The 739,149-nt window shown below is 62.1% G+C and carries 734 protein-coding genes, 4 tRNA genes and 17 pseudogenes; 403 read left to right on the top strand and 352 right to left on the bottom strand.

Features of this window, described 5'->3' with window-relative positions; genetic code table 11:
- Positions 1-584: 584 nt before the first annotated feature.
- Positions 585-1,617, bottom strand: a pseudogene (gene lipA, locus V1290_RS32610) (lipoyl synthase).
- A gap of 600 nt (positions 1,618-2,217) precedes the next feature.
- Between lipA and aceE the strand changes: the two are divergent.
- The 17 genes from aceE to dusA all read left to right on the top strand — a co-directional run bounded on the left by aceE (position 2,218) and on the right by dusA (position 26,488).
- Positions 2,218-4,905: a pyruvate dehydrogenase (acetyl-transferring), homodimeric type gene (aceE, locus tag V1290_RS32615; RefSeq protein ID WP_334368149.1), complete on the top strand. Its 2,688-nt coding sequence runs from the start codon at positions 2,218-2,220 to the stop codon at positions 4,903-4,905.
- A 20-nt stretch (positions 4,906-4,925) separates the two neighbouring features.
- Positions 4,926-6,491 (top strand): dihydrolipoyllysine-residue acetyltransferase, encoded by a 1,566-nt coding sequence (locus tag V1290_RS32620; protein ID WP_334368150.1) that lies wholly within the window; start codon positions 4,926-4,928, stop codon positions 6,489-6,491.
- A gap of 17 nt (positions 6,492-6,508) precedes the next feature.
- Positions 6,509-8,257, top strand: coding sequence for a dihydrolipoyl dehydrogenase (gene lpdA / locus V1290_RS32625; protein WP_334368151.1), 1,749 nt, complete (start codon positions 6,509-6,511; stop codon positions 8,255-8,257).
- A 14-nt stretch (positions 8,258-8,271) separates the two neighbouring features.
- Entirely contained in the window at positions 8,272-9,246 is a 975-nt protein-coding gene (locus V1290_RS32630; RefSeq protein WP_334368152.1) for a TAXI family TRAP transporter solute-binding subunit, read from the top strand.
- Positions 9,247-9,273: 27 nt separating this feature from the next.
- On the top strand, positions 9,274-10,644 hold the full coding sequence (locus V1290_RS32635; protein WP_334368153.1) for a dicarboxylate/amino acid:cation symporter: 1,371 nt from the start codon (positions 9,274-9,276) through the stop codon (positions 10,642-10,644).
- A 44-nt stretch (positions 10,645-10,688) separates the two neighbouring features.
- Positions 10,689-11,861 (top strand): acetyl-CoA C-acetyltransferase, encoded by a 1,173-nt coding sequence (locus V1290_RS32640; RefSeq protein WP_334368154.1) that lies wholly within the window; start codon positions 10,689-10,691, stop codon positions 11,859-11,861.
- Positions 11,862-11,984: 123 nt separating this feature from the next.
- On the top strand, positions 11,985-12,710 hold the full coding sequence (gene phbB, locus V1290_RS32645; RefSeq protein WP_334368155.1) for an acetoacetyl-CoA reductase: 726 nt from the start codon (positions 11,985-11,987) through the stop codon (positions 12,708-12,710).
- A 53-nt stretch (positions 12,711-12,763) separates the two neighbouring features.
- The gene (locus V1290_RS32650) at positions 12,764-13,150 is read left to right on the top strand and encodes an acyl-CoA thioesterase (protein ID WP_334368156.1); all 387 of its coding nucleotides are present in this window, start codon (positions 12,764-12,766) and stop codon (positions 13,148-13,150) included.
- Between the two features lie 11 nt (positions 13,151-13,161).
- Positions 13,162-13,587, top strand: coding sequence for a TIGR01841 family phasin (phaP, locus tag V1290_RS32655; RefSeq protein ID WP_334368157.1), 426 nt, complete (start codon positions 13,162-13,164; stop codon positions 13,585-13,587).
- 78 nt (positions 13,588-13,665) lie between these two features.
- Complete coding sequence (locus V1290_RS32660; RefSeq protein ID WP_334368158.1) at positions 13,666-15,942, top strand: NADP-dependent malic enzyme; 2,277 nt, start codon at positions 13,666-13,668, stop codon at positions 15,940-15,942.
- Between the two features lie 49 nt (positions 15,943-15,991).
- Complete coding sequence (locus V1290_RS32665; protein WP_334368159.1) at positions 15,992-17,314, top strand: NAD(P)/FAD-dependent oxidoreductase; 1,323 nt, start codon at positions 15,992-15,994, stop codon at positions 17,312-17,314.
- Between the two features lie 86 nt (positions 17,315-17,400).
- Positions 17,401-18,792 carry a cytochrome ubiquinol oxidase subunit I gene (locus V1290_RS32670; RefSeq protein ID WP_334368160.1) on the top strand — a complete coding sequence of 464 codons (1,392 nt, stop codon included), beginning with the start codon at positions 17,401-17,403 and terminating at the stop codon, positions 18,790-18,792.
- Positions 18,793-18,797: 5 nt separating this feature from the next.
- Positions 18,798-19,793, top strand: a complete 996-nt coding sequence (locus tag V1290_RS32675; RefSeq protein ID WP_334369252.1) for a cytochrome d ubiquinol oxidase subunit II — start codon at positions 18,798-18,800, stop codon at positions 19,791-19,793.
- 49 nt (positions 19,794-19,842) lie between these two features.
- Complete coding sequence (locus V1290_RS32680) at positions 19,843-21,678, top strand: sensor histidine kinase (protein ID WP_334368161.1); 1,836 nt, start codon at positions 19,843-19,845, stop codon at positions 21,676-21,678.
- Positions 21,668-23,044, top strand: a complete 1,377-nt coding sequence (locus V1290_RS32685; protein WP_334368162.1) for a sigma-54-dependent transcriptional regulator — start codon at positions 21,668-21,670, stop codon at positions 23,042-23,044. Before V1290_RS32680 ends, V1290_RS32685 begins: the two co-directional genes overlap by 11 nt.
- Before the next feature lie 165 nt (positions 23,045-23,209).
- On the top strand, positions 23,210-24,928 hold the full coding sequence (locus V1290_RS32690; protein WP_334368163.1) for a PHA/PHB synthase family protein: 1,719 nt from the start codon (positions 23,210-23,212) through the stop codon (positions 24,926-24,928).
- 570 nt (positions 24,929-25,498) lie between these two features.
- On the top strand, positions 25,499-26,488 hold the full coding sequence (gene dusA, locus V1290_RS32695; protein ID WP_334368164.1) for a tRNA dihydrouridine(20/20a) synthase DusA: 990 nt from the start codon (positions 25,499-25,501) through the stop codon (positions 26,486-26,488).
- A gap of 94 nt (positions 26,489-26,582) precedes the next feature.
- On the opposite strand, the gene V1290_RS32700 is transcribed toward dusA, so the two are convergent.
- The 5 genes from V1290_RS32700 to V1290_RS32720 all read right to left on the bottom strand — a co-directional run bounded on the left by V1290_RS32700 (position 26,583) and on the right by V1290_RS32720 (position 32,001).
- A complete protein-coding gene (locus V1290_RS32700) occupies positions 26,583-27,650 on the bottom strand; it encodes a maleylacetate reductase (RefSeq protein ID WP_334368165.1) in 1,068 nt (355 codons plus the stop codon).
- Positions 27,651-27,714: 64 nt separating this feature from the next.
- Complete coding sequence (locus V1290_RS32705; protein ID WP_334368166.1) at positions 27,715-29,091, bottom strand: MFS transporter; 1,377 nt, start codon at positions 29,089-29,091, stop codon at positions 27,715-27,717.
- A gap of 43 nt (positions 29,092-29,134) precedes the next feature.
- Entirely contained in the window at positions 29,135-30,160 is a 1,026-nt protein-coding gene (locus V1290_RS32710) for an amidohydrolase family protein (protein ID WP_334368167.1), read from the bottom strand.
- Between the two features lie 40 nt (positions 30,161-30,200).
- Positions 30,201-31,433, bottom strand: a complete 1,233-nt coding sequence (locus V1290_RS32715) for an acyl-CoA dehydrogenase family protein (RefSeq protein ID WP_334368168.1) — start codon at positions 31,431-31,433, stop codon at positions 30,201-30,203.
- Positions 31,434-31,482: 49 nt separating this feature from the next.
- Positions 31,483-32,001 carry a flavin reductase family protein gene (locus V1290_RS32720; RefSeq protein WP_334368169.1) on the bottom strand — a complete coding sequence of 173 codons (519 nt, stop codon included), beginning with the start codon at positions 31,999-32,001 and terminating at the stop codon, positions 31,483-31,485.
- Between the two features lie 177 nt (positions 32,002-32,178).
- On the opposite strand from V1290_RS32720, the gene V1290_RS32725 reads away from it, so the two are divergent.
- Positions 32,179-32,661, top strand: coding sequence for a MarR family winged helix-turn-helix transcriptional regulator (locus V1290_RS32725; RefSeq protein WP_334368170.1), 483 nt, complete (start codon positions 32,179-32,181; stop codon positions 32,659-32,661).
- A 63-nt stretch (positions 32,662-32,724) separates the two neighbouring features.
- Here the strand turns inward: V1290_RS32725 and V1290_RS32730 are convergent, their stop codons facing one another.
- A complete protein-coding gene (locus V1290_RS32730; protein WP_334368171.1) occupies positions 32,725-32,919 on the bottom strand; it encodes a hypothetical protein in 195 nt (64 codons plus the stop codon).
- 341 nt (positions 32,920-33,260) lie between these two features.
- Between V1290_RS32730 and V1290_RS32735 the strand changes: the two genes are divergently transcribed.
- Positions 33,261-33,767, top strand: a complete 507-nt coding sequence (locus V1290_RS32735) for an AAA family ATPase (protein WP_334368172.1) — start codon at positions 33,261-33,263, stop codon at positions 33,765-33,767.
- A 98-nt stretch (positions 33,768-33,865) separates the two neighbouring features.
- Here V1290_RS32735 and V1290_RS32740 read toward each other — a convergent pair whose 3' ends face one another.
- From V1290_RS32740 to V1290_RS32755, 4 genes and pseudogenes are all read right to left on the bottom strand, one after another.
- Positions 33,866-34,423 (bottom strand): TIGR02281 family clan AA aspartic protease, encoded by a 558-nt coding sequence (locus tag V1290_RS32740; protein ID WP_334368173.1) that lies wholly within the window; start codon positions 34,421-34,423, stop codon positions 33,866-33,868.
- Positions 34,424-34,451: 28 nt separating this feature from the next.
- Positions 34,452-34,655: a DUF1289 domain-containing protein gene (locus V1290_RS32745; protein WP_334368174.1), complete on the bottom strand. Its 204-nt coding sequence runs from the start codon at positions 34,653-34,655 to the stop codon at positions 34,452-34,454.
- 45 nt (positions 34,656-34,700) lie between these two features.
- Positions 34,701-36,302 (bottom strand): sensor histidine kinase, encoded by a 1,602-nt coding sequence (locus tag V1290_RS32750; RefSeq protein WP_334368175.1) that lies wholly within the window; start codon positions 36,300-36,302, stop codon positions 34,701-34,703.
- 203 nt (positions 36,303-36,505) lie between these two features.
- A pseudogene (locus V1290_RS32755) lies at positions 36,506-37,384 on the bottom strand (NAD(P)-dependent oxidoreductase); the annotation flags it as partial.
- A 166-nt stretch (positions 37,385-37,550) separates the two neighbouring features.
- On the opposite strand from V1290_RS32755, the gene V1290_RS32760 reads away from it, so the two are divergent.
- From V1290_RS32760 to V1290_RS32775, 4 genes are all read left to right on the top strand, one after another.
- Entirely contained in the window at positions 37,551-37,988 is a 438-nt protein-coding gene (locus V1290_RS32760; protein WP_065728480.1) for a VOC family protein, read from the top strand.
- Between the two features lie 176 nt (positions 37,989-38,164).
- Positions 38,165-39,298, top strand: a complete 1,134-nt coding sequence (locus V1290_RS32765; RefSeq protein WP_334368176.1) for an Mrp/NBP35 family ATP-binding protein — start codon at positions 38,165-38,167, stop codon at positions 39,296-39,298.
- 181 nt (positions 39,299-39,479) lie between these two features.
- Positions 39,480-40,568, top strand: a complete 1,089-nt coding sequence (locus V1290_RS32770; RefSeq protein WP_334368177.1) for a TRAP transporter substrate-binding protein — start codon at positions 39,480-39,482, stop codon at positions 40,566-40,568.
- A gap of 172 nt (positions 40,569-40,740) precedes the next feature.
- Positions 40,741-41,829, top strand: a complete 1,089-nt coding sequence (locus tag V1290_RS32775; RefSeq protein ID WP_334368178.1) for a TRAP transporter substrate-binding protein — start codon at positions 40,741-40,743, stop codon at positions 41,827-41,829.
- Between the two features lie 92 nt (positions 41,830-41,921).
- Here V1290_RS32775 and V1290_RS32780 read toward each other — a convergent pair whose 3' ends face one another.
- From V1290_RS32780 to V1290_RS32805, 6 genes are all read right to left on the bottom strand, one after another.
- A complete protein-coding gene (locus V1290_RS32780) occupies positions 41,922-43,577 on the bottom strand; it encodes a TRAP transporter large permease (RefSeq protein ID WP_334368179.1) in 1,656 nt (551 codons plus the stop codon).
- A 27-nt stretch (positions 43,578-43,604) separates the two neighbouring features.
- Positions 43,605-44,186: a TRAP transporter small permease subunit gene (locus V1290_RS32785; protein ID WP_334368180.1), complete on the bottom strand. Its 582-nt coding sequence runs from the start codon at positions 44,184-44,186 to the stop codon at positions 43,605-43,607.
- Positions 44,187-44,426: 240 nt separating this feature from the next.
- Positions 44,427-46,034 (bottom strand): TRAP transporter large permease, encoded by a 1,608-nt coding sequence (locus V1290_RS32790; protein WP_334368181.1) that lies wholly within the window; start codon positions 46,032-46,034, stop codon positions 44,427-44,429.
- A complete protein-coding gene (locus tag V1290_RS32795; RefSeq protein ID WP_213290257.1) occupies positions 46,031-46,570 on the bottom strand; it encodes a TRAP transporter small permease subunit in 540 nt (179 codons plus the stop codon). Before V1290_RS32795 ends, V1290_RS32790 begins: the two co-directional genes overlap by 4 nt.
- Positions 46,571-46,783: 213 nt before the next feature.
- The gene (gene moaA / locus V1290_RS32800; RefSeq protein WP_334368182.1) at positions 46,784-47,812 is read right to left on the bottom strand and encodes a GTP 3',8-cyclase MoaA; all 1,029 of its coding nucleotides are present in this window, start codon (positions 47,810-47,812) and stop codon (positions 46,784-46,786) included.
- 140 nt (positions 47,813-47,952) lie between these two features.
- Positions 47,953-48,645: an HAD hydrolase-like protein gene (locus V1290_RS32805; RefSeq protein WP_334368183.1), complete on the bottom strand. Its 693-nt coding sequence runs from the start codon at positions 48,643-48,645 to the stop codon at positions 47,953-47,955.
- Between the two features lie 161 nt (positions 48,646-48,806).
- Between V1290_RS32805 and rpiA the strand changes: the two genes are divergently transcribed.
- The 4 genes from rpiA (at position 48,807) to V1290_RS32825 (ending at position 52,498) form a co-directional block, all read left to right on the top strand.
- Positions 48,807-49,505 carry a ribose-5-phosphate isomerase RpiA gene (gene rpiA / locus V1290_RS32810; protein ID WP_334368184.1) on the top strand — a complete coding sequence of 233 codons (699 nt, stop codon included), beginning with the start codon at positions 48,807-48,809 and terminating at the stop codon, positions 49,503-49,505.
- Positions 49,506-49,529: 24 nt separating this feature from the next.
- Positions 49,530-50,075, top strand: a complete 546-nt coding sequence (locus tag V1290_RS32815) for a DUF2059 domain-containing protein (protein WP_334368185.1) — start codon at positions 49,530-49,532, stop codon at positions 50,073-50,075.
- 117 nt (positions 50,076-50,192) lie between these two features.
- Complete coding sequence (gene gor / locus V1290_RS32820) at positions 50,193-51,578, top strand: glutathione-disulfide reductase (RefSeq protein WP_334368186.1); 1,386 nt, start codon at positions 50,193-50,195, stop codon at positions 51,576-51,578.
- A gap of 68 nt (positions 51,579-51,646) precedes the next feature.
- Positions 51,647-52,498, top strand: a complete 852-nt coding sequence (locus tag V1290_RS32825; RefSeq protein ID WP_334368187.1) for a 3-hydroxybutyryl-CoA dehydrogenase — start codon at positions 51,647-51,649, stop codon at positions 52,496-52,498.
- An 85-nt stretch (positions 52,499-52,583) separates the two neighbouring features.
- On the opposite strand, the gene V1290_RS32830 is transcribed toward V1290_RS32825, so the two are convergent.
- The gene (locus V1290_RS32830) at positions 52,584-53,660 is read right to left on the bottom strand and encodes a flavodoxin family protein (protein WP_334368188.1); all 1,077 of its coding nucleotides are present in this window, start codon (positions 53,658-53,660) and stop codon (positions 52,584-52,586) included.
- A gap of 80 nt (positions 53,661-53,740) precedes the next feature.
- Positions 53,741-54,331: a cysteine hydrolase family protein gene (locus V1290_RS32835; RefSeq protein ID WP_334368189.1), complete on the bottom strand. Its 591-nt coding sequence runs from the start codon at positions 54,329-54,331 to the stop codon at positions 53,741-53,743.
- Positions 54,332-54,521: 190 nt separating this feature from the next.
- Here V1290_RS32835 and V1290_RS32840 point away from each other — a divergent pair, with 190 nt between their 5' ends.
- Positions 54,522-54,734 carry a hypothetical protein gene (locus tag V1290_RS32840; protein ID WP_334368191.1) on the top strand — a complete coding sequence of 71 codons (213 nt, stop codon included), beginning with the start codon at positions 54,522-54,524 and terminating at the stop codon, positions 54,732-54,734.
- A 67-nt stretch (positions 54,735-54,801) separates the two neighbouring features.
- Complete coding sequence (locus tag V1290_RS32845) at positions 54,802-55,065, top strand: hypothetical protein (RefSeq protein WP_334368192.1); 264 nt, start codon at positions 54,802-54,804, stop codon at positions 55,063-55,065.
- 7 nt (positions 55,066-55,072) lie between these two features.
- Here the strand turns inward: V1290_RS32845 and V1290_RS32850 are convergent.
- Positions 55,073-55,937 (bottom strand): annotated as a pseudogene (locus V1290_RS32850) (alpha/beta hydrolase family protein).
- Between the two features lie 287 nt (positions 55,938-56,224).
- Between V1290_RS32850 and V1290_RS32855 the strand changes: the two are divergent.
- The 3 genes from V1290_RS32855 to V1290_RS32865 all read left to right on the top strand — a co-directional run bounded on the left by V1290_RS32855 (position 56,225) and on the right by V1290_RS32865 (position 59,863).
- Positions 56,225-57,613: a class II 3-deoxy-7-phosphoheptulonate synthase gene (locus tag V1290_RS32855; RefSeq protein WP_334368193.1), complete on the top strand. Its 1,389-nt coding sequence runs from the start codon at positions 56,225-56,227 to the stop codon at positions 57,611-57,613.
- Position 57,614: 1 nt separating this feature from the next.
- Entirely contained in the window at positions 57,615-57,968 is a 354-nt protein-coding gene (locus tag V1290_RS32860; RefSeq protein WP_334368194.1) for a diacylglycerol kinase, read from the top strand.
- A 146-nt stretch (positions 57,969-58,114) separates the two neighbouring features.
- Entirely contained in the window at positions 58,115-59,863 is a 1,749-nt protein-coding gene (locus V1290_RS32865; RefSeq protein WP_334368195.1) for an NAD+ synthase, read from the top strand.
- A gap of 10 nt (positions 59,864-59,873) precedes the next feature.
- On the opposite strand, the gene V1290_RS32870 is transcribed toward V1290_RS32865, so the two are convergent.
- Positions 59,874-61,046 (bottom strand): DUF2865 domain-containing protein, encoded by a 1,173-nt coding sequence (locus V1290_RS32870; protein ID WP_442895031.1) that lies wholly within the window; start codon positions 61,044-61,046, stop codon positions 59,874-59,876.
- Between the two features lie 170 nt (positions 61,047-61,216).
- Positions 61,217-61,525, bottom strand: coding sequence for a hypothetical protein (locus tag V1290_RS32875; protein WP_334368197.1), 309 nt, complete (start codon positions 61,523-61,525; stop codon positions 61,217-61,219).
- Positions 61,526-61,990: 465 nt separating this feature from the next.
- Here V1290_RS32875 and cysS point away from each other — a divergent pair, with 465 nt between their 5' ends.
- The 4 genes from cysS (at position 61,991) to V1290_RS32895 (ending at position 66,135) form a co-directional block, all read left to right on the top strand.
- Positions 61,991-63,406, top strand: coding sequence for a cysteine--tRNA ligase (gene cysS / locus V1290_RS32880; protein ID WP_334368198.1), 1,416 nt, complete (start codon positions 61,991-61,993; stop codon positions 63,404-63,406).
- A 115-nt stretch (positions 63,407-63,521) separates the two neighbouring features.
- Entirely contained in the window at positions 63,522-64,034 is a 513-nt protein-coding gene (locus V1290_RS32885; RefSeq protein WP_334368199.1) for a GNAT family N-acetyltransferase, read from the top strand.
- Positions 64,031-65,629, top strand: a complete 1,599-nt coding sequence (gene cimA, locus V1290_RS32890) for a citramalate synthase (protein ID WP_334368200.1) — start codon at positions 64,031-64,033, stop codon at positions 65,627-65,629. The genes V1290_RS32885 and cimA overlap by 4 nt, the downstream gene beginning before the upstream one ends.
- A gap of 128 nt (positions 65,630-65,757) precedes the next feature.
- Complete coding sequence (locus tag V1290_RS32895; protein ID WP_334368201.1) at positions 65,758-66,135, top strand: VOC family protein; 378 nt, start codon at positions 65,758-65,760, stop codon at positions 66,133-66,135.
- Between the two features lie 11 nt (positions 66,136-66,146).
- Here V1290_RS32895 and V1290_RS32900 read toward each other — a convergent pair whose 3' ends face one another.
- Positions 66,147-66,752 carry a TIGR00730 family Rossman fold protein gene (locus V1290_RS32900; RefSeq protein WP_334368202.1) on the bottom strand — a complete coding sequence of 202 codons (606 nt, stop codon included), beginning with the start codon at positions 66,750-66,752 and terminating at the stop codon, positions 66,147-66,149.
- Positions 66,753-66,964: 212 nt separating this feature from the next.
- On the opposite strand from V1290_RS32900, the gene V1290_RS32905 reads away from it, so the two are divergent.
- The 9 genes from V1290_RS32905 (at position 66,965) to V1290_RS32945 (ending at position 78,512) form a co-directional block, all read left to right on the top strand.
- On the top strand, positions 66,965-68,953 hold the full coding sequence (locus tag V1290_RS32905) for an ABCB family ABC transporter ATP-binding protein/permease (protein WP_334368203.1): 1,989 nt from the start codon (positions 66,965-66,967) through the stop codon (positions 68,951-68,953).
- Between the two features lie 57 nt (positions 68,954-69,010).
- Positions 69,011-69,709, top strand: coding sequence for a phosphatidylserine decarboxylase (locus V1290_RS32910; protein WP_334368204.1), 699 nt, complete (start codon positions 69,011-69,013; stop codon positions 69,707-69,709).
- Positions 69,710-69,773: 64 nt separating this feature from the next.
- A complete protein-coding gene (locus V1290_RS32915) occupies positions 69,774-70,664 on the top strand; it encodes a CDP-alcohol phosphatidyltransferase family protein (RefSeq protein ID WP_334368205.1) in 891 nt (296 codons plus the stop codon).
- A gap of 129 nt (positions 70,665-70,793) precedes the next feature.
- The gene (locus V1290_RS32920) at positions 70,794-71,513 is read left to right on the top strand and encodes an RraA family protein (RefSeq protein WP_065745282.1); all 720 of its coding nucleotides are present in this window, start codon (positions 70,794-70,796) and stop codon (positions 71,511-71,513) included.
- 39 nt (positions 71,514-71,552) lie between these two features.
- Positions 71,553-72,521 (top strand): Bug family tripartite tricarboxylate transporter substrate binding protein, encoded by a 969-nt coding sequence (locus tag V1290_RS32925; protein WP_334368206.1) that lies wholly within the window; start codon positions 71,553-71,555, stop codon positions 72,519-72,521.
- 212 nt (positions 72,522-72,733) lie between these two features.
- Positions 72,734-73,507: a motility protein A gene (locus V1290_RS32930; RefSeq protein ID WP_334368207.1), complete on the top strand. Its 774-nt coding sequence runs from the start codon at positions 72,734-72,736 to the stop codon at positions 73,505-73,507.
- A 33-nt stretch (positions 73,508-73,540) separates the two neighbouring features.
- Positions 73,541-74,368 carry an OmpA/MotB family protein gene (locus tag V1290_RS32935; protein ID WP_028349766.1) on the top strand — a complete coding sequence of 276 codons (828 nt, stop codon included), beginning with the start codon at positions 73,541-73,543 and terminating at the stop codon, positions 74,366-74,368.
- A 159-nt stretch (positions 74,369-74,527) separates the two neighbouring features.
- Entirely contained in the window at positions 74,528-76,429 is a 1,902-nt protein-coding gene (locus V1290_RS32940) for a potassium transporter Kup (protein ID WP_334368209.1), read from the top strand.
- Between the two features lie 157 nt (positions 76,430-76,586).
- Positions 76,587-78,512, top strand: coding sequence for a potassium transporter Kup (locus V1290_RS32945; RefSeq protein WP_334368210.1), 1,926 nt, complete (start codon positions 76,587-76,589; stop codon positions 78,510-78,512).
- 51 nt (positions 78,513-78,563) lie between these two features.
- Here the strand turns inward: V1290_RS32945 and V1290_RS32950 are convergent, their stop codons facing one another.
- The 6 genes from V1290_RS32950 to soxC form a co-directional block, all read right to left on the bottom strand.
- Positions 78,564-79,256: a cupin domain-containing protein gene (locus V1290_RS32950; protein WP_334368211.1), complete on the bottom strand. Its 693-nt coding sequence runs from the start codon at positions 79,254-79,256 to the stop codon at positions 78,564-78,566.
- A 76-nt stretch (positions 79,257-79,332) separates the two neighbouring features.
- Entirely contained in the window at positions 79,333-80,616 is a 1,284-nt protein-coding gene (locus V1290_RS32955) for a tetratricopeptide repeat protein (protein WP_334368212.1), read from the bottom strand.
- Positions 80,617-80,639: 23 nt separating this feature from the next.
- Positions 80,640-81,515: a glycine reductase gene (locus tag V1290_RS32960; RefSeq protein ID WP_334368213.1), complete on the bottom strand. Its 876-nt coding sequence runs from the start codon at positions 81,513-81,515 to the stop codon at positions 80,640-80,642.
- An 82-nt stretch (positions 81,516-81,597) separates the two neighbouring features.
- Entirely contained in the window at positions 81,598-82,818 is a 1,221-nt protein-coding gene (locus tag V1290_RS32965) for an MFS transporter (protein WP_334368214.1), read from the bottom strand.
- 65 nt (positions 82,819-82,883) lie between these two features.
- The gene (locus tag V1290_RS32970) at positions 82,884-83,447 is read right to left on the bottom strand and encodes a c-type cytochrome (protein WP_334368215.1); all 564 of its coding nucleotides are present in this window, start codon (positions 83,445-83,447) and stop codon (positions 82,884-82,886) included.
- Complete coding sequence (gene soxC, locus V1290_RS32975; protein ID WP_334369253.1) at positions 83,434-84,672, bottom strand: sulfite dehydrogenase; 1,239 nt, start codon at positions 84,670-84,672, stop codon at positions 83,434-83,436. The genes V1290_RS32970 and soxC overlap by 14 nt, the downstream gene beginning before the upstream one ends.
- Positions 84,673-84,825: 153 nt before the next feature.
- On the opposite strand from soxC, the gene V1290_RS32980 reads away from it, so the two are divergent.
- Complete coding sequence (locus V1290_RS32980) at positions 84,826-85,650, top strand: AraC family transcriptional regulator (protein WP_334368216.1); 825 nt, start codon at positions 84,826-84,828, stop codon at positions 85,648-85,650.
- A 21-nt stretch (positions 85,651-85,671) separates the two neighbouring features.
- Here the strand turns inward: V1290_RS32980 and V1290_RS32985 are convergent, their stop codons facing one another.
- The 4 genes from V1290_RS32985 to V1290_RS33000 form a co-directional block, all read right to left on the bottom strand.
- Positions 85,672-87,207 carry a tripartite tricarboxylate transporter permease gene (locus V1290_RS32985; RefSeq protein ID WP_334368217.1) on the bottom strand — a complete coding sequence of 512 codons (1,536 nt, stop codon included), beginning with the start codon at positions 87,205-87,207 and terminating at the stop codon, positions 85,672-85,674.
- Between the two features lie 3 nt (positions 87,208-87,210).
- A complete protein-coding gene (locus V1290_RS32990) occupies positions 87,211-87,693 on the bottom strand; it encodes a tripartite tricarboxylate transporter TctB family protein (RefSeq protein ID WP_334368218.1) in 483 nt (160 codons plus the stop codon).
- Positions 87,690-88,643, bottom strand: coding sequence for a tripartite tricarboxylate transporter substrate binding protein (locus V1290_RS32995; protein ID WP_334368219.1), 954 nt, complete (start codon positions 88,641-88,643; stop codon positions 87,690-87,692). Before V1290_RS32995 ends, V1290_RS32990 begins: the two co-directional genes overlap by 4 nt.
- Before the next feature lie 291 nt (positions 88,644-88,934).
- A complete protein-coding gene (locus tag V1290_RS33000) occupies positions 88,935-89,201 on the bottom strand; it encodes a hypothetical protein (RefSeq protein WP_334368220.1) in 267 nt (88 codons plus the stop codon).
- A gap of 522 nt (positions 89,202-89,723) precedes the next feature.
- Here V1290_RS33000 and V1290_RS33005 point away from each other — a divergent pair.
- From V1290_RS33005 to V1290_RS33050, 10 genes are all read left to right on the top strand, one after another.
- Positions 89,724-90,647, top strand: a complete 924-nt coding sequence (locus tag V1290_RS33005) for a complex I NDUFA9 subunit family protein (RefSeq protein WP_442894089.1) — start codon at positions 89,724-89,726, stop codon at positions 90,645-90,647.
- A gap of 137 nt (positions 90,648-90,784) precedes the next feature.
- The gene (locus V1290_RS33010; protein WP_334368222.1) at positions 90,785-91,018 is read left to right on the top strand and encodes a hypothetical protein; all 234 of its coding nucleotides are present in this window, start codon (positions 90,785-90,787) and stop codon (positions 91,016-91,018) included.
- A 432-nt stretch (positions 91,019-91,450) separates the two neighbouring features.
- Positions 91,451-92,959 (top strand): amidohydrolase family protein, encoded by a 1,509-nt coding sequence (locus V1290_RS33015; RefSeq protein ID WP_334368223.1) that lies wholly within the window; start codon positions 91,451-91,453, stop codon positions 92,957-92,959.
- A gap of 382 nt (positions 92,960-93,341) precedes the next feature.
- Complete coding sequence (locus tag V1290_RS33020; RefSeq protein WP_334368224.1) at positions 93,342-95,312, top strand: AMP-binding protein; 1,971 nt, start codon at positions 93,342-93,344, stop codon at positions 95,310-95,312.
- Positions 95,309-96,103, top strand: coding sequence for an ABC transporter ATP-binding protein (locus V1290_RS33025; protein ID WP_334368225.1), 795 nt, complete (start codon positions 95,309-95,311; stop codon positions 96,101-96,103). Before V1290_RS33020 ends, V1290_RS33025 begins: the two co-directional genes overlap by 4 nt.
- Before the next feature lie 46 nt (positions 96,104-96,149).
- The gene (locus V1290_RS33030; protein ID WP_442895093.1) at positions 96,150-97,034 is read left to right on the top strand and encodes a branched-chain amino acid ABC transporter permease; all 885 of its coding nucleotides are present in this window, start codon (positions 96,150-96,152) and stop codon (positions 97,032-97,034) included.
- Positions 97,035-97,049: 15 nt separating this feature from the next.
- Positions 97,050-98,177, top strand: coding sequence for a branched-chain amino acid ABC transporter permease (locus V1290_RS33035; RefSeq protein ID WP_334368227.1), 1,128 nt, complete (start codon positions 97,050-97,052; stop codon positions 98,175-98,177).
- Between the two features lie 130 nt (positions 98,178-98,307).
- A complete protein-coding gene (locus V1290_RS33040) occupies positions 98,308-99,627 on the top strand; it encodes an ABC transporter substrate-binding protein (RefSeq protein ID WP_334368228.1) in 1,320 nt (439 codons plus the stop codon).
- Positions 99,628-99,704: 77 nt separating this feature from the next.
- Positions 99,705-100,544, top strand: coding sequence for an ABC transporter ATP-binding protein (locus V1290_RS33045; protein WP_334368229.1), 840 nt, complete (start codon positions 99,705-99,707; stop codon positions 100,542-100,544).
- A 147-nt stretch (positions 100,545-100,691) separates the two neighbouring features.
- Positions 100,692-101,720, top strand: a complete 1,029-nt coding sequence (locus V1290_RS33050) for a hypothetical protein (RefSeq protein WP_442895094.1) — start codon at positions 100,692-100,694, stop codon at positions 101,718-101,720.
- A 39-nt stretch (positions 101,721-101,759) separates the two neighbouring features.
- Here the strand turns inward: V1290_RS33050 and V1290_RS33055 are convergent, their stop codons facing one another.
- Entirely contained in the window at positions 101,760-102,521 is a 762-nt protein-coding gene (locus V1290_RS33055) for an N-acetylmuramoyl-L-alanine amidase family protein (protein WP_334368231.1), read from the bottom strand.
- 1 nt (position 102,522) lies between these two features.
- On the opposite strand from V1290_RS33055, the gene V1290_RS33060 reads away from it, so the two are divergent.
- Positions 102,523-102,813, top strand: a complete 291-nt coding sequence (locus V1290_RS33060; RefSeq protein ID WP_334368232.1) for a hypothetical protein — start codon at positions 102,523-102,525, stop codon at positions 102,811-102,813.
- Positions 102,814-103,068: 255 nt separating this feature from the next.
- Here the strand turns inward: V1290_RS33060 and V1290_RS33065 are convergent, their stop codons facing one another.
- Positions 103,069-104,514, bottom strand: coding sequence for an SGNH/GDSL hydrolase family protein (locus tag V1290_RS33065; RefSeq protein ID WP_334368233.1), 1,446 nt, complete (start codon positions 104,512-104,514; stop codon positions 103,069-103,071).
- Positions 104,515-104,755: 241 nt separating this feature from the next.
- The gene (locus V1290_RS33070) at positions 104,756-105,085 is read right to left on the bottom strand and encodes a transporter substrate-binding domain-containing protein (RefSeq protein ID WP_334368234.1); all 330 of its coding nucleotides are present in this window, start codon (positions 105,083-105,085) and stop codon (positions 104,756-104,758) included.
- A gap of 461 nt (positions 105,086-105,546) precedes the next feature.
- Here V1290_RS33070 and V1290_RS33075 point away from each other — a divergent pair, with 461 nt between their 5' ends.
- The 3 genes from V1290_RS33075 to V1290_RS33085 all read left to right on the top strand — a co-directional run bounded on the left by V1290_RS33075 (position 105,547) and on the right by V1290_RS33085 (position 108,518).
- Positions 105,547-107,271: a pyrroloquinoline quinone-dependent dehydrogenase gene (locus V1290_RS33075; protein ID WP_334368235.1), complete on the top strand. Its 1,725-nt coding sequence runs from the start codon at positions 105,547-105,549 to the stop codon at positions 107,269-107,271.
- A gap of 94 nt (positions 107,272-107,365) precedes the next feature.
- Entirely contained in the window at positions 107,366-107,713 is a 348-nt protein-coding gene (locus V1290_RS33080) for a c-type cytochrome (protein ID WP_334368236.1), read from the top strand.
- 37 nt (positions 107,714-107,750) lie between these two features.
- On the top strand, positions 107,751-108,518 hold the full coding sequence (locus tag V1290_RS33085) for a substrate-binding periplasmic protein (protein ID WP_334368237.1): 768 nt from the start codon (positions 107,751-107,753) through the stop codon (positions 108,516-108,518).
- Positions 108,519-108,687: 169 nt separating this feature from the next.
- Here V1290_RS33085 and V1290_RS33090 read toward each other — a convergent pair whose 3' ends face one another.
- Positions 108,688-110,079 carry an ABC transporter substrate-binding protein gene (locus V1290_RS33090; RefSeq protein ID WP_334368238.1) on the bottom strand — a complete coding sequence of 464 codons (1,392 nt, stop codon included), beginning with the start codon at positions 110,077-110,079 and terminating at the stop codon, positions 108,688-108,690.
- Between the two features lie 236 nt (positions 110,080-110,315).
- On the opposite strand from V1290_RS33090, the gene V1290_RS33095 reads away from it, so the two are divergent.
- The 3 genes from V1290_RS33095 (at position 110,316) to V1290_RS33105 (ending at position 114,564) form a co-directional block, all read left to right on the top strand.
- On the top strand, positions 110,316-112,511 hold the full coding sequence (locus tag V1290_RS33095; protein ID WP_334368240.1) for an ATP-binding protein: 2,196 nt from the start codon (positions 110,316-110,318) through the stop codon (positions 112,509-112,511).
- Positions 112,512-112,689: 178 nt separating this feature from the next.
- Positions 112,690-113,979: a serine hydrolase domain-containing protein gene (locus tag V1290_RS33100; RefSeq protein ID WP_334368241.1), complete on the top strand. Its 1,290-nt coding sequence runs from the start codon at positions 112,690-112,692 to the stop codon at positions 113,977-113,979.
- A 105-nt stretch (positions 113,980-114,084) separates the two neighbouring features.
- Positions 114,085-114,564, top strand: coding sequence for a Crp/Fnr family transcriptional regulator (locus V1290_RS33105; RefSeq protein WP_334369254.1), 480 nt, complete (start codon positions 114,085-114,087; stop codon positions 114,562-114,564).
- Between the two features lie 314 nt (positions 114,565-114,878).
- On the opposite strand, the gene V1290_RS33110 is transcribed toward V1290_RS33105, so the two are convergent.
- From V1290_RS33110 to V1290_RS33120, 3 genes are all read right to left on the bottom strand, one after another.
- Entirely contained in the window at positions 114,879-115,496 is a 618-nt protein-coding gene (locus tag V1290_RS33110; protein WP_334368242.1) for a L,D-transpeptidase, read from the bottom strand.
- 145 nt (positions 115,497-115,641) lie between these two features.
- The gene (locus tag V1290_RS33115) at positions 115,642-116,892 is read right to left on the bottom strand and encodes a vanadium-dependent haloperoxidase (RefSeq protein WP_334368243.1); all 1,251 of its coding nucleotides are present in this window, start codon (positions 116,890-116,892) and stop codon (positions 115,642-115,644) included.
- Positions 116,893-117,521: 629 nt separating this feature from the next.
- The gene (locus tag V1290_RS33120) at positions 117,522-118,760 is read right to left on the bottom strand and encodes a vanadium-dependent haloperoxidase (RefSeq protein ID WP_334368244.1); all 1,239 of its coding nucleotides are present in this window, start codon (positions 118,758-118,760) and stop codon (positions 117,522-117,524) included.
- 276 nt (positions 118,761-119,036) lie between these two features.
- Between V1290_RS33120 and V1290_RS33125 the strand changes: the two genes are divergently transcribed.
- The 7 genes from V1290_RS33125 to V1290_RS33155 all read left to right on the top strand — a co-directional run bounded on the left by V1290_RS33125 (position 119,037) and on the right by V1290_RS33155 (position 125,682).
- Positions 119,037-120,083 carry a cyclase family protein gene (locus V1290_RS33125; RefSeq protein ID WP_334368245.1) on the top strand — a complete coding sequence of 349 codons (1,047 nt, stop codon included), beginning with the start codon at positions 119,037-119,039 and terminating at the stop codon, positions 120,081-120,083.
- 301 nt (positions 120,084-120,384) lie between these two features.
- Positions 120,385-120,705, top strand: a complete 321-nt coding sequence (locus V1290_RS33130; protein WP_334368246.1) for a hypothetical protein — start codon at positions 120,385-120,387, stop codon at positions 120,703-120,705.
- Positions 120,706-120,788: 83 nt separating this feature from the next.
- Positions 120,789-122,147 (top strand): metal-dependent hydrolase family protein, encoded by a 1,359-nt coding sequence (locus V1290_RS33135; RefSeq protein WP_334368247.1) that lies wholly within the window; start codon positions 120,789-120,791, stop codon positions 122,145-122,147.
- 321 nt (positions 122,148-122,468) lie between these two features.
- Positions 122,469-122,915: a GNAT family N-acetyltransferase gene (locus tag V1290_RS33140; protein ID WP_334368248.1), complete on the top strand. Its 447-nt coding sequence runs from the start codon at positions 122,469-122,471 to the stop codon at positions 122,913-122,915.
- 198 nt (positions 122,916-123,113) lie between these two features.
- Positions 123,114-123,392 carry a rhodanese-like domain-containing protein gene (locus V1290_RS33145; protein WP_051379298.1) on the top strand — a complete coding sequence of 93 codons (279 nt, stop codon included), beginning with the start codon at positions 123,114-123,116 and terminating at the stop codon, positions 123,390-123,392.
- A 7-nt stretch (positions 123,393-123,399) separates the two neighbouring features.
- Positions 123,400-124,572 (top strand): aminotransferase, encoded by a 1,173-nt coding sequence (locus V1290_RS33150; RefSeq protein ID WP_334368249.1) that lies wholly within the window; start codon positions 123,400-123,402, stop codon positions 124,570-124,572.
- Positions 124,573-124,617: 45 nt separating this feature from the next.
- Entirely contained in the window at positions 124,618-125,682 is a 1,065-nt protein-coding gene (locus V1290_RS33155) for a polyamine ABC transporter substrate-binding protein (RefSeq protein WP_334369255.1), read from the top strand.
- A 482-nt stretch (positions 125,683-126,164) separates the two neighbouring features.
- On the opposite strand, the gene V1290_RS33160 is transcribed toward V1290_RS33155, so the two are convergent.
- From V1290_RS33160 to V1290_RS33185, 6 genes are all read right to left on the bottom strand, one after another.
- Complete coding sequence (locus V1290_RS33160) at positions 126,165-127,100, bottom strand: lipid A biosynthesis lauroyl acyltransferase (protein WP_334368250.1); 936 nt, start codon at positions 127,098-127,100, stop codon at positions 126,165-126,167.
- Between the two features lie 19 nt (positions 127,101-127,119).
- Positions 127,120-128,397 carry a beta-ketoacyl-ACP synthase gene (locus V1290_RS33165; protein ID WP_334368251.1) on the bottom strand — a complete coding sequence of 426 codons (1,278 nt, stop codon included), beginning with the start codon at positions 128,395-128,397 and terminating at the stop codon, positions 127,120-127,122.
- Positions 128,398-128,485: 88 nt separating this feature from the next.
- Positions 128,486-129,685, bottom strand: a complete 1,200-nt coding sequence (locus tag V1290_RS33170) for a beta-ketoacyl-ACP synthase (protein WP_334368252.1) — start codon at positions 129,683-129,685, stop codon at positions 128,486-128,488.
- Positions 129,678-130,151 carry a 3-hydroxyacyl-ACP dehydratase FabZ family protein gene (locus V1290_RS33175; RefSeq protein ID WP_334368253.1) on the bottom strand — a complete coding sequence of 158 codons (474 nt, stop codon included), beginning with the start codon at positions 130,149-130,151 and terminating at the stop codon, positions 129,678-129,680. Before V1290_RS33175 ends, V1290_RS33170 begins: the two co-directional genes overlap by 8 nt.
- A 9-nt stretch (positions 130,152-130,160) precedes the next feature.
- The gene (locus V1290_RS33180; protein ID WP_028346689.1) at positions 130,161-130,454 is read right to left on the bottom strand and encodes an acyl carrier protein; all 294 of its coding nucleotides are present in this window, start codon (positions 130,452-130,454) and stop codon (positions 130,161-130,163) included.
- 204 nt (positions 130,455-130,658) lie between these two features.
- Positions 130,659-132,584, bottom strand: coding sequence for an FAD-binding monooxygenase (locus V1290_RS33185; protein ID WP_334368254.1), 1,926 nt, complete (start codon positions 132,582-132,584; stop codon positions 130,659-130,661).
- A gap of 195 nt (positions 132,585-132,779) precedes the next feature.
- Here V1290_RS33185 and V1290_RS33190 point away from each other — a divergent pair, with 195 nt between their 5' ends.
- From V1290_RS33190 to V1290_RS33200, 3 genes and pseudogenes are all read left to right on the top strand, one after another.
- Positions 132,780-133,247: a MarR family winged helix-turn-helix transcriptional regulator gene (locus tag V1290_RS33190; protein ID WP_334368255.1), complete on the top strand. Its 468-nt coding sequence runs from the start codon at positions 132,780-132,782 to the stop codon at positions 133,245-133,247.
- Positions 133,248-133,456: 209 nt separating this feature from the next.
- A pseudogene (locus tag V1290_RS33195) lies at positions 133,457-133,627 on the top strand (glyoxalase superfamily protein); the annotation flags it as partial.
- Positions 133,628-133,642: 15 nt separating this feature from the next.
- Positions 133,643-133,786: pseudogene (locus V1290_RS33200) on the top strand (ClpX C4-type zinc finger protein); the annotation flags it as partial.
- A gap of 438 nt (positions 133,787-134,224) precedes the next feature.
- On the opposite strand, the gene V1290_RS33205 reads toward V1290_RS33200, so the two are convergent.
- Positions 134,225-134,692, bottom strand: coding sequence for a MerR family transcriptional regulator (locus V1290_RS33205; RefSeq protein WP_334368256.1), 468 nt, complete (start codon positions 134,690-134,692; stop codon positions 134,225-134,227).
- A 103-nt stretch (positions 134,693-134,795) separates the two neighbouring features.
- On the opposite strand from V1290_RS33205, the gene V1290_RS33210 reads away from it, so the two are divergent.
- Both V1290_RS33210 and V1290_RS33215 read left to right on the top strand, forming a co-directional pair.
- Positions 134,796-135,512 (top strand): hypothetical protein, encoded by a 717-nt coding sequence (locus tag V1290_RS33210; protein WP_334368257.1) that lies wholly within the window; start codon positions 134,796-134,798, stop codon positions 135,510-135,512.
- Positions 135,513-135,572: 60 nt separating this feature from the next.
- Complete coding sequence (locus V1290_RS33215) at positions 135,573-135,890, top strand: YnfA family protein (RefSeq protein ID WP_334368258.1); 318 nt, start codon at positions 135,573-135,575, stop codon at positions 135,888-135,890.
- 334 nt (positions 135,891-136,224) lie between these two features.
- Here the strand turns inward: V1290_RS33215 and V1290_RS33220 are convergent, their stop codons facing one another.
- The 3 genes from V1290_RS33220 to V1290_RS33230 form a co-directional block, all read right to left on the bottom strand.
- A complete protein-coding gene (locus V1290_RS33220) occupies positions 136,225-136,560 on the bottom strand; it encodes a hypothetical protein (protein WP_334368259.1) in 336 nt (111 codons plus the stop codon).
- A 129-nt stretch (positions 136,561-136,689) separates the two neighbouring features.
- Positions 136,690-137,274 carry a peroxidase-related enzyme gene (locus V1290_RS33225; RefSeq protein WP_334368260.1) on the bottom strand — a complete coding sequence of 195 codons (585 nt, stop codon included), beginning with the start codon at positions 137,272-137,274 and terminating at the stop codon, positions 136,690-136,692.
- 111 nt (positions 137,275-137,385) lie between these two features.
- Positions 137,386-139,149 carry an ATP-binding protein gene (locus V1290_RS33230; protein ID WP_334368261.1) on the bottom strand — a complete coding sequence of 588 codons (1,764 nt, stop codon included), beginning with the start codon at positions 139,147-139,149 and terminating at the stop codon, positions 137,386-137,388.
- Between the two features lie 539 nt (positions 139,150-139,688).
- Between V1290_RS33230 and V1290_RS33235 the strand changes: the two are divergent.
- Together V1290_RS33235 and V1290_RS33240 are read left to right on the top strand one after the other, a co-directional pair.
- A pseudogene (locus V1290_RS33235) lies at positions 139,689-141,509 on the top strand (putative bifunctional diguanylate cyclase/phosphodiesterase); the annotation flags it as partial.
- A 113-nt stretch (positions 141,510-141,622) separates the two neighbouring features.
- Positions 141,623-142,882 carry an MFS transporter gene (locus V1290_RS33240; protein WP_334368262.1) on the top strand — a complete coding sequence of 420 codons (1,260 nt, stop codon included), beginning with the start codon at positions 141,623-141,625 and terminating at the stop codon, positions 142,880-142,882.
- 28 nt (positions 142,883-142,910) lie between these two features.
- Here V1290_RS33240 and V1290_RS33245 read toward each other — a convergent pair whose 3' ends face one another.
- Positions 142,911-143,888, bottom strand: a complete 978-nt coding sequence (locus tag V1290_RS33245) for a tripartite tricarboxylate transporter substrate binding protein (protein WP_334368263.1) — start codon at positions 143,886-143,888, stop codon at positions 142,911-142,913.
- Positions 143,889-143,978: 90 nt separating this feature from the next.
- Between V1290_RS33245 and V1290_RS33250 the strand changes: the two genes are divergently transcribed.
- The 8 genes from V1290_RS33250 (at position 143,979) to V1290_RS33285 (ending at position 151,346) form a co-directional block, all read left to right on the top strand.
- On the top strand, positions 143,979-144,704 hold the full coding sequence (locus V1290_RS33250; protein WP_334368264.1) for a TetR/AcrR family transcriptional regulator: 726 nt from the start codon (positions 143,979-143,981) through the stop codon (positions 144,702-144,704).
- Between the two features lie 34 nt (positions 144,705-144,738).
- Positions 144,739-145,608, top strand: coding sequence for an amidohydrolase family protein (locus tag V1290_RS33255; RefSeq protein ID WP_334368265.1), 870 nt, complete (start codon positions 144,739-144,741; stop codon positions 145,606-145,608).
- 13 nt (positions 145,609-145,621) lie between these two features.
- Positions 145,622-146,626, top strand: a complete 1,005-nt coding sequence (locus V1290_RS33260) for a Bug family tripartite tricarboxylate transporter substrate binding protein (protein WP_334368266.1) — start codon at positions 145,622-145,624, stop codon at positions 146,624-146,626.
- A 55-nt stretch (positions 146,627-146,681) separates the two neighbouring features.
- A complete protein-coding gene (locus V1290_RS33265) occupies positions 146,682-147,407 on the top strand; it encodes a PIG-L deacetylase family protein (RefSeq protein ID WP_334368267.1) in 726 nt (241 codons plus the stop codon).
- The gene (locus tag V1290_RS33270) at positions 147,404-148,096 is read left to right on the top strand and encodes a 4-carboxy-4-hydroxy-2-oxoadipate aldolase/oxaloacetate decarboxylase (protein ID WP_334368268.1); all 693 of its coding nucleotides are present in this window, start codon (positions 147,404-147,406) and stop codon (positions 148,094-148,096) included. The genes V1290_RS33265 and V1290_RS33270 overlap by 4 nt, the downstream gene beginning before the upstream one ends.
- Positions 148,097-148,103: 7 nt before the next feature.
- Complete coding sequence (locus V1290_RS33275; protein ID WP_334369256.1) at positions 148,104-148,949, top strand: ABC transporter substrate-binding protein; 846 nt, start codon at positions 148,104-148,106, stop codon at positions 148,947-148,949.
- Between the two features lie 136 nt (positions 148,950-149,085).
- On the top strand, positions 149,086-150,036 hold the full coding sequence (locus V1290_RS33280) for a catechol 2,3-dioxygenase (protein WP_334368269.1): 951 nt from the start codon (positions 149,086-149,088) through the stop codon (positions 150,034-150,036).
- 236 nt (positions 150,037-150,272) lie between these two features.
- Positions 150,273-151,346, top strand: coding sequence for a DUF3616 domain-containing protein (locus V1290_RS33285; protein ID WP_334368270.1), 1,074 nt, complete (start codon positions 150,273-150,275; stop codon positions 151,344-151,346).
- A gap of 122 nt (positions 151,347-151,468) precedes the next feature.
- Here V1290_RS33285 and V1290_RS33290 read toward each other — a convergent pair whose 3' ends face one another.
- A complete protein-coding gene (locus tag V1290_RS33290) occupies positions 151,469-152,647 on the bottom strand; it encodes a peptidase S8/S53 subtilisin kexin sedolisin (protein WP_334368271.1) in 1,179 nt (392 codons plus the stop codon).
- Between the two features lie 380 nt (positions 152,648-153,027).
- Between V1290_RS33290 and V1290_RS33295 the strand changes: the two genes are divergently transcribed.
- The 7 genes from V1290_RS33295 to V1290_RS33325 all read left to right on the top strand — a co-directional run bounded on the left by V1290_RS33295 (position 153,028) and on the right by V1290_RS33325 (position 159,397).
- Positions 153,028-153,756: a hypothetical protein gene (locus V1290_RS33295; RefSeq protein WP_334368272.1), complete on the top strand. Its 729-nt coding sequence runs from the start codon at positions 153,028-153,030 to the stop codon at positions 153,754-153,756.
- Between the two features lie 36 nt (positions 153,757-153,792).
- Entirely contained in the window at positions 153,793-154,257 is a 465-nt protein-coding gene (locus tag V1290_RS33300; RefSeq protein ID WP_334368273.1) for a caspase family protein, read from the top strand.
- A gap of 194 nt (positions 154,258-154,451) precedes the next feature.
- The gene (locus V1290_RS33305) at positions 154,452-154,907 is read left to right on the top strand and encodes a caspase family protein (RefSeq protein ID WP_334368274.1); all 456 of its coding nucleotides are present in this window, start codon (positions 154,452-154,454) and stop codon (positions 154,905-154,907) included.
- A gap of 63 nt (positions 154,908-154,970) precedes the next feature.
- Positions 154,971-155,837, top strand: a complete 867-nt coding sequence (locus V1290_RS33310) for a caspase family protein (protein WP_334368275.1) — start codon at positions 154,971-154,973, stop codon at positions 155,835-155,837.
- A 134-nt stretch (positions 155,838-155,971) separates the two neighbouring features.
- Positions 155,972-157,180, top strand: a complete 1,209-nt coding sequence (locus V1290_RS33315) for a cytochrome P450 (RefSeq protein WP_334368276.1) — start codon at positions 155,972-155,974, stop codon at positions 157,178-157,180.
- Between the two features lie 549 nt (positions 157,181-157,729).
- Positions 157,730-158,947 carry a transporter substrate-binding domain-containing protein gene (locus tag V1290_RS33320; protein WP_334368277.1) on the top strand — a complete coding sequence of 406 codons (1,218 nt, stop codon included), beginning with the start codon at positions 157,730-157,732 and terminating at the stop codon, positions 158,945-158,947.
- A 222-nt stretch (positions 158,948-159,169) separates the two neighbouring features.
- The gene (locus V1290_RS33325; protein ID WP_334368278.1) at positions 159,170-159,397 is read left to right on the top strand and encodes a hypothetical protein; all 228 of its coding nucleotides are present in this window, start codon (positions 159,170-159,172) and stop codon (positions 159,395-159,397) included.
- A gap of 147 nt (positions 159,398-159,544) precedes the next feature.
- Here V1290_RS33325 and V1290_RS33330 read toward each other — a convergent pair whose 3' ends face one another.
- From V1290_RS33330 to V1290_RS33355, 6 genes are all read right to left on the bottom strand, one after another.
- A complete protein-coding gene (locus V1290_RS33330) occupies positions 159,545-160,309 on the bottom strand; it encodes a DUF5131 family protein (protein ID WP_334368279.1) in 765 nt (254 codons plus the stop codon).
- A gap of 9 nt (positions 160,310-160,318) precedes the next feature.
- Entirely contained in the window at positions 160,319-161,461 is a 1,143-nt protein-coding gene (locus V1290_RS33335) for a three-Cys-motif partner protein TcmP (protein WP_334368280.1), read from the bottom strand.
- 188 nt (positions 161,462-161,649) lie between these two features.
- Positions 161,650-161,723 (bottom strand) — tRNA-Gln (locus tag V1290_RS33340).
- Positions 161,724-162,170: 447 nt separating this feature from the next.
- The gene (locus tag V1290_RS33345; RefSeq protein ID WP_442895032.1) at positions 162,171-162,737 is read right to left on the bottom strand and encodes an invasion associated locus B family protein; all 567 of its coding nucleotides are present in this window, start codon (positions 162,735-162,737) and stop codon (positions 162,171-162,173) included.
- Between the two features lie 60 nt (positions 162,738-162,797).
- Positions 162,798-165,941 (bottom strand): multidrug efflux RND transporter permease subunit, encoded by a 3,144-nt coding sequence (locus V1290_RS33350; protein ID WP_334368281.1) that lies wholly within the window; start codon positions 165,939-165,941, stop codon positions 162,798-162,800.
- The gene (locus V1290_RS33355; RefSeq protein WP_334368282.1) at positions 165,938-167,107 is read right to left on the bottom strand and encodes an efflux RND transporter periplasmic adaptor subunit; all 1,170 of its coding nucleotides are present in this window, start codon (positions 167,105-167,107) and stop codon (positions 165,938-165,940) included. The genes V1290_RS33350 and V1290_RS33355 overlap by 4 nt, the downstream gene beginning before the upstream one ends.
- 358 nt (positions 167,108-167,465) lie before the next feature.
- Here V1290_RS33355 and V1290_RS33360 point away from each other — a divergent pair.
- From V1290_RS33360 to V1290_RS33375, 4 genes and pseudogenes are all read left to right on the top strand, one after another.
- A pseudogene (locus V1290_RS33360) lies at positions 167,466-167,771 on the top strand (PKHD-type hydroxylase); the annotation flags it as partial.
- 2 nt (positions 167,772-167,773) lie between these two features.
- Positions 167,774-168,772 (top strand): tonB-system energizer ExbB, encoded by a 999-nt coding sequence (gene exbB / locus V1290_RS33365; protein WP_334368283.1) that lies wholly within the window; start codon positions 167,774-167,776, stop codon positions 168,770-168,772.
- Positions 168,773-168,775: 3 nt separating this feature from the next.
- Complete coding sequence (gene exbD, locus V1290_RS33370; RefSeq protein WP_334368284.1) at positions 168,776-169,243, top strand: TonB system transport protein ExbD; 468 nt, start codon at positions 168,776-168,778, stop codon at positions 169,241-169,243.
- Positions 169,240-170,031 (top strand): energy transducer TonB, encoded by a 792-nt coding sequence (locus V1290_RS33375; RefSeq protein WP_334368285.1) that lies wholly within the window; start codon positions 169,240-169,242, stop codon positions 170,029-170,031. Before exbD ends, V1290_RS33375 begins: the two co-directional genes overlap by 4 nt.
- A 23-nt stretch (positions 170,032-170,054) precedes the next feature.
- Here the strand turns inward: V1290_RS33375 and V1290_RS33380 are convergent, their stop codons facing one another.
- From V1290_RS33380 to V1290_RS33405, 6 genes are read right to left on the bottom strand one after another with little or no spacing between them, the layout of a single operon-like run.
- Complete coding sequence (locus V1290_RS33380) at positions 170,055-171,506, bottom strand: aldehyde dehydrogenase (RefSeq protein WP_334368286.1); 1,452 nt, start codon at positions 171,504-171,506, stop codon at positions 170,055-170,057.
- A gap of 24 nt (positions 171,507-171,530) precedes the next feature.
- Positions 171,531-172,265 (bottom strand): ABC transporter ATP-binding protein, encoded by a 735-nt coding sequence (locus V1290_RS33385; RefSeq protein ID WP_334368287.1) that lies wholly within the window; start codon positions 172,263-172,265, stop codon positions 171,531-171,533.
- A complete protein-coding gene (locus V1290_RS33390; RefSeq protein ID WP_334368288.1) occupies positions 172,258-173,007 on the bottom strand; it encodes an ABC transporter ATP-binding protein in 750 nt (249 codons plus the stop codon). Before V1290_RS33390 ends, V1290_RS33385 begins: the two co-directional genes overlap by 8 nt.
- Positions 173,004-173,948, bottom strand: a complete 945-nt coding sequence (locus V1290_RS33395; protein ID WP_334368289.1) for a branched-chain amino acid ABC transporter permease — start codon at positions 173,946-173,948, stop codon at positions 173,004-173,006. The genes V1290_RS33390 and V1290_RS33395 overlap by 4 nt, the downstream gene beginning before the upstream one ends.
- Positions 173,945-174,814 carry a branched-chain amino acid ABC transporter permease gene (locus V1290_RS33400; protein WP_334368290.1) on the bottom strand — a complete coding sequence of 290 codons (870 nt, stop codon included), beginning with the start codon at positions 174,812-174,814 and terminating at the stop codon, positions 173,945-173,947. The genes V1290_RS33395 and V1290_RS33400 overlap by 4 nt, the downstream gene beginning before the upstream one ends.
- 30 nt (positions 174,815-174,844) lie before the next feature.
- Positions 174,845-176,068 (bottom strand): amino acid ABC transporter substrate-binding protein, encoded by a 1,224-nt coding sequence (locus tag V1290_RS33405; RefSeq protein WP_442895095.1) that lies wholly within the window; start codon positions 176,066-176,068, stop codon positions 174,845-174,847.
- Positions 176,069-176,256: 188 nt separating this feature from the next.
- Here V1290_RS33405 and V1290_RS33410 point away from each other — a divergent pair, with 188 nt between their 5' ends.
- On the top strand, positions 176,257-177,168 hold the full coding sequence (locus V1290_RS33410; protein WP_334368292.1) for a helix-turn-helix domain-containing protein: 912 nt from the start codon (positions 176,257-176,259) through the stop codon (positions 177,166-177,168).
- Between the two features lie 95 nt (positions 177,169-177,263).
- Here V1290_RS33410 and V1290_RS33415 read toward each other — a convergent pair whose 3' ends face one another.
- From V1290_RS33415 to V1290_RS33445, 7 genes are all read right to left on the bottom strand, one after another.
- Positions 177,264-177,701, bottom strand: a complete 438-nt coding sequence (locus V1290_RS33415; protein ID WP_334368293.1) for a hypothetical protein — start codon at positions 177,699-177,701, stop codon at positions 177,264-177,266.
- 45 nt (positions 177,702-177,746) lie between these two features.
- A complete protein-coding gene (locus tag V1290_RS33420; RefSeq protein WP_334368294.1) occupies positions 177,747-178,427 on the bottom strand; it encodes a site-2 protease family protein in 681 nt (226 codons plus the stop codon).
- A 110-nt stretch (positions 178,428-178,537) separates the two neighbouring features.
- On the bottom strand, positions 178,538-178,927 hold the full coding sequence (locus V1290_RS33425; protein WP_334368295.1) for a GFA family protein: 390 nt from the start codon (positions 178,925-178,927) through the stop codon (positions 178,538-178,540).
- An 8-nt stretch (positions 178,928-178,935) separates the two neighbouring features.
- A complete protein-coding gene (locus V1290_RS33430; RefSeq protein WP_334368296.1) occupies positions 178,936-179,682 on the bottom strand; it encodes an SDR family NAD(P)-dependent oxidoreductase in 747 nt (248 codons plus the stop codon).
- A 26-nt stretch (positions 179,683-179,708) separates the two neighbouring features.
- Complete coding sequence (locus V1290_RS33435) at positions 179,709-180,440, bottom strand: SDR family oxidoreductase (RefSeq protein WP_334368297.1); 732 nt, start codon at positions 180,438-180,440, stop codon at positions 179,709-179,711.
- 115 nt (positions 180,441-180,555) lie between these two features.
- Positions 180,556-182,376, bottom strand: coding sequence for an IlvD/Edd family dehydratase (locus V1290_RS33440; RefSeq protein ID WP_334368298.1), 1,821 nt, complete (start codon positions 182,374-182,376; stop codon positions 180,556-180,558).
- A gap of 159 nt (positions 182,377-182,535) precedes the next feature.
- Positions 182,536-183,594: a LacI family DNA-binding transcriptional regulator gene (locus V1290_RS33445; RefSeq protein WP_334368300.1), complete on the bottom strand. Its 1,059-nt coding sequence runs from the start codon at positions 183,592-183,594 to the stop codon at positions 182,536-182,538.
- A gap of 193 nt (positions 183,595-183,787) precedes the next feature.
- On the opposite strand from V1290_RS33445, the gene V1290_RS33450 reads away from it, so the two are divergent.
- From V1290_RS33450 to V1290_RS33515, 14 genes are all read left to right on the top strand, one after another.
- Positions 183,788-184,855: an ABC transporter ATP-binding protein gene (locus V1290_RS33450; protein WP_334368301.1), complete on the top strand. Its 1,068-nt coding sequence runs from the start codon at positions 183,788-183,790 to the stop codon at positions 184,853-184,855.
- A 56-nt stretch (positions 184,856-184,911) separates the two neighbouring features.
- Positions 184,912-186,231 (top strand): ABC transporter substrate-binding protein, encoded by a 1,320-nt coding sequence (locus V1290_RS33455; RefSeq protein WP_334368302.1) that lies wholly within the window; start codon positions 184,912-184,914, stop codon positions 186,229-186,231.
- A 122-nt stretch (positions 186,232-186,353) separates the two neighbouring features.
- Positions 186,354-187,313 (top strand): carbohydrate ABC transporter permease, encoded by a 960-nt coding sequence (locus V1290_RS33460; protein ID WP_334368303.1) that lies wholly within the window; start codon positions 186,354-186,356, stop codon positions 187,311-187,313.
- A complete protein-coding gene (locus V1290_RS33465; RefSeq protein WP_213249784.1) occupies positions 187,306-188,241 on the top strand; it encodes a carbohydrate ABC transporter permease in 936 nt (311 codons plus the stop codon). Before V1290_RS33460 ends, V1290_RS33465 begins: the two co-directional genes overlap by 8 nt.
- 189 nt (positions 188,242-188,430) lie before the next feature.
- Positions 188,431-189,414: a D-erythronate dehydrogenase gene (denD, locus tag V1290_RS33470; protein ID WP_334368304.1), complete on the top strand. Its 984-nt coding sequence runs from the start codon at positions 188,431-188,433 to the stop codon at positions 189,412-189,414.
- 33 nt (positions 189,415-189,447) lie between these two features.
- Positions 189,448-190,401, top strand: coding sequence for a sugar kinase (locus V1290_RS33475; RefSeq protein WP_334368305.1), 954 nt, complete (start codon positions 189,448-189,450; stop codon positions 190,399-190,401).
- Complete coding sequence (eda, locus tag V1290_RS33480; protein WP_334368306.1) at positions 190,398-191,048, top strand: bifunctional 4-hydroxy-2-oxoglutarate aldolase/2-dehydro-3-deoxy-phosphogluconate aldolase; 651 nt, start codon at positions 190,398-190,400, stop codon at positions 191,046-191,048. Before V1290_RS33475 ends, eda begins: the two co-directional genes overlap by 4 nt.
- Before the next feature lie 56 nt (positions 191,049-191,104).
- Positions 191,105-192,274 (top strand): acetyl-CoA acetyltransferase, encoded by a 1,170-nt coding sequence (locus tag V1290_RS33485; RefSeq protein ID WP_334368307.1) that lies wholly within the window; start codon positions 191,105-191,107, stop codon positions 192,272-192,274.
- A 160-nt stretch (positions 192,275-192,434) separates the two neighbouring features.
- The gene (locus V1290_RS33490; RefSeq protein ID WP_065745194.1) at positions 192,435-192,635 is read left to right on the top strand and encodes a hypothetical protein; all 201 of its coding nucleotides are present in this window, start codon (positions 192,435-192,437) and stop codon (positions 192,633-192,635) included.
- Between the two features lie 261 nt (positions 192,636-192,896).
- Positions 192,897-194,099 carry a CaiB/BaiF CoA transferase family protein gene (locus V1290_RS33495; protein WP_334368308.1) on the top strand — a complete coding sequence of 401 codons (1,203 nt, stop codon included), beginning with the start codon at positions 192,897-192,899 and terminating at the stop codon, positions 194,097-194,099.
- A gap of 9 nt (positions 194,100-194,108) precedes the next feature.
- On the top strand, positions 194,109-195,275 hold the full coding sequence (locus tag V1290_RS33500; protein ID WP_334368309.1) for an acyl-CoA dehydrogenase family protein: 1,167 nt from the start codon (positions 194,109-194,111) through the stop codon (positions 195,273-195,275).
- 173 nt (positions 195,276-195,448) lie between these two features.
- On the top strand, positions 195,449-196,585 hold the full coding sequence (locus V1290_RS33505; protein ID WP_334368310.1) for a thiolase family protein: 1,137 nt from the start codon (positions 195,449-195,451) through the stop codon (positions 196,583-196,585).
- Positions 196,582-196,941 (top strand): Zn-ribbon domain-containing OB-fold protein, encoded by a 360-nt coding sequence (locus tag V1290_RS33510; protein ID WP_334368311.1) that lies wholly within the window; start codon positions 196,582-196,584, stop codon positions 196,939-196,941. Before V1290_RS33505 ends, V1290_RS33510 begins: the two co-directional genes overlap by 4 nt.
- A gap of 524 nt (positions 196,942-197,465) precedes the next feature.
- Positions 197,466-197,993, top strand: a complete 528-nt coding sequence (locus V1290_RS33515) for a carboxymuconolactone decarboxylase family protein (protein ID WP_213285960.1) — start codon at positions 197,466-197,468, stop codon at positions 197,991-197,993.
- Between the two features lie 29 nt (positions 197,994-198,022).
- Here V1290_RS33515 and V1290_RS33520 read toward each other — a convergent pair whose 3' ends face one another.
- Entirely contained in the window at positions 198,023-199,279 is a 1,257-nt protein-coding gene (locus tag V1290_RS33520; RefSeq protein ID WP_334368312.1) for an Hsp70 family protein, read from the bottom strand.
- Between the two features lie 225 nt (positions 199,280-199,504).
- On the opposite strand from V1290_RS33520, the gene V1290_RS33525 reads away from it, so the two are divergent.
- On the top strand, positions 199,505-201,838 hold the full coding sequence (locus tag V1290_RS33525; protein WP_334368313.1) for a Tex family protein: 2,334 nt from the start codon (positions 199,505-199,507) through the stop codon (positions 201,836-201,838).
- A 163-nt stretch (positions 201,839-202,001) separates the two neighbouring features.
- Here the strand turns inward: V1290_RS33525 and glsA are convergent, their stop codons facing one another.
- The 4 genes from glsA to V1290_RS33545 form a co-directional block, all read right to left on the bottom strand.
- Positions 202,002-203,861 carry a glutaminase A gene (glsA, locus tag V1290_RS33530; RefSeq protein ID WP_334368314.1) on the bottom strand — a complete coding sequence of 620 codons (1,860 nt, stop codon included), beginning with the start codon at positions 203,859-203,861 and terminating at the stop codon, positions 202,002-202,004.
- A gap of 22 nt (positions 203,862-203,883) precedes the next feature.
- The gene (locus V1290_RS33535; protein WP_334368315.1) at positions 203,884-205,947 is read right to left on the bottom strand and encodes a TRAP transporter permease; all 2,064 of its coding nucleotides are present in this window, start codon (positions 205,945-205,947) and stop codon (positions 203,884-203,886) included.
- A 52-nt stretch (positions 205,948-205,999) separates the two neighbouring features.
- Positions 206,000-207,163: a TAXI family TRAP transporter solute-binding subunit gene (locus tag V1290_RS33540; RefSeq protein ID WP_334368316.1), complete on the bottom strand. Its 1,164-nt coding sequence runs from the start codon at positions 207,161-207,163 to the stop codon at positions 206,000-206,002.
- Positions 207,164-207,324: 161 nt separating this feature from the next.
- Positions 207,325-207,546, bottom strand: a complete 222-nt coding sequence (locus V1290_RS33545; RefSeq protein WP_057846297.1) for an acetyl-CoA carboxylase biotin carboxyl carrier protein subunit — start codon at positions 207,544-207,546, stop codon at positions 207,325-207,327.
- A gap of 140 nt (positions 207,547-207,686) precedes the next feature.
- Between V1290_RS33545 and V1290_RS33550 the strand changes: the two genes are divergently transcribed.
- Positions 207,687-208,664 (top strand): IclR family transcriptional regulator, encoded by a 978-nt coding sequence (locus V1290_RS33550; RefSeq protein WP_334368317.1) that lies wholly within the window; start codon positions 207,687-207,689, stop codon positions 208,662-208,664.
- Positions 208,594-210,153, top strand: a complete 1,560-nt coding sequence (locus tag V1290_RS33555; protein ID WP_334368318.1) for an acyl-CoA carboxylase subunit beta — start codon at positions 208,594-208,596, stop codon at positions 210,151-210,153. The genes V1290_RS33550 and V1290_RS33555 overlap by 71 nt, the downstream gene beginning before the upstream one ends.
- Before the next feature lie 116 nt (positions 210,154-210,269).
- Here the strand turns inward: V1290_RS33555 and V1290_RS33560 are convergent, their stop codons facing one another.
- The 5 genes from V1290_RS33560 to V1290_RS33580 form a co-directional block, all read right to left on the bottom strand.
- Entirely contained in the window at positions 210,270-211,550 is a 1,281-nt protein-coding gene (locus tag V1290_RS33560; RefSeq protein WP_334368319.1) for an MFS transporter, read from the bottom strand.
- A gap of 247 nt (positions 211,551-211,797) precedes the next feature.
- Positions 211,798-211,983 carry a hypothetical protein gene (locus tag V1290_RS33565; RefSeq protein WP_334368320.1) on the bottom strand — a complete coding sequence of 62 codons (186 nt, stop codon included), beginning with the start codon at positions 211,981-211,983 and terminating at the stop codon, positions 211,798-211,800.
- Positions 211,980-212,243, bottom strand: a complete 264-nt coding sequence (locus tag V1290_RS33570; protein WP_334368322.1) for a hypothetical protein — start codon at positions 212,241-212,243, stop codon at positions 211,980-211,982. Before V1290_RS33570 ends, V1290_RS33565 begins: the two co-directional genes overlap by 4 nt.
- Complete coding sequence (locus tag V1290_RS33575; RefSeq protein ID WP_334368323.1) at positions 212,197-213,672, bottom strand: FAD-dependent monooxygenase; 1,476 nt, start codon at positions 213,670-213,672, stop codon at positions 212,197-212,199. The genes V1290_RS33570 and V1290_RS33575 overlap by 47 nt, the downstream gene beginning before the upstream one ends.
- Before the next feature lie 12 nt (positions 213,673-213,684).
- Positions 213,685-214,455: an enoyl-CoA hydratase gene (locus V1290_RS33580; protein ID WP_334368324.1), complete on the bottom strand. Its 771-nt coding sequence runs from the start codon at positions 214,453-214,455 to the stop codon at positions 213,685-213,687.
- Positions 214,456-214,590: 135 nt separating this feature from the next.
- Between V1290_RS33580 and V1290_RS33585 the strand changes: the two genes are divergently transcribed.
- Together V1290_RS33585 and V1290_RS33590 are read left to right on the top strand one after the other, a co-directional pair.
- Entirely contained in the window at positions 214,591-215,127 is a 537-nt protein-coding gene (locus V1290_RS33585) for a PaaI family thioesterase (RefSeq protein WP_334368325.1), read from the top strand.
- A gap of 62 nt (positions 215,128-215,189) precedes the next feature.
- Positions 215,190-215,804, top strand: coding sequence for a TetR/AcrR family transcriptional regulator (locus tag V1290_RS33590; protein ID WP_334368326.1), 615 nt, complete (start codon positions 215,190-215,192; stop codon positions 215,802-215,804).
- Between the two features lie 148 nt (positions 215,805-215,952).
- On the opposite strand, the gene V1290_RS33595 is transcribed toward V1290_RS33590, so the two are convergent.
- Positions 215,953-216,867 carry a LysR family transcriptional regulator gene (locus V1290_RS33595; protein WP_334368327.1) on the bottom strand — a complete coding sequence of 305 codons (915 nt, stop codon included), beginning with the start codon at positions 216,865-216,867 and terminating at the stop codon, positions 215,953-215,955.
- Between the two features lie 103 nt (positions 216,868-216,970).
- Between V1290_RS33595 and V1290_RS33600 the strand changes: the two genes are divergently transcribed.
- From V1290_RS33600 to V1290_RS33635, 8 genes are all read left to right on the top strand, one after another.
- Positions 216,971-218,467 (top strand): CoA-acylating methylmalonate-semialdehyde dehydrogenase, encoded by a 1,497-nt coding sequence (locus V1290_RS33600; RefSeq protein WP_334368328.1) that lies wholly within the window; start codon positions 216,971-216,973, stop codon positions 218,465-218,467.
- Positions 218,468-218,622: 155 nt separating this feature from the next.
- Positions 218,623-219,768, top strand: a complete 1,146-nt coding sequence (locus V1290_RS33605) for an isobutyryl-CoA dehydrogenase (RefSeq protein WP_334368329.1) — start codon at positions 218,623-218,625, stop codon at positions 219,766-219,768.
- Positions 219,765-220,838, top strand: coding sequence for an enoyl-CoA hydratase/isomerase family protein (locus tag V1290_RS33610; protein WP_334368330.1), 1,074 nt, complete (start codon positions 219,765-219,767; stop codon positions 220,836-220,838). Before V1290_RS33605 ends, V1290_RS33610 begins: the two co-directional genes overlap by 4 nt.
- A gap of 32 nt (positions 220,839-220,870) precedes the next feature.
- Positions 220,871-221,758 (top strand): 3-hydroxyisobutyrate dehydrogenase, encoded by an 888-nt coding sequence (mmsB, locus tag V1290_RS33615; RefSeq protein ID WP_334368331.1) that lies wholly within the window; start codon positions 220,871-220,873, stop codon positions 221,756-221,758.
- A gap of 10 nt (positions 221,759-221,768) precedes the next feature.
- On the top strand, positions 221,769-223,499 hold the full coding sequence (locus V1290_RS33620; RefSeq protein WP_334368332.1) for an AMP-binding protein: 1,731 nt from the start codon (positions 221,769-221,771) through the stop codon (positions 223,497-223,499).
- A 3-nt stretch (positions 223,500-223,502) separates the two neighbouring features.
- On the top strand, positions 223,503-223,982 hold the full coding sequence (locus V1290_RS33625; protein WP_028346616.1) for a MaoC family dehydratase: 480 nt from the start codon (positions 223,503-223,505) through the stop codon (positions 223,980-223,982).
- A 172-nt stretch (positions 223,983-224,154) separates the two neighbouring features.
- Positions 224,155-225,072 carry an SDR family NAD(P)-dependent oxidoreductase gene (locus V1290_RS33630; protein WP_334368333.1) on the top strand — a complete coding sequence of 306 codons (918 nt, stop codon included), beginning with the start codon at positions 224,155-224,157 and terminating at the stop codon, positions 225,070-225,072.
- A 138-nt stretch (positions 225,073-225,210) separates the two neighbouring features.
- Entirely contained in the window at positions 225,211-226,446 is a 1,236-nt protein-coding gene (locus V1290_RS33635; RefSeq protein ID WP_334368334.1) for a TIGR03862 family flavoprotein, read from the top strand.
- A 109-nt stretch (positions 226,447-226,555) separates the two neighbouring features.
- On the opposite strand, the gene V1290_RS33640 is transcribed toward V1290_RS33635, so the two are convergent.
- From V1290_RS33640 to V1290_RS33650, 3 genes are all read right to left on the bottom strand, one after another.
- Complete coding sequence (locus V1290_RS33640; protein WP_334368335.1) at positions 226,556-227,638, bottom strand: D-TA family PLP-dependent enzyme; 1,083 nt, start codon at positions 227,636-227,638, stop codon at positions 226,556-226,558.
- 130 nt (positions 227,639-227,768) lie between these two features.
- Positions 227,769-229,583, bottom strand: coding sequence for an ABC-F family ATP-binding cassette domain-containing protein (locus V1290_RS33645; protein WP_334368336.1), 1,815 nt, complete (start codon positions 229,581-229,583; stop codon positions 227,769-227,771).
- A 3-nt stretch (positions 229,584-229,586) separates the two neighbouring features.
- Positions 229,587-230,081, bottom strand: coding sequence for a YaiI/YqxD family protein (locus V1290_RS33650; RefSeq protein ID WP_334368337.1), 495 nt, complete (start codon positions 230,079-230,081; stop codon positions 229,587-229,589).
- Positions 230,082-230,231: 150 nt separating this feature from the next.
- Here V1290_RS33650 and V1290_RS33655 point away from each other — a divergent pair, with 150 nt between their 5' ends.
- Positions 230,232-231,026 carry a hypothetical protein gene (locus tag V1290_RS33655; RefSeq protein WP_334368338.1) on the top strand — a complete coding sequence of 265 codons (795 nt, stop codon included), beginning with the start codon at positions 230,232-230,234 and terminating at the stop codon, positions 231,024-231,026.
- A 157-nt stretch (positions 231,027-231,183) separates the two neighbouring features.
- On the opposite strand, the gene V1290_RS33660 is transcribed toward V1290_RS33655, so the two are convergent.
- Positions 231,184-233,559, bottom strand: a complete 2,376-nt coding sequence (locus V1290_RS33660; protein ID WP_334368339.1) for a xanthine dehydrogenase family protein molybdopterin-binding subunit — start codon at positions 233,557-233,559, stop codon at positions 231,184-231,186.
- 220 nt (positions 233,560-233,779) lie between these two features.
- On the opposite strand from V1290_RS33660, the gene V1290_RS33665 reads away from it, so the two are divergent.
- A complete protein-coding gene (locus V1290_RS33665) occupies positions 233,780-234,823 on the top strand; it encodes a Ppx/GppA phosphatase family protein (RefSeq protein ID WP_334368340.1) in 1,044 nt (347 codons plus the stop codon).
- An 87-nt stretch (positions 234,824-234,910) separates the two neighbouring features.
- On the opposite strand, the gene V1290_RS33670 is transcribed toward V1290_RS33665, so the two are convergent.
- The gene (locus V1290_RS33670; RefSeq protein ID WP_334368341.1) at positions 234,911-235,540 is read right to left on the bottom strand and encodes a phasin family protein; all 630 of its coding nucleotides are present in this window, start codon (positions 235,538-235,540) and stop codon (positions 234,911-234,913) included.
- 527 nt (positions 235,541-236,067) lie between these two features.
- On the opposite strand from V1290_RS33670, the gene V1290_RS33675 reads away from it, so the two are divergent.
- Complete coding sequence (locus tag V1290_RS33675; RefSeq protein WP_028346606.1) at positions 236,068-236,751, top strand: RlmE family RNA methyltransferase; 684 nt, start codon at positions 236,068-236,070, stop codon at positions 236,749-236,751.
- Positions 236,752-236,972: 221 nt separating this feature from the next.
- The gene (locus V1290_RS33680; RefSeq protein WP_334369259.1) at positions 236,973-237,803 is read left to right on the top strand and encodes a Crp/Fnr family transcriptional regulator; all 831 of its coding nucleotides are present in this window, start codon (positions 236,973-236,975) and stop codon (positions 237,801-237,803) included.
- Positions 237,804-237,909: 106 nt separating this feature from the next.
- On the opposite strand, the gene V1290_RS33685 is transcribed toward V1290_RS33680, so the two are convergent.
- A complete protein-coding gene (locus V1290_RS33685; protein WP_334368342.1) occupies positions 237,910-239,388 on the bottom strand; it encodes a DHA2 family efflux MFS transporter permease subunit in 1,479 nt (492 codons plus the stop codon).
- A 137-nt stretch (positions 239,389-239,525) separates the two neighbouring features.
- Here V1290_RS33685 and V1290_RS33690 point away from each other — a divergent pair, with 137 nt between their 5' ends.
- The 4 genes from V1290_RS33690 to V1290_RS33705 all read left to right on the top strand — a co-directional run bounded on the left by V1290_RS33690 (position 239,526) and on the right by V1290_RS33705 (position 243,135).
- Complete coding sequence (locus V1290_RS33690; protein WP_028346604.1) at positions 239,526-239,774, top strand: hypothetical protein; 249 nt, start codon at positions 239,526-239,528, stop codon at positions 239,772-239,774.
- 223 nt (positions 239,775-239,997) lie between these two features.
- Positions 239,998-241,488: an IMP dehydrogenase gene (gene guaB / locus V1290_RS33695; RefSeq protein WP_334368343.1), complete on the top strand. Its 1,491-nt coding sequence runs from the start codon at positions 239,998-240,000 to the stop codon at positions 241,486-241,488.
- 241 nt (positions 241,489-241,729) lie between these two features.
- The gene (locus V1290_RS33700) at positions 241,730-242,752 is read left to right on the top strand and encodes an NADP-dependent oxidoreductase (protein WP_334368344.1); all 1,023 of its coding nucleotides are present in this window, start codon (positions 241,730-241,732) and stop codon (positions 242,750-242,752) included.
- 116 nt (positions 242,753-242,868) lie between these two features.
- Complete coding sequence (locus V1290_RS33705; RefSeq protein ID WP_334368345.1) at positions 242,869-243,135, top strand: hypothetical protein; 267 nt, start codon at positions 242,869-242,871, stop codon at positions 243,133-243,135.
- A gap of 3 nt (positions 243,136-243,138) precedes the next feature.
- Here V1290_RS33705 and V1290_RS33710 read toward each other — a convergent pair whose 3' ends face one another.
- The 3 genes from V1290_RS33710 to V1290_RS33720 form a co-directional block, all read right to left on the bottom strand.
- Entirely contained in the window at positions 243,139-243,972 is an 834-nt protein-coding gene (locus V1290_RS33710) for a metallophosphoesterase family protein (RefSeq protein WP_334368346.1), read from the bottom strand.
- A gap of 76 nt (positions 243,973-244,048) precedes the next feature.
- Positions 244,049-245,017 carry a dienelactone hydrolase family protein gene (locus V1290_RS33715; RefSeq protein WP_334368347.1) on the bottom strand — a complete coding sequence of 323 codons (969 nt, stop codon included), beginning with the start codon at positions 245,015-245,017 and terminating at the stop codon, positions 244,049-244,051.
- 120 nt (positions 245,018-245,137) lie between these two features.
- Positions 245,138-245,830, bottom strand: coding sequence for an acriflavin resistance protein (locus V1290_RS33720; protein ID WP_334368348.1), 693 nt, complete (start codon positions 245,828-245,830; stop codon positions 245,138-245,140).
- Positions 245,831-246,004: 174 nt separating this feature from the next.
- On the opposite strand from V1290_RS33720, the gene V1290_RS33725 reads away from it, so the two are divergent.
- Positions 246,005-246,427, top strand: coding sequence for an MAPEG family protein (locus tag V1290_RS33725; protein ID WP_334368349.1), 423 nt, complete (start codon positions 246,005-246,007; stop codon positions 246,425-246,427).
- A 10-nt stretch (positions 246,428-246,437) separates the two neighbouring features.
- Positions 246,438-247,736 carry an RsmB/NOP family class I SAM-dependent RNA methyltransferase gene (locus V1290_RS33730; RefSeq protein WP_334368350.1) on the top strand — a complete coding sequence of 433 codons (1,299 nt, stop codon included), beginning with the start codon at positions 246,438-246,440 and terminating at the stop codon, positions 247,734-247,736.
- Positions 247,737-247,843: 107 nt separating this feature from the next.
- On the opposite strand, the gene V1290_RS33735 is transcribed toward V1290_RS33730, so the two are convergent.
- Complete coding sequence (locus tag V1290_RS33735) at positions 247,844-248,176, bottom strand: DHCW motif cupin fold protein (protein WP_334368351.1); 333 nt, start codon at positions 248,174-248,176, stop codon at positions 247,844-247,846.
- Between the two features lie 290 nt (positions 248,177-248,466).
- Here V1290_RS33735 and guaA point away from each other — a divergent pair, with 290 nt between their 5' ends.
- Both guaA and V1290_RS33745 read left to right on the top strand, forming a co-directional pair.
- Positions 248,467-250,062: a glutamine-hydrolyzing GMP synthase gene (gene guaA / locus V1290_RS33740; protein ID WP_334368352.1), complete on the top strand. Its 1,596-nt coding sequence runs from the start codon at positions 248,467-248,469 to the stop codon at positions 250,060-250,062.
- 71 nt (positions 250,063-250,133) lie between these two features.
- Positions 250,134-251,033 (top strand): HNH endonuclease, encoded by a 900-nt coding sequence (locus tag V1290_RS33745; RefSeq protein ID WP_334368353.1) that lies wholly within the window; start codon positions 250,134-250,136, stop codon positions 251,031-251,033.
- 600 nt (positions 251,034-251,633) lie between these two features.
- Here V1290_RS33745 and V1290_RS33750 read toward each other — a convergent pair.
- Positions 251,634-252,086, bottom strand: a complete 453-nt coding sequence (locus V1290_RS33750; RefSeq protein WP_028346588.1) for an Lrp/AsnC family transcriptional regulator — start codon at positions 252,084-252,086, stop codon at positions 251,634-251,636.
- Between the two features lie 113 nt (positions 252,087-252,199).
- On the opposite strand from V1290_RS33750, the gene V1290_RS33755 reads away from it, so the two are divergent.
- On the top strand, positions 252,200-253,270 hold the full coding sequence (locus tag V1290_RS33755) for a nucleoside recognition domain-containing protein (protein ID WP_334368354.1): 1,071 nt from the start codon (positions 252,200-252,202) through the stop codon (positions 253,268-253,270).
- A 128-nt stretch (positions 253,271-253,398) separates the two neighbouring features.
- Here the strand turns inward: V1290_RS33755 and arsH are convergent, their stop codons facing one another.
- From arsH to V1290_RS33770, 3 genes are all read right to left on the bottom strand, one after another.
- Positions 253,399-254,151, bottom strand: a complete 753-nt coding sequence (arsH, locus tag V1290_RS33760) for an arsenical resistance protein ArsH (RefSeq protein WP_334368355.1) — start codon at positions 254,149-254,151, stop codon at positions 253,399-253,401.
- Positions 254,152-254,158: 7 nt separating this feature from the next.
- A complete protein-coding gene (locus tag V1290_RS33765; protein ID WP_334368356.1) occupies positions 254,159-254,305 on the bottom strand; it encodes a hypothetical protein in 147 nt (48 codons plus the stop codon).
- A gap of 89 nt (positions 254,306-254,394) precedes the next feature.
- On the bottom strand, positions 254,395-255,567 hold the full coding sequence (locus V1290_RS33770) for a DUF3237 family protein (protein WP_334368357.1): 1,173 nt from the start codon (positions 255,565-255,567) through the stop codon (positions 254,395-254,397).
- Between the two features lie 231 nt (positions 255,568-255,798).
- On the opposite strand from V1290_RS33770, the gene V1290_RS33775 reads away from it, so the two are divergent.
- Positions 255,799-256,269, top strand: a complete 471-nt coding sequence (locus tag V1290_RS33775) for a hypothetical protein (RefSeq protein ID WP_334368359.1) — start codon at positions 255,799-255,801, stop codon at positions 256,267-256,269.
- Positions 256,270-256,449: 180 nt separating this feature from the next.
- Positions 256,450-257,085, top strand: a complete 636-nt coding sequence (locus V1290_RS33780; RefSeq protein ID WP_334368360.1) for a class I SAM-dependent methyltransferase — start codon at positions 256,450-256,452, stop codon at positions 257,083-257,085.
- A 61-nt stretch (positions 257,086-257,146) separates the two neighbouring features.
- Here V1290_RS33780 and V1290_RS33785 read toward each other — a convergent pair whose 3' ends face one another.
- On the bottom strand, positions 257,147-258,037 hold the full coding sequence (locus V1290_RS33785) for an AraC family transcriptional regulator (protein WP_334368361.1): 891 nt from the start codon (positions 258,035-258,037) through the stop codon (positions 257,147-257,149).
- A gap of 139 nt (positions 258,038-258,176) precedes the next feature.
- Between V1290_RS33785 and V1290_RS33790 the strand changes: the two genes are divergently transcribed.
- Positions 258,177-258,932, top strand: a complete 756-nt coding sequence (locus V1290_RS33790; RefSeq protein WP_334368362.1) for an SDR family oxidoreductase — start codon at positions 258,177-258,179, stop codon at positions 258,930-258,932.
- A gap of 153 nt (positions 258,933-259,085) precedes the next feature.
- Here V1290_RS33790 and V1290_RS33795 read toward each other — a convergent pair whose 3' ends face one another.
- The 4 genes from V1290_RS33795 to V1290_RS33810 all read right to left on the bottom strand — a co-directional run bounded on the left by V1290_RS33795 (position 259,086) and on the right by V1290_RS33810 (position 261,658).
- The gene (locus tag V1290_RS33795) at positions 259,086-259,490 is read right to left on the bottom strand and encodes a PIN domain-containing protein (RefSeq protein ID WP_334368363.1); all 405 of its coding nucleotides are present in this window, start codon (positions 259,488-259,490) and stop codon (positions 259,086-259,088) included.
- The gene (locus tag V1290_RS33800) at positions 259,480-259,710 is read right to left on the bottom strand and encodes an AbrB/MazE/SpoVT family DNA-binding domain-containing protein (RefSeq protein WP_334368364.1); all 231 of its coding nucleotides are present in this window, start codon (positions 259,708-259,710) and stop codon (positions 259,480-259,482) included. Before V1290_RS33800 ends, V1290_RS33795 begins: the two co-directional genes overlap by 11 nt.
- A 198-nt stretch (positions 259,711-259,908) precedes the next feature.
- Entirely contained in the window at positions 259,909-261,081 is a 1,173-nt protein-coding gene (locus tag V1290_RS33805) for a trans-sulfuration enzyme family protein (protein ID WP_334369260.1), read from the bottom strand.
- 226 nt (positions 261,082-261,307) lie between these two features.
- Positions 261,308-261,658: a hypothetical protein gene (locus V1290_RS33810; protein ID WP_334368365.1), complete on the bottom strand. Its 351-nt coding sequence runs from the start codon at positions 261,656-261,658 to the stop codon at positions 261,308-261,310.
- A 195-nt stretch (positions 261,659-261,853) separates the two neighbouring features.
- On the opposite strand from V1290_RS33810, the pseudogene V1290_RS33815 reads away from it, so the two are divergent.
- Positions 261,854-262,328 (top strand): annotated as a pseudogene (locus V1290_RS33815) (VOC family protein).
- Between the two features lie 226 nt (positions 262,329-262,554).
- The gene (locus V1290_RS33820) at positions 262,555-265,860 is read left to right on the top strand and encodes a DEAD/DEAH box helicase (protein ID WP_334368366.1); all 3,306 of its coding nucleotides are present in this window, start codon (positions 262,555-262,557) and stop codon (positions 265,858-265,860) included.
- Positions 265,861-265,881: 21 nt separating this feature from the next.
- On the opposite strand, the gene V1290_RS33825 is transcribed toward V1290_RS33820, so the two are convergent.
- The 3 genes from V1290_RS33825 to V1290_RS33835 form a co-directional block, all read right to left on the bottom strand.
- Positions 265,882-266,274, bottom strand: a complete 393-nt coding sequence (locus V1290_RS33825; protein WP_334368367.1) for a VOC family protein — start codon at positions 266,272-266,274, stop codon at positions 265,882-265,884.
- A gap of 137 nt (positions 266,275-266,411) precedes the next feature.
- On the bottom strand, positions 266,412-266,888 hold the full coding sequence (locus tag V1290_RS33830; protein WP_334368368.1) for an RES family NAD+ phosphorylase: 477 nt from the start codon (positions 266,886-266,888) through the stop codon (positions 266,412-266,414).
- Positions 266,889-266,890: 2 nt separating this feature from the next.
- Complete coding sequence (locus tag V1290_RS33835) at positions 266,891-267,325, bottom strand: antitoxin Xre/MbcA/ParS toxin-binding domain-containing protein (protein ID WP_334368369.1); 435 nt, start codon at positions 267,323-267,325, stop codon at positions 266,891-266,893.
- Between the two features lie 319 nt (positions 267,326-267,644).
- On the opposite strand from V1290_RS33835, the gene V1290_RS33840 reads away from it, so the two are divergent.
- Entirely contained in the window at positions 267,645-268,856 is a 1,212-nt protein-coding gene (locus V1290_RS33840) for an MFS transporter (RefSeq protein ID WP_334368370.1), read from the top strand.
- 45 nt (positions 268,857-268,901) lie between these two features.
- Here the strand turns inward: V1290_RS33840 and V1290_RS33845 are convergent, their stop codons facing one another.
- From V1290_RS33845 to V1290_RS33855, 3 genes are read right to left on the bottom strand one after another with little or no spacing between them, the layout of a single operon-like run.
- Positions 268,902-269,399 carry a peptide deformylase gene (locus V1290_RS33845; RefSeq protein ID WP_334368371.1) on the bottom strand — a complete coding sequence of 166 codons (498 nt, stop codon included), beginning with the start codon at positions 269,397-269,399 and terminating at the stop codon, positions 268,902-268,904.
- A gap of 45 nt (positions 269,400-269,444) precedes the next feature.
- Positions 269,445-270,146: a class I SAM-dependent methyltransferase gene (locus V1290_RS33850; protein WP_334368372.1), complete on the bottom strand. Its 702-nt coding sequence runs from the start codon at positions 270,144-270,146 to the stop codon at positions 269,445-269,447.
- Positions 270,136-270,600 carry an Rrf2 family transcriptional regulator gene (locus V1290_RS33855; protein ID WP_334368373.1) on the bottom strand — a complete coding sequence of 155 codons (465 nt, stop codon included), beginning with the start codon at positions 270,598-270,600 and terminating at the stop codon, positions 270,136-270,138. Before V1290_RS33855 ends, V1290_RS33850 begins: the two co-directional genes overlap by 11 nt.
- Before the next feature lie 167 nt (positions 270,601-270,767).
- Between V1290_RS33855 and V1290_RS33860 the strand changes: the two genes are divergently transcribed.
- Positions 270,768-271,226: a RidA family protein gene (locus V1290_RS33860; protein WP_334368374.1), complete on the top strand. Its 459-nt coding sequence runs from the start codon at positions 270,768-270,770 to the stop codon at positions 271,224-271,226.
- A gap of 8 nt (positions 271,227-271,234) precedes the next feature.
- On the top strand, positions 271,235-272,131 hold the full coding sequence (locus V1290_RS33865) for an alpha/beta fold hydrolase (protein WP_334368375.1): 897 nt from the start codon (positions 271,235-271,237) through the stop codon (positions 272,129-272,131).
- 119 nt (positions 272,132-272,250) lie between these two features.
- Here V1290_RS33865 and V1290_RS33870 read toward each other — a convergent pair whose 3' ends face one another.
- Positions 272,251-272,748: a cupin domain-containing protein gene (locus V1290_RS33870; RefSeq protein ID WP_334368376.1), complete on the bottom strand. Its 498-nt coding sequence runs from the start codon at positions 272,746-272,748 to the stop codon at positions 272,251-272,253.
- 81 nt (positions 272,749-272,829) lie between these two features.
- Positions 272,830-273,513 (bottom strand): VOC family protein, encoded by a 684-nt coding sequence (locus tag V1290_RS33875; protein WP_334368377.1) that lies wholly within the window; start codon positions 273,511-273,513, stop codon positions 272,830-272,832.
- 183 nt (positions 273,514-273,696) lie between these two features.
- On the opposite strand from V1290_RS33875, the gene V1290_RS33880 reads away from it, so the two are divergent.
- The 3 genes from V1290_RS33880 (at position 273,697) to V1290_RS33890 (ending at position 275,979) form a co-directional block, all read left to right on the top strand.
- A complete protein-coding gene (locus V1290_RS33880; protein ID WP_334368378.1) occupies positions 273,697-274,221 on the top strand; it encodes a MarR family winged helix-turn-helix transcriptional regulator in 525 nt (174 codons plus the stop codon).
- 61 nt (positions 274,222-274,282) lie between these two features.
- On the top strand, positions 274,283-275,254 hold the full coding sequence (locus V1290_RS33885; protein WP_334368379.1) for an SDR family oxidoreductase: 972 nt from the start codon (positions 274,283-274,285) through the stop codon (positions 275,252-275,254).
- 32 nt (positions 275,255-275,286) lie between these two features.
- Positions 275,287-275,979, top strand: a complete 693-nt coding sequence (locus tag V1290_RS33890) for a GNAT family N-acetyltransferase (RefSeq protein ID WP_334368380.1) — start codon at positions 275,287-275,289, stop codon at positions 275,977-275,979.
- Between the two features lie 35 nt (positions 275,980-276,014).
- On the opposite strand, the gene V1290_RS33895 is transcribed toward V1290_RS33890, so the two are convergent.
- On the bottom strand, positions 276,015-276,470 hold the full coding sequence (locus V1290_RS33895) for an SRPBCC family protein (protein ID WP_334368381.1): 456 nt from the start codon (positions 276,468-276,470) through the stop codon (positions 276,015-276,017).
- Positions 276,471-276,587: 117 nt separating this feature from the next.
- Here V1290_RS33895 and V1290_RS33900 point away from each other — a divergent pair, with 117 nt between their 5' ends.
- The 5 genes from V1290_RS33900 (at position 276,588) to V1290_RS33920 (ending at position 279,735) form a co-directional block, all read left to right on the top strand.
- Positions 276,588-277,676: an adenylate/guanylate cyclase domain-containing protein gene (locus V1290_RS33900; RefSeq protein WP_334368382.1), complete on the top strand. Its 1,089-nt coding sequence runs from the start codon at positions 276,588-276,590 to the stop codon at positions 277,674-277,676.
- Positions 277,677-277,747: 71 nt separating this feature from the next.
- Positions 277,748-278,125, top strand: coding sequence for an ArsR/SmtB family transcription factor (locus V1290_RS33905; protein ID WP_334368383.1), 378 nt, complete (start codon positions 277,748-277,750; stop codon positions 278,123-278,125).
- 4 nt (positions 278,126-278,129) lie between these two features.
- Positions 278,130-278,663: an SRPBCC family protein gene (locus V1290_RS33910; RefSeq protein ID WP_334368384.1), complete on the top strand. Its 534-nt coding sequence runs from the start codon at positions 278,130-278,132 to the stop codon at positions 278,661-278,663.
- 53 nt (positions 278,664-278,716) lie between these two features.
- Positions 278,717-279,466 (top strand): DUF899 domain-containing protein, encoded by a 750-nt coding sequence (locus V1290_RS33915; protein WP_334368385.1) that lies wholly within the window; start codon positions 278,717-278,719, stop codon positions 279,464-279,466.
- A complete protein-coding gene (locus tag V1290_RS33920) occupies positions 279,463-279,735 on the top strand; it encodes a hypothetical protein (RefSeq protein ID WP_334368386.1) in 273 nt (90 codons plus the stop codon). Before V1290_RS33915 ends, V1290_RS33920 begins: the two co-directional genes overlap by 4 nt.
- Before the next feature lie 33 nt (positions 279,736-279,768).
- Here V1290_RS33920 and V1290_RS33925 read toward each other — a convergent pair.
- The 3 genes and pseudogenes from V1290_RS33925 to V1290_RS33935 all read right to left on the bottom strand — a co-directional run bounded on the left by V1290_RS33925 (position 279,769) and on the right by V1290_RS33935 (position 282,783).
- A pseudogene (locus V1290_RS33925) lies at positions 279,769-280,376 on the bottom strand (IS5 family transposase).
- A 190-nt stretch (positions 280,377-280,566) separates the two neighbouring features.
- Positions 280,567-281,112: a dienelactone hydrolase family protein gene (locus V1290_RS33930; RefSeq protein ID WP_334368387.1), complete on the bottom strand. Its 546-nt coding sequence runs from the start codon at positions 281,110-281,112 to the stop codon at positions 280,567-280,569.
- A 582-nt stretch (positions 281,113-281,694) separates the two neighbouring features.
- Positions 281,695-282,783 carry a hypothetical protein gene (locus V1290_RS33935; protein ID WP_334368388.1) on the bottom strand — a complete coding sequence of 363 codons (1,089 nt, stop codon included), beginning with the start codon at positions 282,781-282,783 and terminating at the stop codon, positions 281,695-281,697.
- Between the two features lie 136 nt (positions 282,784-282,919).
- Between V1290_RS33935 and pdxR (V1290_RS33940) the strand changes: the two genes are divergently transcribed.
- The 4 genes from pdxR (V1290_RS33940) to V1290_RS33955 all read left to right on the top strand — a co-directional run bounded on the left by pdxR (V1290_RS33940) (position 282,920) and on the right by V1290_RS33955 (position 286,690).
- Positions 282,920-284,416 (top strand): MocR-like pyridoxine biosynthesis transcription factor PdxR, encoded by a 1,497-nt coding sequence (gene pdxR, locus V1290_RS33940; protein WP_334368389.1) that lies wholly within the window; start codon positions 282,920-282,922, stop codon positions 284,414-284,416.
- Positions 284,417-285,124: 708 nt separating this feature from the next.
- The gene (locus tag V1290_RS33945) at positions 285,125-285,817 is read left to right on the top strand and encodes a hypothetical protein (RefSeq protein ID WP_334368390.1); all 693 of its coding nucleotides are present in this window, start codon (positions 285,125-285,127) and stop codon (positions 285,815-285,817) included.
- 153 nt (positions 285,818-285,970) lie between these two features.
- The gene (locus V1290_RS33950; RefSeq protein WP_334368391.1) at positions 285,971-286,147 is read left to right on the top strand and encodes a hypothetical protein; all 177 of its coding nucleotides are present in this window, start codon (positions 285,971-285,973) and stop codon (positions 286,145-286,147) included.
- A gap of 105 nt (positions 286,148-286,252) precedes the next feature.
- Positions 286,253-286,690 (top strand): hypothetical protein, encoded by a 438-nt coding sequence (locus tag V1290_RS33955; RefSeq protein WP_334368392.1) that lies wholly within the window; start codon positions 286,253-286,255, stop codon positions 286,688-286,690.
- 178 nt (positions 286,691-286,868) lie between these two features.
- On the opposite strand, the gene V1290_RS33960 is transcribed toward V1290_RS33955, so the two are convergent.
- Positions 286,869-287,435 carry a putative glycolipid-binding domain-containing protein gene (locus tag V1290_RS33960; RefSeq protein WP_334368393.1) on the bottom strand — a complete coding sequence of 189 codons (567 nt, stop codon included), beginning with the start codon at positions 287,433-287,435 and terminating at the stop codon, positions 286,869-286,871.
- 36 nt (positions 287,436-287,471) lie between these two features.
- On the opposite strand from V1290_RS33960, the gene V1290_RS33965 reads away from it, so the two are divergent.
- The 4 genes from V1290_RS33965 to V1290_RS33980 all read left to right on the top strand — a co-directional run bounded on the left by V1290_RS33965 (position 287,472) and on the right by V1290_RS33980 (position 291,034).
- The gene (locus tag V1290_RS33965) at positions 287,472-287,783 is read left to right on the top strand and encodes a hypothetical protein (protein WP_334368394.1); all 312 of its coding nucleotides are present in this window, start codon (positions 287,472-287,474) and stop codon (positions 287,781-287,783) included.
- Positions 287,784-288,272: 489 nt separating this feature from the next.
- On the top strand, positions 288,273-288,623 hold the full coding sequence (locus V1290_RS33970) for a Lin0512 family protein (protein ID WP_334368395.1): 351 nt from the start codon (positions 288,273-288,275) through the stop codon (positions 288,621-288,623).
- Between the two features lie 69 nt (positions 288,624-288,692).
- Positions 288,693-290,414, top strand: coding sequence for a dihydroxy-acid dehydratase (gene ilvD / locus V1290_RS33975; protein ID WP_334368396.1), 1,722 nt, complete (start codon positions 288,693-288,695; stop codon positions 290,412-290,414).
- Between the two features lie 77 nt (positions 290,415-290,491).
- Positions 290,492-291,034, top strand: a complete 543-nt coding sequence (locus V1290_RS33980) for a 2'-5' RNA ligase family protein (protein WP_334368397.1) — start codon at positions 290,492-290,494, stop codon at positions 291,032-291,034.
- A gap of 41 nt (positions 291,035-291,075) precedes the next feature.
- On the opposite strand, the gene V1290_RS33985 is transcribed toward V1290_RS33980, so the two are convergent.
- Genes V1290_RS33985 through V1290_RS33995 form a run of 3 tightly spaced genes read right to left on the bottom strand, consistent with a single transcriptional unit; the run spans position 291,076 to position 292,308 of the window.
- A complete protein-coding gene (locus V1290_RS33985) occupies positions 291,076-291,711 on the bottom strand; it encodes an HAD hydrolase-like protein (protein WP_334368398.1) in 636 nt (211 codons plus the stop codon).
- Positions 291,712-291,743: 32 nt separating this feature from the next.
- A complete protein-coding gene (locus tag V1290_RS33990) occupies positions 291,744-291,983 on the bottom strand; it encodes a hypothetical protein (protein WP_334368399.1) in 240 nt (79 codons plus the stop codon).
- A gap of 16 nt (positions 291,984-291,999) precedes the next feature.
- The gene (locus tag V1290_RS33995) at positions 292,000-292,308 is read right to left on the bottom strand and encodes a hypothetical protein (RefSeq protein ID WP_334368400.1); all 309 of its coding nucleotides are present in this window, start codon (positions 292,306-292,308) and stop codon (positions 292,000-292,002) included.
- Between V1290_RS33995 and V1290_RS34000 the strand changes: the two genes are divergently transcribed.
- Both V1290_RS34000 and V1290_RS34005 read left to right on the top strand, forming a co-directional pair.
- Positions 292,288-293,853 carry a hypothetical protein gene (locus V1290_RS34000; protein ID WP_334368401.1) on the top strand — a complete coding sequence of 522 codons (1,566 nt, stop codon included), beginning with the start codon at positions 292,288-292,290 and terminating at the stop codon, positions 293,851-293,853. The two genes, V1290_RS33995 and V1290_RS34000, sit on opposite strands and share 21 nt — an antisense overlap.
- A 294-nt stretch (positions 293,854-294,147) precedes the next feature.
- Complete coding sequence (locus V1290_RS34005) at positions 294,148-295,623, top strand: hypothetical protein (RefSeq protein WP_334368402.1); 1,476 nt, start codon at positions 294,148-294,150, stop codon at positions 295,621-295,623.
- Positions 295,624-295,655: 32 nt separating this feature from the next.
- Here the strand turns inward: V1290_RS34005 and V1290_RS34010 are convergent, their stop codons facing one another.
- Positions 295,656-296,528 (bottom strand): SDR family oxidoreductase, encoded by an 873-nt coding sequence (locus V1290_RS34010; protein ID WP_334368403.1) that lies wholly within the window; start codon positions 296,526-296,528, stop codon positions 295,656-295,658.
- A 78-nt stretch (positions 296,529-296,606) separates the two neighbouring features.
- Here V1290_RS34010 and V1290_RS34015 point away from each other — a divergent pair, with 78 nt between their 5' ends.
- Positions 296,607-297,311 carry a glutathione S-transferase family protein gene (locus V1290_RS34015; protein ID WP_334368404.1) on the top strand — a complete coding sequence of 235 codons (705 nt, stop codon included), beginning with the start codon at positions 296,607-296,609 and terminating at the stop codon, positions 297,309-297,311.
- Here the strand turns inward: V1290_RS34015 and V1290_RS34020 are convergent.
- A complete protein-coding gene (locus tag V1290_RS34020; RefSeq protein ID WP_334368405.1) occupies positions 297,308-297,865 on the bottom strand; it encodes a disulfide bond formation protein B in 558 nt (185 codons plus the stop codon). The two genes, V1290_RS34015 and V1290_RS34020, sit on opposite strands and share 4 nt — an antisense overlap.
- 6 nt (positions 297,866-297,871) lie before the next feature.
- Positions 297,872-298,030, bottom strand: a complete 159-nt coding sequence (locus V1290_RS34025) for a DUF5993 family protein (protein WP_334368406.1) — start codon at positions 298,028-298,030, stop codon at positions 297,872-297,874.
- 110 nt (positions 298,031-298,140) lie between these two features.
- Between V1290_RS34025 and V1290_RS34030 the strand changes: the two genes are divergently transcribed.
- On the top strand, positions 298,141-298,512 hold the full coding sequence (locus V1290_RS34030; RefSeq protein ID WP_334368407.1) for an ArsC family reductase: 372 nt from the start codon (positions 298,141-298,143) through the stop codon (positions 298,510-298,512).
- Here V1290_RS34030 and V1290_RS34035 read toward each other — a convergent pair.
- Positions 298,509-299,111 (bottom strand): PAS domain-containing protein, encoded by a 603-nt coding sequence (locus V1290_RS34035; protein ID WP_334368408.1) that lies wholly within the window; start codon positions 299,109-299,111, stop codon positions 298,509-298,511. The two genes, V1290_RS34030 and V1290_RS34035, sit on opposite strands and share 4 nt — an antisense overlap.
- 372 nt (positions 299,112-299,483) lie before the next feature.
- Here V1290_RS34035 and V1290_RS34040 point away from each other — a divergent pair, with 372 nt between their 5' ends.
- From V1290_RS34040 to V1290_RS34070, 7 genes are all read left to right on the top strand, one after another.
- A complete protein-coding gene (locus tag V1290_RS34040) occupies positions 299,484-300,239 on the top strand; it encodes an ABC transporter ATP-binding protein (RefSeq protein WP_334368409.1) in 756 nt (251 codons plus the stop codon).
- Entirely contained in the window at positions 300,232-300,975 is a 744-nt protein-coding gene (locus V1290_RS34045; protein WP_334368411.1) for an ABC transporter ATP-binding protein, read from the top strand. Before V1290_RS34040 ends, V1290_RS34045 begins: the two co-directional genes overlap by 8 nt.
- A 37-nt stretch (positions 300,976-301,012) precedes the next feature.
- Positions 301,013-302,230, top strand: coding sequence for an ABC transporter substrate-binding protein (locus V1290_RS34050; RefSeq protein ID WP_334368412.1), 1,218 nt, complete (start codon positions 301,013-301,015; stop codon positions 302,228-302,230).
- Between the two features lie 87 nt (positions 302,231-302,317).
- Complete coding sequence (locus V1290_RS34055; protein ID WP_334368413.1) at positions 302,318-303,205, top strand: branched-chain amino acid ABC transporter permease; 888 nt, start codon at positions 302,318-302,320, stop codon at positions 303,203-303,205.
- A gap of 1 nt (position 303,206) precedes the next feature.
- Positions 303,207-304,175 (top strand): branched-chain amino acid ABC transporter permease, encoded by a 969-nt coding sequence (locus V1290_RS34060; protein ID WP_334368414.1) that lies wholly within the window; start codon positions 303,207-303,209, stop codon positions 304,173-304,175.
- A 153-nt stretch (positions 304,176-304,328) separates the two neighbouring features.
- Positions 304,329-304,973: a DUF47 domain-containing protein gene (locus V1290_RS34065; RefSeq protein ID WP_334368415.1), complete on the top strand. Its 645-nt coding sequence runs from the start codon at positions 304,329-304,331 to the stop codon at positions 304,971-304,973.
- 15 nt (positions 304,974-304,988) lie between these two features.
- On the top strand, positions 304,989-305,993 hold the full coding sequence (locus V1290_RS34070; protein WP_334368416.1) for an inorganic phosphate transporter: 1,005 nt from the start codon (positions 304,989-304,991) through the stop codon (positions 305,991-305,993).
- On the opposite strand, the gene sugE is transcribed toward V1290_RS34070, so the two are convergent.
- Complete coding sequence (gene sugE, locus V1290_RS34075; RefSeq protein ID WP_028346535.1) at positions 305,985-306,308, bottom strand: quaternary ammonium compound efflux SMR transporter SugE; 324 nt, start codon at positions 306,306-306,308, stop codon at positions 305,985-305,987. The two genes, V1290_RS34070 and sugE, sit on opposite strands and share 9 nt — an antisense overlap.
- Positions 306,309-306,463: 155 nt before the next feature.
- Between sugE and V1290_RS34080 the strand changes: the two genes are divergently transcribed.
- From V1290_RS34080 to V1290_RS34110, 7 genes are all read left to right on the top strand, one after another.
- Positions 306,464-308,083, top strand: coding sequence for a peptide chain release factor 3 (locus V1290_RS34080; protein WP_334368417.1), 1,620 nt, complete (start codon positions 306,464-306,466; stop codon positions 308,081-308,083).
- A gap of 265 nt (positions 308,084-308,348) precedes the next feature.
- Positions 308,349-309,074, top strand: a complete 726-nt coding sequence (locus V1290_RS34085) for a crotonase/enoyl-CoA hydratase family protein (protein ID WP_334368418.1) — start codon at positions 308,349-308,351, stop codon at positions 309,072-309,074.
- A 59-nt stretch (positions 309,075-309,133) separates the two neighbouring features.
- Entirely contained in the window at positions 309,134-309,691 is a 558-nt protein-coding gene (locus V1290_RS34090; RefSeq protein WP_334368419.1) for a TetR/AcrR family transcriptional regulator, read from the top strand.
- Between the two features lie 72 nt (positions 309,692-309,763).
- Positions 309,764-310,366, top strand: coding sequence for a hypothetical protein (locus V1290_RS34095; RefSeq protein WP_334368420.1), 603 nt, complete (start codon positions 309,764-309,766; stop codon positions 310,364-310,366).
- Between the two features lie 85 nt (positions 310,367-310,451).
- Positions 310,452-311,036, top strand: coding sequence for an NnrU family protein (locus tag V1290_RS34100; RefSeq protein ID WP_334368421.1), 585 nt, complete (start codon positions 310,452-310,454; stop codon positions 311,034-311,036).
- Position 311,037: 1 nt separating this feature from the next.
- Positions 311,038-311,859, top strand: a complete 822-nt coding sequence (gene panB, locus V1290_RS34105; protein ID WP_334368422.1) for a 3-methyl-2-oxobutanoate hydroxymethyltransferase — start codon at positions 311,038-311,040, stop codon at positions 311,857-311,859.
- 11 nt (positions 311,860-311,870) lie between these two features.
- The gene (locus tag V1290_RS34110; RefSeq protein WP_334368423.1) at positions 311,871-313,466 is read left to right on the top strand and encodes a class I adenylate-forming enzyme family protein; all 1,596 of its coding nucleotides are present in this window, start codon (positions 311,871-311,873) and stop codon (positions 313,464-313,466) included.
- On the opposite strand, the gene V1290_RS34115 is transcribed toward V1290_RS34110, so the two are convergent.
- Positions 313,463-314,323, bottom strand: a complete 861-nt coding sequence (locus tag V1290_RS34115; RefSeq protein ID WP_334368424.1) for a hypothetical protein — start codon at positions 314,321-314,323, stop codon at positions 313,463-313,465. The two genes, V1290_RS34110 and V1290_RS34115, sit on opposite strands and share 4 nt — an antisense overlap.
- Positions 314,324-314,562: 239 nt before the next feature.
- Between V1290_RS34115 and V1290_RS34120 the strand changes: the two genes are divergently transcribed.
- From V1290_RS34120 to V1290_RS34135, 4 genes are read left to right on the top strand one after another with little or no spacing between them, the layout of a single operon-like run.
- Complete coding sequence (locus tag V1290_RS34120; RefSeq protein ID WP_334368425.1) at positions 314,563-315,216, top strand: tetratricopeptide repeat protein; 654 nt, start codon at positions 314,563-314,565, stop codon at positions 315,214-315,216.
- Between the two features lie 29 nt (positions 315,217-315,245).
- A complete protein-coding gene (locus tag V1290_RS34125; RefSeq protein WP_334368426.1) occupies positions 315,246-315,767 on the top strand; it encodes a hypothetical protein in 522 nt (173 codons plus the stop codon).
- A gap of 55 nt (positions 315,768-315,822) precedes the next feature.
- Entirely contained in the window at positions 315,823-317,205 is a 1,383-nt protein-coding gene (der, locus tag V1290_RS34130) for a ribosome biogenesis GTPase Der (protein WP_065745089.1), read from the top strand.
- Complete coding sequence (locus V1290_RS34135) at positions 317,202-318,443, top strand: TCR/Tet family MFS transporter (protein ID WP_334368427.1); 1,242 nt, start codon at positions 317,202-317,204, stop codon at positions 318,441-318,443. The genes der and V1290_RS34135 overlap by 4 nt, the downstream gene beginning before the upstream one ends.
- A gap of 82 nt (positions 318,444-318,525) precedes the next feature.
- Here V1290_RS34135 and V1290_RS34140 read toward each other — a convergent pair whose 3' ends face one another.
- From V1290_RS34140 to V1290_RS34210, 15 genes are all read right to left on the bottom strand, one after another.
- Complete coding sequence (locus V1290_RS34140) at positions 318,526-319,752, bottom strand: ABC transporter substrate-binding protein (RefSeq protein ID WP_334368428.1); 1,227 nt, start codon at positions 319,750-319,752, stop codon at positions 318,526-318,528.
- Between the two features lie 393 nt (positions 319,753-320,145).
- Positions 320,146-320,886, bottom strand: a complete 741-nt coding sequence (locus V1290_RS34145; RefSeq protein ID WP_334368429.1) for an SDR family NAD(P)-dependent oxidoreductase — start codon at positions 320,884-320,886, stop codon at positions 320,146-320,148.
- Between the two features lie 156 nt (positions 320,887-321,042).
- Positions 321,043-322,548 (bottom strand): amidophosphoribosyltransferase, encoded by a 1,506-nt coding sequence (gene purF / locus V1290_RS34150; protein WP_334369261.1) that lies wholly within the window; start codon positions 322,546-322,548, stop codon positions 321,043-321,045.
- Between the two features lie 31 nt (positions 322,549-322,579).
- Positions 322,580-323,209: a CvpA family protein gene (locus tag V1290_RS34155; protein ID WP_028346521.1), complete on the bottom strand. Its 630-nt coding sequence runs from the start codon at positions 323,207-323,209 to the stop codon at positions 322,580-322,582.
- A gap of 166 nt (positions 323,210-323,375) precedes the next feature.
- A complete protein-coding gene (gene radA / locus V1290_RS34160; protein ID WP_065729777.1) occupies positions 323,376-324,839 on the bottom strand; it encodes a DNA repair protein RadA in 1,464 nt (487 codons plus the stop codon).
- Between the two features lie 123 nt (positions 324,840-324,962).
- Complete coding sequence (locus V1290_RS34165) at positions 324,963-325,766, bottom strand: anti-sigma factor (RefSeq protein ID WP_334368430.1); 804 nt, start codon at positions 325,764-325,766, stop codon at positions 324,963-324,965.
- A complete protein-coding gene (locus V1290_RS34170) occupies positions 325,763-326,392 on the bottom strand; it encodes an RNA polymerase sigma factor (protein WP_334368431.1) in 630 nt (209 codons plus the stop codon). Before V1290_RS34170 ends, V1290_RS34165 begins: the two co-directional genes overlap by 4 nt.
- Before the next feature lie 313 nt (positions 326,393-326,705).
- Positions 326,706-327,938, bottom strand: a complete 1,233-nt coding sequence (locus tag V1290_RS34175; protein WP_334368432.1) for an ABC transporter permease — start codon at positions 327,936-327,938, stop codon at positions 326,706-326,708.
- A complete protein-coding gene (locus V1290_RS34180; protein ID WP_334368433.1) occupies positions 327,935-328,690 on the bottom strand; it encodes an ABC transporter ATP-binding protein in 756 nt (251 codons plus the stop codon). Before V1290_RS34180 ends, V1290_RS34175 begins: the two co-directional genes overlap by 4 nt.
- 10 nt (positions 328,691-328,700) lie before the next feature.
- A complete protein-coding gene (locus V1290_RS34185; RefSeq protein WP_334368434.1) occupies positions 328,701-330,104 on the bottom strand; it encodes an efflux RND transporter periplasmic adaptor subunit in 1,404 nt (467 codons plus the stop codon).
- A 680-nt stretch (positions 330,105-330,784) separates the two neighbouring features.
- The gene (locus V1290_RS34190) at positions 330,785-330,916 is read right to left on the bottom strand and encodes a hypothetical protein (RefSeq protein ID WP_334368435.1); all 132 of its coding nucleotides are present in this window, start codon (positions 330,914-330,916) and stop codon (positions 330,785-330,787) included.
- Between the two features lie 344 nt (positions 330,917-331,260).
- Positions 331,261-332,655, bottom strand: a complete 1,395-nt coding sequence (locus tag V1290_RS34195) for an adenylate/guanylate cyclase domain-containing protein (RefSeq protein ID WP_334369262.1) — start codon at positions 332,653-332,655, stop codon at positions 331,261-331,263.
- 233 nt (positions 332,656-332,888) lie between these two features.
- Positions 332,889-333,773 (bottom strand): prohibitin family protein, encoded by an 885-nt coding sequence (locus V1290_RS34200; protein ID WP_334368436.1) that lies wholly within the window; start codon positions 333,771-333,773, stop codon positions 332,889-332,891.
- Between the two features lie 132 nt (positions 333,774-333,905).
- On the bottom strand, positions 333,906-334,628 hold the full coding sequence (locus tag V1290_RS34205; protein WP_334368437.1) for a sulfite exporter TauE/SafE family protein: 723 nt from the start codon (positions 334,626-334,628) through the stop codon (positions 333,906-333,908).
- Positions 334,629-334,773: 145 nt separating this feature from the next.
- Positions 334,774-335,502, bottom strand: a complete 729-nt coding sequence (locus V1290_RS34210) for an adenylate/guanylate cyclase domain-containing protein (protein ID WP_334369263.1) — start codon at positions 335,500-335,502, stop codon at positions 334,774-334,776.
- A 158-nt stretch (positions 335,503-335,660) separates the two neighbouring features.
- Between V1290_RS34210 and V1290_RS34215 the strand changes: the two genes are divergently transcribed.
- Positions 335,661-336,110 carry a cupin domain-containing protein gene (locus V1290_RS34215; protein ID WP_334368438.1) on the top strand — a complete coding sequence of 150 codons (450 nt, stop codon included), beginning with the start codon at positions 335,661-335,663 and terminating at the stop codon, positions 336,108-336,110.
- A 52-nt stretch (positions 336,111-336,162) separates the two neighbouring features.
- Here the strand turns inward: V1290_RS34215 and V1290_RS34220 are convergent, their stop codons facing one another.
- Positions 336,163-336,930 (bottom strand): exodeoxyribonuclease III, encoded by a 768-nt coding sequence (locus V1290_RS34220; RefSeq protein ID WP_334368439.1) that lies wholly within the window; start codon positions 336,928-336,930, stop codon positions 336,163-336,165.
- A 48-nt stretch (positions 336,931-336,978) separates the two neighbouring features.
- On the opposite strand from V1290_RS34220, the gene V1290_RS34225 reads away from it, so the two are divergent.
- Entirely contained in the window at positions 336,979-337,197 is a 219-nt protein-coding gene (locus V1290_RS34225) for a cysteine rich repeat-containing protein (RefSeq protein ID WP_334368440.1), read from the top strand.
- Positions 337,198-337,226: 29 nt separating this feature from the next.
- Here V1290_RS34225 and alr read toward each other — a convergent pair whose 3' ends face one another.
- The 3 genes from alr to V1290_RS34240 all read right to left on the bottom strand — a co-directional run bounded on the left by alr (position 337,227) and on the right by V1290_RS34240 (position 340,469).
- Positions 337,227-338,447 (bottom strand): alanine racemase, encoded by a 1,221-nt coding sequence (gene alr / locus V1290_RS34230; protein WP_334368441.1) that lies wholly within the window; start codon positions 338,445-338,447, stop codon positions 337,227-337,229.
- A gap of 48 nt (positions 338,448-338,495) precedes the next feature.
- Complete coding sequence (locus V1290_RS34235) at positions 338,496-339,995, bottom strand: replicative DNA helicase (RefSeq protein WP_334368442.1); 1,500 nt, start codon at positions 339,993-339,995, stop codon at positions 338,496-338,498.
- 309 nt (positions 339,996-340,304) lie between these two features.
- Complete coding sequence (locus V1290_RS34240; protein WP_334368443.1) at positions 340,305-340,469, bottom strand: hypothetical protein; 165 nt, start codon at positions 340,467-340,469, stop codon at positions 340,305-340,307.
- Between the two features lie 101 nt (positions 340,470-340,570).
- Between V1290_RS34240 and V1290_RS34245 the strand changes: the two genes are divergently transcribed.
- Positions 340,571-340,777, top strand: coding sequence for a transcriptional regulator (locus V1290_RS34245; protein WP_334368444.1), 207 nt, complete (start codon positions 340,571-340,573; stop codon positions 340,775-340,777).
- Between the two features lie 18 nt (positions 340,778-340,795).
- Here the strand turns inward: V1290_RS34245 and V1290_RS34250 are convergent, their stop codons facing one another.
- Positions 340,796-342,046 carry a cyclopropane-fatty-acyl-phospholipid synthase family protein gene (locus V1290_RS34250; RefSeq protein ID WP_334368445.1) on the bottom strand — a complete coding sequence of 417 codons (1,251 nt, stop codon included), beginning with the start codon at positions 342,044-342,046 and terminating at the stop codon, positions 340,796-340,798.
- Between the two features lie 256 nt (positions 342,047-342,302).
- Here V1290_RS34250 and V1290_RS34255 point away from each other — a divergent pair, with 256 nt between their 5' ends.
- The 3 genes from V1290_RS34255 (at position 342,303) to V1290_RS34265 (ending at position 344,559) form a co-directional block, all read left to right on the top strand.
- Positions 342,303-343,397, top strand: coding sequence for a hypothetical protein (locus tag V1290_RS34255; RefSeq protein ID WP_334368446.1), 1,095 nt, complete (start codon positions 342,303-342,305; stop codon positions 343,395-343,397).
- Positions 343,398-343,471: 74 nt separating this feature from the next.
- The gene (locus V1290_RS34260; RefSeq protein WP_334368447.1) at positions 343,472-344,098 is read left to right on the top strand and encodes a TetR/AcrR family transcriptional regulator; all 627 of its coding nucleotides are present in this window, start codon (positions 343,472-343,474) and stop codon (positions 344,096-344,098) included.
- Positions 344,095-344,559: a PaaI family thioesterase gene (locus V1290_RS34265; protein WP_334368448.1), complete on the top strand. Its 465-nt coding sequence runs from the start codon at positions 344,095-344,097 to the stop codon at positions 344,557-344,559. Before V1290_RS34260 ends, V1290_RS34265 begins: the two co-directional genes overlap by 4 nt.
- Positions 344,560-344,605: 46 nt before the next feature.
- Here V1290_RS34265 and rplI read toward each other — a convergent pair whose 3' ends face one another.
- The 6 genes from rplI to rpsF form a co-directional block, all read right to left on the bottom strand.
- The gene (gene rplI / locus V1290_RS34270; protein ID WP_334368449.1) at positions 344,606-345,205 is read right to left on the bottom strand and encodes a 50S ribosomal protein L9; all 600 of its coding nucleotides are present in this window, start codon (positions 345,203-345,205) and stop codon (positions 344,606-344,608) included.
- 50 nt (positions 345,206-345,255) lie between these two features.
- Positions 345,256-346,227 carry a hypothetical protein gene (locus tag V1290_RS34275; protein ID WP_334368450.1) on the bottom strand — a complete coding sequence of 324 codons (972 nt, stop codon included), beginning with the start codon at positions 346,225-346,227 and terminating at the stop codon, positions 345,256-345,258.
- 351 nt (positions 346,228-346,578) lie between these two features.
- Positions 346,579-348,465 carry a TRAP transporter permease gene (locus tag V1290_RS34280; RefSeq protein WP_334368451.1) on the bottom strand — a complete coding sequence of 629 codons (1,887 nt, stop codon included), beginning with the start codon at positions 348,463-348,465 and terminating at the stop codon, positions 346,579-346,581.
- A gap of 10 nt (positions 348,466-348,475) precedes the next feature.
- Positions 348,476-349,462, bottom strand: coding sequence for a TAXI family TRAP transporter solute-binding subunit (locus V1290_RS34285; protein ID WP_334368452.1), 987 nt, complete (start codon positions 349,460-349,462; stop codon positions 348,476-348,478).
- A gap of 427 nt (positions 349,463-349,889) precedes the next feature.
- A complete protein-coding gene (gene rpsR, locus V1290_RS34290; RefSeq protein WP_002711478.1) occupies positions 349,890-350,129 on the bottom strand; it encodes a 30S ribosomal protein S18 in 240 nt (79 codons plus the stop codon).
- 5 nt (positions 350,130-350,134) lie between these two features.
- Complete coding sequence (gene rpsF / locus V1290_RS34295; RefSeq protein ID WP_334368453.1) at positions 350,135-350,605, bottom strand: 30S ribosomal protein S6; 471 nt, start codon at positions 350,603-350,605, stop codon at positions 350,135-350,137.
- Positions 350,606-350,944: 339 nt separating this feature from the next.
- Between rpsF and V1290_RS34300 the strand changes: the two genes are divergently transcribed.
- From V1290_RS34300 to gmk, 10 genes are all read left to right on the top strand, one after another.
- The gene (locus tag V1290_RS34300; protein ID WP_334368454.1) at positions 350,945-351,652 is read left to right on the top strand and encodes a TetR/AcrR family transcriptional regulator C-terminal domain-containing protein; all 708 of its coding nucleotides are present in this window, start codon (positions 350,945-350,947) and stop codon (positions 351,650-351,652) included.
- A complete protein-coding gene (locus V1290_RS34305; protein ID WP_334368455.1) occupies positions 351,649-352,674 on the top strand; it encodes a fatty acid desaturase family protein in 1,026 nt (341 codons plus the stop codon). The genes V1290_RS34300 and V1290_RS34305 overlap by 4 nt, the downstream gene beginning before the upstream one ends.
- Positions 352,675-352,727: 53 nt before the next feature.
- Complete coding sequence (locus V1290_RS34310) at positions 352,728-353,354, top strand: LysE family translocator (protein ID WP_334368456.1); 627 nt, start codon at positions 352,728-352,730, stop codon at positions 353,352-353,354.
- Positions 353,355-353,464: 110 nt separating this feature from the next.
- Positions 353,465-354,418, top strand: coding sequence for an ACP S-malonyltransferase (gene fabD, locus V1290_RS34315; protein WP_334368457.1), 954 nt, complete (start codon positions 353,465-353,467; stop codon positions 354,416-354,418).
- A 22-nt stretch (positions 354,419-354,440) separates the two neighbouring features.
- Positions 354,441-355,178: a 3-oxoacyl-[acyl-carrier-protein] reductase gene (fabG, locus tag V1290_RS34320; RefSeq protein WP_334368458.1), complete on the top strand. Its 738-nt coding sequence runs from the start codon at positions 354,441-354,443 to the stop codon at positions 355,176-355,178.
- Between the two features lie 303 nt (positions 355,179-355,481).
- Positions 355,482-355,721, top strand: a complete 240-nt coding sequence (locus tag V1290_RS34325; RefSeq protein WP_008969609.1) for an acyl carrier protein — start codon at positions 355,482-355,484, stop codon at positions 355,719-355,721.
- A 96-nt stretch (positions 355,722-355,817) separates the two neighbouring features.
- Positions 355,818-357,083: a beta-ketoacyl-ACP synthase II gene (gene fabF / locus V1290_RS34330; RefSeq protein WP_334368460.1), complete on the top strand. Its 1,266-nt coding sequence runs from the start codon at positions 355,818-355,820 to the stop codon at positions 357,081-357,083.
- 126 nt (positions 357,084-357,209) lie between these two features.
- Positions 357,210-358,493, top strand: coding sequence for an endolytic transglycosylase MltG (mltG, locus tag V1290_RS34335; RefSeq protein ID WP_334368461.1), 1,284 nt, complete (start codon positions 357,210-357,212; stop codon positions 358,491-358,493).
- 127 nt (positions 358,494-358,620) lie between these two features.
- Positions 358,621-359,508 carry a YicC/YloC family endoribonuclease gene (locus V1290_RS34340; protein ID WP_213250032.1) on the top strand — a complete coding sequence of 296 codons (888 nt, stop codon included), beginning with the start codon at positions 358,621-358,623 and terminating at the stop codon, positions 359,506-359,508.
- A 3-nt stretch (positions 359,509-359,511) separates the two neighbouring features.
- Positions 359,512-360,165 (top strand): guanylate kinase, encoded by a 654-nt coding sequence (gene gmk, locus V1290_RS34345; RefSeq protein WP_334368462.1) that lies wholly within the window; start codon positions 359,512-359,514, stop codon positions 360,163-360,165.
- A gap of 18 nt (positions 360,166-360,183) precedes the next feature.
- On the opposite strand, the gene V1290_RS34350 is transcribed toward gmk, so the two are convergent.
- The 3 genes from V1290_RS34350 to V1290_RS34360 form a co-directional block, all read right to left on the bottom strand.
- Positions 360,184-361,314 carry a hypothetical protein gene (locus V1290_RS34350; RefSeq protein WP_334368464.1) on the bottom strand — a complete coding sequence of 377 codons (1,131 nt, stop codon included), beginning with the start codon at positions 361,312-361,314 and terminating at the stop codon, positions 360,184-360,186.
- A 1,000-nt stretch (positions 361,315-362,314) separates the two neighbouring features.
- Positions 362,315-362,668, bottom strand: coding sequence for a hypothetical protein (locus V1290_RS34355; RefSeq protein ID WP_334368465.1), 354 nt, complete (start codon positions 362,666-362,668; stop codon positions 362,315-362,317).
- 177 nt (positions 362,669-362,845) lie between these two features.
- Positions 362,846-364,591: an adenylate/guanylate cyclase domain-containing protein gene (locus V1290_RS34360; protein ID WP_334368466.1), complete on the bottom strand. Its 1,746-nt coding sequence runs from the start codon at positions 364,589-364,591 to the stop codon at positions 362,846-362,848.
- 266 nt (positions 364,592-364,857) lie between these two features.
- On the opposite strand from V1290_RS34360, the gene V1290_RS34365 reads away from it, so the two are divergent.
- Positions 364,858-365,838 carry a Bug family tripartite tricarboxylate transporter substrate binding protein gene (locus V1290_RS34365; RefSeq protein WP_442895033.1) on the top strand — a complete coding sequence of 327 codons (981 nt, stop codon included), beginning with the start codon at positions 364,858-364,860 and terminating at the stop codon, positions 365,836-365,838.
- A 220-nt stretch (positions 365,839-366,058) separates the two neighbouring features.
- On the opposite strand, the gene V1290_RS34370 is transcribed toward V1290_RS34365, so the two are convergent.
- The 4 genes and pseudogenes from V1290_RS34370 to V1290_RS34385 form a co-directional block, all read right to left on the bottom strand.
- Positions 366,059-367,846: an adenylate/guanylate cyclase domain-containing protein gene (locus tag V1290_RS34370; protein ID WP_334368468.1), complete on the bottom strand. Its 1,788-nt coding sequence runs from the start codon at positions 367,844-367,846 to the stop codon at positions 366,059-366,061.
- A gap of 149 nt (positions 367,847-367,995) precedes the next feature.
- Positions 367,996-368,510 (bottom strand): annotated as a pseudogene (locus V1290_RS34375) (transposase); the annotation flags it as partial.
- Positions 368,511-368,784: 274 nt separating this feature from the next.
- Entirely contained in the window at positions 368,785-369,138 is a 354-nt protein-coding gene (locus V1290_RS34380) for a hypothetical protein (protein WP_334368470.1), read from the bottom strand.
- A 561-nt stretch (positions 369,139-369,699) separates the two neighbouring features.
- The gene (locus V1290_RS34385; protein ID WP_334368471.1) at positions 369,700-370,239 is read right to left on the bottom strand and encodes an RBBP9/YdeN family alpha/beta hydrolase; all 540 of its coding nucleotides are present in this window, start codon (positions 370,237-370,239) and stop codon (positions 369,700-369,702) included.
- 108 nt (positions 370,240-370,347) lie between these two features.
- Here V1290_RS34385 and V1290_RS34390 point away from each other — a divergent pair, with 108 nt between their 5' ends.
- The 5 genes and pseudogenes from V1290_RS34390 to V1290_RS34410 all read left to right on the top strand — a co-directional run bounded on the left by V1290_RS34390 (position 370,348) and on the right by V1290_RS34410 (position 374,756).
- Positions 370,348-370,824 carry an Lrp/AsnC family transcriptional regulator gene (locus tag V1290_RS34390; RefSeq protein ID WP_334368472.1) on the top strand — a complete coding sequence of 159 codons (477 nt, stop codon included), beginning with the start codon at positions 370,348-370,350 and terminating at the stop codon, positions 370,822-370,824.
- A gap of 407 nt (positions 370,825-371,231) precedes the next feature.
- Complete coding sequence (locus tag V1290_RS34395; RefSeq protein ID WP_334368474.1) at positions 371,232-371,792, top strand: hypothetical protein; 561 nt, start codon at positions 371,232-371,234, stop codon at positions 371,790-371,792.
- A gap of 360 nt (positions 371,793-372,152) precedes the next feature.
- Positions 372,153-372,845: a response regulator transcription factor gene (locus tag V1290_RS34400; RefSeq protein WP_028346485.1), complete on the top strand. Its 693-nt coding sequence runs from the start codon at positions 372,153-372,155 to the stop codon at positions 372,843-372,845.
- 430 nt (positions 372,846-373,275) lie between these two features.
- A pseudogene (locus tag V1290_RS34405) lies at positions 373,276-374,223 on the top strand (sensor histidine kinase); the annotation flags it as partial.
- Positions 374,224-374,402: 179 nt separating this feature from the next.
- Positions 374,403-374,756: a hypothetical protein gene (locus V1290_RS34410; protein ID WP_334368475.1), complete on the top strand. Its 354-nt coding sequence runs from the start codon at positions 374,403-374,405 to the stop codon at positions 374,754-374,756.
- Between the two features lie 219 nt (positions 374,757-374,975).
- Here V1290_RS34410 and V1290_RS34415 read toward each other — a convergent pair whose 3' ends face one another.
- On the bottom strand, positions 374,976-375,197 hold the full coding sequence (locus V1290_RS34415; protein ID WP_334368476.1) for a hypothetical protein: 222 nt from the start codon (positions 375,195-375,197) through the stop codon (positions 374,976-374,978).
- Positions 375,198-375,920: 723 nt separating this feature from the next.
- Between V1290_RS34415 and V1290_RS34420 the strand changes: the two genes are divergently transcribed.
- From V1290_RS34420 to V1290_RS34435, 4 genes and pseudogenes are all read left to right on the top strand, one after another.
- A complete protein-coding gene (locus tag V1290_RS34420) occupies positions 375,921-376,949 on the top strand; it encodes a fatty acid desaturase (protein ID WP_334369264.1) in 1,029 nt (342 codons plus the stop codon).
- 64 nt (positions 376,950-377,013) lie between these two features.
- Positions 377,014-377,211 (top strand): DUF417 family protein, encoded by a 198-nt coding sequence (locus V1290_RS34425; RefSeq protein ID WP_334368477.1) that lies wholly within the window; start codon positions 377,014-377,016, stop codon positions 377,209-377,211.
- 40 nt (positions 377,212-377,251) lie between these two features.
- A pseudogene (locus V1290_RS34430) lies at positions 377,252-377,702 on the top strand (carboxymuconolactone decarboxylase family protein).
- Positions 377,703-377,878: 176 nt separating this feature from the next.
- Complete coding sequence (locus V1290_RS34435) at positions 377,879-378,091, top strand: hypothetical protein (RefSeq protein ID WP_065729736.1); 213 nt, start codon at positions 377,879-377,881, stop codon at positions 378,089-378,091.
- 12 nt (positions 378,092-378,103) lie between these two features.
- Here V1290_RS34435 and V1290_RS34440 read toward each other — a convergent pair whose 3' ends face one another.
- The 7 genes and pseudogenes from V1290_RS34440 to lptF form a co-directional block, all read right to left on the bottom strand.
- Positions 378,104-379,162, bottom strand: coding sequence for an alcohol dehydrogenase (locus tag V1290_RS34440; protein ID WP_334368478.1), 1,059 nt, complete (start codon positions 379,160-379,162; stop codon positions 378,104-378,106).
- Positions 379,163-379,196: 34 nt separating this feature from the next.
- A complete protein-coding gene (rsmA, locus tag V1290_RS34445; RefSeq protein WP_334368480.1) occupies positions 379,197-380,054 on the bottom strand; it encodes a 16S rRNA (adenine(1518)-N(6)/adenine(1519)-N(6))-dimethyltransferase RsmA in 858 nt (285 codons plus the stop codon).
- The gene (gene pdxA / locus V1290_RS34450) at positions 380,051-381,055 is read right to left on the bottom strand and encodes a 4-hydroxythreonine-4-phosphate dehydrogenase PdxA (RefSeq protein ID WP_334368481.1); all 1,005 of its coding nucleotides are present in this window, start codon (positions 381,053-381,055) and stop codon (positions 380,051-380,053) included. The genes rsmA and pdxA overlap by 4 nt, the downstream gene beginning before the upstream one ends.
- Positions 381,056-381,058: 3 nt before the next feature.
- Positions 381,059-382,000, bottom strand: a complete 942-nt coding sequence (locus V1290_RS34455) for a SurA N-terminal domain-containing protein (protein ID WP_334368482.1) — start codon at positions 381,998-382,000, stop codon at positions 381,059-381,061.
- Between the two features lie 72 nt (positions 382,001-382,072).
- A pseudogene (locus V1290_RS34460) lies at positions 382,073-384,470 on the bottom strand (LPS-assembly protein LptD).
- Between the two features lie 98 nt (positions 384,471-384,568).
- Positions 384,569-385,666: an LPS export ABC transporter permease LptG gene (lptG, locus tag V1290_RS34465; RefSeq protein ID WP_334368483.1), complete on the bottom strand. Its 1,098-nt coding sequence runs from the start codon at positions 385,664-385,666 to the stop codon at positions 384,569-384,571.
- Positions 385,663-386,832, bottom strand: coding sequence for an LPS export ABC transporter permease LptF (lptF, locus tag V1290_RS34470; RefSeq protein WP_334369265.1), 1,170 nt, complete (start codon positions 386,830-386,832; stop codon positions 385,663-385,665). Before lptF ends, lptG begins: the two co-directional genes overlap by 4 nt.
- A gap of 348 nt (positions 386,833-387,180) precedes the next feature.
- On the opposite strand from lptF, the gene V1290_RS34475 reads away from it, so the two are divergent.
- From V1290_RS34475 to V1290_RS34485, 3 genes are all read left to right on the top strand, one after another.
- Positions 387,181-388,683, top strand: coding sequence for a leucyl aminopeptidase (locus tag V1290_RS34475; protein WP_334368484.1), 1,503 nt, complete (start codon positions 387,181-387,183; stop codon positions 388,681-388,683).
- A gap of 14 nt (positions 388,684-388,697) precedes the next feature.
- Positions 388,698-389,150: a DNA polymerase III subunit chi gene (locus V1290_RS34480; protein WP_334368485.1), complete on the top strand. Its 453-nt coding sequence runs from the start codon at positions 388,698-388,700 to the stop codon at positions 389,148-389,150.
- A gap of 123 nt (positions 389,151-389,273) precedes the next feature.
- Entirely contained in the window at positions 389,274-389,810 is a 537-nt protein-coding gene (locus tag V1290_RS34485) for a hypothetical protein (RefSeq protein ID WP_334368486.1), read from the top strand.
- A 25-nt stretch (positions 389,811-389,835) separates the two neighbouring features.
- Here the strand turns inward: V1290_RS34485 and V1290_RS34490 are convergent, their stop codons facing one another.
- The 3 genes from V1290_RS34490 to V1290_RS34500 form a co-directional block, all read right to left on the bottom strand.
- Positions 389,836-391,698 (bottom strand): ABC-F family ATP-binding cassette domain-containing protein, encoded by a 1,863-nt coding sequence (locus V1290_RS34490; RefSeq protein ID WP_334368487.1) that lies wholly within the window; start codon positions 391,696-391,698, stop codon positions 389,836-389,838.
- A gap of 74 nt (positions 391,699-391,772) precedes the next feature.
- Entirely contained in the window at positions 391,773-391,946 is a 174-nt protein-coding gene (locus tag V1290_RS34495; RefSeq protein ID WP_334368488.1) for a hypothetical protein, read from the bottom strand.
- Positions 391,947-392,158: 212 nt separating this feature from the next.
- Complete coding sequence (locus V1290_RS34500) at positions 392,159-392,434, bottom strand: sulfur globule protein precursor (RefSeq protein WP_334368489.1); 276 nt, start codon at positions 392,432-392,434, stop codon at positions 392,159-392,161.
- A 328-nt stretch (positions 392,435-392,762) separates the two neighbouring features.
- On the opposite strand from V1290_RS34500, the gene ndk reads away from it, so the two are divergent.
- From ndk to V1290_RS34530, 6 genes are all read left to right on the top strand, one after another.
- Positions 392,763-393,185 (top strand): nucleoside-diphosphate kinase, encoded by a 423-nt coding sequence (gene ndk / locus V1290_RS34505; protein WP_334368491.1) that lies wholly within the window; start codon positions 392,763-392,765, stop codon positions 393,183-393,185.
- Between the two features lie 63 nt (positions 393,186-393,248).
- Positions 393,249-394,085, top strand: coding sequence for a TerC family protein (locus V1290_RS34510; protein WP_334368492.1), 837 nt, complete (start codon positions 393,249-393,251; stop codon positions 394,083-394,085).
- 272 nt (positions 394,086-394,357) lie between these two features.
- On the top strand, positions 394,358-396,712 hold the full coding sequence (locus V1290_RS34515) for a xanthine dehydrogenase family protein molybdopterin-binding subunit (protein ID WP_334368493.1): 2,355 nt from the start codon (positions 394,358-394,360) through the stop codon (positions 396,710-396,712).
- 110 nt (positions 396,713-396,822) lie between these two features.
- Positions 396,823-397,137: an ArsR/SmtB family transcription factor gene (locus V1290_RS34520; RefSeq protein ID WP_028346460.1), complete on the top strand. Its 315-nt coding sequence runs from the start codon at positions 396,823-396,825 to the stop codon at positions 397,135-397,137.
- Positions 397,138-397,139: 2 nt separating this feature from the next.
- Positions 397,140-397,604, top strand: coding sequence for an SRPBCC family protein (locus V1290_RS34525; protein WP_334368496.1), 465 nt, complete (start codon positions 397,140-397,142; stop codon positions 397,602-397,604).
- A gap of 35 nt (positions 397,605-397,639) precedes the next feature.
- Positions 397,640-398,056, top strand: coding sequence for a GFA family protein (locus V1290_RS34530; RefSeq protein ID WP_334368497.1), 417 nt, complete (start codon positions 397,640-397,642; stop codon positions 398,054-398,056).
- 41 nt (positions 398,057-398,097) lie between these two features.
- On the opposite strand, the gene V1290_RS34535 is transcribed toward V1290_RS34530, so the two are convergent.
- On the bottom strand, positions 398,098-399,054 hold the full coding sequence (locus V1290_RS34535) for a LysR family transcriptional regulator (protein WP_334368499.1): 957 nt from the start codon (positions 399,052-399,054) through the stop codon (positions 398,098-398,100).
- A 123-nt stretch (positions 399,055-399,177) separates the two neighbouring features.
- On the opposite strand from V1290_RS34535, the gene V1290_RS34540 reads away from it, so the two are divergent.
- The 3 genes from V1290_RS34540 to V1290_RS34550 all read left to right on the top strand — a co-directional run bounded on the left by V1290_RS34540 (position 399,178) and on the right by V1290_RS34550 (position 402,422).
- Complete coding sequence (locus tag V1290_RS34540; protein ID WP_334368500.1) at positions 399,178-400,134, top strand: hydroxymethylglutaryl-CoA lyase; 957 nt, start codon at positions 399,178-399,180, stop codon at positions 400,132-400,134.
- Positions 400,131-401,348 carry a CaiB/BaiF CoA transferase family protein gene (locus V1290_RS34545; protein WP_334368502.1) on the top strand — a complete coding sequence of 406 codons (1,218 nt, stop codon included), beginning with the start codon at positions 400,131-400,133 and terminating at the stop codon, positions 401,346-401,348. Before V1290_RS34540 ends, V1290_RS34545 begins: the two co-directional genes overlap by 4 nt.
- A gap of 81 nt (positions 401,349-401,429) precedes the next feature.
- Entirely contained in the window at positions 401,430-402,422 is a 993-nt protein-coding gene (locus tag V1290_RS34550; RefSeq protein ID WP_334368503.1) for a Bug family tripartite tricarboxylate transporter substrate binding protein, read from the top strand.
- A 188-nt stretch (positions 402,423-402,610) separates the two neighbouring features.
- Here the strand turns inward: V1290_RS34550 and trpS are convergent, their stop codons facing one another.
- Positions 402,611-403,630 (bottom strand): tryptophan--tRNA ligase, encoded by a 1,020-nt coding sequence (trpS, locus tag V1290_RS34555; protein WP_334368504.1) that lies wholly within the window; start codon positions 403,628-403,630, stop codon positions 402,611-402,613.
- 655 nt (positions 403,631-404,285) lie between these two features.
- Here trpS and V1290_RS34560 point away from each other — a divergent pair.
- Both V1290_RS34560 and V1290_RS34565 read left to right on the top strand, forming a co-directional pair.
- On the top strand, positions 404,286-404,696 hold the full coding sequence (locus tag V1290_RS34560; RefSeq protein ID WP_334368505.1) for a DUF1127 domain-containing protein: 411 nt from the start codon (positions 404,286-404,288) through the stop codon (positions 404,694-404,696).
- 213 nt (positions 404,697-404,909) lie between these two features.
- A pseudogene (locus V1290_RS34565) lies at positions 404,910-405,008 on the top strand (IS5/IS1182 family transposase); the annotation flags it as partial.
- Here the strand turns inward: V1290_RS34565 and V1290_RS34570 are convergent.
- Positions 405,009-405,479, bottom strand: coding sequence for a hypothetical protein (locus V1290_RS34570; protein ID WP_334369298.1), 471 nt, complete (start codon positions 405,477-405,479; stop codon positions 405,009-405,011).
- Between the two features lie 74 nt (positions 405,480-405,553).
- Here V1290_RS34570 and V1290_RS36660 point away from each other — a divergent pair, with 74 nt between their 5' ends.
- The gene (locus tag V1290_RS36660; RefSeq protein ID WP_442895034.1) at positions 405,554-405,820 is read left to right on the top strand and encodes a DUF6894 family protein; all 267 of its coding nucleotides are present in this window, start codon (positions 405,554-405,556) and stop codon (positions 405,818-405,820) included.
- Here V1290_RS36660 and V1290_RS34575 read toward each other — a convergent pair.
- A complete protein-coding gene (locus V1290_RS34575; protein WP_334368506.1) occupies positions 405,774-405,977 on the bottom strand; it encodes a hypothetical protein in 204 nt (67 codons plus the stop codon). The genes V1290_RS36660 and V1290_RS34575 overlap by 47 nt on opposite strands.
- 134 nt (positions 405,978-406,111) lie before the next feature.
- Here V1290_RS34575 and V1290_RS34580 point away from each other — a divergent pair, with 134 nt between their 5' ends.
- The gene (locus tag V1290_RS34580; RefSeq protein WP_334368507.1) at positions 406,112-406,846 is read left to right on the top strand and encodes a Crp/Fnr family transcriptional regulator; all 735 of its coding nucleotides are present in this window, start codon (positions 406,112-406,114) and stop codon (positions 406,844-406,846) included.
- 212 nt (positions 406,847-407,058) lie between these two features.
- Positions 407,059-407,274, top strand: coding sequence for a hypothetical protein (locus tag V1290_RS34585; protein ID WP_334368508.1), 216 nt, complete (start codon positions 407,059-407,061; stop codon positions 407,272-407,274).
- Positions 407,275-407,393: 119 nt separating this feature from the next.
- Here the strand turns inward: V1290_RS34585 and V1290_RS34590 are convergent, their stop codons facing one another.
- Genes V1290_RS34590 through V1290_RS34610 form a run of 5 tightly spaced genes read right to left on the bottom strand, consistent with a single transcriptional unit; the run spans position 407,394 to position 409,379 of the window.
- Entirely contained in the window at positions 407,394-407,855 is a 462-nt protein-coding gene (locus tag V1290_RS34590) for a DUF1801 domain-containing protein (RefSeq protein WP_334368509.1), read from the bottom strand.
- Positions 407,856-407,871: 16 nt separating this feature from the next.
- Positions 407,872-408,342, bottom strand: a complete 471-nt coding sequence (locus tag V1290_RS34595; protein ID WP_334368510.1) for a DUF1801 domain-containing protein — start codon at positions 408,340-408,342, stop codon at positions 407,872-407,874.
- Positions 408,343-408,367: 25 nt separating this feature from the next.
- Positions 408,368-408,574, bottom strand: coding sequence for a hypothetical protein (locus tag V1290_RS34600; RefSeq protein WP_334368511.1), 207 nt, complete (start codon positions 408,572-408,574; stop codon positions 408,368-408,370).
- Positions 408,575-408,627: 53 nt separating this feature from the next.
- Positions 408,628-409,059: an SRPBCC family protein gene (locus tag V1290_RS34605; RefSeq protein WP_334368512.1), complete on the bottom strand. Its 432-nt coding sequence runs from the start codon at positions 409,057-409,059 to the stop codon at positions 408,628-408,630.
- Positions 409,056-409,379 (bottom strand): ArsR/SmtB family transcription factor, encoded by a 324-nt coding sequence (locus V1290_RS34610; protein ID WP_213247700.1) that lies wholly within the window; start codon positions 409,377-409,379, stop codon positions 409,056-409,058. Before V1290_RS34610 ends, V1290_RS34605 begins: the two co-directional genes overlap by 4 nt.
- Before the next feature lie 292 nt (positions 409,380-409,671).
- On the opposite strand from V1290_RS34610, the gene V1290_RS34615 reads away from it, so the two are divergent.
- Positions 409,672-410,307 carry a class I SAM-dependent methyltransferase gene (locus V1290_RS34615; RefSeq protein WP_334368513.1) on the top strand — a complete coding sequence of 212 codons (636 nt, stop codon included), beginning with the start codon at positions 409,672-409,674 and terminating at the stop codon, positions 410,305-410,307.
- A gap of 10 nt (positions 410,308-410,317) precedes the next feature.
- On the opposite strand, the gene V1290_RS34620 is transcribed toward V1290_RS34615, so the two are convergent.
- Complete coding sequence (locus tag V1290_RS34620; RefSeq protein WP_334368514.1) at positions 410,318-410,722, bottom strand: four-helix bundle copper-binding protein; 405 nt, start codon at positions 410,720-410,722, stop codon at positions 410,318-410,320.
- 270 nt (positions 410,723-410,992) lie between these two features.
- Here V1290_RS34620 and V1290_RS34625 point away from each other — a divergent pair, with 270 nt between their 5' ends.
- The 6 genes from V1290_RS34625 to V1290_RS34650 all read left to right on the top strand — a co-directional run bounded on the left by V1290_RS34625 (position 410,993) and on the right by V1290_RS34650 (position 417,644).
- A complete protein-coding gene (locus tag V1290_RS34625) occupies positions 410,993-411,322 on the top strand; it encodes a hypothetical protein (protein WP_334368515.1) in 330 nt (109 codons plus the stop codon).
- 79 nt (positions 411,323-411,401) lie between these two features.
- Positions 411,402-411,809 carry a FixH family protein gene (locus V1290_RS34630; protein ID WP_334369266.1) on the top strand — a complete coding sequence of 136 codons (408 nt, stop codon included), beginning with the start codon at positions 411,402-411,404 and terminating at the stop codon, positions 411,807-411,809.
- Positions 411,806-413,209, top strand: coding sequence for an efflux RND transporter periplasmic adaptor subunit (locus V1290_RS34635; RefSeq protein WP_334368516.1), 1,404 nt, complete (start codon positions 411,806-411,808; stop codon positions 413,207-413,209). Before V1290_RS34630 ends, V1290_RS34635 begins: the two co-directional genes overlap by 4 nt.
- The gene (locus V1290_RS34640) at positions 413,206-416,394 is read left to right on the top strand and encodes an efflux RND transporter permease subunit (RefSeq protein ID WP_334368517.1); all 3,189 of its coding nucleotides are present in this window, start codon (positions 413,206-413,208) and stop codon (positions 416,392-416,394) included. The genes V1290_RS34635 and V1290_RS34640 overlap by 4 nt, the downstream gene beginning before the upstream one ends.
- A 54-nt stretch (positions 416,395-416,448) precedes the next feature.
- Positions 416,449-417,006, top strand: coding sequence for a sigma-70 family RNA polymerase sigma factor (locus V1290_RS34645; protein WP_334368518.1), 558 nt, complete (start codon positions 416,449-416,451; stop codon positions 417,004-417,006).
- A complete protein-coding gene (locus V1290_RS34650) occupies positions 417,003-417,644 on the top strand; it encodes a DUF1109 domain-containing protein (protein WP_334368519.1) in 642 nt (213 codons plus the stop codon). The genes V1290_RS34645 and V1290_RS34650 overlap by 4 nt, the downstream gene beginning before the upstream one ends.
- A gap of 10 nt (positions 417,645-417,654) precedes the next feature.
- Here V1290_RS34650 and V1290_RS34655 read toward each other — a convergent pair whose 3' ends face one another.
- From V1290_RS34655 to V1290_RS34665, 3 genes are all read right to left on the bottom strand, one after another.
- Entirely contained in the window at positions 417,655-418,185 is a 531-nt protein-coding gene (locus tag V1290_RS34655) for a DUF2938 family protein (RefSeq protein ID WP_334368520.1), read from the bottom strand.
- Between the two features lie 109 nt (positions 418,186-418,294).
- Complete coding sequence (locus tag V1290_RS34660) at positions 418,295-418,822, bottom strand: hypothetical protein (RefSeq protein WP_334368521.1); 528 nt, start codon at positions 418,820-418,822, stop codon at positions 418,295-418,297.
- 64 nt (positions 418,823-418,886) lie between these two features.
- Positions 418,887-419,009, bottom strand: a complete 123-nt coding sequence (locus tag V1290_RS34665) for a hypothetical protein (RefSeq protein ID WP_334368522.1) — start codon at positions 419,007-419,009, stop codon at positions 418,887-418,889.
- 174 nt (positions 419,010-419,183) lie between these two features.
- Between V1290_RS34665 and V1290_RS34670 the strand changes: the two genes are divergently transcribed.
- A complete protein-coding gene (locus V1290_RS34670; protein WP_334368523.1) occupies positions 419,184-420,314 on the top strand; it encodes an alpha/beta fold hydrolase in 1,131 nt (376 codons plus the stop codon).
- A gap of 202 nt (positions 420,315-420,516) precedes the next feature.
- The gene (locus V1290_RS34675; RefSeq protein ID WP_334368525.1) at positions 420,517-420,774 is read left to right on the top strand and encodes a hypothetical protein; all 258 of its coding nucleotides are present in this window, start codon (positions 420,517-420,519) and stop codon (positions 420,772-420,774) included.
- Positions 420,775-420,988: 214 nt separating this feature from the next.
- Here V1290_RS34675 and V1290_RS34680 read toward each other — a convergent pair whose 3' ends face one another.
- Positions 420,989-421,288, bottom strand: coding sequence for a hypothetical protein (locus V1290_RS34680; RefSeq protein WP_334369299.1), 300 nt, complete (start codon positions 421,286-421,288; stop codon positions 420,989-420,991).
- Positions 421,289-421,321: 33 nt separating this feature from the next.
- Here V1290_RS34680 and V1290_RS34685 point away from each other — a divergent pair, with 33 nt between their 5' ends.
- The gene (locus V1290_RS34685) at positions 421,322-422,038 is read left to right on the top strand and encodes a c-type cytochrome (protein WP_334368526.1); all 717 of its coding nucleotides are present in this window, start codon (positions 421,322-421,324) and stop codon (positions 422,036-422,038) included.
- 56 nt (positions 422,039-422,094) lie between these two features.
- On the opposite strand, the gene V1290_RS34690 is transcribed toward V1290_RS34685, so the two are convergent.
- Positions 422,095-422,724, bottom strand: coding sequence for a cation transporter (locus tag V1290_RS34690; RefSeq protein WP_334368527.1), 630 nt, complete (start codon positions 422,722-422,724; stop codon positions 422,095-422,097).
- A gap of 194 nt (positions 422,725-422,918) precedes the next feature.
- Here V1290_RS34690 and V1290_RS34695 point away from each other — a divergent pair, with 194 nt between their 5' ends.
- On the top strand, positions 422,919-423,530 hold the full coding sequence (locus tag V1290_RS34695) for a class I SAM-dependent methyltransferase (protein ID WP_334368529.1): 612 nt from the start codon (positions 422,919-422,921) through the stop codon (positions 423,528-423,530).
- Positions 423,531-423,535: 5 nt separating this feature from the next.
- Here V1290_RS34695 and V1290_RS34700 read toward each other — a convergent pair whose 3' ends face one another.
- The 6 genes from V1290_RS34700 to V1290_RS34725 form a co-directional block, all read right to left on the bottom strand.
- Positions 423,536-424,612, bottom strand: a complete 1,077-nt coding sequence (locus V1290_RS34700) for a methyl-accepting chemotaxis protein (protein ID WP_334368530.1) — start codon at positions 424,610-424,612, stop codon at positions 423,536-423,538.
- A 153-nt stretch (positions 424,613-424,765) separates the two neighbouring features.
- Positions 424,766-425,644 (bottom strand): hypothetical protein, encoded by an 879-nt coding sequence (locus V1290_RS34705; RefSeq protein WP_334368531.1) that lies wholly within the window; start codon positions 425,642-425,644, stop codon positions 424,766-424,768.
- Positions 425,645-426,085: 441 nt separating this feature from the next.
- Positions 426,086-427,300, bottom strand: a complete 1,215-nt coding sequence (locus V1290_RS34710; RefSeq protein ID WP_334368532.1) for an SGNH/GDSL hydrolase family protein — start codon at positions 427,298-427,300, stop codon at positions 426,086-426,088.
- A gap of 141 nt (positions 427,301-427,441) precedes the next feature.
- On the bottom strand, positions 427,442-429,271 hold the full coding sequence (locus V1290_RS34715; protein ID WP_334368533.1) for a carbamoyltransferase family protein: 1,830 nt from the start codon (positions 429,269-429,271) through the stop codon (positions 427,442-427,444).
- Positions 429,272-429,279: 8 nt separating this feature from the next.
- Positions 429,280-429,429 (bottom strand): DUF5989 family protein, encoded by a 150-nt coding sequence (locus tag V1290_RS34720; protein WP_334369267.1) that lies wholly within the window; start codon positions 429,427-429,429, stop codon positions 429,280-429,282.
- Positions 429,430-429,431: 2 nt separating this feature from the next.
- A complete protein-coding gene (locus tag V1290_RS34725; protein ID WP_334368535.1) occupies positions 429,432-429,860 on the bottom strand; it encodes a hypothetical protein in 429 nt (142 codons plus the stop codon).
- A gap of 726 nt (positions 429,861-430,586) precedes the next feature.
- Here V1290_RS34725 and V1290_RS34730 point away from each other — a divergent pair.
- The 5 genes from V1290_RS34730 (at position 430,587) to V1290_RS34750 (ending at position 435,675) form a co-directional block, all read left to right on the top strand.
- The gene (locus V1290_RS34730; RefSeq protein ID WP_334369269.1) at positions 430,587-431,882 is read left to right on the top strand and encodes an NAD(P)/FAD-dependent oxidoreductase; all 1,296 of its coding nucleotides are present in this window, start codon (positions 430,587-430,589) and stop codon (positions 431,880-431,882) included.
- A gap of 179 nt (positions 431,883-432,061) precedes the next feature.
- Positions 432,062-432,280 (top strand): alpha/beta fold hydrolase, encoded by a 219-nt coding sequence (locus tag V1290_RS34735; protein WP_334368536.1) that lies wholly within the window; start codon positions 432,062-432,064, stop codon positions 432,278-432,280.
- A 228-nt stretch (positions 432,281-432,508) separates the two neighbouring features.
- Positions 432,509-433,615, top strand: coding sequence for a TRAP transporter substrate-binding protein (locus V1290_RS34740; RefSeq protein ID WP_334368538.1), 1,107 nt, complete (start codon positions 432,509-432,511; stop codon positions 433,613-433,615).
- A gap of 102 nt (positions 433,616-433,717) precedes the next feature.
- Positions 433,718-434,281, top strand: a complete 564-nt coding sequence (locus V1290_RS34745) for a TRAP transporter small permease subunit (protein ID WP_334368539.1) — start codon at positions 433,718-433,720, stop codon at positions 434,279-434,281.
- Positions 434,278-435,675, top strand: a complete 1,398-nt coding sequence (locus V1290_RS34750; RefSeq protein ID WP_334368541.1) for a TRAP transporter large permease — start codon at positions 434,278-434,280, stop codon at positions 435,673-435,675. Before V1290_RS34745 ends, V1290_RS34750 begins: the two co-directional genes overlap by 4 nt.
- Before the next feature lie 117 nt (positions 435,676-435,792).
- Here V1290_RS34750 and ppx read toward each other — a convergent pair whose 3' ends face one another.
- The 4 genes from ppx to V1290_RS34770 form a co-directional block, all read right to left on the bottom strand.
- Positions 435,793-437,295 (bottom strand): exopolyphosphatase, encoded by a 1,503-nt coding sequence (gene ppx / locus V1290_RS34755; protein ID WP_334368542.1) that lies wholly within the window; start codon positions 437,293-437,295, stop codon positions 435,793-435,795.
- A 12-nt stretch (positions 437,296-437,307) separates the two neighbouring features.
- Positions 437,308-439,500, bottom strand: a complete 2,193-nt coding sequence (locus tag V1290_RS34760) for an RNA degradosome polyphosphate kinase (RefSeq protein ID WP_334368543.1) — start codon at positions 439,498-439,500, stop codon at positions 437,308-437,310.
- Positions 439,501-439,664: 164 nt separating this feature from the next.
- The gene (locus tag V1290_RS34765) at positions 439,665-440,342 is read right to left on the bottom strand and encodes a chromosomal replication initiator DnaA (RefSeq protein ID WP_334368544.1); all 678 of its coding nucleotides are present in this window, start codon (positions 440,340-440,342) and stop codon (positions 439,665-439,667) included.
- A 119-nt stretch (positions 440,343-440,461) separates the two neighbouring features.
- Complete coding sequence (locus V1290_RS34770) at positions 440,462-441,004, bottom strand: CDP-alcohol phosphatidyltransferase family protein (RefSeq protein ID WP_028346428.1); 543 nt, start codon at positions 441,002-441,004, stop codon at positions 440,462-440,464.
- A gap of 149 nt (positions 441,005-441,153) precedes the next feature.
- On the opposite strand from V1290_RS34770, the gene purM reads away from it, so the two are divergent.
- The 3 genes from purM (at position 441,154) to V1290_RS34785 (ending at position 443,675) form a co-directional block, all read left to right on the top strand.
- Positions 441,154-442,227 (top strand): phosphoribosylformylglycinamidine cyclo-ligase, encoded by a 1,074-nt coding sequence (gene purM, locus V1290_RS34775; RefSeq protein WP_334368545.1) that lies wholly within the window; start codon positions 441,154-441,156, stop codon positions 442,225-442,227.
- The gene (purN, locus tag V1290_RS34780; RefSeq protein WP_334368546.1) at positions 442,224-442,877 is read left to right on the top strand and encodes a phosphoribosylglycinamide formyltransferase; all 654 of its coding nucleotides are present in this window, start codon (positions 442,224-442,226) and stop codon (positions 442,875-442,877) included. Before purM ends, purN begins: the two co-directional genes overlap by 4 nt.
- Positions 442,878-442,943: 66 nt before the next feature.
- Positions 442,944-443,675: a glutathione S-transferase family protein gene (locus V1290_RS34785; RefSeq protein ID WP_334368547.1), complete on the top strand. Its 732-nt coding sequence runs from the start codon at positions 442,944-442,946 to the stop codon at positions 443,673-443,675.
- A 64-nt stretch (positions 443,676-443,739) separates the two neighbouring features.
- On the opposite strand, the gene V1290_RS34790 is transcribed toward V1290_RS34785, so the two are convergent.
- Positions 443,740-443,943, bottom strand: a complete 204-nt coding sequence (locus V1290_RS34790) for a cold-shock protein (RefSeq protein WP_028346424.1) — start codon at positions 443,941-443,943, stop codon at positions 443,740-443,742.
- Between the two features lie 360 nt (positions 443,944-444,303).
- Here V1290_RS34790 and V1290_RS34795 point away from each other — a divergent pair, with 360 nt between their 5' ends.
- On the top strand, positions 444,304-445,443 hold the full coding sequence (locus V1290_RS34795) for an autotransporter outer membrane beta-barrel domain-containing protein (RefSeq protein ID WP_334368548.1): 1,140 nt from the start codon (positions 444,304-444,306) through the stop codon (positions 445,441-445,443).
- 104 nt (positions 445,444-445,547) lie between these two features.
- On the opposite strand, the gene V1290_RS34800 is transcribed toward V1290_RS34795, so the two are convergent.
- The gene (locus tag V1290_RS34800; protein WP_028346422.1) at positions 445,548-445,943 is read right to left on the bottom strand and encodes a rhodanese-like domain-containing protein; all 396 of its coding nucleotides are present in this window, start codon (positions 445,941-445,943) and stop codon (positions 445,548-445,550) included.
- Between the two features lie 54 nt (positions 445,944-445,997).
- Positions 445,998-446,582 (bottom strand): carboxymuconolactone decarboxylase family protein, encoded by a 585-nt coding sequence (locus V1290_RS34805; RefSeq protein ID WP_334368549.1) that lies wholly within the window; start codon positions 446,580-446,582, stop codon positions 445,998-446,000.
- 236 nt (positions 446,583-446,818) lie between these two features.
- Between V1290_RS34805 and V1290_RS34810 the strand changes: the two genes are divergently transcribed.
- The gene (locus V1290_RS34810; RefSeq protein WP_334368551.1) at positions 446,819-447,850 is read left to right on the top strand and encodes an AraC family transcriptional regulator; all 1,032 of its coding nucleotides are present in this window, start codon (positions 446,819-446,821) and stop codon (positions 447,848-447,850) included.
- A 169-nt stretch (positions 447,851-448,019) separates the two neighbouring features.
- On the opposite strand, the gene rnd is transcribed toward V1290_RS34810, so the two are convergent.
- The gene (gene rnd, locus V1290_RS34815) at positions 448,020-449,168 is read right to left on the bottom strand and encodes a ribonuclease D (protein ID WP_334368552.1); all 1,149 of its coding nucleotides are present in this window, start codon (positions 449,166-449,168) and stop codon (positions 448,020-448,022) included.
- Positions 449,169-449,855: 687 nt separating this feature from the next.
- On the opposite strand from rnd, the gene V1290_RS34820 reads away from it, so the two are divergent.
- Complete coding sequence (locus V1290_RS34820) at positions 449,856-450,476, top strand: hypothetical protein (RefSeq protein ID WP_334368553.1); 621 nt, start codon at positions 449,856-449,858, stop codon at positions 450,474-450,476.
- 16 nt (positions 450,477-450,492) lie between these two features.
- Here V1290_RS34820 and V1290_RS34825 read toward each other — a convergent pair whose 3' ends face one another.
- Positions 450,493-451,965, bottom strand: coding sequence for a protein adenylyltransferase SelO (locus V1290_RS34825; RefSeq protein ID WP_334368554.1), 1,473 nt, complete (start codon positions 451,963-451,965; stop codon positions 450,493-450,495).
- 190 nt (positions 451,966-452,155) lie between these two features.
- Between V1290_RS34825 and aspS the strand changes: the two genes are divergently transcribed.
- On the top strand, positions 452,156-453,931 hold the full coding sequence (aspS, locus tag V1290_RS34830) for an aspartate--tRNA ligase (RefSeq protein ID WP_334368555.1): 1,776 nt from the start codon (positions 452,156-452,158) through the stop codon (positions 453,929-453,931).
- 13 nt (positions 453,932-453,944) lie between these two features.
- On the opposite strand, the gene V1290_RS34835 is transcribed toward aspS, so the two are convergent.
- The gene (locus V1290_RS34835; RefSeq protein WP_334368556.1) at positions 453,945-455,699 is read right to left on the bottom strand and encodes a hypothetical protein; all 1,755 of its coding nucleotides are present in this window, start codon (positions 455,697-455,699) and stop codon (positions 453,945-453,947) included.
- A 78-nt stretch (positions 455,700-455,777) separates the two neighbouring features.
- On the opposite strand from V1290_RS34835, the gene V1290_RS34840 reads away from it, so the two are divergent.
- The 3 genes from V1290_RS34840 (at position 455,778) to V1290_RS34850 (ending at position 459,237) form a co-directional block, all read left to right on the top strand.
- Complete coding sequence (locus V1290_RS34840; protein WP_334368557.1) at positions 455,778-455,930, top strand: hypothetical protein; 153 nt, start codon at positions 455,778-455,780, stop codon at positions 455,928-455,930.
- A gap of 253 nt (positions 455,931-456,183) precedes the next feature.
- Positions 456,184-458,493: an NADP-dependent malic enzyme gene (locus tag V1290_RS34845; RefSeq protein WP_334368559.1), complete on the top strand. Its 2,310-nt coding sequence runs from the start codon at positions 456,184-456,186 to the stop codon at positions 458,491-458,493.
- Positions 458,494-458,784: 291 nt separating this feature from the next.
- A complete protein-coding gene (locus tag V1290_RS34850; RefSeq protein ID WP_334368560.1) occupies positions 458,785-459,237 on the top strand; it encodes a DoxX family protein in 453 nt (150 codons plus the stop codon).
- Positions 459,238-459,244: 7 nt separating this feature from the next.
- On the opposite strand, the gene V1290_RS34855 is transcribed toward V1290_RS34850, so the two are convergent.
- The 7 genes from V1290_RS34855 to V1290_RS34885 form a co-directional block, all read right to left on the bottom strand.
- Entirely contained in the window at positions 459,245-460,660 is a 1,416-nt protein-coding gene (locus V1290_RS34855) for a TRAP transporter large permease (protein WP_334368561.1), read from the bottom strand.
- Positions 460,657-461,250, bottom strand: coding sequence for a TRAP transporter small permease subunit (locus V1290_RS34860; protein WP_334368562.1), 594 nt, complete (start codon positions 461,248-461,250; stop codon positions 460,657-460,659). Before V1290_RS34860 ends, V1290_RS34855 begins: the two co-directional genes overlap by 4 nt.
- Positions 461,251-461,320: 70 nt before the next feature.
- Positions 461,321-462,442 (bottom strand): TRAP transporter substrate-binding protein, encoded by a 1,122-nt coding sequence (locus V1290_RS34865; protein WP_334368563.1) that lies wholly within the window; start codon positions 462,440-462,442, stop codon positions 461,321-461,323.
- A gap of 133 nt (positions 462,443-462,575) precedes the next feature.
- Complete coding sequence (locus V1290_RS34870; protein ID WP_334369270.1) at positions 462,576-463,085, bottom strand: dihydrofolate reductase; 510 nt, start codon at positions 463,083-463,085, stop codon at positions 462,576-462,578.
- A 68-nt stretch (positions 463,086-463,153) separates the two neighbouring features.
- Positions 463,154-464,101: a polysaccharide deacetylase family protein gene (locus tag V1290_RS34875; protein ID WP_334368564.1), complete on the bottom strand. Its 948-nt coding sequence runs from the start codon at positions 464,099-464,101 to the stop codon at positions 463,154-463,156.
- A gap of 151 nt (positions 464,102-464,252) precedes the next feature.
- Complete coding sequence (locus V1290_RS34880; protein ID WP_334368565.1) at positions 464,253-464,825, bottom strand: glutathione peroxidase; 573 nt, start codon at positions 464,823-464,825, stop codon at positions 464,253-464,255.
- 72 nt (positions 464,826-464,897) lie between these two features.
- On the bottom strand, positions 464,898-466,349 hold the full coding sequence (locus V1290_RS34885) for a L,D-transpeptidase (protein WP_334368566.1): 1,452 nt from the start codon (positions 466,347-466,349) through the stop codon (positions 464,898-464,900).
- A gap of 344 nt (positions 466,350-466,693) precedes the next feature.
- Here V1290_RS34885 and V1290_RS34890 point away from each other — a divergent pair, with 344 nt between their 5' ends.
- Positions 466,694-467,242 (top strand): CreA family protein, encoded by a 549-nt coding sequence (locus V1290_RS34890; protein ID WP_334368567.1) that lies wholly within the window; start codon positions 466,694-466,696, stop codon positions 467,240-467,242.
- A 50-nt stretch (positions 467,243-467,292) separates the two neighbouring features.
- On the opposite strand, the gene V1290_RS34895 is transcribed toward V1290_RS34890, so the two are convergent.
- Positions 467,293-467,622, bottom strand: coding sequence for a hypothetical protein (locus V1290_RS34895; RefSeq protein ID WP_334368568.1), 330 nt, complete (start codon positions 467,620-467,622; stop codon positions 467,293-467,295).
- A gap of 383 nt (positions 467,623-468,005) precedes the next feature.
- Between V1290_RS34895 and V1290_RS34900 the strand changes: the two genes are divergently transcribed.
- The 3 genes from V1290_RS34900 (at position 468,006) to V1290_RS34910 (ending at position 469,234) form a co-directional block, all read left to right on the top strand.
- Positions 468,006-468,155 (top strand): hypothetical protein, encoded by a 150-nt coding sequence (locus V1290_RS34900; RefSeq protein WP_334368569.1) that lies wholly within the window; start codon positions 468,006-468,008, stop codon positions 468,153-468,155.
- Positions 468,156-468,199: 44 nt separating this feature from the next.
- On the top strand, positions 468,200-468,598 hold the full coding sequence (locus tag V1290_RS34905; protein WP_334368570.1) for a hypothetical protein: 399 nt from the start codon (positions 468,200-468,202) through the stop codon (positions 468,596-468,598).
- 186 nt (positions 468,599-468,784) lie between these two features.
- The gene (locus V1290_RS34910) at positions 468,785-469,234 is read left to right on the top strand and encodes a nuclear transport factor 2 family protein (protein ID WP_334368572.1); all 450 of its coding nucleotides are present in this window, start codon (positions 468,785-468,787) and stop codon (positions 469,232-469,234) included.
- 16 nt (positions 469,235-469,250) lie between these two features.
- Here the strand turns inward: V1290_RS34910 and V1290_RS34915 are convergent, their stop codons facing one another.
- Together V1290_RS34915 and pdxR (V1290_RS34920) are read right to left on the bottom strand one after the other, a co-directional pair.
- Positions 469,251-469,511 carry a DUF6719 family protein gene (locus V1290_RS34915; RefSeq protein WP_334368573.1) on the bottom strand — a complete coding sequence of 87 codons (261 nt, stop codon included), beginning with the start codon at positions 469,509-469,511 and terminating at the stop codon, positions 469,251-469,253.
- An 88-nt stretch (positions 469,512-469,599) separates the two neighbouring features.
- Entirely contained in the window at positions 469,600-471,105 is a 1,506-nt protein-coding gene (gene pdxR / locus V1290_RS34920) for a MocR-like pyridoxine biosynthesis transcription factor PdxR (protein WP_334369272.1), read from the bottom strand.
- Between the two features lie 75 nt (positions 471,106-471,180).
- Between pdxR (V1290_RS34920) and V1290_RS34925 the strand changes: the two genes are divergently transcribed.
- Both V1290_RS34925 and V1290_RS34930 read left to right on the top strand, forming a co-directional pair.
- Complete coding sequence (locus tag V1290_RS34925) at positions 471,181-471,906, top strand: pyridoxamine 5'-phosphate oxidase family protein (RefSeq protein ID WP_334368574.1); 726 nt, start codon at positions 471,181-471,183, stop codon at positions 471,904-471,906.
- A 57-nt stretch (positions 471,907-471,963) separates the two neighbouring features.
- The gene (locus V1290_RS34930) at positions 471,964-473,241 is read left to right on the top strand and encodes an ArgE/DapE family deacylase (protein WP_334368575.1); all 1,278 of its coding nucleotides are present in this window, start codon (positions 471,964-471,966) and stop codon (positions 473,239-473,241) included.
- Positions 473,242-473,393: 152 nt separating this feature from the next.
- Here the strand turns inward: V1290_RS34930 and V1290_RS34935 are convergent, their stop codons facing one another.
- Entirely contained in the window at positions 473,394-474,173 is a 780-nt protein-coding gene (locus V1290_RS34935) for a cobalamin-binding protein (protein WP_334369273.1), read from the bottom strand.
- A 124-nt stretch (positions 474,174-474,297) separates the two neighbouring features.
- Between V1290_RS34935 and V1290_RS34940 the strand changes: the two genes are divergently transcribed.
- Entirely contained in the window at positions 474,298-474,696 is a 399-nt protein-coding gene (locus tag V1290_RS34940) for a PaaI family thioesterase (RefSeq protein ID WP_028346401.1), read from the top strand.
- Positions 474,697-474,698: 2 nt separating this feature from the next.
- On the opposite strand, the gene V1290_RS34945 is transcribed toward V1290_RS34940, so the two are convergent.
- From V1290_RS34945 to V1290_RS34955, 3 genes are all read right to left on the bottom strand, one after another.
- Positions 474,699-475,748, bottom strand: coding sequence for a phenylacetaldoxime dehydratase family protein (locus tag V1290_RS34945; RefSeq protein ID WP_334368578.1), 1,050 nt, complete (start codon positions 475,746-475,748; stop codon positions 474,699-474,701).
- A gap of 32 nt (positions 475,749-475,780) precedes the next feature.
- Positions 475,781-476,794: a carbon-nitrogen hydrolase family protein gene (locus V1290_RS34950; RefSeq protein ID WP_334368580.1), complete on the bottom strand. Its 1,014-nt coding sequence runs from the start codon at positions 476,792-476,794 to the stop codon at positions 475,781-475,783.
- A 174-nt stretch (positions 476,795-476,968) separates the two neighbouring features.
- Positions 476,969-477,916 carry a helix-turn-helix domain-containing protein gene (locus V1290_RS34955; protein WP_334368582.1) on the bottom strand — a complete coding sequence of 316 codons (948 nt, stop codon included), beginning with the start codon at positions 477,914-477,916 and terminating at the stop codon, positions 476,969-476,971.
- Positions 477,917-478,175: 259 nt separating this feature from the next.
- On the opposite strand from V1290_RS34955, the gene V1290_RS34960 reads away from it, so the two are divergent.
- The gene (locus V1290_RS34960; RefSeq protein ID WP_334368583.1) at positions 478,176-478,808 is read left to right on the top strand and encodes a GNAT family N-acetyltransferase; all 633 of its coding nucleotides are present in this window, start codon (positions 478,176-478,178) and stop codon (positions 478,806-478,808) included.
- A gap of 78 nt (positions 478,809-478,886) precedes the next feature.
- Here V1290_RS34960 and V1290_RS34965 read toward each other — a convergent pair whose 3' ends face one another.
- Both V1290_RS34965 and V1290_RS34970 read right to left on the bottom strand, forming a co-directional pair.
- Positions 478,887-479,189 (bottom strand): hypothetical protein, encoded by a 303-nt coding sequence (locus tag V1290_RS34965; protein ID WP_057846498.1) that lies wholly within the window; start codon positions 479,187-479,189, stop codon positions 478,887-478,889.
- 143 nt (positions 479,190-479,332) lie between these two features.
- Entirely contained in the window at positions 479,333-480,019 is a 687-nt protein-coding gene (locus tag V1290_RS34970; RefSeq protein WP_334368585.1) for a DUF2161 domain-containing phosphodiesterase, read from the bottom strand.
- Positions 480,020-480,203: 184 nt separating this feature from the next.
- Here V1290_RS34970 and V1290_RS34975 point away from each other — a divergent pair, with 184 nt between their 5' ends.
- Positions 480,204-480,917, top strand: a complete 714-nt coding sequence (locus V1290_RS34975; RefSeq protein ID WP_334368587.1) for a GrlR family regulatory protein — start codon at positions 480,204-480,206, stop codon at positions 480,915-480,917.
- Here the strand turns inward: V1290_RS34975 and fabG (V1290_RS34980) are convergent.
- Positions 480,914-481,594 carry a 3-oxoacyl-ACP reductase FabG gene (fabG, locus tag V1290_RS34980; RefSeq protein WP_334368589.1) on the bottom strand — a complete coding sequence of 227 codons (681 nt, stop codon included), beginning with the start codon at positions 481,592-481,594 and terminating at the stop codon, positions 480,914-480,916. The two genes, V1290_RS34975 and fabG (V1290_RS34980), sit on opposite strands and share 4 nt — an antisense overlap.
- A 259-nt stretch (positions 481,595-481,853) precedes the next feature.
- Between fabG (V1290_RS34980) and V1290_RS34985 the strand changes: the two genes are divergently transcribed.
- From V1290_RS34985 to V1290_RS34995, 3 genes are all read left to right on the top strand, one after another.
- The gene (locus tag V1290_RS34985; RefSeq protein WP_028346392.1) at positions 481,854-482,054 is read left to right on the top strand and encodes a hypothetical protein; all 201 of its coding nucleotides are present in this window, start codon (positions 481,854-481,856) and stop codon (positions 482,052-482,054) included.
- 69 nt (positions 482,055-482,123) lie between these two features.
- Positions 482,124-482,939, top strand: a complete 816-nt coding sequence (locus tag V1290_RS34990) for a hypothetical protein (RefSeq protein WP_334368590.1) — start codon at positions 482,124-482,126, stop codon at positions 482,937-482,939.
- A gap of 164 nt (positions 482,940-483,103) precedes the next feature.
- Positions 483,104-483,322 (top strand): hypothetical protein, encoded by a 219-nt coding sequence (locus tag V1290_RS34995; RefSeq protein WP_334368592.1) that lies wholly within the window; start codon positions 483,104-483,106, stop codon positions 483,320-483,322.
- Positions 483,323-483,432: 110 nt separating this feature from the next.
- Here V1290_RS34995 and V1290_RS35000 read toward each other — a convergent pair whose 3' ends face one another.
- Complete coding sequence (locus tag V1290_RS35000) at positions 483,433-484,188, bottom strand: tyrosine-protein phosphatase (protein WP_334368594.1); 756 nt, start codon at positions 484,186-484,188, stop codon at positions 483,433-483,435.
- Positions 484,189-484,975: 787 nt separating this feature from the next.
- On the opposite strand from V1290_RS35000, the gene V1290_RS35005 reads away from it, so the two are divergent.
- Both V1290_RS35005 and V1290_RS35010 read left to right on the top strand, forming a co-directional pair.
- A complete protein-coding gene (locus V1290_RS35005) occupies positions 484,976-486,544 on the top strand; it encodes a CYTH and CHAD domain-containing protein (protein ID WP_334368596.1) in 1,569 nt (522 codons plus the stop codon).
- Between the two features lie 103 nt (positions 486,545-486,647).
- Positions 486,648-486,965, top strand: coding sequence for an MliC family protein (locus V1290_RS35010; RefSeq protein ID WP_334368598.1), 318 nt, complete (start codon positions 486,648-486,650; stop codon positions 486,963-486,965).
- Between the two features lie 93 nt (positions 486,966-487,058).
- Here V1290_RS35010 and V1290_RS35015 read toward each other — a convergent pair whose 3' ends face one another.
- Positions 487,059-487,259, bottom strand: coding sequence for a DUF2735 domain-containing protein (locus V1290_RS35015; protein ID WP_442893742.1), 201 nt, complete (start codon positions 487,257-487,259; stop codon positions 487,059-487,061).
- A gap of 566 nt (positions 487,260-487,825) precedes the next feature.
- On the opposite strand from V1290_RS35015, the gene V1290_RS35020 reads away from it, so the two are divergent.
- The 3 genes from V1290_RS35020 (at position 487,826) to V1290_RS35030 (ending at position 490,449) form a co-directional block, all read left to right on the top strand.
- A complete protein-coding gene (locus tag V1290_RS35020; RefSeq protein ID WP_057846503.1) occupies positions 487,826-488,863 on the top strand; it encodes a glutamine synthetase beta-grasp domain-containing protein in 1,038 nt (345 codons plus the stop codon).
- A 188-nt stretch (positions 488,864-489,051) separates the two neighbouring features.
- Positions 489,052-489,756 (top strand): GrlR family regulatory protein, encoded by a 705-nt coding sequence (locus V1290_RS35025; protein ID WP_028346387.1) that lies wholly within the window; start codon positions 489,052-489,054, stop codon positions 489,754-489,756.
- A gap of 6 nt (positions 489,757-489,762) precedes the next feature.
- Complete coding sequence (locus tag V1290_RS35030; RefSeq protein WP_334368603.1) at positions 489,763-490,449, top strand: substrate-binding domain-containing protein; 687 nt, start codon at positions 489,763-489,765, stop codon at positions 490,447-490,449.
- Positions 490,450-490,452: 3 nt separating this feature from the next.
- Here V1290_RS35030 and V1290_RS35035 read toward each other — a convergent pair whose 3' ends face one another.
- Complete coding sequence (locus tag V1290_RS35035; RefSeq protein WP_065744974.1) at positions 490,453-490,896, bottom strand: DMT family transporter; 444 nt, start codon at positions 490,894-490,896, stop codon at positions 490,453-490,455.
- A gap of 137 nt (positions 490,897-491,033) precedes the next feature.
- On the opposite strand from V1290_RS35035, the gene V1290_RS35040 reads away from it, so the two are divergent.
- Both V1290_RS35040 and V1290_RS35045 read left to right on the top strand, forming a co-directional pair.
- Positions 491,034-491,183: a hypothetical protein gene (locus V1290_RS35040; protein ID WP_141686549.1), complete on the top strand. Its 150-nt coding sequence runs from the start codon at positions 491,034-491,036 to the stop codon at positions 491,181-491,183.
- 73 nt (positions 491,184-491,256) lie between these two features.
- Positions 491,257-491,961: a GrlR family regulatory protein gene (locus V1290_RS35045; RefSeq protein ID WP_334368606.1), complete on the top strand. Its 705-nt coding sequence runs from the start codon at positions 491,257-491,259 to the stop codon at positions 491,959-491,961.
- On the opposite strand, the gene V1290_RS35050 is transcribed toward V1290_RS35045, so the two are convergent.
- From V1290_RS35050 to V1290_RS35060, 3 genes are read right to left on the bottom strand one after another with little or no spacing between them, the layout of a single operon-like run.
- The gene (locus V1290_RS35050) at positions 491,958-492,158 is read right to left on the bottom strand and encodes a hypothetical protein (RefSeq protein WP_334368608.1); all 201 of its coding nucleotides are present in this window, start codon (positions 492,156-492,158) and stop codon (positions 491,958-491,960) included. The genes V1290_RS35045 and V1290_RS35050 overlap by 4 nt on opposite strands.
- Positions 492,155-493,258, bottom strand: coding sequence for a PepSY-associated TM helix domain-containing protein (locus V1290_RS35055; protein WP_334368610.1), 1,104 nt, complete (start codon positions 493,256-493,258; stop codon positions 492,155-492,157). The genes V1290_RS35050 and V1290_RS35055 overlap by 4 nt, the downstream gene beginning before the upstream one ends.
- Before the next feature lie 57 nt (positions 493,259-493,315).
- Positions 493,316-495,592, bottom strand: a complete 2,277-nt coding sequence (locus V1290_RS35060) for a TonB-dependent siderophore receptor (protein ID WP_334368611.1) — start codon at positions 495,590-495,592, stop codon at positions 493,316-493,318.
- A 294-nt stretch (positions 495,593-495,886) separates the two neighbouring features.
- On the opposite strand from V1290_RS35060, the gene V1290_RS35065 reads away from it, so the two are divergent.
- From V1290_RS35065 to V1290_RS35075, 3 genes are all read left to right on the top strand, one after another.
- Complete coding sequence (locus tag V1290_RS35065) at positions 495,887-496,057, top strand: hypothetical protein (RefSeq protein ID WP_334368613.1); 171 nt, start codon at positions 495,887-495,889, stop codon at positions 496,055-496,057.
- A 117-nt stretch (positions 496,058-496,174) separates the two neighbouring features.
- Positions 496,175-497,062, top strand: coding sequence for a S1C family serine protease (locus V1290_RS35070; RefSeq protein ID WP_334368615.1), 888 nt, complete (start codon positions 496,175-496,177; stop codon positions 497,060-497,062).
- Positions 497,059-497,436, top strand: a complete 378-nt coding sequence (locus tag V1290_RS35075) for a response regulator transcription factor (RefSeq protein ID WP_334368617.1) — start codon at positions 497,059-497,061, stop codon at positions 497,434-497,436. Before V1290_RS35070 ends, V1290_RS35075 begins: the two co-directional genes overlap by 4 nt.
- Before the next feature lie 33 nt (positions 497,437-497,469).
- Here V1290_RS35075 and V1290_RS35080 read toward each other — a convergent pair whose 3' ends face one another.
- The 5 genes from V1290_RS35080 to V1290_RS35100 form a co-directional block, all read right to left on the bottom strand.
- Entirely contained in the window at positions 497,470-497,694 is a 225-nt protein-coding gene (locus V1290_RS35080; protein ID WP_334368619.1) for a hypothetical protein, read from the bottom strand.
- Between the two features lie 12 nt (positions 497,695-497,706).
- Positions 497,707-498,204: a hypothetical protein gene (locus tag V1290_RS35085; RefSeq protein ID WP_334368621.1), complete on the bottom strand. Its 498-nt coding sequence runs from the start codon at positions 498,202-498,204 to the stop codon at positions 497,707-497,709.
- Entirely contained in the window at positions 498,201-498,425 is a 225-nt protein-coding gene (locus tag V1290_RS35090; protein ID WP_334368622.1) for a hypothetical protein, read from the bottom strand. Before V1290_RS35090 ends, V1290_RS35085 begins: the two co-directional genes overlap by 4 nt.
- Before the next feature lie 15 nt (positions 498,426-498,440).
- Positions 498,441-498,623, bottom strand: coding sequence for a hypothetical protein (locus V1290_RS35095; protein ID WP_334368624.1), 183 nt, complete (start codon positions 498,621-498,623; stop codon positions 498,441-498,443).
- Positions 498,624-498,720: 97 nt separating this feature from the next.
- Positions 498,721-499,170, bottom strand: coding sequence for a DUF2267 domain-containing protein (locus tag V1290_RS35100; protein WP_028346376.1), 450 nt, complete (start codon positions 499,168-499,170; stop codon positions 498,721-498,723).
- 260 nt (positions 499,171-499,430) lie between these two features.
- Between V1290_RS35100 and V1290_RS35105 the strand changes: the two genes are divergently transcribed.
- Entirely contained in the window at positions 499,431-501,053 is a 1,623-nt protein-coding gene (locus tag V1290_RS35105; protein WP_334368626.1) for an ABC-F family ATP-binding cassette domain-containing protein, read from the top strand.
- A 28-nt stretch (positions 501,054-501,081) separates the two neighbouring features.
- Here V1290_RS35105 and V1290_RS35110 read toward each other — a convergent pair whose 3' ends face one another.
- Positions 501,082-502,056, bottom strand: a complete 975-nt coding sequence (locus V1290_RS35110) for a glycerophosphodiester phosphodiesterase family protein (protein WP_334368628.1) — start codon at positions 502,054-502,056, stop codon at positions 501,082-501,084.
- Between the two features lie 34 nt (positions 502,057-502,090).
- Between V1290_RS35110 and V1290_RS35115 the strand changes: the two genes are divergently transcribed.
- Both V1290_RS35115 and V1290_RS35120 read left to right on the top strand, forming a co-directional pair.
- On the top strand, positions 502,091-502,228 hold the full coding sequence (locus V1290_RS35115; protein ID WP_334368630.1) for a hypothetical protein: 138 nt from the start codon (positions 502,091-502,093) through the stop codon (positions 502,226-502,228).
- Positions 502,229-502,286: 58 nt separating this feature from the next.
- On the top strand, positions 502,287-502,964 hold the full coding sequence (locus V1290_RS35120) for a nitroreductase (RefSeq protein ID WP_334368631.1): 678 nt from the start codon (positions 502,287-502,289) through the stop codon (positions 502,962-502,964).
- A gap of 9 nt (positions 502,965-502,973) precedes the next feature.
- On the opposite strand, the gene V1290_RS35125 is transcribed toward V1290_RS35120, so the two are convergent.
- The gene (locus V1290_RS35125; RefSeq protein WP_334368632.1) at positions 502,974-505,055 is read right to left on the bottom strand and encodes a methyl-accepting chemotaxis protein; all 2,082 of its coding nucleotides are present in this window, start codon (positions 505,053-505,055) and stop codon (positions 502,974-502,976) included.
- A 161-nt stretch (positions 505,056-505,216) separates the two neighbouring features.
- On the opposite strand from V1290_RS35125, the gene V1290_RS35130 reads away from it, so the two are divergent.
- The gene (locus V1290_RS35130; protein ID WP_334368634.1) at positions 505,217-505,972 is read left to right on the top strand and encodes an SDR family oxidoreductase; all 756 of its coding nucleotides are present in this window, start codon (positions 505,217-505,219) and stop codon (positions 505,970-505,972) included.
- A gap of 699 nt (positions 505,973-506,671) precedes the next feature.
- Here V1290_RS35130 and V1290_RS35135 read toward each other — a convergent pair.
- Positions 506,672-506,935, bottom strand: a complete 264-nt coding sequence (locus tag V1290_RS35135) for a hypothetical protein (protein ID WP_334368636.1) — start codon at positions 506,933-506,935, stop codon at positions 506,672-506,674.
- Between the two features lie 218 nt (positions 506,936-507,153).
- Between V1290_RS35135 and V1290_RS35140 the strand changes: the two genes are divergently transcribed.
- Positions 507,154-507,393, top strand: a complete 240-nt coding sequence (locus V1290_RS35140; protein ID WP_063830275.1) for a hypothetical protein — start codon at positions 507,154-507,156, stop codon at positions 507,391-507,393.
- A gap of 19 nt (positions 507,394-507,412) precedes the next feature.
- Here the strand turns inward: V1290_RS35140 and V1290_RS35145 are convergent, their stop codons facing one another.
- Positions 507,413-507,844, bottom strand: a complete 432-nt coding sequence (locus V1290_RS35145) for a hypothetical protein (protein WP_334369274.1) — start codon at positions 507,842-507,844, stop codon at positions 507,413-507,415.
- A 154-nt stretch (positions 507,845-507,998) separates the two neighbouring features.
- Here V1290_RS35145 and V1290_RS35150 point away from each other — a divergent pair, with 154 nt between their 5' ends.
- Entirely contained in the window at positions 507,999-508,787 is a 789-nt protein-coding gene (locus tag V1290_RS35150) for an SDR family NAD(P)-dependent oxidoreductase (RefSeq protein ID WP_334368640.1), read from the top strand.
- Between the two features lie 110 nt (positions 508,788-508,897).
- Here V1290_RS35150 and V1290_RS35155 read toward each other — a convergent pair whose 3' ends face one another.
- Complete coding sequence (locus tag V1290_RS35155) at positions 508,898-509,062, bottom strand: hypothetical protein (RefSeq protein WP_334368642.1); 165 nt, start codon at positions 509,060-509,062, stop codon at positions 508,898-508,900.
- A gap of 9 nt (positions 509,063-509,071) precedes the next feature.
- Positions 509,072-509,305, bottom strand: coding sequence for a DUF6894 family protein (locus tag V1290_RS35160; protein ID WP_334368644.1), 234 nt, complete (start codon positions 509,303-509,305; stop codon positions 509,072-509,074).
- A gap of 250 nt (positions 509,306-509,555) precedes the next feature.
- On the opposite strand from V1290_RS35160, the gene V1290_RS35165 reads away from it, so the two are divergent.
- The gene (locus tag V1290_RS35165) at positions 509,556-509,741 is read left to right on the top strand and encodes a hypothetical protein (protein WP_028346367.1); all 186 of its coding nucleotides are present in this window, start codon (positions 509,556-509,558) and stop codon (positions 509,739-509,741) included.
- 55 nt (positions 509,742-509,796) lie between these two features.
- Here V1290_RS35165 and V1290_RS35170 read toward each other — a convergent pair whose 3' ends face one another.
- The 3 genes from V1290_RS35170 to V1290_RS35180 all read right to left on the bottom strand — a co-directional run bounded on the left by V1290_RS35170 (position 509,797) and on the right by V1290_RS35180 (position 511,553).
- Complete coding sequence (locus V1290_RS35170; protein ID WP_334368647.1) at positions 509,797-510,870, bottom strand: hypothetical protein; 1,074 nt, start codon at positions 510,868-510,870, stop codon at positions 509,797-509,799.
- 284 nt (positions 510,871-511,154) lie between these two features.
- Positions 511,155-511,310: a hypothetical protein gene (locus tag V1290_RS35175; protein WP_334368649.1), complete on the bottom strand. Its 156-nt coding sequence runs from the start codon at positions 511,308-511,310 to the stop codon at positions 511,155-511,157.
- A 9-nt stretch (positions 511,311-511,319) separates the two neighbouring features.
- A complete protein-coding gene (locus V1290_RS35180; RefSeq protein ID WP_028346366.1) occupies positions 511,320-511,553 on the bottom strand; it encodes a DUF6894 family protein in 234 nt (77 codons plus the stop codon).
- A 324-nt stretch (positions 511,554-511,877) separates the two neighbouring features.
- Here V1290_RS35180 and V1290_RS35185 point away from each other — a divergent pair, with 324 nt between their 5' ends.
- From V1290_RS35185 to V1290_RS35200, 4 genes are all read left to right on the top strand, one after another.
- Complete coding sequence (locus V1290_RS35185; RefSeq protein ID WP_334368652.1) at positions 511,878-512,207, top strand: hypothetical protein; 330 nt, start codon at positions 511,878-511,880, stop codon at positions 512,205-512,207.
- A 255-nt stretch (positions 512,208-512,462) separates the two neighbouring features.
- Positions 512,463-513,053: an NADPH-dependent FMN reductase gene (locus V1290_RS35190; protein WP_334368654.1), complete on the top strand. Its 591-nt coding sequence runs from the start codon at positions 512,463-512,465 to the stop codon at positions 513,051-513,053.
- 160 nt (positions 513,054-513,213) lie between these two features.
- Positions 513,214-513,564: a hypothetical protein gene (locus tag V1290_RS35195; RefSeq protein ID WP_334368656.1), complete on the top strand. Its 351-nt coding sequence runs from the start codon at positions 513,214-513,216 to the stop codon at positions 513,562-513,564.
- Positions 513,565-513,680: 116 nt separating this feature from the next.
- Positions 513,681-513,860: a hypothetical protein gene (locus V1290_RS35200; RefSeq protein WP_028346363.1), complete on the top strand. Its 180-nt coding sequence runs from the start codon at positions 513,681-513,683 to the stop codon at positions 513,858-513,860.
- Positions 513,861-513,932: 72 nt separating this feature from the next.
- On the opposite strand, the gene V1290_RS35205 is transcribed toward V1290_RS35200, so the two are convergent.
- Positions 513,933-514,157: a hypothetical protein gene (locus tag V1290_RS35205; protein WP_334369300.1), complete on the bottom strand. Its 225-nt coding sequence runs from the start codon at positions 514,155-514,157 to the stop codon at positions 513,933-513,935.
- Positions 514,158-514,280: 123 nt separating this feature from the next.
- On the opposite strand from V1290_RS35205, the gene V1290_RS35210 reads away from it, so the two are divergent.
- Positions 514,281-514,460: a hypothetical protein gene (locus V1290_RS35210; RefSeq protein WP_334368658.1), complete on the top strand. Its 180-nt coding sequence runs from the start codon at positions 514,281-514,283 to the stop codon at positions 514,458-514,460.
- Between the two features lie 36 nt (positions 514,461-514,496).
- On the opposite strand, the gene V1290_RS35215 is transcribed toward V1290_RS35210, so the two are convergent.
- Positions 514,497-515,408 carry a ketopantoate reductase family protein gene (locus V1290_RS35215; RefSeq protein WP_334368660.1) on the bottom strand — a complete coding sequence of 304 codons (912 nt, stop codon included), beginning with the start codon at positions 515,406-515,408 and terminating at the stop codon, positions 514,497-514,499.
- 298 nt (positions 515,409-515,706) lie between these two features.
- Between V1290_RS35215 and V1290_RS35220 the strand changes: the two genes are divergently transcribed.
- Positions 515,707-516,222 carry a septal ring lytic transglycosylase RlpA family protein gene (locus tag V1290_RS35220; RefSeq protein ID WP_442894157.1) on the top strand — a complete coding sequence of 172 codons (516 nt, stop codon included), beginning with the start codon at positions 515,707-515,709 and terminating at the stop codon, positions 516,220-516,222.
- Between the two features lie 26 nt (positions 516,223-516,248).
- Here V1290_RS35220 and pdxY read toward each other — a convergent pair whose 3' ends face one another.
- A complete protein-coding gene (gene pdxY, locus V1290_RS35225; protein ID WP_334368664.1) occupies positions 516,249-517,106 on the bottom strand; it encodes a pyridoxal kinase PdxY in 858 nt (285 codons plus the stop codon).
- A gap of 109 nt (positions 517,107-517,215) precedes the next feature.
- Here pdxY and V1290_RS35230 point away from each other — a divergent pair, with 109 nt between their 5' ends.
- The 7 genes from V1290_RS35230 to V1290_RS35260 all read left to right on the top strand — a co-directional run bounded on the left by V1290_RS35230 (position 517,216) and on the right by V1290_RS35260 (position 522,849).
- Positions 517,216-517,485, top strand: a complete 270-nt coding sequence (locus tag V1290_RS35230) for a DUF2312 domain-containing protein (RefSeq protein WP_028346359.1) — start codon at positions 517,216-517,218, stop codon at positions 517,483-517,485.
- A gap of 502 nt (positions 517,486-517,987) precedes the next feature.
- On the top strand, positions 517,988-518,257 hold the full coding sequence (locus V1290_RS35235) for a hypothetical protein (protein ID WP_334368665.1): 270 nt from the start codon (positions 517,988-517,990) through the stop codon (positions 518,255-518,257).
- A gap of 126 nt (positions 518,258-518,383) precedes the next feature.
- Positions 518,384-518,749, top strand: a complete 366-nt coding sequence (locus tag V1290_RS35240; RefSeq protein WP_334368667.1) for a hypothetical protein — start codon at positions 518,384-518,386, stop codon at positions 518,747-518,749.
- A 98-nt stretch (positions 518,750-518,847) separates the two neighbouring features.
- Complete coding sequence (locus V1290_RS35245; protein WP_334368668.1) at positions 518,848-519,561, top strand: ROK family protein; 714 nt, start codon at positions 518,848-518,850, stop codon at positions 519,559-519,561.
- Positions 519,562-520,131: 570 nt separating this feature from the next.
- Complete coding sequence (locus tag V1290_RS35250) at positions 520,132-521,130, top strand: Bug family tripartite tricarboxylate transporter substrate binding protein (RefSeq protein WP_334368669.1); 999 nt, start codon at positions 520,132-520,134, stop codon at positions 521,128-521,130.
- Between the two features lie 180 nt (positions 521,131-521,310).
- Positions 521,311-522,348: an SH3 domain-containing protein gene (locus tag V1290_RS35255; RefSeq protein ID WP_334368671.1), complete on the top strand. Its 1,038-nt coding sequence runs from the start codon at positions 521,311-521,313 to the stop codon at positions 522,346-522,348.
- 240 nt (positions 522,349-522,588) lie between these two features.
- Positions 522,589-522,849: a PepSY domain-containing protein gene (locus tag V1290_RS35260; protein ID WP_028346352.1), complete on the top strand. Its 261-nt coding sequence runs from the start codon at positions 522,589-522,591 to the stop codon at positions 522,847-522,849.
- A gap of 97 nt (positions 522,850-522,946) precedes the next feature.
- Here V1290_RS35260 and V1290_RS35265 read toward each other — a convergent pair whose 3' ends face one another.
- Positions 522,947-525,016: an ATP-dependent helicase gene (locus V1290_RS35265; protein WP_334368674.1), complete on the bottom strand. Its 2,070-nt coding sequence runs from the start codon at positions 525,014-525,016 to the stop codon at positions 522,947-522,949.
- Positions 525,017-525,221: 205 nt separating this feature from the next.
- Between V1290_RS35265 and V1290_RS35270 the strand changes: the two genes are divergently transcribed.
- Both V1290_RS35270 and V1290_RS35275 read left to right on the top strand, forming a co-directional pair.
- Positions 525,222-526,208: a tripartite tricarboxylate transporter substrate binding protein gene (locus tag V1290_RS35270; protein WP_334368675.1), complete on the top strand. Its 987-nt coding sequence runs from the start codon at positions 525,222-525,224 to the stop codon at positions 526,206-526,208.
- Positions 526,209-526,911: 703 nt separating this feature from the next.
- On the top strand, positions 526,912-527,349 hold the full coding sequence (locus V1290_RS35275; protein ID WP_334368676.1) for a hypothetical protein: 438 nt from the start codon (positions 526,912-526,914) through the stop codon (positions 527,347-527,349).
- Positions 527,350-527,673: 324 nt separating this feature from the next.
- Here V1290_RS35275 and V1290_RS35280 read toward each other — a convergent pair whose 3' ends face one another.
- The 6 genes from V1290_RS35280 to V1290_RS35300 all read right to left on the bottom strand — a co-directional run bounded on the left by V1290_RS35280 (position 527,674) and on the right by V1290_RS35300 (position 534,258).
- Positions 527,674-528,129 (bottom strand): hypothetical protein, encoded by a 456-nt coding sequence (locus V1290_RS35280; protein ID WP_334368678.1) that lies wholly within the window; start codon positions 528,127-528,129, stop codon positions 527,674-527,676.
- 88 nt (positions 528,130-528,217) lie between these two features.
- Complete coding sequence (locus V1290_RS35285) at positions 528,218-528,550, bottom strand: hypothetical protein (protein WP_334368680.1); 333 nt, start codon at positions 528,548-528,550, stop codon at positions 528,218-528,220.
- Positions 528,551-528,689: 139 nt separating this feature from the next.
- The gene (locus tag V1290_RS35290; RefSeq protein WP_334368682.1) at positions 528,690-528,896 is read right to left on the bottom strand and encodes a hypothetical protein; all 207 of its coding nucleotides are present in this window, start codon (positions 528,894-528,896) and stop codon (positions 528,690-528,692) included.
- 194 nt (positions 528,897-529,090) lie between these two features.
- A complete protein-coding gene (locus tag V1290_RS35295; protein ID WP_334368683.1) occupies positions 529,091-529,756 on the bottom strand; it encodes a hypothetical protein in 666 nt (221 codons plus the stop codon).
- Positions 529,753-530,430 carry an SIR2 family protein gene (locus tag V1290_RS36665; RefSeq protein WP_442895035.1) on the bottom strand — a complete coding sequence of 226 codons (678 nt, stop codon included), beginning with the start codon at positions 530,428-530,430 and terminating at the stop codon, positions 529,753-529,755. The genes V1290_RS35295 and V1290_RS36665 overlap by 4 nt, the downstream gene beginning before the upstream one ends.
- An 81-nt stretch (positions 530,431-530,511) precedes the next feature.
- Entirely contained in the window at positions 530,512-534,258 is a 3,747-nt protein-coding gene (locus V1290_RS35300; protein WP_334368685.1) for a vitamin B12-dependent ribonucleotide reductase, read from the bottom strand.
- Positions 534,259-535,051: 793 nt separating this feature from the next.
- Between V1290_RS35300 and V1290_RS35305 the strand changes: the two genes are divergently transcribed.
- The 5 genes from V1290_RS35305 (at position 535,052) to V1290_RS35325 (ending at position 539,890) form a co-directional block, all read left to right on the top strand.
- Positions 535,052-535,951 (top strand): DMT family transporter, encoded by a 900-nt coding sequence (locus V1290_RS35305; RefSeq protein ID WP_334368687.1) that lies wholly within the window; start codon positions 535,052-535,054, stop codon positions 535,949-535,951.
- Between the two features lie 101 nt (positions 535,952-536,052).
- Positions 536,053-536,508 (top strand): hypothetical protein, encoded by a 456-nt coding sequence (locus V1290_RS35310; protein ID WP_334368689.1) that lies wholly within the window; start codon positions 536,053-536,055, stop codon positions 536,506-536,508.
- Positions 536,501-537,733 carry an HlyD family secretion protein gene (locus V1290_RS35315; protein WP_334368691.1) on the top strand — a complete coding sequence of 411 codons (1,233 nt, stop codon included), beginning with the start codon at positions 536,501-536,503 and terminating at the stop codon, positions 537,731-537,733. The genes V1290_RS35310 and V1290_RS35315 overlap by 8 nt, the downstream gene beginning before the upstream one ends.
- A gap of 104 nt (positions 537,734-537,837) precedes the next feature.
- The gene (locus V1290_RS35320; RefSeq protein ID WP_334368692.1) at positions 537,838-538,587 is read left to right on the top strand and encodes a carbonic anhydrase family protein; all 750 of its coding nucleotides are present in this window, start codon (positions 537,838-537,840) and stop codon (positions 538,585-538,587) included.
- A gap of 238 nt (positions 538,588-538,825) precedes the next feature.
- Positions 538,826-539,890, top strand: coding sequence for a ketopantoate reductase family protein (locus V1290_RS35325; protein ID WP_334368694.1), 1,065 nt, complete (start codon positions 538,826-538,828; stop codon positions 539,888-539,890).
- A gap of 78 nt (positions 539,891-539,968) precedes the next feature.
- Here V1290_RS35325 and V1290_RS35330 read toward each other — a convergent pair whose 3' ends face one another.
- From V1290_RS35330 to V1290_RS35340, 3 genes are all read right to left on the bottom strand, one after another.
- Complete coding sequence (locus V1290_RS35330) at positions 539,969-540,301, bottom strand: HNH endonuclease (RefSeq protein WP_334368695.1); 333 nt, start codon at positions 540,299-540,301, stop codon at positions 539,969-539,971.
- Positions 540,302-540,402: 101 nt separating this feature from the next.
- The gene (locus V1290_RS35335) at positions 540,403-542,637 is read right to left on the bottom strand and encodes a CHASE3 domain-containing protein (protein ID WP_334368696.1); all 2,235 of its coding nucleotides are present in this window, start codon (positions 542,635-542,637) and stop codon (positions 540,403-540,405) included.
- Positions 542,638-542,652: 15 nt separating this feature from the next.
- Complete coding sequence (locus V1290_RS35340) at positions 542,653-543,060, bottom strand: response regulator (protein WP_334368698.1); 408 nt, start codon at positions 543,058-543,060, stop codon at positions 542,653-542,655.
- A 193-nt stretch (positions 543,061-543,253) separates the two neighbouring features.
- Between V1290_RS35340 and V1290_RS35345 the strand changes: the two genes are divergently transcribed.
- Positions 543,254-543,451 (top strand): hypothetical protein, encoded by a 198-nt coding sequence (locus tag V1290_RS35345; RefSeq protein WP_334368699.1) that lies wholly within the window; start codon positions 543,254-543,256, stop codon positions 543,449-543,451.
- A gap of 62 nt (positions 543,452-543,513) precedes the next feature.
- Here V1290_RS35345 and V1290_RS35350 read toward each other — a convergent pair whose 3' ends face one another.
- Positions 543,514-544,122, bottom strand: coding sequence for a BA14K family protein (locus V1290_RS35350; protein ID WP_334368700.1), 609 nt, complete (start codon positions 544,120-544,122; stop codon positions 543,514-543,516).
- A gap of 254 nt (positions 544,123-544,376) precedes the next feature.
- Here V1290_RS35350 and V1290_RS35355 point away from each other — a divergent pair, with 254 nt between their 5' ends.
- Positions 544,377-544,787, top strand: coding sequence for an NADH:ubiquinone oxidoreductase subunit NDUFA12 (locus tag V1290_RS35355; protein ID WP_028346327.1), 411 nt, complete (start codon positions 544,377-544,379; stop codon positions 544,785-544,787).
- A gap of 542 nt (positions 544,788-545,329) precedes the next feature.
- On the opposite strand, the gene V1290_RS35360 is transcribed toward V1290_RS35355, so the two are convergent.
- Complete coding sequence (locus tag V1290_RS35360; RefSeq protein WP_334368701.1) at positions 545,330-546,034, bottom strand: DJ-1/PfpI family protein; 705 nt, start codon at positions 546,032-546,034, stop codon at positions 545,330-545,332.
- Between the two features lie 142 nt (positions 546,035-546,176).
- Between V1290_RS35360 and V1290_RS35365 the strand changes: the two genes are divergently transcribed.
- Positions 546,177-547,115, top strand: coding sequence for a GlxA family transcriptional regulator (locus tag V1290_RS35365; protein ID WP_057845243.1), 939 nt, complete (start codon positions 546,177-546,179; stop codon positions 547,113-547,115).
- Between the two features lie 10 nt (positions 547,116-547,125).
- On the opposite strand, the gene V1290_RS35370 is transcribed toward V1290_RS35365, so the two are convergent.
- The 6 genes from V1290_RS35370 to V1290_RS35395 form a co-directional block, all read right to left on the bottom strand.
- On the bottom strand, positions 547,126-547,611 hold the full coding sequence (locus V1290_RS35370) for a hypothetical protein (protein ID WP_334368703.1): 486 nt from the start codon (positions 547,609-547,611) through the stop codon (positions 547,126-547,128).
- 173 nt (positions 547,612-547,784) lie between these two features.
- Positions 547,785-548,627 carry an endonuclease/exonuclease/phosphatase family protein gene (locus V1290_RS35375; RefSeq protein ID WP_334368704.1) on the bottom strand — a complete coding sequence of 281 codons (843 nt, stop codon included), beginning with the start codon at positions 548,625-548,627 and terminating at the stop codon, positions 547,785-547,787.
- An 86-nt stretch (positions 548,628-548,713) separates the two neighbouring features.
- Entirely contained in the window at positions 548,714-549,595 is an 882-nt protein-coding gene (locus V1290_RS35380) for a hypothetical protein (protein ID WP_334368705.1), read from the bottom strand.
- 156 nt (positions 549,596-549,751) lie between these two features.
- A complete protein-coding gene (locus tag V1290_RS35385; protein ID WP_334368706.1) occupies positions 549,752-550,972 on the bottom strand; it encodes a citrate transporter in 1,221 nt (406 codons plus the stop codon).
- A 61-nt stretch (positions 550,973-551,033) separates the two neighbouring features.
- On the bottom strand, positions 551,034-551,981 hold the full coding sequence (locus V1290_RS35390) for an alpha/beta hydrolase (protein ID WP_334368707.1): 948 nt from the start codon (positions 551,979-551,981) through the stop codon (positions 551,034-551,036).
- Positions 551,982-552,073: 92 nt separating this feature from the next.
- Complete coding sequence (locus V1290_RS35395) at positions 552,074-552,853, bottom strand: SDR family NAD(P)-dependent oxidoreductase (RefSeq protein WP_334368708.1); 780 nt, start codon at positions 552,851-552,853, stop codon at positions 552,074-552,076.
- A gap of 287 nt (positions 552,854-553,140) precedes the next feature.
- Here V1290_RS35395 and V1290_RS35400 point away from each other — a divergent pair, with 287 nt between their 5' ends.
- The gene (locus tag V1290_RS35400; protein ID WP_334368709.1) at positions 553,141-554,124 is read left to right on the top strand and encodes a DUF2155 domain-containing protein; all 984 of its coding nucleotides are present in this window, start codon (positions 553,141-553,143) and stop codon (positions 554,122-554,124) included.
- A 32-nt stretch (positions 554,125-554,156) separates the two neighbouring features.
- Here V1290_RS35400 and V1290_RS35405 read toward each other — a convergent pair whose 3' ends face one another.
- The gene (locus V1290_RS35405; protein WP_334368710.1) at positions 554,157-555,122 is read right to left on the bottom strand and encodes a LysR family transcriptional regulator; all 966 of its coding nucleotides are present in this window, start codon (positions 555,120-555,122) and stop codon (positions 554,157-554,159) included.
- A 103-nt stretch (positions 555,123-555,225) separates the two neighbouring features.
- Between V1290_RS35405 and V1290_RS35410 the strand changes: the two genes are divergently transcribed.
- Complete coding sequence (locus V1290_RS35410) at positions 555,226-556,407, top strand: MFS transporter (RefSeq protein ID WP_334368712.1); 1,182 nt, start codon at positions 555,226-555,228, stop codon at positions 556,405-556,407.
- Between the two features lie 28 nt (positions 556,408-556,435).
- Positions 556,436-557,470 (top strand): aldo/keto reductase, encoded by a 1,035-nt coding sequence (locus V1290_RS35415; protein ID WP_334368713.1) that lies wholly within the window; start codon positions 556,436-556,438, stop codon positions 557,468-557,470.
- A gap of 78 nt (positions 557,471-557,548) precedes the next feature.
- Here the strand turns inward: V1290_RS35415 and aat are convergent, their stop codons facing one another.
- Positions 557,549-558,223, bottom strand: coding sequence for a leucyl/phenylalanyl-tRNA--protein transferase (gene aat / locus V1290_RS35420; RefSeq protein ID WP_334368715.1), 675 nt, complete (start codon positions 558,221-558,223; stop codon positions 557,549-557,551).
- A gap of 192 nt (positions 558,224-558,415) precedes the next feature.
- Between aat and V1290_RS35425 the strand changes: the two genes are divergently transcribed.
- Positions 558,416-559,297 carry an AEC family transporter gene (locus tag V1290_RS35425; RefSeq protein ID WP_334368716.1) on the top strand — a complete coding sequence of 294 codons (882 nt, stop codon included), beginning with the start codon at positions 558,416-558,418 and terminating at the stop codon, positions 559,295-559,297.
- Here the strand turns inward: V1290_RS35425 and V1290_RS35430 are convergent.
- From V1290_RS35430 to V1290_RS35455, 6 genes are read right to left on the bottom strand one after another with little or no spacing between them, the layout of a single operon-like run.
- On the bottom strand, positions 559,294-560,169 hold the full coding sequence (locus V1290_RS35430; RefSeq protein WP_334368717.1) for an amidohydrolase family protein: 876 nt from the start codon (positions 560,167-560,169) through the stop codon (positions 559,294-559,296). The genes V1290_RS35425 and V1290_RS35430 overlap by 4 nt on opposite strands.
- Before the next feature lie 24 nt (positions 560,170-560,193).
- Positions 560,194-560,577 carry a RidA family protein gene (locus tag V1290_RS35435; protein WP_334368719.1) on the bottom strand — a complete coding sequence of 128 codons (384 nt, stop codon included), beginning with the start codon at positions 560,575-560,577 and terminating at the stop codon, positions 560,194-560,196.
- Between the two features lie 28 nt (positions 560,578-560,605).
- Positions 560,606-561,409 (bottom strand): 2-oxo-hept-4-ene-1,7-dioate hydratase, encoded by an 804-nt coding sequence (hpaH, locus tag V1290_RS35440; RefSeq protein WP_334368720.1) that lies wholly within the window; start codon positions 561,407-561,409, stop codon positions 560,606-560,608.
- Positions 561,410-561,412: 3 nt separating this feature from the next.
- Entirely contained in the window at positions 561,413-562,267 is an 855-nt protein-coding gene (locus V1290_RS35445) for a fumarylacetoacetate hydrolase family protein (protein WP_334368721.1), read from the bottom strand.
- Positions 562,268-562,313: 46 nt separating this feature from the next.
- A complete protein-coding gene (locus tag V1290_RS35450) occupies positions 562,314-562,931 on the bottom strand; it encodes a flavin reductase family protein (protein ID WP_334368723.1) in 618 nt (205 codons plus the stop codon).
- Between the two features lie 11 nt (positions 562,932-562,942).
- Positions 562,943-563,920, bottom strand: a complete 978-nt coding sequence (locus V1290_RS35455) for a Bug family tripartite tricarboxylate transporter substrate binding protein (RefSeq protein WP_334368724.1) — start codon at positions 563,918-563,920, stop codon at positions 562,943-562,945.
- Positions 563,921-564,091: 171 nt separating this feature from the next.
- Here V1290_RS35455 and V1290_RS35460 point away from each other — a divergent pair, with 171 nt between their 5' ends.
- Positions 564,092-564,874, top strand: coding sequence for an IclR family transcriptional regulator (locus V1290_RS35460; protein ID WP_334368725.1), 783 nt, complete (start codon positions 564,092-564,094; stop codon positions 564,872-564,874).
- 8 nt (positions 564,875-564,882) lie between these two features.
- Here V1290_RS35460 and V1290_RS35465 read toward each other — a convergent pair whose 3' ends face one another.
- The 9 genes from V1290_RS35465 to V1290_RS35505 all read right to left on the bottom strand — a co-directional run bounded on the left by V1290_RS35465 (position 564,883) and on the right by V1290_RS35505 (position 574,163).
- Positions 564,883-565,974: a sensor histidine kinase gene (locus tag V1290_RS35465; RefSeq protein WP_334368726.1), complete on the bottom strand. Its 1,092-nt coding sequence runs from the start codon at positions 565,972-565,974 to the stop codon at positions 564,883-564,885.
- Positions 565,971-566,411, bottom strand: a complete 441-nt coding sequence (locus V1290_RS35470; RefSeq protein ID WP_334368727.1) for a response regulator — start codon at positions 566,409-566,411, stop codon at positions 565,971-565,973. The genes V1290_RS35465 and V1290_RS35470 overlap by 4 nt, the downstream gene beginning before the upstream one ends.
- Entirely contained in the window at positions 566,408-567,940 is a 1,533-nt protein-coding gene (locus tag V1290_RS35475; protein WP_334368729.1) for a sensor histidine kinase, read from the bottom strand. Before V1290_RS35475 ends, V1290_RS35470 begins: the two co-directional genes overlap by 4 nt.
- 127 nt (positions 567,941-568,067) lie before the next feature.
- Positions 568,068-569,420: an acetyl-CoA carboxylase biotin carboxylase subunit gene (gene accC, locus V1290_RS35480; RefSeq protein WP_057845234.1), complete on the bottom strand. Its 1,353-nt coding sequence runs from the start codon at positions 569,418-569,420 to the stop codon at positions 568,068-568,070.
- Between the two features lie 89 nt (positions 569,421-569,509).
- Positions 569,510-570,007: an acetyl-CoA carboxylase biotin carboxyl carrier protein gene (gene accB, locus V1290_RS35485; protein WP_334368730.1), complete on the bottom strand. Its 498-nt coding sequence runs from the start codon at positions 570,005-570,007 to the stop codon at positions 569,510-569,512.
- A gap of 87 nt (positions 570,008-570,094) precedes the next feature.
- A complete protein-coding gene (gene aroQ, locus V1290_RS35490; RefSeq protein ID WP_057845236.1) occupies positions 570,095-570,574 on the bottom strand; it encodes a type II 3-dehydroquinate dehydratase in 480 nt (159 codons plus the stop codon).
- Between the two features lie 255 nt (positions 570,575-570,829).
- A complete protein-coding gene (locus V1290_RS35495; RefSeq protein ID WP_334368731.1) occupies positions 570,830-571,621 on the bottom strand; it encodes a DUF1236 domain-containing protein in 792 nt (263 codons plus the stop codon).
- 197 nt (positions 571,622-571,818) lie between these two features.
- A complete protein-coding gene (locus tag V1290_RS35500) occupies positions 571,819-572,586 on the bottom strand; it encodes a DsbA family protein (protein WP_334368732.1) in 768 nt (255 codons plus the stop codon).
- A gap of 173 nt (positions 572,587-572,759) precedes the next feature.
- Positions 572,760-574,163, bottom strand: coding sequence for a M48 family metalloprotease (locus V1290_RS35505; RefSeq protein WP_334368733.1), 1,404 nt, complete (start codon positions 574,161-574,163; stop codon positions 572,760-572,762).
- 228 nt (positions 574,164-574,391) lie between these two features.
- Between V1290_RS35505 and V1290_RS35510 the strand changes: the two genes are divergently transcribed.
- Together V1290_RS35510 and V1290_RS35515 are read left to right on the top strand one after the other, a co-directional pair.
- The gene (locus V1290_RS35510) at positions 574,392-575,579 is read left to right on the top strand and encodes a pyridoxal phosphate-dependent aminotransferase (RefSeq protein ID WP_334368734.1); all 1,188 of its coding nucleotides are present in this window, start codon (positions 574,392-574,394) and stop codon (positions 575,577-575,579) included.
- A 67-nt stretch (positions 575,580-575,646) separates the two neighbouring features.
- Complete coding sequence (locus tag V1290_RS35515; protein WP_334369275.1) at positions 575,647-576,249, top strand: biotin transporter BioY; 603 nt, start codon at positions 575,647-575,649, stop codon at positions 576,247-576,249.
- A gap of 67 nt (positions 576,250-576,316) precedes the next feature.
- Here V1290_RS35515 and V1290_RS35520 read toward each other — a convergent pair whose 3' ends face one another.
- Entirely contained in the window at positions 576,317-579,427 is a 3,111-nt protein-coding gene (locus tag V1290_RS35520) for an Rne/Rng family ribonuclease (RefSeq protein ID WP_334368735.1), read from the bottom strand.
- 724 nt (positions 579,428-580,151) lie between these two features.
- Between V1290_RS35520 and V1290_RS35525 the strand changes: the two genes are divergently transcribed.
- From V1290_RS35525 to V1290_RS35560, 8 genes are all read left to right on the top strand, one after another.
- Positions 580,152-581,480, top strand: a complete 1,329-nt coding sequence (locus tag V1290_RS35525) for an N-acetylmuramoyl-L-alanine amidase (RefSeq protein ID WP_334368737.1) — start codon at positions 580,152-580,154, stop codon at positions 581,478-581,480.
- A 238-nt stretch (positions 581,481-581,718) separates the two neighbouring features.
- Positions 581,719-584,226, top strand: a complete 2,508-nt coding sequence (locus V1290_RS35530) for a penicillin-binding protein 1A (protein ID WP_334368738.1) — start codon at positions 581,719-581,721, stop codon at positions 584,224-584,226.
- A 204-nt stretch (positions 584,227-584,430) separates the two neighbouring features.
- A complete protein-coding gene (locus tag V1290_RS35535) occupies positions 584,431-586,920 on the top strand; it encodes a penicillin-binding protein 1A (RefSeq protein WP_334368739.1) in 2,490 nt (829 codons plus the stop codon).
- A 126-nt stretch (positions 586,921-587,046) separates the two neighbouring features.
- Positions 587,047-588,178 (top strand): peptide chain release factor 2 gene (gene prfB, locus V1290_RS35540; RefSeq protein ID WP_334368740.1). Its coding sequence is split into 2 segments (ribosomal slippage): positions 587,047-587,115 and positions 587,117-588,178, totalling 1,131 coding nucleotides; the frame shifts between segments, so codons are not numbered across the junction.
- Between the two features lie 3 nt (positions 588,179-588,181).
- Positions 588,182-589,054 (top strand): NAD(P)-dependent oxidoreductase, encoded by an 873-nt coding sequence (locus V1290_RS35545; RefSeq protein ID WP_334368741.1) that lies wholly within the window; start codon positions 588,182-588,184, stop codon positions 589,052-589,054.
- An 84-nt stretch (positions 589,055-589,138) separates the two neighbouring features.
- On the top strand, positions 589,139-590,044 hold the full coding sequence (locus tag V1290_RS35550; RefSeq protein ID WP_334368742.1) for a DMT family transporter: 906 nt from the start codon (positions 589,139-589,141) through the stop codon (positions 590,042-590,044).
- Positions 590,045-590,129: 85 nt separating this feature from the next.
- Complete coding sequence (locus V1290_RS35555; protein ID WP_334368743.1) at positions 590,130-590,813, top strand: helix-turn-helix domain-containing protein; 684 nt, start codon at positions 590,130-590,132, stop codon at positions 590,811-590,813.
- Positions 590,810-591,304, top strand: a complete 495-nt coding sequence (locus V1290_RS35560) for a cupin domain-containing protein (protein ID WP_334368744.1) — start codon at positions 590,810-590,812, stop codon at positions 591,302-591,304. Before V1290_RS35555 ends, V1290_RS35560 begins: the two co-directional genes overlap by 4 nt.
- Before the next feature lie 35 nt (positions 591,305-591,339).
- Here V1290_RS35560 and V1290_RS35565 read toward each other — a convergent pair whose 3' ends face one another.
- The 4 genes from V1290_RS35565 to V1290_RS35580 all read right to left on the bottom strand — a co-directional run bounded on the left by V1290_RS35565 (position 591,340) and on the right by V1290_RS35580 (position 596,655).
- Positions 591,340-593,508, bottom strand: a complete 2,169-nt coding sequence (locus V1290_RS35565; RefSeq protein ID WP_334368745.1) for a carbamoyltransferase C-terminal domain-containing protein — start codon at positions 593,506-593,508, stop codon at positions 591,340-591,342.
- A gap of 239 nt (positions 593,509-593,747) precedes the next feature.
- Complete coding sequence (locus V1290_RS35570) at positions 593,748-594,197, bottom strand: SRPBCC family protein (RefSeq protein WP_334368746.1); 450 nt, start codon at positions 594,195-594,197, stop codon at positions 593,748-593,750.
- A gap of 232 nt (positions 594,198-594,429) precedes the next feature.
- Positions 594,430-595,782, bottom strand: a complete 1,353-nt coding sequence (locus V1290_RS35575) for a peptidoglycan DD-metalloendopeptidase family protein (protein WP_334368747.1) — start codon at positions 595,780-595,782, stop codon at positions 594,430-594,432.
- 99 nt (positions 595,783-595,881) lie between these two features.
- Positions 595,882-596,655, bottom strand: coding sequence for a peroxiredoxin (locus tag V1290_RS35580; protein ID WP_334368748.1), 774 nt, complete (start codon positions 596,653-596,655; stop codon positions 595,882-595,884).
- Positions 596,656-596,871: 216 nt separating this feature from the next.
- Between V1290_RS35580 and V1290_RS35585 the strand changes: the two are divergent.
- Positions 596,872-600,538 (top strand): annotated as a pseudogene (locus V1290_RS35585) (hypothetical protein).
- A gap of 70 nt (positions 600,539-600,608) precedes the next feature.
- Here the strand turns inward: V1290_RS35585 and V1290_RS35590 are convergent.
- A complete protein-coding gene (locus V1290_RS35590) occupies positions 600,609-601,031 on the bottom strand; it encodes a hypothetical protein (RefSeq protein ID WP_334368749.1) in 423 nt (140 codons plus the stop codon).
- A gap of 7 nt (positions 601,032-601,038) precedes the next feature.
- Complete coding sequence (bla, locus tag V1290_RS35595) at positions 601,039-601,935, bottom strand: class A beta-lactamase (RefSeq protein ID WP_442895036.1); 897 nt, start codon at positions 601,933-601,935, stop codon at positions 601,039-601,041.
- Positions 601,936-602,045: 110 nt separating this feature from the next.
- Here bla and V1290_RS35600 point away from each other — a divergent pair, with 110 nt between their 5' ends.
- Positions 602,046-602,948, top strand: a complete 903-nt coding sequence (locus V1290_RS35600; protein ID WP_334368750.1) for a LysR family transcriptional regulator — start codon at positions 602,046-602,048, stop codon at positions 602,946-602,948.
- Here the strand turns inward: V1290_RS35600 and V1290_RS35605 are convergent, their stop codons facing one another.
- The gene (locus V1290_RS35605) at positions 602,949-604,196 is read right to left on the bottom strand and encodes an MFS transporter (protein ID WP_334368751.1); all 1,248 of its coding nucleotides are present in this window, start codon (positions 604,194-604,196) and stop codon (positions 602,949-602,951) included.
- A 158-nt stretch (positions 604,197-604,354) separates the two neighbouring features.
- Positions 604,355-605,608, bottom strand: coding sequence for a tyrosine--tRNA ligase (tyrS, locus tag V1290_RS35610; protein WP_334368753.1), 1,254 nt, complete (start codon positions 605,606-605,608; stop codon positions 604,355-604,357).
- Between the two features lie 177 nt (positions 605,609-605,785).
- Here tyrS and V1290_RS35615 point away from each other — a divergent pair, with 177 nt between their 5' ends.
- Both V1290_RS35615 and V1290_RS35620 read left to right on the top strand, forming a co-directional pair.
- Positions 605,786-606,886 (top strand): anhydro-N-acetylmuramic acid kinase, encoded by a 1,101-nt coding sequence (locus V1290_RS35615; RefSeq protein ID WP_334369277.1) that lies wholly within the window; start codon positions 605,786-605,788, stop codon positions 606,884-606,886.
- A gap of 119 nt (positions 606,887-607,005) precedes the next feature.
- A complete protein-coding gene (locus tag V1290_RS35620) occupies positions 607,006-607,686 on the top strand; it encodes a glutathione S-transferase family protein (protein ID WP_334368754.1) in 681 nt (226 codons plus the stop codon).
- Between the two features lie 116 nt (positions 607,687-607,802).
- On the opposite strand, the gene V1290_RS35625 is transcribed toward V1290_RS35620, so the two are convergent.
- A complete protein-coding gene (locus V1290_RS35625) occupies positions 607,803-608,450 on the bottom strand; it encodes an alpha/beta hydrolase (protein ID WP_025589847.1) in 648 nt (215 codons plus the stop codon).
- Between the two features lie 279 nt (positions 608,451-608,729).
- On the opposite strand from V1290_RS35625, the gene V1290_RS35630 reads away from it, so the two are divergent.
- The 9 genes from V1290_RS35630 (at position 608,730) to V1290_RS35670 (ending at position 616,705) form a co-directional block, all read left to right on the top strand.
- Entirely contained in the window at positions 608,730-609,884 is a 1,155-nt protein-coding gene (locus V1290_RS35630) for a cysteine desulfurase family protein (RefSeq protein ID WP_334368755.1), read from the top strand.
- Between the two features lie 91 nt (positions 609,885-609,975).
- Positions 609,976-611,472, top strand: a complete 1,497-nt coding sequence (gene sufB, locus V1290_RS35635; RefSeq protein ID WP_334368756.1) for a Fe-S cluster assembly protein SufB — start codon at positions 609,976-609,978, stop codon at positions 611,470-611,472.
- Positions 611,473-611,596: 124 nt separating this feature from the next.
- Positions 611,597-612,349, top strand: coding sequence for a Fe-S cluster assembly ATPase SufC (gene sufC / locus V1290_RS35640; protein WP_334368757.1), 753 nt, complete (start codon positions 611,597-611,599; stop codon positions 612,347-612,349).
- A 17-nt stretch (positions 612,350-612,366) separates the two neighbouring features.
- Positions 612,367-613,692 (top strand): Fe-S cluster assembly protein SufD, encoded by a 1,326-nt coding sequence (gene sufD / locus V1290_RS35645; protein WP_334368758.1) that lies wholly within the window; start codon positions 612,367-612,369, stop codon positions 613,690-613,692.
- A complete protein-coding gene (locus tag V1290_RS35650; protein ID WP_213288637.1) occupies positions 613,689-614,936 on the top strand; it encodes a cysteine desulfurase in 1,248 nt (415 codons plus the stop codon). Before sufD ends, V1290_RS35650 begins: the two co-directional genes overlap by 4 nt.
- Positions 614,933-615,304, top strand: a complete 372-nt coding sequence (locus V1290_RS35655) for an SUF system Fe-S cluster assembly protein (RefSeq protein ID WP_028346267.1) — start codon at positions 614,933-614,935, stop codon at positions 615,302-615,304. The genes V1290_RS35650 and V1290_RS35655 overlap by 4 nt, the downstream gene beginning before the upstream one ends.
- Before the next feature lie 9 nt (positions 615,305-615,313).
- The gene (locus V1290_RS35660; protein WP_334368760.1) at positions 615,314-615,727 is read left to right on the top strand and encodes a VOC family protein; all 414 of its coding nucleotides are present in this window, start codon (positions 615,314-615,316) and stop codon (positions 615,725-615,727) included.
- 129 nt (positions 615,728-615,856) lie between these two features.
- A complete protein-coding gene (locus tag V1290_RS35665; protein WP_334368761.1) occupies positions 615,857-616,246 on the top strand; it encodes a HesB/IscA family protein in 390 nt (129 codons plus the stop codon).
- A gap of 27 nt (positions 616,247-616,273) precedes the next feature.
- Complete coding sequence (locus V1290_RS35670; protein ID WP_334368762.1) at positions 616,274-616,705, top strand: TfoX/Sxy family protein; 432 nt, start codon at positions 616,274-616,276, stop codon at positions 616,703-616,705.
- Between the two features lie 7 nt (positions 616,706-616,712).
- On the opposite strand, the gene V1290_RS35675 is transcribed toward V1290_RS35670, so the two are convergent.
- Both V1290_RS35675 and V1290_RS35680 read right to left on the bottom strand, forming a co-directional pair.
- Positions 616,713-617,780, bottom strand: coding sequence for a GGDEF domain-containing protein (locus tag V1290_RS35675; RefSeq protein ID WP_334368763.1), 1,068 nt, complete (start codon positions 617,778-617,780; stop codon positions 616,713-616,715).
- A gap of 127 nt (positions 617,781-617,907) precedes the next feature.
- Positions 617,908-619,392 (bottom strand): DEAD/DEAH box helicase, encoded by a 1,485-nt coding sequence (locus tag V1290_RS35680; protein ID WP_334368764.1) that lies wholly within the window; start codon positions 619,390-619,392, stop codon positions 617,908-617,910.
- Between the two features lie 385 nt (positions 619,393-619,777).
- Here V1290_RS35680 and V1290_RS35685 point away from each other — a divergent pair, with 385 nt between their 5' ends.
- Positions 619,778-621,274 carry a caspase family protein gene (locus V1290_RS35685; RefSeq protein WP_334368765.1) on the top strand — a complete coding sequence of 499 codons (1,497 nt, stop codon included), beginning with the start codon at positions 619,778-619,780 and terminating at the stop codon, positions 621,272-621,274.
- Between the two features lie 171 nt (positions 621,275-621,445).
- Here the strand turns inward: V1290_RS35685 and V1290_RS35690 are convergent, their stop codons facing one another.
- Together V1290_RS35690 and V1290_RS35695 are read right to left on the bottom strand one after the other, a co-directional pair.
- The gene (locus tag V1290_RS35690) at positions 621,446-621,928 is read right to left on the bottom strand and encodes a transposase (RefSeq protein WP_334368766.1); all 483 of its coding nucleotides are present in this window, start codon (positions 621,926-621,928) and stop codon (positions 621,446-621,448) included.
- On the bottom strand, positions 621,919-622,698 hold the full coding sequence (locus tag V1290_RS35695; protein WP_334368767.1) for a hypothetical protein: 780 nt from the start codon (positions 622,696-622,698) through the stop codon (positions 621,919-621,921). Before V1290_RS35695 ends, V1290_RS35690 begins: the two co-directional genes overlap by 10 nt.
- Before the next feature lie 372 nt (positions 622,699-623,070).
- On the opposite strand from V1290_RS35695, the gene V1290_RS35700 reads away from it, so the two are divergent.
- Complete coding sequence (locus V1290_RS35700; protein WP_334368768.1) at positions 623,071-624,288, top strand: FAD-dependent oxidoreductase; 1,218 nt, start codon at positions 623,071-623,073, stop codon at positions 624,286-624,288.
- Between the two features lie 187 nt (positions 624,289-624,475).
- Entirely contained in the window at positions 624,476-625,264 is a 789-nt protein-coding gene (locus V1290_RS35705; protein ID WP_334368769.1) for an outer membrane protein, read from the top strand.
- Between the two features lie 92 nt (positions 625,265-625,356).
- Here V1290_RS35705 and V1290_RS35710 read toward each other — a convergent pair whose 3' ends face one another.
- Both V1290_RS35710 and V1290_RS35715 read right to left on the bottom strand, forming a co-directional pair.
- Complete coding sequence (locus V1290_RS35710; protein WP_334368770.1) at positions 625,357-626,127, bottom strand: SDR family NAD(P)-dependent oxidoreductase; 771 nt, start codon at positions 626,125-626,127, stop codon at positions 625,357-625,359.
- A 155-nt stretch (positions 626,128-626,282) separates the two neighbouring features.
- Positions 626,283-626,468, bottom strand: a complete 186-nt coding sequence (locus V1290_RS35715; protein WP_334368771.1) for a hypothetical protein — start codon at positions 626,466-626,468, stop codon at positions 626,283-626,285.
- A gap of 189 nt (positions 626,469-626,657) precedes the next feature.
- Between V1290_RS35715 and V1290_RS35720 the strand changes: the two genes are divergently transcribed.
- The gene (locus V1290_RS35720) at positions 626,658-627,092 is read left to right on the top strand and encodes a hypothetical protein (RefSeq protein ID WP_334368772.1); all 435 of its coding nucleotides are present in this window, start codon (positions 626,658-626,660) and stop codon (positions 627,090-627,092) included.
- A gap of 19 nt (positions 627,093-627,111) precedes the next feature.
- On the opposite strand, the gene V1290_RS35725 is transcribed toward V1290_RS35720, so the two are convergent.
- Together V1290_RS35725 and parE are read right to left on the bottom strand one after the other, a co-directional pair.
- Positions 627,112-627,912 carry an outer membrane protein gene (locus V1290_RS35725; protein WP_334368773.1) on the bottom strand — a complete coding sequence of 267 codons (801 nt, stop codon included), beginning with the start codon at positions 627,910-627,912 and terminating at the stop codon, positions 627,112-627,114.
- A 226-nt stretch (positions 627,913-628,138) separates the two neighbouring features.
- Positions 628,139-630,193 (bottom strand): DNA topoisomerase IV subunit B, encoded by a 2,055-nt coding sequence (parE, locus tag V1290_RS35730; protein ID WP_334368774.1) that lies wholly within the window; start codon positions 630,191-630,193, stop codon positions 628,139-628,141.
- Between the two features lie 370 nt (positions 630,194-630,563).
- On the opposite strand from parE, the gene V1290_RS35735 reads away from it, so the two are divergent.
- From V1290_RS35735 to V1290_RS35765, 7 genes are all read left to right on the top strand, one after another.
- Positions 630,564-631,094 carry a DedA family protein gene (locus V1290_RS35735; protein ID WP_334368775.1) on the top strand — a complete coding sequence of 177 codons (531 nt, stop codon included), beginning with the start codon at positions 630,564-630,566 and terminating at the stop codon, positions 631,092-631,094.
- A 192-nt stretch (positions 631,095-631,286) separates the two neighbouring features.
- On the top strand, positions 631,287-632,276 hold the full coding sequence (locus V1290_RS35740) for an MBL fold metallo-hydrolase (RefSeq protein WP_334368777.1): 990 nt from the start codon (positions 631,287-631,289) through the stop codon (positions 632,274-632,276).
- Between the two features lie 243 nt (positions 632,277-632,519).
- The gene (locus V1290_RS35745) at positions 632,520-633,206 is read left to right on the top strand and encodes an FMN-binding negative transcriptional regulator (RefSeq protein WP_334368778.1); all 687 of its coding nucleotides are present in this window, start codon (positions 632,520-632,522) and stop codon (positions 633,204-633,206) included.
- Complete coding sequence (gene argC, locus V1290_RS35750) at positions 633,203-634,183, top strand: N-acetyl-gamma-glutamyl-phosphate reductase (RefSeq protein WP_334368779.1); 981 nt, start codon at positions 633,203-633,205, stop codon at positions 634,181-634,183. The genes V1290_RS35745 and argC (V1290_RS35750) overlap by 4 nt, the downstream gene beginning before the upstream one ends.
- A gap of 12 nt (positions 634,184-634,195) precedes the next feature.
- Positions 634,196-635,248, top strand: a complete 1,053-nt coding sequence (gene argC, locus V1290_RS35755; protein ID WP_334368780.1) for an N-acetyl-gamma-glutamyl-phosphate reductase — start codon at positions 634,196-634,198, stop codon at positions 635,246-635,248.
- A 14-nt stretch (positions 635,249-635,262) separates the two neighbouring features.
- The gene (locus tag V1290_RS35760; RefSeq protein ID WP_334368781.1) at positions 635,263-635,868 is read left to right on the top strand and encodes a class I SAM-dependent methyltransferase; all 606 of its coding nucleotides are present in this window, start codon (positions 635,263-635,265) and stop codon (positions 635,866-635,868) included.
- Positions 635,869-636,013: 145 nt separating this feature from the next.
- Positions 636,014-637,432: an outer membrane protein gene (locus tag V1290_RS35765; protein ID WP_334369278.1), complete on the top strand. Its 1,419-nt coding sequence runs from the start codon at positions 636,014-636,016 to the stop codon at positions 637,430-637,432.
- A gap of 126 nt (positions 637,433-637,558) precedes the next feature.
- On the opposite strand, the pseudogene V1290_RS35770 reads toward V1290_RS35765, so the two are convergent.
- The 3 genes and pseudogenes from V1290_RS35770 to V1290_RS35780 all read right to left on the bottom strand — a co-directional run bounded on the left by V1290_RS35770 (position 637,559) and on the right by V1290_RS35780 (position 640,827).
- Positions 637,559-638,429: pseudogene (locus V1290_RS35770) on the bottom strand (ornithine carbamoyltransferase).
- Between the two features lie 111 nt (positions 638,430-638,540).
- Positions 638,541-638,939: an MAPEG family protein gene (locus V1290_RS35775; RefSeq protein ID WP_334369280.1), complete on the bottom strand. Its 399-nt coding sequence runs from the start codon at positions 638,937-638,939 to the stop codon at positions 638,541-638,543.
- An 82-nt stretch (positions 638,940-639,021) separates the two neighbouring features.
- On the bottom strand, positions 639,022-640,827 hold the full coding sequence (locus V1290_RS35780) for a PHA/PHB synthase family protein (protein WP_334369281.1): 1,806 nt from the start codon (positions 640,825-640,827) through the stop codon (positions 639,022-639,024).
- Positions 640,828-641,123: 296 nt separating this feature from the next.
- Between V1290_RS35780 and V1290_RS35785 the strand changes: the two genes are divergently transcribed.
- From V1290_RS35785 to V1290_RS35805, 5 genes are all read left to right on the top strand, one after another.
- Entirely contained in the window at positions 641,124-641,417 is a 294-nt protein-coding gene (locus V1290_RS35785; RefSeq protein WP_334368782.1) for a hypothetical protein, read from the top strand.
- A gap of 262 nt (positions 641,418-641,679) precedes the next feature.
- A complete protein-coding gene (locus V1290_RS35790) occupies positions 641,680-642,900 on the top strand; it encodes an LL-diaminopimelate aminotransferase (protein ID WP_028346243.1) in 1,221 nt (406 codons plus the stop codon).
- A 27-nt stretch (positions 642,901-642,927) separates the two neighbouring features.
- Positions 642,928-644,247: a homoserine dehydrogenase gene (locus tag V1290_RS35795; protein ID WP_334368783.1), complete on the top strand. Its 1,320-nt coding sequence runs from the start codon at positions 642,928-642,930 to the stop codon at positions 644,245-644,247.
- A gap of 80 nt (positions 644,248-644,327) precedes the next feature.
- Positions 644,328-645,329: a class II fructose-bisphosphatase gene (gene glpX / locus V1290_RS35800; RefSeq protein ID WP_334368784.1), complete on the top strand. Its 1,002-nt coding sequence runs from the start codon at positions 644,328-644,330 to the stop codon at positions 645,327-645,329.
- 129 nt (positions 645,330-645,458) lie between these two features.
- Entirely contained in the window at positions 645,459-646,178 is a 720-nt protein-coding gene (locus V1290_RS35805; RefSeq protein WP_334368785.1) for a haloacid dehalogenase type II, read from the top strand.
- A gap of 4 nt (positions 646,179-646,182) precedes the next feature.
- Here V1290_RS35805 and V1290_RS35810 read toward each other — a convergent pair whose 3' ends face one another.
- Positions 646,183-647,277 carry a methyl-accepting chemotaxis protein gene (locus tag V1290_RS35810; protein WP_334368786.1) on the bottom strand — a complete coding sequence of 365 codons (1,095 nt, stop codon included), beginning with the start codon at positions 647,275-647,277 and terminating at the stop codon, positions 646,183-646,185.
- A gap of 305 nt (positions 647,278-647,582) precedes the next feature.
- Here V1290_RS35810 and recJ point away from each other — a divergent pair, with 305 nt between their 5' ends.
- A complete protein-coding gene (recJ, locus tag V1290_RS35815) occupies positions 647,583-649,424 on the top strand; it encodes a single-stranded-DNA-specific exonuclease RecJ (protein ID WP_334368787.1) in 1,842 nt (613 codons plus the stop codon).
- A gap of 315 nt (positions 649,425-649,739) precedes the next feature.
- On the opposite strand, the gene V1290_RS35820 is transcribed toward recJ, so the two are convergent.
- Positions 649,740-650,651, bottom strand: a complete 912-nt coding sequence (locus V1290_RS35820) for a LysR substrate-binding domain-containing protein (protein ID WP_442893830.1) — start codon at positions 650,649-650,651, stop codon at positions 649,740-649,742.
- Between the two features lie 94 nt (positions 650,652-650,745).
- Between V1290_RS35820 and V1290_RS35825 the strand changes: the two genes are divergently transcribed.
- Complete coding sequence (locus tag V1290_RS35825) at positions 650,746-651,435, top strand: FMN-dependent NADH-azoreductase (RefSeq protein WP_334368790.1); 690 nt, start codon at positions 650,746-650,748, stop codon at positions 651,433-651,435.
- A gap of 55 nt (positions 651,436-651,490) precedes the next feature.
- Here the strand turns inward: V1290_RS35825 and V1290_RS35830 are convergent, their stop codons facing one another.
- Complete coding sequence (locus V1290_RS35830; protein ID WP_334368792.1) at positions 651,491-652,723, bottom strand: lytic murein transglycosylase; 1,233 nt, start codon at positions 652,721-652,723, stop codon at positions 651,491-651,493.
- 164 nt (positions 652,724-652,887) lie between these two features.
- On the opposite strand from V1290_RS35830, the gene V1290_RS35835 reads away from it, so the two are divergent.
- The gene (locus tag V1290_RS35835) at positions 652,888-653,352 is read left to right on the top strand and encodes a carboxymuconolactone decarboxylase family protein (protein ID WP_334368793.1); all 465 of its coding nucleotides are present in this window, start codon (positions 652,888-652,890) and stop codon (positions 653,350-653,352) included.
- A 64-nt stretch (positions 653,353-653,416) separates the two neighbouring features.
- On the opposite strand, the gene V1290_RS35840 is transcribed toward V1290_RS35835, so the two are convergent.
- The gene (locus tag V1290_RS35840) at positions 653,417-654,895 is read right to left on the bottom strand and encodes a M23 family metallopeptidase (RefSeq protein WP_442895037.1); all 1,479 of its coding nucleotides are present in this window, start codon (positions 654,893-654,895) and stop codon (positions 653,417-653,419) included.
- Positions 654,896-655,043: 148 nt separating this feature from the next.
- On the bottom strand, positions 655,044-655,610 hold the full coding sequence (efp, locus tag V1290_RS35845; protein WP_028346230.1) for an elongation factor P: 567 nt from the start codon (positions 655,608-655,610) through the stop codon (positions 655,044-655,046).
- Between the two features lie 471 nt (positions 655,611-656,081).
- Here efp and epmA point away from each other — a divergent pair, with 471 nt between their 5' ends.
- Genes epmA through V1290_RS35865 form a run of 4 tightly spaced genes read left to right on the top strand, consistent with a single transcriptional unit; the run spans position 656,082 to position 658,723 of the window.
- Positions 656,082-657,134: an EF-P lysine aminoacylase EpmA gene (gene epmA, locus V1290_RS35850; RefSeq protein WP_334368795.1), complete on the top strand. Its 1,053-nt coding sequence runs from the start codon at positions 656,082-656,084 to the stop codon at positions 657,132-657,134.
- Entirely contained in the window at positions 657,131-658,222 is a 1,092-nt protein-coding gene (locus V1290_RS35855) for a lysine-2,3-aminomutase-like protein (RefSeq protein ID WP_334368796.1), read from the top strand. Before epmA ends, V1290_RS35855 begins: the two co-directional genes overlap by 4 nt.
- Positions 658,223-658,229: 7 nt before the next feature.
- Positions 658,230-658,442 carry a hypothetical protein gene (locus V1290_RS35860; RefSeq protein WP_334368797.1) on the top strand — a complete coding sequence of 71 codons (213 nt, stop codon included), beginning with the start codon at positions 658,230-658,232 and terminating at the stop codon, positions 658,440-658,442.
- A 26-nt stretch (positions 658,443-658,468) separates the two neighbouring features.
- Positions 658,469-658,723: a hypothetical protein gene (locus V1290_RS35865; protein ID WP_334368798.1), complete on the top strand. Its 255-nt coding sequence runs from the start codon at positions 658,469-658,471 to the stop codon at positions 658,721-658,723.
- A 547-nt stretch (positions 658,724-659,270) separates the two neighbouring features.
- On the opposite strand, the gene V1290_RS35870 is transcribed toward V1290_RS35865, so the two are convergent.
- The 12 genes from V1290_RS35870 to V1290_RS35925 all read right to left on the bottom strand — a co-directional run bounded on the left by V1290_RS35870 (position 659,271) and on the right by V1290_RS35925 (position 671,488).
- On the bottom strand, positions 659,271-659,462 hold the full coding sequence (locus V1290_RS35870) for a hypothetical protein (RefSeq protein ID WP_035725866.1): 192 nt from the start codon (positions 659,460-659,462) through the stop codon (positions 659,271-659,273).
- 710 nt (positions 659,463-660,172) lie between these two features.
- Positions 660,173-660,349 (bottom strand): hypothetical protein, encoded by a 177-nt coding sequence (locus V1290_RS35875; protein ID WP_156908475.1) that lies wholly within the window; start codon positions 660,347-660,349, stop codon positions 660,173-660,175.
- A gap of 41 nt (positions 660,350-660,390) precedes the next feature.
- Complete coding sequence (locus V1290_RS35880; RefSeq protein WP_334368800.1) at positions 660,391-660,648, bottom strand: hypothetical protein; 258 nt, start codon at positions 660,646-660,648, stop codon at positions 660,391-660,393.
- Between the two features lie 266 nt (positions 660,649-660,914).
- Positions 660,915-661,247 (bottom strand): hypothetical protein, encoded by a 333-nt coding sequence (locus V1290_RS35885; protein WP_334368801.1) that lies wholly within the window; start codon positions 661,245-661,247, stop codon positions 660,915-660,917.
- Positions 661,248-661,292: 45 nt separating this feature from the next.
- A complete protein-coding gene (locus tag V1290_RS35890) occupies positions 661,293-661,544 on the bottom strand; it encodes a hypothetical protein (RefSeq protein WP_334368802.1) in 252 nt (83 codons plus the stop codon).
- A gap of 212 nt (positions 661,545-661,756) precedes the next feature.
- Positions 661,757-662,845, bottom strand: coding sequence for a 3-deoxy-7-phosphoheptulonate synthase (locus tag V1290_RS35895; RefSeq protein ID WP_334368803.1), 1,089 nt, complete (start codon positions 662,843-662,845; stop codon positions 661,757-661,759).
- A gap of 222 nt (positions 662,846-663,067) precedes the next feature.
- Positions 663,068-663,646: an HdeD family acid-resistance protein gene (locus V1290_RS35900; protein WP_334368804.1), complete on the bottom strand. Its 579-nt coding sequence runs from the start codon at positions 663,644-663,646 to the stop codon at positions 663,068-663,070.
- A gap of 109 nt (positions 663,647-663,755) precedes the next feature.
- Positions 663,756-664,799, bottom strand: a complete 1,044-nt coding sequence (locus V1290_RS35905) for a PrsW family glutamic-type intramembrane protease (RefSeq protein WP_334368805.1) — start codon at positions 664,797-664,799, stop codon at positions 663,756-663,758.
- Between the two features lie 109 nt (positions 664,800-664,908).
- Positions 664,909-666,123, bottom strand: a complete 1,215-nt coding sequence (locus tag V1290_RS35910; protein WP_334368806.1) for an MFS transporter — start codon at positions 666,121-666,123, stop codon at positions 664,909-664,911.
- A gap of 18 nt (positions 666,124-666,141) precedes the next feature.
- Complete coding sequence (locus tag V1290_RS35915) at positions 666,142-667,374, bottom strand: Zn-dependent hydrolase (RefSeq protein WP_334368807.1); 1,233 nt, start codon at positions 667,372-667,374, stop codon at positions 666,142-666,144.
- A gap of 923 nt (positions 667,375-668,297) precedes the next feature.
- On the bottom strand, positions 668,298-671,084 hold the full coding sequence (locus V1290_RS35920) for a UPF0182 family membrane protein (RefSeq protein WP_334368808.1): 2,787 nt from the start codon (positions 671,082-671,084) through the stop codon (positions 668,298-668,300).
- Between the two features lie 311 nt (positions 671,085-671,395).
- Positions 671,396-671,488: transfer RNA gene (locus V1290_RS35925), tRNA-Glu, on the bottom strand.
- Positions 671,489-671,779: 291 nt separating this feature from the next.
- On the opposite strand from V1290_RS35925, the gene V1290_RS35930 reads away from it, so the two are divergent.
- From V1290_RS35930 to V1290_RS35975, 10 genes are all read left to right on the top strand, one after another.
- Entirely contained in the window at positions 671,780-672,892 is a 1,113-nt protein-coding gene (locus tag V1290_RS35930; RefSeq protein ID WP_334368809.1) for a tyrosine-type recombinase/integrase, read from the top strand.
- On the top strand, positions 672,889-673,608 hold the full coding sequence (locus V1290_RS35935; protein ID WP_334368810.1) for a hypothetical protein: 720 nt from the start codon (positions 672,889-672,891) through the stop codon (positions 673,606-673,608). Before V1290_RS35930 ends, V1290_RS35935 begins: the two co-directional genes overlap by 4 nt.
- Before the next feature lie 97 nt (positions 673,609-673,705).
- The gene (locus V1290_RS35940) at positions 673,706-673,927 is read left to right on the top strand and encodes a hypothetical protein (RefSeq protein WP_334368811.1); all 222 of its coding nucleotides are present in this window, start codon (positions 673,706-673,708) and stop codon (positions 673,925-673,927) included.
- On the top strand, positions 673,927-674,391 hold the full coding sequence (locus V1290_RS35945) for a hypothetical protein (protein WP_334368812.1): 465 nt from the start codon (positions 673,927-673,929) through the stop codon (positions 674,389-674,391). The genes V1290_RS35940 and V1290_RS35945 overlap by 1 nt, the downstream gene beginning before the upstream one ends.
- Positions 674,392-674,417: 26 nt before the next feature.
- The gene (locus tag V1290_RS35950; RefSeq protein WP_334368814.1) at positions 674,418-674,660 is read left to right on the top strand and encodes a DUF6074 family protein; all 243 of its coding nucleotides are present in this window, start codon (positions 674,418-674,420) and stop codon (positions 674,658-674,660) included.
- Positions 674,657-675,319 (top strand): hypothetical protein, encoded by a 663-nt coding sequence (locus V1290_RS35955; RefSeq protein WP_334368815.1) that lies wholly within the window; start codon positions 674,657-674,659, stop codon positions 675,317-675,319. Before V1290_RS35950 ends, V1290_RS35955 begins: the two co-directional genes overlap by 4 nt.
- Positions 675,320-675,717: 398 nt before the next feature.
- Complete coding sequence (locus V1290_RS35960) at positions 675,718-676,251, top strand: hypothetical protein (protein WP_334368816.1); 534 nt, start codon at positions 675,718-675,720, stop codon at positions 676,249-676,251.
- Positions 676,241-676,534, top strand: a complete 294-nt coding sequence (locus V1290_RS35965) for a hypothetical protein (protein ID WP_334368817.1) — start codon at positions 676,241-676,243, stop codon at positions 676,532-676,534. Before V1290_RS35960 ends, V1290_RS35965 begins: the two co-directional genes overlap by 11 nt.
- Positions 676,531-677,010 carry a hypothetical protein gene (locus V1290_RS35970; protein WP_334368818.1) on the top strand — a complete coding sequence of 160 codons (480 nt, stop codon included), beginning with the start codon at positions 676,531-676,533 and terminating at the stop codon, positions 677,008-677,010. The genes V1290_RS35965 and V1290_RS35970 overlap by 4 nt, the downstream gene beginning before the upstream one ends.
- A gap of 78 nt (positions 677,011-677,088) precedes the next feature.
- Complete coding sequence (locus tag V1290_RS35975) at positions 677,089-677,919, top strand: hypothetical protein (RefSeq protein WP_334368819.1); 831 nt, start codon at positions 677,089-677,091, stop codon at positions 677,917-677,919.
- A 346-nt stretch (positions 677,920-678,265) separates the two neighbouring features.
- Here V1290_RS35975 and V1290_RS35980 read toward each other — a convergent pair whose 3' ends face one another.
- Positions 678,266-679,351, bottom strand: a complete 1,086-nt coding sequence (locus V1290_RS35980) for a transporter (protein WP_334368820.1) — start codon at positions 679,349-679,351, stop codon at positions 678,266-678,268.
- 281 nt (positions 679,352-679,632) lie between these two features.
- Between V1290_RS35980 and V1290_RS35985 the strand changes: the two genes are divergently transcribed.
- Positions 679,633-680,085: a cupin domain-containing protein gene (locus tag V1290_RS35985; RefSeq protein ID WP_334368821.1), complete on the top strand. Its 453-nt coding sequence runs from the start codon at positions 679,633-679,635 to the stop codon at positions 680,083-680,085.
- Between the two features lie 323 nt (positions 680,086-680,408).
- Here V1290_RS35985 and V1290_RS35990 read toward each other — a convergent pair whose 3' ends face one another.
- The gene (locus tag V1290_RS35990) at positions 680,409-680,723 is read right to left on the bottom strand and encodes a hypothetical protein (RefSeq protein WP_334368822.1); all 315 of its coding nucleotides are present in this window, start codon (positions 680,721-680,723) and stop codon (positions 680,409-680,411) included.
- A gap of 664 nt (positions 680,724-681,387) precedes the next feature.
- On the bottom strand, positions 681,388-682,287 hold the full coding sequence (locus V1290_RS35995; RefSeq protein WP_334368823.1) for an NmrA family NAD(P)-binding protein: 900 nt from the start codon (positions 682,285-682,287) through the stop codon (positions 681,388-681,390).
- 793 nt (positions 682,288-683,080) lie between these two features.
- Here V1290_RS35995 and V1290_RS36000 point away from each other — a divergent pair.
- Positions 683,081-684,001: a hypothetical protein gene (locus tag V1290_RS36000; RefSeq protein ID WP_334368824.1), complete on the top strand. Its 921-nt coding sequence runs from the start codon at positions 683,081-683,083 to the stop codon at positions 683,999-684,001.
- 261 nt (positions 684,002-684,262) lie between these two features.
- Positions 684,263-684,727: a hypothetical protein gene (locus tag V1290_RS36005; protein ID WP_334368825.1), complete on the top strand. Its 465-nt coding sequence runs from the start codon at positions 684,263-684,265 to the stop codon at positions 684,725-684,727.
- A gap of 708 nt (positions 684,728-685,435) precedes the next feature.
- Here V1290_RS36005 and V1290_RS36010 read toward each other — a convergent pair.
- Entirely contained in the window at positions 685,436-685,630 is a 195-nt protein-coding gene (locus V1290_RS36010) for a hypothetical protein (RefSeq protein WP_334368826.1), read from the bottom strand.
- Positions 685,631-686,272: 642 nt separating this feature from the next.
- On the opposite strand from V1290_RS36010, the gene V1290_RS36015 reads away from it, so the two are divergent.
- Positions 686,273-686,533 carry a DUF6894 family protein gene (locus V1290_RS36015; protein ID WP_334368827.1) on the top strand — a complete coding sequence of 87 codons (261 nt, stop codon included), beginning with the start codon at positions 686,273-686,275 and terminating at the stop codon, positions 686,531-686,533.
- Between the two features lie 711 nt (positions 686,534-687,244).
- Here the strand turns inward: V1290_RS36015 and V1290_RS36020 are convergent.
- Entirely contained in the window at positions 687,245-687,529 is a 285-nt protein-coding gene (locus V1290_RS36020; RefSeq protein ID WP_334368828.1) for a hypothetical protein, read from the bottom strand.
- Between the two features lie 325 nt (positions 687,530-687,854).
- Between V1290_RS36020 and V1290_RS36025 the strand changes: the two genes are divergently transcribed.
- Entirely contained in the window at positions 687,855-688,058 is a 204-nt protein-coding gene (locus tag V1290_RS36025) for a cold-shock protein (RefSeq protein ID WP_334368829.1), read from the top strand.
- 250 nt (positions 688,059-688,308) lie between these two features.
- Here the strand turns inward: V1290_RS36025 and V1290_RS36030 are convergent, their stop codons facing one another.
- The 3 genes from V1290_RS36030 to V1290_RS36040 all read right to left on the bottom strand — a co-directional run bounded on the left by V1290_RS36030 (position 688,309) and on the right by V1290_RS36040 (position 689,184).
- Complete coding sequence (locus V1290_RS36030; RefSeq protein ID WP_334368830.1) at positions 688,309-688,458, bottom strand: hypothetical protein; 150 nt, start codon at positions 688,456-688,458, stop codon at positions 688,309-688,311.
- Positions 688,455-688,610 carry a hypothetical protein gene (locus V1290_RS36035; RefSeq protein ID WP_334368831.1) on the bottom strand — a complete coding sequence of 52 codons (156 nt, stop codon included), beginning with the start codon at positions 688,608-688,610 and terminating at the stop codon, positions 688,455-688,457. The genes V1290_RS36030 and V1290_RS36035 overlap by 4 nt, the downstream gene beginning before the upstream one ends.
- A gap of 334 nt (positions 688,611-688,944) precedes the next feature.
- Entirely contained in the window at positions 688,945-689,184 is a 240-nt protein-coding gene (locus V1290_RS36040) for a hypothetical protein (protein ID WP_334368832.1), read from the bottom strand.
- A 617-nt stretch (positions 689,185-689,801) separates the two neighbouring features.
- Here V1290_RS36040 and V1290_RS36045 point away from each other — a divergent pair.
- A complete protein-coding gene (locus V1290_RS36045; RefSeq protein ID WP_334369301.1) occupies positions 689,802-689,939 on the top strand; it encodes a hypothetical protein in 138 nt (45 codons plus the stop codon).
- Between the two features lie 60 nt (positions 689,940-689,999).
- On the opposite strand, the gene V1290_RS36050 is transcribed toward V1290_RS36045, so the two are convergent.
- From V1290_RS36050 to V1290_RS36085, 8 genes are all read right to left on the bottom strand, one after another.
- A complete protein-coding gene (locus tag V1290_RS36050) occupies positions 690,000-690,485 on the bottom strand; it encodes a hypothetical protein (protein WP_334368833.1) in 486 nt (161 codons plus the stop codon).
- A 454-nt stretch (positions 690,486-690,939) separates the two neighbouring features.
- A complete protein-coding gene (locus V1290_RS36055) occupies positions 690,940-691,392 on the bottom strand; it encodes a hypothetical protein (RefSeq protein ID WP_334368834.1) in 453 nt (150 codons plus the stop codon).
- A gap of 429 nt (positions 691,393-691,821) precedes the next feature.
- On the bottom strand, positions 691,822-692,247 hold the full coding sequence (locus V1290_RS36060) for a hypothetical protein (protein WP_334368835.1): 426 nt from the start codon (positions 692,245-692,247) through the stop codon (positions 691,822-691,824).
- A gap of 17 nt (positions 692,248-692,264) precedes the next feature.
- Positions 692,265-693,002, bottom strand: coding sequence for a hypothetical protein (locus V1290_RS36065; protein ID WP_334368836.1), 738 nt, complete (start codon positions 693,000-693,002; stop codon positions 692,265-692,267).
- Positions 693,003-693,364: 362 nt separating this feature from the next.
- Positions 693,365-693,523 carry a hypothetical protein gene (locus V1290_RS36070; RefSeq protein WP_334368837.1) on the bottom strand — a complete coding sequence of 53 codons (159 nt, stop codon included), beginning with the start codon at positions 693,521-693,523 and terminating at the stop codon, positions 693,365-693,367.
- 449 nt (positions 693,524-693,972) lie between these two features.
- On the bottom strand, positions 693,973-695,142 hold the full coding sequence (locus V1290_RS36075; protein WP_334368838.1) for a hypothetical protein: 1,170 nt from the start codon (positions 695,140-695,142) through the stop codon (positions 693,973-693,975).
- A gap of 8 nt (positions 695,143-695,150) precedes the next feature.
- Positions 695,151-695,675, bottom strand: a complete 525-nt coding sequence (locus V1290_RS36080; protein WP_334368839.1) for an ImmA/IrrE family metallo-endopeptidase — start codon at positions 695,673-695,675, stop codon at positions 695,151-695,153.
- 142 nt (positions 695,676-695,817) lie between these two features.
- Positions 695,818-695,892, bottom strand: a tRNA-Glu gene (locus V1290_RS36085).
- A 255-nt stretch (positions 695,893-696,147) separates the two neighbouring features.
- On the opposite strand from V1290_RS36085, the gene V1290_RS36090 reads away from it, so the two are divergent.
- A complete protein-coding gene (locus V1290_RS36090) occupies positions 696,148-696,408 on the top strand; it encodes a PilZ domain-containing protein (protein WP_442893744.1) in 261 nt (86 codons plus the stop codon).
- Between the two features lie 69 nt (positions 696,409-696,477).
- Positions 696,478-696,708 (top strand): hypothetical protein, encoded by a 231-nt coding sequence (locus V1290_RS36095; RefSeq protein ID WP_334368841.1) that lies wholly within the window; start codon positions 696,478-696,480, stop codon positions 696,706-696,708.
- 12 nt (positions 696,709-696,720) lie between these two features.
- Here the strand turns inward: V1290_RS36095 and V1290_RS36100 are convergent, their stop codons facing one another.
- Together V1290_RS36100 and V1290_RS36105 are read right to left on the bottom strand one after the other, a co-directional pair.
- The gene (locus tag V1290_RS36100) at positions 696,721-697,392 is read right to left on the bottom strand and encodes a glutathione S-transferase family protein (protein WP_334368842.1); all 672 of its coding nucleotides are present in this window, start codon (positions 697,390-697,392) and stop codon (positions 696,721-696,723) included.
- A gap of 368 nt (positions 697,393-697,760) precedes the next feature.
- On the bottom strand, positions 697,761-698,213 hold the full coding sequence (locus V1290_RS36105; protein WP_028346213.1) for a VOC family protein: 453 nt from the start codon (positions 698,211-698,213) through the stop codon (positions 697,761-697,763).
- Between the two features lie 353 nt (positions 698,214-698,566).
- Here V1290_RS36105 and V1290_RS36110 point away from each other — a divergent pair, with 353 nt between their 5' ends.
- Positions 698,567-698,704 (top strand): hypothetical protein, encoded by a 138-nt coding sequence (locus tag V1290_RS36110; RefSeq protein WP_334368843.1) that lies wholly within the window; start codon positions 698,567-698,569, stop codon positions 698,702-698,704.
- Between the two features lie 92 nt (positions 698,705-698,796).
- Here V1290_RS36110 and V1290_RS36115 read toward each other — a convergent pair whose 3' ends face one another.
- Positions 698,797-699,126, bottom strand: coding sequence for a Flp family type IVb pilin (locus V1290_RS36115; protein WP_334368844.1), 330 nt, complete (start codon positions 699,124-699,126; stop codon positions 698,797-698,799).
- Here V1290_RS36115 and V1290_RS36120 point away from each other — a divergent pair.
- Together V1290_RS36120 and V1290_RS36125 are read left to right on the top strand one after the other, a co-directional pair.
- Entirely contained in the window at positions 699,125-699,280 is a 156-nt protein-coding gene (locus tag V1290_RS36120) for a hypothetical protein (protein ID WP_334368845.1), read from the top strand. The genes V1290_RS36115 and V1290_RS36120 overlap by 2 nt on opposite strands.
- A gap of 8 nt (positions 699,281-699,288) precedes the next feature.
- A complete protein-coding gene (locus V1290_RS36125) occupies positions 699,289-699,459 on the top strand; it encodes a hypothetical protein (RefSeq protein ID WP_334368846.1) in 171 nt (56 codons plus the stop codon).
- A gap of 54 nt (positions 699,460-699,513) precedes the next feature.
- Here the strand turns inward: V1290_RS36125 and V1290_RS36130 are convergent, their stop codons facing one another.
- From V1290_RS36130 to V1290_RS36140, 3 genes are all read right to left on the bottom strand, one after another.
- The gene (locus tag V1290_RS36130; protein WP_028346212.1) at positions 699,514-699,708 is read right to left on the bottom strand and encodes a hypothetical protein; all 195 of its coding nucleotides are present in this window, start codon (positions 699,706-699,708) and stop codon (positions 699,514-699,516) included.
- 141 nt (positions 699,709-699,849) lie between these two features.
- On the bottom strand, positions 699,850-699,996 hold the full coding sequence (locus tag V1290_RS36135; protein ID WP_198027963.1) for a hypothetical protein: 147 nt from the start codon (positions 699,994-699,996) through the stop codon (positions 699,850-699,852).
- Positions 699,997-700,606: 610 nt separating this feature from the next.
- On the bottom strand, positions 700,607-700,810 hold the full coding sequence (locus tag V1290_RS36140; protein ID WP_334368847.1) for a hypothetical protein: 204 nt from the start codon (positions 700,808-700,810) through the stop codon (positions 700,607-700,609).
- Positions 700,811-700,946: 136 nt separating this feature from the next.
- On the opposite strand from V1290_RS36140, the gene V1290_RS36145 reads away from it, so the two are divergent.
- The 5 genes from V1290_RS36145 (at position 700,947) to V1290_RS36165 (ending at position 703,747) form a co-directional block, all read left to right on the top strand.
- A complete protein-coding gene (locus V1290_RS36145) occupies positions 700,947-701,186 on the top strand; it encodes a hypothetical protein (RefSeq protein ID WP_334368848.1) in 240 nt (79 codons plus the stop codon).
- 168 nt (positions 701,187-701,354) lie between these two features.
- On the top strand, positions 701,355-702,116 hold the full coding sequence (locus V1290_RS36150) for an SIR2 family NAD-dependent protein deacylase (RefSeq protein WP_334368849.1): 762 nt from the start codon (positions 701,355-701,357) through the stop codon (positions 702,114-702,116).
- A gap of 198 nt (positions 702,117-702,314) precedes the next feature.
- Positions 702,315-702,980, top strand: a complete 666-nt coding sequence (locus V1290_RS36155) for a cold-shock protein (protein ID WP_057845021.1) — start codon at positions 702,315-702,317, stop codon at positions 702,978-702,980.
- Positions 702,981-703,158: 178 nt separating this feature from the next.
- The gene (locus tag V1290_RS36160; protein WP_334369283.1) at positions 703,159-703,608 is read left to right on the top strand and encodes a DUF192 domain-containing protein; all 450 of its coding nucleotides are present in this window, start codon (positions 703,159-703,161) and stop codon (positions 703,606-703,608) included.
- A 62-nt stretch (positions 703,609-703,670) separates the two neighbouring features.
- Positions 703,671-703,747: transfer RNA gene (locus V1290_RS36165), tRNA-Pro, on the top strand.
- A 77-nt stretch (positions 703,748-703,824) separates the two neighbouring features.
- Here the strand turns inward: V1290_RS36165 and V1290_RS36170 are convergent.
- A complete protein-coding gene (locus V1290_RS36170; protein WP_334368851.1) occupies positions 703,825-704,115 on the bottom strand; it encodes a helix-turn-helix transcriptional regulator in 291 nt (96 codons plus the stop codon).
- Positions 704,116-704,224: 109 nt separating this feature from the next.
- Between V1290_RS36170 and V1290_RS36175 the strand changes: the two genes are divergently transcribed.
- From V1290_RS36175 to V1290_RS36205, 7 genes are all read left to right on the top strand, one after another.
- Entirely contained in the window at positions 704,225-704,509 is a 285-nt protein-coding gene (locus V1290_RS36175; protein ID WP_334368852.1) for a helix-turn-helix domain-containing protein, read from the top strand.
- A gap of 209 nt (positions 704,510-704,718) precedes the next feature.
- Positions 704,719-705,357: a DUF5343 domain-containing protein gene (locus V1290_RS36180; protein ID WP_334368853.1), complete on the top strand. Its 639-nt coding sequence runs from the start codon at positions 704,719-704,721 to the stop codon at positions 705,355-705,357.
- A complete protein-coding gene (locus V1290_RS36185) occupies positions 705,350-705,931 on the top strand; it encodes a Swt1 family HEPN domain-containing protein (protein WP_334368854.1) in 582 nt (193 codons plus the stop codon). The genes V1290_RS36180 and V1290_RS36185 overlap by 8 nt, the downstream gene beginning before the upstream one ends.
- Positions 705,932-705,950: 19 nt before the next feature.
- Positions 705,951-708,179 carry a CHAT domain-containing protein gene (locus V1290_RS36190; RefSeq protein WP_334368856.1) on the top strand — a complete coding sequence of 743 codons (2,229 nt, stop codon included), beginning with the start codon at positions 705,951-705,953 and terminating at the stop codon, positions 708,177-708,179.
- Between the two features lie 465 nt (positions 708,180-708,644).
- Positions 708,645-709,187: a CAP domain-containing protein gene (locus tag V1290_RS36195; protein WP_334369284.1), complete on the top strand. Its 543-nt coding sequence runs from the start codon at positions 708,645-708,647 to the stop codon at positions 709,185-709,187.
- Between the two features lie 230 nt (positions 709,188-709,417).
- On the top strand, positions 709,418-709,642 hold the full coding sequence (locus V1290_RS36200) for a hypothetical protein (RefSeq protein ID WP_334368857.1): 225 nt from the start codon (positions 709,418-709,420) through the stop codon (positions 709,640-709,642).
- A gap of 125 nt (positions 709,643-709,767) precedes the next feature.
- On the top strand, positions 709,768-709,959 hold the full coding sequence (locus tag V1290_RS36205) for a hypothetical protein (protein ID WP_334368858.1): 192 nt from the start codon (positions 709,768-709,770) through the stop codon (positions 709,957-709,959).
- A 24-nt stretch (positions 709,960-709,983) separates the two neighbouring features.
- Here the strand turns inward: V1290_RS36205 and V1290_RS36210 are convergent, their stop codons facing one another.
- From V1290_RS36210 to V1290_RS36230, 5 genes are read right to left on the bottom strand one after another with little or no spacing between them, the layout of a single operon-like run.
- The gene (locus tag V1290_RS36210; RefSeq protein WP_334368859.1) at positions 709,984-710,751 is read right to left on the bottom strand and encodes an ABC transporter permease; all 768 of its coding nucleotides are present in this window, start codon (positions 710,749-710,751) and stop codon (positions 709,984-709,986) included.
- Positions 710,748-711,512, bottom strand: a complete 765-nt coding sequence (locus V1290_RS36215; protein WP_334368861.1) for an ABC transporter permease — start codon at positions 711,510-711,512, stop codon at positions 710,748-710,750. The genes V1290_RS36210 and V1290_RS36215 overlap by 4 nt, the downstream gene beginning before the upstream one ends.
- On the bottom strand, positions 711,509-712,312 hold the full coding sequence (locus V1290_RS36220) for an ABC transporter ATP-binding protein (RefSeq protein ID WP_334368862.1): 804 nt from the start codon (positions 712,310-712,312) through the stop codon (positions 711,509-711,511). Before V1290_RS36220 ends, V1290_RS36215 begins: the two co-directional genes overlap by 4 nt.
- A gap of 4 nt (positions 712,313-712,316) precedes the next feature.
- On the bottom strand, positions 712,317-713,015 hold the full coding sequence (locus tag V1290_RS36225) for a GntR family transcriptional regulator (protein WP_334368864.1): 699 nt from the start codon (positions 713,013-713,015) through the stop codon (positions 712,317-712,319).
- Positions 713,016-713,026: 11 nt separating this feature from the next.
- A complete protein-coding gene (locus tag V1290_RS36230) occupies positions 713,027-713,950 on the bottom strand; it encodes an ABC transporter substrate-binding protein (protein WP_334368865.1) in 924 nt (307 codons plus the stop codon).
- A gap of 87 nt (positions 713,951-714,037) precedes the next feature.
- On the opposite strand from V1290_RS36230, the gene V1290_RS36235 reads away from it, so the two are divergent.
- The 3 genes from V1290_RS36235 to V1290_RS36245 all read left to right on the top strand — a co-directional run bounded on the left by V1290_RS36235 (position 714,038) and on the right by V1290_RS36245 (position 716,983).
- On the top strand, positions 714,038-715,021 hold the full coding sequence (locus tag V1290_RS36235; protein ID WP_334368866.1) for a fumarylacetoacetate hydrolase family protein: 984 nt from the start codon (positions 714,038-714,040) through the stop codon (positions 715,019-715,021).
- A gap of 48 nt (positions 715,022-715,069) precedes the next feature.
- Positions 715,070-715,846 carry a cyclase family protein gene (locus V1290_RS36240; protein ID WP_334368868.1) on the top strand — a complete coding sequence of 259 codons (777 nt, stop codon included), beginning with the start codon at positions 715,070-715,072 and terminating at the stop codon, positions 715,844-715,846.
- Positions 715,847-715,975: 129 nt separating this feature from the next.
- Entirely contained in the window at positions 715,976-716,983 is a 1,008-nt protein-coding gene (locus tag V1290_RS36245) for an amidohydrolase family protein (protein WP_334368869.1), read from the top strand.
- A 116-nt stretch (positions 716,984-717,099) separates the two neighbouring features.
- Here V1290_RS36245 and V1290_RS36250 read toward each other — a convergent pair whose 3' ends face one another.
- Positions 717,100-717,375 (bottom strand): hypothetical protein, encoded by a 276-nt coding sequence (locus V1290_RS36250; protein ID WP_334368870.1) that lies wholly within the window; start codon positions 717,373-717,375, stop codon positions 717,100-717,102.
- A 337-nt stretch (positions 717,376-717,712) separates the two neighbouring features.
- Between V1290_RS36250 and V1290_RS36255 the strand changes: the two genes are divergently transcribed.
- Complete coding sequence (locus tag V1290_RS36255) at positions 717,713-719,530, top strand: carbamoyltransferase family protein (protein WP_334368871.1); 1,818 nt, start codon at positions 717,713-717,715, stop codon at positions 719,528-719,530.
- A 31-nt stretch (positions 719,531-719,561) separates the two neighbouring features.
- Here the strand turns inward: V1290_RS36255 and V1290_RS36260 are convergent, their stop codons facing one another.
- A complete protein-coding gene (locus V1290_RS36260; protein ID WP_334368872.1) occupies positions 719,562-720,707 on the bottom strand; it encodes an OpgC domain-containing protein in 1,146 nt (381 codons plus the stop codon).
- Between the two features lie 229 nt (positions 720,708-720,936).
- Between V1290_RS36260 and V1290_RS36265 the strand changes: the two genes are divergently transcribed.
- On the top strand, positions 720,937-721,242 hold the full coding sequence (locus V1290_RS36265) for an ETC complex I subunit (protein WP_334368873.1): 306 nt from the start codon (positions 720,937-720,939) through the stop codon (positions 721,240-721,242).
- 56 nt (positions 721,243-721,298) lie between these two features.
- On the opposite strand, the gene V1290_RS36270 is transcribed toward V1290_RS36265, so the two are convergent.
- On the bottom strand, positions 721,299-721,796 hold the full coding sequence (locus tag V1290_RS36270; protein ID WP_334368874.1) for an Lrp/AsnC family transcriptional regulator: 498 nt from the start codon (positions 721,794-721,796) through the stop codon (positions 721,299-721,301).
- A 7-nt stretch (positions 721,797-721,803) separates the two neighbouring features.
- Complete coding sequence (locus V1290_RS36275; RefSeq protein ID WP_334368875.1) at positions 721,804-722,472, bottom strand: TetR/AcrR family transcriptional regulator; 669 nt, start codon at positions 722,470-722,472, stop codon at positions 721,804-721,806.
- Positions 722,473-722,655: 183 nt separating this feature from the next.
- Here V1290_RS36275 and V1290_RS36280 point away from each other — a divergent pair, with 183 nt between their 5' ends.
- The 4 genes from V1290_RS36280 (at position 722,656) to V1290_RS36295 (ending at position 728,463) form a co-directional block, all read left to right on the top strand.
- Positions 722,656-723,828: an isovaleryl-CoA dehydrogenase gene (locus V1290_RS36280; RefSeq protein ID WP_334368876.1), complete on the top strand. Its 1,173-nt coding sequence runs from the start codon at positions 722,656-722,658 to the stop codon at positions 723,826-723,828.
- Positions 723,829-723,941: 113 nt separating this feature from the next.
- Positions 723,942-725,546: a carboxyl transferase domain-containing protein gene (locus V1290_RS36285; RefSeq protein WP_334368877.1), complete on the top strand. Its 1,605-nt coding sequence runs from the start codon at positions 723,942-723,944 to the stop codon at positions 725,544-725,546.
- A 2-nt stretch (positions 725,547-725,548) separates the two neighbouring features.
- Entirely contained in the window at positions 725,549-727,558 is a 2,010-nt protein-coding gene (locus tag V1290_RS36290; RefSeq protein ID WP_334368878.1) for an acetyl/propionyl/methylcrotonyl-CoA carboxylase subunit alpha, read from the top strand.
- Entirely contained in the window at positions 727,555-728,463 is a 909-nt protein-coding gene (locus V1290_RS36295; RefSeq protein ID WP_334368879.1) for a hydroxymethylglutaryl-CoA lyase, read from the top strand. The genes V1290_RS36290 and V1290_RS36295 overlap by 4 nt, the downstream gene beginning before the upstream one ends.
- Before the next feature lie 3 nt (positions 728,464-728,466).
- Here V1290_RS36295 and V1290_RS36300 read toward each other — a convergent pair whose 3' ends face one another.
- Both V1290_RS36300 and V1290_RS36305 read right to left on the bottom strand, forming a co-directional pair.
- Positions 728,467-728,907 (bottom strand): hypothetical protein, encoded by a 441-nt coding sequence (locus tag V1290_RS36300; RefSeq protein ID WP_334368880.1) that lies wholly within the window; start codon positions 728,905-728,907, stop codon positions 728,467-728,469.
- 77 nt (positions 728,908-728,984) lie between these two features.
- Positions 728,985-730,355: an HD domain-containing protein gene (locus V1290_RS36305; RefSeq protein ID WP_334368883.1), complete on the bottom strand. Its 1,371-nt coding sequence runs from the start codon at positions 730,353-730,355 to the stop codon at positions 728,985-728,987.
- Between the two features lie 169 nt (positions 730,356-730,524).
- On the opposite strand from V1290_RS36305, the pseudogene V1290_RS36310 reads away from it, so the two are divergent.
- Positions 730,525-730,776, top strand: a pseudogene (locus V1290_RS36310) (hydroxymethylglutaryl-CoA lyase); the annotation flags it as partial.
- A 5-nt stretch (positions 730,777-730,781) separates the two neighbouring features.
- Here the strand turns inward: V1290_RS36310 and V1290_RS36315 are convergent.
- The 4 genes from V1290_RS36315 to V1290_RS36330 form a co-directional block, all read right to left on the bottom strand.
- A complete protein-coding gene (locus tag V1290_RS36315) occupies positions 730,782-731,708 on the bottom strand; it encodes a dihydrodipicolinate synthase family protein (RefSeq protein WP_334368884.1) in 927 nt (308 codons plus the stop codon).
- 76 nt (positions 731,709-731,784) lie between these two features.
- Positions 731,785-732,768, bottom strand: a complete 984-nt coding sequence (locus tag V1290_RS36320) for a TRAP transporter substrate-binding protein (protein ID WP_334368885.1) — start codon at positions 732,766-732,768, stop codon at positions 731,785-731,787.
- 26 nt (positions 732,769-732,794) lie between these two features.
- The gene (locus tag V1290_RS36325) at positions 732,795-734,060 is read right to left on the bottom strand and encodes a TRAP transporter large permease (RefSeq protein WP_334368886.1); all 1,266 of its coding nucleotides are present in this window, start codon (positions 734,058-734,060) and stop codon (positions 732,795-732,797) included.
- Positions 734,060-734,683, bottom strand: a complete 624-nt coding sequence (locus V1290_RS36330; RefSeq protein WP_442895038.1) for a TRAP transporter small permease — start codon at positions 734,681-734,683, stop codon at positions 734,060-734,062. The genes V1290_RS36325 and V1290_RS36330 overlap by 1 nt, the downstream gene beginning before the upstream one ends.
- A 173-nt stretch (positions 734,684-734,856) precedes the next feature.
- Between V1290_RS36330 and V1290_RS36335 the strand changes: the two genes are divergently transcribed.
- Positions 734,857-735,537 (top strand): GntR family transcriptional regulator, encoded by a 681-nt coding sequence (locus V1290_RS36335; protein WP_334368887.1) that lies wholly within the window; start codon positions 734,857-734,859, stop codon positions 735,535-735,537.
- 19 nt (positions 735,538-735,556) lie between these two features.
- Here the strand turns inward: V1290_RS36335 and dctP are convergent, their stop codons facing one another.
- The gene (gene dctP / locus V1290_RS36340; RefSeq protein ID WP_334368888.1) at positions 735,557-736,579 is read right to left on the bottom strand and encodes a TRAP transporter substrate-binding protein DctP; all 1,023 of its coding nucleotides are present in this window, start codon (positions 736,577-736,579) and stop codon (positions 735,557-735,559) included.
- A gap of 204 nt (positions 736,580-736,783) precedes the next feature.
- Between dctP and V1290_RS36345 the strand changes: the two genes are divergently transcribed.
- On the top strand, positions 736,784-737,011 hold the full coding sequence (locus V1290_RS36345; protein ID WP_334369287.1) for a pentapeptide MXKDX repeat protein: 228 nt from the start codon (positions 736,784-736,786) through the stop codon (positions 737,009-737,011).
- Positions 737,012-737,189: 178 nt separating this feature from the next.
- On the opposite strand, the gene V1290_RS36350 is transcribed toward V1290_RS36345, so the two are convergent.
- Complete coding sequence (locus V1290_RS36350; RefSeq protein ID WP_334368889.1) at positions 737,190-737,543, bottom strand: DUF6481 family protein; 354 nt, start codon at positions 737,541-737,543, stop codon at positions 737,190-737,192.
- 138 nt (positions 737,544-737,681) lie between these two features.
- On the opposite strand from V1290_RS36350, the gene V1290_RS36355 reads away from it, so the two are divergent.
- Positions 737,682-737,852: a hypothetical protein gene (locus V1290_RS36355; RefSeq protein ID WP_334368891.1), complete on the top strand. Its 171-nt coding sequence runs from the start codon at positions 737,682-737,684 to the stop codon at positions 737,850-737,852.
- Between the two features lie 8 nt (positions 737,853-737,860).
- On the opposite strand, the gene V1290_RS36360 is transcribed toward V1290_RS36355, so the two are convergent.
- Positions 737,861-738,076, bottom strand: a complete 216-nt coding sequence (locus tag V1290_RS36360; RefSeq protein WP_334368892.1) for a hypothetical protein — start codon at positions 738,074-738,076, stop codon at positions 737,861-737,863.
- A gap of 207 nt (positions 738,077-738,283) precedes the next feature.
- Here V1290_RS36360 and V1290_RS36365 point away from each other — a divergent pair, with 207 nt between their 5' ends.
- Positions 738,284-738,532 (top strand): hypothetical protein, encoded by a 249-nt coding sequence (locus V1290_RS36365; protein ID WP_334368893.1) that lies wholly within the window; start codon positions 738,284-738,286, stop codon positions 738,530-738,532.
- A gap of 44 nt (positions 738,533-738,576) precedes the next feature.
- Positions 738,577-738,879 (top strand): hypothetical protein, encoded by a 303-nt coding sequence (locus V1290_RS36370; protein WP_334368894.1) that lies wholly within the window; start codon positions 738,577-738,579, stop codon positions 738,877-738,879.
- Positions 738,880-739,149: the final 270 nt, after the last annotated feature.

A 739,149-nucleotide genomic window follows, 5' to 3' on the forward strand; every position in this document is an offset into this window, starting at 1 on the left:
GGCTAGCCGGCCTCAGAAGTCCGGTTCATTCCTACTGCGGCAGGCCCTCCTTAAGGTGGTCATTGGCACACGTGCAGCGACAGAGACTCGGGGAGCATTTGCGGCGCGCGCGCGCCAGGGCATCTCGCTCGGAATTGGCGGTATCGGGCAACGATAAGAATGTAGTTCCAGAATCCTTGCGCACCAGCCATGCTGTACCAAATGCTGTACCGTCCGACTGACGATTTCTCTTTAGCCTGCGTTAGGCGGCGTACGGCGGCCACAGAGAGCAGTAGTCGTGTCCGCAAAAACTGAGCGGGCATCTTGCCGTGAACTTCACGATAAAGGTTGGAGAAGATGTTGCCGTGGGTTGGTAGCGCTCCCCGCTACAATGCGCCACGATTTTGTACGCCGATGTTCCCCGATTGCGTGCGATGGACGGTAGCTCTGCCGTCGCACCTGCATCGCTTCGATCGGCGGACACATCGCGCGCGGAGGAAATATTGGCGCTAGGCTCTGGCAGGACCAAGGACTGGTTCCGGTCCAGCGTTTCATCAATTCGGACAGGGTTGCCCGGCGGCTCCCACAAAGCCATGTCTTTAACATTATCCTCGAAGGTGCCCGGAGGCGTCGTGCGGCCTGCTCCGGGCTCCCACCCGCGAGGCTGCTTGTTGCCGCAGGCGCTCGCGCAGCCTGCGGAAGTCTTCGCCCGCGTGGTGTGACGAGCGCGTCAGCGGCGCGGCGGATACCATCAGAAAGCCCTTGGTGTAGGCGACCTTCTCATAGGCATCGAATTCGTCAGGTGGCACGAAGCTTACAACTGCGTGGTGCTTGCGCGTCGGTTGCAGATACTGGCCCATGGTCAGGAAATCGACGTCGGCGGAACGCAAATCGTCCATCAGTTGCAGCACCTCGTTCCGGCTTTCGCCAAGGCCGACCATGATCCCGGACTTGGTGAAGATCTCTCCGTCGAGTTCCTTCACGCGCTGCAGTAGCCGGATCGAATGGAAGTAGCGCGCACCGGGCCGCACTGTCAGATACTTCGACGGTACCGTCTCCAGATTATGGTTGAGCACGTCGGGTTTCGCTGCGACGACCGTTTCGAGTGCGCCCGCTTTGCGCAGAAAGTCTGGGGTCAGGATTTCGATCGTCGTACCCGGGCTTGCTGCGCGGATGGCAGCAATCGTCGCAGCGAAATGCGCGGCGCCTCCGTCGGCAAGGTCGTCGCGATCGACCGAGGTGACGACCACGTGCTCGAGCCCGAGCTTTGTTACCGCCTCTGCGACCTTGACCGGCTCATCGACGTCGAGCGGGCCGGGCAGGCCGGTGCGCACATTGCAGAACGCGCAAGCGCGCGTGCAGGTATCGCCCATGATCATGAAGGTCGCGTGCTTCTTGCTCCAGCACTCGCCAATGTTGGGGCAGCCTGCTTCTTCGCAGACGGTCACGAGCTTGTTCTCGCGCACGATGCGCTTCGTCTCGACCCATTCGGCGGAGCCGGGCGCCTTCACGCGAATCCATTGCAGGCTTGCCTAGGGTGGGCGTATCGGGGCGGTTTGCCTTCTCGGGGTGACGCGGCACGTCGGGCCGCCTCTTCGGTCGCGGATCGTTGTTGAGGAGATCAAGTACAACGGTCATTTGGTCGACCTCATGGTGTGCGAGCGCCGAAGACGGCTCGGAGAATCCAACGCCGTGAACTTCGCACGGATGCGCTCGCGCTGCCGCACGCGACGAAAATGCAGGAACGTTTTCGGTCGCAGACATTCGCTATCCGAACGGAGTTCGTCAACCCGATTGTCACCTCCACACTTGTCGACCATTGCGCTCGGCCTTCGAGGTCGAAAGACGGCAACGTGCGTAGCAATCCGGGGCGCGCCCGCCGGTCGGTCCGATCTTTCGGGCGGAACCTGCGGCCCGTTTCCGGCGCGTCAGACAGATTCCGGCCGATCATCTCGGCGCCCTCGACGGGGTGTCGGGCAATCCCAAGCAAAATGAAAGGCATGCGCGCGATTGGCTGCGCATTGCGTGGTCTGGCACGAATGCTGCTTGGGTATCTGCAAAAGAAGCAAAAGCTCAAGAACAAACGATGCGAGGGAGCGTTCAGATGCCAGCCAGTATTCAACTCATCACCTAGAGCGACAGGCGGTACCGCCTGTGTGGCGTTGCGCTTCCGCACGTGCGCGGAACGCAATGAGCGTTGACGCTTGACTTCGGCTTGGCATGCAAAGGGAGAGGGTAATGAAGGTCGCGGACGCGCAAGATCTGGATCCGCAGGAAACCCGGGAGTGGCTGGATGCCTTGTCGGCAGTCCGAGGACATCGCGGCAATGAACGAGCCGAGTTCGTCGTCAATACGATGCTCGACGCCGCACGCCGTGGCGGGCTTCAGGTAGAGCAGTCGCTGACAACGCCCTACTGCAACACGATCCCGCCGCATCAGCAGCCGGCGCTGCCGGGTGATCGCGCGATCGAGCACAAGCTTCGCTCGATCATCCGGTGGAATGCTCTCGCCATCGTTCTGCGCGCCAACAAGGAAAGCTCGGAGCTTGGCGGTCATATTGCGAGCTTTCAATCAGCGGCCACACTCTACGACATCGGATTCGGCCATTTCTGGCACGCGCCGACGGACGCGCATGGCGGCGATCTGATTTTTGTTCAGGGGCATTGCTCGCCCGGAATCTATGCGCGCGCCTTCCTCGAGGGACGGTTGAGCGAGGAGCAACTCCTCGGCTTCAGGCAGGAGACCGGCGGCAAGGGCTTGTCGAGCTATCCGCACCCATGGCTCATGCCGGACTTCTGGCAATTCCCGACGGTGTCGATGGGACTGGGACCGCTGCTGGCGATCTATCAGGCGCGGTTCCTGAAGTACCTTCAGAACCACAAGCTGGCCGAGACATCGAACCGCAAGGTCTGGGCCTTCATGGGCGACGGCGAGACGGACGAGCCGGAATCGCTCGGCGCGATTGCGCTCGCTGGACGCGAAAATCTCGACAATCTGATCTTCGTCATCAACTGCAACCTCCAGCGGCTCGACGGGCCCGTTCGCGGCAATGGCAAGATCGTTCAGGAGCTCGAAAGCGTTTTCCGGGGTGCCGGGTGGAACGTCATCAAGGTGCTGTGGGGCTCGGGCTGGGATCGCCTGCTCGAAAAGGACAAGAGCGGATTGCTGCTGAAGCGCATGGAGGAGTGCGTCGACGGCGAATACCAGGATTTTAAGAGCAAGAGCGGCGCCTATATCCGCGAGCACTTCTTCGGCAAGTACGAGGAACTGAAGCAGCTCGTCGCCGACATGAGCGACGACGAGATCTGGAAGCTCGCGCGCGGCGGCCACGATCCGGAGAAGGTGTTTGCGGCTTATGCGGCGGCGGTGAAGCACAAGGGCCAGCCGACGGTCATCCTGCCGAAGACCGTCAAGGGCTACGGCATGGGCGAGTCCGGCGAAGGCCAGATGATCGCGCATCAGGCGAAGAAGATGACGCAGGACGCGCTGCGCGGCTTTCGCGATCGCTTCCAGGTCCCTGTCGCCGACGAAGACCTTGCAAAAGTCCCTTTCATCCGTCTGCCGGAAGACAGTCCGGAGATGAAGTACTTCCGGACGCAGCGCGAACGGCTCGGCGGTAGCCTGCCGCAGCGCAGGCGCAAGTCCGTGTCCCTGCAAATTCCGCCACTGTCGACATTCCAGCGGCTGCTCGACTCTACGGGCGACCGCGAAATCTCGACCACGATGGCGTTCGTGCAGATGCTCGGCACCCTCGTGCGCGACAAGGCGATCGGCAAGCACATCGTGCCGATCGTGCCGGACGAATCCCGTACCTTCGGTATGGAGGGCATGTTCCGCCAGCTCGGCATCTATTCGTCGGTCGGCCAGCTCTACCGGCCGCAGGACGCCGATCAGCTCATGTATTACCGCGAGGACAAGAGCGGGCAGGTTTTGCAGGAGGGCATCAACGAAGGCGGCGCGATGTCGAGCTGGATCGTTGCCGCGACGTCCTACAGCACGAACAACGTGCCGATGATCCCGTTCTATATCTACTACTCAATGTTCGGTCTGCAGCGCGTTGGTGACCTCGCCTGGCTCGCGGGCGACATGCGTGCCCGCGGATTCCTGCTCGGCGGCACCGCCGGCCGCACCACGCTCAACGGCGAAGGCTTGCAGCATGAGGACGGCCACAGCCACGTGCTTGCCGGCACCATCCCGAACTGCATCTCCTACGATCCGACTTTTGCCTATGAGGTCGTTACGATCGTGCGCGAAGGCATGCGCCGCATGTATGAGGCGCAGGAGGACGTTTACTACTACATCACCCTGATGAACGAGAACTATCCGCATCCCTCGCTCGCCGAGGCAGGCAAGGGCGCGGAGGAGGGAATTCTCAAGGGGCTGTATCTCCTGAAGACTGGCGGAGAGACGCCGAAGAAAGGACTTCACGTCCAGCTCGTCGGCTCGGGCACGATCCTGCGCGAGGTGATCGCGGCCGCCGACCTGCTCAAGGCCGATTTCGGCGTCACCGCCGACGTCTGGAGCGCGACCAGCTTCAACGAACTGCGCCGTGACGGCATGGCCGCGGAGCGCTGGAATCTGCTGCATCCGACCGAGCCGCGCCGCAAGAGTTGGGTGGAGACGCAGCTCGAGGGACATCCCGGTCCGGTCGTGGCGTCGACCGACTACATGCGCAACTATCCCGACCAGATCCGGGAATACGTACAGGCCGCCGGCCGTCGCTACGTCGTGCTGGGCACGGACGGTTTTGGCCGCAGCGACTATCGCGTGAAGCTCCGAAAATTCTTCGAGGTCGACCGGCATTACGTCGCCGTCGCGGCGCTCAAGGCGCTTGCCGACGATGGCGCGATCAAGCCGGCGCTCGTGGCCGAGGCCATCGCCAAATATCAAATCGACTCCGGGCGTGCTGCGCCCTGGACCGTGTGAGCGGAGCCGAGGACAGAGCGATGAGTGGTCTGATCGATATCAAGGTGCCCGACATTGGTGACTTCAAGGACGTCCCCGTGATCGAGGTCTTCGTCAAGCCCGGCGACAAGGTGAAGGCCGAAGATCCGCTGGTCGCGCTGGAGTCCGACAAGGCGACCATGGAGGTGCCGTCGCCTCGCGAAGGCGTGGTGAGGTCGGTGGTCGTGAAAGTTGGCGACAAGGTCAACGAAGGTACCGTGATCGTGCAGTTCGTGGGTGCGGGCGCGGAGCAGGCCGAGGCGCGCCCGGTCGTCAGCGCTCCGCCGTCGCCTGTCAGCGCACCAGCGGGTGTCGCGGAAGTCCGAGTTCCCGATATCGGCGACTTCAAGGATGTTCCCGTCATCGAGATATTCGTGAAGCCCGGCGACAGCGTGAAGGCGGAGGATCCGCTGATCGCGCTCGAGTCGGACAAGGCGACGATGGAAGTGCCGGCGCCGCTCGCGGGCACCGTGCGCGAGATCAAGGTCAAGACCGGTGACAAGGTCAGCGAAGGCTCGATCATCCTATCGCTCGCAACCGGGGCGGCACCTCTGCAGGCCGACATCCCTCCCGTGTCGCTGCCTGCGTCCTCGCCGGCCACCGCCGCAGGAACGGCGGTGGTCGGCGGCCTTGACGAAAAAAGCTTCGCGCTCGCCTATGCCGGTCCGGCCGTGCGCAAGCTGGCGCGTGAACTGGGTGTCGATCTCGGCAAGGTCAAGGGCTCGGGGAATCACGGCCGTATTCTGCGTGAAGACGTCGAGGCCTTCGGCAAAGGCGAGGCACCCTCTGCCAGGCCGCAAGCAGCAGCCGCAAGCGGAGGCGGCGTTGGCGGCATCGACCTTCTGCCCTGGCCGAAGATTGATTTCGCCAAATTCGGACCGGTCGAGCGCAAGGAGCTCGGCCGCATCAAGAAGATTTCCGCGGCCAATCTTCACCGCAACTGGGTCGTCATCCCGCACGTCACGACCCACGACGAGGCTGACATCACGGAGCTCGAGCAGTTTCGGGTGAAGATGAACAAGGAGCTTGAGAAGAGCGGCGTAAAACTCTCGCTCCTGCCGTTCATGGTCAAAGCCGCGGTAGCGACGCTGCAAAAATTCCCGGAATTCAATGCCAGCCTCGATGGCGACGCGCTCGTCTACAAGAACTACTGGCACATCGGCTTTGCCGCGGACACGCCGAACGGCCTGATGGTGCCTGTCATCCGCGATGCCGACAAGAAATCGGTGCCGGAAATCGCCAAGGAGATGAACGCCCTCGCCAAGCTCGCGCGCGAAGGCAAGATCAAGCCCGACCAGATGCAGGGCGGCACGTTCTCGATCTCCTCGCTCGGCGGTATCGGCGGCATCTATTTCACGCCGATCATCAACGCGCCCGAAGTTGCGATCATGGGCGTCTGCAAGGGGTACTGGAAGCAGCACTCCTCCGACGGCAAGACATCGGACTGGCGGCTGACGCTGCCGCTGTCGCTGTCCTGGGATCACCGCGTCATCGATGGCGCCGCGGCGGCGCGCTTCAACGTCTACTTCGCCAGCGTGCTCGCCGATCTGCGGCGCGTGCTGTTCTGAGATCGGGGGGAAGCAGCATGGCTCAGCAGATCGAAGTGAAGGTCCCGGATATCGGTGATTTCAAGGACGTTGCCGTGATCGAGGTCATGGTGAAGCCTGGCGAGACCGTCGCGGTCGACACCAGTCTCATCATGGTCGAATCCGACAAGGCGTCGATGGAGATTCCATCCTCGCACGCCGGCGTCGTGAAGGAGGTCAGGGTCAAGATCGACGACAAGGTAAGCGAGGGGTCGACCATTCTCGTGCTGGAGGCCACAGGCGCCGCTGCTGCGCCCAAGGCCGCGCCCGCGGTGCAGCCGACTGCCGCCGCTCTGCCGTCAGCAACGCCATCTGCGGCGTCTTATTCCGGCAAGGCGGATATCGAATGCGACATGCTGGTGCTGGGCGCCGGTCCCGGCGGCTACTCGGCCGCCTTCCGCGCCGCCGATCTCGGCATGAAGACCGTGCTGGTCGAGCGTTACGATACGCTCGGAGGGGTGTGTCTCAACGTCGGCTGTATCCCGAGCAAGGCGCTGTTGCATACGGCATCCGTGATCGACGAGGTCAGGCACCTCCCTGACCACGGCATTTCCTTTGGCGCGCCGCAGATCGACCTTGGCAAGCTCCGCGGATTCAAAGACGGCGTCATCAAGAAGCTGACGGGTGGCCTTGCCGGCATGGCAAAGGCCCGCAAGGTCGAAGTCGTGACCGGTGTCGGTACCTTCCTCGACCCGCATCATCTCGAAGTCATCTCGTCAGGCGGCAAGAAGACGATCAAGTTCGCCAACGCGATCATTGCCGCCGGCAGCCAGGCCGTGAAACTCCCATTCCTGCCCGATGACCCGCGTATCGTCGATTCGACCGGCGCACTGCAGCTCAAGTCCATCCCCAAGCGCATGCTGGTGATCGGTGGAGGCATCATCGGGCTCGAAATGGCGACGGTCTATTCGACCCTTGGTGCCCGGATAGATGTGGTCGAGATGCTCGACGGCCTGATGCAGGGGGCCGACCGCGATCTGGTCAAGGTCTGGGAGAAGGCGAACGCGGGCCGCTTCGAGAAAGTCATGCTGAAGACCAGGACGGCGGGCGCGAAAGCAACCGAGGCCGGGATCGAGGTGAGGTTCGAGTGCGAGCAGGCGCCCGCCGAGCCGCAGGTCTATGACCTCGTTCTCGTGTCGGTCGGCCGAAGCCCAAATGGCAAGAAGATCGGCGCCGAGAAGGCGGGAGTCGCCGTGGACGAGCGAGGTTTCATCGACGTCGACAAGCAGATGCGCACCAACGTGGCGCACATCTTCGCGATCGGCGACATCGTTGGCCAGCCGATGCTGGCGCACAAGGCCGTGCATGAAGGTCATGTCGCCGCCGAAGTGGCGCACGGCGAAAAATCATTCTTCGACGCGCGGCAAATTCCTTCGGTGGCCTACACCGATCCCGAAGTCGCCTGGGCCGGCAAGACCGAGGAGCAGTGCAAGGCTGAGGGCATCAAGGTCGGCAAGGCGGTCTTCCCATGGGCAGCCTCCGGCCGCGCCATCGCCAATGGTCGCGACGAGGGTTTTACCAAGCTGCTGTTCGACACGACGACGCACCGCGTCATCGGCGGCGGCATCGTCGGGACGCATGCCGGCGATCTCATCAGCGAGATCTGCCTTGCGATTGAGATGGGCTGCGAGCCCGCAGATATCGGCAAGACCATCCATCCGCATCCGACACTTGGAGAATCTATCGGCATGGCGGCTGAGGTGTTCGAGGGCCACTGCACGGATCTTCCGCCGCAGAAGAAAAAGTGACGCTGGAGACAGTCATGGTTTCAAGAGCGTGGCGAGTTCTTGTCCTTCTCGCATTGGTTCTGCTTCCGCCCAAACTGGCGTCGGCGGCGGAGGCGCATTGGCCCCAGGTGCTTACTCTCGGCACCGCGTCGGAAGGCGGCACTTACTACGTCTATGGCGAAGGGTTGGCTCGATTGCTCTCGCGAGAACTCGGCATCGCGGTGGTGGCGCGACCGACGGGTGGCCCGGTTGATAATATCAAGCTGCTTGAGGCCGGTGAAATTCAACTGGCCTTCGTCACACAAGGCGTGGCGCTGCAGGCATGGAACGCCAACGCTGCCTGGACCGATGGGCGGCAATACCGAAACATGCGCGCCATGTTCGCGATGTATGATACGCCTTTTCAGTTTCAGGTGCTCAGTGACTCGCCGATTCAATCGTTTGCCGATTTCGCGGGCAAACGTATCGGTGTCGGGCCCGAGGGTGGCACCACCGCTACCTACTTTCCCGAGTTCCTCAAGGCGCTGAAGGTCGAGGCCACCCTGGTTCACGGCGATTGGGCGGAGCTTGCGGAGAAGTCGGTGGCGCGAAGCATCGATGCGCTCGCGGTCGGCGCCGGCGTACCGGCTCCATTCCTTATTGATATCGAGCGAAAGGCGAAGGTGCGCTACCTCCCTCTCACGCGGCAGGAGATCGCAACGCTGCGCCTGGCGATGCCGGAACTCTCCGCATCCGTTGTCGCAGCGGGTTCGTATCCTACCTTGCGGCGCCGTTACGACACGGTCGGCCTGTTCAATTTTGCCGTTGCGCACAAGGATCTACCGGACGATCTGGTCACAGCCATCGTCAACACCGTGTTCGCCAATCACGAGCAGATGATCGAACTTCATCCGGCGGCGGCGGAAACGATCCCCTCGAACATCACGCGCAACAATTTCATTCCGCTGCATGGCGGCGCGGTCAGTTGGTATCGCAGCAGGGTTATGCCTGGCGTTGCGCATTCGGACTGAGAAATAATCTTTGAGAAGGAATGAGGCATGGAAACAGCAGCAGCAATGACGGACGGTCACCATTCCGTAAAATGGTATCAGCACCTCTATGTGCAGGTTCTGGCTGCAATCACATGCGGCATATTGCTTGGCCATTTTTATCCTCATCTTGGCGAGCAGATGAAGCCGCTCGGCGATGCGTTCATCAAATGCATCAAGATGATCATCGCCCCCATCATCTTCTTCACGGTTGTGCACGGTATTGCCAGCATGCGCGACATGAAGAAGGTTGGACGCGTTGGTTTGAAGGCATTGATCTATTTCGAAGTGCTGACGACGGCTGCGCTGATAATCGGACTTATCGTTATCAATCTGTGGAAGCCCGGCGCCGGCATGAACGTCGACCTGTCGACCGTCGACACAAAATCGATCGCGGCCTTCACCGCAAAAGCGAAGGAGCAGGGCACGGTCCAGTTCCTGATGGACATTATTCCGTCGACGGTCGTCGGCGCTTTTGCCCAAGGTGAAATCTTGCAGGTGTTGTTCTTTGCAATCCTGTTTGCATTTGGTTTGCAAGCTCTCGGTCAGCACGGTGAGGGCGTGCTGCGGCTGATTGATGTCGTGAGCCACGTGTTCTTCAGGATCGTAGGCTACATCATGAAAGTCGCGCCGATCGGTGCGTTCGGCGCAATGGCGTTCACGATCGGCAAGTATGGCGTGGCGACGCTGGTTTCGCTGGCCAACTTCATGCTGGCGTTTTACGTCACGTGCTTGTTGTTCGTCTTCGCCGTGCTCGGCGCCGTTGCTGCCCTTAGCGGCTTTTCGATCTTCAAGTTCATCCGTTACATCAAGGAAGAACTTTTGATCGTGCTCGGCACTTCGTCGTCGGAATCAGTGCTGCCGCGCATGATCGCCAAGACTGAAAATCTTGGCTGCGAAAAGTCGGTCGTCGGTCTGGTCATTCCTACCGGCTACTCGTTCAACCTCGATGGCACCTGTATTTACCTGACAATGGCCGCGATCTTTCTGGCGCAGGCGACCAACACGCCCCTGACGATCTGGCAAGAGCTCGGCATCATTGGCGTTCTGCTTCTGACATCCAAGGGCGCCGCCGGCGTCACGGGATCCGGCTTCATCGTTCTGGCCGCAACACTTGCATCCGTCGGGACGATTCCGGTCGCGAGCATCGCCTTGATCCTTGGCATTGACCGCTTCATGTCGGAGGCGCGCGCGCTCACCAACCTCATCGGAAATGGCGTTGCGACAGTCGTCGTCGCCAAATGGGAAGGGGCGCTCGATGAAAAAATGCTTCATCGGCGTCTGAACCAGGAGAGCGATGTCGAAGCTGATGATCCGGAGTCAGTGAAGATTGCGGATGACGAGATCGAGGCGGGCGCGCCCCGTCCAGTCATTGCTTGACGTTGAAAACCGAAGTGCAGGGAACGCTGAACGAGGAGTTGATCATGACTGAAGTGGTAATTGTGTCTGCCGCGCGAACGCCGGTTGGCTCCTTCAACGGAGCGTTTGGGTCGCTGTCTGCCCACGAACTCGGGGCCGTGGCGATCAAGGGAGCGCTCGAACGTGCCAAGGTCTCGCCGGCAGAAGTCGATGAAGTGATCCTCGGCCAGGTGCTGGCCGGCGGCGAGGGACAGAATCCCGCTCGGCAGGCCGCCATGGCGGCCGGCATTCCGCAGGAGAAGACCGCGTGGGGCATGAACCAGCTTTGCGGTTCGGGCCTGCGCTCGGTCGCGCTCGGCTTGCAGCAGATTGCCAACGGCGATGCCAAGGTCATCGTCGCCGGCGGCATGGAGTCGATGTCGATGGCGCCGCATCTGTCGCACATGCGGGGCGGCACCAAGATGGGCGACGTCAAGTTCGTCGACTCCATGCTGAAGGACGGCTTGATGGATGCATTCCACGGCTATCACATGGGAGTGACGGCCGAGAATATTGCCACCAAGTGGCAGATATCTCGTGAGGAGCAGGACGCGTTCGCCACCAGCTCGCAGAACAAGGCCGAAGATGCGCAGAAGGCCGGTAGGTTCAAGGACGAGATCGTTTCCGTCACTGTCAAAACCAGAAAGGGCGACGTCGTCGTCGACCAGGATGAGTATATCCGCGCGGGCACAACGCTCGACGCGCTCGCGAAGCTGAAGCCCGCCTTCAACAAGGAAGGCTCGGTGACCGCGGGCAATGCGTCCGGTTTGAACGACGGTGCGGCTGCGCTGGTGCTGATGAGCGCTGACGAAGCCAAAAAGCGCGGGCTCACGCCGCTGGCAAAGATTGTCTCCTGGGCGACGGCTGGCGTCGATCCAGCGGTGATGGGGTCGGGGCCAATCCCGGCTTCGCGCAAGGCGCTTGAGAAGGCCGGCTGGAAAGTCAGGGATCTCGATCTCGTCGAGGCCAACGAGGCCTTCGCGGCGCAGGCAATCGCCGTCAACAAGGACATGGGCTGGGATCCCGCGATCGTGAATGTGAACGGCGGCGCCATCGCCATCGGCCATCCGATCGGTGCGTCCGGCGCACGCGTTCTGACGACGCTTCTGTTCGAGATGCAGAAGCGTGATGCGAAGAAGGGCCTTGCGACGCTGTGCATCGGCGGCGGCATGGGTGTCGCCCTGACAGTCGAGCGCTAGGCCGGCAGCCGTTTTACGGGCTCCAAACAAAGCAAACGCGGATGGCACCAGCCGTCCGGGGAGGACCGAGGCTCGCAAGAGCCGGCGAATACAACACGAACCGATTAGGATCAGGAGGGAACGATGTCCAGGGTTGCGGTGGTTACCGGCGGTACGCGCGGCATAGGTGAGGCAATCTCGGTTGGGCTCAAGGCGGCCGGCTACAAGGTGGCTGCGAGCTATGCCGGCAATGACGAGGCGGCGGCGAAGTTCAAGAAGGAGACCGGCATCAACGTCTACAAATGGGACGTGTCGAGCTACGACGCCTGCGTCGCAGGATTGAAGCAGGTCGAAGCCGAACTGGGGCCGGTGGAGGTGCTGGTCAATAACGCGGGTATTACCAAGGACGGCATGTTTCACAAGATGACACCGGAGCAGTGGTACGGCGTCATCAACACCAACCTGAATTCGCTGTTCAACATGACGCGGCCGGTGTGGGAAGGCATGCGCGAGCGCAAGTTCGGCCGTGTGATCTGCATCTCCTCGATCAACGGTCAGAAAGGCCAGATGGGCCAGGTCAATTATTCTGCCGCCAAGGCGGGAGACATCGGCTTCGTGAAAGCGCTGGCACAGGAGGGGGCTCGCGCCGGCATCACCGTCAACACGATCTGCCCGGGCTATATCGCGACCGAGATGGTCAAGGCGATCAACCCGGACGTCGTGGCCAAGAACATCCTGCCGCAGATCCCGGTCGGTCGTTTGGGCGAACCGCACGAGATCGCGCGAGCCGTCGTGTTCCTGGCATCTGATGATGCCGGCTTCATCACGGGCTCGACGATTTCAGCCAATGGCGGCCAGCACATGAACTGAGCCCCGCCATGTCGATCCAGCCACGAGGCGACCTTACGACACGGACGCTGGCCATGCCCGCGGATGCAAATCCGAGCGGCGATATCTTCGGCGGCTGGGTACTTTCCCAGATGGACATCGCCGGCGGCATCCATGCCGGTCAACGCGCGCAACGGCGCGTTGCGACGGTGGCGATCGAGGCGATGCATTTCATCAAGCCGGTGCATGTCGGGGATGTCTTGTGCGTCTACGCGGCGTCCGAGCGTGTCGGGCGTACCTCGGTGGCGATCCGCCTCGAGGCCTGGGCGCTGCTCCGACGGCTCGGCGATCGCGTCAAGGTGACCGAAGGCATCTTCACGTTCGTCGCACTGGATGCCGAGGGGCGGCCGGCACCGATCGCCTCCGCTCGACAGGTGGAAGCATCGCAATTTCAAACCCCAGACCGCAGCAGCGATCAATGAAGGAGAGAGAAATGTCCGACAACAGATCGAAGCCAAACGACCTTGATTGGGGGCTCGCCGAGTTCGACTTCGCCAAGCTCATCGAATCCTGTCGCATCAGCGGCATCGACATGATGCCGTCGATGGACATGGAGAAGAAGTGCATCGACGCTCTCGTCGAGGTCAATCGCTCGGCATACGACAGTTGGCGAAATCTGATGGCGCGACAAGCCGAGGTGTTCCAGGAGACCATGAAGGCTATCGCTGTCGAGGTGAACGACGAATCTGTTGCGGGACGACGCGCTGAAATCGCCAGGCAAGGGTTCGAAAAAGCGATCGCCAACATGCGCCAGCTCGTCGAGGCGTCGACGGAGTCGCAGAAACAAACGATCGAAATATTGCGCCGGCGTTTCGAGGACGGAATGGCGAGCATGCGCACACGTGACGGAAGTGCCTGAGGCCTCCCGACCGCACAAGAGTAGGAGAGGGGCGGTTGCATCCGCCTCCCAAACAAAGAAGTAAAATCGGGGAATACGATGAACCAGGATCTGAGGGAAGCCGCACTCGAATATCACCGCCTGCCGAGGCCGGGAAAGATTTCCGTGGTGCCGACCACGGCCATGGCGACGCAACGCGATCTGTCGCTGGCCTATTCGCCGGGCGTGGCGGAGCCTTGCCTGGTCATCGCCAAGGACCCGTTGCAGGCCGATGAGCTGACCGCACGCAGCAATCTCGTGGCTGTCGTCACCAACGGCACCGCCGTGCTTGGTCTCGGCAATATCGGCGCGCTGGCCGGCAAGCCGGTGATGGAAGGCAAGGCGTGCCTGTTCAAGAAGTTCGCCGGAATCGACGTATTCGACATCGAACTTGCCGAAGAGGATCCTGACGCCCTGATCGAGACCATCGCCAGGATGGAGCCGACCTTCGGCGGCATCAACCTGGAGGACATCAAGGCGCCGGAATGCTTCTACATCGAGCAGAAGCTCCGCACCCGAATGAAGATTCCGGTGTTTCACGACGACCAGCACGGCACCGCGATTATCGCCGCCGCGGCAATCCTGAACGGCCTGAAGCTGGTCAAGAAGGACATTGCCGAGGTCAAGCTGGTCTGCTCCGGCGCCGGCGCAGCGGCGCTGGCCTGTCTTGATCTCATTGTCAGCCTTGGCCTGCGGCACGACCGTATCATCGTGACCGACGCAAAAGGCGTCGTCTATGCGGGCCGCACCGAGGGTATGGACGACAACAAGGCGCGCTATGCGGTGAAAACGGATGCGCGAAAGCTGGACGAGATCATTCAGGACGCGGATATCTTCCTCGGCTTGTCGGCCGGCAATGTGCTGACGCCCGACATGGTCAAGAAGATGGCGCGAGATCCCCTGATCTTCGCCATGGCCAACCCGATCCCGGAGATCATGCCCGAAGAAGCGCTGGCGGTTCGTCCGGATGCGATCATCGGCACGGGGCGTTCGGACTACCCCAACCAGATCAATAACGTGCTGTGTTTTCCGTTCATCTTCCGGGGTGCGCTCGACTGCGGAGCGACAACGATCAACGAGGAAATGAAGCTTGCCACCGTCCGTGCGCTGGCGGATCTGGCCATGACGGAAGTGCCCGAGGTGGTGGCCGCTGCGTATAAGGGGGAGAAGCTTCGATTCGGCCGCGACTATCTCATTCCAAAGCCGCTCGACCCGCGGCTCATCGAGGTCGTCGCGCCGGCAGTGGCCAAGGCTGCGGCCAACAGCGGAGTCGCCAAGCGTCCGATCGCTGACATGGAAGCCTATCGCCAGCGGCTCAGCCGTTTCGTCTATCAGTCCGGCAACGCGATGCAGCCGGTCTTCTCGGTGGCGAAGGGAAGCGGCAAGTCGCTGCTTCTGGCGGAGGGCGAGGACGAGCGCGTGCTGCGCGCTGCCCAGGTGGTCGTTGACGAGAGGATCGCGCGGCCCTTGCTGGTTGGCCGGCCGTCAACGATCGAGGAGCGGATCAAGTCGTTCGATCTCCGGCTGAGGCCGGGCATGGACTGTGACATCATCGATCCGCATGATGCGGAGATCTACTCCAAATGCGCGGAAGTGTACCACGCGCGCAGAAAGCGCGACGGCGTATCGGCTGGTCTCGCTCTCTCGGAGACCCGAAGCAATGCGACCGTGCTCGCCTCGCTCCTTCTTGCAAGGGGAGTTGGCGATGCGATGTTGTGCGGTGTCATCGGCAGGACATCCGACCATCTGACCGCCATCCGCAATGTGATCGGCACCCGCGATGATGCGCGGACCCTTGCCGTGATGCAGATGCTCATTCTGCAACAGCATCAGCTTTTCATTTGTGACACTCATTGCCACCTTAATCCGACCGCCGAGCAGGTCGCCGACATCGCCTTGCTGGCGGCGGCGGAGGTCAGGCGGTTTGGCATTACGCCGAGGGTGGCGTTGTTGTCGCATTCGAGCTTCGGCAGCTCGGCTGCGCCGGAAGCGAACAAGATGCGGGAGGCGCGGACAATCATTCGCGAGCGATCGCCCGATTTAGTCTTAGAGGGCGAGATGCGCGGAGACGCGGCGCTTTCGCCGTCCGTGCTCCACCACGAGTTTCCGGATTCTGGTTTCGAGGGACCTGCGAACGTGCTGGTGATGCCCAATCTCGACGCCGCCAATATCTCCTACAATCTGCTCAGGATGGCGGCGGGCCAGGGGCTGACGGTTGGCGGCATCCTGCTCGGAGCAGCAAAGCCGGCCCACATTCTCACGCCATCGTCCACTGTGCGGCGGATCGTGAACATGGCGGCTGTCGCGGTCGCAGACGCAGTCTCCGATCGAGCCTGATCGGGAGGCGCATTTGGGCGGGTAGTGAACTCGATCGGTCGAGGCCATCATGGGTAAGCCGCGTTTGGGAAAGCCCCGGATCGTCATCGTCGGCGGCGGAGCCGGCGGACTGGAGCTTGCGACCCGCCTGGGGGACAAATACGGGCGCAAGGGCAAGCTCGATATCACGCTGATCGAACGCAACCGCACGCATGTGTGGAAGCCAAAGCTGCACGAGATTGCCGCCGGCAGCATGGACATCTCCGCCCACGAGGTCGACTACCTCGCGCAGTCCTACTGGCACGGCTTCCGCTACCGTATCGGCGACATGATCGGGATCGATCGCGACCGCCGTCAGGTGCAGGTGGCGCCGTATTTTGACACCGAAGGTCGCGAAGTTACACCGAAGCGGACCTTTGATTATGACGTGCTGGTCGTCGCCGTCGGCAGCCAGAACAACGACTTTGGCACGCCCGGCGTCGCGGACCACGCGATCAAGCTTGAATCGCAGGCGGACGCGAGGCGGTTCCACGAACGAATGGTCAATGCCTGCATCCGCGCGCATGCCCAATCGTCGCCCTTGGGTGCGCACCAGCTGAAGGTCGCGATCATCGGGGCCGGTGCGACGGGCGTCGAACTTGCGGCCGAGCTCCACAGAACGACGCGTGAAGTGGTGGCGTATGGCCTTGATCAGGTCGATCCTCAGAAGGACATCAGGATCACGCTGATCGAAGCCGCCGACCGGGTGCTTCCCGCACTGCCCGAGCGGGTGTCGAAAGAGACGGAGAAGCTGCTCGGCAGGCTAGGCGTCGATCTGCTGCTCGGCGCCAAGGTTTCCGAGATCGGCTCCGACCGTGTGAACCTGACGGACGGCCGGACGATCCCCGCCGAATTGATCGTCTGGGCTGCAGGAGTGAAGGCGCCCGATTTCCTGAAAGATATCGCCGGCCTCGAAACCAACCGCATCAATCAGCTCGTCGTTCGGCCAACGCTGCAAACGACGCACGACGACGGCATCTTTGCAATCGGCGACTGCGCTGCCTGCTCATGGGGCGAGCGCGGCAACGTGCCGCCGCGCGCGCAGGCGGCCCACCAGCAGGCCTCGCATCTTTATTCCCAGATTCCGCGCTATCTGCAAGGCGAGCCGATCAAGGACTACAAGTATAGAGACTTCGGCTCTCTGGTGTCGCTCGGCGAATTCAGCACCGTCGGTTCGATGATGGGAGCGCTGGTGGGCGGCAACCTGGTGTTCGCGGGCATCTTCGCAAGGATGATGTACCTGTCTCTCTACAAGATGCACGAACACGCGCTGCACGGTTCGGTGAAGGTTGCGCTCGACACGCTGGCACGCCTGATCACCCGGCGCACCGAGCCGCATGTGAAGCTTCATTGATATCGGGTCGCGGGGAGGGATGCCGTGCCGGTCGATGCAAGCTTGAGTGATGCGAAGGTGCTGCGCCGAACCCGGAGGGGATGCTGATGGACGTTGTGTTTCTTGCGCGCATCCAGTTCGCCGCCAATATCACGTTCCACATTCTGTTCCCCTCGATTTCGATCGCGTTGGGGTGGGTTCTGCTGTTTTTTCGCCTGAAGCACCTGCGCGCGACCGATCCGCAGCAGAAGCTGGATTGGCTGCGTGCCTACCGGCTTTGGACAAAAGTATTCGCCCTGACGTTTGCGCTCGGGGTCGTCAGCGGCGTCACCATGAGTTTTCAGTTCGGCACCAACTGGCCGGGCTACATGGAGCGCGTCGGGAATATCGCCGGCCCATTGCTCGGCTATGAAGTGCTGACCGCATTCTTTCTGGAAGCGGGTTTTCTCGGCGTGATGCTGTTCGGCCACCGCCGCGTCGGCGAGATGGTTCACCTCGGATCGACCTTTCTGGTCGCCCTCGGTACGCTGCTGAGCGCGTTCTGGATCCTTGCCCTAAATTCCTGGATGCAGACGCCGGCGGGATACGAAATCATCGATGGCCAGTTTCACGCCAGGAACTGGCTGGAAATCATCTTCAATCCGTCCTTCCCGTATCGCCTGGTCCACATGGTGCTTGCGTCCGCGCTGACCTGCGCGTTCCTGCTCATCGGGATCAGCGGCTGGCAACTTCTGAAGGGCATCGCGACGGAGAGCGCATCACGCGTGCTGCGGACCGGGCTCGTTTTCGCTGCCCTGGCCACGCCCGCACAGATGGTGGCCGGCGACCTTCATGGGCTCAATACACTTAAATATCAGCCGCAGAAGATCGCAGCGATGGAAGGTGTCTGGGAAACAACGCGGGGAGCGCCGCTTCTCCTGTTCGCGATCCCGGACGACGTAACGAGATCAAATCGTTTCGAGCTGGCCATACCAAAACTCGCGAGCCTGATCCTCCGGCACGACGCTGACGGCGAAGTCAAGGGACTGAACGAGTTTCCATCGGCCCATCCGCCGGTCTTTCCGGTGTTCTGGTGCTTCCGGATCATGGTGGGGATCGGCATCCTGATGCTGCTGGTGAGCTGGATCGGCCTGTGGAGACATTGGCGAGATGGCTGGGATTTTGGCCGGATGCCGCGGCCCATGCTCAAGTTGTTCGCCGTGATGACCTTTGCCGGCTGGGTCGCGACCATTGCCGGATGGTACGTCACGGAGATCGGACGCCAACCCTTCATCGTTTCCGGCCTCATTCGAACGAGCGACGTCGCCTCGCGTGTCCCGTCGTCGAGCATTGCCCTGACGCTCGGTATCTATATTGCGCTCTATGTCGCCTTGCTCGTCGCCTATGTCGGCGTTCTGAAATACATGGCGGAGACGGCGGACAAACCGAAGGGCGTGATCGGTTCGGAGGACCTCGCTGGCGGCCCGCGCCAGTATCAGCGCGAGGGAGAGTTCGCATGACCTCGATGTCTTTCGACGAACTGCTTCCGCTGATCTTCATCGGGCTGATGGGCGTCTCGCTGCTCGTCTACGTCGTGAGCGACGGATACGACCTTGGGGTCGGCATGTTGATGCATCGAGCGACGCCTGACGAGCGAGATACCATGATCGCCTCCATCGGCCCGTTCTGGGACGCCAATGAAACCTGGCTGGTGCTCGGCGTCGGCCTTCTTTTGGTTGCCTTTCCGAAGGCGCATGGGCTGGTGCTGTCGGAACTGTATCTGCCGACCGCGCTCATGCTGGTTGGCCTGATCCTGCGCGGCGCCGCCTTTGATTTCAGGGTCAAGGCAAAGGCCGACCGCAAGGCGATGTGGGACCGCCTGTTCATCGCGGGCTCAATGCTTGCGTCGGTGTGTCAGGGCTGGATGCTTGGCCGGTACATCAGCGGCTTCGGCGAGGGCTGGAATTATCCGATCTTTGCCGGTGCAATCGCGGTGGCGCTGCCGATGGCCTACGCGCTGCTCGGTGCCACATGGCTGGTGATGAAGACAGATGGGCAGCTCCAGGACAAGGCGATCCAATGGAGCAAGATCGCCTGGCCGCCCATGGTGCTGGGTCTGATCCTGATTTCGATGGCAACACCGTGGATCAGCGAGACCGTTCGCGTCAGGTGGTTCACCCTGCCGGCGATGATTGCGGTGGCGTCGATCCCGATCACGACGGGCATTGCGCTGCTGACGGTGCGCCTCCTGCTCGGGTCGCCGGCCGTGCGCGGTAGCCTGTGCTGGCTACCCTTCGCATTGCTGGTGTTCGTCTTCTTCCTGAGTTTCCTCGGCCTCAGCTACAGCATCTATCCCTTCGTGGTGATCGACAGGCTTACCGTCTGGCAGGCCGCCAGCAGCCCCGACTCGCTCAAGATCATCCTGGTCGGGGTTTGTGTCACGCTGCCGGTCATCATCGCCTACACCGGATTTTCCTATCGCGTATTCCGGGGCAAAACCATAGAGTTGGACTATGCCTGAGTGGTCGTCTGTTGTAGCCGACACTCCCCGGATTTGTTTGGTTCACAGCATGACGGACCTTCCATCCCTGGTGGACGTCAAGGGGAAGCCCGAAGTCAGGTCGGCGACACCCAAGTCCACGCGTTGGCTTGTTCGCGGAACAGCCGCCCTCGCGCTGGTCGTGGCCGCTTCGTGGGTCGGATATGCAGTGTCTTTCCAGCGTGGACTGGACCATTTGCACTCTGCCGCTCAGCAGCGGCTGGCCATGGAAGCAGCCAGGCTCGACGGTCATCTCTCAAGATTTGAATATTTGCCGTCATTGCTGGAGACGTCTCCGAGCGTCTTCCAATTGCTCGGCACTCCCCAAGATGCCGCGCTGCAGCAATCGGTCAGCCTGTACTTGAAATCGATCAACCTGCTTGCAGGAGCCGACAACCTTTACGTTTTAGGTGTTTCGGGCGACGCCTTGGCGGCGGCCGATTTCGAGCAGCCAGGCACGCCGGTTGGCCGAAACCTTTCGTACCGCCCATATGTGAGCGAAGCTCTCGCCAGCGGCCGAGGGGCGTTCTTCGGTATCGGTATTACAAGCGCGCGCGCCGGCTATTATCTTTCTTATGCCCTAAAGGATGGCGGGGCGACCCGCGGGGTCGCCACAGTCAAGGTCAATCTGGATTCGTTCGAGCGTGAGTGGCGCAATGCTGAAGGCGACATTCTTCTGCTCGACGAGCGTCAGGTCCCTATACTCGCCTCCCGTGACGAGTGGCGCTATCGGCCAATGGCGCCGCTGTCGGTTCAGATGCGTGATGACATTTCTCGATCCAAACCTTACGGCAACCACGACCTGACGCCGTTCGGATGGACCGTGGTCGCGCAATCCAAAGGCGGCGCGCATGTCACGACCGAGAGCGGAACCGCTTATGCGGTCAGCGAGCTTCCAACTAACCGAGGTCTCTGGAAGCTCGTCCTTCTCGACGACGAGGCGCCGATACGGCAGACCGCGCTGGTCATCGGTGCGATGTCGGGCCTCGCCTCCATGGTTGCGTTGCTGGCAACTGGGCTCGTGCTGCAACGCCGGAGAGAGATCAGGCAACGCCTGGCCAATCAGGCTGCGTTGCAGGCCGCGCACGACATGCTTGAGACCAGGGTGCTGGAGAGAACCGCCGAACTGCGGGCTGCACAGGATGAACTTGTCCATGCCGGCAAGCTGGCTGCGCTCGGCCAGATGTCCGCCGGCATCGTGCATGAATTGAACCAGCCATTGGCGGCCCTGCAGACTGCCGCTGACAACGCGATCTCGTACGTCGACCGCGGTTCCATCGGCGATGCCCGTGGCAATCTCACCCGGATTGGCGAATTGGTGCGTCGGCTCGGGCGCTTGACCAGCCAGCTGCGGATCTTCGCCTACAAGTCGAGCAGCCCGCTCGATACGGTCTCCGTCGAACATGCGCTGGCTGAATGTCTCAAGATACTGGCCGGGCGTGTCAAAGAGGGAGGAGTCGATGTTGTGACGGACATCGAGGCGAATCTCTGCGTGCTCGCCGATCAGGCGCGACTTGAGCAACTGTTGTGCAACATCGTGGCGAATGCGCTGGACGCGGTGGAGAGCGTAGACCAGAAGTCCATCCAGATCCGGGCGAGGCGAGAAGACGGACAGCCCGCCCGTTGCCGCATCGCCATCAGCAACAGCGGTCCGGCAATTGCGCCCGATGTTCTCCAGCGCATGTTCGAGCCCTTTGTGACGACCAAGCCTGCAGGAAAAGGGCTCGGCCTTGGACTGATGCTCTCCAACCACATCGCGCGCTCTTTCGGCGGCGAATTGCGCGCGCGAAACCTCGGGCCATCCGGAGCCGAATTCATTGTGATCCTTCCACTAGCCGACGTAGCAGGGGCTTCGCATGGGCGATGACCAATCAATCGGCGTGATCTACGTCGAGGACGATGACGATGTCCGGATCGGCGGCGTTCAAGCCCTCGAGCTTGCGGGATTTTCGGTTTCGGGCTTTGTCTCAGTCGAAGCCGCCGATGGAGCTCTGCGCTCCGAAATGCCGTTCGTCGTGGTCTGCGACGTGCGCCTACGCGGCAAGAGCGGACTTGAGTGGCTATCGGATCTGCGCCGGCTGGATCAGGATTTGCCGGTGATCCTGATCACCGGGCACGGCGACATTTCGATGGCCGTACAGGCGATGCGTAACGGCGCCTACGACTTCATCGAGAAGCCATGCTCTTCCGAACAACTAGTTTCTGTTGTGCGTAGGGCAGTCGAAAAGAGACGGCTGACCCTCGAAGTCCGTTCGCTGAGATCCGCCTTGGCGGATCGCCAGGGCATCGAGGCAAGCCTGCTGGGCCGATCGCCGCAGATCCAGGAAGTGCGCAGGCTGGTCTCCACGCTGGCTTCGACCAATGTTGACGTCACGATCTATGGCGAGACCGGAACCGGCAAGGATGTCGTCGCGCGCTGCCTGCACAATCACAGCGCGCGACGGAGCGGACACTACGTCCCGGTTAACTGCGGGGGGCTGCCCGAGTCGCTGGTCGAGAGCGAGCTGTTCGGCCACGAGGTAGGCGCATTCACCGGCGCTACGCGTCAGAGGATCGGAAAGATCGAATACGCGAATGGCGGAACGCTGTTCCTCGACGAAATCGAAAGCATGCCGCTGAGCGTGCAGGTGAAGCTGTTAAGATCGCTGCAGGATCGATCTATCGAGCGCGTCGGCTCGAACAAGCCGATCGCCGTGGATTGCCGCGTGGTAGCGGCGAGCAAGGTGAACCTGCTCGAGTTGAGCGACAAGAAGGTTTTTCGCGCCGACCTCTACTACCGCCTGGGCGTCGCCTTTATCGAGCTGCCGCCGCTTCGGGAGCGGCGCGAGGATATTCCGTTGCTGTTCGAGCATTTCACGCTGGATGCCGCCCGAAGGTTCGAGCGTGACGCGCCGATTTTGGACGACAAGACCATGTCCGCGCTGTTGGCCTATTCGTGGCCGGGAAACGTGCGGGAGCTTCGCAACGTCGCCGATCGGTTTGTGCTTGGCGTTCTCGATAGCAAGGCGATCAACAAATCCGGCTTTGGCACATCGGATGTGTCGTTGCCTCGACAGTTGGAGAACATCGAGCGATCTATCATCGAGGACGGGCTGCGGCGCAAGCAGGGCGACGTCCAGGCAACTGCGGCTCTCCTGGGCATCCCAAAGCAGACATTGTACGACAAGATCAAGCGTCTTTCGGTGAATGTTGATGGTATCCGCGAGGGCTCAATCATTCGCTCTGGACCCTGACGATGATGAGTCAGCCAGGCGCGCCATCCCGATGGGCTTGCCGGCCGATGTCACGCGATCGCTCCGACATGCGGGCGCATGGCGTCTAACAGACGGAAGGGCGCCGGATTAGAAGCGCCCGGGGACAGGAAACAACAAGCATCCAATTTGCAGCGAGGGTAACTGATGAATCGGCCATTCAACATGCCGGACGAATTTGTCGACGGGTTCATGAAGGCGGGCGCGAGCCTGTGGCGGTCTCTGGGGTGGATACCGGGCGCCGATGGAGATGGTACGAAGTTAACCTCCGCCCTGGGTTCGCCGGGACGCATCGCAGAGTTGCAGGCCGAGCATCTGATGCGCATGTACCAACTCACCGAGCACGTCATCAAATCGGCCGCAGGCGTTCAGGCCGAGGCCGCACTGGAACCACCACGCGGGGATCGCAGGTTCAGCGCAACGGAATGGCGGGACAACGCGCTCTACAGTGTGCTGAAGCAGGCCTACCTGCTGAACTCGCGCTATTGCATCGATTTCGTCGAAGCGCTGGATCTGGAGGAGAAGGAAAAACACCGCCTGCGCTTCTTCACGCGCCAGCTCGTCGAGGCGATGAGCCCGACGAACTTTGTCGCCACCAATCCCGACGTCATCAAGCTGGCGACGGACACCGAAGGCCAGAGCCTCAAGGCCGGTTTCGACAATCTGATCGCAGATCTCGGGAAGGGCAATCTGACGATCACGGACGAGAGCGCGTTCGAGGTCGGAAGGGATGTCGCGGCATCCAGAGGGGCGGTCGTATTCGAGAACGATCTTTTCCAGCTCATTCAGTATGAACCGGCGACGGAGCAGGTCGCTGTGCGGCCTCTGCTGATCGTGCCACCCTGCATCAACAAGTTCTACATTCTTGACCTTCAGCCGAGCAATTCCTTCGTCCGCTTTGCGGTCGAGCACGGCCTGACGGTCTTCGTTGTTTCCTGGCGCAATCCGGATGCCTCTTGCGGGCATTTTGGATGGGATGACTACGTCGAGCATGGCGCAATGCGCGCCATCGAGATCGCCCGATCGATTTCCGGCGCCGACAAGGTCAACGTGGTCGGCTGGTGCGTTGGAGGAACCATCCTGTCATCGGCACTCGCCATTCTCCGGACGCGAGGCGATGAATCGGTCGCTAGCGTGACGTTGCTGACGACCATGCTGGATTTCCGAGAGCCTGGCGATCTCGGCGTGTTCGTGGACGAGGAGAGCGTGCGGCAGCGCGAGCAGACGATCGGAAACGGCGGCATCTACCGCGGCGCCGAACTGGGTTTTGTCTTCCAGACCCTACGTTCGAAAGAGCTGATATGGCCGAACGTGATCAACAATTACCTGAAGGGAAAGCCGCCGGAGCGTTTCGATCTTCTGTTCTGGAACGCCGACGTCACCAATCTGCCGGGACCGATGTATTGCTGGTACATCAGGAACATGTACCTGGAGAACAATCTCCGGGAGCCGAACCGGCTGACGATGTGCGGCACATCAGTCGATCTGGGGCGGGTCGATCTACCTGCCTATGTCCTGGCTACCGTCGAGGATCACATTGTACCCTGGCGGTCCGCCTATCGAACGACAGGCCTGTTCGGCGGCGACATTCGCTTTGTCCTCGGCGCGAGCGGACATATCGCCGGTGTGATCAATCCGGCGTCGAAGAACAAGAGAAGCTATTGGGTATCGACCGATCGATGCGACGACCCGGCGGCATGGCTGGCGAGTGCGGATGAGAAGCCGGGCAGTTGGTGGAACGACTGGATCGGTTGGCTCAAGCCGTGGGCGGAGGAGCAACTGCCGGCGCGCACGCAACTCGGCAGCAACCTCTACCCGCCCGGCGAATCTGCGCCCGGGCGATATGTGAAAGCGAAGGCGAGTTGACAGCAGCTATGGCGTGCATGCCTCAAAAATCGGTTTTGAGCGTGGTCGCTTACTCGCGCGAACAAGTCAAAGCTGCAGTTTTGCCTTGGTGATACGCATCGATCTGCAGAGCAAAGAGATTTGGCGCATCCAACACGATTCGAACGTGTGACCTTGCTCTCGGAGGGTGATGCTCATTCTTCGAGCCCAGTATGGGCCGAAGCTTTCGCAAGCCTGCGGTCTGATAGCGCAAACGCCAACCCCGGAATCGCCGCCCGCAGGTTTCCTTGCTCTATCACCGCCAAAACTACGATGGTGCCTGTTCTATCCTAGGCGTAGCCGGACCAGCAGGTTACTTTGCGGTCGAGGCAAACGGGATTGGTAGAGAGGGTCGGAACTAGCGCGGTACTGCACGAGCTCATTGGGTACTGCAATGCTGTACCGGAGAAGGCGCGGCACATCGAGGGACGAACAGATGATCGACTTAAGCACTTGAAATGAAAAGAAAATGCCTCAACTGTCAGCTTGAACTATTTGTCGGCCCAAAAATCAACTGCACCGAATGAGACAATAAAGCGAAATAACATCAACATGTTAGCGCATCGATTTTGCATTGCCCCCATGATGGATTGGACTGACCGGCATTGCCGCGTGTTCCACCGTCTGATGAGCCGGCGCGCGCGGCTTTATACGGAGATGCTGACGACCGGCGCCATTATTCATGGCGACCGGAGGCGGCTGCTCGGCTTCGACCGAAGTGAGCATCCGGTGGCGCTGCAGCTCGGTGGTTCCGTTCCGCATGATCTCGCTACCGCTGCGCGGATCGGCGAGGATTTTGGCTACGACGAAATCAATCTCAATGTCGGCTGTCCGTCCGACCGCGTGAAGGATGGCCGCTTCGGGGCCTGCCTGATGGCGGAGCCGGCGCTGGTCGCCGAGGGCGTGGTTGCCATGAAGCGCGCGGTCAGGATTCCGGTCACAGTGAAATGCCGGATCGGCATCGACGACCAGGACCCGGAAGTGGCGCTCGACGTGCTGGCGCGCGGCGTGGTTGCGGCCGGCGCGGACGCGCTGATCGTCCATGCCCGCAAGGCCTGGCTCAACGGATTGTCGCCGAAGGAAAACCGCGACATCCCGCCGCTCGATTACGACAGGGTTTATCGACTCAAGGCCGCGCTGCCGGGTGTGCCGATTATCATCAATGGCGGCGTCGGCAGTATTGCCGAGGCGAAGCGGCACCTCGACCATGTCGACGGCGTGATGCTGGGGCGGGCGGCCTATCAGGAGCCGTGGCGCCTACTCGACGTCGATCCGGAATTGTTCGGCGAGGCGGCACCTCACGCGACGATGAAGGACGTCTTCGAAGCGATGTTGCCTTACATCGAAGGCCAGTTGGCCCAAGGAGCAAAGCTGCATTCGATGACGCGGCATTTCGTCGGCGCGTTTCACGGCGTGCCCGGCGCGCGCGCCTTTCGTCGCCATCTGGCGGAGAGGGGCACCAGGCCGGGCGCCGGCGTCGACGTGCTGCGCGATGCGGTCGCATTGATCGAGGATCGCGCGGCGGAGCCGGTCGCGGCGTAAAGCCTAGGCGGCGCGCTCGGCGACGCGGCGCGTTTCGGAATCCGCCTTCAGGCCGAAATCGTAGTTCAGCATGTCGATGTCCAGCCCAGGGGGATCATTGGGCGGTTGGCGGGGCGTCGCCGCGCCAGGCGCGCGTGATCAATTCGCGGATCGCCTCTCGCTCGATCGGGCGCGGATTCCAGTACGGATTCTTCACCGCGAGGTCGGCGGCCTGATCGATGCCGCTCTCGGGCATGCCGATCTCGCGCAGCGACAGCGGCGCGGCAAGCTTTCGCGCCAGATCGTGGAGGCCGAGCGCTGGGTCGCTGACGCCAAGCGCTGTGGCGATGCGTGTCATCGCCTCAGGTGCGGCTGGTGCATTGTAGGCGAGGGCATGCGGGAGAATGACGGTGTGGGTCTCCGCGTGCGGCAGATTGAACAGCCCGCCCAGCGTATGGCAGAGCTTGTGGTGCAGCGCCATGCCGACCGCCCCGAGGCAGACGCCGCAGAGCCAGGCGCCATAGAGCGCGTCGGTGCGCGCGACCCTGTCGCTCGGCTCAGCGCAGATTTTCGGCAGCGCCCGCGCCAGCGTGCCGATGCCTTCCTGCGCCATCAGCGATATGATGGGGTTGCGATCGCGCGCGTAGAGCGCCTCGACCGCGTGCGCGATGGCGTTGACGCCCGATGTCGCCGATAGTTTTGCCGGCATCGTCATGGTGAGATCGACGTCGTAGATCACGATCTCGGGGAGGATCTTCGGGCTCGATTGCGTGGTCTTGATCCCGCCGCTGGTCTGGCCGACCACCGGCGTCATCTCCGAGCCGGCGTAACTGGTGGGCAGCACGATCTGCGGCAGATCGGTGCGCAAGGCGATCGCCTTGCCGAGGCCGGTGGTCGAACCGCCGCCGATCGCGATGACGCCATCGGCCTCGATCTCGCGCACGACTTCCATCGCCTGTTCCGTCACCTCGACGGGCGTATGCATGACCGCTCCGGTGAAGACGCCGGCGAAGCGCTCGCCGATCATCTCCCGGATGCCGGCGACCAGATCTTTCTGCCGCGGGGTCGCCAGCACGAGGGCGCGGGTAACGCCGAGGCGGGACAATTCATCAGGCAATTGACGCAGCGTGCCGGTGCCGAACACCACCCGCATCGGTGCGCTCTGGTAGACGAAGTCTTGCATGGTTGCTCCTTGCGGACGAATGACCGGCTCCAGGATCAGGCCGCCCCGGAGCCGGACTTCCGGCTCAAGAGGCCGGCTGTGCAACCTTGCGCAAGCCGGCAGCCTCTTCAAGGCTGCTTGCGGGTGCGCTCGCCGGCCGCCTGGCCAGCAAGATAATCATCCCGGCGGCAATCGCGGAGACGCCGATCGACAGGAACATCGGTGTCGGGCTCTGGTAATATTGCTGAAGCGCACCAGCCACGAACGGGCCGAGGATGGCGCCGACGCGGGCGACCCCGAGCTCCATTCCGACAGCAGTGGCGCGCACGCCGGTCTCATAGGAAGCCGCAGTGAAATTGTTCAGCACGAACTGTGCGCCGATGATGAAGAAGCCGGCGGCGGCGACCGAGGTGATGTTGACGATGTGGACGTTCAGTACCACGAGCGACAACACGGCGAGGCCGCCAAAAGCCCACCAGGTCGCGATCAGCCCGCGGCTATAGCCGGACCGGTCGACGAGGTGGCCAAGCACAAGGCCGCCGACGAACGACATGATCTGCATCAGCGCGCCGAAGCCGAAGCTTGCGGCAAAGGTTTCTCCACGCTGCATCATCACCGTCGGAATCCATCCCGAAAGGCCGAAGATGCAGAACAGGCTGAGGAAGGCCGAGGCCCAGATCGCAAATGTGGTCCGTCGATATTTCGACTGCAGCAGCACTGCCACTGAATTGACCGGCTTCTCCGCTTGTCCGATGACAATTTCAGCCAACTTGTAGGCGCTGGCGCGCTCGGGCCGAAGCTTCGTCAGCATGTCGCGGATTTCATCGGTACGGCCCTGGAGTGCGAGGAATTTTGGCGATTCCGGCAGCATCATGTGCATGAACGGCAAGAGCAGGAACGACAGCGAGCCGATCCAGTACAGCGACGTCCAACCGAACACCGGGGTTGCAAACACGCCGGCGACACCGGCGAGGGTGCCGCCAAGCGCCCAGCCAAGTGCGACGCCCCACAGCGCAAACGTGTTCGCCACGCGCCGCGGCGCCAGCTCGTTGATGTAGGTGGTCGCGAGCGGCAGCAGCACGCCGAGGCCGATGCCGGTCAGGAGCCGCAGGATGCAGAAGGAGAGGAACGAGTCCGCCGAAGTCGCGGTGAGCAGCGTGAAGATACTGGTGATCCACAAGCCGCCGAGCAGGGTGCCGCGGCGGCCGAGCCGATCGGCAATGATGCCATGGATGGCAGCCCCGAGCAGGAATCCAACCAGGCCGCTGGAAATCAACAGTCCCGCCTGGCCGGCCTGCAGCCCCCAGGGCTTTGCGACGTAGTGAATGACGTAAGCCGGGTTGAACGTGTCATATCCGTCAAACAGCGTTAGCAGTCCCATGATGGCGCCGAGGCGCCAGTGAAATTTTCCTACCTTTGCTTCGGCGAGCTCTTCGTGAAGATCGATTGCCTGCGCGGCCATGGCCGTATCCCTCCCAGATGGTGATTATGTCGTTTGAGGCCGCTTATTCCGCGGCTTGATGGATGCCGTGCTCGGCGACGGCCAAGTCGCCGAGATCGAGCTTGAACAGGTCGATGGCGTTGCACCGGCCGATCTTCAGGCGATCGTTCTCGCTGATGCTGGCGCTGTTGAACCAGTCGGAGGCGTGGTCCACGTTCTCGAACGGCCAGTCGACCGAGAACAGGATGCGGTCGGCTCCGATTTCGAGAATGGAATCGATCAGCGTTTGCGTGCGGAAATTGCCCGACGTGGTCAGGAAGAAGTTGGCATTGAAATAGTCGCAGATCTTCTTCTTCGCCTTGTGTTTCGGCGGCGCCTTGACCCAGCCGTTGCGATGGTCGACGCGCCACATGCTGTAGGGCAGGCCTTCACCCATATGGCCGAGGATGATCTTCAGTTTTGGATAGGTATCGAACAATCCCGATCCCATCAGCCGCAGCGCATGAACCGCGGTTTCTTGCCCGAATGCCCAGGTCGGGCCCATTAGCCAGGGATGCCCTTGATAGATTGCGCAGTCTTCCGGCAGCGGATTGCGCGGATGCAGGTAGAAGGGCAGGCCGGTCTGCTCGACAGCTTCCCAGAATGGCCAGTATTGCGGCAGGTCGTAATAGACCGGCCGCTTGCCGTCGCCGATTTGCGAGAAGCCGTTGACCAGCGCGCCGCGGAAGCCGAGCGTCTTGATGCAGCGCTCGAGTTCGGCGATCGCGAGATCGGGGTCCTGCATCGGCAGTGCGGCAAAGGCCTGGAATCGCGACGGCCGTTTTGCCACCTGTTCGGCGAGGAAATCGTTGGCACGGATCGCGATCTCGTTGGCGCGGACGATGTCGGGAATCGCCTGCACCGCCGGCGCGTTCAGCGACAGGATCATCATCTCGACGCCGTGGCGGTCCATCTGCACCAGCCGCTTGTCCTGGATATCGAGCAGGCGGTCCTTCAACTCCGGCCAATAGGAGTCCGGAACGAAACCCGCTGAGTCCATCAGCGTGTCCGGGATGGCGAAATGTTCCTCTAGTGCGATCTTGCCCTGCATATTGTCCTCGCTGATGTCTGATGCTGGTTAGTACTGTCCCTTAGTATTGACCTTGGGGCGTCAGCCCGAGAGCGAGCTGGCCGTACATGGTGCCGACGGCGTCCCAGTTCATGCTGATGTGGCGGCCGACGGCATTGGCGTCGCGCCAGGCGCGCTGCACCGGATTGGAAAGGTCGAGGCCGAGCCCGCCGGTCGAGGCGTTCAGCGCCTCACTGGCGCGGATGGCCAGCGCAACCGAAAAGGCCTGGCCGCGGCGGCTGACGATGCGGTCCTCGGTCGAGACCGGCCTGCCGTCGCGGATCGTCGCCGCACGGTCCCTGAGATCGCGCAGCAGCACTTCACGCGCTGCATCGACCGAGGCGGCCGCTTCCGCAACACGTAACTGGATGGTCGGGAAATCCGCCATGCGGTTGTTATGGCCCGCCACCGCGCCGCGCGTGATTCGCCTCGAGGTTACGGCAAGATAGTCTTCCAGTGCGCCGGCGGCGGCGCCGACTGCGGTGGACGCCAGGCAGGAAGGAATGTTCGACAGCATCGGAATCGAGAAAGTGGGGTTGGCGGCATAGAGCGCAGCGCCCGGCGTCTTGCCGGATGTGGTGTCGGCGAACGACAGCAGGCGGTGCGCGGGCACAAACACGTCTGACAGTACGAGCGTCTTGCTGCCGGTGCCGCTGAGGCCGACGACATTCCAGGTATCGTCGATGACGTAGTCGGAGGCCGGAACCAGCAGGAAGGCCGGCGCAAACTGGCCGGCTTCCGTCTTCGACGGCAACAGCGCCGCGCACAACGACCATTGCGCGTTGTCGCAGCCGCTCGCAAACGACCAGCGCCCGGTGAGGCGATAGCCGCCCTCGACCTCGATCGCCTTGGCGGCCGGCGCGTAGGAGCCGCAAGCGAGTGCGTCTGGATTATCATCCCAGACGTCGCGCTGCGCGATTTCCGGAAATCCCGCGATCAGCCATTGATGGGCTGCGAGCAGGCCGCCGACCCACGCCGTCGAGGCGCAGCTTTTCGCGAGCTCGATGTTCAGTTCGACCAGCACGTCGAAATCGTGCTCGTAGCCGCCGAACATCGCCGGCTTGACGATGTCGAAATAGCCGATGTTGCGCAGCGCCGTGATGTTCTCTTCCGGCACGCGGCCCGCCTTTTCCGTGGTGTGGGCGCGCGCCTTGATCTGCGGCGCGATCTGCGCCACGCGGCTCCGCAACTCGCTAATGTCGGGGCGAGCGGCCGGAGGCGCCGGCACGTCCTTCAACTGGGCGACTGATACCATTGGTTTGCTCCGTATCTTCGATGGGCTGAAAAGGCGGCGGCTTGGCGGATCACGCAGCCTGGCTGTCGTGGGGCACCGAAAAGCAGTAGGTCGCGTCCTGGTAGATCAGGGGCTCGATCGGATCGCGCACGTTCACGGTCTCAGCTTCGCCGATGAAAATCGTATGCGTGCCGTAGGGCACGGCGGCGGCCTTCTTGCAGAAGATGTTGATCTGCGCGTCGGCGAGATAGGTGACGCCCTCGGGCGAGGTCATCCATTGGCCGAGCCCGAACCGCTCCTCGGCGGGGACCGCGCCGCTGAACGCCGATGAAAGGGAGATTTGGTCGCGGCGCAGCACGTTCACGCAGAAGCGGCGCGCCAGCAGCATGATGTCGTGCAGCAGCGTCTGTTGGTTGACGCAGACGATCAGCGAGGGAGGGTCGAGCGACAGCGACGTCACCGCGGTCGCCGTCATCCCGTGGCGGCGGTTCTGGTCGGCAGACGTGATCACCGACACGGCGGCCGGAAATCGCCGCAACGCGCGCTTGAACGTTTCACGCAATTCGTCGGATGCCGAATCCAGCGACATGGTTTCCTCCACTGAACAATCCGCTCTTGATCGGCGGCTTAATTTTCGTGAACAATAATTGCATCTGCAAATGACAAGTCAATCAGAAATTTTCAAATGCAACAATTGCCTTGAAAAATGATCGGCGGCCGGCTATTGGAGGGGTGCAAAAGTTGCACCATAGCAGGACGCAAGACCTTGTACCGGCTGACGAATTCATTGCCCTACATGCTCAACCGCGTCGGCGTGCGGATGGGCGATCTGTTTTCCCGGCGCATCGCGGGCTATGGCGTGACATTACCGATGTACCGCGTGATGGCCGCGCTCTGGGAGAAAGGCGATCAGCGCCTCGGCGATCTCGCCGACATGACGACGATCGAGATATCGACGCTGTCGCGCCTGATCGGGGAGATGAAGCGGCGAGGCCTCGTAACGCGCACGCGGCTGAAGGACAACGCGCGTACGGTCGCGATCAACCTCACGCCGAAGGGACGGACGCTGGTGGAAGAATTGATCCCGATCGCCATCCATTTCGAGGAAGTGGCGGTCCGCAATTTTCCGTCGAAGAACGTTTCGGATCTGAAGACGGTGCTCGCAGAAATCTACGAGAGTCTGAATTCGATCGAGCCCGAGATCGCGGAAGTCAACAAGGCGCGCAAGGCGGCGAAGGCGAAAGCGTGACTCTTGCGGCCGACTGGCGGGCGCCTGATGGCAGATCGGCCCGGCCGGCCTCTGTGCTAGCCTTTAGCCGCGCATGGCGGCGCGAAAGCCGACGCAGCTCAGCGCGCCAGCCACGATGACCGCAATCCAGCTCGGCCAGAACGGAACATCGACGCCATTCAGGGTGATGGACCATCCCATCACGATCCGGATCAACTGAAGAAGTGCGATCAGGGCAAAGATGGCGGCGGCAAGCGTACAAAAGCTCCTGATGGTCATTGCCGATCTCCGATGGCGCATGACGTGCCCCCGCACCAAAATGGGGAGGGATCGGCGCGGCGGCCATTCCCCTTACGCAGGAAATGGCTTCACAAAGCCATTTTCGATGTGTCGTACAATCGCAGTTTCGCGACGTCGCAAGTCGGAATCACTTCCGCCTTAGCGCATTCGAGAACGTCCCGACGGAGATCTGAGGTGTCTGTTTGTCGGAGTAGACCAGAAGTGATCGGTACACCGTTAAAGCGACGCGAGTGCCCGTTGCAGACACGACAGTTCACGTGGAAATAGCTGCGAAGCTGCGCTAGCATTGGCCCGCTTGGTCGAGATAGGATTGGGGTGCAATGGCAAGGCTGATCGCATTGGCTGGCTTGCCGGGGGTTGGCAAGTCGAGCATAGCGCGGCGTCTGGCGGGGCGTTCCGGTGCCATCTGGCTACGCATCGACTCGATGGATCAGGCAATCTGGGCATCCGGTACGGCGCCGAGCGATCTCTTCGATTGGAGCTATCGAGCGGCTCAGTCGATCGCGGCCGACAATCTAGCCCTCGGCCTAGATATTGTCGCGGATTGTGTAAACGATTGCCAAGAGGCACGGGACGGTTGGGAAGCGGCGGGGCGGCGTGCCGCAGCCGAGGTCATCTGGCTAGAAGTCGTGTGCAGCGATCTTGTCGAGCACCGTCGGAGAATTGAGACAAGATCAAGCGACGTCATGGGGCTGAACTTACCCAATTGGGACGCAGTTGCAGCCCGTGCCTACGACAAATGGAACCGAGATCGCATCATTATCGATACAGCACATCGTAGCTTGGAAGAGTGCGTGGAGGAGGCGTTCGATCTCCTAAGCAGATGATGGCAGCTATTGGCCCGGTGCGTCGATATCGGCGCGCCCGCCTTTGTGTCGCTATTAGATGCCAACAAGCGGACATCGTCAGTTTATGAGTCCTCGCCCTAATTCGCAGCCGAGCGGGTGCGTTTGCGGTTGGACGCCGCCACTTCGGGATAGCCGTGCAGCTTCAGCTTGTCGGCCTGCACGCCCCAGCTTTCCAGCCGGTCGAGAAAGCTCATGCCGAGCAGGTTGGTCTTCATCAATCCGCGCGGCACCACCAGCGCCGGGACCGATTTCTCGACGAGGCCGCCGACCGCGAGACGATCGAGGGTCAGCCGCGCCGCCTTGGTATGGCCGCCGGCGGTTTCGACATCGACATTGTATTCGAGCATCTCGATCGGCAGGCCGATCGCCTTCGCCGTCTCCCAGGTCAGCACCACCGAAGTGGCGCCGGTGTCGATCACCATCGGCGCCTTGACGCCGTTGATCTTGGCGTGCAGCGCGAATTCGCCGGCTTTGCCGCGCGCGATCTCCACGGCGGGCGCCGGCTGCAGGCTGCGTTGCCACAGCATTTTCGATACCGAGTTGCTGGCGCGCGCGATCTGGTTCGGATCGCCATAGGCGACCACGGCGCCTGCGGTGGCGGCGAGCATTGCCAGAACGAGCATGATGCGGATCACTGGGCGCCTCCGCCGTTTCCTCCGGTGATCAGCCGCGTTCGGCGCGCGGCGGCATCGGAACCAGGCCCGCATCCACCATGCGCGCCGCAAGCCCTTCCATCACGGCCAATCGCTCCGCCGTTTCCATGCGGTGCCAGCGCGCGATCTCCGGCAACGTTCGTCCGCAGCCGAAGCAGAGTTTGGTTTTGGGATCCATCATACAGACTGCGATACACGGCGTTTCTTTGCTCATTCCTGGATAGTGAAACGGTTTGAGTCCTCGGCGCAAGCGCTCCAACTACAGGCCGGTGCCGGCACTCATGATCGGCTTGTGACGCGGCCGCCGCTTGTCGTCGGCGGATGCGGTGGGTTCCGGCTGCAGCGGCGGTGCTTCCTCTTCGACCATCGGCGCCAGCGCGCTCATCACGCGCTCCGGCGGGAAGGTAACGATGACTTCGGTGCCGATGCGCAGTTTCGATTTCAGCGTGAAGGTGCCGCCATGCATGTCGATCAGGCTCTTGGCGATCGGCAAGCCCAGGCCCGCGCCCTGTTCGGCCGATTTGATCGAGTTGGAGCCCTGGCCAAACGAAGCCAGCACGATCGGGATTTCATCCTCGGCAATGCCGGAGCCGGTGTCCTTGACGCTGAGATATTGTCCACCGGACGCAGTCCAGCCGACCTTAAGCCAGATATCGCCGCCCGGCGGAGTGAACTTGATCGAGTTGGATATGAGATTGAGCACGACCTGGCGCGTGGCGCGCTCGTCGCCCCAGATCCTGGGCATGCCGTGCTCGAACACCTCATGAATGGTGATGCCGCGGCTGCTCGCGCGCAGCTTCAACAGATGGTGGCAATCGGAAACGACATGGACGAGCGAAACCGCTTCCTCGTTGAGTTCGTAGCGGCCGGCCTCGATCCGCGACAGATCGAGAATCTCGTTGATGAGATTGAGCAGGTGTACGCCCGAATTGTGGATGTCGGCGGAATATTCCTTGTAGACCGGCACCGCATGCGCGCCGAAGATTTCGCTCTTCATCACCTCGGAGAATCCGAGGATCGCGTTCAGCGGCGTGCGCAGCTCGTGGCTCATCTGCGCCAGAAAGCGCGACTTGGCGACGTTGGCGGATTCGGCGCGGTGCCGCGCTTCGTCCGAAATCGCCTTGGCCTGTTCGAGCTCGCCGATCAGCGCGTCCTTCTCGGCGCGTGCTTCCAGGGTTTGCAGCGTCGTCGAATGGAGCTGATGGGCGAGTAGCGCAAAATAGCTTTCAGCGGCGACCGCCAGCAGCGCGAGCGCGTAGTTGTCGAAGGTTCCGCCCATCACGAAGTTGAGCGCGATCGCCGCCGTCACCGGCACGGTTGCCGCCACCGCCGCAATGGGCAGCGTCGCTGCCAGCATGCTCGACACCGCGATCACCAGCAGCATCAGGAACATCATCATCGTGTTCGAGACGACGTCGAGGCCGGCCGGGTGGAGCAGGATCGCCGTCCAGCTCAGGCCGTAGAGCAAGTCGAGCAGCACGAAGCGGGTTTGCCATTTGCGCGTGGCGGCGAGCGTAGGCGGCTCGCCTAGGAAGCGCTTGCAGTTGCGAATGATGGCGGCATGGACGCAGAGCATGCCGACGGTCCAGACCGCGGCCGGCACAGCGTACTTCCACAGGCCGAACAGCACGCCGGTCGCAACCACCAGCAGCATGACCACGAAGGAAGCCGATACCCGGGTCTGGGCGTATTGTCGGAGCAATTCGGTATCGAAGGCGGGGCGGGTCCCGCTGGTCGACGTTAACCGATCCCGCGCCTCGCGCACCCGCTGCGCCGCCACGCGCCGGGTGCTGACCGCTGGTGCGACCGGCGCTTCTGCCGGAAGCTGGACAACCTCGGGCTTCTCTGCGGGGTTACTCATTGAACAACACAAAATCCTGCCCGCGAACTGCGCGGGCTTTTGCATTGTCTATCTGTGCCGCTAAATCATTAAGCGATGACTTAAAGAGCTAAAAATTCTCGTAAACAGGAAGTTAAAATTAACCTGTCGGGCAGACGGAACCCCCGCTTCTGACTGGATAAGAAGCGGGGGCCTTGCTCGTTGCCTTAACCTCTTTCTTTAACTCACCGCTCCAGCCTGGCCAAAAGGCTCGACGTATCCCAGCGTTTGCCGCCCATCTTCTCGACCTCGGCGTAGAACTGATCGACGAGGGCGGTCACCGGCAGGTTGGCGCCGTTGCGGCGGGCCTCACTGATGCAGATCGAGAGGTCCTTGCGCATCCATTCGACGGCAAAGCCGAAGTCGAACTTGCCGTCGTTCATGGTCTTGTAGCGGTTCTCCATCTGCCAGGACTGCGCCGCGCCCTTGGAGATGGTCTCGATCACGGACGCGACGTCGAGTCCTGACTTCTTGGCGAAATGAATGCCCTCGGACAGTCCCTGGACGAGACCTGCGATGCAGATCTGATTGACCATCTTGGTGAGCTGTCCGGCGCCGGCGGGCCCGAGCAGTTTGCACATCCTTGCGTAAGCGCCGGAAATGATCGGCTCGGCAGCGGCATAGGCGTCTTCCTTGCCGCCGCACATCACCGTCAGCACGCCGTTTTCCGCCCCCGCCTGGCCACCGGACACCGGCGCGTCGATGAACTTGAAGCCGGCCTTGACGGCGGCAGCATCGAGCTCGCGGGCGACTTCGGCGGAGGCGGTGGTGTGATCGACGAATACCGCACCCTTCTTCATGCCGGCGAAGGCGCCATCGGTGCCGATCGTGACCGCGCGCAGGTCATTGTCGTTGCCGACGCAGCACATCACGAAATCCTGACCTTCCGCCGCGGCCTCCGGCGTCGGCGCGGTGCGCCCGCCGAACTTGTCCGCCCACTCCTTCGCCTTGGCCCCGGTCCGGTTGTACACGGTCACCTCGTGGCCGCCTTTTTTCGCCAGATGTCCTGCCATGGGGAAGCCCATTACGCCGAGACCGAGAAAAGCGACTTTAGCCATGTGTGTTACCTTGGAGTTTTCGCCGGCGACGTTGGGCCGGCCGGACGGTGTTTTTGGAGGAGCCGCACCATAACCGCTGCGCAGGGGAGGGCAACGCCTTCGTTGGTGGGCGGGGCCGGATTCGTGCTAGGATAGTTCCTCAAGAACCTCACAAAAAAGGGAGTGACATCGCATGGGCGTCAGCGTGGGCGTGCTCGACCATTTCAACATCCGGACCCGCAACCTTGCCGATACGGTCCGGTTCTATGAGGACATTCTGGGCCTGGAAAAGGGCGCGCGGCCGAACTTCGCATTTCCCGGGGCGTGGATGTACAGCGAGGGCAAGGCGGTGGTGCACCTCGTCGATATCTCCAAGACCGACGAGCCGCAAAAGCCCGATTCCGGCGTTGTCCATCATGTCGCGTTTGCCAGCTACGGCTTTGACGGCATGAAACGGCGGCTGGAACAGAAGGGCATGGCGTACGACTCGCGGCAGGTTCCGGGCGGTGATCTCTGGCAGATCTTCGTCAATGACCCCAATGGCGTGATGATCGAGCTGAATTACGAGGCGGCCAAGGAGCAGGCGGCTGCCGCCCCCGCGGAGCGGCGGGATGACGTCGGAGCGAGATAGCCTTTTGCGCTGAACCGCTCTATGGGTCGCATCAGACTGGCATAGCGTCTTGGAACGCGGCTCCGCTTTCGGACTTGGTCCGGAGCGGGTCGGGTTCGCGTCAAGAATGCGCGTCAAAACAAGCGAGTGGGGCCCGGTTCTCACTCGGAACCGCAAGGGCTTCAGGAGATGCGCGAGTGAGCGTAACACAGCAACAGGTTCTCGATGCCCTTCGCCGGGTGGCCTCGCCGCGCGGCGTGACACTGACCAATGCCAACGTACTGTCGGCGATCTCGGTCACCGACGGCAAGGTGTTCTTCTCCATCAATGTCGACGCCGCAGAGGCTCAAGCCTGGGAAAGCGTGCGCGCGCAGGCCGAAGCCGCGGTGCGCGCGATCCCCGGTGTCAGCACCGCAATGATCGCGCTCACGGCCGAGCGCAAGCCAGGATCGCCGCAGGCCGCGCCCGCGGCGCATCGGCATGCGCATGGCGTGCAACCCGCTTCTGCCCACCGCCCGCCGCAGGGCGCGGCGTCGCCGATGTCGAAGCAGGCGGAGATTCCTGGCGTTGCCGCCATCATCGCCGTGGCCTCGGGCAAGGGCGGTGTCGGCAAGTCGACCACAGCGCTCAATTTGGCGCTTGGCCTGCGCGACCTCGGCCTGCGCGTCGGGCTGCTCGATGCCGACATTTACGGCCCCTCGGTGCCGCGGCTCACCGGCATCAGCGAAAAGCCGCAGCTCAACGACGACCGCAAGATGATTCCGATCAAGCGTTTCGGGCTTTCGATCATGTCGATCGGCTTCCTGGTCGAGGAAGACACCGCGATGATCTGGCGCGGGCCGATGGTGATGTCGGCGATCACCCAGATGTTGCGTGACGTGGCGTGGGGCACGCTCGATATTCTCGTCGTCGATATGCCGCCCGGTACGGGAGACGCGCAATTGACCCTGGCGCAGAACGTGCCGCTGAAGGGAGCGGTGATTATCTCAACCCCGCAGGACCTCTCCCTGATCGACGCGCGGCGGGGGCTTGCGATGTTCAGGAAGGTCAACGTGCCGGTGCTCGGCATCGTCGAGAACATGAGCTACTTCCAGTGTCCCAAGTGCGGCACGCGCTCGGACATTTTCGGCCATGGCGGCGCGCGCCATGAGGCGGAGCGGCTGGGTGTCCCATTCTTGGGCGAAATCCCACTGCACATGTCGATCCGGACCACCTCGGATGAAGGTAATCCGGTGGTGGCTAGCGAGCCTGATGGCCCGCATGCCGCGGTCTACCGGGCCATCGGGACCAAGGTTCGCGACCAGCTTCAGGGCGCGATTGCCGCGGCCTGAGGTTGCATTGTCCGCGCCCATACGACTTTCGTTTAATCAGTGCAGTCATGCCTTTGTCGCGTTTTCGAACGCGAACTTCCGTGTTAAAGCGCCCCCGCCAGAGCGCCCCGGATGCCGTGGAATTCGTCCCGCCGGAGGAACGCTCGAGGAAATTTGGGGAACGACCCGAAGGAGAGCTTGAATGAAGCGTCGTGATTTTTTGAAGGTTTCAGCGGCCGGTGCTGCCGCGACAGCCGTTGCCTCGCCGGCGATCGCGCAATCGTCGCCTGAGATCAAATGGCGCCTGACGTCGAGCTTCCCGAAGTCGCTCGACACTATCTACGGCGGTGCCGAGCACCTGGCGAAGCAGGTCGCCGAAATGACCGACAACAAATTCCAGATCCAGGTCTTCCAGGCCGGCGAGCTGGTTCCGGGTCTGCAGGCGCTCGACGCGACTTCCAAGAATACCGTCGAGATGTGCCACACCGTTTCGTATTATTACGTCGGCAAGGATCCGACCTTTGCGATCTTTTCGGCGGTGCCGTTCGGTCTCAATGCGCGCCAGCAGAACTCTTGGTTGGCGCAAGGCGGCGGTAACGAACTCGCGAACGAGTTCTTCAAGAAGTCCGGCGTGATCGGCTTCCCCTGCGGCAACACCGGCACCCAGATGGGCGGCTGGTTCCGCAAGGAGATCAAGACCGTTGCTGATCTGTCGGGCCTCAAGATGCGCATCGGCGGCATCGCTGGCCAGGTCCTGCAGAAGGTTGGCGTGGTGCCGCAGCAGATCGCCGGCGGCGATATCTATCCGGCGCTGGAAAAGGGCACCATCGACGCTGCCGAGTGGGTCGGCCCGTATGACGACGAGAAGCTCGGCTTCCAGAAGGTCGCGAAGTTCTACTACTACCCCGGCTTCTGGGAGGGCGGCCCGACGGTCCACGCCTTCGCCAATCTGGAGAAGTGGAATGAATTGCCGAAGAGCTACCAGGGCATTCTCACCAACGCGGCGGCGAACACCAATGCCTGGATGAATCAGCGCTACGACATGCTGAACCCCGCGGCACTGAAGCGTCTGGTTGCTAGTGGCACGCAGCTTCGTCCGTTCACCAACGAAGTGCTGGAAGCTTGCCTGAAGTCGACCAACGAATTGTGGGGCGAAATCTCCGGCAAGAACGCGGACTTCAAGAAGGCGATCGACGCGATGCAGGCCTATCGCTCCGACCAGTATCTGTGGTGGCAGGTCGCCGAATATACCTATGACAGCTTCATGATCCGTTCGCGCACGCGCGGCTGATCGGAGCCAGATACCTGTACCAAAAGCTTACGAGAAAGCCCGGCCTTCGCAGGAAGGTCGGGCTTTTTCGCGTTTCCATCCAATTGCTTATGGAAATCGGCGGCCGGATGTTCCATGCTTGATTCCAAGCCTCGACACGAAGGCTGACCGGCACAACCAAAAGGGATGGAATATGAAGCGAAGAGATTTTCTCAAAGTAACCGGCTTGGGTGCGGCAGGTGCTGCAACGATCGCAGCGCCCGCGATTGCGCAGGGCTTGCCCGAAATCAAGTGGCGCATGCCGACGAGCTGGCCGAAGTCCTTGGACACGCTCTATGGCGGTGCCGAATTGATGGCCAAGATGGTCGGCGAAGCCACCGACAACAAGTTTCAGATCCAGACCTTTGCAGGCGGTGAGATCGTGCCGGGTCTGCAGGTTCTGGATGCTGTGCAAAACGGCACCTGCGAGATCGGACATACTGCCTCGTACTACTATTTCGGCAAGGATCCGACCTTCACCTTTGGCTCCGCGGTGCCGTTCGGCCCGAACCAGCGCCTGAACCAGGCCTGGTACATGTTGGGCGGCGGCAAGGAACTGCTCAACGAGTTCTACAAGAAGTACAACGTCACCTCGCTGCTGGCCGGCAACACCGGCTGCCAGATGGGCGGCTGGTTCCGGAAGGAGATCAAGACGGTCGACGATCTCAAGGGCCTCAAATTCCGTATCGGCGGCTTCTCGGGGAAGGTTTTGCAGAAGCTAGGCGCGGTGCCTCAGCAAATCGCCGGCGGCGATATCTATCCGGCGCTGGAGAAGGGTACCATCGACGGCGCGGAATGGGTTGGTCCCTACGATGACGAGAAGCTCGGCTTCTACAAGGTCGCGCCCCACTATTACTATCCCGGCTGGTGGGAAGGCGGACCGATGCTGCTGGCGTTCGTCAACCTCGACAAGTGGAATGCGCTGCCGAAATTCTACCAGAGCGTTCTCGAGCAGGCCGGTCATCAGGCCAATAACTGGATGATGGCGAAATACGACCAAGCCAATCCTCTCGCGCTGCGCAAGCTGATTGCGGGCGGCGCCAAGCTGCAGGCATTCCCGGCGCCAGTCATGGAAGCCTGCTACAAGGCCGCGAAGGAATTGCACAGCGAAGTCTCCGCCGGCAACGCGGACTTCAAGAAGGTCAACGAGTCGCTGAGCAGCTTTACGAACAACGGATATCAGTGGTTCCAGGTCGCCGAACTCGGTTACGACTACTTCATGGCTCGCCGTTCGCAGAGTTGATTGCCGCCGAGAGAGAAATCGGCAGCAAAAACCCCGGAGCGAAAGCTCCGGGGTTCTTTATTTGGGTGAAGCGGATGACGTGAGCGAGGGCGCTACTGTTTGGGCTGCCCGAAATCCAGCGGCGGCAATTCGATCTGCGGCACCTCGATCTTGATCGAGTTCGGATCGATCGTCGACGCCGCGCCCTTGTAGTGCATCACCATCGCCGGGAACATGATGACCAGTATCACCATGATGACCTGGATCACGACGAACGGCACCGCGCCCCAATAGATCTGGCCGGTTGTCACCGGGTCCATGCGCTTGCCGGTGACGCGGTCGATATAGGATTCCTTCGGCGCCACCGAGCGCAGATAGAACAGCGCGAAGCCGAACGGCGGGTGCATGAACGACGTCTGCATGTTGACGCCGAGAATGACGCCGAACCAGATCAGGTCGATGCCGAGCTTTTCAGCCGCGGGTCCGAGCAACGGAATAATGATGAAGGCCAGTTCGAAGAAGTCGAGGAAGAAGGCCAGGACGAAGACGAGGGCGTTGACGAAAAGGAGGAAGCCGATCTGGCCGCCGGGCAGGGAGGTCAAGAGATGCTCGACCCAGATGTGGCCGTTCACGCCGTAGAACGTCAGCGAGAAAACGCGCGCGCCGATCAGGATGAAGATCACGAAGGCCGACAGCTTGGCCGTCGATTCCGTCGCTTGCCGGATCAGATCCCAGCTCAGCCGGCGCTTGGCGGCGCCGAGAATGAGTGCACCGGCCGCGCCCATCGCGCCGCCTTCGGTCGGCGTGGCAATGCCGACGAAGATCGTGCCGAGCACCAGGAAGATCAGGAATAGCGGCGGCACCATCACGAAGGTCGTCTGCTGCGCCATCGCCGACAGGAAACGGAAGCCGGTGAACTTATGAATGAGCCAGTTCGCCACCGCCACGAAGAAGGCGAACAGGATGCCGTAGAACATGCTGAGCACGACGTAGTCGGCTCCGCGCGCCTCCGAATGGCGCATCATGAACCAGCCGAAAACGCAACTGACGATGAAGAGGACGCCGAGCGACCAAAGTCCGCGGCTGCCATCAGGCTCGCGAAAACCGACCGCATCCGCTGGCAGACCCGGAGCAGCCTTGGGAAAGATCATGCTTACCAGGAACGCGTAGCCGGCATACAGGCCAGCAAGCACGATTCCCGGGACGAACGCGCCCTCGTACATGTCGCCGACCGACTTGCCGAGCTGGTCGGCCATCACGATCAGGACGAGAGAGGGAGGAATGATCTGCGCCAGCGTACCGGAAGCGGCGATGACGCCGGACGCCATCCTTCGGTCGTAGCCATAGCGCAACATGATCGGCAGCGAGATAAGGCCCATCGAGATGACGGAAGCGGCAACGACACCTGTGGTCGCCGCGAGCAACGCGCCGACGAAAATGACGGCATAGGCGAGGCCGCCGCGGATCGTGCCGAACAATTGTCCGATCGTATCGAGCAGATCCTCGGCCATGCCCGACCGTTCGAGCACCAGTCCCATGAACGTGAAGAACGGAATGGCGAGCAGCGTGTCGTTGTTCATCACGCCGTAGACGCGCTCAGGCAGCGCTTGCAGGAAGTCTGGGCGGAACTCGCCAAGCTCGATGCCGACAAAGGCGAAGATCAGTCCAACCGCGCCGAGCGAAAATGCCGCCGGATAGCCCAGCAGCAGGATAATCACCAGTGACGCGAACATGATCGGCGCCATGTTGGCGATGAGAAAAGCAGTCATCTAGTCCCCCTGAGATCGCGCCGACGATCAGCGTTTTTCGATCGCCTCGACGAGGTGTTCGACCTCGGCTTCGAGAGCATGTATCTGCGATGCGTGTGGATCCGGAATCAGGCCGCGCATCACGGCGATTCGCTTGATCAGTTCGGAAATGCCCTGAGCGAACAGGAACACGAACCCGATGATGATCAGCGATTTGGCCGGCCATTGCGGCAGACCACCGGCATTGCCGGACTGTTCGTTGATTTCAACCGAGCGCATGAAGAACGGACCGCCGGTGACGATCATCACGATGCAGAGTGGCATCAGGAAAAATACATGGCCGATGATGTCGACGATATCCCGCCAGCGCTTGGAAAACATGTTGTTTACGATATCGATGCGGATGTGCTCGTTGTCGAGCATCGTCCATGGCGAGCACAGCAGAAAGACAACGCCGAACAGCACCCACTGCAGCTCCAGCCAGGAATTCGACGACACGTCGAAAGTCTTGCGCACGACCGCGTTGGTGGCCGAGATGAGCACGGCTATCAGAATGAGCCACGCCAGGCGCTTGCCCGTCCACCGCGTGAACGCGTCGATTCCCCGGCTCAATTTCAAAAGCGATTGCAACGATGACCCTCCCAGACTGACGCCTCTGCCGTCTTGACCGCGCGGTTAGGCGCAGCCGGCTTATCCTGCCGAGCTAGCATGAAGCCGATGCACCAAACCAGCGCTCGCTGCTGCCGTCAATCGGAAGTTTGTTGATATTGAAGGGGAATATTTCGTCTGCGGAATACCATTGCGCCTTGGCCTGGGCGGCAGGCTGTGGGCACAATTTCGTCAACGAGTCATTGTTTGCCGGATCAGTTTCTACTGCTGCTTGAGCGGACCTAAATCCAGCGGCGGCAATTCGATCTGCGGAACCTCAATTCTGATCTTGCTGAGATCCTCCGCGCTCACCGGCTTGTCCAGCAACGCGGTAACGGTCCAGGGGAAAGCGATCACCAGCACGACCATGATGACCTGCAGGCCGATCCAGGGGATCGCCCCCCAATAAATGTCGGAACTCTTGACTTCCTTGGGCGCCACGCCGCGCAGGTAAAACAGCGCAAAGCCGAACGGCGGATGCAGGAACGACGTCTGCATGTTGACGCACAACATCACGCCGAACCAGATCAAAGCCGCATCCGCGCCGACCACTGGCGCCAGCACCTTTTGCGCAATCGGCGCAACCATCGGCAGGATGATGAAGGCGATCTCGAAGAAGTCGAGGAAGAACGCCAGGAAGAAGATGAACAGGTTGATGAAGATCAGGAAGCCCCAGACCCCGCCGGGTACCGAGGTCAGCATGTGCTCCAGCCAGACGCCGCCGGAGACGCCGAGGAACACCACGGAAAAGCAGGTCGAACCGATCAGGATGAACACCACCATCGAGGTGAGGCGCATCGTCGACTGATAGCCCTGACGGATGAGGTCGCGGAGGTCGGGAATGCGCACGGCTTCCAGACAAATCCAGATCACGGCGAGATAGGTGATCGCGAAGGCGATCTTGAAGAGAAAGCTGCCCGTGTAGAGGATTCCGAGAATCGTTCCGACGCCTGCGGCAGCGATGCCGATCAGCAGAATCCTGTTGCCGGCCGCGCTGAATTCCTTGTGATGTATTGCGGCAAGCACGACGGCGCCAACGGCTCCCATCGCGCCGGCTTCGGTCGGCGTCGCCAGGCCCAGCATCATGGTGCCGAGCACGACGAAGATCAGCACCGCCGAGGGGATGATTCCCATCAGGCATTTTCGCCACAGCGGCCAGCCGGTCAGTGTCAACGCCGACCTCGGCACCGGCGGCACGTGGTCCGGCTTGATGATGCCGAGCACAAAGGTGTAGCCGGCGAACAGCGCGATCTGGAATAATGATGGTCCCCAAGCGCCGAGATACATATCGCCGACCGACTTGCCAAGCTGGTCGGCCAATACGATCAGCACCAGCGATGGCGGCACGAGCTGGGTGATGGTGCCCGAGGCCGCCAGCACGCCGGTGATGTAGCGCATGTTGTAGCCATAGCGGATCATCACCGGCATCGAGATCAGTGCCATGGCAATGACCTGGGCCGCCACCGTGCCGGTTATCGCGCCGAGAATGAAGCCGACGATGATCACGGAGTAGCCCAGTCCGCCGCGCACCGGGCCGAACAACTGCCCCATCGAATCCAGCATGTCTTCGGCCAGGCCGCATCGTTCGAGGACGGCGCCCATGAACGTGAAGAAAGGGATCGCAAGCAGCAATTCGTTGGCCAGCACGCTGCCGAAGATGCGGCCCGGAATCGCCTGCATGAAGCTGAAGTCGAAAAAGCCGAGATGGATCGCGAGAAAGCCGAACGAGAATCCGACCGCCGCCAGCGTGAATGCGACGGGAAAGCCGATCAGCATCGCCAGAATAAGTCCGCCGAACATCAGCGGCGGCATCATTTCCAGCGTGATCATTGCACCGGCCTTTCGTACCTGGCATCGATGGTCACGAGATTCTGCAGCGCGGCGACGCGCTTGATGACCTCGGAGACGCCCTGCAGTGCGAGCATCACGAAGCCTGCGGGCACGACCAGCTTGATCGGCCAGCGCAACAGGCCTCCGGCGTTGCTGGATTCCTCGCCGACGGCGTAGGCCTGCAGGAAGAACGGCCAGGACAGCCAGGTCAGCAGCAGGCAGGCCGGGATCAGGAAGCACAGCGTTCCGATCAGGTCGAGCCAGAGCTGGCCGCGTTCAGAGAGCATCAAATAGAAGATTTCGACGCGAACATGCTCGTTGCGCTTGAAGGTGTAGGAGGCGCCGAACATCACGAAGATGGCGAACATGTACCACTGCAGTTCGAGCCAGCCGTTGGAGCTATAGCCGAACGCGTAGCGGATCATCGCATTGCCGGCGCTGACCGTGCACGCTGCGAGGACCAGAAAGTTGCAGAGATTGCCGATCTTTTCGTTGAGCAGATCGATGCCGGCACTGAGCGCTAACAGCGGCCGCATCATACCTGCCCGGGCGGTGGCCACGACGCCATCGCCGATGTCGCGATCGATGGCATCGATCGTCCTCCCCCCTTTTTGTGCTTCCGCCGTCTTCGCCGCTCCGTTTAGGTGCGTGGCCTGTCCAGCCATGCTGGCGTGAAGCAGCCGCACCATTCCAGCGCGCTGCAACAGCGTCAATCGGAAAATGCGTCGGACGATATGGGGCTGCGGTTACTAGCCGCCCGTCACGCTCATGTGGCGCGAGACGCTCGGGCGATTATGCCGACGGTCGATGATGAAGTCGTGGCCCTTCGGCTTCAGCCCGATGGCGCGATCAATCGCTGCCGAGAGCAGGTCGTCCTCCTCGGAAGCCCGCAACGGCTTGCGCAAATCGGAGGCATCCTCATGGCCGAGGCAGGTGTGCAACGTGCCGGTGCAGGTGATCCGTACGCGGTTGCAGGACTCGCAGAAATTATGCGTCATCGGCGTGATGAAGCCGAGTTTGCCGCCGGTCTCAGTGACGCGGACGTAGCGAGCGGGGCCGCCGGTGTCGTCGTCGAGATCGGTCAGCGTGTAGTGCTGCGCAAGGCGGGCACGGAGCAGCGACAGCGGCACATACTGGTCGATCCGCCCTTCGCCGATGTCGCCCATCGGCATGACTTCGATCAGCGTCAACGCCATGCCCTTGCGGTGCGCCCATTCCATCAGCGAGGGGATCTCTTCCTCGTTCACGTTCTTCAGCGCCACCGCATTGATCTTGACCGCAAGCCCTGCGTTCCGCGCGGCCTCTATGCCGGCCAGAACCTGGTCGAGATCGCCCCAGCGCGTGATGGTGCGGAACTTTGCGGGATCGAGCGTGTCGAGCGAGACGTTGACGCGGCGGACGCCGCAGTCGCGCAGTTCGGCCGCAAAGCGCGCCAGTTGCGAGCCGTTGGTGGTCAGCGTCAGCTCATCGAGTGCGCCGGTTCCGAGATGCCGCGACAGCGAGCGCACCAGCGACATCACGTTGCGTCGGACCAGCGGCTCACCGCCGGTGAGGCGGATCTTGCGCACGCCCTTGGCGATGAAGGCCGAGCACAGTCGGTCGAGTTCCTCCAGCGTCAGGAGATCCTTCTTCGGCAGGAACGTCATGTCCTCGGACATGCAGTAGAAGCAGCGCAGGTCGCAGCGATCGGTCACCGACACGCGCAGATACCGGATGGTCCGGCCGAAGGGATCGACCATCGGACGTATCAGATGATCGGGTGACGGGGAGCCGCTCATTCAAACTGCCTCTAAAGGGGCCGCGTGCTGGTTCGCTAGCATAATCTAGGCACCTTGTAAGGCGCCTACAATCGCAACCTCTGAAAGGGGGCCGCGGGGGCAGGCGGGGGGCCTATGGCGATCAAATAATAACTGTAAGATCAAACAGTTAAATCCGTAAAGCGGCCGCTGAGCCCATCCACGGCGGCCGGTAATTCGCGCATATGCCCGATCAGCCGGTCGGGCCCAAGCTGGGCGATCGGAACGTCGGTGTAGCCGAATTCGACGCCAATCACGGGAACGCCGGCCCGCCTGGCGACGCCGACGTCAGGTCCCGCGTCACCCACCATGATGGTCGCGCCGATATCCCCGCCAGCGCGCGCCACCGTTTGCCGCAGGATCACGGGGTCGGGCTTGGCGACGCCGAACGTGTCGGCGCCGCAGATCGCGGCGAACCGTCCGCTCAGGCCCAGTTCGTCGAGCAGCCGCTTCGACAGCCATTCCAGCTTGTTGGTGCAGACCGCAAAACGACAGCCCTGCGCCTCGAGATCGTCGAGCGCGGCCTCCAGCCCCTCGAAGGGGCGCGATTCGACGGCGATATGGGCGCCGTAATAATCGACAAAATCCCTGGTGAGCCGGTCGATGTCGCCAGTGCTTGTCGCACGGCCTGCCAGCTCCAGCCCCCGTTCGATCATCTTGCGGGCGCCTGCGCCGATCATGTTGCGCGCGGCACGCAGCGGCAGCGGCGGCAATCCTTCGCGATCGAGCACGAAATTGAGGGCGGCGATCAAGTCGGGCGCGGTGTCGACCAGCGTGCCGTCGAGGTCGAAGACAACAGTGCGGGGAAGGCTCATCCGGAATTCGCTAGCGGCAGGCGGGCCTTCATGCAAGTGCAGCCCCGACACAGCGAACAACCTATTTCTGACAATTTAGACGGGCCACGGCGCTGTTCCCAAGGCCAAAACGACGCTAGACATGCGCCCGCGGATCGGCGGATCTGGGGAGCATCGTCAACGTGGATATGGACCAACTTAAACGGCAAGCGGCGGCACGGGCGCTGGAGCATGTGCAGGATGGCATGAAGCTCGGGCTCGGGACCGGCTCGACCGCCAAGCATTTTGTCGAACTGCTCGGCGAGAGGGTTGCCGGCGGGATAAAGGTGATCGGCGTGCCGACCTCGGAAGCGACCCGCGCCCAGGCCGAGGCCTGCAAAATTCCGCTGACCACGCTCGATGAAGTCGACCGGCTCGACCTCACCGTCGATGGTGCCGACGAGCTAGATCCCGCCCTCAACCTGATCAAGGGCGGCGGTGGGGCGCTGCTCCGGGAGAAGATCGTGGCGGCGGCGTCCGATCGCATGATCGTGATTGCCGACGATACCAAATGGGTCGATGTTCTCGGCCGCTTCCCCCTACCTGTAGAGGTGATTCCGTTCGGGCTGGCCGCCACCCAGCGGGCCATGGCCGCGGCATTTGCCCAAAGCGGCGTTTCCGGGCAAATGAGGCTCCGCAAGGGCAAGGACGGCCACGTTTTTGTCACCGATGGCGGCCACTGGATTGTCGATGCCCATCTCGGGCGCATCGCCGATGCGCCGCGTCTGGCGGGCCTGTTGAGCCTGATCCCGGGTGTCGTCGAACACGGGTTGTTCATTGGCTTGGCCAGCACCGCCGTCCTGGCAGGTGCCCAGGGAATTCGCGTAGTTGAGCGGCGGTAACGCCGGTAATCGAGGAGAATTGGAATGAAGAGGGTTTCACGGATTTTGTCGGCGGCCGGCCTTGCGGTGGGGCTGGCCCTGACCGGCGCTCCGGCCGGCGCGCAGCAGAAGAACGCGCCCGCGGCGCCTGCGACCGCGCCACTCAAGCCCGGTTCACCGGCGGCGATCGCCGCCGCCAAGGAAATCCTGGCGATGAAGAATGCGGCCGCGATGTACGCCAACGCCGTTCCCAATCTCGTCGAGCAGACCAAGAACGTGCTGATGCAGAGCAATCTGAACTATCAGAAGGATCTCAACGAGGTCGCCGTGATCGTGGCCAAGAATCTGGCCGGCCGCGAAAAGGAGATCGGCGAAGGCATGGCGCAGGTCTACGCCAATGAGTTCACCGAGCAGGAGTTGAAGGACCTCGTGACCTTCTACAAGTCGCCGCTCGGCCAGAAGCTGCTCGCGAACGAGCCCCGCGCCATTCAGTTCAGCATGTCCTATATGAACCAGTGGGCACAGCAATTTGCTGAAGTCATCAACGGCCAGTTCCGCGCCGAGATGAAGAAGCGCGGCAAGGATATCTGATCTTCAAGCGAAGCATGCCCTCGGACTTGATCCGAGGGTGGACTTCCGGTTCGCATGAAGAAAACGCGTCAAATACAGATATAAGAGAGCAAACGGGCGACTTCGGGCGGGGTTGAGATGGCAAAGTTCGACGTCGATCTGTTCGTCATCGGTGGTGGTTCGGGCGGCGTTCGCGCCGCCCGCATCGCTGCTGGCCATGGCGCAAAGGTCATGGTTGCCGAAGAATACCGGATGGGCGGCACCTGCGTGATCCGCGGCTGCGTGCCGAAAAAGCTGTTCGTGCTCGGCTCGCATGTCCGCCACGAGATCGAGGACGCAAAAGGCTTCGGCTGGACCATTCCCGAATTCTCCTTTGATTGGCCGACGCTGGTCGCCAACAAGGATAAGGAGATCGCCCGCCTCGAAGGCATCTACGCCGCCAATGTCGAGAAATCAGGCGCGAGCATCGTCAAGACGCGCGCGGTGCTGGAAGACGCCCACACGCTGCGCCTGTTGACCGGCGAAACGGTCACCGCAAAATACATCCTGATCGCGACCGGCGGCGCGCCCAACCATGGGCGGGAGATCCCCGGCATCGAGCACGTGATTTCCTCCAACGAGGCGTTTCACCTCACGGAATTGCCGAAGCGCATCGTGATCCAGGGCGGCGGCTATATCGCGCTGGAATTCGCCGGCATCTTTGCCGGCTTCGGCTCCGACGTGACCGTGATCTATCGCGGCGACAATATTCTGCGCGGTTTCGATGAGGACGTCCGCAAGCACGTGCGCGCCGAGATGGAGAAGCAGGGGATTACGATCATCACCGGCTGCACCATCGATAAAGTGGACAAGCACGGCAACGAATACACCACGCATCTATCCAGCGGTTCGAGCGTCGCCTCGGAGAAGGTGATGTTCGCGATCGGCCGCCACCCGAACGTCGCCAATCTCGGGCTCGAGAAGGCCGGCGTCGCCATCAACCCAGCCAATGGCGGCATTGCCGTCGACGAGTGGTCGAAGACGTCGGTCGACAACATCTATGCGATCGGCGACGTCACCCATCGCCTCAATCTGACGCCGGTCGCGATCCGAGAGGGCCATGCCTTCGCCGACACCGTGTTCGGCAAGCGGCCGGTAGCAGTCGACCACGCCACCATTCCGACGGCGGTGTTCTCGCAGCCCGAGGTCGGCACCGTCGGCCTGACCGAAGCGCAGGCACGCGCGCAAGTGAGCCATGTCGACATCTACAAGGCCGATTTCCGTCCGATAAAGGCTACGATGTCCGGCCGCGACACCCGCGTGCTGATGAAGCTCGTGGTCGACGGCACGACGGATCGCGTGCTGGGCTGTCACATCGTCGGCGACACCGCCGCCGAGATCGTCCAGGCGGTCGCGATTGCAGTAAAGATGAAAGCCACCAAGGCCGATTTCGACGCGACGATCGCGCTGCATCCGACGGCGGCCGAAGAATTGGTAACGATGCGGACGCCGACGGCACGGTATGTGCGGCAGGCGGCGGAGTAGGTTTCGCAACATCCGCCGCATTCTGATAACGACGTCATTCAGTATTCAAGAACAGAGGTAGGCGAATAATGATTGAGCAGATCGGTATCGTAGGCGCAGGCACGATGGGCAACGGGATCGCGCAGGTGTGTGCGGCGGCGGGCCTTCCGGTGGTCATGACCGATATTTCCGATGCAGCGCTTACCCGCGGCATGTCTGTGGTCGCCAACAGCCTGGAGCGCCTCGTCAACAAGCAGAAGATGACTGACGCCGACCGGCAGGCGGCGCTGGCGCGCATTACGACGACCACGGACACGGCGAAGTTTTCCACCTGCGATCTCGTGATCGAGGCGGCGACCGAGAATGAGGACCTGAAGATGAAAATCCTGAAGGACCTTTGCCCAAAACTGCGGCCGCAGGCGCTGCTCGCGACCAACACGTCCTCGATCTCGATCACGAAACTCGCGGCGGCGACCGACCGGCCGGACCGCTTCATCGGCATGCACTTCTTCAATCCGGTGCCGCTGATGGCGCTGTTGGAATTGATCCGGGGTTTGCAGACCTCCGACGATACCCATGCCAAGGCGGAAGCCTTTGCAAAGCGGATCGGCAAGGTCTCGATCACGGCAAAGAACAGCCCGGGTTTTGCGGTCAACCGCATCCTCTGCCCGATGATCAACGAGGCGATCTTTGCGCTGCAGGAGGGGCTGGCGACCGCGGAAGACCTCGACGCCGGCATGAAGCTCGGCTGCAACCATCCGATCGGCCCGCTGGCGCTCGCCGACATGATCGGCCTCGACACCATGCTGTCGGTGATGGAGGTGTTCTACCAGGGCTTCAACGATCCGAAATACCGCCCCGCGCCGCTCTTGAAGGAAATGGTCGCCGCCGGTCATCTCGGCCGCAAGACCGGGCAGGGGTTTTATAGTTACGGGAAGTAGGGGAGCGACAGCATCTAGGATGGGTATCGCTTCCGCCTTCGCTGGCGACCTACGGCGGACAAGTCGCTCCACCCATCCGACGAAGTCATTTCGGATTCGGATCGGCAAGACCCTTCGCCGGATTCTCGAATTTGCCTTCACGCGCCAGCCTCACCGCATTCCCCAGCGCGCGTGCCGCGTTGCGCACCTCCTCCTGAAATTCCCGGTCCTCGTCGAGTGCCTGGTGCGAGGTGGCGTAGGGCTCCATGTAGCCGATGTAGCCCTCGGCTTCGGCGGTGCGGCCAGCCGAGATTAACGACATGTCGGTTAGCCAGTCTGAAAGCGAGCGGCGCAGCGTCTCCGTGCCCGCGCTGTCACCGTGCACGACGAGGCCGAAATGCCGGCCGGCCAGATGGCGCGGATAGGACCATCCCTTCAGTTCGAGCGCCTTGGCCTGGTCGGCATGCTTGCCGTGCGTCGAGGTCGGATCGGGATTGCCGCCATCGGCGCAGACCAGGCGATCCATCATCGCCTTCAGCGGCGTCGGCGCGTGATACCAGTTCACCGGCGCCACGATCAGGATGCCGTGCGCGGCCACCCAGAGCGGATAAATTTCGTTCATCCAGTCGTCGGTCTGGCCGAGCGAATAGTTCGGATAGCAACTGCAGGGCCAGTGGCAGAGCGGCATCGCGGTGGCGACGCAGGATTTGCAGGGATGAATCTGCCGGCCATATTCCGACGTTAGCCGCGAGAGATCCAGAATGTCGACCGCACATCCCATTTCGACCAGCACCGGCTCGGCGAGCTTGACCAGCCGCCACGTCTTGGACGCCTCGCCGGGGCAGGTATGCTCGCTTCGCGCCGAGCCGTTGATGACGAGGATGCGCGGCTGCGCAGCGGTATCGTCGTGGCGCCGCTGCGCTTCGAGAATAGCCTCGCGTGCGGCCAGCCAGTCCACCGCGATTTCGTACTCGGGATCGGCGAAGCCCGCGCCCGCCTTGCGCGTCAGCGGGGCTTTGCGGGAATGACTATAGGCGTCCCATGCCGCCGCGACGACGGCGTCGAGCTCGCGATGCAGCGGCTGGAAGACCGGATCGACAAAGCGGCCGCGATAGCGCCTCTCGAATTCCTCGCGCGGCAATTTGACGGGCGGCATTTCCTTGCGAACATCCGGCGCCGCCATGGATCGATCCTTTCGCGCGATGATGGCTGCCGTGTCAACGTTGCAGCCGGAGCGGCGGTTCCGGGGGCTGGCCGGAGCATCTAGTCCGGACGCCACATGTCGAACAGTTCCGCGGCGCTGACCAGCTCGATCTGCTCGTTGAACCGCGTCCGGTACATAGTCATCAGCGCATCATGGCCGGTGTCCGAGGAACTACACAGCGCATCCTGCACGATGACGACGCGAAAGCCGAGATCGACCGCGCCGAGCACCGTAGCAAGCACGCAGACATCAGTCTCCGCGCCTGACACCACCACTGTGCCGACATGCCGCTCGACCAGCAGATGACCGAGCCGCGATCCGAAGAACGCCGAATAGGCGGGCTTGTCGACGACCAGAGCCGGCGGTGAATATCGTGCTAGCGCCGGCACGATGTCGAGCGCGCCGGGCGCGAGATCGCCGCGCGTCGCGCGCTCCCATTTGGTGAAGTAGACGCGCCACTGGCCGCGACGGTCTTCCGGCCGCTCGGGTGTAATGAAGCGCGTGAATACCGTCCGCTCCCGATATCGTGCGGCGATCTGCGAGATCACCGGCAATACCTTTTCCATCCATGGAGTTTCCCACACGCCGCCCCTGGCGAAGATGTTCTGCATATCGATGCACAGATGTGCGGCGTCGCGAATTCCTTCCATGAGTGGCCTCTCGCCTCATTGAGAAGGCTAATTCGGAAAATGGGAGCTGGTTTCAACAGCCGGCCGGGAACGTCCGGCCGTGCCAGGTGCGCGTAACGTCGCGACCGAGGCTCGGCGGCGGAGGGTGAACGGAACTCCCGCCTTTGTGCCACGTTGCATTCATGGTTGATGACGCGTGGACGGAAAGGCCATGGCTTACTTTTCCAGAGGATATGACGCGGTCGAGCGGAGCGGCAAGATACTGGCGGATGTCGTATGTGCCCTGCTCCTGTTGGGCTTCGCAATTGCGTACTTCGGCTGGCTAGGCGGCGCGGTTGCGTTTCTCATCGTTGAAGGCGGGCTGCTGGCGGTCGAATACGTCTTGCCCGGCGACGACGGTGATGCGGCCGCCGTGGTGAGGTGAGCGCCGGCCGCCACGCGCATGCGCGGTCTCAACGCCGATGGCCGTCCCTGTGTAGAGGGTATTATTCATGCCCGTGAAGGTCGATGCCGACGATCTGACAGCAACGGTGCGCTACGCGTTGGAGACCACGCGCGCCACGGCAGCATGCCCTTTCCATTGGGATGTGATTGTTCGCGTCGGCGATGACGCCGCTGAGAGTCATGCTTTCGAGCGCGCAAGAAAAATTGTCAGGAGCGATGGCACCCATTGGCCGGTGCAAGCTGTCAGGAGCGAGTTCGCGCGTCAGCTTGGCGAGGCCGCGGACGGCCAATGTCCCCGGTGCGCGGGCTGATCGCAAGTTACGCGCGGACCTCCGCCTGGATCCATTCCGCGGCCCCGCGCCACAGCGTGTCGCGATGCTCGGGCCGGAAAAATCCCATATGCCCGATCTTGCTCACGCCAGTATCCGCAGGCCTCACCGTGATGATCTCAGGCGCAGTCGAGGTAAATCCCGAACACAACAATTCGACCGCCGGCGGCGTTGCCCAGGGATCGTCGGACATGCAGAGTGCACGCAGCGCGCCCTGGTATTTCGGGAAATTCTGCACGGCTTCGAGCCTGGCATCGTCGAACAGATAGCGCGGGCTCATCACCCAGCCGACCCATTGCAAAAATGCATCCTTCGGCAGATCCATGCCGAGGCCGGCCTTGCCGGGCATGTAGCCGAGCGCGCGGGTCAACGGAGCGCCGAAAAAATTGAGCAGGGCATAGACGCGGTAGCGCTCCGGCGCCGTCATCAGTTTCCAGTAGCCGGCTTGCGCGGCGATCAGGAGTGCACGCGAAATCTCCGAATTGTTCGGCAACAGGCCGAGCGCCTGGCCGCCGAACGAATGCCCGACATAGGCGAAGGGCAGCGCCTTGTAACGCTCCCGCATCCAGGCGACCGCCGCGGTGATGTCCTGGGCTGCCCAGTCCGACATCGAGGCCTTGAAGCCGACCAGCGATTTTGGCCTGATGGAGCCGGTTAGCGCCTGCGGCCTCGAGTCGCCGGTGCCGCGAGTCGTAGGTCAGAACCGCGCAGCCGCGGTGGGCGAGGTAACTGGCAAAGCCCCGGTAGAGCTTGCGGGGAACGGCGGTCGCTGAATTGACCAGGACCGCATGGCGTTTGGCCCCGCGGGGCAGAAACAGCGTCGCGGCAAGGGGATATCCATCCGTCGCGGGCATCGTGATGTCGTCGCTAAATATGTCGTCCAGCCCCGGCTCGGCCACCGTGTTCTCCTGCCAGCTTTGCGAGCGGCCATAACAAATGCGAATTCGGATTTCGCCGCAAGAGCTTGTCAGGACTACCGGAAATCTAACTGGCGGTCGGCCCGCGGCCTGTGTATAACCCGGCCTTCGTAACCTTCGACCCGGCTCAGCCGCGAGGCTTCGCCTTGGTCTTCCCGACTTTGGTCGCGCCGAAGTTTTAACGAAGGCGGATAAGTTGCGGTTTTTGCTCAGGAGTTAACGTCATGTCCGAGCGGTGGACGCCCGATAGCTGGCGCACCAAGCCGGTGCTGCAGGTCCCCGATTATCCCGATGCCAAGGCATTGGCCGACGTCGAGGCGCAGCTTGCGACGTTTCCGCCGCTGGTGTTCGCCGGCGAGGCCCGTAACCTGAGGAAGGCGCTCGCCCGCGTCGCGGCCGGCGAGGCCTTCCTGCTGCAGGGCGGCGATTGCGCCGAGAGCTTTGCCGAGCACGGCGCCAACAACATCCGCGACTTCTTCCGCGTGCTGCTGCAGATGGCCGTGGTCCTGACCTATGCCGGCGCGCTGCCGGTAGTGAAGGTCGGCCGCATCGCCGGGCAGTTCGCAAAGCCGCGCTCGTCGAACATGGAAAAGGTTGGCGGCGTCGAGCTACCGAGCTACCGCGGCGACATCATCAACGATATCGCCTTCACCCCGGAAGCGCGCATCCCCGATCCGCAGCGCCAGTTGATGGCGTACCGGCAGTCGGCGGCGACGCTGAACCTGCTCCGCGCATTCGCGACCGGCGGCTTCGCCAATCTCGGCAGCGTGCACCAGTGGATGCTGGGCTTCCTCAAGGACTCCCCGCAGTCACGCCGGTACAAGGAACTGGCGGATCGAATTTCCGACGCGCTGAACTTTATGCGCGCCTGTGGGCTGGATCTCGAAAGCCATCCCGAACTGCGCGCCACCGATTTCTACACGAGCCACGAGGCGCTGCTGCTCGGCTACGAGCAGGCGCTGACCCGGGTGGATTCCACCACCGGCGACTGGTACGCGACGTCAGGCCACATGATCTGGATCGGCGACCGCACCCGCCAGCTCGACCACGGCCATGTCGAATATTTCCGCGGCATCAAGAACCCGATCGGCCTGAAATGCGGCCCCTCGCTGAAGCCGGATGAGTTGCTCAAGCTGATCGACATCCTCAATCCCGACAACGAGCCGGGACGGCTGACGCTGATCAACCGTTTCGGCTCCGACAAGGTCGGCGATCATCTCGCGCCGCTGATCCGCGCCGTGCAGCGGGAAGGGCGGGTTGTGGTCTGGTCTTGCGATCCCATGCACGGCAACACCATTACCTCGACATCAGGCTACAAGACCCGTCCGTTTGACCGGGTGCTCTCGGAGGTGAAGTCGTTCTTCGCGATCCACGCCGCCGAAGGCACCCATGCCGGCGGCGTGCATCTGGAGATGACCGGACAGGACGTCACCGAATGCATCGGCGGCGCGCGCGCCATCACCGACGAGGACCTCAACGACCGCTACCACACGGTCTGCGATCCCCGCCTCAACGCCGAACAGTCGATCGATATGGCTTTCCTGATTGCCGAACTGCTGAAGCAGGAACGCGCCGGGAAAGCTCAGCCGATGCCGGCCGCAGCGGGACTTTGATTTGCTGCGACTCTGGCGGGCCACGATCAACACGCGTAACGGCCTCGCTTTTGCGATCCGCTCGGAGCAGGCCGTCCGCGAGGAACTGTTCGCATTGGCGCTGTCGGTACCGCTGGCCTGGCTGATCGGTGCGACCACGATGCGCCGCGTGGAACTGGTCGCGGCCGTCGCCTTTGTCCTGGTGGTCGAGCTGCTCAACACCGCGATCGAAAAGCTCGCCGACCGCCTGACCACCGATCACGATCCGAAGATCGGCCAGGTCAAGGATATGGGGTCGGCGGCGGTCGGCGTGGCGCTGTTGATGGCCGGCCTGTTCTGGCTGTTCGCCCTCGCGGAACGCATGGGCGCTATTTAGATATGCGGTGCTGATCAGGATCAGAACCGCATATCTAAGTTTTTGTTTTGACGCGTTTTCTTCGCGCGAACCGGTATCCCTTCGCTCGAAAACGCTATCAAAGCGAGCAATTGCAGTTTGCTCTTGTGCAAGGCACCATCGCTCCCATGACCGACACCTTTACGATCACCCTGGCGCAGTTGAACCCGACGGTCGGCGACGTGCCAGGCAACGCCGCCAAGGCCCGCGCGGCGCGCGACAAGGCTGCGGCCGATGGCGCCGACCTCCTGCTGCTGCCCGAATTGTTCATCTGCGGCTATCCGCCGGAAGACCTGGTACTGAAGCCAGCCTTTCAGGCCGCCTGCCGCGCCGCGGTCGAAGAGCTGGCGCGCGAAACCGCGGGCGGGGGACCGGCTGTTCTAATCGGCACGCCGTGGGTCGAGGACGGCAAGCTCTATAACGCCTGCGCGCTGCTCGATCAGGGCCGCATCGCCGCGTTGCGCTTCAAGGCGAACCTGCCGAACTACGGCGTGTTCGATGAAAAGCGGCTGTTCACGCGCGGTCCGGCCGCCGGGCCGGTGACGGTCCGCGGCATCCGCGTCGGCGTCCCCATCTGCGAGGACATCTGGCTCGAAGAGTCCGAGGAATACGAGAACGTCGTCGAGTGCCTCGCCGAGACCGGCGCGGAAATTCTCGTGGTGCCTAACGGCTCGCCCTACGCGCGCGACAAGAACGACCTCCGGCTGTCGATTGCGGTCGCCCGCGTCACCGAGAGCGGGCTGCCGCTGGTCTATCTCAACCAGATCGGCGGACAGGACGAACTGGTGTTCGATGGCGCGTCGTTCGCGCTCAACGACGACCTCTCGGTGGCGGCGCAACTGCCCGCGTTCGAAGAAAGCATCGTCACGCTGACCTGGACCAAGGGCACCGAGGGCTGGCGCTGCTCGGGCCCCGTAATGCCGCTGCTCGAAGGCGACAAGGGCGATTACGCCGCTTGCGTGCTGGGCCTGCGCGACTACGTCCGCAAGAACGGCTTTCCGGGCGTCTTGCTCGGCATCTCCGGCGGCATCGATTCCGCGCTGTGCGCGGCCATCGCGGTTGATGCGCTCGGCGCGGATCAGGTCCGCGGCGTGATGCTGCCGTTCCGTTTTACTGCGCAGGTGTCGCTCGACGATGCCGCAAAACTCGCCAAAGCACTCGGCATCCGCTACGAGGTGTTGCCGATTGCCGATGCGGTGAACGGCTTCGAGAAAATCCTCTCCGGACCATTTGCCGGGCTGCCGCGCGATATCACCGAAGAGAATTTGCAGGCGCGCACCCGCGGCACGCTCTTGATGGCCATTTCCAACAAGACCGGCGCGATGGTGGTGACGACAGGCAACAAGTCGGAAATGTCGGTCGGCTACGCCACGCTCTATGGCGACATGAACGGCGGCTTCAATCCGATCAAGGACATCTACAAGACCGAAGTGTTCCGGCTATCGAGTCTGCGCAACGAGTGGAAGCCGGACGGCGCGCTCGGGCCGTCGGGCAGGGTGATCCCGGTCAACATCATCACGCGCCCGCCGACGGCGGAGCTGCGCGAGAACCAGACCGACCAGGATTCACTGCCGCCCTACGAGATGCTGGACGGCATACTGGAGCGTCTGGTCGAGCGCGAGGAGCCGCTGGCCACGATCATCGCGGCCGGTTTCCCGGCTGAAATGGTGACGCGGATCGATCGCCTGCTCAACATCGCCGAATACAAGCGGCGGCAGGCTGCGCCCGGCGTCAAGGTGACCGAAAAGAACTTTGGCCGCGACCGCCGCTATCCCATCACCAACCGCTTCCGCGACAACGGCAAGGCGCTGCCCGCGCCCGACGAAAAACTGGTCGCCCGCGCCGGCCGCGCCTCGGCGGATGCGTTCGAAGGGTAGGGCGTTTCGCCTACTGCTTCGGCGGGATGAAGGTCGGGCCGACGGTGCGGATCGGCTTGTCCTTGTCGTTGGTCGGGGCCGCCGTATCAGCCGGAGCCGTCGCCGGTGCAGGCGCGGCGGCGGTGGTGCCTGCGGGCGCGGCGCCCTTCTTGGGCGGCGGCGCGCCTTTCGCCTGCCCGCGCTGCTGCATCCGCCTCGCACTTTCCTCGGTGACGATGATGTCGCCCTGCTGTTCGACCGCCGCCCTGTCGTCGACGGACTTCAGCGCTTCGGACCAGGTCTGGCCCGCAGGCTTGCAGGAGCAGGATGCGTTGAACTCGGTGCGGAATTTGAACGCGTTGGGCAGCGATGAATATGGCTGGCCGTTGATCGAGACCGCCTGGTTGATGTCTTCGCCGGGATTGCGGTAGGCGAACAGGTTCGCCTCCGCCGCCGGGCACAGCGCCTTGCAGGTCCGCTCATCGTCCTGGAAGCGGGCCTGCACGGTAGCGAACGAGACCGGGAAATAGGCGCCGTCGCAGGTGCGGACGCAGACGGTGCGATAGGTGCCGGATGGCGCGCCGAGATCGGCGCTCGGCGGCGGCAGCGTGTTGTTGTTGTTGCCGAACAGGCTGTCGATGAAGTTGCCAGGGCCGCGCGCGGCAGCGGCATATTGCGGGCCGCAATTGTTCTGCGCGAGCGCCACCAGCACCGAGCGGCGCTGGTTTTCGCGGTCAGCGCCGCCGATGCCGCCGCTGCGCAGGCGCTCCAGGCTGGTGGTGATCTGGTCGAGATTGGCGCGCATCTGCTGAATCTGGTTGTTCACCGGGCCGCACTGGGCGGAACGACCGTTGAACAGCGAGAAGAAGCCCGAGCTGTCGCAGCCCATGCGCTTGGCTTGCAGCGTGACCCGGTCGAACTCGGCCTGCTGCTTGGACTCGGCTTCCTGATAGCGGCGGATCTGTTCATCCTTGGCGGGGTCACCGGTGCCCGCGCCGCGGTCGATCGTCGCCAATTGTCCTTCGAGCCGGATGCAGATCGGATTGGCCTGCGCGCCCTGTTGGGGCGGGGCATCCTGGTTCATCTGCGCCATGGCGTCTTGGTTCGTCTGCGCCAAAGCGGGTGCGTCCGGGGCGGCGATGCCGAGCAGGATGGCGCAGGTCAAAATTCGAAGGGAGAGGGAAGCGTTGCGAATTTTCAGCATATCCGGCCATTGAGAGCTGATCCGCGCGGCTCAAAAAGCCTGATGACGCGGCCAAGGCGGCGTTCTGCGGCCAAGGCCGCATCCAATAGCTGCTTCTCGGGGCAGCGTCACGTCGTTTCCGGGGCGCGGGTGTGGCAAACCGGCCCTTAAAATCGCAGGATTAGGTCGGTTTAGCGCTGGCAGGTAATGGCGACGTATTCGCCGCACGCCGGGCCTGAGCACTTGTTGCCGCCGCCGATCGGAACCGCGCTGGTGACCTCGTCGGGCTCGACGCGACGATAGGCGGTGGCCTGCGCAAATTCCCGTGACTGACAATAGGAGCGGGCGGCGTGGGCGCCACATTTGTCGCCTCTGGCGAGGCACTCGTCCACGCCGTAACCATCGGCCTGGTTGGCCACGATGAAGACGCGGCTGTCGGCGGCAGCGGCCGAGGCGGCGAGCAGGAAGGCACAGGCAATGAGTGCGGAGTAAAGTCGCATGGATGGCACCGGCGGCGGGAAGAGACCGCCCTCAGAAATAGGCCCAAAGTGTTAATAATGATTAACCATGAGGGCCGAGGGCGGCTGCGAATGGCGGGGTTCGGCGGCCTGATCGCCCCCAAATCGGGCACAAGCAAGGCCTTGACGCCGTGCGTGCGATACCGCAATGGTTGGAACCATGAACGGTCTCCTCGCCATCTGCGCCATTTGCCGCGAGATTATTAGCTAGCGATTCGCTGGCTGAGGCCGTCTTTTCTCAAAAATGAGATCACTGGACGCCCGGCCGGCAGCGCACCGGCTCTCGCATTCGCATGTTCTTGCGGCGAATGGGGTTGCGAATGCGAGAGCAGGTGCGCTGCAAGAAACTAAAAGTTTAGTGCCGCCTGCGATTTGAAGTTCCTGGTCGATCTCGCTGCTACCCCTGCAGGAACTTCAAATCGCCCGCGGCACTGGGATGGGTACGCCATGGAATTGCGTCTCTACGATACGTTGACCAAGGAGAAGCGGCCGTTTGTGCCGCTCGATGCCGATAACGTTCGCATGTATGCCTGCGGACCGACGGTCTATGACTTCGCCCATATCGGTAATGGCCGCGCGGCGATCGTGTTCGACGTGCTGTTTCGCGTGCTGCGCCATCGCTACGGCGCCGATCACGTGACCTATGTCCGCAACATCACCGACGTCGACGACAAGATCAATGTGCGCGCCGCGCGCGACTATCCCGGCGTGCCGCTGAACGAGGCGATCCGCAAAGTCACCGAAGAAACCTATCGGCAATACCAGGACGACGTCACCGCGCTCGGCTGCTTGGCTCCGACGGTGCAGCCGCGCGCGACCGAGCACATCCCGGAGATGCGAGCGATCATCGAAAAGCTGGTCGCCGGCGGCTTTGCCTATGTCGCCGAAGATCACGTGCTGTTTTCGCCGCAGGCGATGAACGAAGCCAATTCCGTGATGCCGCGCTACGGCGCGCTTTCAAAACGCTCGCTCGACGAGATGATCGCCGGCGCCCGCGTCGATGTTGCTCCCTATAAGCGCGATAATACCGACTTCGTGTTGTGGAAGCCGTCGAAGCCGGGCGAGCCGTCATGGCCGTCGCCATCAGGTATCAAGGTGGAAGGCCGCCCCGGCTGGCACATCGAATGCTCGGCGATGGCCTGGAAGCATCTCGGCGAGAAGTTCGACATTCATGGCGGCGGCATCGATCTGGTGTTTCCGCACCATGAGAACGAGCTCGCGCAGACCTGCTGCGCGTTTCATTCCGATCGCATGGCGAATGTCTGGATGCACAACGGCTTCCTGCAGATCGAGAGCGAGAAGATGTCGAAATCGCTCGGCAACTTCTTCACGATCCGGGAATTGCTGGCCGATTGGCCGGGCGAGGTGCTGCGATTGAGCATGCTCAAGACGCATTATCGTTCACCGCTCGACTGGACCCCGAAGGGTGCGGAAGAGAGCGCGAAGACGCTCGACGATTGGTATGCGATCGCAGCCGATGCCGTCGCCAGCGAGCCGTCGCCGGCGATGATCGAGGCGCTCTATGACGACCTCAACACAGCGCTGGCGATGGCTGTCCTGCACAGCCTGCGCAACGCGGCGGCGTCCGGCGGCGCGCGGGAACGCGGCGAGTTTGCGGCCTCGCTCCGCCTGCTCGGCTTCCTCTCGATGAGCGCTGCGGAGTGGAAGGGGCGGAAGGAGCAGGCGAGCGGCATAGATGCAGAACGCGTCGACCGCCTGATTGCGGAGCGCGCGGCGGCGCGCGCGCGGAAGGACTTCAAGGAATCCGACCGTATCCGCGATGAGCTCGCCGCCATGGGCGTTGCCATCAAGGACGGCAAGGATGCCGATGGTAAGCCCGTGACCACCTGGGAGATTGCGTGATGAAGCCCGACACGCCTTTCCCGAAACACTGGCTCTATTATATCGCACTGAAGGTCGCGCTGATTGCCGCCGCCGTGGCGCTGGCGACGAAGCTGTACGGATTATGGTAGCGACGATGGGACAGGCATTGCCAAAACCCGGCTTGCGGCCGTTTTTGCCGGCGGATGTTCCAATGCTGGCGGCGATCTTCGTTGCCGCCATCGAGGGGTTGACCGGCGACGATTATAGCGAGGCGCAGCAGGAAGCCTGGGCGCAGGCGGCCGACGACGAAGCCGCGTTCGGCAAGAAGCTCGCCGGGCAGTTGACGCTGATCGCGACCATCCAGAACGCGCCGGTCGGCTTCGCCTCGCTGAGGGGCGCTGACCATATCGATATGCTCTACGTGCATCCGAGCGTAGCCGGGCAGGGCGTGGCCTCGATGCTGGTCGATGCGCTGGAGAAGCTGGCGGGCGCGCGCGGCGCGAAAACCCTGATGGTCGATGCCAGCGATACAGCCGAGCCGTTGTTCAGAAAGCGCGGCTATACCGCGAAGCAGCGCAATACCGTCTCGCTCAACGGCGAATGGCTCGCCAACACTACGATGCAGAAGACGCTGGCGACAAGCGCCGCGCCGGGAGCGCCGACATGAGCCGCGAACGTCTCTATCTGTTCGACACCACGCTGCGCGACGGCGCGCAGACCAACGGCGTGGATTTCACGCTGCACGACAAGCAGATCATCGCGCAGATGCTCGATGAACTCGGCATCGACTACGTTGAAGGCGGTTATCCCGGCGCCAATCCGACCGACACCGAATTCTTCGCCGAAAAGCCGCAACTCGAACATGCCAAATTCACCGCGTTCGGCATGACGCGCCGTCCCGGCCGTTCCAACTCGAACGATCCGGGGCTGGCCGCGCTGATCGAGGCCAAGGCCGATGCGATCTGCTTCGTCGCAAAGTCCTCGGCCTATCAGGTGCGGGTGGCGCTCGAGACCACCAACGAGGAAAACCTCGCCTCGATCTGCGACAGCGTGGCTGCTGCGAAGGCCGCCGGGCGCGAGGTGATGGTCGACTGCGAGCACTTCTTCGACGGCTACAAGGAGAATGCCGATTTCGCGCTCGCCTGCGCCAAGGCAGCCTATGATTCCGGGGCGCGCTGGGTGGTGCTGTGCGATACCAATGGCGGCACCATGCCGCACGAGATCGAGACCATCGTCGGCGCTGTCACCAAGCACATCCCGGGCAGCCATGTCGGCATCCACGCCCATAACGACACCGAGCAGGCGGTGGCCAATTCGTTGGCCGCGGTGCGCGCGGGTGCGCGGCAGATCCAGGGCACGCTGAACGGGCTCGGCGAACGCTGCGGCAATGCCAACCTCTGTTCGCTGATCCCAACGCTGCGGCTGAAGAACGAGTTCTCCGACGCGTTGGAAATCGGCGTCACGGACGAGAAGATGGCGACGCTGATGAAGGTGTCGCGCACGTTGGATGACATGCTCAACCGCGCCCCGAACCGCCACGCGGCATATGTCGGCGAAAGCGCCTTCGTGACCAAGGCCGGCATCCATGCCTCTGCGATGATGAAGGATCCGCACAGTTATGAGCACGTTTTGCCGGAAGCGGTCGGTAACCATCGCAAGGTGCTGGTGTCCGACCAAGCCGGCCGCTCGAACGTCATGGCCGAACTCGACCGCGCCGGCATCGCCTATGACAAGAGCGATCCGAAGCTGGCGCGCCTGGTCGATGAACTGAAGGAGCGGGAAGCGGCCGGCTATGCCTATGAGTCCGCCGATGCTTCGTTCGATCTGCTGGCGCGGCGCACGCTCGGCCGGGTGCCGGAATATTTCAAGGTCGAGCAGTTCGACGTCAATGTCGAGCAGCGCTACAATGCCAACGGCCAGCGCGTCACGGTGGCGCTCGCTGTGGTGAAGGTCGATGTCGCCGGTGAACGCCTGATCTCGGCGGCGGAAGGCAACGGCCCCGTCAACGCGCTCGACGTCGCCTTGCGCAAGGATCTCGGCAAGTACCAGAAGTACATCGAGGGGCTGAAGCTGATCGACTACCGCGTGCGTATCCTCAATGGCGGCACGGAAGCGGTGACGCGAGTTTTGATCGAGAGCGAGGATGAAAACGGCGATAGCTGGATCACAGTCGGCGTCTCGCCCAATATCATCGACGCCTCATTCCAGGCGCTGATGGATTCGGTGGTCTACAAGCTGGTGAAGTCAGGCGCGCCGGCGTGAGGTGCGCGATGACGGTGTAACCGCCGTCATTGCGAGGAGCGCAGCGACGAAGCAATCCATCCCGCCGCGAAGAAAGTATGGATTGCTTCGCTTCGCTCGCAATGATGGGAGAGGCCAGAGGTAACTCCATGATCGATCATATCTCCGTCGGCGTCAGCGACCTCGAACGTTCAGCGCGCTTCTATGAAGCAACCCTCGCAGCCCTCGGCCTCTCACGGCTCGTCACCCGTCCCGCAACCATCGGCTTCGGCAAAACCTACCCCGAATTCTGGATCAACCTGCGCGCCGGCATGGCGTCGGTCGCGCCCGAAAGCGGCACCCATATTTGCCTTCGCGCGAAAACAACTGATGATGTCGATGCGTTTCACGCAGAAGCGCTGAAGTCCGGCGGCCGTTCCGACGGCGCGCCGGGCATTCGGCCGCATGATCGCGTCAAATATTACGCCGCCTTTGTCATCGACCCCGATGGCAACCGCATCGAAGCGGTAACGTTTCCGAGCGAGTGAGCCGAGGAGGCCTAAAGCCTCCGCGCCACTTCCGGCGCAAGCTTCTTTGTCGCCGCCGGCGTACGGGCGGCGTGGGCACTCAGGCGCGGCAGGATGTCTTCCACGCGGTCGGCTATCAGCACGTCAATTGGGAACGCCGGGCGGATAAATTCGGTCGCGCGCATATGCGCGAGCAGCGAGAGCAGCGGTTCCCAGAAGCCGTCGATGTTGGCGAGCAGCACCGGCTTGGAGTGGCGGCCGAGTTGCTGCCAGGTCATCTGCTCGACCAGTTCTTCCAGCGTGCCGATGCCGCCGGGCAGCGCCACGAAGGCGTCCGAGCGTTCGAACATCAGCCGTTTGCGCTCGTGCATGTCAGGCGTGACGATCATCTCCTGGACACGCGACAGCGCAAGTTCACGCGATTTCAAAAAATCCGGGATGATGCCGGTGACGAGGCCGCCATGATCCAGGGTGGACTTGGCGATCTCGCCCATCAGCCCGACCGATCCGCCGCCATAGACGAGGCGGATACTGTTCTCGGCAAAAGTTTTTCCCAGGGCTTGGGCAGCTTCCACAAAACGGGGATTGGAGCCGGCGCCGGAGCCGCAATAGACACAGACAGTTTTGATTTGATCCATGGAGACCATGTGGCACTGCACCCAGAAAACCTCAAGTCTGATTGATTTCGCTGATGCAGCAGAAATAGGCCCGAAATCAAACCAAACGGGGGAAAGATTTATCTTTCAAGGCTGTACGGGAGAGTTAAACGCTTTATATGACGGGCCTATGCAGATCATCAGAAACCATCTGACGGCGGTCGGTGCGCCATCTTGCGTTGGGCGCGACAGCGATGGCTGATTCTGATTCGCACACCGATATCGCCCAACTGCCGGCCGACAACGCTCCCGAAAAGGCGACCCTGATCGGGACGCTGGTTCACCTGTGGCCCTATATCTGGCCCGGCGACCGCGCGGACCTGAAAATGCGCGTCATCTGGTCGATGGTGCTGTTGCTCGCGGCGAAGCTCGCGACGCTGACGGTGCCGTTCACCTTCAAATGGGCGATCGATGCGCTCAACGGCATGGGCACGGCACCGGTCGAGGCCTCGAACTGGATGCTGTGGCTGATCGCCTCGCCACTGCTGATGACCGCGAGCTACGGCGCGGTGCGGGTGCTTATGGCGGTGCTGACGCAGTTTCGCGACGGCATCTTCGCCCGCGTCGCCATGCATGCGGTACGCAAACTCGCCTACATCACCTTCGTTCACATGCACGAATTGTCGCTGCGCTTTCATCTGGAGCGCAAGACCGGCGGCCTGACGCGTGTCCTGGAGCGCGGCCGCACCGGCATCGAGGTGATCGTGCGGATGGTGATCCTGCAACTGATCCCCACCATCGTCGAGGTGTCGCTATTGATGGCCGTGCTGCTGTGGCAGTTCGACTGGCGCTACGTTCTGGTCACCGCGGTCACGGTCGTGATCTACATGTACTACACCTACATCGCGACCGAATGGCGGATCGAAATCCGCCGCAAGATGAACGATTCCGACACCGAAGCGAACACCAAGGCGATCGATTCGCTGCTCAATTACGAGACGGTGAAGTATTTCAGCGCCGAGACGCGCGAGGCCGAACGCTACGATCGTTCGATGGAGCGCTACGAGCACAACAGCGTCAAGACCTATACCTCGCTCGCGGTGCTCAACACCGGGCAGGCGGTCATCTTCACCATCGGCCTCACCGCGACCATGCTGATGTGTGCGCTCGGCGTGCGCAACGGCACCAACACGGTCGGCGACTTCGTCATGGTCAACGCCATGATGATCCAGCTCTACCAGCCCCTGAACTTCATGGGCATGGTCTATCGCGAGATCAAGCAGGCGATCATCGACATCGAGAAGATGTTCAACGTGCTGTCGCGCAATCCGGAGATCAAGGACATCGAGGGCGCCGCGCCGCTCGTGGTCAGCGCCGGCAATGTGCGCTTCGAGGACGTGCGCTTTGCCTATGATCCGGAGCGGTCGATCCTCAAAGGCCTCAGCTTCGAGGTGCCCGCCGGCAAGACGGTCGCGATCGTCGGTCCCTCAGGCGCCGGCAAGTCGACGATTTCACGGCTGCTGTTCCGCCTCTACGACGTCTCCAGCGGCAAAATCCTGATCGACGGCCAGGATATCAGAAACGTCACGCAGGCGAGCCTGCGCGCCTCGATCGGCATGGTGCCGCAGGATACCGTGCTGTTCAACGACACCATCCGCTATAACATCCGCTACGGCCGCTGGGACGCCGGCGATGCCGAGGTGGAAGAGGCGGCGCAACTGGCGCAGATCGACAGCTTCATTCGCAACTCGCCCAAGGGCTACGAAACCCAGGTCGGCGAACGCGGCCTGAAACTGTCGGGCGGCGAGAAGCAGCGCGTGGCGATCGCGCGCACGGTCTTGAAGGCGCCGCCGATCCTTGTCCTCGATGAGGCCACTTCCGCGCTCGACAGCCACACCGAGCACGAAATCCAGGAAGCGCTGGAGCGCGTCTCGCGCGGCCGCACCTCGCTGGTGATTGCCCACCGGCTGTCGACGATCGTTGGCGCCGATGAAATTATCGTGCTGGATCAAGGGCGCATCGCCGAGCGCGGCACCCATGTCGGGCTTTTGGCAGCCGGCGGGCTTTATGCCAGCATGTGGAATAGGCAGCGCGAAGCCGAGGCGGCGCGGGAGAAGCTCGCGCAGATCGACGACGGCAACGAAGCGCCGAACCGCGCCCCGCCGCCGGTCGATGATCCGCTCAATGAGCCGGCCGGCGATCAGCCAAAATCCAAAGATCCCTTGGCAACCGCCGCGGAATAATCCAAATACGCCGCTACTTCCAAAGGCAGGAAGCTGGCCAGACAACAGTGAGCCTCAATGTCGATTGCGAACTCCATCCGCGCGCAGATCCCGCCGATCCACTCGGAGGGCTATCCGTTCATCGGCGGCTTTGCGCTGGTCAGCCTGATCCTGTTCTGGCTCTGGACGCCGCTGGGTTGGATCGGCACCATCCTGACCGTCTGGTGCGCGCTGTTCTTCCGCGATCCGGTCCGCGTGACGCCGGTGCGCGACGGCATCGTGGTGTCGCCGGCCGATGGCCGCGTCTCGATGGTTGCTCAGGTGCTGCCGCCGGCCGAACTCGGCCTCGGCGATAGGCCCTTGCCGCGCATTTCGATCTTCATGAGCGTGTTCAACTGCCACGTGAACCGCAGCCCGGTGACCGGCCGGATTGACCGTATCGCCTACCGGCCCGGCACCTTCATCAATGCCGAGCTCGACAAGGCCAGCGAAGACAATGAGCGCAATTCGCTGGTGATCTCGACCACGAACGGCCGCATCGGCGTGGTCCAGATCGCCGGATTGGTAGCGCGGCGGATTGTCTCATTCGTGCGCGAAGGCCAGTCGATCGGCGCCGGCGAGCGGTTCGGCCTGATCCGTTTCGGCTCGCGTCTGGACGTCTATCTGCCCGAAGGCACGAGATCGCTGGTTTCGGAAGGCCAGACGGCGATTGCCGGCGAGACGATTTTGGCCGATTTCGGCTCGACCGAGCAGGGCCGGACTTTTCGCGCCGATTAACCAATTCGGCGCCTAAATGGCTAGGCGGCTGCCAATGGCAAACCGGGCCGGCGCTTGCTATATAATGGCTGGCATGCTGATCCCGGACCCCAAATACCCTGAACTGCGCCGCCGCCGGTTTCGCCCGATCCCGGTGCGGATGCTGGTGCCCAACGTCATCACCTTGCTCGCGATCTGCGCCGGGCTGACGGCGATCCGCCTGTCGATCGAAGGGCGGATGGAGCTCGCGGTCGCGGCGATCGTATTCGCGGCGGTGCTTGACGGGGTCGACGGGCGCGTGGCGCGCATGATCAAGGGCCAGTCGAAATTCGGCGCCGAGCTCGACAGCCTGGCGGATTTCGTCAATTTCGGCGTCGCGCCCGGCCTGATGCTGTATTTCTGGCAGCTCCAGGAATTGAACAATGGCGGCTGGATCGCCGCGATGGTGTTTGCGATCGCGGGCGGCCTGCGGCTTGCGCGCTTCAACGCCAGCATCGACGATCCGAACAAGCCTGCCTTTGCTGCGAACTATTTCACCGGCGTGCCGGCGCCGGCCGGCGCGATCCTTGCGATGCTGCCGTTCTATCTGGCGTTTCTCGGCGTCCCCAAGCCGCCGGCAATGCTGACCGCGGCCTATACGTTGCTGATCGCGTTCCTGATGGTGTCGCGGCTGCCGGTATTTTCCGGCAAGACGGTGAAGATGCGCGTGCCGCCGGAAATGGTGTTGCCGGTCTTCGTCTCCGTGGTGTTCTTCGTCGCGCTTCTTATCGGCTACCCCTGGCACATCCTCTCGATCGGCTCGGTGCTCTACCTCGTGAGCCTGCCCTGGGGCTGGAAATCCTATCGCGATCATGAGCGCAACGCCGCCCTTGCCGCACAGCCGGCTCCGACGGCTGAAACCACGGCGTCATCTCCGGCGACATTCTCGCCGACCCCCAGCGAAACCGAGGACGAACGGCCGGCGCGGCTGAACTGAGCGTCCTCGCCACTCTCCGATATGGCTGCCATGAGCGCTGCCGAGTTGGGTTCTCCTCCAATCTCGGCTATAGGGCTTAGCGAACTACGGCCTCAAAGAGCCGGGCCGAAAAAATCAGGAGAGAACGCCGTGAACAAAGCCGTTACCGCCCCGCTGCCTGCTTCCGTCCTCGAGGCGCTGGCGCGCTACGACACCCCGACGATCTGCAATGCGATGGAGATCGTGGCGCCGGAGCGCCGCCTGATCGGCTACACCACCAAGCCGCTGGTCTGTCCGTTCCCCGATCTGCCGCCGATGGTCGGCTACGCCCGCACGGTGACGATCCGCTCGGTGCTCAAATCCACGCTTCCCGCCGATGAGCAGGCGAAGCGCCGCATCGCCTATTACGAATATGTCGGCACCGGCTTCGGCCCGCGCATCACCGTGATCCAGGATATCGATGGCGCCGATGTCGGCTATGGCGCGTTCTGGGGCGAGGTGCAGAGCAACGTGCACAAGGCGCTCGGCTGCCTAGGCGTTATCACCGACGGCTCGATCCGCGACATCCCGCAATGGGCGCCGGGCTTCCAGGCCTTGGCCGGTTCGATCGGACCGTCGCATGCCTGGGTCCATGCCGAACATTGGGGCGGCGAGGTGCGCGTCGCCGGCATGACGGTGCATTCGGACGATCTGATCCACGCCGACCAGCACGGCGCCATCGTGATCCCCATCGACATCGCGGCAAAGATTCCGGAGGCCGCCGAACTCTGCGGCCGGCGCGAGACGCCGATCCTAGAGATCGCGCGCAGCCCGGACTTCACGCTGGAAAAACTGAAAGAGGCGCTGAAGCGCTCGGCGGAGATTCACTGACGAAAAGTCGGATCTAACAAACGGGCGAGGGGGAGCGCTATGAGACGGTTCTGGGCGGTACTGTCATTATCGTTCCTTCTCGGTGTCGTAGCCGTGCAGGCACAAACCTATCCCTCGCGGCCGATCACGCTGATCGTGCCGTTCCCGCCGGGCGGATCGACCGATACCGCCGCGCGGATCATGGGCGAGCGGATGCGGGCAACGCTCGGGCAGTCGGTCGTGATCGAAAATGTCGGCGGCGCCGGCGGTAGCATTGGCGTCGGTCGCGTCGCCCGCGCTGCGCCTGACGGCTATACCTTCGACATCGGCCAGTGGGACACCCATGTCGGCAGCATCATCTACAAGCTCGACTACGATCTCGAAAAGGATTTTGAGCCGATCGCGCTGGTCTCGAACAATCCGCAGCTCATGGTCGCCAAGAAAGACCTGCCGGCGAACACACTGGCCGAACTCGTGGCGTGGATGAAGGAAAACCCCGGCAAGATCAATTTCGTCAACCAGAATGCGGCGGCGAACGTCACCGGCGTCTTGTTCGAGAACCTGACCAAGCAGAAGGTACAGTTCATTCCCTATCGCGGTGCCGGGCCTGCGATGACCGATCTCGTCTCGGGCACGGTCGATCTCTTGGTGGTGCAGGGCGCGGTGGCGCTGCCGCAAATCCGCGCCGGCAAGATCAAGGCGCTTGCCAACCTTTCGCCGACGCGCTCGGCCTCAATGCCGGATATTCCGACCGCGGACGAGAGCGGCGTGCCCGGTCTCTATATGTCCGGTTGGTTCGGCTTCTGGGCGCCGAAGGGCACGCCGAAGGAGATCATCGCCAAGCTCAACGCGGCGACAACGGAGGCGTTGGCCGACCCCGCGATCCAGAAGCGCTTTACCGAACTCGGCCTCGACGTCGCGCCGCGCGCGCAGCAGACGCCGGAAGCATTGGCCGCCTTCCAGAAGGCCGAGATCGAAAAATGGTGGCCGATCATCAAGTCAGCCGGCATCGGCACCCAGGCGCAGTGACGACGAGAGAATGCCAGCTGCGTGCCGGCGCATTATGGTTAGCGAATCCTTGCGACCGTGTGGCCGCCGCCCCGCATTTTTACGATCCCTGTTCGAGTTTAACCTTTACGGCTCTTTAATTGCGCGGTCGTAGGGTTCCTCTGCGCCAGCTCCGAATGGAGCGCGCGACCGGTCAGGATGTCCGGTAATTTGCGTACGCGTTGGAGTTCAGAATGGATATCACCACGCTTGTTGGCCTGATCGTCGGCACTATTGTACTGTCGACGCTGATCTTGATGGGCGGTGACTTCCGGATGTTCTACGACATCCATGCCGTCATCATCATCTTCGGCGGTTCGTTCGCCGCAACCCTGATCCGCTTTCCGCTTAGCGCAATCCTGCACGGCATGCCGCTCGGCGCGAAATTCGCCTTCACCATGAGCCGGCTCTCGGCGCGCGACCTGGTCGACGAACTGGCACGTATCGCGGAAATCGCACGCAAGCAGGGCCCGGTCGGACTGGAAAAGGTCGAGACCGACGAGCCGTTTCTCGCCAAGGGCATCCGCTACGTCGCCGACGGCTACGACCTCGAGTTCATCCGCGACAACATGGAGCGCGATCGCGACAACTTTCTGATGCATCTGAACGAGGGTTCGAAGATCTATCGGGCCATCGGCGACTGCGCGCCGGCATTCGGCATGATCGGCACGCTGCTCGGCATGGTGCAGATGTTCTCGAACATGTCGGATCCCTCGAAGCTCGGTCCCTTTATGGCAGTGGCCTTGCTGGCAACACTTTACGGTGCGCTGGTGGCGAACCTGATCTGCCTGCCGATCGCCGACAAGCTGCATGGCAAGCTGATCGACGAGGAAACCAACCGCACGCTGATCATCGACGGCATCCTGATGATCCGCGATTCCAAGAGCCCGGCCTTGGTGCGTGAAATGCTGTTGGCCTATCTGCCCGAAAAGCACCGCCACGAGGAAGGCGAACTGGTTCCGGCCTGATCGGCTGATAGCATCAAGGCACGGACATAAAGCATGGCCAAGAAAAAACGCGAAGAGGCGCATGGCGGTCACGGCTGGTTCGTGACGTTCGCCGATCTGATGGCGTTGTTGCTGTCGTTCTTCGTGATGCTGGTTGCGTTCTCCAGCCAGGACCAGCAAAAGCTCAAGATCGTCGCCGGCTCGATGCGCGAGGCTTTTGGCGTGCAGACCGAGTCCCGGCATTCGGGAATCGTCGAATCCGACGGCCTGCCGACGCGGCCGAAGCTGAAGAACGTCGAGCATATTCCGCCCGAGGATGCCTCCAATACCCCGACGCCCGACGACAAGGACCGTCAGCGCGAAAACGGCGCCCGCTTGAAAGTCGATCGCGAGTTCGCGCTCGCCGCGGCATCGTTGCGCCAGGCGCTGCAGGACATGCCGGAATTGACCGAAATGTCCAAGAACATCATGTTCGAGGAAACCAAAGAGGGGCTCAATCTGGAAATCGTCGACCAGGATGGCCGCTCGATGTTCGCCGACGGCTCCAAGGTGCCGTACGACCGCACCCGCCGGCTGATCCAGAAACTGGCCGTGCCGCTGAAGGCGACGCCGCTGCGGCTCAACATTGTCGGCCACACCTCTGCCGGTTTCCTGCCGTCACGCGGCGAATATGGCGCCTTCGATCTGTCGGCGGACCGCGCCAATGCCGTGCGCCAGATCCTCGAACGCGAAGGACTGCCCGCATCTCACATCTACGCCGTCGGCGGCAAGGCCGACAGCCAGCCGCTGTTTCCCGACGATCCGACGCTGCCGGCAAACCGTCGCGTTACCATCACGTTGATGCGCGAAAATCCACCGCTTCCGCCTAACCTGAAGCCGTAATACGGTTCGACTACCATAATACCAGCGTTGGCGCTGTGGCTACTTTGCGCCAGTCCCGGATCGCGCGTGGTGCTATGGTCGCGCGATGATTGACAGGCAACGCGGAAGCGCCGATAGCCGCCCGGATCAAATCAACGACGAGAACGTTCCTTCTCCATCATGACTGTCAGCGTCACATCTACCGAAGCAGCCCATGATGGGCATGCCACCTCCGGCTTTTGGGCCCTGACGCTGGGCAGTATCGGCGTGGTGTTCGGCGATATCGGCACTTCGCCGCTGTATGCGTTCCGCGAGGCCGCCACCCACGCGGCCGAAGGCCAGCCGGTATCGCGCATCATTGTACTCGGCGTGCTCTCGCTGATCCTGTGGTCACTGTTGATCGTGGTGACAGCCAAATATGTGCTGCTGCTGTTGCGCGCCGACAACAACGGCGAGGGCGGTACGCTGTCCCTGATGGCGTTGGGTCAGCGGGCGCTGGGCCGGCGGAGCTTGCCGCTATTGGCGCTCGGCGTGGTCGGCGCGTCGATGTTCATCGGCGATTCCATGATCACGCCGGCGATTTCGGTTTTGTCGGCGGTCGAAGGTCTCAAGCTGGTCACGCCCGCGCTCGAACATTATGTGGTGCCGCTGACGATCTTCATCCTCGTCGTGCTGTTCTCGGTGCAGAGCAGCGGCACCGCGCGCGTCGCCTCGGCCTTCGGCCCGGTCACGGTGGTCTGGTTCGTGACGCTGGCGGTGATGGGCCTCGTCCATATCTCTGACGATCCCACGGTGCTCTACGCGATCAATCCCTGGTATGGGATCCAGTTCATGCTGTCCCATGGCGTCATCGGTCTGGTGACGATGGGCCTGGTGTTTCTGGCGGTGACCGGCGGCGAGGCGCTTTACGCCGACCTCGGGCATTTCGGGCGCAAGCCGATCCGGGCCGCATGGCTCTTTTTCGTGTTGCCGTCGTTGCTGATCAATTATTTCGGACAGGGCGCGCTGGTCTTGTCCGATCCGTCGGCGATCGAAAACTCATTCTACCGGATGGTCCCGGAGATGTTGTTGATCCCGCTCGTGGTGCTGGCGACCGCCGCCACCGTGATCGCGAGTCAGGCGGTCATAACGGGCGCCTTTTCCCTGATCCGCCAGGCGGTGCAGCTCGGTCTGTTGCCGCGCTTCGAGGTTCGCTACACCTCCGAGGCCCATGCCGGCCAGATCTACCTGCCGCGGGTCAACCGGATGCTGCTGATCGGGGTGGTTCTGCTGGTGCTGCTGTTCCGTACCTCCAGCGGTCTTGCCTCGGCCTATGGCATTGCAGTCTCCACGACCATGGTGGTCGACGGCATCATGGGTTTTGTCGTGATCTGGAAGCTGTGGAACTGGCGCGCGGCGACTGCGGCGGCCGTGATACTGCCCCTCGTCGTCGTCGACATGAGCTTCTTTGCCGCAAACCTCTTGAAGCTGTTGGAAGGCGCCTGGGTGCCGCTGCTGTTCGGCGTTGCGGTCGCCGTGATGATCTGGACCTGGCGCCGCGGCGCCGCGATCCTGACTGCCAAGACGCGGCGCATCGAGGTGCCCTTGATGGACTTGATCAAGAGCCTGGAAAAGCGCCCGCCGCATATCGTCAAGGGCACGGCGGTGTTCCTGACTTCTGATCCGAGCTTCGTGCCGACCGCGCTGATGCACAATCTCAAGCACAACAAGGTGCTGCACGAGCACAACGTGATCCTGACCATCGAAACCGCACAAACGCCGCGGGTCGATGTTTCAGAGCGCGTCAAGATGGAAACCATCAGCGAGAAGTTTTCTACCGTCCGGCTGCGGTTCGGCTTCATGGAATCCCCGAACGTGCCCAAGGCGCTGGTGATCGCGCGCAAGCTCGGCTGGCAGTTCGACATCATGGCGACCTCGTTCTTCGTGTCGCGGCGGTCGCTCAAGCCCTCGGCGCAGTCGGGCATGCCGCTCTGGCAGGATCATGTCTTCATCGCGATGAGCCGGTCGGCGAACGATGCCACCGACTACTTCCAGATCCCGACCGGGCGGGTCGTAGAAGTGGGTACCCAAGTAACCATCTGATTTCAGATGGAAAATTGGCCGCAGCCTTCGCCGCCATCTATGCGGAAAGCGCATACCGGAGGCCTGGATTCCGGCTAACCTGCCCATCCGTCCCGGGAGTATAGGGCTGCGCTTCTGCACTTGTGCAGTGCGGTAAGGAACCGAGGCCCCCCATCTCATGTCAGTCCAGTTTGCGATCCCCGCGGCGGAAACGCCCGCGGCCAACGGTCATGGCGAAGCGCATTCCACCGCCACCTTCAAGGCGCTGATGCTCGGCAGCATCGGCGTCGTCTATGGCGACATCGGCACCAGCCCCCTGTACGCGCTGCGCGAAGCGGTGGTCGCCGCCAGCGAGATTGCGGCCGGTGCCACGCCACAGGCCGTGCTCGGCGTGCTCTCGCTGATCCTGTGGGCGCTGATCGTGGTGGTGACGCTGAAATATGTCGTCATCCTCTTGCGTGCCGACAACAATGGCGAGGGCGGAACGCTGGCACTGATGGCGCTGGCGCAGCGCGCGGTCGGCAAGGGCGGGGCGGCGATCGTGCTGCTCGGCATCATCTCCGGCGCGCTGTTTTATGGCGACGCGGTTCTTACACCGGCGCTGTCGGTGTTGTCGGCCATCGAGGGCATCAAGCTCGTCACCGTCACCTTCGAACACTATGTCGTGCCGCTGACGGTCATCATTCTGGTGGCGCTGTTTGCCGTGCAATCCCGCGGCACCGCGCGCGTCGCCGCGTTCTTCGGACCGGTGATGTGCGTCTGGTTCGCTGTCATCGCGGTCGCAGCCGTGCCGCAGATCATGCGGCACCCCGAGGTGCTGCACGCACTCAATCCGCTCTACGCCGTTTCCTTCATGCTCCATCACGGAATGATCGGTTTCATCACGCTCGGCGCGGTGTTTCTTGCCGTCACCGGTGCGGAAGCGCTCTATGCCGATCTCGGCCATTTCGGCAAGCGGCCGATCCAGACCGCCTGGCTCTTCATCGTGCTGCCGTCGCTGGCGATCAATTACCTGGGGCAGGGCGCGCTGTTGATCGCCGACCCCAAGGCGATCGAAAACCCCTTCTTCCTCATGTTCCCGGACTGGGCGCTGATCCCGATGGTGGCGCTTGCGACAGCGGCGACCGTGATCGCGAGCCAGGCCGTCATCACCGGCGCCTACTCGCTGACGCGCCAGGCGATACAGCTCGGGCTGCTGCCGCGGTTCGAAATCCGCCATACCTCGGAAGCGCATTCCGGGCAGATCTACATTCCCCGCATCAATCTGCTGCTGTTCGTTGCGGTGATTTTGCTGGTGGTCCTGTTCCGCTCCTCGAGCGGGCTGGCTTCGGCTTACGGAATCTCCGTGACCGGCACCATGGTGGTTACGGCCATGATGGGCTTTGTCGTGATCTGGCGGGTCTGGAAATGGTCGCCGATCGCGGCCGCAGCCCTGATCGCCCCGTTCCTGTTCCTCGATGTCACCTTCCTCGCCGCCAATCTGTTGAAGGTGTTCGAGGGCGGCTGGGTGCCGCTGGCGCTCGGCGGCATCGTGATGCTCTTGATGTACACTTGGCGCCGCGGCAGCCGGCTGTTGTTCGAGAAGTCGCGCAAGCTAGAATTCCCGCTGGCCGATCTGGTCGCGATGCTGGAGAAGCGTCCGCCACAGCGGGTCCCCGGCACGGCCGTGTTCCTGACCTCCGATCCCGAATGCGCGCCCACCGCGCTGATGCACAGCCTGAAGCATTACAAGGTGCTGCATGAGAAGAACGTCATCCTCACCATCGAGACTGCGCCGACGCCGCGGATCGACGATGCCGAGCGGGTGCGGATGGAGCAGCTCAGCGAGACCTTCTCCCGGGTGACGCTTCGGTTCGGCTTCATGGAATCGCCCAACGTGCCGAAGACGCTGGCGATCGCCCGCAAGCTCGGCTGGCAGTTCGACATCATGTCGACGTCGTTCTTCCTGTCCCGCCGCGCGCTCAAACCTGCCGCGCATTCGGGCATGCCGCGCTGGCAGGATTTGCTGTTCATCCGCCTGAGCCGCGCCGCCAACGACGCCACCGACTATTTCCAGATTCCGACCGGACGCGTGGTGGAAGTCGGAACGCAGGTCACGATCTAGGGAAGAGCTCAATTCGGATTCGAGGAGCTTTTCTTACTTTGTTGTTTCCGGTTAGGCTGCTGGTTTGCCGGGAAGCCGACAGACATCCGGATGCAGCAGCGGCGCCTCCTTCGTCCAGATTTTCGCACCTTGCGAACCAACTCTCGCGTTCAAGTCGACGCCGGCGGGCAGGCGGCCCCAGCTCTGCGGCTCCAGCGCTTCGCTCCCGATCGTTAGTCCCCCCGATAGAACGAAAAACTCCAACCCGCGCGTGTTCGCAACGCTGATGGTTTTACTTGGCTCCCATTCTTCCAGACGCACCTCCTCATGCCCATCCTCGAACAGGACGGTTGCTTTCATTGCGCCAGGCCGCGGCTCGACCTGTTCTCCCTGACCTGGTCGACGCACGATCTGAATCTGGTCCCCGTCACGGAACTGCCACAGCCTGACGAAAATGGTGCAGCCATCCTTCGAGGCGGGGACATGCGACGTGCCCGGAGGATTGCGAAAATAGGTGCCCGCGGGGTAATCACCATGCTCGTCCTGAAAGGTGCCTTCCAGGACGACAATTTCTTCTCCACCGCTATGCGTATGACGCGGGAAGACGCTGCCGGGAGCATAACGCACAACCGATGTGGCGCGCGCGACTTCCCCGCCAATGCGGAACAGCATACGCCGATCAACGCCGGCCGACGGACTGGCTACCCAGTCCATTTTCGCGGCATGAACGAAAACTGGATTCGATAGGTCATCGTTAATGCGCATCACTGCTCTCCCTCATGGTAGCACTATACAAACCTTGGCGCTTCACTACCTCGGCTCTGGCTGCAGTGGGCCCGCCTTAGATTGCGGCGAGCGGAAGTCCGCTCGCCGCATTCTGAGGTCGGCGTAACGCGATCAGGCGCCGCGCTTCGTCGGCGCGACCACTGCGCAGCAAGGCGCAGGTCACGGAATATTCCAGGAGGTCGCGCTGCGCGCGACTACCTCCGACCCTTTCATGGGCCTGCAAAACCGGCTTTAGTTCATCGACGACCCGTGTCCAGTCACCCCTCGCTAAACCGTCGAAGCCGCGCGCAATCGGTACCAGAATGTCCGCAGCGGGTCCCTTTGGGTTCTCGATTATCCTCGCAAGTGCCTCCGCATCGCCAGCCATTGCAAAGGCAAGTGCACTGTGCATATCGGCAAAGATGATCCCTGAATTTGGAAACCACTTCGCCGCATACTGGCTGATTTCTCTCCACAATTCCGGAGATCGCGGCTCACCTGCCATCTCGGCCCGTGCAAGGAACGAAGCGCAGTCGGTGAGAACATTTATCTGTGGGCCCCACGAACCGCCCGGATGCAGCGCTTCGCGATAGATCTTCCATGCCTGATCGCGCCTGCCGGTCTCCAACGACCAGAGGGCAAGATGCCAGCTTATATGGCAATGCAGTTGTCCCTCTCGCGGGTAGGCGGCGTTCCATTGGTCGAGATAGGCGAGCCCTTCTTCGCGCTGCCCCTTCTCGTAGAACAGGTGGGCCTTGATATGCGCAGCGTGTGCGTTGCGAGGAAAGCCGCGAAGTGCGGCCTCGATATTCTTGAAACCACTGTCGAGCTTATGCAGCTCGATTTCGGCAAACGCGAGCACCGTTCGAAACCACCAGTCATCGTCATAGTGCGTGGCCAGCGGCTCCAGCAGTGCTAGCTGCTCGACCTCGCGCCCGGACCTACCGGAGAAGCCGATCAGACCGAAAACACCGGTGGCCGGCGCCAGCACCATGGCGTCGCGGGGCCAGTCCTTGATGTGTTCGGTTATCATCGAAACAGCTTCAGCGCCCCGACCGCCCAGGATTTTGGCAAAGATCGCAATATGACTTTGCTCGCGAGCTGTCGTGGCTGGGGCGAGCGCCAACGCGCGTTCGAGCGGATCTTTTGCTTCGTGGCCCCGACCGAGAACCTGCAAGCTCCGCGCAAGCGCGATGTGTGCAAGGGCAAAGTTTTCATCGGCCGCGATCGCCTCACGGAACGCTTGATCAATGCCCCAGCCGGCCGATAACAGCTTGTCAACGCCGACGATATAAGCGTCGCGGGCATTGCTGGAGCTTGTGCTCAACGTGTTCCCGTATCGGTCTTCAAAAGCGCTCACGAAATTTCTCATCGAGTTCGCAGTCATTCGGATGATTCTCTGTCGGCAGCCGCCTGTTTGGATTGCGCCTGCTTACGGCGCCGCTCATCGCCTAGTTTGAGCAGTCGCTCTCGATCTGCGGGCGTGACCCGACCGTATCGAGCCCGCCAGACGGCCCCTTCTTCGTTCCAGGCAAACGGCGCCTTGACAGTTGTTCGCAGCGTCTTCGATGTCTCAAAAAGGGCGAGCGCCTGGCGCACGATCTCGCGCTGCATGTCGGGTCGCCAAGGATGCCCGCACGGATTGCCCAGCGGAAAATCCGTGAAGTAGAACCGTGGAACGCCGCAATGCTCGACAACGTCCAGCGCCGAACCGATAATGACGGTCGGAATTCCATTCGCTTCGAGATGACGAGCCACCAGGCTCACGGTCTGGTGACAAACGGGGCAAAGGGGGCAAAGGATTGCAGCATCCGCTCCATCTTGTCGAACGCGCGCCAAGATTTCGGGCGCATCCTTGGTCACCGTTTTTCGCTGGCTGTATTCTGTCGGAACACCGTGAAAGCGCGGCGTCAGTCCGGCGATGACTCCTTCAGCGACTAATTCGAAAACGGCTTCTATCGGCAAAAAGCTGGCCCGGTCATTGGTGTGGGTCGACTCCTTGTCCCACGCAACATTGTCGGTAAACAGCTTCTCCGGCGGCGGCGAAACGACGCCTGACCACACCTGCTTCACCCCATCAAAATCCAGCGGACTAGCCGTGGTAATCAGTGCGATGCGTAGCTCCGACAGTGGCTTGGCAGGCCGGGTGAAGGGGACATCATCAAAGCCCGCCCAGACATAGTCGTTGGCGTAACCGAGAGCACGGTAATAGTGGCGCGTGCGCTCAATATACTGCACTGGGGCGTCTGCTTCGTTCATGTCGCATCTCCTCGAAACGTTTCTTACGCAAGCCGGCTGGCTTGAACACTTTGTATCGGCAAGGCGGCAAGCGCCGTGCTGGTCAGGTTTGCTGTAGGTTGCCTCGATACGAAAACCCAATTAGCGCCAACAACGCGATTAGCAGTGGTACGAACGACAGAACCAAGACAGTCGACCAGCCGAAGGACGATAGCAGCCCGCCGGAGAGGAATGAACCGATCGTCATCGTGCCAAAGACGACGAAGTCATTGAGCGACTGGACTCGCGCCTTTTCCTCGGGACGATGACATTCCAGAACCATGGCCGAAGCACCGATGAAGCCGAAATTCCAACCGATCCCGAGCAAGATCAACGTCGCCCAGAAATGCGCGACGTCGATGCCGAGCAGACCCACCGACGATGAGGCAGCCATGAGCGCCAGCCCGACGGCGACGACAGCGGATGAACCAAACCGCGTGATAAGGCGTCCTGTCCAAAAGCTGGGGGCGTACATCGCGATGACGTGCCACTGCAGACCAAGATTGGCTGACTCCTGGGACAACCCGCAGAATTTCATCGCCAGCGGGGCTGCCGTCATGATGAAATTCATGAGCAGGTAGGAAACGACCCCACAGATCACTGCCAGGATGAAACGCGGCTGGTAGGCGATCACAGCGAGCGGCCTTCCAGCGCCTCGCTCAGTTGCAGTCGGCGGAGGAAGCTGAACGCCCGCCAGGATGACTGCGGAGAAAGCCGCAAGCGCCGCTTGGCCAATAAACGTCGCAGCGAAGAGGTAAGGCCCCCACAGGTTCATGGTGTGCGTCACAAGTTGTGGACCTATCACACCAGCGAATACACCGCCGGCCATCACAGCGGAAAGAGCACGGGGCCGCCGTTCCGGCGCTGCGCAATCGGCCGCGGCAAAGCGGAAGGAGAGCACCACGGCGGCGTAGGCGCCCCCGAAAAAGGTCGACGTGCAGAACAGCGGAAACGACGCTTGCAGGACCGCAAGAAACGCGATCAAGCCCGCGAGGATGCCGCTGCCCGCACCGAGCAGGAATGTTGTACGCCGACCATACCGTTCGGCGACGGCGCCCGCCGGCAGTGTGCAGAGGGCCATGCCGACGACAAAAACGGAAACCGGCAGCGTCGCCAGCGTCCTGCTGGGCGCCAGCATGTCGCCAACGACAGCCCCGGTTGCGTAGACGACCGTAGAATTGGCGCCCGCGAGAGCCTGAGCGACAGCAAGCCTTACGACATTGCTGCGCTCTCGGCGAACGGCTATCGCCGCCTCATGGTTGAGCGCGGGAAAATTGAAGTTCATGCTGCGACTGCTCCGCCAGTCAATGAGATGTCCCGCGATCAAGCTCGGCATCGGCGTAGATCCGGCTATTTGCAATCCGCCTTGCATTTCAAGTCCTCGGTGTCGGGTCGCCCATCGGCAATGAAGCCTTCCGCGTTGGGCATCTTCACCTTCTTCAATTCCTGCGCATCCATGACCGCCTGCCGCGGGACGATGTCGTTGACGTAGAGCAGGTAGGCCACGACCGAATAGACTTCGTCCGCCGTCAACGAGTTCGGCGCGGTGAACGGCATGGCCCGATTGACGTAGTCGAAGATCGTTGTTGCGTAGGGCCAGTAACTGCCGACCGTCTGAACGGGCTTTGGCGTCGCCAGCGTACCCTTGCCGCCCACGAGGCGGTCGAAGCCTTTCGCCGGGTTCTGTCCCTTCTCGCCATGACAGGCGGCGCATTGCTCGGCATAAACCTTCTCGCCTTGCTCGACGGTACCCTTGCCTGGCGGCAACCCGGCGCCGTCCGGCCGCACGTCGATGTCCCACCCGCGGATCTGTTCCGAAGTGGCCGGCGTGCCGAGGCCGAGCCGCGCTTGCTGCGCGAGCGCAGAACCGGCGACGAAGAGCAGGGCAACAACGGAGGCGCTAAGTGCTCGCATTGGTGACGACTCCATCAGCAGCGACCTTCCAGCCTTGAATTGCATTGAAGTGGTACCGGGGATTTGTTCCCCGCGCGGCAATCAGGCTCGAACGGGTGGGCTGCATCCAGCCCTTGTCGTCGTAAGCTCTGCTTTGGATCTCCAGCGGCTGGTCCTGCCAGTTGAATGGCAGTCGGAAACGGGTCAGACATTTGTCGAGGACCGGTTCCTGGAGCGCGGCCCGCCGCCATGTGGCACCGCCGTCAACGGAAACGTCGACACGCGTGACGTGGCCGCGTCCGGACCAGGCGATTCCAGAGATTTCGTAGAACCCCGGGGCTTTGAAGCTGCGATCGGCATTCGGGAAGGTCACCACGGACTTTACGTCCATCTCGAATGCGAATTGATACGCCTTGCCGTTCGCAAGCAGGTTGGTGTAGCGCGCGGTCTCTTCTCGCGTATGCCACGGACGATCGCCGATCTTCAGGCGACGCAGCCATTTCACCGACATGTTTCCCTCGAAGCCCGGAAGGAATAGCCGGACGGGATAGCCTTGCTCCGGTCTCAGCATCTCGCCATTCTGGGCATAGACAAGGAGCGCATCGTCGAGCGCCTTCTCGATCGGCACACTGCGCGTCATGGCGGCCGCATCGGCGCCCTCGGCCAAGATCCATTTGGCGTCTGATTTCAGTCCGACCTCTCCCAAGATCGTCGAGAGCGGCACCCCGGTCCATTCGCAACAGGACAACAGCCCGTGCGTGCGCTGGACAGAATGGTAGCCGGACTTTCTCCATTCGGTGGAGCTGTTGCCGGAGCACTCCAGGAAGTGAATGCGAGTGACCGCAGGAAAGCGCAGGAGATCATCCATCGTCAGGACCAGCGGCCGATCCACCAGGCCGTGGACAAGCAAGCGATGCTGATCGGGTGCGATCTCGGGCACGCCGGCGTGATGACGCTCGAAAACCAACCCATTCGGCGTGATGATGCCGTGCAGGTTCTGCAACGGCGTAACGCTAAAGGCCTCGGTGTCGGTGGCGCGGGGCTCCCGAATGCGGCGCACGACATCCTTCTCGAATTTCGACGGCAGTCCGTAGGCCGGCGACAGAATCGGTGTACCCTGTTCATGCATCCATTCGGGAACGTTCGGAGGAACGGTGCCGGCTTGGGCCTCGCGGGAATTGGTGGACAAGCCGCCGATTGCGATCGCCGCCCCCGATGCCAGGATTCTTCGTCGGCTTACGCTCATTGCGCTTTCCCTCCCTAGTCTCGGTAGCGCCTGCGTAGCGCGCTGGACTGAACGGCAGTTGCACTGGCCCGCCAGCAGCGGCGCTGCTTTCACTCCCCTCAGCCTAAGAACAAAGCACTGGTGTTTCCCTCTACAAAATGCCAATTTATATCGATGAAACGTCACAAATCGCGCAAAAACGTTGGATGGAAGCCACTCGATAGCCCGCGAGGTCTTGGATCACCCGAGCCTCTGATCGTCCGAGTCCAGTCGCTTCCTGCGAGAAGCTACTTTGCCGAGCACAGCCACACTTGGAATCAACTCGTCTACGCGATTTCCGGCGCGCTCACCGTCAACGCCGACGGAAGAAGTCTCGTCATTTCCCCAGAACAGGCCGTCTGGCTGCCGACCGGTACCAAACACTCGGTCGGCTCCCTCATGGGCGCGGAATTCCGAAGCCTCTGGGTAGCCGATGACGCAAGCCAAGGAATGACCTCCGGGACGGCGGTCATTCATGTATCCACGCTTCTGCGGGCACTCATCATAGAGGCCGTATCGCTCAAACAAGAAGATCGTCACTACGCCGACCGCGTTACCGCACTCATCCTCGAGCAGTTGCGACGGGCAACGCCCATCTCGGGAGCCCTGCCATGGCCTACCCACCCGGCCTTGCTTGCACTTTGTGAGAACCTTTATGCCGATCCCGCCAATCCCCGTCACAGTGACAAGTGGGGGCTTGAGATCGGGATGTCGCCGCGAACGCTGACCCGACGCTTTGAGAGCGAAGTCGGCATGAGCTTGCGCACCTGGCGTCAGCGTCTGCGCCTTTTCAAGGCGATCGAAATGTTGGGCAGCGACCTTCCGATCACGGAGATCGCACTACGCCTTGGCTATTCCTCGGCGTCAGCATTCATATTCATGTTTCGCTCGGAAATGAGAGTTAGTCCTCTTCAATATAGACGCAATCTAAGCCTCGTAGCTGGTAGTGGGGCTGCATGAAGCGCAACGTCGAACCCGGCGTCAGAAGTCGGGTGCTTCCTCACGCGCGGTTCGCGCCTGGTGACGCAGGTGCTGCCACACAGCCAGGGCGACCGAGAGCGCCGCACAGAGCAGTAACGCGCCGGAAATCGGCCGCGTGAAGAACAGCAGCGGGTTGTCGTCCGTCATGATCGCCCGAATAAGGTTGATCTCGATCTGATCGCCGAGGATGAGGCCGAGGATCAGCGGAGCCAGCGGAAATCCGCCCTTCACCAGCGCATAGCCGAACACACCAAAGATAAGCAGGACATACACGCTCTGCATCGTGTTGTTGAGCGCGTAAGCACCGATCACGCAAAGCACCAGCACGACGGGCGCAAGCACCGCGAGCCTGACCCGGGTGATCTGAAGCATGAATAGCGCGCCCGCGGCCAGGATCAGCACCATCAGCAGATGTGCCAAAATGTATGCGGCGTAGATGCCGTAGGCGAGGGCGGGTTGCTGGGAGACGAACAGCGGCCCCGACTGGATGCCATGGATCGTCATGGCGCCCAGCATGACGGCGGTCACGGCGTCGCCCGGGATACCGAACGCCATGATCGTCACCAGCGAGCCGCCGACATTGGCATTGTTGGCGGACTCAGAGGCGATGATGCCCTCGGGCACGCCTGTGCCGAAACGCTCGGGATGGCGCGAGAACTTCTTCGCCTGGTCGTAGGCCAGCATATTGGCGGCGCTGCCGCCGATCGCCGGCAATACGCCGATCAGGATGCCGACGACCGTCGACCATAGGAGCAGGAACGGACGGCCGAGGATTTCGCCGATCACCTTGAGGTGGGAAACCCCAAGGGAAACCCCAAGACTCGGCTGCGCGGCCAGAACGGCCTCGGGCGTCTTTGGCGCTCTTGTCATCTCGATGTCGGACATGATCTGTGCGAAGGCAAAGATCCCGATCAGCACCGGCAGGAACGGGAAGCCGCCGCTGATGAACTCGGACCCGAAGGTGAAGCGCGGCACGCTGCCGATCGGGTCCGTGCCGATGACGGTGATCAGGAGGCCAATGGCGGTCGACAGCAGGCCCTTGATGAACGAGGACTCGGCCAGACCCGCCACCATCGCCATGGCCAGCACGAACAGCGAGAAATACTCCCACGGTCCGAACTGAAGTGCGATGGCCGCGAGCGGCCCGGTCACCAGGATCAGGAACAGCCCGCCGAGCAGCCCGCCGAAGAACGACGACCACACGCCGAGCCAGATCGCCCGGCCGGGCGCGCCACCCCGCGCCATCGGAAAGCCGTCGAAGGTCGTGGCGATCGCCGAGGGCGTGCCCGGAATTCCGAGCAGACACGCGGTGACCAGGCCGCCGGCGGAGCCGCCGACATAGACGCCGGTCATCGCGGCCAGCCCCTGCAGAGGATCGAGACCATAGGTGAACGGCAGGATGACGATGATCGTCATCGTGATGGTGACGCCCGGCAGCGCGCCGCCGATGACGCCAATGAGCGTGCCCGCGAACAGCGGAACGAGATAATTCCACTGCAGCACCGTCAGCAGCCCATGTCCCAAAAGCTCGAACATGGCCTACCAGTTTGTCCAGCTACCGCGAGGAAGCAGCACCGTGAGATACCGCTCGAAGACCAGGTACGTCACTGCCGACGTGGCAATCGCTATTGCCGCGAGGACCGCCCATTGGCGCCAGGTCGTAGGCCTCTCGAGCGTCGCTTGCAACGCGGCGACGAACAGGACGGTGGCGATGCGATAGCCGAGCAGAGGCAGAAGTACCAGGTAGAGCGCGAAAATGACGAAGGCGAGCGCGACCAGGCCATAGGCCCGTTGCGGCTGCGCCGGAACAGGGACGTCGGCCGGCTCAGCGCGCGGTGCGACCAGATCCTGCACGATCAGCGCCGCGCTGGTCACGGCCATGAAGATCAGGACGATGCGCGGATAGAAGCCGGGACCGACCGGCACCAGCGGCAGCTGCGGAAGTCCAAACGATTGCACGAGCAGAGCCAGACTGACCGCGAGGAAGATCAATCCGGCAAGGCTATCGCGGCCAAGTCTCATTGCTTGGCAAGACCGAGCTCGGTCATGATCACCTTGCTCTCCCGGTCGAGCTTGTCGAGGAATGGACCGTATTCGGCGGCGTTGAGATAGGAGACGCGCGTGCCTTGCTTCTTCATTGCGTCCGCAAACTCCGCCTCCTTGGCGGCTTTTCCGCAGGCCTCGTCCAGCTTGGCGCGCACCGCGGCCGGCGTGCCCTTCGGTACTATCAGGCCGCGCAAAACCGCGTAGACGATGTCCATGCCGAGCTCCTTCAGCGTCGGCACGTCAGGGGCTTCGGGATCGCGCTTTTCGGCAGCAATGGCAAGAAACTTGAGCTGCCCGGCATCGACCTTGCCCTTCTGCGTCAGGTTGGAATCCGTCAAATCGACATGGCCGCCGAGAATGGCATTCATGCGCGGCGCGAGGCCTTCATAGGAGACGTACTTGAACTTGACGCCGGCCGCCTTTTCGATGAGCGCCGGGAAGATGTGGCTGGTCGATCCGAGGGTCGCCCCCACGGTGATCTGGCCCGGACGCTTTTTGGCGTCTTCGGCAAGCTCGGCCCAGGTCTTCCAGGGCGTCTTGGGGCTCGCCGTCAGGACCGATGGCGTCGCAGAGAGCAGGCAGATCGGCTCAAAGTCGCTGTATTTGACGTCTGTGACGCCGGCATAGTGCACAAGGTGGATGTAGTCGTGCACCGCATAAAGCGTATAGCCGTCCGGCGGCGAGCCCTTGGCTTCGCGCGCCCCGACGGTGCCGGAGGCACCCGTGACGTTGGCGATCACGATTGGCTGACCGATATGCTTCTGTAGAAGCGGCGCAAATGGACGAAAGATGTTGTCCGTATCGCCGCCTGCCGCCCACGGCACGATCATCTTGATCGGGCGCTCAGGATAGTTTTGAGCCGCGGCCGGCATGGCCATCGCGGCCAAGGCTGCTGTCAACGCCAAACTGCGGAGCACGGTCCTCATGACGCTTCTCCCTATGCCGTTGATTGTTTTTCTTTCGATCATAGCAAGACGCCAGCACTTCGCAAACAATGATGCGACAATGGTCCGGCGGCGTGTGCAGCGCACCGCCAAATCCAAATTTGGGCTGAGTCCACCGGTGCCCTGAGGCGCCTCGCGGAGTATCCTAAGCGGCTGCTTGTGCGTCACGCCGCGTGCGGATTTTGGGAATGTCGCCCCGGAGGGACAACACTCACGAGCTTAAGCGGTCCCGGCAGATCCGGGATCGCTTTTTGTTTGGGCCCCCGTTACAACTCATTCAGCGGGTGGCTCACGCCTTTCCCTGAACGGGTCGGCGGCGTCATCGTGACCGCTACGGCTGCTGAAGAACATCAAGGCCATCAGCCCGCAGCCGATCAGGAGTGAAAAGAACGTTCCGAGTCCAAGGGCGATCCAGCCGTGCTTATCCATCACGGCGTCGCTCGTGGCATTCCACACCGATACAGCCCATACGCCAGTGAGGCCAAGCAGGGCTAGCAAGATCACGAGAAGACCAACCTGTCCGAAGCTAAGATTCCGCATGAGGGGACCCTTTCCAGCGCACAGGAGAACGTGGGCAGTCAGAATCTAATCTTAGCCAAGACTGATGCTTGGCGCGCCATTTCGGGCCGGGGCCGCGCATGTAGTGCAGCTCGGGCCGGTAGCTATCGCGTATATCCATAACCAGGTTGTGAATGATGCTGGCGAAGACTGTCTCAGCCGCCTTGCGAGCAGAATCAGATATTGCGGACCAGCGCGCAGAATCGGGTGCAATCGCACGGGGTCCGACGATGCTTTTCCAGATCATCTTTTTTCTCCGTCCGGTTCGATGTGGGCACCGTGATGATCTAGCGGATCGGAGCTGTGGCTGCGCCAGAGCGATTGCCCTGCCTGTAGAGCGATTGCTGCTAGCGCCTGCGCCCTCGCGTGCTCTTTGCGCGTCCGCCCTGCAAGACCGCTGCGAGAGACTCGGCCTCATCATTTGCAGACTTGCAGTTAGTTCTCGCAGCAGGGTTCGAAGCCGCTATAATGGGGGCGGTTGCGACATGATTTGGCGAATGGGCCATGGTGGCAACGAACGATCAGATCGTCACCGTGTTCGGCGGAACCGGCTTTCTGGGCCGCCGCATCGTTCGACAACTGCGCTCACGCGGATTTCCCGTTCGGACCGCGTCAAGGCATCCCGATCACGGCTACACCTTGCCTGGCGCCGAAGACCCGCAACTTCAATCCGTAGAGGCGAACATTCACGACGAGCGGTCGGTCGCGGAGGCGCTTGCCGGCGCTTACGGCGTCGTGAATGCGGTCAGTCTTTACATCGAGCGCGGAGCGGAGACTTTTCAATCCGTTCACGTCGAGGCCGCCCGGCGGGTAGCCATTCAAGCGCACAGGGCTGGCGTCAAAAGGCTGGTCCACATTTCGGGAATCGGCTCCGATGCCACCTCCCAATCGCGCTACATCCGGAAGCGTGGCGAGGGCGAACTGGCGGTCCGGACGGCGTTCGCCGAGGCAACTTTGATCCGTCCGGCGGTGATGTTCGGACCGGACGACGCGTTTCTCGTCGTCATCCTCAAGCTGCTCCGCCAGCTTCCCGTCTATCCGATGTTCGGCCGCGGCGTGACCAGATTGCAGCCGGCCTGTGTGGATGATGTTGCTGACGCGATTGGCCGGATCATGCAGCGCGCCGAGACGACTGATATCTTCGAGTTCGGCGGCCCCCGCGTCTATTCTTACGAGGAGTTGCTGAGAGCCGTGGCGCACCAAGCCGGACTCGCACCTCGACTGATTCCAGTCCCGTTTGTTGCTTGGCATGCACTGGCATGGGCCTCCGAAACGCTCCGGATTCCATTCCTCACGCGCAATCAAGTGGAGCTGATGGAAATCGACACGGTGTCATCGCCAGATATGCCTGGATTTGCCGAGCTTGGGATATCGCCGCACTCGGTCGAGGCAATACTCCAGAAGATGCTGTCTGATTCCGGAGCATGAGACGCCTCGACCAATCCGCGTCAACGGACGCCGGGTTGGTCGATGTTGCGCTCAAGATGAGGAACCAACCTTTGGAGACCCCGTTATTGAATTTAATCAATGCGAGGGCGACCGCGTCATAAGTGAAGGCGGACATCATGGCTACATGTGAAACCTGCGGCAATGACTATGACAAGTCCTTTCAGGTCACAATGAACGGCAAGGCGCACACCTTCGATAGTTTCGAGTGCGCCATTCATGCGCTCGCGCCGACCTGCGATCATTGCGGCATCCGCATCGTCGGGCACGGATTGGAGAAGTCCGGCACGTTCTTCTGCTGCGAGCATTGCGCCGAAAGGGAAGGCGTCAAAGGGCTGCGTGATCGAATCTAGGCCCGGGCAATTGGCGCGGGCTGGATCCCTCCATCCGTCCGCGAAGGACGATGCTTCATGCGCATCAGATGCTTCATGCGCGTCATAAATCTGCAGGCGCTTTGTGCTCGCTCGGGCAAGCCTGCCAACCGCAATGGGTGCTTTGGGACAGCATGACTGCCGGATAACTTTGCTTGCGCCATTGGAAATTTGAGCATTGAATTCGGCGAAGATGCGCCACTACCGTAAGTAGTTTTCACGTGTGTCTATACCCTCACAGGATGACGTGATGAAGAGACTCGGCTTCGGCATGAGGCGGGTGCGATGGCCTCATGCGGTTGAAGGGAGGTATGCCTATCTCGTCCACCTGACTGATCGGGAGTGGCCAAACGCGGGAAGCTGATGCGCGCACGACCAGCGCCGTCGTAGCCCAACGAAACAGGGAGGAGAACAATGAGCACCTGGCTTAGCGAGCGAGAGCAGCGTCTTGTCGCGGGCGCGGAGGCGGCATCGGCGGCAACGCCGATTCCCACGCAGATTGTTTCCAACGGCGAGTATCTGCCGCCCCCGCAGAGCGCCGTGCAAAAGAAGGTCGAGGCCCGGATCAACGAGCTCGCCGACGTGAACGGCAAGCACCTCGGCTTGAGCCGCAGGCAGTTCCTGCACACGGGTTGCGGCATGGCGGCAGCATTCCTCGCCATGAACGACGTCTACGGCAATGTTTTCCAGGTCGCGACTGCGGAGGCGCGAGAGCCCGAATTGATGCGGGCACGCGCGCAAGGCCTCGCCGACCAGTTCATATTCGACGTTCAGACCCACTTCGTGCGCGACGACTTCGATCACAAGGAGCTGTTGGGGCTGGCGGACTTTGCGAGCCAGCACTGGAACCCGAAGATGAAGGAGGAGGGCGTCTCCTCGCTCGGCCGCTACAAGTTCCAGAATTATGTGAAAGAGGTTTACTACGACAGCGACACCAACATGGCGCTGTTGAGCGGCGCGCCGTTCGATGATCCGAGTTGGTGGCTTCTTTCCAACGAGCAGATCGTCAAGGCCCGCGAACTCATCAACGACTTCGCCGGCTCGCGCCGGCTGCTGGCGCACAGCGTCATCACCCCAAAGCAGCCCGGCTGGATGGAGGAGGTCGACAAGGCGATCGAGGTCTACAAGCCGGATTCCTGGAAGTCCTACACGATCGGCGATCCGCTGGCGCCCTCCAAGTTCCCATGGCGGCTCGACGACGAGCAGGTGATGTATCCGTTTTACGAAAAAGCGGTGAAGTCCGGCATCAACACGCTGTGCATCCACAAGGGGCTGCTGCCGCCCGATTACGAAAAATCGTTCGCCGGCGTGTGGGAATATGCAACCGCGTGGGACATCGGAAAGGCCGCCAAGGATTGGCCGCAGATGAACTTCGTGATCTATCACTCGGCGCTACGGCCGTTCACCGAACTGCCGGACAAGGCGTGGGCCGAGTTCGAGCAGACCGGCCGCATCCAGTGGGCCACGGATCTTTCGGAAATCCCGCAGAAGCTCGGCGTCACCAATGTCTATGCCGAACTCGGCACCTGCTTTGCCAACTCGGCGGTGGCGCATCCGAAGTTCTGCGCCGCGCTGGTCGGCACGTTGATCAAGGGCATGGGGGTAGACCACGTGATGTGGGGCACCGACTCGGTCTGGTACGGCTCACCGCAGTGGCAGATCGAGGCGATGCGCCGGCTCGAAATCCCGGAGGACATGCAGAAGAAATACGGCTTTGCACCACTCGGCGACGCCAATAGCGCCACCAAGCAACTGATCTTCGCAGGCAACGCCACCAGGCTCTACAAGATCAAGCTGAGAGCGGCTGACAACACCAGGATGCCGGCCTATTCCGAGGACCGTCTCGCCTCGCTCAAGAACGAATATACGCAGGCAGCTAAGGCGCCCTCGAACCTGCGCTACGGCTACGTTCGCGCCGCGTAAACGTTAGACGGCCCGCGCCGGTGGACCGAGCAAGCTTCACGGGCGCGGTCGACGCGCGGCTCCAGTGAAGGGTGTAGATCGACAGAGGCAATTTTGGTTTCGGATGAAAACCAAACGCTTCGTGCGATGTTTGCTTTTCGGCCCAGTAGCTCACATCCCGGGACGCCCGTTGTGCCCCCACAACCGGCACATAGGATGATTGCGCCGCAACATGCGCCAACACAATTGGTCGCATCCGGGACTGCCAAACCGGGCTTGTAGGACTTTCGATCAATTGTATTCTCAAGGGAAGCATGCGGAACTCGCATGGCTGCTGCCTAAAGAGCGCAGATCACCATAAGCAGGCGCGAACCAACGTGCCGGTTTTTGGGTGGAGACCGACATGGCCGATGGCGGATCGTTTGACACGTTCCCCAAGTTGCTACTGCGAAACGCCGCGAAATTTGGCAACCGTCCGGCGTTTCGGCATAAGGATCTTGGCATCTGGCAGACATGGACTTGGACCGAGGTCGCTGGGATCGTACGTGCCTATGCCGCGGGTTTGCAGCGGATTGGATTGCAGCCAGGCGACACTTTCGCCATCGTCGGCTCCAACCGGCCGAAGCTCTATTGGACCATGATGGCAGCGCAGGCGCTGCGTGCGATTCCGGTTCCGGTCTATTCGGACGCGGTGGCTGACGAGCTTGCCTACGTCCTTGCCCACGCCGACGTGAAGCTTGTTGCAGCGCAGGATCAGGAGCAGGTCGACAAGATTTTGTCCGTATCCGACCGGGTGCGGCATCTCCGGAAGATTGTCTACGATGAACCGCGTGGACTCCGCGACTACGATCACAGCCGGCTGATCGCAATCCATGATGTCATCGAAGACGGCCGAGCCGCGCTTGCGGTTAATGCTGCGCTTGGCGAGCAGATCGATGAAATCATCCGTCAGGGTGAAGGTTCTGACATCTCGATCATCCTCTATACCTCGGGAACAACCGGCGCGTCGAAGGGCGTCATGCTGTCGGCGCGACGGTGCATCGACGCTGTAACTGATACTGTCAGGTTCGACAGGTTGACCGAGAACGACGTGGCGCTTGCTTATCTGCCGCTCGCCTGGGTGGGAGATCATTACCTCAACTATGCGCAGGGCCTTGCCGCCGGTTTCTGCATGGCGTGTCCCGAGAGCGGTGAGACGGTCGAGCAGGATTTGCGCGAGATCGGACCAACCTTCTATTTCGCTCCACCGCGCGTTTTCGAGAACATGCTGACGCGAGTGATGATCCGCATGGAGGATGCTGCGCCAATCAAGCGGCGTATGTTCGACTACTTCCTCCGCATTGCGCGACGACATGGCGAATCGATTTTGACCGGAAAGCCGGTGTCGGTGTCAGGCCGGCTACTCTATGCGCTTGGACGCTTGATACTCTACGAGCCCCTTAAAAACGTTCTCGGGCTGTCTCGCGTGCGCGTTGCCTATACTGCAGGTGAGGCCATTGGTCCGGATCTTTTCGCGTTTTACCGCTCGATCGGATTGAACCTGAAGCAGCTCTACGGTCAGACTGAAGCATTCCTCTACGTCACGTGTCAGCCTGACGGGGAGATCTACTCCGATACTGTCGGGCCGGCGGCGCCGAACGTCGACATTCGCATTGCGGAATCAGGCGAGGTGCAATTCCGTTCACCCGGCATGTTTGTTCGATATTTCAAGGATCAGGCGAAAACTGCGGAGACCCTGACGCCTGATGGTTACGTCAAGACCGGTGATGCCGGCTTCTTCGACGAGAAGACGGGACATCTGAAGATCATCGATCGCGCAAAGGATGTGGGCCGGCTGGCCGACGGAACGATATTTGCGCCGAAGTATCTTGAGAACAAGTTGAAGTTCTTTCCAAGCATCAAGGAAGCGGTCGCCTTCGGCGATTCCAGGGAGTTCGCTTGCGCCATTCTCAATATCGACCTGACTGCGGTCGGGAGCTGGGCCGAACGCAACAACATTGCCTACGGCTCCTATCAGGAACTGGCGGGCCATCCACTGGTCTACGACCTGGTGGCGAAAAGCGTTGCCGAAGCGAACCGCTCCCTCGCGGAGGAAAAGGTGATGGCTGGCGCACAGATTCGGCGCTTTCTGATTCTGCATAAGGAGCTCGACGCCGACGATGGCGAATTGACACGCACGCAGAAAGTTCGCCGCGGAATCATCGCCGAGCGCTATGCGCCATTGGTCACAGCGCTCTACGACGGTTCGCATGAAGCCGACATTTCCACCGAAGTCACTTTTGAGGATGGCCGCAAGGGCGTGATCGCGGCGCAGGTCAAGATCCGCGACGTGCCGGCAATTGGCGCGACGGAACCCTTGGGGAGGGCCGCATGAGGACGCCGGACACGAGCGAAATCCTGCTTCAGGTCGAGGGGGTATCGCTGGCGTTTGGCGGCGTGAAAGCGCTGAGGGATGTTTCGCTTGACATCAGGAAAGGTGAAATTCGCGCCATCATCGGACCGAATGGCGCCGGAAAGACTTCGATGCTCAACGTCATCAACGGATTCTATCATCCCAATCGTGGTGCCATCACCTTCAAGGGACGAACCCGCGCCCAGATGCAGCCGTTCGAGGCGTCCCGTGGCGGCATTGCGCGCACCTTTCAAAACGTCGCGCTGTTCAAGGGAATGAGCGCGCTCGACAATATCATGGCTGGGCGCACATTGAAGATGCGGCGGGGCCTGCTGTGGCAGATGCTGCGCTACGGCCCTGCGCTGGCGGAGGAGATCGAGCATCGGCACCGGGTCGAAGAGATCATCGATTTTCTGGAGATCGAACCGATCCGCAAGGTGCTGGTCGCGCGCTTGCCATACGGCCTGCAGAAACGGGTCGAACTCGGCCGCGCCCTTGCGATGGAGCCCGATCTCCTTCTCCTTGACGAACCGATGGCAGGCATGAACCTCGAAGAGAAGAAGGACATGTCGCGGTTCATCCTCGACGTGAACGATTATTACGGCACGACCATCGCGCTGATCGAGCATGACATGGCTGTGGTGATGGATCTCTCCCATCGCGTGGTGGTGCTCGATCATGGCGTGAAGATCGCCGACGGAACGCCGGATGAGGTCAAGAAGAATCAGGACGTCATCGACGCCTATCTCGGCATCGCGCACCAGGGAGCATAGTGTGATCGCATTGGGTCAATTTCTCGAGGTGCTGATCGGCGGATTGATGTCTGGCGTCCTGTATTCGCTGGTCGCGCTCGGCTTCGTGTTGATCTTCAAGGCATCCGGCGTGTTTAATTTTGCGCAAGGCGCAATGGTGTTGCTCGCCGGGCTGGCGCTGGTTCGTTCGCTCGATCTCCTCGTGGCCAACGGCTTCCCGCTTTGGATTGCGATCGTCGTCGGCATCGGCTTTGCCGCCGTGATCATGGCGATAGCGGCCTGGCTGATCGAGCGGTTCGTGATTGGACCTCTTGTCAATCAGAACGCTCTCACGCTGTTCATGTCCACCATTGGCGTGACATTCGTTCTCGAGGGTGCGGCGCAGATGATCTTCGGTTCCGATGTTTACCCGTTGCGGCTGTTCCCGACCGACATCTGGCTGCTGTTCGAAAGTCACTTTCCGGGTGGGATTCTGGTCAACCAGCTTGATGTCTGGGGCGGCTTTATCGCCGGCATTCTGGTCGCGGGTCTCGCGATCTTCTTCCAGCAAACCAAGACTGGTCGCGCACTCAGGGCGGTTGCCGACGATCACATGGCAGCGCAGTCGGTCGGGATTCCGATCGGCTGGATCTGGTTTGTGGTCTGGCTTGTTGCCGGTCTCGTTGCGCTCGTTGCGGCGACCGTGTGGGGTACCAAGCTGGGTGTGCAGTTCTCGATCACGTTTCTCGCGCTGAAGGCCCTGCCGGTTCTGATCATTGGGGGCCTTACCTCGGTCCCAGGAGCGATCGTCGGCGGGCTTATTGTAGGTGCGGGCGAGAAGCTCGCCGAGGTGTTCCTGGGGTCGCATATTGGCGGCGGTATCGAATATTGGTTCGCCTATGTGCTGGCGCTGGCCGTGCTGCTGGTGCGGCCGCAGGGGCTGTTCGGCGAGCGCATCATCGAGCGCATCTGAGATGAGGAGTTAGTTGTGCTTTATCGCGAGGCAGGCCAATTCAAGACGACCTACGCGGAGGACATGGCGATTTTCCCGATCCGCCAGGACCGTATGGCGCTCGCGGTCTTGCTTGGTATCGCCTTCATTGGCGTTCCGCTGCTGGCCGACTTCGACATTTGGCCGTTCGGCAGCGACTATCTGCTTCGCGCCATTCTGCTGCCCTTCCTGATCCTCGCGCTCGCCGCTATCGGCGTAAACATCCTGGTCGGCTATTGCGGCCAGATCTCGCTCGGCAGCGGCGCGTTCATGGCCATCGGCGCTTACTCCGCCTACAAGTTGGGGACCGGCGTTCATATTCCGCTCGCCTGGCTTGGCTTCGCGATTTCGATCCCGCCGTTGCCCGTACTGCTATCTATTTTGCTCGGCGGGCTGGCGGCAGCGGTTGTCGGCATCCTCTTCGGTATTCCCAGTCTGCGGATCAAGGGCCTCTATCTGGCGGTCGCAACACTCGCAGCGCAGTTCTTCTTTGACTGGGTGTTCCTGCGGGTGTCGTGGTTCACCAATTATGCGCCGTCGGGGTCGGTCAGTGCACCGACACTGGATTTCTTCGGTCTGAACGTAGGCACGCCGATCGAGCGGTATATGCTGTGCCTGATCTTCGTAACGGTGTTCGCGTTTCTGGCGAAGAATCTCGTTCGTGGCAACCTCGGCAGACAATGGATGGCAATCCGTGACATGGACATAGCCGCGGAGCTCATCGGCATCCGGCCACTCTACGCGAAGCTTACAGCTTTCGCGGTCTCTTCATTTATCATCGGCGTGGCGGGCGCACTTTGGGCGTTCGTCTATCTGGGCTCGTGGGAGCCGCTCGCCTTCTCGATCGAACGTTCGCTGCAGCTTCTGTTCATGGTGATCATCGGCGGGTTGGGTTCGATCATGGGGTCATTCATCGGTGCTGCCTTTATCCTGATCCTGCCCATCATGCTGAACCTGCTTCCAACCCAGCTCGGTGTGCCGCTGTCGACAGAGACGATTACTCATCTGGAATTCATCATCTTTGGATCGCTGATCTGCTATCTTCTCATCAAGGAGCCACATGGGTTTGCCCGGCTCATATCGATTGGCAAGGAGAAGCTCAGACTGTGGCCGTTCCCCTACTGAAGGGGCGGGCAGTGCGAAGCAAGCCGAAGATCGCAAATGCGGAGCGGCGGTCGTTGGCAATAGGAGGCAAGGAAGCCCGCGAGAACAAGACCCGGTAAGAAAAAACGGGCTGAACGAGGAGGAGACTCATATGGTACGCAACAAACTATTACTTGCTGCAGCCATACTTTCAGGCGGGGCGTTTGCCTCTCCTGCTGCAGCGCAGAGCGAGCAGTTCATCCCGATACTATCCTACCGAACGGGCGCGTACGCCGTGAATGGCGTGCCGTACGCAAACGGCGTGGCCGACTATTACAACCTTGTCAACGAGCGCGACGGCGGCATCAACGGCGTCAAGCTCTTGGTCGAGGAATGCGAAACCGGCTACGCCACCGACAAGGGCGTTGAATGTTACGAGCGCCTCAAGGGGAAGGGCCCTACCGGCGCGGCCTTCGTCAATCCGCTGTCGACCGGCATTACATTCGCCCTCACCGAGAAGACCACGACTGACAAGATCCCGATTATCACCATGGGTTACGGCCGCGCCGATTCCAAGAACGGCGCCGTGTTCGCCTACAATTTCCCGCTGCTCGGCACGTACTGGTCCGCGGCCGATATCGCGATCCAGCACGTCGCCAAGGAGGTGGGCGGCTTCGACAAGCTGAAGGGCAAGAAGATTTCGCTGCTCTATCACGACAGCCCATACGGCAAGGAGCCGATCCCGATGCTGCAGGTGCTGGCCAAGAAGTACGGCTTTGAGTTCACGCCGATCCCGGTTACGCATCCCGGTGTCGAACAGAAGTCGCAATGGCTGGGGATCCGCCAGAACCGGCCGGACTATGTCTTGGTCTGGGGCTGGGGCGTTATGAACGGGACCGCAGTCAAGGAAGCTGCGGCCGTTGCCTATCCGCGCGACAAGATGATCGGTGTTTGGTGGTCGGGCGCAGAGCCGGATGTGCAGCCCGCTGGCGATCAAGCCGTCGGCTACAAGGCGCTGATGCTTCAGCATGGCGCGGGCAAATTCCCCGTGCATGCCGAGATCGAGAAGCACGTCTATGCAAAGGGCAAGGGCGCGTCGGAACCCGGCAAGGTCGGCGAGGTTCTCTATAACCGCGGTATGGTGAACGCCATGCTGGGGGTGGAGGGGATCCGCAAGGCGCAGGAAAAGTTCGGCAAGAAGCCGCTGACGGGCGAGCAGGTTCGTTGGGGTCTTGAGAACCTCAATCTCTCTGAAGCTCGTCTCAAGGAACTCGGCTTCGAGGGCATGTTGAAGCCGGTCAAGATTTCCTGCTCTGATCACGAGGGCGCGCGGGACGGCCGCGTACAGCAGTGGGACGGCAAGGGTTGGAAGATCATATCCGACTGGTATACGGCCAACCAATCCGAGACCGAACCGCTCGTTGACGAAGTTTCCGCGAAGTATGCCGCGGACAAGAAGATTCAGCCTCGCGACTGCTCGAAAGAGAGCTGAGAACATCTCGGAGATCCGGAAGGAGCGTTCGCTTCCTTCCGGGGATTCCGAAGCTGTAACAGTTTGGAGGGAGCAGCGTGTCAATTCCCAAGGCCGCCACAACGACAGAAGCGGCGGCGCCGTTCCTGTCGGTCAACAACATCGAGGTCGTGTACGATCACGTCATCCTGGTATTGAAGGGCGTATCGCTGGATGTGCCGCGGGGCGGAATCGTCGCGCTTCTCGGCGCCAATGGTGCGGGCAAGACAACGACTCTGAAGGCGATTTCCAGTCTGCTGCGTTCAGAGCGCGGCGAGGTCACCAAGGGCTCAATCCTGTTTGACGGTGTTGAAGTGCAGTCGCTGTCGCCAAACGATCTAGTGCGGCGCGGCTGCATTCAGGTGATGGAGGGACGGCGCTGCTTCGCCCACCTCACTGTCGAAGAAAATCTCCTGACCGGCGCATTCACGCGCGTGGACGGCAAGTCCGCGATCGCGGATGATCTCGAGCGGGTCTATGCCTATTTTCCCCGTCTCAGGGAGCGGCGCGGTTCCACCGCCGGCTATACGTCGGGTGGCGAACAGCAGATGTGCGCAATCGGCCGTGCGCTGATGTCGCGCCCGAAGATGATCCTGCTCGACGAGCCATCAATGGGCCTCGCTCCGCAGATCGTCGAAGAGATCTTCGAGATCGTCAAGGATCTAAACGTCAGGGAAAATGTCACGTTCCTGCTCGCCGAGCAGAACACGAATATGGCGCTCAAATACGCCAGGCACGGATACATCCTCGAAAATGGGCGCGTAGTTATGGATGGCGAGGCGCGGGCGCTCGCCACAAATGAGGATGTCAAGGAATTCTATCTCGGCATCGCCGGGGACAAGCGCAAATCATTCCGCGATGTGAAGCACTACAAGCGACGCAAGCGCTGGCTCGCTTAGGTCATGGGGATAAAAAGCCATACTGCTGCGCCCGCGGCAGCTCTTGCTCTCGGAATCTTCTTCATTGCGCCGGGTTCCGTTGCCTCCAATGCTATCGTCGGCACGGTCACCTCGCTCGTGGCGGCCGCCATCGGCAATCTCAGCTTCATGTCGCCTGCGATGGGCGAGCCGGTCTCACTCACCAGAAAACAATCGGATGCGCTCAATACATACAATAATGCACGGAGCAATTTTGAGTCGATCCTGGGCCAGCGGCGCGCGCAGATCAATTCGAACCAGCGACTACCGAACTTGCCAGGACAAGCCCTCTACCTTGCACGCAACAACATGATCAGCGCGTACAAGGATCTCACCGACGCTCTTCCGTCCAAGATAGGCGGGCCCAACAAATACGGAATCCCCCCGGCGTATTTTAGCGCCGACAATGAGCCGCTGCTCGACGAGTACAGGAGACTTTTCGACCTGATGCAGGCGCCGCCCGCCAACGCGCAAAACTCGGATACTCCATTCAAGGACGTTGTCGATCTGGGCGCGGCCATTGCGCGAGCCAAGGGCCTTGATGCGGCCAATGCCGAAGCAGCAGGCCGTATCAGCCTGGGCCTGTTCTTTGCCGAGACAAATGGCAATCAGAACATCGGGAATGCGCGCTCGAACAAATATAAGGGCAGCTTGCAAACAGGCGTACCCGAAGATCAAAACGGGCGAAGGAAATGGGCCGCGATAAAGAAGTCGATCGCAGCCTTTGATCCCGCACTGAACGCCCGCGACGACAAGGAAGAGGCACGGGCCGGCAATCTGGACCATCGGTATAACCACTGGACTGCGGTGCGGGATGGCCTCATGAACGCACAGGCGGATATTTTCCCGCAAGTACCGGCGATCGTGAAAACGCTGCCGGATCCGATCGATCAAATGAAGCTGTTTGAACTGATCCAGATTATCCCGAGCCCGACCAGGTCTGCGCTCGGCTCGCGCAACCTGGTCGACCACAGAATTTCCGACCCGAAGATCATGGCCTATCTGCGAAATAACAGCGTTTTCACCTTCGGACGGGCTGACCGGGCCAAAACATCCGCGACCTACCGCGAAATTCTCGATGCGATGTGGCTGTTCAACGAAAAATTTGAACGAGCGCTTTCCACATTCGACGAAATCAAGAAGCAGTCAAAGGGTTGAAGCCGGCAGGCGGGGTTCAGATGCGACGCTACCGCGCCGTCAGAGCGGACCGAGCATAGCCCATCGGGGCTCGCAAAATTGCTTCACCGCCGCCGTGACACTGCTGCTGATGATGTCCCGCCGTTCAGGCGAGCTCATCTTGAGCTCCTCGTCCCGGTTGATGATCGAGCCCGCTTCCAGCAGGACGGCAGCCATCCGGGTTTTTCTCAGCACGATGAGCTCATCGTAGCGATAGACGCCGGTCTCCTTGTTCAGTAGCTCGCGCTGGTACCTGCCCATGATGGACTGGGAATATTGCTTGGCATAGTCGAGGCCCTGGGCCTTCATTTCCTTGGCGATCAGTTCGGCGAAGGCGAAACTTGTCTTGAAGTCCGGGTTGCTGCGGGAGACGAAGACGGAATATCCGCTGAAGCGGTCGCTGAAATGGCTTTTCTTTCCCTCGAACTCCCAGTCCTCGAGGAATTTGTTGGGCACGGAGTCATGGTGGATCGACAGCAAGAGATCCGCGGGAAGATTGTTGGCGGCGGCGACGCGTTTGAAGAGGCTGTGCCTCGCCTTGCCCTCGGTCACGAGCAACCTGGTTTCAGTAAAGCCCTCGGCCTTCAACTTTTCCTCGATCCGCTTCGCAAGGTGCAGATTGAAGACAAACTCGGGAACGTTGCGGGCGCTGATCGCGCCTTCCGATTCGCCGGTGTGTCCCACATCCAGAACGATCCGGAACTTGGAGGGATCGCACAGGGGGGCGACCGGTTTGAAAGCTGCAGAGGGCAAGGCGACCGGCCCCAGGGCGGCAAGCTTCACGGTGCGGCGCTTTGGCGAGGCGGCTCGCTTCGCCAAAGTGGCTGGCTTGCGCGAAGTGACGTGCTTTGACGGCTTGCCTTGTTTTGGCGATTTGGCCTGTTTTGACGAGCCTTTGAAGATGTCCGACAGCCAACCCGCGTCGCTGACGTCGATCGGCAGAAGCACCATTGCGGCCATCACGGCAATGACGATGCGGCCACGGCGCCAAAATCGCGAAGCGATACCGCCGAGAACACAAATGAACGCGCGGCGCTTCATGCTCGCCCGGAGACCGAACCCGAAGGCGCGCTAATGCGAATGAGGCTTGCGTTGATGTCGACGAACGAAGTCCTGGCACAGCCGATGGAAAACATATCGTACCCCACCTACCGAATTCGACACGCAAGGGTCGCAATCCAATGAGGGCGGATACAAGTCGGATGAGAGCGATTACGGCATCCAATCGCGCGATTTCATATCAGTGTTGTCATTGAGCCACATAGTTATGCACTGAAACAGGCTTTCGGCCATTTCTTGGAAACCGTCAAAAGCGATTGTTGGTCTCACTCTAGCGGCGTTGCTTTTTCGGCTTCAGCGATGCCGCCGGCGCCCGTGCGTTGGCATCGAGCGATGTTGATGCCACTGGCGTCTCACCCTTGGCCCCTTCGATTTCACGTCGTGGCCAGGCAAAATCGTCGGCGCGACCGGCTGGCGCCGACAAAGGCTCCCCTGTGATCAAGACCCGCGCCGCCTGCGCATCCATTGTCACCGTCCGCGCCCCCGGACCGCCGAGCAATTGATTCGTGCCGACAGAGGAGGCCGTCAAGGGAACGATCGGCCCGGCCAGCGGACGTGGCGCCGGCTGATCCGGCCGCGCACTGGCGTCGGGCGTGGCCGGCTCAGTGGGCAGCACAACCGGTGCGGAACGCGCAGCCAACAGGCGGTTGATCTCGCGCTCGGCGTAATGCGCGAGCTTGAGCGCGCCGGCCTTGGTGAAGTACACGCCATCGGAAGAGCGCAGCCGGCGGATCTGCCCTTCGAAGTCGGGGCCGTGCTGCAAGAAGCGGCCGGTTTCATCGACAAATCCGTCCCAGACATCGACATAGGTGATACCGGCTTTGCCGGCCGCATCGCGATAGAGCGTATTCAGAAACGCCGTGTCGGCGGTCGACTTGGCGCCACGTACCACCGGCAGACCCACCCACAGCACAGGCACACCCTTGGACTTGAGTACGCCGATCATCTCCTCGATCTTTGCCATGTAGAGTTCGACCCAGCGTTTCTCGCGAAACTCATGGATGTCGTTCGGCGAATGCGCGCTCCTCTCCGGTTCAACCACCGCCCGCGCGCCACTGTTTTCGGCGGCATCGTCCGGCGGCAATTCGGGATCCGGCACCTTGGCTGCGCCATCGGGCTTCGCCTCGGGCTTTGCGCTCGAAGCCTTGCCATCAGGTTTCGCCTTGGCGTCCTTCTTGTTCCCAGCCTTATTGTCGGATTTGTCGACCGCCGGCTCGCGGATTGTGACGCGATCATCGAGCCCGAGCATGACGACAATGGCGTCCGCCTTTTCGGTGGCGAGAATGCCTTTGGCAGCGGCGGCCCAATCGGCGGGATCGCCCTTCGGCTGGTACTTGATCAGGCCGGAAACTGTCTTGTGTTTGCGGATCACGCCCATCTCAGGCTGATCGGCATAGATGTTCTCAAGCCCATAGGCGAGCCAGTCCGCCATGGCGTCACCGAGCACAAGAATGTGGCGCTCCGGTACACCATTGCGTTTTTCGGGCGGCGGCGCCTTTGAAAAATCCTCGCGCACCGGCGGAGGCGCTTGCCGCCCACTCCAACGGGGCTGCGGCGCTTGCTCCTGGTACGGCGCAAACGTATCGTTACCGTACCAGCCGCCGCCACCGCGTTCGTTGCCAAACCAGCCGCCGCCGCGTTGCGGTTGCGGCCGCTGCTGATATCCGCCGAAATTAAAGAACTGTGCAGAGGTTGGGCCGGCCAGGCCGAGCAACATTCCCACCGCCACGGCCAGCGCAATCAGCCAACCACGCTCGGTAAAGATGCATTGCCTTTTTGGGTTCCCTTGGCATGCTTCTGGACCGCACACACGCAGAACCTACGTCCGCCAGACTAGCACAAAGGCCCTGTGGCCGGTCTCAGTTTACCGTGAAGCGTGTCATCTCGGTGCGGAACACGCAAGCACGGCCCATATGCGTCGTGCGCACGTCCCATAACAATACACCAATCCGATAGCCTCACTGCGGAGGCCGCAGCTCGATGCCATAGCGAGCATAGATCCGCGCGATGCTGCCATCGGCCAGGAGCGCCTCGATCGCCGCATCGACACGCTGTTGCAGCTTGTCGTCGGGGCGGAGCAGCCCCGCCGCAATATTCCAGTTCAAATCAGAATCGTTGTCGAACGCCGGAATCAGGCGCAGCGGCTTGTCGGCATGCTGCAGGTTGAACCAGCCGACCGTCATCGGTGTGACGGCGGCGGCCTCGATCTCGCGATTGGCCAATGCCGCGACAATGTCGTCCTCATACACGAATGGAGACGTGGCGGTGCCGCCCTTGGCGAGCATCATGGAGACCTGGCGTTCGGTCAGGGTTTACAAGACCGAAACGGGTGCGGATCCCGTGAAACTACGCTAGACTGCAGCAAAGCCCGTGTAAGCCGGGAAGGAATTGGACGTGGTGCTGCGAATGCTCCACGCGCGCGGAGGGTAGGCCGACAGCCGATGGTGCGATGCATCAATTGCGGTATCGGCAATGTCGCTGTCAGCATCAATGTCGCCCACAAAGGGAACACGATCGTGTCGGACAGTTGTTCAAGGAAGCGGCTGCTGAGATGCGAGCCGACCGCTGCCTGGAAACCGTTGGCTTGCGCTACGGATGGAGCCTGAGCGGAATGGGGCGTCTCATGAAAACGGAAATCGGAATTGTCCGGCGCGCGGCACAAAACGATCGCCTCGGGAGACGATCAGGTGCGGCGGGCCGGACAGTGTAGTGACCAGCGCAAGAGCAAGACCAAGGGGAGGAAATACGGATGAAGAAGCATTTGGGTTATTTTTCTCTACCCGTTGCAGTTGCGATCGGTGCGACGCTTGTCGCATCGTCAGCCTTTGCACAAACGGTTGATACCGCACGGATCGAGGCCGCCGGCCAGAATGACTGGCTGACCTATCACGGTTCCTACAAGTCGCATCACTACAGCCCGCTCGCTCAGATCAACACCAGCAACGTCGGAAACTTGGGTGTCGCCTGGATGCATATTCCGGGAAAATCCACCCGCGGGGTGCAGTCGATGCCGCTGGTGGCCGATGGCGTGCTTTACTACACCGGCTCGTACAGCCGAACCTTCGCGCTGAACGGCGCCACCGGCGAGTTGATCTGGCACTATTTCCCGGAACTGGACGAGGCGTTGATCAAGCGGCAGACGCACTCGCCTTACAATCGCGGTGTCGCCCTCGGAGAGGGCAAAGTCTACGTCGGCACAGTGGACGGTCGGCTCATCGCGCTGGACGCGAAGACCGGCAGGGTGGCGTGGGACACCAAGCTGATCGATTCCCAGAAGCTGACGGTCGGCTTCACCGGTGCGCCTCTCTATGCCAAGGGCTTGGTGATCATCGGCGCGCAGGGCGGTGAGTGGCCCGGCCGCGGCCCGATCTTCGCCATCGATGCCGCCACGGGGAAAAAGAAATGGGAGTTCCTGACGGTTGCCGGCACCGACGAAGCCATGAAGACCTGGGGCGGTGACTCCTGGCGCACCGGTGGAGGCGGCGGCTGGATGCCCGGCACCTACGATTCCGAGACCAACACCCTCTTGTGGGGCACTGCCAACCCGGCGCCGCTCTACGATTGGTCGGGAGCGGACTATAAGACGCAAGGCGCGCGTCCCGGTGACAATCTCTACACAAGCTCAGTGATCGGTCTCGACATCGATACCGGCAAATTGAAATTCTACCATCAGGAGCTGCCGCACGATGCCTGGGACTTTGACAGCGCCGTCGGCGAGTTCGTGATGCTCGAGCGCGACGGCCAGAAGCTCATCGTCCATCCGAACAAGGGCGGCTTCATCTTTGTTTACGACCGCAATCTCGCCGTGAAGAACGTCTGGCGGCTCGTTCAGAACATCAATTTCGTCAAGGACATCGATCCCAAGACGGGCGCGCTGATCGGGCGTCGCGACTTCACTGCGGGGAAGGTCACCGACCCGCCGCTGTGCCCATTCATTGGTGGCGGCATAAGCTGGAACGCCGGGTCGTACAGTCCAAAAACGGGCCTCTACTACAAGATCGGCCAGGAATGGTGCATGACGCTCGACGTCCAGAAGACGACGCCGGTGACGAGTCCACAGGTACAGCTTAACATCGGCGCCGATTTCAAGATGGCGCCTCCTCCGGGCGGCGAGATCTATGGTCATCTCGACGCGCGCGACCCCGTGACCGGGGTTAAGAAATGGGAGGTTCGCTACCCCGAGCCGCCGCTTGGCAGTGTGCTATCGACCGCAGGCAATCTCGTGTTCGTGCCTGATTCGCGCGGCACCATTCACGCCTACGATGCCGAAACAGGGACCGAGCTGTGGAATCACAACAACGGCACCGGCCATCAGGGTGGCATCGTCAGCTACTCTGTCGGCGGCAAGCAATACATTGCCGTGACAGCGGGCTTCGGCGGCATGTTGGCGGACGAATATGGGCCAAACTTCGGCGGCATCTACAAGAGCATGCCGCGCGACGACGGCATGCTCGTCGTCTTCAGCCTCAAATAGGCGATCGCAAACGATCTGCCGGGGGGCGGGCGCAAGCCTGCTCCCCGTGCGTTGAAGCGGCTGGGTGGCTTTCAGGGAAATGGAGCCGGACGTTTTGAAATTGCACTTGAAGAACATCGCACTGCTATCGGCGGTGCTGGGCGCGTCATTGGCGTGTGCCGGGTCGGTCCGGACGCAGCCTGCGAGCCCTGCGCCCGACAACGGGACGTTCGACGTCGAGCAGTTGTTCGCAGGGACCTGCGGCTTTTGTCACTCCAGTGGCGGCCGAGCTGCCGGCAAGGGGCCACAACTGATGAATTCACCACGAGACGACGATTTTTTGCGTGACCGCATAAAGAACGGCAAGGAAGGCGCAATGCCTGGATTCGCTGGGGCCTTCACCGACGCGCAGATCGAACAGATGGTCAAGTACATCCGGGCCTTGAAGCCGCGCGAGGGCTGAGCTGCCGAGACCCGATCCATCCATACGGGGACACGGAATGAAGACGATTCTCCCGTTCATGGTCGGCGCCGTCATCGGGCTGATCGGCCCGGCTCAGGCGCGTCCCCTCGACGCCATCCGCTCGACCGGCGTGCTTGGATTATGTGCTCATCCCAACTCGCTTCCATTCGCGAGCAAGGCCGGCGATCCGCCAGGATTTCAGGTCGAATTGGGACAGGCGCTGGCACGCGAACTCGGCGTCTCGCTGGAGCTCGACTGGATTATCACCCGGTACCAGATGCGCAGCGCCGGTTGCGACATTCTTCTGGATGTGATTGCCGATCGCGAGGCGCAAGGCGAGACCAACTTGAGGATTTCAAAACCCTACTATCGCACTGGCGTTGTCCTGGCCGTGCCGCAGGCCAGCAAGCTCACGTCGTTCAAGAGTCTCGACGGGCACACGAAGGTCGGGGTCCTGGTCGGATCCTTCGCGGCGATGGTCATTAGTCAGCGGCGTGTACCGACATCGACTTTCGGGTTTGAGATCGACAGCCTTGAGGCCGTGGCCAACCATGAGATCGACGCGGCGGCGGTCACGCCGACGGCGGCGAGCTATTTCAACCTGACGCATCCGGACAAAGCGCTCCGCATATTGGATCGCGACGAGAGCGAGGCGAACCTCAACTGGAATGTCGCTGTTGGCATGGTCCGGCCGGATGACAGCTTGCGCGATGCGATTGATGGGGCTCTGGAGCGGCTGCGCGCCGACGGCACGGTCGAGCGAATCTACCGGCGCTACGGCGTCATCCTGCAATCGCCGAAATAGTTGCGCGCCGGTGCGCGTCGTCGTGGCGACCTTTGCAGTGTTCTGATGTCAACGCTTGATCGGGCCGGGAGCGCGCAAGCCCGTCGAGCACGGAAGCCCCGATTGGCCAGCATTCTCGATACCGCGCATTGGCGGACTCAAGGCGGACATCGCGCTCGTAATAGCCCTGCTATCCGCGGATCGCCGCATTGGCCTTCTCGGCGGCGTTGGTCATCGCAATCTTCGCCGATCTCGCTCCGGTGACCACTTCATTCACGCCGATCATGAATGCGTCCAGGATGGGTCTCGAGAGCGCATGGAAAAGAATCGCCTTGGCGCGGTCAACATCGGCATTCTGCAAGTTGGTCAGCGCTGCCTCCGCGGCTTGTGCGCCGAACGCCTTCTTGAAGTCCTCGCTCGACCAGGCCGACACGCGTGTCGTCGCCAGCCCCGCTGCGGCGGTCCGCAGCGAGGTTGGCTTGCTTGTCGCCCACATCAGAAACAAGAACGCCGCCCGCTTGTTTCGGGAATGGGAATTGATGCAGGCCTGCCAGTGCGACATGAAGGGCACGGACGTGCGGCCGGCGACATGTGGAAAGGCGGCGAACACAGTCCGCCCGGCAACTTGGCTTTTGGCTGGATTGGAGATGTCGGTGGCGAAGTTGCTGCTGTCGATCGCCATCGCCGTCTTGCGCTGCAGGAAATCGTCCAGCACGTGGTACCATTCATAGCCGCTCACACCGCTGGGTCCGGCTTGGCTGAGCAGTCGACCGTACATCTCGACGGCCGCGATCGCCTCCGGGCCCGCGAAAGCGGCCTTGTTGTCCTTGACCATGTCCCCGCCATAGGAGAACACGAAGCTCATGGCCGGCACGGACGAATTGCCGCCGGCCTGCGCCCGCATGGCGATGCCCGACATCTCACTGGTCTTGGCCGCGTTGGCGGTGGCGAGCAGCTCATCGAAAGTCTGGGGAACGCGCAGATTCCTGGCTGCCATCGCGTCGCCGTTGATGAACAAGGTCACCGCCTCGGATGTGATCGGGCAGGCGTAGCGTTCGCCGTCCGGCCACAACGGAAAGGCTCGGGCTGTCTGGAGAAGATCATTCTCGTCATACCAGCCGAGATCGGTCAGCGACCTGTCGGAATAATAGGCGTTCAGCGGCTCGAGCCATCCTTTTGAGATGCCCTGGCCATAGGCCGTAAACATGAAGACGTCGGGTGTGCTGCTGCCGCGGGCGAGCTGGATCGGGAGCGCGCCCATATACGCGGTCTCCAATCGGAAGTCGGTAACGACGCTGATGCCGGTGAGCTTGGTGAAATCCCACAAAAGCGGTGTGATCGCGTTCGACCAGGGATGGATCGCGCCTGCGAGCGTGATCGTCTGCCCGGCAAATTGCCTCCAATCTATCGCAGCGTGCGCATAGACACCGGCGACATCCTCTGCGAAACCCCACCGTGGCAGGATGGCGAGGGCCGGCAGGGCGACGCCGGCCGCGCCCAATCCCTTGACGAAGCTGCGCCGGCTGGCCGACCCCGGACGGCTCGGAGGCTTTTCACCCTGCACCGTTTCATTTGGAGCCATGTGGTTGCTCCTGGCGGGGAGTGGGCCTTCACAACAGCCGAGCGACCCCACCCGTGACGTTCTGGCCCCTTGCGAGGGGACTGACGGGCTTCTAAGCCGGTGCAATCTGCAGGGTTGGCGCGTGCCGGTTCCTATCTAAACTACGCAGACCGCGGCTGTATTTTTACTATACTGGCAATACTCTTCATCGGCATCAGAAAAGAGCCGCTCACGCGAGCATCGAAGACTTAAGGCTAATGTCAATCCCTCTGACCCAGTCCTTTCGGTGGTTTGCTCGTCCGCTGACGCTGGTGGTTGTCGCGGTGGTTCTGGCTGTCGTGGTCTCGACCGGGTTTCTCGGCCTTCGATATTGGCAGGAGCGACAAGCGGCAAGTCTTGCACACGAAAAGAGTCGACAGGTGCTCGACACGCTGGATCGGCTGCGGGCGGTCATCGCCGACGTGGAGGCCCAAAGACGCGAGTATCTGCTGACTCTCGACCCCTCATATCTCAAGGCTTACGGCGTCTCCGACGAAAGCGTACGACGAGACACGCAGGCGCTCCAGGCTCTGGTCGCGAACGATCCCTTGCAGAACCATCGTGCCGGACATCTAGCGCTGACAGTTGCAGCAAAGCTGCGTGAGATCGATGACATCGTCAAGACGGCCAGCACCTCCGGGCTGGCGGCGCTGACCATGATCCGCAGCCTGGACGAGATAAGGTCGCAGATCGACCAGATGGTGGACCACGAGCGTCTCCTGCTCGTGGATCAGGAGAAGCGCGCCGAGGCACTCGAACAACGCAAAGCCAGGCTGATCGCGACCGCGATCGTCATTGTCGCAGTCCTGGCGGTGGTGGCGTTGGCGCTTGCACGGCTCGAAGCGATAAGGCGGCGTAAGGCGATCGCGGAGAACGTCGCGCTCCACGGCGATCTCCTGGCGCGCGATAAGAAGATCCGGCGCCTGGTCGACGCCAACATCGTCGGCATCGTCATTTGGGAGCTCGACGGTCGCATTCTCGAGGCCAATGACGCGTTTCTCCATATGTTAAGCTACGACCGCGAGAATCTTGCCTCGGGTCGGCTGAACTGGACCGACCTGACGCCGGCAGAATGGCGCGACCGCGACGCACGTGCCGCGGAAGAGCTGAGACGGACGGGGACCGTCCAACCATCCGAGAAAGAGTACTTCCGGAAAGACGGCAGCCGCGTACCGGTGCTGATCGGCGGGGTGATGTTCGAACAAAACCCAAATCAAGGTGTCAGCTTCGTGCTCGATCTGACCGAGCGCAAGCGAGCGGAAGAGGCGCTGCGGCAGAGCGAGGAACGCTTTCGCACCCTCGTGCAGTTCTCCTTCGACGTGTACTGGGAGACTGATGCGCAACACCGCTTCACTCACCAGGAGTTCGCGGAGAGCCTTGCCGACGCGCCGGCGCCGGGCGCCGAGATCGGCAAGACCCGTTGGGAAGTGCCTTACCTGGAGCCGGATGAAGAGGCCTGGCGCAAGCACCGGGAAACGCTCGATGCCCACCTGCCGTTTCGCGATTTTGAGCTTGCGCGAGCTGGCCCCGACGGCAGCAAGCGTTACGTGTCCGTCTCCGGGCTGCCGGTGTTTGACAAGACGGGGCGCTTCGTCGGCTACCGCGGCGTCGGGCGGCACATCACCGAACGCAGGCGGGCCGAGGAATCCTTGCGCGCCATGCAGGCGGAGCTCGCGCACGCCAATCGCGTCACCACGATGGGTCAATTGACGGCCTCGATTGCCCATGAGGTCAACCAGCCGATCGCGGCGACGGTTACCAATGCCGGGGCTGCCCTGCGCTGGCTCAGCGCTCAACCGCCCAATCTCGGCGAGGTTCGCGATTCCCTTCGCCGTATCGTCGAGGACGGCAAGCGCGCCGGCAACGTCATCAGCGGGATCCGGGCCCTCATCAACAAGGTGCCGCCGCGGAACGATCGGTTCGACCTCAATGAAGCCATCCTCGAAATGGTCGTGCTGACCCGGAGCGAAATGGTCAAGCACGGCATCTTGCTGCAGACCAACCTCGCGCCGGGCTTGCCTATGGTGAAAGGCGATCGCACCCAACTGCAGCAGGTGATTCTGAACCTGATCCTCAATGCCATTGAAGCCATGGAGGGCGTCGACCAGCGGGCAGGCGCACTGCGGATCAACAGCGAGAGGGAGGCCGCGGGCGGCGTGCTCGTCACGGTTCGCGATTCCGGCCCGGGCCTGGACCCGGCGGATGTCGAGCGCGTGTTCGAGGCCTTCTATACGACGAAGGCGAAGGGCATGGGCATGGGCCTCGCGATCTGCCGGTCGATGGTCGAGGCTCACGGGGGACGGATGTGGGCGAGCGCGAACGAACCGCGGGGCGCCGTGTTTCAATTTTCGCTGCCGCTGGAACAAGACGAGAGCGTTCAAGCCCGGCAGATCCGGTCCAATCCGGCCGCGTGAGGTTGCGGGTTGCGAGAAGCAAAGTGAGGAGCCGTTCGCGGTTGGAGCAAATGTCCCTGCGCTATGCTCGGACCGGCCACAATGAGGCAAACGCGGACATGTGCGTGCCCGAGACATTGCTTCCGGTCTCAAGTAGCTGCAGAATGGCGCGCCAGAACAGGTCTACGGGAGGGATATCATGATCTCACGTCGTCTTGTCATCCGACTGCTTGCGGCCGCAGTAATAGCTTTCGCGCTCAGCCCCATCCCGGTGGCCCTGGCGTTTTCGCCAGAGGCGCGCAACGCCAAGCTCGATGAAGTCCTGCGGGGCTTGGTGGAAGGCCGCAGCACTCCGGGTATCGTGGTGCTGATCCTCCAGGACGGCCGCCCGGTCTACAGCCGCAGCGTCGGCGTTCGCGAGGTTGGAAGTACCGCGCCGATCGGCGCAAACGACATGTTCCGAGTTGCCTCAATGACGAAGGCTGTCACCTCGGTGGCGGCGATGATCCTTGTCGAGCAGGGCAAGATTGGCCTGGATGATCCGGTTAGCCGCTTCCTCCCCGAGTTCACCAAGCTTCGGGTGCGAGGGCCCGACGGCGCCGAGGGGCCGGCCAACAGGCCCCCGACCATCCGCGAATTGCTGACCCATACCGCCGGGCTCTCCTATAACTTCATCAATAATGCTCGGCTTGTGGATGCATATCGCGACGCGCGCGTGACCGACGGGCTAGATCAGCCCGAAGTAACCACCGCTGAAGCAATGCAGCGTCTCGCCTCCGTTCCGCTTGGCTATCAGCCTGGTACGGGCTGGGAATACTCGCTCGCGACGGACGTGCTCGGCGCCGTCATCGAGAAGGTGACGGGAAACAGCCTGCAATCTTTTGTCACCGAGCGCATTGCAAAGCCCTTGCGCATCGAGAGCTTTGTGTTCAACGCGCCTGATACCGTTCGCTCACGCTTCGTGCAGGTGACGCGACCCGCACAGGTCACGGGCGCACTCGGCACAGGCTACGTTCCCGTGATGGGACCTGAGGCAGTGCCGTTCCCACCCACCAAGGGCACTGCCAGCCTCGACCCGAACCGCGCCTTCTCTCCGACTGCGTACAATTCCGGCGGCGCCGGCATGAGTGCCACTATCGGTGACTACGTGCGGTTCTTGCAGATGCTGCTGAACGAGGGCGAGCTTGACGGCGTGCGGGTGCTCCGCGCCGAGACGGTCCGGCAGATGACGCAGAACGCGACTGGCAACATGCCGACGATTCGCGGACCCGGTTGGGGCTTCACGCTGGGCTTTGGAATCCTGACCGATCCCGCCGCAGCCAAGAGCCGTCTTCCGGCCGGTAGCTATGGATGGGGCGGCATCTATGGCACGCAGTTTTGGATCGATCCGACAAACCGCGTCATCGGCGTAGTCATGACCCAGACGGCGATCATTGGCTCCGGTCCCATTTCGAATCCCGTCCGGGAGGCGTTCTATGCGGCCGATTGAAGGTTTGATAACCAGCCTGGGGATCGGTCTGCTCCCGCAAGGCGGGTGACGTTCCGCTCAAACGGTGCTCTCGGTCTACCTCCAGGAGCGGGAGTATATTTATCGATGGCTATCAGCTCCCCCGATCTGAAAGCGTTCTTGCTCGCCACACCTTTCTTCGGTGGCCTTTCAGATGCGGGCCTCGATCTCCTGATCTCGATGCTGGTCGAGCGCCGCTTCAACGCCGGTGCCACTGTCGTCGCGGAAGGAGAACCGGGGCGCTCCATGTTCATTGTTCACTCTGGCCACCTCGTGGTGAGCAAGCGGGCGGATGCCGGACGCGTCATTCGCATGGCGGATCTCGGGCCCGGTGATTTCTTCGGCGAAATGACGCTTATCGAAATGCAGAACCGATCAGCCACCGTCGTCGCGGAGAGCCCAACCATGCTGTACGAGCTCACAGCCCAAAAACTCTACATGTGCTACAAAGCCGACATCCATGCGTATGTGATGGTTATGCAGAATATCAACCGCGAGCTTTGTCGGCGGCTCCGCCGCGCCGACGACCGCATTGCCAGGCTGCAGATGCTTCACGCGAGGCAATGACGCAGGTTTCGCGCGCGGCGCGGGTGGGACGAAAAACTGCGAACGGCGAACGCTCCCTAAACCAATATGAAATTGGATTTGATTTGGACCACGAAGGAGGTGCGCTCCCTCTCCCGCTTGCGGGGAGGGTTGGGGTGGGGGTGTCTCCACGGGCGACACTGCCTGAGTGGAGAGAGCCCCGCCCGGCGCTTCGCCATAGCTGAGGCTTTGCCTCGGCGTCTCAGAGGACGGCCACCGAAGGTGGCCTACGCCTCCCCCGCAAGCGGGAGAGGAAAAGCGCGTCCGCGGCCAAAAAAACATCACGCTCTAGCTCGCTACGCACTCCGGCCCGGCGGGAGGACGACGACGATCGCGCCGAGCTTCACCCGATTGACGAGATCGATAACATCTTCGTTGGTCATGCGGATGCAGCCGGACGAAATGGCTTGACCGATATATTCCGGCTGGTTGGTGCCGTGGATGCGGTACAGCGTGTCCTTGTTGCCCTCGTAAAGATAGATCGCCCGCGCGCCCAGCGGATTGGCCGGACCTCCGGCAACGCGCTTCGGGTAGGGCCCGAGCCGGGCCTGGATCTCCGCCGTCGGGATCCAATCCGGCCATTCCGCCATGCGGCCAACCGTAGCGACGCCGGACCAGGCCAGCGCTTCCTCTCCCACCGTCACGCCGTAGCGGATCGCCTTGCCCCCAGGCAAGACGTAGTACAGATACTTGGCGTTGGTATCGACCAGGATCGTTCCCGGCTGCTCCTTGCGCGTGTAGTCGACAATATGCCGGCGATAAGTCTCGGGAATGCTGGCCTGCGCGTAAGGCGTGCGGGCGAGCAACTGCCGGTCCCTTGGGGTCAAACTGGCATTCGACGATGGTGCAAGCGTCGCTTGCATACAGCCGCCCAGCAGCCCTACCAGTAACAACGCGAGCCCACGCCCCATCATCGCGTGTCCTCCAAGAGTCCACATGGACGTAATTTGTTTGCTCAAAAAGTGTGGAAATCAAGGCGTCGCTCCCGGATCGGGTCAGGCCGGGGCATCACGACCTAGCCAGGTGACGTGCTGCGGCAAGCCGCAGCACGCCGCCCGATTACCGAGTGCCTTGAGATGGCGCCGAAACATGCGTCGGCTTCACGTAGTAGTTTGCCACCAGATGGTCGGCGATCTTGCGACCCATCGCTTCTCCGACCTCCAGCGAATTGCGGAAATGAATGCCGCCCCAGATGCGCACTTCTTTGTGCTCCTGGGTCATCTGCGCAAAGCTGGTGAATTGGCGCGAAAGGCGCGCGTCGGAAGTATCGGTCGCGGTGAAGCTTTCTGTCCCGGCGCCGAAAACAGCTTCCAGAACGCCTTGTGCCGCACCCGCGTTGATCCCGGCCTGCGACGGGTATTCGGGATGCATCGGCGTAGTGTTCAGAGGCTGCCAGCCTGCCTCGCGCTCCGTCGCATCGTTGCCGTCCTGGTCGCCGTTGCGGATCGCGGTAATCGGCCGCCAGAAATTGTATTGGAATTTGGCGTCCCAATCGACGATGAAGCAGTTGGCGAGAGCCATGGACATCAGTGCAAACACTCGCGCGCTTTCTGCCACCGGGAGGCCATGACGAGCGGAAGCCTGCCGAGCCGCCTGGAACCATGCGGGCCCGAGGTTGGCTTGCGTCCAGAAGCGCACGGCGTCGGACTGCGCGTCGGTCCGCTTCGCGCTTTTTACCCCACCCATTTCCTTGGTTTCATTGTAATCGCGCGCATAAAGAGCGCTGTTGAGGGCCGGGGGCGCACCCGGGCGGAACTGACTTGCACTCTCCAAGCCCCACGGCTTGGCTGTCGCATATTGAGGGAAGAGCGGCGGCGTGGTCGGCACCCATATGCCAGCCGTGGTGAACGGGCGGTATGTGTCGGGCGCGTTTGTCGCGTCGCTCTGACGTTCGGCGAAAACGGCGTCCGCAACTTTTGCGCCTAAATCAATACCCGCGGCCCGAGCGGGGTTGTCCGGAATGATTTTCATCGTCTCCGCGAAGGCTGCATCGATCCGCTCCTTCTGGCCGGGATACTGGCGCATGAGAATTTCGCGGGCAGCCGCCGCAGCGGCGGCCTCGGCTGAAGCGTTCGGGTCAATTGGAAGCTCCTGTATGTAACGCGAATATCGGTTCTGCACCGAGTTGACCGCGTCAGACATGGACACGTTTACGAGGGCCATGCTGCGCGTCCACGGATTACCGCCAACGTTGACCGCCTTCATCACGGCCATTGCGGTGTTGTTCCAATCGGCGATGACGTCCGCGTGGACCGCTGTATTGGCTGAAATTAGTCCCAGGCCGACGATTGCAGCTTTCAGTACGTTCATCGTTGCCTCCTTCGAAAAAGGTGGACTTTCAAATGACTGTCGATGTCGTGTGTACGTACCTCCGTATTCATCTTGTCGTGCGCGCAGCCGCATCTGTGCTCCGTCACGCGAAGGCGTCGCCCAACTGCCAAGGGTCCATTGCAACTTTCGCCAAGTCGGCCGATCGCGGCGGCACTTAGCGAACGGCGAGCCTATTGCTCGGGCGTGTCCGTTGTCGAAGAAGACATCGCGGACCAGCGCTCGTCAAAACTCGCAGTTGGGAGTTCGTTCGCGTCAACCGTGCGGCCATTCGACATGGTCGTGCCGGCGGAGACGGCAATGCTCTCCGTCGAAGGCGAGTGCGACCTCATGGTGGCGGCGGATGCGGCAACAGCAAGCAGAGCGACAGCCACGAACCCAGTTATCGTTCGATGCTTCGTCATCAGAACCTCCTGTGGTCCCGAGAGCCCCTTAGGGTGGGTCAGGGGAACGTCGCGAAGGTTCAACGGCAAAGCGAAAAGTGTGGATTGTGTGTTTCCACAGATCGGACAACTAAGTTGTCCCGAATTCAAACTGCTCACGCGACATTCGTCCATAGGCGAATGCCCCGGATTTTCATCCGGGGCTTTCGCGTGATCAAACTCGAGAGCTCAAGGCGCCCGCTTGAGCGTGTTCTCGATCATGTAGGCCGCGACCTTTCGGCCCACGTCCTCGCTGGTGCGGATCGCGAATCGATAGTGCACACCGCCCCACACGCGGACATTCTTCTGCTCCTCCGCCATATCGGCCAGGCTGGCGAATTGCCGCGTTCGCTTCGCATCTCGCACATCGGTTGCCGTGAAAGGAATCGCCTTCACGGGACCGAACACCGATTCCAGAACCGCCGTCGCGATCGTTGCGTTGATGGTCGCCTGCGAGGGATATTCTGGATGCATCGGCGTCGGGTTGAACGAGGTCCAGCCGGCATCGCGCTCGGTCGCATCGTTGCCGTCCTGGTCGCCATTGCGGATCGCGGTGACCGGTCGCCAGAAATTGTAGGTGTACTTCGCGTCCCAATTGACGATGTAGGCGTTCGCCAGACTCATGTTGAGCAGGGCGAACAGGCGGGCACATTCGGCGAGTGGCATCTCCTGCTTCATCGCGAGCTCGCGTGCCGCCGCCTGCCATGCCGGGCCGAAATTAGTGTTTTCCCAGAATTTAACCGCCTCGGTCTGCTCGGCGGTACGCGCCGTGCTCTTGGTGCCGCCGAGGCTCTTGACTTCGTTGTAGTCTCGCGCCCACTCGGCGCTCGACAGTGCTGGCGGCGGGCCGGGCCGGAACTGCTGGGCACTCCCAAACACCCATGGCTTTGCGCGCGCGTATTGTTCCCGGATCGGCGGTGTGGTCGGCACCCATACCCCTGGGGCAGTGTGCGGCCGGTAAGTGTCCGCAGCGTCGGTGCCGTCGTTTGCGCGGTCGGCCTGTACTGCGTCGGCGACCGCCATACCCAGCTTGATGCCCTCGGTCTTGGCAGACCCGTCCGGGATCGCCTGGAGCGATGCCGCGTAGGCCTCTTCGATCTTGTCCTTCTTGGTTGGGTAGATCTGAACAAGGATCTGCCGCGCGGCCGCCGCGGCCGCGGCTTCGGCCGACGCGCCAGGCGTAGCCGGAACCGTCGCGACCACGCGGGTGTAGCGGTTATGCACGGTATTGATCGCATCCGACATCGCAACATGCACCATGGCCAAGGTGCGCAGTTTGGGATTGTTGCCGAGGTCATTGGCCACCAGGGTACCGGTGGTCACGTTCCAGTCAGTGACGACATCGGCGCGCGCTGGCGCGCCCAACAGCGCGGCAGCGATGATGCCCGGCAGCAGAGTAGCTGCCGACATTCCTAAAACGGATTTCATCGGAAGACTCCTTTTTGCCGCCCACGCAATGGGGTGTTGTTTCACCCCAGGTGGGCGTGGGCACCTTAGTCCTCCGCATTTCATCTTGGTGTGAACCACTTCACCTGTGGCGCGAGAGACATCCCGAGCGGGACTATCGGCTTTTGCGGCACTAGCCATCGCGTCTCTCTGAATTTTTGCTGAGGCGGGCGCCGACCGACAATCTCGTTGATCCCACGGTGAGCTCAGGCCTAGACTGGGGAAGCTGAGCTATCCATGTCGTTCCAGGAGGATTCCATGAAGGTAGTTTCGCGATTCCTGCTCGCCGTGACCGTTCTCGCATTCGCCGCCGGCGGAGGCTATGCGCAGGACGGTGGCATGAAGAAGTGGTCAAAAGGAAAAGGATGGGGCTGGGTCTGGGGACCTCAGGACGAGGTCGGAAACCTCAACGAGATGACTGATGCATCACGTTTGGCTGCCTTGAAGCTCGTGACACAGGGTAGGGTCTACGATCTCGGCCTTCCGTACGACCGCTATTCATACAAATGGCCCGGTCACAGCCCGGGAGAAATCATGAGCTTCCGCTCGCCCGCGGGCGTGAGGAGCCAGAAGGATCTGTCGTTCACCACGCCGGAGGGAGGCAATACGGGGATCACCGCCTGGCATAGCAACGCGATCTTCATGAACGACAACGTGGCGACCCAGATTGATGGGCTCGGCCACGTCACGCATGGACCGAAGAACGAGTTTTACAACGGTTTCACGTCCGACGAGTGGGGCGGCGACTTCGGCGTTCGCAAGGCTGACGTGACCACGATCCCGCCGATCGTCGCGCGGGGCGTCTTGGTCGACGTTGCGGGCTTCAAGAACGTGGAGGCCCTTCCGTCTTCCTATGAAATCACTATCGCTGATATCGAGGGCGCGTTGAAGGCGCAGAACGTCGACGTCACCCCGGGCACGGTCGTTCTGCTGCGCACGGGAACTGCGCGCTACTGGGGCGAGAACGGCCGCGACCATGCCAAAATCGGCCAGCACGACTCGGCGGGCATCGGCCTGACAGCCGCGAAGTGGCTCGTCGAGGAGAAGGGCGCGCTTATGCTCGGTTCCGATACATCCGGGCTCGAATATGGGCCGCCGAAGCCGGCAGATTCTCAGGCCGTTGGCGGCAGCTTCATCCCGGTCCACGTCTATCTGCTGGTCCAGCAGGGCGTCCACATCCTGGAGTTCAATAATCTTGAGCGGCTCGCCGCAGATCGTGTCTACGAGTTCGCCTATATCCTGACCACAAACGCCATCCGCGGTACCGTGGCCGGCACGACGCTGCGGCCGCTCGCCCTCCGTTGAGAAGTTGCGTCCATTAGGGCCACATTCAGAGCGGACACGCTCTGCCTATCTTCCAACCGCCGGTCTGTGCCAATAGCAGAGGTGCGCACCAGATAAGCCATTGCCCCTTACCTATTCTTAAGGTTGTCCGGATCGGCTTCCGATCACCGCGCAACTGCGCCTCTCTTGAGAGCATTTTGCGCGAGAAAAGCATCAATGAGCGGCGGACCTGCGCCATTGCTAAGGGGAAACGTCCCTGTATAGTGTGAGTGATAACGAGCGCAACTTAACCGCGACAACGCGGTGATGTGGAGAATGCTCGATGAACAAAGTGCTCGCAGTTCTGTTGGGGGCGTCATTCCTCAGTTTGGCTGAGTTGCTTCCTCCCGTCATTCCCAACGCAGTTGCGCAAAGCGTTACTATCGATCGCGACGGTGTTCGCATCGATCGCAGAGGGCGCATTGATCGGCAGGACGCAACACGAATCGCGCGACGCAATGGCGTCCATCGCATCCGGAACATCGACAGGCGCGGCAGATACTGGGTCGTCACAGGTGAGACGCGCCGGGGGCGCGACATCTTAAGGCTAACGATTGATGCAAGAAGCGGCCGAGTGATTGGACGTCGCTACATGCATCGCTGAAAACTTAAGCGCTCTGGTTCGCACTGCGCGGCAATGTTGTTGTCATGAATACACCTTGGCGATCCGCTGCTCGTGAGGGTCAAATGGTTTCCGCGCATTTCTGCCGTTTGGTTGCGCTACAGATCTGTGCGCTGGCGCTCCCGATAGACGTGGCGCCAGCCCAGCAAGTAAACCACGCGACAACGCTCTTCAACAATGTCAGGGTCTTCGATGGCAAGGGCCAGACGTTATCCGAACCGACAAACATTCTTGTTCGAGGTAATCTGATCGAAACAATTTCCCAGACACCGATTTCGGTTGATCGAAGCGCCACTACGACGATTATCGACGGAGGTGGGCGAACGCTGATGCCCGGCCTGATCGACGTGCATTGGCACGCGATGTTGATCCGGGTGACGCCGGCACAGTCGCTCGGCGACGTTGGCTACCTCAATCTCGTGGCTGGCAACGAGGCGACTGACACTCTGATGCGCGGCTTCACCACCGTACGCGACGTGGGCGGTCCGGTGTTCGGTCTCAAGAGCGCCATCGACGAGGGCATCGTCAAAGGCCCGCGCATTTATCCGTCCGGTGCCGTGATTACTGTCACGAGCGGGCATGGGGATTTCCGTCAGCTAACTGATCTGCCGCGGACGATCGGCGGCATGCTGACGCGTATGGAGCAGACTGGCGGCGCGATGGTTGCGGACAGTCCCGACGAGGTGCGATTGCGCGTCCGCGAACAGTTCATGCAGGGAGCCTCCCAAGTCAAATTGACGGCAGGCGGCGGGGTGTCGTCACCCTTCAGTCCGATTGATGTGACCACATTTACCGCGACCGAAATGCGCGCCGCCGTTGAGGCAGCCGAGAATTGGGGCACCTACGTTACCGCGCATGCCTTTACGCCACATGCGATCCAGGTGGCTATTGCGGCTGGCGTGAAGTGTATCGAACATGGCATGCTGATGGACGACGCAACCGCCAAACTGTTCGCCGAAAAAGGGATTTGGTTAAGCATGCAGCCACTCCCCGAGGACTTGCGGCTGGGCTTTCCAGTGGGTTCAGTTCAGCGAGCCAAGGCGGATGAGGTCTGGCCCGGCATAGGTCGGACTTACGAACTGGCGAAGAAGTACAAGATCAAGACGGCGTGGGGCACTGACGTCCTATTCTCTGCTGCGCTGGCGCGCCAACAAGGGGCAATTCTGGCCTCGCTCACTCGCTGGTACACACCCGCCGAAGCGCTAATCATGGCAACCTCGACTAACGCCCAACTGCTGGAACTCTCCGGAAAACGAAATCCCTATCCGGGAAAGCTCGGCGTCGTGGAGCGGGGAGCGCTCGCCGATCTCTTGCTCGTCGACGGCAATCCGCTGGACAACATCAGCCTCATTGCCGATCCTGCCAACAGCTTCAAGGTCATCATGAAGGACGGTACGATTCACAAAAATACTCTGGCCAAGTGAGGACGTGCTGAGCCTGCTTTTCGGAATTGCATCCTCTGCGGCGGAGGTCCCTGATCAACGCGCCTGCGCAGGCGGCCGAGGGCCAAGCCGATTTCTCGCAGCGGATTCGTGCATCCTTGCCGACAATACTTCTGCCTGAATGGATGCCGGCAGTTTCATGGCGAACCATCGCGGACGAGCGGCATCTTCCCTTTGTCAGTCCGCGTCCGCGATGGATCCATCCTCAGACGTCGGCGTACGCGGCCATCAAGTCCGCTCACCTCTCGATAGCTGATATTGTCGCGCTGGTTCGGCAGTTCGTTTAACTCGAAGCAGGTTACGATGGAGACCGTTTACCGTCGGGCGACGCGCGAGGACGCAAGCGGTCTCTCCGATATTCGACGGCGATCGATCCTTGGACTCGCGCCGCCGAAAATGTCCGTTGCCGAAGCGCAGGCGTGGGCTGCGAAGCTCACGCGCGCCGGAATGGAGCAAAAGCTGCGTGAGCTGGAAGTATGGGTGGCCGAGCTGGACGGCATCGTAGCCGGGTGGGGGGCCATTCGCGGCGACTGGCTGGAGGGACTCTATACCGACCCGGAATTTGCCGGCCGGGGCGTTGGCGCGGGGTTACTCGAGATGTTCGAGCGGCTGATGTGCGAGCGAGGCATTCGGGCGGTGCGGGCCGAAGCCAGTTGGAACGCGATGGCATTCTACCTTCGTCGAGGTTACCGGGCGAATGGTCCTCAGTCGCCGAATGGCGCTTGGCCCATTGCGAAGGAGCTTCTATAGCCGCCTCCGCCGAAGCTGAGGCCGGAGGTTCGAACGGCGCTTTAAACCGTTCGCGGCGCTTGATTTTCACCGCGTGAGGGGCGACTTTGGCGCCCGCTTGGCCGGGCCCGTCGGAGCCCGCGCGGCAGGTTGTCAGGAGGATATTGCGTGGCGGACCATCAGGTGCACGATTTGACGCCGGAAGACGTTTCCAAGGGGATGGCGGAGGGGCGCTATCTTCTGGTCGATGTCCGCGAGCCCAATGAGGTGGCGGTGGAGGCCTATCCGGATGGGGTGGTGGTTCCGCTCCAGAGCTTCGATCCGGCGGCCATTCCGGAACCGCAGGGAAAGCAGGTGGTTTTCGCCTGCCGCTCGGGCAAGCGCTCGGTGACGGCTTCGCTCGCAGCGCAGGCGGCGGGGCTGCCTTACGACAAGCATCTGGCAGGGGGCATCATCGGCTGGAAGGCTGCGGGATTGCCGACCAAAACCGGCGGCTGATCTGCCAATGACCTCCATGAACAAGGTCTTTGCCGACCTTCCCGTCACCGTCTTCGAGGCGATGTCGCAGGCGGCGCGCGACAACAACGCCATCAATCTCGGCCAGGGCTTTCCCGACGATCCCGGGCCGGAAGACATTCGTCGCGCCGCGGCCGATGTGACCGTGAACGGCTATAACCAGTACCCGTCGATGATGGGCATTCCGGAACTCCGGCAGGCCATCGCGGCTCATTACGGCCGCTGGCACAAGCTCTCGCTTGATCCGATGACGGAAGTGATGGTGACCTCGGGCGGCACCGAGGCGCTGACCGCGTCCATTCTCGCCGTGGTCGAACCCGGCGATGAGGTTGTCGTGTTCCAGCCGGTCTATGACAGCTATTTGCCGATCATCCGCCAGGCCGGCGGCATTCCGCGCCTGTTGCGGCTCGAGCCGCCGGGCTGGCGAGTGACGGAAGAGATGCTGGCCAGCGTCTTCAATCCCAAGACCAAGGCGGTGCTGTTCAACAACCCGCTCAATCCGGCGGCTGTCGTCTATCCCCGCGAAGACCTCGAATTGCTGGCGCGGTTCTGCCAGAAGTTCGACACCATCGCGATCTGCGACGAGGTCTGGGAGCACGTGATCTTCGACGGCCGCGAGCATATCCCGCTGATCACGATCCCGGGCATGCGCGAGCGCACCATCAAGGTCGGCAGTGCCGGCAAGATTTTTTCGCTGACGGGGTGGAAGGTCGGCTTCGTCTGCGCCGCGCCGCCGCTGTTGCGGGTGGCGGCCAAAGTGCACCAGTTCCTGACCTTCACCACCGCGCCGAACCTGCAGGCTGCGGTGGCCTATGGCCTCGGCAAACCCGATCACTATTTCTACGACATGCGCAAGGAACTGGCGCGGAGCAGGGACCGGTTGACGAAAGGACTGGAGGGCATCGGCTTTCCCGTGCTGAAGTCGCAGGGCACGTATTTTCTCACCGTCGACCTGTCGCCGCTGGGCTTGAATGAGACCGATGTCGAGTTCTGCAGGCGCATTGTGAGCGACTACAAGGTCGCCGCGATCCCGGTGTCGGCTTTCTATGAACAGGATGCGGTGACGTCGGTGGTGCGGTTCTGTTTTTCCAAGAAGGACGAAACGCTGGATACCGCGCTGGAACGCCTGTCGGACGCGGTGCACGGCCGTCGCAAGAGGTAGAGGATGCGCCATCCAATCCGAGGCCCGCTTTGCCTGATCGGCGTGATGACGGTCGCGCTGTCGCTCTCGCCCGCCTGGGCACAGGAGCGCACCGTGAACTTCTACAACTGGTCGAACTACATGGCGCCGGGGGTGCTGGAGGATTTCACCAAGGAAACCGGCATCAAGGTGGTCTACGACACGTTCGATGCCAACGAGACGCTGGAGACGCGCCTCTTGGCGGGAAAGTCGGGCTATGACGTCGTGGTGCCGACCGGATATTTTCTGCAGCGCCAGATCACCGCAAAAGTCTTCCTCAAGCTCGACAAGTCGAAGCTGCCCAATCTCGCCAATGCCTGGCCGGTGGTGACCGGCCAGCTTGCGACCTATGATCCCGGCAACAACTATGCCGCCAACTACATGTGGGGCACCACGGGCATCGGCTACAACGTCAAGGCCGCGCAGAAAATCCTGGGTCCCGACGCCAAGATCGACAGTTGGGATATCGTCTTCAAGCCGGAGAACCTCGCGAAATTCAAAGACTGCGGCATCCATATGCTTGATTCCGCCGACGACATTCTGCCGGCGGCGCTGAGTTATCTCGGCATCGATCCGAACTCCACCAAGCAGGCCGATCTGGAAAAGGCCGCCGATCTCGTCAGCAAGATCAGGCCCAACGTCCGGAAGTTTCACTCTTCCGAATATCTGGGCGCGCTGGCGTCGGGCGAGATCTGCTTCGTGGTGGGCTGGTCGGGCGACATCATGCAGGCGCGCAGCCGCGCGGCGGAAGCCAAGAACGGCGTCGAGATCGGTTACACGATCCCGAAAGAGGGCGCGCAGATGTTCTTCGACAATCTCGCGATCCCTGCGGATGCCAAGAACGTCGCGGAAGCCTACGAGCTGATCAACTATCTCTACCGCCCCGAGGTCGCGGCGAAGAATTCCGACTTCCTGTCTTACGCCAACGGCAATCTCGCGAGCCAGAAGCTGATCGATCCGAAGATTTTGAACGACAGGAATATCTATCCGGACGAGGCGACGCAGAAAAAGCTGTTCGTCATCCGGGCCCGCGAGCCTGCGACGCAGCGGATCATCAACCGGCTGTGGACGCGGGTGAAGACGGGGAGGTGATGCGGCACTCCGGTGCCCCATCCGTCATTGCGAGGAGCAACGCGACGAAGCAATCCATGCATCAGCAAGCGGGAAGATGGATTGCTTCGCGGAGCCTGTCATCGGGCGCGCATTCGCGCGACCGTTGGCTCGCAATGACGTGGAGAGGTCTCCCGCGCACAATACCTCATCCGGCCAACAAACCTCCATTGCCGGAACGCGAAGGAAACTCTATAGCTCGCTTCCGGGAGCATCATATGACCAACATCCTCACCTTCTTCTCAACGCGCACGCTGCTGCAGATCATTGTCGTCCTGGCATCGACGGTTGCGATGAAGGCGTGGAGCCTCGGCCTGTTCGGCGGATAGGCCCCAACCGGGAGGTGAGGGAGCGTTGCTCCCGTCATTGCGAGGAGCGCAGCGACGAAGCAATCCATGCCTCAGCGAGTCGAGAGTGGATTGCTTCGCTCCGCTCGCAATGACGAGGAGAGACGGTTGCGGATTCTACCGCCACCGTCTGTGCAGCCACAGCCACTGGTCCGGATATTCCCGCACCCAGCCTTCGACCACGGATGTCACCGCCTGCATCGTGCCCTGGATGTCGATTTGCCCGGAGGCGTCGCGCACCGGTTTGACCTCTTCGGATAGTTCGGCGCGGAAGCGGTGGTTGGGCAGGCGGATGATGCGCACGCCGTGCACTGGGCATTCGACCTGCCGCAACAGCCGCGCCAGCGTCGGGTTGGCCTTGGTCTTGCGGCCGAAGAACGTCACCTCGACGCCGTTGCCCAGGTACTGATCGACCAGCATCGCGACGTGCTGGCCCCGCTGCAGGGCCTCCGCCAGCTTGAGCGGCGCTTCGCGGCCGGCCGGCACCAGCGTGCCCATCTTGACGGCGCGGATCCGTTCGATGGCGCGGTCGGCGGCCTCGATGTTCGGCCGGCGGAACAGGATGGCGCAATCGAGCCCGTGGGCGACGGCGCCGAGCGCCGGGATTTCCCAATTGCCGAGATGGCTCGCGAAGATGATCGCAGGCCTCCCGTCGTCGCGCAAAGAATCGAAGATTTCCTTGGTCCGCGGGGGGAACTCGATGCGGCTCGGCTTCTCCGGATGGTCGAGGTCGTAATCCCAGATGTGATCGAGATGGGCGAACTCGGCGCCGATGCGACCGAGATTGTCCCAGACGCCGGCCAGGATGGTTTCGATCTGTTCGGCCGATTTCTCCGGGAAGGCGGCCTTGAGATTCTCGCGGCCGATGCGGTCCTCGCGCAGCCTGCGCCCGATGAAGCGGGTGACGCGGCCGAAGAAATCGGCGGTCTTGTCCGGATCGAAATAGCGGGTGGTCCGCAACAGCGCGATCGTCAGCGCGCCGACGGCTATTTCCGCCATGGGCTTGGCGGCGTCGCGCAGGCGCGCCTTGGTGCGTAGGAGCAGGCGTTTCATTTAAGAAATAGCCAGCTCGCTACACCGGTTCGCGCGTCAGGATCAGCGAGGCGTTTTGCCCGCCGAAACCGAACGAGTTCGACATCACGGCGGTGACCTTGGCGTCGCGCGCCTTGTTGCCGACCACGTCGAACAGGATGGCCGGATCCGGAATCTCGTAATTGATGGTCGGCGGAATCCGCTGATGCTCCAGCGTCAGCAGCGAGAACACGGCTTCCACCGCGCCGGCCGCGGAAATCGTATGCCCGACCATCGACTTGTTCGAGGACACCGGAATCTTCGGCAGATGATCGCCGAACACGACCGCGGTCGTGTTGTACTCCATCTTGTCGTTTTCCGGTGTCGCGGTGCCGTGCGCGTTGATGTGGTCGATCTGCTCCGGCTCGAGGCCGGCATCGGCCAGTGTCTTGCGCATGCAGCCGATGATCGGCTTGCCGTCCGGGCTGGAGCGGGTGCGGTGGAACGAGTCGGTCAGCTCGCCGCAGCCGGCCACCACGCCGAGAATTTTGACGCCGCGCGCGATTGCGGACTCGTAGCTCTCCAGCACCATCGCGCCGGCGCCTTCCGCCATCACAAAACCGTCGCGGTTCTTGGAAAACGGCCTGGAGGCGGCCTGCGGCGGATCGTTTTGCGTCGATAGCGCCGACAACAGCGAGAATCGCACCATCGCTTCCGGGTTCACCGAGCCGTCGGTGCCGACGCACAGCGCGGCATCGGCTTCGCCGCGGCGGATCGCCTCGACGCCGAGCTGGATCGCGGTGGCGCCGGAGGCGCAGGCGGTGGAGAGCGAGATCGGCGATCCCTTGGTGCCGAACGTTTCGGCCAGGTGACTCGCTATCGAACCGAACATGAAGCGGCGATGGTAGGCTGTGAACCGGCCGCCGCCGCTGACGCGCAGCATATCCTCGTAGCCGAATTCGGTCCTGCCGACCGCGCGTCCGAGCTCGAGCCGCTGCGGCCATTCGACTTCGACCGGCGCAACTGCCAGAAACAGCGGTCCGGGAAAGTCGGCCTTGGCGCCGATCGCCGCCTGTTCGAGCGCTTCCCCGGTCGCCATCTCGGCGAGACGTTCGCTGAGGCCGGTCGACGAGAACGGATCGACGGTGACGAAATCGACGGTGCCGGCCATGGTCGTTTTCAAGCCGTCGATCGGAAAGCGCGTCACGGTGCGGATGCCGGATTCACCCGCGGTCAACTTTGCCCAATTGTCCTGCTTGCCGGCGCCGAGCGACGTCACTACGCCCATGCCGGTGACGACGACGATCGGCCTGCCGAGTTTATCGCGTGGTGCTGACATGGTTCCCCCGATGTTGCGCCGTAACTGAAAGTGCGCTCGCGCTCACTGCTTGCTCTGGCGGTGCCGAAAGTGGTCTTTCGGCCACGCTCTACTTGATGGCCTCGACCAGGGCCATGCCTTCGCCCTGCCAATGACCGGCCCCCACCACGACAATCTGGTCCGGGCTGCCTGCCTTTTCAACCTCGAGGCCTGTCGGGTCGTTGGGCGGGAATAGCGCGCCACGGGAGATCGAGAGTGCGGCCAGCGCCAGCCCCAGCGGAAACTGCGTCTCCAGCGTGTGACCGAAGATCGTGCCGGTGGCGCGCACCGCAAAGCCGGGATGCTGGCGCAAAAAGGCCTTCTCGTCCGACGTCACCGGCTCGACGCCGGTTGCGCCCGTGATCAGGGTGCCGCTGTCGCCGACGCCGAGCTTCGGCCACAGCGCCTCCAGCGATTTGGTCACCGTGCCCGGCTGCTTGCGCTGCGCAAGGTCGGCAACGACCTTGGTCAGTTTGGCGTAAGGCTTGGCGCCGCGGGCTTCGGCGTGCTCGCGGGCTTCCAGCACCAGGAAACAGCCGGCGGAGCCGAGCGCGAACCCGCCTCTCTCCTCGCGTTGCCACACCGGCGAAAACTTTTCGGTCAGGTTGAAGTCGCCGAATTCATAGAGCACCAAAAGATCGGACCGTTCGCCATTATGGGCCGCGCCGACCAGCGCGATGTCGCTTTGGCCGGCTTCGATCCGCGCCAGCGCAATCCGTGCTGCGTCGATGCTGGCGGCTTCCTCGCCCATGAAGGTGCGCGACGTGCCGCAGACGCCATGGACGATGGCGATGTTGCCGGCGAGCAGGTTGGAGAGCTGGGCCAGGAACAGCGTCGGCCGCAGATCGTTCATCAGCCGTTCGTTGAGGAAACCCGGGCTCGAATTGCCCCTGGCGTCGGCGTTCAGGATTGCCGCGTCGACCGCGATGTCGCGCTCGCCACCGCCGGCGGCGACGATCATGTCCATCCGTCCGAGGATTTCCTTGTTGCCTTTGACGCCCGCTGAATCCAGCGCCAGCCCGGCGGCATAGGTGCCGATGCGCTGCCACGCTTCCATCTGGCGCTGGTCGCCCTTTTTCGGGATCTGCGCGTCGAAGGTAACAGGCGCCAGCGGATGCACGATGTAGGGCGCGAACCGCTTGTCGTCGATGTTGATCCTGCCGGCGTTGAGCGCATCCCAATGCGCGTCCAGCCCCTCGCCGAGCGAGGAGACGATGCCGATGCCGGTGATCCAGACTTCCTTGGCGCCTGCGGATTTTGGCTCAGTCATGCGTGATTGCCTGCAGTGGGAAGCCGATCTTGTTGGCCATCGCGTCCATGTGCACGCGCAAGGCCGGGTCGGGGAAGGGGGCAAGGCCGAAAGTTATTTCAGCGCTGCACTTCAACTCCTTGCCGACGCGGCCCTTGGCCTTGGTGACGGCAAAGCCGGAACCTTCGTGCTCGAGCTTCGCCTCGATCGTCAGCAACGAGCCGGGACTGACGAACCCGCGCATCTTGGCTTCCTTCACGATGGCCAGGAACGGCATGCGCTCGAATTTCAGGACGCCGAGTATCAGCCAGCCGGAGCTCTGCGCCATCGCTTCGGTCAAGAGCACGCCGGGCATGGTCGGAAAGCCCGGAAAGTGTCCCTCGAAGATGGTGTGCGCGGCCGGCACCTGCGCCTCGACCGTGATCCTCTTCTCGTCGAGGTTCAGGTCGACGACGCGGTCGATGAGCTGGAAGTAATCAAGGTCCATGGCGGGCGATTAGGCGCCCGGGGCTGCATTCTTGGCGGCGACCAGCTCGTCGATGCGATCGGCGAGATTTTGCAGCACGAAATACTGCTCGGTCGTGGCCTTGCCGTCGTTGACCTCCTGGGTCCATTTTTCGAGCGGCATCTTGATCCCGAACGCCTTGTCGATGGCAAAGGCGATGTCGAGGAAGTCCAGGCTGTCGATGCCCAGATCGTCGATGGCGTGGCTCTCCGGCTTGATCGTGTCGCGCGGGATGTCGCAGGTCTCCGCGATAATGTTGGCGATCTGATCGAATGTGGAAGACATCATTAAGCCTTTGATATACTGGAGAAAATCCGGAACGGCTTGGAGGAGGCGGGTGCACGGCCCCGGAAGGCCCATTCCCTCGGCCGGAGTCGAGTGCCCGTATATCGGAGCGGGGCGCTGAGTTCAATGGAGGGCGGCGAGGGGATCGCCGACCGATTCATGGGCAGGGACGGCCGGTTTTGGTTCCGTTACCCCATCTACGGTTCAACCGGCCCTTAGCATGAACGCATCGAAATACGCCGCAAGCGCCGCTTGGCCATCGAGCGGGAGTACATGCGCGACGTACTGGTCCGGCCGCACCACGACCATGCAGCCATTATCCCGGTCGATATCACGCATCGTGAAGATGTCGTGGCCGGCCTTGAGATCGGGGCAGAACATTTTTTCATAGTCGACGAGCCCGTAGCGTCCTTTGCGCGGCAGAAGGAGCGGGGGCATCGTCGCGATAGCGAGCTCGGTGTGCGCCTGCTGGAATATGGCGCGGACGTCGATCACGGAATCGATATCGGCGCCCGCGGGCGTGTATCTCCTGACCGGAGATTTGGGGCTCTCGCTCAGGAAATCGCACAGCGAGCGGAGAGGGGCGTTGGTGGCGGCGGGATCACCGGCGCCGGCAAAGATGAAAATCCGGAAGCGGCCGTCTGCCTTGGCGACGTGACCAAGGTGAACCGGCTTGGCGTCCGAAAGGCGGACGACAGGGGCGGAGTGAAAGCGGGTGCCGATCACAAAACCCTTGGCGAGATGCTGATGGTTTGGTTCGGCGGTGATGATGGACGGACGGTAGTGGGTCGCCGTTCCAGCGGTATAGCGGCCGTGCCGGACGAAATAGTCCTGGGTTTTCGCCGCATCCGCGCCCTTGTTGTCGCCCTTGGCGGACGCGAGGATCGTGGCCCATTCGCGGTCGAAGTCGATCAGCTCCTTCGCGACCGCCTGTCGCTCCGCCGAATAGCTGTGCAAGAGATGCGGCGCGCTGCGCTGGCGCAGAACGGAGGCGAGCTTCCATCCGAGATTGAAGGCGTCCTGCATCGAGACGTTCATGCCCTGGCCGGCTTTCGGGCTATGGGTGTGGCAGGCATCGCCGGCGATGAACACGCGGGGCAGGCGCGAGCCGACCTCGTCTTCCGGCACGTCATCGAATTTGTCGGTCAGGCGCTGGCCGATTTCGTAGACCGACCACCACGCGATCTCTTTCACGTCGAGCGTATGGGGATTGAGAATCCGCCGCGCCTTCGCGATCAGATCGTCCGGCGTGATGTTGCGGCTGGCGACCCGCTCGCCGGCGTCGAGATTGGCGAGTTCGACATAGAGCCGGACGAGATAGCCGCCTTCGCGCGGGATCACGATGATGCTGCCGTCACGGGCTGATTGGATGAGCACCTTAAAGCGGATGTCGGGAAAGTCGGTGACGGCAAGGACGTCCATCACGCCCCAGGCATGATTGGCGGAATCGCCGCGCAACTCGCGCCCGATCGATTTTCGCACCATGCTGCGCGCGCCGTCGCAGCCGACGAGATAACGGGCTTTGATGGTTTCGACCTCGCCCTCGTGCCCGGCATCGAGCCGTTCGAGGCGCACGGTCACCGCGTGGTCTTCAAATTGCGCCGACGGCGCGATCTGAAGGTCGAGCAGCCGCCGCGAATAATACGGTTCGAGCTTCGCGGGCGATTTGCGCATGACATCGAGATAGCAATCATGCACGCGCGCCTGGTTCAGGATGAGGTGCGGCATCTCCGACAGCCCGTCCTCGACGTCCTGAACCCGGCCGCTGCGGACGATGTTTTCGGGCTTGCGATCGTCCGGCTTCCAGAACGTCGTTTCGGTGATCCAGCACGCTTCCTTCAGCACGCGCTCGCCGAAACCGAAGGCGTGAAACATTTCCATGGTGCGGCAGGCGACGCCGTCGGCCTGGCCGCGCAAGAGCCGGCTCGGTTTCTGCTCGACGATGCAGGTCTCAATGTCGGCAAACGCTGAAAGCTGCGCCGCCAGCGTCAAACCCGCCGGTCCGCAGCCGACGATCAGGACATCCACTTCCGCCGGAACCGGTCCAGATGTGCCGGACGGCAAAATCCGCTCGACGGGGTCGGCGATTTCGGGGTCGCCCGGCTCGAATCCATTCAGGTGAAACTGCATCAGACCTGCTCCTCCCGTCCTTGGCCGACCGGAGTTGATTTTGACCGATTGGATTACCCTTCATCTATGGCGTCGGTCACTTGACTGCCGGCAGATTCCGCGAGCAAAGCGCACGGACGATATTGATCAGCATGCTGATTATCAGTATGCTTGTCAACTCCAAAACCCGCCTTTGAGTTTACCTTGGAGAATTTGGTGAGAGACAACAATGAGATGCCCGGCCATCTGGCACGCCGCTTCCAGCAGATCGCGGTGGCCGTGTTCCTGGCCGAGGTCGAGGAGGCGGGCTTCGACCTTACGCCAGTTCAGTACGCTGCGTTGGCAGCCATCAGGATGAACCCGGGGATCGATCAGGTGACGTTGGCTGGCCTGATCGCCTATGACCGAACCACCATCACCGGCGTGGTCGACCGCCTGGTGCAGAAGGGCTTGCTGGTGCGTCACCCCAGTAGCCGCGACCGCCGCGCCCGCGAGCTGAAGATTACGGAAGCCGGAAAGCGAACGCTGCGCGCCATCACGCCGGCCGTCGAAGCCGCCCAGCGCCTCATGCTGCGCGGTCTCACTGAAAAGGAGGGCGCCGAGTTGATGCGGCTGTTGCGAAAAGCAATCGCCGCCGGCAACGAGCTGAGTCGCGCGCCGTTGCGGGCGGCGGAGTTGCGGTGAGAAAGTGCGGGCCGATGAAGGACGACAAGGCGCGTTCATCGTCGGGTTGACAATGACCGCGGCCGCGCCAACTATAATGACCGGTTGATACACCTGCCGCCTGCGCCCTCTGGGATGGTGAACGTATCTGATATCTCGGCCCTCGCTATTGGCGAACGGGTCGGCAAGGCAGGCACCGATCTCCTCCGTTCGCCGATACGGGTGCTCTCATGCGCGATTTCCGCGATGCGAAGGCCATGGCGCGTTCCCTGCGCGATGCCTTAAGTGCCAAGGCCGTGCAAACCACGCACAGCGAGTCCTTGGAGCTGACCGCGAAAGCGTTCGGCTACGACAATTGGAATATCCTGTCGGCCAAGATCGAGGAGACCCGGCCGCGCGCCGTCTCGGCGGGCGGCCTGCCGAATCCGGCTTCACAAGACAAACCCCTCTATTGCTCGTTCTGCGGCAAGAGCCAGCACGAGGTGGAAAAGCTGGTCGCCGGGCCCTTCGTGTTCATCTGCGACGAATGCATCGACCTCTGTTCTGACATCGTTGACGAGAGCCTGCTTCGGTTGATCGAAGGGGACGAGGAGGGCGCCCGCGCCATGTCCACCGACAGGCTGCAGCACTACGTCGTACACGCCGGCAATGGAGTGCAGCGCAATCGGCTCGCATTGCAGCGTATCGAGCGCGTGCTCGCGCATCGCGCGAACGCGTCGGGAGATAGTGATGACGTGTCGCTGTCGCCCAGCTTCGCCCAGTTGAAGAACAAGACGCCGGACGAACTGCGGTCTATGCAGGAATATTCGCAAGCTCAACTGAAGCGGTACGAGCAGGCGCTGCGAACAGCGACGGTCATCGTCAACGAGCGGACCCGGCAAACGCCCTCGTAGCGAGCGTAGCCCGGACGGAGCAAAGCGAAATCCGCAGTTGGTTCATTCCGCATATCGCTTCGTTCATCCGGGCTACTGGCTTGCTGACACTTCCTGCATTGCGCTCTACGAACACGCGCTGGTCTTCGAGCGCCGGCCTCCTGAAGTGTTGCGCGTTTGCGTGCGCCCCTTCGACAAATCATCGAGGATCACGCATTCGGGTCCCGCGCCGCCTGCGCAGGATGCATCGCAGTTGGCCACGAAAGCCGCGATGCTGCGCTCCAATGCCTTCAGTTCCGTAAGCTTCGCACGCACGGCGACCAGATGCTCCTGTGCAAGGTCGCGCGCATGGACGCAGGAGCTGGCAGGATCTTGCACCAGTGCCACAAGCGAACGCACCTGATCGATGGAGAACCCGAACTCGCGACAGCGCCGGATGAACGTCAGGCTCTTCACATCGGCGGCGCTGTAGACGCGCTGGTTGCCCGCCTGACGACCCGCTGAACGAAGCAGGCCGATTTCCTCGTAATACCGGATCGTCGGTGCATTCGTGCCAGTCTGCCTAGCGAGGGCGCCGATCTTGAGATCGCCCATCTATCTGATTTTCCGTCGCTTCTTGCTGCTTGAACCTCAAGTTACTTGAGGATGTAGGGTCCCGGCAAGCTCTGATCTGACCACCCGCACAAGGAGATTGCCGATGACGATGGTTGAAGCCCGGCCCATAGCCTGCACGCTTGCGTCCGGCGAGTTTGAAGACCGGCTTGCCTGGATTGCCGCCTTGAACAAGGACGCGCTCCGAAAATACGAGCGTCGCGATCTTGTACTGGAATTGAGCTATGCGCTCGATGCGCGCGAGCGCGTGCATGAGATGGTCCGCAATGAGCGGGCCTGCTGCGCATTCCTTGCCTTTGAGCTTTGCGAGACGGGAAGCGAAATCCGCCTCACGGTCACAGCGCCCGAAATGGACCGCGAGGCCGCAGACACTTTGTTTAAGCAGTTTGTGGCAAGCGCGCCCGCGCCATCGTCATGCGCGTGCGCCACTTCGGCATCCAGCGTGAAGGATGCCAAGGAGCCGCCGGGTTCGAAAGCCGCAGGCGTCACCGCGGTGACGCTTTCGACTGGCGCGGTTGCTTGTGGCGTATGTTGCGTCTTGCCGTTTGCGCTCCCGGCAGCGGTTCTCGCCAGTGCCGGACCTTTGCTGGCGTGGTTTGTCGGCATGCATGTGTGGGTCACCGTCCTTGCCATCCTCTCGGTCGTCGGCGCATGGGGCTGGATCGCGTGGCAGACGCGGCGCGCGGCTCGCAAGCCCGCCACATCAACGCTCGTCATGATGGGGACCGCGACAGCGTTATTGGCAGTCGCAGTGCTATGGCCACTACTTGAAAAGCCGCTTATTCGAATGCTGCGGGTCTGACTCCGCGACGATCTGATCCGCTGCCTTGAGCAGCAGCGGATGCCGTGAGAAGTTCGGCCTATGAAGAGTACTATCGTTTATGTTGGTGCCGCAGTCGCGGAAATCGCTGGCTGCTTTGCCTTCTGGGGCTGGTTGCGCCTCGGCAAGCCCATCTGGTGGCTGCTTCCAGGCGTATTCTCCCTCATTGTATTTGCCTATCTGTTGACGCTGGTCCAAACGGAGGCGGCGGGACGCGCCTACGCCGCCTATGGCGGTATCTATATTGCCGCGTCCCTTGTCTGGCTCTGGACGGTCGAGAGCGTGCGTCCGAACGGCAATCGCGCCCACGGTGCGAACGATTTGCAAAAGCTCGGGCGCATCGTGTCGCGAGAACGCTAACACACATTCGCTGTCATCGCCCGGCTCGACCGGGCGACCCAGTATCCCAGAGACAGCGATGATTGAATCGATAGGCCGCAGCGTACTGGATCCCCCGCATGCGCGGGGGATGACGATGGTGTTTTGCGTCACTATCTCCATCTCCGCGTCATTGCGAGCGCAGCGAAGCAATCCATCTATCCCCGAGCCGAAATGTGGATTGCTTCGCTGCGCTCGCAATGACGTGGGTAGGCCGCGGCGTACTGGATACCCCGCCGGAGCCTGTCATCGGGCTCGCCAAGGGCGAGACCCGGTGGCGGGGTATGACGGCCTCTTGAACATTTGAAACAGGAGCTTACCCCTGCGGCGCCACCGAAATCCTTGCGCAGTCGCGGCGGCCCATCAGGACGCAATCCTGGGTCTTGCGGAGATCGGCGATGCTCACCGCAAGCCAGATGCCGATCGCGGTCAGGGCCACGGTGAAGGCGAGTGCTGCGATGTTGGCGAGCATGCGGTGACGGAAGTCGTCGCCCTCGTCGCGCGACCGTTCGTACGCGGTTTGCGGCCCCTTGACTTGACTGGCGGCCTGGCCAGGTTCTTCCCGCCCGCCAGGCGGGTGGGCCGAGGTACGCGGCCGGAACTTGAGCACGACGTGCTCATCGTCCGTGATGATGGGCCGCTGGGTTTTCACTGCGTTCGTCCGACGACAAATCCCGCTGCCATTTTAGCACGGCGGCAGCGCGTCCAACATGAAATCTTGCCGACCGCAGGACAGCCATCCATCTCCGCAACGTCTGATGGAACCGTAACGACGCGGGGCTCATTCCTGTTTCGGCAACCGCCCCATCATATAGAACTCGTCGTTCGGGCGCATCGCGGTGACGTTGGCCAGCCGGTTCGACAGCGCGAAGAAGGCCGAAATGGCCGCGATGTCCCAGATGTCGTCCTCGGAAAAGCCGTGGCCGGCGACTTCGGCAAAATCGGCCTCGGAGACTTCATTGGCCGCCCGGCTCACCTTCATGGCGAAGTCGAGCATGGCGCGCTGCCGCGGCGTGATGTCGGCCTTGCGGTAGTTGACCGCGATCTGGTCGGCGATCACGGGGTTTTTCGCCCGGACGCGCAGGATCGCGCCGTGGGCAATCACGCAGTAATGGCACTGGTTGGCCGCCGACGTCGCCACCACGATCATCTCGCGCTCGGCCTTGGTCAGCCCGCTGTCCTTCTCCATCAACGCGTCGTGATAGGCAAAGAAGGCGCGAAACTCGTCAGGCCGGTAGGCCAGCGTCAGGAACACGTTCGGCACGAAGCCGGACTTCTCTTGCACCGCGAGAATTCGCGTGCGGATATCCTCCGGCAGCTTGTCGATGGCGGGCGGCTGAAATCGTTTGGCGGCGGGCTTGAACATGAAAGGGTTCCGGCTGATGGCCGCGGGATGCGGCGTTGCCGGAACCATATAGCGTTTTCGGGGGAAGTGGACACCGCCCCGCGCGGAGCAATCGCGCAAAACTGGAATGCCTCAGCGCAGCGGCTTTTTCAGCAGCGAGAAGCGGTCGGGATCGAGCCCCATCGAGGGCTGCAGCATCGGCGCTTCGACCGGCGTCATGACGCGGGCGGCAGGACGATCGTTGATCGAGGGATCGTTCGGCACGTCGCGGTGCGAGGTTGCGCCGCGCCAGCGATCCAGCACGGCCGAGACGAAATGCATGTCGTGGCCGGCGGAAACCGACGGCACGGTGGCGATCGTGGCTTCGCTGCGCGGCAACTGATGGACCGGAACCTCCTTGAAGCGCAGCCGCGTCGGCAGTGCCACGCCTTCGCCGAAGGCCAGGACTTCGCGGGTGCCGAGCGAGGGCACGAACGACAACAGGTTGGCGGCGGCGTCCGAGACCGCCGAGCGCAGCAGCGCCTGGTCGCGGTCGTTGGCAAGGCGCATCGCAAACAGCGTGTTGCACTGGGAAATGATGGTGGCGTCGAGTTCGGCCGGGCGCTGGGTGACGAGGCCGAGATAGACGCCGTATTTGCGCCCCTCCTTGGCGATGCGCGACACCGCCTTGCGTGTCGGCCCGAAGCCGATGTTGCGGTCGGCCGAGGCGTAGCGATGCGCCTCTTCGCAGACGAACAGCAGCGGCGAGACGCCGTCGCTCCACAGGCCGAAATCGAACGCCATGCGGCACAGCACCGACACCACGGAATCCACGACTTCGGCGGGGAAGCCGGCGAGCTGCATGATGGTCATCGGCCGGCCATTGGCAGGCAGCCGAAACAGATGGCTGATGACTTCCGCCATCGTGTCGCCGCCGACATTGGCGTTGTCGAACATGAAGGCGTAGCGCGGATCGTTGCGCACGGTCTCGATGCGCGAAATCAGCTTGTGATAGATGATGCGCGAGGAGCGGTTCTCCAGCTTGCCCATCCGCTCGTCGATCAGCGAGATCAGGTCGACAAGGCGATACGGCACTGGCGTATCGACGGTGTAGCCGACCGACTTGGAATCCATGCGCTTGAGCCCGAGCCGGTCGGAGTTCTGATACTGGGTATAGATGCCCTTCGCCATCGGAATGACTTCGGCGAGGACGTCGAGCTCTTCCGGCACGCCCGGGCGGCCGCCGAACAGCACGTCGACGATCTCTTCAAAATTGAACAGCCAGAACGGCAGTTTCAAATTGCGCGGGTTCATTACGACCGCGCGGTCGCCGAAGCAGCGGCCATATTCGTTGTGCACGTCGAGCAGGAAAACCCTCAGGTTCGGCCGCGCCTTCAGAATCTCGTTGAGCAGCAGCGACACGCTGGTCGATTTACCGACGCCGGTGGAGCCGAGGACCGCGAAGTGCTTGGAGAGCATCTCCTCAACGTCGACATAGGCGATCACCGAGCGGTCCTGCTGCAGGGTGCCGACATTGATCTGGTCCGACCCGCTCGGCGCATAGACGGTGCGAAGGTCCTGGGCGGTGACGAGGTCGACGGCGTCGCCGATCGTCGGATAATTGGTGACGCCGCGTTGGAATTTCGGGCGGTCGCCGCCGAAAATTTCGCCGAGCAGGTCGACCGATGCGGTCGCGATGTATTCATCAGAACTTGGCTGATTCTCGCACGACACCTCGGTAATCATGGCGATGATGGTGGTGGATGTCGCACAGCGAATACTGATGAAGCGGCCGACGGTGGCGCGCACTTCGGAAAGGGGCATCTGGCCTGTCGCCAGAAGTCCGACCCGGGCGAGGGAGCCGCGCACGGAAATCACACGTCCGAAGGATGTCACGGTGTTGAACCTGGATCTCATGAATTGGGGTCTGGCGTGCATTATGGGCGGCCCCGACTAGCGAAACGGTTAAACCGGCGTGGTTCCGTATCAGCTAAATCAGCGGCATCTCGGTCAGGATCCGTATTTGCAGCGGAGTCCGATCTCACGCTTCGATTGCGAGTTAGGCTTGGAAAATCAGGGTTTTCTCGCATTTGCTGGGTCGCGCGAGCTCTGCCGCAAATTAATCTCCCGTTTACCATTTCGAAGGAGAGGACCAGCCAAGGGTCACCTCTCGATAACCTGCTAGTGGCGATGGTGATTGGAGCCAGCCCGTGTATCGACGTAACCGATTGCTAACCGCAAGTTGTAACGCGCCTTCCATTTGTCCTTCGTACCAATATCGCTGGGCGGGAAAACTGGATTCCGGCTTGCGTCTGCATGACCGATCGCCAACCGCCCGCGGATTGGCGATTTCGCGCGGAGAAGCATCTCGGGTGAGCATCGAAAGCGACCAGAAATTGCCTGGCGATCCCGCCGATAAGGCCGGGCTATTTACGCTGCTTGCTGTCTGCGCCGTCGTCCTGCTCGCGGCGGCCATACTCGCGCAATTTGCTATCTCGACATGGAGCCTTCGCGAACGCGTCCTGCTGGCGCTCGTCGCCGCTCTGGCCGCAGTCGCCGGACACTTGCTGCGGCGCGACCGATTGACTGATCGGCGGCTGGCGGCCGAGCGGCGCCAGCTCTCGATCGCCGTGAACAACATCCCGCAAGGTCTTGTTCTGTATGATGCATCCGCGCGGATCATCATTTGCAACCAGCCCTATCTCGACATGTTCGGATTGTCGCCCGACGTGGCGAAGCCCGGCTGCACCATGCAGCGGCTGATCGCCCACCGGAAGGAAACCGGATCCTTCGATGGCGACGTCGATGCATTCTGCAACGCGATCATTCAGAAGGTGTCGCTCGGCAAGGCCACGCGCCAACTTACGGAAGCGCCGGGCGGCCGGGCGATCGAGATCATCAACCGGCCGCTGAAGGGCGGCGGGTGGGTGGCTACGATCGAAGACATCACCGAGCGCAAGCGCGCGGAAGAGAAGATCGCGCATCTGGCGCACTACGATGGTCTGACAGACCTGCCGAACCGGATCCTGTTCCGCGAGCGGCTGGAACGTTCGCTCACAGCGATCCGGCCGGGCGAGCAATTGGCGGTGCTCTATATCGACATCGACGAATTCAAGAGCGTCAACGACGCGCTCGGCCATCCGATCGGCGATGAATTGCTCAAAGGCGTCGCCGATCGCCTACGCGGTTGCTTGAGGGAAACCGACGTGGCGGCCCGGCTCGGCGGCGATGAGTTTGCCGTCATTCAAATGCCCATCAAGGATCGCTCGGAAACCACTCGGCTCGTTGATGCAATCCATTCGGCGATCAGGCAGCCCTTTGAATGTATGGGGCACCTGATCACCACCGATGCCAGCATCGGAATAGCGTTTGCTCCCAGCGACGGGGTGGACCTCGACCAGTTGTTGAGGAATGCGGACCTTGCGCTCTACGGCGCCAAGGGCGACGGACGGCGAACCTACCGCTTCTTCGAGATCGGCATGGATCAGCGCGCCAAAACGCGGCGAAGCCTGGAGCTCGAGCTGCGCCAGGCGATCAGCGACGGCAGCCTCGAGACCTATTACCAGCCGGTGGTCAATATCGAGGACGGCAAGATCTCATCCTGCGAGGCGCTGTTGCGGTGGCGGCACCCCGAACGCGGTATGATCTCGCCGGCGGAATTCATCCCGATCGCGGAAGACAGCGGCCTGATTAATCAGCTCGGCCTGTGGGTGCTCAATGCCGCCTGCGCCGAGGCCGCTACCTGGCCCGACCATGTCCGCGGCGCGGTCAACGTCTCGCCGGTGCAGTTCAGGAGCCAATCGCTGGCGCTGAACGTGGCCGCGGCGTTGGCCGCCTGCGGCCTTCCCGCGAGCAGGCTGGAGCTCGAAATCACCGAGGCCGTCCTCATTCGCGACGACGAGGCGGCGCTCGACATGCTGCATCAGTTGCGCAAGCTGGGTGTCCGAATCGCGCTGGACGACTTCGGCACCGGCTACTCCTCGCTCAGCTATCTCCAGCGTTTCCCGTTCGACAAGATCAAGATTGATCGTTCGTTCATCAGGGACATCGCAGGCCCCGGCGCATCCTCGTCCATCGTCCAGGCCGTCGTGAATATCGCAGCCGCCAGCGACATGACGACAACGGCGGAGGGTGTCGAAACCGAACAGCAGAGGAACTTGCTGTACATCCTCGGCTGCACCGAGATGCAGGGCTATTTGTTCAGCCCCGCGATATCGGCCGCCGAGGTGAGGCGGCTGTTGCTCTCGCACCGCGCCAGGGCCATGTCGGCTGCCTAAGACGTCGTCTGCTTGAAACGCGGCTGCTTGAAACGAGGGGCCCGGCTTGCTATCCAGTTCTTCATAACAAGAAACAGGGCAGGGTGGACCGCGATGAATCGCGACAACGCATCTTGAGCGAGCCTGCGCGATCTTCCGCGCTCGCACCATTCCGCGTCAGGAACTATCGCTTTCAATGGCCGGCTGATCTGCTCACCTCGTGGGCGTTCGAGATGGAGACGCTCATTCTCGGCTGGTACGTGCTGGTCGAGACCGGATCGGTCCTGCTGCTTACCCTGTTCGCCTCGCTCGGCTATGTCGGTACGCTGGTAGCGCCGATGTTCGGCGTCGTCGGCGACCGCATCGGTCACCGCGATCTGCTGGCGATGATGCGCGCGACCTACGCGATGCTGGGCGCCGTGCTGATGACGCTGGCGCTGTCCGGCCATCTAGCGCCGATATTTGTTTTTGCCATCGCGGCCGTGATGGGCATCGTTCGTCCGTCGGATCTCGGCGTTCGCGGCGCTTTGGTTGCGACCATCATGCCGCATGGCCAGTTGATTGGGGCAATCAGCATCTCGCGCACCACGATGGATACCGCGCGCATTGCCGGCGCGCTGAGCGGCGCCGGCTTGTTTGCCTCGCTCGGCATGGGTCCGGCCTACGTGGCGATCGTCTGCCTTTACATTACCGCGACCGCGCTGACGCTGTGCATCGTGGCGCCGGCAAAGCCGCAACTCGCGGGCGAGGCGGCCAGCGAGGCGTTGCAGCGCTCGCCGCTGCGCGATCTCAAGGAAGGGGTCGCCTATGTCTGGACCACGCCGCGGATGCAGGCTGCGCTCTGGGTGGCATTTCTGGCCAACCTCACGGCCTATCCGCTCTCCAACGGCCTGCTGCCCTATATCGCCAAGGCGATCTACGGCACCAACCAGACCGGGCTTGGCTATCTGTCGGCGAGTTTTGCGATCGGCTCGCTGGCCGGTTCGATCGTATTGAGCCTGATCCGCGATATCCGGGTGGCGCGGCTGATGATCGGCGCGACCGTCGTCTGGTACGTGACCTTGCTGGTATTTGCGCAGATGCAGACCGTGCCGACCGCGATCGTGTGCCTGGTGGTGGCGGGCTTTTCGCAAAGCCTCGCCATGATCTCGATCGCCGTCATCCTGATGCGGACCGCGAGCGAGAATTTCCGCGGCCGGGTGATGGGCGTGCGCATGATGGTGATCTACGGCCTGCCGATCGGTCTGTTGGCCGCCGGCAGCCTGATCGACGAGATCGGATTTGCGGCGACCGGCACCGTCTACGCGGCGGCCGGTCTCGCGCTGATGCTGGCGATCGTGTTGCATTGGCGCGCCGATCTCTGGCACGTGCATGCACCGGCGAATGCGCGATGATCTGACCGCGCAAGCCGGCTCGGCGATCTCACTGCACCTTGATATTCGCCTCCTTCAGCACCGGCTCCCACTTCGCGGCTTCGGCGCGCATGAAAGCGTCGAAATCCTTGGGTGAATTGCCGACCGGCGTGGCGCCCATCTTTTCCAGCGCGGTCAGAACCACCGGATCCTTCAGGACGGCGGCAAGGTCGGCGTGGATCTTGGCGACCAGGTCAGGCGCCATGCCGGACGGGCCGAGAAAACCCCACCAAACCGAGGCGTCATAGCCGGGCAGGCCGGCTTCCGCGACCGTTGGAACATCGGGCAATGCCTTCGAGCGCTGGGCTGTCGTCACGGCAAGGGCGCGCACGGCATTGCCTTCGAGCTGGCCGACCACCTCGGGCAGCGGGTTGACGCTCATGGGAATCTCGCCCGCGATCACGGCCGTGAGGGCAGGGGCACCGCCTTTGTAGGGGATCGCCTGGATCTTGACTTTGGCCATGTAGTTGAGGAGCTCACCGGCCAGATGCGCCGAGGTGCCGTTGCCGGACATGCCGTACGACAATGACTCAGGCTTTGCGCGCGCTGTCGACAGCAACTCCTGCAAATTCTTCACTGAGCTGGTTTTGGAAACCACGATTGCCAGCGGCGAATAGGCGATCTCGCTGATGGCGGTGAAGTCCTTGAAGGTGTCGTAGGGCAATTTTGGATAGAAGAACTGGTTCAACGGATGGCCGCTGGCGACCAGAATCAGCGTGTAGCCGTCCGGCGCCGATTGCGTGAGTGCTTGCGAAGCGATGATTCCACCGGCGCCCGGACGATTTTCGATGACGGGCTGCTGCCCCCAGGTCTTCGACAGCGATTGCCCGAGCGTGCGCGCCAGCACGTCGACGGCGCCGCCGGCGGCATAGGGCACCAGGATACGCACGGGCCGGGTCGGGAACGGCTCCGAGTAGGCGTGTGTGGCCGCCAGCGAAAGCGTGGCGGCTGCGAATACGGTGCGCAGGATCTTGCTGAAAACGGGCATGCGGGGCGCCTTCCTGTGGAATAGGATTTTTGTTGACTAGACCTTATCATTTGTACAAACGTACAAAACTCGAGAACGGAAAGCAATGCCATGACGCGAAACCCCAACATGCGGGAAGCCATCCTGAGCGCGGCCGAGCTGTTGTTCTCGACGCGCGGTTTCAATGCCGTGTCGATCCGCGACATTGCGCTGGAGGCAGGCGCCAATCCCGGCAGCATCACCTATCACTTCAAGAGCAAGGACGGGCTGCTGCTCGAAATCTACAAGCGCCATTGCGGCCCGATGAACAAGCGCCGCATAGAACTGCTGGTGGCTGCAAGGCGCGTGCGCGACATTCAGGACCGGCTGGAAGCGATCGTGCGCGCCTATGTGCAGCCGGCGTTTTCGTCGAGCAGCGACCTTGCCGGCGGCGGGGCGCGATTCACGCGGCTGCGCGCGGTGATGTCGGCCGAAGGCAACGCGGTGGTGGGCCGCATCATCGCGGAAATCTTCGACGACACCACCAATGCATTCATTGACGCCATCGCGGAAAGCCTGCCGCATCTGCCGCGCACGACGATCGTCTGGCGGTCGCAGTTCCTGCTCGGCGCGCTCTATTACACCCTCGTCAATCCGGAGCGGGTGACGCGGCTCTCCCGCGGCGAAGCCGATGGCGCCGACATGGCGGAAGCGATCGAGCAGATCGTCTCGGCGACGGTCGCCTCGCTGCAGGCATCCGACGTCGATCATGTCGACGGCGCGTCACGCCGGATCAAGCCAACACAACCGCACGCGGTGGGTGCCGTTCGAAAGCGGAAAGAAAATCCATCCGACTAGGTACCTGCCCGAACCGAGCACTGCAGAAGGCACCATGAACCAGCCCACAATTCCCGGACCCGATCCCGACACGCGAACGCCGAAGTTCAAGCTTCCGCCGCTGGCGTGTGACGCGCATACCCACATCTTCGGCCCCGGCGACAAATATCCTTACGCGCCCGGACGGCCCTATACGCCGCCGGACGCGCCGCTCGAGGATTTCCGGGCGTTGCACAGCAAGCTCGGAATCGGCCGCGCGGTCATCGTCAATGCCAGCGTGCACGGCACCGACAATCGCGTGGCGCTCGATGCCATTGCCGTCAGCAACGGGACCTTTCGCGCCGTCGCCAATATCGACGATACCATCACCGAGCGCGGCCTTCGCGAGCTGCACGAGGGAGGTTTCCGCGGCTGCCGCTTCAACTTCGTCCGTCATCTCGGCGGGGTGCCCGACATGGCGGCGTTCCATCGTATCGTCGCGATGGTCGCGCCGCTCGGCTGGCACATCGACCTGCATTTCGACGCGATCGATTTGCCTGAATATGCCGAGATGCTGGCAAAATTGCCGGTGCGCTACACCATCGATCACATGGGGCGCGTCAAGGTATCCGACGGTCTCGACCAGCTTCCGTTCCGGACGTTGATCGACCTGATGAAGCGTGACGAGAAATGCTGGGTGAAGGTGTGCGGTTGCGAGCGGGTTTCCTCCGGCGGGCCACCATTCCACGATGCGGTGCCGTTCGCGCGCCGCATCGTCGAGACGGCGCCGGAGCGCGTGATCTGGGGAACCGACTGGCCGCATCCCAATGTGAAGGTGATGCCCAACGATGGCGATCTGGTCGATCTCATTCCGCTGTTTGCACCGGAACCGGAACTGCAGCAGAAGATTCTGGTCGACAATCCGGCGCGGCTGTTCGAGTTTTGAAGGAGCGCGTGCGATGGTGAACAAACGAAAGCAGCATGGCTTGAGCCGGCGCCGCGCGTTGTTCGCCGGCATGGCGGCGCTGGCGGCAGCGCTGTTGCTGCCGCAATTCGCCCGCGCGCAAAGTTATCCGAACCGACCGGTGCGGCTGATCCTGCCGTTCGGCGCGGGCGGCGTCGCCGACGTCACGGCGCGGCTTGTTACCGAAAAACTCGGCGAAAAGCTCGGCCAGCGCTTCGTCATCGAGAACATGCCGGGCGCCGGGGGTATCAACGCAGCGCGCGCTGTGCTGTCCGCGCCCGCGGACGGCCATACGCTGGCGCTGTTCAGCAACGGCACCGCGATTTCCGTATCGCTGTTCAAAAACCTGACGTTCAATCCGGTGACCGATTTCGTGCCGGTTTCGAGCATGGGCTATTTCGACTTCATCTTCGTCTCCCAGGCTGGCTCGCCGTATCCGACGCTGGCTGACTTCATCAAGGCAGCGAAGCAAAGGCCCGGCACGCTCAATGTCGGCACCATCAATGTCGGATCGACCCAGAACCTCGCCGCGCAATTGTTCAAATCGACCGCCGGCGTCGATGTTACGATCGTGCCGTTCCGTAGTTCGCCCGAAGTGCTGATCGCGCTGTTGCGTGGCGATATCCAGATGGCGATCGAAAATTACAGCGCGGTGCGATCGCATATTGCCGACAAGGCGGCGATTGCCGTGTCGTCTTCGGGGCCCGTGCGCACCACGTTTCTGCCTGATGTGCCAACGGTGAAGGAAGCCGGCGGCGGGGATTTCGAGGCGCGGTCCTGGAACGCGATCTTTGCGCCGAAGGGCACACCGCCGGAGGTGATCAGGACGCTCAATGCCGCGCTGCGCGAAGTGCTCGAGATGCCCGACTTGAAGAAGCGCGCGCTCGATCTCGGCATCGAGGCCAAGGCCAGCTCGCCCGAGGAAATCCTCGATCGGCTGAAGGTCGATGTCGACAAATGGGCTGACGTGATCGAGCGGGCAGGAATTGCCAAACAGTAGTCATGCTGCCGGCGCGGCCGGCAACGTGCAACAATCGAAGGAGGAAATCCCGATCATGAGCAATGCTGGCAAAACGGGCCTTGTGGTTACCGCGCATCCCGGTGATTTCGTCTGGCGCGCGGGCGGCGCGATCGCGCTGCACGCCAAGAAGGGCTACCGCATCAAGATCGCCTGCCTCTCGTTCGGCGAGCGCGGCGAAAGCCAGTTCGCCTGGAAGGAGCCCGGCGCGACGATGGAGAAGGTGAAGGCCGGAAGGCGCGACGAGGCGCAGCGCGCGGCGGAGATGCTGGGCGCGGAAATCGAGTTCTTCGACGCGGGAGATTATCCGCTGCGGCTCACGGAGGCGCATTTCGACCGTATGGTCGATATCTACCGCGAGCTCAATCCGTCCTTCGTGCTGACCCATGCGCTGGAAGATCCCTATAATTTCGATCATCCGAACGCGGCGCACTTCGCGCAGGAAACCCGCGTGGTCGCGCAGGCGATGGGTCACAAGCCCGGCGCCAAATACACCTATTCGGCGCCGCCGGTGTTCCTGTTCGAGCCGCATCAGCCGGAGATGTGCAATTTCAAGCCGCAGGTGATCCTCAACATCGACGAGGTCTGGGATATCAAGCGCAAGACGTTCGAAATTCTTGCGGCCCAGAAGCACCTGTGGGCCTATTACGAGCGGGTCGCGCTGCAGCGGGGCGTGCAGGGTGGCCGCAACACCGGCAAGCCAATGACCTATGGCGAGGCCTATCAGCGGCTGTTCCCGATGGCGATGGAGGAACTGGCATGAAGACGGTCGTCGTCCGCAATATCAAGCGCACAGAGCCCGAACTCGTGAAGCGGCTCGGCGCACTCGGCGTCGCCACCGCGCATGAGGCCTATGGCCGTTTCGGGCTGATGAAGCCCTATCTGCGCCCGGTGTGGAGCGGGGCCGAGACGGCAGGCACCGCCGTGACCGTGCTGGCGCAACCCGGCGACAACTGGATGATCCACGTCGCGGTGGAGCAGTGCCGGCCCGGCGATATTCTGGTGGTCGGCTGCACGACCGACAATACCGACGGCATGTTCGGCGATCTGCTGGCGACCTCATTGATGGCGCGCGGCGTAAGAGGCCTCGTCATCGATGCCGGCGTTCGCGACGCCAAATCGCTTCGCGAAATGGGCTTTCCAGTATGGTCGAAGGCGATCTCGGCCAAGGGGACAGTGAAGGCGACGCTCGGTGCGGTCAATGTGCCGGTGGTGTGTGCCGGCATCAATGTGAAGCCGGGCGATGTGGTCGTTGCGGATGACGATGGCGTCGTGGTGATCGGACGCAAGGACGCCGCCGATGTCGTCGTCAAGGGCGAGAAGCGCGTCGCCGACGAAGACGGCAAGCGCAAGCAACTCGCCGCGGGCGTGCTCGGGCTTGATATGTACAAGATGCGCGAGCCGCTGGCGAAGGCCGGTCTCATCTATGTCGACGAGTTGGAGGAGGACTGAAGTGGCGATGCGCCTGTGCACCTTGCTCGGCGACCATCCCGGCACGACCTCGCTGAAGAGCGGATCGATCAGATCGGACCTGGTCGAGTTCGATTTCGCGCCGTATTCGCCGACCAACAAAGGCTTCAAGCCGATGGTCCGTGAGGGGGCGTTCGACGTCTCGGAGATGGCGATCGTCACGTATTTGATGGCAAAATCGTTCGGCAAGCCGATGGTGCTGCTGCCCGATGTCGTATTGGCCCGCTTTCAGCATGGGCATGCGCTTTACAATGCGAAGGCGGGAACGCTTACGCCGCGCGATCTCAGCGGCAAGCGGGTCGGCATCCGCTCCTTCACGACGACCACCGGCGCATGGCTGCGCGGCATCCTTGCCAACGACTATGGTGTCGATCTCGATTCGATCGAGTGGGTGACGTTCGAGGAGGCCCATGTCGCCGAATTCGTCGATACGACCAGGCGGGCGCCTGCGGGCAAGCAGATTGTCCAGATGCTGATCGACGGCGAACTCGATGCAGTGCTCGGGGAGAAATCGGATCATCCGGATTTGAAGCCGCTGTTTGCCGATGCCGCTGCTGAAGAGAAGGCTTGGTTTGGGGAGCACGGTGTGGTGCCGATCAACCATATGGTGGTGGTGAGCCGGAGATTGTCGGAGGAACATCCGGATGCTGTGCGGGAGGTGCATCGGCTGCTCGCCGAGTCCGCGACCGCTTCGCCAGCAGCGCCGCGCTTCAGCCGGGACGAGATGCAGCGTTCGCTGCAACTGATTATCGATTACTCCGCGCAGCAAAAACTCATTCCGGGTGCGCTTGCGGTGGAGGAGTTGTTCGACGATGTAACGCGGGCGCTCTGGTAGCCACCCGCACAGCTGTCATCATCCGCGAAAGCGGATGATCCAGTACGCCGCGTCGCTTCGGATTTGTTCGCGACAGCACGGCGTACTGGATACCCCGCCTTCGCGGGGTATGACGAACTCGATCAGGAGAACCGACATGACCCCCGAGCCGATCTTCGATCTCGCCCATCTCGGCCACATGGAATTGCTGACGCCGAAGCCGGACGAGAGCCTGAAATTCTTCGTCGACGTCATGGGCATGACCGTCAGCGGCCAGAAGGGCGATTCGGTCTACCTGCGCGGCTGGGACGATTACGAGCGCTATTCGCTGAAGCTGACGGCCTCGAAAACATCAGGCATGGAGCACATGGCGTTGCGCGCGCGCAGCCCGCAGGCGCTGGAGCGTCGCGTCGCCGCGCTGAGAGGCTCCGGCTTCGACATTGGCTGGATCGATGGCGATATGGGACAGGGGCCGACATTCCGCTGTCGCGACCCCGACGGCCATATCGTCGAGCTCTATTACGAAACCGAATGGTATCAGGCGCCGCCCGAACTCAAGCCGGCGTTAAAGAACCAGGCGCAACGCTTTCCTGCGCGCGGCGTCAATGTCCGCCGGCTCGATCACCTCAATTGCCTGGCCGTCGACATCAAGGCGAACCGGCTCTTCTTCGAAAACTATCTGGGCTTGCGCACCACCGAACAGATCGTGCTGAACGACGGCACGGAAGCCGCGATGTGGATGACGATGTCGAACAAGAGCTACGACTTCGCCTATACCCGCGACCACTACGGCAAGGCCGGCCGCTTCCACCACGTCACTTACGCGCTCGACAGCCGCGAGGAGATTCTTCGCGCTGCCGATATTTTTTTGGAGAACGGCGTCCACATCGAGACCGGTCCGCACAAGCACGCGATCCAGCAGACCTTCTTTCTCTACGTCTACGAGCCCGGCGGCAACCGCGTCGAAGTCGCCAATGCTGGGGCCCGGCTCATTCTCGCGCCCGACTGGAAGCCGATCGTCTGGACCGAAGAGGAGCGCAAGAAGGGGCAGGCCTGGGGGCTGAAGACGATCGAGTCGTTTCACACCCACGGCACGCCGCCGGTGTAGGGGGCGATTGGGCAGGAAAATTTGGCTGAGCCTCGCCGATAGGGTGCGCCGAAGCCGCAACGCCTACGGCAATTTGTCTCTCAAACGGCACGCCCGTCTTCTCGGCCGCGCGATGTATCGAACCGTCACTGGCTGACGCGCCTCAAAGTGCATTTGTCGGTTGCATCTTTGGGTTTGACACGTTTGCGATGCAGGTGCATTGTGGTCGCTTTACAAGTTATTTTGGGAGATGACGCATGATCCAGTCCACTCCTATATTGCGCTTGCTGATCATCGTCGCCCTGTCCATGCTCACGAATTCCTTGGCGACAGCACAAGGTGCGGACCAGATCACGACATATGCAGGCGCCTGCGACGGCTCGGCTGCGGTGGCGCTCGATCAGAACTTTTTTGCCGTAGCGGATGATGACAACAATGTCCTCAATGTCTACCGCATAGGACAGGCCGCCGCCGTTCAGGAACTCAACCTGGATGCGTTCCTGGAAGCCCCGAAGAAAAAGAAACCCGGAGCGGATGGCAATCCGGTTTTCAAGGAAGCCGACATCGAGGGGGCGGCGCGTATTGGTGATCGCATCTACTGGATCGCTTCGCACGGCCGCGATTCCGGCGGCGAGTCCGAACCAGGCCGGTCGCGCTTGTTCGCGGCACGCATCGTGTCGCATGCGGAAGGTCCTCGCCTGGAGCCGATCGGATCCGGCGCCTACAAGAACTTGCGCGAGGACATGTTCAAGGATCCGACCCTGAAGGCTGCGAAACTTTCCAAGAAACTTGCCGAGGCCTATGCACCCGGCAAGGAGGAGGGACCGCCTCCGGAATCGAACACAGGCTTCAACATCGAGGGCCTCGCTGCCACGCCCGACGGCCGCCTCCTGATTGGATTTCGCAATCCGCGTCCCGACAGGAAGGCCTTGGTGATCCCACTCAATAATCCGGCCGACGTGGTGAAGGACGCCGGCAAGACGCCCGTTTTCGGCAATCCTTGGCGGCTCGACAATCTCGAAGGACGCGGCGTCCGCAGCATCGACTGGATCAACAATACCTACGTCATCGTCGCGGGGCCGCACGGCGACGCCGAGGATTCGGATATGAAGGCGCCATTCGCCCTGCTCACCTGGAGCGGTAGGGAAGGCGACACCGAACCGGTCGCGATGAAGGTCAAAATCCCGGCCGATTTCGCACCTGAGGCGGTATTCGCGATTCCCGGCAGTTCAAGCATGATGCTGCTGTCGGACGACGGAACCAAAAAGTGCAAGGCCGCAGGCAAGCCTCAGAAATCCTTCCGGGCATTGACCTTGCCGGTGTCGAAGTGAGGATGCCGGGAAGAATCTTGAAGCATCCGACCGATCGGCCGCATTGGTCCACGACGGGATTCTGAAAGACGTGCGACCTCCACAGGATGAGCACGCTGACCCGGACACACGCGTCTAAAAGGTCAGGGTCCGGTTACCTCCTCACAGTATTCCGTGAAGACCTTGACGTTTTGCATGTATCTCTCGGCGTTCGCGCCAGAGCCGTTGTAGGCCTTGATGGCTTTCCAGAGATTCCCGCCGTGGGCGGTCAGTTTGCTGTCGAGTTCCTGAACGACGCGGCTTAGGCAATTGTCGAAGCTGTACCATTCCTTGTTGGCGAAAAAACCCTCGGCAGTTTTCACATGCTGCAGATCGTATTGAAAGAGGCCGTAACCCTTGTAGACCCACGGCTTGTTGCCCCACCCCTGCAGGCGACGGGTCTTGTTCGCTTCTTCAATCAGCATGTCGGTGAACGCCTGGCCGTATTTGTCGCGGAACGCTCTGGTATTGACCGGGAATGCGCTGCGCGAGGTGCCGGGGTAGTCGCCGCTCGCGTCGAAGACGGCGCGTTCCACAATGGTTTGGGTCGAGTGGTGGCCGATCCACGGAATCCATTTGTATGCGGTTTCCTGGCACGCGATCGCGCAGAGGTGTTTCGGCTTGTAGGCCTTGCCGACGGTTGCGTTCTTGATCTTGTCGCCGAAATTGTCCATCAGCCACCTGGCGCAAATCAGCGCTGACGCCTTCGAGATCGGCAGCAACAGGGCGGTCGCCGCCGACATGACGGCGGTAGAGCGCGTCCGCGGCGCGGCAAGCCGTCTGGTTGGCTCTCCATCTACGACGATCGAGGCGTCCTTGATCCGGGATGAGACCTCGTGCGCGAAGGCCGTGGGTGCATATTCCCTCAGGCTCTCGAGCAGGGCGATTACGCGGCGGCGCGAATCCCAAAAGTCAATGAGGTCCCCGGGGCCGAGTGCGTTCGTCGGATTCAGGCAGCCGATGCTCGACAGGTAAAGATTCGGCGGATGCGCAGGATGAATCAGAATCCCGGTTCTTCTGCCCGTTCCCAACAGCAGGAGGGCCGGCATCGGGGGATCGCCTGCCACTTCCTGGCTCGTCGAGTAGCCGATAGATCTGTAGTGACCGAATTGAGTCCACAGCGGATAGGTTTTTGCCTCGATCCGTTTGCCGTTTCCCGCTGTCCTGTTGTCGCCGGGTCCCGATCTTTCGCAAATGAATCCTGCCAAAGACGGCACCGCAGTGCCGTCAATATAGACTTGATAACTGCCATAGGTTCGCTGCCGCGAGCCGCTCTTGTGCATTCCGAGGCGCTTGAGGTGAAGCTCCCATCCCCTTCCCAAGATCTGCATTCAACGCTCCCACTGAAATCCAAAACCTTCTGAAATTCATGTCTTCCGAAATCCAAGCCCTCGTCAGATAATTTTCCGTCACCTGCAGGCCGTTCGGCGTCGGCCTTGAGCCAATCTAGGATAGAGGCGCTATTTCCTACAACTAGAAAACACGAAGCGGCTTCGCGACCGTTTTCACGGCGACACGGCGGCCGCCGAGCTTCCTCTGCTGCGATGCAAGCGTGCGCGTCGGCAAATCCGTTTGATTTGTGAACATGCGGCTTGACTTGCGTCGCGGGTATGAAAACATGCTTGGATTGCATTCTTGATATTGCCATCCAAAGGTTGTTTCCATGAGCAAGCAGCTCACCATGCTTTGCGTCCATGGCGTAAGCCACTCGGAGATTGATCCGCAGTTTCAGTCCTCCTGGACCAAGGCCATCACCACCGCGGTGCACGCCTGCGACCCGGAATTGGAGCCCAAGATCGACTTTCTCGAATACGACGAACTGTTCGACGAGGCGGAGCTGAAGCTGGAGACCTACGCCGTCGCATTGAGCAAGCTGCTTGCCAGCAGCATCATCCACGGTATGGGCGATCTATTCGCTCGCTCGCGCGGTATTGCGGACGTGCCGGATATCGTCAAATGGACGGCGGGTATGGTGGCCCAATGGTCCACCGACGCCGAGTTGCGCGGGAAATTGCGCGAGGTGGTGCTCGCGAAGATGGACTCCAGATCCTACGATGTCGTTCTTGCGCACAGCCTCGGCTCGTTGATCTGTTACGACACCTTCGTGCGCAACCCAAAAGAGATAAAAGACAGAGTCTTTGTCAGCTTCGGTTCTCAGATAGGAAATCCGGCGGTGCGGGATGTCTTCGCGGGCCGCATCGAAGCCGTGTCCGGTCGGAAATGGTACCACCTGTTCAATCCCGACGATCGCGTGATGACCTCTCCGCTCAAGATCGCCGCCGACAATTTCGTGCAGGTCATCGAGCAATTCGATATCCCCAACGATGTGCTGAATCACAACGCGACATGGTACCTCAGTCACGCCAATGCGCTTGCAAGCGTATGGCGATAAATCGTCGGCGCCGAACCATCGCGGGCCTTCGCCGCCGTGTCGCGCGCCGTAGCCAAGACGGCCCGTCCGCCCGATCGTCGCGCGCTTCTGATCGGAATCAACAGTTATCCCAACCCCGAGGACGTCCTCGAGGGATGCGTGAATGACGTATTCCTGATGAGTTCAGTGTTGCAGGAGAGCGGGTTCGATGCGGAGGATATTCGCGTCGTGCTCGACGACCGTGCGACGGCCGCAGGAATCATGGATCGCCTGCATTGGTTACTGGACGGCGTTCGCGGCGAGGACGAGCGCGTGCTGTTCTATTCGGGGCACGGCGCCCAGATCCCCGGATATAACGTGAAGGGCGAGCCGGACCATGTCGACGAATGCCTCGTGCCGCACGACTTTGACTGGTCGCCGTCGCGCGCGATTCTCGACAAGCAGTTCTGCGAAATGTACTCGCAACTTCCCTACGGATGCTACTTCATCGCGATGTTCGATGCTGCCATTCGGGTGGCCTGACGCGCGATGGCGGTCCGCGTATTCGCGGGCTCACGCCGCCGGATGACATCCGGCATCGTGCGTTGCGATGGGACAAAGACGAGAGGATGTGGGTGCCGCGGGATTTTCCGAAACTGAATCCGAGCCTCGCGGACAAGAAGATCGGCGCGGAGTATCTGGGTCGCAACGGCGCGACGCGAAGGTTGGGGCGGGCGATGACGCTTCGCACCAAGCCTAACGATGAATATGACAGGACGCGCAGGGAGCTTGAGCATTCCGGGCCCTATCTGCCGATTCTGCTCGAGGCCTGCCAGGAGCAGGAGTTTTCCTACGAGTACAGGGATGGCGCGACGTCTTACGGCGCGTACACCTATTGCATGGCGAAGGTGCTGCGCGAACACCGCGATCGAGGCGCCAATCTTTCCTTTCACGAGCTCAATGATCTCGTAACCAAGAAGCTGCATCGGCTGAAGTATAACCAGACGCCGAACCTAGTCGGACAGAAGGATATCCTCAAACACCCGTTGCCGTGGGGTGATCGGGGCAAGGCTGCTGCCGCGACAGGCGCCGGAGCCGAGACAGGAGCAGCACGGACCGGCAAAGCGAAAGCAGGCAAGACGAGGCGCCGGAGCGGGAAAAGGAAAAAGCGCGTAACCGGGTCACGTCGATAGTCGTTCATTCGAGGCGCCGGAGGTGCCAGCTCGGCGATCATCATTTCGCATGGAGGATTGGTTATGACCAAAGGGATTTCGCTACATATCGGGCTGAACTCGGTGGACCCGCAGCACTACGAGGGCTGGAGCGGCCCGCTCAACGCTTGTGAGGCCGACGCCAACGACATGGCAGACCTTGCCGGATCGCAAGGATTTGCCACTGAGAAACTGCTTACCAAGAAGGCGACGCGCAAGGCGGTGCTGGATGGCATCGCTGATGCAGCCAAGAGTCTCAAATCGGGCGATTTTTTCTTTCTGACATATTCCGGACATGGCGGGCAGACGCCGGACCTCAACGCCGACGAGCCGGACGGTCAGGATGAGACGTGGTGCCTGTACGACGGTCAGTTGATCGACGACGAACTCTACTCGGCGTGGAGGGCGTTCGCGTCAGGCGTACGGATATTGCTGCTCTCGGACAGTTGTCACAGCGGCAGCGTCAGCAAGGCCGTGCACTATGCCGCCATGGCGAGGTCGGGACCGCCACCCGTATACCGCGCCATGCCGAACGAAGTAGCGTTGCGCGTTTACCAAAACCACAAGGATTTTTACAATCCAATTCTCGAAAAACGCAATCTGGCGGAGACGCTCGGCGGCGTAAAGGCGTCGGTGCTGTTGATTTCAGGCTGTCAGGACAACCAGCTTTCGCTGGACGGGACGTTCAACGGCCTGTTTACCGGAACGTTGAAGATCGTATGGAACGGTGGGACGTTCAGCGGATCGTACCGACGTTTTCACACGGCGATCGGGTCGAAGATGCCGCCTGACCAGACGCCGAAATTATCGCTGGTGGGCAAGAGCAACCCGGAGTTCATCGCGCAGACGCCGTTTGACCTGCACGTTGCCAGGAAGACGGCCAGCACACCCAAGAAGAAGCGAAAGAAATAATCGGGACTTCGTATCGGGAATCTTGCGGACGGCTTGCGCGTTCCGATCCCAAGAACGAGCCGCTCTCGACGGAGCCTTGCGCTCGCGGCGCCGCGCACCATGTTGGTGTCAGTGCAACGGCCCAGGATTCGCTGATGGCACCGCGGTTCGATTTCACCAGCGAAGCGTTTTTTCGCGATCCCGGGGCAGGCGTGGCGTTGCTGCGATCTTCCGCTCCTGTCGTCTTCACGCGGTTCCCGATCATAGGCCGGGTCTGGGTCACCACGACCTACGAGGCGGCAGCGCATGTGCTGAAGGACAGCACCACGTTTACGCTGCGCAAGGAGGGCGGGGCGTTGGTCGGGCTACCCTGGTGGATGCCGAGAATGGTCGGCGCAGTCGCCAACAATATGCTGACGATGGATGAGCCGGACCACACGCGGCTGCGCGACATCGTCGACGAGGCGTTCCGCCGCCGCGCCGTGCTCGATATGGAACCTCACATCCGCGCCATCGCCGATCGCCTCGCCGACGAATTGTTTGCGGCCGGTAGCCCGGCCGACGTCGTGCAGCGTTATGCGCGGATGCTGCCGCTTGCGGTGATTTGTGAGCTGCTCGGCCTGCCGCCGGCGGACCGGCCGAAGTTCATCGCCTGGGCCAATTCGGTGGCGCATCTCACCAATGCCTTCGGCTTTCTGCGGCTGATCGGCGGGCTCTTCAAGATGCGCCGCTACCTGCAGGAACGTCTTCAGGCGGCTCGCGAGGAAGGCGGCGAAGGATTGATCGCCGAGTTGCTACGCGTCGAAAAGGAGGGCGGGCGCATCACGCCGGACGAAATGGTCTCCATGATGTTTCTGCTGCTCGGCGCCGGCTCCGAGACGACGACACATCTGATCAGCGGATCGGTTTTCGAACTGTTGAAGGATCCGGCACGCCGCGATTGGCTGGCCGCCGACTGGAGCCGCGCGGGGCTCGCCGTCGAGGAATTCCTGCGCTTCGTCTCGCCGGTGCAATTCTCAAAGCCGCGCTATGTGCGCCGGGATGTCGATCTCGAAGGCGTGAAATTGAAGAAGGGCGACCGGGTGATGGCGATGATCGTCGCGGCCAATCTGGACCCGCAGGCGAACGCGCACCCAGAACGCCTCGATCTCGAGCGGCGGCCGAACCGGCATCTCGCGTTCGGGACCGGAATTCATTTCTGCCTCGGCCACCAGCTCGCACGGATCGAAGGAATCTGCGCGCTGCAGGCACTGTTCACACGCTGGCCCGACCTGAAGCTGGCGGTTGACCCGTCACAAATTCATTGGCGCAGACGACCGGGCATCCGCATGATTGCGGAGTTGCCGGTGGTGGCTGCCGGGTGAGCACTGCGGTTGGAGATCCCGTCACTCAGGGGTATGCGCGACTTCGCTTACTCTTGAAGTTTGAGCAAGCCGTTTCAAGCCTTATCGGGAGCCTCTGACATCGTCCCGCAGCCTCGCCCTCTCAAGTGTAACGAGATCGCCGCAGAACTCGCAGGCAAATGGCGTTTCGTCGTGAAGCCATGGCATCGCTTTCTCATGCTCATGGCCGGAAGGAGGACGGGGAGGATTGGGGTTAGCATCGTGGCAAATTGCCATGATCAAACTCCACGGATTGGTGGACCGCATGCCTGAGGGAAGCGGATGACCTACCTTCAGTAACGGGTTGGTGTGCATGGGCCATCTCCTGAGCGATGGATGGCCTAACGGTAAACACAACAAACAAACTCGGCAATTTCGCTCTATGCCTTAAGGGCGAGCCCCTACGTAGAGTCCCGGAGGTGCCGCCGTGCAGGTTCCACAATGGGCTAGCTGGTCGGCGCCCTGCCAGCAGACGAAATGCCGCCAAATAGCAATGCTTTCGTCGCTCGATCTCGATAATTGAGGTCCGCTATGAGTTCGTTCGAGGAATCTCCTGCAGTCTCGCACTACGACGCATCTGACCGGCTGGATATCGCTCAAGAATCCGTTAGACGTTTTGAGCAGCGAGATCGGGGCTCGCAAGGCGAACCAGCGATCTCGTCACTTCGACCGGTCCTGCTATGCCTTCTGTTGCTGGCGGCGCTTGCACTCGGCTGCGGCGCGGTTCGAGCCCAAGGCACAATCCCTGACAGAGAGTTGGTAGTGGCGACCAAGGAAGCGCCGCCCTTCGCGATGAAGCAGCCGGACGGGAATTGGAGCGGTATCAGCATCGAACTCTGGAGAAAGATCGCTGCTGGAGCGCATCTACGCTTTCGCCTGGTCGAGACCCAGAACGTGCAGGATCTGCTGGATGAAATCGCGAAGGGCACCCTCGACGCTGGTGTCGCAGCGGTAACTGTGACCGCTGCGCGCGCACGCAGCGTCGATTTTACCCAACCCTTCTACAACACCGGACTCGGGATTGCGGTGCCGATCCATGAAAGTGCCTGGGTGTCGATCGGGAGGGCGCTTCTTTCCTTCGGGTTCTTCCAGGCTGTCACGGTACTGCTTTGTTTTGCGATGGCGGTCGGCTTCCTTATTTGGCTGTTGGAACGCCGGAAAACGGAACATTTCGGCGGGGGAGCCAAGGGGCTCGGCTCCAGCTTTTGGTGGTCGACCATTGCCATGACACAGGCAGGCGCCGCCCAGAATGCGCCAGCAACGCTTCCGGGGCGGATCGTCGCAACCGGGTGGATGATCGCTTCCGTTATCGCCATAGCCGTGTTCACCGCAGGCATCACCTCCACGCTCACGCGCCGAGGGCTCGAAGGTGCCGTTCACGGTTTCAACGACCTGCGATCCGTGCGCGTCGGCGCCGTCGCCAACTCTGCTACGACCGACTACCTCACTCGTCAGCAGCTTTCCTTTCGAGCGTTTCCAGACCTTCAAAGCGGCCTATCTGCATTGAGCCGTGGCACGATCGATGCCTTCGTCCATGACAAGCCGCTTCTGACCTGGGTCGCACGGAAAGACTTCTCGGCCTCGGTTCGTGTTGTCGACACCAGCTTCAGCAGCGAGAGCTATGCGATCGTGCTGCCGAAAGGCAGCACATTGCGGCCCATGCTCGATCTCGCCGTGCTCGATCAGATCGAAAGCGATTGGTGGCGACAAACGCTATTCCAAACCCTTGGAAATGCGCGATCTCCCTAAGGTGCCCAGTTGCGATCCGATCGGCTTTCTGTGGTCTCTCAACTTCCGCGGGGGCTTTATCCGACCGGAGCAGTCGCATGCATGAACGGCCGTTGAGGCTGCCCAACCGGCGAGATAGGTGAGCGTGGTCCACGAATGTGGTACACGATCAACTCGACGGTCCATCGCGGTGCACCCCTGTGGCTAATTGATTGGCCTGACCACGGGCGCCGCGAAGCGCGGATGGTTTACGAAAGGTGGACCGATCCCGATTCCGACTTCGAAAAGGTCCGGGTGACGTCCGACATGTGCCCACGGCTCACGGCCGGCGCGGAGGAAACTCAGGAAGGGCAGATCCACCGCGTCGCTAAGACCATCCTCATTTCACGCTTGGAAGCCGCCATGCATGCCAAGGAATTGCATGTAGCGGCGGAGTTGTCGGAAGCGGAAACGTTGCGCGAGGAATTGTAAGAACTTCCAGCGGCACGTCACCGCGAGCGGCGCCAATACATGGTCGGCGAGGGCAGGGAAGCACGACGATATCGTGCTGGCCGTGAGCTATGGCATATGGTGGGCGACGTCGGGACCGCGGCCGGGGATCATTGAGCCGCTGGTGATTTAGGCCATAACCATGAAGCGCTTCGCAGTTGGTAGTTCGTCCCATGTTCGACCGTCAAGCACCCGACCGGTTTGTTTTTTTTGAACTCCGCCCCATTGTTTGAAGTGGAAGGCGACGCCAGCGTCGACGCATTGATCGCGGATAGACCGTACCCAATCGGGATCCATTGGGCGAGCGGCGGGGCCGCTTTCACCACCGGCAATTGCCCAATCAATTCCGTTCAGATCAAGGTCATCGAGTGGTCCGAGCAACGGTTCCAGACTGAGAAACTTAATATAAGCTGGTGTGCTCCGTAGGTGATCAATTCTGCCGATATAGGCATCGCTTTCGACGCTAACGCCCATCCAAACATTGTTCGGCCATGGCAACGTATCTGCGACGTCTGCAAGACGATCCGCGCGTTTGGTCAAAACTTGGAAGGTGTGATGGCGCGCTCGCCGCATTACGTCGAACACTCGCTCGATAAAATCAAAAGGGACCTTTTCATGAAACAGGTCCGACATCGAGTTGACGAAAATGATCTTTGGATTTTTCCATTTCAGCGGAATGCCGAGCGCCGCTTCATCCAGCACGATCTTGCCATTCCACTTTGCACGTCCTCCAGACACGCGTGTGGTGCCCGCGTATTTTGATTGGCCCATAGCCTCCAATCGACGAGCAAGACGCATCGCATAGCAGTTCGTACAGCCGGGCGATAGGATGGTACATCCTCCGACCGGATTCCACGTTGCCTCAGTCCATTCTATCGGTGAATTGCTGGCCATTGTGGATTCCTACTTGAAAGTTACTTTGACGTGGTCGGCGAAGCTGTTGCCTGGACGTTTTGATTTTGGCGGATCAGCGGTTATTTTGCCTTTAACTTCCAATTCCCGCAGCGCCTGCTTGTAGTTTCGGGCTAGATAGGGCGTATCAACCGAGTGGTCCTCGTAAATCTGCCGCATGGTCAAAGTCTCGCCAGAATACACCGTGGGCAGGTCCGTCAGCAGCTTGTCAAACGGCTGGGTAAGCGAGAATAGGAGAGGCGTCGACGCGTCCGCGGGCGAGTACGCAAATGAGGCAACCCCTTGATCTTCTGTTGAACTTTCGCGCGCCATAATGTCTTTCATTATCTCATAGCCTCGAAAGTGCTTCGACACAAAAACGATGCTGTGACTGGTGCGCTTGCCCCTCTTGAATCGAAACGGCAGAACAAAGGTTCCACCCATTTCCTTTATTGCTTGCGAAAGCTCTTCCAAGATCAGGGTTTCGCGATCGTCCGGCGACTTTCCTTTTAAAGTTTCCCGAAGGCTCAGCGCGCGCTGTTCACCAAACAACGCATCCATATGGTCTTCGACTTTCGGATTGGAGATGCCGGCATTGATGCGACCGTAATTGAAGAAGAATACGCAATCGCATCCCCAGTCTTTGATCACTCCGTTCACGATCTTGAGGGAAAGGCCTTTGTAACCAAAAGGGTCAAAGAAAGTGAACGAGGGGATGAGACGCGTTTCATTGAAAAACTTCTCGGCGTCTTTGCCGACCTCATTGCAATTGACTTGCGGACGAAATTTTAGCTTCTCTATCCCCGGTAGCTTGTCTATTTCCGTCTGCAGCGTCGACGAATGATTTGCATCTGCATCGTTAAAAAGCGTCACCAGCATCCCGCATAGGGTTGTGTCGTTTATTGCGTGTTCCAGAACAAGCAAAGGTGTTGAAGCAGCGCCATCCTTGTAACGCCCAGGTCCGGCAAAGAGATCAATGTATGCTATCTTGCCGTCCCGAGCCTTCGCGGTTGGTCCGACGACTTTGGCCCAAGTGTAAAAGTACTTTTGGATTATCCGCGCCTTGGTTTCCGATTGATCCAGTTGCTCATCAAAAAATTTATCGTTCGCCACCTGAGCCACCTGCACAGCTTCGAGTAGATTCGAAGTGATCATACACGCAACTCCGGTAGTTCGACTGAATATATCGTTCCCTGTTTGTTCTGTCTAGTTGTGTCGCGTTTCATTGTCGCGCCGACTAGCCGGGAGTGGAGGGGAGTCACTGGAATTGTTGAGGAATTTTGCGCAACAGGCGCAACAAACTTCCGGGCGGATTGAAACGCCAAATTCTTCAGTGATTTCAATGGCTGGGGAACCTGGATTCGAACCAAGACAAACAGAGTCAGAGTCTGTTGTGCTACCGTTACACCATTCCCCAAGAATTGCTGAGTGACATCAATGCCTTACACGGATGTCCGGGCAATCGGCTGGAGCGGGATCTTGCAAATCGCCGCTTTCGCTGGTGCGCCGTTCTACTCGCTCGATCCGGGCCTTGGCAAGCGTGGAAGGAGGGGCATTTTCCAACGAATTGCAGGGTGCCGCGGGGCGGTACTTGTTGCCGTTCGAATTCACCGGGCGGTTGCTGAAGGTGACGGTCGGCATGCATGCCGACCAGAAGCTGGATGGCGACGGCGTAGGTTCGGCGGAGATAGCGCCGCAGTAGGCGCCAATCCTAGCTATCATCGCCCGCGCTAAACAGCATGCGGGCGATCCAGTATCCCAGAGACAGCAGTAGCTATCGATAGGCCGCGGCGTACTGGAGTCCGCGCTTGGTGGGGGGAATGACGATATTGTGTGGGGCGACGCCGTCGCGACAAGCCTGCCTTTACTTAATCTTCTCATATGCCGCGGCGAAATCTGCCAGCGGCATCGGAATCGTAATCGTTTCCTTGGCCATATTCTGGAACGAGACCTTCAACTGTTTGCCGGATTTCAACGCGGCCAGCATGTCAGGCGAAATCTGGATGTTGGCGTAGCAGCCGCGTGCCTCGCAGGTCTGAACCTGCAGGTCGGACGTCATGCCGTCGTCGACCTGAAGCTTGGCTCCGGCCGGCAGGTTGAGCCCGAGCGGCAACTGCACGATGCCGACCGGTGTGCGGGTTTCGGCCGATACGCGGATATTGATCAGCACGATCAACTGACCGGTCTTGGTCAGGACGGCGCTTTGCTCGATCGCGCATTCGAGTGGCGCGCCGCGGCTGGCGCTGCTGCACCGTGCAACCCAGCCGGGAGGCGCAGGCGTATTGGCGCCCTCGGCCGGGCCGGCGGCGGGAGCTGGCGTTGCCTGCGCCGCGGGCGCAGCATTCTTGGTCTTGAGCGCCTGGGCTTGGCCATGGCCGCACATGCCGAATAGCGCCGCGGCAACAACCGCTAATTTGATTGAAATTTTCAATGAACCAGCTCCGAAGTGAAACACTACCTCCGGATGTGTCGGTTGCCGGGCAAAGTCAAGTCATTCGGCCGCTTGCTTGACCGGGCCGTGTGCGTCCGGATGCTCATGGTGCGAACCGGTCGAACGGCTCCAGCGGGCAAACGCGTTCGAAAGCCGGTCGAGATAGAGATAGACTACCGGCGTCGTGAACAGCGTCAGCGCCTGGCTGACGAGCAGGCCGCCGACCATGGCATAGCCGAGCGGCTGGCGAATTTCCGATCCCGTGCCGGTGCCGAGCATCAGCGGCACCCCGCCGAGCATCGCCGCCATCGTCGTCATCATGATCGGGCGAAATCGCAATAGCGCCGCCTTGCGGATCGCGGCCTCCGGCTCCAGACGCTCGTCGCGTTCGGCGGTGATCGCAAAATCGACCATCATGATGCCGTTCTTCTTCACGATGCCGATCAGAAGCACGATGCCGATCAGGGCAATCAGGCTGAAATCGAATCCGAACAGCATCAGGATGGCGAGCGCACCGACGCCCGCGGACGGCAGCGTGGATAGAATCGTGAGCGGGTGGATGTAGCTTTCGTAGAGAATGCCGAGGATCAGGTACACCACCACGAGCGCTGCGAGAATCAACAGCGGCACCGTGCCGAGCGATTGCTGGAATGCCTGCGCCGTGCCCTGGAAGCTCGAATTGAGCGTCGTCGGCGCGCCGAGTTCGACCATCGCTTGTTGAATCGCGTTGGTGGCCTGGCCCAGTGCCACGCCCTGCGCGAGATTGAAGCTGATCGTGGTTGCCGGGAATTGGCCCTGATGGCTGATCGACAGCGGCCGCACCGGCACGCTGGTCCAGGTGGCAAAGGTCGAAAGTGGCACCTGGTCGCCGGTGATTGGCGATTTCAGGTAGATCTTGTTCAGGGTGTCGAGGCTGCCCTGCAATTCCGGCAGCACTTCGAGCACCACCTTGTAGGTGTTGAGCTGCGTAAAGTACTGCGTCACCTGGCGCTGGCCGAACGCGTCATACAGCGTGTCGTCGATCAGTTGCGGCTGGATGCCGTAGCGCGCGGCGGTGTCGCGGTTGATTTTCAGCTCGAGCGTGGTGCCGTTGGTCTGCTGGTCGGTCGCAACATCGCGAAGCTGCGGCAGCGTCTGCATCTTGGCCAGGATTTTGGGCGCCCATTCGTTCAGCTCGGCCAAATTGGCGTCCTGCAGCGTGAATTCGAACTGGGTTCGCGTCGGCCGGCCGCCGAGGCGAACGTCCTGGGCCGCCTGCATATAGAGACGGGCGCCATCGACTTTCTCGAGCTGCGGACGCAGGCGCGCGATGATCTGCTGCGCGGATGCCTTGCGCTCGTCGCGCGGCTTCAGCGTGATGTAGAGATTGCCGTTATTGCCAGCACGTCCGGTGCCGCCGATCGCCATCGCGACCGAGGCCACATCAGGGTCGGCCTGCACGATCCTTCCGAGTTGCTCCTGACGACGCTTCATGTCGGCGAATGAGATGTCCTGGCTGGCTTCCGACGTGGCGGTGATCAGGCCATTGTCCTGCTGCGGGAAGAAGCCCTTCGGGATGATCACGAACAGATAGACCGACAGACCGAGCGTGGCGAAGAAGATCATCAGGGTCGTCAACTTCCAGCGCAGCGCGAGATCGAGGCCGCGCTCGTAGAAGTGCAGCATCGCATCGAAGGCGCGCTCGCTCCGTTGATAGAACCGGCCGTGTCTGACCTCGCCATGCGCGCGCAGGAAGCGCGAGGCCATCATCGGCGTCAGCGTCAGCGACACGATCATCGACACGAAGATGGTCATTGCGAGGACCACCGCGAATTCGCGGAACAGCCGGCCGATGATGCCGCCCATCAGCAGTAGCGGGATCAGCACCGCGATCAGCGAGATGCTGATCGACACGATCGTGAAGCCGATTTCGCTGGCGCCCTTGAAGGCAGCGGCCAGCGGTTTTTCGCCTTGCTCGATGTATCGCGTAATGTTCTCCAGCATCACGATGGCGTCGTCGACCACGAAGCCGACGGCAATGGTGAGCGCCATCAGCGAGAGATTGTCGAGCGAATAGCCGCACACCCACATCAGCGCGCAGGCGCCAAGCAGCGCCAATGGCACCGTCACCGCCGGGATTACCGTCGCCCAGAAATTGCGCAGGAAGATGAATATCACCATCACGACCAGCGCGATCGTGAGCAGCATGGTGAATTGGACGTCCTCGACCGCGGCACGGATCGTCGTGGTGCGATCACTCATCACCTCGACCTTGATAGCTGGTGGGAGCGCAGCGAGCAGCCGGGGCAGCGTCCCCTTGATCTGGTCGACGGTCTCGATGACGTTGGCGCCGGGCTGCTTGAATATCACCAGGAATACGCCGCGCTTGCCGTTGGCCCAGGCCGCCTGCTTGGCGTCCTCCGGGCCGGTGACGGCCTGGCCGATATCGCGGATCCGCAACGGACCGCCATTGCGATAGGCGATAATGACGTCGTTCCAGTCCTTGGAATCCGTTAGCTGATCATTGGCGTAGATGGTGTAAGCACGCCGCTCGCCGTCGATATTGCCCTTGGGGCTGTCAACGGTCGTGATCGCGATCTGGCTGCGCACGTCCTCCAGTGACAGGCCCTTGGCGACGAGTTTCGCCGGGTCGATCTGAATGCGGATAGCCGGCTTCTGCTGGCCGCCGATGATGACCTGGGCGACGCCTGAGATCTGGCTGATCTGCTGCGCGAGCTGGGCGTCCACGGAGTCGCTGACGGTCGTGAGCGGCAGTGTGTCCGAAGTCGCCGCCATGATCAGGATCGGCGAATCCGCCGGGTTGACCTTGCGATAGATCGGGGGCGAGGGGAGGTTTTTCGGCAACTGGCCGCTGGCCGCATTGATCGCGGCCTGCACGTCGTTGGCGGCCGCGTCGATCGAGCGGTTGAGATCGAACTGGATGTTGACTGCGGTCGTACCGAGATAGCTCGTAGACGTCATCTGCGCGACGCCCGGAATCTGCGCGAACTGGCGCTCAAGCGGTTGCGCCACCGACGAGGCCATGGTTTCCGGGCTGCCGCCCGGCAGGTTGGCGGTGACCTGGATGGTCGGGAAGTCGACTTGCGGCAGGGGGGCGACGGGCAACAGCGGGTAGGCGACGAGGCCGACGAACATGATGCCCGCCATCATCAGCGAGGTGCCGATCGGGTAGCGAATGAAGGGCGCGGAGATTCCGCCGCTCATTCCTGGGCAACCTTGGCTTGGGCCGGATCGGAACTGGCGATCGCTGTGGTCACGAGCGAGCCGGGCTGAACCTTGAATTGACCTGCCGTGATCACCTGCTCGCCGAGCGAAAGTCCCTCATCGACTACCGAGCGGCCATCGATCGAGCGCGTCACCTTGATCTTGCGGAGCTCGGCCTTGTTGTCCTGGTTGACCGCGTAGGCGTAGAGACCATCGGCGCCATGCTGAACGGCGTCATCCGGAATCACGGTGGCGTTTTTCAGCGTCGCAACGAGCAGCCGCGTCGAAACCGACTGGCCGGGCCACAGCGCGTGATCCTTGTTGTCGAATACCGCCTTGAGCCTGATCGTCCCGCTCGACGTGTCGACCTGGTTGTTGATCAGCGAAAGCGTGCCGGTGGACAGCTCCCGCTTGCCGTCCGTGGAGAGCGCGATGACTTTCGGGGGAGCGGTGGCTAGCGCCGCCCTGATATCCGGCAACTGGTCTTCCGGCGCGGTAAAGATCACCGCGATCGGCTCGATCTGGGCAATGGTGACGATGCCGGTCTGGGTTGCGGCGTTGACGATATTGCCGACATCGACCTGGCGCAGCCCGGCGATACCGGAAATCGGTGCCTTGACGGTGGCGTAATCAAGCTGGGTTTGGGCGTTGGAGATCGCTGCCGTGTCGGCCTCAACCTGCGCCGTCAACTGCGCGACGGTCGAGCGCTGGGTGTCGGTCTGTTGCCGGGTCGCGAATTCGCCGAGCCTGGTAGAGCGCTGCAGGTCGAGACTGGCATTGGCAAGATTGGCTGCGTCCTGCGCCTTCTTGGCCTTGGCCTGATCGAGCACGGCCTGGAACGGCCGCGGATCGATCTCGGCCAGGGTATCGCCCTCCTTGACGAACTGGCCTTCCTGAAACGCAATTCGATTGATCTGGCCGTCGACGCGGCTGCGCACTACGACGGTGTTGAAACCTTGCACGGTGCCAAGCCCGGTCAGATAGACCGGAAAATCGGCCTTCTCGACCGGGGCGGTCTTGACGGGGACGGCGGTGCGGGCCGGCGCGCGCTTCCCGTCAGCCTGCGCCGGGTGTTCCTCGCCGTGGAATCGCTGCCAGCCCAAATAGCCCAGCCCGGCAATCGCTGCGACCAACAAGACCCAACGGATGGTGCGTGATCTCGACATGCCGACCTACGTGTTTCGGAAAACAGGCAATGGCATCCAGAACGGTTCCCTGCGGAGACAGATATTGTCTCGGCGCCCTCGGGGCGTACATGCACGAGCGCTTGAGAATCCTAAACAATTGGAAAGGTTGCGGCAGCGCACGCGTGAGGATCGGCATGACGACGGCGTGGCTCGCAATCTCATTCATGGCTGTCGAACGGACCGCAAATTAGAATCGTTTTGATCTGGATGGATTCAAGCAACGTCTTGCCCCAACCGCGTTGACCGCAAAATTTTCGCTGGGTACCTACGGCGCAGGATTGTCCGCCGCACGTCGGCTGCCGCGAACTGAATTTCGTCAGCGGCATGTCCTGTCGGACCGGAGGAATATGATGGCGGTGAGCTGGTGGCGGAGAACCCCTGAGGTTCCCACGAAATCAAGCTCGCGGCCGGGGAGTTCGTGCGTTATCCTGCGTCTCGTTTGCATCTGGTCACGCCGGTCACACGAGGTATGCGGGGGCGCTTTTTTCTGGCTGCAGAGCATGATACGGGATGGCTACGCCCGCAGCCCGATCTTCGATCTCGATATTCGATCCCGGCCCTGGTGGAGCGGCCTGGGCGAGACGACCGTGAAACGGTCAAATTGACCGGTATCTATCATAACCATATCCGCTACTGGGCCTAAGTATGAATATGTCTCTTTCTCGCGCGACGACATTGGCTGTGATCTCGGCGCTGGCCATGCTGTCGCTGGCGGCGCCATCCTGGGCCCAGCAGAATGTCGCACCCGCAGCGCCGCCTGCGTCCCCGGTTCAACAGGCGCCCGCGGTTTCGCAAGCCCCAGCGGCGCCGGTCCAGGCAACCCAGCCGGCTCAGCCGACGGCAGCCGCCGCGCCGGTTGCACCAACCGCAAGCTCAGACGCGACCGCCGCGCCGGCCGGGCGAGAAGGCACCTCGTTGAAGGCAACGACGGTTGCGCCGCGCGAATTGTCGCCGTGGTCCATGTACAAGGATGCCGACGTTGTGGTGAAGGCCGTGATGATCGGTCTCGCCTTTGCCTCGCTAGTGACTTGGACCGTCTTCATCGCGAAGATGTTCGAATTGGCGGTCGTTCAGCGCAAGCTGCGCAGGGCGCTCGCCAAGATCGCCGACGCGAGGTCGCTGGCGGAAGCGCAATTCGCGCTGGGCGCCAAGGGCAGCGTACTGTCGTCCTTCCTCGCGGCAGCGATGCGCGAGGCGCGGCTATCGGCGGGCATCTCGAGCGACGCCGGCATCAAGGAGCGCGCCGCGTCGAGCTTTTCGGAAATCGTGCGCGCCGAGGCGCGTCGGATCCGGCTCGGCATGGGGCTGTTGGCGACCATCGGCGCGACGTCGCCCTTTGTCGGCCTGTTCGGCACGGTCTGGGGCATCATGAACAGTTTTATCGGCATTTCGAAATCGCAGACCACGAACCTCGCCGTGGTGGCGCCCGGCATCGCCGAGGCGCTGCTCGCCACCGCCATCGGTCTGGTCGCCGCGATCCCGGCCGTCATCATCTACAATCACTTTTCGCGGGTGACCAAGGGCTACATGGAACTGGTCAGCCGAGCATCGGGCGCCGCGGGACGGCTGCTGTCGCGCGATCTCGACCGCACGCACATCAGCTCGCACGGCAGTTCGCATTCGCGCGCGGCGGCGGCGGAGTAGGCGATGGGCGCGTCAATCGCAGAACACGACCTCGATGACGACAGCGATTTCGCGGAATCGCACGAGATCAACGTCACGCCGTTCATCGACGTCATTCTCGTCCTCCTGATCATCTTCATGGTCGCAGCGCCCTTGTCGACCGTCGACCTGCCGGTCGATTTGCCGACGTCGACCGCAACCCCACAGAAGAAGCCGGACAAGCCGACCTATGTCAGCATCAAGCCGGATCTCTCGGTTGCGATCGGTGAGGATATGGTCAAGCGCGTCGACCTGGTGCGCTCGCTCGATGCGATGCCGGACAGCAGCAAGGAGCGCCACGTCTTCCTGCGCGCTGACCGCGCCGTGCCCTATGGCGAATTGATGGACGTGCTCGAAATCCTGCGCGCCGGCGGCTATTCCAAAATCAAGCTGGTGGCGCTCGAAGGCGTTCCCGAAGCAGCGGCGGCGCAAGCGGCGCCGGCAAAGCCTTGACCGGCCTCGACGAGCAAAAGCCTTCGCGGCGGCTCTGGATTTCTGCCGCGGTGATTGCGCTCGCGCTCCACATTGGCGGCGCGGCGCTGGCGATCGCGCATTTGCAGACCGAAGAAGCCGATGACGCCCTCGGCGCGTCGGCAATCGAGATCGGGCTCGAAATGGCCTCCGTTCACCGCGAGGTGACCGATCTGCCGCCGGGTCCGGATACCGATGCTTCCGCGGCGTCGCCGCAGCTCGCCGAGCAGAAGGCCGAGGTCAAGGAAACCGAGCTGCCGCAGGACAAGCCGACGGAGCCTGAGGAGGCCGACCGGGTGGTGACGGAGAACGAGTCGAAGAAGCCAAAAGAGGACGATCCGAAGATCGCGGCGGTGCAGACGCAGGCGTCGACCGAGTCGGTTGCCTCCGAGGCGACCGCGACGCCGAGTTCAGAGGCCATTCCGGAAGGGCAGCGTTCCATCGCACCGGTGATCGGCACCGGCGAGAGCGCACGACGCGTGCGCGCGACCTGGCAAAAGGAGCTGGTCGCGCATCTCGACAAGCACAAGCGCTACCCGAAGGAACGGCAGCAAAAGTCCGCCGAGATCCAGATTCGCTTCACGCTCGACCGCATGGGCCGCGTGCTCTCGACCGATATCGAGAAGGGGTCAGGCGATCCGGCCTTCGACGAGGCGGCGCTGGCAATGGTGCGCCGCTCGGATCCGGTGCCGATGCCGCCACCCATCATTGCCGACGAAGGCCTGACATTCACGCTGCCGGTGATCTTCCGCGTCAAGAACAAGAGCTGACGCCCCGCATTCCTGCCATAGCGTTAGATCGGATAATGCTGCGGTCCCGTCTCGATCGTGATCCAGCGCAACTCGGTGAATTCGGCGATGCCGGCCTTGCCGCCGAAGCGGCCATAGCCCGACGCCTTGACGCCGCCGAATGGCATCTGCGCCTCGTCGTGAACGGTGGGCCCGTTGACGTGGCAGATGCCGGAATCGATGCGCTTGGCGACCTCGAACGCGCGCGCGATGTCGCGTCCGAATACCGCTGCCGATAGCCCGTATTCAGTGTCATTGGCGACGCGAACGGCTTCGTCCGCGCCGTTGACGCGCACGACGCAGACCACCGGGCCGAATGACTCCTCGCCGTAGATCCGCATCGACGAGTTGACGCCGTCGATCACCGTCGCCGACATCAGCGTGCCCTCGCTGCGCCCGCCTGCGACCACCTTGGCGCCTTTGCTGACGGCGTCGTTGATCAGGGCCTGAATGCGGGCCGCGGCATCGGTGCCGATCAGCGATCCCAGCGGCGCGTTACCCTTGCGCGGATCGCCGGCGACGAGCGATCCGGCCTTCGCCGCGAGCTTCGTTACGAAGGCGTCGGCAATCTTCTCGTCGACGACGAGGCGCTCGGTCGACATGCAAATCTGGCCCTGGTTCATGAAGGCGCCGAACGCTGCGGCGGCTACGGCGGCGTCGATGTCGGCATCGTCGAGCACGATCATCGGCGCCTTGCCGCCGAGTTCGAGCAGGGCAGGCTTGAGGTACTTTGCCGCCACCTGCGCGATGATGCGGCCGACGCGCGTCGAGCCGGTAAAATTGACGCGCCGCACGGCTGGATGGCCGATCAGCATTTCGATCAGGGCAGGGGCATCTTCCGGCGCGTTTGTGATGACGTTGAGGACGCCCGGCGGCAGTCCGGCATCGCGCAGGCATTCGGCGATCAGCCGGTGGGTGCCCGGGCAGATTTCGGAGGCCTTCAGCACCACGGTGTTGCCGCAGGCGAGCGGCAGCGCGATGGCGCGAACGCCGAGAATGACCGGCGCGTTCCACGGCGCCATGCTCAACACCACGCCGGCGGGCTGGCGCACGGCCATCGCGATACAGCCCGGCTTGTCGGAGGGGATGACTTCGCCCGAAATCTGCGTGGTGATGGCCGCCGCTTCGCGCAGCATGCCGGCGGCCAAGTGAACATTGAAGCCGGCCCAGCCGGCTGTCGCGCCGGTCTCCGCCGCCATCAACTCGATGAACTGGGGTGCCTTCGATGCCAGGAGATCGGCAGCCTTCAACAGGATCGCGCGTCTCGCGTTCGGACCGGTAGCGGACCATGCGGGGAAAGCGGCGGCGGCAGTGTCGGCCGCGCGCTTCGCATCCGCGATCTGGGCTGCCGCGGCGCGGCTTGCGAGGTCGCCGGTGACCGGGTTGAGACGATCGAAGGTTGCGCCGTTCGATGCCGGGACATCCTTGCTCTCGAGCAGCAACGAAATTTCATACATGGCTTTCTCTCCTCACGCAGGGCGTTACGATGATGATGCGGTGGCCGGCGGAACGCCGCCGAGATAGGCGCGCTGGACGGCGGGATCGGACTTCAGTTGATCGGCAGTTCCGTGTCCGACGATGACGCCGTTCTCGAGCACATAGCCGCGATCGGCGATCCGCAGGCTCTCCTGCGCGTTCTGTTCGACGAGCAGCAATCCAACGCCGCCCTCCCGCACCTGCCGCAGCGTGGCGAACAACTCCTGCACCATGGCGGGCGAGAGTCCGAGCGACGGCTCGTCGAGCAGCAGGATATCCGGATTGGACATCAGCGCGCGGCCGATCGCGAGCATCTGCTGTTCGCCGCCGCTCATGGTGCGCGCGATCTGGGCGGCGCGTTCGCGCAGGCGCGGAAACAGCGTAAGCACCTGCTCGCGCCGCGCCGCTTCGCCCTCGCGGGCGCGTTTCGGGTTGGCGCCGAGCAGAAGGTTTTCCTTCACCGTGAGGTCGCCAAAGATGCCGCGGCCTTCCGGCACCAGCGCCAGCCCGCTTTCGACGATGTCGTGGGCGGCAAGCGCGGAGATATCGCGGCCGCCGAGGCTCACCTGCTTGCCGGGAAGCGTACGCACGACGCCCGCGATGGCTTTCAGGAGCGAAGTCTTGCCGGCGCCATTGGCGCCCAGGATCGTTACGATCTCACGGTGACCGACGCTGAGGGCGACGCCGTCGAGCGCCCGATGCAGGCCATAAGCGAGGCTGAGATTCTTGACCTCAAGCATCGGCGGCTACCCCGCCAAGATAGGCTTTCACGACCGCTGCATCGCTCAGCACGTCCGCGGTGGCGCCTGCGGCGATCTTGCGTCCGCTGCTCATGACGATGCAGCGGTCGCACAGCGCGCGAACCGCGCTCATCACATGCTCGACCAGCACGATGGTGATTCCGTCAGCCCGCAATGATCGGATCAGGTCGATGCCGATCGCAAGCTCGGATGGATTGAGGCCGGCGAGCCATTCGTCGAGCAGCAATAGCCGCGGCTTTGCCGCGAGGGCGCGTGCGAGCTCCAGGCGCTTGCGGTCGATATAGGTGAGGTCCGCCGCGGGCCGCCGGTCGTGCCCGGCAAGACCGACGCGATCAAGCAGCGTGTCGATCCGCAGTTCTGCCTCGGAGGTGGGCAGATGCGGTTTCTGGAACGCCAACCCCGCCTTGATGTTCTCGCGGCAATCCATGCCGTCGAGCACGCGGACGAGCTGGAACGTCCGGGAAAGGCCGAGCCGCGCGATCCGGTACGACGCAAGGCCCGCGATGTTCTGGCCCATCAGGCGGATGGTGCCGGCATCGGGGCGCAGCACGCCCGAGATCAGATTGAGCGCCGTGGTCTTGCCCGACCCGTTGGGGCCGAGCAGGCCCATGATTTCGCCTTGGGCGACCGTAAAGTCGAGATCGTTGACCGCGACGAGCCCGCCGAACGCGCGCCGCAACCTACTGATCGTCAGCACGGGTGTTTCGCTGCCCTGGCTCATGCGGTTACCCGTTGCCTGGCTTTGCCGCCCGCCGTCGTCGACAGCTTTTCGAACAATCCCGCGACGCCCCTCGGCAGCATGTAGACGATCAGCAGGAAGATGCAGCCGAGGATGATCGTGAACGTGTTCGGAAAGCGCGCACTCAGCAGTTCGAACAGTAGCGTCAGCGGCACGGCGCCAAGTACCGGCCCCCACAACCGGTGCGCGCCGCCAAGCAGCGCCATGATCAGCACCTGAAACGAGATCATCGAATTGAAGGCGATCGACGGCTCGATATAGGTCCAGCGCGGCGCCATGATCGCGCCGACCAGCGTCATGACCGTGGCGCTGATCGTGAACAGGGCGACCTTGGCAAAAGTAGTATTGATCCCGCAATGTTCTGCGACGGTCTCGTCTTCGCCGATCACCCGCAGCGCAAAGCCGAGGCGCGAGCGCGCGATCAGCCAGCCCAGCAGGAATACCGCGGCGGTCAGCGCCAGCAATTGCCAGTAAATGTCGGCTTGGGTGATATTGACGAAGACATAGCGCCCGAGCACGCGCGACTTGTTGACCTCGAACCAGACCACGAGTTGGCGGATCAGTTCGGTCAGTCCAAAGGTGAAGATGACGAAATACACGCCGCTCAGTCGCAGCGTCGAGAGCCCGACGATGCCAGCCACAATGGCGCCGAGCGCCGCTGCGATCAGCAGCACGAGCGGCCATGGCAAGATCTCGCCGAGCACGGCAACGGTATAGGCGCCGACACCAAAGAAGGCGGTCGTTGCCAATGAGACGTAGCGGGTGGGCCCAGAGAACATGCCCCACGCCGTCGCCAGCACGGTGTATTGCAAAAGGCTGATGGCGAGCGCGAGGTAGTAGGCATTGCCGAGGCGCGGAACGAGCGCCAGCAGCGCAAGCGCTGCGAGCGCTGTGGCACCGAAGCCGGCGATACGCGCGCTCATCGCGTCGCCCTGCCAAACAGGCCGGCCGGCTTCACCAGCAGCACGGCGAGAAACAGCGCGAAATTGACTGCAAGCGTGAGCCCGGGATCGACATAGGAGGCAACCAGCGCCTCGCTGAGACCAAGCGCCAGGCCTGCGACCAGGCAGCCCAGCATGTTGCCGACGCCGCCCATCACGACGACGATCAAGGCCTTCATCGTGAAGACGACGCCGGATGACGCACTGAAGGTGAGAAAGGTGCTGACCAGCACGCCGGCGGCGGCGACCAGCGCGCCACCCAATGCAAATGTCAGGGCCGAGGCCTGCGGCACGTTGATGGCGACAAGCTGGGCGGCGAAAGGATCGACGGCGACGGCGCGTACCGCCGTGCCGGCGCGGGTCCGCGTCAGCGCGGCATACAGCGCCAGACCGAGCAGGATGGTGATGCCGAGCGCGGCGAGGCGGTTGGCTGCGACCGTCTCACCGAGAAACTGCACCGGGAAGGCCAGGAACGAATAGCTGTAGTAGGCGCCGCCGAACAGGGCGAGCATCAAGCCCTGAATGACGAAGGTGAGGCCAAAGGTTGCGAGAATGCTGTCGACCTCGAGCGCGTCTCGGTTGGGCGCGCGTCGCACCAACGGCGTCAGCAGCAATTTGTAGATTGCAAAGTTCAGCACGAAGGCGAGGGGAACGACCAGCGCCAGTCCGACAAACGGACTGATCGCCCAGCCCGTGAACAGCCAGTGCGATGCAAAGGCGGCGGCGATCAGGAACTCGCCGTAGGAGAGGTTCATGATGCGCGCAACGCCGTACTGGAGCGTGAGCCCCATGGCGATGAGCGCATACATGCCGCCCAGCATCAGGCCGATCAGAATGGCGTTGGTCATTGGCGTGCTGGCCGCGTCTCTATCTTGACGTTACGGCGCCACCCACGCCGGCTTCGGAACGATCGCGGCGCGCGCGCCTTCGTTCTTCGCCGGTGCGATGCCATAGAACTCGCCGCCCTGCCACTGGCCGACCCACCAGTAACGGGTCGGCATGTTGTTCTCGAGCTTGAGCTTGCCGATCACGGTGTCGAACGTGCCGGTCTGCAGATCCTTGATCACGGCGGCGCGGTCGATCTTGCCGACGCGCTCGATCGCCTGCTGCAGCATCTGCAGGCTGGCATAAGTGACTGCACTCGCCCAGCGGTCCGGCTCCGCCCCGTTGGCGGCGGCGGCCTTGTGGCGGGCGAGATAGTCCTTGATCGCCGGACTGTCGCCGCTCCAGCCGCCGATGCCCATCACGCCTTCGGTGTTCTTGCCGAATTTTTGCCGATAGAGCGGAAAGGCGGTGCCGACCCCGGTATAGAAGACCTTCGGATTGAGGCCTGCGATGCGCGATTGCTCGGTCAGCGCCAGAGTATCGGGCGGATAGCTGAAGGCAATGAAGACATCCGGGTTGAGCGCCTTGATCTCGTTCACGATCGGTGCCAGATCCTGCGTGCCGATCGGATAGCTCTTGTCGTAAGCGAGCTTGAACTTCGCGTTGGTGAGTGCCGGCCGCGCCGCCGACGACAGATCGATCCCGAAGCCGTCGGCAATGCTGACCATTGCCACGGTGTCACCGATCCTCTTTTCGTCGCGCAACTTGTTCAGCAATTCGACCAGCGATCTTGCGGCGTCCGCGCTGGTGCCGAGCAGCCAGAAACTGTTGGGCCAGCGCTTGGCGAGTTCGGGGGCGCGGTCGGTCACGGCTGTGGCGGCGAGGTGCGGATAGCCTTCGCGATTGAGCGTCGGACCAACCGCCAGATTGAGGCCGGTGCCCCATGGCGGCAGGATGAAATCGACCTTGTCCTGGTTGATCAGCCGCTCGAGCGCGCGCACCGCCTCTTCGGCGTTGGAGCGGTCGTCATAATGCACGACCTCGATCGGGACGCGCTTGTCGCCGAGCTTGATGCCACCGGCGGCATTCACCTCCTTCACCCACAATTCGTAGTTGGGGATGGTGGTGACCGCAGCGCCTCCGGTGTTAGGGCCGGTGCGCGAAATCGCGTAGCCGATCTTGATCGAGGTTTGCGCCTCGGCGATGGCGGTCAGACCGAGCGTAGCGGCGCAGGTGGCGGCCGCCAGCAGGGCGGTGCGCCGCGTCAGGAATGTCATCATCTTGTCCTCCCAGGGTGCGTCGACCGGCGCCATTGAACTGGCGCTCATGATCGCCCTGACGTTAGGGGAGGTTGCCGGAAGCTTGGAATTGGACGAAACCGGGGAAAGATTGTACTTTTCTGGCAAACCTTCCGCTTCACTGGCGGCGGATTGTCTCAGGAGCGAATTACTTAAGAGATTTGGGCATGTCGGCATCACCAGGGCTGAACGGACTGCCGGTCGGCGTCGCACTGGCGGTACGTGCGGAGGCTTTTTCGGCCGCCCTGGCGGCTCGATCGTGGGTCATCCGCCAGAAGGCGGAGCGCCGGGCGCATCTATTGTTGCTGCAATCGGACCGCGGCCGGGCTTCATGGCACGGCACTGGAGTTGCGCTCGAAGCGCCGGCGCTGCTCTGGCTGCCGGGCAGCACCGATGCAACGCTGCACGTTGGTCCCGGCGCGCGTGGCTTCCTGTTGTCGGTGGACGATGCCTTCCTGATCAAGATTATCGCGGGCAGCGCCGAGGCGTTGCATCTGCGCAGAACCACCGAGCGCGCTGCGCTGGTTGCCGGCGAGACGCTTTCTCCACATATCGACACGATCGCCGAATCCTGCCGCGCGATCGCGGCGGAGTTGCGCGCGCCCGGCTTTGGCGGCGCGACGCTGATCGCCTCACATCTGCTGTTACTGTGTCTGCAATTCTGCCGGCTCAGCGCCTCGCATGATGAGCGTCACGAGGTTGCAGCGCGTGGCGGTGGTCCGGCGCTGGTCGGCAATTTCCTGCAAATGGTCGAACTGCATTACCGCGACGGCTGGCCGGTGGCGCGCTATGCGGACGCGCTCGGCGTCACGTCCGACAAGCTGCACGCCCATTGCCAGCGGGAGAAAAATTGCGGCCCGCGCGCGATCATCCACGAGCGCCTGGTCCGCGAAGCCTGCACGCGTCTGCAGCAGCTCGATCTTCCGGTCGAGCAGATCGGATATGGCCTGGGTTTCCGCGATCCCGCTTATTTCAATCGCTTCTTCCGCAAGTATTGCGGCGCATCACCGGGCAGCTATCGTCGGCAGATACGACTGGAGCACGCACGCAGCGGTCCGTCCTACGCGGCGTGGCCGTGAAGGCCGCGCCCTCTTTCCGAGCGGGAGAGGGTGGATTCGGCACCATGGTCGCCGCATCGATCCAGCGGGGCCGACGCAATCATTTTGTTCGAAGCTCAGCGCCAGAAGTAGCGGATGCTGACGTAGACGATGGCGAGGCAGATGAAAATCAGGGCCACCGGTAGCCGCGGCTTTGCCGCTTGGCCGGATGCGACCTGTTGTTTTGGCCGTGGGGCCGGACGGCGGAAGGCGGTGACGTTGCCGCTGTCAGTGGCCGGCTCGCTCGCGCGCGAAGGAATCTCGGGTGGCGTTCCGGAGCCGCCCATCTCCGCATAGTAGCTCTTGTACATGAGCTGGATGGTGGCCTCGGAAGCGTCCGCCTCGGTCATCCTCGCAAGGAGCAACTGCCTGTAGCCTTCAAGAAAGTTTTGCGCCTCGGCGGGCAGGGCGGTGAAGCCGTTGAGCTTGGCCAGCATTTTCCAGGTTGCAAAATCTGCCCTCGCGCGGGTATCGGCGCGTCGTGCGATCAACATATCGGCAGCTTTGGTCGCCATGGTCCGGGTCGGTTCTTCCCTTGTGGGTTCGTTTCTATTTGAAGCTTAAGCGTTGCCGGTGATGAAGAGAAGCGCGCTGATCACATAACCGGTCAGTGTCCGCAGTATCGCCGAAATAACATCAAGATTTAGGCCGAGCTGCGCGCCGATGATGGGAAGCAGGATCAGAAGGCCGATCAAAATCAGCATCCCATACGGTTCCAGCCGCGACAGCGGGTAAGCCAGCACCCGCGGCAAGAGTCCGACGGCGACCCGGCCACCGTCCAGCGGCGGGATCGGCATCATGTTGAAAATCGCCAGCACGATATTGATCAGGAAGGCGTTTTTGAGGTTGTCCGCCGTCCATTTGGCAGCTTCCGCCGGCACTAGAGGCAGGGCGTGGAAGGCCAAAGCCGTGACAAGCGCCAAGGCGATGTTGGTGGCGGGGCCGGCCAGCGCCACCCAGACCATGTCGAGCCGGGGATGGTTCAGGTTCCGGAAATTCACCGGGACCGGCTTGGCATAGCCAAACAGGAACGGCGAATGCGATAGCAGCAGAACGCCGGGGAGTATGACGGTCCCGAAGGGATCGATATGCTTGAAGGGGTTGAAGCTGACCCGGCCGAGCTCCCAAGCGGTCTTGTCCCCGAGCCGGTATGCCACGAAGGCGTGAGCGGCCTCGTGGAAGGTGATTGCGATCAGGAGCGGGAGAATCCAGACCGAAATGCCGTAGAGTGAGATGTTCAATCGATCTGCCTCGCTTTGCGTGGCATCGTAGCGCGGATCGAGCGAAGCGCAATCCGGGATCGGTCCATCCGCATGCGAACGATCCCGGATTGCGCTAGCGCTCCATCGGGCTACGGAACCGTCTCTTGATATTGCGGCAGGCCGTCGTCGAGGCAAACCCAGGCCATCTTTTCCGAGACCCAGATGTGCTCGGTCGGTGCAAAGGCGTTGCGGTCGTCAAATGCCGCCAGCGCGACGCCGACCACAGTGCCGTTGGTTCGCCTAGAAAACAGCCTGGTGCCGCAAATCTTGCAGAACACCCGGTCGAGCGCCTCCGACGACGGGTAGCACGCCGTTTCGCCCTCGACCGAGAGTGCCCGCTGGTCGAACAGCGCACGGGCAAAGAACGGCGAGCCCATCGCCTTCTGGCAGTTTCGGCAATGGCAGATGCGGACGTTGAGCGGCTCGCCCTCGGTCTTGAACCTGACTGCGCCGCACAGGCATCCGCCTTCTCTGGTCATGGCCGCTCCTAGTACGTCGCCCGGCCGCCCGAGATATCGAACACCGCGCCCGTCGAGAACGCGCAATCCTCCGACGACAGCCACGCCACCATCGCCGCGAGTTCTTCCACCAGCACAAAGCGCCCCTTCGGAATCTTCGACAGCATGAAATCGATATGCTGCTGGGTGAGCTGGTCGAGGATCGCGGTTTTCGCCGCCGCCGGCGTCACCGCGTTGACGAGGATGTCGTGCTGCGCGAGTTCCTTGCCGAGCGACTTGGTCAGCGCGATCAGGCCGGCCTTCGAGGCCGAATAATGCGCCGCGTTGGGATTGCCTTCCTTGCCGGCGATGGAAGCGATGTTGACGATGCGGCCGTATTTTTGCTGCAGCATCGCAGGCACTACCGCCTTGCAGCAGATGAAGGGGCCGTCGAGATTGATGCGCAGCACCTTGCGCCATTCCTCAAGGTCGGTCTCCCAGACCGTCTTGTTGACGCCGGCGATGCCGGCATTGTTGACGAGGATGTCGATCCTGCCGAGCGCCGTCAGCGTTTCGTCGCGGGTCTTCTCGACAGCGGCGAAGTCAGAGACATCGACCTTGAAGGCGGATACGGCCGGGCCGATTTCCTTCGCGGTTCTTTCCGCGAGCGGCAGGTCAAAATCCCAGATCGCGACCTTCGCACCCGATGCGACGAAGCGTTCGGTGATCGCGCGCCCAAAACCCTGCGCTCCGCCGGTGACGACGGCGCAACGGCCGTTCAGATCGATCTTGTTCATGCTGGAAGCCTTTGACAGCGTGGACGTCAGAGCATGTAGCCGCCATCGACGACGAGGTCGACACCAGTGGTGAACGCGGCTTCGTCGCTCGCAAGATAGATCGCCATGGCCGCGATTTCCTCTGCGGTGCCCAGCCGCCCCATCTTCTGGCGGGCGATGAACATCTCTTTGCCCTGCGGGCCGACGGCCGCGGCGCGATCGAGCATCGAGGGTGTCTCCACGGTGCCGGGGCAGATGCTGTTGCAGCGGATGCCCTGGGTGATGAAGTCGAGCGCAACCGCGCGCGTGAGCAACGAAACCGCCGCCTTGGACGCACTGTAGACATAACGGTTGGCCGGTGGCCTCAACGCCGCGCAAGACGAGATGTTGACGATGCTGCCGCCTCCGCCCGCCAGCATCGCCGGCAGAAACGCCTTGATGGTCCGGTGCATGGATTTGACGTTGAGGTCGAACGAGAAGTCCCAGTCCTCTTCCGAACAGTCCAGGATGGTTCCGTGGTGCACGAAGCCCGCCGCGTTGAGCAGGATGTCGATCTTTCCAATGCGCTTGGCGAAGGCGTCGACCTCGGCGGTGCTGCGAACGTCAAGTCGTGCCGTCTCGGCGACGCCTTCCTTGTCCAGGGTGGCGATGCCGCTTTCATTGATGTCGGTGGCGATCACCGTGGCGCCTTCGCGCGCGAATGCTATTGCGCATGCCCGGCCGATGCCCGCCGCTGCGGCGGTGACAACAGCGCGCTTTCCCTTCAGTCGATCTGACATGTTTTTCTTTTCCTCTTGTTCTTCGTCATTGCGAGGAGCGATAGCGACGAAGCAATCCATTTTTTCTTGCGCGGAGGCATGGATTGCTTCGCTTCGCTCGCAATGACGGCGCTAACTAGTGATTGTCCCGCGCCACGCCGACCGTGCCGGCGATATTCTGATAACGCGTGGCGAGCTCCATGCAGGCGCCGGTGGCCTGCTGTCCGACGGTCGAGCGGTAGAGCTCCTGCCACGGCGTCTGGTGGGCCGGGTAGGGGAAGCCACCCTTGTCCTTCAGCTCGGCGCGGCGCTTCTTCAATTCATCGCTCGAGATCAGGATGTTGGCATCGCCCGTGTTGAGGTCGATGCGAACCTTGTCGCCGGTTCGCAAGATCGCCAGGCCGCCGTCGGCGGCGGCCTCGGGCGATGCGTTGAGGATCGAGGGCGAACCCGAGGTGCCGGACTGCCTTCCGTCGCCGATGCAGGGCAGGGAAAGAATGCCGCGTTTGATCAGCGCCGCCGGCGGCTGCATGTTGACGACCTCGGCGCCGCCGGGATAGCCGATCGGCCCGGCGCCGCGGATGAACAGGACGCAGTGCTCGTCTATATCGAGTGAGGGGTCGTCGATCCGGTGGTGATAGTCTTCCGGGCCTTCGAACACGATGGCGCGGCCCTCGAACGCATTCGGGTCTTGCGGATTGATCAAATAGCGGTCGCGGAATTCCTTTGAAATCACGCTGGTCTTCATGATTGCGGAATCGAACAGGTTGCCGCGCAGCACCAGGAAGCCTGCATCCTTCACCAGCGGCTTGTCGTAGCTCCAGATCACGTCGCCGTCGGGCTTTGGCGCCTCGCGGCAGTTGTCGCCGATGGTGCGGCCGTTGACCGTGACGGCGTCTTCGTGGATGCGCTTGTGCGCCATCAATTCGCGCACCACCGCCGGCACGCCGCCGGCGCGATGGTATTCCTCGCCGAGATAGAAGCCGGCCGGCTGCATGTTCACCAAGAGCGGGATGTCATGGCCGTGCTTCTGCCAGTCGTCGATCGAGAGCTCGACACCGATATGCCGCGCCAGCGCGTTGATATGGATCGGCGCGTTGGTCGAGCCGCCGATCGCCGAATTCACCGCGATGCAGTTCTCGAACGCCTTGCGGGTCAGGATGTCGGAGGGCTTGAGATCCTCCCAGACCATTTCGACGATCCGTTTGCCCGTCTCGTAGGCGATCTGGCCGCGCTCGCGATGCGGCGCCGGGATCGCCGCGCAGCCCGGCAGCGACATGCCAAGCGCTTCCGCCAGCGAGTTCATGGTCGAGGCGGTGCCCATGGTGTTGCAATGGCCGACCGAGGGGGTCGAGGAGGCCACGAGCTCGATGAACCCGTTGTAGTCGATCTCGCCGGCGGCCAGCATCTCGCGGGCTTTCCAGACGATGGTGCCTGAACCGGTGCGCTCGCCGTTGTGCCAGCCGTTCAGCATCGGGCCGCCCGAGAGCACGATCGCGGGCAGATTGACGGTCGCCGCCGCCATCAGGCAGGCCGGCGTGGTCTTGTCGCAGCCGGTGGTCAGCACCACGCCGTCAAGCGGATAGCCGAACAGGATTTCGACCAGGCCGAGATAGGCCAGGTTGCGGTCGAGCGCCGCCGTCGGCCGCTTGCCGGTCTCCTGGATCGGATGCGTCGGGAATTCCATGGCGATGCCGCCGGCGGCCCGAATGCCCTCGCGTACGCGATGCGCCAGTTCGAGATGGTGGCGGTTGCACGGGGAGAGGTCGTTGCCGGTCTGGGCGATGCCGATGATCGGCTTGCCGGATTGCAATTCCTCCCGGGTCAGGCCGTAATTGAGGTAGCGCTCAAGATAGAGCGCCGTCATTCCCGGATTATGCGGATTATCGAACCACTCGAGGGAACGTAGTCTTCGGCTCTTGCCATTGGTGGCAGTCTTGTTGTCGTTCTTTTTCATTGGTTCCTCCCGCACTGCAAGCTCATGGGCGGCTAAAATCACGGCGGCGATTGCACCATGCTGAAAATTTCATCCGCTGCAACGCGCTTCGCCCGTGTCCTACTGGGCAACCGATCTTAGTTCGGGCCAAAAGATAGCGCTACCATTTTCTATCCGCGCTCAATCTATGCCCACAGACCCGGCCATCACGGTGCTTTGTCGCATTGAGCTTTCACGGACCACCAACTGAAAGCCGAGGTCGAGCACCGGCGTCTGGGGGCGACGGCCTTCGATCGCGTCGATCACCATGGTGACGGCGTGCCGGCCCATTTCATAGCGATTGGTTCGCACGCTGGTGAGCGAGGGGACCGCGGCGGCGGTGAATTCCAGGTCGTTGAAGCCGACAATGGCCAGGTCACGGGGAATCGATATCTGCCGACGCTGGCATTCGAAGAGAACGCCGAGCGCGAGGTCGTCATTGACGCAGAAGACCGCGTCGATATCGGGCGTCTGGGCAAGGAGGTCGGCGAACAGTGTTCCGCCAAGCGTGACGGTTGTGGGTACGGAAGTGGTGACGATGAGGTTCGGGTCGAACAGCGAGGCCGCTTTCATGGCATCACGATACCCTTCGAACCGCCGCTGCACGCGGGGGTCCATTCGCGCACCGAGAAATCCGATGCGGCGGCGTCCCTGCTCGAGGATGTGCGAAATCGCCGCAGAAGCTGCATCGTAGTGCGAAAAGCCGACCATCATGTCGACAGGACTGTCGCCGATCTCCATGATCTGCGTGACCGGGCAATTCATCGACTCCAGGATCGTGCGCGATTCCGCGGTTTGGTTGATGCCGGTGACGATCAATCCCGCAGGCTTCTGCGCCCGAAACAGGCGCAGCAGCTTTTCCTCCTGCAGGATGCTGTAGCGCGTGTTGGCAAGTTGAATGGTGTAGCGGCTACCTTCGGAGGAATCGTAGATGCCGCGCAACACATCGGCGAACACGTTGTTGGTGAGAGAAGGAATGACGACGCCGATGACTTCGGTACGGTGCGAAGCGAGGGCGCGCGCAGCGAGATTGGGTACGTAACCCAGTTCCTTCACGGCGCTGTCGACGCGTTCCCGCTTGCTAAGCGACAGCGCTTCGGGGTTCCTGAAAAAACGTGATGCCGTGATTGGGCTGACGCCAGCGAGCTTTGCGACCTCGGTGAGGCGGATTTTGCCAGACTTTGTCTGTTTTCGTCCCATCTTGCGCTCATATCACAACAAATTAGACGTTTGAACAATTATTGACAGCGCTACCATCGGATTGCTAAAAGCCGCCAAACTGCGGATGATAATGACCGTTGAATTCGACTTCCGGCATTAGAGTCGAAAAGACAGCATGGCGTCGTCGCCCGTCTGTGGCGCCACAAAACAGAAAATGAGGGGAGAGAGTTCGATGTCGTCGGTACAGATTCGCGACGTGCGCAAGTCGTTCGGAAACTTTGAAGTTTTGCACGGCGTGTCGATTCCGATCGAGGATGGTGAGTTCGTTGTGCTCGTCGGCCCCTCCGGCTGTGGCAAGTCGACCTTGCTGCGGATGCTCGCAGGCCTCGAAAACATCACCTCCGGCACGATTTCGATCGGCGATCGCGTGGTCAACAATGTCCAGCCCAAAGAGCGCGACATTGCCATGGTGTTCCAGAACTACGCGCTCTATCCGCACATGACGGTCGCCGACAATATGGGCTTTTCGCTCAAGCTGCGCGGCGCCAAACCCGAGGAAATCTCGACTGGCGTCAAGCGCGCCGCGGAAATCCTGGCGCTGACCCCGCTGCTCGATCGCTATCCCCGGCAATTGTCGGGCGGCCAGCGCCAGCGCGTCGCCATGGGCCGCGCCATCGTGCGCGACCCGCAAGTGTTCCTGTTCGATGAGCCCTTGTCCAATCTCGACGCCAAGCTGCGCGTTGCGATGCGCACCGAGATCAAGGAGTTGCACCAGCGGCTCAAGACCACGACGGTCTACGTTACCCATGACCAGATCGAGGCCATGACCATGGCCGACAAGATCGTGGTGATGCATGACGGCATCGTCGAGCAGATGGGCACCCCGCTCGAACTCTACGACACCCCGGCCAACCAGTTCGTCGCGGGCTTCATCGGCTCGCCGGCGATGAATTTCCTTAAAGGCAAAGTGAAGTCGAACGGCGTCGCCGGCTTCGAAGGCCCGAACGGCGTCAAGCTGCCGCTGACGACGGCGCCCGCCAATTCGGACGGTCAGCCGGCGGTTTACGGCGTGCGGCCCGAGCATTTCACCATCGCCGACGATGGCGCCGAAGCCGAGATCGTCGTGGTCGAGCCGACCGGTTCGGAAACCCAGGTCTTCGCCAAGCTCGGCGGAGAGCAGGTGGTCGCCGTGTTCCGCGAGCGGCATCAATTCAGTCCGGGCGACAAGGTCCGGCTCAAGCCGGATCCGGCGCTCGTGCATCTATTCGACGAGGCGACCGGCAAGCGACTGAATGGCTGAGCAATAATCAAATGGGCTGAGCAATAACCAAAAAGTATTCAAAGGGAGGATGGACTATGCAGGACTTTACTCGCCGCTCGCTGCTTCAAGGCGGCACCGCGCTGGCAGCCGCGGGCGCGCTGACCGGACCCGCACTGCTCGATTTCGCCAAGGCCTGGGCGCAAGCCTCGCCGTGGAAGGCGGAGCAGGGCGCCAAGCTCACCGTGATGCGCTGGAAGCGCTTCGTGCCGGCGGAGGACGATGCGTTCAACGCGATGGTCGCCGCGTTCAAAGCCGCGACCGGCACCGAAATGAACGTGTTCTCGGAGTCGTTCGAGGACGTGCAGCCGAAGGCATCCGTTGCCGCCAACACCGGCTCGGGCCTCGACCTCGCCTGGGGTCTGCACACGCTGCCGCAATTGTTCCCAACCAAGGTCCTGAAGCTGAACGATGTTGCCGATTACCTCGGCAAGAAATATGGCGGCTGGACCGATGCGGCGCAGAAGACCTGCATGCTCGGTAATGACTGGCTTGGCATTCCTGTCGCCACTGTTGGCGGCTACATGACCTACCGCAAGTCGGCGACTGACAAGGCCGGCTTCAAGGAATTCCCCAAGGATTTCCCGAGCTTCCTCGAGATGTGCAAGGCGCTGAAGGCGAACAACATGCCGGCCGGCTTTGCGCTTGGGCACGCCTCCGGCGACGCCAACGCCTGGCTGCACTGGATCCTCTGGGGCCATAACGCCTGGACTGTCGACAAGAGCGACAAGGTGAGCATCAATTCGCCAGAAACGGTCAAGGCTCTGGAGTACTGCAAGGCGCTGTCGGACACGTTCATCCCGGGGGTTGCGTCGTGGAACGACTCCTCGAACAACAAGGCGTTCCTGGCTGGCGAACTCTATGTCACCTCCAATGGCATCTCGATCTACGTCGCGGCCAAGGACGATGCTAGCAAGAAGGATCTCGCCGAAGACACCTACCATGCCCTGTGGCCGGTGGGTCCGATTGGCAAGCCGACCGAGTTGCAGCTCGCGGTTCCGATCCTGGCGTTCAACTTCACCAAATATCCGAATGCGGCGAAGGCGTTCGTAGCCTTCATGCTGGAGAAGGAAAACTTCGAGAAGTGGCTCTCCGGAGCGCGCGGCTATCTGACCCACACGCTGAACGCCTATGACTCGGCGCCGGTCTGGACCGCGGATCCGAAGAACGCGGTGTTTGCTCAGGCCAGCAAGCGCGCGCTGCCGGCCTCCGGCATCGGTACGCCCGGCGAGAAGGCGGCAACCGCGATTGCCGATTTCATCGTGGTCGACATGTTCGCCAACTACTGCACCGGCGCCAAGGATGCCAAGACGGCGATCGCGGAAGCCGAACGGCAATTGAAGCGCATCTATCGCTGATGAACCGGAGCGGACGGCGGGTGCCGCCGTCCGCTCCGTCAATACCGGCGTGATCTGGAAAAACGGGGGACGGCTTTCCGGCAAATCACGCGCAGCAAGAAGCAGTAATCGGGACATCAGACATGGCTGACATCGCAATCGCGCCACGACGCGCCAAGACGGAGATCCGCGAGGCCAGCGCGTGGGACCAGCTCAAGCACAACCGTAACTGGCTGGGTTTCTGGTTCATGGTGCCGGCGCTGGCCTTCCTGATCTTCTTTCTGGCCTATCCGCTTGGCCTCGGTATCTGGCTCTCATTCACGGATACACGTATCGGCCGGGTAGGGCAGTTTGTCGGGACCGAGAACTACGAATGGCTGTGGGATGACGCGATCTTCTGGCTTTCGGTATTCAACACGCTTCTCTACACGTTTATCGCGAGCGCCATCAAATTCGGAATAGGGCTCTATCTGGCCCTGCTGTTGAACGAGAACATGCCGTTCAAGGCGATGCTGCGCGCGTTGGTGCTGATTCCCTTCATCGTGCCGACAGTACTATCGGCGCTGGCATTCTGGTGGATCTTCGATTCTCAATTCTCGATCATCTCGTGGTCGTTGAAGCAGATGGGCCTGATCACCCAGAACATCAATTTCCTCGGCGACACGACCTGGGCCCGCATTTGCGTAATCTTCGCCAATATCTGGCGCGGCGTGCCGTTCGTCGCGATCACGCTGCTCGCCGGCCTGCAGACCGTGCAGCCGTCGCTCTATGAGGCCGCGACGCTCGATGGCGCGTCGCGCTGGCAGATGTTCCGCTTCATCACCTATCCGCTGTTGACGCCGATCATCGCCGTCGTGATGACGTTCTCGGTGCTGTTCACCTTCACCGACTTCCAGTTGATCTGGGCGATGACGCGGGGCGGCCCGGTCAATGCCACGCATCTGATGGCGACCCTGTCGTACCAGCGCGCGATCATCGCGGGTCAGTTGGGCGAGGGCGCGGCGATCTCGAGCGCGATGATCCCGTTCCTCCTCGCCGCCATCATGGTGTCTTGGTTCGGCCTGCAGCGCCGCAAGTGGCAGCAAGGGGAAAACAATGACTGATCTCCCCACCTCACGGATCGATCTCAAGGCCGTCCTGCATGGCTCGGCGCCAACGATCGCGAAGGACGATCACAGCGAAGGCATGAGCTATCTGCAGTCGGTGCCGCGCCGGCTGGTGACGCTCTATCTGCCGTTGTCGATCATCGTCATCGTGCTGCTGTTCCCGTTCTACTGGATGGGGCTGACGGCGATCAAACCGGACGAGCAGTTGCTCGATCTCGACAAGTACAACCCGTTCTGGACCTGGAATCCGACCTTCAAGCACTTTTACAAGCTCCTGTTCGAAAGCCACTATCCGATGTGGCTCTGGAACACGATGTATGTCGCGGTCTGCGCCACCATCCTGTCGATCATCGCGAGCGTGCTCGCGGCCTATGCCATCGTCCGGCTACGCTACAAGGGCGCCAATATGGTCGGCGGCCTGATCTTCCTGGCCTATCTGGTGCCGCCGTCGATCCTGTTCATTCCGCTGGCCACCGTCGTATTCCAGTACGGCCTGTTCGACTCGCCGATGGCGTTGATCCTGACCTATCCGACCATCCTGATCCCGTTCTCGACTTGGCTGCTGATGGGCTACTTCAAAACCATCCCGTTCGAGCTGGAGGAATGCGCGCTGATCGATGGTGCCAGCCGTTGGCAGATCCTGATCAAGATCGTGCTGCCGCTGGCGATTCCCGGACTGATCTCGGCGTTCATCTTCTGCTTCACGCTGTGTTGGAACGAGTTCATCTATGCGCTGACGTTCCTGCAATCGACCTCCAACAAGACGGTGCCGGTCGCAATCGTCAACGAATTCGTCGATGGCGACATCTATCGCTGGGGCTCGCTGATGGCGGGTGCGCTGGCGGGCTCCTTGCCGCTCGTCATCCTTTATGCCTTCTTCGTCGAGCACTATGTGTCGGCCATGACGGGAGCCGTGAAAGAGTGAGCGCGTAAGGTCCGCATCAAGAAATAGCAAAACTATCGCTGTCGTCCCTGCGAAAGCAGGGACCCCATAACAACCGGCGGCAATTGTTGAGACGAAGCCGTCAACCATGCCATCTTGATTGCATCGGCCGCGGCGTATGGGTCCCGGCTCAAGACCGGGACGACCAGGTATGAAGAGGGAGTAGGGGTCTTGCACATTTTGATTCTCGGCGCCGCCGGCATGGTGGGCCGCAAGCTGACCGAACGGTTGCTGCGCGACGGTCGCCTCGGCAAGCACGACATCACCCGAATGACGCTGCAGGACGTGGTGGCGCCCACCAAGCCCAACGCGTCGATCCCGATTCAAGTCGCGGCTTCCGATTTTGCCGATCCCGGCGCGGCGGAGCCGCTGATCGCCCACCGACCAGACGTGATCTTTCATCTCGCCGCGATCGTTTCCGGCGAGGCCGAGGCCGAATTCGACAAGGGCTACCGGATCAATCTCGACGGCACGCGATACCTGATCGATGCCATCCGCCACGCCGGCGGCGGCTACAAGCCGCGGCTGGTGTTCACGTCCTCGATCGCAGTGTTCGGCGCGCCTTTCTCGGAAAAGATCGGCGACGAATTCTTCCATACCCCGCTGACGAGCTACGGCACGCAGAAGTCGATCTGCGAACTCTTGATCAACGATTACACCCGCAAGGGCCTGCTCGACGGCATCTCGATCCGCCTGCCGACGATCTGCGTGCGGCCGGGCAAACCGAACAAGGCGGCCTCCGGCTTCTTCTCCAACATCATTCGCGAGCCGCTCGCCGGCGAGGAGGCCGTGTTGCCGGTCTCCGAAGACGTGCGGCACTGGCACGCCTCGCCGAAATCGGCGGTGGGCTTTCTGGTCCACGCCGGCACCATGGATCTCGACGCGATGGGGCCGCGGCGTAACCTCAGCATGCCCGGCATGTCGGTGACGGTCGGCGAACAGATCGCGGCACTCGACCGCGTTGCCGGCAAGAACGTCACCGCGCGCATCAAGCGCGTGCCCGATCCGACCATCATCAGTATCGTCTCTGGCTGGCCGCGGGATTTTTCCACCGACCGCGCGCTGAAGCTCGGCTTCACCACCGCGGAAAAGACGTTCGACGACATTATCCGGATCCATATCGAGGATGAACTCGGCGGCAAGTTCGCGGCCTGAGTTGATTGCACGCCAGTTCACGCGAATGCGGTCATGAGCAAGGTAGCCTGCATCGGCGAGTGTATGGTCGAGCTGAAACAGGCCGAAGGGGCTGAGGCTGGCCTGTATTCGCGCGGCTACGGCGGCGATACGCTCAATACCGCCGTCTATCTCGCGCGCCTCGGCGCCGGCGCCGACTACATCACCGCGCTCGGCGACGATAGCCTTAGCGATGAGATGATAGCAGGCTGGGCCGCGGAGGGTGTCGGGACGGAGCGCGTGGTTCGGCTGCCCGGCAAACTGCCGGGTCTCTACATGATCGAGACCGACGACAAGGGCGAACGCCGGTTCTTTCACTGGCGCGACAGCGCCGCCGCGCGCAGCCTGATGGATTTGCCGGAGACACCGGAGATCCTTGATGCGCTCGCTGGCTATGACGTGATCTATCTCTCGGCGATCACGCTGTCGCTATATGGTGCGGAGGGGCGGACGCGGCTGTTTGCGGCTCTCAACCGCGCGCGCGACAATGGGGCGCGTTTCGCTTTCGATACCAATTTCCGCGCCCGCGGCTGGCCCGATCTCGATGTTACGCGCGCCGTTTTTCAGGAGGCCTTTGCCACAGCCGATATCGTGCTGGCTTCCACGGAGGATTTGCTGCCGCTCTATCCGGGGGTGACCAACGAAGCCTTGCTGGCGCGGATTCCGGGCGCCGAGGTGGTATTGAAGCTTTCGGAGCCGGCGAGCATCGTGCGTCTGGAAGGCGTGCCTTATCCGATCAAGGCCAAGCCGGTGGAGGCGCCCGTCGTCGATACCACAGCGGCCGGCGACAGCTTCGCTGCGGCCTATGTGGCCGCGCGCCTCGTGGGCACGGATCCGCTTGAAGCTGCACGGGCCGGGCATCGTCTGGCCGGCGTTGTGGTATGTCATCCCGGCGCGATCATTCCGCGTGCGGAGATGCCGTCCGGCCTCATCCCGAACCATGTTCATTCTCGCAAGGCATCTCCATGACCGCAGCCGCACGGCAGGAACAACTCGCCGCGATCTTCAAGTCCGCGATCGTGATCCCGGTGCTCACCATCGAGCGGTTCGAGGACGCGGTGCCGCTGGCGCGCGCGCTGGTTGCGGGCGGGGTACGTGTGCTGGAAGTCACCTTGCGGACGCCGGTCGCCGCAGACGCCGCCAAGGCCATGATCGCCGAGGTGCCGGACGCCATCGTCGGTATCGGCACGATCCTGAACGCCGACGACTTGGCGCGGGCGCGCGCGCTCGGGGCCAAATTCGGTATCAGCCCGGGCGCGACGCCGGAGCTGTTGAAAGCCGCCGCCGCGAGCGACCTGCCATTTGCCCCGGGGATCGCGACCGCTTCCGAGCTGATGCGGGCGCTGGCGGCCGGCTTCGACATCGTTAAATTCTTCCCAGCGGAACAGTCCGGCGGTATCAAGGCACTTCGGGCGCTGGCCGGGCCGTTTCCGAATATCCGGATCTGCCCGACCGGCGGCATCGGAGAGGCCAATGTCGCAACCTGGCTGGCTGAGCCGAATGTGGTGGCGGTGGGCGGTTCCTGGCTTTGTCCGGCGGCGGAGATCCGGTCCGGGAACTGGGCCGGCATGACCGCCATGTGCGCGCGGACCATGAAATCGCTGAAACCGGCGTGAAGTCTGTTCCCCGATAGGCTACATAAGCCTTCAGAACCGAAATAGGGAGAACGACCATGACAGCCAGCATCGTCGGATGGGCGCACACGCCATTCGGCAAGTTCGACGCGGAAACCGTCGAGAGCCTCGTGGTCAAGGTTGCGACCGATGCGCTTGCCGACGCCGGCATAGCGGCCGAAGACGTCGACGAGATCGTGCTCGGGCATTTCAACGCGGGCTTCTCACCGCAGGATTTTACCGCCTCGCTGGTGCTGCAAGCCGACCCGAAACTGCGCTTCAAGCCGGCTACGCGGGTCGAAAATGCCTGCGCCACCGGCTCGGCGGCGGTGCACCAGGGTATCCGGGCGATCGCCTCGGGCGCCGCGAGGATCGTGCTGGTGGTCGGTGTCGAGCAGATGACGCGGACGCCGTCGGCCGATATCGGACGCTACCTCCTGAAGGCGTCCTATCTGCCCGAGGATGGCGACACCGTCGGCGGCTTTGCCGGCGTGTTCGGCAAGATCGCGCAAAGCTATTTCCAGAAGTATGGCGACCAGTCGGACGCACTGGCGATGATCGCGGCCAAGAACCACAAGAACGGCGTCGCCAACCCCTATGCGCAGATGCGCAAGGATTTTGGCTTCGAGTTCTGCCGCGCCGAGAGCGAGAAGAACCCCTATGTCGCCGGCCCCCTGAAGCGCACCGACTGCTCGCTGGTGTCGGACGGCGCGGCAGCGTTGGTGCTGACGGATTCCGAAACCGCCAAGACGATGGGCAAGGCGGTGAATTTCCGTGCCACCGCGCACGCGCAGGATTTTCTGCCGATGTCCAAACGCGACATCCTGCAGTTCGAAGGTTGCACGGTGGCCTGGCAGCGCGCGCTGGCGCAGGCCGGCGTTCAACTCTCGGATCTCTCTTTTGTCGAAACCCACGACTGCTTCACCGTCGCCGAACTGATCGAATACGAAGCGATGGGCCTGACGCCGCGCGGGCAGGGCGCCCGCGCGATTTTGGAGGGCTGGACCCAGAAAGACGGCAAGCTGCCGGTCAATCCGTCCGGCGGCCTGAAAGCCAAGGGCCACCCGATCGGCGCCACCGGTGTCTCCATGCACGTGATGAGTGCGATGCAGCTCGTCGGCCAGGCGCCCGAAGGCATGCAGCTCAATAATCCAAAACTTGCCGGCATCTTCAATATGGGCGGCGCGGCGGTGGCGAACTACGTCTCCGTGCTGGAGCCCGCGAAGTAACCGCGAACGTGCTATCATAGGGTGGGCAAAGGCGCGCTTGCGCCGTGCCCACCATGAGTGCCGAAAGGTGAGACTGGTGGGCACGCGGAGCCTGTCATCGGGCGCGCATTCGCGCGACCCGGTGGCTTTGCCCACCCTACAGTTTTCCGGAGCGTGCATTATGAGCAACGAAAGTTCGATGTCAGAGGCAGAACTGAACAACCGGATCAGGATTCTGGAAGACAACATCCGCCAGTTGATCGAACAGGCTGCCGCGGCCTCCGGCGAACGGAACGAAGCGCGCATCGCCGACCGGCTCAGTCAGCAGAATGAAGAGCTGGAACGGCTGACCCGGGAACGCGACGCCAGGTCGAAAAAGTAACCTCCAACCAGCACTACTTTCGTCGTCCCTGCGGACGCAGGGACCCATAACCACACTGGGAGGCTGGAGGCAACCTGTTACGGCGAAAGTAACTAAAGCTTTCCGCAATCACCGCCTACACGGCGTATGGGTCCCTGCGTTTCGCAGGGACGACATCCATTGTTGGTGTCCCGTGCATACGTCCATACGCCGGGCGCGCTTGATCTTCCCAATCCGCTGCCGTTACTTGGCCGGAACGACAATTCGGGAGCAGGCTGATCCATGGGACCATTGGCGGGCATCAAGGTCATCGACATGACGACCGTGCTGATGGGGCCCTATGCCACCCAGATGCTCGGCGATTACGGCGCCGACGTCATCAAGGTGGAATCGCTCGACGGCGACGTGACACGGCAGATCGGGCCGACCCGTCATCCCGGCATGGGGCCGGTGTTCCTCAACACCAACCGCAGCAAGCGCTCGATCTGCCTCGATTTGAAGAAGCCCGCCGGGCGTGACTCCGTGCTGCGGCTGATCAAATCCGCCGACGTGCTGGTTTACAATGTGCGCCCGCAGGCGATGGCGCGGCTGAACCTCGGCTACGACGTGGTCGCGAAAATCAATCCGCGCCTGATCTACGCCGGCGTGTTCGGCTTCGGCCAGGATGGGCCCTATGCAGCAAAACCCGCCTATGACGACCTGATCCAGGGCGCGACCGCACTGCCGGCGCTGATGGCGCAGACCGCCGACGGCGTGCCGCGCTATGTGCCCAATGCGCTGGTCGACCGTATCGTCGGGCTCACCGCGGTGGGCGCGATTTGCGCCAGTCTCGTCGATCGTAACCGGACCGGGCGCGGCCAGCGCGTCGATATTCCGATGTTCGAAACCATGGCCGGTTTCGTGATGGGCGACCACATGGGCGGGCTCACCTATGAGCCGCCGCTCGACAAGGGCGGCTATGCCCGGCACCTGTCGCCGGATCGCCGGCCTTACAAGACCTCCGACGGCTGTATCTGCGTCATCGTCTACAACGACAAGCAGTGGCAGAACTTCTTCGATGCCACCGGGCGCGACGACCTTCGCGTCCATCCGAAATTTGCGACCTTCGCCGGCCGCGCCGCCAATATCGACGCTGTCTATGCCGAGCTGGCGCGGATCCTCGAGACCAAAACCACCGCCGAATGGTCGGCTATCCTGGAGAAGGCCGACGTGCCGGTCATGCCGATGCATGATCTCGAGAGCCTGCTCGGCGATCCCCACATCGTGGCGACCGATTTCTTCCCGGTGGTCGATCATCCAACCGAGGGTCGCATCCGCAACATGAGGCCATCGGCACGATTTTCCGAAACGCCGGTCGAGACGAAGCGGCTGGCGCCGCGCCTCAGCGAGCACAGCGCCGAAATCCTCAGCGAAGCGGGGTTCTCGGCGGACGAAATTGCCGCTTTGGTGCGCGACGGTGTCACCAAGGCCGTGCCAAACACATAGGACGGACACATGGATTTCGCGCTATCCGCCAACCAGGAATCGATCCGCGACGCGGTCGGCAAAATCTGTTCGCGCTTCGACGATGCCTATTGGCTGAAGAAGGACAAGGAAGGCGGCTACCCCGCCGACTTCTACCGCGGGCTGGCGGATGCCGGCTGGCTCGGCATCTGTATCCCTGAGGAATATGGCGGGTCGGGGTTAGGCATCACTGACGCTGCAATCATGATGCGGACGATTGCGGAATCCGGGGCCGGCATGTCGGGTGCGTCCGCCGTGCACATGAACGTGTTCGGGCTCAATCCCGTCGTCGTGTTCGGTACCAAGGAGCAATGTACGCGCATGCTGCCGCCGATCATCGACGGCCGCGACAAGTCCTGCTTCGCGGTGACCGAGCCCAACACCGGGCTCAACACCACGCAGTTGAAAACCCGTGCGGTGCGCAAGGGCGACAAGTATGTCGTCAACGGCCAGAAGGTCTGGATTTCAACGGCACAAGTCGCCAACAAGATCCTGCTGCTGGCGCGCACCACGCCGCTGGAAGAGGTGAAGAACCCGACCCACGGTTTGAGCCTGTTCTATACGGATTTCGACAAGCAGCGCGTCACCGTGCACGAGATCGAGAAGATGGGCCGCAAGCCTGTCGATTCAAATGAACTGTTCTTCGAGAATTTTGAAATTCCGGTCGAGGACCGCCTCGGCGAAGAGGGCCGTGGCTTCGAATATATCCTGCACGGCATGAACCCCGAGCGCATCCTGATCGCGGCGGAAGCGGTGGGCCTGGGGCAGGTCGCGCTGTCGCGGGCCGCGGCCTATGCGAAGAACCGTATCGTGTTCAATCGTCCGATCGGCATGAACCAGGGCATCCAGCATCCCTTAGCGAAGAACTGGATGGAACTGGAGGCCGCGTGGCTGATGGTGCTCTCGGCCGGCTGGCAATACGACCAGGGCATGCAGTGCGGTCCGGCCGCCAACGCCGCGAAATATCTCGCCGCCGAAGCCGGCTTCCACGCCTGCGAGCAGGCGGTGATGACGCACGGCGGTTTCGGTTACGCCAAGGAATATCACGTCGAGCGCTATTTGCGGGAATCCCTGATCCCGCGCATCGCGCCGATCAGCCCGCAGCTCATTCTCAGTTTTATAGCCGAGAAGGTGCTGGGGCTGCCGAAGTCGTATTGAGGACGAGCATCATGCCGTCATTGCGAGGAGCTCGCGACAAAATTGCAGAGCAATTTTGCGCCGAAGCGACGAAGCAATCCATCCATCCCCGCACGGAGAGGTGGATTGCTTCGCTTCGCTCGCAATGACGATCTATGCATGCCGAGCGCGTTGCGTTCGAGCAGGGTGACAGGATGAGCTTCATCACCGGGGTCGGACTGACGTCCTATGGCAAGCACGAAGGCTCGTCCTCGCTCGATCTCATGAGCAAGGCGGCCGAGCTTGCCATTGCCGACGCCGGGCTGAAGCGATCCGAGATCGACGGCATTCTTTGTGGCTACTCGACAGTGTCGCCGCACATCATGCTCGCAACCGTGTTCGCCGAGCATTTTGGAATCCAGCCGTCCTACGCACATGCCGTGCAGGTCGGCGGCGCCACCGGCCTCGCCATGACCATGCTGGCGCACCATCTGGTCGATGCTGGTGTCGCAAGGCACATGCTTGTGGTCGGCGGCGAAAACCGTCTCACCGGCCAGAGCCGCGATGCCTCGATCCAGGCGCTGGCGCAGGTCGGCCACCCCAATTACGAGGTGCCGCTGGGGCCGACTATCCCCGCCTACTACGGCCTCGTCGCCTCGCGCTACATGCACGAATACGGCGTCACCGAGGAAGATCTCGCCGAGTTCGCGGTTCTGATGCGCGCCCACGCCCTGACCCATCCCGGTGCGCAGTTCCACGAGCCGATCACGGTCGAGGACGTGATGGCCTCAAAGCCGGTGGCGATGCCGCTGAAGCTTTTGGATTGCTGCCCTGTGTCGGATGGCGGCGCGGCGTTCGTCGTCAGCCGCGAGCGCACCGGCTCGACCGGCATTCGCGTGCGTGGCTGCGCGCAGGCGCATACCCATCAGCACGTCACGGCTATGCCCGCTCTAAGCGAACTCGGTGCCGAAATCGCTGTCGCCAAGGCCAAGGCCGCGTCCGGTCTCGCGATCTCGGACGTGCGTTACGCCGCGGTCTACGACAGCTTCACCATCACGCTGGCGATGCTGCTGGAGGATCTCGGCCTTGCCCGGCGCGGCGAGGCGGCCGCGCGGGTGCGGGCAGGGCATTTTGGCCGCAACGGCGCCATGCCGCTCAATACCCATGGCGGTCTCTTGAGCTACGGCCATTGCGGCGTCGGTGGCGCGATGGCGCATCTCGTCGAGACGCATCTGCAGATGACCGGGCGTGCCGGCCCCCGGCAGGTTCGCGATGCCTCGATCGCGCTGTTGCATGGCGATGGCGGCGTGCTGTCGTCACACGTCAGCATGTTCCTGGAGCGGGTGCGATGAGCGAAAAACTCGCCGACTGGACCAAGGGCGCCGAAGCCATCGCCTATCAATCCTGCGGCGCTTGCGGGAAGGCGCAGTATTTTCACCGCAGCTTCTGCGCCGCCTGTGGCGCACCTGATCCGGTCGAGAAGCGCGCCAGCGGGAGAGCGATGGTCTATGCGACGTCGCTGGTCTGCCGCGCCGCGACGCCGGAAACCCGCGCCCACGTTCCCTACAATATCGTGCTGGCCGATGCGGCCGAGGGCTTTCGCATGATGGCCCATGGCGCCAATGATCTTGCGATCGGCGACAAAGTTACGGCGAGCTATCGGCTGTTTGCGGGAAGGTTGGTCCCGTATTTCGAGAAAACGAGGTGACTGTCAGGCGCAATGCTCACGCAACGAAGCAACCCAGAATTACGCGGAACGGGTGAAAAATCTGAGTGCTTCGACGCGTCAACATTCAGTGCCAGTAGAACACAACGCTGGCGATGACGAGCATCGCTGTTACCGCCAGCATCTGCGCAAGCGCTTCCGAGGCCGCCTTCCTGGTGGCTTCCTTCATGCCTAACTCCCTAGACTTGGGCATGAGTCATCCTTGCCCGTGAAGGCCTGATGAGCTCAGTCTGGTTTTACTCGGAACACCCCGCGACGAGTATTCGCTCTTTTGAGTCCCCACTCAGCGAATATCGACAGTCCCGAGAATCGACCAGCATTGAGGCGGCAATTTGGCTCGCTCGCAGCCGGTTTGTGCACGAGAAAGGGAGTTTTTTGGAGCGTGTTTGACGGCTTGAGCGTAGGCCCCACCTGCGACCGCAACGTTTCGACGGTTGATCGGCTCCCTGCTGCAGTGCATGATCTCTCTGTCAGCAAATCAGAAAATCCAAAGCCCAAGGTGACGAATGGCCCGCATCGAATATAGCGATCCTGCCAAGCACAACGATCGCACCCGCGAACTGCTCGGCAAAAACCGCAATGCGAACATCTTCCGGATGATGGCGCACTCGCCGAGCTACCTCGAACAATACTGCCGGCTGGGCGGGGCCATCAGGCACAAGGGCGAACTGGACCCGATCGTGCGCGAGCTCGCCATCACCCGCACCGGCATCCTGTGCGAGGCGCCTTACGAGATCGTCGCCCATAAGCGAATTGGGAAGAACGTCGGCGTGACCGACGAGCAGAACGAGGCGCTGGAAAACTGGGAAGCGGCGACCTGCTTCAACGACGTGCAGCGCGCCGCGCTCGCCTTCACCGACGAGATCGTTAGGCGTCACAAGCCGACGGACGCAACTTTCAACGCGATTGCCGCCAAGCTGACGCCGGCCGCATTGGTCGAACTGCAGCTTTCGGTCGGCTTCTACATCATGACGTCGAAGTTTCTGGAAACCTTTGCCATCGACATGCAGCCGGTGACGGAAGTGGTGGGGTGAGCGGCGGCTGGGTCCGCGAACCGCTGATCTCAATTCGCAGGGCCGTATCGCCGTAGCGCCTCCAGCGTCAGTCCCTTGCCGACGGCGCCAAAGATGTCGCCTTCGACGACGCGGGCCGACGGCACGGCTTGGGTGATCGCCTTGTGGACATGGGCGAGTTTTACCGAGCCGCCGGTCAGGAACACGGAGTCGATGTCTTCAGCGGCCAGTCCCGCCTGAACGAAGCAGTTCCTGATGCGCGCCGCGATGCGGTCGGCCAACTGCCTGGTATGGCTGACGAGATCGGAGCGGCCGATGTTGGCACTGAGCCCGGGGACAACCCACTCCAGCGGAATGTCCGCCCGCCGCTTCTCGGACAGGGCGATCTTGGCATCCTCGATTTCCATTGCAAGCGTATGGCCGCGCTGCTCGTAGACCACGCGGATCAGCCGGTCGAGAAGTTCCGGCTCGGCCGCCTGCTGCCGTACCTGGCGGATATCGGCCATCACGCGCGGCTCATACATGCGGTTGATGTTCGACCAGGTGGCGAGGTCGTGAAAATAACTCGAGGGCACGTCGAGCCCGGCGCGCTTCATGGCGCTGCGGAATCCGAACAGCGGCATCACCACGCCGAGACTGAGCTGACGGTCGAAATCGGTGCCACCGATGCGGACGCCATCATTGGCGAGAATATCGGCTGTACGATCAGCGTTGCCGTGGCGTTCGGGACCCAGCCGCACGATCGAAAAGTCCGATGTGCCGCCGCCGATATCGGCGATCAATGCCAGTTCCTCGGAAGTGATTTGCCGCTCATAGTCCAGCGCCGCCGCGATCGGTTCGAATTGAAACGTGACCTCCTCGAAACCGATCCCCTGCGCAATCGATCGCAGGGTTTGTTCCGCTTTGCGATCGGCGTCTGGCGCATTATCGACGAAATGCACGGGACGGCCATGGACGACATGGCGCAGTTGGCGGCCCGTAGCCTGTTCCGCGCGACGTTTGACCGCGCCGAGGTAATAAGCAATCACATCGCGAAAGCTGACCCGCGCTCGGCCCAGCCGGGTGGTTTCCTCGATCAGCGAGGTGCCGAGCACGGATTTGAGGCTGCGCATCAGGCGGCCGGCCGTGCCTTCGACATAGGCTTCCATGGCCCTGCGGCCGATCAGAACGCCGCCATCCGCCTCATAGAAGATCGCGCTGGGAATCGTGCTGTGCGCCGCTTCCAGCGCCATCAGAACCGGCGCCCGGCCTTCCATGGTGCCGAGCGTCGTGTTCGACGTTCCGAAATCAAGACCGCAGATCGACATGGGAGCTCCGGGAGGGAGCGCCCGTTTACACATTACCAGGCCATCAATCCACCCCTATCTCGGCATGTTTCCCCTTGCGAATCCCGCGTGCCGTTGTTGATCGATGGGCCGATCCACAGATCAATTTCTTTCGTGCGGCGGGTTGAAAAATCGATCCGAGATGGTCCATAAGCGGCGTCCCCGCGGCCGGTCCTCCCGCCGCAATCGGCTTTGGAAAGAGGTCGCGTGGCAAATATCAATCGACAGATTGCGCAAGAGCTTGGCGTTCGCGAGGAGCAGATCGCGGCGACGGTCGAACTGCTGGACGGCGGCGCCACGGTGCCGTTCGTGGCGCGCTACCGCAAGGAAATCACCGGCGGGCTCGATGACGCGCAGTTGCGCACGCTGGAGGAGCGCCTGACTTACTTGCGCGAGCTCGAAGCGCGTCGGGTGGCGATCCTTGATTCGATCCGCGAGCAGGGCAAGCTCGATGCCGCGCTGGAAGCACAGATTATGGCGGCCGACACCAAGGGCCGCCTGGAAGATATCTACCTGCCCTTCAAGCCGAAGCGCCGCACCAAGGCCGAGATTGCCAAGGAAGCCGGACTCGAGCCGCTGTCCGAGCTGTTGCTGACCCAGCCGCAGAACGACCCAACGGTTGTAGCGGCGGGCTTCGTCGACGCCGAAAAGCAGGTGGCGGACGTCGCAGCCGCCCTCGAAGGCGCCCGCGCGATTCTGGTGGAGCGATTCGCCGAGGACGCCGACCTGATCGGACGGCTGCGCGAGGAGATGTGGACCAGCGCGCTGATGATCTCCACGGTGCGCAAGGGCAAGAAGCTCGAAGGCGAGAAGTTCAAGGACTATTTCGATTTCAACCAGTCGCTGCACAAGCTGCCGTCACACCGCATCCTTGCGCTGTTCCGCGGCGAGAAGGAAGAAATTCTGGAGCTGCAGATGCAGCCCGAGGCGAATGTGCCCGAGGCCGGCGTCCCCAGCGCCTATGAACTGAAGATCATGCAGCGCTTTGGCATCACCGATCAGAAGCGCCCAGGCGACCGCTGGCTGGTGGAGACCGCGCGCTGGGCGTGGCGGACCAAGATCCAGGTGCATCTCAATATCGACTTGCGGATGCGGCTATGGACTGCGGCCGAAACCGAGGGCGTGCGCGTGTTCGCCTCGAATTTGCGCGACCTGCTGCTGGCGGCACCCGCCGGTGCCCGCGTTACCATGGGGCTGGATCCCGGCTACCGCTCCGGCGTCAAGACCGCCATCGTCGATGCGACGGGGAAGGTGGTGGCGACCACGACGATCTATCCGCACGAGCCGCAGCGGCAATGGGATGCGGCACTGGCGACGCTCGGAAAACTCGCGGTCGCGCACCGCGTCGAGCTGATCGCGATCGGCAACGGCACCGCCTCGCGCGAGACAGACAAGTTGGCGACCGAGCTCGTCAAGCTGCTGCCGGATCTCAAGATGTCGAAGATCGTGGTGTCGGAGGCCGGCGCATCGGTCTACTCCGCCTCGGCCTTTGCATCGGAAGAGCTGCCGGAGCTCGACGTCACCTTGCGCGGCGCGGTGTCGATCGCGCGGCGCTTGCAGGACCCGCTTGCCGAACTCGTCAAGATCGATCCGAAGGCAATTGGCGTCGGGCAGTATCAGCACGACCTCGGCGAGGCCAAGCTGGCGCGTTCGCTCGATGCCGTGGTCGAAGATTGCGTCAACGCCGTCGGCGTCGATGCCAATACGGCTTCCGCGCCGCTGCTGGCGCGGGTGTCGGGCATCGGGGCAGGGCTCGCGCAAAGCATCGTGCAGCATCGCGACGCCAACGGGCCGTTCAAGTCGCGCAAGGAGCTCAAGGAAGTGCCACGGCTCGGACCCAAGGCGTTCGAGCAATGCGCCGGCTTCCTGCGCATCAACAATGGCGAAGACCCGCTGGATTCCTCCGGCGTGCATCCCGAAGCCTATCCAGTCGTGCGCCGGATTCTCGCCGCGACCAAGAGCGATATCAAGGCGCTGATCGGCAATGCCGATGTCGTGCGCCAGTTGAAGCCGCAGGCCTTTGTCGACGAAACCTTCGGTCTGCCGACGGTGACTGACATCCTGCGCGAATTGGAAAAGCCCGGCCGCGACCCGCGCCCGGCGTTCAAGGCCGCGGTGTTCAAGGAGGGGGTCGAGGAGATCAAGGATCTCAAGCGCGGCATGATCCTGGAAGGCACCGTGACCAACGTCGCGGCGTTCGGCGCTTTCGTCGATATCGGCGTCCACCAGGACGGGTTGGTGCACATCTCGGCGATGTCGAAAAATTTCATCAAGGACCCGCGTGAGGTGGTGAAGCCGGGCGACATCGTCAAGGTCAAGGTGCTGGAGGTCGAAGTTGGCCGCAAGCGCATCGCGCTGACGCTGCGGCTCGACGACGAAATCGGCGACAAGGGCCCCAAACTGTCGGACAGCAAGATGCGCGAGTATTCCAAGGCGTCGATGACGTCGTCGTCGCCGCGCAAGCCGCAGGAGCAGGGCGGCGCGCTCGCCGAAGCGCTGCGCCGCGCCGCCGAAAAGAACGGGCGGGGCAAAGCGGGGTAGGCACCGTGGCTTCATCCTTCGAGACGCATCGCGTCGCGATGCTCCTCAGGATGAGGTCTGGCAGTGTCGTATCCGGGATACGAATCTAAGACCCTCATGGTGAGGAGCCCGGCAGCGCCGGGCGTCTCGAACCATGCGGCCGTGACCGTGCCCCAAATCTAGTCTACCCCGACGTCAGCAGGTCCAGCTTGGCGTTGGCGAGGATCAGGCGATCGGCCAGCAATTGCGCAAGGTTGCGCATGATGCGCTCGCCGGCGCGCGGATGCTGTTTCCGGAAGCGCTCGAAATCGCTGAGTGAAACTTCATACGCGGTCGCAGCCATGTCGGCCAGCACGTCGGCGGAACGCTGCGGCTCCAGCAGCGCCATTTCGCCAAAGGGCATGCCTGCCGTCAATGTCGCCAGCCTCACGCCGTCGGGCAGGGTGACGTGGACTGCGCCGCTCCGCAAGAAGAACAGCGATGCGGCGAGATCGCCGGCGGAGATGATCTTCTCGCCGGTTTGATAGGTCCGGATTGACGTGCGCGAGGCGAGATCGGTCAATTCCTCCTCCGTCAGCCCCGCCAGCAGCGATTGCTCGGAGAGTTCGGTCGCCTCGAAGAAGTCGATGGCGCCGCCATAGCGATAGACGAGCTGGTCTTCCGCCCACTCGATGGCGGCGTCGAGCAGGTAATAATTGCGGATGTTGGTGAGACCTTCGGTCCATTCCGCGATCGCTTTCCAGTCCGGCGACGAGCGCCTGATGCCGGACAGAACCACCGTGACGTGGTGCGCGGCGAGCTCGCGGAATTCCTCGGCGAGCAGGCGGGCGCCGGCGCGGGTCATGGCGGTGACGCGGCGCAGGTCGAAAATGACCAATTGCGGGCGGGGCCTGGCCGCAAGCTGGCGCGAGACGTAGTCGACGTTGGAAAACGACAGCGTCCCGACCAGCTCGATGACACGGACATCCTGGTGGTGCGCGGCGAGGATGTTCTGCTCCTGCGCGCGCCGCACGCGCCGCGAGGGGCTGTTGCCGATGTCGTAATCGGCGATGATGCTGGTCCGCGCGTCGTCGCTGCGATTAAGCATGTGCAGATCGTAATGCGACGACAGCGCCTCGCAGACCTTGATGCCGCGCACGCTGTTGCCGTGCTTGTCGAGTTTTGGCGAATAGCTGCCAAGCCCGAGCCGCGCCGGGAGCGCCGCGAGGATGCCGCCGCCAACTCCGCTCTTGGCGGGGATGCCGATCCGGTAGATCCACTCTCCCGCATAATCGTACATGCCGGAGCTCGTCATCACGGAAAGCGTGCGCGAGATGGCATATGGCGTCATCACCTGCTCGCCGGTCACCGGATTGATGCCGCGGTTGGCCAGCGTCGCTGCCATCACCGCGATATCACGCGCCGTCACCAGGATGGCGCATTGCCGGAAATAGACCTCCAGCACGGCGGCCACGTTCTCCTTGATCACCGCGTTGGTGCGCAGGAGGTAGCCGATCGCGCGGTTGCGATCGCCGGTCGCGCTTTCGGAAGCATAGACGGCATCGTCGACGTCGAGCTCGCGCCCGGCAAACCGGCCCAGCGCTTGCCTGATGTATTCGAATGCCGCATCGCCCTTGGCCTCGTGGATCAGGCCGGAGCAGGAGATCGCGCCGGCATTGACCATCGGGTTGAAGGGATGGTTCTCGGCGTTGAGGCGGATCGAGTTGAAGGGATCGCCCGACGGCTCGACGCCGATGACGCTCTCGACCCGTGCCGCCCCCAAGGTGTCGAGCGCCAGCGCGAACACGAAGGGCTTTGACATCGACTGAATGGTGAAGGGGACCTGCGTGTCGCCGACTTCGTAGACATGGCCGTCGAGGGTGGCGAGGCTGATGCCAAAATGGGCAGGGTCCGCCTTGCCGAGCTCAGGGATGTAGTCGGCGACCGCGCCACTAGTTTCGTCGGCGAATTCGGCGTGGCACGCGCGCAGGAACCGCAGCAAGGGCGGCTTCGAGCTGGTCCAGGTCGCGGGGCCTGCCGTGAACGGAAGAGGCAATGGTTTCATCGCCTCTTCTTGTGCAACGCAATCAGGGTGCGCGCAACTGGTCCGACACCAGAGTCTGGCGCCGTATCAGTACGAGCGCGATCAGAACGGTCGGGATCAGGATCGCCAATCCAAGAGAGGTGATCTGCCATTGTGAGAGCGGCATGATCCCACCGCCCGGCGTCGCCACCACGAAGCCACCAATTACGAACAACATCCGCAGCGGCCATTCCAACGCGCCGGCGGCTCTGAGATCGCCGACAAAGACCTGATAGCCCTGAATGCCGCCGCAGATGAACAGCGTGCCGAAGCCTGCCAGCGCCATCAGTCCGAGCCCTTCGAGATACGGGCTTGGTCCCTGCAGCACCAGTGCCGGGTTCAACACGAAGAAGAACGGGATGAAATAGATGATGCTGCCGACCCACATCGATTCCCACCCTGTCTTCATTGCTGGCGAGCCGGCGATGCCGGCCGCGGCAAAGGAGGCGATGGCGACCGGCGGCGTGATCGAGGACAGCATGCCCCAATAGAAGATGAACATGTGCACGGCCATGCGGTTGAGGCCGAGTTTTTCCAGCGCAGGCGCCACCAGGATGGCGAGGAAGATGTAGCAGGCCGTCGTCGTCAGCCCGAGCCCGAGTACGAGGCTGGTGAAGGCGCACATCACGAGCAGCAGGAGCGCGTTGTCGCCGGCGATCCTGAGCAGGTCGTTGGCGAGGCTCGAGACCACGCCGGTCATCGAGAACGCGCCGATCAAGAGCCCGCATCCGGCAAGGATGCCGACCAGCTCGACGAATGTGCGGCCGTTGACCTCGAGGAACTTGCTGATCGTCGCAATCGTCCAGCGGGTATCCTTGGAGAAGAGTTGGTTCAGCACCAAAAGAAGCGCAGTGGCGTAGAACGGCGCGTGGCTCTCACGCTTGAAGTAGAGCAGCATCACGATCAGCAGCGCGATGACGAAAACGTAGTACCAGCCGTCCTTGATCGTGTCCCATACCTTCGGCAACTCGGCGCGCGGAATGCCCTTCAACCCGTGGCGGGCGGCATAGGAATCGACCTGCATGAAGAGGCCGATGTAGTAGAGGGTCGCCGGAATGATCGCAGCAAGCGCGACGTCCGCGTAGCTGACGTTGAGGAACTGCGCGATGACGAACGCGGTCGCGCCCATCACCGGCGGTGCCAGCACGGCGCCGGTCGAGGCGCAGGCCTCGATCGCAGCGGCATAGGAGGCGCGGAAGCCGCTCTTCTTCATGACGGGAATGGTCATGGTGCCGGCGGTCAGCACGTTGGAGATGATCGAGCCCGACATCATGCCGAGCAGGCCGCTAGCAAAGATGCAGACCTTGGCGGCGCCGCCGCGGAAGGTGCCGCACATCGCAAACGACAGGTTGATGAAGAATTTCCCGGCGCCCGTCATCATCAGCGCCGTGCCGAACACCAGAAAGCCGATCACGGTATCGGCAAAGGCCTGGATCGGGATGCCGAGCAGGCTTTCGCCCGAAAGCACGTGATACGCCGTCGCTTGTTCGAGCGTCGATTGGGTGCCGCGAAACGGCCCCAGCCACGTCGCATCGGCGAACAGGGGGTACACCGTAAACGGCAGCACGCTCAGCAGCAGGCTCCAGCCGCCGGTGCGCCGCAACGCCTCCATCAGCACGACCCACATGATGACGCCGGCGACGATCACGTAGGTAGGCGCGCCGCCGAATTCCCAACCGGCTTCTGCCGCCTTGCGGACGCTGCGCATCAGGAGGATTGCGCAGGCGAAACTGGCGACAAACAGCAGGATGTCATACCAGGGAATTCGATCGAGCGGCGCGCTCCCGGTCCCCGGAAAGATCAGGAACGTGAACGGCAGCATCAGCGCGATCAGGAGATAGAAATACTCGGTGTTGAGCTGGGTGTAGCCGAGGAAGAAGCGCAGGGAGAATTGCTGGTTGATGCATAGCAGGATGGTTACCGCGGTTGCAACCACCAGCGTCCAGCGCCACGCCCCGCGCAATGTCCGCACCCGCGTGACTTCGGCTTCCTGCATGTTGGCATGCGGGTCGTCGAACTCAATTCGTTTTGCAGACGCGGCTACGCTATCACTCGCAGCAGGTGACATCATTCCCCCTAGACGGTATTCGCCTTAGACCCCCCAGGCGAGTGAGGCAGCGCTATTCAAAGCCGTTGGGCATGTTCGCCTTTGCCAGCGCCGCGGCGCGCGCCTTCATCCAGCCTTCGAGAAACGCCTTGTCATCCGATGGCGGGCTGGACTTGCCGTAGTCCGTCCATGCGGCGGCCAGCACTTGCTGGCGCTTCAGCAATTCCTTGTTGTAGGCTTCCTGCGCGTCGGTCCATTGACCGGCTTCCTTCAGCGCCCTGGCGGCGCCCGGATGCACCGGAACCACCCAGTTCTTGGTCTGGCGGTCGGCCGCAAGACCGGCCGCGCCCGGCGCGGAATCCTTATAGGCGTCGTAACCCGTGATCATCGCCTTGGTGATGGCATAGACCTCGTCGGCGGGCAGCGTCCCGTATGCCATGAAAATCGGGTAGGGATAGTTGCCGAGCTCGATCGGCTTGTCCTTGGAGATGCCGGCGCCGCAGGTCGCGACGTGCGGGAAGAAGAACGAGCCGACCTTTTTCACGCGCTCCCAGCCGGCCTTGTCGTTATGAGGCAAGGGCGGCCAGATGATGCCGCGCGGTGATGTCTCGAGTTCCTTCGCCGGGCCGGTGATGGTGGTGGCGAAAGCAGCGTCGACGTCGTTGTTGATCATACCCTTCCACATCGCGCCGTAGCTCGAGAACTCGACGACCTTGACGTCGCTTTGCTTGAGGTCGCCGAAAGCCAGGATGGCGAGCGCGTTCTGATTCAGCGCCGGCGAACCGACCACAAAGCCCACGCGCTTGCCCTTGAGCTGCTTGATCTCGGTCACACCGGAATCCTTGGCGACGCCGAGCGTGGCGGCGTTGCAATCGACCGTGGACAGCACGAGCTGCAGGGGCTGGGGGCCCCATTCCTTGGTACCGAACTCGAACACGCCTTCCTGGGCGAAATAGGTGCCGGAACCCATCGCGGACATGGCCGCGCGCTTGGCGCGCAGCGGCGCCAGTCGCGCCACGTCATTGCCGGCGGGCAGCACGCGAACATCGGTGCCGTATTTGTCCTTCATCATCTTGCCGACGCCGACGGCGATGTTGAAGCCCGCGGTGCCGGTGTCATAGGCGGTGACCACCATGGTCGGCGGCAGTTTGACGTCTTCCGCATGAGCCGCCGGCAAGGTCAGCCATGAGATGCCTGCAAGGGCGAGTGGCGCGAGCGCCTTCAAGCGGTAGATCATAATTTTCCCCTCAGATTGTTTCGCTATGCGAAAATTCTCTCGTTAGCGTCGATCATGTCATCGGCGGCTGGCGATGGCAACGTCACGTGCGTACACGTCAATACCAGAGCTGGACAGATTGTCGCGGAACTCGTTCCAAAAAAGTTTATGCCGTGATCCGGTTAAGCTTCGATGATCGCGACAACCTGTCCTTCGGCGATAACGTCGTCGAGTTTGACCAGGATGGCCTTGATCTTTCCGGCCGTCGTCGACGTGACCGGAATTTCCATCTTCATGGCTTCGACGAAAGCGATCTCGTCGCCGTCGCCGACATTGCCACCAGTTGCGACGGGAAGCGCGCACACGCGTCCGGCGACTTCGGTGACAATCTTGATCTCTGGCATTTCCGCTCTCCCGGGACCGTCTGACGGACAGGCTGTCCTCGTGAACGGCTTTTTGTTGTGGCCGCAGATTGCCTGAGGTAGTTTGTTCTGCAAGTGGAATTTTGTTCCGCAGGGCGGAATTAGGCCATGGAGCCATAACAATGGGAAGACGCTCGGAAAGGCTTAGCAAACGGGGAATGCTCGCCAGCGATCTGGCGGGCGAGGGTGACGTGATCCAGGTGGTGTCGCGGGCGTTCGACGTCTTGCGCTGCTTCGAGGGTCATGAAGCGAGACTAGGCAATCTGGAAATTTCCAGCCGCTGTGGTCTGCCGCGGTCGACGGTATCGCGGCTCACCCACACGCTGACGCGGATGGGCCAACTCGTCTATCTACCGCGCGACCAGAAATACCGCATCGGTCCAAGCGCGGTGGCGATGAGCACCTCGATGATGAAGGGGTTGCAGCTTCGCAATCTGATCAGGCTGCGTCTGCAGGACGTCGCCGATCAATTGCCGGGCACCGTCGGCTTCGTGATTCCCGATCGCTATCACCTCGTCTATCTCGAATTCGCGCGCGCGGCGAACGCGCTCGGCCTGCACGAAGGCACCGGCAGCCGCATCTCGATGACGAGCACTGCGGCCGGCTTTGCCTACACCGCAGCGCTCGACACCGACGTCGGCGACGCCCTGATCGCCGAAATGGAGCGCGAGATCCCGGAAAATGCGGCGCAGTTGAAGCCGCGCATCGAAGACAACCGCCGCCACCTGCGCGAACACGGCTATGTCGTGGGCTGCGGCACCTGGAGCCCGCATATCAACGGGTGCGCGGTGCCGGTGTGGTCGCCGCAATATCAAACCTTTGTCGTCGTGACGATCGGCCTTCTCGCCGCGATGTTCGACGAGGAGCGGTTGCACCGGGAAGTGGCGCCGCAGATGCTCGAACTCGGCGTCGCGATCGGCGGCCTGCTGGAAGGCGCCGAGGGCGACATCTTCGCCAACCGGATCGAAAGAAAGCCGCTTCCGGTGCCGGCCCATAATAACAACAAGATCATCAAGACGGAGGATACGAATGAACTGGAAGCCGGAGCTCGACGAGCTCGCTCGGCGCGAAGCGTTCGCGCGCGAGATGGGAGGCGTTGACAAGGTCAAGCGCCAGCATGACCAGGGCCGGCTCACGGTTCGTGAGCGCATCGACAAACTGATCGACAAGAATTCCTTCCATGAGATCGGCGCGATTTCCGGCATCGCCGAATACGACGAAAACAGCGAACTCAAGCACCTGACGCCGGCAAACTGCGTGTTCGGCCGCGGCAGGGTCGACGGCCGCACCGTGGTTGTCGTCGGCGACGATTTCACCGTGCGCGGCGGCTCGGCCGACGCCTCGATCTCGGCCAAGCCGCTGATGGCCGAGGAGATGGCGCACGATTTCCGCCTGCCGATCATCCGCGTCATCGAAGGCTCGGGCGGCGGCGGCTCGGTGAAGACGATCGAGACGCGTGGCGCTGCGAATCTGCCCGGCGGGGTCGGCGGCACGCGCTGGTATTGGTTCACGACGGCGAACATGGCGCGGGTGCCCGTGGTCGCGCTCGGGCTCGGTTCGGTCGCAGGCCTTGGCGCGGCGCGGCTTGCCGCTAGCCACTATTCCGTCATGACCCGAAATTCCGCGATGTTCGTCGCAGGTCCGCCGGTCGTAAAACGTCTCGGCCAGAACCTGACGAAGCAGGAGCTTGGCGGCGCCGAGATCCAGACCCGCGCCGGCGGCGTCGATGATGCCGTCGATACCGAGGAAGAGGCGTTCGAACGCGCCAGGCGTTTTCTGTCCTATCTGCCGTCCTCGGTATACGACCTGCCGCCGACCACGGCTTGCAGCGACGATCCCGAACGCGCGGAAGAATCGCTGTTGAACGCGGTGCCGCGCAATCGCCGCCAGGTCTACAAGATGCGCCCGATCATCGACGCCGTTGTCGACAAGGGCTCGTTCTTCGAAGTGAACGCCAATTTCGGTCGCCCGATCGTCACGGGCCTTGCCCGGTTCGAGGGCCGCGCGGTGCTGCTGCTCGCCAGCGATCCTTTCCACTATGGCGGGTCGTGGACGGCGGAAGCCTGCCAGAAGGTGGTTCGCTGGGTCGATTTCGCCGAGACTTTCCATCTGCCGGTGGTTTATCTAATGGATTGCCCGGGCTTCATGATCGGGCTCGAGGCCGAGAAGTCGGCGACGATCCGCCACGGCGTGCGGGCGATGGCGGCGGTCAACCAGTCGACCGTGCCTTGGTGCACCATCATCGTGCGCAACGCGTTCGGCGTCGCCGGCGTCGTGCACCAGCCGGCCAACCGCTATTCGATGCGCTATGCCTGGCCGTCGGCCTATTGGGGCTCGTTGCCGCTCGAAGGCGGCATCGAGGCCGCCTACCGCGCCGATATCGACGGGTCGGATGATCCGGCTGCAAAGCTGAAAGAGATCGAGGACCGCCTCAACAAGCTGCGCTCGCCGTTCCGCTCTGCCGAGAAATTCTGGGTCGAGGAGGTGATCGACCCGCGCAAGACGCGTTCGCTGCTGTGCGAGTTCGCGCGATTGGCAGAGCCGATTCGCAACGTGGGCCCGCCAACGAATATGTCGACGCGGCCGTGATGGGATGTCATTCGGGGGCGATGCGCAGCATCGAACTATGGTGCGCAATTGCGCACCTGAGAATCTCGAGATTCCGGGTCTGGTGCTAACGCACCATCCCGGAATGACGTGTTCTCTCACGCCACCGCCGCTTTCGGCCGCGAGATCGCGAGCACAATCAGCGCCGCCACCACGCAGAGCGCGCCGGCAACGAAGAACGCCGGCAGGTAGGTCTGCAGCGCCGTCCGCGACAGGCCCGCACCGAAGGCGGCTACGCCGGCTCCGAGTTGATGACCGGCAAAAATCCAGCCAAACACCAAATTGGCGCGTTCGGGGCCGAACCGCTGGGTGGTGAGCCGCACCGTCGGCGGCACGGTTGCGATCCAGTCGAGCCCGTAGAACATCGCAAACAGCGAAAGGCCGTAGAGCGTAAAATCGGAGAACGGCAGGAACAGCAGCGACAGGCCGCGGAGCCCGTAATACCAGAACAGCAGCCAGCGATTGTCGTAGCGGTCGGACAGCCAGCCGGAAGCGATGGTGCCGACGAAATCGAATATGCCCATCGCAGCCAGCAGGCTCGCCGCCTGCACCTGCGGGATGCCAAAATCGAGGCACATCGGAATCAGGTGAACCTGGACCAGACCGTTGGTAGAGGCGCCGCAGATGAAGAAGGTGGCGAACAGGATCCAGAACACCCCCGACTTCGAGGCATCGCGCAGCGTGCCGAGCGCCGCCGCCATGATCGGGATGTTGTTTGGGCGAGGGGCCGGCAGCGGCTCGGTGCCTTCGTCGCCGAATGGCCTTAAGCCCACATCGCTCGGCCGGTCACGCATGATCATCAGCACGGCGAAGGCCGCGACGCCGAGCGTCACGCACACCAGGCCCAGCGCGATCCGCCAACCATACGTATCGGTCAGGCTCGCCAGCAGCGGCAGGAAAGCGAGCTGTCCGGTGGCGACGCTCGCGGTGAGAATGCCGACGACGAGACCGCGCCGCGCCACGAACCAGCGTGCAGCAATCGTGGCGCCCAGCACCAGCGCCGTCATGCCGGTGCCGAGCCCGATCACCACGCCCCACAGCAGCATGAGCTGCCAGACCTGTGTCATCGCCAGCGACGCCACCAGGCCGGAGACGACGATCAGCAGCGCCAGCAGCGTCACATTGCGCAGCCCGTAGCGGTTCATGAGCGCTGCGGCAAAGGGCGCCATCAGCCCGAACAGGATGAAGCGGATCGACAGCGCGGAAGAAATCTCCGCCGTCGTCCAGCCAAATTCCTTCTGCAACGGCACGATGAAGACGCCGGGCGCGCCGACCGTGCCGGCGGAGATCAGGCCGGTGAGGAAGGTCACGGCGACCATCACCCAGCCGTAATGGATATTGCGGCGGGCCAGGGCGGCTGAAAGCCAGTTCGAGATCATTGGTCCTCGGGGAATTCCAGTGGGAAGGTCTGCTTAGGTCGGCTTGACGCATTCTGACGTGACGGCATTCTGACTTGAATGTCGTACTTCCCTCATTTCAGGACATGATGAGGGCAATCCACGCAAGCCGCGATTGAATTATAGGCATAATATTATACGCGGCAGAAATCGCAACCAGGCAATCCAATCAAAAATCTCACCATTCGCATGAGAGAAATTGATCGATCGCAGGCCGCGAACCGGCTGGCTATTCCAGTCCGTCGAGGGCGGCCTCGATGGCCTTTTTGAAGGCCGCGATGTCGCCGAGTTCGTGGCCGAGCACGAGCGCAAGCCGGGTCAGGAATAGCGCTTCACGCTCGGGCCCGGCCTGGTCGATCGCTAGCGCCAGCGTCTCATAAGCGGTCTCGAAGTCCTCGAACGGCATGGCGCTCATGGCGTCTCGCTTCCCAGGCAAAGGCTTGCGGTTTTCAGGATCTCGTCGGGAGCAGCGGCCTTCCATCGCCCGGCAATGTGCAGGTCGGGCCGCAGCAGATAGAGCGTGCCAGGACTAGCGGCGAACAGGCGGGCGATTTCGCCGTCCTGGTCCGCAATGGCCTTCGTTTCAGAGGCCGAGCCGCGCGACGTAACCAGCACGGCAGCGAAGCGCTTATCGATCCGGCCGAGTTGCGCCAACAGCGCCGGCCTGTTCGGCAACCGGCGGCCCCTCGCAGAACAGGATCGCGGTCATGCCGTTGCCGGCGCGGTCCAGCAGGTAGCTGCCGTCGGCCAGTCTCGCGTTCGGCGCGGCGCTGCCGCAACGAGGGCCGCCGGCAAATTCGGTGTCGCGGTCGGCGTAAAGCGTCAGCGGGCTGTCCGAATAGGTGTAGGGCTGCATCTGGCGCGGATTGGCGAGCCCGCGGGGAAATTCGTGCTTCAAACTGAGCGACAAGGCCGCCTCGCGCGCCAGCCGCCAGCCGCGCGTCGGCGGCGTCATGAAACGCGTGCTCTTGGTGGCATTGGCGAAGACGTCGAGCGTGGCGCCGCGCCGCTCCGGCGAAAAGCTGTCGAGCAGCCGCTCATCCGCCTCGCCATGGAGCACGAGCGCCAGCTTCCAGCCGATGTTCTCGGCATCCGCCAGACCATTGTTCAGCCCGCGCACGCCGAAGATCGGCACAATATGAGCGGCATCGCCGATAAAGAAGACGCGGCCGTGCTTGTAATCGTCAAGGCACAAGGTGTTGGCGGAGTAGACGCTCCACCATTCCAGATCCCATGCATTTGTGTGGCCGATATCCGCAAGGATCGCACCGACCCGGGCGCGGAGGTTTTCCTCCTTGAGCGCTTCCTGTTCGTTCTCGCCTTCACGGAGCTGGTAATCTACGCGCCAGATATCGTCCGGCTGCTTGTGGATCAGCACCGTCCCGCCGGGATTGCCGCTTGGTTCGAAAAAAGCCCGGCGCTCGGTCGGAAAATCGTGGTCCATGCGGATGTCCGCGATCACGTAGCGGCCTTCGTAATTGTCGCCCTTCAATCGCAAGCCAAGCATCGACCGGATTGGCGAGCGCGCCCCGTCGGCGGCCAGCATATAGTCGGCATCGAGCCGATAGTCGCCCGCCGGCGATGAGATCCGAACCGAGACACCGTCATTGTGCCGCTCGATGGCCGACAGTTCGCTCTGCCAGCGCATGTCGACCAGATCGCAGGCCGCAACCGCATCATGCAGGAATTTCTCGATGTACTGCTGCTGCAGATTGTACATCGGTAGATATTTTTCGCCCGGCGGTTGCGGCATCTCCAGCCGAAAAATCTGCTCGCCGCGATAGTAGCTGCGACCGAACCGCCAGCCGAGCGCCTTTTCGACGAACGGCCCGACCGCGCCGATCCGCTCCAGGATATGCATGCTCGGCCGCGCAACGCAGATGGCGCGGCTGCCGTCATTAAAAGTGTCCTTGCGGTCGATCAGCACGCTCTTGATCCCGTAGCGCGCCAGCACCAGCGCCGCGGTCATGCCGATCGGGCCGGGGCCAACGATCAGCACCGGATGCCGCGTCGCCTCGCCGTCAAGTTCGGGAACGCGCCGCGCCGCAAAGCGGGGATAGCCGAAATAGAGCGATTCCAGCGGTCCCTTGCCGGCAGGCCTCATGCGTCCCTCCGTCTATTTCTTGCGGTCGAGAAATCCCTGCATCAGCCGCTGCGGCTCTCCGGTCAGGAACGATTGTCCGAATACGCCGACACTTAAGTTGACGGATTCGGTCAACGGCAGTTCCTCCCATTGCCGCAGCAACTCCTTCTGCGAACGCAGCGCTCCGGGCCCGCATTCGAGCAGCGCCTTCACCGTATGCTCGACCGCGGCATCGAGCCCGCCTTCCTTGGCGACCACGTCGACCAGGCCCCAGGCGAGCGCGGTGGGCGCGTCGATATTTTCCGCCGTCATGACCAGCCAGCGGGCGCGGCCCCAGCCGATCAGCCGCGGCAGCAGCGCAGCGTGGATCACCGAGGGGATGCCGACGCGCACTTCCGGCATGCCGAATTTGGCATCGTGGACCGCAATCCGGAAATCGCAGGCGGCGGCGACTTCCAACCCGCCACCGAGGCACCAGCCGGGAAGCCGCGCGATCACCGGCGCCGGAAAGTGGCGCACTGCCTCGCAGAGGTCGCGCAACCGGGTGATGAAGGCTTCAGCGGATTTCTGGTCGAGCTTCGCCATCTCCTTGATATCGGCGCCGCCGATCATGCTCTTCTCGCTCTGGCCGGCGAGGATGACCACGCGAATGGTGTTGTCGCCGGCGAGCCGCTCGAACCCTTCGCGCACGCCGTCGGTGACGGCGGAGGAGAGGATGTTGAGAGGGCCCGCATTGCAGATCGCGAGGCGAACGACGCCTCTGTCGTCGCGGTCGATGCCGCAATGAGGATTGAGCATTTCCATTCTGCTTTTCCGGGCTTGTTCTGGTCGTTGCCATCACTTCCGGGACATTGCGCCGGCTTGTCAAGGGCGGGCGAGGGGCATTGCGCGACCGCTCGCACCGATATAGAATTATGATCGTCATCTAAAGGAGCCGCCATGACTATGACCGAGACTGTCGATCTGTTTTCGTTCGATATGCGCAGGCATCGGGTGGTGGAATGGCAGGCGCCGGGGCCGATTGCCCGGGCGGCATCCGGAATGTCCGGGCTCGAGACCATGTGCGCGATCCGCGACGGCATCCTGCCACCGCCGCCGATGGCGCGGCTGATCGGTTTCGAGATGCGCCTCGCCGAGCCCGGCCGGATCGTGATGGAACTGGATCCGGATGAAAGCCTCGAAAACACCATCGGACTGCTCCACGGCGCGACGGCCGCGCCGCTCCTGGATACTGCCATGGGTTGTGCCATCACCACCATGCAGCCGGCGGGGCAGACCTCCGTCACGCTGGACCTCAAGCTGACCTATCTGCGGCCATTGTCGGTGCGGTCGGGCGCGATCTCGGCGGAAGGCAAAGTGATAAAGGTCGGCCGCCAGACCAGCTATGCCGAAGGCTTCGTCCGCGACCGTGCGGGCAATCTTGCAGTGCACGCGACCGGAACGTTCACGATGATCGGCGTTGAAAAGGCGAATTAGATGCAGCTTTTCCTGCTCATAGCTGTTATTATATGACCAGGGACATTTAATGGGATGCGTTGATGCGTTATTCGAAAGAGCACAAGCAGGAGACCCACGCACGGATCGTGAAAAAAGCCTCGGTGCGGCTTCGCGAAAAGGGTGCGCATGGCATCGGCGTCGCCGATTTGATGAAGGAAGCGGGCCTGACCCACGGCGGCTTCTACGCGCATTTCGATTCCCGCGAGGCGCTCGTCATCGAGGCTTTTGCCTATGCGATGGACCGCTCGGTTGAGCATTGGCGAAAAATCGCCGCTGAAACGCCGCCGGAGAAGCGGTTGTCGACGATCATCGATTCCTACGTCTCGACGGTTCATCGCGACGATCCCGGCCGCGGTTGCGCCGTTACGACGTTAGGTGCCGAGATCGTCCGGGAAAGCGCGAAGACGCGCAAGGCCTTTGCCGCCAAGCTGGAGCAGTTGATCGATGTGATCGCCGACCAGATTTCAGACGTGCCGCGCAAGACGGCCCGCCGGCAGGCGATGGGCACGCTGGCGACGATGATGGGTACGCTGGTGATGTCGCGCGTTGCCGGCAGCGGTGAACTCTCCGACGAAATTCTCGTCGCCGGCCGCGAGGCGGCGCTGACGCGCGCCGAGGCGAAGCCGGCCGCGAAGAAGACGCGGAAGGTGAATTAGGCGGCGGCCTCTCCACGTCGTCCCTGCGCACGCAGGGACCCATACCCCGCGGCCCTTGGAAGCGGCACAAGGGAGACGGCTTTTGTCGTCATTCACATCGGTGGTTATGGGTCCCTGCGTTCGCAGGGACGACGATGATTTCGTGCCGTCACCGCCCGCCAAACAGCGCCCGTTCGCTCTCCACCGTTTCGTGGATGTAATCGGCCACCGCCCTGATCCGCGCCAGGTCCTTGCTGTCGGCGTGCATCAGCATCCAGAACGTGCGCGAGATCCTGACCTCGTCGGGCAGCACTGCGCGCAGTTCGGCATGCGCCTTCGCCATGAAATGCGGCAGCACCGCAATGCCAAAGCCGGCAATGGTGGCGTTGAGCTGCGCGATCAGATTGGCGCTGCGAAACTTGGCCGAGATCTTCGGCGAAACCTGGGGCAGGTAATCCAGCTCGGGCGTGAACAGCAGTTCCTCGATGTAGCCGACGAAGCGATGCCCTGGCAGGTCGCCGCGGGAAGTGATTTTCGGTGCCCGGTCGAGATAGGCCGGCGCGGCATAGAGCCCGAGGCTGTAGTCAAGCAGCTTGCGCCCGACGATCCGGCCCTCCTTTGGCATGGAGAGGCTGATCGCGATGTCGGCCTCGCGCTTCGACAGGCTGAACAGCCGCGCGGTGGCGACGAGCTGCAGGTCGAGATCGGGATACCGCTCGGTGAATTTCAGAAGCCGCGCCGCCAGGAAATGGCTGCCGAACCCGTCGGGGGCGCCGATCCGGACCGTGCCGGTGAGCCGGGCGCGCGATCCGCCGACCGCCTCCTGGTTGGCGACGATGGTGGATTCCATCGCTTCGGCACTGTCGGCCACGCGCTGGCCGGCTTCGGTCAGGAGGTAGCCGGTCTTGCGGCGGTTGAACAGTTTTGCGGAGAGATGGCGTTCCAGCCGGTCGACACGGCGAATGACGGTGGCATGATCGACCGATAGCTGCTTGGCGGCAGCGGAAACCGAGCCGCCGCGCACGATCGCCAGCACGAAACGGAAGTCATCCCAGTCGATCGTCTTGGTGCCTTGATCCAGCATTTCCGCACATCTATGGTGCAATATATCGGACTTGTATCCCAAGAAATGCAGGTCAAAAAGGGGCTCGAAAGCGATCCCAGACGGGACCTTAGGGAGATCATTCATGCGCTCAATCGGACACTTTATCGGCGGCAAAGAGGTCACGGGAACTTCCGGCCGGACGGCCGACGTGTTTGAGCCGATGACCGGCGACGTCCAGGCCAAGGTGGCGCTGGCCTCAAGAGCGGAAGTCCGCGCGGCCGTCGAGAACGCCGCGCTCGCCCAGCCCGAATGGGCCAACACCAATCCGCAGCGCCGCGCGCGGGTGATGATGAAGTTCCTCGAACTGGTGCAGCGCGACTATGACAAGCTCGCTGAATTGCTGGCGCGCGAGCACGGCAAGACCGTTCCCGACGCCAAGGGCGACATCCAGCGCGGCCTCGAAGTCGCGGAATTCGCCTGCGGCATTCCGCATTTGATGAAGGGCGAATACACCGAGGGCGCCGGCCCCGGCATCGACATCTACTCCCTGCGCCAGCCGCTGGGCGTCGTCGCCGGCATCACGCCGTTCAATTTCCCGGCGATGATCCCGATGTGGAAGTTCGCGCCCGCGATCGCCTGCGGCAACGCCTTTATCCTAAAGCCTTCGGAGCGCGATCCCGGCGTGCCGATGCGGCTCGCCGAGCTGATGATGGAAGCGGGGCTGCCGCCCGGCATCCTCAACGTCGTCAACGGCGACAAGGAAGCCGTCGACGCCATTCTCGACGACCCCGATATCAAGGCGATCGGCTTCGTCGGCTCGACGCCGATCGCGCAATACATCTATGAGCGCGCCGCCCAGACCGGCAAGCGCTGCCAGTGCTTTGGCGGCGCTAAGAACCATGCCATCGTGATGCCCGACGCCGACATGGACCAGACGGTCGACGCGCTGATCGGGGCCGGCTACGGCTCGGCCGGCGAGCGCTGCATGGCGGTCTCCGTCGCCGTTCCCGTCGGCAAGACCACCGCCGATCGCCTGATGGAAAAGCTGATCCCGCGCGTGGAGTCGCTCAAGATTGGCACCTCGGTCGATCCGTCCGCCGACTACGGCCCGCTGGTGACGCGCGAGGCGGTCGAGAAGGTGAAGAACTACATCGATATCGGCATCAAGGAAGGCGCCACGCTTGCCGTCGACGGCCGCGGCTTCAAGATGCAGGGCTATGAAAAGGGCTTTTATCTCGGCGGCTCGCTGTTCGACAACGTCACCAAGGATATGCGGATCTACAAGGAAGAGATCTTTGGCCCGGTGCTCTCGGTGGTGCGCGCCCATGACTACAAGGAAGCCCTCGCACTGCCGTCCGAACATGATTACGGCAACGGCGTTGCGATCTTCACCCGCGACGGCGACGCGGCGCGTGACTTTGCGGCACGCGTCAATGTCGGCATGGTCGGCATCAACGTGCCGATCCCGGTGCCGATCGCCTACTACACGTTCGGCGGCTGGAAGAAGTCGGGGTTCGGCGATCTCAACCAGCACGGTCCGGACTCGGTCCGCTTCTACACCAAGACCAAGACGGTGACCTCGCGCTGGCCGTCCGGCGTCAAGGAAGGCGCGGAGTTCTCGATTCCGTTGATGAAGTAGTCTTGTGCTCGGGCGCGGTCATTGCCTGCGACAAACGCGAAGCGTTTGCGCAAGGGAGCGCAGCGACGAAGCAATCCATTCTGTGTTTGCGGCGGGATGGATTGCTTCGCTGCGCTCGCAATGACGATGGGTGAGTTTCAAGGATAACCGGCAAGATGCAATTTGCTCTCAACGAGGATCAGGCCGCGGTTCGCGACATGGCGCGGGCGTTTGCGGCCGAGAAAATCGCGCCGCATGCGCTGCGCTGGGACGAAGAGAAGCATTTTCCTGTTGACGTGATGCGCGAGGCCGCAGGCCTCGGCATGGGCGGCATCTACATCAAGGACGATGTCGGTGGCTCCGCGATGACCCGCTTCGACGCGGCGCTGATCTTCGAGGCGCTGGCGACCGGCTGCCCGACGGTGTCGGCCTTCATCTCGATCCACAACATGGCGTCCTGGATGATCGATGCCTATGGCAATGACAGCCAGCGGCAAAAGTGGTTGCCAAAGCTCTGCACCATGGAGCTGCTGGCAAGCTATTGCCTGACCGAACCGGGCTCCGGCTCGGACGCCGCGGCGCTCCGCACCCGCGCGGTGCGCGACGGCGATCATTATGTGCTCAACGGCCAGAAACAGTTCATCTCGGGTGCCGGTGGCGGCGATCTCTACGTCGTGATGGTGCGGACCGGTGGCGACGGGCCCGGCGGCATCTCGACGCTCGTCATTCCGGCCGATACGCCCGGCGTCTCGTTCGGCGCCAACGAGCGCAAGATGGGCTGGAACGCGCAGCCCACGCGCGCGGTGATGTTTGAGAACGCCCGCGTTCCGGTCGAGAACCGGCTGGGCGAAGAGGGTATCGGCTTCAAGATTGCAATGGCCGGGCTCGACGGCGGCCGCCTCAATATCGCGGCGTGCTCGCTCGGCGGCGCGCAGAGCGCGCTCGACAAGTCGCTGGCCTACATGAAGGAGCGGAAAGCCTTCGGCAAACGGCTCGATGAATTCCAGGCGCTGCAGTTCCGCCTCGCCGACATGGCGACCGAGTTGGAAGCGGCGCGGACGTTTGTTTGGCGCGCGGCCGCCGCGCTCGACCGCAAGGATCCCGACGCCACCATGCTGTGCGCGATGGCAAAACGTTTTGGCACCGACGTCGGCTTCGAGGTCGCCAACCAGGCGCTGCAACTGCATGGCGGCTACGGCTACTTGAGCGAATACGGCATCGAAAAAATCGTGCGCGACCTGCGCGTGCACCAGATCCTGGAAGGCACCAACGAAATCATGCGGCTGATCGTGTCGCGCAAGCTGATCGAGGGCGCGCGATGACGGATGCGGCCATCGCAGACGGCGACCTGATCGCGCGCAAGGAAGGCTCAGCCGGCATTCTCCGATTGAACCGGCCGAAGGCGATCAATGCTGTGACGTTGGAGATGTTCCACGACATCGACAAGGCGCTCGATGCCTTCGAGGCGGATCCTGATATTGCGGTGATCGTTCTGGAAGGTGCCGGCGAGCGCGGGCTGTGCGCCGGCGGCGACATCCGCGCGCTCTGGGAAAGCTCCAAGGTCAAGGGCGATCTCGGCAAGATCCTGTGGCGGGATGAATACATCCTCAACGCCCGCATCAAGAAGTTCCCAAAACCCTATGTCGCCTTCATGGATGGCATCGTGATGGGCGGCGGCGTCGGGCTGTCGGCGCATTCGAGCCATCGCGTCGTCACCGAGAAGACGAAACTCGCGATGCCCGAGGTCGGCCTCGGCTTCTTCCCTGACGTCGGCGGCACCTGGCTGTTGTCGCATTCGCCGGGCGAGATCGGCACCTATTTTGGATTGACCGGGCAGACCATGAACGGTCCGGATGCCATCCATGCAAGATTTGCCGATGCGGTGGTGCCGTCGGCAAAACTGCCGGCCTTGCGTGAGGCATTGACGAAGGTGGTGTTGGGCACGACGGCGGCTGACATTAGGAAGCTGATCGACGGCTTCTCGACTGGAGAAACGGCCGGGCCGGTCGCCGCGCAGCAGGTGAAGATCGATGCGTTGTTCTCCCACGACCGCATGGAAGACATCATCGCGGCGCTGCAGCGTGATGGCTCGGACTTCGCGCAGGCGACGCTGAGGACGCTGAACGAAAAGTCGCCGCGCGGCATGGTGGTGACGCTCAAGCTGCTGCGGCTGGCGCGCAGCGCGCGCTCGCTGGAGGAATGCCTGGTGCGGGAATATCGCGCCGCGCTGGAAGTGTTCGCGAGCGACGATTTCCGCGAGGGCGTGCGCGCCGCCGTCATCGACAAGGATCGCAATCCGAAATGGTCGCCGCCGAGAATCGAGGAGGTGACGCCGGAAATGGTCGCGCCTTATTTCGCCGAGATCGGCGCTGACGAACTCAGATTTCCTTGATCAGAACAAGAAAGCTTAGCGGAGGATTCGAGATGGCAAATATCGCATTCATTGGCCTCGGCAATATGGGCGGCCCGATGGCGGCCAATCTGGTCAAGGCGGGCCACAAGGTAACCGCGTTCGATCTGGTCGAAGCCTCGCGCGATCAGGCCAAGGCCGACGGCGCCGTGATCGCCGAGAGTTCGGTTGCTTCCGTCAAGGGCGCCGATGTCGTTATCTCCATGCTGCCGGCGGGCAAACATGTGCTGTCGGTCTGGAACGAAGTGGTCCCTGTCATGACCAAGGGCACGCTGATTATCGATTGCTCGACCATCGACGTCGAAAGCGCCAAGCAGGCGCATGCGCTGGCGGCGAAGCACGGCATGCTCTCGGTCGATGCGCCGGTCTCAGGCGGAACCGGCGGCGCCAAGGGCGCGACGCTGACTTTCATGTGTGGCGGCGAGGAAAAGGCGTTTGCTGCGGCGAAACCGGTGTTGGAGAACATGGGCAAGAAGATCGTCCATTGCGGCATCGGCGGTGCAGGGCAGGCGGCCAAGATCTGCAACAACATGATCTTGGGGATTTCCATGATCGGCGTCGGCGAAGCCTTTGCGCTCGCCGAAAAGTTGGGCCTGTCGCATCAGGCGCTGTTCGATGTCGCCTCGACCTCATCGGGGCAATGCTGGGCGCTAACGTCCTATTGCCCCGTGCCCGGCCCGGTGCCGACTTCGCCCGCTAACAACGATTATAAGCCGGGATTCGCGTCGGCCCTGATGGTGAAGGATCTGACACTGGCGCAGGATGCGGCCAAGGCTGCGGGCGCGGCGACGCCGCTCGGCAAGCACGCGCAGGAGATCTACAAGGCTTTTGATGCCGCCGGCCATGGCGGGGTGGATTTTTCCGGTATTATCCAGCACGTTCGGAGCCTCGCTGCGAAATAACGGAGACCTAATGACGACCTTCCAGGAAGCGCGCGCCTTTCTGCTCAAGCACCGCACCGATTACGATGTGGCAGTGAAGGGATTTCGCTGGCCGGACCCCGTTCCATTCAACTGGGCGCTCGACTGGTTCGACGCGGAGCTCGCGCGCAATCCTGACAGCCGGGATCGCCCGGCGCTCTGGATCGTCGATCCCGGCGACAAGGAAACAAAGCCCACGTTCGCCACGCTGTCGCGCCGCTCCAATCAGGTCGCAAACTTCCTGCGGGCGCAGGGGCTGAAACGCGGCGATCACTTGTTGTTGCTGCTCGGCAATGTCGTACCGTTGTGGGAGACCATGCTGGCGGCGATGAAGCTCGGTGTCGTCGTTATCCCCGCCACCACGCTGCTGACCCCGGACGAACTGCGCGATCGGCTCGAGCGGGGCAGGGCGCGGGCGGTGGTTGCCTCGCAAGATCAGGTCGCGAAATTTGCGGGCCTCGGCGGCGACGGACTGGTGCGCGTCGTGGTAGGCGCGACATCGAAGCACGATGACTGGCTGCCCTTTGAACAGGCTGCCAGCGCCTCGGACGACTTTACACCTGACAGTCCGACCAATGCCGACGATCCGATGCTGCTTTATTTCACCTCGGGCACCACGGCAAAGCCCAAGCTGGTGCGGCATAGCCAGCGTAGCTATCCCGTCGGCCACCTCTCGACGATGTTCTGGCTCGGCCTGCAGCCCGGCGATGTCCATCTCAACATTTCTTCGCCGGGCTGGGCCAAGCATGCCTGGAGTTGCTTCTTCGCGCCGTGGAATGCCGGCGCCACCGTGTTCGTGGTCAACCAGCCGCGCTTCGACGCCAAAGCCCTGCTCGCCACGATCGGCCGCTGCGGCGTCACCACGCTGTGTGCGCCGCCGACGGTGTGGCGGCTGTTCATTCAGGAGAAGCTCGCGGATTTCAAGGTAAGCCTGCGCGAGGTCTGCGGCGCCGGCGAGCCGCTCAATCCCGAAGTGATCGACCAGGTGAAGGCGGCGTGGGGCCTCACCATCCGCGACGGCTATGGCCAGACCGAGACTGCCGCGCTCGCCGGCAACTCGCCGGGCCAGAAGGTGAAGGTCGGCTCGATGGGCCGTCCGTTGCCGGGCTACCGGGTGCGGATCACCGACAATGACGGCCAGGTCACCAAAGAGGGTGAGGTGACGCTGGTGCTCGGCGCCGACCGTCCCGCAGGCCTGATGCAGGGCTATCAGGGCGAGGACGGCAAATTGAGCGGGGCGGACGGCGACCTCTACCGCTCGGGCGACGTGGTGTTTGCCGACGACGAGGACTATCTCACCTTCGTCGGCCGCTCCGACGACGTCTTCAAATCATCCGACTACCGCATCAGCCCGTTCGAGCTGGAGAGCGTGCTGCTGGAGCATGAATGGGTAGCTGAAGCTGCGGTTGTCCCAAGTCCCGATCCGATCCGGCTCGCGATCCCCAAGGCCTATGTGCTGCTGGTATCGGGCGTGGAACGGACGCCGGCGACCGCCTTGTCGATCTTTAGGCATCTGCACACCCGGCTCGCGCCGTTCAAGCGTATTCGCAAGATCGAACTGGTAAAGGAGCTGCCGAAGACGATTTCCGGAAAAATCCGCCGCGTGCAGTTGCGCCGGCTCGAGCATGATAATAACCGCAGCGATGCGTTGCGCGGCGCCGAGTTCCGCGAAGAAGAATTCCCGGAGCTGCAGAAAGTGCGGACCGCCGGGTTGGAGAGCTAGCGAATGAATGAAGTCTGGAAGAAGCCGCCGGTCTCGTTTGAGGCCTATCAGGCCATGGTCGGCAAGGAGATCGGCGTGTCGTCGTGGCACTTGATCGACCAGAGCCGGATCAACCTCTATGCCGACGTGATCGAGGACCATCAGTTCATTCATGTCGACCCGGAACGGGCAAAGAAGGAAACCGCGTTCGGCAATACCATCGCGCATGGCTTTCTCACCATGTCCTTGATGAGCATCATGTCGTATGAGGTGATGCCGGTCATTGAAGGCACGGCAATGGGCGTGAACTACGGTTTCGACAAGCTGCGCTTCCTTTCGCCGGTTCGCGCCGGCTCGCGGGTCCGCGGCCGCTTCACGCTTGTTGAAGCCAAGCTGCGCAAGCCGAAGGAATTGCAGTCGCGCACTAACGTTACCGTCGAGATCGAGGGCGAGGACAAGCCGGCGTTGGTCGCCGATTGGATCGGGCTGATCTATTTCAACTAGGTTTTGCCCGTCATGGCCGGGCAAAACCGCGAAGCGCGTCTTCAAACCAGTTGACCCGGCAATCCATCGCTGATCAAAAACCCTTCAATTTGATGGATGCCCGGGTCACCCCCGATCAAGTCGGGGGCAGGCCCCCGGGCATGACGGGCAGGAACAATCGGGATCAATACTCATGGCAATCAGGTTTGACGGACGCGTCGCAATCGTCACGGGCGCGGGCAATGGTCTGGGACGGGCGCATGCGCTGGGGCTGGCGAGCCGCGGCGCCAAGGTGGTGGTCAACGACTTCGGCGGCGCGCGGGACGGTACCGGCGGCTCGCTGACGCCGGCCGAATCCGTGGTCGAGGAAATCCGCAAAGCCGGCGGCACGGCGATGGCCGACGGCGCCGACGTCTCGAAGTTCGGACAAGTCACCGCGATGGTCGAGCGGGCTACCAAGGAGTGGGGCAGTGTCGATCTGCTCTGCGCCAACGCCGGCATTCTCCGCGACAAGTCTTTTGGAAAAATGGACGTCGCCGACTTTGCCAAGGTGCTCGATGTCCACCTCGTCGGCACGTTTTACTGCTGCAAGGCGGTGTGGGATGGCATGCGCGAGCGCAACTACGGCCGGATCGTGCTGACCACCTCGTCGTCGGGCCTGTTCGGCAATTTCGGTCAGGCCAATTACGGCGCGGCGAAAGCCGGCATGGTCGGCCTGATGAACGTGCTGGCCGAGGAGGGCCGCAAGAACAACATTCGCGTCAACACGATCTCGCCGACCGCGGCCACCCGAATGACGGAAGAACTGCTGCCGCCGCAGGCGCTGGCGCTGATGAAACCCGAAGCGATCACGCCCGCGGTGGAATATCTGCTCAGTGAGGATGCGCCGACCCGCACCATCATGGGCGCGGGCGCGGGTTCGTTTGCGGTGATCAAGATCATCGAGACCGAAGGCGTCAACCTAGCCCAGTCCGACTGGACGCCCGATGCCATCGCGGCGCATTTCGCCGAGATCGACGATGTGTCGAAGGCGAAGGCGCTGCAGGGCGCATTCGAGCAGACGCAGAAGTACGTCGCCCAGGCCGCGGCGAGGGCAGGGATTAAGCTGTAGCAAGGCGGAGCCGCTCGTAGGGCGGGCAAAGGCGCACTTGCGCCGTGCCCACCATCTGTCTTCGATGTCGATGAAATTTGGTGGGCACGCTTCGCTTTGCCCACCCTACGATCCGTCAGTCCGGCTTATGCTCCCGCCATGTCTTCATCCGTACAACACGCCGCCATCATCGGCGCCGGCCCCACCGGGCTAATGGCCGCCGAAGTGCTGGCGCAAGGCGGCGCCAGCATCACCGTCTATGACGCGATGCCGTCGGCGGGGCGCAAATTCCTGATGGCGGGGCGCGGAGGGCTCAACCTTACGCACAGCGAGCCGTTGCCGCAGTTCCTCGCCCGCTACCGCGAGGCGATGCCGCACCTGAAAATCGCCATCGAAGCGTTTCCGCCGCAGGCGTTGTGCGACTGGAGCGAGGCATTGGGGCAGGAAACATTTATCGGCTCCAGCGGCCGGGTCTTTCCAAAGGCCTTCAAGGCGTCGCCGTTGCTGAGGGCCTGGCTGCGGCGACTGGACTCGATGGGCGCAAGACTGGCGCTGCGTCACCGCTGGACCGGCTGGGATGAGCAGGGCCGCCTGCGCTTCGAAACGCCTGGTGGACCGCTCGCCGTCGAGTCTTGCGCAACCGTGCTGGCGCTCGGGGGCGCGAGCTGGCCGCGGCTTGGTTCCGATGGCACGTGGACGGAAACGCTCGCTGCAGAGGGCGTGAAGATATCGCCGCTGCGGCCGGCCAATTCCGGCTTCACCGTCGCCTGGTCGGGCATTTTCCGCGACCGCTTTGAAGGCCAGCCGCTCAAGGGTGTGGCGCTGACCTTTGGAGCGCACACTCAGCGTGGCGAGGCTATCGTCACCCGCACCGGCATCGAGGGCGGCGCGATCTATGCGCTTTCGGCTGAGCTGCGCGAGGCCATTATGATTTCAGGGCAGGCGACCCTGCACATCGCGCTTCGGCCTGATCTTGAGCAAACAGAGCTGATCGCGCGGCTGTCGGAACCAAGGGGCAAGCAATCCCTGTCCAACTTCCTGCGCAAGGCCGTGGGTTTGTCGCCGGTTGCGATCGGCTTGCTGCAGGAAGCCGCCAAGGCATCCGGCGCTTCGCTGGCGTCGATGTCGCCGGCCGATCTAGCTCACCTCATCAATGCCGTCCCGATCGAACTCAACGGCATCGCGCCAATCGCGCGCGCGATCTCGACGGCGGGCGGAATAGTGTTCGACGAACTCGATGCTGATTTCATGATCCGCCGTTTGCCCGGCGTGTTCGTGGCCGGCGAAATGCTCGATTGGGAAGCCCCGACCGGCGGCTATCTCTTGCAGGCGTCGTTCGCGACGGGGGTGGCGGCAGGGAGAGGGGCGTTGACGTGGCTGGAGCGCAAAATCTAACCCCGTCATTGCGAGCGAAGCGAAGCAATCCATCTCGCCGCAAGCGGAGGAATGGATTGCTTCGTCGCTTTGCTCCTCGCAATGACGGCTGTGGCGTCGACGGCACTCCCTACCGCAACTTCCCCCTTGCCGCAACAGGCAGCGTGCCGATGATCGCGTCGCCGCGCACCATCACCACCTCGTCCATCATGTTGACGACGACGCAGACATGGTTGGGTACGATCCGGACGACGTCGCCGACATTCGGCCGCGTGTTGCTGCGGGCCAGGTCAAGAAAGCCGTGCTCTTCCGCGAAGCGCGCGATCTTCGCCTCGGGGTGCTCAAGGATCAACCCGTAGCCGTCGAGACCGCCGCCGGGATCCGATGTCAGCGTCTTCGAGCCGGCGTCCAGAATGCCGCGGTCCGGTCCGGCGCGGCTCACGACTGTGGAATAGATGTTCAGCGCGCAATCGTCCCATTCGGCGACGCCGGCCGCGACCTGCATGCGGTCGTTGTAGATATAGGTGCCGGGCCGATGCTCGGTCGCGCCCTTCAGCTTGCCGAGATTTTTCAGATTGGGCGAGCCGCCGGTCGAAACCATCGTCGCATCGAGCCCGTGCGCGCGGACGCCCGCCAGTGCCTCGTCGAAAAACTGCTGCGCCTCAGCCCAGCCGGTCTCGGTCGGGTACAGCATGAAGCCCGCAAATTGCAGCCCCTTCGAGCCAGCGATCTCGCGCGCCAGCGCTATCGCTTCGGCCGGCGTTTCGACGCCGGCGCGCTTGCGCCCCGTATCGCACTCTACCACGACCGACAGCGGTCGGCCCGAGGCTGCGGCGGCCTGCGGCAGGCCGGCGATCACGGTCGAATTGTCAGCAGCGACCGTCATGTTGGCCTTGACCTGCAGCGCCGCGAGGCGGGCCATCTTCTCCTCGCCGATCAGATTGTAGCTGATCAGGATGTCGTCGATCCCGGCTTCCGCCATCACTTCGGCCTCGCCGAGCTTCTGGCAGGTGATGCCCTTGGCGCCGGCCGAGACCTGCATCTGCGCGAGCAGCGGGCTCTTGTGGGTCTTGATATGCGGCCGGTTGGCGACGCCGGCGGTATCGCAGGCGACCTGGATGCGGGCGATATTGCGCTCGACGCGGTCCATGTCGATGACCGCACAGGGCGTGCCGTATTCGCGGGCGATTTTTGCGGCGAGGGGCGTTGTCATGCGGTCGATTCCAATTCGTTGTTGCCGTCATTGCGAGCGAAGCGAAGCAATCCATTTCTCCGCACACGAGGAAAGATGGATTGCTTCGTCGCTTCGCTCCTCGCAATGACGGAAGGATACCATGCGGCTTCTACGCTTGCTCAATCTCTTCCCGCAAAACTTCCAGCTCCAGCCAGCGGTCTTCGGCGGCGGCCAGTTCTTCCTGCGCTTTTGCAATCGCCGATGACGCCGCGTCGAATTTCCTGCGATCCTTGGCGTAGAGGTCGGGATCGTCAAGCAGCTTCTGCTGCTTTGCGATCTCGGCCTGCAATTTCGCGATCGTCTTCGGCAGCGTTTCCAGCGCGTGCTTTTCGTTGAAGTTCAGCCGACGTTTGGGGGCGGCGGAAGAGGCGGTAGCTCTGATCTCCTTCTTTTCCTCAATCGGCGCCGGTCCATTGACAGATTCCCGCGACAAATCCTCGCCGCGCTGCGCCAGCATGTCGGTGTAGCCGCCGGCATACTCGATCCAGCGGCCATTGCCTTCCGGCACGATCACCGACGTCACCACGCGATCGAGGAAGTCGCGGTCGTGGCTGATCAGGATCACCGTGCCCTCGTAATCGCCAAGCATCTCCTCGAGCACGTCGAGCGTTTCGAGATCGAGGTCGTTGGTCGGCTCGTCCAGTACCAAGAGGTTCGACGGCTTTGCCAGCGCTCGCGCCAACATCAGCCGGCCGCGCTCGCCGCCGGAAAGCACCTCCAGCGGCGTGCGCATTTGTTCTTGCGCGAAGAGAAAGTCCTTCATGTAGCTGACCACGTGTTTCGGCTTGCCGCCGACCATGACATGGTCGCCGCGGCCGCCGGTCAGCGCTTCCGCCAGCGTCGATTTCGGATCGAGGCTTTCGCGGTGCTGGTCCAGCGTCGCCATTTCGAGATTGGCGCCGAGTCGGATCGTGCCGCTATCGGGGGGATCGTTGCCGATCAAAAGATGAACGAGCGTGGTCTTGCCGGCGCCATTCGGGCCGACGATGCCGATGCGGTCACCGCGCTGGATTCGGGTCGAAAAACTCTCCACGATCTTGCGCTCGCCGTAGGCCTTGGCGATGTTCTTCGCCTCGATGACCAGCGTGCCGGATTTTTCAGCTTCGGCGGCCGCGAGGTTGGCATTGCCGGCAGTACCGCGATAATTGCGCCGCTGGTCGCGCAGCGCATGCAGATTGCCGAGCCGCTTGACGTTGCGCTTGCGGCGGCCGGAGACGCCATAGCGCAGCCAGTGTTCCTCGTTGACGATCTTGCGGTCGAGCTTGTGCTGCTCGCGCTCTTCTTCCGCCAGCACCTCGTCGCGCCAGGCTTCGAATGCGGAGAAGCCGCGGTCGATCTGCCGGATCTGGCCGCGGTCGAGCCAGGCGGTCGAGCGCGACAGGTTGGAAAGGAAGCGGCGATCGTGACTGATGAGGACAAGCGCGCAACGGCGGCTTTGCAATTCGCCTTCGAGCCATTCGATGGTGGGAAGGTCGAGATGGTTGGTCGGCTCGTCCAGCAGCAGGATATCTGGCGCGGGCGCCAGCACCCGCGCCAGCGCCGCGCGGCGGGCTTCGCCGCCCGAGATATGCGCGGGGTCTTCGTCGCCGGAGAGCCCGAGCTGCTCGACGAGATAGCGTGCCTGGTAGTGATCGTCGCCGGGGCCGAGGCCGGCCTCGACATAGGCGAGTGTCGTCTTGTGGTCGCCGAAATCAGGCTCCTGCGGCAGATAGCGGATGGTGGCGCCGGGCTGCACGAAGCGGCTGCCGCCGTCGGGCTCGACCAGTCCGGCGGCGATCTTCAGCAGCGTCGATTTGCCGGAGCCGTTGCGCCCGATCAGGCAGACGCGCTCGCCCGACGACACCGACAATTCCACGCCCGACAACAGCGGCGTGCCGCCAAACGTCAGCCTTATATCTTTCAACTGGATCAGCGGCGGCGCCATCGTTCAATCCTGGTTCGGCGCAGGCTGCTGCGCCTGCTGGTGCTGGATGCGGCGGATGGTCTGGTCGAGCGCCGACAGAAACGTCGAGCGGTCGCGCGGTGCAAAGGACCTTGGACCGCCGGTCACTTCGCCGGATGAGCGCAGGTCGGTCATCAGATTGCGCACCGCAAGCGTCATCCCGATCGATGCTTCCGTGAACGGCTTGCCGTTCGGCGCGATCACTTCGGCACCGGCCTTCACGCAACGGCTGGCGAGCGGGATATCCGATGTGATGACGATATCGCCGCGGCCGGCGCGCTCTGCGATCCAGTCGTCGGCGGCGTCCATGCCGGAACCGGCGGCGATGCGCTCGATCAGCGGGTCCTGCGGCACGCGGATGAAATTTCCCGCAACGACGCTGACCGGCAGGCCGTGGCGGATCGCGACGCGATAGATCTCGTCCTTCACCGGGCAGGCGTCGGCATCGACATAGATGCGGGTTTGGTTCACGTCAGGCATATCGGTTCGACAGCGGTTCTTTTGCCCGCGCGTGGTAACCTATTCGATGCCGGAATGCGAGGAAAACGGGGCCGGGAACACGCTTGCGTCAGCACATTCTTTGCGTACCATAACCGGCGGAAAAACAACCAAAAACAACAGGAAACCGGCATGCCCATCGAGCCGTATCGCGTCCAGGCCTACAACACCGCCAAACAATCCGAAAACAAGATGCATGACGACACCGTGGCGAAGCGGTTCGGATTTTCGGGTGGGCTGGTCCCCGGCGTCGACGTGCTGGCCTACATGATGCACCAACCGGTGACGAAATGGGGCCGCGCATTTCTGGAACGCGGATTGATCGAGGCGCGTTTCGTCAAGCCAGTTTATGACGGCGAACTCGCGGAGCTGACGGCGGAAGAAAGCAACGGCGTGCTGTCGATCGAGGTGCAGAGCCGCGGCGCGCTTTGTGCCACCGGCACGGCGTCGTTGCCGGTCTCCGCGCCGGCTGTTTCGATCGCAGACTACAGGGAAGTCGCGGCGGTCGCGGAGCGCAAGCCGGTCAACGCGTCTTCCTATGAAGTCGGCAAATGGCTCGGCACCACTCCGCGCGACTGGGCAGGCGAAGCGGCCGCGGGATATCTCGCCGACATCAGGGAAACCGATACGATCTACGCCAGGGAGGGCCTGGGTCATCCCGGCCTGCTGCAGCGGGTGATGAATCGCGTGCTGGTCGACAATGCCATCCTGGGGCCGTGGATTCATGTCGGCAGCCGCATGCAACTGCTGTCAGCGGCGAAGGCCGGCGACGTCATCACGGCGCGTGCGAAGGTGGTCGGCAATTACGACAAGAAGGGCCATCGCTTCGTCGAGCTCGACGCGCTGGTCGTCGGCAACGGCAACACGCCGCTGGCGCATTGCCACCACATCGCGATCTACCAGCCGCGCGAGCAGGCGGCGGCGTAGGGGTAAGGCGGCGGCCGCGATCTCACCTGTCATTCCCCGCGCAGGCGGGGAATCCAGTACTCCGCGGCTTCTCGACTCTACAACGGGTGTCTCTGGAATACTGGATCGTCCGCCTACGCGGGCGATGACAGTTGTAGATGTGATGGGCAGTGCGGCCCTACGCCGCCTGCTCCGCCTTCGCATCCTGAATCGCCCGCCACACCCGTTCCGGCGTCAGCGGCATGTCGATATGCGTGATGCCGTAATCCGACAGCGCGTCGACCACCGCGTTGACGACGCAGACGAGGCTGCCGGCGCAGCCGGCTTCGCCGCAGCCCTTGGTGCCCAGCGGATTGGATTTTGCCGGCGAGGGGTGGTCGCCGATCTCCATCGGCGGAATGTCCTCGGCCCGCGGCAGCGCGTAATCCATGAACGAGCCGGTGATCGGCTGGCCGCTTGCATCGTAGCTGACCTGCTCCATCAGCGCCTGCCCGATGCCCTGCGCGACGCCGCCATGCAACTGGCCGGCGACGATCATCGGATTGACCACGGTGCCGAAATCGTTGACCGCAAAATAGCGCACGATTTGCACGACGCCGGTCTCGGGATCGATTTCCACCTCCGCGACATGGCAACCGTTGGGGAAGGTGGACGGCGTATCCTTGGTGGCATGGTCGACGTCGAGCGACAGCGGCACGCCTTCGGGCATCTTGCCCTCGCGCAGGCGCTTCGCCAAATCCATGATGCCGATCGAGCGGTCGGTGCCGGCGATGGTGAAGCGGCCATTGGCGAATTCGATGTCGCCTTCGGATGCCTCCATCAGATGCGCGGCCGCCTGCTTGCCTTTTGCGATCACGAGCGCGGAGGCTTCCACGATCGCCTGGCCGGTCGCCGTAATCGAGCGCGAGCCGCCGGTGCCGTTGCCGAAGCGGACGAGATCGCTGTCGTTCTGCTCGATGGTGATCTTCTCGAAGGGAACGCCGAGTTGCGCCGACAGCACCTGAGCGAACGGCGTGGCATGGCCCTGGCCGTAATCGAGCGTGCCGGTGGTCAGCTTCACCGACCCGTCAGGCTCAAAGGTGATCTTGCCAAGTTCGCCGCTCGGCGGCGCGGTGACTTCCAGATACGACCCAACGGCGATGCCGCGCAGCTTGCCGCTCTTCCGGCTCTCCTTCTTGCGCTTGGTAAAATTGGCGTGGTCGGAAATCTCCAGTGCCTTGTTGAAGACGCCGGCGAAGTCGCCGCTGTCATAGGTGACGCCCGAAGCTGCTGCGAACGGCAGTTGCGTCGGTTTGATGAAGTTGCGCTTGCGCAGCGTCAGCCGGTTGATGCCCATCTCGTCGGCGGCGCGGTCGATCAGCCGCTCCATGTAGTAGTTCGCCTCGGGCCGGCCGGCGCCGCGATAGGCGCCCATCAAGGTGGTGTTGGTCAACACCGTCTTGATGTCGACGCCGAGCAGCGGGGTGCGGTAGACGCTGGCGAGGTTCTTGCCGGTGTTGAGCGACAGCGGCCCCGGCGCGACGCCCGTGATATAGGCGCCGAGATTGCCGTAACCGGAAAGCCGCACCGCGAGAAACTTGCCGTCGGCATCGAGCGCCAGTTCGGCGTGAATGAGCTGCCCGCGGCCGTGGCTGTCGGAGAGGAAGCTGGTCGAGCGTTCGTCGGTCCATTTTACTGGACGGCCCAGCGCCTTCGCCGCATGCAGGATGCAGGTATATTCGGGATAGCTGACGTTCTTCATGCCGAAGGAGCCGCCGACATTGGCGGTCAGGATACGAACCTTGTCGTTCGGCACGTTGAGGATTTTTGCCAGCGTCACCTTGTTGCCGGAGACGCCTTGCGTCGGCACCTGCAGCGTGAAGCGCTCGGCGGCCTTGTCGTAGGCGGCCAGCGCCACGCGCGGCTCCATCGACACCACGGCAACGCGGGTGTTGACGATGTCCAGCCTGGTCACATGGGCGGCGGCAGCGAACGCGGCGTCGATCTTGGCAGCATCGCCATAGTGATAATCGAGCGCGACGTTGTTCGGGATGTGATCGTAAAGCTGCGGCGCGCCGGGCTTTGCGGCTTCCGCCGCATCGGTCACGGCTGGCAGCGGCTCGATGTCGAGTTCTATGGCCTCCGCCGCATCGCGCGCCTGTGCCAGCGTTTCCGCGACCACGAAGGCCACGGGGTCGCCGACGAAGCGAACCTTGTCGGTCGGCAGCGCCGGGCGGTTGGTCTGCAACAGCGGCGAACCGTCGCGGCTCTTCAACGGCAGGCCGCAGGTGAAGGGGCCGTAGCCGGCGGTCTCGAGATCCTTGCCGGTCCAGACGCCGAGCACGCCCGGCATCGCCTTGGCGGCGGCCGTGCCGATCCCCCTGATGATTCCGTGGGCATGGCTGGAGCGCACCATCCAGCAATAGGCCTGGCCGGGCAGGGTGAAATCGTCGGTGTATTTGCCCCTGCCGCGCACCAGCGTGTCGTCTTCCTTGCGGCGCACCGGCTGCCCCACACCGTATTTTTGCAGTGCGATAGCGTTGTCCAGGGAGGAGGCCGACGTGTGATCTTGCATCGAAAACACCTGAAATGCTTGGGATTCTCTTGGATTTTTTGCTGGATTCTTGGTTCCGCGGGTTCCCGCTCAGATAACGTACCGTGTAATCCCGGACAACGCCTGATTGGGCATAGTCCTATGTGATGGGTTGTTGCGTAGCCCCTTGGCGCTGCTAAAGTTTCCGTGAACGGTGATTTTCTTCGGCGGCCCGGACGCGGCCTGCGGAAAGACAGTTTTGATGAACCACGATACGCGGCTGCGCGAAGCCCTTGAGGCCTGCGCCAGCCCGTCAGGGGCGGTTGCGGCGGCCACGGCAAACGGTGTCTATGCCGCGCTGGACCTTGGCACCAACAATTGCCGGCTCTTGATCGCCCACCCGGCCGGCGACGGTTTTCGCGTCGTGGACTCGTTTTCACGGATCATCCGCCTTGGCGAGGGCATTTCCGCCACCGGTTCCATCAGCGAGGCGGCGATCGAGCGCGCCATCGCGGCGCTCAGCATCTGCAGCGACAAGATCCGCTACCGCAAGGCCAAGCGCCTGCGGCTGATCGCAACCGAAGCCTGCCGAGCCGCCGCCAATGCCGACAGCTTTCGTGCCCGGGTCGCGAGCGAGACTGGCATCCGCCTCGAGGTGATCGATCGCGAGACCGAAGCAACCCTGGCCGTGATCGGCTGCTCGCCGCTGCTCGACGCCAAAGGGCGAGGTGCGATCCTGTTCGACATTGGCGGCGGCTCGACCGAACTGGTGCGGATCGAGCGCGATCCGGACGAGCAGAACGCGGTGCCGCGCATCAAGGCGTGGATGTCGGTCCCGCTCGGCGTCGTCACGCTGGCCGAGCATTTCGGCGGACGTGACGTCACGGCGGAATCCTATGCGCGGATGGTGCGCGAAGTCGCGCACTATGTGGCGCCGTTTGCGGCCGAGCACGGCAACGATCTGCGCGACATGCATATGCTGGGCACCTCGGGCACCGTGACGACGCTTGCCGGCATCCATCTCAACCTGCCGCGCTACGACCGCCGGCGCATCGATGGCATCTGGATGAACGGTCCCGACGTTACGGCGGTGATCCAGCGGTTGCTCGGTATGAGTTATCAGGAACGGGCCAACAATAATTGCATCAGCGTCGAGCGCGCCGATCTGGTGCTGGCCGGCTGCGCCATTCTCGACGCGATCCGCGACGCCTTCCCGTTGCCTCGGCTCAGGGTGGCCGACCGGGGCCTGCGCGAGGGCATGCTGGTGGAGATGATGCGCGAGGACGGCGCGCTGCGGCCGTGCTGATGTGTGGGGTCCCGGGCTATGCCCACAAACTGGAAGAGCGGCTGAAAGCCGGCCGCTCTTCCCTCAAGGCCGAGCAATAGGCCCGCACTAGGCGGCGCGCCGTACCTCTTCCATATTCTGCTTAATCTGCTTTCCGGCATCGTCGGCCAATTTGAGCGACATATCGGCTATCCGCCGGCTGCTCTCCAGAACAGATCCCACGGTCTCACGTACCAGGTCCGTCTGAACGGCTGCAACCTCCTGAGGAGTTCGGCAGGCCCACAATTCATTCATGCGGTCCATGTTCGTCTCGACTTGATGCCGAACCAGCTGCAGGTATTCCTGCGAAATGCCGCCCATCACTTTGGCAGCAGTCGTGCCGGTAGATAGGATGGTTTGCGCGTTGCGGGCCGATCGTTCGGCTGCCTGTTGCACTCCGTCTCCCGACAGACCGAGCGATCGACCAAGTTGCTCCGTGGACCGCCCCATCAGGGTCGTCGCCATATCCAGGCCGAAGCGCCAAGTGTTCTGTAACGTCTCGGCGTTTTGCTGGAATAGGGTAGCACCTGCCCGGACCACTTCCTCTCCGGCTTCAGCCGCAGCATGTCCGATCCGCGTCGTCTGCTCGGCTGCAGCTTGTCCAAAGCGGCTGGTCTGTTCGGCAGTCTTCTCGCCGGCGCGGCGGGCGGCGTCTTCCATGCCTTGGGTAGACTTTTCCTCTTGGCGTGGGTTGGCCATCTTAGTTCTCCGCTGATTGCAGGTTGATGACTCCCCCCCAGCTCCGACCCGAGCAACGCAATCGCTGTGCGACCGTTCCAAGCCTTCCGATCTTTTCCGCACACCTCGCTTGGTTCGCAACGACTGCTTAGGAACGTCGGCAAACATGTCGCGGTTATGCCGCAGACTGGCTCTTCACCCGCCGCAATTCGGATCGCTAGGCACGGCACAAGGCTCAGCGAATGTCCACTGCCCCGAAGCTATCTTAGGGTGTCGTCCTTGTTCTGGTGATTGGGAATATAGTGTCTCGGTCACGGCCGAACGGAGGTACCCACCGATCGGCAGTTTCATCGACCGCGATGGCGTGCGGCTGCATTACCTCGAACGGGATGACCCGGCAGCTCGGTGCGTCGCGCTGTTCCATGGCAACGGGGTCGGCGCTAGGATGGTGGGTCCGGCCCATCATGCTCGCTTCAATGCGTATCCACTTCCGTGCTACTGATTCCAGGCTCCGGGTCCCGGCTGGCATTTTCAAGACAAGTATCGATATGGCGAAAGACACCACCGGACGGCTGCACGTCACGGTCAAGAGCGCGGGCAAGCGCAAGCTGTCGTCAAAGCTCTGGCTGGAGCGGCAGCTCAACGATCCCTACGTGGCGAAGGCCAAGCGGGAGGGCTATCGCTCGCGGGCGGCCTACAAGCTGATCGAAATCGACGACAAATATCGGTTTCTCAAGCCCGGCAACGCCGTGGTCGATCTCGGCGCGGCCCCCGGCGGCTGGAGCCAGATCGCGGCCAAGCGCGTCGGCGCGATCAATGGCAAGGGCAAAGTGGTCGCGATCGATCTGCTGGAAATGCCGGAAATTCCCGGCGTCGATTTCGCGCAGCTCGACTTTCTGGCGGAGGACGCACCCGAAAAGCTGATCGCAATGATGGGCGGGCGCGCCGATGTTGTGATGTCCGACATGGCGGCCAACACCACCGGCCACCGCAAGACCGACCAGCTCCGCATCATCGGCCTCGTCGAGACGGCCGCGGCCTTTGCCGCCGAGGTGCTCAATCCCGGCGGGACGTTCCTGGCAAAGGTCTTTCAAAGCGGCGCCGATGCCGAACTCGTCGCGCAATTGAAGCGCGACTTTTCCAGCGTGCGTCATGTCAAGCCGGCCTCGAGCCGGCAGGACTCCTCGGAGCGCTACGTGCTGGCGATGGGGTTTCGAGGGCACCGCAACTAGCGCAACCTGGACGGCGCGAGGACTGGATGGCGTCTCCGACGGTTGCAGTCCTGGGCCGGATCACGCGTCGAATCCCTGGAACTTTCTCCTGTAGCGGCGTATTTCAGTACTCAGTATTGTATTTCAGTACTCAGGCGCGGTCTGTTTGTCGCATGCAGCCCCAACGTCGGGAATTTTCTGCAAGCGAGCCGCGCCTCCGTCTGGGAAGGAGTATTCCCGTGATGGAGCAGAGGGCCAGAGTTGGTAATCGATTGTTAGCTGCGTTGCCGCCGGCAGACCTCGATTTGCTTGTGCGTCATTTCCGACTGGTTACCCTCGAACGTGACGCCGTGCTGGTGCGGTCGGGCGATCCAATAGAACGGATTCACTTCCCGCTTAGCGGCCTGATCGCTTTCGTGATGGATATGCCGAGCGGACAAACCGTTGCGACCGCCGTCGTTGGCAATGAAGGAGCCGTGGGCGTCCTGACGACGCTGGGGCCTTCCCGCTCTCCGATGACGGCGGTGGTGCGGGTGGCGGGGACCGCGCTGCAGATTTCGCCGGCACAGTTTCAGGCGGCGCTTGAACGCAGCAGCGCCTTGAGGGGAACGGTTCAAATCCACACCAGGGCGTTAATGGTCCAATTCCAACACGTCGCAGCCTGCAATGCGCTGCACTCGGTGACGGCCCGCCTGGCAAGATGGTTGCTGCAACTCCACGATCGTGCCGACGGCGACATCCTGCCGCTGACGCAACAGACGCTTTCGGAACTGCTCGGTGTGCGCCGCCCGACGGTGACGCATGTCGTATGCAAGCTGCGCGACTCGGGTGGAATCCGATCTAATCGGCGCAGCTCGATTGAGATTGACAGGAAGCGGCTCGAAGCGGCGACATGCGAGTGCTACCAGCTCATGCGCCGTAGAATCGATCGCATCTTCCTGACGGAAGATATGAAAGCGCCGCCGCTTGGCGCCGAAGCTTCCCTGTCTGTCAACGCGGACGAAGTGCGGCAGCGCACTCCGACGCGGGGAGTGACCGGCCCGACGGCCAAGGGGTCATTGAGGGGTCATTGAGAGGTCGTTGACCGGATTGCCGGGACTCAGCGGCTCGGGCGCAGGATGTTCGGCGCGGCACGGAGACGGGAAAATCCGGCATTTGGGTGTGAAAATGCGCCGCGAGTTACCCCAGTCGCTGATCCCGAGCGTCCTCGGTGCCTTCGCTGGCGGCCTTCCTGGTCGCTGCCTTTTCCGCACCCTTGCGGCTGGAGATCTCGACGACCTTGCGCCCTGAAATCTCGTGGCCGGCATCGTCAGGCATCTGCCAGAAGAAGTAGGCCGACGCCGCCGAGATGATCGCAACCACGAGGAACGCGGGCGGGAATACGCCGGCATTCAGCTCTGTGACATGCTGGTACAGCATGGTCGATTCGACCGAGAACGCGCCCACGGCGACGCCTGCCGATATCGCCAATTGCTGGTTGACGCTGACGAGCGTGGTGGCTCGGCTCATCTGCGCCGGCTCGACCTCGGCATAGGCGACGGTGTTGATCGCAGTGAACTGCAGCGAGCGGAAGAAGCCGCCGACCACCAGGATGATGAAGATCAGCAACAGCGGCGTCGTCACCGTGAACAATGCGCAGGCCGCGAGAAAGACTGCGCTGATGACGGCGTTGACCGTCATCATGTAGCGGAAGCCGAAGGCGCGAATGATGCGCGCCGCCAGCGTCTTCATCCCCATGGCGCCGACGGCCGAGGCAAACGTCACCAGGCCGGACTGGAACGGCGTCAGCCCAAAACCCTCCTGCATCAACAGCGGCAGCAGGAACGGCAGCGCGCCGATGCCGAGCCGGAACAGGAAGCCGCCGATAATGCTGGCGCGCATGGTGGACAGTCGCAGCAGCGAGAAATCGAGCACCGGCGAGCCGGTTCGTTTCGCGTGCATGACATAGAGAGTCATCGAGATGGTGCCGATCGCGACCAGGCCGGCGATAATCGGCCAGGGCAACAAATTGAGACCTGCGACCGAGAGACCGAAGGCGATGCCGGCTAGCCCAATCCCGGCCAGCACCAGCCCATAGAGATCGAAGCGCTCGGGATCCTCGCTCTTGATCGGGTCGATGTACTTCATCGCCATGAAGATGCCGAGCAGCCCGATCGGGATGTTGATCAGAAAGATCCAGTGCCAGGAGAAGTAGGTGGTGATGAAGCCGCCAAGCGGCGGGCCGATCACCGGCCCGATCAGCGCCGGCACCGTTACCCACGTCATCGCGTTGACCAGCGCGCTCTTGTCGATCGAGCGCAACAGCACCAGCCGCCCGACCGGCGTCATCATCGCCCCGCCCATGCCCTGCAGGATGCGGGCGATCACGAAATGGGTAATGTTCTGCGACAGCGCGCACCCGATCGACCCGATCATGAACACCCCGATGGCGATCGAGAACACCATGCGCGCACCGAAGCGATCCGCGGTCCAGCCGCTGGCCGGAATGAACACGGCGAGCGAGAGCAAATAGGACGTGATCGCCAGCTTCAGCGTCAGCGGGCTGGTACCGATGTCAGCCGCGATCGCCGGCAGCGAGGTCGCAATCACCGTCGAGTCCATGTTCTCCATGAACAGCGCGGTGGCGACGATCAGCGGGATCAGGCGTTGCTTATCCATCGGGATCGGGGACTGGAGAGAGAGGCAGGCGAGGGCGCTGTATCATCCCGCCGTCACACAAGCCATTGCGAAACCGGGCAAACCACCTAAATCCTGCGTGACGCTGGTATGCACCGCGCCAGCCGCTGGAGGTCATGATGATCTACGTTCTCGCCGCGCTGTTGCCGCCGCTCGGGCTGCTCCTGAACGGGCAGCCGTTTTCGGCGATCTTCAACCTGGTCCTGATCGTGTTTTGCCTGGTTTTCGGGCTGATCTTCCACGTCCTGCTCTTGGTGCCGTCGGCGCATGCGCTGATCGCGGTTCACATGAAGCGGGAGGATCGCCGGCACCGCGAGGTGGTGGAGGCGATCCGCCAGCACGGGCCGCCGCCGGGCTATCGGCCGTAAGGCCTTCCCGTAAACTCTTCCCGCTAAACCCTTGGGATTGCGGCGTTTCCCGAAAAGTCTGTGCATAGCCGTCAAACGCTTTGATTCGGCGTGCTGCCATGCTATCGACCACCGTCAACCCCACCGATGGGCTTCGATTCGACGGCGATGCCGGTAGCATCGCCGAAGGCGGCGTTCATCCATAGAACTGATCGCGGCGGCGAGCCGCCGAAAGGAGTTGGCAATGGCGCAGGGACTTCAGGGTATCCGTGAAGCCTTCACGTTCGACGATGTGCTTCTGAAGCCCGGTCTCTCGGATATCTTGCCCTCGGAGGCTGATATCCGCTCCTACGTGACCCGCGCGATTCCGCTGAACATTCCGATTATCGCGTCGGCGATGGACACGGTCACCGAAGCGCGCATGGCGATCGCGATGGCGCAATCCGGCGGCGTCGGCGTCATCCACCGCAACTTCGATCCGGAGGGGCAGGCCGCGCAGGTGCGGCAGGTCAAGAAGTATGAATCCGGAATGGTGGTCAATCCGCTGACCATCGGTCCCGATGCGATGCTGTCGGACGCGCTGGCGCTGATGAAGGACCACGGCTTTTCCGGCATTCCCGTCGTCACCGGCGCCGGCAAGAATTCGCCCGGCAAGCTGATCGGCATTCTCACCAACCGCGACGTCCGCTTTGCGACCAATCCCAAACAAAAAGTCTCGGAGCTGATGACGCACGAGAACCTCGTCACGGTTCGCGAGGACGTTAGCCAGGACGAAGCGAAGCGGATGCTGCACACCCACCGCATCGAGAAATTGCTCGTTGTCGACGACCAGTACCGCTGCGTCGGGCTGATCACCGTCAAGGACATGGAAAAGGCGGTTGCGCATCCGCTCGCCTGCAAGGACGAGCATGGCCGCCTGCGTGTGGCTGCCGCGACCACGGTCGGCGAGGGTGGCTTTGAGCGCACCGAACGGCTGATCGATGCCGGCGTCGACCTGATCGTGGTCGATACCGCACACGGCCATTCTTCGCGGGTGCTCGACGCGGTCAATCGCATCAAGCGGCTTTCCAACGCGGTGCAGGTGATTGCCGGCAACATCGCAACGAAAGAGGGCGCGCAGGCGCTGATCGACGCGGGCGCTGACGCGATCAAGGTCGGCATCGGCCCGGGCTCGATCTGCACGACGCGCATCGTCGCCGGCGTCGGCGTGCCGCAGCTCACCGCGATCATGGATGCGGTGGAAGCGGCGAAGAAGGCCAACGTTTCAGTGATTGCCGATGGCGGCATCAAATATTCCGGCGATCTGGCCAAAGCGCTCGCCGCCGGCGCCGACATCGCCATGGTCGGCTCGCTGCTCGCCGGCACCGACGAGACGCCCGGCGAAGTGTTTCTGTGGCAGGGCCGCTCCTACAAGGCCTATCGCGGCATGGGTTCGGTCGGCGCGATGGCGCGCGGCTCGGCCGACCGCTATTTCCAGCAGGACATCAAGGACACGCTGAAACTGGTGCCCGAGGGCATCGAGGGCCAGGTACCCTACAAGGGCCCGGTCGCCAATGTCATGCACCAGCTCGCCGGCGGCCTGCGCGCCGCGATGGGCTATGTCGGCGCACGCAACCTCGCCGAATTCCACGCCAAGGCCCAGTTCGTCCGCATCACCGGCGCGGGCCTGCGCGAAAGCCACGTCCACGACGTGACGATCACGCGGGAGAGCCCGAATTATCCGGGCGGGGCGTAGTTCTCCTCCGTCATTCCGGGATGGTCCGAAGGACCAGACCCGGAGTCTCGAGATTCTCAGGTGCGCAATTGCGCACCATAGTTCGCTTCGCGCCCCGGAATGACGGCGTTTGGAACGGGAGCGCCACTCTCCACCGTCATTGCGAGCGCAGCGAAGCAATCCATTTCACAGCTTGCGGAGCTGTGGATTGCTTCGCTACGCTCGCAATGACGAACAACAATAACATTTGGAGGAAACCGTCATGTCCCAAGCCAAACGCATCGTTCTCGCCTCGCGCCCCGTCGGCGAACCAAAGCCCTCCGACTTCCGCCTTGAGGATTGCCCCATCCCCACGCCGGGCGCTGGCGAGGTGCTCCTTCGCACCATCTGGCTGTCGCTCGATCCCTACATGCGCGGGCGCATGAGTGACGGGCCGTCCTATGCCCAGCCGGTGCCGATCGGCGGCGTGATGGAAGCAGGCACCGTCAGCGAAGTGATCGCCTCGAACAATCCCGACTTCGCCAAGGGCGACATCGTGCTCTCGCGCGCCGGCTGGCAGACGCATGCGGTCTCCGACGGCAAGGGTCTTGCAAAAATCGATCCGAAAATCGCGCCGATCTCGACCGCGGTCGGCGTGCTCGGCATGCCCGGCATGACGGCGTATACGGGCCTGCTCGACATCGGCAAGCCGCAGGCAGGCGAAACCGTCGTCGTCGCGGCCGCTTCCGGCGCGGTTGGCTCGGCGGTCGGCCAGATCGCGAAGATCAAGGGCGCCCGCGCGGTCGGCATTGCCGGCGGAAAGGACAAATGCGCTTACGTCAAGAATGAACTCGGCTTCGACGATTGCCTCGATCACCGCGACCCTGATCTCGCGGCCAAGCTGAAGGATACTTGCCCCAAAGGCATCGACGTCTATTTCGAAAATGTCGGCGGCGCGGTGTTCGAAGCGGTGTTCCCGCTGCTCAATGCGTTTGCGCGCATTCCGGTCTGCGGCCTGATCGCACATTACAACGACACGCAGGCGGTGGCGCCGAAATGGGCGCCGTCCCTGATGCGCGCGGTATTGACCAAGCGCCTGACCATCCGCGGTTTCATCGTCAGCGATTTCGCTGCGCGCCACGGCGACTTCCTGCGCGACATGTCGGGGTGGGTGCGCGAGGGCAAAGTCAAGCACAAGGAGTTCGTCACCGAAGGGCTCGAGAGCGCGCCGACTGCGTTCATGGGCCTTCTGAAGGGCGCCAATTTCGGTAAGCAGTTGGTGCGCGTCGGGCCGGACAAGATTTGAAGCCGGCGCGCCTGAGTTCTGGGAACCCTCAGGAACAAGCTCACGCCTACTTGAGGCGGGCGGCGGAACGTCCCTTCGCAACTGTCGTTGGCCCTGACATCTGATGGAGAAGCCAAATGACGAACTTCAAGAAACTATCGCTCGGCCTGGTTGCCGCCACGATGCTGGCCACTCCTGCGATGGCTCAAGTGGTCTATCAGGAGCCCGGCGTGACAGGCTATAGCTATCCGAACTCAGCCTACGTCACAGGAGGCTATGGCGTCAGGACCACCACGCCTCCGGGCTACTACTACGGTAACCGGTTTCACCCGGCCCCACGCGTGGGCGCATTTGCGTCACAGCCCTGGACCGATGGCTCCTACTACATTGAGCGGGAGTACTGAGGTCTAGGGTTTACTCTCAATCAGTGAATCCAGATCAACATCGGTTTGCTCCGGCGCCTTGATGTGCCGGACTTCAAGGGCGTCGGGCTGGAAGCGATACTCTACCAGCCCGACTTCCTTGATGCCGATGACCGGCTGAATTCGTTCGGGAAGGATGAAGCCTGTCGACGGCGCCCAGACGTGGCGCGTGTGACGATAGGTGAAGTCGCGACGCTGATGGACGTGCCCTGAGGCGACCAGCCGCAGATCGACCTTCGAAAACATTTCGATCAAGCTTCTGCGCCGCGGTTGCGGCACATAGCGGATAGCCGTGTCGAGAGTCTCGGGGTCGTCAGGTGCGTTCAAAAACAGCGGCTTGTGCAGGAACAGCGCGATCGGCTTGCCGTTCACACGCCCGAGTTCTGAAGCCAGCCAGCCGAACTGCTCCGCCTCGCTCTCGATCCCGGTATTCATGATCAGCGAGTTCAATCCGATGAAGCACCAGCCGGCCGCATCGAAGCGCCAGCGGTCTTCGCCGATCACGGAAAGATAGTTCTGCCGTTCGTTCTCTGTCGCCAGATCCTTCGGCGCGGGGGCGACTTCCGTCGGGTTGTCGCCGACGTCGTGATTGCCCGGCAAATGCCGGCACGGCACCGGCAGCGAGTCATGCAGCTCCTTCGCGAAGTTGAGATCGTCCGGGCTGGTCGGCGCGTCGAAGGCGAGATCGCCGGTATTGATGACGAGATCTGGACGCGTCGCGTCGATATGCTCGCTGACGCGGTGAAAATTGTCGGTGAGTTCTTGCAGACGGCGGGCGAGGTGGGTGTCGGAAACTTGCGTCAGGCGAAATTCGGTCATGCAGTATTCCTTTTAGCCCGATCCTAGCCGGACCTGACGTCGGAAGGATGACGATTTTTCGGGATGGCAACGATGCTCACCCCAACGTCCTTCGCCAGAACGCGAGCATATCCGCCTTGAACAGTTCGGCGTCGCCGTCGCGGCTTCCGATCTTCGCGCCCTTGCGGCCATAGCCGGCCTTCAGCGCATAGATCATCAGGTCGCGGTCGGTGAGCTTGCTCTCCGCGACGCCCTGAAGCGGATGGATGAAGGCGCCGTCATTGGCGATATAGGCCGTCGGCGCGGCGGGGGAGACGGATGCTTCAGCGACGTTCTCGATCCCGGTGCCGCGGTCAAAACTGTGCTGCGCGCCGCCGATCAGCCGCATCGTCGCCTTGCCGCCGGAGAGGCGGATGGCCTGGCAATGGCCCTGCACCTGCATCGGCGAGCACCATTCATCGGCATCGCCCATGATGACGCGGATTTCGGTTTCGTCGACGGACGGATCGAGGAACTGATGACCGCTCCAGGGATAGGCGGCGAGCACGCTTCGAAAACCGGCGCCGGCGCCGACCACCGCGTCGGCAAAGCGACGCGTCGCTGCCGTCAGCACGGCCGAGCCGCCGCGGCTGTGGCCCTGCGCGCCGATCCGGGATGCGTCGATCTCCGGATGGGCTGACAGCACCATCCAGGCCGCCAGCACGTCATAGGCGCTGGCGGCAAAGGAGAATTGGGTCTGGTTGGCGACCGTCGAGGTCACGTTGCGCGCGCCGAAACTGTCGAGGACAAACGCTGCAAAGCCGTCGCCGACCACCGTTTCGGCGTGCGCCAGGTGCGAGGGCGCAACGCCGAGGCTGCCCGGCACCACCATCACCAGCGGAAGTTTTCCGTTACGTTTGCGCGTATCCGAGGCCGGCAGGAACAGCTTGCCGTCGACCACAAGTCTGGGCAGCTCGGCTGCATTGCTGATGACGTGGAAGTAGTTGACCGGATTGGCGGTGAGAATATCGATATTCTGTCCCTTGGCGCCGGTGGCGAAGACAATTTCCTGATCGCGAAATCGCAAAGTTGCACTCCTCCCGCGGCCGCTCTTTTTTGGCGACCGTCAGGGATACAGTAGAGCGCTGGTTGTTGACGTCAAAGTAAATGTGCCCAGCGGTCCGCCATCCGCATATCTCAACGGGCGTCACAGCACGCGGTAGCGGATCGCGAAGGCGTCGTGAATCTCTGATGTCACCGTGTCGCCATTGGCGGGGACGATGCCGTCGGCCAGATGCCACGGCCCGAACTGCTCCGAATGCGAGGGGCTTGCCGGCAGCCGCAGGCGGAACGTGCTTTGGGCCCGGCCGGGCAGATTCAGCACCATCATGCGCTCGGTGGTGCGGTAATCCAGCGTCACGGTCCCGCGCAAGATGCTGCGGCCGTCGGGCGCGGAGGCCAGCGCGCCCTGGACCTTCGCCAGTTTCTGGTTCCGGTCAGTGAGCAGCTCGATCTGGACGTCCGCCGCGGTCGTCAACGTCGCCTTCGGCAGGCGGATTTCAAATTCCACCGCGGGCTTTGTCGGATTGAGGCCGAGATAGGCCTGCGCCGCGTGCCTGATGTCCGAGATCGCGAAGGCGAGCAAGACCAGCCCCGCGGAAGCGGCAAGCCCGTGTTTGAGCAGATCGTGGCGGCTGCGGTGGCCGCGGTGGAAATAGACGGAGAGCATGATCGCGACCGCCAGCGCCGCGGCGATACCGGCCAAGGCCGACATGACGATGCCAAGGCCGCCGTCCGGGCCGTCGCTGAATCCGACGGCCCGGAGCAGGGAGGTCACGGAATCGCCGGGCAGCTCGGCGGCGCGGCCGGCGCCGGTCAGGATCGGGGAGGTGATGTTCATCGCCTGCTCGCGGATTGCTTCAAGGCCGGTTCGAGACCAGAACCATCGGAATTCTCGATAGTTGGTCGTCTGGGTTCTCCTTGTGGTTCAAGCGAGCCCGGTTAAGTGGATTTGTCAGGTGAGGGGCGTCTCGTTATTGCTTTAGGACTCAGGCAGGCTTCGGGGGAGATTCTCATGTCGGTTCAAATGGTTTTGCTGCCGGTCTTCGTTTTGATCGGGCTCACATTCTTCCTGATGCTCTCGATGGTGACGGCCCGCACCAAGGCGGTGAAGGCCCGCGAAACCAGCCTGAAGGACATCGCGCTGGGACAGCCGAAATATCCGGCCCGCGTCGCCCAGATCGGCAATTGCTTCTCAAATCAGTTCGAAGTACCCCTGCTGTTCTACCTCCTGATCGCGCTGGCGCTGCCGCTGCGCCGGGCCGATCTCTTCATCGTGCTGATGTCCTGGGTGTTCGTGGTGACACGATTTGCCCATGCCGGCATTTTCGTCACCTCGAACAACATCCAGCAGCGCAGCCTGGCGTGGTTTGCCGGCGCGCTGGTGCTGCTCGTGATGTGGATCTATTTCGCGCTGAAGCTTCTGCTTCTGATCTAGAAAGCCCTGAATGACCCCCGCTGCCCGCCTTTCCGCCGCCATCGAACTGATCGACACCATCGACGCGCAGCGCGTTCCCGCGGCAAAGGCGCTGAAGGAGTGGGGCACCGCGCATCGCTATGCCGGCTCGGGCGATCGCGCGGCGATTTCGGGCCTGATCTGGGACGTGCTGCGGCGGCGGGCATCGAGCGCCTGGCTGATAGACGCCGACACGCCGCGGGCGCGCGTGCTCGGCATGCTGAAGCTCGAGCGCAAGCTCGATGTGGAGGCGATATCGGCGCTCTGCGACGGCGGGCGCTTTGCGCCGGAACCACTGACCGAGGCCGAACGATCAGCGCTCACGTCGCGGACCCTCGACGACGCGCCGCCGCACATCGCCGGCGACTATCCGGAATGGCTGGATGCGCATCTGGCCGCCGTGTTCGGCGACGACCGCGTGGCGGAGGCAACCGCAATGGCGAGCCGCGCGCCGCTCGATCTGCGCGTCAATACGCTCAAAGCCAAGCGCGAGAAAGTGCTGGCCTCGCTCGGCCATCTCGGAGCTACGCCGACGCCGTGGTCGCCGATCGGGCTCCGCATCGAACTCGGCGCCGACGCCCGCAATCCCGGCATTCATGCCGAAGAGGATTTCATCAAGGGCGCGATCGAGGTGCAGGACGAGGGCTCGCAGCTTGCGGCGCTGTTCACCGCTGCCAAGCCCGGCGAGCAGGTGATCGATCTCTGCGCCGGCGCCGGCGGCAAGACGCTGGCGCTGGCCGCGATGATGCAAGGCAAGGGGCGATTGATCGCAACCGACCGCGACAAGCGCCAGCTCGCCCCGATCTACGAGCGGCTCTCACGCGCCGGCGTCCACAACGCCGAGATTCGCGCGCCGAAGGGCGACACTGATCCATTGGCCGACATCAAGGCATCGGCCGATCTCGTGCTGATCGACGCGCCCTGCACCGGCACCGGAACCTGGCGCCGCAATCCCGACGCCAAATGGCGGATGCGCCCCGGCGCGCTGGAGGTTCGCTTGAAGGACCAGGCCGAAGTGCTTGATCGCGCAAGCCGCCTGGTCAAGCCCGGCGGCCGCATTGCCTATGTCACCTGCTCGGTGCTGCCAAGCGAAAACGGCGAACAAGTCCGCGCCTTCGTGGCACGTCATCCCGAGTTTTCGATTCAGCCACTGAACGAGACGGCGAGCGTGCTGTGGGACAGAGCGGAGGATTTTGCGAAGGCTGCGCTGCGATCGCCGGAGGGGTGGCTGATGACGCCGCGAACGACGGGCACGGATGGTTTTTTTGTGTCGGTGCTGAAGAAGGGGTGACGCTCTTTCCGCGTCATTGCGAGCGAAAGCGAAGCAATCCATAGCGCGGCGTAAAGAAAGATGGATTGCTTCGTCGCTACGCTCCTCGCAATGACGGGGAGAGATCTTCAATCCACAATGAACAGCTTCGCGCCCGTCTTCGTCGAAGATCTATGGGCGGCGTCGCCGAAATCCGACACTTGGTAGCTCATCCCCGGGCGAAGCTTGAACGTCCGCCCGTCGCGCAGTTCGGTATCGAGCTCGCCTTCCAGCACATAGAGCACGTGCCCGCGGTCGCACCAGTGATCGGCGAAATAGCCCGGTGAATACTCGACCATCCGCACGCGGAGATCACCGATGTTGAGCGTGCGCCACAGCGCTTCGCCTGAAACGCCCGGATGCGTGGTCGCGGCGACCTGACTCCAGTCAGTGACGGTGAAGGGCAGGGTGGGAATTTTCATGGGGGAAGTCCTGCGATCGTTCATAAGAGGCCTCGTCATTCCGGGGCGCGAAGCGAACTATGGTGCACAATCGCGCACCTGAGATTCTCGAGGTTCCACAATGTGCAATTGCACATTGGGGTTCGCGCTTTGCGCGCCCGGGACGATAGCGCGTCAATACGGACTCCCGGCAACCGGCATATTAGGTCAATAATACTTACCTAATATCGATTTGTCCATGCCCGAGAAAGAATGTGGGTCAGCCCGTTGCCGCGGTTGCGAGGCCGCGCCCCGTCGCGTAATTCCTGTCCATGACAGCAGCACAGAAAGCCCGCGAGTCGACGCCCTCGGTGGCCTCGGCGCATGACAAGATTCTGATTGTCGACTTCGGCAGTCAGGTGACGCAACTGATCGCCCGCCGGGTGCGCGAGGAGGGCGTCTATTCCGAAATCGTGCCGTTCCAGAAGGCCGAATCTGCCTTCAAGGAGATGAAGCCGAAGGCGGTGATCCTCTCCGGCGGGCCGGAGTCGGTGCACGAAGAAGGCTCGCCGCGCGCGCCGCAACTGATCTTCGATTCCGGCGTCCCCGTGCTCGGCATCTGCTACGGCCAGATGACGCTCGCCGCCCAGCTCGGCGGCGAGGTCGAGGGCGGCCACCACCGCGAATTCGGCCGCGCCGATGTCGAGGTGAAGACGGCGAGCAGATTGTTCGACGACACCTGGTCGATGGGCGAACGCCATCCGGTATGGATGAGCCATGGCGACCGCATCACCAAAATGCCGCCGGGCTTTACCGTCGCCGCCGTCTCGCCGAACGCGCCGTTCGCGGTGATCCAGGACGAGAAGCGCAAATATTACGGCCTGATGTTCCACCCCGAAGTGGTGCACACGCCTGATGGCGCCAAGCTGCTGCGCAATTTCGTCCGCAAGGTTGCAGGCTTCACCGGCGACTGGACCATGCGCGCCTTCCGCGAGGAAGCGATCGAAAAAATCCGCGCCCAGGTCGGCAAGGGCAGGGTGATCTGCGGTCTGTCCGGCGGCGTCGATTCCGCGGTCGCCGCGGTGCTGATCCACGAGGCGATCGGCGACCAGCTCACCTGCGTGTTCGTCGATCACGGCCTGCTGCGGCTGAAGGAAGCCGAAACGGTAGTCGACCTGTTCCGGCATCACTACAATATCCCGCTGGTGCATGTTGATGCGTCAAAACTCTTCCTCGGCGAGCTCAAAGGCGTCAGTGATCCCGAGGCGAAGCGCAAGACGATCGGCCGCCTGTTCATCGACGTGTTCGAGCAGGAGGCGAAGAAGATCGGCGGCGCCGAATTTTTGGCGCAGGGCACGCTCTATCCCGACGTGATCGAAAGCGTCTCCTTCACCGGCGGCCCTTCGGTGACCATCAAGTCGCACCACAATGTCGGCGGCTTGCCTGATCGCATGAACATGAAGCTGGTCGAGCCGTTGCGCGAACTGTTCAAGGATGAAGTCCGCGTCTTGGGCCGCGAACTCGGCCTGCCCGAAATCTTCGTCGGCCGCCACCCGTTCCCGGGTCCGGGCCTTGCCATCCGCTGCCCTGGTGACATCACGAAAGAAAAGCTCGACATCCTCCGCAACGCGGACGCCGTCTACATCGACCAGATCCGCAAAGCCGGCCTCTACGACAAGATCTGGCAGGCCTTTGCCGTGCTGTTGCCAGTGAAAACGGTCGGCGTGATGGGCGACGGCCGCACGTATGAATACGTCGTCGGCCTGCGCGCCGTGACCTCCACCGACGGCATGACCGCGGACTTCTATCCCTTCGACATGAGCTTCCTCGGCGCCACCGCGACGCGGATCATCAACGAGGTGAAGGGGGTGAACAGGGTGGTGTACGACGTGACGAGCAAGCCGCCGGGGACGATTGAGTGGGAGTGAGTCACGCTAGAGTTTTGGAGAGTTGACTAGAGGGCCGATCTAATGGCCGGAAATGCTGTGCCGAGAAAGCTATGGGATTTGGGGTATTCATCCACCGCTCAGACTCGATCTATGACGACAGCCCGGCTGAACAATACCAATTTCCCCGTCAATACCTGCGTCGCGTCGAAGCCTGCGTTGATGATTGGATAGTCTATTATGAACCAAGCAAGGTCGCCGAGACGCGGGGTTACTTTGCAATTGCTAAGGTTCAACAAGTTATTCCTGATCCTGCCGTTCCAGGGATGTATGTCGCGCTGATCGAGTCGGGAAGCTATCTCGACTTTGCCAATACGGTCCCTTTCAACGGCGCGACGGGACCTATAGAGCAGGGCGTTCTCAATGCGCAGGGACGGATTTCCGGACGCGCTCAATCGGCGGTCCGTCCAATCTCTCCCGAAGATTTCAAAAGAATAGTCGAACTCGGATTCAAGGAAAGCACGCCTTTGTTGCCTCGGCTCGACAATGAAATGCTGTCGCTGGGCTTAGATGAGGAGCAGACGCCATTTGAGTTTGACCAACTGCGCGACCGCATTAGTGTCACGGTGTCGAGGACCTTGCGCGATCGAGTGTTCCGTCGCGTTGTACTGCGCGCCTACGACGAGCGCTGCGCTATCACAGGGCTAAAGCTCATCAACGGAAGGGGTCGGGCAGAAGTCGCGGCCGCACATATCCGGCCAGTGGAAGCGAGTGGGCCAGATATTGTCGGCAACGGGATCGCTCTTTCGGGCACCGCGCATTGGATGTTTGATCGTGGTCTTATTAGCTTGGCCGACGACTTGGAGATACTAATCTCGCGACAGACGAACGATCCACAGGGAATAGGATCAATCATCAACAAATCCGGTCGTGCGCTTGCGCCTCGTCGAATGTCTGACCGTCCGCATCCCCATTTCCTAAAATGGCACCGCGAGCATTGTTTCAAGCAATAGCCTCGTAGGGTGGATTAGCCGAAGGCGTAATCCACTGCATTCTCCCATTCGGGATGAACTAGCCCAACGGCGGATTACGCTTTTGCTAACCCGTCCCACGGACCTGCAGACGAAATGCGGCTCGATATCCGACAGCCCCGAACATGATCCGGCCAGTGATCGGCGGGCAGCGCGATCGAGTGGCTACAGTGATAATCGCTGCAGAAGACGACGACACCGAAGACGCCGGATTCCCGCATCTCACTGAATGTGCTTTTATGATGCCGCTGAATGGCCCAAGTGCGATCTGCGAACCCCCGGCAAATTATCAATTCCTTGGCCCTTGGAACGAGCGCGAAACGCCGCGCCTCGGGGGTTGTCAGGGTGACAACTCCGTTAGCCGCTTCGGGATTCCCTTCTGGTCGAAATCGCGTATGATCTTGTGATGGCACAGAATCGATCTCACGCCGTCATGGCGCAGCGTACCTTGCCGGACAGATGCCGGTGGAGTTCGGACTGACGGCCGAGATCGCAACCGCCGGGTAGACCGCTCCCGCTGAGCATGTGGTCGCGAACGACCGCAAGGCGAAGGCAGCCGGTAGGTCTATCAAACTGTAGAATCTAGAGCGGAATTGCGGTCACTTCTTTGGCCGTTCGGATCACGAACATCGTGTAGTATCGTGCGACATTGCTTCGCTCTCGGAACAGCCGCTCGCACAGCGCATCGAACTCGTCCATATCCGTCAAGCGTAGCATGAGGACGGCGTCGGTTTGGCCGCTCACGCTGTAGGCCTGAGTGACGGCCGTTTCCTGAGCGGCCCGCTCCAAAAAATCACGCATGTATTGCTCGCCATGTCGCTCCAGTTCGATGGTGACGAACGCCTTCATGCCCCGGCCAGCCTTGGCCGGGGCAAGAAGCGCGACAACGTGGCTGATGACGCCGCTTTCCTTCAGTCGTCGAATGCGGCGCAGGCAGCTCGAGGGAGAAAGCCCGACCAATTCCGCCAGTTCGGCGTTCGTCCGTGAAGCGTCATCCTGGAGCAGGTTGAGAAGCTTCCTGTCGATCTTGTCCATCTCGGTCCTCGCTCGGCGTCGATTGCAATTTTATTGCACAGAATCGCAAAATTTGACCGCAAATGCGAAGCGTCTCACGCTAGTCACGGGCTCCAACGCTGATGGAGCCGCCAATGGCGATCTGCACCGCCGTCTATCGCAAGACATTGGAAACGCTTGAAATCTATTGGGAGCTGGTTCGCGTCATCGTGCCGGTTGCGATAGCCACCCAGCTTCTGCAGGACCTTGGTGTCATCCAGGCGATTTCTCCGTTCTTCTCCCCAGTCATGACGCTGGTGGGATTGCCACCCGAACTCGCCTTTGCCTGGCTGACCGGATTGCTGGTCGGGATCTGGGGGGCGCTTGTGACCATGTTCACCCTGGTTCCGGTTTCAGCCCTCAGCACAGCCGACATGACAGTTTTTTCGGCTCTTCTGCTGTTTGCGCACGCCATTCCGATCGAGCAACGGATAATTCAAAAAGCCGGACCTAGCTTCCTGGCCACCGCGGCGCTTCGTATCGGCGGAGGGTTGATCTTTGCCGTCCTTCTGCACCAGATATTCGCCGCGACCGGATGGCAGTCCGAGCCGGTGAAGCCGGCCTGGATGCCGATGAATGAAAGCACCGGTTGGAGCGGCGTTCTCCTGGGCACACTCAAGACCTTGGCGATCATGCTGTTCGTTCTGCTTTCGCTGAGCTGGCTAATCGAGCTTCTCAAGATGTCGGGCATCCTGGACTGGATGAACAGAGGGCTTGCGCCACTCTTTCGGCTGGCTGGCATTGAAAAGCAGACGGTACCTTTCGCCGCTGTCGGCCTGTTTCTTGGGATTTCCTATGGCGCCGGACTGCTGATCCGCGAGGCGCGCACGGCTAGCGCAGAGCCGCGTCAGATATTCCTCGCTTGCGTGTTCATGGGTTTTGCCCACAGCCTCATCGAGGATACGGTGGTCGTCGTCGCGCTCGGCGCTGACCTTACGAGCGTGCTTCTTGCTCGCCTGGCCTTTGCCGTGCTCGCGACCGCCTTGATCGCCAGAACAATCAATTCGGCTTCTGACACTCTTTTCTTCAAAGCACTCTTCCATAGAGAAGAACGTCAGTTCGCGCCGTCGCTCGACGAAACGTTAGCAGGGCGCTTGTTCGCCTCGCGCCCTTTGGGCGGGACCAGCCGGGAAGTAAAGGAAGGGGCGGGGTCCGCGGAGAACTGACGCGTCGTGTGGAGCGCAATTCAGGCCCGCAGGCGTGCCAGAGGGACGATGCCCTGCGGCCCAGTCTCGGTCGCGCTTGACCAAGTGGAGATCAGTCGGCCAGACCAGCTTCGTCACGCTCGTGTTCCTTACCGCTGGTGCGCTGTTGCGATCGCCGATAGGTCAGTCCCGACATCTTTCGCCGGGCGGCCCGCCTCCTTGCGCTCGGAGTATCGGTCGCTCAGGGTAGCGACATGCGGTCGGAGCAAGATCGTGAAACGGAAAAGTTCCTCGACCACGTCGACGATCCGTTCGTAGTAGCCAGACGACCGCATCCGTCCGGCTTCATCGAACTCCTGGAAGGCCTTCGCGACGCTCGATTGGTTGGGGATGGTGAACATCCGCATCCAGCGTCCCAAGAGCCTAAGCGTGTTCACCGCATTGAACGACTGCGAGCCGCCGCAAACCTGCATGACGGCCAGTGTCCGGCCCTGGGTCGGCCGCATGCCGCCGATGTTGAGCGGCAAGTGATCGATTTGCGCCTTCATGACGCCGGTGATCTGGCCGTGGCGCTCGGGGCTGCACCAGATCTGTCCTTCCGACCACATGGCGAGCTCGCGCAACTCGTGGACCGCGGGGTGATTGTCCGCCCTGACCTGATCGGGTAGCGGCAAATCCGAGGGATCGAATATTCGAGGCTCGGCTCCGAAGAACCGCAGCAGGCGCGCTGCCTCCTCGACGACGAACCGAGAATAGGAGCGTTCCCGCAGCGACCCGTAGAGCAGCAGGATGCGTGGGGGATACTGTGGACCGCTGCCAAGGTCGTTTGCCGGCCGTTGCAGGGCGTAGCGCTTGTCGAGCGCGGGCAGGAAATCCGGATCGGCAAGTGAACGAAGTCTCATACTTGTTTCAACCGTCGATGAAGGGGTGGGAGCAAGGAGAGCGACGAAGCCGGCGAGTTCGAGCGCGGCCGATAGCGGCAAGCACGTCGCGGCCGCCGAACAGGTCGATCCTGCGGCCGGCCTGAGCGCTACCAAGCGCGATGACCACGTTCATTTGACTCTTCGAAATGCATATAAGCAGCGACCCAAAATATGCATCGGGCACCAATGCCTCGATCATCGATGTGTGAATGCAAAAAAATATCAGCATGTGTATTTGGCCTTGCCGCGCGAACGATTCATCGCATCTGCTGCTGCCTTGCTGGCGATAATGCAATCTGTCGCCTCCAGCCATGCGTCGACTGCGGTCTGGAACGCTTCGCGCCCCTTCCTGGTGAGGGTGTAGACCTTCCGCTCGCGCCCCTGGACAATCTCGGAATGCGAGGTGAGGTAGCCGCCTGCCTCAAACTCGTTGAGCACCGGATAGACCGTTCCCTCGGTAGGACTGCAGCATCCCTTGGTCGTCCTTTGGACCGCTTGGACGACCTCGTATCCGTGCATCCGCTTCTGATGAAGCACGCAAAGCACGAAGAACTTGGAAAGCGACATCTTGATCGTTCCCTGCCAGTACGCGCGATCGGTGTAATCGAGCATTGGGCGGGGCGCCGAACGGATGGCCTTTACGGGACGAGGCATACGAAGCATGTAGGCCTCGAACATCGAGGTGTCAAGCGATGAAGCGGCTAAGCCGTGACGGATTCGTCGGCCAGCGTCCACGCCTGGTGATATGCAGGGTGACGATGTTCTTGAGCGCCTGTTGTTGGGCCCCGCTCGCATCTGTGCACAAAGATTTGACCGGTCGGCTGATTGGCGACGAGAATCTGCTGCCGGAAGCTGGTAAGCGCGGCCCGATGGCAGGCTCCGGCGTAATCTGGCGCATTCAGCAATCACGTGACGCGGTAAATGTGGTACTCGATCTGGTTTTTTTCCGGTGAGACGGCCCTCGGCCAAAAATACATGCTGGTTGAGCCAGGCATATTTCGGTGCGCCGGTATCGAAGCGCATCGCCATCCGCATGTAGTGATCTTCAAAGCGCGTGGCGGTGGCCGCTTCGGCGGCCTTGGTGAATGCGTCATTCATCTGCACGAGGCCGGTGTAGTGCAGCAGAATAACCGCGTCATCGTCCGTGATGAATTGCACGCGGACATCGGGCCGGCCAAAGCCATCCGCGCCCGGCCGGTACCAGTCACCGCCCGGCATCGCGATCCGCGCATTGATACGCGGACCTTCCAGCGTGCCCTCGCTCATCTCCCAGTAGATGTGCTCGCCGACGGGCGAGCCTTGCGTCGCCGGCATCGGACCGCGCACGCGCAGACAATAGGTCATCTCGAATTCAAGACCAGCCATTGGATCGGCCTTTTCAGCAACATCGGTCAACGGCGGCGCCGGCGCGCCGTTCCCGGTGAAGGACTGCCTGGCTGGCCGGGATCACCAAGGATTTTTTGGTTCCAGACATGCTCGTGATCAAGACGCGCTTCATGCACTTCCTGGCACTACGCCCGATCGGCAGGGATCCATCTTTCGACATCGGCTTTCCAGCCCTATCTGCTCCTCGTCGCGGAGGGGAGTACGCTAGACATCACGGTGACAGCCGAAAAGGAGCAACGCATGAGCGCGACAGCACTGGCCGTGCAGGGTCACCGGCTGATTCAGATCGGCGTGGCCCTGTTCCTCTTCACGAGCTTCCAGGGATTTGCGGTGCCGTATTTCGCCGCACCCAATCTCGGCCGTTCGGTTCACACGCTCAGCGGATTCACCGGGGTGTTGCTTGTGGCCGTGGGTCTGGTCTGGCCGAAGCTGAAACTCACATCGGTGCCGTCACGGCTGGCATTCTGGTTTCTCATCTATTCCGCGCTTGCAACGATCGCCGGTTTCGTGATCGCGGCTCTCTTGGGAGCCGGCGGTTCGATCATTCCGATCGCGGCGGCCGGTGCTCGTGGGAGCGACGCTCAGGAGATGCTGATCCAACTCGTCATGTACCCAGCCGCCCCGACGGGAATCATATCCTTTGCGCTGATCCTCTGGGGTCTTCGCGGCAGCGGGGTTCATGAGAACGCCGTAGCTCGTCGGATGGATTAGCCCAACGGGTCCGCGCAAAGCGCGGCCCGATGGCAGGCTCCGGCGTAATCCACCGCATTGTCACATCGTGACGAACGCGTGAACGGCAGATTACGCTTTCGCGAACCCACCCCGCCGACCTGCGCCGCCGTTAGCATTTCCATTTCCATATGCTAGAAGCCGCAGCGCAGGAGGGCCGCCATGTTTCGTATCGCCAATGACGCTAAGTTCTGGGATCGCGCTGCGCGCAAGTATGCCGCCGACCCGATCGCCGATATGGCGGGCTATGAGCGCACGCTGGATCGGGCGCGACATTATCTCAAGGGGGACGAAGCGGCATTCGAGTTCGGATGCGGAACGGGAACGACGGCGCTAAAGCTCGCGCCATCGGTCGGGCGCATTGTGGCGACCGACTTATCGGGCGAAATGATCGCGATCGCGCGCGAGAAGGCGAAGGCCGAGGGCTGCAGCAACGCCACGTTCGAAGTGGTGCGGCCCGAGGCGGCGCCGTGGCCGGACGGGACTTTCGATATCGCTTTCGGCTTCAACGTTCTGCATCTGGTGGCTGAGCGCGAAGCGGCGCTCCGAAGCGTCCATCGGCTGCTGCGGCCCGGCGGGATCTTCATTTCCAAGACGCCGTGCCTGAAGGAAATGAATCCGCTATTGCGCATTGCGCTGCCCCTGATGCAGCTCGTCGGCAAGGCGCCCTATGTGGCGTTCCTGTCCGCAGAGGACCTGGAGCGCGAAATTTCGGCAGCCGGATTTGAAATCATCGAGCGCGCCCGCCATGCCTCGCGTGGCAAGGACGGGCGGCCGTTCGTTGTGGCAAGGAAGTAATTGTCGATAGCCACACGCTGTTCTCATCGTGACGAACTGGTGAGCAGTGCGCAGGGTGAAATCAGGCGGCCTGGACGTTCCCTCTCGCTGCCTTGGTCTCCCGGCCCGGCGGCAAGCCGAACAGGCGGCCGTATTCCCGGGTGAACTGCGACACGCTCTCGTAGCCGACCGCAAAGGCCGCGCTGCTCGCGGCCATCCCGTCGGACAACATCAGGCGTCGCGCCTCGATCAGGCGCAATTGTTTCTGGAACTGCAGCGGCGAAAGCGACGTCACGGCCCGGAAATGCTGATGGAAGGACGACGGGCTCATCCCGGAAACGGCCGCCAGTTGCTCGACCCGTAATGGCTGAGCGAACTTGGCCCGAAGCACCGCGACCGCGCGCGCCACTCGCTGCACGTGACCGTCCGGCCAGCCAAGACGCCGGATCGCCTCTCCGTGCCGTCCGGTCAGAAGCCAGTAATGCATCTCACGTATCAACTGTGCGCGCAGCACCGGCACGGACGCCGGGCGCTCAATCAGGCGCATCAGCCGAAGGGCCGCGTCGGTGACCTCGGCATCGGTCGGCTCCCAGTGCACGGGCGCGCCGTCGGCGGTCGGCACGGCTTTCATCTCCACGGCGAGCTCTGCGATCACCGCCGGGTCGAGGTCCAACACGAGCGCGAAGTAGGGCGAGGCGATGCTCGCCCGCTTGACCTGGCTCACCGTTGGAACGTCAGCCGTGACCAGCAAAGAGTCACCCGCGCTGAACGTGAAGGCCCGATTGCCCATCGTCACGTGCTTGGTTCCCTGCAGCACGAGACAGACGAGCGGTCGGGAGATCGCGTAGTCGAGGCCGCTGGGTGCAGTCGCACGAATGGCCGTCAGACCGGCAATGGGAGTCCGGGCAATCCCGGCCGGATCGGCATTGGCCTGTGCATAGCGGCGAACAGCCTTGAGGAGCGTGTCGGTCATGCGGCCATCCTATCGCGCCCGGATTGACGCGTAAATTCGATCTGGAGGATTAGGCAAGGATCATCGAGGTTCCGGCAACTAAGGCTGGCTCGCGTGCGCCATATCGGCGTGGTCACGCATGCAAAAAGGAGTCTGACCAATGACCAAGATCGTCCTCATTACCGGTGCAAGCCGCGGGCTCGGCCGGAACACGGCGCTCAACATCGCCCGCAAGGGCAGCGATGTCATCATCACCTATCAAAGCCGGCAGCAAGACGCCGAAGCCGTTGTCGCCGAGATCGCGGCGATCGGCCGCAAGGCGATTGCCCTGCAGCTCGACGTCAGCGATGTCTCTACTTTCGCCTCGTTCGCCGATCGGCTGCGGACGATGCTTCGGAAAACCTGGCAGCGCGACAGATTCGATCACCTCGTGAACAATGCCGGCCATGGCGACATGGCGTCGATCGCCGAGACGACCGAGACGCAGTTCGACAGACTGGTCAACGTTCACTTCAAGGGCGTGTTCTTTCTCACCCAGGCGCTGCTGCCGCTGATCGCCGATGGCGGCCGGATCGTGAATCTTTCCACCGGCCTGACCCGCGTGTCCTTCCCCGGCTTCTCTGCCTATGCGGCGGCGAAAGGTGCGGTGGAAGTGCTCAGCGTTTACATGGCGAAGGAGCTCGGCAGCCGCGGCATTGCGGTCAACACGGTGGCACCGGGCGCGATCGAAACCGACTTCCTCGGCGGCGCCGTCCGGGATACGCCGGATCTCAACAAGACCTTCGCGGGCATGACCAGCCTCGGCCGTGTCGGCCAGCCCGATGACATCGGCCCGATGATCGCGAGCCTGCTCCGCGAGGACAATCGTTGGATCAACGCCCAGCGGATCGAAGTCTCCGGCGGCCAGGTCATCTGACCGATACGCCTGAGCGCGTTGACGCTAATGTTGGTGCGGTGCGCGCAAGCGCCCCCGACCGGACCTCCGACGTCGGTTGGATTAGAAAAGCGTACGTGATGACAGATGGTGGGCGCGGCGCGATAGCGCCTTTGCCCACCCTGCGGCTGCTAGCTAAGCACCCCGAAATGGATTGATGATGCGCAGGCCTTCGTCCAGCGCCATCCCGTCCTGCAAGTCCTCGGACCAGAGTGTATCGCAACCGGCGTGAACCGCCGAAGCGGCTATCATCGCGTCATAAATGGAAAGGCCGTATCGCTCGGCGAGGCGGAGTCCGGTTTCGTAGGTCTCGACGGTGAGGGGATGGACAGTCAGCAGGCCGCGCAACATATTCAGGAACGCGTGCGTCTCGTCCCACGACATGCGCATCTTGCGGCGCGCAACGTTGGTAAGTTCGTTGAGAACCTGCACGCTGATCGAGCCGCCATCGGCAATCGTGGCCTCCGCCCGATCGGCCTTGGCGGCATCGCCGGATGCGAGGTAGACGAGGACATTGGTGTCGAAAAAACTAACGGGCATTCGCCTCGTCTCTGTCGAACTTGAAATCGGCAGGGAGACGGCCGCGGAAGGCGCGAAGGCGTTTCAACAGCTCGTCGCGGCCTGACTTGCGCGCCACACCGAACTGTCGTTCGGCAGTCACGTGGATCTCGATTTCATCGCCTTCCCTGAGCCCAAGCGCTTCAACCACGACGGCGGGAAGGCGAACCGCGAGACTATTTCCCCATTTGGCGACCTGCATGCGATCTCTCTGTCTGCTGGATATACATCATACAATATGTATATCCAATGATGACGAAGGTCAAGGAGGCAGCTCGAAAGACGGAATCGCCGAGCCTGTCATCGGGCCTCCTTTCGCGCGATCTGTTGCCCTCGCAATGATGAAGTTGGATTAACTAGGGAATAGCCTTCGCTATTACGCCACGAGCTTCTCCGTGGTTCACAGCGGATCCGCTGACAATCTCTGCAAGAGCCTTTCGACGTCTGCATGGAGGTCCTGTTCCGCCTCTAGCCCGATGCTGAAGCGCAAAACCAAATCGTCGTGGGGCCAGGGCGTGACGCTGCGATGCTGTATGACGGGCATCGGTGCCACAAGGCTGCGCGTTCCTCCCCAGGAAGCTCCGATCGAGAATATACGCAGCGTATCGAGAGCTTGAGGCACGCGGGCTGCCATACCTCGCCGAAAGATCACGCTGAACACACCGCTCGCGCCTCGGAAGTCGCGCTTCCAGAGGGTGTGGCCCGGCGATTGCGGCAGCGGCGGGAAGAGCACCGCCTCGACCAACGGCTGTGAGGCGAGCCACGAGGCAATGTCAGTCGCCACCCGGGAGCTGTAGGATAGCCTGACGGCCAGCGTTTCCATGCCTCGAAGCACGAGGGAGGCGTCGTCGGGCGAGGCGCCTATGCCATAGCGGCCAAGGGTTGAACGCATCGTCTCGACGAATTTCTCGTCGCGCACCGTGATAGACCCCATGAAGACGTCGGAATGGCCGGCGACGTATTTTGTGAGCGCTTCGGTGACGATGTCCGCGCCAAGATCGAGCGGCTTCAGGTTGAGCGGTGTTGCCCAGGTATTGTCGCATCCGACCAGCGCGCCCGCCGCATGGCTCAGTTCGGCAAGGCGCGGTAAGTCCGTTACCTCCATAGTCGTAGACCCCGGCTGCTCGCACCAGACCATCTTCGCACCGCCGCGGAGCTTGCCGGCAAGGTCCTCCGGCGACGTCGGATCGAAGAAGATGGTGTCAATGCCAAACTTTCGGAGGTCGCGATCAGCAAAGTCGCGCGTGGCAGGGTACACGTTGTCGGCCATAAGCAGGCGGTCTCCGGCCGACAACAATGCGAGCAATGCGAAGGCGTTTGACGCTTGCCCGGAGGGGGTGAGGAAGGTGCGGACACCGTTCTCGAGAGCCGTCAATTTCTGCTCGAGTTCTCGCGTCGTCGGGGTGCCATACAGGCCGTAGCTGTAGCCGTCCGGCGCCCGCTTGCCGCGATTCCGGTACTCTTCGGCGGAGTCGAAGACGATGGTGGAGGCGCGATACGTCGGCACGGCGAGACTCGCAAAGCCGTGCGTACTGACCTTCATGGACTGGACTACGAGGGTCTGGTCATTCATGGAAATTTCTCCGTAATGGCGGGGCATGCGACGAGGCGCACGGCCGGAGCAGGCCCGGGCATGCATGCATAAGAGCGTTCTCCAGCGAAAGCCTGAACCAGAATCTAAAGCCCGGCTCTGATTCGATCAGAACCGGGCTCTGGTCTCATTGGTACGCACAACATTTGCGCGCCGCCGTCAGCCCGAGGCTGCATTGCGGAGCAGCGTCCACACAGATGCTCTCAAACTATTGCCGAGGCGTGGTGAACTGCGGACATCGATGGACGTAATCCCAGGGAATATCGTACACGCACGTGAAGCGGATATCGTCCGATGTTTTGAGTGGCGGAGTCTCCACGATGACCGGTCGGTCGACCTCATTCGACAGACCATAGACAACGCCGCCGGCCGGCCAGAAACCGCTTACGCCCCGGTGATGATGGTGATGGTGCCCCGATTTGGGGAATGCCGGGAAAGCCGGACGCGACGGCGCAACGCCTGCGCCGCGCGCCACGCCCGGATCGGCAAATGCCTCGCCCGCGGCAAGGACAAGCGCGACTGCACTGAGAGACGCGATAAACGTCGTTCTATAGGTCATGGCACTCACCCATCGTAGGTTACTGAGCAGCATTGCCAAAACGCTAAGCTGAGCCTTTCGTGCCCGCAAAGCCATAATTAATTATTGGTTAAGGCGTAAGCTTAATGGGGGGAGGCTCGCTTCGCCGGTGGCGTGAATGCCCGGGCGCTACCCTCGAAGCCAGTCGACGGCGTGAGTTATTGATAGGAGATTGCGATGGCCGAGCTCGTAACATGCCTGTGGTTCGATCAGGGCAGAGCGCGAGAGGCGGCGGAGTTTTACGCCGCGACCTTTCCCGATAGCCGGGTCGGCGCAGGCCATGCATACGCCAAGCCGGGCGTGGGGCAGGGCGACGAACTGACGGTCGAGTTCACCGTGCTCGGCCGGCGCTTCCTGGGGCTCAACGGCGGACCCAACTACACGCCGAACGAGGCGGTGAGCTTCATGGTCCAGACCGATAGCCAGCAGGATACCGACCGCTATTGGAATGCCATCATCGCCAATGGCGGGCGAGGAAAGGCCTTGCGGTTGGTGCAAGGACCGTTGGGGTTTTTCCTGGCAGATCGCGCCCAAGCGGTTGCTCGAGCTTTTCAACGGATCCGATCGCGATGCCGCCAGGCGTGCGATGGACAGTATGATGACGATGAAGAAGATCGACATCGCGGAGATCGAACGGGCGGCGGCGGGGTGATAGCTGCAAGAAATCGCGAGCACTTTCAAATTCCGGACGGCGGCCCGGCAAATCGGCCGACTGGTGGTTCTTCTGGTGGGATTGACAAGTAAACCAAGGGGTGTGAACCGGGCCGTGTATGACGTTGAACCGCCGGGGACGATCGAGTGCGACTAGGGCTATGAGCTTGCTCACGTCGGATCATCCTCTTATGTAGCCAATCGCTTATGTCGTGGAATTTCATTGCGTGCTTTCGAATCTGCTTAAGCGCAAGGACTTGTATGACTACTTCAGCCGTTCGGCTTTTGAGAAGGCGCACGTCTATCAAGCGCAAGGCCGCGTCAAGGGACTGGAGGTCAGCGAAGACCTGACGCACCTTCGTGCCAAGGTGCGAGGGAGCGGATCGAACGAATATCGCGTCGATATTCAACTTGAATTCAGTGACGATCGGCTCACTGACCTCGACGGCGAATGTAGCTGTCCGATGTCCTTCAATTGCAAGCATGTGGCAGCAACCCTGCTCGAAGCCACCAGCGGTAAGCCGTCATCGGTCGGTTCGACGGCGACCGAGCAAGCTGCGGCAACCCTGCCGCCCGTGCTGGGCTATGAAGTCGTTAGCTGGCTTGAGAATATCGGAAACGCGGTGCGCGGCGACGATTATCCCGCTGAACTGAACCAGCGGCTGCTTTATCGTCTGCATCCCGCCCACGAGGGCGTACAGACCCCACTTCTGGCCGTATCGCTGCTCTCGGTCAGGGTGCTGAAAGGCGGCGATTTCGGCGGCAACTACTCCCAACCCAGCGTGTCCGATTTTGCATCCGAGCGGGCGCCGAAATATTACCGCGACAGCGACATCGATATTTTAAGTCAAATTTCGGCTACGTCCCGAGGAGTTTACTACAGCCAACGGCCGCTTTCGGGCGAGCTATTGCAGCGGATCGTCGCGACGGGTCGTGCCTATTGGCTCGACCATAAGCGACAGCCGCTGCGATGGGGAGACAAGCGCGAGGGTCGGATCGAATGGCGCCAGGCCAGCAAGCGCGGTATTGCTCCCTGCCTTCTCGTGCCGGGAACGATTGCGCTCAATGCCGAGCCGCCGGTCTATGTGGATGAGTCCGCCGGGACCATCGGACCGGTAGAGCTGAGCTTGCCGCCTCGGCTTGCCCGCCAGCTCTTGTCGGCGCCGGAGATTCCGCGCGCCCAGGTTATGGAAGTGTCGCGGCGTCTCGGCCAGCGTCTGCCGGAACGTCATCACGGCCTGTTGCCGGCGACGCCGGCGGCCGCGATGCAGATCGACGAGCAACCGGTCCCGGTATTGCGGCTGCAACAGGGTCGGATGAGCGAGGTCTCCTTCTACTACCGCGAGGCGCGAGCAAACAGTGGCCAGGTCGCGGTCGCTCATCTCGGCTTCCGCTACGGCCCGATCGAGATCGATCTATCGGAACGGGCGAGCCGGGTGGAAGCATTTCACGCCGGACAGGTCTACGCGATCAAGCGCCGTCAGCCGAAGGAGAAAGAGGCCCGCAGACGCCTGACCGATCTCGGGTTCGTCGAGGCGAGGGCGAAGTTTCCCTTTCTCGATTCCCGCCATGGCCGTGACCTGACACTCGACGAGCCCTATGACTGGCTCGACTTTCTCAACCTCGAGGCGGCTGAGCTGCGAGCGCAGGGTTTCGAGATCCATATCGATGACGACTTTCCCCATCGGCTGGCGGCATCGGGCGACTTCGATGCGGAGCTGAATTCCAGCGGTATCGACTGGTTCGAACTGGCGCTCGGAATCGAAATCGACGGCGAGCGTCGCGACCTTGCGCCGATGGTGGCTGCGCTGGTTTCTGCGCCTGACTTCACCGCCGATCGGATCAAGCAACTCGCCGAGAGCGGCGATCATTTCTATCTGCCGCTTGCCGACGGCCGCCATGTTTCATTGGCCGCCGATCGCTTTCTTCCGCTGATATTGGCGCTGCATGGTCTGAACCTGAGCGGGATTTCCCCAGACGGTTCGGGAAAGCTGAAGCTGTCACGGGCAGACGTGGCGCCGCTGCTCGGGGTTGAGAACGACAAATTCGTCTTCCGGGGCGCTGACAATCTTCGTCGTCTCGCCGGTCTGGTTCAAGCCCATGGCTTGAGCGATCCGCGCCTGCCGGAAAGCTTTCGCGCCGGACTTCGGCCCTATCAGGCGCAAGGCGTGGCCTGGCTCGATCTGCTCCGCGAAAGCGATCTAGGCGGCGTGCTGGCCGACGATATGGGGCTCGGCAAGACCGTGCAGATCCTGGCCCTTCTTGCGCTGGAAAAGGCGCGCGGGGCTCTCACACAACCGGCTCTGATCGTCGCACCGACCAGCCTGATGACCAACTGGTTCAACGAAGCGCAGAAATTCGCGCCTGACCTGAAAGTCCTGGTGCTGCATGGTCCCGATCGCAAGCACAGCTTTGCGGCCATTCCCGAGCATGATGTGGTGCTGACCACCTATCCGCTGATCGCGCGCGACCGGGAGGTCCTGTTGTCTCGCGATTGGCACATGGCGGTGCTGGACGAAGCGCAAACGATCAAGAATCCCGACGCTGCGACCACCCGATGGCTGCGCGACGTCAAGGCGCGGCACCGCTTCTGTCTGACGGGGACGCCGATGGAAAATCATCTTGGCGAACTCTGGTCGATCATGAGTTTCGCCAACCCCGGCTTTCTCGGCGACAAGGCCGGCTTTTCCCGTCAGTGGCGGACCCCGATCGAGAAGCGCGCCGACAAGGTCCGTGCGGCCGCGCTGGCCCGGCGGGTCAGGCCGTTTCTGCTGCGCCGGACCAAGGCGGAGGTGGCGGCGGAGCTGCCTGCCAAGAGCGAAATCGTCGAGCGGATCGTCCTGGAGGGGAGCCAGCGCGATCTCTACGATGCGATCCGCCTGTCGATGTCAGAAAAGGTTCGCAAGGCAATCCAGCAGCGCGGCCTGGCCAAAAGCCACATCGTCGTGCTCGAAGCGTTGCTGAGAATGCGGCAGGTCTGTTGCGATCCCTCGCTGCTGAAGCTCGACGACAGTGTCGCGCGGCCGTCGGCCAAGCTCGACCGATTGATGGAAATGGTGCTGGAGCTGCTGAGCGAGGGCCGGAAGATCATCGTCTTCTCGCAATTTACCTCCATGCTCGACCTGGTTCGAAAACGCCTGGACGCGGAACGCGTGCGCTATGGCGTGTTGACTGGAGAGACCAAGGACCGCAAGCACGCGATCGACGGTTTTCAGAACGGGACGAACGACGTTTTCCTGGTCAGCCTTAGGGCCGGCGGCGTCGGCCTCAACCTGACGGCGGCGGATACCGTGATCATCTTTGACCCCTGGTGGAATCCCGCCGTCGAGGAACAGGCGATCGATCGTGCCCACCGCATGGGGCAGGACAAGGCGGTTTTCGTCTACCGGCTGGTGGCTGCCGGCACCGTCGAAGAGAAAATGGAAGAGCTCAAGGAACGGAAGCGTGCCTTGGCCGATAGCCTGTTCGATTGCGACGGACGGATCGCATCAGCGCTCACGGAAGAGGACGTGCGGGCATTGTTCGAGGATTGAGCACGTGGGCGGAAGGCGCCGTCAGGGATTCCAGCCGCCGCTGCCGTACTCGCGGGTAATAACTTCAAGAAGATGCCCGTTCTTCTCCTGGAAGTAGATGCCACGCCCACCGTCGTGGTGGTTGATCTTGCCCGGTTGCGTCCGTCCAGGGTCGGCCCAGTAGGGAAGCTGCCGTTCCCGGACTCGGCCGAGGATCTCGTCAAACTCGCTTTCGCTGGTCAGAAATGCATAGTGCTGCGGAGTAACGTCGCCGTCGACATCCATGTAGTCGAGATTGGCGCCGTTTTCGGTGGTGACCATATAAAACGGTCCCCACTTTCGCGGGGCGGGGAGACCGAGCATCTCGGCCAGGAAGGTTGCCGACGCCTTGCTATCGTGGGTCGAATGAATCGTATGATTGAAGTGGATGGCCATGGCGATCTCCCAGGCTGGAACAGCTTCATCGTTCTGCGGCGTGGAGCTGGTTAACTGGGGCGCAGGTTGTATCGTTCCATTGACGAAACCGATGGCAAGCAGGGTGAATAGCGCAGGGTATTCGCCGATCGGACTAGCTACCTCCCATAAAGCCGCACATCCCACCACACCGGCTCGGGTAGGGTGTGCGTGATGTTCCTGGCATCGGCATGAGCCGGGTTGATCAGAAAGTTGCGCTCCAGCCGCGCCGGGATCGAGGGGACGATCAGGAGCGCCGAACGCTTCTCCTCGTACCATTTCTGGCAGAAGCTCTTGCAGATCGTTTCGTTGCGTGAATCCCAGCCGGGATGCGCCGCAGCTTGGAAAACTTCATACGACACGCCGTTTGGTATCGTGATCACGATGAAGTGCTGGTTGGCGGGCATCACCAGATTAGCATGCACCAGCTTCTCGAGCATGGCGGTGGAATAGTGCTCGGATGCGTAGATCATCGGGCTGGTACGCGTATTCCACCGGCCCGGGTAGAGGCGCGATCCCTCGGCATCGTACACGGGGTAGGCGCCGTCCGGATCCCCGATGCGATAGCATGTCAGGACACGATCGCTCTTCGGCACGCCTAGACGCCGCCGCTATAGGCTGTACGCCCGAGCAGGTTGACGACGGCGTCCGCCCCGGGGCCGGTTGCCAAGGCCAGTTCGAGCGGGGTCTTGTCTTCAAGCATAGGGTGTGGCCGGTTGAGAAAATCGCGCACCTTGGCCTCGTCGCGAAACACTTCGAGGCCGAAGGCGAACACTTTTGCGACACGCGCGAGCCGGTCGCTCTCTTCGGTCGTCAGATGCTGCTTTTCCTTGCGCCGCCGTTCCAGCGTCGGCTTCGGCACCACGCGATAGGTGAAGTGACGGACGTCCTGCGGGGACACGCGGCCGGCGAATTTATCCAACGCCGATACCGGCAGGCCCTTCTCCACGGAACGGGCGAGGGTAAGCGTCGTCTCTGTGTTCTTCGGCTTGACGCCGAGCAGACCGGCCAGGATCGCGGTTTGATGGCTCACGGGAACCTCTAAATCAGGTGAGACAAAAATATGCCTCGGATGAGACCTAGTCAAGGGCGATATCATTCGTCGTGATCCTGGGATTGACGGCGACGTCGAACTCGCGGACGTCTTCTTCGACGTTGCGAGATGCTCATCGCTGAGAAGCTTGGGCTCGATAAGTCCTTGCACTGGGACCGGTGGCCCACAGGTTGGCGTCGTCTACCCGCAGAACGAACCTACCTCGCTCGCAAAAAAGTGAGCTGAGGCGGTCCTCGGCCTGTCGGCTCCGGCCCATTCTGTTCGTCTTCCAGCCGAACAGGCTGTCAGGAGATCAGGAATGACCAATTCTCGCTATCGCTGGGTGATCGTCGCGGCCGGGGGCCTGCTTGGCTGTGTCGCGATCGGGGGCATGTTTTCGCTGCCGGTGTTTTTGCAGCCGATCGCGCGGGATACCGGCTGGTCGGTGACGGGCGTATCCAGCGCGATGACGATCGGCTTCCTCGCGATGGCCTTCACCAGCATGATCTGGGGCAACTTGTCCGACCGGCTGGGGCCACTGCCGGTGGTGCTGACCGGTTCGGTCGTGCTCGCGGCAAGCCTGGGACTGGCGAGCCTTGCGACCTCACTGGTCGTGTTTCAATTCGTCTTCGGGCTGATGGTCGGCGGCGCCACGGCTGCGATCTTCGCGCCGATGATGGCTTGCGTGACCGGCTGGTTCGATACCCATCGCAGCCTTGCGGTCTCGCTGGTCTCGGCAGGCATGGGGATGGCGCCGATGACCATGTCGCCGCTTGCCGCCTGGCTGGTCTCGAATCATGACTGGCGGACCTCGATGCAGATCGTGGCGCTCGTCGTCGCCGCGATCATGGTCCCGGTTTCGTTGCTGGTGCGCCGCGCGCCGGCGCTTGAGAGCGGGGCGTCCGCGCCATCGAGCGCGCCGGCGGAACCGGAGATGACGCTGGCGCAGGCGCTGCGCTCGCCGCAATTCATCATCCTGCTGCTGACGAATTTCTTCTGCTGCGCCACCCATTCGGGCCCGATCATCCATACCGTGAGCTACGCCATCAGTTGCGGCATCCCGATGATCGCCGCCGTCACCATCTACAGCATCGAGGGCCTGGCGGGGATGGGCGGCCGTATCGCCTTCGGCCTGCTCGGCGATCGTTTTGGCGCCAAGCGCGTGCTCGTCTTTGGCTTGCTGGCGCAGGCGTTCGGCGCACTCGGTTATGTCTTCGTGCGCGATCTCGCCGCGTTCTATGCGGTTGCCGCGCTGTTCGGCTTCCTCTATGCCGGCACCATGCCGCTCTATGCCGTGCTCGTGCGCGAAAACTTTCCGTTGCGGATGATGGGCACCGTGATCGGCGGCACCGCGATGGCCGGCAGCCTCGGCATGGCGACGGGACCCTTGGCCGGCGGTTTGATCTACGACACGTTTGCCAGCTACGCTTGGCTCTATATCGGCTCGTGGATCATGGGGCTCGGCGCATTCCTGATCATGATGACGTTCAGGCCGATGATGGTGGCACGCGCTGCGCCGGTGCCAGCGTAAAGGCAGGGCAGGGCGGAATAGCAGAGCATTCCGCCCAATCTATCTTCAGCCCCGCGAGAGCTTCTCGAAACGCTTGATCAACCGCTCGCGCTTCAGGCGGGATAGTCGCTGAATCCAGAACAGGCCATTGAGCTGGTCGATCTCGTGCTGGTGGCAGACGGCGCGGAGCCCATCGGATTCTTCGGTGTGTGAATTGCCGTCGACGTCGTGATAGCTGATCCGAACGCGCGCATGACGCCGCACTTCGTCATTAACCCCCGGCATCGAGACGCTGCCTTCCTGGTGCACGATCATTTCGGGCGAGGCCCAAATGATCTCGGGATTGACGTAAGTCCGGGCACCGTCGATGGGATCAAGATCCAGTAGCACCACCCGCAGGGAAATGCCGATATGCGGTGCGGTTATCCCGATGCCAGGCGCGTTGTGCATCGTCTCGAGCAGGTCTCTGGCCAGGTCGCGCAGCGCGTCGTCAAACACGGTCACCGGCTGCGCCGGGAGCGCAAGCCGGGGGTCGGGATATCTGACAATCGGACGGATGGTCATGATTTGTTGCTGGACGGCTGAATCAGGGTGCCTGACTACCACGCTTCACGCATACGCAATCCAGCCGCGCCAGGTAAAGGCGGCGTAGAACAACTCCACATCCCGGAACCCGGCCTCACGCAGAATTTGCGCATCCTGCTCTGGACTGAGCACGGGCAAGCGCGCCTCGACCGCCGCACGCGCCGTGTTGGCGTGGTTCGGATCGGCGCCGGAGGCGATCGCATAGGCGGCATAGCGCGATAGCCATCGCGCGCGCTCGCTGTCCTGTTGCGGAAAACTGGAATGGGCGGCCACGAACGGCGCTCCGGATCTGAGACGGCGATGGATTTCCCTGGTCGTCCGCCGCCGTTCGTCGACATCGAGGAAATGCAGCGTGAGCAGACAGGTGGCGGCATCGAACGGCCCATCTGGCGCATCGTCGATATAACCCTGTTGCAACTGCACGCGCGCATTGAACGGGCCCAGCATCTGCTCGGCCAGCTTCAGCATTTCGGAGGCCGGATCGATGCCAACGAACCTCCAGTGCGGTTCTGCCTCCGCCAACGCCGTCAACTCCAGGCCTCCACCCGCGCCGAGCACCAGCACCCGCGCGTCTTGCGCAGCCTGTTCCGCCAGCAGGATGCGGGTCATGCGGTGAAGGTCCGCAAAGCCGGGCACGAAGCGCGGCGGTCCATCCGCATAGCGCGCGACCGCGTCGGGATCGGAGAAGGGGGCCAACAAGGCGTTGGCGGCCGCGTCATGATGCATGGGCGATCTCCAGACGATGACGGTTGCGCCGGTCGCCCAGGCGCTTCTGAAAATCGGCGCTCAACATTGCAAGCGTCACATCCTTAAGACGTGAGAGCAACAGCGCCTCCGCCTCGTCGAACGCCCGGTCGAGCGCAGCATTCACGGCCTGTTCGACAAGACAGCCCGGGGCTTCCGTTCTGTTTCCCATGGCGAACAGCGAAGGTTGGCCGAGCGCCTGATAGACATCCCGCAGCGATACTGTCGCGAGGTCGCGGGCAAGGGTCCACCCGCCGCCATGGCCTTTCTCCGATCGCACATAGCCCTGATCGCGCAGTCCGGACATGATCCGCCGGATCACCACGGGATTGGTGTCCATGGCCCGTGCGAGCACGTCGGAAGTCACCGGCTCCTTCCGCTCGGCCATGTGCAGCAGCACGTGGAGCACGCCTGAAAGTCTACTGTCTCGTTTCATGTAACTATTGATATTGCATGATACGCGGCAGGTCAAGCCGACTCTGTCATCCCGCTTCGCGCAGCGAGAACGTGGACCCATATACGCAGTCTTGAGGCGAACCATTTTCGTAGTGTCGGGTTCTAGATCGGACCGATCGGGGCGGGGCTCGTCTGCAGGAGACAGCGATGCAGCTCGTCACGCACAAGAAGATGAAGGGCGGCCGGCTGATGCCCTGGGGAAAGGGCACGGTCGTCACCGGCGCAAAGGGCTATGTCTTTCTGGCCGGTAACACAGCCACCACTGAAAATTATGATCCCGAGAACGCCAAGGGCGGTGCGGCCGGTGACGCCGCAACACAGTGGCGCTTGATTCTCGCTAACATCAAAGCGGATCTGGAAGAGCTCGGCAGTTCGCTCGATCACCTCGTCAAGATCACCCAGTACGTCAAGGGACCGTTTCCGAACGGTGGCGTCCTCAGCTCTCCCAATTTTCGCCTCGACGTGATGGACGAATTCTTCGCCGAGCATTGCCCGAAGCATTGCAGCTATAACAACCCGCCGCCATCAGAGGTGATCGGGGTCGCAGCGCTGGCGCATCCCGACCTCGTTGTCGAGATCGTCGCCGTCGCCGCACTGCCGGGTTGAGCGTTGCGATGTTCGAGGGCTTTACGTCGGTCGAAATCGACACCGGTGCAGCGCGGCTCTTCGCGCGCCGGGCAGGCTCCGGGCCGCCGATTCTCCTGTTGCACGGCTTTCCCGAGACCCACCTGATGTGGCGGGACATCGCGCCACACCTGGCTGCGACACACACCGTCGTCTGCGCCGATCTGCGGGGCTATGGGCAAAGCGGATGCCCCGAAAGCACGCCCGACCACGCGGCCTACTCGAAGCGGGCGCTCGCGGCGGACATGCTGGCGCTGATGGATCGGCTCGGCCATTCGCGCTTTTCGGTCATCGGTCATGACAGGGGAGGTCGGGTCGCGCAGCGCTTGGCGCTGGATGCGCCTGACAAGGTCGATGCGCTGGCCGTACTCGATATCATTCCGGTGTCCGAGGCGTGGGATCGGGCCGATGATCGGTTGGCGCTTGGGTTCTGGCCATGGGCGCTGCTGGCGCAGCCATCGCCGCTTCCAGAGACCATCCTCACCCGTTGCGGCGATGTCATCGTCGCAGACGCCGCGGCGAACTGGGGCTCCGCGAACGCAATTCCCAAGGACGTGCAGCAGGAATATGCCGCCATGCTGCGGGATGCCGCGCACGCGCACGCCATTTGCGAGGAATATCGCGCGGCCGCCTCGGTCGATCGAGATCACGACCGGCTGGACCAGGAGGCGGGGCGGAAAATCACCTGTCCCACGCTCGCCCTGTGGAGTGCGGCAGGCGCGCTTGCGACGTGGTACGAAAGCGAGGGAGGGCCGCTGGCAATCTGGCGGCGCTGGTCTGCGGATGTGAAAGGACAGCCGGTCGACGGCGGTCATTTCTTTCCGGAAGAAAGACCGAAGGAGACGGCCGAGGCGCTGTCTATGCTCCTACGCAAGCCAAAAGGCTGAGGGCCGCCAACGATGTCAATTTGGATGGCTTACAGCGTGATCAGCAAGACGGCAGGGAGACGATCGGAGTGGAGCAGGGCGAGGCTGCGCGTCCGGCACAGCCCCGGCCGATCACTGTCTCAATGGGCAGCCCTGTCGGCGTGCTGCTCCACGAACGTCGCCAGCGGTTGGCCGGGCTCGACGAGATAGGTCGACAGCATCCGCCCGGTCTCCGGACCGAGGTCGCGCGCATTGTGCGGCGTCCGCGGCGGAATGAGGAAGCCATCGCCGGCGTGCAGGATGACGGTGGGGCGCCCCTGCACCTTCATCTCGACATTGCCGGCGACGATGTAGCCGACCTCCTCGCCGGGATGAACGTGCCATCCGGATTCGACGCCTGCAGGAATCTCCGTCTCTACCTGCACGATCTCGCGGCCTGGGATCGATGACGGCGCGCGCTGGATGATACGCCGGACAAGCTTGCCGGCCAGATCATCGCGTCGCTCGGATGAAGTTGCGGTTCGATCACCCGCGGCGCTCTGTGTGGTCTGAGCCGATGCCGTTCCGGCCGAAAGCGTCACGGCCAGCGCGAGCGCAGGAAGCGAAATGAATGAGAGGCCTTTGGATAGCAAACGCATGGTGAATCTCCTTGTTGGGTTGGCGTGCTCACCGGCGGCGAACGCGTTGAGCAAGCCACCGCCGATGACAGCTTCGCCTGCTCATGCCGCCTGCTGCTGGCCGCTCTGTTCGCGGACGATGTATTCGGCGTACCAGTCCGGCCAGTTCTCATCGTGCTGTCCGCTGCGCTTCTCGTATTCGCCATGGGCAGCCGACGCACGGCGCAGTGCGCTCGCGAGATCAGCCGACGAATTGAAGGCCGTCGCATTAGCGTCGACGCGCCCGGGCAATCGCGCGGTGACTTCCTGCAGCAGCCAGCCATTGCCATCGGGATCGCTGAACGAGGCATAGGAGCGATAGCTGCCGCGTTCCGGGTCCGGGCCGCTCAGCCGGACCCGCCCGAACAGATAGGGCTCGTCCGAGCCGACATGCACGTTGCCGCCGGCGTGAAACGCTTCACTGACCGCAACACCTCGGCCGAGCAACTCGTTGCGAGCGGCCTCGATGTCCGAGACGATCAGATAGAGGCCCTGCGCGGAGCCGGGCGCGGCAGGGGTGACGTTCTTGCCGAAAATGACCGAGGCGTTGGAGCCGGGCGGCGTGAACTGGATCACGCGATAATCGTCAGGGCCGGCGAAATCGGCGTCGAGCCGCCAGCCGAGGTTTGCATAAAACTGCTTGGCTCGTTCAACGTCGGAAACCGGGATGACGATGACTTCGAGCTTCAGGTCGACCGCCGAAGCGGCCTTGGAAGTGGTGCTGTTGCGTTCCTTCAGGTCTGACATGGTTCTCTCCTCGATGTTGTGGTGGCGGGAATGTTTCCGGCGTACCGTGTTTGTATCGTGTACGAAAAGATCGTATGCGATATAAATCGCCTCCAGTCCGCAGTGTCAAGCCTTCCGATTTAATCGGATGCGATATATATGGATGCGAGGCTTCACATGTTCGTGTCGGAAAGGACGACCTCCATGAAACTGAGCGACGGGCCCCGGACCGGCTCCAGGGACAATTCGAGAGACAATTCAAAGGCCAGCCAGAGGCCGAAGCAGGCGGCAGGCGAGCGGCGGCTTGGCGACTTCCTGTGTTTTGCGATCTATTCGGCCAACCTTGCCTTCGGGCGGGCCTACAAAAAGGGCCTCGATGAACTCGGCCTGACCTACCCGCAATGGATCGCGATCGTGGCGTTGTGGGAGCAGGACGGCCAGACCGTGAGTGAGCTAGGCGAGAAGATGTTCCTGGAGTCCAACACGCTGACGCCGATCCTGAAAAAGCTGGAGCAGATGGGCTATCTGCGCCGCCAGCGTGATCCCGCGGACGAGCGGCAGGTGCGCATCAGCCTGACCGAGGCTGGCGGCCGGCTGCGCGAGAAGGGCATGCACATGAATCTCGTGGCCTCTACCGGACTGAAGCCCGACGAGTTCGCGCGGCTGCAGGAAAACGTCGTCACGCTCCGCGACAATCTGATCAAGGCGACGGCAGAGAAAGCGGAATGATGCGCGCAGGCGCCTCGATGCAATCGGACCGCAGCGGCGCGTAAGGTGAGGGAAGATGAGCATGGTCTCACATGAAGGCGCGCTCGCCGGATGTGTCGCCGTGGTGGCGGGCGCGACGCGCGGCGCCGGCCGCGGCATTGCCGCCGCGCTGGGAGAGGCGGGCGCGACGGTGATCTGCACGGGGCGCAGCAGAGCCCGCGCCGGTGCTCCAACGCGATCCGATTATGACCGGCCGGAGACGATCGAGGAGACGGCCGAGCTCGTGACCGGCCTCGGCGGCAAAGGCGTCGCCATCGCCGTTGATCATCTCGAACCTTTGCAGGTCGCGGAACTGGCCGAGCGTATCCGCGCCGAGCATGGCCACATCGACGTGCTGGTGAACGACATCTGGGGCGCCGAACGGCTGAAGGGCGGGCCCGCCGAATGGAATACGCCGATCTGGAAGCTCGACCTGCAAAAGGGATTGCGGATTCTGCGGCTCGGCATCGAGACGCATCTGGTGACATCGCATTATCTGCTGCCGCTGTTGATCGAGAAAGCCGGCGGCCTGCTCGTCGAAGTCACCGACGGTACCGCCGACTACAATGCGCGGCATTATCGCATCTCGGTGTTCTACGACCTCGTCAAGCAGAGCGTGAACCGTCTCGCCTACTCGCAAGGCCACGAACTCGCGCCGCACGGAGCCACGGCGGTTGCGATCACGCCTGGATGGCTGCGCTCCGAGATGATGCTGGAGAATTTTGGCGTCACCGAAACGAACTGGCGCGAGGCGCTGGCGGAGCGTGGAGGCGGCAGGCATCAGGCGCCGCCCGATTTCGCGCTGTCGGAATCGCCGCGTTATGTCGGCCGCGCCGTGGCTGCGCTCGCTGCCGATCCCGATCGCGGCAGGTGGAATCAGAGATCGGTCAGCTCCGGCGAACTCGCCCGCCACTATGGCTTTACGGATGTAGACGGCTCACAGCCCGACATTTGGCGCTACACTGCTGAAGTCAGCGAAGGTGGCAAGATCGCAGACCTCGACGATTACCGGTAGCGCAATGCAATTGAGCGAATGAAGGCAGCCCGGTGTCCGTTCGACCTGACCATCCCCTCGACTATCCGATCTGGACGGCGCTCACGACCACGCAGCAGGCATTGGCCGAAGGCGATGCCCGCGCGCGGCGCTATCCGACCGAGATCACGCCCTTCGCAGCGATGGCGGACATGTCGCTTGAAAGCTTTGCAGCGCTCGCCGGGCTGATGTCGCCGCAGGACATTGCCGTGCTGTTCACGCCGGATCCCGTGAACCCGCCCGCCGAATTCAAGATCGCGCTGGCGGACACCGGTGAACAGATGATTGGAACGCCGGTTGAAAAACCAGCCAATGGCGTCGATATCGTCACGCTCGGTGTCGACGACGTTCCCGCGATGATCGAACTCACCGAGCTCACCAAGCCGGGCCCATTCAGCGCGCGAACCCATGAGCTCGGCACCTTTCTCGGCATCCGCGTCGACGGCCAGCTTGTCGCGATGGCCGGCGAGCGGATGAAGCCCGGTCAATATACCGAGATCACCGCCGTCTGCGTGCATCCGTCGCATCGCGGCCGCGGCTACGGACAGATGCTGCTATCCGCCATCTCGCGCCAGATTGTGTCTCGCGGCGAAATTCCGCTCCTGCACGTCTTCACCAACAATCATTCGGCCATCGCGCTCTACCGGCGGCAGGGGATGGAAATCCGGCGCCGTCTCCACGTGACGGTGTTGAAGAAACAGGACTGATCATCCAGCAATGCACGCCTTGACCGACGCCATCCTTACGCGTTGCGTGTGCCACTCGGTCCGCGGTCCGGTCCAGGGTCCTGGCCGGCGGCTACCTTGGTCAGCCTGTCGAGATAATGCGCCCAACCCTTGGAATGGGCGTCGCGGGTTGCCTCGCTGGGCAGGCCGCTATGGGTCATGCGCAACAGCGTGCCGCCGTCCCGTTCGATCAGATCGATCTCGATCAGGCTCGATCCCGGCGGCACTTCCTCATTGCCTTCCCAGCCAAAGCTGTAGGCGAGGCGGTGAACCGGCACGACCTCGCGGAACGCGCCGCGTGCCGTGGAGCTGCCGACGCCTTTCAGGAGGTACATGCCGCCCGGATGCATCTCCGTCACTGCCTCGCTGCCCATCCATTGCACGATCTTCTCAGGGTCCGTCAGGAAGGCGAACACGCTGGCGCGGGGTGCGGCGATGTGGGTCTCGCGCTGGAGCACAAACGATTCAGTCATCGAAAACCTCGTGGGTCGTTGGCAGGACGCGCTGATGCAACCAGCGGGTGCCTAAGGCGAGTGCCTAAGTTAAGCGCCGTGGGTGACAATGCAACATCGCTGCCGCATGATCGATCCATGCAACTGAGTTCGACGCTGACATGGCTGGTCGATGCAGCCAGCGCTTCGCCGGGCGCCGACCGGTTCCTGGCCGAACTCGGCACGCGCCTGATCGGGGACGGCGTGCCGCTCGCCGGCGGCGCGCTGACGCTCGCCGTGCCGCATCCGATCGTCGCCCGCCGGACCTGGCTATGGCGCGCCGAGAATGGGGCGGTGATCGAAGCCGTGGGGTTCGCTCCGGCGGGATTCGGAGCGGCGGGGAATTTGTCCGGCGACGCCGGCCGGAGCTGGTTGGCCGGGCTCGCAGGCGGAGCGGTGCATGAAGATAATGTGAGCCCGGGATCGGACGGGCCGATTCTTGGCTGGATCGGACCGCGGCCGTTCACGCAACCGGAGTCTGATCGCCTGCGCGATGCCGCCCGCTTCGCTGCAGCGCCGCTCGCCGCGCTTTCGGCGCGCGCGACCGTGACCGCTGCGCTCGAAGCCTATCTCGGCAAGCGGAGCGCGGCGCGCGTGCTGACGGGGCCGCTGCGGCGCGAGGTCGGTGAGACGATCCGGGCCGCGCTGCTGTTTGCCGACTTACGCGGCTTCACGGCACTGTCCGAGGCCGAGCCTGCCGCGGCGGTGATTGCCGCGCTCGGCGCCTGGTTCGATTGCATTGCCGGCGCTGTCCACGCCTTCGGCGGTGAGGTGTTGAAATTCATCGGCGACGGCGTGCTGGCGATCTTTCCGGTCACCGGCCCATCTCCCCGCGATGCCTGCGACGCTGCGCTCCGGGCCGTCGCTTCCGCGCAGGCCGGAATGGCGCATCTCGGCGACGCACGGAGAGAGCAGGGGCTGCCGCCGCTGTCATTCGGCGTGGCATTGCATCTCGGTGAAATTCTGTGGGGCAACGTCGGTGCGGCCGACCGGCTGGATTTCACGGCGATCGGTCCCGCGGTCAATCTGGTGAGCCGGCTGGAAGGGCTCTGTCGGCCACTCGGCCGAACGGTGCTGATATCAAGCGCACTCGCCGCCGAAACCACCACAAAACTGATCCCGCTGGGAACGCACGCGCTGCGCGGCATTGCGGCTCCCTGCGCCGTGTACACCGTGCCGGACGGCTAGGCCCGAATCTCATCACGAAAACGTTAAACCGATTGGTTGACAATTAGCGTCGCGCGACTATGTTAAACCACATGGTTGAACGTAGTGCCCATCTCGACGCCGTTTTTCACGCTCTCGCGGATCCAACGCGGCGGGCGATGCTTGGTCGTCTGGCGGAACGGGAACTGACGATCGGGGAACTGGCGACGCCGTTTCACATGAGCTTCGCCGGCGCCTCGAAACACGTGCGGGTGCTGGAAAGCGCTGGTCTCGTCAAACGCACGATCCGCGGTCGCTCCCATCTCTGCCGCCTCGAGGCGGCGCGGCTCGCGGAAGCCGATGCATGGCTGAAGCGTTACGAGCGTTTCTGGACCGCAAAGCTCGACAGGCTGGAAGCTCTGCTGCGCGAAGAGGACCGGGCGAAAGCAAAATCCAAATCAAAATCCAAATCAAAATCGGTGACGGAGTAGAGCGATGAATTCAACGACAAAGCCCGACGCGTACGGCAGCCTGCCCGAGCCCACGACGCTGAAAATCCAGCGGCTGCTGCCCGGCCCGATCGAGCGCATCTGGGCCTATCTCACCGACAGCGAGTTGCGCCGCAAATGGATGGCGGCCGGCGATATGGGGACAAAGGTCGGCGCGCCCTTCGAACTTGTCTGGCGAAACGACGAATTGACGGATCCGCCCGGCAAGGCCCCGGCCGGCTTTGGCGGCGAGCATCGCATGCAGAGCCGGATTACCGAATTCGATCCACCCCGAAAATTGTCGATCACCTGGAACAGTACCGGTGACGTCACGTTCGAACTGGAGCCCAAAGGCAAGGGCGTGCTGCTCACGGTCACCCATCGGCGCTTCCCCGACCGCGCCACGCTGCTCAAGCACATGGCCGGTTGGCACATGCATCTCGATGTTCTGGTCGCCCGTGCGAGCGGAGAGGAGCCGGCGCCGTTCTGGGATGGCTGGAGCGGCCTCATGAAGGAATACGACGCGCGTCTGCCGGCCTGACGCTGCAAGTCGAAGCTCAAGTGACAAACGTCCCAACAAACAGGAGGTTAGCCATGCAGATTCACACCGTTTCGGCACAGGAATGGGAAGCGGCCCGCCAGCAATTGCTCGTGAAGGAAAAGGCCACGACCCGCGCCCGTGACGCGCTCGCCGCCGAACGCCGGCGGATGCCGTGGTTGGCCGTGGAGAAGGAGTACAGGTTCGAGGGGCCCAACGGCCAGGCGAGCTTGCGCGACTTGTTCGAGGGCCGTCATCAGTTGATCCTATACCGCGCCTTCTTCGAGCCCGGCGTGTTCGGCTGGCCCGACCATGCCTGCCGCGGCTGTTCGATGGTGGCCGACCAGGTCGCCCATGTTGCCCATCTCAACGCCCGCGATACCACGCTCGTGTTTGCCTCGCGCGCGCCGCAGCCGGACATCGCGCGCCTGAAGAAGCGAATGGGATGGGAGTTGATCCCCTGGTACACTATCACCGACAGCTTCGACACCGACTTCGACGTCGGCGAATGGCACGGCACCAACGTGTTCTTCCGCGACGGCAACAAGATCTACCGCACCTACTTCATCAACAACCGCGGCGACGAGCAGATGGGAGGCACCTGGAATTACCTCGACATCACGCCGCTCGGCCGCCAGGAGGTCTGGGAGGATTCGCCCGAAGGATATCCGCAGACTCCGACCTACAAATGGTGGAATTGGCACGACAGCTACGTCGAAGGCGCAGCGCCCGACAAGAGGTGGGTCGAGGTGTCGGACGCCGGAGAGGCCGCGTTCCGCAAGCAGAGCGCAGGCACAAAGGGATGAGCGAGGCCTCTCACAGCAACGCGCCCTGCGCGGCGAGCTGTGATGACGAAGGCGCCGCGGTCGCGCTTGCGATAGTTAGATGGCTATCGCTTGCGGCCGCGCCGACCTTCGCAATCATGGCGCTGCTTACCGCCGTGGTTGGCGGTGGCCCGCTCGATCCACTCTGCTCGGCTGCAAACGCATTGCCGGTAGGCGGCATGGTGCCGATGTACTTGCTGATGAGCGCCTTCCATTCGGCGCCCTGGCTGAAGCTGATTTCGCGCCGATGAAGCCGGCAGCGCGACGTCATCGGGTGTGCGAAATTAGGGCGTGGACTCATTACGCGCAGCTAGCCATAGCCGGATGGATGCGAGCTGGACGAAGGCAAGATAGTTGACGGCAAGCTTATCGTAGCGTGTAGCAACCCGACGACATTGCTTGATCCGATTGAAGAACCGTTCGACTTTGTTGCGGGCGCGGTAGAGATAAGGGCTGAAGCAGATTGTCATGAGCCTCACCAGGTGTCAGTGCCAGCCGTACAGTCAGGCCATTACCATCGACGAGCGCATGGATCTTGCTGGTCAATCCGCCCGTGACCGCCCCATCGACTGTCTCCGGTTTCCGATGATGCACGCTGCATGCTGATGCACGCGGACAATGGAGGTGTCGAGACGGCGGCATCATGGGCGGCCTGCCAGGGCGTTCATAATTCGGGTCCACACGCCCGCTCGTCGCCAGCGAACGAAGCGGTTGTAGCAGGTCGTGTACGGACCAAAATTGTCCGGCAAATCGCGCCATGGCGCTCCAGAGCGCAAGACCCAGAAGATGCCATTGAGGACACGACGATCATTCACCCGCGGCACGCCGCGCGGCTTGTTCGGTAGCGTCGGCTTGATTGCAGCCCACTCTTTGTCGTGAGTTCGTAACGCATGATTCACCCCCACGATAAGGGGCTTGAATCACGGCAAGACAGTCCGGCTCAATGTGGCCCGCCAAGGAGCGGGTCGTCGGACGCTATGCACCCGAAAGCGGACCTATTATGCTCACCCTGAGCTTTGTCGTTCTTGACCCAAACCGGACGCTGCTCCATACGAATGCCGGCGCACTCGCTTCACGGTAACTCAACGGGAAAATTGAGCAGCGAGGAAACCCCGCATCTCCTGGACTGACTGGGCGGCCGCAGAGGGATCATATTTGAGCCAGTGCCCGAAATATTCCCTGCCGTTGGCGAAGGCCGGAAAATCAAAAGCGTGATAGGCGCCGGGGTAGACGACCAGTTTAACGGGCGCTCCTCTGTCGGCCCGCCGCTTCATCCAAAGTTCGCAGTCTCTCGCTGGCGTCCAGTCATCGAGTTCGCCAATCAGGATCAATGTAGGAACGATGAGTTCCTCTGAAGCAACGCCGCAAAACGGGTAATAGGCCACGGTGGCCTTGAACTTTAGACCCCGAGGGACGTCGAAGATTTCCGCCTGATGGTTCGACGCCAACTGCAGAGCGACCACTCCACCCTGCGAATATCCAACGACCGCGATACGTTGAGAATCGACGAAGGGAAGATTGGAAAGATAGGATAGAGCGCCTAAAGCATCACCTTGGCGGGCAAACAACAGGCCCGGCGTCGCTTGGGAGCAGGTGTTCTTGATGCCACGGGTCGAAAAGCTATCCAACACAAGGGACACATAGCCCCGAGCGTTGTACTTTCGGGCGTCTTCCGAAAGTTCATCGCATCCGTGGAGATATACAATGGCGGCAAATGGGCCATCGCCCTCAGGTTTCGACAGGTAACCTCAATCGTTTCGGACGCAGCTTTCGGCCTTTCGCCGCGCTCGCGCGCTAAGCGCTTCTGCAGTTCGCCGAGGTGAACGGGAGCACTTTCGAGCCTGATCAATTCTCCTGCAAAGGTGATGGCGTTGGTGCAAAGGCATGCAAGGAATACTGTTAGACCGAAACATGCTTTGGCTCGTGGACCCATTTTCCTTCCTCCGTCTTCGTAAACGGGGTCATCGTAGCAGGGGCATGTCCGCCCATCCACAGCGCAAGTCTAAGAACTGCACGGACACTTATGGCCCTTAGCCGAAGATCGCATTGGTCGTCTTCATGTCGGGGTAGACCGGACATTGCTCAGCGCGACCTTCAGCGCCGGCTTTTGACCCATTGCGGACTTCACCCCCGACCTGACTGGCGGGAGCGGGGCCTCGGGCAAGACAATGACACCTGATGCCCAGGCATATTGCGCGCGATCTGAGATCTCACGGTGTTATCCATGGACTAACGTGCAGCCCGCACATCGACAAGATTATCGTCGCGGCAACGGCGGCGCCGACCCCGATGATTGGCCAGGCAACCGAGCTGGCCGTTGTGATCGAAACGCCATGGGACAGGAGCGCACCTCTTAAGCCGCAGGCCAGATGAATGAATAGCGCCCAAACCGCCAGCGAGTAGTGCGGGATGAGCCTCACATTCCAGGCATCGTGCAGCAGACCGGTCGGCGCGCCGGACGCAAAGAGAAAATCGGTGTCGACCTTCATCACCATGCGTCCCAAGACGAAGACGGCAATTATATGTGACACGATGTACAGAGCCAGATATATGCCGGCTGTCGTTTGCAGAGTTGCGAATAGATCCGCCTTGACACGCATGCGCACCCCCCACAGGGCAAGTCCGCTCGCGATCTGAAAGATGAACAGGGTGACGAGCAATGGCTGGACAGTGTCTGTGCGGTAGACATGCCGCAATGTCTGCAACACCATCTTGTGCACATCGATGTTCCATATCGCCGTTAGATGGTTGGCGATGTGTGGTGCCAGGAAGATCGCCAGAATGATAACGGCGGATATTCCATGAGCCGTTCGAAGCGCCGGCGATAGCACACGGTGAGATTCGCGCTCTGCTGCTTCGTTCGCCTGGCTGCGGGTGAAGATCAGAATTGCCGCAGCGATCCATATTATCGCCCACAAGACATAATCACCGTTGGTGACGCCGGCGATGTAAAAGGCAACACCGATGAGCGTGAACAGTGGCGGACTGGCGACGGCCAGGTGAGCCGTGATGCGTCCGACACGCGACAGCGATCGATCGGCACTCCAACCGAGCTGATAGGCGATGACGAACCCAACAACGGGAACGCCATAGCAGAGGATCAGGGAACCGCCGACAGTGACCGCACCCAACAGCCATTCGCCCGGTTCGTGAGCACTGCCAACGAGACCGAAGCTCCGATTCAACGCCAACAGCGCCACCGGGTAAGAGAGTGCGGCGACAGCAGGTATGGTGCACACGTATGGGCGCCACCGCCCCTGAAGCGGCGCAATGACATGATCGTGGGCGCTGAGAACCATCGGACCTCCTCGATTCTCGCCGGTGCAAGGGAACTCGGTCGAGGGCTGCCTTCTTGAATACGAAATGCGCACAAGTGGATTTCGTCCGTGGACCATTTTTGAGTTTTTTCATGGTCCATTTTGACCTGGAGGCATCATGTCGAAGCGGTCGCGCTCACAAGATGTCGCACTCGGGGCGTGCCCACACGGCCAAGCCACATTTCGTTGGCTTACCGAACAACTCGGTGCGGCCATGCTGGATGGAAGGTTGACTGCCGGCACGCCATTACCGTCCTCGCGCGACCTTGCGCGCCAATACGGTATCGCGCGCGGAACGGTGGTTAGGGCCTTCAGGCAGCTACAGGCCGAAGGCTTCATCTCAAGCAAGGTCGGCGCCGGCACCTTTGTCTCGGCGAGAGTGCCCGATCAACGGAGCTTCGAAGCGCACAAGCCGGTGATCGCAGAAACCGGAAAGCCGAAACTCGGCTTCTCTGCGCGCGGTCAAACGATGACTACCACGTGCTTTCCGCTGAAACCGATTGCAAGAGTCGGTGTTGCTTTCCGTGCTTATCAACCCGATCTCGAGGCGTTCCCGCTCGCCCTCTGGTCGCGGATTGCAGCTCACCGGCAACGCCTCGCCCGCAAGGAGCTGCTCGGGGTTGGAGATCCTCTCGGTTATCGGCCGCTCCGAGAAGCGGTGGCCGCCTATCTCGGTTCGGCACGCGGTGTCGTCTGCGATGCCGATCAGGTCGTTATCGTTTCAAGCGTTCAGCAGGCGCTCGACTTGGCATCACGCTTATTGCTCAACACCAATGACCCGGTGTGGATCGAGGATCCCGGATTTCCCGGGGCGCGCCTCGTCCTCGAAGCGGCGGAGTTGAAGCCCGTTCCAGTTCCAGTTGATTCTCGTGGGATAGATGTCGCAGCCGGCCAGCGCCTGTGTTCCGCTGCGCGGATGGCGTATGTCACGCCGGCGCATCAAGTACCTCTCGGCAGTCGCCTCTCTCTGGAACGCCGGTTGACTCTGCTGGAATGGGCGCATCGACAAGGATCCTGGATTTTCGAGGACGATTACGACGGCGAATTCCGTTACGACGGCAGCCCATTCGCTGCACTCAAAAGCTTGGACAGGTATGGGGTCGTTCTCTACTCGGGATCTTTCAGTAAGATGCTCTTTCCCGCATTGCGCTTGGCTTACTTGGTGGTCCCACCGGCGCTCGTCGACGGCTTCGCGGCTGCCCGATCGATTGTGGACCGTTTTCCCCCGACTTTCGGACAAGCCGTGCTGTGTGATTTTATCGTTGAAGGCCACTTTGCAAGGCACCTCCGGTCCATGCGCGAGCTTTATGGCTCTCGCCTGATGGCGCTGCGAGAAGGCGTCCGCCGGCTTTCCGGAATCCTTAAGCTCGCACCCGAATCCGCAGGATTGGAGATTGTTGCGTGGTTGCCCTCGGAGATCGATGATCGGGCTGCTGTCAATGCTGCTGCGGAGCGCAGCGTCGAGGTGCGGGCGCTTTCAAGCTACATTGTCAAGCGATCCGCCCCGAACGGGCTCGTTCTTGGCTTTGCGGCTGTCGACGTCACCCGCATCGACGTGGGGCTAGGTCAACTTGCCGAAGCCTTGGGTAAGGTCGCGAAGCGTCAGCTGGCCTGAACGAATTGCCCAGTCTGTTGCCCAAGCTCTTAGCGCGGGTCATGGGACAACTAGGGCCGCTCTTGGCCCTTAGGCGAAGTGGCGGCACGTTGCATTGAGGCCCGCTCATGGATGTATAGCGGACTCGATTTGCTCACGGTGAGTTCTTCGCATTTTGACCCGATGCAGACCTTCTAGACAGAGCTGCTTCTATGTTCGCAGTGTCGGCTCAAGTGGACCAAGTGCTTCTGGATCTTACTCAACCGGCATTCTCAATTGGCCGTTTCTGCGTTGGTAAGCCCAGCTGACCGATGATTCATTCCAATCCGAAGCGCGGCTAGAGCGGGGTCTTCCTTGCATCATTCGATCTGCTTGCGAACCTTTGGTTGTAGGTCTAGCGTTACGGGCGTGAGGCGGATCTTTACGCTGGGTGATGTGCCCTCTCGTGCGATCGCGTGTCGCAGAAAGAAGGTGATCATGCAGCAAGCGGAGGAGCCGGTTTTCGACGGCTGGCGTTCGAGCGCCGATGACGCCCATGCGCGATTTAGCGCGCCACTTCTGATCGCAACAACTTCGGTGCGCCTGATTTTGTAGCGCAGGTTGCGTATCCGTTCACGGTCACTGATTAGCTAACGGTCCAGAACGAACGCGCCGAATTGCGTTTTGGCGAGTCGGTTGTCGGCCGCACAAGGACCAAGTCGTAAGAGAGCACAAACTAGGGAGGGACCAATGAAACACCGACTCCTGGGGTTGTTGTTCGCATGCGCCTTGACCGCTCCCAGCTGGGCGGAAGAGGCGGATAAACCCATAATAGTGCCGGTGACGAAGGCACCTTTCCACTTGTTCACGTTCCAGGACGACCACATGTCACTTGAAAGTGTGACGTTACCTCCGGGCTTTTCGACAGGCTACCATTCGCACGATCAGGATCTGGTTTTCGTCATCACGGCCGGCGCAAAGATAAAGAATCAAGTTCTCGGCAAAGAGCCGGTCGAAATAGAACTCAAGTTAGGGGTTGTCGGTTTTTCTTCCTACACAAAGACCCCAGGCGTGCATCAAGTCATCAATCTTGAAAGGGACCGTGCGATGCGGCTTCTTGCGGTTGGGATCGTCTATCCTGAACCGGGGCGTTACACTGTCTCGACACGACCTGCAAAATACGAAGTGGCGCTGGATAACAATCGTGCTCGGGCTTGGCGGCTCAAGCTAAGTCCAGGTGAAAGCGCTCCCACAATTCAGCAAACGGCTCCAGGCGCAAGGATCGTCGTTACTGGTGGTACGGTGACAGAAAAAAGACCTGGGAAGCCGGATCAGCCACTGGTGCTGAATAATCATGACTTCATGGTGATGCCTGTCGAAGAGCGCGGCATTGAAAACAATGGAAATAGCGCAGTCGAGCTGGTGGAGATCGAGCTCAAATAACACTCTAGCTTGCTTGCGGGCTGCTCTAAGCCGACAATGGTCGTTTCAGGGAAGTCGGCTTGTGGCCCGACTCTGATCTAGCCAGATGTCCGCGTTTGTGCTGCTGTTGGGGGCGAAGCGGTCTACGTCCATATAGAGTTCTAGGACGAATGAATGCGGCAGATTCCGTTGGGAGCCAGAGGAACGTCGACATTGCGGGTGCAACCCGAACATCTTGCCGACCGATTCAAGGACGCCATATTGCCGCAAGTGCTTGCGACACCCGTGATGATCTTGATCATGGAAAACGCCGCGCTCAATGCCAAGCTACTAACGAAACGGTCGGCCTGACATTGCGGCCAGCTCTTGATACGCGTGCCGGACCTGCTCGTGAGGAAGCGGTACGCCTTGCGATCGGAAAGGGACAAATCGGGTGCGACAGAATGCGAGACTAGCGTGACTTCTCAGTGGCAGTATCAGGTTAGGTTCGATGTAAACGATTCCGCTACGGCGGAATCGGTACGCCGAAAACTCCGTGTTCCGGCACTGGCGCCGCTGTTCGATATCATCGCCGAGCATCGCGCTGCGCTGAAATGCCAGTTCGACGCCTTTGCGGAGTATGTCGTCGCAGCAGAAGAGCACGGCGTCGAAAATTATCCGCTCTACCAGTGGACGAAGGCGACGATCGAGAATCCGGCGAAGAAGGAAAAGTATTTGAGATCATTTACAGTCTACGTGGACGACCGGGAGGTCTATGCCGAGGAGATTGCTGACGCGCTGGAGGCGGACTTGCAACCGCTCGCCACTAGCGGGCTCATCACGCGAATATCCAAGTACGATACCAATCCCGCCAACAATCCTCAGCCGCCGCAGCGCCCCCGCGAGCGGAGCTAGTCCATCCGCGAGAGCGAGCTGAATGCCCGTTCCTGGCCCTTCTGCGACATCGGGCTATGTCCGCTATTCCGCCGCTGTTGAGGGTTGGGCGGAGATCAGTCAGTCGCTTAATGAGTACACGCCCTAGTCAGCTCGGCATGGGTGGCTTTTTGGTCAGCGATTTATCGCGACGCCTTCGTCAGATAGGTGTCACGCGTTCGAAAAGGTGCTGATAGCGAAGCACTAGACCCCGATTATCCACCTCGAGCTCCGCCTCAAAGCCTGCCGAGACTCCGAGATCCACGTAACGCACCCGATCCGGACCGAGACGGTCGTATCGTTGACGGGAGCGCTGTATCGTCATGGCCGCACCGTCCACGAAACACGTATCGAGTGTGCGACTCTGTCGGGCTCCGGCAGGTGTCCGGCGGATAGGGAAGGTGTTGCAGAAGGGGGTGACCGAAAGGTCGGGCTCTTCCGCACCGTCGAGATCGGGACGTTGTTGGCCGTTAACGCACCACCCGCCATCGGTCCGATCAAGGGTGAGGTGAGTGTGGCCGCCCGGGCCCCATCGGTCTACGTCCAGCGATTGAGTTCGCCAGTCAGGCGTCAGTCTCCATCGGTGGTCGAGGCGAAAGCCGCCGTCCTCCACGCAGATCACGGTCGATTCTGCCAAGACCGCGTCAGCGGAAATATGGAGCATCAATCGCTCCAGCCCGGTGACGTCCGTTCGGCGCCAGAATAGAATTTCGGAGTCGCCTTGCAAGATTGATCCTCGAATGGACCCAGACTGAAAACGATTTTGGCCGATATCGGTTCCTGCACGAATTATGCTGACATCCGATGGGGCAAATCACTTCTGATTTTCAGAAATCAGGTCAAGCCCTGGAATCAAAAATATTCCGCTTCGCGCCAGACCCAAATCACCGGTAAAACTCCGGCCATCCCGTCCCGAAGAAGAGGGGCGTTGGCCATCGTCACGAACGTTGGGACGGGTTGCGGTGGACGCGGCAGCGTCGGGCGCGTGGATGTGGTCGCAGGGCGGCTTTGCCGTGAGCGAACACAGCGCGCAGGACGTACGGCGCTTAAACGCTTCCGCCAGTACTTCGGCTGACAAGCACTTGGCCGGTCGAAGTCTCTGGCAGAGGAAGCTGCGTACGGCAAAACCGTGTGGTCCTGGCACCCGTGGCTGGTGTTAAGCCGGCGGAGGTTCTTCGAAACCCGACCGGGTTCGATGAATCGCTAATCTGTCGGCGATGGAGGCAAAAGGAATTCGTCTCCAGGGAGAGCGCGGCATAAGCCCTAAACCCATCGCGCAGGGAATGCCGGGATGCTCCGGCTGTACCTGTATGCTCGTGTGCGCATTTCTTAAGTGCATTTGCACACGAGACCGCGGGTGCAGCAAGCACCCGGCATTCCCTGCGCCCTCTCATTTCGGGGCGCCGAGATTTCCCGCAATATCTCGGGCGAAATCGCGCCGCGAGATGCATGCGCATGTCCGTCGCGCATTTCTGCGCCGCCGCTTGACGCCGTGGCCGTAAGCGAGGATTGAGAGAGGGCTTCGCCGAAAACGACCACGCGATAAACGACAAGAGGAAACCCGATGGCACGCGTTCGCTGTATTACCGAAATGGGCATGGGCGTCGACGTTCACGGACGCGATGCGACCAAAGCCGCCAACCGCGCCGTCTCGGACGCTATCCGCCACTCCAGCCTCGGCTTTTTCCGGATGCTGGGAAAGACCGCCAACGATATGTTCGTGGAGGTTACCGTCGCGGTTCCAGACCCGAGCGGGGTCGATACTGCAGCCGTTGCAAAGGAACTGCCTTACGGCACGGTGAACGTGACGGCGGTAAAGGGCGGGCTGGAAATTCCTGCCGAGAGCGGAAGCGACTCCATCATCATTGCCAACGCTGCTGTGATTGTCAGTTTTGACGACGGCAAGACGGGCTAATTCGTTTTCAGTGTCAATCAAGCCGGACGCCAACGTCCGTGCAGTCAATCAGAAGACCTGGAGCGCCCGATGACAACGCAAGACAGCAGCACCTATTGGAAGCGATCGCGGGTCGAGTTGCGTGCTGCCGGATTCGATCCGGACCGCGCCGCGGAGACCAGTGCGGTGGTGACCATTGCCAGCGCCTGGACCAACGCCCATCGCTGCAACAACCGTGTTCGCGCCATCACCGATCTCCTGGTGGAAATCCTTGCCGAGCGCGGCGGGCAGGGGCTGGTCGTCGGCGCGCCGGCAGTATCGGACGCGTTGACGCAGGGCACGCCGACGGCGGGCTATAGCCTCGCATCGCGCGATGTCGTTGCCGACTGTTTTGAGATCGGTCATTACGCGCACCATGGCGATGCGATGATCGTGATCTCCGGCTGCGACAAGACGGGAGCTGCCGCGCTGATGCCGCTGGCGCGGACGAATGCTTTCGGCCTTGTGCTCTATCCCGGCACCAGCACGCCGGGCCGCGTTTCGTTCGGCGCATGGGCGAGCAAAGGCAACAATCTGACGATCATGGATTACGCCGAGGCGCGCGCCGCCAATGAGTCCGGCCGCCTCTCCGGCGAGGAACTGCTGGAAGTCGAGCGCAACGTGATGCCGGGCAGCGGCACCTGTGGCGCGATGTTTACGGCCAACACCATGAGCACGATCGCGGAATCGATCGGCATGATGCTGCCGCGCGGCGCCTCGCATCCCGCTGACTATGATGCCGGCAGCGATATTCACGCCGATGTCCGCGCGCAGGCCCGCGCCTCGGTCGACGCGCTGTACCGGCTGATGCAGGCGGGCATCCGGCCACGCGACATCATGACCGCGCGCGCCTTCGAAAATGCGATCACGACCGTCTATGCGATGGGCGGCTCGACCAACATGTACCTGCATCTGCTCGCGGTCGCGCGCGAGGCCCAGGTGCCGATCACGATCGAGCGCATCCAGCAAGTCGGCGAGCGCGTCCCGCTGCTCGCCAATTTGCAGCCGCACGGCCCGTTCGCGATGAGCAGCCTGCATGCGATCGGCGGCGTTCCAGTCGTCATGAAGGAGCTGCTTAGCGCGGGCCTTTTGCACGGCGACGTCATGACGGTGACCGGCAAGACGCTGGCAGAAAATCTCGCCGATGTTCCGACGCTGGAGCAGATGCCGCCGCAGGGGATCGTTTTTCCGGTGTCGAAACCGATCGCGCCGGCGAACAATCACATCAGCGTCCTGAAGGGCAATCTCGCACCGGAGAGCTGCCTGCTCAAATTATCGGGCAAGACCCTCGAGAAGGGGCAATTTCGCGGCACCGCGCGCGTATTCGAGTCCGAGGCCGATACGATGGCCGCGATCCGCGCCGGCGAGATCGTGCCGGGCAACGTCATCGTCGTGCGCAATGTCGGCCCGGTGGGCGGGCCCGGTATGCCGGAAATGGTAATGCTGACCATTCAGTTGCAGGGACAGGGTCTCGGTGAGGATGTCGCGCTGATCACCGACGGCCGTTTTTCCGGCGTCTCGCACGGCATCCTGATCGGCCACGTCTCGCCGGAAGCCGCGCGGGGCGGCCCGATCGCTGCGGTGCGCGACGGTGACACCATTGTCATCGACCCAGGCGCCCGCACCGTGAATCTCGAAGTGTCAGCGGAAGAGATCGCCCGCCGCATGGCCGACTGGCGCGTCCCGGCCTCGTTGGCCGCGGTGCGACCGGGATCGGTGCACGACAAGTACATACGCCTGGTGTCGTCGGCGCATTACGGGTGTGTGTTATGAGGCTGCGGGAACTTGCCTGAACCAGTTGTAATGGGGCCTTGCCACAATCTTATGTTCATGATTTGTTCTGCGTTATCATGGGCGGCTTTGCAAGCTCTAGTAGTGACCAAATATTCCTCGCGGCTCTTCCCGACGCGGGCACAGCAGCGCGAATTCACCGGCTGGCGGGCGTGCTCAAGCGCGCCCATTGCTTCAACGGCAAGCTCATCGCGCCAGACCGGCTGCACATTTCGCTATTTTCGCTGGGTGGGTTGCCGGACCGCCAGCTTTGCGCCGCCTGCGAGGCGGCCACGGAATTGCGGACCGAACCGTTCGAGGTCTCGTTCGATCGCACGGCAAGTTTCGGCGGGGGGCCGGGCAATCGTCCGTTTGTCCTGATTGGCGAGAAGGGATTGTGCCGGTTGCAGTCGTTTCGGCAAATGCTTGGTGTCGCGATGGCGCGCAGAGGATTGAGGCGGCTCGCCAATACGAATTTCACGCCGCATGTAACGTTGCTATATGACGCGCGCAGCGTGGATGAGTATCCGATCGAACCGGTTGTCTGGACTGTGACAGAGTTCGTGCTCGTGCACAGCCAGAGGGGCCATCGGCATGTCGCGCGATGGCGCCTGTGCGGATGAGAGCCACCGGCAGCGAAAAACAGCAGAAGTTCCGAGCGGCGTTATTTCGCCGCCGCAAGCCTCTGGGTCATCTCCTCGATCGAGTTGAAGAAATGCGTCGGCCCCGCCGCTTGCAGCGCGGCGGGGATGGCATAGCCCCACGCCACCGCGCCCGAATCCATGCCGGCCGCCTTGGCGGCTTCGATGTCGCGGATCTCGTCGCCGATGCAGATCGTTTCCGCGGGCCTTGCTTCCAGCCGTCGCGCGACCCGTCGAAACTTCCAGTGCTTTCCGAACACTGCGGCGCCACAGTCAAAGTGGCTGATCAGTGCGGTGGCGGGACCGAGCACCTGCCGGACGGATGCCTCGCTGTCGGAGCTGACGACCGCGGTCTTGACACCAATGCGCTGAAGGTCGGCGAGCATCTCCGGGATGCCGGCAAACAGCGATGTCTCGTTCGCCGCCGTAAGCTTGCGCTTTCGCAGGTCGTTCACAATGGCCGGAAGCTGCCACGTGGACACGCCCAGCCTCGCCATGATTTCCCGCGCGGACAGCCCGCGCATTCCTTCCAGCTCCTCCGGGGTGACCGGCTTGAGATTGAAACGCGCGATCGCGTCCTGAAAGGAGGCACGAAACCAGTCGATCGTATCGGCAAGCGTGCCGTCAAAGTCGAAGATGGCGAGGCGATAGCGTGTCATTGCAAGGATCTCGTTGGAAATAGCTTCCGCGTTCAACACCCGAACACGCCAGGTTCGCGGGCTTTCCCGTATAGGTTTACCGGCGCAACATCCAGCTCTGTGCAACCACGGTGCAGCGCATGGTGATTGGATCTGCCAATGAAGTTGTATTGCAAAAGTAAGAAATCAGTCGTTGCATCAATATGGCGAGAGTGCGATGATGGGGCATTGCGCGAGGCCGCTTTGCGATCGGCCTTTAATTGATATTTGATTTCATATGCGGTGATAATCATGGAGTCCGTGTATCCATCACCTTCCGCGCGCAAGCTGCGCGTATATGCCTTCGATCCGCAAGCGGCGAATACGTTGGGCTCGGTCGGATATGCCTACGCAACCATCGCATTGCCGTGGGAAGAAGCCTGGGAAGACAAGCTTGAGATCGGTCCGGTCAACGAGTATCTCGAAGTCATTGATATCGATCCGGCAAGCGGCCAGTTTTACCAGCCGGTCGATCTCAACGACCCTCATCTTCTGGCGCAGGATGGGCTGACGCCATCCGAAGGCAATCCGCAATTCCATCAGCAGATGGTTTTTGCGGTGGCGATGAAGGTCATTCATCTTTTCGAGCGAGCGCTCGGGCGCAAGGTGATCTGGTCGCCGCGCTGGAACAACAAGCCGGGAAAGCAGGGAAGATACGAGGCGGTGAAAAAGCTGCGTATCTATCCGCACGCCCTTCGGGAAGCGAACGCATATTACAGCAGGGAAAAGCGGGCTCTGTTGTTTGGATATTTTCGAAGCTCCAACGCTTCGGCCGGCGCCACTTGGATATTCACCGCGTTGTCGCACGATATTATCGCGCATGAAACCACGCATGCCGTGCTCGACGGCCTGCATCGTAGGTACGCGGAAGCGACCAGCCTGGACAGTCTCGCTTTTCACGAAGCCTTCGCCGACATTGTGGCACTGTTCTCCCACTTTACGCTCACCGAAGCGGTCTATGCGCATATACAGGAAGGTGGAGCACTGGACCGCATGACGCTTCTCAGCGGCCTCGCACAGCAGTTTGCCGCGGGCACTTCGGGGCATCCATCGCTCCGACAATATGTCGGCTCCGAACCTGATCCGGACCACCTCGCGCAAACCACTGAATGCCACGAGCGCGGCGCTATTCTGGTCGCCGCGGTGTTTGACGCCTTCCTCACAATCTTCGGAAAGCGCACCGAAGATCTGCTCCGGATCGGCGGGATCAAACGGGGCGAGAACAAGCGGCTCGACGCCGATCTCACCGCGCGTCTGACGAGGGAGGCCGCCAAGACCGCAGATCATGTGCTTCGCATGTGCATGCGCGCGCTTGATTACATGCCACCTGTCGATGTGAGATTTGGCGAGTTCCTTCGCGGCATAGTCACCGCCGACAACGATCTGGTGCCGGTAGATACCTATAATTATCGCATCGCCTTCGCAGAGGCGTTCCGCCGCCGTGGCATTATGGTCGAAGATTGTCTCTCCATGTCGCCGGAAAATCTGTTGTGGGAAAGTCCGGAGCAGATGCTGGGAAAGAATCCCCTGGATATCGCCGACATCGAGGCAATCGGGCTTGACCTCCGTTCCTATTATGGGCGGGACAAGATCATCGAAATTTCCGAGAAGAATCGTTTCAAGATATGGGATTGGCTGGTTGAGCCTGATCCCCGCAAGCCCTCGGTGGATCGTGACTGGGAAAAGGCACTGGGCGTCTACTTCATGCAGCCAGAGCGCCTGCGCCTGAACAGTATCGACTGGGGACAGGGCCCGAAGGTCGAAGTCCACAGCGTGCGCGCCACGCGCCGAAGTGGTCCCGATGGGCAGGATGTGCGCCAGCTTGTCGTCGAGGTGACGCAGCGACGACGCGGCTATCTTGATCCGGACGAACAGAAGAAGGCGGATAGGGGGCCGCCGCGAAAAAAGGCGGACTTCATCTTCCGGGGCGGCGCGACGTTGATCATCGATCTCAGGGACAACCGTCTGCGTTACGTGATCCGCAAGCGCATTGATGACGAGGAGCGGCTCTGCGAGCAGCGCGAACTGTTGGCGCGGCCCGATGGTTTTGGCTTCACTTATCTGTCCGATGAATCCGGAAGCGGTCGTCGCGAACCGTTTGCGATGGTTCATCGTGGCCAATAGGGGGCGTCAGTGGCAAGGAGAGCAAAAGCCGCGAAGCGGAAATCAGTCGGCACCGCGAAGAAGAATGCGAGGGTAGGACGCAGTACCAGGTCTGCGGCTGGTGCCGCCGGCGCCAGCAGAAAACGGGGAGCCAGCAAGACGGCCAAGACTGCGAAGTCCGTCACGAAGAAAGCCGGGGGCAAGGAAAAGGTGTCTGACCCGCCTACAAACCGCACGCCGCGACCTCCAAGTCCCGGGCCAGGGAATACCTCCTCATCGGCCAACGGTACGGTTTCGATCCGAATGTATCGCGGGATGCTCGGCGACTTCTTTTTTGTAAAGCACGTCGTTGGGGCAGACACCTTCAAGATGTTGATCGATTGTGGTGTGCTCCAGTGCATCGGCACTAAAGCCAGCAAGCCGACAACCTCGCTTGGCAAGGAGCGGATTATTGCCGGCGCTGCCGATTTCATGAAGGATTGCGGCGGTGCACTCGACCTGGTGGTCGCGACCCACGAGCACTACGACCATCTCTCGGGTTTCATTCTGGCTAACGATACGTTCAGGTCGCTCAAAATCGCTAAGGTCTGGATGGCGTGGACGGAGGATCGCACTGACGAGGTCGCGAACGGCTACCGGAAGAAGAAGAACAAGGCGCTGTCTGCGCTAGCGGCGCTGGCGCGAAGCCCAGCACTTGCCGCGACCAGTGATGAAATGAAGACGGTCACCAACCTGCTGCAATTCTATGGCGGGCTCGACAGCGTTGGGGACGGCGCGATGGGCGTGGCGGCGAAAAAGCGTGACGATCTCGCCGGCAATGCAAGCTGCGAGGCGGTGCTGGAATGGTTGAGGGACAGAGCCGGGCCCGGCAACGTCGTCTTTCTGAAGCCGGGCGATGTCGTGCGTTGGGGAGTGCACGATGCGTTCCGCGCCTATGTGCTTGGGCCGCCGCGTGACGATGCAAAGAAGTTGCGTCAGCTTGATCCGTCCGCGGGTGTGGCACGGGAGGTTTATCTCGCACGGGGCGAAGATGTTGAAACGGTGGTTGGGCTGGCTGTGGTCCACGGCGATAACGGCGGCCGGGTGCGCCTCGAGGATCAGCCCTTCGTGCCGCTGCACTGGTGTCCGTACGGAGCCAACGGCAAAAAGTTAAAGGCGAGGGCGCCGAAGCAGAAGCCCAACATTCGAATCGCCGGAATCTATGCGAAAGGCGATGCGAAGTACCGTCGCATCGACGATGATTGGCTGGGTAGCGTCGAAAGCCTGGCGCTGAAGATCGATGGTGACGTGAACAACACTTCGCTCGCGCTGGGACTCGAACTGGACAAGCGCGTGCTGCTTTTCCCAGGCGACGCGCAAGTCGGTAACTGGCTTTCCTGGGGTGATCAAACCTACCCGGCAAATGATACGGCGAGCGGACCCAGGCTTAAGATAGAGGATATCCTGGCGCGCACGATTCTCTACAAGGTCGGGCATCACGCCAGCCACAACGCTACACTGCGCGAACGCGGTCTGGAGCTGATGACGGATCCGCGGCTGTGCGCAATGATCCCTGTGGTGGAGGAGACCGCGCACGAACAGGTAACCAAGAACTCGCCTCATGGCTGGTCCATGCCTTACGGTGATCTCTACAAGCGGCTCAACGAGTTGACCGACGGTAGGATTCTTCGCGGCGACGGTGAGACTGCCGCTGAGAAGAACAAGTTCGGGGCTTCAATTTTCCGTCTTAGCTACGGAACGAATTTCAAACCGAATGATCCGCTCTGGGTGGAACTTGCTCTTGATTTGTAGCGACGGCCCGGCATCAGTCCGTACGGAGAGGTTTATCCATCTTCGCCGCCGAAATACGCCGGCTTGCCGGTGGTCCAGGTTTCGCCCCAGAGCTGACCGCCGCCGTCCACGGTCAGCGTTTCGCCGGTGACGAATTGGGCCGAAGGACCAGCGAGAAAGACAGTGGCTTCGGCGATGTCCCAGGGCGAGCCTGTGCGCATCATCGGGTTCGAGCGCGGGTAGGCGGCGCGGGCCTCCGGCGAATACACGTTCCAGCCTTCGGTTTCGATCGCGCCCGGCGCCACGCAATTGACCCGGATGTTCAGCGGCGCCCATTCGACCGCGACGGCGCGCGACAGCCCGATGACGCCGCTCCGTGCAGCAATCGTGTGTGCGATGCCGTAGAGCCCATGCGTCGTCACAACCACGATGTTGACGATGCTGCCGGGATGCTTGTGGTCGCGCCAGCGTTGCGCGGCGGCCTGCATCATGTACCAGGTGCCGTTCAGATTGGTGTTGATGACGGCGTTCCAGCCCTTCACCGAAAAATCGATCGCGGCTTGGGGAAATTGCCCTCCGGCGCTGTTGATGAGGCAGTCGAGGCGGCCTTGCGCGGCCCAGATCGTGTCGAACAGGACGCTGACCGCGTCGGGCTCCCTGATGTCGGCGACATGCGCCGATGCTTTGAGGCCTCGGCCCGTCAATTGGGTGACGAGCGCGTCGAGCTTGCCGCCGTCGCGCCCGACCACGGCGACATGCGCGCCCAGCCGCGCAAACAGCCAGGCGATCGCCCGCCCGATGCCGCCGGCGCCGCCCGTTACGACGGCGACCTGATCCTTCAGTGCATCGGCCGCGAACAGGGTCGGGCGGGCCGCAAGCTCCTCATCAGTCAGGCCGAGCTTCGCCGGAGACGGTTGATCGGTCATGAACGGCGCGAAACCTTGTTATATGCGGCATCGGCCGTACATTAGCCACGCAACGACAACCATGCAAAACGAGTTTTGATGTCCGATCTTTCCGCCTTCCGGATCACCAAACGCTGGCCCGCCAAACATCCCGACCGCCTTCAGCTCTATTCGCTGCCGACTCCAAACGGCGTGAAGGTTTCGATCATGCTCGAAGAGATTGGCTTGCCCTACGAGGTGCATCTGGTCGACTTCAACAAGGACGACCAGAAGACGCCGGAATTCCTGTCGCTGAATCCGAACGGCAAGATACCGGCCATCCTCGATCCGGATGGTCCCGGCGGCAGACCGCTGCCGCTGTTCGAGTCCGGCGCGATCCTGCAATATCTCGCCGAGAAGACCGGCAAGCTTCTGCCGGCCGATCCGGCGCGGCGATACCGGACCATCCAGTGGCTGCACTTCCAGATGGGCGGCATCGGCCCGATGTTTGGCCAAGTCGGATTCTTCCATAAGTTCGCCGGCAAAGAATATGAGGACAAGCGGCCGCTCGAGCGTTACGTCGCCGAGTCGAGACGCCTCCTTGAGGTAGTGGAGACGCATCTCGCCGGACGGCAATGGATCATGGACGACGAGTACACCATCGCCGACATTTCCATGCTCGGCTGGGTGCGCAACCTGATCGGCTTCTACGGTGCGCGCGATCTCGTTGCGTTCGATACGCTGAAGCAGGTGCCGGCATGGCTGCAACGCGGGCTCGCCCGGCCGGCGGTGCAGCGCGGGCTCGACATACCCAAGCGGCCTTAAGCGGCGTGCTTGAGCAGTTCGTACACCACCGGGTTGTCGGCGCAGGCGCCGAAGCCGCATTCGAGCAGCGTGGTCACCACATTGGCCGCCGTGAGTGCGATCACGAGCCATACCGCGGTTTGCGCGAAGGCGCCGCCGGTGGCCGGCAGCACGGCGCGGTCTTCCTCGAACTGGCGGTCGAACAGCAGGATCGCCGCAAGCAGGACGATGGCCGTAATGAAGCCGATCAGCGCCCAGGTATAATAGTGATAGCCGAGCAACGCCGAACCGTAGCCGGCGTCGCCGGGCATGATATGCAGCAGCACCTGCCGGGTCGACGCGACGGCGCCTGCCACCGCCGCCAGCAGCGACATCGCATAATGGCTGGGACGGGGGCCGAAGCGGATATTGAGGATCGGGCCGACGGCGAGAGCCGCGAACAGGATGCGCTGCAGCAGGCAGAGCGGGCAGGGCAGCTCATGAAGAATGAACTGCGCCGCATAGGCCGCCGCAAGCACCAGCGCCACCGCGTAGAGGCTGAGTGCATTCAACGTAATGGCACGCGCCTGGGTCATGCGTCCTCAGAACGACAATTTCAGCGTATCGGTCGCGTGATGCAGATAGGTGGCGATGCACGCGATCAGCGCGGCCCCGAACAGGCCGAGCGCCAGCGGACGCCGACCGCGCCAAGCGATCAGCATCACGATGACTATGGCCAGAAACAATACGGTGAATTCCATCGGCTGGTCCCGGCACGGAATGATACGTCAGTCTATGATAGATTCGTCGATCTGCTTAATTCTAATCCGGTCCGGCAGGACCAATAACGACATTCCGGAATGCAACGACAATGCCCATCACCATCTACGGCATCAAGAACTGCGATACGATGAAGAAGGCGCGCGCCTGGCTCGACGATCACGGCGTGGCCTACGACTTTCACGATTACAAGCTTGCCGGCATCGGCAAGGACAAGCTCAAGCAATGGTCCGACAAGGTTGGCTGGGAAATACTGCTCAACCGCGCCGGCACGACGTTCAAGAAGTTGCCCGACAGCGACAAGGAAGGCCTCAACGAGCGCAAGGCGTTGGCGCTGATGCTGGCGCAGCCCTCGATGATCAAGCGGCCGGTGCTCGATCTCGGCGGCAAATTGCTGGTCGGGTTCAAGCCGGATATCTATGCAAGCGAGGTCGCGTCGAAGCCGCGCGGGCGGAAGGCCTAATCGAATTCGAGTTCATCGCCGGATGGAATGCGGCCTGGCGCGCGATGGAAGAGATCGCGGTCGATGATGGCGCGAAGCTTCGGCACCGGCAGTTGGTCGTTTCCGCGCATCAGATTCTTGATCTCGAAGCCGCCATCCTCGCTGATGGTTTTCAGCGAAGCGATGACATGGGTGACGCTGCCGTCATCCGAGAACGGCAGCAACAGCCGCTCATAGGCGACGATTCGCCCGTAGATGTCGTCGATATTGGCGATGGTATAGGCAGGAAGACGGCGCGCGATGCATTCATGATAGACGGGCATCACGATCGGAGCGAGCCTTGCGCCGAGATACTCGTCGAGATAGCGGCCCTTGCCGGTATTCCCATAAGCCGTCGACATCCGCGTGCCGTCGCTCTGGATGGTCAGGCGCGGCGGCTGGGTGCTGGTATCGACGGTGTAGAGTACCAGGTCGGGAAGTTCGTCCTCGATCCGCGCCGGCTGGTATTCCGCCATGCGCGGTATCGATTGGTCGCGGGCGTAAAGCCGCAGCCAGGTGTTCAGCAGGTCGCGCTGCTTGATGGATTTGATGACCGACGGTCCGGCGCTTTCAAATTTCAAGGCGGCAATTCCTGCGCGATCCAAATCGCGAGATGATGCGCCCCGAGGGGAAATATTGTGTGAAAGCGCGCCCGATTGCAGCAAAACACCGTTAACGATGGCTTGCCGGCGCGAGGTTGCGGTTGAGCGTGGCTCGTGGCCCGGCCGAGCCGCGCCGGCGCGCTATTCGACTTATGGCGCATCCGGAACCGCAAGCGCACGGTCGGGCGTGGCAGCATTCCGCCTTGCCTAATCCATCGCGTTGACGGCATATTCCGGCCGGAGGCGGCGGGCTCGGGACGGTTTCCAGGACGTCCAAGAGAGCCTGCCCGAACAGGAAAAAACTGGCCGCGCGCGGGCGAACTCGCGGAGACGGCTAAGGGGGAAATTTGTTTGGCTGATGAGTTCATTCTCGAAACCCACGGATTGACCAAGGAATTCGCGGGTTTCTTCGCCGTTCGCGATGTCGCCCTCAAGGTACGGCGCGGCAGCATTCATGCGTTGATCGGGCCGAATGGCGCCGGCAAGACGACGTGCTTCAACTTGTTGACCAAGTTTCTGAGGCCGTCTGCAGGGCAGATCCTGTACAAGGGGCAGGACATCACCGCGATGGCGCCGGCCGATGTGGCTCGCCTCGGCTTGGTGCGTTCGTTCCAGATTTCGGCGGTGTTTCCACACCTGACGGCGCTGGAAAACGTTCGTGTCGCGCTACAGCGCCAGCATGGAAGCTCGTTCGATTTCTGGCGCTCCAAGCGCGTGCTCGACCGATTCAACGGCCGCGCCCTCGACTTGCTGAACGACGTGGGCTTGAGCGAGTTCGCCAATACACCGGCGGTCGAGATGCCCTATGGACGCAAGCGCGCGCTGGAGATTGCGACGACGCTGGCGCTCGACCCGGAAATGATGCTGCTCGATGAGCCTATGGCGGGCATGGGTCATGAAGACATCGACAAGATCGCAGCCCTAATCAAGCGTATCTCGGCGAGGCACACCATCCTGATGGTCGAACATAATCTCTCCGTGGTCGCCGACCTGTCCGATATCATCACTGTGCTGACGCGCGGTCAGGTGCTGGCGCAAGGCGATTATGCCGAATTGTCCAAGGACGAGCGCGTCAAGGAAGCCTATCTGGGGGCCGGTCATGCCTGAGTTGAAAATGGCCGAAGCCACCGCCAAACCGGCGGGCGCGGAGATTCTTTCCGTTTCCGACCTGCAGGCCTGGTACGGCGAATCGCATATCCTTCACGGCATCAACTTCAATGTGAAGGCGGGCGAGGTGGTCACGCTGCTCGGCCGCAACGGCGCCGGCAAGACCACGACGCTGAAGTCGGTGATGGGAATTATCGGCAAGCGTACCGGGTCGATCCGTTTTAACGGTCAGGACATCACGCGCGCCTCGTCCGATAGGATCGCGCGCCTAGGCATCGCATTCTGTCCCGAGGAGCGGGGCATTTTCGCAAGCCTCGACGTGCGCGAAAACCTGCTGCTGCCGCCGATCGTGCGCAGTGGCGGGCTGTCGCTCGACCAGATCTTCGAATTGTTTCCGAACCTGAAAGAGCGCCTCAACAGCCAGGGCACCAAGCTTTCGGGCGGCGAGCAGCAAATGCTAGCGATCGCAAGAATCCTGCGCACCGGCGCACGGTTTCTGATGCTGGACGAGCCGACCGAAGGTTTGGCGCCCGTCATCATCCAGCAGATCGGTCACACCATCGCTCGGCTGAAGTCGGAAGGCTTTACCATCCTGCTCGTCGAACAGAATTTCCGCTTCGCCTCCACGGTGGCCGACCGCTACTACATCGTCGAGCACGGTAAGGTCATTGACGGTTTTGCGAATTCGGAGTTGTCGGCCAATATGGACAAGCTCCACACCTATCTCGGCGTTTAATCGGTACTTTGCTGCACTCTGGAATAATGGAGATACTATGAAACATCGGATTTCAGCGCTCTTCCTCGGCACCGCTCTGGCACTTGCCGCAGGCAGCGCCGTGGCGCAAGACAAGACGGTCAAGATCGGCGTGCTCACCGACAATTCCGGACTTTACTCTGACCTTGGCGGCGCCGGCTCGACGGTCGCCGCCCAGATGGCGGTCGAGGATTCCGGCCTTGCGGCCAAGGGCTGGAAGATCGACATCGTCTCCGCCGACCACCAGAACAAGCCCGACATCGGCACCACCGTCGCCCGTCAATGGATCGACGTCGACAAGGTCGATATCTTCGTGGATGTGCTGAACTCCGGCGTGGCGCTGGCGGTCAACAATCTGGTGAAGGAAAAGAACGCCATCATGATCAATACCGGCGCGGCGACGTCGGATCTCACCAATACGCAGTGTTCGCCGAACACGATTCACTGGGTCTACGACACCTACATGCTCGCCAACTCTACCGGCCAGGCGCTGGTGAAGGCCGGTGGCGATACCTGGTACTTCCTGACTGCGGATTACGCGTTCGGCCACGCGCTGGAACGCGACACTTCCGCGGTCGTCGTCAAGTCGGGCGGCAAGGTTATCGGCACCGTCAGGCACCCCCTGAATTCGTCGGACTTCTCCTCGTTCCTGCTGCAGGCACAGGCGTCCAAGGCCAAGATCATCGGCATGGCAAACGCCGGCGGCGACACCACCAATACCATCAAGCAGGCTGCAGAGTTCGGCATCGTCTCGGGCGGGCAGAAGCTCGCGGGACTGCTGCTGTTCATCAACGACGTCCACTCCCTCGGCCTCAAGGTGGCTCAGGGCCTGAACTTCACGGAAACCTTCTACTGGGATCTGAACGACGGCACCCGCGCGTTTTCGAAGCGTTTCTCCGAGCGGATGAAGAACAAGGCGATGCCGTCGATGGTGCAGGCCGGGGTGTATTCGGGCCTGATCCACTATTTCAAGACGATCGATGCAATGGGCGGCAATCCGCACGATGGCGTCAAGGTGGTGGCGAAAATGAAGGAAACGCCCACCGATGATCCGCTGTTCGGCAAGGGCACGATCCGCCCCGACGGCCGCAAGCTTCATCCGGCCTACCTGTTCGAGGTCAAGAAACCCTCCGAATCCAAGGGGCCGTGGGACTATTACAAGCTGATCGGCACCACTCCCGGCGAGCAGGCCTTCCGGCCGCTTTCGGAAAGCGCCTGTCCGCTGGTAAAGAAGTAACAACGATGGCCCGTCGGCGTCATGCCGGCGGGCCTTCTCTCGCGGCCCAAGCTAACCCGCATCATAACGAGATTGAGTGCGAAACCGATGCAAGCTCTCTACGCCCAGCTTTTGGTGGGATTGATCAACGGATCATTCTACGCGCTGCTCAGTCTCGGGCTCGCCGTGATCTTCGGCATGCTCAACATCATCAATTTCGCCCATGGCGCGCTCTACATGATGGGCGCGTTCTGCGCATATTTTCTGCTGCATCTCACGGGGATTGGATACTGGTGGGCCCTGATCATCGCGCCGATTGTCGTCGGCATCTTCGGCATGATCCTCGAACGGACCATGCTGCAATGGCTGGCCGGTCTCGACCACCTCTACGGGCTGTTGTTGACGTTCGGCATCGCGCTGATCGTGCAGGGCGTGTTCCAGAATTACTTCGGCTCGTCCGGCCTGCCGTACGCGATTCCTGATTATCCGGAGGTCGGCGGGTTCCGCGGATTACAGGGCGGCATGAATCTCGGATTCATGTTCCTGCCGATCTACCGCGGCTGGGTCGTCGTCTTCTCGCTCGTGGTGTGCCTTGCGACCTGGTTCCTGATCGAGAAGACCCGGCTCGGCGCCAATCTGCGTGCGGCGACTGAAAACCCAACCCTGGTACGCGCATTCGGCATCAACGTGCCGCGGATGATCACGCTGACCTACGGCCTCGGCGTCGGCTTGGCGGCGCTGGCCGGCGTATTGTCCGCGCCGATCAACCAGGTCCGGCCATTGATGGGCGCGGACCTGATCATCGTCGTGTTCGCGGTGGTGGTGATTGGCGGTATGGGATCGATCATGGGATCGATCATCACCGGATTTGCGCTCGGCGTAATCGAGGGACTGACCAAGTATTTTTATCCCGAAGCTTCCAACACCGTGGTGTTCGTCCTGATGGTGCTGGTGTTGCTGCTGAAGCCAACGGGACTGACTGGACGGGCTGCCTGACATGAGCACATTGACTGACGACACACTGCCGATAACGCCGCAAGCGATGCGCGACGAAATGATCGTGTTCGCCGGGATGGCGGTGCTGCTGGGGCTCGTACCCCTGACGGGCATCTATCCGTTCTTCGTGATGCAGGCGCTGTGCTTCGCGCTGCTTGCTTGCGCTTTCAACCTCCTGATCGGCTATGGCGGCCTGCTGTCGTTCGGCCACGCCATGTTTCTGGGGACCGCGGGCTACTGCTCGGCGCATGCGCTCAAGGTCTGGGGTGTAACGCCGGAAGTCGGAATTCTGGTCGGTGTCGCCGGCGCCGCCGCGCTTTCCGTCGTCACCGGCTTCATCTCGATCCGTCGCCAGGGCATCTACTTTTCGATGATCACGCTGGCGCTCTCGCAGCTCCTGTATTTCATCTATCTGCAGGCACCGTTCACGCATGGCGAGGACGGCATCCAGGGTATTCCGCAGGGCTATCTGTTTGGAATATTCAATCTCGCCAAGCCCACGGTGCTTTACTACGTGGTGCTTGCCGGATTCCTCGGCGGCTTCCTCCTGATCTACCGCACCATCAACTCGCCGTTCGGCGAGGTCTTGAAAGCCATTCGCGAAAACGAGCCGCGCGCGATCTCGCTGGGCTACAAGACTGACCAGTACAAGCTGCTCGCTTTCATCCTCTCCGGAACGATTGCGGGCTTTGCGGGTTCGCTGAAGGTGTTCGTGGCGCAGAACGCCTCCCTCACCGACGTGCACTGGACGATGTCGGGTGAAATCGTGCTGATGACGCTGGTCGGCGGCCTCGGCACGGTGTTCGGTCCGGTCGTTGGGGCCTTCGTTATCATTGCCATGCAGCAATATCTGGCCGGCTTCGGCCAATGGGTGACGGTGATCCAGGGCGTCATCTTCGTGGCCTGCGTGTTGACGTTCCGCCGAGGCATCATCGGCGAGATCGCGCATTATTTCCGCCGATCCCTCTAAAAACGGCGGTTTGGGCGCAGTTTTTCGGCTCCACAAAGTGGTGGATGACCCGGTTCCTGGGGCCGGACGTCGCGCGCTTTTCCCTCGAATGATCTATGACAGTTTTGTGACAGCGCGCTCCGCGGCTGTTTCTGAACGACGGAAAAAATACCCATGCTGCGCTGGTTTCGTGCCTTTTTGCCCAAAGAGGAGCGGTTTTTTGACCTATTTGCCCGCCACGCCCAGACGGTCGTGCAGGGCGCGCTGGCGTTGCAGGACATGATGCGCGGCGGCGACGAGACGCCGGTATTCTGCCAGCGAGTCAATCAGTTCGAACACGACGCCGACGGAATCACCCGCGAGGTCCTGACCGCGGTCCGCCGCACCTTCATTACCCCGTTCGACCGCGGCGACATCAAGAATCTGATCACGTCGATGGACGACGCGATCGACCAGATGCAGCAGACCGCGAAGGCGGTGGTGCTGTTCGAGGTCCGAACGTTCGAGCCTCCGATGCGCGAAATAGCCACGCTGTTGGTCGAGTGCGCCAATCTCGTCAGCCGCGCGATCCCGCTGATGCAGTCGATCGGCAACAACGTCGCGATGCTGACCGCCATCACCGAGGAAATCGGAAAGCTGGAGGGCCGTATCGACGATCTTCACGACATCGGCTTGAAGGAACTGTTTCTCAAGCACCGCAACGGCAATTCGATGGACTTCGTCGTCGGCGCCGAGATCTACAAGCATCTCGAAAAAGTATCCGATCGCTTCGACGACGTCGCCAACGAGATCAACTCGATCGTGATCGAACAGGTATAGGGCAGGGCCAATTCAGTGGACGCCACGCTTGGCCTACCGATTCTGATCTTCCTGATCGCGGTCGCACTGCTGTTCGATTTCCTCAACGGCCTGCACGACGCCGCCAATTCGATCGCGACGATCGTGTCGACTCGCGTGCTGCGCCCGCATTATGCGGTGTTCTGGGCGGCTTTCTTCAATTTCATCGCCTTTCTCGTCTTCGGGCTGCATGTCGCCAACACGATCGGCAAGGGGATCATCGAGCCCGACGTCGTCGATGCGGCTGTGATCTTCGCTGCGCTGGTCGGGGCCATTGTCTGGAACCTGATTACCTGGGGGCTCGGCATTCCATCCTCGAGTTCGCACGCGTTGATCGGCGGATTGGTCGGCGCAGGCGTGGCCAAGGCCGGGATTTCCGCGGCGGTCTGGAGCGGCCTGTCAAAAACGCTGCTGGCGATCGTGTTGTCGCCGCTGGTCGGGTTTCTGCTAGCGCTGGTGCTGGTTGCGATCGTGTCCTGGCTGTCGGTGCGCTCGACGCCGTTTGCGGTGGACCGCGCCTTCCGCATCCTGCAATTCGTCTCGGCATCGCTCTATTCGCTCGGCCATGGCGGCAACGACGCGCAAAAGACCATGGGCATCATCGCGGTGCTTTTGTATTCGCAAGGCCACCTCGGGGCGGATTTTGCCATCCCGTTCTGGGTCGTGATTTCCTGCCAGGCGGCGATGGGGCTCGGCACGTTGATGGGGGGCTGGCGGATCGTCCGCACCATGGGATTGCGGATCACGAAATTGACGCCGATGCAGGGCTTTTGCGCCGAAACCGGTGGAGCTGCGACCCTGTTCATGGCGACCTATCTCGGGGTTCCCGTATCCACGACCCACACCATTACTGGCTCCATCGTCGGCGTCGGCGCGGCGCGGCGGGTCTCGGCGGTGCGCTGGAACGTCGCGAGTTCGATCGTGTATGCCTGGGTGATCACCATTCCGGCGTCGGCGATTATCGCGGCGCTGACCTATTGGGCCGTGCTGTTGCTACGCTGATCCGGTGACGAGTTTAAGCCCGACGATGCCGGCCACGATCAGTCCGATGCAGGCGAGGCGGGCGGCGGTCGCGGGTTCGCCGAACAGCGCGATGCCCAGGATGGCCGTTCCGACCGCGCCGATGCCGGTCCATACCGCGTAGGCGGTTCCGATCGGAAGCGCTTTCAAGGCAAGGCCGAGCAGGACGATGCTCCCTGCCATGCAGGCGAGCGTCAGGACGGATGGAACAAGTCGCGTGAAACCCTCGGTATATTTGAGGCCGATCGCCCAACCCACTTCCATGAGACCGGCGACGAACAACACGATCCAGGCCATGACAACCCTCCGAACCAGGCAGGGTCGTCCCCGCGGATGAGCTGCAAAATTGGAAGGCCGTCCTTCCGCTGCCGATATGGGACTGGCCAGGAGCCCTCGCAACCACCAAATGAGGCTTGATCAGCGCGGTTTTCCCTGCCAAACGCTCGAGCCTCATGTCCGACATTGCCGTTACAGCCGAATCGCCGTCCCGCTCGCCGCTATCAGCTGAAGTCGCGCGGCGGCGCACATTTGCGATCATCTCCCATCCGGACGCCGGCAAAACCACGCTGACCGAGAAGCTCCTGCTGTTCGGCGGCGCCATCAATCTGGCAGGGCAGGTCAAGGCCAAGGGCGAGCGGCGCAATACCCGTTCCGACTGGATGAAGATCGAGCGCGAGCGCGGCATCTCGGTCGTGACCTCGGTGATGACCTTCGAATTCCAGGACCTCGTCTTCAACCTCTTGGACACGCCCGGCCACGAAGACTTCTCGGAAGACACCTACCGGACGCTGACCGCGGTCGATTCCGCCGTCATGGTGATCGACGCCGCCAAGGGCATCGAGGCGCGGACGCGAAAGCTGTTCGAGGTGTGTCGGCTGCGCGACATTCCGATCATCACCTTCATCAACAAGATGGACCGCGAGAGCCGCGACACGTTCGAACTGCTGGACGAGATCGAAAAGACGCTGGCGCTCGACACCACCCCGATGACCTGGCCGGTCGGTCGCGGCCGCGACTTCCTCGGCACCTACGACGTCGTCAACGGCGGCGTGCGCCTGCTCGAAGGCGGCGGCGCCAAGACCGGCGCGACCGAGCAGATCGATATCGCCGATCTTGCCGGCCGCAACCCCAATCTCGACGTCGCCGAGATCAAGGACGAACTCGCGCTGGTGTCGGAAGCCTGCAAGCCGTTCGAGCTGGACGCGTTTCGCGAGGGCCATCTGACGCCGGTCTATTTCGGCAGCGCGCTGCGCAATTTCGGCGTCGGCGACTTGCTGGAAGGTCTTGGCAAGTTTGCGCCGGCGCCGCGGGCGCAGGACAGCAATTTGCGCAAGGTCGAAGCAGCCGAGCCGCGCATGAGCGCCTTCGTGTTCAAGATCCAGGCCAATATGGATCCGAACCACCGCGACCGCATCGCGTTCGCACGGCTGTGCTCCGGCAAGCTCAGCCGCGGCATGAAAGCGAAGCTGGTGCGGACCGGCAAAAACATGTCGCTGTCGTCGCCGCAGTTCTTCTTCGCGCAGGATCGCTCGGTGGCCGATGAGGCGTTTGCCGGCGACGTCGTCGGCATTCCGAACCACGGTACCTTGCGGATCGGCGATACGCTGACGGAAGGCGAGGACATCACCTTCGTCGGCGTTCCGAGTTTTGCGCCGGAAATCGTCCGCCGCGTGCGGTTGACGGATGCAATGAAGGCCAAGAAGCTGAAAGAGGCGCTGCAGCAGATGTCGGAAGAGGGCGTGGTGCAGGTGTTCCGGCCCCGCGACGGCGCACCGGCGCTGGTCGGCGTCGTCGGTCCGCTGCAGCTCGACGTGCTGAAGGCACGGCTCGACGCGGAATATTCGCTGCCGGTGGAATTCGAAGTCTCGGAATTCCAGCTCGCGCGCTGGGTCTCGTCCGACGACCGCAAGAAGTTAGAGGCCTTCATCGCGGCCAACGGCTCGGGCATCGCCGACGACGTCGACGGCGATCCCGTGTTCATGGCCAAGAACGAGTTTTACCTGGGCTATACCAGGGAGCGCGCCGAAGGGATCACCTTCTCCAACGTCAAGGACGTGAAGAAGAAGGCGTAAGGCCGGGGCACGCCGCCATCCCAACCGCCGCTGTCGTCCTCCGCGAAAGCGGGGGACCCAGTACGCCGCGGCTTATCCGTAAATAACTGACGTCTCTGGAATACTGGATCGTCCGGTCGAGGCCGGACGATGACAGTTGGGCTGGTTGCTTGCTCACTCATGCATCCAGTGGATGCCTGCATGCAGCCTTGATAAGCCTCTTGCGCCGCTGCCTCGCCTCCGGAAGTATCCATTGGATGCTTTTTTAGAAAAGGGAGACCGCCCCATGACTGATCTCGCAACCTATTCCCGTTCCGGCCCGTTCGGCACCATCGTGATCGACGATGGCAAGGCCAATGTGATGTCGCTTGCCATGCTCAACGCCCTGCATGTGGCCTTCGATCAGGCGGAAAAGGACAAGACGGTGGTGATCCTGAAGGCCCGCGGCAAGCATTTTTCAGGAGGATTCGACCTCAACGTCTTCGCCAAAGGCAGCGCCCAGGACCAATATCTGATGGTGAAAGCGGGCGCGGAACTGGCCTTGCGCATCCTCTCGTTCCCGACGCCGGTGGTGGCGGCATGCCAGGGTAATGCCTATCCGATGGGGGCTTTCCTGATCATGTCCAGCGACCACCGGATTGCCGCCGAGGGCGACTACCGGATCGGCATGAACGAGGTCGCGATCGGGCTCACCGTGCCGCGTTTTGCAATCGAAATCGCACGGCAGCGGCTGACGCCGGCCTATTTCAGCAGGGCAGTGATGACCGGGGAGATGTTCGGCCCCATGGAGGCCGTCACCGCCGGCTTCTTTGACCGCGTCGTCCCGGCCGATGCGCTGGAGCGCAGCGCCGAGGAGACCGCACAGGCGCTCGCCACGCTCAACATGGCCGCCCATGCCGCCACCAAGGCGCGGGCGCGCGGGGCGGTGATCAAGATGATCCGCGCCATGATCGACGAGGACATTACGCCGCAGTACGGCGAGGACCGCGTTGCCAAACAGGCATCGGCCTGACGGAAAGCTTCGGCCGCCTGGCAGTGGCGTCGCGTCTCATGCCTTTGTATGAAGGGAGCATGACCGCAAAGCCGCGCCGGGCGACCTATCGCCATGGCAATCTGAAATCCGAAGCGCTGAAGGCCGCCACCCGTTTGGTGGCCGCGGCCGGCCATGAGCAATTGAGCCTGCGCGAGGTCGCGGAGGCCGTCGGCGTCGCGCATCGCTCGCTATACAACCATTTCGCTGACCGCGAAGCGCTGCTCGACGCGGTCGCGGCCGAGGCCTACACGAGGCTCGCCGCCATCCTCGTCAAGGCAGAGACGCCACAGGACTACACCGCGAAATATGTCCGCTTCGCGCTTGCCAACCGCGGGCTGTACGCCCTGATGACGAGCCGCCCGCACGCCACCATGAAGCACAATCCGCCGCTGCAGGCCGCGGTTCACAAGGTCATCGCCCAGGCCATGCGGGTATTCTGCCAGGATATCGGGAGCCCGGCCGAGCGTCGCCGCGCGGTGATGAAGGTCTACATTACGCTCTATGGTGGCATCTCGCTCTATACCGCCGGCGTCCTCGATCAGCCCAGCGAGAAAGCCCTGATTGCGGAACTGTCCGCGATGAACGCAGGGATGTGAACACCGTCCGCCTTGATACGGGACGAAGCGCGCATCAGCTTAGTCGGGTCGCCTCTTAGGACTTAGGGCCGCATGTTCCGGTGCATCATCGTCTGCCTGATCACCACATTCGTCGGGATGAGCGCCGCCGACGCCCAGTCGCGGCGCCAGATCGACGCCACGCCATTTTCGCACGCGCCCTGCAGCGTGCTCGACGGCCAGCCGTGCACGCCGTCATTTTGCAGCGTGTTCAACGAAGGTCCCTGTATTCCCGAGATCGATTATCCGTACGGCCAGAATCTGCAACTCACGATCGAAAGCGTGCCCCCACAGGATCAGGCCGCGAAATACCGGAAGCCGGATCATGATCTCGATACGATCGGCGACCTCTTTGCGGCGTTGCGCTCCTGTTGGTCGCCGCCACCTTCCGACATCGCGCGTCAGGGCATGCAGATGTCGGTTCGGTTCAGCTTCAAGCGCTCGGGTGAGATCATCGCTACGCCCCGCGTGACCTATGCCACGGCAGGCGTTCCGGCCGACACCCGCGCTACCTATCTCAACGCGATCAATGCGTCGCTGGCGGCCTGTACGCCGCTGAAGTTTACCGGCGGTCTTGGCGGCGCGCTTGCCGGGCGGCCGATCGCGATCCGCTACGTCGACAACCGCGATCTAGGCAAGCAGGCGGAGAAGCCGTAACGGCCGCGTGGCACATTGCGCACCAAGCCCTTAAGATGATACCCGGATAATCCGGAAAAAGCAGCCGCGCAACGGGAGGCACGTCATGGGACTGCTGGTGTTGATCCTGGGCCTGATCCTGTTCTTCGGCGTCCACACGCTTACCACGCAACGCAAGCTGCGCGCGCAGGTGATCTCCGCGACGGGCGAGAGCGGCTACAAGATCGGCTATGCGCTGGCTTCGATCGCTGGTCTGGCGCTGATCATCTGGGGCTTTGCGCTTTATCGCCGAACGGGCTGGATCGACCTCTGGAACCCGCCAGTGGCGCTCAAGCACATCACGACGGCGCTGATGCTGCCCGCGGTTATCATGGTTGTCGCGTCCTACATCCGTGGCCGGATCTATACGACGCTGAAACATCCGATGTTGACGGGCATCAAGCTGTGGGCGGCGGCGCATCTGCTCGCCAATGGCGATCTCGGCTCGATCCTCCTGTTCGGCTCGTTTCTCGCGTGGGCGGTGTATGATCGCATTTCGCTGAAATATCGTTCCGACGCCGGCGCCCCGCCGATTCCCGTCGGCGGTCCCGGCAACGATTTGATCGCGATCGCGGTCGGTCTCGTCGCCTATCTGGCGCTCGCCTTCGCGTTCCATCCTGTCGTGATCGGCGTTCCCGTCATTGGAGCCTAACATGTCCGTGCAATCTGCCATCAAGCGCAAAACGCCGCCGGATATCCGTGCGCGCAAGAACGGCGAGCCGATCGTGATGCTGACGTCCTACCACGCGCATACCGCGGCGCTGGTGGATCGGCACTGCGACGTCATTCTGGTCGGCGATTCCCTCGGCAACGTCATGCACGGTTTCGAGACCACGGTGCCGGTGACGCTCGACATGATGATCCTGCAGGGCCATGCGGTGATGCGCGGCTCGAAGCATGCCCTCGTCGTGGTGGACATGCCGTTCGGCTCCTATGAGGCCTCCAAGGAGCAGGCGTTTCATTCCGCGGTGCGGATATTGAAGGAGACCCATTGCGGCGCGGTGAAGCTCGAAGGCGGCGTGCGCATGGCGGAAACGGTAGCGTTCCTGTCCGAGCGCGGCGTGCCGGTCATGGGCCACATCGGACTGACACCGCAATCGATCAACACGCTCGGCTCGTTTCGCGCGCAGGGCCGCGACGAGGGCAGTTGGGATCCGATCCTGAACGACGCCCAGGCGATCTCGGACGCCGGTGCGTTTTCAGTCGTGGTCGAAGCGGTCGCCGAGCCGCTGGCGCGCAAGATCACGGAAACCATCGCCATTCCGACCATCGGCATCGGCGCCAGCGCGGCCTGCGACGGCCAGGTACTGGTGCTCGAGGACATGCTGGGCCTGTCGCCGCGGACGCCGAAATTCGTGCGCCGCTATGGCGATCTCGGCCCCGCGATCGAAGCGGCGATCCAAGGCTACGCCAGCGACGTGCGCTCGCGCGCTTTCCCGGGACCCGAGCACGTCTACGAGATGAAGAAGAGCTGACGGGGCGCGCGATGGATTGGTCGCAGCACTCCATTCCGGCGATGCGGCTCGAGCCGCGCTTTGGCGATCGGATGGTCCCGGTCTTTTGCGACCGGCCCAAGAGCATTCCGGCGATGGTGGCCGAAGCGGTTGCGACCAACCCGGACGGCGAGGCGCTGGTCTGCGGCGCCACGCGAATGACATGGCGCGAGGTCGCACAGCAATCGGCGCAAATCGCAGCAGGATTTCAAAGACTCGGCCTGCAGCGCGGCGACCGCGTCGCGCTGCTGCTCGGCAACAGAATCGAATTCGTGCTGACGATGCTGGGTGCGGCCCATGCCGGTCTGGTGACGGTGCTGCTTTCGATCCGCCAGCAAAAGCCCGAGATCGCCTATGTGCTCACCGATTGCGGCGCAAAGCTCCTGATCCACGAGGCGGCCTTGGCCGATCGTGTGCCCGATGCGAGCGATATTCCCGATGTGATGCGCCGGATTGTTGTCGACGACGACCCGCGAGTTTCGCGCTTTTCCGAACTGGCTGACAACGCGCCGCTGGCCGCACCAATCGAGGTCGGCGAAGAGGACACTGCCATGATCCTCTATACGTCGGGCACCACGGGGCGGCCAAAGGGCGCGATGCTCGCCCATTGCACCATCATTCATTCGGCCATGGTGTTCGTATCATGCATGAAGCTTACCGAAGCGGACCGCTCGATCGCCGCCGTGCCGCTCGGGCACGTCACGGGCGTGGTCGCCAACGTCATGACCATGGTCCGTTGCGCAGGCGCGCTGATCATCATGGCGGAGTTCAAGGCGGCGGAATATTTGAAGCTCGCCGCGCGCGAGCGGGTCACCTACACCGTGATGGTGCCGGCGATGTACAATCTCTGCCTGCTGCAGCCGGATTTCGACAGCTACGATCTGTCGAACTGGCGGATCGGCGGCTTTGGCGGTGCGCCGATGCCGATCGCCACCATTGAGAAACTCGATGCCAAGATTCCCGGCCTGAAGCTGATGAATTGCTACGGCGCGACTGAGACCACGTCGCCCTCGACCATGATGCCGGGCGAATTGACCGCCAGCCACATCGACAGCGTCGGCTTGCCCTGTCCCGGCGCGCAGATCGTCGTGATGGATGCCGGGGGCCGCGAACTGCCGCGCGGCGAGATCGGCGAAATCTGGATTCACGGTGGGTCCGTCATCAAGGGCTACTGGAACAATCCGAAGGCGACGGCGGAGAGTTTTACGGCCGGCTTCTGGCATTCCGGCGATCTCGGCTCGATCGACGAAGAGAATTTCGTGCGCGTGTTCGATCGTCAGAAGGACATGATCAATCGCGGCGGGCTCAAGATCTATTCCGCCGAGGTCGAGTCGGTGCTTTCAGGCCATCCCGACGTGGTCGAGAGCGCAATCATCGCAAAACCGTGCCCGGTGCTAGGCGAGCGCGTGCATGCCGTCGTCGTGACGCGGAATGCCGTCAGCGGCGAAGCGCTGCGCGCCTGGTGCGCCGAGCGGCTGTCGGACTACAAGGTGCCGGAAACCATGGATCTGCGGACGGACCCGTTGCCGCGCAATGCCAACGGCAAGGTGATGAAGCGGCAGCTCCGCGACGCTTTCACGGCGGCTTAGAGCTTCGGCGCGCTGCCTTTGGGCATCGCGCTCTCGCTTGGCCCGGCGGCGAGCGCGGCACTGTCGATCGCGGCGGCGCTGACGAGCTGCTTGACGTCCAGCAGGGTGAATTGGGCGATACCGACGCGGTCGGCCAGCGTGCCCGGAACGAGCTGAACACTCAACACGCCGTCGCAGTTCGCGCCCTTCGCCTCGGTGAGCATGGCGCCCGGTTCCTTGGCTTTGGTCTGGGCGCGCTTGACGACCGCCACGCAACTGCCGCGCACGGTGTCGCCGTTGAGCTTGACGGCGGCCCTAGGGTCGAGCGGCTTGTCGATCGCTTCGAGCGCAGTCGCTTCCTTGTACTTGCCGCCGACCGACATGATCGAGCCCTTGCGATAGATGTAGTACAGATGCTGGTCGCCGACGATGGTCGGCACGCCGTATTTGCCCATGATCTCCTTGATCATGTCCGCCTTCGACGGCTGCTGGTCCGGTGCGAAGGTCAGGTTGCGGGCGACGAAATAGGCGCGGTTGGCGCTCGCGGGCGAGGAGAAGCTGGTCGAGAGCATCTCGCCGTTCTGTTTCGAACCGGCAGGAAGGCTGAAATTCAAGGCGGAGACATAGCTGGCGCCGCCGAACTTCTGCTGCTGGATGTCGGTCTTGGTGTCGGTCCGGCCCTTGAACAGCGAATCAAAAATGGCGCGGGCGGATTCGGCGTTCGATTCGGTCGAGATACCCAAAATGTCGGGGCGCAGCTTGCCCGAGAATGCCGTCTCGGGCGCCTTCGGCTTGAAGTCCTCGGCCAGTGACGCTGCGGCCGCCAGGGGTACCAGGCCGAAGGCAAGCAGCATCGAAACCAGCGCGTGGCGAGGCATGAAACACCTGAAAAAGTACGGATCGACAATGGAAGCGGCCGGGATTACGCCAAACTTTGAACCGCGATGTCAACATTGCCGGCCGATTTCGGAGGCGGTTGGGAGCCGCTGTTAACGCTTTGATCCGCCTCGCTTTGCCTTGCCACCGCCATATCGATAGGCTACGCCCCGGCCATGCGGGATCGGGCGTGCGATACTGCCGCCGAAGCTGCGGTTCCCCGGGGATGGGATATCTTTAAGTGTCTGAATTATTTGATGAAGTAGACGAGGAGGTCCGTCGCGAGCAGCTCAAAAGGCTGTGGGACCGGTATTCGCTTCTGATCATCGCCGGCCTGATTTTGATCATCGCCGCCGTCGGCGGCTGGCGTGGCTACCAGTATCTGGAGTCCAAGAAGGCGGCCGAGGCAGGGGCGGCGTTCGACAAGGCGGTCGAGCTTTCGGAAGCCAACAAGCACGCCGAGGCCGAAGCCGCGTTCGCCGATCTCGTTGCGAAGGCGCCGTTCGGCTACCGCGTGCTGGCACGGTTGCGCATGGCGGCGGAAGTCGCCAACCGCGATCCGCAGGCCGCGGCAAAGCTGTTTGACGAGATTGCCGCTGACCGCAGCGTCGGTGTCGCCGAGCAGGATCTCGCGCGGATTCGCGCGGCCCAGTTGCTGCTGGAAAGCACCAGCTATCCCAACATGAAAGACCGCCTCGAAGCCGCTGCTGCGCCGGGCGCCACGTTCCGCCATACCGCGCGCGAATTGCTGGCGCTATCGGCTTGGCGCGCCAATGATGCCGGAGCGACGCGGCAATGGCTGGATATGATCGCCAATGACGGTGAGACGCCGCCGAGCCTGCGCTCGCGTGCAGAAGCGCTACAGGCCTTGCTGCCGCCGGTCGCCAAGAGCTGACGGAGGACGAGTTGAGTGGGAAACCGACCATGCGCCGCCCGCAACGTTTGATCGCAGCCGCCATTCTCGTCGCGCTTTCCGGCGCGCTGGCAGGCTGCGGCGGTGGCGGCTTGGGCAATTTCGATCCCACCGACATGCTCGACTTCCTCGACACCAAGAAGAAATTGCCCGGTGAGCGCAAGCCGGTGTTTCCCGAGGGTGTGCCGGGCCTTGAGCAGGGCGTGCCGAAGGATCTCTATAGGGGCGCCAACCAACAGGTTGATGACCCGAATGCGCAGGCTGCCGCTGCGGCTCCTCCGCCGGAAGAGCCGAAATCGAAGCGTGGCGCGAAATCCAAGGGCAAGCAGGCTGCCGCACCCGCCGCTGCGGACCCCGCCGTCGCGCCCGAGGAAGAGGGCAGCACCGCCGCTGCGCCGCCGGCGCCCAAGCCAGCCAAGATCGTGCGCAAGCGCACCACGGCTCCACCGCCCGATCAATCGGCCGCGCCCGCGCAATCCTCACAACAATCGGCTTTCCCGGCTCCGATGCCGAGCGGTAGTTTCTCGCGCTAATTTGTTGTTTTCGTTCGATTGACACGCCCTTCAGAAACGGGCGTTTGGATCATTTATGTCCTTTACGATCGCCATCATCGGCCGACCCAACGTCGGCAAGTCGACGCTGTTCAACCGGCTGGTCGGGCAGAAGCTCGCGCTGGTGGACGACGAGCCCGGCGTCACCCGCGATCGCCGCGAGGGAAGCGCGCGTCTCGGCGATCTCGAATTCACCGTGATCGATACCGCCGGCCTCGACGAGGGCGCCAAGGGCTCGCTCACGGCACGAATGCAGGAGCAGACCGAAGCCGCGATCGGCCTGGCCGATGCGCTGATGTTCGTGATCGACGCCCGTGCGGGCCTGACGCCGAACGATCGCGCCTTTGCCGATTTCGCGCGCCGCGCCAACAAGCCGGTGGTGCTGGTCGCCAACAAGAGCGAGGGCAAGCACGGCGAAATCGGCGCGATGGAATCCTACGCGCTGGGGCTCGGCGATCCCGTGCAGATTTCGGCCGAGCATGGCGAGGGCTTGAGCGATCTCTACGACGCGCTCGCCGCACTGATGCCGGAGCCGGCTGAAGAGCGGGAAGAGTTCGACGACGACGATATCGTATCGGACGAGGATCTCGCCCAGCGTCCGATCCGCGTCGCCATCGTCGGCCGTCCCAACGCCGGCAAGTCGACGCTGATCAATCATCTGCTCGGCGAGGAGCGGCTGTTGACCAGCGCCGAGGCCGGCACCACGCGCGATTCCATTTCGGTGGAGATCACCTGGCAGGGACGCGATTTCCGCGTATTCGATACTGCGGGCTTAAGGCGGCGCTCGCGGATCGAGGAGAAGCTGGAAAAATTGTCGGTGGCGGACGCGCTGCGCGCCGTGCGTTTTGCCGAAGTCGTCGTGATGATGATGGATGCGCAGAACCGGTTCGAGGAACAGGATTTGCGCATCGCCGATCTGATCGAGCGCGAGGGGCGGGCGATCGTGCTCGCGGTCAACAAGTGGGATTTGATGGAGCGCAAGCCGCATCTGATTTCGGCGCTACGCAGCGATGCCGATCACTGGTTGCCGCAGGTGAAAGGTGTCCCCATCGTCGCCGTGTCCGGCTTGCTGGGCGAGGGCATCGATCGCCTGATGACCGCAATCCAGGATGCCTACGCAGTCTGGAACAAGCGCGTGCCTACGGCCGCGCTCAATCGCTGGTTCGAGCAGGCAGTCGATGCCAACCCGCCGCCCGCAGTGTCAGGCCGCCGGCTGAAGCTGAACTACATCACGCAGACCAAGGGGCGCCCGCCGAGCTTCGTGCTGTTCTGCTCGCGCGCGGACGCCGTGCCGCAATCCTACTTGCGCTATCTCACCAACAGCCTGCGCGAGGCTTTTGACCTGCCGGGCACGCCGATCCGCATCACGCTGCGCGAAAAGGCCAATCCGTTCGCGCATAAGCGCAAGCGGCCGTCATGAGCGAACAGGCGTCCACCGCTGCTGCCGACGATAAGCCGCCGGTGCGCAGTGGCGCGGCGGCCTTTATCTTCGTCACCATCCTGCTCGACATGCTCGCGCTCGGCCTGATCCTGCCGATCCTGCCCAAGATCGTGGAGAGTTTTGTCGACAACGACACCGCGACGGCGGCGCGGATCTTCGGCCTGTTCGGCACCGCCTGGGCGCTGATGCAGTTCCTGTTCTCGCCGATCCTTGGCGCGCTCTCGGACCGGTTCGGCCGCCGGCCGGTGGTACTGCTATCGAATTTCGGGCTGGCGCTGGATTACGTGTTGATGGCGCTGGCGCCGTCGCTGACCTGGCTGTTTATCGGGCGGGTGATCTCAGGCATCACCTCGGCCAGCATTTCCACGGCCTTTGCCTATATCGCCGATGTGACGCCGCCGGAACGGCGTGCCGCGGTGTTCGGCAAGATTGGCGCGGCGTTCGGCGCCGGATTCATTCTCGGCCCCGCCATCGGCGGCCTGCTCGGCGGCATGGATCCGCGTCTGCCGTTCTGGGTCGCGGCGGGCCTGAGCTTTGCGAACGCGCTATATGGCTGGCTGATCCTCCCCGAGTCGCTGCCGCGGGATCGGCGCGCGCCGTTCCACTGGAAGAGCGCCAGTCCGCTCGGCGCATTGCATCTGTTGCGCTCGAACCGGATTCTCGCTGGCCTGTCGCTGGCGAATTTCTTTGGCCAGGTCGCGCATGTGGTGCTGCCTTCCACCTTCGTGCTCTACGCCACCTATCGGTATGGCTGGGACACGACAACGGTGGGGCTCACGCTGGCTCTGGTTGGCGTGTGCGCCATGGTGGTGCAGGGTGCGGGCGTCGGGCCGATCGTCACGCGTCTTGGCGAGCGCAGCGCGCTGCTGCTCGGGCTCGCTAGCGGCGGGCTGGGATTCTTCATCTATGGCGCGGCGCCGACCGGGCTGTTGTTCTGGACCGGCATTCCCGTTATGGCGCTGTGGGGCGTGGCAGGCGCGGCGATCCAGGCCCTGACGACGCAGCTCGTTGCGCCGGATCAGCAGGGCCAGTTGCAGGGCGCGACCAACAGCGTCAACAGCATCGCCCAGATGGCGGGACCGTTCCTGTTCACGCTGACCTTTGCCTATTTCATCAGCGACCAGGCGCCGGTGAAATTGCCGGGCGCGCCGTTCCTGCTGGCGGCAGCACTGTTGGGGCTCGCGCTGTTGATTGCGTGGCGCACGCTGAAAAAGTAGGGTGGGTTAGCCGAAGGCGTAACCCACCGCTCGCTTGCGTGAAAAGAGGTGGGTTACGCTTCGCTAACCCACCCTACAATTCTTACTTCTTTACCAGCGGGCACTCGCTGGCTTCGAGCGGCTTGGCGGCGTCTTCCGCCGAGATCGTGGCGATCTGCTTGTAGTAATCCCACGGCCCCTTCGACTCTTCCGGCTTCTTCACCTCGAACAGATAGGCCGGAATGAGACGGCGGCCGTCGGCGCGCAGCGGGCCCTTGCCGAACAGTGGATCATCGGTCGGCAATTCCTTCATCTTGGCGACGACCTTGGCGCCGTCATGCGGATTGCCGCCCATCGCGTCGAGCGTCTTGAGATAGTGCAGCACCACTGCATAAACCCCCGCCACCGTCATCGAGGGCATCGTGCCTTTCGGTGATACTTTCTGGAAGCGCTTGGACCATTCGCGCGTCTTGTCGTTCAGGTCCCAGTAAAACGATTCCGTGAACGTCAGACCTTGCGCAGTCTTCAAGCCCAACGAGTGAACGTCGTTAATGAAGAGCAGGAGCGCCGCAAGCTTCTGACCGCCCGCAACGATGCCGAATTCGGACGCCTGCTTGATCGCATTGGTGGTGTCGCCGCCAGCGTTGGCAAGGCCAACCACCTTTGCCTTCGAGGACTGCGCCTGCAACAGGAACGACGAGAAGTCCGACGTATTCAGCGGATGCCTGACTCCGCCCAGCACCTTGCCGCCGCTGGCGGTGACGACTGCCGAGGTGTCGCGTTCCAGCGCATGTCCGAACGCGTAGTCTGCGGTCAGGAAGAACCAGCTATCGCCACCGGCTTTGGTCAGCGCCTTGCCGGTTCCGTTGGCTAGCATGTAGGTGTCGTAGGTGAAGGAAATCGTGTTCGGCGTGCAGGCCTTGCCGGTGAGATCGGCTGTGGCTGCGCCCGAATTGAGCAGGACAACGTTCTTGTCCTTGACGAGGTTGCTCACCGCGAGCGCGACGCCGGAGTTTGGCGTGTCGGCGATGACGTCGACCTTGTCGTTGTCGATCCACTGCCTGGCGATGTTGACGCCGACGTCGGGCTTGTTCTGGTGATCGCCACTGACCAGATCGATCTTCCAACCCTTGGCGGCGAGGCCGGAATCGTCAATCGCCATCTTCGCTGCAGCCACCGAATTGGGGCCGCCAATGTCGGCATAGAGGCTCGACATGTCATTCAGCACGCCGATCTTGACGGTCTTGTCCTGGGCCAGTGCTGGCGTCGCCAGGGCGAGTGCGGCAAGCGCCACGGAAGCGGCGAAGCGCCGCGCAATTCCAGTCGTCATGGTATTCCTCCAGAAATGTTGTTCGCCGGCTCTCTTTTCGGAACCTGCCAGCGGCTTTGCGATAGTCCTTCTCAGAACCGCGGGCAAGGCACCTATCGTAGCGCGTCCGGCGTCAACTCGGGCCAGATCGCGATGTCTCACACCGCACCATTGCCCCGGGCATTCTTTCCGTAAAACCATTCCTTAACGAAGGTTCCATCTTTTCTGAACAACTGGATGCGGTCGTTCATGAGATCGCAGACAAAGAGCAACCCGTCATTGGCGAGTTTCACGCAATGCACGGGGGAGGGCGAATTCATGTCTCAACAAGCGGCGAAATGGATAGCTTTCCGCATTCGCCAAAGCTTCGGCGGACAAGCCGCTGCGCTTACAATGAGAGAGCTCGTAAGATGCTCAAGCCGGCGGATGAAAACTCATCAGTGTGCGGGTCTTGTAGTCATAGAGCTTGCCGGTCTCGGTCCATTCCGGCGCACACATCGGCACGATGAATTCAGCCGCCTGTTCCGGCGTATCCAGCGTCATCGGGTCTTCGCCGGGGAAGACGCTGGCGCGCATGCGGGTGCGGATCGGGCCGGGGCTGAACAGGTTGACGCGCAGTTTCGTGCTTGCGGTCTCGTTGGCCCATGAGCGCACCAGCGTGTCCAGCGCCGCCTTCGAGGCCGCGTAGGGTCCCTGATAGGCGTTGGCCTTGCTGGCGGCGCCCGAAGTGACGAAGACGGCGCGGCCGGCGTCCGAGACCTTGAGCAGCGGATCCATGCAGCGGATGAGCTGGAAGTTAGCAGTCACGTTTACTGCGAACACGTCGTTCCAGGGCTTCAGCTCGATATGCCCGAGCGGCGAGGAGGGGCCGGCGACCCCGGCATTGCCGACGAGAATGTCGAGCTTGCCGTGGCGTTCATGCAGCGCCGCGCCGAGCCGAGCGATGCCGTCGAAATCGGTGAGGTTGAGCGGCACCAGCGTGGCGCTGCCGCCGTCTTTGCGGATCTCGTCATCGAGTTCCTCAAGGCCGCCTTGTGTGCGCGCGACGGCAATGATGTGCGCGCCGGCCTTTGCCAGCGCGAGCGCCGCGGCATAGCCGATGCCGCGTGAGGCGCCGGTGACGAGCGCAATGCGGGAGGCGAGGGGTTTGGTCATTGAACTAGCTCGATCATCGTCGTCCCTGCGAAAGCAGGGACCCATACGCCGCGGCGCTCATGAGGTGAGGAGGTGTCAATAACTGATGGCATCCGGAAAACGAAGGCCTGTGGTTATGGGTCCCTGCTTTCGCAGGGACGACACCGTTGGGTGTTCTCAGCTCGCCTCTGCCAAGAGCGAGAGCTGGCGCGGCTGCGGCTCGACCTGGGTCTGGTCGGTGAGGTGCGTCGGATAGGCACCCGTGAAGCAATGGTCGGAGAATTTGGGATTGGCGGGGTCGCGCCCCGGTTCGCCCATGGCGCGGTACAGGCCGTCGATCGACAGGAACGCCAGCGAATCCGCGCCGATGATGTCGCGCATCTCTTCCAGCGTGTGAGTGGCCGCGAGAAGCCCGCCGCGGTCCGGCAGGTCGATGCCGTAATAGTCGGGATAGAGGATCGGCGGCGAAGCGAGCCGGAAATGCACCTCGCGCGCACCGGCGTCGCGCATCATGCGCACGATCTTCTTCGACGTGGTGCCGCGCACCAGTGAATCGTCGATCAGGATGATCCGCTTGCCTTCGATCGCGGCGCGATTGGCCGAATGCTTCATGCGCACGCCGAGCTCGCGCACGCTCTGCGTCGGCTGGATGAAGGTACGGCCGACATAGTGGTTGCGGATGATGCCGAGTTCGAACGGCACGCCGGAATGCTGGCTGTAGCCGACCGCCGCCGGCACGCCGGAATCCGGCACCGGCACGACGACGTCGACCTCGACATGGCTTTCGCGGGCGAGCTGCGCGCCGAAGGCCTTTCGGACCTCATAGACCGAACGGCCGCCGACGATCGAATCCGGCCGTGAGAAGTAGATGTATTCGAAAATGCAGGGCCGCGGCGGTTTCGGCGGAAACGGCTTGTGGCTGTGGGCGCCCTCTTCGTCGAACACGACGATTTCGCCGGGCTCGACGTCGCGCACATATTTCGCGCCGATCATGTCAAGCGCGCAGGTCTCCGAAGTCAGGATCGGACAGCCGTCGAGATCACCAAGCACCAGCGGACGGATACCGAGCGGATCGCGTGCGCCGACCAGCTTCTTGTTGGTCAGCGATACCAGCGAATAGGCGCCTTCGATGGCGCGCAGCGCCTCGATAAAGCGGTCGATGAAGCGGCTGCGTTTGGACTGCGCGACCAGGTGCAGGATCACTTCGGTGTCCGTGGTCGACTGCATCATGGCGCCGTTCTTCACCAGTTCGCGGCGCAGCGTCAGCCCGTTGGTGAGATTGCCATTATGGCCAACCGCAAAACCGCCGGCATTGAGCTCGGCGAACAGCGGCTGCACGTTGCGCAGGATGGTCGCGCCGGTCGTGGAATAGCGGACATGGCCGACCGCTACGATGCCGGGCAGGCGCTCGATCACCTCGCGGCGGGAGAAGGTATCGCCGACGAGGCCAAGGCGGCGTTCGGAATGGAAACGGCTGCCGTCGAAGGAGACAATGCCGGCGGCTTCCTGGCCGCGATGCTGGAGGGCGTGTAGTCCGAGCGCCGTGATGGCAGCGGCTTCCGGGTGGCCGAAGATGCCGAACACGCCGCATTCCTCGCGTAGCGTGTCGCCTTCGAGATCGTCCTGCAACTCGATGCCAGGATTTAGATCGAGTTGCCCGGCGGGATCGGAAGGGTTTTGCATCGCGTCCATCGCCTCTCTATTTTGGCCAGAATTAGCGGCCCGCGGGTTTTTCGATCAGCTTTTTAAGGCTGTCGCGGGCAGGTTTGCTGTAGCCATCGCCGGATGCAGGGGCTGCCTGGTCGGCGTCAGTTTGATCGTCTTCCGGTTTATTCTTCTTGAATCTCTTTAAAATGGTGTTCTCGGGGTCGTCAGGCAAGAGCGACATTAACCACTGCCCGGTTCCATCCAGCACTGTTCGAGACTTCGCGTTGGTGATCCAGTCCGGCCGCTGCTTGTCCGGGACCAGCCAGCTAAAGAACAGGAAGGCGACCACCACGATCAAAAGGCCGCGGCCGAGCCCGAACAGGAAGCCGAGGGTGCGATCCAGCGCGCCAATCCGGGAATCCAGGATCATGTCCGAAATCCGCACCGTGATCACGGAAACGACGATCAGGGTGCCGATGAAGGTGCCGGCCACCACCGCCACGGCTGCCACCGTATCATTGTTGAAATAGGCCTTGGCGGTCGGCAGCAGCTTCGAGAAGGCATACAGCGTCACCAGCGCCGCCGCGCCCCAGGCCGCGATCGACAGGATTTCGCGCATGAAGCCGCGCACCATGGCGAGCAGCCCCGAAATCAGCATCACTCCGAGCAGGACGAGATCGAGTATCGTTATCGGCATCGGCTGGTCAGGTCCGCTCGTAAGTCCTTTAGGCAGCGAATCGGCGGCTCAGGGTCGCCCCCAAGTGAGGGGCAGACGGCGTATCCCGCAAGGCCGGAAATCGTGCCATCCCGCCCGCCTTTCGCGCGCGTTGTATAGCGGCGAGGGGCGGGCGCGTCACGCCGCTTTAGCTGTTTTCACGACGGAATCGCGCTGGTGTGGCATTTTTCTCTGCCGCACCCTCGCGACTGGTGTCGCGGTTGCCTCTCGGGCTGCCGCGCGCCGCGATTTCAGCCACCAGGCTGGTTAGTCCGCCGATGCTGTTCAGCGCAAGCCCGCCATCGCCGCCGACCTCGCCGCGCGCCGATTCGGGCAGAACAGCGCGGCCAAAGCCCAGTTTCGCGGCCTCCTTCAATCGGGCGGAGGTCTGCGCCACCGGCCGGACCGCGCCCGAGAGCGAAATCTCGCCGAAATAGACCGCATCCGTCGGTAACGGCGCATTTACCAACGAAGACACCAGGGCGGCGGCCGCCGCGAGGTCGGCCGCGGGCTCCTGGATTCGCAGGCCCCCCGCCACGTTCAGATAAACGTCGTAGCCGGACAGTTTGACCCCACAATGGGCCTCGAGCACCGCCAGCACCATCGACAGCCGGCTCGGATCCCAACCCACTACGGCCCGCCGGGGGGTGCCGAGCGTGGTCGGCGCCACCAATGCCTGCAATTCCACCAGCACGGGGCGGGTGCCTTCGATCCCGGCGAAAACCGCGGTTCCCGGGCTGCCCAGATCGCGCTCCGAGAGGAACAATTCCGAGGGGTTGGAGACCTCGCGAAGGCCGAGCCCCGTCATCTCGAACACGCCGATTTCATCGGTCGGGCCAAAACGATTCTTCATCGCGCGCAAAATGCGGAAATGCTGCGAGCCTTCGCCCTCGAACGACAGTACCGCGTCGACCATGTGCTCGACCACGCGGGGGCCCGCGATTTGGCCGTCCTTGGTGACGTGTCCGACCAAGATGATCGCAGCACCGGTTTTCTTGGCGAAACGAATGAGCGCCTGTGCCGAGGCGCGGACCTGCGTCACCGTTCCCGGCGCCGACTCCACCGTGTCTGTCCACATGGTCTGGATCGAATCGATCACGATCAGGCGCGGCACCGCGCCTTCCGACAGCGTCGAGACGATGTCCTCGACCGAGGTTTCGGCGGCGAGCTGCACCGGCGCGTCGGCCAAGCCCAGCCGCTCGGCGCGCAGCCGCACCTGCGCCACGGCCTCTTCGCCCGATATATAGACCGCGCGGTGGCCTGCGCGGGCCAGCATGCTGGTAGCCTGCGTGAGCAGCGTTGACTTTCCGATGCCGGGATCGCCGCCGACCAACAGCACCGAGCCGCGGACAAAACCGCCGCCAGTGACACGATCGAGCTCGGTCATCCCGGAAGGCAGGCGGGGGGCGTCGTTGCTTTTTCCTGTCAGCGATTCCAGCGCAAACGTCCGGCCCTTGCGCCGCGAGCGAACCGACACCGGCATCGAGGTCGCGCCTGTGGTGTCTTCCTCGGCAAGCGTGTTCCACTCGCCGCAGGAATCGCACTTGCCCTGCCAGCGGTTATACGCCGCGCCACAGTTCTGGCAGACGAAGGAGAGGGTGGATTTGGCCATCGAATGTGAGTCGCTGCTTCCTGTCGAGCACCGTGCATAACACGGTTAGGCCCGGAAGCACGAACGCGCAGCATCGATCGCGGCGACGCCGAGCTTAAAGCGTGCTTCGGTGGGACTGCCTTGTCATAGAGCGACAGGCATGAGCGAGCCGGTGAACAGGACCGGACCTGACGGCTGCCCTGTCGTCGAGCCGCCCCTTGGCTCCAGGCTGACGGCGAGCGCGGCTTGGGCCAGCGCTTCGGCAGTGGCATGCGGCAGCACGAGAGCCGTCGTTGTGCCGGGGCGCTCGCTTGGGAAAAGGCCAAGCGAGCGGCGCGTGCCGTCCGGGGACACCAGCCAGACCTCAAGCACATTGCGGTTGAAATCACGGGGCGGCGTGAGGTTGAGCCGCAGCATCAGACGTCCGTCGGCAACGTCGAGATCCGCCGTCATCATCGGACGCTGATCCTTGTCGAGCAGCACCGCCACGTGCGTGGGCGGCGAGGCCACCAGGCCCTTCGTTGTGTCCTCGATGCGTGCAAGCCGAGCGTCGAGCGCCGCAATCTGCTCCGGCGCAACACTCTGCGGGAGCGAAACGACGTACAGGAGCAAGGCCGCCGCCGTGGCCGCGGCCAAGGCCGTCGCGCTACGCCAGAAGCCGACGCTGTCCCACAGCCGATCGAACCAGCCTTCGCGTACCGGTGCTGCCGGTGCACGTGCCAGCGCGATCTGCCGGGCAATCTCGTCCCAGACATGCGCAGCCGGCTCCTCGGCCGGGACCGACTCGGCGAGGGGATTGAGCCTCTGTTCCCAGCGTTCCACGAGATCGCGCAGGTCGCGGTCGCCGGACAACAGCCGCTCGAAACGGCGGCGCTCGGCGCCGCTCAGCGTGCCGAGTACGTATTCGGCCGCCAGAAGGTCACGCGTTTCCGGATCGACGTAGTTCATCGCTCCAAACACCCCCTGAGCCGGATCAGGCTTCGCCGAACCCAACTCTTCACGGTGCCGAGTGGCACGCCCACATGGGCTGCCACCTCCTGGTACGTCATCCCCTCATAATATATCAGCTTGAGGGTATTGCGCGGCCCCTCCTCGAGTTTGTCAAGGCAGTCCTGCAGGCGGCGGGCATCGCGACTAAGCACCGCCTGATCGGCCGGACGCGATGCCGGGTCCTCGTGGTCCTCAATCGGTGCATCATCGAGTGGCTCCTCGCGCCCGCGCCGTCGTATGACATCGATGCACCGGTTCCGGACGATGCGGGCGAGCCAGGCCATCGCAGCACCGCGACTGGGATCGAAGGTGTGCGCATTGCGCCAAACGAGAACAAAGCAATCCTGTATGATCTCCTCGGCCGCTTCGCGACTCCTGAGAATACGCAGAGCGAGTCCGAATAGTTGCGGTGCCGTTCCCTTATAGAGGCTGCGCAGGGCAGTCTGATCGCCGCTGGCACAGGCCTGCAACAGGGTCTCGGGATTCTGCGTCGTCTCCGCATCTGGGGCTGCCGGTCGGATGGATCGGCTGATCACCCGCTCATCAGAGCTCGGCACGAAGCTGACCGTCTTGATTTCCGGCATTTCGACTCGTCGGATTCTTCTGCGCGAGGTCACATGCGACGGCATCTGCTTGCTCGCCCTTGTCGCCTGACCGCAGCGCGCCCGCAGCGGGCGGTCGGCAACGACTGCGCGGGTACGATGCGTAGTCGACAGTAAGGTAGCGAGCGCGCCTGCTCTCATCGCCTTTAACCTTAGCACCAACCCGATGGACACTTAAGCCAACAAGTTGATCGTACACGACGCGGTTCCACTGACGCGCGTGACAGGTTCCACGGACGTGCGTGAAAGTTGGGCCCGCGCATCTCCAAACTATCGGACGAGGCTGGCTCGGCAATCACGCGTGCCGCAACGCTTCGATCGGATCGAGCCGCGACGCGCGCAGCGCCGGAAACCAGCCGAAGAACACGCCGACGAATCCGGAAAACAGCACTGCCAGCACGATCCATTCCGGCTCGATCAGCAGGGGCCATTGGGCTAAGCTCGCGATTGCGCAGGCGGCGAGGATCCCGGTCAGAATGCCGATGGCGCCGCCAATGAGCGACAACGCGATTGCCTCGAACAAGAATTGTTTCAGGATATCACGTGGACGCGCGCCGATCGCGAGCCGCAGCCCGATCTCGCGCGTGCGCTCGGTCACCGACACCAGCATGATGTTCATGATGCCAATGCCGCCCACCGCGAGCGAGACCCCGGCGACGATCGCGAGCAGCAAGGCAAGCGTGCCCACGCTTTCCTCCTGCGTCGCCGCAATGTCGGCGAGGTTGCGGACCGTGAAGTCGTCGTCCTGCATCGGCTGCAGACGGTGACGCTGGCGTAGCAGCATCTTCACGTCGCTCTCCGCCGCGGCGAGGCTCTCCCCCTCGCGCACTTTGAGATAGAAAGAGTCGACCGAGCGCGAATTGGCTGCATTGCGGCCGAACACCCGCTGGCGCGCCGTGTTGAGCGGCAGGAGCACGACATCATCCTGGTCGTGGCCCCAGGCCGATTGGCCCTTTCTTGCCATCACGCCGATCACGCGGAACGGCACGTTGCGCACCCGCAACTCCTGCCCGACCGGATCGAGCCCGCCATAGAGCGCGCGCGCCACGGACTGCCCAATCAACGCCACCTGCGCTCCGCGGCCGATCTCGTCCGGCGCGAACAGTCGACCCGATTCCACGTCCCATTCGCGCGCCTCGAACAGGCCAAGATCGACGCCGTACACCAGACTCGACCAGTTGACGCCGGCAGCGATCAGTTGGGCATTTTCGCGAACGAATGGCGCGGCTACCTGCAGCAACGGCACTTCCCGCACGGCCGCCGCTGCATCCTCGTCTGTCAATGAGGAAGCGGAGCCTGAGCCGAGGCCCACGCCGGATTTGGTGATGCTGCCCGGCATGACCACGAGCAGGTTGGCGCCGAGGCTGCGGAACTGCGCTGCGACCTGTTCGCGTCCACCGCTGCCGACCGCCACCATCGCTATCACGGCTGCAACGCCGATGATGATGCCAAGTATCGTCAGGGAGCTGCGCAGCTTGTGCAGCCGCAGCGCGTCGAGCGCAGAGATGACCGCATCAGCAAACGTCATGCTGCCGTCTCCGCGAAGTCTGGCATGATCTCGACCGGGCTTGCGACCAGCTTGGCGGCAGCGTCGTCCGGGCGCTGTAGTCTGTCACTCAGCACGTGACCGTCGCGGAAACGCACGAGGCGCGACGCAAACCGCGCCACCTCGGGTTCGTGGGTGACGACGACAACGGTCGTCCCTTCATTGTTCAGCTCCTGGAACAGCGCCATCAGCTCGAGCGAGGTGCGGCTGTCGAGCGCGCCGGTCGGTTCATCGGCGAGCAATAGCCTTGGTGTGTTGACGAGTGCGCGGGCGATGGCGACGCGCTGTTGCTGGCCCCCCGAGAGCTGTGTCGGCTGATGATACAGGCGCTCGGCGAGGCCAACGCGGGCGAGTGCAGCCGCGGCTTTGTCGCGTCGTCGCCTGCGCTCCTCCCCGGCGTAAATCGTCGCCAGTTCCACGTTTCCAAGCGCATCAAGACGCTCGAGCAGGTTGAACTGCTGAAACACGAAGCCTATCTTGCGGTTGCGCACGGCGGCGAGCGCATCGCGACTCATCGCCGACACTTCCTCGCCGCCGAGGCGGTAGCGGCCGGAGGTCGGCCGATCGAGGCAGCCGATCACGTTCATGAACGTTGACTTTCCCGAGCCCGACGGACCCATGATGGCGGTGAATTCGCCGGCCGCGACCGAAAGCGTCACCTCGCGCAGCGCATGCACGGCTTCGTCGCCGAGCCGATAGACGCGGGTGAGCTGCTCGGTCTCGATGAGCGACATGGTGTCCTCTCTACAAGCTGCCGCGTGGCGTGGTCTTCGCCTCGGCGGTGCGCGTTCCGCCGCCGATAATCACCTCGCGGCCGGGCTCGAGGCCCGATACGATCTCGGTTGCGGCTCCTTCGGTTGCGCCGATGCGGACCGTGACCCCTTGCGGCTTGCCGTCCGGCCCGACCACGAAGACACGCCCAGGCTGCGCGGCCCGATTGCGTTCGACGAGGGCGGCATTCGGCTCGCCGGAAAGATTGCTTCCTTGTGACTGCGAAACCTGTGCGCCCGAAACGTCGCTGGTCGTCGGGGGGCGCCAGCGCAAGGCGGCACTCGGGACCTGCACGGCCCCGTCGCGCCGGTCGGTTTCGATCCGCAGCGTGGCGGTCATTCCCGGCAGCAGCTCGAGACGCGGATTCTCGATCGAGACGATTGCCGTGTAGATCACCACGTTCTGTATAGTCTGCGACCCCAACCGCACCTGCTTGACGGTTCCCTCGAAGGTTCGCCCGGGAAAGGCGCCCACCGTGAACGTCGCGCGCTGGCCCGGCTTGATACGGCCGACGTCGGCCTCGTCTATATTGGCGGATATCTCCATTTGGCGAAGATCGTCCGCTACCAGGAACAAGGTCGGCGACTGCAGCGCGGCCGCGACCGTCTGACCAAGCTCGACCTGACGCTGAACCACGACGCCGGAAACCGGCGAGCGGATGTCCGTGTTTCGGAGATCGACCTCGATCTGTCTGACCGTGGCCTCGCGTGCGGCGACCTGCGCGGCCGCGGCTGCAAGCTGCGCCTCTGCCACGCGCTGATCGGCCTCGAGGCCAACGAGCTCCGCCTTGGCGGATTTGAGCTGCGCTTTCACCGAGTCGAGGCTCGCACGCTGGGCATCGCGTGTCGTCCGGGCCGCATCGTGCGTCGCCTCGGCGGAGACGCCGCGCGCCCGCAGCTCGCTCTGGCGCTGGTAAGTGCGCTCGGCGTCGGCGAGCAGTGCCCCGTTGCGGGCGATCTGCGCTTCGATCTCTGCCTCGGCAGCTCGGGCCTTTTCCGTGTCCGCGCGCACGCGCTCGATCTGCGCTTTCTGCACCAGCTTCTTGGCGCGGGCCTGCTCGCGATCGGCGCGCGCCGCATCGAGCTTGGCGAGGATCTGGTCCGAATTGAGCCGCGCCACCACTTGCCCTGCCTTCACATTGGAATTGTAGTCGGCAAGGAGCTCGACGACCTGGCCCGAGAGCTGGGAGCCGACGATAACTGTCGTGGTCGGATTGATGGTGCCGCTCGAGCTCACCGTAGCAACGATTTCGCCTTCGTTTGCCTTGGCGAGTCGGTAGGACGGCTGGGCCGGCGCACCGCTCCAGTGCGGAAAGAAATGGAATGTGCCCGCGGTGGCAGCGGCGATGGCAAGCAGAGTGATCAGCAGGCGGCGCATCTGTGACGATACCCCTCCATTTCTCCAGTTGAGTGCCGCGTGACGCGTGATGGGGCGCGCTTTGCGACGGCGGCAGAGGCCGGCCGGCGGCGGACGGCCTCTGCGTCTTGCTGCAAGCAATCAGAGCGGTACGTAATACAGAGGCACTGCCCTCCAGCTAAACCAGTGCGCCGACGCGCTATCGATGGCGGACACGGTCGCCAGAGCCAGGACGGCCACGGCGAGTGCAATGCGGAACTTATCCGGCATGATGCTCTCCTGTTTTCGCTCATGTGAGCGACGTTAGGTTGCTGTCATCGGAGCGGCGTGATTGTCGCTCCTGTCTGCCGGTACGAATTCAAGGTACGGTTCGGATGCAGGCCTCGCGCATTCGTGAGCTGGTTGCGGGGCAGAGCATGATCCGGAAAATGGAAACCGATTTTCCCTTAGCTAACAAACGCGAAGCGTTTGCGCGGAGATCATGCTCGAACAATGCGATGAGATCATGATGCGATTCCATGTAATCGCATCATGATCTACGCAAGATCGCCTCGCCGCGGTAGCCACGCGCACTACTGCTGCTATTTTTGGAACGGCGTCGCGACGGCTTCGTCCGGCCGCAAGCTTGGCGATGGTCGCGCCTGGCGAAACCTGCAGAGGCCGCCCGGCGGCGGGCGGCCTCTGCGTCTCGCTGCAAGCGCTCAGTACGGTATGCCATACAGAGGCACTGCGAACCAGCTCCAGTTTATGCCCGCCGACGCGCTATCGACGGCCGATACGGTCGCCAGCGCCAAGGTGGTCACGGCGAGTGCAATGCGGAACTTATCCGACATGATGCTCTCCTGTTTTCGCTCATGCGAGCGACGTAGGTTGCTGTCATCGGAGCGGCGTGATTGTCGCTCCTGTCTGCCGGTACGAATTCCGCGTACGGTTCGGATGCGGGCCTCGCGCATTTGTGAGCTAGTTGCGGGCTGCTAGGGTCTGTTGAGATTCACCTGGAATGGATGACGGCGGTGGCGAGGTAGATCATCGCTTCGAAGCCCTTCGCCACTCAGCCGCAGGGCACCGGCTGCGGCCTGCGCTTCGCCGCCGACGGCGTTGGCGGTCGCCTGGTGACGGTGATCTGCGCCGCACCTTTTCGCGCTCGGTGTTCTCTTGTATCGCGCGCTTCAAGGCATCATGACGTGACGTTCGCGCATGTCCAGATGCCGACCGGTTGCTCGAGACCACGAATAATCTGCGCGGGCCGCTCGACAAGCGACGCGAAGTCGGCGCTCGAATGGTTCGATTCCGAGCGGGCCTGCCGCACCAGCGCGTCGCTGACGACGATGGCGCATCCGAATTCGCGGGTCAGCGCCTCCAGCCGGCTCGCTGCATTCACGGTGGTGCCGATCACAGCGAATTCAAGCCGATTGAGGCCGATATCTCCCAGCACGACCTGACCATAGTGCAATCCGACACTGACCTGGATCGGCGGCTCGTTGCGGCCCTGCCGTTCTCTGTTCAGCTCGGCAATCGAGGCGATCATACCCCTCGCGCAACGCAAGGCGTTCAGCGCGTCGGAATCGCTGGCGAATGGCGTGCCAAACGTCGCCATCAGGCCGTCGCCGAGGTACTTGTCGAGCGTTCCGCCGTGCTGGAACACTTCTCTTTCCATTCGCTCATGGAATTGCCGCAGCGTGTCGATGACCTCTTTCGGGTCTCGTCCATCGGAATAGGCAGTGAATCCCACGATATCGGCAAACAATACCGCGACGTCTTGTGTGCGAACCCGCGTGAGCGGCTCGTCGTTGCCGGAGAGTTCATTGACGACATTGGGTGAAAAATAGCGCGCCAGGTTGGCGCGCTCGCGTTCGATCCCGGCATGGCTGATCAGGAGCGCATTCGAACGGCGCACCGCTAGCGCCAGGATCGCGGCCACGATGATGAACACCGTCACTTCCTGGAAACGGGCGCCGAAGCCGATCGACGAAGGATCGATGATCTCGAACATGCGGATATCTGCGCCAACAGCTTCCCTGACGCGCTGCGACAGCGCGGCATGGGTTTCGGGCTGCAGATAGGCCCAACCGACGGCAATGGCCCACAGGGCAGCGGTCCATCCGCCCATCGCGACAACCGTTCGCCACGAATAGGCGAGGGTGGCCGTGGCAAGGAAAATGAAGAAATAGATGAAACTGTCAAACCGGAATTGCATTCCGATTGGCCAGTGCTCGGTGCTCCAGGGATTGGGCACGACGCTGAGGAAGGTCAGCAACGCAAGATCGCAAATAATCAGGAAAACCTCGAGATGCGAACGGCCGACCTTGCCGACTTTGAGCTGGGCCCAGCCGATCAGGGCAAAGAAGCCCAGCATCAGGACGTAGTAGATCACGTCCCAATTCGGGTTGATGATCGGCAGGGTAACGGCAGTGATGGCCAGCGCGACCCAGCGTGCCCGGACGGCGAGCAGCAGGCCTTCACGCTTGCTCTCGACAAGGGCGGCTTCCGCAAATTTCAGGGTGTCTTGTCGGGCTTCGGTTCGTCCGGTTCGCTGGTCGCCGACATCGGCGAGATCAGCCGTTTCCGTCATCACACTCAAGACACGTTCTCCCATGTCGAGAATCAGATCGTGCAAGGAGCACACTAATCACCGACCAAATTGGCACGCCTGAAAGCCAACGGCTACATGGATGCGGAGCGCATTGCTCCGATGGGGATTGTAGCAGAAAGAAGCTGGCCGGAAGCGCGTTTCTGCGCTTCGGAACCAGACGGCGACGCGCGATACGTGCTCTGCACGGCGTCGCCCTTCTGAATTTGCGATTGTTATTTCACTGAAACGAACGGCACGGACGATCCCGGCACCATCGTCGTCGGCAGCACGCCGTTCCAGCGTTCGGCCTGCACCAGCGTGACCAGGTTTGGATTGGTGCCGAGCGCCTTGGCGCGGGCTTCGATGGCAGCAGCTTCGGCCTCGCCGGTGATCCTGATATTGGTGGCGCGGGCTTCGCCGTTCAGCCGCAGCGCGTCGGCCGCGGCCTGCGCCTCGGCGCGGACGGCGTTGGCCTTGGCGGTCGCCTGGGTGACGGTAATCTGCGCCTGCACCTTTTCGCGCTCGGCATTCTGTTGCAGCTTCTGCACCTCGACCTCGGCCAGCATGCGCTGCTCGATCGAATGCAGATAGTTGGCGCTGAACTCGATGTTTTCGAGCTGGACGCTTTCGATCGTGATCATCGGATCGTCCTTCAGCGAAGCGGTGATGGCGTCCTTGATCGCGGAGTTCAGCGGCCCGCGCTCCTGGATCGCTTTCACGGCGGTGTAGCGGCCGAACACGATTTTGACCTGCTGATTGACGGCCGGGCTGACCACTTGTTTGACTGCGGTGTCGAGCCCGCCAAACTTGGCGTAGAGATCGGCCACCTTGTCAGGTGAGGCTCGCAAGGTGACGCTGATCTTGAGGTCGGCCGGCTGCTGGTCGTAGGAATACGAATTCATCTTGTCCCAGGTATAGGTGAAGGTCTTGACGCTGACCTTTTCAACGCTGTCGATCAGCGGAACCTTGAAGCCAAGGCCCGGCTGCGCGGTGCCGATGACCGCGCCATAGCGCAGCTTCACGCCGCGCTCGGTTTGATCGACGGTGTACCAGCTTCCTGCGGCGATGATGACGACGATAATGACGGCGACGATGGCGCCGATGATTCCCCTAGGCATTTCAGTCTCTCCAGACGTGGGTGATGCGATTCCATGCCCGGCACTGATCTGTGGTTACTTGCCGAATGGATGTGACACGCGTCACTTGGTCGGCCGCTGATGGGGAATGGTTCAGGCGGTGCGGCCGAATGCTTACGAAAATGCCGTCCACAGCAGGGTGAGACCGGCGGCCAGCATGATGCCGTCCATCAACAGCCGAAAGACGTCGGGCTGAAGACGCAGCACGAAGCCTTTGGCGATGAAGGCACCGAACATGAGGGAAGAACCCGCAATCAGGCCCTTCAGCGCGATATCCGCCGTCAGCGCGCCGAAGCGCTCGAAGGTGACCGACTTGCTCAGATAGAGCCCGAGCGAGCTTGCGGCCTCGGTGGCGAGGAAGGCACCCTTGGTAAGTCCGTAAAACAGAAACAGCGGCACGCTGAGCGGTCCGGTCGAAACTACGATGCCGGTGAGAAAGCCGATAACGGCGCCGCCGACCGCCAGATGCCAGAGGCGTGCCTTTAGCTGATGACGGGCCAGCCAGTGCCGAACCGGCACCATCGCGATGAGAAACAGGCCGATCGCGATGTCGACGGCATGCGAGGGCAGGGCGAGCAATGTCCGCGCGCCGAGGGCTGCGGCCGGAATACCCGTAACCGAATAGGCGATGCAGGCGCGCCAGTCGACCTCGCGCCACCAGGCGAGAATGCGCGAGAAGTTCGCCATCACGGCGGCGACCGCCATGATCGGCACGGCTTCCTTCGGCCCGTATTGATAGACCAATACGGGCATCAGCATGATCGACGATCCCGTGCCGACGATGCCCGAGATGGTGCCGGCGACGAGGCCGACAATGAGGACGAAGAGGAAACTCAAGCTGCAGCCTTTCGCGATTCCCTGATGCCGACATCATGGTGCCGGCAGCCTCGGGTTACGAGGCCTAAATATCACTCGGAAGGGAGCCGATCGTGCCGAGGGGAAGCTGCTATGCGATGACAGCAGAGCCGCCAGCTCACTCACGCTAGGCGACGTAAAGCTCGATCGGGGCGTCAAATCCTTTGAGCTGGAATGGCTTTGATTGGCTGTCTTTCATATCCGGCTGGACGCGCTCGAAGACGGCCTTCGTCACGAGTATCTGGTCGGCTTCGGCGACCGACTGGGCCCGGGAGGCGGTGTTGACGACGGTGCCGATCGCCGTCAGGTCGCGATGCGAGTGACCGAACTCGCCAAAGCTGAGTTCGCCGGAATGGATGCCGATGCCGATCCCCAGTTCGTCCGCGGTGAGGCCATGCGCTTCGACAAGAGTTTCACGCCGCTCGCGCCAGTTCGTCTGAATTTGCCGCGCCGACAGCACGGCGTTTTTGGCATGCTCCTCCCGCTGCAGGGGAAAGTTGAAGACGGCCATGACGGCGTCGCCGATCGTCTTGTTGAGGAGCCCGTCATGCTCCCAGATCGCGTTGGCGCATTCATCGTAGAATGCATCGAGCAGACTTGACACAGCATCCGGCGATTGCGACTGCGACAGGCTAGTGTAGCCGCGCAGGTCGGCAAACATGATGGTCGCGTCGATGGTGATCTTGCGGGCCCGCATCACCTTCGTGAACATAAGCTCGCAGATGGTGCAGGTATTGGGATTCATCCGGCTCGGACGAATGCCGAACGCGCGAAATGGCGCGGAGATCACGCCGCGAAGCGGCACCGGAACATGCATCTGCTCCCAGCAGCCCTTGCAGATTCTTGCCTGTTGCAGAGCCGCCATTTTTCATCCGTACATTGCGTTCGGCTGGCCGGTCGATCCTACAGTTGACCGCAGGTGGGGGCAAGGACGCCGCAGCGCACACCTGCCGGCTGGCGGCGAGAGGCAAAGCTGCTAGGATCGCGTCAAAACAAGCAGAACGGAGGATCGCCATGGACGCTGCGACGCCGGCAAATGCGCAGACTGCAGACACGCATTCCCATCTGGTTCGACCCGACAGCATGGAATGGCAGAAGACCCGCTTTCCCGGCTGCGAGGCCAAGACGCTGCTGTTCGATCGCAAGACCGGCTTGATGACCGCGCTGATGCGGTTCGCGCCCGGCGCGGTGCTCCCCGACCACGAACACGTCAACATCGAGCAGACCTACGTGCTCGAAGGCTCGCTCGTCGACAAGGAAGGTCCGGCGCAGGGCATCGAATGCAAGGCCGGCGAGTTCATCTGGCGCGAAGAGGGCAGTCGCCACGTCGCGTGGTGTCCACAAGGCGGACTGATGCTCGCAATCTTCCAGGTGCCGAACAAGTTCTTCGAGGCCGATGGTCGTGTGATCGACGCAGCGGGCGAGGATTGGGACGAGGCTTGGGGCCACACCCGGAAGAGCTGAACAGTCGCCATCCAGCCGCGCAGGAAATTCGGCCGGTGGGGCTTGCGAGGAGCTACTTCAACACGATCCACGCCGGTGCATGGTCGCTGGCGCCTTCTTCCCCGCGGATCTGTCGATCGACGCCGGCCTTGATCAGGCGCGGCGCTATCAACGGGCTCAGCAGCAGATGATCGAGCCGCAATCCGGCATCGCGTGGCCAGCGGTTGCGCTTGTAGTCCCAGAACGTGAACATCGGTTTAGACGGATGAAGCGTCCGGATCGCATCGGTCCAGCCTTGATCCACCAGCGCCTTGAACGCGGCGCGGCTCTTCGGCTGGATCAGCGCGTCCTTGTCCCAGGACTTCGTCGGATAGATATCGAACTCGGTCGGCGCGACGTTGTAATCGCCGGCTAGCACCACGGGGATGTCCTGCTTGAGCAGCTTGCCGGCGTGGGACCGCAGTCGCTTGAACCAGTCGAGCTTGTAATCGAATTTCGGTCCCGGCTGTGGATTGCCGTTCGGGAGATAGATGCTGGTGACGAGAATGCCGCCAATTGCGGCTTCGATATAGCGGGCCTCGACACCCCCATCGCCGGGGAGCGCGGTCCGGGTCAATACCGGCTCGGCATTCCGCGCCAGGATGGCGACGCCGTTCCAAGTTTTTTGTCCGCGCCACACCGCGCCGTAGCCGGCTTTCTCGATTGCCAGAATCGGGAACTCGGCGTCGGTCGATTTCAATTCCTGCAAGGCAACGACGTCGGGCTTCGCCGCGCGCAGCCAGCGCAACAGGCTCGGCAGGCGGCGGTTGACATTATTAATGTTGAAGGTCGCGATCTTCATGTAGAGCTGGCTGGCATCACTGTGCTTCGCCCGACACCTGGAGAATCCATGTCGAAACTACGCTTCGCCTTTCTCGTGCTCGCCATCGGATACTCCGGATCCGCAGTCGCTCAAGCCACCGACCAGCGCGGCGCCTGCAAGGCCGACTATGACAAATATTGCGCCGGCACGCTGCCCGGCGGCGGCCGTGTCGTCGCATGTCTGAACAAGCAACATCACCAACTCAGCGACGCCTGCAAGCAAGTGTTGGCCAGCCGGAAGAAATAGTAGGACCGGTCCAGCGTCGGATTTCGCCGTTATTGCTGTGATGGAGGCGGAGCAGGGGGGTCTGCAGTGGCATTGCCACCCTTGTAAACCCGCGCATAGCGCTTGCCGAGGCTGGTCAGCACTTCGTAGCCGATGGTGCCGAAATGATGGGCAAGTTCATCGGCCGTGATGCCTTCGCCGATCAGCGTCACCCAATGGCCGCGCCGCACTGCATTCTTGTCGAGATCAGTCACGTCGACCGCTGTCAGGTCCATCGAAATCCGTCCCGCGATCGGGCAGCGCTTGCCGGCGACCATCACCTCGGCACCTCGGGTGCCGTCATTGGCGCTGGCCGCGCGGAAATACCCGTCGGCATAGCCCGCGGAAACGACCGCTATTCTGGTTGGACGCCGCGCCGTCCAGGTGCCGCCATAGCCGACGGTATCGCCGCGCTCGACGTTGCGGATCTGCACGATGCGCGCCTTCAGCTCGACGACCGGCTGCATCGGGTTGTCGGATTCGGGCGTCGGGTTGACGCCATAGAGGGCGCAGCCCGGCCGTACCAGATCGAACTGGAACTGGGCGCCCAGGAAGATGCCGGACGAATTTGCCAGCGAGGCCGGGACGCCGGAGAACAGGCTCGCGATCTCGCGGAAGGCCGCGAGCTGCCTGGCGTTGGCGGGATTGTTGAGCATTTCCGCGGAGGCGAGATGGCTCATCACGAGCGTGATGCCGTGATCACCGGCATTGATGCGTGGGATGATGCCCTGCGCCTCGGTAACGGTGAGGCCGAGCCGGTTCATGCCAGTGTCGATGTGAATGGCGGCTCCGCCGGACCAGCCGGAACGGCGACAGAACACGTCCCATTCGGCGAGTTCGTTGAGGTCGCCGATGACGGGCTTGCAGTCAAACTTGGCGTAGGCGTCGCCGGTGTTCTGGAAGAAGCCGCCAAGCACGTAGATCGCGGCCGCAGGCGCCGCGGCGCGAACCACGCGAGCCTCGTCGAGGGTGGCGACGAAGAACGTCTTGCAGCCGGCGCCCGCAAGGGCACGCGCGACCTGTTCGGCGCCGCAGCCATAGCCGTCAGCCTTGACCACGGCCGCACATTCGGCCGGCACCGCGGTCTTCTCGAGCTTGCGCCAGTTGGCGATAATGGCGTCGAGATCGACCGTCAGCACGCCGGTTGCGGTCGCGAGCGCGGCAGCCTTGTTCGCCTCGGGCGAGAGCAGGGTGCCTTGCGGGATGGACTTGGGATCAGGGGCCACGTTCATGCCACAGTTCTACGCGGCGGAACGCTGCGGTTCAACCGTGGCCGCGCCTCAATAACCGCCGGTCGGCAGGTTGCCGTCCTGCGCCAGATCGCTGAACCGGGTGAACTGGCCTTCGAACTGCACTTCCACCGTTCCAGTGGGGCCGTGGCGCTGCTTGCCGATGATGATTTCGGCCTTGCCGTGCACCAGAGACATATCGAGCTGCCATTTTTCGTATTCGGGGGTGCCGATCCGCGGCTCCTTGTTGGCAAGGTAGTACTCCTCGCGATACACGAAGATCACGACGTCGGCGTCCTGCTCGATCGAACCGGATTCACGCAAGTCGGCCAGTTGCGGGCGCTTGTCGTCGCGGTTTTCCACCTGACGCGAGAGCTGCGACAAGGCGATGATCGGAACGTTAAGTTCCTTGGCGAGCGCCTTGAGGCCCGTGGTGATTTCAGTCACTTCCTGCACGCGATTGTCCGAGCGCTTGCCCGAGCCCTGCAGCAACTGGATGTAATCGATCACGATCAGGTCGAGGCCCCTCTGCCGCTTCAGCCGGCGCGCACGCGCCGTGAGTTGCGAGATCGACAGGCCGCCGGTTTCGTCGACATAGAGCGGCAGCGACTGCAGTTCGATCGAATGATCGCGGATCTTCTCGAAGTCGGCCTCGGTGATGCCGCCGCGTCGGATCATGCTGGAGGCAATGCTGGTCTGTTCGGCCAGAATACGGGTGGCGAGCTGTTCGCCGGACATTTCGCAGGAGAAGAAGCCGACGATGCCGCCATTGACGGTCTTCATCGTGCCATCGGCCTGCACCTCGGCGCGGTGCGCTTTGGCGATGTTGTAGGCGATGTTGGTGGCGAGCGACGTCTTGCCCATGCCGGGGCGGCCGGCGACGATGATCAAGTCGGACGCCTGCAGCCCGCCCATCTTGCTGTCGAGGTCGCGCAAGCCGGTCGCGATGCCCGACAGACTTCCGTCACGCTGGAAGGCTTTGGCCGCCATGTCGACGGCGGTCGTCAGCGCCTGCGAAAAGCGCTGGAAGCCGCCGTCATAACGGCCGGATTCGGCGAGCTCATAGAGCTGGCGCTCGGCGTCCTCGATTTGCGCGCGCGGGGCAAAATCCACCGGCGCATCGAAGGCGACGTTGACCATGTCCTCGCCGATCCGGATCAGGTCGCGGCGCAGCGACATGTCGTAGACCGTGCGGCCATAGTCCTGCGCGTTGATGATCGTGGTGGCCTCGGCCGCGAGGCGCGCGAGGTACTGACCAACCGTCATGCCGCCGATATCGGTATCGGCCGGCAGGAAGGTCTTCAACGTCACGGGCGTTGCGACCTTGCCCATCCGGATCAGGCTGCCGGCGGTCTCGAAAATGGTCTGGTGGATCGGCTCGAAGAAGTGCTTCGGTTCCAGGAAGTCGGAAACCCGGTAGAACGCGTCATTGTTGACCAGAATGGCGCCCAGCAAACTCTGTTCCGCCTCGATATTGTGCGGCGCGCTCCGGTAGGCCGGAGCTCCCGCGTCCGGGGCGAGCTTGAGGACATTCGAATCAGTCAGAGCCATAGTTTGTAATGTTCTTTAGGTTTTGGTTTTTGTCAGATCGCTTGCGGAAGCGGGGCAGCGATAAAGCGCCACGTGCAGGCGATCCGAAAGTCCGAGTAGGCCTTATGCCCGATTCACACAATGCCATGTGTGAATCCTGAGCTGGCCCCTTGACGGATTTGGACCAAAAAGCAGCCCGCCGTCCGGCGGTACCGGAGTGGCTTTTGTGAAAAAGCCAGACAAGAACTTAGGGGAATCTGAACCTTGCCGCGACTTGGGCCGACATATCCGAAGGAAGAAGGCGTTTCGAGCCGTGATCTTAAGCGTTGATCAAACCAGCATCAGATAGACGAACGCGAACAGGGCGGCAGCTACGCCGATTGCGATCAAGGCGTAGTCGATCCTGATGTCGGAATCGAACGGGGCTGGGTAGGTCTGCCGCTTCATGGCGGAGATGTACGACGGACCGCCGAGCGGCTCTGTGAAGTAGATCACATCGGATGTGATTTTCTTCGCTCAGGATGGATTGGTTACCAAATCGGGAACGGGCCGGCGATTTTCGAGTTGCCAGTTGCACCGACCAAAAGGAACAGGCGATGGGTCAGCAACTCCAGGGATGGCGATCGGCAAGCGCCCAGCGTTTGTGGCTGTCGATGCTGATCGACGCCATGGAGGAGATTTCGCGCCCCGAACGGCGTGACGAGCCCTGTGATGCCCAGGTGCTTGCCGCGTTGCGAGCCCAACTCGCCCACCCGGCATTGGCCAACCTGCCTTACGCCTCGGCCTATAGCCTGAGAAACTGACTCCGCCGCCTTTGCGGCCTATTCGCCGGCCAACTGCAGCCGCGGCTGCTTTCCAATTTCGATTCCGCGCAGCCTTGCTTCTTCCCGGGCGATGTAATCGCGCGTCATCGGCACAATTCCTTGCCGCCTGGTGAGCTGGATCTGGAAATTCATCAGATTCTGCTTCCGGAACGACATTTCCGACGCCGCCAGATAAAATTCCCACATCCGGGCGAAACGCTCATCATAGAGACGCACCGCCTCTTCGCGCCGCGCCATGAAGCGCTCCCGCCAGGCCTTCAGCGTTTCCGCATAGTGCAGCCGCAGGATTTCGATGTCGCAGACCAGAAGGCCGGCTTTCTCGATCGCGGGGATGACCTCTGACAGGGCCGGGATATAGCCGCCCGGGAAGATGTATTTCGTGATCCATGGGCTCGTCACATCGGGTCCCGTGGAGCGGCCGATCGAGTGCAGCACCATGATGCCGTCATCGCTCAGAAGTTCGGCGCAGCGCCGGAAGTAGGTTTCATAGAAGTCGATGCCGACATGCTCGAACATCCCGACGGACACGATTCGGTCGAACGGGCCGGCAATATCGCGGTAGTCGCTCAGCAGGAATTTTGCCGACCCCGTCAGGCTCTTCTCGGTGGCTCGGGCATTCGAAGCCTGCAATTGTTCCGACGACAGCGTGATTCCGGTGACATGGGCGTCCGTCATTTCGGCCAGGTAGAGGGCAAGGCCACCCCAGCCCGAGCCGATGTCGAGCACGCGGTCGCCCGGCCTAACGAGAAGCTTGGCAGCAAGGTGACGCTTTTTGGCAAGCTGGGCGTCGTCGAGCGTCATGTCCGGCGCTTCGAAATACGCGCAGCTATATTGCCGGTCGGCGTCGAGGAAGAGGGAATAGAGCCGACTGTCCAGATCATAGTGGTGGGCTACATTGTTTTTCGCCCGGCCCCGCCAATTGAACTGTCTCGCGTGCCTGCTGAAGTAGCGCAGCCACCATTGCAGCTTGGCCCAGCGCGGCAGCATTTCGGGCTGGCCAAGGAGGATTTCCAGCGTGTCGGCGATCGAGCCGTCCTCGACCACGAACGAGCCGTCCATGTAGGCTTCGCCAAGCGCCAGTTCGGGATTGAGGAGAATCCGAAGTTGCGTCCGCTCACTCAGGAACCGCACTGACACCGGGCGGCCGGTTCCATCTCCGCAGGTAAATCTCGCCCCGCTCGCGGATGTGAAATTCATCGTGCCGCGGCGAATGAATTGACCAAGAAAATAACGCAACAAACGATCCATCGACGCACCAATGGAACGACCAGCCCGTTACACCAATGCACTTGGGAACAGAGAGTTCCATATGCACGGGAACATCGTAAGTATGATGATGCCGCAGCGCTACTGCGTTGGCGTCAAAGCGGATATTCTTAAATGTCACAGTCACGCAGATGCGTAGTAAGCCCGCTTCCATTCGCGTCATAATCGGCTAAAAGGTGACCCGCCGCTGGCCCGTGTTGTGCGACCGGCAGCGATTCCACGTCTGGAGATACAGGGAATGTTGAGCCGAGCGCTCAGTTTAGCGACGGTGACGCTCCTGATCGGCTGCCTCACAGCAGGTGCGGTGCGGGCGCAAAACCTCGATGCCGGCAAGAGCCCCTCACAGATATTCTCCGGTACTTGCAGCGCCTGCCACAAGAGCCCGCGCGGCCTGTTGAAGAACGTGTCGGCTTCGTCCTTGCCGGGCTTTTTGCGTCAGCACTATACGACCGGTACCGACATGGCCTCGGTGCTTTCGTCCTATCTGATATCCAATGGGGCCGCAGATCCCAGGTATCAGGCTAAGGATCAGCCTAAGCAGAAAGACGCCAAGCAGGACGGAAGGTCGGATCAGCCCGACCGATTCGGCCGCCGGCAGCCGTCCTCCGCACCGGCCCAGGAGACTTCCCGGCCGGGTGCCGACGAAGCGCCGCCGCAAGGCGAGGGCGCCCGTCGAGGCCGAGACGGGAGGCGGCTTGCACGACCGCACGCGGCGCCCGAGGCTGCTAAGCCCGCAGATGATGGGCAGGCCGCTACCGACAGCAAATCGGGCGTCAGGCAGAAGCAGGGCAGGCGTGGCAAGCCCGCGCCCGCTGCCGAAGAACCGCAGAAACCCGAGCAGGCCGCCCGCGGAGAGGCCGCAAAGGAAGATGCGTCTCGGGATGCCGCCAAATCCGAAACTGCGAAGCCCGGAACTGCCGAGCAACCTGATTCTGCCAAGCCTGATTCTGCCAAGACCGATTCTGGCGGGCCGGATCCTGCCAAGCCTGATACCGACAGGACCGACTCCGCCAAAGGTGAGGCCGACAAGCCGGCCACCACGGAAGCCGCGAAGCCGGCCGGCGAGTCAGAAAAGCCGGCCAGCGAGGGCGGGTCCGAGACCCCCAAGGTCAGTGCTCCCAAGGACAGCGCCGATAGCGAGCCGACCGCACCCCGGCCCGACCCGGTGACGCCTGTCCCGCCAGCTCCGCCCGCCGCGACTGCCCCTGAGCCAGCCGCGAGCCCCCAGGCGGCGGCACCCGCGACGTCTCCGCCGGTGACAGCTACTGCGGCTCCCGCAGTAACGCCGCCGGCCGGGTCCGTCGGTCCCCCCGCGCCACCCATCTCACGATAGGATGCAGATTTCCAAATGCTTGGCCGGTGACGCGCTTGATCGTTTCTAGAGCTTCACTCTAGAGTAACGATCTAATGGACCGAAAGGCGGCGCAGGTGGCTACGGCACGGGACGATCTGCTGGCGGCGGGGTTGGCGGTGTTCGACCGCGACGGTTTCGAGGGCGCCACGGTGGCCGCCATTAGAACTCGCGCGCGAGCGTCCAACGGCAGCTTCTTCCATTTCTTCGGATCGAAGAAGGAACTGGCCGGCACGCTGTTCCTGGAAATCCTCGCCCGTTATCACGCTGCCATCGTAGCGGCGGTCGATGAATCCTGCGGCGCGCGGGAAGGCGTGGCGCGGTTGATTCGCGCGCATCTGGACTGGGTCATCAATTCCCGGCGCGAGGCGCGCTATCTCTTCGAGATTTCCCGCAGTGAATGGACCGAGGAGATCCGCGGCGCGCAGCGCGCGCAAAATTCGCGGCTTGCGGAAGCCGTCGAACGATGGCGCGCGCCGCTGGTTGAGCGCGGCGAATTGCTGCCGAGGACTTCGTCGGTTTTCTTCAGCCAGATCATCGGACCGGCGCAGATTTTTTGCCGCGCATGGCTGTCGGGCCGCGACCGCACCGATCCGCGAGAACAGGCCGAAATCCTGATCGCCTGTGCCATCCGCGCAGTGGTCGCGCCCGATGTAACCGTTAAAGCGGGAGAAGCCGTATGAGTGCGAATGACGATCCCGACTTCGCGCCGATCGCGACCCGTATCCGCGACAATGTCGGCCGCCAAGGCTTCATGACCCATATCGGCGCGGAACTATCCGAGCTGACCCGCGGCACATGTACGCTTGCGGTCGACCGCCGGCCGGAACTGTTGCAGCAACACGGCTTGTTTCACGGCGGCGTCACGGCCTTTCTCGTCGACAACGCCACCACGATCGCGGCCGCGACATCGCGCGGGCAACCGGCGCTGACGGCGGAATACAAATTGAATCTGCTGTCGCCGGCGATCGGTGAGCGATTGATCTGCCGGGCGCGCGTGATCAAGCCCGGACGTCAGGTCGCCGTGGTTGCGGCCGACGTGTTTTGCGTAACCGATGGCGTCGAGAAGCATACCGCAACTGCGCTGGCCTCGATCGCAATGCTTGACCACAAGACGGCCGCTAGAATCCCAAGCCCGGCCTGATTGGGGCCGGGCTTGAAGGTCGTCAAAGCGTTTGGAGCGAAGCGCCTTACTTCTCGGTCGCAGCCGGCGCCGGCGTGACTTCCTCGTGCTGGGCGTCCGGATCGAAGAACTCGCCGGCGGCGGCGATTGCCTCGGCGGCGGCGTCCTGGTCTTCCTGACGGGTCGAGATGTCCTCGCCGCGGTTGATGCGCTCGGCTTCATCGGCGCTGCGCGCGACGGTGACGCTGACGCTGACTTCGACTTCCGGATGCACGGCGATGTTGATCTCGTGCTTGCCGATGGTCTTGATCGGCGCGTCGAGCAGGACCTGGCTGCGGTTGATGGTGACGCCGTCGGCCTCGAAGGAGGCGATGATGTCGCGAATGCTGACCGATCCGAACAACTGGCCGGATTCCGACGCCTGGCGCAGCACGATCACGTTGCGACCGCTGATCTTCTCCGCGACCTTGGTCGCTTCGCCCTTGGCCTTGAGGTTGTTGGCCTCGAGTTCGGCCTTCATGCCGTCGAACTTGGCACGATTGTCGGCGGTGGCGCGCAACGCCTTGCCGCGCTTGAGCAGAAAGTTGCGGGCAAATCCGTCCTTGACGCGGACGACTTCGCCCATCTGACCGAGCTTGACGACGCGTTCCAGCAAGATGACTTCCATTTTCGTTCTCCTATTATGTGTTCGGTATGACGTTAGTGGATGATTGGATTTCAGGCTGCGGGTAAAGGCGGCGGCTTTCCGCGCAGATAGCGTTGGCGCAATCCGAAAATTGCGTCCGTAAGGCCGAGGGCGATCATCAGAACGAGCGTCCATGGCAACAGCACCAGGATCCCGTAAGTGCAACTCAGCAAAAACGCGCGGCTCTTCAACGCCAGCGTTAGCGTGTGAACGGCGGCAAGGCCGACGAGCGCGTAAGCCATGAAGAGCGCGGCTGTCATGATCTGCGCCGCTATCGAAAACGCTCCGCCAGCGAAACAAAATGCCAATGTCCCGCAGAGTGCTACGAGTGTCATCGGCGGCAACGCGGTGCTCTTCAAGTCTGGCCAGGGGCGACGCAGCCGGCCCGACATCGCTGAAATCTTCGCGGCAAGCCAGAGGTTGAGCGTAAGCGTTGCCACGACGAGCATTGCCGACAAGCCGCGAAAGATCGTTACAAGCGCGCCAGCCAACCGCTCGATGTCATCAGACGATAGCCCTTCACGGTCAGAAAGAACCTTCGTCAGCCCGCTTCGCAGGGCCGCAGCGATGGCATCGGCATCCTTGCCGAAGACCAGCCACGACGCGAGGGAAGACAAGATGGCAAAGCCGGCGATCCAAAGCAGGATCCGTCCGGTCGGATACCACTCGAGATTCTCTGCCGTGGGGTGCGTGCCGTTGTCCGTTTCGACAGCAGCCGTTGACCGTCCCAGCAACGCGAGATGGCCAAGCCACCAGGCCGGCAGCGCCACCGCAACCGCAAAAGCGAGGCAGAAGCGCAGACCGAAAATTGCACCGAAGCCGGAAGCCGCCGCGATGCCGCCGATGGTTGCGCTGAGCGGTCCCCAACTGAGCGCCGTCACCATCAGCGGTAGCGGCGCCAGCAGAGACAGCAGCAACGAGACCGGCGCGCCCGAGACGACCGAGACGAACATCAGCGCCGACGCGCAGCCGGCCGCAAGACCAATGAGGATAATCGCGATCATAAGCTGTCCCGCCCCTTTCGAGCGGTTAGATAGAGGTCAGCAAAAATGCCGCCTTTACCAACTAGTTAGAGATCCGAGGGCTTACCGGTACCGTGGTACCGAGCGCGGTTGGGCCCTCAAACGTTCACGGCCCCACCGGGGGCCGTGACTGGCGGCCTTTTAGATCAGGAGCCTCACCCGATCAAGGGTGTTTGGCGGAAGCTGCCCAGCAGGAGTTCCCGGCGTTCCATGCCGTAGGGCGTGATGTGACGCCCCGCCCGGCTTAGGCGTAGATACGCAAAACACCGAAAGCCACGGTGCCAGCGAGGAGGGCGGCAGCGATAAGCGTCAACGCGGCGAACTGTGTGCGGGTCACGTGCTGGTTTCCGGCGCTATCGTTGGTCGTGTCGTCCGTACCTTCTGTACCAACAGGCCGATGGCGAGCAGGCCCAAGCCGATGACATCGGTGATGGCATTGGGGTCGATCAGCAGCATTGCGGCCACAAAGAACAGCGCCCGCTCGAACCACGTAGCAACACGCAGGAAGTAGCCTTCAAGACTGGCTGCAAGCGCAATCACTCCGATCGTGCCGGTCAGCACCGCGCGAAGGATGTCGGGCCATGGGCCCTCGAACAGCAGCGCAGGGTTGTAGACAAAGAAGAACGGCACGATGAAGCCGGCGGCGGCAAACTTCATCGCCTGCAGGCCTGAGGCCCACAGGCCGGCCCCGCCGATTGACGCCGCAGCATACACGGCCAGCGCCACGGGTGGCGTCACTGCCGACAGGCAGGAGAAGTAGAATGCGAACATGTGCGCCGCCATGGGCTCCACACCGAGCTTCATGATCGCGGGCACGAGCAGAGCTGCCTGCATGATGTATGCGGGGGTGGTCGGCATACCCATGCCGAGAATGACGCCGGCGACCATCGTGATGAGCAGTGCGGGCAGCAATGAGCCATAGGTGAAGTCGATGAGAAAGGCCGTGAACCGCAGCGCCAGCCCGGTTTGCAGTACGATTCCGATCACGATACCGGCGGACGCACAGGCCATCGCCACCGGCACGGTTTGCACCGCTCCGTCGCGCAAGCCCTCAAGGCACGCGCGCCAACCCAACGCCGTGGAAGGACGAAGCCAGGAGATGGCGACCAGCGCGAAAGTGGCGATGATCGCGCCATAAGTCGGCGTGAAGCCGAATAGAAGCAGCGCCAGAAGCACGATGACCGGCAGGAACAGGTGCCCCTGGCGCAGCATGATGTGACCCAGAACGGGCAGTTCTTCGCGTGGCAAGCCCTTGAGTCCCGAGCGCACGGCGTTGAAGTGGACAGCAGCGAACAGCGCCCCATAGTAGAAGAGCGCAGGTATCGCCGCCGCGATCATCACCTGCGTGTAGCTGACGCCCTGAAACTCGGCCATGACGAACGCCGCCGCGCCCATGATCGGCGGCATGATCTGCCCGCCCGTGGAGGCAACCGCCTCGATGGCGGCTGCCGCTTCCGGCTTGAAGCCAGTCTTCTTCATCATCGGAATGGTCAACCAACCGTCGACCATGACATTGGCGACCGCGGAGCCGGAGATGGTACCGAACAGGCTGGAGGAGACGATCGAAACCTTGCCGGGGCCACCGCGCGCGCCACCGGCGATCGCGTTCGCGAAGTTCATGAAGAACTGGCCTGCACCGGACTTCTCGAGAAACGTGCCGAAGATGATGAAAAGAATGACGTAGGTAGCGGCTACCGTCATCGGCACCCCGAAAATTCCCTCCGTGGTGAAATAGGTCTGGTCGATGGTGATCTCGAGACTGAGACCTCTGTGATAGAGCCAGCCGTACAGCCAGGGGCCCGCGAACCCGTAGAGCAGGAACACAATTGCCACGATCGGCAGCGACGCGCCGATTGTGCGTCGTGTCGCCTCCAGAACCAGCAGGGTGGCGGTAATTCCAACCGCCATGTCCATTCGGGTGAGGGACTCGGCGGTGGGAAAACGGTTCACGATGTAGTCGTAGTTCGCGAACATGTAGCCAATGCACGCGAGCGAAAGACCTGCCAAAGCGAGATCCTCCCACGGCACGCGACCCAGTGTTGCGTTCTTGCTGCGAGGCCACAGCAGGAACGACAGCACCAGGCTGAAGGCCAGCGTTATGTAGAGCAGGGCCTGCTGATCGGGAGCGTATACCGTCAGTCGCGCGTAAACGTGGTACACGGACATTGCGACCGCAACCACTCCGACGACCAGGCCCGCGTAGCCGGAGAGTTTGCGCACGGCACGCCCTCTACTGCTTGAGCAATCCAGCTTCGCGGTAGTATTTCTCCGCGCCGGGGTGATACGGCATGCCCAGGCTCTCAGCCATGTCGGACGCCTTCACGCCCTTCATTTCGCTGGTGACGTTACCGAACTCGTCCCGCCCTTCGACAATGGCCTTGGTGATCTTGTAGATCACCTCGGGAGACGTCTTGGAGGACGCAATGAGCACGGTGGGCGACTGGAAGGTTTGAACGGCCTCGGTCACGCCCTGGTCCTTGTAGGTGCCGGCCTTGATGGTGTAGCGCACAAAGCCCGCATTGAGTTTGCGCAGTGCGGCGAACTCCTCGTCGGTGACCGGAAGCACCCGCAGCGGCATCGCCGAGCCAAGGTCCAAGACGAAAGATGCCGGCACCACGGTGAACCATCCGGCCGCCATCGCCTGCCGGTTCTTCACTGCCTCTGCATTGGAAGACACCGGGCCGTAGCTCTTCGCGCCCAAGTCGTTCAGCGTCATGCCGTTCACCTTGAGCAGGTACTCCCAGCCGGCCGCCAGGCTGGTGTTGCCGCGTGCCGGCAGCGCCACCGGCTGTCCCTTCAGATCCTTGACGCTCTTGATGTCGCTGTTCGCGGGCACCACCAACTGCCAGACGTTGGGATAGAAATTGGCAACGAAAAGGGCCTTGTCGGTGGCCTTGCCGGCGAACTGACCTTCGCCCTTCTGCGCATCGGCCATGACGGTCGTCATCGACCAGCCGATATCGGCCTTGTCGTTGCGGATCTTCTCCATGTTGACGAGGGCGGCACCCGGCTCAACCTGCACGTTCAGCTCGGGATATCGCTTGTTCACGACCTGCGACGCTGCTGCCGCCATCGGCGTCCAACTGCCGCCGGTCGGGCCGGCGCTGAAGATGACATCGGTTTTCTGGGCATGGGCTGCGCCTGCTGCAGCGGCGGTCAGTGCTGAAATAACGGCCAGACGTACAATTCGCCGTAGACCACGGATGTGGGCGGACATCGTTTGCACTCCCTTTGGCGGTTGCGCTCGTTGGCGCCGCTTATTGGGGCTCGTGTCCGCACGTGATCGGCGGCAACTTCGACGCCCGTAGCATCCGGGAATTGGGCATCCGTCCTGCTGTCGGGCAGCGTACGTGCCCGCCGCAGCGATTGTCAACGAGGTGTGCTCCCTTCATGTGCAGGGGCCGCGGCGGTTAGGTAGCAAGGTGCGGGCGAGGATTTATCAGGGGGAGGGCGCACCAGTTACGTACTAGAACTAAAGACGTACCGGAAAGCCGTACACGATGCGAGCAGGCGGCATCGGATGCATTGAAATGAGAGAAAAAAATTGCGGGTTCGATCTGCGGCCAGAGGTTGTTTCGACCAACCATCGGCGACCGGAGCCTGAAGAATAAGACCGGCGGCGCGGACGCCGCCGGTCGAAGGCATTAGCGAATGACGTAGGGCAGCAGGCCGAGGAAACGCGAGCGCTTGATGGCGCGCGCGAGTTCACGCTGCTTCTTGGCGGAGACGGCGGTGATGCGGCTCGGCACGATCTTGCCGCGCTCGGAGACGTAACGCATCAACAGCTTGGAATCCTTGTAGTCGATCTTCGGCGCATTCGGACCCGTGAACGGGCAGGTCTTGCGGCGACGGAAAAACGGACGGCGTGCACCAGCTTCAGCCATGATTCTTACTCCTCTACCGCTGCTGCTTCGTCTTCACGCGGACGGCGCGGGCCACGGTCGCCGCGGAAGCCACCGCCTTCACGATCGCCACGGAAGCCGCCTTCGCGGTCGCCGCGGAAACCGCCGCCGCGATCGTCGCGCTCGCGGTCACGATCGGCCTTGCGCATCATCGCCGAGGGACCTTCCTCGTGCTCTTCGACGCGGACAGTGAGATAGCGGATGACGTCTTCAGAGATCCGCTCCTGCCGCTCGATCTCGGTGACCGCAGCAGACGGCGCATCGATGTTCATCAGCACGAAATGTGCTTTGCGATTCTTGGTCATGCGATAGGTGAGGGAGCGTACGCCCCAGTTCTCGGTCTTGGTGACCTTGCCGCCGAGCCCTTCGACGATGCCCGTCATCTGGGTGGTCAGCTCTTCGACCTGCTGGGTGCTCGCATCCTGGCGCGCGAGAAAAACATGCTCGTAAAGAGGCATGGGTGTCCTTTCCTAGTGTTGGCGCGGTCCCCGGCGGCAAGCCCTTCGAGGCCTTCGGAAAGGACTCGGGGATAAGCTCAGAAGGCGGAAGCACGGGACGACGGGCCGACTGGCCCTGCCACATCAATAACGCCTGCAAAGGTGAGATTGCTGAGACCGTCCGTTCAGCTCCCGGCCGGGATCCACGGATGCGCGGTTTATAAGGATTTTCAGCGTGCTGGCAAGGCTTCTTGAGCAGGCTTGAAAGCGTCCTGGGGTCAGCACGGGAGGCGGTGGGCCCAATGAATGGTTGATTTATTTGTTTGTATGCCATACAAATAACGGATCGGAGGGCAAGCGATGGCTCCAAAGTCCGTCCAGACAGCGCCAAAAGCGCCCAGCGATCCCAAGCACGCCGCCCGCGCCACGCGCACGGCCGGGCGCCAGATGCGCTCGCGGCTGCTCGATGGCGCCAGCCGGCTGTTCAAGGAGCGGGGCCTCGCCGGAGCGTCGATCTCGGACATCGCGGCGGCCGCCGATGCCTTTCCGAGCCAGATCACCTACTACTTCCGCACCAAGGAAGCCCTGTTCGTCGAAGCTGCCTGCCGCGACATGCTGTACGTGGCGCGCGCGGCCGAGGAGGCCGCGTTGCAGGCCCGTACGCCGCGCGACTACACGCGCGCGCTGGTCGAGGCCGTCACGGCGACGGATTCGGTCGCCTTCTTTACCGAAGCCCTGACGCTCACCCGCCGCCGCCAGGATCTCGCGCCGCTGGTGGAACGCACCATCGAGCGGCTGCACGGCGAGGGGATGCGCGCCTATGCCGGTCAGATCGAGCGGCACGGCTGGAAAAGCCTGCGCGATCCCGACGCCAGCTCACGGCGATTCTGGGCGCTGGCCATCGGCGTGATGGTGGAGGGCTACGCCATGGGCCGTTCAGCCGAGGAATTGTGCAACGAGATGCTGCGCGTGCTGGGCGATCAGGCCACGACAGCATCCGCGGCCGACAGCGCCAGGCTGCACCTGGTTGGCGACAACGATGAACCCGACGGGGAGACATCAGCATGACCGCGCTTCGCATGCGTGCCCGCGACTTTCTGACCGAGGATCAACTGGTCGCCATACGCCAGCGCGTGACATGGAAGGGTGCAGCCCTGATCGCGCATGCGTGGGCGCTGATACTGGGATCGATTGCGCTGGTGGCGTGGTGGCCCAATCCGCTGACCTTTCTGCTCGCGGTCGGCATCATCGGCTCGCGCCAGCTCGGGCTTGCGATCCTGATGCATGACGGGGCGCATGGATGCCTGTCGGCAGATGAGAAAATCAACCTGACGCTCAGCCAGTGGTTCTGCGCCTATCCGATCTTCGCCGAGACCCGCGCCTATCGGCGCTACCATCTGCAGCATCATGCGCGCACCCAGCAGGACGACGATCCCGATCTGATTTTGTCGGCGCCGTTCCCGATCACCAGGATGAGCTATCGCCGCAAATTCTTCCGCGATATCACTGGGCAGACCGGCTATCAGCAGCGCAAGGCGCAATTGTTGAATGCGCTTGGCCCAAAGGAATGGCCGCTTGCGCGGCGCGCCGCGCATTTCTGGGAAAAGCTCGGCCCGCAATTTGCAGTCAACGCGGTGTTGTTTGCTGGCCTCACCGCCGCCGGCATATGGTGGGCCTATCCGCTATTGTGGCTATTGCCGCTGCTCACCTGGCAGATGGTTATCACCCGCATTCGCAACATCGCCGAACACGCCGTCGTTCCCGATTCGAGCGATCCCTTGCGCAACACGCGCACCACGCGCGCGAGTTTTCTCGAGCGGTTGTTCATCGCACCATATTACGTCAACTACCATCTCGAGCATCATCTGTTGTTCTACGTGCCCTGCTACAACCTGCCGCGCGTGCACCGCATCCTCTCTGAGAGCCGATATGCGGATCGGATGGAGGTGGAGCCGAGCTACGCCGCCGTGCTGCGGCTCGCGACCGCCAAGCCCGACCACGAGGACCGGCCCGGCAAGCTGGTAAGCAGCGCACGCCGCGCGCGGGCTGGCGCCGACGTCGGTGGCGACCAGGCGGCGGGCGGCTTCTAGTGCCGTGATCGACGGTGGTGTAGCTTCCATCGGCGACCAAGCGGAGCCAGCGAATGATCGATCCGACCACATTGATTACGTATGTCGCGGTCGTGCTTGGCTTTGTGTTCATTCCGGGCCCCGCGACGCTTCTCACGGTTGCACGGGCAACGACTTCAGGCGCCCCGGTTGGCATCGCCACGGGCGCCGGAATCGCGGCCGGCGACATGATTCACACCTTTATGGCGATCGTCGGTATCTCGGCGATCATTGCCGCTTCGGCCATGCTGTTCAGCATCATCAAGTACCTCGGCGCGGCCTATCTGGTTTACCTCGGCATCCGTGCCGTCCTCGAAAGGACACCAGCAAATCTTGCGGCCGGCGCACTGCCGATTTCAGCAGGAAAGGCATTTCGGCAAGCGATTTTGGCGGAGGTGCTAAACCCGAAGACGGCGCTTTTCTTCCTCGCGTTTCTCCCCCAGTTCGTACGGCCCGAGAATGGTTCGGTCATACTCCAGCTCACGATTCTGGGGATCATCTTTGTTTTATTGGGGTTCGTCAGTACGGCGGTTTTTGCAGTAGGCGCCGGAGGTCTCGGGACCTTCCTGCGCCGCAATCCTGCGGTTCTGAAATGGCAGGGGAAGGCAATCGGCGGTCTCTACTGCGCTCTGGGTATCCGGCTGGCGCTACAGGAACGCTGATCCGCTCCGGCCCATTGATGACCCGGCAGCGGCCCGGCGATACGCACCGCGGCTTGACATCCCGGCCCGCGTCAGTGTCTTACGGCCCCAATCTTACGAGGGAGCACCGGATGACGGCTGCATTTACATTTCCGGGGCAGGGTTCCCAGGCGGTCGGCATGGGCAAGGCCCTGGCGGAGGCCTTTCCGGCCGCGCGGGCTGTGTTCGACGAGGTTGATTCGGCGCTCGGCGAAAAGCTGACCGCGATCATCTGGGATGGCCCGGCCGAAACCCTCCAGCTCACTGAAAATGCCCAGCCGGCCCTGATGGCGGTTTCGATTGCCACGCTGCGCGTGCTGGAGGCCGACGCGGGCTTTTCCGTCGGACGGGATGCGGCTTTTGTCGCCGGCCATTCGCTTGGCGAATATTCCGCGCTGGCCGCTGCCGGCAGCCTTAGCATCAGCGATACCGCCCGCCTGCTGCGCACCCGTGGTCTTGCAATGCAAAAGGCCGTGCCGGTCGGCGCCGGCGCGATGGCGGCACTGCTTGGGCTCGACTATGAGGCGGCGATGGCCGTCGCCAACGAAGCTGCCCAGGGGCAGGTCTGTCAGGCCGCTAACGACAATGGCGGCGGCCAGGTGGTGGTGTCCGGCGACAAGGCGGCTGTCGACCGCGCCGTGGAAATCGCCAAAGCCAAAGGCGCCAAGCGTGCAATGCTGCTGCCGGTCTCCGCGCCATTCCATTGCAAGCTGATGCAGCCCGCCGCCGATGCGATGGCGGAGGCGCTTGCAGGTGTAACGATCAAGACGCCGGCCTCGCCGCTGGTGGCGAACGTGCTGGCCGCGCCGATCACCGATCCCGACGAGATTCGCCGCCACCTGATCGAGCAGGTCACTGGCACCGTGCGCTGGCGCGAGTCGGTGGCCTATATGGCAGCGCATGGCGTTACGCGGTTCTTCGAAATCGGTGCCGGCAGGGTGCTGAGCGGGCTGGTCAAGCGGATCGCCGACGGCGCGGTCGGCGTGGCGATCGGGGGACCCAACGATATTGCCGCCGCGAAGGACGCATTGGCGGCGTCGGCCTAAAAGCTCCCGGAAGGAGACATTGATGTTCGATTTAACTGGCAGGACGGCGCTGGTGACCGGCGCGACCGGCGGCATCGGCGGTGCGATCGCGCAGGCGTTGCATGGTCAAGGCGCGACGGTGGCGATCTCCGGCACGCGTCGCGAGGTGCTGGATTCGTTTGCCGGCAAGCTTGGCGAACGCGTCCATGTGCTGCCGTGCAACCTTTCCGACAGCGCGGCGGTCGAGGCGCTGGTGCCGGCGGCGGAGGCCGCGATGGGGCAGGTCGATATCCTGATCGCCAATGCGGGCATCACGCGCGACAATCTGTTTGTCCAGTTGCGTGACGAGGATTGGGACGACGTCATCAACGTCAACCTGACTGCGACCTTCCGTCTTGCCCGCGCCGCAACCAAACTGATGATGCGCAAGCGCTTCGGCCGGATCATAGCGATCACCTCGATCGTCGGCGTGACGGGCAACCCCGGCCAGGCCAACTACACCGCGTCAAAGGCCGGAATCATCGGTCTGATCAAGACGCTGGGTGCGGAATACGCCAAGCGCAACGTGACCGCCAATTGCATCGCGCCGGGATTTATCAAGACGCCGATGACCGACGCGCTCAACGACAAGCAGCGCGAGACCATCCTGACGAAGGTTCCTGCGGCGCGGCTGGGGACACCGGAGGACATCGCGGCGGCAGCCGTCTATCTCGCCTCCAACGAGGCGGCCTACGTCACCGGCCAGACGATTCACGTCAACGGCGGAATGGCCATGATTTGAGCGAGTTATTGCCCCGATCTATGCGGCCAAAGGCCGTTGTCCGGGGCGGGTGAGGCTTGTAGTCAAGGCTTGGGAAGTATGGTAACCGAACACCCGACGGATGGGCAAACAAGGCCATTGCAGGATTTTGAAACCCTGTATATTGGCGTGGCGACGCCTGCCGTTCGCCGGGGCTTTGTCGGCTACCACCGGGCCGAATCAAGACTATGCGCGATAGCGAAGGAAGTTTAACGACCACGATAGCTCGTAGCGTCTCTGTAGCGTCTTGGGGTCGGGTCCAATAGAACAAGCACGAGGTTAAAGATGAGTGAGATTGGCGAGCGGGTTAAGAAGATTGTGGTCGAACACCTCGGTGTTGAACCCGATAAGGTTGTCGACAACGCAAGTTTTATCGACGACCTCGGCGCCGACAGCCTCGACACCGTCGAGCTTGTGATGGCATTTGAAGAAGAGTTCGGCTGTGAAATCCCCGATGACGCCGCTGAGACGATTTTGACCGTCGGCGACGCGACGAAGTTTCTCGAGAAGAACGCTAAGAGCTGACGTCCCGGGCGGGTAGAGACAGAGCCGGACGGGCCGTCATCAAACGGTCCCCCGGTTTCTTGTTTTGGGCCATTGGTTTCGGGCTGGAGTTTTGACATGAGGCGGGTTGTCGTCACGGGGCTGGGCATGGTTACGCCGCTCGGCTGCGGCGTTGACACAACGTGGGCGCGTATCATCAACGGTCAGAGCGGCGCCAAGAAGATCGACACGTTCGAAGTCGCCGATCTCGCCAGCCAGATCGCCTGCGTGATTCCGCGTGGCGACGGCTCAGATGGTACTTTCAATCCCGACCAGTGGATGGAGCCGAAGGAACAACGCAAGGTCGACGACTTCATCATCTTTGCGATGGCTGCGGCACGCCAGGCGCTCGACGACGCCAACTGGCATCCGGCGACCGAAGAAGACAAATGCGCCAGCGGCACCCTGATCGGTTCGGGGATCGGCGGCCTGTCCGGCATCGCCGAGACGTCGCTGCTGTTAAAGGAACGCGGGCCGCGCAGGGTTTCGCCGTTCTTCATTCCGGGGCGGCTGATCAATCTCGCTTCCGGTTATGTATCGATCGAGCATGGCCTCAAGGGCCCCAACCATTCCGTGGTCACGGCCTGTTCGACCGGCGCGCATGCGATCGGCGATGGTGCCCGCCTCATTGCGCTCGGCGACGCCGACGTGATGGTCGCGGGCGGCACGGAATCGCCGATCTGCCGGCTGGGGATGGCCGGATTCTGCGCGGCGCGCGCGCTCTCGACCGGCTTCAACGACGCGCCGCAAAGGGCCTCGCGGCCCTACGACAAGGACCGCGACGGATTCGTGATGGGCGAAGGCGCCGGCGTCGTGGTGCTCGAGGAATATGAGCACGCGAAAAAGCGCGGTGCGCGAATCTATTGCGAAGTGATCGGCTATGGCCTGTCGGGCGACGCCTATCACATCACCTCGCCGTCGCCGGATGGCGATGGCGGTTTCCGCAGCATGAGCGCGGCGATCAAACGCGCCGGCATCACGGTATCGGATATCGACTATATCAACGCCCACGGAACTTCGACGCAGATCGGCGACGAGATCGAACTCGGCGCGGTGGAGCGGCTGCTCGGCAACGCCGCCTCCAAGGTGTCGATGTCATCGACCAAGTCGTCGACCGGGCACCTGCTCGGCGCTGCCGGTGCAATCGAGGCCATTTTCAGTATCCTTGCGATTCGCGATAACATTGCTCCACCCACCATCAATTTGGAAAATCCGTCGGTGCAAACGGCGATCGATCTGGTGCCGCAGACCGCGCGCAAGCGCGAGATTAACGTCGCGCTGTCGAATTCCTTCGGTTTCGGGGGGACCAACGCCTCCGTGATCATTCGGCGCGTGGCCGACTAGCAAGTGTTTGGAACGACTCCACCGTTTTGCCGTATTCGGCGATGACTTCTACATGCGGGCGTATGCTATCGGCTGGGCAACGGATTGCCGAGTCGCGATTGAACCGACAGGATTCAGGTTGCATCGATGAGTGAGAGGCCGCCCATTTCACCACGAAGCCCGCGCGCTGCGTTGGAGCCCGAGCAGGTGCCGCCGCCGCCGAAGCGGTCGGATCGCGCCCGCAATCCATTCGTGGTGGTCGGCAATGCCATCTTCACCATCCTGATCATTCTGATGATCGGGGTGGGGGCGGTGTACTATTACGGCAGACAAATCCTGGAAACGCCCGGTCCGCTGAAGGAAGACAAGATCGTCAACATTCCCTCGCGTGCCGGAAAGCGCGACATCGCCGACGCGCTGCTGCGCGAAGGCGTGATCAACGTCAATCCCTGGGTATTCATCGGCGGCGTGTTTGCGCTGAAGGCGAGCTCCGACCTCAAGCCCGGCGAATATTCCTTCCAGAAGAGCGCCAGCCTGCGCGACGTCATCGCCACCATCGTCGAAGGCAAGGTGGTGCAGCATGCCGTCACGATTCCGGAAGGTCTGACCTCCGAACAAATCGTGACGCGACTCCTCGACAACGACATCTTCGCCGGCTCGGTTCGGGAAATACCCCGCGAAGGCACGTTGCTGCCCGAAACCTACAAGTTTCCGCGCGGCACCACGCGCGAGCAGGTGATCCAGCGCATGCAGCAGACCCAGAAGCGGGTGCTCACGGAAATCTGGGAGCGCCGCAACCCGGACGTTCCGGTCAGGTCGCTGGATCAGCTCATCACGCTGGCCTCGATCATCGAGAAGGAAACCGGCCGGGCCGACGAGCGCAGCCGCGTGGCGGCGGTATTCGCCAATCGCCTGCGGCAAAGGATCAAGCTGCAGTCGGATCCGACGATCATCTATGGCCTGGTCGGCGGTAAGGGAACGCTGGGCCGGCCGATCAAGCGCTCCGAAATTACGCAGCCGTCGCCCTACAACACCTATGTGATCGACGGTTTGCCGCCCGGGCCGATCGCCAATCCGGGCCGCGCCTCGCTCGAAGCGGCCGCCAACCCGGCACGCACGCGCGACCTGTTCTTCGTGGCTGATGGAACGGGTGGGCACGCCTTTACCGAGACCTACGACCAGCACCAGAAGAACGTTGCCAAGCTGCGGTCGCTGGAAAAGCAGATTCAGAACGACACCGTCGAACCATCGGAGGACGCGCCGCCGCCGACGGCGGCCGGAGCACCGGCCGATACCAATCCAACCGCGACGACGCCGCGGCCGGCAGCGCCGGCTAAAAAGCCGCCCGCCCGTCCTCCGGCACCTGCAACCCCGCCGGCCCGCCAGGGCGCCGCGCAATCGACCACGACGCCGCCGGTGGTTCAGCGCTGACGCCGGCGGGTCGCGAAGGCGTTCCACGCCGCAGCCGGAACGCAATTCCACTTTGGGTGAAATAGGCTTATGGTCCCGCCGTTCATTTCGAGTCTCGAAATCCCTGTCTTTTGGAGAGTGTTACGCGATGGCGCTATCGAGCATGACCGGTTTTGCCCGGAGCCACGGCGCCAGCGGCCCCTACACGTTCGAATGGGAACTGAAGTCCGTCAACGCCAAGGGCTTTGACCTGCGCCTGCGCCTGCCGCCCGGTTGGGACGAACTCGAGGCCTTTGCCAAGAAACGCGCCGGCGAGGTGCTGTCGCGGGGCACGGTGTACGCCAATCTCAACGTCAAGCGCGCCAACGCAGTCTCGACCGTGCGCATCAATGAAGACGTGCTCGCCTCGATCGTGAAGGTCGCGGGCGTGCTCGCCGGCAAAATCGACGCGGTGGCGCCCAGCATCGACGGACTGCTCGGCATTAAGGGCGTCATCGAGGTGGTCGAACCCGAAAGCGATGAGGCGGAGGACAAGGCGGCAAAGGATGCGGCGGCAGCCGCCTTCGAGCAGGCACTCGGCCATCTCGTCGAGATGCGCCGCCGCGAGGGCGTGACGCTCGGGCAAATCCTGATCCAGCGCATGGATGAAATCGAAAGGTTGGCGAAAAAGGCCGAGGCCGCGCCTGGCCGCAAGCCGGAGGCGATCAGGGCCCGCCTGGCCGAGCAGGTAGCGGCGCTGCTGGAGACTTCCGAACGCTTCGATCCTGACCGGCTCAATCAGGAAGCGATCCTGATTGCGACCAAGGCCGACATTCGCGAAGAGCTCGACCGCATCGCCTCGCACGTCGCGCAGGCCCGCGAGATGATCGGCAAGGGCGGACCGGTCGGGCGGCGGCTCGATTTCCTCGCCCAGGAATTCAACCGCGAGGTCAACACCTGCTGCTCCAAATCGAACGATCTGGAATTGACCCAGACCGGGCTCGAGATGAAAAACGTGGTCGAGCAATTCCGCGAGCAGGTCCAGAATCTGGAGTGACCGATGACGGCTGGTGGTTTCGACGGAGTTGAACGGCGCGGGCTGATGTTCGTGCTCTCCTCGCCCTCGGGCGCAGGCAAGACCACGCTGTCGCGCATGTTGATCGCCGAGACACCTGCGCTGCAAATGTCAGTATCGGCGACCACGAGGCCGAAGCGGCCCGGTGAGGTCAACGGCAAGGATTACTTCTTTGTCGATCATGCACGATTTGAGACGATGGTCGCCAACGGCGAACTGCTGGAGTGGGCAACCGTATTTGACAACCGCTACGGCACGCCGCGCGCGCCGGTCGAAGCGGCATTATCCTCCGGGCAGGACGTGCTGTTTGATATCGACTGGCAGGGCACTCAACAACTGCGCGACCGGTCGCCGAAAGATGTGGTCAGTGTTTTCATTCTTCCGCCGTCGGTATCGGCATTGGAACAACGCCTGCACACGCGCGCGCAAGATTCCGAAGAGGTCATCCGCGGCCGTATGCGAAAGGCCGGCGACGAGATGAGCCATTTCGATGCCTACGATTACATTGTGGTCAACGACAATATCGGCATAGCCTTCGAAGCCGTAAAATCAATCTTGCGCGCGGAACAGTTGAAGCGAGAGCGGCAAGTAGGCCTTTCAGATTTCGTTCTCGGCTTGCGGCGCCAGTTGGAAAAATGACTGCCGCGTAGGCTTCTCTTACGTCTGCGCGCTGCGGGCGAGCCGGGCCAGCATTTCCGTAACCTGCTGATCACGCTCTCGCTCCTGAGGGACGCGTGCTCGTTCCTGCGGTGCCCGCACCACTCGCTCCTGCGGTGCCCGCACTCGCTCCTGGGGTACGCGCGCTCGTTCTTGCGGTACGCGTACCCGTTCCTGGGGTACGCGGGCGCGCTCTTGCGGCACGCGGGGCCGCTCCTTCGGCACGCGGGTATGCTGCACAGCGCCGGTGCGCCGCAGGCGGGCGTCTTCATCGTGGAACACCGGCGGCGCGGGACGCTTGGTGCGCGCGGCATCCCACATCGCGCGCCGCTTGCGGCGTATGGCGCGGCGCGCCCGCATGCGCCCGATCCTGACAATCGCGCTTACCGTGAGGCCGGCGAGCGCCAGCGCTGCCGCCATCACCAGTAGCAACTTCTGCAGCGAGGCGGTCGGCTTTGCCGATTCTGGCGTGACAGGTGCAACCTGTTCTGCTGCGGGCTGCTGCACTTCCTCCACCTGCGCTGGCTGGTCTGCGGGCGCGTTGGCGGCAGCGAATTGTTGATCGGTCGGGGTGGTCGAGGAACTTGCGTCGGGAGCGCCGTTCCAGCGCATGTTCGCCAAGGGCGCCGGTGCGAGCACGTTCGGCATGGCAGCGCTTGGTCCGTTCTGGGCGGCGGGCGCGGAAGTTGCGCCAGTCGTTCGCGGCTCGGCTTTGACTAGCGAACTTGCCGCTGCACGGTTTTGCTGGGCAACCCATTCGGCACGCGCGTCGTCGAACGATTTGCGCGAGCTCGCTTGCACCGGTGCCGGTTCAGCGGCTGGCGGCGATGCCGCCGGGGCTGATGCGGGCGGCGCGGCGCGTGCAAATTTGTCGTCGGCCTTGTCGTTCTCCTCGCGGAGATACCAGCATTGACGTTTGGTGACGCGGTCGATGCGATAGTACCAATGGCTGCCCGACGGCGTCGCACCCTTCGGCGTGGACAGGCAACTGTCGGCTGCGGCGGCCTGCGCCACTGGAGCGGCCTGCGCTTCCGACACCTGGGCCCGGAGATCCGTCATGGTGGCGAGGCTCGCTCCCGCCACAACACCGGCAAAGAGAGCCGGGACGAATTTCACGGAACACTTCGACATCTACATCCCCGGCAACGCTACGCTACTCGACGCTTGATGCGCCCAATCTGGTCAGAGACTTGGGTCGCAATGAGCCGCAATTTCGGAGCAGATGGGGTATAATTGCGGCTCGCGCGCCGCCTCATATGTGGCGGGCTAAGCTCATGAAAAATATGTGGAAAACAGCGGCCTTTCTGTGGGTTGGAAGGGCTGTTGTTTAGAAGCGATCCAACGTTCTGAACATTCGTCCGATCGCACGAATGAACCGGAGCCGCTGCGGCGCGAGGGTGGGGCAGGTGATGCCGGTGCTTGGATACGCATCGTTGTTTTCGACAGATGTAGCTGACGCAGGACAAAGCATGGCGATCTCGCGGCGCGCAGCGCCCGAAGTTATACGATCTGCGATGCCCTCTTAAGATAGAGGGCGCAGGGAAAGCCGGGTGCCCATGACACCCGCAGTCGTGCGCAAGAATGCACACGGTGGACCGCAGGTGCGCCGGAACACCCGGCCTTCCCTGCGCAGTGGTTTTAACGCTTATGCCGCGATCTCCCCGGAGCCGAATTCCTCTGGCCTCCGTCGCCGATGGATTGGCGATTGATCGAAGGCCCGGTTGGGCCCGACAATCTCCATCGGCTTGACACCAGCAACGGGTGCCAGGACCACGCGGTTTTGCCGTCCGCAGCTTCCTCGGGCCGAAGCGCTTCGACCAGCCCGTATGCTGCCGGAAGAAGTTTTGGCCGAGGCGTTTAAGCGCCGGTCGTCTGCGCGCCGTTCAATCGCTCACGAGGCAAAGCCCGCCCTGCAATCACGCGCGCGCCTGACGCTGCTGCGTCCACCGCATTCCATGCCCAACGTCCGTGACGTTCGCGATACGTCCCTCTTGGCGGGCCGGAACGGGCGAAGTTGTACGGCTGATTTGGGTGCGGCGAGAAGCGGAATATTTTTGATTCCCGGGCTTGACATGATTTCGGAAAATCAGAAGTGATTTGCCTGTCGCGCCGGTTGGTCGCAGCTAGCTGATTAGCCGCAATTCCAGATCGGCCCGATCGGCGTGCGCGTCCAGCAAGGACCGAAGCTGCCGCCATTGTAGCGACCGCCGTAAAAGCCGGGCCGACCGAAATAGTGCCAGTCGCCATCGTACCCGTAATAACGCGGGACAGGATCGATATACCAGGGGCGCAGGTTGGAACGCGCCATGCGCGAAATCGAATTTTTCCGGGTGTAAGCTGGAAGGCTGTTGTTCGGCGGCTGTTGATAGCCCGGCAGGAAGCCGTAGCCGTGCCAGCGTGGCGCCGGCCGTTTATGAGGTGGCGCAGCCGCCGCGACGACGGGCAGCAGCGATAGGATGATAGCGATCGAAACGAGGCGCAACATAAGCACACCATAGACGGCCAGTTCGGGCGTGTACTCATTAAGCGACTAACTGATGTCCGCTCAACCCTCAACAGCGGCGGAATAGCGGACATAGCCCGATGTCGCAGAAGTGCCATAACCGGACTCATGCGCCGCAGCAGAGTGCCGCCATTCGATCACCTCGTGGGCATTGGAGAGCTACTCGGGCAACCCCGCTTTCCGAAGACCCTCGATCTGCAGCTTCGCGTTGGATTGCCCACCACGGGCGATGAACGCGGATATTGTAAACGCGGGATCAAGCTCAAGCACGCGCGCCGCCGCCTCACGGGCCTCCGCATCACGTCCGAGGTGGGCGAAAGCGGACGCGAGACAGCGGTAAGCCGCCGAATAGGAGGGGTTGTGGCGCTGGGCTTTCTTCGCTGCGACGACGGCCTCGTCAAAGCGACGAAGCTCAATGAAGGCATTTCCCATTCCAACAAACGGCAGGTGTGACTGCGGGTCTACCGGGCTCATGCGCATGGCACGTTCAAAGCTCCTGACCGCTTCCTCCGGCAGCCCCGCAACTCTATGGACTTGGCCTCTGCAGGTCCATGCACGAAATGAATTTGGGTTGAGCGCGACCGCCCGGTCCGCCAATTCGACACTACTTTCACTATCGCCAACCATGTACGCCGAGATTATGCCAGCCCATGCCAACGTGTCTGGATCACCATCGTCGAGGCTCAAGGCCAAGCGAACAAGCCGAACTGCTTCCTTGCGCTCGAATTGAGGATCGACAGCATAGCCCCAAACGACGTTGTTCATGTGACACATAGCTGCCAGAGCCGCAACGACGCCAAACCGAGGGTCTAGCTCCAAAGCGCGATGAGCCAGCCTTGTCGCCTCGGCCACCCCTTCGCTGGTCGTCAAATAATACTGCTGCATGGCTCGAAGAAACAAATCATAGGCGGTGAGGTTCTCTGGTCGGCGCCGCGTCGCCATACCAATCTCTGTTTGAAGCAGCTTGGGCTGAATGGCTGAGACAACAGCGACAGTCACTTCGTCCTGGAGAGCGAAAACGTCCGTCATGTCACGCTCGAACCTGTCCGCCCAAATGTGCGCGCCCGTCACCGCATCAATCAACTGCCCTGTGATGCGAACTTTCCCTGACGCCTTGCGCACAGAGCCCTCAAGGACGTAGCGCACACCGAGCCTGCGCCCGACTTCCTTGATATCGACGGCCTTGCCTTTGAAGGTGAAGCTCGAATTGCGGGCGATCACGAACAGCCATTTGAACCGCGAGAGCGCTGTGATTATTTCGTCAACCATGCCATCCGCGAAATACTCCTGCTCAGGATCGCCGCTCATGTTCTCGAACGGCAGCACGGCGACGGAGGGCTTGTCCGGGAGTGGTGGGGCCGCACTCAGCCTATCGATCCGCGCGCTATACCCTCCTGCGCGTACCGCGTAAGCACGGATCAGCTTAGAGATGTTCTTGAGCTGCTGTTCGCCCCGGTCCTCGAGGCCAACGTCCAGCTTACCCTCGACCTCAGTGTACACCTTCTCGGAAATCAGGATGCCGCCCGGATCGGCGACCCCTTCCAGCCGGACCGCGATGTTGATCCCGTCGCCAAATAGATCGTCGTCAGCCCCGACGATGACCTCTCCGAGATTGACCCCGATGCGCAGCTTAAGGGAGCTTCGGCCTGACGCGATGCTTTCCTGTATCTCCACCGCGCATCGCACCGCAGCCGACGGACTCGCGAACTCGGCCAACGCGCCGTCACCCGTGGTCTTGATCAGCCGCCCGTCGTGGCGGGAGAGGCCAGGCTCAATTACTTCGCGCTTCAGCCGCTCGAACTCGGCGTAAGTGGCTTCCTCAGCGCGTTGCATCAACGCGGAGTAGCCGACCACGTCGGCAGCCAAGATCGCCGCTAATCGCCTTTGAACCCGCTGCTCGGTCACGGCACCCTCGAAACGACCAGACTAACCACGCCGGAGGGGCGGAAAGCAGCTTAGCACTTTGTTGCGCATCTGTGAGCGGTAATCGCGGGAGGGCCTTGTTGCCCCAAACGGCATTTGCTGTGCCCGTGGCACGGCGGCAATAAGCGTGCGGCAAATTCGGGAAGTCCGAGTTGGGCCAAAGGCGACATCGCCCTTCCACGATCTCAGGAATAGGAATAGGCTATTCGCGCCCGTTCGCATCGGATTACCGCCGCGGAGGGACTGCAATGAAACTTCCCCACCGAAGGCAGTTTCTGCATTTGGCTGCGGCCACTGCCGCGCTACTGGCGCTCTCGACGATCGCGCGAGCGCAAGCCTATCCGACGCGGCCGGTGCGCATCATCGTCGGCTTTCCCGCTGGCGGCTCCGGGGACTTTCACGCTCGTCTAATGGGTCAGTGGTTATCGGAGCGGCTCGGCCAGCAATTCGTCGTCGACAACCGGCCGGGTGCCGGCGGCAATATTGGCACGGAGGCAGTCGTCCGTGCACCGGCCGACGGCTATACGCTCCTGCTGGCCTTAACGCCGAACGCAATCAACGCAACGCTCTACGACAGGCTTAACTTCAACTTCATCCGGGACATTGCACCGGTTGCCGGGATCGTGCATGGGCCCCAAGTCATGGTGATGCATCCTGCTCATCCCACCAGAACCGTTCCGGACTTCATCGCCTACGCCAAGGCCAATCCCGGCAAGATCAACATGGCGTCGGGCGGCGTCGGGACGCCGGGCCATCTGGCCGGCGAGCTGTTCAAGATCATGACTGGCGTCAACTTAATTCACGTGCCCTATCGCGGCGAAGGACCTGCCCTTACCGACGCGATTAGTGGGCAGTTCGAGCTAATGTTCGTCAGCGGGAGCCCATCACTTGAGTTCATCCGGGCTGGTAAACTGCGAGCCCTTGCGGTGACCACCGCAACGCGGTCGCCGGCGCTGCCGGACGTGCCGACCATTGCCGAAACGGTCCCCGGATATGAGGTGACCGTGTGGGCGGGGATGGGTGCGCCGAAGGGCACACCGTCCGAGATCATTCACAAGCTCAACGATCATATCAATGCCGGACTAGCAAGCCCCGGTATCAAGGCGCGATACGCCGATCTGGGCCTTACGCCTCTTGTTTTCTCGCCATCTGACTTCGGAAAATTCGTCGCTGACGACACGCAAAGGTGGGCGAAGGTGATCCGCGCGGCCAACATCAAGCTGGAGTAATTTCGACCCGCCGATGTTTCATACTGCCGATACGCAAACGCCGATCGCTCGATGACCGGTTAGGGTCAAAGCTGTCCGCTTTGGCGGTCTGGCGATCACTTCCGAGCTGGCGCTATAAGCGAACCATTTCGGAGCTCATTCGCATGTCGTAAAGCGGCCAACAAAGGAAGTCCCGCTTATTCGATCATCGTCCCAACGGGCGAGCATCTTTCTGCGATGGTCATTCGGGCAGCCCGGCTCGCCGCAATCCTTCCTCGTATCGCGAGAGGTCTTCGGCAAGCCGAATAGGGGGGAGCACGTCTTTGAGATTGGAAATACGCAGCGTGGGATTGAGTTGCCGCAGCCGAGCCATTGCCTTGTGTGCTTGCTCCGGCCGTCCGGCCATCGCATTGCTTGCGGCAGCGATGCGTAATCCAGATTGATGGTCCGGATCGTCCTGCAATGCCATTGCCGCCCACGATGCCGCTTCGTCATAGCGGCCCAGTAAGAAATGGGCAATCGCGGTCCCGGCCCGCATTCCGCTCACCCGCGGATCAAGTGGGCTCAGGCGCATCGCACGCGCGAAGCGCTCGATCGCCGCTTCCGGCTCGCCGAGCCAGTTTTTCGCCCAGCCGCCGCAAAGCCATGCCATGGCCAAATTGGAATTGAGCATCAGCGCGCGATCGATCAAGGCGGCGCCTACCTCGACATCGCGAACAACATTCACTAACGCCCACCCACTGTCGGCGAGCGCAGCCGCGTCATCCTTGCCCAACTCAATCGCCCGCTGGGCCAGCCTTTTTACTTCGGCAATCTCGTTCCCTGTGACTGTAATCCAGCCATTGATCTTGGCAAAGACGTAGCAAGAGGCGGCGCGACCGTAGGCGGAGGCAAAATCCGGGTCGAGCTCGATCGCGCTGTTGAACAGGCGCAATGCCTCGTCGTTCGCTTGCCGGCTGGCAAACTGATAAAGCCTGGCCAAACCGCGTAAATAGAGGGCATAGGCGTCGAGACTCTCGGTCGGCTTGCGCTTGGCACGCTCGATCTCGGCTTTTTCCACCACCGGCGCGATCGCCCCGACAACGCTCTCGGTGACCTGGTCCTGCAGACCGAAGATGTCGCCGATCCCGCCATCAAACCGGTCTGCCCAAAGATGCGCCCCGGTGGCGGTATCGACGAGCTGTCCCGTGATGCGTACCCGGTTGGCCGCTTTGCGAACGCTGCCTTCCAGCACGTAGCGCACCCCAAGCTCGCGTCCCACCTGCTTCACGTCGACGGCGCGCCCCTTGTAGGTGAAGCTCGAGTTGCGGGCGATGACGAACAGCGCCTTGAAATGAGACAGCGCCGTGATGATGTCCTCCGCTATGCCGTCGGCAAAATATTCCTGTTCTGGATCACCGCTCATGTTGGCGAATGGCAGCACAGCGACAGAGGGCTTATCGGGGAGCGTAAGGGCGGCCTCATCAACACGCAGGCGGTTCGGCACGGCTGGCACGGCGCGACCGTATGGGACGCGCCAGACCCGCATCGGTTCGGCGATATTCTTCAAGGATTGCGAACCCAAATCCTCAAACGTTACATCTACCTTGCCCCGAATTTGCCGACGCGCGTCGTCCGAGATGCTGATACCGCCCGGCTCTGCAATCCCTTCGAGACGCACTGCAATATTGACCCCGTCACCAAAGATATCGTTCTCTTCGATAATGATATCACCGACGTGAATGCCGATGCGGAGCTCGATCCGCTTGTCCTGCGGCACGTCGATATTTTGTTCGACCATGCCGCGTTGAATTTCGTCGGCACATCGGACCGCGTCGACCACGCTGGCGAACTCGGCGATAGCGCCGTCCCCGGTATTCTTGACGACACGACCGTGATGCTGCGCGATTTTGGGATCGAAAAGCGTCCTTCTAAGCGCTTTCAGTCGCGCCAGCGTGCCTTCTTCGTCTATCCCTATTAAGCGGCAAGAGCCTGCGACATCCGCCGCCAGAATAGCTGCCAGTCGTCGCTCTACGTACTCGCTGCTCAAGATGCACCCCCAAGGTTGGGGGAAATTGAATGTTCATATAGCACAATTGTGGGCCCATGTCCGGCTATGCGCACGTCGGAAAATGGGTCTTGGCCGTGTAAAAACACCCTTCCCAGGGAAGTTTGTGAGAAGTCTGGACCGGTTCGGTCTCAGGCGACGATCGCAGCCATCAGCGGCTTGGTCCCGACGATGTTCATGACCCGTGTCAGGTTATAGGCCAGGACCGAGAGAGCCATCTCGGCGGCTACTTTTGGAAGCGTTTTGGTGAGGAAGTGTGTCGCCCCCATGCGGGCCTTCATCGTGCCGAACGGATGCTCGACCGTCTCGCGACGCACGCGCATGGCATGCGGGTTTGCATCAAGGCGCCGCTGCACGGCTTCGAGCAGATGCTCATGCTCCCATCGCGGAATCCGCCGCTCCGGTCCTGTCGTGCATTGCGACTTAAGAGAACAATCTTGACAAGCTGTGGCCCAATAGCGCCGTAGCCGCTTGCCGTCCTCCTCGCTCGTAAAGCGATATGGCAGTTGTTCCCCGGCTGGACAGCGATAGGCGTCCTCCTTGGCAAATAGACAAAGTCCTGCTTGCCGAAGCGGCCATCTGACTTGGCACCCGACGTCTGCGGCTTGAGCAAAGTTACTGTGATGCCGGCCTCGTGACACGCGAGGAATTACGGTGACAGTGCACTCAATACGCGTCGAGAACCAACGTTAAGTGCACTGTCATCGAGATAAGTGCACTGTCACCGTAATCTCACCGCATTCCATGCCCAACGTCCGTGACGTTCGCGATACGCCCCTCTTGGCGGGCCGGAACGGGCGAAGTTGTACGGCTGATTTGGGTGCGAACGATAGTGGAATATTTTTGATTTCCAGGCTTGACACGATTTCTGAAAATCAGAAGTGATTTACCTGTCGCGCCGGTTGGTCGCAGCCAGCCTATCAGCCGCAATTCCAGATCGGCCCGATCGGCGTGCGCGTCCAGCAAGGGCCGAAGCTGCCGCCATTGTAGCGACCGCCGTAAAAGCCGGGCCGACCGAAATAGTGCCAGTCGCCATCGTACCCGTAGTAACGCGGGACAGGATCGATATACCAAGGGCGCCGGTTGGAACGCGCCATGCGCGAAATCGAATTTTTCCGAGTGTAAGCTGGAAGGCTGTTGTTCGGCGGCTGTTGATAGCCCGGCAGGAAGCCGTAGCCGTGCCAGCGTGGCGCCGGCCGTTTATGAGGTGGCGCAGCCGCCGCGACGACGGGCAGCAGCGATAGGATGATAGCGATCGAAACGAGGCGCAACATAAGCAAACCATAGACGGCCAGCTGGTGAGAGGCGATTCAAATCTGCGAACAGTGCGGAATTGCGCTGCCAGCACCGCAGTCCAGCAGTAGCTAGCGCTGTACGGCGGCTCCGCTTTGCGCCGAGCGCTTCCCTAGCGTATCTCCAAACCGGGCCTGAAGGCGTCCTTGGACTTCATCACGGCAAGCGTTTGGTGGAGTGTGTCTTGGTCGGCCTTAGCATTGTGTTCCATCCTCCAACCGTGGAAGATGTAGGTTGGTGTGCGATCTTCGTAGCCGTGATGGACGCCACGGTAAACTACCACGCGCACGTTCTTGTCACTCAAAACTTCGCAAACCTTGGAATCATTGGCGCAGCACGTGGTGATGCGTTGCTGAGCCGGGGCCCACCTGCCGGGTGCTGGGTCCCGGCTCTGCGAAGCAGCGTTTCACGTTGCTTCGCGTCCGGGACATGAAAAAAGACTCAACAGACCCGGCCAGCATCAGGCGTTAAGTGCACTGTCACCGCAATCCCGGATTCTGCTTTAATGGGCTGAAAGCCGGAAGCAGACCACGCTCCGTCCGTCAACTCGCGACTCCGGCCGAAAATGCTGCCAGGAACGCCTTTCCCTGCGGCCAATCCTCAAGCCCACTTGCCTCGTTGATATGGCCAAGCTCTCCTACTTCGACGATGCCGCTGCCCCACTGGCCCGCTCTCTCGCGGGCATACTCGATAGTGCCATATGGATCGTTCGTGCTCGCGATGATGAGCGAGGGAAACCTAAATTTGCTCGATGGCGGATTGGCGAAAGAGGCGGCTTCGACGGGGAAGGCCTGCGCTTCTGGATTCGGAACGGCAACAAGAAATGCGCCCGCGACTGGCGCTGTAGAAACCTGCTGCCAGTGTGCAACCAATAGGCAGGCCAGGCTGTGAGCGACGAGGAGCGGCGGTTTTGAAGCTGAGCCGACGGCGCGATCCAGCGCATCGAGCCAGTCCTTGAGGTCAGGCCGATCCCAGTCGCTGGGCTGGAAGCGCCGGCAGCGCGGGTTGCTCTTTTCCCATCGGGTTTGCCAATGCAATTCACCCGATGCGCCAATTCCCGGCAGGATAACGATGTCGGTCATGTCAGCTCCGTTGTTCTTGCAACGGGGCGAAACTGACGTCTTCCGCTACGGTCTGGAATGGGCAATCATCGGAAAAGATGTCCTCTTGCCGATGGATTCAAGGTCTTCATGTCATTTCGAGAAAGTTTTGCCCCAGCACTGGACCCGACCGATGTTGCGATCATCGAAGCCATGCAGGAGGATGGGCGCATAGCGATTTCCGAGCTTGGCCGCAGAATAGGGCTCTCGCAGCCCGCGACCTCTGAACGGGTTAAGCGGCTGGAGGAGCGCGGAATCATCACCGGCTATACTGCGAAGATCAATCCGGCCGCGCTGGGCTTGCGGATGATGGCCATCATCCGACTGCGCACGACCCACGAACATATCCAGTCCTGCCAGAAGCAGTTTGCCAAAATGCCTCACGTCATGGAGGTGCTGCGGCTGACAGGCGAGGATTGCTTCATTCTCAAGGTCTTCGTGCCGTCCCCGCAAGAGCTTGAAACGATCGTGGATACGATCGCCCGGCACGGTGCAGTCACGACCTCGCTGGTCTTGCGCAGCGAGCCGCCAAAGCCGATCGGGCGCGCGTTGATCCAGCGAGGGTAGGGCGTGTGCTCATAAATTACGGCGACAGCAAGCGTAGCCCGAATTACGGTGACAGTGCACTCAATACGCGTCGAGGACCAACGTTAAGTGCACTGTCATCGAGATAAGTGCATTGGACTGCACCCCGGAATGAGACACGATAATTTCTGTGACAGTGCAGTTGCCATGATGCGTTATCGTGCTTTGTTTTGCGCGAACGCGGTTTCGAACTCAAGGGGCGATTGGTATCCGAGCGCCGAGTGCAGCCGGTCCTGGTTGCAGACTGCCGCGCCGCGGTGAAACTAACTTCGCTGTCAGAAACTGTCGCATTTGTCATTGGTCATCGCGGGATCATTTGCGTCGCTTGATCGTCTTCTTCCTGCGACGGCATCCGTCGCTATGGTCCAATCACGGGAGGAGGATCGCAAATGAACAGCAGGCTCCTTAATGGCCTCATCGCGGCTGCGCTTGGTACGACGCTGGCGCTTGCGTCGCCGGCGCTCGCGCAGCGTGGCGGCGGCGGTATGGGTGGTGGCGGCGGACACGCCGCTGGCGGTATTGGTGGCGGCGGTGGTGGCGGTAGTATCGGAGGCGGCGGCATGCGCGCCGGCGGTGGCGGTGGTTTCGGCGGTGGCATGCACGCCGGAGGCTTCGGCGGCGGGATGCGTGCCGGCGCCGTGGGCGGCGGTCCGCGCGTTGGCGGCACGAACATCGGCGGCGGCGCGCGCTTTTCCGGCGCAGGACCCCGTTTCAGCGGCAGCCGTTTCGCAGGGTCGTCCTTTGCGCATGCCGGAGCCTCGCCGCGGTTCGCATTCCACGGCGGCCGATTCCATCGCGGCTTCCATCACCGCCATCATCATCGCTTCCACCGCTTTGCGTTCATTGGCGCGCCCGCAGTTTACGCCGCTTACGACGACTGCTGGCGCAGGGTGTGGACGCCGCGTGGATTCCGGGTGGTCAATGTCTGCGGCGACTACGGTTACTACTAGAGCATGATCCGGACCCGCGGGGCTGCGTTAGCGCAAAGTGGGTACCGGTTTTCCCTCGCGACAAACGCGGAACGCGTTAGCGCGGAGATCATGCTCCAAACAAAAGGATCGAGCGTGATGGGTTCGGAGTGGACGCGCGGACTTCGGTCACCTCTCCGGCCCGGAACGTCGTGACGGTCGCAACCCGAGGACGGCAATCCGGACGCCGGATCGGCCGTCGGCCTCACGCTTATTTGCGCCTCCGCAGGCAACCCTCGGACGACGCGTGGGTTGGTTCGGCCATGGAGTCGCGCAACGACTTTCCGATTTTCTTGCCAGACTGGGGTCGGCTTTTGAGCAGTCGTTCGGAGACGAAACGCCATGACGGGAGGTCACCGCCGTATTCTGGTCGTTGAAGATGACCCGGAAACCGCCGGCCAGCTTGTGGATTCGCTCACGACCAGCGGCTACCAGGTGGATCTGGCCGCCACCGGCCATGAGGCGTTGCGTCGCAGCGCCGCCAGCGACTATGCCGTGATCACCATCGACCGCATGCTTCCGGATATCGACGGCATCGCAGTGATGCGGCAACTGCGCGACGATGGCAACGCCGCGCCCGTCCTGATCATCAGCGCGCTCGGTGAGGTCGACGATCGGGTGCGCGGCTTGCGCGCCGGCGGCGACGACTATCTGGTGAAGCCATTTTCGTTCGTCGAACTACTGGCGCGGGTCGAGGCGCTGGGGCGCCGCAGCGACACCATCGTGAAGGAGACCATTTTGCGGGTGGGCGATCTCGTTATCGACCTGGTGTCTCGCACCGCCAGTCGGCGCGGCAAAGACATCTTGCTGTTGCCGCGGGAATTTCAGTTGCTGGAGTATCTGGTGCGCAACGAAGGCCGCGTCGTATCACGCGCCATGCTGCTGCAGCAAGTCTGGGATCTTCATTTCGATCCCTCAACCAACATCATCGACGTCTATGTCGGGCGCGTTCGCCGCAAGGTCGATGGTCAGCAGGCTTATCCACTGATCCATACGGTGCGCGGCATCGGGTATTGTCTCCGTGCTCCTGGCTAAGACCTTCACCTCGTCGACGTTCAAGCAGGCGCTGCTCGGGATCGGGATTTTTGGCGTGATAGCGTCGGCGATCTTTGCCTACGTCTATCTCGCCACCTCCTCCCATGTGCGCAGCCAGTCGGACCGCGCCATCATGGTCGAGCTTGTCAGCCTGCGCGGAGCTTACGAGCGCTCCGGGCGCGATGGGCTGATCGCCCTGATCCGGCAACGCGTTGCCGACCAGACTCTTGCCGACAATATCTATCTCCTGGTCGATCCCGCATCGGCCGCGCTGGCCGGCAATCTCAAGACCTGGCCACCGGCGGTCACGGCGGCTGGGGGATGGGCCGAGTTTCGCGGAGTGGAGCCACCGCGCGGCGCAGACGGCCGGCCATCGCTGCGGGCGGCGGTCGAAACCTTTCCGAACGGCGATCGTCTGCTGGTCGGAAAGGATATCAGCGACCTCAACGGCTTTACCGATCACATCAAGACGGCGGTTGCCTTGAGCATTGCCTTGATGTTCATGATAGGCAGCGTTGCCAGCATCCTGGTGACGCGGCGGACAGTAGGGCGGATCGAGTCGATCAACGCCACCAGCCGCGCCGTCATGCTCAGCGGTCCCGACAAGCGCATCCCGCTGCGCGGCACCCATGACGAATGGGATCGCGTGGCGGAGAACCTCAATCTGATGCTGGACCGTATCGAAACCTTGATGGGCGAGATCAAGCAGGTGAGCGACAATGTCGCGCACGATTTGCGGACGCCGCTGACGCGCATGCGCGGACGGCTGGAGAAGGCCTGGCACGCGCCGCGCATCGGCGACGACGATCAGACGCTGATCGGCGACGCCATCGCCGACCTCGATGCTGTCTTGCGGATCTTTGCATCCATCACGCGGATCGCGCAGATCGAGACCCAGGCGCGAAAGGACGCGTTCCACCGCGTGGACCTGGCGGAGATCGCCGGCGAGGTGGTCGAGCTGTACGATGCCGCGGCCGAGCAGGACGGCACCCGTCTCACCATTGCCGGCGATCGCGAGGTGCTGGTGACCGGCGATCGCGATCTGATCTTCGATGCCATTGCCAATCTCGTGGACAATGCGATCAAGCACGGCCGTGCCGGAGGGCAGGTCGTAGTTGTGCACGAAACCATTGACGGTCAGCCGGCCGTCTCGGTCGCCGACGACGGCCCGGGAATTCCCGCCGATCAGCATGAGCATGTGTTCAAGCGCTTCTACCGGCTCGAACACAGCCGCTACGCGCAGGGCAACGGTCTCGGATTGAGCCTGGTCGCCGCCGTTGCCCGTCTCCACGGCGCACGGATCGAACTGCTCGACAACGCGCCAGGGCTCAAGCTCCGACTCTGCTTTCCGACGGCAGGTTCGCGGAACGAGACTTGATGGAGCCGTCCGACGCGGCGCCGGCGGCGTGCACATAGCTTGAGGTTTTGCGTAAGCCAACGACAGTGGAGTCCCGCGTCACGTGAGCGTTACGCCCAGTGTGAACCAGTTCATACACGCTAAAGTTTAGCCGATGTAGGAGAAGATCTCCCGCGATATTTCTAGTCATGGAGGGTTTGATGAAGCAGCCTTCTCTCTCGCTTCCGGCATTACTGTTCGGCATCATTCTCTACGCGCCCCAAGCTTACGCCCAGGCGAAATGCACTCAAGGTTATGTTTGGAGGGAGGCCACCCGCGGCGACTACGTGTGCGTCACGCCTCAAACCCGCAGGCAGGCCTGGAACGACAATGCGCAGCAGGACGCTCGGCGGGCAGGGCGTGGACCGTACGGATACGAGACTTGCAAGCAAGGTTACGTATGGCGCGAAGCAACGACGGACGACAAGGTCTGCGTCACGCCGGCGACGCGCGACCAGGCGCGCTACGACAATTCAAGGACGCGGCAGCGCGTCCACGCGCAGCGCATTGATTAATTACCTGTCAGCCTTTCCCGCATATCGCATGCGCTCACGCGGGCTACTTGCTGACAGCATCCAAGAAACGCAAGAAGGGCTCCAGCGGCGCTGAGGCCCTTCTTTTGCGGGAACGGTGCCGCAGGGGAGGTGCGACATCGCACCAATTCCTCACCTACCGATCGGTCCAGCGTCCCAGCCGGACCCCGATCTGATCGTCGCTAACCGTCGATTGCGTGCTTAGTCGCAGATGCGCTCGCGGATCCTGACGCGTTCACCAAAGCGGTTGGTGCGTTCGCGGATCACGATCCGGCAGTCATCTCTGTAATCACGGTAATAGGGACGATCATAGCCGGGACCAACATAAACGCCGCCCGGACCGACGCCGAACTCGATAGCGTTGGCCGTAGCGATGGTTCCGACCGTAAGCAGTGTCGCAATCGCCAAGACAGATAGCCTCATAGTTACCTCCTCTTGTCGATCAAAACCAAAGGCTTCGGAAGCCATTCGTTCCGCTCGGCGGAGATTTTGATAGCGCGCTCATCCTGGGTTCCGCCAAGGAACAATTGCAGCCATCTCGTCACTACGGTGGCAGTGCACGCAATTGACGTTGCGGATTCACAAGGCTTCGCTAGCAAGTTAAATCCGCTGCGACCTCGCAATTCTGGCTTCAGAATTCGAATTACGGTGATAGTGCATTTAGCTCGGGAAGAGCATTTAGCTCATCGGGAAGAGAGCGTTGAGTACACCGTAATTCCACTGTCCCAATTCCTCATTCTGAAGGAAGCCAGTGTTGCTGGCGGTTGGCTACTTGGCCCCAGCATGGTGACGCGCCGAGTGTGAGCCAATGGCCAAGGCGGGAAGTCGGCTCATTGGCGCGAAGTGGATTTCGCAGCCGTCAGCCGGGTCCGGAAATAACCCATGGGACACGGGTAACGGTGCTGCAGTCCTTGACGTTCTCTCAATTTGTGTCCATATGCGGATTAATCGACACTTGGCCGAACGACTGGGCCGCTTTGCCTTGCTGCTGACAGGCACGCACGTTTCAGACCCTTCCCCAAAAATCGATCAACGGACGCAGGAGCCGATCCATCGGTGCCTCGATCTTACGTGCACTGTCAGAAGGGGATATCTGTGCATAAGAGAACTGTGCAGGGGTCTGATGGGCCAAAAGACTTTGGCTCCATTCCGACTCCCATTGGCAGCGATGACGTCCTCAACGCACGGCGGTGGAAGCCCATTTTGGGCAACTACAGCACCCCAACTCGGCTGCGGAGCCTGACCGAGTTGGCGATCACGGCTTTGCCGCTCGTCATGCTGTGGACCGCGGCCTGGTTCACGTTCTCCCTTGGCTATGCCTGGGCTTCATTGCTTATCGCGTTTCCGGCCGCTGGCTTTCTCTTGCGCCTGTTCATGATCCAACACGACTGCGGTCATGGCACCTTTTTTGCCGGCCGCCTGGCGAATGACTGGGTCGGCCGCGTCATTGGCGTGCTCACGCTCACGCCTTACGACTATTGGCGCCGCACACATGCGATTCATCATGCCACCACCGGCAACATCGATCGCCGCGGCATCGGCGACGTCGATACGCTGACCGTGCGCGAATACCGGGCCCTTTCCTGGTGGGGTCGTCTGAAGTACCGTCTTTATCGCCACCCGATGATCATGTTCGGGCTCGGACCGGCCTATCTGTTTCTTTTGCAACAGAGGATTCCGGTCGGCCTCATGCGCAATGGTTGGCAGCCTTGGGCCAGTACAATGGCAACCAATCTCGCGATTGCCGTCATCGTCGCTGCGCTCACATGGTTTATCGGGATCAAGGCGTTCCTGCTCGTGCATCTTCCGATTACGCTGCTGGCCGCCACGGCCGGCGTATGGCTGTTCTACGTGCAGCATCAGTTTGAGCACACGTCGTGGGAGCGCGACGAGAGCTGGAACCTGCATCAAGCCGCTCTGTACGGCAGCTCACATTACGAACTGCCGGCGCTGCTGCGCTGGTTCACAGCCAACATCGGTATTCACCACGTGCATCACCTCTCCAGTCGGATTCCCTATTACCGGCTGCCGCACGTGCTGCGTGACCACCCGGAGCTGCGCGATGTCGGCCACATAACGCTCCTGGAGAGCTTTCGGTGTGTGCGACTTGTATTGTGGGACGAGGCGCAGCGCCGTTTGGTGTCGTTCCGGGAAATCAGAGCCCGGGACTTTTAGGCATTACGGTGACAGTGGAGGCCCAGCTCGCCCTCGCGGCGCGGCGCGTTTCGGCAGATCGGCGATGCGTGCTTTGAGGCGTGGTAGCGCGAAAGTCCAGGAAGGCGGACTCTTCGTCACCACCATCAGCTTCATGATCTCGACGCCAGGCGTCGTGGTGCCGGAGCTCGGGCTGCCCGCGATCACGGTCGCGCCGGGTCAATTCCTCCTGAAGGATGTCGGCCTGTTCGCCGCTTGTTCTGGGTATTCGTCGACTCTCTGAAGGCGGTGGTTCGCAGGTGAGCGGCCAGCAACGGCAAGAAATGAGCAAGCGTCTCGACTGCAACCAGATCGCGTCGGCAGGCGTGAAAGCATTGGGCGGCGTCTACGTCATGCAGAGCGGACTTTCTCCGGCGCTGGTCGAACTGGTTTACCTGCGAATTTCCCAGATCAACAACTGCGCCTATTGCCTCGACATGCATACGCGCGACCTGCTCAAGAAGGGAGAGAAGATCGAAAAACTCGCGCTGGTGCAGGGCGTGGGCGGAAGCCGGTAATCTCTTCGACGAGCGCGAACGCGCCGCGCTTGCATGGGCCGAGACGGTGACGCGCGTCGCCGATACCGGCGTGTCGGATGAGGCATATCAGGCCGCCCGCGCCGTGTTCGAGGAGCGAGAACTCGTGGACCTCACGATCGCGATCGGCCTGATGAACGCCTACAACCGCATGGCAATCAGCTTTCGCAACACGCCGCAGGCGGTGCTCAGGAAGTAGGCATTAGGCATACCATGGCCGTGATCGTCCCGGGAAGTTTGCAAGGAGACGGCACGTCGCCTCTCGGCGAGGTGCCATGCTCTATTCCCGCTTTTTCCCGAAAGTGCTATCATTCAATGATCGTTGTGCTCGCAAGGGATGTCGGTTGGCTTTGTTCACCCCGGGGAGGTGACGTCGTGGCTAAATTGGATGACCGCACGATTGCAAACATGGAAGTTGCGCTGGAAAAAGCCTGCCGCCGTTTTCCCAACGGCGGCGATCATGAAAGCCGCAAGTACGTCGCCCGAAAGCTGATGCAGAGTGCAGAGGAGGGAAATACCACCTTGGGCGGACTGGACGTTGTCGCGCACCGGGCGGTTCAGGAACTGTCGAAGCCAAAGTCGGCATAACGGTCGCATGCCTCAGTTCTTCAGCACGATACGTCCGACGACCTTGCCGGCGCGCAGCTCGTCGATCCATTTCTGGACGTCGGCCATCGGCTCTTCCTTCATCGGCGTCGGCTTGATCTTGCCGGCGCGCGCGAGTGCCATCAATTCCTTGGCCTCGGCGAGGGTGCCGACCATGAAACCTTCGATGGTCATGCGCTTGTAGACCCACTGCACCATCGGCAGGCTGAAATTGCCGCCCATCAAGCCGGACACCACGATCTTGCCGCCGCGTGCGACCGTCGCAACGGCGAACGCCATCGATTTCTCATTGCCTGCAAAATCGACGACGCCGTCGAAGCCGCCTTCGGTTTCCTTCAGGATGCGCCTTATGACCTCGGGCTCGGCCGGATCGTAGGCAACCGCTGCGCCGTTCTGCAGCGCGGTCTCGCGCGCGGCAGGAGAGAGGTCGGCGACCGTGATGTTCTGCTTGAACATCGCCTGCGCGAATGAAAGGCCCATCATGCCGACGCCGCCGAGGCCGATCAGCAAGAGGTTGCGCTGCCGCGGACGGTCGACCAGCCGCTTCAGCGCGCCATAGGCGGTGACGCCCGAGCACATCAGCGTCGCCGCCTGGTTGACCGGCAGCGGATCGTAATCCAGCAGATATTTGGCGTCAGGCACCAGCACGTGAGTGGCAAAGCCGCCATCGATGGAGACGCCGAGGAAGCGCTGCTTGACGCAGAGGTTTTCGTCGCCATTGGCGCAGTCGCGGCACTGGCCGCAGCCGATCCAGGGGAATACCGCCTGCTTCTTTCCGATCAGGTCTTTCGACACATCGGGACCGACTTCATCGACGATGCCGGCAATCTCGTGCCCGAGCGTGAACGGCAGCGTCATGCCGCGCGTGGTGTCGAGCCGTTTGCCGCCGCCAAGATCGGCATAACCGTCCTGGATGTGCAGGTCGGAATGGCAGAGCCCGCAGCGCTCGATGCGGACGAGGACTTCGCTGCCTTTCGGCTTCGGCGTGTCGACGATGGTTTCGCACAACGGCGCATCGAACTTGACCAGCGACTGGCGACGCATCAGCGCCATGGCATCATCTCCTCGAGCAGTTTCTTCAGGGCGTTTATGCTTTTATGCTTCGTATATCGGTCAATTCGCGGGCCATGGCAACAAATCCGGAGATTGGAATGGTTTCGGCGCGCCTGGTCGCGTCGATATGCGCGGCTTCAGCCAGCCGGGCCGGGTCGACCGAGAGCGATTTGAGGCTCTGCCGCAGCATTTTGCGGCGCTGGCCGAAGGCCGCGGCCGCCACCTGTTCGAGAGCCCGGCGGTCACACGGCTCGGGTGCCTCACGCGGCACCAGCCGCACCACCGAGGAGGTCACTTTCGGCTGCGGCACGAACGCGGCGGGGGAAATGTCGAACAGGATTTTGGTCTCCGATCGCCAGTTGGCGAGCACCGCGAGCCGCCCGTAGGCCTCGTCATTCTCTCTTGCGACGATCCGCTCGGCGACCTCGCGCTGAAACATCAGCACCATCATGTCGTACCAGGGCGGCCATGGCTCGATCGAGAGCCAGTCCACCAGAAGCGCGGTTGCGATGTTGTAGGGCAGGTTGGCGACGATTTTTGCCCGCTCGCCGCCCAGCATCGGACGGGGATCGAAGCGCTGCGCGTCGGTGTGAACGATCTCAAGCCGGCCAGGATAGCGCTTGGCGATGTAATCGAGCGGAGCCAGCGCGCGCTCGTCGCGCTCCACCGCGATGACGCGTTTGGCGCCGAGCGCCAGCAGCGCGCGCGTCAGGCCGCCTGGGCCGGGGCCGACCTCGATAATGGTGGCGCCTTCGAGCGGGCCGGCGGCGCGTGCAATCCGCGCGGTGAGGTTGAGGTCGAGCAGAAAATTCTGGCCGAGCGATTTGCGGGCCGACAGGGAATGTTCGCGGATGACCTCGCGCAGCGGCGGCAGATCGTCGATCGCGCTCATGCAGGTTTGGTTGCCGCCATGCGCGCGGCGAGCCGCAGCGCCGCGGCGAGACTCGACGGATTGGCCTTGCCGGTGCCGGCAATGTCGAAGGCGGTGCCGTGGTCCGGCGAGGTGCGGATGAACGGCAATCCGAGCGTGACGTTGACGGCGTCGTCGAACGCAATCGTCTTGATCGGGATCAGTGCCTGGTCGTGATACATGCAGATCGCGCAGTCATAGGTCTTGCGCGCCGCGGCGTGGAACATGGTGTCCGCGGGTAGGGGCCCCCTCGCATCAATGCCTTCCTTGCGCAGCATTTCGACCGCGGGTGCTACGATGTCGATGTCTTCGTTGCCGAGCGAGCCGTCTTCGCCGGCATGCGGATTGAGGCCCGATATTGCAAGCCGCGGCTGGGCAAGGCCGAAATGGGCTTTCAGATCCGCAACCGCAATCCGGGCCGTCGTGACGATCAGCTCGGCCGAGAGCTGATCCAGCGCCTCGCGCAGCGAAAGATGGATGGTCACGGGAACGACGGCGAGCGCCGGCGACCACAGCATCATCACCGGCTGCGGCACGCGTCCGCCATCGGCGGCAAGCTCGGCGAGATACTCGGTGTGGCCGGGATGGCGGAACCCGGCGCGGTAGAGCACGCTCTTGGCGATCGGGTTGGTGACGACGGCGCCGGCGCGTCCGGCCCTGACATGGTCGACCGCATGGCGAATCGAGGCAAGCGCCGCGCTTGCGCTGGTCTGGTCTGGCTGTCCGGGGCGCGCGGTTGCGATTTCGCCGGTTGCGACCACCGGCAGGGCTCGCGGAAATGCCGCGCTTGTGTCCTCGGGCACGGCGTCGACGAGGTCGATCGACAATCCCAGGATTTTCGCCCGCTCGGCGAAGAACGCGCGATCGCCGAGCAGATAGAATGGCGGGAGATCCAGCTCACCGCGCCGCCGCCACGCTTCAAGGGCGATGTCGGGGCCGATGCCCGCAGGTTCGCCCGATGTCAGCGCGAGGGGCTTTGCCATGCATCAACGATATTCGATCATCGCGGCTTTGCGGATGTCGGCCAGGTAAGCCTTCGACTTTGCCTCGTACTTCTGCGTGTACATCTTTTCCCGGATTTCCCGCTTCTTCGGCGTATCGATCTTGGTCGGCTTGCGGTCGCACAACGCTACCATCTCCACGCCTTGTTTGGTGATTTCGGGCGGGGTCAGGCGACCGACCGGCGTCTTGTCCAGGAGCTCGCGAAGCGGGCCGGGTATGTCGGCCGAAGTCTTGGTGACGATGCCGCGGATCGCGGCATTCTGCATCGACTTGAAGTAGGAGTTGGCCTGCTCGCAGCTCTGCACGCGCTCGCGCAAGGACTCCGCCTCCTTGCGCCGCAAGTCGATCGCGCTTTGCGCCGAACCGCGCGGCACGATCAGCACGATCGGCTGCAGCCTGTATTCGAACGCGTCGGCCTGGGTCGCTTCGCCGCTTTGCTGGGCGGCGTCGGCAACGTCCTTCTCGCCGACCTGGAGGCTCTCCTTGAAACGGCCGCGCACCAGGCTGCCCCAGACCATCTCGGCCTTGAGGCGGGCTTTGAGCGTTTCCGGCCGGACCCCCTGGCTCTCCAGGGACTTGGTGAGCTGTTCGGGCGAGATACGCATCCGCTGGCTCATCCCGGCAAAGGCCTGGTCGATATCGCTCGCCGAAGGGTCGACGCCGAACCGCTTGGCTTCCTTGATCTTCACCTTTTCGTCGATCAGTTCCTCGATCACCTCCTTCCGCGGCATCTGCTTTCGCGTGGTCAGGAAGTTGAGCTTGGTGCGCTGCTCTATATCGAGAGTGGTGATGGGCTCACCGTTCACCATCACCGCCACGGACTGCGCTTGCAGCGGTGAAGCGCCGCCGGCCAGAACGGCAAGCGCAACGGCGCCGCCGGCGATCAGGGACCAAAATCGGCGAGGAAGGAGCGTAATGGTCGTCATGGTCATATCAGTCGTATCAACCAATTCGTACCGCGCGGTGCTGGGTATTCTCCGGCAAGGTCGGGCCTCACGCTACTGAAGGCCGCTGGTGCCGGACGACGAGGTCGAATTCGCAATGGTCCGTAGGCCGATCTGCACCATGAAAGCGTGATTGAGCACCGGCGGCGTCGTCCCGGCGGAGTAGGTATAGGACGTGACGTAGTTGGCGGCCAGCACGAAGCAATCGTCCACATAGCCGGCGCCGATGATGTACTGGTTCAGCTTGTTGGCTTCAAGATCCCAGCGAGCGGCTCCCGAAACGACCCAGTTCGACGCCACTTTGATGGATGCGCTGCCGAGCAGGCCTTCGCGTCGGGTCAGGTAGCCGAGTTCCGGCTGGGCGGCATAGTTGCCGTACATCATGCTGACCGACCAGCGGTCGAACGAGGCGCGTCCTTCGGCCTCGAAGCGATTAACGTTCATCGTCGCTTCATCCATGCGCGAACGCACGCTGAACGTATAGGTTCGGTTCGGCGAATAATTGACGCGGGCGACGTAGTCGGACCGGGTGTTCTGCAGGCCGGATTCGAGGCCGCGTATTGGTCGGGTCCGCCACCGCGAACGAGTTCAGGCCGAACAACTGGTAGGATTGGCCGAACAGCACATTGACGCTGCCGCCGCGATCGAACTGCGTGGTCGCCTGCACGCCGACATTGGCGCGGCCGCCGCCCTCGACGCGGTCGTAGCCGGAGAACTTGTCGATCGCGAACAGGTTGCTGGCGTCGAACACCATGCTCTGCGCGTCTTCGTTCGGCAGCCGGCCGGCGAAGGTCTCGTTCGGACGAGCGATGATCTGCGCAATCGGCTCGATCGTGGTGGTGCCCCAGGGCTGAACGTTGATGAAGGGGTAGCGATATTCGAGGCCGACCGTCGGCATCAGGCGGACCGCCTGCGTGTCGCCGACGGGCAGGAAGTTCGAAACGCCCGGCTGGTTCGAGATCGAGGCGTCGATGGCATCGGCGCGCATGATCGCAAACGGCGTCCAAATCTGACCGATCGGATCGGTGTACGAGCGCCGCCACTGCGCTTCGGCCGTCAGCCGCGTGTAGGTGCCAGGCATGCCGCGCAGCAGGCACTGCGAGGGAATCCGGGCCAGCGGATCGGCCGATGCGGTGAGGCACAGGCCGTTGGTGTTGGCCAGCGTCGTGATCGGGTCGAACGCCGCGGTCGTGCGCGACAGGCTGGTGAAGTTCGTCTTGTAGCTGACTTCACCGCCGAGGATCGGGTGGTTGATCACGTTGGAATAGTCGATGACCGGATGGATCACCGGGACCTGGTCCTGGTTGCCGGAGAAGGAGAGGTAATGGATCGTGCGCGCATCGAAGAAGCTGCGATTGCCGACACCGGTCAGATAGAGCTGCGAAATCGCTTCTGTCGGCAGGGTCAGGAACGAGCCCAGCGGATCCCTGTATTGGGCCAGCCGGTAGTCCGAGAAGAAGAAGTAGTCCGACAGCAGGACGCCGTCCCAACCCCAGACCCATTTGTCGTTGATGGCGAACTGGCCCTTGGTGTCGATGCCGCCGCGGAAGTCGCGATCTCCGGGCTGACCGGCGAACGCGCCGGGATCGAGCTGATTGATGCCGTAGCCGCGGATCTGGTACGAGCCGTTGATCAGCCGCTGGCGGAATTCACCCTGGAACAGCACGCCTTGCCGCGTCGTGAAGCGCGGATTGAACGTCGCGTCATAGTCCGGCGCGATCGCCCAGTAGAACGGGGTCTCCACCGCGTAGCCATAGGTCGAGTTTGAGCTGTAGGCGGGCATCAGGAAGCCCGTCTTGCGCTTGACGGTCGGATCGGGCGTCGAAAAATACGGCAGATACGCCATCGGCACGCCGAAGAATTCGAGCTGCGCGTTCTCGAAGTACAGCATCTTGTCGGTCTGGTCGTGGATGATGCGCGCACCCTTGACCTGCCATAGCGGCGGCTTCTTCGGATTGTCCTTGCACGGCGCGCAGGCGGTATAGACGCCGTTTTCGAACACCGTGTAATTGCCGGCAGAACGGTCGGCGCGCGTCGCCGCCATTCGCGTATCGTCAGCCGTATCGACGCGAAGCGAATCGACGAAACCGTCACGGTAGTCGTCGCTCAGATCCATGATGTTGGCGTAGGTGACTTTGCCTTCCGCATCCGTCAGGCGGATGTTGCCTTCTGCATGCAGCCGCTTGGTCTTCTGGTCGTAGATGACCTTGTCGGCCTCCACGCTGGTGCCGTTGTAGAACATCTGCACGTTGCCGACCGCCGACACGCGCTGGTTGTTGTAGTCGTAATCCACCTCGACGGCTTGCACGAGCATCCTGCCGTCGTTGTTGACAGGGCGCGGCGGCGGCTTGGGTGGACGCGGATTGTAAGTGAAAGTTTGCGCCGCGGCGGGAGCCGTCATGGCAAACTCAATCGTGCCGCCGAAAACCAGTCCGGCGAGCAGTGCAAACATAGGTACGCCAACGGCGGCCAAGCGGGCTCGATAGCGGCGCACGGTGATGCGCCGCCTGAACGCAGGCGACCTGAACTGGCGGGCGGCGACAACGGCCACTACCCGTCCTCCTGGTACAGCAAGGCTAAGAAGCCGGTGAGGCCGCCCACACAGACAGGCAACCACGCCGCAGCGATGGGATGCATCAACTCAGCCTTGCTCAAATCCTCAGTAACTTTCGATAGAACGTAGAGCAGAAACCCTGCGCCCACGCCACTTAAAACCATCTTTTGCACGCCGCCCATCCGGAAGAAGCGAAGGCTGACGGAAGCCGCCAACATCACCATTGCAGCCAGCAAAAATGGCTGTGCGATGAGCTTATGGTACTGCAGACGGTAGCCTGCAGTCGCGAAGCCGGAGCTTTCGGAAGAGCGGATATAGCCGGGCAGTTGCCAAAAAGACACGGTTTCGGGGGTGGAGAAACTGTTGCGAACCTGGGCCGGTGTCAGGGTGGTTGAGAGGTAATAGCTCTCCTGATCAACCGGAGGTTTATCCAGGGAGTATCGGCGTACCGATTTGAAGGCCCAGCGGCCCTCTTCGAGGGACGCTTCGCGCGCCTCGATTCGCTCCTTGAACTGGAGATCGGTATCGAATCGGAACACGGTCAGCCCCGTCAGCCGGACACCCTGCTGCTCGCTGCGGGCCGCATTGATGATCGACTGGCCGTCGTTGTTGATCTGGTTGAGCCAGAAGCCGGATGCATCCTGAATGCCGCCGCCGGGCGCCGAGCCGAACAGTTCGGCCTCCATCCGCTTGGACAGTTCGCGCAGGTTCGCCGACATCGGGTTGTAGGCAACCGTCGCCAGGGTGCCGAGAATGATCGAGCTTGCCAGCGCCGGCGAAATGAACTGCCAGGCGGATACGCCGGCCGCACGCGCCACCACCAGCTCCAACCGCCGCGACAGCGCGAGATAGCAGGTCATCGCGCCGATCAGGACGCAGAACGGCATCAGCTTTTCGAGCAGTTGCGGCACCCGGTACAACGACGTCTGCGCCACCGTGATCGCCGATGCCGATACCAGCCCGGAGGTCTTGCGGACCATTTCGATGTAATCGACCAGCACGAGCAGCACGAAAATGCTCGCGAACACGCCCACCGCAGAGATCAGGAAGCGGCCGGCAAAATATCGCCCGAGCGTGTTGGTCATCATGCTCATGCGGTGGCGGGCCGTCCAAAGAGCCGAGCGAGGCGTGCGTTCGACCTGTTGATGGCCTCCATCAGCGCGGCCGGCGGCTCCACCACGATGCCGCCGATGATCATCCACAGCCCGACGCCGATCGCGCCGAACAGCATCGAATACTGCACGAGAGCCATGCTTGGCGTCTTCACCGTCATTACCGAGCAGGCGAATCCCGCCATGCGCAGGCCAAACACCGCCACGATGGAGCCGCCGATCGAAAAATTGCGGCTCTGGCGCGTGGTGCGCGGCGTGCCGAGGAACGCAAAGGTCAGCACTGCGAAGGCGAAGGGATAGACCGGCGCCAGGAAACGGTCATGCAGCTCGGCGTGAAACTGTCCGGACAATTGCTTGAAAACCGGATCGTTCTCCGAGGGCGAGATCAGCTCCCAGAGATAGCGTTCGCGAATCCCCAGTGCGACGTCGCGGCCGCGATTAGAGAATTTCGACATATCGAAAGCGTAACGAACGAACGCCACAAAGGCCGGATCGCGCTTTCCCGTCTCGAAACGTTCGAGATTGCCGTCTTCGAGCACCAGATAGGAGCCGTTCTCGTTCTTCAGCACCGTGCCGTGGTCGGCGATGATGGTGACACGCTCCTTGGGATCACGGCGGTCGTCGACGAAAATGCCGGCGAGCACACCGCCCGGCTGGCGTTCGCGGATCCGAATCGTCAGGTTCTGGTCGAGCTGGGCGAAGCGGCCGGGCTGCAGGATATTCGTCAGCACGTCGGCCGTGATTTCGGCATCCCATTGCTTGATCCGGCGCATGCCGTCGGGCGCGAGGTAGGAGCCGATGAAGGCAACCATCGCCGCCACCACGCAGGTGGCATAGAAAAATGGGCGGAACAGCCGGAAAGGCGAGAAGCCGGCGGCGTTCATCACGATGATTTCAGAATCGGTGGCGAGCTTGTTCAGCGTGTGGGAGATCGCGATCATCAACGCGATCGGAGCGATGATCAAAACCAGCGCCGGGATCACCAGGCTGGTGATGCCGAGAAAGGTGACGATGGTCTGGCCCTGGCTGGTCATCAGGTCGATGCCGCGCAACGCCTGCGTAATCCAGATCACGCCGGTGAGGCTGACCAGAACCAGCGCAAACGACGCGAGCGTCGTGCGGAAAATGTACCTGTCGATCGACCCCATCGTTACCGCACGATCCACCCTTGCACGCCCAAAGGGCAGCCTCCGACCAATCCCTGTTTGAGGGTTCCCCATTGGTCGGGCCGCCAGTCGTCAGCCGTCTACATTCTCACTACCATCCCTTTGATCCGTCAACAAAATGGCCGGGCCGTGGCGTCCCCTCGATACGGCTAAGAATTCATCTCATGTGGCGTTCCAGCCACTGTGGCGCTTGGCAGTGGCGCGGCAGACAGGCCATAGTGCCGAAAACATCAGGTCCTGAACGATTTGGGCCGTCACCGAAGAGAACATTCCATAATGCGGACCGATTCCGGCCGCGCAAGGCAGCCCTGAATTTTGGAGGATTTACCTATGTCCGACGCCGTCAAGGTCGGCTTTGTCGCTTTTTCTGCGCCCCCCCGCGCCGTTCTCGTGGTGTTTTGCGACGAGGCATTGAAGTTCGGCGAGGCAACTCGGAAGGCGCTGGGGAAGGCAGCCGATACGGTCAAGCGGGCGGCGGCGGCCAATCAGTTCAAGGGCAAGAGCGGATCGACGCTCGACATTCCGGCACCGGATGGAATCAAGGCAGAGCGCCTGATCGTCGTTGGTGTCGGCAAGGCGGCCGATATCAAGGAGAAGGATTTTCTCAAGTTCGGCGGGGTGACGGCGGGCAAGCTCAACTCCGCCAGCACAGCGGTCACCGTGATCGCCGAACTGCCTGAGGGCGCGATGCAGCCCGATTCGGTCGCCGCGATCGCGTCGGGCATCCGGCTGCGCGCCTATAAGTTCGATCGCTACAAGACCAAGAAGAAGGACGGCGAGAACGGCGCGCTGCGCGCCGACGTTTCGATTGCCGTTGACGATGTCGCCGCCGCGCGAAAGGCGCTTGCGCCCGCGTCCCATGTCGTCGACGGCGTGATCATTGCGCGCGAACTCGTCAACGAGCCGCCGAACGTACTCTACCCCGTGGAATTCGCGCGCCGCGCGAGCCAGCTCAAGAAGCTTGGTGTCGATGTCGAGGTGCTCGACGTCAAGGCGATGAAGAAGCTCGGCATGGGCGCCTTGCTCGGCGTCGCACAGGGCTCGACCCAGCCCGGCCGCACCGTGATCATGCGCTGGAACGGCGGCAAGAAGGGCGATCAGCCCATTGCTTTCGTCGGCAAGGGCGTCTGCTTCGATACCGGCGGCATCTCCATCAAGGGCGCCGCCAACATGGAGGACATGAAGGGCGACATGGGAGGCGCGGCCTGCGTGGTCGGGCTGATGCATGCGCTCGCGGCGCGCAAAGCGAAGGTCAACGCGGTCGGCGCCATCGGCCTGGTCGAGAACATGCCCGACGGCAACGCCCAGCGTCCCGGCGATATCGTCACCTCGATGTCGGGGCAGACCATCGAAATCATCAACACTGATGCCGAAGGCCGACTCGTGCTGGCCGACGTGCTCTGGCACGTGGCGAAGAAGTTCAAACCCAAATTCATGGTCGATCTCGCAACGCTCACCGGCGCGATCATGGTCGCGCTCGGAACCGAGTATTCCGGTATGTTCTCCAACAATGACGAGTTGGCGGAACGGCTGAGCAAGATCGGAAATGAAACCGGCGAGCGCGTCTGGCGCATGCCGCTCGGTCCTGAATACGACAAGCTGATCGATTCGCAGTTTGCCGACATGAAGAATACCGGCGGGCGCCACGGCGGCTCGATCACCGCCGCACAGTTCCTGCAGCGATTCGTCGACAACACGCCGTGGGCGCATCTCGACGTTGCGGGAACCGCGATGGGCGCGCCGAAAACCGACATCAACCACAGTTGGGGATCCGGCTACGGCGTGCGCCTGCTGGACCGGCTGGTCGCGGAATATTACGAAGCCACGAAATAGTTCGGTTGCAGGCGATGACGGAAGTCCTGTTCTACCATTTGCAGGCCATGTCGCTCGAAAGCGTATTGCCGCCGCTGTTGGAAAAATCGCTCGAGCGCGGCTGGCGCGTGGTCGTGCAATCGACTTCGCCGGAGCGCACCGAGGCGCTCGATGCGCATTTGTGGACCTACAGCGACGATTCGTTCCTGCCGCATGCCACATGGCGCGCCGGCGATGCCCAGGATCAGCCCATCATTCTCTCGATCGAGGAGAGCAATCCGAACGCGGCCAATGTCAGGTTCCTGATCGACAACGCGGCGTTGCCGGCTGACTGCGATAAATACGAGCGGGTGGTGTTGGTCTTCAACGGTGACGATGCCGACGCGCTGACGGCTGCGCGCGGGGCATGGGCCGATTGCAAGGCGCGGGGATTCGAGGTGACCTATTGGCAGGCCGACGAGCGGGGCCGGTGGCAGCGGCGGCAATAGCGATCCACAGGAATTAATGATAATCAGCGGTTTCTGCGCCGGACCTTGCGGGCAGCCATGGTCGTGCCGCAAAGTGATGGTCGGACAAATGGTTACAGTAAGGGTGGGGGCCTGGGGTTTAGCGTGCGACGCGGAACAATCGATCGAAAGCCACTGCTGACCTTGTTGTTGCTCGGGCCTGCGCTGGCGGGCTGCGCGGGTGGGGCGGACCTGCTGTCGAAGGATGCGGACTGGTTTCAGCGCTCCGGACGCGTGTTCATTCGCAACGTCTCGATCGAGACGCCGCCGCTCACCCCGACCAAAGCGGTCACGCCGGATGAACTCGTCAGTGCCGACGGCGCTTGTCCCGGCATGGCGGGGCCAGGCACCGACGCCAATGCGCTGGCGAATGGCGCTGCAGGTAACCCGCCTCCATCGACGACGGGAACGGTGGCGCTCGGCCATACCGAATGCGACGTCGTGCGCGGCATCGGTGCCCCCGACAATGTCAGCCTTTCCAATAACCCGCGCGGCGACCGCGTGGCGGTCGTCAACTATTCGCGCGGCCAGCGGGCCGGCATCTACACCTTCACGGCCGGACGTCTGACGTCGATCGAGCGTGCACCGGAGGCAGTGGCGCCGGCGAGGGGTGCCAAGCCGAAGAAGAAGCCGGCGGCGTAAATTCGCCGACGACGATCCGTTTTAGCTAGCCCGCGGCTTCGTCAAATTCCGAACTGGCCTCCAGCCAATCTTCCTCGGCCCGCCGCAGCGCGCTTTCGGCACCGGCGCGCGCCTTGCTGAGCTGGGCGGCCTGCTTGGGATCGCGCGTGAACAGATCCGGCAAGGCAAGCGCGGTGTCGATCTTGGCGATGATGCCGCTGATGCGCTCGATTTCGGCCTCGGCTTCGACGATCCGCTGCTTCAGCGGTGATCGCCTTTCGCTCCTGGCGCGCTCGGGCTTCACGCTTTCCTTGACACGCTCGCTGCTGCGCTCGCGCTTATCCCCGATCGACAACACCATTCGCCTGTAATCGTCGAGGTCGCCGTCGTAGGTCGTTACCGTCTTGTCGGCGACGACCCACAATTGATCGGCGCAGGCTTCGATCAAATAGCGGTCGTGCGAGACCATGATGACGGCGCCGGGGAAATCGTTGATCGCCTCCGCCAGTGCCGCGCGGCTGTCGATGTCGAGGTGGTTGGTCGGCTCGTCGAGGATGATCATGTTCGGGCCGAAGAAAGTGGCGAGCCCGAGCAGCAGCCGCGCTTTCTCGCCGCCCGACAGGCTCTTGACCAGGGTATCGCCGGCTTTGCCGGAAAATCCGATCGCGCCGGTGCGCCCGCGCACCTTGGTTTCCGGCGCATCGGGCATCAGCCTGCGGACATGATCGTAGGGCGACGCATCAAGGTTGAGCTCGTCGACCTGATGCTGCGCGAAATAGCCGACCGAGAGCTTTTCCGCCCGTGTGATCCGGCCGGAGAAGGGTTGGAGCTTGCCTGCCAAAAGCTTGACCAGCGTCGACTTGCCGTTGCCGTTGGAGCCGAGCAGGGCGATGCGGTCGTCGGTGTCGACGCGCAGCGTGACGCGGTTGAGCACCGGCTTTTTCGGGTCGTAGCCGACCGAGACGTCGTCGACGGCGATGATCGGCGGCGACAGCATCTTCTCCGGCGTCGGGAACGTGATTTCACGCACATCCTGGGTCACCAGCGCGGTAACCGGCTTCATTCGTTCCAGCATCTTGACGCGGGATTGCGCCTGTCGGGCTTTCGAGGCTTTTGCCTTGAAGCGGTCGACGAAGGCCTGCAGCCGCTTGCGCTCGTCGGCCTGGCGCTTGGCGTGCTTGGCGTCCAGCATCTCGCGCATGGCGCGCTGTTCTTCGAAGGAGGAATAGGTCCCCTTGTAGAGGGTCAGCTTGCCGCGATCGAGGTGCAGGATCTGGTCGACCGAGGTGTCGAGCAGGTCACGGTCGTGGCTGATGACGATGACGGTGCGTGGATAGTTCGCAAGATGGTCTTCCAGCCACAGCGTGCCTTCGAGGTCGAGATAGTTGGTCGGCTCGTCTAGCAGCAGCAAATCCGGCGCCGAAAACAGCGTTGCCGCCAGCGCCACCCGCATGCGCCAGCCCCCGGAGAATTCCGAGCACGGCCGCGCCTGGTCCGCAGCGGAAAATCCGAGGCCGCTCAGGATTGCCGCGGCGCGCGCCGGCGCGGAGTGCGCGTCGATGTCGACCAGCCGGGTCTGGATTTCGGCGATGCGATGCGGATCGGTGGCGGTTTCGGCCTCACGGAGCAGCGCATCACGCTCCAGATCGGCCTTCAGTACGACATTGATGAGACTCTCCGGGCCGTCCGGCGCCTCCTGCGCCAGGCTGCCGACGCGCCAGCGCGGCGGTAGCGTAATGCCGCCGGATTCCGTCGGCAGGTCACCCCGGATCGCATGAAACAGCGTCGATTTGCCGACGCCGTTGCGGCCGACGAAGCCGACGCGAGCACCCGGCACGATCTGCACCGTGCTGTCGTCGATCAGGAGCCGCCCGGCAATCCGGATCGAAATGTCTGTGATGGAAAGCATGCGGCGTTGTCACCGGAGCCGGTGCCAAACGCAACTCATTTATCTTATCGGTAAAATCAGCTACCCAGCGGTCCTCAATGCAACTCGTTGTCGCGGCGGCGCAACTCGTCGACGAGTTCTCGTAGACGCGGTGGTAGTTCAGTTTCGGGGCGCAAGTTTTGCTGAAGCCGTTCGCCGATGGCGTCGCAGATCGATACGCAGGTCTTGTGATCGAGTTGTTCGAAATCTCTGATGATTCGGCCATCCATCGGCGGTGTCTCTTCTTCGCGAGTTCCACCTCGCGGCGCTCGCAAGGCTTGAGTGAAACAATGATGAAGGATCAAGTCACAACCGCGAAATTTGTTTCCCGTGCAGAGCCCCATGCGTTCGCGTGCAAGTGGTCGAATCGCGCTGTTCGCTTCCGCACAAAAAAAGCCCCGGCGGCGGCCGGGGCGTCAGTCAGGGAGAAGCTCAAATCAGCTCAGTAGCAGCGGTTCACCAGCCGCCAGCGCGGGCCCCAGGGGGTCGGAACCAGACGCCGCACGTAACAGCCGCCATAGCCACCGAAATAGGCCGGGCCGCCGATGACGACGCGCGGGCCCCAGCCCCAGCCGTGATGGCGATGATGCCAGCCGTGATGGTGATGATGATGGTGCCAGCCGTGACGCCAGCCGTGGGCCGAGGCCGATGTCGGCGCCAGCGCAGCCGCGCCCAGCGAAGCCGCGGCCACTGCAACGAGCGAGAGTTTACGTAACATGATCGTCTCCTCAAGGTTCAGGCGCGAAAATGCGCGCCATCGGTGAGATCGCCTCCCGTGACGCCCCGGGCCTCGCGGATGCGCACCCGGTGTCCGATCGTCGGAAAGTTTACGGCTGCGAGGCTGAATGGCGGCGTGACGCAGGTTACAGAGTGGGTTCACCTCCCTGAAATTGCGGTAATCTTTGCCCCTGCGGGGTGACGTGCCGCACGAAAAGGCGCCCAAAATGGGGGGCAGGCGCGTCACAGGGTCGCTTGCCGTCGCGAGGTGGCGCCGATATAAGCCCCCGCAACTCTCCAAATCAGCGTGTTTTGCAAGGATGTAAACGATGGCGACTGAACGCACTTTCTCGATCATCAAGCCGGACGCGACCGCGCGCAATCTGACCGGCGCCGTCAACGCGTTGATCGAGAAGGCCGGCCTGCGGATCGTCGCCCAGAAGCGCATTCGCATGACCCGCGAACAGGCGGAAACCTTCTATGCCGTTCACAAGGCGCGTCCATTCTTCGGCGAGCTGGTCGACTTCATGACCTCCGGCCCGGTCGTCGTGCAGGTGCTGGAAGGCGAGGGCGCTATCGCCAAATACCGCGACGTCATGGGGGCCACCGATCCGTCGAAGGCGGCGGAGGGTACGATCCGCAAGGTCCACGCGAAGTCGATCGGCGAGAACTCGGTGCATGGTTCGGACGCGCCGGACACTGCCGCGATCGAGATCGCGCAGTTCTTTTCCGGTAACGAAATCGTCGGCTAATCGATTGGAAGAGCGGCCGCAATAGCCGCGCGCAACGGCTGAAGAGGCCTGGGGGGAAACGCTGTGAACTGGCTCTTGCAAATCTTCGATCCTGCGACGATTTCTGCGTTCTTCACCCAGTTCCACGCCGAGATGCAGACACCGGCCTTCTGGGTCGCGCTCGGCAAGATCATGTGGATCAACATCCTGCTGTCGGGTGACAACGCGCTTGTCATCGCGATGGCCTGCCGCAGCTTGCCGCCGCGCCAGAAGTTCTGGGGCATGATTCTTGGCGCCGGCGTTGCCGTGCTGCTGCGCATCATCTTCACCGGCATCGTCGTGACGCTGATGGCGCTGCCGTTCCTCAAGCTGGTCGGCGGATTGGCGCTGCTCTTCATCGCGGCAAAGCTCCTGGTGCCGGAACACGAGGACGAGAGCGACACGGAAGCGGCTGCGCATCTGTGGGCAGCGGTGCAGATCGTTGCGATCGCCGACATCGTCATGAGCCTCGACAACGTCATCGCGGTCGCCGCGGCCGCCAATGGCAGCATCGCGCTGCTCGTCATCGGCCTTGCCATCAGCGTTCCCTTGATCGTCGCGGGTGCTGCGCTGATCATGGCGTTGCTGACGCGTCTTCCCGCGCTGGTGTGGGCCGGTGCAGGCTTGCTGGGCTGGGTCGCGGGTGAGGTGATGGCGACCGACCCGGCGCTGCAACCGTCTCTGCACGCATTCTTCAACGGTCCGGTCGGTGTCGGCCTCGATGGAATGCTCAAATCGCTCGGCATGGCGCCGCACTTCGCCAATGGCGGTCATGGCGGAGAGGTGATCCTTGGACTCATCGGCATCGCCGTGGTGCTGCTGGCAGGAGCGGTCTGGCGCAAGCGCAAGCTGCAGGGCGCGGAGCACTCGGCGACGGCGTAGGCAAGGGCCTTGCGATCTCGCGGCATGGATGGCGAGATCGGCACGGTCATTGTATCAGATGAAAACGGAAGGCTGCCGGGTGCACGGTGCGCCCGCAGCCCGTAACCAGGCGGTCGCCATTGCGGTCGCGCCGGAACGCCCGGCATTCCCTGCGCAATGGTCCTGACGGACCGCCTTGATTTCATTGATAATTTTGAATCTGGCCCGATGCCGAGCAGCCTGACGAGGGCTTCCGATTGCCTTTGCCGCCGCCTAATTCCATACAGCTTCACATGACCGAACCGTTATTGGGGCGCAGCCTCGATCGCCTTGAAGACGTGCGCTTCGTGCAGGGACGCGGGCGCTACGTCGCCGATCTCGCGTCGCGAGAGGCGCTTCATGGCGTCGTCGTTCGCTCGCCGCATGCGCATGCGCGCATCACCGCGATCAGCGTCGATGCGGCGCGCAGGATGCCCGGCGTCGCGGCCGTGCTCACGGGAGCCGAATTGGCATCCGACGATATCGGCCCGTTGCCGTGCGCGGTGACCAGCATCCCGATGACCACGCCGCTCGTGGTGCCGCCCTATCACGCGCTGGCGCGCGGCGTGGTGCGCCATGTCGGCGAGCCGGTCGCGTTCGTGGTTGCGGAAACCACTGAGGCCGCGCGCGATGCCGCCGAGGCCGTCGTCGTCGACTATGAGCCGCTACCGCCGGTGGTCGCGATCGCAGCGGCGATTCTGCCGGATGCCCCGTCGATCTGGCCGGAGGCTGTGGGCAACATCGCGTTCCAGTTCAACCGCGGCGAGATCGGTCCGGTGGAAGCGGCGATCCGCGGTGCCGCCCACGTCGTGGAATGCGAGTTGGTCAACAACCGCGTCGTCGCCGCGCCGTTGGAGACACGCGGTGCGATAGGGCGGTTCGATGCCGCGAGCGGCCGGCTGCACCTGACCGCCTCGGCCGCCGGCGCGCATGCGATCCGCGACCTGCTCGCCGACCGAGTCTTTCGCATCGGCAGAGAAAAACTTCGCGTCAACATTCCCGACGTCGGCGGCGGCTTCGGGATGAAGAACGTGCTCTATCCGGAGTGGGTGCTGGTGCTGTGGGCGGCGCGCCGCCTCGGCCGTCCCGTCACCTGGATCGGCGATCGCGGCGAGGATTTTACCGGCTCCGCGCATGGCCGCGACAGCATCGTTCGGGCCCGCCTGGCGCTCGATCGCGATGGCCGCTTCCTGGCGCTCGACACCAGGGTGTTCGCCAATCTCGGCGCCTATGTCTCGACGGTGGCGCCGGCCGTGCCGACCATGGCGATGGCAAGCGCGATGGGTGGCGTCTACGATATTCCGCTGATCGCGTTCGAGACCAAGGGCGTGTTCACCAATACGACGCCGATCGATGCCTATCGCGGCGCCGGCAAGCCGGAGGCAAATTATCTGATCGAGCGCTGCATCGATATCGCGGCCCATCAGCTCGGGATGGATGCGCTGAAACTGCGGCGCAAGAACATCATGCGTCGCTTCCCTTACAGCAGCGCGATGGGGCTTTCGGTCGAGCAGGGCAGCTTTGCCCACGCCATCGATCACGCCGCCACTGCCGCGGAGGGATTCAAGGCGCGCCAGAGAAGATCACGCAAGCTGGGCCGGCTGCGCGGCCTCGGGCTTGCCTGCTTTCTCGAGACCGCGCGCGGCCAGCCCAACGAAGTGGCGGAAGTACAGTTCGGTGAGGACGGCCTGATCGACCTGAAGGTCGGCACGCATTCCAGTGGCCAGGGCCACGAGACCACCTACGCCCGGATCGCAGCCGACGCGCTCGGCCTTCCGCTGGAGCGCTTCCGGTTTCGGCAGGGCGATACGGACGATCTGGATAGTGGCGGCGGCCATGGCGGAGCGCGCTCTATGCACCAGGGCGGCACCGCGCTGTTGATGGCGGCGGAAGGCTTGATCGAGAATGCGCGGCGGCTTGCCGCGCGCCTGCTGCAGGCCGGCGTGGATGCGGTTCAGTATGAAGCAGGCATGTTGCGTGTGGCCGCGACCGGGCAGGAGATCAGCCTCGATGAGGTGGCGCGCGCTTCCTATCAGCTAGCCGGCGACGACGTAGCACCGGGGCTGGCGCACAGAGCCACTCATCTGTGCGACCGCTACACGTTTCCCAACGGCTGCCATGTCGCGGAGGTCGAGATCGACCCCGAGACCGGCGAGGTGAGGCTCGATCGCTACGTCATCTTTGATGATTACGGCCGCCTGCTCGATCCCCGCCAGACGCTGGGGCAGGTGCATGGCGGCGTCGCGCAAGGCATCGGGCAGGCGCTATTCGAGCACGCGCTGTTCGATGCGGAGACAGGACAGATTCTGTCGGGCTCGTTGATGGATTATGCGCTGCCGCGTGCGGGCGATCTTCCCGCGTTCGAGGGCGACCTCACGCCTGATTTTCCAAGCCGTGCCAACCGGCTCGGCGTCAAGGGAAGCGGTCAGGCCGGCGCCATCGCGGCACCTGCCACCATCATGAACGCCGTGATGAACGCACTGGCGCCGCTCGGCGTGCGTCATCTCGACATGCCCGCAACGCCTTCGCGCATCTGGCGCGCGATCCAGGCGGCAGAAGCGCGATCGCGTCAGCGCGCTGACACCGCGTCCGCCGATCAATCGTCCTGATCGTCCGTCCCTAATCACAGCAAGGTGACGAATGACTTGCTGGACGGGCTTGGCTGTTGCTTGACATGCAGGTATTTACCTGCATATTGTGTTCTTCATAGAGTGAGACCATGCAGGCCGACAAGGTTTTCAAAGCGCTGGGCGACCCGACACGCAGAAAGCTGCTTGATCTTCTCTGTGAGAAGAACGGGCAGACGCTTGGGCAGCTTTGCGAAAACTTGGACATGGCCCGGCAATCCGCCACGCAGCACCTCGAAATCCTGGAGGCGGCCAATCTGGTGAGCACGGTCAGGCGCGGCCGGGAGAAGCTGCACTTCATCAACCCGGTGCCGCTTCATGAGGTCTACGAGCGGTGGGTGCGGAAATTCGAACGACAGCGGCTCAGCCTGCTGCACGATCTGAAGAAAGAACTCGAAGGAGAATGACGATGACCAAAGAGACGACCAGCTTTGTCTACGTGACCTATATTCGCTCGACGCCGGAGAAGGTGTTCGAGGCCATCACAAAGCCGGAGATCGCAAGGCGATACTGGGGCCACGAAAACGTCTCTGACTGGAATCCCGGATCGAAATGGGAGCATGTTCGCGCCAATGATCAACGGAGCGTCGAACTGGTCGGCAAGGTCGTCGAGGTCTCGCCACCAACCCGTCTTGTCATCACCTGGGCGAATGCGTCGCAGGCCTCCGATCCTTCCGCCTACAGCCGGGTGACGTTCGAGACCGAGGAATACGAGGACATGGTCCGGCTGACGGTCACACATGACGAACTCGTAGCCGGCAGCGGGATGGCGAACGGCATCAAGAAAGGTTGGCCGGTCGTGCTCGCCAGCCTGAAATCCTTGCTGGAAACCGGCCACGGCCTCGACGTCTTCGCCAAGCCGAAATCGGCCTGATCCCTTGCCGGTCAATCAGAAGCAGGAGAATGACCATGACCAAGCCCTTTATCGGCGGGTGTGCCTGCGGCGCGATCCGTTTTGAGACGAGCAGCGAACCTCTCGTCGAGAGCCACTGCCAATGCCGCGATTGCCAGAAACGAAGCGGCACGGGGCATGGATCCTACCTGGTCTTCCCCCGGCGAGCCGATGTGGCAATTACGGGCGAAGCGAAAGAATGGCGGGTGGCGGACGACAACGGGAATGAAAAGGTCCACGCCTTCTGCCCGACCTGTGGAACGCCGGTCTATCTGACATTCGTCGCCAACCCGGAACCGATAGCGGTCCACGCGACCAGCCTGGACGACCCAAGCCGGTTCAATCCACAACTGATCACGTACGGCATCCGCGGCCATGCGTGGGACACGATGGATCCTTCGTTGCAGAAATTCGAGCGGATGCCGCCCGGATAATTTCGCGAGGGGAAGCACTCGTGTTGCAGAGTGTCCTGAACCTAGTTCGCGGCGCGCTTGCTCCGTCGGCCGTTTCCCTTCGCCGGCCATCGCCCTGCGCTGACCGCTGAGCGGACCACCTCGACCATTGTCTTGCGTACCTCGAGAAAGGCTTTTGTTTGCGGACGGTCCGCGAGCGAAACCAAAGCGCACGAGCGCGTCAGCGGCGGATCGATGATGCGGCGTGCGTGATATTTCTCCGCCGCCAAGTCGGCGAGAACGGTTGCGCGGGAGAGGATCGCGCATCCTAAACCAGCCTCGAGCGCCATTCGCAATGCCGACAACGAATCGACTTCGAGCGTTTCGCTCGGCGTGATCTGATTGCGCAGAACCTGGGTCTGGATGATGGCCCGCGAAGCCGGCATCGGCGTCAGTCCAACCACGCTTCGTTGCGGGATGGCGGAGAAGGCGATCGGACTGGAAGATTTGCCGATCAGACCCGGATGCCCGACGAGATAGAGATCTTCGTCCTGCAGCCATTCGACGTCCAGGCGGGCATCCCGGGGCGGATTATAGGCGAGCGCGAGATCGACTGTCCCTGAGAAGACGCGCTCGATCAGCGCCGGCGACAGCGCCTCGACGACCGTCAGGTGTACGCCTGGGAAATTTGTTCGCACCGCCTTCATGACGTCGAGCGCGACCATGGAGATCGCGGTATGGCTGAGGCCGAGACAAACCGGACCGGTCGCGGCCTCATTGAAAGTTCGCACATCCTCTTCTGCCTTGCAGAGCGCCGACAGCACGGCGCTGGCGTGCTCGTAAAGCCGCCGGCCAGCCTCGGTCAGCGCGATCCCGCGCGGCCTGCGCTCCAGCAGCTTGACGCCCAGATCGGTTTCGAGTGCGGCGACGTGATGGCTCAGTGCCGACTGGGCGACGTTGAGCGCCTCCGCGGCCCGCGACAGCACGCCGGCGTCGGCGATGGCGATGAAATAGCGAAGCTGCCGCAATCCGAGCGCCATAGAACCGCTCCCTGCCATCGAATTATTAGAACATAATGATCTTCATATTATATTTGTCAGATACCGAGGCGCAAGGCAAGCTCGCCCGCAATCGACAAGGACGACCCGGAGGAGCGCCGGCGCATGGACCTGCCTGATAGCGTCGTCATCAGCGAGGAGGGGCCCCGCGAAGGCTTTCAGATCGAGCCGGGCCCAATCGCGACTGCCGACAAAATCGCGCTGATCGACGCGCTCTCCGCGTGCGGGCTTCGCCGGATCCAGATCGCCTCCTTGGTCAATCCCAAGCACGTCCCGGGTTGGGTCGACGCCGAGGCCGTGATCGAAGGGTTCACCGCGCGGGAAGGCGTCGAATACTCCGCCCTGTGGTTCAACGAGAGCGGGCTGCAGCGCGCGCTCGCGTTCAAGCAGAAGCTCACCCTTGCCGGGTTTATCTCGCTGAGCGCATCCGAGCCGTTCGCGATCAGGAATCTCAACCGCGACCGCGCCGGACAGATCGAAGCCATGCGCAGGTACGTGCGTGTGCATCGGGAAGCCGGCGTGCCGATCTCCAAGATCATCGTCATGGCCGCGTTCGGCTGCAACTTTGCAGGTGACATATCGTCGGCAGAGGTCGTCGCGACAGTTTCGGACGCGCTCGCCATCGCGCGCGAAGCGGACATCGAGGTGCGCGACGTTGCGTTGACGGATTCCATGGGCTGGGCCACACCGAAGCGGGTCGCTGCCGCCGTCGGTGCCGTTCGCGACCGCTGGGACGATTTGCGGATCGCGCTTCACCTCCACGATACGCGCGGGCAGGGCATCGCCTGCGCCTATGAGGGACTGCGGCTCGGAGTCACGGCTTTCGATGCGGCGGTGGCGGGACTCGGCGGCTGTCCGTTTGCCGGGCAACCCGGCGCGCCGGGTAACATCGCCACCGAAGAGCTCGCATTGTTGTGCGAGGAGATGGGCATCTCCACCGGCCTGAATATCGAGGCGCTGATCGAGGCCGGGCGTCTTGCCGAGCGGATCGTCGGACACCGGCTGCCGAGCGCGGCGCTGCGATCGGGAACGCTTGCCGCCTTCAGGAGACCGGCTGCATGACAACTTTTTCCAAACCGCTTGCAGGGCTGAAGGTGCTCGACTTCGGTCACACCATCATGGGGCCGTGCGCGGGTGTCCTGTTTGCCGATCTCGGCGCCGACGTGGTGAAGATCGAGCCGGCCGACGGCGATCCGACGCGGCGGTTGCCGGGTTTCGCCGCCGGCTTTTTCGCGACCTATAACCGCAACAAGCGCTCGATCGCGATCGACCTGAAACGGCCCGAGGGACAGGCGATCGTGCATCAGCTGGTGAAGGACGCCGATGTCGTGCTGGAAAATTTTGGCCCGGGAACGATCGAGCGGCTGAAGTGCAGTTGGGAGGATCTGCGCCGGATCAACCCGCGTCTTGTGTACCTCTCGATGAAAGGATTTCTGAAGGGGCCGTACGAGAACCGCGGCGCGCTCGATGAAGTGGTGCAGATGCAGTCCGGGCTCGCCTATATGACCGGCCCGCCGGGGTTGCCGCTCCGCGCGGGCGCGCCGGTCATCGACATTCTCGGCGGCGTGTTCGGCGTGGTAGCCGCGCTGGCCGCGCTGCGCGAACGCGACGTCACCGGGGTGGGGCAGAAGGTTGCGAGTTCGCTGTTTGAAAGCGCAACCTTCATGCTCGGCGCGGTCGTCGTCGGCAGCGCGGTTACCGGCGGGCCGATGCCACCGATGCCGGCACGGAAAAACGCCTGGGGCGTCTATGACGTTTTCACCGCTTCCGACGGCGGCCAGGTCTTCATCGGCTGCACGTCGGACGGGCACTGGCAACGCTTCTGCGACGTGTTCGGCTTCGATGACTGGCGCGATGATCCGAGCCTCGTCGGCAACGCCAATCGTTGCGAGGCGCGCGAGTGGATGCTCCCCGAACTGGAGCGGCGGATCACGAAACTGCCGCTGCACGAAATCCTCGAAAAATGCGAGGCGGCGCGGGTCGCCTATTCGCGCGTCGGGCGGCCCGACGAATTATCGACCGATCCGCATCTGCTTGCCAATGGCGGCCTGCTCGCAACCGCCGTGTCGGCTTTCGGCGGCGGACCGCTGGTCGGAATTCCGGCGCTGCCGGTGGAATTCGGCGAGGCCCGCGAACGGCCGGGCCTCGCGCGCCAGCCGCCGCGGGTCGGCGAGCACGCCGATGAAATTTTGCAAGCTGCCGGATATTCGGCGCACGAAATAGCCGATCTGCGTGCGGCCGGCGTGCTTGGCGCGGCTGCGAGCATGCCTGCATAGAATTGAACAACAAGAAGCGAATAACGAAAAAGAGCGGCCCAACCGCCTTCATAGCGCCAATGGTCAGGGAGGAGGCGGAACATGATTTCCGACACACTGTTTCGAGCGAAGGCATTCATTCTCGGCGCGGCGGTCGTCGCGGCGCTCGTTGCGATCGTGTCGAGCGCCGCGGCGCAGCCATACCCGTCGCGGGCGATCACCATCCTGGTCGGCTATTCCGCGGGCGGACAGGCGGACGCGCTGGCCCGGACCATCGGCAAGCAACTCGGCGAGAACCTCAAAGTATCCGTCGTCATCGAGAACAAGGCGGGCGCAAACGGCATGATCGCGGCGCAGGCGGCGGCGCGCGCCGAGCCTGACGGATACACGATCCTGATGGTGACGGACGCGATGGTCACCATCGATCCGCACCTCGCCACCAGCAACCATTTCGACCTTTCGACCGCGATGGAGCCGGTCGTCAACGTCGCGTGGTCGCCGCTCTTGCTTGCCGCGGCCAACAATGTGCCGGCGAATTCGGTGGCCGAGTTGGTCGCGCTGGGCAAGCAGAACACGCAGAATTTGAGTTTCGGCAGCTCCGGCAGCTCGACGCCGCACCGCCTCGCCGGCGAGATGCTGCAGAAATACGGCGGCTTCACCATGACCCACATTCCCTACAAGGGAACGGCGGCGTCGGTGAATGATCTCCTGGGTGGGCAGATCCCGCTGCTGTTCGGCGCACCCACGGCGGTGGAGCCGCTGGCTGCGGCCGGCAAGATCAAGCTGCTCGGCGTCACGTCGGAGAAGCGCTTCCCGTTGCTGCCCAACGTTCCGGCGATCAGCGAAACCTTCGCAGGGTTCAAGATCATCAGCTATATAGGCTTCATGCTGCCGAAGAAGACCCCGACGCCTGTCATCACGACCTTGAACAAGGAAGTGAATGCGGTGCTTGCCACTGACACGATGCGCGCATGGCTGGACAAGCAGGGCATGGTCGCCGTCGGCGGCACGCCTGATGATTTCAAGCGCCAGATCGGGATTGATTATCAAGCGCGGGGTGAGCTTGTCCGCGCTCTCGGCATCACCAGCGAGTGAGCCCAGGAGTGCCGCAACGCGTGGAGCTGTGAGGAGAGCGGCGACGGCTTCCTGCGCTGATCGGGCCGTGGCTAGGGCGTGTACTCATTAAGCGACGCTCAACCCTCAACAGCGGCGGAATAGCGGACATCGCCCGATTTCGCAGAGGGGCAAAATCCAGACATAAGCTCGGCTTGGCCCCCATCCGACTAGTTCAATGTGAATAGACCAAGCGCGGCGCGAACATCGCGCAAAGTGGCATCAGTTGTCTCCCGCGCTCGCGCAGTGCCAAGCTTAACGACTTGCAGCAGATAGCCGGGATCACGAGCGAGTGCGCGGCGACGGATTCGGATTGGCGCGAGAAGTGCCTGCAGCACGTCATCCAGACGTTTCTTCACAATGCTGTCGCCCAAACCGCCACGGACATAGCGTGCCTTCAAATCCTCAACTGCAACGTGATCTTCGTCGAACGCATCCAGGTACTTGAAAACCACGTTGCCTTCGACGCGACCTGGGTCGGACGCCTTTATATGGTTTGGGTCAGTGAACATACGCCGGACAGCCTTACGTATTTCATCGGCCGTGGCTGATAGCTGAATAGTGTTGCGCTGCGATTTGCTCATTTTGGCTTTGCCGTCGATGCCGGGAAGGCGTCCGACGCGAGGAATAAGTGCGCGGGCTTCGGGCAACACGTCAACACCAGCTTGGCGATTGATGCGGCGAACGATCTCATTGGTTTGCTCGATCAATGGAGCTTGGTCTTCCCCAACCGGAACAATCGTCGCTTTGAAACCGGTGATGTCGGCGGCCTGGGCGACGGGATAGCAGAGAAAGCCTGCTGGAATGTCTCTGCCAAATCCTCGCGCCTGGATTTCGTCCTTGATGGTTGGGTTGCGCTCAAGCCGGGCCACCGTGACATAGTTCATGTACAGCAGGGTCAAATCGGCAAGTGCCGGGAGATGCGATTGAAGACAGATCGTGGTCAGGTTCGGGTCGATCCCGGCAGCCAGGTAGTCTGTCGCGATCTCTAGGACATTGTCACGCAGCCGACCAGGATTGTGCGCGTTGTCCGTGAGTGCCTGGGCATCCGCCAGCAGCAGGTACTGCTGGTGCGTCGTCTGTAGGGTGACGCGGTTCTTCAACGAACCGACGTAGTGCCCCAGGTGCAACGGGCCGGTGGTTCTGTCGCCGGTCAAGATAACAGGGAGGGTGGCTGACGAGTGTTGCATCGCGGTTCTCCAGATAAGAACCGCCGTTCAATCGGACTGTTGATGCAGCAACCTCGCAAGCCGATGAACGGCGGCGACGGTTGGGTGAATGACAAAGCCGTGCCGCTCCTAAGTGGAGCGCCACCACAAGTTCGCGAACGTGATCACGACGACAGTCATGCGGCCGATAGTGACGAAACTTCAGAGGAAAGCAAGCCGGCTTGATGTCTCAAATGGGTCAAAGGCGGCGGTGGAAGGGAGCAAGGATCGATGCCCGGTTTGCCGCTGACAATCGGTCACAAGGGCTTAAGCGCGGTTCGGCCGTGGGCCAGAAGCGGGCTTAATACATAGCCAACTTCTTGCATTCGATAAGTATCAAACAACCAGACGATCTCAGAACCAAGGCAGACTTCGCGTCAGGAGAGCTCGCCTCCAGGATGCGAGGAGCACTGGCACACCCCTTGATTTTGCGCGATCTCCGTGGTAGCTACGCTTCATGATCAAAACGTCGTGCGCATCGTGGACCCGCAAACACATGACCCGCTCTCGCTGGGCCGTGGAAGGAGTCGTGCGCTAGGAATTCGACGACGCGATCTTTTCACCAGGCCCCGCCGGCATCGGACGGGGCCTTTTGTTTGGCCACGCTCCCTGCCGGCATAACAGCAGGGAGCATCCGATGTCACCCCAACAGACGAACCTCACATCCGAGACCGGTCGCGATGCCTCAGGGCTCCGCCTCGACCTCGCCATCGCTTTGGTGAAAGACGCCTCGGGCAATGCTTTGGCCGAGGCGTGCCCCGATGCTTCCATCGCAGCGCTGAGAGACGCTTTCTCGGAAAAGGAAGCGGCTGGACCACCAGTCGCATCGACGCGGAGCGTCTTGAGTTTGCTCCAGGGATATTGGCGTGCGTTTCGAAAACGACGCCAACGCGAGAGGTTGCTAGTCAGTTTGCACGACCTGAGCGACAGAGAGCTGATGGATATCGGCCTGACACCCAGTGACATCGACTACATCGTCGCTGGCCGAGCTATTGAAAGGCTCAGAGATGGCACGACGTATCTAGGGCTGTCTCGTGGTGTGATGTAACTGATGGTAAGTCACCGCCAGTTCTGCACGTTTAGGCAGGCCGTCAGGCGGATCAGCGAAGTGTGATCCGCCACTTTTCTACAATCGTCGTGACATGGCGGATTGCGCTAACGCCGATCCGCCATCGAGCTGCGATCCGGCCCGCTCCTTGGCGGGCCACATTGCGCCGGACTGTCTTGCCGTGATTCAAGCCCGCTATCGTGGGGGCGAATCATGCGTTACGAACTCACCGACAAGGAGTGGGCTGCAATCACGCCGATGCTACCGAACAAGCCACGCGGCGTGCCACGGGTGAATGATCGTCGTGTTCTCCTAGTACAGCCGCATCGGCAGCGGCAACTGGACGTCCTGATAGCGGCCCTCGTAGCGATCGACAAAATCCTGCAGGAAAAACGGAATGTCGCGTAGCTGGAGGTCGCAGCGTCGCCGCAGCTCGTGCGCGACTTCCACCGAAGCGTCACGACACCACCCCTCAGCGACGTTGAAAGCAACCACCCGGATCGGATTGGTGTACTGGCCGGTGAGCAGGTCCATTACAACCGGCTCAAATCCCGGGCTCTCGGAACTGACTTCTGCCCAGACCCGGCCGTGTTCCAGGGATTCATGCTCGACCATATAGACGTCGTGCTCATCACCATGTGGCACGATCGACGGACCCGAGCCGGCGTTACGCATCAACAACTCCCGGACTGCAGAACGGGGAATCAAGCTGGCTTTTTTCGATTCGTTCCATATCGGGTAGAGAGGCGGACGGCCGCACAGCGCGCCGCTGTTCTTGCTCAATCGCAAGCATGCGCCGCGCACCGGCGACTGCGTTCCGGCGCAGGAACATTTAGCAGGGGCGTGACTTCACTAACGTGTATCATGACAGGGCTGAACTCGATAAAGAAAGCGAGGAACTGCCCGATCGGCAAGCCGCCTGGCGGGAGGCGACCGTGACGGCGGGGCAGATCATCCGGGATCTCGATGGGAGGCTATGTCCGGGCAAGGACTGGAAGTCACCGACGAATTCGCAAATCCGCTGTACGTCATTCACGTCTGCGCCGACAAATCCAGATAGGGCGGAAGACCGCAGCGCTATTTCGGGCGCTGCAATCCAGGCGACGTCAGCCAGCGTTCGATGACCGCTGCCGACTCGGTCGCGACCGCCGCCCGTATCAAACGATCACGCTCCTGTCCTGGCGGTGAGCTCTCGGCCTTTTCTCGGGCGCGAACTGCAATTTGTTTGAGGCGCTCCTGGAGCGAGAGTGCCGGGCGGCTGCGATTGCGCGTTTTTTTCATGGACGGATCTCCTCATTGGCTTCGACCCTTCCACGTTTCGGCAACCGCATCCTTAACCTTTGTTTGGAACCGGCATCGGGCAGGTTTCGTTTCACCCAGAGGCAGAAGATCATTCAATCGAACAGGACAGGCGCGTGAATCGGGATTCGGTGTTGGCAAGCTTGTTGCGGCGGCTCGATACCGTCTCGAAACTCGATCCGGCTGATACTGCCGCGATCCGTTCGCTTCCGATCGCGGTTCGCCACTGGGAAGGCGCAAGAGCCATCGTATCTGACGGCGAACGTCCGTCGGAATGCTGTCTGATCATCGAGGGCTTCTGTATCCGTTCCAAAACGACAGAGGCCGGCCAGCGGCAAATTCTCTCGATTCACATCCCTGGCGAGATTCCCGACCTTCAGAGTTTGCACCTGCGCAGGATGGATCATGATCTCGCCACGCTGGTCCCCTCGACGCTAGGGTTCATCAGTCATGCCTCGCTGCTAGACCTGACGCATGCGAGACCGAATGTTGCGGACGTGCTCTGGCGCGATACCTTGATCGATGCCGCGATATTTCGGGAGTGGATCGTCAATGTTGGACAGCGGCCGGCACCGGCCCGGCTTGTCCATATCGCGCTCGAACTTCGCAGGCGTCTTCTTGCAGTCAGGGGAGGCACGGAGCCTGCCACGTTCGAATTCCCGCTTACCCAGGAGCAGATCGGCGAGGCGCTGGGCATCACGCCGGTGCATGCGAACCGCATCATCAGGCAACTGCGCGAGGACGGGATCGTCGACGTCAGCAGAGGGCAAGTGCGCGTGCTCGACGAAACAAGGCTCGCGGAACTGGCGCAGTTTGACGACCGTTACCTGCATCAGGATCCGGCCGTCTGAAGCGTCCGATCGTGCGGTGGCGGCGATCCAGCCGCTGGTCCAGCCGCGCTTGGGTCGATCGGACGCAGCGATTCTGTTTGCGTCATTGGAACGATTCAAGCTCGGGAAAATTATGCAATCTGTGTCAGGGATAGACACATGAACTCGAGCGGCTGCCGATGCAGTGCCGTTTACATGGCGCATCGGCGACCGCTTTCTTTTAGCCGCCGGCCATGAAGGATTTTGCAAATGCGTCGTTCCCGCCCGAGGTCATCTCGGTGATGGAGCAGGCGCTTGACGCCGCCGTCGCGACGCTCCCGGAGCCCGTCCATTCCCACCACGTTCAATTGATCGCGGAAGCGATCCTGCGCGCCGCTCACGGCGGAGAGCGTGACCCGGTTGTCCTGCAACGGCTCGCATTGCTGGAGCTGCAGCTTCATCCTCGGTGATGGCTATAGCGTTTTCCAGCGAAGTGGACACCGGTTCGCGTCAGAAAACGCGTCGAAACAAGAATCTAGAGCCCGGTTCTGATTCAATCAGAACCAAAAAGGCTCTAGCCTTCGTTTGCTCAAGCGCTCTTTGATTTCTTCCGAGCGCTGGCGGGTCGTGCGACGGCTCGCTTCGACGTGTTCAGTGCCACAGCCTCGCGAATGAGTGCCTTCAATGCCTTTTCGTCGATCTTGTCGCCTTCATGGAAATCGATGGCGCGCCGGGTGTTGCCCTCCAAGCTGGAGTTGAAGAGGCCTGACGGGTCTTCCAGCGAGGCGCCCTTCGCGAAGGTCATCTTCACGACCGCCTTGTAGGTCTCTCCGGTGCAGATGATGCCGTCGTGCTCCCACACCGGAACGCCGCGCCACTTCCACTCCTCGACCACTTCGGGATCGGCCTGCTTGATGATGCTTCGAATCCGCGCGAGCATCTCGCCGCGCCAATCGCCCAGCTCCTTGATTCGCGCATCGATGTGCCGAGAGGGAGAGCTTCCGCCTTTTCCTTCGCTCGCGCCGCTCTTCTTCATTGTTGCTTTCTTCATGGCTGTTGTCATTCGCTCACAATCGTTCGCCGGGCAATTGGCTCGCTTGCTTCACCCAGGCAACAAGCTGCGCTTCGTCAAGGCCGTCCTCATGGATGTCGAGATAGCGCACTTCCTTGTGCTTGGACTCGCCGGGCGGGAGAGGGTGGAGCGATGTGCCGCGGAAGAAGGTCACTTTGACGTACTTCGTGAAGCAGTGAAAGGCGAGGAACCAGCCGCCCTGGTCCTCGACGCCATAAAAGGGCGTATTCCATTTGACCGCCTTGTGCACGCCGGGGACGGTGCGGACGATCAGCGCGTCGAGGTGGCGCCCGACGTCGCGTTTCCAGCCCGGCATGGCCGCGATGTAGGCCTGCACGGGGGCATCGCCGTATCCCTTTGCGATCTGAGGATTGCCGCCTGAGAGCAGGACGGGCTTTGCGGTAGCCTGCTTGGCGGTGGTCTTCTTTGCGATCTTCGCCGGCCTTCTCGACGTCGTTTGCGCCATTGTGTTCGCTCCTGTCGCCGGTACGTCAGCCACTGCGCCATTTGGCGGCGTAGGGCAGCACGAACATGTACAGGCCGGTGAACATCAGTAAAAAGAGCGGCGGCAATGGGGAGTATACCACCCACGGGGAAGGCTCCCCCAGTCCCATGGCAATGAAATTGGCGACGACGGTCACCATGAAGGCAATCGACAGCCAGCGGTGAATCTGCCGAATCCACGTGTTCCAGTTCAATGAGCCCTCCTTTTGCAGACTTTTGCAGACGAGCCGGAGCGTGACGCGGCGGTTCAATCCGTCCGCGCCACGAGCTCTTCCAGCTTGGCGAAGAATTGCTGCCATCCAGCGAGGGCGCCGCCATAGGCCTGCTTCTGATCCGGCCGGAAACCGGTCTGCTCCATGCGCAGGAGGGTGCCTGTGGGCGTTGGCGTCAGCGTGAAAGTCACGACACTTTCTAGATTGAAAGCCGCATCGTCGTGCTTGAAATTCCAGGTGTACGACAGCGCCTTGTTCGGCTCGATGGCAAGGACCTCGCAGTCCAGCACGCCACCCCAATCGCCGCGAAGATTGAAATGGTGACCCACGACGGGCTTGAAGTCGTTCTTCATCAGCCACTCCTCCATCAAGTGGGGTTGCGTGAGCGCGCGCCAGAGCTTTTCCGGCGGATGCGACATTTCGCGTTCGACGACGACGGTGCGCGTTTCGGGGGCGGTATTTGTCATTGGTCCATCCGTTTGAGCAGGTCTTCCAGGTTATCGAACCGGTTCTGCCAGAAGCCGTGCATCTGGCTCGCCCAGTCGATCAGCGGGGCCAGCGCACCGAGTTGCGCGCTGTAGTGCGTCTGGCGGCCTTCGTGGCGGTCGCGCACCAACCCCGCCTGTTTCAAAACGCCAAGATGCTTCGAGACGGCCGGCTGCGAGATTCCGGCCCGGGCCGTCAGCGCCCCGACCGTTTGCTCTCCTTCGCGGCACAGCCGCTCGAAGATCGCCCGACGGCTTGGGTCGGCGAGTGTTCTGAACAGCACGTCATGAGCGTTGGGCATTCGAAATCAATAACTCTCTGGTTATTGATTGATACATACCCGCCGAGATATGGATTAGTCAAGCGGGAACACCGAAAGGCCGAATTATTTGTCCGATTTGCGACCAATATGCAGGTTGACGTCAGTGGCCACCCGCTCAACGCATGCCGTGTTGGTTATGTATTGGTCCTGCGCTCTCCGTTGCGAAGCAAGAGCTGCGGGTCCGAGCGCCGACGGCATGGTCGCCCCTCGTTGTCGAGGACGAGAGGGATGACCACATATTCAGCGTCGCATACAGCGAGGGGGAGGTCCTATGGGAGATGCCGGCCGTCAGGCCCATTGGGAGAACGTCTACACGACAAAGGGCGAGAACGAGGTTAGCTGGTTTCAGCAAAGCCCGGTTCCTTCGCTCGACCTGATCGTGCAGGCGGGGGTGACGCACAAGTCGGCCATCATAGACATCGGCGGCGGCGCCTCGCGGCTGGTCGACAGTCTCGTCGAGCAGGGATTTGAGGATATCACCGTGCTCGATCTTTCCGCCGCGGCGTTGGCCGCTGCCAAGCGCCGCCTGGAGAGCCACCTTGGCGCCAGCGCCGAGCGGGTTGGCTGGATCGTCGCGGATGCGACGACCTGGGAGCCGGCCAAGCCCTACGACATCTGGCACGATCGGGCAGCGTTCCACTTTCTCACCGACGCAGGCGATCGCGCCGCCTACATTGCGCGCCTCAAGCGGGGCCTGAAGATCGGCGGGCACGCCATCATCGCCACCTTTGCGCTCGACGGCCCCGAAAAGTGCAGCGGCCTGCCGGTCGCGCGCTACGACAGCGAGAGTCTCGGACGGACGCTGGGCACAGCGTTCAAGTTGGTCCACACGCAGCGGCACGAGCACGCTACGCCGTGGGAGTCCCGGCAGGCTTTTCAGTTCAGCGTGTTCCGGCACGAGGGCTGATTGCCGCGCGCTAATGCGCCATGCCGCGTGAGACCTCCTGGCAAGCTTCCATGCAGCGGCGGCAGCTTTCCGCGCAGATGCGGCAATGTTCGTGCGTGGCTGCGTGCCGCTGGCATTCCTCCGCGCAAAGCCGGCAGGCGGCGGCGCAGACGCTGAGCATGCGGCGCATCACCTCGTCGTCGAAACCCGTTCGGCGGGTCATGATGCGGCCGGTGATATTGCAGATATCGGCGCAATCCAGGTCAAGCCGGATGCACTGGGTCAGCTCCTGAACCATGCGCTCCGACAGGCAGGCGTCGGCGCAGGAGGTGCAGGTCTGGGCGCAGGAGTAGCATTCCTCGATGCAACGGATCAGGGCGTCACTGATCTGGCCTTGGACGGCCGGGTGGGTGCCAATCATTTCGCGGGCGTGCATGGCTGGGCTCCTTGCTGAGGACAGACCACCGCCGGGGGGGCGGCCGCTAGCTCAAGTCGCGGCCTTGAAAAACGTTCTGGGCAGCCGGCCAATCTGAATTGGGGTCAGGGGTGGGCTTTGATTCATCGCAAATGCGGTCTTCGTCCGCTGGCTTACGTTAACGAAACCCGCGGTTTCGTGATGGAACTCTGCTTCCCATCATGGGCCGAGATGTGCGAAACTGAACGCGTGAAATACTCGATTCACCTTTGCCGGCTGCTGGCGATTTTTGTGATCGTCGGCCTCGTCATCGCCCCGCTCACGGCGCGGGCGAATACGGGCGCCATGGCACCAATGGCCATGACGGCGATGTCCGATGACGCGGCCATGTCCGACGACATGCCGTGCTGCCCGGAGAAATCGGCGCCGGTCGATTGCGACCAGTGCCCGTTGATGGCGCTTTGCGTATCGACGACGTTGCAGGCGCCGCTGCCGGCCGGCATTGCCGAAATCCAGCCCGTGACCCTTCGCACGCTGCTGCCCGGCAGCGATCCGGAAGTGGAAAGCCTCGGGTACTCACCTCCGCCAAAACCTCCCCGGTCCCTGGTCCTTTCGGCGTAACGCCGGAATCTCGCGGCGCTTCGTGGCGTCCGCGCCCATGCCGCCAATGGCGGCTGACCAGTAGATCGAGGATACCATGATGAAGGCAATTCAGTTTTCGCGCGGCCTGCGGGTCGCGCTGAGCGCCGCTGTCCTGACATGCGCCGCAACCGTCGCACTCGCTGATATCAAGAATTACGAGTTCAAGCTCGTCGAACCGACTGTGAAGACCGGTCGCGACAAGATCATTGCGGTCAAGCTCATCGATAAGACGACGGGCAAGGCCGTTCCGGACGCGGTGATCTTTGCAACGCGTCTCGATATGGCACCGGATGCGATGCAAGAGATGGTGACCGAGCTTACGCCCCTGCCGGGATCCGAACCCGGTACCTACCGCTTCAAGGCCGATTTCAGCATGGCCGGCCGGTGGCAATTGTCGCTCGGCGCAAAAGTGCAGGGCGAAACCGGCACAGTCGACAACAAGCTCGTTATTCAGGCCGACAAATGAACCGGTCCGTTCAGGTTGCGATCGCTGCCGCCGTTACAGTTGCCGTGGTCGCCGGCGTCCTCGCGCGTCCCTATCTCTGGCCGCGCGGAGAGACCACGCATGCCCACGTCATGGCCCAGGCGAGCGAACCGGCGGGCGCCGCGATCTACTATCAGGATCCGAACGGCAAGCCGTTCTACTCGCTGACGCCAAAGAAGACGCCGGATGGCCGCGACTACCGGGCCGTCCTCCGGGGCGCCGACATCAGTTTTGACGATCCGCCGCAGGAAAGCGCGGCGGCTCCGCCCACCGACCGCAAGGTCAAGTATTACCGCAACCCGATGGGGCTGCCGGATGTTTCGCCGACGCCCAAGAAGGACTCGATGGGGATGGACTACATCCCCGTCTATGAGGGCGAGGACAGCGACGACGGATCGGTCAAGGTCTCGCCGGGAAAGATTCAGCGCACCGGTGTCAAATCGGAGCCGGCGGCCACTCGCCCGATCCGGACGGTCGTGCGGGCGCCAGGCACGATCCAACTCGACGAGCGTCGAGTCTCAGTCATCGCGATGCGTGCGGAAACCTACCTGCAAACAGTTGCCGACGTCACGACTGGTACCTTTGTCAAGAAGGGGCAGCCGCTGATGCAGGTCTACAGTCCGGCGGTTTCCAGTGCTGCCGCCGAGTATGTGACGACATTGACGTCCAAGACTACGGCGGGCGAACCGTCCTACGGACGCGGTTCACGGCAGCGGTTGATGAACCTTGACGTGCCCGACGCGGTAATCACCGAGGTCGAAAGAACGCGGGTCGTCCCGGTGACCGTCGCCTGGACGGCCCCACGGGACGGCATCGTGTTGGAACGCAACGCCGTCGAGGGTATGCGAGCTCAACCGGGCGACGTGCTCTTCCGCGTTGCGGATACGTCGGTGGTTTGGGCGGTAATTGACATCGCCGAGCGTGATCTCGGCTCGCTTGCTGTCGGACAAGGCGTAACCGTGCGCGCGCGCAGCTTCCCGGGACGGGACTTCTCCGGAAAGATCTCGGTCATTTATCCCCAGGTCAACCGCGAGACACGGACAGCCCGCGTTCGGATCGAACTTGCAAATCCCGACCTCGCATTGCTGCCGGACATGTATGTGGACGCCGATGTCGAGATTGGCGGCGCGGAGCCTGTTTTGGCCGTTCCCGACAGCTCGGTGCTCGATACGGGGGCGCGCCAGGTCGTTCTGGTTGACAAGGGTGAGGGACGATTCGAGCCCCGCGACGTCAAGATCGGCCGTCGGGGAGACGGACTGGTCGAAATCCGCAGCGGGCTGAAAGACGGCGAGCCCGTCGTCATCTCGGCCAATTTCCTGATCGATGCGGAAAGCAACCTGAAGGCGGCACTCAAGGGCTTCGCCGAGGGAGCTCAGCCATGATTGCCCGCTTGATCGCTTGGTCGGCTCGCAACCTCCTGCTGGTGCTATTCGGCAGCGGCTTTGCCGCTGCGGCTGGCATCTACGCGCTGGTCCATCTGCCGCTAGACGCTATCCCCGACCTCTCCGACACGCAGGTCATCGTTTACACGGAGTACCCCGGTCAGGCGCCGCAGGTCATCGAGGACCAGGTCACCTATCCGCTCACCACCGCGATGTTGACGGTGCCGAAATCGAAGGTGGTGCGCGGCTTTTCCTTCTTCGGCGTCTCCTTCGTCTACGTCATCTTCGAGGATGGCACGGACATCTACTGGGCGCGCTCGCGGGTGCTCGAATTCCTAAACGCCGCGACCTCGCGCATTCCCGCCGGCGTGACGCCGACCATCGGCCCGGATGCGACCGGCGTCGGCTGGGTTTACCAATATGCTATCGTGTCGAAGGAGCTGAACCTTTCCGACACGCGCACGATCCAGGACTGGAATCTGAAGTTCGCGCTCGCCAAGGCCGAAGGTGTCGCCGAAGTGGCGAGCGTCGGCGGCTTCGTCAAGCAGTACAATGTGATCCTCGATCCGCAGCGCATGCGCGATCGCGGCATCACCATGCAGAAGATGCGCGAGGCGATTCGTGCCAGCAACGCCGACGTCGGCGGCCGCACCGTCGAACTGTCCGAGTTCGAATATGTCATCCGCGGCAAGGGCTACCTGAAGAGCATCAACGACCTCGGCAACGTCGTGCTGAAGGTGAGCAATGGCACGCCGGTGCTCCTTCGCGACGTGGCCCGGGTGGAGCTCGGCCCCGACGAGCGGCGCGGCATCACCGAACTGAACGGGGAGGGCGAGGTCGCAAGCGGCATCGTGCTGCAGCGCTTCGGCGTCAACGCGCTCAATGTGATCCAGAACGTCAAGAAGCGCTTCCAGGAAATCGCCAGCAGCCTGCCGAAATCGGTCGAGATCGTGCCGGTTTACGACCGCTCGAACCTGATCTACGCGGCCATCGACACGCTCAAGCACACGCTGTTCGAGGAAAGTGTCGTCGTTGCGCTGGTCTGCATCGTGTTCCTGCTGCACGTCCGCAGTGCGCTGGTTGCGATTCTGATGCTGCCGGTCGGCATATTAATGGCGTTCGGCGCCATGAAGCTGCTGGGGCTCGGCTCCAACATCATGAGCCTTGGCGGCATCGCGATCGCGATCGGCGCCATGGTGGATGCAGCAATCGTCATGATCGAGAATGCCCACAAGCACCTCGAACGAGCGGAGCCCGGAAAGTCCCGGGTGGCCATCCTGATCGAGGCGGCCGCGCAGGTCGGTCCGGCGCTGTTCTTCAGCCTCTTGATCATCACCGTGTCGTTCATGCCGATCTTCACGCTGGAGCAGCAGGAGGGGCGGCTGTTCAGCCCGCTGGCGTTCACCAAGACATTCGCCATGGCCGCTGCTGCGCTGCTTTCGGTGACGCTGGTGCCGGCGCTGATGGTGATCTTCATCCGCGGCAGAATCATTCCCGAGCACAGGAATCCGATCAACCGTTTCCTGATCTGGATCTACCGTCCTGTTATCAACGGTGTGTTGCGCGCCAAAACGTTGGTCGTCCTGCTCGCACTCGCGATTCTGGCCGTGAGCGCCTGGCCGGCCCGTCAGCTCGGCACCGAGTTCATGCCGAACCTGAACGAGGGCACGCTGCTCTACATGCCGACGACATTGCCGGGCATCTCGATCACCAAATCCGCTGAACTGATGCAGACCCAGGATCGGATCATCCGGTCGTTTCCGGAAGTCGAATCCGTCTACGGCAAGGCAGGCCGCGCCGCGACCGCAACCGATCCGGCGCCATCGGAAATGTACGAGACCGTCGTCAATCTCAAGCCGAAGCAGGAGTGGCGGGCAGGCGTGACCATCGACAGCCTGATCGCGGAGATGGACAAGGCCCTGCAATTTCCCGGCGTCTCCAACGCCTGGACCATGCCGATCAAGGCCCGTATCGACATGCTGTCGACCGGCATCCGCACCCCGATCGGCGTCAAGGTGATCGGCACCGATCTGGTCGAGATCGACAAGCTCGCGAAACAGATCGAGCAGGTCCTGAAAGCGGTGCCCGGCACCTCGTCCGCCTACGCCGAGCGTGGCATCGGCGGCTACTATCTGGAGATCACGCCGGACCGCGAAGCGATGGCGCGGTACGGCATCATGATTCAGGATGTCCAGGACACCATCGCTACTGCGCTTGGCGGACAGACGGTCACGACGACAGTCGAGGGCCGCCAGCGCTTTTCCGTCAACATGCGCTACCCGCGGGATTTGCGCGACAATCCGAAGGCGATTGCAAGTGACGTGCTGGTGCCCATGCCGGCCGGCGGCGCCGTCCCGCTCGGCGAAGTCGCAAAGGTCGTGCCGGCGCGTGGGCCGTCCTCGATTCGCACCGAGAACGGCCAGTTGGCGACTTACATCTACGTCGACATCCGCGACCGCGATCTCGGCGGCTACGTCGCCGAGGCGCAGCGCGCCGTGCAAGCCAGCATTCAGTTTCCTCCGGGCTACTATGTGATGTGGAGCGGCCAGTACGAGTACCTCGAGCGCGCCACCGCAAGGCTCAAAATTGTCGTTCCCGCGACGCTGCTCATCATCTTCCTGCTGCTGTATCTCAACTTCCGCTCCGTCACCGAGACGATGATCGTGATGCTGTCGCTGCCGTTTGCGCTGGTCGGCGGGCTCTGGCTGATGTGGTGGCTCGGCTTCAACCTGTCCGTCGCGGTCGCGGTCGGCTTTATCGCGCTCGCCGGCGTTGCTGCCGAAACCGGCGTGGTGATGCTGATCTATCTGAACCAGGCGCTGGCCGAATTCAGCGCCCGTCGTGCCGCCGAGAACCGGCCGCTGACGAAGCGTGATCTCTACGACGCCATCATGGAGGGTGCGGTGGAGCGGGTGCGTCCGAAGATGATGACAGTGGTCGCCATCATGGCCGGGCTGCTCCCGATCATGTGGAGCAGCGGCACAGGCTCGGAGATCATGCAGCGTATCGCGGTGCCGATGATCGGCGGCATGATTTCCTCGACCTTGCTGACGCTGATCGTGATCCCGGCGATCTTCGGACTTGTGAAGGGCTTCGGGCTGAAGAATGGGGACGATTCCGTCGAGCCCCCGCGGTCGATTGCGTCTCCTGTCGCACCGCGAAAAGTTCCCGAGCCTGTCGAGTGATCAAACCTGCTGTAACCAAATCCGGCGGACCATCGAACTAACGAGATAGCAGGCATGACGACCCTCGAAATCGAACTCAAGGCCCTCATGCTTGCGAGCCTCGAGGGTGACGCGGCGGCACACCGCTCGCTCCTCGATCGGTTGAGCCGTCGCCTACGTGCCTATTACAAGGCCAAGCTCGTCGCCGTTGGAAGAGGGATGGCGCAGGCCGAAGATTTGGTCCAGGAGGCCATATTGGCAATCCACCTCAAGCGGCATACCTATGACCCGCGGGAGCCACTCACGCCTTGGGTGCACGCCATCGCGCGCTACAAACTGATCGATTTTCTGCGTCGGAATCGTGCATCGCTCGCCGAGGTGCCGATCGACGAGGCCGATGAGGTCATGGCACGTGATGACAATTCCGAGATCGAAAGCACGCATGATGTCCGGCGGCTCATGCAGCGGCTGCCAAAGGGCATGCAATGCGCGATCGAGGCCGTAAAACTTGACGGGCTGAGCGTGGCTGAAGCTGCGAATCGATGCGGGCTCTCAGAGCCGGGCGTAAAGGTAAATATTCATCGCGGGCTCAAAATGCTTGCTCGGTTGATTGCCCAGGAAACACGAACATGAAGACGGACGATCTGGTTGCGCTTCTGAGCACGAACCTTGAGCCTGTCGATCGCAAGGCGGTTGTCCGATCGCTTTATGTCGCAATTGCCACGGCGGCGATCGCGGCCCTCGGCATTGCTTTTGCCGGCCTGGGCCTCCGCCCCGACCTGACGACAACCCGCGCGCTGATCTATCTCACCATCAAGCTGGCGTTCGCGGTTGGGGTTGTCGGTCTCGCGATGACCTACTTGGTGCGCCTGGCGCGCCCTGGCAGTGAACGGAGGATGTCGCTTTTCCTTATCGTTATGCCGTTTCTCATCGTTTTGATTCTTGCCGCAGTCAGCCTTGGGTCCGCGCCCCCTGCACATTGGGGAAGGATGATCGTGGGCGATGAATGGCTGGAATGCCTTCTCTCCATTCCGGTCATTGCGATTGTTCCCTTCGCTGTTTCAATTTGGGCCGTGCGAAAAGGCGCTCCCACCAATCTTTCGCGAGCCGGCGCGTTCGCAGGCCTCATCGCAGGAGGCGTCAGCGCAACGGCTTATGCGCTCCATTGTACAGACGATTCGCTACCGTTTATTGCTGTCTGGTACGGCGGGACGATTGTGCTGTGCACCCTGGCTGGCGCGTTGTTGGGGCCGCGCCTTCTACGCTGGTGACCGTCGCAGTTCAGATCGCGTTCGTGATTGACCTCGTGCCCATTAGCCAGGCCGTGGCACCGAGATAGAGCCCGACGCCGAACCACGTATGTACGGAAATATTGAGGATACGAACGGCTGTGGGCTTTGGCATACGCGCCGCCATGAAGCCGAGACCGAGCGCCGGCTGCATGACAAACCAGGGCGCAATGAGAACGACCAATCCGAACGCCACAGCCGAAAGGAGACTTGGTTCCGAGCCGAGGCCCGATCTCAAGATCACAAGATAGAGTGCCGCATAGGCGATCCCGACCGCATAGTGGAATGTCCAGCCGATCGCAAGCTCGCCGCGGACCGCCGGTGTTGCTGTGATCGGGCGATGAACGAATACCCCGCGCGGGAATGCAGCCACCCAGCGTCCAACCAATCCCCAATTTGCCCGTGGGATGCCGACAACGGTCTGCAGCAGGCGAGACCAGAGATCCGCCACCAATGTCGCAATGCTGCCCACCACAATGCTCTCAATTGCCAACTGAGCATAGGAATTCGTTAGACCAATCATTGTCGCCTCCGAGACTACCGTGCATGGTCAACTCTCGTGGTATCTGCCGGACAGTGCGCCGGAGCGCCTCGGGCGAGCCAGTACCCCACGATGAGCAGTTCTGATCACTTTAAGTAGCTTGGCGGCGCTCTCGTGTGATCGCAAACCACAAGAAGGCGAGTCCGAGCAGGACGAACAGGGGCTCAAGGACGAGGTCCATTTGTGTATTCGTAAGGTGATGGAGGCCAAAGATCCAATGGACCCAGACGATATCGAAGCTCAAAACGAAGCCGGTGCCCGCAAGCACGCCCAAAAAGAATGAAGCCGAGGTCGCTCGCTTGGTCCAAAGCAGAAACCCAATAAGCGCGGCGACCGCGACAGTGAGCACTGCCATTTGTCCGGCCGACGTAGTGACCGGATACAACGTGAACGCAAGGACCAGATCGGATTGGGTGTCGTTGAGTTGGCGGAGCCCAGCGGAGGACAAGCAGAGGCTCAAGGACGAGGTCCACCATTTGTGTATTTGTACGGTCAGTCCCGCACCGGCCAGCAGACCAAGGAGGAATGAGCCCGACGAAATTCGCTCGCTCCACAGCGTCCGGATTGCGGTTACCACGACAGCAGCAGTGCGTCGTGCAGCACCGTCAATTGCAAACATGTCGTTCATCCTGCGGCGCACGCGAGCGATTTCTGCGATCCCGAACGTCAGGTAGCCTGACAAATCAGGAGCGCAGATATTTGATCGACGCCGCGATTCCAAGCACAGCGAAGGTGAAAATGGCGAGGTGATAAACCCCCATTGCCAGCAACGCGCCCGAGCCCATCGTGGTCATGTCCATGGTCATGAATTGCCTCCAACATCCTACTGTTCGAAGGGGACGACAATCGAAGGATAGCCAGGATAAAGCGGTCCTTCGTCGATCGCATCGAATCTATCGGGTGGCGGCAAGACCCAGCTTGAAAAGGCGATGAAATTGTTATGAGAATTGAATGAGAGCCATGGGAGATCGATACCGGCGGTGCAGGTCATTCGATTCATTCGGGACGCAAACGGAGCCCGGATCGCCTATGCCACGGTCGGCGAAGGGCCGCTCATCCTCTGCCCCGCGTGGTGGGTCAGTCACGTCGAGCGCGATTGGGAGCATCCGGGATTTCGGCGTTTCTTCAGTCGCCTGGCGGAGGGCTTTCGCGTCGTCCGCTACGACCGACCGGGCACCGGTCTGAGCGATCGCGACGTTCCACCGCGAACGCAAGCGGACGAAGTGCAACTGCTCGCAACACTCGCCGATGAACTCGGCGATAGCCAGTTCTCATTGTTCGCGGTGTCTTGCGCGGGACCGGTTGCGCTCACGTATGCGGCTGCGCACCAGGAACGCGTCCGCCGCTTGTGTTTTTATGGTTCGTATGCGAGGGGGGCCGATATAGCGACGCCCGATCTGCGCGATGCGCTCACTGACCTCGTGAAGGCGCACTGGGGCCTTGGATCGGTCGCGCTTACGGCGCTATTCCTGCCCGGTGCAGCGCCGCAGGATTCGGAAGATTTTTCCCGAAACCAGTGTGACTGGGCGAATGCACCGCAGGCGGCGCAATTACTGCGCCTGAGCTGTGAGATGAATGCCGCAGATGTCCTTTCACGCGTCCGTGCAGAGGCGCTGATCATACATCGGCGCAAGGACCGCGCGATCCCCCTTGAAGCTGGCCAAAAGCTCGCTGCCGAATTACCTCGCGCGCGGCTCATAACACTGGACGGCGACATACACCTGCCATGGATCGATGGCGACGCGATTGCCGACGCGGTCCATTCGTTCCTTGCCGGCGATGAGGTACGCGCGGCTGCCTCAGCACCGTTATCCGGATGCCGACTCGACGAGGCCAATCGTGAGATCGTCCTGGACGGTCAACGTCGCCCAACGACGCGGCTGGAGTACGCTGTGATACTCGCCCTGATCCAGGCAAGTGGACGCGTCATCACCCGAGACGAGATGCTCGCCGAAATCTGGAACACCCCCTTCGCGGGCTCGAACAAGGTGGACGCCGTTGTCGGATCACTGCGGAAGAAGCTCGGCCCCTTCGCAGCTTCCATCGAAACCGTGACGGGCCATGGTTACCGCTTCCGAGGATGGAAGAAGGCGATCAACGACGTGCATTGATCGTGCCTGTTCGGTTGACCTCGGGAGTGGCCAGAGTGCGCAATTATGCTTCGCACCTTCGCGGGCGCAGCATTGAGCCCAAGACTTGTTGCGGCGCTGGCGGTTTTCACGTCGGCGTGAGCCTGTAACCGGCTGGCATTTAGCTCCGAACTCATGGTTAGAGGCGCATATGACGGCGCTTCCACAATCATGGAGCCGGAACATGTCAACCAAACACCTTCTCACGATGTCCCTCTTGTTGCCGCTCGTGGCGATCTCCGCGACTGCGCAGGCAGGATCGACCATTACCGATAGAAGCTATTGGCCGAATGAAGCCAGGAAGAGCACCCCGATCAGGTCTGCCTCGCAAACCGATCCGTATTCTGCATTCGCCTACGATCGGGCAACGTTCCGTCAGGAGCCCACGACCGCCGGCGGCGCATCGGGATTCCGCTACCAGGGTGGTCCGAAGGGTCGTTGATACTCACGGGCGCTATACCGCCGCATGAAGGGCGCCGGCTGAGATGCGTTGGCGCGATCTGAAGCAAGAGGGTTGCGGTAAATCGTCTACTCCCGCAACCCGTCACATTCCCTTTCATCGCAGCAAGAGGCGTTCCAATGACCTTAAGTCGGGACAACGGCACACCTATGGGCGGGACCTCACTAATCACCACTTTGGGCAGTTATTTCACTCGCTATTGGATAGCGCTGTATCTTGTCTTTGCAACGGCGGTTTCCTTGAGCGTCGCCTGGAACTGGAATTGGCTGACAGGCGCCGAGATATTTCGCATCATGGCGTCTCTGCCGTGCACCTTCATGATGCTCATGTGCATGAAGCGAGCGGCTTGCAGATAACCCTCCAACAGTTGGACTCGGCGAGATGTTTGAGGTGAGCCAATGATGGACAATATGATGCCTGGAATGATGTGGGGCATGGGGTTCGTCTGGTTGTTGGTCGTGATCGTCTTGATCCTGGCGGCCGCGGCACTGATCAAGTACCTTCGCACGGGGAGCAAGGACGGTCGGCAATGAACAAACTCATTGTCATCGGGCTCTCGACGATTGCACTTTCGTCTCCCTCGTTGGCCCAGCACGGCGACGCCGCGCGGGGTCAGCAGAATTTCCGCATGTGCGCACCATGCCATTCGCTTGAGCCGGATCAAAACATGACAGGACCGAGTCTTGCCGGTTTGTGGGGACGGAAGGCCGGAGCGTTACCGAGCTTCGAACGCTACTCCGACGCGCTCAAATCGTCAGGCATCATCTGGGATGACCGTTCGCTGGACGCCTGGTTGGCCGATCCCAATGGTATGGTGCCGGACAACGAAATGCCATTCAACGGCATCAAGGACCCGCAGCACCGTGCAGACCTGCTCGCCTTTCTGAGGGAAGCAACCAAACCGGGAGCCGCGCCGGAGCGGTACGCTCAAGGGCAAATGGGAGGCATGGGCGGAATGATGGGTGGGATGATGGGCGGCGGCCGCGTTCCCAATTTGAAAAGTTTGGCGTCGAACATGCAGGTGAAGGCAATCACCTATTGTCGCGACACCTATCGGGTGACCACGGCTGATGGCAAGACCCGCGCCTTTTGGGAGCGCAATCTGCGCCTGAAAACTGATTCCGGCAAAGATGGTCCGCAAGGTGGCGCACCAGCCCTTGTGCCTGCGGGAATGATGGGTGACCGGGCAGACGTGATTTTTGCCGCACCCGAAGAGATCAGCGGGATGATCGAGGCTCGATGCTGAGAGGTCTGGTATTGGCGGCTGGCGGCCTCCACATCTCACCAATGGCGTAAATCGATTTATGCCGGCACGGCCTTCAATTCACCAGCGGATTGGCGCACCACCACGAATGCGCCTTGAAGCGCAAGTCCGGCCATGCAGGAAGCGACAAGCACGTCCGGCCAACCGGTACCGGTGCCAAACACGCCGAGTGCAGCCAGCAGCACCGCGAGATTGCCTAGAACGTCGTTACGCGTACAAATCCAGGCCGAGCGCATGTTGGCGTCGCCGTTGCGATAGGCCCATAAGAGTCCGAATGACGCAACATTGGCGGCAAGGGCCATGACGCCGACCGCACCCATGGTGAATGCACTCGGCAGCGTCCCCTGTGCGGCGTGCCAGATGGCGATGGCAATTACCCAGAGGCCGAAGGCTCCCATGGTGGCGCCCTTGGCAAGCGCCGCTGACGCGCGATAGCGCAGTGCCATCCCAACCACAAAGAGGCTGATCGCATAGTTTCCCGCGTCGCCGAGAAAATCGAGCGCGTCGGCTTGGAGCGAAGCCGATCCCGCCGCCAAGCCTGCGCCGATCTCGGTGAGGAACATGGCGGCATTGATGCCAAGGACCACCCAAAGAACCCGGCGATAAGCCGGATTACCGCGGTTCCGGTCCAAGTTCAGGGGCGGAGGTGTACAACAAGCATCGGCCATCCACGGAAGGTAGTACGCAAGTTCGTGTTACACAATTGCGCCACCAGGAGAGCGACAGTCGGCCCTGGAGCAGTGCGAGAGTTGCGTTGCATATTCATTGGCCAATCACGATCCTGACAAGCTCCGTGAAATCCATCATCGGGGTTACGCGCCGGCCTGATGGGACTCGCGAGCAGAACTGATGGAGACGAGTTATGGGCTTCTACAACGACGTCATCCTGCCGCGGATTTGCGACCTTGCGATGCGCAACAAGCAGCTTCGGCCGTATCGCGAGCGGGTGATCGGCGCGGCCGAAGGTCGCGTGCTCGAGATCGGGATCGGTTCGGGCCGCAACTTGCCGTTCTATCGGCCGCCGGTGAGGGAGCTCTTGGCGCTCGAGCCGGCCCCGAAGCTCATCGCAATGGCCCGCGATGCTCTGCATCCGGGTACGCCGGTCAACTTCATCGAGGCTTCGGCGGAAGCCATTCCGCTCGATGACCGCAGCGTCGATACGGTGGTGACGACCTGGACCTTGTGCAGCATTCCGGATGCCGCCATGGCGCTCACCGAAATGCGACGCGTGCTTCGCCCTGGCGGCAAGCTCTTGTTCGTGGAACACGGCATGGCGCCGGACAAGAATGTGAGGCGATGGCAGGACTGGCTGACGCCGGCCTGGAAATGCATCAGCGGCGGTTGTCACCTCAATCGACCGATCAGCACGATGATCGAAGCGGCAGGCTTCAGGATTGATCGGGTGGAGACCGGCTATATGCCAGGACCGAAGGCGATGACCTTCATGTATGAAGGCAGCGCCCGGCCGAACTAGCCAGGCTATGCCGCGCGCACCTGACCAAGAAACGCGTCGACCTGCTCGCGCAATTGCTGCGACTGCCGCGACAGATTGCCGGCGGCGGTCTCGACCTGGCTTGCCGCTGCGCCAGTGGCTGCCGCGCCCTCGGTGACGCCGCCGACATTGGCGGACACTTCCTGGGTGCCGGCCGCAGCCTGTTGCACATTGCGCGCGATCTCCTGGGTTGCCGCGCCCTGTTGCTCGATCGCAGAGGCGATGGTTGTTGCGATCTCGCTGATTTCGCCGATGGTCTTGCCGATCGCCTCGATCGAGACGACGGATTTCTGCGTGGCTCCCTGGATCGCCGATATCTGGGAGGCGATCTCCTCGGTGGCTTTTGACGTCTGCTCGGCGAGGCTCTTGACCTCGGCCGCGACGACGGCAAAGCCCCTGCCGCTGTCGCCGGCACGCGCCGCTTCGATGGTGGCATTGAGCGCCAGCAGATTGGTCTGCGAGGCGATGTTGTTGATCAGCTTGACGATGTCGCCGATCCGCTGCGCCATCGCCGCGAGGCCCTGAATTTCGGCGTTGGTTCCCTGCGCTTCCTGCACGGCCTTTGCCGCGATCGCCGCCGACTGGCTGACCTGCCGGCTGATCTCGGTGACGGACGCGGACAGCTCTTCCGTGGCGGTGGCCACCGTCTGGACGTTGCTCGACGTTTCCTGCGCACCCGATGCCACGGCCGAGGCCTTGTTGGTATTTTCGGTTGCGACCGCTGCCATCCTTTCGGCGGTGGCGCGCATTTCGACGATCGATGTCGCGACGGCATCGAGCACGCGGCTGGCGCTCTGGTCGAAGCCTGAAGTCAGCGTCTCCATCACCTGTTGACGTTGCTCTTTCTTCTGTTGTTCCGCTCGCTGCTCGGCAGCCAGTGCGTTCGCCCTGACGGCATTGTCGCGGAAGACCGCGACCGACCGCGCCATCTCGCCAACCTCATCAGCCCGCGCCAGCGCAGGAATGTCGATCGACAGATCGCCGCCGGCAAGGCGCTGCATGGCGGCCGTCATGGCGGTCAGGGGGCGGATCACGCGCCGGGACAGCACCCAGATCGACCCCATGCCGACAACGATACCGAGCAGCGTGACGAGGGCGACGAGAATGAGTTGGGCTCTTGCCGCCGCAGCCTTGGTCGCCGCGTGGACATTGGTGACTTCGACCGCGGCATCCTTGATCCGGACGATGGATTCCAGCGCAGGGTTCGACGCGTCGTATCATTGCTGGACCGTCATCGGATAACCGGCGCCCGCGATGCCTGCCTTGTAGATCGTATCGGTTTGAGCCTTGAAATTGCCGAGGAAGTTTTGCTCGGCGGCGGCAACGGCAGAGACAAGCGGCGACGCCGCACCGGCGGTTAGATCGCGTATCGTCTGCCAGTTCGACTGCACCTGCCCACGCCAACTGGCGATGTCACGCTGCTGCTCGGTCGATAGCGCGCGGCCGGCCGAGATATTGCCGGCGTGAACGGCGCGTTCGCGGCCGGCATATTCGCGCATCAGGAAAGCGCTCTGCTTGACCATCGTAAGCTCGCCGACGATGGCGTCTTCCCTGCTGATTTCGCGCGAGGCAATGGTCCAGAGCGATTGAATCCGGGTCAGGAGGTCGGAGACGGCCGGGTACCAGGATTTGAGCAGTTCGGCATCGCGCTGCTCCTTCGGAATTTGAAGGGCGGAATCGGCGCTGCGGCGGAGCTGCCTGACGTGTTCATAGGCCTGCTCGACGTCGGCAATCAGCTTCTTGCCTTCCGGCGTCGCGGTGGCGGCAATCTGCCGGAGCGCCGGGGCCAGCACGGCATCGCCCTGCGAACGGCGCTTCTGGATCACTTCGCCGGTCTGAGCATTTGCTGGAGCAGGCGCCTGCAGGGCCGTATTGGTCTGACCGCGTTCAAGCTGAATGTTCTCCAGTCCCTTGAGCAGGTGATCGGCGTTTGCATTCACCTCGGCAACGCGGACGGCGGCCGTGTAGCTGCGCCAGGCATCTGCGCCGGTAATGGCGCAGGAGATCAGGACCAGTATCGCGAGCACCCCGACGATCACGGCAAGGGTGGTCTTGACAGTGAGCGTGCCCGAAAGGGCCTCGCGCTTCGAATGCATGGGGATACCTTCCGGCTGGCGGCCCCTTGATGACGGCCTCTTTCGTTACTACCAGCCGGCCGTTACCAAGCCGCTAATTGGAGCGCCGGGTTGTAGCGCCAAAGTGCTGTCTTGAAAGTGCTTTCGACATTTTCTGATGTTCGTTCGGACGAGCCACGTCCTTCAAGTTGCAGGCGCGGACGGGGGGCGAGGCGTGCCGCGACGACGAAGCTACGACGATCGATCCGGCGCGTCCGACGAAATCAGAAGATTCGCGTTAGCCGGTCACGGGGCGAACATCGGTCTACGTGGAATTACATGGACGCATTGTTTATCGGGGTGAAATTGCCAGCGGCACGATTAGCACCGACATGAGTTGCTCGGACGAAGGCTGGTTTCGGATGATCCTGGCACCGACGTAAGGGCGCAACGCCGTTGCCTACCAGAACCGGCCCCGGCCGCTCAATGAATTCTCTTCTTGAGGTCTGCCGCAAGAGTTGAAGCGAAAATGTAGAGTGAGGCTGGGCTAAAATGCATACTGTCGTATGCTTCAGGCTGACTGAAATCCATTCTCCTTCCTGGGAACTCCTGCTTCACCTGATTGATGGTCGCTTCGGTTAGAGGCTCTGGAAACAGAACATTCATCTCGACAATTGGAATGCCCATAATCCGAGGCGAAGCCTTGATCCGGTCGATCGAGTCCAAGACATATTTGCTGATGAAAGAGTCCGCCTCCGCGCCTGTTTTAAAAATCTTCTGTGTAACCAAAATAAAGGTAATGCCCCTGGCCTCTGCGTAGGCTTTCATCGTCAAGATATTGTCAATTACCGCGTCAACTGTACCTTCGTAGCTATTCTTGTCGATCCAAATTCCCAACTCATCAGGAGTCGGCTTTACAAAAACGATTTCATTGATGGAAGCAGCGGATAAAAATGCCTCCATGCGCTTATTGAAGAGAAGAGTTTGAACAAGACGAACCGTAAAGGGCCAAGCAAATATCTCTCGAGAATCGGGCTGTTTAAAATTTGGAGCTTTAAATTCTCGGCTAACTGCAGTTCGAAAATGAGTATAGTCGCGCTTGAATTTTGGCCAGCGAGCCGCATGCCAGATGTCGTTCACTGGCAGATATGCCACAATCATATCCGCGTCATAAGCCGACCCACTTGTAACTAGGTCAGCTACGTTTTCTTGTGAAGTATATCCTCCGGTTGCAGCGCTAATCGCGTGAATATCTCGACCGAGTGTGCGGCTAAGAAGCTCCGCCGTCAAAAACGGCCAGGGCTGAAAAGTTGTCGAGCCGCCCAAGAAGAGAATACGATATTCGCCTTGCCCCTTCTTTCTACGCGATATGTCGCGGTCAATGGGCAACACGCCGTGCCCAAATTCGTTAAACGAAATCCCCTGATCAAATAAGGCGTAGTCGTAAGAATTACCCGCCAATACATATGGTGGCATTCCCTTGCCCCAATAGCCTTCCGCCGGCCAATACATATAGCTCTTATAAGGATGCGCGAGTTGACCGCCACTTGCGGCTCCGGATGGAAGTCCCATGTTCAGCTTAAGTGGCGTTACCGAAAACGCCAACGTGAGAAACGATAATGCTTCCAATAGACACAACAGCATTAATCCGAGGATCGCCGAAAATACGAGTTCTTTTCTCTCGTATCTATCCTTCATTGTTTCGATTCCTAAATTTATGGCGGCGGGAGAGGAGATCGGATCAACGCTTCTCCACCTAAGCCGTAGTTTTTGGCGACCCTAGGCGAGTATTGCCCCGAAGATGGTGGTAGCAGGCCCGCACCTCCGGGGCGCGCGCCGCTAGTCCAGCTCAAACGCAGAGCTGCATTCCTGCTTTAGCGCCGCGTCCTGCTCGGATTTCCAGAGCACGCAGTTGCCGACGACCAGCAGATCGAGTTCGTTGCCCATGAAGCAGCGGAATGCATCTTCCGGCGTGCACACGATCGGCTCGCCGCGAACGTTGAAGGAGGTATTCACCAGAACCGGGCAGCCGGTCAGTGCCTTGAACCGGCTGAGCAGTTGGTGGAACAGCGGGTTGGTCTCGCGGTGGACGGTCTGGATGCGCGCGGAATAGTCGACATGCGTCACGGCCGGGATTTCCGAACGCGCCACATTGAGCTTATCGATTCCAAACAAGGCCTGTTCGTTGGGGCTCATCTGGCGATGCTTGTCCTGTCTGACGTCGGCAACGATCAGCATATACGGGCTGTCGGAACCAAGATCGAACCAGTTGGAGACGTCTTCGCGCAGCACCGCCGGCGCGAACGGTCGAAAACTCTCGCGGAATTTGACCTTGAGGTTGAGGTTCTTTTGCATGCCGGGCGAACGTGGATCGCCTAGGATTGAACGTGCGCCGAGTGAGCGCGGGCCGAATTCCATGCGGCCCTGAAACCAGCCGACGGCCTTCTCATTGGCCAGCGCGTGTGCCGTGGCGTCGATCATCGCAGCCTCATCAAACACGGCGAACCTTGCCCCCGCTGCAGCCAGTCTCCGTTCGATCTCGGCTTGAGCGAAGCTGGGCCCCAAATACGAGCCGGACATTCCGTCGGCGCCATTAGGCTTTCGCGGCTGGCCCTTGAAGGTGTGATAGGCCGTAAGGGCAGCCCCCACAGCGCCGCCGGCATCGCCCGCCGCCGGTTGAATCCAGATGTTGTCAAAGCTGCCGTCCCGCAACACCTTGCCGTTGGCGACGCAATTGAGCGCCACCCCGCCGGCGAGGCACAGGTTTCGCGAACCGGTTTGCTTGGCGAGGCTGCGCGTCAGCCGCAGCACAGCCTCGTCCAGCACCGACTGGATCGAGGCCGCGACATCCATATGAAACTGCGTCAGCAACTGATCCGGGCTTCGCACCGACTGGCCGAACAATTCGGCAAAACGATCGTTGGTCATTGTGAAGCCGGTGCAGTAGTCGAAGTAAGACATGTCGAGCCGGAACGAGCCGTCCGGCTTCAGATCGATCAAATGGTCGAGAATGAGTTTGGCGTATTTCGGTTCCCCGTAAGGCGCGAGCCCCATCACTTTGTATTCGCCGGAGTTGACCTTGAAGCCGGTGTAATAGGTGGCCGCCGAATAGAGCAAGCCGAGCGAATGCGGAAAATGGATCTCCTGGAAGATTTCCAGGCGATTGCCGTCGCCCATCGCCGCCGAGGTCGTCGCCCACTCGCCGACGCCGTCCATAGTCAGCACCGCCGCGCTCTCGAACGGCGAGGGGTAGAAGGCGGACGCGGCGTGGCTCAAATGATGCTCGCAAAACAACAGCCGGCCGGTGCTGAAATCCTCCGCAAAGCTTTTCAGCTCATCGCGCAAGAGGCTCTTCTGGAACAGCTTTTCGCGCAGCCATAGCGGGATCGACATCTTGAACGAGCCGAAGCCGCGCGGCGCCAGCGCGATATAGGTTTCCAATAGCCGCTCGAATTTGAGAAACGGCTTATCATAGAACACGACATGGTCGAGACCATCGGCGGTGATGCCCGCTTCCGCAAGGCAATAGGTGATGGCGTTGTGCGGAAACGCGGCGTCATGCTTTTTTCGGGTAAAACGCTCCTCCTGCGCCGCGGCGACGATTCGGCCGTCCTCGATCAGCGCCGCGGCGCTGTCATGATAGAACGCAGAAATACCGAGAATGCGCATCGCGTCGTCTAGAACAACGTGTAGATGAACGGCGCGATAGCGGAGCCCTTTGTCAGCACCACGAGCCCCCCGAACATCACCATCATTATCATGATTGGCAACAGCCAGAATTTCTTGCGAACGCGCACGAAGCGCCACAATTCGGCGATAAAATCCAACATTAAAACTGATCTTTCATGGTTTCGGGCGCCGGTCCGGGGGGATGACGCACGATCCAGTAGCTATCCGCGGCGGGTTCACGTTTCAGCCGCAGCAGATCACGGCCCCGCATCCGCATCACGAGGCCAGTGGGGAAAATCGTCCCATAAAACAGAAGGCCCATAACGATCGGATTAACGATGCGGTGCAGCAGCAGTCCGAATTTCATCCACAGACGATTGAGCAAATGAAGCGCCGACGGCCTTACGATTGCCGCCGTAAGAAACAGGGCTGCCGCCGCTAACGTCCACGGCCACAAGCGACCGAGGTGCCAGTAATTCAACAGGCTGAGAATCGCGAGCGCCCCGGACATGACAAGGCCAAATGCGCGGTCGGAACCAGGCACCGAGGCCTCTTCCCGGATGAAACTTTCGTGGGACGCCTGCTGCATTGCAATAGTTACATGCCTTGTCGATATCGAGCGTTTTTGAGTCGCCGTGTCCTTTATCCCGTCGCAGGAGCAACCGCAACGGCATGACCTCCAGGTACTCACAGGTGCTTTCGCTTGTCGTCAACGGCGCGTGATTCCATGGTGTTCACGGCGTCCGCCGAAATAATCCCTATTGGAAATAATCCCTATTGCAAGAATATCTCTCGGATCAGCCGCGCAAACTGACATGGGTCCGCGATAAACGCGAAATCGGCTATAATTACAACGCTATAATTACAAAAAGAGCTTACAGTGGTCGGACAGGCCATGAGGCGCGCGGAGGAATGGCGAGCACAATATTCAGCGGTGCTGATACCTTGAGATAGATCTAAACCGTCTTGACGAACCGTCTGGCCCACAGCGGAGGGCCTGCCTCGCGCTCTGCTGATTCGCCGCGCGGAAGGCGACTGGGAAGTAGTTGCCACGATCCTGTCCCAGGCGGCTGCTGTTCTCCAAAGTGGCCAGTTGGTGCGCGGGCAAGCGAACCGATGACCCAAAGAGTCACTCTTGGTGGCGAACTCCCACCCCAAACTTGTGACGCCTTTCACTATTGCCCCAAAAAAGATCAGATAAGCTTGATCGGTCCGAGCAACTGCGTCGGGCGTACGTGACCTTTTGAATTTTTTCCGATCATATTTGACATACTCCCTTCTACAGGAGGAGCACGTGCCAGATTTAAGTCATGCCGTGGTCATTGGCGCGGGCATGGCCGGCCTTACGGCCGCTCAGGCGATCTCAAGGCATTTCAGGAAAGTCACGGTCATCGAGCGGGACGTACTTCCGGCGGAGGCGGCGCCGCGAAGAGGGACGCCGCAATGCCAGCATGCCCACATGCTGCTCGCGGGCGGGCTGAAGGCGCTGGAAACGCTGTTTCCGGGATTTGAGAACGATCTGGCGGAAGCGGGCGCCGTTAAGGTCCGTACCGGGAAGGACATCCGGTTCGAGCGCCCCGGGTTCGACCCATTCCCCATTCGCGATCTCGGCTTCGATATTTTCAGCATGTCGCGCCCACTGCTCGAAGCCGTCACGAGAGAACGCGTTCTCCAAACCCCGAATATCGGCATTTGCATGCGCTCCCGCGTGATCAAGCTTGTCGCATCGCGCGATACGATGCGGGTCGAGGCGGTCCTTTATGAAAGCGATGATGGTCAGGCAGTCGCGGTGGAAGCCGATCTGGTTGTAGAAGCCTCTGGCCGCGGCGGCCTGACGTTGCAACTGCTCGAAGAGCTTTCTTTGCAGAAGCCCGAAGAAACCGAGATCGGCATTGATCAGGCCTATGCGAGCACCATTGTCGAGCGGCTCGATCACAATGCTGACTGGCTGGGCAATATCATGCTGCCGTCTGCACCCGCCAGCAGCCGCGGTGCGTTCCTGTTTCCGATCGAAAAACAGCGTTGGCTGCTTTCCATCGGAGGCAATCATGGCGATACGCCTCCGGGCGACCGCGCGGGATTTATGGATTTCGTCAGGAGCCTGCGTACCCCGACGATCTATGACGCGGTCAGGGACGCGCGCCCGCTGACTGATATCGTCCGCCACCAGTTGCCTTGCAGCACGCGGCGACATTTCGAGCGCCTTGAGTCTTTTCCGGCGGGGCTGCTTGCGACGGGCGATGCCCTCTGCCGCTTCAATCCAGTGTTCGGCCAGGGTATGAGCGTGGCAGCGCAGGAAGCCGTGATCATGGACCGGTTGTTGACGGAAGATGTCCCCATGGAGCGCCTGGCACGTGACTTCTTCGCTGCCATCCAGGACACCATCGCGACGCCATGGGGCGTTGCCGTCAACGATTTTGTCTATCCCGCCACGCGAGGCGTGCGGCCCGCCGATCTCGCGCAGCGCCTGCAATATGGTATGGCTTTGACTAAGCTCGCCGCGCAGGATCCCGAGGTGCACCGGCTGACCGTAGAAGTCTCGCAGCTCCTCAAGCCGCAGGCTGCGCTGCGTGAGCCAGCGCTCGCGGCGCGCGTGATGTCGCTAATATGAGGGGCAATGTGGGGGACCGTGATGGACTTTGTCACCGTGACGAACGGAGCGATCAAGCTCAACGTGGCCGTCAGCGGCTCGGGCCCGCTGATTGTCTGCGTCCATGGATTCCCGGAGCTCGCTTACTCCTGGCGGCACCAGATCGCGCACAGACACTCGACTTTGCCGAGCTGGCCGAATTGAGCGGACGCAGTATTGCGCAGCCATCGGCCTTCATCGCCGGCGAGCGCGATCCCGTGCGCGCCTTCGTCCCGGGCGTCGATCTTTACGCCGACCCCGGAGTTGCTTGCTCCGATTTCCGCAGCTCCACCATCATCCCCGGTATCGGACATTGGGTGCAGCAGGAGGCGCCAGAGAAGACTAACGCAGCGCTCGAGGCGTTCGTGCGGGGGCTGTAGCGCGATCGTGCGGTGCAACAAGCACCGGTAAATCCATCGGCACGATTCCGCGCAAGAGTACAGCTACGGTGCAGCAGTCTGCCGGCCCTTGCTGCGGTCAGAAAGCAAGATGACAACTTGGCGCGATGGTGGCAGGATGGTGGCAGACGTGGTTTCAAGCTTGGCGACTGAGAAGAAACGAAGAAAAGCGATCGCCAAGGTCACGTTGTCCAAGGGAGGAGAGGACTCATGAAACGCTTGTTTCTGGGATTAATCGCCGTTGCCTTGTTCGCATCGGCGTTTGTCGGATCCACCACTACAGTCGTGGCGCAGACGAAGGTGCTGAAGATGCAGGCCACATGGCCGGCGTCGCTTACGCTCTATGATAACTTCACCTACTTCGCCGAGCGGGTGAACAAACTATCGGCCGGCACGCTGAAGATCGAGGCGATGCCCGCCGGCCAGGTCGTGCCGGCCTTCGAGGTGCTGGACGCGACCAACAAGAAGGTGCTCGACGGAGCGCATGCGTGGGCCGGCTACTGGACCGGCAAGAACAAGACCGCGATCCTGTTCACCGGCGGTCCCGGCGGCACGTTCGGCATGGACTACATGGACGTGATGGGCTGGCTCTATCACGGCGGCGGCCTCGAGCTGTACAACGACTTCTATCAGAAGGAGCTCAAGCTCAATCTGGTCGTGTTCCCCATCCTGCCCGCAGGGCCGCAGGCGTTCGGCTGGTTCAAGAAGCCGATCCAGACGGTCGAGGATATGAAGGGCATGAAATGCCGCCAGACCGGCATGGCCGGCGAAGTGTGGCAGGCACTCGGCTTCACGGTGGTCAACATGCCGGGCGGCGAGATCATTCCCTCCGCGCAGCGCGGCGTGATCGATTGCGCGGAATGGGTCGGCGGCATCGAGGACATGCAGCTCGGCTTCCACAACGTATGGAAGTACCACTATTCCCCCGGCTTGCATGAGAACGTGACGGTCGGCGAAATCGTGATCAACGGCGATGTGTGGAAGGAGCTCAGCGCGCAGCATCAGGAGATCATCAAGTCGGCGGCCAACGAGACATTCCTCGTCTGGTGGACCAAGTGGCAGCGCCAGAACGCCGATGCGCTGATTGAAATGCAGCAGAAGCACGGCGTACAGATCCTGCGCACGCCGACCGAGATCCTGCTGACCTTCATCAAAAAGTGGGACGAGATCGCGGCGGCCGAGAGCGCCAAGAACCCGTTCTTCAAGAAGGTGCACGACTCGCAGAAGGCCTATGCCAGCGCCGTGGTGCCGTACAAGCGGTCCTATTTCCCGCCGTACTCCTTCATGGCGAACTACTACTTCCCCGTCGAGAAATAGGGCTTCGTCCGAGGGCGGCCGGTTTCGGCCGCCCCCATTCACGCGCAGCCGGCCTGCGTCGCGCCGCAACGCGCCGCACCGACGTCGGCGGTAGGGGGAGGAATGGCTGAGATAACTGACAGACAGTCGCCGGCGCTGCTGGCTGCAATCCGGGTCATCGATGGCTTCACCGACCGGACCGGCACGATCATCTCGTGGCTGTCGGTGCCGCTTGTTCTGGCCGTCGCCTACGAGGTTACAGCGCGCTATTTGTTCAACGCGCCGACCATCTGGGCCTACGACGCAACCTACATGCTCTACGGCTCGCTGTTCATGCTGGGCGCTGCTTACGCGCTGCACAAGGGCGCTCATATACGCACCGACTTCTTCTGGGAGAAGTTCTCCGTCCGCAGGAAGGGCTGGATCGATACGATCTCCTATATCGTCTTCTTCTTCCCGAGCTTGATCATGCTGTTGCTGATTAGCTGGAACGAATTTCACTACGCCTTTCAGATCAACGAGACCTCGGACCAGACACCATGGCGACCCGTGCTGTGGCCGTTCAAGTTCGTCGTGCCGCTTGCCTGCTTCCTGCTGCTCATCCAGGGCGTGTCCGAGTTGATCAAGAGCATCTACATGATGCGCACCGGTGTCGAGCTCGAGCACAAGGAGAAGGTCGAGATATGACCGCAGAAGCGCTCATCGGCCTCATCATGCTTCTGGTCCTGCTTGGAGCGATCTTCATCGGCGTGCCGATCTCGTTCACACTGCTGTTTCTCGCCTTTTCGTTCGGCTACTGGGGCATGGGCTCAACGGTCTTCGAACTAGGCTACTTCCAGACCATCGGCATGATGAAGGAGGAACTGCTGGCCGCCGTGCCGCTGTTCATCTTCATGGGCTTCATCACCGAGCAGGCGGGCCTCATGGAGCGCCTTTTTACGGCGTTCCGCATGCTGCTTGCGCCGGTGCGCGGCGCGCTCTTCCTCGTCGTCATCCTGACCTCGACCGTGTTCGCGATGGCGACTGGTATCGTCGGAGCAGCCGTCACCGTTCTTGGCATCATGGCCTCGCCGATCATGACGAAGGCGGGTTACGACGCCAAGCTTTCAGCGGGCACCATCACAGCGGGCGGCACGCTCGGCATTCTCATTCCACCGTCGGTGATGCTGATCGTGATGGGCCCGGTGCTCGGGGTGTCGGTCGCCGATCTCTATGCCGCAGCCTTCGGGCCGGGCTTCCTGCTGGCCGGCCTCTACATCAGCTATCTGATGGTGCGCGCCTTCATGAATCCCAAGCTCGGGCCGCCGGTGCCGATGGACGAGCGGATCTACTCGGCGGCGTACATTGCGCGCGAGGTGATCATCGGCACGCTGCCCCTGCTCGGGCTCATCACGGCGACGCTTGGCTCGATCATCGGGGGGCTTGCGACACCGACGGAGGCCGCCGGCATCGGCAGCGTCGGTGCGCTGATCCTGTCCATCGCATATGGCAGGTTCTCACTCAGCGGACTGCAGCGCGCGCTGATCTCGACGATGGCGACGTCGAGCATGGTGCTGCTGCTCGCGGTCACGTCGAATATTTTCGGTGCGGTGTTCGCTCGTCTCGGCTCGGCGAACTGGATCACCGAGACGATGCTCGGCCTCCAGTTGCCGCCAAGCCTCATGCTGATTGTCGTGCTCTTTCTCATTTTCCTGCTGGGTTGGCCGTTCGAATGGCCAGCCATCATCCTGGTGTTCCTGCCGATCTTCTATCCCGTTGTGAAGGGCATGGGCATCGACCTGATATGGTTCGGAGCGTTGGTTGCGGTGGTGCTGCAGACCGCCTTTCTGTCGCCGCCGGTCGCCATGTCGGCGTACTATCTCAAGCAGGTGGTCAAGGGCTGGAGTCTCGCGACGATTTACGCCGGCATGTTCCAGTTCATGATCCTGCAGGTGATCTGCGTTGGGCTGATGGTTGCCTTCCCCGGCATTGCGACCTGGTCTCCCGCACACGCTGCACGAGGCGTCACGCAGTCAGGTGATTCCCGAGGAGTACAAGAAAATCCTGGAGCAGCAGAAGCGGGCCCCGTCCCTGGAAGATGAAGACTGGCTGACACCAAAAAAGAAGTAGCCGGGTGTTGTGCGTGCCGGCTCCAAAAAGCAGGCTGTGGCGGAAAGGACGACAAACGGAAGGCGCGTTGTGAACGCCGCCTTTCCGTCTTACTTCCGCACGATCGAGCCGGCGCGCCCGACGAGCCGCGCCAGTTGCTTGAAGCGGCTGCCAACGCGGTCGGCGACGAGATCGACCATGCGATGCTCAAACACCAGCATCAGCTTGCGGCCGTTGGTGCGGAAATGCGTCGCGGGCAACACGCCGGTGCGCGCGGCCGTTATCAGGTGTGCGACGCGGAACGCCGCGCCGAGAAGGCGCGCACGCTCATCCATCGCCGGCGGCACCAGCCCGCGGACGCGCTCCGGCGGCTCGTTCTCTTCGCTCAAGCCCGCATAGCGGTAGAACACCGACAGCGCGACAAAGGCGCGGCCTTGATGGCTGATCGAGCCGAAATTGCCGTTGGTGATCAGGCTCAGCGTTTCCTCGCCGCGGTGGTCGGGGTGCACGCGCCATCCGATATCGGAAAGCAGGCAGGCGGCGTGGCGCAGGCGGCGGTCCTCCTCGGTCTCGCGCAGCTTCACGACCCGCACAAGCCGATCGGTCCATGCAACCAGTTCCTCGGCGTGGCGTGCGGAGCGCGACAATAATCCATTCAGGGTTTGGGCTGCGCAGATGAATCCGTCCTTGGCGCGCTCCTGCGGCGGCAGCATCTCGTAGAGCAGGCCCTCGCGGACACCAAAGGTGGAAAACACGATCGTCTTCGGCTGGCCGACGCGGATGATGTATTCGAGCACCAGCGCCGCATAGGTGAGGAGCGGACGCCGTGCATCCGCGACGACTTCGATGTCGGCGAGCATATTGGCGGCCGCCAGCCGGCGCAGGCGCCGGGCGAAATCGAGCGCGTCGGCGGCAGGTAACGAATAGCCATGCATCACGCGTAGCGGATAGCCGCTTTGGACGATGTGAATACGTGCGAGCGCGCGCCAGGTGCCGCCGACCGCATAGAAGGTGCGGCCATGGCCGGCCTTGAGCTGGGCGACGCCGGACAGATCGTCGCGGACGATGCGCTCGGCGCGCTTCAAGGATTTCTCCGAGAGATCCTGTAGCGCCAGGCTTCCCAGCGGCAGCGTGACGCCGCTGTGGACCCGGTTTTTCTCCACATCGATCAGTTCGAGCGAACCGCCGCCGAGATCGCCGACGATGCCGTCGGGATTGTGGATGCCGGAGATGACGCCGAGCGCGGACAGTTTTGCCTCGCGCGGACCGGACAGGATCTGAATCGGTGCGCCGCAGATGCGCTCGGCTTTGGCGATGAAGTCGGGACCGTTCTTGGCGTCGCGGCAGGCGGCCGTGGCGATGGCGAAGACGCGCTCCACCTGCTGGATGCGGCACAGCGCGCGAAATCGCCGTAGCGCCGTCAGCGCCTTGGTAACCGCATCCTCAGCCAACAGGCCGGTGCTCTGCACCTCGCGGCCGAGCCCGCACAGCGCCTTTTCGTTGAAGATGGTGACGAGGCTGCGCGCCATCGTCTCATAGACGACGAGACGAACCGAGTTCGAACCGATGTCGATGACGGCGACGCTGGAAGCGCGCTTGCGCGGCCGCTTCACAGCGGCGCTCCTTTATGACGATTGCTGACGTTCGGTACGGCGCGTGAGGCGGCGCGGCGAAGATTCCTTGAGAGACTTTCCACGTCCAGACAGGCTCGGATTCGTCATGAAATAGTTATGCAGGTTGAACGGCTCTTCGCCTTTCGCGGCCTTCATACGCGTTGAAGACCCATCCGGCAACAATTGCCAGCTCTGCTCGGTATCCTTCAGATTCGCGACCATGATCTGTTCGAGAACCTGCTGATGTACCGTGGGATTTTGCAATGGACAGAGGACTTCGACCCGGCGGTCGAGGTTCCGCGGCATCATGTCGGCGGACGAGATATACACAGCCGCCTTGGGCCCGGGCAGCCCTTGCCCCATACCAAAGCAGTAGATTCGGCCGTGCTCCAGGAAGCGGCCGATCACCGATTTGACGCGGATATTGTCCGATAGCCCGGGCAGGCCGGGCCGCAGACAGCAGATGCCGCGCACCACCAGTTCGATCGACACGCCGGCCTGTGAGGCCTCGTAGAGCGCGTCGATGATGTCGGGGTCGACCAGCGAATTCATCTTCATCCAGATCGCGCCCGGCTTGCCGTGCCTTGCGTGATTGGTCTCGCCCTTGATGTGTTCGATGATGCGCTGGCGTAGCGTCAGCGGCGACACCGCCATCCGCTCGATGTCGCTCGGCTCCGCATAGCCGGTGATGTAGTTGAACACCCGCGCCGCGTCGCGGCCGATGATCGGGTCCGACGTGAAATAGGAAAGGTCGGTATAGATGCGCGCGGTGACCGGATGATAATTGCCGGTGCCGGTATGCACATAGGTCGTCAGGTTACCGCCCTCGCGCCGCACCACCATCGACAGCTTGGCGTGCGTCTTCAGTTCGAGAAAGCCGTACACGACCTGCACGCCGGCGCGTTCGAGGTCGCGCGCCCAGCGGATATTGGCCTCCTCATCGAACCGCGCTTTCAGCTCGATCAGCGCGGTCACCGACTTGCCGGCTTCCGCGGCCTCGGCGAGCGCCCGCACAATCGGAGAATTGCTCGAGGTGCGGTAGAGCGTCTGCTTGATGGCAACGACGTCGGGGTCGCGGAGGGCTTGCTGCAGGAATTGCACGACGACGTCGAAGGATTCGTAAGGATGATGGACGATGAGGTCCTTTTGCCGGATCGCCGCGAAGATGTCCCCGGCGTGGTCGCGCACTCGCTCGGGATGGCGCGGCACATAAGGCACGAATTCGAGATCGGGACGGTCGAGCCGGGTGAGCTGCGACAGCTCGTTCATCGCCAGCACGCCGTCGACCAGAAACACCTCGTCGTCGGCGGCGGAAAGCGCCTGCTGCACGAAGGTGCGCAGCGCTTCCGGCATCTTGGCTTCTATCTCCAGCCGGATCACCGAACCGCGCCGCCGCCGCTTCAGCGCAGTCTCGAACACGCGGACCAGATCCTCGGCCTCTTCCTCAATTTCGAGTTCGGAGTCGCGGATGATGCGAAACGCGCCCTGGCCCTTGACGGTGTAACCGGGGAACAGGCGGCCGATGAACAGGCCGGTGGCCTGCTCCAGCGGGATCAGGTGCACTGCGCCGTCCTTGGGCATGCGGATGAAGCGGTCGATCTTGCCGGGCATGCGGATCAGCGCGTTCATCGCCTTGCCGTCGGAAGTCCGCAACAATTGCAGCGCGATGGTGAAGCCGAGGCTCGGGATGAACGGGAACGGGTGAGCGGGATCGATCGCCAGCGGCGTCAGCAGCGGGAAGATGCTGCGGAGGAAGTGATCCTCGAGCCAGCCGCGCTCCGCCTTGGTGAAGTCGTGGCCGTCGACCAGCATGATGCCGGCGTCCGACAGGGTGGTGCGCAGATCGCGCCAGATCGCCTGCTGATCGGAAGCTAGTTCCGAAACCGTCTTGTTGATGAGAGTGAGCTGCTCGGACGGCGTCAAGCCATCGGGGCTGCGCTCGGCGATGCCTTCACGGACCTGCGCCTTGATGCCGGCGACGCGAACCATGAAGAATTCATCAAGGTTATTGGCCGAAATCGACAGGAATCGCACCCGTTCCAGCAACGGATGGCCGGGATTGACCGATTCCTCGAGCACCCGGCGGTTGAAATGCAGCCAAGATAGTTCCCGATTGATGAATCGCTCCGGGCTCGTGACGATCGCGGACGGAGCTTCGGCAATCGGCTCTTTTTCTTTTATTTCAACGGCTTGTACCAATTCCATAAGGCTTTGATCCATCGCGAGCGAGGCAGGGCCGACTTTAGTGGCAGGGCCGACTTTAAGGGAAAGCGGCCCACAGCATGTGATACGCCGATGACGTTTCAATGACATTGATGTTCCGCGTACAGCCGGCGTCAAGGCGGCAGGACGCAGCAGGAGCTACCCGATCAGGCGTTGCGCAAGAGTTCCGCGGCCAGCGCCCGGGTGACCGGCCGGCCGAGCCGCAGCGCCTCGGTATCCAGGAGCTCGATCGCCTGGCGAGCAGCGGCATAGGACCGTTCGATTCGGGTGGCGAGGTAGCTCACCACCGTCTCGTCGATGCTCAATTGGCGGTCCGCGCAGAATTTGACGATCAGGCCACGAAACAACAGGTCATCCGGCGGCAATAGCGACACGAGGGGGGCGGCGCGCAGCCGCGACCGGAGATCGCGCAGCTCGATCTCGAACGCCGCCGGTGGAACGCGTCCCGTGATCAGGACGAACGCCCCGTCCTCGCGTGCCAGGTTCAGCAGATGAAACAAGGCGCGTTCGTCGAAGTCGGCAGGCCTCAGATCCTCGACCACCAGTGCCCCGGTGGCGAGTGCGCCGGGGACGGCAGCGGCGTTGAGCGCGTGGGCTGAGATCGAGCGCGCGCCCGCCTGTTCGGCCCAGATCGCGGCGAGATGGCTCTTGCCGGATCCCTCCGGCCCCGCCAGCAGCATGATGCGGTTCGGCCAGTCCGGCCAGCTTTCGATCAGCGAGAGTGCGGCTTCATTGGCCGGACCCTCGAGGAAATTGTCGCGCGTCAGGCTCTCCGCATGCGGCAGCGCAAAGGCAAGCTGACGAGGTTGAACGCGAACTACCACGCAAATCTCCAGGCCGGGATCTTCAGGCCTTCATAGCGCTTTCGAGCGAAAGCCTGTCCCGGACTTGATCCGGGCGGGCACGGCTTGCGAGAAAAAACGCGCAAAAACAAAAGAACAACCTAGCGCGCTTCGATCGTGCTCATGTGCCGCACCCATTCGACGAGATAGAGCGAGACGGAAACCAAAGTAAAGACCGTAACAAAACCCATCAGGATCACGTCATAGGGCGCCGGCTTGAAGTTGAAACCGAGCGACGCCAGCACCAGCGCCGCGAACGCCACCTGCGCCACCGTGTTGAGCTTCGACACCATCAGGGGCTTCATCGGGATCGGCTTGTCGAACAGCCATGACACGATCACGGCCGTCACGATCATGATGTCGCGCGACACCACGAGGATGACGAGCCAGCGCGGCACCGCACCCCAGATGCCGAGCGCCACGAAGATGGAAACCAGAAGTGCCTTGTCGGCAAGCGGGTCGAGCAGGGCGCCCAGTTCACTCGACATGTTGAAGCGCTTGGCGAGAAAGCCATCGACGGCGTCGCTGACCCCTGCAATGACGAAAATCGCAAACGCGATTTCCATCTGGCTGGAAACGATCGCCCAGACGATGACCGGCACCAGAATGATGCGCCCCAGCGTAATGATATTTGGAATGCTCAACTCGGTCGCTTCCCGGCTCCCGGCCTAAATCCGGCCCCTGGCGGGTACAGCCGGCTCTTATCTACATAGTATATGCGCCAAGCGCTTGCGAGCCATTGCAGGATCGCGGAATTCCTCGTAACCAGCCGTCATCATACTGGAATTTGGGCATGAACGACCGCAAAAACGGGCTGACTTACGCGGATTCGGGCGTCGATATCGATGCGGGCAACCGCCTGGTCGATCTCATCAAGCCGATGGTGCGCGCCACCGCCCGGGCTGGCGCCGATGCCGAAATCGGCGGTTTTGGCGGCTTGTTCGACCTCAAGGCGGCGGGTTTCAAGGATCCGGTGCTGGTGGCGGCGACCGACGGCGTCGGCACCAAGGTCAAGATCGCGATCGAGACCGGCCTGCATGGCGGTATCGGCATCGACCTGGTGGCAATGTCGGTCAACGACCTCGTCGTGCAGGGCGCGGAACCGTTGTTCTTCCTCGACTATTTCGCCTGTGGCAAGTTGGACCCCGACGCCGCGGCGGCCATCGTGGCAGGCGTCGCCGAGGGCTGCCGGGAGTCCGGCTGCGCCCTGATCGGCGGCGAGACCGCCGAGATGCCGGGGCTCTACAAGGATGGCGATTACGACCTCGCAGGCTTTGCGGTGGGGGCTGCCGAGCGCGGCACGCTGTTGCCTACCGCGGACATTGCCGTGGGCGACGCCGTGATCGGATTGGCCTCATCCGGCATTCATTCCAACGGCTTTTCGCTGGTCCGCAAAATCGTCGCACAATCCCGCGTGGCTTTCGATGCGCCGGCGCCGTTCTCGCCGGTCATGACGCTGGGCGGCGCGCTGCTGACGCCGACGCGGCTCTATGTGAAATCCTGCCTGCGCGCGATCCGCGAAACCGGCGCGATCAAGGGGCTTGCCCATATCACCGGCGGCGGCTTCACCGACAACATTCCACGCGTGCTGCCAAAGCACCTCGGCGTCGGCATCGATCTGGCGCGGCTGCCGGTGCTGCCCGTGTTCAAATGGCTGGCGGAGCAGGGCGGCATCGCCGAACTCGAAATGCTGCGCACCTTCAACTGCGGCATCGGCATGGTTGCCATCGTCAAGCCGGATGCGGTCGAGAAGGTGACGGAGATCCTGACTGAAAGCGGCGAGACCGTCGCCTTGCTCGGCGAAGTGATCCCGGCTGCGAGCGAACATCGCGTGGCCTACAACGGCCATCTCGATCTCGCGCAATGAAGCGCCGGGTCGCCATCCTGATCTCGGGGCGTGGGTCGAACATGGCCGCGCTGATCGATGCGGCGAAGGCTGCGGATTTTCCGGCCGAGATCGTCGCCGTCATTTCCAACCGGGCCGATGCGCCTGGGCTCGCGAAGGCAGCTGCGAGCGGCATCCCGACACTGGTTGTCGAGAGCAAGCCGTTCGGCAAGGACCGCGCGGGCTTTGAGGCCGTCCTGCAGCGGGCGCTGGATGAAAAGCAGGTCGAACTGATCTGCCTCGGCGGATTCATGCGGCTGTTCACCGCCGAATTCGTGCAGCGCTGGTACGGAAAAATGCTCAACATCCATCCCTCGCTGCTACCATCCTTTCCGGGTCTCGATCCGCACGGTCAGGCGCTGCAGGCCGGGGTCAAGATCTCGGGCGCGACCGTGCACTTCGTGATTCCCGAAACCGACGCCGGCCCGATCGTGATGCAAGGCGCGGTGACGGTGGCCGACGACGATACGGCAGAGACGTTGTCGCAGCGCATTCTCGGCATCGAGCATCGCATCTACCCCGAGGCACTGCGCTTGCTTGCCAGCGGAAAGCTCCGCCTCGAAGGCGAGATCTGCAAGGTCGCCGACGGAGCCGACCGCGACGGCACCCTGATTTCGCCGCGGACGATCTGATATTATCCGCAAGGTGTGCGCGAACGAGCGCGGCGACCGCGCTCCGCTAAATCCATTGAGGTTTCCATGATCACGCTCTATGGCTCCGGGCCCAATTTCGGCCTTCCCGACGCAAGCCCGTTCGTGACCAAGGCCGAGACCTTGCTACGGATGTCGAAACTGCCGTTCAGAAAAGCGCCGATGAGCTTTTCGAAAGCACCCAAGGGCAAAATTCCCTACATCGAGGACGACGGCCAATTGCTCGGCGATTCCACGCTGATCCGCTGGCATCTCGAAAAGAAATACGGCATCGATTTCGACCAGGGCCTCAGCGCCGAGCAGCTCGCCATCTCCTGGGCCTTCGAGAAGATGGCGGAGGACAATCTCTACTGGGCCAGCGTCTACTTCCGCTGGATGATCGAGGACAATTTCCGCAAAGGTCCGGTCAATTTCTTCAGGGGCGTGCCGGCGCCGGTCCGGCCGGTCGTGGTTTCGATGGTCCGCCGCCGCCTGCGCAAGACGCTGCACGGCCAGGGAATCGGCCGTCACTCCAAAGACGAGATCACCGCGATCGGGATCCGCTCGATCGACGCGATGGCGGCCTATCTCGGCGACAAGCCGTTTTTCATGGGCAGGGAGCCCGCCGGCATCGACGCCACGATGTTCGCCTTCGCGGTCTGTGCGATTTGTCCGCTGTTCGAGTCGGATTTGCAGCGGGCGGCCGCAAGCCATGCCAACCTGCGGCGCTATGTCGGCCGGATGACCGCGCGATTCTATCCGGAACTCAGCGAGATCGCCGGCTGCGGGGCGGCGGCCTGAATTCCAGGGCAGGGCGCAAACAAAAGCCCCCGGCGAGGCCGGGGGCAATTTGCGACGATGAAGTCTACGTGACCTTGAGGTTTTCCGCGGACGTCTTGCCGCGGTTTTCGACAAGGTCGTACTCGACGTGCTGGTTCTCGTTGAGAGTGGTGAGCCCCGCACGCTCGACGGCCGAGATGTGGACGAACACGTCCTTCTCGCCGACCGCCGGTTTGATGAACCCATACCCCTTGGTGGGGTTGAACCACTTGACGCTGCCCTTGTGCATCGCCATCGCCTGTCTCCAAGTTTGGTCTAGATACAAAAAAGACGCGGCCACGTTTTCCACGTGCCACGCCACAAACGGGCTTCCCGGTAGCTGCTAGATTTCCTGCTCGCGAAACGCACAGTCGAACGGCCTGAATCCGATTGCGCTTGGGATTGCAACACGAAATTTGGGCGTTCGCAAGGTTCTGGCGGGCTCCGGCAAATCGTTCTGGTGTCGCCGGCTGTGGCAGCCGAACCACAATCGCGCCTATTCGGCAGTGCGCCGATTGACCGTTTGCGCGAACTAGGGGCAAATCGTTACGGTTTATCGGCATTTGCGCATTTTTTCGGGCTGGCGCTTTCGCCCTCTGGAATGGACTACATGCGCGGCTCACGGCGGCCTTCGCGAGCATGGAGAATCGGAACCGGGCACGCGCTTGCATGTCTGGCCGCGATTGCGTTCGCGCTCATCACCGCCATGTCCGCCGCCCACGCGCAATCGCCGACGCCCACGCCAACCCCGACACCCACGCCTTCGCCGACGCCTAGCCCGACTCCGACCATGATCAATTCGACGGTCTTATCAAGCGCGACACTGACCAATCTCGGCAGCAATTTCCTGGAACGGCTGGGCAGCCAGTCGAGCAATGGTTTCAACCGTCTGCAGCGGACCAATCCGGGCGGGGGCGGCGCCTCCGAGAGCACGGAAGCGCCGCGCTACCGGACCTGGTTCGAAGGCTACGGGAACTGGACCAAGAACGGCGCGGTCGGCGATTTCGTCGGCGACAGCAGAAGGACCTGGGGCGGCGTGGCCGGCATTGGCGCGCGCGTGATGCCGGGCGTCAATATCGGCTTCTCGGTCGACCAGAGCCGCTCGGCGATCGACATTCCGTTGGCGCTGCAATCGGCCACCATTGATCTAACTCAGCTTGGCTTCACGGCCTCCGTCGACAGCGGGCCGTGGACCTGGGCCAGCGCAGTCGTGCACGGCTTTGGCAACATCAATTCGCGCCGAGACACGGGGCTCGGGATTGCGACCGCCGGATACAATGCGCGGCTCGACGGCGTGCTGAGCGAGATCAGCTATTACTGGTCCAAGGACCAGGCACGCGTCGTGCCCAAGGCCGCGTTCGAATATGTCCGCGCGCGGACCGGATCGCTGCAGGAGATCGGCGGCCTCGATCCCGTGGCGGCAACGGGCGCCACCGTGGAGCGCGCGCGGCTGCTGATCGGCGCGGAGATCGGCCATTACTGGATCTTCGATGGCAAGATTTTCGACCTGTCGGGCTACGGCAAGTTCGTCGACAATGTCGTGCAGAATTTCTCCGACATCACGGTCACCCTTGGCGCCCAAAGCCTCACGCTGCAGGGCATCGGCGAGAGCCGGTATGGCGCCGACGCCGGCGCCTCGGTCTCGCTGAGCCTGACCAACACCGCGCGCCTCTACGTCAATTACGACGGAAAATTCCGCGCCGCGATGCAGTCGCACCAAGGCACGCTCGGGCTGGAATTGAAATGGTAGCGAGCTGTACTAGTTCGGCCCACCGCGCCATGCACGGCGAGGCCCGCCACTCGGGCGGCGGCTCGGATATTTCGCGCTAGTTCAAGTGATGACGATTACGATTGTCACATGTCAGGCTCTATCGGCTTATCGATCGCCTCGCCGCTCTCGGCCCAGTCCTTGAAGGCGCCGAGATTGTAGACATTGGGGTACCCCATATCCTTGAGCACCTTGCCGCCAAGCGCGGATCGTCCGCCGGACGCGCAATAGAGGATGACCGTCTTGTCCTTGGCAAAATTCTTGTCGTGGTAGGGCGTCTCGGGGTCGGCGCGGAACTCCAGCATGCCGCGGGAGACATGGATGGCTCCTGCGACCTTGCCGCTCTTCTCCACTTCCGGCGCGTCACGCACATCGACGACGAGGGTGTTTCCTTTCGCAATCATTTCCTTGGCCTGCGCGGGCGTGATGCGCGGCACCGCTGCGTTGGCGGCTTCCATCATCTGTTTGACGCTGGTGGTCATAGTCATCTCCCTCTTATGCTCGGTTGAAAGTCCTGGGTTGAAAAAATCTCTTCATCAGATTGCTCGACCGACCGTCATCGCCTTGCGAAAATCGGCGTCTGCGTCGATGAAGGCCGGCTCCGGGCCGGCGCCGACCGCATCGAAGAACCGCGCGACGAAACAGCGGAACGCGGCGCAGAGCGCGATGTCGCAGATCTGGACGTCGGTGAAGCCCACCGCTCGCAGCCGCTCGATGTCTTTCGCCGTCACGCGGGACGCGTCGCTTGCGATCGTCTCGGCATAGCGCAGCATTTCGACGTCCCGTTCGCTTAGTCGCGCCGAGGCGAAGTTGCGTCGCACGGCCATAACCGCTTCCTTCGAGCCGAGGTCGGCGAGAAGCTGCTTGCCGTACACGTGCGAGCAGTAGGTGGACGGCACCTGCTTTGCTGCGACGAATGTGATCAGCCGCCAGTCGCGCGGACTTAGCGAGAAGCCGGTGCGGATCTTGTCGGCGAACTCCTGGTAGATCGGCAGAAGATCCGGCCGCGCGGTCCAGCAGCGCGTCGCGGACATTACGAAGCCGCTCTGGGCTTTCTGCGCTGCGTAGAGCTTGGCGATGCGGCCTGTCGCCTCAGTTTCGTCAACCGTCTTGAGAAACATCCAAAATCTCCGTTCGTGAAACAATTTCCGCGGCCAGTGCCGCATAAAATCCGGCCGGTTCTGCCACGACGGACCGGCTATGGCCCGATCGACCGCATCGGGCGGGCCGGGAAAGCTCGCTTCAACCGAACCGGACGGTGAACTAAGGCCGGGCCAGCGTCGACACAATGATCGGGGCGCTCAGATTCTTTGCCGAGACGCTACGCACCGTTTAGTGATCCAGCCCTGGAGGCCAAATGGACGTTTTGTCCGAGGTTCTGCGCGTCATCCGTGTGTCGGGCGCCATTCATTTCAATGCCGAGTTTACGCGGCCATGGTCGGTCGTGACCTCCCCACCGGACTTGCTGGCTTCGCGGTTGATGCCGGGCGCGGAAGCGATCACGCTGTTTCACCTGGCAATGAACGCCGGCTGCTGGATCACATGCGGCAAGCTCGAACCGATCAGGATTGAGGCCGGCGACGTTCTGGTGTTTCCGCGCGGCGATCAGCACGTCATGACCAGCGACCCGGGGCTTGCTCCCGTCACGATTGCCAGCATCTTCCCCAAGGCGTCGGCCGAGCAGATCACCTGGGTGAAGCATGGCGGGGGCGGGGAGGAGACGCGCTTTGTTTGCGGCTACCTGCATTCCGACCAACGGTTCGGGCCGCTGCTCGATGCGATGCCGGCATTCATTTGCGTCCGCCTGCGCAATGGTAAGGTCATCCTCGACGCATTTTCTGATACCGCGCGCTATGCGGAGCCGGTCACGCTCGATCAGGAGGCCGGCTGGTGGCAGGCTGCGACCGGTCAGCTCATCGCCGAAGCGATGCGGCCAGGTCCCGGAAACCGCGCCATGCTCGCGCGCTTGTCCGAGCTGCTCTTCATGGAGGTGGTGCGCTGGCAGCTTATCCATGTCGCCGAGGGGCGTCGCGGCTGGCTGGCGGGCCTCAACGATCCCCATGTCGGCCGGGCGCTGACGCTGCTTCACGCCGAGCCGGCGCGGCCCTGGACCGTCGAGGAACTGGCAGACCGCGCGGCGATCTCACGCGCCGCGCTGGGCAAGCGCTTCGTCGAGCTGGTCGGCGAGGCGCCGATGACGTATCTGGCCGGATGGCGGATGCACCTCGCCAGGCGACTGCTTCGCGATAGCGGCCTCAGCCTTGCCGAGATCGCTTCCCGTGTCGGCTACGAATCCGAAGCCGCCTTCAACCGCGCCTTCAGCCGCCTCGTCGGCGCGCCTCCCGGCACATGGCGGCAGAGCAAGGGGCTGTCGCAGGCCGGTGCATGAGGCGGCTGTGCCGAGATTCGATCGAAGGATGGCGCGGTGCGCAGCCGCAGAAGTGCGGTCTCGGAATCTCGATGCCGATCGTGACGCCGGTCGACGCTTCGGATCGGGAAGCCGCCCACCTGGCGGCCTACTTGAGCAGCATCCGGGAAACGTTCTCGGAAGTTGTTACTCACGTCCGATCGACCCGGACGACCCTGCCTTTTTCGATCGCAAGCGCCAGTCTGCCGTGCTTCAGTGCCAGCGCCGCTTCGCCGAACAATTCGCGGCGCCAGCCGTGGAGGGCAGCGACGTCGGCGTGGTCGTCGGCGGCGATCTGGTCGAGATCGTCGACGGTCGCGATCACCTTGCTGGCGACGGCGTGGCGCTCCGACGTCATCCGCAGCAGCACTTTCAGGAGCTCGACGGTCGCGGCGCCATTCGAACCGCCGCGCGGTTTTTCGATCTTCGGCAAGGTGGCGTGATCGCGGGCGAGGCCGCGCTGCACGGCGGCGATGATGTCGCTGCCCCATTTGGAGCGGTCAAAGCCCTTCGGCAACGAGCGCAGGCCGGCAAGGCGCTCGAGCGAGGTCGGGGCGTGGGTGGCGATGTCGCCGACTGCATCGTCCTTCAGCACGCGTGAGCGCGGCACGTCGCGGCTTTGCGCTTCCTGCTCGCGCCAGGCCGCGACTTCCATCAGCACGGCAAGCTCTTTCGGCTTGCGCACCCGCGTCTTCAGCCGCTCCCAGGCGCGCTCGGGGTGGAAATCGTAGGTCCTTGGCGAGGTCAGGACTTCCATCTCCTCGCTGACCCAGTCGCTGCGGCCGCGCTTCTTCAGGTCGGCATCGAGGGCGGCAAAGACGTCGCGCAAATGAGTGACGTCGGAGATCGCGTAATGCATCTGCTCCGGCGTCAGCGGCCGGCGCGACCAGTCGGTGAAGCGATGGGTCTTGTCCGGCCGGTGACCGGTGACGCGCTCGACGAGCTGGTCATAGGCGATGCTGTCGCCATAGCCCAGCACCATCGCCGCGACCTGCGTATCGAAGATCGGGTGCGGAATGGTGCCGGACTGGTGCCAGACGATCTCGATGTCCTGGCGGGCGGCGTGAAACACCTTCAGCACCGCCTCGTTGCCCATCAGGTCGAAGAACGGCTTGAGGTCGATGCCGGGCGCCAGCGTGTCGATCACGACGGCTTCGTCCGCGCTTGCCATCTGCACGACGCAGAGCAGGGGGTAGTACGTCGTTTCCCGCAGGAACTCGGTATCGACTGTGATGACCTTGTGTTGGGCGAGCCGGGAGCAGGCGGCGGCGAGGTCGGAAGTGGTGGTAATCAGATCCATGAACAATCCATGACGCGTCGGACAGGCGTTCTGCCGAAAACGCTGATATGTCAAGGGTGTCGCGGAGGATTTGAGCCTTGCATTTGAGCCTGAGCACGGCTTTTTTGCGTCGGCTTGAGGGCCGGACCCAGAACGTCATCGCCTGGCTTGACCGGGCGACCCAGTATCCCAGAGACGCTGGTGATTAATCGAGAGGCCGCGGCGTCCTGGATACCCGCCTTCGCGGTATGACGGTGCTGAAGTCGATCACTCGTAGCGCACGTGCCGCGGCCGGCGCCGGCCGGACGGGATCGCGAGCACGATGAGGCAGAGCGCAATCAGCACCATTCCCATGAATTCGAAAGCAAAGGCGTCCACGGCAATTCTCCCCTGATAAACCGATAGAATTGTGGGGAGCGCGTTGACCGTTTCTTAATTTTTGGAACCGGGAGTGGCCGCGCGTGCGCGGATGGTGGATGGGCGCTTAAGGATCGCGGTTAACGGGCGGGTGCGGCGCGAGGGGTACACGCTTCCAACTCCCACCAACGTTACATCTTCTCAACCTCTCGGCGCGCAGATTGCCGACCGCACGCTGGTGGACCAAGAGAACCTAACATGAAATGGCTTGGAATTGCCTTTGCCCTGATTCTCGGCGCTCTGGTGCTGTACGACATATCGTACCCCAGCCTGACGCTGCGATACCGTTTGGTGCTTGAGGCCGAGGTTGATGGCGAACCCAAGATTGGATCGAGCGTCGTCGAAGTCACCTACAGCAAGCAATCCAGATTCGCTGGTCAGAGTGATCTTGCAGGCAGTTACCGAGGGGAGGCCGTCGTCCTCGATCTCGGATCGCGCGGGACGCTGTTTGCGCTGCTGAACGCCGGCTCCGACAGTCGGTCGATGCCGGAGTCGATCATTCTGCGCGCGTTCAATTTCGACGGTGGCGCATTTCCCGGCCCCACGGTGGACGAGGGACTCAAAAAGCTTCGGCAATTGCCCGGCAAGCGCGAACTGCCGTTGACAAGCCTTCCGATGCTGGTTCGCTTTCGCGATCTCAACGATCCGATGACGGTAGAAAAAGTCGATCCGCTCGACATCAGCAAGAGCTTCGGCGGTGGCGCAAGGCTGGTGCGTGCCACACTCGAAATCGTGCCTGTAGGAATTTGGCCGCTCAATTCGTTCGGCATGACCGGCGAGCCGATAACGACGGGAGTCGAGAAGAGGCTCCCTTGGTTGATCGGGATGACGAGCAACATCGACGGGACGTCATCTACCTCGAGCACTGTCTTATCGAACGTGCTGCATGTGGGTGACTTCAAAGGGAGGTAGATCACCTATCGCGACGTCACGTCCCGCAAAACGTCCGCAGCACGCGCTGGTCGGGGAGTGGCGGCTCTGTGTAGGCCGCGAACTCCGGCTGATCCTCATACGGCTTCGACAGCACCGTCAGCAATTCCTCGAACGGCGCGTAGTCGTTGTTCACGGCCGCTGCGATCACGGCTTCGACGCGGTGGTTGCGTGCGATGAAAGCCGGATTCACCGCGCGCATCGCGGCCTGCCGTTCGGCGGCGGATTGCGGTTCGTCGGCGAGGCGCTGGCGCCAGCGTGCGGCCCACTCGTCGTAAGCGGCGGGATCGGTGAACTGATCGCGAACCTTGTTCTCGGCGGGATCGCCGGCGGCATCGGTGAGGCGTCGGAAGGTGAGGGTGAAATCGGCCGTGTTCTTCGCCATGGCGTCGAGCAGATCCTGGATCAAAGCTTCGTCGCCGTCGCGTTCGGTGAACAGGCCGATCTTTTTGCGCAGTCCGGCCTGATAGGTGGCAGTGAATTTCTCTGCGAATTCGCCGAGGATGAACTGCGCCTGTTCGATCGCCTTGTCCTGGTCGTCGGAGAACAGCCGCAGCAGGCATTCGGCGAGCCGCGTCAGATTCCACAGCGCGATGCGCGGCTGGTTGGCATAGGCGTAGCGACCCATCTCGTCGATCGACGAGAACACCTGCGCGGGGTTGTATTCGTCCATGAAGGCGCAGGGGCCGTAGTCGATGGTCTCGCCGGAGATCGAAGTGTTATCGGTGTTCATCACGCCATGGATGAAGCCGACCAGAAGCCAGCGCGCGACGAGATCGGCCTGGCGGGCGACGACGGCTTCGAGCAACGCATGATAGGGACGCTCGGCCTTCGCGACATCGGGATAGTGCCGCGCGATGACGTGGTCGGCGAGCGCCCGCACGCCCTCAGTGTCGCCGCGCGCAGCGAAAAACTGGAAGGTGCCGACACGGACATGGCTTGCGGCGACACGCGTGAGCACCGCGCCGGGCAGCATGGTCTCGCGCATCACGCCCTCGCCAGTGACGACGGCGGCGAGCGAACGGGTGGTGGGGATGCCGAGCGCAAACATCGCCTCACTGACGATGTATTCGCGCAAGACCGGCCCAAGCGCGGCGCGGCCGTCACCCCGGCGCGAAAATGGCGTAGGCCCGCTGCCCTTGAGCTGGATGTCGCGGCGGACGCCGTCCTTGTCGATGACCTCGCCGAGCAGGATGGCGCGGCCATCGCCGAGCTGGGGCACGAACTGGCCGAACTGGTGGCCGGCATAGACCATCGCGATCGGATCGGCGCCCTCAGGCACGCGCTTTCCGGCGAGGATTTCCGCGCCTTCCGAGCTCTCCAGCACATCTGGATCGAGGCCGAGCTGGATAGCCAACGCCCGGTTCAGCTTGATCAGCCTCGGGGCGGCGACCGGGGTAGGGGCCACACGGGCGAAAAAATTCGCCGGCAACGCCGAATAGGTGTTCTGGAACGGGAAATGAATGGTCATGACCTAAAGATAGGCGCAGCCCCGGAATAGGCAAACGGCCCGGATGCCGGCCTGCGAAATGGCCGTTTTTCAGCCGAAAACCGCCCCGCCATTGGTTGCCGCCCCCGGCTGCGTCGGGTAAACCCTCCGCAACTTCGGACTGGCTTTGGCCCCCGATTCTCAACCTCCGACATCTGTTTTTGGGACTTCCATGCATCGCTACCGGTCACATACATGCGGCGCGCTCCGTGAGAGCGACATCGGGCAGATCGCCCGTCTTTCCGGCTGGTGCCATCGCATCCGCGACCATGGCGGCGTGCTGTTCATCGATTTGCGCGACCATTACGGCATCACCCAATGCGTCGCCGACCCGGACTCGCCGGCGTTCAAGGAAGTGGAAAAGTTCCGCTCGGAATGGGTGGTGCGGATCGACGGTAAGGTGCGCCGCCGTCCCGAAGGGACCGACAATCCGGAACTGCCGACCGGCAGGGTCGAGGTTTACGTCAGCGAGATCGAGGTGCTGGGACCTGCCGGCGAGCTGCCGCTGCCGGTGTTCGGCGAGCAGGAATATCCCGAAGATATCAGGCTCAGGTACCGCTTCCTCGACCTCCGTCGCGAGAAGCTGCACCAGAACATCATGACCCGCGGCGCGATCGTCGATTCCATGCGCCGGCGGATGAAGGAGCAGGGCTTCTTCGAGTTCCAGACCCCGATCCTGACTGCGTCCTCGCCGGAAGGCGCGCGCGACTTTTTGGTGCCGTCGCGAATCCATCCGGGAAAATTCTACGCGCTGCCGCAGGCGCCGCAGCAGTACAAGCAGCTCCTGATGATGTCGGGCTTCGACCGCTACTTCCAGATCGCGCCGTGCTTCCGCGACGAGGATCCGCGCGCCGACCGCCTGCCGGGCGAGTTTTACCAGCTCGATGTCGAGATGAGCTTCGTCACGCAAGAAGATATTTTTGCGGCGATGGAGCCGGTTGTCACCGGTGTGTTCGAGGAGTTTGCCAAGGGCAAGCCGGTCACCAAAGGCTGGCCGCGGATTCCGTTTGCGGAAGCTCTGCGCAAATACGGCACCGACAAGCCGGACCTGCGCAACCCGATCGTGATGCAGGACGTCTCCGAGCATTTCCGCGGCTCCGGCTTCAAGGTGTTCGCGCGGATGCTGGAAGACCCGAAGAACCAGGTCTGGGCGATCCCCGGCACCGGCGGCGGCAGCCGCGCGTTCTGCGATCGCATGAATTCCTGGGCGCAAGGTGAAGGCCAGCCCGGCCTCGGTTACATCATGTGGCGCGAGGGCGGCGAGGGCGCGGGTCCGCTCGCCAACAACATCGGCGTGGAGCGGACGGCTGCGATCCGCGACCAGCTCGGCATGAAGGAGGGCGATGCCGCCTTCTTCGTCGCGGGCGATCCGGAAAAATTCTGGAAGTTTTCGGGCCTCGCTCGCACCAAGGTGGCCGAGGAGTTGAACCTGATCGACAAGGATCGGTTCGAACTCGCCTGGATCGTCGACTTCCCGATGTACGAGTACAACGAGGAAGACAAGAAGGTCGACTTCTCGCACAACCCGTTCTCGATGCCGCAAGGTGGACTGGACGCGCTCAACGGGCAGGACCCGCTGACCATCAAGGCGTTCCAGTACGACATCACCTGCAACGGCTACGAGATCGCCTCCGGCGGCATCCGCAACCACAAGCCGGAAGCGATGGTGAAGGCGTTCGAGATCGCGGGCTATGGCGAGAAGGACGTCGTCGAGCGCTTCGGCGGCATGTATCGCGCATTCCAGTACGGCGCCCCGCCGCATGGCGGCATGGCGGCCGGCGTCGACCGCATCGTGATGCTGCTGTGCGGGACCACGAACCTGCGCGAAATCTCGCTGTTCCCGATGAATCAGCAGGCCGTGGACCTCCTGATGGGCGCGCCATCGGAGGTCACGACCAAGCAGCTCCGCGAGCTCCACATCCGGCTCAACCTGCCGGATAAGGGATAGAGCACGCGACGGCTCAGAGCGCCGTCGTTGCCTCTAGCCGGAACTGCGCTAAGGCAACGAGCGGATCGGTCTGAAGTAGCTCGAATAGCTGCATCACCGGCACCTTGCCGAGTGGTGTGAGCTTGATCGTGAGCGTTGTTCCCGGCGTCTCGATGAATCGCGCCAGCGAATCCACCACCGCCTCTGCATCGGGATTGCTGGCCGCCGTTTGGGCGCCGCTGTCCCTAACGTCCTTGACGATCGCCTGCCGCGCCGCGTCGCGGCTGATGTTCTGCATCCGGGCATAATGGGCGACCGCGCGATCAACGGCACCGAGATCGCGCACCGTGAGCTCGATTCCGCCGGCCTCGATTTGCGTCGCCATGGCGGCTGCCTGAAGCGGATTGATCGAGAAAACCTCGCGCGGCACGTTGGCGAGCGAAATTCTTGCCGACGCTTTCAGCATGCCGCCAAGCTCGACCGTTGCCGGCTCCAGCACGAATGAGCGTGATGCTTCGGTCCACACCGTGCCGAGATCGAGATCGAGCGCCAACTTGTCGAGGCCCGTGGCAATCAGCATTCGCTGGCCGGGATCCGTCGTGTCGAGGGGGCCGGACATCTTCGCGATCAGCCGTGCCTTGCTCGGAACAGGTCCGACGAACTGTCCCCAATCGAGGCTGATGAGGTCGACGTTGATCGGCCGGCCGGTGTTCTTGTAGGGCGCTGTGAAGCCTTTGAGCTCGGCGCCCTCGAGCAGAGCGATCATGCCGAGCGCTAGGTCGGGCGATGGCGGTTGCGCCGGGTTCGAGAACTGCGCGCTCAAGCGCAACAAGCCGGCGATATCCACGCTTTTGAGGGCGAAGCGGCTGAGCTTGACGGGGCCCTGGGGCGTGCGGCCGTCAAAACCCTCGACCGCAAACTCGCCGGTCTTTCCGTTCTCCAGACTGAAGCGCATCGACGCGAGCTTGAAGCCGCCCTCCGGCATATCCATCGAAAGGCCGCGTATCTCGGCGTTTCCGATCCGCATGCCCTCGTAGATTTTGGCTGCCCGTTCCATCATTTCGCGCGCCTGCGCTGGCGTGGGCTGGGCCGTGCCGGACGGTATCGTTGCCAGCAGCGCAGCCAACTGCAGCCGCGAGGGCCGCGCCCCGATATCGTCGGCCGTCAGTCCCTCGATACGCACCGCCGGACCTTGTCCTGAGGTGATCGTATAGGCGCCGGTGCTAATCTGCCGGTAGACGCGGTAGTATTGGTCGTCATTGGTGCGCTGCGGATCGAGGATGGCTGCGGCGGCTAGCGTATCGACGTCCTGCGCAGCGAGATTGGCCAGGTCTCCGGTCACCTTCTCGGGCTTGCCCTTCGGTTGCGTGGTCGCTGTGAATGTCATTCGGTCGAGAGTGACGGCGGCGATCTTGCCGGCCTTCATGTCGCGCAGCGTAAGGTTGGAATAGGCGAATTCTCCCTTCCCCAGCGCCGGGTTTCCGGAGTTCATGGTGCCGGCAACACTGGGTGCCGTGATCGAGGAGGCGGTGAGTGCACCAAACTGTTCGATAAGCAATCGATACAGGTCTATCGTCGACGAGGACGCCGGTGGCCGCGGCAGGCCTGCCGGACCGGAAAAATCCTTCGCCGCGATCCGCGGCACCTTGTAGGTGACTTGCCAATCTGCCCCTGTCGGCATGCTGGCATTGATTTCGAGGTCGATCGCCTCGATCGCATCGGCCGAGAAACGTGCCGTATCCGGCTGACCGACGCCGGAGGCTGTGATGCTGGCAACCTTCACGCGCACCGGCGGCTGCGTTGCCGATTCAGTCGCGATATCGTCAATTCGGAGCGTGCGGCTCTTCAGGTCGAACGATACCTGGCCGTGACTGGCCTTGCCGCCGCTGGCTCTGATCTGCTCGAACGCAGCCTCGACCTCGCCCTTGATTCGATGCTGGGTTTAGTACTCGAAGCCGAAGAAGCCTCCCACCGCGATCACGACCGCGGCGACCAGACCCAGCAATATCTTTACCATTAGTTGTGCTCCGGACGCCGACGTTGCAGGAGGCAAATTTGCCATATTGTCGGCCAGGGGGATGGGGTAGGGAGACGAATATGCTACCGAATTTGCCGCGCTTCGTCGATGAGCCCCTGTTGACGGCAGCGTTCTCCGATGTTGCATCCAAGTGGTCGCCCGTGCTTCACATCCCCCTCATTTTGCCGGAAAACTGACCCTGATCTGGAAGTATCAATAAGAGCAAGAGTTCGGGACCGGAAACGCGGGAGCCTACATGTCGTCCTATTCTGAAGATCTGCGTTCTGCGGCGCTGGCTTATCACCAGTTGCCGCGGCCCGGTAAACTCGAGATCCAGGCGACCAAGCCGCTTGCCAACCAGCGCGACCTCGCGCTGGCCTATTCGCCGGGCGTGGCGGCGGCCTGCACCGAAATCGCCAACAATCCGGCCGAAGCGGCGTCGCTGACCTCCCGCGCCAATCTGGTCGCCGTGGTCTCCAACGGTACCGCGGTGTTGGGGCTCGGCAACATCGGTCCCTTGGCATCCAAGCCCGTGATGGAAGGCAAGGCGGTCCTGTTCAAGAAATTCGCCGGGATCGATGTGTTCGACATCGAGATTGCCGCCGATACCATCGAGCGCGTGGTCGAGACGGTCGCGGCGCTGGAGCCGACTTTCGGCGGCATCAATCTCGAGGACATCAAGGGACCGGAATGTTTTGAGATCGAGGCGCAGCTCAAGGAGCGCATGAAGATCCCGGTGTTCCACGACGACCAGCACGGCACGGCCATCATTGTGGGAGCCGCCATCGTCAACGGGTTGTTGTTGAACGGCAAGAAATTGCCCGATGTGAAGATCGTCTGCTCCGGCGCCGGCGCCGCGGCGATCGCGTGCCTCAATCTGTTGGTGTCGATGGGCGCACAGCGCAAGAACATCTGGGTCTGCGACATCGACGGCGTCGTGCATGAGGGGCGCAACACACTGATGGACCGCTGGAAGGCGGTCTATGCGCAAAAAACGAGTGCGCGGGTGCTGGCGGACGTGATCGGCGGCGCGGATATTTTCTTAGGTTTGTCCGCGCCCAACGTGTTGACATCAGACATGGTCAAGTCGATGGCGGACCAGCCGCTTGTGATGGCGCTGGCCAATCCGACCCCGGAGATCATGCCGGACGAAGCCCGGAAGGCGCGCCCCGACGCGATGATCTGCACCGGGCGTTCCGACTTCCCGAACCAGGTGAACAACGTCCTCTGCTTTCCGTTCATCTTCCGCGGGGCACTCGACGTCGGCGCCACCGGAATCAACGAGGAAATGAAACATGCCGCCGTCGACGCCATCGCGCAGCTCGCGCGCGATCCGCCGTCGGATGCGGTGGCGCAGGGCTTTGACAGCGGCGAGACGCAAGGTTTTGGGCCGGGCTCGCTGATCCCGAGCCCGTTCGATCCGCGGCTGATCCTGCGCATCGCGCCGGCAGTGGCGCGAGCCGCGATGGAATCCGGCGTGGCGACGCGTCCGATCACGAATTTCGAGGAATATACCGCGCTCTTGGAACGCTTCGCCTTCCGCTCCGGTCTCGTCATGAAGCCGGTGTTCGCCAAGGCCAAGACCCAGCCGGTTCGCGTGATCTATGCCGAGGGCGAGGACCAGCGCGTGCTGCGCGCGACGCAGGTCGTGCTGGAAGAAAATCTGGCGCGACCGATCCTGGTGGGGCGGCCTTCCGTGGTCGAAGCCAGGATCAAGCGGTTCGGCCTCTCGATCAAGGCCGGGCAGGATTTTGACCTCGTCAACCCGGAAGACGATCCGCGCTACCGCTCCTACGTGCAGACCTATATCGACGTGGCTGGCAGGCGCGGCGTCACGCCCGAAGCTGCGCGCACGGTGGTTCGCACCAACAACACCGTGATTGCCGCGCTGGCAGTGGTGCGCGGCGAGGCTGACGCCATGATCTGCGGCGTCGAAGGCCGCTATATGAGCCATCTGCGCCATGTTCGCGAGATCATCGGCTTCCTGCCCGGCGTCAGCGATTTCGCGGCGCTGGCGATGATGATCACCAGCAAGGGGTCCTATTTCATTGCCGATACCCAGGTGCGTCCGAATCCGAGCGCCGAGGAGCTAGCGGAGGTGGCGTCGCTGGCGGCAACCCACGTCCAGCGGTTCAACATGAAGCCACGCGTCGCCTTCGTGTCACATTCCGACTTCGGCAGCTATGATACGGAATCCTCGCGCAAGATGCGCCGTGCCACCACGCTGTTGAAGGAAAAGCATCCGGAGCTCGAGGCCGATGGCGAGATGCAGGGCGATACCGCGCTCTCGGCTGCCGCGCGAAAACTCGTGCTGCCGCATTCCAACCTGGAAGGCGATGCCAACATCCTGATCATGCCGAACCTCGACACCGCCAACGTCGCCTACCAGATGATCAAGACGCTGGCGGATGCGCTTCCCGTTGGTCCGATCCTGATCGGCCCGGCCCGCCCGGCGCACATCCTCACCCCGGGGGTGACGGCGCGCGGCATCCTCAACATGACGGCGGTCGCCGCCGTCGAAGCCCAAGAGCGCGCTGGCCGCCAGCAGCCAACCTTGTTCGGGTAGAGCCCGGTTCAGATTGAATCAAAATCGGGATTTAGCCTTTTGTTCTGACGCGCTTTCTTCGCGTGAACCGAAGCCGGCTCTGGACCAAGTCCGGGGGCCGGCTTTTGCGCAAAGCCACGATGATCAAGAAAGCGCCTTGGTTCTGCTTCTATAGGAATGTCTGGTTGAGGGCACCGCGCAGGCTGCTGCGCGGATGGCTTCGATTTGAGCGTTTGAAAAGCGGAGACGAAACGCCCATAATCGTTTCGCGCCGCCTGCTATCTTTGCATGCCATTCAGTGAGGCCGATCCCATGCCAGCGTTAGTTACCTTCGGGCGAGTCCTGTTCGCCGTGCTCTTCATGTACACGGGAGCGACCAAGCTTTTCGCGATACAGCAGACGGCAGACTTCATCGCATCCAAGGTAACGATTCCGGCGCTGCTTGCGCCCTATACCTCGCAGCTCGAAACCATGGCGGGCATGCCGATGCCGCAATTGCTGGCGGTCGGCGTCGGCGGTTTTGAGATCCTCGCCGGCCTGATGATCGCGGTCAATTTCGCCGCGCGCTTCTTCGCGATCCTCCTGATCTTCTTCGTGCTCGCCACGACCTTCTATTTCCACGATTTCTGGAATCAGCCGGCGCCCGAAAATGCCAAGACGTTGATCGAGGCTCTGAAGAACCTGTCGATCATCGGCGCGCTGTTCATGATCGCGGGCTACGGCAAGGGTCCGCGGCCGAACGAGCCGGCCTACGGGGACATCTAAACCGCGGTCAGAAATTCCGGACCACAACGCGTGAACCGTCCAGCAGCGTCGCGCTCGGTGGCGGCGCGACGTGTTCGATCTGCGCGGTGCGTGCTGCTATCCTGCGCGCCTGCAGCCATTGCGGGAACCACATCGCGATTGCCGGGAAGATCAGCACCAGGGCCACGCAAGCGACCTGCAGCACCATGAAGTCGGCCATGCCGCGGTAGATCAGCCGCAGGTTCCATTCCTTGACCACCTGCTTGAGATAATAGGCCGACATGGCAACGGGGGGAGAGAGGAACGCCGTCTGCAACACGACCGCGACGATGCAGCCGAACCAGACCATGTCGTAGCCGAGGCCCTTGGCCACCGGCGCGAGCATCGGCATGAAGATGAAGACGATAGCCGGCCATTCGAACGGCCAGCCGAGCAGGAATATCAGGGTCAGGAGCAGGGACATCGTGCCCCAAGGCGGCAGCGGCGAAGCGAGCAGGGCGTTGGTCATCCAGGTCGCCGTACCGAGCCATGCGAAGACGGCGCCGAATACGTTGGAGGCGACGGCAAGCAACAGCACCATGCTGGTCGTCGCCAGCGTGGCATAGCAGGCATCCAGCAGCCCGCGCCATGTGAACCGGCCGTAGGCAATGACGAGGAGGATCGCCCCCAGCGCGCCGAACGCCGCTGCTTCCGCGGCGGTCGTGATACCGGCGAGGATGGCGCCGAGGGTCAGGATCGTCAGGATGGTCACCGGCACCAGACCGACCAGGCACTCCCATAGCACGATCCGCACCGAATCGGGCCGCTCCTCGACCGGCACCGGCGGGCCGAGCTTCGGATTGAAGTAACAGCGGATCAAGGTATAGGCGATGAACATCGCGGACAGCAGGAAGCCGGGACCGAACGCCGCCGCATAGAGATCGATGATCGAGATATCGAGTACGGGCGCCATCACAACCAGCATCACCGACGGCGGGATCAAGATGCCGAGCGTGCCGCCGGCGGCAATGGAGCCGGCCGACATGCGCACATCGTAGCCCGCGCGGATCATCATCGGCCCAGCCATGATGCCGAGCAGCGCGACGGTTGCGCCGACAGTCCCCGCGGCGATCCCGAACAGCGTCGCCGTGAGAATGACGACCACGTAGAGCGCGCCATTGAGCGGCGCAAACAGGTCGCGGAACGCTTTGAACAGCCGTTCCATCAGTCCGGCCTGGTCGCAGACGAACCCCATCAGGATGAACATCGGCACCGCAACGAGTTCGTCCTGCTTCATCAGGCCGATGGTCTGCAGGTAGGCGAGGTTGAAGACGCGCTCGCCCATGCCGACGTAGCCGAACGACAGCGCCAGGAACAGCAGCGTGAAGCTGATCGGCAAGCCGATGAAGATCGCCCCCAGCATCACCACGAGCATGACAATTCCGAGGAGTTCGAGTCCCGTCATATTTCGATCTTTTCCTTGTGCTCGAACTCGCGCCCGAACTGGACCTGGTACCAGCACTTCAGGACCTCGGACACGCCCTGGATCATGAGAAGAAGGGCCGCCAGCGGGATCGTGGCCCGGAAGGGCCACATGATCGCGCGCCACACGCTTTCCTGCGACCGTTCGCCAGTGTCATAGGAGTGCAAGGCATCGTCATAGCTGATCAGCATGAACGTGATCATGGCCGGATAGAAAAACAACAGATAAGAGATCAGGTCGACGATGCCCTTCTTCCGCTCCGAGTAATTCTCCCAATAGATGTCGGTACGAACATGCGCGCCCTTCAGCAGCGCGTATCCCGATCCGAGCATGAAGGCCGCGCCGTTGACCATGAAGCTGGATTCGTAGACCCAAACGGTTGGCGCGCCGAACCCGTAGCGCATGACGACCTCGTAGGAGATCGTCACCACCAGAAACAACATCGACATGGCGATGAGTTTGCCGGTCACGTCGGTGAAGCGGTCAATCGCCCGTATGATCGAGTAAAAAGCATGCGGGAATTCGCCGCCCGGATTGCTGGCGACCGAAGCACTGCTGGGGTCCGCGGACATGATCGCTCCTCTTCAGGCAATGCTGGCGTCCGGCGGTTCGGACGCCAGCAGCTCCGCTACTACGGAGAGATCACTTCTTGGTCAGGTAGATCTTGCTCTTCCAGTAGTACTCGCCGGCGAAATTGTACGGCGGGAACCACGACAGCTTGAACGGCACGATCTGTTCGGCATAGGCCTTCTGGCTATCGATGACCTTCCTGTAGAAGGGGTTCTTTGCCGCGTGCTCCGCCTGGATCTTCTCCCACTCGTCGAGGAAGTTCTTCAAGACATCGTCGGGCGTGCGATGCATCTGAACGCCCGCCTTGATCAGGTCCTGGCAAGCATGCGCCGTCTCGCGATTGAAGGCGAAGTTACGTTGCGTCGTGGCATAGACGCTCGCCACCTTGATGATCTCCTGCAGGTCAGGCGTGAGCTTTTTCCAGACGTCACCGTTGATCATCAACTGGCCGCCGGTGACGGGCTCGTGCATGCCCGGCGTGTAGTAGTGCTTGGCCACCTGATGCAGGCCGAGCTTCTTGTCTTCCTCGCAGTTGATCCACTCGGCGCCCTCGATCACGCCGCGCTCCATGGCGGGCACGATTTCGCCGCCGGGAATGGTGACGACCGACACGCCGAGCCTGCCGTAGGTTTCCGCACCGATGCCGTAGATCCGGTACTTCAGGCCCTTGAGATCGCTGAGGCTGTTGATCTCCTTCTTGAACCAGCCCATTCCCTGCGGGTAATCGGTCGGGATCGGGAAGCCGACGACGTTGAGCTTGAGGACGTCGCGATAGAACTCGTCGAGCAGCTTCATGCCGCCGCCGTCATAGTACCAGGCCCAGTAGTCCGAGCCGTCCATACCGAACAGCGGACCATGCGACATCGGTATCGTCGCGGTGTTGCGGCCGAGGATGTAGCCGAACGGCCCCATGCCTACATCGAGAACGTTCTTGGACGTGGCGTCGAATACCTCGAACGGCGGCACGATCGCTCCCGCCGGCAGCGTCTCGATCTTGAGGCGTCCGGCCGTCATCTTTTCGACGGTCTCGGCCCAAAGCTTGAAGATGAGATGGAAGTTCGAGGATGCGGGGTGGGTCGATTGACCCTTCAGCACTAGCGGCTTTTCGGTGGTTTGGGCCTGAACCGGCCCGGTCAAAGCAGTGACGAACCCAAGAGTCACCGCTGCAAGCATGGTTGAAGCGCGCCTCAACATGTCGTGGTCCTCCCGATGATGACGTGTGTTTTTCTTTTTTCTTTTCAGGTTGGAACCGCGCCCGCGCGCTGTCAAGCGATCTCTGGCCACGGGTTGGCTTGCGGCGAGATTGATTGGACGAAAGGATGACGCCCTATGCGCCGCGCCGCCACGGCGTGACGGTCACCTCGTGCGCTGCATCGAGCATCTGCGGCCCGCCGGCGCGCAGTCCGTGCGCGGCGAGGATTTCCTGCGGCGAACGGGCGGGGACGCCGGGGAAGCAGGGTTCGCCACCGGGTAGCCGGACATGCGGCGCTTGCGAGAGCCAGAACACGTCGTAGCGGTCCATGAACATGCCGAACACGCCGGGGCCGCCGATCACCGCGACGGTGCCGGTATCCACGCCTGCATGATGGTAGGCAGCTTCGAACGAAGCGCCCGCGGGATTCCACAGCGTAGCTTTCGGATTGGACGGGTCGGGCGCGATGGCATCGACTTTGCGCGTCAGGATGACCCGCTTGCGCCGCGGCGAGTTCGGCTGGTCCTCATAGGAATTGCGGCCGTGCAGGATCAGGTCGGCGCGGTCGAGGGCGGCGGTAAAAAACGCCTTGTCGCCCTCGAACTTCAATTCGTCCGGCATGACGTTGCGCGCGTCCGCCAGCATGCCGTCCGCGGAAACTATGACATAGCCTTCGATGCGCAGCGCCGGCACGGGCCCGCGTCGCGCCGCTACTATTCCGAGATCGTCTGGACGACGCTGGAAACCGGGCGCGAGCTCACGGTCGGCAGCTTCAGATCCTTGACGATGTCCTCGTCATACTGCGCGATGGTCTGCACCGGCGTCTTGGCGCGCATCGCCACCACCTTGTAACCGCCAGCCTTCAGCTTCTTCAGTAGCTCGGGCAGGGCTTCGGCGGTGTGCTTCTGGAAGTCGTGCATCAGGATGATGCCTTTGCCGTTTTTCTCGACCTTGCGCATCACGGTGTCGATGATCGTCTGCGCCTTGCTCGCCTTGAAGTCGAAGGAATCGAGGTCGCAGGAGAAGATCCCAATGTTGCGTTCGCCAAGATAGGTGACCATCTCCGGCGGGTGCTGCAGCGCGGGGAAGCGGAAGAACGGCGCTGGCGCCTTGCCGCCGAGTGCCCATTTCACGGCGCTGAAGCCTTTTTCGATTTCGTCCTTGCGCTGCTGCTCGTTCAGCTTCTTGTTGACGAGGGCGGCATGCGACCAGGTGTGCGATCCGATCGAATGGCCGGCCGCCATCACCTGCCTGAGGATTTCGGGATAGTAGGTGGCGTGCTTGCCGATCGGGAAGAAGATGCCGGTGGTGCATTCCTCCGCGAGCGTCTTCAGGACCGCAGGCGTATTCACCGGCCACGGGCCGTCGTCGAAGGTCAGCACCACTTCCTTGTCGCGAAGGAAGTCGAGCTCCTTGAAATGCTCGAAGCCGAAGCCGGGACCGCCGGTCGTGTCGATCTCGACCGTGCGGCCGATGCCGAGCGCGTTCGGATTGTTGCAAGGCGGACGGGTCGAGACGGGCGCTGGTGGCGGAGCGGGAACTGGTGCTGCCGCTCCCTGAGGCGCGGCCACGCCTTTGGCGGGTGGAACCTGCGACCACGCCGCGCTTGATGCCAACAGCGAAACCGCGCCTGCAAAGATCACCCCCGCCCCAATACGCATCCTGTTTTCCCCAAATTAGAATCCCGCACCCGGTCGGTGGCGCCGCCGTCGTCCGGTCTGTCTCCATCCCCCGACGCACAGTAGCCTAGTTGGAGCACGCGCGCCAATGCAACCGTTGCGACGCAGCGGATTTGTCCCCGAGCCGGTTAATTCAGGAAGCGGCCAATGCCCGAGCGATCGCAGTTTTGACCCGTGTATCTACGGGTTCGATGGATTCCGGAAAGACATCGGCGATATAGCCGTCGCGGCCGATCAGGTATTTGTGGAAGTTCCATCGTGGAACATCCTTCGGTCGCGCCTCTGCCGCCCACCTGTAGAATGGATGCGCGTTCGGTCCCTTGACGACGGCCTTCGCGGCGATCGGAAACGTGACATGGTGGTTCTGCGCCGTCGCAGTGATTTCGGTCGCGCCGCCCGGCTCCTGGCCGCCGAAATCATTGGAGGGAACGCCGACGATCATCAGGCCGCGGCCACCGAACTCGGTCCACAATTCCTGCAGGCCGCCATATTGCGGGGTGAAGCCGCAGAGCGAAGCGGTGTTGACGATCAGGATCGGCCGGCCGGCAAATTCGGAAAGTCTGATGTCGCCGCCGGCCAATCCCGGAAACGAAAACGCGTAAGCCGTGATTCGACTCATGGCGGCCTGCGCCAGAGATTTCCTGCTCGAGGCCATGCCTGCGATCGCGACTAGCGCCGCGGTCATCACGCTCCTGCGGTCCATCATGAAAAGCCTCGGGCTGCGGTTTAGCGACCGAAGCATAGCGCGATGCGCGGGCCTCCGCCCCTCAACAAGCCGTTATGGCTGGACCATGCGCAGCGGGACGATGAAGTCGGTGCCTTCGCCGGTTTCGCCGCCCGTGTTGATGCCGTGATCGGACACCACGATCGAGCTGCCGGTGGTCAGCATCTCGGCGATCCGCGCAATCGCCTCGGGAGCGACGGCGATGCGGTCCAGCGCCTCGGCCGGACTGTTCGCCGCCAGCAGCAGCTTTGCCTCGGCGGGCGCTGCGCCGGGCATCCTGCCGCGCCGCGCAGCAGGGTCGGTGTTATCGATCCGCGCAGCGTTGCGGGCCGCGACCGGCAGCGAGACCACCGACCAGCGCAACAGGTTGGGATCGTTCTTGTCAGCCGCGACGGTGAACACATGGGTGCCAAGCGGCCGGTCGCTCGGCGCAATCGTCACCGGCAAATCGAACTGCGGCTTGAAGCTCTCGCGGACGTACAGCTTGGAATCTTTGCGGCTGACAAACACCGCGATCTGGCCCGGACGCCTGGGCGGTTCGGCCCTGGGACCCTTGTCCGCGCCGGGCAGACGCGCGGTATCCTTCTTGACCTCAGGCGCAACAACCGACGCAGCCGGTGTATCAGCGATCGCCTTCGTGGGCTCACCGGCTGCCGAGATAGCTGGTTCGGATTTCGGCGCGTCCGCCTTTGCCTCCGCGCTCGATGTATCACTGACAGGCGTTGCGTCGGACATGGTCACGACGGCGCTCGTCGGCAGAGCGCTGCCGGCATCCGCCGTGTGGGTCTGTTCGCGCAGCGGCGCCGCGTGGCCGACGGTCGATCGGAGTTCGAGGCTTGGCTCCGCATGGCCTGCGTCCGCGCCCTTGTCGCCCTTCACCGCGGGCGCATCTGTCGTGGGATCGTCGGCGATGAGCGGCTGCGGGACGACTTTCTGCGCCACCAGCAACGGGTGCGAGAAACTGGCAGGCGTGATCTGGCCGGGCGTGATGATGACGCGCGCACCCATCCGGGTCCAGTTCCACATCTTTATGGCAAAGGCCGTTGGCATGCGAATGCAGCCATGCGACGCCGGATAGCCCGGCAGCACGCCGGCATGCAGCGCAATCCCCGACCAGGTGATGCGCTGCATGTAAGGCATCGGCGCGCCGCTGTAGATGTTGGAGCGGTGCATCTTGTGCTTCTGGATGACGCTGAATACGCCCATTGGGGTCGAATGACCCTTCATGCCCGTCGACACCGGGCTTTCGGCAAACAACCCGTTGGCGTCGTAGACGCGGACCTTCTGCTGCTCGATCGAGACCGCGATAATCAACGGCCCCTGCGGTTTGGCGTTGGTCTCCTTGATGACCGCCTCGGTCTTTGCTGACGGTCGCCGTACCTTCGGTTTGCGCGGCTGCATCGGCGGCAAGGGCCGGTAATAGCCCGGATCGGAATCCTGCCAGTAGAACAGGGCCGCGGCGTCGGCTTGGGGAGCGGCGACGACGATGCCTGCCGCGGTCAACATCGCAATCTGCCAAAATCGCTGCTTCGAAATCGTCGCGCCCGCAGTACTCGCACTGAAAAACCGATGCCCGCTCACGCGCATAATCCTCAAATCCGGGTACTCGAATCCACTGTCTTGCCTATTCGTTTGTTGTCGCAAAGGCGAAAAGCGTTCACCAGCGTAAGCCTTCTAATTCCAGCGCTTTTCGCCCCGATCGTAGCAAAAAAGCCTCACATTCCGTTAAACCGCGCCTGCTTGATCAGACGCCATCCATAAGGCGGTACTGCGGCCTTCAAATCCGCTGCGGCCTTCCTGTTCCACTTTCTGGCACTACATAGGCGGCGAGCCCTTCAGCGGAGATATCAATGACATCCAAGGCCATCGTTAAGTGCGACAGGAAGTGGAGAAGCGTGGCCTTGGTGGTGTTGGCGCTGACATTGTGGCACGCGGGCCCGGCGTCGGCCGCCGATGAGCCCGACCTGATCTTTCGCCGCTCGACCGTATTCAAGTGGCTGAGCCCCAACGATAAGCTTGCGACCTACGCGGTCGACGACCCCGAGGTCGAGGGGGTGGCCTGTCACTTCACGGTGCCGGAAAAGGGCGGCTTCAAGGGCTGGCTTGGCCTTGCCGAGGAAGTCTCGGATATCTCGCTGGCGTGCCGCCAGATCGGCCCCATCAAGTTCAAGCACAGCCTGGAGCAGGGCGACGATATGTTCCGCCAGCGCCGCTCGCTGTTCTTTAAGAAGATGCAGATCGTTCGCGGCTGCGACGCCAAACGCAATGTACTGGTCTACATGGTCTATTCGGACAAGCTGATCGAAGGTTCACCCAAAAACTCCACCTCCTCAGTGCCGATCATGCCCTGGGGTGCCACTGAGGCCGCGGTTCAGAAATGCGGTGAATTCATCCAGTAAGTCCGATACCGCCCGGATCCGAGATCGGATCCGGGATGAGGGTATCAAGCTTACCGCTTGAGCGGATTGGAATATTGGCGGGCCTCCAGGCCGGGCCCGACCTTGCGGTCGCGGCAGCCGACCAGATGCACGAATTTCTGCGGCGCAGAGACATTGCCGCGAAATTCGCCGCCTTGTTGTGACATCGCGCCACAAAGGCTCACAGGATGCTCTGAGGCTTTTCCGTGGCGCTCTGTCTTCGAGGAAGGATTGATCCGCTGTTCGGAGCCGTTACTTCCAGACCAATTTTCACTTCCAGACCAATTTTCACTTCCAGACAAATTTTCACCCACCGGCTGGCCGGGTTTGCGGGTCGGGGGTGCACTGTTGCCATTGCCCACGACTACTGTCCTTTGTTGAGGAAGGCTCACAACGCACAGGCACGCGGAAGGTTGCGTGGCATTCGCTGAGTCGGACGAATCGAAGCTTCGGTTCATCCGATCTGCCAGCGAGCGAGGCGGTTCTCGTCCATTGGACGGAGGCCAAAGTGGCCGCAATGGCCAGCTTGCGGAGTTCCGCCTGAGCATCTCAAATACGAGCGTCCCGGCTGAATTCATTGGATTTTTCCCGCTATTGTTTCGTCCGACAGGGCCGACGAAACAATTCTCCTGCGCGACGAAACCATTTTTCGTTTTTGGCGCAGATGTCTGGAAACAGCCGAGACTTATTAGGTGGCCAACGAGACGGCAGGCACCGCCAGCCACTGATAACCGGAGACAGTCAGATGCGGACCATCAGCTTCATCCTCGCCTTGGTCTTCATCCTGGCTGGTCCCTCGATGGCTGGTTCTTCGGATCAAGGCCTGCCGGGGATTGGCACCTTCGCCTATAACGGTTCGCCGGTTGCGGCTCCGATGGTCGTGGCGGCCAACTGAGCGTAGCGGATCCTTTGCAACGAGATCGCCGATAAAGGCTCGGTATGTTCGTACGCATCTGTTCTGCTGTAATCTTTGCGTCTCTTCTTCTCAGCGGCGCGGCGCAGGCTCAAGTCCAGTTTCAGCCGCCGCAGACCTCGTTCCGTTCCCTGTTCAAGCTGCCTGATCCGCGCGGCGAATTCGTGCGGCTCTGCGCGCCCCACATGGTCGGACGCTGGGCGCATCCCGAAAGGGTTTGCGGCTGCCTGCACGACTACGCCGCCGCGACCGTGGAAGATGCCGACCTGCGCGAAGCGCTGCTGCGCGGCATCAGCGAGACCGGGGTGCCGACGATCGAGACCGCGTGGGTGCCGGCGTCGAAGCGATCCGAGATCGGCCCGACCTTCACCAAGATCGCCAAGCCGACGCTGCAATGCATGTTCGAGCCGGCGACGAACCAGTAAGCGCGGCTCGCAAATACTTTCCGCCCCTTAAATTCTACCGCGTAATAGCTGCTCAGAGCTATTCGCTCGGCGACTTCCTGGCACACCAGCGCGCGAACGCGATGCGCTGTGGCGCGGGGTCGTCGGTCGACACGGAAGCTGGTAGGTTGGGCTCCGTATCGAGACCGATTGCACAAGGGAGTTGTCATGAAATCTCTTTTTGTCGGCCTGATCGGCCTATTGTCGCTGGCCATATCTCCGGCGGTCGCCGCCGACGCTACGACACAGGAAGCCAACAAGAAGTCCGTGCTCGAATTTTACGATGCGGCTCTCAATCGGAAGGATTTTGATGCCGCGGCGAAGTTTTTCGGGCCGCATTACATTCAGCACAATCCGACGGCGCCGGATGGCATCGAGGGCTTCAAGGCCTTCCTCGGTTTCCTGCGCGAGAAATTTCCGGACTCCCGCAGCGAGATCAAGCGCGCTTTTGCCGATGGCGACTACGTGATCGTCCACGTCCATAGCGTGCGCGAGAAAGGCACGCGCGGCCGCGCCATCGTCGACATTTTCAGGCTGGAGAACGGCAAGATCGTCGAGCACTGGGATGTCGTGCAGGAAATTCCCGAGAAGGCCGCCAACACCAACGGCATGTTCTAGGCCGGTGCGATCGCCGCTAGCGCTTCTTCGTCCCCAGCCGCGGAATGCACTTGCGGGTGCGGAGCACGCCTGAAGTCGTCATTTGCGAGCCCTGGACTTCCTTGATTTGTCCCGTCGGACACGATCCATCATCGACGAGGACGCGCTGGCCGAGCCTGAGGTCGACAATATCCTGCTCGCGCGAGACCGTCTGGGCGAGGGCCGTCGTTGCATGGCCGACCACGCCTGCGATCAATGCACCGATGACGAGATACGAGACGTTGCGATGGCCGGGCATTGGGTATTTCCGTTCGTGAAGTTGATTTTGATTATCGAGCTTAGTGACGCAGCCGCGATTCTGATAGAGTGCCGGCCGGCGCGAGTGGTCACGTCACGGCCTTCAGCCGTTTGACCTTGCCAGTTCCAGCGTTGTTCGGCCTGCCATTTGCCTGCAAGGCGGCCAGCGATGATTTCGCGAGTCGCTCGGCCGACGCGATCAGTTGTGGCAGCTTGTGGCCGGCAAAGCCGAGGACGAAGCCGGCAAGCGGGCGTGCGCGGAAATAAGTTTCCGCCAGCAGCCAACCTGCGACGCCGGCCTCGGCCTTTGCCTGTGCGGCAACCAGCGGATCGGTCGAGGGATCGAACCGCGCGACCAGATGCAGGCCCTGCGAGGGCACCGGCACCGATAGCGCTCCATTCGACGTGGTCGACAGGGTCGAAGCCAGCACGTCCCGCGCTTCGCGATAGATCCCGCGCACCCGGCGCAGGTTGGCCGCGAACGCGCCGGAATTCAGCATGTCTGCGACGGCGCCTTCGAGCAGCGTGCCGGGAAAGCGGTCGAGCGCGGCACGGGCTGTCGTCACCGGCCCGACGAGCCGCTCGGGCAGCGCGCAGTAACCGATGCGCAATCCAGGGAACAATGTCTTTGCAAACGTGCCCATGTAGATGACGCGCGAGAGATGATCGATGCCGGCGAGCGACAGCAGCGGCGCGCCGTCATATCGAAATTCGCTGTCATAGTCGTCTTCAATCACGAAGGCGCCGGCATCCCTTGCCCAGTCGAGCAGTTCGAGCCGCCGCGCCATCGACATCTGCACGCCGAGCGGAAACTGGTGCGACGGTGTGACGTAGGCCGCGCCGGCGGCGGGCCCGAGCGCGCGGCCCCTGGCTATGATCATGCCGGAGGCGTCGACCGGCACCGAGATGGGGCGCAGGCCGCAATGCTCGATCGCCCTTCGTGCGGCGGGATAGCCGGGGTCTTCGCACCAGATCTGATCGCCGGATTTCAGGATCGCGCCCAGCACGATCCGTAAGCTATGCTGCGTTCCCGACGTCAGCATGATCTGGTCGGGATCGCAGCGCAGCCCACGCGCCGACAACAAGTGATCGGCGATCGCGGCGCGGAGTTCGCGGCTGCCCCTGGGGTCGCCGTATTGAAGGTGCTCGGTGCCGAACGCGCGCATGCGCCGGCCGGCAAACGACCTGAAGCGCTGCAGCGCCCGTTCGTCGATGTGCGTGCAGCCGAGCGCCAGCGGGCCTTGTTGCGGCGGGTCGATCGCGATCTTCGTCCTGCGAGCGTCATGGACGCGGGCGGGAATACGCGCGGCGACGAAAGTGCCGGATCCGACGGTGGCTACCGCAAAACCGTCCGCGATCAGGCGCTCATAGGCTGACGTGACGGCGTTGCGGCGGAAGCCGGTCTGCTTCGCAAGCGTGCGCGACGGCGGCAGCGGCTCGCCGGGCTTTGCAATTCCGCCCGTGATGGCGTGGCACAGCGCCTGATAGAGCCGGTGCGGGGCCGAAGCGCCCGGCGTCACGTGAGGGCCGGAGAGATCGAGCGCGAGCTCGGCCTTGCGTCGCGCCGGCGGAGAATTGGTCGGAATTTTTCGCATCGAATTGGCACTATCGCAGACCAAATTGGCCGGTACAACTCTCAACGACCGCTCACCGATCCAACAGGAGCTGCCGTGACCGAAGCCGTGACCGCCGACGTATATCCGTTATCGCCGCGCAACCAGGTGAAGCGCCGTCATGATCGCGGCTTCTACGACCACGCCACCGTGCACGGCCTGCTCGACGCCTCGATGCTGTGCCACGTCTCCTACGTGATCGACGGCCAGCCCTATTGCACGCCGACATTCTTCTGGCGGGAAGGGAGCAAGCTGTACTGGCATGGCAGCAGCGCCAGCCGCATGCTGCGAAACCAGTCCGAGGGCGAGAGGGTCTGCCTCACGGTTGCGCATCTCGATAGCCTGGTGCTGGCCCGCTGCGGCTTCAACCATTCGGCGGATTACCGCGCCGTGATGGCCTTCGGCATCGCCTATCTCATCACCGATCCGGTGGAGAAGGAGCGCGCGCTCGTCGCCATGGTCGACCGGTTCTTTCCCGATCGAACCGCGACGTTAAGGCAAAGCACGGCGCAGGAGATCAAGGCGACATCGGTGATCGCGATGGAAATCGAGCAGGCGTCCGCCAAGATCAGGTCGAAGGGTGTCGCCGACGACGAGGAAGACTATGAACTGCCTGTTTATGCCGAGCGTATTCCGGTGCGCACGGTGCTGGGCCGGCCGGAACCCTGTCCGCGGCTTCTCGACGGCGTCGAGCGGCCGGCCTCGCTGAACGGCTATTCAGAAGGCCGCCTGCTCGAAGATGCATTGCGGGATGCGCATTTTGCGCATTACGCCGGCGGCTGAGATCGGGGTAGGGTGCGCACTCCCGACTTTCTGGAATTCCTTTACTGGAGCTGCCGCATGACGACCGATACGCAACAAAGAATCCTCGACGCCGTCGACGCCGGCTTTGATGCGCAACTGGCGACGACGAAGGATTTCGTTGCGATCCCCTCGACCCGTGGCGCCGAAGGACCGTGCCAGGACATGATCGGCGATCTCCTGCGCCAGCGTGGCTACGAGGTCGACGATTGGCATATCGACGTCGAGGATTTGAAGGATCTGCGCGGCTTCGGCCCGATCGAGCATGATTTTTCCAAGGCGCGCACGGTGGTGGGTACGTACCGTCCCGCGAACAATGCCGGCAAATCGCTGATCCTGCAGGGCCATTGCGACGTGGTGCCGGCAGGTCCCCTCGACATGTGGGAAACGCCGCCGTTCTCGCCCGCCATCAAGGACGGCAAGATGTACGGCCGCGGCGCCTGCGACATGAAATCCGGCACCATCGGCGCACTCTATGCGCTGGATGCGATCAAGGCCGCTGGGCTAAGGCCAACGGCGCGCATCCATTTTCAATCCGTGATCGAGGAAGAGTCGACCGGCGTCGGCGCGCTCTCGACCTTGCAGCGCGGTTATCGCGCGGACGCCTGCTTCATCCCGGAGCCGACGGGCGAGACCATGGTGCGCTCGCAGGTCGGCGTGATCTGGTTTCGCCTGAAGGTGCGCGGCTTTCCGGTGCATGTGTTCGAGGCCGGCGCCGGCGCCAACGCGATCATGGCGGCGTATCATTTGATCCACGCGCTGCAGAAGCTCGAGGCCGACTGGAACGAGCGCGCCAGGGCGGACCGCCATTTCAAGGCGGTCGCCCATCCGCTCAACTTCAACCCCGGCATCATCAAGGGCGGCGACTGGGCCTCCAGTGTGCCGGCCTGGTGCGACGTCGATTGCCGCATCGCAGTCCTGCCGGGCTGGTCGATCGCCGAATGCCAGAAGGAGATTTTGGCCTGCGTGTCGGCGGCGGCGCACGATCACCGATTCCTCTCCAACAATCCGCCGCAGGTCGAATGGTCGGGCTTTTTGTCGGAGGGTTATGAGCTGACGAACTCGGCTGAGCCGGAAGCCGCCTTCGCAAAAGCGTTCGGCGCCGTCTATGGCGGCGTGGTGCCGGATCGCGCGTTCACCGCGCTGACCGATACCCGGTTCTACGGGTTGAATTACAACATCCCGAGCCTCTGCTTCGGTGCGAAGGGCGCCGCGATGCACGGCTTCAACGAATATGTCGAGCTGGACTCGTTGCGAAAGTCGACCAAAGCAACCGCGCTGTTCATCGCGGAATGGTGCGATGTGGAGAAGGCTTAAACTGAGCCACGAAGTTCGATGTCGTCCCTGCGAACGCAGGGAACCATAACCATCGGCGCTCTTGGCAGCAGGAAGTAACTTCCACATCGCCACATTGACAGGCCGCGGCGTATGGGTCCCTGCGTTCGCAGGAACGACGGCTAGATTGCCGGTCACCCCCACAACGCCTTCACAATCGCATCCAACCCATCCGTCAGCGCCGCCGGTCCCGGCTGAAGGATGATGGTCGACTTGATTTCGACAATGCGGTTGTTGCGCACGGCAGGAATCTCGCCCCAGCCTGGACGCTGCCGGATGCGGTCGGGCACGACTTTCTTGCCGCACCAGGACGCGAGGATCACGTCGGGCGCGGCGTCACGCACCGTATCCGACGAAATGATCCGGTCCTTGGCGGCCTGCTGAAACCGCAGCTTCGGCAGCGCGTCCTCGCCGCCGGCGATCTCGATCACTTCGGAAACCCAGCCGATGCCGGAGATCAGCGGATCGTCCCACTCCTCGAAATAGACTTTGGGCTTCGGTGCGGGCCGGGGCGTCGCGGCGATCCGCGCGAGGCGCTCTTCAAAGCCGCACGCGAGTTGATCCGCGCGCTCCGCCGCACCGACCATAGCCCCCAGCGTCCGGATCATCGCGAGGATGCCCGCAATGTCGCGCTGGTTGAAGACATGGACGGCGACGCCCGTGCGCACGAGGTCGGCAACGATGTTTGCCTGCAGATCGGAAAAGGCGAGCACGAGGTCGGGCTCAAGCGCCAGAATCTTTGGAATGTCCGCCGATATGAAGGCCGAGACCCGCGGCTTCTCGCGACGGACGCCCGGCGGCCGCACCGCATAGCCGGAGACGCCGACGATGCGGTCCTGCTCGCCGAGCAGGTACAGCGTCTCCACGGTCTCCTCGGTCAGACAGATGATCCGGCGGGGCGGGAACTGGCGCATGCCGACGGTATGCCGAATTTCGCGCGCCATGTCACGGCCGCCATTACCTCGGAGGTCATTGCCTGAATTACCGGCGGCCTCCATTCTGTTCAGGAAATCACTTCAAAGAAAAGCCGGAGGACGCATGACGCCGCTCGAAAAGATCCAGTCGATGAAGATGCCGTTTGCGGAACTGAAGGGGGTAACCTTCACCGAAGCCGGAATGGATCGGGTGGTCGCCAGGATGCTGGTGCGGCCGGACCTCTGCACGCTGCGGAATACGATTCACGGCGGCGCGATCATGGCCCTTGCAGATTCGGTCGGCGCTGCCGCGACCTTCATCAATCTGCCCGAGGATGCCAAGGGCACCACCACGATCGAGAGCAAGACCAATTTTATCGGCGGCGCCAAGGAAGGGTCTACGGTGATTGCCACCGCAACGCCCGTGCATCGGGGGCGCCGCACCCAAGTCTGGCAGACGCGGCTGGAGACCGAGGACGGCAAGCTGGTCGCGGTCGTTACGCAAACCCAGATGGTGCTGTAGCGTCAGGCCGTCTCCACCGTCTGCACGGCGTTCAGCATTCCGGTTTGCGGGTGACAATCCACATATTCGAAAAGCTGTTCGTCGGCGCGGGCGACGGTGACCTCGTGGTACAGCCGTAGTTTTGCGGCCGGTCCCAGGGTCGACAGGTACTTCATGGCAGCGCCGAAAATCCTGACATGGGTCGGATGCGATTCAGCCCAGCGCTCCAGCGCCGACAGGCTCTTCCACCAGCTCATGCCGTAGGACTTTTCGGCCGTTGCGCCGTCGGGGCCTAAGACCGTCATGTAACGGTTGGCGTAGCAGCCGATTGAACGTCCCTGGTCGCGGAGGAAATCCATGCCTTTGCGCAGCACCGGCTCGACATCGCCGAGGTACATCTTGCGCTCGGTGGCTTCGGTATCGCCCCAATCCTGGCCCGAGCGGATCAGGCAGATATTGTCATGCGGGATGATCCGGATGCGCGCGCCCTCGCGAATGGCTCGCGCGGAACCTGAGGGCGCCATCTCGCTGGTTTGGGACAACGGGATGCGGTCGCGCATGCCGCCCCAATAAGCGTGCTCCAAAACCTCGCCGCTCATGCCGTCGGCGAGAACGGCGACGCCTTCTGGCCTTCCGAGCGAAGAGAACAGCGTCTCATAGCCCTCGACGGATGGGTAAAGCGCCTCGATGAAGGTACCGAATCCGTCGTTGGTCCGTTGCTCGCCGGTCCAGCGCTCGCGCACGACCGGAAACCAGCGATCGAATTTTTGCCGGTTGTCCCAATAGGCGACCGTGACGACGTTGGTGAAGCCGGCCTCGTCGACATAGCGCGCGCGGTCCCAGTGCGTTGGGCCGTCCGCGGCGGCGAACTCCGATGCAAGCCGAATCAGCGCCTGCTCTGCGGTGGTCGAGGGCGCGCCGCGAGTCTGGAGGCCGAAATAGGCCATCACCACGCGCGTCACGCTCGGCTTGTGCCGCGCCACAAAGGACGGGTAGGGCGGCGCATAATCGTCACCGACGCGGCGGTGACGCGTTCGCGCGGTTTGCAGATGTGCAGGGATTGCGGATTCCATGGACCTGCTCCTTCTCGAAAAAATGAAGCGCGTCAGGCCTGCAGCCTGATTTCGCTCATGACCTCGGCATCGACAGGAAGCGAGAAATGCTCGACGCGGTTGGCGCGCGTGGTGTTGAGCAGCAGCCGCGTGACGTCGGGCCGCGAATAATGCCCGGCCGGATCGGCGGCGTTCTTCGCTACCCCAATCATGCCGAGATCGATATCGGCGTACAGAATGCCTTCCTGGTCGGGCGGAAGTTTCTCGGCCAGCGAACTGCCGTCCGGCCCGTAGATCACGGCGTGGCCGCCACCGGCATGCAGGAAGGCATGTTTTTCGGGGGTGTCGCAGAGTTCGTCGATCATGGCCTGCGAAACGACCGCGCAGGGACCGAGAAAAAAGCACGAGCCTTCGACCGCATAGACCTTGCTGGCAGCGTTATTGACCTCATGGCCGAGCGCATGCGCGAACGGATCGTACAGCGAAAAACTCGGCCAGGCGCCGACATGGACCTGTTCGTTCTGGGCGTACATCGCGTATTTCGACAGCGGCTGCAGATGCTCCCAGCAGCACAAGGCACCGACCCGTCCGACGTCGGCGCGGTCGTGGACGGCGAGATCGCTGCCGTCGCCTTCACCGAACACGGTACGTTCGGCATGGGTCGGCCGCAGCTTTCGACGCTTGGCGATGGTCTCGCCGTCAGGCCCGATCAGCCATTGCGCGATATAGAGGCTTCCGCCGTCGCGTTCGGACAGCCCGAGCACGGCCGTTAGCTTGGCGCGCTTGACGGCTCGGCAGATCTTTTCCGCCTGTGGGCTGTCGAAGGCGAGCGAGTTGTCAAAGTAGCGCTGCACAAAACCGCGGCCGATCGCCCAGGCAGGCGCACCGAGCCAGATCTGCCACGGGTACCCGGGAATGAAGGTCTCGGGAAACGCGATCAGTTTCGCGCCTTTCGCGGAAGCTTCCTCGATCAGGTTGATGGTCTTGTCCACGGTTGCGTCGAGATCGAGAAAAACCGGCGCCGCCTGAACCACCGCCACCTTGTATTTCTGATGAACCAGACCCATCGCATCATCCTCCCGCATTGATGACTGACACTCGCTGACCCCGAGCCTACAGCCATGGCAGCGCGTGCCGCTTGTCCGCGGCGGAACGAAAACTTGTCTTAACCGGCAGGCGGACAGCGCGCGCGGCGGCGTCAGATGCGTGCGCACGACGGGAAAGGAGAGGGGCGGGAGGCGTTATTTGTGCTCGCGCCATTCGCGCGGCGAGATGCCGAAGCGCTGCTTGAAGATGCGGCTGAAATGGGCGAGGTCGTTGAAGCCCCAGGCGAAGGCGATCTCGCCGATGTGCCGGGCCTGGTAGGCGGGGTCGGCAAGATCTCGCTTGCAGCGCTCCAGCCGTTGCGCCTGCACGTAGCTCCGAAACGAGGACTGTTCGGCGGCCATCAGATCGCTGGCGTAACGCGGCGAGATTCCGACTGCGGCTGCAGCGCGCGGCAGCGACAGTTCGGGATCGGAAAGATGCGTCAGGATATGGTTCTTGAGGCGATAGAGCAGCGCCGACCGGTGAGCCGATTGGTCCGGCAAGCGGGCATGCAGCCGGTCGGCAAGCGTCATCGCCAGCAGGTCGAGCGCCTGGTCGAGCAGGCGCGTTGCGGCGGCGGGATCAACCAGTTCGATCGTCTGGCTCACATTGCGCGCGAAATCATATGTCAGCCGTTCGAGCGGACGATCGCCTGCAAACGTCGTCGCGGTCAGACTATCGAACGAGCCGACGCGCTGTTGCAGCAGTTTGCGCGGCATCTGGAAGATCGTCTGCGAAAAGCTGTCGTCGAACCGCAGCTCGTAGGGGCGGGTGGTGTCGTAGATGACGAATTGTCCGGCGGAGACGACGGCCTCGCGGCCATCCTGGAACACGCCGTTCACGCCGTTGTTGCCCAGCGCCATCAGCACGAAATCTTCGCTGGCGCGGGCTATTCGTGACGGCGTGCGGAATACCCGCTGTGCCGTGGAATCGACCTGCGTGAGCGCGACCGGTCCGATTCTGGATTGCGACACCGAGCCCCAAAACGCGCCGCGCAGGTCCGATTTGCAGTCGAGCCCGACGAAGGTGTCGCACACAATGTCCTGCCAGACCGCAAGCCGGCGCTCCGGAAGGCAAGATCTGGTGTCGAGCACGACAGCCACATTGGGCCTCCACGAACCATCCGGGTGCGTTGCCTGGGCTTGGCGCATCCAAAATAAGCAAGCTCCATGCCCACTTTGGGCCGGGTGACGAAGCTTAACAATTGGTTAATGGCGGATCAGCTAAATCGCTGGAAATGTTGCTGTTATTTAAGGCAGTACACGGAGCAATCCGGTCTTGAATTCGATGCTGCGCCGCACAATATGGGTGGTCTAGGGATTCGACGCCTCCTCGAGGGTTTTCTCAGAGGAGTTTTGGACTATGTACCTCACCGTTATTGCGGCTGCGCTTGCCGATAGCAGCGTGCGCACGCTGAGCCAGCAGGAAGAACTGCCGCTATTGCGCGATCACCTGCTGCGGCTCGACCGCACCAGCCGCCGCGATCGTTTCCATGGCTTCATGGACGACAGCTTCATTGAGCGCTACGCCGAGAAATGCGCCAATGACGGCACGACGATCATCGCCTTCTTTGAAAACGGCGTGGTTCGCGGAGCGGCGGAGCTGCATCCGCCGGATCAGTCACCGGATTCGCTTCCCGAGATCGCCTTCAGCGTCGAAACCTCCGTGCGGCGGCGCGGCGTCGGCAGCATCCTGTTCCGCAAGCTGATCAAGGAAGCACGCGCCAAGGGCTATAAGAGCCTGCGGATCACCACCGGCGCGCAGAACGAGGCGATGCGGGCGCTCGCCAGCAAGTTCGGCGCACAGCTTATATTCCGCCACGGCGAATCCACCGGCACGATCGATCTGACGAAGTATGATCAGGCCGAACTTGCGACGTCCTGGATCGAGAGCGTGCTGAAGACGACGCGTGCGGTGGTGGCTTTCAACCGCGCTTATCGGCGAACGCTGCTTCGTATGGCCGGGACCGCCCCGTCCGAGTGGGGGGCCTCTTAAGCCGATCCGTACGTTCGATCTCGAGAATTGCCCAAAGCCTTGGGCAATTCTCTGTGCAATTCAGGCAATCGCGGCTGTTCAGGTGCCGGTACGCTTGTCGTTGCCAAAACGCCTGACGACGCGGCGCTCGACCACGACCGATCGCTGCGCGCCTTGCTCGCCCGTAATGACGCGGGTGGCCGATCGCGCCAGCGCGCGGCCGGTCTTCTTCACTTCAGCGAGCACTTCCTCATAGGGCAGCCCCATCAGCGCGGCGGCGATTTCCGCCTGCTGCTGCTGATCGTCGGTGATCCCGACCGCGGCGAAGATTGCCTCCTCCAGCGTCGGCGGATCCCGCCGGACGCGTCGCGTGCCGTATTTCGTGTTCCAGTCTTCGCTCATAAGGCGCCTCGCATTTGATTGCGGAGATACCTAGGTGCCCTAATGTTGCATTGCAATATGAATTTCGCTCGACAATACAGCCATGCATCCAAAATCTTTCAAGTCCGGTAGCGTTGTACGGTTCGGTGCCACCGTGCTTGCCATCATGGCGAGGGATTACCGGCGGCAGCCAGATCCAGCGGCTGCTGTGGCCAGCGCTTCAGCGCGGCATGGCCGGCATCAGTCAGCACGTATATGCCGCGCTCGGCGCGATCGAACCAGCCATAAACATTATGCAAGAGGATTTTTCCGGCATCGGGAATCTCCGTCCGCAAATCCCTGACGCGCCGCGGCCCGCCTGACAGCGCGGAGGCACAAGCCAGCGCCTGCTGGCGGTACGCCGTCATGATCGGCGCGCGCGTCGATCCACCCATGACGGGATCGCCCTTGCGCTTCTGGTGCTCCGCGATCAGCCGCGAGCGCTTTTTGGGATCGCGGCGGGGCGCTGATGTCGGCGGCTTGACGAGCACTTCCACATCGCCGGTATTGGTGACAGCGAGCATGCCGAAGCCAAGCCGGCGGCAAAGGTTGCGATACCGCGCGTCGCTTTCGCGGCCTTTGCCGCGGGCGGATAATTTAGCTGCAAGCCAGACCTCGTCGGCGGCGCTGGCGCGATCGACTGCCTGCAGGATCAGTTCCAGGTTGAAGGAGAGCTTCAGTTCGCCGATCACCACGATCGGCGGATCGTCGCCACTCAGCGCCACAAGATCGCAGCCGCCGACCTCGCCTTTGACGGTGAAGCCGAGCTTTTCGAGGAAGCGTTTGACGGGAAGATAAAGTGCGGTTTCCAAGGCAGGCTCCGGCGGCGCTGGCTGCCGCGACTCAACACGCCGAGCCTAGCCGGCAAAGCGTTTGATCGGATAGCCCCGGAGCGGCTATTGTCGGAGTGGGGACAAGGCCAGCGGCAATTTGAGGGAACCTGCGAATCGATCGTTCGCGGGCCACAGGCATTTGCCGCTCCCACAGCGAGTAGGCGTGTTGCAAGGGCTATACAAATTCCGCTTCACCACGGCGCGCGGCACGGGCAGCGGCGTGATGTTTGCGACATCGGGCGGCAGGCTGTACGGCGGCGATTCCGGCTCTTCGTTTGTCGGCCGCTTCACCGAAACCGATGGCATCGTCTCTTGCGAGGTTACGATGTCGCGCCACTATCACGATCCCAAATACGTTCCGATGTTCGAAGTTGAACATGCCGTGATGAATTTCAGGGGCGCGCCCCGCGGCGAGGAGTTTCATTTTGACGGCGGCAGCGCGGCCTTGCCTGGCGTCTATTTCACGACCGTTCTGAGCCCCATCGATGATACCGACGCGCCGCCGCCCGGTGCGGTCGGCCCTGACGGGATCGGAAACGGGCTCTATTCGATCCACATCCGCATGCTCGACGGAATCGATGCCGGCAACACCGGCGTCCTGATGCTGCAGGACGGCCGCATCAGGGGCGGCGACGCGTTCTTCGACTATGTCGGGGCGTACACGGCGGCGAACGGCAGATGGAAGGGCGAACTCATCAACCGCGAGCATACCCCGGCCATGGGCGAACGGCCTGTGTTCGGCGGCCATGAAGTCGGCATCGGCTTTTCCGGCACGTATGACCGCGACAGTGCGGAAGGCGAAGCCACCGCGCTCGTCGGCAAGCGCAGCATCCGCTTCAAGGCGGTGCTGCGAAAACTGGTGGAGGTGGAGGGTTAAACCCTCCCGTTCACCGGCAGCAGCGCGCCGGTGACGGCGCTAGCCGCGTCGCTGGCGAGGAACAGGATCACGTCGGCCAGTTCCTTCGGCGTCACCCATTGGGTGAAATCGGCTTTCGGCATGCTGGCGCGGTTGGCTGCGGTGTCGATGATCGACGGCAGCACGGCGTTGACCGTGATCTTGCCCTTGAGTTCGACGGCGAGCGCCTCGGTGAGGCGGTGCACACCGGCCTTGGAGGCGGCGTAGGCGCCCATGCCACTGCCTGCCTGCAGCGCGCCCATCGCGCCGAGATTGACGATGCGGCCTGCGCCCGATGCGGCGAGATGCGGGATCGCCGCGCGCGAGGCGTTGAGCGCGGTCATGACGTTGAGCGCGTGCATCCGTTGCCAGGTCTTGGGATCACCCTCTGCCACCGTCTCGAAGGCAAAGCCGCCGGCGATGTTGATCAGCGCATCTAGCTTGCCGAAATGCGCGGCAGCGGCGTTGATGGCCTTTTTGGCTACCGCGGCATCGGTGAGGTCGATGCCGCCGAGTTCGAACAGGTCCGCCGTGGCCGGGACTTGCGTCGGGGCATGATCGACGCTTGCAATCCTGGCGCCCCGCGCCAGCGCTTCGTCCACGACCACCCGGCCGAGCGCACCGAGCGCGCCCGTCACGACAATGACTTTTCCGTCCATGAAGGGCCTCCGCATGCGGATGAGGGAGCGCACCCTATCAGGAGATTTTCAATCCCAATGCGGCGAATTTCTGCATGACCGTCGGTCTCGCCAGCCCAAATTGTTGCGGCCCAATTCTGGCCGGAGGTGGCGAGCTACGTAGAACTACGGGAGGTCAAGGGATGAGGCTAAATCGATAAAATTTGCCGGAGTTCTGTAAGCCGTTTGCAGAATCCATTCGGTACAACACGACTCCAACAAGAAGGCAGGGGGATTTGTCATGGGTTTGCCGGATCATGGTTTACCGCTTGTTCAGCTTAAGGAGCAGCGGCGCGACCTGGTTGTAGCGCTGCAGAATCGCAGCGGTCCGGTCTCGAGCTGGGAATTGATGCAGATCGCAGCGATCCAGCAGGCGATCTCGGCGTTCGAGGACGTCATCGCCGATCTCGACGCCGAACTGGAAATGGAAGCGGCGGCCTGAGCCGATAGCGCGCAGCTTTTGGCCGCTACGGTCTACTTTACGACTTGCGCGTGGCGGATAAGATAGCGCATGCGCTCCGCTCTCGCATTTCCACTCGCTCTCATCGCATTGCAGTTGGTGGTCGCCGCGCATGCGCAAGGCTGCGTCGCCGATCGCCACGGCGGCCTCGTATGCGGCGAAGGGAAAGCTGCGATGCGTGTCTTCGCCGACACCACCTCGCCCTCGAAGGACTACGCGTTCGCCTGGCGAACCGCGCAGGGCCTGCCGTCCGGCCAGAATAATCCCGACGACGTCGAAAACGTCCTGATCCGTGTCACCGATGGCGCGGTGCTGACCACACTCGGCGGCACCCATTGGGAGACGGGTGAAATGCGGGCGAACCGCTACGAACTGCTTGCGGCCTGGTCGCCGGACAGTCGGGCCGTCATTGGGGTGGCGAACAGCCGCTGGGAGAGCGATTCCTTTGCCTATTACCGGATTGATGGTGAAACGGCGACCAAGCTCGATCTGCGTGCGCTGGTCGAGCCTCATGCGGTCGTAACTGGTTCCGATGATTCAGAGGAAGCTCAAGATGGCGTGTTTATGACTGAACTCGACGGACCAATTATGCAAGAAGACTATCGCGATAACATACAGGAAGTTCAATTTCGAGGCGGCTACAACATGGGCCCCAGAAGCAAATGGGGCATTATGAGAGGAGCGCCGATTCCCATGCAGGGCGGAATGGCGGGTGGCAGAGCCAATTTGAAGTGGGGACCATGTCCTGCCGGTGTATTTTCGCAAACGCGCACAGACTGGCAGCCAACCCTGAAGCACGGCTGGTATCGCAATCCCGCCTATGCGGCGAGGAACGGCGGCACCGAGTGCGCTAGACTTAAAAAATAGTATCTGAAAATCTTGCGCCAACGGTGCGCTAGACTTTAACTCGATAAACTAATTTATTTTACCGCGAGAGCTCTTAAATTTTTGCAATAGAGCTCGCGGCCGGTACCATCGCGACCGCGCGAGGGTGCGCGCAAATCCATTCCCGGATTAATATCGCGCCGATCATGACGGCCAGGCTGCCGCCGCGAAATCGCCAGGGTAATTTCTTTCGCGTGCATGAGGACCTGCCGGTGACACTCGATGCGCGCGGCCGCGTGCGCTTTACCGCGATGCTCTATGTGCCCAAGGGCGAAACCAGCAACGACTACAAGGTGCAGGTCAACGTCTGGGCGAGAGGCGGCAAGCTGTCCGCGCAGGTCGTGTCGATGCAGCGGGTGAGGTGAAGGCGGATTAGAGCCCGGTTCTGATTGAATCAGAACCGCGCCCTAATTTTTTGTTTGACGCGTTTTCTTCACGCGAACCGGAATCCACTTCGCTTGAAAACGCTATGGAATCAGCGCTGCAGATAGCGCGCCTCGAGATGGGCGCGTTCGGCTTTGCCGAGACCAAGACCATCGCGGAGATAGCTTTCGAGATCACCGTAGTCGGCGTCGATGGCCTCGAAGGCGGCGGCGAGAAACGAGGCCTGCACCGAGCCCAGCACCTGCTTGACGTTTTCGGGCAGGTCGCTGCTGTGATTTGGGTCCCGTCGGTAGAAGCGGTTGGTCAGCAGATAGTCTTCCGAGATGATGTCCTCGGAAACGCCGAGCGTATGCAGGATCAGCGCGCACGCAAAGCCGGTGCGGTCCTTGCCGGCGGTGCAGTGGATCACCAGCGGCGCGCGATCTTCCAGCAAATGTGCAAACAGGGTCCGGAAGTGCTGCGTATTCTTCTGCACATAGCTGCAGTAGGAGTCGCGCATCACCTCGACGGCGTGGTCCGTGGACAGCGGCGTGCCGGCGGCTGCGATGGCGCGCAGCGCCGCGACCACCGTCGGCTCGACCGGCAGCGAATGAACTGATATCTCGGGCATGCCACATAGGGCGGCGGTGCGCTCCTCGGTGCCGCGAAAATCGAACGCGCTGCGGACGCCCAGCTCCCGCAGCACGGAGACATCGCCTTCGGTGAGATGGCCAAGATGGTTGGAGCGAAAAATCTGCCGCCAACGTACGGTCCGGCCGTCGCTTGTGGGATAGCCGCCGAGATCGCGAAAATTGCTGGCGCCGGCAAGATTGAGATGGCGGGCAGGGGAGGCAGGGGATTCTGACATTGGCGGTTTGAACGATCTCGTGCTGCGGACAAACGACGGAAGGGCATGCCACTCGTTCCCGTCCCGTCTACACTGAACTTGTCAGGGGACGAAACATGAATTGTCGAACGATTACGATTTTTGGCGCTCGTTATGCGCCGCAGCGGCTGCTGCGACCGTTCCATGGGGGGTGAACCCGCAAATTCAGTGGCTGGCGGACGGCCGCTTTGGTTAGCATTTCGGACTTAAATTCGGACCTCACAACATGTCCTCCGAGAGGCACCGATACGCACATTGTAGATTTTCTATGCGCTAGCCTTCATGAAGGGAAGGGATCGACAACCCGAAAGCGGAAGAGGCCGCCTACTGAGGGCGGCCTCTGGGCTACTTCCGTGGCGGCAGCTTGACCGGGACATGAGGCGTGGTGCTAACCACCTTGACGCTTCCATCCGAAACAAAGCTCCTGAGCGTTTCCAGCACCAGGAAGAATTTCTCCGCAAGCATGGCGGGACCTCCTCCGGCTAGTTTGATTTGAGGAGGAGATTATCACCGCTGCAGGGCGGGGACCATACAACTTAGAAAGCTGAGGCCGCCAACTGAGGCGGCCTGCAACCGGTCCCGCATATCCTGCGACGGCTGGATGGAGAGGCGGCGCGCCGCGAGACGTTGTCGTTGCGCAACCCTGTCGTGTGATCTTCTTCATTTTGCAGAGTGATCCTCTTGTATAGCTCGGATATGCCCTGTCATTGTCATAAAATATTCATACGGCATTCCGCTGGAGATATCGTTGAACGCGCGGCAGCCAGTCGTGAGCGATTCTGGCGCAGCGACCGCTGTGCGACCGGCTGAACAGGCGGAAATCGAACTAAAGCTGCTGGCGCCGCCAGGATCCCTCGAAAAGCTGCGCGAGATGCCTGTCATCGTGCAGCATGCGCGCAACCGTGGCGCGTTTCGCCGGCTGGAAACGGTGTATTACGATACGGTGGAGCGCCTGCTGTTCCAACATGGCATGTCGCTGCGCGTGCGACGCAGCGGTAAACACTTCATCCAGACACTAAAGCTTGCAGCCAATATCGGACGACCTCTAACCCGGCGGCAGTGGGAAGCGCCGGTTGGCGACTTCACCCCTGATCTGGCGCGGCTTCCCGCCGGCGAGGTCGGTGATCCATTGACGACGCTCGCCAACGACGCACTGGTGCCGGTTTTCGCGACGAGAGTCCGCCGGCACGCGCGGCAACTCGATCTGCCCGACGCGTCCGTTGCAATCGCATTCGACGAGGGGGCGATCGAGGCCGGTGGGCGTCAGGAAGTCCTCTCCGAGATCGAACTCGAATTGAAGAGCGGCAATGCCGGGGTCCTGTTCGATCTCGGAACGCAGTTGCTCGACGCTGCGCCGCTACAGGTCGGCACGCGCAGCAAGGCGGAACGCGGTTATGCGCTCGCCTTCGACGTCGTTCGGCCGGCGGCGAAAGCCGAGCCGTTGAGCATTACTGCAGAGGACGTCGTCGACGACGTTATCGCACACTTGATGGGGGCCTGCTGGCATCATCTTCTGAAAAATCACATGGTGGCGCAGGAGGGAACGGACCCCGAAGGCGTGCACCAGATGCGTGTTGCCTTGCGTCGCTTGCGGACGATATGCGCGCTGTTCCGGCGTGATATTCCGTCGCCTTCATTCCAGGCGATCAACAGCGAAGCGCGGTGGCTGATGCAGCAGCTCGGCCCGGCGCGGGATTGGGATGTTTTCGCCGAGACGACCGTCGCTCGCCTGGTTGCGGCGGCTCCGGATATCGACCTCGGCGCCCTGCATGAGGCGGTCGACCGGCAGCGCAAATCGAGCTACTACGCTTTACAAACGGTGCTCGCTGACCTCCGTTGCAGCCGTTTCCTGCTCTCGCTGGGACACTTGGTGGAACGCCGCGGCTGGCGCAACGAGATCGACAGCGAAGCGCTGGCCGTCCTGTCGCTACCGATGCCAACGCTCGCGGATAAGATTTTGGCGCGCTTGCATCGCAGGGCGCTCAAGCGTGGCACGCATTTCCGGCAGCTCAACGTCGAAGCGCAGCACGATCTCAGAATCGATCTCAAGAAGCTGCGCTATGCCGCGGAGTTCTTCCTGCCCCTTTATGCCACGCGTGCGCCGGCCAAGCGCTACGTGAGGCGGCTCGCCAGGCTTCAGACCAGTCTCGGACGCGCGCGCGACATCGCAAGTACCAGCATTCTGCTTGACGCCATCAGGCGGGAGGGCCAGCCTTCGCTTCATCCCGCCATCGGCGCAGTGGCGGGTTGGCAAGCGCGCGATCGGATCGTTGTAACAAAAGCGCTCCGCAAGCGATGGCGGCGATTCAAAGCGACGCCCGCATTCTGGGGCCGGTAGATCCGTCACTTCCTCCAGGCAATCTCGTACCGCGGACAAACGGTCGAAAGGGCATGTCGCCCGCTCTTGTCTCGTCTATACTCGACGGTGCGAGGGACGAAATATGAATTGTCGCAGAAATACGATTTTTGGCGCGGCGCTAGGCTTCGCCGCGGTTGCAACCATGCCGTCACCGGCGTCGGCGCAGTCCAGCTTCCGGAATTATCGTTGCGCCGACGGCTCGCAGTTCACGGTTGGGTTTTTTCAGTACGACAACCGTGCCCATCTGCAACTCGACGGCAAGGCGGTGACGCTGCCCAAGCGTTGGGTCTTGTCAGGGTCGCGTTACCAGGGGAAGGGCGTGACCTTACGGATCACCAAAGCCGGCATCACCACACTCAAGCACGCCAGGCGGCCGACTACGACGTGCGAGCAGACATGAAAAAGGGCCGAAACGATTTCGTTCCGACCCTTTTCTAGTTCTCCGTCCGCGCCTCGTTTGCCCGGTGCGTCCCTGCCAAACACCTCCCAAGCATCAGTGATCCCGCTCGGTCTTGGCGTCCTCGATCGCCGCGGCGTGGTACCAGCTATCGCAGCAGTCCGCGAGGTTGACCGGCTGGGCCGCAAACTCGGTCACGGCTTCGGTCTCGCCATAGCGACGTCCCCCGAGAGCCGCCCGGCCCCCGGCTGGGAATTGGTAGATCGTGGCTGACCCGTGATTCAAACTCGGATTCATCATTGTCTCCTTTTTTCGAAGCGCGAGCCTCCATGGTGCGCCCAACTCGTTCTCTACTGGTTACGTAAGGCGATATTGTCGGTGCCCCGGGCGGGTGCAAGTGACCAAGAGAGCGGCAGGCTTTGTCTATTTCGTAGGCAGTTTTGGCGGTGCATTCTGCAAGGCAGCGTTTGCATGACCAACGCGTGGGGCGACGGGATGGTTGCTCGGCGGAGTCGGCGTCCCACGTGGGGGCCTCAAAAGGATGCTGCACCTTTAAGCGCTTAGCGGCAGCGGAGCGAAAATGCCGGAAAAATGTGCTGGATTCGGACCGCTGGCCCGCCCCCAGGCCGCCCGATTTGCGGGCCGGCCGCGCTCCTATGTCGCAGCTTCTATTTTGGGCCGCCGCCGGCGCGAGCCGTGGAAGGCCAATGCCGCACTGCAGCGATTGGCACGTTAAATGCTTAGAAGGGCGTGGCCTGACGTGGCCGGGTACACGCATGCGGGGACCTCCGGGGGCTGGGCGTCAAAGTCCAGAATTCAAGGTTTCGGTTTTCCGCATTTCATAGCAACTCAAGAGAGGCTCAATGACCAAGTACAAGCTCGAGTATATTTGGCTCGACGGCTATACGCCGACGCCGAGTCTGCGCGGCAAAACGCAGATCAAGGAATTCGACAAGTTCCCGACGCTCGAACAGCTTCCGCTGTGGGGCTTCGACGGCTCGTCCACCATGCAGGCCGAAGGCCACAGCTCCGATTGCGTGCTGAAGCCCGTCGCCGTCTATCCGGATGCTGCGCGGGAAAACGGCGCGCTGGTGATGTGCGAAGTCATGATGCCCGATGGCAAGACCCCGCACCCCTCGAACAAGCGCGCAACCATTCTCGACGATGAAGGTGCCTGGTTTGGCTTCGAGCAGGAATATTTCTTCTACAAGGACGGCCGTCCGCTCGGCTTCCCCTCGGACGGTTATCCGGGTCCGCAGGGCCCGTACTACACCGGCGTTGGCTACAAGAACGTTGGCGATGTCGCCCGCAAGATCGTGGAAGAGCATCTCAACCTCTGCCTCGCCGCCGGCATCAACCACGAAGGCATCAACGCCGAAGTGGCGAAGGGCCAGTGGGAATTCCAGATCTTCGGCAAGGGCTCCAAGACCGCTGCCGACCAGATGTGGATGGCTCGCTACCTGATGCTGCGCCTGACCGAGAGCTACGGCATCGACATCGAATTCCACTGCAAGCCGCTCGGCGATACCGACTGGAACGGCTCGGGCATGCACGCCAACTTCTCGACCAAGTACATGCGCGAAGTCGGTGGCAAGGAATACTTCGAGAAGCTGATGGCTGCCTTTGAGAAGAATCTCATGGACCACATTGCCGTCTACGGGCCGGACAACGACAAGCGCCTGACCGGCAAGCACGAGACCGCGCCCTGGAACAAGTTCAGCTATGGCGTGGCTGACCGCGGCGCCTCGATCCGCGTTCCGCACTCCTTCGTCAACAATGGCTACAAGGGCTATCTGGAAGACCGCCGTCCGAACTCGCAGGGCGACCCCTACCAGATCGCGTCCCAGATCCTGAAGACGATTGCGGAAGTCCCGACCGGCGCCAAGGCGGCCGCGGCCTAACGGACCGACGATACAATTCGGGCTTTCCGGGTTGCAAAGCTGATCCGCCAAGGCGTCGCCTTGGCGGATCATTGCGTTTTGATGACACGGCGCTTTGGTAGCTTTGATTCAAATACGGCGGTTCAAGGCCGTTCCCCTGCGTTATGAACCACGCTAGACAATTAGCCGGGTTTGCCGGGGTGACGGCATTGTTTGAGGGATTTTACAAAGTCAGGTTTCAGCTTGGCGCGGCGGTCGGCCGCAGCGTGATGTATGCGCGCGGCGGCAAGATGCTGGGCGGCAATTCGGCCTTTGCCCATATCGGCAGTTACGAAAAACGGGACGATGGCGTCGACATCGTGATCCAGACCGTGCGCCACAACCCGGACCCGAATTACCGCGCGATGGCCGGCACCGACGATGCCACCTTGCTGGCGAAGGGCAGGGCAGACGGCAATCTGTACCGCTTCGAAGGGGGCTTGAAGGAGTTGCCCGGCGTGGCGTTCCATTCGGTGATGACGCCGATCGAGCAGGAGGCCATCCCGATAGCCGGCAGCGTCGGCAAGGGCGGCATCGTCAACGGCCTCTATTCCATCCACGTACGCCTGCTCGACGGCGTCGAGGGCGGTCTGACCGGCGTGATGCTGCTCAATGACGGGCGCATCCTTGGCGGCGACGCATCCTTCTACTATCTCGGAACTTACACCTCGGAGAACGGCCGCTGGAAAGGCCAGATTCTCAATCAGGAGCACACGCCCGCCATGGGCGAGAATCCCATCTTCGGCGGGCATGAAGTCGGCATCGGCTTTTCCGGCTCCTGCGACGAGCAAGGCGCGCTCCTGGAGGCGACCGCGCTCGCCGGCAAGCGCAGCCTTCGCATGACCGCGGTGCTCAAGCTGATGCGCCGGGTATAGCGGCCGATGGTTGATACCGTGCGCATGCTCTCGACGCTGGCGTTGAAGGGTGCCGTGCAAAGCCTGGCAGGCCAGTATCGGGCGGCCGGAGGCGCACGCATCGACGCCGATTTCGCGCCCACGCTGGCGCTGTTGGACCGGCTGCGCGCGGGCGAGGCCGCGGACGTCGTCATCCTGACCCGCGAGGGGCTGGACGAAGTCGCGCGCGAGGGGCGGGTGGTCACGGAGACGTGCGTGGACCTGGCCCGCTCCTTTGTCGGCATCGCCGTGAAGGCTGGGGCGGCCCATCCCGATATCGCGACCGAGGCGGCGCTGCGCGCGGCGTTACTCGGCGCGCGCTCGGTGGCCTATTCGCGGCTCGGCGCCAGCGGCATTCTGTTTGCAAGACTGATCGAGCAACTCGGCATTGCCGCCGAGGTCAATGCGAGGGCGCAGATCATCCCGCAGGGCTTTACCGCTGAGAAGCTGGTGACCGGCGAGGCCGATCTCGCCGTCCAGCAAATCAGCGAGTTGAAGCAGGTCGGCGGCATCGAGGTGGTTGGAGCCATTCCACGCGACTTGCAAACGCCCGCGGTGTTTTCCGCCGGGCGTATGGTAGCGAGCGACAAACCGGATGAAGCGGACCGGCTGCTGCGATTTCTTGCGTCGCCTGCGGTCGCACCAGCGTTGCGCGAGAGCGGGCTCGAGCCCTGAATTTCAATCCCGGATCAAGACGACACCGGCGATCAACAACACTGCGCCTGCGAGCCGCGCGGCGCTGACGGGATGTGGCGTCAGCCCGAACGCGCCGAAATGGTCGAGCGTCACCGCAGCGAGTACCTGGCCGGCAATGACCAGCGCAAACAGCGTCGCTGCACCGAGCGAGGGCAACAACAGGATCGCCAGCAGGATGAAGGCAGCGCCGAACACGCCACCGGACCACGCATACCACGGCACATCGACCATTGTTTTCCAGGACGGCACGCGTTCGCCGAGCGCGATCACCGCGACGATCATGGTGATGAGGCCGCCCGCATAGCTGATCAGCCCCGCCCAGGCCGGCGAGCCCAGCGCCGTGCGCAGACTGCCATTGAGCACCTGCTGGGTCGCGACGCTGACGCCAGCCCCGAGCGCGAGGAGGTACAGGAAGAAATGTTGCACGGGGGCCCCCATTCATTCCGTGCCGGCAGAGCGATCCGGCATCACAGGGCCAGAGACAACGCGAATAGCAGGACCGGAACAAGAGGGCCCGCGGCGCAATTATTGCGGACGGGGGCTCGCAAGAAGCGGTGCTTTCCATGATCCGAAAACTGCAATCGGGCGAATACCGGCTCTATTCCCGCAAAATCAATCCGAAAACGGGCAAGCGCCGTAACCTTGGAACCTTCAAATCGCGTGCCGCGGCGGAAAAGCACGAGCGCGCGGTGCAGTACTTCAAGCGGCATTAAAACGCGGCTGGTTCCGGGCTTCCGGCGGTGCTAAGCCCCCGCGAGATGATTTGACAAAGGCGGGACACCTTCGTTGCTGAACGGGCTCTACAAGGTCGAGTACGGCGTGAACGACGCGTTCGGCCGCAGCATCATGTGCATGCACAATGGCAAGCTGTTGGGCGGCAATTCCGCCTTTGCCCATCTCGGCACCTATCAGGAGACGGCTGGGGAAATTATCGGCGAGGTCATCACCCAGCGCCACAATGACGACCCCCACTACAAGCCGCTGATGGACACCGATGTCGCCGCCATCAGCGTGCGCGGCAGGCTGCAGGGCAACAAGATTCGTTTTGAAGGCAGTGCCGCGCCGCGGCCCGGCGCCCTGTTCTGGGCCGAGTTGACGCGGCTCGACGACGAGGCGCTGCCGCCGGTCGGCACCGTCGGGCCGGGCGGCATAGTCAACGGGCTCTATTCCCTCCAGCTCCGCGCGCTCGATGGTATCGAGGCCGGTCTGTCCGGCGTCATGCTGCTGCTGGACGGCCGCATCCTCGGCGGCGATGCCTTCTTCTATTACCTCGGGGCCTACGCTTCGGCCGACGGCCGCTGGAAGGGTGAGATCCTGAACCAGGAGCATACGCCGGCGAAGGGTGAAAACCCTGTGTTCGGCGGCCATGAGGTGGGCATCGGCTTTACCGGCACCTGCGACGAAGCCGGCGCTCAACTCGAAGCCATAGCGCTCGCGGGAAAGCGAAGCTTGCGGCTGGCTGCGACGCTCAAGTTGATGCGGCCCGCTTAGCCACGCTTGCGCCGCGCGAAAAACCACACGGTGAGGGCCACGGGCGAGCCAACGGCGATCCAGGAAAAATAACGGCCGGCGCCTTCCGAAAGCAGCGCCGTCAACAACCCAGCGACCGACAGCACCCCGATCAGCAGTGGACCGCCATACACGGTCCACCAATTGCCGCTGGAGCGCAACTTGCGTGCGTCGGTCATCGCGACGGCTGCAACGCAGGCTGTCCCGCGATCGCGTGGCTGCGGTGCTTGCGGCGTTTGACGACCCACAGATAGAGCCCGCTGACGATGACGACGATGGTCATGATGTCGAGCAGGGCCCAGATGATCTTCAGCGGCATGCCGCCATAGTCACCGAAGTGCAGCGGCTGCGAGACCAACAGTGCCTTGAGATAGACCGGAAGATCGCGCGCGTCGGAGACTTCTCCGGTTTCGCCATCGAGCAGCACTGGTTTGAGCAGGCGCGATGTCAACGGCGTGTCTCCGCGCATGAACACCGCGAAATGATGCGAACTCGTGAATGGGGTGCCGGGAAATGCGATAAAGGAGATGTTCATGCCCGGCGCCGTCGTCCGCGCTCTCTCGATTGTTGTATCGAGCGAGGCCAGACGCACCGGTGGCGGCTTGCCCGCGTAAGGCTTGACCATGTCGGCGAGTTCGTTGGCCTTCCACTGGCTCAGCATCACTTCCGCAAGCGTATTGATGACGCCGGTGGCGCCGACCACCAGCGCCCATGCGATGGTAACCGCGCCCAGAAGATTGTGCCAGTCGAACCAGGCAATGCGGCTCGACTTGTCCCTGAGGGTGCCGAAGCTCAGGCGCCGCGTGAACGGCCAGTACAGCACGACGCCGGAGACGATGGCGACCAGGAACAGGAATCCCATGGCGCCGAGGAACAGCTTGCCGGGCTGGCCGGCAAACATATCGACGTGGAGTTTGAGGAAGATCAGCATCGGGCCACCACCGACCGAGCCGAGCGGCTTGGCGGTGTGTGCATCATAGGCCCTGAGCGTCGCGGCATCCGGATCGCCGTCGACCTTGTTGTTGGTGAAGGCGATCACGTTGTTCGGCTCGTCCTTGTCCCACAAGATATATTGCAGGACGCGACCGGGATCGTTCGCAAGCGCCGTGCGGGCGATCTCGTCGATGCTCCGCTTCACCGCGCCCGGCTGGGCGATCTCGGGCTTTGGATCGTAGCCGAGCAGCTCATCGATCTCATGATGGAAGATCAGCGGCAGGCCGGTGATGCACAGCAGCAGCAGGAACAGCGTCGATATCAAGCTGCTCCAGGTGTGGACCACTGACCAGATGCGAACCGTTCTGGCTTTCAGGGCTGCCTCCCCGCCGATTGCGACGCGTTACCACTTGTAGGCGAGGCTTGCCGTCACGCGGCGGCGATCGCCGTAGAAGCAGGACGTATCGGACGCGCAACTTGCGACGTAAGTTTTGTCGGCGATGTTGATGAAATTCAGCGCCGCGCGCCAGTTTTGCCATTCGTAGTGGACCGCCGCGTCACCAAGCACGACCGAGGGAACCACCAGCGTGTTCGCGGCATTGGCGAAGGACTTGCCGACGTAGCGCACGCCGCCACCAAAGCCAAAGCCCCTCAACGGTCCCTCCTGGAAGGTGTAGTCAGCCCAGACGGATCCAACTTGCTGTGGCGTGTTGGTCGGCGTCAGGCCGATCAGGGCCGGATTCGCGTCCTTGCTGATAAAGAGATCGTAGGTGGTGAACGCGCCAACCATCTTCAGGCCAGGTGCGAGATTGGCTACGGCCTCCAGCTCGAGACCGCGCGAGGTGACCTCACCGGTCTGGTTCTGAAGAGTCGGTACGATGCCCGGCACTGTCGTCGGCACGTTTTTCCGCTTCAGATCGAACAGGGCAATTCCAAAGTGGCCGTTGAAGCCGGTGGGTTGATACTTCAGTCCGATCTCGGCCTGCTCGCCGGTTTCCGGCAGGAACAGTTGGTTCGACGCGTTCAGGCCGATGATCGGGTTATAGCTTGTCGCGTAGGCAACATAGGGCGCGAGCCCGTTGGCGAAATTGTAGATCAGGCCGGCACGGCCGCTGAACTTGCTGTCCTCGCGGTTGTACAGCGTGGCGCCGCTCGGACGATCGGCCTGACTGGTCGATACCCAGTCGTTACGGCCGCTCAGCACCAGCGTGAACCCGCCGAACTTCATCTGGTCTTGAATGTAGGTGCCGAGTTGATTCTGAGTCAGGAGGAAGTTGCGGAATGGCGCGACCGTGAACGGTATGTCGCCGACACCGTAGACCGGATTGAACACGTTGATCGAGGGCACACCGCCGAAGTCGAAGATTTGGTAGTCGTCGATCCGATAAGCTTTCAGATCGAGGCCGAATAGCATCGTGTGCTGCACTGGGCCGGTATCGAAACGATACTCCAACTGGTTGTCCAGATTGCCCTGGTTGGCGGTGTTCTTCGCGTACCAATTGTAGCGGGCGAGGTCACCGGTGGCGATGTTGGAATAGCTATTGCCGACCAAACCGCGATAGGTGATGTCAACATGCGCGTAGCGCGCATTCTGCCGGAATGTGACGCTGTCAGAGAGGTTGCGCTCGAATTGATAGCCGATCATCTCCTGTTCGCGCTTGAACGTATCGACGCTGGGGTCGCCGACGAACCGCTTTGTCGGAATACGCCCAAAGGGCGCATCGACCACCGTTCCGACATATGGCAGGAAGTTAATGCCGCGCGTATCCTGCTTCGACGCCGAAGCCAGCACGGTGAACGTCGTGTCTGCATCCGGCTTGTAGGTGACGGACGGCGCGATGAAATAGTTGTTGTCGGGGGTGAAATCGACCTGGGTGCCGCCGTTCTGGACCTGGCCGACCACACGGTAGAATAGCTTGCCGTTTTCGGGCGCGGTCGCAACCGGGCCGCCAAAATCGAAAGATAGATAAGCATTGCCGAAATTATTGACGCCGGTCTCGAGATAGCGGATCGGCTCTGTTGGAGGCATCTTGCTGACCGCGTTGACGATACCGCTCGGGCTGGAGCCGCCATAGAGCACGGCGGAGGGGCCGCGTAGCACCTCGACTCGGGCGAGGTTGAACGGCTGCAGTTTCCAGCTCGCATAGGACGTGTAGAAGAGCTGCAGCCCGTCGAGGAACAGGCCGACATCGTCCGACTTGAAGCCGCGGATCAGGAACCAGTCGTTGCGGGTGTCGGCGCCGAATGTCCCGGCGACGACGCCCGGGGTGTAGCGCAGGATCTCGTCGAACTTGCCGGGCTTCTGGTCGCGAATCTGTTCGCTGCCGATCACCGAAAGCGACTGCGGCGTCTCCATGATCGGCGTGTTGGTCTTGGTGCCCGCCATCGAGCGGCCGGCGACATAACCCTGGACGGCGCCGCGCGGGCTTTCGACGAAGCCGACGCCGCGTTGCGGCTGCGGTCGGTTGGATTGCGCTGCCTGCGTTGCGCGCCGTGTCTGGCGCCGTTCCGGCGCTGCGGCGCGACGGCGAGCCTCCGGCGAGGCGACGACGACGGGAGGCAACGACTGCGCTCCGGATTGCGACGAAGAACTTGATTGCGCGAACGTCGACTGCGGCCACAACGCCAATACGGACACGGTCGCCAACGCGACGATCCGGAACAAATCACGAGACTTCAAGGTTCACCCCAACCTGCGAGCACTCACGCCGCCTTCAGGAAGTCGGGCAGCGCAACGCGGTGACGCATACGCGAGGTATTACGATTCCTCTAATGGAATGGTTCTTAGAGGGGCTCTTAGAAGGCTTCCAGCAAACGCCCGAGAAATTGATGATGCAGCATCAACACTCGGAAGTTGTGACACGGGACAGCAATACTAGTTCCACGGCGTGCGCCAGATCAGGAATAGGAACAGGTATTCCGCTGAGGCATTAACAGCGTGAGCTGATGTTTGAAGGGAGAGACCCGTTCAGCCATGACCCGAAATCGCGAGCCCAATGGCGTCGAGCCCGAGAAGACGGAAGACGATATTCAGCGAGAGCAGCTCGGTCCGCGCGGCGTACCCGGGGCGCCCGATCCTGCGAGGATGACGCCTCAACGGGAGAAGAAGACGCCGAAGTACATCGATCCCGGACACACGGCATAGTGCGAAGCGGGAGCGCCCGAGTTCGAGGCGGAAAACTCCTGCGGCCTGCCCATCAGGCTAGTTCCCGAACGCAATCTGAACTCCCAGATTGGATTCAACCGATCCAGGAGTTCTGTCATGCCCGACCCGACCGCAGTTATCCTTCCGTCGTTATCCTCCGCCCTTGCCGATGTCGTCACCCGGACGAGGTCTGCGATCGTCTCGGTGCATTCGCACCGCTCGCGGGCCTCGGGCTTCATCTGGAAACCCGGCCTGATCGTGACGGCTGATGAAGCGCTGGCCGACGAAGGCGAAGTCTCAGTCAAATTTGCCGACGGAACGACGCAGTCGGCCAAGATCGCAGGACGCGATCACACCACCGATATCGCGCTGCTGCGGCTCGATACCAAGAGTGATGCCGGCAATACTGCCTCCGTCGCATTCTCTCCTGTTGTTCCGGATCTGGGCTCGCTGATGGTCGTGGTCGCTGCCGAGCATGGCGTTCCCACGGCGGCGCTCGGCGTCGTCTCGCTGGTCGGAGGCCGCTGGCGCAGCCTTCGTGGCGGTGAGATCGATGCCAGGATCGAGCTCGACGTGCGGCTGCGCAGCAATCACGAGGGGGGACTTGCCGTCAACGCCTCCGGCGAAGCGATCGGCATGGCCGTCCAAGGCGTGCGACGCATTCTCGTGATTCCCGGCGCGACGATCAACCGGATCGCGGGAAGGCTTGAAACCCATGGCCGGATTGCGCGGGGCTATCTCGGGGTTGGATTGCAGCCGATCAAGCTCGACGATGGCGTCGGAGCGATGGTGATGAGTGTCGACAAGTCAGGTCCCGCGGCCGCCGCCGGTATCCTGCAAGGCGACGTGATCATTGGATGGAACAACGAGAAGCTGACCAGCATGCGCTCGCTGATCCGATCGCTTGGGCCCGACAGTATCGGCTCCGTCGTCGACATCACAATTCGCCGCGCCGGCCAACCGCTGCAAGTCAAGCTCACGATCGGTGAAAGGCCGGAACTGTGAGCGAAGCGGCATCGCCGGTCATTGTGGTAGCTATCGAGATCGCCGATCCGGCGCTGGCGGACCGGCTCGCGTCTCTGCTCGGCGGCGTGTCCGGACTTCGTCTGGCGGCGCCCGGAGAGGCAGCGACGGTCGCGCTCATATCACGCGACGCGCCGACGGCCGTCGACGCGTCCGATATCGATCTCACGCCACGCGAGCGCGACGTGCTTGTCCTGATGGCCGAAGGCGCATCCAACAAAGCCATTGCGCGCCAACTTGGAATATCCGTACATACCGCCAAATTCCATGTGGCTTCGCTGCTTGCCAAACTTGATGCCACCGGCCGCACCGATGCTGTGGCACATGCCGCGCGACTTGGCGTGATCAACCTGTGATCTCCGCGCGTGCTCGACCGACAATCTCGCGCCTTATCCGCGGCCCTTGTTTGCCGCGTGGTCCTTCAACTGCTCGGTTTGGGTCCATTTGCTGTCCTGGCCGCGATCGCGCGAATGCTCGGTCTTGTCGCGGTTGGAGAGCACCGCGTTGTCGCCGATCAGATCGTTCTGCACGTCGGTCATAGCGCCGGTCCCGGCGCCTTTGCCCTTCGCGCCAGGGCCGAGATGCTTGCCGTCTCCATGTGCTCCACGTGTCATAGTAACTATCCCCTATGGCTTTTGAGGCTTGTGGCCGGACTGGCCCGGACGATTGTGCTTGTTGTGCTGGCTTTCCTGGTTGAGCCCGCCGCGGCTTATCGGAAATTCCGATTGACGTGCTTGGCGCTTCGCTATTTTGGCGCCGCCAGGGTGCTGGGTCTGCGCAATCTCCTCCATCTGTCTCGCGTCGGGCACATCGGGCTTCCGTTCAAGAATGCGCATTTGCTGCTCGTGCGTCTTCTTCCCCTGCAGCGGCATTCGCCGCGGCCCGCTATCCCGATCGTTTTGCGGCGGCCCGCGGCGGCGGTCGCGAACTTCTGCCTTAGTGATACCACCCTGAGGATTCGTATCATTCTCGATGTCGCCCTCGAAGGTATTGGCGCCCTCGAATTCCTCAAGCTCGTCGGACGTTACCTGCGCCATCGATGTTCCCTTCGAGCCTCCGATCAGCGGATTTCGAACAAGATCGACGTTAGTCGGTCGGTTCAGTTTCACATGCTTGGTGCTCATGACGCGTCCTTCGATGCGGGATGGGTGCCGCCGCCCTTTCGCTCCGGCTCGTGAGTGTGGTGGGTGTCATGTTCGCCGCCGCCGCCGGACACCTTGCTGTGCCGGCGCTGCGGATCATCGGCGGGCGGCTTTTCGACGTGAAGCGGCGCCTTGGCGTTTTCATGGGAAGCACCCGGGCCGCCCTGGCGAATGCTCGCGCGCGTCTTCGTTGAAGTCGACATGGTGCTCGCTCCTGACTAGCGATCCTGCTGATAGCCCTGATGAGTCGTGTTCTGAGCGGTGTTGCCCTGTTGCCCCTGCTCACGGGTATTTTCAACGCGGCCGCGGCCCTTCCGAACTTCATGGGCGTTGCCGGATTTCGGATCGCCTGTACCCTTGTGGCTTTGATTGTCCTGCGGCACGGGCGGAGGTCTGGTCATTGCTCGCTCCCGTTGTTGATTGCTTTTGTGCTGCAAGACAACGCCCGGCGAACATCAGGGTTCTTGTCGATCTTCGGAACCGCGATCAGATGCCGCATCAGGCCGCCGATGAAACCCGATTGTTACGGGGCCACAACGCCTGAACGTCTTCCGGAAGCGCGTGGCGCACCTTCTCGACCTGATTGGGATCGACATGATGGTTCAGAACGCGGAACACCGCCTGCGCTGCATCTTTGGAATCGACCGGTTTCTGCGAACTAAGTTCTGCCGAGACGATGGAGAGAAACTCGTCTGCCGATCGCCATGCCTTCGGCGTTTCACTTGGCCGCCATTGGTCGTAATACGTGCCGCGCACCAGTAGTGGGAGCTGCGCGCCGAGATGGGCGGCAAGATTGACCGGAACCCGGTCGCGGATGGTTCGCAATACCGATCCCAGAATATGCCACGCCAGCTTGCGATCGCGCGGCAGGTTGGTCATCACTTCGTCCAACCACGTGTTGGTGATCTGGAGCGTTCTGTCGAATACTTCGAGACCTGTTGCGCTCATGGGAACTCTCCGTCGGTTCAATTGGAGCTGACGGGCTAACGATGCCGGTACAGATCGGTTCGCAGCGCTGGAAGGTTTTACCGCCCATACGCGAGATCATTCGGCCCCTGGTATATGTCTCCTGGGATGCAGTTGTGTCGACAACCAAAACACCGTCAGGTAGCGTAGCTTGTTGCGGCGGGAATATCTCGGAACCGCTTCCACAAGCACGCTAGATGTCCTAAGCAGCGGCCGCAGCGATTTCCTTCCTTCAGGGCCCAATGATCCGTCTCGATAACGTCAGCAAGCAAGTCGGCCACCAGATCCTCTTCATCGAAGCCTCCGCAGCCCTTCAGAAGGGGGAGAAGATCGGCCTCGTCGGCCCGAACGGGGCGGGCAAGACCACGCTTTTCCGGATGATCTCGGGCCAGGACCTACCCGACGAGGGCCAGGTCTCGCTCGATCGGGGGATCACTATCGGCTATTTCAGCCAGGACGTCGGCGAGATGTCGGGCCGCAGCGCCGTGGCCGAGGTGATGGACGGCGCCGGGCCTGTCAGCGTCGTGGCAAACGAGCTCAGGGAGCTCGAGGCCGCCATGGCCGACCCGGATCGTGCCGACGAGATGGAAGATATCATCGCGCGCTACGGCGAGGTGCAGCACCGCTTCGAGGAGCTCGACGGCTATGCGCTAGACGGCCGGGCTCGCGAGGCGTTGTCGGGCTTAGGCTTCAGCCAGGAGATGATGGAGGGCGACGTCGGCGCGCTTTCCGGCGGCTGGAAGATGCGGGTCGCGTTGGCACGCATCCTCCTGATGCGGCCTGACGTGATGCTGCTGGATGAGCCGAGCAACCATCTCGATCTCGAGAGCCTGATCTGGCTCGAGCAGTTCCTGAAGGGATATGAGGGCGCGCTGTTGATGACCTCGCATGATCGCGAGTTCATCAACCGAATCATCAACAAGGTCGTCGAGATCGACGGCGGGACGCTCACGACATATTCCGGCAACTACGAGTTCTACGAGCAGCAGCGCGCGCTGAACGAAAAGCAGCAGCAGGCCCAATTTGAGCGCCAACAGGCGATGCTGGCGAAGGAGATCAAGTTCATCGAGCGCTTCAAGGCGCGCGCTTCGCATGCGGCGCAGGTGCAGAGCCGGGTGAAAAAGCTCGACAAGATCGAGCGCGTCGAGCCGCCGAAGCGGCGACAGACGGTGGCGTTCGAATTCCTGCCGGCGCCGCGCTCGGGCGAGGATGTCGTCAGCCTGAAGAACGTCCACAAGGGCTATGGCAGCCGCACCATCTATCAGGGCCTTGATTTCATGATCCGCCGCAAGGAGCGGTGGTGCGTGATGGGCGTCAACGGCGCCGGCAAGTCGACGCTGTTGAAGCTGGTGGCGGGCTCGGCCGAACCCGACGATGGCATGGTGGCGATCGGCGGCAGCGTGAAGATGGGCTACTTTGCCCAGCACGCCATGGACCTGCTCGACGGTGAGCGCACGGTGTTCGAATGGCTGGAAGATTCCTTTCCGCAGGCGGGACAAGGTTCGCTCCGCGCGCTCGCGGGCTGCTTTGGTTTCTCCGGCGACGACGTCGAGAAGAAGTGCCGCGTGCTCTCGGGCGGCGAGAAGGCGCGGCTGGTGATGGCAAAAATGCTCTACGATCCGCCGAATTTCCTGGTGCTGGACGAGCCGACCAACCACCTGGACCTCGCCACCAAGGAAATGCTGATCAATGCGCTGTCCGAGTTCGAGGGTACCATGCTGTTCGTGTCCCACGACCGGCATTTCCTCGCGGCGCTCTCCAACCGCGTGCTCGAGCTGACGCCGGAGGGCATCCACCAATTTGGCGGCGGTTACACCGAATATGTCGCGCGCACCGGGCACGAGGCGCCGGGATTGCGGTCGTAACCCGGACGGAGCCAACGGGCTACATCCACTATTTGCCCACGAGCGGCGCGATGGCCTCGATCTCGTTGGTCCAGATGCCTCCCGAATAGTTTGCTGGCAGCCGCGCGAACTGCTCCAGCGTATCGATCCCGGTCGAGAATTCGCCGCCGCGATAGGGGCCGAGCACGAAAACCTCGCTGTTGGCCGCCTTCATGCGGTTGAGGAAGCGGTCCGGCCAACCCCACATCCACGGCGCGACATTGATCGGCAGCATCACTATCGCGTTGCTGCACGCTTTCGGCACGATGCCGGTCCAACCGTACCCGATGTAGCCGAGCAGGCAGCTCTTGATCGTGGCGCGCGAGATCGTCCGGACATCCGGAAGGCGCTGGCGCACGATCCCGACCGGCTCGTCGCCGCCATAGACCATGATCTGCGCCCGGCGTTCGGCGGAGAGCTTGCCCAGCACGGCCGCCAGCTTCTCCCCCTCGGACGGGTCGCGGCCCTTTACGTTGATCAGGAGCCGCTGCTGCGGAAGGGTCGCCAGCACCTCGGTGAGTGTCGGCATCAGGCCGATGCCCTTGCCGCGAAACGGAAAGGTCTTGCCACCATCGGCTGTATAGCCATGGCCGATATCGAGCTTCTTCAAATAGGCCATGGAGTGTTCGCGCGTGACGCCGCGCCCGTCGGTGCGGCAATCCAGCGTCCAGTCGTGAAACACCGCGAATTCGCCGTCGGTCGTCGGGTGAACGTCGAACTCGACGACATCGGCGGCGGCCGCAAGGCTGGCTCGCATCGATTCGATCGTGTTCTCCAGATAGTGATGGTTTGACGGCAACATTCGCGCCGCCGTGCAGGTGTCGTTCTTCAGCTCGCGCTCGTCGAAGCGCTGGGCAATGCCGCGATGCGCGAGCAGGACGGGCTTGCCTTCCTGATGGGCGGCGAGATGATTGGTGTTGTTGAGGTAAATGGCTGCGCCAAAGACGGCGATCGCCGCCGCCGCATATTTCAGTTTCTTGTTCAAGGCTTGCCCCCGCGTAGGAGGTGGATCGCTAGGCATGATTTCTGGTCTATTTGCGGCAGCGGATGCCGGGAGGCACGAAACGCATGGCGCTGCGCATCGCGCCGGCTTGTCGGCGCTGAAGCTGCCCGTTACCGTGTTTCAAAGCGCCGACCGCCGGCCTGATCACGGCTGACGGCGACCGCTTCGATTATCGATTCAAACGGGCCTGACTGACGATGGGAATGCAACGGATGGATTTCGAGACGCTGGTTCAGACCCGCAAAAGCGTGCGCGGCTTTACCAAGGAGCCGGTCTCCCGCGCCGTCATCGAGGACATCATCGAAGTCGCCAAGCGCGCACCGTCGTCGATGAACACCCAGCCCTGGCACATCCATGTCCTGACCGGCGAACCGCTGGAGGAGGTGCGCCGTCGCAACATGGAGGAAATGATTGCGGGCGCCAAGCCGAAGCGCGATATTATCAGCCATGGCGAATACCAGGGCGTGCACCGCGGCCGGCAGGTCGATATCGCCAAAAAGCTGTTCGCCGTGATGGGCATCGCGCGTGACGACAAACCGATGCGGCAGGACTGGGTGCTGCGCGGCTTTCGCCAGTTCGACGCGCCGGTCTCGCTGGTCCTGACCTACGACAAAATTCTCGATCCTGGCGCGGTCTGCCACTTCGATCTCGGCGCACTCTGCTATGGCATCGTGCTCGCCGCCTGGGACCGCGGGCTTGGCAGCGTCATCAACGGGCAGGGAATCATGCGCTCGGACATCGTGCGCGAGGTCGCCAATATCCCCGAGGACGAGGTCATCATGACCTGCGTCGCCGTGGGCTATCCCGACGACAACTTTCCCGCCAATGCCGTCCGCTCCGACCGCGAGCTGAACAGCGATTTCGTCCGCTATATCGGCTTTGCCGATTGACGAGCGAATTTACGCCGCCCGCACCTCCGAGAGGAAGCGGTTGACCTGCCCGGCGAGGTCCTTGGACTGCGAGGATAACTGCTCGGCCGCACCGAGCACCTGATTGGCGGCAGCGCCGGTATCGTCGGCGGCCTTCTGGACGCCGGTGATGTTGGAATTGACCTCCTGGGTGCCGCGCGCGGCTTCCTGCACGCTGCGGGAGATTTCCTTGGTCGCGGAGCCCTGTTCCTCGATCGCGGCGGCAATCGCGGTTCCGATCTGGTCGATCTCGGCGATCACGTTGGCGACGTTCTGAATCGCCGTCACGGTCTGATCGCTCGCCGCCTGAATCGACGCGATCTGCTCGGAGATTTCCGTGGTCGCCTTGGCAGTCTGGCCGGCCAGCGATTTGACTTCGGAAGCGACGACCGCAAAGCCACGGCCGGCATCGCCGGCGCGCGCGGCCTCGATGGTCGCGTTCAGTGCCAGCAGGTTGGTCTGCGCGGCAATGCTCTGGATCAGCGTCACGACGTCGCCGATCTTCTGCGCGCCCTCGGCGAGCGAGCGGGCGGTCTCGCCGGTGCGCCGCGCATTATCGACGGCGCGGGCGGCGATTTCGGTCGATTGCGCGACCTGGCGGCCGATCTCGGAGATCGAGGAGGTCAATTCTTCGGTGGCGCTGGCAACCGTCTGCACGTTGGCCGAGGTCTGCTCGGAAGCGGCGGCAACGATCGCCGCCTGGCGGTTGGTGGCGGTCGCCGTCGACGACATCGACTGCGCGGTGTCTTCCATGACGGACGAGGCGGCCGAAAGTCCGCCCACGAGTTCGGTGACCTTGGCTTCGAACACGCGCGTGAGTTCGTCAAGCACCTGGGCGCGGCGCATCTTGCCGTCGTTCTCGGCGGCCTTCTCGGCGGCAAGACGTTCCGCCTCGATCATGTTGTCCTTGAAAACGCGCACCGCCGATGCCATCGCGCCGATCTCGTCGCCGCGGCCGGCGCCGGCGATTTCACCGGATACGTCGCCGCTGGCCAGCCGCGACATGGTGGTGGTGAGGTCGACGATCGGCATGCAGACGCGGCGGCGCACCATCACGATCAGCGTGGCGCTGGCGGCGACAACCGCGATCAGGCCCGCCAGCGCGATGAGGAAGCTGAAGCGCGCGGAGGAATAGGCCTCACCGAGCACCTGCTCGGCGTTGTCGTAGAACGCGTCGCGGACCGTAATGATGGACGCAAGACCGAGTTGAGTCTCCGCGTAGTAGGTTTCCATATCATGTTCATACTTGCCACTGATGGCGCCATCCTTGACGAGCTTCAGCTCTTTGCCGAAGCGATCGACATAGGCCGCGTTCATCTTGTCGAGCGCCGCGGCCACATTAGCCGGCGTAGAGGGATTGCCGCGCAATTCCTGCAGCGACATCAGAATCTGATCGTTTCTCCCTTGCGAGCGGCTGATCTCCATCTTCTCGGCTTCGGTGGCTACCCGGTTGGCGCCGATGAGATTCTTGTGCAGGCTGGAGTTGAGACCGCCGACGTCGCGTAGCGTCCAGGCGACGTTGGCGTAGCTTGCCTGCCGGTAGGCCGTGCCGTCGAGCAGCGCGATCTTGCGCACCTGCTCGTCGAGCAGCGTCGTGACAGCCTTGTTGAAGACGGAGTTGTCGGAGACGATTTTCCTGGCAGCATCGCGGCGGGCTTCCGGCGGACCGGTGAGGGCCTTGTCGATGCCTGCGCGCAGCGCGGCGAACTGGGTATTCAGGGCATCGATGCTGCTTCCGACGGCAGCACTGTCTTCGATCGCGCCCGCCAAGGTCGCCTTGACCCGGTTCATCTTGTCGCGCGCCCCATCGGTGTTCTTGCGATATTTGTCGAGTTCGGCGAGCAGTTTCGGATCCACGGTAGGAGGTCCGAACATGATGTTGGTGGCAAAGCCGCGCTCGGGATTCATGTAGCGCGGGATGTCGCCGACCGCACGCACCACCTCCAGCCGGCTCTGCGCGACCGAGACCTTGTCCATGGTCTGGTACTTCGAAACCGCCACATAGACGGCGAGCCCGCCGCCGACTGCGGAAAGCGAAACGATGGCAGCGGTGAGGAGGGTGCCGATTTTCATGGGATTTTAGGCCATTTGCGCTGGTAACGGATGTGCGGACTGCCAGTATAGGTGGTGCAAATTAATCCAGGGTTACGGTTGCACGTGTCACACCGACCCGTTCCAGTTGGTATTGGCGATGGCGCGTGGTGCCGCGGCCTTAGCGACAGAGGAGCGAGGAAATGAAGATCGTCATTATCGGCGGTACAGGTCTGATCGGTTCGAAATTGGCCCCGTTGCTCGCCTCGCGCGGTCACGAGGTGCTGCAGGCGTCCCCGAGCAGGGGGATCAACGCCGTGACCGGGGAGGGGCTGCAACCGGCGCTCGTGGGAGCCGACATTGTCGTCGACGTCTCGAATTCGCCCTCGTTCGAGGACAACGCGGTGCTGCACTTCTTCGAGAGCGGAACACGCAACCTGATTGCGGCGGCGAAGCAGGCCGGTGTGCGGCACTGCATTGCGCTGTCGATCGTCGGTACCGACCGGCTTGAGAGCAGCGGGTATTTCCGCGCCAAGCTGGCGCAGGAGCGGCTGATCGAAAATTCCGGGCTGGCCTACACGATCCTGCGCGCCACCCAGTTCTTCGAGTTCGTCGGCGCAATCGCGGATTCCGGGCGCAGGGACGGCGAGGTTCACGTTTCCAGCCAGTTGATGCAGCCATTGTTGTCCGATGAGGTCGCGCAAGCGCTGGCCGACGTGACGCTCGGCGAGCCTGCCAACGGCATATGCGAGGTCGCGGGTCCCGAAGCGGCGCCGCTTGCGGATTTCGTCGGCCGCTGGCTCCGCAAGCAAGGCGATACCAGCAAGATCGTGGCGGGCGTAGACGTGCCGTATTTCGGCGCGCCACTCGCGTTGCGCACGCTGGTGCCGGACGACGGCGCGCGGATCATGCCGACGCGTTTCGACGATTGGCTGGGTAGGACTGTCAAAATGGCGTGAGCTGTCCGAAGTTATATCGTCGTCCCTGCGAACGCAGGGACCCATAGCCACCGCTCTCGCTTGCCGATGGGATAGCGGGCCCCAGCTTCGCGTCACAATCAACATTTGTGGTTATGGGTCCCTGCGTTCGCAGGGACGACGTGACATCGCGATCTCGCGGTGCATTGCGCCCGAGGTTTGCTATCAACTTCCGGCCCTCCTGATTCAGAGGGCGCAGGGAAGACCGGATGCTTGCCGCACCCGCGGTCTCGTGTGCAAAGTGCGCAAAAGAACACGCACACGAGCATACAGGTACAGCGGGAGCATCCCGGCCTTCCCTGCGCAATGGCTTTACGGCTTATGCCGTGCTCCCCGGCGAACGGCTCTTTTGCCACCGTCGCTGCGCGAGAATAGCCCCACGCAACTTAATGCCAGCACCGCGACATCAGGACCACACGACTTCGCCGTACGCTTCCTGCGCGTACGTCTAGCGCGCATTCAGCGTCCACCGCATCTCACCGCACGTTCGTGACGATCGCGAAGCGCCCCTCCATCGGGTGAGACGGACGGAGTTATGCGACTGATTTGCCCCTCGCGTTAAGCGAAATATTTTAGATTCTTTTTGATTCCTGGGCTTGACGCCATTTCTGAAAATCAGAAGTGATTTGCCTGCGGCGGATTGCACTGGAGGTCCGGCTCCATCAGTCGCCGGCTCAGCACTCAGCGCGTTTCCTCTTCCGCGTTCTTCGATGCGGATTTCGGCTGCGGCGCCTTTGAACCCGTTTCCTGACAGGGCAGTTGCGTCCATGAGCCGTCGGTCGCCTGCTGATAGGCATGGCAGGAGGCGGAAGCGGGCGCTTCGCTCGTCTTTGCCGGTTGGGAATTCGTGTTGGAGTTCGTGTTGGAGTTTCTGGCGAGCGTCGGCGCTGCCAAAGTGAGGAGGGCGGCCGCCGAACCGAAAAAGATCGCTTGCCCTAACCGCATGGGAAATTCTCCTTTGTCGAAAACAATGTGTTCTTCCTAAAAAGGATTGTGGAATTTTTTGGGAATGCCGATGGAGGTACCGGCACTTGCTTAACGTTTTGCAAACGCCTGAAGGCCGCCGATGCGCTGCAGCGCAAGGCGAATTCTATTCTCGCGGTATGGAACCAGTTTCTTCGGCCGTGCGTTGGCTTGGCATCATGCCGAGAGGCACGGCCTCCATGCGTCGGGAAAAGTCACTCTTCAATGCGCTGCTCACCCATTTTCTGATGGGCGTGGCGCTTGGACTAACGCTGGTCCTGTTGCTCGGCCTCATCGATGCCTTCCATGTCAGAGACCTCGTCGCCAAGAGCGGCGCACCTGTTCAGACCACGGTGATGCTGGTGACAACCTACGGGCTAATGTTCGGCATCGGCGCGGCGCTGACCGGTTTGGTGTTGACGCTGGAAGACGAGAGCTGAGGTCGGACGGAGCGCTCGATCAGCGGCGCAGGCGGGCCATCGTGCCGGCGGTAATCTGCATGGCGACGCCGACCACCCATCCGGCCATGATCATCCAAATCCATGCCAAATGCGGATCGTGGCGCAGCACGATTAGGCCGACGCAAGCGAACGCCGACAACGCCGCGAGGAAGGTCCCGATGGAGCTTAGCAGGTCCGGCGTGTCCACTCTGTCGACCCAGGCGTCATCGGGAGGCCGGTCGTTCGACGCGGTGACGCGCAGCGGCGTATCGATTCCGAGATAAAAGCCGATGGCGCCACCGACCATCATCAGCAGCAGGAACGCCTGATTGGTGAGTGCGGCGTGGCTCGTCCCTACCAGAGCCGCCACAAACAACCCGCTCGCCGCGCCTGCCATGGCAAGCCCGACGCGTTCCAGAACGTGGGCGACCTTTCGAACGCGGGTTTGCATGACGGTGAGCCCGCCCATTATGAAAGGGAGCTTAAGACGGTTTCAGGCAAGGTGAAAGCAACCTAGCGATGCAGATGGCGCGCCGAATTGATACAGCGCAAGATGCGGTCGGTCTGTAGAATTGGCTATGCCTGTTTCGATGGGAGACGCGAACATGAGCCTGTTGGGTATGCCATTCGATCCCGCGCGCGAGGCCGCGCTCGTCACCGGCGCGGGCAACGGGATCGGCCGCGCAATTGCGCAGGCGCTGGTGGGCGAGGGCGTCCGCACGGTGTTTGCCGATGTGAACCGGGACACGGTTACGGCGGCAGCCAACGCGTCGCCGCGGCCGGAGCTGGCACTGCCCTGGGTCGGTGATCTCGCCGATCCCGCGGCGCGCGAGGCGCTGCTGGCTGACGCCGCGTCTGCCGTCGGGCGCGTGACGCATTTCGTGCACAGCGCCTCGCCACCGCGGCGCGAAGCCGATCATGCGCTCGGCGTCACCACGGAGATTTGGGCGCAGATGCACGCGGTGAATCTGGACGCCGGATTCCACCTCTGCCGCGAACTGGCGCGCAAGCTGATCGCCGACAAGACGCCCGGCTCGTTCCTGCTGCTGACCTCGCTGCATGCCGGCACGCCGCGCAACCTGCCGCATTACTCGACGGCGAAGGCGGGGCTTTCGATGCTGGTGAAGGAATTGGCCAAGACGTTCGGCCGCTTCAACATTCGCGTCAACGCCTTGGTGCCGGGCGCGATTGCGGCCGGCGGCTTCGTCGCCGATCCCGCGCTCGCAAGACACATTCCGCTCGGCCGGCTCGGCCAGGCCGAAGAGCTTGCGCCGCTGGCGCTGGCGGTGCTGTCGAACCGGATATCGGCCTATGTCACGGGCGCGGCGATCGCGATCGATGGCGGGCTGTCGCTGACGAACTGGTTCGAGCCGCCGGAGTTGGGGGATTTGTGAGAGGGCTGTAGGGTGGGCAAAGGCGCTCTTGCGCCGTGCCCACCATATCGCCGCGGCGGCGCACTAACGGTGGGCACGCTTCGCTTTGCCAACCCTACAAGACTACAAGACTACGCGACTCCTACGCCGCCTTGATGCTTCTCGTGCCATTTTGGGCCGGGGCCGCGCATGTAGTGCAGCTCGGGGCGATAGGGGTTGCGGGCAAGGTCGAGCAGAACCTGCAATCGCGCGGCGACCTGGTTCAGATATCGAAGAAGCGATTGCACGGCCAGCATGGCGACCTCTCAATGCGGCTCGCCGAGCACGGACGAAAACGGCAGGGCGAAGATTTCGACGTCGAGATCGTCGCTCGCATGCAGTGTCCAGTCGCGCCAGTCTTCCGGGCACTGCGCCGTAATCAGCGACTGCACGACGCGGGCGGCGTGGTCACGCGCTTCGGCCAGATTTCCGACGGCAAGGCCACGCTGAACGATGCGTACGCCCTCGGAATTGGAGCAGTGGAAATAGACTAATGCCATGTCCGACTCCCGCGATTGCGATTCACGCTGAAAAAATATCAGGCGGACGACCGGCTTGATATTCGGGGAGATTGCGGGCGGGATATTACGGGGGAGAGCCGCCCCGGGTGGAACCGCGCGATCCCAAGATTTGTCCTAAAATTATCTACTGCGGCAGGAGGAACGAGATTTTCGGTTCGGCCGTTTTGACGAGGAAGCCGCGACATTCGAATCACTGCGGCGAGGACGGATGCAACCCCGGGAGAGCAACATGATGTCGGAAATGCAGATCCACACGATTGCACGCCAGATGATGGAAAAGCACGGCCTCACCGCGATCGCACAAGCCGCACACAATGCACAGGCTTGCGAGAGCAGTGGCGATATCGAGGAAGCCAAGGAATGGCGTCATATCGAAGACGCCATGAAGCTGATGCGAGGCCCGCATCAGAGCTAGCGGATTTGTCCCGGATGCGGCGCGGCACAGCGCGCGGCATCCGGGACACAGTTACTTACCGCAGCGGCATCGGCGGGCGGACCACCGGCTCGCCGTCATCAGCCATGGTTTGCTGCGGCGGTGCCGGCGGCAGCGGCGCGGGGGCGGCGGCTGGCGGCGGAGGGGGGACATAGGCGGCTTGAGCCGGTGGATAGTAAGCCGGCTTCGGCTTCCGGACAGGCGCGACAGGCGCATTCGCGGATCGGGGCGGTGGCGGCGCGGCTGTTACCCTCGGGCGAAAATTCTGTTCGGGTCGGACCTCAGCAGCCCTCGCTTCCGAAGCTTTCATTTCGGCAGCCTTGTCGGTAGCCTTGGCAAATTCCCGCGCCATTTGCGCCTGGCTTGCCTTGAGCTGCGCGATAGTCGCCTTCAGCTCCTCGACCTGCTGGCCCATCGCGGCGAGATCCTGTGCCATGGATTGCAACTGGGCCGATTCCGTGGAGGGAGCAGCCGCGGCAGTAGCCGTGGGTTCGGGTTGAGCCGGTGCTGCCGTTGCCGCCGGCTCCGCTGCGGCCTGATCGGTTGCGGCGGCTGGAGCAGCCGGCGCGCTCGGTTGCTCGGCCACGACGGGCTTGGCTGCCGAAGGCAAGGCAGCCAGCACGAAGGGCGGCGCCCATTCGGCAGCCATCGCCTTGGCCTGATCGCCATAATGCTGCCAGGCGGCGGCACCAATGGCGCCGACCAGGGCCAACAGCGCCATCATCACGCGCTTCGTCCATTTGGCCATCGGCCGCTCGCCGGCGGCGTTCAGGCCATCCAGCTTGATCTCCTCGCCCGGTCTGATGTTGTCGGCTTGGACATCACGCATCTGGGCATCGCGCATGTCGGTGGTGCGAAACGTCGGTTCGACCTGCGGGGTTGGCGCGCTGATCGAAATCGCGGGCGCGACGTGAACCTGCGGCTTGGCCGCGGCTTGGACTTGCGGCGCAACATTGACCTGCGGCGCCACCGGTTGGACTTGCGGCGCTACGGGAGCGGTGGCCGGATCGTGGGCCAGCGGCGGCGCCTTGTGGGCGTGCGCGGCCAGCACCGATTCGATCGCAAAAACGTCGTGCGGATCAGCCTCTTTCAGTGTTGGCGTGGATTGCATTGGCGGTCCCTTGCTCAGTCCAATGTCACCCGAATCGGGGCGGCAAGCATGCTCTGCTGCGTGGAAAATCTCTGCCCTGGCCACCACACGGCCAGCGAGGTTTGACCAAAGCAAGGCGAGAGCGTGGAGAGGTTGGGGCTGTGGCTCCCCCCGCCGGACTGGAACCCGGGCGCAGCGATCATGCCTGCAGGCGGCCGGGCACGGGCGCGGCGCCTGTCATCGGGCCGCGCTACGCGCAGACCCGTTGGCGCTCCTCATGATGAGGAGCTTACGACGCAGTGAGGTTAGAGGACAGCGCCTGCGCTGCCTGCCGGATGCCTGGCGTGCCACTTTGGGCCGGGGCCGCGCATGTAGTGCCGCTCGGGACGATAGGGGTCGCAGGCGCGCTCGATCAGGTGGTGCCACCGTGCCATGATCGCATCCAGGCGGCGGAGCAACATGGCAACCTCTCAGTGCGGCTTGCCGAGGACGAAGGCGAAGGGCAGAACGAAGATCTCCTCGTCGAAATCGTCGCTGACATGCACGACCCAGTCGCGCCAGTCTTCCGCGTCCCGCCCCATGATGAGCGATCGAACGATGCAGGCGGCGCGGTCACGCGCCTCGGCGAGGTCGCTCACCGCTTCGCCGGATCGGTCGAGCCGGACTTCCCGGGAGTTTGAGCAGTGGAAATAGACCTGGGTCATGTCGGGCCTCCTGTTGCAGGCGATCTTCATTGTTGGTCGCAGGCTAGCCGGACAAGGTTCTGGCGCTCCGTGATGCACGTCACGGTCGCGTATTAGGATTTTGTTAAGACTGTAATGGTCAAATTTTAGGCATGGAATCGCAGCGGAACCGGACCTCCCGAGCCGGCAGTTGCAAGAGAAGGCCGGCGGCGTAACGCCCGTCGGCCTTTTCTCTTTGCGATCCGCAGCAAATCGCCGCTGATATTCACGGCGCTGTGAATTCGCCTCCGGAACCAGCATCTTACCTGCCCGTTCGCTCTTCATGTTCACATTGGAGAATGAGCGATGACAAAACTCACACTGCTCGGCGCGGCCGCCATCCTTGCGGTAGGGCTCGCGACGCCTGCGCTCTCGCAGGAAGCCACCCAGGAGCCCGGCATGATCGGGTTCTCCCACCCGAACTCCGACTATCTGCTCGGCGGATACGGCGTGCGAACGCCAAGCCGTTATGACTACAGCTATTACTACGGCCCGCGTGTGTATGGCCCGCGCGTGTATTATCGCCCGGGCTATATCGGCGGACCGGTTGGCGTGGCAGTCGGAACGGCGGCTGCAATCGCGGGTGCGCCGTACGTCGATTCATATGCCTATTATGACGGGCCCGGCTATTGGTAGAGCCGGACTAGCAATTTCAAAAAAGCGGCCGCAAGGCCGCTTTTTTGTTGGCTGCTTGAACCTTCAGCGGGTGGCTGCGGCATAGGACGACAGCAGCGCGAGGAAGATGCGAGGAAGATGATCGTGTTCAGCACGGTCGCGCCGAGGATGAGTTCGATCGCCTTGCCAAGGCCATCGAGGCGGCTTCAGGCCTTGCATGAGAATGGCGCGCATGGTTCCAGTGTCATCATCCAATGTCCTGAGGGTTGAGGTCTCATGAGCAACCGTATTCTCGTCCTTTACGGGTCCTACCGTTCCGACCGCATGGGCATTCGTCTCGCGCAGTTCGTCGTCGAGGGGTTTCGCGCGCGCGGCGATGATGTCGAGTTGATCGACGCCAAGGCGATCGGCCTGCCGATGCTGGACCGGATGTACAAGGAGTATCCGAAAGGTGGTGCGCCCGCGGCGCTCGAAGAACTTGCGGGAAAGATCCGCAGCGCCGACGGCTTTGTGTTGGTGACCGGCGAATATAATTGGGGCATGCAGCCGGGGCTGAAAAATCTCACCGACCATTTTCTGGAAGAATGGTTCTGGCGGCCGGCGGCGATCGCGAGCTATTCGGCCGGCCGCTTCTCCGGCGCACGTGCCGCGCTCGCCTGGCACGGCACGCTTTCGGAAATGGGCATGGTGGTGATTTCGAGTTCGGTCGCGGTCGGGCCGATCGCGCAGACGCTGAGCGAAGACGGCAAGCCGATCGGCGAGGGCGGCAAGGCGCTGGCGCACGCGTTTCCGCGCTTCGCCGATGATCTCGTGTGGTGGATGGAGGCGGCACGGGCGCAGCGGGAGCGCAAGAAGCCGCCTTATTGAGGGGCACATCTCCCATGCCCCGAACGGAGCGCAATGTTGGCGAAAACGCACCCACTTTTCGCCACGGCTGGACAGCAGATTGCGAATTGCCTGCCATCTTCCGCCTTTCTTGAGCTGCCGCAGGCAGCTCATCCATTTGCTTCATGCACGGGTAGAATTGATGTCGCCAACGAAAGCGCGCTGCGGCCTGCTTGTTCTTGTGTTGATGGCCGCGCTCTCCGGCCCGGCTGTCGCGCAGAATCTCGATCAGGGCAAACCGGCGCCGAAACTGTTTGCCGAAGGTTGCGCGTCCTGCCATCGCAGCCCGCGTGGGCTCACCAAGGGCCGCTTTCACCTCACGCTCTATTTGTTTTTACAAAAACACTATTCCACCGGCGCGAGCTCGGCCTGGGCGCTGACGTCCTATCTGGAATCCATCGATAGCGAAAAGCGCGCCGCGGCGAAGCCGCAGGCAGCGTCAGCCAAGTCGCGATCATCGATGCGTCCGCCGGCGCCGGTGCCGTCGCGATAGGCCGCGTCGCCATCGCTTGCTCACGGCAACGCTGCGAAATCTCCCCGACGCGGCCATCTTTTCGACTTTTGCCGGCATAGCATCATCAGCATGTGTGGTGGCGGGGAGTAATGACGATGGTAGTGGCTGAACTTCAGACCAAGGTGGAGAAGTACGAGAGCCGGGCCGGCAAGTGCGAAGCAAAGGCCAAGGAGGCCACGGACAAGGCGCAACAGGCCTTCTACGAAGGGCTGGCCGGCTACTACGCGAGCCTCGCCACGGATTTCCGCAAGATTCTCGAGAAGCGAACCGCGTAGGCGGCACCATTGGCGGATTACGCCTTCGGCTAATCCGCCAAATCTACGCTCTACGAAATGGCATACGCGTATTCACGCGCCGCCGATGGCGCGGGTGATCGTTCCGCCGCCGCCGCAATTGGGGCAGGGAGAGCCGTTGATGCGGCCCTTGCCGTGACATTCGGGGCAGATGTCGTCGCCGGTGCCGGGCGTCCCGGGGGCTGCTTCATCGCCGGGATTGAGCATTGAGTTGGCCGCCTGCATCTGGGCGTTCGAGCGCGTTTTGGTGCTTTGCGAATTTGGCGCCTTGTTCCGCATGGTGCGTGCCTCCTTGAGAGATTTGCGACAACGCCGTTGCGGGCAGGAGGTTGCGAGGATGCGCAACCTTCGCCGCTGCGAAAGCGTTGCAACGACATGACGGAACACCCGACGATGCACCCCATGACGAGCTTCAACCCATCGGAGCCCGCCGTCCTGCACGACCTCGCAAGCGACCAGATCATCACCTGGATCGGCGATGAGGCCGACGATTTCCGCCGCTTCAGCCGCGCGCGAGACGACGGCACAGTGGCGTGGCGGGAGTATGTGTTCGACGGCTGGGGAAATGTGATGGGCGGGTGAGAGCGCGCCAGACCAGTGTGCGCGGCATGCAGCCCGCTACTGCCGTTGCCGCGATATCTCCTTGCCGCGTTCGGCGAGCTTCACCATCACCTGCAGCGCCTGATTGGTCGGCGTCACGATGCCGAGTTCGGCGCCCTTGCGCACCACATGGCCGTTGAGAAAGTCGATCTCGCTGGGCTTGCCGCGGGCGAGATCCTGCGCGGTGGACGACATCTGGTTCGGCATCATGGTGGGGATGTTCAGGATATGCTCGAGGAGGTCGTCGGGAATCGAAACGCCGCACGCGCGGGCGACGGATATCGCTTCCTGCACCGCGCTTGTGACGACATCCCGGGTGCCTGCGACGTCCAGCATCGGCCCGTACGAAATGTTCGCCACCGCAGACAGCGCGTTGAAGGCGCAGTTGATGATCAGCTTGCTCCACAGCGTCCGGTCGATGTCGTCGGCGATCGTGATGCCGATGCCGGCGGCCTGAAGCATTTCGGCCAGCGCTGCGCTCGCGGCCGAGGGGCCGATGGCGAGATCGCCGCCGCCGTGATGCCTGACGTGGCCGGGACCGGCCATCTCGCTGCCGACATAGACGACGACGGGAATGACAGCGTGGCCGGTGACGGCAGAGAGGCGCGGTGCATTGTCGACGCCGTTCTGCAGGCTGAGCACGGAGGTTTCCGGCCGCAGTCGTCCGGCGAGCGACCGGCCGGCCAGTTCGGTATCGGCCGACTTCACGCAGACCAGCACCAGATCGGGCGAGGCGAGGGTAGTCGTGTCGGTCGCGGCGCGGGCGGGCAGGTACTCCCTGAAACTCGTGGTGTCCAGCAGCAGGCCATGGGCGTTGATGGCGTCGACATGCGGCGGCCGGCCGATGAACGTCACGTCATGCCCGGCTTTGAGCAGCAGTCCGCCATAGTAGCATCCGACCGCTCCGGCTCCGACGACTGCGACTTGCATGTTTCTCTCCCTTCGGCTGAGTGGGTCGGGTAGCTGATCTGAGCCGATGTCGCAATTCTGGCTGAACTCCTAATTCCTGTGACCCAATCACCACACTCGAACCAAATTGCGCTGAGGAAGCTGTGCCTGATCGGGTCCGGTCACGCTTCCGCCCAGATTCGGTCCCGCGATGGACGCGTGTTGGTTTTCGGCTTGGGCTGGGGCGCGGGCGGGGAAATGCAACATGTCTTCCATTGGCTGCACCAGTACTTCGTGCGTCGACGTCCGGGCAGGCCGGACTCAACTTGAAGCGCGATCAATCACGGCCGGGCGCGCAGGGAGATTCATACGACTGCTTGCTGTCACGCTGGGAGCGGCATCGCTTGCGGCTTGCGCGCAGTCCTCGGTCGTCACCCAAAAATCCGAGCTTCGCGCCAGCCGGCAGGCGTCGCTGGACCAGGATCGAACCACATCGTCCATGATGAAGAGGCGCGTGGCCGCCGTGAGAAAGCACACCCGGTCTGCGTCGCGCAGGGATGCAGGCGGCACCAAGACGGCCTCGCATGGGGTTGCCAGCTTCTACACCGAGGGAACGAAGACCGCGAGCGGCGAAAAGTTCAACACGATGGAAATGACCGCCGCCCATCCGACATTGCCGTTCGGCACCAAGTTGCGCGTGACAAACGTCGCGAGCGGCCAGTCGGTGACGGTACGGGTCAACGACCGCGGTCCCTACGTTCGGGGGCGCGTTGTCGACGTCTCCTATTCCGCAGCCGACGCGCTGGGAATGGTGGGGAAAGGTGTTGCCAAGGTCAAACTCGACGTCGTGCAGTAGCGGGTGAGTCGAGCGGGCTAATCGGCCTACGATCCGCTGATAGCGATGGGGTCGAACCGGCGCTTCGGATCAACAAGTGACGCTGCGCTCTCGACGATGCGCATTTCCTCCATGCCGCTGGCCGCGGTGCGTTCCAGCACGGCGAAGATGGCGGAGGCGGCGTGGCTGAGCGCTTCCGGCGTGTTTGCGCCGCGGAGGCGGGTGGATACCAACAGCGCGGCAAAGAGATCGCCGGTGCCGTTCGGACTGATCGGCAGTTTCGGCGTGCGCACGCGCCACGCCTTTGCGCGCTCGATGGCCAGCGTCTCGATCTCGCCTTCCGGCGTATCGGCCAGCTCGGCGCTGGTGACCACGACGGTCGACGGGCCGCGCGCCATCAGCGCGCGCGCCGCCGCGATTGCCTGATCGATCGTCGCAGCCTTCGTCCCGCACAGCCATTCGAATTCGAAATGATTGGGCGTGATGACATCGGCTAGCGCGCAGAGATGATCGCGCACCAGCGGGGGGATGTCGGCGTGGACGAACAGGGCGCGGTCGCGATCCCCGAGCACGGGATCGCAGCAATAGCGCAGCGTCGGATTACGAGCCTTGGCGCGCGCGACGAAGTCCGCAACCACGTTGGCGTTCTCGGCCGAGCCGAGATAGCCCGACAGGATCATCTGCGCGGCGTCGATCGCACCGCGCTCCTCGATGCCGCGCAGCAGATCGGCAACGAGATCTGCAGCGAGCACGCGGCCGCGGATGGTCGGATAGCCCGGCCGGTTGGAAAGCAGCGTGGTCGGCACCGCCACGACGTCGATGCCGTGCATCTGCATCGGAAACACCGCGGCGCTGTTGCCGACATGGCCGAAAGCGACCTGCGACTGAATCGAAATCACGTTCATGCGGATAAGTCTGGGAAATGGCGAATTGCCGGGCGGGAACCTGCCGAGGTTAACACATTGGTTATTTGTTTGCGGGCATTTTCACGATCCTATTCAACAAAGAGGCACCATGTCTGACATCACCATTCCCGGCGGGCGGATTCGTTCTTTCGTTGAGCGGATCGAGAACATCGACAGCGAATTGCAGGAGCTGAACGAGCAGAAGAAGGAAGTGTTTTCGGAGGCCAAGGGCGAAGGGTTTGACGTGAAGATCCTCAAGGAGATCATCAAGCTGCGCAAGCAGGACCAGGACGAGCGCGACGAGCGCGAAAGCCTGCTCGATCTCTACATGCGCGCCATGGAAACCGCGCCGCCGGAGAAGGAAGCGAAGGCGGCCTGATACAACGCTGGCCGAGCTTGTCCCGGCCCTCCACGTCTTTCGACTTCATCGTGTAGATAGCGGCCCCGCCAATTCATCGCGAGAGCGGCGGATTACGCGGCACAGCACGAGAGGGCGGAGCTCGCGGCTTACCCCTCTCCCCAACGCTCCCCCGCAAGGGGGGAGGGAGCCTGACGAGCGTGCTCATCTAACAGAACCATACAGTTGTTCTGGTCTGCACCGTCAGGGACGCAGCGTGGATGGGTTCCCTCTCCCTTACGGGAGAGGGTTAGGGAGAGGGGTGCCGCTTGCTCCGCTGCCAAATGGAGCCTCCGGCTTGCGCCGCGCCTTCTGATTTCCTGGCTGCAACGCGGAAAATTCCGGCGAACCTTTGCGACTGATCGCGCGACCAACGGCCGGTTCCGCATTCTATCCTCGCATGTGTGCATTGCAACAATGTGCTATTGCAGCGCAGCAAAATGACTATTAGGTCCGTATTTCAAGCTACCTATGGAGAACTGAAGTGAAGAAGATTTCCCTGTCCATCGCTGCCGCCGCTCTGCTCGCGATTCCGGCTGCAACTGGCGCTGTCGCGGCCGAGTTGCCGGCTTTTGAAAAGGCGGGCTTTCCGGTTTCGGCCGCGCAGGTTCAGGCGCTGGGCGCTGAAAACGTCCAGGAAGCGTCGCCGGTCGCAAATTCGGCCACGCCGTTTCAGCTCAGCGTCCTGACGCCGCGGAACAGGATCACGACCGCACAAGGCCAGACCGATACCACCGGTCGCGCCATTCGCTGAGCACAGCAGTTTGATCGGCGCTTGAGCTTAGCTTGTTACTGCAAGCCGTACACAGGCGCTGACGAGCGACCCACTAAGTCCCAGCCTTGCAAAAAAGCCCGCGATGTCGTCGCGGGCTTTTTCGTGATGAGCGCGTGCGTCGTCGGCGCGCAATCGCGAAGCAAACGCGTTGTTAAGAATTGGCTCGCGCTGATTTCTCGCGATTCCGATTCGTTCTTTGCGAACAAAGTGGAGTCGGATGGAGAACAAAGCTGTGGTGCTGCTTTTTCTTTGCTGGCACCGACGCGCCGATTGGATGCGAGCGAAGCGGCGGACTGCGCGGAGCCTGTCATCACTACGCGAGCGCTACTGCGCTCGTCGCGGGCCGCGCGTCGCATGAGCCGACGGGTCGAGCACGCATCCGTGCTGCGCAAGCACGAAGCAAAACGCGTTGTTAAGAACTGGCTCGCGCTGATTTGCACGATTCCGATTCGTTCTTTGCGAACAAAATAGAGTCGGATGCAGAACAAAGCTGTGACGCTGCTTGTCTCTCTGCTTCAGGTAAGCATCGGCTGGCGCTATGATCATCCGACCGAGCAGGGCGCGAATTCATGGCGAAGAAAACGGGCAAGCGGGCATCGCGGCATACGGTCCTCGTGATCGACATCGGTGGTTCGCGCGTGAAGGTCATGACGAGCAGGGAGCGAACCAGGCGCGCGTTTGCGTCCGGTCCCGAGCTATCCGCGAAAGTGATGGTGAGGAAGGTCAAGGCTCTGACGAAGGACTGGTCCTATGACGTCATCGCCGTCGGATATCCCGGACCTGTGGTCAACAACCGGCCCTTGTCGGAGCCTCACAATCTCGGTCTCGGGTGGGCCGGTTTCAATTTCGAAAAGGCCTTCGGCCGCCCGACCAAGGTCGTCAACGATGCGCTGATGCAGGCGATCGGCAGCTACCAGGGCGGCCGGATGCTGTTCTTAGGGCTCGGAACGGGTCTTGGCTCCGCGATGATCGTGGATGGCATTCTGGAGCCGATGGAGCTCGCTCACCTGCCGTACCGCAACGGCAAGACGTTCGAGCAATGCGTCGGTGCCGCAGCCCTCAAGCGCGTTGGCAGGAAGAAATGGCAACGCGCGGTCGATGACGTCCTGAAGCGTCTGCTCGCTGCACTGGAGCCGGATTACGTCATGCTGGGTGGCGGAAACGCCGACAAGATCGACAAGCTGCCGCGCAAGGTCCGCCTCGGCGCCAACACCAATGCGTTCGAGGGCGGATTTCGGCTGTGGAAGAAGGGGGCAGTCAAACCGCGCGGTGCACGCCGATAGAGAATGCCGTCCTGACGGCGTCAGTGAGTAGGAGCAGGCTATTGACGATCAGGGTCCGGTCGTTCGGTCGATTGCTCGACCTCTTGCCCCCAAGCGCCCTCAAGCGGCCGGGACGCCGCCGCCTGGTTGCCTCGGATATAGGATGGTCGCGTGATCCTGCGCTCGTAGTGGGAGGCGAGTTGCAGCAGCCGCCTCTTGATCAACGGGTCAGCTTGCTCGGCGAGGGCCCTGACTGTCCTTGCCCTTTCCCTGCAAAACTCGTCGTCCATATTCGTCCCCGGAACTCGAGCACCACGGGCGAAAGTGTAGGGCAGGTGGTTTGAACCGCGTGTGGGCCAGGTCACAGATCCGGGTCGACTGTCCCGGGGTGAGTGGGCTGCGCCATCGTCGGGGTCCTTTTGTTTAGTGAGCGGGTTCCCAGCATCGCGGACAGCCCGTAAGCTGTGTTAGCCGAACGCGCCCCACCTCTCGTCAGAGATCATCGCGGAACGCCGATCGAAGACGGAGCGAAGGAGAAGAGAACAGCGAAAAGCTGTGAGGCGGCGTATGGCCTAAAAGGGGAGGACACCGATGCCGCTGTCTATCGACCGCCGTCGCGCGCTTGCGCTCCTTGGCTCTTCCGTTGCCGCGCCGTGGCTTATGCCGCACGCGGGACGCGCGGCAGAGGCCTGGCCGATCCGGCCCGTGAAATACGTCAACGGCTTTCCGGCCGGCGGCGCCACCGACACGCTCTCGCGCCTGCTCTGCCAGAAGATGAGCGAACTGTCCGGGCAATCTTTCGTGGTCGAGAACAAGGCCGGCGCCGGCGGTGTGCTGGGCGCGGACGCGATCGCAAAAGCGCCGGCGGACGGCTACACGGTCGGGCTCGGCGGCATCGCCTCCAACGTGCTCGCAATCGGTAGCTACGCAAAACTCCCGTATCGCCCGCGCGAGGATTTCACCTTCATCTCCGGCATGTGGCAATTGCCGAACATTTTAAGCGCGAAGAAGGACCTGTTCTCCGCAGACCTCAAGGAATTGCTCGCGGCGTTCAAGAAGGAGCCGGGCAAATACACCTATGCCTCCGCGGGCTTCGGCACCACGCTGCATCTCTCCGGCGAAATGCTGAACAGCATGGCCGGCGTCCAGCTCCGCCACGTGCCCTATCGCGGCGCAGCTCCAGCGCTGAACGACCTGCTCGGCGGCAATGTCGATCTGCTGTTCGACAACCTGCCGGGCTCGCTGCCGAGCGTGCGCTCCGGCGCGATCAGGCCGGTCGCGGTCACCGCGAAGAAGCGGATCGCGGAGCTTCCTGACGTGCCCGCGTTCGCCGAATTGCTGCCCGGCTACGAGATCACCTCATGGACCGCGCTGATCGGCCCCGCCAACATGCCGCCCGACCTCGTCGCGCAGATCAACGCGCTCACCGCAAAGGCCCTGAACGACCCCTGGCTCAAACAGCGCTACGCCGACTTAGGCGCCACCACGTGGCCGACCACGCCGCAGGAGATCACGGCTTATCGCGACAGCGAGGAAGCGCGACTGTTGCCGATCATGAAGGCGGCGGGAATTAAGCCGGAAGGTGGGTGAGGGTGGTCTCCGAGGCTCGCCTGCCGAGATCGCCCTGAGAGTTTGCTTGCGCAGAGCCCATGACGAACAAATGAGCCGCGTCTCGCGCCTGCGAGACGCCTGCATCCTTCGGCTAACGCGACCCTCCTCAGGGAACACCTGTTTCGCTGCGGCGTTCCTGCTCGAGAGGAGGAATTCGCCATGAAATTTAGAGCATTGTTCATTGCAGCAGCCATGCTGCTGATGCCGACCGCCGCACTGGCAGCGCCGGGCATCGTTACCACCACGGTCAGCCTGAAGGCCGGGCCCGGTGAAGGCTTTCCGACCGTCGACCGCATTCCCGGCGGCACCCGTGTCAACATCCACGGGTGCTTCAGAGGCAAGGCCTGGTGCGATGTGAGCTGGTCGGAGGATCGTGGCTGGGTGTCGTCGCGGTATCTCCAATATCTCTACCGCAACCGCTACGTCTATCTGCCCGACTATGTCGACGAGATCGACGTTCCCATCGTGCCGTTCGTGCTGACCACGTACTGGTCGAGCCACTATGCGGCACGTCCCTGGTATCACCGCCGCGCCCACTGGAGTGGCTACTGGCGGTCGCATGAGCGTGTCGCAACGCGGTTGACGATCGACCGCTCGGCGGCCCGGATCGGCCGCGCGGCGGTCGCGCGCGACGCTGCGCTCCCCGAGGCAAGGACGCGTGTCGGCGTCGAGGAGAGGTCGCGTGCCCGTGTCGAGGAACGGACGCGCGCCGGTGTGACGGAGCGGAGCCGCGCCGGCGTGACGGAACGCGTGACGCGGGAGAGGGACATCACGACGCGTGGCGCACGCGAAGGGCGCGAACGCGCGGTGGTGCGGGACCGCATGACGCGGGAAGACGCGCGGACGGCGCGTGAGAGCGCGCGGCGGATGACGCGTGAGGACGCAAGAGCGACGGTGCGCGAGCAGCCGACAACCCGCGGCCGCCCCCCGCAGACGCCGCCGATCATGGCGCGCGGCCATGACGAACCGCGTGCGGCTGCGCCGCGGATGGACCGTGCCACGCCTCGCATGACGCAGCCCGATGCGGCGCGCGGTGGCGGCGGCCCGCCGAACGTACGCGCGCAGCAGACGCCGGCCCCGGCCGCCCCGCGCGCAGCAGCGCCCGCGACGCAGGGCGGCGGCGCGCCGCAGATCGCACCGCGCGGGGGTGGCGGTGGACCGGGCGGTGGCGGAGGCCCCGGTCAGGACAGGCGCTAAATGAAAGAAAAGCCCGGCCGTGAGCCGGGCTTTTCTTTTGCGCGACGATCATCCGGACAACGCTTGGGTACTACGCTGCTCCAAGCGTGTATGGCGAGCTAGTTAGCGAGCGGGAACCGCCGCGAAATCGCCACAACTGCCGAAATTTCACGCTGTTCCGCGATCTCTGGTGTTGGAACACACTACACTGCCGCTCGTTCTAACTGGCGTAACGGCTCAACGCGTTCGACAGGAGTGTCCATGCGAAATGTCATTCTTCCAATTGTCACTGCCTTAGCGCTTGGTGCAGCGACACCTGCCGTCGCCTTCGATTCCGGTGACCAGATTTCGATGGAGACCGCGCTCGACGTGGCGACCGGTCTCGGCGTCATGACGGTGTCCTACACCCAGTTCCAAGGCGATCAGTGGGAGATCAAAGGCCGCGACCGCGCGGGTCGCTGGATGGAAGTCTATGTCGACTCGCGAACCGGCGAAGTGCGCCACATGAATCGCGGATGGTAGTTGCGTTCTCACCGGCGAGTAACGAGTAGCAAGCAGCCTGTATGAGCCAAACCGGGTCGCGCATTCGCGCGACCCGGTTGCTCGTCCGGCCACGCTGCTAACGCCACATGCCGCGCATGCGTTCACGAATATCCATCTGCACGTTTTGATTTGGCGTCGGGCGTGCCGCCGGGGACGCAGCCGGCCATGTCTGCCGTTCGAACAGCTTGACCAGATGATCCGGTATGAACCGCGTCCGGGACGCATAGACATGCCGGTCGCCGCGTGCCTGCTGGCCGTGCACGAAGAAGCGCTGCGGCACGATCAGATGCAGATCGTCCTTGGCGCGCGTCATCGCAACATACAGAAGACGTCGCTCTTCTTCGAGTTCAGCCGTCGTGCCGGCGCCGAGATCAGACGGCATGCAGCCGTCGACGACGTTCAAGGCGTATACCGACTTCCATTCCTGACCCTTGGCAGAGTGGATCGTGGACAGGATCAGATAGTCTTCGTCTCGCAGTGGTGGCCCGGAGCGATCGCTGGTCGCGTCAGGTGGATCGAGCGTGAGCTCGGTCAGAAAGCGCTCGCGGGAAGGATAGCCCGAGGCGATCTGCTCGAGCTGCAATAGATCAGCCAGCCGCACCTCGGCATCCTCGTGGATTCGCCCCAGATGCGGGGTGTACCAGAGCCTGATACGTTCGATGTCAACAGGCCATTCCGAATAGCGGAGATTACCAAGCGTTTCGACGAACGCGGTCCAATCCTGGCCGGCGCGGGGAGGCGTCGGCAGCGCTGCAAGCGCGGCGATCGGATCGGCCATGACGGTGGTTTGATCGAGAATGCGCTGCGCCGACGCCGGGCCGATACCGGGCAGCAAATGAAGCACGCGGAATCCGGCGACGCGGTCCCGTGGGTTCTCGACGAACTTGAGCAGCGCCAGCACATCTTTTACGTGGGCGGCGTCCAGGAACTTCAGGCCGCCGAACTTGACGAAGGGAATATTGCGCCGCGTCAGCTCGACCTCCAGCGGGCCGCTGTGTGAGGACGTCCGGAACAGAACAGCCTGCTCCTTGAGACGCGATCCTTCCTCGCGGTTCGACAGCACCTGCTCGACGATGTAGCGCGCCTGGTCGGCCTCATCGCGAACCGTGACCAGACGCGGCAGCTGGGCCGAATTGCGCTCGGTCCAGAGGTTTTTGGTGAACCGTTCCCTGGCAAGTCCAATCACGCCATTGGCGGCCGCCAGAACCGGCTGCGTGGAGCGATAGTTGCGGTCGAGCGTAATGATCTCTGCTTTTGGGCTGAAGTGATCGGGAAAATCCAGAATGTTTCTGACAGTGGCCGCGCGAAACGAATAGATCGATTGGGCGTCGTCCCCGACCACAGTAAGGCCGCGTCCATCCGGCTTGAGCGCCAGGAGTATCGTCGCCTGAAGCCGGTTGGTGTCCTGATACTCGTCGACCATGACATGATCGAACCGGCCGCCGATCTCCTGCGCGATTGCAGGCTCCGAGACCATCTGCGCCCACCACAGCAGGAGGTCGTCATAGTCGAGCACGTTCTGCTTCTGCTTGGCCTCGACGTAAGCAGCGAACAATCGCTTGAGTTCGTCAGCCCATCCCGAGCACCAGGGATAATGCTGCCCGAGCACCGCCTCGATCGGCGCCTGCGCGTTCACGCAACGGGAATAGATCGCAAGACATGTGCCCTTGGTGGGAAAACGAGACTCGGTCTTTGAAAATCCGAGCTCGTGGCGCACCAGGTTGAGCAGATCAGCCGAATCCTCGCGATCATGGATGGTGAAGGCCGGATCGAAGCCGATGCGTTCGGCGTATTCGCGCAGCAGCCGCGCCCCGATGCCATGGAAGGTCCCGGCCCAGGTCAGCGCCTCCGTCATAATGCCGGCCTTATCGCCGAGGACACGGCGCGCGATGCGTTCGACACGCTGCGTCATCTCGGCGGCCGCACGGCGCGAAAACGTCATCAGCAGCATGCGGCGCGGGTCGGCGCCTTTGATGATGAGATGGGCAACCCGGTGCGCGAGCGTGTTGGTCTTTCCGGATCCTGCGCCGGCAATGACAAGAAGCGGGACGCCGATGGTTCCGTCCGCCGCAATGCCGTGCTCGACGGCCCTGCGCTGCTCTGCATTGAGGCTTTCCAGATATTGATCGGTAGTTTCAGCGAGCACGAATCACCCCATGTCGATCGGAGGATCGGCGGATTCGCTGAAGGTCGCAATGAGGGATGTCCGCGGCTCGCCTTCGGCTAATTCGCCCTACGTTTGCTTCTCCTTGACATGTCAGTGCTCCGCCACCCGAATGGCGAATAGCGCATAAGCGCCCGTCGCGGTGTCTCACCCGGCGCATAAAAAACAGAGCGGGAGGGTTTTGCGAATGTTTCGCCAGGTCAGCAATTTGGTCAGAAATCTCGCGCTTGCGGCGCTTGCGGCCGCAAGCCTGCTCGGCCCCGGAAACGCGCAAGCGGCCTTCCCCGAGCGGCCGATCACGCTGATCGTGCCGTGGGCCGCCGGCGGCGGCACCGACGCGGTCGCGCGCCAGATCGCGAGCATGCTGGAACGCGATCTCAAGCAGCCGGTAAACGTCGTGAACCGCACTGGCGGGTCGGGCGTGGTCGGCCACCAGGCGATCGCCACCGCTGCGCCTGACGGTTACACGTTCGGTCTCATCACGCTCGAGATCAACCTGATGCACTGGGTGGGGCTCACCGATCTCACCTGGGAGAAGTATACGCCGATCGCGCTGGTCAACCAGGACCCCGCCGCGATCCACGTGAAGGCGGACTCGCCCTACAAGACCGTCAAGGAGCTGTTCGCGCATATCAAGGCGAACCCGAACAAGATCGTGGCCTCGGGTACGGGGCAGGGCGGAAGCTGGCATGTCGCGCTCGCCGGCCTGATGCAGGCCGACGGCGTTTCGCCCGGTTCGATCCGTTGGGTGCCGTCCACCGGCGCCGCGACCGCGCTGACCGATCTCGCGGCCGGCGGCGTCGACTTCGTCGCGTGCTCGATGCCGGAAGCCGAGGCGCTGATCAAGGCAGGGCGGATCCGCAGCCTCGTGTTCTTCTCACCCAAACGCGCGCCGAACTTCCCTGATGTGCCGACCACCGAGGAGGCGACGGGTCACAAGTGGCACAAGGGTGTGTGGCGCGGCTTTGCGGCGCCAAAGGGCCTGCCGAAGGAGATTGCCGCGCAGTACGCGACCGCAATCAAGAAGATCTGGGACAGCGAAGAGTTCAAGGAGTTCATGAACAGGCGCGGCTTCGACATGATCTATCTGGACTCGGCGAAGTTCGCGGAGTTCATGAAGGCGGACAACGAGGACAACGGCAAGGCGCTGAAGTCGCTTGGGCTGGCGAAGTAAGTGAATAGTGAGCGTAGCCCGGATGAGCCAACGGGTCGCGCGAATGCGCGCCCGATGACAGGCTCCGCGATATCCGGGTGGTGCTGGGGTCGTCCCGGATATCGCCGCGCTCGTCGGGGCTGCTTGCTGACGATCTCGCCTCCCGGACTCGGTGCAGATACTCTTCCGCAGTACACCGCAGGGCCCAGACACAAAATCGCGAAAACAACCCCATGCAAAGTAGCGAGCGCAGCCCGGATGAGCCAATGGGTCGCGCGAATGCGCGCCCGATGGCAGGCTCCACGAAATCCGAGGCGGTGCTCGGGTTGTCCCGGATATCACTGTGCTTATCCGGGCTACTCGCTGTGGAAGAAAAGGGGGCTACAGTCAACGCAAGGCCGAGCCGCCATGCCGCGTGCGTGTCTCGCATCGGAACCCAAGGGGAACGGTAGCCCGTTCCTCCGGTCTTGGCATCGGCGGTACGTTGTCGAAGATGTCCTCCTGAAATTTTTGAGGCACCCACTTGGCTTGGGTGTAGAATTGATGCCGGTTGCCCACTACAGGAGGTAAGCCATGAACAGGCTCTACTCTCGCGTCGGTTGGGTTCTACGTCGCATCGGCAGCCCTCACCATCACATCGGCATCGGCTCTTCCCACCGAGGAAGTCCCGAAGACCGAACCAGAGTACATCGCCAAGGTGAAGACCGCTGCTCCGGCGTCGGTCGTGAACAACGCGACGATCACCATGCCGCAGCCGGATGGATCTTCCAAGACGATCCAAACCGGATCGAACGGTTTCACTTGCTTTATCGGAAATGACGGAACGCCCGAATGCGATGACGAGAACGCCATGGAATGGCGCAAGGCTCTGCAGGCCAAACAGACTCCGCCGAACAAAATTGGCCTCATTTTCATGCTGGACGGTGACACAGGCACGAGCAATCATGATTCCGCCGAACGGCACACGCACAAGCATTGGGTCCAGACCGGGCCGCATGTCATGATCGTCGGCGGCGCAGCACGCGAGATGCTCAGTCCCTATCCGCGCGATCTGGATGTCAAAGACCCGACGCAGCCCTACGTCATGTTCCCCGGCAAACCCAACGAGCACCTGATGATCCCGGTACACTCGGAACCGATAACGACGGGCAGTGCGCGGTAACGCGCGCGAATTCCGCCGTGCCTGAGGCCAACGGCACGGCGGTCGGCTAGGTTGAAACAGCGGAACCGGCTCCGTGGCGCTGCCCGTCGGGATGGTGCCCCGTTGTCTGGAATATGCTCGGTGGGTAGGGTGGATTAGCCAACGGGTCCGCGCGATGCGCGGTCCGATAACAGGCTCCGCGTAACCGCGGATCAATCGCTGGGATTACAGTGACAGTGCACTAAACAGCACTTCGCCTTCGGCAGATTAAGTGCACTGTCACCGTAATCAGGCCGTACGCCGCCGTTGCGTGCGGCCTCTGAGAAGAGAATGGAGCGGTCATCTTCAACGAAGTCGTTCGCCGAGCATTGTATCTGTGTCGAATTCCCAGACTTCCACTCCGCTCGGTACCATGTGTCCATGTGTTTGAAGATAATAGGACGCGAGGCTGAGTCCACGACGGTGGTGTCTCAAAACGAACATGATCCGCCGAAATCCTCCAAGTGCAATGTGAAAGTAGTACATCGCTTCGTTCCAAACGGTCATCTTTGCACTTGGCATGTTGCCCGCTTGTGTCCATGTATGAGACTTGCATTCAACAAGGACCGCCGGTGATTTACTGCCGAGATCAAAGCGGTGCATCTTCTTCAGATGCGTTACTCCAACTGGAACTGAAAAGTTTGGTTCTAATTCTAGAGCCTCGGTCGTTTGGAAGAACTTCTTTGCCATTACCTCAAAGGCGCTCCCCACTCCGGCGCTGTGAGGAGCGCCGAGCCTCTGGAAGTTATTAATGTCGCCCATGTTCGACTTCCCCACGATCGATAAAGGTCACATGGAAGTATAAAGAACTACGCCACGGTGAGACAGGCTATGGTCCATAATGCTTTTGTTACGTGAGAAGCTTGATTAGCAACTCCGCAATCCTATCGGCGCCCGCATCCATAAGTTTTCCGAGGCCTTTCTGGAGAGAGCCCTTTGCAGCTTTTCCACTTGCCTCCTTCAGCGTCTTCTGAGCTGTCTTCAGCATCCCGGTCTCTACCAGTGGGGATTTCAAGACGTTCAGGGTGGTCTCTAAGATGGCAATCAACTGCTGTCGCTCAACGTCAGTGAGTAGTTGCTCAGCCGTCGGGGCATTGGCTCCTTTAACCTGCACGACTATGCTATCAAGCAGAACTGATATTAGGTTTATTTTCTGCTTTGCTTCGGAGGCCACGCCAACCATTACCCATTGCTCGGCAGTGCAAGTGACTGGCTTCAGCCGAGGAGGCTCTTTCTGGATTGTCGGCACCGGAGCGTCGGGGGCGGACGCTTGATCTTCGCTCTTCAAAAATGACCGAACTCGATCCGCAATTCTGATTGCGTCACGCTTTCTGACCGTTGCTGGGATTAACCGATAGTCGGTTCTCCATATAAGCAGTGTTAGTCCATCCCATTATCTCTAAGACAACGAGGGATAGTTCACCTAGGTCAGCTACATCGATCGTATCGGGCTTGCTGTCCAAGTCGAAGATTATGTCCTCGACACTGTCGAGCATGCGATGAATATCTTCAATTGGAAATTCATTCACGGCCCGCTTCCTTGGCTGCGCTTGTGGACTTCGTGTGACAGTGCATTCAATTCGTAGCTGAGAACCATGCGGCGTCTTCGAGTTAAGTCCACTGTCACCGTAATCCCCCATGAGCGAAGCGAGATGCGGGAGCGAGTTCTTGGTCCCCGATCGAGTATTCCATTCGGGCTGCGTTCGTTGCGAGGAAAGTTGCGTTAGAGATACGGTGTATGACTTGGTATTAGCTGCGCAGCCTTCGGATACTGGCTCAGAAATATCTTGGCTTCGCGCGCAGCCGATCTTGGAAGCTGTTTGTCAGGAAATCTAACAGCGGCCGCGAGAGAAGTGACGTTTGCATTGAATGGAACGCTAAAAAAAGGAGGTTGAGAGGCGCGATCGTCCTTCGATCGTAGCAATAGATAAATCAGAGATGCTTGGTAGCCGAGTGCATACGAAGCGTTCCAATAGCTTTTCTCCTTTATATAATCGTCGACAATATGCTCGTAAGTATGCACCTGCGAGTGGACGTGAGTCGCGGAGTGATACTCTCCTGTCTTCTTCATTGTGAGAATTCGCTTGAGCCCATGTATCAGGCCGTCTTGGTAGCTCAATACGAAAAGTAGGAGGCTAGGTTGCTTCTTGATGAAGGCGTCGGCAGTCTTGCTGTGAATGTTTAGGGCCAGCGGGAGCAAAATTGCGCAGGCTTCAAATGCTTCGTCTCGAACAATTCCGCACCGTTCGGTAAGCTGGGTGCGCACTTCTTCAAAGAAGTATGCTCCGTCCGTTTCTATCGGGACGAGAGTGATCGGTGTCTTTGCAAGTTTTCCTTGGTCAATGCTGGGTGAGACAAAGTACGATTGGCGGGCGCTCGATCCCATCATCTTGGAAATATTTCGTAACAGGCGAAGATAGTTGTCGTCCGAAAGAGAATAACAACGTAGACTACCGTCTTGCGTGCGATCAGTGACTTGAGATGAGCGCCTAGCGGTCCGTTGTTTAAGCGCTTATAGGATTGTCGGTAGTCACTGGTGGTTGCAACAATTGATCCAAAGTTTGTTATCGATCCATGTATCTTCATGACCCGTCGGCGTGATGCGTCCCAGAATGCAAGATCGCTATCGTAGACGAAGGCATCAAACCCGCACGCGCGCTCGAAAAAATCATCCCAGTTCGTTGTTATTACGTCCGCTATCGTATGGAGCGGCGAGATCGCCCTATGAACTCGGGTCATGGCTTGGTAAAATTCATCGAATGAAATGAAGTAATCGAATCGCTTTTTTATCTTTTTGAGCAGTCTGAGCCTTCCGTCAGGTTGAGCACAAAGAGCGTCCATTAGTCTTGGAAAAGAGATATGTTCGGTTAACTTAAGTTCGGATCGGATTTCTTCGTAGAATGTAGTTCGCGAATAAGTCCGGTTTTCAGTGCTAATTCCTGCACCGGCAAAAATCACGACTTCCCCGTTGGCTATTGCATCAAGGAGGTGTGGAGGAATTGAAAAAGGCTTCCTGTCACGGCAATGGGCGCAAACGCAATCCTGTAGGTGAATGCTCGCCATATGATTGTCTGCCTGTGTTAAAGGCCGCTCGTTTGAGCGGCCTTTGGATTGTTTGAAACCAGCAATGAGATTGACGACCTCTCACGAACACCCCGTCGTAGACCCACACGTATCGCACTTCATGCACGTGCCATTCCGCACCAGCGTGAAGTTGCCGCACTCCGAGCACATCTCGCCTTCGTAGCCCTTGGCCTTGGCTTCCGCGCGGCGTTCGGCCTTGCTGGGGGCGACCGCTACCGCCGCGCTGCCGGACTTGCTCCATTGCAGAGCTCCCAGCTTTTCTGTCGGGGACAGGTCGTGCTGGGATTCCTGCCTTAAGGCCACCGCGCCTTCGTGGGCGTCGGAGGCGCGGGCGCTGGGGCCGTGGCCGGCGATCGCGGTGACGTTGTGGGAGCCGCGGGCATCCACATCGCCGCCGCGCATCACCACCAGATTATCCGTGCGCGAGCGGGTCAGGCCCTTGGACAGGTACTTGGTTGCCTGCTGGCCCTGGTCGGACGGCTCCTTGCCTTCCTCGACGCCCTTGCCGAGCGCGTCGAAATTCGACTCGGTCGGATCGACATGGGCGAGATCGAAGCGCGACATGTAGCTGACCGCGAGTTCGCGGAACACATAGTCGAGGATCGAGGTCGCGTACTTGATGGAGTCGTTGCCCTGCACGGGGCCCGCCGGCTCGAAGCGGGTGAAGGTGAAGGCGTCGACATATTCCTCCAGCGGCACGCCGTATTGCAGGCCGAGCGAGACGGCGATCGCAAAGTTGTTGATGAAGGAGCGGAGCGCCGCGCCTTCCTTGTGCATGTCGATGAAGATCTCGCCGAGACGGCCGTCGTCATATTCGCCGGTGCGCAAGTACACCTTGTGGCCGCCGACCACCGCCTTCTGGGTGTAACCCTTGCGGCGATCCGGCATCTTCTCGCGCTCGCGCATCACGACGATGCGCTCGACCAGTTTTTCGACGATCTTTTCCGAGACCTGCGCGGTGCGCGCGGCCATCGGCTTCTCGTAGAGCGCCTCCACCGCATCGTCCTCGTCGTCATCATCGGCGATGAGCTGCGAGTTCAAGGGCTGGCTCAGCTTCGAGCCGTCGCGGTAGAGCGCGTTGGCCTTCAGCGCGAGCTTCCAGGACAGCAAATACGCCGCCTTGCAGTCCTCGACGGTGGCGTCGTTCGGCATGTTGATGGTCTTCGAGATCGCACCCGAGATGAACGGCTGCGAGGCCGCCATCATGCGGATGTGGCTCTCGACCGACAGATAGCGCTTGCCGATCTTGCCGCAGGGGTTGGCGCAGTCGAACACCGGATAGTGCTCGGCCTTCAAGTGAGGCGCGCCTTCCACCGTCATCGCGCCGCAGATGTGCACGTTCGCGGCCTCGATCTCGCGTTTTGTAAACCCGAGCGCGGCGAGGAGGTCGAAGCCGGGGGCCGCGATCGTCTCGGGCGCGAGGTTCAGCGTGTCGCGCAAAAAGTCTTCGCCAAAGGTCCACTTGTTGAAGGCGAACTTGATGTCGAACGCGGTCGGCAGCGCCTTTTCCACCTTGGCCAAGGCTTCGTCGGTGAAGCCCTTGGCCTTGAGGGTGGTGGCGTTGATGCCGGGGGCGTTGGAGAGCGAGCCGTGGCCGACGGCGTAGGCCTCGATCTCGGCGATCTCGCTTTCGCGGTAGCCGAGCGCGCGCAGCGCTTCGGGCACGGCCTGGTTGATGATCTTCCAGTAGCCGCCGCCGGCGAGCTTCTTGAACTTCACCAGCGCGAAATCAGGCTCGATGCCGGTGGTGTCGCAATCCATCACGAGGCCAATGGTGCCGGTAGGTGCCACGACAGTCGTCTGCGCGTTGCGGAAACCGTTGGCTTCGCCGAGGGCGAGGGCGTCGTCCCAGGCCTTGGTCGCATGCGCGATCACGTCTCCTTGCGGGCAGGAGGCGTGGTCGAGCGGCACCGGGTTGACGCTGAGCGACTCATAGCCCGAGGCGTGGCCGTGGGCGGCGCGGCGGTGGTTGCGGATCACGCGCAGCATGTGCTGGGCGTTCTTCTTGTAGCCGGGGAAGGTGCCGAGCTCGGCCGCCATCTCGGCCGAGGTCTTGTAGGCGATGCCGGTCATCACAGCGGTCAGCGCGCCGCACAGCGAACGGCCTTCCTTGGAGTCATAGGGCAGGCCCATGGTCATCAAGAGGCCGCCGATGTTGGCAAAACCCAGGCCCAGCGTGCGGAACTCGTAGGAGAGCTCGGCGATCGCCTTCGACGGGAATTGCGCCATCATCACGGAGATTTCGAGCACGATGGTCCAGAGCCGGCACAGGTGCTCATAGGCCTCGACGTCGAACCGCTTGGTCGTGGTCGAATAGAACGTCAGCAGATTGGCGGAGGCGAGATTGCACGCCGTGTCATCCAGGAACATGTATTCCGAGCACGGGTTCGACGCGCGGATGTCGCCGGACGCCTTGCAGGTGTGCCAGTCGTTCATGGTGGTGTTGAAGTGCAACCCCGGATCGGCCGAGGCCCAGGCGGCGTGGCCGATCTTTTCCCAGAGCTCGCGCGCCTTCAGCGTTTTTGTAATCTTCTTGTTGGTGCGGCCGATCAGATTCCACTCGCCGTCGGTCTCCACCGCGCGAAGGAAGTCGTCCTTCAGCGAGACCGAATTGTTGGAGTTCTGGCCGGAGACGGTCAGGTACGCTTCCGAATCCCAATCGGTGTCGTAGATCGGGAAGTCGATGTCCTTGTAGCCCTGCTTGGCGAACTGGATCACCCGCTTGATGTAGTTGTCGGGCACCAGCGCGCGGCGCGCCAGCTTGATCTCGCGGCGCAGCGCTGGGTTCTTTTCGGGATCGAAGCAGTCGTCGCCCGAACCCTCGCAGTTCACGCAGGCCTTCAGCACGGCCTTGAGGTGCTTTTGGTTGATCTTGGAGCCGGTGACAAGGGCGGCAACCTTCTGCTCCTCCTTCACCTTCCAGTCGATATAGGTCTCGATGTCGGGGTGATCGACGTCGACCACGACCATCTTGGCCGCGCGGCGCGTGGTGCCGCCGCTCTTGATGGCTCCCGCCGCGCGGTCGCCGATCTTGAGAAAACTCATCAGGCCGCTCGAGCGGCCGCCGCCGGAGAGGCGCTCGCCTTCGCCGCGCAGGCGCGAGAAGTTCGAGCCGGTGCCGGAGCCGTATTTGAACAGGCGCGCCTCACGCACCCAGAGGTCCATGATGCCGCCCTCGTTGACGAGGTCGTCCTCGATGCCCTGGATGAAGCAGGCGTGCGGCTGCGGGTGCTCGTAGGCCGATTTCGACTTGGTTAGCTTGCCGGTCTTCCAGTCGACGTAATAATGGCCCTGGCCGGGGCCGTCGATGCCGTAAGCCCAATGAAGCCCGGTGTTGAACCATTGCGGCGAATTCGGCGCGACCATCTGCTTTGCGAGCTGGTAGCGCAGCTCGTCGTAGAACGCTTGCGCGTCTTCATCGCTGGAGAAGTAGCCGCCCTTCCAGCCCCAATAGGTCCAGCAGCCGGCGAGGCGATCGAACACCTGTTTTGCGCTGGTCTCGCCGATATAGCGCTCACTTTCGGGGAGCAGGGCGAGGGCCTCGGTGTCCGGCACCGAGCGCCATAGCCACGACGGGACGGTCTCTTCCTCGACCTTCTTCAGCCGCGCAGCGACGCCGGCCTTGCGAAAGTACTTCTGCGCCAGGACGTCGGAGGCGACCTGCGACCAGAACTGGGGCACTTCGACGTTCTCGAGCCGAAACACGACCGAGCCGTCGGGGTTGCGGATCTCCGATGTCGTCAGCCTGAAATCAATCCCTGCATAGGGTGACTGGCCGGAAGTGGTGTTGCGCCGTTCGATTCGCATAGTTGTCGTGCCCCGTCTTCTTGCCCGGTCCGCATTTCCTGCGGTTGCCGGATGTTGCAGTGAGCGAACCTTCGGCACCAAGGTTGAAGACAACCTTGGCCCTTGAGATCCGCCAGCTCTACCGGTGAACCCGGCCCTGTTTCTGTCTTCGCCACCCCAAGGGCTCGTCCCGCCTTTCCGGCAAGGCCAGCCCCTTCCTTCGTTTGAGCATGGTCTGTTCGGAAAACCGGTACCCACTTTTCCGGACCATGCTCCCAACTCAACGCCGCAACTCGTCGCCTTGAGCCATTCGGCTCGTTTTTTAAGGCCCGGATCGCCCCCGAATTTTGGGCAGACAAGCCCTCGATCCGTGCCTCAACCGGCTGACGGAGTGCTCGTTCGGAACCCATTTGGGAGCGATCGGCGGGACCCAGAACTTAACTCGCGCCGTCCAGCAATAAGGCTAGGCCAAACCCGTTGCGCCCGTCAAGGAGTAGTACGAGTTCCTGAATCAAATACTAAATATGGTGGAAAGTGACGGATAACAGGGGGTGTTCCCGCGCCTGTGATGGTGCCAAGTATCGGTGAGTCCTCAGGGATTCCCAACCCAAAAATTTGTTCCTCGCATGTGGAAACAGGCTTCGTCCCGCTGTTCACAGGGCAGGTATTTTTTCGGCTTTCGGGATTGCGTTCGAAAGACTCACGTAACGCTACGGAACGGGGAGGGCTGGCATGCCGACGAGCCCGTGGTCGCGCCCGCCGATAAGCGGCAAGGTGAGGCCGATTCCACCGTTTTCCGTCCCTGCCGGGCTCCATGACAGAATCAAAACCGACCAGCGCGCCGATGCGGATCGCGCCCGCAGGCCTGATGTTCCTTGCCATCACCTCGGTGGGCTGGGGGTTCAACTGGCCCGTCACGAAGTATCTCCTGAGCGAGCTGCCGCCGTTGACGCTGCGGGGCTCGACCGGCGTGATCGGCGCGGCGCTCTTGGCCGTGCTGGCGCTGGCGCGCTCGCAGAGTCTCAAGGTCGAGCGGCATTTGTGGCCGCGGCTGATGCTCTCCGCGCTGCTCAACGTCACGGGATGGATGGTGCTGATGGGGCTGGCGCTGCTCTGGCTGCCGGCCAGCGAAGCCGCGCTGATCGCCTACACCATGCCGGTCTGGGCCTCGCTCTTGGCCTGGCCGGTGCTCGGCGAGCGGCCGACTATTCTGCGCACGGTGGCGCTGGTGATGGCGTTCGCAGGGCTCGCCGCCATCATGGGCGGCAACGGCTTTAGTGCGACCGCTGCAAAGCTGCCGGGCATGGTGATGGCGCTCGGCGGCGCATTCGGCTTTGCGCTCGGCACGGTGCTGGCGAAAAAGTTGCCGGTGCCGCTGCCGCCGATCCCGGCCGCGGCCTGGCAGATCGGGCTCGGATGTTTTCCGATCGTCATCATCGGTCTCGCCGTCGAGACCACGCATATCGATGAGGTGACACAGCTCGGCTGGTGGCTCCTGATCTATTCGACCGTGATCCAGTTCTGCATCGCCTATGTGAGCTGGTTCGCGGCGCTCGCCCGCCTGCCGGCATCAGTCGCCGCGATCGGCACCATGGCGGTGCCCGTGATCGGCGTCGTCGCCTCGGCCATCGCGCTCGGTGAGCCGCTCGGCCTGATCCAGATCGCAGCACTGGTGTTCACGCTGGCGGGCGTGGTGCTGGCGACAAGGTCTTAGCTTGCCAAGTCGCAGTTTTGTGCAAAGATACAACCGTTCCGCGAGGCTGAGTATTTGTTTTTCTTCGGTACGATAGTTTGCATTTTGGAATGGAGTATGCCGTGAGCGAGTTACTTCATCCAAGCGCCCCGCATCACCTGCCGGGCTTCATCACCGCTCCTGACAGCACCGATATCCTGATGGTGGTGGTCGGCATCGTTCTGCTCGGTGCCGTTCTGCTGGTCGGTAATCTTTATCTGCGTTTGCACTCTTTGCCGGAGCGGATGGCGCATAAATCGCAGAAGCTGCAATTCGAGATCGTGGCTGTGTTGGGTTTGTTGGCGCTCTTTACCCACATCCACCTGTTTTGGGTAATCGGGCTGTTGCTTGCCATGATCGATTTGCCCGATTTCAGCACGCCGCTGCGCAGCATCGCGGGATCGGTCGAGAAGATGGCCGGCGTTCCGCCGGGAAACGAAGTGGCCGAAATAGCCGATGAAGGCCCGGCCCACGCCGCTCGCCCCGAGGGAGCGGATGCGACAAAGGCCGGCGTCAGGGGAGTGCGCAGCCATGCTTGAATTGCTGCTCTGCTCCCTGGTCACGATCTTTCCGGATTACCTTTATCGCCGCTACTGGCAAGGGAAACGGCTCGGCCGGGAGATCACGTTCTATTCAGTGTGGTTTGAGCTGAGGTGGGGCATCGTCACCTGCCTCATGCTGACCGTCGGCCTGATCACGGTCATCTTCTATTTTCATCCGTCGACCAACACGGCGACGCTGTTCTACAGGACCATTCCGATCGTTCCTGAGAGAGTTGGCCGGGTCGCAGAAGTTCGCGCTGATTTCAGCGCTCCCGTCCAGAAGGGTGATGTGATCTTCAAGCTGGACACTTCAAAGCAGGAAGCAGCAATCGAAGCGGCCCGGCGCAAGATCGCCGAAGTCGAGGCCGCTTTGCTGGTGGCGCAGGCCGACATCCTCAAGGCCGAAGGACAGATTCAGGAGGCCAAGGGCGCCTATCAGCAAGCTTCGGATGAGCTGGACACCAAACGCGAACTTCAGAGGCGCAATCCCGGCATCGTCCCGCAGCGCGACATCGAAAAGCTCGAGGTGCTGCTTGCGGGTCGGCAAGGGGGCCTTGATTCCGCGACAGCTTCGAAACAATCAGCAATGACTCGCGTGAGCGCGCTTCTGCCCGCGGAGAAGGCAAGCGCGGAGGCGGCGTTGGCCGATGCGCAGGTGGATCTGGACAAATCATATATTCGGGCTGGCGTCGCCGGGCGGGTAGAGCAGTTCACGCTGCGCGTGGGAGATGTCGTCAATCCTATGATGCGCTCGGCTGGCGTTCTCATTCCGGAGGGGGCAGGACAACGCGCGCTTTTTGCGGGCTTTGGACAGATCGAGGCGCAGGTCATGAAGGTTGGAATGGTCGCTGAGGCCACATGCATCTCGAAGCCCTGGACTATCATTCCGATGGTGGTGACCGGTGTGCAAGATTACATCGCAGCAGGTCAGGTCCGCGCCGGCGAGCAGTTGGTCGACGCGCAGCAGGTGATGCGTCCAGGCACCATTCTCACCTACCTGGAGCCGATCTATAAAGGCGGCCTTAACGGCGTGACACCCGGAAGCAGTTGCATCGTCAACGCCTATACCAGTAACCACGAGCGGATTGCCTCAAACGACACTGGCGTATTCAAGCGGCTTGCGTTGCATGCCGTTGACACCGTCGGCATCGTGCACGCGATGCTGTTGCGCATCCAGGCCCTGCTGCTTCCGATCAAGACACTTGTGCTGAGCGGACACTGAGTTGCTCGTTTTGAAACGCTTTTCGTGATCCCGCTGGCCTTCACCGGCCAAACCTAGCGATTGTGGCCGCGTTGGAGATGCAATTGTAGGAAGGGAGATCGCACGTGCGCCAGACGCTTGGACATTCTCTTGGCTGCGATTGCCTGGGTCGCCGTGGTTTTCTCAAGCTGGCTGCCGGAGCTGCTGCAGTCGGCATTAGCGGTGGCAGCGTCTTTCTTGCAGATCGGGCACGTGCAGACGCGCTTACCAAGGAGCTGCGCGACAAGCTGACACCAGAGCAAATCATCCAGGCAATGAAGAACGGCAATAAGCGTTTTCGCATGGGGATAAGAAAGGAGCGCAATTACCTTCGCGAACAGAAAGCGAGTGCAAAAGGTCAATACCCGGCGGCCGTCTTGCTGACGTGTATAGATTCGCGCGCGCCTGCCGAGGTGATCATGGATCTTGGACTTGGCGACATTTTCAATTGCCGGGTTGCGGGTAACGTTAGAAACGCGGACATCTTGGGCAGCATGGAATTCGCCTGCAAATTGGCGGGGGCAAAGGTCGTACTCGTAATGGGCCACACCGCATGCGGCGCCATCAAGGGCGCCATTGACAATGCCGAATTGGGAAATTTGACGGGCTTGCTGACCAAGATCAAACCAGCAGTGGAGGAGACGACCTATACCGGCGAGCGCCTGGCAAAGAACTACGCCTTCGTCGATGCTGTCGCTCGAACGAACGTAGAAAAGAACGTTGCGGGTATCCGGAAGGACAGCCCCGTGCTTGCCGAGCTGGAAGCGAAGGGTGAAATCAAGATCGCCGGCGCAATGTACAGCCTCGAAACAGGTGCGGTGGAGTTCTTTGACTGAAGCGCGTGCAGGTCGCTTGTCGGGTAAAGCTGATGGATGAAGCACCTTTTACGACGGCTCGAAGCTTGGTCGCCTTCTCGGCCAACCGCCTCCCGACGGCGTAGCCGGACGGGTAAATTTGAGAGCCGCTATCTGATTGTAATATCTGCCGGTTTGCAGTAGGCCTCCTGCTGAGATAGTTCTGGCATAATGGGTGCCAGACCTAGAGGGGCCTGGTTTTATCTGTGAAAGAGAGAGTATGGCGCGCAACATTTTGATCCTCGGGGCCTCGTATGGCTCCTTGCTGGCGACGAAGCTTTTGATGGCCGGTCACAACGTGACGCTGGTGTGCCGGAAGAAGACGGCCGAGCTCATCAACCGCGACGGCACCGAAGTACGCATCAAGCTGCGCGACGAGGCGGTGCACCGCGCGATCTTTTCGCGCGACCTGCCGGGCAAGCTGGACGCGACGACGCCCGCCGAGGTCGATCTTTCCCGCTATGACCTGGTCGGTCTTGCGATGCAGGAGCCGCAATACACCAACCACACGATCCGCGTTCTGATGATCAAGATCGCCGAGGCGAAGCTGCCTTGTCTGTCGATCATGAACATGCCGCCGTTACCTTATCTCAAGCGGATTCCGGCGCTGGCGGACATGGACCTCGAGGAGGCCTATACCAACGCGCAGGTGTGGGAACGCTTCCAGCCTGGCCTGGTGACGCTGTGCTCGCCCGATCCGCAGGCTTTCCGTCCGCCGGAAGAGGCGGCAAATGTCCTGCATGTCGGCCTTCCGACCAACTTCAAGGCCGCCGCCTTTGCCGACGAGAAGCACAACAAGCTGCTTCGCGAGCTGGAAGCTGATATCGATGCGGTGACGCTGGATGGCCACGACGTCCCGGTGAAGCTGAAAGTGTTCGACTCGCTGTTCGTGCCGCTCGCCAAATGGTCGATGCTGCTGACCGGCAATTACCGCTGCATCACGCCGAACGATCCGCAGTCGATCCGCGACGCCGTGCACGGCGACCTGAAACTGTCGCAGTCGATCTACGATCACGTCGACGGTATCGCACGGCGCCTCGGCGCCGATCCGCAGGACCAGGTGCCGTTCGGGAAGTATGCCAAGGCGGCCGAAAGCCTGCTCAAGCCGTCATCGGCGGCCCGTGCGGTTGCCGCCGGCGCGCCGTTCATCGAGCGCGTCGACCTGCTCGTGAAGCTGATCTCGCATCAGCTCGGCGCGCCCAGCGCCGAGATCGACCGCACGGTCGAGACCGTTGACCAGAAGCTGAATGAGAAGATCGTGGCGGGCGGCTCGGGTTCGCAGTAGGCGGAAATGGCGCATCCGCTTCGGCGCTGCTGCAGAACTCGACATAGATCAGCGCCAACGGGTCCCTTTTGGTGCGGATCATGCCTCTACGGCAACTTGTTTCACCAATTCGGGAATAAGCTGCTTGAGCTTGCCGTGACTGATCGAAGCGGCGATCTCGGCGAGGCGCTGTTCGACGTGCGGCCATTGATTGGTCTCGCGCGGGTCGGTGTCGCCCTTGGCGAGATTGCAGGGGTAGCAGGACAGCACGCGGTTGCTCCTGCCATTCTGGCCTCCCTTGGAGAGCGGGATGAAATGATCGATGCTGGCCTTGACCTTGCCACCCGTCTTTTGCCGGGGCAGTCCAACGTCGCAATAAGCGCATCGTCCGCCCCAATCGAAATAGCAGCGCTTGTAGATCACGTCGGCCATTAGCCTTGGCTCTTCCCCCGAATCTCTTCGTCCAAGTCTCACCCTTTCATACATCAGTTGGCATTGAAAACGACGCCGCAGGAGGGAGGCTTGCGCCTTGTTTATCCCGACAGCGCGCGGCGGACCATGTTCGCCAACTGCGACTTCCGGTACGGCTTGGTCAGCAGCAGCACGCCGGGATCGAGGCGGCCCTGGTGCACGATCGCGTTGTCGGTATAGCCGGACGTATATAGCACCTTTATGCCGGGCCGGAGCTTCAGCACCTTGTCCGCGAGTTCGCGTCCGGTCAGGCCGCCGGGCATGATGACATCGGTGAACAGCAAATCGAACGCCTGACCGCCTTCGATCAGGTTCATCGCCGCCGGTCCGTTGGCAGCGGCCACCGTCCGGTAGCCGAGGCTCTGCAATTGCGCGGTGACGAAGTTGCGCACGAGCGCATCGTCTTCCACCACCATGATGGTCTCGTTGCCATGCGGCAGCGGCGCTGCCGCCGGCGGCGCGGCCTCGGCCTGGCCGCGGGCAGGAGGCAGATAAAGCTTGATCGTGGTGCCGTGGCCGACCTCGCTGTAGATCCGGATGTGCCCGCCGGACTGCTTGACGAAGCCGTAGACCATGCTCAAGCCGAGGCCTGAGCCCTTGCCGACCTCCTTGGTGGTGAAGAACGGCTCGAACACCTTGTCCAGCACGTGCTGCGGCATGCCGGCGCCGGTGTCGCTGACCGCGAGCATCACATAGGGACCGGGCTTTGCGTCGGGGTTGGCCTGCGCGTAGGCCTCGTCGAGCACGACGTTGCGCGTCTCCAAAAGCAGCTTGCCGCCGTTCGGCATCGCATCGCGCGCGTTGATCGCCATGTTGAGCAGGGAGTTGGCGAGCTGCGATGCGTCGATATGGGCAATCGCCACTTCCTGTTCGAGAATGGAGTTGACCTCGACTTGCTCGCCGAGCGTCGGGCGAAGCAGTTTTGCGATATCGAGCACGGTCGCGTTGATGTCGACATTGCGCGGCTGCAGCGGCTGGCGGCGGGCGAAGGCGAGCAGATGCTGGATCAACTCACTGCAGCGCTCCGCCGCCTGGTCGATCAGTTCGGCGGTCTTCTGCAACGCCGGCTCATGCGCAAGGTTGGTTACCAGCGTTTCGGTGGTGCCGGTGATCACGGTCAGCATGTTGTTGAAGTCGTGCGCGACGCCGCCGGTGAGCTTGCCGATGGCGTCGAGCTTTTGCGCTTGCTGCAGCTTGTGCTCGGTTTCGCGCGACCCCGTGATGTCGTGGTAGACCAGCGCCGCGCCGCTGATGGCGCCCGAGGCATCGCGCAGCGGCCGGCCGCTGATCACGAGGTGAACCGGCGGATCGCCGCTAACCGGGCGCAACACGATTTCGCTGGCGTCGAACGCTTCGCCGCGCAGCGCGCGCGAGGCGGGCATGTCACGGAGAGGTAGCGGCGTGACGCCGTCGGCATGGAAAACCGCGCTGAGCGACCGTATGTGCTCGACCGTCATGCCCGGCCGGTAGCGCAGCATCTTCTCGGCGGCCGGGTTCGAGAGCAAAACCTCGCCCCTGGTGTCGATGACGAGCACGGCCTCTGCCATGCTGTGGAAGGTGCTGCGCAAGACGGCGGCCGAAAGCCTGAGTTCCTCATGCGCGGCGACCAGATGTTCGGTGCGCTCAGCGACCGCGGCCTCCAGCGCCTCGTTGGTGGCCTTGGTGGCGCTCAGCGAATCCTGCAGTTCCCGGCGCGAGCGGCGGGTTGAGACCGTCAGCAGAGTGGCGAGGAACAGAATCAGCAGGACGCCGGCGAGATCGATCGCCAGCAGGAGCGTCCCGTTGGTTTCGGATTCGGCGCGTCTGGCAAAAAGCAGCCTGCGCTCTTCCGCGACCGCTTTCTCGAGGTTTCCGGTGATTGCGGCTGTCGCCGCACGGTCCTCCTGGTTGACGAGCGCCGCGACAGCGGCGCCATCTCCCGCGGTCCGGAGCCTGATCAACTCGCCATTGACGGCAATCTGCCGCTCGACCAGTGCCTTGGTTTCCTCGATCAGCCGCTTTTCGGTGGGATTGTCCTTGACCGCCTCGACCAGAGCCGCCAGCGCCGGCACGGTCGCGTCGCTGGCCTCGCGGTATTCCCTGGCGAATTCCTGATCGCCCGATAGCGCAAAGGCGCGCGCCGCGCTTTCCGTCCGGCGCAGCAGCGGGCGCATATCCGAGATTTTGCTGAGAATTCCAAGCGCACGGTCGACCGAGGCTGCGTCGGACCGCGACTTGAGGTCGAGACCGATCGAGGCAGCGCCGATAATGAGGAGGATAGCGAGGCCAATTCCAAGAATGATACGCTGCGAGGGCATTGCCAGTTGTTTACTTCACAATTTCGACTGCTGCGCGGAAGCTTTCGGTTTGGTGATGCATTGATTGACCGAGGTCAACAACGCGTCCGGCGTGAACGGTTTGCGCAGGCAGCATGCCGCGCCGAGCTGGATGGTCATCCGCAGGAAATCCGGTGCGCGTTCGGTGTTGGCGAAGGAGTAGCCCGACATCGCGATAACAGGTACGTCCGGCTTGCGCTCGTGGAACATCCGGATCGATTCGAAGCCGCGCATATGCGGCATGAACACATCGATCAGCATGACGTCGAAATCGGAAGTTTCGAGCGCGCGCATTCCCGCTTCACCACCGTCGGCAACGGTGACCTCGAAACCCTTGCGCGTCAGACAAACCTCGATGGCAACGCACACCATCGGGTCGTCATCGACCACGAGAACGCGCGGCACGATGATTCCTTCTTCCTCGGGGCGGCGGCAGGTCGCACGTCCCATGTGACGATTAAGTCGAAACGCCGACAAGTCGTCTACATGGCAGAGTGCCCATAAAAGTTGCCGAGGGCAATTCCGTTTCGCCGTATCAGAACGATAACAAGTTCAACCGCCGGTTCCGGACCCAATCCCGTCATGTCGCCGATCAACCATGGCGCGCATCGTCGGCGCCGCGGCATTGGCGCTGTGCGCGCTCGTGCGGCGGCAGAAACTTGAGCGTGCTCTGGCAGGCGCGGTGTGCGTTGGGCTTGGCTCCGTATTGACCAAGCATTGCCTGCGCGAGGTCGCGGCACTGACGTTTACGCTTGGCGGCGTCGCGGTGGCGTTGCGCGCCTGGCAAACGCTCTAACTCTGGAACGAAAAAGGGCGGCACACTGTGGAATGTGCCGCCCTTGAACTCACGCTATCGTGCTACTGCGCCGGGCAGGGGTGACGCTGCCCGTCATAGCCGAGATACGTTCCCGATGCCGGATCGTAGGATTTGTACCGCCGCATGCAATACGCCACGGCATCATCGTCGGCCACGGGCGCTGCGGCGACTACGGTGTCGTCGTAATAATAGGGGTCATCGTAATAGGTGCTACCGTAATAGCCATAGGCCGACCCGATACCGGCACCGATCGCGAAGCCCGGCCAGAAGCCGTGACGATGGCGATGAAAATGACCGCCGTGCCAGCGGCCAGCATAATAATTCCCCCGACCGCCGCCGCCCACGACGGCTGGGCCGCCGATGCCTGGACTGGGGCGGAATCCAGCAGAAGGTGCGCCTGGGGCGACAGCTCTACCGCCCCCAATCGCGGGGCCGCCGGCTTGAACGCCACCGCCACCGACCGCCACGCCGCCACCTCTGATGCCGCCGCCACCGATGGCTGCACCGCCACCGCCGCCGCCCCTGGCGCCACCGATAGACGGAACGGCACCGCCTCTATCCTGCGCCTGAACGGCGCTGAGGCTTGGCGCGACCACCGGCAACACAAGCGCCATCGCTGCCGCGGCACTCAAAACCTTTAGACTGATCATTCTAGGCTCCATTTGCGGGATATAGGCCCTAACCCGCTCAAGGGGCGGACGTTCCAGAGCCCGCGCGTTGATTGCATGCGGATTCAGCCTGCCGGATCGGAACCGTATCCGGGATGAACGGATTGCGCCGATTCCGCGACCATGGACGGGCGGCAAGCCGCTGTCCGGCAGGGCCGCAGTGTCAGCCTCTGCTGGACAATCCGTCCGGCCGGTGGCATCAGAGCGGCACGATATCTCGAACCGGCCGAGCCCTCATGAAGCTGTTTCTGCTGAAATTTTTCACTTGGTGGAACGGCCAGACGTTCGGCACGCAATTGTGGACGTGGCGGTTCGGCGAATTGGTCGGCCAGGACGAGCAGGGCAACCGCTACTACCGGACCAAGGGCGGCAAGATCGATCCGACGCTGGGTTTCGAGCGGCGCTGGGTGATCTACAACGGGCTTGCCGAGGCGAGCCGGGTGCCGCCGTCATGGCATGGCTGGCTGCATCACGTTGTCGATACCGCGCCGACCGAAGAGAGCTACACGCCGCGCGAGTGGGAGAAGCCACACGTTCCGAACCTGACCGGCACGCCCGCGGCCTACCGCCCCTCCGGCTCGACGCTGGCCAGCGGTCGCCGCCCCAAGGCGACCGGCGATTACCAGCCCTGGACGCCGGGAAGCTGAGACGATCGTCATTCCCGCGCGTCGCGGTCATACCGCGGTTACATGCGCCTTAGACCACAATCATCGACCCTGTGAATAACGGGATCAGCGGGGACATCCGCCGCAGCCGTCTTGCGCCATCCGCGTTATCGAGGCTCAATGTAGCCATCTTACGGAGATGGGAAACCATCGCGTCGGTGCCGGGCTCCAGTTCGCGACTGCCCCGGCGAGCAGCGGCCACCGAGTAGGACACGGCCGGGAGATAGGCCCCCGGTGCAGAGGTTCTGAAATCGCCCGCTAATGTGTGGCTGCCGTAGGACAGGAAAGGCCGTCGGGGAAACCAGGCGGCCTTTTTCTTGTTGCTGCCATTTGCTCCATGTTCCGGACGCGGTGCAGCGTTCTCCCGGCGATGCGAAGCATCGTCCGGTACGCTGCTTCGCAGAGCCGGGACCTGTTCAGATGGGTCCCGGCTCTGCGTCGCGTCACCATAGCGCGTCGAAGACGCGCGTAAACGCGCTGATGGTGCCGCGCCCCGTCCGGGACACGATTGCAGAGGCGCAGCGCTACCCCAGCCGTGCGGCGGCGCGGTCGATCATCTCGCCGCGGCGGATTTGCGCTGGCGCGATCCTGTCCTTCATGAAGGCAAGCACTTCCGGCGGCGCGGTGTCGGGTGAGCCGGAATTGAACGGCGGCGCCGGGTTGTATTCGAGCCGGAGCTGGATCGTCTCCGCGGTCTTCTGATCGTGCAGTAGCGAGACCAGCGTCAGCGCGAAATCGATCCCCGCGGTGACGCCGCCGCCGGTGACGCGGTTGCCGTCGACGCAGACGCGCGTCTTGGTCGGGATCGCGCCGAACGCGCTCAGAAAATCCATCGCCGTCCAGTGCGTCGCTGCGCGAAAACCCTTGAGCAGGCCGGCGGCGCCCAGCACCAGCGATCCCGTGCAAACCGAGGTGATGTATTTTGCACCTGGCGCCTGCTTGCGCAGGAAGGCCAGCATCTCCTCGTCGTTGATCATGTCGTCGGTGCCGAACCCACCGGGCACGCAGATCACATCGAGTTGCGGACAGTCGGCAAAGGTCGTGGTCGGTGTCAGCACCAGCACGGAATCACTCGTCACCGGCTCAATCCGTTTCCAGATCAAATGCACGTTGGCGCCGGGCAGGCTGGAGAACACCTGCAAGGGACCGGTGAAGTCGAGCTGGGTGACGCGCGGAAACAGCACGAGACCGATCTGAAGTGGCGTAGACGGTTGAGATGGCGCGGACATCGTGACCTCCGGAAAATTTGGCTTGACGAAGGGCATCCTGCCATGGTCGCTTCTTGTCCGAAATGGCATAATTCCCTCATTTCAGGACATCTCATTCCAGGACATCGGCCCAAAACAGGCAAGCATAAGACAGGCGAGCATCATGATCGGCGTTCTCGTGTTTCCGGATTTTCAGTTGCTCGACGCGGCCGGGCCGATATCGGCGTTCGAGATCGCGGCGCGCTTTGCCGAGGGGGCGTCCGCGATTCGGGTTCTGGCGGTGACGCCGGGGCCGGTACGCTCGTCGTCGGGCGTCGAAATCGTTGCGAAAGGTTTGAAGTCGGCATCTGCGATCACGACGCTGATCGTCGCCGGCGGCGAGGGCGTGCGGCAGGCCGCCGCCTGCGAGAAGACGATCGGCTTCGTGCGCACGATTGCCAAACGCGGCATCCGCATCGCCAGCGTCTGCTCCGGCGCCTATGTCCTAGCAGAAGCCGGCCTGCTCGACGGCCGCCGCGCCACCACGCATTGGCAGCGCACGCGGCATTTTCTGAAAACCTATCCGCAGGTGAAGCTGGAGCCCGATCGCATCTTCGTGCGCGACGGCGACGTCTGGACGTCGGCGGGAATATCGGCCGGCATCGATCTGTCGCTGGCGATGATCGCGGAGGACTATGGCGACGAGATCGCGCAGAAGACCGCGAAGCAGCTCGTGCTCTATCACCGCCGCAGCGGCGGCCAGTCGCAATTTTCCTCGCTTCTGGAATTGAAGGCGCCGAACGGCCGCTTCGGGCCGCTGCTGGCCTGGGCGCGCGAAAACCTCGATGCGCCGCTCACCGTCGAGGATCTCGCCGAGCAGGCCGGCATGAGTTCGCGCCATTTCACCCGCGCCTTCATGGCCGAGACCGGCACCACGCCGTCAAAGGCGGTGGAGCGGCTGCGCATCGAGGTGGCACGGCAACGCGTGCAGTCCTCCAGCGAGGCGATCGAGCGCGTGGCGCAGACCACCGGCTTCCGCGACCCCGAGCGGATGCGCCGCGCCTTCATCCGCGCCTTCGGCCAGCCCCCGCAATCGCTGCGCCGCGCGGCGCGAGCAGGGTGAATGGAAGCCGCTACCTCCGGAAATCCACCCGGCCTTGCGCAAAGTAGCCGTCTATTCGCTGATCGCTCACCACCAGGCCGACCCAGGGCACCGTGATCTCCGGGTTGTTCAGGTTGATATACTTGCCCACCAGCCGCCGCGGACCTTCGCGCCGTGCCTCGATCAGGCCCCGGCGCGCGCCGGAATTCCAGTCGAACAACAGGTACACGCGGTCTGCCACGGTTCTTGCTTCGCCCCGGCCCTGTTTCCATTTTTCGGGGGCATCGCCCGGTATCGTGGGGTCTGCGGCACCCTTCCAGCGGCTCGACCACTCACCGTCGATCGTGCCGCGCTGGTAGCTCGCATCTCCAGGGCTCCATGGCTTTGCATTCTCGTCGGTGGCGGATTCTTCCGGCATCGTGATGCGGGCGAACTGCATCACGTCGTCATCACCGGGATTTGGAACGTCCATGACGCCGAACGGATTTCGGGTCGTCAGATCGCTTTCGGCTTTCATTGGCCTTCTCCAACTGCAATCGCCTTGCCTTGGTTCAGCGGCACGGCCTGGTTCGAGCGTTCGGGATCGCAGGATGAAGGCGTCGCCGCCACCCGATTCCCGAAGGAACCGTGGTGACGATGCTGCCAGAGCCGATTTCGAACAGTGCCCGGCTGCAAGGCCCAGGGTAACCCTCACGCGGAGGGAGCGGCGCTGATTTCCAGATCGGCCACGACGCCGAAATGGTCGCTGGGCCAGATGCCGTCGACCGCCAGGTCGAATGCGAGCGAGGCGGCCTGAACCTCGCAGCTCGCCTTCGGGTGGGCGTCCCAGGAGCCCACGAAGACGTAATCGACCCTGCGCCGATGACGCGACTGACGGACGATCCTGCCGATCTCGGACTGTGCATTTGGATTGTCGACGCTCCAGGTATACCCCTGACCTTCGCCCGCGACTTCCCAGGCGTCGTGATACTTGACGCTTCGTCCGCCGAGCGACTGCAGTCCGGTGAGGTAGCGAATGCTGGCCGCGTCAGGCGTTGCGTTGAAGTCGCCGGCGATGATGGTGGGAAGCGGCTGCCGGTGACGCGCGTCGAGATCCGTCAGCGCAACGACCTGCCGTTCCCGGGCCGATTCCGCGGCGAGCCGCCATGAGGTCGTAGCGGCGATGAACAAAAGATCGCCTTCGCCGGGTAGCGGCACCGTTACTGCCAGCGAACACCAGGGGACATCGTTCGCATCCGACATGCGCAGATCGAGGACTTCCTCGACGCGATGCGGCCATCGCGTCGCGATGGCGCTTCCGCCAAAACGATCGGCATCGGGCGGGACGGTGCGCAGCACGTCAGCCTGATGTGTTCCATGCAGACCGGTGTCGTGGATCAACTCGTCGAGTTGCGAATGGTCGGGCGATTTGACCACTTCCTGGAATGACACGAGATCGGGAGCCAGCCGGCGCAGTTCCAGATTGATCAGACCGATGCGTTTCGGATCGCCTTGCCGATTCCAGACGTTGAGCGTGACGACGCGTAGCCGCATCCTCGTAAGCCGGCTTCATGAACCAACCCGGACAACGTCCGCTGGAGCGGTTGGTTCGGCGCTTGTCGGCGGCCGTCTGCGCTGGCTCAGGCAACGTCGGCTTGGGCGCTCTGCGTTTCCTCGGTGAGCAAGGCATCCAGATCGACAAGCTGCGGATCGTCGTCCTGCGGTTCGCCGTTTCCTGCGCTGCCGTGAAGATGCATCAACGTCTGCACGCGGCGGGCATTGAGATGGTCTACATGCTGATGCTGCAGCGCTACCGGCAGCAGCGCCTTGGGCAGCCCGACCAACGCAAAGGCGGGAACTTTGCGCACCTTGCCGTCCTCGCGCCAACGCAGGGGATGGAGGGTGTACATCAATTGCCGCTCGGTCTCTGCCGATGGCGGCTCCTCCGACAGGGATGGCGCGGGGTTGGCGAGGTTGGCGTTGCCCGCGCGCGTGCGCACCGCGGCGGAACGCAGCTCCCAGCAGATCAAGTCCGCCGCCGCGCGGACTTCACTACGCACCGCATCCACGCTGGCCGAGAACCGGCTGGCTTCGGGTATCGACAGCGAGCTTTTTGTAACGGCTTCGACGAGCGTTGTGGCGCCGGCTTCGAATCCGGGCGCAGCCCGCTCGATCGCCGCAGCCATCGCCTCGATCTCGTCAGCCAGCGCGTCGCGGTCGCGCTGGGTCTTGGCATCAGCGAGCGCGCGCTCGGCCGAGGCCACCTGATCGTCAAATTCCACCAATTCGGCGCGCAACGTCTTGGCGCGGTCTTCAACGGCGCGCATGCTGGCTTCGGCTCGATCGAGCCGGGAATTGTCGGCACCGGCTACCGCCAGCCGTTCGGCAGCGGCACGCTTTTCTGCAAGTTCCGATTCGGCGACGCTCAACCGCTCGGCCAATTTCTGCCGCGCCGTCAGCTTGTCCTTCAGCGCAACCTCGAAGCGCTCGATCGGGCCGAGCTCGCGCCTGAAAAATGCCATTGCAATCACCTCGCGGATTGCTGCCGAATCACCGGCAGAGTTGTTGCGTGCGAGAGCTAGTCGGAAACTTGGATAACATTGCGGCCTGAGTCGGTACAGCCTCGCCAGCCAAATGGATGATCGCCGGCACGAGGCCGGCAATCCCCTTCGACCGCGCTAAAGCCGGGCGTCGGGGCGCCAGCCAAGGATAGCGAGCATCACCAGGAAACCGACGATGTAGGCCACCACCACAGGCCAGCCATGCCTGAGCCAGCGCCCGACGGACTTCGCCTCCGGATACATGTTCGACAAGGCGACACCGGCCGATGAGCCGAACCAGATCATCGAGCCGCCGAACCCGACGGCGTAAGCCAGGAAGCCCCAGTCATAGCCGCCTTGTTTCAGGGCGAGCGCGGTGAGGGGAATGTTGTCGAACACCGCGGAGACGAAGCCCAGTCCAAGCGCGGTCGGCCATGACGCCACCGGCAGCCGCTCGACCGGCATAAGGGAGGCCGCCGTGACGAGGGCGAGCAGGAAGATGGTTCCCTTGAAGGTTTCCGGCATCACCTTCCAATCCGGCGCGCGTAATCCTGCCGTGAGCAGGATGGCCGCCCAGACCGCGAGGCCCAGAACAGGAACGGTATCGAGCAGCGCGGGAAATTTCAGGTTTGCCGTGACGTTTGCCACCAGCGCTGCAGCGAGGATGACCGCGACAATGAACACCCGGGTCGGGTCGATCCTGAGCCCCCTCGGCGCGTCTTTCTGAATTGGCGAATAGCGGTGCTGCTGGATCGACGCCGGCACCGCAAAAATCAACATCGCCACGATGGCGGCGATGTAGGCTTCGACAACGGCGAGCGGACTGACGCCGGCGATCCACATCATGGTCGTGGTGGTGTCGCCGACGACGCTGCCCGAGCCGCCGGCATTCGAGGCTGCGACGATCGCCGCGAGATAGCCGATATGAACCTTGCCGCGGAACACGTGGCGCGCGACGGTGCCGCCGATCAGCGCGGCGGCGATGTTATCGAGGAAGCTCGAGAGCACGAACACAAGGCCGAGCAGCACGACGCCGCCCTTCCAATCGTCCGGCAGCAATGCCGGCATCTCGTCAGGAATCCGGCTGTCTTCGAAATGCCGGGACAGCAGCGCAAAGCCCATCAGCAGCAGAAACAGATTGCCGAGCGTAACCCATTCATGGGCCATGTGGTGGCCGAGGCCATTAAGACCCGCACCGTATTTGAAGCCGGTGAAGATCAGCTTATAGATCACGATGGCGGTCAGTCCCGTCAGCGCAACGGGCAGCGTGTGATGATGGAACAACGCGACGCCGAGCAGCGTCAGCGCGAACAGCAGAAAATCGACGGGTATGCCAAATAGGAGGATTGGTTCGATCACAGCGGCCCCAAATGTGCGCAGGAGAAATTCACGGTTTACCGATAGCGTTGCGCAATGTGCACTATTTCAAAGTTTTCAGCCAGCCGGCGATTTCGCTGACGGCGACGTTGGCCTGCTGCAGCAGCTTGCCCATGGTGAAGAAGCCGTGGAATTGGCCTGGGAAATGCCGGTAGGTCATCGGCACGCCGGCTTCCTTGAGCCGCGCGGCATATTCGGCGCCCTCGTCGCGCAGCGGATCGGCGCCTGCGGTCAGCACATAGGCCGGCGGCAAGCCGGCGAGTGTTTTCGCGCGCGCGGGCGAGGCTTTCCAATGCTCGATGTCGGCAGCGCCGTTCAGATAATGGTTGCAGAACCATTTGATCACGGAGTGCGTCAGCAGGATGCTGGTCTCTGGCTCGCTGTGCGAGGGATGCGTCATCGCAAAATCGGTGGCGGGATAGATCAGCACCTGGCCGGCGAGCTTCGGGCCGTCGCCGTCGCGTGCGGCGAGCGCCACGACGGCGGCGAGATTGCCGCCGGCGCTGTCGCCGCCGACCAGTAAGTGGCCAGCGTCGATGCCGAGCCGGCTGGCATTGGCGGCAACCCACTTCGTCGCCGTGATGGCGTCTTCGGCGGCGGCGGGAAATTTGTGCTCCGGCGCCAGCCGGTATTCGACCGAGATCACGATCAACTCGCCCTCGTGGGCAAGCTTCTGGCAGACCACTTCATGGGTATCGAGATCGCCGATCACCCAGCCGCCGCCGTGAAAGAATACCAGGCACGGCGCAAGGCCGTTGCTCTTGCGCAGCCTCTTCGGCGTGTAGATGCGCGCCGGAATCGTGCCGTGCGGCGCGGGGATCGCGAGCGGTTTGGTCGATTCGAGCGCGGGCGGTTCGGGATTACTGACGACGCGGGCGCTTCGATAATATTCGCGCGCTTCCGGCGCAGTCAGCGTCTCATAGGCGGGACGGCCCGCCTCCTGGAAAGCCTTGTAGACGGCGGCGGCATCGGGATCGAGCGTGACGGGCATGAGACCTCTCGTTTTGAGTTGTCATCCCGGGGCGCGCAGCGAACCCGGGATCTCCGGGCTCGGTCCTTCCGGACCGCCCCGGAATGACGGTGCTAGGCCGCGGTGCGGCCGCCATCGACGGTATAGGCGGAGCCGGAGACGTAGCTCGCCTCATCGGATGCCAGGAACGCCACGATGGAAGCGACTTCGGTAGCCTGACCGAGCCGCCGCGCCGGAATCCGGTCGACGATCTTTTCGGTCGGCGGCGGCTCATTGCCGGGATTGCGGCCCTGCAGGATCGTGCTCAGCATCCGGCTGTCGATCAGGCCGGGGCAGACGCAGTTCACCCGCACGCCGGTGCCGGTGCACTCCCATGCGGCGCTCTTGGTGAGACCGATCACCGCGTGCTTGCTGGCGCTGTAGACGGCGATCATCGGCGAGCCGATCAGGCCGGCGATGGAGGCGGTGTTGATGATGCTGCCCTTGTTCTGCTTCAGCATCACCGGCAGCACGTGCTTCATGCCGAGAAAGACGCCGACCACGTTGACGTCGAGCACGCGCCGAAAACTCTCCAGCGAATATTCCGGGATCGGCTTGATATCGCCCTCGACGCCGGCGTTGTTGTAGAAGACATCGATCGTGCCGAACCGGTCGACGCTGGCGCGGACATATTCCGTGACTTCTTCCTCCCGGGTAACGTCCGCCGCGACCGCGAGCGCTTCGGCCGAGGCCGGCAGGTCCTTGATGGCGGCCGCAAGATCCTGCTCCTTGCGGTCGATGGCGACGATGCGGGCGCCGCGCTCGGCCAACAGCCGGATGGTCGCGGTTCCAATGACACCGGCCGCGCCGGTCACGACGGCAACCCGGCCATCGAGGCGAATTCGATCGGGCATAGCTTGAGGTTTCCTCTGGCTCGTCCGGTTATCCCGGATTTTGGTGGTTTTCGCGCGTGGCCGCGCGATCAGGCCACTATTCCATCTGCAGGCGGGGCTGACTAGATCATGGAGCGATGTTCCGAAAACCGGCTTCCGCCTTCCAGGCCCATGATATTCACTGCGGCAGGATGAGGGCAAACCGCCCTTTCCCCGCCGTATTCACCGTGTTAACCGGGAGGGACCGCGAGCGGCGGACAAGTCTGTACTATGTCGCGAGCCCGATTCGCCTGTTAAAGCCGCGCGAGATGCTTCGAACCATTGCCATGACCGGTCTTGCGGCCCTGATTGCCGCCACAACGACCTCGCTTGCGCCGCCAGCGCAGGCGCAGATCGGCAATATCTTTTCCGATCCTCCGCTGCGGCCGCCGGGCGCCATTCCCCGCGGCAATCAACAGCAGCAACAATTCCCCGACGACGACGAGGAAGTGCCGGAACTGCCGCGCGGCCGGCTGCTGCCGACCCCGAACCGTCCGCCGCCGGGGCAGGGCGCTCCACCGCCGGGAAGCTTCCAGTCGCAGCCGCTGGCGCCGCCGCCCGGCACCACCGCTCCTCCGCAGGGGACGCAGCCGGGCGTCGCGGTTCAGCCGCCGCAGCCCGGAGGTCCAGGCGTCGCCAACGCGCCATCGGGTCAGCGGCAGCCCCCGGCCAAGGGCGTGCCCAATTCGCCGGCGACCCTGCAGCCGGGCGACGAGGTCGTGTCCGAACCGCCGGCCACCAAGATCACCAACAAGAAGGCGAGCTTCTCCGGCCTCGACAAGATCACCGGCCGCATCATCAATTTCGACGAGGACATCGGCGAGACCGTGCAGTTCGGCGCACTGCGCGTGAAGACCAGCGCCTGCTACACGCGCCCATCGACGGAAGCTGCCAACACCGATGCGTTCGTCGAGGTCGACGAGATCACGCTGCAAGGCGAGGTGAAGCGGATCTTCTCGGGCTGGATGTTCGCTGCCAGTCCCGGTCTGCACGGCGTCGAGCACCCGGTCTACGATATCTGGCTCACCGACTGCAAAGGCCCTGACCAGACCATCGTCAGCGCGCAGCCCGATCCGGCCAAGTCGGCCGCGCCGCCGCAGGCTGCGAAGCGTCCGCCGCCGCCGAAGCAGGCGGCGCCGCGCCCGCCAGGACCGCCGCCGCAGCCGCAATTCCAGCAGCAGCCGCAGCAGGCCCCACCGCCTCCGCCGCAGCAGCGGCCGGGCGGGTTGTTTGGTGGATTGTTCGGGAATTAACGGCGTCCATGCCCCGCGGGGCACTTCTACACCTAGCATCCGTATCCGCCGTGCAGCTTCCACTTGCCGTCGGCCGTGCGCCTTAGGGTGGGGTCGCCCATCCGGATGTGCGTTGCGAGGAAATCGATGAAAGTGCGCACGCGCGCCGGCAGCGGTCCGGCGTGGCCGACGTAGATCGCATGAATGTCTTCGCGGTCCCCGGGATTGTAGTTCTGCAGCATCGGAACGAGGCGCCCGGCCTCGATGTCGGGACCGATGTGGAATAGAGCCAAGCGTGCGCAGCCAACGCCGCCGAGAGCGAGCCGGCGGACCGCTTCGCCGTCGCTGGCGCGCGCGGCTGGCGGCGGCAGCACCTCCTCGATCCGCTCGCCGCGCCGGAACGGCCAGCCGCGAATGCTGCGCGGAAAAGTCCAGCCGATGCCGCGATGACTGGCGAGTTCGGCCGGCGTCTTCGGCTCGCCGAAACGGGCAAGATAGGACGGCGCGGCTACGACCGCCATGCGGCTGGTTCCGAGCTTGCGCGCGACGAGGCGCGAAGCCCCCAGCGGCCCGACGCGGATGGCTACGTCGGCGCGCTCCTGCATCAGGTCGATGATTGTATCGGTGAAGACAATGTCGACCGTGATCTCCGGATGCTCGACGAGGAAGCGCGGTAACAGCGGCATCACGTGCTGCATGCCAAAGGGGATGTTGCTGTTCACCATCAGATGCCCGCGCGGCGCTGCGCCGGAGCCGGCCTCGCGCTCGGCCTCCTCGATCTCGCCGAGGATGCGCAGCGAGCGCTGGTAGAAGGCTTGGCCTTCCTCAGTCAGTTGGAGTTTGCGCGTCGTCCGGTTGACGAGCCGCGTGCCGAGCCGGGCTTCCAGGCGGGATACCAGCTTGCTGACGCCGGATGGGGTCAGGCGAAAGCTCTTTGCCGCGGCGGTGAACCCGCCGAGGTCGATGACGCGGACGAAGACCTCCATCTCGGCGGAACGATTGGTGTCGAGTCGAGCCATGTTGATTTCACGTCACAAATGATTGGACAACCGGCACTCTAATTCTTCTGCCGCCCTCCCGCTATTTGCGTTGCAGCAACCCTGTCCTGATCCGGAGCAACGCATGCCTGCCGCCGTCCTTGCGCTAACCGCCGGTGCCTTTGGCATCGGCACCACTGAATTCATCATCATGGGTCTCTTGCTGCAGGTCGCCGCCGACATGCAGGTCTCGGTCTCCGCGGCAGGTCTCCTGATTTCCGGCTATGCGCTCGGCGTGTTCGTGGGGGCGCCGATCCTGACGCTGGCAACGCGGCGGATGCCGCGCAAGGCGGTGCTGCTTGCTCTGATGGCGATCTTTACCTTCGGCAACGCCGCCTGCGCGCTGGCGCCGGACTATGGGCTGTTGATGGCGGCGCGGATCCTCACCTCTCTCGCCCATGGCACATTTTTTGGCGTCGGATCGGTGGTGGCGACGAGCCTGGTCACTGAGGACAAGCGTGCCTCCGCAATTGCCACCATGTTCATCGGACTGACGGTGGCTACTCTGCTCGGCGTACCCTTTGGTGCGTGGTTCGGCCTGATGCTGGGATGGCGTGCCGCGTTCTGGGCGGTGACCGTGATTGGGCTGGTCGCCTTCGCTGTATTGGTCGTTCTGGTTCCCGGCAACGTGGGCGGCAATGAGAAAGCCACTTCGCTGCGCGAGGAGCTGGCGGTGGTCGGCCGTCCGCGAGTCCTTCTCGGCCTCGCCATGACGGTGTTCGGTTTTGCCGGCCTATTCGTCGTCGTTACCTATGTCCAGCCGATCCTGACGCGGCTGACCGGCTTCTCTGAAGCGGCGGTCTCGCCGATCCTTCTCGTGTTCGGCGTCGGCCTGTCGATCGGCAACGTTGCGGGTGGGCGGCTCGCCGACCGTGGTCTCGGACGCGCCCTGATCGGCACGCTTGCCGCGCTTGCGCTCGTCCTCGTCGCGCTTGCGGCGGTGCTGTCGATCAAGGGTCTCGCCGTGTCCTTCATCTTTCTGCTTGGCATCGCCGCCTTCGCCACCGTGGCGCCGCTGCAGCTTCGCGTGCTCGAAGCGGCCGGCGCGGAGGGGCGCACGCTCGCATCCAGCCTCAACATCGCGGCCTTCAATCTTGGCAATGCGCTCGGCGCCTGGGCCGGCGGGCTTACGATCGATCGCGGCTTGGGCCTTGCCGCGCTTCCGCTTGTCGCGGCGGCGATCACCGCGGCGGGACTCCTGCTGGCGCTATGGAGCATGCATCTGGACCGTCCGGTACCTTCCGCCGCGGCATGCCCGGCGGAATGAAAGCAAAGGATCAAAAGGGAGCACAGTGATGGAATATCGCAACCTCGGCGCCTCGGGCCTGAAGGTCCCCGTTATCAGTTTCGGTACTGGCACGTTCGGCGGACAGGGGCCGCTGTTTTCGGCCTGGGGCCGGAGTGGCGCCGAGGAGGCGAGGCGGCTAATCGACATTTGCCTCGAGGCCGGCGTCAACCTGTTCGACACCGCCGATGTCTATTCGAACGGCGCGTCGGAAGCGATTCTGGGCGCCGCGATCAAAGGCCGCCGCGACAGGGTGCTGGTCTCTACCAAGACGAGCTTGCCGACGGGTGACGGTCCATTCGACGCCGGCTCATCGCGACATCGCCTCGTGTCGGCGGTGGACGCCGCCTTGCGGCGGCTCGGAACCGACTACATTGACTTGCTGCAGCTCCACGCCTTCGATGCCTTCACGCCAATCGAGGAAGTGCTGTCGACGCTTGATGGGCTCGTCCGTGGCGGCAAGTTGCGCTATGTCGGCGCCTCCAACTTCTCGGGCTGGCAGTTGATGAAGTCGCTCGCCATTGCCGAGCGTCACGGCTGGACGCGCCATGTGGCGCACCAAGTCTATTATTCGCTTGTCGGCCGCGACTATGAGTGGGAGCTCATGCCGCTCGGCCTCGATCAGGGCGTCGGCGCGCTGGTCTGGAGCCCGCTGGGTTGGGGGCGTCTCACCGGCAGGATACGACGCGGCCAGCCGCTGCCGGCTGGTAGCCGCCTGCGCGAGACGGCGCAGTTCGGTCCACCAGTCGACGAGGAGCGGCTTTATCGCGTCGTCGATGTCCTGGATGCCGTCGCGACCGAGACCGGTCGCACTGTGCCGCAGGTCGCGATCGCATGGCTACTCACCCGCCCAAGCGTGTCGTCCGTGATCATCGGCGCGCGCGACGAAGCGCAACTGCGCGACAATCTCGGCGCCGTCGGCTGGTCGCTGACCGCCGAGCAGGTCGCGCTCCTGGACAAAGCGAGCGCGGTGATGCCATGCTATCCCTATTATCCTTATCGTGTCCAAGAAGGCTTTGCGCGATTGAACCCGCCGCCGGTTTGAGCCTATTGGAAGCGGGCGACACAACGAGCCAGTAGCTCTCGATTTGCCCGGCGCCGCGCGCACAAGGTTTGGACCAAATCAACTGCGTTTGGCGATGATCGCGAGTGCGTCGGCACCGCTGACGCTGGGCGGCAAACGCATAAAATCCGCTGGCTCTCCCGCAATCGCCTTGTCGAGCAAGGTGCGATAGCGGCGCCTTGGAATTTCAACCGCGCCGAAGCTGCGCAGATGTTCGGTGACGTATTGCGTGTCGAGCAGCTCGAACCCGCCTGCGATCATTCGCGCCACCAGATGCACCAGCGCCACCTTGGAAGCGTCGCGGGCGCGGTGAAACATGCTCTCGCCGAAGAAGGCCCGCCCCAGGCTGACACCGTAGAGGCCGCCTGTGAGGTCGCCGTCCTGCCAGACCTCGACGCTGTGGCAGTGTCCGAGCTCGTGGAGCCCGAGATAGAGATCGCGGATGCGCTTGTTGATCCAGGTGTCGTCGCGGCCCGGCTGGGGCGCCGCGCAGCCCGCGATGACCGCCTTGAAGGCGGTATCGACGGTAACGCGGAAAGTGTCCGAACGCACGGTGCGGGCAAGCCGCGAGGCGATGCGGAAGCCGTCGAGCGGAATGACGCCGCGCATTTCCGGCTCGACCCAGAACAGTGTCGGATCGCCGGCACTCTCGGCCATCGGGAAGATGCCGCAGGCATAGGCCCGCAGCAGCACTTCGGGCGTGATTTCGGAAGCAGCAGACTCGCGCGAGGTCATGTGTCGATGATAGCAGGACACACGGGGCGTATGCTACGTTCCATGACAAATTGGTGCGCAGCATAGCCGCATCCATACGAAGCGGATGACGACGGGGTATTCGCCCGGCCGAATTTCCAAGATGAGTGCGGCATGAGCGCAGTATTGATCGTCGTTCCGGTGTTCGCCTTGATTGCGGCGGGTTAAGCGGCAGTGGCGCTGCGTTTCATCTCGCCGACGGCGCATAAGGGCATTGCCGAGTTCGCCTTTAGCATCGCCATTCCGGCGCTGCTGTTCCGGATCGTGGTTGTCGCGGAATTCCCCGCCGTGAGCGCCTTCTCGGTGTGGGGCGCCTATTATGGGGCAACGGCGGTCACGTGGATCGCCGCGCTGCTGGCGTCATCGCTTCTCCGGCAATCCCGGGCGGATGGCGTGGTGCTTGCGATCGGCTCGATCTACGGCAACATCGTGATGCTCGGCATTCCCCTGACGTTGTCGGCGCTGGGAAGTCAGGCCGCCGGCTCGATGGCCTTGATCCTGTCGGTCAACACGCCGCTGCTCTGGCTCTGCGGCACGCTGCAGATGGCGTGGGCGGAACGAAAATCTTCCGAGACGGCGCCGCTGCTGGTGCTGCGGGCCGTGCGCGAAATCGCGCGCAATCCGATCATGCTCGCGCTCGGCTTCGGCTTTCTCTGGCGCCTCACCGGCTTGGGGCTGAACCCTGTCGCGGACAAGACTCTGGAACTGCTGGCGCAGGCGGGCTCGCCCACGGCCCTGATCGCGCTCGGCATCAATCTCTTCGGATTCAGGATCAAGGGCCAGGCGCTCGGCATGGCGGTGATGTGCGCGCTCAAGCTCTTGGCGATGCCGGCCGTTGCGGCGGTCCTCGCGTTCCATGTTCTGGCGTTACCGCCGATTTCCGCGGCCGTGGTCGTTGTTTTCGCCGCGATGCCGACCGGCGCCAATGCCTACATCTTCTCGGCTCAGTACGGACGGCTCACCGAAGCCGTCTCGGGCGCCGTCGCGCTCGGCACGACGTTGGCGGCGGTGACGTTGCCCGTTGTCGTGTTATTCGTGACGGCCGCCCCGCGCTAGTCCGCGTAGCCGAACAGCATGGCCGGGTTGGTGACCAGGATCCTCTTCAGTTCCGCTTCATCGGCCACATAGCGGTAGAGAAGTTCGAGCAGGTCGGCATCGTTGGGCGGCTGCACCACCGAAACCGGGTGCGGCCAATCGCTCGCCCAGACGCAACGGTCCGGCGCCGCCTCGATGTAGGCGCGCGCGATCGGAATGACGTCGTCCCAGGGCGGGCCCTTCTTCGAGGTCTTTTCGCCGAGCGACAGCATCACCCAGAAATTGCCCTTGGACAGGAGCTCCAGCATCTTCTGCAAGTTCGGGTCATCCTTGCCGCGCGTCGGGTCCGGCCGCGCCATGTGATCGATCAGCACGGGAACGTCGAGATTTTCGTACTTCGCGACGCTGGAGACGATGCCGTCTTTCTCCGGCTGGATTTTTGCGTACCAGCCGAGTTCGCGAATCTTCGCGATGGCGCGGGCAAAATCCTTGTCCGAGAGCACCGCGCCGAGTTCCTGCCGGAAGCTGAAACGGGCGCCGCGGACACCGGCATCGTGCAGCTTGGCGAGATAGGCGTCATCGGCTTCGGCAAACACCAGCGCGTTGGCGCAGCCGCGATAGTTCGATCCCATCGCGGCCAGGCCATCGAGCACCACCGAATGATCGGCGCCATAGGTCGTGGTCTGCACGATGATGCCGCGCTCGATGCCGAGCGCCTTGTGGACGCGAAGCGAGGCCTCCCAGGTCGCGGTCGGCATCTGGTAGGCGGCACCTGGCCGCACCGGATATTTTTCCAGCGGCCCCAGCACGTGAAACTGGCTGTCGACGCTCTTCGGCGGCGGCAGTTTTGAGGGACGGCGCGGATTCGGATCGAACGGAAGATAGGTCGGCATCTCGGGTTCCTTGTCTGATCGCGGTCAGCCGATCACGGCGGTGAAATCGCATTGCACGAGCGCTCCATTCTCCATGTCCATCTGCAGCGCATGGCGGGCAGGGCGGGAATGCTCGTCGGGAAACATCTTCAGCCATTCGGTATTGACCGGCGCGCGCTGCTTTCGATCCTGCAGCCATACCGTCATCTTGATGATGTCATCGGTCGTACCGCCGCCGGCTTCGACGATTGTCTTCATATGCGCGAACATGTTGGCGCACTGGTCCTCGATGCGCTCGGGCATTGCGCCGGTCGCGGGATCACGGCCGAGAATGACGCCGGACATCAGGAGATGGCCGATACGGCAGGCGTTCGGAATGGGATTGGCGTGCTTGAATTCGCCGATGTGAATGCTCTTGCGCCTTGTCATCACTGCTCTCCCTCCGGGATGCTCTCGTTCAGACGAACTGGCAGGACACCGATCCGAACCGGCCGTAATCGGCATGAAATGTATCGCCCCTGATGATCTCGACCGGGCGCGTAAACGATCCCGCCAGCACCACTTCGCCGGCCTCGAGATACTCGCCTTGGGCAGCCAGCCGATCGGCAAGCCAGGCCACGCCGTTGGCAGGGTGGTTGAGCACGCCGGCGGCGATGCCGGTCTCCTCGATCTGGCCGTTGCGAAACAGCAGCGCGCCGATCCAGCGCAGGTCGGCGTCGAGCGGACGAATGGGCCGGCCGCCGACGACCAGCGCCGCATTCGCGGCATTGTCGGAGATCGTATCCGTCACCTTGCGCGGCGCCTTCGTCTCGGGATCGACGCGATGCATCCGGGTTTCCAGGATTTCGAGCGCCGGCGTGACGTAATCGGTGGCGTTGAGCACGTCGAACAGGCTGCAATCCGGGCCCTTCAGCGGCGTCTTCAGCACGAAGGCCAGTTCGACCTCGATGCGGGGCGCACGGAAACGGTCGAACGGGATCGGCGATGCATCGGGGTAGAACATGTCGGCGAACAGCACGCCGTAATCCGGCTCGGAAATGCCGACGGCGTTCTGCATCGCTTTCGACGTCAGGCCGATCTTGTGGCCCCTGACAATGCGGCCGCGGGAGAGCTGCAACCTGGTCCAGGCGCGCTGAACGGCGTAGGCGTCCTCGATCGTCAGATCAGGAAATTCGCGCGTGAACGCCGGGATCAACGACTTGCTGCGTTCGGCGTCATCGAGGCGCTGCGCCAGCCGTTCGACGGTTTGTTGATCGAGCATCTTCTATTGCTCCGCCGCCACGGTGTTGCGAAGGATGCCGATCTTTCCGGACTCCACCTCGACGACGTCGCCGACCTTAAGCCAGCGCGGCGGCGTGAATCGGGCGCCGGCCCCGGTGGGGGTACCGGTGGCGATCATGTCGCCGGGTCTTAAGGTGGCAAAGGTGGAGAGGTAGGCGATCAGGTAATCGAACGGGAACATCAGCCGCTCGGTGGAGTCGCTCTGGCGTACCTCGCCGTTGACACGGGTGATGATGTCATGCGGGCCACGCGGATCGCATTCGTCTGACGTGACGATCCACGGCCCGATGCTGCCCGAGCGGTCAAAGTTCTTGCCCTGGGTGACGTTGAACTTGCCGTGGTGCAGCCAGTCGCGAACGCTGCCCTCGTTGCACAGCGTCATGCCGAAGATATGCTCCCACGCGCGCTCGCGGGGAATGTGCCGGCCTTCCTTGCCGATGACGATTACCAGCTCGCCTTCATAGTCGAGCTGTTCGGAGATCTTCGGCTTCTCGATCGGCTGGCCGGAGCCGACGACGGAGGAGGGGTTGCGGACGAACAGACTCGGATATTTCGGCAGGTCCGAGTTGTCCTTGTACTCGGCGTTGCGATCCCTGTAGTTGACGCCGATGCACCAGAGCTTTTCCGGAGCCGGGATGGGCGGCAGCAGCACGAGGTCATCGAGCGCATGGTCCGGCTTCTGCCCGGCAATTGCCTGGCGCGCGATGTCCAGTCCGCCTCCGGCAATCAGCGCCCGCAGGTCGGCAAACTTCGTCCGTTCGGTCAGGTCGACGACCCCGCCTGGGATGCGCGCGCCGAAGCGCGGCTTGCCGTTTGCAAGATAGCTCAGAAGATGCATGCGATCGGTCTCCGGATCAGCGCGGCGCGCGATGGCGCGGCATGCTTCAGGATTCAGTTTTCGACGTCTGGAATACGGGTTTTAAGGTGACGATCTCGCCGAGCTTGGCGTAACGCGGGCCGGCGATGCGGGCGATCGGGTCGAGCGCCTCGGTTTCGATCTTGCCGTTGTTCAAAAGGCCATCCCTGATGTGGAAGACCAGTACTTCGCCGACGATCAGCCGGCTGCGGGTCTCGCCGAATTCGAGGCACTGCCGGAAGCGGCATTCCATCGCAATCGGTGCGGCCGCGAGACGAGGCACCTTGATGCGCTCTCCCGGCAGTGTCGAAAGCCGCAATTCCTCGACCTCGCTGACGTCGGGCGGATGTTCGGTGGAGCTCTCGTGCACCGCCGTCATCAGGCTGGAGTCCGCGATGTGAACGACATATTCCTCGTTGTTGAGGATGTTCTGCGCGGTGTCCTTGTAGATTCCAGCCTTGCGACCGACGCTGATGGCCAGCATCGGCGGCTTCGGGGAGACGAACGTAAAGGCAGAGAATGGCGCGAGGTTGAGCACCCCGCCGCCCGACATGCTGGTCACCCAGGCGATCGGGCGGGGCACCACGACGCCGGTGATCAGCCGGTAGGCCGTTTCAGCGTCGAGATATGCAGGATCGATCCGCATCGGGATACGCTTCAATCAGCCCTGATGTTCGCCTTGCGGACGACGGGAATCCACTTGGCGTCCTCGCGTTCGAGGTAGCTCGTGAACTCTGCCGGCGTCATCGATACGGCCTCGGCGCCGAGCGCGTTGAACTTCTCGACGACGGCGGGATCTTTCAGGATCTCCGCGAGGGTATCGTGGAGCTTGGTCACGATTTCGGGCGGCGTGCGTGCGGGCGCGAACAGGCCGGTAAAGGTCTGGCCGTCAAATTCCTTGTGGCCGAGTTCGGTGAAGGTCGGGACATCCGGTAGCCAGGAGGCGCGGCGGCTGCCGGTGACGGCGAGCGCACGCAGCATGCCGCTCTTGATCGAAGGCAACCCGACCGAGATCTGGTCCAGGGCAAACTGCACCTGTCCGCCGACCAGGTCGTTGAGAGCGGGCGCGTTGCCGCGGTAGTGCACCGTCAGCCATTGCAGGCCCAACGTCGACTGCATGAGCTCGCTGAGCAGATGGTTGGTGGTGCCTTGGCCGGGCGAGGCCATCGTCAGCTTGCCCGGATCGCGGCGCGCGAGCTCGATGAATTCCTTCAGGTCCTTGGCCTGAACCGACGGATGCACTTCGAGCACCAGCGGCGTCATCGTGATCGAGGTGATGGGAACGAAGTCCCGCTTCCAGTTGTAGGCCTCGCGCTTGGCGATCTCGGGTGCGAACAGCACGGGACCATTGGCGCCGACGAACAAGGCGTAGCCGTCGGCCGGCATTTTCGCGAACGCCTCGCCGGCGATCAGTCCGCCGGCGCCAGCCTTGTTTTCCACGATGAACGGCTGGCCCAGCTTCGCCTGCAGCCTGTCGGCGATGACGCGCGCGGCGCTATCGACATTGCCGCCTGCCGGGTAAGGGACGATCAGCTTAACCTGACGCGCCGGCCATTGCTGGGCGCCTGCCGGTGCGTTCAACGCTGCCGTGAATAGCGTCGATAGAGCGATGCCTGCGATCGCGAAAAATTTCATCGCATTCTCCCGAAAAGCGGCACATCTGCCGCTACATTCTTGTTTTGCGCGAGCCCCGTCCCGAGCGGCATGCGCATGTATTGTTCCGCGCCACCGATCTTGCGCGCAGCCCTTCCGCTGTCGACCAAATTGTGGTGTTTTTGTCCACATTGTGGACAGCGGGCGGGGCGTATGACGAATGGTCGGTTAAAGACAGGAGGGCCGCGGCAGGGTGGGCAGGCGATCCGCCGCGCGTTGGCCGTGCTGCGGACGCTCGCGGTTGGTGGGGAACGAGGCGTACCGTTGGCTGAAGTCGTGCAGGCGACCTCGCTCGCTCGCCCGACGGTACATCGCATCGTGCATGTGCTGATCGAGGAGGGGGTTGTCGAACGCAGCGAGCGGACGGGAAATTATGTCGTCGGCCGCCAAGTGCCCGAACTGGCGCTGGCGCGTCCATCGCGTTCGCCCCTGATGGTTGCAGCCGAGCCGCATCTGGCGGCAGCGTCGGCGCAACTCGGCGATACCTTGTTTCTCACGGTGCGCACCGGCCTCGATACGCTGTGCGTGGCGCGCCGCATAGGTAGCTATCCGATCCAGGTGTTGTCGATCGAGGTCGGCGTGCGGCGTCCCTTGGGCGTCAGCAGCGCTGGCGTGGCGATCCTGGCCGCCATGCCGTCGGCCGAGGCGCGCAAGATCGTGCTCGCCAACGAAACGCGGTTTGGCGCTTACCGGACCGATACGGCCACCGTGCTCGGACAGATCCAGCTCGCGCGGCGCCGAGGCTACAATCTGCGTGATGTCGGCCTCGTGCAGGGAACGAAGTCGCTTTCGGCCTGGATCCGGACTCCTGACGGTCAGCCCGCCGCCGCGATTACGCTCTCCGCCATGCGGAACAGATTGGGCCCACGCCGCGCGATCGAGGTGGCGGACGTTCTTGTCTCGGCTGCGCGGGCGATCGAAGCGGCGACGGCTTAGGGACTAACCTAACTCGCCGCGGCGTTGGTCGACTTCGGCGCCGCTGCTGGGATGCGGCGGAAACGCAGTACGATCCTGGTGCCGTGGTGGTTGGGATCGCGCTCGGCACTGGCATCCAGTTTGGCGGCCATGGCGCTCACGATGCGTTGTCCCATGCCGGTGGAGCGCGGGTCCGACTTGGCGTTGAGGCCGACGCCGTCGTCCGCGATCGAGACCACGAGGTCTTCGCCCTCGGGCTTGAGCTCGACGTGAATGGGACCGGCGCCGTCGGGATAGGCGTATTTGACGGCGTTCATCACCAGTTCGTTGACGATGATGCCGATCGCCACCGCGCGGTCCGGGTCGATCTCGATCGGTTCGGCCTTGAGCGTCAGCCGCGACATCCTGTTGCCCTCGGCCGAACGGCGGAGATCTTCCAGCAGAGCTTCGAGATACTGGTTCAACAACACGCTCTTGAGATCGTGCGAGGTGTAGAGACGGCGGTGGACCTGGGCGACCGCCGCGACGCGTCCCATCGCATTGGTCAGTGCCGCCTTGACGTCGTCCTGGGTCGCCGAATTGGCCTGCAAGTGCAGCAGCGAGGCGATGATCTGCAGGGAGTTGCCGACGCGGTGGTTGACTTCGCGCAGCAGCACTTCACGTTCGGCGGCGAGCGCCGCATAGCGGTCGCGCGAGGCGTGAACCTCGGCTTCGGCTTCGTCGCGGGCCCGTTGAAGCTCGGCCTGCCTGAGCGCGCCGGAGATCGCGACCTGAAGCAGCGGAATGAAATCGCCCCGCGTGTCCTTGACGAGATAGTCGGCAGCGCCGGCCTTCAGCGCCGTGACAGCGATCGCCGAATCCTGCGCGGCCGTGACAAACACCACCGGCGGGGCGTCCGGTATCGCCATGATGCGTTCGAGCGTTTCGAGGCCGTCGAGACCCGGCATGTACTGGTCGAGCGCAATCACGTCGATGCCGCCTTGCGCCAGCCGCGCCAGGCCTTCTTCGCCGCCCGCCGCGTGCACGACCTTGAAGCCTGCCCGCGTCAGGCCGCGGTCGACCAGCCGGGCGAGGCCGGCGTCGTCGTCGATGTAGAGCAGCGTCGGCGTCGCGGGTTTCATATGGCGGCCGGAGGGACCTGAATGACGGAGAAGAACAGACCGAGTTGGCGAATGGCGTTGGCGAAGCTTTCGTAGTTCACAGGCTTGGTGATGTAGACGTTGCAACCGAGTTCGTAGCAGCGCTTGATCTCGTAGGAGTCGTCGGTCGTGGTCAGTACCACGACCGGCGTGGTCTTGAGATACTGGTTTTCTTTCACCCGCTTCAGAATGTCGATACCGGACGTATCGGGCAAGTTGAGATCGAGCAGGATCAGGAGCGCGCCGCCCTTGTGGTCGAGGCCCGTCCCGTCCTTGCCGAACAGATAGTTCAGCGCTTCTGTACCGCTGGTGAACGGTACTATCTCATTGTTTACGCCGGATCGGCGTATATTCCGTTCGATCAGGCGAGCGTGGCCCTCGTCGTCCTCGATCATGATGATGGTGACTGGGTTACTCATATCCGTATGTTCCGGTTACCTGCTGGCCAATTAATGGGCAGTGTGATTGTGAACGTGCTGCCCTGGTGAAGTTCCGATGCGACCGACATGGTTCCCCCCAAGCGGCGCACCAATGCGCGGACATGAGCAAGCCCGATGCCTTGTCCCGGCTTGTCCTGGGTTCCCGCGCGGCGGAACAAATCGAAAATGCGCTGATGGTCCTTGGGATCGATGCCGCGGCCGTTGTCTGATATCTCGAATACCGCAAAGCCGAGCTTGGTGCGACCGCGAATCGTGATTTCGCCGGGCACGCCGGTTTTGAGATATTTGAGCGCATTATCGATCAGATTGGAGAATATCTGCTCCAGCGCAAGGCGATCGGTGACGATATTCGGCAATGCGTCGATCCGGATCTCGGCCTGGGCCTCCGCGGCCTGGTGCGCCACGGTCGCCGCAATGCCCTCGATCAGTTCTTTGGTATCGATCCGGACCGGCTCGAACTCGCGCCGCCCTTCGCGGGTGAGATTGAGGATCGCCGATATCAGCCGATCCATCTTGCCGATCGACGATTTGATGAAGCTGAGTGCCTCGGAGAAATCCTCCGAGAGCTTCTGGTCGGGACCTTCGAGCAGGGGCTCGGCGGTATCGGTGACATTTTCCGGGGCGGGCGTTGCTTCGGATTGCACGCGGGAAAGCGCTGCGATCCGCTTGAAGATGTCGCCGCGCAATTCCTCCAGCTCGCTCGTGAAGCCCATTATGTTCACCAGCGGCGAGCGCAGATCGTGGCTGACGATGTAGGCGAAACGCTGGATCTCGTCATTGGCTTCACGCAGATCCGCCGTGCGCTCGTCGATGGTGGCCTCGAGGTTGAGGTGGCTGTCGCGCAGCCTGGCGTCGGCCTCGTCGCGTGCGCGCGACGAACGGCGGACCAGGAAGATCGCAATGCCAGCCAACACGACCACGAAACCCGAGCCGATGCCGGTGATCGAGGCCGCCAAGGTCTGGCTGCGATCGGCGTTGGTCGTGCGCTCGACAAACAGACGGTCCTCCTCGGTTCGCATCCGCACGGCTAGATCGTCAATGTGTTTCATGGTGTCGCGCCCGATGCCCTCGCGCACGATCTTGGAGGCATCGTTCAGGCGCTGGGACCGGGCCAGCTCCATCGTCGTACGGAATTCATCGATGCGCTGGTCGTAGAGCGGCATCATCTCGTTCATGAGCCCCCGTTGAACCGGATTGTCGCTGACAAGCCGGCCCAACCGCGTCAGCGCCGGCGCCAGTTCGGACATGGCTTGCTCAAAGTCGGTCCGAAAGTCGGGGCGCAATGTTGCGAGGTAGCCGCGCTGTGCGCTTTCGGCACGCCGCAATTGCAATTGGACGAGCGATATCTGGTTCTCGACCTCGACGGTGCGTTGCACCGCGCGCGCGTCCTCGCGCGCCTTGTTCACCAGATGGACCGAACCCGCGCTGATGGCGGTCAACACCAATAGCCCCGCCGCAAGCAGCAGGATGTGGCCCACGGCGCGCTTGCGCTGGACATCAGCGATCACGGTGATCTCGCGTCATTGACAAGCGGAATACGCGCCCCCGGCAACCCCCTGTACATCCCAACGTGCGATGGAACCCATCGGTTCCATCGGCCGTCGAAAATTTCAGGCAATCTTCGCGCCCAGAGCTCTAGCCGTCCGCGGGTTGGCCGGCGAGGTACTGCTCGAGCCAGTGAATGTGGTAGTCGCCGTTGATGATATCGGCCTCCCGGACCAGTGCCCGGAACAGCGGCAGGGTGGTTTCGATGCCGTCGACCACCATCTCGTCGAGCGCCCGGCGCAGCCGCATCAGGCATTCGGCGCGAGTCTTGCCGTGCACGATCAGCTTGCCGACGAGCGAGTCATAATAGGGCGGAATGACGTAGCCCTGATAGACGGCGGAATCGATCCGCACGCCGAGCCCGCCGGGCGGATGGAATTGCGTGATCTTGCCGGGCGAGGGGCGGAAGGTCTGCGGGTTTTCCGCATTGACGCGGCATTCGATGGCATGCCCGATGATAGCAATCTCTTCCTGCTTCGCGGGCAGGTCGCCGCCGGCGGCGATGCGGATTTGCTCCAGCACGAGGTCGATGTCGGTGATGCTCTCGGTGACGGGATGCTCGACCTGGATGCGGGTGTTCATCTCGATGAAATAGAACTCGCCATCCTCATAGAGAAATTCGATGGTGCCGACGCCGAGATATTTCATGTCCCGCATCGCCTTGGCGCAGGTCTCGCCGATCTTGGCGCGGGCGGCGGCGGCGAGAACCGGCGAGGGGCCTTCTTCCCAGACCTTCTGGTGACGGCGCTGCAGCGAGCAATCGCGCTCGCCGAGATGGATCGCGCCGCCGCGGCCGTCACCGAGAATTTGGATCTCGATGTGTCGCGGCTTCTGCAGATATTTTTCGAGATAGACCGAGGCGTCGCCGAATGCGGATTTCGCCTCGTTGGAGGCGGTGGACAGCGCCAGCATCAGGTCGTCGGCGGTGCGCGCTACCTTCATGCCGCGTCCGCCGCCGCCGGCGGCAGCTTTCACCAGCACCGGAAAACCGATCGCCTTGCCGATCGCCAGCGCGTCGTCGTCCGACGAGACCGCGCCGTCGGAGCCCGGCACCACCGGAATGCCGAGCCGCTTTGCGGTCTTCTTGGCCTCGATCTTGTCGCCCATCAGGCGGATGTGTTCGGCCTTCGGGCCGATGAAATGCAGATTGTGCTCGGCGAGGATTTCGGCGAAGCGGGCGTTCTCGGAAAGAAAGCCGTAGCCGGGATGCACGGCATCCGCGCCCGTTATCTCGCAGGCCGCGAGCAGCGCCGGGACGTTGAGATAGGAATCCTTTGAAGGCGGCGGCCCGATGCAGACGCTCTCGTCGGCGAGCCGCACGTGCATCGCGTCGGCGTCGGCGGTGGAATGCACGGCAACGGTGGAGATGCCGAGTTCCTTGCAGGCGCGCAGCACGCGCAGGGCAATTTCGCCGCGATTGGCTATGAGGATCTTGTCGAACATGTTTTTCCAAGCCGCGAGTAGCGAATGGCGAATAGCGAATAGGGAAACACTCTCTTCACCATTCGCTACTCGCTACTCGCCATTCGCCTCTATTCAATGATCACGAGCGGCTCGCCGAATTCGACCGGCTGGCCGTCCTCGACGAGAATTTGCGTCACCGTGCCGGCACGCGGCGACGGGATCTGGTTCATCGTCTTCATCGCTTCGATGATCAGGAGAGTCTGGCCGGCCGAAACCTTGGTGCCGACCTCGATGAACGGCTTGGCGCCGGGCTCAGGCGCCCAATAGGCGGTGCCGACCATCGGCGAGGGGACCACGCCCGGATGCTTGGCCAGGTCGGCAACCGCCGCGCTACCCGCAGCGATGGCTGCCGCCGCGGCCGGCGCCGGCTGGAAGCTCGCCGGCATCGCCGCCGACACGCTGATATTGCGCGCGACACGCACCCTTAAGCCGGCGCGCTCGATCTCGATCTCGGTCAGGCTGGTCTCGTCCAGCAACAGCGCGAGTTCGCGAATGAGCGCGCTGTCGTCGCTCTTTAGATTTGCGGCTGATTTGTCCGCTGATTTGTTGTCGGGCTGGCGGGCCATGCTCTTGATCCGGAATTCTCGATGTGGGTGACGGCTTAAGCGTCAGGTGTCGTTCGACGTCAGATGTTTGATGTCAGTTTTTTGAAGTCAGTCTTTGGCCTTGGCGCCGAGTTTGGCGGCCAGGCCTGATATTGCGAGCCGGTAGCCGTCGACGCCGAAACCACAGAGCGAAGCAAAGGCGGCCATGGCCGTGAAGGAGTGGTGACGGAAGCTCTCGCGGGCGTGGATGTTGCTGATGTGCACTTCCACCGTCGGGATTTTGACCGCGACCAGCGCATCGTGCAACGCGATCGAGGTGTGCGAATAACCACCGGCGTTGATGATGATGCCGGCCGCCTTCTTCGCATGCGCCTCATGGATGAAGTCGATCAACTCGCCCTCGCGGTTGGACTGGCGGCAATCGGCCTTCAGGCCGAACTGTGCCGCCGTTTCGACGCACAGCTTTTCGACGTCGGCGAGCGTCGCATGGCCATAGGTTTCCGGCTCACGCGTCCCCAACATGTTGAGGTTCGGGCCGTTGAGCACATAAATCGTCGCGGCAGAGGCTTGGGCGCTTCCTTGGGCCATCCGGATTCCAGCAAAAAGGGGCGGGCGGGTCGCGGGGTTATAGGTAACAACGCGGCCAAGGGGAAGCCTTTAGGCCGTCCTGGGAGCCTTTCAAGGGCCTTACCCTGTTCATAAAAAGGCGGATATAACCCGCTGAATTTATTCATTAACCAATGGAGTGAATCGGTTGCCTGGTCTGCTGCGGCTTGGTCATGCTCTTGATCAGCGAAAAGGGCGGGCATTGCTGCCCGCCCTTGTCCTTGCGAAAGGCCGCTGTCAGGCGTCCAGAATCGCCACGATCTCGTAGGTGTTCGGATCGACGATCACGATCTGCTCCCTGACGAGGATGTACTTATACCTGCGCCATTCCGGATAGATCGTCACCACGCGCGCGGGCAGCGTGTGGAAGGTCACGTCGCGCGGGATGCGGGTGCCGACCGAAACCGAGAAGTTCACGTTCGTCACCGGCTGAACGCGTGTCTCCTTGATCACGTTGGTGATCTGGGTGCGCTGCTCGGTCGACAGCTTGGCGCCCGCGCCGGCCTGGCCTGTTGTGGTCGTTTCGCCCGCGGCTCCGCCCTGGGTCTGCGTCTGCGTGCGGTCGCGGTCCTGCTGGCCTTGGACCTTCTGGTCACGCTGCATTTGGTCACGGCCCTGCGTCGTGGTCCGGTCGCGGTCACGCTGGGTCGTGCCCTGTTCACGCTGCATGCCTTGGCCCGTCGTCTGGCCCTTGTCGCCCTTCATGCTGCCGCGGTCCTCTTTGCCCTCGGCCTTCATGTCCTTGCCGCCCTTCATGCGGTCTTCGCTGCGTTGGGCCTTTTCACCGCCCATCGACTTCTGCTCGGACTGTCCCATGCCGGTGGTGCCGCGGGGTTCGCGCTGCTGCATCGTGCCGGCACCGCCCCGCTCGGAAGCGGCACCGCCCCGCTCAGAAGGCGCGCCCTGCTGCGCCGCAGAACCGGCCGACCCCGCGTCGCCGCGTCCCATGCCGGTGCCTTGAGCATTCGCAAAGCCGGTTCCGGCGATCAGGGCCGCTGCCGCGACCGTCATCAGAAAGCGATTACTCATTCGAATGTCTCCTCACGTTTCTGCATTGCCCGCGCCGACAACGAAAGGAATTAGGCGATGTTCCTGATACTTGCCGGTTCCGCCGGCTTTGTTTTGTGAACGCGGGATGAACCGCTGCGCCACATAGTGCTGCAACGAAAACGAAAAGGCCGGCTGTCGAGCCGGCCTTTTACGCCATGCGCGAAGGAAGCGTCGCCTCAGCAGGTCGCCTTGCCGCAGCGGGCGTTGCTGATCTTTTCGCGTAAGGCCTCGACGCCGACCGCGCCGATCACGACCTGCTTGCCGATCACGTAGCTGGGCGTGCCGTTCATGCCCATGGCCTCGGCGAGCTTGAAGTTTTCCTCGAGCGTGCTGCGCACCTCCGTGCTGTTCAGATCCTTCTCCAGCTTCGCCATGTCGAGGCCGACTTCCTTGGCAACGGCCATCGCGCGTGCCTTGTCGGCGGCGCCGCGGCCGGTGAGCAGCTTCTGATGGAAGTCGAGATATTTCTTGCCGGTCGGATCCTGCATGCGCACGGCGACGCCGACCTGAGCAGCTTCGACCGAGCCCGCGCTCAGCACCGGAAATTCCTTGAGGACGACCTTGAGCTTCGGGTCGCTCTTCATCAGCTCCATCATGTCCATCATCGCGCGTTTGCAATAGCCGCAATTGTAATCGAAGAACTCGACGAAGGCGACGTCGCCATCCTTGTTGCCGAGCGTGACGTTGCGCGGCGAGTTGAAGATCGCGTCCGCATTCTTGGCGACGCCGGCTTCGTGCTTGGCGGCTTCGGCTGCGGCCTGACGCTTGCTGAGTTCTGTCATCGCCTCTTCGAGCACCTCGGGATGCGCGATCAGGTAATTGCGGATGATGGCCTCGATGTCGCCGCGCTGGGTGTCGGTAAAACTCTGCGCGGAGGCGGACAGCGGCGCGCCGCAGAGCGCCAAAGCGAACAGTGCGGGGATGAGAAGACGGAACGAGGGCATCGGTAAATCCTTATGCGGCGAGTTCCCGGGCAATTCTGCTGAAGGCCGGCTCCTCGAGAATATCTTGGTTCGGGTTGGCCAAATCCTTGATAGCGAAGTCCTTGATGATACCAAGTCCTTGATGATCAAGTCTTTGGTGACCAAGTCCGATTATAGCCGAATGCGGCTTAATTCTAGTTGCCCTTCTGGCCGGGCAGCGGCTTGGTGTTCACGATGTCGTCAGCCTTGACCCATCCCGGCGTCCCGATCGCGAAGCGTGTTTTTGCCCGTGAGGCGAGATCGCGCGCCGTCTTGCTGTCGCCGCGCAGGTAGGCGGCCTGGGCCGACGCCAGATCGGCCTGCGCATAATCTCCTTTTCGGCCATAGGCCATCGCAAGCTGCATATAGCCGATCGGTGCCTCGCTCTCGCGCGCTACCGCCGCGCGCAGGATGGCAATCGCCTCGTCGGTGTAGGCGTTGTTGCCGGTTGCCACGAGGGCCTGCCCAAGCAGCATCTCGATGAGTGGCGAGTTGTTGGAAAGCGCTACGGCCTTGCGAAGCGGCGCGATAGCCTCCTGCGGCTTGCCGCCCTCCAGCAGCGCCTGGCCGCGCACCTCGTGGAAATAGGGATTGTTGGGCTGCTGCTGAATCAGCGCGTCGATCTGTGCAAGCGCGCTGCGCAGGTCGCCGTGCCGATAAGTCGCGATCGCATGGGCGTAGCGCGCAGGCAGGCTGTTGTTGGACAATGGATAGCGCCGGTACACAGTATCCTGCCGCTCCATGAAGGCCGAGATCTTGGCGCGCACCATGTCGTGGCGCAGTTGCAGGGCTGGGTCGTCCTTTTTGTCCCAGTAAGGGCTCGACCGTGCCAGCTCTTCCAGCGCGGCGACGCGCTGGGCCGGCATCGGATGCGACTGAACGTAAGGATCTGAGCCGCGCGCGGCAAACAGGCTCTCGTCGGTGAAGCGTTTGAAGGTCTCGTGCATGCCCCTGGCGGACTGGCCTGTGGCGGTCAGAAACTTCACGCCGGCCTTGTCGGCGTTCTCCTCTTGCTGACGTACATAGGAGAGCAGGTTGCGGCGGATCATTTCTCCCGGCGCGGAAAACATCGCCGCGCCGGCGTTGGCCAACCCGCTGTTGCTGCCGCCTTGCGCGCCCGCGACCATCGCGCCGGCGCCAAGCAGCATGGCGATGATCATCTGCGTCTGGGCCCGCGCCATCTCCTCGCGCATCTTGGCGAGATGGCCGCCGGCAAGATGGCCGGTTTCGTGCGCCATCACGCCGATGATCTGATTCGGCGTCTCCGACTGCATGATCGCGCCGTAGTTCACGAAGATGCGTCGGCCGTCGGCAACGAAGGCGTTGAAGACGCCCTGGTTGATGATCACCATCTGGATGTTCTGCTTTTCCAGACCGGCGGCGCGCAGGATCGGGCGCGTATATTCGCGCAGCAATTGTTCCGTCTCGGTGTCGCGGAGCACCGGTGGGCCCCTGTTCTCCTGCGCCAGCGCAGCCATCGGCGCGACGGCAAGGGCGACCGCAGTCGTCAACGTGGTCAACTTCAGTGATTTCTTGCGTAGGGCGATGCGGAGCAGCATGAGCGGTCTTTGGCGATTGGCGGTGCATCCGGATTTGACCGGACGCCGGTTCGGTTTCCGATTGGATCAGAAACGGGTCCCAGTTTGTTGTTTCAACGCGTTTCTTCACCGAGCCGGTATCACTTCGCTTGAAAACGCTATAACAAGCCACCGAATACGGCCAGTCTGGGGCGCTTACCGGCTCGGGAACCCGAATTCGGAACGGCGCCCGTGCAATAGCAGAGATCGATGCTGGAATCGACACTTAGAGACCGCGCGACAGCGCTGCTGACCCCCTCGGCGCGGAGCGACGTTCCGCCCTTCATGGTGATGGACGTGATGGCGGCTGCAGCGCGCATTGAGGCGGCCGGCGGCCATGTCATTCACATGGAAGTGGGGCAACCGGCGGCGCCCGCGCCCAGAACCGCGATCGCGGCCGCGCACGCGGCGCTCGATGAGGCGCGGATCGACTACACCTCCGCACTCGGCATGCCCACGCTGCGTGCGCGGATTGCCAGGCACTACCGCGACACTTACGGCTGCGCGGTCGACACCGACCGCATCGTGATCACGACCGGCTCGTCCGGTGGATTCATTCTGGCGTTCCTGTCGATGTTCGAGCCGGGGGATCGCGTGGCGGTCACGGTGCCGGGTTATCCACCCTACCGGCATATTCTGACCGCGCTCGGTTGCGAGCCGGTGCTGATCGAGACCTCGAGCACGACGCGCCATGCGCTGACAGGAGAGGCGTTGCTGGAGGCGCACTGCAAGGCGCCGCTGAAGGGGGTGCTGGTCGGCAGCCCCGCCAATCCGACGGGAACGATGATGTCGCGCGAAGCGCTCACCGGCCTGATTAACGCGGCAGAAGGCGCGGGCATCCGCTTCATTTCCGACGAGATCTATCATGGGCTCGACTATGCGTTTCCGGCGGTGACGGCGGCGGAGCTTTCGCCGCATGCGCTCGTGATCAATTCGTTCTCGAAATATTTCTGCATGACCGGCTGGCGGGTCGGCTGGATGGTGGTGCCGGAGGCTCTGGTGCGCCCGATCGAGCGGTTGCAGCAGAACCTGTCGATCTCGGTGCCGACGCTGTCGCAGATCGCGGCCGAAGCGGCATTCGAAGGCCGCGAAGAGATGGAGGCGATCAAGCGCGGCTACCAGGAGAACCGCGGCATCCTGATCGAGGGATTGCCGAAGGCCGGTCTCACCAAGTTCCTGCCGGCCGATGGCGCGTTCTACCTCTACGCCGATGTTTCGGATTTCACGTCCGACAGTTTCGAGTTTGCCGGCCGCATGCTGGAGAAGGCGCAGGTGGCGGCGACACCGGGCGTCGACTTCGATCCGATCCACGGCCGCAGCTTCATTCGCTTCTCCTATGCGCGCTCGGCCGACGAGATGCGCGAAGCGGTGACGCGCATCGCGCGTTGGCTGCGATAATACCTCCGGCCTGTCACACATCTCATCCGCACCTATAACCAACCGGGAGCTATCCGTGTCCAGAACCATGACTGAAACTGTCGCACCATCGCATTTCCCGCTCGCCGCGCTGCTATGGCCGCATCGCGCCGATGGATCGTCGGGCCTGTTGCGCAGCGTGATCCTGGTCGCGCTGGGAACGGCGCTGCTGACCTTGTCGGCGAAGGTCAATTTGCCGTTGCCCTACGTGCCGATGACGCTGCAGACGCTGGTCGTGCTGGTGATCGGCGCAGCCTATGGATGGCGGCTCGGCAGCGCTACACTCGTGGCCTATCTGGCGGAGGGGGCGATCGGATTTCCGGTATTCGCAGGCCCGGTCGGCGGTCTCGCACCGTTCGTCGGTCCGACGGCCGGATATCTCGTCGGCTTCGTAGCGGCGGCCTTCGTGACGGGATGGCTGAGCGAGCGCGGTTGGGACCGATCGGTGCTCCGGTTATTCGTGGCGATGGCGTTCGGGCACGTTCTCATTCTTGCCGCCGGATTTGGTTGGCTTGCGTTCGGCATGAAGCTCGGCGTCGAAAAGGCGTGGCTGGTCGGCATTGTGCCATTCATCGCGGCATCGCTGATCAAGAACGCGCTCGGTGCGGCGCTCGTGCCGGCGATCCGGCGGATTTTCGATCCGCGCGGTTAAGCGATCGCGTCAGACAATAAAAACCGCCCGGTTTTCGCCGGGCGGTTTTCTCTTTGGGTTCGATTCCTTACTCGCCGCTGCCGAAGCGCCGTGACCACCAGCCTGCCTTGCGTGGCGCGGTTTCGCCCGATGAGGCCGGCGCAGGTTCGGCTGGAGCGGGCGCGGGCTGCGCGCTCGGCTCTGGCGCGTTCTGGCTAAAGGCGGGCGCCGGTTCGGCCGGAGCGCTGGTCACGAAGCTGACTTTCTCGCGCACGGTCGAGCGCCGCCGCGCCGCGGCGCGCTCGGCTTCTTGCCTGGTTTCCTCGGCGGTTGGCGCCGGCGCACTCGCAACCGGCTCCGGCTGGGCGTCGGCAGCAGGCTGCATGTCCGCCGGCGGCGAAACCGGTTCGGGCTGGGCGTCGGCCTGCACCAGTGATGGCGCGGGCTCGGACGAGGCGCCCTCGAAATCTGCAACCGCGCTGGTCGCCTCCGGAGCTGGCGGCGGCTCGAGTTCGTCTGCGATCGACCCGGCAAGACCATCTTCCAGTCCGGTACCGCGCCGGCGGCGTCCGCCGCGACGGCCGCGGCGGCGCGGGCGCCGCTCGCCACTGGCAAGTTGATCGCCACGGACCGTGCCGGCCTGTTCGTCGCCTTCGTCCTCGTCGGCTTCGCCGTCATCGGCGATCGCGCCTTCGATGGTCTCGCTTGCGACGCGCATCGCGTCACCGTCCTCGCGCGGGGCACCACTTTCACGCGGCTCGCCACGGCCGCGCCGGCGCCGGCGCCGCTTGCGGCGGTGACCGTCTCCTTCGCCTTCGCCAGCCGCTGCCTCGGCGCCATCGTCGGTCAGCCCCTCGGTCTCCTCGGTTTCGATCTCGGACTCGGTCTCGATGTCGAACGCCTCGTCGTCGTCATAAGCTTCCTCGACCTGCGGCGGGAAGGCGGCAGCCTGCGCTGCCAGCAACGCCTTGGCGGCTTCCAGCGTGTGGACCTGCTCGCCGCGGTCTATGACGTATGATTGCTGGCCGCTCACGGTGGCGTCGGCGACGACGGCGAGCGTGACCTTGAAGGCGTTTTCGAGATCGCGCAGGTGGCCGCGCTTGTGGTTGAGCACATAGAGCGCCACGTCGGTGCGGGTGCGCACCACCAGATTGTGGGTCGCGCCCTTCATCAGGATTTCCTCGATGCCGCGGAGCAATTGCAGCGCGACCGAGGAGACCGAGCGCACATGGCCACTGCCGCCGCATTGCGGGCAGGGCTCGGTCGAGCTTTCCAGCACGCTGGCACGGATGCGCTGGCGCGACATTTCCAGAAGACCGAAATGCGAGATGCGTCCGACCTGGATGCGCGCGCGATCCTGCCGCAGGCAGTCGGAGAGCTTGCGCTCGACCGCGCGGTTGTTGCGCTTCTCGTCCATGTCGATGAAGTCGATGACGATCAGGCCGGCGAGATCGCGCAGACGCAACTGCCGCGCCACTTCCTCGGCCGCCTCGAGATTGGTCTTGAGCGCGGTATCCTCGATGTGATGTTCGCGGGTCGAGCGGCCGGAGTTGACGTCGATCGAAACCAGCGCCTCGGTCTGGTTGATGACGATGTAGCCGCCGGAGCGTAGCTGCACGGTCGGCGAGAACATCGCGTCCAACTGGCTCTCGACACCCATCCGTGAGAACAGCGGCTGGCCATCGCGATACTGCTTCACCGCCCGCACGTTCGAGGGCATCAGCATCTTCATGAAGTCGCGCGCTTCCTGGTATCCGGACTCGCCGGCGACCTGGATCTCGTCGATTTCCTTGTTGTAGAGGTCGCGCAGGGAGCGCTTGATCAGCGAGCCTTCCTCGTAGACGAGGGTAGGGGCCTGCGACTTCAGCGTCATGTCGCGCACGGTCTCCCACATCCGGATCAGATATTCGAAGTCGCGCTTGATCTCGGGCTTGGTCCGCGAGGCGCCGGCCGTGCGCAGGATGATCCCCATGCCCTCGGGCACGTCGAGGTCCTGCACCACTTCCTTCAGCCGCGAACGGTCCTGGGCCGAGGTGATCTTGCGGCTGATGCCGCCGCCGCGGGCGGTATTGGGCATCAGGACGGCATAGCGGCCGGCCAGCGAGAGGTAGGTCGTCAACGCCGCGCCCTTGTTGCCGCGCTCTTCCTTGACCACCTGAACCAGCATCACCTGGCGGCGCTTGATGACTTCCTGAATCTTGTACTGGCGGCGTGGCCGGAACGGGCGCTCCGGAACTTCCTCCAGCACGTCGTCGCCACCGACGGATTCGACGACTTCCTCTTCGGCGTCCTCGCCATCATCCTCATCGTCATGGCCGTCATCGGCTTCCAGAGCCGCGGCGGGTTCGTCGGGAGGGGGAGTATAATCGCCGACGTGCTCGACGTGCGGCACGTCGTCGGCATGGGCGGCGTTTTCCTGCGCGCGCTCCTCGTCATGACGGTGGTCATGGCCGTCCTCGGCCTGCACCTCGGCAGCTTCGACCGAAGCAGGGGCAGGCGCATCGGATTGCACCTCCGCGACCGGCGCTTCGCTCGCGGCGCGCGCCTGTTCGGGCTCGTCGTGATCATGTGCGGGGCGGTCGCCATCATGCACCTGCTCGTCACCATGCGCCTCATGGTCGTGCGCATCACGACCGTGAGAAGCCGCTTCGGCGTGATGTTCGGCGTCATGCGCCGGCGTATCGCCGGCCTGCTGCACGGCCTCAGGCTCATGCAGATGTTCTTGAAAATCCTGATCTTGAAAATTTTCCTGGCGCTCATAGGGCTGGGCGGCCTGCGAGGGATCCTCGCTGGTACCCTCGACCACGTCGCTCTGGACGCGGTCGCCATGGCCGCGGCGGCGCGCATTGCGGTGGCGCGAGCGGCGGCGATGGCTGGAGCGGTTCTCGCTCTCTTCCTCGGCCTCGCGATGGGCGCGCTCGTCGGCCTCGATCAACGCCTGACGGTCGGCGACCGGGATCTGGTAGTAATCCGGGTGAATTTCGCTGAACGCCAGGAAGCCATGGCGGTTGCCGCCATATTCGATGAACGCCGCCTGCAGCGACGGTTCTACGCGCGTGACCTTGGCGAGATAGATATTGCCGCGGAGTTGCTTGCGCTGGGCGGTCTCGAAATCAAATTCTTCGACGCGGTTGCCGCGGACCACAACGACCCGGGTCTCTTCCGGGTGGGTGGCGTCGATCAACATCTTGTTGGGCATTTTGGAACTCTTGACGGGGGCGGGCGCGGTGCATGGCGCGCGCAAATTGCGCGGCCCGGTGACGCGACGGTCCACCTGATTCGGGGGTGAGGGGAAGGCCAAAACGCACTTCTTGGCGCCGCGCCGAACGGGGGCCCACCAGAGCGATACGACGCGCGAAGCTTCCGCCTCGCGTCGTTGCGATCGTTCCGTGGATCTTGGTCGGCAACACAGTCTGGCGCATCAAGCGTCGGCCCGTCTGAACATGTTGGCGGAAAGGGATACCGCCGCATTTATCGCTGAAGGCCCGGTTCGGCGCCTAAACGCCCGCCGGCCATCGCATATCGGACCGATAGGGTCCGGATAATCAGTTTTGCCGTGTCTCAAACCGCCCCTGGAAAAAGTACCTGGGACCGGACGCCGCTCGGGCTCGAAACCGCCGCTCCGTGTCAGCCGCGCGCGGCGCTGGCTGTGGAGGGATCGGGAAAGACGCAGGTTCCTCCGGGCTTCGGAGGTTCCGGCGCTGCACCGGGAGGCTGAACGCGACACAACCGGGAGTATTAGCCGTCAGCACCTCGTACATACGTGGATCGGGGGCTCCGTGCAAGGGAAGCGCAAGGGAACCCGCCGCCGGGCGTCGCTGCATGGCAACAGTCGCTGTTTTTTCGGTGCTTAAACGTTAAGGTTCGATTAACCCTGCGGTTCTAATGCGGTAAGGGAAGGCTCCTCCGGAGGCACCGAATCGTTGGCGAGCCGCGCAAATCACCCTGTTTTGCTGGGATGTGGGCTATTGTGCACCGCAGCATTGCTGTGCACCCAGATGATTGGCTCCTGCGCGGCCCAGGGAGGAGCTTCTCAACCGCCGGCTTCCGTCGCCGCCGTCCCCGGCCCGGCGGCCGTGTCGAATTTCCCGATCGCGTCCGATGCCCGGCTGGCTGGCGATGCCAGGCAGACCCGTTTCATCCTCGATCTGGACAAGCCGGTGCAGTTTCGCGCCTTTGCGCTGGCGGACCCTTATCGCGTGGTCGTCGATCTTCCCCAGGTCAGCTTCAACCTTCCCGCCGGGATCGGAGCCGGGGGACGGGGGCTGGTCAAGGCGTTCCGTTATGGTCTCGTCATGCCGGGCGGATCACGGATCGTGTTCGACCTGACGGGGCCGACCAAGATCGCCAAATCCTATGTACTGGAAGCGGCCAACGGCCAACCGCCGCGGCTGGTGCTCGAATTCGAACAGGTGGACCGCACCGCCTTTGTCCAGTCGCTGCCGCCGGAAAGCCGCCCCGAACTGCGGCCCGCGATCGCCGAAGCCAACGCCACCGCCCAACCGGATTCGCCAATCGCCCAGCCGCCGCAAGCGCCCGACAAGCGGCCGGTGATCGTGATCGATCCCGGTCATGGCGGTGTCGACAACGGTACCCAGGCCGGCGGCGGCGATATCATGGAAAAGAACTTGGTGCTGACCTTCGGCCTGGCGCTGCGCGACCGGATCGAGAAATCGGGCAAGTATCGCGTCGTCATGACCCGGACGGACGACACTTTCATACCGCTTGGCGACCGCGTGAAGGTCGCGCGCAACGAGGCGGCGGCACTGTTCGTCTCGATCCATGCCGACGCTTTGCCGCGCGGCGAGGGCGACGCCCATGGCGCCACCATCTACACGCTTTCCGATAAGGCCTCCGACTCCGAAGCCGAGCGGCTGGCCGATACCGAAAATAAGTCGGACGCTATTGGCGGAGTAAACCTCGTCGACGAGCCGACCGAAGTCGCCGACATCCTGATCGACCTGGTGCAGCGGGAGACCAAAACCTTTTCAAACCGGTTTGCACGGATCCTGATGAGTGAAATGAAGAATACCGTGCGGATGCACAAGCACCCGCTCAAGTCGGCCGGTTTCCGGGTTCTGAAGGCCCCGGACGTGCCGTCAGTGCTGGTCGAACTCGGCTATGTCTCGAACAAGGGCGACCTCGAGCTTCTGGTTTCGGAAAACTGGCGGAACAAGACGGTCGGCGCGATGGCGCAGGCAATTGATGCGTTTCTGGCCAAACGGCTGGCAACTGCCGGACCGGCCAAGTGAAAAGCCCGGTACGCGTGGCGTAAGGGTGGACTGAAAAGGGGCCGTCCGATGGACCAAGCCCTAGTTTGGCCACAGCGGCAACGGTATAGAAAACGGACTGCTGGTCTTTGGAATCGGTCAATATTGTCCGCCGGACCTTTTATTGTTCGACCGCGTAGCGGCAACCCGTCCGGCGGGATTGCCGTATCTGGATAGGCGCCGCGATGACGGCGCACAGGGTTGGAACGGAACTTCGATAATGCGCTTGCTGGTCCGGTTTTTGGGTTTCCTGTTTGCGGCCGGCACCGTGGTGTTCCTGGTCGGCGTGGCCGGCGTCGCGGGTGCGATCTGGCATTTCTCCAAGGATTTGCCCGACTATTCGCAGCTTCAGGATTACGAGCCGCCAGTGATGACGCGCGTGCACGCGTCTGACGGCGCGCTGCTCGGCGAATATTCCAAGGAGCGCCGGCTCTATCTGCCGATCCAGGCGGTGCCAAAACTCGTCATCAACGCGTTCCTCGCGGCCGAAGACAAGAATTTTTACGAGCATGGCGGCATCGACTTCACCGGCATGGCGCGCGCAGCCGTGCTCTATGCGCAGAATTTCGGCTCCAACAAGCGTCCGCAGGGCGCGTCGACGATCACCCAGCAGGTCGCCAAAAACTTCCTCCTGACCAACGAGGTCTCCTTCACCCGCAAGATCAAGGAAGCCTTGCTGGCGATGCGCATCGAGCGCGCCTACTCCAAGGACCGCATCCTCGAGCTCTATCTCAATGAAATCTATCTCGGCCTTGGCGCCTACGGCATCGCAGCGGCGTCGCTGGTCTATTTCGATAAATCGGTGAATGAGCTGACGGTTGCGGAAGCCTCCTATCTGGCGGCGTTGCCGAAAGCGCCAGCGGCGCTGCACCCGGTGCGTAACCGCGATCGCGCGGTGGAGCGGCGCAACTACGTGATCGACCGCCTCGTGGAAAACGGCTGGATCAAGCAAGCCGACGCCGACAAGGCCCGCAAGGAACAGCTCAACGTCACCAGCCGCGGCAACGGCGCGCATATCTTCGCCGGCGAATATTTCGCCGAGGAAGTCCGGCGCGACATCTTCGAGCGTTACGGCGAAAAGAAGCTGTACGAAGGCGGCCTGTCGGTCCGCGCCACGCTCGATCCGAAAATGCAGGTGATGGCGCGCAAGACCATGGTCGCCGGTCTGGTCCGGTATGACGAGGCCAGCGGCTGGCGCGGCGCGGCCTCCAAACTCGATGTTTCCGGCGACTGGGGCGTGAAACTCGCCGATGTCAAATCGCTTTCCGATATCTCGCCCTGGCGTATGGCCGTGGTGCTGGAGACATCCGACCAGTCGGCGCGGATCGGTTTCCAACCGGGCCGCGAACTCGGTGGCGCCGTCAGCAAGCAGCGGCAGACCGGCATCATCACGCTCGATGGCGTGCGCTGGGCCAAGGCTGCATCCGGACCCGCCAAGGGCAGGACGCCGAGCTCCGTGGCGCAGGTGCTGTCGCCGGGCGACGTGATCTATGCCGACCCGCTGTTCGACAAGGAGGGCAAACCGGTCGAGGGCCAATACCGGCTGCGCCAGTTGCCGGAAGTGTCAGGCGCGTTGGTCGCCATGGATCCGTGGACCGGCCGCGTGCTGGCGATGGTGGGCGGCTTCTCGTTCGACCAGAGCCAGTTCAACCGCGCGACACAAGCCTATCGACAGCCGGGTTCCTCGTTCAAACCGCTGGTCTATTCGGCGGCAATGGACAACGGCTATACGCCGTCGACCGTCGTGGTCGACGCGCCCATTGAAATCGACCAGGGGCAGGGCGCCGGCGTATGGCGCCCGGAGAACTATTCGTCCGGCAAATACGGCGGGCCGACGACGCTGCGCAACGCGCTCCGGCAATCGCTGAATACGGTGACGGTGCGGCTCGCGCAGGACATCGGCATGCCCTTGATCGGCGAATATTCGCGGCGCTTCGGCGTGTATGACGAATTGCCGAATTACCTGTCCTATGCGCTCGGCGCGGGTGAAACCACGGTCATGCGCATGGTCACGGCCTATTCCATGTTCGCCAATGGCGGCCGCCGCGTGAAGCCGACCCTGATCGATCGCATCCAGGACCGCTACGGCCGCACCATCTTCAAGCATGACGCCCGCGAATGCCGCGGCTGCGACGCGCCGAGCGGCTGGAAGAACCAGGCCGAGCCGCAACTGGTGGATCGCCGCGAGCAGGTGCTGGACCCTATGACGGCCTACCAGATCACCTCGATGATGGAATATGTGGTGCAGGCCGGCACCGCGACGGTGGTCAAGGAAGTCGGTAAGCCCATTGCCGGCAAGACCGGCACCACCAACGATGAAAAAGACGCGTGGTTCATCGGCTTTTCGCCGGACCTCGTGGTCGGCATCTATGTCGGCTTCGACAAGCCGCGCAATCTCGGCCGCGGCATGACCGGCGGTCATCTCGCCGCGCCGATCGCCAAGGATTTCCTCAAGCTCGCGCTTGCCGACAAGCCGGCGGTCCCGTTCAAGGTGCCCGCGGGCATCAAGCTGGTTCGCGTCGATGCCAAGAGCGGCATGCGCGTCGGTCCGGGCGAGGGCGGCCGCACCATCCTCGAAGCGTTCAAGCCGGGTACCGCGCCGCCGGACAATTACTCGGTTATCGGTGTTGCCGACATGGACGGCCGGGCGCCGCAGGGATACCCGCAAGGCTACCAGCCTGATGCTGCGGGCAACATCATGCGGCCCGGCACCGGCGGGCTTTATTGATCCGGGCGAACCGTCGGCAATCTCAGGATGTATCCTTGGACATTGCGTGATACACGCGTCTGGACCCGGGTGGGTCCCGATAGTTGGTATCGCGGCAGAGCGAAATGCCCGAGGTCGAGATAGGCGTCCGAGGATAGCGCAAAGCCTTCGCACGAGGGCCAACGCTGGCTGTCGCGGTGCAAGGGTTGGAATGGAATTTCGGTAATGCGCTTGCTGGTGCGGTTTGTGGGTTTTCTGTTTACTGCCGGCACCGTGGTGTTTCTGGTCGGTGTCGCAGGCGTTGCAGGCGCAATCTGGCATTTCTCCAGGGACTTGCCCGACTATTCGCAGCTTCAGGATTACGAGCCGCCGGTGATGACGCGCATCCATGCGTCGGACGGCGCGCTGCTTGGAGAATACGCCAAGGAACGGCGTCTCTATTTGCCGATCCAGGCGATGCCTAAACTCGTCACCAACGCCTTCCTCGCGGCCGAGGACAAGAATTTTTACGAGCATGGCGGCATGGACTTCACCGGCATGGCGCGCGCGGCCGTGGCGTATGTGCAGAATTTCGGCTCCAACAAGCGTCCGCAGGGTGCGTCGACGATCACCCAGCAGGTCGCGAAGAACTTTCTTCTGACCAACGAGGTCTCCTTCACCCGCAAGATCAAGGAAGCCTTGCTGGCGATGCGCATCGAGCGGGCGTATTCGAAGGATCGCATCCTCGAGCTCTATCTCAACGAAATCTATCTCGGCCTCGGCGCCTACGGCATCGCAGCGGCGTCGCTGGTCTATTTCGACAAATCAGTGAACGAGCTGACGGTTGCGGAAGCGGCGTATCTTGCAGCGCTTCCGAAGGCACCGGGCACGTTGCATCCGGTGCGCAACCGCGACCGGTCGATCGAGCGGCGCAACTATGTGATCGATCGCCTCGTGGAAAACGGCTGGATCAAGCAAGCCGACGCCGACAAGGCCCGCAAGGAACCGCTGGTCGTGGCCAGCCGGTCCAACGCCGCGCATACTTTTGCCGGCGAATATTTTGCCGAGGAAGTCCGGCGCGACATCTTCGAGCGCTACGGCGAAAAGAAACTCTATGAAGGCGGCCTCTCAGTCCGCGCCACGCTCGATCCGAAGCTGCAGGTGATGGCGCGCAAAGCGATGGCCGCCGGTCTCGTGAACTTCGACGAGGCCCAGGGTTGGCGCGGAGCTGTGAGCAAGCTCGACATCTCCGGCGACTGGGGCGTGAAACTCGCCGACGTCAAATCGCTCTCTGACATCTCGCCCTGGCGGATGGCCGTGGTGCTGGAGACGTCCGATCAGTCGGCGCGGATCGGTTTCCAGCCCGGCCGCGAACTGGGGGGCGCCATCTCCAAGGACCGGCAAACCGGCCTCATCACGCTGGACGGTGTCAGATGGGCGAAACCGGCCTCCGGTTCGGCGCGGAGCAAGACGCAAGCCTCGGTCTCGCAAATTTTGTCGCCGGGCGACGTGATCTATGCCGACCCGCTGTTCGACAAGGAGGGTAAGCCGGTCGAAGGCCAGTATCGCCTGCGGCAATTGCCTGAAGTGTCCGGCGCCATGGTCGCGATGGATCCGTGGACCGGCCGCGTGCTCGCGATGGTGGGTGGGTTCTCGTTCGACCAAAGCCAGTTCAATCGCGCGACGCAGGCCTATCGGCAGCCGGGGTCGACGTTCAAGCCGCTGGTCTATTCGGCGGCGATGGACAATGGGTATACGCCATCGACCATCATGGTCGACGGGCCGATCGAGATCGATCAGGGGGCGGGCGCCGGCGTCTGGCGTCCCGAGAATTTTTCGGTGGGCAGCTACCGGGGTCCCATTACCCTCCGTGAAGCCCTCAAATGGTCGGTCAATACGGTGACGGTGCGGTTGGCGCAGGACGTCGGCATGCCCTTGATCGGTGAATATGCCAAACGTTTCGGCGTCTATGATGAATTGCCGAATTACCTGTCCTATGCGCTCGGCGCGGGTGAAACCACAGTGATGCGGATGGTCACGGCCTATTCGATGCTCGCCAATGGCGGCCGTCGCGTGAAGCCGACCTTGATCGACCGCATCCAGGACCGTTATGGCCGCACCATCTTCAAGCATGATGCGCGCGAGTGCCGCGGTTGCGACGCGCCCGGCGGCTGGAAAAACCAACCTGAGCCGCAACTGGTGGATCGCCGCGAGTTGGTGCTCGATCCGATGACGGCCTACCAGATCACCTCGATGATGGAAGGGGTGGTGCAGGGCGGCACAGCATCGGTGCTGCGGCAGGTGGGCAAGCCGATCGCCGGTAAAACCGGCACCACCTCTGACGGAAAAGACGTCTGGTTCATCGGCTTTTCGCCTGATCTCGTCGTCGGTGTCTATCTTGGCTATGACAAGCCCCGCAGTCTGGGCAGAGCCGCGCAAGGCGGCCATACGGCCGCGCCGATCGTCAAGGATTTCATGAAGCTTGCGCTCGCTGACAAGCCGGCGGTCCCGTTCAAGGTGCCTCCCGGCATCAGGCTGGTGCGCGTCGACGCCAAGAGCGGCATGCGGCCCAACCCGGGCGAGGGTGGCCGCACCATCCTGGAAGCGTTCAAGCCGGGCACCGCGCCGCCGGATAGTTACGCCGTCGTCGGCGCGGTCGACGACGGACGGGTGCCGATGCAGCCGGGAATCCCGCCTGACGCCACCAATGTCATGCGCCCGGGCGACCTGTATTAGCCCGCCGGCATCAAACAAAACCCGAGTTCACTGGCCTGAGCCGATTGCGCTTTGCGGCGTACGCCGCTACATCCGGCCCGTTGAACATCTATCCAGTAGCGGTTCCATCCGCAGACAGAAGAGACCATGCGCGCCGAAGTCGAACGCCTTGTTGAAGAGATCAAGCAGTCAGTCGGGCTGCTGAGGAGGCATCTTTGACGTCGAGAAATCGACGGCACGGCTGGCCGAGCTGAACAAGCTCGCCGAAGACCCCAACCTCTGGAACGATCCCCAGAAAGCACAGAAGCTAATGCAGGAGCGCACCTCGCTGGTGGATGCGCTCGAGGGCATCGGCAAGGTCGAGCGCGAGCTCGACGACAATGTCGAAATGATTGCGCTCGGCGAGGCCGAGAACGATGAAGGCGTGGTGGTCGAGGCCGAGAACGCGCTAAAGGCCCTGAAGAAAGAGGTCGCCCGCCGCGAGCTGGAAGCGCTGCTGTCCGGCGAGGCCGACAAGTTCGATTCCTATCTCGAAGTGCATGCCGGTGCCGGCGGCACCGAAAGCCAGGACTGGGCCGCGATGCTCCTGCGCATGTATACGCGCTGGGCCGAAAACCACGGCTTCAAGATCGAGTATCTGGAAGAAACGCTAGGCGAAGAGGCCGGCCTGAAATCCGCCACCATCCAGATCAGCGGGCACAATGCCTATGGCTGGCTGAAGACCGAAGCGGGCGTGCACCGCCTCGTGCGGATATCGCCGTTCGATTCCAACGCGCGCCGGCACACCTCGTTTTCTTCCGTGGCGATCTTTCCGGTCGTCGACGACAGCATCAAGATCGACATTAAAGAATCCGACGTACGCACCGACACCATGCGCTCGGGTGGCGCCGGCGGCCAGCACGTCAACAAGACCGAATCCGCGGTGCGCCTGACGCATATTCCGACCGGCGTCGCGGTGGTCTGCCAGGCCGGTCGCTCACAGCACAAGAATCGCGCCCAGGCCTGGGACATGCTGCGCGCGCGGCTCTACGAAATCGAACTGAAGAGGCGCGAGGAGCAAGCCGCCGCCGATCAGGCCGCCAAGACCGATATCGGCTGGGGCCACCAGATCCGCTCCTACGTCCTGCAGCCCTACCAGATGGTGAAGGACCTGCGCACCGGCGTGCAGACCTCGGATACGTCGGGCGTGCTCGACGGCGACCTCGACGAGTTCATGGCGGCGACGCTGGCGCAGCGCGCGTTCGGCACCGCGCCCGGCCAGGTCGAGGACGTGGACTAATCCATGACCAACGTCGGCTTCATCGGGCTCGGCCGCATGGGCCATGGCATGGCCGGCCGCTATCTCGATGCAGGTTTTACGGTTGCGGTGTGGAATCGCAGCAAGGCCAAGGCGGAAGACCTGATCGCGCGCGGCGCGCGCTGGGCTTCATCTCCGGCGGACGCCGCGAACGGTGCTGATGCCGTCGTCACCATGGTCGCCGACGACGACGCATCGCGTGCCGTCTGGCTCGGCCAGGATGGCGCTGCTGCAACGATGAAGGCGGGCAGCCTCGCGATCGAATGCTCGACCGTGTCGCATCAGCATGCGCTCGACATGGCGCGCGAACTGCGCGGGCGCGGGCTCACCTATATCGATTGTCCCGTCACCGGCCTTCCGCAAGCGGCGGCGGCCGGCAAGCTGACCCTGCTCGTCGGTGCTGACGCGGCCGATCTCGATCGCGCAAGACCCTATCTCGCGCCGATCGGCGACCTCATCAGGCATTTCGGCGCAGTCGGCACCGGCACGGTCTACAAGCTGATCAACAATCTGATCGGCGCGGTGCAGATCGCGAGCCTCGCCGAAGGAATCGCGATGGCCGAGCAGGCCGGACTCGACATGAACCTGGTGGCAGAAACGATGGCGACCGGTGCGGTGGCGTCGCCGCAGGTGATCCGGCATTCGAAACGCATGGTGGCGCGCGATTTCTCCGGCGCGTCGTTCACGTCGGCGCTCCGCTACAAGGATGCGATCTATGCGGTGAAGCTGGCCGAGAGCCTGCTCGCGGATGCACCGCTACTCGGGCGTGCCGCAGTCGATGCCTACGCCCGCGCAAAGGCCGAGATGCCTGACGACGACGAAGGCAAGATGATCGAGATCGTCTCGCGGCCGAAATAGCCGCCGCACGATCGTATTCGGAAATCGGGTGGCAAAATCCAGCGCGACTTAATAGACGCGGCTGTCTTCTCGATTTGAGCAGCCATGACCGCCAACGACAACCGGATCGACGCCCGCGACTGGTCGCTGCTCGGCCTGCTCTCGATCCTGTGGGGCGGGTCGTTCTTCTTCAACGGCGTAGTGCTACGCGAGCTGCCGCCGTTCACGCTCGTGCTGTTGCGCGTGCTGCTGGCCGCCATGATCCTGCTGCCGGTGCTTTGCGCGCAGCGACTGCCGTTTCCGAAGGGGTGGATGGGCTGGCGGACGTTCTTCCTCGTCGCCTTGTTCAACAATGTGCTGCCGTTCTCCTTGATCGTCACCGGACAGATGTACATCCCGAGCGGGCTGGCTTCGATCCTCAATGCCACCACGCCGCTGTTCACGGTGGCGGTGATGGCGGCGGCGGGCGAGGAGAAGCTCATCATCAGGCGTGTGGCCGGCGTGATCACAGGCCTTGTCGGCGTCGTGATCCTTCGCGGCAGCGGAGTAGGCTTTGCCAGCGGGCAGGGGCTCGGCGTCCTCTTGTGTCTCGCGGCGGCGCTGAGCTACGGCATCTCTGCGCTGATAGCTCGGCGCGCGCTATCGGATTCGCCGCCGCTTGCCAGCGCCACGTTTCAATTAATGGCATCGAGCCTGATGATGGCGGTCGTCGCCGGCATTTTCGAGCGTCCCTGGCAATTGCCAATGCCTGATACGGTGACATGGTTCGCGGTGTTCGGTCTTGCCGGCTTGTCGACGGCGCTGGCTTATATCGTTTTCTTCCAGGTGCTGCGGCGTTCCGGCGCCACCAACGTTATGCTGGTGACGCTGCTTGTGCCTGTTACGGCCATCCTGCTCGGCTCGCTCGTGCTCGGCGAGCAGATTTCGCCGCGTGAAATCGCGGGCGCACTGGTGATCGGCAGCGCGCTGCTGATGATCGACGGCCGCGGTCTGAAGTTTCTCGAGCGTTAATTCGCTCGCGCAGGCGGCGCGAGCCGGCTTGACATTTGCCTATATAGCAATACGATTTGCCTTATAAGCAAAACGGGAGAGCAGCGTGGTTTCGGCAGAAGCTGGCCGGCGCGCCCGCGAGGCGGCGCGCCTTGCCGCAATTGGAGCCGTCATTCGCAGGGCCCGTTCGGCGCGCAGTTTGACGCTCGATGAACTCGCCGGAATGGTCGGGCTATCAGTGACATTTCTCTCGCGGATCGAGCGCGGACTCATCGCGTGTTCGATCGGCAATCTCTTGGAAATTGCCGGCGTCCTTCAGTTGCCGCCGGCCGAGTTATTTGCCGACATCGAAGGAGAGGACCGGACGCGCGCGTATCGCGTGGTGCGGTCAATCGATGCCGTTCCATCGAAGGGCGCTGATGCAAACTATGCCTGGCGCAAACTCGCTTCGGGCGTGGGCGAGCAGCGGCTGGAAAGTTTCGTGCTCGAATTATCGGCAAAACCGCGCAAGCCGACGCTGGTCGCGCATCCCGGCGAAGAAATGTGCTTTGTCCTCGAAGGCAGCGTCGAATTTCAGGTGGGCGACGAAACTATCGTGCTGGAGGGCGGCGATTCAATTCATCTGCGCTCAGACGTGCCGCATATGGCGTGGGCGCGCGGGTCCGGCAGTGCGCGCCTCCTGATGGTGACATCAATCGAAAATCAGTCGGCCATCGCGGTCGAGTGGTGGAGCGATATTGCGGGCAGGAAAGGCGAACGAGAGAAAACTGCAAAAGGGAGAGCGAAATGAGCGTCAGGAGCAAGGAGATTCCCGATACCGCGGCCGCAAATGCGGGATTGACGACCGCGCGCGAAGCGTCGCGGAAGGACCACAAGCCTTACGAGGCGCGCCATTTCGACGAAGTCGAATGGGAGACGATCCGCTGGCCGGGCGAGACAGGCAAAATGCTTTTTCATCCGCGACCGGAACGCCCGACCGAACCGAATGCGGGAATTCTGCGGCTTGAACCCGGGGCCTATCATCCCGAGCACTATCATGGCTTCGCACAGGTCTGGCATATCCTGAAAGGCGAGTTTTCAATCGACGGAACGCTGCATGGTCCGGGAACGGTGCTGTTCCATCCCGACCCGCACTTTGAGGGTGAATTCCGCACCGAAACGGGCGGGGAGATATTCATCGTCCAATATCCTGGTCCGACGACCGGTGAGCGCCCGATCTATAGCGGCCGGTTCAACATGGCGGAACGCAAGGCGGTTGCGAACGAACGCGTCGATCTCTGAGCCGGCGGATCACCCGATCTCAAGGAACAAGCGAATTATCGCGTAAGCTGACTGGAAGCTGATGTCTTCTTCCAGTCGGCAAGCCAGCTTTTGAACCTTCCGCTGTCGCGCTCGCCGCCGTGCCAGGCTGCGGTGACGGTGCCGTCGCCGGCCACCAGCACCACGACATCGAGCCCCTTGGAACGGCGCAGCGTATCGATCGCCTGCTGCGGGGTCTGCGCGATCGGTCCTGCGACATTGAAGGAGGTGTTGACGGACAGCTCGACGCCGATATGGCGGCCGAGCGCCTTTAAGTAGGCATAGGTGAGGGGATCGTCGCCGGCGCGCACGATCTGGATGCGGCCGGTGCCGTCGGCGTGGATGACCGCCGGGATTTTTTCGCGCGCATGCGGCTTCGAATGCGCTGTCAGCACCATGTAGTTATAGGCGTTGTAATCGGCATCCGCAGCGCCGGGCAGCAGTTCGAAGTATTCTTTCGCAGCTTCCAGCGTTGCCATCGGCGCCAGCGGGCGAATGGCCTCGCGGTATTTGACGCGCGCGTTGAGCAGCTCGCGCACCGCCGGATCGCAGGGATTGGCGAGGATCGAGCGATGGCCGAGCGCACGGGGACCGGTCTCGGCCGCGCCCTGATGCAGCGCGATCACGCCGTTTTGGGCGACCATCAACGCCATCAGGTCGGCGATCGCTTCAAGGCCTTCAGGCGTCGATATATCGCCGATCCTTTGCGAGGTGATGTCATCGGCCGCAACGGCGTGGACGATGTCGCCTTGCGAGGGCGGCGTGCCGCAATAGAAGGCGTGCGTCATCGGCGCGCCGCGCGGAGCGCCCGCCAGATGCGCGAACAGCCAGGCGGCACCGATGGTGACGCCGGGATCGCCGGGCACCGGCGGCACCCACAGATGCAGCCGCGCGTTGCGCCGCTGCGCGCCCGCGAACCACGCTTCGTCGAAATGTTCGAGCAGCCGCATATTGCCGACCGCGTTCAGCGCGACGCCGCCGGTCAGCACCAGCCGGTTGGCGCCGGTCGTGCGCAACAAATGATCGACGACGTGGATCATGGCGTCCTCGAACACCAGTTGCGTCGCGGCCGCCTTGTCGAGACGGTCCTTGGTATCGGGACGGTGGTGGATGTCCTCGACACGCAGCACCGCATCCGGATTCCAGAGCTGGTCTCGCTTAAGCGGTTCGCCGAGAATTTTTGTGAGTGCTTCCTTGTAGGGATGGTCGAACGGGTCGCAGTACCAGTTGGCCAGCGCGCGATTGAGCCTGATATCGCCGTTCGCCCCGAAATGCAGAACGTCGCGCAGCCGCGTGTAATAGGGATTGCTGGCGCGGTCCATATTGCCCCAGGCGGCAGCGCCCATGTAGCGGCCCTCGCTGGACAGCCAGGTCCAGCCGCCCTGTGTTGACGAGATCACGCTGTAGAATGCACCGAGTGAATCGAACATGCTGTCGTTGCAGTAGAGCCGACGCATCGCGTCGTTCTCGACCACATAGAGCGAGATCGAGCCCTGATCGCCGGTGCCGTCGAGCACCGCAATCGCGGTCGGCGCGGTATCGTCGGCGAACGGCGAGGCGGCGTACGAAAACCATGCATGGTTGTCGTGATGCGGCAGGCAGATCAGCGGCACCCGCTCGGCAAGCCCAAGCTGGCGCGCGAGGATTTTTGGCGTCCGCGTCATCTGGTCGAGGCGGCGGCCGTCGAAGCCCGTGGCCTCGGTGGTGCGTACGAGTTTTAGGCTCTGCGGCAATTCCTCGAGCACCGAGCGCGCCAGCGTACCGGCGAGCGTCGGGTAATCCCAGCTCGTGAGCCAGGCATCGATGTCGCCGATGTCGCGGCCCATGCCGCGCAGCGTTCCTACCGCCGCGTCGATCGACAGCCTCGGATATTCGGTGGTGTGCTTGTTGCCGGAAAAGCGTTCTTCCTCGTTGTTGACGATCAGCCGTGGCCCATTTGCCTGCGTCACCTCGACGAGCGCCAGCCCTGAATTGTGCGTGCCGGGCGCGCCGAGGCCCGCGAGATAGACCGCCTCACCCCGCGCGAGTTTGTCGCGCACATGCGCGATCCGCGCATCGGCGAATTCAGAGCCAAGCTGATGAAATCCCGCAGCACGCATGGTCTTTGCAGCGAGCCAGCGCGCAAAGCGAAATCCACCCGCCGCGAGTTTTGGGTATCGCGGACCAATTCGTGTGTTCGGTTTCAAGCCTTAGTCCAACCTCTGGGCCTCGCCATCGCGCAAGGTCATGCCTGCAGCCCGCATCAATCACAATTGGCGCCGGGCAACAATGCCATTTCGGCATAAGGAATAGGTGTATCCTTGCAAGCGCTGAAGCGGCTTGCGAGACAACTGCGAGCTATGGGAAGTATTCGGCGACATCATGCCGGCGAGGTCGGGTACTGGAGGATGAGGCACCACCGCGTGGTGCCTCTCCTCGACCGTCACTATCCCGGAATATCCGGCTCCACGAGCAATGCGAGCTGGGCAAGCGATTGTTGCCAGCCGAGATAGCAGCCTTCGACCGGGATTACCGTCGGCAAGTTTGTCTGTTCGATGTTGATCTCGGTTCCGACCGAAACCGCTTTCAGGGTCACGGTAACCTCAATAACGCCAGGCAAATTGGGATCGTCGAAACGATCGGTGTAGCGGATCCGCTCGTTGGGCACGATCTCCAGATATTCTCCGCCGAACGAATGGCCGGCGTTCGTGGTGAAATTCGTGAACGACATCCTGAACGTGCCGCCAACCTTCGCCTCGAATTGGTGGACCTTGCAGGTGAAGCCGTAGGGCGGCAGCCACTTGGCCATGGCATCCGCATCGAGGAAGGCGCGAAAAACCTTCTCCGGTTTGGTGGCGAGGACACGATGCAAACGAACGGTATTGCCTTGGGACATGACGTTATTTTCTCCTTTACTGAGCGGAGTATATCGCGGGATTTGATTGGGTTCGCTCAGTCTCTGCCACAAGGACGCCTGGCCTCCATGCGATCCGACACGGGGCCAAAAAAATTCACCGACGCGGGCGCGCGGTTCCGTTTTACGTGACGGTAGAATGGGCGGAGGGAGAATAAAGGAAGTATTCCGCGCGCGATCAACAAGCGAGCACGCCAGTTCTGACGGCGCGATGTTAGCCCGAGCTGAGCCGCACGCCCGCGCGCAGGAATTTCTGCGGATCGACGGCGTCACCGTCGATCCGCGTTTCATAGTGCAGATGCGGACCGGTGGAGCGGCCGGTTGAGCCGACGGCGCCGATGACCTGGCCGATCTTGACGAAGTCGCCGACCCTGACGTGAATCTCCGACAGATGGCCGTAGCGGGTCGACAGGCCGTTGCCGTGATCGACCTCCACCATGCGACCGTAACCACCCATCCATCCCGACGATACGACCTTGCCGTTCGCGGTGACGCGCACCGGATCACCGGTGGCGGCGCGGAAATCGAGGCCGGTATGCATCGCGGGCCGGCCGAGGAATGGATCGCTGCGAACGCCGAAGCCCGAGGTGAATTCGACCTCGCCGACGACGGGTTTGCGGTAGGGCACCAGCGCGAGCGTCGCGTTGAGGCGCTGCATCTGGGCACGGGTGAGGTTGATCCGGTTGAGCTGGCGTTCGAACGCACCGGCATCCGCCGGCAGCTTCAACGGCACGAACGGGCCACCAATGGCCGAGCGCGGCGTTGCGGCTTCGAGCTGCGCCATATTGAGGCCGAGATCGGTGAACACGCCACGCATGCGGCGCAGCCGCGATTCCATGCTGTCCTCGACCGAGCTCAAGGCCGCCATCTGCCGCCGCTCGACGGAATCCAGCGAGGTCTGCAGGCGGACCAGGACATTGTCGACACCCTGAACCTTGGCGAACTGGTTTGGCTGCGGCTTGGCGACGGCGGGCGCGCGCGATTCCAGCCGGGCCTCGCGATCTGGCGGCGCTACGAAGATCACGGTGTCGCTGATCGGGGAGGGTTTTAGGCTGCCGGAAGCGGGCGTCTCCGCGGCCGCGCCGCGCGGCGGAGGCCGAATCGAACCGGTCGCCGCGATATCCGGCATCGCGCCAAGGGCAGTGGCGCGCGACTCGAGCGCGGTCTGGCGGCGCATGATCTGGTCGAGCTTCTGGTCGAACTGTTCCTGATCGAGCAACTGGCGGCTGGTCGTGCGGTCGACCTTGGCGCGCAGCTCCGCGATGCGGTCTTCATAGGCGTATTGCATCTCGGCCTGCCGGGCGATCAGCCGGGTCAGGACATCATCGCGAAACGCGAAATACGTGGCGGTGGCCGCCGACCACATGCCAAGCAGCACGATCGTGCCGACGACGATCCAGAACACGACCGGGCCGAGCCTGACCTGCCTGCCGGCATGGACGATGGTGTAGCCGTCACCGTCTAGCGCTGCAGCTTTTGCGGCATGGGGTGCCGGACGGCGGGGCGGCGTCCGGCCATGATCGTGGGGATGGTGGTGATCGGCATAATGACCGGAACGGTACGACATCGGCACTCCCGCGCCGGTCGGAAATCAGCTCCGTTCGGCTCAATTTGCGTGCCGATTTGACCCATTCATGGTTAATTTTTGGGAAATGGAACCTGCCGATCACATGCCGCGGACGGCGGCCAACACCTCGTCGGCATGGCCGTCGACCCGCACATTGCGCCAGATTTTGGCGATCCGTCCGTCGGCGCCGATCAGAACCGTCGTTCGAATGATCCCCATGAAGGTCCTGCCGTACATCGATTTTTCGCCCCAGGCGCCATAGGCCTCAAGCATCTCATGTTGCTCGTCCGAGATCAGAGGAACCGAGAGCTGGTGCTTGTTCCGGAAGGATTCCTGGGCCTTTACGGTGTCGGCCGATATCCCGAGCACCACCGCGCCCGCATCGGCAAACGCGCTATCGAGCCGCGTGAAGTCGATCGCCTCCCGGGTGCAGCCGGGCGTGTCGGCGCGGGGATAGAAAAACAGCACCAGTTTCCTGCCGGCATAATCTGCCAGCGAAACACTGCCGCCGCCGTCCCGCGGAAGCTTGAAGGGGAGCGCCATGGCGCCTTCGACCAGTCCGGTTCCGGCAACCGGCTTGGGCGTATCCGATAGATTGGATTTTATTAACTGTTTCGATGTCGGCTTGTGCGACGCTTTGGCTGAAGCGCTCTTGGCCGTCTTTGCCGGTTTCTTGGCCGGCTTCTTGGCGGCCGCCTTGGTGGCGGTTTTGGCGGCCTTGTTGGCTACCTTGGCGGCAGGCTTTTTGGTCGATGCCGGCGTGCTGCGGCGGGCGGTCTTGGCGGCAGTCTTGGCCGCGGCCGGTTTTGCGGCGGAAGTCTTGCGGTTCTTGGGGGATGGCATGGAGGATTTCTTGCGCGTTTTCTTGGACATACGCCTTCCTTTCGTCGCTTTCCGCAGATCAACCATTAGGGTATTGCGGGTCTCGCCTTTGACCGTCGGATTCGCTCCGGCTGCTGGGCAAGTTTGATGACCCCGGAGTATGGTTACAAGGAATTCGACGCTACCCCCGTCCGCTCGTCGATGGGACCGCCCAATCAATCCTTGGGCCCGACCACGAGTAACAGTATTAATCGAGGAATGGCAGCGATGCCGGCACAGGAACGCTCGATACCGATCGAAGAGCGTGCCCTTGGCGGCGATCAACCTCAGCGCCGGCACCGAGAGGCAATGGCTAAGAATACTTCGCCCAAGGGGTCGAATCCGCGTGCCGAGGCCCAGCAATGGGATGACGCTGCGGGCTGGGAGCAGGACGAGGCGGCGGGCTATCGTGCGCGACGGCTGTTGTCGCGCTCCAATTCCCGATTCCACCGGTTCGGCGACAAGTTCTCAGCGCTGCAGCAGATGACCGGCGAGCGCTGGGTCAAGCGCCTGGCGATCGTGATCGCCGTGCTGGCGGTGATCTTCACCGGTTGTTTCGGCGGTCTGTGGTGGCGGCTCGGCGCCGGGCCGATCAACCTCGACGTCGCGACGCCGTGGCTGGCGGCCGCGATCGAAGACAATATCGGCCATGGCAACACGGTCGAGGTCGGCGGTACACAGATCGAGCGGGCCGGACGGATTCGAATCGCGGTGCGCATCCGCGACATCGTGGTCCGCGACCGTGACCAGGTCGTCGTCGCGACCGCGCCGAAGGCCGAGGTGAAACTATCGGGCATGGCGCTGGTGATGGGACGGCTGCGCGCCGAGAGCCTCAATCTGGTCGATGCCGAACTTTCGGTGCGAATCACGCCGGACGGCCAGGTGACGGTGTCTGCCGGCGACACCGCCAAGCCGCTGGCGACCGGCGTTGCTTCCAAGCGCGATGCCGGCATAGCCCCAACATTCCCTCGCCAGGCGCCTGCGCCGCCGCAGGGTGCTGCTGCGACGGCTCCCGATACCACGCAGAACGGATTGCTGGCCGGCCTTGACTGGCTCGACAGCCTCAGCCTGACCGGCCTCGATGGGCAGAACCTGAACGAGATCGGCCTCAAGAACGGCAATCTCATCGTCGACGACCAGCAGCGCGGCAACAAATGGACGTTCGAGAATATCAGCCTCAGCATGCGCCGGCCGAGCAGCGGCGGGGTTGCGGTGAGCCTTGGCGAGCAAGGTGCGCGTCCCTGGTCGCTCAAAGTCGTAGTCGGACCGCAGCAGAACGGCGTGCGGTCGGTCGATCTTCGCGCCGACAAGGTGCCCGCCGCCAACATCCTGCTGGCAATGCGGGTCAAGGACCTGACCTACAGCGCCGAGCTGCCGCTTTCCGGCGAGCTGAAGGGCGAACTGGGCCGCGACGGTCTGCCGACCTATTTCCGCGGGCAAGATCACCGCCGGCGCCGGGAACCTCATCGACAGCGATACGCCTGACTATCCGATGCCGATCGATTCGGCGGAGATGAGCGTCGAATGGGATGCCGGACGGCGCGTGCTGGTCGCGCCCTTCAAGGTCATTTCCGGTTCGAACCGGATTACGCTGCTCGGCCATCTCGAGCCGCCGAACGGCGCCACCACCGAATGGCAGGCCGGCCTTAGCGGCGGCACCATCCTGTTGGCCGGCACCGACAACGAACCGCCGCTGATCTTCAACCGGATCGCGATCGGGCTGAAGTTCGACACCGACCGCAAGCGCGTGCTGCTCACCCAGGCCGATATCAGCAACGGCGAGATCGGAATCGCCGGCACCGGCAGCATCGACTATGCGAACGAGGCGCGGCTCCAGCTCGGTTTCGCTGGAACGCCGATGTCGGCATCAGCCCTGAAGCGGATGTGGCCGATCCTGATCGTGCCCGAAGTGCGCGAATGGGTGATCGAGCGGATCGAGCGCGGCACGCTCCAGCGCATCGAGGTCGGCGTCAACTCGCCGGTGCGCAATCTGTCCCGCAAGGGACCGCCGATTCCCGACGATGGTCTGGCCGTCAACATCGTCGCGTCCGGAGTTACCGCGCGTCCGGTCGACGACATGCCCGCGGTCCGCGATGCGGATTTGAAAGCGCGCGTTACCGGGCGAACAGCGACGGTGACGATCGGGCAGGGAATTGCCGACACACCCGGCGGCCGCAAGATCAACATTTCCGATTTCACCTTCGAGGTGCCGGACATGGCGCCGAAGCCGTCGCCCTCGCGGGTGAAGTTCAGGGTCGATGCGTCCGTGCCGGCAGCGGCCGAGATTCTGGCGTCCGACCGCATCAGCGATCTCTCCGGCACGCTGATCGATCCGAACGCCAGCAAGGGAAACGTTGCCGCCGTCATCACGCTTGGCATGCCGGTCAAGGGCTCGATGACCAAGGCCGACACCACCTACACCGTGATTGCCGATCTGGCCGGGTTTGCCGCCGACAAGCTCGTGATGAACCAGAAGCTGGAATCCAGTACGCTCAAGGTGCTCGCCAATAACGCGGGCTACCAGGTCAAGGGCGACGTCAAGATCAACGGGCAACCGGCTTCGCTGGACTATCGCAAGCCGAGCGAGGGCGACGCCGATATCAGGCTGCAGGCGACATTGGATGATGCCAGCCGCGCGCGCCTCGGGATCGATTTCGGACCCGCCGTGAGCGGCTCGATCCCGATCAAGGTGGTTGGCAAGATCGGCGAGAACGACAGCCGCGTCGGTATCGAAGCCGATCTGACCTCGCTGCGGCTCGACAACATCCTGCCGGGGTGGGTCAAAGTGCCCGGCAAGTCGGGCAAAGCGACGTTCAATGTCGTGAAGAAGGAGCAGTCGACGCTGTTCCAGGACATCGTGGTCGAAGGCGGCGGCGTTTCGATCAAGGGGTCGCTGGAAGTCGACCAGAACGGCGATCTGTTGAACGCGAACTTCCCGACCTACGCGCCGTCGGACGGCGACAAGACGACGTTGAAGGCCGAGCGCGGCACCGACGGCGTCGTGAAGGTCACGATGCGCGGCGACGTGTTCGACGGCCGCGGCTTCCTCAAATCGGCGATCTCGGGCAAGGAAGCCGACCCCAAGAGCAAGTCGAGGAACATCGATCTCGATGTCGACGTCAAGCTCGGCGCGGTCGCCGGCTTCAACGGCGAGGCGTTGCGCAGCGTCGACAGCAAATTCTCCCGCCGCAACGGCATCGTCAAAAATTTCACGCTCTCCGGCAAGGTCGGGCGCGACACGCCGGTGACCGCCGATCTGCGCGGCCGCGGGCAGGGACAGGGACGCGACATCATCATCCTGCAGACCAACGATGCGGGTGCTTTCTTCCGCTTCACCGACACCTATTCGAAAATGGTCGGCGGTCAGCTCTCGCTTGCGATGGAGCCGCCGACGGTTGAACCCAGCGCCAAGGACGGTCTGATCAACGTCCGCGATTTCTCCGTCAAGGGTGAGGCCGCACTGGAGCGCGCCGCCGCGGGCGGAGCGGCCGGCGTTCAGAACGGCATTTCCTTTACGGCACTGCGCGCCGAGTTCACTCGGCAGAGCGGACAGCTCACGATCCGCGATGGTGTCGTGAAGGGTCCGATCATCGGCGCGACCATCGAAGGCAGCATCGACTATGTCGGCAATGCCGTGCGCATGAGCGGCACCTTCGTTCCGATGTACGGATTGAACAACATGTTCGGTCAGATTCCCGTGCTCGGCCTGTTCCTCGGTGGCGGCAGCAATGAGGGGCTGATCGGCGTGACCTATGAGGTGGTCGGCACGCCTGGCCAGCCCGTGCTGCGCGTCAATCCGATTTCGGCCGTGATGCCCGGCGTGCTGCGCAAGATCTTCGAGTTCAACACCGGCAAGCAGAACAACACCCCGATCGAACTGCCGCCGAATAATTAGTCAGGCACCGCCGCAGGTTGGTGGATGATCGAATGGAAGCTTCGGGATGGAAGCTTTCTCTCGGTAGAAATCACTGCTCTGGTCTGCTTGCCAGACATGGATCCAGCAGGACATGGTCGACGTCGCGTCGTCGATATCCGCCTCTCACGATAACCCTGTCGCCAACCGCTAGGCCGTTGGATTGGTAGGTCACGCACATGATCCTGATATCCGGCGGTGAGCACAGCACGAGATACCACAAGACTTGATCCGTCTGCACCGCTGTGAGATTACCGACCACCGAGAGATCGATCCGGTAGTCGAGTTCTGGAATGCCGTCGGCCATCCGCCTGACATCCTTGCAGTCGGCTGGCCTCCGCGCAGGCTGCTCTGCTTCGGAAAATGCCGGACGGTCGGCAAATATATCGTTCGACGCGATTGATGGAGTCGAGCTCGGCACTGCAAAGCACAGGGCAATGGTTGCTACCGATAATCCGCCAGTTGCTGCGTTCATTCGGCACCTAGCCAGATGCCATGGCCGAGACCGCCCGCGCGACCGAAGCCAAAGTGGCGTTTTGCTGCGCGGCAGAAACGGTGGCGCCAGTCAGGTAGGCGGTGATCACGATGGGCGCTTTGCCGGGTGGCCAGGTCACAGCAACGTCATTGTTTGTGCCTCGGGCACCAGTACCGGTCTTGTCGCCGACGCGCCAGTCTTTCGCAAAACCTGCACGCAGTCGCGCGTCGCCGGTCTTGTTGGCGACCAACCATGCCGTCAGTTGCTCGCGCGATGCTGCCGACAGCGCTTTAGTCCCAAGGATCAGCGCTTGCAGATTCGAAGCCATCGCATTCGGTGTCGTGGTATCGCGGGGATCGTCGGGCAAAGCCTCGTTGAGCGAGGGCTCATCCCGGTCTAGCCGCGTGACTTGGTCGCCGAGGCTCCGCACGAAGGCCGTCAGCCCCGGCGGTCCGCCGATGCCGGCAAGCAGGAGATTGCCGGCCGTGTTGTCGCTCAACGTCACCGCCGCTTCGCAAACCTCGGCGAGCGTCATGCCGTCGCCGCCGACGCGCTTCTCGGTTACGGGGGAGTACACGATGAGTGCGGATGCGTCGAAGGTTATGCGCCGCGTCAATTGTTCCTTGCCGGCATCCACCCGCGCCAGGAGCGCGGCGGCTGCCAGCATCTTGAAGGTGCTGCACATCGGAAAGCGCTCATCGCCCCGGTGGGCATGACGAGTGTTCGTTGCTGTGTCGAGGACACAAACACCGAGCCGGCCGCCGCTCTCGCTCTCCAGACGCTTGATCTCGTCGATCAGTCGTTGATTTGCGGTCGATGCGCGTATCGCTTGCCGGGCGCTCAAAGCAGTCGTTATCAGCGCTGCACCGCATCCAAGCTGGAACTGTCTTCTCGTGATCACCATGAATCCCTCCTTGCTGCGAGCAGGAAGGTGCCGATCGGTCGCTGTCTTGACAAACGATGAGTTCTGCGGGCAGGCATAAGAAAAACTAGGGACAAGCGATGCGGCGCCGGATGAAGCTTTCGCACCTTCCGCTCAATGCGCTACGGGCCTTTGAAGCGACAGCGCGCCATCTCAGTTTCACCCGTGCTGGCCTGGAGCTTCGGGTTACACAGGCGGCCGTCAGCCAGCATGTGAAAGTGCTGGAGAACCGGCTTGGCGTACAGTTGTTTCGCCGACTGCCCCGCGGCGTTGCGCTCACCGATGAAGGACAGTTGCTGCTGCCGAGCATTGTCGAGGCCTTCGGCCGGCTCACCGAAACGCTCAATCGTTTTGAGGACGGCCACTACCAGGACGTCATCGCGGTCGGTGTGGTCGGTACCTTCGCTTCGGGCTGGCTGCTGCCGCGGCTCGATGCCTTCAGGAAGGCCTATCCACGGATCGATTTGCGCCTGTTCACCAACAACAATCGTATCGACATCGCGGGTGAAGGCCTCGATTACGCGATCAGGTTTGGCGATGGCCTTTGGCACGGCACCGAGGCGACCCACTTGATGGCAGCGCCATTTACCCCATGCTGCGCGCCTTCGCTGGCTCGCAGGCTGAGCCGGCCGGCCGATCTCAAGCGCGAGGTGCTGCTGCGTTCCTACCGACAGGAGGAATGGCCGCGATGGTTTACCGCCGCGGGACTGCAGAGTCCGGTCCTCAAGGGAATGGTATTCGATTCATCGATCACGATCGCCAGTGTAGCGGCGCGCGGTTTCGGCGTTGCGTTGTTGCCGGCGGCATTGTTTCAGGATGAGATCCGCCAGCGGCGGCTGGTACGTCCTTTCAAGGTCGAAGTCGCGCTCGGCGATTATTGGATCACGTCGCTGCACTCCCGGCGACCGACCGCCGCGATGCTCTCATTCAAGAGCTGGCTGCTTGAAACGATCGCAGCAACAAGGAGGAGCCCTGGCAAGCAGGCCGGGACGTAGCTACCGCCGCAGCGCCGGCACGACCAGGAACGGAATCATTCCGAGCACCACGGCCACCAACGCGAATGCGATCACGGGGTTGTAGCTGTGGGTCCAGTCGTGGATCAGGCCGCCGGCCCAGGCGCCGAGTCCCGAGCCAAGGCCGCTGCCGATCGAGATCGTGCCGTAGATGGTACCGACCCGTTCGCCGCGAAAGATATTCATTGCGGTTGACGTGATCAGTGGGCCGCGCGAGCCGATCATGCTGCCGAAGGTCACGACGAAGGCGCCGAGCAGCCAGAAGTTCGGATAGAACTGCAGCAGCCAGAGCAGGATGATGCCGACGATCGAGATAGCGTAGCTGAGCAAAACCGACGGCCTTCGTCCGATCATTGCATCGAGCTGGGTCACGCCCAACATGCCGAACAGCAGCACAACGCCGGAAAAGCCCCAGGCGGTTGCGGCCTGCAGGGGCGGGAAGCCGGCATCGATCAGATAGGCGACGATCTGCGCCGCAAGCGCATACATCCCGACGGCCGTAAAGAAAAAGGTCGAAAACAGCGCCCAGAACGCGTGATGACGCATCGCGCTGCCGAGCGTCCAGCCGCCGTCGACAAAATCGGGATCGGCCTTTTTTGCGATGTGCGGCGAGCCCGTGGAGAACAGCCGCCATGGCAGCAGCAACAACGGCGGCAGCAGGCAGAGCGCAATGATACCGAACGTCTGGTAGGCGCCGCGCCAGCCGATGTGATCGATCAGAAGCTGCGACGCCGGCAGCAGCACCAGGACGCCCGCTCCGGCGGCGGAATAGACCACCGCCATCGCGGTAGGCAATCGCCGGCCGAACCAGCGGCCGAGCAGGATCGAGTTCGGCACGTTGCCGATGAAGGCGATACCGATCCCGACGGAGACGCCGACGCTCAACTGGAATTGCCACAGCGCCTGCGCGCGTGACGCCACCAGAAACGCCCCGCCGAGCAGCAGCAGTCCCAGCGAATAGACAGCGCGGGGGCCGTAGCGGTCGAACAGCCGCCCCACCACCGGCGCCGTCAGCCCGCCCGCCAGCCATGTCAGCGAATAAACCGAAACCACTTCCGCGCGGTCCCAGCCGAAATTCTCCGAGATCGGTTTGAGGAAAACCGTAAAGCTCTCGCCGAGGCCACGGCCAAGCAGCGCCAGCGTGAAGCACAGCGCCAGCACGTTGAGCGCCACGCGCCCCGGCTTGAGCGGCTTGGCTGTCGCGTCTCCCTCTGGCGTCTTTTCTTCCATAAGACGCAGGGAGCGCGTTTCCGCTGATGCCCGCAAGCGTCAAAAAGTGAATGCGCCTATGCAAGGCCGAGCTAGATTCTTTGTTTGAGCATGATCTCCGGGCAAACGCTGCGCGTTTGTCCCGAGGGAAAACCGGTATCCACTTTCCGGATCATGCTCTAGGCCGGCTTGAGCAGGACGTGCTTTTTCTTCCCCATGGAAAGTTTGATGACGCCTTCCGGGGTGAGGTTGGACGGTGTGAGCACCATCTTGTCGTCGGTCACCGCGGCATCATTGACGCGCAAGCCACCGCCCTTGATCTGGCGCCGTGCCTCGCCATTCGAGGTCACGAGACCCGCTTTCACGAACAGCCCCAGCACGGCCGCGCCGGCTTCGAGCTCGCCGCGCGAAACCTCCACTGTGGGCAGGTTCTCCGCGATCGCGCCTTGCTCGAACGTTTGCCGGGCGGTTTCGGCGGCGGTGTTCGCGGCGTCGCGGCCATGCAACAGCGCGGTCGCCTCCGTCGCCAGCACCTTCTTGGCCTCGTTGATCTCGCCGCCTTGCAATGCCGCGAGCTTCTCAATCTCGCTCATCGGCAGGGTCGTGAACAGCTTTAGAAATTTCACGACGTCGGCGTCCTCGACGTTGCGCCAGTATTGCCAGAAGTCGTAGGGCGAGAACTGGTCGGCGTTGAGCCACACCGCGCCCTGCGCGGTCTTGCCCATCTTGGCGCCCGACGCGGTCGTGAGCAGCGGCGTGGTCAGCGCGAACAATTGCGGCGTGCCCATGCGGCGGCCGAGATCGACGCCGTTGACGATGTTGCCCCATTGATCGGAGCCGCCCATCTGCAGCCGGCAGCCGGTGCGCCGCGCAAGCTCGACGAAGTCATAGGCCTGGCAGACCATGTAGTTGAACTCGATGAAACTCATCTCCTGCTCGCGCTCGAGCCGGAGCCTGACCGAATCCATCGTCAGCATGCGGTTGACCGAGAAATGCCGGCCGATGCCGCGCAGCATCTCGATCCAGTTCAATTTCGTCAGCCATTCGGCATTATCGAGCATGATCGCATCGCTCGGGCCGTCGCCGTACCGCAGCACCTTCGCGAACACGCCACGGATCGAGGCCTTGTTGGCCTCGATTTCCTCGATCGAGCGGATCGCGCGCGTTTCGTCCTTGCCGGAGGGGTCGCCGACCATGGTGGTGCCGCCGCCCATCAGGGTGATCGGCTTGTTGCCGCTCTGCTGCAGCCAGTGCAGCATCATCATGGTGAGGTAATTGCCGATATGGAGCGATGGCGCGGTGCAGTCGTAGCCGACATAGGCGATCGCCTGGCCCTTGGCGGCCAACGCGTCGAGGCCCTCGAAATCGGAGCATTGGTGGATGAAGCCGCGCTCCTGTAAAATGTTCAGAAAATCTGATTTAAATTTGGTCATGGGCGGGCGCTTTGATCATTCTATTTTCACTGTAATTGTAACCAGTTGCGGAACCATGGCCGGAACAGGCTGCCGCAAGGCCGGGCGCTGTGGCATTATAAGATGTGCGTGTTTGGCACAAGCTGGTCGTCGTCGGCGGGACGTATCGAGCAGGGCGTTTCAAAGGCACAATCGACCATGATGTTGACGGCATTAGGTTTGATGAGCGGCACCTCGCTCGATGGGGTCGACGTCGCTTTGGTCGAAACCGACGGCCGCCGGGTGAATGCGCTCGGACCGTCCGGATACCGGCCCTATACCGATACGGAGCGCGGCCTGTTGCGGCAGGCGCTGTACGAGGCCGCCGACCTGACCGATCGCGCGGCGCGGCCCGGCTGCCTGCGCGAGGCCGAGCGGGTCGTCACCTCTGCGCATGCCGAGGCGGTGGCCGCCTTTACCGCGCAACACCGGATGCGCTTCGACGATATCGACATCGTCGGCTTTCACGGCCAGACCGTGCTGCACCGGCCCGAGAAAAAGCTGACGGTCCAGATCGGCGATGCGCTGACGCTCGCCAAGACGATCCACATTCCGGTCATGTACGATTTCCGCGCTGCCGATGTCGAAGCCGGTGGGCAGGGCGCGCCCTTTGTGCCGGTCTATCATCGCGCGCTCGCCCAATCGCTGGAGTGGGAGGGGCCGACCATCGTGGTCAACATCGGCGGGGTCGCCAATATCACCTATATCGACGGCGACACGCTGATCGCCTGCGATACCGGGCCCGGCAACGCCCTGCTCGACGACCACATGTTCCGCCGCATGAACCAGCGCTTCGACACCGAGGGCCGCACCGCCGCGCTGGGCAGGGTCGATGCGGCCTGGATCAACCGTGCGCTGGAGATGCCGTTCTTTTCGCTGCCCCCGCCGAAATCGCTCGATCGCAACGATTTTGCGGGCCTGAAGCTCGGCGATATGGCGCCCGCGGATGGCGCGGCGACGCTGACCGCCTTCACCGTCGCCGCGATCGCCCGGGTGGTGCCATTGTTGCCGAAGGAACCCAAGAACTGGATCGTGGCCGGCGGCGGCGCCCGCAACCTCACTATGTTGCGGATGCTGCGTGAGTGTCTGGCGCCTGCGACCGTCCGGGCGGCGGACACCCTGGGCTGGGCCTCCGACGCCATCGAGGCGCAGGCTTTCGGATTTCTGGCGGCGCGGGGCCTGAAGGGCCTGCCGCTGAGCTACCCCGCCACGACCGGGGTGCCGCTCCCGATGACCGGCGGCATCATCGCGCGACCGTGACGCGGTTCAAGATATGTTGATGCAATTGCATCGACCTTGACGACTGCATGCAGGCGCATCTAATTTAGATGCAGATGCATGGAGCGGAGGCCGGCCGGCCTTCGCGTTGGGAGGTCGTTATGGCGCAGAAGCTCACTTTGATCAGCCACAAGCTTTGTCCCTATGTGCAGCGCGCCGTGATCGCGCTGAACGAAAAGGGCATTCCGTTCGAGCGGGTCGACATCGATCTCGCCAACAAGCCGGACTGGTTCTTGAAGATATCGCCGCTTGGCAAGGTGCCGGTGCTCGTCGTGACCGGTGCCGACGGCAAGGAGGTCGCGCTGTTCGAAAGCAACGTGATTTGCGAATACATCGAGGACACCCAGGGCGGCGCAAAGCTGCATCCGCAGGATGCGCTTCAGCGTGCGCAGCATCGGGCCTGGATGGAGTTCGGGTCGACCATTCTGAGCGAACTCTGGGGCCTGGAGACGACGGGTGATCCCGCGATCTTCGAGAGCAAACGGCAGGCGGTCGCCGCAAAATTTGCGCGCGTCGAGGAGGCGCTGGGTAGCGGGCCGTTCTTTGCCGGCAAAAATTTTAGCCTGGTGGACGCGGTGTTCGCGCCGATCTTCCGTTACTTCGACGTGTTCGATCAACTGACCGATCTCTCGGTCTTTGCCGACACGCCGAAGGTCCGCGCATGGCGAGAGACGCTGGCGAAGCGGCCGAGCGTACGCACGGCGGTGGGTCCCGACTATCCGCAATTGCTGCACGCGTTCCTGGTGCGCCATAACGCGCATTTGCTGAAATTGGCAGCGTGAGACCGGCATGATCGTAGGATGGGTGGAGCGGAAGCGATACCCATCGACACCGCGGCGTGCGATTGATGGGTTTCGCGAAGGGCTCAACCCATCCTACGTAGCTGCCCGATTGTCGCTCAGCGGACGTTGGCAAGCCGCATGTCGAGATAGCCGGTCACCGTCTCCATCAGCGGCTCGAGCTTGCCGTCGAAGAAGTGATTGGCGCCCGGGATGATCTGCTGATCGATCACGATGCCTTTCTGCGTCTTCAACTTCTCGACCAGCGTATTGACGTCCTTCGGCGGCACCACCGCGTCCTTCTCGCCGTGCACGATCAGGCCCGAAGACGGGCAGGGTGCGAGGAAGGAGAAGTCGTAGAGATTGGCGGGCGGCGCGATCGAAATAAAACCTTCGACCTCGGGCCGGCGCATCAAGAGCTGCATGCCGATCCAGGCGCCGAACGAAAAGCCCGCGACCCAGCAGGCGCGTGCTTCGGGATTGATGGTCTGCGCCCAATCGAGCGCGGATGCCGCGTCCGAGAGCTCGCCGGTGCCGTGATCGAATGAGCCCTGGCTGCGGCCGACACCGCGGAAATTGAAACGCAGCACCGAGAAGCCGCGATGCGCAAACGCGTAATAGCACTGGTAGACGATCTGGTGATTCATCGTGCCGTGGAACTGCGGATGCGGATGCAGGATCATCGCGATCGGCGCGTTCTTCTGCTTGGCCGGATGATAACGGCCTTCGAGGCGGCCTGCGGGGCCGGTGAAAATTACTTCAGGCATTGATGATCCCTAGGCAACGGACGTGATCCGGCGGAAAAGAATGTGATCATGCGTCGTTGGGCGATGCGCGAACGGGCGCTCCCGTGAACTGGTTGCGGCCTTCTAGCATGAGGCGAGGGGCAAAAAGCAAGCATCTTGAACGTCTCGAAGGCTGTTCAAGGGGTCAGCTTGCGATTGTATGAGACGGCACGATCCCCAATTGCCATAAGGCGCTTTGCGCAGGCACCCGGCGTACCTCGCGCTGGCCGCCCGCGGATGTAGGTAATATTATACAGAACAATGTCCGACCGCATCTATCTCGATTGGAATGCGACGACGCCGCTTCGCCCCGAGGCGAGGCAGGCGATGGCGGCCGCTTGGGACCTGGCCGGCAATCCGTCCTCGGTGCATGCCGAAGGGCGTCAGGCACGCCGGCTGGTCGAGGACGCACGGGCTGCAGTCGCGGCGGCCGTCGGCGCCCGTCCGCAGGACGTAGTGTTTGCTTCCGGCGGCACCGAAGCCAATGCTATGGCGCTGGCGCCAGGATTGCGCCGGAGCACGGGCTCGCCGGTCCAGCGACTGGTGGTGTCGGCCATCGAGCACCCGTCGGTGCTATCAGGGGGGCGGTTTCCGGCAGATGCGATCGCGGCCATTAATGTCTCCCGTACCGGCTTGGTCGATCTCACCCATCTGCGTGCGCTGCTTGGCGAAGGGCCGCCTTCGCTGGTGTCGGTGATGCTGGCCAACAACGAGACCGGCGCCATTCAACCGGTCGGCGAAGTCGCTGATATCGTGCATGAAGCGGGTGGGCTGCTGCATGTCGATGCGATCCAGGCATTCGGTAAAATACCGTTCGATATCAAATCGATAGGCGCCGATCTACTCACCTTGTCTGCGCACAAGATCGGCGGCCCCAAGGGGGTTGGAGCACTGGTGCTGGCCGAGGAGGTGCTGGGGCTGGAGCCGCTGCTCCGCGGCGGTGGCCAGGAGCTGGGCCGCCGGGCGGGAACCGAGAATGTCGCCGGTATTGCGGCCTTTGGCGCAGCGACCAAGGCGGCCATGGCCGAGCTACCGGCTAGTGCAATCCGGCAGCAGAGCCTGCGTGACCGCCTTGAAAAGGGTCTAAACCAAACGCCTGAAATCATTGTGTTTTCAGAGCATGCGCCGCGCTTGCCCAATACGACGCTGTTTACCGTTCCCGGGCTTCGAGCCGAGACGGCAGTGATCGGCTTCGATCTCAGCGGTATTTCGGTATCGTCCGGTTCCGCCTGTTCCTCGGGTAAGGTGCAACCATCCCACGTTCTGGCCGCCATGGGGTTCGAAGGCGAGCTGGCACAGGGAGCGGTGCGGCTCAGTCTGGGCTGGTCTACCACGGAGACAGACATTGATTTGGCCCTTGAGGCTTGGCGAAAGCTCGCTGATGCCTTACTTAGAGGGCGACGAAACACGGCTTGAACCGTTCTAAGCGGGTTTCGCCGGAACGCTTCGTCACATTGATTTTGCGATTGTTCCACCGCGGTCCTTGAAACCGCGAGCGGAGGATGGAATGCCAGCCGTACAAGAGACGGTCGAGCGCGTACGGCGCATCGACGTCGATCAATATCGATATGGTTTTGAGACGCTGATCGAGTCCGACAAGGCCCCCAAGGGTCTCTCGGAAGACACCGTCCGCTTCATTTCCGCGAAGAAGAACGAGCCGGCCTGGATGCTGGAATGGCGTCTGGAGGCCTATCGCCGCTGGCTGACCATGACCGAGCCGACCTGGGCGCGCGTCAACTATCCCAAGATCGACTACCAGGACATCTATTACTACGCGGCGCCGAAGCCGAAGAAGACGCTGTCGTCGATCGATGAGATCGATCCCGAAATCCTCAAGACCTACGAGAAGCTCGGCATACCCTTGCGCGAAGTCGCGATTCTCGAAGGCGTCGAGCCCCCGCCCGGCGGCGAGCCGTCGGCCAACCGCAAGATCGCGGTCGACGCGGTGTTCGATTCGGTTTCGGTGGCGACCACCTTCCAGAAGGAGCTGAAGGCCGCCGGCGTGATCTTCATGCCGATCTCGGAGGCGATCCGCGAACACCCCGAACTGGTGAAGAAGTATCTCGGCACGGTCGTGCCCACCTCGGACAATTATTTCGCGACGCTGAACTCGGCGGTGTTCTCCGACGGCTCGTTCGTCTATGTGCCGCCGGGCGTGCGCTGCCCGATGGAGCTGTCGACCTATTTCCGCATCAACGAGCGCAACACCGGCCAGTTCGAGCGCACGCTGATCATCGCCGACAAGGGCTCCTACGTCAGCTATCTCGAAGGCTGCACCGCACCGCAGCGCGACGAGAACCAGTTGCATGCGGCGGTCGTCGAACTCGTCGCCCTCGATGACGCCGAGATCAAATATTCGACGGTGCAGAACTGGTATCCTGGCAATTCCGAAGGCTTGGGCGGCATCTACAATTTCGTCACCAAGCGTGGCGACTGCCGCGGCAACCATTCGAAGATTTCCTGGACCCAGGTCGAGACCGGTTCGGCGATCACCTGGAAATATCCGAGCTGCATCCTGCGCGGCGACAATTCGCGCGGCGAGTTCTATTCGATCGCGATCTCGAACGGTTACCAGCAGGTCGATAGCGGTACCAAGATGCTCCATCTTGGCAAGAACACGTCGAGCCGCATCATCTCCAAGGGCATCGCGGCGGGCAAATCGCAAAATACCTATCGCGGCCTCGTCACCGCCCATCGCAAGGCGACCGGCGCACGCAATTATACGGCCTGCGACTCGCTTCTGATCGGCGACAAATGCGGCGCGCATACCGTGCCTTACGTCGAGGCGAAGAACTCGTCTGCGACCTTCGAGCACGAAGCGACGACGTCAAAGATCTCCGAGGACGTGCTGTTCTATTGCACCCAGCGCGGGCTCTCGCAGGAGGAAGCGGTTGGCCTCGTGGTCAACGGTTTCGTGAAGGACGTGCTGCAGCAACTGCCGATGGAGTTCGCAGTTGAGGCGCAGAAGCTGATCTCGATCTCGCTCGAAGGATCGGTTGGATAGCGACCTCATCCTGAGGAGGCCGCGCAGCGGCCGTCTCGAAGGATGAGAGGAAAGATTGTGGCCACGTCCTTCGAGACGCGCCTGGCGGGCTCCTCAAGACGAGGGGTGAAAATGGAAAAACGACATGTCATTGCTTGAAGTGAAAGACCTGAAGGTTCGTGTCGAGGATAACGAAATTCTCCACGGGCTGACGCTGACCGTGAACCCGGGCGAAGTCCACGCGATCATGGGACCGAACGGCTCCGGCAAATCCACGCTGTCGCACGTCATCGCCGGCAAGCCGGGTTACGAAGTCACGGATGGACAAATCCTGTTCCGGGGTGAGGACCTCCTGGAGATGGAGCCGGACGAGCGCGCCGCCAAGGGCGTGTTCCTGGCGTTCCAGTATCCGGTTGAAATCCCTGGTGTCACCACCTGGAATTTCCTGCACACGGCATTGAATGCCCAGCGCAAAGCTCGCGGCGAAAGCCAGCTTACCTCTCCGGAGTTTCTCAAGAAGGTCCGCGAGGTCGCAAAGTCGCTCAACATCCCGCAGGACATGCTCAAACGCGGCGTCAATGTCGGCTTCTCCGGTGGCGAGAAGAAGCGCAACGAGATATTGCAGATGGCGCTGTTCGAGCCTGCCGTCTGCATCCTCGATGAGATGGATTCCGGCCTCGATATCGACGCGCTCAGGATCGCGGCCGACGGCGTCAACGCGCTGCGTTCGCCCGACCGCGCCATGGTCGTCATCACCCACTACCAGCGGCTGTTGAACTACATCATACCTGACTTCGTACACGTGATGTCGAGGGGCCGGGTCGTCAAAAGCGGCGGCAAGGATCTGGCGCTGGAGCTCGAAGCTTCCGGCTATACCCAGTTCGAAGACGCAGCCTGACGCAAAGCGGATTTGTGATGAACCTGGTTTTGGCAAAAAGCGAGACGGGACAGGCGCTAAGCGACAGCTTTGCGATCGCCCGCGACCGGTTGCCCGGCACCGGCAAGGTGGCCGAAGCGCGAAGTGCCGCCTTCGAGGCCTATGAGCGCGCAGGCCTGCCCCATCGCCGGATCGAGGACTGGAAGTACACCGATCTGCGGGCGCTGATGCGCGAAGTGCTGCCGCTGGCGCCTGCGCCAGATGCCGCTGCGCTGACGCGGGCCGCCTCCGCCGTCAAGCTGCAGGCGATCAAGGGCGCGCGCCGGCTGGTGCTGGTGGACGGCGTGTTCGCGCCAAAGCTTTCCGAACTAGGCGGCCTGGAGAAGGGCCTTACCGTTCGTCCCCTGCGGGATGTGCTGGAAGCCGGCGAGGCCGCGCTGCAGGCGCAACTGCTCACGACCGACAACACCAATCCGATGGTGGCGCTCAACAGCGCGATGATGACCGATGGCGTGGTGATCGAGATCGCCGATGGCCTCGTGCTGAAGCAGCCGCTGCAAATCATTCATGTCGCCAGCGGCACTGCGCCCGCGGCGATGTTTACGCGCTCACTGCTGCGTCTCGGCAAGGATGCCGGCGTGACGCTGGTCGAGAGCTACATCGCAGCCGACGGTGCGAAGACCTATCAGGCCCACGACTCGCTGATAACAGCGATCGGGGACAATTCGCGGCTCGATCATGTTCGACTGGTCGAGGACAGCCGCGAGGCCTTCAACATCTCCTCCGCCGTCATCACGCTCGGCGCCCATGCGCATTTCAACACTTTTGGCATAACCTCGGGCGCTGCCGTCAGCCGCTACCAGGCGACGATTGCGTTCGCGGGAGAACATTCCCGGGTCGAGACCAACGGCGTCAACCTGCTCAACGGCCGCCAGCACGCCGACACCACGCTGCTCATGGACCACGCGGTGCCGCACTGTGCCAGCCGCGAGGTGTTCCGCGCCGTGGTCGACGACCGTGGCCATTCGGTGTTCCAGGGCCGCATCATCGTGCGTCCCGATGCCCAGAAGACCGACGCCAAGATGATGACGCGGGCACTGCTTTTGTCCGACGACGCCGAGGCCGACAACAAGCCGGAGCTCGAGATCTTCGCCGATGACGTTACCTGTGGCCATGGCGCCACGACCGGCGCGCTCGACGAGAGCCTGCTGTTCTACCTGCGCGCCCGCGGCCTCTCCGAGAAGGAGGCCCAGGCGCTGCTGATCCAGGCCTTTGTTGGTGAGGCCATCGAATCCATCGTCAACGACGATCTGCGCGAGCTCGCAATCGCCGCCGCGCAACGTTGGCTGGAGGCACGGGCATGACCCAGCATCCGGCGGTCAAGAATGGCGCCTATGACGTGGCCCGCGTGCGGGAGGATTTCCCTGCGCTGGCGATGAAGGTCTATGGCAAGCCGCTGGTCTACTTCGACAACGCCGCCTCCGCGCAGAAGCCGACCGCCGTGCTCGATCGCATGACGGAAGCCTACAGAAGCGAATACGCCAACGTACATCGCGGTCTGCATTATCTTGCCAATGCCGCGACGGAGGCTTACGAGGGCGGCCGCGCGAAGGTGGCGAAATTCATTAACGCAGGGCGTAGTGAAGAAATTATCTTCACCCGCAATGTCACGGAGGCCATCAATCTGGTGGCATCTTCCTGGGGCGAGCCCAACATCAAGCAGGGCGACGAGATCGTGCTCTCGATAATGGAGCACCACTCCAACATTGTGCCCTGGCACTTTTTGCGCGAGCGCCATGGCGCCGTGATCAAATGGGCGCCGGTCGACGACGACGGCAATTTCCTGATCGAGGAGTTCGAGAAGCTGCTGACACCGCGCACCAAGCTCGTCGCCATCACTCAGATGTCGAACGCGCTTGGCACCTTCGTCCCGGTCAAGGAAGTCGTGAAGCTCGCTCATGACCGCGGCATTCTGGTGCTGGTCGACGGCGCGCAAGGCGCTGTGCATTTGCCGATCGACGTGCAGGACCTCGATTGTGATTTCTATGCCTTCACCGGCCACAAGATCTATGGTCCGACCGGGATTGGCGCGCTGTACGCCAAGCATGAGCACCTGGTCGCGATGCGGCCCTATAATGGCGGCGGCGAGATGATCCGCGAGGTGGCAAAGGACTGGGTCACCTATGGCGATCCGCCGCACAAGTTCGAAGCCGGGACGCCGCCGATCGTCGAGGCGATCGGGCTGGGCGCTGCGATCGATTACGTCAACTCGATCGGCAAGGAACGCATCGCCGCCCACGAGCACGATCTTTTGAACTACGCCCAGGAGCGGCTGCGCGAAATCAATTCGCTGCGTCTGATCGGCACCGCGCGCGGTAAGGGGCCGGTGATCTCCTTCGAGATGAAGGGCGCCCATCCCCACGACGTCGCAACCGTGATCGACCGGCAGGGAATCGCTGTGCGCGCCGGCACCCACTGCGTGATGCCGCTTTTAGAGCGGTTCAATGTCACAGCCACCTGCCGGGCGTCGTTCGGGATGTACAATACCCGGGAAGAAGTCGACCATCTGGCACAGGCGCTGATCAAGGCGCAGGATTTGTTCGCATGAGTGATACGGCCGAAGTCAAAACCGCCAACATGGAAACCAACTCGGCGCTGCCGCCGGAGGAGACCGAGCGGCTGGGCACCGAAATCGTTGCCGCGCTGAAGACGGTGTTCGACCCGGAAATTCCGGCTGACATCTACGAACTCGGCCTGATCTACAAGGTCGACCTCAAGGACGACCGCAGCGTCGATGTGACGATGACGCTGACTACGCCGAACTGTCCGGCCGCCGGCGAACTGCCGACCATGGTGGAGAACGCGATCGCCAGCGTCCCGGGCGTCGGCGTCGTCAATGTCAATCTGGTGTGGGATCCGGCCTGGACGCCGGATCGGATGTCCGACGAGGCGCGCCTCGTCCTCAACATGTGGTGAAGGGACCTATTGCCCAAGCTATCCGGCGTCATCGAGACTGCACTCTACGTCGATGACCTCGACCGCGCCCGCGCGTTCTACGAGGAGGTGCTGGGTCTGGAAGCGCTAACGGCGGATCCGCGGTTCGTTGCCTTCGATGTCGGTGGACGAAACGTGCTGCTGCTGTTTCGCCGCGGCTCGGCGCCTGAGACGATCCAACTCCCCGGCGGCACCATTCCGCCGCATGATGGCAGCGGCCCCGTTCATATGGCCTTTGCCATTCCGGCGGCTGAGCTGCCGGTGTGGGAAGAGGCACTCGACAAGCACGATGTCGCGATCGAAGGCAGGACGGACTGGCCGCGCGGCGGGAAGAGCATCTACTTCCGCGACCCGGACAGCCATTTGCTGGAACTGGCGACACCGGGAATTTGGGCGATTTACTAGAATGCTTGCGGCTGGTTTCGACGGGTTCTGAGTGAGTTCATGACGAGAGGCCTTCACAGCGGGATTTTCGTTGTTATTTTAATGCCATGATAGCTCGTCGCCACGATGCGACGCCGGAGATCGACTGCAATGGATACCACCGTACAGTCTTCCAAGCCGAAGCCGCGGCCGCGCCCGCAGGTGATGAAATTGACCGAGGCGGCGGCTGCGCGGATCACGGAACTGACCAAACGCGCCGATTCCGAGATCGTGGGCTTGCGCGTTGGCATCAAAAACGGCGGCTGCGCCGGGCAATCCTATACGGTGGAATACGCCCACGAGATCCGCCCGACCGACGAAGTGGTCGAGGACAGGGGCGTGAAGATTCTGGTCGATCCCAAGGCGGTCCTGTTCCTGCTCGGCACTGAGATGGACTACAAGGCCGACAAGCTCCAGGCGCAGTTCATCTTCAACAACCCGAACCAGGTTTCCGCCTGTGGCTGCGGCGAGTCGGTGCAACTGACGCCGGCGAAGGGTTAACGACCGCATCGCCGGGGGCGGTGAGCCATGGATCGCGATTTCCTGATCGACCTGTTTGCCGATTTCGGGCCGGTCACCATCCGCCGGATGTTTTCAGGTTTCGGCATTTCCGCCGACGGTACCAATTTCGCGCTCGCGCTGCGGGCGGGACTCTATCTTCGTGCCGACGAGCAAACGATCCCGCAATTCCAGGCCGAGGGATCAACCCCATTTCAGTATCAGACGCGAGCCAAGACCGTCACGGTGAATTCGTATTGGCAATTGCCGGCCCGTCTGTTCGACGATTCCGAGGAACTGGCCGGATGGGCGAGGGCAGCGCTGGCCGCGGCGCAGCGCGCAGCCCTGCGCAAGCGACCGAAGGCGCGCAAGGTAGCGAAAGCGAAGGTGTCCGGGACGGCCGCGGGCAAGCCGGCTGCGAAGCGGAAGGCCACGGGCACGAGGAAGGCGCGGGGCAAATAGCTGGCGCCTAGGCGACCTGGCTGCGGGTCTCGGCGGCGTATTCGGGGTCGACTTCGCAGACCACGCGGTTGCGGCCGTTGCGCTTGGCGGCGTAGAGGCAGGCATCGGCGCGCTCGATCAGCGAATCGGTGTCGTCGTCCGGCTTCAGCATGGAGACGCCGACCGAGATGGTGACCCGGCCGAGAATTTCGCCGGTCGATTTCTTCTTCAACTCCTTGGCCATGACGGCGCGGCGGACGTGGTCGGCGACCGTCAGCGCCTGACGCAGCCCGGTATTCGGCAGCACCACCGCGAACTCCTCGCCGCCATAGCGGGCGGTGATGTCCTGGCCCTTGATGGTTTGCTTCAGCGACATCGCTACCAGCCGCAGCACCTGATCGCCGGTCAGATGGCCGTAGGAATCGTTGAACGATTTGAAATGGTCGATGTCGAACATCATCAGCGACAGCGGTTCGCCGCTCGCCATCGCCGTTCGCACCGCCATCTCGATCGAGCGGTCGAAATATTTGCGATTACCCAATCCGGTCAGCGGATCGGTCAGGCTCTCGGCGCGGATCGCTTCGAGGCTGTGCTGCAGATTGCTGATCTCGGTCCTAGACAGCGTGAGCCGGCTCTCCAGCGCCTTGTTGGTCTCGCGCATCTCGCGCGTCGATTTCACCAGACCGTCGACGATCGCCTTGATCTGATCGCCGCTTTTGGCGTTCCTGAGTTTTTCGTTCGCGCCGCTCAGCTTGGCGTCATAGCTCTCCGACATGCTGAGCGCCGCGGTGATGAGGGTTATCACGTCGTCGATCTCGCCGATCACGCGCGCGCCGACCTTGTCGATGCGGTCGGAGGCCTTGATGTGCGAGAGATAGGTTTCGTAGATCTGTTCGAGATCGGACTCGCTCAGCTTGCCGTTACGCGCCAGCGTCTCGTTGATGATCTTGTTGAGGGGAGCATTGTATCCGGTCGCGTAGACGTACCAGATTTCATAGTTGCGTGGGACGGCGGTCTGCCTGAGGGATTTGATCTGGCCCAACGCGACTTCGGCAAACGCCATCGTGCGTTCGTGCTCGTCCAGCAGCTTGACCACTGATCCGTCCCCAATAGCGAGCAGCGCCGGTCGTTGCCGTGCAGCAATGATTAAAATTATCGCCGCAGGTTAACGGAGGAGGATGAACGGCCGGTAAACAGTTCCGGCCGCAGGAAATCGACGCTTGTCAGACGCGGGCGCGAATGGGCCGCAACAGGAATGCAGGAAGGTGCGAGTGATCGGCAGGCTCCGATTCGACCTCGCGGTGAGCGCGCCGCGGTTCGGGTCGCCCGATCGATGGCACGCGCGAAGGCTGCGCAGGGGCGGGCGGCGAGAAGGCGGCGGCCTCCGGCTGCGGCCTCGCACTGCGGCCCGTGCCCTTGGCCTGCCGCGGTTCACGATCGGCGCTCTTGTCGCGGCGCTTATCAGAATCCCTGGCGTGTCGCGGCTCGCGTTCGCGCCGCGGCTTGCGCCCGCCACGCGAGCCTTCCCGCGCGCGATGCTCGCGCGGCTGATCGGTCTCCTCGGACGAGTCCGAATGTACGGCGTAGTCACCTTCGGCGGGGGGAATGGTTTGCCCGATCAGTCGTTCGATTGCAGCGATCGATTTACTGTCGAGCGGCGTCACGATCGAGATCGCGGTGCCGGCGCGGCCGGCGCGTCCGGTGCGGCCAATGCGGTGCACGTAGTCGTCGGCGTGATGCGGCACGTCGAAATTGAAGACGTGGCTGACGGCGGGAATGTCGAGGCCGCGGGCAGCGACATCGGAGGCCACCAGCAGCGGGATCTCGCCCTTGCGGAATTGATCGAGCGCCGCGGTGCGCGCCGACTGGTCCATGTCGCCATGCAGGGCGCCGACGCTGAAGCCATGCTTCTGCAGCGATTTGTGAACGACAGCGACTTCGCGCTTGCGATTACAGAAGATGATTGCGTTGTTGAGGTCCTTGGCGTCGCGCAACAGGCGGCGAAGAAGCTCGCGCTTCTCGTGCGGCTCACGGCCGCCGTTGACCTTGAACTGCGACACGCCGGTCGCCGTGGTTGCCGGGCGCGAGACTTCAATTCGTTCAGGATTGTGCAGGAAGGTTTCGCTGATGCGGCTGATTTCCGGCGGCATCGTCGCGGTGAAGAACAGGGTCTGGCGCGTGAACGGCACCAGCTTGCAGATGCGTTCGATATCGGGGATGAAGCCCATGTCCAGCATGCGGTCGGCTTCGTCGATGACCAGCAGTTCGACGCCGGTGAGCAGGAGGCCGCCGCGCTCGGTGTGGTCGAGCAGCCGGCCCGGAGTTGCGATCAGGACGTCGACGCCACGGGTCAGCTTGGAATCCTGGTCGCCGAACGAGACGCCGCCGATCAAAAGCGCGACGTTGAGTTTCTGGCCAGCGCCATACTTGTCGAAATTCTCTTTCACCTGTGCCGCAAGTTCGCGGGTCGGTTCGAGGATCAGGGTGCGGGGCATTCGTGCCCGGGCGCGGCCCTTTTCCAGAAGCGTGAGCATGGGCAGGACGAAGGCGGCGGTTTTGCCGGTGCCGGTCTGGGCGATGCCGAGGACGTCGCGGCGGGCCAGAACGGGGGGGATCGCCTGTTCCTGGATGGGAGTGGGGGTGGTGTAACCGGTGGCCGCAACTGCGGCGAGGACCTTATCGGAAAGACCGAGATGGGAAAAAGACATTGAGCCTCTAGTCGACACCGCCGTTCGGAATCGAAGGTAAAAAGGCTGTCGCGTTTTGCCCCGAAACGGCGCGCTTTTGAAAAGCTGGGGGCTCTGACTTACGCAGACGAGCGGCTAACCTAGAGAATCGCGTTTCGATCCAAGGCCGCGTTGAGCGCGAACATAGGGTCGAAATGGCCAAAGTCAATCTGGGAACTGACCATATAGCGAAAAAGCTTAATGTTTTCGCACAAATAACGGCCAAAACCGTCATTTGGCCGTCAAACCGAGCCGCTGTATTCCTATCAACCGGAGCCGTTGAACCGTGGGCATCGGGATGCCGACTATGGCATGAAGCGGCTTTGCACGGCCTAAACCAGGACCATTCGTGCGCTGGGGGATTTCGATGAAGCGTTGGCTTTCCAGATTGCTCGCGGTGACGACCCTTGCAGCTTGCATGGCGGCCCTCACCGTCCCCGCGCAGGCGGAAAAGCGTGTCGCGCTGGTGGTCGGCAACAACGACTACCGGAACGTGCCCAAGCTGCAGAAGGCGGTCAACGACGCCCGCACCATGGGCGATACGCTCAAGCAGCTCGGCTTCACGGTGATGGTGGCGGAAAACCAGAACCGGCAGGCGTTCAGCCAGACGCTGCTGGCCTTCGACAAGGCGGTCGACGCCGGCGACACCGCGTTCTTCTTCTATGCCGGCCACGGTTTTGAAATCGCGGGCCAGAATTTCCTGCTGCCGACTGACGTGCCGGCGGCGACCGAAGGCCAGGAAGAGCTCGTGCGCGACGCCTCGATCCTCGCCGACCGCATCATCGAGCGGATGCAGAACCGTAAGGTGCGCACTGCCATCCTGGTGTTCGATGCCTGCCGCAACAATCCGTTCGAGCGCGCCGGTACGCGTGCGGTTGCCGGCGGCGGCGGTCTCGCGCCGATGACGCAATTGCCGGAAGGCGTGTTCTCGATCTTCTCGGCCGGGCCGCGGCAGACCGCGCTCGACCGGCTTTCCAATGACGACGCCAATCCCAATTCGGTGTTCACGCGAACCTTCGCGAAGGAATTGACGCAGCCCGGCGTCAATCTCGTGCAGGTCGCGCAACGCACGCGGCGCGCGGTCAGCGAACTGGCAGAGACCGTCCGCCACAAGCAGATCCCGGTTTACTTCGACCAGATGGTCGACGACGTTTTTCTGAATGGTTTGGCGAAGGCCCAGCCTGAGGCGGCGAAGCCCGCCGAGCCGCTGCAAAAGCTTGCAGCTTTGCCTCCGGTACAGCGCCTGCAGCCGCAGAACGATTCCGTCAACGCGCCGATCGCGATGTTCTCGCGTCACAATGGCGGCTGGACCGTGGTGTTCTCGATCGCCGATCCGACGCTCGGTATTTCCTGGCGGATCGGCGACAGCGGCGATTTCCGCGAGACCGGCTTCATGGATACGCTCGATCCGCGGACCCGCAAGCGGATGCCCAACCCGTCGGTCGAACTGCCGGCCGATGCTTCGGCGGCCATCATCCAGGTGCGCTATGTCGACACCAATGGCGAGTTGCAGGGGCCGTTCCCGATCCGGTTCGATCCCGAGGCTGCGCTGATCCGCGACCAGCGCAAGATTCTCGATATGACCGCGACGAGCTGGCTGTCGTTCCGCGAGTACAACGGGCTTCTGGTCTACTATACGCACTTGATGTCGTACCGCTGCGCGATCCGCGAAGTGCGCGTCGGCATCGACAGCGCGGTGCCCGACAAGGTGCTGAAAATGCCGCCTTGCAACACTCGCGATCCCAGCGTCATTCCACACGATGCGCAGCCCTATTTGAAGCTTGCGCCGGCGACCAGATCGGTTTCGGTGGAATTGACCTATCGCGACGGCAGCGTCTCCGAGATCAAGAGTTTTAGGCGGTAGCGGACGCGGCCTCGATTGCATCACGGGCACCTCGGAGCAGCTCTCCTCCGTCGTCCCTGCGAACGCAGGGACCCATAACCACAAATGTACGTTGTTTGAAGGAAGCCGTTATCGATCCAGCACGACAACGACGGCCGCGGCGTATGGGTCCCTGCGTTCGCACTAGGGCATCTACACGCTTGCCGGGCCATATACGAGGAGTTGGAAGCGAGCCATTCCCATGTGGAAGGTGATTGGTCCAGGTGGGCGATGAGAGGCGTAACCGGTCCATCCGCCGAGCTTTGCGATGATCCATGCCGCCCAGGCGACAGTGTTGGGGCGATGGTGGTTCTTCTGGAGCTCGGTGCGGCCTTTCAGGGTTTTGTTGATGGCCTTGAGCGCTTCAATCTCGTCCGGCGTGAACACAAATTCGACCTGCAATTGTTCGCCGCCATTGCGGGCTTGAACGAGCTGGATGACGATACATGCTACTCTGGTGGCGATCGCCACGAGTTTGATCAGGCCTTCAGCGCTGTCGAGCTGACTATCCTCGATGCGCAGACCCTGGCTCTTCAGCGAGCGAAAGAGCTGTTCGATGATCCAGCGCTGCTTGTACCAGGAGACGATCCGCCAGGCATCGGCGGCGGTGACGACCGGATGAGTGGTCAGGAGCAACCAATGAATGGGCTTGGCGCTCTTCGGGGGTGCAACTCGACGACCTCCACGAAGCTGACTTTGACGCCCTGTGGCAGGTCTTTCACGCCGGGGCGCTGCGGTCGTTTGAGCACAACGGTTCCGAGGCGCATGGAGAGGTGGGCCTGGCGACCGTGGCGATCCATTCGCTTTGGTAGATCGATCACCGCCTTGTCGCAGAAGCGGGCCCGCGCGACCGCCTGATAAAGCGTGCCGCCATCGACCAGCGCATGGTCGTGCATGGCGCGCGACAGGAGGTGGACATTGTCAGCGGGTGTCAGCGACCAGTGAGCAAAGAAATCCCCCTCGCGGTCGTTGACGACGGTGATCATACGAGCAGCGACCAGAACCTCGCAGCCTTGCTTAGCCGTCGTCACCCAGCGCGCCGATTCCTTGTCGGCCAAGGCGCGCTTCTCGTGAGCGATCCTGGCCTTGCGCTTGCGCGTCCACACCTCACCGCCGGTGAGCCCGAGACAGACCCCGCTATCGGCATCGACCGCCATCATGGCATGCAGCAGCACGCCGCGAGCATTGCCTTTGCCGACCTTGCCCAAGTCGCGCCGATGTCCCGGACGAGTGTGGAAGTTGATCTCGCTGGTGTCCTGGATCGACAGCACATGACGCCCGCTGACCGCCATCGACGTCTGCAGGCTCCAGCCTTCAATCAGCTTGTCGATCGTGACTTGCGGATTGTTCACAAACCGCCAGAACGCCATGTTCGCGGCCCAGTTGCCCTGCGCCATCTGGCGCAAACAGACACTGCGCGTGCAAAGCATAGCCCGGAGAAGCGCCGCCCCCTTTTATCGAGGCGAACGTCTCCAAACTTACCCAGGGACAAATCCGGTTCCTGCTGCATCTCTGGCGCTCCTTCGAATCAAAGCGCCAGAGAGAGAATCATACAAAACGCTGCGGCGAACGCACATCATGCCGCCCCGAGTCAATCTGTCGCGTCCCCAAGACGTGTAGATGCCCTAGTGCGAACGCAGGGACGACGGGGTGGATGTGGTTCAGTTTTCGACAAGCCAAACATCCGCGCGATGGCTTTCGCGCCGCATATTGCATTGCCGATGCCTGGCAGATGATCGATGCTGCCTCGTCGGGCAAACCGGCGACAGGAGCGAGCGATGAAAGTACGTTGCTGTATCGTCGGCGGCGGGCCGGCCGGTATGATGCTCGGATATCTGCTGGGCCGCGCCGGCATCGACGTCGTGGTGCTGGAGAAGCACGCCGACTTCTTTCGCGATTTTCGCGGCGACACCGTGCATCCCTCGACGCTGCAGGTGATGGACGAACTCGGGCTGATCGACGGCTTCCTGAAACTGCCGCACCAGCGCTTGCAGAAGATGCAAGGCATGTTCGGCGGCGAAACGGTGCGGCTCGCCGACCTGAGCAGGCTTCGCGTCAAATATCCCTTCATCGCCTTCATGCCGCAGTGGGACTTTCTCAATTTCCTGCGCGAAAGCGGCAAGCGGTTCGGCTCGCTCAAGGTAATGATGTCGACGGAAGCGATCGATCTCGTTCGAGACAGCGAGCGCGTCACGGGCGTGAAGGCGAAGACGCCGGATGGTATCATCGATATCGAGGCCGACCTGACCGTTGCCTGCGACGGACGCCATTCGCTGGTGCGCGAATGCGCTGGCCTTGAGGTCGAGGAAATCGGCGCGCCGATGGATGTCTTGTGGTTTCGCGCCGGCAAGCGGGAGAACGAAAGCGAGAGCCTGTTTGCGCGGGTCGATCCCGGCAGGATGATGGTGACCTTCGACCGCGGCGACTATTGGCAATGCGCATTCGTCATTCCCAAAGGGCAGTACGACGCGGTCAGGGCGAGGGGACTGCCCGCGCTGCTCGACGACATCGCGCGCATGGCGCCGGTCCTGAGACCGGGACTTGCCGAGGTGAAGAGCTGGGACGACGTGAAGCTGTTGAGGGTTGCGGTCAACCGGCTGAAGCGCTGGACGCGCCCGGGGCTATTGTGCATCGGCGACGCCGCGCATGCGATGTCCCCGATCGGCGGCGTCGGCGTCAACCTCGCGGTTCAGGATGCGGTGGCGACGGCGAATCTGCTGGCGCCGAAGCTGGTAAGTGGCTGCCCGTCCGAAGACGAACTCGACGCGGTGCGCCGGCGGCGCGAATTTCCGGTGAAGATGACGCAGCGGATGCAGGTCGTCGTGCAGGACAACATCGTGAACGCTGCGCTGAAGCCGGGCAACCAGCCGCTGAAGGTCCCGTTGGTCATGCGGCTGGTCACCGCGGTGCCCTGGCTGCAGGGCGTCACGGCGCGGTTTGTGGGCTTAGGCGTGCGCCCAGAGCATGTGCATTCGCCACGCAGCGCCGGCAATTGAGCTGGGGCCCCTGCCGAAACAACCCGAAGGTTGTGTTTTGGTATCCTCAACCGGAGATAACATTGCGCGCAACTGTAGCAATCGGGTGACAGCCAAGGGGCTGGAATCTGGGTAATTTAGGTCATGATTTCGATTTGATGCTCACCCGCTGCTCATCCGCGCAGTGCTCACTAAAGGGGCAAATGCAATGAAGAAACTGGTACTCGCTGCTTCCATCCTTGCCGCCGGCGCGGTGAGCGCGTTCGCCGCAGACATGCCGGCGCGCATCGCGAAGGCGCCCGTGGTGCCCCCGGTCGTTACCTATGACTGGTCCGGCATCTATGTCGGCGGCGCGGTTGGCGGCGCCTGGCACGACACCGCCGGAAACTTCTTCAATGCTCCGCCCTTCCTCTGGGGCACTGGCAACAGCGACACCGCTTTGATTTACGGCGGCTTTGCCGGAATCCAGAAGCAGTGGGGCAATTTCGTCCTCGGTATCGAAGGCGGCTACAACGCCCTCGACAACGGCTTTAACACCACCAGCAGCGCTGGCGTGATCGGTGAGCGCTGCGGGATAGGTGCTGGTTTTTCCTGCCAAAGCCGCATCAACGACATCTGGTACATCGGTGGGCGGGTCGGTTATGCCTGGGACCGCTTCATGGTGTATGGCCAGGGCGGCTACGCGCAGGCTGACATCGACACCCAGATCCTCGTCAACGGAACCGGCATTACGACGGACCATGCCGGTGCTTCGCATGGCGGTTGGTATGCCGGCGTTGGTTTCGAATACGCGGTTCTCGACAACCTGATCCTCGGCGTCGACTACAAGCACTACGAATTCGACAGCAAGCAGCACAATTGTAACCTGGCGTTGGTCACCTGCACACTTGGGGGGGTGACCTTCCGCAACGTCGATGCGGATGTCGACGCTGTGATGGCTCGGTTGAGCTACAAGTTCAATCCGTGGCCGACCGGGCCGGTCGTCGCCAGGTACTGATCCAAGTACTGAAATCCAGAGACGATGGAAAAGCCCCGGCCTTGGCCGGGGCTTTTTTCGTGCAGGCGGAGAATCCGGCAAGCCGTCTTTGGCTACCCCATGATTGAATATCCGCCATCAATTGGAATCGCCGTGCCCGTGACGAAATCCGACGCTGCCGAGGATAGAAATACCGCGATGCCCGCAAAGTCGTCTATCCCGCCCCAGCGCGCCGCCGGCGTGCGCGCCAGCACCCGCTCATGCAGGCCGTCGATCTCCTGGCGGGCGCGCTTGGTGAGATCAGTGTCGATCCAGCCCGGCAGCACGGCGTTGGCCTGGATGTTGTCGGCTGCCCAGGCACAAGCGCAGGAGCGGGTGAACTGCACGATGCCGCCCTTGCTCGCGGCATAGGCCGGCGTGAAGCTGGCGCCGAAGATCGACATCATCGAGCCGATATTGATGATCTTGCCGCCGCCGGCCGCTTTCATCGCCGGATAGACCGCCTGCGAGCACAGGAAGGCGCTGGTGAGGTTGGTTTGGATCACGCTGTTCCACTCGGCGATATCGAGCGCATGCGGCGGCTTGCGAATGTTGATGCCGGCGTTGTTGACGAGAATATCGATGCGGCCGAGATCGCGGACGACGCGCTCGGTCATCGCCGCGACCGCTGCCTTGTCGGTGACATCAGCCGCCACCGCAATCGCCTTGGCGCCGCCTTGCGCAAGTTCCGCGACCGCATCGGCCGACTTGGCTTCGTTGCGGCCCACCACGGCGATCGCCGCGCCGGCCTCCGCGAGGCCCCGGGCCATGCCGAGCCCGATGCCGCCATTGCCGCCGGTGACGATGGCTACCTTGCCGGTGAGGTCGAAGAGTTTTGTGGTCATTGTTGTCGTCCGTTTACTTTTGGTTTTCGTAGGGTGGGCTAAGGCGCGCTTCGCGCCGTGCCCACCATTTTCAGAGCGAGTGAAGGATGGTGGGCACGCTTCCGCCTTCGCTCGTTGAGCTACGGCGGACAAGTCGCTTTGCCCACCCTACGAATCTAGCGGTTGCCTTGCCAGATCAGGATCAGGCCGACGGCGACGAGCACCGCGCCATATCCGGCCCATTGCAGCTGGTTGATCATGAAGCTCGATGATGGCCAAGGGATCGCGCCGGTGCCCTGGCCGATCCACAACAGGCCGATCGCAAGCGCCAGAAAGCCGATGATTGAAAGGGATCTGGCCATGGCTTCCTCCCTCCTACCGCCTGGCGCGGGGACGCGGTGCGGCATTCTCTTCGGTTGTCTTTGGGCCGCTGCAGGAAACCATTGCCGGCGGCGGCCGTAGCTTCCGATCGAATAGAAAGCCGGCCGGCTTCGCAAGGCCTGAAGTTGCGGCATCGCCAAGGATCATCAAGGATCATCATGAGCTGCCGAATGATCTGTCTAGCGCTCGCGTTGATTCTGGTTGCCATTGGCGCCTATGTGTCGTGGCCGCGGAAAGCTGATTTGCGGGCTTTCGATCCGCCTGAAATCGCGCGGCTCGAGACGGTGATGTGGCGCGACTATTACGACAAACGCTATCCCGCGCTGTTCTACCATCTCTACGAGCTGTCGCGGACGCAGTTCGGCTTCTCGCCGCTCGATAGTTTCCGGATCGCCTTGGCGGCGGCTAGGGCCGCGAAAGCCTTCCAGCCGACGCGCTCCCGCGAGGCCGCCAACGCCGCGCTGCCCGCGCTCGTGACCTACTACCGTTTGCTCGCGTCCGCCACGCCCGAAGGCTTCAATGTTGAGGAAGCGGCGCGTCTCGAGCTCGATTGGTGCGGTTGCTCACAGACGCAAAAAAGCCCCGGACGATGCCGGGGCTTTTGAGCTGCCGAGTTGGCAGAGATCAGTACCTGGCGGCGACCGGAGCGCCGCCCCAGTTGAAGCGGTAGACCAGCGAGGTGCTGATGGTCTGCACCCAAGGCTTGAAGGTAACCGAATTGCCGGTGATTCCGCCGCCGAAGGCAGGCGTGAACGTCTCCGGGAGGGTAGCGCGGTCATAGAAAGCCGACCGATATTCGGTCTTCATGAACCAGCCTGGTGCGGAGATTCCGAAGATGTCCAGATTGTTCTCGACGCCGCCGCCGATGAACCAGCCGTTGCGGGTGAAGGAGGGGGTAGTAAACACCACCGGTCCGCCTGCCGCGCCCAATGTAGAATAGCTGGCTCCGGACCACTCCGAACCGGAGTAACCGCCGTTCACGTAAGACAGCACATTCGGCGCGACGAGATAACCCAGCCTCACGCCAGCCGCATAGCTGGTCCGAAGCTTTTCGCGTCCCTCGAAAGCGAAATCCGGTTCGTTGATGGAGCCACGGATGTCACCGAATTGTCCGTCACCGAAGATACCGGCCACCCACCTGCCACCGAACTGCCAATCGTAGCCGATACCGACCGTTCCGAACCACCCGCTTCCGCCCATCCTCTGGTCACGGCTGATCGCGACGCCGCCGGGGTTAGTCACCAGGTTGCTGTCGGCTGCCCACAGTCCGCCGCCAGCGCCGCCGAAAATGTAGAAGCCGGTCCAGTTATAAACGGGGGCGACCGGCGCCGGAGCCTTGGCATAGGGACGGGCCCCGAGGTCAGCCGCAACGGCCGATCCAGTCATTGCCGCCACCGCGGTCAGAGCGAGCAGTACCTTTTTCATTTTCAAGTCCCTTACCCTAGGTGCGCCACCGCTCTAGAGGTGCGCGAGCGCCGATTCCCAAAATCCAGTAGCGTGACTATACGCAGTTCCGGCCAAATTGCTGTTGCGGGGGAAGCACACTGGGCCGAAAAGGAACGGCTGGCAAAAGCTCGAAATACGGGCAGGTTTCGCCAGTTACCGGCCAGAATGGCCGGAAATTGCTCGAAAATCGCCTGTTTTCGATGAATCAGACGTCCAGCAGCTCGTCGCTGGCGAATTCCGCCTTGTCGGAAATGAAGGCGAATCTGGCCTCGGCCTTGGTTCCCATCAGCCGCTCGACGGAATCAGCCGTGCCTTCGCGGTCGTCGGCCAGCAGCACCACGCGGAGCAGGGTGCGCTTGGCCGGGTCCATGGTAGTTTCCTTGAGCTGCGCCGGCATCATTTCGCCGAGGCCTTTGAAGCGGTTCACCTCGACCTTGGCATTGGCGTTGAACTCGCTCTTCAGCAGCGCTTCCTTATGTGCATCGTTGCGGGCATAGACCGACTTGCTACCGTGGGTGAGCTTATAGAGCGGCGGCACCGCCAGATAGAGGTGGCCTTCGTCGATCAGTCGCGGCGTCTGGCGGTAGAAGAATGTGATCAGCAGTGAAGCGATGTGTGCGCCGTCAACGTCGGCGTCCGTCATGATGATGATGCGCGAATAGCGCAGATCCTCTTCGCGATAATGCGCGCCGGTGCCGCAGCCGATCGCCTGCATCAGGTCTGAGAGCTGCGCGTTCTGCATCAGCTTGTCCTTGCCGGCCGAGGCGACGTTGAGGATTTTTCCGCGCAGGGGAAGCACGGCCTGGGTCTTGCGGTCGCGCGCCTGTTTGGCGCTGCCGCCCGCCGAGTCACCCTCGACGATGAAGAGCTCGGAGCCTTCCTGAGCGCTGTTGGTGCAGTCGGAAAGCTTGCCGGGCAGTCGTAACTTCTTCACCGCCGTCTTGCGCGAGATCTCCTTCTCGGCACGACGGCGCAGCCGCTCGTCGGCGCGCTCGACGACGAAATCCAGGAGCTTGTTGGCCTGCAGCGGATTGCCCGACAGCCAGTGATCGAACGGGTCCTTGATCGCCTGTTCGACGATCTTCTGGGCTTCTGCCGTGGCGAGACGATCCTTGGTCTGGCCCTGGAATTCCGGCTCGCGCACGAACACGGACAGCATCACCGCAGCTCCCACCATGACGTCTTCCGACGTGACGGGCGCGGCACGCTTGCCCTGGCCGATACGTTCGGCATGATCTTTCAGGCCACGCAGCATCGCGCTGCGCATGCCGGATTCATGGGTGCCGCCGTCGGGCGTCGGCACGGTGTTGCAGTAGGAGGAGAGGAAGCCGTCGGCATCCGCGGTCCAGGCGACTGCCCATTCGCAGGCGCCATGAGCGCCGTTGCGCCCCGACTTGCCGGAGAAGATATCCGGGTGCACCAGCGTATCGGCGTGAATGGCGGCGCCGAGATAGTCCTTCAGGCCGCCGGGGAAGTGGAAACTGTCCTCGGCCGGCACGTCCTCGATGCCCTTCAACAGCGCGGGGTCGCAGCGCCAGCGGATCTCGACGCCGCCGAACAGATAGGCTTTCGAGCGTGTCATCTTGAACAGGCGCTGCGGCTTGAAGGCCGCCTTGGCGCCGAAGATGTCAGTGTCCGGCTTGAAGCGGATGCGGGTGCCGCGGCGGTTGTTGATCTTGCCGAGGTCCTCGAGCTTGCCCTTGGGATGGCCGCGCTCAAAACTCATCCGGTAGAGCTTTTGGCTGCGCGCGACTTCGACTTCGAGCCGCGAGGAGAGGGCATTGACGACGGAGACGCCGACGCCGTGCAGGCCGCCCGAGGTCTCGTAGACCTTGGAGTCGAACTTGCCGCCGGAATGCAGCGTGCACATGATGACTTCGAGCGCCGACTTCTTCGGAAACTTCGGATGGGGGTCGACCGGGATGCCGCGGCCGTTATCGGTGACGGTCAGAAAACCATCGGCGCTCAGTTCGACCTCGATGAAGGAGGCATGCCCTGCCAGCGCCTCGTCCATGGCATTGTCGATGACTTCGGCGAACAGGTGGTGCAGCGCCTTTTCGTCCGTGCCGCCGATGTACATGCCGGGGCGGCGGCGCACCGGTTCCAAGCCTTCCAGCACCTCGATATCGGCCGCGGTATAGCCGGCCTCGGCGCTGGTTCCGCGCGAGGCGGCCTTGGGCGCCGCGCGGCCCTTCGCCTCTGCCCCGAAGAGATCGTTGGCGGATTTTGATTTTGTAGCTGATTTCAATGGCTTGGACATGGCTCTTTAAGTGTTGCGCGCGATCTCGCGCGAGCGAATCGGTCTGCCTGACTATGCCACGGATGGCCTGAAAAGGTGACGGCGGGGCTGGCGCGATGCGCTACTTCCCTGCTGTTGCACCGGATGCAAGGCCGTACCAGTCTCGCGCGGCTCTGAACAGAGGACCGTAACGCCCTCGGCTATCACCTGGACAGAACAGGGTTTTTCGCGGCGTATTGATCGTGGCTCCGGCAAGCCGGCACGGTGCTATCACATCCCGTGCCAGCCCTTGTGACTTGAAGTCACGCAAGCGGCTGGCTTAGCTGTCGCATAGCCTTGAATCAGACCAAAGTTCAAGGGTGTGAACGGGGCGGGGGAAGGCATTCAAGACATGGAAGACTATGTGCGCGCCCTGGCTGATTTTGTGCGCGACAACCAGGCGTGGGCCGCACCGATCGTTCTGGTGCTGGCATTCGGCGAATCGCTTGCCTTCGTCTCGCTGCTGGTGCCGGCCTGGGGGGCGCTGGTTGCGATCGGCGCGCTGATCGGCGTCAGCGGCATCAACTTCTGGCCGGTCTGGCTCGCCGGCGGCCTCGGCGCGGCGCTCGGCGACTGGGTATCCTACTGGATCGGCTTCAAATACAAGGAGCACGTCGCAGAGATGTGGCCGCTGTCGCGCTATCCGGGAATCCTGCTGCGCGGCGAGGACTTCGTTAAGAAATGGGGCGTGCCTTCGATCTTCATCGGCCGCTTCTTCGGACCGCTGCGCGCCTCGGTGCCGCTCGCCGCCGGCATTTTCGAAATGTCATATTGGCCCTTTCAGATCGCCAACTTTGTCTCGGCCCTGGTCTGGTCGGCCGCTCTGCTGCTGGTAGGCGACGTCATGGGGAAGATCGCCGAATGGCTTTGGCGGGTGGTTTAGGAGCGAACGGAATAAGCGGATGACGGGGGTGTTAGCCCCAACGTAAGTAGACAAGAGCAACTTCGCATTGCCGTCGTGTCGTCGCGCTATCGCAGGAGTGCTGATAGGTTCAGCGGCAACCGACCAAGGACACGCATCAAAGCGGGTGAATCCCGCCCTCGTATCCATCATCTCACCGGGGAGAACATCACTATGGAACTGACACGTCGTCACGCACTCACTGGCGCCGCGGCGCTCGCCGCCACACCGCTGTTGCCGCAGGCGCCCGCCAGGGCAGCCGCCCAGGTGGCGGACAAGCAGGCGCCGAGCTTCTATCGCTACAAGGTGGGCGATGCCCAGGTGACGGCCATCTCTGACGGCGTCAACAATTTCGCGCTGCCCGACACGTTCGTGCTCAACGCCAAGAAGGACGAAGTGAACGCGGCGCTCGAAAAGGCCTTCATGCCGAAGGACAAGATGTCGATCCAGTTCGCACCGCTGGTCATCAATACCGGTGGCAAGCTCGTGGTGGTTGATACCGGTAACGGCGCCGCGGCTTTTGCATCGAGCAAGGGCAATGTCGGCCAGTTCGGCGCCAACATGGTTGCCGCGGGCTTCGACCCCAAGGCGGTCGACATCGTCGTGATCTCGCACTTCCACGGTGACCACATCAACGGTCTCCTGACCGCGGAGAACGCGCCGACGTTTCCCAATGCCGAGGTGCTGGTGCCGGCGGCCGAATGGAAATACTTCATGGACGACGGCGAGATGAGCCGTGCGCCGGAAGGGCGGATGCAGACCGTGTTCAAGAACGCCCGCCGCGTGCTCGAGGCGGGGCTCAAAAAGAAGGTGACGCCCTATGAGTGGGGCAAGGAAGTAGCTCCCGGACTGACGGCGGTGGAAACCATCGGCCACACGCCAGGCCACACCTCCTATGTTCTCGCATCCGGCTCCGACAAGGTGTTCATCCAATCTGATGTCACCAACCTGCCGGCGCTGTTCGTCACCAATCCGGGCTGGCACCTGATGTTCGACCAGGATCCGGCATTGGCGGAAAAGACCCGCCGCCGGGTCTACGACATGCTGGTCGCCGACAAGATGCGGGTCCAGGGCTTCCATTATCCGTTCCCGGCCAACGGCTTCGTCGAGAAGGACGGCAACGGCTACCGGCTGATCCCGGCGCCGTGGAATCCGGTGATCTGACACCAGACCCTGCCGGAATGGCAGTCATAACTTGACGCCAGTCGGGCGCGGCCTTATAGCCGCGCCCATGACTTACGCTTCGACCATCTCCAACGCTCGCCGCCGCCGCGCCATCGTCGCGGTATGGGCGGACGTCTGCGTTTGAGATTGTCGCCTCTGCCGCCGGATCGGGTCCCGCGGCTTCTCCCTTTTCCAGAAAACGCGGTCTGAACTGGCGGCTCCTACATCAAGCAGGAGTTTGAGATGTATACGCCTCCACCGTTCAAGTCCGACCGCGCCGCGAGCCTCGCGTTCGCGGAAGCGCGCGGCTTTGGTCTGGCCTGCGCGTGGGATGGCAATAAGCCGGTCGCGTCGTCGCTGCCATTCTATCTAACCTCGGCCAATGACGGCACGCCGCGCGCGGCGTTTCACGTCGCCCGTCACAATCCGCTGGTAAAGCTCGCGAGCGGAACGACGTCCTGGCTGCTGGCCGTCAGTGGCGCGGACGCCTATGTATCGCCGGACTGGTACGTCTCACCGGACCAGGTACCGACTTGGCTCTATCAGGCGGTGCACCTGACCGGCCCGGTGCGGATGATGTCCGACGGCGAACTCGCCGCGCAGATCGAGGCGCTGAGCGCCAAGTTCGAGGCGCGGCTGTTGCCGAAGAAGCCATGGTTGTCGTCGAAGATGACGGCGGGTCGGCTGGAGGCGATGAAGAAAGCGATCGTGGGCCTAGAGATGACGGTTGAAGAGGTCGAGGGCAGCTTCAAGCTGAACCAGCACAAATCCGAGACCGACTATGCAGCGGTTGCGGGGTCGCTGGCCTCGCAGGCCGACGCCGGCGCCAAGCAGATTGCGCATTTGATGAGAGAGGCGCGGCCCAACGTGTTTGCAAACCAAGGGGCCTTTGCCGACGAAACCAATCAGCTCGAAAGGACCGTGCCATGACCATCACCGATAGCCACGAGCCCAAGGCCGTGGGCGCCGCGACCAAGCCCGCCGTGTTCGTTGATGGTGCGTCCGGAACGACGGGACTCGGCATTCAGGAGCGCCTTCGGCAGCAGAACGACGTCGTCGTGAAAAGCATTGCCAAGGACAAGCGCAAGGATTCCGGCGCCAAGCGAGCGCTGATGGAGGAGGTCGATCTTGTCATCCTTTGCCTGCCTGACGATGCGGCGAAAGAGACGGTCGCCCTGATCGACAGCATGGGCGCTTCGGCGCCCAAGGTGCTCGACGCCTCGACGGCGTTCCGGGTCGCCGGCGACTGGACCTATGGCTTTCCGGAGCTCGCGCCTGACCAGGCCGACAAGATCCGCGCTGCTCGGAAGGTTTCCAATCCGGGCTGCTACCCGACCGGCGGCATTGCGCTACTGCGACCGCTGGTCGATGCCGGCCTGTTGGCGCCGGACTATCCCGTCACCATCAACGCGGTCAGCGGCTATTCGGGTGGCGGCAAGTCGATGATCGCAAGTTTTGAGGACGGCAGCGCGCCGTCGTTCGAACTCTACGGCCTCGGCTTTGAGCACAAGCATCTGCCGGAGACGCAGCTTTACTCAAAGCTGACGCGGCGGCCGATCTTCGTGCCGTCGGTCGGCAATTTCCGGCAGGGCATGCTGGTCTCGGTGCCGCTGCATCTCGACACACTGAATGGCAGACCCAGCGGCGCTGACCTGCACGCCGCGCTGGCGAAGCGCTATGCCGGCAGCACCTATGTCTCGGTCATGCCGCTGGAGAATGCGGCAACCAAGGCTGGGCGGCTGGAGCCGGAAGCGCTCAACGAAACCAACAAGCTCGAGCTTTACGTCTTTGCCAGCGACAAGCATCGGCAAGCCGTCTTGGTCGCGCGGCTCGACAATCTCGGCAAGGGCGCGTCGGGCGCAGCGGTGCAGAACCTGCGGCTGATGCTGGGCTTGGTGGACAAATAACAGGAACGCGTGATGAGCTCGAAAAAGAAGATCGGCATTCTCGGTGCCTCCGGTTACACCGGAGCCGACGCGGTGCGCCTGTTGGCGCGGCATCCGAACGCCGAGATCACTGCGCTCACCGCCAACACCCACGCCGGCAAGTCGATGGGCGACGTGTTCCCGCATTTCTTCATGCTCGATCTGCCGAAGCTGGTCGAGTGGGAGAAGGTCGACTGGACCAGCCTCGACGCGGTATTCTGCGGGCTGCCGCACGGCACCACGCAGGAGATCATCGCCGCCGTCCTCAGGGCCAACCCCAACATCAAGGTGCTCGACATGTCCGCCGATTTCCGGCTGCGCGACAAGGACGCCTATGCGCAATGGTACGGCCATGAGCACCGGGCGCTCGAACTGCAGGGCGAGGCCGTCTACGGTCTCACCGAATTCTACCGCGAGAAGATCGCGGCCGCGCGGCTGGTCGCATGTCCCGGCTGTTACCCGACCGCGGCGCTGCTCGCGCTGGTGCCGCTAGCCAAGGCAAAGCTGATCGACGTCGACGACATCGTCATCGACGCCAAGTCGGGCGTTACCGGCGCCGGGCGCGGCTTGAAGCAGAACGCGCTGTTCAGCGAGGCGGGCGAGGGGCTGTCGCCCTATTCGGTCGGCACCCACCGGCACGCGCCGGAGATCGAGCAGGAGATCGGCGTTGCCGCGGGCGCTGCGGTGACGGTGAATTTCACGCCGCATCTGATCCCGATGGCGCGCGGCGAACTCTGCACGTCCTATGTCAGGCTGAGCGGCGGAGCGACGCCGGACGATTTGCGGGGTGCGCTGGAGAAGGCTTACGCCAAGGAGCCCTTCGTGCATGTCGCCAAGAAGGGCGTACTGCCGCAGACCCAGAACGTGCGCGGCTCCAACTATGTGCAGATCGGCGTCGTCGCCGACCGCATCAAAAACCGGGCGATCGTGATTTCCACGCTCGACAACCTGGTGAAGGGCTCGGCCGGGCAGGCGATCCAGAACATGAACCTGATGTTCGATCTGCCCGAAACGGCCGGGCTGGAGCAGATTGCGCTGTTTCCGTGATGTGAGGTGCTGCGGTGGACGAGCAAACCCTGCAATTCTACCGCGGCAACGCGGAAGCCTATGCCAAGCGCACGTTCACCTCGCGCCAGGCGCGGCTGATGGCGTTTCTGGCGCAGCTTCCGCCGGGTGCTTGCATCCTCGAACTCGGCTGCGGCGCCGGCGGCGACACAGCGGAAATGCTGGCGCGTGGGTTCGATGTCCGTCCGACCGACGGGTCGCCAGAAATGGCGGCCATCGCCTCAAAGCATCTCAACCGCAGCGTCGAGACGCTGCTGTTTCATGATCTCGACGCGGTCGAGGCGTACGATGGCGTCTGGGCCAATGCCTGCCTGCTACACGTTCCGCGCAACCAGCTTGCCGACGTTCTGAGATTGATCTGGCGCGCGCTGAAACCCGCCGGCTATTTCTTCGCGAGTTTCAAGGAAGGCGATGGCGACGGCCGCGACACGCTCGACCGCTACTACAACTATCCCTCGCCGGACTGGCTGCGCGCGGCTTACGCCGAGGCGGGCAAATGGGATTCGCTGTCGATCGAGAGCGGCGAAGTCAGAGGCTTTGACGACAAGATGGCGTCGATGCTGTTCGTTGTTGCCAAAAAAGCGACTCGCAAGGCATCGTAACGTAGTTCCACCAGTTGAGCGGGCAATTCGTGGAACCTGTGGCGGCCTAGCTACAGAATCGGGGACAAGAAACCAGTAAAGATGCGTTCGAAGCCCCGGCGGCACGCCTGCCGGGAATGCCGGACTGGGAATGCCGTAAATGAAAATGAAGAAGTACCTCTTGGCCACCGCTCTCGTTGGCCTGGGATGCGCTCCGACGTTCGCCGCAGACCTGGCCGCCCGGCCTTACACCAAAGCTCCCGCACTGGCAGCGGTCTACGATTGGACTGGCTTCTATGTCGGCGTCAACGCGGGTGGAGGGGTCGGGCGCGACCGCACCCGACATCAGCCGTTTCCGGGGCAAGACTATTCGCTTTACCTGCAGCCTCAAGGCGCGCTCGGTGGCGGGCAGATCGGATACAACTGGCAGACGAATTCCGTACTCGGGCCGATCGTCTTTGGTGTTGAAGCGGATATCCAGGGCGCTGGCCTCAGCGACGACCGCACCAATTTGAATTTCGGCGGCGGCTTGCTTACGAACTACAGCCAGAAGCTCGACTGGTTTGGAACCGTTCGCGGACGTGTTGGCCTGGCCAAGGGACCGGTGTTGAGCTACGTCACGGCCGGATTTGCCTATGGCGACGTCAACACCACGATAACTCAGTCGGGACCGGGTCCGGTTCCGGTGACGTTTTCAACCGATCGTACCCAGGGTGGATGGGTGGTGGGCAGTGGTGTGGAGGCTGCGCTGGGCGGCAATTGGACCGGAAAGATTGAACATCTCTATCTGAACCTCGGCAACCGGACCGACTTCGCCGCACCGTTGTTCTTCCCAAGCAACGTGAATACCGAGATCCGCCAAAATATTTTCCGCGCCGGCTTGAACTACCGGATCGGCGGCAACTCGAACTACCAGCCGGTGGCTGCGGCCAATTGGAGCGGTTTCTATCTCGGCGGCAATTTCGGGTCCGGATACGGCCGTGACCGGAGTTCGCTGAGCGTGCCGATCGGTCCGTTCGTGGACACCTTCAACCTGGCCCCCGATGGTTTCATTGGTGGCGTGCAGGCGGGCTACAACTGGCAGGCCGCTAACTGGGTGTTCGGCTTTGAGGCGGATATTCAGGGGTCGACCCTGCAAGACGACAAGACTTGCGTATTGAGCTGCGGGTTCGCTGGAGTGAGCGCGGCTTACGATGCCACCCTGCCATGGTTCGGCACGGTTCGCGGGCGGCTGGGTTATTCGGTCGGGTCGACGTTGTTCTATGCGACCGGCGGTCTTGCTTACGGCAGCATCAAGACGAAGATCAACACGACCTCCTTCGTCGGCCCGGTGACGCAATCGTTCTCGCATACCAATATCGGCTGGACCGCGGGTGCGGGCATCGAAACGCCGTTTACGCTGCTGGGATTGCTGGGTCCGAATTGGACGACCAAGACCGAGTATCTCTACGTCGACCTCGGTTCGACGTCGGACAGCTTTGTCTTCGGCGCTGTTCCGGCGACGACAACCCGTTCGGCTACCGAACACGTCTTCCGCACCGGCATCAACTACCACTTCAATTCGCCGGTCGTTGCGAAGTACTGAGCGCCATTTCAGGACGCACTAACGAAAACCCCCGAGGCGAAGCCTCGGGGGTTTTTCATTGACATTCGAGATGCGAAAGGGAGCCTCAAATCACCGCATGACCGCAGGCGGGATCACATACGGACTTTATGTGACGATCCATTCGAGCAGGGCGTTTTGCGCGTGTAGAAGATAAGCCTTTGCAGCGGCACTCTGGCAAGCTGGATGATGCATTGCATCAGCAGTGACTTCCTTTTCCCTGGAAACGGGTGGGCAGGGAAGGAAAATGACATCGGGTCGGCATTTCGCCAGAACAGACGCCGAAATCCGGTATTCCCGCATCTGTTCTTCATGTGCCTCACTTGGCCATGAGTCGGTAACGATCACGTCCGCATTCAACAGCTCTGCGAGATCGGTGCTCGCAGCGAGGTTTGGGCCCAATAGTGAGACGTCTTTGACGTGCCAGTTTTCCGGATAGACCTGTCTCACCTGGATGGTCATCGAGATGGAAGCTTCTACCCACGACCGAAAAACGTTGGCGTCCGGAGCAACGCCGACGACTTTCATCCCCTCAAGAGTTCCTCTTTTGCTGTAGATATAGGCGAGATCGCCAAGTGTTTCGCACGGATGATTGGACCTCGTTCTCGCATTTACCACGGCAGCTTTGGCAATTGATGCGAGTTCTTTCAGAGCAGATAGCTCTTTGGTGCGGATCACCAAAATGTCGAACCAGTTGTCGAGGTATCTCGCTAGATCCGCCGTGGCTTCACGGACATTGAACCTGATTTGCGATTGGACACAGATGCCACCCATGGCCTGTATGCCCAGATCAAACGCAGTCGTATTCCTCCATCCACTGTCGTCGGCAATGAGAGCAACACGCTTGCCGGACAAGCTCTGAGGCATGGTGCGATCGTTCCAGGCTGTCGCCAACGACTGAGCGCGATCGATGAGAAAAGATGATTTCTTTTGGCAACCCGTGAAATTCAAGAAAGTCCTTGCTGGATGCCATGCGCATTCTCGTCTCAAGTGGGCACTGTATCCAGACCCGGAAGCGCAAGATTCCGGATGCGCACTTCAGCGCCCCGGATGACGATGCAAGGAGATAGATGCCCGAGGGCTGGTCGCCTCAGACCACCCTGAAGATCGCCAGCGCCAGCACGGCTTGCGCCAAGAAGCCGACGGTGAAGGCCAGCGTGCGGAATACCGGCAGGCCCAGCGTGTAGACGATCAGATGGGCGACGCGGGCCCAGAAATACACGGCGCAGGCCAGTACGGTCCATCTGTCGGAATAGTCGATGGCGTTGAGGATCAGCACCAGCGGCGCGAAGATGATCAAATTCTCGACCGCATTGTCATGTGCGAACATCATCCGATTGGCCCAATCCGCATGCGGCTTGTCGTTGCGCGAAGGGTTGGCCATGGCGCCGGAGAGGCCGCGCACCTGACAGCGATTGATGAAGTAGGGGACGCACATGAGCCCGGTCAAAATCACGGTCAGAGTCAGCCAGAACAATTCACGCGTTATTGGTTGCGTCATTGGTTTCCCCTCAAACGATTTCGATTCCCGGCACGGGATGGCCAAATATACTCAACAACGCGCTTCCGTGCTACGCGCGCACCTTGACGTAGCTGCCGGGCGCGTCCTCGATCGGCGGCATCTCCTCGGACCCGACGGCGCGCGCGGGCACGCGTTCGGCGTCGAGGCCCTCCAGCCATTGCAGCCAGTCGGGCCACCACGATCCCTTGTGCTCGGTGGCGTTCTTCATCCAGTCGGCGAGCGTGACATCCTTGATGTTGTCGTTGGTCCAGTACTGGTACTTGCCCGCGTCCGGCGGGTTGACCACGCCTGCGATGTGGCCCGAGCCGGACAGCACATATTTGACCGGGCCACCGAAGAACTGCGAACCGTAGAGCACCGAGTCCGCCGGTGCGATGTGGTCCTCGCGCGTCGCCAGATTGTAGACGGGCACCTTGACCTTCGACAGGTCGAGCAGGGTGTTATCGAGCACCATGCTGCCGGAGGAGAGTCGGTTCTCCAGGTAGCAGTTGCGCAGGTAATAGGAATGGTTGGCCGCCGGCATCCGCGTGGCGTCGGAGTTCCAGTGCAGCAAGTCGAAGGAGGAGGGCGGCTGTCCCTTCAGGTAGTTGCTGACGACATAGGACCAGATCAGGTCGTTGGAGCGCAGCATGTTGAAGGCCATCGCCATCTTGCTGCCTTCGAGAACGCCCCGTGCTTCCATCTCGCGCTCCAGCGTCGCGATCTGGTCTTCGTCGACGAACACGAGCAGATCGCCGGCATGGGTGAAGTCGACCTGGGCCGCAAAGAACGTCGCAGAGGTGACGCGCTGGCGCCGCTTCTCGGCGAGCCAAGCCAGCGTCGACGCCAGCAGGGTACCGCCGACGCAGTATCCGGCGGTATGGACCTTCATCTCGCCCGTGACCTTTTCGATGACGTCCATAGCGGTCAGCGGGCCTTCCTTCATGTAGTCGTCGAAGGTTTTCTTGCCGAGCTCCTTGTCCGGATTGACCCAGGAAATCACGAACACGGTGATGCCCTGATCGACGCACCATTTGATATAGGATTTTTCCGGCTTGAGATCGAGTATGTAGAACTTGTTGATCCAGGGCGGCACGATCAGGAGCGGCGTGCGCAGCACCGTCTCCGTGGTCGGCGTGTACTGGATGAGCTGCATCAGCTCGTTCTGGTAGATCACCTTGCCCGGCGTCGTCGCCATGTTGACGCCGACTTCGAGATTCGACGGATCGGACTGACGGATGCGCAGCATGCCGCGCCCGGCCTCGATGTCCTCGGCCAGCATCTTCATGCCGCGAACGAGGTTGTCGCCGTTCGAGGCCAGCGTCTCGCGCAGTACTTCTGGATTGGTAAGCACGAAATTCGACGGAGCGATCGCGTTGGTGATCTGCTGAACGTAGAACTCGGCCTTCTTGCGCGTGTGCGGATCGACGCCTTCGGCGTTCTTCACCAGTTCTTGCGCCCATTGCGCGGTGAGCAGATAGAGCTGCAGCACGAAATCGAAGAACAGATTCGATTTCCACTCCGGATCCTTGAAGCGCTTATCGCGCGGCGACGGCTCGATCGCAGGCTTGGCCTGTTCGCCGGCCATGCGGCGCGCCGCCGAACCCCAGAGATCGAGATAGGCTTTGCCCATCCTGGTCTGCAGAGCTTCGGCGCGTTGCTGGTCGGTCAGCCAGTATTCAGCCACTTTGGTGAACGTCTTGATGACTTCACCGATTTCGCTGGGCGGCTTGTCCTTCGGTTCCCCGTCCTCGCGCGGTTTGAGATAGGCCGCGAGCGCTTGGCCGCTCGTCTCCATCGCCTTGGCGATGTTCATGGCGAAGGCTTCGGCGTTGAAGGTCTTCGGAGCCTGGGTTTCGGTGTTGACGTCGCTCATATCAAGCACACTATAGCTTCGTTTCGCGTTCGTCACCGCGTGGATTGATGGCCGCGGCGTTGGGGTTAACCCTGTTGCACTGCGATAAAGTTTGCGTGTTCACGCACATTGCACACATTGCAGCCGCACCTGTCACATTTGCTGTTTGGGCTTTAATCGTTTCGGGCGACAATGGTTTGAACGGTTCTAGCGAAATCAACGCCGCGGACGATTTGGCGTTGCAAGGCTCGTACCAGCGCATAGATGTCGTCGCGATGCGCGTGCACTGCATCAGGTAGTTGGGGATTTCCGGACGGATGCCGGTAAGCCGAATGATAAGGCTGTGGTCGATTGCCGCGCTGTTCGCGTCAGCGTTCGCGCTCGGCGGCTGCTCGACCCAGATCGCGGATATGCCGGGCCTCGGCCTGCCGGCCGGCGCGCCCGAGCGTCCGAAGGAAGCCGGTGGCTATCTGCCGGTTCATGACCTGCCGCCGGACCGCAACGAGGAGGCGATGAAGCCGGCCGAGTTGGCTAAAATCCAGGCAGAATTGACCGCCGCTCGCGACCGTCAGGCGGCCGCCGCTACCCCGCCAAAACCGGCCAAGAAGTGAGATAGCCTTAGTCTGGACGCGTTTTCTTCACGCGAACCGGTCACCATTTCGCTTGAAAACGCTATAAAAACTGGCGCTGCCGGGCTCCCATGGTAAAAGAACCCAATTCAACCGCATTGCGGGTCCAGAGCCTAGAGACCTCGCGCCTGAATTCGCTCCAAATCCTTGATTGGACGCGATTTTTGGACGAAGCCGATCGGGTTTCGTAGCGCGCGCAGGTTCCGTCCGATTCTGTCCTGCCGGTTGCCGGAGCAAGGGTCCCATGGAAGATTTTTATCGCATTCGCCGTCTGCCGCCTTACGTGTTCGAGAAGGTCAACCAGGCCAAGGCGGCCGCGCGCAATGCCGGGGCCGACATCATCGACATGGGCATGGGCAATCCGGACCTGCCGACGCCGCCTCATGTGCTCGAGAAGTTGAAGGAGACGCTGGGCAAGCCGCGGACCGATCGCTACTCGGCCTCGCGCGGCATCAATGGCCTGCGCAAGGCGCAAGCCGCCTACTACGGACGGCGGTTCGGCGTAAAACTCAATCCGGACACCCAGGTTGTTGCGACGCTGGGTTCGAAGGAAGGCTTTGCCAATGTGGCGCAGGCGATTACCGCGCCCGGCGACGTGGTGCTGTGCCCCAATCCGAGCTACCCGATTCACGCCTTCGGCTTTCTGATGGCGGGCGGCGTGATTCGCTCGGTACCCTCGGAACCGACGCCGCAGTTTTTCGAGGCGGTGGAGCGCGCGATCATTCATTCGATCCCGAAGCCGATCGCGCTGATCGTCTGCTATCCCTCCAATCCGACCGCCTATGTCGCCGAGCTCGATTTCTATAAGGATCTGGTGGCGTTCGCGAAGAAGCACGAGATCTTCATCCTGTCGGATCTGGCCTACGCCGAGGTCTATTTCGACGACCGGAATCCGCCGCCCTCGGTGTTGCAGGTTCCCGGCGCAATCGACGTCACCGTCGAATTCACCTCGATGTCGAAGACGTTCTCGATGGCTGGCTGGCGCATGGGCTTTGCGGTCGGCAACGAGCGGATCATTGCCGCGCTGGCGCGGGTGAAATCCTACCTCGACTACGGCGCGTTCACGCCCATTCAAGTCGCGGCCACCGCCGCGCTGAACGGACCGGACGATTGCATCAAGGAGATGCGCGACACCTATCGCAGGCGCCGCGACGCGCTGGTCGAATCGTTCGGCCGGGCCGGCTGGGAGATTCCGCCGCCGCAGGCCTCGATGTTCGCCTGGGCGCCGCTGCCCAAGGCATTTGAAGGCGTCGGGAGCATGCAGTTCGCGACCCTGATGGTGGAGAAGTCAGGCGTGGTGGTTTCGCCCGGCGTCGCCTTCGGCGAGCATGGCGAAGGCTATGTCCGCATCGCCATGGTGGAAAACGAGCAGCGCATCCGCCAGGCCGCGCGCGGGGTGCGCCGCTTCCTTGAAAGCGGCATTGAAACGTTGCACAACGTGGTTCCTCTCGCCAACCGGCGCTAATTCCTTTTATTGCAGGTTCTCTCATTCATGGTCGCACCCCTGAGAGTGGGTATCGCGGGGCTCGGCACTGTTGGTGCCGAAGTCGTCCGCCTCATCGAAGAGCAGTCGCGGATGCTTGCCGAGCGCAGCGGGCGCGGGGTGCGGGTCGTTGCCGTCACCGCGCGCTCGAAAACAAAGAAGCGTTCGCTCGATCTACGCGGCATCGACTGGGCGAAAAGCCCGCTTGATCTGGCAAGCGACGCCAACGTCGATTGCTTCGTCGAACTGATGGGCGGCTCCGGCGAGCCGGCGCTGTCGGCGATCGAGGCCGCGCTGAAGTCCGGCAAGTCGGTGGTAACCGCCAACAAGGCCCTGATTGCCAAGCACGGATTGCGGCTGGCGAAGGCCGCCGAGAAGCACGGCGGCGCCCTGAACTTCGAGGCGGCGGTCGGCGCCGCCATTCCCGTCATCAAAACCCTGCGCGAGGGGCTTTCCGGCACCGGCGTCAACCGCGTCTACGGCATCCTCAACGGCACCTGCAATTACATCCTGAGTCGGATGGAGCATGAGGGCCTGTCGTTTGCCGAATGCCTGAAGGATGCGCAGCGGCTCGGCTATGCCGAAGCCAATCCGTCCTTCGATGTCGATGGCCATGATACCGCGCAGAAGCTTGCGATCCTGGCGAGCCTCGCCTTCGGCACCAAGGTGGCGCAGAGCGCGGTCTATGTCGAAGGCATCTCCTCGATCACGCCGGAGGATCTGCGTGCCGCCGAAGAGCTCGGCTATCGCGTCAAACTGCTCGGGGTTGCGGTGCGGACCGCCAAGGGCATCGAGCAGCGCGTGCACCCGACCATGGTGCCGAAATCGTCCTCAATCGCGCAGGTAATGGGCGTCACCAACGCGGTGACCATCGACGGCGAGGGCATTCCCGCGATCACGCTGGTGGGGCCCGGCGCCGGCGGTGCTGCGACGGCGTCCGCCGTCGTGGCCGATATCGCCGACGTGGCGCGCGGCATTCGCGCAAAACCGTTCGGCCGCCCGGTGGAGCGGCTGCGCGACACCACCAAGGCGCCGATGGAACGCCACGAGGGCGGCTACTACATCCGCCTGATGGCGCGTGACCTCGCCGGCACCGCCGCCACCATCGCCACCCGCCTTGCCGAACAGAAGATTTCGCTGGAATCGATCGTGCAGCGCCATCCGGAAGGCGTGGATGCGAACGGTGCCGCGAAGAAGCCGTCACCGGTTCCGGTGATTCTGATTACCTACGCCACCTCCGAGGATGCGGTGTATCGTGCGCTCGAAGCCGTTCAGCGCGACAAGGTGATCAGCGGCCGGCCGCAGGTGATACGGATCGAGAAGAACTGACGTGGGATCGAAACGGATCGCGCGCCAAAAGGTTTGATTTGCGGGCCGAGCTGCCCGTGCAGGTTTAAAGGAGTGAGCCGATGACGACCCATATTTCCGTTCCGCCGCAATTGCTGCTTGAGCGCATCCTGACGCTCGAAATCGTGCGGGTGACGGAACGTGCCGCGGTTTCGGCCGCGCGTCTGCGCGGCCACGGCCAGGAGAAGGCGGCAGACCAGGCCGCGGTCGATGCGATGCGCCGCGAACTCAACAAGCTGCCGATCGAAGGCACCATCGTGATCGGCGAGGGCGAGCGCGACGAGGCGCCGATGCTGTTCATCGGCGAGAAGGTCGGGCTGAATGCCGGTCCGCAGGTCGATATTGCCGTCGATCCGCTGGAAGGCACCACGCTCTGCGCCAAGAACATGCCGGGCGCGATCGCGACCATGGCGATGGCCGATGGCGGCACGCTGCTACATGCGCCCGACGTCTACATGGAGAAGATTGCCATCGGCCCAGGCTACGCCAAGGGCGTGATCGAGCTCGATGCTTCGCCCGCCGACAATGTCCTGCGGCTCGCGAAGGCCAAGGGCGTCGAGCCTGGCGCAATCACGGTGCTGGTGCTCGATCGCCCGCGCCACGCCGATATCATCGCCAGCATCCGCTCAACCGGTGCGGCGGTGCGGCTGATCACCGACGGCGACGTCGCCGGCGTGATCCATTGCGCCGATCCCGATAACACCGGCGTCGACATGTATATCGGCACCGGCGGCGCGCCCGAGGGCGTGCTGGCGGCGGCGGCGCTGCGCTGCATCGGCGGCCAGATGCAGTGCCGGCTGATCCTCGACAGCGAGGAGAAGCGTGAGCGTGCGCACAAGATGGGCGTGACCGATCCGAAGATGATCTACGGCATCGAGGACATGGTGCGGGGCGACTGCCTGTTCGCGGCCACCGGCGTCACCACGGGCTCTCTGCTGACGGGCGTCAAATTCCGCAAGGATGGCGTGATCGAGACCGAAACGGTGGTGATGCGCTCGGTGACCGGCACGGTGCGCTACATCAAGGCCGAGCACCGGCAGTTGGATAAGTTTCATCTGGATTGAGGGATGTCATTCCGGGACGCGCCTCTTGGCGCGGGCCCGGAATCCATTCATCCGCGGAGCCAGAGGCCAAATGGATTCCGGGTTCGCGCTGCGCGCCCCGGAATGACAACAAGAAAACGGGAGGCTCGCATGTCCGACATTTCCGCGGTGAAGGCGCTGGTGTTCGACGTGTTCGGCACGGTGGTCGACTGGCGCACCAGCCTCATCAACGATTTCACCAAATGGTCGGAAACCTCAGGCATCGAGGCCGACTGGACCGCCTTGGTCGACGGCTGGCGCGGCGTTTACATGGCCTCGATGGACGAGGTGCGCAAACATCCCGAACGCGGCTACCAGATACTGGATACGCTGCACCGGCGGTCGCTGGAAAAACTGGTGGCGCAGTTTTCGATACAAGGCTTGAGCGAAGCCGACCTGCATTACCTGACGCTGGGCTGGCACCGGCTGCATCCGTGGCCCGACAGCGTGCCGGGCCTGACGCGGCTGAAGAAGAAATACATCATCTCGCCGCTCTCCAACGGCAACGTCGCGCTGCTGACCAACATGGCGAAGTTCGCCGGCCTGCCGTGGGACCTCATCATGTCGGCGGAATTGTTCGAGCACTACAAGCCCGATCCGGAAACCTATCTCGGCGCGGCGAAGCTGCTCTGCCTGCCGCCGGAGCAGGTCATGATGGTCGCCGCCCACAATGGCGATCTGAAAGCAGCACAGCAGAACGGCCTCAAGACCGCGTTCGTCGCGCGTCCCACCGAATACGGCCCGCACCAGAAATATGATTTCGAGGCCAAAGGCGATTGGGACATCGTCGCCAAGGATTTTGGCGGCATCGCCGACCGGCTGGGGTGCTAGTGGCCTATCGCGCGCCGGCCTGGATCACGCCGAACCAACCAAGGCCCTTATAGGTCTCGTAGCCGGGCGTGGCGTGGAACGCTACAAGTCCACCGGAGCGGTCCTGATGGAAGCCGGAGCGTCGCCCTTCCAATGGAAGCGAGATGCGTTCGGTGAGCAGGCCCTGGCCGTCGGACGCCGCGATCACCCGGAAATTCGAATCGACCAGCAGCACGCGCGCCCTGTCGGCCGCGCCGACGCGTACGCCCTGGACGATGGCGCGGGCTTGGGGTTCCCAGTCGAAATGAATGGCCAGCACGCCGGTCGGTCTGCCGTGCGCCTTGCCGCCTTCGCGGACGCTGGCGCAGTAGGTCACGACCTGAGCGTTGCCGAGCAGGGGCTGGCATTCGACGTCGCCGACGGCGTAATCGTCGCCGGAGCGCAAGCCGCGCGCGGCGCGAAACCACTTGGTCTGCGCCACGTTCTGGCCGATTACGTTGAAACGATCCGCGCGGCCATTGGCCAGCACATTGCCGTTGAGATCGCAGAGCCAGAGATCGAGATAGACGGTATAGGCGCCGAGGATCACTGCCATCCGTTCCGACACGTGGCTGACGGCGGCAGCCTGCGGCGCGGCCGCGCAATCGACCACGGCGGAATCGGTTGCCCACCAGCGCACGTCGCAGGTGCGCTCATAGAGGTTGCGGTCGATCAGCTCAATGGCGTTGAGCGACAAATCGACCATGCGCTCGCCGCGCGAGCGGTCGGCCATCTGCGCGATCGAATTCATCAGATTGCCGGTCCGGTTGGTGAGCTGGCTTTCGAGCTCGCGGGCAATCGTCTCGACCTGCTGGCCGACGTTGCGGACTTCCTGCGCCACCACCGCAAAGCCCGCACCTTGCGCGCCGGCGCGCGAGCTCTCGATCAGCGCGTTCAGCGCCAGCATCTTCATCTGGTTGGTGATCTTCTGGATCGACTTGGTCTTCTCGCAGGCGACCTGGTTGACCTCGGCGGTCAATCTCGCGATCAGCGCGGAAACGTCGGATTCGTCCTCGGCGCCCGCTGATTTTGCCGGCTGTTTTGCAGTCGTTGCGGTTTGGGAGCGAAGCGCGACGGACATTGGCGGGAATTCCTCAGTCTTTGTGCGGATGTCGATCTTCTGCGGATCGGCGGGACTCAAGCGAGAGCGTATTCGTCCCTTTGTCGGGGATCATGGCTAACGATTGGTTTAAGTTCCGGCGGCTTGCGGGTAGTTTTACCTGATGAAGTTGCATCTTCTTTGTGCAAGTCGCATTTGTCGGCATAGCCCAGGGCCCGCGACGCCCCGAGGCTGTGCCGGCGTTGCCGCATACGATTCGTTTGCCTGCCATCGTCGCCGTTTGCGTTTGCCGACAGCCCGCTTAGCCCCTATCTCTCGAAGGCATCATGATCCTTCCCGCATCCGCACTTCCCGTTGAACTGCCGCCGGCGTTTCTCGGCGTGGCGCGTTCGGCGACGGGCAAATTGTGGCGCGACCGGCTCGACGTCAGGGGAGCTGCGCGGGCGCTGGCGATCACCCAGCGCTATCAGTTGCCCGAAATGCTGGCCCGCGTGCTGGCGGGCCGCGATGTCGGAATTGACGAGGTTCAGGATTTTCTCGATCCGACCATCCGCAAACTGATGCCCGATCCGCACACCGTGACGCAGATGGAACTGGCGGCCAAACGCATCGCCGATGCCGCGATGCGCGGGGAAAAGGTTGCGATCTTCGGCGACTACGACGTGGATGGTGCTACGTCCGCGGCGCTGCTGGCTTGGCACCTGCGCCATTGCGGGCTCGATCCGCTAATTCACATCCCGGACCGGATCTTTGAAGGTTATGGCCCTAATGTCGAGGCGGTGCGGGCGCTGGCCGCCAAGGGCGCAACGCTGCTGGTGACCGTCGATTGCGGCACTACCAGCATCGAGCCGCTGGCGGAAGCGCGAAAGCTCGGCCTATCCGTCGTCGTCATCGACCATCACCAGACCGGCGACGAATTGCCGGAGGTCGACGCGCTGGTGAATCCGAACCGACCGGACGATCTCTCCGGCCTCGGCCATCTCGCCGCTGTCGGTCTCGCGCTGATCACGCTGGTCGCCGTGAACCGCGAATTGCGCGGCCGCAGCTTCTGGAGCGCAGAGCGGCCGGAGCCGGACCTTTTAGGCATGCTGCACCATGTGGCGCTCGGCACCGTGGCCGACGTCGCGCCGCTGATCGGGCTGAACCGCGCCTTTGTCGCCAAGGGCCTGATCGCGATGCGCCGCCGCGACCATGTCGGGCATACCGCGCTGATGGATGTGGCGCGGCTTAACGGCCCGCCGGAAGCCTGGCATCTCGGCTTCATGCTGGGGCCGCGCATCAATGCGGGCGGCCGGATCGGTCGCGCCGATCTCGGCGTGCGGCTCTTGCTGGAGGGCGATGTCTCGGAGGCCGCGCGGATCGCGGCCGAACTCGACCGGCTGAACAGCGAGCGCCGCGTCATCGAGCAGGCAGCCGAAGCGCAGGCCGAAGCCGAGGCGCTGGCCTCGCTCGGGCTCGAAGACAAGGGTGCGGTGATCGTGACCGCCGCCGAAGGCTGGCATCCCGGCATTGTCGGTCTCGTCGCTTCACGGCTGAAGGAGAAGTTTGCGCGTCCGGCTTTTGCCATTGCGCTCGAGCCGGGCGGCATCGGCACCGGCTCGGGCCGCTCGATCTCGGGCGTCGATCTCGGCAAGGCCGTGCGGCAGGCGGTGAAGGAGCGGCTTTTGATGAAGGGCGGCGGCCATGCCATGGCTGCCGGCGTGACGCTGCGCAAAGAGAAGCTCGCGGAGTTTCGCGCCTTCATGGAAAGCGCGCTGGCTGAGGACGTCGCCAATTCCCGTCACGAGAACGAGCTGTTCATCGACGGCGCCGTTAGCGCGCGCAGCGTGACCGTGGAATTCGCCAATACGCTGAACCGCGCCGGGCCGTTCGGCGCGGCCAATCCGGAGCCGGTGATCGCGCTGCCGGCGCATCAGCTCGTCTATGCCGACGAAGTGGGGCAGGCGCATCTGCGCGTGCGCTTCAAGTCCGGCGATGGCGCCACCGTCAACGGCATCGCGTTCCGCGCGGTCGGACAGAAGCTCGGAGACGCGCTGACGCAGAACCGCGGCCAGCTCCTGCATGTCGCTGGCTCGCTCGCGGTCGATCGTTTTCAAGGATCGGAACGGGTGCAGTTTCGCGTGCTCGACGTCGCGGTGCCGGATCCGGGACCGGCGGTGATCAGGTAAGTGGAGGTTTTCGATGTCCGATCAAGAGGAACATCCGTGGGAAGGGCAATGCCTCAAGGCTGCCTATAACTTCGCGTCGAGATGTGCCGAACTATATTTCAAGCAATCCATAGTCCGAAGCTCCTCTCGAAAGCATCATCAACACTCTCATGACGGAGTTGCGGGCCAGGGGATTTAGTCAGTCAGAGATACGAAGTGCCTTTGAGAAGGCTATTTCTGACATGCCTCGTTATGCCGCGGGAGAAGAACGACGAGGCTAGCAAATCGAACGCATGCAGTTGCGAAGTCGCGGTCCCGGGTGCGGGCCGGCGGTGATCATCGTGAAGGTGAGCTTTTGACGAATTGCGCGCGCAACCAGGCTTGCGTTGCTTCGATCGGTTCGGTCAGGGGTCTGCGGGAGCCGCGCACAAGATGCAGGGTGAAGCCTTCGATTTCCGGGCCGAACGGCACGACCAGCGTTTTGGTCGCGAGCTCCTCCGACACCAGCAGCAGACTGTGCAACGCAACCCCGGTGCCGGCGACGGCGGCCTGGATCGCATGGGTCTCATCGCTGAAGCGGAGCCCGGCCCGAGCATCGATACCGTCGATACCTGCGATCTTCAGCCAGCGTCGCCAGGTCGGATTGCCGCTATCGCTGCGGCGCCAGTCGAAATGCAGCAAGGTCGCTGAGTGCAGATCGGCCGGCTTCTTCAGACCAAGACGCGGGCTTGCCACTGGCGCAAAACGATCGATGGCCAACGGTTCGGCGCTCAGATCGGGATAAGGGCCAGGGCCATAGCGCAATGCGAGGTCCGCGACACCCGAATTAAGGTCCACGACCTCCAGGGTCGCCAGCAGCGTGAGATCGATGTCAGGTCTTGCGTTGTGAAAGCCCGCGATGCGCGGCACCAGCCACTTGGCAGTGAACGCGGGAGTGGCCGACAGTGTCACCGTCGCGCGGCGCTGCCTGCGGCTCAATCCTTCGATGACACGTGCGAAGGAATCGAATCCATCGCGCAGAACTGGCAGCAAGACTTGCCCTTCCGCGGTCAGCAGGACCTGACGCGTCCGCCGCTCGAACAGGTTCACGCCAAGCACCTCTTCCAATTGCCGAACCTGGTGGCTGATGGCGGTCGGCGTCACGTGCAGCTCCTGCGCCGCACGCTTGAAACTCAGATGCCGCGCGGCGGCTTCGAACGCCCGCAGTCCGGACAGCGGTGGAAGACGTCTCATCGGCAGGCCCAACAGATGAATGTAGTTCATCCATGTGATGAGCAATTTGCTTTTGTCAATGCATCCTTCCCGATCCATCTAGTCGAACAAGGATGAAAGGAGATATGCCATGAACTTGCTACGGATTGACGCCAGTGCACGGCCTGACCGATCGGATCGGTTCCCTCGCGGGTCGCACACGCGCCGCCTCACGGAACGCTTCGTGCAGCGTTGGCTGCAATACCGGCCGAATGACCTCGTGACCGATCGGGATGTCGGCCAATCACCTCCGCATCACGTCACCGAGAAATGGATCGGTGCGGCCTTCACCAAACACGAGCTGCGCGAGCCGTGGATGAATGATGTGCTGGCGGAAAGCGATGCATTGGTCGATGAACTCATCGCCGCAGATTTGATCGTGGCCGGCGTGCCGATGTACAATTTTGGAATGCCGGCGCAGTTCAAGGCGTATGTCGACAATGTCGTGCGGGTCGGTCGCACTTTCGGCTTTGACCGTTCCCGGCCAGACGATCCTTATTCGCAGCTACTGGCTGGTAAGGGTAAACGTCTCATCATGCTCAGTTCGCGGGGTGATTACGGCTACGATCCGGGCGGACGGATCGCGCACATCAACCATGTCGAAGGGGCGGTGCGCGACGTGTTCGGCTTCCTCGGCGTCACCGACTTCCACAGCATCGCCATCGAATATGACGAGTTCGGGGGTGAACGCTTGAAGGCGTCGATCGCTGCGGCCGAACGCGCAGTGGATCATCTTGTGGATCGGCTGGCGAAGGAAGTCGAACCGCTGGAAGCGGCTTGACTGCAGGATCGATGGAGAGGACGTGGCCGAGCCGCGCGAGGTTGAAGCTGCGTCGCTATCCGCCCTGCCTCAACCGCGCCAGCACCTTCAGTCCGCCGTACCCATCGGCGGGCAGAAGCCCCATCTTGGTCTGATAATCCTTCACAGCCTTCATCGTGTCGTTGCCGACACGGCCGTCGGTGCCGCCGGTATCGAAGCCGGCTTTCGTCAGCCGGGTCTGCAGCTCCTGCACTTCGGCGAGCGTCAGGGCGCGCTCCGAGCCGGGAAAAGGTTGGATGAAGGGCGGCGCGCCCAAGATGCGATCGCCGAGATGGCAGATCGCGAGCGCGTAGTTCATCGACGGGTTGTAGCTTTTCACCGAATAAAAATTCGGACCCAGCAGGAACGAAGGTCCGCCGGCGACGGGCACCCACATCTGCGCCGACGCGTTCGGCTGCGGGAACGGCTTGCCATCGGCGCGCGTGACTCCGGCGCCGGCCCATGCCGCATAGGTCCGGCTGCCGCTCGAAGCCCCTCCTGTGCTACGGACCTCATAGCCCCAGTGCTCGCCGCGGTGATACTTGCCGCGGTTGAGCAAATAGCGCGCGCTGGAGCCGAGCGCGTCATCGGGCTTGCCGAACGGCGAGACGCGGCCGTCCTTGTCGTAGTCCATGCCGACATTGAGCCAGACTTCCGGCATCCACTGCGTGTGCCCCATCGCGCCGGCCCAGGATCCCCGCATTTCCTCCGGCGTGCCCCAGCCGCGATCGACGATCTTCAAGGCGTTGAGCAGCTCGGTTTCCCAATAGCTGCGGCGGCGCGGCTCGTTCCAGGCGAGTGCCGCGAGCGCGGGAAAGATCGGGCGCATATGATTCTGCTGCACCAAAGGGTCGCCATAGGCTGACTCGACGCCCCACAGTGCGAGCAGCGTGCCGCGCTCGACGCCAAAATCCTGCTCGATCCGCGCGAACAGCGGCTCGTGCTTCTTCAAGGCTTCGCGGCCGTTGATGATGCGCCAGTCCGAGACGCGGCGGTTGATGTATTGCCAGATCTGCTCGTGGAATTCCGGCTGTTTCTGCATCTGCCGGAACACGCTCATGTCGGGCTCGACGCGCCCCATGACCCGCGTCCAGGTCGCATCCGAAATGCCTTTTGCCAAGGCGCGTGCGCGAAAGTTATCGCGCCACTGGTCGAAGCCGGCCGGCGCGGCAAATGTAGGAAGCCCGGTCGCGAGCAAGGCGCCGGCGCCGAGGCTGCCTCGCAGCAGGGCGCGGCGGGTCGGCGCAGTCTTGGAATCAGGCTGTTTCATGCGCTCAGTCTAGCGGCGTTGCGTGCCTGCGCCAAAAGCTATGACGCCGCGGGAACCGGCTTTTTCCGGAGAATCCGCGGCAGTTTTGCCGGTGCGGTTAGCCATGGACGGGGTGCGGGGTCTCTTATAATCAAGCGGAGTACTGACAACAGAAGGCAGGAAGAATGTCGCACGCCCGCAAGGAATACAAAGACTTCATGTCGCTGACGCCGGACGCCTACGAGGCGGTGCTGGCGCTTGGCCAGGTCGCGGGCAAGGCGGGCATGGACAAGCAACTGCTCGAGCTGATCAAGCTGCGTGCCTCGCAGATCAACGGCTGTGCCTTCTGCGTGCAGTACCACATCCTGGAGGGCGAGAAGCTCGGTGTGCCCACCGACAAGCTCAACCTCGTGGTGGTCTGGCGCGAGGCGCCGCAGTTTTCCGCGCGCGAGCGTGCCGCGCTGGCTTGGACGGAGGCACTGACGCTGCTCGCAGACGGCGTCAATGACGAGGTCTACGCCCAGGCGAGCGCGGAATTCTCCGAGAAGGAGCTCGCCTATCTCACCTCCGCCGTCGCCTCGATCAATGTCTGGAACAGATTCGGCGCGGCGTTTCGCTGGACGCCGCCGGCGCGGAAGACGGCCGCCTGAGCGTCGAGGGCGCCAGATACCGGTTTAGGCGAGTGGATCGCGTCCGAACCGAACCGGTTTGCGATTAGTTAGCGCGACCTTCCGCTCGCCTCGCGACGTGCCGCAGCACGCCCTTCGGCAACGCATGCGCGACGGCGGCTGGCGGCTCCGTCCCGATTTCGTGGCCGCGGCTGCGGATCAGCCGTTCGTAGGAGACGATCAGGGTGGTGTAGGGGTTGACCCAGATCCAGCCGTCGCGCGTGAAGACCTGCACGTCGAAGTGGAGGTGGTACGACGTGCCGTTCGGGAAATCGAGATAGTTGGAGACCACGCCGATCTTCTCGCCCTCGGCGACCCGGCGCCCGTTGAGGATGCCGTCCGCATCCATGGCTGACGGGTTCATGTGCATGTAACGGAAACGGATGTGCTCGTTGCCTGTGTTGATCTGCAGCGTTGCCGCCTGTTGCTTTAAGGAACGGATGACGACGCCGTCGCGGACCGCGACGACCGCCTGTTTCCTCGGATGGCAGGCGTTGTCGGCGCTGCTGTTCGGCGGGCAGGGCGCGGGGCGGATGTCCTGGCCCTGGTGACCGAAGCCGGCCACACATTGGCCGACCTGGAAACTGCGGGCTTCGCAAAAATTGTCCCGCCACGGATAGACGCCGCCGGATTTGCGCTTGGTGAACTGCTGCGAGCTGACCCGGGCCGGAGCTTTCTCCAGCGGAAAGCGGATCTGCGAATAAGCGATCAGGTCGGCGTGGCCGCCGCGCCTGCGCGCGCCGCTGTTGGCAATGATGTCGCCGCTCGGGCGATAGGTGAAGTCGGACGAAAGGGTGACCGGCCGTTCAGCAACCTCGGAGGGCACGTCGAAGCGCGGTCGCGCCGGCTGGCCTCCGGAGATGCGCAGCGCCTTCAGGAAGCGCTCGGCAATCGGGTAAGCCTCGCGGCAGGCCAGCCGCCGCGCCCGCGGCGCCGAGTCGAGGCACTGGATCGACACTACATAGGGCACGCCGAAACGGGTGAAGGCGTAGCGCACGTAACCTTCGCGAATGAAACGGCGCATGTCCGGAAATTGCGACACCAGCGCCTTGACCGGCTCGCCCTTGCCGCTGAGCGGATCGGCGAGATCATAGACCAGGATTGAGCCCGTAATCTGCACCTCGACCGGACGGGCGAAAGTTCGAGACGGCAGGCCGTCACCGGCGCCGGGGTCCAGCGAAAACACCGCGTCGTAGCCGGAGGGGCCGGCGTGAAACAGATCGACGGGGCGGAAGCCGGCCTGGTGGCGTGACACCGCCGGGTGGCGCGTGCCACCGGCCTCGGCCTCGAGATAGGCCGCGGTATCAAAGGGCAGCAGCACCGGCACCGGACTGCGGCCGATTCCGGCGAACATCGCCGAATTGATCGCGTTCAACTGCACCAGCGCGGGCGTCGCGCGCGGATCCCATGCCGGCAACCGCCGCTGGCCTGCGAAGGTGAAGCGCTGTGCGATCGCCGGCCGGGAATTGATCTCGCTGCGAAGCTGATCCAGAACGGCGCGCCATTCGACGCGAACGGCCGACATCGACGGCGTTCTGAACTCATTGGCGGAAGCGCCTGATATCCCGGCGGGGAGCAAACAAAAGGCTGCCCGCCAACGCGAGAGCAAGCGGACAGCCTTTGTACCCAATGCATCGCCCCCCGGCGTGTGCTCCGTGGCCTATGGCGCGGTCTTAGTCCTTTGCGCGCTCGACGTAGGAGCCGTCCTCGGTCATGACCACGATCCGTGTTCCCGTTCCAATGTGCGGCGGCACCGAGGTGCGTACGCCGTTGGAGAGGATAGCAGGCTTGTAGGAGGAAGACGCGGTCTGCCCCTTGGTGACCGGCTCGGTCTCCACAACTTCGAGGGTTGCGCGCTGCGGCAACTGGATGGCGACCGGATTCAGGTCGTGCATCGACAGCTTCACGGTCATGTTCTCCTGCAGGTAGGGCGCGGCCGAGCCCACGATCTCCTTCGAGACCTGGACCTGGTCATAGGTCTCGGCGTTCATGAAGTGGAAGCCGTCTCCATCCTCGTAGAGGTAGTTGAAGTTGCGGTCCTCGACGGTGGCCTTCTCGACCTGGTCAGTGGTCTTGTAGCGTTCCGACACCTTCACGCCGTCGCCAATGCGGCGCATTTCGATCTGGCTGACCGGGGTTCCCTTGCCGGGATGGATGTTTTCGGCCGACAGGACAACATAGAGCTTGCCGTCTTGCTCGATGACGTTGCCCTTGCGAATAGAACTGGCGATGACTTTCAAAGCTATTTTCCCGAATTTCTGGCCTTCGGCCGAACCGGACATTTGTGTCCGCAGGGCCAATCAGGCGGTTTCGGGCTGCAACATACTGATTTTGCCCGTCGATGCCAGCGTTTTACGGCCGGTCTGGCAAGCTGCTTGAAGCCGCAAATGGCTGGATTTTGCCGTGTTATGTGACGCGTCTGGCAAGCAACTGAACGATGGGCCGACCGTTGCTGATGGCCTTGAAGCAATGGTTTAAGCGGTTTGCGAAGATCCGCAGCTTTGGCTGATTGCGGCGACATCGATCGGGCGAATGGACAAGGAGGGCGTCTTTCGACATGAAATGACGGAGCTGGAGCTGGATCTTGCCGCTTCCTCCGGCTCGCCTGTCGAACGCAAAGAAAGTCGAATAATATCAATGATATTTGCCGATCCCCTGATCGCCTTGATTGGCTCCGCGGAGGATGCTCGGTGGATTCGGAACCGCCTGTGATGGTTGATATCGACCAGCCCTCGCCTTGGTGGTCGGCTACGCGGCATGCCGATCGAAAGCCGTTCCTAATGGCGCGTGCTGCGATCACGAGGGCAGTGCGAGGCTGGTTCGACGAGCAGGGTTTTACCGAGGTGGAAACCGGCGTCCTGCAGGTCTCGCCGGGCAACGAGACGCATCTGCATGCCCCACGCACCGAAATCATCAGCCACGATGGCACGCGCGCGACGCGCTATTTGCGAACGTCGCCGGAGTTCGCCGCCAAGAAATTGCTCGCCGCCGGCGAAGCCAAAATCTTCGAATTGGCGCGCGTGTTCCGCGACCGCGAGCGCGGCGATCTGCATCTGCCCGAATTCACGATGCTGGAATGGTATCGTGCCAAGGCAGGCTATGATGCCGTTATGGCCGACACCATCGCCGTGATCGCACATGCGGCGCAGGCGACCGCGATCGGGCAGTTTTCGTTCCGGGGCAGAACGGCCGATCCCTTCGTCGAGCCGGAACTGCTGACGGTGGCATCCGCGTTCGACCGCTTTGCCGGGATCGATCTGTTGGCCACAATCAGCAATGGCGAGGGCGATCGCGCGGCGCTTGCGGCAGCAGCAAGGCCGCGGGTGCGGATCACCGATGACGACACCTGGTCGGATATTTTCAGCAAAGTGCTGGTCGAGCATGTCGAACCGAATCTGGGGCAGGGGCGTTTGACTGTCTTATTCGAATATCCGGCGCCGGAGGCAGCCCTTGCTCGGGCGAAAGCGTCCGATACGCGCGTCGCCGAACGTTTTGAGGTCTATGCCTGCGGCGTCGAACTCGCCAACGGATTTGGCGAATTGACCGATGCCGGCGAGCAGCGCCGCCGTTTCGCCGCTGATATGGACGAGAAGGAGCGGCGCTACGGCGAGCGCTATCCGCTGGATGAGGATTTTCTCGCAGCGGTTGCCGCGATGCCGCCGTCGAGCGGCGTCGCGCTCGGTTTCGACCGGCTGGTGATGCTGGCAAGCGGCGCGCTGCGGGTGGACCAGGTGGTGTGGACGCCACCGGCAGGAGAGACATGAACAAGATCGACCCGAAACTTTTGGCAACGCTGCGGCAGCCCGCCGATCTCATCGAGCGGGGGTTGGCGAAGCCGGCCGATCTCGCCGACCTCGAGCGGGTCGCCGCGCGCTACGCCATCGCGGTGACGCCTGATATCGCGAACCTGATCGACACGGAAAATCCTGACGATCCGATCGCGCGGCAATTCATTCCGAGCGCGCTCGAACTAATGAATGCGCCCGGTGAAAATGCCGACCCGATCGGCGACGACGCGCATTCGCCGGTCGCCGGCATCGTCCATCGCTATCCCGATCGCGTGCTGCTCAAGCTGGTGCATGTCTGCGCGGTGTATTGCCGCTTCTGCTTCCGCCGCGAGATGGTCGGGCCCGGCAAGGCAACGGCGCTGTCCGAGGCCGCCTATCGCGACGCGCTGGACTATATCCGCAACAACAACGAAATCTGGGAAGTCATCCTGACCGGTGGTGATCCGCTGATGCTGTCGCCACGGCGGCTGGCTGAGATCATGACGGACCTCGCCGCCATCGATCACGTCAGGATCGTTCGCATCCACACCCGCGTGCCGGTGGCTGCGCCTGCGCGCATCGATGGCGACATGATCAGGGCGCTGAAAGCTGACGGCGCAACGACCTGGATCGCCGTTCACGCCAATCATCCGCGCGAATTGTCGGGCGAGGCCCGCGCCGCCTGCGCGCGGCTGGCCGACGCCGGTGTTCCGCTGGTGAGCCAGACGGTGCTGCTTCGCGGCGTCAATGACGATGCCGCGACGCTGGAAGCGTTGATGCGGGCCTTTGTTGAAAACCGAATCAAGCCCTATTACCTGCATCATGGCGATCTGGCGCCGGGGACCGGGCATCTGCGCACTACCATAGCAGAGGGACGGGAACTGATGCGCAACTTGCGCGGCCGCGTTTCGGGCCTGTGCCAGCCGGATTACGTGCTCGACATTCCCGGCGGCCATGGAAAGGCGCCGATTGGGCCGAATTATTTGTCGCATGCAAGTTCCGGGGAATGTGAACTATCCTCGGAAGCGCAGTATCGTATCGTCGACTATTGCGGAGACGTTCACCTCTATCCGCCAAAGCCGTGATCGGGCGATGACGGAGGACGGCGAGGAGAAACAGGAGCCGCCGGAAGACGAGGGCCATCGCAGAATCGAAAATGCCGTTCTGCTCGGCTTCTTCGTCCTGCTGGTGGCCGCCGGAATCTGGTTGCTGGGCACCATGGCCGATGTACGAAAGGCGCAGGACTGTGCTGCCCAGGGACGGCGAAACTGCGCAACGATCGACGTGCCCGAACGGACACGATAAAGGAATCTAAAAGGCGGAGAATCAGGATGCAGAGAACAATCTTGTCAGTCGCGCTGATGGTCCTGATCGGCATGCCTGCTGCGTTCGCGCAGGGCGGGACGTCGACAATGCCAAAGAGCAACCCGAGTGCCGGAGGGATTCCGGAGGCGCCGATCGGACACCGGCAGCCCCGCCGCAGCGATGTGCCCAGCGAAAAGAACCTGAACGATCCGAACGATCCGCTGAGCAAGGAAAACGCAGCGCTCGACCGCAAGATCAAGAGCATCTGCCGCGGCTGCTAGGCATGATGAAGCAAGCCTGACACAATGGATCCGTCACCTCTGAGGCGGCGGTGCGTAGCGGCCCTCGAAGGGTGACGGCCACCAGCCGGGTCATTGATCCTTCAAGGCTCGCTTCGCTCGCTAGTTCACGGACCGGCTCACAGGTCGGAAGTCCGCGAAGATGACTGAACCGGCTATCGCCGGGAGAAAGCCGGCCGTCCGGCTTTTCGCCTCGCCTTTGGCGAGCTTACCACGGACGAGGAAAACCGCTTCCAGCCGCGCTGGAGGTAGCGTACCGGCATCGCTACTGCCGTTCGGCCAGTTGTTCGGCCAATTCCTCGACCATGTTTTGACGTTCGGGCGGACCAGGCTGCGACGCGTCCGGCTTTTTATTCGAGTCGATGTCAGGCATTCGTATGCGAATGTTGCGCGGCAGATTAAGCGCAAGATCTCAGGTAAATAACCCAAACAAGCTCGTGCTAAATTTCGGGCTTGACTTGCCCCAGATCGCGCATGTGGAGCCACTGCCCGCACGCCCGGGAGTTTCATGTGGTGGTCGGCCTTTGTCCTAGCGATGCCGTTGACGTCCCGACCCGGTTTCGTCATCTGCAACGCCTATGACCTCGTACTCGAAGACGATGCCTTCTGGATCGTTCACCACGAACCACTCATCGGCGAGGTCCGAGTTTGCAAACACCTTGAGATGGTCACGGTCGCCGACCTTTTTCTTTGTATCGACGTAAATCCAGACCGTTTTCATCGATCTCGCGCCAGCTTGCGGCGTCCCCAGTGAGGGTCCTTGCGAGATAGGTTAAACTCCCGAACGTGGCTCCGGTTCAATGCTTTCATGACACCGACGCGCGAACATCGTCGGGCCGCCGAGTCCGCCAACAGCATTAGCGCCTCGATCGCGGCCTGCCATTCCGAGAACGGCCACGGCCACGGCTATCACCCGTTGATGGGAACTAATCGATCATTGTCGGCTTAATAGCCAAATGATGAGTGACTTCACGCCCAAGAATCGCATCAACAGCGAACCAGGACGACCGCGCCGCATACTACCGTGGGTTTTACTTATTCTCCTCGCGGTTGCCATTGCGGCAGTGCTTTGGGCTAGCAATCGAATCGGATCCGAGTCCTCGCCATTAGCGGCTGTTCACCCCAATGTTGAGCCGTCTCTGGCTGCCGAAATCGCTGACAAGACGGCTAGACATGCAGTGGCCAATCTCCAGCAAACGATCCAAGAGCTCCAGGCAGCACAGGAACGTGCCGCGGAACAGATCAGCGGTCTACAGCGGCAGATATCGGCTGAGCAGGGCCAACGTAAGTTGCTTTCGGAACAGTTGGGTGGGCTTTCCGCTCGCGTGGATAGTCTCCAAGGATCGAATGCAGCAGCGCCACCCGGCCCGCCGCCACCTGCCAAGAAAGGGCGCGGGCAATGAGTGAGGGCTCAGCTTCTGCGCGGCATACCTAGTAAGTCAAGACCAGCAGTCGTTGCACAATCGCGCCTAAGCAGACGAGCACAACCAGTAATTTTAGAAGGTTTGCTAGTTTCCTATCGGGGGCAAACTTTTCGATAGCCCAAAAACAAATTGCCCCCACGACAACAATGACCAGAACCCCAATCAGAACTGAAATGATCGCCATGTCGGCATCCCCCGAGCACTGCCTCTAGCGGGGCGAGCATCCTAGTGCTGTGGTCCCACGTCAAGAGCTGGCTGGCTCATGCCATCGATTAGGGAGCCGATAAGCTTCAGCAGCGCTTGGTGTTCTGGGCCGTTGGCACCGTCTCGGAGAAATTTACCAATGTCCGTGTAGGAGATTTGTCCACCGGAACTCACGTTCGGCTGATGTTTCACGGCGGGCATCCTCGACACCGGGTCGCGCGTCAACAACCAAAAATCGCCGTTGCTGCTCTCGTAGAGAACTCGTTCAATCATAGGCATCTAATCGAGCCCGCGATGTTCGGTTCTGACTGATTCCCGGGGGAGTGCGCGCCTTGAGCAGCTCGGCCGCGATTTGGAACCCGACCGAGCGTCAGTGGCTGTACAGCTAATCCCCGCGCCTTGCTGCCGACTTCCACAAGGTCTAGAGACAACAGCCACCAAGTATGAGCATGAATCGTCAGCCGCAGATCACAAGCTGACACGAGGAACGACTGCGTCAGGTCGTTTATCTGCAACCCCGGTCGCGATCTTGTCATCCTGAACTGTCAGTAATCGAGATCTGACAGGAATGTAGTGTTCACGATTTCAAACTCGGACTCCAACCAACCTTTCATCAACTGCGCACGCGCCAGACGATGCGTTTCGGAATCTGAGGTAGTGCATTTCACCGCGTGATGATCGATGCCCGAAATCTCGAGCAGCGTGTCGAAGCTTGCCTGGCGATCTTCGCGATTCCCGACTTCGGCAAAGTAGATCGTATGGTCGAACTTTCCCATCGCCCAGCAAAATTGAACGGGGGTTTGCGCAACGTCGGCAACTGCCAAGTTCGGAACAATCAAAGCTGCAATCATGATCAATCGAATGACTAATTTAATCATCACACCATTCCAAAAAATGTCGTTTGAGTTGCTGGTCTGAGGCCGCTACCGCTTGGTGACAGGCTTGGCCGTTGTCGGAATATCGATTGATGCTGGCCCATCTTTCAGGCGTGCCATCTGAGTTTCGTTCGACGCTCTGAGGTCGCGCGCAGGTCCATTTGCAAGAACGAGACCGACCGCGACGATGATCGCGGCCAAATAGGTGAGGTACAAGCCGCCAGTCCACCGACGGTAGGTGCGCAGGTCGTCCGCACTCAGTTTGCTGGGAAATTGCTGGTTGTTCGGAAATTGCTTCATCGAAACCTCGTTCGAAATAGAAGTCCCGGCAAAGCAGTATTCCGAACTGCGATTTCGTAAGTGTGAAGTATGCCACAGGCCCGCCAATTTTTTGCTGCTAGCGCAGCTTTGACGGCGTCGCGCGGGTGCGTACGCTTCGTAGTGCAGCTTCAATAGAAGCTGGGCAGGGCGCACCGATCGCGCCCTACTTCGCCATCATTCGACCCGGGTGGCTACGCCGAGCGCTCCTCCCGGAAACTGCGCGATGGCACGTTCCGGCGTGTTACCACGGCATCAGCCAGCATGTTCAGCGCCGACACCGTCGTCTCCCAGTCGATGCAGCCGTCGGTGATGCTCTGCCCATAGGCGAGCTGTTTGCCCGGCACGACGTCCTGGCGGCCGGCGACCAGATTGCTCTCGATCATGACGCCGGTGATGCGCTGCTCGCCATCCGATATCTGGCGCGCGATGTCGGCGACCACCAGCGGCTGGTTCTCCGGCTTCTTGTTGCTGTTGGCGTGGCTGGTGTCGATCATGATCCGCGGGGCGACGCCGGCGCGGACAAGCTCGACGCAAGCGGCATCGACGCTTTCCCGGTCGTAGTTCGGCTTGTTGCCGCCGCGCAGGATGATGTGGCAGTCCTCGTTGCCCGTGGTTGCCGCAATCGCCGAGCGCCCGCCTTTGGTGACAGCCATGAAATGATGCGGATGCGAGGCCGACTTCACCGCATCGGCTGCAATGCGGATATTGCCGTCGGTACCGTTCTTGAAGCCGACCGGGCAGGATAGACCGGAAGCGAGCTCGCGATGGATCTGGCTCTCGGTCGTGCGAGCCCCGATCGCCGCCCATGCCATCAGGTCGGCAATGTATTGCGGCGTCGTCATGTCGAGGAATTCGGTCCCGGCCGGCAGGCCGAGATTGTTCACGGCGGAAAGCACGTTGCGGGCGAGCCGCAGGCCCCTGTTGATGTCGAAGGAGCCGTCGAGATTGGGGTCGTTGATCAGTCCCTTCCATCCGACCGTGGTGCGCGGCTTTTCGAAATAGACACGCATCACGATTTCGAGGCGGTCGGCGAGTTTTTCGCGCAAGGCGGCGAGCCGCTCGGCGTAATCAACGGCCGCGGCGGGATCGTGGACGGAGCAGGGGCCGACGACCACCAGCAGGCGGTCGTCGGTGCCGTGCAGGATGGCGTGGATGGCATTGCGCGCCGCCATCACGACGCGCGTCGCGGTCAAGGTGCGCGGTATCTCGCCCATCACCTCCTGCGGCGTACTCAGCTCTTTCAGTTCGCTAATTCGAAGGTCGTCGGTGGTGCTCAACACGGCTATGGCTCCTGTTTCTAGGAAACCTGCCGGCCAACAAAAAAAGCCGCCAGGTTTGGCGGCTGTTCGGACTTCTTGGCTTCAATTCGTCAGATTGAGCGCGATCCTCCCACCGCCAGCGAGCTGTCGTAGCTAAAATACCAAAAGTTGCTGGCGGCGATCATGATCATGGCGGGCTCTATAGCGCACCAAGCGGGTCTTGTCATCCCATAATCGGCGGCATCAGGACTTGCGCGCGGCGAGCGCTATGCCGACCAGTGACGCGCCGCCGAGCACGAGATTGATCCCGACCAGGAGGCCGATCGCCCATTCCGCCGAACCCGGCAGGCCGGCGATGATGATGAATGCGATCAGGAGGTCCATCACGCCTGAAATCAGCAGCCAGGACCAGCGCTCCGACAATTCGCGGCGGTGGTTCAGTGCGTACATGATGCTGACGACGCCCTCGGCCAGAAAATACGCGCCGACCACGATGGTGAGCGTGAGAACGCCTTGCGCGGGCCGCGCCAGCAAAATCCCGCCGGCTAGAACGGCGAGCGCCGCCGAAAACAGCGACCACCAGAAGCCCGGCATCTGCCGCGCCCAGTAAGTGACGAACAGCCCGGCAATGCCGCTGATCAGAAACATCCAACCGAGGAAGATGGTGACGGCGAGGCTTGCCAGCGGCGGCACGATCATCGCAGCCAGGCCGAGCAGGGCGAGCACGATGCCTTCGAACAGGAAGGCCTTCCAGTGCGCTTTCACCGCGGCATTCATTTCGGACTGCAGCTTGCCGATGTCCGGGGGAATATCTTGGGTCATTGGAAACTCCCGATACCTGCCGCGCCGAATATCCAATACCCGGTACGCCGGCTGCGGGTAATATTGTTGGCTGGCTTTTTAAGCGAGATCAACGACTGAGGGATGACGTTCAGCCCGGCTCGGGCGCGGACGAAAATCCGTCCGAGGACTTTCTGATGCGATTGCGGCCAAACACATAGACAGCCGACGTGGCCAGCAACAACGCCAAGCCTACCAAGATGGAGGTCATGCCGAGCGGAATGAGAAGCAGCGACGCATTGCGCTCCGGATTGACGAACCAGTGATGAAGCGAGGTCAGGACGAAAGCCGCGCCGGCGAAGCCCGCACCGCTGCCCGCGAGCAGCAGGGCCCACATTCGCCGCAACTGGCTCAGCCGCTCACGCGCGATTTCGGTGCGCGGCGCATGATGGCGGCCGACGCGCCGTATCAGCCGTATGGCAAACCCGATCGAACTGAAACCGATGAGCAGGCTCGCCGCCCCCAGCAGCATTCGCGCGTCGGGGCCGAGATCTTGATGTTTCTGTAGCGTGAGCAGCGGAAAATCGAATGCCGCATGCAGCGCGACCGGCGCGAACAGCGCCAGCGCCCAGCTCGAGATCCGCGCCCAGTCGCGATGATGGCGATGCGCACCCAGCGCGGTGCCGGCGCGCGCGATCGCGATATACGCGCCTGCGATGATGCCGAGTGCGCCGTGAAACGGCACCGTCAATACGCTGCGCAAGGCGGCCAGCGACCGCCACATGTCGGCGTGCTGCACGAGATAGGCGAGATTTTCGTAGGCCGCGAAGCCGAGGCCCGCGGCCGCACCGTAGACCACCGTGTCCATTGGGTCGGCAAACGCGCGGCGGCGCACCGGCAATGACACTAGAATGATCACGAGGACCTTCACGATTTCTTCGGGCGCGGCCACCCCGAAGATCGAACGCAGGCCTTGTGTCATCCAGGGGTTTCCAGGCACCGCAAGGATCGCGGCAAACGGGGCGCGCGCGATTCCCAACAGCGAAATGCTGGCCGCGCCGAGGATGAAAGCGAGCCACACCCGCACCGGCGGGCCTGGGCGCTCATCGGCGGCGATAACAAGCCATAGCACCAGCAACGCCGGCGCGATCGCGGCAACGCCGATCGATGTGGGGAGGGCCTGAAGCAACAACATCTGCGGAAATTTACCTCATGTGAGCGTAAATGGCCGCAAATCCAGCCGTTTGCAAGAAAGTCAGACGCGACTCCTTGTCACCAAGGAACCTGGCCGAATCCGGCATCGCTCAGGCGGCGGCCTGTTGGCCGATCTTGCCCTGTACCACCAGCAATCCTGCCAGCGCGACCAGCGCGAAGCCGGCGCCGGCCAGGAACGTGCCCTGCGGCCCTGCGATATCCCAGAGTGCGCCGGCAATGACGCTGGCCGCGAGCATCGCTACGCCGCCGAGCAGGTTGAAGAATCCGTAAGCCGTGCCGCGCAACTCGGCCGGCGCGGTATCCGCAACGAGCGCGGCCAGCAGTCCCTGCGTCAGCCCCATGTGCAGGCCCCACAGAATGACGCCCAGCGCAACACCGCCCACCGACGGCAGCAACGCCAACACGATGTCGGCGGCAACCAGCACCAGTATGCCGCTCGCCAGCACGGCCGTGCGGTTCATGCGATCCGAGATGACGCCGGCGGGGTAGGCTGCGAGGGCATAGACGATATTCATGGCCACCAGCACGGCGGGCACGAGCGCGATCGGCACTCCGACATTCTGGGCGCGGAGAACGAGGAAGGCCTCGCTGAAGCGCGCCAGCGTAAACACACTCGCGACCGCCACCACCCACCAATAGGCCGACCCCAGGTTTTTGATCTCGGCCAGGCTGATCGGATTGCGCACGGTGCGCAGCGCCCGCGGCCGCTCCGGCTCACGCACGGCGAAGACGATCAGCGCCAGCGCCAGGAAGGCGGGAACTACGGCAACCCAGAACACCGCCTTGAAGTTGTCCGATGTCCACCACATCAGGGCGATGGCGAGCAGGGGACCGACGAAGGCGCCGACCGTGTCGAGCGATTGGCGCAGCCCAAAGCTCGCGCCGCGCAGATCGGCCGGCGAAAGATCGGCCACCAACGCATCACGCGGGGCGCCGCGAATGCCTTTGCCGATCCGGTCGACGAAACGCGCGGCCACCAGCCAGCCGACGGTTGGCGCCAGCGGAAACACCGGCTTGGTGAAGGCCGCGAGGCCGTAACCGATGGCAGCCAACCATTTGCGTTTGCCGAGCCAGTCCGAAAGCGCGCCGGAGAATATTTTTGTGATGGCGGCGGTCGCCTCGGCGATGCCTTCGATGACGCCGACCGTCACCATCGATGCGCCGAGGACCGAGACCAGGTAGATCGGCAGCAGGGCGTGGATCATCTCCGACGAGATGTCCATCAGCATCGAGACGAAGCCCAGCACCCATACGCTGGCCGGAATGTCCCTGATCGAATAGGCCGGCCTGGTTTCAGCAACCATGTCGCATCTCGCGTCGCCTCATTGCGCCAACAGCCGCCGGCAGGCGTCAACAAAGACCTCCGCTCCGGTAATGATGTCGGCGTCGGCGGTGTTCTCGGTCCAGTGATGCGAAATGCCGCCGATCGAGGGCACGAACAGCATGCCGGCCGGCATAACGGTTGAGAGAATCTGGGCGTCATGACCGGCGCCGCTCGGCATGCGGAGCGACTTGCCATCGGCAAAAGCTGAGCTGGCAGCCTCGATGGCCTGCTGGAACGAGCCATCCATCCGCGCGGGCGTCCCGGTGCGGATGCGCTCCACCGCGACGGCGCAGCGGCCTTGGGCGTTGACCTCTGCGGCCATGCTGTGGAGCAGCTCCTCCAGCCGCGCAATCACGGCAGGATCATCGTCGCGAATCTGGAACAGCATTTCCGCCGCTCCCGGGATGATGCTGGGCGCACCGGGGTCGAGCGCGATGCGGCCGGTGGTCCACACCGTGCGCGGGCCGCAGGCGGCGGGGAAACGATTGTCGATATCGACGCAAAATCTGGCGAGTGCGAGGCCGGCGTCCCGGCGAATGGCCATCCGCGTGGTGCCGGCGTGGTTTTGTTCGCCCGTAAAGGTGATGCGGTATTGCCATATCCCGACGATGGACGTGACGATACCGATCTTGAGGCCGCTGCTTTCCAGTGCTTCGCCCTGCTCGATATGGGCTTCCAGATAGCCGGTATGCCGCCCTTGTTCGCACCGCGCGCGGGCGCGGCCGGCAAGGCCCGCGTCGCGTAGCGCGTCACGCATGCTCCTGCCATTGTTGCGATCGCGCGCGGCGTCGATATCGGCTTCGGTGACGCCACCGACATAGGACCGGCTGCCGAGGAAGTGTCCGAAATGGCCTTCCTCGTCGCACCACGCCGCCACTTCGACGGCACCCTTTATATTCGGGTCGGGATTGATGACGCGCGCGGCTTCGAGCGCATAGACCACGCCGAGCGGTCCATCGAGCCAGCCCGCGTGGTTTTGGCTTTCCAGATGCGATCCCGCCAGCAGCTTCGGCCCGCTTTTCGTGCTGGTGCCGAGCACGTTGCCGATTCCGTCGATCTCGCCCGTGAGGCCGGCCTCAGGAAGCTGTTGCACCAGCCACGCCAGCGAGCGCAGATGGGGTTCAGAGAAAGTCGGCTTGTGAACGCCGGTCTTGTAGGCGCCGATGGCGCGCAGCGCGTTGAGATCGGCGAGGACGCGGTCGCCATCGACGCGCGCGAAAATGTCAGCCATGCTTCCCGTAGTTCTCCGGAGTAGAACAAAGTTCCGTTACCGTTCTCGGAGTAGAACAAAGTTCCGTGAACGCCGCCAGCAGCTTTACTTATCTTCCGGAATGCAACGCCAATGCAATGATTGCTAGCCATGCCACGATCACGAGCGCCGTCACCTTCCGGTCTTCTCCTTAAGCGTGTAGTCACGCATTCTTTTCGCATAAGCTGTGGAGTGACCAGACGCTTTACGTCCGAGAGTCGCCGAATATGATTATCCGAGTATGATTATAATGGCTGTAGCAGTTATCGCGACGGCCGTTTCGACCTGTCCGGTCCGGGAAAACTTCGAGGCGAATCGAAAGGCGTCAGGCGTCGAAAGTCGCGTCGGCGGGCTAGGAGAGACTAGCTGTCTGCCGAACATGGCGTGGTTTTCGCTCATGCGGTTTCATGGCGGCGACGACATTGTTTGCGAAGCAATTTGCGGTCGGCAACTTGATCGCGCCGACGACGATGCGTTTCGCGTTTTTTTCGCACAGGATGATCCCAGAAACTCGCGCCGACCGTCCGTCAGGTATCCGGCGGAAAGTAGCACTGCAACGTAAAGCGGAGTGCGACGTAAGGCGCGACACAAGTTGTGATTGCGATAGCGGCCGTATCCATTTCCCTGTCCCTCATTACATACGTGCCACGGTCCGTTTGCCGGAACCTGCGGACGACGGGGAACCTGAGCTCTGAAAATGGTTGCCCCAAGCCTTGAACGCGGTCGGCTTGGGCTTTGAAAGTGGTGGCAACGTGATGGCGCGCCATTCAGAACAAAACTACGAACTCTTATGTTGTTGAAATCGCGATATGATTTTGAGCAAAGCTCAATCGTGGTGCCGCACCCATGTTCATAATTTCCACTTCTCCGGGTCGGAGGCACCGCTGGACTGAAGGTTCGGGGCCCTAGTGGCCGGTGGAGCGTCGGTTCATTTCCTCCAGAAGCTCGCGCATTGCATCGAACTGCGTGCCGAAACCTTTCCAATCTCCGGACTTCAATCGCTCCACTGCTTGATTGTAGCGATCAAGCGCCTCCCGTGCCCGACTTGCCGCCGGGCCTGTGACGGGCCTCTCCTCTGTCGTGGTTGAAACTGCTGGTGCAGCGCCGGCCTCTATGAACAGCGCTGACAAGGCCTCGGCGAGCGTCTCTTTCATTACCACATGTTCGCCGTAGGCTGCGATCACGCGCTTCAGCTCCGGCAGGTGTCCGTGCTCCGCTCGCAAATAGAGCGGCGTTACATAAAGGATCGAGTTCTCGATCGGGATCACAAGCAAGTTCGCACCGCGTATCACCCGCGAGCCCATCTGATTCCATAGCGTGATTTGTTGCGATATCTCGGTACTCTGATTGATCCGCGCTTCGATCTGGAATGGTCCATAGACGAGCTTCTCCTTGGGAAACTCGTAGACGATCAGCTTGCCGTAGTCGGGCGCGTCGCAGCGCGCGGCGAGCCACGCGATCATGTTGTCGCGACGGCTAGGCACCATCGGAAGCATGAGGAAGAACTCGGCCTGCGGCTCGCCGGGCAGCCGCATGATGATGTAATAAGGGGCCATCGTTGCAATGCCGCCACCGCCCGGCTGGCGCGGAAACTGCCAGAGATCCTCGCGGTTATAGAAAACGTCGGCCGCCTCCATGTGGTAGGTCTGATACAGCCGCGCCTGAATCAGGAACAGGTCCTCCGGATAGCGAATGTGTTTCTGCAGGTCCGGCGGCATAACCGAGAACGGCTTGAACAAGCCCGGAAAGATGCGCTGGAAGGTTGCGGCGACAGGGTCGCGGGTGTCGATCAGATAGAAGTCGACGGTTCCGTTATAGGCATCGACGATAACCTTCACTGAATTGCGGATGTAGTTGAGGTCCAGCTCTTGCGCCGGCTGTGCATAGGGGAAATAGGAACTCACCGTATAGGCGTCCTGCATCCAGAACATCCGCCCATCGCTGATGACCAGATAAGGATCGTGATCGAGCCTGAGGAACGGAGCGATCGTCCGTACCCGCTGCTGGATATTGCGGCGGATCATGATCCGGCTGTCGGCGGTGATGTAGCCTGAGAGCACCAGGTTGGGGTCGTTGAAGTAATAAGCAAACAGGCCTCTCCACACCATCGTTCCGATCGGAACGCCACCGGTGCCGTCATAGGCCGCGTAGACATTGTCCTTTCCCTTCGGATAGTCGAACTCAGGAGTGCTCCCCTTGACGATGACGTAGCTGTCGCGTTCTTCGCCGTAGTAGATGCGCGGTTCATGGATCTGGGGGCCTCCATCCGCAACAGGAGGTATGTCGCGCAAATAAAAGAATGGCAGCCCTTCGGTGCTCTTGCGAGTGACCGGGCTCATCACCGCGCCGGTGCCGTGAGTAAACAGCACGTGGCGGTTGACCCATGTCTGTGCATTCGGCGGCAGCAAGGAGGGCCGCAGTTCGCGGGCCGAGATCATTACGCTTTGGTAGGAGCCATCGAGCCAGTAGCGATCAACGTCAAGATGGTGGAATTTGTAGTAAGTGCGGATCTCCTGCAACTGCGCGTAGGTGTCCGACAAGGGCTGCCAGTCCCACAGCCTGATATTCTCGATGGTCGCCTTATTGGCGTCGAGCGTCTTGAAGGTAAGCTCCTGTTCGGCAGTAAACGGCTTGGCTGCGATCTGATCGAGATTGTATGCCTGCCGGGTGAGTGCGATGTTGCGTTCGATGTAGGGCTTCTCCAGTTCCAACTCGCTTGGTTTGACGAAGAACTGCCGGAACAGCACGGGAGCGACGCCGGACAGGACGACAGAGCCGATGACGACAAGCAGGACCGCGGCGGCAGGGAGCCGGTAGGTCCTCACCCGCAAGTTTGCCAACGCAGCAAACGCCGCAATGATCGACAGCCCGATCATTAGCCACAGGCCCGGTAGCCCCACATGCACCTCGGTGTAACTGGCGCCGACGACGACGCCGTTGTCGCCATACAGTAGAAGGTAACGGTCGAGAACGTACGACCAGGCCTTCACGACCAAGAGGAGAGCAAGCAACGCCGAGCCGTGAGCAATTGCTGTCGGCGACATCGATCGACGATGAATGCCGTACTCGATATCGCCGTGCACCCAGTAGATCGCTGCAGCGAAGAGCGCGCTCAGAACGAGTGTGAGCAGCATCCAGTTTTTGACGAGGATATAGGCTGGTAGCACGAAGAGATAGAAACTGATGTCCTTGTTGAAGAGCGGATCGTCTGCGCCGTAGGGAACGTGATAGAAAAATGGCAGGATGATGCCCCAATTGCCGGCTTCTGCCGCGGCAACCAGCAGAGCGAGCAATCCTGCACCGCCGGCGATGACGCGAGGCCACGGCAGCCGATCGCGCATGACCGCGAACAGGTCGGGCGGCGGCACATCGCCCGCGAGATTCTGCACGAAGGCCGCGACAGATTGCGTCGGCAGCCGTCGGGCAAAGTGCACCGCGAGCCATCCGTTCAACCAAAGGACGACCGCAGTTCCGGTCCAGACTGCAAAAAAGACGACGGCCTTGGCGCCGATTGTCGTCCAAAAAACCTGCGGATAACCGATCGCGGAAAACCACAGCCAGTCAACCAGGAAGTCGCTCGTGAGCCAGAGCAGGATCAGGCAAATCGCGACGAAGGCGGCCGCAATGATGGACCCGACCACGGCGCTTTGCCTTGGTACCTTCCGTTCGGGTCCGGTAATCCCGATCGTCATGGTTTTATTATAGCGGGAATGAGGGCCGCCGGCCGCTTGATTCGTGGTCGGGATTGCGAGTCTACTAGGCGGGGGACCCGGACGCCCGAAGCTCTGTCGCCGGAACCGCGGAACGATCGAAGCTGTTTCGAACGTTTTTGGGGGGCGGATCAGCCGATGGCTTTCCGCCAGCACGCGTTTCTATGCCAACTTCCGCACCGCCAGATACCGCGGCATTTAAGTTGATGCCTTGGGCCATGGCGAAAACCCACCGGCATGGATGGCATCCGTGCCGTCATGGGTTCGCAGTTTTGTTCGGAGTGGTGGCAATTTGGCGCTCCCTAGCGGAATCGAACCGCTCTCTCCACCGTGAAAGGGTAGTATTTGGGTTTGTCGACGTCCATAGGGGTACAAAACTTATTTAATGACATCAGCGACTTAGTTTATTATGATCCACCATCGTCCAGTCAACGATGCTGCCGTATGCTGGACATTTGCTGGACATCAGCGGCGTTCGCAACGTTGGCAGGGTTGATATGGCTCGCTCGGTCAGAGACGCGTCCCTAGATACGAGGACGGCGCGCGGCCGCCTAAGGGCCCGCGGGAAGCCATATTGGCGGCAACTGGAGCCAGGACTGCACATCGGCTATCGCAAGCCGCTTAGCGGACCAGGAAAGTGGGTTGTCCGTCATCACCTCGGTGGCAAGAACGATTACGTGACGGATACATTCGGCACCGCCGATGACTTTTCAGACCCCGATGGCATCGCCATCCTCAGTTTCTGGCAGGCCCAAGCGAAGGCCCGCGAGCAAATGGTTCAGCGAGCGCACAACGGTCGCGTCGCGGACGCGCCGCGTACGGTCAAGGACTCGGTGGACAGCTATATCGAATTCTTAGAAAGCCACCGGAAGTCTGCGAAGGAGGCGCGGTACGCGGCCGATGCTTTCATTCTGCCGGCTCTTGGAAAGATTAAGCTTGATGATCTGACCGCCGACCAGGTTCGGAAGTGGCACGTCGGGCTCGCGAAAGCGCCGGCTCGCGTTCGGACCAAAAAGGGCGGCGAACAGAAGTTTCGTCTCAATGAGAATGACCCAGAGCGTGAGCGCCGGCGCAAGTCGACAGCAAACCGCATTCTCACAATTCTGAAAGCCGCCCTCAATAGATCGTGGCGGGACAAGCATGTCACCAGCGATCGCGCGTGGCGCAGCGTTGAGCCATTTAGGAACGCGGAGAGCGCGCGCATTCGCTATCTGTCCCTCGAAGAAGCGACCCGTTTCATCAACGCGTCAGAAGAGGACTTCCGCAAGCTGGTCAGGGGTGCGCTGGAGAGCGGAGCGAGGTATGGCGAGCTATGCGACATGCTTGTGGCCGACTTCAATTCCGACGCTGGAACAGTCTCGGTGCCCGACCCCAAAACTGGGAAGCCGCGGCACATCGTGCTGAGCGCCGACGGCGTCGACTTCTTCGAGGAGATCACGGCGGGACGCACCGGGACGGAGCCGATTTTCTTGAAGGCGGACGGCTCGAAATGGCTCGACGATCACCAGGCGGATCCGATCCGCGAAACGAACAAGCGGGCCAAGATCACGCCCTCGATCAACTTCCACGGACTGCGTCATACCTGGGCCAGTCACGCTGTGATGAACGGCATGCCCTTGATCGTTGTGGCGAAGAATCTCGGTCACTCGACCACACGTATGGTCGAAAAGCATTACGGCCACTTGGCGCCATCGTATGTGGCACAGGCGGTGCGCGCGCATGCACCGAAATTCGGCGCCGTGCTCGGCAATGTGCGGGCCATTCGCCGGAAAAAAGATCGGCAATCATGAGAAAGAAAGAAGCCAATACAGCGACGGTACGTCCCGATAGACGAAAATATGAAGCACCGGCAGGCTCGTCCAAACTTGATTCTGAAGTTGATCGGATAAACCGGCAGCGCAATTCCAAAGCCGATCCGCTTCGAACTAGGCAGGGACTTTGGCGCGCGGCACTTCATGCTTCACTGACCGAAGAGGATCTCGGACCGCGCCCGCAAAGGATCAATGAGGCGAAAAAATACCTCAAATCTCTGAATGCAGTAAGAAGGCACATGATCGCCGCTTCTCAGGCGGACACGGAGTTAGTTTACCGCGCCCTGGTCTTTGTTCCAGATGACCCGAGCGATTCGTCGCAATTGTTGAGCCGTCAGGCTGTTGAACGAGACTTCCTGCAACTAAACGCCGATCTTAGACACGCGCACGATCTGCTCTCGAAATACTTAAACCGAAATGTGCTTCCAGGACGAAATGTTCCGCCGTCAACTCAGTCATCAAACGCAGCGGATCACTTCACGCGCGCGTTCGTCGACATGGCAAGGGCCGTTTGGCGCGATGAATTTGGGGATATGCGGGGACGCGATGATCCGACCAATTTCTCAACGCTGATCGCAACCGCCCTGGAGGAGTTCGGGTATCCCCAGCAGAGTGCGAGCCATTGGTTGAAATTCAAGGAGCGCGTGCGCAAGCAAATTCGTCCAAACAGACGCAAGCGCTCAATTCGGAAATAGAACGCAAATTTCAGAAGGTTTAATTTCCGGGTCTGCAAGTGGACCGCGGGCGGCCGTTCGTACACGTTGAAACACGACGACGAACGGAGAGCGCACGATGGAAATTAAGCCCGCATACGGAATCGAAGAGCTCGCTAAGGCTGGCCCTCTCAGGCGAAGTTCGCTTTTCAACGCCATCAAGGAACGGAAGCTGATCGCGCAGAAGGCTGGCCGGCGCACGATCATCACGCACGACAACTATATCACTTTTCTAAAGGGACTTCCGGTCGTCGGCGACGTTGCGGAAGGCAAGCATACCGCCAAGGGCGGGGCAGCCTGATGCGCCCCGATCGAACAAGCCACAAAGCCGATCGCAACCTGCTGCTCGGCTTGGTCGACGCCCTCAGCGTCTCGAAGACCCGCCTGAGCCGTGACCTATGCGGCGACTGGAACATCGTCGGCCGCCGCGGACACATCGCGACCGACGGCACCGCCATATACGTGTACATGGATTGCAAGACCAAACGTCGGTGGGAAGCCGCTAAATTCGCTTTAGGCCTGCCCGCAACGCAAGATGGCGACACTGAGGGGGTCATGCGCCTGGACGACCTCCCGTCCGAGTCATTGGCCGAGACGATACGGCGCCTGTTGGGACTGAGAAAATCGGTCCGCCCTTCCGACCGGCAGCGTGCCATTCTCAGCCGCTTCCATTTCCGGCGCGACAGCACGCCAGTTTCGGGCGGATTTATCTCGACAGCGGATGCGGCCGCTACCCACCCAGCCCCAACGACTCCAAGCGCCTGATGCTTGCAAATGAGCGAGGTAGTCTCATGACTGACGTCGTACCGTTCCCGATCGCAAGGCGCCGCAACTTTATCCGGAAACAGGCTGCTCATGCCGCTCGCATGAACCCGGACTCGGCTGTCCGATATGTCGAGCGCCAACTGTTGGTTCAGCGTGACGCGATGCGCCGACGCGGCATCTCTGAGAACTTGATCAACCGCGAACTGCACAGCATGGCGGCTGCTATGTACACAGAATTCGTTCAAGTGAAATCTGTCGGTGGTGCATGAGCAGGAAGGACATACTGCGCGATAAACTCCCGCCCTTCGTGCCGCTGTTTCGTGAAACCCTGGCGACGCCTGCGTATCGGCAGCTTTCCTTCGGGGCTAGGGCACTGTTCACGGCGTTGCGGACGCATTGCGTCAAGAACAATGGGCACGTTTACCTCAGTCTTCGCGATGCCGGCGAAGAGCTGGGTCATAAGAGCCGGAACGACATCGCCAACTGGTACCGCGAGCTGGCTCACTACGGCTTCATCGTGCAGACCGAAGCCGCAAGCCTTGGTGTCGACGGCAAGGGTAAGGCGACACACTGGCGCATCACCGACTTGCCAACCCGGAAGGGCAACAACGAACTAGAGTCGCCAACCAAGGAATTTCTGCGATGGGATGGCGTGGTGTTCGAGCCGCATGTCGCGCCGTCGCGCCGCTGGAACGCACGCAAGCAGGCGGCCTTCAAAAAACAGAATCCCGGGCTGCACGTTGGTGCCACAGTGGACTGCACGTCGGTGCCAGAGGTGGGCTGCACGTTCGTACCACCTAGCGATGGAAGTGGTACCGACGTGCAGTCCATATCAGCGCGATGGGGTGGTACCGACGTGCAGCCCATATCTAGGTTAGCCACTAGGTTTTCCTTCCCTGAGACCAAGAAACGCGGCGGTGCAGCGTGATGCAAGCCAACCCAAGCCAGCGCGCGCGCCTACACCTACACCACCTATGCGCTGACCCGCGCTGCATCCCGCCTACACCATTCATCCAAAGCCAGCACGGCAATGCGGGCCGCTTCGCTGCAGTCGGGCAAACCCTTGCCATAGGCCGCCGGATCAACGGCAATCAGCCTCCTACGCTGACCGCCTGTGCGCATCCGATAGCAAGCCGCTGTTTTCGCGTGTCACGTCGCGAATACGCATCAGCGCCGACGCAAAGGGCGGGGAGGAAGCGAATTCCGTTAGGTACCTTTCGCCACGCCTGCCCACTGCGCGCCGGACGCGCCTGAATACCCTCTAAATTTCGGAAAATCAAAAATCGCTTGTTTGTGACTTTAATCCGACAACCCAAAGAAGACCCCATGACCAAGAAGCCCACGACCAAAAAACCCACGAACAAGAAGACCGCCAGAACAGCCAAGACCACCGCGCTTGAACTGACGCAGGGGAAGCTCGCGATCTTGCTCGGCGTCACGCAGCAGCGCATTTCGCAGATGATCCAGCAGGGCGTATTTCCGACGCTTCCAAACGGAAAGCTGGACGGATGGCGAGTGGTGCCGACGTACATCGCCAGCCTGAAACAGACCGACAACGGCATGGACCGCATCAGGACCCTGAAGGCGCAGGAGCTTGAGCAACGCATCGCTAGGGAGCGAAACGAGCTGATCTCACTGGAGGACGTAAATTACGCGGTCGGCATGATCGCCTCAAAGTTTTGTGGCGAGCTGGCTGGCGTCGCGGCCGCCAGCACGCGGGATCTTGGATTGCGTGAGATCATCCAGTCGCACCTCACCGCGGCCATCTTGAGATTCAAGGCGTCGCTCGCCGCGCTGGCTGACGACGCCAAAGCCGGGAAGCCGATCGCCGATGACGAGGGCGACGTCGATGAGGATTGACGTTACGCCGATCATGCACGGCCTCGATGACCTCGCATGGGCCGCCATTGAGAATGCAGTGTGCCGGGAAGGGGCGACACTCGGCGAGATCGCGACGGCCGCGGCGGCGCTTAATGCTGCCGCGACGTTCCGCCGAAAGTGTGGGGCGATGTACCCGGAGTATGAATGCATTCACAATGAGTATCGCGTCTGCTTGTCGCTCGCACTGATGAAGGTCGACGGTGACGACCTCGCCGGGGTCCAAGCCGTAGCAGACTTGATTTATCCAAGGGCGAAACAATGACCGACACCGAATTCATCGCGCATTTGGAAAAAGTGCTGGAGTTCATGCGCTCGCGGCAGGGCGACCAGACACCGCCTCCGGTCGCAAGGGCCGCGGTCAAGCCGTGCGTGCGCTGGAAGCCCGCTGCCCGCGCCTTCGCGGACCGCGGCTTTCCGTTTGACGACTGGCTCATTCGCCGGATTTGCGCGAACCACGATTGGGCTTTGAAGCTTCCCGGAGGCTGGCATGTGAAGCATGCCGAATTCGAGGAGCATGCAACGCTGGTCGAGTTGGGGCGGGCTAAATTCAACACGACCCAAAAGTTCGAATCGTCCGGATCGTCGGTGGCGAATAGCGCTGACGACGAAGTAGATTGCTTCCAGATGTTGGGCCGCGGATGCACCGGCTCCAACACGACGGCACCGCAGGAAGGGAAAGCGTCCTGCGGTGCCGTCGATCCGAAATCTGTCGTCGTCCGGCGAGCACAGCTCAAATGAGGCGCCGGACGCCTGCGCCGCGCGGTGGTCATCCTCGTCCGCGCGGCGCCTCAATTCTGCTAGTGAAGGAACGAACAAATGCCCAGCCGAACCGCCCTCGACCAGGTCCGCGCCGCTCTCGCGGCCATCGAGACCGAACTTGCCGCGCTCGAGGTCGCCAAGAGCGAAGCAGCACGCGACCAGGCATTGTTCAACGAGTGGCGCACCAAGTATGCCGCCGCGACGGCAGAACGGGAGAGACTCGTCGCGCTGATCGAGGTTCTCGAGGCGGAAGCCGCAATCGCTGAGGTCAAGGCCGCCGACGACACGCTGCGCAAGCGCCATGCCGATCGCAAGGCCGTGAACGTTAAGCTTGCGGCACGCATCAAGGCCGATATCGCGAAGGCCAACGCCATCTTGCTGGCTCTAGTCCGAGACGTCGCCCAATCGGCTGTGGAGGACGCGGAGATCAACGCGGCGCTTCCGGACGACCTCGAGCGGCTCGCGCCTGCCGACCTCATCGCCCGCGGTCGCCCCGGGCTCGACCGTCAGGAAGTCAAGAAGACTCGGGTCTGGCTTTGGACGACCCCAACCGGCACGATCATCGGCGACCAAGACTCCGTTGTCGATCTTGGCAACGGCCGCGGGAGGACAGGTGAGGGGACGTATTACACAAGATGCGTGGCCGCGCTGTTCGATCAGATCGAATATCATCCGGCCGAACAGGCCGAGCGTCCGCAGCCACTTTGGCAGATGCGTTTGCCTCGGCCCGACGGCCCGGGCTTCGCATTCGATGGCACCAATCTTTCGTATCCCGACCAAGTCATTGATGCACTCGCGAAAGCTGAACGTGCGGCAAAGGAGACTCGCGAGCGACCCGTTGAGATCGAGCTGCGTCCGGTGCCGTCGGTCGAGAAAAAGGTCGCCTGATGTTGCCTCCAAGGAGGTAGTTGCAGTCATCCTGGAAGAAAGAAACAGGCGACCAGCTGCTCGACCAGACGGCTGGCGCGAGAAGCACGGCGAGGAGCATCTCACGCTGGTGCTGCGAACGATCCTGGAGTCACACGGTGACCGGGACGCATCGAATTTCGTCCGCTCTAGCCAACGAAAAGCAATGTCGGCGCTGTCATTGCGTTCGCGTTCCAGGACGACGGAAAAGCCTTGCTGCCGACGTGTACTCATAAATGCGTAAATGTCAGCTTCTGACGGCCAAGCGGAAATCTTGCGATCAGTCAGAGTATTACCGCTCGTGACCCAGAACAGACTTCGTCGCGATTCAGGGTCCAAAGACGGCGGAGACTCCCACCAAAGTGCGCCATGCGGGGGTGGCTTGCACACCGTTGTAGTTGTTGATGACCGGAATGCCGACAAGCACGTAGCTCGACCAGTTGTCCATGGTCAGCCGAAGACCCGGCGAAACGAAGATCGTGTTGCCGCCCGAATTGGGATCACTGATCCCGGCGATTCGCTGCTTGTCATGCCATTCGCCGTTAATCTCAAATAACGCGTCGAGCGCAACGTGACCGTGTGGCGCGGTCACCGTTGAAGCCTTCGTGATCATCCTCGAGTGGTCATGACCAGCATGCGCATAGGCGTTCGGTGGATCGTGCGTATGCGGCTCGCTCGCGGTCTCGCCGAAGATCCGGTAGGAAAGCGCGGCGTTATAAAGGAAGCGGTTGCCGAGATTGGTATTTTGCGTTCCGGTGCCAGTAGCAATCGCCAGCACATTGGCATGGAAGCTCAACGCGGGATTTAAGCGCTGGCTTAACGCTGCGCCGAAAAGTCCATCCCAAGAGCCCGATCCAGGCTGAAATTCGGCCTCGAAGATTTCACCGAACCTGTCAACCAAGCCGGTTGTACCCGTCGGCGCCTTGACACCAAGCAGTATCGCCGCCTGCGTTCCGCTCACCTGATTGTTCACGAAGCGGTATTGGCCAAGTACGGTCACATCGCCGAACCTCGATGTATTGCCACGGTCACGCACCGTGGCGGGATCAGCCGGGTCTTCCTGCACCGCTTCGAGGATGCCGGTGCGGCGCACCCATGGCAGTCGCACGGACACAGTGAGATCGTTGGTGATGCCATAGGCAACCGCAACAGCGTAGCTCTCGACTGTTTGCAGACCGTGGACGTCGTTGCCGACGTTCGCGAGCAGCGTCGGTTCGCTTAGTTGCTTGAGCCGAAGATAATCGACGAAGATTGAAAACGCGAACTGGCCCTGATCAAGAGTGCCGGCGCCAATCGTGAAGATGCCGCCGGCTCCGCCGATACCGCCGATGCCCGGATGATGCGCCGATGCAGGGCTCGCACCGATAGCCGTCGATGCGACCAGAGCAACAACGAATGAGAGTCGATTGATCATTGTCGCCCCTCTGACGTCACGCGCGGCATCCATCCTACGTTAATTTCGTCACTTGCGATACTGCCCCTGAGCCGACAGACGCCTCGCCGCCCCGATGTCGGGTGTCGGAGGAAGGCCGGACCCTGGATCGCGACAGCCGTGACCGCCGATTTGACCCAATTCCGACTTGGTTCGCGATGGACGGTTCAAGCCGATCCGAAAATGAATTTAAGCGCTTCAGTCTGAGTTTTGCTGTATCCTATTGGGCCTTCGAGCTCCGCAACATTTGGGAGGAGGTTAGGATGAACAAGTCCTTTGTCGCCGCCACTTTGATCGCGTTGGCAAGTTCTGCGATGGCTCAAGATGCGATGAAGGTGGTCAAGTCCGACGGGCTGACGTGGATAGAGCATCCGGTCTTCAGGGGCGTGCAAACCGCCATCTTGATCGGTGATCCAACAAAGGCCGAGACGATCGTCCAGCGGGTGAAATTCCCGCCGAATTATAAAGTTCCGCCGCACACTCATCCCTATGCCGAGGTCGTCACCGTGATGAGTGGCAGCTTTGGGAACGCCATGGGGGAAAAGTTTGATCCCTCGAAAGGCGAGATATTGAAGCCGGGCTCCGTCTTCGCGCTGCCGGCGAAGCACCCCCATTATGTTTGGACGACAAACGAAGAAACGATGGTCCAAATTGTATTCACCGGGCCGGGGGGCATCGTGTTCATCGATCCAGCCGATGATCCGCGCAAGAAGTAAAAACGAAGCGCCGAAGCATAAAAAGAGGCCGCCTCAATCGGCGGCCTCTTTCGTCATTCCGGCACAGGCGCGATGTCGGCTGTTGGGCCCCAAGCCGACCAACTTCGTCGCTTGGGGCTGGTCTGGTATTGGGGGCAGTCCGGACTTCGCATTAGCGATCCTTCGACCGCCGCTTGTGACCCCCAACGGACATTTGGTCGGCGGCTAGTTTGATTGGCCAAGCACGGGCCCAAACGCGAAGCGTCGGGGCGGCCACTTTGAGCGCCGCGCGGTCAGGCTGACCTTGACGCAGCTCTCCGTCGACGTAAGCGATCGCTAGCGGTCTATTTCGGAGCGCCGGTCTGGCTACCCGAACCCGTGGTCTGACTTCCCGGTCGGCCCGGAGGATGGGCGGACGCGCCCGGCTTTTCCTCCATGCCGACATAACCTGACTCACCGGACTGGCGAGTCTTGACCCCTTTGTCTGCATCACGCTGCATCTGCTCGTTGGGCTCGCTAGTCTTGGGCCCTTTGTCTACATCACGATGCATCTCCTCCTTGGTTTGCTCACTAGGTGCGGCCGGTTGCTGTTGCGCCGCCGCTTGGAAGGCAATCGCGCTTCCGGCAACGACAATCATCGCGAGTGTTGCGGTTCGCATACGTCCTCTCCTGTGTTGGTCCGGTCCGGTAACGCGCGAACTTCCGAACGTTTCCTAGTTCCGATTGCTATCTTCAAAAGGTCAAGGGTTGGCTTAATGCACGCTCGATTGCTTAAGCGGCGAGTTCTGCGTGAACTCGTAACTAGGCGGGAGGCGGAGCTGAACATGCGGGACCAGACCACGGGGCGTTAAGATCGAGGGCCTCTAGCGATCTCCAAGCCAAGTCTTCTATGTCGCCTATTGGCGCCCCATAGCCGCACATCGAGTGGAGACCCCGCAACGTCCGCTGTTAGAGCGAGACCGGACGCGACGCGGCTCGACCTTTACCGCTGCTTTTGACCGATTGTGTTGAAAAAAGTCCTTTTTCGCTGATGACTGAAAATTCTCAGGACCGCTGGTGCGTCTCTCTCGCTGCGAGGTGAGGGACCACATCAATTGCCGCAAAAACGATCGCTGGAGCTCGTATCGATTCTACAGAGCCTTGCAGTGGCTGAAATCGCCAATGCGCTACATTTGCGAGATTTTCGGAGCCCCGCGATTTTCGAGTTTTTTCAACACAATCGACCCAAATCGGACATCCCGAAATGCTGACGCTCGTTCGCGGCAGTGCCACGGCCTGAGATAAACGCCTCGTAAAAGTAAAAGGCCCCGTCGAATGGCCCGCTCAAGCCGCGGTTCCATCCCGCGTGAATTCAGCGGCATGCAACTTGATGAAGTCGTACATGCTGATCGGCTTCTGGCCGGTGAGCTTGAACAGGTCGTCGGTCATACGGTCGTAGCGGCCCTGCTTGTTCAGCTCCGTCATCACGGAAAGGTGCTTGACGATGTGCGCGGGCACGCCAGCCCCCAGAAGCTTTTCGCTCCAGTCGGAGAGTGGCACGTCGCGATAGTGGATCGTCCGACCCAGCGCCTCGGAGAACACGCGCGCGTAGTGCTCCAGATCGGCCGATTCAAAGCCGGTCAGATTGTAGATCTGGCCGATGTGCGGCGTGGGATCCTCGAGGACGACCGATACGGCGCGCGCCACGTCCACGGCCGAAATCGGTGAGGTTTTGCCGTCACCCATTGGCAACGCCAGTTCGTCGGCCTCCCGCACGCTCGGGGCAGCGAAAAGGCGGAAGAACCCTTCGAGGAAGACCGTGGGCCGCATGGTGACGACCGGGAGGCCCGACCAGGACAAAGCCTGTTCAGCCAGCCAGTGCAGCTTGTGCTGCGGGCTGTCGGTGCTCTCGGTGATACTCATCTGCGTAACGGTCATCTGAGACATGTTCACGAACGCTTCGACGCCGTGATGGCGCGCCACGGCGGCGGTGTTGACCGTGGCCGTCAGGTAATCGGCCGAAACCGACATGCCGAAATAGACACTCGCGCAACCTTCGATCGCGCGGTGCATCGCGGTGAGGTCAGTCAGGTCGCCTTGCACGACCTCGGCGCCGAGCTGGCGCAAGGCCTCAGCGCGTTCATCCTCGCGGCGCACCAGGGCGCGCACCTTGCGCTGTTTGGCGAGCAGCATTTCGGTGAGATTGCGGCCGATGGAGCCGACAGCGCCACCCGCGCCGGTCACCAGGATCGGGCTAGCATGTGACGATTGCGTAGTCATTTTAATTGCCTCTGGATGAGTTCAGATTGCGGGACGATCGCCGGGTTACAGGACGACTCGACAGGGCTCTCCTGGTCGAGAACCGGGCGAGCCGAGTAACAAAAAGACATGTGATGCGGCACGGCCCAGCATCAAGACTATGTCACTGACCCTTCCGCTTTTGACACATTGTGGACAGTTCAGAAATACTGATGTGCACCATGGCACCGGGCCCCATTTCGTAACGCGCAAATCCATGCTGTAATCATGTTCTTCGTGAGCTACGGGCGGCGCAGCCGCCTAATCAGGCATGCGCGGCGGACTCCATACGGTCCAATTCGCCTTGCCCAAAGTCGAAAATGAAAATGCCATCCACGCGGCGCGTCAGTACCCGCGCTTGGTTGTTCTTTCAAGGATGAGGAGGGAGCTGTCACAAAGTCTTCGCACCGCATTGCGAGCACGTCGCAGACATAAAGCTTAACTTCATCATTCTGCTAACGGCTGTGCAGGCTGTGCAGTCCATTGAAATCGGATCGGCTGTCAAGCCCGAGCAGGCCTGGCCATCGATGACATGGAAGCTGAGGGGTCTCGGCCGCACTCGCCTTCAACTGACGAAGCGCATAGCAGTGAGCCTTTCGCCCACATTTGCAGAGCGCATTAGCGCGTCTTATTATTTAAGGTAGCCGCGGCTTGTTACGAAGCGCCCGCAGCCTTCAGTCGACGGCGGATGGACGCGCGGCCGGGCGGGCTGCCCCTCTCTTCGACGGAGATAGACCGCGTGTACGACGAAGATGACTATGAGGGGGACGTTGCCCCCGAAACCCGCGAACCCGTCAAAAATAAATGGCACACCGACGAACTAGCCAACGAAGTCCGCGAAATCCTCGCCGCTCTTGAGGCGCCACCAGCCGATGGCGAGGTCATGGACACATTCCAACGCACAATCTTCCGCGGCCGGCAGTTTGGTGTGGATGGCCGCGGCCGAGTCGTGCTCACATGTCGCTGCATCCTGGAATCCGAGGGCAATGAAGATGCGTTCCGCGAACCGTTCGTTAGTGCGGTCGCGGGCGTTTGTGGGGACGAGTTTGCGGGCCGCGAGCTTGAACTGATTGAGGCCTTCGATCGGATAAATCTCGTCGGAATTTTCGAGACGATGAGGGCGCTGGAGTACTTCAGGCTGAGCGACGTCCCGAGCGTCGTCAGTGCCGTGGTCCGTAATAAGGTGCGAAGGCTTCTCTCCCCGCCGTCTCTGCCAGCAGCTTCGAAGAAGGGGAGGCAAGAGCGGAAAGAGGAAGCAAAGCGTGAGCGTCGGGCGCTCATCTCGCGTGTCGTCGAAAGGAAGATTGAGCTCGGCCGCAAGCTTGCGGCGCTGCGCGACGCCATTCCGGGCAATAAGCAATTCGGGTGGGCCGTTCGCAAGCAGTTCGACATTGACGATTCAAGCGACGTTACCGAGATGATGCGCGTGGCGCGCCTATATGGCGACCGGCCGGAGATATTTTGCAACGCCAGCTGGCACGCACTAACAGAATTGGCGTCGTCAGCAACATCGGAGGGAGAGCGTCGGAAGTTCGAGACTAGAATCTCGGCGGGCGAGCGCGTCAACGGTGCCGAGATAATCCGCGCTCGCGCGACAATTGGAGTTCGCACGCCGCGGAGCGCTAGAGACGAACGAGCAAACCACATTGGCGGTAGCTAACCGTTTTAGCGTTAAAGCGCCGGGAGGCCTACCCGAACTTCCCCCAGACGCACCAACGGCCTGCTGGCGCATGCCGACGCGCGCGTTGAACAATGTGCCCTGGGACCTCGCTCCGATGAGCGTGCGCGTGCGGATGAAGGGAGCGACGGTTCCAATGCCGACCACAATACATAGCCAACGAGGTTAGCTGTGGACAACCGGAACATTTTGCTTGACCGTTACGGCGCTCGATAGCCCCGCAACAGTTTGGAGCGTTGTAAAATGAGTTTTAGTGACGAACTGCTCGCATCGAAGTTTGACGGCATTGAACGCGATATTGGAGACATAATCCAAACCAACAATCGCGCATTACCTTCAATCCATATCGTTCCGAAAGACGACCATCCCCTTCCGAAAGGCCCGTTGCCCGACTACGTCGAGCACAAGGAGGGCGTCAATCAGGTCGGCAGACTATCCGCCGAAGTGGTCGTTCGCGAATACGATGCGGCCGTAAAGGAGATCGAATCGCTCGGTGCTGAACTGATAGAGGCTGCCAAGAAGTGCGAGGCCACGGTTGCTGGCGTTCATGCGATGGTCAGCGAGATCAACGCATTGGCGGCAAGCTATCGCGAAGAAGGCAAGCGCTACTTCTTGCAGATCGAGGAGTGTTCGCTGACCACATCCGAAGTTCGTACGGTCTGCGAAGCGCTCAAGAAGAAAATATCTAAGAGCGTTATCGACGCCTAGTTGTCGGGGGTTTTGGTCTGACCGCGACGTCCATCGTCGTGGTCCCGGTTAGCTCCAGGAAACGGCCCCAGTCTGCTGAAAGAGAGGCTGGGGCCGCCACTTTCTCCCGGTTTGTCTCCACGATCCGCCGGGAGCGATGGAATCGACTCTCAGCGAGGTTGGAGGTTCCGAAGGATGGGCCCGGCACAAGGCTGGCGGGCTCAACCAGCCTCCGCGCTATGTTCACTATTGGGCAGACGTTGCCAGCTTTTCCCGCTTCTATTGGCCCGCCAGATGGGTACCCACTACTCCATCTGGCAATTTCAAATGGGAATACTTTGGAGGGCCTCAGCGCACCGCCGCGCGCTGGGGCCATTTTATTCACGATAGACAGGTCTTATGACGGGGTTACGCGGTCAGGATCGTCCTCCATCCTCATTAAATTTTCTTCGGTGCATTGAGGCTGAGCCTCTCTCCCATATCTCTGAACTTTCTTCGTGAGCAATAATTCAAATGGTTTCATGATCGCCGGGGTGCGTCATGCGGAATGAGTGGGAGTCAATGTCGATTGAGGAACTGTTCGAACTGCACCAACAGATGCAGTCAGTTCTCCGCGAAAAACTGCTCGCCAAAAGGGCATCGCTAGAAGATCGATTTCATCAGCTCAACCAGCCGCGAAGCGATGCAGCAAGCGCGAAGCCCACTCGACGGGTGAAGCCGTCGACCTAACTAAACCGCCAATCGAGATTCGGTGTACGAAGCGGTGTCGCTCGGTGAAGGTCGGGGACGCCTTTGCGCCGTTGGCGCTTGCAGCGCCTCTGCAATATGGACCGCTTCTCTGAGCTTTTGAAGTTCGGCCATGCGGTGGGAAAGATCGAGGTCTATCTGCGAGAGACACTGCTCCCTTGAAATAAACTGATCCATCTTAATCCTCCTACCAACGCACCTACTCAGGACCTTGCAGGTTATAGATCTGCCCGCTTTGTTACACATGGCGGGACATGTTCAGTCAGAAGATTTGCGGACAGGGTGGAGTAGGCTTCAATGCCTGGCTGAAGAGAAGGCATTTAAAAAACCCCTCACTAACTATTACTCATCGTTCATTGTGAAGAGGGGCGACGGCGGCTTCAACAGGATTCGTCTAATTTGCGAGCCGCACCCGGAGTCTTACGGGCCGTTTTCACTCCAGGATCTCATCTTCAAAGGCGACGCCTTCAGGGTCGTTCTCCTCGAAGCTTTTTTCCGCCGGCGTCCGTGGTGGCGAAGACCTTGACGTGCTCGGCGTCGCCAACCTGCTTCTAGCGGGCCTGCACTTTGTCAGCGGCCGTACAGACCGCGCCCCGACGGCGGGCTATTCTGTAAGTCCCCCGGCTCCATGCCCCAAAGCCCCTAGCTGGGGGGTATCTCCAGTGTCGGCGGCCCCGGTGCGCTGCGTATTGCCGGGGCCGCTTGCATTAGTCATGCGTACTGTCCGTATTAATCCCCGGTGTCCTAATTTGATTTGGGAAGTGTCCTTGTTCGCACATCAGAGGAACGATGGACCGAGCTCCGCATTTTCCGGCGCCAATGCCCCGCTACTACTTCGATGTCCGCGAGGGGGACGATGTCACCTCTGATGACGAAGGTCTCGAGCTTTCCGGCATTGAGGCCGCATGGGTGGAGGCCGCCCACTCATTGGCTGACATCTTGCGCGACGCGGTCCGAACGCGCCACCAGGGCGCGGATCACCGCATGGCAATCGAGGTCCGGGACGACACCGGACCGGTGCTAGCGGTGAAGGTCACGTTCGAGGCTGAGTGGCACGCGATAGGCCGCCTAAGTCAGTGATCTTTTTCCGTGCTGCCGGCGTACCTGCGCATGCGGAGATAACCGGCCACAATCTAGGAGAGTTGCCTAACATTTGTTAGTGTAGTTCGCCGAATCGGGGTCTCCCGCGCATGAGGACGCATAAACCCAAAGAGTGGACCGGCTCGGAGATGCAGCAGCTGGCCAAATTGGCTAGACGAGGAACGCGCGCATCAAAAATTGCAGCCGAACTTGGAAGGCACGCCGGATCGGTCAAGCGAATGGCCCGCTCGATGGGCCTGTTGCTGAAGAAATAGGGGCGCACGAGGCGCCTCAGTTGGCCTCTTCCATCAACGCGGTGTTCAGCAGGTTAGTGGTGTTACGCCAGCGACCCCACCCGGCAGGTGCACCCGCTTGGCGGGGCCGCCTGTTCCTCCATGCGAGGGAATGCACCCAGAGGAACGAGGCATTCTACGCCCGGGCTGCCCGGAGATGATCGTTCAAAAGAAGCAATCCTTTTGGACTATCCCGTCGGCCGCCGCGCGCGTCATAGTTAGGACAGCACTTCATATTCAAAGGCGACGCCCTCAGGGTCGTTCTCCTTGAACCACGTTTCCGCGGCCCTGATTGGCGAACACCTTGATATGCTCGGCGTCGCCGACCTGTTTGCTTGTGTTTACGTAGCAAAAGCGATCATTGGTCTCTTCTAGCCATTGTGGGTGGGAACGCGGCGAGCTACCGCCGTAGCGGCCCTCATCGCAACGAGCCGTTGTCTCGGCTTGCGCGAAGAAACTTCAAGCCCTCGCGGATTGTACCGATCGAAAAATCCATAAGATGAATTTGCAAAGCTCCGTCGGCCTGCGGGTTGAAGACAGTATTTTTTGCTGTCGTCGTTGCTTCCTTTTCGATCTTCCCCAGCAACTCATCATCGAGTTTGCCGTGGCGATGAAGTTCAACGGCAAGGGCGCGAATTAGCTGCATTTGCCCTGCCATTATGGCTGTTCCCTCGTCGGGAGTATTCCACACAGTATTGCCCATGTAGCCCTCGCAATCATCGTCAATCCGGCGATCTTGTTGCAATCGGATAATGCTCCCAGAGGCGCAGCAAGTTCGTTGATAACGTGCTGTGCCGCATCAGCTTGGCTGCCAGAGTGCCTTGAGATATCGCCTCTGAACAATGGTTCAAGATCCTTATTTCGGTTACGATCTGATCAATCATCACTTGCGAGAGTCATGCGTAGAGCCGTCGCTTTCTCAACCCCGCGGCGGCTTTCGCGCGCTCGGGTTCACCCTGGCGGGTCCTTTCTTTCGCCCGATTTCGGTCGCCAGCTAATCGTGTTTTGAATCAGTGGGGAGAATTGACGTGGCGATGGGTACAGTTAAGTGGTTTAACGCGACAAAGGGCTATGGATTTATTCAGCCCGACACTGGCGGTAAGGACGTGTTCGTCCATATCTCGGCCGTCGAGAGAGCAGGTCTGAGCAATCTGAATGAGGGCGCGAAGGTTAGCTACGACGTCGTAGCCAACCGTGGCAAAGAATCTGCCGAAAACCTCAGGGTAGGTTGATAGTCGTTGATTCCCGACGGCCTGCCGGTTCACGCTGGCGGGCCTGATTTTTGTCAGCGGCCGTACAGACGATGATCCAATGGCGGGCTATTCTGTACGTCCTCCGGCGCGTCCCCAAGCCGGGGGGTTCTCCAAGGTCTGGCGGCCCCGGAGCGTTGCCGGGGCCGCTACAGCGACCCGAGCACCTGCCAGACAATCGCGAAAATCAGGATCGCTATCATCGCGTAAACGGTCCTGCAGCCAATCCGGTTCATTCCAGAACGTCATACTCAAAGGCCACGCCTTCCGGGTCGTTCTCCTTGAGCCAGGCTTCGGCAACATCTTGGCTCGCAAAGACCTTGACGTGATCAACGTCGCCAACTTCCTTGCTGGTGTCGACGTATATCCAGACCGTCGTCATTGATCCATCTTCAGCTTGCGCTTGCCCCAATGATGACTTTTGCGCTCGGGATCAAAGACCCGTTCGACGTGACGGTTCAACGCCCGCATGACGCCGATCCGGGCCAGCATCGTCGGGCCGCCGCGCTCTGCAACGAGGATCAGCGCTTCCATCGCGGCCTGCCATTCTTGCGCCGAATGCTCGGCCTTCGGCAGCTTCGTGATGTAGCTGGCGGCATCCCTCAAGGTGAGGAGCCGGCGGCCATTCGGAAGCGATATTGGATCCTCAAACGAGGTGGACCAGGGCAAGGGAAATAGCTTTTCAAAATAGGGGGCGGGGCCGCCACGAGGGCACGGAGCGGCCCCTAATCGCGCAGTACGCAGCGGGGGCTATGGCCATCTCTGCGCGACCTGCGGCCACGCTAGACCTGTTCGGATCGGCCGCAACTAAACTCGCGTGTTAAGCTTGATAGCCGTCGCGCAGGTTAATTCCGGAACTAGTCTAGCGTCAGCGCAGTCCCATTACCCGTTTGCTGCTACCGTGGAAGTCCGGACGGACATCGGCGCCGCGCTTGCCGCACGCCTTGCAGACGAACTGCGGCTCGATATCGGAAAGTCGAACGTGATCCGGCCAGCGATCAGCCTTGAGCGCTGTCGAGTGGCTACAGCGATAGTCGCCGCAGAAGATGACGACACCGAAGACGCCGGATTCCCGCATCTCGCCAAAATTGATCTTCTGAGGCCGCATGCCGCTATCAAAGCGTCACCGCGGTCGGTCGGCAAATTATCAATCCGTTGTGCCTAGCTGGCTTCGAGGGACCCGTACGTCGTGGGTCCGGGTGCGGATAGCCGGGCAGAGAAACACAAAATCCACCGCGCGACGGGTATCGGGGTGGTGGTCAGATCGGTGCTGTTCTGCGGGGGCAGGGGGTATCTGTCGGACCGTATCCCTTGCGGGGAGCCTCGCATTCCAGCCCGGGAGCGTGTCCTTGCGGGGTCCTTTGGGTCCAAGCACGCGAGGAGACTGCCACCGCGACCGAGCGTCCCAGGCCCACGGTCTTTGCGTTTCACATTTCAAGGAACTGTCTGGGCTGTCGCCGATTGAATGATCATCCAACGCGCGCACAAGGGAGTGCGTGTCATGCGCCTTCAAACATTCAGGGACGACAGACGCTCCAGACATTTCGACTTGATCGGTGGAAAAGGACACCCCTGGTCAATTGACCTAGTCACGGTAACGGCTGCGGGCATTCTGGTGGTAGGCTTCGCATGTGCCCTCGTGGCCCTATGGGCCCGCTAGCGGCACAACGGAAAGCTCCGCCGACATCTCACGTCAGGCCCATCAGCGGGAGTTTGACCGGCCGCATGGCACCGGATCAACACGTCCAGGCCATCACGGTCGCGATCGATCAGTACGCGGAGAAGGCGCTCGGCAACCGCGACTACTTTCTGAACAAGCCCTACAGCATCGGCGGTTCGAAAAAAGGTAACGACGTCCCCTGAATGTGATGAAGAGGCAGAAGCCGATACATTGGATCAGGGAGAAGTCGCAAGCATGGATAATCAGGCTTCTCGCAAGAAGATAGGGTCATAGCCATGAGCTTGTGCAAACGAGCGTAGCTGGTCTCGCGTTACGATTGTTTCTGACCACGCCCCCTTTTGTTGTTCAATATATTGCGCCGCTTCCGACCCGTACTGGGATAATTTTGGGACGAAACCTAACTCGCCCTTTTTGATCGCAGCCTCCAGCGCGTTTGCCCACGCTGTTACTTTTGGTGTTTGTGAAATTCGTGGTTCAATCTCGCACCATAAGAACGCAGCCTGCTTCACTTTGAGTTCGTTTACGTGACGCCAAGCTTCATAGTTTGGCGTTGGCTCATCAAAACGCGCTAGCCGTGCTTGAAGTTCGCTGACCTCTGCGCGGTGTGAAATCGCCAGCTTTTCGTATATCTGCGCTTGTGCCTCTATAAAATTCCAAGCGAACAAGATCAGGCCCGCAAGGATGGGAGCTAAACCAAGCCAGACATAGCCGGTGGCAGTTTCGGTCATCCCGGCCCATCCCAACCTGAGGTAGGTCTTGAGGACCGCGCCAGCAGCGAGAAGAATTGTCGCCGCCGTTTTCTTGGTCCAGCCGAACGATTCCTTGGTTTGATGCCAAGATGCGGTTGTGACTTCGCTCCAATATCCCATTCAGCGACAATAGCCGCTGATTCTCGCGCAAGGCGAGTCCCCCCGTTACCTTCGGTTTACAAACGTCTTGACGAGAGCCCTAACTTCCGTCTGGTAAGGCACGTCGTTTCCGACCGAATTGCGGCGCACGCCTCGGCTAGATGTTTATGCGATCGAGAGGGGAAACTGCGGGAAACAAGAAACCCTTAAAAGGCGCGTTCGACGAATGTTCCCAGTTTCCCTCGTGTTCGCTGTCTTCCTTAGTGTTCCTTAGTGGGCTGGCTATGGCCGAGACATAGCCGCACCTGCGGGTCATCAGGCCGGCCGCGGCGGTTTATTTGCGCACCTTACAATCGGCTTGATACTCAGAAACCAAAGGCTCCCCGAACAGCCAAGAATGGCGGGAATGGAAAGCTATCGCCTTACCCCCAACAGGTTCGGAAATGCTCGTCATGAACCCGTTCCCAGTGGCGGAGAATTGCACGAGCACGGCCTTCTTTCTGGACGGGATGAATGAAACTTCATCGGATCCGGCATTCCCAATCATCATCGCTGTATTCTTCTCGTAGTTGAAATTGGAGAGCGTGATCGACAGCGTATCGTTTGGCACCGTTGTTGTCAGTTTCCCCTTCTCCATGGTCGTGATTAGGGCACCGCGAAATAGGCAATCCAGGGTAACGAACTGAAAGGGCCGCTCTTGTTGCGCGCGAGCGCTACACGACCACGAGCCAGCCAGCGCCAAAACGAACAGGCAGCCCCAAAGCGTGTTGCGGGTAGCTCGGTTCATAGATTCCGCACCTTATCGTTTGACCCGGTCGATCACTTCTCCTTTGCCCGGCGGAATTGTCATCGCTAGGCTGGAGCGGCCTGATTGCTCGAACATGATTTCACCTCCGCCCGCTATTATTCCAGTGCACTGCCAATCGCGATGCTAGCTGTTAGCCCAGCCACGCAAGCGATCGCAACAGCTACAGAAATTCTCAGATCCAAGTACCATTGGAGTATTTTGTCGAAGCCAAGATACCCACTACTGGCCGGGTGTCCGCCAAGCTCTGTTGCTATAGTCCAACCCGGGAATGCCCCATGTTTGATCCAGAACGCGCATTCCCCTGCCAAAATCAGAGCCGCCGCGCCAAGCCCGACCAGCCACGGCACGATCAGGACTATACTGACAATCTCCTGCCCACGCCGGCTCATAAAACCTCCCGTCTGAGGTCTAAAACATTTGCTTTGCGGGCATACATTTTGCGGTCATCCAAGACAGCATCTTTAGGCTTCCGCCGGCCGCAAGCCTCTTTCGGTCCTCGGGCTTCATAATGTTCATTGATAGGTTTCCGGAAATTCTGTCGATGGTGCCAAAAATGGATCTTGTGCTGCTTTCGAATCCGAATGTGACCTGCGTATCGTTGACTTTGGTGATTGAGTAAGCCTGGTAGAGAGGCGGCTTAAACGTTCCGGCATCAAAATCAATAATCGCGCTATCTCCGTCGATAGCCATTGGGTTGTTCTCAGGAAAATTAAGGCTGCCTTTGCATGCAAGTGTAATTGGGGCGGCCTCTGTGGGAGAAGGCAAAAAGATCAAAATCGCCATAGCTATAATGGCTGAGTAAACTCCATTTCGGGTGCTGAGCTTCACGGACAAGGAAACTGCCGCTTTCGCTAAACGCCCGCCGGTCCCTGGGCGACGTCAATCACATGCCGCTCGTTTCCGACCGTAATAATTATCGTATAGGTCTTTTGGCCGCCCGCCTGGTCGGTGGGTGGCGCAAGGTGCAGTTGGCCGCCGTACCACTCGCCCGGCATGAGGGTGTTGTCTTTGATCACTGCCTGCTCAAGCATGGCCATGTTGCGTTGGCCGGTTTCGACAGTAGCTGCGATCATTGCCTCGTTCTGTGCTGCGGCGTTGCCCTGTGCTATGGCGGCTGCCGTTGGGCTATAGAACGTGCCCGTTCTGCCGCTGGGCGTGGTGTAGCTTCCGCGCCCGGCTTGGGAAGCGCTATACGCATTGGCACCAGCGGCGAGGCCGGTGAGAATTGCTGCCGCCACTTGGCGGTTCTTCTCTTCCTGAACCAGCATCTCATAGCTGACCACCTGCATGGTGTAGTCGGTGCCGGCGACGTGCTGGATGGCCTCGACCTGACCGACCCGGAATTCTACGGGCTGGCGGCCAAGGTTGTTAATACCGACCACAAACACCGGGCGGCCATTGGCCTGAAGCTGCCGCGCGGCGGGCTTCACCAGCACGAGTGAAGTCTTCTGCCGCGATACGAGGGCAGGTTGCCCGTCGCGCATCAGGGCCTGCTGCTGCGGGTTGGAAGCCTTGAAAGAAACGGTTTCGCCGTTCGACACACAGCCGGCCAGCACAGCGCAAAGCGCCGCAATCGGTAAAATACGCATGATGAAAACTCCCCAGTCCCAGCCGGGCATACAAGCGCAACTGTTGAGGGAGGGCAAGGCTGGTTTCGCGCGACTCAAAAGCAATTCGCCTCGACTGTGGAAAGTCGGTGACAGCAGGCGCCACCGCTCTGCCCCGACTCAGGCTCTGCATCTGCCGGCGCAATCACGCGCTCACGGGAGTGCAGGAAGATGGCGGCAACACAGACGGGGATCTCATCCAACGAAATTTGCGACATTCGGTGGCCATCAACTTCTCTCGCTGGACGCGCCACTATTTGAAGATGGATCCGGCACCCGGGCTGATGTCGTCAGCCGCGGACTTTGGGACTAGACGCGCCAAAGCATCCCGAATGGTATGGATTTTAGTTGGGGCCGAAAGCGCTGATGAGCCCGATCACTATGGGGATGAGACCAGCGCAAATCCATAATGCGGGTGCACTGGAGCTTAGGCCGGCAATAAGGATCCAAAGACCGAAGCCGACGATGAAGGCCGAGATCGCATAGGCGGCCGCTTTTTCCATGTTCGATCCAAAAGCGGGATCGACGCCTTTACGACTCTCTGCGAGCTCCAAACGTTCCGGCGTGCGGCGATCCGCCCCCAGGAGGGGCGGTTTGGCATGTCGCCGTATGAGCAAGAGCCCGGCCTTAGCGCCGGGCTTTTCACGGAGGCCGACCGCAACTATTGTCAGGATCTTCCGCCGCGACAAACCCGGCGATTCCAGCCGAATTATCGCGGCAACGGAAGCTCCCGATACCACCCAGCGACGCTGACAATAGACGCGAATGGAAGCGCAAACTTTGCTCCAGCCGCGCCGTTCTCGCAGCGCGCGGGGCCATCAGGCGCCCGGCCTCAGCGCCGGGCTTTTTCAGGGGCTGGAATGATGGCTGGCTTTTACAGAGCGAGCGTGGGGGCGCGCCGTGGAGAGCGAGTGGATGTCCGCGGTCAATGCGATGGCGACGGCCCAGCGGGCTACCCGTCTTCGCCGGTCGTCTTGCCTTCATGCTTTGTCAAATGTTCCGCGAGCCAAGCCTCAAGCTCTTCGGCTGCCGGGCTTGTACCCGCCGCTCCTGCATCGTCTTCTTTCTGAGATAGGGACTCCCGTTCGACCTCTCTTTTCGTACGTTCGCTTTCCCAGTAGTTGCGCAAGCCATCCAGGCGTTCCTTATGGTGTTCTGGCACCCGAGCAAACGCTGGCTCAAGATTTCCGGAGATATAGGGCATGAAGCAATAGGAGCTGTTGTCCTTTATGAATGCTTCACAAAACTCCAGAACATCGTCTGTTCCGAGCGGCTCGGCTCTGTTCAATTTGTCTTCCGTGCGCTCCAAGTCGGGCGATGGCCGCATATCTATCCAAAATACGGGGTATGGGAGACCACCGAAAACGCCTTTGAAACTATGGCGGCCGTGAAAGAAGAACCGGGGCTTTTCGTAGTCGTAATGCTCGTCCGATGGCTGGGTGCGCACAGCGTGGATGAGCATCAGAGCCAGCTCGACTGATACCACCAAACGCCGCGGAGAAGAGAGCTGCGCAAGCCGAAACCCTGTATCGATTGCAGGCCCGATGAAATCCCTCGTTAAGCCAGCGCTGGATTCGTTGGTGTAGTACTCATGCAGCAAGGACAAATTGCTGTATACTTCATCTCCCTCGTCATCTTCGAGTTTTGCCGGCGACGCGGATGTTCGAAAAAATACCTCTGCGTTATGAACCGGAAATCCCGCAATCCATGCTGTTGACTTGAGATCAAGCGACGGGAATTGCTGTTTGAGCCGGACCCGATAATGCGCGACGGCTTTGATCCATGCGTTCAATGTGGTCAGGGCCTGTCGGTGATCAGAGAGCAGCTTGGTATAGATCACCTCATCGCCAACGCTCTTCCAGAGTTCCGGCGAATCACCAGGCGGCCACTTAATCTGGTTCGATCGAGCTTCGGCAATCATCCATTCTCGAGCGACCGCTTGCTCCATGCCCTTGTAGAATTGTGCGATTGGCGAGAACCAAGGCTCGGCAGGGGGCGTTTGCGAATCGTCCGCTTCTTCTTTTGCTCGCCGCTTGCCGGCCTGCTTGAATGCAGTAGATCCGACAATGTCCACGCTGAGGAAAAGACGAAGTTTGGAAGCGAAAGGATCTAAATTCGCCACGCGTATGATCACACCAGGTCGAGAGCCTTGATGCGAATTTGGGCCGCTTCGTTTGAAACACCGAATTTATCCGCCAGTAGTGGCGTTGACCCGTGGAGCTGTTCGAACTGCTCGCGAAATAAAGTTGCGGACATGAGAAAGCCGGCGGCAAACCAGTTGGCTTCCCACTCGACGCGACCGGTGCCGTAACGTTGGGCCTCAAGTTTTTCTACATGCCTGCCTAACTGATTGGGATAAATGTAATGCAGGAAGTAATGCCCAAGCTCGTGCGCGATCGTGAAACGGTCGCGGGTTGGTCCGGTGTGCGATGCCAAGAAGATTTGAAAATTCCCCTGCGCTTCAATCCGAATGGAACCGGATGACTGGCGATTGAAATCAAGGACGTCTTGAATGCGGATCTTGCCACCGAGTCGCTCAACGACGGGTTCAAGATCTTGCCCTGGCTTGTAGTTTAGGTGCTCCGCTACGCTAGCGGCTACGCTGTCAACGGCAGCTTTCGACAGCCCACACTCGATGGGTGCGCTGTAGGTCATCGCAAAGCCCTCCCCAGAATCGTCGGAAGCATACTAGCACAAGTAGTGAACCTTTAGAAAAGCGCCAATGGCACGCAACTTCGTGATGCCGGACATTTGCTGGACATCTAGCAGGTAGCTGAAGCTAAGTCATTGAACTTGTTGGCGCTCCCTAGCGGAATCGAACCGCTCTCTCCACCGTGAAAGGGTGGCGTCCTAACCGATAGACGAAGGGAGCAAGAACAACAGGAAAATCAAGGTGTTAGTGCTTGATGGGCCGTGTTGGCCGCCGGCCGTCCATGTTTGATGGGGGCGGCGACGGGCGAACGTATAGTGGCGTTTGGGCGGGTGGGCAAGCCGCTCGGAAAGGCGTTCTGCGGCCGCTTTGCGTCTCTCCATCAGCGTCCCGGCCGAATGACGGAGGCATGCCCACGCGCTGAGCAACGGATTTTAAAGCCGCATCGTGTAGGGCTGTCTCGGGGGAGCTTTCGACATGGCTTTGCTATCAAGCAAGAAGCGCGACGCGCGCAAATCATTGAGTCAACCCGGGTGGATCACGCTCGAAGGCGGTTTTGCCGCGCGCCAATGCGTGGTCCAGGATATGTCCGCAACGGGGGCGAAGGTCACGATCGACGATCCCAACACGTTGCCGGCGAAATTGCGGTTGGCGTTTTCGCGCGACGCCAGGACCGGGCGCCGCTGCGAAGTGGTCTGGCGCCGCGGCAAATCGGTCGGCATCAAGTTCATCCGCTAGTCTGGCTCTGATCCGCGAGAGACGATAGAAGGCGGGATGCGAAAATCCCTCCTGGTATTGATCGCCATAATGGTCGCCTTGGCGCTGTCTGCGGTTGCCTCGGTCGCGGAACAAACCCGTCCTCAGAAGCTCGACAAAGCTCCCGCGTCGGGCAAGTCGCTGCCACTCAAGCGCCCAAGTTCGGCCAATGCATGCGCGGAATACGGCGCGGGCTTCGTCAGAATCGAAGGCAGCAACACCTGCATGAAAATCGGCGGCGCGGTAAGCGTCGGAGCGGGGGTGTCCGGCGGCTCGCGTTGAGAAGATTCGCGCTTACGTCATCGGCGGCGCGATGAACTGCGTGAAGCCGGGGCGTACGGCGAGCTGCGAAAACCAGCGTTCGAGGTTTGGCAGTTTCGGTTTTGTCACGCCTTCAACGCCGAACCAGCGCCGCGCGAAGGCACCGAGCGCGATGTCGGCGATGGTGAACTGATCGCCCTCGATGAAGCGCCGCGTCGGCAGGTGCGCCTCGACGATCCGCCACACCGCGGCTTCGGCATCGACATCCTTCTGGATCGCGACCATGTCGCGCTTTTCGATGGGCGTGCGCACCAACGCCCAGAACACCGGCCGGTCGACCGGCTGCAGCGTCGACAGCGTCCAGTCGAGCCAGCGATCGACGCCGGCGCGCGCCTTCGGCTGCGAGGGATAGATCGACGAACCTCGTTCAGATCCTTGTTCAGATCCTTGGCCATAGGCCATGCAGAGATAGCGCATCACGGAATTGGATTCCCACAGCACGTAGTCGCCGTCGACCAGCGTGGGTACGCGGCCGTTCGGATTCATCGCCAGATAGGCAGGCTCGCTGTTCTTTCCGAACTGCATGCCGGCATCGATACGCTCATAGGCGAGATCGAGTTCGGCAAGGCACCACAGCACTTTTTGCACGTTGACCGAATTGGCCCGGCCCCAGATGGTGAGTTGTTGTTTGTTGTTGTCGGCCACGCGCGTTGCTCCCGCTGATTTTCCGATTGGCCGTTAATAGCCGAAGATCGGCAAAAAAGCGCGCTCTTGCGTGGGCTCAAGCCCAACAAAAATCGGGGCTCCGCCGCAGTGCGACAGAGCCCCGATTTCCGCGTCATGCGCGGGCGAGAGCGTTTTCAGTGGCCGAAGAACAGCCACAACAGAATGATCACCGGAATAGGCACGCCCAGCAACCAAAGCAAAATTCCTCGTCCCATCATCTCCTCCTCAAAATGCACTGAGGAGAAAACGCGTCATGTCGTGGCCCGTTCCCATGCAGAAAAGAACCCGAGTGAAGGAACGTTTATGGTAGCTCGGACGACGGACGTGGACGAAGAAATTGTACAGGCCTACCAGTGACCGGTGTTCGGCATCGAGGTCCACGGTTCGGCCGGCGGCTTCGGTTCGCCCTTCTGCAACAGCTCGATCGAATGCAGATCCGGCGAGCGGACGAAAGCCATGTTGCCGTCGCGCGGCGGGCGGTTGATGGTGATGCCGGCCTTCATCAGGCGGTCGCAGGTCGCGTAGATGTCGTCGACCTCGTAGGCGAGGTGACCGAAATAGCGGTCCTCGCCGTATTTCTCCTCGTCCCAATTATAGGTGAGCTCGACCAGCGGCGCGCCGCGGTTCTGGGGAGCGGCCTTGAACAGGCCTTCGTCCTCCGGCGCGCACAGGAACACCAGTGTGAACCGGCCCTTGTCATTGTCGACCCGGCGTACTTCCTTCAGCCCCAGCGCGTCCCGGTAGAACTTCATCGCAGTATCGAGATTGCGGACGCGCAGCATGGTGTGGAGATAGCGCATGTTTGTTGTCCTCCTGAGAACGTTCAGAGATCTTGTTTGGGTTGGGCGGTTCGGGCGGAAAATAGCAGCAAAGTGCACCAGAGGTCACCGATAACGTGCGGATAAAGTGCGGGTCCGCACCGAGCGCTCTGTGGCCTCAGAAGGCCATCGATGCGGGCGAATGCGAAAGATCGGAAGCGCTCGTTGCTCAAGGTCAGGCCTGCGGAACGACGCCCCGCTTGGGCGATGCACTGGAGAGCTCGGCTTACCAGCGCGCTCGCGAAACCCGTTTCTGTCCTCTTGTAGATATATTTCGAACCTTGGTTCCGAGGAACGAAACCGCTACGCCGGTTTTGAATGGAGGGAGGTGTGGCATGAAACAAGATCATCCGGCTGAAGAGAACGCGGCGCGGGAAGATTTGCCGACAAAGTCCGAGCGAAAGCTCGGGACTTTGACCGCCGGTGCCATTGCCCTCGTTGTCGTTGGAACAGCAATTTATTGGATCGCGTAGCCATCTGCGCGAAGGTCCCGCTCGCTGATGCGCGCTCTGGGTGCCGATAGGACGCGCGATCCTCACCCTTGCCGTGACATTTCAATCGCAACTTAAAGGCTCAATGCGGTAGCAAGACCCTCAAGTAGCGCGACGAGCCTTTCGCCGGTCATTCCGACGGCAGCGATGATGGCCAAGGCGATGAACCCGGCGATGAGGCTGTATTCGATTGCAGTGGCGCCGCCCTCGTCGCGCAGAAACTTCCTGAGCATTTCTTTTTCTCTCGAACTTTGATCAAGTCGGTGCGGCACGCTCAAGTTGTGATTGAGACAACGAAAAGCGTAAAATTGCAAGATTGTTGGCGCCGCGTCACGGGCGTGACGTCCCACACATACGCGGTTGGCTCCTCCGTCCATTGTGGCGGCAACGGAGGGATCGACCATGTACCTGCTCTATGGCGTGCTCATAGTTGCGATGGTTTTCTTTCTCTTGCTCCCGATTACCGATGCCAGGACGGCCCGGATGAAATTGTCCGTGGTGAGCAGCCTCGGCGCATTGCTGGCGGTATCGGTTATCGTGCCGCGCCTGATGCATTAACGAAGGATATGCCTGCCTCGACGCGCAACGAACATGGAGCGCTGCCGCTTGCTCCGTTCCTCGCTTACAAGGAAGGGCCGCAATGGGTCTGGTTTGCTGGCTTGGCCGTGCTCGCCGGCATCGGCGGTCTGCTGACACTTGGCGTCGTGCACGCACAACAGCTCGCATGGCGAGCGTGAGAGGGGGCCGGACGCAGTCTGGCCTCGCGCGCAAGATTGATACTTCCCGTCAGGTCAGACTTTAACGTCCACCAGCGACGGCTCGTCGGTCTGTAAATCGGCCAGGGCCGCTTCTATGGCGGCTGCCTTGGCATGGTCGACGGCCCTTAGATCCTGATTGATCGTATGCGGCGGCGCCTTGGCGGCCTGATCGACGACGAGCTGGATTCTGGCTTGTGTCACTTCAACCGGTATGGGGTAAATGACCATGGGTGCAACCCTCCTGGTCGAAACTTGTCAGGTTCCTGTTTACGTCTTGTAAAGAGGTTGGGTTAACGGCCGGGTGCTACAGCGCAAAGGGGTAAACAGAGGCTTAAAGCCTCTATGCCATGCACGCCCCGCGCAATCGCGCTAATGCATCTGTTCCAGTCGCTCGGCGTAGAGGCGGAATTCCTCGGCCATCTCGATCAGTTTCTTCGAAGCTTCCGGATCCTTGACGGCTTCGGCAAGCCGTCGGGCTCTGTCGGATTGTTCTCGATAGTGGTCGGCCTGGGTCATCGCAGCACCTTTTTTAGATAGGTACGGGCTGCGCCAAAAAGGTTCGACGGTCGGGACGGCGAGGTAACGGCATCTTAAGAAAGCAATCGTGCCTGAAACGCGCCCCCTGTTCGTTCCGGGAGAACAAAAAGAGTCTGCGGCCGTAAACCGAAAGCGGCCAGGCGCTGGTCAAGGCGAACTAGCGCCTGCCCAGTGGGCACTCAACGGTCCGGCAATTTTTCGTCTGGCGATTTGTGATAGGTCGCGATGGCGATGAAGCCGGCATAACCGATCAAATTGATCAGAATTTCCATCCACGCAGGCATGATGCACCTTCCGGTAGTGAAACACCGAACGGATCGAATTCGTTCCGCGCAATTCGACGGTCAGGTCCGCGGGATCGCATAGCTCGCAATGCCGCCCTCCAAAACGGCAAACGAAACCCCGCCTACATCCGAAGACCTAGACGGGGCTTTCGTGCTTTCACCTCTCGCAAGGCTGCGGCATTTGTTAGCAAAGCATCGAGGCATCGGCTTGGTTCCGGCCGCAGCAAATTCTATTGCGGGTTCCGCGCGCGATATTTCTGTCGACGACAGCGCGGAGGTCGAACAGTGCTCTTGCCGGTATTGCCTCAGCGCCAGAATGATGGCCGGCTGGATCCATTCAGCGCGTTGGCCAAGGTCGTTTCGTAATATTCTTCGCGCTCGCGTTCGAACTTCTGCTGGGTTTGCCTGAAGCTCGCGACGCGTGCTGCGATTTCGGCACGGTCGCGCGCGAGTCTTTCTTCCTTCTCCGTCATCGCCCATCCATTTTTTTGATTCGCGCCCGCCATCATTGGCGTGCGCGAATGGGGCGTGAATGGGGAGGCCTTGTGATCGCGCGCCGCCTGAAGCGAAGGCGGTGGATAAGGTGTGGCGCATTCTTGTCGCTCATGCGGGTTCCCGTTAGCGAAAGACAAACGGGAGGTTCCAATGGCAAAGATCGATCTGGATTCATTGAGCATCGAAGAACTCGCAGGCCTGCGCGAGCATGCTACCGACAAGTTGTTCGAGAAAGTCGCTGCGCGCCGCGCCGAGCTCGAGGCGGAACTGGAAAAGCTGGTGCAATACGGCAAGCCACCGGTGAAGAAGACGGAAAGCGCACCCGCACCCAAAACGAAGAAGTCGGAAGAAGCCAAGGAGCCGAAGGAATCCGTGGCCAAGGCAGCATAATGAGGCAGCATGACGCGTCGGTGTGACAAGGCGGCGCGGCATAAGGCGGCTTGATAAGGCCGCCTTGCCGGATGTGCGTGCGGCGTAGCTTGGCAGCGCGCATCGGTCTGGCAATCCGAACGACCGTGCTATAATCCGCGCGGCCCAACAATTCGGAAAATATCAGCGGTGATCGCCAAGGATTTGCGCAGCGGCGTCGAGCAACTCGGCAACATGATCGCCGAAGCCGCATGTATCGTTCCCTTCACCGGTGCCGGCATTTCCACGGAATGCGGCATTCCCGATTTCCGCTCCCCGGGCGGCCTCTGGACCCGCAACCGCCCGATCGCGTTCGACGAATTCGTTGCAAGCGCCGACGCCCGTGCCGAGGCCTGGCGGAGACGGTTTGCGATGGAGGCAACTTTTGCAGCGGCCAGGCCCGGTCGCGGGCATCGCGCGCTGGCCTCGCTCTACAAAGCCGGCAAGACGCCGGCGATCATCACCCAGAACATCGACAATTTGCATCAGGTGTCAGGCTTCAGGGCCGATGACGTGATTGAGCTGCACGGCAACACCACCTATGCCCGCTGCATCGGCTGCGGACATGCCTATGATCTTCCTTGGGTAAAGCAGCGTTTCGAGGAAACTGGTAGCGCACCCGACTGCACCATCTGCGACGAGCCGGTAAAGACGGCCACGATCTCGTTCGGACAAGCGATGCCGGAAGACGCGATGCGCCGCGCCACCGAACTGGCGCAGCATTGCGACCTGTTCCTGGCAGTCGGATCTTCGCTGGTTGTTTGGCCCGCCGCAGGTTTTCCGCTGATGGCCAAGAACTGCGGCGCGAAGCTCATCATCATCAACAATGAACCTACCGAGCAGGACGACGTTGCCGATCTGGTGATCCGTCACGACATCGGAGAAACGCTCGGACCGTTTGTAGGCAATTGATCTCCAACTGATTCGCGGCTGTGCAAGCCTGTTCATAGTTGCAGGCCAATTTGTTTTTTTAGCTATGCGCCACAATCGGGAGTGTTATCTTTGATTCGAGAGATTCGCGCTGCGTTATCATGATGGTCATGGTAGGGCGCGTGTTCCGGTCCGCTACGGCGACAGTGGACCGCTTTTTGAAGTGTGAGGTCCGGGGTCATGGGGTCGGACGAATTTGGGTCCAAGAAGCTCGGGGGGCCGCCGACAGGCGGGACAGGGCAGAACAGGCTTGGACCAGGTGAATACGCAGCCGGCGCACAGCGCGATCCGGCGGCGGACGCGCTGTCGGGGCTCGGCGATGCCGCAGCAAACCTTGTCGAAATATCGGGCATCATCAAATGGTTCGATGCTTCGAAGGGTTACGGCTTCATCGTGCCGGACAATGGCTGGCCCGATGTGCTGCTGCACGTCACGGTGCTCAGGCGCGACGGCTACCAGACCGCCTATGAAGGCGCGCGGGTGGTGGTCGAATGCGTGCAGCGCGCCAAGGGCTATCAGGCGTTCCGGATTGTCTCGATGGACGAGTCCACCGCGATCCATCCGGCGCAGATGCTGCCGCCTCGGACTCATGTCAGCGTTACGCCGACCAGCGGTCTGGAGCGGGCCCAGGTCAAATGGTTCAACCGGCTGCGCGGTTTCGGCTTCCTGACCTGCGGCGAGGGCACGCCGGACATCTTCGTCCACATGGAAACGCTGCGCCGCTTCGGCATGACCGAACTGCGGCCGGGCCAGTACGTGCTGGTGCGCTACGGACCCGGGTCCAAGGGCATGATGGCGGCGGAAATTCATCCGGAGACCGGCCCGTCGGCGCTGTCGTCGCATTGATCCTGCCGTACCACTGACGCAAACGTGAGCCGGCCGTCGCGCCCCAGCGCGGCGGCCTCTGGCATTTGCCGCAATCCTCAGGTTAGGGTTCCCGGCAATTTCTCCTGGGATATCCGGCGTGAGTGCTTTGATGAATTTCGCTTTGATGGTTGCGCGGCTTCGCATCCCGGACCGCCTCATGACGTCGCTGGCCGCTGCGTCTGCTGTGCTCTTTATTCTCTGCGCCGATCCTGCCGCGCGGGCCGCGAGCGTTCAGCCGCTCGAGATCGCCACCAAGTCAGGCGTACGCGTGTTCCTGGTCGAGATGGCGACGACGGAGGAGGAGAAGACTCAGGGGCTGATGCACCGAAAAGAACTCCCGGACGGCAAAGGCATGCTGTTCGATTTCTCGCCGGAGCAGCAGATCTCGATGTGGATGAAGAATACCTACATTCCGCTCGACATGATCTTCATCCGCGCCGACGGCCGCATCCTGCGAATCGCTGAGAACACCGAGCCGCTCTCCACCAAGATCATCTCCTCGGGCGGGCTTGCCAGGGGGGTCCTGGAAGTGATTGCCGGCACGGCGCAAAAATACGGCATTCAGCCCGGCGACCGGGTGGCCCACCCGTTGTTTAGCAAGCGCTGACCGGTTTCCATCGCCTTGATGGCTGCGGGTTTAGCGTGTATCGAGCATTTCCAGCGTCGGATCGGGGTATAGCGCAGCCTGGTAGCGCGGCAGTTTTGGGTACTGCAGGTCGTTGGTTCGAATCCAGCTGCCCCGACCAAAACACCATTAATATCAATGAGTTGCGAGGGCCTCTTTTGGACCTGCAGTATCTCAGAACCCCACCAGAACCCTTTCTTATTTTGGAACCGTAGTTCGTGCTGGCTGCTCGGGCTTCCTAAAGGCCGTTCGATAGTCCGGCCGTCTCACGCCTTCGCTTTTTCCTCGAAGCAGTTCCTTTTGCCAAGCCACGACCTCGTCGAGGTAAAAGCCCAACTTCATCGGCGTGAGATAGCAGGGCTTTGGGAAACTGCCTTCCTTTACCAGCCTGTCGAGGGTCGATCTGCTGATTGGTATGCGCTCGAGCAGGTCCGCAATCGATATCATCGCGCGCAGCTCGATCGTCTGGTCGCACTGTTTCTCATTCATGACGCACACCCTGTCCGCCCCGAGTCATCTTCAGCAGAGAAGCTCACTCGCGGTAATATGTCGACTATGGACCGTGGTTTTATAAACAACCAAATGTTCGCCTTCTGGGATGGACGGACGGCGACTCGTGGCTTGGAATTTGCGGTGGCATCGCGTTGAACGCGGTCTCTCGCAAGAAAAACTTGCCGTGGATGCGCAGGTGGATCGCACGTATGTGAGTAGTTTGGAGCGCGGCATGGAGAATCCCACCGTATCTGTGCTTGAGCGGCTTGCTGAGGCGCTTTCAATCCAAATATCCGATCTTTTTCGAATCCCCTCACGAGGAGAGCGTCCTCCTAAGCCACTGTCCGGGGGGCGTCGCGCTAAGGATCGGAAAGTGGCGAAGCCCAATTAGCTCGCACTGTCACAGCAACGACTAGCAGTACCTGTGGGAGTTGCGGGACTGGGTCCAAAACGGTGCACCAGCGTCGCGACCAAATGGCGGTACACGCTGCTTTCTTATATACACACAGCTGTTAGTAAGTTGACAGCAGTCATTGCACCCAAGTTCGTCAACCCCGACAATTTAGGGCTGATTCGAACAATCCCCCCTAGGAGCATGACATGGCAATGCTGCCGTACGTTACGGCCACCGGCAATGTTGAGAAAGCACTGATGGGCATCAAGGCCGCCGCAACGCCCGCGAAGGTTACTCAAGATTTCGTCAAAACAATATTGAAAGTGCCCGGCGGGTCGGGCGACCAGATGACGTCCTACCTGAAGAAGATCGGATTTGTGAACGCCGACTCCACTCCGTCAGACATCTACACGCGCTTCCGAAATTCGGGCACAGCAGGCGCTGCCGCTGCTGCGGCGTTGCGGTATGGCTATGCGCCTCTCTTCAAGCGGAATGAGTTCTGGCACGCACTCGGTGAAAACGAAATTCGAGGTCTTGTTCTTGAAGAGACCGGCCTCGCCAACGATTCACCTACTGTCACGATGATCCTCAATTCGATGAAGGGCGTGAGGAAATTTGCGACCTTTGAGCCCGATGGAACTTTGCCTGAGAAGCCCGAGCAGCCTGAGCATCCGCACGTCCAACTTCCTGCATCGCCCATTCCGCCGCAGATACCTGGCCAATCGTTGGGATTGAACATCGGCTATACCATCAATCTGAATCTGCCAGCTACGTCTGACATCGCAGTGTTCAATGCGATCTTCAAGAGCCTCAAAGAAAACCTTCTGAAGGCCTCCGATGGATAGCAGCCACCACCTTCGCTCGTTCGGCATGTCCGGCATGATGATCACGGATGAGCTGCGAAGCATTGAGCAGCAGTACAACATCGAGCTCGGTCACATAGCTCCGGCCATCAAGCAGAGCGCGCTCGAGTACTATCCGCAGTTCGAAAAAGAGGTTCGTCAGCAAGCAGCGGCGATGGCCCAGTATTACGAGCTGTTTTACTGCCTAGAGCAATCCGCCCGCAAGCTCATTACCGAGACGATGGATGAAGCTGAGGGGCCGGATTGGTGGGAAAAGAAGGTGCCCCAAGCCATTCGGGAATATGTGAACAAGCTCATCCAAGACGAACTTGATATGGGCATGACCCCGCGCTCGGAACAGGCGATTGATTACACAACGTTTGGCCACCTGTTCGACATTATCGGTGCGAATTGGGCTCACTTTGAACCGATCTTTACCAGCCGATTAGCCGTTCAGCGCATCGTCAAAAACTTGAACATGCTGCGCGGGCCTATCGCCCACTGCTGCCCAATGTCCGAGGATGAAATCGACAGGCTGGTACTGACAGTGAAGGACTGGTTCAGGTTGATTGGCTAATTGAAAGGCAGGCCGCAACTTGGATCTGGACCAACGCATATTCTACATCGTCGTCGTGCCAGATGGTGGTCGGCCCGAGCAGGCTTCGATAATGCAGGGTTTTGCACCGAGCCTAATGCGCAACGCCCGCCTTGTCCGAGCCGCAAGTTACTTGCCGTCGACTGTCTATGATCTGACCAAAGATGGGCAGGACACGCTGATTGCGCGGCGAGTGGCGGGACAGGCCCCCGTAAACTGGTTCGGCCAGACGCCGCGCGCCATTAGGTCGATGCCGATTCCACCCAATGCGCCCTTCACCGTTATTCTCCTCGGACCAGGGCAAGACCCCCGCGAATACGACGAATGGATCGCGACCTGCCCTGTGGAGCCCACCATCGTCGCGGAGACGGGAGGTCACCTTTCCTACGAGGAACTGAACCACGAGGCGCTTCGGAAGAGATTCATTGCGGCGATCGACAAGCTTCCTGCAGAAGTCGATGCCGACTCGGTCGCCGAGGCGAGGCAGTTCCTGGAAAATTGGCTCGAAATCCCTGATCGGGACATCGGCTATCACGTCGGCGGGCATAACTCCATCACTCCTAACCTTCTAGTGATGGCAAGCGTGGGGTACCGCAACGTCGTCGATCACGAGTTTGACGACATTGAGCGCGGCAATGCGCCCTATATCGAACAGATCGTGAAGACGTCACGCAGCGTGCTCGACCTTCGCACTGGCGATGGTCAGCGGGACATGCATCGCATCTTCCGCCCAACGCTCGATCTCAATCTCTACGCGCCTGCTATCTATCCGCGGTTCTTCGATGTGCCGGTACCGTCTGATGCCGCCGCCGACGAAAGGAGGCGCTTCTCCCTAGTGCGAGACGCGATGCAAAGGCAGACCGGATACAATTACTTCAACGCAAGCGATAGTGCGAAACGTGCACTTCATAACCTCGATCTCAAGACGGGCGAGCCGATAGAAGGGCGTCCGCCCCACTTTCATTTCCTGATCGGCATGAGGCGCGATGAACTCAATATCGGCACCGACGCCGTGGCGGCTCTGGCGACATCCGAGTTCGCTCCGGTAATCCGTCTCCCGAACGACGTGAACCGCACGGGAGGCCTCGTGCGGACATTCGCACAGCAGTACCGTGCCGCGAACACAACACCTAGGAAGCGTCTCCTCGCGTTCCGGCAGGTGCAAGAGCGGATGAAAACCGCCGTCCCCACCGAGTTCATCGAGTTCATCCAGCGCGCGAAGGTTGGTGTGCGCGTTATCGCGGATGCGCATGTCGAGTGGCTTAATATCGACGGGCTACCCCTTTGCATCCGCAAAGACACCGCAAGGCTGCCTGTTACGCCGGGAAATCTCTTCATCGATGAGATCGGCATGAAACCGCTAATCCTCTTGACGCCCAAGGAACTGCAGCACGTGCTTGTCATCAGCGCTCTTAAGCGGGATGACCCGATCGCCCAAATGTTCGACATCGCCTTTGATGCCTTCGGCCAACACTGGAAGGAGAACCTCAAGGTGGACCACGTCGAAGTCTCGAACGCCGACGAATTGGTGGCCGCGATCAACGCCTTCGAGGGCCAGGTGCTAGTATTCGATGGACACGGTGCCCATAGGGACAAGGAGGCGGCAGCGCTCTACCTGCAGGATGAGCCGATCGACGTCTGGACCCTTCGCGATCGGATTATACGGATGCCGCCGATCGTACTCCTCAGCGCATGCGATACACATGCCGCCGATCGCAATCATGCGACCGTTGGCAACGGCTTCCTGGCACTGGGCGCCCGCGCGGTGCTGGCCTCAGTGTTTCCTCTCTTTGCGCCGACCGCAGCTACTTTCATTGCGCGGCTCCTCTACCGAATCTCAGCCTTTGTTGAGGTCGCCATTAACATACGGCAGCGTGCACTGACTTGGCTCGAAATTGTATCTGGTATGATCCGGATGCAACTCCTCAGCGATCTAAACCGCGCTCTTGAACGCGCAAAATTGATAAATAGCGAAGTCTATCTGGACATCGGTACGCGCGGTAACGCGGCAATCAATGGCGAGCACGAAGACCCCTTCGCCGCGATCCTCCAAATGTACGAAGAGAGTGGAGTTCCGAGGGGCGACCTCGATCGCGTGTTCGAACTGACAATCGCGAATTCCAGCGTCATAAGCTACCTACACTTGGGACGGCCGGAGACAATCCTTGTGGACCTGCCGGAGCGGATTGAAGACCAGTTCAAGCAAATGGCCAACCAAGATGTGAGGTAAGGCGCTCAAACAGGGCCCACGCCGTTAAGGGGCACAAGCCGCCGCTCACGCCCAAGGCGGGAGACCTCCGCTTTGCGTTGTGAGCCGACCTTTCTGAATACACGCTAGGCCCCGGTTGCCCGGAAACGGGCGAGTGAGTGTCTTGGGGTTCTGGGGTCCTCAAACCGGGGTTCTCAGAACCCTTTTTGCTGAATTAACGGTACGAAGAGGGATACGATGTACGGAGGTGAGTTCCAATTTTTCAATGAGATAACCTTCGTACATCGTCCCGAGTTCTGTACAATGTTGCGTTGGTGGCCGTTTTGGGTACTGCAGGTCGTTGGTTCGAATCCAGCTGCCCCGACCAATAAAATCAATGACTTGTGACGTCTTTTTCGGATTGAATCTTCCCAGCACAAGTGGGGAAGGGGCAGGGGAACAATTGTGGCTGGTAGGAAGACAGTCATTCTGGTGCGGCAGGCCCTTCTGCTGGGGCTGGTGATTTGTTTTGTCGCCGCAGGGAGCCGGCAGGCGGCGGCCAATCCCGCGCAGATGATTTCCGATTTTCGGCTAAAGCACGGGCAGAAGCGCGTAACCCTGGATACGACTCTCACACGGATAGCACACGATCAAGCTCAGGCGATGGCCGCAAAGGACAAACTGGATCACGATGTCCTTGGCCGGTTCAATACGCGTGTCGGGCCGGCGGGAGCAGGTCGGGCCGCAGAGAACATTGCGTACGGCTACGACGGTTTTCCCAAGACCCTCGACCAGTGGATCAATTCGTCCGGGCACCGGAAGAACCTCCTGTTGCCCGGCGCGACGCGCGTAGGTGTTGCCAGCGTGAAAAGCGCGCGGACCGGTCGTACGTACTGGGCCATGGTGATCGCCGGCGACTATGAGCGTCCCAAGGCGCCGAAGAGTGCGCCAAAGAGTTCGCCGAAGGATTCAAAGCAGGCAAACGCTGCGAAGTCCAAATCGCGCGCGGCTGAGGCTTGTCGACTGAAGATTCTCGGTCTCTGCATTTAGAGTTGAAACCGAGATATCGGAGTGGCTGCTTTCGCGGCGCGCTCAGTGATGGCTTATCCGAGGCGTGACGGACGACGTTGTCGATAACGCCTACGCGTGCGCGCGACCTTTCGATACTGCAATTTCGCTTTCATGACTTGTGACACCGCCACTTGTGACTCCGCAGCGAATTCGTGGCTTGCAATTTCGTTCCTGTTATGTTCTCTTTGGTCGTTGTTTGGAGGTGACCAATGGATGTCGAGAAGCAACGGGAAATCATCCGGCTCTGGAATCGCATGCGTCGGGTCGAAGGCCCGCTCGCGGAGGAAATCCGCATTCAGATCCTTGAGTGCTTTGCGCAGCCGGATTCGCCGAGCGAGCGCATGAACGAGCGGCGCGCGGTGCTGGGTCGCGTGCCGGTTCGGACCGCGCAACTGTATCGCATTGGCGAACGCAACAATAACGCAACGCTCTGACGGCTTTCGTATCCTGGCGAGGTTGATTCGACGGCCGTCAAGATTGACGAAATCGATCCGCGGTGCATGTTGCGTGTATGTTGTCGCGTGTGCGCAATCATTTCCGAGATGCGAAGTTCGCCCGCATGAGCAGCGGGACGTACTGCATCATTCGCGATCTCGGGCTGGTCAAGGGCGGCAAAGGAATGCGGCACCATGAGGTGCTCGTCACCTTCAGTCTCCGGGCGTTGCGGCGCTGGGTCGGACGGGGTTGGCGGCGCCTTATGACGGCGTCGAAGAAGCCGGAGGTTTCGGCTCGGCCTGTCGCAGATACGTAGCCGCAACTGCTCGGCTGCCGGCGATCATCGCCGCGCTGCCTGCCACGCCAGCAGTCTGTGCTCCGCCAGCGACATCGCCACCGACGTCACGTAACCGGTGACGCCAAGCAGGATGACACCTGCGAACAGGTCGGCCGAGCGGAACGCGCGGGCTGACAGCAGAACCCAATGGCCGAGGCCGTCGAGGCCGGCCAGGATTTCGCAGACCACCGACAGGATCAGCGCCACCGTCAAGCTGAGGCGCATGCCGGCGAGGATGTCGGGGCTGGCGGAGGGCAGCGCGATCTTGAAGATCACCGCGAGCCGCGACATCTGCAGCGACCGCGCGACCTCATAGAGCCGCGGCTCGACCGCCGCAAAACCGTGGATGGTCGCCAACATGATCGGCCAGATTGCGCCGAAGGCGATCACGAACAGCGCCATCGCCTGGGTTAGCCCAAGCATCGCGATCGCCACCGGAATGATCGCCGAGACCGGCAGCGGCCGTAGAAACTCCAGCGACGGCGCGACATAGGTCCGCATCGTGCGCGACGATCCGATGATCGCGCCGATCGCGATGCCGGCAATGGAGGCGGCGAGCCAGCCATAGGCCATGTGTTCGAGCGTGCCGGCAAGCTTGCTCCAGAGATCACCGGAGAAAAACCCGCGCACCAGCGCAGCCCAGGCCCGGTCCGGTCCCGGCAGGAACACCGGCGAGACCAGTTTTAGATTGGCGATCAATTGCCAGAGCGCAATGAATCCGGCCGCGACCGCAAAGCTCGCCACACGCCAGAGGAGGGCCGCGCGGTTCATGCGCTGTCTCCGCTCAACGCGGCGCGTCCGAACAGGTGGTTCTGGGCGACGGTCAAGAGGACGTTCAGCGCGTAGCCGATCATGCCGATCCAGACCAGGTAGGCCAGCATGAGGTCGGGACGCAGCGCCTGCTGCGCCAGCATGATGCCGGCCCCGAGGCCGAGCGGGTTGATCGCGATTTCGACCGTCACGGCGACGATCAGCGCGATGCCGGCCGACAGGCGGAACGCGACGAAGATCCGCGGCAGCGCTGCCGGGATGATGATCTTCCAGACCCGCTGTGCCGGCGGCAGCCGCAGCGCCCGCGCCACCTCCATCAGCCGCGGCTCGATGCTACGCACGGCCGCGCGCGACAGGATCAGGACCGGCCAGACGCAGGCGAACGCCACGATCACGATTTCCATGCGGTAGCCGAAGCCAAGCGCGATCAGCGCGATCGGCAGCAGCGCAATCGAGGGAATCGGCCTGATGGCCTCGACCGTTACTTCCATCAGTCGATCGAGCGTATCTGAAATCCCGAAGGCGATGCCGAACGCCAAGCCGATGGTGGTGCCGATCGCAAGGCCTGCGAAAGCTGAAAACAGCGTGTCGCGCGTCGCCGCCAGGATCGAGAGATCGGCGAAGGCGCCGAACAGCGCCATTACGATCTCGCTCGGCGGCGCAAGGCTGTCGCTCTGCAGATGGGTGGCGCGTGCCCAGACTTCGAACGCCACCAGCACGGCGAGCGGCAGCACGAGCGCCTTGGCGGAATTCGCCGTCACTGCTCGGTGGCCTTGATGAAATCGAACAATTGCCGCCGCAGCCGCAGGAATTCCGGATGCTCGCGGGTCGACAATTGATCGCGCGGGCGCGGCAGGTTGACCGAAAGCTCGATGCCGATCCGTCCCGGATGCGGCAGCAGGCCAATGACGCGGTCGCCAAGATAGATGGCTTCGTCGAGGTCGTGGGTCACGAAGATCACGGTAGCGCCGCTGGCTGCCACCAGCGATAACACCTCGTCCTGCAATCCCTGGCGCGTCATCGCATCCAGCGCGCCAAACGGCTCGTCCATCAGAAGCGTCTTCGGCTCCTGCGCCAGGCAGCGGGCGATCTGCAGGCGCTGCTGCATTCCGCCTGACATTTCTGACGGGTATTTGCCGGCATGGCCGGGCAGGCCGACCGTGCGCAAAAGTTCCTCGATGCGGGCAGGGCGCTCGGCTGACGGCATGCCGCCCGCTTCCAGCGCCAGTGAGACATTGCCCGCTGCGGTGCGCCACGGCAGCAGCGCCTTGCCATAATCCTGGAACACGATCGCGATCTCGCGACGCGGCTCGCGCATCGGCTGGCCGTCGAAATTCACCTTGCCGCTGGTCGGTTGGTACAGACCGGCCGCCAGCCGCAGCGCCGTGGTCTTGCCGCAACCGGAGGCGCCGACGATGCAGAGGAATTCGCCGGGCTGTACGCCCAGGCTCAGATTCTCGATGATGGTCTTGCCGCCGAGGACGAGTGTGACGCCGTCAAATGTGATCTGGGGCGTGGCAGTGCCGGATACGGCTTCGAGGCGTTTTGCGGCGCTTGCCATGATGTCAGCTCTCGTTGCCTGGGGGATAGACGAAATCCATGGTCGAACGCAGATGCGCCGATAGCATCGCTTGAGACCCCTGAATGTCGCGGCCGATCACGCGGTCGGCGAGCAATTGATGCGCGCGCACGAATTTCTTGCCGCTATCGACGGAGCGCATCATCACGCGACGGTAGCGATAGGCCTGGTCGTAGAGATCGGAATGGGCCGTCAGCAAACGCTTCGAGCCGCACGCCGCCAGCAAGGCGGTGTGAAAGCCCTTGTGCAGCCGGTCGAAATCCTCTGCGCCCTCGCGGAATTCATCGCCGGTCCGCTCGATGTGGCGGCGCATCTGGTGCAGCGCGCTGACGATGCCAGCCTCCCAGGCATCGTCGCCATGGGTGATCGCCAGCCTGATGGCCTCGATCTCGATCGCCGTGCGCATCGTGGTGATGTCGAGCAGATCCTCGCGACTGACGTCGGCGACGCGGAAACCGCGCTGCCCGGTGCCCACGATCAGCCCCCGCGACATCAGCCGTGACAGGCCCTCGCGCAAGGGGGTGGCGCCGATCTCGTAGCGCTGCACGAGGTCGACGATGCCGAGCCGCGATCCCGGCGGCAGATGACCGGCAAGAATGTCCTGCTCGACCAGCGTGGCCGCGCGCTCGCTCAAGGTAGCGGCCTCAGTCACCGGTCGGCTCGATTGGCGCTCAGAGGCCGGCATCGCGAAATCCTTTACTTCAGGACGAGCTTTGAGGTGTCGAGCTTGGATTGCAGCATCTTCTGTGACGACATCACCTCGATCCACCAAGAGAGCTGCTCCGGCTTCAGTACCGGTTCGGAGCGGTTCGGCGGCGTCGCCTTGACCAGTTCGATCGGCTGCTTGGTGAACTTGGCAATCGAGTTCGACGCCTTTTCGCGGTCATTGTTGACGATCTCGGCGGATTCGGCGAGCGCATCGCGAAATTTCTTGACTGCCGCGGCGTTCTTTTCCGCCCATTCGCGCGAGGCCGCGTAGAAGATGATCGGATCGGTGCGCGCCAGTTCGACCGCATAGCGCGCCCCGACCGAACCAAGGCCGGCATTGGTCATCCGCGTCACCAGCGGCTCAGCGGTCAGCACGGCGTCGACGCCGCCGGACTTGATGATATCGGCCATCGTCGGAAAGGTGACCTCGACGAAATTGACACTCTTGGGATCGACGCCTTTCTCCACCAGCCATTTCACGAACAGCACATGCAGGAAGGCGTTTAGCCCCGGCGCACCGACTTTTTTGCCGATGAAATCCTTCGGCTCCTTGATGGTGATGCCGTTGCGGACGAAGGCGGTGATGTTGCCGTTCGACACCGGGCTCATGATGGTAGCACCCGCAATAGCGACGAGATCGAGCCCACCGTCGACGGCCTGCAAAAACACCGTAGAGGTCGGCCCGCCAATCTGGATCGAATTCGACAGGATCGCCGCCGGGATGTTCGAGTTGATGCCGATCGGCGTCATCTCGACCTCGAGCCCATGCTTTCTAAAAATGCCCTCGTCGATCGCGATCATTGCCGAGGCGCAATCCGAGGTCGCCGTGCAGCCGACCTGGATCTTGGCCTGCGCAAAGGCGGTACCGGTCAGCGCCACGCTGACGGCAAGGGCGGCTAGGGCCTTTTTCACAGTGTTCTCCCCACTACACATTTTTCTGTCTTGTTTATCGATATTTTTTTTGATCATATATTTCACCGAAAAACAAGAGGGCGTCAGGTGAAACTCGCAACAATAAAGTCGGGCGGTCAGGAAAAGGTCGCCATCGTGCATAGCGGCGACAGGCTGCTCTTTGATCTCGCGGCGGCGGCCAGCCGCAACGGAGGTGCCAATCCTGCCTTCGCTTCGATGCTGGCGCTGATCGATGCCGGTGACGCCGCGATCGAACAGGCGGCAAAGGTGTTCGACAAGCACGGCAAGGACGAGAGCTTGTCCATGAAGATCGAGGCGGCCGAAATTCTCGCGCCGGTCCCCGAGCCGCGGCAGATGCGGGACGGCATGTCGTTCCCGCTGCACATCCTGCAGGCGCCGCGCGGGCAGCTCAAGCTGGCCGCACGCGCCAAGGGCGACATGGCCGAGCTGGCGCGGATCGAGGCCGAGCCGCTCGGCGAACTGCCAGAGGTCTATCGCAAGCAGCCGATCTACTACTTCACCAACCGCTTCAGCGTGCGCGGCACCAACACCACCGTGAAGTGGCCGCGCTACAGCCAGATAATGGACTATGAGCTCGAATTCGGCATCATCACCAGGAACAAGGGCGCCAACATCTCCGCCGCCAAGGCCCAAGACCACATCTTTGGCTATACGATCTTCAACGACTTTTCCGCGCGCGATGCCCAGCGCATTGAAATGGAGGGACGGCTAGGCCCGGCAAAGGGCAAGAGTTTCGACGGCGGCAACGTGATGGGCCCGTGGATCGTGACGCCAGACGAGATCGGCGATCCCTACAAGTTGAAGATGGAAGCGCGCGTCAACGGCGAGACGCGCTCGCAAGGGGTGACCGAGGGCATGCTATTCTCGTTCGAGGAGATCATCGCCCATGTCAGCGAGGACGAGACCCTGATGCCCGGCGAATTCATCGGATCCGGCACCGTCGGCAATGGATGCGGGCTCGAACTCGGCTGGTATCTCGAACATGGCGATACCATCGAACTCGAAGTCGAAAAGATCGGCATATTGAAGAACCGGGTCGAGCGGCAATAGCCGTTTGCGACCACGCTCCACAAAAAGAACATCCAGCGAGGAACCGCCATGGCGCGCAGATTGATCGACATTTCCGTCCCCCTGCAAAACGACGTGCCGGCCGATCCGCCCGGCAACCACCCGACCATCCAGTACATCGATCACCAGCAGGGCCTGCCGCGCATGCTGCAGTTCTTCGAAGGGTTGAAGGCGGAAGATCTGCCTGATGGCCAGGGCTGGGCGGTGGAGCAGGTATCGCTCTCCACCCACAACGGCACGCATCTGGATGCGCCCTGGCATTTCCATCCCACCATGAACCGCGGCGAGCGTTCATGGACCATCGACGAGGTGCCGCTGGAATGGTGCTTCCAGCCGGGTGTGAAGCTCGACTTCCGGCATCTTCCGGATGGCTACGTCGCGACCGCCGAGGATGTCGAAGCGGAATTGAAGCGCATCGGCCATACGCTGTCGCCACTTGAGATCGTCGTGGTCAATACCAGCGCCGGTGCCAAATATGGGCAGCAGGACTACGTCACCTCCGGCTGCGGCATGGGCTACGAGGCGACGATGTATCTGTTGGAGCGCGGCGTGCGCCTGACCGGCATCGACGGCTGGAGCTGGGATGCGCCGTTCGTCTACACCGCGAAGAAATATGCCGAGACGAAGGACGCCAGCCTGATCTGGGAAGGCCACAAGGCCGGCCGCCACATCGGCTATTGCCACCTCGAGAAGCTGCACAATCTCGAGCAATTGCCGTCGACCGGATTCATGGTGTCGTGCTTCCCGGTGAAGATCGAGCGCGCATCTGCAGGCTGGACCCGGGCGGTCGCCATTCTCGACGGTTGAAGGCTGCACGCAACAACAACAAGATCGGGGAGAGAACGAATGACGGATTTGCGCACGGCCCCGCTGCGGGGATGCTTCTGCTGTGGTCAATCGAGTTCGTCATTCGCAGCACCAAGCCGGCGTGGCTTCATGCTCGGTGCCGGCGCGCTGGCGATGACGACGGCGATCGGTGGTGGCTGGGTGGGGGCACAAACCGCCGACGCAAAGCCGTTCCGGATTGACGTTCACCATCATCTCTCGCCGCCAACCTACGTGACCGCGTCGAACGACAGCGGCTTCGGCGATCCCTTGATGAAGAACTGGACGATCGAGAAATCGCTCGCCGATATGGACAAGGCCGGCATCGCCACTGCGATGCTGTCCGTGACCACGCCCGCGGTCAATTTCACCAAGGGCGATACGGCACGAAGGCTCTGCCGCGAGTCGAACGAATATGCCGCTAAGCTGGTCGCGGATTATCCGGGGCGGTTCGGCAATTTCGCGATGCTGCCGCTCGCCGACGCCGAAGGCAGCCTGCGCGAACTCACTTATGCGCTCGACACGCTCAAGGCCGACGGCATTGCCTTGATGACGAGCTACGGCGACAAATGGCTCGGAGATCCGTTGTTCTTGCCGGTCATGGAGGAGCTCAATCGCCGCAAGGCGCTGGTCTACACCCATCCCACCGCGGCCAATTGTTGCGTGAACCTGGCGCCGACGCAGCCGCCCGTCATGATCGAGTTCGGCACCGACACGACGCGCACGATCGCCGACATCGTCTTCTCCGGCAACGCGCGGCGGTTTCCCGAAATCCGATGGATATTCTCCCACGCCGGCGGAACGATGCCGTTCCTGATCGAGCGCTTCGTCCGGCATCCGCTGCTGGCGCCGAAGGCGAAGGAGACGGTGCCCGACGGCACGCTCACCGAGCTGAAGCGATTCTTCTACGACACCGCGCAGACGTCCAACCGTGGTGCGATGTCGGCGCTGGCGGCGATCATTCCTCCGTCGCAGATCGTGTTCGGGACCGATTTCCCGTACCGGACCGGCATCGATCATGTGAAGGGGCTGCGCGAGGCGGGTGTGTTCACGGAGGAGCAGATGGCGGCGATCGAGCGGGGGAATGCGCTCAAGCTGCTTCCCCGGCTTGCAAGTTAAGCCGGGCGCGGACGGCGCTCTCTGTGCACGGAAGCAATCGGCCAAAGAAAAAGGCGTGCCGTTTGGCACGCCTGATTCCGTTAACGATCCCGTCTGACGCGACGGCGATCGGCCTATCACCACCTGCAGACGCGGGCGCCGTAGGCGTTCCACCAGCAGCGCGGGCCAGGGCGCACAACAACGGGCCCACCATAGAAGCCTCGGCCGCGATAGAAGCCACGACCGCCGCGATAGAAGCCACGGCCGCCATAATAGCCTCTGCCTCTGCCGCGGTACGCCTGTGCGGACGTGGTTGTTCCGCCCACCAGAATCGCAGACGTGCTGGCCACGTAGACGAACAACAAAGCCAGCGCTGCAAGACAGCGGGTCAGGATATTGTAGCGTTTAGCCATTCGAGAATCTCCCGGTCACTTCCGAAACACCTGCACTTCGGCACTATCTCACGTAGACGCGCGAGAATGCTTTCAGTTCAGATGCACTAAGACAATATTTTTACTAAGGTTCTTTCGGGCTTTCCGGACTTTATTGAGAAGGGGAGGTAAGGTCAAGTTACGGTGGTTTTGCTGCGGATTCCTGCGGCGCGCATTCATCTTCCTGAATGTTGGATGAACACTTAGGATTGTGCGCTGCAGAACTTCGATTGAAAAATCTGCAAGGCCACGCCAAGAACTTGATGTCGACACGATCTCCATTTTTCAGCGCAAGACGATCCTCTCCTGACGAGTACCCATGCCAAAAAAACACACTTATGTCCTTGGTCTGAACACCTATGACCATGATGTCAGCGCCTGCCTGTTGCGCGACGGCGCCATTGCGTTTGCGATCGCCAAGGAGCGGATCACGCGGGCCAAGCACGCATCGGGCTTCTACAAAGAAGTGATCGATTATTGTCTCGAAGCCGAAGGCATTGCGCTCGACGACGTCGATCTCGTGGTGCGCAATTGCTACATCCTGCCGGTCCCGGAAATGGAAGAGCGGCTGGTCTATTTCGACGCGCCGGGCTTCCTGCCGGAATTCGAGCGCGACGAGGCTGCCAAGCATCCGCTGTATCTGAAACATTCGGACAAGGTGGTCACGATCTCTCATCACCTCGCGCACGCTTACAGCGCGTTCGCGGTGTCGCCGTTCGAGGAAGGCGTCGTGATGATCGTCGATGGCGTCGGCAGCTACCGGTCCGACGTCATGGAATCCTTTCCCGCCAGCGACACGGCAACGCCGCTCGCGCGCGAGTCCGAGAGTTACTACCAGTTCAACGGAACGACGCTGGAATGCGTCAAAAAGGTCTGGATGGAGCCGGACCGCGGCTTCCTCAGCGACGAATTCTACACCATGCCCGGGCTCGGCGCGCTCTACAGCCGCGCCTCGACCTACATCTTTGGCGACTGGAACAAGTGCGGCGAGCTGATGGGACTGGCGCCCTATGGCCGCCGCGACCAGGTCAAGCATCTGCTTGAACTCACCGACGACGGCAAGCTGCACGTGCCGCACTGGAACGCCACCGACTTCAAGCAGCCTTACGTGTTCGAACCCGGTAGCAATTGGGAAAAGAGCCCCGCGATGCGGCACTGGGAAGACCTGGCCTGGCGCACGCAGGACGATACCGAGAACGTGCTGCTGGCCCGCGCCCGCTGGTTGCGCGAAACCACCGGCGCCAAAAACCTTTGCATGGCCGGCGGCGTCGCGCTGAATTGCGTGGCGAACGGGCGTCTAGCCCGTGAAGCCGGTTTCGAGAACGTCTGGATTCAGCCTGCCGCGGGCGATGACGGGATTGCGATCGGCTGCGCCTATTACGGCTGGCTCGAAATCCTGAAGCAGCGCCGCGCCTTCGTGATGGATCACGCCTATGTCGGCAGGCGCTACAGCGACCAGGATGCCGCCAAGGAGTTACAGAAGTTTCTGGTGCGGATCCAGGTCGACGCCGTCAGGAGCGACAATGTCTGCCGCGACACCGCCAAACTGCTCGCCGATCAGAAGGTGATCGGCTGGTTTCAGGACCGCTCGGAATTCGGGCCGCGCGCGCTCGGCAACCGCAGCCTGCTGGCCGATCCACGCAAGCCCGAGATGAAGGACATCCTCAACAGCCGCGTAAAGCACCGGCAGGCGTTTCGGCCGTTCGCGCCGATCGTGCTGTCCGAGCGCATGAAGGATATTTTTGAAGGCGAGGAAGACTCGCCCTTCATGCTGATCGCCAAGCCGGTTCGCCCTGAATGGCGCGACAAGATCCCGGCGATCGTGCATGTCGATGGCACTGCACGCGTCCAGACCGTGCGCGAAGAAACCAATCCGATGCTCTACCGCCTGCTGAAGGAATTCGAGGCGTTGACCGGCGTTCCCGTGCTGATCAACACCTCATTCAACATCAAGGGCGAGCCCATCGTGGAAGCGCCGCAGGACGCCGTGAACTGCTTTCTGACTACGGGCGTCGATCATCTGGTGATCCACGACACGATCGTATCGAAGAACGCGATGCACAAGGTGGTGGCGCCGCTAGTCAATATCTACACCGACGTGCGGACGTTGGTAGCATCGACCGCGCAGCCGGCCTGAACCCGCCTGCCGGAGACCAGCCGAGAGCCGCTCAGGCGGCCTTCGGCGCCGCCGGCTTCAGCGGCTTGTCCTGCCGCTTTGACCAGGAAATGTAGTAGGCGACGATGGTCATGATCGCGATGCCGGTCACGCTGACGAAGATCTGCGCGAACAGCGAGCCCGAGCTCATCGACAGTTCGAAATGCCCGACGAACGACAGGAACACGCCGACGCAGAATACGGCGAGCGACTGCTGGCCGCAGACCACCAGCGGATCGAAAATCCTCCACTCCAGCCCCGGCCATTCCTTCGGCACGAAGCGGATGATCAGGATCACGATCGCCACGAAGTGCAGGAAGCGATACGGCGCGAGGTTGGTCTTGTCGTTAGGATTGAACGTCGAATACAGCCACTGCGGGAACATTTCGCCGAAAGTCGGGAATCGGCCGGCCATGGTCATGATCAGGGCGAAGATCAGATAGCCGATGCACAGATACAGCGTGATAGGCGCGTTGATGATCGCGAGGTTGTTGCGGGCGCCGCCTAGCGCGCACCATGCGCCGAATACGAACAGCACCTGCCAGGCGAACGGATTGAAGTACCAGGTACCCTGCGGGTAGGCGGGCAGGTTCCAGCCGGTCTGCCGCGACACCAGCCACAGCACGATTGCCGCCACCATGGTCCAGTTGGGCTGGCGCAGCATGATCCATAGCACCGGCGGGAACAGACCCATCAGCACGATGTAGAGCGGCAGCACGTCGAGATTGACCGGCTTGAACTTCAGGAACAGCCCCTGCCGCAGGGTTTCGGTGGCGTTGTCGATCAGGCCGACCACATTGAAGTCGTTGACCAGTTGGGAATCGCCGAAGCGCAGGGCGAGATAGCTGATCGAGGCGATATAGATCACGAACAGGATGATGTGGGCGACATAAAGCTGCCAGACGCGTTTGGTCAGTCGGGTGGCGCCGACAATGAAGCCGCGCTCGAGCATCATCCGGGCATAGACGAATGAGGCGGTATAGCCGGAAATGAAGACGAACAGGTCGGCGGCGTCGCTAAACCCGTAATTGCGGGTGGTGATCCAGTTCACGACATTGTCTGGAATATGGTCCAGATAGATCGCCCAGTTCGCGACTCCGCGAAACAGGTCGAGCCGGAGGTCGCGTCCTTTTTCTGGCAGGGTAGCGTTGATTTTCATGGGTGCCGCTTCGTGATGCTTTCTGGAAGATCGCGCCGCAAGACCGGGTCCCGGGCGCCGGATAGCCCTGGATTGTCACAGTACGGCATAATGACTATACCGGTACGGAAATGGTACAGCCGGATTTCTGGAATCACCGATCAAATTCCTGAAAGGTGTCTCTATACTATCCCGGCCGTTTCCACCAAACGCTTCCATGTCGCATATCGCTTGAGGACCCGACCATCCAATGACCGCCCGCATTTTCAAGCCTGCCAAGAACGCGATGCAATCGGGAAGGGCCAAGACCCAGGAATGGCAACTCGATTACGAGCCCGAGCAGCCGCAGGCGATCGAGCCGCTGATGGGCTGGACCTCATCCTCCGACATGAAGCAGCAGCTCACCTTGCGCTTCGACACCAAGGAAGACGCGATCGCATATTGCGAGCGCAAGGGCATCGCCTACCAGGTGATCGAGCCCAAGGATTCGGTGCGCCGGCCGGCCGCTTACGCCGACAATTTCGCCTTCAAGCGCGTCGAGCCCTGGACCCACTGAGAGAGCCCGGCCGGCACGCTTTCCGGTCGTGCGACGCGAGGGTGTTGCGGCCAGGACTACTGTGCCGGGTCAGATGCCGCCGGACTTGGGGATATCGGCAGCGGCGCATCCTTGGCGACGCCAAGCACCGGGAAGGTTCTGATATTGCGGACCTCGGGCATCGCTGAAAATTGCAGAAGCTGCTGGTGCATGCCCTCGACGTTTCGCGCCACGCATTTGAGCAGATAATCGGCGTCGCCCGAAATGCGCCAGCTCTGCTGGACCAGCGGTATTGCCGCGATCGATTTTTCGAACGCCTGCAACGTCGCCTGAGCCTGGCTCTGCAACTGAATCAATACGTAGGAAATAACCTCGTAACCAAGGAGCTTTTCGTCGAGCGTGGCCCGGATGGCACTGACATAACCGCGCTCGCGCAAGGACCGAACGCGCCGTCGGCACGGAGGCTCCGAGAGGCCGACCCTGTCCGCCAGCTCATTGTTGCGGATGCGTCCGTCCTTCTGCAACTCGGACAGGATTTTCAGGTCGAATTCGTCGAGGGGTTGACGTTCCGTCATCGGCACCTCATCCGCCCTCCGGCCTGCCGCGAGCCGTGACATCAGGGGAGGGCGCGCGCTTGGTTTGCGCCCGCTCAGGCGTCGCGCCAGGAGCGACGCCCGATAGTACCAGCTTCTCATGGGCGGCGACGATCGCCTCCTTGGTGAGCCGCCCTCCGGGCCGGTACCAGGCAGTGAGGCCGGTCAGGAGCGACAGGATCGCAAACGTCGCCACCTGGATGTCAACGACCTCGAACTCGCCTTCCGCGACACCCTCGGTGAGAATTTCCGCAAGCCGCCGCTCATAGGCGCCGCGCAGCGCCACGATCTCCTCGTAGTTCTTCTGCTCCAGGCTTCGCAGCTCGGAATTGGCGATGAAGACCTCGCGCTTCTTGGTCATGTGGTAGCTGACATGAAAGGCGACGAAGGCGCGGAGCTTGTCGGCCGGCCCCTGTTTCCCCTGCAGGGCGCGATCGAGCTGGCGCAGCAGCTCGTTGATGTGGTCCCGTACCAGCACGAACAGCAATTCCTGCTTGGTCGAGATGTGATTGTAGAGCGAGCCCGACTGGATCCCGACTTCGGCCGCAAGCTGGCGCAGGCTCATCGCCGCGTAGCCGTGCTCGAAGATCAGGCGCAGCCCGGCTTTGCGGATCGCCTCCATCGTCTTGGGGCCGTGTGAGCCGATCGTCCGCGCCATTTGGCCTCTGAGAGTGGAGGGCGTTCGCCGCCCTTGAAACGAGCAAGCGGCCGTATAATTCTCGCATGAAAAGATAGTAATTTCAATCTTCTGCGGCGTTCATTTGAGCTTCAATATGTCTCACTTGCGAGGATAGTAAAAAAACGTATGATCGTTTAATTCGAAGATATGCAAGGGTGAACGATGGCCTCAAACAGGGCGCTGCCTCTCAACTTCGACCTCGGCGAGACTGCGGACGCCATTCGCGAGACCGTGCATGCGTTTTCGCAAAACGAGATCGCCCCGCGCGCCGCCGAGATCGACCGCAGCAATCAGTTCCCGCGCGATCTCTGGCCCAGGATCGGCGCGCTCGGCCTGCACGGCATCACGGTGGAAGAGGAATATGGCGGCGCCGGTCTCGGTTATCTCGAGCACTGCATCGCACTGGAAGAAATGTCGCGGGCATCAGCCTCCGTCGGCCTGTCCTACGGCGCCCATTCCAACCTCTGCGTCAATCAGATCCGCCGCAACGGCAGTGAGGCGCAGAAGCGCAAGTATCTGCCGAAACTGATCTCCGGCGAGCATGTCGGTTCGCTCGCAATGTCGGAGCCGGGCGCGGGCTCGGACGTGGTCTCGATGAAGACCCGCGCCGAGAAGAAGGGCGACCGCTTTGTGCTGAACGGCAACAAGATGTGGATCACCAACGGCCCCGAGGCGGACACGCTGGTGGTCTACGCCAAGACTGATCCTAACGCCGGCCCGCGTGGCATCACCGCCTTCCTCATCGAAAAGGGCATGAAGGGATTTTCCACCGCGCAGAAACTCGACAAGCTCGGCATGCGCGGCTCCGACACCTGCGAACTCTTGTTCGAGGATTGCGAGGTGCCGGAAGACAACGTGCTGAGCGAGGTCGGCCGCGGCGCCAACGTCTTGATGAGCGGCCTCGACTATGAGCGCGCGGTGCTGGCGGCGGGCCCGATCGGCATCATGCAGGCCTGCATGGACGTGGTGCTGCCCTACGTGCATGAGCGCAAGCAGTTCGGCGAGCCGATCGGCAGCTTCCAGCTGGTGCAGGGCAAGATAGCCGACATGTACACCACGATGAACGCCTCGCGCGCCTACGTGTACGCCGTGGCAAAAGCCTGCGACCGCGGCGAGACCACGCGCGAGGACGCCGCCGGTGCGATCCTCTACGCCGCGGAGAAGGCGACGCAATGCGCGCTCGACGCCATCCAGCTCCTTGGCGGCAACGGCTATATCAACGACTACCCGACCGGGCGGCTGTTGCGTGACGCCAAACTCTACGAGATCGGCGCCGGCACATCCGAAATCCGCCGCATGCTGATCGGGCGGGAGCTGTTCGAAAAGACGGCTTGAACTTCACATCGAGGCAAAGATGATACAGGCTGTTATATCTTCCTCGAACGTTACGTTCCGGCCGTCCTGAAGCCGTTCCAACGGCTCCCTCGCATCCAAAGAAAACGCCGATCATGCCGCTTCATTCCACCATCGATCCTGCATCCTCCGAGTTTGCCCGCAATGCCGACGTGATGCGGGGTCTCGTGGCCGAACTGCGCGAGAAGCTCAAGGTGGTCGCCGGCGGTGGCGGCGAGGTGTCGCGTAAGCGGCATACATCGAGGGGCAAGATGCTGGCGCGCGAACGCGTCGACCTGCTGGTCGATCCCGGCACGGCGTTTCTCGAACTATCGCCGCTCGCAGCCCACGGGCTCTATGGCGGCGACGTCCATTCTGCGAGCGTCATTACCGGGGTGGGACGCGTTTCGGGCCGCGAATGCGTGATCGTCGCCAACGACGCCACCATCAAGGGCGGAACCTACTATCCGATGACGGTGAAGAAGCATCTGCGCGCGCAGGATATCGCGCGCCAGAACAATTTGCCCTGCATCTACATGGTCGATTCCGGCGGCGCCTTCCTGCCGATGCAGGACGAGATCTTTCCGGACGAGCGGCATTTCGGCCGCATCTTCTACAACCAGGCGCAGATGTCCTCGCAGGGCATTCCGCAGATCGCGATCGTGATGGGCTCGTGCACCGCGGGCGGCGCCTATGTGCCGGCGATGTCGGACGAGAGCATCATCGTGCGCAATCAGGGCACCATCTTTCTCGGCGGTCCGCCGTTGGTGAAGGCCGCGACCGGCGAGGTGGTATCCGCCGAAGAGCTCGGCGGCGCCGACGTGCATTCCCGGCATTCGGGCGTCACCGATCACTATGCGCAGAACGATGCACATGCGATCGGAATCGCCCGGCGCATCGTCGCCACGCTGAAGCCGCCGACACGCGCGGTGCTGAACATGCGCGAGCCGCGGGAGCCGCTGTTTCCCGCCGAGGAAATCTACGGCGTCGTCCCCGCCGACGGCAGAAAACCGTTCGACGTGCACGATATCATCGCGCGGATCGTCGACGGCTCGGAGTTCGACGAGTTCAAGAAACTCTACGGCGCGACGCTGATTTGCGGCTTCGCCCATATCTGGGGTTATCCGGTCGGCATCATCGCCAACAATGGCATCCTGTTCAGCGAGAGTTCGCTGAAGGGCGCGCACTTCATCGAGCTGTGCTGCCAGCGCAATATTCCGCTGGTGTTTTTGCAGAACATCACCGGCTTCATGGTGGGCAAGAAATACGAGGCCGGTGGCATCGCGCGCGATGGCGCCAAGCTGGTGACGGCGGTCGCGACCGCCGGCGTGCCGAAATTCACTGTCGTGATCGGCGGCTCCTATGGCGCCGGAAATTACGGCATGTCTGGCCGCGCCTATTCTCCGCGTTTCCTCTGGATGTGGCCAAACGCGCGTATTTCGGTAATGGGCGGTGAACAGGCCTCCATGGTGCTGAGCCAGGTCCGCCGCGACAATATCGAGGCGAAGGGCGAAAGCTGGTCGGCCGAGGAAGAGGACAAGTTCCGCGCACCGATCCGTGCCCAGTATGAAAGCCAGGGCAATCCCTATTACGCCACCGCGCGGCTGTGGGATGATGGCGTGATCGATCCCGCCGACACCCGCCTGGTGCTGGGCCTTGGGCTGTCCGCCGCGGCCAACGCGCCGATTGAACCCACGAAATTCGGCCTGTTCAGGATGTGATGATGGACCGCTCGAAACTCTACCGGCGTTTTCGCACCCTCCTGATCGCCAACCGTGGCGAGATTGCCTGCCGTGTGATCCGCTCCGCGCGGGCCATGGGCCTGCGTACCGTCGCCGTCTACTCCGAGGCCGACCGCGACGCCATGCACGTCTCCATGGCCGACGAGGCCGTGCTGCTCGGACCGGCCCGGGCACGCGACAGCTATCTCAACGTCGAGCGCGTGATCGAAGCGGCGCGCCAGACCGGCGCCGAGGCGGTGCATCCCGGCTACGGTTTTCTGTCTGAAAATGCCGAATTCGCGCAGGCCTGCCTGAATGCCGGGCTGGTGTTCGTGGGCCCCACGGCCGAGATGATGACGGCGATGGGCTCGAAGTCCGGCTCGAAAGCGTTGATGGAAAAGGCTGGCGTGCCATTGGTGCCCGGCTATCACGGCGAGGCCCAGGACGAGGCGACGCTAGCGAAGGCCGCCGAGAAGATCGGCTTCCCCGTGCTGGTCAAGGCTTCCGCCGGCGGCGGCGGGCGCGGCATGCGTGTGGTCAATTCGGCCGGCGAGCTTGCGGCTGCGATCGTCAGCGCCAAGCGCGAAGCGAAGGCTGCGTTCGGCGACGATCGCATGCTGATCGAGAAATTCGTGCAAAACCCAAGGCATATCGAGGTGCAGATCATTGGCGACAGCCACGGCAATCTGCTCTCGCTCTGGGAGCGCGAATGCACGCTGCAGCGGCGGCATCAGAAGGTGATCGAGGAGGCGCCGTCGCCGACGCTGGACGCCAAGCAACGCGAAACAGTCTGTGCGGCTGCGCGCAAGGCGGCTGCCGCGGTCAATTATGTCGGCGCCGGCACCATCGAATTCGTCTCCGACGGCAAGGAGGTGTTCTTCATCGAAATGAACACCCGCCTGCAGGTCGAGCATCCCGTGACCGAGCTCATCACCGGCGTCGACCTCGTCGAATGGCAGTTGCGGGTGGCGTTCGGCGAAACGCTGCCGTTGGCGCAGAACGAGATCAAGCTGAACGGACACGCCATCGAGGCGCGGGTCTATGCTGAGAATCCGCAGAAGAATTTTATGCCGTCGGTCGGTCGGATCAGGACCTGGCGCACGCCTGAGGTGGTCGATGGCCTGCGGATCGATGCCGGCTATCGCAGCGGCGATGCGGTGTCGCCATACTACGATGCCATGCTTGCCAAGGTCATCGCATGGGCGCCGACCCGGCAGGCGGCGATCGAGCGGCTGAACCGTGGGCTGGAAGAGACCGACGTCCGCGGCATCGTCACCAACATTGCGTTCCTGTCCGCGCTGGTGACGCACCCGCAGGTGCGCGCCAATACCATCGACACCGGCTTCATCGAGCGCGAACTGAACAAGCTGACAGAATCCTCGGGGACGGCAGGGGACCTCGAGCTTTGTGCCGCGGTAGCGGCAATTGTTGTCGATGAGCAGAACGCTGCACGCAAGGAAGCGCATTTGCCCTGGAATACGTTTGGGTGGATGCCGGTTGGACAGCGAAAGCGGGTGTTCTCGTTCCGTCAGGGGCAGGGCATCGAACACGGGGTGACGCTGCACTATGGCAACGGTCCGTCGAAACTGACCATCGGCAAGCATGAGTTCGTTTTCGCGACGTCGCCCGCGGAAGAAGGCAGCTTCGATCTGACGATCGAGGGCATAAAATCGCGCGTCACGGCCGTGATCGAGGGCCACGAGCTTTACCTCCGCACCCGGAACGGCCGCTTCGATCTGCATTGGGTCGATCCGTTCGGCGGCGAGACGGAGGAACTGGTCGGCGAGGACAAGATCGTGGCGCCGCTGCCGGGGACCGTGGTGGCACTGCTGGCCGAGGAAGGCGCGACGCTCGAGAAGGGCGCGGCGATCCTGACGCTGGAAGTCATGAAGATGGAGCAGACCCTGCGCGCGCCGTTTGCGGGCGTGTTGACAAAAATCAGGTGCAAGGTCGGCGATATCGTCGGCGAAGGCGTCGAACTTGCCGAAATTGAACCGGCGGTAGCGTCATGAGCGATGGCGTTCACATTGTCGAGGTCGGCCCGCGCGACGGGCTGCAGAACGAGAAGACGCCGATCAGCGTCGCCGACCGGATCGCGTTCATTGAGGCATTGATCGGCGCGGGCCTCCACACCGTCGAGGTCGGCGCCTTCGTCTCTCCAAAGGCGATCCCGCAGATGGTCGGATCGGCCGAGGTGTTGCGGGGCGTCAACCACCATACGAATTGCGAACTGCCGGTATTGGTGCCGAACGAGAAGGGCTACGAGGCTTCTCAGGCCGCCGGCGCCAAACTGATCGCGGTATTCGCTGCGGCGTCGGAAAGCTTTTCCCGCGCCAACATCAATTGTTCGATCGCGGAATCGATCGAACGCTTCAAGCCGGTGCTCGCCCGCGCGAGGGCCGATGGCGTCCGGGTGCGCGGCTACATCTCCACTGTGCTCGGCTGTCCCTATGAGGGCGAGATCAAGCCGCAGGCGGTGGTCGATGTCGCAAAGGTGTTGTGGGATCTCGGCTGCTACGAAATCTCGCTCGGCGACACCATCGGCGTCGGCACGCCCTCGAAGGCGCGGCAGCTATTGCGCGCGGTCGCCGGCCATGTGCCGATGGCCAATCTGGCGATGCATTTCCACGATACCTATGGCCAGGCACTCGCCAATCTCTACGCCGGGATGGAAGAGGGCTGCCGCGTGATCGACTCCGCCGCCGGCGGTCTTGGCGGATGTCCCTACGCCCCCGGCGCGACGGGAAATGTCGCAACCGAGGATGTGGTCTACATGCTCGAAGGCATAGGCATTGCGACCGGCGTCGACATGACAAAGTTGGTCTCCGCGACCAATGTCGTGAGCGGGCTGATCGGCCGGCCGCCGGTCAGCCGCGTCGCGGCGGCGTTGAATGCGAAGCTTGCGCGTAGCACTTGAAGTCTAACTAACGCTTACGCCCAACTCTCCTAGCAACTCTGCAGCCCTTTCCATTCTTCCATTCTGAGTCTTTGATCCCTTTCTTCGTATCAGCTCTCGCCGCCAATCAGGTACCTTCTCCACTTGAGCGAGCCAATGGATCGTTGCTGCGAGCTCTAGAACTGTTGAATTGCAGGAAGCAAAGCGTTGAAGAACTGCCTTAACCTTGTCTGCCGGAAGAGCACCAACATTGCGCCCCTGCTCAGAGACTCCATTTGTTTTAAAAATACTGAAGGGCGAACCGTCTGACATCCGATATTCGGTTTCTTCCACCAGCGCACCGCTGAATTTACTGTCAGATATCCCATCAGCTATTTCATCCGAAAACGGACCGAAGTTGTAGTAGTAATATGATGCGCCGCTTCCCAAGCCGAGCACGTCCAAAAGATAGATTGTCTTTTGCATGCGAGTTCGACCAACTAGTCTGCCTCCCGATAAGGCGACGACATCGAGAACAAGTCGTCCAACGTCCGCCATGATTTTCACCCCTTGATGCTTTCAACTTGTTTCCACATGGCTTCATCAACAAAGTAGTATCGCAAAAGCTCCTGTTTTTCTGTCAGAGCCGCGATAGCTTTTGAGACCTGTGTAATGTCAACGGCCACATCTTGGCCTGAGCGCAAAATACGAACGCGTTTATGCGAACGCGCTTCTCCCGCTTTCAGCCCTCCGTAAATCGTAAGGGGTACGCGATCTACAAAAATCGACTTGCCAACATTCGCGACTAGATTCTTTTCGATGTACTCCCGGCGAGCTTTGTCAGTTGCCGTCGGCTGTTCTGTGGCAACTTCAATTGCCTTCAGGCGTCCGCGGTCGCGCAGACGAACTGCAAGCGCTTTCAATTCTTTGTCCTTTCCGCGGGTCGCTGCTTCGACCGCACTCCAAACGGCCGTGTCGTCGAGCGCAAGATATCCTGAAATTGAAGGCTGCTTCGAAGAATAGAAAGATACCAGGGGATGATCAGCGGCCAGACAAACGTCTCTCGCAGATCCTTTTGTAACAAGGTCCGAGAGGCGTTTAAGAAAAGCAGTCAAAAGCTGTTCAATGCCGCGTGTAGTGCGATGAAAGTAAACTTGCGAATAGAGATGATACCGCGCAAGAATAAATGCTTCGGCAGCTTGAGCTGCTTTTTCGGCAAAGCAGAATGTTGTAATTGGCGTTGCTAGTTCTTCCGAGTCTTCATCAACCTCCGAAGCAACGGATGTGATACGAAGATTGTCGATCAGCCAATCTAGATCGATTCCTCCGGCGCCAGAGCCGGTCATCATCTTATCTCGCTGAAGGTAGTCTAATCGATCCGCGTCGAATGAACTCGAAACGACAGCAGCGTATAAATCCGCCGGTTCACCCTTTAGCAGTTCCGCCACTTCGTCGGCCATGCTATCGCCGAACCTTTTCGAAAGAATCTTCCGAATTTGGCCTTCTGGATTTGTAATGATTTCGGCGGTCCACTGCTCGTGGCTCTTATACGCACCTGGCGTACCGCGAAGTCTCGACTTTTCAGCTTCTTCAAAAGCATGACTGAAAGGGCCGTGACCAAGATCGTGCAATAACGCTGCAAGCAGCGAAACACGAATTCTATGCGGGTTTGAGTCTTGTGCCGGAATCCTACTTGTCGCTACCTTCATCAGGCGGCGCGCGACGTGAAATACGCCGACGCAATGTGCGAAGCGCGTGTGTGTAGCGCCGGGAAAAGTAAATTCGGAGACGCCAAGTTGCTTTACGCGACGGAGACGTTGAAACTCCGGTGTGTCAAGGAGTTCCCAAGCGGCTCGATCGATCTCATCAGATAAATTGAACACGATAAGCCCATGAACTGGGTCGCGAATCCGTTTTGTCGGTTCGATCGACATTCTAGAACATTTCGTGAACAATTAGAAGTGTTGGATGCCTAATCAGCACATCCCTGGACGATTCGCGATTGGAAACGGTTAACAGCTACCGGATGTTGTGGGTTTTCCAAACCGCCGGCGCAAGGAATACACCCTCCGCCATTATCCAATTCGTCGCCCAATGCCGGGCGGGATGGAAGAGGGCTGCCGCGTGATCGATTCCGCCGCCGGCGGTCTTGGCGGCTGTCCCTACGCCCCCGGCGCGACGGGAAACGTCGCAACCGAGGACGTGGTCTACATGCTCGAAGGCATGGGCATTGCGACCGGCGTCGACATGGCAAAGCTGGTAACGGCAACCAATGTCGTCAGTGGGCTGATCGGCCGCCCGCCGGTCAGCCGCGTTGCTGCAGCGTTGAACGCGAAGGCACGGGCCGCCAAGTAGGCCGCTTACGCGGCCTTCAGCCCGACGTTCGGCAGCACCGGCCGGTTCTTGAGCGCTTTCGCCATCATCGCTTCGACCTCCGCCTTCTCGTGCGGCAGCAGCGCAAGCCGCGGCGGGCGGGTTAGCGCGGTGCCGCGGCCCATGATGTGCTCGCAAAGCTTGATGCACTGGACAAGGTCCGGACGGGCATCGAGGTGCAATAGCGGCATGAACCATTCGTACAGCGGCATCGCCTCGGCATAGCGCCCCGCCTTGGCGAGGCGGAACAAGGTCTCGCCCTCGCGCGGGAAAGCGTTCGACATGCCGGAGACCCAGCCGACCGCGCCCATGGCGACGCTCTCGACGATGACGTCGTCGAGGCCAGCAAACAGGACGAAACGGTCACCAACCATGTTGCGGGTGTCGATGAAGCGCCGTGTGTCGCCGGAGGAGTCCTTGAAGCAGACGACGTTCTCGACGTCGGCGAGCGAGGCCAGAATGTCCGGCGTGACGTCGTTCTTGTAGATCGGCGGATTGTTGTAGAGCATCACCGGCAGGTCGGTCGCCGTGGCGACCGCGCGGAAATGTGCGGCCGTCTCGTGCGGTTTGGACGAATAGACCAGCGCAGGCATCACCATCACGCCGTCGATGCCGACGCGCGCCGCTTCCTTGGCGGTTTCGACGGCGAAGGCGGTCGTGAACTCGGCGATGCCGCACAGCACGGGCACGCGGCCGGCCGCGACCGCCTTGGCCGTCTCCATGATGGCGACTTTCTCCTTCCGCTCCAGCGAAGTGTTCTCGCCGACGGAACCGCAAACGATCAGTCCGGAAACGCCGTCGCGGATCAGGCCGTCCATGACCTTCGCGGTCGCATCGATATTGAGCGACAGGTCGTCATTGAATTGCGTGGTGACGGCCGGGAAAACGCCTTCCCAGGAAATGCGTGGGCTCATTTGTTTAGCTCCATTGGAATTGTTGCGGCGGACTGCTGAATCCGCCGGGCTTTGGCTTGAAAACGATGGGATGGGATCAGAGCGTCGCGCCGACCTTGCGCAGCTCGGCAAGGACCGGGGCCTTGGGCACCCAGACCTTGTCGAATTCGGCAATGACCGCTTCGGTATCCCCGGCCGGGACCTGACGGATCGGGATCGGCGCGTTCTTGAAGTTCTCGATCAGCTTGGGCTCATTGCCCGCCAATTCATCGATCTGCGTATCGAGCGTCGATTTGACGGTCTTGGTAATCAGCTCGCGGTCGGCCGCCGGCAGCGATTGCCAGACGCGGCCGGAGACGATCGCTGCCATCGGCATGAAGACGGCATTCATCTGCAGGATGACTTTTGACACCTTGTCGAAGCGCTGGTTCCAGGAGAACTCCAAGTCCGCCTCGAGGCCGTCGACCTGGCCGTTCGCCATGGCGTCAAACACCTGCGGCGTCGGGATCGGCGTCGGCGCCGCACCCAGCGACGAATAGAAATCGCGATAGACCGGCGTCGGGTTGATGCGCAGTTTCATGCCCTTGATATCGGCCAAGGTCGCCAGGTCCTTCGACGAGAAGATGGCGCGCATGCCGGTGATGCCCCAGCCGAGGCCGATTGTGCCGGTTTCCTGCGGCAGCACCTCGAACAGCTTGATCGCGGCCGGATGGCGAACGAATTTGGCGACCGACGGCGTCGAGCGCACGATGTAGGGCGCGTTGATCGCTGCGATATGCGGCACGCGCGAGCCGAGCTCGGCGGCCTGGATGAAGCCCATATCGAGCGCGCCGGACTGCAATTGCTGCATCATCGCCGGTTCATTGCCGAGCTGGCCGGAGTGAAAGACCGTCATGGTCAGGCGGCCGTTGGTAGCAGCCTTGAGATCGTCGCCGAGTTTTAATGCCGCCTTGTTCCAGGAATGGCCGTTGGGCGTGATCAGGCCGAGGCGGAATTCCTTGGCTTGCGCCAGCGCCAGCGACGGCGCGAACAGCGGCACGGCCGCGCTGGCGGCAAGGAAGCGGCGACGTGAAAGCGACATGACAATGCTCCTTGAGGGGTTTGGACCTACTTGATGAGGACGAGGGAGAGGGAGGGATAGAGCGAGAGCAGCACCAGCAGGATGCAGGAGATGCCGAACAGCGGCAGCGTCACCATGAACATCTTGCCGGGCTTGGCGCCGGTTACGGCTGCCGCCACGAAGAAGCAAAGACCGACCGGGGGCGACAGCAATCCAAGCACCAGGTTGATCACCACGACGACGCCGAACTGGCGTGGGTCGATGTGATAGATCTCGGTCGCGACCGGCAGCAGAATCGGCACCGTCATGATCAGGCCGGGAATGCCGTCGATGACCGTACCGATCACCAGCAGGATCACGTTGCAAAGCAGCATGAAGCTGACGGGATCCTTGGCGACCGACTGGATCCATGCGGCGGTCTCCTGCGGCACCTTGCCGAACACCAGCACCCAGGAGAACACGGCGGCCGCCGCGACCAGGAACAGCACGATGGCCGAGTAGACGCCTGCGCGCAGCATCATCTGCGGGAGCTGCGAAAACCTGAACTCCTTGGTCCAGAATTTTCCGACGAGAGCGGCGGCTACCGCGCCGACGGCCGCGGACTCCGTCGCGTTGGCGAGCCCGCCGAGAATGCTGCCGACGATCACGATCGGAATCAGCAGCGTCGGCGATGTCCGCAGGATCGTCGCCAGCCGCTGCCGCGGCGTCTGATAATCGGCCTTGGGATAGTTGTAGACGTATCCCATCAGTGCGATGGCGATGCAGAACATCGCGGTCAGGATCACGCCCGGCACGATGCCGGCAATCAGCATGTCGCTGACCGACACCTGCGCCAGCACGCTGTAGACGACGAACATCACCGAGGGTGGAATGATCGGCCCGAGCATGCCGCCATAGGCGGTCAAGCCGGCCGCGAAGGTCTTGTCGTAGCCCTTCTTTTCCATCTCCGGCACCATGATCTGCGCCATGATCGCGACCTGCGCGGTCGCAGATCCCAGGATGGAGGAGATGAACATGTTGGCGAGGATGTTGACGTAGGCGAGCCCGCCCTTCAGCGAGCCGACAAAGGCCATCGCCATGTCGACGATGCGCCGGGTAATGCCGCCGCCGTTCATGATTTCGCCGATCAGGATGAACAGCGGGATGGCGATCAGGCCGTAGCTGTCGACCCCGCCGAAGAGCTGCAGCGGGTAGGATTGAAACAGCACCGGATTGCCTGACGCGATGATGAAGACGAGCCCGGCCAGGCAGAGGCAAAGGCCGATCGGTACCCCGACCAACATGATCGCGATGAAGGCGGCTGACGTGATCACTAGTTGACCCCGTCGAGTTCGGAAAGCTGAAAGCCTTTTGGCGGCGTCCGTGGCACCAGTTCGAGATCTTCGAGCAGGTTTGCCAGGCCATGAATGGTCATGGAGACCGCGAAGATCGGCAGCGTCAAATAGAGCACCCAGGTCGGCCAGTTCAGCGTTTGGGTGCGCTCGGTGTAGAGGAAGTTGAATGTCTCGGCGGCGAGCTTGCGCGCATCGAAGCCGGCGCGGGCAAGCCCGATTGGATCCATCCAGAGGAAGCAGGTGATGACGAGCGCCACGCCGAACACGACGACCATGCCGGTCGCGATGATCCTCGCGAACTTCTGATTCCGCGCCGAGAGGCGCTCGGTCATCATGGTGACGGCGAAGTCGAGCCTGAGCCGCGTCATCGCGGAGGCGCCGATGAAGGTCAGCCAGACCACGCAATAGACCGCCGATTCATCGATCCAGTAGATCGGGAAGTGCGAATAGCGGGTGACGACGTTCACCAGGATCAGCGCCGTCAGCAGATACATCAGCCCCATCAGGGCGATGCGCTCGAAAGCGAGCAGCAGACTCGAAGCCCTGACGACGATTCCCCGGGCGCTGAACGCTGGCATGTCCGCAATTGCCTGCTCGATCATAAAGAGCCCCGCTGCCCGTCAAGATTTCTAGTGTCATTTGAAGTTGTATAATTTATACAATCTTGTCAAATGGAGATTATGGGCAGCTCGGCTCCCGCTGGGGTGGGACCATTTCAACGTGCGAAGCGGGGCCGCCTCGATCGGAAAGGCCGGCGATGACGACGGAAGGTCAAATGAAAGTCCCTCTGAAGCACCGGACGCTGTCGGCTGCGATCGTCGATCAGCTCAGGCAGTCCATTCTCGACGGGACTTATCCAGCCGGCTCACAACTTCGGCAGGATGCGTTGGGTGAGGCATACGGCGTCAGCCGCATTCCAGTGCGCGAAGCGCTGTTTCAGCTCGAGGCGGAGGGGCTGGTGCGTATCGTCCCGCAAAAAGGCGCGATCGTATCGGAACTGTCGCTGGACGAAATCAACGACGTGTTCGATCTTCGCGGAATCATGGAGCCGCGGCTCTTGGCGCAGTCGGCGCCGCACTTTGCGGAACAAGACTTTGCCGCGCTGGACGACATCCAGAAGCGCTTCGAGAAAGCGATCAAGGCGCGCAACGTCAGCGAATGGGGGCAGCTCAACGCTGACTTCCACATGGCACTATATGTTCACGCCCGGCAGCCGCGTACCAAGGCGATCGTCGTGGCGCTCTTGCAGACCAGCGACCGCTACACGCGTCTGCAACTCTCCAATACCAAGGCGATGGGCACGGCCGAAAAGGAGCACGCTCACCTGATCGAGCTGTGCCGGGCGAAAGAGATCGACCAGGCCTGCCGGTTTCTGCAGCAGCATATCGAGGCTGTCAGAACCGACCTGTTGCAGGTGGTGGGCGGCGGCTCAATCGTGGCGCGCGCGGGGCGTTGATCCGGAAGCGGACCATGCATCATGCGGGGACGTCGCTGGCGAGCTTCAGCAGATTGGCCGACATCGCCGACTTGGCGCTGTAGTCCTTCCAGGCGGTATCGCGCGCGATGTCGCGCCACTTGCTGACGGTCGCGACATCGAGCGTGCTGACCTTGGCGCCGGACTTCTCATAGACCTTGGCGACCTCGATATCGTCGTCCTGCGCGCCTTTGCGGCCGAACGCTTCCAGTTCGCTGCCGACCGTCAGGATGATGTCCTGTTGCTTCTTGGGTAGCTTGTCGAAGATTGCCTTCGACATCATCAATGGCTCCAGCATGAACCAATAGGAGGCGCCGGCGCCCGAGGTCAGCGAGTTGGCGACCTCCGCGAGGCGGAACGAGATCAGGCTGGTGGAGGAGGTGATTCCGGCATCGCAGGCGCCGCTCTGCATTGCGGCGTAGATTTCGTTCGATGGCATCGACAGGACCGAGGCACCCGCGGTCTTAAGCACCACATCCATTTCACGCGAGCCGCCGCGCACTTTCAGCCCCTTGGCGTCGTCAGGTGCGACGATCGGTCGAGAGCGGCTGGCGACGCCGCCGGCCTGCCAGACCCATGTGAGAAGGATAATGCCCTTGTCGGCGAGGAAGTCGGTCAGCGCCTTGCCGACCGGCGCGTTCTTCCAGCGCAGACCCTGGTCGTAGGTTGCGACCAGGCCCGGCATCAGGCCGATATTGGTTTCCGGCAGCTCGCCTCCGGCATACGGCATCGGGTAGAGGCTGATATCGAGAGCGCCCTTGCGCATTGCCGAGAACTGCGCGTTGGTCTTGACCAGCGAGGAGTTCGGATAGACATCGGCTGCGATCTCGCCGCCGCTGCGCTTGGCGACTTCGGCGGCGAAGGTGCGGCACAGCCGGTCGCGGAAGTCGCCCTTGTCGATGGTGCCGCCCGGAAACTGATGCGAGATCTTCAGCGTGGTGGCCGCACGGGCCGTGCCGGTGCCGAAACGAAGCACGGCGGGCGCGGCGAGTGCAGATGCGATGACATGGCGGCGCGTGAGCATGGTTTGTTTCCTGCAAACGGTTCTTGGATCGGCAATCCGGACCGGCTTCAGCCCCATATTAACTGAATGTGTTCGCTTCAACTAACCGTGAGAATTGCGGAACTTTGGGACGTGGCCGGTAACAAAACCGGTCGCGCCATCGTCGTTGGAGAAGCGGCAGACGTCGCTTTCGAGAAGCCAACCCAAACCAAGGACCACCATCCCATGACCACCACCACGACCCGTATCGGCCTCGGTCTTTCTGCCGCGCTTGTTTCGCTCGGCCTCGCGTTCGCGCCAGTGGCCTTCGCTCAGGACAAGATGGGCAAGGGCGACGGCATGAAGAAGGAGTCCATGTCCAAGGACGGCATGAAGAAAGAGGACGGTATGATGAAGAAGGAGGGCATGAAGCACGACGGCATGAAAAAAGAAGACGGCATGAAGAAGAACTGAGCCGCACCATCATTCCGGGGCGATGCGCGGCATTGAACTATGATGCGCGATTGCGCATCTGAGAATCTCGAGATGCCCAGGTGCGCAATTGCGCACCTGGGCATCTGGTGCTTGCGCACGATCCCGGAATGACGGGGCTGCATCTGTCGCCGGCAAGAAACGGCGATCAGCATCGCGCCTATTTCTTCTTGCCCTTGGTCTTGCGCGCGGCGTAACGCGCGTCGCGCTTGGCCTTTTGCTCAGCCTCCAGCGCCGCCAGCCTGGCGGCCTCTTCTTCCTTCTCGCGGGCTAACCTGGCGGCCTCCGCCGCGGCGGCCTCGGCCTCGCGACGTTTCTGTTCGGCCTTTTCGGCTTCCTTGGCCTCTCTCGCCTTGGCACGGGCGGCGGCGACGGCCTCGCGCTCGGCCTGGCGGCGCTTCACCTCGGGATCGTCGGGTCCCGGCTGGGTGCGAAACTTGTTCAGGATGTTCTGCCGCGCCTGCTGGGCGGCCTTCTGGCGGTCCGCGAAGCTCGGTTCCTTGAATCCACTCATAAAAGAGGCCTTGTCGCTTTCACTCTTGGGGTTGGACGCGCCACGCGCGCGGAATGGGGACTAGGTAAGTGAACCCGAGGCAAAATACCAGCGTCGAAAAGGGTCGGGTAAAGCAGGGGAGGCTTGCGTGAGCAGCAAATGGCCCAAACTGATCCTGATGCGCGGGATTACGTCAGCATGGCTCTCTACGAGATGGCAACGGCGACCGAAGCCCCAAGGCAGGCGCTGGCGATCCTTCAATATGGCCTTCTCGCCTGTGCGCTGATCGGGGTGGTCGGCTCGCTGGTGATGCTCGCTTCGGAGAAGTGATCGCTCTTCTAGATATTATCGCGACGACCTCCAGGTCCAAGGACGCGCGCAACCGTCATAGCGGTCATCGCTACGCGGTCCGCGATCCGCTGCGCCTCGAGCCTGTCGCGGGCCTTTTCCCTGATCATGATCTCGATCAGCTCGAGCCGTTTGGTCTCGTCGACCGCTTCCGCCAGCAATTGCTTGTAGCGATGGTAGTCGTAGCTCGCTTCCTGCTCGTCCATCGCACGCCCCGCACACGCGCTCGCCCCGAGGGCAATGTCGATCAAGCGTTGTGCGCGCGCAACGGATTTGCGCCAGTTATACCCATTTCTATACTCATTTCCGCATCCATCGGGGCTCGCGCACAAATCCGTGTAGTGTGAAGCCGTTCACAGGCACCGCGGTGGAGTGATCTTATGCTCCGCGCTTTCGAAACAGGAGCGACCGCCATGCCGCACAATTGGTGGACCCGCAAGAACCTCGTTCTCGCCGCCGCCATCGTCTCACTGGCCTGCGCCATCGGTTTCTTTGCGCCCGGCCTGTCCAAACCGGAGCCGGTCTTGAGCGCAGCGCTTGGTCCGGACTGGCAGTGCAGCCGGCTCGCGTTCGTTTTTACGACCTGCAGCCGGGTCAAGCATAGCCGGTCCATGCCCGTTCGCCTCGCCAAAATCCCGGTGTGCGGACGTGTGCGGACGTAATAGGATCAGCCTGGAAACTGAGCGGGCCCGAACTGGAGCGTTCCATGCAAAAGCCTTGTCGTCTTGTGCTGGCCGCGTCGGCGGCGGCAATCGTACTCCTGCCGACCGTCGCGCTGGCGCAGGGCGCGCCGGATGGCGGCACTGCGGCAACGGCAACGCCGTCCCCCGCCGCGCCGGAAGCCGTCGCGGCCGAAAAGGAGAAGGCGGCGCCGAAGAAAAAGAAACCGGCCAAGATGACGCGGCAGCAGGAGATCGACCGTTCGATCGACCGCGGCACGGTGCCCGCTCGTTACCGGAGCTCGGTGCCGAAAGAGTATCATCAGTATATTCCGTTCGATAAGCGGTAGAGGCGGGCGAATGGCTGCGCCTGGCGTAGCTCGCTTAGAGCGGGAGGGAATGCAGTGTCGCCAGCCCGGATATTGCATGCGATCCGCGCTACCGCGTTTTGCTGATCAATTTGTCACACAGAACCGTGCGGCGCCCGCTCACCGTACTCGTACGGATTGGCTGTGCACGTAACGCCGATCTATAACGCCCGCGCTTGCAGCGGGGGGCAGGGCGCTCGTTCATCACGACGCGCGCTACCACTGGAGGCCACGAGGCCCGGACTCCTAGGC

The sequence above is a fragment of the Bradyrhizobium sp. AZCC 1578 genome (assembly GCF_036924675.1).
In the GTDB taxonomy this organism is placed as follows: Bacteria; Pseudomonadota; Alphaproteobacteria; order Rhizobiales; family Xanthobacteraceae; genus Bradyrhizobium.

What these genes read in the sequence shown, in the direction of transcription:
- aceE (WP_334368149.1), top strand. Translation starts at nt 2,218, where the DNA reads ATGAAGGTCGCGGACGCGCAAGATCTGGATCCGCAGGAAACCCGGGAG.
- V1290_RS32620 (WP_334368150.1), top strand. Translation starts at nt 4,926, where the DNA reads ATGAGTGGTCTGATCGATATCAAGGTGCCCGACATTGGTGACTTCAAG.
- lpdA (WP_334368151.1), top strand. Translation starts at nt 6,509, where the DNA reads ATGGCTCAGCAGATCGAAGTGAAGGTCCCGGATATCGGTGATTTCAAG.
- V1290_RS32630 (WP_334368152.1), top strand. Translation starts at nt 8,272, where the DNA reads ATGGTTTCAAGAGCGTGGCGAGTTCTTGTCCTTCTCGCATTGGTTCTG.
- V1290_RS32635 (WP_334368153.1), top strand. Translation starts at nt 9,274, where the DNA reads ATGGAAACAGCAGCAGCAATGACGGACGGTCACCATTCCGTAAAATGG.
- V1290_RS32640 (WP_334368154.1), top strand. Translation starts at nt 10,689, where the DNA reads ATGACTGAAGTGGTAATTGTGTCTGCCGCGCGAACGCCGGTTGGCTCC.
- phbB (WP_334368155.1), top strand. Translation starts at nt 11,985, where the DNA reads ATGTCCAGGGTTGCGGTGGTTACCGGCGGTACGCGCGGCATAGGTGAG.
- V1290_RS32650 (WP_334368156.1), top strand. Translation starts at nt 12,764, where the DNA reads ATGCCCGCGGATGCAAATCCGAGCGGCGATATCTTCGGCGGCTGGGTA.
- phaP (WP_334368157.1), top strand. Translation starts at nt 13,162, where the DNA reads ATGTCCGACAACAGATCGAAGCCAAACGACCTTGATTGGGGGCTCGCC.
- V1290_RS32660 (WP_334368158.1), top strand. Translation starts at nt 13,666, where the DNA reads ATGAACCAGGATCTGAGGGAAGCCGCACTCGAATATCACCGCCTGCCG.
- V1290_RS32665 (WP_334368159.1), top strand. Translation starts at nt 15,992, where the DNA reads ATGGGTAAGCCGCGTTTGGGAAAGCCCCGGATCGTCATCGTCGGCGGC.
- V1290_RS32670 (WP_334368160.1), top strand. Translation starts at nt 17,401, where the DNA reads ATGGACGTTGTGTTTCTTGCGCGCATCCAGTTCGCCGCCAATATCACG.
- V1290_RS32675 (WP_334369252.1), top strand. Translation starts at nt 18,798, where the DNA reads ATGTCTTTCGACGAACTGCTTCCGCTGATCTTCATCGGGCTGATGGGC.
- V1290_RS32680 (WP_334368161.1), top strand. Translation starts at nt 19,843, where the DNA reads ATGACGGACCTTCCATCCCTGGTGGACGTCAAGGGGAAGCCCGAAGTC.
- V1290_RS32685 (WP_334368162.1), top strand. Translation starts at nt 21,668, where the DNA reads ATGGGCGATGACCAATCAATCGGCGTGATCTACGTCGAGGACGATGAC.
- V1290_RS32690 (WP_334368163.1), top strand. Translation starts at nt 23,210, where the DNA reads ATGAATCGGCCATTCAACATGCCGGACGAATTTGTCGACGGGTTCATG.
- dusA (WP_334368164.1), top strand. Translation starts at nt 25,499, where the DNA reads ATGTTAGCGCATCGATTTTGCATTGCCCCCATGATGGATTGGACTGAC.
- V1290_RS32700 (WP_334368165.1), bottom strand. Translation starts at nt 27,650, where the DNA reads ATGCAAGACTTCGTCTACCAGAGCGCACCGATGCGGGTGGTGTTCGGC.
- V1290_RS32705 (WP_334368166.1), bottom strand. Translation starts at nt 29,091, where the DNA reads ATGGCCGCGCAGGCAATCGATCTTCACGAAGAGCTCGCCGAAGCAAAG.
- V1290_RS32710 (WP_334368167.1), bottom strand. Translation starts at nt 30,160, where the DNA reads ATGCAGGGCAAGATCGCACTAGAGGAACATTTCGCCATCCCGGACACG.
- V1290_RS32715 (WP_334368168.1), bottom strand. Translation starts at nt 31,433, where the DNA reads ATGGTATCAGTCGCCCAGTTGAAGGACGTGCCGGCGCCTCCGGCCGCT.
- V1290_RS32720 (WP_334368169.1), bottom strand. Translation starts at nt 32,001, where the DNA reads ATGTCGCTGGATTCGGCATCCGACGAATTGCGTGAAACGTTCAAGCGC.
- V1290_RS32730 (WP_334368171.1), bottom strand. Translation starts at nt 32,919, where the DNA reads ATGACCATCAGGAGCTTTTGTACGCTTGCCGCCGCCATCTTTGCCCTG.
- V1290_RS32735 (WP_334368172.1), top strand. Translation starts at nt 33,261, where the DNA reads ATGGCAAGGCTGATCGCATTGGCTGGCTTGCCGGGGGTTGGCAAGTCG.
- V1290_RS32745 (WP_334368174.1), bottom strand. Translation starts at nt 34,655, where the DNA reads ATGAGCAAAGAAACGCCGTGTATCGCAGTCTGTATGATGGATCCCAAA.
- V1290_RS32750 (WP_334368175.1), bottom strand. Translation starts at nt 36,302, where the DNA reads ATGAGTAACCCCGCAGAGAAGCCCGAGGTTGTCCAGCTTCCGGCAGAA.
- V1290_RS32760 (WP_065728480.1), top strand. Translation starts at nt 37,551, where the DNA reads ATGGGCGTCAGCGTGGGCGTGCTCGACCATTTCAACATCCGGACCCGC.
- V1290_RS32770 (WP_334368177.1), top strand. Translation starts at nt 39,480, where the DNA reads ATGAAGCGTCGTGATTTTTTGAAGGTTTCAGCGGCCGGTGCTGCCGCG.
- V1290_RS32775 (WP_334368178.1), top strand. Translation starts at nt 40,741, where the DNA reads ATGAAGCGAAGAGATTTTCTCAAAGTAACCGGCTTGGGTGCGGCAGGT.
- V1290_RS32780 (WP_334368179.1), bottom strand. Translation starts at nt 43,577, where the DNA reads ATGACTGCTTTTCTCATCGCCAACATGGCGCCGATCATGTTCGCGTCA.
- V1290_RS32790 (WP_334368181.1), bottom strand. Translation starts at nt 46,034, where the DNA reads ATGATCACGCTGGAAATGATGCCGCCGCTGATGTTCGGCGGACTTATT.
- V1290_RS32795 (WP_213290257.1), bottom strand. Translation starts at nt 46,570, where the DNA reads ATGCGGCCGCTGTTAGCGCTCAGTGCCGGCATCGATCTGCTCAACGAA.
- moaA (WP_334368182.1), bottom strand. Translation starts at nt 47,812, where the DNA reads ATGAGCGGCTCCCCGTCACCCGATCATCTGATACGTCCGATGGTCGAT.
- V1290_RS32805 (WP_334368183.1), bottom strand. Translation starts at nt 48,645, where the DNA reads ATGAGCCTTCCCCGCACTGTTGTCTTCGACCTCGACGGCACGCTGGTC.
- V1290_RS32815 (WP_334368185.1), top strand. Translation starts at nt 49,530, where the DNA reads ATGAAGAGGGTTTCACGGATTTTGTCGGCGGCCGGCCTTGCGGTGGGG.
- gor (WP_334368186.1), top strand. Translation starts at nt 50,193, where the DNA reads ATGGCAAAGTTCGACGTCGATCTGTTCGTCATCGGTGGTGGTTCGGGC.
- V1290_RS32825 (WP_334368187.1), top strand. Translation starts at nt 51,647, where the DNA reads ATGATTGAGCAGATCGGTATCGTAGGCGCAGGCACGATGGGCAACGGG.
- V1290_RS32830 (WP_334368188.1), bottom strand. Translation starts at nt 53,660, where the DNA reads ATGGCGGCGCCGGATGTTCGCAAGGAAATGCCGCCCGTCAAATTGCCG.
- V1290_RS32835 (WP_334368189.1), bottom strand. Translation starts at nt 54,331, where the DNA reads ATGGAAGGAATTCGCGACGCCGCACATCTGTGCATCGATATGCAGAAC.
- V1290_RS32840 (WP_334368191.1), top strand. Translation starts at nt 54,522, where the DNA reads ATGGCTTACTTTTCCAGAGGATATGACGCGGTCGAGCGGAGCGGCAAG.
- V1290_RS32845 (WP_334368192.1), top strand. Translation starts at nt 54,802, where the DNA reads ATGCCCGTGAAGGTCGATGCCGACGATCTGACAGCAACGGTGCGCTAC.
- V1290_RS32855 (WP_334368193.1), top strand. Translation starts at nt 56,225, where the DNA reads ATGTCCGAGCGGTGGACGCCCGATAGCTGGCGCACCAAGCCGGTGCTG.
- V1290_RS32865 (WP_334368195.1), top strand. Translation starts at nt 58,115, where the DNA reads ATGACCGACACCTTTACGATCACCCTGGCGCAGTTGAACCCGACGGTC.
- V1290_RS32870 (WP_442895031.1), bottom strand. Translation starts at nt 61,046, where the DNA reads ATGCTGAAAATTCGCAACGCTTCCCTCTCCCTTCGAATTTTGACCTGC.
- V1290_RS32875 (WP_334368197.1), bottom strand. Translation starts at nt 61,525, where the DNA reads ATGCGACTTTACTCCGCACTCATTGCCTGTGCCTTCCTGCTCGCCGCC.
- cysS (WP_334368198.1), top strand. Translation starts at nt 61,991, where the DNA reads ATGGAATTGCGTCTCTACGATACGTTGACCAAGGAGAAGCGGCCGTTT.
- V1290_RS32885 (WP_334368199.1), top strand. Translation starts at nt 63,522, where the DNA reads ATGGGACAGGCATTGCCAAAACCCGGCTTGCGGCCGTTTTTGCCGGCG.
- cimA (WP_334368200.1), top strand. Translation starts at nt 64,031, where the DNA reads ATGAGCCGCGAACGTCTCTATCTGTTCGACACCACGCTGCGCGACGGC.
- V1290_RS32895 (WP_334368201.1), top strand. Translation starts at nt 65,758, where the DNA reads ATGATCGATCATATCTCCGTCGGCGTCAGCGACCTCGAACGTTCAGCG.
- V1290_RS32900 (WP_334368202.1), bottom strand. Translation starts at nt 66,752, where the DNA reads ATGGATCAAATCAAAACTGTCTGTGTCTATTGCGGCTCCGGCGCCGGC.
- V1290_RS32905 (WP_334368203.1), top strand. Translation starts at nt 66,965, where the DNA reads ATGGCTGATTCTGATTCGCACACCGATATCGCCCAACTGCCGGCCGAC.
- V1290_RS32910 (WP_334368204.1), top strand. Translation starts at nt 69,011, where the DNA reads ATGTCGATTGCGAACTCCATCCGCGCGCAGATCCCGCCGATCCACTCG.
- V1290_RS32915 (WP_334368205.1), top strand. Translation starts at nt 69,774, where the DNA reads ATGGCTGGCATGCTGATCCCGGACCCCAAATACCCTGAACTGCGCCGC.
- V1290_RS32925 (WP_334368206.1), top strand. Translation starts at nt 71,553, where the DNA reads ATGAGACGGTTCTGGGCGGTACTGTCATTATCGTTCCTTCTCGGTGTC.
- V1290_RS32930 (WP_334368207.1), top strand. Translation starts at nt 72,734, where the DNA reads ATGGATATCACCACGCTTGTTGGCCTGATCGTCGGCACTATTGTACTG.
- V1290_RS32935 (WP_028349766.1), top strand. Translation starts at nt 73,541, where the DNA reads ATGGCCAAGAAAAAACGCGAAGAGGCGCATGGCGGTCACGGCTGGTTC.
- V1290_RS32940 (WP_334368209.1), top strand. Translation starts at nt 74,528, where the DNA reads ATGACTGTCAGCGTCACATCTACCGAAGCAGCCCATGATGGGCATGCC.
- V1290_RS32945 (WP_334368210.1), top strand. Translation starts at nt 76,587, where the DNA reads ATGTCAGTCCAGTTTGCGATCCCCGCGGCGGAAACGCCCGCGGCCAAC.
- V1290_RS32950 (WP_334368211.1), bottom strand. Translation starts at nt 79,256, where the DNA reads ATGCGCATTAACGATGACCTATCGAATCCAGTTTTCGTTCATGCCGCG.
- V1290_RS32960 (WP_334368213.1), bottom strand. Translation starts at nt 81,515, where the DNA reads ATGAACGAAGCAGACGCCCCAGTGCAGTATATTGAGCGCACGCGCCAC.
- V1290_RS32965 (WP_334368214.1), bottom strand. Translation starts at nt 82,818, where the DNA reads ATGAACTTCAATTTTCCCGCGCTCAACCATGAGGCGGCGATAGCCGTT.
- V1290_RS32970 (WP_334368215.1), bottom strand. Translation starts at nt 83,447, where the DNA reads ATGCGAGCACTTAGCGCCTCCGTTGTTGCCCTGCTCTTCGTCGCCGGT.
- soxC (WP_334369253.1), bottom strand. Translation starts at nt 84,672, where the DNA reads ATGAGCGTAAGCCGACGAAGAATCCTGGCATCGGGGGCGGCGATCGCA.
- V1290_RS32980 (WP_334368216.1), top strand. Translation starts at nt 84,826, where the DNA reads ATGAAACGTCACAAATCGCGCAAAAACGTTGGATGGAAGCCACTCGAT.
- V1290_RS32985 (WP_334368217.1), bottom strand. Translation starts at nt 87,207, where the DNA reads ATGTTCGAGCTTTTGGGACATGGGCTGCTGACGGTGCTGCAGTGGAAT.
- V1290_RS32990 (WP_334368218.1), bottom strand. Translation starts at nt 87,693, where the DNA reads ATGAGACTTGGCCGCGATAGCCTTGCCGGATTGATCTTCCTCGCGGTC.
- V1290_RS32995 (WP_334368219.1), bottom strand. Translation starts at nt 88,643, where the DNA reads ATGAGGACCGTGCTCCGCAGTTTGGCGTTGACAGCAGCCTTGGCCGCG.
- V1290_RS33000 (WP_334368220.1), bottom strand. Translation starts at nt 89,201, where the DNA reads ATGCGGAATCTTAGCTTCGGACAGGTTGGTCTTCTCGTGATCTTGCTA.
- V1290_RS33005 (WP_442894089.1), top strand. Translation starts at nt 89,724, where the DNA reads ATGGTGGCAACGAACGATCAGATCGTCACCGTGTTCGGCGGAACCGGC.
- V1290_RS33010 (WP_334368222.1), top strand. Translation starts at nt 90,785, where the DNA reads ATGGCTACATGTGAAACCTGCGGCAATGACTATGACAAGTCCTTTCAG.
- V1290_RS33015 (WP_334368223.1), top strand. Translation starts at nt 91,451, where the DNA reads ATGAGCACCTGGCTTAGCGAGCGAGAGCAGCGTCTTGTCGCGGGCGCG.
- V1290_RS33020 (WP_334368224.1), top strand. Translation starts at nt 93,342, where the DNA reads ATGGCCGATGGCGGATCGTTTGACACGTTCCCCAAGTTGCTACTGCGA.
- V1290_RS33025 (WP_334368225.1), top strand. Translation starts at nt 95,309, where the DNA reads ATGAGGACGCCGGACACGAGCGAAATCCTGCTTCAGGTCGAGGGGGTA.
- V1290_RS33030 (WP_442895093.1), top strand. Translation starts at nt 96,150, where the DNA reads ATGTCTGGCGTCCTGTATTCGCTGGTCGCGCTCGGCTTCGTGTTGATC.
- V1290_RS33040 (WP_334368228.1), top strand. Translation starts at nt 98,308, where the DNA reads ATGGTACGCAACAAACTATTACTTGCTGCAGCCATACTTTCAGGCGGG.
- V1290_RS33050 (WP_442895094.1), top strand. Translation starts at nt 100,692, where the DNA reads ATGTCGCCTGCGATGGGCGAGCCGGTCTCACTCACCAGAAAACAATCG.
- V1290_RS33065 (WP_334368233.1), bottom strand. Translation starts at nt 104,514, where the DNA reads ATGTTGCTCGGCCTGGCCGGCCCAACCTCTGCACAGTTCTTTAATTTC.
- V1290_RS33070 (WP_334368234.1), bottom strand. Translation starts at nt 105,085, where the DNA reads ATGATGCTCGCCAAGGGCGGCACCGCCACGTCTCCATTCGTGTATGAG.
- V1290_RS33075 (WP_334368235.1), top strand. Translation starts at nt 105,547, where the DNA reads ATGAAGAAGCATTTGGGTTATTTTTCTCTACCCGTTGCAGTTGCGATC.
- V1290_RS33085 (WP_334368237.1), top strand. Translation starts at nt 107,751, where the DNA reads ATGAAGACGATTCTCCCGTTCATGGTCGGCGCCGTCATCGGGCTGATC.
- V1290_RS33090 (WP_334368238.1), bottom strand. Translation starts at nt 110,079, where the DNA reads ATGGCTCCAAATGAAACGGTGCAGGGTGAAAAGCCTCCGAGCCGTCCG.
- V1290_RS33095 (WP_334368240.1), top strand. Translation starts at nt 110,316, where the DNA reads ATGTCAATCCCTCTGACCCAGTCCTTTCGGTGGTTTGCTCGTCCGCTG.
- V1290_RS33100 (WP_334368241.1), top strand. Translation starts at nt 112,690, where the DNA reads ATGATCTCACGTCGTCTTGTCATCCGACTGCTTGCGGCCGCAGTAATA.
- V1290_RS33105 (WP_334369254.1), top strand. Translation starts at nt 114,085, where the DNA reads ATGGCTATCAGCTCCCCCGATCTGAAAGCGTTCTTGCTCGCCACACCT.
- V1290_RS33110 (WP_334368242.1), bottom strand. Translation starts at nt 115,496, where the DNA reads ATGATGGGGCGTGGGCTCGCGTTGTTACTGGTAGGGCTGCTGGGCGGC.
- V1290_RS33115 (WP_334368243.1), bottom strand. Translation starts at nt 116,892, where the DNA reads ATGAACGTACTGAAAGCTGCAATCGTCGGCCTGGGACTAATTTCAGCC.
- V1290_RS33120 (WP_334368244.1), bottom strand. Translation starts at nt 118,760, where the DNA reads ATGAAATCCGTTTTAGGAATGTCGGCAGCTACTCTGCTGCCGGGCATC.
- V1290_RS33125 (WP_334368245.1), top strand. Translation starts at nt 119,037, where the DNA reads ATGAAGGTAGTTTCGCGATTCCTGCTCGCCGTGACCGTTCTCGCATTC.
- V1290_RS33130 (WP_334368246.1), top strand. Translation starts at nt 120,385, where the DNA reads ATGAACAAAGTGCTCGCAGTTCTGTTGGGGGCGTCATTCCTCAGTTTG.
- V1290_RS33135 (WP_334368247.1), top strand. Translation starts at nt 120,789, where the DNA reads ATGGTTTCCGCGCATTTCTGCCGTTTGGTTGCGCTACAGATCTGTGCG.
- V1290_RS33140 (WP_334368248.1), top strand. Translation starts at nt 122,469, where the DNA reads ATGGAGACCGTTTACCGTCGGGCGACGCGCGAGGACGCAAGCGGTCTC.
- V1290_RS33145 (WP_051379298.1), top strand. Translation starts at nt 123,114, where the DNA reads ATGGCGGAGGGGCGCTATCTTCTGGTCGATGTCCGCGAGCCCAATGAG.
- V1290_RS33150 (WP_334368249.1), top strand. Translation starts at nt 123,400, where the DNA reads ATGACCTCCATGAACAAGGTCTTTGCCGACCTTCCCGTCACCGTCTTC.
- V1290_RS33155 (WP_334369255.1), top strand. Translation starts at nt 124,618, where the DNA reads ATGACGGTCGCGCTGTCGCTCTCGCCCGCCTGGGCACAGGAGCGCACC.
- V1290_RS33160 (WP_334368250.1), bottom strand. Translation starts at nt 127,100, where the DNA reads ATGAAACGCCTGCTCCTACGCACCAAGGCGCGCCTGCGCGACGCCGCC.
- V1290_RS33165 (WP_334368251.1), bottom strand. Translation starts at nt 128,397, where the DNA reads ATGTCAGCACCACGCGATAAACTCGGCAGGCCGATCGTCGTCGTCACC.
- V1290_RS33170 (WP_334368252.1), bottom strand. Translation starts at nt 129,685, where the DNA reads ATGACTGAGCCAAAATCCGCAGGCGCCAAGGAAGTCTGGATCACCGGC.
- V1290_RS33175 (WP_334368253.1), bottom strand. Translation starts at nt 130,151, where the DNA reads ATGGACCTTGATTACTTCCAGCTCATCGACCGCGTCGTCGACCTGAAC.
- V1290_RS33180 (WP_028346689.1), bottom strand. Translation starts at nt 130,454, where the DNA reads ATGTCTTCCACATTCGATCAGATCGCCAACATTATCGCGGAGACCTGC.
- V1290_RS33185 (WP_334368254.1), bottom strand. Translation starts at nt 132,584, where the DNA reads ATGCAGTTTCACCTGAATGGATTCGAGCCGGGCGACCCCGAAATCGCC.
- V1290_RS33205 (WP_334368256.1), bottom strand. Translation starts at nt 134,692, where the DNA reads ATGGGCGATCTCAAGATCGGCGCCCTCGCTAGGCAGACTGGCACGAAT.
- V1290_RS33210 (WP_334368257.1), top strand. Translation starts at nt 134,796, where the DNA reads ATGACGATGGTTGAAGCCCGGCCCATAGCCTGCACGCTTGCGTCCGGC.
- V1290_RS33215 (WP_334368258.1), top strand. Translation starts at nt 135,573, where the DNA reads ATGAAGAGTACTATCGTTTATGTTGGTGCCGCAGTCGCGGAAATCGCT.
- V1290_RS33225 (WP_334368260.1), bottom strand. Translation starts at nt 137,274, where the DNA reads ATGTTCAAGCCCGCCGCCAAACGATTTCAGCCGCCCGCCATCGACAAG.
- V1290_RS33230 (WP_334368261.1), bottom strand. Translation starts at nt 139,149, where the DNA reads ATGAGATCCAGGTTCAACACCGTGACATCCTTCGGACGTGTGATTTCC.
- V1290_RS33245 (WP_334368263.1), bottom strand. Translation starts at nt 143,888, where the DNA reads ATGCCCGTTTTCAGCAAGATCCTGCGCACCGTATTCGCAGCCGCCACG.
- V1290_RS33250 (WP_334368264.1), top strand. Translation starts at nt 143,979, where the DNA reads ATGACGCGAAACCCCAACATGCGGGAAGCCATCCTGAGCGCGGCCGAG.
- V1290_RS33255 (WP_334368265.1), top strand. Translation starts at nt 144,739, where the DNA reads ATGAACCAGCCCACAATTCCCGGACCCGATCCCGACACGCGAACGCCG.
- V1290_RS33260 (WP_334368266.1), top strand. Translation starts at nt 145,622, where the DNA reads ATGGTGAACAAACGAAAGCAGCATGGCTTGAGCCGGCGCCGCGCGTTG.
- V1290_RS33265 (WP_334368267.1), top strand. Translation starts at nt 146,682, where the DNA reads ATGAGCAATGCTGGCAAAACGGGCCTTGTGGTTACCGCGCATCCCGGT.
- V1290_RS33270 (WP_334368268.1), top strand. Translation starts at nt 147,404, where the DNA reads ATGAAGACGGTCGTCGTCCGCAATATCAAGCGCACAGAGCCCGAACTC.
- V1290_RS33275 (WP_334369256.1), top strand. Translation starts at nt 148,104, where the DNA reads ATGCGCCTGTGCACCTTGCTCGGCGACCATCCCGGCACGACCTCGCTG.
- V1290_RS33280 (WP_334368269.1), top strand. Translation starts at nt 149,086, where the DNA reads ATGACCCCCGAGCCGATCTTCGATCTCGCCCATCTCGGCCACATGGAA.
- V1290_RS33285 (WP_334368270.1), top strand. Translation starts at nt 150,273, where the DNA reads ATGATCCAGTCCACTCCTATATTGCGCTTGCTGATCATCGTCGCCCTG.
- V1290_RS33290 (WP_334368271.1), bottom strand. Translation starts at nt 152,647, where the DNA reads ATGCACAAGAGCGGCTCGCGGCAGCGAACCTATGGCAGTTATCAAGTC.
- V1290_RS33295 (WP_334368272.1), top strand. Translation starts at nt 153,028, where the DNA reads ATGAGCAAGCAGCTCACCATGCTTTGCGTCCATGGCGTAAGCCACTCG.
- V1290_RS33305 (WP_334368274.1), top strand. Translation starts at nt 154,452, where the DNA reads ATGACGCTTCGCACCAAGCCTAACGATGAATATGACAGGACGCGCAGG.
- V1290_RS33310 (WP_334368275.1), top strand. Translation starts at nt 154,971, where the DNA reads ATGACCAAAGGGATTTCGCTACATATCGGGCTGAACTCGGTGGACCCG.
- V1290_RS33315 (WP_334368276.1), top strand. Translation starts at nt 155,972, where the DNA reads ATGGCACCGCGGTTCGATTTCACCAGCGAAGCGTTTTTTCGCGATCCC.
- V1290_RS33320 (WP_334368277.1), top strand. Translation starts at nt 157,730, where the DNA reads ATGAGTTCGTTCGAGGAATCTCCTGCAGTCTCGCACTACGACGCATCT.
- V1290_RS33325 (WP_334368278.1), top strand. Translation starts at nt 159,170, where the DNA reads ATGGTTTACGAAAGGTGGACCGATCCCGATTCCGACTTCGAAAAGGTC.
- V1290_RS33330 (WP_334368279.1), bottom strand. Translation starts at nt 160,309, where the DNA reads ATGGCCAGCAATTCACCGATAGAATGGACTGAGGCAACGTGGAATCCG.
- V1290_RS33335 (WP_334368280.1), bottom strand. Translation starts at nt 161,461, where the DNA reads ATGATCACTTCGAATCTACTCGAAGCTGTGCAGGTGGCTCAGGTGGCG.
- V1290_RS33350 (WP_334368281.1), bottom strand. Translation starts at nt 165,941, where the DNA reads ATGAGCGGCGGAATCTCCGCGCCCTTCATTCGCTACCCGATCGGCACC.
- V1290_RS33355 (WP_334368282.1), bottom strand. Translation starts at nt 167,107, where the DNA reads ATGTCGAGATCACGCACCATCCGTTGGGTCTTGTTGGTCGCAGCGATT.
- exbB (WP_334368283.1), top strand. Translation starts at nt 167,774, where the DNA reads ATGAATATGTCTCTTTCTCGCGCGACGACATTGGCTGTGATCTCGGCG.
- exbD (WP_334368284.1), top strand. Translation starts at nt 168,776, where the DNA reads ATGGGCGCGTCAATCGCAGAACACGACCTCGATGACGACAGCGATTTC.
- V1290_RS33380 (WP_334368286.1), bottom strand. Translation starts at nt 171,506, where the DNA reads ATGTATGAAATTTCGTTGCTGCTCGAGAGCAAGGATGTCCCGGCATCG.
- V1290_RS33385 (WP_334368287.1), bottom strand. Translation starts at nt 172,265, where the DNA reads ATGCTTGAGGTCAAGAATCTCAGCCTCGCTTATGGCCTGCATCGGGCG.
- V1290_RS33390 (WP_334368288.1), bottom strand. Translation starts at nt 173,007, where the DNA reads ATGAGCCAGGGCAGCGAAACACCCGTGCTGACGATCAGTAGGTTGCGG.
- V1290_RS33395 (WP_334368289.1), bottom strand. Translation starts at nt 173,948, where the DNA reads ATGAGCGCGCGTATCGCCGGCTTCGGTGCCACAGCGCTCGCAGCGCTT.
- V1290_RS33400 (WP_334368290.1), bottom strand. Translation starts at nt 174,814, where the DNA reads ATGACCAACGCCATTCTGATCGGCCTGATGCTGGGCGGCATGTATGCG.
- V1290_RS33405 (WP_442895095.1), bottom strand. Translation starts at nt 176,068, where the DNA reads ATGACATTCCTGACGCGGCGCACCGCCCTGCTGGCGGCCGCCACCTGC.
- V1290_RS33410 (WP_334368292.1), top strand. Translation starts at nt 176,257, where the DNA reads ATGTCGGCATCACCAGGGCTGAACGGACTGCCGGTCGGCGTCGCACTG.
- V1290_RS33415 (WP_334368293.1), bottom strand. Translation starts at nt 177,701, where the DNA reads ATGGCGACCAAAGCTGCCGATATGTTGATCGCACGACGCGCCGATACC.
- V1290_RS33425 (WP_334368295.1), bottom strand. Translation starts at nt 178,927, where the DNA reads ATGACCAGAGAAGGCGGATGCCTGTGCGGCGCAGTCAGGTTCAAGACC.
- V1290_RS33430 (WP_334368296.1), bottom strand. Translation starts at nt 179,682, where the DNA reads ATGAACAAGATCGATCTGAACGGCCGTTGCGCCGTCGTCACCGGCGGA.
- V1290_RS33435 (WP_334368297.1), bottom strand. Translation starts at nt 180,440, where the DNA reads ATGTCAGATCGACTGAAGGGAAAGCGCGCTGTTGTCACCGCCGCAGCG.
- V1290_RS33440 (WP_334368298.1), bottom strand. Translation starts at nt 182,376, where the DNA reads ATGAAAAAGAACGACAACAAGACTGCCACCAATGGCAAGAGCCGAAGA.
- V1290_RS33445 (WP_334368300.1), bottom strand. Translation starts at nt 183,594, where the DNA reads ATGGGACGAAAACAGACAAAGTCTGGCAAAATCCGCCTCACCGAGGTC.
- V1290_RS33450 (WP_334368301.1), top strand. Translation starts at nt 183,788, where the DNA reads ATGTCGTCGGTACAGATTCGCGACGTGCGCAAGTCGTTCGGAAACTTT.
- V1290_RS33455 (WP_334368302.1), top strand. Translation starts at nt 184,912, where the DNA reads ATGCAGGACTTTACTCGCCGCTCGCTGCTTCAAGGCGGCACCGCGCTG.
- V1290_RS33460 (WP_334368303.1), top strand. Translation starts at nt 186,354, where the DNA reads ATGGCTGACATCGCAATCGCGCCACGACGCGCCAAGACGGAGATCCGC.
- V1290_RS33465 (WP_213249784.1), top strand. Translation starts at nt 187,306, where the DNA reads ATGACTGATCTCCCCACCTCACGGATCGATCTCAAGGCCGTCCTGCAT.
- V1290_RS33475 (WP_334368305.1), top strand. Translation starts at nt 189,448, where the DNA reads ATGAGCAAGGTAGCCTGCATCGGCGAGTGTATGGTCGAGCTGAAACAG.
- eda (WP_334368306.1), top strand. Translation starts at nt 190,398, where the DNA reads ATGACCGCAGCCGCACGGCAGGAACAACTCGCCGCGATCTTCAAGTCC.
- V1290_RS33485 (WP_334368307.1), top strand. Translation starts at nt 191,105, where the DNA reads ATGACAGCCAGCATCGTCGGATGGGCGCACACGCCATTCGGCAAGTTC.
- V1290_RS33490 (WP_065745194.1), top strand. Translation starts at nt 192,435, where the DNA reads ATGAGCAACGAAAGTTCGATGTCAGAGGCAGAACTGAACAACCGGATC.
- V1290_RS33495 (WP_334368308.1), top strand. Translation starts at nt 192,897, where the DNA reads ATGGGACCATTGGCGGGCATCAAGGTCATCGACATGACGACCGTGCTG.
- V1290_RS33500 (WP_334368309.1), top strand. Translation starts at nt 194,109, where the DNA reads ATGGATTTCGCGCTATCCGCCAACCAGGAATCGATCCGCGACGCGGTC.
- V1290_RS33505 (WP_334368310.1), top strand. Translation starts at nt 195,449, where the DNA reads ATGAGCTTCATCACCGGGGTCGGACTGACGTCCTATGGCAAGCACGAA.
- V1290_RS33510 (WP_334368311.1), top strand. Translation starts at nt 196,582, where the DNA reads ATGAGCGAAAAACTCGCCGACTGGACCAAGGGCGCCGAAGCCATCGCC.
- V1290_RS33515 (WP_213285960.1), top strand. Translation starts at nt 197,466, where the DNA reads ATGGCCCGCATCGAATATAGCGATCCTGCCAAGCACAACGATCGCACC.
- V1290_RS33520 (WP_334368312.1), bottom strand. Translation starts at nt 199,279, where the DNA reads ATGTCGATCTGCGGTCTTGATTTCGGAACGTCGAACACGACGCTCGGC.
- glsA (WP_334368314.1), bottom strand. Translation starts at nt 203,861, where the DNA reads ATGAAACCATTGCCTCTTCCGTTCACGGCAGGCCCCGCGACCTGGACC.
- V1290_RS33535 (WP_334368315.1), bottom strand. Translation starts at nt 205,947, where the DNA reads ATGTCACCTGCTGCGAGTGATAGCGTAGCCGCGTCTGCAAAACGAATT.
- V1290_RS33540 (WP_334368316.1), bottom strand. Translation starts at nt 207,163, where the DNA reads ATGATCTACCGCTTGAAGGCGCTCGCGCCACTCGCCCTTGCAGGCATC.
- V1290_RS33545 (WP_057846297.1), bottom strand. Translation starts at nt 207,546, where the DNA reads ATGCCAGAGATCAAGATTGTCACCGAAGTCGCCGGACGCGTGTGCGCG.
- V1290_RS33550 (WP_334368317.1), top strand. Translation starts at nt 207,687, where the DNA reads ATGGGAAGACGCTCGGAAAGGCTTAGCAAACGGGGAATGCTCGCCAGC.
- V1290_RS33555 (WP_334368318.1), top strand. Translation starts at nt 208,594, where the DNA reads ATGAACTGGAAGCCGGAGCTCGACGAGCTCGCTCGGCGCGAAGCGTTC.
- V1290_RS33560 (WP_334368319.1), bottom strand. Translation starts at nt 211,550, where the DNA reads ATGATCTCGAACTGGCTTTCAGCCGCCCTGGCCCGCCGCAATATCCAT.
- V1290_RS33565 (WP_334368320.1), bottom strand. Translation starts at nt 211,983, where the DNA reads ATGAGCGCCATGCCGTTCGAGGACTTCGAGACCGCTTATGAGACGCTG.
- V1290_RS33575 (WP_334368323.1), bottom strand. Translation starts at nt 213,672, where the DNA reads ATGAGGCCTGCCGGCAAGGGACCGCTGGAATCGCTCTATTTCGGCTAT.
- V1290_RS33580 (WP_334368324.1), bottom strand. Translation starts at nt 214,455, where the DNA reads ATGGAAATGCTCAATCCTCATTGCGGCATCGACCGCGACGACAGAGGC.
- V1290_RS33585 (WP_334368325.1), top strand. Translation starts at nt 214,591, where the DNA reads ATGACTATGACCGAGACTGTCGATCTGTTTTCGTTCGATATGCGCAGG.
- V1290_RS33590 (WP_334368326.1), top strand. Translation starts at nt 215,190, where the DNA reads ATGCGTTATTCGAAAGAGCACAAGCAGGAGACCCACGCACGGATCGTG.
- V1290_RS33595 (WP_334368327.1), bottom strand. Translation starts at nt 216,867, where the DNA reads ATGCTGGATCAAGGCACCAAGACGATCGACTGGGATGACTTCCGTTTC.
- V1290_RS33600 (WP_334368328.1), top strand. Translation starts at nt 216,971, where the DNA reads ATGCGCTCAATCGGACACTTTATCGGCGGCAAAGAGGTCACGGGAACT.
- V1290_RS33605 (WP_334368329.1), top strand. Translation starts at nt 218,623, where the DNA reads ATGCAATTTGCTCTCAACGAGGATCAGGCCGCGGTTCGCGACATGGCG.
- V1290_RS33610 (WP_334368330.1), top strand. Translation starts at nt 219,765, where the DNA reads ATGACGGATGCGGCCATCGCAGACGGCGACCTGATCGCGCGCAAGGAA.
- mmsB (WP_334368331.1), top strand. Translation starts at nt 220,871, where the DNA reads ATGGCAAATATCGCATTCATTGGCCTCGGCAATATGGGCGGCCCGATG.
- V1290_RS33620 (WP_334368332.1), top strand. Translation starts at nt 221,769, where the DNA reads ATGACGACCTTCCAGGAAGCGCGCGCCTTTCTGCTCAAGCACCGCACC.
- V1290_RS33625 (WP_028346616.1), top strand. Translation starts at nt 223,503, where the DNA reads ATGAATGAAGTCTGGAAGAAGCCGCCGGTCTCGTTTGAGGCCTATCAG.
- V1290_RS33630 (WP_334368333.1), top strand. Translation starts at nt 224,155, where the DNA reads ATGGCAATCAGGTTTGACGGACGCGTCGCAATCGTCACGGGCGCGGGC.
- V1290_RS33635 (WP_334368334.1), top strand. Translation starts at nt 225,211, where the DNA reads ATGTCTTCATCCGTACAACACGCCGCCATCATCGGCGCCGGCCCCACC.
- V1290_RS33640 (WP_334368335.1), bottom strand. Translation starts at nt 227,638, where the DNA reads ATGACAACGCCCCTCGCCGCAAAAATCGCCCGCGAATACGGCACGCCC.
- V1290_RS33645 (WP_334368336.1), bottom strand. Translation starts at nt 229,583, where the DNA reads ATGGCGCCGCCGCTGATCCAGTTGAAAGATATAAGGCTGACGTTTGGC.
- V1290_RS33650 (WP_334368337.1), bottom strand. Translation starts at nt 230,081, where the DNA reads ATGCCTGACGTGAACCAAACCCGCATCTATGTCGATGCCGACGCCTGC.
- V1290_RS33655 (WP_334368338.1), top strand. Translation starts at nt 230,232, where the DNA reads ATGCCCATCGAGCCGTATCGCGTCCAGGCCTACAACACCGCCAAACAA.
- V1290_RS33660 (WP_334368339.1), bottom strand. Translation starts at nt 233,559, where the DNA reads ATGCAAGATCACACGTCGGCCTCCTCCCTGGACAACGCTATCGCACTG.
- V1290_RS33665 (WP_334368340.1), top strand. Translation starts at nt 233,780, where the DNA reads ATGAACCACGATACGCGGCTGCGCGAAGCCCTTGAGGCCTGCGCCAGC.
- V1290_RS33670 (WP_334368341.1), bottom strand. Translation starts at nt 235,540, where the DNA reads ATGGCCAACCCACGCCAAGAGGAAAAGTCTACCCAAGGCATGGAAGAC.
- V1290_RS33675 (WP_028346606.1), top strand. Translation starts at nt 236,068, where the DNA reads ATGGCGAAAGACACCACCGGACGGCTGCACGTCACGGTCAAGAGCGCG.
- V1290_RS33680 (WP_334369259.1), top strand. Translation starts at nt 236,973, where the DNA reads ATGGAGCAGAGGGCCAGAGTTGGTAATCGATTGTTAGCTGCGTTGCCG.
- V1290_RS33685 (WP_334368342.1), bottom strand. Translation starts at nt 239,388, where the DNA reads ATGGATAAGCAACGCCTGATCCCGCTGATCGTCGCCACCGCGCTGTTC.
- V1290_RS33690 (WP_028346604.1), top strand. Translation starts at nt 239,526, where the DNA reads ATGATCTACGTTCTCGCCGCGCTGTTGCCGCCGCTCGGGCTGCTCCTG.
- guaB (WP_334368343.1), top strand. Translation starts at nt 239,998, where the DNA reads ATGGCGCAGGGACTTCAGGGTATCCGTGAAGCCTTCACGTTCGACGAT.
- V1290_RS33700 (WP_334368344.1), top strand. Translation starts at nt 241,730, where the DNA reads ATGTCCCAAGCCAAACGCATCGTTCTCGCCTCGCGCCCCGTCGGCGAA.
- V1290_RS33705 (WP_334368345.1), top strand. Translation starts at nt 242,869, where the DNA reads ATGACGAACTTCAAGAAACTATCGCTCGGCCTGGTTGCCGCCACGATG.
- V1290_RS33710 (WP_334368346.1), bottom strand. Translation starts at nt 243,972, where the DNA reads ATGACCGAATTTCGCCTGACGCAAGTTTCCGACACCCACCTCGCCCGC.
- V1290_RS33720 (WP_334368348.1), bottom strand. Translation starts at nt 245,830, where the DNA reads ATGAACATCACCTCCCCGATCCTGACCGGCGCCGGCCGCGCCGCCGAG.
- V1290_RS33725 (WP_334368349.1), top strand. Translation starts at nt 246,005, where the DNA reads ATGTCGGTTCAAATGGTTTTGCTGCCGGTCTTCGTTTTGATCGGGCTC.
- V1290_RS33730 (WP_334368350.1), top strand. Translation starts at nt 246,438, where the DNA reads ATGACCCCCGCTGCCCGCCTTTCCGCCGCCATCGAACTGATCGACACC.
- V1290_RS33735 (WP_334368351.1), bottom strand. Translation starts at nt 248,176, where the DNA reads ATGAAAATTCCCACCCTGCCCTTCACCGTCACTGACTGGAGTCAGGTC.
- guaA (WP_334368352.1), top strand. Translation starts at nt 248,467, where the DNA reads ATGACAGCAGCACAGAAAGCCCGCGAGTCGACGCCCTCGGTGGCCTCG.
- V1290_RS33745 (WP_334368353.1), top strand. Translation starts at nt 250,134, where the DNA reads ATGGGATTTGGGGTATTCATCCACCGCTCAGACTCGATCTATGACGAC.
- V1290_RS33750 (WP_028346588.1), bottom strand. Translation starts at nt 252,086, where the DNA reads ATGGACAAGATCGACAGGAAGCTTCTCAACCTGCTCCAGGATGACGCT.
- V1290_RS33755 (WP_334368354.1), top strand. Translation starts at nt 252,200, where the DNA reads ATGGCGATCTGCACCGCCGTCTATCGCAAGACATTGGAAACGCTTGAA.
- arsH (WP_334368355.1), bottom strand. Translation starts at nt 254,151, where the DNA reads ATGAGACTTCGTTCACTTGCCGATCCGGATTTCCTGCCCGCGCTCGAC.
- V1290_RS33765 (WP_334368356.1), bottom strand. Translation starts at nt 254,305, where the DNA reads ATGAACGTGGTCATCGCGCTTGGTAGCGCTCAGGCCGGCCGCAGGATC.
- V1290_RS33775 (WP_334368359.1), top strand. Translation starts at nt 255,799, where the DNA reads ATGAGCGCGACAGCACTGGCCGTGCAGGGTCACCGGCTGATTCAGATC.
- V1290_RS33780 (WP_334368360.1), top strand. Translation starts at nt 256,450, where the DNA reads ATGTTTCGTATCGCCAATGACGCTAAGTTCTGGGATCGCGCTGCGCGC.
- V1290_RS33785 (WP_334368361.1), bottom strand. Translation starts at nt 258,037, where the DNA reads ATGACCGACACGCTCCTCAAGGCTGTTCGCCGCTATGCACAGGCCAAT.
- V1290_RS33790 (WP_334368362.1), top strand. Translation starts at nt 258,177, where the DNA reads ATGACCAAGATCGTCCTCATTACCGGTGCAAGCCGCGGGCTCGGCCGG.
- V1290_RS33795 (WP_334368363.1), bottom strand. Translation starts at nt 259,490, where the DNA reads ATGCCCGTTAGTTTTTTCGACACCAATGTCCTCGTCTACCTCGCATCC.
- V1290_RS33800 (WP_334368364.1), bottom strand. Translation starts at nt 259,710, where the DNA reads ATGCAGGTCGCCAAATGGGGAAATAGTCTCGCGGTTCGCCTTCCCGCC.
- V1290_RS33805 (WP_334369260.1), bottom strand. Translation starts at nt 261,081, where the DNA reads ATGAATGACCAGACCCTCGTAGTCCAGTCCATGAAGGTCAGTACGCAC.
- V1290_RS33810 (WP_334368365.1), bottom strand. Translation starts at nt 261,658, where the DNA reads ATGACCTATAGAACGACGTTTATCGCGTCTCTCAGTGCAGTCGCGCTT.
- V1290_RS33825 (WP_334368367.1), bottom strand. Translation starts at nt 266,274, where the DNA reads ATGGCCATCCACTTCAATCATACGATTCATTCGACCCACGATAGCAAG.
- V1290_RS33840 (WP_334368370.1), top strand. Translation starts at nt 267,645, where the DNA reads ATGACCAATTCTCGCTATCGCTGGGTGATCGTCGCGGCCGGGGGCCTG.
- V1290_RS33845 (WP_334368371.1), bottom strand. Translation starts at nt 269,399, where the DNA reads ATGACCATCCGTCCGATTGTCAGATATCCCGACCCCCGGCTTGCGCTC.
- V1290_RS33850 (WP_334368372.1), bottom strand. Translation starts at nt 270,146, where the DNA reads ATGCATCATGACGCGGCCGCCAACGCCTTGTTGGCCCCCTTCTCCGAT.
- V1290_RS33855 (WP_334368373.1), bottom strand. Translation starts at nt 270,600, where the DNA reads ATGAAACGAGACAGTAGACTTTCAGGCGTGCTCCACGTGCTGCTGCAC.
- V1290_RS33860 (WP_334368374.1), top strand. Translation starts at nt 270,768, where the DNA reads ATGCAGCTCGTCACGCACAAGAAGATGAAGGGCGGCCGGCTGATGCCC.
- V1290_RS33865 (WP_334368375.1), top strand. Translation starts at nt 271,235, where the DNA reads ATGTTCGAGGGCTTTACGTCGGTCGAAATCGACACCGGTGCAGCGCGG.
- V1290_RS33870 (WP_334368376.1), bottom strand. Translation starts at nt 272,748, where the DNA reads ATGCGTTTGCTATCCAAAGGCCTCTCATTCATTTCGCTTCCTGCGCTC.
- V1290_RS33875 (WP_334368377.1), bottom strand. Translation starts at nt 273,513, where the DNA reads ATGTCAGACCTGAAGGAACGCAACAGCACCACTTCCAAGGCCGCTTCG.
- V1290_RS33880 (WP_334368378.1), top strand. Translation starts at nt 273,697, where the DNA reads ATGAAACTGAGCGACGGGCCCCGGACCGGCTCCAGGGACAATTCGAGA.
- V1290_RS33885 (WP_334368379.1), top strand. Translation starts at nt 274,283, where the DNA reads ATGGTCTCACATGAAGGCGCGCTCGCCGGATGTGTCGCCGTGGTGGCG.
- V1290_RS33895 (WP_334368381.1), bottom strand. Translation starts at nt 276,470, where the DNA reads ATGACTGAATCGTTTGTGCTCCAGCGCGAGACCCACATCGCCGCACCC.
- V1290_RS33900 (WP_334368382.1), top strand. Translation starts at nt 276,588, where the DNA reads ATGCAACTGAGTTCGACGCTGACATGGCTGGTCGATGCAGCCAGCGCT.
- V1290_RS33905 (WP_334368383.1), top strand. Translation starts at nt 277,748, where the DNA reads ATGGTTGAACGTAGTGCCCATCTCGACGCCGTTTTTCACGCTCTCGCG.
- V1290_RS33910 (WP_334368384.1), top strand. Translation starts at nt 278,130, where the DNA reads ATGAATTCAACGACAAAGCCCGACGCGTACGGCAGCCTGCCCGAGCCC.
- V1290_RS33915 (WP_334368385.1), top strand. Translation starts at nt 278,717, where the DNA reads ATGCAGATTCACACCGTTTCGGCACAGGAATGGGAAGCGGCCCGCCAG.
- V1290_RS33920 (WP_334368386.1), top strand. Translation starts at nt 279,463, where the DNA reads ATGAGCGAGGCCTCTCACAGCAACGCGCCCTGCGCGGCGAGCTGTGAT.
- V1290_RS33935 (WP_334368388.1), bottom strand. Translation starts at nt 282,783, where the DNA reads ATGGTTCTCAGCGCCCACGATCATGTCATTGCGCCGCTTCAGGGGCGG.
- pdxR (WP_334368389.1), top strand. Translation starts at nt 282,920, where the DNA reads ATGTCGAAGCGGTCGCGCTCACAAGATGTCGCACTCGGGGCGTGCCCA.
- V1290_RS33945 (WP_334368390.1), top strand. Translation starts at nt 285,125, where the DNA reads ATGAAACACCGACTCCTGGGGTTGTTGTTCGCATGCGCCTTGACCGCT.
- V1290_RS33950 (WP_334368391.1), top strand. Translation starts at nt 285,971, where the DNA reads ATGCGGCAGATTCCGTTGGGAGCCAGAGGAACGTCGACATTGCGGGTG.
- V1290_RS33970 (WP_334368395.1), top strand. Translation starts at nt 288,273, where the DNA reads ATGGCACGCGTTCGCTGTATTACCGAAATGGGCATGGGCGTCGACGTT.
- ilvD (WP_334368396.1), top strand. Translation starts at nt 288,693, where the DNA reads ATGACAACGCAAGACAGCAGCACCTATTGGAAGCGATCGCGGGTCGAG.
- V1290_RS33980 (WP_334368397.1), top strand. Translation starts at nt 290,492, where the DNA reads ATGGGCGGCTTTGCAAGCTCTAGTAGTGACCAAATATTCCTCGCGGCT.
- V1290_RS33985 (WP_334368398.1), bottom strand. Translation starts at nt 291,711, where the DNA reads ATGACACGCTATCGCCTCGCCATCTTCGACTTTGACGGCACGCTTGCC.
- V1290_RS33990 (WP_334368399.1), bottom strand. Translation starts at nt 291,983, where the DNA reads ATGATTATCACCGCATATGAAATCAAATATCAATTAAAGGCCGATCGC.
- V1290_RS33995 (WP_334368400.1), bottom strand. Translation starts at nt 292,308, where the DNA reads ATGAATGACCTTCATCGCCACCGCAAAAACCATCTGCTGATGGAATTG.
- V1290_RS34005 (WP_334368402.1), top strand. Translation starts at nt 294,148, where the DNA reads ATGCTCGGCGACTTCTTTTTTGTAAAGCACGTCGTTGGGGCAGACACC.
- V1290_RS34010 (WP_334368403.1), bottom strand. Translation starts at nt 296,528, where the DNA reads ATGACCGATCAACCGTCTCCGGCGAAGCTCGGCCTGACTGATGAGGAG.
- V1290_RS34015 (WP_334368404.1), top strand. Translation starts at nt 296,607, where the DNA reads ATGTCCGATCTTTCCGCCTTCCGGATCACCAAACGCTGGCCCGCCAAA.
- V1290_RS34020 (WP_334368405.1), bottom strand. Translation starts at nt 297,865, where the DNA reads ATGACCCAGGCGCGTGCCATTACGTTGAATGCACTCAGCCTCTACGCG.
- V1290_RS34025 (WP_334368406.1), bottom strand. Translation starts at nt 298,030, where the DNA reads ATGGAATTCACCGTATTGTTTCTGGCCATAGTCATCGTGATGCTGATC.
- V1290_RS34030 (WP_334368407.1), top strand. Translation starts at nt 298,141, where the DNA reads ATGCCCATCACCATCTACGGCATCAAGAACTGCGATACGATGAAGAAG.
- V1290_RS34045 (WP_334368411.1), top strand. Translation starts at nt 300,232, where the DNA reads ATGCCTGAGTTGAAAATGGCCGAAGCCACCGCCAAACCGGCGGGCGCG.
- V1290_RS34050 (WP_334368412.1), top strand. Translation starts at nt 301,013, where the DNA reads ATGAAACATCGGATTTCAGCGCTCTTCCTCGGCACCGCTCTGGCACTT.
- V1290_RS34055 (WP_334368413.1), top strand. Translation starts at nt 302,318, where the DNA reads ATGCAAGCTCTCTACGCCCAGCTTTTGGTGGGATTGATCAACGGATCA.
- V1290_RS34060 (WP_334368414.1), top strand. Translation starts at nt 303,207, where the DNA reads ATGAGCACATTGACTGACGACACACTGCCGATAACGCCGCAAGCGATG.
- V1290_RS34065 (WP_334368415.1), top strand. Translation starts at nt 304,329, where the DNA reads ATGCTGCGCTGGTTTCGTGCCTTTTTGCCCAAAGAGGAGCGGTTTTTT.
- sugE (WP_028346535.1), bottom strand. Translation starts at nt 306,308, where the DNA reads ATGGCCTGGATCGTGTTGTTCGTCGCCGGTCTCATGGAAGTGGGTTGG.
- V1290_RS34080 (WP_334368417.1), top strand. Translation starts at nt 306,464, where the DNA reads ATGTCCGACATTGCCGTTACAGCCGAATCGCCGTCCCGCTCGCCGCTA.
- V1290_RS34085 (WP_334368418.1), top strand. Translation starts at nt 308,349, where the DNA reads ATGACTGATCTCGCAACCTATTCCCGTTCCGGCCCGTTCGGCACCATC.
- V1290_RS34090 (WP_334368419.1), top strand. Translation starts at nt 309,134, where the DNA reads ATGACCGCAAAGCCGCGCCGGGCGACCTATCGCCATGGCAATCTGAAA.
- V1290_RS34095 (WP_334368420.1), top strand. Translation starts at nt 309,764, where the DNA reads ATGTTCCGGTGCATCATCGTCTGCCTGATCACCACATTCGTCGGGATG.
- V1290_RS34100 (WP_334368421.1), top strand. Translation starts at nt 310,452, where the DNA reads ATGGGACTGCTGGTGTTGATCCTGGGCCTGATCCTGTTCTTCGGCGTC.
- panB (WP_334368422.1), top strand. Translation starts at nt 311,038, where the DNA reads ATGTCCGTGCAATCTGCCATCAAGCGCAAAACGCCGCCGGATATCCGT.
- V1290_RS34110 (WP_334368423.1), top strand. Translation starts at nt 311,871, where the DNA reads ATGGATTGGTCGCAGCACTCCATTCCGGCGATGCGGCTCGAGCCGCGC.
- V1290_RS34115 (WP_334368424.1), bottom strand. Translation starts at nt 314,323, where the DNA reads ATGCCTCGCCACGCGCTGGTTTCGATGCTGCTTGCCTTCGGCCTGGTA.
- V1290_RS34125 (WP_334368426.1), top strand. Translation starts at nt 315,246, where the DNA reads ATGCGCCGCCCGCAACGTTTGATCGCAGCCGCCATTCTCGTCGCGCTT.
- der (WP_065745089.1), top strand. Translation starts at nt 315,823, where the DNA reads ATGTCCTTTACGATCGCCATCATCGGCCGACCCAACGTCGGCAAGTCG.
- V1290_RS34135 (WP_334368427.1), top strand. Translation starts at nt 317,202, where the DNA reads ATGAGCGAACAGGCGTCCACCGCTGCTGCCGACGATAAGCCGCCGGTG.
- V1290_RS34140 (WP_334368428.1), bottom strand. Translation starts at nt 319,752, where the DNA reads ATGACGACTGGAATTGCGCGGCGCTTCGCCGCTTCCGTGGCGCTTGCC.
- V1290_RS34145 (WP_334368429.1), bottom strand. Translation starts at nt 320,886, where the DNA reads ATGACCAAACCCCTCGCCTCCCGCATTGCGCTCGTCACCGGCGCCTCA.
- purF (WP_334369261.1), bottom strand. Translation starts at nt 322,548, where the DNA reads ATGCAAAACCCTTCCGATCCCGCCGGGCAACTCGATCTAAATCCTGGC.
- V1290_RS34155 (WP_028346521.1), bottom strand. Translation starts at nt 323,209, where the DNA reads ATGCCGATAACGATACTCGATCTCGTCCTGCTCGGAGTGATGCTGATT.
- radA (WP_065729777.1), bottom strand. Translation starts at nt 324,839, where the DNA reads ATGGCCAAATCCACCCTCTCCTTCGTCTGCCAGAACTGTGGCGCGGCG.
- V1290_RS34165 (WP_334368430.1), bottom strand. Translation starts at nt 325,766, where the DNA reads ATGAACTACGTCGATCCGGAAACGCGTGACCTTCTGGCGGCCGAATAC.
- V1290_RS34170 (WP_334368431.1), bottom strand. Translation starts at nt 326,392, where the DNA reads ATGCCGGAAATCAAGACGGTCAGCTTCGTGCCGAGCTCTGATGAGCGG.
- V1290_RS34175 (WP_334368432.1), bottom strand. Translation starts at nt 327,938, where the DNA reads ATGACGTTTGCTGATGCGGTCATCTCTGCGCTCGACGCGCTGCGGCTG.
- V1290_RS34180 (WP_334368433.1), bottom strand. Translation starts at nt 328,690, where the DNA reads ATGTCGCTCATCGAGACCGAGCAGCTCACCCGCGTCTATCGGCTCGGC.
- V1290_RS34185 (WP_334368434.1), bottom strand. Translation starts at nt 330,104, where the DNA reads ATGCGCCGCCTGCTGATCACTCTGCTTGCCATCGCCGCTGCCACCGCG.
- V1290_RS34190 (WP_334368435.1), bottom strand. Translation starts at nt 330,916, where the DNA reads ATGTCGGATAAGTTCCGCATTGCACTCGCCGTGACCACCTTGGCGCTG.
- V1290_RS34195 (WP_334369262.1), bottom strand. Translation starts at nt 332,655, where the DNA reads ATGACGGAAACGGCTGATCTCGCCGATGTCGGCGACCAGCGAACCGGA.
- V1290_RS34200 (WP_334368436.1), bottom strand. Translation starts at nt 333,773, where the DNA reads ATGCCTAGGGGAATCATCGGCGCCATCGTCGCCGTCATTATCGTCGTC.
- V1290_RS34215 (WP_334368438.1), top strand. Translation starts at nt 335,661, where the DNA reads ATGGACGCTGCGACGCCGGCAAATGCGCAGACTGCAGACACGCATTCC.
- V1290_RS34220 (WP_334368439.1), bottom strand. Translation starts at nt 336,930, where the DNA reads ATGAAGATCGCGACCTTCAACATTAATAATGTCAACCGCCGCCTGCCG.
- V1290_RS34225 (WP_334368440.1), top strand. Translation starts at nt 336,979, where the DNA reads ATGTCGAAACTACGCTTCGCCTTTCTCGTGCTCGCCATCGGATACTCC.
- alr (WP_334368441.1), bottom strand. Translation starts at nt 338,447, where the DNA reads ATGAACGTGGCCCCTGATCCCAAGTCCATCCCGCAAGGCACCCTGCTC.
- V1290_RS34235 (WP_334368442.1), bottom strand. Translation starts at nt 339,995, where the DNA reads ATGGCTCTGACTGATTCGAATGTCCTCAAGCTCGCCCCGGACGCGGGA.
- V1290_RS34245 (WP_334368444.1), top strand. Translation starts at nt 340,571, where the DNA reads ATGGGTCAGCAACTCCAGGGATGGCGATCGGCAAGCGCCCAGCGTTTG.
- V1290_RS34250 (WP_334368445.1), bottom strand. Translation starts at nt 342,046, where the DNA reads ATGGATCGTTTGTTGCGTTATTTTCTTGGTCAATTCATTCGCCGCGGC.
- V1290_RS34255 (WP_334368446.1), top strand. Translation starts at nt 342,303, where the DNA reads ATGTTGAGCCGAGCGCTCAGTTTAGCGACGGTGACGCTCCTGATCGGC.
- V1290_RS34260 (WP_334368447.1), top strand. Translation starts at nt 343,472, where the DNA reads ATGGACCGAAAGGCGGCGCAGGTGGCTACGGCACGGGACGATCTGCTG.
- V1290_RS34265 (WP_334368448.1), top strand. Translation starts at nt 344,095, where the DNA reads ATGAGTGCGAATGACGATCCCGACTTCGCGCCGATCGCGACCCGTATC.
- rplI (WP_334368449.1), bottom strand. Translation starts at nt 345,205, where the DNA reads ATGGAAGTCATCTTGCTGGAACGCGTCGTCAAGCTCGGTCAGATGGGC.
- V1290_RS34275 (WP_334368450.1), bottom strand. Translation starts at nt 346,227, where the DNA reads ATGATCGCGATTATCCTCATTGGTCTTGCGGCCGGCTGCGCGTCGGCG.
- V1290_RS34285 (WP_334368452.1), bottom strand. Translation starts at nt 349,462, where the DNA reads ATGTCCGCCCACATCCGTGGTCTACGGCGAATTGTACGTCTGGCCGTT.
- rpsR (WP_002711478.1), bottom strand. Translation starts at nt 350,129, where the DNA reads ATGGCTGAAGCTGGTGCACGCCGTCCGTTTTTCCGTCGCCGCAAGACC.
- rpsF (WP_334368453.1), bottom strand. Translation starts at nt 350,605, where the DNA reads ATGCCTCTTTACGAGCATGTTTTTCTCGCGCGCCAGGATGCGAGCACC.
- V1290_RS34300 (WP_334368454.1), top strand. Translation starts at nt 350,945, where the DNA reads ATGGCTCCAAAGTCCGTCCAGACAGCGCCAAAAGCGCCCAGCGATCCC.
- V1290_RS34305 (WP_334368455.1), top strand. Translation starts at nt 351,649, where the DNA reads ATGACCGCGCTTCGCATGCGTGCCCGCGACTTTCTGACCGAGGATCAA.
- V1290_RS34310 (WP_334368456.1), top strand. Translation starts at nt 352,728, where the DNA reads ATGATCGATCCGACCACATTGATTACGTATGTCGCGGTCGTGCTTGGC.
- fabD (WP_334368457.1), top strand. Translation starts at nt 353,465, where the DNA reads ATGACGGCTGCATTTACATTTCCGGGGCAGGGTTCCCAGGCGGTCGGC.
- fabG (WP_334368458.1), top strand. Translation starts at nt 354,441, where the DNA reads ATGTTCGATTTAACTGGCAGGACGGCGCTGGTGACCGGCGCGACCGGC.
- V1290_RS34325 (WP_008969609.1), top strand. Translation starts at nt 355,482, where the DNA reads ATGAGTGAGATTGGCGAGCGGGTTAAGAAGATTGTGGTCGAACACCTC.
- fabF (WP_334368460.1), top strand. Translation starts at nt 355,818, where the DNA reads ATGAGGCGGGTTGTCGTCACGGGGCTGGGCATGGTTACGCCGCTCGGC.
- mltG (WP_334368461.1), top strand. Translation starts at nt 357,210, where the DNA reads ATGAGTGAGAGGCCGCCCATTTCACCACGAAGCCCGCGCGCTGCGTTG.
- V1290_RS34340 (WP_213250032.1), top strand. Translation starts at nt 358,621, where the DNA reads ATGGCGCTATCGAGCATGACCGGTTTTGCCCGGAGCCACGGCGCCAGC.
- gmk (WP_334368462.1), top strand. Translation starts at nt 359,512, where the DNA reads ATGACGGCTGGTGGTTTCGACGGAGTTGAACGGCGCGGGCTGATGTTC.
- V1290_RS34350 (WP_334368464.1), bottom strand. Translation starts at nt 361,314, where the DNA reads ATGTCGAAGTGTTCCGTGAAATTCGTCCCGGCTCTCTTTGCCGGTGTT.
- V1290_RS34355 (WP_334368465.1), bottom strand. Translation starts at nt 362,668, where the DNA reads ATGTTGCGCCTCGTTTCGATCGCTATCATCCTATCGCTGCTGCCCGTC.
- V1290_RS34365 (WP_442895033.1), top strand. Translation starts at nt 364,858, where the DNA reads ATGAAACTTCCCCACCGAAGGCAGTTTCTGCATTTGGCTGCGGCCACT.
- V1290_RS34380 (WP_334368470.1), bottom strand. Translation starts at nt 369,138, where the DNA reads ATGTTGCGCCTCGTTTCGATCGCTATCATCCTATCGCTGCTGCCCGTC.
- V1290_RS34385 (WP_334368471.1), bottom strand. Translation starts at nt 370,239, where the DNA reads ATGACCGACATCGTTATCCTGCCGGGAATTGGCGCATCGGGTGAATTG.
- V1290_RS34390 (WP_334368472.1), top strand. Translation starts at nt 370,348, where the DNA reads ATGTCATTTCGAGAAAGTTTTGCCCCAGCACTGGACCCGACCGATGTT.
- V1290_RS34395 (WP_334368474.1), top strand. Translation starts at nt 371,232, where the DNA reads ATGAACAGCAGGCTCCTTAATGGCCTCATCGCGGCTGCGCTTGGTACG.
- V1290_RS34400 (WP_028346485.1), top strand. Translation starts at nt 372,153, where the DNA reads ATGACGGGAGGTCACCGCCGTATTCTGGTCGTTGAAGATGACCCGGAA.
- V1290_RS34410 (WP_334368475.1), top strand. Translation starts at nt 374,403, where the DNA reads ATGAAGCAGCCTTCTCTCTCGCTTCCGGCATTACTGTTCGGCATCATT.
- V1290_RS34415 (WP_334368476.1), bottom strand. Translation starts at nt 375,197, where the DNA reads ATGAGGCTATCTGTCTTGGCGATTGCGACACTGCTTACGGTCGGAACC.
- V1290_RS34425 (WP_334368477.1), top strand. Translation starts at nt 377,014, where the DNA reads ATGCGTGCTTTGAGGCGTGGTAGCGCGAAAGTCCAGGAAGGCGGACTC.
- V1290_RS34440 (WP_334368478.1), bottom strand. Translation starts at nt 379,162, where the DNA reads ATGGCGCTGATGCGTCGCCAGTCGCTGGTCAAGTTCGATGCGCCGTTG.
- rsmA (WP_334368480.1), bottom strand. Translation starts at nt 380,054, where the DNA reads ATGAGCGCGATCGACGATCTGCCGCCGCTGCGCGAGGTCATCCGCGAA.
- pdxA (WP_334368481.1), bottom strand. Translation starts at nt 381,055, where the DNA reads ATGGCAAAGCCCCTCGCGCTGACATCGGGCGAACCTGCGGGCATCGGC.
- V1290_RS34455 (WP_334368482.1), bottom strand. Translation starts at nt 382,000, where the DNA reads ATGACGACCATTACGCTCCTTCCTCGCCGATTTTGGTCCCTGATCGCC.
- lptG (WP_334368483.1), bottom strand. Translation starts at nt 385,666, where the DNA reads ATGAGCATGATGACCAACACGCTCGGGCGATATTTTGCCGGCCGCTTC.
- lptF (WP_334369265.1), bottom strand. Translation starts at nt 386,832, where the DNA reads ATGGGGTCGATCGACAGGTACATTTTCCGCACGACGCTCGCGTCGTTT.
- V1290_RS34475 (WP_334368484.1), top strand. Translation starts at nt 387,181, where the DNA reads ATGTCCGACGCCGTCAAGGTCGGCTTTGTCGCTTTTTCTGCGCCCCCC.
- V1290_RS34480 (WP_334368485.1), top strand. Translation starts at nt 388,698, where the DNA reads ATGACGGAAGTCCTGTTCTACCATTTGCAGGCCATGTCGCTCGAAAGC.
- V1290_RS34490 (WP_334368487.1), bottom strand. Translation starts at nt 391,698, where the DNA reads ATGCTTTCCATCACAGACATTTCGATCCGGATTGCCGGGCGGCTCCTG.
- V1290_RS34495 (WP_334368488.1), bottom strand. Translation starts at nt 391,946, where the DNA reads ATGGATGGCCGAATCATCAGAGATTTCGAACAACTCGATCACAAGACC.
- V1290_RS34500 (WP_334368489.1), bottom strand. Translation starts at nt 392,434, where the DNA reads ATGTTACGTAAACTCTCGCTCGTTGCAGTGGCCGCGGCTTCGCTGGGC.
- ndk (WP_334368491.1), top strand. Translation starts at nt 392,763, where the DNA reads ATGGCGACTGAACGCACTTTCTCGATCATCAAGCCGGACGCGACCGCG.
- V1290_RS34515 (WP_334368493.1), top strand. Translation starts at nt 394,358, where the DNA reads ATGACCGAACCGTTATTGGGGCGCAGCCTCGATCGCCTTGAAGACGTG.
- V1290_RS34520 (WP_028346460.1), top strand. Translation starts at nt 396,823, where the DNA reads ATGCAGGCCGACAAGGTTTTCAAAGCGCTGGGCGACCCGACACGCAGA.
- V1290_RS34525 (WP_334368496.1), top strand. Translation starts at nt 397,140, where the DNA reads ATGACCAAAGAGACGACCAGCTTTGTCTACGTGACCTATATTCGCTCG.
- V1290_RS34530 (WP_334368497.1), top strand. Translation starts at nt 397,640, where the DNA reads ATGACCAAGCCCTTTATCGGCGGGTGTGCCTGCGGCGCGATCCGTTTT.
- V1290_RS34535 (WP_334368499.1), bottom strand. Translation starts at nt 399,054, where the DNA reads ATGGCGCTCGGATTGCGGCAGCTTCGCTATTTCATCGCCATCGCCGAC.
- V1290_RS34540 (WP_334368500.1), top strand. Translation starts at nt 399,178, where the DNA reads ATGGACCTGCCTGATAGCGTCGTCATCAGCGAGGAGGGGCCCCGCGAA.
- V1290_RS34545 (WP_334368502.1), top strand. Translation starts at nt 400,131, where the DNA reads ATGACAACTTTTTCCAAACCGCTTGCAGGGCTGAAGGTGCTCGACTTC.
- V1290_RS34550 (WP_334368503.1), top strand. Translation starts at nt 401,430, where the DNA reads ATGATTTCCGACACACTGTTTCGAGCGAAGGCATTCATTCTCGGCGCG.
- trpS (WP_334368504.1), bottom strand. Translation starts at nt 403,630, where the DNA reads ATGCAACACTCGTCAGCCACCCTCCCTGTTATCTTGACCGGCGACAGA.
- V1290_RS34560 (WP_334368505.1), top strand. Translation starts at nt 404,286, where the DNA reads ATGTCACCCCAACAGACGAACCTCACATCCGAGACCGGTCGCGATGCC.
- V1290_RS34575 (WP_334368506.1), bottom strand. Translation starts at nt 405,977, where the DNA reads ATGAAAAAAACGCGCAATCGCAGCCGCCCGGCACTCTCGCTCCAGGAG.
- V1290_RS34585 (WP_334368508.1), top strand. Translation starts at nt 407,059, where the DNA reads ATGAAGGATTTTGCAAATGCGTCGTTCCCGCCCGAGGTCATCTCGGTG.
- V1290_RS34590 (WP_334368509.1), bottom strand. Translation starts at nt 407,855, where the DNA reads ATGAAGAAAGCAACAATGAAGAAGAGCGGCGCGAGCGAAGGAAAAGGC.
- V1290_RS34595 (WP_334368510.1), bottom strand. Translation starts at nt 408,342, where the DNA reads ATGGCGCAAACGACGTCGAGAAGGCCGGCGAAGATCGCAAAGAAGACC.
- V1290_RS34605 (WP_334368512.1), bottom strand. Translation starts at nt 409,059, where the DNA reads ATGACAAATACCGCCCCCGAAACGCGCACCGTCGTCGTCGAACGCGAA.
- V1290_RS34610 (WP_213247700.1), bottom strand. Translation starts at nt 409,379, where the DNA reads ATGCCCAACGCTCATGACGTGCTGTTCAGAACACTCGCCGACCCAAGC.
- V1290_RS34615 (WP_334368513.1), top strand. Translation starts at nt 409,672, where the DNA reads ATGGGAGATGCCGGCCGTCAGGCCCATTGGGAGAACGTCTACACGACA.
- V1290_RS34620 (WP_334368514.1), bottom strand. Translation starts at nt 410,722, where the DNA reads ATGCACGCCCGCGAAATGATTGGCACCCACCCGGCCGTCCAAGGCCAG.
- V1290_RS34630 (WP_334369266.1), top strand. Translation starts at nt 411,402, where the DNA reads ATGAAGGCAATTCAGTTTTCGCGCGGCCTGCGGGTCGCGCTGAGCGCC.
- V1290_RS34635 (WP_334368516.1), top strand. Translation starts at nt 411,806, where the DNA reads ATGAACCGGTCCGTTCAGGTTGCGATCGCTGCCGCCGTTACAGTTGCC.
- V1290_RS34640 (WP_334368517.1), top strand. Translation starts at nt 413,206, where the DNA reads ATGATTGCCCGCTTGATCGCTTGGTCGGCTCGCAACCTCCTGCTGGTG.
- V1290_RS34645 (WP_334368518.1), top strand. Translation starts at nt 416,449, where the DNA reads ATGACGACCCTCGAAATCGAACTCAAGGCCCTCATGCTTGCGAGCCTC.
- V1290_RS34650 (WP_334368519.1), top strand. Translation starts at nt 417,003, where the DNA reads ATGAAGACGGACGATCTGGTTGCGCTTCTGAGCACGAACCTTGAGCCT.
- V1290_RS34655 (WP_334368520.1), bottom strand. Translation starts at nt 418,185, where the DNA reads ATGATTGGTCTAACGAATTCCTATGCTCAGTTGGCAATTGAGAGCATT.
- V1290_RS34660 (WP_334368521.1), bottom strand. Translation starts at nt 418,822, where the DNA reads ATGTTTGCAATTGACGGTGCTGCACGACGCACTGCTGCTGTCGTGGTA.
- V1290_RS34665 (WP_334368522.1), bottom strand. Translation starts at nt 419,009, where the DNA reads ATGACCATGGACATGACCACGATGGGCTCGGGCGCGTTGCTGGCAATG.
- V1290_RS34675 (WP_334368525.1), top strand. Translation starts at nt 420,517, where the DNA reads ATGTCAACCAAACACCTTCTCACGATGTCCCTCTTGTTGCCGCTCGTG.
- V1290_RS34685 (WP_334368526.1), top strand. Translation starts at nt 421,322, where the DNA reads ATGAACAAACTCATTGTCATCGGGCTCTCGACGATTGCACTTTCGTCT.
- V1290_RS34690 (WP_334368527.1), bottom strand. Translation starts at nt 422,724, where the DNA reads ATGGCCGATGCTTGTTGTACACCTCCGCCCCTGAACTTGGACCGGAAC.
- V1290_RS34695 (WP_334368529.1), top strand. Translation starts at nt 422,919, where the DNA reads ATGGGCTTCTACAACGACGTCATCCTGCCGCGGATTTGCGACCTTGCG.
- V1290_RS34700 (WP_334368530.1), bottom strand. Translation starts at nt 424,612, where the DNA reads ATGGGGTCGATCTGGGTGCTGTCCCGGCGCGTGATCCGCCCCCTGACC.
- V1290_RS34705 (WP_334368531.1), bottom strand. Translation starts at nt 425,644, where the DNA reads ATGCATTCGAAGCGCGAGGCCCTTTCGGGCACGCTCACTGTCAAGACC.
- V1290_RS34710 (WP_334368532.1), bottom strand. Translation starts at nt 427,300, where the DNA reads ATGAAGGATAGATACGAGAGAAAAGAACTCGTATTTTCGGCGATCCTC.
- V1290_RS34715 (WP_334368533.1), bottom strand. Translation starts at nt 429,271, where the DNA reads ATGCGCATTCTCGGTATTTCTGCGTTCTATCATGACAGCGCCGCGGCG.
- V1290_RS34725 (WP_334368535.1), bottom strand. Translation starts at nt 429,860, where the DNA reads ATGCAGCAGGCGTCCCACGAAAGTTTCATCCGGGAAGAGGCCTCGGTG.
- V1290_RS34740 (WP_334368538.1), top strand. Translation starts at nt 432,509, where the DNA reads ATGAAACGCTTGTTTCTGGGATTAATCGCCGTTGCCTTGTTCGCATCG.
- V1290_RS34745 (WP_334368539.1), top strand. Translation starts at nt 433,718, where the DNA reads ATGGCTGAGATAACTGACAGACAGTCGCCGGCGCTGCTGGCTGCAATC.
- V1290_RS34750 (WP_334368541.1), top strand. Translation starts at nt 434,278, where the DNA reads ATGACCGCAGAAGCGCTCATCGGCCTCATCATGCTTCTGGTCCTGCTT.
- V1290_RS34760 (WP_334368543.1), bottom strand. Translation starts at nt 439,500, where the DNA reads ATGGAATTGGTACAAGCCGTTGAAATAAAAGAAAAAGAGCCGATTGCC.
- purM (WP_334368545.1), top strand. Translation starts at nt 441,154, where the DNA reads ATGAACGACCGCAAAAACGGGCTGACTTACGCGGATTCGGGCGTCGAT.
- purN (WP_334368546.1), top strand. Translation starts at nt 442,224, where the DNA reads ATGAAGCGCCGGGTCGCCATCCTGATCTCGGGGCGTGGGTCGAACATG.
- V1290_RS34785 (WP_334368547.1), top strand. Translation starts at nt 442,944, where the DNA reads ATGATCACGCTCTATGGCTCCGGGCCCAATTTCGGCCTTCCCGACGCA.
- V1290_RS34790 (WP_028346424.1), bottom strand. Translation starts at nt 443,943, where the DNA reads ATGCACAAGGGCAGCGTCAAGTGGTTCAACCCCACCAAGGGGTATGGG.
- V1290_RS34795 (WP_334368548.1), top strand. Translation starts at nt 444,304, where the DNA reads ATGCGCGGCTCACGGCGGCCTTCGCGAGCATGGAGAATCGGAACCGGG.
- V1290_RS34800 (WP_028346422.1), bottom strand. Translation starts at nt 445,943, where the DNA reads ATGACCACCAGCGTCAAACAGATGATGGAAGCCGCCAACGCAGCGGTG.
- V1290_RS34805 (WP_334368549.1), bottom strand. Translation starts at nt 446,582, where the DNA reads ATGTTTCTCAAGACGGTTGACGAAACTGAGGCGACAGGCCGCATCGCC.
- V1290_RS34810 (WP_334368551.1), top strand. Translation starts at nt 446,819, where the DNA reads ATGGACGTTTTGTCCGAGGTTCTGCGCGTCATCCGTGTGTCGGGCGCC.
- rnd (WP_334368552.1), bottom strand. Translation starts at nt 449,168, where the DNA reads ATGGATCTGATTACCACCACTTCCGACCTCGCCGCCGCCTGCTCCCGG.
- V1290_RS34825 (WP_334368554.1), bottom strand. Translation starts at nt 451,965, where the DNA reads ATGACCATTCATTTCCCGTTCCAGAACACCTATTCGGCGTTGCCGGCG.
- aspS (WP_334368555.1), top strand. Translation starts at nt 452,156, where the DNA reads ATGCATCGCTACCGGTCACATACATGCGGCGCGCTCCGTGAGAGCGAC.
- V1290_RS34845 (WP_334368559.1), top strand. Translation starts at nt 456,184, where the DNA reads ATGTCGTCCTATTCTGAAGATCTGCGTTCTGCGGCGCTGGCTTATCAC.
- V1290_RS34850 (WP_334368560.1), top strand. Translation starts at nt 458,785, where the DNA reads ATGCCAGCGTTAGTTACCTTCGGGCGAGTCCTGTTCGCCGTGCTCTTC.
- V1290_RS34855 (WP_334368561.1), bottom strand. Translation starts at nt 460,660, where the DNA reads ATGACGGGACTCGAACTCCTCGGAATTGTCATGCTCGTGGTGATGCTG.
- V1290_RS34860 (WP_334368562.1), bottom strand. Translation starts at nt 461,250, where the DNA reads ATGTCCGCGGACCCCAGCAGTGCTTCGGTCGCCAGCAATCCGGGCGGC.
- V1290_RS34865 (WP_334368563.1), bottom strand. Translation starts at nt 462,442, where the DNA reads ATGTTGAGGCGCGCTTCAACCATGCTTGCAGCGGTGACTCTTGGGTTC.
- V1290_RS34870 (WP_334369270.1), bottom strand. Translation starts at nt 463,085, where the DNA reads ATGCTGGCGGACGCGCGCAACGTCATGCCGGACGAATTGAAGTTCGAG.
- V1290_RS34875 (WP_334368564.1), bottom strand. Translation starts at nt 464,101, where the DNA reads ATGCGTATTGGGGCGGGGGTGATCTTTGCAGGCGCGGTTTCGCTGTTG.
- V1290_RS34880 (WP_334368565.1), bottom strand. Translation starts at nt 464,825, where the DNA reads ATGATGGACCGCAGGAGCGTGATGACCGCGGCGCTAGTCGCGATCGCA.
- V1290_RS34885 (WP_334368566.1), bottom strand. Translation starts at nt 466,349, where the DNA reads ATGTTGACCGCGGCAGGCATCGTCGTCGCCGCTCCCCAAGCCGACGCC.
- V1290_RS34890 (WP_334368567.1), top strand. Translation starts at nt 466,694, where the DNA reads ATGACATCCAAGGCCATCGTTAAGTGCGACAGGAAGTGGAGAAGCGTG.
- V1290_RS34900 (WP_334368569.1), top strand. Translation starts at nt 468,006, where the DNA reads ATGCGGACCATCAGCTTCATCCTCGCCTTGGTCTTCATCCTGGCTGGT.
- V1290_RS34905 (WP_334368570.1), top strand. Translation starts at nt 468,200, where the DNA reads ATGTTCGTACGCATCTGTTCTGCTGTAATCTTTGCGTCTCTTCTTCTC.
- V1290_RS34910 (WP_334368572.1), top strand. Translation starts at nt 468,785, where the DNA reads ATGAAATCTCTTTTTGTCGGCCTGATCGGCCTATTGTCGCTGGCCATA.
- V1290_RS34915 (WP_334368573.1), bottom strand. Translation starts at nt 469,511, where the DNA reads ATGCCCGGCCATCGCAACGTCTCGTATCTCGTCATCGGTGCATTGATC.
- pdxR (WP_334369272.1), bottom strand. Translation starts at nt 471,105, where the DNA reads ATGCGAAAAATTCCGACCAATTCTCCGCCGGCGCGACGCAAGGCCGAG.
- V1290_RS34930 (WP_334368575.1), top strand. Translation starts at nt 471,964, where the DNA reads ATGACGACCGATACGCAACAAAGAATCCTCGACGCCGTCGACGCCGGC.
- V1290_RS34935 (WP_334369273.1), bottom strand. Translation starts at nt 474,173, where the DNA reads ATGCGCCAGTTCCCGCCCCGCCGGATCATCTGTCTGACCGAGGAGACC.
- V1290_RS34940 (WP_028346401.1), top strand. Translation starts at nt 474,298, where the DNA reads ATGACGCCGCTCGAAAAGATCCAGTCGATGAAGATGCCGTTTGCGGAA.
- V1290_RS34945 (WP_334368578.1), bottom strand. Translation starts at nt 475,748, where the DNA reads ATGGAATCCGCAATCCCTGCACATCTGCAAACCGCGCGAACGCGTCAC.
- V1290_RS34950 (WP_334368580.1), bottom strand. Translation starts at nt 476,794, where the DNA reads ATGGGTCTGGTTCATCAGAAATACAAGGTGGCGGTGGTTCAGGCGGCG.
- V1290_RS34960 (WP_334368583.1), top strand. Translation starts at nt 478,176, where the DNA reads ATGTACCTCACCGTTATTGCGGCTGCGCTTGCCGATAGCAGCGTGCGC.
- V1290_RS34965 (WP_057846498.1), bottom strand. Translation starts at nt 479,189, where the DNA reads ATGAGCGAAGACTGGAACACGAAATACGGCACGCGACGCGTCCGGCGG.
- fabG (WP_334368589.1), bottom strand. Translation starts at nt 481,594, where the DNA reads ATGGACGGAAAAGTCATTGTCGTGACGGGCGCGCTCGGTGCGCTCGGC.
- V1290_RS34985 (WP_028346392.1), top strand. Translation starts at nt 481,854, where the DNA reads ATGGGTTTGCCGGATCATGGTTTACCGCTTGTTCAGCTTAAGGAGCAG.
- V1290_RS34990 (WP_334368590.1), top strand. Translation starts at nt 482,124, where the DNA reads ATGCGCTCCGCTCTCGCATTTCCACTCGCTCTCATCGCATTGCAGTTG.
- V1290_RS34995 (WP_334368592.1), top strand. Translation starts at nt 483,104, where the DNA reads ATGACGGCCAGGCTGCCGCCGCGAAATCGCCAGGGTAATTTCTTTCGC.
- V1290_RS35000 (WP_334368594.1), bottom strand. Translation starts at nt 484,188, where the DNA reads ATGTCAGAATCCCCTGCCTCCCCTGCCCGCCATCTCAATCTTGCCGGC.
- V1290_RS35010 (WP_334368598.1), top strand. Translation starts at nt 486,648, where the DNA reads ATGAATTGTCGCAGAAATACGATTTTTGGCGCGGCGCTAGGCTTCGCC.
- V1290_RS35015 (WP_442893742.1), bottom strand. Translation starts at nt 487,259, where the DNA reads ATGAATCCGAGTTTGAATCACGGGTCAGCCACGATCTACCAATTCCCA.
- V1290_RS35020 (WP_057846503.1), top strand. Translation starts at nt 487,826, where the DNA reads ATGACCAAGTACAAGCTCGAGTATATTTGGCTCGACGGCTATACGCCG.
- V1290_RS35030 (WP_334368603.1), top strand. Translation starts at nt 489,763, where the DNA reads ATGGTTGATACCGTGCGCATGCTCTCGACGCTGGCGTTGAAGGGTGCC.
- V1290_RS35040 (WP_141686549.1), top strand. Translation starts at nt 491,034, where the DNA reads ATGATCCGAAAACTGCAATCGGGCGAATACCGGCTCTATTCCCGCAAA.
- V1290_RS35050 (WP_334368608.1), bottom strand. Translation starts at nt 492,158, where the DNA reads ATGACCGACGCACGCAAGTTGCGCTCCAGCGGCAATTGGTGGACCGTG.
- V1290_RS35065 (WP_334368613.1), top strand. Translation starts at nt 495,887, where the DNA reads ATGACCCGAAATCGCGAGCCCAATGGCGTCGAGCCCGAGAAGACGGAA.
- V1290_RS35070 (WP_334368615.1), top strand. Translation starts at nt 496,175, where the DNA reads ATGCCCGACCCGACCGCAGTTATCCTTCCGTCGTTATCCTCCGCCCTT.
- V1290_RS35080 (WP_334368619.1), bottom strand. Translation starts at nt 497,694, where the DNA reads ATGACACGTGGAGCACATGGAGACGGCAAGCATCTCGGCCCTGGCGCG.
- V1290_RS35085 (WP_334368621.1), bottom strand. Translation starts at nt 498,204, where the DNA reads ATGAGCACCAAGCATGTGAAACTGAACCGACCGACTAACGTCGATCTT.
- V1290_RS35090 (WP_334368622.1), bottom strand. Translation starts at nt 498,425, where the DNA reads ATGTCGACTTCAACGAAGACGCGCGCGAGCATTCGCCAGGGCGGCCCG.
- V1290_RS35095 (WP_334368624.1), bottom strand. Translation starts at nt 498,623, where the DNA reads ATGACCAGACCTCCGCCCGTGCCGCAGGACAATCAAAGCCACAAGGGT.
- V1290_RS35100 (WP_028346376.1), bottom strand. Translation starts at nt 499,170, where the DNA reads ATGAGCGCAACAGGTCTCGAAGTATTCGACAGAACGCTCCAGATCACC.
- V1290_RS35105 (WP_334368626.1), top strand. Translation starts at nt 499,431, where the DNA reads ATGATCCGTCTCGATAACGTCAGCAAGCAAGTCGGCCACCAGATCCTC.
- V1290_RS35115 (WP_334368630.1), top strand. Translation starts at nt 502,091, where the DNA reads ATGATTTCTGGTCTATTTGCGGCAGCGGATGCCGGGAGGCACGAAACG.
- V1290_RS35120 (WP_334368631.1), top strand. Translation starts at nt 502,287, where the DNA reads ATGGATTTCGAGACGCTGGTTCAGACCCGCAAAAGCGTGCGCGGCTTT.
- V1290_RS35125 (WP_334368632.1), bottom strand. Translation starts at nt 505,055, where the DNA reads ATGAAAATCGGCACCCTCCTCACCGCTGCCATCGTTTCGCTTTCCGCA.
- V1290_RS35130 (WP_334368634.1), top strand. Translation starts at nt 505,217, where the DNA reads ATGAAGATCGTCATTATCGGCGGTACAGGTCTGATCGGTTCGAAATTG.
- V1290_RS35135 (WP_334368636.1), bottom strand. Translation starts at nt 506,935, where the DNA reads ATGCGGTTAGGGCAAGCGATCTTTTTCGGTTCGGCGGCCGCCCTCCTC.
- V1290_RS35140 (WP_063830275.1), top strand. Translation starts at nt 507,154, where the DNA reads ATGCGTCGGGAAAAGTCACTCTTCAATGCGCTGCTCACCCATTTTCTG.
- V1290_RS35145 (WP_334369274.1), bottom strand. Translation starts at nt 507,844, where the DNA reads ATGCAAACCCGCGTTCGAAAGGTCGCCCACGTTCTGGAACGCGTCGGG.
- V1290_RS35150 (WP_334368640.1), top strand. Translation starts at nt 507,999, where the DNA reads ATGAGCCTGTTGGGTATGCCATTCGATCCCGCGCGCGAGGCCGCGCTC.
- V1290_RS35155 (WP_334368642.1), bottom strand. Translation starts at nt 509,062, where the DNA reads ATGCTGGCCGTGCAATCGCTTCTTCGATATCTGAACCAGGTCGCCGCG.
- V1290_RS35160 (WP_334368644.1), bottom strand. Translation starts at nt 509,305, where the DNA reads ATGGCATTAGTCTATTTCCACTGCTCCAATTCCGAGGGCGTACGCATC.
- V1290_RS35165 (WP_028346367.1), top strand. Translation starts at nt 509,556, where the DNA reads ATGATGTCGGAAATGCAGATCCACACGATTGCACGCCAGATGATGGAA.
- V1290_RS35170 (WP_334368647.1), bottom strand. Translation starts at nt 510,870, where the DNA reads ATGCAATCCACGCCAACACTGAAAGAGGCTGATCCGCACGACGTTTTT.
- V1290_RS35175 (WP_334368649.1), bottom strand. Translation starts at nt 511,310, where the DNA reads ATGTTGCTCCGCCGCCTGGATGCGATCATGGCACGGTGGCACCACCTG.
- V1290_RS35180 (WP_028346366.1), bottom strand. Translation starts at nt 511,553, where the DNA reads ATGACCCAGGTCTATTTCCACTGCTCAAACTCCCGGGAAGTCCGGCTC.
- V1290_RS35185 (WP_334368652.1), top strand. Translation starts at nt 511,878, where the DNA reads ATGACAAAACTCACACTGCTCGGCGCGGCCGCCATCCTTGCGGTAGGG.
- V1290_RS35190 (WP_334368654.1), top strand. Translation starts at nt 512,463, where the DNA reads ATGAGCAACCGTATTCTCGTCCTTTACGGGTCCTACCGTTCCGACCGC.
- V1290_RS35195 (WP_334368656.1), top strand. Translation starts at nt 513,214, where the DNA reads ATGTCGCCAACGAAAGCGCGCTGCGGCCTGCTTGTTCTTGTGTTGATG.
- V1290_RS35200 (WP_028346363.1), top strand. Translation starts at nt 513,681, where the DNA reads ATGGTAGTGGCTGAACTTCAGACCAAGGTGGAGAAGTACGAGAGCCGG.
- V1290_RS35205 (WP_334369300.1), bottom strand. Translation starts at nt 514,157, where the DNA reads ATGCGGAACAAGGCGCCAAATTCGCAAAGCACCAAAACGCGCTCGAAC.
- V1290_RS35210 (WP_334368658.1), top strand. Translation starts at nt 514,281, where the DNA reads ATGACGAGCTTCAACCCATCGGAGCCCGCCGTCCTGCACGACCTCGCA.
- V1290_RS35215 (WP_334368660.1), bottom strand. Translation starts at nt 515,408, where the DNA reads ATGCAAGTCGCAGTCGTCGGAGCCGGAGCGGTCGGATGCTACTATGGC.
- pdxY (WP_334368664.1), bottom strand. Translation starts at nt 517,106, where the DNA reads ATGAACGTGATTTCGATTCAGTCGCAGGTCGCTTTCGGCCATGTCGGC.
- V1290_RS35230 (WP_028346359.1), top strand. Translation starts at nt 517,216, where the DNA reads ATGTCTGACATCACCATTCCCGGCGGGCGGATTCGTTCTTTCGTTGAG.
- V1290_RS35240 (WP_334368667.1), top strand. Translation starts at nt 518,384, where the DNA reads ATGAGCGCGTGCGTCGTCGGCGCGCAATCGCGAAGCAAACGCGTTGTT.
- V1290_RS35245 (WP_334368668.1), top strand. Translation starts at nt 518,848, where the DNA reads ATGGCGAAGAAAACGGGCAAGCGGGCATCGCGGCATACGGTCCTCGTG.
- V1290_RS35250 (WP_334368669.1), top strand. Translation starts at nt 520,132, where the DNA reads ATGCCGCTGTCTATCGACCGCCGTCGCGCGCTTGCGCTCCTTGGCTCT.
- V1290_RS35255 (WP_334368671.1), top strand. Translation starts at nt 521,311, where the DNA reads ATGAAATTTAGAGCATTGTTCATTGCAGCAGCCATGCTGCTGATGCCG.
- V1290_RS35260 (WP_028346352.1), top strand. Translation starts at nt 522,589, where the DNA reads ATGCGAAATGTCATTCTTCCAATTGTCACTGCCTTAGCGCTTGGTGCA.
- V1290_RS35270 (WP_334368675.1), top strand. Translation starts at nt 525,222, where the DNA reads ATGTTTCGCCAGGTCAGCAATTTGGTCAGAAATCTCGCGCTTGCGGCG.
- V1290_RS35280 (WP_334368678.1), bottom strand. Translation starts at nt 528,129, where the DNA reads ATGGGCGACATTAATAACTTCCAGAGGCTCGGCGCTCCTCACAGCGCC.
- V1290_RS35285 (WP_334368680.1), bottom strand. Translation starts at nt 528,550, where the DNA reads ATGGTTGGCGTGGCCTCCGAAGCAAAGCAGAAAATAAACCTAATATCA.
- V1290_RS35295 (WP_334368683.1), bottom strand. Translation starts at nt 529,756, where the DNA reads ATGATGGGATCGAGCGCCCGCCAATCGTACTTTGTCTCACCCAGCATT.
- V1290_RS36665 (WP_442895035.1), bottom strand. Translation starts at nt 530,430, where the DNA reads ATGGCGAGCATTCACCTACAGGATTGCGTTTGCGCCCATTGCCGTGAC.
- V1290_RS35300 (WP_334368685.1), bottom strand. Translation starts at nt 534,258, where the DNA reads ATGCGAATCGAACGGCGCAACACCACTTCCGGCCAGTCACCCTATGCA.
- V1290_RS35305 (WP_334368687.1), top strand. Translation starts at nt 535,052, where the DNA reads ATGACAGAATCAAAACCGACCAGCGCGCCGATGCGGATCGCGCCCGCA.
- V1290_RS35315 (WP_334368691.1), top strand. Translation starts at nt 536,501, where the DNA reads ATGCTTGAATTGCTGCTCTGCTCCCTGGTCACGATCTTTCCGGATTAC.
- V1290_RS35325 (WP_334368694.1), top strand. Translation starts at nt 538,826, where the DNA reads ATGGCGCGCAACATTTTGATCCTCGGGGCCTCGTATGGCTCCTTGCTG.
- V1290_RS35330 (WP_334368695.1), bottom strand. Translation starts at nt 540,301, where the DNA reads ATGGCCGACGTGATCTACAAGCGCTGCTATTTCGATTGGGGCGGACGA.
- V1290_RS35335 (WP_334368696.1), bottom strand. Translation starts at nt 542,637, where the DNA reads ATGCCCTCGCAGCGTATCATTCTTGGAATTGGCCTCGCTATCCTCCTC.
- V1290_RS35345 (WP_334368699.1), top strand. Translation starts at nt 543,254, where the DNA reads ATGGCGCGCATCGTCGGCGCCGCGGCATTGGCGCTGTGCGCGCTCGTG.
- V1290_RS35350 (WP_334368700.1), bottom strand. Translation starts at nt 544,122, where the DNA reads ATGATCAGTCTAAAGGTTTTGAGTGCCGCGGCAGCGATGGCGCTTGTG.
- V1290_RS35355 (WP_028346327.1), top strand. Translation starts at nt 544,377, where the DNA reads ATGAAGCTGTTTCTGCTGAAATTTTTCACTTGGTGGAACGGCCAGACG.
- V1290_RS35360 (WP_334368701.1), bottom strand. Translation starts at nt 546,034, where the DNA reads ATGTCCGCGCCATCTCAACCGTCTACGCCACTTCAGATCGGTCTCGTG.
- V1290_RS35365 (WP_057845243.1), top strand. Translation starts at nt 546,177, where the DNA reads ATGATCGGCGTTCTCGTGTTTCCGGATTTTCAGTTGCTCGACGCGGCC.
- V1290_RS35370 (WP_334368703.1), bottom strand. Translation starts at nt 547,611, where the DNA reads ATGAAAGCCGAAAGCGATCTGACGACCCGAAATCCGTTCGGCGTCATG.
- V1290_RS35375 (WP_334368704.1), bottom strand. Translation starts at nt 548,627, where the DNA reads ATGCGGCTACGCGTCGTCACGCTCAACGTCTGGAATCGGCAAGGCGAT.
- V1290_RS35380 (WP_334368705.1), bottom strand. Translation starts at nt 549,595, where the DNA reads ATGGCATTTTTCAGGCGCGAGCTCGGCCCGATCGAGCGCTTCGAGGTT.
- V1290_RS35390 (WP_334368707.1), bottom strand. Translation starts at nt 551,981, where the DNA reads ATGCCCGTCACGCTCGATCCCGATGCCGCCGCCGTCTACAAGGCTTTC.
- V1290_RS35395 (WP_334368708.1), bottom strand. Translation starts at nt 552,853, where the DNA reads ATGCCCGATCGAATTCGCCTCGATGGCCGGGTTGCCGTCGTGACCGGC.
- V1290_RS35400 (WP_334368709.1), top strand. Translation starts at nt 553,141, where the DNA reads ATGCTTCGAACCATTGCCATGACCGGTCTTGCGGCCCTGATTGCCGCC.
- V1290_RS35405 (WP_334368710.1), bottom strand. Translation starts at nt 555,122, where the DNA reads ATGGCTCGACTCGACACCAATCGTTCCGCCGAGATGGAGGTCTTCGTC.
- V1290_RS35410 (WP_334368712.1), top strand. Translation starts at nt 555,226, where the DNA reads ATGCCTGCCGCCGTCCTTGCGCTAACCGCCGGTGCCTTTGGCATCGGC.
- V1290_RS35415 (WP_334368713.1), top strand. Translation starts at nt 556,436, where the DNA reads ATGGAATATCGCAACCTCGGCGCCTCGGGCCTGAAGGTCCCCGTTATC.
- aat (WP_334368715.1), bottom strand. Translation starts at nt 558,223, where the DNA reads ATGACCTCGCGCGAGTCTGCTGCTTCCGAAATCACGCCCGAAGTGCTG.
- V1290_RS35430 (WP_334368717.1), bottom strand. Translation starts at nt 560,169, where the DNA reads ATGCCGACCTATCTTCCGTTCGATCCGAATCCGCGCCGTCCCTCAAAA.
- V1290_RS35435 (WP_334368719.1), bottom strand. Translation starts at nt 560,577, where the DNA reads ATGACAAGGCGCAAGAGCATTCACATCGGCGAATTCAAGCACGCCAAT.
- hpaH (WP_334368720.1), bottom strand. Translation starts at nt 561,409, where the DNA reads ATGCTCGATCAACAAACCGTCGAACGGCTGGCGCAGCGCCTCGATGAC.
- V1290_RS35445 (WP_334368721.1), bottom strand. Translation starts at nt 562,267, where the DNA reads ATGCATCTTCTGAGCTATCTTGCAAACGGCAAGCCGCGCTTCGGCGCG.
- V1290_RS35450 (WP_334368723.1), bottom strand. Translation starts at nt 562,931, where the DNA reads ATGCGGATCGATCCTGCATATCTCGACGCTGAAACGGCCTACCGGCTG.
- V1290_RS35455 (WP_334368724.1), bottom strand. Translation starts at nt 563,920, where the DNA reads ATGAAATTTTTCGCGATCGCAGGCATCGCTCTATCGACGCTATTCACG.
- V1290_RS35460 (WP_334368725.1), top strand. Translation starts at nt 564,092, where the DNA reads ATGACGAATGGTCGGTTAAAGACAGGAGGGCCGCGGCAGGGTGGGCAG.
- V1290_RS35465 (WP_334368726.1), bottom strand. Translation starts at nt 565,974, where the DNA reads ATGAAACCCGCGACGCCGACGCTGCTCTACATCGACGACGACGCCGGC.
- V1290_RS35470 (WP_334368727.1), bottom strand. Translation starts at nt 566,411, where the DNA reads ATGAGTAACCCAGTCACCATCATCATGATCGAGGACGACGAGGGCCAC.
- accC (WP_057845234.1), bottom strand. Translation starts at nt 569,420, where the DNA reads ATGTTCGACAAGATCCTCATAGCCAATCGCGGCGAAATTGCCCTGCGC.
- accB (WP_334368730.1), bottom strand. Translation starts at nt 570,007, where the DNA reads ATGGCCCGCCAGCCCGACAACAAATCAGCGGACAAATCAGCCGCAAAT.
- aroQ (WP_057845236.1), bottom strand. Translation starts at nt 570,574, where the DNA reads ATGGCCCAAGGAAGCGCCCAAGCCTCTGCCGCGACGATTTATGTGCTC.
- V1290_RS35495 (WP_334368731.1), bottom strand. Translation starts at nt 571,621, where the DNA reads ATGAGTAATCGCTTTCTGATGACGGTCGCGGCAGCGGCCCTGATCGCC.
- V1290_RS35500 (WP_334368732.1), bottom strand. Translation starts at nt 572,586, where the DNA reads ATGCCCTCGTTCCGTCTTCTCATCCCCGCACTGTTCGCTTTGGCGCTC.
- V1290_RS35505 (WP_334368733.1), bottom strand. Translation starts at nt 574,163, where the DNA reads ATGCTGCTCCGCATCGCCCTACGCAAGAAATCACTGAAGTTGACCACG.
- V1290_RS35510 (WP_334368734.1), top strand. Translation starts at nt 574,392, where the DNA reads ATGCTGGAATCGACACTTAGAGACCGCGCGACAGCGCTGCTGACCCCC.
- V1290_RS35515 (WP_334369275.1), top strand. Translation starts at nt 575,647, where the DNA reads ATGACTGAAACTGTCGCACCATCGCATTTCCCGCTCGCCGCGCTGCTA.
- V1290_RS35520 (WP_334368735.1), bottom strand. Translation starts at nt 579,427, where the DNA reads ATGCCCAACAAGATGTTGATCGACGCCACCCACCCGGAAGAGACCCGG.
- V1290_RS35530 (WP_334368738.1), top strand. Translation starts at nt 581,719, where the DNA reads ATGCGCTTGCTGGTCCGGTTTTTGGGTTTCCTGTTTGCGGCCGGCACC.
- V1290_RS35535 (WP_334368739.1), top strand. Translation starts at nt 584,431, where the DNA reads ATGCGCTTGCTGGTGCGGTTTGTGGGTTTTCTGTTTACTGCCGGCACC.
- V1290_RS35545 (WP_334368741.1), top strand. Translation starts at nt 588,182, where the DNA reads ATGACCAACGTCGGCTTCATCGGGCTCGGCCGCATGGGCCATGGCATG.
- V1290_RS35550 (WP_334368742.1), top strand. Translation starts at nt 589,139, where the DNA reads ATGACCGCCAACGACAACCGGATCGACGCCCGCGACTGGTCGCTGCTC.
- V1290_RS35560 (WP_334368744.1), top strand. Translation starts at nt 590,810, where the DNA reads ATGAGCGTCAGGAGCAAGGAGATTCCCGATACCGCGGCCGCAAATGCG.
- V1290_RS35570 (WP_334368746.1), bottom strand. Translation starts at nt 594,197, where the DNA reads ATGTCCCAAGGCAATACCGTTCGTTTGCATCGTGTCCTCGCCACCAAA.
- V1290_RS35575 (WP_334368747.1), bottom strand. Translation starts at nt 595,782, where the DNA reads ATGTCGTACCGTTCCGGTCATTATGCCGATCACCACCATCCCCACGAT.
- V1290_RS35580 (WP_334368748.1), bottom strand. Translation starts at nt 596,655, where the DNA reads ATGTCCAAGAAAACGCGCAAGAAATCCTCCATGCCATCCCCCAAGAAC.
- V1290_RS35590 (WP_334368749.1), bottom strand. Translation starts at nt 601,031, where the DNA reads ATGAACGCAGCAACTGGCGGATTATCGGTAGCAACCATTGCCCTGTGC.
- bla (WP_442895036.1), bottom strand. Translation starts at nt 601,935, where the DNA reads ATGGTGATCACGAGAAGACAGTTCCAGCTTGGATGCGGTGCAGCGCTG.
- V1290_RS35600 (WP_334368750.1), top strand. Translation starts at nt 602,046, where the DNA reads ATGAAGCTTTCGCACCTTCCGCTCAATGCGCTACGGGCCTTTGAAGCG.
- V1290_RS35605 (WP_334368751.1), bottom strand. Translation starts at nt 604,196, where the DNA reads ATGGAAGAAAAGACGCCAGAGGGAGACGCGACAGCCAAGCCGCTCAAG.
- tyrS (WP_334368753.1), bottom strand. Translation starts at nt 605,608, where the DNA reads ATGACCAAATTTAAATCAGATTTTCTGAACATTTTACAGGAGCGCGGC.
- V1290_RS35615 (WP_334369277.1), top strand. Translation starts at nt 605,786, where the DNA reads ATGATGTTGACGGCATTAGGTTTGATGAGCGGCACCTCGCTCGATGGG.
- V1290_RS35620 (WP_334368754.1), top strand. Translation starts at nt 607,006, where the DNA reads ATGGCGCAGAAGCTCACTTTGATCAGCCACAAGCTTTGTCCCTATGTG.
- V1290_RS35625 (WP_025589847.1), bottom strand. Translation starts at nt 608,450, where the DNA reads ATGCCTGAAGTAATTTTCACCGGCCCCGCAGGCCGCCTCGAAGGCCGT.
- V1290_RS35630 (WP_334368755.1), top strand. Translation starts at nt 608,730, where the DNA reads ATGTCCGACCGCATCTATCTCGATTGGAATGCGACGACGCCGCTTCGC.
- sufB (WP_334368756.1), top strand. Translation starts at nt 609,976, where the DNA reads ATGCCAGCCGTACAAGAGACGGTCGAGCGCGTACGGCGCATCGACGTC.
- sufC (WP_334368757.1), top strand. Translation starts at nt 611,597, where the DNA reads ATGTCATTGCTTGAAGTGAAAGACCTGAAGGTTCGTGTCGAGGATAAC.
- sufD (WP_334368758.1), top strand. Translation starts at nt 612,367, where the DNA reads ATGAACCTGGTTTTGGCAAAAAGCGAGACGGGACAGGCGCTAAGCGAC.
- V1290_RS35650 (WP_213288637.1), top strand. Translation starts at nt 613,689, where the DNA reads ATGACCCAGCATCCGGCGGTCAAGAATGGCGCCTATGACGTGGCCCGC.
- V1290_RS35655 (WP_028346267.1), top strand. Translation starts at nt 614,933, where the DNA reads ATGAGTGATACGGCCGAAGTCAAAACCGCCAACATGGAAACCAACTCG.
- V1290_RS35665 (WP_334368761.1), top strand. Translation starts at nt 615,857, where the DNA reads ATGGATACCACCGTACAGTCTTCCAAGCCGAAGCCGCGGCCGCGCCCG.
- V1290_RS35670 (WP_334368762.1), top strand. Translation starts at nt 616,274, where the DNA reads ATGGATCGCGATTTCCTGATCGACCTGTTTGCCGATTTCGGGCCGGTC.
- V1290_RS35680 (WP_334368764.1), bottom strand. Translation starts at nt 619,392, where the DNA reads ATGTCTTTTTCCCATCTCGGTCTTTCCGATAAGGTCCTCGCCGCAGTT.
- V1290_RS35685 (WP_334368765.1), top strand. Translation starts at nt 619,778, where the DNA reads ATGAAGCGTTGGCTTTCCAGATTGCTCGCGGTGACGACCCTTGCAGCT.
- V1290_RS35700 (WP_334368768.1), top strand. Translation starts at nt 623,071, where the DNA reads ATGAAAGTACGTTGCTGTATCGTCGGCGGCGGGCCGGCCGGTATGATG.
- V1290_RS35705 (WP_334368769.1), top strand. Translation starts at nt 624,476, where the DNA reads ATGAAGAAACTGGTACTCGCTGCTTCCATCCTTGCCGCCGGCGCGGTG.
- V1290_RS35710 (WP_334368770.1), bottom strand. Translation starts at nt 626,127, where the DNA reads ATGACCACAAAACTCTTCGACCTCACCGGCAAGGTAGCCATCGTCACC.
- V1290_RS35715 (WP_334368771.1), bottom strand. Translation starts at nt 626,468, where the DNA reads ATGGCCAGATCCCTTTCAATCATCGGCTTTCTGGCGCTTGCGATCGGC.
- V1290_RS35720 (WP_334368772.1), top strand. Translation starts at nt 626,658, where the DNA reads ATGATCTGTCTAGCGCTCGCGTTGATTCTGGTTGCCATTGGCGCCTAT.
- V1290_RS35725 (WP_334368773.1), bottom strand. Translation starts at nt 627,912, where the DNA reads ATGAAAAAGGTACTGCTCGCTCTGACCGCGGTGGCGGCAATGACTGGA.
- parE (WP_334368774.1), bottom strand. Translation starts at nt 630,193, where the DNA reads ATGTCCAAGCCATTGAAATCAGCTACAAAATCAAAATCCGCCAACGAT.
- V1290_RS35735 (WP_334368775.1), top strand. Translation starts at nt 630,564, where the DNA reads ATGGAAGACTATGTGCGCGCCCTGGCTGATTTTGTGCGCGACAACCAG.
- V1290_RS35740 (WP_334368777.1), top strand. Translation starts at nt 631,287, where the DNA reads ATGGAACTGACACGTCGTCACGCACTCACTGGCGCCGCGGCGCTCGCC.
- V1290_RS35745 (WP_334368778.1), top strand. Translation starts at nt 632,520, where the DNA reads ATGTATACGCCTCCACCGTTCAAGTCCGACCGCGCCGCGAGCCTCGCG.
- argC (WP_334368779.1), top strand. Translation starts at nt 633,203, where the DNA reads ATGACCATCACCGATAGCCACGAGCCCAAGGCCGTGGGCGCCGCGACC.
- argC (WP_334368780.1), top strand. Translation starts at nt 634,196, where the DNA reads ATGAGCTCGAAAAAGAAGATCGGCATTCTCGGTGCCTCCGGTTACACC.
- V1290_RS35765 (WP_334369278.1), top strand. Translation starts at nt 636,014, where the DNA reads ATGAAGAAGTACCTCTTGGCCACCGCTCTCGTTGGCCTGGGATGCGCT.
- V1290_RS35780 (WP_334369281.1), bottom strand. Translation starts at nt 640,827, where the DNA reads ATGAGCGACGTCAACACCGAAACCCAGGCTCCGAAGACCTTCAACGCC.
- V1290_RS35785 (WP_334368782.1), top strand. Translation starts at nt 641,124, where the DNA reads ATGCCGGTAAGCCGAATGATAAGGCTGTGGTCGATTGCCGCGCTGTTC.
- V1290_RS35790 (WP_028346243.1), top strand. Translation starts at nt 641,680, where the DNA reads ATGGAAGATTTTTATCGCATTCGCCGTCTGCCGCCTTACGTGTTCGAG.
- V1290_RS35795 (WP_334368783.1), top strand. Translation starts at nt 642,928, where the DNA reads ATGGTCGCACCCCTGAGAGTGGGTATCGCGGGGCTCGGCACTGTTGGT.
- glpX (WP_334368784.1), top strand. Translation starts at nt 644,328, where the DNA reads ATGACGACCCATATTTCCGTTCCGCCGCAATTGCTGCTTGAGCGCATC.
- V1290_RS35805 (WP_334368785.1), top strand. Translation starts at nt 645,459, where the DNA reads ATGTCCGACATTTCCGCGGTGAAGGCGCTGGTGTTCGACGTGTTCGGC.
- V1290_RS35810 (WP_334368786.1), bottom strand. Translation starts at nt 647,277, where the DNA reads ATGTCCGTCGCGCTTCGCTCCCAAACCGCAACGACTGCAAAACAGCCG.
- recJ (WP_334368787.1), top strand. Translation starts at nt 647,583, where the DNA reads ATGATCCTTCCCGCATCCGCACTTCCCGTTGAACTGCCGCCGGCGTTT.
- V1290_RS35825 (WP_334368790.1), top strand. Translation starts at nt 650,746, where the DNA reads ATGAACTTGCTACGGATTGACGCCAGTGCACGGCCTGACCGATCGGAT.
- V1290_RS35830 (WP_334368792.1), bottom strand. Translation starts at nt 652,723, where the DNA reads ATGAAACAGCCTGATTCCAAGACTGCGCCGACCCGCCGCGCCCTGCTG.
- V1290_RS35835 (WP_334368793.1), top strand. Translation starts at nt 652,888, where the DNA reads ATGTCGCACGCCCGCAAGGAATACAAAGACTTCATGTCGCTGACGCCG.
- V1290_RS35840 (WP_442895037.1), bottom strand. Translation starts at nt 654,895, where the DNA reads ATGTCGGCCGTTCGCGTCGAATGGCGCGCCGTTCTGGATCAGCTTCGC.
- epmA (WP_334368795.1), top strand. Translation starts at nt 656,082, where the DNA reads ATGGTTGATATCGACCAGCCCTCGCCTTGGTGGTCGGCTACGCGGCAT.
- V1290_RS35855 (WP_334368796.1), top strand. Translation starts at nt 657,131, where the DNA reads ATGAACAAGATCGACCCGAAACTTTTGGCAACGCTGCGGCAGCCCGCC.
- V1290_RS35860 (WP_334368797.1), top strand. Translation starts at nt 658,230, where the DNA reads ATGACGGAGGACGGCGAGGAGAAACAGGAGCCGCCGGAAGACGAGGGC.
- V1290_RS35865 (WP_334368798.1), top strand. Translation starts at nt 658,469, where the DNA reads ATGCAGAGAACAATCTTGTCAGTCGCGCTGATGGTCCTGATCGGCATG.
- V1290_RS35870 (WP_035725866.1), bottom strand. Translation starts at nt 659,462, where the DNA reads ATGAAAACGGTCTGGATTTACGTCGATACAAAGAAAAAGGTCGGCGAC.
- V1290_RS35875 (WP_156908475.1), bottom strand. Translation starts at nt 660,349, where the DNA reads ATGGCGATCATTTCAGTTCTGATTGGGGTTCTGGTCATTGTTGTCGTG.
- V1290_RS35880 (WP_334368800.1), bottom strand. Translation starts at nt 660,648, where the DNA reads ATGCCTATGATTGAACGAGTTCTCTACGAGAGCAGCAACGGCGATTTT.
- V1290_RS35885 (WP_334368801.1), bottom strand. Translation starts at nt 661,247, where the DNA reads ATGATTAAATTAGTCATTCGATTGATCATGATTGCAGCTTTGATTGTT.
- V1290_RS35890 (WP_334368802.1), bottom strand. Translation starts at nt 661,544, where the DNA reads ATGAAGCAATTTCCGAACAACCAGCAATTTCCCAGCAAACTGAGTGCG.
- V1290_RS35900 (WP_334368804.1), bottom strand. Translation starts at nt 663,646, where the DNA reads ATGACCCAAGATATTCCCCCGGACATCGGCAAGCTGCAGTCCGAAATG.
- V1290_RS35905 (WP_334368805.1), bottom strand. Translation starts at nt 664,799, where the DNA reads ATGTTGTTGCTTCAGGCCCTCCCCACATCGATCGGCGTTGCCGCGATC.
- V1290_RS35910 (WP_334368806.1), bottom strand. Translation starts at nt 666,123, where the DNA reads ATGGTTGCTGAAACCAGGCCGGCCTATTCGATCAGGGACATTCCGGCC.
- V1290_RS35915 (WP_334368807.1), bottom strand. Translation starts at nt 667,374, where the DNA reads ATGGCTGACATTTTCGCGCGCGTCGATGGCGACCGCGTCCTCGCCGAT.
- V1290_RS35920 (WP_334368808.1), bottom strand. Translation starts at nt 671,084, where the DNA reads ATGACGATCGGGATTACCGGACCCGAACGGAAGGTACCAAGGCAAAGC.
- V1290_RS35935 (WP_334368810.1), top strand. Translation starts at nt 672,889, where the DNA reads ATGAGAAAGAAAGAAGCCAATACAGCGACGGTACGTCCCGATAGACGA.
- V1290_RS35940 (WP_334368811.1), top strand. Translation starts at nt 673,706, where the DNA reads ATGGAAATTAAGCCCGCATACGGAATCGAAGAGCTCGCTAAGGCTGGC.
- V1290_RS35945 (WP_334368812.1), top strand. Translation starts at nt 673,927, where the DNA reads ATGCGCCCCGATCGAACAAGCCACAAAGCCGATCGCAACCTGCTGCTC.
- V1290_RS35950 (WP_334368814.1), top strand. Translation starts at nt 674,418, where the DNA reads ATGACTGACGTCGTACCGTTCCCGATCGCAAGGCGCCGCAACTTTATC.
- V1290_RS35955 (WP_334368815.1), top strand. Translation starts at nt 674,657, where the DNA reads ATGAGCAGGAAGGACATACTGCGCGATAAACTCCCGCCCTTCGTGCCG.
- V1290_RS35960 (WP_334368816.1), top strand. Translation starts at nt 675,718, where the DNA reads ATGACCAAGAAGCCCACGACCAAAAAACCCACGAACAAGAAGACCGCC.
- V1290_RS35965 (WP_334368817.1), top strand. Translation starts at nt 676,241, where the DNA reads ATGAGGATTGACGTTACGCCGATCATGCACGGCCTCGATGACCTCGCA.
- V1290_RS35970 (WP_334368818.1), top strand. Translation starts at nt 676,531, where the DNA reads ATGACCGACACCGAATTCATCGCGCATTTGGAAAAAGTGCTGGAGTTC.
- V1290_RS35975 (WP_334368819.1), top strand. Translation starts at nt 677,089, where the DNA reads ATGCCCAGCCGAACCGCCCTCGACCAGGTCCGCGCCGCTCTCGCGGCC.
- V1290_RS35980 (WP_334368820.1), bottom strand. Translation starts at nt 679,351, where the DNA reads ATGATCAATCGACTCTCATTCGTTGTTGCTCTGGTCGCATCGACGGCT.
- V1290_RS35985 (WP_334368821.1), top strand. Translation starts at nt 679,633, where the DNA reads ATGAACAAGTCCTTTGTCGCCGCCACTTTGATCGCGTTGGCAAGTTCT.
- V1290_RS35990 (WP_334368822.1), bottom strand. Translation starts at nt 680,723, where the DNA reads ATGCGAACCGCAACACTCGCGATGATTGTCGTTGCCGGAAGCGCGATT.
- V1290_RS36005 (WP_334368825.1), top strand. Translation starts at nt 684,263, where the DNA reads ATGAGTTTTAGTGACGAACTGCTCGCATCGAAGTTTGACGGCATTGAA.
- V1290_RS36010 (WP_334368826.1), bottom strand. Translation starts at nt 685,630, where the DNA reads ATGGATCAGTTTATTTCAAGGGAGCAGTGTCTCTCGCAGATAGACCTC.
- V1290_RS36015 (WP_334368827.1), top strand. Translation starts at nt 686,273, where the DNA reads ATGCCCCGCTACTACTTCGATGTCCGCGAGGGGGACGATGTCACCTCT.
- V1290_RS36020 (WP_334368828.1), bottom strand. Translation starts at nt 687,529, where the DNA reads ATGGGCAATACTGTGTGGAATACTCCCGACGAGGGAACAGCCATAATG.
- V1290_RS36030 (WP_334368830.1), bottom strand. Translation starts at nt 688,458, where the DNA reads ATGACGACGGTCTGGATATACGTCGACACCAGCAAGGAAGTTGGCGAC.
- V1290_RS36035 (WP_334368831.1), bottom strand. Translation starts at nt 688,610, where the DNA reads ATGGAAGCGCTGATCCTCGTTGCAGAGCGCGGCGGCCCGACGATGCTG.
- V1290_RS36040 (WP_334368832.1), bottom strand. Translation starts at nt 689,184, where the DNA reads ATGCGGCCTCAGAAGATCAATTTTGGCGAGATGCGGGAATCCGGCGTC.
- V1290_RS36045 (WP_334369301.1), top strand. Translation starts at nt 689,802, where the DNA reads ATGGCACCGGATCAACACGTCCAGGCCATCACGGTCGCGATCGATCAG.
- V1290_RS36050 (WP_334368833.1), bottom strand. Translation starts at nt 690,485, where the DNA reads ATGACCGAAACTGCCACCGGCTATGTCTGGCTTGGTTTAGCTCCCATC.
- V1290_RS36055 (WP_334368834.1), bottom strand. Translation starts at nt 691,392, where the DNA reads ATGAACCGAGCTACCCGCAACACGCTTTGGGGCTGCCTGTTCGTTTTG.
- V1290_RS36065 (WP_334368836.1), bottom strand. Translation starts at nt 693,002, where the DNA reads ATGCGTATTTTACCGATTGCGGCGCTTTGCGCTGTGCTGGCCGGCTGT.
- V1290_RS36070 (WP_334368837.1), bottom strand. Translation starts at nt 693,523, where the DNA reads ATGGAAAAAGCGGCCGCCTATGCGATCTCGGCCTTCATCGTCGGCTTC.
- V1290_RS36080 (WP_334368839.1), bottom strand. Translation starts at nt 695,675, where the DNA reads ATGACCTACAGCGCACCCATCGAGTGTGGGCTGTCGAAAGCTGCCGTT.
- V1290_RS36090 (WP_442893744.1), top strand. Translation starts at nt 696,148, where the DNA reads ATGGCTTTGCTATCAAGCAAGAAGCGCGACGCGCGCAAATCATTGAGT.
- V1290_RS36095 (WP_334368841.1), top strand. Translation starts at nt 696,478, where the DNA reads ATGGTCGCCTTGGCGCTGTCTGCGGTTGCCTCGGTCGCGGAACAAACC.
- V1290_RS36105 (WP_028346213.1), bottom strand. Translation starts at nt 698,213, where the DNA reads ATGCGCTATCTCCACACCATGCTGCGCGTCCGCAATCTCGATACTGCG.
- V1290_RS36110 (WP_334368843.1), top strand. Translation starts at nt 698,567, where the DNA reads ATGAAACAAGATCATCCGGCTGAAGAGAACGCGGCGCGGGAAGATTTG.
- V1290_RS36120 (WP_334368845.1), top strand. Translation starts at nt 699,125, where the DNA reads ATGTACCTGCTCTATGGCGTGCTCATAGTTGCGATGGTTTTCTTTCTC.
- V1290_RS36115 (WP_334368844.1), bottom strand. Translation starts at nt 699,126, where the DNA reads ATGGTCGATCCCTCCGTTGCCGCCACAATGGACGGAGGAGCCAACCGC.
- V1290_RS36125 (WP_334368846.1), top strand. Translation starts at nt 699,289, where the DNA reads ATGCCTGCCTCGACGCGCAACGAACATGGAGCGCTGCCGCTTGCTCCG.
- V1290_RS36130 (WP_028346212.1), bottom strand. Translation starts at nt 699,708, where the DNA reads ATGGTCATTTACCCCATACCGGTTGAAGTGACACAAGCCAGAATCCAG.
- V1290_RS36135 (WP_198027963.1), bottom strand. Translation starts at nt 699,996, where the DNA reads ATGACCCAGGCCGACCACTATCGAGAACAATCCGACAGAGCCCGACGG.
- V1290_RS36140 (WP_334368847.1), bottom strand. Translation starts at nt 700,810, where the DNA reads ATGATGGCGGGCGCGAATCAAAAAAATGGATGGGCGATGACGGAGAAG.
- V1290_RS36145 (WP_334368848.1), top strand. Translation starts at nt 700,947, where the DNA reads ATGGCAAAGATCGATCTGGATTCATTGAGCATCGAAGAACTCGCAGGC.
- V1290_RS36155 (WP_057845021.1), top strand. Translation starts at nt 702,315, where the DNA reads ATGGGGTCGGACGAATTTGGGTCCAAGAAGCTCGGGGGGCCGCCGACA.
- V1290_RS36160 (WP_334369283.1), top strand. Translation starts at nt 703,159, where the DNA reads ATGACGTCGCTGGCCGCTGCGTCTGCTGTGCTCTTTATTCTCTGCGCC.
- V1290_RS36170 (WP_334368851.1), bottom strand. Translation starts at nt 704,115, where the DNA reads ATGAATGAGAAACAGTGCGACCAGACGATCGAGCTGCGCGCGATGATA.
- V1290_RS36175 (WP_334368852.1), top strand. Translation starts at nt 704,225, where the DNA reads ATGGACGGACGGCGACTCGTGGCTTGGAATTTGCGGTGGCATCGCGTT.
- V1290_RS36180 (WP_334368853.1), top strand. Translation starts at nt 704,719, where the DNA reads ATGGCAATGCTGCCGTACGTTACGGCCACCGGCAATGTTGAGAAAGCA.
- V1290_RS36185 (WP_334368854.1), top strand. Translation starts at nt 705,350, where the DNA reads ATGGATAGCAGCCACCACCTTCGCTCGTTCGGCATGTCCGGCATGATG.
- V1290_RS36200 (WP_334368857.1), top strand. Translation starts at nt 709,418, where the DNA reads ATGGATGTCGAGAAGCAACGGGAAATCATCCGGCTCTGGAATCGCATG.
- V1290_RS36205 (WP_334368858.1), top strand. Translation starts at nt 709,768, where the DNA reads ATGAGCAGCGGGACGTACTGCATCATTCGCGATCTCGGGCTGGTCAAG.
- V1290_RS36210 (WP_334368859.1), bottom strand. Translation starts at nt 710,751, where the DNA reads ATGAACCGCGCGGCCCTCCTCTGGCGTGTGGCGAGCTTTGCGGTCGCG.
- V1290_RS36220 (WP_334368862.1), bottom strand. Translation starts at nt 712,312, where the DNA reads ATGGCAAGCGCCGCAAAACGCCTCGAAGCCGTATCCGGCACTGCCACG.
- V1290_RS36225 (WP_334368864.1), bottom strand. Translation starts at nt 713,015, where the DNA reads ATGCCGGCCTCTGAGCGCCAATCGAGCCGACCGGTGACTGAGGCCGCT.
- V1290_RS36240 (WP_334368868.1), top strand. Translation starts at nt 715,070, where the DNA reads ATGGCGCGCAGATTGATCGACATTTCCGTCCCCCTGCAAAACGACGTG.
- V1290_RS36245 (WP_334368869.1), top strand. Translation starts at nt 715,976, where the DNA reads ATGCTCGGTGCCGGCGCGCTGGCGATGACGACGGCGATCGGTGGTGGC.
- V1290_RS36250 (WP_334368870.1), bottom strand. Translation starts at nt 717,375, where the DNA reads ATGGCTAAACGCTACAATATCCTGACCCGCTGTCTTGCAGCGCTGGCT.
- V1290_RS36255 (WP_334368871.1), top strand. Translation starts at nt 717,713, where the DNA reads ATGCCAAAAAAACACACTTATGTCCTTGGTCTGAACACCTATGACCAT.
- V1290_RS36260 (WP_334368872.1), bottom strand. Translation starts at nt 720,707, where the DNA reads ATGAAAATCAACGCTACCCTGCCAGAAAAAGGACGCGACCTCCGGCTC.
- V1290_RS36265 (WP_334368873.1), top strand. Translation starts at nt 720,937, where the DNA reads ATGACCGCCCGCATTTTCAAGCCTGCCAAGAACGCGATGCAATCGGGA.
- V1290_RS36270 (WP_334368874.1), bottom strand. Translation starts at nt 721,796, where the DNA reads ATGACGGAACGTCAACCCCTCGACGAATTCGACCTGAAAATCCTGTCC.
- V1290_RS36275 (WP_334368875.1), bottom strand. Translation starts at nt 722,472, where the DNA reads ATGGCGCGGACGATCGGCTCACACGGCCCCAAGACGATGGAGGCGATC.
- V1290_RS36280 (WP_334368876.1), top strand. Translation starts at nt 722,656, where the DNA reads ATGGCCTCAAACAGGGCGCTGCCTCTCAACTTCGACCTCGGCGAGACT.
- V1290_RS36285 (WP_334368877.1), top strand. Translation starts at nt 723,942, where the DNA reads ATGCCGCTTCATTCCACCATCGATCCTGCATCCTCCGAGTTTGCCCGC.
- V1290_RS36290 (WP_334368878.1), top strand. Translation starts at nt 725,549, where the DNA reads ATGGACCGCTCGAAACTCTACCGGCGTTTTCGCACCCTCCTGATCGCC.
- V1290_RS36295 (WP_334368879.1), top strand. Translation starts at nt 727,555, where the DNA reads ATGAGCGATGGCGTTCACATTGTCGAGGTCGGCCCGCGCGACGGGCTG.
- V1290_RS36300 (WP_334368880.1), bottom strand. Translation starts at nt 728,907, where the DNA reads ATGCAAAAGACAATCTATCTTTTGGACGTGCTCGGCTTGGGAAGCGGC.
- V1290_RS36305 (WP_334368883.1), bottom strand. Translation starts at nt 730,355, where the DNA reads ATGTCGATCGAACCGACAAAACGGATTCGCGACCCAGTTCATGGGCTT.
- V1290_RS36315 (WP_334368884.1), bottom strand. Translation starts at nt 731,708, where the DNA reads ATGAGCCCACGCATTTCCTGGGAAGGCGTTTTCCCGGCCGTCACCACG.
- V1290_RS36320 (WP_334368885.1), bottom strand. Translation starts at nt 732,768, where the DNA reads ATGTCGCTTTCACGTCGCCGCTTCCTTGCCGCCAGCGCGGCCGTGCCG.
- V1290_RS36330 (WP_442895038.1), bottom strand. Translation starts at nt 734,683, where the DNA reads ATGATCGAGCAGGCAATTGCGGACATGCCAGCGTTCAGCGCCCGGGGA.
- V1290_RS36335 (WP_334368887.1), top strand. Translation starts at nt 734,857, where the DNA reads ATGAAAGTCCCTCTGAAGCACCGGACGCTGTCGGCTGCGATCGTCGAT.
- dctP (WP_334368888.1), bottom strand. Translation starts at nt 736,579, where the DNA reads ATGCTCACGCGCCGCCATGTCATCGCATCTGCACTCGCCGCGCCCGCC.
- V1290_RS36345 (WP_334369287.1), top strand. Translation starts at nt 736,784, where the DNA reads ATGACCACCACCACGACCCGTATCGGCCTCGGTCTTTCTGCCGCGCTT.
- V1290_RS36350 (WP_334368889.1), bottom strand. Translation starts at nt 737,543, where the DNA reads ATGAGTGGATTCAAGGAACCGAGCTTCGCGGACCGCCAGAAGGCCGCC.
- V1290_RS36355 (WP_334368891.1), top strand. Translation starts at nt 737,682, where the DNA reads ATGGCCCAAACTGATCCTGATGCGCGGGATTACGTCAGCATGGCTCTC.
- V1290_RS36360 (WP_334368892.1), bottom strand. Translation starts at nt 738,076, where the DNA reads ATGGACGAGCAGGAAGCGAGCTACGACTACCATCGCTACAAGCAATTG.
- V1290_RS36365 (WP_334368893.1), top strand. Translation starts at nt 738,284, where the DNA reads ATGCCGCACAATTGGTGGACCCGCAAGAACCTCGTTCTCGCCGCCGCC.
- V1290_RS36370 (WP_334368894.1), top strand. Translation starts at nt 738,577, where the DNA reads ATGCAAAAGCCTTGTCGTCTTGTGCTGGCCGCGTCGGCGGCGGCAATC.